The sequence below is a fragment of the Cupriavidus sp. USMAA2-4 genome (assembly GCF_001854305.1).
GTDB classification, from domain to species: Bacteria; Pseudomonadota; Gammaproteobacteria; order Burkholderiales; family Burkholderiaceae; genus Cupriavidus; species Cupriavidus malaysiensis.
The window spans coordinates 2,264,766-3,171,343 of the sequence record NZ_CP017749.1 but is presented as its reverse complement, the minus strand read 5'-3'; the positions used below and the strand labels follow the sequence as shown (position 1 = coordinate 3,171,343).

Sequence of the window (906,578 nt, the reverse complement as noted above, 5' to 3'; positions counted from 1 at the left end):
GCGGCAGCAACAGCACCAGCCCGAGCAGGGCGCATGCGATCCAGACGAAATCGAGCGCGCGCCGCGACGACAACACCGCCACGGTCAGCGGCCCGGTGAATTCGATGGCGATGGCCAGCCCCAGCGGAATGGTGCGCAGGGACAGGTAGAACATCAGATTGGTGGCGCCCAGGGCGGCGCCGTACAGCGCTATCGCGCGTGCGTGCGCGGCGCTCAGGGGGAAGCGCCAGGGCCGCCATACCGTCAGCAGGATCAGGGCGGAGAACCCGACCCGCAGCGTGGTGGTGCCCTGCGCGCCCAGGGCCTGGAACAGGCTCTTGGCGAACGAGGTGCCGAGGCACAGGGAGGCCATGGAACCCACCAGGGCGAGCACGGCGATGGCAGTGCCATGGTTGGAGTCGGTGGTGCGGGGACTGGACACTTCGGTTCGGCTTGGGACGCGGAAAGTGAAAAGCGGGGTGGCCCGCGCGGGCGGGGCTGCCGCATCTTGCCCGATCCTGGTGCGGCTGGCTAGCGAGGGCGGGTGAGGCCGTGGGAGACCGGCTGTGGCCGCGGCAGGCCGTCGCTCCTTGCGTCCCGCGCGCGGGACGCTATGGTGGAAGGTGCCCGGCCGCGCGTCGGCGGGAACGGCCGGGCGGTCCTGGCGACCGGCCCGGGGGAACAACCCTGCCGGCACGCACCGGGTGCGGGCGGCAGCAGAGCGGGGAGGGTGGACGATGCAAGCAGGTGAATCCTTGCGCGGCGTGGTCATCACCGGTGCGGCGGGCGCGCTCGGTCGCGCGGTAGCAGCGCGCTTTGCCCGGGAAGGGGCGCGGCTGGCACTGATCGACCGGGAACTGGCGCCGCTGCAGGCGGCCTTCGGTGGCATGGGTGGCACACCGCCGCCGCTGCTGCACGCGGCCGACGTGACCTCGCCCGACGCCATGGCACAGGCGGCCGGTGTCATCCTCGGCGCGCTCGGCCAGGTCGACGTGCTGGTGCACGTAGCGGGCGGCTTCGAGATGGGCGAGCCCGTTCACGCGCTGAGCCGTGCTGCCTGGCAGCGCATGATGGACCTCAATGCCTGGTCGCTGGTGGCGGTGACCGGCCCGTTCCTGCCGCCGATGCTGGCGCGCGGCAGCGGCCGGGTGGTGGCGGTATCGGCGCGCTCGGCGGCGGCCGGGGTGGCCGGCATGTCGGCTTACTGCGCGTCGAAAAGCGCGCTGCAGCGCTTGGTGGAGAGCCTGTCGCAGGAGGTGCGCGGCGCCGGCGTCCATGTCAACAGCGTCGCTCCCAGCGTGCTGGACACGCCGGCTAACCGGCAGGCCATGCCGGACGCGGATCCGTCCGCCTGGGTGTCGACCGCACAGGCGGCGGAGGCGATCGCCTTTCTGGCCTCCGCCGCGGCCGATGCCGTGCACGGCCGCCACCTGGTGCTCGACGGGTTGAGCTGAGCCCAGCGGCGCGGCCGGCACCGCGAGGCGCGGGCCGCAGGCCGCTCGGACAGCCATTCAAGCGGCCGCGTCGTTGGCGGCCATGATGGACCGGCGCGGCCGCGCGGGACCGCCTTGCTTGGCATCGTAGAGCCCGCGGTCGGCGCGCGCATAGGCTTCGTCGAAGGTCTCGCCCAGGCGGAACCGCACGGCGCCGATGCTGAGCCGCAGTGGCTGCCCGTCGGGCAGGTGCACGCAGGCGGCGAGCTGGTGCAGGCGCGCCGCCATCTCATGCACGGCCTCGGCCTCGGGCGAACCGACCAGCACGGCAAACTCGTCCCCGCCCAGTCGGCCCGACAGGCCGTCGGCACCGGCCAGCGCGCGCAGCAGGGCGCCGAGTTCGCGCAGCACCTGATCGCCGGCAAGATGGCCGAAACGGTCGTTGACCTCCTTGAAACGATCGACGTCGAGCAGCATCAGTGCCAGTGGCTGGTCCTGCAGCGCGGCGTGCGCCAGCCAGCCCGCGGCGGTCGCCTCGAAATGGGAGCGGCTCGCCACTCCGGTGAGGCTGTCGGTATTGGCGCGGAACTCGAGCTGCTGCTGCACCAGCAGCAGCTTTTCCTGCTGTTCCGTGTGCAGGAAGATCAGCATGGCGCAGACGAAGGCGAAGTTGGCGACCTGCCCCGCCAGCGTCAGCAGCAGCGCATCGGGGATGGCGGCCACCGGCGAAGCGGTATCACTGTAGGCCAGCCGTCCCAGGCGCTCCAGGCAGGTCAGCAGCAGCACGATCAAGGCGCCCTGGAACAGGCGCCGCGCCGCGGTCGGCAAGCGGTCGCCGTGCTTGGCGACCACGCTGAACAAGGCCACGCCCTGCAAGGTCAGGCCCGCCGTCACGGCCACGCTGCGTGCCGTATAGCCTGCGTCCGTCACATAGGTGAGCACCCACAGGGAGGCCGCGGCCACGCCCATGGCCCATAGCCACAGGACCTCCGTGCGCGCCGCGCGATGCAGGAAGTCGTTGAGTCCCGCGCCCAGCAGCGGCAGGGAAAAGAACAGCAGGATGTTCGACAGCGACAGCACCAGCCAGCGCGGCAGCACCGGCGTCGTCAGCAGGATCAGCGTCCCCACCGCCAGCACGACCTCGTTCCACAGCCACCAGCCGCCGCCGCGCCGTCCGAGGCTGCCCTGCCACAGCGTGAAGACGACCGCCGCAAGCAAGGCATAGCTGATGCCTGCGAACAGCAGCGCCGTGGGGAGGTCCAGCTTGGGCAGCCAGGGGCTCATCGTGGACGGAGGCCTTCCTTTGCGCGCCGGGCCGGCGCAATGTGGCGGTTGTGGCGCCCGCAGGGGCTTGGTGCGGCGAGGGTGGCGGGTCGGCGCGTTCCTTGCGCCGGGCATGCATCACATCGTCGCGATCATGGGATAACCATCGGCGACGCGGGGAATGGCGTCAAGCCCCCCTTTGGCATGGGCCGGGCCGTCCGCCCGGCCGCGCCAGGAGGCGGGGCCGGGATCAGGAGAACCGGCCGGGCAGGCCGGCGGGTTCACGCGCGAATGCCGCGAATGCCTTGAGGAAGGTGCGGCCGCGCCGGGTCAGGCGGGGGAAGGCAGGACCTTGCCGCAGCGGCTCGACGCGCACCAGGTCGTGGCGGATCAAGGCTTCGAGGTCGATCGGATCGAGCTGCAAGGGATCGGGGCGATCCCGCAGCAGCATCAAGGTGGCGATTTCGTGTGGACTCAGCATGTACATCTCCTGGGGGCGGGGAGGGACACGAGAAAGCAAGGGGGAGCACTGAGGCACGGCGCGTCGCACGGGGCGCGCTGCAGTGATGCGTGATGCGCCCGGCGGCCGCTGCGCAAGCCGTCAGTTGTTCAGTTTGACGAGGCGGCGCGGAATCGGTTCATCCAGGCACAGGCCCCGCGGCTGGGAGCACACCACCATTTCGCTTCATGGCTGAACGATGGTCATGCTATCGTTCCGAGCAGCCGGCGGGCGGCACCGGGGCAGATCCCGGCGGCAGCGTCCGCGGGGGACAGGGAGGGCGCGGCCATGCGCTATTCGGAAACACATAAGCGGGACATGCGGGAAAAGCTGCTGGACAGCAGCAGCGCGATTGCCAAGAAGGGAGGCTTCGGCACCACCGGGGTCGATGCCCTGATGAGTGCGATCGGACTGACCGGCGGTGCCTTCTACGGGCATTTCCCCTCCAAGGACGCATTGTTCGCTGCCATCGTCGCGCGGGAACTGGAACATAGCGCGCAGATGCTGGCGGGCGACGAACAGGCACCGCCCGACCACGTGGCGCGCTGCCTGCGGCGCTACCTGAGCGATGGCCATGCCGAACACCCGGAGTCGGGCTGCGTGCTGCCGGCGCTCGGTGCAGAGATCGCGCGCGCCGGCCCTGGCGTGCGGGCCGAAGTGGAGGCCGCGCTGCGCCGCCTGCAGGAAGATTGGCGCGACCGTGTGGGCGATGCGGATGCGGCCTGGGCCCTGCTCGCGCAGTGCGTGGGCGCCATCCTGCTGGCACGGGTGGTCGAGAGCCCGCAGACGCGTCATGAGATCCTCGCCGCCAGCCGGCGCTTCCTGGAAACGGCGATCGATCCCCAACCGGGGCTGGCCGGCCCCTGAGCCGAAGACGGCCGGCTCTCACGGAGGCGGCCGGCTCTCAGGGCGCTGCGCCGAACAGGGAGCCCGCGCCTGCCGTGAGAGCCAGCGCCAGCGCCCCCCAGACGAAAACGCGCAGCGCCCCGCGCGCGACCGCGGCGCCGCCCGCGCGTGCCGCCATCCCGCCGAGCAGCAGCAAGGCCGCCAGCGTGGTGGCCGTCAGCGCTTCCCCGATCCATGCCGCCGGCGCGGCGACCACGGCCAGCAAGGGAATCGCCGCGCCCACGGTGAACGAGGCGGCCGAGGCCAGCGCGGCCTGCAGCGGCCGCGCGCGCAGGGTGGCGGTGATGCCCAGTTCGTCACGCGCGTGCGCCTCCAGGGCGTTGTGGGCCGTCAACTGTTCCGCCACCTGGCGGGCCAGCGCGGGATCGAGGCCGCGCTCGCGATAGATGGCGGTCAATTCGGTCAGTTCGTGGTCGGGGTCGGAGGCGAGTTCGTGGCGCTCGCGCCGGATATCCGCGTCCTCGGTATCGGCCTGCGATTTCACCGACACGTATTCGCCGGCGGCCATCGACATCGCGCCGGCCAGCAGGCCGGCCACGCCGGTCAGCAGCACGCTGGCGCGTGGCGCGCCGGCGGCCGCGACGCCCAGCACCAGCGCGGCCACGGAGATGACCCCGTCGTTCGCGCCGAGCACGGCCGCACGCAGCCAGCCGATGCGGTCAGCATTATGGAATTCCTTGTGAATACGAGTCATTGTTATTACCCTGCTGTTACCGTGTCGATTGCGGCTGGATTATGCCTGTGCATTTCGTGCGAGCTGGAAACGGCCGCTCGATAATGATGAGGGAGTTTCCCGGTGGGTACTGCCGCATCCTGGATTCTGGCCGATGGGAGCCAGTCTTGGCCATCCCTGCGTTTGCCTGCGCCTGTGGTGATGGATTTCCTTTGCGCGTATCGGCGGCCCTGGCTTGGGTCTCGATGTGAATAAGATAATGAATCTAAATGCGAAGAATTATGAATCGCATATGGTGCGGTTTTTGCGGGTGGTATGAGAATTGTCATGGCAGCGCGCACTGTCTGCTATACAATCTCGCGCCATGTCGCGCGCTGAAGACATCCCCCCCCTCTACCGAGGCGTCCTGTTGCTGCTGCTGTTCTTGCTGCAGCTGCTGACGCCGCTGCTGCACGGCCATTTCGGCACGCCGGGGCGGACGGGGTGGCACATGCATGTGTTCCAGCAAAGCGCGATGTACGGATACTCGCAGATGCCGCATGGCATCCCCGTCGAGGTGGGTGCGGCGGCGCAGAGCGGCAGTGGCGACGCGGTGGCGGTGGCGCAGGAGCCCCTCGAGGTGGACGTGCAGACCGCGATCGGCCCGCTGCTGATGACGCTCGAGGTGCGGCCTGCGGCCGTGCTCGTGGCCCTGGCCTGCGCTCTGGTGGCCTTGCTGGGCACCCTCGACAATGCGCCGCCCCTGCGCTGGCGGCCACGCACGGCGCTGCCTCGGAGGCGCTGGCGCGGCCCGGCCCGGCCGCCTCCCGCGCAAGCTCCTCCGCTCCTTTCCTGATTCCCGCCGGCCCCGCCGGCGTTGCTTGCCCGCGCGCTTCCCCCCTGGGAGGCGCGCGCTTTGCCGACCCTTGCTCCCGAATCAGGCATGTCTTTTCCTTCCTTTTTCCGCGCCGCCGGCTGGGCGGCGCTGGTGGTGTTCGCCGCCGACTGCGCGCAGGCGCAGTCCTTGCCGCTGAGCGCGGCCCAGTCGCAATCGCTCGGCCTGCGCTTCGCGCCGGCCGCCGCCGCCGCCGAGCTCGATGCCACGGGCAATGCGCGCGTCGTGCTCCGGCCCGACGCCCAGTACGTGGTGGCGGCGCCGTATCCCGGCATGGTGCCGCGTGTGCTGGTGGCGCTCGGGCAGCCGGTGCGCGCCGGCCAGCCGCTCGCCAGCTTCGCCAGTCCCCAGCTCTATGAAGCGGTGCGCGCGCTGGCCGAGGCGCGCTCGCAGGCGACGCTGGCCGGCCAGGTGCTGGCGCGCGACCGCAGCCTGCACGAAGACGGCATCATCGCTGCCAGCCGGCTGCAGTCCAGCCAGGCACGCGCCGGCGAGGCCGCGGCGATGGTGCGGGCGCGCGAGGCGGAGATGGCCGCGGCCGGCGTGGCGATGGCGCCGCGCGGGGGCGAGGCGCAACTGGTGGCCGGCCGCGCGGGGATGATCGCCGAGGTCAACGCGGTGCCGGGCGTGCGTGTGGACGCGGCCGCGCCGCTCTTCCGCATCGTCGACCCCACGGCACTGGAACTGGAATTGCTGCTGGGCCGCGACATGCCCGCGCCGCGCGGCGGCGAACGGGTGGAGGTGCGCGCGCGCGGCGCGCGTGGCAGCGTGGCGGGGGTGGTGCCGGCGGGCGACGGCACCGGCGCCGTACGGGTGCGCGTGGTGCTGGAGCAGCGCGGCGACCTGCAGGCCGGCGAGAGCGTAGCGGCCACGCTGCGCCTGCGCGGCGCGGGCGGCGGGGCCGGAAGCGCCGAAGGCGGGCGCGTGCGCGTGCCCGCGGCGGCCTTGACCTACTGGCAGAACCGGCCGGGGGTATTCGTCCAGTCGAAGGAAGGGGCGCGCTTCGTGCCGGTGACGGTGGAGTCCACCGACGACGCCACGGCGACCGTGCGTGGCGCGCTGCCGCCGGGAGCGCGCGTCGCGGTGGCCGGCATCGCTGCGCTGAAGGGCATGCTGGGCGGGGGGCAATGATGCTGGCCGGCCTGATCGATTTCTCGCTGCGCCAGCGGGCGCTGGTCCTGATCGCCGCCTGCGCGCTGGCCGTGGCCGGCGCCTGGGCCTACCTCAACCTGCCGATCGATGCCTTCCCGGACATCTCGCCGACGCAGGTCAAGGTGATCCTGAAAGTCCCGGGCATGACGCCCGAGGAGGTGGAGCAGCGCGTCTCCACGCCGGTCGAGCAGGAACTGCTCGGCATTCCCCACAAGACCATGGTGCGCTCGGTGTCGAAGTACGGCATCAGCGATGTCACCGTCGATTTCGCCGAGGGCGTCGATCCCTACTGGGCGCGCCAACAGGTGTCGGAGCGCCTGTCGGGGCTGCTGCGCGACCTGCCGCCCAATGCGGTCGGCGGGCTGGCGCCGATCACCACACCGCTGGGTGAGATGTTCATGTTCACCGTGGAGGGCGAGGGCTACTCGCTGGCCGAGCGCCGGCGTGTGCTCGACTGGGTGATCCGGCCCGCCCTGCGCACGGTGCCCGGCGTGGCCGACGTCAATGTGCTCGGCGGTGAGGTGCGCAGCTTCGAGGTGATACCCGATCCGGCGCGCCTGCGCGCCCGCGGTGTCACGCTCGACCAGTTGCGCCAGGCGCTGGACGCCAACCATCGCAACGATGGCGCGGGCCGGGTGGCGCAGGGCGAGGAGCACTGGGTGGTGCGGGTCGAGGGCGGCGTGCGCGGCGTCGAGGACCTGCGCCGCATCGCCTTGCCCGCGGCGGGTGCCGCCGACGCGCCGCTGGTGAGCGTCGGCGACGTCGCCACGGTGCGGCTGGGGGTGGCCACGCGCAATGGCGCGGTCAGCCAGGATGGCCGCGGCGAGGCCGTGGAAGGACTGGTGCTGGGGCTGCGCGGCTCGGATGCGCGCGCCCTGGTGCAGGCGGTGCAGGCGCGGCTGGACGCGCTGGCGCCCCGCCTGCCCAAGGGTATGACGACCCATGTGTTCTACGACCGGGGCGAACTGGTCACGCGCGCCGCCAATACCGTGGTGCGCGCCCTGATCGAAGCCAGCCTGCTGGTGATCGTGGTGCTGTACCTGTTCCTGGGCGGCGTGCGCGCCGCGCTGGTGGTGGCGGCCACGCTGCCACTGTCGATGCTGGCGACGTTCCTGCTGATGCGTTACGTGGGCCTGAGCGCCAACCTGATGAGCCTGGGCGGCCTGGCCATCGCCCTGGGCATGCTGGTGGACGCCGCCGTGGTGGTGGTGGAGAACATCGAGACTGCCCTCGCGCACGATGGAGGTCTCGCGCGCGAGGCGGTGATACGGCGGGCGGTCAGCGCGGTGGCCGCGCCGATGCTGGCCGGGGTGTCGATCATCGCCATCGTCTTCCTGCCGCTGCTGACGCTGGAAGGCCTCGAAGGCAAGCTGTTCGGTCCGGTGGCGCTGACCATCGTGCTGGCCTTGGGCGCCTCGGTGCTGATCGCCTTCACGGTGGTGCCGGCGCTCGCGTCGCTGCTGCTGCGCGTGCATGCCGGGGCCGCGCAGCCGCCGGTGATGCGGCGGCTGCAGGCCGGCTTCGGGCGCATGCAGCGCTGGAGCACGGCACACCCGCGCATCGTGTTCGGCGTGGCTGGCGCCTCGCTGGTGCTGGCCGCGGTGCTGTACGCGTCGGTCGGCAAGACCTTCATGCCGAGCATGGATGAGGGCGACATGATCGTGCAGGTGCAGAAGTCGCCGGCGGTGTCGCTGGACGCCTCGGTCGACCTCGACCTGCGCCTGCAGCGTGCGCTGCTGGCCGAGGTGCCGGAGATCCGCGCGGTGGTGGCGCGCACCGGCTCGGACGACCTGGGCCTGGACCCGATGGGCCTGAACGAGACCGACACCTTCCTGGTGCTGCAGCCGAAAGCGCAATGGCGCGGCAGCAAGGAGGACATCGCCGCAGCCATCCGGCGGGTGATGGAACGCTTTCCGGGCGTGGTCTACGGCTTCACCCAGCCGATCGAGATGCGCGTGGCCGAGATGCTCACCGGCACCCGCGGCGACGTCGCCATCAAGATCTTCGGCAGCGATCTCACCGCCATCGACGGCGCCGCCCAGGCCATCGCCGAGCGCGTGCGGCGCATCCGCGGCGCCGCCGAGGTCATCGCGCCGGCCAACGATGGCGTGCAATACCTGACGTTGGCGCCCGACCGCGCCGCGCTGGGGCGCGCCGGATTGTCCGGCGACGCGCTGCAGGCCCTGCTGCGCGCGCAGGTGGAAGGCGAACAGATCGGCACGGTGCCGGAGGGGACGGTGCGCACGCCGCTGATCCTGCGCGGCAGCGACGCGCTGCGGCGCACGCCGGAGAGCTTCGGCGCGCTGCTGGTGAGTGCGCCCGATGGCAAGGCCTGGCCGCTGACCTCGCTGGCCGAGGTGCGCCGGGCGGTCGGCCCGGTGCGCATCAACCATGAAGACGGCGGCCGCTTCGCGGTGATCCAGGTCAGCGTGGAAGGCCGCGACCTGGCCGGCTTCGTCACGGAGGCGCGCGCGGCGGTGGCCGGCATGCCGGGTCTGCCCAAGGACCTGAGGCTGGCCTGGGGCGGGCAGTTCGAGAACCAGCAGCGCGCCGCGGCGCGCCTGGCGCTGGTGGTACCGCTGGCGCTCGGCGCGATTTTCCTGCTGCTGATGCTGACCTTCCGGGCGCTGCGCCAGGCCGTGCTGGTGATCGCCAATATCCCCTTTGCGCTGGTCGGCGGCATGGCCGCGCTGCGGCTGTCCGGCGAATACCTGTCGGTGCCGGCCTCGGTCGGCTTCATCGCGCTGCTGGGCATCGCCGTGCTCAACGGTGTGGTGCTGGTGTCGCACTTCAACACCCTGCTGGCGGCCGGCCTGCCGGTGGCCGAGGCGGTGCGCACCGGCGTGCGCGACCGCTTGCGTCCGGTGCTGATGACGGCCTGCATCACCGCGCTGGGCATGATTCCGCTGCTGCTGGCGAGCGGCCCCGGCTCGGAAATCCAGCGCCCGCTCGCCATCGTGGTGACTGGCGGCCTGCTGAGCTCGACCGCGCTGACCCTGCTGCTGCTGCCGCTGTTGTTCGAGCGCTTCGGCTTGCCCGAACAGCGTGGCGGCCGGCGGCCGCTCGGCCAGGCACCTGGACAAGGAGATGTGCAATGAAGCCGGTCGCATATGGAGTCGGAGACGGATACCGGCAGCGCCGCGGTGGTGCGGGGAATGGCGGCGCGCGGGTGACGCTCGCGCTGGCGCTGGCGCTGGCGGTGCCGCTGGGCGCCTTGCCCGGAATGGCCTGGGCCCAGGCCGCGGCGGCATGGCTGCCGGAGGAGGCGGCGGTGCGCGAAGCCGTGCGGCAGGCGCCCGACGTGCAGGCGGCCGAAGCCGCGCGTGAGGCGATGCTGGCGCGCGCTGGCGGCATCCGCGCCGGCAATGCGGAGACCGTGCTGCGCACCACGGCCCAGGGCCGTCGCGTGCGCGACCCGTCCGATCGTTTTGCCGAGGGGCAACTGTTGCTGGAGCGACCGTTGCGGCTGTGGGGCAAGTCGGGCGCGGATGCCGATCTGGCCGACGTGACAGAACAGGCGGGGCGCCTGGCGGCGATGGACGCACGCCACGAGGCCTCGCGGCAGGTCCTTGCGCTCTGGTTCGCCGCGCTGCGGGCGCAGCAGGCGCGCGCGGCGGCGCAGGCGGCCGATGTGCTGGCGGCCGAGCTGGCGCGCGTGACGGAGCGCCGTCTGCGGGCGGGCGATGCGGCGCGCCTGGACCATGAACTGTCGTTGGCGGAACGCGCCCGCACCACGGCGGCCCTGGCGGCCGCCCGTGCCGCGGAAGCCTCGGCGCAGGCGGAACTGCGCGCGCGCTTCCCCGAGCTGGGGGTGCCGGCAGCCCTGGTCGCTACGCCGGCGCTGCCGGACATGCCGGCCGAGCCGGCTGCGCAATTGCGCAACCAATACCTGCTCGGCAGCCACGAGTTCCTGCTGGCCCAGGCGCAGGAACTGCAGGCGCAGCGCCAGGCGCGGCGGATCGACCTGGAACGCCACCCCGATCCCACCGTGGGCGTCTTCGTCACCATCGAACGCGGCGGAGCCGAGCGCATCGCCGGTGTCAGCGTGTCGATGCCGCTCGGCTCGGCGGCGCGTCGCAGCAACGCCGCCGCCGCCGCGGCCGACGCCGAGGGGGCGGCGCGGCGGCGCCTGGCGGTGGAGCGCAAGGTGGGGGCGGAATTCGAGCAGCTCTACCACGCCTTGCAGGGCAAGCGCAGCGCGGCCGAGGCGCAGGCACAGGCGCTGGCCCTGCAGCGCAGCGCGGCCGCGCGCAGCGGGCGCGCCTATGCCGAAGGGGAGGCGGGGCTGACCGAGCTGCTGGTGGTGCGGCGCAATCTTGCCGACAGCGAACAGGCTGAGCGCTTGGCGCGGGTCGACGCGCTGGAGGCGGACACCCGGCTGCAGCTCGACCTGCATCGGCTCTGGGACTTCGACGACTGAGCGACGACTGAGCGACGACTGAGCAGGGCACGTCCCCGCGCGGTGCCGCAAGGTCCGGGCGGGGCACCGCGTGCCTGGCGCGCTGCTGCCGTTTCCCTGCGCGGCCACCCTTGACAGGTGGCCGCGCAAGGCATAACGTCGCTTTACTTAACGATCGTTTAGAAAAAAGGAGGAGACGCGATGTCTGGACAATCGCAGCAGCAAGGGGTGGCGCTGGTGATCGGCGCCGGCGACTCGACGGGCGGCGCCATCGCGCGGCGCTTCGCCGCCGGTGGCTTGACGGTGTGCGTCACGCGGCGCTCTGCCGACAAGCTGCAGCCCCTGGTGGACAGCATCCGCGCCGCCGGCGGCCGCGCGCATGCCTTCGGCTCGGATGCGCGCAAGGAAGAAGAGGTGGCCGCCCTGGTGGAGCGCATCGAGGCGGAAATCGGCCCGATCGAAGTGCTGGTCTTCAATATCGGTGCCAATGTGCCCAGCTCCGTGCTGGACGAGACTGCGCGCAAGTACTTCAAGATCTGGGAGATGGCCTGCTTCTCGGGCTTCCTCAATGCGCGCGAGGTGGCGCGGCGCATGGTGCAGCGCGAGCGGGGCACGATCCTGTTCACCGGCGCCACCGCGGCGCTGCGTGGTGCGGCCAACTTCGCCGCCTTCGCCGGTGCCAAGCACGCGCTGCGCGCGCTGGCGCAAAGCATGGCGCGCGAACTGGGGCCGCGCAATATCCACGTTGCGCATGTGGTGGTGGACGGCGCGATCGACACCGAATTCATCCGCAGCAACTTCCCCGAGCGCTACGCGCTCAAGGACCAGGACGGCATCCTGAACCCCGATCATATTGCCGAGAACTACTGGCACCTGCACCAGCAGCCGCGCGACGCCTGGACCTTCGAACTCGACCTGCGGCCCTGGATGGAGCGCTGGTAAGCCCGGGCGGGCAGGCGCGGTGGCGCCGCGGCCTGCCGACCTGCGCAGCGCTGAGCCAACCTGGTCCGATGCGTCGTTGCAAAGGCTCGCCATCGCTGTGCCGCCGTGCCTGCGGCCGGCATGCACCGTCGCCCGGGGGGCGCGTTTTTCTGGCGCCGTGCACTAGGTGCATGGCGCGGCATGCATGGCCTGCGCGTCGTCTCATTGCTCGTCGTTCCGCTCGCCGCGCAGGCGATTACGCCGTTCGCTTTGCGCTGCGCCGGGAGCTTCTTGCTCAGGCGCGCGCCATGCGAGATGCGGAGTGCTCTGCAGCGGCGCCAGGCCGCAGCAGATCCTTGGTCGCCGGGATGTGATGTTGGCGGCGCGCTCCCCACTCGGGGTTTTCCCTTGATCCGTCAAATATCCGTGCTTTCGCGGACGCTCGAAAGCCGTTTGCAAGCCACCAGAAAGGGGTTTGGAAGCTGCTCTTCATAGACTCCGCACGCCGGCCCATTTCCGCTGCGACGATCCGCAGCGCAGCCGAAATGGCCGCTGGTGACTCAGGAGACTAGAGGAAACCCCATGCATCAAACCATCCATTCACATCGGTCGGCCCAGGTCCGGCTGAAGGCGGGCACGTGCCCGTCGGCGGCGAGGGAGGCACGGCAATGAGCAAGCCTTCCAAGTTCAAGAAGGACTACTACGGCGGCGCGCTGATGACGCTGATCGGGCTCTCTGCGGTCGTCGCCGGCATGCAATACCGCGTCGGCACGCTGCGCCAGATGGGTCCCGGGTTCTTCCCGGCGGCCGTCGGCACGCTGCTGGCGCTGGTGGGCGTGCTGATCGCCGTGTCGGCCCGCAACGCCACCGAATCCGCCAAGGGCGCGCCGGGCCACAGCCATGACCTGCCCGACCTGCGCGGCGCCGTCGCCATCGTCGTCGGCGTGCTGGCCTTCCTGTTGTTCGGCAAGTTCGGCGGCCTGGTGCCAGCGACCTTCGCCATCGTTTTCATCTCGGCCCTGGGTGACCGCAGCAATACCGTCAAGCAAGCCGTCGTGCTGGCTGCGGCGATGTGCGTGGTGGCGGTGGTCGTCTTCTGGTGGGCGCTGCAACTGCAGTTGCCGCTGTTCGCTTGGGGGGCGTAAGCACCATGGTATCGAATGCACTTCACGACCTCTGGTTCGGCTTCGGCGTCGCCTTCCAGGGTACCAACCTGATGTGGTCGTTCTTCGGCGTGCTGATGGGCAACCTGATCGGCGTGCTGCCCGGCATGGGCGCGCTGTCGGCGATCTCCATCCTGCTGCCGCTGACCTACGTCATGCACCCGGTTCCCGCCATTCTGATGCTGGCCGGTATCTTCTACGGCTCGCAGTACGGCGGCGCGATCGGCGCGATCCTGCTGAACCTGCCCTCGCACCCGCCGCACGCGGTGACTTGCCTGGACGGCTACCCGCTGACGCGCGCCGGCCGCGGCGGCACGGCGCTGGGCATCACGATGATCTGCTCGTTCTTCGCCGCCTCGGTGGGCATCATCGTGATGATCTTCTGCTCGCCGCTGCTGACCGAGATCTCGTTCAAGTTCGGTCCGACCGAGATCTTCTCGATCATGCTGCTGGGCCTGCTGGCCGGTTCGACGATGTCGCGCGGCTCCCCGTTGAAGGGGGTGGCGATGACGCTGTTCGGCCTGCTGTGCGGCGTGGTGGGTACCGACGTCAACACCGGCACCTTCCGCTTCGCCTTCAACATTCCTGAACTGAGCGACGGCCTGGAACTGGTGGCGATCGCGATGGGCCTGTTCGGCGTGGCCGACTTTCTGCTCAACGTCAACCGCATGAAGACCGTGACGGCCAAGACCACGCTGCGCATCCGCGACATGCGTCCGACCATGGCCGAAATGAAGCAGGCGTTCTGGCCGATGGTGCGCGGCACCGGCGTCGGCACGCTGTTCGGCGCCATGCCCGGCACCGGCCCGACCATCACCACCTTCATCGCTTACGCGCTGGAGCGCAAGATCTCGAAGACGCCGGAGAAGTTCGGCACCGGCATGATCGCCGGCGTGGCCGCGCCCGAAGCCTCGGCGCACTCGAAGACCCAGGTCGACTTCATCCCCACCATGAGCCTGGGCATCCCGGGCGACGCGGTGATGGCGCTGATCCTCGGCGCGCTGATGATCCAGGGCATCACCCCGGGGCCGCAGCTGATCAGCGACCACCCGGACATCTTCTGGGGCCTGGTGGCCAGCTTCTGGATCGGCAACGTGATCCTGATGGTGCTGAACGTGCCGCTGATCGGCGTGTGGGTCAAGCTGCTGCAGGTGCCTTACCGCTACCTGTTCCCGTCGGCGATGTTCTTCATCGTGGTAGGTGTGTTCAGCACGCAGAACAGCCTGTTCCAGATCTGGGAAGTGCTGGCCTTCGGCGTGATCGGCGCCTTGCTGATGTACCTGGAGTTCTCGGTGGCCCCGATCCTGCTCGGCTTCGTGCTGGGGCCGATGGTGGAAGAGAACTTCCGCCGCTCGCTGCTGCTCTCGCGCGGCGACATGATGGTGTTCGTCGAGCGCCCGATCAGCTGCGCCTTCGTGGTCATGTCGGCCCTGCTGGTGATCGGCGTGACCTACTCGGCCTGGCGCGGCAGCCGTCGCGCCAGGCAGCAGCGCACCACCATGCTGGACGGCGAGCAGTTCGTCGCCGGCGAATAAGTACCGAGTACTGCGAGGAAGGCGTGGACGGCGGCAAGTCTTGCCGTCCGCGGCCACGACGCACGGTCCGCGAGCGTTGCGCCGGCCGGCACTCCTGCCGACGCACCAGGCCGCCAAGCGGGCTGGTGCGTTTTTCTTTTGGGGCGCCACCCGGGAGCGGCCTGGGACGCAGCCGGGGGTGTTGTCCTGGCCGCGGGCATCGCCTGCCTGACGGCTTCGGCAATGCCCGGATCGGGGGGTATCGTATTGACTCTTTCAGGGGTGCCGATATGAAATTTTTCGGTGTCCCGGCCATACCTCTACGCCATACGCGATGATTCATGTTGCACCGCGTTCGCCGCGCGGCTCGCGGCAATACCCGGGCTGCAGGCGTTTGCACGCGCTGCGGGAGATCGGCGAGGCGGGCCGGGGGCGCAGCCATATCGGGGTATGTCCTGAGCCGGCGGCCCGAGCAAAACGGACGTGCGGTGCTCTAGAATCGCGTGTCGGATGTTGCGGTGCGCCATGCGCTGTTCCGCGCTCGTCCGTGCCGTCGCGCTGCCGCAGGGCGGGCGCGTCGAAGCCAAGCTGAAGCCAACCCGAAACCAATCTGCCGGCTGCGTTCCGCACCGGCCCATCGCAGGGAGAGGGAGTCCATGTCTGTTTTCGCGTCCGAACAATTGCTGGCCGCCCAGCAGGCCCACCTGAACAGCCTGCTCGCCATGGCGAACACGGCGCTGGAGGGTATCCAGAAGCTGACCGAGTTGAATCTCCAGGCGACGAAATCGGCGCTTGCCGAAGGCCGGGAGCAGGCCATCGCGGCGCTGGACGGCAGCGACGGCGGCAGCGCGGCCCTGGCACAGGGAGCCTCGCTGCAGCCGGCGACGGAGAAGGCCCTGGCCTACGCGCGCCACGTCTACGATATCGCTGCCGGTACGCAGGCCGGCTTCGCCCACGTGGCGGAAGCGCACTGCGAGCAGTATGGCCGCGCGCTGGAGGCCTTCGCGGAGACCTTCGTCAAGAACGCGCCGGTCGGCACCGAGGCAGCCACCGCCCTGCTGCAGGCCGCCGCCAATGCCACCAGCGGCGCCTTCGGTGCGCTGCGCCAGGTCGCGCACCAGGCGCGCGAAGCCGCCGTCAGCCATCTCGACACGGCCGCCGCGGCGGCCACCGGCACGTCGCGTAGCAAGGCCTGAGTCCGGCGGGTCTGCCCGCCGCGCGCGCTGCGCTTCAGCCCGGGCTCAGCAGGCCGTGGCGCTGGTGCCAGTCGTGCAAGGACTCGGCGGGCCACGTACGGCAAGCGACGTGGCCCGCGCCACGCGGTACGTCCACCCAGGGCGCGGCGTAGTCCAGCGCCGCCTCGACCACCTCCGGCGGCCTGGGCAGCGGCGTGTCGATTGCCGAGGCATGCGGATGGACCAGTTCCGGCCAGCGCGGGTCCCACAACCAGAGCGGGCTGCCGCACTCGCGGCAGAAATGGCGCGCCGCCGGCGAACGCGTGGCGCGCTTGCCTCGTTCGCGCAGCACGGCGTGATAGATGCCGAGATGCTTGCGGCCCTGCACGCGCAGGGTGCGGGCGTCGCCACCGAGATTGATGGCGTAGCCGCCGCTGCCCGCGGTCTTGCGGCAGATCGAACAGTGGCAGTGCATGAAGGGGTAGGGGCTGTCCGCTTCCAGCTGGAAGCGGACAGCGCCGCAATGGCAGGAGCCTTCGAGATGCATCGGCGTCTCCGGAGTGACTGGCTTGCCGATCGATTCTAGTCCGCCGGCACCCGGCCTGGCCCGGCAAACCTCCGTCCTGTGCCCGCCCGGACGCGATAGACAGGCGACTTAGGACGACCTAAGACGACCTAAGGACGATTTAGCGGCGACTTGGAGGCGGCTTGGAGGTGGCTTCTCGACGGCCCGTGTTCTTCCACGGATGGAAGACGTACGACACTATCGGGTGGTGGTGACCAGCACTTCGGCCCGGGCGCTCCCGACGCTGCGCACGCGGTGGGGCAGGTCGGCATCGAAATACAGTGCATCGCCGCTGGCCAGTGTCACCAGTTCCTCGCCCAGCTGGACCTCGACTTGTCCCTTCAGCACGAACAGGAATTCCTCGCCGCTGTGCGCGACCCTTGCCTCGTCGGGGAAGTCGCTCGGCGGGTGCATGACGAAGGGCTCCATGGCCTTGACCTTGCGTGCTGCCGCGATGGCTTCATAGCGGTAGCCGTGCGATTCCCCCTCGCGCGATAGCGGCTCGCGCTGCGAGGCGCGGGAAACGCAGGCCACTTCCTCGGCGCTGTCGCGCGCGTCTCCCAGCAGGTGTCCTGTGCCCATGCCATAGGCCTGGGCGATCTTGAGTACCGTGGCGATCGAGGGAGAGCTGAGGCCGCGTTCCAGTTTGGAAAGATAGCTGCGGGTCAGGCCGGTCTGCTCGGCGAGCGCTTCCAGCGACAGGCCGCGCTGGCGGCGGAGGGTGCGGAGGCGATGCGGCAGGTTGACCATGAGGGGGCGAGAGGAAGCGACCCGCGCATTATATCCGCCGCGCGGCCAACACCGGACGCTGATGTCCTTCTTGACATCTTGTTTTCCAAGGGACACACTGAGTCATATAAAAGATGAAGTGTCATACCTGGCGTGACAGCCCGGTGTGATCGAACGCCTGATTTCCCATGGAGACTCCGATGAAAGCGCCCCCCTTGATCGCGGCCCTGGCCGCAGCCTGCCTGCTCACCTCACTCGTCTCGCCCGGCGCCGGCGCGCAGGCTTTCCCGAACCGGCCGATCCGCCTGGTGGTGCCGTTCGGCGCCGGCGGCATCACCGATAGTGTGGCGCGCCTCGTTGGCCAGGCCTGGGGCGGCAGCCTCGGGCAGGGCGTCGTGATCGAGAACCGGCCGGGCGCCGGCGGCGTGATCGCGGCCCAGGCCGCCGCGCGCGCCGCGCCCGATGGCTATACGGTATTCATGGGCACGGTGGGCACCCAGGTCGTGAACCCGCTGATCTACGCCAAGGGCCGGCTGCCCTATGCGCCCGATACCCAGTTCGTGCCGCTGGGCCTGGTCTCGCGCTCGCCATTCCTGCTGGCGGTCGGCGCCGCCGTGCCGGCCGGCGATTTCCGCGAATTCGTCGGCTACGCCCGCCAGCATCCCGGCGCGCTGAACTATGGCTCGGCCGGCAATGCCAGCGCACCCCATATCGGCATCGAACTGCTGAAGCAGAGCGCAGGGATCAAGCTGGAACACATCCCCTTCAAGAGCGGCGCCGAGGCCGTCAATGCGGCGATCGGCGGCAATGTCGGCGTGGTGCTCGATGCTGCGCCGGTGATCCTGCCGCAGGTGGACGCAGGGCGCTTGCGGGCGCTGGTGGTGGCCGGCCCCCGGCGCCTGCCGGGCGCGCCCGGTGTGCCGACCAGCAAAGAGGCCGGCCTGCCGGCCTTCGACGTCAGTTCGTGGAATGCGCTGTACGTGCCGGCCGGCACGCCGCCGGAGGTAGTGGGCAGGCTGTCGGTGGCGCTGCGCGCCGCCCTGGCCAGTCCCGTCTTGCGTTCCCGCCTGGCCGCACAGGGCAGCGAACCATACAGTGGCAGCGCGCAGGAGTATGCGCAGGTCATGCAGGCGGAGAAGGCCAAGTGGGCGGCGGTGGTCAGCGCGGCCCGCATCACGGCGGAATGAGCGGGCCGGCAGCGTGACTTGCCAGGGGCCGCCGGGTGCGGCCCCGCAGAATCTTCCGTCGACCTGAACAAGCTGAACGATCCGAACGATCCAGGAATACCTAGCAGAGAAACCATCCAGACCATGGCCGATACCCTTACCCTGAAGAAAGACGAATTGATCTCCCGCGCCCAGGCCGACATGCAGTCGAAGCTGTCGATTCCGGAGCGCACCTTGCGCGAGAAGGTGGCGCTGACCTGCCGCATCCTGTTCGACGGCGGCCACGACTCCGGCCTGGCCGGCCAGATCACCGCGCGCGCCGAAGAGCCGGGCAGCTACTACACCCAGCGCCTGGGCCTGGGTTTCGACGAGATCACCGCCGAGAACCTGCTGCGGGTCGACGAAGACCTGCGCGTGCTCGACGGCGACGGCATGCCTAATCCTGCCAACCGCTTCCACTCATGGATCTACCGTGCCCGCCCGGACGTGCGCTGCGTCATCCATACCCACCCCTTCCACGCGGCGACGCTGGCCATGCTGGAGGTGCCGCTGGTGGTGTCGCATATGGATACCTGCGTGCTCTACGACGATTGCGCTTTCCTGAAGAAATGGCCCGGCGTGCCGGTCGGCAACGAGGAGGGCGAGATCATCTCGGCCGCGCTGGGCAGCAAGCGCGCCATCCTGCTGGCCCACCACGGGCTGCTGGTGGCGGCGGCGTCGGTGGAGGAGGCGTGCGTGATGGCCCTGCTGTTCGAGCGCGCGGCGAAGATGCAGCTGGCCGCCATGTCGGCGGGCGCCATCCGGCCGTTGCCCGAGGCCCTGGCCCAGGAGGCACATGACTGGATCCTGACGCCGCGCCGCTCGCAACTGACCTTCGAGTACTACGCCCGGCGGGCCCTGCGCGGCGCCTGAGCCCGGCCCCGATGCCGGCGGCGGCCGTGCGGGTTTGCCTGCCCGGGGGCGGTGGCGCTATGCTCTGCCCACCCGGCGGCGCGGCCGGGCACATCGCCAGGCACCGGGGGACACGGCATGAAACTGGAGTGGGCAGAGGTCCATGCGGGCAGTGCGGGCCGATTCGAAGGCCGGCAGGTCGAGATCGCCGGCTGGATGATCCCGCCCGATGCGGCGGCTCGCGCGGTGGACGGCTTCCTGCTGGTTGCCGAGGCGCCTTGCTGCGGTCCTGGCCTGCCGCAAGACGCGCAGGCCTGCATGGAAATCCGGGCGGCGCTGCCGGTGGCGGTGACGGGGCGGGCCATCGTGCTGCGTGGCTGGCTGCGCAGCGGGGGCGACGATCCCGAGGCGTGGCGCTATCGCCTGGATGGCGCCGTACTGATCGACGCGGCACCGGCCATGCCGGGCCGGCGGGTGTTCCTCGCCGCCGGCGCGGCGCTCGGGCTGGCCGCCTGCGCGCGCGGACCCTTCGCATCCGATGCGGACGCCGCTGCGCCGGGCGAGGCCGCGGCGCCCGCCTGGCAGCCCGCGCCGGGCGCACTGACCATCGACATGCACAGCCACGGCGGCCGCGTCACGGTGTCGCGCGACCCGGCGCTCGGCGACCGGCGCCCCTTCCTGCCACTCGCCGCGCCCATGCGGGCCGGCGGCATGCAGGTGATCTGCCTGGCCATCGTCACCGATACCACGGTCACGCGGGTGTCCGCCAGCCGCCGGAGCTTCGAGCCGTGGCGCAAGCCGGAGCCGGGCGAGCTCCATGCGCTCGGCCAGGCCGAGTTCGCGCGGGCACGGGCCTTGATCGCCCACGAGAAGCTGCAGGTCGTCACCGACGCCGCTTCGCTCGCCAGGCTGGCCCCGGCCGGCCCGAGCGTGATCCTGGCGGCGGAGGGGGCCGATTTCCTCGAGGGCCGCATCGAGCGGGTCGACGAGGCTTACACGGAGCAGCAGCTGCGGCACCTGCAACTGACGCACTACCGCGTCAACGAATTGGGAGACATCCAGAGCGAAGCGCCGGTGCATGGAGGCCTGAGCGATTTCGGCGCGGCCGTGGTGCGCCGCTGCAATGCGCTCGGCTTGGTGGTCGACGTGGCGCACGGCACCTACGACCTGGTCAAGCGGGCGGCGGCGGTGTCGAGCAAGCCCCTGGTGCTGTCTCATACCGCATTGGCGGCCCATCCCGGCGCGCGCAGCCGGCTGGTCTCGCCGGACCACGCCCGCGTGATCGCCGGTACCGGCGGTGTGATCGGCGTCTGGCCCAGCGCCGGGTCCTTCCGCGACCTGGCGGGCATGGCGGACGGCATCAAGCGGATGGTCGACGTGGTCGGCGTGGACCACGTGGGCCTGGGCAGCGATATGCTGGGCTTCATCTCGCCGCCGGTGTTCCGCAGCTACGCGCAACTGCCGGCGCTGGCACAGGCGCTGCTGGCAGGCGGCTTCCGTCCGGCGGAGCTGGACAAGCTGCTGGGCGGCAACTACCGGCGGGTGTTCGAGGCCTCGGTCGGATAGCGCGAGCGCAAGGGGGCCGGCATTGCCGCTGCACGGTGCGCACAAAAAAAACGCCAGGCGGGTCAGTGCCTGGCGATATGGGTTTCCTGGGCCCCCGGGAGCCACCAAGGGTTGATTGCAGTGTAGTCAGCCGGGCCTGGGGCGACTGTCAACAAATGCAAGGCCGGGTGGCAAAGATGGCGGCGCGGAATGCCTTCCCGGACGGCCCCCGGCCTAGATGTGAGGCCTGCGGCGCCTGTCGCGCCCGGATGTCTGCTTGCGGCCACCCGGCGATTGTGTCGGGAGTCTGCCGTGCGTCTTCGAACGGCCCTGGAATAGGCCCGCATCCTTATCCACTCAGCGCGCCGCCAGCTCGGCCGGCCCGCCCAATGCCTTGTAGAGCGCCATGGTGGCGACCAGCCGGTCGAACCGCGTCTGCGCCAGCGCGGCCTGGGCAAGCCGGCGCTTGTGCTTTGCATCCAGCCATGGCTGCAGCGCCGTGGCGCCGGCGCGATAGCGCACGCCGGACAGGGTTTCGGCCTGCTCGGCGGCACGCAGCGCTTGGTCCAGCCGTGTGCCCCGCGTGGCCAGTTGCGCGCGTGCCGCCAATGCGTCTTCGACCTCGGCAAAAGCGGTGTACAGGGTCTTGCGGTAGCGCACCACCGCTTCTTCGTACTCGGCCTGGGCTACGCCGATGGCCGGCTCGATGCGGTACCAGCGCAGGAAGGGCAGTTCCACCCCGGCGCCGAGCAGGGCGGTCGGGTCGCGCAACAGGGAGCCGAGGTCGGCGCTGGCGCTGCCGAGCACGCCGGTCAGCGTCAGCCTGGGGTAGAAACCGGCGCGCACCGCATCGGCTTCGGCCAGGGCGCGGCGCAGGCGCGCCTCACCTTGGCGCAGGTCAGGGCGGCGGCCGAGCAGGCTGGCCGGCAGGCCGGCCTCGACCGCGGGGGGCGGTGCGGAGGACAGGCGCTCGGGTTCGGCGGCCGCCTGCCCGGGCGGCCGGTCGAACAGGATGGCGAAGGCGTGGCGATTCTCGGTGCGCGCCTGTTCCAGCAGCGTATGCTCGGCCTGCAGGTCGGCCAGTTGCTGCCGGGCCTGGGCCAGGTCGAGCCCGGCGGCGGCGCCGGCGCGGTGGCGCGCGGCCACCAGTTCCAGCGTGGCGCGGGCATCGGCCAGGCTGAGTACCGAGAGCGTGATGCGTTCGTTGAGCAGTCCTGCGCGCCAGTAGAGTGTGGCCGTGGTGGCGACGAGGGCGATGGCGGCGGCTTCATGATCGGCCTGGCTGGCCTGCGCCTCCCATTCGGCGGCGCTGCGCAGTTGAGCCAGCCGTCCCCACAGGTCCAGCTCGTAGGCCACGGTGGCATTCAGCTCGCCCGCGTCGCGCCGCGCCTGGCCGTCCAGGCCCCACCGGCGGCTGGCCTGGAGGCTCGCGCCGGGTGTCGGCCACAGGTCGGTGCCGGCGAGGCGGGCGCGCAGGCGCGCCTGCCTCAGCCGCAGGGTGGCGATGGCGAGGTCGGGGTTGCGTGCCAGCGCCGCGCCGATCACGGTGTCGAGGCGCGCGTCGCCGAAGCTGCGCCACCATTCCGGCGATGGTGCCGGTGCCGGTGCCGGGGCGGCTGCGGATCCTGCAGGCGTGCCCTGCCTCCAGTGCGCGGGAATGTCGGGCGCGGGGTCGAGGACGGGCGTTCGCAGGCCGGCGCAGCCGGCCATGGCCCAGGCCAGGGCACACAGCAGCAGGCGCCCGCCACGCGTGCGCGGACGGCCGGGGGACGGGAAGGGGTTTGCCGCGTCATTCACGGTTGAGTGCCTCGATGGGGGTGAGCCGGGCGGCCTTGCGCGCCGGCAGGTAGCCGAAGACCACGCCGACCAGCGTGGCGCACAGGAAGGCGCCGGCCACGGAGAGCGGGGAGAACACCATCTGCCAGCGGCTGCTCGCCAGCGCGAAGACCAGGCCGAGGCCGTAGGCCAGCACGACGCCGATGACGCCGCCCATCAGGCAGACCAGCACCGCCTCCGTCAGGAACTGCTGCATGACATCGCCACGGCGCGCGCCGACTGCCATGCGGATGCCGATCTCGCGCGTCCGTTCGGTGACCGACACCAGCATGATGTTCATCACGCCGATGCCGCCCACCACCAGCGAGATCACTGCCACGGTGGAGAGCAGCAGGGTCAGCGCCTGGCTGGTCCGCTCGGCGGTCTTGACGATGCTGTCCAGGTTGAAGGTGAAGAAGTCTTTCTTGCCGTGGCGCTGCGCCAGCAGCCGCACCACGCCTTGTTCGGCGGCCTTGCCGGGCTGGCCTTCGGCGATGCGCACGGCGAGGCCCTCGAAATGCTGCTGGCCGAACAGCCGGCTGCCGGCGGTGCTGTATGGCAGCCAGACATTGAGGCTCTTGTTGTCGTCGAACATGCTCTTGCGTTCGCGCAGTACCGCGACCACGGTGCACGGCAGGTTGCCCACCAGGATGATCTTGCCGATGGCCTGGCCCTGGCGCCCGAACAGCTTGCGGCGCGTGTTCTCGTCGATGGCCACCACCTGGGCGTGGCGGAGGACGTCCTCGCTGCGGAAGCCGCTGCCGTCGGCCAGCCTCATGCCGCGCACGCGGAACAGGCTTTCGCTGACCCCGTGCACGGCACCGTTGACGTCCACGTTGCGGTGGCGCAGGCGCAGCGTGCGGGTGGTCAGCGGCGTGACGCTGTCGACGTAAGGCAGCGCGCGCAGCGCATCGAGGTCGGCCGCGACCATGGTGCGGATGCTGTCGGCGCGGTCGTCGCCGAAGTCGGCGCCGGGGTAGATCTCCAGGGTGTTGGTGCCGATCGCGCGGATATCGTCCAGCACGTAGCGCTTGGCGCCTTCGCCGATGGCCGTGATCGCCACCACCGAGGTGATGCCGATGACGATGCCGAGCATGGTCAGCGCCGAGCGCAGTCGGTGCGCCAGGATCGAGCGCCAGGCCATCAGGAAGGCCTCGGTGAACCGTTGCCAGCCGCCGCGCAGGCGTGCCGCGGGTGGCGCGGGCAAGGCCTTGGGGGGCGTGCCGGGCCCCGGCGGCGAGGCCGGCGGGCTCCTGTCCGCCGCCGCGCGGGCGGCGGGCGAGGCCGGGCGGTTGGTGCGGTCCGCGACGATGCGGCCGTCAGCCACCTCGATGATGCGTTCAGCGCAGGCGGCCACCTGGCGGTCGTGGGTGACGAGGACGATGGTATGGCCCTGGGCGTGCAGTTCGCGCAGGATGGCCATGACCTCTTCGCCGCTGCGGCTGTCGAGGGCGCCGGTGGGCTCGTCGGCCAGGATCACCTGGCCGCCGTTCATCAGCGCGCGGGCGATGCTGACGCGCTGCTGCTGGCCGCCCGACAACTGGCCGGGGCGACTCGCGCCGCGCCCGCCCAGCCCGAGACGGTCGAGCAGGTGCAGGGCGCGCTCATGCCGGGCCGCGGCCGGAATGCCGGCATAAGCGGCCGGGACCTCGACATTGCCGGCTGCCGACAGGTGGGGCATCAGGTGGTAGCGCTGGAAGATGAAGCCGAAGCGCTCCCGGCGCAGCTGCGCCAGCGCATCGGCGTCCAGCATGGCGACGTCCTGGCCGTCGACCAGGTAGCGACCGGCACTCGGCCGGTCGAGGCAGCCCAGGATGTTCATCAAGGTGGACTTGCCCGAACCCGAAGCGCCGACGATGGCGACCATCTCGCCGGCGGCAATGGCAAGGCCGACGTCGCACAGCACAACGGTTTCGCCGGCATCGGACGGAAAGCGGCGCTCCACTTGCTGGAGCAGCAAGAGCGGCGGACGGGACATCATGCGCTCCGGCTGGTTGCGGGGCGCGCCGCGAGCGCGGGGCCGCGCGCCTGCCGCGCCGCGCGGTTGGAGGCCGGGGCCGGGGCGGCGGCATCGGTGCTGTCTCCGGTGACCACCCGCTCGCCTTCGCGCAGTCCTTCGAGCACCTGGGCGTTGACGTTGTTGCGCAGGCCGGTGCGGACCTGGCGGTGTTCCACCGAACCGTCGGCATGCAGCACGCGCGCGGGGAAGCGGCCGTCGGGCCTGCGCGGGCCGAGCGCCGACAGGGGCACCAGCACGGCCTGCTTCACCGCGCCGAGGACGATGGAGACTTGCGCGGTCATGTCGATGCGCAGGCTGCGGTCGGGGTTGGGCACGTCGAACAAGGCATTGAAGAAGACCGCATTGTTGATTTTCTCGGGCGACGGCTGGATCGCGCGCAGGCGGCCGTGGTAGCGCCGGTCCGGCGCACCGAGCACGGTGAAATAGACCGGCTGCTGCTCGCGGATGCGGATCACGTCCGCCTCGGACACCTGGGCGCGCACGGTCATGGTGCTGAGGTCGGCCAGCTTGAGGATGTTGGGGACCTGGTAGGAGGCCACCACGGTCTGTCCCTCCAGCGTATTGAGCGCGACCACCTCGCCGTCCATCGGCGCGGTGATGCGGGTGAAGCCGAGGTCGGTGCGCGCGGCGGCGACGCGCGAGCGCTGCTGGGCGATCTCGGCGGTGGTCTCGCGCAGGGCGGCCTCCTGCGCGCGCAGCTCGGCTTGCGCCGCCACCAGGTCCTGTTCGGCGCTGGCGTCGTGGGCCCGCATGTCGCGCTGGCGTTGCCATTCGAGGCGGGCCTGGCGCAGGCGCGCCTGGTTGCTGTCGCGCCGGGCCTGCAGCGCGGCCAATGCCGCCTCGGCCTGCAGCAGGACATTGTGCGGCTGCACGGCGTCGATCTGCGCGAGCAGGTCGCCGCGCTTGACGTGGTCGCCCAGCTTGACCTTGAGCGACTTGAGCTGGCCGTTGGCCTGGGCGCCCACCTCGACCTGGCGCAGCGGCTGCAGGACGCCGATGGCCATCACGGCATCCTCGAGGTCGCCGCGTACCACGGGGGCACTGAGGAATTCGGGCTGGGGCGGCGTGCCGAGCCGCCAGGCCAGCCCGGCCCCGGCGAGCGCCAGCAGGCCGAGCGCGCCGAGCAGGAGAGGCAGGCGGCGGCGCCGCGAGAGAGTAGCTTGCATGAGGGGTGCGGACGGGGCGGCGAACCGTTGACCGTCGGAAAGGGTTGGGGAAAGGGTTGGCGAAAGGGGTTGGCGAAAGCGGCCCCGGACCGCATCGGTCGGGCTTGCATCTTGGCGCCGGTCACGCGCGCGCGCATCGGCCGGAAGTCCAGTCCTGAGTCCGACCGGAGGCCGTTTCGCCGGCCTCCCCGATGGGCGATACTGGCGCCCATGCCATTTCCCACCGTTCTCTCCCGGCCGTCAGCCGGCCGCGGCGATGCCCCGCCGCCCTCCGCCGCCACGCGCTGGTGGCGCAGCCTGTTCTGGAAATACCTGGGCGCCATGCTTGCCGCCTCGCTGGCCGGCACGCTGCTGCTGGCCGTGCTGGACCTGGCTGGCGCCGGACGGGAACTGCGGCGGGCCTTCGAGCCGGCGGCGCTGGCGCCGCGCATGGCCCGCGAGGCCGCGGCGCTGGGGCCGCTGGCGGGCGTGGACGCCGGGCGCCAGGCGCAGTGCGAGACCTTGATGCTCGGGCTGCTGCTGCGCATGGCCGACCCGGAGTTGCGCATGTGGGCCGACTACGACGGCATGGCCGGCGCCAGCCGGGACGGGCGCCTGGCGTTGCGCTACCGGCGCGCGGACGGCAGCGGCTGCCAGTATCCCGCCCGGGCGGGCGCCCGGCTCGAAGCGGCCATGGGCGCGGCCGCGCCCGGCCGTCCGGCAGGGCGGCTGCCGGACGCGCGGCCACCCGGGCGCTGGGAGGACCTGACCCGGCCCTGGACGCTGGCAGTGGCGATCCACCCGCCGCAGGAGCCCGGCGCCACGCTGACGCTGGGCATGGATGCGCGCAGCCCGCTATCCATGCTCGGCCGCCTCACGCGCGGGGAACTGCTGGACCTGCTGTGCTATCTGCTGATCATCAGCGCCATGTCGGCGCTGACCGTGGCCGTGCTGCTGGTCGGCCGCATCCGTCGCACCGGCCGCGCGGCCGAGACCTGGGCCGCCGGCGATCTCGCGCTGCGCATCAACGATCATGGCGGCGACGAACTGAGCCGGCTGTCGCAGCGTTTCGACCGCATGGCCGATGCGCTGGGCGAGGTGATCGAGGTCAAGCAGGCACTGGCGGCGGCGCAGGAGCGCAACCGGCTGGCGCGCGACCTGCACGATACCGCCAAGCAGCGTGCCTTCGCGCTCGGCCTGCAGCTGAGCGTGCTGCGCCACCTGACCGGCGGCCAGGGCGAGGCGCAGGAGATGGTGCAGACGGCGCTGCAGCTGACCTCGCGGCTGCAGCAGGACCTCGCCGACATCATCCAGCGCTTCGGCGCGACCACCATCGTCGAGGCCGGGCTGGCTGGCACGTTGCGCGACAGCCTCGAACTGATGCTGAGCGGCAGCGGCATCGACTGGTCGCTGCGCCTGACGCCGCAGGACGAGGCCCGGCTGTGTGCCCGGCCTGACGTGGCCGGCCAGTTGCTGCTGCTGACCACCGAGGCGGCGGCCAACGTGCTGCGGCACAGCGGAGCGAGCCTGCTCGAGGTGGACTTCGCCTGTGCCGGCGACAGGGCGTGCTGGTCGGTGCGCGACAATGGCCGCGGTTTCGATCCGGATCGGGGCGGCGGCACGGGCATGGGCCTGGCCAATATGCAGCTGCGCGCCCGGGCGCTGCCGGCGGGGGAGCTGGAGATCCGCAGCGGACCGGGCAAGGGCGTGCTGGTGTGCGTCACCTTCCGCATGGAGCCGGGTGCGAACCCGGATGCGAGTCAGGAAGAGATCCCGGAAGGAAAGCAGGACGAACAGATGGGATGCAGGACATGAAGACTTCCGTGATGCTGGTCGACGACCACGCCATCGTGCGGCAAGGCGTGCGCAGCCTGCTGGCGCTGACCGAGGATTTCGAGGTGGTCGCCGAGACCGGCGATGGCGCCGAGGCTATCGGGCTGGCGCGCGATACCGCGCCGGACCTGGTGGTGATCGACCTGTTGATGCCCGGCGTGGATGGCGTCAGCGCCATCCGCAGCATACGCACCGTCAGCCCGCGCAGCCATGTGGTGGTGCTGACCTCATCGGAAGAGGACGACCTGGCCTTTGCCGCCATCGAGGCGGGCGCCCAGTCGTTCACGCTCAAGACCATGCTGGGCGACGAGCTGCTGAGCACGCTGCGCCGGGCCGCCCAGGGCGAGGCGGTGATCCATCCGCAGGTGGCGCGGCGCATTCTGCAGGCGGTGCGGCGGGTACGCGAGCCGCAGCGCAATCCCTTCGCCGAACTGACCGAGCGCGAACTCGAAGTGCTGCGCCAGCTCGCGGAGGGCGGCAGCAATGCGCGCATCGCCGCGGCGCTGCACATCACCGAGAAGACGGTGAAGTCGCACCTCAGCAACGTGCTGGCCAAGCTGCACCTGGCCGATCGCACCGAGGCCGTGGCCTTTGCCTGGCGGCAGGGATTGATGAAGGACAGCGCCAGCGGCTGAGCCCGCGTGAACCGGCCCGGCTCGGCCCGGCACATCAAACTTTCCCACAGTTTTCATACAACTTCCCCCGGACATGCGGGCGGCGGGAAGGTAGCGTTCGTTCCTGCGGCGGTGTCGCCGGGCGGCCCGGTGCGCCGGCGCGGGTCCTTGTCCCGTTTCCGGCGCCGCTGCGTAGCGCGGCCATCTGTCTTCTACCGCCCTTTTTCCGTATCCCGTTCCTGCTTTCCTGCGATGACCAGAGCCTTGATTGTCGAAGACGACCTGAAACTCGCGCGGCTGATCGCGCAATACCTCGGTCAACACGGCTTCCTCGTGACCCAGGTGCACCGCGGCGACGCCGTGCTGGCGGCCGTGCGCGCCAGCGCGCCGGACATCGTCGTGCTGGACCAGATGCTGCCCGGCCGCGATGGCATGCAGGTATGCCGCGACCTGCGTGCGGTGTCTCCGGTACCGGTGCTGATGCTGTCGGCACGTGGCGAGAACGTCGACGTGATCCTCGGGCTGGAGGCCGGCGCCGACGACTACGTGGCCAAGCCGGTCGAGCCGCGCGTGCTGCTGGCGCGCATGCGCGCGCTGCTGCGTCGTCCGGTGCAGTGGTTGGCCGAGGTTCCGCGGCTGGCCTTCGACGCGCTGGAGATCGAGCGCAGTTCCCGCACGGTGGTGCTGGAGGGTCGCCCGGTCGATGTCACCACCATGGAATTCGAGATGCTGTGGGCGCTGGCCAGCCGTGCCGGTACCGTGCTGACGCGCGACGATCTCCTCAACGCGGTGCGCGGCGTCGACTTCAACGGGCTGGACCGCAGCGTCGACGTGTGCATCGGCAGGCTGCGCCGCAAGCTCAATGACAATCCGCGCGATCCCGCTCGCATCAAGACCGTGTGGGGGCGCGGCTACCTGTTCGCACGCGCGCGCGAACAGCGGAGCGCGCCGTGTTGAAGGCCTTCCTGCGGCTGTTCCTGTCTGCGGTGGCAGTGTTCTTCTGCGCGGGCCGGCTGATGCCGCAGGCGCAACGCCACGCACCGGCGGCCATGGCTCTCCACCAGGAGGCGCTGACTGGCCGGTTCCACCCGCTGGCGTCCTACTATGCCGTGTCGCTGGCGCTGCTCGCCATCGCCGCCACGGTACTGGCCTGGGCCTGGCTGAGCTGGCGCGGCCTCGAGGCGCTGGAACGCGCAGCCCGACACTCAGAACTCGTAGTTGAGCGAGGCATCGATGGCGAGGCCGAGCGGGTTGGCGGCGAGCGGGCTGTTCGCTGCCGCGCCGAGCAGCCGGCTCAACGCGACATCGGCGGTGGCGAACCAGTGCTTGTTCAGGTAGTACACGGTGCTGACGCCGAAGCCCGCCGATTTGATGCCGCCGCCGGGGCTGTAGGGCGCGTAGCCTGAACTGGCCGCCTGCGCGGCGTCGATGCCGAAGCGGCGTGCCATGTAGCGCGAATCGGCCAAGGTCACGGTGGGGCCGGCGAACCAGTAGAAGGTCTCGCTGCTGCCTGGCAGTGGCAGGTAGGCGCCGATATCCGCGGTCCAGCCGTCATCCGGTGCCAGCGTGCGGCGAGCGTCCACGCGCAGCACCAGGGGAAAGCTCTTGGAGACCACGTATTCGGCGAACAGCTTCGCTTCGGGGGCGGGATTGAGGTTGGGCAGGCCGTGCAGATGGCCAGGGTCGTCCTCGCTGCGCCGGCCGAGATCGTAGGAGAGCGCGATGCCGGCACGCCAGTGCGGTGTGCTGACGAGGTTGATGCCGAGGCCCTCGCCGGTCGAGAGGAACAGCAGGTCGCGGTAGCGGATGTCGATGCTGGGGCCGGCCAGCATGTGGTAGCGCGAGGCGCCATCGTACATCGGCCGCATGATCGCTCCCGCGCCCAGGCGGATGCCCCATTGCGCCGTTTCGGGCTCGAACATCTTCTCCAGCGGAACGCCCGCCGAGTACTGCCATTCGGCCAGCGGCGAGGGGGTCTGGGCGTGCGCCGCGCAGGCGGCCAGCAGAACGAGCGGCCACAGCAGGCGGCATGCCTGCCCGGGCCGCTTGCGGGCGCTGCCTCTCGACGCAGGTCTAGCGGCGGGCATGCTGGACGGGCGGCGGCGGTACCTCGGCCGGCGGCGGGTCGCTGACCGGCGGAGAGACGGGTTCGCTAGGCTCCGCAGGTGGCCCCGGGGGCGGCGGAAGGATGTCGGGGTCCGGAGTAGTGTGCAATGCGATTCTCCTTGCACGACGCGGCACGCCGCTCGGCTGCACGCTAGTCATGCTAGCTGTGGATCCTGCGTGCCGCCAGCGGCGGAGGCGTGGTGGCGCACGCTGCGAGGCGTCGATACCCCGGCCTTGTGGCCTTGCGCGGAAGACGCGCGCCGTGCAGTGGCCGGTGCTCCGAATCGCCTATGAGAATGATCCTCTAGGTTATGCGACAAAGTCCTGGCCTGCTGTATGCATCCTGCCCAGGTACGTCAGAAAAACCTCTGGCAATCCGCCAAGCGCCAGCATTTACTAGAGACATCGAGGCAACGCCCGCCGACGGGCCCCGGGTCGAGCCGGACCATGGCCCGGTGGTTTCGCCGCAGGCATGGGCGCGGCGCGCGCCGGTCAACCGCCAAGTCGGGCGGAACCTGCTGTGGCAACTGGCGGGTATCGCCGATCAGGGCCGACCAGGGCCGGCCGGGACGCCGCGTGGTGCGACGGACGCCTTCCTCGCAGGGGGGCTGCGATGAACCTGCTGACTACGCTTGCGACGCTGTGCCTGGCTTCCTCGATGGCGGTCTCGTCGGTACCGGTCGCCAAACCCCTGCTCGGTATCAGCCCGGGCGAGTTCACCAAACATTTCAATGCCGTGGCCAGGCAAGCGGGCAGCGAACTGAAGCTGCCGGCATTCCGCGTGCAGCGCGGCTGGCATCGCGCGGTGCCTAGCGCCGGTATCTCGGTGCTGGTGAAGCCTGCCGCGGGTGGGCGTGCGCTCGACGAAGTGGTGGTGCTGTGCGGTGCTGCCGAGAAATGCTTCCTGACCATCTGCATGGTCGCGCTCACCCTCGACGACGATGCGGATCTTGGTGTCCTGCAGCGCTTCGTATTGGCCCGCCTGGGCGAAGAACTCGGCAATGTGGGACTGGTGATGTCCGATCTGGCCTATGTCGTCATCTCCGAGGAAAGCTACGTGGCGCTGGTGATCCGGCCTTACGATGCCGGCGATGCCGCGGGCAACCGGCCGCAGGCCGGCACGGGCCCCACCCAGGTGCTGGCCACGGCTTCCCCCTGACGGGGCGCCCGCCACGCCGCCCGGGCGGACTCCGGGGATGGCCCCGCCCCGGGGTGTCTTGCGCGCCACTAAGAGGTGTGTGGAGCGCGCGGCGCAGCCTTCCTGTTGCTTCCCCGCATACGTACTTTTACCTAATGCTGCGATGCGGCAATTCTTTTGCTATGATTAGGGAAAACCCCATAAGGGTATTCACTAGGAGTCAACGCCATGAGCACCCAATCCGACATCAAGCTGACCGACCAACTGGAACGTGAACTGATCGAGCGCGAGCTCGGCACCCCGCGCCTCGGCTTCGTCGACGACATCAAGCGTGCCGTCGCCGCCGTCCAGCGCACCCTGCTGCGCCTGCAAGGGCAGGCACGCAAGGCCAAGGTCGCCTTCGCCAACGGCTGATCGCAGTACTTCGCGCGCCGCCCGCCAGCCGCGGGCCGCACGGTGAAGCGCATGGCAACGGCCCGTCGTTGCCAGCCAGGCCGGCCAGGCATGCCCGCTCCACGCGAGGTGTCCGGCCGGCTTTGTCATATGCGCCGGGACGCGCCCGGCGCCGTCTTCAGCTCCCGGCCTGCTCTTCGATCCACAGCGACAGCCTGACCTTGTAGGCCTGCTGGATGTGCCGGCGCATGATCTGCTCGGCCAGGGCCGGATCGCGCTGTTCCAGCGCCGCCACCAGGGAGGCATGCTCCTCGTACGAGGCGTGTGCCCGTCCCGGCACCGCAAGCGTGCTGCGGCCGAGCAGGGCCATGGATTCGTGCAGGGAGCGCAGCGTTTTGAGCAGGTAGCGGTTGTGCGCACAGCGATGCAGCGTTTCGTGGAACAGCCGGTTGTTGGCCGCCAGGCGCACGGGATCGTCGGCAATCGCCAAGTCGCGCTCGACGATATCGCGCAGCAGAGACAGCTCCACATCGGTGGCGTGGCGGGCCGCCAGCGCCGCCGCGGTACCCTCCAGGACTTCCCGCATCACGTACAGCTCGCTCACCATGCTGGCGTCGAGCTGCGTCACCATCATGCCGCGATTGGGTTCGTTGACCACCAGGCCTTCCGATTCGAGGCGGGAGAGCGCTTCGCGCACGGGGGTACGGGACAGGCCGAGCGACTCGGCCAGTTCGACTTCGCGCAGGCGGGTGCCGGGGGCGAGCTGGCCGGCCTGGATGGCCGCGCGCAGTTGCTGGTAGGCGCGCTCGGCGCGCGGCAGGGAAGCGTTGGTACCGCCATCGGTGGCGGTGAGTTCGGCAGGAATCATTGGCAAAGCGTTTCTGGTCTTGTGCCAGCGATGATACCTGCTTGCGCGCACAGCACATCATTGCGTGTGAATGACGGCCAAACGGGCGTCGGCCAGGGCGGCTGGCATGACGGCGCGAGGTGCGGGCGCGGGCTATTTCCTGGCTATCTAATTCAATTAACGGCCGGGATTTTTCCACCCACACCTTATGCGGCGGAGAGCGTCTTCGCCGCCCTCCGCCGGCCCCCTGAACGCCAGCAGCGTCCCTGGCCGTGGCCGTGGCGAAGACAGCCGCAAGCGCCGGCGTGCCCGCCAAGCCGAATCGCGCGGGCCGGATGCCGTCAGTTGGTCTTGGGCAGCGTCAGTGCGTTCATCACGGCCAGGCTCATGGCGCCGACGCCGGTCTTGATCGACGGCTCCGGCACCGGGGCGAAGTAGGGCGAATGGTTCGACGGCAGCGGCGCCGCACCTGGCTTGCGCGAATCGAGATAGCGCTGGAGATCGTAGACACCGACGAAGAAGAACATCGACGGAACGCCCGCATTGACGAAGTCCGAGAAATCTTCGCTGGCGGTGATCGGCGGCACGTGCATGACGTTCTTGCCGTAGGCGCCGCGCAGCACGGCTTCGGTGCTGCTGACCAGTTGCGCATCATTGTTGACCGCCTTGCCGCCGGCCTCGATGCGTACTTCCGGCTCCGGGGCGCCCGCCATGTCGGCCACCGCCCTGGCGGTACGCCGCACGCCGGCCAGCAGTCCTTCACGCACCTCGGGCTTGTAGGAGCGGATGGTGCCGCGCACGATGGCCTCGTCAGGGATGATGTTGCCTACCGTGCCGCTCTGGAAGGCGCCGACGGTCACCACACCGAATTCCTGCGGGTCCTTCTCGCGGCTGACTACGCTCTGCAGGTCGACCACGAAGCGTGAGCCCATCATGATCGGGTCGATGGTCTTGTCCGGGGCCGAGCCATGGCCGCCACGCCCCTTGAAGCGGACCTCCAGCCCATCTGAATTCGACGTGACGGCGCCGCTGTTGAAGCCGATCATGCCGACCGGCGCGGGCGCGGTGTGCAAGGCGAAGGCATAGTCAGGCTTGCCGAAGCGGGTGAACAGGCCCGCCTTGAGCATGGATTCCGCGCCGGAAACCAGCTCCTCGGCGGGTTGCGCGACGAACATCAGCGTACCGTGCCAGCGTTCCTTCAGCGCCACCAGCGTGCGCGCCGTGCCGACCCAGGCCGCCATGTGGATGTCATGGCCGCAGCTGTGCGCCATCGGCGTCGGCTTGCCGTTCCAGTCGGTCACCACCTGGCTGGCATAGGGCAGGCCGGTCTTTTCCGCCATCGGCAAGGCGTCGAGCTCGGTGCGCACCATCACCGTCGGACCGCTGCCGTTGCGGTAGATGGCGACCAGGCCGGTCTTGCCGAGACCTTCCGTGACCTCGAAGCCGAGGCGGCGCATTTCGCGCGCCAGTGTGGCGGCGGTGCGCGTCTCCTGGAAGCCCAGTTCGGGGTGGGCGTGGATATCCTTGTAAAGTGCGTCCAGGTCGGGATAGATGGCGCTCAACTGGGCGTCGACCGCCTGGCGGGCGGCCATGGGGTCGATGGCGCCGCTGTCCTGGGCGCCGGCGGATGCGGCACAAAGGGTCAGCAGGGCGGTGCAGGCGAGCTGCACGGCTCGGCGGCGATGGCTCATGCGGGTTGTCTCCTCGTCGATCATGGCTGGTGCGCGTGGTGGCCGCTACGGGCCGGCTCTGGCCTGCGCATCCAGCGCCAGAGTATTGGCGGCGGCATCGCCAGCTGTCAACGCGGCCGCCGGTGGCATCCTGCTCAGGCCTGCGCGGCCTCGGCGAGTGGCGCGGCCTTGCCGGCCACCGCATCGGGCGCCAGGAAGGCCACCACGCGGGCCAGCACATCGGGGTCGCGCAGGATGCGGCGGTGGCCGAGTTCGTCGGTGGTATGGAGACGGGCGCCAGGCCAGGCGCCGGCAATGGCCGCGCCGTCTTCCCAGGCGACCTCGCGGTCGCCGCGATCATGGACCACCAGCGTGCGCGGTACCTGGCGCTCGCGACCGACCGCCGGCACGTTGAAGGCGGACCAGGACATGCCCATCCATTGTTCGGCACGTCGCTGTACGCGCTGCACGACAGCAGGTCCGATGCCGAGGCGCCAGGCCTGCGCGGAGACCGCACGGAACATGTCGGCCGGCGCGCCGATCAGGACCGCATGCGGGGGCAGCAGGCCCTCGCGAAACGCCTGCGCGGCAGCCGCGCCGCCCAGCGAGTGCGCTACCACGGCGTGGACCGGGCCGACATGCCAGGCAGCAGCCAGCAGTGCGCGCGCCATCTCCGGCAAGGCGGACCGTCGCGGCCCCTGCGCGCCGGCATCCGAGGCGCCGTGGCACAAGGCATCGAATGCGGCCACGCGAAAGCCGGCCTGCAGCAGAGCGGGCACGAGGGCATGCCACTGGCCCGCATGGCCGCCCCATCCGTGCGCCAGCAGGACCGTCGGGCCGCGGCTGCCCCAGCGATAGACGCGGATGCGGCGGCTGCCACCCTGGCCGGTCACCAGGGCCCAGTCCGCGCGTGCGCTGTCGAGCAGCGACTGCGCGGCCGCGTCGTAGCGCGGGGGCGGGGGCTCGAAGCAGGCGCGCTCGAAAGCCCGTGCGACGCCTTGCGGGTAGACCAGTCCGGCCAATTGCCAGCCCAGTTGCTGCCAGGCCGCCGCTGCGTCCGGCCGGGCGGAGGCGCGGCCCTGCGGCGCGCGCGAGGAGAGGGAATCCGACACGTCACTACCTCCAAGGGGTGGATGCTGCGCAGGTGCGGGCCGGTGCTCCGGGTACCTGCTGTAAAGACCGACCGGTCGTGCTATTTTCGGGTTAAAAAAACGAGGCAGGACCCTCGCCTGGTGGCGAGGGCCGTCTACCTCACACTCGTGCTGCCACCTGATGACGCCCAGATGGCCGGCCCTTGGGGAGGCGCGAGCGTGCCAGCAGGCCGTCGAACGCATCGCGGGCCAGCAGTTGCGCGTCGGCGCGGCCGAGCAGCTGGAACGATTGCTGGAAGGACATGCCGATGCCGACCATCTCGAAGGCGAACTGGCGCGCATCGGTGTCGGGCGGCAGTTCGCCGACCGCGATTGCCCCCTCCACCACGCGCGCGATCACGCCGTGCCAGGCGCCCAGCGCCTGCACTACGCGCTCGCGGATCGGTCCCGGCCGGTCCCGGTATTCCTGTCCCAGGGCCATGAACAGGCAGTAGCCCCGCGTGGCGGAACCGCAGATCCACGCCAGATACCCTTCGAAGAGGGCACGCAAGCGCGCTTCGCCGCGCCGCTCGCGCAGGGCAGGACGTACCACCATGGTGGCGAAGCGCTCCGTGGCCAGTTCCAGCACCGCCTGCTGCAGCGCTTCCTTCGACTTGAAATGCGCGTACAGGCCACTTTTGGACATGCTGGTGTCCTGGGCCAGGGTGGCGAGGGAGAGCGCATCGAAGCCGATGCGGGCGGCCGTCTCGAAGGCTTGCTCGAGGATGGCAGTGCGTGTCAGTTGACCTTTCAACATGGCGCCAGAATAGCACGACCGGTCGTTTTGTAAAGTGTTGTAACGAATTTGCGGTCAACGAGTGATCCACTGTCCCGTTAGAGACGGGGCGGAAGTGTAGATTTGTGCTGAATTTGCCCTTTCAAAGCGTCTATATGTGCGGTTTTCGACGCGCTGTGCAGGGATCAGAAGAAATCTGCACAAAGTGTTGCCGCAATTACATACGGAATGCCTTGCGTGCTCTATACTCGAATGCACGTCCGCGCACTTTTTCAACTGGTGACTGGAGACCGATATGAACAGTACAGCCGTGCCACGTGGCGCTAGCGAACCGTTCCGGCAACTGCGGGCCCTGCGCCGAGCGCGCAAGCTCAAGCAGGAAGATGTCGCCCGAAAGGCCGGGATTTCCCGGGAAGCGTACCTGCGGGCGGAATCGGGTCAGGCTGACCCGCGTATGTCAACTTTCCTGGCCGCATGCGAGGCGCTAGGACTGGAAGTGGTGTTGGCGCCGCAGCAACTTGCTGCCGAAGTCAATGCCTTCATCGCCAGCCGCAACGGCGGCGTGACGGTGGCCTCGATGGCCGGTCCCGCGCCGACGGTCGCCCCCGTGGCGCCGGCGGCCACGCCGAGCCCCGGCGGCTTCGGTTCCGCCCCCGGCGAAGGCCACAAGCCCCTCTAAGAGACAGAGAAGCCGGCAGGCAGGCCCCGCATGGGGTCTCCTGCCACACCGTCCTTGACAGGGCGGGGTGGCTGGCCGCCTCGTTTCCGTTCTCTTGCCTCGCCACAGGTGGCTCGACACCTGTGGCGGGTACACGCCGCCGATGCGGCGCAGGTCTCCTTGCCGACCGCCGTGCCGGTGCGGCGCTGCTGTGCCGGCTCCGCGCGCCGGTTCGTGTCGTGCCCCGCCGTACCGCTTTCCCTCACCCGCCGTACGCCTGCTGACGCAGGCCCCGCACTGCTTCCTCCACACATTTCCACGCTGACCGCACTGGCTTGCCTGGCGGCATCGGTGCCCCTGCGCCTTCCGCCCGCAGGGCGGTGCCGGCTCCGTCGCGGCCGCGGATGGCTGCGCCTATGCTTTGGCTCAGCAGCCCGTCCGGCGAGGCGTCCGCCGGCATCGTTTGACAGGCGCTGCCAGCGAGGATTACGATATAGTAAATCAATTACGGAATACGTAATTTCGTGTGAGGCATCAGGCGGGTGTCCCCGGCTCAAGGCAGCGGGGTGACGGGCCGCCATGGCGCGCTCCACGGGAGCGGGGCCGCGCGGCCTGACCCGAAACCGGCGCCGGCGCGCCGATTCACCGAGATAGAGGAAGACAGACGAGATGACCCAGACCCAATCGATGGCGGCGCAGTCCGCTGCGGACGGCTATCAGTCCGGCTTTGCCAACGAGTTCGCCACCGAGGCACTGCCCGGCGCGCTGCCGGTCGGCCAGAACTCCCCGCAGCGTGCTCCGTACGGCCTGTATGCCGAGCAGTTGTCGGGCACGGCCTTCACCGCCCCGCGTGCGCACAACCGCCGTTCCTGGCTTTACCGGATCCGCCCGGCGGCGCTGCACAGTCCCTTCACGCAGATGGCGCAGACGCGCTGGCTGAGCCGCTTCGATGAAGTACCGGCTTCGCCCAACCAGATGCGCTGGAGCCCCGAAGCGATGCCTGCCGCGCCGACCGATTTCATCGACGGCATCATCACCATGGGCGGCAATGGCGGTCCCGAGGCGATGAGCGGTTGCGGCATCCACCTGTACCTGGCCAACCGCTCGATGCAGGACCGCTTCTTCTACAACGCGGACGGCGAGATGCTGATCGTGCCCCAGCAGGGGCGCCTGCTGCTGGCGACGGAGATGGGCCGGCTGGAAGTGGAGCCGCAGGAGATCGCCGTGATTCCGCGCGGCGTGCGCTTCCGCGTGGAACTGCCGGACGGCGAGGCGCGCGGCTATATCTGCGAGAACTACGGTGCGTTGTTCAAGCTGCCCGACCTGGGCGTGATCGGCTCCAACGGCCTGGCCAACCCGCGCGATTTCCTCACGCCGGTGGCCTGGTACGAAGACCGCGAGGGCGATTTCGAACTGGTGGCGAAATTCCAGGGTAATCTGTGGCGCGCCGATATCGGCCACTCGCCGCTTGACGCAGTGGCCTGGCACGGCAACTACGCCCCGTACAAATACGACCTGCGCCGTTTCAATACGATCGGCTCGATCAGCTACGACCACCCGGATCCGTCGATCTTCCTGGTGTTGCAATCGCCGTCGGACACGCCAGGCGTCGATACCATCGACTTCGTCATCTTCGGGCCGCGCTGGCTGGCCATGCAGGATTCGTTCCGCCCGCCCTGGTTCCACCGCAACATCGCCAGCGAGTTCATGGGCCTGATCGCCGGCGTGTACGATGCCAAGGCCGAAGGCTTCCTGCCGGGTGGCGCGAGCCTGCACAACTGCATGAGCGGCCACGGTCCGGATGCGGAGACTTTCGAGCGTGCCAGCGCCGCCGACACCAGCGCGCCGCACAAGATCACCGACACCATGGCCTTCATGTTCGAGACGCCCGGGGTGATCCGTCCGACCCGCTACGCGGCGGAATCCGCTAACCTGCAGCCCGACTACTACACTTGCTGGCAAGGCCTGAAGAAACACTTCAATCCCAACCAGCGTTGAACGAGCATGGAACCGGCGCTGCACCAGCGCCGAGGCAGGCGCCCGCGCTGCGGGTGCCCGGCCCGACCTAACCCAGACAGACTGAAGTCCTCGGCATGGCCGCCGCCCCCAGGCGCCATGCCGGCCGCATTTTCCGGAGCCCCAAATGACTGATCGCAAGACGAGCTGGATCGAATCCGCCAACGACGGCCAGACCGATTTTCCGCTGCAGAACCTGCCGTACGGCATCTTTTCGGCCAACGGCAAGACCCCGCGCGTGGGCGTGGCCATCGGCGATATGGTGCTCGACCTGGCAGTGCTCGACGAAGCCGGCCTGCTGCCTGCCGCCGCCAAGGGCGCGTTCGACGGCGACAGCCTGAATCGCTTCATCGCGCTGGGCAAGCCGGTCTGGTCCGAGACGCGCCAGCGCCTGACCGCGCTGCTGTCGGGCGACGACAAGGCGCTCGAAGGCAATCCCGCGCTGCGCGCCGCCGCGCTGGCGCCCGCCAGCTGGGTGACCCTGCACCTGCCGGTGCAGATTCCCGGCTACACCGATTTCTACTCGTCGAAGGAGCACGCCACCAACGTCGGCCGCATGTTCCGCGACCCGGAAAACGCGCTGCTGCCGAACTGGCTGGAGATCCCGATCGGCTACAACGGCCGCGCCAGCTCGGTGGTGGTCAGCGGTACCGAGCTGCACCGTCCCAACGGCCAGATCAAGCTGCCGAACGAGGCCCGCCCGCTGTTCGGGCCCTGCCGCAAGCTGGACTTCGAACTGGAGATGGGCTTCATCGTCGGCAAGGATTCGGCGCTGGGCGCGCCGGTCAGCACCGCGGCCGCACCGGAGCACATGTTCGGCATGGTGCTGCTGAACGACTGGAGCGCGCGCGATATCCAGCAATGGGAATACGTGCCGCTCGGACCGTTCAATAGCAAGACCTTCGGCACGTCGATCTCGCCCTGGGTGGTGACGATGGAAGCGCTGGAGCCGTTCCGCCGCGACAACCCGGCGCAATCGCCCGAGCCGCTGTCCTACCTGCGCCAGCAGGCCCGCAACGCCTACGACATCGACCTGGAGGTGCTGCTGCGCGCCGACGGCGCGGAAGACGCCGCCACTATCAGCCGCACCAACTTCAAGGCGATGTACTGGACCATGGCGCAGCAACTGGCCCACCACACGGTGTCCGGCTGCAATGTCCGCGTCGGCGACCTGATGGGCTCCGGCACCATCAGCGGCACCACGCCGGATTCCTATGGCAGCCTGCTGGAACTGACGCGCAACGGCGCCGAGCCGGTCACGCTGCCTGGCGGCGCCAAGCGCGGCTTCCTGGAGGATGGCGACGAGGTGGTGATGCGTGGCTGGTGCCAGGGCGACGGCTATCGCATCGGCTTCGGCGAGGTGCGTGGCCGCATCCTGCCGGCCATCGCTGCCTGAGCGAGCCTGAAGCGGCTGTTGCCGCTGAAGGGAATGGGCGGCCCGCCGCCGCCCATCACTGCATCCATCACCGCGCCCCACCGCGCCCATCGCTGCATTCAGGGGCGCGGTACTTCCAGCAACACGGCGGCCCGGCCTTCCAGCAGGCAGCGTCCGTCTGCGCTGAGCGTGAACAGGTAGAGCACGCGATCGCCGTCCGCGCCGGCGCGTTCTGCCTCGATGCGCAGCGGCGCGGCGATGTTGTCGAGGCGTTCGACGTGCATGGCAAGCTTGCGCACGCTGGCGAGATAGCCCAGGGCAGGGCGCCCGCCGCCGGCGCGCAGCGCCGCACCGTGCGCGGCCATCGCCTGCGCCGCATACTCGATGCCGCAGACCGCAGCCAACCTGCCGGCCGCGCGCAGCGGATTGGCCGGATCGGCATGGCTGCGCGCACTGCAGACGATGCGGTCCGCATCGAGTTCCAGCACGCTGTCGAGCAGGCACATGGCGCCGTGGTGGGGAATCCGCGCCGCAATCCATTCGTGCGGCAATGGTGCCGCCGGCATGCCGCTGCGCGCGACCGGTTCAGCCTGCACCGTCTGCTCCATGGGGCGTGACCGTGGCGCGCAACCGCAGTTCATCCAGATAGTCCAGCACGACGCTGCCACCGCTGCCGCCGGCAAGCACGCGCAGCAGCGGCAGGGCGCGTGCCGACGGCACGCCGCTGCGCAGCATCTCCAGCGCCGGCTCGGCCAGTGTGGTCGCGGCCTCTGCGCTCCATGCCAGGTCGAGGCGGGCCAGCGTATGCGGTCCGGCCGATGCAGCCAGCACCAGTCCCAGCCCGAAGCAGTCGGGAATCGGCCGATGCGTGCGCAGCGGCTCGGGATAGTCCGTGTCGTAGGCCACCAGCAGGCAAGCCCCGCCGTCGCAGGCAAGCAGGCTCATCGCATCGAGCAGGCCGGCGCCGAAGCTGGCATCGTGGGCAGTCAGCACATTGGACGCGGTCATCGCGCCGCAGGCGATGCTCCAATAGCCCGCCGCCGCATTGTGAACCGAATTATGGAAGCGGGTTGGCGACAGGGAGCGATCCTCTCCGGCCAATGTTTCGCAGATAGCGTGATAGTTGTAGCCGTCGGGGCCCGAGGCGGCGAAGACGGCGGGCAATGCGTCAGCCTGCCATCCGCTGGCTGCCACCGCCTCGCTCGCCGCGTCCAGCGCCACGCGCACGCCCGGGCCGCTGCGCCGTCGTTCGGCGCTCGGCAGCGCGGCCGGCGGCGGCGCTTCGGTGCGCTTCGGGTGGTAAGCGGCATGCCCGGCGAGGATGTCCGCCGCGTCGGGCCAGTCCGGCAGGCCGGGGCCGATCAGCCCGATGCCATCGATCCAGGCGCTCAGTTTCATGCGCGCCCTCCCGCCACGGCGTCGGCACGGCCGAACAGCAGGCTGCAATTGGTGCCGCCGAATCCGAAGGCATTGGATAGAGCGAAGCGCAGCGGCGCGCGGCGGCTGCGCAGCAGGTAAGCGAGCGGCAAGGCAGGATCCAGCACGGTGGTATTGGCGCTGCCGGGCAGCAGGCCGTGCCGCAGGGCCAGCGCGCAAGCCACCGCCTCGATCGTGCCGGCGGCGCCCAGCGTGTGGCCGGTGGCGCCCTTGGTGGAACTGCAGGGCGTGCGCGGCAGCAGGTCGAGCATGGCGCGTCCTTCGGCGGCGTCGTTGCTGCGGGTGGCGGTGCCGTGCAGGTTAACGTAGTCAAGGTCACCGGCTTGCAGGCCGGCCGAGACCAGGGCCTGCGCCATCGCCAGGCGCGCGCCCAGTCCCTCGGGATGCGGCGCGGACATATGGTGGGCATCGCTGGACTCGCCGATGCCGAGCAGCAGGATGGCGTCGCCCGGAAGTTCTGCGCCATGTGCCGCCGGACGCTCCAGCAGTGCGAAAGCCCCCCCTTCACCGATGGAAATGCCGTCACGGTGTGCATCGTAGGGGCGGCAGGCCTGGCGCGAGACCAGTTCGAGCGAGCTGAATCCGTACAACGTGGTGTGGCACAGTGAATCCACGCCGCCAACCAGGGCGGCATCGATCACGCCGGCCTCGATCATGCGCTGCGCCGAAACGAAGACCTTGGCGCCGGAGGAGCAGGCCGAGGAAATCCCCAGGGCCGGCCCCTGCAGGCCGAAACGCGCACGCAGGTAGGACGCCAGCGAAAACGACGAGTGCGCCTTGGCGTACTCGAAGCCGGCCGGCAACGCACCGGTGAGCGCGTCCCGCCGCCGGTAGGCGAGCTCGGTCTCGAGCACGCCGCCGGTGCTGGTGCCGGCGAAGACACCGATGCGGTGCGTGCCGTAGCGGGCCACCAGGCTCGACACGGCTTGCGCGAAGCCGTCCTGGGCCAGGGCCAGCTCCGCCAGGCGGTTGTTGCGGCAATCGAAGGCCATCAGCGCCGGCGGCAGCCGCACGCTATCCACTTGAGCAATCTCGCCGACATAGGTATCGAGCGCCACATCGCTGAAGCAGCACGGTGCCAGGCCGCTACGTCCTTCGCGCAGGGCCGCGCTCATGGCGTCGAGACCATGGCCCAGGCAACTGGTGGCCGTGAAATGGGAGACCAGAAGGGGAGACACTGGGGGGACTTGCCGGGTTGCGGGGGTCATTGAATTGTAGCAAAGGGCCTCGGCAGCTCAGGCCTGCCCGTCCTCCGGGCGCGTGGGCGCGATGGCGGGAGCGGCGAAGGCCTCGCGCAAGGTGACGCAGCGCAGCCCGGCATCCTGCACCGCGGCGAGCACATGGGGCAGGACCGCCGGCAGCGTGTGCGTGCCGCCTGCCATGCGCGCGCCGTGGCCGTCGTGCAGCAGCAGGATGTCGCGCGCGGCCAGGCCGCGCAGCAGGCGGGCGGCGATGCGCTCGGGGCGGGCACGGGGCAAGGTATCGAAGCCGCGCCGGGTCCAACTCGCCAGGTTCAGGCCGAGCCCGCACAGCGCCGGTTCCAGGAAGGGGTTGCGCAGGCCCGCGGGGGCGCGGAAGAAGCGCGGCGCCGTGCCCGCCAGCTCCGCCAGCACCTGCTGGGCGGATGCGATCTCGGCGCGCATCCAGCCTGGGCCCGACACGGAGAAGCGGTGAGAGTGATGCTGGCTGTGGTTCTCGACCGCGTGTCCGGCGCGGGCGATCTCCCGCACCAGCGCGGGATGCCGTTCGGCTCGCGCGCCGATGCAGAAGAAGGTGGCGCGCAGGTCATGGCGGGCCAGCCAGTCCAGCACCCGCGGCGTCAGCTCAGGGTCGGGGCCGTCGTCGAAGGTGAGGGCGATGCAGTCCTCTGCCTGCGGCGGCAGCTGGCGCAGGTTGGGGCCGAGCCAGGCACAGCGCGGCCACAGGCCGGCACCGGCCATCAGCAGGTGTGACGCGGCAACGCCGCCGGCCGCCCAGGGCAGCGTGGCGGGCGCCAGCAGTACCGCGCCCAGGGCCCCGACATGGGTCGCCGCGGCCGCATACAGCAGGCCGGACGGGCGCCAGGGGCGGACCCCCGCCAGCATGGTGGGGGCGCCGCTCATGACCGGCCTCCCGTTGTGCGCGCGCCGCGGCGGCGCGGCGCCGCCAGCATGGCGGAAAAAAGCAGCGCGAGCACGGCGCCGGGGGCCACCGTCAGGCCGAAGGCCTGCAACAGCGGCAAGCTGGAAGCGGCCAGCAGGCCGAAGGCGGCGACGGTGGCGAGGTTGGCCAGCACCAGCGAAACCAGGGTGTGCGGCGACGGGCCGGTCGCCGTGCCGTCCGCGCGCTGGTTGAAGAACAGCGCGTAGTTCGAGCCGATCGCCACCAGCAGCAGCATGCCCACCAGGTGCAGCAGGCTGAGCTGGCGCCCGTTGAAGGTCAAGGCGGCGGCGACGACGAGAGCGGCGGCAACCAGCGGGATGAGCGTGCGCAGCACGCGCGCCGGCGAGCGCAGCGCCGCCGCCAGCAGCAGCACGATGGCGGCAAAGCCGGCCAGGCCCAGATGGATGGCTTCGCGCAGATAGTTGTCGTAGAGGCGGTCGGATTCGCCCTTGAGGTCGACGAAGAGCGCGCCGGCCACGCCGGCGCGCGCCAGCGCCGCCCGCACCGGCGCCGCCTCGGGCGTGCCGCTGGCGCGCAGCGGCAAGGTGGCGCTCCAACGCCCGCCCTGATGGCGCAACAGGGCGCTGACGGCCAGCGCCAGCGAACTGCCGCGCAGGTCGTCCTCCTGCAGCAACGGCGCCTGCCGGGCCCGTTCGACGTCGTCGAGGAAGGGGGTGAAAAGGCTCGCCTTGACCGGCTGGCCGGCCACGGCGGCCGCCAGCCGCTGCGCCAGTTCCGCGCGCGGCGGCAGGCTGGCCTGGCGGGCGCGCTGGGTGGCTTCGCTGGGGAGGTAGCGCGCGGGCGTCTCGTAGCCGGTCAGCACGCCTTGCGCCACCAGGCCGTCGAGCTCACGTCCGACGCGCTCCGCGCCTTGCAGCACGCTTTCGCGGTCGGGGCCATCGAGCACGATGAGATAGCGCACGTCGGGCGCGCCCAGGTCGGCGCGCAGCGAACTGTCGAGGGCCTGTGCGTCCTTCGGCACCGGGCTCAGCGATGAGAGCTCTGGATTCCACAACGTGCCGGGGTGCTGCCAGAGCATGGCCAGCGCGACGAGCGGCAGCACTACCACGCACCAGCGCAACCGCCCCGCCGCCGCCGCGGCGCGCGCGAGGCGGCCGCCCAGCGCGCTGACGTCGCGCAGGCGGAAGCCTGCCGGCAGCAGTTGCGGCAGCACATGGCGGGTGGTCAGCGCGGCGGCGGCAAGCCCGGCGATCGAGTACACGCCGAGCTGCGCCAGACCGGGAAAGCCGGACAGCAGCAGGCAGGCAAAGCCGCAGATGGAGGTCAGCACGCCGAGGCGGATGGTGGGCCAGAAGCGGCGCACCCACTCGCGCGGGTCGCGGCTGTCGGCGTGGGCCGACTGCACGAACAGGTAGATCGAATAGTCCACCGCCTCGCCGATCAGGGTGGTGCCGAAGCCCAGCGTCAGGCCGTGCACGGTGCCGCCGAAGCCCAGGCTCACGGCGGCGACCCCGGCCAGCGCGCCGGTGAGCACCGGCACCATGCCGAGCGCCAGCGTGCGCGGCGAGCGATAGACGAGCAGCAGCATGCCGGCGATGATGGCCAGTGCCGTGGTCGACAAGCGTTCGACATCGTGCCGGATGGTATCGCGCGTCTGCACCGAGAACACGCCCGGCCCGGTCATCAGCAGCCGATAGGGGGCGGCACTGGCGGGCAGTTCCTGCCGGCTGGCGACCTGGGCGAAGGCCGTGCGGATGGCGGCGATGGCCTGTTCCTGCGCATCGGTGTCGGCGCCCGCGGCGGCTGTCTGCGCCAGCAGCACTGCGCGCCGGCCATCGCGCGAGGCCCAGGCACCGTCGCGCATCGGCACGCTGCGGCCGGCGTCGAACTGGCCCAGCAGCGTGGCCATCTCGCCGGTGGGATCGCGCGGCAGCAGTGACTTGGTAAACAGGCCGGCGGGCGAGGCCAGCAGGTCGAGCGAGTCCGCCACGGCAGCGCGCAGGCCCTCCTGTGAGAAATGCTCGGGCGTCACCGCCGGGCTGAGCAGGTAGCGGTGGCCGTAGAGCAGACGCTGGTCGGCCTCGCGATTGACCGGCTCGCCGTTGCTGATGGCGGAGAAGCGCTGGTCGGCGCGCAGGCTCGCACCCAGTGCGCGCGACAGCGTGGCGCGGCCTGCGCTGTCGCCGCCTTCGATGCCGACCAGGATCAGGCGCGAAACGAGACCGTCGCGCAGCTGGTCGACCAGCACCTGCTGCTCGGTGCTCGGCGCGCGCGGCAGGAAGGCCGAGAGATCGGCCGTGAAACGGCTGCGCGAGGCTACCAGGGCGCATGCCAGCAGCAGCGCCAGCCACAACCAGACGGCAAGGCGTGGCCGGCGCGGTGCCGGTGCGGAAGAGAGCGGGCCGGACGAGGCGTTCATAGGTGCTGGCGCGCTCAGGGGGCCGGCCGGATCAGCATCACCGAGCGGTCGCCGTCGGCCTGGACGATCTCGACACTGCTGAGGTTGTCGCGCACGCCGTCGATACGCACCTGCTTGACGTGCGCTGCCATGCGCGCGTCGGTGGGAACCAGCGTCAGGGCCCAGCGGTTCGCCACGCCGTCGACGCGCAGCCGGTAGTAGCGCTCGAGGGCATCACGGTTGCCTGCCAGGGTGGCGCGGATGCTCTCGATGAAGGCGGCCAGCTCCGGGTAGTTCTGCAGCGGCATCACATACGACTTGCCGCCGCGCTCGACGGTCATCATGTCGCCGTCCAGCACCATGTTCTCGGGCTTGGGCGTCAGCGTGCGCTTCTCGAGATGGTCGGGGGCGACGAAGACGAGTTCGCCGGTCGAGTCCACCGGGCGCTCCAGCATGGCCAGGTACTTGCGTTCCGAGAAGCGGACCCGGCCCGATTTGCGCTGGGCCAGTGCCGACATCAACTGGTCGACACCCCAGGCTCCGGCGGCCTGGGCCGGAGCTTCGGGCGCAGCGGGCACGGCGGATGCGGCCCGCGCGACGGGCGTGTGGGCACAGGCCAGGCAGGCGGCGAGAAACAGGGCGGGCGGCGTGAAGCGTCGAAGCGGCATGGCGTCAGCGTGGGGCGCTGGCAGGTGCGCCGGAGCGGCTGTCCTGCCAGAAATCGTAGAAGTTGAACCAATTGCGCGGCGCCGCGCGGCAATGCCGCTCGAGCGCCGCGACATAGCGGGCAAGCGCGGCCTCGATCTCGGCGTCGCGATCGCGGCGGGGCGTGCGTGAAAAATCGGCGAGCCACTCGAAGTGGATCTCGTAGCGGTTGCCGCCCAGGTACAGGCCGGTCATGAACAGGGTGGGGCGGCGCAGCATCGCCGCGATCCGCAGCGGGCCGGTGGGAAAGCCGGCGGCCGCGCCGAGAAAGTCGCGCGGTTCGACCGGATCGCTGGCGCGCTGCGCGAGCGTGCGATCGGCCAGCATGCCGACCAGGAAGCCGCGCTCCAGGTAGTCGCGCACCTTGAGCATGGCGTCCAGGCTGCCCAGCGCGATCACGTCCTGCCGCATGGCCGGGTTGACGGCCTGCAGCACATCGTTGACCTTGCGCGCATTCTCTTCGTACATCGTGATCGCCACCTGCAGGCCGGGCCGCTGGCGTCCGGCGGCGCGGATCACTTCGAAGCTGCCGAGATGCGCGCCGAGCAGGAAGGCTCCGCCGCCGTCGGCCAGCGCCGCGTCGATGACGTCGGTGCCGTGTACGCGGATATCGAACTGCTCGAAGCGGCCATTGAGCAGGTAGACCCGGTCGAGGATGGTGCTGGCGAAGGACAGCAGATGGCCGAAGGTATCCCGCAGGCGTGCCCGCCGCCCGCTGACGCGCGACAGGTAGGCCAGCGAGGCCCGCCGCGCCCGCGGCGCGAAGCCGAGAAAATAGAGCGTGATCGGATACAGCAGCAGCCGCGCGGCGCGTCGGCCCAGGCGCAGCGAGAGCGACGTCATGAGCCGCAGCAGGAAGAGGTTGCTGCGCTCGCGGCTTTCGCTCCATTCGGGCTGGCCGGCGGGCTGCGGGGCGGGGCCGCTCATGGCGCGTCTGCGCCGGCTGGCGCGGCGGCGGGTGCGATGTTGAAAACCCCGTTGGCGACATCGTGCTCACCCACGCGCAACGTGAAGCGCAGGGTAGCGTCCGTCGGCGGCGTGTATTGCAGGACGACGAAGTCGCCGGGAGCGACGGGGTACAGGAATTTCGCCGTGCCCAGGCGCAGTTGGCCGGGCGCGAGGCCGAGCGTATCCGCCAGGTGGAGCGCCGCGAGGTCCAGCAGCACCACGCCCGGTACCACCGGGTGTCCGGGAAAGTGGCCGGGAAGGGCAGGGTGGCTGGCCGGGATGCCGAAGCCGTACGGCGCGCTCATGACGGGCGCTCCCCGCGGCGCGCCGCCAGCAGCCGCGCGACCAGCGGTGCCAGCTGGTCGCGCGGCAGTTTGCCGGTGGCATTGCGCGGCAGGCTGTCCACCAGCAGCACGCTGCGCGGCATGAAGGCAGGATCGATGCGTTCGCGCAGCGCGCGCCGCAGGCGCCCGCTGTCCAGGCCCGGCGCGACCGCCAGCGCGACGAGGCGCGCGGCGCCCGCCCCGGGCGCCGGCTCCGGCAGGAAGAAGCACCCGTCCTGCACGCCCTCGATAGCGGTCAACTGGTGGTTCAGGTAGGCCAGGGAACTGCGTTTTCCCGCGATATTGACCAGGTCCGCGCGGCGCCCATGCAGCAGGAAACGGCGTGCGTCGAGGCGTTCGAGCAGGTCGCCCATCGGCACCGCCTGGCCGACGTGGCCGCCGGATGCCCAGGCCACCGGGCCGTCTTCCTCCTCGCCAGCCGCCGGCGCGCGCCAGTCCAGATCGATGCCCGGCAGCAATGTCCACGCAGTGTCGCGCGCACTCGCGCGTACTGCGATCTGTCCGGTCTCGGTGCTGCCGTAGATTTCCAGCAGCGGCGCCCCGAAGCCGTGTTCAGCCTCATGCGCCAGGGCCGCGGGGAGGGCGGCGGTGGCCGACAGCAGCAGGTCCGCGCGCGGCAGGGAGATGCCACTTGCCAGCACCGCACGAAGGTGCGGCGGCGAGGTGACGAGCACGCGCGGGCGGGGGGCGGCTGCGAGCGCCGCGCGGATATCGGCCGGGTAGAAGACCGGCGCCGCCTGCAGGGCCAGGCCGGCCTGCAAGGCCAGCATCACCGTGCATTCGAAGCCGAACATGTGCTGGGGCGGCACGGTGCCGACCAGGACATGCCGGCGTCCATCGTCCAGGCCGAGGCGGGCGGCCGACGCGCGGGTGAGCCGCACCATCTGCCCCCACGTTTTCGCATGCGGCACGGGCAAGCCCGAAGAACCCGAGGTGAAGATATAGGCCATGATCCGCTCGGCCGGGATCAGCGGAATGAGCGGGGCGGCGGGAACGGCGGCGGCCGGCGCTTCACCCGGCTCACCCGGCTCACCCGGCTCACCCGGCTCACCCGGCTCACCCAGGCCGGCCGAGCAAGCCGCCATCTCCGCGGGATACGCCAGGCGCGGCAGGCCGGTCGCCGCCAGGGCCTCGGTGGCCAGGGCCTCGTCGTCATAGAGGCACACCGTATCCGTCGCGCCGGCGCAGAGCGCGGCAAGCGTGTGCGGATTCAGTGTCGGCGGCAGCAGGCTCGGCTTGCCGCCGACCAGTGCCGCGCAAAGGCCGACCATGAATCGGTAGCGGTCGCCGCACAGGTTCAGCACATGGCCGCCAGCCGGCAGCAGCGCGGCCAGCCGGGCGACATCGGCCAGGAAGCGGCGTACCGTGACCGCCTGCCCCATCCGGTACGCGATCACGTCGTCCGGCGAGGCATGGGAGACAAGGGCAATGGCAGGCATGGCGAGCGGGAAGGCTGGGCTGCGTGACGGCATCAGGCGGCCGGCAGCCCGGTGCGGTGACGCGCCGCGTGGGGCGGCCGCCGGGGCGCCGGGGCGCAGGGAAGTCGAGGAAAGCGATTGACAACAGACATGACGGCGCTCAGCATGTGCGGCCCGGATCGCCCCTGCGACCGGGGCCGGCCGCGAAAACCGGCGGACCACGCCAGGAAGACCGCACCGGCGGGAGGTGGTTTCCGGTGGCACCGACAATGTTGTTACGAAAGTTCTCTTGCCTAGTGGGATATTGCCTAGCTTGGTAGCATTCACCACGAAGGCGGAGCGCGAGTATACCTTAGCCTTAGCCTCGGCGACCCGCCACGGCGCCGCGCGTGCAGCATCGGACGCGCGGGCGTGCAGCCCACAGCCCCCTGGAATGATGAACGAACTGGAAACCGAACTCGCGCGCCTGATCATCGGCGAACTCGACATCACGGATATCGCGCTGGCCGACGTCCGGCCCGATACACCGCTCTATGGCGAGGGATTCGGCCTGGACTCGATCGACATCCTCGAGATCGCGCTGCTCGTGTCCAAGAAATACGGCTTCGAACTGCGCTCGGACAATCCGGACAACAAGCGCATTTTCCAGTCGCTGGGCAGCCTGGCGGCCTATACGCAACAACAGCGGTCACGCTGAATCGCAAGAGGGCAAGGCGGCCGACGGCAGGCGCTGTCGGCGGCCGCACGGAAGGAAGACGATGGATCGACGCCTCGGCCCCGGTGATCCGGAGGCATCGAAGACCCACCTCGTACTGATCCCCAGCTACAACCCGGGGGACAAGGTGCGCGAGACCGTTCGCGCGGCGCGGCGTGCCTGGAACCCCGTATGGGTCGTGGTCGACGGCAGCACGGATGCCAGCACGGCGTGGCTGCGTGAAGAGGCCGCACGCGACCCGGGCCTGCGCGTGCTGGAACTGCCGCGCAACGCCGGCAAGGGCGCGGCCGTGCTGCACGGGGCGGAACGCGCCGCGGCGGCGGGCTTCACCCACGCGCTGGTGATGGACTCCGACGGCCAGCACCCCGCCCACCTGATCCGGCCGTTCATGGCGGCGTCGCAGCGCGACCCGGCGGCGCTCGTGCTGGGCCGGCCGCTGTTCGACCGCAGTGCGCCGCGCGAGCGCGTCTACGGGCGCCGGCTTTCCAACCTGTGTACGGACCTGGAGACGCTCTGGGCCGGCATCGGCGACTCCCTCTACGGCTTCCGCGTCTATCCTATCGCGCCGCTGCGCGCGGTCATGGCCGAGCGCCCGTGGATGCGCCGTTTCGACTTCGACCCGGAAGTGGCGGTGCGCCTGTGCTGGCGCGGCCTGCATCCGCTCAACCTGGATGCCCCGGTACGCTACTTCCGCGCCGATGAGGGGGGCGTCTCGCACTTCAATTACCTGCGCGACAACGTGCTGCTGGTGTCGATGCACTTGCGCCTGCTGACGGGCGGACTGCTGCGCCTGCCCTTGCTGGCCTGGCGGCGCCTGCAGCCGCCACGCTGCGGCGAAGCGCCGGAAGCGGTGAAACGCTGAGCCCATGCGCCGGCTCCGCCGCTTCCGACGGGCCGCGCGCGCTTACATCGTGGCGTACGCGCTGCACCAACCGGCGGCCGCGACCTGCCTGTCGCCGAACAGCACGCAACCGCCCCAGGCACTGCCTGTGTCGCCCTGGTAGAGCGAACAGCCGGCACAGTTCTGCCCGGACTGGTAAGTGGTGAACCTGGCCTTGTCCACGCGGGCGGCGTCGTGCACGTAGCCGACCTTTTGCGCGGCCGGATCGCTTTCCTCTAGGCGGGTCGATTGCGCCCGGGCCGCTTGCTGCCAGGCAAAGGCGGTGCTCAGTCCCAGGCCGCAAGCCAGGAAGCCGCGTCGTGATGGATTCATCATGGATCGGTCTCGTTCAGATTGGTGTGGGGAAGATGCGTGCCCGTTCGTGCACGGCCACGCGCAAGACCGCCAGCGTAGCGCAGGGCAAGCCAACGCGTCCCGATTCACGTGCCGTCGAGCCTTGGCGGTGCCAGGTTCCGCGTCCCCGCTGCAAATCGATATGACATCGATATTTCAGCGCTGAAACAATCGTGCCAGCCGTTGCCGCCTGGCGGTTCGCCAGCGGGCAGCCCGTACGCCCGGTTTTCCAATCGGTATCAGTTGACTTTCTCCAGCGTAGCGCAGGCGGTACGCAATATGGCGCCAAAGCGCTCGAGATTGGGCTCGATGCGGTAGACCGGCCCGGCGATCGAGATCCCGTACCACTCGCCCGATAGCTTGAGCGGCCAGGCCAATGCGCCCACGTCCGGCATCGATTCCCCCAGGTTGACGAAGCTGCCCCGTTCCGCGCCACGGGCGAGGTCGGCCTCCAGCTGCGCCGCGCTCGCCAGCGTGCGCGGCGTGAAGGCCCGGTAGGAAAGCTGCGCGAGCAGGACCTGCCGCTCCTCCGGCGCCATGGCCCATAGCAGCGCCTTGCCGATCGAGTTGGCGTGCAGTTCGCGCCGTTCGCCCGCCGTGGCGATATAGCGGATCGCGTGAGGGGATTCCAGTACGTCGAGGTAGAGCACCGCGGCGCCGTCGTGCAGCTTGCCGATGACGACAGTCTCGCCGGTGGCCGCGCGCAACTCGTTCATGGTGTCGTGGACGCGGTCGAGCACCGGGTCGTGCCGCGCGATCTGCTGCGCCATGGCCAGCAGGCGCCCCGTCGGGTAGTAGCCCTGGCGGCGCCCGGCTTCGTACAGGTAGCCGAGGGCGGTGAGGGTGCGGATCAGCGCCAGGCAGCTCGACGCCGGCACCGACAGCAGCCGCGCCAGCTCCGTCAGCGACAGGGCGCGCCGCTCGCGGGCGAAGGTCTCGATGATCTCGATCACCCGCAGCGCGGTCTTCACATTCATGGTCTGGGCGCCCTGGGTCGCGCCTTGGGCGGCCTGGGCAGGCTGGGGATGGCCTTCAGCGCGGCGCATGTGCTCTCTCTCCCGATCGTGGTTTCCGATAGTTGACTTGGTTTTTCATGAGTATAAAATCGCTTTCACAATTATGAAAACGGCGCCAAGGCGCCCGGAGACAGCCATGACGCAAGACCTGCCTCGATACTTCGTCCGCACGGACGAAGTGCCCGGCTACCACCCGGCGAATCACACCGGCACGCTCAACCGCCGCCTGATCGGCCGCGAGACTGTCGGCGCCACCCAGCTCGAAGTGGTGCACGGCACCATCGAGAAGGGCAAGGGCGCGCTGCCCCATGCGCATCCGGGCATCGAACAGGTCTGCTACCTGCTGCAGGGCCGCGCGCGCGCCGAGATCGGCGGCCAGTCGCGCGAACTCGGCCCCGGCGACTGCTGTTTCTTCCCGGCCGACACCATGCATGTGTTCACCGTGCTCAGCGACGAGCCGGTCAAGGTACTGGTGATCTACGCCCCCCCGTACGAAGAGTCTCCACAGCGCGGGGTGCGCCCGGCCTGAACGCCGGCGGCCCGGCGGCGGGCCGCGGCGGCATGTGCCGGAATCCATCGAGCAGGGCAAGCAGGTCAAAGAGGAGGTGTGCATGAGTCAGAGATCCCGACGCCGGATACTGGCGCTGGCCGCGGCATTGTGCCTGACGCCGGCGCTGGCCTGGGCGGATGCCTATCCGAGCCGGCCCATCCGGCTGGTGGTGCCTTACGCGCCCGGCGGCGCCACCGATATGGTGGCGCGGCTGTTCTCGCAGAAGCTGGGCGAGGCGCTCAAGCAGCCCGTGGTGGTGGAAAACCGGCCCGGCGCCAACGGCATCATCGGCACCGACCAGGTGGCGCGCGCCGCGCCGGACGGCTACACGCTGCTGCTCAACACGGCGGGGGCGCAGACCTTGAGCCCGGTGCTGTACAAGGCTGGCTACGACCCGGTCAAGAGCTTCGCGCCGATCAGCCTGATCAGCGCGATCGGCTTCGTCATGGTGGTGCACCCGTCGGTGCCGGCCAAGACCGTGCAGGAGTTCGTCGCGCTGGCGCGTGCCGGCAGCCGGCCGCTGAGCCTGTCGACCGGCAGCAGCATGATCGAACTGATCGGGGAGACCTTCAAGACGGCCATCGGCGCGCCCAAGATGGTCAGCGCCCCGTACAAGGGCACGGGTCCCCAGTTGCAGGCCGTGGTGGCCGGCGAGGTGGACATGACCATCGATCCGTTCAACGGCATGCAGATGATCCGGGCCGGCAAGCTGCGCCCGCTGGCGGTGCTGGCGTCCAAGCGTTCGCCGGCCCTGCCCGACGTGCCGACCATGCAGGAGGCGGGCATTCCCGGCATGAGCTTCAACTCCTGGGCCGGCCTGCTGGCGCCGGCCGGCACGCCCAGGGAGATCATCGTGCGGCTGAACCAGGAAGTGAGCCGCATCGTCGCTTCCCCCGAGATCAAGGAACGGCTGGCGGCGATCGACTATGAGGCGGTCGGCAGCACGCCGGAACAGTTCGCCGCCATCATCGCCGACGACAGCGCGCGCTGGGCGAAGCTGGTCAAGGATACGCACTACAAGGAAAGGATGGCGCAATGAACGCCAGGCCTGGAATGAGGGGACTGATGATGATCCGGACCAAGCTGCCTGGCCTGTGCGCCATCCTGCTGGCCTTCCTGTGCACGGGCGCGCTGCCGCCGGCACGCGCAGCCGATGCCTATCCGAGCCGGCCCATCCGGCTGGTGGTGCCGTTCGCCGCGGGCAGCGGCACCGACGCGGTGGCCCGCATCACCGCCAGGGAGCTGGGCGAGGCCTTGAAGGAGAACGTGGTGGTGGACAACCGTCCGGGCGCCAACGGCGCCATCGCGGCGGAACTGGTGGCACAGGCGGCGCCGGACGGCTACACGCTGTTCATGACCACCAACACCACCCATTCGGCCAATCCGTCGCTGATGAAGAAGCTGCTGTACGACCCGATCCGCGACTTCACGCCGGTGGCGCGCATGGGCAACCTGCCCTTCATGCTGGTGGTCAACCCCAAGCTGCCGGTCAAGACCGTGTCCGAGCTGATCGCCTGGTGCCGCGCCCACCCCGGCATGTCCTATGCCAGCGGCAACAGCACCGGCATCGTCGCCGGCGCCACGCTGGGCCGCATGGCCAGGCTCGACCTGCTGCACGTGCCCTACAAGAGCACGCCGCCGGCCATGACCGATGTGATCGCAGGGCAGGTGCCGATGATGTTCGTCGACGTGGCGGCCGGCATCGCCAACGTCAAGGCCGGCAAGCTGCGCGCGCTGGCGGTTACCACCGCGCAGCGCAGCCGGCTGCTGCCCGAGCTGCCGCCGCTGGCGGAGACGCCGGAACTCAAGGGGTTCGACATCACCTCGTGGAACGGCGTGTTCGGGCCGGCGCGGTTGCCGCCCGAGATCGTGGCGCGGCTAAACCGCGAGCTGTCGCGCATCGCGACGAGCAAGGAGGTGGCTCCGCGTTTCGAGGCACTGGGCTTCGAAGGATTCGGGCAGTCGCCCGGACAGTTCGCCGGCTTCGTCGCCGATGAGCTGGTCAAATGGACCAAACTGGTCAAGGACGCCGGCATCCAGCCGGAATGAGGCAGGCATGAATTTCGAAAGAACCCCGGAGCAGCGCGCCATCGTCGAGGCGGTGACGCAACTGTGCAGCGACTTCGGCCCCGAGTACTGGGCCGGGCAGGACCAGCGGCATGAGTTCCCGCACGCCTTCCACCAGGCCATGGCCAAGGCCGGCTGGCTGGGTATCGCCATGCCGGAAGCCTACGGTGGTGCCGGCCTCGGCATTACCGAGGCAGCCCTGATCATGCAGACGGTGTCGGCCTCGGGGGCAGGCTTCTCGGGCGCCTCGTCGATCCACATGAATGTGTTCGGGCTCAATCCGGTGGTGGTGTTCGGCACCGATGCGCAGAAGGAATCGGCATTGCCCCCGCTGATCGCGGGGCAGGACAAGGCGTGCTTCGCCGTGACCGAACCGGATGCCGGGCTCGATACCACGCACCTGAAGACGCAGGCGGTGCGCAGCGCCGACGGCTCGGCCTATCGCGTCGACGGCCGCAAGATCTGGATCTCCACCGCGCAGGTGGCCAACCGCATGCTGCTGCTGGCGCGCACCACGCCGCTGGAGCAGGTGAGCAAGCCGACCCAGGGCCTGAGCCTGTTCTACACCATGCTCGACCGCGCGCATATCGAAGTGCGCGAGATCGACAAGATGGGGCGCGGTGCGGTCGATTCCAACATGCTGTTCATCGACGGCCTGATGGTGCCGGCGGGTGACCGCATCGGCGAGGAGGGACGCGGCTTCGAGTACATCCTGCACGGCCTCAATCCGGAACGCATCCTGATTGCCGCCGAGGCCGTAGGGCTGGGCCGCGCTGCCCTGCAGGCAGCGACGCGCTACGCGCGGGAGCGCGTGGTGTTCGGGCGGCCGATCGGGCAGAACCAAGGCATCCAGCATCCGCTGGCGCAGGCCTGGATGGCGCTGGAAGCGGCCGACATGATGGTGTGGAAGGCCGCCTGGCTATACGACCAGGGACAGCCGTGTGGCGCCGAAGCCAACGCGGCCAAGTACCTGGCCGCGGAAGCCGCGCACCAGGCCTGCCAGACAGCGGTACTGACGCTGGGCGGCATGGGCTATGCGCGCGAGTACCACGTGGAGCGCTACCTGCGCGAATCGTATATCCCGCGTATCGCGCCGGTCAGCGCGCAACTCATCCTGTGCCACATCGCGGAGCGGGTGCTGGGCCTGCCCAAGTCCTACTGAGCTTCCGGCCGGCCCGGGCGCCGGTGCTCGTGCTACTTGCCCAGCTCGTGCCCGACCACCCCGCCGACGACAGCTCCGCCGACGGTACCGGCCGTGCTGCCGTGGGTCAGTTCGTGGCCTGCCACGCCACCCACCACCGCGCCGGTGGCCGTGCATCCACTCAGCGCCGCGACCAGCAGCGTGCGGGCTGCGAGCGCGCGCATCCATCGGGTCTTGTCCATGATCGGTCTCCTGCCCACCGCCCGCCGCAATGGCAGCGACCGGTCCGGGCCTGATAAGGACCAGCATAGGCAGGGGCGGCGGTCCGCCGTGCCGGCGCCGCGCCGAAATCCGTGTAGGACCAGGACGACTGCGGCGCGGCGGTGCGGCGCCTCAGTCGCGCAGGCGCTTGATCAGCGAGGAGGTATCGGCACGGCCGCAGCCGCGCGTCTGCAGTTCAGCGTAGAACTGGTCGACCAGCGCCGTGACCGGCAGGGTGGCGCCATTGCGGCGCGCCTCGTCCAGGCACAGGCCCAGGTCCTTGCGCATCCAGTCGACCGCGAAGCCGAAGTCGAACTTGTCTTCCACCATGGTGGGGCCGCGGTTCTCGAGCTGCCACGAACCGGCCGCGCCCTTGCTGATCACGTCCAGCACGACCGGCATGTCGAGGCCGGCGCGCTGGCCGAAGGCGATCGCTTCGGACAGGCCTTGCAGCAGTCCTGCGATGCAGATCTGGTTGACCATCTTGGCGAGCTGGCCCGCCCCGGGGCCGCCGATGCGGGTCACGGCGCGCGCATAGGCCGAGATCACGGGTTCGATGCGCGCAAAGGCTGCCTCGTCGGCACCGCACATGATGGTGAGCACGCCTTTCTGCGCGCCGACTTCGCCCCCGGAGACCGGAGCATCGACGAATTGCAGGCCGCGCGCGGTGGCTGCCGCGTGCAGCTCGCGCGCGACATTGGCGCTGGCGGTGGTGTGATCGACGAAGACGCAGCCGGCCGGCGCGGTGCTATAGGCGCCATCAGCGCCCGCCAGCACGGCGCGCAGGTCGTCGTCGTTGCCGACGCAGGAGCAGACCACGTCCGCATCGTGCGCGGCTTCGGCGGGCGTGGCGGCAGCCTTGCCGCCGTACTCGGCTGCCCAGCGCTGTGCCTTGGCGGCGGTGCGGTTGTAGACGGTGACTTCGTGGCCCTTGGCCACGAGGTGGCCGGCCATGGGGTAGCCCATGACACCGAGACCGAGGAATGCGACACGCATGACGACTGCTCCCTGACTGGAAAAGCTCGATTCTACGTGAGCGGCCGGCGCGCGTTGGCCGGCCACGCATGTGCATGAACGGGTCGCCGGCGTCAAGGCGCCTCAGCCAGCGCCAGGCCGGCCACGGGTCGGCTTCGGGCGGCCGCGCCGGGCCAATCAAGGCATGAAGGCAGTGCTGCGTGAACCGCGAAGGGGCCGTACCCACTGTGACACCGTGACCTCGGGGCCGGCATGGCGCAAGGGCCGCCGCCCCCTTGCGGAGACGGCGGCCCTTGCTGCGAGCGTCGCGGGAAAGCGTCCGTCCAGGGCGGCCGGGCGCGCAGACGCCCGGGAAGTCAGGGAAGCCGGCCGCTCAAGCGCCGTCGGAGAAGGCATCACGCCGGGCATTGACCTGGTGATTGCCGTCCGAGTATGGGTCGCGGGCACCTTGCACGCGGCGCGCTTCGCCGGTGTAGGCATGGCTGCTGCTGGCGGTAGCGCCATCGGTGTACGGGTCGACGGCGCGGGGAGCGGCGTTGGCGAGGCCGGCGGCAGCGGCCAGCGAGGTGGCCAGAACTGTGCCGAGCAGGGCTTGCTTGAACGTGCGCATGGCGTTTCTCCTGAGATTTGGCAACCGGAAGCGGTTACCGATGGAGGAAGTCTACGCAGCGCTCGCCCACCGCAACATGACTGGAAAATGACAAAGCTGCAATGCACCACGGCGGCCGGCAGCGGCGGCCGGCACAAGGCTCGCGCGGCGCCAGCCCCTATGCCGGCCGTGGTGCGGATGCCACCAGCATGGCGTCCGCGCCAGGATGACCAGGGCGTTTGCAAGTGAGCTACATGTGGCTTCGAGCCGGCTCCGCCGCCGTCTCCACGCATGCTACGATTCGCACGCGAACCAATCCCGCTCCGCGACGGCGCCACGACGGCTCCAGCCGGTGCCGCGCGCCGGAACGGCTCCCTCACTGAAGACATGGAACATCGGCTCGTCTATCTGTTGAATGTCGGCCAGCGGCGCCTGCATCGCTGGACCCAGGCCCGTACCTCGGCGGGCGGTGTAACGGCGGCGCAGGCTGGCTTGCTCTTCTTCCTCGGCAAGCAGAACGGTGCCTTGATGAGCGAAGCCGCCGCGGCGCTCGATCTCGGGGCGCCCGGCATGAGCGGCCTGGCGGAGCGCTCGGAGCGTGCCGGACTGGTCGAGCGGCGCGCCGACACCACGGACCGGCGCGCTGCCCGGCTGTGGCTGAGCGACGCCGGCCGGGCGGCACTGAAGCGCTCCAAGGCGGGCCTGACGGAGTTGAACGCGCGCCTGACCGACGGCTTCTCCGAGGCCGAGATCGACGTAGTGGCGCGCTGGCTTGCCAGCCTGCAGGAGAAGTTCCCGGCCTCCGACGACGATCTCGCCTAGCCGACCGCGCCGGCTAACGTTGCGCCAGGCGCTTGAAATCGGGCCGGCGCTTCTCGGCGAAGGCCTGGAAGGCTTCCCTCGCCTCGGGGCTGGCCAGCCGCTGGGCGAAGGCCGCGCCCTCCGCTTCGATCTGCGCCACCAGCTTGCCGGCATCGCGCATCAGGCGCTTCATCGCACCCAGCGCGCCCTGCGGCTTGGCGGCGAGCGCGTCCGCGACGCGGCGGGCCTCGCTGCGCAGGGTAGCCGCCGGCACGATCCGGTTGGCGATGCCCCAGGCAAGTGCCGAAGTGGCGGGCAGGGGCTCGCCGAGCGCAAACATTTCGAAGGCCCGCGCGTGGCCGATGCGCTGGGGCAGCAGCAGGCTGGACGCCGCCTCGGGTACCAGCGCGAGATTGATGAAAGGGGTCGTCAATTCGGCGCCCTCGGCCAGCAGCACGTAGTCGCAATGGAGCAGCATCGTGGTACCGATACCGACCGCCTTGCCCTGGACCGCTGCCACGATCGGTACCAGCGCGTTGGACAGGCTGTGCAGGAAGCGCGCGACATGGCGTTCCTCCGGCCCTTTGCCAACGGCCTGTGCGGCGAATTCCGCCATGTCGTTGCCCGCGGTGAAGAGGTCACCGTCGCCCTGGATCAGCACGACGCGGACTTCGGCATCGGTGGCGGCACCCGCGATGGCGTCGGCCAGCGCGCCATACATCTCGTTGGTCAAGGCATTCTTCTTTGCGGGGCGGGCAAGCGTGAGAGTCAGCACGCCTTCGGTGAGGTCGATATCGAGGTCGGTATTCATGGAGGTGTCTCCGGTTAGCGATGTATTTCGCATGCGAAGTATAAATGTTTCGCGCGCGAAGTAAACCGGCGGATCCAGTTGATTCCCCCTCGGGTGATGCGCACGCCACGCTTCGCGGGCGGCCAGATGCAACAGCGTCGCCGCGAGTCGCGCAGGACAGGAATCGCCGCGCCCCTTGTCTTTTCCCGGATGCGCTTGCGCGCGCTGCGTGGCGCCAGCGGAAAAGCAGTTGAAATCAGGGACTTGGCGTCTTCGCCGCAGCAAGGCCGAAGCACCCCTGCCCGCGCCCGCGGACCCTTGCTGCACCGGCGGCAACAAGAGTACGGGCAATTCCGCATCGTATGACGGCTGTCTACCTGTAGAATCCCCGCCATGGGGCGGTCGCCGGTCTGGCCGCTCCCTCACGTTCGCCCGCGCGGCGCGTCAGTCCGCGGGCTTCTCGGCTATATCAATGTCAGAGTTTGAAACTGCCAGGCTCGCAGCGGCAGCATGGGTGCGCGAGCAGATGGATCGCCATGGCTTGACGCTGGAGGATCTCGTCGAAGCAGGGTGTTTCCCCGGCAGCGTCGCCACGGCGGAGGCTGAGGCGCCGCCGCCGGTCCCGGCGTCCGCCCCGATGGCGCTTTACCGCAACGCCCTGGGCCAGTCCTGGGACGGCACCGGTGAATACCCCGATTGGTTGCAGCGCGCCGTCAATGCCGGCCAGTCCATCGAGCATTTCCGCGTCGCATAGCCCGGCCATGCGCTTCTTCCGCTGAGTCGGCAAGGCTGCCCAGCCTCCTTGAATGCGGCACCGCACCTTGTGGGCCGTCGTCCGTCGCTGCTCTAATGGCACGATGCCCGCGCCGGCCGCAGGCCGTCGCCGGGTGCTTTCCTTGGGAATCCCGGCAGCACGGAGGAGGCAATCATGGTGTTCACGACCCTGAAGCTGGAGGTGGAAGACCGCCTGGCGTTCATTACGCTGAACCGGCCCGAGCGGCTCAATGCCATCGATGCCGCCATGCCCGGCGAGATCGCGCAGGCGGTGGCCGCGGCCAATGACGACGAGCGCGTGCACGTGATCGTGCTGCAAGGCGCCGGCAAGGCATTCTGCGCGGGCTATGACCTCAAGGATTTCGCGGAAGGTGACCGCGAGCGCCGCTATACGCAGCCCATGCCATGGGACCCGATGCGCGACTATCGCCTGATGCGGGCCAATACCGACCACTTTTTCAGCCTGTGGCGCTCCTACAAACCGACCCTCTGCAAGGTCCATGGCTACGCCGTGGCCGGCGGCTCGGACATCGCGCTATGCGCCGACCTGCTGGTGATGGCCGAGGATGCCCGTATCGGCTATATGCCGGCGCGCGTCTGGGGGTGCCCGACCACGGCGATGTGGGTATACCGCATCGGCGCGGAGAAAGCCAAGCGCATGCTGTTCACCGGCGACGTCATCGATGGCCGCACCGCGCAGTCCTGGGGCCTGGCACATGAGGCGGTGCCGGCCGCCGAACTCGACGGGGCCGTGCGCCGGCTGGCGGAGCGCATCGCCGCGGTGCCGAAGAACCAGTTGATGATGCAGAAGCTGATGATCAACCAGGCCTACGAGAACATGGGCCTGCACAGCACGCAGACGCTGGCCAACCTGTTCGACGGCATCGCGCGGCATTCCCCCGAGGGCATGTGGTTCAAGGGTTATGCCGAGCGCTATGGCTTCGCCGCCGCGGCCGAGTGGCGCGATTCCGGCCGGCCGATTCCCGAGCCTATGCCGGGCGCCGACCTCGATCCGCTGATGCCGCCGCCCGAGGCCGGCGCGCGTTCGCGCTGGTCGTCCAAGGACGGCGGGGACGTGTAAGTATGGCGAAGGAATGGTGCCGGTCCATGGCCGGGCAGGCGCTCAATTTTCGCCCGGCGGAACCGTAGAAGGTGGGAGAGCCGTCCCGGCGTGTCCCCAAACCTTCTCGGAGATCAGCGGATGTCCAGTATTCCCCTCATTCAACCCCAGGTGGCGGCGCAGGCCGGCACCTCGGCCAAGGCGCAGTCACCCGTCAGCGGCGACACCTCGGCCGCGGCCACCTCCCAAGGCGCAACGGCGCCACCGGCTGTGGGCCAGGCTGGTGCCGGGGCCGCCGGTGGCAGCGGTTCCAGCACGGGCAGCTCTACGACCGAGGCGCAACTGAGGAAGCAGATCGCCCAATTGCAGAAGCAATTGCAGGAAGAGGAGACCCGACTGCAGGCGCTGCAGGCAAGCAAGATGGACGACAAGGCGAAGGCGGCGGCGGTGTCCGCGCTGCAGACCGAGATCGCTTCCACGTCCGCGGCACTGCAGTCTGCGATGGCGGCACTGGCCCAGTTGCTGAATGCCTCCGGCTCCAGTGCCAGCGGGGCCCTCTTGTCGACCACGGCCTGATCCCGCCGACCGCCAGGGCGCGGGCTCGATGGCGGTGACGGTCAGCAGGCCATCCCGCCGCTCGACGGCGAAGCGGGCCATGTCGCCTGCCTTGGCGGCATTGATCCAGGCGGGATCGGCGACCTGGAACACCATCGTTCTGGCCTCCATGTCGAGCTTGGCGAGGGCCATGCTCGATGGTCGGCGTGTCCATGTGGATGCGCTTGCGGTCGTCCTCCACGGATTCGATACGTGGGACCAGGGGTCTGGCCGGCGTTGTCCGACGGATGCGCCTTCATGCCCGGCGCGAACTCGCGCTCGACCGGCTCGGCCACCAGATGGGATTCGCTCCAGCCGTTGCGCATGCGACAAGGCAGGCGTCGTCACCGGTCCCGGGCGGGGCGCCACTGAGTGCGCAGAGGCCGCAGAGGCTGCAGCCGCCGTGGGGTCGGAGCCCTAGCGCGGGAGCGGTGCCTTGCCGGCGTCGGCGGCGCCGTCCGGCGCAGCCTTGGCGGCTTTGTGGCAGTGCGGCGCGGTGCCCGCATCATGCGCGCTGGTCAGGCTGGCGCGCGTTTCCATCAGGACGGCGGCGTGATGCGACGCCATCGACACGCCCACCCCGGCCTCCTGCGCGGCGGTGCCGACCATCATGACCGCCGCCGCGCCCTGGAAGGGAAGCGCGAACACTGCGAGACACAACAGGAAGCAGCGCAGCAAGCGTTTCATCGACGGGGATTGGTCAGGCGACTGGAGGCGTACCGCGCCGGCAATCGGAGGCCGGCATCGGCCGCATTGGGTTGCATCGGCCGCATTGTTCGCATCAACCGCAAAGACCGTGGCGCGAACCAAACCGTATCAAATGCGGTCAATTGGCCATTATACCGGTTTTTCTTGCGTCATTTTGCTGACATCAGCATGACAAAGCTGCAATGTTCGCTTCCGCAAGGCCTGGCTGCGGTAGCGTATCGCCACCGGACCATCGCTGCGGAAAGCCGAGGCCAGAGGCGCCCGCCGGGCGGCGGGCGTGAACCAAGAGTGAGACCATGCGCATCCTGATTGTGGAAGACGAGCCGAAGGCGGGTGACTACCTGCTCAAGGGGCTGACCGAGTCCGGCTTCGTGGCCGACCTCGCCCGCGACGGCATCGACGGCCTCGCCCATGCGCGCGGGCAGGCCTATGACCTGATCGTGCTGGACGTGATGCTGCCAGGGCTGGACGGCTGGCAGGTGCTGCGTGAATTGCGCCGCGACCGCGATACCCCGGTACTGTTCCTGACCGCGCGCGATACGCTGCCGGACCGGCTCAAGGGGCTCGAGCTCGGGGCCGACGATTACATGATCAAGCCCTTCTCCTTCGCCGAGCTGGTGATGCGGATCCGCACCATCCTGCGGCGTGGCCCGCTGCGCGAGAGCGAGCTGATCGAAGTGGCCGACCTGCAGATCGACACCGTGCGCCGCCGTGTCACCCGCGCCGGGCAGAAAGTGGAACTCACCTCGAAGGAGTTCGCGCTGCTGCAGCTGCTGGCGCGCCGGCGCGGCGAAGTGCTGTCGCGCTCGCTGATCGCTTCCCAGGTCTGGGACATGAACTTCGACAGCAACACCAATGTGGTCGACGTGTCGATCCGCCGCCTGCGCGCCAAGGTCGACGAGCCGTTCGAGCAGAAGCTGATCCACACGCGGCGTGGCATGGGCTATGTGCTGGACGAGGAGGGCTTGTCGTGAGCGGCGCAGGCGAGCCGGACCAACCCGCGCCGCTGCGGCAGGTGCCGGCGGCCGGCCTGCGGCGGCGGCTGCACCAATCGTTGACGGTCCGCCTGGCGCTGGCCTATGGTCTCGCCACCGTGGCCATCCTGGTCGGTGTCGGCACCTACCTGACACGCGGCCTGGCCGCGCAGCTCGAGGAGCGCGACGAAGGCGATCTGATCGGCGAGGTGCTGGTGGTGCGCCACCTGTTGCGCGAGGTGGGCTCCGTGGACGAGGTGCGCCAGGACTCCCATCGTTTCTCCGACCTGGCCCTGGGCCACGAAGGCCTGATCCTGATGGTGCGCACGCGCCAGGGGGAAACGCTGATCAACTGCAATCCGCGCCACGAACAGGTGCCGCCGCTGCGCGTGCTGCCCGCCGAGGCGACCCCTGAACGCGAGGACCTGCAGGTCTGGCATCCTCGCAACGGCGTGGCGTCCAGCGGCATCGCGGCGCTGGGCCGGATCGGCGACAGCGATGAGGCGGTCGAGATCGTGGTGGCGCGCGACGCGGGCTACCGCGCCGTGCTGATGGGTGCCTACCAGCGCCGCATGCTGTGGGCCACGCTATGCGGGGCGGGCGTGGCGGCCGGCCTCGGCTGGCTGCTGGCGTGCCGTGGCCTGCGGCCGCTGCGCCGCATGGCCAAGGAGGCGTCGGCCGTCACCACCAGCCGGCTGGCGACGCGCCTCGACACCGGCCGCGCCCCGGCCGAGCTGCGCGACCTGGCCGATGCGTTCAACGGCATGCTGGCAAGGCTGCAGGACAGCTTCTCCCGTCTGTCCGAATTCTCGGCCGACCTGGCCCACGATTTCCGCACGCCCATCAGCAACCTGATCGGCCAGACCCAGGTCACGCTGGCGCAGCCGCGTGCGCAGCAGGAATACGAGATGCTGCTCGAGTCGAACCTGGAGGAGTATGAGCGCCTCGCGCGCATGATCGAGAACATGCTGTTCCTGGCTCGCGCCGACCATGCGCAAGTCGCGCTGGACCTGCGCCCGCTCGACGCCCGCGCGGAAATGGAGAAGGTGGTGGACTACTTCGAGGCGGTGGCCGCCGAACGCGACCTGGCGCTGGAGCTGGCCGGCAGCGGTACCGTGCGTGCCGACCAGACGCTGTTGCGGCGGGCCGTGACCAACCTGGTCGAGAATGCCTTGCGCCACTCGCCGGCCGGCAGCCGGGTCGGCATCGAGGTGGCGAGCGCTGACCAGGCGACCCGCATCCGCGTGACCAACGGCGGCGCGGGCATCTCGCCGCAGACCTTGCCGCACGTGTTCGGCCGCTTCTACCGGGGCGACCCGGCGCGCAGCAACTCGGCGGGCTCCACCGGGCTGGGGCTGGCCATCGTCGACAGCATCATGCGGTTGCACGGCGGCACCGTGACGGCCTCCAGCAGCGCGGGCGAGACCGTGCTCGAACTGATGTTTCCCTACGGAGCCGGCGCTCAGGCCCCACGCGGCGGCGCCTGAGCGCCTGGCCGGCTGCCGCCCTCAGGGGGTGGAAAGTGTCGGTCCGATGGTGGCGCAGCATGCGCGCGCACATCATGGGGAGCGCCTGCACTGTGGTCCATGGCTCACCCGCGTGCAAGGACGGCGCGGGCGCGGCGCAGCACGCTGGCACGCTGGCACGCGATGGCCGTCCGATCTCTCGATTTGATTCTTCGAGTATTCCTGCAAGGCTGAAATCCGCTTGCAATCAAAAGTTACCGGAAATACCAGGGCCAGGCGGGGATGCCGCGCGCCCGCAACCCGGCGGCGTCATAATGCCTTCACCGGCAGTCAGCCGGACCCACGACAGGAGAGACGCGATGCAGGTACAACCTTATCTGACCTTCGGCGGCCGCTGCGAAGAGGCAATGACGTTCTACGGCGCGGTGCTCGGCGCCAGCGTGACGTTCATGATGCGCCAGAAGGAAGCCCCGGCCGGCGGGCCGCCGGTGCCGCCGGGGTGGGAAGAGAAAATCATGCATGCCAACCTCCAGGTCGGCAGCAGCCAGATCATGGCCTCGGACGGCATGCCCGGCCAGCCGGTCTCCTTTGCCGGCTTCAGCCTGTCGCTCGATCCGGCCTCAGTCGAGGAGGCGCAGCGCCTGTGCGCGGCGCTGGCGGACGGCGGCACCGTGCTGATGCCGGTGCAGAAGACCTTCTGGGCCGAAGGCTTCGGCATGGTGCGCGATCGCTTCGGCGTATCGTGGATGCTGAATGTCGTGCCCTGAAGCCCGAACGCCGGGCCGGCCCGGCCGCACGATAGCCGCCGGGCCGGGCTGGCGTCATCCGGCGGCAGGCAGCTCGCCGTCGGCGTGCGGGGTGCTCGCCACGGACGCCGATGGCGCGGTGTCGCGCCGGTGCGCGAGCCGGTACAGTACCGGCAGCACCAGCAGGGTCAGGGCCGTCGAGGACAGGATGCCGCCGATCACCACGGTGGCCAGCGGACGCTGCACCTCCGCGCCGGTGCCGGTGGCGATCGCCATCGGGACGAAGCCGAGCGAGGCCACCAGCGCGGTCATCAGCACGGGCCGCAGCCGCGTCAGTGCACCGTCGCGCACCGCCTCGTCCAGCCCCAGGCCCTGCTCGCGCAGCCCGCGCACGAAGGACAGCATCACCAGGCCGTTGAGCACCGCGACGCCCGACAGCGCGATGAAACCAACCGCCGCCGAGATCGACAGCGGGATGCCGCGCAGCCACAGGGCCAGGATGCCACCGCTCAGGGCGAAGGGGATGCCGGTGAAGACCAGCAGGCCGTCCTTGAGGTTGCCGAACATGCTGAACAGCAGCAGCAAGACCAGCAGCAGCGCGACCGGTACCACCACCTGCAGGCGGGCGGTGGCGGACTGCAGTTGCTCGAAGGTGCCGCCCCAGGTGATCCAGTAGCCGGTCGGCACCTTGACCTGCTGGTCCAGCGCGGCCATGGCCTGCGCCACGAAGCCGCCGACATCGCGCCCGCGCACATTGGCGCTGATCACGATGCGGCGCTTGCCGTTCTCGCGCGAAACCTGGTTGGGGCCGGGCGCCAACTCCAGCGTGGCCAGTTCGCCCAGCGGGATGTAGCTGGCGCGCGGCAGCCCCGCAGCCGCTTCGCCGGCCTTGGGCAGCGGGATCGGCAGGCGGCGCAGCGCCTCGACATCGGCGCGGATCCCTTCGGGCAGCCGCACGCCGATATTGAAGCGCCGGTCGCCCTGGTACAGGATGCCGGCATCGCGCCCGCCGATGGCGATGGCCACGGTATCCTGCACGTCGGCCATGTTCAGGCCATAGCGTGCCGCCTTGGCGCGGTCCACTTCGACCGTCAGCACCGGCAGCCCGCTGGTCTGCTCCACCTTCACCTCGCTGGCGCCCGGGATCCTGCCCAGCACGGCGGCGATCTTCTGCGCGGTATCTTCCAGCACGCCGTTGTCGTCGCCGAACAGCTTGACGGCGACGTCGCTGCGCACCCCGGAGATCAACTCGTTGAAACGCAGCTGGATCGGCTGCGAGAACTCGAAGCGGTTGCCCGGCAGCGTCTCCAGTTCGGCCTGCATCTGCTCGAGCAGCAGGGCGCGCGGCTTGGACGGGTCCGGCCATTGCGCACGCGGCCTGAGCATGACGTAGCCGTCGGAGGCGTTGGGCGGCATCGGATCCGACGCAATCTCGGCGGTGCCGGTGCGGGCGAACACGCGTTCGATCTCGGGGAACTTCGCCTTCAGCCGCGTTTCGATCTGCTGCTGCATGGCGATCGACTGGCTCAGGCTGGTGCCGGGAATGCGCAAGGCCTGCACGGCGAAGTCGCCTTCGTCGAGGCTGGGGATGAACTCGCTGCCCAGGCGCGTGGCGGTCAGGCCGGCCAGCAGCACGGCGGCGCCGGCGAAGGCCAGCACGACCGGCGTGTTGGCCAGGGTCCAGGCCAGCAGCGGCGCATAAAGGCGGCGTGCGCCTGCCATCAGGCGGTTCTCGCTCTCCGCCACGCGCTCGCCGATGAAGAGCGCCACGGCCGCCGGCACGAAGGTCACCGACAGCACCATCGCCCCCAGCAGTGCCAGCACCACCGTGAGCGCCATCGGGTGGAACATCTTGCCCTCGACACCGGTCAGCGCCAGGATCGGCAGGTAGACGATCATGATGATCAGCTGGCCGTAGATCAGCGCGCGGCGTGCCTCGCGCGAGGCGGCGAAGACTTCCTGGAAGCGCTCGGCCGGTGTCAGCGGCCGGCCGCGTTCCTGCTGGGCGTGGGCCAGGCGGCGCACGCAGTTCTCCACGATCACCACGGCGCCGTCGACGATGATGCCGAAGTCCAGCGCGCCCAGGCTCATCAGGTTGGCACTGATCTTGTAGGCTGCCATGCCGGTGAAGGTGAACAGCATCGACAGCGGGATCACCAGCGCCGTGATCAGCGCGGCACGCAGGTTGCCGAGGAAGAGGAAGAGGATGGCCACCACCAGGGCGGCGCCCTCCAGCAGGTTCTTCTTCACCGTGGCGATCGCCTTGTCGACCAGCACGGTGCGGTCGTAGACCGTCACCGCCCGCACGCCCGGCGGCAATGTGCGGTTGATGGCGGCCATGCGGGCGTCGACCGCGCGCGACACGGTGCGGCTGTTCTCGCCGATCAGCATGAAGACCGTACCCAGCACCACTTCGCGGCCGTTGTCGGTGGCCGCGCCGGTGCGCAGTTCGCGGCCGAGGCCGACTTCGGCCACGTCGCGGATGCGGATCGGCTGCCCCTGGGCGGTGCCGACGATGACGTCGCGGATGTCATCCAGCGACTTGACCTGGCCGGGCGCGCGCACCAGGTACTGCTCGCCGCGCCGCTCGATGTAGCCCGCGCCCACGTTGGCGTTGTTGCGCTCCAGCGCCTGCACCACGTCCTGCAGGCTCAGGCCGTAGGCGCCCAGGCGTTCGGGGCTGGGGGCGATCAGGTACTCCTTGGCGAAGCCGCCGATGGTGTTGATCTCGGTCACGCCGGGCACGGTGCGCAACTGCGGCTTGATGACCCAGTCCTGGATCTCGCGCAGGTCGGCCGGAGTGTAGGGCGTGCCGTCCGGCTTGCGCGCGCCGGGCTCGGCCTCCACGGTCCACAGGTAGATCTCGCCCAGGCCGGTCGAGATCGGCCCCATCTGCGGCACCACCCCCGGCGGCAGCTGCACCAGGGCCTCCTGCAGCCGCTGGTTGACCAGCTGGCGCGCGAAGTAGATGTCGGTGCCGTCCCGGAAGATCACGGTGACCTGCGAGAGCCCGTAGCGCGACAGGGAGCGCGTCTGCTCCAGGCCGGGCAGGCCGGCCATGGCGGTCTCGATCGGGTAGGTGACGCGCTGCTCGGTCTCCAGCGGCGAATAGCCGGCGGCGCTGCTGTTGATCTGCACCTGGACATTGGTGATGTCGGGCACGGCATCGATGGGCAGGCGCTTGTAGCTATAGAGGCCCAGCGCCGCCACGCCGAGCACGGCGAGCATGACCAGCCAGCGCTGCGCGATGGCGAAGCGTATCAGTCGTTCGAACATATCGCTCTCCGGTTCAGTGCGCGTGCTCGGCACCGGCCTTGCCCATCTCGGCCTTCAGCACGAAGCTGTTGCCGGCCACGTAGCGCCAGCCCGGCTTGAGGCCGGAGACGATTTCCACGCGCTTGCCGTCGCTGCGGCCGGTCTGCACCGGCTGCGCGAGGAAGCCGCCCGGCACGGCGACGAACACGCGCGCCTGTCCGCCGTCGGTCTGCAGCGCCTCGGCATCGATGGCGACCGGGACCTCGGTCTCGCTGCGCGTCACGCTGACCGTGACGAACAGTCCCGGGCGCCAGGCCATCTCGGGATTGGGCAGGGTGACGCGGGCGGTGGCCGTGCGGGTCTGCTGGCCGAGCAGCGCCCCCACGTAGGACACACGGCCCTCGGCCTTGCCGTCGAAGGCGGTCGAGGCGATCTTGACCTTTTCATTCATGCGCACGCTGTCCAGGTCCTTGGGCGCGATCAAGAACTCGGCCCACACCGTGGACAGGTCAGAGACCGTGAAGACATTGGCGTCGGCGGCTACCGCCTCGCCCAGCGAGAGGTGCTTCTCGACGATGACGCCGTCGAACGGGGCGCGCAGCTCGAAGCGGTTGAGCGCGCTGCCGCTGCGCGCCGCGCCGATGGCGTCGAGCTTCTGCGCGGCGTTGCTGGCGGCGATCTCGGCTTCCTGCAGGGCGGTACGGGCGGCGAGGAAATCCTGCTCGGCCGAGATGCGGTCCTGCCACAGCGTCTTCTCGCGCGCATAGGTGGTGCGTGCGAGTTCGAGGCGGCGCTGGGCGGCCAGCCACTCGCTACGCTGGTCCGACAGCGCCGTGCTGGCGATCACCGCGAGCAGCTCGCCTTTCTTCACGCGCTGGCCGAGATTGGCCGGCACCGCCTCCGCCACGCCGGCGAGGCGGGGCACCACGTGGGCGGTGCGATCCTCGTTGAAGCGGATTTCGCCGGGGAACTGGGCGCTGTCCTCGACGCGCGCGGGGCCGGCGGTGCGCAGCGTGAGCGCCGCCGACTGGATCTGCTCCGGCGTCATTTCCACCAGGCCCTCCTCGCTGCGCAGGCGCACCGTCGCGGCCTTGGCTCGGCCGGGTACCGCCAGGTCGAGGCGGATTTCGAAGGCATGCGGTTCCGCCACGGCCGTGGTGCTGACCAGGCCGTCCTTGGCGGCGCGGAAGGCGAGTGCTTCGCTTTCACCGGTCGGGCGCTGCACGATGCCTTGCAAGGTCACGCCCGCCGGCGCCAACGGCTTGCCCGCGGCCGTGGCCCACACGCGCAGGCGCGGTTCGCCGCCGTCTTCGGCCAGCAGGACCTCGAGCGTGTAGTCGCCATCGACGTAGCGCTTGCCGCCGTTGGGGCCGGTATCGGCCTTGGCGGCCCCGGCCTCGGCTGCATGCGCATGCCCGGCCTCGCCGTCGGCATGGGCGTTGGCACCGTCGCCGCTCAGCAGCAGGCCGCCGGCGGCCAGCGCGGCCGCTGCGGCGATGGCCGCGATCATCATCTTCTGTTGTCGGGTGATTGCCATGGATGAGATGTCCTGTGATGCGGCTTCAGCGGCCGAGAATGCCGTCGATGGCGGCGGCGGCCTGGTAGGCGCCGGCCAGCACGCCGAGGTAGCGGATGCGCGCCTGGAACAGCGTGCGCTGGGCATCGAGCACGTCCAGGTAGGTGAACTTGCCGGCCTCGAAGCCGCGCCGGGCGGCGCCATACGCCTGCTGTGCGCCCGGCAGCACGGTCGCGCGCAGCGTCTCGGCGGAAGTCCGCGCGACCGCCAGGCGGCTGGCCGCCTGGCGCAGTTCGGTGTCGAGCCGGACCCGCGTGGCACGGTACTCGTCCGCCGCCTTGTCGGCCTGCCGCAGCGCCGTGTAGAGGCGCCCCTGGTTGCGGTCGAACAGCGGCAGCGGCAAGGAGATGCCCAGCACCGGATAGGCGCCGCGACCGCTGCCGTTGTCGCGCTTGGCGCCGAGGCTCACCGTCAGGTCCGGGTACTGGCGGCTGCGTTCGACCTCGATCTCGGCCTGGCGGCGCTCCATCTCGCGCCGGCTGGCCAGCAGGGCCGGCGCGGCGTCGAGTCCGCCCGCCAGCGAGACGTCGGCCGGGGCGGCGGGTACGGTCTGCAGGTCGCCACCCGCTTCGCCGAAGCCGGGCACGGGGCTACCCCACAGGCTGGACAGCGCCTGGCGCGCCTGTGCCAGGCCGGCCGTCGCCTCCGACAGTTCCAGTTCGGCATTGGCCTGCTCGACGCGCGCCTTGGTTTCCTCCAGCGGGGCGATCTTGCCGGCGGCGACGCGGCGCGCGGCGGCCTGCATGCCTTCGGCGGCGATCCCCAGCGTGCCGCGCGCAAGCGTGACGCGCTCCTGGGCGATCAAGAGTTCAAAGAAGGCGGCACTGACGGCCGCGCGCAAGCTGGCTTGCGTGCCCGCAAGTTGCGCCAGGGCGAGCTCGCGCGCCTTCTGCGCGGCGCTGACGCGCGCGGCACGCTTGCCGCCCAGTTCGATCGGCAGGTTGAGCTGCCCGGTGAGGGTGCGCGACGCTTCGCGCGTGTCCTCCATCTGCACAGCCACTTCGGGGTTGGGCAGCAGGCCGGCCTGGAGCACGCCGCCATCGCTGGCGGCCACCTCATGGCGAGCGGCGCGCAGTGTGTCGTTGTAGGCCACGGCCAGGGCCAGAGCGCTGTCGAGCGTCAGCACGCCGGTGGATTCCGCCGGCATGCCGGCTTCGGCTTGGCGCGAGGCCGGGATAGGAGGGGATGCCGCGGCGGCCGGCGAAGGCGGTGGCGGCAAGGGCAGGGCATCCTGGGCGGACGCCGCGGGGACGAGCATGGCTGCCGCCAGCCCGAGCGGGATCACGAGTGTTCTCATCGAATTGCACCGGTTTGGAAACGGGGAATTCGGCGAGACGAATCGGCGTCAGCAGGAAAGATAGGTCGCGGTCGTCTCGCCGGCTAGGCGGGACGGGACCATTGGGGACGATCTGGTGCGCGCGCGGGCGCCGAGCGCCAGGTGGCCGCGAGCGGGTGGTATTGCAGCGTGGCGACGCCCGGCGCGGCCGACCAGTCGGTGGCGGGAACCAGTCCGTGCGAGCCGGCGAAATGGCACATGGCACAGTCGAGGTCGGGCAGCTTGGCGCCCTCGCCGTCGGCGTGGCCGGCGGTGGTCCGTTCCAGGTGCGCATGGCTGTGGTGGCCGAAATGCCGGCTCGACGCGGCCCCCTTCTCGTGCCCGCAATAGGCCGCGGCACCGGCCCAGGCGAGCTGGAGCGGCAGCAGCAAAGCGAGCAGGAGGATCAGGATGCGGCGCATGGCCGCGATTATAGCCATGGCCGGCGGCGGGTCGGAAGCCCCAGGCGTCTCGCGGCGCTTCCGCGCCATATATTAAGTTTGCGGCACATACAAACCTCGGTACGCGGTTTTTGTGATCCTTGAGGCTGAATTCTCTGCGCCGCAGACCGGATGCTTGACCCTGTAGTCGCTTCAGGGTCTTCAATAGCATCGAGCGCATCGAGCGCATGCAAAGCATCCAACGGATAAGAACCATGACCGATCAGGCACAGAACAAGCGGGAAGAACCGGGCTGCTGCGCCGGCCAGTGCCAGCCCCGGACGGCCGAGGCAAAGGGCGACGCCCCTCATCACGCACCCGGCCATGCGCATGGACAGGTCCAGCATGGGCACGCGTCCGGTGCTGGCAAGGCCTGCGGGCACGACCATGACGACCATGGTCATGTGCACGGCCACGACCATGAAGCCGGCCATGAGCCCCGCCACAGCCATGGCCACGAGCACGGCCACGAGCACACGCATGAGCACAGCCATGCCCACGGCGGCGATTGCTGCGCCGCCCCCGTCGCGCCCCGGGTAGCGCAGGCGGCGCCTCCCGGCACGCGCACGGTGCGCTACCGCATCGACGCCATGGACTGCCCGACCGAGGAAGCCCTGCTGCGCGACAAGCTGGCCGCGATGCCCGGGGTGGCGGCACTGGACTTCAACCTGATGCAGCGGGTGCTGACGGTCCATCACAAGCTGGCGTCGCTGGATTCCCTGGCGCGTGCCATCGAAAGCCTTGGCATGAAGCCGGAAGTGCTGGAAGCCGGCGCCGAGCCCGCGGCGGCGCCCGAGGCCGTGCGCAAGCCATGGTGGCCGCTCGCCCTGGCCGGCGTCGCCGCCCTGAGTGCCGAGCTCAGCGAGTGGGCCGGCCTTGCCGTGCCCTGGCTGCCGCTGGCCTTCGCGCTTGCCGCGATCGGCCTGGCCGGCCTGGACACGTACCGCAAGGGCTGGATCGCGCTGCGCCACGGCAAGCTCAACATCAACGCCTTGATGAGTATCGCCGTGACCGGCGCCATGCTGATCGGCCAGTGGCCCGAGGCTGCCATGGTGATGGTGTTGTTCGCCGTGGCCGAGCGTATCGAGGCGGCCTCGCTCGACCGCGCGCGCCAGGCCATCCGCGGCCTGATGGCGATGACGCCGGAGCAGGCCACCGTGCGCCAGGCCGACGGCGGCTGGCTGCAGGTCGAGGCACGCAGCGTGGCGGTCGGCGCCACGGTCCGCCTGCGCCCCGGCGAGCGCGTTCCGCTGGACGGCAAGGTCAGCCGCGGCCGCTCCACCATCGATCAGGCCCCGATCACCGGCGAAAGCGTGCCGGCGGAAAAAGGCGAGGGCGATGCCGTGTTCGCCGGCTCGATCAACCAGGCGGGCGAACTGGAATACGTCGTGACGGCGGTGGCCGCCGACTCGACGCTGGCACGCATCATCCACGCGGTCGAAGCCGCCCAGGCGAGCCGCGCGCCGACCCAGCGCTTCGTCGACCGCTTCGCCGCCGTCTACACGCCCGTGGTGTTCGCCGTGGCACTGCTGGTGGCGCTGGCGCCGCCCCTGCTGCTTGGCGGGGACTGGCTGGATTGGTGCTACAAGGCCCTGGTGCTGCTGGTGATCGCCTGCCCGTGCGCGCTGGTGATCTCGACGCCGGTCACGATCGTCAGCGGCCTGGCCGCCGCCGCACGCCAGGGCATCCTGGTCAAGGGCGGCGTCTACCTGGAGCAGGGCAAGGACCTGCGCTGGCTTGCGCTCGACAAGACCGGCACGCTCACGCACGGCAAGCCCGCGCAGACCGATTTCGCCGTGCTGGCCGGCGAGGAGACGCAGGTGCGGCGCATCGCGGCCAGCCTGGCGGCACGCTCGGACCACCCGGTCTCTCTCGCCGTGGCCCATGCCGCCGGCGCCGACGGCCTCGACCTGCTGGGCGTGGAAGCCTTCGAAGCCTTGCCCGGCCGCGGCACCCGCGGCACCGTTGCGGGCCGCCGCTATTGCCTGGGCAATCACCGGCTGGTGCATGAACTCGGCCTGTGCTCGCCCGCGCTGGAGGCCCGGCTCGAAGCGCTGGAGCGCCAGGGCAAGACCGTGGTCCTGCTGGCCCTGGAAGGCGCACCCGGCGCGGACCATGGTGTGCTGGCCCTGTTCGCCGTGGCGGACACGGTGCGCGAAAGCAGCCGGCAGGCGATCGCCGAATTGCATGCGCTGGGTGTCAAGACGCTGATGCTGTCGGGCGACAACCCGCACACGGCCGCCGCAATCGCTGCGCAGGTGGGCATCGACGAAGCACGCGGCGACCAGTTGCCGCAGGACAAGGCAGATGCGTTGGCCGCGCTGGCGGCGACGCTGGAAGGAGGGGCCGGCAAGACCGGCATGGTGGGCGACGGCATCAATGACGCACCGGCGCTCGCGCGCGCGGACATCGGTTTCGCCATGGGCGCGGCCGGTACCGATACCGCGATCGAGACCGCCGACGTGGCGCTGATGGACGACGACCTGCGCAAGGTGCCCGCCTTTATCCGCCTCTCGCGCCAGACCTCGCGCATCCTGTGGCAGAACATCGTGCTGGCGCTCGGCATCAAGGCCGTGTTCCTGGTGCTCACGGTGATGGGCGAGGGCACCATGTGGATGGCGGTGTTCGCCGACATGGGCGCCAGCCTGCTGGTCGTGTTCAACGGGCTGCGGCTGGCCAGGCAGCAGGAAGCGCGGGCGCCGCAAGGCGCCGCCCGGCCTGCCGGCGGCATCGCCGCCTGACGCGACGGGCGGGCCGCCCGCGGCGCCAGATCAGCGCTGTCTCAGCGCAGTTCGGACTCGGAAGGCTCCAGCACGCTGCGCAGCTTGCCCAGCACCCAGTTGACCCACGGCGTGGTGTGGCGGTAGTAATTCCAGGTCGGTACCTGCTGCGCCCCCAGGATGCGCTTGAACTCGTAGGCGGTGGCGCCGAGCTCCATGTCGCGGTAGCCCTCGCGCGCACCCACCTCGACCGCGCGGATGAACATGGCGAAGTACAGGCCGTGCTGGTCGCTCTTGTCGTAGTCGAGGCCGATATAGCGGTTGACCAGGCGGCCGTTGCGCCCGATCAGCTGGGTGAAGCCGATCAGTTCATCCTCGTGGAAGAACAGCAGGTACTTGCTGATCGGCGCGGTCCGGCGGAAATACTCTGGGGTGAGCTTTTCGAACTTCAGCTCGGCCTTGTTGTATGTGTTCAGGTAAAGCCTGTGCACCGCCTCCACCAGCTCAGGCGCGAGGCCGTCGCACTCTTCATAGCGCAGCGTGCTCGCCTTCTTCAGCTTTCGCTTGAGCAGGTTGCGCCGATCGCTCTTGAGCGCGCTGAAGTAGTCGGGCCGCAGCGGCAGCACCGGCACCGGCAGTCCGGCCGCTTGCACGAAACCCGCCACCGGCAGGCCATCGCCGAAGCCCTTGTAGGCGAGCAGGCTGCCGCGCGTCGACAGCGTGGCATTGATCAGCGCGAGGATATCGCTCGAGACCTCGCCATGGATGCGGCCGAAGTCCGCCGTCGGGCTGCCGATGCAGGCCAGGTTGAACTTGATCCAGCTCAGGCTGCGCTTGAGCAGGCCCGCCGGCAGCAGCGTGTCCAGGCGGAAGTCCATGACGAAATACGGCGCCACGGTCACCAGGGTGTCGTGCCGGTAGACGGCAAAGTAGCCGAAGCGGAACCCCTCGATTTTTGCCCCTTGGAAGGCGGTATAGAAGTCATACCCCTCTGCCTGGTCGCGCAGGAATACCTCCGGCGGCGTATCCAGATCTTCAATGCGTAACATGCGCTGCAACCCCTATCGCCAGCCGTACGATGCGGCGGCGGACCCGTTCTTGTGATGGAAAACCCTCACAGTTAGCGTCACCAGGTGGCCGAAGTTGACAGGGTAAACCCTAGGATATGTGGACCTCGCGTACGGCAGGCGCGCACGCGTCATCCGCCGCTGAACATGCTGCCCGGGCGGATCCGCATCCAGATACCCAGCGCGGCAGGGATCCCGGAGAATTTGCGGACCCGTTCGAGAGCACCGGCGCCGAAGCACGGCGCGAAGGCCCAGGCTGCCTTCTGCGTGCCAAAGCGGAACGCTACCGACTCGCCGGCCTCGACGTCGATATTCCTCTGGCGCGGCGCGACCACGACGGTGTGCGAGACATTGCGGGCTGGACGCGCTCGCCCGGCAAGGGCCCTTGAGGCAAAGCGGATGATGGCAGGGGCGCGTCGGCGGCGCTGACCTCGGCGGGTACTGCGGCCAAGGCCAGGGTGCCGGCCAGCCCGAAGGCGGCCAGACCATTGCGGAACGGTGTCGTCATGCAGGTCTCCGGTCAGGGTGCATGCGGGGATCGCATGCCGGAAACCGGCGCAGCGAGCGGTCGGCCACGGCAGCATGACCGCGCGATGACAGTCTCGTCAGGGGGACGCGGGGAGCAGGCGATCGCTCTGCGCGCAGCCTCAAGGCTGAATGATCAGCTCACCACTGCGCCCGGGGATGCTGCCCCAGCTCACGGGCAGCTGCGGCAGGGTGCTGCGGTCGAGATGGCGGTAGTAGGTGGCCATCGACACCAGCTCGTGCCCTTGCGCCCGCCAGCCCTGCAGCAGGCGCATGAAGACCGGCGCGAGCTTGCCGCCTTCCAGTTCGGTGTGCAGCGTGAAGACATGATCGCGGCCATCCGCGCTCAGTTTCAGCACGGCTTCGTGCACATTGTCCTCGGTCAGGCCGTCGACACCGATCAGTTCATCCAGGGTCGGCAGCGTGGTCGGCATCTGCACGTGGCGGCAGGGCCGGCCGCCCACGGTCGGGATGTAGGGCGAGACGCCGCGGCCGTCCGAAGCATAGGCCATGCCCCAGTCGTCGATCTGCAGGAAGGCCTCGTCGTTCATCTGCCAGCCGGCCGCGCCATGCGTCGGCGGCGCTTCGCCGAAGATGTCGACGAAGCGGTCGAAGGCGCTCTGCATCTGCCGGCGCGTCCAGGCTGCGTCGCGGCCGCGCACATTGTCCTGCCAGTAGACGTGGTCCCAGGTGTGGATGCCGCACTCGTGGCCGGCCGCCTGCGCGGCGCGCATCTGGGCGGCGCCGCGCCGGCCGATGTCCGGGCCGGGCAGCAGCACGCCGTACATCAGCGTGCGCAGCCCGTAGTTGGACACCACCGAGGTGCGCGAGACCTTCTTCAGGAAACCGGGACGGAACACGCGCCGCAGCGCCCAGCCGGTGTGGTCGGGGCCGAGGCTGTAGAGGAAGGTGGCTTCGGCACGCACCTTCTCCAGCATGTTCAGCAGGGCCGGCACCCCCTCGCGCGTGCCGCGCAGGGTGTCGACGTCCACCTTCAGGGCGATGCGTGCCATCGGCGCCGTACTCAGGAAGCCGAGTCGACCAGGGTGCGCGCTTCCACCACCTTGCCACGGTAGGCTTCGAAGATGCGGCGCAGCGCCTGTTCCATGTTGAACTCGGGCTTCCAGCCCAGCTCGGTCATGGTGTTGTCGATCTTCGGCACGCGGTGCTGCACGTCCTGGTAGCCCTTGCCGTAGAAGTCACCGGACGAGGTCTCGATGATCTGCGTCTTCTTGGCTTCCTCGGCGTATTCGGGGTAGTCGCCGGCCATCTTCAGCATCATCTCGGCCAGCTCGCGCACCGAGTGGATATTGCCCGGGTTGCCGATGTTGTAGATCTTGCCGCTGGCCACGCCGTTCGGGTTCTCGATGATGCGCATCAGCGCGCTGATGCCGTCGGCGATGTCGGCGAAGGCGCGCTTCTGCTCGCCGCCGTCGACCAGCTTGATCGGTTCGCCGCGCACGATGTGGCCCAGGAACTGGGTCACCACGCGCGAGGAGCCTTCCTTCGATTCGAAGATCGAGTCGAGGCCGGCGCCGATCCAGTTGAAGGGGCGGAACAGCGTGTAGTTCAGGCCCTGTTCCATGCCGTAGGCGTGGATCACGCGGTCCATCAGCTGCTTGGAGCAGGCGTAGATCCAGCGCGGCTTGTTGATCGGGCCGTACACCAGCGAGGAGGACTCGGGATCGAATTCGCCGTCGGTGCACATGCCGTAGACCTCGGAGGTCGACGGAAACACGAGGTGCTTGCCGTACTTGACGGCGGCGCGCACGATCGGCAGGTTGGCCTCGAAGTCGAGTTCAAACACGCGCAGCGGCTGGCGCACGTAGGTGGCCGGGGTGGCGATGGCCACCAGGGGCAGCACCACGTCGCACTTGCGGATGTTGTACTCGATCCACTCCTTGTTGATGGTGATGTCACCTTCGAAGAAGTGCATGCGCGGGTGCTCGACGAGATCACCGAGGCGGTCGGACGACATGTCCATGCCGTAGACTTCCCACGACGTGGTTTCGAGAATGCGACGCGTCAGGTGATGGCCGATGAAGCCGTTGACGCCAAGAATCAGGACCTTTTTCATCGGTTTTCCTCTTTGGTCGATGCGGTGAGAAGGGATGCGAATGCCGCCGGTGCCAGCGTGGCGCCGTCGGACTGGAGTTCATGGACGAGGACCAGGCCACCATCGCCGCACAGGCCGACGATGCTGTCCTGCACCACGTGCAGACCCGGCGCGCCGCCTTGCAGGGCGGCTGCCAGCGATGCCTGGCGGGCGGGAGCGGGGCGGCGCGCCTGCGCCACCACGAAGCGCCTGCCGCCGAGATCGGTGAACGCGCCCGGGTAGGGCGGCGCCACCGCGCGGATCAGGTTGTAGACGGCCGCGGCCGGCTGGGACCAGTTGATGCGGCCATCCTCGGGCTTGCGCCCGGAGAAATAGCTGCCTTGCTCGAGCCGGTTGGGATGCTGCGGCGTGCGTCCGGCCAGCATCTCGGGCAGCACGCCCCAGAGCGTCTGCTCGGCGGCCACCGTCACCTTGTCGAAGACCTGGGCGGCGGTGTCGTCCGGCAGGATGGGCACCGCGGTCTGGCCGACGATGTAGCCGGCATCCGGCTTGGCTTCCATCGCGTGCAGCGTGGCCCCGGTCTCGTTTTCGCCGTGCAGCACCGCCCAGTTCACCGGCACGCGGCCGCGGTACTTGGGCAGCAGCGAGCCGTGCATGTTGAAGGCGCCGCGCGGCGCCAGCGACAGCACCGCCTGCGGGATCATGGCGCGGTAGTAGAACGAGAAGATCATGTCCGGACGCGCGGCCGCGACGGCCTCGGCCAGCGCAGGGTCGGCCGGATCCTCGCCATAGATGCAGGGCAGGCCCAGCTCGGCCGCGGTGTCTGCCACGCGGCGGAACCAGATGTTCTCGTCGGCGCGGTCGCGATGCGTGACGACCAGCGCCACCTCGACGCCGCGCGCGTGCAGCACGCGCAGGCAGCGGTCGCCGACGTTGTGGTAGGCGAAGACTACTGCGCGCACGGTGCCTCCGTACTGGCGGGCCTGGCGGCGCCTTCCGGGCCGGCCTCGAGCACGGCCTGGATGCGGAAGCGCGGGCGGTTGCGCACTTCCTGGTAGATGCGGCCGATGTACTCGCCCAGCAGGCCGATGCCGAACAGCATGATGCCAACCAGGAAGAAGTTGAAGGCCAGCAGGGTGAAGACACCCTGGACTTCCGCGCCGAACAGGAAGCGACGTGCCAGCAGCAGGACCACCAGGCCGGCGGAGGCGATCGACAGCAGCGTGCCGATGGCCGAGAACCACTGCAGCGGCACGATCGAGAAGCCGGTTACCAGGTCGAAGTTGAGCCGGATCAGCTGGAACAGCGAGTACTTCGACTCGCCGGCATGGCGCTGCTCGTGCTCGACCACGATCTCGATCGGGTTGGCCGAGAAGGTGTAGGCCAGCGCCGGGATGAAGGTGTTGACCTCGCGGCAGGCGTTGACGGTGTCGACGATGTTGCGGTCGTAGGCACGCAGCATGCAGCCCTGGTCCGTCATCTTGATGCGGGTGATGCGCTCGCGCAGGCGGTTCATCGCCTTGGAGGCGATGCGGCGGAAGGCCGAGTCGTTGCGCTCGCGGCGGATGGTGCCCACGTAGTCGTGGCCCTCGCGCATCGAGGCGACCAGGCGCGGGATCTCTTCCGGCGGATTCTGCAGGTCGGCGTCGAGGGTGACGACGATCTTGCCGCGCGAATGCTCGAAGCCGGCCAGGATCGCCATATGCTGGCCGAAATTGCCGTTGAACAGCACCACGCGCGTCACGTCCGGGCGGCGGTGGAACTGCGCGGCCAGCAACTGCGGCGAGCGGTCGCGGCTGCCGTCGTTGACGAAGATGATCTCGTACGATTCGCCGAGTCCGTCGAGCACCGGGTAGAGGCGGTCGAACAGGGCCTGCAGGCCGTCTTCCTCGTTGTAGACGGGGATGATGACCGAGACCTCCACGGGGCTCATTTGAAGAGGCGTTTGCATGTTTCGCTTAGGGTTGCGCAGACACGTTCCACGTCGGCATCCCGCATGGCGGGGAACATCGGCAGCGTCACGATGCCGCGGCCGATGCGCTCGGCGTGCGGCAGCATGCCCTCGCGCCAGCCGAGGGAACGGTAGTAAGAAAACAGGTGGACCGGCGGATAGTGCACGCCGGTACCGACGCCTTGCTCGCGCATCGCTTCCATCACCGCGGCGCGCGCGCCCAGCGGATGCTCGCCGGCGAAGCGCTCGACGGGCAGCACCACCTGGAACATATGCCAGTTGGTGGTGGCCTCGTGCGGGTCGAGCGGCAAGGGCAGGCCGATGCCCAGATCCCGCAGGCCGGCGGCCTCCGCGCAGCGGAAATAGGTCTCGGCGAGCGCCGCCCGGCGCGCCGTGATGGCGTCCAGGTGCGCCAGCTGCGCCAGGCCGATGGCCGCATTGACGTCGGTCAGGTTGAACTTGCCGCCCGGCTCCTCGACGTCCATGCCGTCCATGCCGGTGCGGATCACGCCTTGCAGGCGCAGGCGCTCGGCGCGCAGGGCTTCCTCGGGTGAATTCATCACCAGGCAGCCGCCTTCGACGCAGGTGATGTTCTTGTTGGCCTGGAAGCTGAAGCTGGCCAGGTCGCCGAAGGCGCCGATGCGCTGGCCGCGCCAGCGCGAGTCGATGGCCTGGGCGGCATCCTCGATCACGCGCAGCTGATGGCGCGCGGCGATGGCGTAGAGCCGTTCCATGTCGACCGGCAGGCCCGACAGGTAGACCGGCATGATGGCGCGGGTACGCGGCGTGATGGCGGCTTCGACGGCATCGAGGTCGATGTTGCGGGTGCGCGGGTCGATGTCGACGAACACCGGACGGGCACCGACGGTCAGCACCACGTTGGCCGTCGCCACCCAGGTGATCGGCGTGGTGATCACTTCGTCGCCCGGGCCGATGTCGGCGATGCGCAGCGCGATCTCCATGGTTGCCGAACCATTGGCGAAGGTGCGCACCGGACGGCCGCCGAACAGGGCCGACAGGGCTTCCTCGAAGGCCTGCATCTTGGGGCCTGAGGTGATCCAGCCGGACGCCAGCACCTTGCCGACCTCGGCAATGGCGGCTTCATCGATACTCGGCCGCACGAAGGGCAGGAAAGCCTCGGCGGGAGAAACGGATGCGGACATGGGCGCGGGCTCCTAGGAACGGGCAATCAGAAAAACGCCAGCCAGTATCAACAGGATGCCGGCGACGCGCAAGGGACCGATCATCTCGCCGAACAGCCACCAGGCTGCCAGCGCGTTGACCACATAGCCGAGCGACAGCATGGGGTAGGCGATCGACACGTCGACGCGCGACAGGCCGACGATCCACACCCCCACGCTGACGACGTACAGGGTCAGGCCGGCCAGCACCGGCCATTGCGTCAGCACGCGCAGGGCGGTGGCGAAGAGCGTGGCGCGATCCAGCGTGATCGCACCGACGGCGTTGACGCCGGCCTTGAGCAGCAGTTGCGCGCAGGCGTTGAGCAGCACGCCGGTAAAGATGAAGGCAAAGGTAGAAAGGCTCATGCGGCACTCATTGCGGGGCGGAAGCGGCCGGTTCGACGGAGGCGGCCGGCGCAGCCTGCGCCTGGCCCGGCGGCGCGAAGTTCGACACCACCACGCGGCGCGTATCCTGAGCGATCTTGTACATCGTCACATGGCGCTGGCGCAGGTGTTCATAGGTATCGGCACCCATGATCGCCATCGCATGCTGGCCGTCCTGCCACTTGGCGACGAAGCCATCCAGCGTCGGCACCCATTTCTGGGGTTCCTGCTTGGTGCCGAAGTCGAGTTCGTCCGGCGCTTCCACCATGACCAGGGTGTGCTGCAGGTAGAACGGCAGGGTGTGATCAAGCATGCGCACGCCGTAGAGCGGCATGTCGTCGGTCAGCACCGCCTTGATGGCGGGCACCATATCGGCGCCGGACGACTTGCGGCCCATCACCTCGTGGCCGAGCAGGGCAATGGTGAAGCCGCAGAACATGGCGACGGAGTAGGTCACGACGCTGGCGAAGACGCCACGGCGGCGCAGCACGCGATAGCTGAGCCAGATGCCGGCGAGCAGGGCGACGAAGGCGGCGCCGACCCAGACCGCGAAAGGACGGTAGAGGGCATTCGGCGTGTTGTCCGAGTTGAGGGTAGCCACGTAGGGGCTGGCGGCGAGGCCGATCGCGCAGATCACCGCCATCGCCAGCATCTGGCGCCGCCAGGAACGCTCGGTGATGTGCTCCAGCGCCGACCCGGCCAGGATGCCCAGGGCCGGGAAGATCGGCACGATATAGCCGGGCAGCTTGGAGTCCGAGAGGCTGAAGAAGACGAAGATGGCAATGGCCCAGATAGCCGTCAGCAGCGCGGGGCGGAACGGCCGCGCGCCGGAGCGGAGCGCCTGGCCTTCACCTCGGACCACCTGCCACATGCGCGGGAACAGGCCGAGCCAGGGCAGGAAACCGGCGATCAACAGGGGCACGAAGTAATACACGGGGCCGCTGCGCGAGTGCACTTTGGACGTATAGCGCTGCCAGTGCTCATGAATGAAGAAGAACTGCGGGAATTCCGGGTTGCGCTCGGAAACCAGCCAGAACCAGGGCACCGTGACCACCAGCATCAGCGCGATGCCCGAAAACAGGTGGATACGCCGCCACAAGGCGAAATCGCGGGAGATCAGTGTATAGAGCACCAGCACCAGGCCGGGCAGGGCGATGCCCACCAGGCCCTTGGTCAGGATGGCCACACCCATGGCCAGCCAGCAGGCCCACATCCAGCCCCGCCGCGCGGCCGGGCTGGCATCCGGATGCTGTGCCAGCAGCATGAAGGCCAGCACGCAGGCCATGGCACCCGACAAGGTCATGTCGAGCGAATTGAAGTGTGCCGCCACGCTCCACATCGGCGCGGCGACCAGCACCAGGCCGGTCAGCAGGCCGGCGCGCGCGCCGAACCAGCGGGTGGACGCCATCATCGAGGCCACCAGGCCGATCATGCCCGACAAGGCCACGCACAGCCGTGCCTGCCAGTCACCGAGGCCGAACAGCGTGTAGGTCAGCGCCGTGACCCACATATGGAAAGGCGGCTTCTCGAAATACTTCAGGTCGTTGTAGCGGATCGTCACCCAGTCGCCACTGGCGAACATTTCGCGCGCGATCTCGGCATATCGTCCCTCGTCGGAGCGCAGCAGGTGGCGCGCATCGAGCGTGCCGAACCAGACCAGCAGAATGAACAGGCTTACCAGCGCGATAGCAGCGACAGGTAACCCGGCATAGCGCGAGGTCGATGAACTACGCATAAATCTCCTGAAGAGAAACTGGCTTGATGGTCGTCCGGCGCTGCATGGGGCCACGCCTCTCCGGCGCTAGGCGGGCCGGGCGATCCTTCCGGGCGGCCACGGGGCCGGACGGAAGAGAGGCTCAACGCATTCGCATCGGATCCGGTAGACATCGGATCCGCGGATTGCGTCGAGTAGCGGCAAAAAGGTGATTCATGCAGCACTTATACCGCGCGCAACAATGCTGCCTGAGGCGCGCGGCGCGCAATGGTAGCACGACCGTCGCCCCCCTCCCGGCGGAACGCCTGCCGAGGCGGCTTTCCCGCCGGGATCAGGCCGCCAGGGGTTTTCCGTGCAGGTGGTCGTGATGCGCGCGCCGCAGCCGGAATGCGACGCCAATGAGCAGTATGCCGCACACAGTGGCCCAGCTTGCAATCATCCACAGGACGGCGAGTGCGCCTGCAACGGGATTCCACAGCAGCAGGAAGGCGAGTGCGATGCTGGCCAGCCCGGCCAGGATCATCCACCACTCGTTCGGGATCTCCTTGCGCAGGCGGACCGCGGCAACGATCTGCAGCACCCCGGTGGCCAGGGTCCAGGCAGCGATGTACAGCAGCAGGGACAGCGCCGTGACAGCTGGATTGAACAAGGTGAGCGCGCCGATGCCGAGGCCGAGCACCCCTTGCAACGCGAGGATCCAGCGGTCGCTGCCGTCGCGCTCTTTGCCCGAGATGGCCATGGCCAGGGCGACCACCCCGTCGGCGGCGGCGTAGGCACCGAAGATCAGTATCAGCACGGCCAGCGTCGCGATCGGCGCGAAAAAGGCGCACAGGCCGAACAGCACTGCGAAAATACCTCGCAGCGCCACGACCCACCACAGTTTCGCGTAGTACAGAAGCATAGAATCTCCCAGGGATGCGGGCGGGCCTGACGGGATGGTCACGGGATGCTCGACGAGACAAGCCGCCCGAAACGCGTTACTTTCCCTCTGCGACCGCCTGGTGGAACACAACGAATACAACGAACACAACGAACACAACGGCGCGCCGATGCCGGCAGGTGGACGATGGACGACGTGATGGATGCGGATGGTCGTTTCATTCTAGACAGGATTCATGTGAAGAAGAAGTCGCTACATGGCTTGCCGCTGGCGCTGGCCTGGCTTTATCTCTGGGCATTCGCGCCGGCCTCGGCGCAAGCGCTGGACGGCCGCGGCGCGCAGGCGGCGGCGGGCGGCGCCGGCGAGGCTCCTGCCATCGCCGTGCCGCCGGCCCGGGCGGTGCTATGCGATGCCCCCTGGTTCCGCTCGGGGGCACGCGTGCAGATGGAGGGCGATGGCGCGATGCCGATGTCGATCACGATGACACTGCGCGATACCGACCAGACGCCGCAAGGCTGCCGCGCGGTGCTCGAGGTCATGTCGAAATCCGCGCTGTCGGCGCTGATGGGCCCGCCGGTAGTGATGGACCAGGTGCACGAGGTCTCGATCGACCGTCATCCGAACGAGACCGCGCCGGACGCAGCCAGCGAAATCGAGAGCCAGCACGCCGTGATCAACGCGCGGGGACGCTATGCGCGCATGTTCGGCGAGGCCGCCTTCAAGGGCAAAGGCGTGTTCAGTTACGCCGGCATGGACATTCGCGAAGGCACCACGCTGGCAGGCGAGACCTTCGAATCGAGCGTGGCGCTCGATATCTCGCCGGCGGGGTCCGACGAGGTGGTCGGCAGCATGCGCGCGCTGCATGCCTCGATCATCGTGGGGTCGCGCCGCGTGGGCAAGCGGCAGGTGATCGATACCGTGCTCGGCCGCAAGAGCTGCCTGCCGATCACCTATGACAAACGCACTTCGCTCGGACCGCTGATGGTCGGCGACGAGGTCATCCAGGTCGAACCGACCGTGATGCATATCACCGACTGGTACTGCCCCACCGAAGCCTTCGTGCTGCGCACGGATATCCGCCAGCTGGATCAGTTGCAGCGCATCGACGTAACGTCGATGACGCTCGATTCCGGCGACAACTGACGCCTTCCGCCCCTCCATCCGAGCGTCTATCCGAGCGCCTATCCGGGACATCCCTCCCCACCGCAGTGGGGAGAAACTCCCTGCCACGGCTGTCGTTAGCCAGAGGCATAAAGCCATGCGGCGCACATGCACGCCGCATGCGTACGCCACTCTCACGGCGTCATCTCCGTACGAGCGGAACGGGACACGCAGCGGCCCGATGCGCGATCGACGCATCGCGGACTCCCATTGTCTGACCGATCCGTATAACAACGCCCCCCAAGCGGAAGGAGTGACCGTGAAATTGTCCAGCCTCACCATCAAGACCAAGCTGCTGCTCGGATTCGGCACGCTGGCCGCCATCGCTATCGTGATCTGCGCGATGTCGCTGCGGGCCTTGAGCCAGACCACCGAAGCCTTTTCAGCCTATATCCATGGCCTGGACGCGCGCGCGGAGATGGCCGTCAAGGTACGTACCGCGGTCGACCGGCGCGCCATCGCCGCCCGCAACCTGGTCCTGGTCACCCAGCAGGCCGATCTGGACATCGAGAAGGCCGATGTCGCGCAGGCACATGAGGATGTGAAGAACAACCTTCGCCGGCTGAAGGAAATGGCGCTGTCGGCGCCCGCGGGGGCGCAGGAACTGGTCGCCGAGATCGACCGGGTGGAGACACGCTACGGCCCGGTTGCGCTGGACATCGTCAGCCTGGCGCTGGCCAAGCGCAATGACGAAGCGATCGCCAAGATGAACAATGAATGCCGGCCCCTGCTGGCTGCGCTGGTCAAGGCAACCGAAGCCTATGCCGCCTTCACGCGCACGCGCCAGGAAGAGACCATCCGCCAGATGGAAGCGGACTACGCCTTGCAGCGGCAGTTGCTGATCGGCATCTCGATCGCCGCGGTCGCGTTGGCCGTGATCGGTGGCCTCTTGCTGACGCGCGCCATCACGCGCCCGATCGAGCGCGCAGTGGATGCCGCGCGCGCGGTGGCGCAGGGCGAACTGGGGCAACGCATCGACGTCGAAAGCGATGATGAGACCGGCCGCCTGCTCCGTGCGCTGCGGGACATGACCGCGCGCCTGGCGCAGATCGTCAATGGCGTGCGCGACAGCAGCGGCCGTATCACCGGGGCCACGGGCGAGATCGCGGCAGGCAACGTCGACCTCAGCGCGCGCACGGAGCAGCAGGCGGCATCGCTGGAGGAGACCGCCGCCAGCATCGAGGAATTGACGGTCACCGTGCGCCAGAACAGTGAGAATGCGCGCGAGGCCAGCACCTTGGCACACGACGCTGCGGACGTCGCGCAGAAGGGCAGCACCGCCGTCGGCCGCGTTGTCGATACCATGCAGCAGATCAGCGCCAGTTCCGAGAAGATCGCGGAGATTACGGGCATCATCGAGGGCATTGCGTTCCAGACCAATATCCTGGCACTCAATGCCGCGGTAGAGGCGGCGCGCGCGGGCGAGCAGGGGCGCGGCTTCGCCGTGGTCGCCAGCGAGGTGCGCAGCCTGGCGCAGCGTTCATCGAGCGCCGCCAAGGAAATCAAGGAATTGATCTCGGTGTCCGTGCAGCAGGTCCATGCCGGTTCCACGCTGGCCGGAGAGGCCGGGGAAACCATGGGAGTGGTGACGCAGGCGGTGGCGCGCGTCAACCGCATCATCGAGGAGATCGCCCAGGCATCCGGAGAACAGAGCCGGGGCATCGAGCAGGTCAACCAGGCCATCAGCCAGATCGACCACGTCACCCAGCAGAACGCCACATTGGTCAGTGAGGCGGCTTCGGCCTCGCGGGCCATGGAGGAGGAGGCCCGCCGCCTGAAGGAGGCAGTCGCCTTCTTCCGCCTGCCTGTCGCCCGGTCCGGCGGCAGGCTTGCCCCGGCGGAGCATGGCAGCCCATTGGGGGACCACCCGGACTACGCCGCGGCCTGAACGGCAACACGAAAAAAGCCCGCGTCAGCGGGCTTCTTTCTTCCGGCTGCACCGGCCTTTGCAGGAAAGGCCGGACGCGAGTGCTCAGCTCGCTGCAGCAGCGGATGCGGCTTTCTTCGACTTCTTGCTCTTCTTGCTCTTGTGGCTCTTCTTGGCCGCCGGCGCCGAGGCGTCGCTGGCCGCGAGGTCGGCACGGGTGCTCTTGTTCGCGCCCTGGCTGTAGGGGTCGAACTTGTCGCCGGCCTTGGCACCCTGGCTGTAGGGATCGAACTTCTCGCCAGCCTTGGCACCCTGGCTGTAGGGGTCGAACTGCTTACCGCTGTTCTGAGCGAAGGCTACCAGCGACGCAGTACCGAGCGTGAGAGCGACGGCCGTTGCGACAACTTTATTCATGATATCTCCTGGAAAATGCCGCCCCTCCGGCGGTCGATCGAATACGCGGCGCCTTGCCAGCCCTTTTCCGGAGCCGGCGGGCGCCGCTTGAAAGCAGTTTCGCTAACATTTCGCCTGGCTGTCAACTTTCTTGTCAGGCAGGGGCGGCGCCGACGCAACGGTCGTCGCTGGCGCCTCATTGTCTTGTCTTGCGCACAAGGACGCGCCAGCGCCACGCCGGCGCCTTACTCGGTGACGGCGTCCGACGGATGCTTCCAGGCAGCCCGGACCTGGTCGGAGGGGACCAGTGCCAGGTTCACGCCACGCGCTCCGATCGCCTCCTGGAACCAGCGCTTCTGCAGCGCCGCGATATCCGGGCCGGCAAACATCTTGGCCAGCGTCTGGTCGACCAGTTGCTTCCAGGCAGGATCGGCCTTGGACATCATCAGGGCGTTCTGCTCCACGGACAGGGCCGGACCGACGATCACGTACTGCGAAGGGTCCTTGGCACGGGCGCGCAGGCCGGCCAGCAGCACGTCGTCCATCACGAAGGCCTGGGCACGGCCGGATTCGAGCAGCAGGAAGGACTCGCCGTGGTCCTTGGCATAGACGTCGCGATAGCCGTACTCAGCCTTCAGGCGGCGCACGTGGCGGTCGCCGGTGGAGCCGGCACTGGTCACCACGGTCTTGCCGCGCAGGTCGGCGAAGGAGTGGATGCCGGAATCGGCGCGCACCAGCAGACGCACCGTCGATACATAGTGGGACACGCTGAAGGCAACCTGCTTCTGGCGCTCCAGGGTATTGGTGTTCGGTGCGCAGTCGAGATCGACCAGGCCGTTGACGACGGCGGGCACCCGGTTCTGCGGCGTCAGCGGCAGCCAGCGCACCTTGAGTTCAGGCAGGCCCAGCTTCTGCTTGGCGGCTTCCGCCACGCGCAGGCACAGGTCGACAGCGTAGCCGGCGGGCTGGCCCTTGTCGTCGGCAAAGGAGAACGGCAGCGCCGATTCGCGGTAGCCGAGCGTGATCGTGCCGGTATCGCGGATCTTCTGCAGCACGGGGCTCTGAGCCTGGGCCGGCATGGCAAAAGCGGCGGCCACGGTGGCCAGGGAGGCGAAGGCGCCAAGGCGGCGGAACATGGCGGCGCGTACGGGAACGGCGAAGAACGGCATGGGAAGAAGCGGCAAAAGTGCGAAGACTACCGGCCGGAGCGGCGGCGGACAAACATTACTTCGTCATAAGCTAATGCCGCCCGGCAGCGCGAACGCCGTGATTAGGCTGGGAAAAGGCCAAGGAAAGGAGCGATTTCGCCCGCGACACCGCGCGGGGAAGCGGTCGATCCAGGCGAAAAAAAAGCCACGGCAACGAGGGCCGTGGCTATCGGGAACGACAGGGGGGTCAAGTCCTGTCGTGATTGATTGTGCTTGCACCGCAACTTATGGACCACCCCACGGGTGGGTGGAGCGTCATTCTGGTGCGGGCAGGTATCCTGGCAAGACGCACGCGGCTGCCGGACGCCTGCCATCAGGCGGCGGCAGGGATGGCCTGGCCAGGAAAATCCACCGCAGGAACCGGTGCGCCGAGCAGGTAGCCCTGCAGCGTGTCGCAACCGAGCCGGGTCAGGAAGTCCTGCTGGGCGGTGGTTTCGACCCCTTCTGCGACGATCTTCAGGTTCAGGGTCTGACCCAGCGCGATGATGGCCGAGACGATCGCGGCGTCTTCCCCATCCTGCGCCAGTTCGCGCACGAAACCGCGGTCGATCTTGAGCTCGCTGGCGGGGATCCGCTTGAGGTAGAGCAGGCTGGAATAGCCGGTGCCGAAATCGTCGATGGCGATGCGCACGCCCATTTCGTCAAGCCGCTGGAGAATGGCCAGGCTGGTCTCGACATCGCGCATCGCCGTGGATTCCGTGATCTCGATGGTCAGGCACTGCGGCGCCAGTCCGTGGCGTTCGATGGCCGCCCGCACCGTGCCCACCAGCGCCGGATGGCAGAACTGGGTGGCGCTCAGGTTGACGGCCATGGTCAGCTGCGCCCGCCCCTCGGCATGCCAGCGCGCCAGCTGGGCGCAGGCCTCGTCCAGCACCCAGGTGCCGATCGGCAGGATCAGGCCCGTCTTCTCGGCCAGGGCGAGAAACTGGTCGGGCGACAGCAGCCCGCGGCGCGGGTGGCGCCAGCGCAACAGCGCCTCGGCACCGCAGACGGTGTTGTCGGGCGCCTGGAACTTGGGCTGGTAGTGCAGTTCCAGTTCGTGGCGTTCGAGAGCCATGCGCAGGTCCTGCGCCAGCTCGAGGCGCGCCTGGGCGTCGGCATTCATCGAATGGGTGAAGAAGCAGCAGGTGTCACGTCCGGAGGCCTTGGCGTGATACATCGCGGCATCGGCGTTGCGCAGCAGCGTGCGCTGGTCGGTGCCATTGTCCGGATAGAGGGCAATACCGATGCTGGCCGAAATATGCAGCGCGTGTCCCGACACCGTGATGGCATCGCGCAGGCTGCCGAGAATGCGGGCGGCCAGCGCGCCGGCATCCTCCGGCGCATCCGACTGGCTCACCAGCACGATCTCGTCGCCGCCCAGCCGCCCGACGATGTCGCCCGCGCCCGCGCTGGCACGGATGCGCCCGGCCGCCTCGGCCAGCACCTGGTCGCCGATCTGGTGGCCGAAGGAGTCGTTGATGGCCTTGAAGCCGTCCAGGTCGATGAAGAGGATGGCAAGCCGGCTGCGGGTGCGCGCGGCGGAGCGCAGTGCCTGCTCGAAGCGGTCCTCAAGCAGGGCGCGGTTGGGCAGCTTGGTGAGCTTGTCATGCAGGGCGAGATAGCTCAACTCCTCGTTGGCGGCGGCCAGCGATGCGGCCAGCACCGCGGTACGCATCTCCATGCGCAGGTCGAGGATGGAGGTCAGAAGCGCCATGGTGAGCACGCAGATGGTGATCACCAGGATGGGCAGCGCCAGCGCCTCGCCCGCCAGGCCATCGGTGGCAGCCCCGCAGATGGTGCCCAGCGGGAAACGCGCAGCCGCCATGCCGGTGTAATGCATGGCGGCGATGGCCAGGCCCATCAGCACGGCCGCGCCGACGCGCAGGCGATGGGTATGGCGGCCCTGATGGCGCAGCCGGAAGGCGATCCACAAGGCGGCGCCGCAGGCGGCCACGGCAATGACGAGGGAGAGCGCGAACCACCAAGGTTCATAGTCGATACCCGGCCGCATGCGCATGGCAGCCATGCCGGTATAGTGCATGCCCGCCACCGCGCCGCCCATCAGCAGCGCCCCGAGCGCGAGCCTGCTCGGCGGCAGCGAGGGCAGCGTCACCAGGCGCAGGGCGAAGCCGGATGCGCCGATCGCGATCAGCAGTGAGAGCAGCGTGATGGGCAGATCGTAGCCCAGGCGGATCGGCAGGCGGAACGCCAGCATGCCGACGAAGTGCATCGACCAGATGCCCAGTCCCATCACCACGGCGCCGGCCAGCAGCCACATCTGCGCGGCGCGCCCGCGCGCCGCCGTCAGCCGGCCGGCCAGGTCGAGCGCGGTATACGAGGCCAGCATGGCCACCAGCACGGAGAACAGGACAAGCAGTTGATCGTAGCTGGAGGCAAGCATGGACGGCGGCGAGACAGGGCGCGGGATCGCGTGTTCGGGTTCGGCGGGTGCCTGGAGCCCGTCGGCTCAGCACACCAGGCAGGCGCCGGGCGGCTTGCCGCCGGGCGATGCGGCCGCCATTGTGACACCGAATGCCGCAGGCGGGTCGGCAGCGCTGGCCGGCCGTTGCGCGCCAGCCTCAGCCCGCGGCGGCGCCGGCCGCGGGCGACCAGCCGCCGCCCAGGGCACGGTAGAGCTGGACTGTGGCGAGCGCCTGTCCGGTCTGCGCCTGCAACAGTTCGTCCTCGCGCTGCAGGGCGCCGAGGCGGGCTGAGAGCACGTCCTCGAACGTGCGACGCCCGGCCTCGTAGAGCCGCCGGGACTGGTCGGCGTTGCGCCTGGCGATGGCAAGGGTGCCGCCGAGGCGGGCTTCGCGCTGGTCGAGGCCGCTGCGCACGCCATAGGCGCTGTCGACCTCCTCCAGGGTGCGCAGCACGGTCTTGTCGTGTTCCGCGAGGGCCGCCTGCAAGCGGGCGTCGTTGGCGGCGATGGTGGAGCGGATGCGGCCGGCGTTGAACAGCGGCAGGTCCACCCCGACGCCGAGCAGTCCGCCAGTCCCGCTGAGCGCGGGCAGGCCGTCGATGCGGATGCGTCCGTCCAGCCCGACGAAGCTGAGGTAGAAGCGCGGCAGCAGTTCGGCTTTGGCGCTGCCCAGGCGGGCGGCCTGCGCACGGACGAGGGCGGCGCTTGCGCGCACGTCCGGTCGCCGATCTAACACAGACGAAGGCAACTCGCCGGCAGGAACGGGCGGGACATGGAAGGGCCCCGGCTCGCCCAGCGCAGGCGCCGACTGCGCCGCCTGCCCCTCCAGCACCGCCAGGCGGCGCTGGCGCACCTCGATCTGGCTTTGCAGCACCGGCCGCTCCGCCTCGCGCGCCGAAACCTGCTCGCGCACCCGCTCCAGGTCGTAGCCCAGTGCCTGCCCGGCACGGAAGCGCGCCTGGACATAGCGCTCCAGTTCACCCAGCGTCGCCAGGCTGCGGTCTAGCAGGGCCAGGCGCCGTTGCAGCCCCTGCGCTTCGAGGTAGTTCTGAGCCACGTCGGCGGCAATGGCCAGCTGCACGCCGTGCAGTTGCTCTTCGGCGGCCAGGGCCATGCCGGCGGCGGCCTCGGCATCGCTGGCGCGGCGCCCGAACACGTCCACCTCCCAGGCGGCGCTGACACCGCCGGCATAGGCCTCGAGGTCGGGCGAGCGGTCCGGCACCGGCGACGGGCTGCGCAGGTCGCCGAAGCCACGTGCCGCACCGGCCTGTGCCGCCAGCGTGGGATAGCGGGCCGAATCGGCCACGGCGGCCCAGGCACGGGCCTCCAGCACCCGCGCGCGGGCGACGCGCAGGTCGGTGTTGGCACGCAGCGCGGCTTCGACGTGACGCGTGAGTTCAGGGTCGTGCCAATCCTGCCACCAGCGTGCCAGGTCGGCCTGGCTGCCGCCGGCCTGCGGCACCTGTTGGAAGGCCGCAGGCGCGGCCGGCGCGGCCGGCATGTCCACCTGGACGGTGCTGCAGGCGGCCATCAGGCAGGCGGCGGCGACCGCCAGCAGCGCGGCACCGGGTTCCGGCCGGGCGGCGGCACCTGCCGCGAATCTTGCCTTGGTCTGCTTCACTAGCTTGCTCCGAATGGATTCCGTAGGTTCGGTGGGTTCGGTGGGTTCGGTGAGGGCGGCGGCCGTTGCCGGCCTCAGCCCTGCTGCGCCAGCATGGCGCGGAAGCGCGCCAGCGCCAGCGCCAGGAAGAGCCCGCCGGCGGCGGTGACCCCGAGCAGCTGCGGCCACACGATGTCGATCCCCGCGCCGCGGAACAGGATGGCCTGGGTCAGGGTGACGAACTGCGTGGTAGGCAGGAACTGCACCACCGGCTGCATCGCTGCCGGCATGCTCTGCACCGGTGTGGCCGCGCCCGACAGCAGGTAGGCCACCGCGTAGGTCGGCACCGCCAGCAGGCCGAACTGCGGCATGGCCGGCGCCAGCGTGGCCAGCCACATGCCCAGCGCAGTCACCGAGAACAGGTAGAGCGCCGTGCTGAGGGCGAACAAGGCCAGCGAGCCTTGCAGCGGCACCCGCAGCCAGAGATTCACCACCAGCCACAGCGACAGCAGCGAGACCAGGAAGATCACTGAGCCGTTGGCGATGATCTTGGCCGCCGCGATCTCGCTGGCGCGCACCGGCATCACCAGCAGGTGCTCGATGGTGCCGTGCTCGCGCTCGCGGATCACCGCCGCGCCCACCAGGATGATGGAGAGCACGGTGATATTGACCACGATCTGCATCGTCGAGGTGAACCAGTACGATTCCGTGTTGGGGTTGAACTGGACACGCATCACCGCCACCGCGGGCAGCTGCGCCTGCAGGTTCCGCGCGCGCAGGAAGGCCAGGGTCTCGCCGGTCAGGATTTCCTGCAGGTAGGCCGCGCCCAGTCCGGCCTGGGTCATGGCGGTGGCGTCGACCAGCACCTGCAGCGACGGCGATCGCCCCGCCAGCACGTTGGCTTCGAAGTCCGGCGGGATCTCGATGGCGAAGATATAGCGGCCGCGGTCCAGTTCGGCGTCGATGGCGCGCCGGTCCACGTCGACCGGCGGCTTGAAGTAGGGCGGCTGGATGGCGTCGCGCAGGTGGCGCGACAAGGCCGACTGGTCACCATCGACGATGGCGACCGAGGCGTTCGAGACCTCCGCCTTGATCCCCTTGGCCACCGAGACCACCGCCAGCGTGAAGGCGAACACGATCAGGATCATCAGCGTGGCATCGCTGAACAGGCTGAAGATCTCCTTGCGGCTGAGGCGGGCGACGTTCTTGAGCCACTGGCGCACGGTCAGGCCTCCTGCTTGCGCAACAGGCAGCGCGCGCCGGCCAGGTAGGCCAGGGCGAAGCCCAGCAGCGCCAGGTACATGGCACCGAAGCTGTCCGCGCCCAACCCCTTGGTGAAGCTGCCGAGGCTGACCAGCTGGAACCAGGACGACGGGAAGCCCAGCCCGACCCAGTAGCCGCTGCCGGTCAGCGTGGAGACCGGGTAGAGCAGGCCGGAGAAGTTGACCGAGGGGATCAGGCACAGGATGGCGGTGCCGAAGATGGCCGCCACCTGCGAGCGCACGAAGGTCGACACCAGCAGGCCAAGGCTGGTGGCGGCCAGGATGAACAGCAGCGCGCCCAGCGACAGCGCCAGGAAGGAGCCTTTGAGCGGTACCCCCAGCACCGTGATGGTCAACGCCACCAGAGCCAGGTAAGCCACCATCGCCAGGCCGGCATAAGGCAGTTGCTTGCCCAGCAGGTACTCGCCGACGCCGGCCGGCGAGGCATAGAGATTGGTGATCGAGCCCATCTCCTTCTCGCGCACCACGCCGAGCGCGGTCAGCATGGTGGGGATCAGGATCAATGCCAGCATGACGATGCCCGGCGAGATGGCGTAGATGCTGCGGAACTGCTCGTTGTAGACGAAGCGCGTCTCCACACCCATTGGCAGCGCGGGCGCCGCCACCGGCAGGGCGCGGGCGCGCGCCTGCACGTAACCGAGCAGCACGGCGTTGGCGTAGGTGCGCACGGTGGCGCCCGGAAAGGGACTGGAGCCGTCGATATGGAAGGCGACTTCCGGCCGGCGGCCGGCCAGCAGCTCGCGGCCGAAGTCCGGCGGGATTTCCACCACCAGCGAGGCGCGCGCGGCCCGCAGCGCCTGCTGCGCCTCGGTCTCGTCCCGCACCGTGCCGGCCGGCACGAAATAGCGCGAACCCGCGAACTGTTCGAGCAGTTCGCGGCTGGCCAGGCTCTGGTCGCGGTCGAGCGCGGCGAAACGGACGTTCTCGACGTCGAAGGACACGCTCCATGCCGCCGCCAGCAGCAGGATGACGGGACCGAGGATGGCGAAGGCCAGCCGCAGCTTGTCGCGCGCCAGTTCGATCGACTCGCGCCGGGCGAAGGCCCAGATGCGCGCCAGTGGCGCGGCCAGGGCAGATGGCGCCGGTGCCGCCGCGTCGCCGCCCGGCAGGCCGTGGCCGGCCGGCCCGGTGGTGGCCTTGGTCCCGGCAGCGGCTGCGGCAGGCGTGGCCGCGGGCGCATCCTGCCCCTCGGCTTCCATCAGGTAGTCGACGAAGGCATCTTCCAGCGTGGCGGCGTCGCGCTGCCGGCGCAATGCCTCCGGCGTGCCCACCGCCAGCACGCGGCCGCGGTGCATGAAGGAGATGCGGTCGCAGCGCGCCGCCTCGTTCATGAAGTGGGTGGAGACGAAGATGGTGACGCGCGCTTCGCGCGACAGCTTGACGAGGTGGCGCCAGAACATGTCGCGCGCGCCGGGATCGACGCCCGAGGTCGGTTCGTCCAGGATCAGCACTTCGGGCCGGTGCAGGCAGGCGGCCGCCAGCTGCAGGCGCTGGCGGATGCCCAGCGACAGCGCCGCCGGACGCTCGTCGGCATAGGGGGCCAGCTCGAAGCCGTCCAGCGCTTGCGCGACCGCCTGCTGCGCTTGTTCACCCTCCATGCGGTAGAGGCGGGCATGCAGGTCCAGGTTCTGCCGCACGCTCAGTTCTTCATAGAGCGAAAAGGACTGCGACATATAGCCGACACGCATGCGCGTGCGCATGTCGGTGGCGTCGATCGGCTGGCCGAGCAGGCGCGCGCTGCCGCTGCTGGCATCGAGCAGGCCGGTCAGCATCTTCATGGTGGTGGTCTTGCCGCAGCCGTTGGAGCCGAGGAAGCCGAAGATCTCGCTGCGCTCGATGCGGAAGCTGACGTGGTCCACCGCGACGAAGTCGCCGAAGCGGCGTGTCAGGCCTTCGGCTTCGATCGCCGGCTCACCGTCCACGGGCGGCCGCGGCGGGATCTGCAGGCCGGCGCCGTCGCCGCGCCGGGCCGGTGGCAGCAGCGAGATATAGGCCTGCTCCAGGTCGCGGGTGCCGGCCCGTTGCAGCACGGCGGCGGTGCTGTCGCTGACCAGCACGCGGCCCGCGTCCATGGCCACCAGGTGCTCGAAGCGCTGGGCTTCTTCCATATAGGCAGTGGCCACGATCACCGTCATGCCACGCTGCTCGGCACGCAGCTCGTCCACCAGGGTCCAGAACTGGCGCCGCGACAGCGGGTCGACGCCGGTGGTCGGTTCGTCGAGGATCAGCAGGTCGGGGTTGTGCACCAGCGCGCAGCACAGGCCGAGCTTCTGCTTCATGCCGCCCGACAGCTTGCCGGCCGGGCGGTCGGGGAAGGGCGCCAGGCCGGTGGCCTCGAGCAGGCGCCGGATGCGCGCCGCGCGCGCGGCGCCGTCCAGGCCGAACAGGCGGCCGAAGAAGTCGACGTTCTCGTAGACCGACAGCGTGGGATAAAGATTGCGGCCCAGGCCCTGCGGCATGAAGGCGACGCGCGGCAGGATCGCCTCGCGACGGGCACGCTCACGCAGGTCGGCGCCCAGCACCGACACCTGGCCTTGCTGGATGCGCTTGACGCCGGCGATCAGCCCCAGCAGGGTCGACTTGCCGACACCGTCGGGACCAATCAGGCCGATGGTGCTCTGGCCCGGCAGCGTCAGCGACACCGTCTCCAGCGCCTGCACGGCGCCGTAGCGGTGCGCGAGCCCGGTGATCTCGATGGCGCCCGGCAGCGCGCCGCCGCTCATGGCCATCCCTTATTCCCCGCGCACGGCGAGTGCCGGCGGCCAGGACCGGGCCGCATCCAGCCGGACATAGCCCGCGCCGGTCATGCCCGCCTTCAGCCGCGGCGCCAGCCGCCGCGCCACCTCGACCGGCAGCTGCAGCTTGACGCGATACATCAGCTTGGCCCGCTCCCCCTCGGTCTCGACATATTTCGGCGTGAACTGGGCCTCGCTGGCGACATAGCCGATCCTGGCCGGGATGGCCTCGCCGGGGAAGGCATCCAGCAGGATACGGGCCGCGGCGCCGATGGCGAGCCGGCCTGCCTGCGGGCCCGGCAGGAAGATCGTGAAGTAGATGTCGTCCGGATTCAGCATGGAGGCGACGCGGCCGCCGGCCGGCAGTACCGTGCCGACCTCGACCACGCGGTACTCGACGCGCCCGGCCACCGGCGCGCGCACGGCGGTCTCGTCCAGCACGGCTTGGAGCCGCGCGATCTGGGCCTCGGCCTCGGCCTCCGCCGCGCGGGCTTCGCCCAGCGCGGCGTGTGCCCCGTCGACGCCCGCCTGTTCACCCTCCAGGGCCAGGCGACGGCGGTCGCGTTCCACTGCGGAGACCTGGCCCTCGTCGAACAGCTTGACGGTTTCCGACCATTCCAGCCGCGCCAGGCGCTGGCGTGCGGCGCGCCCATCGGTCTCGGCGCGGGCGCGCAGCATCGCGTCGGCCGCGCGTGCCCGGGCTGCATTGGCCGCCGCCAGCTGGGCGCGCAGTTCGCTGTCGTCCTGGCGGGCCACCAGGGCCCCGGCCGCCAGCACGTCGCCTTCGTGCACCGGCAGCTCGACCACGCGGCCGCCATACTTGACGGCGACGTCGACCCTCGCCATTTCCAGACGGCCGTTGGCGTAAGCGATATCCGCCGGCCAGCGCGTGCGGTGGGCGGTTTCCCACCAGAAGCCCGCGCCCGCGAGCAGGATGACGAGCAGGCCAAGGAGGGCCCAGCGGAATCGGTTCTTCATTCACCACCTGTCGGATCGTTGCAGGAATGCCGTGGGACCGGCTCGGCGCCGGTGCTGCCACGATCAAGCGATGCGCTCCATCCTACACTTCGCGCTGCGCTGCACAAGCCCCACGCCGAGGGGGCAGCGGCCGGCAATGCCGTGTCTTTGATTGCCGGCAAGCGAGTCGTAGAGTCTTGCCTCGGTTTTCGGCTCCGGCGGGCACGGTCTGCCGCCGGGATCCGCCGCACCGGCGCCGCCTCAGGCGAAGCGCGCCGCCAGCGTGTCCGCATCGCTCGCGCTGGTGGTGGCGCGAAGCTCGGCCGCGCACAGCGGCTCCTGCTCGCGCAACTGCCGGCCAAGCACCTCGAGGTCGGCATCGGACGGATCGTTGCGCGCCTGGGCCCGTGCCGAGATGCGCGCACGCAGGGTGTCGACCGTCGCCTCGCAGTGGACGATGACGAAGGGCAGGCGCAGCCGCGCCGCCTGTGCGGCGAAGCACTCGCGGCGCGCGCGCGCCAGGAAGGTGGCGTCGGCGATCATCGGAAAGCCGGCGCAGGCCCCGAGGCGGCACGCGGCCAGCAGGCGCCGGTAGGTCGCGGCGCCGGCGGCCGGCGCATACCAGCCGCCGGCGGGTGGCGCGCCCGGCCGCTTGCGCTCGACATCGGCACGCACACGCACCATGCCGCCCCGCTCGGCCAGCCGTGCCGCCACGGTGGACTTACCGCTGCCGGACAGGCCGTGCATCAGCAGTATGGCGCCGCGGCGCCTGGACAGCAGCGTCTCGGCCAGCTCCAGCAGGGCGCGCCAGCCGGCCGCGGGCGCGGCGTCCGCGCCGGCGGCCGCGCACTGGTGCCTGCGTTCGAGTCCCACGCGGGCGCGCACCAGTGCCCGCAGTGCGGCATAGAAAGGCAGCAGGCCGAGCCCGGCATAGTCGCCGCCGCGTTCGAGGTAGGCATTGAGGAAGCGGTAGGCCAGGTCGCGCCGTCCATGGTGGATCAGGTCCATGTAGAGAAAGGCGGTATCGCTGATGGAATCGATCCAGCGCAGGCCGGCATTGAACTCCAGGCAGTCGAAGGGCAGCGCCTCGCCGTCGACGACTACGACGTTGCCGAGATGCAGGTCGCCATGGCACTCCCGCACATGGCCGCTGCGGCGCCGCGCCGCCATGGCCGGCGCCAGGCGCAGCGCCTCCGAGCGCATGGCGCGGTCCAGGCATTGGATGGCCTCCGCGCCGTCGGCGTCGGCCAGGCGTGCGACGCCTTGCAGGCATTCTTCCAGTGTGGCGGCAACGCGCGCGGGCGTACCGTAGTCGGTGGCGTCCGTGCTGCCGCAGCGCGGCGCGTCCGCGTGGAAATCGGCAAGCCGCCGGCCGAGCGCGTCCATCATCGCCCCGTCCACGTTGCCGGCCTGCACGCGCGCGGCCAGCAGGTCGTGCTGGGCGAAACGCCGCATGCGCACGGCATAGTCCAGGGCCGGGCCGCTGCCGCCAAGGCGGACCGGCGTATTGCCGTCCGCTTCCCGGTCCTCATGCCCGCCCGCACCGCCGGCGACGGCCGCGATAGGCACCACGTCCAGGTACAGCGCGCCGGCCAGCCTGCGGTTCAGGCGCAGTTCTTCCTCGCAATCGGCGCGCCGCGCCGCCAGCGTGGAAAAATCGACGAAATCGAAGCGCACCGGCTTGCGTACCTTATAGGCATACTCGCCGGCCAGGAACACGCGCGAAAGATGGGTCTCGATGCAGCGCACCCCGGGCGCCGCGTGCGGATAGGCCGCGCCGTGCATCAGGGCCCGCGTCAGTGCGCCATCGTCCATGCCATCCTCCGAGCCGTGCCCGCCGCGCGGGCCTGCGGTCATGGTAGGAGACAAGGGCGGCCGCTTTCTTGAGAAGCATCAAGGGCGGGCGCAACGTGCGGCCCGGCGCATATACGGACGGGCGGAGTCAAGGTAGCCTGTGGGTCCTGGCGGGCGCGATGCGCACCGCGGCGCAACGGAGATGCGATGGAACACGACTACGTGGCATTTTCTGTGGCACTGGGCATCGGCCTGGCGATCGGGCTCGAGCGCGAGCGCAGCAATGCCGGTGGCGACGAACAGGTGCCGGCCGGCCTGCGCACCTTCACCGTCGCCAGCCTCGCAGGTGCCGTGGCCGCGCGCCTGCCCGGTCCCTTGGTGCTGCCCGCCGTGCTGCTGGCGACGGGCGCGCTGGCCTGCCTGGCCTACCACCGCACCTCGGATCGCGATCCCGGCATGACCACCGAGCTGGCGCTGCTGTGCGTGGTGCTGCTGGGCGCACTCGCCACCAGCGAGGCCACACTGGCCGCGGGCGCCGCCACGGTGGTGCTGCTACTGCTGCACGGCAAGGCCTGGCTGCACCACTTCGCCCGCCAGATCCTCAGTGAGCAGGAACTGCGTGACGCCCTGGTACTGGCCGCCGCCGCGCTGGTGGTCTGGCCGCTGCTGCCGGATCGTTACCTCGGCCCGTTCAAGGCCTGGAACCCGCACACACTGTGGCTGATCGCCGTGCTGGTGATGCTGATGGGCGCCGCCGGCCACATCGCCGTGCGCTGGCTGGGCAGCCAGCTCGGGCTGCCGATGGCCGGCCTGTTCGGGGGCTTCGTCTCCAGCAGCGCCACCATCGCCAGCATGGCGGCGCTGGCGCGCAAGGAGCCCGACAAGGCGCAAGCGGCGGTCGCCGCGGCGCTGCTGTCCACGGTGTCCACCTTCGTGCAGATGATCCTGCTGCTGGCGGCCACCAGCCTCGCCACCTTGCGCCAGCTTGCCATCCCGCTCGCGGCCGGGCTGGCGGTGATCGCCGCTTTCGGCGGCCTCTGGGCCTGGCGCTCCACGCATGCGGAACAAGCGCCGGAAGAGTCACCGCAAGGCCGGGCCTTCGACTGGCGCGTGGCGGCCGGCTTTGCCTTGATGACGGCATTCCTGCTGTGGCTGGCCGCCGCGGCGCAGGCCTGGCTCGGCGCAACGGCCCTGGTCGCCGTGGCTGCCGTCGCCGGTTTTGCCGATGCCCACGCCGCCACCGCCTCGATCGGTGCCCAGGTGGCGGCAGGGCGGCTGCCGGTCGGCAGCGCGATGTGGCCCGTGCTGGCGGCGTTCAGCACCAATACCCTCACCAAGATCGGGTTGGCCACGGCGGCCGGGGGATACCGCTTCGCGCTGCAGGTAGGCGCCGGGCTGGTGGCCGCCGCCGGGGCCACCTGGCTTGGGACCCTCGCGGCGCTGTCGCTCTCCTGAACGCGGGCAGGGTACGGGGCCTGCCGGTGATGCGGCGGGACGGCAGAAGGATGTTGCGATCAAACGTGCGTGATGCGCGTGACGCGCGTGATGTGCGCGATAGGTTACACGCAGAATGTGCGCGCCACGGCTTGCCGCACCCGGATGGCAGGTCGGCGGCCGCGGTTGCTGCAATGCCACAAAAATAGTTTGCATTCTAATTATTTCACAACTATCATTCTGCCCATGAACTCGATAGACGCGCTGCGCTTTGCCTTTACCGGCCAGCTGATGCTGGCAGGGAGACAGTGGCGCCAGATCTCCCAGGCAGCCGTGACGTCCTACGGCATCTCCGCCGCCGCCGCCGGCCCCCTGCTGTTCATCCGCCGCCTCGGAGGAGGGGTGCGCCAGGTCACGCTGGCCGACTACGTCGGCCTGGAAGGCGCCTCGCTGGTGCGCCTGCTCGACCAGTTGAGCGCCGCGGGCCTGGTACGCCGCGAGGTGGACGCCAGCGACCGCCGTGCCAATGCCCTGTGGCTGACCGAGGCAGGTGAGGAACTGGCGGCCAAGATCGAAGTGGACCTCAAGCGCATCCGCTCGCAGGTCTTCGCCCACATCCCGGCGCAGGACCTCGAGGGCGCCTTGCGCGTGCTGGATGCCCTGGCGCGCGCCGCGGATTCGGTGGTCGTGCCGCAGAGCCCGGCACCGAGCCAGGAGGCCTGACGTGATGGGCAGTACCTGGCCGTCCGCGCGCGACTGGATCTTCTCCACCAAGGCCTTCGTGGCCTCCATGCTGGCCCTGTTCATCGCGCTCTACATCGGCCTGCCGCGCCCCTACTGGGCCATGGCGACCGTCTACGTGGTGGCGCACCCGCTGACCGGCGCGACCCGCTCCAAATCCATGTACCGCGTGCTCGGCACGCTGCTGGGCGCGGCCGCCTCGGTGGCGCTGGTGCCCTCGCTGGTCAATACGCCACCGCTGCTGATGGCGGCAGTGGCTGTCTGGGTCGCGGTGCTGCTCTACGTGGCGCTGCTCGACCGCTCCCCGCGCAGCTACCTGTTCATGCTGGCCGCCTACACGCTGCCGATGGTGGCGCTGCCGGCAGTGGACCACCCGGGCGGCGTCTTCGACCTGGCCATCGCACGTTCCGAAGAGATCTGCCTGGGCATCATCTGCGCCAGCGTGGTCGGCGCCGTGGTCTTCCCCGCCAAGGTCTCCAACGTGCTGCGCGACCGCCTGGCGCAGTGGATGGGCGACGCGGCGCAGTGGGCCGGCGACATGCTGTCGCTGCGCGATGCCGGTGCGGCGGTATCGCTTCACCAGAGCCGGCACCGCATGGCCGCCGACATCCTGGCGCTCGACCAGTTGATCAGCCAGCTTTCCTACGACACCGAGACCGCCGCGCGCATCCGCGATGCCAAGGAACTGCGCGGCCGCATGACCATGCTGCTGCCGGTGCTGGCCTCCCTGGCCAGCCTGGTCGAGACCATGCAGCGCGACGAAGCCGGCGTACCGGACCAGCTGGCCGCCCGCATGACCGCCGTTTCCGCCTGGATCCGCGGCGAGGCCGCGGCCCCTCCCGCGCTCGAGGAGAACACACCGCCTGCGCTGGCAACCGCGGTGGCGTCCACCGCCTACGAGCGGCTGCGCGAGTTGACCGCCCTGTGGCAGGATTGCGTGGCACTGCAGCGGCGCCTGGGTGAAGCCGCGCCGGCCGGAGACTGGCAGCCCGTATTCCGGCGCTGGAACGTCGGCGCGGCACGCCACTACGACCACGGCATGCTGCTGTTTTCCACCGGCACCACCGCGCTGGGCATCTTCTGCATGGGCATGGTCTGGATCCTGTCCGGCTGGGCCGACGGCGCCAGCGCGGTGGCCCTGGGCGCGGTGTCCTGCTGTTTCTTCGCCGCGCTGGACGAACCCGCGCCGATGATCCGTTCCTTCTTCATCTGGAACGTGGTCTGCGTGCTGCTGGCCATGGTCTACCTGTTCATGATCCTGCCGCGGGCGCACGACTTCGAGATGCTGGTGGCGATGTTCGCCATCCCCTACCTGTTGTTCGGCGTGATGATCGCCCAACCCAGGCTGGCGCTGATCGCCGTGCCGCTGGCCATGGTCACGGCCACCGACATCGGCCTGCAAGGCAGCTACAACGCCGATTTCCAGACTTTCTTCAACACCAACGTGGCCGGCGTGGCGGGCATTCTGTTCGCGCTGGTGTGGACGCTGCTGGTCCGGCCCTTCGGCACCGCCGCGGCGGCACGCCGCCTGGTGCGGGCAAGCTGGGGCGACATCGCGCGCAATGCCACCGGACGCGCTCCCCATGAGCACGACCACCTGCGCGCCCGCATGCTGGACCGGCTGGCGCAACTGGTGCCGCGCCTGGCGGCCAGCGAGAACGAGCGCTCCACCGACGGTTTCACCGAGGTACGGGTGGAACTGAGCACGCTGGCGCTGCAGCGCGAGCTGCCGGCGCTGCCGGAGGCCTCCCAGCATGCAGTGCGCCGCGTGCTGCAAAGCGTGGCCGGCTATTACCGCGACCGCCTCGAAGCCAAGGCCGACGCACCGCCGGAAGCTCTGCAGCGGCGCCTGATGCGCGCGATGCAGGGGGTGGCCGAGCGGGCCGACCAGGCCTCGCGTACGGCGATGTCGGCCCTCGTCGAAATGGAAGTGGCCTTGTTTTCAACCTCTCCCGTCAACGGGAAGCAATGATGAGCGGTGAAGTCAACCTCTACGGCGTCTACGTTCCCAGCCTGCTGGTGTGGATGCTGCTGGCCTTCGTGATCATGGCGGGCCTGCGCGCCGGTTTGTCGCGCGTGGGCTTCTACCGGCTGGTCTGGCACCGTTCCCTCTTCAACCTGTCGCTGTACGCCCTCATCCTGGGTGGGGTGGTGTGGCTGGCGACGCATCTGCAATCATGAAACTCAGACTGAAATCCATCGGGCCGGTCGTGCTCACGCTGGCCCTGACCGCCGGAGCGGCGGTCGTCGCCAAGCACCTGTGGGACTACTACACGATCGCACCGTGGACGCGCGACGGACATGTGCGGGCCGACGTCGTGCAGATCGCCCCCGACGTGTCAGGCCTGGTCACCCGCGTGCTGGTCAAGGACAACCAGCGTGTCAAGCGCGGCGACGCGCTGTTCGAGATCGACCGCGACCGCTTCGCCCTGGCGCTGCAGCAAGCCGAGGCCAATGCGGCGGCGATCCGCGCCACGCTGGGCCAGTCGCGCCGCGAGGCGGCACGCAGCCAGAAGCTGTCGGACATCGTCGCCAAGGAAGTGGTGGAAGAAGGGCTGGCCAAGGTGCAGCAGGGCGAGGCAGCGCTGGCCCAGGCCGAGAGCGCGGTCAACCTGGCCAAGCTGAACCTGGAGCGCACGCGCGTGCTGAGCCCCGTCGATGGCTACGTCAACGACCGCCTGCCGCGCCTGGGCGACTACGTCAGCACCGGCAAGCCGGTGATGTCGATGGTCGACGAGCAGTCCTTCCACGTGGAAGGCTATTTCGAAGAAACCAAGCTCGGCGGCATCCACCTGGGCAGCCCGGTGCGCATCCGCATCATGGGCGAGTCGCAGGTGCTGCGCGGCCACGTGCAGAGCATCGCGGCCGGTATCGAGGACCGCGACCGCAGCGCCGGCTCCTCGCTGCTGCCGAACGTGAATCCCACCTTCAACTGGGTGCGGCTGGCGCAGCGCGTGCCGGTGCGCATCGCGCTGGACGACATGCCGGCCGATATCCGCCTGGTGGCGGGCCGCACGGCCACTGTGTCGGTCGAAGAAGCGCGCGGCGGCAAGGGCGATGCGGCCCCGGCCGCCGCCGGCGCCGCCCCCCAGTCCGGCCATGCGGTCGCCCAGACCCCGGCCGGCAAGCAGGAGTCCATCCAGTGAAACGCTTTACGCTAGCCCTGATTCCGGCGCTGGCGCCGTTGCTGTTCGCCGCCTGCACCACGGTCGGCCCCGACTATCACCTGCCGGAGCAAGCCGCGGTCAAGTCGCCGGAAGCCAACGGCCCGCTGCCCGGCGCCGGCAACCCGGCCGTCTCGATCGCCCCCGTGCCGGACGGCTGGTGGCGCCTGTACGACGATCCGCGGCTCGACGCGCTGGTACAGGAAGCCCTGGCCGCCAATACCGATCTGCGCGTGGCCGCTGCCAACCTGCGCCGCGCCATCGCCACCTACCACGAGGTCGAAGCCGAGAACCTGCCGATGGCACGGGTCGAGGCGGGCGCCCAGCGTGGCGAGATCGCGGCCGAACCGCTGCTGCATGAAGAGAAGATTCCGGTCATGAATTTCGGCAACGTCGGCTTCGGCGTGTCCTACCTGATCGATTTCTTCGGCAAGCTGGCCCGCGCCGACGAGGCCGCACTGGCCGGCGCCCAGGCCAGTCAGGCCGCGCTCGACCAGACGCGCGTGGTCGTGGCCGCAGAGACCGCGCGTTCCTATGTGGAAGGCTGCGCCGCCTCGCATGAACTCTCAGTGGCCGAGCACCAGCTCGCACTGCAGGAACGCGGCGTCGAGCTGACGCGCCGCCTGGTCGAGGCGGGCCGCGGACAGCCGCTTGACCTGCTGCGCGCCCAGTCGCAGGCCGACAGCCTGCGCGCCGCGCTGCCCAGGCTGCGCGCGGGCCGGGAAGCCGCCGCCTATCGCCTGGCGGTGATGCTGGGCAAGCCGCCCGCCGCCGGTGCCGTGCAGGACTATGCCTGCCACGCGATTCCCAAGCTGAGCCAGGCCCTGCCGGTCGGCGACGGCGCGGCGCTGCTCAAGCGCCGCCCCGACGTGCGCCAGGCCGAACGCGAGCTGGCCTCGGCCACCGCCAAGATCGGGGTGGCCACCGCCGATCTGTATCCGTCCATCACCATCGGCGCCTCGGCCGGCTTCACCGGCATCCTGGATCACCTGGGCCAGGCACAGACGGCGCACTGGGGCATCGGTCCTGCGATCACCTGGAATATCCCCACCAGCGGCACCCGGGCGCGCATCCACAATATGGAAGCAGGCGCCGACGCCGCGCTGGCGCACTTCGACGGGGTGGTGCTGAAGGCCCTGCGCGAGACCGACACGGCCCTCAGCGCCTACACGCACGAACTGGAGCGCAATGCCTCACTGCGGGCCGCGCGCGACAAGGCTGACCAGGCCGCGCACCAGAACCGGCTGCTGTACGAGGCCGGCCGCGCGCCCTACCTGAACAGCCTCGACGCCGATCGGACGCTCGCCAACAACGACGCCGCGCTGGCTGCCTCGGACGGCCAGGTGGCGATGGACCAGATCAGCCTCTTCCTCGCCCTCGGCGGCGGCTGGCAGGGGGCACCCAAGGTCCACGAGCATCTCGCCACCGAACGCTCGCGCCACGAGAGCGACCACGAGAGCGACCACGAGAGCGACCACGAGAGCGACCACGAGGGCGCCACGGCCGGCACGCATTGAGGTACCCTGTGGCCTGTCCGGCGCCACCAAGCGCCGGATGGCTCACATATCGTGATTCCTTCCCGTTCCCGTCCTGTCCTGGCCATTCCGGCGGCACGCCCATCGGCGCGCCGCGCGGGGCCGGGGGCGCTCAGCAAGCGCCCCCGGCCGTCGGCAGGCGGGGTCCGGCGCCATCCGCGCCGGCTGACTAGACAAGAGAGATTCCCATGCGCGTTTCCGCGATTTCCAAGACCCTTACCTTCCTGGTCGCCGCCCTCGGCATCGCCGTCGCCGGCAGCGCCGCGGCCCAGGAGCAGACCATCCGCGTCGGCACCGTCAGCGGCCCCGACGCCGACGTGTGGAAGGTGGTGCAGAAGGTGGCCAAGCGTGAAGGCCTGAACGTCAAGGTGATCGAGTTCAACGACTACGTGCAGCCGAACGCCGCGCTGGACGCCGGCGAACTGGAGGCCAACAGCTTCCAGCACCAGCCTTACCTGGACAGCCAGATCAAGCAGCGCGGCTACAAGATGACCAGCGTGGGCTTCACCTATATCTCGCCGCTGGGCATCTATTCGCAGAAGGTGAAGGCGACCAAGGACCTGCCGCAAGGCGCCCGCGTCGCGATTCCCAATGATCCGTCCAACGAGAACCGCGCGCTGCTGCTGCTGGCCGCGCAGGGTGTGATCAAGCTGAAGCCGGGTGCCGGCACCAACGGCAGCAACGCCACGCCGCTGGATGTCGCCGAGAACCCCAAGAAGCTGAAGCTGGTCGAGCTTGACGCCGCCCAGCTTGCGCGCGCACTGCCGGACGTGGCCGCCGCCGCCATCAACACCAACTATGCGCTGGCCGCCGGCCTGCAGCCGACCCACGACGCCATCGCGCTGGAGGACATCCGCAGCCCCTACGCCAACATCATCGTGGTGCGCACGCAGGACAAGGACAAGCCCTGGGTCAAGAAGCTGCTGGCCGCCTACCAGTCGGAAGACGTGCGCCAGTTCATGAAGAGCCAGTTCAAGGGCGCCATGGTGCCGTCGTTCTGACGACACGGCGCTGCACGGCGCGGCGCGGACCTGGGGCCTCGGCCAGGGTCCGCGCCGATGGAAGCGAACACGGAAAAAAGAAGAAGGCCGGGCACATGCCCGGCCTTTTTTTACCTTGCCGCGCCAGCCGCGGCGGGCCTCAGCCCTGCAGGAACTCCAGCACCGTCCGCGTGAAGGGCTCGACCTGCTGCAGGTTCGAGATGTGGGCGGCTTCCAGTTCCACATAGCGCGCACCCGGGATCGCCTTGGCCAGGTACTGGCCGTCGCGCGGCGGGGTGGGCAGGTCGCCCGAGCCGGCGATCACCAGCGTCGGCAGCTGGATGTCGCGCACCCGCTCGCGCAGGTCGGCGTCGCGCACAGCCAGGCAGTTGGCGGCATAGCCGCGCGCATCGGTGGCGCTCAGCATCTGGCGCAGGTACTTGACCAGTTCCGGGCGCTTGGCGGCGAAATCCGGCGTCAGCCACCGGTCGACCACGGCCGGGGCGATGGAGCCGACACCGTCGCGCTCGACCGCGCCCGCGCGGTTGGTCCAGTTTTCCGGCGGGCCGATATAGGCCGCGGTATTGCACAGCACCAGCTTCGACAAGCGCTGCGGATGCGCCAGCGCCAGCCACATGCCGGTGATGCCGCCCATCGACAGGCCGCAGAAGTGCGCGCGCTCGATCTGCAGGTCGTCGAGCAGGCCGATCACGTCGGCGCCGAGCTGCTCCACCTGGTAGGGGCCGGCCGGCACCGACGAAGCGCCGTGGCCGCGCGTGTCATAGCGCAGCACGCGGAAATGCTTGCTGAATGCGGCGACCTGCGGCGTCCACATGTCGAGGTTGGTGCCGAGCGAGTTGGACAGCACGAGGACGGGCAGGCCGGCATCGCCGTCGAGGCGGTAGTGCAGGCGGACGCCGGGAAGGTCAGCGTAGGGCATGGTCGCGTACGGAATGGTTGGAGTGGAAGGATGCGGGCGCCGGCGCCCGCTCAGTTCTGGACGATCGCCGAGCCGTGCTGTGCCAGCGGCGTCACGGTGATGTCCATGTAGGGGTAGAGGGGCAGCGAGGTCAGCAGCGTGTGCAGTTCATCGTTCGAGGCAACGTCGAAGATGCTGACGTTGGCGTACTGCCCGGTCACGCGCCACAGGTGGCGCCATTTGCCTTCGCGCTGCAGTTGCTGCGACAGCGCCTTCTCGTCGGCCTTGAGCTGCTCGACGAAGGCCGGGTCGAGCGAATGGGGAATACGGACGGTCATCTGGGCCATGAACAGCATGCGAAGCTCCTTGCGGTAGGGGATGAAGCGGCCGCGCCCGGCGGCCGGCAGGTTGCGGGTGTCCTGGGGCAGTGTGCATCGGCAGCATCGGCCACGCAGGATACTAGACGGTCGCGACTGGCGTCACGGGCGAACCCAGGGCGCCGGGCAGCCGCAGCGGCGGGGCGGTCAGGAAGAAGCGAGTGCGCCGCTGCGTGCGCAGCCAGGCGGCCAGCTCGCGCAGGTACCACAGCTCGCCGAGCGGCAGGCCGAGCTTGAACAGGCAATGATGGTGCAGCGGCAGGCGCGGCGCCGGATCGGGTGCCGGCCGGGCCGGGTAGCGTTCGACCGCGTAGTTGTCCGCCGCCAGCGCGGCGATGCCGGAATCGGTGATCCACTGCAGCAGGCGGGCATCGCGTCCGTCGAGGGCGCAGCAGCTGTGGTGGAGCGCGTGGGCGTCAGGCTGCCGCTGCATCTCCAGCACCATCTCGGCGAAGCCGGTGCGCAGCACCAGGATGTCGCCGGGCTCCACCTCGACGGCATCGGCCTCCAGCACACGCATCAGGTCGTCGTAGCCGATCGTGCGGAACTCGCGCCCGTGATACTCGGCCAGGTCGACCATCACGCCCCGGCCCTGCATACCGTGCTCGGCCACGCGCTCGATGCCGAGCGCGTGCGCGTGGCTGTGCTCGTGGCCGCAGGGATGGTCGGCGAAGGCGGCGGCTTCGGGATAGTCGACCGGGCCGACGATGTCCTGGTTGGGCCGGTAGCCGTTGTAGTAGACACGCTCGGCAATGCCATCGCCGTCGGCATCGAAGAGGGCGCCGACGTGCGCCAGCGCATCCCATTGGGTCGAGTACTGCAGCGACAGCAGTACCTGGTCGTCGCTGAGCACGTCGACGGCACCCGGCTCCAGCTTGGCCAGCGGGAAATTGACGTAGGCGGCGCCGTCGCGGAAAGTGGGCCGCAGCCGCGGCGGGTTGCGCCGCGCATTGAGGGCGTTGCCGCCCGGGAAATCGAGCGGCAGCGACAGGCAGAAAGTATGGCCGGCACGGATCTCGGCCGCCGCCGCGCGGATCCGCTCCGGCGTGATCAGGTTGAGGCGGCCGAGCTGGTCGTCAGGGCCGAAGTCGCCCCAATTGGCCCCTTCTGGGCGATGTTTCCAGCGCATGGGTGGCAGGGTCGCGTCGGTCATGGAACAGGGAGCGGGCGCGGCGCGCCGGTGTCAGAGGAAGCAGCGGCCGTCGAGATAGGCCTTGCGCCAGCGCGTGACGCGCACCTCGGCGAACAGCCCGGCGCGGGCGAACGGATCGGCGTCGATGAACTGCTGGGCCGCTTCGCGGGTCGGCAGGTCGACGATGTAGATGCCGCCGCCGGCATCGCCGCCGTCGTCGTGCAGCTTGGCGCCGCTGGCCAGCAGCAGGGCCTTGTTCTGTTCCAGGTAGTCGAGGTGGGCAGGGCGGTGGGCCTGGCGCACCGCCTGGTGGTCGGGCTTGTCCCAGGTTTCGATCAGGAAAGGCATGCGGGTCTCCTTGGTGGCGGCGGCCTTGAGCCGCCTCGGGTAGCAGCGGCGGCCGCGCAGGCGGCCGCCCTCCTGGCTCAGCCGATCTGGGCGCCCCACAGCAGCATGGCGCCGATGTAGACCAGGCCGACCCAGAACATCATGATGACCGTGTAGCCCATCACGTCCTTGAGGCTGAGCTTGGACAACGCCAGCGCCGGCAGGATCCAGAAGGGCTGCACCAGGTCGTTCCAGGCATTGCCGAGCATCACCGACATCGAGGTCTGGCTGACCGAACTGCCGATCGCCTTGGCCGCATCGATCATGAACGGGCCCTGGATCACCCAGTGGCCGCCGCCCGACGGCGCGAAGAAGTTGATCACGAAGGAGCTGATCAGCCCCCAGAACGGCAGCGTCTGCGGCGTGGCGATGTCGACGAACACGCGCGAAATGCTGTCGACCAGGCCCGACCCGGCCATGATCGCCATGATGCCGGCATAAAACGGGTACTGCAGGATGATGCCGGAAATGGTCTTGATGCCCTCGTTCAGCTTGGCCACGTATTGGGCCGGCGTACCCAGCAGCAGCACGCCCAGGAACAGGATCAAGAAGTTGATCAGGTTCAGGTCGAGCGAGCCGCCGTCACGGAAATGGAATACGGCATAGGCGATGCCGCACAGGCCGATCAGCAGGCTCAGCAGGCGGCTGTTGTTGAGGCGGCTGGCGAGCGTGTTCTCGCCGCCGATGCTGTGCACCGGCGCGGCGCCCTCGTCCTGGCCGTCGCTGGCGGCGGGGCGGATCTCGACGATGTCGGCCGGGTTGCGCGGATGCAGCCAGGCATTCAGCAGCGGCAGGGTGACGATCACCACCAGGCTGGTCAGCAGCATCGGCGTGGAGAAGATGGTCTCCGACAGCGGCACCACGCCCATCAGCTTCTCCATCGGGTGGCCCTTGGTCGAGATCAGCACCGGGATGCTGGCCGACAGGCCCAGTCCGTAGAGCGTGAAACCGCTATAGGCTGCCGCGATGATCAGCGGGTAATGCACACCTTTGACGCGCGTTGCCAGCTTTTTGGCGACAATTCCACCGATCACCAGGCCGAAGCCCCAGTTCAGGTAGCTGCCGATGCCGCCCACCAGGGTGGCGACGATGATGGCGGTGCGCGGCGTGCGCACCGCGCCGACGATGCGGTCGAGCAGGCGGTCGGTCAGCGGCGCGGTGGCCAGCACATAGCCCATGGCCAGGATGACGGCCATCTGCGTGGTGAAGGCCAGCAGGCTCCAGAAACCCTTGCCCCAGCTGGTAATCACGGCGGGAACCGGCTGTCCCTCCACTGCAATGGCCATCACCATGGTCAGCAGCGTCAGGCCGATGGCGAAAACGAAAGGATCCGGCAGGTACCGGCGCATCAGTTCCGTGAAGAACCCGGCGATCTTGTTCACTCTGTGTCCCCAGACAAGTCAACTTGGAATTGCCGCATATAGAACTCATGTTCTCATTGCGAACATATTGCGGCAGTGCGAGGATGCTAGAGATATCCGACCGGCCGGTCAAGTCAATGCATTGGCATATTGCGATCAGATCCTGCAACAATCCCCGAATTCACGAGGCATTGCTGCTGGAATTGTTGCTATGCAGCAAACGATGGGCGGCACCGCGCGACGCGCGTATCAGGCGTCGTGCGCAGCGGCGTGCAGCTTGGCCTGCCGCTCGACCCAGGCGATGGCGCGCGCCAGGAATGGCGAGCGATCGCCGGCGCGGTAGCTCATGATCACCGGCGAAGTGAAGCCGGGCGCATCGATCGCCTGGTAACGCACATCGTCGCGATGCAGGCGCTGCACCGAAGCCGGCACCAGGGTGATGCCCAGCCCTGCGGCGACCAGCCCGAGCGCCGTCTGCAGCTCGTTGGCTTCCTGCACCACGCGCAACTGCAGGCCGCGCGCGCGGAACAGGCCCAGCACGTGGTCGGCATAGCTCGGGCGAGGGCGGGCCGGGTAGAGGATGAAGGGTTGGCGCGCCAGCGCCTCGGGCGACAAGGACGGTTGCCCGCTGGCCGGATGTGCCGCCGGCAGGGCGGCCACCAGCGGCTCGGCCATCACTACGGCGCGGGAGATGGCCGGGTCGTTCAGGGTGATGCGGCCGAAGCCGATATCGATGCGTCCGGCCTTCAAGGCCTCCACCTGCTGGACCGTGATCAGCTCGGACAAGCCGACCTCGACCTGGGCATCGGCGGCACGCAGTTCCCGGATCAGTTCGGGCAGGAATCCGTACAGCACCGAGGGCACGAAGCCGATGCCGAACCAGCGCTTGTCGCCCTGGCCGATGCGGCGGGTGCCCTCCACCACCTCCTCGATGCGCCCCGTCAGCTGGACCGACTGCTCCAGCAGGAAGCGCCCGGCCTCGGTCAGGCGCAGGCCGCGCCCGACGCGGTCGAACAGCGGCACGCCGATCTCGTCCTCCAGCTGGCGGATCTGGCGCGACAGCGGCGGCTGGGCGATGTGCAGCCGCGCGGCGGCGCGCGTCACATTCAGCTCCTCTGCGACCGCTTGGAAATAGCGCAGGTGGCGAAGCTCCACTCATACCTCCAAGGTATCATTCGAGACATGATCGGTCTTGGACACTCACAAAGTCAACCTGCATACTGCGGAGGTCATTCTTTCAACGTCCAAACCCAATCCTTCAGGTATGAAAGCTAGCGTCAGCGCGATCGAGGCCATCCTGGTCGACCTGCCCACCATCCGGGCCCACCAGCTGGCCATGGCGACCATGCAGCGGCAGACGCTGGTGATCGTGCGCCTGCGCTGCAGCGACGGCGTGGAGGGGATCGGCGAAGCCACCACCATCGGCGGCCTGTCGTATGGCGACGAAAGCCCGGAAGGCATCAAGCTGACCATCGACACCTACCTGGCCCCCGCACTGGCCGGCGTCGATGCGACCAATGTCCACGGCGCCATGCAGCGCCTGGGCAAGGTGGCGCGCGGCAACCGCTTCGCCAAGTCGGCCATCGAGACCGCGCTGCTCGACGCGCAGGCCAAGCGCCTCGGCGTGCCGCTGGTGGAACTGCTCGGCGGCGCCGTGCGGCCGACGCTGCCGGTGTTGTGGACCCTGGCCAGCGGCGATACCGGCCGCGATATCGAGGAAGCCGAATCGCTGCTGGCGCAACGCCGCCACGATACCTTCAAGCTCAAGATCGGCCGCCGCGCGCTGCGCGAGGACGTGGCACACGTGTCGGCCATCAAGCGGGCACTGGGCGAGCGCGCACGCATCACGGTGGACGTCAACCAGGCCTGGAACGAGGCCGAAGCCGCCACCGGCATCGCCATGCTGGAAGCTGCCGGCATCGACCTGATCGAACAGCCCACGCCGCGCGACAACCGTGGCGCGCTGGCCCGGCTGGCGGCGCGCTTCGTGGTACCGATCATGGCCGACGAGGCGGTGTGCGGCCCGGAAGACGCCATGGAGCTGGCGCGCATCGCCGGCGCCGACGTGTTCGCGCTGAAGATCGCCAAGGCCGGCGGCATCCACGCCATGCTGCGCACCGCCGCGGTCGGCGATGCGGCCGGCATCGCGCTGTATGGCGGCACCATGCTGGAAGGCAGCGTCGGCTCCATCGCCGCCGCCCATGGCTTCTGCACGCTGCCGCAGCTGGCCTGGGGCACCGAACTGTTCGGGCCGCTGCTGCTCAAGGACGACATCGTCGTCGAGCGCCCGGCCTACCGTGACTTCAGCCTCCATCTGCCCGAAGGCCCGGGCCTCGGCCTGGTCCTGGACGAGGACAAGCTCAAGTTCTACCGGCGCGCCGCCTGAGCCGCGCGCCCCGACCCACTCATCGTACAGAAGGACACGCCATGCTTTACCTGGTCAGGATGGACGTCAACATCCCGCACGACATGCCCGCAGCGCAGGCCGACGAGATCAAGGCCCGCGAAAAGGCCTACTCGCAGGAACTGCAGCGCAGCGGCAAGTGGCCGCAGATCTACCGCGTGGTCGGCGAGTACGCCAACTACAGCATCTTCGACGTGGAATCCCACGATGAGCTGCACACCCTGCTGTCCGGGCTGCCCCTGTTCCCGTACATGAAGATCCACGTGACGCCGCTGGCCAAGCATCCGTCGTCGATCCGCTGAGCGCGCGACACCGTCAGCGACACCGTCAGCGACACCGGCACCGACGACAAACCAACCAAACACGGGGGGGAGACCTTGAACGCAAAACCTTTCGCGCGCCTGTCCGCGCGCCTTCACCAGGCCTGCGCGGCCGCGCTGCTGGCCGGCCTGGCCGTGAGCGCCGGCGCCGCCCACGCGGCCTATCCGGACAAGCCCCTGCGCTGGATCGTGCCGTTCCCGGCCGGCGGCGCCATGGACAACATCGCACGCGTGCTGGGCCAGGAAATGGGCCGCTCGATGGGTGCCGCCGTGGTGGTGGAAAACCGTCCGGGCGCCGGCGGCAATATCGGCGCGGAGATGGTCGCGCGCGCCCCTGCCGACGGCTACACCCTCATCATCGTCGCCAACGGCATGGCGGTGAACCCCTTCCTCTACGGCCGCCTCAGTTATGACCCGGTCAAGGACTTCGCGCCGGTCTCGCTGCTGGCCGTGGTGCCCAACGTGCTGGTGACCAACAAGTCCAAGCACGCCGAGAAGACCATCGCCGAAGTCATCGCCCAGGCCAAGGCGCATCCTGGCAAATACACCTACGCCTCGGCCGGCAACGGTACCTCGATCCACCTGGCGGGCGAGCTGTTCACCTCGATGACGGGTGTCAATATGCTGCACGTGCCCTACAAGGGCAGTGCCCCGGCGATGAGCGACCTGCTGGGCGGGCAGGTGGACTACATGTTCGACAGCATCACCTCGGCCAAGCCGCAGATCGACTCCGGCAAACTGACCGCCATCGCCGTCACCACGGCCAAGCGCTCCTCGGCCCTGCCGAATGTGCCGACCGTGGCGGAAGCCGGCGTGCCCGGCTATGAACTGTCGCCCTGGTTCGGAGCTTTCGTGCCCGCCGGCACGCCGCCGGCCGTGGTGGACAAGCTGAACAAGGCCATGGTGGAAGCGCTGAAGAAGCCCGACGTGCAGAAGAAGCTGGCGAGCATCGGCGCCGAGCCGATCGGCAGCACGCCCGCGGCGCTGCATGACTACCTGGCGCGCGAGATGGCCAAGTGGGGCCCGCTGATCAAGTCGCGCGGCATTCACGCAGACTGAACCTCGACAACACTCCCTGTCTTCGTGGCAGTACTGAAGACCCCGCCGGCCGCAAGGACCGGCGGGTTTTTTTTATCTGGGTGCGGCCCCGGCATCGGGCCGGGTCCGACCGGAGCCCGGCGCAGAGCATCGAGCTTGTCATTCCCCGGCGACGCCTCGCCGGCGGCACTCCAGCCAGGTCATCGCGGACACAAGAGCGAGACCCAGGCCACCACGATCGACACAGCGGCCGCCCAGCCAGTTGCCGGCCAGGCCGATGGCGCCGAAGCCCATCAGCCCCAGCCTACGTGAGCCGGGGCCACCCCGGCGACGCGCTCCAGCATGTCGGCCAGGTAGGTGCAGGCGGTGAACATGGCGGTGAACACCACCACGGACAGCACGATGTTGGCGACCTGGCTGGTCTCCGACGGGATCGCGTGCGCGAGCTGGCGCGGGTCCTGCCGGCGCGGGTCGCCGATGGCCTGCCGCTCAGCCTGGTGTGGCCGGTCGGGCGGCAATTGCTGCCCAAGGTGGATGCCGTCCTGGAATGCTCGGCTGGCGGATTGCAGATCGCCTGGCCGGCAGGGACTCCACACCGCCATCCGCTCGGCGGCGCCCAAGGAGCCAGGCAACAGCCATCGTTCATGCCCCATCCGCCCCGGGGCAGCCCGGGCGCCCGCTGCGGGGCTCAGCCTTTGCGCCCCCAGCCGATCTGGTGACGCTCCTGCGTGGCCGCGTGCCGCGCATCGTCCTCGCTGTGCAGGTAAGCGCTGGTGGTGGCGATCGAGGCATGGCCGAAGTTGTCGCGCACGAAGCGCAGGTCGACCTGCCGGTCCGTCATGTGCGAACCGGCGGTGTGGCGCAGCCAGTGCGCCGATGCGCTTTCCAGCACCGCCGCCTGGGCTTCCCATTGGGGGCCGCGCGCGCGCATCCGCGCCGCCCCCATGGCGAAGACCTCCTTGAGGATCAGGTGCAGGGCGCCGCGCGACAAGGCCTTGTCGCGGCCGATCACCGGCAGTACCAGCGGCCGCTCTTCGCCGAACTGCGGCATGGCCGGCAGCTCATGGGCGCGGCGATAGCGCGCCAGCTCCGCGACCAGCTCATCGGTGGCCGGCACCAGGCGCGTCTTGCGTCCCTTGCCCACCACCTCCAGCCACCAGCGCTCCACCCCCAGCGCATCGCGCCGGCAGAAGAAGGCACCCATGCTGGTGTCCAGCACTTCGGCCGCACGCAGGCCACCTAGATAGAGCAGGGTGCAGAGCCAGCGGCAGCGGGCGGCATGCAGCCGTTCGCGCGCCGAGGCCTCGGCAGCGGTGCCAGGCATGGCTTCGATGGCTTCCTTGACGGCATCCCACATGGCATGGCTGAGGTAGCGGGTCACGCGCGGCGGCGTCTGGCTGCGGCGCCGGCGCGCCAGCGACAGCGGATTGCCAGCCAGGTAGCCGGCCTCGGTCAGCCAGGCGAACAAGGCGTTCAGGATCACCATGGCCTGCCGTGCGCTGGCCGGCGACAACGGCCCGGCGAAAGGCCGCCAGCCCGGATGGCTGCGCGCCAGCTTCTTGCCCGGCGGCATCACCCAGCGCGCTGCCGGCTGCGGGTCGGCGAGAAAGCGCTGGTACAGCAACAGGTCCTCGTGCGTCAGCGAGGAAAGCGGCTTGCCGCGCTGCTGCACGGCCCACAGCAGCAGGCGCTCGACGTCGCGCCGATAGGTCTGCAAGGTCGCCTGGCTGTCGGCGTAGCGCGCCAGCCAGGCGGTGATGGCGGCCACGTCGTCCTGCGCGGCGATCTGCGCCCCCGCACCCGCGGCCCGGTTCGCGCCCAGGGCACCGGACAGATCGACAGGCAGGCGCAGGCGCTCCAACGGGATGGCGGGAAGCGTCGCGAGCTGCGCGGGTGAGGGCGAAGGCGAGGGCAGGGAGGGCGTGGCGTGGTCCATCTTGCGAGGCGGGGGGGTCGGATTGCGACCGATGCAGCATTATAGACAGAAGCGCACTTATGTCTAAAGACTAGATCAAAGAAATATAAAATCTACGTTTTACGTAGTAATATTATGCAATTCGAAGCCATCTCTATCGTCATGAGCGCAAGCCCCGAATCGACCCCGCTGGACACCGCCCTGCAAGCCGACGTGGCCGCCTTGCGGGCACGCTTCACCGAAACGCGCGCGCTGTACAAGGAAGTCTGCGGCCTGCTGTTCTTCCGCTACGGCATCACGCCGACCGCCAACAAGCTCTACGGACTGGTGCGCAAGGGCAGCATGGGTACGCCGACCGAGGTGCTGGCGCAGTTCTGGCAGGAATTGCGCGAGAAGACGCGCGTGAAGATCGATCACCCGGAACTGCCGGACGCGCTCAAGCAGATCGCGGCGGAGGCGGTGCAGACCATCTGGCAGTCGGCCAACGAAGCCGCGGCGGCCGAGTTGGCCGCCTTGCGCGCCGAGACCCGCCTGCAGGCTGCGGACGCCGAGGCCGAGCGCGACCAGGCCAAGGCGGCGCGAGTTGCCGCGGAGGAGGAAACCGCCACCGTGCGCGCGGCGCTGGAGCAGGCCAGGCTGGCCGAGTCCGCGCGCCAGGGCGAGCTGGAAGCGGAAAAGCAAGCCCATGCCGCCAGCCGTGCCCGCCACGAGGCCGCACAGCAGCAGATCGCTGCGCTCGAACGTCAGTTGCTGGAATTGCGCACACAGTTCTCGCAAGAACTGGAGCAGATGCGTGAGCAGGTCCGGCTCGCACAAGAGCGCGCAACCGCGAGCGAACGGCGCGCGCTGCGTGAAATCGACCAGGAACGCGGCGCCCGCCATGCCGCCGAGAAAGCAGCGGCCGAGCTGCGGGGCGAGCTGGCTGCGCAACAGGGCAGGGCGCAGCAGGCAGCGCTGGAAGCCGCCGAAGCCCGCGCCGCGCTGCAGGCCGAACGCGACGCGGCGACCAAGGAGGCCGGCGCCTGGAAGCAGGCCTGCGCCGAGGCGGACGCCGCGCGGCAGGCACTGCACGGCGAACTGGACGAAACGCGGCGGCGGGCCGAACGCGAGCGGGCCGAAGCCGCAGCAGCCCGGCATCCGGTGGCGCCGCGGCGGCCGGTGGCAGTCCGACGCACCAAGTTCAAGCCGGGCTCGATGACCTGAAGCAGCGATGGCCGGCCCGCCAGCCGGCTTCGCGACGACCTGCCGGATCTTCAGTGACGCCAACCGGTGCTTGATCCATGGCCGGCTTTCTCAGGGTCGCCGGCGATGTGGAGGATCTTTTGCCCATCCCGGTCAGCCTTCTTTCCACTGGCGCCCTGCATGGGCTTCTGGGCTTGGCCGCCGGGATCCACCTCGGCTTTCCCCGGCCGCTTCAGCGGCGCTTCCAAAGCCAATTCAAAGCCCGTTCGGGAACAATCCGTTCTCTGCCAAGGCGGACCGCCCTCCCAGCCCGCCCACGCCCCGGCGCATCGCAAACCACCCCATGCAATTGCTCCTGATTGAAGACGACCTTGATTTCGGCAATGCCCTGCAACTGGCGCTCGCCCAAGCCGATCTGCCGACGGTATGGGTGCGCAGGCTGGTGGATGGCAATGCCCATCTGCAAACCCGGGAATTCGACTGCATCCTGCTCGACCTGAACCTGCCCGATGGCGAAGGCTTCTCGCTGCTGGAGCGGATCCGCCGCCGTGGCATCGCCACGCCGGTACTGGTGATTTCGGCACGCGAGGCCTTGGACGACCGCTTGCGCGCGCTCAATGGCGGCGCCGACGACTATGTGATCAAGCCTTTCATGATGCCCGAGCTGATCGCACGCGTGCATGTCCTGATGCGCCGCTCTGCGGGCCATGCCGCGCCGCGCTGGCGGGTGGGCGAGCTGGAGATCGATACGGTGTCGCAATCGGTCACGCGCTGCGGTGAGCCGATCGGGCTGACCGGGCGCGAGTACGCCATCCTGCGCGAGCTGGCGGCTGCCAGTGGCCGCGTGGTTCGACGCGAGCAACTATGCCTGCGGGTCTGGCCTGACGAGGCGGTGCCCAGCGCCGGCGCGCTGGAGTTCCAGATCCACGCCTTGCGGCGCAAGCTGGGCGCCAGCGCCATACAGACCATCCGCGGCGTTGGCTACATGCTGAGCGCGCCATGAAGATCATCCGGCACTGGCTGGAACAGCTGCCGCTGCTGCGGCTCCTGTGCCAGCCCTCCCTGTTCCGTCGCTTGCTGCTGTGGCAGGCGGCCAGCGTGCTAGTGCTATACAGCCTGGTCACCCTGGGGCAGCTGTGGCGCAGCCAGGCACCGCAAGGCGGCACCCTCGCACGCGAGCTGTCGATGATCGCCGGCGCCGGCGCCCGCTTTGCCAGTCTCGACACCCGGCCGGAGCGGGCCCAGGCCGTAGCCCGGCAGCTCCAGGAAATCGTGGCAACGCAGGGGATCACGGTGAAAGCCCATGAGTTCGCTATCCAGATCTGGGATCGCGACGGCACCTTGCTGGCCCGCGACGCGCTCACCGACACGCTGCCCCTGACTCGCCCCGGCAGCGCGCCCGTGGAGACTCGCACGCAGCTAGGCCATTGGTACTGGCTCGGGGCCTGGAGCCCTGACCGGAAAATCTGGGCCGTGGTCGGCCTGTCCCAGGCCTTCTATGAGCGTAACAACGCTGAGCTGGCACACGTGTTCCTGCTCGCGCTGCTGGTGCTGCATGCGATGCTGCTGTGCGGGCTGTGGCTTGCCACACGCATGGGACTCAAGCCGCTGGCCAGCTTGTCCGAGCGTATCCGGCAGCGCACGGCCGATGACCCGACGCCGCTGGCGCGGCTGCGCGATGACCCGCTGGAACTGGCACCCATCATCGCCGCCCTGGATGCACAGGCTGCACAGGTCGCGCGGCTGCGCAGCACAGAACGGCGCTTCTTCGCCGATGCCGCCCACGAACTGCGCACGCCGCTGGCAGTGATCAGCGCCCAGGTCCACGTGCTGGCGCAAGAACGCGACCCGGCCCGCCTGGCGCAGTTGCAGGCGGCCCTGCAACGCGGCGTGCAGCGCTCGGCCCAGGTCCTCACCAAGGTGCTGACGCTGGCAAGGCTCGACGCATTGGAGCGCGTACCGCGAAAACTCGCGGTCGACATTCCCGAGCTGCTGCAGGCGCGCATCGCCGAATACGCCCCCCTGGCCATCGCGAAGGCACTGGACCTGGGCCTGAAGCCGTCTCCCGCTTGCCGGATCGAGGCGGACGAGGACCTGCTGATCAGCGCGCTCGACAATCTGATCGCCAACGCGATCCACTACGTCCCTTCCGGGGGCACCGTCAGCCTGGGCTGCCGCCAGTTCGAGACGAGCATGGAGATTTTCGTGGAAGACGATGGCCACGGCATCGCCCCTGACGAGCGGGAGCGCATTTTCAACCGATTCGAGCGCGGGCGCAGCGCGGCACACACCAGCGGCAGCGGCCTCGGCTTGGCGATCGCGCGCGACATCGCACGGCTGCATGGCGGAGATCTGCTTCTGACTTGCCCCGCAACAGGTGGTTGCTGCTTCGTGATGCGCTTGCCGCGCTGAGCGGAATCGATGACGAGATGGCACCAGGCAGCGCCTGGTGCACGACGAAGACAAGAAACCTGAGGATATGCGGTGAGACGAAGCACCCCCTGTAGACCTTCGCCGGCAAGCAAGCTGGCTGTCCTGACGGCCGCCCTGGCGCTGGCCGCGCTTGCGGCACCGCACGCGTGCGGCGCGCCCGGCGCGCCGGGTGGCAAGCGGCCGCTGGCGCAGGCAGCACTTCGCCCCCCTGCGCCCGCCGAGCAGCCCTATCCGCCTGATGAGAGGTCGTTCCGGGCCATCCTCAAAGGCATGAATACCTTCACGGAAAACCATGAACTGTCACCGCAAGGTGTGCTGCGCTTCCGGCTCCATGCGCGCCAGCCCAACATCGCCATGGCGGACATCGCGCTAAGCCTGACAGGCAACGCCACGCAAGCGCCGCTGCGGGTCGCCCCCGACCAGACGTTCTCGATACCGCGCGAACATGCTGCGCTGGAAGGCGAGGCCACCGTGGTAAGCAACAAGCCCGCAGGCAGCCTGACCTGGCGCCCCGAAGTCCGTACCCCCGGCCTGCCACGCGGCAGCCGGCGCCTTGGAGACCTGCGGCTGGAGTGCCTGGTCGACATCGACAGCGATCCCAGCCGGCCAAGCGAATTGCGCCAGGTCTGCTCCGGCTCGGCTGCCGAAGCCACTTGCCTGGAAGAACCCGGCCAGTGCCTGGCCCACGCGCCCGCCGCGCTTGGCGGCTTCCTGCTGAGTAGCGTGGTTCCCCTGAACGAGGTGAAAACCGCCTATGAGCATGGCGGCTTTCGCTACCTGTTCATCGCCGACAGGCCGATCTTCAGCGTCACGCTGCGCCACGGCGGCAAACAACTGGTGCTGCCCACCATCTGGCTGTATGGCGGCCTGGCGATGCATAACCCGTTTCACGATCCGCCCTACCTGAAAGATCGCCTTTATGAATTGCCCTTGGAACGCAGCAAGTGGCCCGACGACACACTGGTCACATTCGAATACATGGACGATGCCTGAGCCTGACCTGACCACTCATCCGAGCCGCATGCCATGGCTCCATCCGCTGCCCGGGACTTCGTCAGGCAAGGCATGTGCGATCGTCATGGCCGCGCTGCTGTCAGGCGCATGTGCCTCCGCCGGAAACAAGAACGTCGCCGAGATGACCCCGGCCAGACTGGAGTACCGGATGTCTGGAAAGTCGATGAACAAGGCGGACATCAAGGACTGGCTCGGCAATACGCAGAACGAAATCCGGTTCGCGAGCGGCGCCGAGGTCTGGATCTACAGCTACCGCGAATCGACGCCCAGCCTGCTGAACTTCTACAGGAACGCCAGTGTCCTGCTGGGTGGCCAGGAGAACGACAGCAAGGAGCTTGTCATCCTGTTCGACAGGGAAGGCACCGCCAGGAAGTGGCGTTTCAATGAAACCCAGGACCAGGAACCCACCGGCGTGCTGAACAGGAAGATGTTCCCCAGGAGCGAGCCGGCGCGGTCCCAGGACAACCCGGGAGACCGGACCGGGGCAGGGAGCGGCGAGCGGCCGCGATAGCCGCGCCCGCCCGCCGCGAAGCGCAGTCGGCCTCGATCAGGCGCAGCGATGAGTGAAGGATGTTTCCAGGGCGCACACGCTTCTGAGCTTAGTGAGTAGAAGCTCGGAGCCTCCCTCCGTGCTTGTCCACCTGTTTGCAGATCCTATGTTCAAGACGATCAACAAGAAGATCTTCGCCATCCTGCTGCTGGCAGGATTGTCGGGCGTGATAGCCGGCATGCCCTATATGGCCGATATGCTGGCGGTGGCCGGGACCGCCCCGATTGCCAAGTCCGCTGTACCGTTGCCGTGGCTGGTAGCAGTGGTCCTGGTGCAGAACGGGTTCTTGCTTGCGGTCGTTATTCTCTTGGGGATGCGCTTGTCCAGCAAGGTGGGACTGCGAATGCCGCTTCTCCAGGCCTGGACGGAAGGCAGGGGGACACCGTCGCCAGTAGGCTTGCGGGCGGGACTGCTGGCCGGGGCAATCCTGGGAGCCGTGTTAGTTGCGGTCGATGCACTGTGTTTCTTCCCTCATCTTCCCGCGCCAATGCAGTCGCTGTTCAGGGTACCGTTGTGGAAACGCTTACTGGCGGGCGTCTTGTATGGCGGGCTGACCGAGGAACTCCTGATGCGTTTGTTTCTGCTGCCGCTCCTGGTCTGGTTTGCGGGGCGATGGTGGAAACAGGCCGATGGCATGCCGGCTCCCGGGGCATTCCGGGCAGCAATTGGCCTTGTGGCGCTGCTTTTCGCACTGGCTCACCTGCCGGCAACGGCCGCCGTGGTTCCTCTGACACCGATGTTGGTGTTGCGAGCACTGGTGCTGAATGGGCTTGCAGGCGTCGTGTTCGGCTTCTTGTATTGGCGGCGCGGCCTGGAGGCGGCCATGCTGGGCCATATGGCAGCGCATGGAGTACTCCAGATTCCCGGCTCCTGGCTGCTGAATCACATGTCCTGAGCAGGGCATGCCATTCGCACAGGAAGCCCCCTGGGCACGCCGATAGCGCCCCAACCCGGCGACCGGCTCATCGGTGGCCGGGGCCGGGCGCCTGTACTTCCATGGCCCGGCGACTTGGAGCGCGGCTCAGGCCTTGAATGCCTGTCCGGCCTGGAGGCGCCGTCGATCAAGGGTGCCTTTCGCATGACGCAGTGGACCAGCACTGCCATCGTCCTTCAGACAAAGCCCTTGTTCTCCTCCGCAACCTGTGCAGCGATAACCAACGCCCACGCAATTGCCAGCAGCAGGCCGCCAAGCAGGCACACGAAATAGTCCCCCAGCGTGAGTATGAAAATCCAGTAGGGCTTGCCTGGTTCACCAATCAGCAATAGGCCCACCAGAAGTTTAACCAGCGGACTGGACAGTCCCAGAGATATCGAAGCCATCGCCAGGCGGCGTAGGCATTTGGCGACTTCAACCGTCAGGACCTCGCCACGCCCGAAGGTCACGAACATCTGTCGAGCCTGATACAGCGCGCAGCTGAGCAGCCCCAAGCTGATACTGGTGGCAAGAAAGCCCTCGACCCGGTGCCACAGGGAAACGTGTACGGCAAAGGCAGAACTTGCCGGGATGTGCTGGCGCACCACCTTTTCCAGGGTCGCGTCGGGCAACCCAAACCAGATCCACACCATGGACGCAAGCGCGATCACCGCGCCGCTGGTGGTCAGACACCGCATCCTGTCAGACAACTTGCGGATGCGCCGCATGGCTGTGCTCTCCGGATGCGAGGCTGCATAAGAACTCAAGATGCTGATCTCCATAAAAAGGTTGCGGACGTCACTTTGCGTATTGTATAACAACAAAACTTTATTGTATTACAGATATTTTTTATCGCAAATCTATACTTATGTCGTATCGATCACTTTTTGGCGGGGTAACGTTCATCATGGCAGTACTTGGCGCCGGAGCGCCAAGCGCACAGGCACGCCAGTCCCCTCCTGCCGAGGAGTTCTTTTACCTCGGCGCGGACCTCGGGTATGCGCGTATCGGAGTCAGCCCATCCAGTCCGGGATGGACGGACGCTTCATCGAATCACGTCGCCGTCGGACTGCGGGGCGGCTATCAGTTCTCGCGCTACCTATCAGTCGAAAGCACAGTCACCACCCTGGGTTCCGTTGAAGCGAGAACTGATGGTCAAAAGGACCGTTTCGCCATCGGCGGGATGACGGCGAGCGTCGTCGGGCATCTGCCAATTACCGACCGCTTCTCCTTGCTGGCCCTCGTTGGGCTAGGATTGGAGCACGGGCAGCGCACAGGAGACATCGATTCGAGCAGCCGCTCCGTGGCGGTGATCACATTCGGAGCCGGAGCGGCTTATGCCATCTCATCGAATTGGCGCATACGCGCGCAATACACGAACTACGACAAGTTGAAATGGAAAGGAGGCAACGGCGCCGAGGTCAAGAGTCAAGCATTCGTCTTGGGCGTTGATTATCTGTTCCGTTGACTAAGAACTCATTCAAGATGAAGTCCCGCCGCGCCAATGGAGGCAATGCCGCGGCGCGAACTTTGGAATGACCGGCTCATTGGTGGATTGCATTGACATCATGCACGGCGGGCCGGCACTCAACGTTGCTGCCCGCGCTTGAGGAAAGCTCCGTGCATGTCGGCGCGATGCACGAAGCGGGAGAGCAGACCAATGTCGTTACGCTTCGCACCAGTCAGGTTGACCGCGAAGGGGAGGGCGCAGGCGTCGGTGGCACGTGAGGCTAGGCACCGGATTGCGCGCGACCGGTCGGGTTCGGTGCTGTTCCCGGCCCGCCCCATCTGCTTGAAATGGTTGCCTCGACGGCGATGGCGCCGTCCACTGTGGCCGTACCCTTGAACCGCATGGCTCCGTCCCGATCCTGCTCGAGCTCGACGTGGAGCAGCAGTTGGTCCCCTGGGTAGACCGATCGCCTGAAGCGCACCCGTTCGATCTCGATCGACCGATGCAGCTTACTCTCGACGTCAGCGTCCCCTTCGACAGCGACCAGGATCGCGGCGGTCTGCAGCAATGCCTCGATGCACAGCACGCCAGGCATCACGGGGCTTCCCGGATAGTGGCCAACGAAATAGGGCTCGTTGACCGTCACATTCTTGAGCGCGGTCACCGCCGCACGCGGCTCCAAGGCAAGCACGCGATCGATCAACAAGCAGGGATAGCGGTGTGGCAACAGTCTCAAGACCTGTTGGATATCGAAACGGATCGGATTCTCGTTCATTGGCCTCTTGGAAGCGTAACAGTGGGCTCGCGTCGCCAGTCTTCCTTGCTGCTGCGCGATGGAAAGAAGCGGTCCGGAGAAGAGAGCCACGAAGGCCCAACCAAGCGAACTGGCTTCATAAGGAATCGGCTTGACGTGACGGATCAGAGTAGGCCGCGCATCTCCAAGCCTGAAAAAACAGTGGGAGCGTCGATGCGGCCGATGCAGCATTGACAGAGCCTAATAGATTGTCCATGTTGAAATTGTGCGTATTTGTGTCGATGTTTGCGGATCTTGCGGATCCAAGGAAGGGATCGAGGCGTTGGACGCTTGCCGGCTCAGCGCCCCCATAGGTTTTCTCTCTCTGTGAAGCGCTTTCCCCGAAGTCCCGTCCAGTGGAGCCTTCTCATGCTCGCCTGGCTCGGCCAAGCAATGCGAAAATGCCCACCGATCACGCATGGATTCGTAAGGGAGTGGCTGCCGGCATGGGCGCCATGGCCTCGAAGCGACCGTGATGATTACAAAGCGCTGACACGTTTGATGCGTTCTACATTTGCCTCGCAGCGCTGCTGCACTCTTCATGACCTACAAACTCATCGCGTTTGATTTCGACGGCACGTTGGCCGATTCGATGGCGTGCTTTCTGCAAGCCGTTGAAGTCGCTTCGCGCAAACACGGGTTTCGCCCGCTCGAGGGCGAGTTGCTCGAGCAGGCGCGCGGCAGCTCCGCGCAACACATCATGCGGCTGCTTGGCGTGCCGCTGTGGAAGGCGCCGGCCATTACCATCGATGTCAGGAAGCTGATGCGCGAGCGCATCGCGCAGGTTTCGCTATTCCCGAACGTGGCCGAGACGCTGGATACGCTGGCACGGCGTGGCATCAGGCTTGCCGTTGCCACGTCGAACGGCGAGGACGTCGTGCGCGCGATCCTCGGTCCCGCCGTCAGCGGCCGGATCGCCGATTTCAGCTGCGGCATCTCGATGTTCGGCAAGGCGCGCAAGCTTCGGGCGTTGGTCTCTTCCGCTGGTGTGCGTCCGGACGAAGCCTTGTACGTTGGCGACGAAATCCGCGATGCGGAGGCCGCCAGCGCCGCCGGCATGGCGTTCCGCGGGGTAGCCTGGGGCTACACGGCCGCGACGGCGTTACAGACGCATTGCGCGACGCCACTCCTTGTCCGCCCGCAGGACCTGCTGGATTTTTCCCGCGCCTGACCATCAGGCCGCGTGCACGCCGTGATGGCACGGTAGCACTACGCCACGGGACATCGGCGATGCCTCCCCGGGCCGCCTGGATTTCAGGCCTGCTCCGCCAATGCCATCCGGTCCGGCGAGCGCGCAGAGCATCGCATCGATGCTTGGACCATCGCTCTGTCTCGAATCTGCGCATCTTTGTGCGAATCCATCAGCGCCTCGGCAACGAGGTGCCGAGACATCCCTCGACAGCGCCAGCGCACAGGGATCCGCACAGTTCGCCACAACTCCGCACACATGCGGCACGCGCTTCTCCCTAGACTTGGCGCTCCCATGACCGAAGCCATCTTGTTGGCGGCGCGCGCGCATGCATGTGCGCGTCACGATCCCCGCCTTCTCGCTCAGCACTTACAGGATGGCCCATTGCCAGCCTTGGTCCCGGCCTTGACCCCAATGATTGGAGCGCACGATCCGATGGATTTCCCCTCTTCGAGCCACGACCGCCGTCGCCTGATGCAGGCGCTAGCCTGCTGGCCCATCACGCTTATGCTGCCAGCCTTGAGCGCCTGCGGCGGCGGCGACGCAGACCGCGGCGCAACGCCGCAAGCCACCGTTCAGGACCGGCGCGTGCCACTTCGGACCGGTGTGGCCCTTCATGTGCGCGACTGGAATCCCGGCAATGCAGAACGGGTCGTCGTCCTGCTGGCGGGACAGGGGGAGACCGCCCAGCTCTTCAATGGACTGGCCGCCGCACTGGCCGATCGCGCGCGCGTCCTCGCAGTCAGCCGGCGCGGCTTTGGCCAATCGGACAAGCCGCTGCCAAGCCGCGGCTGGCGTTACGATACCGCCGCACTGGTCGACGATCTCGACGGCCTTCTGGCTGCCCTGCATGTCGGCAACGTGGTGCTATGCGGCCACTCCATTGCCGGAAACGAACTGACCCTGTTTGCCGGCCGATATCCGCAGCGTGTACGCGGGCTCGTCTACATGGACACCACCTACGACTACTCACTCGCCAAGCGGGATCCGTCCCGGGTGCCGCGCAACCCGGCCTTGCTGAGCCCGGACCCGCAGGCGGCCGACGGCGCATCGTTTGCCGCCGCCGTCGCCTTTGCCAAGCGCATCCACAAAACCTGGTCGCCCGCAATCGAGGCGAACTTGCGCGATGCCTGCGAAGTGCTGCCCAACGGTAGCGTGCGCCCCGCCACCCCTTCCGAGGTATCCATCGTGACGCTCACGGAGGCGATGCGGTTTTCACCGGATTACAGTGCGGTCCGTGCTCCTGCGCTTATCCTGCAGGCGGACCCCCGCGGGCTGCGGGACCTCTTCCCCTGGCTTACGGAGCCTGTCGATGCACAGACCCGGGAAGACGCGCAGATGCGCTTGCGCGAGTCACGCCAGGATCGCGAGCGCAATTTCGAAGCGTTGTCCGCAGCCCTGCCGGATAGCCGTCGCATCGTCATTGCCAACAGCAACCACGGGGAGTTCTTTATCGAGCACCAGGCGGAGGTGGTCGAGGCGATCGAATCCATGCCATGGTATTAGCCCATTGCGTCAGGGAAAACGCACCCGAGCTGCGGTGCATCCGGTCTCCGGGTCTCCGGGTCTCAGGGTCTCAGGGTCTCAGGGTCTCAGGGTCATAGGCTAGGCGCAAAGCACGGCTATGGCACGGCGATGGCGAGCATTTGCAACGCGCATATGGCCCGGAGGCGCTGTCGATCGGGGGGATTTCGACTGACGCAGCGGACCAGGGCCCATATTCGATGCCGCGCGCCGGTGTAGCCACTATCGCCGCCAGAGTCGTCGGCGCGGCGCATTCGATCCTCGCGTCACACCTGCGGGCGGCGCTGCACTGGCGCGCTTGACGCTTGACGCTTGAGCGCTCAGGACTCACGCACGGTACGCCTCAGCTTGGGATTGAGCGCGGCATGCAGGCCGTCGCTCAGCAGGTTCAGCGCCAGCACGGTGGCCACCACGGCAAGGCCGGGAAGCGCCGTCATGTACCAGCCGGTGCGCAGGGCGTCGCGGCCGAGGCCGATCATCGACCCCCAGCTCACCACATTGGGATCGCCCAGTCCGAGAAAGGACAGGCCCGCCTCGGAAAGGATGGCGTTGGCCACCAGCAAGCCGGTCGAGACGATCACCGGCGTCCAGGCATTGGGCAGGATCTCGCGGAAGATCAGGTGCATGTCGCTGGCCCCGACGGCGATGCTGGCCTTGACGAATTCGCGCTCGCGCAGGGAGATGAACTCTGCTCGCACCAGCCGCGCCACGCTGGGCCACGCGGTGACGCTGAGCGCGAACACGATGGTACCCAGCGTGGGCTTGAGGACAGCCACCAGGATGATGGCGAGCAGGAACGAGGGGATGGTCTGGAAGAACTCGGTGACGCGGCCCAGCACCGCATCGACGCGGCCGCGATAGAAACCGGAGGCGGCCCCGACGGCGATGCCGAGCACCAGCGCCGCCAGGGCCGAGCCGACGCCCACCAGCAATGAGACGCGCGCGCCGTGCACCAGTCCGGCCAGCAGATCGCGCCCCATCAGATCGGTGCCCAGCGGCGTGCGGGCATCGCCGCCGGGCCAGACATAGGGTGCCCCGACCATGTCGAGCGGGTCGCCGGGGAACAAGGTGCCGGCCAGCACGGCCGCGAGCGCCACCACGCTCAGGATGGCGCCCCCGATCAGCAGGGCGGGTTGCCGGTACCAGCGCTTCATGCGGCCGTCTCCTCGGGATGCGCGGTGCCCTGGCGCCGCACGCGCGGGTCGAGCAAGGTCTGCACCAGGTCGACCAGCAGGTTGGCCAGCACCACCAGGGCGCCGCTGCACAGCAGCACCGCCAGCAGCACCGGCAGGTCGCGGCTCTTGATGGCCTCGAAGGAAAGCTGCCCCAGTCCCGGCCAGGCAAACACCGTCTCCACCACGATCGAACCGCCAAGCAGCGCGCTGCTCTGCACGCCCAGCATCGTGAACACCGGCAACAGCGCATGGCGCAGCGCATGGCCGAACAGCACGCGCGCCTCGCGCGCACCCTTGGCACGGGCGGTGCGGATGAAGTCCTCGGCGAGCGTCTCCACCATGGCGGCGCGGGTCAGCCGCATGTAGACCGCAACGTAGTAGATCGACAGCGTCAGCGCCGGCAGCGCCAGGTGCGCGGCGTAGTCCAGCAGCAAGCGCAGGCCGTGGTAGCCGGCATTGACCTCGCGCACGCCTGCGATCGGCAGCCATTCGAGCCGTACGCCGAACAGCACGATCAGCATCAGTGCGGTCCAGAACAACGGCGCCGAGTAGCCCGCCGTGGCCAGCGCCGACAGCGCGGTGTCCACCAGGCCGTGCGGCCGGCGCGCCGCGGCGACGCCGAGCAGCACGCCCGCCACGGTCGAGCACAGCAGCGCCGTGCCGACCAGCGCCGCGGTGGGCCCGAGACGTGCCAGCACCAGGTGCAGGACCGGCTCGCCGAAGCGGAAGGAGTAGCCGAAGTCACCGTGCGCGAGCTGGCCGAGATAGGCCAGCAGCTGGGCCGGCGTGCTGCGGTCGAGGCCGTACAGGCTGCGCAGCTGCGCCACGTACTCGGCCGGCACGCTGCCGCTCTCGCTGGCGATGGTATCGACCAGGTCGCCCGGCAATGCCTTGAGCAGCAGGAAATTCAGCACCGCGGTGGCCAGCACGACACCGGCGAGCTGCAGCAAGCGGGCCAGGATGCGTCGGTTCATGCCCGGCTCACTTTGTCGCCAGCCAGACGCGCGCGAAGTTGTTCTGGCTGTGGTCGAAGGTGTCGGTCACGTTGCGCAGGCGCTTATCCCAGACACCGAACCAGCGGAACTCGAACAGGTTGAGCAGGGCCAGGTCGCGCTGGGCGACGCCCTGGAACTGCCGGTACAGCTCGACACGCCGGGCCGGATCGCGCTCGACCTGGGCGGCCTCGAGCAGCCGGTCGGCCTCGGCGCTGGCGTAGCCGGAGGCGTTCTGCCACGGCGTCCCCTTGGCTTCGGCCTTGGACCAGTAGTGCTGCTCGACACCGATCTGCGGGTCCTGCCAGTTGATGCCCCAGGAACTGACCAGCTGGAAGTTGTAGTCGGAGAAGACGTTCTTGGTCCAGGCCGCCAGGTCCTGCCCGCGCAGGGTGACGTCGATGCCGATCGCACGCAGCGATTGCCGCACGAATTCGCCGGTGCGGCGGTAGTCGTCGCCGAAGGGAATGTAGTCGTGGTTGAGCTTGAAACGCCAGCCATCGGGCTTGCGCGGGAAGCCCGCCTCATCGAGCAGTGCCTCGGCCTTCTTCTTGTCGTACGGATACTGCTGCGTGTCCTTGGTGTAGAAGGTCTTCAGCAACGACGACACCGGGCCGGTGGCCGGTGCCGCGTAGCCGCCCCAGACCGTCCTGGTCAGGGCATCGCGGTCGATCGCGTGCAACAGCGCCTGCCGCACCTTCAGGTTGCCCAGGATGGGGTCGCGCAGGTTGGGGATCAGCCAGAGCCAGCCGGCGAAGCCGTTATAGCCCCCGGTGCTGACGACCAGCTTGGGCGAGCGCGCGAGCCGGTCGGCATCGGCGAAGGTGACCGGGTTGCGCTCGCCGTACTGGACGGCACCGGTCTCCAGCGCGGCGGCGCGGCCTGCCACGTCGGGAATGATCTTGAAGGTGATCCGGTCGAGGTAGGGCAGGCCGGGTGCCCAGTACTTGTCGAAGCGCTCCAGCGCGATATGCTGGCCGCGCACCCATTCACGGAAGACGAAGGGGCCGGTGCCGACCGGCTTGTTGTTGTAGGGATTGTTGGGCACGTCGGTGCCGGCGTACAAGTGCTTGGGCAGCACTGGCGCGGCGACCACGTCGAGCGCGTTGAGGATCACCGGCGTCGGCTTGGCGAGCGTCAGCACCACGGTGTGGCTGTCGGGCGCCTCGACCTTGCGCAGGTGCTGGAACACGCGCCGCGCGGTGGGGGCGTACTTGGGCCAGATCTCCTCGGCGGAGTACTTCACGTCGGCCGCGGTGAAGGGCTTGCCGTCGTGCCACGAAACGTTCCTGCGCAGGCGGATGCGCACGCTGAGGCCGTCGGGCGACACCTCCACGCTTTCCGCCAGCTGCGGGCGCGGCTTGAGGTCCGGGCCGTAGTCGAGCAGGCCGTCGAAGATCTTGCTCACCACCGTGCGGCCAGGCGTGGCGGTGTTGATGAAGAAAGCCAGCGTGGGCGGCTCAGGATGCACCACGGCGTCGAGCGCACCGCCGCGTTGCGCACCCTGCTCGGTATCGGGCAAGGCCTTGTCCAGCGCCAGCGCATCCGGCAGCCACAGCGGCAGCAGGCCTCCGGCCAGCAGGGCACCGGTGGCGCCGAGCACGCCGCGGCGGCGCGGGTTGGCCGGCGCGCCGGGAGCGGCCGGATCCGCCTGGGAGGCGAGGGTGATGCTGGAACGGGCGGACGCGGCCGCGGGCGTATCGTGATCGGTCATGACGGAGACAGGAAAGGCTGACGAAAGAAGGGCGAACGGTGGAACGGCGGCACGAGGGCACGGCGGCCGGACACGGACATGGGTACGGGCAGAGACGACCTCAGCAAGTAGCGAGCGCATCCGCCAGGGCTTGGCGCGGGGCAGGCTGCGGCATCGCCAGGCCCTCCCCGCGCGGCCCGCGGCGACCCGGCACGGCGTCGAGCAGGGCGCGCGTGTACGGATGGTGCGGGGCCGACCAGAGCGCCTGCGGCGAACCGCTCTCGACGATGCGCCCGGCCTGCATCACCGCCACGCGGTCGGCGATGTAGCGCACCACGGCAAGATCGTGCGAGATGAACAGATAGGTCAAGCCGTATTCGGCCTTGAGGTCGACCAGCAGGTTCAGGATCTGGGCCTGGATCGAGACGTCGAGCGCGGAGACGGGCTCGTCGCAGATGACCAGGTCGGGACGCAGCACCAAGGCACGTGCGATGGCGATGCGCTGGCGCTGCCCGCCGGAGAATTCATGCGGATAGCGGCGCTGCGCCCCGCGCGGCAGGCCGACGTCGTCGAGTATGGCGGCGATGCGGGCCACGCGTTCGGCGCGTGCGCGCAAGCCGTGGATGGCCAGCGCGTGGCCGAGGATGTCCTCCACGCGGTGACGCGGATTGAGCGAACCGTAGGGGTCCTGGAAGACCAGTTGCACGCGCTTGCGCCACGGCAGCAGTTCGCGCGGCGGCAATGCCAGCAGGTCGCGCCCTTCCAGTTCGATGCGGCCCGCCTCGGCCGGCACCAACCGCATCAGCGCGCGCGACAGCGTCGACTTGCCGCAACCGGATTCGCCCACCAGCCCCAGCGTCTCGCCGCGCGCCAGGCTCAGGCCGAGGCCGTCCACCGCGGTGTGCCGGCCGGCACCGCCGGCATAGCTGACGCGCAGGTCCTGCACCACCAGCCAGGGCACGGCGGGGTCCGGCACGTCGGGGCGGCGCGTGAGCGTCTGCGGCGCGGGTTGCGGGGATTGCGCCAGGTGGAAGCTGCCGTCGGCGCTGGCACGGATCTCGGCCAGGCGATCGCGCGTGTAGTGCAGCGCGCGGCCGCCGTGCAGCGAGGCGGCGAGCAGGCCACGCGTGTAGGCGTGCGCGGGCGCGGCGAAGATCCGCCCGGTGCGGCCTTCCTCCAGCTTGTTGCCGCCATGCATGACAGCGACACGGTCTGCCACCTGGGAGACCACGCCCAGGTCATGCGTGATCAGCAGTACCGCCATGCCGAGTTCGTGCCGGAGCTGGTCGATCAGCGCGAGAATCTCCGCCTGGGTGGTGACATCCAGCGCGGTGGTCGGCTCGTCGGCAATCAGCAGGCGCGGCCGGCAGGCAATCGCCATGGCGATCATCACGCGCTGGCGCTGCCCGCCGGAGAGTTCGTGCGGATAGGCGCCGACACGGCGTGCCGCTTGCGGCAAGCGCACGCGCTCGAGCAGTGCCTCCGCCTCGCGGCGCGCTGCCTCGCGCGCCTGTGGACGATGCAGCAGGATGGCCTCCATCACTTGCCGGCCGATGGGCTGCAGCGGGTTGAGCGAACTCATCGGCTCCTGGAAGATCATCGACACCAGGCTGCCACGCGTGCCGCTCATGGCCGCTTCCGGCAGCGCCAGCAAATCGCGCCCGTCGAGCAGGATGCTGCCGCCGACGCTCGCCGCGGCGGGCAGCAGGCGCATCACCGCCAATGCCGTGGTCGACTTGCCGCAGCCCGACTCGCCGACCAGCGCCAGCATCTCGCCGCTGTCGATGCGCAGGTCGAGCGCACGCACGGCGTCCCGGCCGGGGAAACGCACCGTGAGCGCACGGATGTCGAGCAGGGGCGGGGCCGCGGCGGCCGCAGGAGAGGGGGGCGGGGCGGGACTGGGCATGCGCGCATTGCAGCATGGCACTTGCCGGCTGCCCACGAATATTTGCTCAGATGCTTAGTACCTGCGCTGGCACCATGCGCGATCGGGCCGTCCCGCCATGTGCCTTGCCGCACATGTCTGGCCTTCGCGCGGCCCTGTCTGCACACCGCCCGAGGCGGCGAGCGGCTATGCTTGGCGCGTGCGCCACTCCCCGCTGCCGCCATGCCGAAGGACATCCCGCACCTGCCGCCGCCATCGCCAGCCTGGCCGGGGCGGTGTCGCCCGGGCCTCGCCCTGCTGGCGGCTGCCGCCATTCCGCTCGCCGCGTGCGCCCCCCGCTACCACGTCGCGGCCGGCGCACCCGCCGCCAAGGTCCGCCTGCTGACCAGCACCGACGACAATACGACCTTCACCGTGCTCGACCCGGCGCGCTGCCCGGAGACGCCCCATGTGGCGATCCTGGCCGGCACCGGGCAGCAGCTCGCGGCGCTGGGGCCGCCGCAGAAGCTCGATATCGGCGGCAACTCTCCGGAGCCGCCGGCGCGCACGCGCGAGCGCTGGCTGGCGGCAGGCAAACGGCTCTATATCGCCGCCGTCTCGGCGTCCAGCCAGGACGGCACGGAATACCGTTGCGCGGCCGGGGTGTCGTTCGTCCCGCTGGCTGGCGCCGAATACCAGCTGCGCTACTGGCGCGATTCCGGCGCCAAGGCCTGCTCCATCCAGGTGACACGGCTGGGCACGCTGGCCCAGCCGGACGGGCCGGCCGAGGCGGACCCGACCCAGCGCGCCTTCCGCGCGCTCAAGCCGGCGTATCTCTGCGATTCATTGTAGCCGCAGCTGTAGCCGCGCTTGTAGCCCTGGCGCTGCCGGCGAGCAGGCGCACAGCGGCAAGGTCGACCAGCAGCACCAGCCCGGCGCCGGCAAGCGTCGCGGCGACGCGGTCCCACAGCAGCCCGCTGCCCAGCGGCGCATGCGCCTCCAGGATCAGCAGGATCAGCGGCGTCATCACCGCCGAGTAAGCGAGGTAGTTGCCGGCACGCAGCACCGGACGCGCGGACGCCAGCGCGCCGGCGCCCAGCGCCAGCAGCCACAAGGCGGGATGATGGCCGACGATCAGCGAGGCCAGGCCCACGCCCAGCACGGTGCCTAGCACGCGTTGCGTCGACCTGGCCGAGATCGGCTCGGGCTGGCGTTGCGTCAGCAGCGCGACGGTCATGGCGCTCCAGGCGAAATGATGGGCCGGCCAGGTCCATTGCAGCGCGGTGGCCGCGGCCAGGGCCAGGCTCAGTCGCACGGCATATTGCCAGCCCGCTGCCTGCCGCAGCGACTGGCGCCAGCGCCGCCAGCGCTGGGCCGCGGTCACCGCTGTCGCTTGTGCCGCGGCGGCCGGTCCTGCCCTTGCGCCGACAGGGGCGGTGGCGGAACGCAGGCGCCCGGCCAGGGCCGCCAGCAGCATCCCCAGCAGCGCGGTCCACAGCGCGCCGGCGGCGATCGGCAGCAATACCGCTGCGTGCACGCGGGCACCGCCGCCCAGGCCCATCGAGATCAGCAGGAACAGCAGATAGCGTGTCGCCGCCACCGCCAGCTCGCGGCAGTAGCTGCTCGCCAGCGCCACGCTGCCGACGACAGCCACCGTCAGCACGCCGCTGAGCTGGCCGTGGCCGGCGAGCAAGACCGCGCTGGCGGCCGCCAGCAGGACCGGAACGAAGGCCGCGCGGAAGGCCTGCCAGCGCTCCCCCAGCGTTGCGCCGCGCACGGTAGCGCTGACGGCCATGCTGCCGAGCCCGGCCGCCATGCCGGCGGGCATGGCGCCGGCCAGTCCCCCGAGCAGGATCGGCAGGCCCATGCCGAGGCCGGCCGCGAGCGCCTCGGCGCGGCTGGCGCGGCCTTCGGCCGACCAGCGCAGGACCTGCGCAAAATGTGTTTTCGTTCCCACTTTGTCTCCCGTGTCCGAGCCGCATGCTCTTGCCGGGCAAGGTATTCGCGGATATTACTACGCAATGCGTAGTATATTTCGGGAATGCAGAACGATCCGGTGGAAACCATCATGCGCGCCGTGCTGGCACTGGGGCGCCGCCTGCGCGCGGAACGCCCGCAAGGCGGCCCGGCACTGTCGGCACTGGGTGCTCTCAGCACCCTCAATCGCGAGGGACCGATGACCGCGGTGCGGCTGGCCGAGCAGGAGCGGCTGCGGCCGCAGTCGCTGACGCGCATCCTCGCCGAGCTGGAGCAGTCGGGCTGGATCACGCGCACGCGCAGCGAGGCGGACCGGCGCAAAACGCGGCTCGCCGTCACGCCACACGGCCGCGCGGTGCTGGCCGAGGACATGGCGGCGCGCGGCCGCTGGCTCGCCGCCGCGCTGGAGCAGACGCTGGACCCCGCGGAACGCGCCACGCTGGCCAGCGCCGCGCGCGCCATGCAGAAACTTGCCGCCCACGAAGGGCGGCAGGATGGCTGAGGCGGTCGACGCCGGACCTCAGCAGGAATTGGCCACCGCGCCGGGCGCCGTACGCGCCGCATGGCCTTCGAGCCGGACGCTGTAGAGCGCCACGGCCAGCGCAGCCAGCGGCAGCAGCGCGGCCACCCAGGGCAGGGAGGCCAGCCCGGGACCGTGGTCGATGACCTGCCCGCCGAGCCAGGCGCCCAGGCCGTTGCCGAGGTTGAAGGCGGCGATATTGAAGCTGGAGGCCAGGTTCTGCCCCGGACCGCGCGCATGGTGCAGCACGCGCAACTGCAGCGGTGACACCGTGGCGAAGGCCGCCACGCCGAGCAGCCCGACGAAGGCCACCATGCCGATGCGGCTGGGCACTGCCAGGGTCATCAGCCCCAGCACCACGGCCAGCGCGCCCAGGCTCACCAGCACCGCACGCACCGGGCTGCGGTCGGCAAAGCGGCCGCCGAGCATATTGCCGACGATCATGCCGGCGCCGAACAGCAGCAGGATCGGCGAGACGGCGCCTTCGCCATAGCCGGTCACACGCGTCAGCAGCGGCTGCACATAGGTGATGACGGCGAAGATGCCCATGGATTGCAGCACCGTCATGGCCAGGCCCAGCAACACCTGCGGGCGCGCCATGGTGCGCAGTTCCTCGCGCAGCGGCACCGCGGGCGCGGCATCGCGGCTGCGCGCCACCAGCAGGGCGATCACCAGCAGCGAGACCAGTCCGATCACGCTCATGGCCCAGAAGGTGGCACGCCAGCCGAAATGCAGGCCCAGCCAGGCACCGGCCGGCATGCCCAGCAGCGTGGCCAGGGTCAGGCCGGAAAACATGATCGAGATCGCCGAGGCCTTGCGTGCTTCCGGCACCAGGCTGGTGGCCACCACCGCGCCGACGCCGAAGAAGGTGCCATGGGTGAGCGAGGTCAGCACGCGCGCCACCATCAGCGTGGTGTAGTCGGGCGCCAGGGCGCAGGCGGCATTGCCGATCGTGTAGATCACCATCAGCGAGAGCAGCACGGCCTTGCGCGGCATGCGCCGGGTCAGCAGGGTCAGCACCGGTGCGCCGGCGAACACGCCCAGGGCATAGCCGGAGACCAGCATGCCGGCGGCGGCGATGGAGACCTGGAGATCGGCCGACACCTGCAACAGCAAGCCCATGATGACGAATTCGGCGCAGCCGATGCCGAAGGAGCCGGCGGTCAGCGCATACAGCGCGATGGGCAACCGGCCGGCGGGGGCACCGGAGCCCAGGGCGCGGGGAGAGGCGGAAGACATGATCGGAGCGGTAAGCGAATGGAGTTCGCAGTTTGCCCCTGGTCATCCGACGCGGAAACCGGCATGATCGATAATCACTTTCAAGAAAATATTGATAATCATGGACCGGATCGGCGATATCGGCTTGTTCCTGCGCGTCCTGGACCTGGGCTCGATCAGCGCCGCCGCGCGCAGCCTCGACCTTTCGGCGGCGGTGGCCAGCCAGCGGCTCAAGCGCCTGGAGGCCGACCTCGGCGTGAGGCTGCTGCACCGCACCACGCGGCGCCTGCATCCAACCCCGGAGGGCAGCCTGCTGGCCGAGCAGGGCCGGGCCCTGGTCGACGACCTGGAGGCCCTCGGCAGTTCGCTGCGCGGGGCCGGCACCGGCGTCAGCGGCACGCTGCGCGTCACCACCTCGGCTTCGTTCGGGCGCCTGTACATCTCGCCGCTGCTGCCGGAATTCCTCGCCGCCCATCCCGCGCTGCGCATCCACGTCAACCTGAGCGACCATGTGATGGACCTGGTCAGCAGCGGCTTCGACCTGGCGGTGCGCATCGGTGCGCTGGAGGACTCGAGCCTGGTGGCGCGCAAGCTCGCGCCCAACCGCCGCCTGCTGTGCGCCTCGCCCGACTACCTGCGCCGGCGCGGCCGGCCGCGCGTGCCGCAGGACCTGGCGAAGCACGACTGCCTGCTCCTGACCGGCCACCAGGGCCGGCAGGACGTGTGGCGCTTCCAGGGGGACGGCGGCACCGAGATCGCGGTGCCGGTCGACGGGCGCATCGAAGCCAATACCGGCGAGTTGCTGGCCGACGCCGCGGTGGCCGGCCTGGGCATCGCCCTGCATTCCGTCTGGCATGTCTGGCGCGAGCTGGAAAGCGGCCAACTGGAGCCGGTGCTGCCGGAATTCCCCCTGCCCGAGACCGGCATCTACGCCGTGATGCCGCAGCGCCGGCTGATGCCGCCGCGCGTACGCGCCTTCATCGACTTCCTGGAGGCCCGCTTTGGCACGCAGCCGCCGTGGGAACGCCGCCACGTTGGCCGCTGAGAGGCGACGTGCGCGGCCCAGGATGGGTACGGGGCGGGGCAGTGCGATGTCCGGCCGCGCATGCCGGGCGGTCGGCCGTCAGTCAACCCGGTGTTCGACCAGTACCAGGCTCTCGTCCAGGTGGGACCAGCGCGAAGAGTACTGGGCATCGAAGCGCACCACGCGCTTCAGTTCCGGCGCATACCAGGCCACCGCGCTGTAGGGCACCGAACTGGCCGCGCCGCCACCGGTGAAGCCATAGAAGGGACGGGACACGTAGCCCTTGAAGCTGAGACGCAGCACACGGAAGGTGCCGGCCGGCACGGTGAGGGTCGATTCTCCGCCGGCCTCGCCGGTCAGGTCGGTCTGCAGGCCGGTGACGGGCTGCCGGTAGCTGAGCTTCCAGCGCAGGCCAGCGCGCACGTCCTCCGGCACCCATCCGCCCGGCGGCGAGGCCTCGTCGAAATCGCCGCCGGTGGCCGCGGTGATGCGCACCACGCGTCCGTCGCCGCTCTCGACGCGCGCGCCCTGGTTGAAGACCACCCGCTCGCCTTCGATGCGGTCCACGCGGTAGGAGACCTCGCGCCGGGCCTTGGTCATCTTGTCGACCAGCTCGTAGCGCCACTGCTCGCCCACGCGCGGCATGCCGTCGGCGGCGGGCGCTGCCGGAGTTGCCTGGGCCGCGGGCGCGGAGGGCGCCGGACGGGCCGCCGGCGCCCCGGCGCGGTACTGGGCCAGCGCGGCGGCGCCGCGTTCGCCCACCATGCCGATCCAGGCGGCCGGTACGGCCCGGAGCGGTGCCTGTCCTCCTTGGCCGGCTTGACCACCTTGCGCGCCTTGCCCCTGTCCGGCCATCACGCCGATCAGCTTGCCGCTGTCGTCGAACAGGCCGCCGCCGATGGCATTCGGCAGCGCCGCGGTCGATTCGATGCGCACCAGCTTGCCATCCGGGCCGGCCTGCAGGCCGGAGACGGTGCCCTCGACCGCCGTCACGCCGCTGGCATCCGCGCTGGCCACGGCCAGCACACGCTGGCCGAAAGCCGGCGCGGCGCTGGTGCTGACGCTGGCGGCGGGGGCCTGGAAGTTGGCCACGCGCAGCAGGCAGAGGTCACGCTCGATGTCCGGCGCCTCCAGGGTGGCACCGTAGCTGACGTTATCGCGCCGCACCGAGATCGCGCGCGCCGGCCAGCACCTGGCAGGCCGTGACAAGCTGCCCGGGCCCGATCACCACGGCCGAGCCCGCGGCGAGCGGCGCCTCGTTCGCCCCGAGCGCGCGCACGGCGTAGACGCTGGCGGAAACCCTGGCGCGCACGGCGGCCAGGTCGGGGCCGGCGGCCTGCGCGACGGCAGGCACGGCCAGCGCCGCCAGGGTGGGCAATGCCAGCAGCGTGGCCAGCGAGGTGGGGCGGAACGGACTTGGCATCGATCGGAGTGCGGGAAAGGAGCGAACGTGCGGCACGGCTGCAGGGAGCGACTGTGGGGAAGGGAAGCGCATCCGACAGGGTGGATGCGAGATGACAGGCCTCAGGGCGATGGCACGGGGGCGCCGCTACGCCGGCGACATGCCGGCGCCTGCGGCGCGGCTGCCGCTGCGCGTGGCGCGCCCTGGCCGGAGCGTGCAGCCGCAACGGCTTCGGCGGCCGCGCTGATGGCGGCCCGGCCCCGGTTTCCCATCCCTTCTCCCTGTCCTGCCGCCCTGCCTCGCGGCGGGGCGGACGATTCTGCTGGTTGGTTTTGGGGACGTATTCTGCCGCCTCGCCCGCGCCAGGACAAGGGCCGCCGGGGCCCGCCGAGACCCCGGATACCGCTCAGGCGCCGACGGCCGGCTGCGCCAGCCATTCACGGCCCTTGAGCATGCCGTCCCAGTAGAGCGGCGGCAGGATGCGCTCCTTGAGCAGCCAGGCGGCGCGGGTGGGGCGGGTCCCGTCGAGCAGCCAGCGCGGCAGGCTGGGGGCGACCTTGCCGCCGTACAGGAACTCGGCCAGCACCACCTTGCCGCGCTCCACCGTCAGCGGGCAGGAACCGTAGCCGTCGTAGCGCGCCTCGCCCTGCGCCTGGCCGCGCAGCGCCAGCACGTTGTGCGCCACCACCGGCGCCTGCTTGCGCGCGGCCGCAGCCGTCTTGGCATTGCTGGTGTTGCCCGCATCGCCCAGGGCGAAGACGTTCTCGTAGCGCGGATGGCGCAGCGTGGCCGGATCGACCTCGACCCAGCCGGCGGCGTCGGCCAGCTGGCTGGCGCGGATGAAGTCCGGTGCCTTCTGCGGCGGCACCACGTGCAGCATGTCGAATTCGCGCGTCACCAGTTCGCTGCCGCCATCCGCCAGCGCACGGCGGAAGGTAGCCTGGCGCGCGGCGCCGTCCACGCTCACCAGGGTCTGGCCGAAGTTGAGATGGATGCCGTAGCGCCCGACATACTCCATCAGCGCGGGCACGTAGTCGGGCACACCGAACAGCACCGCACCGGCGTTACAGAACTGGATATCGACGCGGCCAAGCACGCCGTCGCGCCGCCACTGGTCGGCCGACAGGTACATCGCCTTCTGCGGAGCGCCGGCGCACTTGATCGGCATCGGCGGCTGGGTGAATACGGCGCGCCCGCCGCCGGCGCCGGATAGCTGCTGCACCAGGCGCCAGGTGTAGGGCGCCAGGTCATAGCGGTAGTTCGAGGTGACGCCGTTGCGGCCTAGTGTCTCGGGCAGGCCCTTGATGCCGGACCAGTCCAGTTTCAGCCCCGGGCAGACCACCAGCTGCCGATACCGCACCACGCGGCAGCCATCCAGCACCACGGCATTGCGCTCCGGCTCGAAGGCCGCCACGGCCGCCTGGATCCAGCGCACGCCGCGCGGCAGCACCGAGCCCATCGCGCGCGCGGTGACCCTTGCCTCGAACACACCGCCGCCGACCAGGGTCCAGCCCGGCTGGTAGTAGTGCACGTCGGCCGGGTCGATGATGGCGACGTCCAGTCCGGGGCTGCGCGCCAGCAGGCTGGCCGCCACGGCCGTGCCGGCGGCGCCGCCGCCGATGATGACGACCTCGTGGCTGGCTTCGTCCACGCGCACCGGCGCCGCGCCGGCGCCATCGCCCAGGCGGGGCGCCAGGCCCTGCAGGTCGCAGCTGGCGGCGGCCGTGCGCGCCAGGATCTCACGCGGTGGCAGCCGTCCGGCCTGCGACAGCGCCCACAGGGTGGCCGAGCGGGTGCCGCTGCGGCAGTAAGCCAGCACCGGTGCGGGCAGTCCGGCCAGCAGCGTGCCGAAGGCACGGCCTTGTTCGTCGTCGATCCGGCCGGGCGCGGCCGGCAGGTAGGACAGCGCGAGCCCGGCGGCCGCGGCAGCGCGCTCGATCTCCTTGACGCCGGGCTGGTCGGGCGCCTCGCCATCAGGTCGGTTGCAGACGATGGCGCGAAAGCCCTGCGCGGCGATCGCTGCAACGTCGGCGGGCGTGATCTGGTCGGATACGGACAGCGCGTCCGAGAGGGGGCGGATCTTCATGGGAGTCTCCAGTGGGGGCGGCCGGGACCCGGAGGGTGGGGCGGGCAGGCCGAGGGAAGAGCGGGCCTGGCAGGCCGGAGGGCGGCCCCGGCCCGGCTGGCGGCGTCGGCTACAGGACGTTTACAGGACGTTGAGCGGGATCTTCAGGTAGTGCACGCCGTCCGCCTCGGCGGGCGGCAACTGGCCGGCGCGCATATTCACCTGCACCGAGGGCAGGATCAGCGTCGGCATGCCGAGGGTGGCGTCGCGCGCCTGGCGCATGGCGACGAACTCGTCCTCGCTGATGCCGTTGCGCACGTGGACGTTGTGTTCGCGCTGCTCCGCCACCGTGCTGAGGTAGCGCACTTCGCGGCCGCCAGGCTGGTAGTCGTGGCACATATAGAGCCGGGTCTCGGCCGGCAGGCTCAGCACCTTGTTGATGGAGCGGTACAGGGTGCGTGCGTCGCCGCCGGGAAAGTCGCAGCGCGCGGTGCCGTAGTCGGGCATGAAGAGGGTGTCGCCGACGAAGGCGGCGCTTTCGCTGCCATCGCCGACCACATAGGTCATGCAGGCCGGCGTATGGCCGGGCGTGTGCATGGCGCGCGCTTCCAGGCTGCCGATGCGGAACGGCTCGCCGTCTTCGAACAGGTGGTCGAACTGGCTGCCATCGCGGCGGAAAGCGGGCTCGGCATGGAAGACGCGGCCGAATACCTGCTGCACGGTGGTGATGTGGCTGCCGATGGCGATACGGCCGCCAAGCCGCTCACGCAGGTAGGGTGCCGCCGAGAGATGGTCGGCATGCACGTGGGTCTCCAGGATCCACTGCACACCGGCCTCCAGTTCCCGTACGCGCTGGACCAGGCGGTCGGCGCTGGCGGTGCGGGTGCGGCCGGACTTTGGATCGTAGTCCAGCACGCTGTCGACCAGCGCGCACGCGCGCGTGGCCGGGTCCAGCACGAGGTAGCTGATGGTCCAGGTATCGGGGTCGAAAAAGCCCTCGACCTGCATGCGGGAGCGGGTTGGCATCGGTATCTCCTGGTAGGGCGGCGGGGTTCACGCGCCGCCATGTGTGCGAAGCGGCGCCCGGGCGTGTCGATGGCGCCGCGGGCACGGTCTGGCCTGGATTCTCAAGATCCATGCCATCCCACCGGAAGGCTCCACGGGAAAAGCCAAGTCATTGAATTCATGAAGGATCCTGGAGCGCAGCCGGGCCGATGCGCGCACCTGGCCGGTACGGCTCGACGGCACGTGGCAGGCCCCGCGAACTGCCACCACTGCCAGTTTGGCAGTGGTGGCAGCGCCTGCTAGAATGCCTTGTCCTTCGCCCCAGGCTAGCCCCCCATGGCCGATCTCCCGAGCGTCGTCGCCGCCCCTGCCGCCGACGCGCAAGCGCCCGTCGAGGCGCTGATCTCCTATCTCGAGCACGATCCGCAGCCGATGATCGTGCTCGACACCGAGTACAACATCCTGGCCGCCAACACGGCCTACCGGCGCCAGTTCGGCGCGGTCGACCGGCCCTATATCGGCCATAAGTGCTACCGCATCTCGCATCACTACGACATGCCTTGCGACCAGGCCGGCGAGCACTGTCCGATGCGCAAGGCGCGCGAGACCATGGGGCCGAACCGGGTCCTGCATATCCACCACACGCCGCGCGGCCCCGAGCATGTCGATGTCGAACTGCGGCCCATCCTGAACGCCCGGCGCGAAGTGGTGGCGTTCGTCGAGCGCCTGGCCACCGTGCGCAATGCCTCGGCCCAGGCCAGCGCGGACGGCCTGGTCGGACGGGCGCCGGCCTTCAACACCGCGCTGGGCGCGGTGCAGCGCGTGGCACCGTCGATGCTGCCGGTGCTGCTGCTGGGCGAATCGGGCACCGGCAAGGAGCTGTTCGCCCACGCCGTGCACGAAGCCAGCGGGCGCGCCGGCGGCCCCTTGGTGGTGGTCGATTGCTCGGGCTTGACAGAGACGCTGTTCGAAAGCGAGCTGTTCGGCTATGAGAAGGGTGCTTTCACCGGCGCGGTGGCACGCAAGAAGGGGCTGGTCGAGACCGCCCAGGGCGGTACGCTGTTCCTCGACGAGATCGGCGACGTGCCGCTGTCGATGCAGGTCAAGCTGCTGCGCCTGATCGAATCGGGCACCTTCCGCCGGGTCGGCAGCGTCGACACCCAGCAGGCCGACTTCCGCCTGGTGGCGGCCACTCACAAGCCGCTCGAGAAGATGGTGGCCGAGGGAGAGTTCCGCCAGGATCTCTACTACCGCATCAGCGCTTTCCCGGTCCACCTGCCGCCGCTGCGCGAACGGCTGGACGATATCCCGCTGCTGGTGGACTCCTTCCTGCAGCGCGGCGGCGCGGGCGGGCGCCGCCTGAGCGTGGACGCGGCCGCCATGGCGCGCCTGCAGGCACACCGCTGGCCCGGCAATATCCGCGAGCTGCGCAATGTGCTGGAGCGCGCCAGGCTGTTTGCCGAAGGCAGCGTGATCGGGGTGGAGGCGCTGCCGCCGGGACTGGGCCTGGCACCGCCGCCCGAACCGGCGGGCAGGGCGGCGCTGACAGCCGCGGTGGCGGCGGCGATCGCTCCGGTGCTGGACGAGGCCGAACTGCGGCGCCAGGTGGCGGCCTTCCGCGGCACGCGGCGCGAACTGGCGGCCGCCCTCGGCCTGTCGGAGCGCACGCTCTACCGGCGCCTCAAGTCCCTCGGCCTGGCCTGAGCGGCAGGGCGCAGGCCACGTGGTCGCGCCTCCGCCGGATCATGGCCGGATCATGGCCGGATCCTTGACGCATCACGGTCGGATCACTGTCAGGCGACTGCCAGCACACTGCCAGACTGCCATCTTCTGCCAGATTGCCAGGGCCGCGCCGACTGGCAAAGTGGCCTTGTGCCGACTAAGCTACTGAATCGATATGACTTTTCGAGAACGTCGCCACTGGCACGCTTCTTGATCAGCTCCATGGCATGACCCCCAACGATCGACGACTGTTGCGCCACCTGCTGCTCGCCGTCGCGGTGAAGATTGCCGTGCTGGCCTTGCTCTGGTGGTGTTTCGTGGCCGACCAGCGGGTTGCCGTGGATGCCCGGCGCGCCGCCGACCGCCTGGGTCCGCCCCCAACAGCACAAGGAGCACAGCCGTGATCTCGGAGCACCTGGTCGACCTGTCCCGGTTGCAGTTCGCCGCCACCGCCATGTACCACTTCCTGTTCGTGCCGCTCACCCTGGGCATGGTCTGGCTGCTGGTCATCATGGAAAGCGTCTATGTGATGACCGGCAAGGTCATCTGGAAGGACATGACGCGCTTCTGGGGCAAGCTGTTCGGCATCAACTTCGCGCTCGGCGTCACCACCGGCATCACGCTCGAGTTCCAGTTCGGCACCAACTGGGCCTATTACTCCCACTACGTCGGCGACATCTTCGGCGCTCCGCTGGCCATCGAGGGCCTGATGGCCTTCTTCCTCGAATCCACCTTCATCGGCCTGTTCTTCTTCGGCTGGGACCGCCTCTCGCGCACCCAGCACCTGCTGGTCACCACCCTGATGGCGGTCGGCACCAACCTCTCCGCGCTGTGGATCCTGATCGCCAACGGCTGGATGCAGAATCCGGTCGGCGCCGCCTTCAACTGGCAGACCATGCGCATGGAGATGACCGACTTCTGGGCCGTGGTGTTCAACCCCGTGGCCCAGGCCAAGTTCGTGCACACGGTCTCGGCCGGCTACGTCACCGGCGCCATGTTCGTGCTGTCGGTCTCCAGCTGGTACCTGCTGCGCGGGCGCGACCTCGAGTTCGCCCGGCGCAGCTTCCGCGTGGCGGCAGCCTTCGGCCTGGCCAGCGTGTGCTCGGTGATCGTGCTCGGCGACGAGTCCGGCTACACCGTGGGCGAAGCCCAGCAGACCAAGATGGCCGCCATCGAGGCCATGTGGGAGACCGAGCCGGCGCCGGCCAGCTTCAACCTGGTGGCCGGCATCAACGAGGCCGCGCAGAAGAACGACTGGGCCATCGAGATCCCCTGGGTGATGGGCCTGATCGGCACGCGCTCGGTGACCAAGGAGATCCCGGGCATCCATGACATCAAGGTGCGCAACCGCGAGCGCATCCGCAACGGCATCCCGGCCGTGCTGGCGCTGGAGGCGCTGCGCGCCAACCCGGACGACGCCAGCGCGCGCCAGACCCTGGCAAGCCACCAGCAGGACCTGGGCTTCGGCCTGCTGCTGCGGAAATACACCACCGACGTGCGCCAGGCCACCCCGGCCATGATCGAGCAGGCGGTCAACGACACCGTGCCGCGCGTGTGGCCGATGTTCTGGGGCTTCCGCATCATGGTGGGCCTGGGCTTCCTGATGCTGGCGCTGTTCGGCCTGGCCTTCTGGACCACGCTGCGCCCGCAGCGGCTGGCGCCGCGCTGGCTGCTGCGCTGGGCGCTGTGCATGCTGCCCGCGCCCTGGATCGCCATCGAGCTGGGCTGGATCGTGGCCGAGTACGGGCGCCAGCCGTGGACCATCTACGGCGTGCTGCCCACCCACCTGAGCGTGTCCACGCTGAGCGTGCAGAGCCTGTACGGCTCGCTGGCCGGCTTCCTCGGCTTCTACACGCTGCTGCTGGTCGTCGAGGTCTACCTGATGGTCAGGTTCGCCCGCCAGGGCCCGGGCAGCCTCGGCACCGGCCGCTACCAGTTCGAGCCGAGCCACGCCTGAGGAGACTGCCATGCTTGACTATCCAACCCTGAAAATCATCTGGTGGCTGCTGGTGGGCGTGCTGTTGATCGGCTTCGCCATCATGGACGGCCACGACATGGGCGTGGGCACGCTGCTGCCCTTCGTCGGCCGCAGCGACGACGAGCGCCGCGTCATCATCAACACCGTGGGCCCGCACTGGGACGGCAACCAGGTCTGGTTCATCACCGGCGGCGGCGCCATCTTCGCCGCCTGGCCGCTGGTCTACGCCACCGCCTTCAGCGGCTTCTACTGGGCCATGCTGGCAGTGCTGTGGGCGCTGTTCTTCCGCCCGGTGGGCTTCGACTACCGCAGCAAGATCCACCATCCCACCTGGCGCAGCGCCTGGGACTGGGGCCTGTTCGTGGGCGGCGCGGTGCCCCCGCTGATCTTCGGCGTGGCCTTCGGCAACCTGCTGCAGGGCGTGCCCTTCCAGTTCGATGCCTTCATGGTCTCCACCTACACCGGCACCTTCTGGCAGCTGCTCAACCCCTTCGCGCTGCTGTGCGGGGTGCTGTCCAGCGCCATGATCACCATGCACGGCGGCATCTACCTGGCGCACCGCACCGAGGGCGAGGTGCAGCGCCGCGCCCGGCGCGCCGCCGCCTGGGCCGCGCTGGTGGCGGTGCTGGCCTTCCTGGCCGCCGGCGCCTGGCTGCGCTGGGGCGGCATCGACGGCTACGCCATCACCTCGGCCATCGATCCGGCCGCGCCGTCCAACCCGATGGCCAAGACCGTGGCGCGCAGCGCCGGGGCCTGGTGGGCCAACTACGGCAAGGCGCCGGCGCTGTGGCTGCTGCCCGCGCTGGGCGTGGCCGGCGCACTGGCCGGGGCCGCGCTGTCCGGGGCAGGGCGCACGCTGCTGGCCTTCGTCGCCTCGGCGCTGTCGCTGGCGGGCATCATCGGCACCGCCGGAGCGGCCATGTTCCCCTTCGTGATGCCGTCCTCCAGCCTGCCGCAGGCCAGCCTGACGATCTGGGACTGCGTGTCCAGCCACTTCACGCTGGGCCTGATGTTCTGGGTGGCGCTGATCTTCGTGCCCATCGTGGTCAGCTACACCGGCTGGGCCTACCGCGTGATGCGCGGCAAGGTCACCGCCGAGCATATCCGCGCCAACGAGCATTCGGCCTACTGAGCCGGGCCGGCATCTCCCGCAGCATCTCCCACAGACAGGAGGAAACGACGATGTGGTACTTCAGCTGGGTTCTGGGCGTCGGCTTCGCCGTGCTGCTGGCCGTGCTCAACGCGATGTGGGGCGAAGCCAGCGACGCCCGCATGCGGAGCGAGGACGAGCGGTGAACAGTGACGGCCGCGAGCATCACGATGGCGAGCAAAGCCCCGCCGGGCAGGCGCGGCTGCATCTGGCCTGCCTGGGCGCGGCGCTGCTGCTGATGGTGGGCGCCACCGTCTATCCGCAGGCGATGTCCAACGCGGCCGGCCAGGCCGACCACGGCATCGCGGCGCTGATGTTCTGGGCCATGAGCGCGGGCTTCGTGCGCGGCGTCGGCTTCCTGCCGCGCTTCTGGTTGTGGCGCTGGCTGTTTTCGGGCTGGGCCTGCGCGCTCGCGCTGGCCCTGGCCGTGGCACTGCGCCTGGCGGGCTGAGCCGCGCCGGCGCGAGGCTGCGCCGCGGTGCAGCCAAGACGACATGCACTGGCAGGATCGGCGCCATCACAGACGGCCGACCGGACCAGGAAATAAGACAAAAGGAAGTGAGAGAACCATGGGAAGTAGTGCGATCCTGGGCGGCGTGGTCGGCCTGATCCTGGCATTGACTGGCGCCGGCGGTGCCATCCTGGCCGTGCCCCTGCTGCTGTTCGTGCTGCACCTGGGCGTGGCCGAGGCAGGCCCGATCGCCTTGCTCGCGGTCGGCGTGTCGGCGGCGGTGGGCGCCGCCATCGGGCTGCGCGCCGGCATCGTGCGCTACCGTGCGGCGGCGCTGATGGCGGCCGCCGGCGTGGTCTTCTCACCGCTGGGCCTGTGGCTGGCGCACAAGCTGCCGAGCGGCCCGCTGACCCTGATCTTTGCCGCCGTGCTGGCCTATGTCTCGGTACGCATGTACCGCCAGGCCACCGCGCCGGCCGGGCAGGGGGCACCGCAGCCGGCCTTCAGCGGCCCGCCCCAGCCCTGCCAGCTCGACACGCAGAGCGGCCGCTTCGTCTGGACCGCCGCCTGCACGCGCGCGCTGGCCGCCTCGGGCGTGGGCGCGGGCTTCCTGTCCGGCCTGCTCGGCGTCGGCGGCGGCTTCGTCATCGTGCCGGCGCTGCGGCGCGCCACCAATGCACCGATGCACGCCATCGTGGCCACCTCGCTGGCGGTCATCACCCTGGTGTCGACCTCGGGCGTGGTGTCCACCGCCATTGCCGGCCGCATGAACTGGCCGGTTGCCATTCCCTTCGCCGGCGGCGCCATCGCCGGCATGCTGGGCGGGCGCCTGGTCTCCAAGCGCATCAGCGGCCCGCGCCTGCAGCAGGGCTTTGCCGTGATCGCCGGCCTGGTGGCGCTGGGCATGGTGGCCAAGGCGCTGCTGGCCGGCGGCTGGCACGGCTGAGCGCGGTCCTGGCGATGATGTCCAGCCGGACCTCGGCCGCCCCGCCTAAGATGGTGTAGGCGCGGCTGTGAAGGAACGCCGGCAGCAAGGTGCCGGCCGCCCTCCGGATCGAGACCGGGCGCGGCGTCGGCCGCCGCCAGCGGGCCGCGCCAGCGCAGCGCCTGTTCGTCCGGCATCTCCACGACCAGGATCTCCACGCCCGGCATCGCCACGGCCAGTTCGCCGATGGCCTGCCTGGGCCGGCTCTCGCGCGGCTTCAGGATGGAGGACTGCGGGCCCGTCACGGGCGGCAATCCTGCCGGCGCTGTGCTTCCTGCAAGGCGCGCCGTCCGCGCTGCAGGGCCTCGCGACGCTCCGCATTCCTGGTGCGCTGCGCGGCCGCATCGTGATCACGCAGGCGCCGCGCGAGGCGCTGGCAAGCTTCGTGGCGCCTTTGCTCCGCCAGCTCCAGGCTGCGGCTTTGCTGCGCCAGCCATGCCTGTTCCTGCCGCTGCTGGCGCTCGCGCTCCGCCAGGAAGGCCTCCTCCTGGGCCCGCTGCGCCGGGCTCTTGCCGAGCACCGACAGCGTGCCGCCCGGGGCGGTCGTGATCTCGACATGGCCGGGCGGGCATGGCCCGAACTGATACAGGATGCGGGCGCCGTCGCGACATTTGGTGGCCACGGCGCCCTGCGCCGCCGCGCCGGCGGACAACCCCAGCAGCCACAGCAGCAGCTGCGGCAGCAACGCGGCGGCACAGCAGAGAGGGACGGGGAAGGGGAGAGGGAGAGGGACGGGGAAAGGGACGCGCATGGGCGAGGATCTCCGGGCGGTGGCTGAGGAAAGCGGTCAAAGAACACGGCTGCCGCAGGCGGCGGACGAAGGCGGCCCGGACTGGCATCCAAGCTTAGCCCGCGATCGCGGCCGGCAACGTTTCCGGCTGTGACGTCGAGCGGCAGGCGGCCCGGCTGCCGCATGGCGATATGCGCCGGCCGCGTCTATGCATAGTCGAAATGCGTCCTTCGGCGCGCGCCGGCCCTGCGCTATCGTTTTGTCATCGCCAGCGGCCGGCCGTTGCTCTTGCTGTGACTGATGCCGTCGCTGCTGCCGCTGTTCCCGGGCCGCACCCGCCAGCGAGGCGCCGCGCACCTCCGGGAAATGCCCTCATCCTGATCCGACCGGAGAATCTCCCCATGGCCGTCCAGCTCAACGTGGTTGCCGTCAACGGCAGCGCCCAACAACCGTCGCGCACGCTCGCCCTGCTGCAGGCACTGATCGCCGAACTGCAGGGCCGCCTGCTGCTGCGCAGCCATATCGTCAACCTGGGCGAGATCGCCCGTCCGCTCGGCGGCGCGCTGTCGCGCCAGGAACTGCCGGAGAGCGTCGAGCGCGAGCTGCGCGCGATCGAAAGCGCCGACCTGCTGCTGGTGGCGGCACCGGTCTACCGGGGCTCCTATCCGGGGCACTTCAAGCACCTGTTCGACCTGGTCGGCCAGGAGGCGCTGGTGGACAAGCCGGTGCTGCTCGCCGCCACCGGCGGCAGCGACCGCCATGCCCTGGTGCTGGAGCACCAGCTGCGCCCCCTGTTCGGCTTCCTGCAGGCGCTGACGCTGCCGATCGGCGTCTTCGCGGGGCCGGCCGACTTCGAGAGCTACCAGGTCAGCAGCGCGGCGCTGGCGGCACGCATCCGCCTGGCCGCCGACCGCGCCGCGCCGCTGTTCCCCGCCAGCCGCCAGGTCGCCCTGCAGCATGCCGCCTGACGGGAGCGTGAGCACGATGACCGCACACCCTCCCGCCAGCGAGGCGCTGGCCGAACGCTTCCGTCCGATCTTCGCCCGCATCGCGGCGCGGGCCGCGCAGCGCGAGCAGGAACGCGAGCTGGCCCATGACGCCGTCGCCTGGCTGCGCGAGGCCGGCTTCGGCGCCTTGCGCGTGGCGCCGGCCCTGGGCGGCCTGGGCGCCTCGGTCGAGCAACTGTTCGCGCTGCTGGTCGAACTGGGCGAGGCCGATTCCAGCCTGCCGCAGATCCTGCGCGCCCACTTCGGCTTCATCGAGCGCCTGTATGCCGAGGTGCCGGCTGCGCAGCGCGAACGCTGGCTGCGCCTGGCCGGACAGGGCGCGATCTTCGGCAATGCCACCACCGAGCGTGGCGAGGGCGCGCTGGGCCGCCACCGCACCGCGCTGACGCGCGACGGCGCCGGCTGGCGCCTGGATGGCGAGAAGTTCTACAGCACGGGCACCCTGTATGCCGACTGGATCGTGGTGGTGGCCAGCCGGCCCGGTGACAGCGATCCGGTCTACGCCGTGGTTCCGGCCGACGCACCGGGCGTGGAGCGGGTCGACGACTGGCGTGGCTTCGGCCAGCGCCTGACCGGCTCCGGCACCACGCGCCTGCGCGGCGTGCCCGTCGCGGACGAGCAGGTACTGGCGATTCCGCGCCAGGCGCCGACCTCGATGACCGCCTACTTCCAGCTCTGCCACCTGGCCACGCTGGCAGGCATCGCCCGCGCCATCGAGCGCGACGCGGCCGCCTTCGTGCGGGCCCGCACGCGCGTCTACAGCCACGGCAGCGCCGCCACCGCGGCGCAGGACCCGCTGGTGCAGCAGGTGGTCGGCCAGATCGGCGCGGCCGCCTACCTCAGCGCGGCGGCAACCGCCGACCTGGCGCGCGGCCTGGGCGACATCGACCGCCTGCGCGAGCAAGGCGTGCCGGTGCCGGGCGAACGCCTCGACGAACTCGAACTGCGCGTGGCCAGGGCCCAGGTCGGCGTCACCGAGCTGGTACTGTCGGCGGCCACCCGGCTGTTCGACATCGGCGGCGCCTCGGCACTGGACGAGGACCGGCGCCTCGACCGGCACTGGCGCAACGCGCGCACGCTGGCCTCGCACAATCCGGTCATCTACAAGGCGCGCGCCCTGGGCGACAACCTGATCAACGGGTCCGCGCCGACCTACTACTGGTCGGTCGGCGTCAAGGCTGCCTGAGGGCTGCCTGAGGGCTGCCTGAGCGCGAGCGGCCTGAGCGCGGCAGCCCCGGGGCCCAGCCTGCGCGACCATTCCGGAGCGGCAGCGGAAGGCGGGGCCTTTGCCCCGCCTTCCGCCGCGCCATCTGCGATCTGCGCCGCCTCCGTATCCGTAGTATCCGTCCCGACGCTGCCCGGCCCGTTCCGGCCGCTACGTTACGGCGAGCCGATCGGCCTGGCGATCGGCCTGTCAGCGTGCCCGCAGATAGCGCACCCAGCGGTCCCCGGCCCACTGGACCAGACTGACCAGGCCGATCAGCAGCACGATCACCACCGCCATCACCGTGGTGTCGAAGCGCTGGTAGCCGTAACGGATGGCGATGTCGCCCAGGCCGCCGGCGCCCACCGCACCGGCCATGGCCGAGGCGCCGATCAGCGACACCACCGTGATCACGAAGCCGCCGACGATGCCCGGCAAGGCTTCCGGCAGCAGCACATGCCAGACGATGTGCCAGCGGCCGCAGCCCATGGCCTGCGCCGCCTCCACCAGGCCGCGGTCGACCTCGCGCAGGCTGATCTCGGCGATGCGGGCAAAGAAGGGCGTGGCGCTGACGGCGAGCGGCACCACCGCGGCCCACACACCGATGGTGGCGCCGACCACCAGCCGGGTGAAAGGCAGCAGCGCCACCAGCAGCACCAGGAAGGGGGTGGCGCGGAAGCCGTTGACCACGCTGCCCAGCGCACGATGCAGGCGCGGCGCGGCCAGCACGCCGCCGGGCGCGCTCAGCACCAGCACCAGGGCCAGGGGAATGCCGGCGGCCACGGCCACCAGGGCCGAGGCACCGACCATGGTGAGGGTGTCGAACAAGCCTTGCCAGATGCGTTCAATCGTAAGCGGGGACATAGCCGAGGACCTTGGCGTGGGTGGGAGAGGGGGCGGCAAAGACGGGCGGCAGCGCGATGCCGGACGGCACCGCCACCAGCAGCCGTCCCTGCGTGCGGGCCTGGATGCGATCGAGCCCGGCGTGGAGCAGGCGCGCACGGCCGCCCAGTGCGCTGGCGATGCGGGCCAGGTCGGGTGCGGCGGCCGGCAGGTCGGACTCCGACGCCCCGCCGGCGTAGCGCAGCTCCACCAGTTGCTCGTAGCGGCCTGAGGCCGGCGGCTCGGCCCGCAGCAGCAGGGCCAGGTCCTCCGGTAACGCGGATTCCAGCGGCCGCAGCAAGGCGCGCGTGGCTGCATGGCGCGGCGTGCCGAACACCTGCCACACCGCCCCCTGCTCGGCGACGCGGCCTCCCTCCAGCACCAGCACGCGGTCGCAGATGTCGCGGATCACGCGCATCTCGTGCGTGATCAGCACGATGGTCAGGCCGAAGCGGCGATTGATATCGCGCAACAGCGCCAGGATCGACTGCGTGGTTTCGGGGTCGAGCGCCGAGGTGGCTTCGTCGCACAGCAGGATCTCCGGGCGATGCACCAGTGCCCGCGCGATGCCGACGCGCTGCTTCTGCCCGCCCGACAGGCGGCCAGGATAGCTGTCTTCCTTGCCGGCCAGCCCGACCAGCCCCAGCAGTTCGCCGACGCGGCGCTCGATCTCGGCGCGCGGCACGCCGGCGACCTTGAGCGGCAGCGCCACGTTCTCGCGCACCGTCTTGGCCGATAACAGGTTGAAGTGCTGGAAGATCATGCCGATGCGCCGGCGCAGCCGCACCAGGCCGGCGGCGTCGAGGCCGGCGATGTCCGCGCCGTCGACCAGCACACGGCCGCGGCTGGGCTGCTCCAGCCGGTTGATGGTGCGCAGCAGGCTCGACTTGCCGGCCCCGCTGCGGCCGATGATGCCGAAGATGCTGCCGGCCGGGATCTCGGCGTCGACGTCCTGCAGGGCATGGACCGCGCCGGCCCCCGCCTGGTAGACCTTGCCCACGCCCTGGAAGGCGATGGTGCCGGCAGCGCGGCGGTCCGCCGCCGCTTCGATGGCTGCCTGCGGACGCGCGGCTTCACCGCGCGGGATGCCGGCGATGCCGCGCCGTTCGATTGCGCTTGCGTTGCTCATGACACGTGGCTCATGGCGTCGGCTGTCAGGGCTTCAGCCAGGGCAGGCTGTAGAGCTTGTCGTCGTCGGCATAGGAGGCGCTGAGCTGCTTGCGCACCGCGGGCGACGACTGGTAGAGCTTGACGAAGCGTGCGATGCGCGGATCGGCGGCATTGTCCTGGCGGCTGACGAAGCGGATGGCGAAGTAGGCGTCGTCCACGCCCGAGTAGAGCAGGGCAGAGCCGGCGATCTTCGCCTTGCCGGCATTGACGAAGTGGGCCGGATAGCCCTGTGCCAGGTCGACGTCGTCGAGCGCGCGTACCAGTTGCGGCCCTTCGATCTCGACGAACTTGAGTTGCTTCGGGTTGGCCGTCACGTCATCCAGCCCGCCGCGCGCGCCGACGCCGGCGCGCAAGGTGATCAGGCCGGCCTTCTGCAGCAGGAGCAGGCCGCGCCCTTGGTTGACGGGATCGCTGGCGACACCGACGCGCGCGCCCGGCTTGAGCTGGTCGAAGCGCTGGATACGGCTGGAGTAGAGGCCGATATTGGGCAGCACGCCGATGCCGACGCTGCGGAAGGCGTAGCCGCGCTCCTTGACGGCATTGTCGAGAAAGGCCTGGTGCTGGAAGTAGTTGAGATCGAGATCGCCCGAGGCCAGCGCCACGTTAGGCGTGGTCCAGTCGGTGAACTCGATCACCTTGACGTCCAGGCCCTGCTTGCGGGCCTCGGCCGCGGCCACCTCGACCGAGTCGGCCAGGGCGCCCGGCGTGACGCCGATCTTCAGCGGCCCCGCCTGGGCGCCACGGGCTCCGGAGAGCGGCGCCAGCGCCGCCACGGCAGCGAGCAGCAGGGCGGGGAGGGAGCACAACAGTCGTCGTTTCTGGTTCATGATGCGGAGTCTGCAAGCAAGGAAAAGGGGAAAGAATCGCCGGCGCCCGAAGCGCCCGAAGCGCCTGTAGCGCCTGTAGCGCCGGGGGCCGGCTCAGCCCGGCGGCACACGGAAGGCGGCGGCCGCATGCCGCGCCGGCAGGCGGTCGCCGGCGCCGAACAGCTTCTGGCGCAGGCTGCCCTCCCCGTAGGCGGTCTTGTAGCGGCCGCGCTCCTGCAGGGCCGGCACCACCAGCTCGACGAAGTCGGCATAACTCTCCGGCACCACCGTGCGGCTCAGGTTGAAGCCATCGATCCCCGTCTCGTCGATCCAGGACACCAGCTCGTCGGCCACCTGGCCGGGATCGCCGACAATGGCCGGATAGCGCCCGCCCAGTTCGAACAGTTGCAGCAGCTTGCGCCGGGTCCAGCCGTGCTGCTGAGCGGTGCGGGTGGCCGATTCGATGGCGTTGCCGCCGCCATAGTCGACCGGAGCATCGAGGTCGTAGCGGCCGAAGTCCACGCCGGTGCTGGCGGCGAAATGCGCCAGTCCGGCCTCGCGGCTGGCGTAGTCCTTGTACTCGGCATGCTTCTGGCGCGCTTCGGCCTCGGTGCGGGCGGTGACCACCGCGGTGCCCATGAAGACCTTGACGTCGTCAGGCCGCCGGCCTGCCGCCACCAGCTGTTCGCGCAGGGTCTTGACGGTCTGGCGCGCAGCCTCCTTGCTGGGCGGCGAAATGAAGACGCACTCGGCATGGCGTGCGGCGAAGCGCTGCCCGCGCCCGGAACTGCCGGCCTGGAACAGCACCGGCGTGCGCTGCGGCGAGGGCTCCGCCAGGTGGTAGCCCTCGACCTGGTAGTAGCGGCCGGCATGGCGCACCTTATGCACCCGCGCCGGGTCGGCGAACACGCGCGCCGCCTTGTCGCGCCGCACGGCACCGTCCTCCCAGCTGCCTTCCCACAGCTTGTACAGGACTTCCAGATACTCGTCGGCACGGTCGTAGCGCTCGTCGTGGGCGATCTGGCCGTCCAGGCCCATGGCCCGCGCGGCGCTGTCGAGATAGCCGGTGACGATGTTCCAGCCGACGCGGCCGCCGCTCAGGTGGTCCAGCGTGGAGAAGCGGCGCGCCAGCAGGTAGGGCGCCTCGTAGGTGAGATTGACGGTGACGCCGAAGCCCAGGTGCTGCGTGACCGCGGCCATGGCCGAAACCAGCAGCAGGGGATCGTTGACCGGGAGCTGGATCGATTCGCGCAGCGTCACGTCGACATTGCCCTGGTAGACGTCGTAGACGCCGACGATGTCGGCGAGGAAGAGGCCGTCGAACAGGCCGCGCTCCAGGATACGGGCCTGCTCGGTCCAGTAGGACAGGGTGTGATAGTCGAGCGAGCGGTCGCGCGGATGGGTCCACAGGCCGTGGTTGATGTGGCCCACGCAGTTCATGTTGAAGGCGTTGAGCAGGATAGGCTTGGCGGCCATCACAGGGCTCCGTGCCGGGGCGGGTTCCGGTCGTTCAGGTAGAAGTTCCCCACCGCGTGGTATTTCCAGCGCACCGGATCATGCAGGGTATGGGTGCGCGCGTTGCGCCAGAAACGGTCCAGCCCGAGATGGTCCAGCGTGGCACCGGTGCCACCCAGTTCGAACAGCTTGCTGCCGGCCAGCAGCGAAGCGGTGGTGGTCAGCGCGCGCGCTTCGGCCACCGCCACCGATGCGTTGGCCACGCTGTCGGCGTCCGGCCCGCGCTGGGTGGCATCGACGATGCGCCCGGCCCGGTGCAGCAGCGCTTCCGCCGCGCGCAGGCGCACTGCCACGTCGCCCACCTGCTGGATCGCCAGCGGATCGTCGGCGGCCCGCTCGACGCCGGCATCGACCCAGGGCCGGGCGTGCTCGCGCACGAATTCCAGCGTGGCGGCGAAAGCCCCACGCCCGATGCCCAGATCGATGGCCGCGTGCAACAGCTGCGCCACCGGGCCGATGGTGGTCGGCGTGTCGAAAGATGCCTGGAACGGCACCACCCAATCCGCCTCCACGTGCACATGCTCGAAGCTGACCGAGCCGCTGCCGGTGACGCGCTGCCCGAAGCCGTCCCAGTCGTCGACGATGGTGACGCCGGGCGCGCGGCGGGGCACGAAGGCCAGGTAGCTGACCTCGCGCCCGTCTTCCTGCGCGACCACCAGGGTGGGGATCCAGTGCGCGTACAGCGCGCCGGTGCAGTAGAACTTCTTGCCGTCGATCCGCCAGCCGCTGCCCTCGCGGCTCAGCCGCGTGCGGCGCTTGAAGTCCTTGTGGCCGATCTCGGCGAGCGCGTTGCCGAAACGTTCGCCGGCCAGCGCGCGGGCGAAGAAGAAGCGCTTCTGCGCCTCGCTGCCGCCCACGCGCAGCACTTCCAGCGCATAGAAGTGGTTCTGCGGGATCTGGCCCAGCGAGCCGTCGGCGGCGGCGATGGTGGCGACCACCTGGGCCAGCGTGACATTGGACACGCCGGCACCGCCGTACTCGCGCGGCACCGTGATGCCCCACAGGCCGCTGGCGCTGAAGTCGTCGAGCTCGGCCCACGGCAGCCGCCGCTCGCGATCACGCGCAGCGGCTTCGGGCGCGAAGCGGGCCGCCAGCGCCTGGGCGACGGCCAGCGCCTCGGCGTCGTCGCGGATCAAGCGGGCCAGCGGGGCCGGGGGCGCCGCCGGCGCGGGCCGGCTGGCACCGGCGGCCTCCGGCAGGGGTTGGGATAGCAGGGACATGGCAGGGCTCCGGCTCAGTTCCAGGAGTGGCGCGCGGGCAGCACGCCGTTCAGGTGGTAGTTGCCGATCAACTGGGTCTTCCAGCGCACCGGATCGTGCAGCGTATGGGTGCGTGCATTGCGCCAGTGGCGGTCGAGGTTGTAAGCGGCGCGCGTGGCCGAGGAACCGGCCAGCTCGAACAGTTTCTGGCTGGCCTCCAGCGCGACCTCGGTGGTCAGCACCTTGGCCTCCGCCACCGCCACCGAGGCGCGCGCGCTGGCCGCGGCGTCGAGCGGGCCGGCGGCAATGGCGTCGAGCGTGCGGCCGGCGTCCAGCAGGACCTCGCGCGCGGCGTGCACATCGATCTGCAAGCGCCCCACGTCCTGGATGATGTAGGGGTCGTCGGCGGCGCGCGCCAGGCCCGAATCCATCCAGGGACGCGCGCGTTCGCGCACGAAAGCGATGGCGTCGGCCAGCGCGGCCTCGGCGATGCCCTGGTCGATGGCGGCCTGGATCAGTTGCGAATTGGGGCCGTAGAGACCGGGCCGCTCGGCGAGCTGCCACAGCGGCAGCACGTCTTCGGGGGACACGGGCACGTCGTCGAACACCACCGTGCCGCTGGCGGTGGTGCGCTGGCCGAAGGAAGACCAGTCATCGATGACGCTGAGCCCGCGCACCTCGCGCGGCGACCAGACCTGCACCGCGCGGCCGGCTTCGTCGAGCGCGCGGGCCGGCACCCGGTGGGCGAACAACGCGCCGGTGGAGTAGAAGCGGCGCCCGCTCAGGCGCAGGCCGTGCTCGGTGCGCACCAGGCGCGTGGTGCCGTGCAGGACGGTGGGGCTGTCGGCCGAGCGCCGTTCGGGGCCGGCATTGCCCAGCCGCGCGCCGGCCAGTATCTCGCCGTAGAAACGGCGCTTCTGCGCTTCGCTGCCGATCTCGCGCAGCACGCCCAGCAGGCCGAAATGGTTCTGCGGGATCTGGCCCAGCGCCGGGTCGGCGGCGCACAGGATGACGAAGACCTCCGCCAGCGTGGCGTAGGACACCTCGGCGCCGCCGTGCGCGCGCGGCACGGTGATGCCGCCCAGGCCGCTTTCCGACCACAGGTCGAGTTCCTGCCACGGCAGGCGGCGCTCGCGGTCACGCTCGGCGGCGCCGGCGGCAAAGACCGCGGCAAGTTCGTGGGCGCGCTGCAGGGCCTCGGCGTCATCGGCGATGCGGCGCACGCGGTGAGGTTCGGGGAGCCGTGCCGGCGGCACGGGAATGGCATGGGTCGGGAAATCGGACAAGGTTGTCATGGCAGTCGTGGTTCGATCATGGCCGGCGGACCGGCCTGGCTGCCTTGGGGCCCGGTGGGAACCAGCCCGGGGCGAACGCCCGGCGGCGCCTGCCGCTGCCGGAGGGTGTTGCCGCAGCGGCTTGCGGTGCTTGCTGGAGGCCCGCAGCCATGCTGGCATTGCAGCATGGCAAGGGTGGCGCTTCCCACGAATATTTGCGTAGATGCTTACTCGGTCCGGCGCGCATCGACACGCTGCGTCACCGCGCAGCATCGACGCGCATCGCTGCGCGGCAGGTGAGTAAGGTGAATGAGATGAACGCGCGCGACCCTGCGGGCATCAGCGCGGCGGCGGCTCCGCGGCGGCGTCTTCCGCGTCGCCGCCGCGCTGGGGCGGCGGGCGCGACGCCTTGCGCGCACTGGCGGATCCCGGTGGATAGAGCGGATGGCTGAGGGCGGCGTAGACGACCAAGCCGGCGCCGATGGCGGTGATCCAATCGAGCAGGTCTTTCATGGCGGGGCTCCGAGGGCAGGCCAGGCGCTGCGCCGGCCGCTAACGCTGCACCAGCGCGAGCAGCGCGTGGCTGCGGTCTTCGGCCGCCCCGGGCGAACGTCCGCGGCCCCAGCCCACCGCGGCACGGTAAGCACCCGCATGGACCGGCAGCCTGGCCGCCGCCTCGTCCGCCGGCACGCAGCTGTCGGCCAGCGGCGACACGAACAGGGCATCCTCAGGGCAGTAGACCTCGCACAGGAAGCAGGTCTGGCAATCGAGCTGGCGCGCGATGCGCGGCGTGCCGCCCGGCTGGGGCGAGAACACATTGGTAGGGCAGACGCGCACGCAGATATTGCAGGACGTGCAGCGGGCCGGGTCGAGCGCCTCGATCATGCGGCCTCCTGCCAGCCGGCTGCATCGGCTGCATCGGCTGCATCGGCCGCATCAGCCACCCGCTCGCGCGTGATGCGGATCTCGTCCAGTCCCTGGCTGAGCAGGCGGTAGCGCTGTGCTTCGTCGAGGGCGGGATGGTCGAGCCGGCGGTGCATGCCGCGCGTCTCGGTACGGGCGAGAGCACTGCGGTACATCCAGCGCGCGGTGGCCAGCATGGCGATCGCCTCGCGCGTGCGCAGCGCCTGTCCGGTGGTGGACAAGGCCGTCCCCGCGCCCGGCACGATGCCGCGCCAGTGCTGCCACAGCGCATCCAGCCGCTGCAGCGACTGCGCCAGCGCCTCGCCGTCGCGGAACCAGTTGCGCTCATAGGGGAAGACCTCGGCCTGCACGGCCTGCACCAGTGCCGCGCTGTCGGCCTCGGCCACCGGCTCGCCACGCAGGCCGGCACTGCCGGCGCCCTGCAATCCGGCCGCCGCGGGCGGGGCGCGGCGGGCGGCATGCGCCGCTGCGCCCTGGCCGGCCCACCAGCCGGAAGAGAGTGCCCAGGCGGCGTTGTGGCTGCCGCCCCCGGTGAAGCCGCCGCAGATCAGCTCGCGCGTGGCGGCGTCGCCGGCTGCGTAGAGGCCGGCGACGCCGGTACCACAGTGCGCATCGGCAAGGCGCAGGCCGCCGGTGCCGCGCACCGTGCCCTCCAGGCGCAGGGTGACGGGGAAGCGCTGGGTGAAAGGATCGATGCCGAGACGGTCGAAGGGCAGGAAGAAGTTGGGCTGGGACGCGCGCATCCAGGCACGCACGCGCGCATCGGCACGGTCCAGCCGGGCGTAGACGGCCTGCGTCTGCAGCGTCTTGGCGATCAAGCCGCGGCCGCGCGCCGAGCCTGCGCCTTCGATCTCCTGGCCGAGGCCGTCGTAGAAGGTGGCCCACTGGTAGAACAGCGACTTCGTGACCGAAGAAAACGCAGGGCCCAGGCCATAAGCGCTGGAGAACTCCATGCCGGACAGCGCCGCGCCGGCCTCCGCTGCCATCAGGTAGCCGTCGCCGGTCAGCACATTACAGCCGAGCGCGCGGCTCAGGAAGGCGCAGCCGCCGGTGGCGATCACCACCGCCGAGGCGCGCACCGTCCAGTGCGCCGGAGCACCGTCGGCGGCCTGCCGGTGCAGTCCGCGCGCGCCGCGCACCGCGCCGGCCTCGTCGCGCAGCAGTTCGAGCGCGGGATGGTGGTCGAGGACGCGCACGCCGGCCGCCTTGGCGCGCCTGCGCATCAGCCGCATATATTCCGGCCCCTGCAGCGAGGCACGCTGTTCGCGTGCGGACGCGTCACGCGGAAAGGGGTAGCCCCACTGGGACAGCCGCTCCAGGCCGGCATAGGTCTGGTCGAGAACGCGGTCCATCCAGTGCGGCTCGGCCAGCCGTCCACCCAGTTCGTAGCGGCTCGCCTTGGCGGCCTCGCGCGCGGCGCGCTCGGGCTCCACGTGCCAGATCGCGGTGCCCGCCGCCGCCGTGGCGCCGGAGGTGCCGCAATGGCCCTTGTCGGCCAGTACCACGCGCGCACCGGCCTCGGCGGCCGCCAGCGCCGCCCAGGTGCCGGCGGGTCCGCCGCCGATCACCAGGACGTCGGCCGCGGTGTCCGCGTGGCCGGTCTGCCTATCGAATCCGAATCCATTGCTTGCCATGCGCGGCTCCTGCTGTCGGTTGCCGATGAGCGCCACCCTCGGCTGCGGTCTGGGTCCGCTTGCGGCCGGCTGCTCAGGCGTTGGGGAGGTGTCTGCTGACGAGACACGGTAGCGAAACCCGCAGCGCCGGACAACGAAGCATTGCGGGAATCCATATGCGCGCGGCGCATGCCGCGCGGCGCGCCGCTCGGGGCGGCTTCAGAAGGCGGGTACCAGCGAGCCCTTGAACTCGCTCTCGATGAAGCGGCGCACCTCCTCCGACTGGTAGGCCTTGACCAGCTTCCTGACCCAGGGCTTGTCCTTGTCTTCGGCACGTGTGGCGATCAGGTTCGCGTAGGGCCCCTTCGCGTCTTCGACCGCGATGGTGTCGCGCTGCAGCGAGAGTCCGGCGCGGAAGGCGTAGTCGTTATTGATCGAGGCCGCGGCGAGATCGTCGAGGGCGCGCGGCAATTGCGCCGCATCCAGCTCGATCAGCTTCAGCTTGCGCGGGTTCTCCACCACGTCGAGCGGCGTGGCATTGACGCCGTTCTCGCCGACGCCCGGCCGCAGCTTGAGCAGGCCGGCCTTCTGCAGCAGCAGCAGTGCGCGGTTGCCGTTCGACGGATCGTTCTGGATGCCGATACGCGCCCCCGCCGGCAACTGGTCGACGGACTTGTAGCGCTTGGAGTAGATGCCCAGCGGTGCCGTCAAGGTCAGGCCCACCGGCACGATCTTGTAGCCCCGCGCCTTGATCTGGCTGTCGAGGAAGGGCTTGTGCTGGAAGGCATTGGCGTCGAGGTCGCCGGCGGCGAGCGCCTCGTTGGGCTGCAGGTAATCGCTGAAGACAACGACCTGGATGTCCAGCCCGTCGCGCGCGGCCACCTTCTTGACGACCTCGAAGGTCTGCTCGGCGTTGCCCACCGACACGCCCACCTTGATACGCGTGCGCTCCTGCGCGGCGACGGCGCCGACCGCCAGCACGAGGGCGGCCAGTGCCGCCAGCTTGCCCAATGATTTCAACATCGCTCTCCCCGGGATCGGTATGCGGCTTCTGCCGCGAGGAGGGCGAGTATAGGAAGCGGCCGCGCCGGCGCGAACTGATCGTTTCGACTTAGCTTAGGCGGTGGGTGAAACCCCGGCACCGCGCGGCGCGCGCGGCAGCAGGGCAGGATGCAGCACGCAGCCCCGCCGGCAGGCTCGCGACGCCGGCGCGCATGCGCTGGTTAACCCTGCCAACGCAGGCCGGCGGCCGCCGTCGGTGCGCCGGCGCACTACACTGGAAGGGCACCGTGTCTGGCGCCCGGGCGATCGTCTGCGGCGCCAGCCAACTCCGGCCGGGCGCATGGTGCCCGGCCCGCATCCGACGGCGCCGTCCCCGGCGCCGCGGCGCCAATGTGCCTCATCCATGTCACGCACAGGGACCGCGCGGTCCCGGAGGGATTGCCATGGCGACACCGTTCGTGTTGCTCCTGCTCCTGGCATTGCTGATCCTTGCCGTCTACGTGTTTGCCGTGCGCTCGATCTTCAGCCACCGGCGCGGGCTGCTCCGTTCGCGGCATCATCATCCGGCCCGGCCGCGCCACCGCACCAATTGAAGTGCCGCGCGCGGCAGCGCGATCTCAGATATCAGTCTCCGGCCGTCTTTCGCAAGATCACGTAGAGCTGGTCCTTCAGGTGGAGCTTCTCTTTCTTGCGCTGCTCGATCGCCAGCTCGTCGGCCGGGACGATGCCGGCCTCCATGTTCTTGATCTGCTGGTCCAGTTCGTTATGACGGTCGAACAGGCGCGCGAAGTGCGCATCCTGTGTCTTCAATACCGAAATCTGCTCGCGATACTCGGGAAACATCCGCTTTCCTCCTGGCGTGTCCTGCCTGCAATGGCCACTCACCCTGTGTGAGCGCCTGCGGCCATTGTGCGCCGTGCAAGGCGTGGGCGGCTTGATGCAGATCAGCGCCGCCGGCATCACCGGCAAGGCCGCAGCGGGTCATCGTCCCTGGCGTGTCCGCCACTTGGACACACTGCAGCCGAACTGTCCGCCGAACCAGCGCGAGAAGGCGCTCAGCGAAGCGAAGCCCAGCAGGGTCGCCACCTCGGACAGCGGCCGCTCGCGGTTCTCGATGTAGCGCACCACGAGGTCGACGCGCACCGCGTTCAGGATGGAGGAATAGCTCTCGCCGCGCGCGCTCAGGTGATGATGGACGGTACGCCGGTCCACGTCGAGCTGGCCGGCGATCCGCTCCACCGAGCAGATGCCCAGCGGCAGCATCGCCAGCACCAGTTCACGCACCTTATCGGCCATGCTGGAACTCGACTGCGCCAGCATGGCATCCATGTATTGCCGGACCTGCTGCGCGATGGCGGCGTCGTAGCCGGGCAGCGGCGTTTCCAGCTCCGCCGCCCGGCAGACGATACCGTCGAACTCCTGGTGGAACAGCACCGGCATGCCGAACAGGCGCCGATGGGTGGCGGTGCTCGCGGGCGGGCCGTGCGTGAAGCAGATGCTGCGCGGCTTCCAGCCCGCACCGAGGAACAGCTGCAGCGTGCGGAACAGCACGCCGATCACCAGTTCGGTCGACTGGCGCAAGGGCACCGCGGCCTGGTCGATCAGGTCCTCGCGGATCATCACCAGGCCTTCGGCTTCCTCCACGCGTGTGACCAGTGCTTCGTTGTGCAGCCGCATATAGCGCGCCATCGCCTCCATCGCGCGGCGCAGCGTCGGTTCTTCACGCACGGCCATGGCAAGCGGGCCCAGGTTGGAAAGCTGCCGCGTCTGCGCCATGCGCAGGCCGAAGTCCTCGATGCCCGCTTCACGGGCCGAGGCTTCCAGCAGCCTGCCGACGGCATCCACCGGAATGCGGCTGTCGGGATCGAGCAGGGCGTAGGAACTGATGCCCTCGGCACGCAACAGCCGGTTCGGCTCCAGGCCCACGGAGCGCGCGACTTCCACATAGTTGATCAGGCTCGCACTGCGGACGAAGTAAGGCATGGTGTTTTCCCGGACTCTCCCAAAATGTAAAGTCAATTTCCCAAAACGTCAAATTACGACGGGTCAAACGGCGATACTTCGACCACGGCCACGGCACGGAAACAGCGTCCGGCGGGGCCGCCCCCCCCCCCCACACCAGACACAGCGCCCCGCCAGCCGGGACTGCAAGGAGACCGACGATGCCGATCGACAAAGGCCAAGTGAGCACCCCCGGCGCCACCCCCATCTGCGACCAACTGCGTGCCACGGGCAACTGGAATCCGGCCTGGGACGCGCTGGCGGAAGTCGATCCGGCGTGGACCGAGAAGTTCATGGCGATGGGCATGCACCCGGTGCTCGCCGGCGTGCTGGAGCCCAAGGTGCTGGAGTTCCTGGCCATCGCCGTCGATGCCTCGTGCACCCATATGTACGCGCCGGGTACCCGCCGCCATATCCGCAAGGCCCTCGAACTTGGCGCCACCCGCGCAGAGATCGCTGCCGTGCTGCAGGCGGTCAGCGTGCTGGGCATCCACTCGGCCAGCCTGGGCATGCCGATGCTGCTGGAAGAACTGGCCGCGCTGGAGCCGGCGCACAGCGAGGACACGGTGCGAGCCGCCGCGGCCTGAGGCCGGCGCGCCTGCCCGGGTTTCCGCGAGTTTCTGCTGGCACGGCAGCGTGCCGCGCCAGCCCGATCCCGAACCACAAGGAGACAGAACATGCATTTCCTCGATGATTCCCTGCTGCCCGAAAACCAGGAGAAGCTGGTGATCCAGGTCGCGCCCTACGGCCCCCAGTGGCTGCCGGGCGATTCCGATGACATCCCGGTGACCCTGGACGAACAAGTGCAGAAGGCGGTGGATTGCTACAACGCCGGCGCCACGGTGCTGCACGTGCATGTGCGCGAGGCCGACGGCAAGGGCAGCAAGCGGCTGTCGATGTTCAACGAGATGCTGGCGCGCCTGCGCGAAGCCGTGCCGAAGATGGTGTTGCAGGTGGGCGGCTCGATCTCCTTCGCGCCGGAAGACGACGGCCAGGCCGCACGCTGGCTCAACGACGACACCCGCCATATGCTGGCCGAATTGCAGCCGCGCCCGGACCAGGTCACGGTGGCCATCAACACCAGCCAGATGAACGTGATGGAGCTGATGACCGCGGCGGACGTCGCCGGCACCTCGCTCGCCAGTCCCGCCCTGCAGGCCGCCTATCGCGACATGATCGTGCCGTCCAATCCATCCTGGCATGTGGAGCACATCCGCCGCCTGGTCGCCAACGGCATCCAGCCGCACTTCATGCTGGGCAACCTGACCTCGCTGGAGACGGTCGAGCGGCTGATCCGCCGTGGCGACTACTGCGGGCCGCTGGTGCTCAACTACGTGGCGATCGGCGGCGGCGCCGCCGGCCTGCATCCGGCCGACATGATCGAGTTCGCGCGCCGCACGCCCGACGGCGCCGTGCTGACCATCGAGACGCTGAACCGCAACGTGGTGCCGATGAACACCATGGCCATCGCGCTGGGCCTGCATGTACGAGTCGGCATCGAAGACACCCTGTTCGGCCCGGACGGCGAGCGCGCCAGCTCGGTCCGGCAGGTCGAGCAGATGGTGCGCATCGCGCGCGAACTGCACCGCGAGGTGGCCAGCGGCGAGGATGCTCACCGCATCTACCGGACCGGCACCTTCTGGAGCGGCGCCGACGAGACCCTCGCACACCTGGGCATGGTGCCCAACCGCGGCACGGCGCAGCGTGGCGTACCGCTGCGCAAGGCAGCCTGACGGCAACCCTGCCGCACCCCGGCCAGCGGCGGCAGTGTGCCGCCGCGCCGGCGCGCCCGCGGGCGCGGTCTTTGCCCTGAACGGAGACGACTGATGGACTGGAAGAAGCGCCCCCCGGCCGTGCTGGCCTGCCTGCTGGTGATCCACCTGCTGGCGCACATCGACCGCAATATGCTGCTGGGCTTCTCGCCCCAAGTGATCGCGGAACTCCACCTCAGCAATGCCCAGTACGGTTTCCTGGTCGGCGCCGTATGGGTGTTGAGCTTCGGTGCGATGGCGCTGGTGCTGGGGTCGCTGGCCGACCGCTTCAGCCGTACCCGCGTGATTGCCGCCGGCGTGCTGATCTGGAGCCTCTGCACCTGGGCCTCGGGCCATGCGCAGAGCTTCGGCCAGCTGGTGCTGGCGCGCTTCTTCGTCGCCAGCGGCGAAGCGGCGCTGGTGCCGGCGGCAGTGAGCCTGCTGGCCGAGCTGTTCAGCGAGCGGCGCCGCAGCACCGCCATGGGGGTGTTCTTCATGGGCATCCCGATGGGCGTGGGCTGCAGTTTCCTGCTGGCCGGCACCTTCGGCGCCAGCCACGGCTGGCGCGCCACCTTCTATGCACTGGGTGCCGCCGGCATGGCCCTGGCCCTGCCGCTGGCCTGCCTGCGGGAAGACCGCACGGCGCAGGCGATCACGGAGCGCGGCGCCCCCTTCCTGCAGCAGATGGCAGCAGTGTTGCGCCTGATACGGGAAAGCCGGCCGCTGCGCCACTTGCTCGCCGGCGTGGTGCTGGTGCATGTGGTCTTTGCCGGGCTGTCGTTCACGCCGCTCTGGCTGGTGAAGGAACGCGGCATGGATGCGGCCGTCATCGCCACCCGCATCGGGCTGCTGCAACTGGTGTTCGGCACGCTCGGCGCCGTCGTCGGCGGCATGCTCGGCGACCGCGCGGCGCGCCGCCTGCCGGGCGGGCACGCCGCGCTGATGGCCTTGCTGGTGCTGCTGTGCGCACCGCTGATGATCGCCTACCGCTTCGCCGAACCGGGTTCGCCGGCCTTCTATGCCGGCATGTGCGCCGGCGCCTTCCTGCCGCTGGCGGTCTACGGGCCGGCGAACGCCGCCATCATGGCGCGCGTGCCGGCGCACACGCGCTCGACGATGACCGGTTTCTCGATGCTGTGCATCAATGTGTTCGCGATCTCGGCCGGCAACCTGCTGGCCGGCTGGGCCATCGACGTGCTCGGCCGGCAAGGGACCGCATCGCCGATCACCTACGTCCTGCTGGGCACCGACCTGGTGGCGATCGCTTCCGCCATCGCCTTTGCCTGTGCCGCGCGCTGTGCCCGCCGGCCGGCGCTTGCCGGCATCCACGCCACACGCTGAAGGAGACAGCACCATGCTTCAGGAAAACCGGGCCCTGGACGGCCGCGTGGCGCTCGTCACCGGAGCAGGACGCGGCCTCGGCGGCGCAATCGCGCTGGCGCTCGGCCAGGCCGGCGCCACCGTCGCCGTGTGCGATATCGACTTGCCGGCGCTGGAGCATACCCGCGCGACGGTGGCCGCCACCGGTGCCCGCTGCCTCGCCTTCCCCTGCGACGTCTCCGCCAGCGCGGCGGTCGATGCCATGGTCGACGACATCGTGCGGCAATGCGGGAGCCTGCACATCCTCATCAACAACGCCGCCGTGATCCCGACCCGGCCGGCCGACGTCGAGCGGCGCAACCGCCACTATGCCTACCTGACCACACCGCTGCCGCGGCAGTCACTGCAGTTCACCAGCGCGCTGAGCGACGAGGAGTGGCATCGCTTCTGGGACGTCAATGTTCACGGCGTGTTCTACTGCACGCGCGCCGCGCTGCGGCAGATGGAGACGCAGCGCTACGGCCGCATCGTCAACATCGCGTCGGTCGCCGGCCTGTCGGCGATGAGCGCGCACAGCCCGCACTACAGCGCCACCAAGGGCGCGGTGATCGCCTTCACCAAGTCGGTCGCCGCCGAGGTCGCCGGTGCCAACATCTTCGTCAACGCGATGGCGCCGGGCGGGGTACTGACGCCAGATTTCGAAGACTACCTGGCCAATGCAGGAGAGGAGAAGACCCGCCAGTTCTGGCAGATCTGCCCGGCCGGGCGCCTCGGTACCATGGCCGAGTATGCGTCGACCGTGGTCCACCTGGCCGGCGACCGGCACTACCTGGTCGGCCAGGTCATCAGCCCGAACGGCGGGACAGTGATCTAGGCAGGGCAGGAGAGGGCACGGCGCCGCCGCGCGCAGTCCTGTGCCAGGTCCGCCGGCAACACAGCGCGCACCGGCGCCGGTCTGTTGTGTATACAGCATACGCGCGCCGGACTCCCTGCAGCGTGCGGCGGCAGACCGACAAGCCACCGCCGGCCCGCCACACTGCTCTCTCGCGCGATGGCGCCCGCTTCGCCGAAACGGCGCGCCTTGCCGGTATCCGGCGCGAGCGCGGCATGCAGGCCGCGTCCCTGAAAAGTGCAGCGGCGCAAGTCCGCACCCTGCTTGCAGGAGCGGCGCGCGGTTCGCCCGATCGCGGAGGGCTGTCTCAGTCACGCTCATCCAGTCACACTCAACACACTCAACACCTTGCCGCGTCAGGCGTTGGGAGCCGACGCGGAAACCAGGGGAGGGCGGAGGACCATGGAACCGTCGAGCCAGATGCAAGGCATGCGCCAGCAACTGATGCACGCCGAGGTCGCGGAGGAACGTTTCTCTGCCTCCCCCAAGAGCCCGCTGCGGACCAACCGCCTAACGCTGCGCCTGACGTTTACCGCGCTCTTGCTACTGCTTGTGCTCAAGCTACGCGGCCATCCCCAGCTTCTCGCCCCGCTGGCCGGTGTGATCCTGTCTATCCTGCTGTACGCCGAGCTGGCCATGCGCCGCCAGCTCGGCAAGGGCAAGCCATTGGTCACGCTCGATCGCGAGTCGATCGCGTCGCCGCGGTTCCAGGGCAAGAGCCAGCGCGTCGACTGGGGCGAGATCGACCAGGTGACGGTGCGCATGCGGCGAGGCGGGGCGTTCCTGGAACTGCAGCTCAAGCCGGATGCAGGCACCGCCGGCAGCGGCATCCTGCCCTGGAGTCAGCCATGCGCGGGCAGGGTGGCGCTGCCCCTGGCGGCGTTCGACAATGCCGACCGCGAGCGCTTGCTCGACGCGATCCACTGCCGCCTGGATGCCACCGGCCAGATGCCGGCCGTCGCCAGGATACGGACCAACCAGTTCGCCGCCGAACGGCAATTTGCCGAGAAACTCCATGCGCTGAGCCCGCGTCCCTGGATGACCCACGCCTTGATCGCCGCCAACGTTGTCATCTGGCTGCTGTCGCTGCGCTCGGGCGGGGGCATCGCGCAGACACCGGCGAGCACCCTGTTCGCATTGGGGGGAAATGCCGCATCGGCAGTGCAGCAGGGCGAATGGTGGCGGCTGTTGAGCGCCATCTTCCTGCACGCCAGCCTGATGCACGTGACGATGAACATGCTTGGCCTGTACACCGCCGGTGTCACGGTCGAGCGGATCTACGGCGCGCGCGCCTACCTGTTGATCTACCTGGCCTCCGGACTGCTCGGCAGCGCCTTGAGCCTGCACTTCGCCGCTCAGCACGTGGTCTCGGTCGGCGCATCGGGCGCGGTTTTCGGCGTGACCGGTGCCATGCTGGTCGCAGTGGGAAAGAACCGCGAGCAGATTCCCGAGACCCTCAGCAAGCGCCTGATCGTGCAACTCGCAGTCTTCATCGCCTACGCGCTGCTGCAAGGCTTCTCGCGCCAAGGCATCGACAATGCTGCGCATATCGGCGGCCTGATCGGTGGCAGCGCGCTAGCCTGGCTGTTGCCCGCGCGCCTGGACATGAGCCGCTACCAGCGCACGGCGGCGGTCAGCCTGCTGGCCGGACTGGCCCTCGGAACGCTTTCCATTGCCGCACTGGCGATGCTTGCGCCCAAGGCGGCGCTGGACCAGCGCGCGGCCCTCGCCAGCGAAGACCACATGAAGCATGGACTGCTTGAATTCGTCCGCATCCTCAAGTCTGTTCAGGCGGACGAACAAGCCCTGCGCGCCGGGACCCTGTCGACCAAGGCGATCGCGGAACGCGAACGCAACCAATACATCCCCGCGCTCAGACAGATCGACACCGAACTCAGCGGCGTCAAGCTCCGCCCCGGAGCCCCCCGGCAGCCACTGGTGGCCGACATCACGCGCGGGACCGAGTTGATGATCGAAGCCATGTCCCTCGACGCTGCGAACGACTCGGGCAATCGTCAACCGAAGCCGGCGGATCAAGCGCATCTCGCCAGCCTGCGGGCCCAGCTCCGCGAAATCGGCGAGCAGATCCGCCAGGAGACCGCGGAGATCAGGAAGCGTGCCAGGCGGTGAGAAACGGACAAGCCGAGGCCTTGCTGCGACCTCTGCGGAAATCCGGCGGTGCCGCACGCTGGCCAGTCGGCATTGCTTTTCCGTCGTTGGGGCCAGCCGGCAGCTTGCGCCAGGGCCTGGCCTTGCCGAGCCGATTACCTCCCGCAGCCCAGCTGAAACTGCTGGTCGCGCAGCTGCCGGTGGGTCCGTTTGAGCTGGTCCATGAACTGCCAACCGTTGATCTGGCGCATCTGGATCTCGACCGCCCGAACCTGGCCATCGATCGCACTGCAAACGCCTTGTCGATTGTTCTCTGCAGCAACGAGCTGCCGTTGTTCCTGGGCCAGTTGGGCCTGGTATTGCAACTCCGAGACCCTGCGCTCCTGCAGAAAGGCCTGCTCCTGCTGCTTTACCTCGGCGCTTTTACCGATGACCGACACGCTCCCGCCTTGGCCGCTTGTGATATCGGTGTAACCAGGCGGACAAACGTCGTCGAGATAAAGGATGCGGCCGCCATTGCGGCACTTGCTCGCGCCGTGGACATTGAAGGCGGCCGCGAGGATCGCTAGCAGGAATAGGCTGCGCATTGGTTTTCTTAGTGTCTTGCGGCGTATTCTACGTTACACGAATGTGCATCATGAAGCATGCCGCAGCCAGGAACGGCGCAGGAGCGTGGCGGGCGTTTCAGGAGAGAGGTACTCGAGCTGCAGGCGGCCGCCGGCTAGCCTGGTGATGGGGCAAGGCGCGCGTGGATTGCGCTTGGCGGCTTCTATCGTTTCGGTCGGATTCGTCTTATATTTAACATAAGACTAATTATGCGTAACAAGGATGTTACGGCCAAATAGTATTGTCGTACTTGGGCCAATTAGAACTGTCGCAGCGCTTGTCGGCCCTGGCAAGCTGGCGGCTTTCCGTCCGTCCGAGACTGGAGGCCGCCATGGGCAAGCCCGAGATCCTGACCGTGACGATGCGCGAACTGGACCGACTCAAGGTGATACGGGCCGTGGTGGAGCACGGCCTGGCGGTCTGGCGCGCCGCCGAGAAGCTGGGCTTGTCGCGCCGGCAGGTGGAGCGCTTGGCGCAGCGGTACCGGGCGGATGGGCCGAGCGGCCTCGCTTCGCGCAAGCAGCGGCCGCCCCAGCAACCGCCAGTTGCCGCCCGGCCTGGAGGCTCGCGTGCGCGGACTGATCCGTGACAGCTACGCCGACTTTGGCCCGACCCTGGCGGCCGAGAAGCTGCGCGAGCGGCACGGTATTGAGATTTCCAAGGCTTGTGTTCGCCGGATCATGATCGATGCCGGCTTCTGGGTGCCCCGGAAACTGCGCCCGCCTAAGGTGCACCACCCGAGGAACCGCCGCGCCTGCCTGGGCGAGCTGGTGCAGATCAACGGGAGCGACCACGCTCACCGGACGAGTCCATATATCGGCGAAGGCAGCATCCAACAACGCCTCATCGGATCGACCATAAACCTCGTCGATGAATGCAATGTCAGTCCCCTCTGGGAATATCAAATCAAACTGCTCGCCTGTCGCTGCGAGCGCGGCCACGACAAAGCATGGACTTGAACGACCGCTTCTGGCCGAACCCGGTCGGCAACCGCCTGGTCGCCACCGATCTGAGCCAAGCGTCCCTAACCGGCCTGGCCGAGGCGCGACACCTTGCCGGCGTCCGAGCGATAGCCCCGGCCGGGCACGCGGCTCCGCGGTCCCCCGCCAGCATGCGGACAGTTGAACTTGGCGCCACCGCGCCGCCACCGCCCCACCCGGCGCGAGACGCCGTCGCGTCAGGCCAGCCCCACCGCCCCACCGAAACCCTGCCAAAGCCTCCCACTCCGCATAAAAAGCACGCTCGTGCCGACAGCCAGCCACGCGACACCTGAGAACCGCCTAGACACTAACTGTAGGAGCAACGCGGTAATGTCCGGTTCTGGCAAAGCTGCGGCGGTCCTCCAAAGAAGCGCAACAATGGACTTCGGACTGCAAGGCAAACATGCCAGGTATGCGGCGCGAGCAAAGGGCTGGGCTTTGCATGTGCCGATGTGCTGGCCGCCGAAGGCCGCAAACCGTATTAAATCTGTCACCGTTGCGACCGTAAATGTGTCAACACACTATTCGTCCTGCAGGCGCCTTCGGAGGGCACCTTTGAACCAACGACAGAACTCCTGAGCCACCCGAACGTTCTTACCCTGCGGGTGAACATACGCTGTATAGCTCGCGCCCGAAGCAACGCGCTGGTCATCCGCCAGCACAAGCGTACCGTCACGCAGCTGATCCCGCACAAGAATACTCGGGACAATCAGCAGGCCAGCACCACCAATTGCGGCGGCCACGGCCAAGAACAGATGGTCGTAGACTGCGCTGACATGAAGGCGTTCAGGCGAAATATCCTTCGCTACAGCCCACACTGGAATTGCATCCGGCCTTGACCTGGCTGCGATTAGTGGCCACCGGGACGGCGCAACCGCGCGATGTGTTGTAGCGACAGAAGGCGAACCCACGCACACCAACTCCTCGCGAATCAGCTCCCAACTCTCCGTACCTGGCAGGCTCTGGTCACGGGTGATTAGCACATCAAAGAGTTCCTGCGCCTGAGGAGCAGATAGCGACGTTATCAGGTCGACTTGTACGGGATTCCGAGCTGTGAAGGCTCCCAGCACAGGCACGATGACCGTCATCGCGAAGCTCGGCATCGAGGTACGCACCGTCAATCGGTCCGGCGTATACCGTGCTTGCGCCATCTGCTGCGTGGCCAATTCAATCGTCGAGACAGCGTCCTTTACCGCGTCATAGAACTGGGTACCTGCCGGTGTCATTGCAATGTTTGAGCCTTTTCGCTCAAACAATGGGCGATCCGCCAGAGCCTCCAGGGTGGCAATGTGCCTGCTCACCGCGCTTTGGGTGATGCCCAAGGCCTCACCTGCCCGCGTGAAGTTCCCGTGTCTACCAACAGTAACGAACACGCGGATTGCTATCAGGGGTACATCTGCGTTTTTCAGCATGAGTAAAACTCATTGTTTCCCAATGAAAGCCTGATGGGCAGCGGGAGAGAGCATAGTATAGCCTTGAACAAACGCCTACGATTCCTTCGCCGCCAAAACCCACAAGGAGACGAAGGTGAAGTTCAAGCGTGCATCAATGCCATGCGGAATGCTCATGCTGGAGAGTCTTGGCATTCGAAGTTCAGTTGCCGCGGAAGTTGTCCTGTACTCATCTAACGACGTCGAGACGGTCAACCGTGTCGTCGAGCAGTTCACCAAAGAGAATCCCGGCATCAAGGTGTTAGTAGTACGTGCCGTTAGGAACCTGGAGGAAGCAGCCCTTAGCTTGGCGCGCCCACTCGGGAAGGTCCTGTCTGGCGTCACAACACCGCTGGTCTTGTCCTCCGTGTTCTCCGGTGCATTGATTGTCTTCGCACATGTAATCGGTGGCTTCGGAGTACCAGCGATCCTTGGTGCTCGCACGCCAGTACTTGCGGTGAAAGCCTATAACGAGTTCGTCAGCGAGATGGGGGGCAACCCGACCGTGGCTTCCCTGCTTGTGTTCCTTGGCATCGGAATGCTGCTGATTCAGAAGGGTATTGTTGAACGTAGACAGTTCCAGATGGAGTCAGGTCGGACCCCAGCACCGCTGACCATTTCCGGCTGGCGAGCCAAGCTCGCTATTACTTGCGTACTCGCCGTGGTCGGGCTATCGCTGCTGCCGACACTCGTGGTGACTGTCACGGCAATCACTCCGTCGGTCGGCCCCGTGCTGCAGTATGGCGGCTTCACACTGAGCCACATTCAGTACGCGCTTTTCCGTGCACCGGAGCCACTATTTAATTCCCTAACCTTGGCGACAGTTGTAACCGTCGCCGGTGTGTTGTTCTCAGTTTCCGCGGCCTACCTGATCGTCAAACGGGCTTATCTTCTCAGTCGCACCCTGGACGGACTTGTAATGCTGCCGCTGGCAGTTGCGGGAACAGTCTTTGGCATCGCGCTGACCAACTACTTCAACAGCGGTTGGCTCGTGCTGACAGGAAGTTGGCTGTCTTGTACTTCGGAGGCATGAACACAATGCCTATCGAGATCTTTCAGCAAATCGACAGCGGCCGCCTTGCACTTGCCTGTGCATATAGTTTGCTGCTTCTCCTGACAATCTTCATCCCGCTGGCGCTTGATCGCTGGGCACTCCACCTCAAAATAGGAGCGATTGAATGACAGCCACCGACAACTTCCACAGGAATTTCCTGGCACATCGTGTCCTTGGGGCCAAGCCATCGGCCACGAAAGAGATGACTCGCCTTTCTGCGCAGCTCAAGCGAGAAGGCCACGATGTCATTACGCTCAGCCAGGGGGAACCGGATTTTCCGACGCCCGAGCATATTCGTGAGGCGGCTAAAGCTGCCATCGACCGCAATGAGTCGCGATACACGGATGTTGCCGGCACGCTTGCACTGCGCGAAGCCGTCGTCCGCAAGTTCCAGCTTGACAATGGTCTGACCTTCAGCCCACAGCAAATTCAGGTCGGATGCGGGGCTAAGCAACAGTCGACGTCACACACCAGCTCAATTAGCCAGGCCGCCTCAATCGCCGCACTGGATGGTCCGATGGACTTCCTGCCCGGCTTCGTTGAGACGTTTCGCCAGCGCCGGGATAGCATTGTTGCGCGTCTTCGTGCCATTGACGGCATCACATGCGACGTCCCGCCAGGTGCCTTCTATGCATTCCCCGGATGCCACGATCTGCTTGGCCGACGCGATGCAGCCAACAGATTTCTTCCGACAGCGATCTGGCGATGTTCATTCTGAAGACGGCTGGGGTAGCAGTGGTGCCCGGTATTGCGTTCGGGTTGCCCGGACACTTCCGCATTTCTTATGCCGCGTCCGACAGTGAGCTCGAAGAGGCGATGAATCGGATCGCTACTGCATGCGCTCAATTGCGCTGGGAACTATGAGCTCGATTCTTGAGACCCTCACCAAACACAGAACTTTGCAGATGACAAAAAACCAGACTCTTCGAAGGGCCCTCGAAGACGGCAAGCTCTTCACTGCCATGGCGGCGCACAATCCTCTTAGCGCAAAACTGGCGGAGGAAGCCGGCTTTGGCGGAATTTGGGGCAGCGGCTTTGAGCTTTCTGCCAGCTACGCCGTGCCCGATGCCAACATCCTCTCGATGGGACTCCATCTGGAGATGATGCGGGCAATTGCCTCCGTGGTGTCCATCCCTCTCATTGCAGATATCGATACCGGCTTTGGGAACGCAGTAAATGTCAACTACATCGTTCGGCAATATGAAGAGGCCGGAGCATCCGCAATTGTCATGGAGGACAAGACGTTCCCCAAGGACACGAGCTTGCGCGAGGCCGGCCGCCAGGATCTTGTGAGGATTGAAGAGTTTCAGGGGAAAGTCGCCTCAGCAGTAGACGCACGTCGGGATGCCGATCTTGTCGTCGTAGCACGTACCGAGGCGTTGATTGCCGGCCGAGGCCAGGCAGAAGCTATCGAACGCGGCTTGGCGTACGAGGAAGCTGGCGCAGACGCGATTCTGATTCACTCCAAACAGAAGACGCCTGACGAGGTGCTCGACTTCATCCGTGCCTGGCCTGGAAGGATTCCTTTGGTTTTGGTCCCTACTGCCTATCCCCAACTGACCGAGCCGGACATTGAGGCTCTTCGGAAGGTTGGCATCGTGATCTACGGAAACCACGCGATCCGCGCGGCCGTTGGCGCCATGAAGGATGTCTTTGCAACGATTCGGAGAGATAGAGGGATTCGCCAGGTCGACTCATATCTACCGTCTGTGAAGGAGATCATTGCCCTCCAAGGTGATGAACACATGCGCAGCATCGAATCCAGGTTCCTTCGATAGGTCAGATCAACCTCTTGCTGTGTCTGCTGCCGTACCCTCCGGCAGCGAATATCGTTACTCACGGGATCAAGCTTCTGCATATGGATTCAAATCTCTTCTCTTTCTCTGGTGGCAATGTCGCCCTCCCCAACACCGTCCTTTGTGATCGAGCCGATGGCGGCCACCTCCTCGTTCATCCGCCGCGACCTGTATGGGAACGAAGCGAACTTACGCCAGAAGAGCTCGCGCAATGGTCGTACTTGGTAGCTGCGACGGGACGAGCTATGCTCGAGACCCTTCCTCAACTGCGAGATGGATGCCTGAACTATTGGGAAGCGGGAAACTGGACTCTCAATGACGCTGCACCGCCAGTTGGCCCTAAAAATGTTCAGGATCACCGTCGTGTACATCTTCACGTATTGGGTCGAAGTCGCCAAGCACATCACCCCGACTGGCGGTGGGGTGAGTCACCAAGGTTTCCGGACTACGTCCATAAGGGAGCCTGGGCAGCGAAATTCATACCGTTGACGCGCACCGAATGCGAATTGGTGTCTCATCGCATTTCGGAACTCTTGCGGGATTATTACCAGGTTTCGTACTGATAGCCATTTGAATGGCTCTATAGTCTATCTCACCTTCCATACTGCGCAAGTTGGGGCAGATTCTACCGTTCGATGGCATTTATAATCGACCTCATCGGCTAGTAGCATGATTTCGAACCACCAGTTGCCAACTGAATTCCGGGCACGCGAGATCGGCTCCCAGGCGACCGAGGTCTCGGTCCGCGTAGGCGTGCTGAACTGCAACTCGATGCGCCGCAGGGTTCTGTCGCAATAAGCATCCGGTAGACTGTGCCGATGTTGAACACAGTGCGCATTGGCAGACATGAATCTGGAAATGGCGAAGGTCTTGAGGCGTCTGCACTATCCGCTGGAGGTAATGCTGACTTGCGTGCGCTGGTACGTCGCCTATCCGCTGAGCCTGCGGCATCTCGAGGAGATGATGGACGAGCGCGGCGTCTCGGTCGATCACTCGACCGTACATCGTTGGGCGCTCAAGATGCTGCCGGTGCTTAACAAGCTCTTTCGCCGGCACAAACGCCCGGCGGGAAAGAGTTGGCGCATGGATGAAACCTACATCCTGATACGCGCCCAGTGGAAATATCTGTACCGGGCAGTCGACAAGGCGGGCCTTTCTTGACTCGCTAGAACTCGCCAAGAAAAAGCTCGTCCCTCATTGAATCGGTGGATGCCGATTCAGCAGTCCAGCCACATGTAAGATCGACCGAACGTGAAGCTCCTATCGTTATCCGCCAGATCAAATACCTGAACAACATCGTCGAGGAATCTTCACCCCGTGATGGCGCTCGACGTTCTCCAGTTCCGCCATGATGCGCGCGCGCACCTCCGGCGCCACCGGATGGGCGCTGCGCACAGTTTGTGGTTCGGCAAACTGCATGGTTCCTCTCTCTGTCGACGGGGGACGGACTGCGCCCTCCCCCTTCTTGCCCTACCCCTTCACGCACACCACCTGGCGTAGCGTGTGGACGATTTCGACCAGGCTGCGTTGCGCTGCCATGACCGCATCGATGTCCTTGTATGCCATCGGGATCTCGTCGATCACGGCTTCGTCCTTGCGGCACTCCACATGCGCGGTGGCTTTCACCTGATCCGCCACCGTAAAGCGGCGCTTGGCTTCGGTGCGGCTCATCGTGCGTCCCGCGCCGTGGCTGCATGAGCAAAAGCTCTCCGGATTACCCAGGCCGCGCACGATGAAGCTCTTCGCTCCCATCGACCCCGGAATGATTCCGAGTTGTCCCTTTTGCGCTGATACGGCGCCCTTGCGGGTCACGTACACATCGGTGTCGAAGTGGCGCTCCCTTTGCACGTAGTTGTGATGGCAGTTCACCGCGTGCTCGTCGACGCTGAACGGCTTGCCGATCACCCCGCGCGCGGCGGCGATCACGGCCGCCATCATCACCTCGCGATTGCGGCGGGCGTACTCCTGCGCCCAGCCGACCGCCTCGACATAGTCATCGAAGTGCCGGCTTCCCTCCTCGAAGTAGGCCAGATCGCGGTCGGGCAGGTTCGCGATGTGCTGGCGCATGTCCTGCTGCGCCAGCTCGATGAACAGTGAACCAATGGCATTGCCCACGCCTCGCGAGCCGCTATGCAACATGAACCAGACACTGCCGGCTTCGTCCAGGCAGACCTCGATGAAATGATTGCCGGTACCGAGCGTACCCAGGTGGACGTAGTTGTTGGTCTTCTCCAGCTTCGGATACTTCTGGCGAATCTGGTCGAAGCCCGGAGCCAACGTCTTCCACACCTCGTCCACGTGGTGCGGCGCACGCTCTCCCCACGCGCCGGGATCGCGTCGGCCCGGTGCGCGGCCGTGTGGTACGGCGCGCTCGATCGCGCGGCGCAGCGCCGCCAGCGAATCGGGCAGATCGGCTGCCTTCAGCGTCGTGCGCACGGCCATCATGCCGCAGCCGATATCGACGCCGACCGCGGCCGGAATAATGGCCCCCTGCGTGGGAATCACAGAACCGATCGTCGAGCCCTTGCCCAGGTGAACGTCCGGCATCACCGCCAGATGGCGAAACACGAACGGCATGCTGGCGGTATTGCGCAGTTGGCGGCGGGCGTCGTCTTCGACGGCCACGCCGTTCGTCCACATCTTCACTGGCTTACCGTGCGCCAGTTCCATCAGTTGATAGTCGATTGCACTCATCTTGAATCCTGAATTCTGAATTCCGAGATACACCAATAACAGGACTGCCCGTTCAGGACAGTGTTCGGGCGGGATTCGAACCCGCCACCTGCAGGCCGAAGCCGACTGCTCTGCCCGATGAGCTTCCGAACAGTGCGGGATGCCCAGGGAATCGAACCCAGGCGAAGCGCCAAGCGCCTCCGATCGCCTTCCTCCGCGCATGGCGGCATACGCCGTCGCAACAAACCCAGGTTCGGGGATGGCGCACCAGCAGGGGGGTTGAGAACCCTCGCTCGCGGGCCGGCGGGACATCCGGCTGAACCAGATTTAGCGAGGAGTGTGCCAACAGCCAGGGACTGAACGGATGATATTCTTAAGTCATTGATTCAAAAGCATTTTACCCCCATCCAGCAACAGTTGGCAGGCTAGCTCATATCGCAATCTTTGATAATATCTTCGCGTTACTTATCTTCTGAGATACGTTATGCGCAAGACCGTCGCCATCGGCTTCCTTGGCACCGTGCTCGACCTCGGTGGTCGGGACAAGCGTTGGCGGAAATGGCGGCCAACGATCAGCCTCTGCAGCCAGCCCGACCTGCCCATCGACCGGCTGGAACTGTTGCACCCGCCCAGTCACGCCAGGCTGGCGCAGCGCATCGCCGACGACATCTCCACTTGCTCGCCGCGCACCGAAGTCAGGCTCGCGCCGATCTCGATCCACGATCCCTGGGATTTCGAGCAGGTCTACGCCACGCTGCATGACTTCGCACGCGACTACCCCTTCGACCTGGAGCACGAGGATTACCTGCTGCACATCACCACGGGCACACACGTCGCGCAGATCTGCTGGTTCCTGCTGGCGGAGGCGCGATACCTTCCCGCCCGACTGGTGCAGACGTCTCCACCTCCGCCTACCGACGAGGGGCCGGGCGGGCCGGGCAGCGTCTCCGTGATCGACCTCGATCTCTCGCGATACAACCGCATCGCCCAACGCTTTCGCCGCGAACGGGACGAAACGGTGTCGTTCCTCAAGGCCGGCATCGCCACACGGAACCCACGCTTCAATGCCTTGATCGAGCAACTGGAGCGGGTCGCCGCCCGCTCGCGCGCACCGATGCTGCTGGTCGGCCCGACCGGGGCCGGCAAGTCATTCCTGGCCAAGCGTGTCTACGAGTTGAAACGCGGGCGCCACCAGATATCAGGCCCCTTCATCGAGATCAACTGCGCCACCTTGCGCGGCGATGCGGCAATGTCCACGCTCTTCGGCCATGTCAAGGGCGCCTTCACGGGAGCACAGAGTGCGCGGGCCGGCCTGCTGCGGGCAGCGGATGCAGGCCTGCTGTTCCTCGACGAGATCGGCGAACTCGGGCTCGACGAGCAGGCCATGCTGCTCAAGGCCATCGAGGAAAAGCGCTTCCTGCCGGTCGGCGCCGACAAGGAAATCGAGAGCGATTTCCAGTTGATCGCCGGCACGCACCGTGATCTACGGCGCATGGTCGCTGCCGGCTCGTTCCGGGAGGATCTGTACGCGCGAATCAATCTCTGGACCTATACGCTGCCGGGACTCGCCGAGCGGCGCGAGGATATTGAACCGAACCTGGACTTCGAGCTGGACCGTATCGGCCGGGAACAAGGCGAACTGGTGCGTTTCAACGTGGAGGCGAAGCGCCGCTACCTGGCGTTTGCCACATCAACCCAGGCAGCCTGGGCTGGCAACTTCCGTGAGCTATCCGCATCGGTAACGCGCATGGCTACGCTGGCGGATGCCGGCCGCATCACCGAGGCGGTGGCCAGCGAGGAAGTGCAGCGGCTTCAGGGAACGTGGAGCATGGACGGCGAGCAGGGCCTGGTCGACACCGTTCTTGGTGCGCAGGCCGGTGAACTGGACCTGTTCGATCGCGTGCAATTGGAGCAAGTGCTGGAGGTATGCCGGTCATCTGCCAGCCTGTCCGAAGCTGGGCGCGTGCTGTTCGCCGTGTCTCGCCAGAGCAAGAAGCAAGCGAACGATGCCGACCGCCTGAGGAAGTATCTTGCGCGTTTCGGCATCGAGTGGGAGCAAATTCCCCGGTAACCGCCCCCCTCTCCGGCCGTCCGCCCGGCCAGGCGAATCGCGTGATTTTCATGTCAATCAACGGCTTGCCATGGATATGGCGGAAAGATCGGGCGCGACTTTGTGGTGGCCTGCCCCGGGGAGCATCATCGTGGCAGGGTGGCATGCCGGCAGCACCGCCCTGCCCCACACCACGCGGCACGACCTATCCATCGACCCGGCGCGCCTGCCGGGGCGCTTTCGCACCGAATCGCTGCCCCCTCACCTTGGCTCCAGAAGCCGTTCCCTGCAAATTCAAAATATTTGAATAAAATATCCGTCAAACGATCGCTTTGAGTAAAGCTATCGCCACTATAGTTCTCCCCATGGCAGCGCATAAAAGAAAGCGACGCCGGCAGAAAACTTCAATTCCATTGAATCAGACCGCACAGGGAGAACCCCATGACCAACGCCAAGCTCGAAGTCCTGACTCCGCACAACAGCCAGCTCATCTTCATCGACCACCAGCCGCAGATGGCCTTCGGCGTGCAGTCGATGGACCGCCAGACCATGAAGAACAACGTGGTCGGCCTGGCCAAGGCGGCCAAGATCTTCGACATCCCGACCACCATCACCACGGTCGAGTCTGACTCGTTCTCGGGCTATACCTACCCCGAACTGCTCGATGTGTTCCCGGGCAAGCAGACGCTCGAACGCACCTCGATGAACTCGTGGGACGATCAGAAGGTGCGCGACGCGCTGGCCGCCAACGGCCGCAAGAAGGTGATCGTCGCCGGCCTCTGGACCGAGGTCTGCAACACCACGTTCGCGCTCTGCGCGATGCTCGAAGGCGACTACGAGATCTATATGGTGGCCGACGCTTCGGGCGGCACCACCAAGGAAGCGCACGACTACGCGATGCAGCGCATGGTGCAGGCCGGCGTGGTGCCGGTGACCTGGCAGCAGGTGCTGCTCGAATGGCAGCGCGACTGGAAGAACCGCGATACGTACGACGCGGTCATGCAGGTGGTCAAGGAACACTCGGGTGCCTACGGCATGGGCGTGGACTACGCTTACACGATGGTCCACAAGGCAGAGCAGCGCACCGCCACCAGGCACGAGTCGCTGGCGCCCGTCCATGCGCAGGTGATCGAACGCTGATCCTGCATGCACCGACCGGGCGCTCCGCTCCATAGCGCGCCCGGTCATCCCAATGCAAAGGCCTGACCGACCATCCACTTCCTTCCGGACTGATGATGAAGAGCATCAAGAAGATTGCCAGCAGCTGGGAACTCACTGCGTTTGCGTTTGCCAGCGGATTCCTGAGGCATGCTCATACCTCATCCTCTCTCGGCATCCTCGCCGGCACGCTGGCGGTGGGCGGATTGGTCGCAGGCCGCGGCCTGAAGCTCGATCGCATTCCCAGATAAACAGGAGAACTCCCATGTCCAAGCTACCGTTGCTCGAACCCGCCGATTGCGCGTTGATCCTCGTCGATGAACAAGCAGGCCTTGCCTTCGCCGCAGGCTCTCAAGACCCCCAGATCCTGCGCAGCAACGGGCTTGCGGTCGCAAAGACGGCCGTCGCCTTTGACCTGCCGGTGGTGGTTTCCACTTCAGCCTCGAAGGTATACAGCGGCCCGCTGATGCCGGCTTTCCGCGAAGTGCTGCCGAACATCACGCCGATCGAGCGCCGCAATATGAACCTATGGGAAGACGACGCGGTGCGCAGCGCGATCACGGCGACCGGAAAGCGCACGCTGATCATTGCGGGCCTGCTGACGGAGGCCTGCGTCAGTTTTCCGGTTCTGTCGGCGCTGTCCGAGGGCTATCAGGTCGTCGTCGTTGCCGATGCTTGCGGCGGACTGACGCCGACAAGCCATGACCTGGCCTTGCGGCGGATGGCTTCTGCTGGCGCCGTGATGACTTCCTGGCTCCAACTGCTTCTCGAATTCCAGAGAGACTGGACCCGCCACGACACCTATGAAAAGGCCCGCGCCATCGTGGTCGAGCATGGCGGCGGGTATGGCACAGGCCTCGCCTATGCGCGAGACATGATCAAGCCGGCCTGAGCGGCCGCCACGCAGGCGCTTGACGCGCTGCGGACCGCTTGCACTTGGGACCGGGATTGCTTAACCTAACCCGATGCACCGATCGCCTACCCACTCGATTATTCGCGCCGACATTGACCCGGCGGGATAGCTTTCGACTGCAACTATGTCACGACAACCCGCCCAGGAGGCGGGTTTCTGCTTTCTGGGCACCTGATGGAGAGACCTGATGGAGAGCCTGGAAATGCAGACTGCGAGCAAGGATGGTGAGGCGCTTACCCATGATGATGCGGTATTGCTGCATATGGTGTGCGGGAAGATCGCGGCCGGAAAATCGACGCTCACCGCGCTGCTCGCGCGCAATGCGCGCACGGTACTGATCAGCGAAGATGTCTGGTTGTCTCGCCTCTATCCGGGCGAGGTCCTGTCGATCGATGCCTACGTCCACCGCGCCAGGTGCATCAAGGACGTCCTGGCGGACCACATCCGTTCCCTGCTTGGCGCCGGCGTGTCCGTGGTGCTCGATGTTCCGTTCAACACAGTGGCCGCTCGCGCCTGGGGCCTCGCCATTGCGCAGGCCGCCGGCTGCGGACACCGGCTTCACTATCTCGATGTGAGCGATGCGGTCTGCAAGGCGCGCCTGCGCGCGCGGAATGCGCGGGGGGACCATCCTTTCCAGGCGTCGGACGCGGAGTTCGAGCGGATCACCAGTTACTTCGTACCGCCGCATCCATCCGAGGCGCTATGCATCGTGGCCTATGACGAAACAGGTGCCGTCTCCGATAGGAGTAAAGGCATGGATTGAGGGCGCGCCCAGCCCTCGCGCCGCCTATGCGGAACAGCCGCCTCGGATTGCCAGCCGCGCGACAGCTTTGCCTTCCCCTGCTGACCGGCCGGCAAGCGCCAAGGCACCTTGGCAGGGCGCGCACCGGCGGCAGTGGTCGGCACCGGGGCGGCTACGGCCGCGACCGAAATCCTTGCCTTGCATCAATCCGCGTCCACGGCATTCCCCTCAATATGGGGGAAAGCAGTACCCGACAAGCGTGGGAGGCAGAAATGAGTCTTGAACTGTGGGGAGCCATCGGCCTTCTGGCCCTTGTCATGGACGTGGTCACGATGTCCGGCCTGTTCCTCTGCGTGACACTTGCCGCGATATCCGGCGCGGTATCCACGCTGCTCGGGGCGGACTCGGTCGTATCCATCGGCATCGCGCTGGCGTCATTCGTCCTGGCCCGCTGGATCGGCAACAAGCTCGGCGCGGATGATGCCTTGCTGCGCTATGAGGAAACCGGCCATAACATCGTTTCCGATGATGGCGCGCGCGTGCATATCGCCCACTGGAACCACTATGACGAAACGCTGGTGGAATATCAGAACCGCATGTGGCCAGTCAAGCTGTTGGCTGGACACCAGCACAGGGTCGGTGATTATCGCGTGGTCGAGGTGAAGGAGCACCACCTTCTCATCGAGCCGCTGGGCCGGCGCTACTGGCCGAAGAGGCGGCTGCGCCACACCTGAAACTCCAGTCGGCAAACCCTGCCCAGGCTGCGCCGGCCCCGGAACCGGCGCAAACCGCGGCTGCCTTGGCTCAGTTCATGCCGCTCCGCTCACCTCGCGAATGGGGATCACGGTGCGGCCGCCGCAGTGGCGCAACAGATCGCGCAGTTCATTGATGACCGGGAACACCTCCTGGTTCCAGTCGGCTCCCTGCCTGTCGTGGGCCTCTTGTTCGCGCTCGACGATCCAGCGGTCTTCCTTGAAGATGCGCTCCGTGAACCAGACCAGCAGCGGCCAGGCCAGGTCCAGGGCGAACGGAATGCCAGGCTTGCGGATGGAAAGCAGCCCGAAGGTCCGGTTGGTGCGCTGCGCCGCATCCAGCGGCACGTAGACGATCCACAGGTCCATCACCAGGGTGCCGTCGCCCGAACGGATCTTCAGGGTCTGGTACGGATAGCCGGTACGCACCGTCATCACGTCCTTGTCGTTCTGGTCGGCGCTGTTCTTGCTGGCCCCGAACACCAGCGCCTCGCCCACCGGCTGCTTGCCCTCCAGGCGCGAGAACGTGTAATCGACCTCCACCCAGTCCTCGCCGCGACGCCGGCCCAGGGAACGCGCGCGCATCTGCCCCATCTGCCGCCGGTGCAGGAACTGGTGGTTCATGTCCATCAGGTTCTCGTGCATGAACGAGTAGTGACACTTGACCTCGCGACCGAAGCGGCGCGTCTTGTACGCCGTGTCAGCCACCGATGGCAGGTCCGGCAGCGGCCGCTCGCCGGCGAGCGCCGCCGCGCCGGGAAAGACAAAGATCAGGCCGTGCGCCTCGCGGCAGGGATAGGCTCGCACGCCGTTGGGGAGGCGTTCCCGCCCGAGGTAAGGCACGTCGACGCAGCGGCCGGTGCCGTCATAGGTCCAGCCGTGATAGCCGCAGCGCAGGGACTCGCCTTCGACCACGCCCGCATGGAGCGGCACCTGCCGGTGCGCACAACGGTCTTCCAGTGCGAAGATGGCGCCGGACTCGGTACGGACCAGTACGATCGGCTCGCCGGCAAAGTGCACGCCGAGGGCCTTGCCCCGCTTGACCTCGCTGGACCAGGCCAGTGGATACCAATGATCGGGATGGATGGGGACACGGCGCAGGTCGCGCACGGGCGCGCTGGCGGGCGGGTCGATGGCACTGGTATCCGGCAACGGCACTGCATGCATGCGTGACGCCTCCTTGCATAGGGGGAGCTTCGACCGTCGCCACGAGCGGAACCATCCATCGGCGAGCGGGGATCTGGCGCAGTCTACGCGAAGTCCGGCGAATGCTGCCGATTTCTGCTCTCGGCATAGGTGCTTCATCGTGCGGAAGCAAGAGGATCGAAATGGCGGCCATCCCGGCCGGCCTGCCCGCCCTGCTGGCCTACGCCAGCAGCCGCAAGGCATCAGCGAGCGAGAGCACCGTCGTGCGCGAATCGAACGCCGTGGCAAACAGATGATCGTGCACGACCGGATCCGGGTCGTAGCAGCAATCCTTGACGGTGAACAGGCGGAAGTCCGCATCGCTCGCATACGCGACCGACGACAGCACCACACCGGTCGACGCAATGCCCGCCATGATCAGGGTATTGATACCTTGCGCGGAAAGCCGCACCTGCAGGTCGGTCCCGAAGAACACGCTGGCACGGTGCGCGATGATGAGCGGCTCCGCGGCTTGCCGGCCGAGTTCCGGCGAGACCTGGTCGTCGACGAAAAGTCCAAGCTGCTTGATTCCCTGCCCGTTCCTGTTCAGCGGGCTGACTTCCGGATAGCCCGGGCCGAAGTGGATCTTGGCGAAATAGACGCTGACACCCTTGGCGCGCGCGGCATCGCACAGCTTGCGAGTGTTGGAGAGCAAGACGGGCGCGACCGATGGAAACAGCTGCAGGATGTCGGTCTGGTAGTGCATCACCACCAGGGCGGTCTGCGTGGGAACGATTGCCGGAACCTGCCTAGCCGCAATACTGTTCAGATAGTATTTTTAAAGCCATAATCCTCATCCATCGAAGCTTCAATGGATGAGGGTGATGGCCAGAACACGCAAGACGCTGCCGTCGAGAGTTGACGTTGCGCATTTGATCAGCGCCGGGGTGCTGGCCAGCGTGTGTCCACGGACGTTGATCGAAGAAGTGTTGGCCGAGACCGGCAAGGCCAGCCAGCGGGAGCGGCTGCTGCCCGCGCCGGCAGTGGTGTATTACGTGATGGCGCTGGCGCTGTGGCGCGAAGCGCCGCTGGAGGAAGTGCTGCGCGTGGTGTGCGAAGGCCTGCAATGGCTCGGCGGCGGCCACACTGAGGCGGTGCAGGCCAGCAAGTCCGCGATCTCGCAGGCGCGCAGCCGGCTGGGCCCCGAGGTCATGCGCCAATTGGCCGATCGGGTGCTGCGCCCGCTGGCCGCGCCGGGGGCGCCAGGGGCGTGGTACCGGGGATTGCGCGTGATGGCCCTGGACGGCAGCTGCATGGACGTGGCCGACGAGGCGGCCAACGCCAAGTTCTTCGGCTACCCGGGCGCCTCGCGCGGCCAAAGCGCCTTCCCGCAGGCGCGCGTTCTGGGCCTGGTGGAATGCGGCACGCACGCGGTGGTGGCAGCCGGCATCGCACCCTACGGCCACAGCGAGCAGGTCATGGCCGCCCAGTTGCTGCCCGCCAAGCTCACGCCCGAGATGCTGGTGCTGGCCGACCGCAACTTCTACGGCTTCAAGCTCTGGCAGACCGCCTGCGCTACGGGCGCCAAGCTGGCCTGGCGGGTCAAATCCAACCTCAAGCTGCCGGTAGAGCAGATGTTGCCCGATGGCTCGTACCTGAGCCGCGTGTTCGACAGCGACGACCGCGCGCGGCGCGCAGGGCAAACGGTGCGTGTGATCGACTACGCGCTCGAGGGCTCGGCCACGCCGGCGCAGGGCAGCTACCGGCTGCTGACCAACCTCCTGGACCCCGATGCGGCGCCGGCCCTGGAGCTGGCCGCGCTGTACCACGAGCGCTGGGAGATCGAGGGGGTGTTCGATGAGTTCAAGACGCATTTGCGCGCCAACAGCACGGTGCTGCGCAGCAAGACGCCCGAGCTGGTGCAGCAGGAGCTGTGGGGGCTGCTGCTGGCGCACTTTGCGATTCGCCAGTTGATGGCGCAGGCGGCCTGGGCGCGCGAACTCGATCCGGATCGCCTGAGCTTCATGCACGCCGTGCGCGTGATCAAGCGCAAGATGCCGCAAGCTGCGGCCGTTTCCCCCTGAGCGTTTGCCTGCCTGGCGCGAGGCCCTGCTGGCCGAGATCGCGCGCGGGCGCTGCGTGAGCAGTCGTGGGCGCCTGAACCCGCGCGGCGTCAAGCGCAAGATGAGCAACTTCAATGTTCGGCATCGCGGCGCAGCGCTCCATTTGCGGCATCAGCCAGTGCCGGTGCTTCGTATCTGAACAGTATTTTGCCTAGCCGCGGCACTTTCCATGCCGGCTTGATCGCCTGCGGAATGGACGGGCTCATGTTCGACGGATGGCGGCATAGGGATGCGCGGTCGAGAGGAAGGTTCGACTCTAGCACGGCCGTCATGATCGGATCGGCCCTCCAACTTCCCGTCGGCATGCCGCGCCCGCGGGACGGCGTCGGCCCTGTCGCGGAAACAGAGCCCCGCTCAGGGCGAAGCGGACGGCGTAGCGGCGCCCGCTGCCTGGCGGACGACGCGCTGCACGAGGAGCGCGGCAAACCTCTCTGGCGCCTCCAGATCGGGGAAATGCCCGCAGTCTGCAAAGATCTCGATCTCGGCGTGGGGAACGCACTCGCGCAACGAGCCCGGATCGGTCTGTGCGTGGGACGGGTCTCCGGCGCCCCAGATCATGGTGCAAGGGATCTCCAGGCCATTCGCCTGCGGCATCGTTTCCCCGTTCAACCCCTGCACCACGCCCGCGAGGCAAAAACAGGCGCCACCATGCATGCCCTCCAGTGCAGTTTCACTGAAGGCGTATTTCCGGCCTTTTGGCAGCGCCATCGGATACCAGCTCTTCACCAGCTTCTTCCGGAACAGCCAGGCGAGTGCCTGCCCCGCAACCGGGACGCGCAATGGCCGGGGAATGGTCCGATCCACCCAGGCCTGCATCGATGCGAGCGATGGCGTCTGCGACAGCACCAGGCCGGCGATCCGGTCCGGCGCCATCCTGGCCGCGTTCACCGCGTACAAGCCATTGGCGCAACTGAATGCCAGCGTTGCCCGCTCGATCAACAGGCCGTCGAGCAGGTCCAGGATGACTTGGGCGCCCTCGTCCAGCGCGTGGGTATACCGGAGCGCGGGTACGGAGAACCCGAAGCCGGGCATATCGAAGCAGACGACGCGAAGCGACGGCGACAGCAAGGCGATCAGGTGGGCATACTGCTCGATCATATTGGGCCCATCCGGCGCCATGACCACGCAGGGTTTGGCGGACCCTGAGTCATGCACACGGACGGGTCCCGCGGAAGTATTGAGGAACGTGGTGTGCGGTCCGTCCTGCAGGTAGCCGGACCGCCTGGGCGTATGGGTTGTCAGGCAGTGGTCCAAGACGGCACCAAGCGATCCCCTGCCGGGTCGCTTCCTCGCGCCGCGCCCCTCGTTGGCGGACGCTTCGGGCGCAGGCGGCGCAGGCGGCGCCGGCGCAGCGGGCGACGGATTGGTGCGGGATTGATCTCGGTTTGTCGTCGTCACGAGAGAAGAGGGAGATTGTCCGGGAATGGATTATCCGGGATGGATCGGGGCCGAAGCTATCCGTGCGCAAGGACTGCGCCACCCTACGGGCGCTGGCCTGCCATCGGCACCGTCACCGGTATGAAGCGAGCCGGTGCGCGAACGATGCGCTCGCGGCACGGCCATCGGGGCGGGCTGGATTCGCGCGATGGAGCATGGCACCGCGGCGTGCAGCGGCATCGATGTCAACGCAATCGCCCGCGCCCCGTTCTCCCACTCGTTGCCGGCCGCGGACGGCTGGCGTGCCGACCCCGGCAAGTCGTTGGGCCGCGCCAGCGCCAGCGCCAGCGCACACGAAAGTGGATACGACCATGCCAGAACAGCCAAGTCGCCCCTCCCTGCACGGGCATGCCACCGCCCCCTCACCGGGTCGCCGCCGACTGCTTGTCGGCCTGGCGGCGACCGTGCCCGCGTACGTGCTAGCCCCAGCCGGCGCCGCCACGGATGCAGCCGCTGCGGCGGCCGGCGCCACACCGCGCCCAGGCGAGCCGTCACCAATGCCTGGAGCCTTGCCCGATCGTGCCCGCGCCCGCGACCTCGGCATCCGCCCCGGCGTGCTCGCCACCGGCCCGTTGAACGCGATCACCGATGTCGCCAGCGTGATGGTGGGGCACACGACGCTGATCGAGGGAGATTCGGTGCGGACCGGCGTCACGGCCATCCTGCCGCATGGCGGCAACCTCTTCCAGGAGAAGGTGCCGGCGGGCTTCGCGCTGGGCAACGGTTTCGGCAAGTTCGCCGGGGCGACGCAGATCGAGGAACTCGGCGAGATCGAGACGCCCATCCTCCTGACCAATACGCTCTCAGTCGCGGAGGGCGTCGCGGGTGCGATCGAATGGACCCTCGGCCGGCCCGGCAATGAGCATGTCTTGTCGGTCAACGCCGTGGTCGGCGAGACCAACGACGGCTTCCTCAACGACATCCGGGGCCGGCACGTCACCAGGCAGCATGTGCTGCAGGCCATCGCCACGGCTGGCGGCGGGCCGGTTGCCGAAGGCTGCGTCGGTGCCGGCACAGGCACGCAGGCCTTCGGCTGGAAAGGCGGCATCGGCACCAGTTCACGCCGGCTGCCGCGCCAGCTCGGCGACTACACGCTCGGTGTCTTGGTGCAGACCAACTACGGGGGCGTGCTGTCGATCGACGGCGTGCCGGTCGGCAAGACACTGGGGCGCTACTACCTGAAGGACGTGGTCGACGATCACGGCGGGGATGGCTCGGTAGTGATCGTGGTAGCCACCGACGCGCCGCTGTCCGACCGCAATCTCGGGCGCCTGGCCAAGCGGGCATTCCTCGGTATCGCGCGGACCGGCTCGTCGATGGCGAACGGCTCGGGCGACTATGCCCTGGCGTTCTCGACGGCATCGTCGGTGCGCCGCACACCGGCGCAACGCAAGACCGTCGGGCGGTTCGACAGCCTGCCCAACGATGCCATGTCGCCGCTGTTCCAGGCGGTCTCCGAGGCCACCGAGGAGGCCGTCTACAACGCGATGCTGCAGGCCGTCACCACGACCGGCATCGGCGGACATCGCCTGGAAGCCATCACGCCGGCCGCGGTGCAGCGCGCGCTCGAGCACGCGCGCCGCGCCGGCGACGCGCGCTGAGCCCGGCGTCCGCAGCCGGCGGCACCTCCCCCCTGCCAGGCCCGGTTCGCGCTGCCCACGCCGATCCCCTCCACCGCCTGCCGCCAGCGCAGCCGCTCCTCGATCGGGCCGACCGGCACCGGCCAGGTCGGCGAGATCGTGCGCCAGCTGCGCCATGAGGCCGGCGCACACGGGGGGCTCGACGCGATCTGCTACGCCCACGTACTGGAGCGGCCGCAGGCATAGGCGCAGGCGCGACGCCCGGGCCCCGAGGCGCTCGGGCGCTCAGCCGCTGATACCGCGCGTGATGGCGTGGACCAATGCCTCGCAGACGAGCGCGCCGTCGGCATTCTCCCGCCGCATCAGGAACAGGGCGGCGATGCCGCGCAGCGCGCCGAGGATGACCACCGATTCCGCCGCCGGAACGACGTCCGCGCGGATCTCGCCGCGGCGCACGGCGATGGTCAGCCTGCCCGCCCCACCAGGGGAAAGAGCGCAAACCCGAGCGCGGCCACCAGCATGACCAGGCACACCATGGCGGCCCATTTGAGCGCGTAGCGCTGGTGGTCGCCGAACTCGACACCGGCCAGGCCCACCAGCAGGTAGGTGGACGGCACCAGCGGGCTGAGCAGGTGCACCGGCTGGCCGATCAGGGATGCCCGTGCCATCTCCGCCGGCGAGATGCCGTAGCCCTGGGCCGCCTCGGCGAGGATGGGCAGCACGCCGAAATAGAAGGCATCGTTCGACATGAAGAAGGTGAAGGGCAGGCTCAGCAGCGCGGTCAGCACCGCCATGTACGGCCCCAGCACGTCGGGAATGACCGCCAGCAGGCTGCGCGACATCGCCTCCACCATGCCGGTGCCGGACAGGATGCCGGTGAAGATGCCGGCGGCGAAGATCAGCGAGACCACGGACAAGGCGTTGCCCGCATGGTGCGCCACGCGCCGGCGCTGCTCGGCGAGATCGGGATAGTTGATGATCAGCGCGACCGCGAAGCCGATCATGAACAGCACCGGCAGCGGCAGCACGCCCAGGATCAGGCTGACCATCAGCGCCAGCGTCAGCGCGGCATTCACCCACAGCAGGCGGGGACGGCGCAGGTCCGCGTCTTCCTCGGCCGCGGCGGCGGGACCGGAGACCGCGCAGTCCTCGTCGTAGCCCGCGTGCAGCGCGGCGCCGTCGGGCAAGGCCAGCACGCCGAGACGCCGGCGCTCGCGCAGGCCGAGCTTGACGGCCAGCAGCAGGATGGCGGCGACGGCGAGGCCCATCACGGGCAGCAGCGGCACGAAGATCTCGCCCGCGTCGACGTGCAGCGCGCTGGCCGCGCGCGCGGTCGGCCCGCCCCAGGGCGTCAGGTTCATCACGCCGCTGGCGAGCATGGCCAGGCAGGTCATCGAGAGCGGGTTCATGTCGAGGCGGCGGTATAGCGGCAGCATCGAGGCGACCACGATCATGTAGGTGGTGGAGCCGTCGCCGTCCAGCGAGATCACCAGCGCCAGCACTGTGGTGCCGACCACGATCTTCAGCGGATCGCCCTTCACCGCGCGCAGGATGCGGCCGACGATGGGGTCGAACAGGCCGGCATCGATCATCACGCCGAAATAGAGAATGGCGAACATCAGCATGACGCCGGTTGGCGCGATCTTGCGGATGCCGTCGAGCATCATCTTGTCGATGCCGGTGCCGAAACCGCCGGCCAGCGCGAAGAGGATGGGAACGAGTATCAGCGCGACGAGCGGCGACAGCCGCTTGGCCATGATCAGCGTCATGAACGTGATCACCATGCCGAAGCCGAGCAAGGTCAGAAGCATGATGGGAACTGTCTCCTGGTGCACATTGGTATTGTCTGCCCGGCCGGGCGGCGGGCGGCGGGCGGCGGAGGCGCGAGGTTAGGACAGAAAACCTGTCATCAACCTGTCATCGCCGCGCAGCGGCCGGCTTTCCGGGCCGCCAGCTGGCACCCTGTGCGAAAATCGCGCGATGCGAATTCTGGTGATCGAAGACGACGAGGACCTGGCCGACGCCATCGTGCGGCGGCTGCGCCGCATCGGCCATGCGGTCGACTGGCAGCACGACGGCCTCAGCGCCGACGGCGTGCTGGCCTACGAGGCCTTCGACCTGGTGATCCTGGATATCGGCCTGCCGCGCCTGTCCGGCTTCGAGGTCCTGCAACGGCTGCGCGAGCGCGGTAGCAAGACCCCGGTGCTGGCGCTGACGGCGCGGGTGGATATCGAGGACCGCGTGCACGCGCTCGACACCGGCGCCGACGACTACCTCGCCAAACCCTTCGATTTCCGCGAACTCGAGGCACGCTGCCGCGCCCTGCTGCGCCGGCCTGGCGCGCAGGCCTCCGGCGTGCAGCGCTTCGGCGAGCTGGTCATCGACAGCACGGCGCGCCAGGTGCGGCTGGCGGGGCAGCGCCTGGACCTGCCCAAGCGCGAGTACAGCCTGCTGGAGATCCTGCTGGCGCGCCTCAACGGCACCGTCAGCAAGCAGGAGATCGCCTTCAAGCTGTTCGCCTTCGACAACGACGCCGCGCCCAATGCGATCGAGGTGTACATCGCCCGCCTGCGCCGCAAGCTCGAAGGCTCGCCCCTGCGCATCGAGACCCAGCGCGGTGTCGGCTACCTCCTCAGCGTGCGCGAGGAAGATGCCGGCGGCAGCCAGGAGCCCGCGTGATGCCTGCCGCCGGCGCGGCGCCGCCGGTGCCGCGCCGGACCGGGCTGTCGGTGCGGCGCCGCCTGCTGGCCATGCTGCTGGCCCTGTTCGCACTGGGGCTCGGCGCGCTCTACACCATGGTGCGCGGCTATGCCTACCAGACCGCGAGCATCACCTATGACCAGTTGCTGACGGCCTCGGTGCTGTCGATCACCGACAGCCTGCAGTACGGGCAGCATGGCTGGCAGCTGGACATGCCCTACGCCGCCCTCGCCCTGCTCGAACAGGCGCCGCGCGACCGTGTGTTCTACCGCGTCAGCGCGCGCGACGGCAGCCTGGTCACCGGCTATGCGGACCTGCCCGCGCCGCCGCGCGCGCCGACATCCGAGGCGGCGCGCACGCCGCAGCTGTTCGACGCGGTCTACCAGGGGCAGCCGGTGCGCTTCGCCTGGATGGAGCGGCACGTGGCCGGCCCCGAAAGCGCCGCCGTGGCGCGGGTCCAGGTCGGGCAGACGCGCGAGGCGCACGATGCGCTGGCCCGGCGCATCCTGTGGCACGGCACGCTGGCGCTGGTCGCCTTCGCCGCCGCCGCGCTCGGGCTGGCCTACTGGGGACTGCACCGCTCGCTGGCGCCGATCCGGCGCATCGAGGACGAACTGTCGGCGCGCACGGTGTCCGACCTGCACCCCATCGCGGCGCCGGTGCCCGAGGAACTGGGTAATCTCGTGCACGCGCTGGACGGCTTCATGGCGCGGCTGGAGGAGAACCTGGATACCTTGCACCTGTTCATCGCCGAGACCGCGCACCAGTTGCGCACGCCGCTGGCCGCACTGCGCGCCCAACTGCAGCTGGCGCTGGAGGAAGACGACAGCGACGAACAGCGGCACAGCCTGCAGGCCGTGCTGCGCAATGCCGAGCGGCTGTCGCGCCTGGTCAACCAGCTGCTGAGCGACGCCAGTGTTCTCCACCGCAGCAATGCCCACGACTTCGCGCGCATCGACCTGGCCGAGATCCTGCCGCAAGCCCTGCACGACAGCGTGCCCCAGGCCGAGCCACGGCCCGACGTACGCCTGTACCTCCCGCAGAACGGGGCCGGGGCCGGGCAGGCATGGGTACTGGGCGACAGCCTGATGCTGCGCGAAGCGCTGAAGAACCTGCTCGACAACGCCCTGCGCCACGGCGCCGCCGCGCGCGGCAGGCTCGACGTGCGGCTGGCGCGCGCCGGCAGCGACTGGCAGGTCACGATCTCCGACCAGGGGCCGGGCCTTCCGCCGCAGCTGGGAGATTCGGTGTTCGAGCGCTTCGTGCGCGGGCCCGGCCCGCGCACGGCCGGCGCCGGCCTGGGCCTGTCGATCGCCAAGCGGGTGGCGGACAGCCACCAGGGCCGCCTGACCCTGCGCAACCGCCCGCAGGGCGGGCTGGATGCCATCCTGACCCTGCCGGCCCTGCCATCATGAACGCCCGTCCCTTCCCTCTTCCTGCCGGGCGGCCGCGGCGCCGGCATGCCCTGGCGGTCATCGCGGCGCTGTTCTGGAGCGCCGGCTGCGGCGCGGCGGATTTCGAGACCGCGGTGCTGGGACCGCGCGATGCCGCCGACGTGCTGGTGGTGCAGGGCTCCACCAGCCTGCGCGTATTCCGTGGCGTGCTGGAAGACTTCGGGCGGCGCAACCCCGCTTTGCGCCTGGTCTATACCGAACTGCCCACGCAGGAACTGTATGCGCGCCAGGCCGCTCCCGGCGGCCGGCCTGGCCCCGCCGATATGCCGCGCGCCGATCTCGTCGTCAGCAGCAGCATGGATCTGCAGACCAAGCTGGTCAACGACGGCCGCGCCCTGCCGCACGTCTCGGCGCAGACACGCGACCTGCCGGCCTGGGCCAACTGGCGCGACGAGGTCTTCAGCATCGCGGTCGAGGCGCTGGTCATGGTCTACGATCCGCGCCAGCTGGGCCCAGGCCAGGTGCCGCGCAGCCGCCGCGAACTGTTGTCGCGGCTGCAGGACCCGGCGCAGCCGCTGGCGGGCCGCCTGGCCACCTACGACGTGCGGCGCAGCGGCATCGGCTATCTTGCCGCGACCCAGGACGCACGCCTGGACAGCATGGCCGGTGCCCTGCTGGCCGCCTTCGGACGCAGCAACGTCATCGTCAGCGACTCGTCCGACGACATGCTGGACCTGCTGGCCCAAGGCAAGGCGGCAATGGCCTACAACGTGCTCGATTCCTATGCGCAGAAGCGTATCGACCGCGGCACCCCGCTGCGCATCGTCTACCCGGACGACTACACGCTGGTGCTGTCCCACGCGGCCCTGATCCCCCGCCAGGCCAGGCGCCCCGACCTGGCCGCGCGCTTCCTGGACTACCTGCTGTCAAGGGAAGGCCAGGCGGTGATCGCCAGCGAGTCGGGCATGCGGCCCGTGCGCGGCGGTGCGGCCCCGGTGCCGCGCGCGCGGCCGGTCGGCCTGGGCGTCGGCCTGCTGGTCTACCAGGATCCCTTGAAGAAGGCGCATTTCCTGGACCTGTGGCGGGCGGCGCTGCGGCTGGACTGATTCCACGCCGGCCCGCCGGTTCAGGAAGCCGTCGACAGCCGCTGCCTCATGCCTTGGACCGGTTCAGCGCCACGGCTGCCCGGATCAAATCCCTGAGGGCCGCCTCGTCGATCGGCCCGCCCTCGTGGAAATCGATCGCACGCCGTGTATTGCCTTCGAGACTGGCGTTGAAAAGACCGGCCGGATCGGCCAGCGACGCGCCCTTGGCAAAGGTCATCTTGACCACGCGCTGGTACGTCTCGCCGGTACAGAGGATGCCGTGGTGCGACCACACGGGCACGCCTCGCCACTTCCACTCTTCCACCACGCCGGGATCGGCCTCCTTGACCAGGCGGCGCAGGTGGGCGAGCATCTCGCCCCGCCAGTCGCCCAATTGCTGTATCCTCGCGTCGATCTGCTCGGATGCAGACGGATGGTCGTTCGCTTCCTTCGTCTTCATGGCTGACTTCCCCCCCGGGGCTGGCCTGCCACTACTATATAGGGATACCCGCCCGTGCTCGCTATATAGTGTCGGTAGTACCGGCATTCGCGCGGCGGCCCGGCGTTGCGCCAAGGACCGGGCAATGCGCAACTGGCATTGAAAGTGCGCCCTGCTGCCCCCAGATGAAGGCTCAGGGCGATCCTTGTCGTGTGTACTTCCTGCGACGGGACGTGCTGCGACGCAGCGGGGGCTGTAGAATACGGGCCCCGGCCGAAAATCCCACTCGCCCCGAGTGCGGGGCGCGGGCACAGCGATTCCCTACGCGGATCCCCATTACAACGAATCCCGGCGGCAGCCCAGACCGCGCACCTGTCAGTGCGCGCTGCCGCCAGGACAAGCGACTGAGCAAGGAAAAAGACGGTAAATGACGAGCGGCGCACAACGAACGGCGGCCAGAACAGGACAGGCTGGGGCCAGCAAGGGCCTCGATGGAACCGGCGCGGGGGGCACGGCACGGCCCGATCCCACGCTGGATGCCGCTGAACGCAGCCTGCAGTTGCGCGCGCTGATCCAGTTGGGCAAGCAGCGAGGCTACCTCACCCACGCCGATATCAGCGACCACCTCCAGGAAAACTTCGCCGACACCGCGGCGATGGAGGGCATCGTAGCCACCTTCGCCGAAATGGGCGTCAAGATCTACGAGCAGACCCCCGACGCCGAGACGCTCCTGCTCAGCGACAACGCGGTGGTCGTGGCCGATGACCAGGCCGACGAAGAAGCCGAGGTCGCGCTCTCGACGGTGGACTCCGAGTTCGGCCGTACGACCGACCCGGTGCGCATGTACATGCGCGAGATGAGCTCGGCGACGCTGCTGACGCGCAAGCAGGAAGTCGAGATCGCCAAGCGCATCGAAGACGGCCTGGCCGACATGATCCATGCGATCTCGGCGTGTCCCTCGACCATCGCTACCATCCTCGACCTGTCGGCCAAGGTGTCCGCCGAGGAAATGGGCATCGATGACCTGGTGGATGGCCTGAGCGACGAAAGCGTGGCCGAGGCCGCCGTGGGTGCCGCCGTCGACAGCGCCGACACGGCCGACAGCGAGGAACGCGCCGACGATGAGGACGGGGACGCCGACGACAGCGACGACGACGACAGCTCCGGCCAGAGCGCGGAGTCCGACCTGCGCCAGCTGCGCGACGAGTGCCTGACGCGCTTCGGCCGTGTTGCCGAGCACTTCGCGCGCATGCGCGAGGACGCTGGCGCCAGCGCAGCCGCCTCGGCCCGCGATGCCGTGCGCGAAGAACTGCGGGCGATCCGCTTCACCGCACGCACCATCGAGCGGCTGTGCGCCGACATCCAGGGCATGGTCGACGACGTGCGCGTGGTCGAGCGCCAGGTGCTCCAGTTGCTGGTCGAGCGCTGCGGCATGCCGCGCGAAGATGTCATCGCCCGCTTCCCCGGCAATGAGACCAATCTTGCCTGGGGCAAGTCGCTGGTCGCCGACGCGCGCCCGTACAGCAACGCCGTGGCGCGCGCGCTGCCTGACCTGGAGTCGTACCAGCAGAAGCTGATCGACATCCAGTCCCGCGCCGCCCTGCCGCTGCCCGAGCTGAAGGCCGTCAACCGCAGGATGCTGGCCGCCGAGCGGCAGATGCGCCAGGCCAAGCACGAGATGACCCAGGCCAACCTGCGCCTGGTGATCTCGATCGCCAAGAAGTACACCAACCGTGGCCTGCAGTTCCTCGACCTGATCCAGGAAGGCAATATCGGCCTGATGAAGGCGGTGGACAAGTTCGAGTACCGCCGCGGCTGGAAATTCTCCACCTACGCGACCTGGTGGGTGCGGCAGGCCGTCACGCGCGCCATCGCCGACCAGGCCCGCTCGATCCGCGTGCCGGTGCACATGATCGAGCAGATCAACAAGCTCAACCGCTTCGCGCGGGAGATCATGCAGCGCACCGGCAAGGAAGCCGATCCGGCGGAACTGGCCGAGCGCATGGAAATGACCGAGGAGAAGGTCCGCTCGATCCTGCGCATCGCCAAGGAACCGATCTCGATGGAGACGCCGGTCGGCGAGGATGGCGACACCAACCTCGGCGACATGATCGCCGACTCGGACACGGCCACGCCGGCCGATGCCGCCATGCAGGCCAGCCTGCGCGAAGTGGTGCGGGAACTGCTCGATGAGCTCTCGCCGCGCGAGGCCAAGGTACTGCGCATGCGCTTCGGCATCGACATGGCGACCGACTACACGCTGGAAGAAGTCGGCAAGCAGTTCGACGTCACCCGCGAGCGCATCCGGCAGATCGAAAGCAAGGCGATGAAGAAGCTGCGCCACCCCAGCCGCGCAGACCAGCTGATCACCTATCTGCGGGAAAATTGAGGCGCCACAGGCACCCGCCAAGCGCCGGCCACCGTGCCGGCCAGCCCTCCAGGCCGCCACCCGCCCGGCACCAGGACCGGGCTCCGGTGTGAGCGGACCGGCCGCGGCCGCCAGGCCCGCCCTCCGGCAAGCGCTCCAGGCAAGCGGAACCGGAGCCGGGCTCCTTGCCCGCCTGCGTTCAGGCACAATCCCGAGCGGAATTGCATCGACCGAAGGCGGGCGCGCCGGCATGGCGCCGCGGCCCGCGGGACCGCCAGGCCCTCGCGCCTGGTTCGTGCCGCCCTGGCGGCGGGCCCCATGACAGAGCACACAGGAGTATTCGATGACTGATTCGAACCCATCCTTCCTCGGCAGGATCTCGCTGGCCGTAGGGACCTTCTTCCGCATCCTCGGCGACCGCGAGTTCGCGCGCGGCGTGGTGCGTATCCGTGACGGCGTGCCGGCGGCGCCCGCAGCCGCGGCAGCAACTCCGGCTCCGGCCCCCGCTCCGGCGCCTGCCCCGGCCCCGACTCCTGTGCTGAAGGAAGCGAGTCCCGCCGCCGCCCTGCAACTGCTGGGCCTGCTGCAACGCGACGCGCGCCTGGTCGACTTCGTCGAAGAGGACATCGCCGGATATTCCGATGCCGAGATCGGCGCCGCCGCCCGCGTCGTGCACGAAGGATGCCGCGCGGTGCTGCGCGAGCATTTCACCATCCGGCCGGTACGCGCGGAGGCCGAAGGCAGCCGCGTGACATTGCCCGAAGGCTTCGACGCCACCGCCGTACGCCTGACCGGCAACGTGGTGGGCAGCGCGCCCTTCCACGGCAGCCTCAGCCACCGCGGCTGGATGGTCGAAGAGGTCCGCCTGCCGCGCCTGGCCGAGCGCCATGACGCCAGCGTGATCGCCCCCGCCGAGGTCGAGCTATGAGCGAGCCGCGCTATGCCATCGGCATCGACCTGGGGACGACCCACAGCGCCGTTTCCTACGTCGACCGCAGCGCCAGCGATGGCGAGACGACCCGCCTCGGCGTGCTGCCGGTCACGCAGCTGACCGCGCCGGGCGCCATCGAAGAGCGTGACCTGCTGCCCTCCTTCCTCTACCTGCCGCATGCCAGCGAACTCGCGCCGGGCGACCTGGCGCTGCCGTGGAACACCGGGCGCGACTTCGCCGTGGGCGAGATGGCACGCAGCCGCGGCGCGGCCACGCCGATCCGGCTGGTGTCGAGCGCGAAGAGCTGGCTGTGCCACCCGGGCGTGGACCGCCGCGCGCCGATCCTGCCCAGCGATGCCCCGCCCGAGGTGCAGCGCGTCTCGCCGCTCGAAGCCTCGGTGCGCTATCTCACGCACCTGCGCGAAGCCTGGGACCACGCCCACCCCGAGGCGCCGCTCGCCGAGCAGGACGTCACCGTGACCATCCCCGCCTCCTTCGACCCGGCCGCGCGCGAGTTGACCGCGGCGGCGGCCGCGGCAGCAGGCTTCGCCCGCCTGACCCTGCTCGAGGAGCCCCAGGCGGCGCTCTACAGCTGGATCCAGAAGAGCGGCGGACACTGGCGCAAGCAGGTCAAGGTCGGCGACATCATCCTGGTGGTGGACGTCGGCGGCGGCACCACAGACCTGTCCCTGATCGCCGTGGTCGAGCGCGACGGCAATCTCGAACTGCACCGTGTGGCCGTGGGCGAGCACATCCTGCTCGGCGGCGACAACATGGACCTGGCGCTCGCCCACGTGGTCGCGCGCAAACTGGCGGCGCAGGGCACCCAGGCCGATCCGTGGCAGTTGCGCGCGCTCACCTATGCCTGCCGCGCTGCCAAGGAAACGCTGCTCACGCAGCCGGACGTCGACGCCGTGCCGCTGGTCGTGCCCAGTCGGGGCGCCAAGCTGATCGGCGGCTCGATCCGCACTGAACTGACCCGCACCGAGCTGACGCAGATCATCCTGGAAGGCTTCTTCCCACAGGTGGATGCCTCGGCGCGCCCGCTCAACCGCGCGCGCGCCGGCCTCACCCAGCTCGGCCTGCCCTACGCGCAGGATGCCGCCGTCACGCGCCACCTGGCCGCCTTCCTCGGCCGCCAGGTGGCGGCGCTCGGCGAGCTCGACGGCGTGGCGGCCGCGCAGCCTGCCGGCGCGACCTTCCTGCACCCGACCGCCGTGCTGTTCAACGGCGGCGTGTTCAAGTCCGGCCTGCTGGCCGAACGCGTCATGCAGACGCTCAACGGCTGGCTGGCCGCGGAAGGCGCGGCCCCGGCCCGCCTGCTCGACGGCGCGGAACTGGATCTCGCCGTCGCGCGCGGCGCGGCTTACTACGGTTACGTGCGCGGCGGCAAGGGTGTGCGCATCCGTGGCGGCACCGCCCGCTCCTATTACATCGCCATCGAATCGTCGATGCCCGCCGTACCCGGCTTCGAGCCGCCGCTGCAGGCACTCTGCGTGGCCCCGTTCGGCATGGAGGAAGGCAGCGAAGCGGCCTTGCCGGCGCAGGAGTTCGGCCTGGTGGTAGGCGAGCCCGTGCACTTCCGCTTCTTCGGTTCCTCGGTGCGCCGCCAGGACCAGGTCGGTACCCTGCTCGATTTCTGGGGACCGGAGGAACTGCAGGAACTCGAGGAGATCCAGGCGACGCTGCCTGCCGACGGGCGCACGCCCGGCGACGTGGTTCCGGTCAGGCTGCATGCGCGCGTGACCGAAACCGGCACGCTCGAACTGGAAGCCGTACCCCGCGGCGGCGGTGAACGCTGGAAGGTCGAGTTCGACGTGCGCGGCAACGCGCATGCCGAAGCCTGACCCGGCACCGGGCCCGCTAGCGATGGCGCAGTACATCGTCGGCATCGACCTCGGCACCAGCAACACGGTGGTCGCCTATGCCAGCGCGGACTCCGACGAGATCCACGTGCTGGGCATCGACCAGCTGGTCGGCCTCGGCGAAGTGGCGGCCCCACCGCTGCTGCCATCCGTGCGCTACCACGCCGCACCCGGCGAACTGAGCGGCGACGACCTGCAACTGCCCTGGCAGAGCGCCGCCAGCGCGGCCGCACGGCGCACCGTGGTCGGCCGCCTCGCGGCTTCGCTGGGGGCACAGGTACCCGGCCGGCTGGTGGCCAGCGCCAAGAGCTGGCTGTCGCACGCCTCGGTCGACCGTACCGCGCCCATCCTGCCCTGGGGCGCCGACGAGGAAGTCGGCAAGATCTCGCCGGTGGCGGCCAGCGCCAGCTACCTCGGCCATGTGTGCGCGGCCTGGAACCATCGTTTTCCCGAAGCCAGGCTCGAAGACCAGGACGTGGTGCTGACGGTGCCCGCGTCCTTCGACGAAGGCGCCCGCGCCCTGACGCTGGAGGCAGCGCGCCTGGCCGGCCTGCCCTCCGTGCGCCTGCTCGAAGAGCCGCAGGCCGCGCTCTACGACTGGCTGTTCCGGCACCGCCTGACGCTCGACAAGGACCTGGCGCAGACGCGCCTGGTGCTGATCTGCGACGTCGGCGGCGGTACCACTGACCTCACGCTGATCCGCGTCGAGATGGCCGATGGCCAGCCGCAACTGACCCGCATCGGCGTGGGCAACCACCTGATGCTCGGCGGGGACAATATGGACCTCGCCCTGGCGCACCTGGTCGAGCAGCGGCTCGGGCCCGCGCCGACGCGGCTGTCAGCCAGCGGCCTGTCCCAACTCGTCGCGCGCTGCCGCGTCGCCAAGGAAGAATTGCTCGGCGCGCAGCCGCCCGCCTCGGTGACGGTGACGCTGCTGGGCGCGGGATCGCGGCTGATCGGCGGCGCACGCTCCGTCGAAGTATCGCGGCAGGAGATCGAGCAGCTCGTCGTCGACGGCTTCTTTCCCCGCTCCGGGCCGGAGGAACGTCCGGCACGCGCTCGGGGGGCCATCGTCGAATTCGGCCTGCCCTATGCAGCCGACCCCGCCGTTACGCGGCACGTCGCGGCCTTCCTGGGCCAGCACGCAGCGCAGTCGCGCGCGGCGCTGGACATGCCCGCGCAGGGCACCGGCCTGCCGATGCCCGATACCTTGCTCCTCAACGGCGGCGTATTCCGCTCCGAGGCGCTGGCGGGACGCCTCGCCGAGGTCCTGGGCAATTGGCGCGGCGCGGCGCTCAATGTCCTGCACAACGACAGCACCGATCTCGCCGTCGCGCGTGGCGCGGTGGCCTATGCGCGCGCGCGCAGCGGCCAGGCACCACGTATCGGCGGTGGTTCTCCGCGCAGCTATTTTCTCGTGCTCGATGACCCGGGCAGCGGCCAGCAGGGGATCTGCCTGCTGCCGAAGGGGACCGAAGAAGGCCAGGAAGTCCATCTGTCGGAACGGATCTTCGCCTTGCGGCTCGGCCATCCGGTGCAATTCCACCTGGCCTCCTCGGTCGCCGACACGGTCTACCAGCCGGGAGAACTGACCGACCTCGCCAGCGGCGACTTCGTGCGCCTGCCGCCGATCGCCACCGTGGTGCAAGCCCGTGGCGCGCGCAGCGCGCGGGAAACCCAGGTGCAGCTCAGCACCTCGCTCACCGAAGTCGGCACGCTGGAAGTCCATTGCAGCGAGGTGGCGGATGCCACGCGACGCTGGCGTCTCGAATTCCAGCTGCGTGGCAACGAAACCCCTTCGCCCACGTCGGTCGCGGAGGCGGCACACCCCGCCTTGCCGCAGGCGATCGAGGCCATCGACCGCACTTTCGGCGCGCGCGCCCAGGACGTCGGCCCCAAGGAGGTCAAGGGCCTGCGCGGCCAGCTCGAGCACCTGCTCGGCACGCGCGTGCAATGGGACAGCGCCTTGCTGCGCGAACTGTTCGGCGCCTTCTGGGAGCGCGCCAAGCGACGGCGGCGCAGTGCCGACCACGAGCGACTGTGGCTGAACCTGATCGGCTACTGCGTGCGCCCGGGATTCGGCTACCCGCTCGACGAATGGCGTGTGGAACAGCTGTGGACGCTCTACGAACAGGGCATCCAGTACGTCAACGAAAGCCAGAACTGGTCGGAATGGTGGACGCTATGGCGCCGCGCGGCCGGTGGCCTGGACGAGAACGCCCAGCTGCGCGTGCTGGACGAGCTGGCCTTCTACCTGCAACCGTCGGGTAGCGGCCTGTACAAGCGGCCCGCCGGTCCGGCGAGAATGGGCTATGCCGACATGGTGCGGCTGGCCGGCTCGCTCGAGCAGGTCCCTGCCGAACGCAAGATCGAAGTGGCTGGATGGCTGCTGGCGCGGCTGCGCAAGCCGTCGGAGAACATCCAGAGCTGGTGGGCGGTGGGTCGTCTCGGCGCCCGCCGGCCGTTCTATGGCAGCGCGCACCACGTGGTACCGGCCGAGATTGCCGTCACCTGGGTCGAAGCCATCCTGGCACTCGACTGGAAGAAGGTGGAACCCGCCGCCTTCGCCGCCGCGCAGATCGCACGCATGAGCGGCGACCGCAGCCGCGACCTGCCCGAAGAGATCCGCGCTACCGTGGTGCAAAGGCTGGCGGCCGCCAGTGCGCCGCAAAGCTGGATTGCCATGGTCCACGAGGCAGTGGATCTCGACGTCGCGGACGAAGGGCGGGTATTCGGCGAGGCCCTGCCCGCCGGACTGAAGCTGATCGCCCGCTGAACCCCGGGCGTTGCGCAGGGGGTCCTGTGCGCAACGCCCGCCGGCCAGGCGTTGCTGTCCCTGCTTCCCCCCTTGATGCACCCTGATCAGCCCTTGCTTGCACCTGGTTGCCAGGTTCTTCTCCAGGTCTCATCCCGCTCTTCCTCGTTTCCGCGGCGAATCCGCGGCAGGTTTCCGCTCGGCGGGTTTCAGTCCGCAGGACTTTCCCATGACCTGCTCGAACGCTCCACCGGGAGCGATCACTCCGGCGCGCCGCACGCTGGCATTCCGGCGCGCCGCAAAGACAAAACCCCTCGCAGCGTTTGCTGTCGAGGGGTTTTGCGGGAGGGAGAGCCTGGCGATGACCTACTTTCACACGGGTAGTCCGCACTATCATCGGCGCAAAGTCGTTTCACGGTCCTGTTCGGGATGGGAAGGGGTGGTTCCGACTCGCTATGGTCACCAGGCATAAGGGGTTGCTGCGCCGGGGTTGAGCCGTCGCAGCGAATAGGGATGTAGTCTTGGTTGTGAGGTATCGGCACCGTCTTGGGCACACGCGATACGTCAACCAGTGAAACACACTGGTTATAGGATCAAGCCTTACGGGCAATTAGTACTGGTTAGCTTAACGCATTACTGCGCTTCCACACCCAGCCTATCAACGTCCTGGTCTCGAACGACCCTTCAAGGAGGTCAAGCCTCCAGGGAATCCTCATCTTCAGGCGAGTTTCCCGCTTAGATGCTTTCAGCGGTTATCTCTTCCGTACATAGCTACCCTGCGATGCCTCTGGCGAGACAACAGGTACACCAGCGGTACGTCCACTCCGGTCCTCTCGTACTAGGAGCAGCCCCCGTCAAGATTCCAACGCCCACGGCAGATAGGGACCAAACTGTCTCACGACGTTTTAAACCCAGCTCACGTACCTCTTTAAATGGCGAACAGCCATACCCTTGGGACCGGCTACAGCCCCAGGATGAGATGAGCCGACATCGAGGTGCCAAACACCGCCGTCGATATGAACTCTTGGGCGGTATCAGCCTGTTATCCCCAGAGTACCTTTTATCCGTTGAGCGATGGCCCTTCCATACAGAACCACCGGATCACTATGTCCTGCTTTCGCACCTGCTCGACTTGTCGGTCTCGCAGTTAAGCACGCTTTTGCCATTGCACTTTAGGTACGATGTCCGACCGTACCAAGCGTACCTTCGAACTCCTCCGTTACACTTTGGGAGGAGACCGCCCCAGTCAAACTGCCTACCATGCACTGTCCCCGACCCGGATTCACGGGCCAAGGTTAGAACCTCAAACAAACCAGGGTGGTATTTCAAGGACGGCTCCACCGGAACTAGCGTCCCGGTTTCAAAGCCTCCCACCTATCCTACACAGATCGGTTCAAAGTCCAATGCAAAGCTACAGTAAAGGTTCATGGGGTCTTTCCGTCTAGCCGCGGGGAGATTGCATCATCACAAACACTTCAACTTCGCTGAGTCTCGGGAGGAGACAGTGTGGCCATCGTTACGCCATTCGTGCAGGTCGGAACTTACCCGACAAGGAATTTCGCTACCTTAGGACCGTTATAGTTACGGCCGCCGTTTACCGGGACTTCAATCAAGAGCTTGCACCCCATCATTTAATCTTCCGGCACCGGGCAGGCGTCACACCCTATACGTCCACTTTCGTGTTTGCAGAGTGCTGTGTTTTTATTAAACAGTCGCAGCCACCAGTTTATTGCAACCCCTTCACCCTTCTGGCGCAGGCCAGTCAAGCTACCAGGGCGTACCTTATCCCGAAGTTACGGTACCAATTTGCCGAGTTCCTTCTCCCGAGTTCTCTCAAGCGCCTTAGAATACTCATCTCGCCCACCTGTGTCGGTTTGCGGTACGGTCTCGTATGACTGAAGCTTAGAGGCTTTTCTTGGAACCACTTCCGATTGCTTCGCGACGCATGGTCGCTCGCCCCACAGCCTTGAATCCCGCGCCCGGATTTGCCTAAGCGCCTTCTCCACTGCAGGGACCGGGACTTCCAACACCCGGACAACCTTCCGCGATCCGTCCCCCCATCGCATCATACGACGGTGCAGGAATATTAACCTGCTTCCCATCAGCTACGCATCTCTGCCTCGCCTTAGGGGCCGACTCACCCTACGCCGATGAACGTTGCGTAGGAAACCTTGGGCTTACGGCGAGGGGGCCTTTCACCCCCTTTATCGCTACTCATGTCAGCATTCGCACTTCTGATACCTCCAGCATCCTTTACAAGACACCTTCACAGGCTTACAGAACGCTCTCCTACCACGCACTTGCGTGCGTCCGCAGCTTCGGTGACTGGCTTAGCCCCGTTACATCTTCCGCGCAGGACGACTCGATCAGTGAGCTATTACGCTTTCTTTAAAGGGTGGCTGCTTCTAAGCCAACCTCCTGACTGTTTTAGCCTTCCCACTTCGTTTCCCACTTAGCCAATCTTTGGGACCTTAGCTGGCGGTCTGGGTTGTTTCCCTCTTGACACCGGACGTTAGCACCCGATGTCTGTCTCCCGTGATTGCACTCTTCGGTATTCGGAGTTTGCTATGGCGGGGTAATCAGCAATAGACCCCCCAACCATGACAGTGCTCTACCCCCGAAGGTGAGACACGAGGCACTACCTAAATAGTTTTCGGAGAGAACCAGCTATTTCCAGATTTGTTTAGCCTTTCACCCCTATCCACAGCTCATCCCCTAGTTTTTCAACACTAGTGGGTTCGGTCCTCCAGTACGTGTTACCGCACCTTCAACCTGGCCATGGATAGATCATCTGGTTTCGGGTCTACACCCAGCGACTGAACGCCCTGTTCGGACTCGCTTTCGCTACGCCTGCCCTAATCGGTTAAGCTTGCCACTGAATGTAAGTCGCTGACCCATTATACAAAAGGTACGCCGTCACCCGTTTCCAGGCTCCGACTGTTTGTATGCATGCGGTTTCAGGATCTATTTCACTCCCCTCCCGGGGTTCTTTTCGCCTTTCCCTCACGGTACTGGTTCACTATCGGTCGATCACGAGTATTTAGCCTTGGAGGATGGTCCCCCCATCTTCAGACAGGATTTCACGTGTCCCGCCCTACTTGTCGTACACCTAGTTCCACAACGCTGTTTTCGCATACAGGGCTATCACCTGCTATGGCCGGGCTTTCCATCCCGTTCTGCTAACAATGCTGCTAAAGAGTACAAGGCTCTTCCCATTTCGTTCGCCACTACTCTGGGAATCTCGGTTGATTTCTGTTCCTGCAGCTACTTAGATGTTTCAGTTCGCCGCGTTCGCTTCCCTTGCCTATGTATTCAGCAAGGGATGACCCATACGGGCCGGGTTTCCCCATTCGGACATCTCCGGATCAAAGCTCGTTTGCCAGCTCCCCGAAGCTTTTCGCAGGCTACCGCGTCCTTCATCGCCTGTGATCGCCAAGGCATCCACCACATGCACTTGTTCGCTTGACCCTATAACGAGTGTGTCTCAAGCTCGCGCTTGAAACGCTCATTACAGGTTGAGTTCTCGCATTTGTGCCGTATTCCAAGTCATCTTTCGATCACTTAAATACTTTGGTTGATACAATCACAACCCGGTATCACGTTAAACTACTGCGCGTCTCATCAACACGCCGTGACACCTTTACTACATCCCATATTGTTAAAGAACAGCCGATGCTTTCGCATCGCTTGGCCAACGCCAAATGCAAGCGCTCAACGCTAAGCGCTTGCATTTGGCTTGTCCAACCCAAGGTCGATGGTGGAGGATGACGGGATCGAACCGACGACCCCCTGCTTGCAAAGCAGGTGCTCTCCCAGCTGAGCTAATCCCCCTCGGATAACTTGGTGGGTCTGGTAGGACTTGAACCTACGACCCCCGCCTTATCAAGACGGTGCTCTAACCACCTGAGCTACAGACCCTTGGCTGTAACAGCAAACAGACCGATAAGTGTGAACGCTTCACTTGGGAAGCACGCTCTGGAAAGGAGGTGATCCAGCCGCACCTTCCGGTACGGCTACCTTGTTACGACTTCACCCCAGTCATGAACCCTGCCGTGGTAATCGCCCTCCTTGCGGTTAGGCTAACTACTTCTGGCAAAACCCACTCCCATGGTGTGACGGGCGGTGTGTACAAGACCCGGGAACGTATTCACCGCGGCATGCTGATCCGCGATTACTAGCGATTCCAGCTTCACGTAGTCGAGTTGCAGACTACGATCCGGACTACGATGCGTTTTCTGGGATTAGCTCCCCCTCGCGGGTTGGCAACCCTCTGTACGCACCATTGTATGACGTGTGAAGCCCTACCCATAAGGGCCATGAGGACTTGACGTCATCCCCACCTTCCTCCGGTTTGTCACCGGCAGTCTCTCTAGAGTGCCCTTTCGTAGCAACTAGAGACAAGGGTTGCGCTCGTTGCGGGACTTAACCCAACATCTCACGACACGAGCTGACGACAGCCATGCAGCACCTGTGTCCACTTTCCCTTTCGGGCACCTGATGCATCTCTGCTTCGTTAGTGGCATGTCAAGGGTAGGTAAGGTTTTTCGCGTTGCATCGAATTAATCCACATCATCCACCGCTTGTGCGGGTCCCCGTCAATTCCTTTGAGTTTTAATCTTGCGACCGTACTCCCCAGGCGGTCAACTTCACGCGTTAGCTTCGTTACTGAAGAAATGAATCCCCAACAACTAGTTGACATCGTTTAGGGCGTGGACTACCAGGGTATCTAATCCTGTTTGCTCCCCACGCTTTCGTGCATGAGCGTCAGTCACGTCCCAGGGGGCTGCCTTCGCCATCGGTATTCCTCCACATCTCTACGCATTTCACTGCTACACGTGGAATTCTACCCCCCTCTGACGCACTCTAGCCTTGCAGTCACAAGCGCCATTCCCAGGTTGAGCCCGGGGATTTCACGCCTGTCTTACAAAACCGCCTGCGCACGCTTTACGCCCAGTAATTCCGATTAACGCTCGCACCCTACGTATTACCGCGGCTGCTGGCACGTAGTTAGCCGGTGCTTATTCTTCCGGTACCGTCATCCCTCCGGGGTATTAGCCCAAAGGATTTCTTTCCGGACAAAAGTGCTTTACAACCCGAAGGCCTTCTTCACACACGCGGCATTGCTGGATCAGGGTTGCCCCCATTGTCCAAAATTCCCCACTGCTGCCTCCCGTAGGAGTCTGGGCCGTGTCTCAGTCCCAGTGTGGCTGATCGTCCTCTCAGACCAGCTACTGATCGTCGCCTTGGTGAGCCTTTACCTCACCAACTAGCTAATCAGACATCGGCCGCTCCTATTGCGCGAGGCCTTGCGGTCCCCCGCTTTCACCCTCAGGTCGTATGCGGTATTAGCTAATCTTTCGACTAGTTATCCCCCACAACAGGGCACGTTCCGATGTATTACTCACCCGTTCGCCACTCGCCGCCAGACCGAAGTCCGCGCTGCCGTTCGACTTGCATGTGTAAGGCATGCCGCCAGCGTTCAATCTGAGCCAGGATCAAACTCTTCAGTTCAATCTCTGTGTGGTTCCGCGCAGTTGCCTGCGCAAACCTCGCTCTTTCGAGCGGTCGCTCACTCTCAGAAAACTGACTGGCTCCGTCCGAAGACGAAACCAAACATGTTTACTGTGCGAGCACTGATAACTTGTAAGCTAGAAGACCGAGGTCTTCCGCTTCCCGCATCAAGCGCCCACACTTATCGGCTGTTTGTTTGTTAAAGAACTCACGCGATTCGCTTTGCTTACCGCGTCGCTGCGCTGTCAGCAGCAGAGAAACGAGATTATGAAGAACTTTCTGCGTTTCGTCAACAGGTTCGAAGCATCTTTTTCGCTCCGGTCAGTCGCGCTTCGCAGCACCACCCACCACCCTGCCAACCCCGCAACCCGCGTCGCTGCTGGCTTTGCCGCTGCGCTTCGTATTGCGAGGGGGCGAATACTAATACCTCGCAGCGAAACTTGCAAGGTCTTTCCTAAACTGATCAGAAGCGTCCGATTAATCACTTATCGCTGACGCCCGATCCCTGCCTATTAGATAGAGCCGATAGAGCCCTGCCCACGTTCCGAGCCACCGCGACCGCAGCCGTCCCCATGGCGGGGCGCGTCACCTTCGCCCTGTCATACATCTGACCCGGGACAGCGCCACAATTGGTATTTTGCCCGGCCTGCCGCTACGCTCGCCGGCTGCCCGCGATGTCCATCACCGTCAATTTCGCGCCCGAGGTCAGGGACTGGATCGCCCACAACCTCAGGCGCGGCGTCGAGCCGCAGGCTCTTATCCAGGAACTGGTCAACCGCAACGCCAAGCCCGAACTGGCACAGGCGATGGTCGGCGCCGTCGCGTCCGCGCTGGCGCATGGCGGCCCGATGCCGGGCGACACGCTGGAGATCGACGCAGACGACGCGCCCTACCGCCTCGAGCCCCTGCGCGTGCCGGAAGGCGCCCGCTTTCGCCTGGGCGAGCGCGAGGTCCGCGTATTGGCACGGCTGCAGCGCCCAGCGGGCGTACTGATGTCGGACCTGTTGAGCACCGCCGAATGCGAGGCGCTGATTGCCCTGGCCCGCCCGCGCCTGCGCCGCTCGACCGTGGTCGACCCGGTGACCGGCCGCGATATCGTGGCCGGTCACCGCAGCAGCGACGGCATGTTCTTCCTGCCACGCGAGACCCCGCTGATCGCTGCCCTCGAAGACCGCATCGCCGAGCTGACCGGCATCCCGGCGGAAAACGGTGAGGGCTTGCAGATGCTGCACTACAGTGCGGGCGCCGAGTCCACCCCGCATGTCGATTACCTGCAGCCCGGCAACGAGGCGAACCGGGAATCGATCGCGCGCAGCGGCCAGCGCGTGGGCACCTTGCTGATGTACCTGAACGACGTGCCCGGCGGCGGGGAGACGGTCTTCCCCCAGATCGGCTATGCGGTCGTGCCGCAGCAAGGCCAGTCCTTCTATTTCGAATACGGCAACCGATTCGGGCAAAGCGACCCGCTGTCGCTGCACGCCGCTGCGCCGGTCACGGCCGGCGAGAAATGGGTGGCCACCAAGTGGATCCGCTCGCGCCGCTTCGTGCCGCGCGGTGCCGCCCAGGACTGACAGGCGCGGCGGGCCGCCCGCCAACCCTTGTCGTCCGGTCCGGGATCCGGGCCTGCCAGCGGCAAGGGCCGGCCCGTTCCCAGCTGCTCAGCGCTGAAAGAACTCCTCGGCCACCCAGCCATCCTGGGTCAGCCTCACGCCGGCGCGCAACTGCATCGTGCCAGCGCCTTCGATCACGCGCTGGACCATCGGAAACACCCGCCGCACGTCGGCGTCCTGGGTCCATGCCGCGGGCTCGACCTTGTACGTATACAGCACCGAGGTCTTGGTTTCGCCATCGCGTTGCTGGGGCGGCTCCCAGCCGACCACCTTGTCGAGCGTCAGCTTGGCCACGCAGAAGTCCGCCGGATGGGTGACCTGCCTGGCGGCCGTGGCGATCACCACCGGCACGTGCAGATAGTATTTCTGCCCTTCGGCGGTCAGGTCATATTGGCGCGCCTGCGCCGTGATCCTTTCACCGTCCTCGCCCTTGCGCTCGACCGTGACGCTCTTGCCTGCCACCAGGCCCAGCTTTTCCAGCACCGGCATCTGTTGCGCGTCGCGGGTACGCGCGGCCTCGTCATCGGTCGTGACATAGATCGGCCAGTCGAACTTGCCGACGCAGAGATTGCCGCGCCTGGCCAGGTAGTCATTGATGGTCTTGGTGAAATTCTCCTGGCTGACTGCCGCCTTGTCATGGCAGGCGGCCAGCAGGGCCGCGGCGATCAGGGACAGGGCGCCGCAGGCGTAGCGGGCGGCATGGAAGCGTCGGGTCATGGTAGGCGTGATTGCGGAATCGGGTGAAATCGTCGGTAGCGGCATGGGTCGGCGGCGCGCGCTCAATCTCAATTGACGCAGGTGCCGTTGGTCGGCGGCGTCGCGGGCGCCTGGTAGCCGTCGCTCAGGGTGTTGAGGAAGCAGATCAGGTCCGAGATGTCCTGTTCGGTCATGGCCGGGGTATCGCCGGGCAGGCGCGGCTGCGTGCCGCTGCCTAGCGTATTGCTGCCGCCCTTGCCGGTGCCCATCGGCACCTCCTCGTCGACATTGCCCTGGTAGGTGGCGGGCAGGTCGTTGAACTTCTGCGGCGTGGCGCCCGGCAACGTCTGCGCGAACAAGGCATAGCCGGGATTGGCGGTCGGCGAGCCGCTGCCGCCCGTGCTCGGATACCAGTACTCCGGATGCGTGTCGCGCGTGTTGTAGAAATGCACGACCTGTTGCAGCGAGTGCAGCACGCCATTGTGGAAAAACGCCGTGCGCGAGGCGATGTTGCGCAGCGTGGGCACCTTGAACAAGCCGCAGAAGGCGCTCGCGCTGCCCGCCGGGCTGGGCGTGTGGTCGGTCCGCTCAGGACCGCACAAACCCAGGTCGAAGTAGCTGCTGTCGCTGTTCTTCGGGATCGGCGACGGATTGCCCGGGATCGAGTTGTCGTTGCGCGGCACGCCGAGCGCCTGGTAGGTGAAGTCCGTCATCAGGCCGCGCGTGCCGTTGAAATTGGCACCGGAGTAATGGCAGGCGAAGCAGTTGCCGGTGTCGTTGAACACCGCCAGCCCGCGCAGCTCCGCGGCGGTCAGCGTGCCGCCGATCTTGTTGCCGAGGTAGAGGTCGAATTTGCTGCTGTACGGGTGGAAACTCGGCTCTTCCATCTGGAAGGCCTGCAGGGCCTGGCCGATGCTGGCGAAGGCGGCCGCGGTGTCGCTGAAGGCGGACGCACCGAAGGCCTGCGTGAACAGCGCGGCATAGCTGCCCTTCTGTACCGCGGCGACCACGGCGGCCTGGGAAGTGTTGTTCATCTCGACCGGGTTCAGCAGCGGCAGCGCCGCCTGGCTGGCGAGGGAGTCGGCGCGGCCGTCCCACATGAAACCGCCGCCGGGCGCACTCAGCGTGACGCCGTCCGGGTTGGAAGCGCTGTCGCTATAGGCCGGCGTGGCCTCCTTGTAGCGCAGCGACGGCACGGCGCGCAGGCCGGACCGGGTGGGATCCGAGCCGAGCTGCACGGCCAGGCTGTTGGGCGGGCCGTAGGCGTAGGCCGGATCGTGGCAGCTGGCGCACGACATGTTCTGGCCGCCCGACAGGGTCTTGTCGAAGAACACCTTCTGCCCGACCTGGGCCGCCAGGCTCAAGGGGGTACCCGTCGACGAGGTTCCACCGCCCGGCGAGGACGAAGATCCGCCCCCCGGGGAGGCGGAAGCGCTGCCGGAGGCGGCGCCATCTCCACCGTCGCCGCCGCAGGCAGCAAGCAACAGCGGCAGGACCAGCGCTCCCAGCCTGACGGCACGTGGCATTTCCATGGGGATTTCCCTCTGCTTGATGGCACTTCCGCGCACGCGCTCCATGCCGCGGAGCCGGCACGCCGGAAGAAATGCAATGCGAGACCGATCGTGATAACGGGCCGCCGGTCAATGCGGCCCGCCGTAACGGCATGGCACCTGCCTCCGGCGCGGGACTACCCGGGGGGTAGTCCCGCTGAGGCAAGGCCATTCTTTGTACTTCTTCTTGCTTCTTGGCGCTTCTTTTTGCTTCTTAGCGCTTCTTGTCGCCGCAGCTTACTTCGACAGCGCCCAGGCGTTGGCCTGAGTGGCGTCCGGACCGACCTGGGCGGTCGCCAGCGAGGTGCCGGTGACATCGCCGGGGTTCAGGCGCTGCGAGTACGTCTTGGGAATCACGTAGGCGTGGTTCATCGGACGGACCGAGTCGAAGTGCGTATCCGCGCTACCGGCGAACTCAGGCAGGACCAGGATGTTCTGCGCGATGAACGACTCGGTGTACTTGGCGCGGGCCAGGTAGGTCGACGGCGTCTGCGGGTCGGCGATCTGGAACATGTCCTGCAGCGTGCGCACGAACGAGAAGTGGCTGTACGCGTCGCTGTCGACGATACCCTTGGGCGCGTTCGGCTGATTGGTCAGCACGCCGAAGATCGAGTTGCCGTGGCCGATATTGCCCTTGTTGTAGTTGGTCACCGGGGTGGCCACCGCCGCCCACTTGCCGCTCGAATCCTGCTGGATCGGCTGGGGGGCGCCGCTGCTGCCGGTGGCATTCCAACCGCAGCAGGAGGTGCTGCTGCCGGCGCCTTCGTCGAACATCACCACGATCGCCACGCGGCGCAGCGGGTTCTTCCACAGCGGCGAGGACTGGATCTTGGTGACCAGCTGCTGCACGTAGGCATCGCCGCGCAGGATCAGGTTGGTACCCGAGCAGGACGCATCCGAGCCCACGCCGTGCATGTCATCGCACTGGTCGGGCATGACGAAGTTCAGGTTGCCCACGTCGCCCTTGGCCAGGTCGGTGCCGAGCTGGTCGTAGTTGTAGCCGGTCGGGATGGTGTAGGCGGTCGACTTGGCCCAGTCCGTGGCGGAGTACTGCGAGCCGCCCACGGTGCGGTTGTTGGCCATGAACTCCGGCAGGTTGCGCGTGCTCTGGTAGGCCATGCCCGGGTGGTGCTTGGTCTTGTAGAGGCCTTTAGGCACCGCGTAGTTGGCGGTGCCGGGGCCGCCCGCGCCGGTGTAGGTATCCGTCACCGCGGCGTCCGCGATGCTGTCGGCGCGCGGATCCTGGCCCGGGTTCATCGACTCGCTGTAGGTGCGCCAGGTCATGCCGGCCTGCGACAGCAGCGTGAACAGGCTCGGGGCCGAGACGTTGTGGTTCGCCGTGGAACCGACGCTGCAGCCGACCGAGCCATAGTTCGACAGGTGGTTCGAGTCGAGCGGCGGCGTGGCGGCCAGCGCAGGCAGCGGCTGGCCGTCGGATGCGGTACCACCGGCGAACGCCGCATCGGTCGGCGCGTTGCTGGTAGCGCTGCCCGGCGCGCCCGCGCCGCAGCCCCACCAGGCGTCGTCGGTGATGCCCCAGTCATCGCCACCGCCCAGCGCCGTGTAGTTCGGCTCGCTCGGGTTGCCGGTGGCGTAGTAGGTGCTGAACTGGTTGCCGCTGCTCAGGAGGTTGTTGATGTTGGGCGCGGAAGCGGAGCCGAGGATGGTGTTCGTGCTCTTGTTCTCCATCATGATGACGAAGATATTGTCGTAGCGCGGCACGCCCTCGACGTTGAAGGCAGCCTGCTGCGCCTGCGCGAAGGTGATGGTCTGCTGTGCCGTCGACGGCGTCACCGCGGTCGCCGTGCTCACCTTGCCGGCCGAGGCCAGGGCGGGCAGCGAGGGGTCGCCACCGGCCACCGCGAGGTTGTCGGGGTACATGTCGCCGCGGTCGAACTTGGTCGTCGCGTAGGTGTAGCGTTGTACGAGCTGGTTGTCCTCGAACAGCAGCGCCTGCTGCGCCGCGCCCGACAGCTTGTTGGCGTCGGCCAGCGCATCGGCGCCGCTGACCGTCACCGATGCCGTGCCCAGCGCCGGACCGCTCAGGCGGGCGGCGAGGTTGGCCTTCTCGGTGGCATAGCTGGTGTTGTTCGCCTCGACCAGGCGCTGCACCTCGCTCGACATCGGGCTGATGACGACGCCGGTGGCGCCCTGGTCCGCCACCTGCGCCGCCGAGGCGCGCAGGATCAGGTGGCTGGAGACTGCCTTGCCGGCGGCGGTATTGGTGGCCGAAGTCGGGATATCCGCCACCAGTTGGCCGGAAGCGCTGCTCTGCAGGCTGAAGCGGCCGTTGGCGTCGGTCTTGGCCGAGGCTTCGCCGCTGTCGCACTTGCCGTTGCTGTTGGCGTCCACGCAAACGGTGGCGCCGGCATAGTAGCCGGGCTGGATGGTCGGATTGCCCGTGGTGCTGCCGGGAACGTAGGCGGTGGCCAGGACCACGCCGCCATACGTCGTCGCGGCGCTGGTGGTACCGCCGGTGCTGCTGGAACTGCCGTCACCATTGCCGCCGCATGCAGCCAGCAGGCAGGCGCTCGCGATCGACGTCAGCAATACCGCCGACTGTCGTGCTTGGCTCCACTCCATTTCCCACTCCTTGAGGACATCGCTTCTGAAAATGCCAGATTTGCCAAAATCAGCAAACGGCGTTGAGTTCGGCGGCGAAGTCTAGTTTTGAGAAATGACGTTTCCGTGACTTCCTTAGTATTTCAGTTTCAAACCCGAAAAGATGACATTACAGAGAACCAATGTCTCATGTGAAAGCATGCCTCCATGTCTGCACCAGCAGCCAGCGCCCATGCAAATATCGGTCAAAATTCATCAATACCCACACTATTCAGCCGAAAACATGCTGATCAGCGCGCCCCAGCCGCATAAAACCATAAACAATGCAATACATTAATACCTTCACAACCGAATATCATTGTATTAATGTCCTGCCTACAATTCCAGCCGCTCGTTTCTCAGCTCACGGAAAATCCGGGAGATTATTTTCCCGCCCTTTTTGCTCCGCCCTCGCGATCACCAGACGACAGGCATGCGAGCGACCTCTCGGCTGGCTGGATGACGGCGGCGCTCCCATCGGCGGCACACAACGCATGCAGAACGCTTCCTGACGGCTGCAAAGGCACCCGTACCGCCGCGTCGCTGCCGGCATCCACGGCATACGCCCCGGGGCCCGCCGCATATCGACATGACAACTCCTTCCTTCGCGGCACCGCCGGCATCCGCTAGCCTGTAGCGCCCCTCGTCCCGGGCGCGGTGCTCCCGCAAGCAATGTCATGCAGCATGTCGACAGAATCATCCACTGGGTCCTGAGCAGCCTGGCTCTCGAAACTTCGGTCTTCCATCTCGGCCAGTACTGCGGGCAATGGCGTGCTTCGCTGGCCGGCCGCGCTCGCGCCGGCTACCACCTGGTGTTGCACGGGCAATGCTGGTTGCACGTGCCGGGCCGCCAGGCACCGCTGCGGCTGAGTGCCGGCGACGCCGTCTTCTTCCTGCGTGACATCCCCCACCACCTGGGCCCTTCCGACGACGCGGCGGCCTGCCTGCCGGTGGCGGTCATGCAGCCGCTGGGCGTCCCGCTCGCGGGTGGAACCGGGCTGGCATGCGGGTTCTTCGACTTTCGCGCCGGCATGGCCGAGGCCCTGCTCGCCCCCTTCCCCGACTATCTGGTCCTGCCGGCGGACGCTCCGGCCGCCCCCGGCATCCGCGCGCTGTTCGAGTTGATCGAGCAGGAAGCCCGCCACAGCGGCGCGGAAGCCTCGCCGCTGGTGGCGCGCCTGGTCGAGCTGCTGTTCTTCTACGTGATCCGCGCACTGTCCGCGCGCGAGGAAGTGGCCCGCGGCCTGTGGCCGATGCTGCGCAGCGCCGAGTTTTCGGCGCTGGTGCTGGAGTTGATCCGCCATCCCGAACGCGACTGGTCGATCGAGGCCATGGCGGCACGCGTGCACATGTCGCGCGCCACCTTCTGCAAACGCTTCGCCGCCGCCTGCGGCGAGCCGCCGGCGACCTTCCTGCAGTTGCTGCGCATGAAAATCGCCACGCGCTTGCTGGACGATGGGGCTGCCATCGCCCAGGTGGCGGAACGGGTCGGCTACCGCTCGGAATCCGCCTTCGCCAAGGCGTTTCTCCGGGCCACCGGGCTGCAACCGGGAGCCTGGCGGCGACGGGCACAGGCCTCCACCACGGCCTCGCTCGCCGCCACGCAGATGTAGACGAACGCGCAGGAATTGGCGACGCGCGCGCATGGTGCCGCTGGCCTGCGCACGCGACACTGGGCGCTCGTTCAACCCCCGCCGCAACTGCCATGAGCCGACTCCCTCTGCTGAGCGCCGACAACGCGCCAACGGCCAGCCGCCCCTTCGTCGAGCGTGCCATCGCCAACAATGGCTTCCTGCCCAACCTGATCGCCGCGCTGGCCCACTCGCCCGCTGCCCTGGAGGCCTACCTGACAGTGGGCGAGATCAACGGCCGCAGCGGACTGACGCTGGCCGAGCGCGAGGTGGTGCAGATCACCGCCGCGGCCGTGCACGGCTGCGCCTTCTGCGTGGCCGGACATACCGCCGTGGCCTTGAAGAAGGCCAGGCTGGAAACGGACCAGGTCGAGGCGCTGCGCACACAGGCACCGCTGCGCGAAGCGCGCCACGAGGCCCTGGCGGCCTTCACGCGGGCCATCATCGCCACGCGCGGCGCCGTGCCCGACGCCGCTCTCCAGGACTTCCTCCACGCTGGCTTCGAGGCCGGCCAGGCACTCGACGTGGTGCTCGGCGTGAGCCTGGCCACGCTGTGCAACTTTGCCAACAACCTCGCCCAATCACCGCTGAATGCCGAACTGGAGCCCTACCGCTGGGCGCCGGCCACTGCCTGAGCCCCCAATGGAGGTAGCGATGACGCTGGACCCCGAACTTGCCGCCTGGCTCGACGCGCACGCCGACGGCCTCGACTGCGGCAGCACCGATGCCGCGGCACTGCTGCCGCGCCTCGCCACCGCCGGCCTGATCGGTGCCGGCGTGCCCATCGCCGCCGGAGGCAGCGGCGGTAGCTGCAGCTCGGCCATCGGCGCCGTGGCCGCACTGGCCCGGCATTCCCAGGCGGCCGCATTCGTGCTGTGGGCACAGCGGGTCTTCATCGAATATCTGCTGCAGTCCCCCAATCGCGCCCTGGCCGAGGCATACCTGCCCGGCTTGCTCGCCGGCACCACGGCCGGTGCCAGCGGCCTGTCGAACGCGATGAAATTCCTTGGCGGCATCGAAGCGCTGCAGGTCGAGGCCAGGCGCCGAACGGATGGCTGGCAGCTTGACGGCCGCGTGCCCTGGGCCACCAACCTGCTCGCCCAGCGTTTCGTCGTGGCGGTGGCGGCAAGCGACGCGGCCGGCGGCGCGCCGGCCGTGTTCGCCGTGCCAGCCACGCAGGCCGGTGTGCAGCGCAGCGCCGACCTCGACCTGGTCGGGCTGCGCGGCACCGCCACCGCGGCCCTGGCATTGAGCCAGGTCCCGCTCGGCCCGGAACACCTGCTGCACGAAGACGCGCGCAGTTACTTGCCGCGCGTGCGGCCGGCCTTCCTCGGCATGCAATGCGGCCTGTCGATCGGCCTGGCGCGGCGCTGCCTGGCGTCGGTACGCGGCAGCGAGGATAGCGGCCGAGCGCTGCTGGCCGAGCCGGCCGGGGCGATCGCGGCCGACCTCGACGCGGCCGCGGCCCGCTTGAGCGCCGGCGTCGATGCCGGCGCCTTCGTCGACGCCCCGCGCGCATTGTTCTTGCTGCGCATCCAGCTGGCGGAGCTGGCCCAGCAGGCGGCCCAGCTCGAACTGCAGGCGCGCGGCGGCGCCGGCTACCTGCACGGCCGTCACGGCGGCTTCGCGCGGCGTTGGCGCGAGGCCGCCTTCCTGCCCATCGTCACGCCCAGCCTGGTCCAGCTGCGGACGGAACTCGCGCGCGGCAGCGCGCGCCAGGCCGCATGAGCACCGTGCGGCTGCAGGCCGAGGGCCTGGCCCTGCACTACGGCACGGACCGCGCGCCGGCGCTGTTCGCGGGGGTCGGACTGACCCTGCGCCCCGGCGAGATCGTCTCGCTGATCGGCCCGAGCGGCGCCGGCAAGTCCACCCTGCTGCGGGTACTGGCCGGCTTGCAGCCGGCTACCCGCGGCAGCGTTCGCCTCGATGGCGAGCTCCTCGGCGGACCGCATCCGGGCGTCGCCGTGGCCTTCCAGGATCCCTGCCTGCTGCCGTGGCTGACGGTCGGGCAGAACGCCGGCTTCGGCCTCGATTTCCGCCACCAGCCGCCCAGCAGCCGCCACGAGCGGCAGGCGCGTGTCGCGCAGATGCTGGATGCCGTGGGCCTTGGCCATGCGCTGCACCTGTTCCCGGCCCAGCTTTCGGGCGGCATGGCGCAACGCGTGGCCTTGGCGCGCTGCCTGGCGCGGCAGCCGCGCGTCCTGCTGCTCGACGAGCCCTTCGGTGCGCTCGACGAGGTCACGCGTGCGCACATGCAGGCCTTGCTACGACAACTCGTCGACGCCGGCGCCGGGCCGCGGCGGCCGGCCGTGCTGCTGATCACGCACGATCTGGACGAAGCGCTATTGCTGTCCGACCGCATCGTGCTGCTCGGCGGCACGCCGGCGCGCATCGTGCAGGAGTGGACGGTGACCCTGCCCCATCCGCGCGAAGCGAGCGTCGAAGCCCTGGGCGAGCTGCGCGTGGGGCTGGTCAAGGCACTGCGGCAAGCCATGCCGCCGCGCCGGGCGCCAAGCGCATCCCCCCTTACCGAACCGCTTGAGGAACACTATGTGCCAGGTACCGATCTCGCGGCGTGAGTGGCTGAAGCTCTCCGCCCTGTTCACTGCCGGCGGCGCCCTGCCGCTGCTGCGATCCCTGCAGGCGCGCGCGGCCACGGAGCCCGATGCGCCGGTGCGCATCGGCTACCTGCCGATCACCGACGCCACGCCGCTGCTGGTCGCCCATCACAATGGCTCCTTCGACCAGCAGGGCATCCGCGCCGAGAAGCCGGTGCTGCTGCGCAGTTGGGCGCAACTGGTGGAAGCCTTCATCGCCGGCCAGGTCAACGTGGTGCACCTGCTCTCGCCGATGACGGTATGGGCGCGCTTCGGCAGCGGGGTGCCCGCCAAGGTGGTGGCCTGGAACCATGTGGGCGGCTCCGGCCTGACGGTGGCGCCGCAGGTCTCCTCGCTGCGCGACCTGGGCGGCAAGACCGTCGCCATCCCGTTCTGGTACTCCATCCACAACGTGGTACTGCAGGCGCTGCTCAGGCAGGAAGGCTTGACACCGGTGGCACGCAAGGGCGGCGCGGCCGGCCCCGGCGAGGTCAAGCTGGTGGTGATGCCCCCTTCGGACATGCCGCCGGCACTGGCCGCGCGGCAGATCGAAGGCTATATCGTGGCCGAGCCGTTCAATGCCGCCGCGGAGACCCTGGGTATCGGCAAGATCCTGCGTTTTACCGGCGACGTCTGGCGCAACCACGCCTGCTGCGTCGTATTCATGCACCAGCACGACCTCGATGGCCGCCCGGCCTGGTCGCAGAAGGTGGTCAACGCCATCGTCAAGGCACAGCGCTGGACGCGGGACCATCGCGCGGAGGCGGCTGCCCTGCTGTCCAAGGACGGCCCGAACCGCTACACGCCGCACGCGCTCCCGGTGCTGCGCAAGGTGCTGGACCCCGACCCTGCCGAGCGCGGCCGCTACCTGGCCAGCGGAGCAATCCGGCACGCCGGCTGGAACGACAAGCGCATCGACTTCCAGCCCTATCCCTACCCGAGCTACACCGAGGAACTGGTGCGGCGGCTGCAAGGAACCCTGATCGAGGGCAACAGCGCCTTCCTGGCGGGCCTGGACCCGCGCCAGGCCGCGCGCGAACTGGTCGATGACCGCTTCGTGCGCCAGGCGATCGCAGCCGCTGGCGGCCCCGGTGCCTTCGGCATGGCCGAGGACTTTGCGCGCCGGGAGGAAATCGCGGTATGACGGCCGCCGCGCTGTGGCGGCGCAGCGCCGGGCTGCGCCTGGGCCTGGGCGGGCTGGGCACCCTGGCCCTGGCCTGGTGGTGGGCGACCGCCGGCGCGCACGGCACGAGCGTGCTGGCGGCACGCTTCAGCCCCGGCGCCACCCTGTCCAGCCTGGCCGGGCTGCTGCAACAGCCCGACTTCTTTCAGCACGCCTGGGCCAGCCTGCGCCGCGTACTCGCCGCGCTGGCCATCGCCCTTCTGGCCGGCGTGCCGGCCGGTCTGCTGGTAGGCGGGTTGCAGCGGGTCGATGCGGCGCTGTCACCGGCCTTCCAGTTCCTGCGCATGGTCTCGCCGCTGTCGTGGATGCCGATCGTGGTCATGGTGCTCGGCGTGGGCGACCGCTCGGTGTTGTTCCTGCAGGCCTTCGCCGGCGTCTGGCCGATCCTGCTCAATACCGCCGCCGGCGTGCGCCAGCTCGATCCGCGCTGGCTGCTGCTGGCACGCAGCCTGGCCGCCACGCGCGCCGAACCCCTGTGCCGCGTGATCTTGCCGGGCGTGCTCAGCCATGTGCTGACAGGGCTGCGCCTCTCCATCGGCGTGGTGTGGATCGTCCTCGTACCGGCGGAGATGCTGGGCATCGACGCCGGCCTGGGCTACTTCATCCTCGATACCCGCGACCGCCTCGCCTACTCGGAGCTGCTCGCCACGGTCCTGGTCATCGGCGCGCTCGGCTTCGCGCTCGACGGCGCCGCGCGGCGGCTGCAGCGCTGGTGGGTGCCCGGCCAGGGTCCGGCGCCTTGAATTCGGGGAAGAACTCAGTCTGTCGGGAAAACGAAGACGTGCGAGGCCAGGAGCAAAGCGCGGCAGGGCTGGAGCCTTGCGAGCATTGGTGACGACGCATCGCGCGGCTTATGGACGGACTCAGGGCTGACGGAGTCCACGAATTTGTGATTAGGACACGACGAGCGAAGCGCAACCAGGGTCTTGCCTCGCCAAGGTGTCGACCGGGGCCGCCGCCGCGGCCCCTGACCGAAGCGGCCGCCTAGGCGGTCTCCGCGCCACGCCCCGCCGGCAACGGCGTGCCCTGCTCGAACGCCTGCGCAAACTCGTCCGAGTAGATCTCGGCCAGCGCCACGCGCAGCGCCGCCGCCCGCTCGCTGCCGTAGACAGTCTCGAAACGGTCCTGGGCGCCCCGCCACAACCGGTTCGACTCGGCCAGCTTGGCGCGGCCGGCCGCGGTCAGTTCCACGCGCCGGCTGCGCCCGTCTTCTTCGTCACGCCGCTGCACCAGGTAGCCGTCGCGCTCCAGCGGCTGGATATTGCGCGCCAGCGCCGAGCGGTCCAGCACCATGGCGTGCGCCAGTTCGGTCATGGTGGGACTGCCGCCGCGTGCGATGTGCAGCAGCACGGAGCGCTGCGACACGCTCAGGCCACATGGCGCCAGCGCGGCGTCGTAGAGCTGGCTGATGCGCCGCGTCGCCTTGCGCAGCGCGGCGCCGTTGCAGACCAGCGGGTCCTTGATGGTCGATGACGGCATGGTCGGTTTCCTTCTTCCCTGCGGATGGCATGTGCTGGTGGCACTGGTGGCATGGGGTCGATGCCTGATGGCGCCCTGCGCCAGACCCGCCTCCCGCGCGCCGCATGCGGCGCTCCGGTGGCGGATGGGCCGCGCGGATCGCGCGGCGGCATGGTCTGCATTCTAATCCACCTTGACCAATACGGGCATATGCAAGTAAATTGGATCGGCACATACGTGCATATGCAAATATCTTCATGCCCCGGATGACAACGACGCGGCCGCCCTCGCCGCGGGAGAACAGAACATGAGCAGCCATTCCAACGGCACTGGCGGCACGGCCACGCCGCGCGCGCCGGACGCGCGCGTGCGCGCCATGCTGGAAGCCCCGATCGCCCCGACCCTGGCCCGCATGAGCTGGCCCAATATGCTGATGATGCTGGCCCAGTCGTCGACCGGGCTGATCGAGACCTGGTTCCTGGCCAGGCTCGGCACCGACGTGCTGGCCGGCGTGGCGGTGGTGGTGCCGGTGCTGATGCTGATGCAGAACATGTCGCAGGGCGCCATGGGCGGCGGCATCTCCTCGGCGGTGGCGCGCGCGCTCGGCGCCGGCGACAGCGGCCTGGTCGCGCAGCTGGCGCGCCATGCGCTGGCCATCAATCTGCTGATCGGCGTGCTGTTCTCGCTGCTGCTGTGGCTGGGCGCGCGTCCGCTGTTCGCCCTGCTCGGCGCGCATGGCGCCGCGCTCGACGCCGCCAGCGCCTATGGCCGCGTGCTGTTCGCCGGGCTGCCGCTGATGTGGGCCATGAACGCGCTGGCCAGCGTGGTGCGCGGCACCGGCAACATGACGGTGCCGGGCCTGGTGATCTGCTGCGGCGCCGCGCTGCTGATCCCGCTCTCGCCGTGCCTGATCTTCGGCCTCGGCCCGCTGCCGCGGCTCGGCGTCGCAGGCGGCGCCTGGGCCCTGGTGGCCTACTATGCGGCGGGCACGGCGGTGCTCGGCTGGTATTGCCTGTCGGGGCGCTGCGCCGCGCGCCTCGCCGCCGGCCGGCTCCACTGGCGGCCGATGCGCAGCATCCTGACGATCGGCGCGCTGGCCTGCCTCAATCCCATCCTCACCAATGCGCTGATCGCCGTCACCACGGCCCAGGTCGGGCGCCACGGCGGCACCGCCGCCCTCGCCGGCTATGCCACCGCGGCACGGCTGGAGTACCTGCTGATCCCGATCGCCTTCGGCCTGGGCGCGCCCATGGTCGCCCTGGTCGGCGCCAATATCGGCGCCGGCCAGGTGGCGCGCGCGCGGCGCATCGCCATCACCGGCGGCGCCATGGCCTTCGTGCTGGCCGAACTGGTCGGGCTGGCCGCATCGTTATGGCCGCAGGCCTGGCTGCGCCTGTTCGGTGCCGATGCACAGCTGCTGGCGACCGGCTCGACCTACCTGCATATCGTCGGGCCGTTCTACGGCTTCTTCGCCATGGGCTTCTCGCTGTACTTCGCCAGCCAGGGCGCGGGCCGCCTCGAATGGCCGCTGGCGGCCGGCGTGCTGCGCTTCCTGCTGTTCGCCGGCGCCGGTTCGCTGGCCCTGGCCTGGGGCGCCGGCCTGCCCGTCTACTTCGCCCTCGGCGCGCTCGCCATGACGGTCTACGGCAGCTGCATCCTGTGGTCGATCGCCGGCGGCGGCTGGGACAGGCCGCGCGCCCCGGCCCGGGCCACACGGCGCCGGGCCCTGGCCTGATCCGATCCCGACCGCAGCCTCTACGGAGACATCCACCATGAGAATCCTCGTCCTCGGCGCCGGCGCACTGGGCGGCTACTACGGCGCGCGCCTGCTGGAGGCCGGCGCCGACGTGCGCTTCGCCGTGCGCCCCGGCCGCGCCGCCCAGCTCGCCCGCGACGGCCTGGCCGTGCACAGCCCGCTCGGCAACATCGCGCGCCCGGTGCAGACCGTGCCGGCCGGGCAGGTAGCGCAATCCGGGCATGCCTTCGACCTGGTCCTGCTGACCTGCAAGGCTTTCGATCTCGACGATGCCATCGCCACCATCGCCCCGGCACTCGGCCCGGCCACGGTGGTACTGCCGCTGCTGAACGGCGGCGCCGTCTACCCGCGCCTCGACGCGGCCTTCGGCAAGGCGCGCGTGCTGGGCGGCGTCGCCTACATCGCCACCACGCTCGCCGCCGACGGCACCATCCGCCACCTGAGCCCCGGCGACCGGCTGCTGGTCGGGGCCCGCGCGGACGCCCAGGCTGCCGCCGCGGCCAGCTTCCACGCACTGGCCGCGCAAGCGCCCGGCACACGCCTGCTGTCCGCGCAGATCGACCAGGATATCTGGGAGAAATGGGTGATGATCTGCGCCGGCGCGGCGGTGACCACCCTGCTGCGCGCCACCATCGGCGAGATCATGGGCACCGACCATGGCGCCGAGGCGGCAGGCCGCCTGCTCGACGAATGCGTGGCCATCGCCACCGCCGCCGGTCATGTGCCGCGTCCCGAGGCGCTGGCCGCCATGCGCGCGCAGTTGCTGGCACCGGGCTCGGGCTGGGCGGCCTCGATGATGCGCGATATCGCCACCCAGGCGCGCCGCATCGAGGCCGACGCCATCGTCGGCGACATGATCGCCACCGGCGCGCGCCTCGGTGTCGACGCGCCGCTGCTGCGCGTGGCCTACAGCGGCCTGCAGGCCTACGCGCGGCGCCAGGCCGGCGCTCGGCCAACCTGACGGGTTCGCTGCTGCTGCGGCGCGAACCGGTCACCTTCCTGCTGGCCGGCCTGGGCCAGCCTGGCTGGCCGCCTGCCCGACAGCGGTGACCTGCGCGAAGTCGATCTGCGCGAAGTCGATCTGGGCGAGGCCGACCGAGCCGCTCGGCGTGCCGCGTCCGGCCGCTGGCATGGGCGCAGCGGCGGCCGCGCTGGCCGCCTTCCTGCAGCGGGCCTTGGCCACGCCAGGCTGGAACACGCCGCGTCCGGTGCCCCGCTTCAACTGCCCGGCGATGCGGACCCCTGCTCCCCTTGTGTCGGGAAGTGCAGCGTGAACACCGTCATGCCGCCGGGCGGCGAGACCGCCTCCACGCTGCCGCCGTGCAGGTCCATGATGGACTTGACGATGGCCAGTCCCACCCCCGAGGACTCGCCGGAATTCGCGCGCGCCGGATCCGCGCGGAAGAAGCGGTCGAACAGGCGCGGCAGGTGCTCGGAAGCGATGCCCGGGCCCGGGTTGGCCACCGAGATGGCGCTGCCCTGCCGCTCCGCGTACCCGCGCAGCGTGACGGTGCCGCCGGCGGGCGTGAAGCGGATCGCGTTGGCCAGCAGGTTGCCGACCGCGCGGCGCAGCAGCAGCGCATCGGCCAGCACCTGGCCCCGGCCGTCGACCGCCAGCGCCACGCCGGCGGCCTCGGCGAGGCCCTCGAAGTAGTCGCCCAGGCCCGCCAGTTCCCGCTCCAGGTCCAGCACGGCCGGCTTGAGCGCCACGCGCGCGTTCTCGGCGCGGGCCAGGAACAGCATGTTCTCGATCATGCGCGCGAGCCGCTCGTACTCTTCGATGTTCGAGGCCAGCAGCGCCTGGTATTCCTCCACGCTGCGCTCGCTGGCCAGCGCCACCTGGCTCTGCCCGAGCAGGTTGCCGATCGGCGTGCGGAAGTCGTGGGCCAGGTCGGCGGAGAACTGGCTGAGGCGTTCGAAGCCGTCGCGCAGGCGATCCATCATCTGCTGCAGCGCGGCGGCCAGCTCACGCAGCTCGGGCGGCAGCCGGGCGGGATCCAGCGGCAGCGCGAGGTGGCGCACGGTGACGTCGGAGGCGCCGGCCGCGATGCGGCGCAGCGGCGCCATGGCCGCGCGCAGGGCCAGGTAGCCCAGCGCGGCCACCGCCAGCGAGCCGACCAGCCCGGTCAGCAGCAGCCGGGCGCGGTAGGCCCGCATGAGCTGGGCGCGCGCCGCACCGGTCTGGTAGAGGAAATAGTCCAGCATGCGGCCGTGGCCGTCGCGCGCCAGCGCGCGCACGCCGCGCACCGGGTAGCCGCGCGCGTCGGTCCAGCCCCGGATGGCGGCCGCCCCGAGCATGGCGTCGGCCGCCAGCGGCGGCACGGCGGGCAATGCGCCGTCGCCCGAGCCGCTGCCAGCCGCGTCGGCGCGCAGCAGCGTGGTGCTGGCGGCATCGCGCACCAGCAGCCCGAACTCGTCGTTGCCGGACACCACGCCCCGCAGTTCCTGCCAGTCGATGCCGTCCTGCGCCGCGACCTCGCGGCGCACCCGCTCGGCCTTGCGCAGCAGCTCGGCATCGTCGCGCTCGATCACCTGGGTCGCCAGCGCGCGGTACAGGTAGGTGCCGGCGCCGCCGAACACCAGGGCGGCGACGAGGCCGAAGGCCAGCGCCAGGCGGGTGGTCAGGGACAGGCTGCGCATCAGTGCCGCCGGCTCTCCAGCACGTAGCCCATGCCGCGCACGGTGTGGATCAGCTTGGGCTGGAAATCGTCGTCCATCTTGGCGCGCAGCCGGCGCACCGCCACGTCGACCACATTGGTGTCGCTGTCGAAGTTCATGTCCCACACATGGGAGGCGATCTGGGTGCGGCTCAGCACCTCGGTCTGGCGGCGGGCGAGGAAATGCAGCAGCGAGAACTCGCGCGGCGTCAGGTCGATGCGCCGGCCGGCGCGTGTCACGCGGTGGCGGATCAGGTCGATCTCGAGGTCCTCGATCTCGAGCCGCTCGGCCTCGCGCACCGGCCCGCGCCGCAGCAGCGTGCGCACCCGCGCCAGCAGCTCGACGAAGGCGAAGGGCTTGGCCAGGTAGTCGTCGCCGCCGAGTTCCAGCCCGCGCACGCGGTCCTCCACCTCGTCGCGCGCGGTCAGGAACAGCACCGGGGTGTCCTTGCGCTCGCGCAGGCCCTTGAGCACCTCCCAGCCGCTCAGGCCGGGCAGCATCACGTCGAGGATGACCAGGTCGTAGTCGCCTTCCAGCGCCTGGTGCAGGCCATCCCGGCCGGTCACCGCCAGGTCGACCACGAAGGACGACTCGCTCAGTCCCTTGCGCAGGTATTCCCCCGTCTTGGGTTCGTCCTCCACCACCAGGATCTTCATGGCTTGCCTCGTCACTGCCTCATGTCGCGCGCACCGCGCGGGCGGTGCACCGTGCACCGCCTGCGCCGATGATAGCGGCGCCCGCCGGGGGCGGAAATGACAATTCTGTAATGCGATCGTCAGGCTTTCCGGCCCCCACCCCTTCCTAGAATCGGCTCCGAACCAATGCCCGCGGTCGGGCCGGGGCACGGATGGCGCGCGGCGCCCGCCGCGCCCGGCCCGCCGCCAGCCGGAGAACCCGTCCATGTGGATCGTCAGGCTCGCGCTGAGCCGCCCCTACACCTTCGTCGTGCTGGCGCTGTGCCTGCTGCTGGCCGGCCCGCTGGTGCTGATGCGCACGCCCACCGACATCTTTCCCGCCATCGACATCCCGGTGGTCAGCGTCGTCTGGACCTACAACGGCCTGTCGGCCGAGGACATGGCGCACCGCATCGTGACCGGCTACGAGCGCTCGCTGACCAACAGCGTCGACGATATCGAGCACATCGAGTCGCAATCGCTGGCCGGGGTCGCGGTGATCAAGATCTTCTTCCATCCCGGCGCCGACATCAACCGCGCCATCGCCGAGACCTCGTCCGGCGCCCAGTCGATGCTGCGCAACATGCCGCCGGGCACCACGCCGCCGCTGATCCTCAGCTACAGCGCGTCGACGGTGCCGATCCTGCGCCTGGCGCTGTCCAGCGACAGCCTGCCGGAGCAGCAGCTCTACGACCTCGGCAACAACTTCATCCGCACCCGGCTCGCCACCGTGCAGGGCGCCGCCGTGCCGCTGCCCTACGGCGGCAAGGTACGCCAGGTGATGGTGGACCTCGACACGCGCGCGCTGCAGGCGCGCGGCTTGTCGCCGCTCGACGTGGTCAATGCCATCAACGCCCAGAACCTGGTGCTGCCCGGGGGCACCGCCAAGATCGGCGCGCTCGAATACCGCGTGGACCTGAACGGCAGCCCCGGCACCGTGGCCGCGCTCAACGACCTGCCGGTGCGCGGCGGTCCCGGCGGCGTGGTCTACGTGCGCGACGTGGCCCAGGTGCGCGACGGCTACGCGCCCCAGGCCAACGTGGTACGGCGCGACGGCAAGCGCGCCGCCCTGCTCGAGATCGAGAAGAGCGGCAATGCCTCGACCCTGTCCATCGTCGCGCAGGTCAAGGCCATGCTGCCGCGCATCACCGCCGGGCTGCCGGCCGCGCTGCGCGTGCAGCCGGTTTCCGACCAGTCCATGTTCGTCACCGCGGCGGTGCACGGCGTGCTGCACGAGGCCCTGGTGGCGGCCTGCCTGACCGCCTGCATGATCCTGCTCTTCCTCGGCAGCTGGCGCGCCACGCTGATCATCGCGGTATCGATCCCGCTGTCCGTGCTGGCCTCGCTGATGGCGCTGTCGGCGCTCGGGCAGACGCTCAACATCATGACCCTGGGCGGGCTGGCGCTGGCGGTCGGCGTGCTGGTCGACGACGCCACCGTGGCGATCGAGAACATCACCCACCATCGCGAGCTGGGCAAGCCGCTGGAGGCGGCCATCCTGGAAGGGTCCGCGCAGATCGCCCTGCCCACCCTGGTCTCCACGCTGGCCATCTGCATCGTGTTCCTGCCGATGTTCCTGCTGAGCGGGGTGGCGCGCTACCTGTTCGTGCCGATGGCCGAAGCGGTGGTGTTCGCCATGGTGGCCTCCTATTTCTTCTCGCGCACGCTGGTGCCGACGCTGGCGCACTACCTGCTGCGGGCCGAGGGCAGCGCGCCGCGACGCGCCTGGCAGCGCCGCTGCGCCGCGCTGCAGGCGCGCTTCGAGGCGGCCTTCTGCGCGCTGCGCGACGCCTATGCCGGCTGGCTCGGCCACGCGCTGCGGCGGCCGCGCCGCCTGGCCGCGCTGTGCCTGGCCGCCTGCCTGGCCTCGCTGGCGCTGCTGCCCTGGCTCGGCCGCGACTTCTTCCCCGCCGTGGACGGCAGCGAGATCCGCCTGCACATGCGCGCCCGCACCGGCACCCGCATCGAGGAAACGGCGCGCCTGGCCGACGCCGTCGAAGGCCGCATCCGCGCCGCCATCGGCCCCGCGCAGGTGGCCGGCATCCTCGACAACATCGGCCTGCCGGTCAGCGGCATCAACCTGACCTACGACTCGGCGCTGCCGATCGGCAGCGCCGACGCCGAGATCCTGGTCTCGCTCAAGCCCGGCGCCTCCGCCGCGCACGAAAGCGCGCGCCTCGCCGCGCTGCTGCCGGCCGCCTTCCCCGGCATCAGCTTCTCTTTCCTGCCGGCGGACATCATCAGCCAGATCCTCAACTTCGGCCTGCCGGCCCCGATCGACATCCAGGTCGTGGGCGACAAGCTGGAGGCCAACCGGGCGCTGGCCGGCAAGCTCGCCGCCCGCCTGCGCGGCGTGCCCGGCCTGGTCGACGTACACCTGCAGCAGCCCGACGACCAGCCCGCCCTGACCGTGCAGGTCGACCGCACGCGCGCGCTGCAGGCCGGCCTGTCGCAGCGCGAAGTCGCGCAGAACCTGCTGATCTCGCTGTCCGGCAGCAGCCAGACCACGCCCAACTTCTGGCTCAATCCCCGCAACGGCGTCAGCTATCCGCTGATGGTGTCGGTGCCGCAGTACGCCATGGGTTCGCTGCAGGCGCTGGACAATATCCCGCTCGGCGCCGGCCTCCCCGGCCTGACCGGCAGCAGCGCCGCGCCGGCCGCCGGCGCGCTGCTGGGCACCTTCGGCAGCGTGGTGCGCGGCAGCCAGCAGGGCGTGGTGTCGCACTACAACGTGCAGCCGGTCATCGATATCTTCGGCTCGGTGCGCGGGCGCGATCTGGGCGCGGTAGCGGACGACATCGGCCGCCTGGTCGACGAGGCGCGGCGCGAGCTGCCGCCCGGCTCCGAGCTGGTGGTGCGCGGCCAGGTGCAGACCATGCAGTCTTCCTTTGCCGGACTGGCGGCCGGCATGGCCATCGCCGTGGTGCTGGTCTACCTGCTGATGGTGGTCAACTTCCAGTCCTGGCTCGACCCCCTGGTCATCCTCGGCGGGCTGCCCGGCGCACTGGCCGGCATGGCCTGGATGCTGTTCGCCACCCACACCACCATCAGCGTGCCGGCCTTGACCGGCGCCATCATGTGCATCGGCATCGCCACCGCCAACAGCATCCTGGTGGTCAGCCTGGCGCGCGAGCGCCTGGCCGCTGGCGTGGCGCCCGCCGAGGCCGCGCTGCAGGCCGGCGCCGGCCGCTTCCGCCCGGTCCTGATGACCGCCCTGGCCATGCTGATCGGCATGTTGCCGATGGCGCTCGGCGCCGGTGCCGCCGGCGCCCAGAACGCGCCGCTCGGCCGCGCCGTGGTCGGCGGCCTCGCGGCCGGCACGGTCAGCACGCTGGTGCTGGTGCCCGCGCTGTTCGCCCTGCTGCACCGCTGGCTGGCGCGGCGCCGCCCGGCCGCCGCGACGCTCCCCGACCTCCCCCCGACTCCGACCCCGACTTCCCGAGGCCAGGCATGACCCGACTTCCGCCCAACCCTCCCACGCCTCCTGCCCTGCCCGCCGCACCGGCGGCCACGCCAGCCGCCACCGGAACGCGCCGCCCACGCCGCGGGCAGGCTGCCTGCCTGGCCCTGGCCGCGGTCGCGGCCATGCTGGCGGCCGGCATCTATCCGCGCCTGCAGGCACGCGCCGCGCTGGCGCACAGCAGCGCCGACGGCAGCCTGCCCGCCGTGGCCACGGTGCGGCCGCGGCGCGCCAGCGCACAGACCGAACTGGTGCTGCCGGCCGATGTCCGTGCCTACCAGGACGCGCCGGTCTATGCGCGCGTCAGCGGCTACCTGCGCCGCTGGGTTGCCGATATCGGCACGCCGGTGCGCCAGGGCCAGCTGCTGGCCGAGATCGACGCCCCCGAGATCAGCGACCAGCTGCGCCAGGCGCGCGCCGAGGAAGCCGTCGCGGCCGCCAACTACGACCTGGCCCGGCGCACCGCCGAACGCTGGCAGGACCTGCTGCGCTCGCGCTCGGTGGCGCAGCAGGAGGCCGACCAGAAGAGCGCCGACATGCAGGCCAAGGCGGCCGCGCTGGCCTCGGCCCGCTCCAATGTCGCGCGCCTGGCGCAGCAGGCCGCCTACACCCGGATCGTCGCGCCCTTCGACGGTGTGGTGACAGCGCGCAACGTCGACACCGGCGCGCTGGTCGACGCCGGCGGCAACGGTGGCCCCGGCAAGGAGCTGTTCCACCTGTCGGCCGGCGACAAGCTGCGCATCTATATCCAGGTGCCGCAGGACGACAGCGTGCTGGTCACGCCCGGCATGCCGGCCTGGCTGTCGCTGCCGCAGTACCCCGGCCAGCGCTTCGCGGCCACGGTGACGCGCAGCGCCGGGGCCATCGATGCCGGCACCCGCAGCCTGCGTGTCGAGCTGGAGGCCGCCAGCGCCGGCGGGCGCATCCTGCCCGGCGCCTACGCCGAAGCGCATCTGAGCGCGCCGGTCGCCCAGGCGGGCTGGGACCTGCCCGCCAGCACCCTGCTGTTCCGCGCGCAGGGCCCGCGCGTGGCGGTGGTCGGTGCGGCCGGCACGATCGAGCTGCGCCCCGTCACGCTCGGGCGCGACTTCGGCTCGCATGTCGAGATCGCCAGCGGGCTGCAGGGTGGCGAACAGGTCGTGGCCAACCCGGGCGACGGCCTGATGGCCGGCGTGCATGTCCGGCTCGTGGCGAGCCGCGGCGACCAGTGAACGAGGGATTGCGCGCCATGCCAGACGACAGCTGCCGTTTCCCTGCTTCGCCCCCGGACCACCGCACCAGCCATGCGGGCGTCTCCGCCAGCGGCCCGCGCGCGTCGCGCACGCAGGCCCTGCGCGCCGCCGCCTTCGGCCTTCGCACCCTGTTCACCCGCTTCGCTTTCCTCGCGCTCGGCAGCCTGGCCGGCTGCGCCACCGCACCGCCCTACAGCGTGCCCGCGGTCGACCTGCCGCCGGCCTTCAAGGAAGCCGGTGCGGCGCAAGCCGACGCTGCGGCGGCACCGCCCCCGCAATGGTGGCGCGCCTATGGCGACACCACCCTGGACGCGCTGATGCCCCGGCTCGACGCCACCAGCCAGACCCTGCGCAAGTCCCGGGCGCTGCTCGACGACGCCCGCGCCCAGACCCGCGCCGCGCGCGCCGCCTACTTTCCCACCCTGGTCGCCGGCGCCAGCGGCGGCAGCAGCCACGTCTCGGCCAATGTGGTCGGCCGCTCGCTGGCCGGCAAGACCGAGCCCGACCACCTGCTGGGCCTCAGCGCCACCTGGGAGCCGGACCTCTGGCAACGCGTCAGCAACAGCGTCGATGCCGCGCAGGCCGGCGCCGAGGCCAGTGCCGATGACGTCGCCGCCATGCGCCTGAGCCTGCAGGCCGAACTGGCGGCGGACTACTTCAGCCTGCGCTCTGCCGAGCGCGAGCGCGACCTGCTGGCGCGCACGGTCGACAGCGACGCGACGGTACTGGAGCTGGTCGGCAACCGCTGGCGCGGCGGCATCGCCACCGAAGGCGAAGTGGCGCAGGCGCGCGCCCAGCTGGAGAACGCCAAGGCCCAGCTTGCCGAGGTACGGCTGACACGCACCCAGCTCGAGCACGCCATCGCCACCCTGCTGGGCGTGCCGCCGGCGCGCTTCACGCTGGCGCCGCTGGTGGCGGCGGCACCGCCGCTGCCGCCCTTGCCCTCGGCCGTGCCCTCGCAGTTGCTGCGGCGGCGCCCCGACATCGCCGCCGCCGAGCGCCGCGTGGCGGCTGCCAATGCGCAGGTCGGCGTGGCCCGCGCGGCCTTCTTCCCCAGCCTGATGCTGTCCGCCGGCCTCGGCCTGGAGAGCACCAGCCTGGCCGGCTGGCTGAGCGCGCCCAGCCGCTTCTGGGCGCTCGGGCCGGCACTGGCCGGCACCGTGTTCGACGGCGGACGCCGGCACGCCCTGGCGGACAGCGCGCGCGCCCGCTTCGACGCCAGCGCCGCCGACTATCGCGCCACCGTGCTGCGCGCCTTCCAGGACGTCGAGGACAACTTCGCCGCCCTGTCGGCGCTGGGAGAAGAAGCCGCCAGCCAGCGTGCCGCCACCGAAGCTTCCGAACTGGCCCTGGCGCAAGGACTGGAACGCTACCGCAAGGGCGCGGTCGCCTACCTGGATGTCAGCGTGCTCGAGAGCAATGCCCTGGCCAGCGCCCGCGCCGAGGAAGCCGTGCGGCGCCGGCGCCTGGTGGCCAGCGTGATGCTGGTCAAGGCGCTCGGCGGCGGCTGGGGCGGGGCGGGCGCCAAGGATGCTGAGGATGGTGGGGGCGCCAAGGACACCGCAAGCACGGCCCCGCCCGTGGCGACGGCCGGCCGTTGAGGAGCCTCGCGCGCGGTCCGCTCCCCTTCAGCCGGAGCGCCGTGTCGCCGCCAGCAGGCGTGCCCTGGCCGCGTCGAAGCGCGCGCCTTCGCCCACCAGCCAGTCCTCGACCTTGGCGATATCCGGGGTCTGCCCGTGGGCCGAGACGAACACATAGGAGGCCTGCGAGCGCACATGCAGCCCGAACAGGTCGACCAGCCGGCCGGCCTCGATGTCTTCCAGCACCAGCGCGGAGCGGCCCATGGCGATGCCCTGGCCGGCCAGCGCCGCGCCCACCGCCAGCTGCGACAGGTTGAAGCGCTGCCCCTGTTCCAGGCCCGGCACGGTGACGCCGGCCTCGGCCAGCCAGTGGCGCCACTCGGCGAACTCGTCGGCGCCATCCCAGGGGCTGCTGTCATGCAGCAGCCAGCCGGCCTCCAGGTCGCGCGGCGAGCGCAGCCGCGGGTGCGCGGCAAGGAAGGCGGGGCTGGCCACCGGCAGCAGCCATTCTTCCAGGAAGACACTGGCCTTGAGGTCGGCGTAGCCGCCCAGGTCGAAGCGCACGCCGGCATCGATGCCGTCGCGCACCATGCGCGCGCGGTCGAGCGCGTGGAATTCGCCGTAGACGCGCAGGCCCACCTCGGGGTGCTCGCGGAAGAACTCGCCCAGCCGCGGCGTCAGCCAGCGCATGGCGAAGGACGGCGCGCAGCTCAGCGCCAGCGGCCCGGGCGCGCGCGTCCTGCGCAACTGCGTCAGCGTGCTCTCGATGGCCTGGAAGGACTCCCGCAGCACGAAGCGCAGCCGCTCGCCTTCCGGCGTCAGCACCAGCGCGCGCGGCGTGCGCAGGAACAGGGCGCGCTGCAGCCACTGTTCGAGCTGCTTGATCTGCTGGCTGACCGCCCCCTGCGTCACGCACAGCTCGCCGGCGGCCTGGGTGAAGCTGCAATGGCGGGCGGCGGCCTCGAAGCAGCGCAACCAGCTCAGCAGCGAGGAGGAGAGCATCGCACTCATGCGTCAAATCCGTGCATCGGAATTAGTTTGACTAATGACCGAATCAGTATAAATGGATTGTCACCGGGCCTGGCGCCGCCAACAATGCCAGACATGACTGCTTGTACGCCAGATTCCCAGATGACCCCGACCACCGCCGCTGCCCCCCTCTCCGACACGAGGGTCCTGGACCTTTCGGACCACCTGCGGGCTGCGGAGCCGGTCCTCTGGACCAACCCCGCACGCCTGGACGTGCCGCCCGCCGCGCTCGCCGCCGGCAGCGAGCACATTAGTCTGGCTGATATTGAAGCCGCCCGCGACCGCTTCACCCGCTTCGCCCCGCTGCTGGCACAGCTGTTCCCGGAACTGCAGGCCAGCGGCGGCATCATCGAATCGGCCCTGCAGCGCGCGCCGGCCATGCAGCAGGCCCTGCGACTGGAACCAGCGCTCGGCGCGCTCTGGCTCAAGGCCGACCACAGCCTGCCGGTGGCCGGCTCGATCAAGGCGCGCGGCGGCATCCACGAGGTGCTGGAGTTCACCGAGCGCCTGGCGCGCGAACACGGCCTGCCCGGCGCCGGCGGCAGCGATCGTACCGATGGCGCCAGCGACTACCTGCGCCTGGCCGGCCCGGCAGCGCGCGAGATCTTCGGCCGCTACCGCGTCGCGGTGGGTTCCACCGGCAACCTCGGCCTCAGCATCGGCGTCATGGCCTCGGCGCTCGGCTTCCGGGCCGAGGTGCATATGTCGTCCGACGCCAAGCCGTGGAAGCAGGAGCGGCTGCGCCGCCGCGGCGTGCGCGTGGTCGAGCACCCCGGCGACTACGAGCAGGCCGTGGCCGCCGGCCGCCGCGAGGCCGCGGCCGATCCCTTCGCCTACTTCGTCGACGACGAGCGCTCGCTGTCCTTGCTGCTGGGCTACAGCGCCGCCGCGCTGCACCTGCGCGACCAGCTCGCCGCTGCCGGGGTGGCGGTCGACGCCGACCACCCCTTGTTCGTCTATCTGCCCTGCGGCGTCGGTGGCGCACCGGCCGGCATCGCCTTCGGCCTGCGCCAGCTGTTCGGCGCGCACGTGCACTGCTTCTTCGCCGAACCGGTCCGCTCGCCCTGTTTCCTGGTGCAGATGCTGGCCGGCGAAGGCCATCCCTCGGTCTACGACTATGGCCTGGACAACCGCACCGAGGCCGACGGCCTGGCCGTGCCGCGCGCCTCGCAACTGGCCGCCCAGGTGATGACGCCGCTGCTGTCGGGCGTCTTCACCGTGACCGATGCGACCCTGTTCCGCCACCTCGCGCAGCTCGATGCCAGCGAAGGCCTGCACATCGAGCCCTCGGCCGCGGCCGGCTTCAGCGGCCCCGACATGCTGTGCCGCAGCGCGGCCGGGCGCGCCTACCTCGAACACCATGGCCTGGCCGGCGCGCTGCCACGCGCCACCCACCTGGCCTGGACCACCGGCGGCCTGTTCGTGCCGCCGGAGGAGTACCAGGGCTTCCTTGCCAAGGCAGCCCGACTCGCAGCGGCCTGACCCGGCCACGCCCCCCAACCACGAAGCCACGAAGCAGGCGGCAGGCGGACGGGCCCCAGCGGCACGCCACTGCCACGCAGGAGAGCACTGATGAAAGCGAAGTCGAAGTCGAAGTCGAAGTCGAATCCGGGTTGGATGCCGGCCTGCCTCGCGGCCGCCACGCTGGTCCTGCCCGCCGGCGCGGCACTGGCCGACACCTACCCGAGCCACCCGCTGCAGATGGTGATTCCGTTCCCGCCGGGTGGCGCCACCGACGTGATCGGCCGCCTGCTCGCCAAGAAGCTGGGCGACCGCCTGGGCCAGACCGTGGTGGTCGACAACCGCCAGGGCGCGGGCACCATCGTCGGCGCCGGCTTCGTTGCCAAGGCCGCCCCTGACGGCTACACGCTGCTGGTCAGCTCGGGCACCACTTTCACCGTCAATCCGGCGATCCATCCGCGCCTGCCCTATGACCCGCTCAAGAGCTTCGAGCCGATCGGCCTGACCGGGCGCACCGGCCTGATCCTGCTGGCCAACCGCGACGTCCCCGTCAACGATCTCAAGCAACTGGTGGCGGCGGTCAAGGCGCAGCCGGGCAAGTACTCCTACGGCTCCTTCGGCACCGGCACCACGGCGCAGTTCGCCGGCGAGATGCTGCTGCACGACCTCGGCATCAAGATGCTGCACGTGCCCTACCGCGGCAGCTCGCCGGCCATGACCGACCTGATCGGCGGGCAGATCCCCTTCACCGTCGACACCGTCTCGGCCGCCATCCCGCAGGTGCGCTCCGGCAAGGTCAAGGCCATCGCCGTGACCACCGCCAAGCGCTCCAGCCTGCTGCCCCAGGTGCCGACGGTGGCCGAAAGCGGCTTCCCCGCCATCGACATGGACACCTGGCTGGCGGTGGTGGCACCGCGCGGCCTGCCTGCCGACGTCAAGGCCCGGCTGAGCAAGGCCCTGGCCGAAACCATGGCCGATCCGGAGACGCGCGAGAAGCTGGTGGGAGTCGGCTTCGAGCCCAGCTATGCCGACGGCGCCGCCGTGACCGCGCTGATCACCGGCGAGCTGCCGCGCATGCGCGCCATCGCCGAACGCGCGCAGATCCATGCCGACTGAGCGGCGCCGCCTGGCCGACGCCGACTGACCAAGGTCCGCAGAACCACGCCGACCGAACATCACCATGGCCCGCCGCCGGCACGCCGGCACCGTCCAAGGCACCGCCGCCGCCCGGTTTGACACCGGCGGCGGCACCGCCGCATGATGGCCGGTGCCGCCGCCCATGGCGCGCCCCGCCGCGCAAGACTGCCCCATGACCACGCTTCCGACCGCCCCGAATCCCTCCGGCACCGCCGCAACGCTGCCCGCGCTGCCGCCACCGGCCCTGCCCGGCCAGCCGCTCCGCGCCGTCGACACCCCCGCCCTGGTGCTCGACCTCGATGCCTTCGCGCGCAACCTCGAACGCATGCAGTCGGCCTGCGACCGCGCCGGCGTGCAACTGCGCCCGCATGCCAAGGCGCACAAGTGTCCCGACATCGCGCTTGCCCAGGTGGCGCGGGGCGCGGTCGGGATCTGCTGCCAGAAGGTCAGCGAGGCGCTCCCTTTCGTCGCCGCCGGCATCCGTGACATCCACGTCAGCAACCAGGTCGTGGGCGAGTCCAAGCTGGCGCTGCTGGCCGCCCTGGCCCGGCATGCCCACCTCAGCGTCTGCGTCGACGACGCGCACCAGGTCGAGGCGCTGGCCGAGGCCTGTGCCACTGCCGGCAGCCGCCTCAGCGTGCTGGTCGAGATCGACATCGGCCAGGGCCGCTGCGGCGTTGCCGACGGCACCGCCGCGCTGCGCCTGGTGGAGGCCATCGACCGCCATCCGCAGCTGGTGTTCCGCGGCCTGCAGGCCTACCACGGCGGCATCCAGCACCTGCGCGGCCACGGCGAGCGGCGCGAGGCCGCGGCGCGCGCGGCCCAGCGTACCGCCGCCGCCCTGCGCATCCTGCAGGGCGCGGGCGTGCGCAGCGAAGTGGTCACCGGCGGCGGCACCGGCAGCGTCGAATTCGACCTCGCCAGCGGCGTCTACACCGAACTGCAGCCGGGCTCCTACGTCTTCATGGATGCCGACTACGGGCGCAACCAGGGCGCCGCGGCGGCCGACGGGCTGCGCTTCGAGCACAGCCTCTTCCTCGCCGCCACGGTGATGAGCGTGGCCGCCACCAGCCGCGCCGAGCCGCGCGTGATCGTCGACGCCGGCCTCAAGTCCGTGGCGACCGACTCCGGCCTGCCGCTGCCCTGGCGCGACGGGGCCCGCGACGGCCGCCTCGACTATCTCGCCGCCAACGACGAGCACGGCATCGTGGCCCCTGCCGCCGGCGCCGGCGCCGACGCGCTGCCTGCCCTGGGCGAGCAGATGCTGCTGGTACCGGGCCATTGCGATCCGACCCTCAACCTGTACGAGACCCTGGTAACGGTGCGCGGCGGCACCGTCGCCGGCCTGTGGCCGGTGGCCGCGCGCGGACACAGCCGCTAGGACGCCCCCCCGGCCGGCGCCTCGCGCCGCGCCGCACCGTTTGCCCGACCTGACACTCCGGAGCCCAATTCCATGTCTTCCGACCCAAGCCTGCCCGCGCTGTCCGCGATCGAACTGCGCCGCCTGATCGGCAGCAAGCAGATCTCGCCGGTCGAGCTGCTGGAGGCCTGCATCGCCCGCATCGAGGCCGTCAATCCGCTCGTCAACGCCATCACCGCCACCTGCTACGAACGTGCCCGCGAGGAGGCGCGCGCGGCGGAGCGCGCGGTGCTGGACGGCGCGCCCCTCGGCCTGCTGCACGGCCTGCCGCTGGGGGTCAAGGACCTCGAGGCCACCGCCGGCCTGCTGACCACCTATGGCTCGGCGCTCTACCGCGATCACGTGCCCGCCGCGGACAACGTGCTGGTGGCGCGCCTGCGCGCCGCCGGCGCCATCGTCACCGGCAAGACCAACATCCCGGAAATGGGCGCCGGCGCCAATTCGCGCAATGTGGTGTGGGGCGCCACCGGCAATCCCTTCAATCCCAACCTGAATGCCGGCGGCTCCTCCGGCGGCTCGGCCGCCGCGCTGGCCTGCGACATGCTGCCGGTCTGCACCGGCTCCGACACCGGCGGCTCGCTGCGCATTCCCGCCGCCAAGTGCGGCGTGGTCGGCTTCCGCCCCTCGCCCGGGGTCGTGCCCAGCTCGCGCAAGCTGCTCGGCTGGACCCCGATCTCGGTGGTCGGACCGATGGGCCGCACCGTCGCCGACGCCTGCCTGCAGCTGGCCGCCAGCGCCGGCCCCTCGGCCAGCGACCCGCTCACCTATGCTCTCGACCCGCTCGAATTCCTGGTGCCGCAGCCGGTCGACCTCGGCTCGCTGCGCGTGGCCTACACCGAGGACTTCGGCGCCTGCGCCGTCGATGACGACATCCGCCGCACCTTCCGCGCCAAGATCGACGCCATGCGGCACCTGTTCCGCCGCTGCGACGAGATCGCGCTCGACCTGGGCGAGGTACACCGCTGCTTCGACGTGCTGCGCGCCGAGAGCTTCGTCGCCGGCATGCAGGCCGCCTACGAGCGCGACCCCGCCAGCCTCGGCCCCAACACGCGCGCCAACTATGAGATGGGCGCCCGCATGAGCCTGCTCGACAGCGCCTGGGCGCAGGCCGAGCAGACCCGCATCCTGCAGCGCTTCCAGGCCGCCTTCGCCGACTACGACGTGATCCTGTCCCCGACCACGCCGGTCTCGCCCTTCCCCTGGACCCAGCTCTACGCCGAGACCATCAACGGCGAGCCGCAGGAGAACTACTACCGCTGGCTGGCCCCGACCTACGTGGTCACCCTGACCACCCATCCCGCCATCAGCCTGCCCTGCGGGCTGGACCACGCCGGCATGCCCTTCGGCCTGCAGGTGGTGGGCCGCTTCCGCGCCGACCGCCAGGTGCTCGGTGTCGCCCACGCGATGGAACAGGCCTTCGCCGCCAGCACGGCGCTGCGCCGCCCGCTGCCCCGCCCCGAACTGCTCGAGCCGGCCGAGCCGGCGCTGACCTCGATCGTCACCGCGCCGCCGGTGTTCGGCGCCGCCGCCGGCCAGGCGGGCACGTCGGCGGTCTGAGGCGCCGCGTTCTCTGCCTGCCGCTCCCTGGCGGCGACGCGCTGGACAACACCGACGGCTTCGTTCTTGCGTGGCGCCTTGCTAAACCACCCCTCTCCCCCACCCTCTCCCCGCGCGGCGAGAGGGAGCCAAGACACCATGCTTGGCCAGCGGTGTTGGCGTATCTCGCCGGCTTCGCCCAGCACGACAACTCCTGCCTGACGGCAACCGGACTCCCCTCTCCCGCCCGCGGGAGAAGGGCTGGGGGAGAGGGCGGGCATCCGCCAGAACGACGACATCCCCTGCGCGCCTGCTGCTTTCTCCACCTTGACATTAAGTTCTCCTATTACGATACTTCAATAATATTCATTCTCATAATGAGAACAAAAAGAGAAGCACCATCGTGGACCTGGCAGAACTCGAGATCTTCCGCGCCGTGGCGCGTGAACAGAGCATCACCCGTGCCGCCAAGCGGCTGGAGCGCGTGCAGTCAAACGTGACCACGCGCGTCAAGCAGCTCGAAGAGAGCCTGGGCGTGGCGCTGTTCCAGCGCGACAGCAAGCGCATGATCCTGACTGCCGAGGGCCACCGCCTGCTGGGCTATGCCGAGCAGATGCTGACGCTGGCCGAGGAAGCGCGCCAGTCGATGCGCGCCGATGCACCCAGCGGCACGCTGCGGGTCGGATCGATGGAAAGCTCTGCGGCAACCCTGCTGCCCCGCCCGCTCGGCCGCTACCACCACGCCTGGCCCGACGTGGCGCTGGAGATCGCCACCGGCACCTCGCGCTTCCTCGCCGACGCCGTGCTGGCCCACCGCCTCGACTGCGCCGTGGTGGCGCACCCGGGGACGGCGGTGCCGTCCGCCATCGATGTCGGCGAACTGGGCGAAGGCCTGGCCGGCACCTACCTGTGCACCGAAGACCTGGTGCTGGTGCTGCCGGCCGACCACCCGGAGGTACGCCGGCCGGAGGACGTGGCACTGCGCCACCTGGCCGCCTTCGCGCGCGGCTGCACCTATCGGCTGTGCGCGGAAGCGTGGCTGGCCGAAGGCGGTGAAGACCTGCGGCAGCGGCTGGCGGTGCGCGAGATGCCGTCCTATCACGCCATCCTCGCCAGCGTCGCGGCCGGAGCCGCCGTCGCCGTGGTGCCGCGCTCGCTGCTGGACCTGCAGCGCCACACCGCGGCCCTCCAGTGCGTGCCGGTACGCCCCGTCCATACCTTCCTGGTCAGGCGCGAGGGATTTTCCACTTCCGCCTACGAGGCCTTCCAGCGGGAGCTGCTGCGCACCTGACCGACCGCTGACCGCCACCGTCCGGCTGCCCGCGCAGGACAGGCCATCCGGCCTGAGCGCGCGGAGCGGCCGCCATCCTGCCCATCACTCGTCAACCTGGAATCCGCGCCATGCACCCTGCCCACCCCACCGACGACCGCCGCGACCTGCTCACCCGGCTCGGCATCACGACCCCGATCATCCAGGCGCCGATGGCCGGCGTCAGCACGCCCGCGCTGGCGGCGGCGGTCTCCGAGGCGGGCGGACTCGGCTCGCTGGGCCTCGGCGCCATGGATGCCGACGCCGCGCGCAAGGCCATCCGCGAGACCCGCGCCCTGACCGCCCGGCCGTTCCAGGTCAACCTGTTCTGCCACGCGGCGGCGCAGGCAAACCCGGCACGGGAGCAGGCCTGGCTCGATTACCTGGCCCCCCATTTCGCCGAGCACGGCGCCGTGCCGCCGGCCGGCCTGCGCGAGATCTACCGCAGCTTCCTCGCCGACGACGCCATGCTGGCCATGCTGCTGGAGGAGAAGCCGGCCGTGGTCAGCTTCCACTTCGGCCTGCCGCCGCAGCCGACCATCGACGCCCTGCACGCGGCCGGCATCGTGCTGCTCGCCAGCGCGACCTCGCTGGACGAGGCACGGCAGATCGAGGCCGCCGGCATCGACGCGGTGGTGGCCCAGGGCATCGAGGCCGGCGGGCATCGCGGGATCTTCCAGCCGGCAGGCGAGGACGAGGGGCTGGGCACATTGGCGCTGACGCGGCTGCTGGTGCGCAAGACCGCCCTGCCGGTGATCGCCGCCGGCGGCATCATGGATGGCGCAGGCATCGCCGCGGTGCTGGCACTGGGGGCGCAGGCGGCCCAGCTCGGCACGGCCTTCGTCGCCTGCCCCGAATCGGCCGCCGACGCCGCCTATCGCACCGCGCTGACGGTGCCGCGCCCGCGCCACACCACGCTGACGCGCGCGATCTCGGGGCGCGCGGCGCGCGGCTTCGCCAACCGGCTGACAGCCCTCGGCGCGGCCGCCGAAGCGCCGGCGGTCCCCGACTATCCGATCGCCTACGACGCCGGCAAGGCCCTGCACGCGGCGGCCAAGGCCCAGGGCAGCGCCGAATACGCGGCCCAGTGGGCCGGCCAGGCGGCGCCGCTGGCGCGCGCCCTGCCGGCCGGCGCGCTGGTGGTCCAATTGCACACCGAACTGCACGACACCATCGCCAGCCTCGGCGACCTTGCCGCGCGCGTCGGTTGATGTCGCGCGCCGGCCGGCCCTGCGCCTGGCCGGCGGCCTGGACGCGCCGCCGCTCGGGCGGGGGGCGAACGACGTAGCGGACTAGCGCAGCGTTCCTTCCTCGCGCAGCCTGGCCACGCCGGCGCCGTCGATGCCCAGCCACTCGGCCAGCACCGCGTCGGTATCTTCGCCCAGCAGCGGCGGCGCCTTACGGTATTCCACCGGGGTGGCCGACAGGCGCAGCGGGCTGGCCACCGTGGGCGCCGTGCCGGCCAGCGGGTGCGCCAGCGTGCGCGCCAGGCCGCGATGCACCACGTGCGGGTCGGCGAACACCTGGGCGATATCGTTGATGGGACCGCTGGGCACGCCGGCCTCGGCCAGCGCGGCCAGCCACGTATCGCGCGGACGCGTGCGCATGACCGCTTCCAGCTCCGGGATCAGCGCGTCGCGGTTGACGATGCGCTGGCTGTTGGTGGCGAAGCGCGCATCGGTGCCGAGCTCGGCGCGCCCGATCGCCTCGCAATAGGCGCGGTACTGGCTGTCGTTGCCGACCGCCACGATCAGGTGCCCGTCGCTGGCGGCGAAGACCTGGTAGGGCACCACGTTCTGGTGGGCGTTGCCGGCACGGCGCGGCGCCTGGCCGGAAGTCAGGTAGTTGAGCGGCTGGTTGGCCAGCATGGCGACCTCGCAATCGAGCAGGGCGATGTCGAGCTGCTGCCCCTCGCCGCTGCGCTGGCGCTCCAGCACGGCGGCCAGGATGGCGACCGTGGCATACATGCCGGTCATCACGTCGACCACGGCCACGCCGGCCTTCTGCGGTCCGCCGCCGGGCAGGTCGTCGCGCTCGCCGGTGATGCTCATCAGCCCGCCCATGCCCTGGATCATGAAGTCATAGCCCGGCCGCGCCGCATAGGGCCCGTCCTGGCCGAAACCCGTGATCGAGCAGTAGATCAGGCGCGGGTTGAGCGCGCGCAGGCTCTCGTAGTCCAGGCCGTACTTGGCCAGGCCGCCGACCTTGTAGTTCTCCACCAGGATGTCGCAGGACGCCGCCATCTCGCGCACCAGGGCACGGCCCGACTCCGTAGTGAAATCGAGCGCTACCGAGCGCTTGTTGCGGTTCATGCTGAGGTAGTAGGCGGCCTCGCTGGTGTCCTCCCCCTGCCCGTCGCGCAGGTAGGGCGGGCCCCAGCCGCGCGTGTCGTCGCCGCGCCCGGGATGTTCAATCTTGATCACGTCGGCGCCGAGGTCGGCGAGGTTCTGGGTGCACCAGGGGCCCGCGAGGACGCGGGTCAGGTCGAGGACACGAAGGCCGTGGAGCGCGGGAAGGCGTGGCATGGCGGCGGAAAGTAGTGTTGGAAACGGACGGAGGAGGCGCAGAGCCTCCTCCAGGCGGCGGCCCTGCCGCGCCTCGGCGTCAGTCGAGGGTGACGTTGGCCTGCTTGACGATGGCGGCCCACTTGCGGTTTTCCGCGTCGAGGAAGGCGGCGTAGTCGGCGGGGCTGCCGGACACCAGGTCGACGCCCTGCTCGGCGAAGCGCTGGCGCAGGTCCGGCGCGTGGGCAATGGCCACCAGCTCCTTGTTCAGGCGCTGCACGATGGCGGCCGGGGTCTTGCCCTGCACGTGGATGCCGAACCAGGCCGTGATGTTGTAGCCCGGCACGCCGGCCTCGGCCATGGTGGGCACGTCGGGCAGCAGCGGCGAGCGCTTCGGGCCGGTCACTGCCAGCGCGCGCAGCTTGCCGGCGCGGATCTGCGGCAGCGCCGTGTTCAGGCTGTCGAACATGAAGGCCGTATGGCCGGCCAGCAGGTCGGCCATGGCGGGCGCGCTGCCCTTGTAGGGGATGTGCGTGAACTCGGTGTGGGTCGACGCGGCGAAGGTGGCCGCGGACAGGTGCGAGGACGAGCCGTTGCCGAAGGAGCCGTAGGTCAGCTTGCCCGGCGCCTGCTTGCCCGCGGCCACCAGGTCGGCGACCGACTTGTAGGGACTGCCGGCGCCGTTGACCACCAGCACGTTATGGCCTTCGGCCACCAGCATCACCGGCGCCAGGTCGGCCTTCGGGTCGTAGGGCAGCTTGCGGTACAGGTGGTTGTTGACCGCGCCCTGCCCGATCGCCGCCAGCAGCAGCGTATAGCCGTCGGGCGCGGACTTGGCGACGAGGTCGGTGGCGATGATGCCGCTGGCGCCCGGCTTGTTCTCCACCACCACCGGCTGCCCCAGCGCCACGGAAAGGCGCTGGGCGATGCTGTGACCGATCACATCGGTCACGCCGCCGGGCGTGAACGGCACCACCAGCTTGATGGGACGGTCCGGATAAGCGGCGTGGACGGCGCCTGCCAGGAAGGTGGTGGTGGCCAGCGCGGCCAGGGCGAGCTTGCGCAGGATGCGTGTCGACACGATCAGAATCCTCCAGTTGGTGTTCTATGCCTTTCCATGCGGCAATCGCCTTCTTTGTGCGATTACCGTGCATCCGTCTGATGCATGGCGAGGCCAGTATTTTCCACAGAAAACAGAGGTTCTTGTATGCCCGTCTTGCGCGGATAGTTCGATTATCGGCCATTGATCGGAGCGACAGGGAAGGCCGCCTCAGGCACCGCTCCGGCACGATGGAAGTGTCTGGGCAGACATGCAGCGGACCGGGTGCGCGCAGTCACCAGGCCACTTTGACGCGCATTTCCCGCACATTGCGGCAGCTTGATCGATCGCCCCTCCCTATTTTGATCGTTTCAATCAAACTCGGGTTAACGATGATCGATTCAACCAGATCATCCACTACAATGACGGAATCGATCGGAACGTGCCGCGCATCGCGACCGAACCGATCAAACCAACGGATCGCGCGGACCTTGCCATCGATGGCAGAGGCCACCCTCGACCGCCCCGCACAACAAGCCGCCCGGCCTTCCATCGGGCGGCGCGCATGGCAAGGAGAGCCAAGCATGACCATCTCGTTCCGAGGGATCATCCCCGCCCTGATCACGCCGATGACCCCCGACGAAGCGGTCGACGAAGCCGGCCTGCGCACCCTGGTCGACCGCCTGGTCGACGCCGGTGTCCATGCCCTCTTCGTGCTCGGCACCAACGGCGAATTCATCGCACTGTCCGAAGAAGAGAAGCTGCGCATCGCCCGCATCACCGTGGCGCAGGCGCGCGGCCGCGTGCCGGTGATTGCCGGCACCGGCGCCTATGCCACGCGCGACGTCATCGCCCTCAACAGCAAGATGCTGGACACCGGCGTCGACGCGGTGTCGGTGATCACCCCTTACTTCAACGGCGCCACCCAGGCGGAACTGGTCGAACACTACCGTGCCATCGCCGCCGCCACCTCCCTGCCGGTCATGCTCTACACCATCCCGGCCAAGGCCGGCGTGACGCTGACCATCGACTCCGTGCGCCGCCTCGCCGAGGTACCGAATATCCGCGGCATCAAGGACAGCGGCGGCGACTTCGACCGCCTGCTGCAACTGATCAACCTGCGCCGCGACGACTTCGCCGTCTTCACCGGCACCGACTCGATGATCCTGTGGACACTGATCGCCGGCGGCGACGGCGCCGTGGCGGCCACCACCAATGCCGTGCCGGGCGTCGTGATGTCGATCTGGAACCGCTTCCAGGCCGGCGACATCGCCGCCGCGCGCGCGGCCCAGGAATCGCTGCGCGCGCTGCGCGACGCCTTCGCCCTCGGCACCATGCCGGTGGTGCTGAAGACCGCCGCCGAGATGCTCGGCATGCCCGCCGGCCCCGCCCGCGCCCCGGCCCGACCGCTCGACGCCAAGACCCGCGAGCACCTGGCCGAGGCCCTGTCCGTCTACCGCACCGCCGCCGCGCGCTGAGCCCGCGGCGCCCGACCCAGCCACCGGATCCGGCCATGACCACCACCTACCATTTCCAGACCGTCAAGCACCTCGTGCACGGCACCGGCAGCCTCGACCTGCTGCCCGAAAAGCTGGCCCTGCTCGACCGCCCGGTCGCGCGCCTGGCCCTGATCACCCAGCCGGTGATGGAAGAGAACGGCACCATCGCGCGCGTGGTCGCGGCGCTGGCGGCACGCGACGTCGAGGTGCGCGTCGTGCGCGGCGTCGAGCCGGAGCCGACCATCGAGAACATCGAGACCGTGTTCCGCGAGCAGATCGCGCCGTTCGCGCCGCAGGCCGTGCTGTCCATCGGCGGCGGCAGCGTGCTGGACGCGGCCAAGCTGTTCGCCGTGCGCCTGACCAACGACGCCCCGCTGCGCGACTGGCTGGGCATCGACCGCATCGCCCACCCGGGCGTGCCGATGATCCTGGTGCCGACCACCGCGGGCACCGGCTCCGAGGTCACCCCCAACGCCATCGTCACGCTGCCGGACGAGGCCCTCAAGGTCGGCATCGTCAGCCGCCACCTGCTGCCGCAGCTGGTGATCCTGGACGCCGCGCTGACCTTCGACCTGCCGCAGCCGATCACGGCGGCGACCGGCGTCGATGCCTTCGTGCATGCGCTGGAGTCCTATATTTCCACCAAGGCCAATCCGGTCAGCGATATGTTCGCGCTGGAATCGATGCGGCTGATCGGCGCCAACATCGTCACCGCCTACCGCGACGGCCACGATGCGCCGGCGCGCGAGGCCATGATGCTCGGCTCGATGTACGGCGGGCTGGCCCTGACCGCCGCCGGCACCGCCGCCGTGCACGCACTGGCCTACCCGCTGGGCGGCATGTTCCATATCACGCACGGGGTCGCCAATGCCATGCTGCTGCCGCATGTGATGGCCTTCAACGCGAGCGCGGTTGCCGGCCGCCTGGCCACCGTGGCGCGCACGCTGGGCATCGCCGACGCCGCCACCGGCGAGCAGGCCGCCACCCAGGCGCTGATCGCCCGCCTGGCGGAATGGACCGAAGTGCTGCGCATTCCGCAGGACCTGCGCCGCTACGGCGTGTCCGAGGCGGACGTGCCGGCACTGGCCGTGGCCGCCTCCAAGGTCACGCGCCTGATGGCCAACAATCCCAAGCCGATGTCGCTCGCCGATATCGAGGCGGTCTACCAGCGCCTGCTGCCGTGAACGCTCCCGCCATCCGCGCCCGCCTGCTGATCGTCGCCGACGACCTGTCCGGCGCCGCCGACTGCGCCGTCGCCGGCACCCGCCTGGGCCTGCGCAGCGCCGTGCTGCTGCACGCGGGCGCCGCCTGCCCGGCCGGGCAGGACGTGCTGGCGGTGGATGCCGATTCGCGCCGCGCGGCGCCGGCCGAGGCCGCCCGGCGCCAGCTCGATGCCTGGCAGGCACTGGCCGGCGCCGGCACGCGCCTGTACAAGAAAGTCGACTCGACGCTGCGCGGCAACGCCGCCGCCGAGATCGCCGCCCTGGTGCCGCTGGCCGGGCTGGCCATCGTCGCCCCGGCCTATCCGGCCACCGGCCGCACCACCCGCGATGGCCGCCAGTGGCTGCACGGCGTGGCGGTCGAGAAGACCGAGGTGTGGCGCAATGAAGGCATCCCGGGACGCGCCGACCTTGGCGCGATGCTGCGCGCACAGGGGCTGCGCACGGCGCTGCTGCCGCTGGAGGCGATCCGCGCCGGCCGGCCGGCGCTCGCCGCCCGCTTCGCCGCGCTGCAGGCCGAAGGAATCCAGGCCGTGGTCTGCGACGCGCTGGGCGAGGATGACCTCGCGCACATCGCCACCGCATCGGCCGCGCTGCAGCGTGTCTTCTGGGCCGGCTCCGGCGGCCTCGCGCCCGCGCTGATGCAGGCGCTCGGCCTGGACCGCCGCGCCGGCGAAGGCGCTGACGGAGGCGCTGACGGAGGCGCTGAAGATACCGACGGCCACGATGCCGACGACCACGATGGCGCGGGAGCCGCCGCCGGCACCGATGCCGGGATCGTCCCCGGCCCCGTGCTGACCGTGGTCGGCAGCATGTCCAGCATTTCCCATACCCAGGCTGCCCGCCTGCGCGACGCCGCCGGCGACGCGCTGCTGGCGTTCGAGGTGCCGGTCGACGGCCCCGACGAAGCCGTCGCGCCGCTGGGCCAGGCCGTCGCCGCCGCGCTGCGCGCGCGCCGCGACGTGCTCGTCACGCTCAGCCAGGCCACCCGCGCCGACCCGGCCGACGGCCTGCGCCACTGCCGGCGCCTGGCCACGCTGCTGGCGCCCGGCCTGCCGCTGGCCGGCGCCCTGGTGGCCACCGGCGGCGAAACGGCGCGCGCGCTGCTGGCCGCGGCCGGCATCGAGGCGCTGCGGATCGCCGAAGAGGTCGAACCCGGCATGCCGCTGCTGCACGCTGCCCGTGCCGGCGCGCCGCTGGCGGTGGTAACCAAGGCGGGCGGCTTCGGCACGCCCGGCTCCCTGCATGCCGCGTGGAAGCGCCTGTCCGCCGCCACGCCCGTGGACGCGCCGCGCGCGCCCATCCGAACCAAGGAAACCCTGCAATGACTGCAACGAGCTACCGGCCGGTCATCGGCATCACCATGGGCGACGCCGCCGGCGTCGGCCCCGAGATCATCATGAAGGCGCTGTCGCATCGCGCGGTCTACGAGCAATGCCGCCCGATCGTGGTCGGCGACGCCGTGCGCCTGCGCGACGCCGGCCGCCGCGCCGGCACGGCGCTGGAAGTGCGCACCGTCGCGCAGCCGGCCGATGCCGTGTTCCGCCCCGGCATCGTCGATTGCATCGACCTCGGCCTGATTCCCGCCGACCTGCCCTACGGCCAGCTGTCGGCCGTGGCCGGCGACGCCGCCTACCGCTACATCGCGCGCACCGTCGAGCTGACCTCGGCCGGCGAGTTCGATGCCATCTGCACCGCGCCGCTCAACAAGGAAGCGCTGCACGCCGGCGGCCACATCTTCCCCGGCCACACGGAGATGCTGGCGCACCTGACCGGCATCGACGAGGTGTCGATGATGCTGGTGGCGCCGAACCTGCGCGTGATCCACGTGACTACCCATATCGGCCTGCTCGATGCCATCCGCCGCATCGAGCCGGGCCTGGTCCAGCGCACCATCGAGCGCGCCCACACCACGCTGGTGCGCGCCGGCATCGCACAGCCCCGCATCGGCGTGTGCGGCATCAACCCGCATGCCGGCGAGAACTGCCTGTTCGGCTACGGCGAAGAGGAAGAGAAGATCATCCCGGCGGTGCAGGCGCTGCAGGCGCGCGGCTGGCAGGTGGAAGGCCCGCTGCCCGCCGACACCCTGTTCTTCCGCGCCGGCCGCGGCGACTTCGACGTGGTGGTGGCGATGTACCACGACCAGGGCCACGGCCCGGTCAAGGTGATGGGGCTCGAAGCCGGCGTCAACATCACCGTCGGCCTGCCCGTGATCCGCACCTCGGTCGACCACGGCACCGCCTTCGACATCGCCGGCAAGGGCATCGCGGACGAACGCAGCATGCTGGAGGCGCTGCGCCAGGCCTGCGAGCTGGCCACGCGGCGCGAGCAGGCCCGGCCGGCGCAGGCCGCCTGATCCCTCTCACGCACGCACTTTCTCACCCTCGCGCCGGGGCCGCCGCGGCCCCGCGCAACGCAGAACAGACACCGCAGCACCCAGAGCCGGCACCGACAAGCCGGCCCCGCGGGAATCCTCCCGCGCCTGACCAGGAGACAGAGATGACGTCCTTCTCGCATGGGGACACCGTCCTCATCATCGCCATGGTGGCGGTCTACATCGTGGTGACCAGCGTGGCCAGCGTGCGCCTGCGCAGCCGCGATTCCGAGCAGTTCATGGTGGCGGGCCGCTCGATGCCGGCCGTGGTGGTGGCGGTGCTGCTGATGTCGGAGTACATCGGCGCCAAGTCCACCGTCGGCACCTCCCAGGAAGCCTTCAACGTGGGCATCGCCGCGTCCTGGTCGGTGATCTCGGCGGCCATCGGCTTCCTGCTGTTCGGCCTCTTCATGGCCAAGCGGCTCTATGCCTCGGGCGAGTTCACCATCTCCGGCTTCATCGCCCGCAAGTACGGCAACGGCGCCAAGCTGGTGGTCTCCGCCATCATGATCTACGCCCTGCTGCTGGTGAACGTCGGCAACTATGTCAGCGGCGCGGCGGCCATCTCCACGGTGATGCACGTCGACCTGACCACCGCGGCGCTGATCACCGCCGCCATCAGCACCATCTACTTTGCCTGGGGCGGCCTCAAGAGCGTGGCCTACCTGACCATCTTCCACAGCGCCGTCAAGCTGCTCGGCATCGGCATCCTGGTGGCCGTGGCCTGGCGCCTCACCGGCGGCCTGGCGCCGATGGTGCGGACCATGCCCGAGCATTACTTCACCTGGCACGGCGCGCTCAGCGGCGGCACCATCGGCGCCTGGATCATCGGCTCGGCGGGCGCCATCTTCTCCACCCAGTTCATCATCCAGGCCATTTCCGCCACCAAGAGCCCGGCGGCGGCGCGCCAGGCCTCGCTGATGGCCGCCGTGCTGTGCGTGCCGATCTCGATCGCGCTGGGCTTCATCGGCGTCGCCGCCAAGTACCTCTACCCCGAGATCAAGAGCCTGTACGCGCTGCCGGTCTTCCTGCAGCACATGCACCCGCTGCTGGCCGGCGTGGTCACCACCTCGCTGGTGGCCTCGATCTTCGTCAGCGTCTGCACCGTGGCCCTGGCCATCGCCTCGCTGATCGTCAAGGACTTCTACGTGCCGCGCTACCGCCCCACGCCTGAGCAGGAGCTGCGCGCGACGCGCTGGATCTCGCTGGCGGTCGGCTTCGTGCCGCTGGTGTTCGTGCTGTTCGTACCGCAGATCCTGGCGCTTTCCTTCTTCACCCGCGCGCTGCGCCTGTCGGTCTCGATCGTGGCCCTGATCGGCATCTACCTGCCCTTCTTCGGCAGCAGCCGCGGCGCCGTCGCCGGCCTGGTGCTGGCGGCCGTGGCCACCACCGCCTGGTACCTGCTGGGCAACCCCTTCGGCATCGACAATATGTACGTCGCGCTGGTGACGCCGGCGCTGGTCCTGGTGGTCGAGAAGCTGTTCGCGCCGGCCCGCGCCGCCCAGGGCGCGCCCGCCGCCAGCGCCCGCCCGAACGGCTCCGCGCAATGACCCAACCCCTCACCCGACACACGCCATGAACGCCATCGTCCAGCCCGCCGCCGCCCTCGCGCTCACCGCCAGCGACGGCGAAGTGCACCTCGCCAGCACCGATGCCGGCCGCCGCGAGGCCTTCCTGCCGACGCCCTGCGTGCAGAACCATGCCGCCAACCTGCTCGCCCTGCCCGGCGGCGACCTGCTGTGCGCCTGGTTCGGCGGCACCCAGGAAGGCATTCCCGACGTCTCGATCTACCTGTCCCGGCTGCCGGCCGGCGGCCGGCACTGGACGCCGCCGCTGAAGCTGTCGGAGGATCCGGCGCGCTCCGAACAGAACCCGGTGCTGTTCGCCGCGCCGGACGGCCGCCTCTGGCTGCTCTACACCGCCCAGCTCTCCGGCCACCAGAACACCGCCATCGTGCGCCGGCGCATCTCCGACGACGGCGGCCGCAGCTGGGGCCCGATCGAGACCCTGTTCGACCGCCCCGGCACCTTCGTGCGCCAGCCCATCGCCGTGCTGCCCGACGGCGCCTGGGCCTGCCCGGTGTTCCTGTGCCGCACCCAGCCGGGCGAGCGCTGGGTCGGCAACGACGACGTCAGCGCCGTGATGGTGTCCGAAGACCAGGGCCTGACGTGGCACGAGCACGTGGTGCCCGACAGCGTCGGCTGCGTCCACATGAACGTGCAGCCGCTCGCCGATGGCAGCCTGCTGGCGCTGTACCGCAGCCGCTGGGCCGATGCCATCTACGCCAGCCGCTCGCGCGACGGGCGCCACTGGAGCGCGCCCGAGCCGACCGGGCTGCCCAACAACAACTCCTCGATCCAGTTCGTGGCGCTGCGCAACGGCCATCTGGCGCTGGTGTTCAACGAGAGCGATGCCTCCCACAGCAGCGAGCGGCGCGCTTCCCTCTACGACGACATCGAGGATTCGGAGGACAGCGGCGAGTTGCGCGAGCAGCAGGCATCGGCACGCGGCACCGCCTTCTGGGGCGCGCCGCGCGCGCCGCTGTCGCTGGCCATTTCCGAGGACGGCGGGCGCACCTGGCGCCGCCGGCGCAACCTGGAAATCGGCGACGGCTACTGCATGACCAACAACTCGGCCGACCAGCGCAACCGCGAGTACTCCTACCCCTCCATCGTGGAAGGCCCCGACGGCACGCTGCATATCGCCTTCACCTACTTCCGCCAGCGCATCAAGTACGTGGCGGTGGCCGAGTCCTGGGTGCGCGGCTGAGCGCGCCGAGCGCGGCGGCAGGCGGGCGGCCACGCGGCGGACGCCGCGCCGGCGGGATTTGCTACATTGGACCCCTGCCGCGGCCCGCCCCCCCGGGCCGCGCCGTCACGGGTACAGGAACGCCACCAATGAAAGTCACCAAGCGCCGCGAGGCCATGCTGAACGCCGTCCTCAACGGCATGAACGATGTCGCCACGCTGTGCGAGCACTTCGGCATGTCGGAAGCCACGGTACGCCGCGACCTGCGCGCGCTGGCCTCGGACCGCCGCATCCTGCGCACCTACGGCGGCGCGGCCGCGGTCGGCTCGCACGAGCCGGAGGCGCCGCTGGAGGAGCGCCGCGTCAGCGGCAAGGCGCAGAAGGCGGCCATCGCCCGCGCCGCGTTCGCCCATATCGCCGACGGCGACACGGTCTTCCTCGACGGCGGCACCACCACGGCCGCGCTGGCCCCCCACCTGCCCGGAAAACAGGTGAGCGTGGTCACCAACAACCTGCTGGTGGTGGCCGCGCTGGCCGCCGCGGGGATGCCGGTGACGCTGATCGGCGGCGAGGTGCGCGCCTCCAGCATGAGCACGCTGGGCGCGCTGGCCCAGCTCTCGCTGAGCCGCATCAGCGTCGACAAGGCCTTCCTCGGCGCCGACGGCGTGGTGGCCCGCAACGGCCTGTGCGAAGCCTCGGCCGAGCAGGCCTACCTGAAGGAATGCGTGATCCGCCAGTCGGCGCACGTATTCGTGCTGGTCACCGCCGACAAGGTCGGCCACGCCAGCCAGCAGCACTGGACCCCGATCGAACGGCCCTGGACCCTGATCACCGACCAGGACGTCACGCCGGAGCAACTGGCGCCGTTCGAGGCGCGCGGCGATGTGCGCGTGGAAACGGTGGGGCAGTCCGGCCCCGGGACGGCAAGCGCCGCCGGATAGGCAGCGGGCCCTGCCCTTTTCCCTTCATCTTGGTCTTACGTAGCAAGTACCGCTCCATCATGCACCGCTCCATCATGCCTGCCACGCCAAGCCGCCCCGCTCGGGCGCGCCATGCCATCGTGACCGGGGCCTCGTCCGGGATCGGGCACGCCATCGCCATGCGCCTGCTGCAGGAGGGCTGGCGCGTCACCGGCCTGTGCCGCACGCCGCCGTCCGAGGCCATCGAGGGCCTCACCTGCGAGGCGGTCGACGTCGGCGACCTCGCCCGCCTGGCACAGGTCTGCGAGCGCCTCGGTGCCGTCGATGCCGTGGTGCATGCGGCCGGCTTCATGCGCACGGCAGCGCTGGGCGAGCTGTCGATGGAAGACGGCGCGGCAATGTGGCGGGTCCACGTCGAAGCGGCTGCCTGCCTGGCCGACCGGCTGGCGCCGCGCATGCACGCCGGCGGCCGCATCCTGCTGATCGGCAGCCGCACCGCCAACGGCGCGCCCACGCGCAGCCAGTACGCCGCCACCAAGGCCGCCCTGGTGGGCATGGCCCGCTCCTGGGCCGCCGAACTGGCGCCGCGCGGCATCACCGTCAACGTGATCGCCCCGGGCGCCACCGATACGCCCTTCCTGCGCGATCCGGGCCGCGCCGGCACGCCGCCGCGCCTGCCGCCGATCGGGCGCTTCGTCGCACCGGAAGAGGTGGCCGCGCTGGCGTCCTTCCTGCTGGGCGAGTTCGGCGGCGCCGTCACCGGCCAGCAGATCGTGATGTGCGGCGGCGCCTCGCTCTGAGCGCCGGCACGCCAGGCGGCACCGCGGCCGGCCTCAGGACTCCGCCAGGCGCTCCCGCAACGCCGCCTGCACCTGCGCCATCACCGGCGCCCAGTCGCCGCGGCGCGGCTGGCGGAACAGCCGCGTGCCCGGATACCACGGGCTGTCTCCGCGCGCGAGCTGCCAGCGCCAGTCAGGCGTGAACGGCAGCAGGATCCACGCCGGCTTGCCGAGCGCGCCGGCCAGGTGGGCGACCGCGGTGTCGACGCAGATGACCAGGTCGAGCTCCGCGACCAGCGCCGCGGTATCGCGGAAGGCATGCAGGCCCGGCGCGGCATCGCGCAGCGCCGGCAGCTCCTGCCAGGCGGCCAGGTCACCGGGCCTGGGGTCTTTCTGCAGCGCGATGAAGTCGGCCGGCGCGGCCAGCAGCGGCGCCCAGTCCTGCAAGCGCATCGAGCGGTTGCGGTCGTTCAGGTTGGTGGCGCTGCCGGCCCAGGCGATGCCGACGCGCGGCCGCGCGCGCGGCCCCAGCCAGGACGTCCACTCGGCGCGCCGCGCCGGATCCGCCTGCAGGTAGGGCACGCGGTCCGGAATCTGCGGCGCGGCCTTCCACAAGGCCAGCGGCAGGCTCATCAGGGGACAGTGGTAGTCGTACGGCGGCAGCGGCTCGCTGCGGCCGATCACCGCGGCCACCCCCGCATAGCCCTCCAGCAGCGTGCACAGGGCGTCCTGGACGCGCAGCACCAGGGTGGCGCCGCTGCCGGCGAGCCGCTCGACGTAGCGCACGAACTGCAGCGTATCGCCGAAGCCCTGCTCGCTGTGCAGCAGCAGCGTCTTGCCGGCCAGCGGCTTGTCGCCCAGCCAGGGTTCGCCGGACAGTCCGTGGTGCGGCTGCGCGCCGCTGCGCCAGCGCCACTCGTACTCGCGCCAGCCATGCTCGAACTGGCCCAGCAGCAGGTTGGTGCTGGCGCGGTTGGCACGCGCGCCGGCATTGTTCGGGTCGAGCTGCAGCGCCTTCTTGAACAGGCGCAGCGCCTCGTCGAACCGGTGCAGCTCCGCCAGCGCCACACCGAGGTTGGCATGCGCATCGGCACTGTCGGGCTTGCGCTCGATGGCGCGCCGGTAGGCCTCGGCCTCCTCCTCGTAGCGCTCCAGCAGGCCGAGCGCGCGTCCCATGTTGTAGTGGACCTCCCAGGAACCCGGCTGCCACGCCGCCACCTGGCGCAGGCGCTCCAGCGCGCCGGCGTGGTCGCCCAGGGCCGACAGCGACATGGCCGCCGCGTGCAGGGCGCCGGCCTGGCGCGGCCCCTGCGCGCCCGCCTGGTCCAGCAGCGCCACCGCGCGCGCGTGGTTGCCGGCGGCCTGGTGCGCCATGCCGGCCGCGCCCAGCCGTTCCGCGTCGGGCGGCAGCACTGCCAGGGCGCGCTCGAAATAGGCGGCGGCCTCGGCCGGCTGCCCCTGACGCAGCGCGATGTAGGCCAGTCCCTCGAGGGCATCGCCGTGGCCGGGATCGGACTGCAGCACGGCCTCCAGCTGCTGCGCGGCGGCATCGAGCCGGCCGCTGTCGAAAAAGCGCTGCGCCGCGTCGAGCCGCGCGGCAAGGTTCATCTGGACTGTCATCGGCGAGAGAAGAGACGGAAGCTGCCCGGGCAGCGCCAGCACGGCGGCCGGCGGGGCAGAGCCGGGATTATAAGAGCGGCCGGGGCAGGGCCGCCGCCCCCGGCCGGTGTGCCGCGGCGGCCGCGTGCCGCCCGCCTCGCGCGCGGACCCGCGACGCGATGCGCCGGGCCCTCCCTGCACGCGGACGCTCCGGTCCCGGCCGTTCTGCAGTAAGCTGCAGCATCCCCAACCGATCCGGCGGGCGTGCGCAGCACCCGCCGGGCCATGACACCGTGACAGAAAAACAAGACCGTCCGCAGGACACCCCCGAGACAGCCCTGACCTATCCCTTCGCCGCCCCGCCCGCGCCCGGCGGCGTGCTCGAAGTCGCCCCCGGCGTGCACTGGATCCGCATGCCGCTGCCGTATTCGCTCGACCACATCAACCTGTGGTCGATCGCCGACGGCGATGGCTGTGCCGTGGTCGACACCGGCGTGCGCACCGACGAGACCGTGGCCATCTGGCGCAGCCTCGGCAACAGCGTCCCCGGACTCGACAAGGTCACGCGCGTGTTCGTCACCCACATGCACCCCGACCACGTCGGCATGGCCGGCTGGCTCACACGCAAGTTCGACTGCAGGCTGTGGATGAGCCGCCTCGAATACCTCAACTGCCGCGTGACGACCTCCGACACCGGCCGCGAGGCACCGCCCGACGGCGTGGCCTTCTACCGTGCGGCCGGCTGGAGCGAGACCGCCCTGGAGGCCTACCGCGCCCGCTTCGGCCGCTTCGGCCAGCACATCCACGCCCTGCCCGACAGCTTCCGCCGCCTGCAGGACGGCGATGAGATCACGATCGGCGACCACGCCTGGCGCGTCGTCATCGGCATGGGCCACTCGCCCGAGCATGCCTGCCTCTACAGCCCGGCGCTCAAGCTCTTCATTTCCGGCGACCAGGTGCTGCCGCGCATCTCGTCCAACGTCTCGGTCTACCCGATGGAGCCAGACGCCGACCCGATCGCCGACTGGTACGCCTCGCTGGACAAGATCCAGCGCCAGGTGCCGGACGACGTGCTGGTGCTGCCGTCGCACAACGAGTGCTTCCGCGGCCTGCACGCCCGCCTCGACAAGCTGCGCCGCGGGCAGGACAAGAGCCTGCAGCGGCTGCGCGAGGTCCTGGGCGAGCCGCGCCGCGCGGTCGACGTGTTCGGCGCGCTGTTCTCGCGGCCCATCGCCGAATCCGACCGTGCCCTGCTGGGCCTGGCGACCGGCGAGAGCATCGCCTGCCTGAACCACCTGGTGCATCGCGGCGAGGCGAGCCGGACCGTGCGCGACGACGGCGTGATCCTCTACCAGCGCACCTGAGCCGGCCGGCTGTTGCCCTCACCGCTGTCCCGGCGCGGCTGTGGCGCGGGGCGCGACCGGCACGGTGGCGCCTGCCGGCAAGGCCCGCGGCAGAACCGGCCCTTGCTGACCGGTCAGGCCGTACGCCGCGCGAACCTGCACAGGCGCCACGGCTGCCGGCCTGGCTTCCTGCGCATCGGCCCCGCAAGCGGCCAGCCGCGGCACGCCGAGCATCACGGCGAGCAGAGCTTTCATGGCGCACGCTCCGCGCGTGACGTCTCAGCGTGACGACTCATAGCGGCGGGCAGTGGTACACATTGCCGGTCAGGGTCACGTTGGTCTGCGCCAGGTTGTCGCGCGAACCGGTCTGCCCGGCGCGCTGGGTGAGCAGGGTGACGACATTGCCGCCGAGCGCCGCAGCCTTGTTCTTCAGGTCATTGCGCGCGCCCGTTTCCAGGTCCGCATTGGAAGTGATCGCGCCGCGCAGGAAATCGCCCTGGCTGCCGGTGACATCGCCGAGAAAGCGGCACGATGGACCAGGTTCGACCTGCGTGACGCGCACCCGTGCGGCATCCGGGTTCGACGGTGTGATCGGCGCGCAGGCGGACAGCAGGCAGAGGCAGGCGGCGGGCGGGGCGAGGCGGCGGACGGTAGCGAGCGATGGCATGGCAAAAGAGAGTGGCATCAGGATTCCGATCTGAAAAATTATCGTAAAACAGAAATCTTTTTCTGTTGTACAATACTTTCCATTCCGATGCAAACCCCTCCGAAGAGGCCCGCATGAACCGCTTCCCCCTCCTCACCGCATCCACCGATGGCGCGGCCCTGTCGCGCGTGCAGGCCATCAGCCGCTGGCTGCGCTGGCTCGCACCGGCAGCCTCCGCGTTGACGCTCGCATTCCTGCCGGCTTTCTGGCTCGGCCTGTCCGCCGCCGCGCTCAGTCCCGCCGTGCGCGGTTTCCTCGGGGATCTCGGCCCGCAGTACGCCCTGCGGCTCGACCTGCCGTTCCGCCTGGCCGGCCTGGCCGTGTCGGCACTGGCCGCCACCGCGCTGCTGACGGCGCTGTGGCAGGCCGGCCGCTTGTCCACCGCTTTCGCGCGCGGCGAGATCTTCACGCTGGCCGGCGCCATGCGCCTGCGCCGTATCGCGCTGGCGGTCGCCGCCTTCGGCGCCGCGCTGCCGCTGACGCGCACCCTGCTCGCCCTGCTGCTGGTCGACAACGGGCAACAACCCTTCTGGCTCGTCCTGGTCTACCTGGGAGACGGCCTGCTCTGGCTGTTGAGCGGCCTGCTGCTGGCCATCGCCTGGGCGCAGGTCGAGGCCACGCGCATCGCGCGCGAGAACGCGGCCTTTATCTGAATCGACATGGCCATTCTTGTCACACTGGATGTGCTGCTCGCGCAGCGGAAGATGAAGTCGCGTGAACTCGCGCAACGCATCGGCATCACCGAGCCGAACCTGTCCCTGCTCAAGTCGGGCAAGGTCAAGGGCGTGCGCTTCGACACGCTGGAAAAGATCTGCGAGGTCCTGGACTGCCAGCCTGGCGACCTGCTCGCCTACACACCCGACCCGCCCGCCGGCGACGCACAGGACGCGCAGGGCGCACAGGACGAGTAGCTGCCCCTTTGTGCCTAAGCAGCGCCGGCGACGCCGGCGACGCTCAAGCGCGCCGCGCGGCCGCCGCCATGGCGGCGATGTTCGCGCGCGCCGCCGCCTCGCAGTCAGCGAAGGCCGGAGTCAGGAACAAGCGTTCGCGCTGCGCCAGCGCCTGCAGGAAGGCAATGCGCCGGCGCAGGAAGTCCTGGTACAGCGCCTCGTCCCGCAGCCCGGTCTGCGCCGCCAGCAAGGCCCGGTTCTCGGCAAAGACGGCCTCGGTATGGGCGGCAAAGGCATCCGCCGGCGCGGCCAGCCGCAGCAGGTCGAGGTCCAGCACCGTTTCCGCCTCGTCCACCGACGGCACATGGGCACGGGTATCCAGCACGATGCGCGCGGCCAGCGCCAGCGTGTCCGCGGCCACGCCCGTGGCCACGCTCGGCAGCAGCGCGGCCGATGCCGCCTCGTTGTGCTCGCAGCCCGGCACGTAGACCGCGTCGTGGAACAGGACCGCCAGCGCCTGGGCGGGCGTGAGCCGGATACCGCGCGCCCGGGCCGCCTCGAACATCTCCAGCACATGGCGGCGGTCATGGTAGTGACGGTAAGGCGCGTCATAGCAGGCCAGCGCCTGCAGCACGGTCGCGCGCGGCAGGAAGTCGAGGCAGTCCAGCGCGGGCGGCCAATCCGGGGCGAAACGCGGCGCGCCCCCGCCCGCGGTTTCCACGGCCTCGCAGAACACATCGAGCGGACGGACCCACAGTTGCGAGCGGTCGCGCATCGCCTCGTAGACGACCACCTGCGACAGGTCGGCCTCGATGCGCCCGAGACCGACGATGCGGTAGGCCCCGCCCTTGTAGTGGCGATAGGGCATGCCGGGCTGCAGGTCGGGCGGGACGGTGCCCGCGGTGGCGGCATCGAGAGGATCTGGCGTCATGTCAGGAAGCAGGCGGTGGCCGTCGATTGCCGCACTTGGCACGGGATGTGGATGGCGGCGGGCGGCGGAGCAGGAGGTGGCGATTTTCTCACAACGCCCGCCCCGGCCGGCACTTGCACGCGCCTTCTGCCTTCCGGCCCTGCGCGCTTTATGCGAAAAGCAAATAAGCATCGTCGAACTTATTCGTTCGAACTGTCTCCGGCCGCCCGTACAGTGCGAGTCCAGGTTCCGCCGCGCCAGTCGGCCGGCGACCCGGCGCAGGGATGCCAGCCGCTTCCCCGCCGCCCGTCCCGGCGCCCCGCTCCGGGACAGCAAGGAATCCCATGCCGAACCGCCTCGCCTCCAAACCCCTCGCTCCGTCCCAGTCCGTTGCCCGCGCGCCGGATTGCCGAGGCCGTCCGGCGACGTGGCGTGCCGGCGCCGGTGCGGCTGCCGGACTCGCCGGCGTGGCCCTTTGCCTGGGCGGCGGCCCGCACTGGATGGACCTCGCCGGCCTGTTCCTCGCCAGCCTCGGCCTCCACCTCTGGGTCATTTCGCGCCAGCGGCTCTGAGCCGCGCCGCCGCCATGCTAGCCGGCGGCCTTGCGCATGAACACACTCAGCGGATCCGGCAGGTAGTCGCCGAACGGTCCGCATTCCCGATAGCCCAGGCGCGCATACAGCGCGATCGCCTCCGGCTGGCGCACGCCGGTCTCCAGTACGAACTCGCCGCAGCCGCGCGCCAGCGCCTGCGCCTCGAGGAAGGCGAGCAGGCGCGCCGCGATCCCCTGCCCGCGCCAGCCCGGCCGCACATACATGCGCTTGAGCTCGCCGGCACCGGCGCACAGCACGATCGCGCCGCAACCGACCGCCTCCCCCTGCGCGCCGCGCGCCACTGCGAACAGCACCTCGGGCCGGCACAGCGACTCGATATCGATGCCGTGGTGGCTCTCGGGCGGATAGAGCGGCTTCTGGTAAGCATCCAGTTCATCGATCAGGCCGGCAACGCAGGGCTGCGCGGCCGTCTCCAGGGCGATCGTGACATTCGGTAGGCAGGTCATGGCGAGTGGCTGGCGCGGCTTGCGCCGAGGCTGGAAATTGTGACGGCATCCTATCATCCGCTCCGGCGCCACTTACATACACTCTTGAATGTATATATAATCCGCAACCTGCCGGAAGCGTCGGGCCCACCGCCTTGTCTCCGCTTCCTTTCGCCGTACCGCGGCGCCCGCCGCGCAGCGTCCCCCTTGTGGACGAGCCTAGACAAGGACCCGCATTGAACGCCATCGAAGTCATCCTGGCCATGCTGGCGGCCGTCGTCGCCAGCGGCTACCTGGCACGCCTGTCGCCCCTTTCCCTGCCCCTGCCCCTGCCGCTGGTCCAGATCGCACTCGGCGCGCTGATCGCCGGGGTCTTCCATGCCGGCGTCACGCTGGATCCCGCCACCTTCTTCCTGCTGTTCCTGCCGCCGCTGCTGTTCCTCGACGGCTGGCGCATCCCCAAGAGCGGACTGGCCCGGGACCGTGCCGTGGTGCTGGAACTGGCGCTCGGGCTGGTGCTGTTCACGGTGCTCGGCGCCGGCTTCCTGATCCACTGGATGATCCCGGCCATGCCGCTGGCGGTCGCCTTCGCGCTGGCGGCGATCGTCTCGCCGACCGATCCCGTGGCCGTTTCGGCCATCGCCGCGCGCACACGCATGCCCAAGCGCCTGATGCACATCCTGGAGGGCGAATCCCTGCTCAACGATGCCTCGGGCCTGGTCTGCTTCCGCTTCGCGGTGGCGGCCGCCCTGACCGGCACCTTCTCGCTCGCCGGCGCCGCGCTGACCTTCCTCTGGCTGGCCCTGGCCGGCGTGGCCGTCGGTGCCGGCACCACGCTGGCGATCAGCCTCGGCCAGCGCTGGCTGGCGCCGCGTGTGGGCGAGGAAAGCGGCTCCTCCATCCTGCTCAGCCTGCTCACCCCCTTCGCCGCCTACCTGCTCGCCGAAGCCGCCCACGCCTCGGGCATCCTGGCCGCGGTGGCGGCCGGCATCACCACCAGCTACGTCGAGCTGCGCGGGCGCACCACGGCCGCCACGCGCGTGCAGCGCGCCGCCGTGTGGGATACGGTGCAGTTCACCTTGAACGGCATGATGTTCGTGCTGCTGGGCGAGCAGTTGCCGCGCATCCTCCAGGGCGCGATGGCCTCGGTCGAGCAGAGCGGGCATCTCAGTCCCTGGTGGCTGGCCGTGTACGCGCTGGCGATCAACGCGGGGCTGGCGCTGCTGCGCCTGGCCTGGGTCTGGGTCTCGCTGCGGCTCACGATGTACGCGGCACGGCGGCGCGGCGAGGCCGTGCGCAAGCCTCACTGGCGCCTGGTGGTGGCCACCGCGCTGGCCGGCGTGCGCGGCGCCATCACCCTGGCCGGCGTGCTGACCCTGCCGCTGCTGACGCCGGCCGGCGAGCCGTTCCCGGCGCGCGACCTGGCGGTGTTCCTGGCCACCGCGGTGATCCTGATCTCCCTGCTGACCGCCAGCATCGGCCTGCCGCGCCTGCTCGACGGGCTGGAGCTTCCCGAGGAGCCGGCCGAGCGCCAGGAGGAAGACCTGGGCCGGCGCCAGGCCGCGCAGGCGGCCATCGCCGCCATCGAGCAGGCCCAGTTCCACGCCTTGCGCGAAGCCGCCGACGCGGACGTCTACGCCAATGCCGCCGCCCACGTCATCTCGCTCTACCAGCACCGGCTGGCGCTCGACGGCAGCGTGCCGGGCGACACCGATCCGGAACAGTTGCGCAAGGCCGACCGGGCCGAGCGCGAGATGCGGCTGGCGGGGCTGCGGGCGGAACGCGAGACTCTCTTCGCGCTGGCCCGCCAGGACCGCATCTCCGACCATACCGCGCGCCGGCTGGTACGGGAGCTGGACCTGATGGAGTCACGCGCGCGCTAGTTTGCCGAGTCTGGACTCATTGAAATGAAGCGCTTGCGCTATGGCCGGGCACCGGCTGCCGAATCCAGCGCGTATCGACGCCGGCCGGCCGTGAATCCATGGGAACTGGCGCGCCAGGCCGCAAGCAGGCCGATGCTCACGAGCAACAGCACCACCCAGGGAAAGGACGCGACACCCGTGGTCTCGAGCAGTACACCGCCGATCATCCCGCTGCCGGCGAACGAGAGATTGAACACCGTCACCAGCATCGACTGGGCAACGTCCGCCCGACTGCCGGCCGCGTCGGCCAATGCGGTCTGCAACAAGGTCGGCGCGCCGCCAAAGCTCAGCCCCCATACCGCCACCCCCAGGCAAAGCACCGCAGGTGCCGTGCCCCCCAGGCCGAACAGCAGCGAGACCGAGGCAAAAGCGCCCAGCCCGGCCAGCACCAGAAGGCGCAGCCAGCGGTCAACCAATGAGCCGACCAGCCAGATGCCCAACATGGCCGAGACGCCGAAGATCAGCAGAACGGCATCGACATGGCGGGCCAGTCCAACCGAGGCCAGGAAGGGGGCGATATAGGTGTAGAGAATGTAGTGCGGAAGAATCCAGGCCATCACCACCAACAGCACCGGCCGTACCCCCGGGATGGCCAGCACTTGCCGCACGGGCAGACGGCTGTCGGCCGCCTGGCCGGGATAATCGGGAACCGTCCAGCGCGCCCAGGCCATCAGTATCAGCGCCATGCCCGACAGGATGCCGAACACGCTGCGCCAGCCGATCATGACGCCGAGCCGGGCACTCAACGGCACGCCGACCGATAAGGCCAGGGGAATGCCGACCATGGCCACCGCAAGCGCGCGACCTTGCATCGCGGCAGGGACCATGGCGCGCGCATAGGTTGCCAGGAGACTCCACGCCAGCCCGGTGGCAAGTCCCACGGCAAGACGCGCGGCCAATGTCACCACGTAATGCGAGGACAGCGCGGTGACGGCATTGCAGAGGCAAAATGCCGCCAGCACCAGCAACAGGACCTGCCGGCGTCGCCATCTACGCGTGACGGCCGTCAGCGGGATGGCCGCCACGCCTGCCCCCAGCGCGCAAAGGGTCACGAGTTGTCCGGCCCAGGCTTCGGTGACATGGAATCCTTGCGCAATCTGTGGGAGCAAGCCGGCCGGCACGGCCTCGTTCGCCGTGGCAATGAAACTGGTCATCGTCAATGCCAGCAAGCCTGCCAGCGGCAGCCTGCCCGCCACCTCCTGGCGCCCGCTATCCGCTGCTGCTGTTCTGCTGATTTCGTCCATAGAGTTGCCCCTCCTCTGGCTGTCGGCTGTCGCCCCTCGTCCGGGGTTGCAAGGCAGCAGTCTGGCGGGTGGACTTGGATTTGATAATTGGCTACATTTTTGAATCCAATTCAAATCCAAATGAAAGATGGCGACGGATCGGCTAGGCGATATGCGCCTGTTCGTGGAAGCGGCGGCACTCGGCAGCCTGTCCGCTGCCGGCCGCAAGCTGGGCTTTTCGCCTGCTGCCGCCAGTGCCCGGCTGGCCAAGCTGGAAGCCACGCTTCACACCAGGCTGATCGACCGCAGCACCAGGCAACTGCGCCTGACCGAAGAGGGCCGGCTGTACCACCGGCACTGCTGCATCGCCCTGAGAGCCATCGAGGATGGCGAGGCCGCGCTCCAGGCGAGCCAGGGCGCGGTGCGCGGAAAGGTCCGGATTTCAGCATCGGCCGATTTCGGCCGCCATCTGCTCAACCAGTGGCTGGACGACTTCATCCGTGCGCAGCCGGAACTGAAAATCGCCCTGACTCTGACCGACTCGCTGTCTGAGCTGCTGCACGATGACGTGGACTTTGCCATCCGCTTTGGCAAGCCGGAGAACGATTCGCTGATTGCACGCCGGCTCGCGCCGAACTGGCGGGTCTTATGCGCGGCTCCCGAGTACCTGGCCAGGCACGGTACGCCGCGCACCCCGGCTGACCTGGCCGGGCATCGCTTCATCGTCCTGGTCACCGCCGCTGGCCCGCTGAACGAATTTCATTTCGTGTCGGGAGGAAAGCGCTCGACCCACACCGTCGCCATGGACAATGCGTGGGAAACCAATGATGGCGCGCTGGCACGCACCTGGGCACTCGCCGGAGTCGGCATTGCCCGCAAGACGATCTGGGACGCTGCGGCGGATATCCGTGCCGGCGCGCTCGAGGTCCTGTTACCGGACCTGGTCGAAAGCGAGCCGGGCATCTATGCCGTCTTCCACCGGAATCGGTATATGACGCCCCGCGTGAGGGTGCTGCTGGATTTCCTGGTAGACCGCTTCCAGCGCAGCACCGCGGAGATCCTGGCCGGGCTACCCGCACCATTGGCATCGGCATCGTCGAAGATGGGCTGACGAGCATGACGACCCGCCCGTTCCTGCTCCTTCCCTGCGGCGCGCCCGGCGTGCTGGCGATCGCGGCCGACACGCGCCTGGCCTTCGCGCGGCACACCCACGAGCAATTCGGCTTCGGCGTGATCGAACGCGGCGCCCAGCGCTCGCGCAGCGGCCGCGGCATGGTGGAGGCACAGGCAGGACAGCTCATCACGGTCAATCCGGGCGAAGTCCACGACGGCGCGCCGCTGGGCGACGGCGGACGTGCCTGGCGCATGCTCTACCTCGATCCGGCACTGGTCGCCCAGGCGCGCGAGGAAGTGCTCGCCGCGGGCGATGGCGGCGCGCAGGAGTTCGAGCGGCCCGTGCTGGCGGACCCCGCCGCCACCGCCGATTTCCGCCGGCTGTTCGCCTGGATGACAGCCGCCGACGCGGACCGCCTCGGCGGCGCCGGCACCGCCGCGCTGGCGCGCGACAGCCTGCTGCTCGCCCTGCTGGCCCGCCTCACCCGCTCCAGCGCCGCCGCGCCCCCTTCCATGGCGTCCGCCCTCGCCGCCATCCTGCGCGCCAAGGCCTTGCTCGACGACGACCCGGCCACGGCCCACACGCTGGCCGACCTGGCACACGCCAGCGGCCTGAGCCGCTTCCAGGTGGTCCGCGGCTTCACCCGCGCCACCGGGCTCACGCCGCACGCCTACCTGATGCAGCGCCGCCTGCACCGCGCGCGCAGCCTGATCGCACGGGGCACGCCGCTGGCCGCCGCCGCGGCCGCCGCCGGCTTCGCCGACCAGAGCCATATGTCACGCCTGTTCACGCGCTGCTTCGGCATCGCGCCTGGTGCCTTTGCCCGCGCGGCCGGGGCGGCTCCGGATGTCAGGAGGCGGAAGCCGTAAGAACCACCCCTTTCAAGGTGATGAAAAATAATGCTTGCTTGCCTGGCGAGGCCGCTCTTAGGTACCGGCATCAGCGGGTGTGAGCGACGAGACAGGCTGTTGCGGAACCGCTGGTTTGTTCTGCTTGGCCCGCTGAACTTGAATGAAACGCAGCTCGTTCAGCGCCCTGGCGTCGGCGGCGTTGAGATCAAGGCATTTCCGATACAGCTTCTCTGCCTCATCCAGCTGGCTCTGCTCAACATAGACGTAAGCCTGCCCGCGCCACGCCCGGGATAGGTCCGCGTTCTTGAGCTGGGGTGGAGAAAACTCTGCCTGTGCTTCGGCTGCTTGGAACGTCTTCATCGACGCCGGCCAATCCTTTTCGCGTTGATAGACGCCGGCGAGTTCCGACAGGAACTGTGACAATCTGATCGCCGGCGACATCGCCTAAAAGGCCGTTGGAGATTGTCAAATTCTTTTCTAATTGATTGAACTGGTACTGTACTTTCGTATCCGGATCAACCCAAGTAACGATTCCCTCCTGCCATACGCCCACGGTCTTAGAGCCTGTAAGCGGAGTACCATCGGCAAGCTCAATCTTACTTGATTGACCACCATGCCGTATTTCTTCACTGGCTATCTGTCCAGCGACGGCAGGAATCGTGTACACGGAAACGTCCCCTTTCCCTGTCCCGCCGTCCAAAGTGTCAGCCCCAACACCACCGATTAGAGTATCACTGCCAGCCCCACCGCTTAGAAATTGATCGCCATTTCCAGCAATTAGAATATCGTTTCCACCCCCATATAGACTTGAGTTACCATTTCCGCCTATAAGCAAGCTATTTGCCGTGACGCTCCTTTCATCCAAATCAGCATTAAAATTCAGAGAGGAGACAACATCGGCCTCCAGTCTTTGCGGATTAACATAGATGCCGGTGGCAACAATCCCTCTGCTCGCTATATCGGAGATGACGCCGTATTTATTGCCCAGGGTTACCAAAAGGACATTCTCCGCTCGCCCTAGCCCATCCGGATCAGTCAATCGCGGAACCCCTATCCCGTAGCCGGGCGTACCCCCCGTTGCCGCCATCTGGGCAGCTTGGCGAGTGTCGTAATCCATCATCTTCTTGCGATGCAACGTGAACATTTGATAAATTTGCATCGCCTGCGCCTGATCAACGTTACCACCATCATAAAGACTGAAGTAAGTCGACTCAGCGTAGCGCCGCCGAACAATCCCGGGGTCTGGATGGGTCAGACTCCCTGAAGAGCCGTAGCGCATTTGAAACCATACTTCAGCTCTATTTCCTGCGACAAGAGCCTTCGTCAGAGTTGTTGATTTACCACCCTTCCTGAAATAATTTGGCGTCTGATACCACATCGACAACAATGCAGCTCGTTCACGCGACTCAGGCAATGTGATGTTATTTGAACTCATAAATGAGTCAAATAGACCTACGCGACTAGCTAGCGCCATGCTCAAAAGCTGCGTAGCGGCAGCTTCGCTTGGCAAAGCCAATTGAGACAAAGCCGCCGGAATACCCCGAGTCGACTCGTTAAGAGAACTGATCGCCTGGCGCTGGACGGAGGTAAGAGCCACCCCGACACTCGTCAAGTCGTTAATCGCAGTAGCGCGGTTCGCAATAAGATCGTACCCATAGCCTAGCACTGGCCGATTCTGCGAATCCGTTTCAATTGCCAACGCCCCCGGGCGTTCGGATCAAACAACAAGGGCCCATTCTCCGCCATTTTGAGGAAGAAGAGGAGATCATTCAAATATGAGCCGCGAATATAACTGTAATTCAACGTATTCAGAGACATACCACCCTCAATTAACAAGCAAATCCAAAAATCGCGAATCCGCACCAATGCCGCTACGGAGCACAATCCAACTCATCAACCTCTGATTTTACGAATTCGTAAACCCCTTGCGCGTACAGATACGGGTGATTATTATCCCTGCAGCTATTATTATGAGAGACCTTCGCCCCTCCTTTAAAGAACTCAATCTTCAGCCTGCAGCCTGCATCATTTGAATATCTCACAAGCCGCCCCGCCGGGGGTGCACTAAACTGAATAGAATCAAGGCGAGCGTTATAGCACTCTCTGGATGTAAATGGACAGTAAGCAGTTTCGATATCTACACTTAAAGTTCCGCCCTTAGCTTTTGACACACACATCCGGCTTCTTGCACCACCAGCGTCCGGCTTTGTCTCGAAATATCCGACCATATGCTGCGCTATCACATTTGACGCAGATATCAGCAGCACCACCAAAACTAGAATTTCTCTAAGCACACATCCCCCTATACATAATTTTTCACGTCAATACTATACAATTTCTCACCTAGTTATAATTTCGGCCGAATTAGCATTTTGGCCTAACAACCGACGATATAAATCAACTCCGATGACCGCGCTGTAGTCGGCGGCGCTCAGGCGAGCGGCTAAACGTATGGGTTGCATTTCCTTCATATTGCGCAATGCCATCAGCGCTGTGGCAGCGATTTCCACTGGATTAAAGAAATTCACCAGCAGTCCATTCTTGCCGTGCCTCAAGACCTCCTCTACCGGGGCCGTGCGTGACCCGATAAGAAGGCAACCACTCGCCATTGCCTCCAGCATCGACCAAGACAGCACGAAGGGATACGTTAGATACACATGCGCTGCTGAAACCTGCAGCACCCGCAAATAGGTGGTGTATGGCACCTTGCCCAGAAAATGCACCCGATTCAGATCAACAGGGTTTTCTCGCAGCAACTTCTCTCGCCAATTCCTTGCGTCTGTCGGAGGGTTGCCATAGCTGACGCCATCACCTCCAACGATGACGACCTGACAGGATTTATGCTCCCGCAAGAGGATTGGTAGCGCCCGCATGAACTGATGAAAACCTCGGTGCGGCTCTAGATTGCGCGCGACGTAGGTAACGATCGGCTCCCCTGCACGCAGCGTGCTTCCATTGGGCAACGTCAGTGTTGCTTTGGAGTCAGGCGCCAGCTGCTCGACCGGAATCCCCTCATGCGCGACTACGATCTTGTCGCGGTATGCTTGTGGGTGCAGTTGGTGCTGCCAATGGGTGGGCGTAATGCCAATATCACACTGCTCCAAATTCAGCAGATGCAGCGCGTTGCGAGCGCGAATCCGCGCAGCGCTATCGACGCTGAGAGGAAACTCCGGATCAAAATCAGCATCGGCGCCTTTCGAGTGGTAGTAGTACTCGCAGAAGTGCACTAGTTTGGCATCCAGGAATGCATCTTTGACGAAAAGCGATTCCCCCCAGCCCGGATGGGCAACAATCACATCCGGCCGATACCCCTTCGCCTTCAGGTCCAACAATATTCGTAAAACGGCCTGACCATGGAGAACACCGTCCTCATAGCTGCGGAGATAGTGATGCGTCTCGGCTCTTACGTTTCTATGAGGGCGGTACCGCAGCAAGGGAACCCCTCGCATGCCAGGTGCCGTGTCGCGGCCAATTGCCAGTACTCGCCAGCCAGGTGACTGTGCGAGATCTGCTGCAATGTGGCGGAACTGGCCAGGGAAATTCTGGTGGATAAACAGCACCCTGGCACCGGAAGACGCTGTCCGCGTCCGACGCTTCTCAACAAACGGCGCATCGGCGGGGTACATCACGCCCGCCCGTAGTTCTTGACCGAGTTCACGCACGCTAATGTCTACGCTCATGGAGCCAGCCTTCCGTCGCAAAGGTTTGATGCACATCAGCCGCAGACCTCGTAGCGCGCGAAATGATGGAGTCTCTAAGCCGCGGGTATGCAGAAGGATGAAGAGCTCGAGCCAACACAGGGGCAAAACACATCAGAAGCATCAGCGACAGTATCGATCGGCATTGAATGAAATATCCCAAGAAACTCATCCATCTCCTCACAGAAAATCATGAAAGTACTGCTGTGCCTGATGTCCATTCCGATAGTCCCGATGTGCATCTCTCGCCCAGGCCCTAGATTGACGCGATACCCCACTGAATTTGGAGTGTCTATTAGGGCACATTCAATCTGAGTATCAGGCTTGAAATATATTGTGTCAATTTCGACTATATTTCTTTTGATTACACGCCAATCTTTGGATGTCTTTTATTGAGGACAATAGGATCCGGCCAAGTCGGTCGTCGTCAGCCGGGCTAGGCGCCATCTTTATCGTCAGTCTTCTATATTACGTATCTGGTCGTATATGACTCAGACAAAAGTCATGTAAAGACTTGCTACCTGTCATCTGAATTTTGACTGAACATGACCGGGAACCAGCGGAGTGCCTCTCAAAACATCGGTTCGCATGGTGCTTCCGGCCTAGAAGGGCTGGTCTGCGAAACTGGGTGGCATCCGAACGACAACGACACTGATAGCCGTCAAATGACACAAGCCTCGCTCGTTCCGCAAAGAACTATTCGTTCATGGCACCTCGCGTGAAGAGTCCCACCGGGCTATCGCGCGCTGACTACCCGGTATGAGTGCTTACTGGCTGGGATTGTGCGCACCCATACCCCTTTTCGAGACAGCATTGATAGAGCCGGAGCGAGGCACGTTCAGTACATCGCTCGTCCAGGCAATTCGGAAGTGGAGTCTGCTGCGACTATGCACAGGATCGCATTTGCTCCGACCGGAATTCGATGCTTCCACTAGTCGCCAGTGCGTCCGCGTCTTTGCCCAGAGGCATCGCTTGATGCCCGCAGAGGGGCTCTATCGATAACTGCTCTTAGCAATACAGTCACATTCCGCGGCCAAACTACCTCGTGACAAGTTGGGGCTGATCCGATCAGCGAACCGTCCGTACCCATTTCTTTACCGCTGGAGTTGCGCAACCAGGGAGCGCACCGATGCCGCAGACCGTCAATCTCGCAGGCATGCCCAACGCGGCCGAGTTGGCTGCCCTACGTGCCTGGTACACCGGGGCGTCGCCTCGCAGTTGAGCGCTATTGCCCCGGCACACTCGCTGCGGGGCATTCGGTGCGGGCCGTGCTCGGTGCCGTCTGGCGCCAGGTTGCCGCTTTTGCGCACGAGCGTCACCGGGATGATCTAGCAGCGCTGTTCCTCTGCGGCGAGACAGAACGCGCGGGCCACGCGAAGGCGGTGGCCCGCGCGCAGGAAGTTCTGCGTTGGCTTTCCCGTGCCCGGGCTGCAAGTCCGCGCCCCGATCGACAATTGGCTGCCCAGGCGTGCGGTAGCCGCACTGCGCGCCCACGGCATCTGCACGCTGGCCGACCTGGCACACGCCAGCGGCCTGAGCCGCTTCCAGGTGGTACGCGGCTTCACCCGCGCCACCGGGCTCACGCCGCACGCCTACCTGATGCAGCGCCGCCTGCACCGCGCGCGCAGCCTGATCGCACGGGGCACGCCGCTGGCCGCCGCCGCGGCCGCCGCCGGCTTCGCCGACCAGAGCCATATGTCACGCCTGTTCACGCGCTGCTTCGGCATCGCGCCTGGTGCCTTTGCCCGCGCGGCCGGGGCGGCTCCGGATGTCAGGAGGCGGAAGCCGTAAGGCAGGGATTCCCAAGGTCATCCGTGGCTTGACAGCCAATTCCATCGCCGCCTGCCACGTCGTGGATACGGAATCATTGATGGCCACACGAGGGGCGATAACAGAAATTCGCCCAACTCCGGCCAAGTCATCCTCTTGCCAACCCTATTTCCAGCAATCTTGCGCCAACATTGACCAACTGCCCGCACGTGGTTCGAAAGCAGGAACGCGTGTAGAGTCCGCTCCCAACGGTAGGGCCATGAGCGAGCGAATCACGGCAGCACGGATTGCCGCCAGGGATTCACCTGACTGATGACATCGGGAGACGCAAGAATTGCTGACGCATATTGATTATCTGGAGAATCATCACGGACTGATTCCGCTTGTAGCTGAGTGGCAGCATCAATTGTTTGGCTATCTCAGCCCGGAGCTAACCATGGAAGAACGCCTGCTGCGCGTCCAGCGGACCGCCATCCGGCACGCGCTGCCGTTGACCCTGGTCGCCTTGACGGCAGAAGGCAGCTTGCAAGGCGCAGCCAGTCTGGTCCCTGGCACGATCACGCACCAGCACCTTGCGCCTTGGGTCTCTTCCGTCTTTCTCGTGCCAGCCTTTCGCAACCAGGGAATTGCCTCCGCGCTGACTCAGCGCCTTGCAAGCGAGGCCAGCCGCTTCGGCTTTTCCCGCATGTACCTCTTTACGCCTCGCAATGAGAGCTTGTATGCGAGATTGGGCTGGCAAACCATCGATTCGCTGCAACTCGAACAGGTGCACGCCAAGGTCATGGCGTTGACGATCGATCGGACTCCGGGTTCGCTTGAGCACAACTAGTCCATTGCGAAAAGCGGTGCTGTACCGTCCGATTTCCTGCAGCGGACCTGCAATTCCGTTCAAGACGCGATGCCGGCACGGACCTAGGCTGGTGCCTTGTCCCACTCCTTCCGCGCCAACCCGATGCCACAACGATCCCTCGGCCATGCCTGCCTCGCCCTTGCCATGGTCATGGTCGGCAGCACCGTCGCCGGCAGCAAGATCATCGCCGCCGGACTGCCGCCCTTCACCGCCACCGCGCTGCGCTTCGCCATGGCCCTGCCCTGCTTCCTGCTGCTGATGCGGCTCACCCGCAGCCCGTGGCCGCGTCCGGACCGCCACGACCTGGCCCTGCTGTGGCTGCAGGCAGCGGCCGGCAGCGTCGGCTACACCACCTTGCTGATCGCGGGCCTGCGGCTGACCCCGGCCGCCGATGCCGGCGTCATCATCGGTACCTTGCCGGTGGTCTCGGCCGCCATCGCCATGCTGCTGCTGCGCGAGCGGCCCGGCCCGAGGCTGCTGCTGGCCATCGCGCTGGCGACTGCCGGCGTCGGCGCCATCACCTTCGCCCCCGGCACCGGCGGCTCGCCGGCGGGCCGGCTGCTGGTGCTGGCGGCGGTGGTCTGCGAAGGGCTGTTCATTTTGCTCAACCGGCGCCTGCGCCAGCCGGTCGCGCCGCTGGCGCTGTCGACGACGATGAGCGCGCTGGGACTGGCGGTCTGCCTGCTGCTGGCCGGCCTGGAAACCTGGCCGGCCAGCTGGCCGGCACCGGCCCTGGCGGCGGTCGCCTGGTATGCGCTCGGGCCCACCGTCTGCGGCTTCCTGCTCTGGTATGCGGGCTCGGCCCGCACCAGCGCCTCGGAAGCCGCCTTGTTCACGGCGCTGGCGCCGGTCTCGGCGGTGCTGCTGGCCTTCGCCTGGCTGGGCGAGCCGCTGCGCTGGATCCAGCTGGCGGGGGTGGGCTGCGTGCTGCTGGCCGTGCTCAGCCTGGTGCTGGCGCCCCGTGTGGCGTCCGGCCGTCCGCGCCCTGAGTCTTCGATTCGTTGACTCAGGGCCTCAGCGGGCGCCGAAGCGCGCCCGCGCCTGGCGCACCAGTCCCGCCACGCCGCCCGGCAGCACGAACACGAACAGGATCAGCACCGCCCCGTAGATCGCCCACGGCGCGGCCTTCGACACCTTTTCCGCGGCACTCGGCACGAACATGATGAAGAGCGCGCCGTACCAGGCGCCCGCCAGCGTGCCGACCCCGCCCACCACCACGCCCACCAGCAGCGAGATCGACAGGAACATGGGGAAGGAATCGGGCGCCACGAACTGCACCGCGATGGCGGACAAGGCGCCGCCGACCCCGGTGAACATGGCCGACAGCGCGAAGGCGCTGGCCTTGTAGTGGCGGTTGTCGATGCCCATGCCCTCGGCCGCGAGCGGATGCTCGCGGATGGCGACGATGGCGCGCCCGGCACCGCTGTCGAGCAGGTTGCGCGCCAGCACGAACATCAGCAGCACCACCGCCAGCGCGAACAGGTAGAGCCACTGGTCCTGCGTCAGCGGCAGCCCGAACGGCGCATCCGGCTTGTTCAACACGATGCCCTGCACGCCACCGGTCCAGGGCTCCAGGTACTTGTACTTGAGCAGCTGCGGCATCGCCACGCTGAGCGCGAAGGTGGCCAGCGCCAGGTAGAGCCCCTCCAGCTTCAGCGCCGGCAGCCCGAACAGGTAGCCTGCCACCAGGCAGGCCAGCGCCGCCGCCGGCAAGGTGGCCCAGTAGGGCACACCGAAGCGGTCCATCAGGATCGCGCAGGTATAGGCGCCGATGGCATAGAAAGCACCGTGACCGAGCGAGATCTGCCCGTTGTACCCGGTCAGGATGTTGAGGCCGAGCAGGGCCACGGCATAGGACAGCACCATGGTCGCCTGGAACACCACGTAGCCCTGCGCGACGAAGGGCACGGCCAGGGCGGCGGCGAGCAGCGCCAGCCACCAGGGCGAGACGCGCGCGCCGGCGCCGGCCGGGGACCCGGCGGGTGCGGCGGCGCTGGCAGCGGCGGGAGCAGCGGGTGCGGCGGTGGCGGCGGTGGCGGGATCGAAGGACGTCATGGTCACACCTTCAGTACGATGGTCTTGCCCAGCAGCCCGGACGGCCGCACGATCAGTACCGCGACGATCAGCACCAGCGCCACCGTCAGCTTCAGCTCGGTCCCTACCACATAGGTGCCGATCAGGTTCTCCAGCACGCCGACGATGAAGCCGCCCAGCACCGCGCCGGCGGGGTTGTCGATGCCGCCGATCAGGGCCCCGGCGAAGGCGTAGATCAGGACGCCGCTCATCATGCCGGGATCGAGGAACACCACCGGCGCCACCAGCATGCCGCCGATGGCGCCGACCGCGCCGGCCAGCCCCCAGCCCAGCATCAGCATGCGCCCCACATTGACGCCGACCAGGCGCGACGACAGCGGATTCTGCGCCGCCGCGCGCATGGCGAGGCCGAGCGGCGTGAAGCGGAAGAACAGGAACAACAGCGCCATCACCGCCAGCGTCACCACGATGGCGCCCACCTCGTGCGGCGACAGGTAGCTGGACCCGTACCAGGCGCTCTCGGGAAAGGGGCTGGGGAAGGGCTGGATGGTGAAGCCGAACAGCCAGCCGGCCAGGCTGTGGAAAATCATCAGCAGCCCGACGAAGACCACCACCACCGACAGCACCGGCGCCGAGCGCATCGGCCGGATCACCGCCAGCTCCACCAGCGCGCCCAGCGCGAAGGACAGCACCACCGTCAAGGCGAATGCCGCCCAGTAAGGCAGGCCGGCCTGGATCATGGCCCAGGCCAGGTAGGTGGAGAACATCGCCATTTCACCCTGGGCGAAGTTCACGTGGTGGGTGGACTGGTAGATCATCACCAGCGCCAGCGCGACGCTGGCGTAGATGCTGCCGGTGGCGAGTCCGGACAGCAGTTGATGCAGGAAGGCATCCATCGTGTCTCCTCCGTTCACGGACGGGTCTTGGCGGCCCGCCGATGCATGCCGGCGGGTTCCGCGGGTTCGAACCTGGCGCCCTCCGGGGGCGCGGGCGCTCAGTTGCCCAGGTAGACGCGGCGCACCGCGTCGTTGGCACGGATCTCCTGCGGCGTTCCCTGCAGCACGATGCGGCCGGTCTCCAGCAGGTAGACCGAATCGGCGACGTCCAGCGCCAGCGCCGCGTCCTGTTCGACCAGCAGGATCGACACGCCCTGCTCGCGGTTGATGCGGCGCATGATGTCGAAGATGTCGCGCACGATCAGCGGCGCCAGGCCGAAGGACGGCTCGTCGAGCAGCAGCAGCCGCGGCCGCGACATCAGCGCGCGGCCGATCGCCAGCATCTGCTGCTCGCCGCCCGACAGCGTGCCGGCCTGCTGGGCGCGCCGCTCCTTCAGGCGCGGGAAATAGGCATAGATGCGCTCGAAGTCTTCGGCCACGCCGGCCTTGTCGCGGCGCAGGTAGGCGCCCAGGCGCAGGTTCTCCTCCGTGCTCAGGCCGAGGAAGGTGCCGCGCCCGTCCGGCACGTGGGCCACGCCCAGGCGCACGATGTCCTCGGTGGCGCGGCCGTCGGCGCGCGCGCCGCCGATGCGGATCGAGCCCGAGGTGCGCACCATCATCTGGCACAGCGCGCGCAGCGTGGTGGTCTTGCCGGCACCGTTGGCGCCCAGCAGCGCCGTCACCGAGCCCGGCCGCATGGCGAGGTCGATGCCGTGCAGCACGCGGGTGCCGCCGTAGGCGGCATGCAGGTCCTCGACTTCAAGCAGCGGCGGCATGCTGGCCTCCCAGGTAGGCGCGGATGACTTCCGGATGCTGGCGCACTTGCGCTGGCGTGCCCTCGGCGATCTTGCGCCCGAAGTTCAGCACCACCACCTTGTCGGACACCGCCATCACCAGGCTCATGTGATGCTCGACCAGCAGCACCGTGATGCCGAGGCGGTCGCGGATATCGCGGATCAGCCCACCCAGGCTTTCCAGTTCCTCATGATTGAGCCCGCAGGCCGGCTCGTCGAGCAGCAGCAGGCGCGGCCCGCCGGCCAGCGCGCGGCCCAGCTCGACGCGCTTCTGCGTGCCGAACGGCAGGTCCGCCACGACCCGCCCGGCCACCTCCTGCAGGCCGAGGTAGTGCAGGATCTCGTCCGCCCGCCGGGCCGCCGCGCGCTCCACGCCGCGCTCGCCCGGCAGGCGCAGCAGCGCGCGCAGGAAGCCCGCGTGGTGCCGGCTGTGGCAGCCGACCAGCACGTTCTCGCGCACCGTCATGGAGCGGAACAGCGCCAGGTTCTGGAAGGTGCGGCCGATGCCGATGCCCGCCATGCGGTGGCGGCGCAGGCCGGACACGCGCCGGCCCTCGAAGGCGATGGCACCGCCGCCGCACTCGTAGATGCGCGACAGGCAGTTGAACAAGGTGCTCTTGCCGGCCCCGTTCGGGCCGATCAGGCCGCAGATCTGCCCGGCCTCGACGCGGAACGAGACCGCATCGAGCGCCTGGATGCCGCCGAAGCGTACCGAGACCGCGTCGACTTCCAGCAGGGGGACGGCCCCCTGCGGCGGCGAGGACTGCGGCGGCGAGGACTGCGGCGATTGTGGCAGGCGTGGCATGGCGCGCGCTCCGGGAGGGATGGGAAGGAATGGCCGCGTCGACCCGCAACCTGCGACCGCTGACGGTTGGCTGCCGGACGCTGGCCGGCAACCGGCGCGGTGCCGGCCGGCCAGCGGCCACGCATGCCTGCCATTCTTGGCGCGGCCCGCCCCCGCAGGCTCGTCGGAAACGACGATTCGGGCGTCGCACGGCAAGCGGCGCCGGCACCATGCCGGCACGCCGTGGGCTCAGATCACGCCGCGCTGCTTGAGGTCCGCCACCGCGGCCGCCGTGAAGCCCCAGTCGCGCAGCACCGCCTCGCTGTCGCCGCCGCGCGCGGCCGGGCCGCGCGGTGTCGGTGGCGGCGTGCGTGAGAAGCGCGGCGCCGGCGCCGGCTGGGTCACGCCATCGATCTCGACGAAGGTGCCGCGCGCCAGGTTGTGCGCATGCGCGGGCGCCTCGTCCCAGTCCAGCACGGGCGCGAAGCAGACATCGGAGCCTTCCATCAGCTCGCACCATTCGGCGCGGGTGCGGGTCTTGAACACGTCGGCGAGGCGCAGCTTGAGCACCGGCCAGCCGTTCACGTCGCGCTGCGCGGCGAAGGCGGCATCGTCGATGCCGCTGAGACGGATCAGCTCGGCATAGAACTGCGGCTCGATGGCGCCGATGGCGACGTACTTGCCGTCGGCGCAGGCATAGGTACCGTAGAAATGCGCGCCGCCATCCAGCAGGTTCTCGCCACGCTGGTTGCTCCAGCTGCCGGCTGCCTTGAAGCCGTACATCATCGCCGACAGCAGCGCCGCACCGTCGGTCATGGCGGCGTCGACCACCTGGCCCTTGCCGCTGCGCAGCGCTTCCAGGCGCGCGCACAGCACGCCGAAGGCCAGCATCATGGCGCCGCCGCCGAAGTCGCCCACGTAGTTGAGCGGCACCACCGGCGGCTCGTCGGCGTGGCCGATCGCGTGCAGGGCGCCGCTCAGCGCGATGTAGTTGATGTCGTGCCCGGCCGCCTGGGCCAGCGGCCCGTGCTGGCCCCAGCCCGTCATGCGGCCGTAGACCAGGCGCGGATTGCACGCCAGGCAGGCGTCCGGCCCCAGCCCCAGGCGCTCCATCACGCCCGGGCGGAAGCCCTCCAGCAGGATGTCGGCCTGGGCCACCAGCTGCAGCACGGCCTCGGCGCCGCCCGGGCGCTTGAGGTCTAGCGCGAGCGAGCGGCGCCCGCGCGCCAGCACATCGAAGCGCGCGGTCTTGGGCATCACCTCGCCCGCCGGCCCGGGCCGGTCGATGCGGATCACCTCCGCGCCCATGTCGGCCAGCATCATGGCGCAGAACGGCGCCGGCCCGATGCCGACCATCTCCACGACCTTCAAGCCTTGCAAGGGACCCGTCATTGGTCAGCTCCTGGCAGCGCCGCTGCGCTTTGGTTTGGGGGGAAATGCCGTGGCCGGCCGGTTCAGCGCGGCAGGCCGGCGCAGGCGAGGCCTTCCAGCCGCCGCGCCAGCGCGGCGGGCACCAGGGTGGGCCGGCCATCGGCGCGCGCGATGAAGACCATCACGTTGTCGGCGATGCCGACGCAGGCCTCGCCCTGGAACACCGCCGTACGCAGCACGACCGAGGTGCGGCCGATGCGCACCACGCCCGATGCCAGCGTCATCTCGGCGCCCGGCCGCACCTGGCGCAGCACACGCGCGCCGGTGCTGGCGATCAGCATGCCGACCGGCCCGTGGCGCAGGTCCGCGCCGCAGTCCTGCCCGAGCGCCAGCAGCAGGTGCGAGCGCCCCTGCTCGAAGTAGCGCGCCAGCGCGAGCTCGCTCAGCATGCCATCGGCGTCGAGGTCGCCGAAGCGGGTGGTCAGCCGGTCCGCGCAGGGATAGCCGCCGGCCTCGGCACCGCCACCATCGGCATCGTCCCCTGCGCCGGGGCCCGGCGCGCCGCCCGGCAGGCCGGCCGCCATCACCGCATCGGGGCCGAAGTCCAGCATCGCTTCCCGCACCGCCGCCGGCAGTGGCCGCCATTCGCCGTCGCGCCAGGCGCCGATGCGGCACGACTGCACGCCGACGCAGCGCCCCTGCTGGAACAGCCCCAGTGCCAGCGTGTAGCCGGATGCATCCACCTCCACCAGGGCGGCGCCACAGGTCACCGGCGCCGGATAGTAGGTCACCTGCAGGAAATCGGTGCGCACCGCGCGCGTGCGCACGGTTGCCGTCAGCGGCTGCCACGCCTCCCAGCCGAATACCGACAGGTGCAGCCGCGAGCGGGCCTCGGCGTGCAGGGTCTGCACCGCCACATTGTTGACGTGCCGCTCGGCGTCGACATCCGCGTAGCGGGTGGGCAGCTCGAAGCGGAGCCGGTAGGAGGCCAGGTCCTGGCGCCAGGAATCGTTCTTCATGCTCGCAGGCAGTAGGGGCGGAGGCGGGGCGGCATACGCCGCGCAGGATGCCTGCCATGTTAGGCAGCGCCGCGTGCCGCCACATCGTCGCTTAAGACGATTGGCCGCGAGCGCCGGCCACGCCATGCTGCTGTGCGACGTGGCCGAACGCCGCGCTCGTTGTATGCTCGGGCACGCCGGGCCGCCGCCGCGTGCTTCCCGATGGCCCGGAACCCCTCACCCTGCCCATGCCCAGCCCGGTCGACCCGTCCCGTACCCCGCTCACCAGCAAGCTCAGCCCGCCCACCACCAGTGTCGCCCAGGTGGCGCGCGGCGAGATCCGGGAACGCGTGCGCGCCGCCGGCGCCGCCAGGGTGGTGCTGGTGCGGGCGCCGGCCGGCTTCGGCAAGACCACCGCCATGGTGCAGTGCCGCTCGCTGCTGGAAGCCAGCGGCGTCGACACGGCATGGCTGACCCTGGATGGCGCCGACAACGACCCGTCCCGTTTCCTCGCCTGCCTCGCCGCCGCGGTCGGCGGCATGGCGGCGGACGCACCCGCCGCGGCCCCCGCGATGGCGGACGCGGGCCTGCGCTCGCCGGCCGACATGGCGCTCGCCATCATGGCGGGCCTGGCCGCGCGCACCGCGCCCTTCGCTGTGTTCCTCGACGATTTCGAGGCCCTGCAGGAGCCCGCCGTGCTGCGCCTGGTGCGCGAGATCCTCGACGGCCTGCCGCGCGGCGGACGCCTGGTGATCGGCTCGCGCGGCCTGCCCGACCTCGGCCTGGGCCGGCTGCGGGCGCGCGGCCAGTTGCTCGAGATCGACGCCGCCCTGCTGCGCTTCTCGCTGCCGGAAACGGCCGAACTGCTGAACCGCCGCCGCGACAGCGCGCTGCCCGACGACGAGGTGGCGCGCCTGCACGGCAAGGCCGAGGGCTGGCCGGCCGCGCTGTGGCTGGCTTCCCTGGCGCTGGAACGGCGCGACGACCACCGCGACCGGGACCGCTTCATCGCCCGCTTCTCGGGCTCGAACCAGGCCCTGGCCGACTACCTCGCCGAAGACGTGCTGGAACGCCAGCCGGCGCCGGTGCGGGATTTCCTGCTGCGCACCGCCATCCTGCGGCACCTCGACGCCGGCCTGTGCGACCACCTGCTGCCCGGTGTCGACAGCGCCGCCATGCTGGCACGGCTGGAGGCGGACAACCTCTTCCTGACGCCGATGGAAGGCGACGCGCCGAGCTACCGCTACCACAGCCTCTTCGCCGACTTCCTGCGCGCCCAGCTCCAGCGCGAACTGCCCGACGAGGGCCGGCGCCTGCACCGCGCCGCCGCGCACTGGTACGAGGCGCACGGCCGGCCGGTGCCGGCCATCGACCACGCGCTCGAAGGCGGCAGCTTCGACCACGCGGTGCGCTTGCTGGCCCGGCACGCCATTGCCCTGCTCGAGGGCGGCCGCATGCGCCTGCTGACGCGCTGGTTCGGCGCCATCCCGCCCGCCTGCATCGCCGGCTCCCCGCTGCTGCAGGTGGTCCATGTCTGGGCCCTGTGCCTGACGCACGGCCCGCACGAGGCCCAGGCCAGGCTCGACGGCTACGGCTGCGCCGCCGACCCGGACCCGGAGGTGCGGCCGCACGTGCTGGCGCTGCAGCCCTTCCTGCTGGCGGTGATGGACCAGGCCGAGGAGGCCTTCGCGCTCGGCCGCGAGGCGCTGCGCCACATGCCGGCGCGCCAGGGCTTCGCCGAGGGCGTGCTGTCCAACTGCATGGCCTACCTGTCGGCGGTGATGGGCGAGTACCAGGAATCGCACCGCCTGCTCGATGCCGCGCGCAGCAGCCCGGGCGCGGCGGCCAGCCACTTCATCAAGATGTACTCGGAGTCGGTCGGCGGGTTGACCGATCTCGAGGAGGGCAGGCTGCGCCAGGCCACCGCGCGCTTCCGCATCGCCGTCGGCGCGACCCATGCGGCGTCGCAGGGCCACACCGGCGGCAATGCCTGGGCCGGCGTGCTGTACGCCGCCAGCCTCTACGAGGCCGACGAGCTCGACCAGGCCCGGCACCTGCTCCAGGTCTACCTGCCGCTGGCCAGGGATGCCGGCCTCGCCGACCACATGATCCAGGGCTATATGCTGCTGTCGCGCATCGCCTTCCACCACGGCGACGTCGACCAGGCCTTCCATTGCCTGACCGAGCTGGAGTACCTGGGCCACCAGCGCCAGTTGCCGCGCGTGGTCAGCAGCGCCAAGCTGGAACGCGCCCACCTGCTGACCATGCAAGGCCACCTGCAAGGCGCCCGCGAGGAACTGGAGCGTGCCAACGATGCCGCGCTGTGGGCGCGCGTGGCGCGCCTGCGCCTGCCCGCGCACGATCTCCAGACCCATGAGATGGCCGAACTGCGCTGGCTGGTCGCCGCCGGGCGCGCCGCGTCGGCGCTGCCGCGCCTGGCCGACGGCATCGACGCCGCCGTGCGCAGCCGGCGCTTCCGCCGCGCCCTCAAGCTGCGCGTCCTGCAAGCCATGGCGCTGGCCCGTGCCGGCGACGCCCCGGCCGCGCTGGCGGCCATGACCGGCGCGCTGCGCAACGGCTGCGCGGAAGGCTTCGTGCGCCTGTTCGCCGACGAAGGGGGCGACGCCGCCCTGCTGGTGCGGCAGGTGGAAGCGATGACGCAGGAAGAAGGGGCCGGCGCCGGCGCCGACCCGATCTTCCGGGCCTACCTGCAGCGGCTGGCGCAGGCATGCGGCGGCGCCGGGCCCGGCGAGGCGGCCTTGCCGCCGGACTGCCCTGCCCTGGTCGAGCCGCTCACCGCCAAGGAGATCCGCCTGCTGGCCCTGGTCGCCGAGGGCTACTCGAACAGCGCCCTGGCCGAGAAACTGTTCGTCTCCGACAGCACGGTGCGCACGCACCTGCGCAATATCAACGGCAAGCTGAACGCGCAGAACCGCACCCAGGCAGTGGCCATCGCGCGCCGCCTGGAATTGATCCGCTGATCCGCTGATCCGCTGCTCCGCAGCCGCGCCGACCCTGTGCCGCGGCGCCGGCGCACCGGCGCCTGCCCGGCCTACAGCGCGCGCGAGATCACCTCCTTCATGATCTCGCTGGTGCCGCCGTAGATGCGCTGGATACGCGCGTCGACATACATGCGGCCGATCAGGTACTCGTTCATGTAGCCATAGCCGCCGAACAGCTGCAGGCATTCGTCGATCACGCGGTTCTGCAGCTCGCTGGCCCACATCTTGGCCATCGAGGCGCCCACCGTGTCGAGCCGGCCGGCGACGATGTCCTCGACACAGCGGTCGATGTAGGCCCGCGCCACCTTGACGTGGGTGGCGATCTCGGCCAGCTTGAAGCGCGTGTTCTGGAACTGGCCGATGGGCTGGCCGAAGGCCTCGCGCTCGCGCGTGTACTGCAACGTGGCCTCGTAGGCCCCCTCCATCGCCGCCGCCGCGGTGACGCCGATGATCAGGCGCTCGTACGGCAGGTCGCTCATCAACTGGTAGAAGCCCTTGCCCTCTTCGCCGCCCAGCAGGCAGTCGGCGCCGACGCGCACATTGTCGAAGAACAGTTCGGAGGTGTCCTGCGCCTTCAGGCCGATCTTGTCGAGCACCTTGCCCACCTGGTAGCCGGGACGGTCCTCGGTCTCGACGATCAGGATGGACATGCCCTTGGCCTTCTGCGCCGGATCGGTCTTGGCCACCACCAGCACCAGGCCGGCCAGGTAGCCGTTGGTGATGAAGGTCTTGGCGCCGTTGATCACATAGCCGTCGCCCTGCCGCTCGGCACGCGTGCGCACGCCCTGCAGGTCGGAGCCGGCCCCCGGCTCGGTCATGGCGATGGCGCCGACCAGCTCGCCGCGCGCCATGCGCGGCAGGTAGCGCTGCTTCTGCGCCTCGGTGCCGTGGTTGAGCAGGTAGTGCGCGACGATGCTGTGCACCGAGGCGGCCATGCCGGTCAGGCTGCGCCGCGCCATCTCCTCGTAGAACACCGCTTCGTGGCGGAAGTCGCCGCCGCCGCCACCATAGGCCTCGGGAATGTCCGCGCACAGCAGGCCCAGTTCGCCGGCCCGGCGCCAGATCTCGCGGCCGACGTGGCCGCGCTGGCGCGCCGCCTCGTCGCCGGGCACCATCTCGTTCTCGACGAAACGCACCACGGTGTCGCGGTACATCGTCAGTTCTTCGTTCATCCACGAGCGTGGAAACTCGATTGCCATGACTGTCTGGTCTCCTTGAATGGCTGCTGGCGGCGCGGCGGCGTGAGGCGTGATAGGGGCGCTACTGCCCGATCACGCCGCCGACCGGGTCGTAGCCGCTGCCGTTGAAACGCACCATCTGCATGCCGGCGAGCGGGTGGAAATTGGTCGGGCTGGTCTTGAGCTTGATGCCCGGGTAGAGCATCGGCAGGGTCATGTCCAGGCTGGCGGCCTGCTTCATGATGTTGGCGCGCGTCAGGTTGTCACCGGCCTGCCTGAGCACCTGCACCATGGTCTGCGCCATCGAATAGCCGGTGACGTTCAAGGCGTCGCTGGCGTCGCCCTCCGGGTAGTACTGCTTCATGAAGGCGGCGAAGTCGGCCTGCTCGCGGGTGCCCTGCCAGCGCGGATCGGAGGGGTCGCGCACGAAGGCGGCCGAGAGGATGTCCTTGGCATTGTCCAGCCCGGCCGGCTTGAGCACCGCGGTCACGGAGCTCGACACATTGGCCAGGTAGTGCACCGGCTTCCAGCCGATCGCGGCCGCCTTGCGGATCGCCTGCGCGGCGAACTTCGGCGTCGACAGGTCGACCAGCGTGTCGGCGCCCGAGCTCTTCAGGCTGATCATCTGGCTGTCCACCGTGGGATCGCTCAGCTCGTAGCTGGCCTGCGCCACCACCAGCGCCTTGCCCTTGTCGCCGAGGCCGTCGAGGAAGCCGCGCAGCATGTCCTTGCCGAACTCGTCGTTCTGGTACAGGATCGCGATCTTCGCCTGCGGCCGGTTGGCGAGGATGTGCCTGGCGTAGATATGGCCTTCGGTCAGGTAGCTGACGTTCCAGCCCATGGTCCACGGGAAATGCTCCGGATCGCCCCAGCGGTGGGCGCCCGAGCTGACGAAGAGCTGGGGCACCTTCTTCATGTTCAGGTATTTCTGCGTGGCGGCATTGCTGGCCGTGCCCAGCGGCGCGAAGATCAGCAGCACCTGCTCCTGCTCGACCAGCTTGCGGGTCTGCTCCACGGTCATCGGCGGGCTGTAGGCGTCATCGACCGAGATGAAGCGGATCTTGCGCCCGTTGATGCCGCCCTCGGCATTGACCTTGCGGAAGTAGGCCGCGGCCGCCTTGCCCACCGTGCCGTAGGCCGATGCCGGCCCCGAGTACGGCACCGTGTTGCCGATCTTGATCTCGCTGTCGCTCGCGCCCGTATCGTAGGCCTTCTGCGCCTGCGCCAGGCAAGCCAGGCCGGCCAGTCCCGCCGCCGCCAGCCACCTGCCCACTGCCGCCATCTTCCGCTTCGCCATGCCTTCCTCCTCGTGGTTGTTGCGTTGCCCGCTGCATTGGTTGCGGCGCCTGTTGCCGGCGCCTGCCATCGCCTGCCGTCCCGTCCCTGCGCGCTGCCGGCCCCACCGCCAGGGCCTCCGCTCAGCCGCCCGCCGCCTGCGCGCGGCCGCGCTGCTGCACGGCCTCGCGCCGCCGCGCGATCTCCTCGCGCGGCATGGCCTGGCTCCACGCGCTGGAGCGCCGGCGCTCCAGCGCCAGCGCCTCGCCCAGCGGCAGCGCATAGCCCTCGTCGATCAGCTGCTTCATCTCCGGCAGCATCTCCGGCACCGCCGACAACAGGTCTTCGGCGAGCCGCCGGGCGGCCGGCAGCAGCGTCTCCGGCGCCACCACGCGGTTGACCAGGCCGATGCGTTCCGCCTCCTGCGCGCCGACGAAGTTGCCGGTCAGCGAGATCTCCTTGGCCCGGGCCAGGCCGACCAGCCGGCTCAGCTTCTGCGACAAACCCCAGCCCGGCACGATGCCCACGCGTGCGTGCGTGTCGGCGAAGCGTGCTTCGGTGGAGGCGATGAGCATGTCGCAGGCCAGCGCCAGCTCGAAGCCGCCGGTGATGGCCGCGCCATTGATGGCACCGATCACCGGCCCCCGGAAGGTGCCGAGCACGCGCACCGGATCGCTGGTGCTGACGAAGGCCGACAGTTCGCGCCCGGCCGCCAGTTCCTTGAGATCCAGCCCGGCGCAGAAGGCACGCCCGCTGCCGGTCAGGATCAGCACGCGCACACGCGGATCGTCGCGCAGCGCCGCCACCGCCTCGGCCAGCGCCCGGCACAGCGCCACCGACAATGCGTTCATCGCCTGCGGCCGGTTCAGGGTCAGCACCGCATAGCCGGCCGGATCGATCTCGACCAGCACGGAAGCCGCCTCACTGTGCTGCCCGGGGTCTGTGGAATGCGTTTGCGTCACGATGCCTGCCTCGCCGAAGACGGAAGCGGGCATGCGCGACGGCGTGCCGCCGTTCGCCGGCGCACGAAGTCCTGCGCCCGCGGGCGCCCGCATGCCTGTCTCCTGGTGGATCCCGCCGCCTGGCCTGGCGCCGGCGGTCTGTCTGCCGGCCCTGGCCGGTTACGACGATTCTCGGCAGCGCCCCGGCGCCGGGCGTCGTCCGAAACGACGATTTGGCGGCTCGGGGGAACACGAACCGGGCCGCGCCCGCCCCACTCTGCAAGAACACAGGCCGGCAAGGCCGGCGCCGCCCGGCCCGCCATGGCGCACCGGAGCGCGTGGCACGGCGCTGGCGGCATGCGCCACCCGCCATTACAATGCGCGTGATTTACCGATCACGATGACAGGTGCCCGCGCCACGCCAGCGGCGCGGGTTAAACGGGAAACAGGTGCGCCAACGCCAATGGCTTGAGTCTTGCATGCGCGGACTCAGGACGCTGGCGGCAATGCCTGTGCTGCCCCCGCAACGGTAAGCAGGTCAAGGGATCGCCACGCCGGCCTGGTGCCGGCAGCCACTGCGCGCCAGCGCGGGAAGGCGGCCATCCCCCACGCGCACGCGGCGCCCACCGCGCGCATCGCCTGCCAGCCCGGATACCGGCCTGACTTCGACCACCGAAGCCGCGGACGGGCGGCCGGGTGTCGTGCCGGGCCCTGCCGCGGGGCAGCCCCGGGGCATGCCCCGCGCACGGCCGCGGCTTCATCGTCCTTTCCGGCACCATTTGCCACGCCCGGGCGGGGATGCCCGGGCACGACACGATGAAGACAGACCGCAAGCCAGCCCCTTCGGCGCGCCGCCCGCGCGCCCAGCACACCCCGCCGCCGTCGCGGCGCTTCTCATGGCCTCCCTGCCTGGGCAGGCATGCCCGCCCCGCTTCGGCACCGTCTCTTCGCTCCCTGACCCCGCATCTGCCCTGCGCCCCATGCCAGCCCACCCGTTCCGCCTGATCGCCAGCATCTTCAATGACGAAGCCACCGACGTGCGCCGCAAGACCGTGGCGCTCTACGCGATCCTGATCGCCGCCAATGCCGGGGCCTGGATCTGGGCCCTGGCCGCCTTCCGCGACCACCCGGTGCTGCTGGCATCCGCCGTGCTGGCCTATACGCTGGGGCTGCGCCACGCCGTCGACGCCGACCATATCGCGGCCATCGACAATGTCACGCGCAAACTGATGGCCGAAGGCAAGCGGCCGGTCGCGGTGGGCTTCTTCTTCTCGCTCGGCCATTCCACCGTGGTCACGCTGATGTCGATCGGCATCGCCATCGCGGCGGCCGCCCTGCAATCGCATTTCGGCGAGATGAAGGCGGTCGGCGGCCTGATCGGCACCAGCGTCTCGGCGCTGTTCCTGTTCCTGCTGGCCTTCTTCAACCTGCTGATCCTGGTCTCGGTCTGGCGTGCCTTCCGCGCCGTCAAGCGCGGCGAGACGCTGCGCGCCCAGGACCTCGACCTGCTGCTCAACGAGCGCGGCGTGCTGGCGCGCTGGTTCCGCCCGCTGTTCCGCCTGGCCAGCCGCAGCTGGCACCTGTTCCCGATGGGCCTGCTGTTCGGCCTGGGCTTCGACACCGCCACCGAGGTGGCCCTGTTCGGCCTCTCCGCCGCGGAAGCCGCCAAGGGCGTGCCGTTCTGGACCATCATGGTGTTCCCGGCGCTGTTCACCGCCGGCATGTCGCTGGTCGACACCACCGATGGCATCCTCATGCTCGGCGCCTACGGCTGGGCCTTCACCAAGCCGATCCGCAAGCTCTACTACAACATGACCATCACGCTGGTCTCGGTGATCGTCGCGGTGGTCATCGGCGGCATCGAAGCACTCGGCCTGATCGCCGACAAGCTCGGCCTGGAAGGCGGCCTGTGGGACGTGGTCGGCGCGCTCAACGCACATTTCGGCATGCTGGGCTATGTGATCATCGGCGTGTTCGTGCTGAGCTGGCTGGTCTCGATGGTGGTGTACCGCGTGCAGCGCTATGACGAGATCGAGGTGAAGCTGGGGTGAATGCCATGACAAAGCCGGCGTGCAGGTGGAGAGGAAGCAGCCGCTCCCGGAGCCGGTGCGATGCCGCCTGCGGCATGGTGCGGAACCATCTCAAGATGACGCGGGATACCTCCCAAACCGCGGCAATGTCCGCGGCTCCCGCTCCGCGGCGGCCTATAGTAGTCTCCCCCTTCGACGACAGTTCCATGCCCTGGGAGAACCGGTGAAATCCAAGCTGCGGATACTTGCCTGCGCGCTGGCCTGCCTGCTGCAGTCCGCATGGGCACAGGCAGAGGAAGCGGACCGGGGCCAGGACCTGGCCCGTGCGGACGGCTCGCGGATCCGCTTCTACCTCGACCAGCGCGAAGCCTCCGCGCAAGCGGACCAACTGCTGGTGGTGATCCAGGGCTCGGATTGCAACAGCGTGACCCGGGTCGAGGCGATCCGCGCCTACATCGCGCGGGTGATGCCGGCAGCCGACATCCTGACGGTGGAGAAGTACGGTATCGATGCCAGCCTGCCCTACAGCGACGATCCCGCACGCGCGGATTGCCCGCTTGCCTATGTTCGGCACGACAGCCTCGCACAACGCGCCGCGGACCTGGACGCCGTCATCGCCGACGTGCTGCGCCGGCACGGCTATCGCCAGGTGGTGGCCCTCGGCGGCAGCGAAGGGGCCGTGGTCGCGCACCTGCTGGCGGCGCGCTCGGATCGCATCTCGGCCACCATCGCCTTCAATGGCGGCGGCCGATGGTTCCTCGACGACGTGCTGCACAGCATCGCCAGCGCGCCCGGCACCCCGCGCGAGAAGGCCGAATCGAAGCGGGGCATGCGTGCCTTCGCCCGCCATGTCCGCACCGCCACGCCCGCGGCGCGGGCGGCAATCGCGGCCAGCGGCCACGGCTACCGCTGGTGGCGCGACGCGCTCGACACGGATCAGCTGGCCGTGTTGCAGGCGAGCCGCTCTCCGGCCTTGATCATCCAGGCCGGCGCCGACGATTCCGTGTCCCCCGAGGCCGTGCTGGCCATGGTTGCCCGGCTCCATCAGGCGGGCAAGCGCAACATCACCTACAAGACCTATGCGTCGCTGGACCACCGCTTGCGCGGGCCCGATGGACAATCTCACATGGCCGAGGTGGTGGACGACATGGCCGCGTGGCTGCAGGACGCGGGCATCGTGCCGTGATGCCGAAGGTCAATACATCCGGCCCGGGCGCTCACGACTCCGGGCCACCGCCCGGGATCGGCATGCCGATCATTCGAACACTGCGCCACCGGCATTGCGCATCGCCTCTGCCAATGCCACCTGGGCCGGATCCGCGCTCTGGAACAGCCAGGCAAGGGCCATGGAGGCATCGAGCACCAAGGTCATCGGCGGCCTTCCTCGACCCATTGTTCGAGCGTGTCGGGAGCGACATCGACTAGGCGCTTCATCGAGCGCATTGCCGCCACGGCCTCCTCACGGCTGTGGCGTGCGTTGTCAGCGCTCGGCACCAGATCCGCAATCGGGCGCCCACGCTGGGTAATGGTGAATCGCTCGCCTTGCTCCACCTTCCGAAGCAACTCGGGGAGCCTGGTCTTGGCATCGTAGGAACCGACTTCGACAAACATGCTGACCTCATCTGGTCTACAGACTGGTCTAGCCTATCAGGTTCGAGGCAGGAACAGCGCTGGATGGTGCCTGCGTCAACCCGCAAGAAAAGCTCTAAGAAGCACTTACCGCAAGACCCCAGGGCGGCAGTCCTAGCGGCCGATCAGCCGGTCAGCCGATCAGCCGATCCGCCACCAGGTACTCCCCCTCCCAATCCTCCGCCAGCCGCCGGCAGCGCCCCAGCGGCACCGCCTGCCGTTCGAAGTCCACCACCATCACCGCATCCGCCCAGCGCGGACGCGCCGGCTGCTCGCTGCTGCGGCCATCGCTGAGCAGCCACAGCCAGCGCTGCTGCGCCGGACGGCGGCGCGCGGCTTGTGCCAGCAACCGGCCGGCGCGCTCCGTGCCGAGCGCCAGCGGCGTGCCACCGCCGCCGGCGATGGGGCGGATCCAGGCATCGCTCCACGGGCGGGCCCGCGCCGGCTGCAGGCGGACTTCCGCGCTGCCGCCGCCGAAGCACACCAGCGCCACTTCGGCGCGTGCCTGGTAGGCACGCTCCAGCAGGCGCAGCAGCACACCCTTGGCCAGCGCCAGCCGTTCGCCCGGCAGCATCGACGCCGAGCAGTCCAGCAGGAAGCAATGCAGCACGCCGCCGCGGGCGGCGGCTGGACGCCAGCGCAGGTGGCCGCGCGCGAGCGGCTGCGTGCCCTTGGCCGCGAGCGTGCGCGGCCAGTGCACGCGGGAGCCGGGCAGGATGCCGGGCGCGGGCAGGCGGGGAGCTTGCCACCGGTGGCCGCCGCGCCGGATCCCGGCGTCGGCGGCCTGGTGGCTCAGGCTTTTTTTGGCGGGGCGTCCTTGGCGTAGGCCGGGTCCTTCAGGCGGGTGAAGGGCGCCACCGGCGCGACCGCCGCCGGCGCCACGGCCGTGCCTGCGGCCGGCGGCGGCATGGCGCCCCAGGGATTGCCCTCCGGATCGGGCTGCCAGCCGCCGGCAGCGCCCGCGGGGGCTTCGCCCTGCCCTGGCGCCGGGCGGCCAGGAACGGCCGCTGCGGCCGGATGGCCGTCTTGCCCGCGATCGCGTCCGCTCCCCTGCCCGTCACCCTGCCCGTCATCCTCCCCATCACCGGCCGGAGCCGGCGCGCCGGCCTGGCGCCGGTGATGCAGCACCAGCTCGGCCACGCTGTCGACATGTGCCGTGGAGATGGCGGCATCGCCCTGCAGAGCCGCCAGCGCGCGCGCCGCGCGCAGCATGACGAGGTCGGCGCGCAGCCCGTCGACGCCTGCCGCCAGGCACAAGGCACTGACCCGCCCATGCACGGCATCGTCGAAGCGCAGCGCCGCCAGCCCTGCGCGGGCACGCGCGATCTGCGCCACCAGCGCCGCCTGGCGCCCCGCCACCGCGGCGCGGAACGCCGCCGGATCGGCATCGAAGGCCAGGCGCGCCTTGACCACGGCCTGGCGCTGCGCGGCGTCGGTGAGGTTCTCCAGCATCAGCGCCAGCCCGAAGCGGTCCAGCAACTGGGGTCGCAGCTCGCCCTCTTCCGGATTCATGGTGCCGACCAGCACGAAGCGCGCCGCATGCTGGTGCGAGACCCCGTCGCGCTCCACCACGTTGACGCCGCTGGCGGCGGCGTCGAGCAGCAGGTCGACCAGGTGGTCGGGCAGCAGGTTGACCTCGTCCACGTACAGCACGCCTTCGTGGGCGCGCGCCAGCAGGCCGGGCGCAAAGCGCACCTCACCGCCGCGCAGGGCGTGGTCGAGGTCGAGGCTGCCGACCAGTTGCTCTTCGCTGGCGCCGAGCGGCAGGGGCACGAAGCGCCCCTGCGGCAGCAGCTCCGCGAGCGCGCGCGCGGCGGTGGACTTGGCCGTGCCGCGCGGGCCGCCGACCAGCACGCCGCCGATGCCGGCATCGACCGCCGCCAGCATCAGCGCGCGCTGCAGCCGCGCCTGGCCTACCAGGGCGCTGAATGGAAAGGGTTGGGGCAGGCTCATGGTGACTCAGCTTCCTTCCAGGCGCTGCTCGGCATCGAGCAGGTGCGCCTCGAGCTGCGCGCGGTAGGCGCCGGGCTCCTGCCAGAGGCCACGCTGCATGGCTTCGAGCAGGCGCTCGCAGATCGCGTGCAGCGCGCGCGCATTGTGTTGCGCCAGGAAGGCGCGGTTGACGGGATCGTTGAGGTAGGCGTCGGCCACCAGCGCGTACTGGTGGTCGGCCACCACGCGCGTGGTGGCGTCGTAGCCGAACAGGTAGTCGACGGTGGCGGCCATCTCGAAGGCGCCCTTGTAGCCGTGCCGGCGCACGCCCGCCAGCCACTTGGGATTGACCACGCGCGCACGGATCACGCGGGCGATCTCCTCGCCCAGCGTGCGCACGCGCGGCGCCGCGGGATGGCTGAAGTCGCCATGGTAGAGCGCCGGCTGCGCGCCGCCGAGGTGCCGCACGGCGGCCGCCATGCCGCCCTGGAACTGGTAGTAGTCGTTGGCATCCAGCAGGTCGTGCTCGCGGTTGTCCTGGTTCTGCACCACGGCGTCGAGCCCGGCCAGGCGCGCGCCGAAATCCGCGCGGGCCTCGATGCCGTCGGCGCGCTGCCCGTAGGCGTAGCCGCCGGCCTGCAGGTAGGCATGGGCGAGATCGGCATCGTCCTGCCAGCGGCGCGCATCGACCAGTTCCTGCAGGCCGGTGCCATAGCCGCCGGGGCGCGCGCTGAACACGCGCCAAGCCGCCCGCTCGGCCGCCTCCGCGCCGTCCAGGCCCTGCGCCTCGAGGCGGGCCTGCTCGGCGCGCACGCGCGCGCCGAGCGGATTGACCTCGGGGGGCTCGTCCAGCGCGGCCACGGCGCGTACCGCCGCGTCGAACAGCTTGACGAGATTGGCGAAGGCATCGCGGAAGAATCCCGACACGCGCAGCGTGACGTCCACGCGCGGGCGCCCCAGCACGGTGGCCGGCAGGATCTCGAAATCCACCACGCGGTGGCTGCCCGGCGCCCAGCGCGGGCGCACCCCCATCAGCGCCAGGGCCTGGCCGAAGTCGTCGCCGCCGGTGCGCATGGTGGCGGTGCCCCAGATCGACAGGCCGATGGCGCGCGGGTAGTCGCCGTGTTCCTGCAGATGCCGTTCGATGAGCTGGTCGGCGGCGCGCAAACCCAGTGTCCACGCCATGCGGGTGGGCACGGCGCGCGTGTCCACGGAATAGAAGTTGCGCCCCGTCGGCAGCACGTCGGGACGGCCGCGCGACGGCGCGCCGCTCGGGCCCGGCGGCACGAAGCGGCCGGCCAGCCCGCGCGCGAGCTGCGTCAGCTCCTGTTCGCCGCAGGCGTCCAGGCGCGGCAGCACGTCGCCGCCCAGCCGCGCCAGCACCTGCGCGGTCCAGGGCAGCGCCGCGGGCGCGCCCCTGTCCTCGGCGTCGAGCCCCGCCAGCAGTTCCAGCGCAAGCGCTTCGAGACGCTCGCGCGTGTCGCCATGGTGGCGCCATGGCTCGCCGCTGACCGCCTGCAGGGCCGCCGGGCGCGGGCCCTGCCACGGCGCCGCCCAATCGGCGTCGAGCGGGTCGAAGCCCGCGCCCAGGCCGAGGTCGGCGGCCAGCGCGGTCAGCAGGCCGGCCTGCGCGCCCTTGCCGTCGCCGGCCGGGAAGCGCGCCAGCGCAGCCAGCGTGTCGCGCCGCTGGCGGCCCTGCGGCGACTGGCCGAAGACGTGCAGGCCGTCGCGGATCTGCGACTCCTTCAGCTCGCACAGGTAGGCATCGGTACGCCGCAGCAGTTCATCCTCGTCGGCGGCGGCTGGCTGTCCGTCGAAGCCCAGCTCGCGGTGCAGCTGCTGGCCGACGATGCCCGCCAGGATCTCCTTGCGCAGCAGCCGCGCGCGCCGCGGATCGACCGCCAGCGCTTCGTAGTACTCGTCCACCAGCCGTTCCAGGTCCTGCAGCGGGCCATAGTTCTCCGCGCGCGTCAGCGGCGGCATCAGGTGGTCGATGATGACGGCCTGCGTGCGCCGCTTGGCCTGCGCGCCTTCGCCGGGATCGTTGACGATGAAGGGGTAGAGATGGGGCAGCGGCCCGAGGATGGCATCGGGCCAGCAGGAAGGCGACAGCGCCACGCTCTTGCCGGGCAGCCACTCCAGGTTGCCATGCTTGCCCACGTGCACCACGGCATCGCAGCCGAACACCTGGCGCAGCCAGCAGTAGAAGGCCAGGTAGCCGTGCGGCGGCACCAGTTCGGCATCGTGGTAGCTGGCGTAGTCGTCGACACCGTAGGCGCGCGCGGGCTGGATGCCGATGAAGAGCCGGCCGCTGCGCACGCCCGCGATCATGAAACGGCCCTGCCGCACCATCGGATCGGCCGCCGGTTCGCCCCAGCGCGCCGAGATGGCGGCACGGCTGCCTTCCGGCAAGGTGGCCAGCCACGCCTCGTAGTCGTCCAGCGCCAGGCTCTGGAAGGCGGGGCGCAGCGCGTGCTGCGCCGGGTCGTTGGTGATGCCGGCGGTAAGGCCGCGCAGCAGCGCGGCGCCGTCGGCGGGCAAGGCGCCGGTGGTGTAGCCCTGCTCGCGCAGCATGGCCAGGATGCGCACCATCGAGGCCGGCGTGTCCAGCCCGACGCCGTTGCCGATGCGGCCTTCGCTGGCGGGGTAGTTGGCCAGCACCAGCGCCACCCGCTTGTCGGCATTGGGCAAGCTGCGCAGCCGGCACCAGCGCCGCGCCAGCTCGGCGACGAAACGCCCCCGCTCGGCGTCCGGCTGGTAGCGCACCACGTCCACCTCGGTGTGCGGGCAGCGCCAGGCCAGGCCCTTGAAGCTGACCGCGCGCGTGATGATGCGGCCGTCCACCTCGGGCAGCGCCACCTGCATGGCCACGTCGCGCGTACCCAGGCCCTGCTCGTCGGCAAGCCAGTCCTCGCGATTGCCGCCGCTCAGGATCAATTGCAGCACCGGTGCGTCGCCGGCCAGCGGCGCTTCCGCCTCGGCGCCACCATCCAGCGAGGCCACCGAGAAGGCCGTGGTGTTCAGCACCAGCGCGACCGCATGTTCCGCGCACAGGTATTGCAGGACCTCGCGCGCCAGCGGTGCCTTGAGCGATGTGACCGCCAGCGGCAGCGGGCACAGCCCGGCTGCCAGCAGGGCCTCGGCCAGGGCCTCGAACACCTCGGTATTGCCCGCCTGCAGGTGGGCGCGGTAGAACAGCAGCGCCACCACCGGCGCGCCGGCCACGCCGCGCTCCCGCCAGGTGCGCTGCCAGTCGGCCGCGGTCGCCACGCCGTGCGCCGGATGGTAGAGCGCAGCCTCCGGCAGCGCCTGCGGCGGCAGCGCCGGCGCGCCCAGGCCGAAGGCGTGGTGGGCCAGGCAGCGGTAGAACTGCTCGGCGTTGGCGGCACCGCCCTCGCGCAGGTATTGCCAGAGCGCATGCGACAGCGCCGCCGGCGCATTGCCGCGGCGCGCGAGGTTGGCGTCCTCGGCCAGGTCACCCGACAGCATCACCAGCAACTGGCCGCGCGCACGCGCCAGTTCGGGCAGCCGCTCCAGGCCATATGACCAGTCGCTGCCGCCGACCAGGTGGTCGACCACCACCACGCGCGCGTGCTGCAGCACCTCGTCGACGTACAGGTCGAGCGAGGCCGGCTGGCGCAGGTACATCTGGTTGGCCAGCCGCACGCTCGGGTAGCCGGGCCCCAGGCGCGGATAGACACCGGCCAGCAGCGACAGTGTCGTATCGGCCGCGCTCAGGATGACGATCTGCGCCGGCGTCTGCTCGATGCGCAGCACGCCGGCCCCGTCCTCGACGAAGCCGCCGGGCCGGGTCGACAGCAGGTGCATGCGGGTGCCCTCAGGCCGCTGACGATACAGGGGCCGCGGGCGACGCGGCGAGAGCGGCATCCAGCGCGGCCTGCAGCGCTTCACGCTCCAGGTCAGCGCCGATCAGCACCACGCGCGTGGCTGCCGTCTCGTCCTGGCGCCAGGCGCGGTCGAAATAGCTGTCGAAGCGCCGCCCCACGCCATGCAGCACCAGCCGCATGGGCTTGCCCGGCAGCGCCGCGAAGCCCTTGACGCGGTAGATCGTATTGCCCTCCACCAGCGCCTGCAGGGCCGCCAGCAAGGCTTCCCGCTCCACCGTGCCGGCCTCCACCACCACCGAGTCGAACTCATCGTGGTGATGGTCCGCGTGATCGCCATCCCCGGCCGAGCCGTGGTGGTCGGGGCGCAGGTGGATGGTGGTCTCCGACGCGCGCTGCAGCCCCAGCAGCAGTTCCAGGTCGAGGCGCCCCGACTGCGCGGGCACGATCTTGACCTCGGCCGGGATCTCGGGCCGGATCAGCGCCTCCACCGCCGCGCGTTGCGCCGCATCCATCAGGTCGGTCTTGTTGAGGATGACCAGGTCGGCACTGGCCAGCTGGTCCTCGAACAGTTCGTGCAGCGGCGATTCGTGGTCGAGGTTGGGGTCGGCGCGGCGCTGGGCATCGACTGCGCCCGGGTCGGCGGCGAACTGTCCGGCGGCGGCGGCCGGGCCATCCACCACCGTGATCACCGCGTCGACGGTGAAGGCATTGCGGATGCTCGGCCAGTTGAAGGCCTGCACCAGCGGTTTCGGCAAGGCCAGGCCGGACGTCTCGATCAGCAGGTGGTCGATCTGGCCGCGCCGCTCCAGCAGCGCTTCCATGACCGGGAAGAATTCTTCCTGCACGGTGCAGCAGAGGCAGCCGTTGGCCAGTTCGTAGAGCTGGCCGTTGGCCTCGCCCGACTCGTCGCAACCGATGCCGCAGCCCTTGAGGATCTCGCCGTCGATGCCGAGCTCCCCGAACTCATTGACGATCACGGCGATGCGGCGGCCGTCGGCATGGTCGAGGATGTGGCGCAGCAGCGTGGTCTTGCCGCTGCCGAGGAAGCCGGTGACGATGGTGGCCGGGATCTTGCTGGTCTGCATGCTGGGACTCCACGGGCGCCGACACACGGGCCCGAAGGCGGGGAATGGATCGATCGGATCGAATGGATCAGGGGAAGGGGCGCGCGGCGCGGGAACGCGGGGTGCCGCCGGCCGGCGAAGGCGACCAGAATAATGACATCGCCGCGGACTGTCCACCCCGCCTGCGGCATGGGCGCGGCGGCGCGCCGCTCACGGGCGCCGGCGCCGGCCGCGCCGCCACTCGGCCAGGGCCCCGGCGCCGATCGCCAGCAGCATCAGCGCGCCGACGCCGAGCGCGCCTGCCGCGCCGCCGGCAACGGGCCGGGCCGGCGCGTCGAGCCGCAGCACGCGCGTCTCCATCACCTGCCCGCGCACCGGCGTGCCGCGCGCGGCCGGCCGCGGCGGATCGGCCGCCTTCGCCGCGGAGCGCGGCGGCGCGACGGACTGCCGGCGCAGCGCCTGCCGTGTGTCCCTCGCCTGCCGCGCCGGCACGGCCTGCCCGCCCCGCGCCGCCCCGGTGCCCGCGGGCGCGGCGGCAGGTCCCGCCGCGGTCGCCTGCGCCAGCGCACCGGCAAAGCGGCGCATGGCCTGCGCGTCGGTGTCCGCCGCGCGCCCGAGCCCCTCGATGTAGCGCATCAGCGCCGGATTGCCGCAGGTGTTGGCCGAGCACGAGAGCCCGTCGCGCGCCACCGATGCCACATAGCGGCGCACCATGTCGGCGCGCTGCGCCGCGCTGAAGCGGTAGCTGCCCTGGCGGTCGACTTCCAGCAGCCGCGACAGGATCCACTGCTGGGCGTGCGGATTGCTGGCGCGGAAGAAGGCCTCCATGCCCAGGCCTTCGCTGTCGGCCACGTAGACGTCATAGGTGCGCTGCCAGAACTGGCCCGACATCTGTTCCGGCGTGGCCGCCTGGAAGCCGTACAGGTGCTCGATCTCCTTGAACATCTCGCGCGCGCCGGCATAGCCGGAGGCCTGCATGGCGGCGATCCACTTCGGGTTCCAGTTGCGCGCGTTCAGCTCGGTGGCCAGCCAGGTGCGGGCATCGAGGGTGCGCGCCTCGCCGGCCGTGCGCAGGTTGTGCAGCCAGAAGGCCGGCGCCTGCCCGCCGGCGGCGCGGGTGGCGGCTGCCAGCCCGCCCGCGTACTGGTAGGTGTCGTCGTTGTCGAGCGCGCCGTACAAGGTGCTGGCGCGCGAAAACAGCACCGCCTGGTTGTCCTTGAGGTGGCTGGCCAGCGCCTGCGGCGCGCTGGTGCCCCAGCCCTCGGCCGAATAGGCGAAGTTCATGTAGCGCAGGTACTGCGCCGCCACCGCATCGGGCGCCTCGGTGTCGCGGCTCTGCTCCACCATCTGCGACACGCCGATGGCATAGTTGCCGGGCTTGGCGGCGAACACCCGCGCGCGCGCCAGGCTGCCGGCCAGGCCGGCCTCGGTGCCGGCGGCAAGCAGGGCGGCCGTCACGGCCCGGTCGTGCCGGCTCAGCGCGTTGTCGCCGGCGGCGGCGGCCAGGCGCGCCGCCTTGTCGAGCAGGGCGACCTTGTCGCCGAAGCCGTCGCGGTAGATGCCGGAGATGGTGAACAGCACGTTGACGCGCGGCCGCCCCAGTTCGGCGTCGGGAATCAGGCGCACGTCGTCGACCACGCCGCGCGCGTTCCACACCGGCTCCACTCCCATCAGGTAGAGCGCCTCGCTTTCCAGCGCGCCCTGGTGGCGCTCGGTCTCGCCGTACCACAGCACCATCGAGACCGACTCCGGCAGCCTGCCATGTTCGCGCTGGTAGCGCCCCAGGGTCTGCCCCGCCAGCGTCTTGCCCAGTTCCCACGCGGCGCGGGTGGGAATCAGGGCGCCATCGAAGGCGTGCAGGTTGCGCCCGCTCGGCAGGCTCTGTGGCGTGCGCACCGGATCACCCAGCGGTGCGCTGGGCAGGTAGCGTCCCGACAGCACCGTGACCAGCCCGTCGAGTTCGTCGCGCGGCGAAGCGCGCAGCGCGGCCAGCCACAGCCGGCCCGCCGCCACGGCCTCGGCGGCCTTGGCGGCCAGCGGCGGCGGCAATGCCTCGGCCGGTGCCGCCGGCTCGCGCCCGGCCACCAGGTCGGCCGCCCAGCGCGCGAAGGCGGACGGCCCGATGGCCTCGGCTTCCTGGCTGCTGAAGCGTCCGGCCAGCATGGTGGCCAGTCCATCGCGCTGCGCGGCCTCGTCCGGCAGCCCGCCGAGCGCGTGGATGCCGAGCGGGATCGGCTCCGCCTCGACACGGTGCAGGAAGGCATGGACGGCGGGCTCGATCTCCTCCCAGGGCGCCTCGCTGCCGAGTCCGAGCTGGCGCTCGAGCCCGAGCGCGCGCACCTGCGCCAGCGCCTGCTCGCGGTACACCCGCGCCAGCTCCGGCGAGGTCTCGCGGGTCGCCTCCTCCTGCTCGATGGCCTGGTCCAGCCCGGCCAGCGCCGCAGGCCAGCCGGCGCGGGCCAGCAACGGCGCCAGGTGGCTCACCAGCACCGCCGCGCCGCGCCGCTTGGCCTGGATGGCCTCGCCACCGCCATCCTGGATGTAGTAGTAGGCATTGGGCAGGTCGCCCAGCAGCACTTCCGCGCTGTCATCGCCCGCCTGCGCCACCTGCTTGCCCGGCAGCCACTCCAGCGTGCCGTGGCGGCCCACGTGCACCATCGCATCCGCGCCGAAGGCATGGCGGTACCAGAGATAGGCGGCGATATAGGAGTGCGGCGGCGGCGTCACTGTATCGTGGGTGGTGTCCATCGACCGTTCGAAGGTGGAGCGCAGCGGCTGCGGGCCGAGGAAAAGCTTGCCGAAGCGCACCCCCGGGATGACGAAGCCCAGCCCGCCCCGCCCGTCGTCCGCCAGCATCAGCGGGTTGCGTTCGGGCGGCCCCCAGGCGCGCAGCACCGCGGCGCGGAAGGCCGGCGGCAGTTGCGCGAACCAGGCGCGGTACTGTGCCAGCGGCAGCACCGTGAGCCGGCCCTGCCCCTGCATGCGCGCCAGCTCGCCGGGCGACCACGTCTCGACATTGCGCCCGCTCGCCTCCAGCAGCGCGGTCAGCGTCGCCGTGTCCGGCAGGTTGTCGCCACTGTCGTAGCCGGCCTCGTGCAGGCGTTGCAGGATAGCGCGCAGGGAAGGCAGCGTGGCCAGGTAACTGGCGCCGATATTGCCGCGCCCGGGCGGGTTGTTGTAGTACAGGATGGCGATGTGCTTGTCCGCCGCGGGCTTGTCCTGCAGCGCCAGCCAGCGCCGCACGCGCGCCACCGCCGCGTCGACGCGCTCGGGCACGGCGGCGCTGGCGCGGGCCCCGCCCACCTCCTCCTGGGTGGAGAACAGGATGGGTTCGCTGGCGCCGTTGCGCTCCGGCGTATTCAGCAGCATCGGCAAGCGTTCGCCGGCGATGCCGCGCACGTCGGCCTGCCAGGCCGCCCGGCTGTCGCGTGCGGCGATCAGGTTGAGCGCGTGCAGGCCCTGGCGCTCCAGCCAGGCCTTGTCCGGGTCGCGGCTGATGGTCAGGTTGAGCGCCAGCAGCAGGCGCAGCGGCGTGCGGCCGTCCTGCGCGAGCCAGCGGTCGAGGCTGGACAGCGGCCAGCCGAACACCGGCACGGCGCCGATGCCGGCGCGTTCGAGCGCGTCGACCAGGGTGTCGATCTGGGCCAGGTCGCCCTGGCGGAAGTTGGTGGCATAGAAGGCGATACCCACCAGCGGCGCGCCCGGCCCCGGACCCGCCTGGCGGTACCAGCGCAGGTAGGCATCGAGGCTGTCGAACGGTCCCGGTGCGCGCGGGTGATAGATACCCGCCGCCGGCGCCGGCCGCACCGGCGGCACCACCAGCGCGGCTGCCGCGCCCGGCGGCTGGCTCGCGGCCGCCACATAAGCCAGGAAGCCCGCCAGGTTGTCGCTGCCGCCGGCCTCCCAGTACGCCTGCGCGGCCGTGCCGGCGGCGCTGTCCAGTTCGATGCCCCAGGCGGCCTGCGCGCTCTGCGCCGGCGCCGCCAGCACCAGCGCGCCACGCTGGCGCGCGCGCCGCACGCCGTCCGCCATGCGGCGCAGCACGTCGACCGGCGCGTAATAGGCGTAGACCACGTCGGCCGCCTGCAGGCGGGCCGCGTCCGGTGCCTCGGTAGTGAAGTCAAGGCTGGCCACCTGCCCGCCATGGGCGCGCTGGAAGGCCGCCAGGGCGGCGGGCAGCAGGTGAGTGTTCGGTGTCACCACCAGCACGCGCACCGGCGCCGCGAAGGCGGCGGGCAGCCACGCCAGCCAGAGCAGGCAGGCCAGCCATGCCAGCCACCGGCCCGGGCCGGCCGCAGGATGGCGGTATGGAGGAAGCCCCTGCGGCACGGTTCAGCGCGGGCCGGCAGGTGCCGCCTGCAGCGGCGCGGCGGCGGCAGAGGCGGCGGCAGAGGTGGCGGCGGCAGGCGAAGCGCCGGCCTCGGGCACGTACACCACGCTGCCGTCGGGCAGGCGGTACGCCACGCCCAGCCGCGTGCCCTCGCCCGCCTTCTGCTCGGGCGTGATGCGGCTGACCTTGATCTCCTTGCGGTTCTTCTCGGTCAAATGCAGTTCGCCGGTGCGGGGGTCGCGCTGGACCAGGGTGAACTGCGCCTCGGGGTTGAACAGCTGGGCGAGGCTGAAGGCCTGCATCAGCGCCACCATCAGGCCCACGGCAAAGACGATGGAGGCGTCGAACAGGTTGGCGACGCCGGCCAGCGGATCCTCGCGGTGGATGGAAGTCAGCTCGCCCAGCACGCGGCGGCGCCGCACGAAGCGGCGTTGCAGCGGCCGCGCCATCAGGCGGCCGCCCCCGCGCCGGCCGGCAGGGCCCGCAGCACCAGTTCGCTGAGGTTCTCCATCTCCTTCAGGTCGGCGCGTGCCCAGCGCTCGCGCGTCAGCGTCAGCACGTAGGCGATGCCACCCAGCACCAGCCCGCACACGACGGCGCCGAAGCCGACCACCAGATGGCTGACCATGCTGCCCATGTCGCCCGACAGCAGCGACTGCAGCGCCGGCCCGAGCGGGATGATGGTGCCGGCCAGCCCCAGCATGGGCGCGATGCGCACCAGGGTGCGCGACAGGTCGAGGCGGTTGGCGATGCGGATCTCCTCGCGCTGCAGCGTCTCGTCCAGCCACAGGTCGAGGTGCTCGTGCGAATCGAGCTGGGCCAGCCGTTGCTGCAGCAGGGCCCAGAAGCGTGCCAGCGAGGGAGACAGCGCGACGTCGTCGAGGCTGGCCGAGCGGCCGCTGCCGGGCGCCGGCAAGCGCGCCGCCAGCGCGTTGGCCACCGCCGGCAGGTCGGTGGCGGCGGTGTGCGCGCGCCGCCGCGCCTGCACCAGCAGCGCGCCGAGGTCGGCCAGCGACAGCGCGAACAACACCAGCAGCGCCACCGCCACCGGCCAGAAGAATGCCGTCGACAGGCGGTAGAAGATCTCGATGACGATGCTTTCCATGGGATCGCGCCTGCAGGCGGGTTCGGAGTGAGAGGCGGGCATGGCCGAGCGCCGGCCAATGGCGGTGCGCGGCTGTCCGCGGTCGGCGGGCGCGCCCGGAGCGCACCGGACATGCCGTCATGCGCCAATCCGGTGCAGCGGCCGCGCCGGCCTCCGCCCCTGCGCCGCGACGGGTCGCCATTGTAGCCAAGGCGCGCGCCGCGCGCCTACCTGATCGACGCATGTCGACGACATCGCGATACAGGGCGCTAGTGTCCTGAGTCTTGAATTCGTGGAGAACCAGGAAGCCGTTTCAAAAAAGAGTTGCTGGGTACTCAAGGCGAACCTGCAAGGCGGGCCTGCGGGCCTGCGGACCTGTTAACCTCATCCGTTGTGAGAACAGGACAGAGGGGATGGGCAAGCCGATCATCGACGGCGGATGGTGGGCACCGATCGAACCGCTTCCGCCGCCAGCAAAGCCTGCCTGGGAGACCGCCCGGGGCGGCCCGGGCCGGGCGTGCGCGCAATCCGAGGCAATACGCCACATGGGCCGTCAGGGTAGCGGATCTGCGCGGCTCACCGCGCCATCCTGCCTGGCGGTGAATGCCAAAAGATTGATTTGGTATACTCGAACCTGGCCGTGCATACGGCGAAATGCCCATCAACGACATCACTGGCATAGCACTCAATGACCTTGTCGAAAAAGCCGAGCATGGCAAGTGAAATCAAGAGCACTATTCAGGCCGAGATCGAAAGCGGGGCCTTCCCGCCCGGCGCGCTTCTGGACGAGCGCACGCTGGCAGAACGATTCAGCGTGTCGCGGACCCCGGTCCGGGAGGCGCTGCAGCAACTGGCCGTCCAGAATCTTGTCAGGATTGCTCCGCGAGTCGGAGTATTCGTCTCTCGCCTCTCCATCCCCCAATTGCGCGAAACCCTGGAGCTCCTTGCCGAACTCGAGGCCATCGCGGCCAAGTTCGCGGCCCGTCGGATGGATGACTCCCAGCGCGCCGAACTCCAGGCGCTGGCCCGGTCGTGTGAGCAAGCGTCCGCAGCGGACGACGGCAAGCAGTTCGGCAAGGCCAACGCGGCATTTCACGAGTTGATTTACGACGCCAGCCGCAACGAATACCTGTCGGAACAGATCAAGAGCATGCGGCGGCTAATGCAGCGCTACCGGCCCAAGATCTTCGGCTCCCAGGCACAGCGCCAGCGCGTGCTGGGCGAGCACCAGACGCTGGTCGACGCCATTCTGCGCGGCGACGAAGCCGCGGCGCAGGAAGCCATGCTGCATCACGCTCCCATTGGCACCACGGGCTTCTCGGAGTTCCTCTCGATGCTCCCCTCCAGCTACCTGGAGGGGGAGACAGCATCGGGCATGGCAGCAGCCACGACGACTACCGCTGCGGAGCGCCCGCGCGCCCGGCGCGGGCGCAAGCCGGCCAACCCCGTGGTCGAAGCGTAAGCCGTTCGCTGAGTTTCCCGGAACGGCCACACGGGAGCGGGAGCGCATCGCCGAGCGCTTGCGGGACCGCGCCGAACTGCCGGTCCGGCGGGTGCGGCGTTCAGCGGCGATCGATGTGGCGCGCCGCTGAAAAGTAGTGCCATGCGGACCAGACAAGGACGACGCTCATAAGCAGCAAGGCGTAGCGCAGGCCGCTGGCAGCAGCCTGTGTGCAAGCCTGAGACACCGCCCCCGCCGCAGCGTGTCCCTGTGCCCCGGCCGCACTGGCGTGGCAAGTGGCCTGGTAGCCCCCTCCCTTGACCAGGCTGGCGGCAAAGCGGTCGCTCAGCAGTCCGACGGTGGTCGGGCCCAGGCCTTGCCCGACCAGGTTCATCAACAGGAACACGAAGGCCGATGCGGTCGCGCGCATACGCGGCGTCACCAGCCCCTGCACGATCGAGAAGATCGGCCCGTTCCACACGTTCAACATGACGGTGCAGCCCAGCAGCAGGGGCACCGCCAGACGCCAGTCGGACAGGGTGAACGCCATCGCGGCCAAGGGGAATCCGAGCAGCGTCCCGATGGCCGGTACCCAGGCATACCATCGCTTGTCGCGCGCGCCCAGCGCATCGGAGAGATATCCGCCCAGCGCATTGCCAGCAATACCGCCGACCCCGACGATCAGACCGAATACCATGCCGGCCTGAGCCAGCCCCATGCCGTAGACACGAGCGAGATAGACCGGCAGGAACAGGTTGATGCCATATTGCGCAAATGCGCCGATCACGGTGCCGAGCAGCATCTGCACGAAGGTGCGGCTCGACATCAACAGATGGACCACGCTGCGCAACGGAGGAACTGCAGTGGGTGGTGCGGCGTCGACCTGCGCATGCCGAGGTTCACGCAGCGTCAACCAGGCCAGGACGGCGAGCGCGATCCCCGGCAGGCCTACGGCGAAAAAAGCGTGGCGCCAGCCGAAGTGCTGCGCCGCCCAACCACCGCCTATCGCCCCTGCCAGAACACCGATAGGCGGACCGAAGGCGTACAAAGCCAGCGCCGTCGCCCGTCTCCCCTCTGGGAACTGGTCGGCAATCAGCGAATGAGCGGTCGGGGTGCTGCCGGCCTCGCCGATGCCGACCCCCAGCCGGTAAACGAGCAAGTGCCAGAACCCCCCGGCGGTGCCGCACAGGGCGGTCATGGCCGACCAGGCCGCGATCGAGAGGGAAATGAGCATGACGCGGCTGTAGCGCTCGGCGAGGCGCGCCATGGGAATGCCCAATGCTGAGTAGAAGACCGAGAACGCCAGCCCGCCGAGCACGCCCAACTCGGCATCCGACAGGTTCATCTCCAGCTTGACGGCCTGCCCTACCACCGACAGGAAGATGCGGTCGACGAAGCTCGACGCATAGATGAGGGTCAGCAGCAACAGAAACCACGTGGAGTACAGGCCGCGCTTCGACGATCTTGTACCCGCCACCACCCCGGCCAGTTCTTTCATTTCCTTGTCTCCTTGCATTCTTCCAACGCCAGGCGCCGGTCTGCTGCCGTTGCCGACGGAACCACTCTTGCCACCCACGCGCCTTGCTTCGCTCACCCGGCGGCCTGCAAAGTATCCTGCAAGCGCCGGCAGGCAGCCCAGAACAGCGCCCGTAGCGCCGTGTCATCCACGTCAGCGACCGCCTGCCGGCACGGTGCCAGATAGCGCACCACGGGCAGGCCGAGTTCCACCGCCGACGCCATGCAAACCAGTCGGCCCCGCCCATCGGCCGCCGCCATCCAGGCATCGAACAAGCCCGACAGCGCCGCCGCATCAGTCACCGGCGCGGAGGCGGCAAGCTTCCGCGCGGCCAACAGCGCACGGCGCGTCGTGTTGCGCACGTCCCGGCGCACGTGGGCCCGCGCCCCGGCGGGCGTAGGCTCTTGACGACCGTTCACGCCGCTGCCGCGCGACGGCTATCGCCGCCGCGCACGATCATGCAGGTCGCGACGGCCGACGCCACCACGCGGCCCTCCTGCAGCAACTCGCCGGCGACGTTACAGATATCCCTGCCGCGGCGTACAAGTGTGGCACGCCCCTGCAGAGGCCCCGCCTGCGCCGCGCGCAAGAAGGACACGTTCAGGTTCAGGGTGGCGCAGGCCTCGCCCTCCCCGAGCGTGGCGGTCACCAGCATTGCCGTCACGTCGTCCAGCATGGCGCTCAGCATGCCCCCCTGAACCTGGCCTGCCGGGTTGAGGAAGGATTCCGTCGCCTGGTAGGCGGAGGTGAGCGCGCCCGCCTCCAGATCCACCGTCCCGATCTTCCCGCCCAGCAGCGTCGCCACGGGCGGCGGTGCCGCTTCGCCGCGCTGCAATCGCTTGAAATAGCCGTCCTGGCTGATACCTTCCCGGTTCATATCCAATCTCCCGCCATCGGTTTCAGCGGCCGTGAAAACGCGGCGCGCGCCTTTCCCGCCAAGCCTGCGCGCCCTCGGCCAGATCCTCCGAGGCGTCCGCCAGCGCGATATCCCGTGCGATGTCCCCCGCATCGAGCTGGCCGGCCGCGATGCGGTTCAAGTGTTTTTTCATGCCCAGCAATGCCAGCGGTGCCATGCCGGCCAGTTCCCCGCCAAGGCGCCCGGCCTCGGCTTCCAGCGCCGCGCTATCGGGCAGGAGCTTGTCGAGGAAGCCGCAGTCCAGCATCTGCTGCGCGTCGAGCTTGTCGGCGGCGAGCAGCACTCGCTTGGCCATGCCAAGCCCCAGGCGGGACACATAGCGCTCGAGCCCCCCACGATAGAACAGCAGGCCGAGCCGAGCCGCCGGCACAAACATCTCGCAGCCTGGTGCTCCGAGGCGGAAATCGCAGGCCAGCGCGAGATCGGTCGCCCCGCCGTAGACACCGCCGTTGAGTATGGCAATCGTCACAGGACGGGCCGCCTCCAGCGCCGCAGCGAGCGCCTCGAAGCGCGCACCGGCCTCGCTGCCGCCGACCTCCCCGATATTGAAGCCGCTGCAGAAATGTCGTCCCGTGCCGCGCAATCGCAGCACCAGCACGCCAGGCGCGGCATCGACCTCAGCGAGCTGCTGGCGCAGCTGTTCGAGATCCGACAGTTCGAGGCGGTTGGCCACATCAGGTCGGCGCAGGGTGATGGTGGCGATCGCACCATCGATGTCGAGCTGCGGCGGCAGGCCGCGGGGAGAGTCCGTCGTCATCTTTGTCCGCCGTCGGTGGAATCAGTGAAAGCCATAAATCTGCATGGTCGACTCACCCGCCTGCACGCGCGCGAGGATGGCCGCCTCGTCCAGTTCGCGCTGGCGCGCCTTCGCCACCACTGCCTCGGCACGCTCGCGCGCCAGCACGACTACGCCATCGGCATCGCCGACCACCAGGTCGCCCGCGGCCACGCTCACATCGCCGATCAGCACCGGCTCATTGAGCCAGCCGATGGCGCCATAGTCCTTGCCGGTCCCGCGGATGCACAAGCCACGCGCGAACACCGGAAAACCGATTTCTTCGAGCAGCACACCATCGCGCACGCAGCCGTCGATGACCAGGCCGCCGAGGCCTTTCACCTTGGCGGCGGTAGTCATGATCTCGCCCCAGTAACCATGCTCGAAGACGCCGCTGGCATGTACCACCAGCACATCGCCGGGCCGGGCGATCTCCAGCGCGCGGTGCAGCCACAGGTTGTCGCCGCCCGGTGAGTGCACGGTCAGGGCCGGGCCGCTCAGCCGGAAGGACGGGGCCACCGGCTTGATGGCACTCGGCAGGGCCCCGGCCTTGCCGCCGGCCTCATGCAGCGTGGCGGTCGGCAGCGCACGCGCCGCCTCCACCAGCGCCGGCGCTACCCGCTCGAATGCTGTCCGCGTGGTGGACGCGGCGTCGTGTTCCTTCATGCTCAGGCTCCCTTGGTCTGCAGTTGGTGATAACGGAACTGCCGGCGCGCCTCGTCGAGGCGCATGCCACCACGCACAGCCTCGCGGATCGATTCCTCGGCGCGCTCCACCGCTTCGGCGGTATCCAGCACCGCGGCCTCGTGTTCACGTGGAATGACCACCACGCCATCCGCATCACCCCGCACGATATCGCCGGGCTGCACCCGCGCGTCACCGATGTTGACCGGGACGTTGGTCGCTTCCACCTGCACGCGATCCTTACCGGTGCGCATCCAATGGCCTTTGCTGAACACCGGATAGCCCAGCTTGCGGCACAGCGCCACGTCGCGGCAGACACCGTCGATCACCGTGCCTGCGATGCCGCGGCGGTGGGCGATCTCGGTCAGGATGTCACCCCATACGGTGGCGTTGTCACGCCCGCCGTTGTCCAGCACCAGCACGCTGCCGGGCGGCACGTCGTCGATGTAGTCGCCCACCGTGCCGGGCGGATTGGCCGCCGGGCCGTACTGGAGCGTAAAGGCGCGGCCCGCCATGGCGAAGCCTTCGCCGCGCGCCTGGATGCGGTAGCACTGCCCGCCGATCCCGAGCTTGTCGAGCGCGTCGCTCAGTGTGGCGGTATCCAGCCTGCCGGCCCGTTCAATGTTGATGTCTTCTTTCTGGCTCATGATGTCCTGCTCCTCCTCAGCTCTGCAGCATGTGTTCGTAGTTGCCGCCCATGACCTCGCCAATCGGCGTCCCGGCCAGGATCGCCTTGGACATTGCAGCCTCCTTGAGCACGATGGCCTCCGCCGTTTCGAGCACGCGCTCGATGTCCTGGGACGAGATGAAGATCACCGCGCTACGGTCCGCCAGCACGTAATCGCCGGCATGAACCGTCACGTGGCCTACCTCGACGGCCACGTTGGTACCTTTCTCGACCACGCGCCCACGCGCCGTCAGCGACGTCAACCCGCGGCTGAACACCGGGAAGTCGAAGCCGATGGCTTCGTCGATATCGCGCACCGGGCCGTCGGCGACCACGCCAGCCACGCCGCGCACCTTGGCGCCCAGCGACAGTAAGCCACCCCAGCTGCCGGCCTCGACGCCGCTGCGCTGCTCGACCACGATCACGTTGTCGGGACCGGCCGCCTCGATCGCGGTGCAACCCAGATGGCGCGCCGGGCCTTCCGGTGGCGCGCCGGTGCCGAGCTTGACGGTAACGGCGCGTCCGGCGATGCGTCCGGCGCCGGAGCGCTGCGGCAGCCCTGTCACCACACCGGGAAGGCGCAATTTGTCGAGCGCATCGGAAACCGCACAGCAGTCAAGCCGGCGCAGCCGCTGCACGTGGGAATCGTATTGAGTCATGATGTGTTCTCCGTGTTCTCCGTGTTCTTTTCGATGATTGGCGCGGCCGGCGCTCAATCGAGCGTGCGCCAGGCGGCAAAGCACAGTCCGGTGCCAGTCAGGGCCGGGCTGCGGTAGCCTGGCGTGTAAGACACCCACTCGAGGTCCAGGTCCTTGACTGCCTCGACCGCAATCAGCCAGTTGCGGATCTCCGAACTGCCCGCCTGCAGTTGCTTGGGGTCGAGCGCGGCCAGGTAGGCAGTGTCCTTGCGGCGGATGGCGTCGATGATGCCCTCGTCCAGCGCTTCGTCGACGACAAAATGACTCAACCCGCCGGATGCCAGCACCCCCACGCGCAGGTCTTCCGGATAGCCCGCGATCAACTCGCGCAACGTGGCGCCGAGCTGGATACATCGCCGCGGCGTGGGCTGATTGGGCGGGTCGAAGGTGTTGACGATGACCGGCACCACGGGCAGATCAATGCCCTGCAGGTAGCGGCGGTGAATGAAGGAGAAGGCGTGGCCCTCGAACTGCCCGCGTTCGAGCCCGTCCATGGCGGCAATGTCGAAGTCGCGGTCGCAGAGTTCGCGGATCAGCCAGCGCGCCATGCCGGCTGCCACCGGATATTCGCGGTCGGCGTCCGGCTCCTGGCGCGCCATGCGCGCCTTCTTGTACCAACCGTCCGACAAGCCCTCCTCGCGCTTCGCGTTGCGGATGGTCTCGCCGTAGTAGATGGCGAAGGCCGGGTTGTTGGTAGTGCGGAACAATTCGGTCTGGTCATCGCCGACCACGAGCAGCACGTCCAGCCTCGCAGCGTGAATGCGGTCGCGCAAGGTATCCATCGCGGCTTCCGCCTGGTCGAAGCGCTCGCCCATGCGTTCCGGCGTCACCATCGCCTCGGCGTCCGGTGGCGCGATGGCCAGCAGCTTTTCGTAAGTGGTGGCGTTGCCCTCGCTGTCGTAATAGTGGGGGTTCTTCGGGTCTACCTGGCGAAAGCCATGCTGCCAGTCCTCGCGCTGGGATACCAGCATGATGCTGTGCGACGAGCCGAATGCGGCGACCAGTCTTGCCATGTCAATGTCCTTGGAGTCAAACGATGAAGCCTGCGCGCAGCTCGGCGATGCGCTCGGCGCTGTAGCCCAGCTCGGTGAGAATGCCGTCGGTGTGCTCGCCCTGCCGCGGCGCCGGGCGCGGCGGAGCTTCGCGCTGGTAACGCGACAGCCGCATCGGCTGGCCCACCAGCGAGATGTCGCCTAGTTCCGGATGCATCATCGGCCAGGCGATACCCAGGTGCCTCACCTGCGGATCGGCGAACACCTGGTCGACGCGATGGATCGGACCGCATGGAACACCGGCCGCGAGCAACCGTTCGGTCCACTCGGCGGTGGTGCGCTGCCGCAGCGCCGCCTCGACGGCAGCGTTGACCCGCTCGCGGTTCTTGACCCGCTCGGGATCCGATCCCATGCCCGGCTCCGCCACCAGCTGCGGCACGCCAAGCGCTTCGCACAGGCGCCGCCACATGGTCTGGCCGATGGCGGCGATATTCAGGTATCCATCGCTGGTGGCGAACACGCCGGTAGGCACGGTCAGCGGGTGCTCATTGCCGGTCTGCTCCGGTACATTGCCGTCGACCAGCCATTGCGCCGCCTGGAAGTCCAGCATTGCCACCTGTGCCTCCAGCAGCGAGGTCTGCACCCACTGCCCTTCGCCCGACGCCTCCCGCTCCAGCAATGCCGTCAAGATGCCCATGGCGCAGAAGTGCCCCGCGCACAGGTCAGCCAGGGGGATGCCCACCCGCATCGGCCCCTCGCCAGGCTTGCCCGTCACGCTCATCAGCCCCCCCATGCCTTGGGCAATGGAGTCGAAGCCGGGCCAGCGTGCGCAGGGACCGTCTTGGCCGAAGCCGGAGATGCTGGCATAGACCAGGCGAGGATTGACCGCGCGCAAAGCGTCGGGGCCGATGCCGAGGCGGTCCTTGACGTCCGGGCGGAAATTCTCGATGAAAACGTCGGCGCGCTTGACCAGCTCATGCAGAATCTCGCGCCCCGCTGCCGTCTTCATGTTCAGCGTCAGGCTTTCCTTGTTACGGTGCAGGTTCTCGTAGTCAGCGCGATTGTGGTCGCGCCCGCCGATCATGTCGTCGCCACCCGGCGCTCCGGGCGGGATCTCCAGCTTGATCACGCGCGCGCCCATGTCGGCGAACAAACGCATCGCGGTGGGACCGGCGCGCACGCGCGAGGCGTCGATGATGGTGAAACGCGAGAGCGCGCCTCGGCGCGGGCCTGCCTGGCCCGCCTGGCCTGCTTCTCCTGCAGCGCTGTTGTCGTCCTGCATTGGGTAACTCCGTCTTTCGTTGTCGCCGCGCCGGGCCGCTACGTGCGCCCGGCACTGGCCTCAGGCAGCGCCGGCGGGCGCGAACATCGGTACCGCGTGCCCGCCCTCGCTCTGCCGGAACACCACGCACACACGTTGGCCGATAGCGAGCTCGCGCGGATCGCAGTCGACCAGGTTGGTCATCATGGTCACGCCCTCGTCCAGCGTGACGAAGGCCAATGTGTATGCCGCCTCGGCGCGCCCCATCGTGCTGTACGAGTAGACCGTGCCGAACCCGCTGGCCTCCTGCCATACGGTGCGCTCGGACAGGCAGTGCGGACAGATGTCGCGCGGGTAGTGGTGCGGCTTGCCGCAATCCAGGCAATGCTTGAGCAGCAGGCGGCCGGCGTCGGCCGCGTCCCAGAAAGCCTGGCTCTCGGGCAGCGTGCGCGGGGCGGGGATCCTGCGCGGGCCGCCCGGGGCGGCTGGCTTGGCGGACTTTTCGGATTGTGCGTTCGTCGTGCTCATCATGTTCAGATCCTCTCCAGAATCAGCGTCGCGGCGGTGTGGCGCGATGCGAGCGCGCCACCGATGCCACTTGCCAGCGCCAGGTCGCAGTCCTTCACCTGCACCGCGGGATGCGCCTCGCCGCGCAACTGCCGCACGGCCTCGATCACCTTGGTGACGCCACCCCGGTTGGCCGGATGGTTGTTGCACAGCCCGCCGCCGTCGGTATTGAAGGGCAGCCGTCCCACGCCCGAGATCAGGCCACCATCCGCGACGAACCTGCCGCCCTCGCCCTTCTTGCAGAAGCCGAGGTCCTCTAGTTGCATCAGTACCGTGATGGTGAAGCTGTCGTACAGCGACGCATACTTGATGTCGGCCGGCGTGACGCCCGCCTCGGCGAAAGCCGCCGGCCCGGCCCAGGCGGCCGCCGACCAGGTCAGGTCGATGTCGCCGCCCCTGGCGTGCTTCGGCGCCTCGCCGGTGCCCTTGATCTTCACCAGCGGACGCTTGAGCTGCCGGGCGATCTCCGGCCGCGCGACGATCAGCGCGCCTCCGCCGTCCGACATCACGCAACAGTCGAGGCGGTGCAGCGGATCGGCGATCATCGGCGAGTTGACCACGTCCTCCACCGTCACCACATTGCGCAGCATGGCGTCAGGGTTGTGCTGGGCGTGGTGGGAGGCTGCCACCTTGATCCATGCCAGCTGCTCGCTGGTGGTGCCGAACTCATGCATGTGGCGCCGGGCCACCATGCCATACAGATTCTGGGTGGCAGGACCGAACGGCAGTTCGAACGCCACGTCGGGTGCGTCCGAATCCGGCGCCTTCAGGGCCAGCGCCGCGCCCGCCGCGCGCGGGCGCCCTGCCAGCGTGATCAGCGCCACGTTGCAGCGGCCGGCGGCAATCGCCTCCGCGGCATGCGCCACATGCAGGATCGGCGCTGAGCCACCGCATTCGGTGGAATCGACGTGGCGCACTTTCAAGCCGAGGTACTCGACCATGGTGGTAGTGCCGAGGCCGGGTGCGTCGCCGGCGCAGAAGTAGCCGTCGATGTCGCTGGCAGACAAGCCGGCGTCGGCCAGCGCCCCCTTGGCGACGTCGGCGTGCAGGCGTGCGACCGAAAGCTCGTCGGCCTTGCGGGTCGGGTGCTCGTAGGCACCCACGATGTATGCGGATCCGTTCAGACTCATGATGATTGCAGAGGTCGGGGGACAGGCAGGCCAGCCACCGCGGTGAAGTCGATCGGTGCCTGCCGCGGACGACCCGATGTCACCCGCAGGGCAAGGCTTCGACCTGCATCACCAACGATTCGGCGGACCTGGCGGCGCGCAAGCGCGCCTCGGTTTCATTGCTCGGGCGTGAATCCACTCGCCTTGATCACAGGGCCCCAGTAGGCCAGCTCACTACGCTGGAGCCGATCGAGTTCGGCAGCGGGACGGAAATCAGGGTGCTGCGTGGCGTTCTGCGTCAGGGTGTGCTGGACTTCCGGCATTGCCAGCACCTTGCCTAGTGCCGCCTGCATGCGCTCGATCTCGGCCTTCGGCGTACGCGCCGGTGCCCAGACGGCCGCCCACGCCTCAGCAGCGTCGACCTTGACCCCCTGCTCGGCCACAGTCGGTACCTCCGGCATCAGCGGCGAGCGCTTAGCGGCGAACACGCCGATTACCTTGACCCTGCCGCTGCGCTGGTGCGGGAGAATGTCGCCCGCCGTCATGACCGCCGCGGCAAGCTGGCCGCCGAGCAGATCCGTGGTGAGCGGTCCATTGCCTTTGTAGGGGACGACATTGAGCGCCACACCCGCCGCCTTGCCGAACTGCAGCCCGGTGAAGTGCGTCTGTCCACCCAGTCCCGCGGTGCCGAACACAGCCTCCTTCGGGTGAGCCTTGACCCAGGCCACGTACTCATTGACATTGCTGACGCCCACCCGCGTGCTGACGACCAACGCCAGCGGATAAGACACGACCATCGCGACCGGTGCCAGATCGGTCAGCAGGTCGTAGCGCAGCGCGGCCGGCGGGTAGAGTAGGGTCGGGAAGATCGCCGTGGCGTTGGGTGCGACCATGTAGGTCGAGCCGTCGGGCGTACTGTTCTTCAGCATGCCGGTAGCCAGCCGGCCGCCCGCGCCCGGTCGGTTGTCGACCACCACGGGCTGGTCGAGGACGATGCGCAGCTTGTCGGCCAGGATGCGCGCCACCGTGTCGGTCGAGCCGCCCGGCGGGAATCCCACCAACAGCCGGATCGGCTGCCGCTCCTGAGCGGCTGTCATCGCGGCCCACCCGATGCCCAGTCCGGCCGCGAGGACGATCCCGGCGCGGCGTAGCTTGCTGAAAATGGCCATCTGCTGTCTCCTTGCGTCTGTCTCTCGACGCTTTGGCTGTTGTCGATCTTGTCTTTCCGCGCGCGCCCAGCGATGCAGCGGAACCTAGGACGCCGCGGCGAAGCGGTCCAGGTGATATGAGGCATCGCCGAACAGTTGGCCGATCACCAGCAGCCGCTTGGCGTAGTGGCCGACGCGGCATTCGTCGGTCATGCCCATGGCGCCATGCATCTGGATCGCCCACTCGCCGACCTGACGTCCTGCCTGGCCGGCCACCACCTTGGCGGCGGAGACCAGGCGGCGGCGCAGCGCCGGCTCACCGGCATCCACCGCCATCGCCGCGGCGCAAGCCATCGACTTGCACTGTTCGAGCGCGATCAGCATGTCGGCGACGCGATGCTGCAACACCTGGAACCTGGCCAGTAGAGCGCCGAACTGCTTGCGTGTTCTGAGTTGCTCGGCGCTCAGGTCGATCAGCGCTTGCAGCGCGCCAGCGGCTTCCGCGCACAGCGCGGCGTTGACTCGGTCGGCCGTGGCTTCGATGCCAGGCAATGCCCCGCCCACCTCGCCCAGTACATCTCCGGCCGTCAGCGCCACGCCTCGCAGCGTCACGCTGGCCGCGCGGCGGCCATCCAGCGTGGCAAAGTCCTGCACTTCGACACCCGGCGCTCCGGCCTCGACCACGAACAAGGTCGGGCCGCCGCCCTCCACCTGCGCCGACACGATCAGCAGTTGCGCCGCGGCGCCATCCAGGACCAGTGTCTTGCCGCCTTCGAGCACCCAGCCCGAACCCTGGCGGCGGGCCTGTGTGGCGGGGCGGCGGTAGTCGTAGCGTGCGCCGGCCTCGTGCAGGGCCAGCGCGGCGCGCGCCCCGCCGCTGGCCAGCGCAGGCAGCCAGCGCTCGCGCTGCGCCGCACTGCCGAGCTGGTCCAGCAATTGGCCGGCGGCCACCACACTGGAGAGCCAGCCGATACCGCCAAGCGCCCGCCCGAGTTCCTGCGCCACCAGCATCGATTCCACCGCGCCCAGACCGCTGCCACCCACGTCGGTACCCAGCGGAAGCCCGAGCAGACCCAGCTCCGCCATGCCTTGCCAGCGCCGCGCGGCCACCTCGGCGGGCTCGTCGTCGCCGCGCTGGTGCGCGGGATACTCGCCGTCGCAAAAGCGCCGCACGGCGTCCTGCAGGGCAATGTGTTCGTCGTTCAGAGAAAAGTCCATGTTCGGTCAGTGGTCAGGCTGCAAGGAAGGCCTTGCTGATCAGGTTGCGCTGCACTTCATTGACGCCGCCGTAGATCGACAGCTTGCGCGCGTCCAGGTAGTTGGCCGCCAACGCGGCCAGTTCCGGCGGCACCGGCGCGCCCTCCCGCTCCAGGCCGGCGGCCTCGAGCAGGTTGCCTTCGCGATCGAACGGCACCGCGCCCGGGCCGGCGATGTCCACCAGCAGCGCATGGATGCCCTGGCGCAACTCAGTGCCACGCACCTTCAGCATCGAGGCCTCGACCGCCGGCACCCGACTGCTCTGGTTGGCGCTGAGCAGGCGCAGCGCGGTGAACTCCAGCGCCATCACCTCGATCTCGAACTGCGCCAGCTTCGATGCCAGCACCGCGTCATGGCCCAGCCCCTGTGCTTGCGCGAGCCGGCGCGCCCGCGCCAGTTGCTGCTTGCACGAGCCGATGCCGGCAATGCCGGTACGCTCATGGCCGAGCAGGTACTTGCCATACGACCAGCCCTTGTTGCGTTCGCCGACGAGGTTCTCCACCGGCACGCGCACGTTGTCGAGAAAACACTCGTTGAGGTCGGTACCCCCCTCCAGCATGCGGATCGGACGCACCGTCACGCCGGGCGAGGCCATGTCGATCAGCAGGAAAGAGATGCCTTCCTGTGGCTTGGCCGCGTCGGGATCGGTGCGCACCAGGGCGAACATCATCGAGCACCAGTGCGCGTACGAGGTCCATACCTTGTGGCCGTTGACGACGAAGTGCTTGCCGTCCGGCTCCAGCACGGCAGTGGTCCGCAGCGTTGCCAGGTCGGATCCCGCCCCCGGTTCGGAGAATCCCTGCGCCCACCAGGTATTGCTGCGGCGGATATCGGGCAGGTACTTTGCCTTCTGCTCCGGGGTGCCGAAGGCGATCAGTACCGGTCCCAGCATTTGGATACCACTGGCGATGATGCGCGGCGCGTTGCCGAGCATGGTTTCCTCATCGAAGATGTAGCGCTGCACGTGGTTCCAACCGGGACCGCCGTGCTCGACCGGCCAGCCCGGCGTGAGCCAGCCGCGCGACTCCAGGATGCGGAACCACGTCACATAGTCCAGATGCTCCAGGCGCAGGCCCAGTTCGACCTTTCGCTTGATATCGGCGGGCAGGTTCTCGCGCACGAAGGCGCGCACTTCCTGGCGGAATGCCTCGTCGGCGGCGGAAAATTCGAGCTTCATTGCGTTGTCTCAGGCTTGCGGCGCAGCGCACACGACCAGCGCGTCGAGGGCGAGCACACGGTCGGGATAGGCCAGCAGAGGATTGACGTCGATCTCCAGGATGGCCGGATTGGCGCGCATCTGCGTTCCGATCAGCGCCACCACGCGCGCGATCGCCCGCACGTCGACCGCCGCCGCACCGCGGATGCCGCGCAGCAGCGAGGCGGCCTTGAGCCGTCCGAGTTCGGTCACAATGTCCTCTTCGGCCAGATCGGCCGGCAACAGGCGCACGTCCTCGAGTGCCTCGATCCAGATGCCACCCAGGCCGACAAGCACAACCGGCCCCCAGCCGGCGTCGCGGCGCGCCCCGACCACCAGTTCGAGCCCGCGCTCGCCCATCTTCTCCACCAGCACACCATCCAGGCGCAGGCCGGGGCGATGCCTGGCGACGTTGTCCTGCAACTGCTGCCAGCCCGCGCGCAAAGCGGCCTCGTCTCCCAGCCCGATGATCACGCCGCCGACATCGCTCTTGTGCGGCAGTTCGCTGGCCTGGGCCTTGATCACCACCGGATAGCCAAGGCTCGCGGCGATCGTGGCCGCATCCTCTACGCTCTGCGCCAGCCCACCGGCTGGCACTGCCACGCCGGCGGCAGCCAGCCATGCCTTGCCCTGATATTCGGCAAACACACCGGAAGGAGGCCGCGGCGCCGGCAACGCCACCGCGACCGGATCGACCTGGTTGGCACGCCGGGCTCGCTGCAGCGCCTCGCCGTAGGCGGTCACGCGCCGGAGCGCACGCAGCGCGCGGTCGGGGGAGCGGAAGAACGGCACGCCGCTGGCGCGGATGGCGTCGACGAAAAACGGCTCGATCGGACCTGCGTCGCCGGTGACCACCAAGACCGCAGGCTTCTCCGCGCGCGCCAGCGCCGGCACGATGTGCTCGGCCTTGTCGCGCTGGGCTACCGTCGGACCTGCCGGGATGCTGAGCACGATGCTGCCGATGTTGTCGTCGGCCAACATGGCCAGCAGCAGTTCGCCCACCAGCCCAGGCTGGCGCACGCTGATGGTGGTGTAGTCGAGCGGGTTCTCGGCCACCGCGTAGGCCGGCAGCATGGCCTGCAGGCGCGCCGTCGTCTGCTCGCCCAGCGCAGGCAGGTCCAGGTCCAGCGCATCGCAGAAATCCAGCGCGATGTTCTTCATCGCGCCAGACCCGGTCATGAAAGCCGGGCCGCCGCTCGGCGGCACCGGAAACCGCAGCAGGATCGCAGCGGCATCGAACAACTCGTCCAGCGAATCCACCAGCACCACGGCTTCGCGCGCCAGCGCCGCCGAGGCGGTGGCGTGATCGCCAGCGAGCGCACCGGTATGCGACTGCGCGGCCTCGCGTGCCCGCGCACTGCGCCCCGGCATCAGCATCACCACAGGCTTGCCCGCCTCGCGCGCCTGCCGCGCCAGGCGCAGAAACGTCTGCGGGCGGCGCACCTGTTCCGCATAGACGGCGATCACGCGCGTCTGCGCATCGGCGATGTAGTGCGCCAGCACATCTTCCAGCCCCAGCACTGCCTCGTTACCCGTCGACACCACCGCAGTCAGCGGCAGACCCCGGCCGCTCAGCGCATCGCGCACATTGGCCGCCATGGCGCCGCTCTGCGCCACCACGCCCACGCCGGCCCGGCCCGCGGCCGGCTGCGGAGCAAGCGGCTCGAAGGTCACCGGCACACCCACTTCGAAATTGGTAAAGCCCATGCAATTCGGGCCCAGCAGCAGGATCCCGCTGTCACGCGCCACCCGCGCCAGCTCTTCCTGCTTGACGCGCCCCGTCTCGCCCGCCTCCGCGTAGCCGGAGGCGAACAACACGGCAGCATGGGTGCCGCGCGCCGCCAGACCACGCACGGCGTCCAGCACACCGGCCTCGGGAATCGCCAGTACTGCCAGGTCTATCCCTTGCGGCAGCGCGTCCACCGTTTTGACGCAGGGCCGGCCGTTGATTTCGGTGCTGCTGCGGCTGACCAGGTGTACGGCGCCGGCGTAGCCGAAACGCTCCAGGTTGTCCAAGACGAATCCGCCGAACGAGCGGGGGTCGGCCGACGCCCCGACGATAGCGATCGATGCTGGCGCAAGGATGCGGCCCAGCGGCAGCAACGCCTGCTCCGGTGAAGCGGGGGAAGCGATGGAAGGATTCATGGGAAGTACGCCTTGCAACCTTGCGATGAAAGAAGAAGCACAGGAACACGTGCGAACCAGGGGTGAGCCGCACGACATCTCCTGTATTTTTGAGAATTCTGGCATACACAAAAAGCAATTTCAATACACCAGATAAAATTATTGGCATCCAATCATAAGTGTTTACCCGCAAGGATCCCGACAGCCGCAGCACGCCGGACGGTGAGGCCCCTTGGGCCAAGGCCGGGCACGTAGCAGTACAGCGCCGGATGCTTCCCGCAGCGCGCCGCACGCGGATAGTTCGCCACATGACGCTGCAACATAACGCTGCAACTGGCATACGCCGATACAAAGATCGAGCCCAGCAGCCAACATCCGCGCATCATTCTTCTTCATATTTGCATACCACAATAGTTGTGTTGTATATTTTCTGGCAGGAAAACTGCAAGCTCCCTGCTGGCTCAGCGCGCACGCATCATGACCGCTACTCAAACAAGACCTGTCGCATCCGCGGCCCCGATGGCAGCGGGCTCCGCGTCCGCCGCCGGCGAGCCTGGCGGTCGTGCCAGCCTCGCCGGCGACATACGCTCGACGCTGGCCGCAGAGATCGAGAACGGCATCCTGCCGCCGGGCACCCCGCTGGACGAACGGGCGCTGGCACAGCGTTTCAACGTCTCGCGGACGCCGGTTCGCGAGGCGATACAACAGTTGTTGGCAAGCGATCTGGTATGCATTGTTGCGCGCCATGGTGTATCCGTTACGCGCATGTCGATCAGTGAAGTGCGTTCGATGCTCGAATATGTGGGCGAACTGGAGGCATTGGCGGCCAAGCTCGCCGCGCGCCGGGGTGACTCCACGCTGCACGGAGCGCTTGAAGACGGCTTACGCCAATGCCGGCAAGCCGCCGAACAGGCGGATGCGGCGGGATACGCCGCAGCCAACACCGCATTTCACGAGGCTATCTACGCCGGCTGCCGCAACGACTACCTTGCCAGCCAGATCCGCTATGCCCGCCGCCGCGTGCAGCGCTACCGGCCGCGCGACTTCGTCACCCAAGCGCAGATCATGCATTCGCTGCAGGACCACGAGCGCATCGCGCAAGCGATTGTCAGCGGTGACGAAGGACACGCCGCCGATGCCATGACGCTGCACGTTCCGGCTGGCACGACAGGCTTCGCCGAATTCCTGGCCATGGTCCCGCCGCATTTCTTCGAAACCGAGACCGGCTTCCACCGTCATCCGATCACACCGACTGGCCCCACGAGGACTCCATGACCCGACCGCTGCGTTCCATCGATATCCCCGACCTTGCCCATCAGGCGCCGATCCCGGCCGCGGCGCGTGTGGGAAACGTGCTCTGCACTTCTGCCGTGTCCGGCAAGGATCCCGCCACCAGCAAGCTCGCACCGACGGCATCGGGACAGGCCGTGCAGGCCTTTGTCAATTTGAGGCGCGTACTGGAGGCCGGCGGCGCCACGCTGGCCGATGTGGTCAAGCTCACCGTCTACGTCAAGGACGACAGCGTGCGCGAGCCCGTCAACGCACAGTGGCTGGCCTGTTTTCCCGATCCGCGCGACCGTCCCGCGCGCCATATCGTCGTGCACGACCTGCAGCACGGCATGCAGTTGCAACTCGAGTGTCTGGCCGTCGTGGCCGACGCGAACCAAGGCTGAAACCCCATGATCATCGATTCCCACGCCCACGTCGTCATGCCCGCCGAGAGCTTCCGCTATATGGCGGAACTTGTCGGCGGCCGTGCCAACCCCTCCACCACGCCGAAAATCGCGGACGACTCCGTGCGCAAGGTAGCGGAAGAGCTGGTCCGCAGCATGGACGCCGTCGGCACCGACGTGCAGTTCATCTCGCCACGGCCTTACCTGCAGATGCACTCGGTCAAGCCAGGGCGCGTCACGGAGCTCTGGTCGCGCCATTGCAACGACCTCATCGCCCGCTACGTCGCGTTGTTCCCCGACCGTTTCCGCGGCGTGGCCGGCCTGCCGCAGTTCATGCTCGAATCGCCCGCCGAGCGCGCCGTGCCGGAACTGGAGCGCTGCGTCAACGAACTGGGCTTCGTCGGCTGCCTGATCAATCCGGACCCTACGGAAGGCGAAGGCCCTACCCCGCCCGGGCTGGGTGACCCGTTCTGGTATCCGCTGTACGAGGCCATGACCCGGCTCGACGTACCCGGCCTGATTCATTCGGCGGGAAGCTGCAGCGCGCGCGAGTCCTACACACTCAAGTTCATCAATGAAGAGAGCATTGCCATCGTCTCTCTGCTCGGTTCCAAGGTATTCGAGCAGTTTCCGGACTTGAAGATCGTCGTCGCTCACGGCGGCGGCGCCATTCCCTACCAGATGGGCCGGTTCCGCGCATGGTCCGCGCGCAAGGGCGAGACCACCGGCTTCGATGAGCAGCTCAAACGCCTCTACTTCGACACCTGCAACTACTCGCCGGAGGCCATCGATCTGCTGCTCAAGGTGGCGGGCACAGACAACGTGCTGTTCGGCACTGAGAAGCCGGGTACCGGCAGCGCGCGCAACCCGCTGACCGGGCGCGACTACGACGACATGAAGCCCGTGATCGAAGGCATCGAGTGGCTGAGCGAAGCGCAGCGCCGCAACATCTTCGAATGCAATTGCAGACGCGTCTATACGCGCGCCTTTTATCAAGACGGGGAGTGAGACACCATGCCGATGACAAAGGAAGACAATGAGCTGTTGACGCGGGTCGATGACGGCGCACCGATGGGCGAGATGATCCGCCAGCACTACTGGATTCCGGCCGTGCCGTCCTCCAAGCTGGTAGCAGACGGCGCGCCGGTGCGGGTGCGCCTGCTTGGCGCCAATTACGTCGCGTTCCGCACCACCGATGGCAGCGTGGGCGTGCTCGACGAACTGTGTCCGCACCGCAAGACCTCGCTGCTGATGGGGCGCAACGAGAACAACGGCTTGCGCTGTATCTTCCACGGATGGAAGCTCAACGCGCATGGCGAGGTGGTCGAGGCGCCGAACCACGTCGGCGACCAGCAGCAGTTCTGCAAGCACGTGCGCGTCAATCGCTACCGGGTGGAAGATCGGGGCGGCATCGTCTGGGTGTGGCTGGGCCGCGGCGACACGCCACCGAAGTTCCCCGAGCTGCCCTTCGTCTCCCTGCCCGAGAGCCAGCGTTCGGTCACCAGCCAGGAAGTGCCGACCAACTGGGTCCAGGGCGTGGAAGCTTCGATGGATTCATCGCACGTCGGTGTGCTGCATGAGTCGACCACGCAGATCACCGCCGGATCGGGCAACCAGCGCTTGCACATGACAAAGGCGCTGGCGCCGCGACTGGAGTTCGAGGATCGTCCCTACGGCTACCGCTACGCGGCAATCCGCCCGCTCAGCGATGACCAGGTCTACGTGCGCCTCAATAACTTCGTGATGCCCTGGTACGGCATCATCTGCGCGCCCGATGCGAACGGCCCGAGTACCGTGTTCTTCTCCACCCCCGTCGACGACGTCACGCACCGCGCCTGGTTCGTCCACTTCAATCCAAACCGTCCGCTCGGTATGACCGTGATGTCGGCCACGCCGGACGTATGGGCGTTCCCGCCGCTGCCGCCCGGCGGCCCGGAGGACAACTGGGGCCAGAACCGGGATCTGATGAAGCGCGGCCACGCCACCGGCTTCCCGCAGCACCTCGGCACCGAGGACTTCGCCATGTTCCTCGGCCAGGGGCCGATCGCCGACCGCACCACGGAGCAACTCTGCTCAGCCGACGGCGCGGTGCTGCGCGTACGCCAGGCCTTGCTGAAATCCGTGCGCGAGTTCCAGGCCGGACGTACGCCAACGCTGGCCGACAGCCCTGAGCTGGACTACCGCCAGGCGGTATCGGTCGGCGGTGTGCTGCCGGCCGGCAGCGACTGGCGCGACCTCTCAAGCGCCGCCTGAGCACCGCCGCCAGGACAAGCAGCGCCCCCGATTCCCCAATAAAAACAAACCCGGAGACAACCATGACCAGCCTCCGCCGCCGCAGGCTGCTGAAGGCCGCCTGTGCGGGCCTCTGCATGCCGGCCGCGTCCTTTGCCGACATGCGCGGCAAACCATTGATCCGGATCTTGCTGGGCCTGCCGCCTGGTGGTGGCACAGACGCCATCGCGCGCTACTTCTCCGACGCGCTGTCCTCATTGCTCGAGCAGCCGGTGATTATCGAGAACCGTGTCGGTGTTGGCGGCAGGCTCGCAGCAGATGCGCTGAAGTCCGCCGCACCGGACGGTCTCACTTACATGATCGCTCCCAACGCCACGCCGACCTTCCAGACGCTCGTGTTCGGCAATCAGCTCAAATGGGATATCTGGCGGGACTTCGAGCCGGTTGCCGGCCTGGTTTCCTTTCCCTGCGGGATGGCTGCCGGCGCTGCCACGCGGGCCGGCAACGCTCGCGACTTCGCCCGCTGGGCCAAGGCCAATCCGGGTCAGGCCACGTTCGGCACACCGGGCCTGGGCGGTCAGAATCACTTCCTCGGCCTGCAGTTCGCCAAGGCAGCCGGCATCGACCTGGCCGTCGCCCCCTACAAGGGAACGCCACCGATGATCACCGACCTGCTCGGCGGACATATCGCCAGCGCCGTCACGCTGCTCGAGGACCTGCGCAGATACCACCAGGCGGGCCGGATCCAATTGCTCGGCATCTTTAGCGAGAAGCGCTCCGTGCTCGCACCGGAGATGCCGACCATGGCCGAGCAGGGCATCGATGTCACGCATGGCGACGGCTGGACCGCGATGTGGGCGCCGGCCCGCACGCCCGTACGCGAGATCGCACGCATGCAGCAGGCCTTGCGCACGATCCTCTCGACGCCAAGGTCGCGCGACTTCCTGATGAAGGATCTCGCCGTCGTTCCAGACTACCTCGACGACCAGCAGATGGCGCGCCGCCAGCGCGCCGAGCTTGAAACCTGGGCGCCGATCATCAAGGCATCCGGCTTCCGAGCCGAGCTCTGACCCTGGCAGGAATATCGTATGTTGAGCGAAGACAAGAACCGACTGCTGACCAGCGTCGGAGCCGGCACGCCGATGGGTGAGGTACTGCGCCGCCACTGGCATCCGATCGCGGGCGTCGACGAACTGGAACGCGAGGCCATCAAGCCCGTCCGCCTGATGGGTGAGGACCTGGTCCTCTACAAGGATCTGAGCGGCGACTACGGCCTGGTGGCCCGACACTGCGCCCACCGACGCGCCGATCTCGCCTACGGCTATGTGGAACAGCACGGCCTGCGCTGCAATTACCACGGATGGTGCTATGACGCGCGTGGCCGCTGCATCGAGCAACCATTCGAGGAAGTCGCCGATCCGGCCGCCAGGCTGCGCGAGCGTGTTCGCCTCAAGGCCTACCACGTCGCAGCCAAGGCCGGCATGCTGTGGGCTTACCTGGGACCGGATCCTGTGCCACAACTGCCGGACTGGGAGCCCTTCAGCTGGGGCAATGGCTTCGTCCAGGTGGTGTTCGCCGATGTTCCCTGCAACTGGCTGCAAGCACAGGAGAACTCGATCGACCCGGTACACTTTGAATGGATGCACGCCAACTGGGGGCGACAACTGCGCGGCGAGGGCGGGCGGCGCGCGCCGCGCCACCTGCGGCTCGGCTTCGAAGAATTCGAACACGGCTTCCTCTACAAGCGCATCAGCGAAGATACCGACGAGCGGCATCCCCTGTGGACCATCGGCCGGGTCTGCCTGTGGCCGAACGGCTTCTTCCTCGGCGATCACTTCGAGTGGCGGGTGCCGGTGGACGACACCAACACGCTGAGCGTCACCTGGTCGTTCATCCGCGTCCCGCGCGAGGCCGAGCCTTTCGTGCAGCGCACGATCCCGAGCTGGAAGAGCCCCACGCGCGATCCCGCCACGGGCCGCTGGATCTCCAGCCATGTGATCAACCAGGACATCATCGCCTGGGTCGGACAAGGCCCGGTCACCGACCGCACGCGCGAGAACCTGGGTGCCAGCGACAAAGGCATCGCCATGATCCGCCGGCGCTTGTTTGACGACATCGACGCCGTCGCGCAAGGGCGCGACCCCAAAGGCGTGATCCGCGACGCGCACGCCAACCGGCGCCTGATTCTACCGAGCGATTCGCGTGACTTTTTTCTCGACGGCCTGCCGCGCGCCGAGTACGAACGCCATCCGAAGTGGAACAAACTGCTGCGCCACTTCATCTTCCACGCCGGCCAGCCCGAGGCCGTCCGCCGTGCCTGCGAGGCAGCCACCGGCGTTGCCATCGAGGACATCGATGTCGTGGATGTCTGAGCGGGAGGCCATTGCCTCTGCATCGGCTTGCACAGCCGCGGCCCGCGGTACGCGGTACGTCGCCCAGCCTGGAGACAAAAATTGAATCATACTGAAACCCTGCAATTGCGCGTCAAGTCCATCACCTGGGAAGCCGATGGCATCCTGAGCTACGAGCTGCATCCGGAGCCACCGCTCAAGGATCTGCCTGCCTTCGGCGCCGGCGCGCACATCGACCTGCACCTGCCCAACGGGCTGATCCGCAGCTATTCCCTCCTGAATGCGCCTGGCGAACGCCGGCGCTATGTCATCGGCGTCAACAAGGACGCCCGCAGCCGTGGCGGCTCGCGCTACCTGCATGAAATACTGCGCCCGGGCGACACCATCACCGTCGCGCCACCTCGCAACAATTTCCCTCTCGACGAAAACGCACCGCTCAGTGTATTCATCGCCGGCGGCATCGGCATCACACCGATCTTCGGCATGATTCAGCGCCTGCGTGCGCTTGGCCGTCCCTGGCACCTGCACTACGCGGCACGCACGCGCAGGCAGGCCGCCTTTGTCGACGCACTCGAAGCCATGCATGGCCTGGATGGCGCGGAGGTACACATGACCTTCGACCGTGAGGCGGGCGCTCGCATGCTCGACATCCCCGCCATCGCCGCCACACTGCCGGACGGCGCCCATATCTACTGCTGCGGCCCTGTGCAGATGCTGGAGGCCTTTGAGACCGCCACCGCGGCGCTGCCGCCGGACAGGGTCCACCGCGAGTACTTCGCGGCGCGCGAAGCGGCCGCAACCGAAGGTGGCTTCGTCGTGCAACTGGCGCGCACGGGACGCAGCCTCGAGGTGCCCAGCGGCAAGACCATCCTTGACTGCCTGCTCAGCGAGGGCATCGAGCCGCCCTATTCCTGCCAGGAAGGTGTGTGCGGCACCTGCGAAGTACGCGTGCTGGAAGGCGTACCCGACCACCGCGATCTCGTGCTGAGCGAAGCGGAACGCGCGACGAACAAGCGCATGATGATCTGCTGCTCCGGAGCGAAGAGCCGCAAGCTCATCCTCGATCTTTGAGCTCAGCGCTCCCCCGAAATCCCTACAAGGAAACAAGACCATGAGCAATGAACTGGTGACCTACGCGCTCGACGGCAATGTCGCGCTGATTGGCCTGAACCGGCCCGAAAAACGCAACGCGATCAACGAGGACGTGGTGTGGGCGCTGCGCGATGCCGTCGTTCGCGCCGGCGAGGAGGCAGACGTCGGCGTACTGTTCGGCCACGGCAGCAACTTCTGCGCGGGCCTGGACCTGAAGGAAGCACTGGCTCGCGCTTCTGGCGACATGCCGCGCCCGCGCAAGCGCCAGCGCCATTCCTGGCACACCGTGTTCGACATCATCGCGCGCGGCCCCATCCCCTTCGTGGCTGCGCTGCATGGAGCAGTGGTCGGCGGCGGGCTGGAGCTGGCCACCGCGGCACATATACGCGTGGCTGACGAGTCGGCCTTCTTCGGCCTGCCCGAGGGACAGCGCGGCATCTTCGTCGGCGGTGGCGGAACGGTACGCATCCAGCGCGTGGTCGGCTACACGGTGATGGCCGACATGATGCTGACCGGACGCCTGCTCAATGCAGCCGAGGGCGAGCGCGAGCACATCGTGCGCTACGTGGTGCCAGCCGGCAAAGCACTGGACAAAGCACGCGAACTGGCGGCGCTGATCGCCCGCAACACCGCCGACACCAACTGGCGCATCACCAACGTACTGCCACGCATCAACGACCTGTCGCACGACGATGGGCTATTCGTCGAATACCTGACCTCCAATATCCCGCGCCCACCGGAAGCCTCGGAACGCCTGCGCGACTTCGTCGAAGGCCGCGCCAAGCCTTTGGCCACCCCTGGCAACCAGTCGAACTGAACCCGATCATGACCACGCTCCCCATCACGCCGCAATCCCAGGCAGCGCAGGACGCCGCCGAATACGTGCGCATTGCCCAGGCCGAGGCCGCAAACATCCCGGGCATCCCGGTCGACACGCCGACACGCCCGATCCACGAAGTTGCCGTTGTCGGCGCCGGTACCATGGGGGGTGGCATTGCCATGGCCCTCGCCAATATCGGCATTCCCGTCACCTTGATCGACAGCAGTGCGCAAGGACTCGCATCCGGACTTCAACGCGTGCGTGACAACTATGCCGGCAGCGTCGCGCGCGGCAGGCTCGATGCGGCAGCCATGGAGGAGCGGCTTGCCCGAATCCGCGGCTCGGTCGACTTGGCCGATGCGGCTTCAGCAGATCTCGTGATCGAAGCTGTCTTCGAAGACCTGGCGCTCAAGCAGCAGATCTTCCGCCAGCTCGATGCACTCTGTAAGCCAGGCGCAATTCTCGCCACCAACACCTCGGGGCTGGACGTCGACGCAATCGCCGACGCCACGCGGCGCCCGCAGGACGTGATTGGCGCCCACTTCTTCAGCCCCGCCCACGTGATGCGCCTTCTCGAAGTGGTCCGCGCCCGGGAGACCGCGCCGGACGTGATCGCCACACTGATGGGGCTGGGCCGGAAGATGGGAAAGACATCCGTGCTGGCGCGCATCTACCCAGGCTTCATCGGCAATGCGCTGTTTCGCAACTACACGCGCGAAGCACACTTCCTCCTCGAAGAAGGCGCGCTACCGCACGAGGTAGACCAGGCACTGATGAGTTTTGGCTACGCCATGGGCATCTTTGCCGTGCACGACATGGCGGGAAACGACGTCGGCTACCAGACGCGCAAGGCGCAAATGGCGACACGGCCGCAGGACAGGCGCTGGAACGACATGATCCTCAAACTGACGGAGCAGGGCCGCCTCGGACAGAAGAGCGGCGCTGGATGGTACCGCTACGAGCCCGGGAGCCGCACGCCGCATCGAGACCCGCAGCTGGAGCAATTCATCGTCGAAGAGTCTGCGCGGCTTGGCTTCAAGCGGCGCCCCATCAGCGAAGAAGAGATTCTCAAGCGTTGCCTGTACGGCATGGTCAACGAAGGGGCCAGGCTGCTCGAACAAGGTATCGCGCTGCGTCCGAGTGACATCGACATCGTCTACGTCACCGGGTACGGCTTCCCGGCCTACCGCGGCGGACCGATGTACTACGCAGACCAGATCGGGCTGGCCAGCGTGTACGCCGATATCCAACGCTTCCACGATGAGCACGGTTACTGGTGGCAACCCTCCCCCCTGCTGGCGGAACTCGCTCGCAACGGCCGTCGCTTCTCCGACTGGTCCGCCGCAGCTTGATTCGCTGTCCGACGCATCACTGTCAAACGTAGCGCCGCGCAGGTAGAAATAATTTCATATGTTGTATTTTTTCACCAACATAACGTATACCACTAATTATTTTACAAATACCAGTATGCGATGATCGGTCATCAATCAGCGTACTGAGAACAACCGAGACGAAGAAGGAGGAAACTAGATGAAGACGCGTCTTTTCGGGCTCGCCTGTGCACTGGCCAGTGCCGCCGCGGCAGCCCAAACATCCGGGGTCACGCTCTATGGGGTCGTCGACGCCAACGTGGAGTACACCAATCACAACCTGGGCAGCGGTTCAGGCGGACAATCCAGAGTCGCCCTGAACTCCGGTGGCCTGTCGCCCAGCCGGTGGGGCCTGCGTGGCACAGAAGACTTGGGCGGAGGCAAGCGGGCCATTTTTGCCTTGGAGAGTGGCTTCAGCCTGGACACGGGCAGTTCGACGCAAGGCGGGAGGTTATTCGGCCGCCAGGCATGGGTTGGCCTCGGTGCGGGCGGTCATCAGGTAACGTTGGGGCGTCAATACACATCGCTGTTTCTGATGATGGCCAACTATTCGCCGACGGCCTATGCCACCACCTATGAACCCGTGGTCGGCATCGCCGGGGCAAATCTGCGCGAGGACAATATGGTGAAATACCATCTCGACCTCGGCCCCCTGGCAGCGGAAATGCACTGGAGCTTCGGCGAGCAGCCAGGCACGGTGCAAGGCTCGGCTGGATACGGTGCCGGCTTCGACTACCGCATCGGTCAGCTCGGCATCGCGGGTGCCTACGATAGCATCAATAGCGCCAAGACGGCCGGCAATTTCAGCCGCACGCAGAAGGCAGCCGTGGGCCTGCGTTACCAGATCACGCCCGACCTGCTGATGCAAGCCGCCTATCGCTACAACAACAACGGCATCGTCGCCACCAACACGGCCGCACGTGACGACATGTGGTGGTTCGCCTTGAACTATCAGGCAAGCGGCGCCCTGCAACTGACCGGCGCGTTCTACTACGACAACGTGAAGAGGCTCTACACCGCGACGGGCGTGACCTCTCCGAGGAAGCCCTGGCAAGTCACCTTGATCGCCGACTATTCGCTTTCGAAGCGAACCGACGTCTATCTCAGCACAGCCTACACGAAGAACGCCGCACTCAACTTCGAGAACCTGAACGGCGCAATCGCGGCGTACCAGATCGCGCCCAACGAAAAGGACCAGCTTGGCGTGGCGGTAGGCCTTCGCCACAAGTTCTGAGCCTGCGCCGCTGGCTTCGCCCGGCCTGGGCGAAGCCAGCGGGCCATGGAACCTGCTCGATTTCGCCTTTGCGCATCACATCGGATCCGCGCTACGCGTCGGAAGAGGCCTGCGCCATCGCACAAGCGGCGTCAAGCGCGCACAGGACGGTCAAAACCACTTCAATGCGCAAGAGGCCATAGCCGCATTCGCTGTCACACAGCGCAAAGGCGTCGCCGGCTGCATCGTACTGCAGCCCAGGCATCTGCTTGGCCAGGGCCAGGCCGCTCTCCAGCGTGGACAACGGCCTCATTGTGATTCAGGACACTACTGTGCTGGCGCTCCTTGCAGCAGATGCCGCACCAGTTGCCGCGTCGGCACCGGCAGAGCCTCGAGCTCGCGCACGCAGAGCATCAGGCTGCGCGCCGCCCAGGCGTCGCTCAGGGCGATGCGCTTGATGCCGGCGGCGCGGGCGCAGCGCACCGCCACTGCCTGTGGCACGATGCCGACGCCGATCCCCGCGCCGACCATGCGGCAGATCGCCTCCAGGCTGCGCAGCCGGACCCGGTAGGCCAGGCGCCGGCCCTGGCGCCGCGCGTGGTGTTCGACGTGCTCCTGCAGCGCGCTGCCTTCGGACAGGCCGACGAAGGGCTGGTCGACCACGTCGGCCAGGCTGGCGCCGGCGCGCTGGGCCAGCGCATGGCCGCGCGGCACGATCAGCGCGAGCGGGTCGGCACGGAACACGAAGGACTGCAGGCCGGCGAGATCGGCCGCGTCGGATACCACGCCGATATCGCACAGGTCGTTGCGCACCGCGTCGACGATCTCGTAGCTGACCCGCTCCTCCAGCTCCACCGAGATCAGCGGGTGCTCCGCGAGGAAGCCGCTGAGGGCCTGCGGCAGATGCTCGCTCAGCGCGGAGGTATTGCACAGCAGGCGGATATGGCCCTGCAGCCCGCGACCGTAGCCGCCCAGCTCGCCTTGCAGGCGTTCTACCTGATGCAGCACCAGGCGGGCATGCTGGGCCAGCGTGTGGCCGGCGGCGGTCGGGCGCACGCCACGCCGCTCGCGCAACAGCAGCGCGGCGCCGAGCGTGTCCTCCATGGCGCGCACGCGCTCGCTGGCCGATGCCAGCGTCATGTGCGTCGCCTCTGCCCCGCCCGTGATGGTGCCCGCCTCGAGGACGTTGAGGAAAAGCCGCAGGTCGGTCAGGTCGAAACGCATGCCGCCACCTTAGCACGTCCTGCCTCTGGTCCTGCCTGAGGCTCGCTTCGTGACTTCCAAATTTGCGGGGTGCCGGAAGGCGCCCACAATGCGTTCCGCAACGCTGCCCGTCCCGAGACCCGATGCGGTATCCACCGCCCTGCCGACATGCCTGCCGAAGCCTTCTCCCTGCCCGACGCCGCGCCGCTGCTGGCGGCCACCGCCGTGTTCGCCGCTGCCGGCGTCGCCAAAGGCGTGGTCGGGCTGGGACTGCCGACCTTCTCGATGGCCATGCTGGCCCTGTTCATGCCGCCCGCGCAGGCCGCCGCGCTGCTGATCCTGCCGTCCTTCTTCACCAATGTCTGGCAGGTGCGGCCCTGGTCCGCGCTGGGGCCGGTGGCGCGTCGGCTGGCGCCGATGCAGTGCGGCGTCTGTGCCGGCACGCTGGCCGGCGCCTGGCTGCTGGGCGCGCCCACCGGCGCCTGGGCCGGGGTGGCGCTCGGCCTGGCGCTGCTTGCCTACGCCGCCTGGGGCCTGGCCGGCGCCCACTGGACGGTGCCGCCACGGGCCGAGCGCTGGCTCGGCCCCGCCATCGGCGCCGCCACCGGGCTGGTGACGGCCGCCACCGGCGTCTTCGTCATCCCCGCCGTGCCCTACCTGCAGGCCCTCGGCCTGCGGCGCGACGAGTTGATCCAGGCCATGGGCCTGTCCTTCACGGTGTCCACGCTGGCGCTGGCGGCGGGCCTCGCCCTCAGCACCAGCTATTCGGGCCGGCTGCTGGGCGAGTCCGCGCTGATGCTGGCGCCCGCGCTGGCCGGCATGGCTGCCGGCCAATGGCTGCGCCAGAGGCTGTCGCCGCTGCTGTTCAAGCGCTGCTTCCTCGGCACGCTGGCGCTGCTGGGCCTGCACATGGTCCTGCGCGAACTGCTGACGCTCTGATCCCGCGCGCGCCCGGCAGCGTCCTGCGGCGCCCTCCGGCACCCGCCTCAGCGCTGCGGCGGGTCCAGGTAGATGCCGGGCTGCTGCGACAGTCCCTGCTTGACCGCGCGCGTGATGTCGTCGGCGAGCACCTCTTCCTGGCCCTCAGTGATGCCATCCAGCAGTTGCGCCGCGACGTCGCGCGCATCCGCCTTGGGCACGTCGAAGCCCTTGGTGAGATCGGTGTCGATGAAGCCGACGTGCAGGCCCACCACCTGGGTGCCCTGCCCGCGCAGTTCATTGCGCAGGCCGTTGGTGAAGCCCCAGGCTGCCGACTTCGAGGCCGCGTAGACGCTGAGCCGGCCGGCGTTGATCCAGCTCGCCACCGACAGCACGTTGGCGATGGCCCCGCCGCCGTTCGCCGCCAGCACCGGCGCGAAGGCCTGGCTCATGTGGATCAATCCGTACAGGTTGGTCTCGAAGATCTCGCGCGTGGCGTCGGCGGCCTGCGCATCGAGGAAACCGATCACGCGCGCGATGCCCGCATTGTTGACCAGCAGGTTGACGTCACCGCACTGCGCGGCTGCCGCCGCGGCGGCAGCGGGATCGGTGACATCGAGGCGCACCGGCTCGACACCGGGCAGGTCGAGGCGCTCCGGCTGGCGCACGCCGGCGTAGACCTTGCGCGCGCCCCGCGCGAGCAGGGCCTCGGCGATGGCACGGCCGAGGCCGCGATTGGCACCCGTGACGAGGGCGACGGCATTCTGGATCTGCACAGTGGATTCCTTTCCGGCAACAGGCCGGATGCAATGCATCGGGTGGATGAAGCGTATCGAATCGATCGAGCGGTCAGGACGGACCGGATGGAGCAGGCAGGACACGGCGCCGCCGCTCGGCAAGGCACTTGCCCCCGCCGGTCCCGGTGGCCGGTGCCGGCGGTTTTTGGATGTTAGTTGTCATGTATCTGGATGTCAAATAACATCCAGAAAGGCGGGGCGATCGGCGACAGGCCATCCGGCAGCGGCCGAGCCCGCACGCCGCACATGTGCATCAACATGTGCATCAACATGTGCAACCACAGGGACACCATGGGCCACTCAAGGGAAGACAAACGGGAAAGCCACGCCCGCATCGTGCAGGCGGCGGCCCGGCGCTTTCGCGAGCGAGGCATCGAAGGCCTGAGCATCGCCGGCCTGATGCAGGAAGCCGGGCTCACGCACGGCGGCTTCTACAAGCATTTCGATTCGCGCGGCGCGCTGGTGAAGGAAGCGCTCGACTGCGCGCTGTCAGCGTCGGCCCAGGCGGGCACGGACGGCGCCGGCTTCCGCCAGCGCGTCGAGGCCTATCTCAGCCCGGCGCACCGCGACGCGCCGGGCAGCGGCTGCGCGGTGGCGGCACTGGCAGGCGATGTCGGACGCGCCGACGATGCGGCACGCGCCCGTTACGCGCAGCAACTGCGCCAGTCGCTAGGGACGCTCGCCGGACTGCCCGGCGGCACGGAGGGAGCGGCCCGGGCGCAGGCCGAGGTCCGCGCCATGGTCGCCTTCAGCGCCATGGTGGGCGCGCTCGGCCTGGCGCGCGCCTGCGCCGGGGATCCGCTGTCGGACGAGATCCTGGCGACGGTGCGGGCCTATCTTGGCGACAGCTTCGCCCCCGGCGCCGAGGGCCCTGCCTCGCCCATGGATTGAGCCAGGACACCAGCGGCGGCGGAACCCTGCCGCCAACGGCCGCCGCGCGGTACCGGCGGATGATGCCAGCGGCTACTGGCGCGCCTGGTAGATCTTGTCGAACTCGCCGCCGTCGGCGAAATGGCGCGCCTGCGCCTGGGCCCAGCTGCCGAACACCTCGCTGACGGTGAAGAGCTGGAGCGGGCGGAACTGCGCCGCATGCGCCCTGAGTACGGCGGCGGAGCGCGGGCGGTAGAACTGGCGCGCGATCACGTCCTGGCCGGCATCGGACCACAGGTATTGCAGGTAGGCTGTGGCCACCTTGCGCGTGCCGCGCTTGTCCACCACCTTGTCGACCACGGCCACCGGCGCCTCTGCCACGATCGACTGGCTCGGGTAGACCACGTCGAAGCCGTCGCCCAGCTCCTTGCGGATCTGCAGCACCTCGCTTTCGAAGGTGGCCAGCACGTCGCCGAGCTGGCGCTGCGTGAAGGTGGTGGTGGCGCCGCGTCCGCCGGTGTCGAGCACCGGCACGTTGCGGAACAGGCGCGCGACCGCCTCGCGCGCCTGGGCCTCGCCGCCGCCCTTGCGCAGGGCCGCGCCCCAGGCCGCCAGGTAGGTGTAGCGACCGTTGCCCGAGGTCTTGGGATTGGGCACGATCACCTGCACCCCGGCGCGGCCCAGGTCGTCCCAGTCGGCGATGCGCTTCGGGTTGCCCTTGCGCACCAGGAACACGATGGTGGAATAGTACGGCGCGGCGTTGTCCGGCAGGCGCTTCTTCCAGTCCTGCGCCACCACGCCCTTGTGCACCAGGATGTCGATATCGGTTTCCTGGTTCATCGTCACCACGTCCGCGTCGAGGCCATCGGCGACCGTGCGGGCCTGCTTGCTGGAGCCGCCGTGCGACTGGTTGACGGTCACGGTCTCGCCGCTGGCCTGCTTCCAGCTGGCGACGAAGCCGGGATTGAGTTCGCGGTACAGCTCGCGCGTGACGTCATAGCCGGCGTTGAGGATGGCGGTGTCGGCGCGCGCAGGCAGCGCGGCGGCGGCCAGCGTGGCGCTGGCGAGCAGGGAAACGAGGCGGATCGGGATCGTGGACATGGCTTCGGACAGGAACCAGAAAGGGCGTCGGCGCGCGCGGCGCCACCCGCCCGCGGGGGGCGCTCCATCGCGCCTGCGCCGATTGTCCCGGCCTCGCCTTGTACTTAGAACGAAGCAATGTGCATTTACTTATACGTATCTCCATCGATACAAAGCCTCGCACGGACAGCTGGTGCCTCCCGGCGCCGGCGCCACGGGAACGCCGCGGGAACGCCGTGGCCGCCGTGGCCGCCTCAGGCCGGCACGGACAAGCGCAGCGCGTGCTGCGCCAGCCGCGAGGCAACGCGCGCCGCCAGGCGGAAGTCCTGTGGCGCCAGGCGGTAGAAGTCGGAGACCGCCTGGGTATCGCTGCCCCGCGCCAGCAAGGCATCGGCCGTCGCGCGTGCGCGCCGCACCTGGGCGAAGCCATCGAGGAAGGCGCGCACCGCCTCGGGATCGAAATGCGTGCCGCTGCCGCCGGCGATGATCGAGCAGGCATCGTCATCCGTCATGCGGGGGCGGTAGCAGCGCGTCTCGGTCATGGCGTCGAAGGCATCGGCCACCGCCACCACGCGCGCCGCCAGGGGAATGCCGTGGCCCGCCAGCCGCGCCGGATAGCCGCTGCCATCGAAGCGTTCGTGGTGATGGCGCGCGATCATTGCCGCGAACTGCAGCAATTCGTGGCTGCCCGAGGCCAGCGCCTCGGCACCGATCTCGGTATGCCGCTCCATGGTGCGCCATTCGTCCGGCGCCAACCGGCCGGGCTTGAGCAGGATCTCATCTGGAATCGCCAGCTTGCCGACATCATGCACGGGGGTAACCAGGCGGATACGCTGCTGCAGGGTGGCATCCAGGGCCATCAGGTCGGCCAGGCAGGCCGCGATATGGGCGGTGCGGATCAGGTGGCCGGCCGCGCCGGGATAGCGTGCGCAGCCGGCCATGGTCAGGCTGGCCAGCGTGACCATGGCGCGGTGCTCACCGCCGCAGCTTGCCGCGGCGCCGGCGCGGCGGCCGGCGGGCGTGGTGCCCGGGTGGGTTGCCAGGGCCGGGCCGGCATGCGGCGCGTCGTGGCCGCGCGGATCTGGGGGGGCGCCGTCGACCGTCATCGATCGCCTCCTGGGGCGGAAGCTGTTGTCATCTTCATTTCTTCAAGGCTGGAGTCTTGCTGCTGGCCCCGCGGCGGCGACACCGCCCGCGGGGCAGGCCAGTGTAGCAACGGCGGCCGCAGCCCGGCAGCCGCCGCGCCGGCGCAGACTGCCTTTCCCGCCGCTTAAGCGCACATGTCTTGATGTGGATCAAGCGCCGCGCCGGCAGCGCGTCCGCCGAACAGCGCGCAGCACATCTCGACATGGGCCGCGCGTCGCTGCGCCAGTTCGGCCTCGTCCGGCGCGCCGCCGACGATCGCCGTCAGCAGGATGTGGACGAAGGGCGATACCAGCAGCCAGGGATGGTCCAGGGCCACGCCTTCGCGGCACAGTCCGCGCCGCACCGCTTCGCGCAGCAGGCCGGCGATCTCCGCATGCATACCGTCGAGCGCGGCACGGCGCCAGCGCTCGACCAGGCGCGGCACGCGCGCGCTCTCGGCGCACAATAGGCGCATGGTGCCGACCATGGCCGGATCGGCCAGGTTGGTGTGGAGATGGCCGACCAAACGCTCGGCCAGTTCACGCGCGCTCGCCACGCCGGCGAGCATGGCTTCCCTATCGAGCGGGCGCGGCGTCAGCTTGCCGGCCAGCAGCGCCTCCAGCACCTCGTCCTTGCTGGCGAAATGCACATAGAGGCCGCCCTTGGACAGGCCGGCGCGGCGCGCGATGTCCTCCATGCGGGTGTCGGCATAGCCCCGCGCCGAGAATTCGCACAACGCGGCGCCCAGGATCTGCTCGACGCGCAAGGCGGGTGGCAGGCGTCGGCGCCCGGTCCCCGTCACCGGGTTGGCGGCGGATGCGGCGGAAGGTAGCAAGTCGGGCGGTGGCTCGGACGGCGGGTTGCGACGAGGCAACGGCATGGCAGCACGGCGCCGCGGGTCGCGCGGCAGCGGTCGACTTCGGAGCCCCATTAGAAACCGACTGGCCGGTCAGTAACTTGACACGCATCAAGGTCCTTCGCGGTCACTTTGTTCAGAATGGCCGCCATGGGCACGAAACCGCGTGCCCCGGGCGCGCCGGCCGGGCCAGAAGCCCCGCCGGCGCCGCAATGCCTGCCGGACGCGCGGCGCGCCGCCGCCCGTCCGGCCCCGATACGGAGCCGATTTCGCATGAGCACTTCTCCCGAACGGCCGCACCGCGACACCGCCGCGGCTGCACTCGACACGGCCGCGCGCGGCGCCCTCGCCCGCTGGACCGGCTCGCTGTCCCCCGCCGCGGGGGCGCTGGCCTGGCTGGACTGGGCCTCCCATCTCGCCATGGCACCCGGCAAGCGTATCGAACTCGCCGAGCACGTCGCCACCGGCGCCGCCGAACTGAACCGCTATCTCGCCGAGTGCCTGGCCGCCGGTCCCGGCAGCGCACACACCTGCATCGACCCGCCCGCCGCCGACCGCCGCTTCGCCGATCCCGCGTGGCGGCAATGGCCCTTCAACCTGTGGCACCAGCGCTTCCTGCTGATGCAGAGCTGGTGGACCGAGGCCACGCGCGACGTGCCCGGAGTCGAACCGCACCACGCGCAACTGGTGGCCTTCGCCGCCCGCCAGTGGCTGGACATGCTGTCGCCCGGCAACCAGCTCGCCACCAACCCGGTGGCACTGCGCCGCACGCTCGAGGAAGGCGGCGCCAACCTGCTGCGCGGGGCCCGCAATGCCTGGGATGACTCGCTGCGCCAGCTCGCCGGCCAGGGCCCGGCCGGCACCGAACGCTTCCGCGTCGGCCAGGAAGTAGCCATCACCCCGGGCAAGGTGGTGTACCGCAACAAGCTGATCGAACTGCTGCAATACCGCCCGGCGACCGGCAAGGTGCGGCCCGAGCCGATCCTGGTGGTCCCTGCCTGGATCATGAAGTACTACATCCTCGACCTGTCGCCGGACAACTCGCTGATCCGCTATCTGGTCGGCCAGGGCTACACGGTCTTCTGCATCTCCTGGAAGAACCCCGATGCGTCCTACCGCAACGTCGGCATGGACGACTACCTGAGGCAGGGCGTGCAGGCCGCGCTCGACGCGGTCCAGGCCATCGTGCCCAAGGCCCGCATCCACGCCACCGGCTACTGCCTGGGCGGCACGCTGCTGTCCCTGGCGGCGGCGGCCATGGCGCGCGACGGCGACACGCGCCTCGCCAGCCTGACCCTGTTCTGCGCGCAGACCGACTTCAGCGAGCCCGGCGAGCTCGGCCTCTTCATCGACGAGAGCCAGGTCAGCCTGCTGGAGGCCCAGATGGCGCGCACCGGCTACCTGACCGCCCAGCAGATGGCGGGCGCCTTCCAGATGCTGCGCCCCTACGACCTGCTGTGGTCGCGCATGGTCAACGACTACCTGTTCGGGCAGCGCCGCCCGATGTCCGACCTGATGGCCTGGAACACCGATGCCACGCGCATGCCCGCGCGCATGCATTCCGAATACCTGCGCCGGCTGTTCCTCGACAATGACCTGGCGGAATACCGCTATCAGGTCGGCGGCAAGCCGGTGATGCTCGGCGACCTGCGCCTGCCGGTCTTCTGCGTGGGCACCGAGACCGACCACGTGGCGCCATGGCGCTCGGTCTACAAGCTGCATTACCTGTCGCCGGCCCCCTTGACCTTCCTGCTGACCAGCGGCGGCCACAACGCCGGCATCGTCAGCGAACCGGGCCATCCGCATCGCAGCTACCGCGTGCTGTGCCGCCCCGCGGGCCAGGCCAGCATGACGCCCGACGAGTGGCTCCAGGCCGCGCCGGCGCAGGCCGGCTCCTGGTGGCCGCAATGGGTGGACTGGCTGGACAACCTGTCCGGCCCGCCGGGCGCGCCGCCGCGCATGGCCGCGCGGCGCCACGGTTCTGCCGCACTGGGCGATGCGCCGGGCAGCTACGTGCTGGAGCCATGAACCATGCCGCGCCACCCTGCTCGATCGCATTCCTCCGCGCACGCGCCGCTGGCGCCGCACTGGCTGCCCGCGGCCCTGCTCGGCTCGCTGCTCGGCCCCCTGCTGGCCGGCTGCATGTCGCTGGCCCCCTCCTACCAGGCACCGCCGCTGCCGGTCGCCGACCGCTACGACGCAGCCGTGGCCGAGACGCAGGGCACCAGCACGACGCCGGCTGCCGAAGTGTCCTGGCAGAGCTACTTCCACGATCCCGCCATGCGCGGCCTGATCGGCACCGCGCTGGCCAACAACCGCGACCTGCGCGTCGCCGTGCTGCGCGTGGAGGAAGCACGCGCCGCCTACGCAATCCGGCGCGCCGACCTCTTTCCCACCGTCGGCCTGCAGGCCGACGGCACGCGCGCCCGGACTCCCGGCGACCTCAACCTGAGCGGCCGGCCGCTCACCGCCAGCCAGTACCAGGTCAGCCTGGGCGCCGCCAGCTGGGAGCTGGATTTCTGGGGCCGCGTGCGCAACCTGAAGGATGCGGCGCTGGAGAACTACCTGGCCACCGACGCCGCGCGCCGCGCCTTCACGCTCAGCCTGGTGGGCGAGGTAGCCGATGCCTACCTGACCCTGCGCGAGTATGACGAGCGGCTGGCCCTGACGCGCCAGACCATCGCCAGCCGCGGCGAGTCCCTGCGCATCTTCCGGCGGCGCTACGAGGTGGGCGCCATCTCCAAGCTCGACCTGACCCAGGTCGAGACCCTGTACGAGCAGGCGCAGGCGCTCGGCGCCCAGCTCGAGCAGACGCGCGCGCAGCAGGCCCATGCGCTGGAGTTGCTGGTGGGCACGCCGCTGGCGCTGCCGCCGGCGAGCGAGCGCCTCGACGACGATGCCGTGCAGCGCGACCTGCCGGCCGGCCTGCCCGCCGAACTGCTGGACAAGCGGCCGGACATCGTCGCCGCCGAACACCAGCTGCGCGCCGCCAACGCCAATATCGGCGCGGCGCGTGCCGCCTTCTTCCCGCAGGTGACCCTGACCGGCGCCTTCGGCACCGCCAGTGCCGAGCTGGATGGCCTGTTCACCGGCCCCAGCCGCGCCTGGAGCTTCGCACCCAGCATCAGCCTGCCGATCTTCGACGCCGGACGCCGGCGCGCCGGGCTGGACCTGGCCGAAGTCCGGCGCGACCAGGCCGTGGCCACCTACGAACGCACCGTGCAGGCGGCCTTCCGCGACGTCTCCGACGCGCTCGCCGCGCGCTACTGGCTGGCGCGCCAGGTGGCAACGCTGGGCGCCACCGTCAAGGCGCAAGGCGAACGCGAGCGCCTGGCGCGCCTGCGCTACGACCACGGCGCCTCGCCCTTCCTCGAAGTGCTCGACGCCCAGCGCGACCTGCTCTCCGCCCAGCAGCAGTTCGTGCAGACAAGGCGCGCGCTGATCTCCAGCCGCGTGGCGCTTTACACCGCGCTGGCCGGTGGCATCGGCACGCTCGATGCCGCCCCGGAGGACGTCGCGAGCACCCTGTCCGCCACGCCACACGCCGACGCCACCCCCTGACAACCAGGCCACCAGATCGAACCCATGCCTCTGCCCGCCCGCAAACTCCTCCCCGCCTTCGTCGTGCTGGCCCTCGCCGGCGCCGCCTACTACGGCTGGAAGCTGATCGGCAACGACGGACCGGGCGACGGATTCGTCAGCGGCAACGGCCGCATCGAAGCCACCGAGATCGACGTCGCCACCAAGCTGGCCGGCCGCGTCACCGCGGTGCTCGTCACCGACGGCGACTTCGTCAAGGCCGGCCAGCCGCTGGCGCGCATGCAGAGCGACACGCTGCAGGCACAGCGTGAGGAAGCCGACGCCCAGCGCCAGCGCGCCATCAACGCCGTGGCCAGTGCCAAGGCCCAGGTAGCCCTGCGCGAAAGCGACCGGCGCGCCGCCGAGGCCGTGGTGGTGCAGCGTGAGAGCGAACTTGATGCGGCACGGCGCCGCTTCGTGCGCTCCGAGACGCTGTCGCGAGAAGGCGCCTCGTCGATGCAGGAACTGGACGACGACCGCGCCCGCGTGCACAGCGCCGAAGCCGCCGTCAACGCCGCCCGCGCGCAGGTGACCGCCGCGGCGGCGGCCATCGATGCCGCGCGCGCCGAGCAGACCGGCACCCAGTCCTCGGTGGCCGCCGCCGAGGCCACCATCGCGCGCATCGACGCCGACATCCGCGACAGCGAACTGCGCGCCCCGCGCGACGGCCGCGTGCAGTACCGCGTCGCCCAGGCCGGCGAAGTGCTGGGCGCCGGCGGCAAGGTGCTGAACATGGTCGACCTGGCCGACGTCTACATGACCTTCTTCCTGCCCGAGCAGGTCGCCGGCCGGGTCGCCATGGGCGACGACGTGCGCATCGTGCTCGACGCCGTGCCGCAGTATGTGATCCCGGCCAAGGTCAGCTTCGTCGCCAGCACGGCTCAGTTCACGCCCAAGACCGTGGAGACCGCCAGCGAACGCCAGAAGCTGATGTTCCGCGTCAAGGCGCAGATCCCGCCCGAGCTGCTGCGCCGCCACCTGGAATACGTCAAGACCGGCGTGCCCGGCATCGCCTGGCTCAAGCTCGACGCCAAGGCGCAGTGGCCGGACAAGCTGCAGGTGCGGGTACCGTGATGGCGAACCGGCCCCCGCCCGCCGTCCAGGTCCGGGGCGTGACGCTGCGCTACGGCAGCACGCTCGCGCTCGATGCCATCACCCAGGACATCCCCGCCGGCTGCATGGTCGGCCTGATCGGCCCCGACGGCGTCGGCAAGTCCAGCCTGCTGGCGCTGGCGGCGGGCTCGCGGGCGGTGCAGGAAGGCACGGTGACGGTCCTCGGTGGCGACATGGCGAGCGCCCGCCACCGCGACGCGGTCTGTCCGCGCATTGCCTATATGCCGCAGGGCCTGGGCAAGAACCTCTACCCGACCCTGTCGGTGGAGGAAAACCTGCAGTTCTTCGGCCGCCTGTTCGGCCACGACCGCGAGGAACGGCGCCGCCGCATCGATACCCTGACGCGCGCCACCGGCATGCACGCCTTCCTCGGCCGCCCGGCCGGCAAGCTGTCCGGCGGCATGAAGCAGAAGCTGGGACTGTGCTGCGCCCTGATCCACGATCCCGACCTGCTGATCCTGGACGAGCCCACCACCGGCGTGGACCCGCTCGCGCGCGCCCAGTTCTGGGACCTGATCAACGGCATCCGCCGCCAGCGCCCGGGCATGAGCGTGATCGTCGCCACCGCCTACATGGACGAGGCGCAGCGCTTCGACTGGCTGGTCGCCATGGACGGCGGCCGCGTGCTGGCCACCGGCACACCGGACGAGCTGCTGGCGCGCACCGGCACCGATGCGCTGGAAGCCGCCTTCATCGCCCTGCTGCCGGAGGCGAAGCGGCGCGGCCACCAGCCCGTGGCGATCACACCGCTGCGCGTGGACGAGCAGGCCAGGATCGCCATCGAAGCGCGCGACCTGACCATGCGCTTCGGCGACTTCACCGCCGTCGACCACGTCAACTTCCGCATCCGCCGCGGCGAGATCTTCGGCTTCCTCGGCTCCAACGGCTGCGGCAAGTCGACCACCATGAAGATGCTGACCGGGCTGCTGCCGGCCAGCGAGGGCACGGCCTGGCTGTTCGGCAAGGCAGTCGATCCGCGCGACCTCGACACGCGCCGGCGCGTCGGCTACATGTCGCAGGCCTTTTCGTTGTATGGCGAGCTGACCGTGCGCCAGAACCTGGTGCTGCACGCCCGCCTGTTCCATGTGCCGGAAGCGGACATCCCGGCGCGCGTCGACGAGATGGTGGCGCGCTTCCACCTGGCGGAGGTGCTCGACACGCTGCCGGACAGCCTGCCGCTGGGGGTACGCCAGCGCCTCTCGCTGGCGGTGGCGATGGTGCACAAGCCCGAACTGCTGATCCTCGACGAGCCGACCTCGGGCGTCGATCCGGTCGCGCGCGACAACTTCTGGCGCCTGCTGATCGCGCTGGCGCGCGAGGATCACGTCACCATCTTCATCTCCACCCACTTCATGAACGAGGCCCAGCGCTGCGACCGCATCTCGCTGATGCACGCCGGCCGCGTGCTGGTCAGCGACACCCCGCATGCGCTGACGCGCCAGCGCGGCGCCGCCACGCTGGAAGAGGCCTTCATCGCCTACCTGGTCGACGCCGGCGCGGGTACGCAGGGCGGCCAACCGGAGGGCGCCGAATCGGAATCCGCCGCCATCCTCGACAGCGGTGGTGGACACGCGCCCACGCCCACGCGCGGCTTCAGCCTGGGCCGCGCCCTCAGCTATATGTGGCGCGAAGCGCTGGAACTGCGCCGCGACCCGGTGCGCGCCACCCTGGCGCTGGCCGGCTCCCTGCTGCTGATGTTCGTCATGGGCTTCGGCATCAGCATGGATGTGGAAGACCTGCACTATGCCGTGCTCGACCGCGACCAGACGGCGCTGAGCGAGAACTACCGCTTGAACCTTGCCGGCTCGCGCTACTTCATCGAGCAGGCCCCGATCACCGACTACGCGCAGATGGACCGGCGCATGCGCAGCGGCGAACTGTCCCTGGCCATCGAGATCCCGCCCGGCTTCGCGCGCGACGCCGCGCGCGGCAAGGCGGTGCAGATCGGCGTGTGGATCGACGGCGCCATGCCCCAGCGCGCCGAGACCGTGCGCGGCTACGTGCAGGGCATGCACCAGGGCTGGCTGGCCGAGCAGGTGCGCCAGCGGCTCGGCACCAGCGCCGGCACGGCGGTCACGGTGGCAACGCGCTTCCGCTACAACCCCGACGTGCGCAGCCTGCCGGCCATGGTCCCGGCGGTGATTCCCTTGCTGCTGCTGATGATGCCGGCCATGCTGACCGCCCTCGCAGTGGTGCGCGAGAAGGAACTGGGCTCGATCATCAACCTCTACGTGACCCCGGTCACACGCCTGGAATTCCTGCTCGGCAAGCAGGCGCCCTACGTGCTGCTGGCCATGCTGAACTTCCTGCTGATGACGCTGCTGGCGGTGACGCTGTTCGACGTGCCGATCAAGGGCAGCTTCCCCACCCTGCTGCTGGCGGCCGCCATCTACTGCGTGATCGCCACCGCCATCGGCCTGCTGGCCTCCACCTTCACCCGCAGCCAGATCGCCGCCCTCTTCTTCACCATGATGGGAACCATGGTGCCCGCGGTGCAGTTCGCCGGCCTGCTGAACCCGGTCGCCTCGCTGGAGGGAGCGGGCTACCTGATCGGGCAGGTCTACCCCGCCACCTATATGCTGACCGTCAGCCGCGGCGTGTTCAGCAAGGCGCTCGACTTCGCCGACCTGCGCAGCGCCTTCTGGCCGCTGCTGCTCGCGGTACCGGTGATCCTGGGCGCCTCGGTGGCGCTGCTGAAGAAGCAGGAGAGCTGAGATGAACGCCAACGACACCGGGGCCGCCGCGCCCGCCCGGCAAGACGCCAGCCCGGCCGCGCCCACCACCCGCACCCGGCCCCGCCACCTGGCCAATATCTACCGGCTGGGGGTCAAGGAGCTGTGGAGCCTGGTGCGCGATCCCATGATGCTGGTCCTGATCGTGTTCGCCTTCACCGTGACGATCTACACCTCGGCCACGGCGATTCCCGAAACCCTGCACATGGCCCCCATCGCCGTCACCGACAACGACGGCTCGCCGCTGTCCTCGCGCATCGTCTCGGCCTTCTACCCGCCGCATTTCTCCACCCCGGCCTTGGTCAGCCCGGCCGAGGCCGACGCCGGCATGGATGCCGGCCGCTACACCTTCGCGCTCGACATCCCGCCCAACCTGCAGCGCGACGTGCTGGCCGGGCGTCCGGCCGAGATCCAGCTCAACATCGACGCCACCCGCATGAGCCAGGCCTTCACCGGCAGCGGCTACGTCCAGCAGATCCTCAACGACGAAATCAACGAATTCGTGCGCCGCTACCGCGCCGCCGCCGACCTGCCGGTCGACCTCGCCGTGCGCATGCGCTTCAACCCCAACCTGACCCAGTCGTGGTTCGGCGCCATGATGGAGATCATCAACAACGTCACCATGCTCTCCATCATCCTGACCGGCGCCGCGCTGATCCGCGAGCGCGAGCACGGCACCATCGAGCACCTGCTGGTGATGCCGGTCACGCCGACCGAGATCATGCTGGCCAAGGTGTGGTCGATGGGCCTGGTGGTGCTGCTGGCGGCGGGCTTCTCGCTCACCTTCGTCGTGCGCGGCGCGCTGCACGTTCCCATCGAGGGTTCGATGTGGCTGTTCCTGGCCGGCGCCGCGCTGCACCTGTTCGCCACCACCTCGATGGGGATCTTCATGGCCACGCTGGCGCGCAGCATGCCTCAGTTCGGCATGCTGCTGGTGCTCGTGCTGCTGCCGCTGCAGATGCTGTCGGGCGGCAGCACGCCGCGCGAGAGCATGCCGGAGTTCGTGCAGGTCATCATGCTGGCGGCGCCGACCACCCACTTCGTCGAGCTTGGGCAGGCCATTCTCTATCGTGGTGCTGGGATGGGCGTGGTCTGGAAGCCGTTTCTTTTCCTGCTGGTGATCGGCAGTGTCTTGTTTGCGTTTTCGCTGGGGCGGTTTCGTAGGGCGTTGAGTCAGATGGCTTGATCTTTTGGGCTTGAGTTGGTTGGTTTTGGGATGGCTTGTCGGTGTGCGTGGCAACGGCTTGCTCTGGTGATTTGGTACCTTGCCGTTTGGGTTCGGGCGGTGTTGGTCTGCGAGACAAAAGCCTGTTTCGACTCCCCTGCGGGGAGCCGAAACAGGCTTTTGTCTCGCCAAAGAAAGTAAGCAAAGAAAGGCGACCCGGGTGCGGCGACCCCCCCTCGCGAATGGGCCCCGGCCGCCGCGCCCGTCCGAACTCGCGGCCTGCGGCCGCTCAGACAGCGGACGGGCTTCATCGGCGGCCGGGGCCCATTCGCGAGGCGCCGCACACGGGAGGGAAAGGCCAACCGTTGGTCTGCGAGCGGGCTCACTTTTGCATAACAGCCAGGTTTGCTAAGCCTTTGTGATCGGCCAGCAGCTGGCCGAACACAGCCCACCCGAAGCGAAGCGAGGCGTGGCGTCTGTTCCCTGCCGTGTGCGGCGCCTCGCGGGCTGGGGCAAAGAGCGGATTAGAGGGCCCCCTGTCTGAGGATCGCCTTAAGGCGATCCGAGTTGGGGCCCGGCCGCTCTTTGCCCCAGCACGCGAGGGGGGGTTGAGCCGCACCCGGCGCGCCTTCTTTGCCTACTTTCTTGGGCAAGACCAAGAAAGTAGGTCGGCTCCCCCGCAGGGGGAGTCGAAACAGGCCGTTGTCACACTGACCGATACCACTCGAATCCACGCGCAAAAGCCTTGCGTCACGAAAGCCAGTCGGCTCCTCGCAGGGGGTCGAAACAGGCCGTTGCCTCGCACACCAACACCGCCCGAAAACAAGCGACAAGGCATCGAGTCACGCGTGCATTGGTGTTCGGCCAGCAAGCTGGCCGAACACCGCCCACCCGAAGCGCAGCGAGGCGTGGCATCTGTTCCCTGCCGTGTGCGGCGCCTCGCGGGCTGAGGCAAAGAGCGGATTAGAGGGCCCCCTGTCTGAGGATCGCCTTAAGGCGATCCGAGTTGGGGCCCGGCCGCTCTTTGCCCCAGCACGCGAGGGGGGGTTGAGCCGCACCCGGCGCGCCTTCTTTGCCTACTTTCTTGGGCAAGACCAAGAAAGTAGGTCGGCTCCCCCGCAGGGGGAGTCGAAACAGGCCGTTGTCACACTGACCGATACCACTCGAATCCACGCGCAAAAGCCTTGCGTCACGAAAGCCAGTCGGCTCCCCGCAGGGGAGTCGAAACAGGCCGTTGCCTCGCAAACCGACAACATCCACCATTACCCAGGCCTCACCAAAGCAAGGCAAACCTACTTCCCCTCCTCCACCCGCCTCAACGCCACCCCCACCTCCCCATAAAACCGCTTCAACGCCGCCACCTCCAGATCAGGCGGCAGCAAAGCCGGCCACAGCAAGGCCACCAGGTGCTGCGCCGTCTTCTCGATGTCGACCGGGCGCCCGCCCACCACCGCATCCCACAGCACGTGCTCCATCGGACCGAGGATGGCCGAGCGCAGCAGGCTGAGCGGCAGGTCGGCGCGGATCTCGCCGGCTTCCCGTGCGCGCGCCAGCAGGTCCATCAGCGGCGCGGTGTAGCGGCGCTGCAGCGGCAGGAAGACCTCGCCCAGGCCCTGTCCCTTGGCGCGCCCTTCGGAGAGCACCAGGGCGCACAGGCCGGTGCCCTGGATCAGGAACAGCCGCAGGTGCGTATGGATGAAGAACTCGAGCTGCGCCCGGGTGCTCTGGCCGCGCGGCATGCCGTTCTCGATGGCGGCGATGATCTCGTCGTACCAGTCCTGGATCACGCGCGCGCACAGTTCGCGCTTGCTGTGGAAGTAAGTGAAGATGGTGCCTTCCGAGATCCCCAGGCGCTGGGCGATCTCGGTCGTGGTGGTGCGCTCGTACCCCAGCTCGGAGAACACCTCGCGGCTGATCCGCAGGATGTCGCGTATGCGTTGTTCCGCCTTGGCGCGCGCCGGTACGCGCCGCCTGGCCAGGGTGTCGTCCATGGAACTATCCTCTTTGCGTGGGCCGGCCGGGATGGCGGCTGCCGCCTCCGCCCGTGCTCCGCAGTTTCTTGAATGTCACTCAATTTGCATTTGCAATTTTGCCAATGCCGGTGTAATTTTACCCCGTTGGCGGCGAAGCGATCGTCGCTCAAAGCAGAAATAAAGCAAAAAAATCAGGCAGTCAGATAGCCGTAACATAGTTGAGACACACTCAACATTCAACGGCAAGCACCCATCTGGAGACGACCATGACCGACACCACCCGCACCGAGACAGCCGTGGGCCTTCCCCTCGACGGAATGTCGCACGTGCGCGGCGATACCCGCATCCCGCTGTCCGAGCAGACCATCCCGGACTTCCTCGCCGCCACCGCGGCGCGCTTCCCGGAGCGGCCGGCAGTGGTGTTCCGCGAACAGGGCGTGCGCTGGACCTGGCGCGAGTTCACCGCCGCGGTCGATGCCATGGCCGCCGGCCTGCTGGCGCTCGGCCTGCGCCGCGGGGATCGCGTCGGCATCTGGTCGCCGAACCGGGTGGAATGGCTGCTGACCCAGTTCGCCACCGCGCGCGCCGGCCTGGTCATGGTCAACATCAATCCGGCCTACCGGCTGGCCGAGCTGGAGTACGCGCTCAACAAGGTCGGCTGCAAGGCCATCATCGCGGCGGAAACCTTCAAGACCTCGCGCTACCTGGAGATGCTGCAGACGCTGGCGCCCGAACTGGCCGCCAGCGCACCCGGCGCGCTGCAGGCGGCGCGCCTGCCGGCGCTGCGCTGGGTGATCCGCATGGGCGAGGCACGCACGCCGGGCATGCTCAATTTCGACGAGATGGTGGCGCGCGGCGCCGCCGTGCCACGTGCCGAACTGGACGCACTGACGGCCTCGCTCGACCGCAACGACCCGATCAATATCCAGTTCACCAGCGGCACCACCGGCGCCCCCAAGGGCGCCACCTTGACGCACCGCAACATCCTCAACAACGCCCGCTACATCGCCATGGCGATGCGCTTTACCGAGCAGGACAAGCTGTGCATCCCGGTGCCGCTCTACCACTGCTTCGGCATGGTGCTGGCAGTGCTGGCCTGCGTGTCCACCGGCGCCTGCATGGTGTTCCCCGGCGAGGCCTTCGACCCGGTCGCCACCATGGCGGCGGTCAGCGAGGAGCGCTGCAGCGCCCTGCACGGCGTGCCGACCATGTTCATCGCCCAGCTCGACCACCCCGACTTCGGCAGCTACGACTTCTCCTCGCTGCGCACCGGCATCATGGCCGGCGCGCCCTGCCCGATCGAGGTGATGAAGCGGGTGATCAAGGACATGCACATGGCCGAGGTGACCATCGCCTACGGCATGACCGAGACCAGCCCGGTGTCCTTCCAGAGCGCCACCGACGACCCGCTCGACAAGCGCGTGGCCACGGTCGGGCGCGTCCATCCGCACCTGGAGTGCAAGGTGGTCGACGTCGACGGCCAGGTGCTGCCGGTCGGCGCCACCGGCGAGCTGTGCACGCGCGGCTATTCGGTGATGCAGGGCTACTGGGAGGATGAGGCGCGCACGGCCGAGGCCATCCGCGACGGCTGGATGCACACCGGCGACCTCGCCACCATCGACGCCGACGGCTACTGCAATATCGTCGGCCGCGTCAAGGACATGCTGATCCGCGGCGGCGAGAACGTCTACCCGCGCGAGATCGAGGAGTTCCTCTTCCGCCACCCCAAGGTGCAGGCCGTGCAGGTGTTCGGCGTGCCCGATCCGAAGTACGGCGAGGAGATCTGCGCCTGGATCGTGCTGCGGCCCGGCCAGAGCGCCACCGAGGACGAGATCCGCGCTTTCTGCCGCGAGCAGATCGCCCACTACAAGATCCCGCGCTACATCCGCTTCGTCGACGAGATGCCGATGACCATCACCGGCAAGGTGCAGAAGTTCGTCATGCGTGAGCGCATGACGGTGGAGCTGAACCTGACCGAACCGAAGACCGCCTGAACCTGCGTCTCGAACCGCGAACCCCGAACCCCGAAGCGTCCGGCCCCGCCCGCGGGACCGGTCGCGCAGGACTGCCAGCAAGCCAGAACGACAAGCCGAACAACGGCGCTCAACCATTGACGAAAGGCACACGACCATGACCGAACTCCCCGGACTGAAATTCGACCTCGGTGAAGACATCGAGATGCTGCGCTCCGCCGTGCGCGACTGGGCCCAGGCCGAGCTGGCGCCGCGCGCCGGCGAGATCGACCGCACCGACCAGTTCCCGATGGACGCCTGGAAGAAGATGGGCGACCTCGGCGTGCTCGGCATCACCGTGGCCGAGGAATACGGCGGCGCCAATATGGGCTATCTCGCCCACATGATCGCCATGGAGGAGATCAGCCGCGCCTCCGCCTCGGTGGGCCTGTCCTACGGCGCCCACTCCAACCTGTGCGTGAACCAGATCCACCGCAACGGCACGCCGGCGCAGAAGGCCCGCTACCTGCCCAAGCTGGTCTCGGGCGAATGGATCGGCGCGCTCGCCATGAGCGAGCCGAACGCCGGCTCGGATGTGGTCAGCATGAAGCTGCGCGCCGACTTCAAGGGCGACCGCTATGTGCTCAACGGCACCAAGATGTGGATCACCAACGGCCCCGACTGCGACGTGCTGGTGGTCTACGCCAAGACCGAGCCCGAGCTGGGCGCGCGCGGCATGACCGCCTTCATCGTCGAGAAGGGCATGAAGGGTTTCTCGGTGGCGCAGAAGCTGGACAAGCTGGGCATGCGCGGCTCGCACACCGGCGAGCTGGTGTTCGAGGACGTCGAAGTGCCGGTGGAAAATATCCTCGGCGCCGAGAACGGCGGCGCCAAGGTGCTGATGAGCGGCCTCGACTACGAGCGCGCCGTGCTGTCGGGCGGCCCGGTCGGCATCATGCAGGCCTGCATGGACGTGATCACCCCTTACATCCACGACCGCAAGCAGTTCGGCCAGAGCATCGGCGAGTTCCAGCTGATCCAGGGCAAGGTGGCCGATATGTACACCACGCTGCAGGCCGCGCGCAGCTACCTGTACACGGTCGGCAAGAACCTCGACGCGCTCGGCAGCGACCACGTGCGCCAGGTGCGCAAGGACTGCGCGGCGGTGATCCTGTACACGGCGGAGAAGGCCACCTGGATGGCCGGCGAGACGGTGCAGATCCTGGGCGGCAATGGCTACATCAACGAATACCCGGCCGGCCGCCTGTGGCGCGACGCCAAGCTGTACGAGATCGGCGCCGGCACCTCGGAGATCCGCCGCATGCTGATCGGCCGCGAACTGTTCGCCGAGACCATGTAAGCCCGCGCCGCGGCGGGCCGCGCTGCCACTGCGCCCGCCGCGCCCGCCCCGGACCCGATCCGCCCTGATCCGCCCCGAACCGCGAGACCCCATGCCCATCCTCGAATCCAAGCTCAATGCCCGCGCCGAGGCCTTCAAGGCCAATGCCGAGGCCATGCAGGCCCTGGTGGCCGACCTCAAGGCCAAGATCGCCAAGCTCGCCGAAGGCGGCGGCGAAGCCGCGCGCGACAAGCACCTGGCGCGCGGCAAGCTGCTGCCGCGCGACCGCGTGCAGCAACTGCTCGATCCGGGCACGCCTTTCCTGGAGCTGTCCCAGCTGGCGGCCTACGACATGTACGACGATGCGGCGCCCGGCGCCGGCATCATCACCGGGATCGGCCGCGTGGCCGGCCAGGAATGCGTGATCGTCTGCAACGACGCCACCGTCAAGGGCGGGACCTACTACCCGATGACGGTGAAGAAGCACGTGCGCGCGCAGGAGATCGCCGAAGAGAACAACCTGCCCTGCATCTACCTGGTGGACTCCGGCGGTGCCAACCTGCCGAACCAGGACGAGGTGTTCCCGGACCGCGACCATTTCGGCCGCATCTTCTACAACCAGGCCAACCTGTCCAAGCGGGGCATTCCGCAGATCGCCGTGGTGATGGGCTCCTGCACCGCGGGCGGCGCCTACGTGCCGGCGATGAGTGACGAGTCCATCATCGTCAAGAACCAGGGCACCATCTTCCTGGGCGGCCCGCCGCTGGTGAAGGCCGCCACCGGCGAGGAAGTCAGCGCCGAGGACCTGGGCGGCGCCGACGTGCACACCCGCCTGTCCGGCGTGGCCGACTACTTCGCGCAGAACGACCTGCACGCGCTGTCGCTGGCGCGCAATATCGTCCAGCACCTGAACCGCCGCAAGCCCGACCAGATCCGCCTGCACGAGCCCAAGCCGCCGCGCTACCCGGTGGAAGAGCTGTACGGCGTGATCCCCACCGACACGCGCAAGCCGTACGACGTGCGCGAGGTGATCGCGCGCATCGTCGACGACTCCGACTTCGACGAGTTCAAGGCCCGCTACGGCACCACGCTGGTGTGCGGTTTCGCCCGCATCTGGGGCTACCCGGTCGGCATCGTCGCCAACAACGGCATCCTGTTCTCCGAATCGGCGCTCAAGGGCGCGCACTTCATCGAACTGTGCTGCCAGCGCAAGATCCCGCTGGTGTTCCTGCAGAACATCACCGGCTTCATGGTGGGCCGCAAGTACGAGAACGAAGGCATCGCGCGCAACGGCGCCAAGATGGTGACCGCGGTCGCCACCGCCCAGGTGCCCAAGTTCACCGTGATCATCGGCGGCTCCTTCGGCGCCGGCAACTACGGCATGTGCGGCCGCGCCTACTCGCCGCGCTTCCTGTGGATGTGGCCCAACGCCCGCATCTCGGTGATGGGCGGCGAGCAGGCCGCCAGCGTTCTGGCCACCGTGCGCCGTGACGGCATCGAGGCCAAGGGCGGCAACTGGAGCGCCGAGCAGGAAGAGGCCTTCAAGCAGCCGATCCGCGACCAGTACGAGCACCAGGGCCACCCCTACTACGCCAGCGCGCGGCTGTGGGACGACGGCGTGATCGACCCGGCGCAGACCCGCACCGTGCTCGGCCTCGGCTTGTCGGCCAGCCTCAACGCACCGATCGAAGACATGAAGTTCGGCGTCTTCCGCATGTGAGTGGCCGACATCTACAGGATCGCCCCATGGAATTCACCACCCTCACCGTCACTACCGCCCGCCACGTCGCCACGGTCACGCTGAACCGCCCGGACGTGCGCAACGCCTTCAACGAGACCGTGATCGCGGAGCTTACCGGCGCCTTCCGCGCGCTGGGCGCGGAGCCCGAGGTGCGCGCCATCGTGCTGGCCGGCAACGGCCCGGCCTTCTGCGCCGGCGCCGACCTGAACTGGATGAAGAAGATGGCCGGTTACTCCAATGAGGAGAACCATGCCGACGCGCTCACGCTGGCCGAGATGCTGTACACCATCTGGTCCTGCCCCAAGCCGGTGATCGCCCGCATCCATGGCGACACCTACGCCGGCGGCGTCGGCCTGGCCGCGGCCTGCGACATCGCCGTGGCCGCCGACCATGCGCACTTCTGCCTGTCGGAGGCGCGCCTGGGCCTGCTGCCCGCCACCATCAGCCCCTATGTGATCCGCGCCATGGGCGAGCAGGCAGCGCGCCGCTACTTCATCACCGCCGAGCGCTTCGATGCCGCCGAGGCGCTGCGCCTGGGCTTCGTCCATGCCGTGGCCGGCGCCGATGCGCTCGACGCCAAGGTCAACGAGATCAGCGCGGCGCTGGTCGCCAACAGCCCGAACGCGGTACGCGAAAGCAAGCGCCTGGTGCGCGAGGTAGCCGGCCGCCCGATCGACGACGACCTGCTGGCCGACACCGCCGAGCGCATCGCCGCCATCCGCGCCTCCGACGAAGGCCGCGAAGGCGTGCGCTCCTTCCTGGAGAAACGCACACCAGCCTGGCGTCCCGCCTGAGCCTGCGCACGACACGAGCTTTGCTCCCTTCTCCCGCTCGCGGGAGAGGGGCCGGGGGAGAGGGCTGGCACTTGCCAGCATGACGGCGTCCAGACCGCGTCCAGACCGCGTCTAACGCGCGGCGGCACGGCGGCCCCCTCCCGACCCCGTAGCCACCCAGACCGGAACGGGAAGTGATGAGAGCGCACCTCGACCAGCGCCGATCCTGCCCCTACACCACACAGGTAGAGACACTATGTTCAACAAGATCCTGATCGCCAACCGAGGAGAAATCGCCTGCCGCGTGGCGGCCACCTGCCGCCGGCTGGGCATCCGCACCGTGGCGGTGTACTCGGACGCCGACGCCGACGCGCGCCACGTGGCCTTCTGCGACGAGGCCGTGCACATCGGCGGCGCCGCCGCGCGCGACAGCTACCTGCGCGCCGACCACATCATCGAGGTGGCGCGCGCCACCGGCGCCCAGGCCATCCACCCCGGCTACGGCTTCCTCTCCGAGAACGAGGGCTTCGCCGAGGCCTGCGCGGCCGCCGGCCTGGTCTTCATCGGCCCGCCGGCCTCGGCCATCCGCGCCATGGGCAGCAAGAGCGCGGCCAAGCAGCTGATGGAGACCGCCGCCGTGCCGCTGGTGCCCGGCTACCACGGCGAGGACCAGGACCCGGCGCTGCTGCGCCGCGAGGCCGACCGCATCGGCTACCCGGTGCTGCTCAAGGCCAGCGCCGGCGGCGGCGGCAAGGGCATGCGCGTGGTCGAGGCGCCCGAGGCCTTCGAGGCCGCGCTGGCCTCGGTCAAGCGCGAGGCGCTGGCCAGCTTCGGCGACGAGCGCGTGCTGGTCGAGAAGTACCTGACGCGCCCGCGCCACATCGAGATCCAGGTCTTCGCCGACAGCCAGGGCCACTGCGTCTACCTGTTCGAGCGCGACTGCTCGGTGCAGCGGCGCCACCAGAAGGTGCTGGAAGAGGCGCCGGCGCCGGGCATGAGCGAGGAACGCCGGCGCGCCATGGGCGAGGCGGCGGTGGCCGCGGCGCGCGCGGTGGGCTACGTGGGCGCCGGCACGGTGGAGTTCATCGCCAACCAGGACGGCAGCTTCTACTTCATGGAGATGAACACGCGGCTGCAGGTCGAGCACCCGGTGACCGAGATGATCACCGGGCAGGACCTGGTCGAGTGGCAGCTGCGCGTGGCCGCGGGCGAGCCGCTGCCGCTGGCGCAGGAGCAGCTGCGCATCGACGGCCACGCGCTGGAGGCGCGCATCTACGCCGAGAACCCGGACAAGCAGTTCCTGCCCTCGACCGGCACGCTGCGCTACCTGCGCACGCCGGCGGCGGTGCAGTTCATGCGCGGCGGCGCGGTCGACGGCAACCCGCACGGCCCGGCCGGCGTGCGCATCGACGCGGGTGTGCGCGAGGGCGACACCATCAGCCCCTACTACGACCCGATGATCGCCAAGCTGATCGTGTGGGGGCGCGACCGCGACGAGGCGCTGGCGCGCATGCGCCAGGCGCTGGCGGCCTACCAGGTGGTGGGGCTGTCGACCAACGTGGCCTTCCTGCAGCGGCTGGTGGCGTGCGAGGCCTTCGCGCAGGCGGACCTGGACACCGGGCTGATCGAACGCAACCGGGCAGTGCTGTTCCCGCCGGCGGCGCCGGTGGGCATGGAGGCCATCGCGCTGGCGGTGGCGGCGCTGCAGGCGCGCGAGGCGACCGAGCGCCGCGTCGACGAGGCCGATCCCCACTCGCCCTGGGTGCGTGCCGGGGCCTGGCGCCTCAATGGCGACAGCCACACGGACTACCTGTTCGGCGCCGCCGACGGCGAACTGCGGGCACGCCTGCAGGCCACCGCGGCCGGGGAATGGCTGCGCTTCGACGGCCGCAGCGAGCCCTTCCGCGCCGTGGCCCACGATGGCAGCTGCACCGTGGTGCTGGGCGGCCGCACGCTGCACGGCCATTACCACCTGGAGGATGACGCCGTCCATGTGTTCCAGGCTGGCCGGCATGTGCGGCTCGACATCGTCGATCCGCTGCGCCACGCCAGTGCCGCCGAGGCCGATGGCGGCAAGCTGGCGGCGCCGATGCCCGGGCGCATCATCGCGGTCATGGTCGAGGCCGGCAAGACCATCCGCAAGGGCGACCCGCTGGTGGTGATGGAAGCGATGAAGATGGAGCACACCCTGACGGCGCCGGCAGACGGCGTGGTCGGCGAAGTGCTGTATGCCGTGGGCGACCAGGTGCAGGACGGCGCCCAGCTGGTGACGCTGGCCCCGGCGGCCTGAGACGCCCCATCTCCCCGCCTTGGCGCGCCTGCCCCGGACGGGGCCGCGCCAGGCGGCGGCGCCCGCCGGGCGCCGCAAAAGCCCGGCGCAGGGCTGCCCTGTCACTCACAAGGCGACACGGATCCGGTGGCCATCCCGGGGAATCCCGCATTGCGGCAGGCGTGGATGGCCGGCCGATTCCATGTAGCAAACTCCGGACAATGGAGAATGGAGGCGGCCACGCGAAGCTTGCCGCGCGGGCACCTGCACGTATAGTGAAGGGAAACGGGCCGCATCCGCTGGCGCCTGCCTCCCGCCCACTGTCCGGAACTCCCCATGCTGTACCAGCTCCTCGAATACCAGCGTTCGCTGCTGACGCCCGTCTCCGACTGGGCCTCCGAGCTGACGCGCGCCTTCGCCGACCCGGACAGCCCGCTGGCGCGCATGCCTGGCGCGCCCTGCGTGGCGGCCGGCTGCGACATGCTGGCGCGCCTGGGGCGCGAGTATGGCAAGCCGGACTTCGCCATTGCTTCGGTGCCTGACGGCGCACGCGAGCTGCCCATCCAGGAACAGGTGATCACCGAGCGGCCCTTCTGCCGCCTGCTGCGCTTCGCGCCGCCACCGGCGGCGGTCGCGGCGACGCGCCCGGCCGTGCTGCTGTGCGCGCCGCTGGCCGGCCATCACGCGGTGCTGCTGCGCGAAGTGGTCTCGACCCTGCTGCCGCTGTGCGACGTCTACGTGACCGACTGGATCGATGCGCGCGAGGTGCCGCTTTCGGCCGGGAGTTTCCATCTCGACGACTACGTGGCCTACCTGCAGGATTTCCTGCGCGCCATCGAGGCGCCGTCCCGCCATCTGCTGGCGGTCTGCCAGGCCACGGTGCCGGCGCTGGCCGCGGTTTCGCTGCTGGCCAGCGCCGGCGAACCTCTGCCGGCCAGCCTGACCCTGGTGGGCGGCCCGATCGACGCGCGCGAGAATCCGACCGCGGTGGACCGGCTGGCGCTGCGCCAGCCGCTCTCCTGGTTCGCGCGCCACCTGATCCACACCGTGCCACCCCGCTACGCAGGCGCGGGGCGCCGGGTCTATCCCAGCTTCCTGCAGCACGCCGGCCTCGTCGCCGCGCACCCGTCCAGGCTGATGGGATCGCACTGGGACTACTACATGGACCTGATGCAGGGCGACCGCGCCGCGGCCGCCCTGCACCTGCGCACCTGCGACGAGTACAACGCGGTGATCGACATGGCCGCGGAGTTCTACCTCGACACGATCCGCATCGTCTTCCAGGAATTCCGCCTGGCGCGCGGCGACTGGAGCGTCGGCGGCCGGCCGGTGCGGCCCCAGGACATCCGCGGCATCGAGCTGCTGACCGTCGAGGGCGAGCTCGACGACATCGCCGGCCCCGGCCAGACACGGGCCGCGGCCGACCTGTGCAGCGGCCTCGCGGCCCGGCACAAGCACCACCTGATGGTGGCCGGCAGCGGCCATTACGAACTCTTCACCGGCCCGCGCTGGCGCGACGAGGTCTTCCCGGCGGTGGCCGCGCTGCTTACCGCCGCTTGACGCGCCGGCCGGCGCTGGCTGACGTGCCTGCCGACACGCCGGCCGCCGCGCCTACGCTTCGCGCGCCTCCCGTGCCGCCGCCGGCGCCTGGCGCGCCAGCACCGGCACCAGCGCCGCGCCGGTGTGGCTGGCCTGCAGCCGCGCCAGCGCCTCCGGCGCGGCCGCGCCGACGATGGTGCCGCCCGCCGCGCCGCCCTCCGGTCCCAGGTCCAGGATCCAGTCGGCCTCGGCGATCACGTCGAGGTCGTGCTCGATCACCACCACGCTGTGGCCGCCGTCGGCAAGACGGTGCAGCACGCGGATCAGGCGCGCCACGTCCGCCATATGCAGGCCGACGGTGGGCTCGTCCAGCACGTACAGCGTGTGCGGCGCCTTCTGCCCGCGGCGCGTGATGTCGTCGCGCACCTTGGACAGCTCGGTCACCAGCTTGATGCGCTGCGCCTCGCCGCCGGACAGCGTCGGCGACGGCTGGCCAAGCGTCAGGTAGCCCAGGCCCACGTCCTTCATCAGCTGCAGCGGGTGGGCGATGCTGGTCATGGCCGCGAAGAACTCGACGGCCTCGTCGATCTCCATGGTCAGCACATCGCCGATGTTCTTGCCGCGCCAGGTGACGGCCAGGGTCTCGGCATTGAAGCGCTGCCCGTGGCAGACGTCGCACGGCACCTTGACGTCCGGCAGGAAGCTCATGCCGATGGTGCGCACACCCTGGCCTTCGCAGGCCGGGCAGCGGCCGTCGCCGGTGTTGAAGGAGAAGCGCGAGGCACTGTAGCCGCGCGCGCGCGCCTCCAGGGTGTCGGCGAACAGCTTGCGGATGGTGTCCCACACGCCGATGTAGGTGGCCGGGCAGGAGCGCGGCGTCTTGCCGATCGGCGTCTGGTCGACTTCCAGCACGCGGTCGATCTGTTCCCAGCCGGTGATCTGCTCGCAGCCGCGCCACTCGGGCCGCGCCTCGACCTTGGCGCGCGCCTTGGCCTTGCCGGCCTCGGCGGCCTCTTTCTGCGCGGTGGCGCGCGCGCGGCGCGTGGCCGGCGACGACAGCACCGAGCGCCCCACCGCGTCGAGCAGGTTGGCCATCAGCACATCGCGCGCCAGCGTGGACTTGCCCGAGCCCGACACACCGGTGATCGCCACCAGCCGGCCGAGCGGCAGCGCGGCCGTGACCTTGCGCAGGTTGTGCAGCGAGGCTCCGTGCACGGTCAGCCACTGCGCCGGCTCGGCCTGCTCGTCCGGTCCGCCGGCGCGGCCTGGGCGCACCGGCCGACGCGGCTGCAGCGGGTGCACCATCGGATTGGCCAGGAAGCGGCCGGTGGTCGAAGCGGCGCTGGCCTCCAGCTCCGCGACGCCGCCCTGGGCCACCAGGCTGCCGCCGCGCTTGCCCGCGCCCGGCCCGATATCGATGATGTGGTCGGCGCGGCGGATGGTGTCTTCGTCGTGCTCGACCACCACCAGCGTGTTGCCCTTGTCGCCGAGCTTGCGCAGGGCGTCGAGCAGGATCCGGTTGTCGCGCGGATGCAGGCCGATGGTCGGCTCGTCCAGCACGTAGCACACGCCCTGCAGGTTGCTGCCGAGCTGGGCCGCCAGCCGGATGCGCTGGGCTTCCCCGCCGGACAGGCTGGGCGCGGCGCGGTCCAGGCTCAGGTAGCCCAGCCCCACCTCCTCCAGGAACTCCAGCCGGCTGCGGATCTCGCTGACCACGTCCCGCGCGATCTCGGCGTCGCGCCCCGACAGCGACAGGCCGGCGATCCAGGCGCGCGTGTCGGACACGGTCCACTGCGCCACGTCGACGATGGCGCAGGCATCGAAAGTGACCGCGCGCGCCGCCGGGTTCAGCCGCGTGCCGCCGCAATCGGCGCACGGCGTCTCACCCACGCCTTCGGGCTCCTGCTCTTCCGAGGGCAGGGTCTGCTCGCGCCCGCGACCGTCCTCGGCCAGCACGGTGTCGTCGTAGGCGGCCCGCTGCTCGCGCGTCAGCTGCAGGCCGGTGCCGACGCAGCTCGTGCACCAGCCGTGCTTGCTGTTGTAGGAAAACATGCGCGGGTCGAGCTCGGCATAGCTGGTGCCGCACACCGGGCAGGCGCGCTTGGTGGAGAAGACCTTGGTCTCGCCCACGCGCGCCGTGCCGCCCTGGCGCATGGCGTGGTCCAGCCCGTCCAGCGGCGCCAGCAGGTGCATCACGCCCTTGCCGATCTCCAGCGCCTGCGCCAGCAGTTCGCGCAGGCGCCCTTCGTCGTCGGGCGACACCACCAGGTCGCCCACCGGCAGTTCGATGGTGTGCTCGCGGAAGCGGTCCAGGCGCGGCCAGGGATCGACCGGCAGGAATTCACCGTCGACGCGCAGGTGCGTGTTGCCGCGCGCCTTGGCCCACTTGGCCAGGTCGGTATAGACGCCCTTGCGGTTCACCACCAGCGGCGCCAGCAGGCCGACATGCTGGCCGCGATAATCGCGCAGCAGCTGCGCGGCGATCGATTCCATGCTCTGCGAGGTCACCGGCGTGCCGTCGTGGATGCAATGCTGGATGCCCAGCTTGACGTAGAGCAGGCGCAGGAAGTGCCAGACCTCGGAGGTGGTGGCCACCGTGCTCTTGCGGCCGCCGCGCGACAGGCGCTGCTCGATCGCCACGGTCGGCGGGATGCCGTACACCGCGTCCACCTCGGGCCGGCCGGCCGGCTGCACGATGGAGCGCGCATAGGCATTGAGCGATTCCAGGTAGCGCCGCTGGCCCTCGTGGAACAGGATGTCGAAGGCCAGCGTGGACTTGCCCGAGCCCGACACGCCGGTGACCACGTTGAACTTGCCGTGCGGGATGTCGACGTCGAGCGCTTTCAGGTTGTGCTCGCGCGCGTTGACGATGCGCACCGACTGCGGCGGCAGGCGCCGTGCCCGAGCCGCCTGCAGCGCGGTCTGCAGTGGCAGTCCCTCGCCTTCTCCCTCCGCTGCCGGCGCGGCCGCCTCGCTCGCCGCGGCGGCCATGGCCGCCATCGCTTCCTCGTACTGCGCCAGGGCCCGGCCGGTATGCGATGCGGCGCAGCGCTTGACCGTTTCCGGCGTGCCTTCGCACAGCACGCGCCCGCCCGCGTCGCCGCCCTCGGGGCCGAGATCGACCAGCCAGTCGGCGGCGCGGACCACGTCCAGGTTGTGTTCGATCACGATCAGCGAGTGGCCGCCGTCGAGCAGCTTGCCGAAGGCCCGCATCAGCTTGGCGATATCGTCGAAGTGCAGGCCGGTGGTGGGCTCGTCGAACATGAAGAGCTTGCCTTCCTCGGGCAAGGGCCTGACCCGCCCGCTGGTGGCCTGCGCGGTCTCGGCGAGGAAGCCGGCCAGCTTGAGGCGCTGCGCCTCGCCGCCCGACAGCGTCGGCACCGGCTGGCCCAGCTTGACGTACTCCAGCCCAACGTCCTCGATCGGCTGCAGCACGCGCAGCACGCCGGCATCGCGCGCGAACAGCGCGGCCGCCTCGCTGACGGTCAGGTCCAGCACGTCGGCCACGCTCAGCAGGCGCGGCCGCCCGTCGGCGCCGCTGCGCTCGATTTTGACCTCCAGCACCTCGGCACGGTAGCGCATGCCGTCGCAGTCCGGGCAGCGCAGGTAGACGTCGGACAGGAACTGCATCTCGACGTGCTCGAAGCCCGAGCCGCCGCAGGTGGGGCAGCGCCCGTCGCCCGAGTTGAAGCTGAAGGTGCCGGCGGTGTAGCCGCGCTGCAGCGCCACCGGCGCCTTGGCGAACAGCTTGCGGATCTCGTCGAAGGCGCCGACGTAGCTGGCCGGGTTCGAGCGCGCGGTCTTGCCGATCGGCGACTGGTCGACGAAGACCACGTCGCTGACCTGGCCGGCGCCGGACAGCGCGCGGTAGGCGCCGGGCGCTTCGGTGGCCTTGCCGAAGTGGCGTGCCATGGCCGGGTAGAGCACGTCCTGCAGCAGCGTCGACTTGCCCGAGCCCGACACCCCGGTCACGCATACCAGGCGGTGCAGCGGGATCGATACCGTGACGTCCTGCAGATTGTGTTCGCTGGCACCCTCCAGCACGATGCGCGGCGTGTCGTCCGCCACCGGCCGGCGCTGCCAGTGGGTGGCGTCGGCCACGCGGCGGCGTCCGCCGAGGTAGTCGCCGGTCAGCGTGGCGACGCTGCGGATCTGCCCCGGCGTGCCGTCGAAGACGATGGTGCCGCCGCGCTCGCCCGGTCCCGGGCCCATGTCGATCAGGCGGTCGGCGGCCAGCATCACCGACGGATCGTGCTCGACCACCACCAAGGTGTTGCCGGCGTCGCGCAGGCGGTGCATGGCCTCGACGATGCGGTTCAGGTCGCGCGGGTGCAGGCCGATGCTGGGTTCGTCGAGCACGAACAGCGTATTGACCAGCGAGGTGCCCAGCGCCGTGGTCAGGTTGATGCGCTGCACCTCGCCGCCCGACAGCGTGCGGCTCTGGCGGTCCAGCGTCAGGTAGCCCAGGCCGACGTCGCACAGGTACTTCAGGCGCGTGCGCACCTCGGCCAGCAGCAGTTTGAGGGCGTCGTCCAGCAGTGCGCTGGGCAGGGTCAGGGTGTCGAAGAAGCGGCGGATGCGCTCGATCGGCAGCAGCATCAGGTCGTGCACGGTCAGGCCCGGCAGCGCCTCCAGCTGCTCGCGCTGCCAGTGCGTGCCGCGCGGCAGGAAACGCTGCGCCGGTGCCAGCACGGCATCGGCGTTGTCGCGGCTGCCCAGGCGCCACAGCAGGGACTCGGTCTTCAGGCGCGCGCCGCCGCAGGTCTCGCAGGGCGTATAGCTGCGGTACTTCGATAGCAGCACGCGGATGTGCATCTTGTAGGCCTTCGACTCCAGGTAGTCGAAGAAGCGCATCACGCCATACCACTGCTTGTTCCACTGGCCGTCCCACTCCGGCGAGCCGTGCACCACCCAGTGCCGCTCGGCCTCGCTGAGCTGCTCCCAGGGAATGTCGCGCGGGATGCCGGCGCGCGCCGCGTAGCGCATCAGGTCGTCCTGGCATTCTTTCCAGGCCGGCGTCTGCATCGGCTTGATGGCGCCGTCGCGCAGGCTCTTGCGGCCGTCGGGGATCACCAGGCCGAGGTCCACGCCGATCACGCGGCCGAATCCGCGGCAGGTGTCGCAGGCGCCGTAGGCCGAATTGAAGGAAAACAAGGCCGGCTGGGGCTCGGCATAGCGCAGGTCGCTGTCCGGGCAATGCAGCCCGGTGGAGAAGCGCCACAACTGCGCCTCGCCCTCCTCGGCCAGCACGTGGACGTCGACGCGTCCGCCGCCGCGCTTGAGCGAGGCTTCCAGCGCCTCGATCACGCGGGCCTTGTCCGCTCCCGGCAGGCGGAAGCGGTCCGCCACCACGTCCAGGATCTTGCGCCGCCCGGTCGGCGAGTCCGCCTCGCGCTGCGCCTGCACGCGCGTATAGCCGCTCACCGACAGCCACTGCTGCACCTCTTCCTCGGTGGTGCTGCTGGGCAGCTCGACCGGGAAGGTCACCACCAGGCGCGCACCCGCGTGCGCGGTGCCAGGCGCGGTGCGCGCCAGCAGCTCGGCATAGATGGTCTCGGGGGTGTCGTGCCGCACCGGCTGGGCGGTGTCACGGTCGAACAGCTCGGCCGCGCGCGCGTACAGCAGCTTCAGGTGGTCGTTCAGCTCGGTCATGGTGCCGACCGTCGAACGCGAGCTGCGCACCGGATTGGTCTGGTCGATGGCGATCGCGGGCGGCACGCCGTCGACGCGATCCACCTGCGGACGGTCCATGCGGTCGAGGAACTGGCGCGCGTAGGCGCTGAAGGTCTCGACGTAGCGGCGCTGGCCTTCGGCGTACAGGGTGTCGAAGACCAGGCTGGACTTGCCCGAACCGGACGGCCCGGTCACCACGGTCAACTCACCGGTGTGCAGGTCGAGGTCGACTTCCTTGAGATTGTGCTGGCGCGCGCCGCGGATGCTGATCAGATTTTCCCTGGACAATTTGTTCTTCCAAATCAAGGCATTACACGCAATCCAGCGCCGGGCCGAGGCGCGGAAAGCCACAGTATCACACCAAAGCAGGAGGACGTTCGGCCGGGAACTCGGAAAGACGCTGGGCATTCCCTGATCTATTCCCGACCCAGCGGGTCAGAATTATACTGTATATCCGTACAGTATCGTTACACGCCTTGCCAAGTCCCATGCCTGCCTTTCTTGCCACTTCCATCCTGCTGGAAGCCGACTTCCTGCCCGGCGACCGCGAAACCGTCCGCCTGCCCTGCACCACCGTGGTGGTCCACGACGGCGCCATCAGCGTGCGCGGCGTCGAGACCTGGCGCATCGACGCGCTGCGCTGGCAGCCGGACAGCCTGTCCTTCGAAAGCGGCGGCGAATGCCACCGCTACCGGGTCGGCCGCCCGTCGCTGGGCGGCGCGCTCACCGCTCGCTTTCCGCTGCGCGCGGCGCTCGGCGCACCCGGCTGACTCCGCGGGCGGAGGCCGCCGGCACACACGCGCCGTCACGCGGACTTGGTAAGCTTGGAGCTTCGGCAGCCCGCGCCACCCGGCGGCGCGGGGACTGCGCCCCCGACAAGGTGACTTCGACATGCGTGACAGGGATCGGTCCGGCCTGCAGCAGATCTCCTTCTACCTCGTGCTGGCCGCGGTCTCCGTGGCCTTCTGCTTCGTGCTCTGGCCCTATGCGGGCGCGGTGTTCTGGGGCGCCGTGCTCGCCATCATCTTCACGCCCGCCAACAACTGGCTGGCGCGCGCGCTGGGCGGCCGCCGCAACCTCGCCGCGCTGCTCACGCTGACCATCTGCCTGCTGATCGTGGTGCTGCCCCTGGTCTTCCTCGCCGGGGCGCTGCTGCAGGAGGGCAATACGGTGTTCCAGCAGATCCGCTCCGGCCAGATCGACTTCGGCAACTACTTCCAGCGCGCCATCTACGCGCTGCCGCCCTCGCTCGGCAAGCTGCTGGAGCGGCTGGACCTGGCCGACATCGGCGGCCTGCAGCAGAAGCTGACCGCCGGCGCCGCCCAGGCCAGCCAGTTCGTCGCCACGCGCGCGCTCAGCATCGGCCAGAACACCTTCCAGTTCATGATCGGTTTCGGCGTGATGATGTACCTGCTGTTCTTCCTGCTGCGCGACGGCCCCGACATCTCGCGCCGCATCATCCACGCCATCCCGCTCGAGGCCGGCCACAAGGAGCACCTGCTGCGCAAGTTCACCACGGTGGCGCGCGCCACCGTCAAGGGCAATCTCGCCGTGGCCGCCGTGCAGGGGGCTCTGGGCGGGCTGATCTTCTGGATCCTCGGCATCCAGGGCGCGCTGCTGTGGGCCGTGCTGATGGCCTTCCTGTCGCTGCTGCCGGCGGTCGGCGCCAGCCTGATCTGGGGACCGGTTGCGATCTACTTCCTGCTCACCGGCGAGACCGCCAAGGGCATCGTGCTGATCGCCTTCGGCGCCGTGGTGATCGGCACCGTCGACAACCTGCTGCGGCCGATCCTGGTCGGCAAGGACACGCGCATGCCCGATTGGGTGGTGCTGATCTCGACGCTGGGCGGGATGTCGCTGTTCGGCCTGAACGGCTTCGTCATCGGCCCGCTGATCGCCGCGCTGTTCATCGCCGCCTGGGACCTGTCCACCTCCACCCGCGAAGAGATCGCGCGACGCGAGGCAAGCGCCGGGTCCGCCGGGGCCGTGGATGCGCCGACGCCCGCGCCCGCGGACGCGGTGGGTGACCGGGGCGACCGGAGCGACCCTGGCGGCAACAGCCGCGCGGCGGCGGCCGCCACCGCCGGGCGGCGGCCCGACCAGGCCTGAGGCACCAGGTTAGATGCCGTAGAAGACGCGGTTGCCCTCGATGCGGGCGCGCTCGGCCTCGGGATAGGCCGCGCCGGCCAGCAACCGGCGCAGGGCCTCGCGGCCCTGCTCCAGCGCGCCGACGTAATAGGCGCTGACCACCAGTTCGTCGAGCGCGCGCCAGGTGTAGACGGCATCGTCCAGGAACAGCGTGTCAGCAGGACGCGCCAGCGCCGCGGCCTGCTGCGCGTACAGGTGCGCCAGCGCGAATTCGCCGCGCAGGCGGTGGTAGCGCGCCAGCTCGCACAGCGGCTCGGCGCGCACCGGCCGCGCCTGGTAGGCGGCCAGGTAGGCCTCGCGCACCTCGGCGGCGGGCGCTTCCAGCCGCTCGGTCAGCACCGCCACCTGGAAGCGCGAGAACCAGCACTCCTCCTCCCAGCCGCCCAGCGCGATGCGCTCGCGGTAGGCCTGCAGGCTCTGCTGCAGCAGGCCGGCGTCGCGGTAGCTCTGTGCCAGGTAGAAGCGGTAGCGCGTATGGCCCGGTTCATCGCGCAGGGCGCGCTCCAGCACCTCGATGTCGCGCAGGTAGGTCTGGCTGTCGCGCGCCCGCGCACCGTCGCGCGAGACCACGATGGTGGCGCCGGCCAGGTTCTGCCAGCGGTGCGGCGCATCCTGCGTCAGGTATTCGTGCAGCACCCCTTCCCAGCGCCACGGCTGGCGCGCCGAGACCAGCGCGTTGCGCTGGTACTGCCAGCCGTTCAGCTCGCAGCGGAACTGGTAGCCGTCGCCGTCCAGCGCGGGCCAGCGGAAACCCGTGTCCATGCGCAGGGTCTCGTCGGCGTCGATGAACAGCAGGTAGTCCGCCTGCGGCCGCGCCAGCGCCATCGCCTCGTTGCGGTTATGGGCGAAATCGCGCCACGGGCGCTCGTGCAGTTCCCCGGGCACGCCGCGCATGAAGTCCCGGATGATGTCCTGCGTGCCATCCGTCGAACCGGTGTCGACAATGACCCAGCGATCGATCCACGGCCTGACCGAGGCCAGGCAGCGGGTGATCACCGGCGCCTCGTTCTTGACGATCATGTTCAGGCAGATACCGCTCACCTTGCCGTCCTTTCCTTTCTCCGCGCACCGGCCGGCCAGACGCCCGGCCGCCGTGTATCGCTAATGTCTAGTGATTTTGTCGAATCTGACAACATTATCAGATTGAACAATATAATCCGCTCGGTCATTTCCGAATGGTAGCGGATGGCCTGCGTCGCTGGCCCTTTGTTGGCAAACGATGTCGCGCCCGATGCACACGCACCATATCCACTCGGATAGACCAAGAAGACGCAAACAGGTCCGGAGCGCATGCGACCGGATCATTTCACAACGACAAATTGTTTTGGGGAAAATCATGCGGAAATCCAGTTGGGCATTGTGCCTGTCGCTCGCGACAAGCACGCTCCTGAGCGCGTGCGGCGGCGGCGACGACGCCGCGCCGGTCAGCAGCAATGGCGCGGCGCCGCAAGTTGCCAGCATCAACGGCATCGCGGCCATCGGTTCGCCCATCGCGAGCGCCCAGGTACTGCTCAAGTGCGTGCAGGGTCAAGCCTCGGCAACGACGGGCTCCGACGGCAGCTGGAAGGTCAGTTCGGCCGGCCTCGTCCTGCCTTGCGTCGGACGCGTGGTCGCGCCGGACGGCAGCGTGCTGCACACCTTCATCGCCAGTGCCGGCAACACCAACATCACGCCGCTCACCGAACTGGTGGTGGCCGCGGCTGCCGGCACTTCGGACACCGAGTCGGTGTATAGCGGCCTGTCGGCCAATTCCGCCTCGCAGATCAGCGGCCGCCTCGACAGCGCGATCCTGCTGACCCAGCAGCGCCTGTCCAACCTGGGCGTGGACGTGCGCGGGCTCAACCTGCTCAACCAGGCGTTCCAGCCCAAGAACGGCGACAGCTACGACGACAAGCTCGAAGCGCTGCGCGCCCAGCTGACGGCGGCCAACGCGACGCTGGCGGCGATCAAGCAGGATGTCGCCAATGGCAACGTGGGCGCCACGGGGGCCACCGGCGCGACGGGGGCTGCGGGGGCTACAGGCGCCACCGGGGCGACCGGCGCCGTGGGAGCGACCGGGGCCACGGGTGCCGCGGGTGCTACCGGCGCCACCGGCGCGGCGGGTGCCACGGGAGCGACCGGCCCCACTGGCGCAACGGGAGCGACCGGGGCGACCGGGGCGACCGGGGCCTTGGGCTACACGGGTACGACGGGCGCAACCGGGGCAACCGGCGCAACCGGCGCGATCGGGGCGACCGGCGCGACCGGCCCCGCTGGCGCCGTCGGACCCGTCGGACCCGTCGGCGCCACGGGCGCAACCGGATCCGCTGGCGCGACGGGTGCGACCGGGGCTACCGGTGTAACGGGTGCCACGGGGACGGCGGGGGCCACCGGAGCGACCGGAGCCACCGGCCCGGCGGGCGCCACCGGAGGCACCGGCGCTGCGGGTGCGACGGGTGTGACAGGAGCCATGGGTGTGACGGGAGCCACCGGCGCGACGGGGCCGCAGGGCAGCGCCGGCGTCACGGGCGCGACCGGAGCGACCGGTGCGACCGGTGCGACCGGCCCAAGCAGCTGCATACTCGGCACGGTGTGGATGGTCGCGACCAACCTCGGCAATCCAAGCCTGACGAGCAACAGCTGGTACTTGCCCGCCGATGGCAGGGCCTTGTTCCAGGGGCAATACCCCGGTCTCTACAATGTGATCGGCACGACCTACGGTGGCAACGGCGCGGTCTTCAATCTGCCCGACCTGAGCGGTTACAACATACCGCTCACCGGCACGGGCTCGGTCATCTACGTGATCTGCGTCAACGGCTCGATGCCCCCATCCCCGTAAGAGTGCGCCCCCGCCGCTACGCCGCCCGCCCCCGCAGCACGTGCTTCATCAGCTTGCCGGTAGGCGTGCGCGGCAGCGTGTCGTACAGCTCGACGCGGCGGGGAATCTTGTAGCGCGCCAGGCGTGGCGCCAGGAAGGTGCGCAGCGCCTCGACGTCGGCCGCGCCGGGTGCCGCGCCCGGCTTGAGCACCACGCAGGCGGTCACGGTCTCGCCCCATTCGGGGTGGGGCCGTCCGATCATCGCCACGTCCTGCACCAGCGGATGCGTGCTCAGCACGTCCTCGACTTCCTTCGAATAGACGTTTTCCCCGCCCGTGATGACCATGTCCTTGGCACGGTCGACGATGGTCAGGTAACCGTCCTCGTCCACCTGCGCGAGATCGCCGCTGGCATACCAGCCATCGCTGTCGAAGGCGTTCGCGGAGGCTTCGGGATCATCGAGGTAGCCTTGCATCATCGCGTCCGAGCGCAGCCGGATCTCGCCCACTTCGCCGGGCCCGGCCGGGCTGCCGTCGTCCTTGATCACGCGCATTTGCACGCCCGGCATGCTGGCGCGCCCGATCGAGCCCGCGCGCGCGATGGCCTCGTCGGCATAGAGCGCGGTGCCGAGCGGCCCGGTCTCGGTCATGCCGTAGACCTGCACGAAGTGCGGCGAGCGGTAGGCATCCGCCAGCCGGCGCGCCATCCCGGCGCCCAGCGGGCCGCCGCCGCAGGTCCACAGCCGCATCGAGCCGAGGTCGTAGGCGGCGAAGTCCGGCACCGCATGCAGCGGCGCCAGCAGCGCCACCGGCGCGCAGAAGGTGCAGGTGGTGCGTTCCTGCTGGATCGTGCGCAGGAAGGCGGCCGGCTCGTACTCGCGCAGCAGCACCACGGTGCCGCCCATCAGCAGCGTCGACAGGGTCCAGTTGTTGAGCGGCGAGGCATGCCAGATCGGCATCGCCACCAGCATGCGCTCCTCGCGCGTGATCGACATGCCGGCGGCGGTGCCCAGCGCGGCGGCGAACACGCTGGCATGGGTGTGCAGGCAGCCCTTGGGCTTGCCGGTGGTGCCCGAGGTATAGAGGATCTCGGCGAGATCGCCGGCGTCCGGCTCGATGCCGGCGTGCTCCGGCGCCGCGGCCACCAGCGCATCGAAGTCGTCGCTGCCGGCGGCGGCGGTGGCCGTGGTCAGGCATTGCAGCGGCGCCGACACGCCCGCCAGCACGGCGGCGAAGCGCCCGTCGTGGATGCAGTGCCGGGCGCCGCTATGCGCGAGGATGTAGTCCACTTCCGCCGCCTGCAGCTTGTGGTTGACCGGCACCACCGCCGCGCCCAGGCGCAGCGCGCCGAACATGGCCACGAGGAAGCCGGGCGTGTTGGTGCACATCAGCGCCACGCGGCTGCCGCGCGTGACGCCGCGCCCCTGCAGCACGGTGGCGGCACGCCGCGTCATGGCGTTGAAGTCCTGGTAGCTGAGGGTTGCGCCTTCGTAGCGGAGCGCCGGCCGGTGCGGCTGGTTGCGCACCGTGGCCTCGAGCATTGCGACAAGGTTCAAGCTGTGTCTCCCATCTGTCGTGGACGTAGTCGTAGTCGTAGTCGTAGTCGTAGTCGTGATCGCGCACGGCGCGGCCGCCGCGCGCTGCGGGCCGGGCGGCAGGTCCGGGGGTGCCCGCCGCCGGGACCGATGGATCGGGCTCAGGCCGCCCAGGCCATCTCCAGCAGCCGTGCTTCGTCGGCGCCGCGACCCAGCCCGGCGCTGATGCCCGCCACCGCGCCCCAATCGGCATCGAAGCGGCTGGCCACGAAGGCCTCGGCCGCCAGCGGATCGGCATGGCGCAGCATCAGGCAGGCCTGCGCGGTCAGCGCCAGGCGGGTGGTGAAGCGGCGCGCTTCGGCTTCCTGGACCTCGGGCGGCAGCGCCAGCGCGTCCTGCAGCTTGCGCAGGCTGGCCGCGACGCGGGCGTCGCCGCCGCCGAGCGCCTGCAGGCGGGCCAGCACCGCGGCGAAGTCGCCCGGCTTGCGGCTGATGGCGCGCAGCACGTCCAGGCACATCACATTGCCCGAGCCCTCCCAGATCGAATTGACCGGAGCGTCGCGGAACAGCCGCCCCATCGGGCCGTCCTCGACATAGCCGTTGCCGCCGAACACTTCCATCGCTTCGCCGGTCAGTTCGACTGCGCGCTTGCACACCCAGAACTTGGCCACCGGGGTCAGCACGCGACGCCAGCCGACCACGGCCTCGTCGTCTTCGCCGAAGGCGCTGGCCAGGTCCATCGACAGCAGCATGGCGGCCTCGCTCTCCAGGGCCAGGTCGGCCAGCAGGCGGCGCATCAGCGGCTGCTCCACCAGCATCTTGCCGAAGGCGCGGCGGTGGCGCGCGTAGTGCAGGGCCTGCGCCAGCGCCTGGCGCAGGAAACCGGCGCTCGACAGGGCGCAGTTCAGGCGGCTGTAGGTGGCCATCTCCAGGATGGTGGGAATGCCGCGCCCCTCCTCGCCGACCAGGATGCCCCAGGCTTCCTTGAATTCCACCTCGCTGCTGGAGTTGGAACGGTTGCCCACCTTGTCCTTCAGGCGCTGGATCTCGACCGCGTTCTTGCTGCCGTCGGGCCGCCAGCGCGGCACGTAGAAGCAGGACGAGCCCGCCTCGGTATTGGCCAGCACCAGGTGGGCGTCGCACATCGGCGCCGAGAAGAACCATTTGTGCCCGGTCAGCAGGTACTCGGCGCCGCGCCCCTCGCCGCGCAGGCTGACGGCGCGCGTGGTGTTGGCGCGCACGTCGCTGCCGCCCTGCTTTTCGGTCATGCCCATGCCGACCGTGATCGAGGTCTTCTGCTCGGCCGGCAGGTCGCGCGCATCGTGGTCGCGCGCCAGCAGCCTGGCCCCGATGCGCTCGTACAGCGCGGGCTCCTTCTGCAGCACGGGGATGCAGGCCTGGGTCATATTGGTCGGGCACAGCGAACCCGACTCGATCTGGCTGTGCATGTACTGCGCGGCGCCGTAGGCGGCCCAGGCCGACGGCCGGCTGTCGGCGAACGGCAGGTTGGCCAGGCCGCTGCGCCGCGCGATCTGCATCACCTCATGCCAGGCCGGGTGGAAACGCACCTGGTCGATGCGCTCGCCCAGGCGCGAGTGCGTGTGCAGCTCCGGCGTGTAGCGGTTGGCAGCCTCGGCCCGGCGCAGCATCGCCTCCGAGCCCAGCTCGGCGCCCTGGCGGCTGAGTTCGGCCGCATGCCAGCCGGCGCCGCCGCGCTCGACGGCACGCTGCAGCGGCAGGTCCGTGGCGTAGAGGTTGTAGTCCTTCAGCTCCGGCACCTGGTTGCTGACGTCGTGGGTCTTCCATGTCATGGCGGGTCTCCTTGGCCGGCGGCGCCCGGCCGCTCCGGCCCGGCCCGCCCTTGGTATAGTCGAGCGGTCATTCTAGGAAGGAATGCGCCCCCGACTGTTCGGCTTCCGGAGAACCATGCCGCTGCCCGCCAAAGCCCTGTCCCGCACGCGCCGCAAACCCATCCAGGCCCGCTCCTGGCAGACCTCGCTGGCCATCCAGGAAGCCTTTGTTCGGCTTTTGGTGCAGACGGGCGATTACGACGGCATCACGATCCGCGCCATCATCGACCTCGCCGGCGTGGGCCTGGGCACCTTCTACGAGTACTTCGCCAACAAGGAAGAACTGGTGCGGGTCTGCCTGCACCTGCGCACCAAGGCCATCCTGCAGGCCATGGGACAGGCGCTCGACGACTGCGCGGGGCGCCGGCTGCGCGACGTCACCGAGCGCCTCATCGACGTCAACATCGACCACCACCGACCCACCCCCGAACGCTGGGGTCCGCTCTACCTGCTGGAGCGCCACTATTCGGGCCAGGCCGCCTACCAGAAGACCTACGACCGCTTCATCGACGCCTGGCGGCGCGCCTTCCTGCTGGCGCGCGACTGGCCGGCCGGAGTCGATGCCCAGGAGGCCGCGGCCACCGCCCAGACCCTGGTCTACGGGCTGATCGCGCGCGCCTGCATCAGCGCGGGCGCGCGCGTCGACCACGAGCGGCTGCGCCGGCAGGTGCGGCTGGCGCTGCACGGCTACCTGCGCGAGTGCCGGCGCACCGCGCCCGCCTGAACCGCCCTTGAGCGCCCCGAGCCGCCCGGGCCGCCCGAGCCGCCCGGGCCGGCTTGCTCAGCCCAGCGGCAGCGCCGTGCTGTACAGCACCTGCTTGAGCGCGAAGCTGGAGCGGATGCTGGACACGCCGGGGATGCGCGTGATCTGGTCGATGATGAGGCGCTCCAGCGCCTCCACGTCGGGCACCACCACCCGCAGCAGGTAGTCGGCATCGCCCGACATCAGGTAGCACTCCATCACCTGGGGCAGGCCGGCGATGCGCCGCTCGAAGCTGTCGAGGGTTTCGCGGCGCTGCTTGTCCAGCGACACCTGGATGAAGACCACCACCTTGAGGCCCAGCTTGCGCGCATCGAGCAGGGTCACCTTGCGCGAGATCACGCCCTGCTTCTCCAGCTGCCGCACGCGCGCCAGGCAGGGCGAAGGCGACAGGTTGACGCGGCTGGCCAGCTCCACATTGGTCAAGCTGCCGTCGCGCTGCAGTTCGCTGAGAATCCGGATATCGGTGGCATCGAGATCGACGTCCAGCACATCATGCTCCTGAAAATGGCATGGGCAGCATTCTATGCTTAACCGATAGGCTGGGGCAGCGAAATACGGGAAATGCTGCGGCGCAATGCGCCCTAGACTCATCCCATCCGCGGCAAGTGGCCGCGGCGGCCTCTTTCCCTTGCGCCATGCCAGCCTCCCCAGCCAGCCCCACCCTTCCCGCCGCCCACGCCACGCCGGCCACGCCCTCCGGCCAGGACGGCGGCCGCGCCGCCCGCGGCGGCATCCGCGCTTTCCTGCCGCTGGCCGGCGCGGTGGTCATCTGGGGCGGCAACTGGCCGGTGATGAAGCTGGGCCTGACCCACGTCAGCCCGCTGTGGTTCGCCGCCGCGCGCTTCGGTTCCGCCGCGCTCATCAGCTTCGCCGTGCTGGCCCTGCTGGGCCGCCTGCGCCTGCCCACGCGGCGCGAATGGCCGCTGGTGCTGGGCGTCGGCCTGCTGCAGATGGCGGCGTTCACCGCCCTGGCGCTGTGGGCGCTGCAGTACGTGCCGCCCGGGCGCGCCTCGGTGATCGCCTACGCCACCTCGATCTGGGTGATCCCGCTGTCCTCCCTGGTCCTGCGCGAGAAGCTGTCGCGCGCCCAGTGGCTGGCCACCGCCTTCAGCTACGGCGGCATCATTCTCATCGTGGCGCCGGCGCTGGCCCACTGGCAGGCCCACCTGGCACTCGGCCTGCTGATGCTGATGGGCGCCTCGCTGGCCTGGTCGGTCAACATCATCCAGCTGCGCGCCCACCGCGAGGTGCGCCTGGGCGCGGACATGATTCCCTGGGAATGCGCGGTGGCGACGCTGCCGCTGCTGGCGCTGGCGCTGCTGCGCGACGGCCTGCCGAGCACGGCAGCGCTCGGCGCGGTCTGGCCGGTGGTGCTCTATACGGGGCCGCTGGCCACCGCACTGACCTTCATCGTGGTGCTCAACATCACGCAGACGCTGCCGCCCGCGGCCACCTCGATCGCCATGCTGTGCGTGCCGCTGCTGGGCCTGCTGCTGTCGGCGCTGGCCTTCCACGAGCGCATCTCGCCGGACCTGTCCGCCGGCCTGGCGCTGATCGCGCTGGGCGTCGCCACCTCGGCGCTGGGGCCGCGCCTGCGGCGCCACGCGGCGGCGCGCGGCTGAGCGCCCCTGCAGGGCCCTGGCGGCCGGCGCCGCTCAGGGCTCGACCGAGGTCTGCCGCTTCAGGCAGCGCAGCACGAAGGTCGAGTGGCTGTGGCGCAGTCCGGGCAGCTTGTACAGCTTGTGCCGCAGGAACTCCTCGTAGCCCTCGGTGCCGGCCACCGCCACCTTGATCAGGTAGTCGTACTCGCCGGTCAACAGATAGGCCTCCAGCACCTCGGGCAGCTCCGCCAGCGCCTCGCCGAAGCGGTGCAGCATGTCGTCGTCATGCCGGTCCAGCGTGACTTCGATCAGCACGGTGTCGGGCAGGCCCAGCGCCTTCTGGTTCAGCATCGCCGCATAGCCCTCGATGACGCCGTTCTCCTCCAGCGCACGCACGCGGTTCCAGCAGGGTGTTGCCGACAGCCCGACCTGCTCGGCGAGCTTGGCATTGGAAAGCCGGCCGTCGCGACGCAGCGCGCGCAGGATGCGGCGATCGGTCTCGTCCAGGCGGGGTATCGTGGCCATCACCTTATCTCTTGAGAATCATCGACTGCCAATCCTATCATCGGCAGTCGATTATTCTCAATTCCTGCGATCGATACAGATAAACAGGAAGGCAATTCCGCAGCCGCGCTGGTAAATTCATCTGAACGACAAACCACGCGGTGAACACCATGATGCCCTGCCTGCCCACCCTCCATCTGACCCTGCGCTGCACCGGTTCCGACCTGTTCGGGGCCCTGGAATGGGCGCTGGCCAATGCCCGCCGTACCGGCCTGAGCCTGCATTCGCTGCGGGTCGGCCAGGATGCCGCCACGCCCATCCGCCTGTCGGTGTGCGCCGAGGAGGCCGACCTGCTCGGGCTGTTCGTGCGGCGGCTGGAGAATGGCATGGACCTGGAAGTGCTGGGCGCGGACGAGAGCCATGCGGCGGGCGGCGCGCTCGCCCTGCAGGCCGCCTGAGCCGGCCGCCTGAACCGGGGCCGCACGCGGCGGCTGCCGCGCTCACGCCGCCGCGCTCTCCGGCAGCAGTTCGATGCCGTCCAGCTCGGCGGCGACGATATCGCGCACGATGACCATGAAATCGCGCACGCAGGGGCGCGCCGCGATGGCGGCCGGCACCGCCGCATGCAACTCGCTCCACAGGCCCTTGGCGCCGATGCGCTTGGCCAGCACGTAGTCGTGGTCGACGTAGTTCTTCACGCCCCAGTTGGGCAGCGCGGCCACGCCGCGCCGGCTGGCCACCAGCTGCAGCACGGCCACGGTCAGTTCCGCCGTGCGCCGCTGCAGCTTGATGCCGGCGGGCTCCAGCACCTCGCGGATCAGGTCGATGCGCGGCTCCGGCACCGGATAGGTGATCAGCGTCTCGCCGACGAAATCCTGCGCCCCGAGCCGGCGCCGGTTGCGCAGGCGGTGCTCGTAGGCGATCACCGCGAGGATCTCGAAGCGGAACAGCGGCGTCACCGACAGCCCGCGCCGGGCGGCCGGCTTCGAGCCCACCACCAGGTCGGCCCGGCCCTCGTCCAGCAGGGCCAGCGGGTCGGCGTGGAAACCCGCCACCAGGTCGATCTCCACCTCCGGCCAGCGGCGCCGGAATTCGTCCATCACCGGCATCAGCCAGTCGAAGCAGGTGTGGCACTCCAGCACGATGCGCAACTCGCCGCGCGTATCGCCCTGCAGCCGGGCTCGGGGCGGTCCTTCTACGCAGGCCTGCGCTACAGGTTCTGATCGTCCTCGGCCGGCGGCACGGACCCGGCGGCGATGCCGGGACGGGCGGCGCCGGCGCTAGCGCTCGCGGCGCACCGGCGGCGGCATCCAGTTGCCATCCAGCGCCTCCGCCTTGGGCCAGTACAGCCGCATGGTGAGGCCGAACGGCCCGGCGGGCGCCGGCAGCCAGTTGGCCACGCGGGCGCCCTGCGGCCGTTCATGCTGGATATACAGGTCGAGCGAACCGTCGCGGTTGCGCCGCAGCCGGTCGCGGTCGCCCAGCGCGTAGCGGCCCAGCGGATTGGCGGCAAAGGCATGCTTCTCGTCGTACAGCGTCAGCGACCAGAACGCGCGCACCGGCGGCAGCTGCCCCTTGGGGAAGTGCATCACATAGCGCGACGCGCCATCCAGCGGCTGGCCGTCGGCATCGGTGCGGGTGTTCGGGTAGAGCGCGTCCTGCGGCAGGTTCGCCCCCAGGCCGGTGCGCGCCACCACCGCGCGCTGCAGATAGGCGCTACCGTAGCTGCCCAGATTGCGCGCCACCTGCCAGCCACCTGTGCCGGCTGCCGGCCGCGCGGCTGCCTGGATCCGAGCCAGCGCGGCGGTGGCGCCTTCCTGCACGGCGCGCGCGGTCGACGGCTCCAGCACCGTGGTCTTGAACGGCTGGCCGGCGACGATGCCCAGGCGGGCCATCTTGGCCACCATCACGCCATCGCCGGGCAGCGGCGGGTTGGCCGGCAGCAGCTCCGCCAGCCGGCTGAAGAAGGCCTGGGCATCCATCTGCGCCACCTGGTCCGCCGGCGAGCCCTCGCGCGGCGACAGGGCCATCGGACCCTCGCGCGCCGCCGACTGGCCGGTGCGCCCCCAGGCGGACAGCGGCGTCAGCTTGAACTGGTCCTGCAGGCGGTTGACGGCGCCGTAGTCGCGCTTGCCGTTGGTCTGGATCCGGCCGATCAGCCACACCATCTGGCTCGGCGACCGGATCTCGACCAACCCCTGCGGCAAGCGGCCGGTGAAGGCCGGCCCGGTGATGGCATAGTCCACCGCCCGCCCGTCGGGGGCGGTGCGCGTCCCGGGCGCGGCGAACACATTGGTCCAGGCATCGAGCATCTGGACGAGGTAGTAGCGGCCCCGCATGGCTGGCACCGTCAGCACGACCGGCTCGTCGCCCAGGTTGAGCCAGGCGGTCGAGTACAGGGTGTCCGCGTTGGGGCTGACCACGTCGGTGAAGCTGGCATCCGGGAAGACGCGAGCGTGGTGGAAGGCGTTGGGGGCCGTCCGCGCGCTCATGGTCTCGCGCGTGACATCCATCAGCACCAGCGGATAACCGTAGACGAAGACTTCGCCGGCGAGGGCGCGCATGGCCGGATCCGGCTGCTGCGGCGCGCCGGCGGCGACCGGCCCTGAAGACATTCCGCCGGCCGTGCAGGCGCACAGCAGGAGGCCGAGCACGGCGATGCCGGCGCGGCGAAAAATTGGATTCATGACCCCGTTCCCGTGTTTGTCCGGGCAACGCATCGTGGCGCCGGATGCCTGCCGGCGGCGCGCGTGTGCCTCTCTGTCGGCAAATGATGGAACCATTGCTTTCGCACTGTCAATCGGCGGCCCAAGGCCCTGCGCGCGGCAGCGAACACAGCGCGGCAGTGCCGGACGGCGCGTGGGTGTAGATTGCTACAGAATGGCGCCACATGAAGCGGAATTGACCGGCATAGCGTGGCGTTGCCATCAAAGCCGGCATTGCGCACCCCCACCAAGGGAGCCTTGACGGCACGGCGCGCCGCGCTACCATCACAGCGCGGGCCGCGCTGCGGCGACCGCAGCGAATCGACCGGCAGCAGCGCCTGCGGCGCGCGCGGCACGGCCGTGACAGCGTGCCACAAGCGCCCGCCGGAACCCAACCGGAGACCTGGCAGCACGATGAAACTCCCCTCTCCCAAGCAACTGCACAGGCTGCAAGCCCACGAAATCGACACCTTGCGCGCGACCGCCCAGCGCCTGGCCTATCCGCCAGCCTACCGTGCCGCGCGCATGCTCTTCATCGGCGCCGTGGTGTTCGCCGTGCTGTGCCTGAGCATCGGCAGCCTCGGCGCGCCCGAGGTCAGCGACGTCGGCATCGGCGCGGCAGTGCTGGCTGCCGCCGTCTTCGTGCTGCAGCGCCTCGTCGGCGGCAATCGCGAGAACCTGCCTGTACCACCGGCGCAACTGGAAGTCCTGCGTACGCAACTGCGCCCGCAGTCGTGGACTACACTGAAGCGACTGGCCAGTCGCCTGACCCACGATGGACCCGGCGACGGCATCGTGCGGGTGCGCACGCTGTGGATCTTTCTGTCGGAGTCCGTGCCGGCCGAGGCGGACGAAGCGGCAGCCATGGACGCCGGCACGATTTCCGACCCGGACCCTGTCGACGCGCCCGACACCGGCAAACCCTGACTGTCCAAGGAGGCGAACAATCTATCTCCGGATCCGGCTTTGTCCTGCGTAGTGCTGCCGCTATAGTGGCGCCGCCGCAACACCCTGGTTGCTCCCTCCGTCCACGGGAGCGCGCAGGTGCGGCGCCGATAAGCATAAGATCGACAAAGGAAGGTCACGATGAAGAAATCCCGCGCCTGGCTGGCGCTGCTGCCGTTGATTCCCGGCAGCGCGCTTGCCCAAAGCAGTGTCACGCTGTACGGCATCGTCGATGCCGGCATCGAGTACATCAACAGCGTTCCCAACAGCGGCGGCGGCGGCAGCTCGCTGGTCCGGATGTCGACCGGCAACCTGTCCACCTCCCGCTGGGGCCTGCGCGGCGTGGAAGACCTGGGCGGCGGCCTCAAGGGCGTCTTCGTACTGGAGAACGGCTTCGACCTCGACACCGGCAGCGCCAACCAGGGTGGCCGCCTGTTCGGCCGCCAGGCCTTCGTGGGCCTGCAGCAGCAATTCGGCACGCTGACCTTCGGCCGTCACCAGAACCTGCTGTACGACTTCTCCTCGTCGTTCGACCCGATGGTGATCGCGACCCGCTACTCGGTCATCATGCACGACAAATGGATGTCGGGGCGGGCGGACAATTCCATCAAGTTCTACGGTGCCTCGGGCCCGGTCAACTACGGCCTGCTCTACAGCACCGGCTACGACAGCCAGGCCGGGGGCGAGATCCCCGGCGCCTACAAGGCCGGCAAGGAATGGTCCGCCTCGCTGGGCTACGCCAGCGGTCCCTTCGCCATCGGCAGTGCCTACGACGAGGCACGCGGCAGCACGGTCGCGCTGCAGGACAATGTGGAACGGCGCGCCACCCTGGGCCTGTCCTACCAGTTCGGCCCGGCCAAGGTCCTGGCCGGCTACCGCTACTACCACGGCATCTTCGACAGCACCGGCACCTCGCTGCTGACCAATCTCTACTGGGCCGGCGTGCAGTACCGCGCGACGCCGGCGCTGACCGTGACCGGGGCCGTCTACTACACGGATGTCGCGCACACCTCGGCCGACCCCTACAGCTTCGTGCTGTCCGGCTCCTATGCGCTGTCCAAGCGCACCGACCTCTACACGATCCTCGGCTACGCGAAGAACCGCGACGGCTCGGGTCTCAGCCTGACGGGCCTCAATCCCTCGCTGAACCCCGCCGCCACCACGCTGGTGAACACCTCGGCGCAGGTCGCCAATGGCGAGAACCAGTTCGGTGCCATCGTCGGCGTGCGCCACCGCTTCTGAGCCGCCGTCGCGCCCGCTTCGGCGGCCGCCCTGCCCCTGCCGACGCCCCACGTCCGTGGGGATGAAAGAGTGGTCGCGCGGATTAGACTGGAACGCGGCCCACTGACGTGAGGCCCGTTCCTGTTCACACCCCCGCCGACCGGCGGGGGTGTCTTCTTCAGGGCAGCCAGCCCCACCATGTCGCGCACCACGCGCTGGCGCGACGCAGGGCAGCGCATGGCGATGATGCGTCCGGCGCTCATCTCATCTGCCTGGCCGAAAGGACGGCCGGCAAACCCCACGGCGCCATCCCCCACCGCGGCGACAGGGCTGCCGGGTCAGGATGACGCGCTTGCGCCGCCAAGGCCCGCTGTCGTCGGAATCATCTGACACAACTTTCGGAACTGCCCCTTCATCTTCCTCGCCCAGTCCGAACCTAACCTTGAGACACGGACAGGCGACGAGGCACGCTCAGGGAGCGCGGCCGGCCTGGGGCACCAATGGAAGGAGCCAGACATGAACTGGGATCAGATCGAAGGCAGGTGGGAACAAGTCAAAGGCAAGGTCAAGGAAAAGTGGGGCAAGCTCACCGAGAACGACATCACGAGAATCAACGGCAAGCGGGAGCAACTGATCGGCCGGATCCAGGAGCGCTACGGCTGCACCAAGGAGAAGGCCGAGGAAGAACTGAAGGCATGGGAGCAGGACGTACGCTGGTAGCCATCCGGTTCGGCCGCAAGGCAGTCAAGGCGCGGCCTGCAAGATGGCCCCGGCCGTCGGGAGCCGGCTGCCTGCCGGCAGGAAACCCTGCCAATCGGCCCGCAACAAGGTTGGCATGCACGCTGGCCGTTCTGGCGGCATGCTGCCTGCTGAGCCAGGGGGTATCGGCACAAGGCTCCGGCGATGCCACCGCCTTGCGCCAGATATACCAGAACCTCGTACCCGAGCTTGACCATAACGCCTTTCAGCGGCAGCTGTATCTCTATTCGGAGGAATCGCCATCCACGGTCAAGGGTGAAATCTACGCGGTGATGGACTACCCGTTCACGACAGTGCGCTACGCCCTGAATGAGAGTTCGCAAGGCCCGATGAACTGGTGCGATATGTTGATGCTGCATCCGAATATCAAGTACTGCCTCGCGTCGGATGGCAGCAGCGGAAGCACACTGACGGTGAACATCAGCAAAGAGGAGGCCCCCGAGAAACTCAGCAGCACGTCGCGCGTGCAATTCAACTACGGCGCTGCCATCACCGGCCCGGAGTACTTCCAGGTAAGGCTCAATGCCGATAGCGGACCGTTGAACACGCGGGACTATCGGATCGTCATGGAGGCTACGGCGCTGGGTGGCCACCGGACGTTCCTGCATCTGACCTACGCCTACGGCTATGGTGTGGTCGGGCGGCTTGCCCTGAAAGGCTATCTGGCGACTTTCGGCCGCGGCCGGATCGGGTTCACCAACCTGGCGGATCCGTCCGCGGCGCAGCCGAAATACATCGAGGGGGTACGCGGCCTCGCGGAGCGCAACACCATGCGTTATTACCTGGCCATCGATGCCTATCTGGGTGCCCTATCGTCCCCCCTGGACAGGCGGTTGGAGCAACGCCTGAGCAACTGGTTCAGCGCCAGCGAGCAGTACCCGCGGCAGTTGCACGAGATTGGCCGGCAGCAGTATATGCAAATGAAGCGAGACGAGTATCTGCGCCTGCAGACGAAGCCATAGCGGGCGGCAGATCCACGCTCTTCGCCGCCGCAGGAACGCCAGGAGGCACCTGCGTGGCGATGGCTGCGAGATGCTGTGGACTAGCGCTGTGGACTAGCGCTGTGGACCAGACACCGATGACCGCCTCTGCCAGGGAAGAGGCACAGCAGCATGCTTGTCCAGCATGCTTGTCGCGCAACGGGGTGCGCAACACGCATGGAATTCCCGGCGTTCCCGTTCAGCCTCGCTGCTTCACGGAAGCACGGGCCACGATATTCCGCTCAAGAAGCTGATCGTTGCGATCATGAATCAGCAATCCTACTCTGTTCCATTTCGCCAGCCGGGTGGCGACAGCAATGGCTTCTTCCCGCGATGGAAACCTCGTCAGGGTCCCGGGCCCCTCGATGACAATCGCCCACTCACTGTCGTGCCGGACAACATGGATATCGCCTGACATGGTTGTCTCCACAACTACGATGGTTGCTCCCCTTCGGGCACATCCCTATCACGAAGATCTCTCGGCGCACCCGCGGCGCGCCGGCGTTCGCGCCTGCGGGCCATCCATCGGGAGACCCCCCTCTTCTGCGCGCGAAGGCGCGTTTGGCGGCGACCTCGTCGCGGACAGAGATGGCACTGGCTACCGCCGATAGAGCGACAGCGTGACGATTGCACTGACGGCCGCCGCCACCGTGGCGGCGGTGCCTATGCATTGCCACGGATGTTCGCGCGCATACTGGTCGGTGCTGTTGGCCCATTGGGAGACGCGCTCCATGCCCGTCTGACGCAGCATGCCCAGTCGCCCTTGGAGTTCACGCAGCCGCATGCCGACCTCCGTTCCCGCTTGCGCCGCCTCCGTGCCGGCCTCGTTCGCGACGTCGCGCAAGAGCGCCTGCACGTCGGTGAGCAGTGCATTGACGTCGCGCGTCAATACATCCCTATGCATCGAATAATCGGTCCTGATGTCGTTCATCTTGCTCTCCTGTTTGCGCGGTCACCAACGCGCACCGGGCAATGCAGGTGACTCGGTGGGTTACGTCCATGACAGCCTGCCTCGCCGCTCACCCAGGCGCGCTTGCCAGCCGGGCCGCAGCGCGCGAAATGGATTGGCGCGTCCGGGCATAGGCTTCCCATGGATCACGAGATGCCAGCGCTTCCAGCCGGCGCCCACAGTTGGAAACGCTCCACTCCGCGGCGCTCTCCAACGATTCCAGTTCGTCCCAGCCTACAGGTATCGACAGGCCCAGACCAGGGCGCGCACGCACCGAGAAGGCCGCGACGGTGGTAGCCCCGATACCGTTGCGCAGGTAGTCGATAAAGATCTTCCCGACGCGCCGCTCAGCGCCGCGTTTGGCGACAAAGCGCTGCGGGATGAGCTGGGCGATATGCAAGACCACGGCGTGGGCGAAGTCCTTCACCTCGTCCCAGCCTGCCCTCGGCGTCACCGGTACCACGACATGCAGCCCCTTGCCTCCGCTGGTCTTGAGGAAGCTGACGAGTCCAAGTTCATCGAGCAGCGCCTTCACCATCGCCGCGCCCTCGCGCATATGCGCCCAGGACAAGCCCTTGCCGGGATCCAGGTCGAAGACGATACGGTTGGGCTTGGCGATACTGCGTTTGCTGGCATTCCAGGTGTGGAACTCGATCGCGTTGAGCTGTGCAGCCGCCACCAGCGCCGGTGCCGAGACGATCTCCAGCAATCCCGGATGTCCCGGCCACAGGCCGGCATCCAGAACATGGATACCGTCGACCCGCAGCGTGTCGCCATGGCGCTGGAAGAACTGCTCGCCGCCCACGCCGTCGGGAGCGCGCACCAGGGCGACCGGACGGTCACGCAGGTGCGGCAGCATCAGCGGCGCCACGCGCTCGTAGTAGCGCACGAGTTCTCCTTTGGTGATTCCCGTGGCTTGGTCGACGATGCGATCCGCGTGGCTGATGGCGACCCTCCCGCCCGCGGCAGTCGGCTTGTGCCCGTGCTTATGCTTGTGTGAAGGCCGTGCTGGCCCGGCGGGGACCTCGGCAGGCTGTTCGAGAATGACGGCAGATGCGGGCTTGTCACTGCGCAGGCCATGAAAAACCGAATGCCGCACCCGCCCATCACGCGTCCACGAACCGAACGAAACTTCGGCCACCAGTTTCGGGCGCACCCAATGCACGTTCAGCGATGCCGGCGGCGCGTCGAATGGTGTCGTGTCAGTGACCAGCCCATCCAGCTTGGCGCGCAAAGTACTGAGCATGCGCTCGTCGAAACCCGTGCCGACATTGCCGGCATAGCGCAGGTGCCCGTTGCTGGCATGCACGCCCAGCAGCAAGGAGCCAATACCGTGCCGGCTGCCCCTGGGGTCGGTGAAGCCTCCAATCACGAACTCCTGCCGCAGCGTGCATTTCAGCTTGATCCATGTCTTGCTGCGCGCGCTGACGTAGTGCGAATCGGCGCGTTTGCCGATGACGCCTTCCAGCTTCATGCGGCACGCCGCGTCCAGCATGTCAGCCGGGCCAGCCTCGAATTCCTCGCTGAATTGCAGGCGCGGCGAAGTATTGCGCTCGAAGAGCCGCCTGAGAAGCCCGCGGCGCTGCGCCAGGCGCACCTTGCGCAAGTCGTGGCCGGCGTAGAAGGGCAGGTCGAAGACGAAGTACTGGATGGCATCGACGGACGAAGTCCTGAAGGCGTTCTGCAACGCCTGGAAATCGGTCTCTCCATGCTTGCCCAACACCACGATCTCGCCATCCAACCAGCCATCGGGCAAGCCGAGCGCCCCGACGTCGCGCGCCACCGCTTGCAGCCTGGAAGTCCAATCGTTGCCCTCGCGCGTGAACAGGCGGACGCCCTTGCCGTCGATCCGCGCCAGCAGCCGATACCCATCGAACTTGATCTCATAGCGCCAGTCCTGCTCATCGGCGGGTGGCGTCTCGACCAGCGTTGCCAGTTGTGGCGACAGCGTCAGCGGCAACCGAGCCGCCCTGGCGCCGCGAGGCAGGGGCACGTCCTCTGCTGCCTTCGGCTTGCCTGACTTCCGCGCTGATGCGCCCTTGCGCGGCGCTCGCCCTGCCGCTCCGGAGAGGACACTGTCTGGCATGGCTTCCACCACATCGAGTTCCGTGATCGGCACGGAGGCTTCGTCGCGGCCCTTGATCAGCAGCCATGCATCCTGGTCCTTCTGCCTGTTGCCGTGCATGCGGACCAGCGTCCAATGGCCGCGCAGCTTCTCCCCGCGCAACTCGAACGTCAGCTTCCCGGCACGATAGGCCGCACGCGGGTCGCCCTCCGGGATCCACGCGCCACGATCCCATACGATGACGGTGCCCGCGCCATATTGGCCGGGCGGAATCACGCCTTCGAACTCGGCATAGTCCACCGGATGGTCTTCCACGTGCACCGCCATGCGCTTGTCGGCCGGATCGAGGCTGGGCCCCTTGGGAACGGCCCAGCTCTTGAGCGTGCCATCCAGTTCGAGGCGGAAGTCGTAATGCAGGCGGCGCGCGGCATGTTTCTGGACCACGAAGGCAAGCGCTCTGCCATGCCTGCCGGCGACGCGGCGCGGGCGTGCCGCAGCCTCGTCGCGCGGCTCCGGCGTGGTCCGGAAGTCCCGTCGGCGCCGGTACGGCGCGAGCGCATCCTGCAGCCGCTTGCCAGTCGCTTGCTGCGCTTTCGCGGCAACGCCTGGTGCTGTTGCCGGAGCCTGCCGGATGGTCCTCGCCATGACGATGTCACCGGAAAAGAGTGCCGTGGTTTCAGCTTAGGCACTGCTTAGGATCGCTGAAATCGGCTGGCGTCCTACACGGCGTTCATCCTCCGCGTGCACATCCTTCCTGGTGGATGCTGCAGCGTTCGGATCTTCGCATCTTCGCGCCGCGAGTGGAGTTGCCTCCGGTCCAACGCCTGCATGCGCCCCGATGGGCCTGGCGGCCATGGGCCAGCCCGCTCCGGCTGCACGCGGAGGAATCCAGGGGATCTGCTCAGGCTTTCTTCGTGCAGGAATTGCACCGGCCATTGGCTGAAACCTGCTTGCCACCGGAGACCGCGCAAGGACCCCACGCGTCGCCAGCCATGCCTTGAAAGAATTCACAGGTACATCGTGGCTCCGCTGCAAGCGCGTCGCTATCACGCCACGACATCGCGCCACGACATCGCGCCGCGGCTTGCCCCTCGGCTTCAGGACGCCCTCACCCTCTCAGCAGATACACCCATGTGAGATATGCCACGCCTGAGAGCAGCACGCATCCCCCAAGGAGCCGGCAATACCGCAACCGCGCCAGCGGTGGATCGGAACGGAAAAGATGTCTCATTGGCCGCGCTTCTCGTTCTCTCCAGGACATCTCTCGCTTCCCTTGCTTCCCTCGCTTCCCCGGGACCCCGCGCTACCTCCGTCATAGGCACAGACGCGGGCCCGGCTGCCAGGCCCGTTTGCACGGAGAGCCATCGCAGCGGCCGAGGGCGGAGGGGAGGTGCGCCGATACGAAGCGGGATACAACAAAGGGTTACGCAAATGACTCACGTAACCCTTTGATTTGACGGATCGAGACCTCGCGATCCTGGCGGAGAACCGATGGATCAGGATTCCGGCTTCGCCGCCGGCTCCTCCTTCTTGGACTTGGTGTGGCTTCCCTTGGGCGGCTTGACCGCCTTCGCGGGCTTGGCCGGCTCGGCCGCCAGGTCGGCGCGGGTGCTCTGGTTCATGCCCTGCGAATAGGCATCGAACTTGTCGCCCGATTTCGCGCCCTGCGAATACGGGTCGAACTTGTCGCCCGCCTTGGCACCCTGGGAATAGGGATCGAACTGCTTGCCCGACCCTTGAGCGGAAGCCTGCAGGGCAAGGGCCCCCAGGCTGAGCGCAAGCGCTATCGACAACACGGTCTTCATTGCAACTCCTCCAAGCACAACGTCCGCCCGAACCGGCGCCGGCCGCGAAGGCCGTTACGCTCCGTCCAGTCCATGCCGCCGGGCGGTCCGGCATGGAATCCACAGCGTGATCATTCGGGACACCAATGTCAATCTCCGTGGCGGCACGTCAGCGGCCGGCGCAGGCGGCACGCAACGACACCGGCACATGCGGCATGGCGCAGTGGCGCTGCCTGCACGCTCGTCCATTGCCCATTCGTCGAATGACCCGGTGAACTAGTGCAGCTTCCGGAAGCGCTCGCTGACGCGCTTGGCCGCGAGCAATGGCAGGAAATCGTGGAAGCGCGCCTCCTGCTTGAGGTCGTTCCAGGCTTCCTGGAAGGCATCTTCCACGTCCCGCAACGGCGTATCGGTCTGCTCGGCGATCTTCTCGATCAATTCCTTCTGCGACTGGGTATGCATGTTTCCCTCCACGTCGTGGCGGGCACAGGTTTGTGCCCTGCTGCGTCACCAGAGTATAGAGAGGATGCACGGGACGGGTTGAGGAATATCAAGCCTGCTGCGATGACACGCGCCTGCCATGGAGTGCCGCCAGACTGCTGCGCGATGGCCGGTGAAACATGCTGGGAATCACATCGCGCGCCTGCGCCGACGACAGCCATCCCGCGGGAAGGACCCTTCGCCAGCACACCTGCCGAGTGTGCGGCGGCCTCCCGTGTGCCTTCCATTGATGCAGCGGGGAAACCTCGAGCCATCGCTCCCGATGGCTCTCTTTGTTTGTGCCGTCCAGCAGCCGGAAGGAGCGTCGCGCTGCGTACGCCCCCCTTGGAAGTGGCATGTACCGGACGCCGGCCGGCCACTACAATGGCCTCAAGGAGGATCCATCCATGAGCGCACGAACAGCGCGTGCACGCACAGCGAAGGAGAGCGAAACCACCCCCGAGGGCCTGACCGCCCTGCTCTACCACATCACCCACGCGGCCAGCCAGAAGCTGATCGATCCCGAGTTCGCGCGCAAGCTCGGCCGGGAAATCGAGGCCGAGTACGAAGCGCTGCGCACGCGGCGCGGCAGCGAGTTGCGCGACTGCAGCGGCGTCGAGGACGCCATGGCACGCTTCCAGTCGGCGATCCTCGCCGAAGAAGGCCGCCTGCTGACGCGCGCACTCACCCGCCTGCGCGGCAGCGCCGACAGCGTCGCGGCGCCCCCGGCGGCAGCGCCGCCTCCCTGAAGCGGACACGAAGCGGGCGCGACCGCTACCGGGCCCCGGGCGCCGATCCAGGCGCCGCGTCCGGCGCGACGCCTCCCAGCGTCTCCAGCATCCACGCCCGCAAGGGTGCGATACGCTCGGCCGCCGCCTCCCGCCAGATCAGGAAATAGCTGCGATCGCCGACCAGCGCCGGCTCCGCGAGCCGGAGCAGCCGCCCCGTGCGCTCGTCCTCCTCGACGAACTCCGGCGGCAGCAGCGCTGCCCCCAGCCCCGCCAGCGCGGCTTCGCAATTCACCAGGAACAGCGTGTGCTGGGCCCCGGCCGGCAGCGGCGCGTCGGCCGCCCCCATGGCCTGGAAATAGGCCTCCCAGGCCTTGGGCGCCTCGTACAGATGCAGCAGCGGCAAGGCGCGCAACTGTGCGGCAGCGAGCGGCGGACGCGCGCCAGGCAGCCGCGGCGAAGCATAGGGGACGAGCCGGATCGGCATCAGCGGCACCGATGCCACCCCCGGCGGCGGCGCCGCCGCATTGATGATGGCGGCGTCGAACGGACTGCTATCGAGGTCGATACGGCCCACGCGCGACGACACGTTGACCAGCGCGCCCGGATGGCGCGACACGAAGCCAGGCAGCTTGGGAATCAGCCAGCGGTTGCAGAAGCTCGCCGCCACCGAGAGGTTGATAGCGCGGCGCAGCGTGCGCTGAGCCTGTGCCTGCAGCGTGGCGCTCTCCAGCGCGTCGAGCAGCGGGCACACGCTGTCCCGATAGTCTCGGCCGGCCTCGGTCAGGGCCAGGGCGCGCCGTGAACGGTCGAACAGCGGTGCCTCGAGAAAGGCTTCGAGGTCGAGGATCTGCCGGCTGATCGCGCCCTGCGTCAGGCCCAGTTCCTCGCCGGCGCGGGTGAAGCTCAGGTGGCGCGCGGCGGCCTCGAAGATGACCAGGCTGTCGCTCGACGGAATATTGCGCCGCAATCCTCTCTTCATCGCACTTCCCTCCCGATTGCATTCTAGATTCTCATGCAATCATCAAAAATATTCGCTTTTTTCAAGGCCATAGCATTGATTAGCATGCCATTTCCTAATGATAACCAGGAAAGGCAAGATGACCGGACACTACGACCTGATCCTGCGCGGCGGACGGGTGATCGACGGCAGCGGCAGCGTCGCCAGCCGCGCCGATGTCGCCATCCAGGACGAGTGCATCGCCGCCATCGGCAGGCTCGACGGCGCCCGCGCGCGGCGGGAAATCGACGTCAGCGGCATGGCGGTGGCGCCTGGCTTCATTGATACCCATACCCACGACGACGCCGAAGTCCTGGTGCGACCCGAGATGCGCGCCAAGGTCTCGCAGGGCGTGACCAGCGTGATCGTCGGCAACTGCGGCATCAGCGCCGCGCCAGCCTCCCGCGCAGCGGAACTGATGGGCTCCTCCGCGGCCGGCCGCGCCGGCTTCGAGCACTTCGCCGACTACCTCGGCGCACTGCGCGACCGACCCGGCGCGGTCAACGTCGGCGCCCTGGTCGGGCATTCCTCGCTGCGCGCCAGCGTGATGCCGGACATCACGCGCAGCGCCAGCGACAGCGAGATCGGCGCCATGCGGGCCCTGTTGTCCGACGCGCTGGCCGCCGGTGCGCTCGGCATATCCACCGGCACCTTCTACCCGCCGGCGCGCGCCGCCACCACCGACGAGATCATCCGCGTCTGCGCGCCCCTGCGCGGCGCCGGCGGCATCTTCACCACGCATATGCGCGACGAGGCCGACGGCGTGATGGCGTCGCTCAAGGAAACCGCGGCCATCGGCCGCGCGCTCGGCGTGCCGGTCGTCATCTCGCATCACAAGTGTGCCGGCGTGCGCAACCATGGCCGCTCGCGCGAGACCCTGGCGGCCATCGAAGCCATGGCCGCCACGCAGGCGGTCGGCATGGACGTCTATCCCTACGATGCCTCGTCCACCATGCTGCGCGCGGACCGCGTCCGCATCTCGCAGCGCACCCTGATCACGCATTGCGCGCGCTACCCCGAGGTGGTGGGCCGCGACGCGCGCGAACTGGCGCAGGAGCGCGGCTGCACGGTCGAGGCGCTGTGCGAGGCCCTGCACCCGGCGGGCGCCACCTACTTCATGCTCAGCGAGGACGACGTGCGCCGCATCCTCAACCACGACCTCGCCATGATCGGCTCCGACGGCGTCAATGACCAGCCGCAGCCGCATCCGCGCCTGTGGGGCACCTTCCCGCGCGTGCTCGGCCGCTATGCGCGCGATCTCGGCCTGATGCCGCTGGAGCGCGCCGTTCACAAGATGACCGGCCTGCCCGCGCAGCGCTTCGGCCTGCTGCGGCGCGGCCTGCTGCGCGAAGGCTGGTTCGCCGACATCACGGTGTTCGATCCCGCCACCGTGCGCGACAACGCGACCTATGAGAACCCGGCGCTGCCGTCCAGCGGTATCCTCCACGTCTTCACCAACGGCCGGCCGGTGTGGGAAGACAGTGCGCCGACCGGCCAGCGCGCCGGCCGCCTGCTGGGGCGCGGCGCGGGCGACGGGAGCAGGGCATGAACTCCGCCTACTCCCCGCGCCGGCGCGGCGCCGTGCTCGCCTGCCTGTTCCTGGCCTGGCTGGTCGGCTATGCCGACCGCATTGCCATCAGCACGGCCATCGTGCCGATCTCGCGCGAGTTCGCGCTCGATGCCCGCGCGGCCGGCTATGTGCTCAGCGCCTTCTACGTCAGCTACGCGGTGATGCAGATCGCCGGCGGCTGGATGGCGCACCGCTTCGGCGCCCGGCGCATCCTGCTCTTCTGCGTCTTTTCCTGGTCGCTCTTCACCAGCCTGACCGGCCAGGCCTGGTCGCTCGCCTCCCTGGTCGCCGTGCGCCTGCTGTTCGGCATCGGCGAGGGCGGCTTCTCGCCGGCCAGCTCGGTCACCATTGCCGAGGTCTTTCCCAGGGCCGAGCGCGCACGCGCCAAGTCCTTCGTCATCAGCAGCGTGCTGCTCGGCGGCGCGGTCGGCTCCGGCGTGGCGGCCGCGGCGATCAGCCAGTATGGCTGGCGCGCCACCTATCACTGGCTCGGGCTGGTCGGCATCGGCCTGGCCGGGCTGCTCTGGCTGGCTATCCGGCCGCCCGTGGCAGCGGCCAGCGCCATGCCGCCGCGCGCCGGCGCCAGCCTGCTGCAGGTGCTGCGCATCCCCATGGTGCGCAAGACCTCGATGATCTGGTTCCTGAAGAATATGGGCGCCCTCGGCATGCAGGCCTGGATGCCGACCTACCTGATGCGCGTGCACCACGTCGACCTGCTGCACGCCGGCCTGATGGCGGCCCTGCCCTATCTGCTCGCCTTCCTCGGCCTCAACGGCGTGGGCTGGCTGCTCGACAAGGCCGGCCAGGGGCGCGAGCGGCTCTGCATGGCCGCCAGTTCGGCCCTGGGCGTGGCGGCGCTGGCGGTGGTGATGCAGACCGATTCCCTGGTCGTGCTGATGGCCTGCTGGGTGCTCAGCACCCTGTCCTACAACTTCGTCTATGCCACCGTGTTCGCCATCCCGCTCAAGCGGCGGCCCGACGAGATGGTGGGCAATGCCACTGGCCTGATCAACTTCGGCGGGCAATTGGCCGGCGCTATCGCCCCCGCGGTCATGGGCCTGCTGATCGCGCGTTTCCAGGACAACTTCCAGCCCGCCTTCGGCTTCCTGCTGGCCACGGGAATCGCGGCCTTTCTGCTGTCCCTGGGCTGGCGCCCCGCCGCGGAGGCCGCAAGCGGCAGCGCGGCCGCCCGTTGGCGCGGCGCCACGGTGCGCGCGGGAGCCGAAGCGGCAGGCGGCGAAAGCCGGCCGCGGCGGCCTTGACGCCACCGGGGCGGCATCCGGTGCCCGGCGCAGTACCGCGCCGGGCACTGCGTGCGGGGTGCGTTGATACGGCGTTGACACGGAGGCCTCCGGCTTTTCGACAGACTTTGCAGCGCCCTGCCTATACCGGAAACGGAAACGGAAACAGGCGATCTGCGGAGGCTGCCATGAAGTCACCGATCCCCATCTTCTTCACCTGCACGCACTGCGGCCACGTCCACGCCGAGACGCTGCAGAACGCGATCTCCGGCCGCATGCCCGCGCCACTGCCCTGCCCGCAATGCCAGCGCGCACTGGCGATCGACTGGGACGCGCTCACGCGCCTGGCGCAGGCAAGCGGCCTGCCGGTCGCGCCGGAATAGCGTGGCCAGGCACGCCCGCCCCGTCAGGCCGGAGCAGCCGGCCGCTGGCGCGACGCGGCCTGTCCCCGCAGCGGATCGCAGGCCGTACAGCGGGCGGTCCCGCGTGCGATGCGCTCCCAACCCGCCAGCAGTTCTTGCCCGCACTGGCAGCGATAGGCCGCGCGCTTGCGCTTCAGGCCGCGCGGCCACGAGATGCAGGTGAAGCTCCCCACCCGCTCGCCGATCTGGTGCGGCCAGGCACAGGCGCCCGGCGGCAGTTCCGCCTGTCCACCCGGCCGCAGCGTGGGAATGCGGCCATGGCCGGTCCAGTCACGCGCGTATTGCCGGCCCGCCGGCGCATGCGGCGCATGCCAGAGCGAGGCCTTGAAATGCCCCAGCAGAACCGCTTGCATCCACTCCGCGCTGCTCTCCCACTGTCGACCTCCTTGCCTCATGATGCTCCCCCCCATGTTGTCGCCGCCGGACGAGATGCCGGTGCAGCGGTGCACGCCCGCCGGCGGCACCAGCACGATGCCGGCCGGATGTGAAGCGAGCCCACTTTAGCGAAATGCCGGGCACGTGGCACGGCCGTGCGATCTGAATTTTCCTGTCCCGCCTTGTTAGGGATTCCATTCCGGCGGTGTCTCCGGCGGCACCCGTCCGGGATCCGGTGTATCAGGCGCGGGGCCGCCGCAGGCGGCATACCTTGTTTGAGTGAGTTGCGGTAAAGCATCAGCATGCCAGGGACCCCCGCGGGGAAACCGCCCGCGAGGGCCGGGAGCGGCAATAATCGAAGCCGGCTGATTCCAGAGGCGCGAAGACAGGCTTCCACAGTTGGATTGCACAGTTGGATTGGCTACGTTCCCACGCCCCGGTCCATCACCCCGGACCGGGGCGTTTTTTCGCCGCGGGCAGGCAAGCGGCGCCGGCCGATGGCCCCGCCATGCTGCCTGGACCACTCACAATTGATTGCATTCGCTTGTCGCGCGCAGAACTAGACTGAATTCGACACCACACGGTGCTCCTCGTTTCGCTTCTCCATGCCGCCGGCCCGACTCGCCTGGCGGCTTTTTTCTTGCTCCCTTCGCGCGCATGGTCCCTGCTCCCGGCAGGACATCGCACAGGTATCCCGCCAAGCGGCTGCACGGCCCGCGCGGCGGGTCCCGCGGCAACCCCATGTCCCCGCCGGCTGCAGCGCGCGCGGAAAGCCGACGGAAAACCTGTCCTATTCGCGGCATTGGCAAGGCGGCACCGTGGTTAGCATGTGTCGAACCGGTTGCCGCACACTTGCGGCTTGGGCGGCAGAGACCTCGCCTCTGCCTGCCCCTTTCTCCTTTCCGCCACTGCCGCCGCCGGCACGGTTGCACGTGCCATGCGGCGCGACGCGTTGCCGCGCCTTGCTCCGATCCCTCGCTCTGTGGGTATCATTGCAGCCGTTTCGCGCACCCAGGCCGCCTCCGGTCCGGCACGCGCCCCATCCACCCGAGGACCCGCCCCGATGCCGGCCTTGCTCGCCATCCAGATCGCCATGCCAGTGCTGGGCGCCATGATGCTCGTCATGGTCTGGTCGCTGCGGCGCTGCGATGTGCCCGGTGTACGCCAGTGGTGGCAAGGCAACGTCGCGGTGGCAATGTCTCTGCTGCTGTTCGGCTTGCGCGGCCACGCCAGCGACCTGCTTTCCGTCATTACCGCCAATCTCCTGCTGCTGTGGGGGTCGGCACAGTTCTACGCGGGCCTGCTCCGCTTCAGCGGGCGCCGGCCCGACTGGCGCCGGCTGTGGTGGGCCATCGCCGCCGTGACGGCGGGCGTGGTGGCGTGGCGCTACGGGCGCGACGATTTCAACCTGCGCGTGGCCTGCGTCTCCGCGCTGCAGGCCGCCTTGTCCTTGCATGCAGGCATCGTCCTGCTGCGGCGCGACCGCGAAGCCGTCGGCCAGCGCCATGCCGCGAGCCGCTACGCCACGGCCGCCTGCGCGCTGTTCTTCGGCACCGTCTACCTGCTGCGCAGCCTCCTGTCGGCGCAGGCCGCGCTGGCCGATGGCGCGCCAGGCGACTCGCTGGCGCCTGCCGGCCTGCATATCGGCTTCCTGCTGCTCGGCCCGCTGGCCATGCCAGCGATGACACTGTGCACCGTGGTAATGATCCACGACCGGCTCGTGCGCCGGCTCGAAGACGCGGCCAACACGGACTTCCTCACCGGCACGTTGTCGCGCCAGGCCTTCGAGTCCGAAGCCGCGCGGCAATTCGCCGCGGCGCGGCGGCAAGGGCTCAGCCTCACCTTGCTGATCGTCGACATCGACCACTTCAAGCACGTCAACGACCGCTTCGGACATCATGCCGGCGATGTGGTACTGCAGCGCTTTGCCCGGCTCGCGCGCACGCAGACGCGGCCGGCCGATCGCCTCGGACGCCTCGGCGGCGAGGAGTTCGCCATCTTGCTGCCGGAGCTCGGCGGCAACGCGGCACGGCGCATCGCGGAGCGGATCCGCGTGCTGGCCGCGGCCGACCGCGTCGACGGCAATTTCGGCACGGTGGGCTACACCCTCAGCGCGGGCCTTGCCACGCTGCGGCCCGGCGAAGGACTGGCCGAACTGGCAGCGCGTGCCGACGCGGCCCTGTACCAGGCCAAGCAACATGGCCGCAACCGCGTGCGCGCCGCGGAAGACACGGTCGATGCCACGCCGCTGCTGGCGCGCGCGGCCGTCGCCGGCGCCGCCTGAACGGCGCCGGCGCGACGGTACGATCGGTGATGCATCGGTGATGCTGAAATCGGTGATGCTGAAATCGGTGATGCTGAAGGGAGGAACGATGCAATGAAAAAAGGGCTTCCGTTTCCGGAAGCCCTTTTTTAATAGGTGGCGCGGCTGGCAGGATTCGAACCCACGACCCCTTGGTTCGTAGGCATATTAGCCAAAGAACTCTCTCAATTTAATCAACAACTTGCAACGCCTGACATTGCCCCTTGCAACTGAAGCCTGCCACAAACACGGCACACCCGGTTTCACTCCGGCGCAGATCTAGCATTCTCAACACCTCGATGCCTTTTCATGATGCGCTCCACTCGCTTGACCCGACGCTCTGCTCTCTGCTCAGACTCACCGCTAGCATACGGATATTTTATGCATGCAGCGACTTGTGCTGCCTCATCCGAGGACATCCCAGCAGGATCGAACCCCAGTTTCTTGGCGATCGCTGCGACCCCAATGGCATCCTTGCCAAAATACGCGATTTCTAGATATAGGCGAAGCAATTGTTCCTTACTCAGTTGTTCGCCGATTCGAGTGGCCAGCGCCATTTCTCTCAACTTTCGACCAACTTTCAATCGATAATCGCCCGTCAGTACTCTCACCACTTGCTGCTCAAGCGTACTACCGCCTTCCCTTCGCCCCTTTAAGTTACAAACGACTGCTCTGAGGATTGCGACGTGATCAACACCCTTATGCAAAAAGAATCTATGATCCTCGGCTACGATAACAGCGACCATAAGCTTTGCGCCAATATTACTGAAGACAATAGTGCCGCAGATCGCTGAGATTCTCTCCTGAAGATTTTTAGCCTGACTGCGATAGATCGTCCTCGAAAGAAGCCAGCAGAAAAACCATGTGAGTCCAGCCGCCTGGACAAAGAATAGTGAGCACCAGTTATGCGATGCGCTTCCAAAACGCCTCTCCACGGCTCTGCGCCGCAGTTGTATAGAAAGTGCCCCTAAGTCCGCCCTTTCGTTTGCACCCGGATACCCGCAGTCTGAAGAAAGTTGCAGTCTCTCTTTTCTGTCCATCTTCCCGCCAGAAAATTACAATCTCATCCGACCCAAAAAATCGCTTAGTTATAGAACCAGATATATCCGTTGTTCTTCGCTGCGCACCGGAGAATTCATACGCCCCTTTGGCGGCAACTTCCCGGTCTTTCTCCCCCATGCCCACTACAGAAGCACCGGACTGCAGCAACGTGATTTTGTACCAAACCTTCATCCCCCTGTAAGGGTTATATTCAGTTTCATTGACTATCGTTTCACACTCCCAGACACCGGCAACAACCGGGAGCGAGAAAAATTTCTCCTTAAATAGGAAAAATATCACGGTAAGCAAAATACCACCCAGAATGGTACTCGCAAGGTTGGCATAAAATCCTGGCCAAAACTGCCCCCAAAATGCGGAATCCATTTTTCTTCCCGACAGCGCTTATTGAACCATTGTTGTTCGCGGACGACAGGGGGCTCGCCGGTAGCACTTTTACCCCCTTGATCCTGCCAAGAGCGCATCGTAGCATTGTGACGTCACAGGTACAAATCACCCCAGCTAAAGCGCAGACCTACTACCCTACCAGCACCAGACACTGAAGATTGAGCTTCCGCATCGAGAGTCAGCCCCCACCATATCGCGCATAGTTCGCACATTCAGGCAAATTGGGCTGATCGGACACTGACATAGCTCCCACTGGAACATAAAGGCCGGATCGTCTTATCTGAGCGCGCGACGTACGTCACCGTACGCCTGTGACTCCCCCCCTTAACTGGCGGCGGAGCGCGCTCACTTGCATTCCCCTGATCGTGACTCCGTCGCCCAACGCGATTGGAGTCATCATGTCCGAGCATTCGAGCAAGGAAATCCAGGGCGCGGCGGATCGACCGCTGCATCCGCAGGATGCGGCGGCGAACGCTGCGCAATCATCCCGTCTAGTAATACGGGATAAAAGACACCCCATCCCCCCCTCCGACAACCCTGCGATCCCGGCTTTCCCGGACCGCGCCACGGAGCATATGGAGTTGGTGACCTACCGTAGTGGGCGCCTCGATTACCGGCTACACCCACTCCCGGACGAAACCGTTCCTCCCCAAGCTGCACATGTGGACTGGCTCGGCTTCACGCTTGTGCCACCGCCCGGCAAGGCGCTCGAATGGGTATTCCAAGAGATGGAGCGGCTGACGACGCTCGCCGTGACTGAAATCCGCACGACTGGCTGGAATGGCTATATGCAAAGCGCGCGGCTGGGCGAGTTCGGCATCGTGGCCTGGGGTGGCCGGCATCAACGCAACACCATCCATGTCGAAATCAACGGCACGGGCTGCGCCCGCATTCAGGACTGGCGCGGGTTGGCGGCCTGGGGCAACGCGCTCGAATCCAAGATCTCGCGCATCGACCTGGCCCGCGATGACTTCGAGGGGCGCGTCTGCAATATCGAGCAGATCCTGGCCTGGTATCACGCCAATGGCTTCAACTGCGGGGGCCGTAACGGCAAGCTCAAGCACGCGGGAGATTGGACGGACGGCACTGATGGACGAACCCTCTACATCGGCACACGTGCGCACAAGCTGCTGCGCTGCTACGAAAAGGGCAAGCAGCTCGGCCACCCGGACAGCCCCTGGTGCCGCGTTGAGCTGGAACTGCGCGGCAAGAACCGCGTGATTCCCTGGGAGACGCTGGACGTGCCGGGCCAATACCTGGCCGGCGCCTATCCCTGCCTCGCGTTCCTGTCGGCGGTCCAATCGAAGATCAAGATGTGCCAGAAGGCCGCCGCCATGAGCGTCGAGGTTATGACGGACAACGCCAGCCGCCTATCAGGCAAGGCGATCAACGTTTTGATGCGGCTCCACGATGAAAACGCCGCCACAGTGGTCGAGAAGCTTCGGCGCGATGGCATTCCGAAGCGGCTGGTGCCCTACAGTACCGGCCTGCCCGGCGCGGGGGATCAGGATGCGGACGCTTGATCTCAAGGAGGCTGCCGCCTTCCTCAAGATGCATCCCGAGGAAGTGCGGCGACGAGCCAAGCGCGGGCAGATTCCAGGAGGTAAGGCTGGCCGCGCCTGGGTGTTCATCGACCAGGATCTTGCTGATTATGTGCGCTCCCTCTATGCTCGACCCCGGCAGGCGTTGCAAGTGACATTAGGAAAGGAACCCGATCTATGTCACTTCGCAAACGTGGAACGGTCTGGTGGATCGACTTCGTCGCCCCCAACGGTGAACGAATACGCCGATCTGCTGCGACCGAAAGCAAAACCCTCGCGCAAGAGCTGCACGACAAGCTGAAGGCCGAAGCCTGGCGCATCAGCAAGTTGGGTGAACGACCACAACGTTCCTGGAACGATGCAGTCGTTCGCTGGCGCAAGGAGCAAGGCCACAAGGCGACGATCGAGACGGACAAGATCCATCTGCGCTTGCTCGATCGTTTCTTGGGCGGTAGGCCGCTCGATCAGATCAACCGCGCGCTGGTTGACCGGATTACGCAGGCCAAGCTTGCCGAGGGGGTTAGTAATGCGACGACCAATCGCGTGCTGGAAGTCCTGCGTGCCGTGCTGCGCAAGGCGGAGAATGAGTGGGAATGGCTCGACAAGGCGCCGAAGATTCGGATGCTGCCCGAGCCGACCCGCCGCATTCGCTTCCTGGCCAGAGATGAAGCGCAACGGCTACTGGCCGCGTTGCCGGAGCATTTGGCAGACATGGCGGCGTTCTCGCTGGCCACCGGCTTGCGTCGGGCCAACGTCACCGGGCTGGAGTGGTCGCAGCTAGATCTCTCCCGCTCGGTAGCGTGGATACACCCGGATCAGGCCAAGGCCCGCAAGGCGATTGCCGTGCCTCTGAACGCGGAGGCGGCGGGCATCCTTCTCAAGCAGGTCGGGAAGCACACCACGCACGTCTTCTCCTTCCGGGGCAAGCCGATCACCCAGGTCAGCACCAAGGCTTGGTACGCGGCACTGGAACGGACCGGCATCCAGGACTTCCGCTGGCATGATTTGCGGCATACCTGGGCAAGCTGGCACGTACAGAACGGCACGCCGTTGTTTGCCTTGCAGGAATTAGGGGGCTGGGAAAGTCCGGAGATGGTGCGGCGGTACGCGCATCTGTCGGCGGAGCACCTGGCGCCCTATGCTGACCGCCTCACGCCCCTGCGGGACTTGGCGAGTTCGGATCACGACACAAAGCTGGCACAAGAGCCCAAATGACGAAGGGCTTCCATCGCTGGAAGCCCTTCTAATAGGTGGCGCGGCTGGCAGGATTCGAACCCACGACCCCTTGGTTCGTAGCCAAGTACTCTATCCAACTGAGCTACAGCCGCACGCGAGGACGCAATTATTGACCAGCTTCGCACCGAACGCAAGCATTTTCTTATGACGCCCTAAGATATGGCGTCCGAGGGGCATCGAAGGGCCTCGGCCTGCCGGCCCCGCGCTACCAGCGATAGCGCGCCCCGACCGTTGCGCCGCCGCTGTGCCCCGCCTTCACCTTGAGCCACAGGTTCATGCCGCTGACCGTGTTGCCATGCGCGCCGACATTGACCGAGAACAATCCGCGCAGCAGGTCCGCGTCGACCTTGGTACCGTTGACGTTGATCGTCTGGGTACGGCTGTTCTGCCACCAGTCGGCTTCGACGAAGGGGTAGACCCCCGCCAGCCGGGTGGGCTGCGCACTGTACAGGCGCACCGCCACCCCGGCCGCGCTGGCATCGAGCAACTGGTCGCCGAAGATCGGATGGCCGGGGCCTCCGCCCGGTTGGTAGGCAAACTGCAAGCGCGACTGGATGGTCACGCCGCCCGCACCAGGCAACACGCGGTCATAGGCAAGCGACATAGCGTTGCTGCGGGCATCGACGAAGCCGATCGCGGTGGTGGCATCGTCGACGTGCATGGCCGGCGGCTCCGCGCCGGCCCGGGCGGCCAGCGCGGCCTCGCGCTCGGCCAGGCTGGTGCCCGGCACGCCGCTGTAGCCATAGCCGCCCACCGGCGCTGCCTGCCGCTCATACTCGACCGGCTCGACCTGCGCCGGAATCGGCGAGGTGAATGACTCGGCCTTGCGAGCCGCCGCCTCTGCCGTGCCGCCGAGGCCAGCCGACGGCGTGGCGCCCGCAAGCGGCCGCCCCAGTGAGGCCACCGCCGCCGGCGCATCCTGCGCTACCGTGGCGGCGCCGGTCACGGCGGCTGCGGCCACCATGCCATCGCGATCGGCTGCCGTGTCGCCAGCACGGGGCTGGCGCCACTCGACAGAGGATTCCTCAGCTTGAACGAAGGCCGGCAGCAGCAACAGTTGCAGCAGCAACAGCAGCCCGCAGCGGCGGGAAGCATGGGGAGGCGCCGCAGTGCCGCAGGCGACAATACGACGCCGAAGTCCGGACCGGCGTCCGGACTCTCCCTCTCTCGACCATGACAAGACAACACACATGGCGCGCCCCTCTGCCCAATGAACGCCGCCCGATTTGCTTGAGCATAGGCGATTGCGCAAGGCCGTGTAAGGCGCCGGCGAGCGGGCGCCAACGCTGCGCGCGGAGGTCGGCGCGGCCTTGATACAGCGACGTAACACTTCGTGGACGAGGCAGCGCGGCGGCGCTGCCGATACCGCTGGAAAGACGGGAAACGCCGCTCATGCGGCAGGCGATGCACCATCGAGAAGCGCATGCAAAGCGCCCGCCTGCGCAGGCTCTTTCGGCGGGCGCTGCCGATGTATCACAAGCCGATCCGGCTGCCCGCGGAACCGGATATTGCCGCCCGGAAGCGCACGCGGCCGCACCGGCCCGACCTGCAAGCCAGGCCCTCGAGTCCCCACCTCAAGTGCGCAGGCACCCGGCTTTCCGGGCGGACAAAATGAAAAAGGCAGACGATCTTGCGATCATCTGCCTTTCAAATATGGTGCCCAGAAGAGGACTCGGTCACACTGGCGCGACCCCGGCCTGGCTTGCAAGCCAGGCCCTTCGAGTCCTCACGTCAGGTGCGCAGGCACCTGACTTTCCGGGCGGACAAATGAAAAAGGCAGATGATCTTGCGATCATCTGCCTTTTGGATATGGTGCCCAGAAGAGGACTCGAACCTCCACAGTGTTGCCACCGCTAGGACCTGAACCTAGTGCGTCTACCAATTCCGCCATCTGGGCTTCGTCTCTCGCGCCACCGGCGTTCGAAGCGAAGAACAAGATTATGCTTGGCAGCCCAGCCTACGTCAAGGGGTTATCAAAAATATTGTCACAGAAATGTGCCAGAGCGGGGCGGCAGCCACCGCGGCATCGCCGGCTGCCCGCTCTCATGCCTGGCCCCGGGGCGGCTGGAAGCTGACCGAAGGCGGGCGCCCGGACAGGTAGAGGGTCGCCGTCGCGGGTGGCGTCCTGGCCACCACCTTGCCGGCACGCAGCACCAGCAGGCGCGTGGCGCGCAGCCGCAGGGCCTCGACCGGATCGCGCGCCTGCAGCAGCACGAGGTCGGCGCGGCATCCTGGCGCCAGCCCGTAGCCTTCCAGGCCGAGGATGGCGGCAGGCGTCGCGGTGACCGCCGCGAAGCATTCGCGCATGGCTTCCTGGCCGGTCATCTGCGCGACGTGCAGACCCATGTGCGCGACCTCCAGCATGTCCGCCGAGCCCAGGCCGTACCAGGGGTCCATCACGCAGTCGTGGCCGAAGGCGACCGGCACGCCGGCCGCCAGCAGTTCCGGCACCCGCGTCATGCCGCGCCGCTTCGGATAGGTGTCGTGCCGCCCCTGCAGCGTGATATTGATCAGCGGGTTGGCGATGGCGGCCACGCCGGCCTCGCGCATCAGGGGCAGCAGTTTCGACACGTAGTAGTTGTCCATCGAATGCATCGAGGTCAGGTGCGAGCCCGCCACCCTGCCCTGCAGCCCGAGGCGCTGGCTTTGGCAGGCCAGCGTCTCGATATGCCGCGACATCGGATCGTCGCTTTCGTCGCAATGCATGTCGACGCGCAGGCCGCGCTCGCTCGCCAGTTCGCAGAGGATGCGCACCGACTCTGTCCCATCGGCCATGGTCCGCTCGAAGTGCGGGATGCCGCCGACCACGTCCACCCCCATGTCGAGCGCGCGGCGCAGGTTGTCCAGCGCGCCCGGCGCGCGTAGCAGACCGTCCTGCGGAAAGGCGACGAGCTGGAGATCGAGATAGGGCCGGACCCGTTCGCGCACGTGCAGCAGCGCCTCCACCGCCAGCAGCCGCGGATCGCACACGTCCACGTGCGAGCGGATCGCCAGCAGGCCCTTGGCCACCGCCCAGTCGCAATAGGCCAGTGCCCGCTCGACCAGGGCCTCTTGCGTCAGCAGGGGCTTGAGTTCCCCCCACAGCGCGATCCCTTCCAGCAGCGTGCCCGAGCGGTTCACGCGCGGATGCCCGTAGGAAAGGGTCGAGTCCATATGGAAGTGGGCATCGACGAAAGGCGGCGACACCAGTTGTCCGGCGGCATCGATCTCTTCGCCGGCGCTGGCGGCAAGCGCCGGCTCCAGCGCCACGATGCGGGCGCCGGCGATGCCGATGTCAATGTCGCTACGCCCGTCGGGCAGGCTGCAGTGGCGCAGGATCAGGTCGAGCATGGTGGGTCCCTGTGGTTACCGTACGTGATCCCGCCAGTATGCCGCGGCGACCGGGACGTCCGGGACGTCCGGGTCGTTCAGGCCCCGTGGTCGCCGCGCTCCCCTTCCGCCGGCGCCATGGCGGCACCGCCTTCGTCGCCCGGGAGGCCGCAGCCGCGCAACAACAGCCCGACCAGGTGGTCGGTGGCGCGCTCGAACTCGCGTGCACCGAGCCGGCTCACGCCGAGCACGGCGCACACCTGGGTCTCGAAATCGGCATAGGTCTGGGTGGCGGCCCAGATAGTGAAGAACAGGTGCTGCGGATCAACGCTCGCCATCTGCCCGCTGGCCACCCATTGCCGGATCACCTCGGCCTTGCGCGCCACCAGCGCGCGCAAGGCGCCACCCAGCACGTCGGCGATCTCCGGCGCGCCGTGCAGCAGCTCGTTGGCGAACACGCGCGACGCGTCGGGGTAGCTGGCCGACAGCCGCATCTTGGCGCGGATGTACTGCTCCAGCGCGCGCCGCGGCGGCGTAGCGGCATCGATGATGTCGGTTTCCGACAGCCAGAGGCGCAGCGTGTGGGACAGCACGGCACGGTACAGCGCCTGCTTGGTGCGGAAGTAGTAGTGCAGGTTGGACTTGGGCACGCCGGCGCGCACGGCGATGTCGGCCATGGTGGCGCCGGCGAATCCCGCCCGCGCGAATACATATTCCGCCGCACGCAGGATGCGCGCCTCGTTCTCCTGGCGGATGCGGCCCCCGCCCGCCGCGCCGGCCGCGCTCGGGGGCAGCCGGCCATCCGCCGTGGCCGCGAGGTCCATCAGCGGGTACCGTAGAGGCGGTCGCCGGCGTCGCCCAGCCCCGGCACGATGTAGCCGTGCTCGTTGAGCGTCTCGTCGATCGCCGCGGTGACGATGGCCACGTCCGGATGCGCCGCCTGCAGCGCGCGCAGGCCCGGGCGCGAGGCGATCAGGCAGACGTACTTGAGCGCGCTGACGCCGGCCTCCTTGAGCCGGTTGAGCGCGGCCACGGCGGAGTTGCCGGTGGCAAGCATCGGGTCGACCACGATCACCAGGCGCTCGTGGATGTCTTCGGGCATCTTGAAGTAGTACTCGATCGGTTCGAGCGTCTCCGGATCGCGGTACAGGCCGATGTGGCCGACGCGGGCGGCCGGCAGCAGTTCGAGCATGCCATCGAGGAATCCGTTGCCGGCGCGCAGGATCGAGACCAGGCACAGCTTCTTGCCGGACAGCACCGGCGAGCGCATCGGCGCGATCGGCGTCTTGATGTCGATCGTCTCCATGGCCAGGTCGCGCGTGGCCTCATAGGTCAGCAACTGGCTGATCTCGCGCACCAGCCGGCGGAAATTGTCGGTGGTGGTTTCCTCGCTGCGCGCCAGCGTGACCTTGTGCTGGACCAGCGGATGGCTGACCACCAGCACATTGGGCGCGGCGCCTTCGAGCCGGGTCGCTGAAGAGATGTCGTTCATATTGTCGCTCCTGGGGCAGGTTGCAGACGGGGACCACGAGACAGGCCCGCGGACGCGGCGGCAACGGCCGGCGCAGGCAGCCTTGCGGCTGCCCGCCCGCCTGCCGCGCGCCCGCGTCAGAACACCGTACCGTCGCTGATCATGGAGAACGGCGGCGGGCCGCCAGGCCGCCGCTGGGCGGCGATGCGCCGGCCAGCCGCCCAGGTGCCACCCTCCAGCACGCGCGCCAGCGGGAAGGCCTCGGCCGACAGCCCGAGCGCATCGCGCACGCCCTGCGCCACCAGGTCGAGGCCCGACACGGTCAAGGCCCGCCATTCGACGATGGCCGGCTCGCCTACCGTGTGGGCGTGCCCGGCGAAGCCCGGGTCACGCGGCACCATCAGCGCGAAGTCGTAGAGCAGGCCGCCGTTGCGGTACTCCGGCAGGCCGGTCAGCGCGTCCAGGCCGGTCACCGTCAGCCCGCCATCCTCCAGCGGTTCCAGCATCGAATAGGTCAGCCACTGCGTGAGCTTGTGCAGCGGGACCAGGCCGCCGGCGGCGGCGGCGTGCCGCCAGCAGTCTCCCAGCGGCACGCCATCCAGCACCATGCGCCCCGGCCACACCGGCCCCAGGGCCACCAGCAAGGTACGCAGCACGAAGCCGGCTTCGATGCGGCCATCGCTGGCATGCGCCCGCAGGTAGTCGAACAGGTTGCCGAGCCGGGCCGGCGCGCCGAACACGGCCGGCGTGGCCTGCGCCACCTCGCCCAGGCGCCGCAGCAGGCCGGCGCGGCCGTCCAGGCCGACCAGCGGATTATGCTGCGCGACCTGGAAGGCGCTGGCGATGGAGGAGACGTCGATGCGCATCAGCCGCTCGGCATCGGCGCGCAGCGGGTCGCCCAGCGCGGCGGAGAAGCCGCCGCGGGCGAACAGGTCGAAGCTGGCCACGCCGAGTCCCTCCGAGCGGCTCAGCATCTGGTCGCTGGCGGAATCCCGGTAGCGCCAGTCTGGCCCGGCGCCGGCGTCGAGCAGCACGCTGGGAATCACCAGGTCGATGCCGATGCGGGCGCGCTCCTCGCGCTGCTCCGGCCCGTTCAGGCCGGCGCGCTCGCACAGCATGCGCCAGCGGTCGACGGTCTCGCCGGGCCCGCCGGCCTCGAAATGGCGCCAGCGGCTATGGTAGGGCACGACCAGGTCCGGATAGCGGCGCCGGATGGTCGCGCTCACGTAGTCCGCGATTTCCGGCACCCGTTCCGGGTGCCAGCTGAACAGCGCCGACTCCCCGGAGGCAACGAAACGCGTCACTTCGGCACAATGCTTGCGCACGGCCCGCGCGCTCAGCAGCGCTGCCGCGGGATGCCCCTCCGGCAGCGGACAGAGCCAGCCGCTCCCTGCGTCCGCACCGCCGGCCCCCGCCAGATCCCCTTCCGGAAAAGCGTTCATTCTTCCAACCCCCTGCCCTTGGCCAGCGCCAGTTCGCTGGCATCGGGCGGCGTATACCGCGTGAAATAGCCGGCCGCCACCTTCGCGTCGATCTCCACCCTGGCATCGGCCGGGATCAATTCTTCCGGTATCGGCACCTGCTCCACCACCTCGATGCCCTGTGCCACCAGCGCACCGTGCTTCATATTGCTCATCGAGGCCCAGCGGTCGATGCGGCGGATGCCCAGCCAGTGGAACACGTCGGGCATCAGTTCCTGGAAGCGCATGTCCTGCACGCCCGCCACGCATTCGGTGCGGGCGAAATAGGTTTCCGCGCGGTCGCCGCCGGCCTGCCGCTTGCGCGCGTTGTAGACCAGGAACTTGGTGACCTCGCCCAACGCACGCCCTTCCTTGCGGTTATAGACCACCAGCCCGACTCCGCCCTGCTGCGCCATCTCGATGCAGACCTCGATGCCGTGAGCCAGGTAGGGGCGGCAGGTGCAGATGTCGGAGCCGAACACGTCCGAGCCGTTGCATTCGTCATGCACGCGGCACGCCACGCGCGTGCCGGGATCGCCGAGCCGCTCCAGGTCGCCGAAGAAATAGAGCGTCATGCCACCGATCGGCGGCAGGAAAACCTTCAGGTCCGGCCGCGTCACCAGCTCCGGGAACATGCCGCTGGTCTGCTCGAACAGATTGCGCCGCAGCATGCTTTCCTTGATGCCGAAACGGCGCGCCAGTCCGGGCAGGTGCCAGACCGGATCGATGGCGGCCTTGGTCACGCGCACGTCGCCGTTCGCGAACAGGATGCTGCCATCCGGCTTGAGCCGCCCCGCGGCGATCGCCGCCACCAGCTCCGGCATATTGATGTGGGCGCGCGTGATGGCGATGGTGGGACGTACGTCGATGCCGGCCGCGATGCGCTCGGCGAAGGCCGTCGCAACCAGGTGGCCCCAGGGATCGAGCGAGACGATCTTGTCCGGGTCGCTCCATTGCGGATGCGGTCCGACCGGCACCGCGGGCGCGGTGTCGGTGAAATCGGGCCGGTGGTCGCGCTGCAGCGCTCCGGACGCCACCGCGAGCGCGCGATAGACGGCATAGGCACCGCCATGGGTCCCGATCACGTTGCGGTGCGCCGGATTGGTCAGGCTCGCGATCACAGGCCCGCGCTCCGTGGCGGTCGGCGCCCCCCAGCAGATCGGCTCGGCGGGCTTGCCGCGACGGGCGTGCGAAGTCAGGACGATGTGGTCGGACATGACGGCCTCGGTAAGGAAATCCTGACCAAATGGTCAGGTTTACGCTTCCATACTAGGCAACCTTCGTGCCATCTCCCAACCTCGATTTCAGCCCTGTGTGAGGCGCAGCACACGCCATCCGCGCACCACCTAGGTGCAGGACGGGCCACGGCCGGACGGCCGGCGGGCATCAGGCGCGGTGCACGGCACCATGAGAAAGCGGCACCCCATGGGTGCCGCTCGCACGATCGACCCTGTGCGCCCCGTGCGCCCCGTGCGCCCCGTGCCGCCGGTCAGGCCGCATGGCCGCTGCGCCAGAGCATCCAGCGCGCGCGCAAGAGCCCGGTCAGGCCGGCGGCCTCGACATAGCGATGGAACAGCGCCCCGGCAACGTTGCTGGCCGCCCACGCCAGCACCATGCCGCAGGCATTGGCCAGCGGCCGCCCAGGCAGGAAATGGAAGAACAAGGCGTTGACCACCAGGCAGACCGGGAAGTGGACCAGGAATACCGAGTAGGAGACGCGCCCGCACCAGGCCAGCAGCGCCCCGCCCTGCCATTGCTCCAGCCAACCCTGGCGCCGCACCACGCCGAGCAGCAAGGCCACCACCAGCGCCAGGGCGATGCGCAGGCGGAAGTCCACCGCCAGCGCCAGCAGGGCCACCGCCCCCAGCAGCAGCAGGGGCAGCGCCGGGCGCCCGGGGCTGGACGCCCAGTAGGCCAGCGTACCCAGCCCGTAGGCGCCAAAGAAGTAGACCGCCCAGACGTCCCAGGCGGCATCGCGGTTGAACCAGAACAGCGAGGCCAGCGCCATCGCCACGACCAGGACGATGCCGAAGCCGCGCGCACCGGCGCCGATGGTGCGGGCCGCCCACAGCAGCGCCAGCAGCAGCGCGAACAGTTGCATGTCGATGGCCACGTACCAGACGCCGGCCGACAGCGCGTCCACGTCGAGCAGGCTGTGCAGCAGCAACACGTGGGCGATGAACTGGCGCAGGTGCGGCGCCGCGGGAATCGAATCGTGGTGCATCCAGTGGCGCGCCACCGCCGCCCCGGCGATGGCCAGCACGATGGCCACGCTATAGGGCACCACGAGCTTCTGGTAGCGCCGCCACAAGGCGGCCAGCGGGCGCTGCACCAGCAGCTCGCCGCCCGGTGCCAGGCTGCGCGCGGCGAGGAAGCCGCTGACCACCAGGAAGACCTGCACCGCGATGCGGGCGTATTGGGAGAGCCAGTCGAGCACGCCGGGCGCAAGCACGTGCGCCGCATCGGACATCGGACCGTAGAAGGCGAGATGATGCAGAACAATCAGCTGCGAACTGACCGCCTTGAGTGCATCGATGCACGCCAAGCGCGAAGAACGGGGGCTCATTGTTATGTTATAGGGGGGACTGCCGGAAGAGCGAAGGCAGCGATTTTACTCCCAAGCCTGCCACCCCGCCAGTGGCAAGCGCCGTCCCGTGCACATCGTGCGCGCCAGCTAGGCCCGGCGCAGCGCGGGCGCGATCACGGTTGCCGCCTTGGCGACCGGGTCGGCGGCGGCCGGCCGCGCGTGCCGCCGCCCGGGAGGCTCAGGCCGCCCGCAGCGCTCCGAGCCAGCTCGACTCCGGCAGCCGGCGCTGCGGCGACACCGCCGCGGCCCGGCCGCAGTGCCCACCGCAGCGCGCGAAGTCGGCCTGCTCCAGCCACGGCGCGATGAAGGCGCCCAAGGCATCCAGCAGCACGTCGGAGGTCATGCCGGCGGCGCCCGCCAGCGCCGCGCACATGATCCAGGTGGTGTTGTCGTGCTCGACCATGTAGAGCGTCTTGGCCTGGTCGGCCGGCTGCAGCACGTGCTCGCTCGCGTGCACGTGCCCGAGACCGAATGCCTGCACGAAATCTTCCCGGTGCCGCTCGCCGAAGCAGACCACCAGCTTGGGCTTCCAGCGCCGGCGGGTGTCGGCGACGAAGCGGAAGCGCCCGCCGTTGCGGCACAGGTCCAGGTAGCGCCGCTTGGGCACCAGAGCCGGCTGGCCGCGGAATGCCTGCGACCAGGGCACCGAACCGATATGGTTGGCCGGCAGCGGAAACAGGCTCATCTTGAACTCGGCCCCGCCCGGCGCGAACAGGTGCGTATCGAAATAGTGCTGCCAGTCGCATTCACTCTGCGGCCGACGGAACACTTCAGCGCGAGCGGACGCCATGATGCGTGCGATCTTCTGGTGGGACTGCCAGCGCTGCATCACATCGTGATGGCGCGCGCGGAAGTCGCTGTCCCAGGCGGTCGGCTCGGCGCGCGGCACCAGCGGCGCAGCCAGGGCTTCGGCCCAGGTATGCGGCGTGGCATCGCAGAACCAGACCGGGGCAGCCGGATCGCCACCTTCCATGCCGACGTAGGACGCAAAGTAGGCGTCGAGCTGCTCCGCCGTGAACACAGTCTTGTCCCGTGCTTCCATGACGTTGTTTCTCCCCGTAGATTGCTGCCGCAGCCGCTTGCGCCGGCTCCGGCCTCCTTCCCAAAACCAGGCGGCGGCGCCCGGCACGTGGCCTGCGGCAGCCGCCCCCCACAAGGACACGGGCGCAGGCGCCCGTGCCCGGCGTTCCCGGCGGACTTGATTGCATCCGTCCGGCCGCCATCCGTCTTGACGACGTTTCACTCCCGTTGCATTGGTCGACGCGTTGGAACGCGTACTCTTTGTGCCTGCTCGGTACCGGCATGGTGTGCAATCGCTGTGCCATCGGCGCCTGCGTCGCCGCGCGGGACGGCGCAAAAACCGGCTTGCCACCCGCAAAGCCTTGTGGGGACTGGGTTTCCGGCCTATCGGGAAATCACGTGGAGGTCCGCCGTGGCGCGCGCCGGGAGGGCCGCTGAAGGAGGAGTGTTACGTTACGTGCGACGTAACACGTAACGTTTTCGCAACGGATCGAGGAACTGCCGCAAGCGAGCCGCCGCCGTGGAGCGGCGCGGCCCCGGCGCCGCGATACCGATGCGCGGCGGCGCACGCGACGGCAACCCGCCTGGCAGCAGGCAAAGGCCCGCCACCGGCGCGCGGCCAGCGACCGCGGGCGGCAGGCTTGGCATGGACATTGCCTTATTCGTCACTGGAGAAACTCTGTGGCGCTGGATACCATGCCCCGCCAAGGCCGGAACCCTGTGAACACGATCGGCACGCCGAGCCCGGACCCCCGTCCCCGCAGCAACACCCGCCCCGCCACCACGGCGCTTGCGGCCGGAAGCCAGGCCTTGCTGCGCGACCTGCCACACGCCGCGCGGCGCGGCGAGCTGCGCGCCTTCTTCCAGCCCAAGCTGGACACCGCGACCGGACAACTGGTCGGCGCGGAAGCACTGGCGCGCTGGCAGCACCCCCGCTTCGGACTGCTGCTGCCCGATACGTTCATCCCCCTGGCCGAGCGCAGCGGCCACATCGAGTCGATCGGGCACTGGATGGTCGACGAGGTCTGCCGGCAACTGGCGGCCTGGGATGCCGAGGGCCTTCCCACGCCCGAGGTCGCCGTCAACGTTTCCCTGCGCGAGTTGCGCAATGCGGACCTGCTGCCGCAGATCGGGCATTGCCTGCGGCGCCACGGTATCGGCCCGCATCGCCTGCTGCTGGAATTCACCGAGTCGACCGCGATGCACGATCCGCAGTACATCGCCGATGTGCTGGCCCGGCTGCGCACCGCCGGGCTGCGGGTGGCGCTGGATGATTTCGGCACCGGCCACTCCAGCCTGGCGCGCCTGCATGCGCTGGCGGCACACGAGCTCAAGCTGGACCGCAGTTTCGTGACACCGCTCGACGCTCAGGAGCCCAAGACCTGCGCCATCGTCGCCGCGGTGGTCGCGCTGGCCCGCGCATTGGACATGCAGGTGGTCGCCGAGGGCGTGGAAACGCCTGCGCAACTGGAGATGCTGCGCAAGCTGGGATGCCGCCAGGTACAGGGTTTCCTGTTCTCGCAGCCGCTTCCCGCCGCGGCTTTCGCCAGCGGCTGGCTGCACTAGACAGAATGGATTGACCTGCCGCCCCGTTCAGGGCTCGCCGCCAGGCATGCGCCGCGCCGGCCTGGCAGGCAGGGGCACGGACACGCCCGCCCCGGACAGCAAGCGCACCAATGGCGCCGGACGGGCGACCAGGTCTTGCAGGGTATAGCGGTCCAGCACATCGAAATAGGCCAGCAAGGCATCGGCCAGCACGCCGCGCAAACCGCAGACCTGGGTGATCACGCAGGCGCTCTCGCCGGACTGGAAGCACTCGACCAGGCCGAAATCCGGCTCCGTGGCACGGATCACATCCCCGATCCGGATCTGCGCGGCGGGCCGCCCGAGCCGGATGCCCCCCGCGCGCCCGCGCACGGTGTGCAGGAAACCGGCCTGCCCGAGTCGCTGGACGATCTTGATCAGGTGGTTCTTCGGAATGGAAAAGGCGTCCGCGACCTGCTGGATGGTCACCAGCCCGTCCGGGTGGACCGCCACGAAGATCAGCGTGCGCAGGCTGTAGTCAGTGTAGTCCGTGAGTCTCATGGGATCGGGGCAAGACAGCGACGAGCCAGTCTAACATCGCTTCTGGATGCATCTTATCGCCCTCTGGCCCGGCTTCGGAGATAATCCGCACACCCTGCCTGGGAGTATCGGAGGCCCGCCCGACAAGGGACCGGACAAGCGCCGAAGGGGCGCGATCCTATCAGAGCAATCTGGCGGTTTTCCTCACCATTTCGGGGGGTTGTTGTGAGAAAGGGACAATGTTACCCATCGGAATAAAGTGCGGTCAAAGCAATTGCTTCGGTACCGTAAAAGGCATGAAAATGTAACAGGAAATCAATAACAGCGATCTGCAGATCAAAATAGGAAATTACGGGGTGACTTTGTCCACGCTTCAATATCTGACGGAACGTCATTGCTCCTCGCAATGGCGTGATGTGCTTGGCGCTTTTGCATCCGAGCTGGCCGATACGCTGGATGTCGCGAGCCTGCGCGAACTGATGCGCCGGGTCGGCGCGCGGTTCGCCGAGCGCTTCGACCTGGGCCGCTGCGACACCGTCGCCGACCTGGAGCAGGCCCTCACGCAGGTGTGGTTGCGCATCGACTGGGGCTGGACCCGGATCGAGGACAACGGCGAAACGCTGACCATCCACCACCATTGCGCCCCGCTCAGGACGGCGCTTGGCGAGTCGGCCGATGCGTGGTCACCGGGCTTCCTCGAAGGCGCCTACCAGCATTGGTTCCGCGTCCTCGGCTCCTCCGACGCATTGGCCCTGACGCAGGTGACGCAGATCGACGCCACTGGCACAGTCGCCTTCCGTTTCGGGCGCTGAATGGACCGGGCCTCCGGCGGCGGCGCCCGGCACGAGCTTGCCGCGCCGCACCGGAATCTATCGACCAGCCAAAGACCATGAGCCAGTCCGACGACCTGACAAAATTGTTCAAGCGGTTCGGTGGCGACACCACCTCCTACCGCGAAATCGTCCGCAGCGAGGGTGCGCAGCAAGCACGCGCGCGCTGGCCGCTGCTGTCTGCCGTCCAGGCGGATCGGCCCGACGAAGTGCCGCCGGTATCCCCCGGCGAGCTGGCGGGCGCCATGCTGCGGCAGCCGCCGGCGCCGGCGCAGCCGGAGTTGCCTCCGGCACCCACCCCCCAGGCACCACTGCCGCCCTCCCACTTCGCCCCGACGCGGCCGCCGCTGCCGGTGCGCACGGCCGGCCTGCCGCCGGCCGGTGCGCCATTGCTGCAGCCCATGCCGGCAATCCCGGCAGCGCCCGCGGCACCGGTCGCCCACCCGGGCCTGCAAGGCATGCCGGCGTCCAGCGCCGCACAGCCCACACAGCCCGCCGCCCCCTCGGCAACCCCGGCAGCGGCCAGGCTGACGCTCAAGCAAAGGCTGGCTGGCGCAACCGTGCCGCCGCCGCCCGCGCCGGCACCGGCGCGGGCCTATGTCGCGCCCCCGGCCCAGTTCGCCTCCGCCGTGGCCGCCGCATCGGCCAATGCCGCCAGCCAGGCGTCCGGCACCGAGCTCACCCGGGTGTTCGCGCGCCTGGAAGGCCGCAGCGCGGATCCGGACGCCGAGCGGGCACAGTTGCGCCGCTCCCTTCTCGACCGGTTGAAGCGCCCATGAAGGTCGTCGCTGTAGTGTCGGCCAAGGGGGGCGTCGGCAAGACCACCCTTTCCGCCAATCTCGCCCAGGCCCTGGCACAGGTGGGCCAACGCGTGTTCGCCATCGACCTCGACCCGCAGAACGCGCTGCGCCTGCATTTCGGCATGCCGCCCGAGCTGATCGACGGCCATGCGCGTGCCACGCTGGCCGGCCAGCCCTGGCACGAAAGCGTGTTCCGGGGCCGCTCGACGGTGCAGGTGCTGCCCTTCGGCGCGCTCAACGAAGCGGACCGCTCGAGCTTCGAGCAGCGGCTTGCCGGCGAGCCCGCCTGGCTGCGTTCGCACCTGGAGCTGCTGGGACTGCCGGGCCGCGACGACGTGGTCATCATCGATACCCCGCCCGGCCCCTCCCCGTATATGCGGCAGGCGCTGTCCTGCGCGCAGGTGTGCGTGGTCGTGACGCTGGCCGACGCGGCCTCGTATGCCACGCTGCCGCTGATGGAAGACCTGATCCAGACCTACTGCGAGGGACGGCCGGACTATCTGGGCCATGCCGTGGTGGTCAACCAGGTCGATGTCAGCCGCCAGCTGGGCAAGGATGTGCTGCAGGTGCTGCGCCAGCAGTTCGGCGACCGCCTGCTGGGCGTGGTCCATCGCGACGAAGCCGTGGCGGAAGCGCTGGCCTTCGACCGCAGCGTATTGGAATACAACCCCAACAGCCAGGCCACCCAGGACCTGCTGCGCTGCGCCGGCTGGCTGCGCCAGGCGCTGGGCCTGCACGGAGTCGAAGCATGAAGCGCCAGCCCTCCCCTCCCGCAGCCGCCACCGCGGCACCCCGCGCCGGCTGGTTCGATCGCCTGTCCTCGCGCGTGCGGGGCTTCGGCAACACCTTTGTCGGCCTGCCGCTGTGGAACCACCCGGGAGCACGCGTGGCTGCCCTTGTGGTCGCGCTGTTCCTGTTCCTGCTGGTGGTGACGGTGCCGCTGGACTTCTGGCAGCAGGTCGGCTTCGCCGCCGCCTGTTTCGCCATGGCGGTGTGGCTGAACCGGATCCACGGGCGGCTGGCTACGCTGATCCTGGTGGTACTGTCCATGTCGGCGTCCAGCCGCTACATGTACTGGCGCCTGACCGAGACGATGAGCTTCACCAACTGGACCGACGTCGCCTTCGGCACCGGCCTGGTACTGGCCGAGCTGTATGCCTTCGCGGTGCTGATGCTGGGCTATTTCCAGACCGCCTGGCCGCTCAAGCGCAAACCGGTGCCGATGCCCGATGACACCTCGACCTGGCCGACGGTGGACGTCTTCATCCCGACCTACAACGAGCCGCTCTCGGTGGTGAAGCCGACCGTGTTCGCCGCCATGTCGCTCGACTGGCCCGCCGACAAGATCCGCGTGTTCGTGCTGGACGACGGCCGCCGCGAGGAATTCCGCGCCTTCTGCGAGAAGGTCGGCGTCGCGCACCTGACCCGCGACAACAACCGCCACGCCAAGGCGGGCAATATCAATGAGGCGCTCAAGAAGACCGACGGCGAGTTCGTCGCCATCTTTGACTGCGACCACATCCCGACGCGCTCCTTCCTGCAGATCTGCACCGGCTGGTTCCTCAAGGACCGCAAGCTCGCCATGCTGCAGACGCCCCACTATTTCTTCTCGCCGGACCCGTTCGAGAAGAACCTGCGCACCTTCCAGCAGGTGCCCAACGAGGGTGAGCTGTTCTACGGCCTGGTCCAGGACGGCAACGACTTGTGGGATGCCACATTCTTCTGCGGCTCGTGCGCCATCATCCGGCGCGCCCCGCTGCTCGAAGTGGGCGGCATCGCCGTGGAGACGGTGACCGAGGATGCCCACACCGCGCTCAAGCTGCACCGCAAGGGGTATGGCACCGCCTACCTGGCCATTCCCCAGGCGGCCGGCCTGGCCACCGAAAGCCTGTCGGGCCATGTGGGCCAGCGCATCCGCTGGGCGCGCGGCATGGCGCAGATCTGCCGGCTGGACAACCCGCTGTTCGGTCCCGGGCTGTCGCTGCCGCAGCGCCTGTGCTACCTGAACGCGATGCTGCACTTCTTCTACGGGCTGCCGCGCCTGGTCTTCCTCACCGCGCCGCTGGCCTACCTGCTGTTCGGCGCGCACGTGATCCAGGCCTCGGCGCTGACCATCGCCATCTTCGCGCTGCCCCACCTGCTGCACGCCAATATGACCAACTCGCGCGTGCAGGGCCAGTTCCGCCATTCCTTCTGGAACGAGGTCTACGAGTCGGTGCTGGCCTGGTACATCATGCGCCCGACCCTGGTCGCCTTCCTCAACCCCGCCGCGGGCAAGTTCAACGTGACACCGAAGGGCGGCGTGATCGAGGAAGCCTACTTCGACTGGGAAATCTCGCGCCCCTACCTCATCATGCTGCTGCTGAACCTGCTGGGGCTGGCGGTGGGCGTGATGCGCCTGTTCGTCTGGCAGGAGGTCGAGACCACCACGGTGGTGCTGAACCTGATCTGGACGGTGTACAACCTGATCATCCTGGGCGCTTCGATCGCGGTGGCCACCGAGACGCGCCAGATCCGCGAATCGCACCGCGTGGCGATGCGCCTGCCGGCTGCGCTGCGCCTGGCCGACGGCAATACCATCGTCTGCGAGACCAGCGACTTCGCCGAAGGCGGCCTCGGCCTCAAGCTGCCGCCCGGCTGCGAGCTGAAGAAGGGCGACGCGGTCACCGTGTCGCTCTACCTGCAGGAGGACGAGCATGCCTTCACCGGCAAGGTGGTGTTCCACGGGCGCAGCCATACCGGCCTCGCGCTCGACGAGATGACGCCGCGCCAGGAGATGGAATTCGTGCAGTGCACGTTCGCCCGCGCCGACGCCTGGATCGACTCATGGGGCCGCAAGCGCCCCGACGCGCCGCGGCTGGCGGCACGGCAGATCATGCGCATCGGCGTGATGGGATTCCAGAACGTGATGTTCCACCTCGGTCGGGAGATGCGCCGCTTGCTGCGCCGGCCCGCACCGCAGGCGCGCGCGCGCTGACGGCCCCGGCCCGCCGCGGCCGGCCCCCAAAAACAACGGAATTCAGGAACAAGAAGAGACAGCCTTGATGACGATTCGACGCCCATCCGACGCGCACGCGCAACGACGCGCGCGGCCCGCCCGCCTGAGCGCCTTGCTGGCACTGGCCCTGCTGGCCGCGGCCCCTGCCGGCGCCCAGCGCCAGGCCGCCACCGTGCCCGCCGCCTCGCGCCAATCGCCGCTCCCGGCCGATGGCACGGCCCAGCCCGCGGGGCCGCGCGCCGGCACGCAACAGGTCAATTTCACGCTGAAGCAGCTGGGCGCGGACAACCCCTTCCAGCTGCGCGGCGTCGACGGCGTCAACGGCGTGCCCTTCTCGGTGCGCGCCGACCAGGTGGTCACCGGCGCCCGCCTCAAGCTGCGCTACACCTATTCCCCGGCGCTGATCCCCGCGCTGTCGCATATCAACGTGATCGTCAACGGCGAAGTCGCCGCGGCGCTGCCGGTGCCCAAGGAACAGGCGGGCACGACGATCGAGCGCGAGATCACCATCGAGCCGCAGCTGATCACCGAGTTCAACCGGCTCAACCTGCAGTTGATCGGCCACTACACCACCGACTGCGAGGACCCCTTCCACAGCAGCCTGTGGGCCACCGTCAGCAATGCCAGCGTGCTGGAACTGACGGTCACCTCGCTGGGCATGGCCAATGACCTGGCGCTGCTGCCGCTGCCTTTCTTCGACCGGCGTGACGTGCGCCGGCTGACCTTGCCCTTCGTCTTCGCCGGCGCGCCATCGACCACCACGCTGGAAGCCGCCGGCGCGGTGTCCTCGTGGTTCGGCGCCCTGGCCGGCTATCGCGGTGCTTCTTTCCCGGCGGCACTGAACCAGGTGCCCGCCAGCGGCAACGCGGTGGTCTTCGCCACCGCCGACGAACGCCCCGCCGGCGTCGCACTGCCGCCGGTGTCGGGCCCGACGGTGGCCATCGTGCCCAATCCGGGCGATGCGAACGGCAAGCTGCTGCTGGTGATGGGCCGCGACAGCGCCGAGCTGAAGAAAGCCGCCCAGGGGCTGGCGCTGGGCGCGCGCGCGCTGTCCGGCAGCACCGCCACGATCACCCAGATCGACCAGATCGCCCCGCGCCAGCCCTATGACGCGCCCAACTGGCTGCGCACCGACCGCCCGGTGCGCTTCGGCGAACTGGCCAACACGCGCGACCTGAACGTTTCCGGCTACAACCCGGACCTGGTGCGCGTCAACCTGCGGCTGCCGCCCGACCTGTTCGACTGGCGCGGGCACGGCGTGCCGATCGCGCTGAAGTACCGTTACACGCCGCGCCCGGTGCTGGACAAGTCCACGCTCAACGTCAACGTCGGCGGCCGCTTCCTGCGCGCCTTCCCGCTGCGCGCCGTCAAGGACCAGCAGGGCCGCGTCACGCAGCTGCTGGAGCGTGCGCTGCCCGACGGCTCGATCCCCGAAACGGCCAATATCAAGCTGCCGCTGTTCCAGCTGCCGGCGCAGACGCAGCTGCAGTTCCACTACTACTACGACTACCTCAAGCAGGGCGCCTGCAAGGACGTGCTGATCGACAACGTCAAGGGCGCCATCGATCCGGACTCGACCATCGACGTATCCGGCCTGCCGCACTTCATCGCCCTGCCCGACCTCGCTGTGTTCGGCAACAGCGGCTTCCCCTTCACGCGCCTGGCCGATCTCTCCGAGACGGCCGTGGTGCTGCCGGACAAGCCCGGCGCCGAGGACTATACCGCCTACCTGACCCTGCTCGGCCGCATGGGCGAGTCGACCGGCTACCCCGCCACCGGCGTGACCGTGACAGGTGCCGCCCAGGTGCAGAGCGTGGCCTCGCGCGACCTGCTGGTGGTAGGCACGCCGCAGAACCAGCCGCTGCTCAGCCGCTGGGCCGACAGCATGCCGGTCGGGATGGGCGCCAACGAAGGGCGCTTCACGCTGACCTCGGTCTACTCGACGCTGCTGGACTGGTGGAACGGCGCCGAGCTGTCGCGCGACCGGCGCGTCGCCGCGCGCCTGTCGGTCAGCGCCAGCGGTACCCAGGCGGCGCTGGCCGGCTTCGAATCGCCGCTGCAGAGCGGCCGCAGCGTGGTCGCCGTGATCGGCAACACGCCGCAGGGGCTGCAGGCGATGACCGATGCCCTGCTGACGCCGGAACAGCTCGCCCAGGTGCAAGGCAGCCTGGCGGTGCTGCGCGGCAAGACCATCGACAGCCTGGCGGCGCAGCAGAACTATTACGTCGGCCGCCTGCCGCCGTGGACCTATGCACACTGGTGGCTGTCCAAGCGGCCCTACGCGCTGGTGCTGATGATCGGGCTGGCGGCCCTGCTGCTGGGCGCCATGCTGTACCTGACGCTGCGCGCACGTGCCGCCATGCGGCATGGAGGCAAGGGCTGATGCGGCACGCTGCGTTCGCCGCGCGGCGGCGCCTGCTCGGCTGGCTGGGCTCGCTCGGCGCCGCGCCGCTGCTCGGCGCGCTGCCGCGGCCGGCGCAGGCTGCCGCTCAGGTTGCCCCCCAGGCCTGCGACTGGCCGCTGTACCGCCAGTTCCTCGCCCGCCTGGTGCAGGACGACGGCCGCGTCATCGATCCGTCCACGCCCGAGCAGCACAGCACCTCGGAGGGGCAGTCCTACGGCATGGTGTTCGCACTGATCGCCAACGACCGCGCCACCTTCGACCGCCTGTGGCAATGGAGCGTGGCCAACCTGGGCGCCGGCGATCTCGCCACCAGGCTGCCGGCCTGGCGCTGGGGCCGCCGCAGCGACGGCTCCTGGGGCGTGATCGATGCCAACTCCGCCTCCGACGCCGACCTGTGGTTCGCCTACGCGCTGCTGGAAGGCGCGCGCCTGTGGAAACAACCCCGCTACGCCACGGCCGCGCGCGCCCTGCTCAAGCAGGTGGCGGCGCAGGAGGTCGGCAGCCTGCCCGGCTTCGGCACCATGCTGCTGCCGGGACCGCAAGGCTTCATGACAGGCGGCCCGAAGCCGGCGGACAAGGCCGAAGCTGCCTCGGCCGCGAAGGATGACGGCAAGGGCGGCGCCAGGAGCGACGCCAAGAGCGACGCACCGCGCCAGTGGCGCCTCAATGCCAGCTACCTGCCGGTGCCGGTGCTGAGGCGCCTGGCTGCCGCCGACGGTGCCGGGCCATGGGCCACGCTGGCCGTGCAGGCCGGGCGCTTCATCACGGCGGTGGCCCGGCAGGGCATCGTGCCCGACTGGTCCGCCTATGCCAGCCCGGGCGGCTTCGGCACCGATGCGGTCAAGGGCGACGTCAGCAGCTACGACGCCATCCGCGTCTACCTGTGGTCCGGCATGACACCGCGCGCCGACGCGGCCGGCCGTGCCATCCGGCAGGCTCTGGCGCCCCACGCCCAGCGCATGGCCGGGCTCGCCGCGCCGCCCGAGCGCATGCACGCCGACAGCGGCGCGCTCGAGGGCGAGGGCCCGCTCGGCTTCTCCGCGGCGCTGCTGCCCTTCCTGGCCGCGGCCGGCTCGTCCGGCCTGGCAGCGCAGCGCAGCCGTGCCCAGGGACTGGCCGACCCGGTGCACCAGCAGCGCGCGCCGGCAACCTATTACGACACCGTGCTCGGACTGTTCGGCCTCGGCTATGACGAAGGCCGCTACCGGTTCGCGCCCTCGGGACAACTAGAACTGCAGTGGGAAAAAGCATGTCGAAGCGCAGCAGCGAAGTGAGGCGGATGAGCAGCCGGCGGCAGGCCGGCGCCGGCACGGCGGGTGGCCAGGCGCGGCCGGCCGCGCGCTCGCTGCTGCTCGGCCTGATGGCCATGTGGAGCGTCAGCGCCGCGGCCCAGGAGGATCCGGTCAAGCTGCTGACCGACCAGGGCAAGTTCTGGCAGGCACGCGGGCGCAGCGACCGCGCCATCGAAGCCTGGCAGAAGATCCTGCGCCTGGACCCGAACCAGCCCGATGCGCTGTACGGCATGGGCGTCGCCGAACTCGAAGCCGGCCGGGCCGACAGCGCGCGCACCTATCTCGACCGGCTGCGCAAGGCCAAGCCGGACTCGCCGCTGGCCGGGCGCCTCGACCAGGCCATCCGCAACGGCGGCAGCGCCGGCACGCGCCAGCAGGTCGAGCAGGCGCGCCAGCTGGCGCGCGCCGGCCAGTCCGAAGAGGCCGTCAAGCGCTACCAGCAGGCTGCCGGCGGCGCCGCGCCGCAAGGCGATCTGGCGCTGGAGTACTACCAGACGCTCGGCGGCACCGCGCAAGGCTGGGAACAGGCGCGCAAGGGCCTGGAGCAACTGGTGCGCGACAACCCCGGCGATGTGCGCGCGCAGCTCGCGCTCGCACAGCACCTGACCTATCGCGAGAACACGCGCCGCGAGGGCATCCGCCAGCTCGAAGCCTTGTCCAAGCGCTCCGACGTCGGCACCCAGGCCAGCGAGAGCTGGCGCCGCGCCCTGACCTGGCTGGGCGGCCGCCCGGCCGACGCACCGCTGTTCCAGACCTGGCTCGCCACCCATCCCGACGACACCGCGGTGCGCGCCAAGCTCGACGCGATCGCGCGCGCGCAGCAGCAGGCGGCCCGCGCCGAAGCGCCGAGCGCCGACCCGGTGCGCAAGGTGGTCCAGGAAGGATTCCGCGCGCTCGACGCCGGCAACCTGGAGGGCGCCGACACGGCCTTCCGCAACGCCCTGTCCCAGCGTCCCGGCGACGCCGACGCGCTCGGCGGCATGGGTGTGCTGCGCCTGAAGCAGGAGAAGTTCGCCGAGGCCGCCGACTTCTTCGAGCAGGCCGAGCGGCGCGGCGCCGGCGCGCGCTACCGCAGCGCGCACAACAGCGCGGACTACTGGATGCTGATGGAGCAGGCCAACGCCGCGCGCGACGCCGGCAACCGCGCCGAGGCCCGCAAGCTGCTGGAGCGCGCCACCAAACTCGACGCCAACCAGCCGGCGGCCCAGGTGGCGCTGGCCGATGTGCTCGCCACCGATGGCCAGTACGCCGCGGCCGAGGCCGGCTACCGCCGCGTGCTGCGCCAGCAGCCCGACAACCCCGATGCGACGCGCGGCCTGGTCGACGTGCTGGCGGCGCAGAACAAGAACGCCGAAGCCTTGGCCGTGGTGGAGCGGCTGACGCCGCAGCAGCAGGACAAGGTCGGCTCGCTGGGCAAGCTGCGCGCCGAACAGGCGCGTATCCAGGCCCGCGAAGCCCTGGCCCGCGGCGACACGGCGGCCGCGCGCCGTGCCATGGAAGACGCCATGGCGGCCGACCCGACCGACCCCTGGGTGCGGCTCGAAGTGGCACGCGCCTACGTCGCCATGGGCCAGCCCGAGCAGGCGCGCGGGGTCATGGACGGACTGCTGATGTCCAATCCCGACCAGCCCGATGTGCTCTTCGCCAGCGCGCTGCTGGCCGCCGAGACCGGGCGCTGGCAGAGCGGCCTCGATGCGCTGGAGCGCATCCCGCCGCAGAACCGCACGCGCGAGATGGGCAATCTGCAGCGCCGGCTGTGGGTGCACGCCGAAGCCGAGCGTGCCGCCGGCCTGGCCGCCGCCGGCCAGCCGGCCGCGGCGCTGAACGTGCTGCAGCAGGCCGAACGCTATGCCCAGCGCGATGCCGACCAGCTCGGCGCGCTGGCGCTGGCCTATGCCGACGCGGGCGACGAGACCCACGCGCTGATGCTGATGCGCTCCGTGATCGGGCGCACCGCCAAGCCCGATGTCGGCGTGCAACTGCAGTACGCCGCCATCCTGCTCAAGACCAAGCAGGACGTCGAACTGGCCGGCCTGCTGCGCCAGCTCCTCAACGCTCCGATGAACGCGCCGCAGCGGCGCGACTACGACTCGCTGCGCGTGGCCTACATCGTGCGCCAGGCCGACCAGCTGACCGAGGCCAATGACCTGGTGGCGGCCTACGACACGCTGGCGCCGGCGCTGTCCGAACGGCCGGGCGATGCCGCGGTGCGCGGCAGCCTGGCACGCATGTATGCCAAGGCCGGCGAAGGCCAGAAGGCGCTGACGCTGTACGAGGGCCTGATCGAGAAGGACCCGCGCAACCTCGACCTGCTGCTGTCGGCAGTAGGCGCGGCCGGCGCCGCCAAGGAATTCAGCCGCGGCGAAGCCATCCTGCAGATGGCGCTGGCGCAGGCACCCAAGTCGCCGCGCGTGCTGACCGAGGCCGGCCGCTTCTACCGTACCGAAGGCAAGCCGACCAAGGCCATGGATTATTTCCGCGCCGCCGTGGCGGCCGAGAATGCCGCGGCCGCGCAGGCCGGCGCCGCCATGCCGGGCCTGGCGCCGACGCGCCCCGGCTCGGGCTTCGACCGCGTGCCGGGCAACCCCTTCGTCGGCCTGCCCGGGCAGCGCGGCACCTCGCAGCTGCCGGTACCGGGCTCGAACGCACCCTATGCGCCGATGCCGGCGCCGGTGGCCGCGCAAGCGGTGATGCAGCCAGCCTCGCTGCCGGCTGCACCGCCCGCCTACGCACAGCAGGGTTACGGCCAGCCCTACATCCCCGTGCCGCAGCAGCAGGCTGCCCAGCAGGCCATGCAGGCACCGGGCGCCTACTACCCGGCCGCTGGCGCCGGCACCCGCGCAACCACAGCGAGCCGCAGCACAGGCAACACACGCAATACGCGTGCCGCCGCGGCGCCGGCTGTGGCGCCGGTTACAGCGGGCTACGCCGCAGGCTATGCGGCCGCTCCCGCCGCGGCGCCGCTGCCGGCCAACGCCTCCCCCGCCCAGGCCTATGCCGCCGCGGTGGCGGCGCCCCAGCCCGTGGCCGTGCCCGCGCGCCAGCCGCTCGGCGCCCAGTCTCGCCTGCCCTGGCTGTCCGACAACGACAGCCAGGAAGCGGACACCAATACGCCGCGCACCGCGCAGCAGGAACTGCAGGACCTCCAGGCGCAGCGCAGCCCGATGCTGGCTGGCGGGCCGATGCTGCGCGGCCGCAGCGGCGACTCCGGCATGAGCCAGATGATGGAGACGCAGGTGGTGGCGGAAGGCAGGATGCCGGCGGGCAACGGCAAGCTGGTGGCGCGCGTGACGCCGGTGACCATCGATGCCGGCTCGGTCGGCACCGACTACAACTCGGCCTACCGCTTCGGCGCCGGCCCGCTGGTGGCGCGCTCCGGCGCCTCGGCCGGCAACCAGAGCGCCTTCGGCGCGGCGGTGGGCGTGGCCTATGAGTCGGAGCGCATCAATGCCGACGTGGGCTCGACCCCGCTGGGCTTCCAGTACGCCGACGTCAATGCCGGCGTCAAGGTCAACCTGCCGGTCACGCAGCGCACCACGCTGTCGCTGGCGGCGTCGCGGCGCCCGGTCACCGACAGCGTGCTGTCCTACTCCGGCGCGCAGGATACCCGTGCCGGCCTGCGCTGGGGCGGCGTGATGAACAGCAGCGGGCGTGCCGACCTGGGCTGGGACGACGGCACCCTGGGCATCTACGGCTACGGCGGCTACGGCCTGCTGACCGGCCACGACGTGGCGCGCAACACCCGCTGGGAAGGTGGCGGCGGTTTCTACATCCGCCTGCTCGACACACCCGAGCAACGCTGGATGGGCGGCATCAACTTCACCTCGATGGGCTATGCCGACAACCTGCGCTACTTCACCTTCGGCCAGGGCGGCTACTTCAGCCCCCAGCGCTATTTCGCCGTGACGCTGCCGATGTCGCTGTCCGGCCGCAGCGGCAAGATCGCGTACCACATCCGCGGCGCGCTCGGCGTGCAGTCCTTCTCCGAGAACGACTCCAACTTCTTCCCGACCAATGCGGCGGCGCAGTCCGCCGCCAACAGCGCCGTGGCCAGCGCCAACGCGGCCGGCCTGACCAACGCCACCAGCGCGGTCTACCCAGGCCAGTCCAAGACCGGCCTGGCGTACAACCTGGTCGGTTCGATGGAGTACCAGGCCAGCCAGCAGATGTACGTCGGCGGCCTGTTCGGCATCGACAATGCGCGCGACTACCGGCAGTGGTACGCCGGCGTCTACCTGCGCTACGCGCTGCAGCGCCAGACCGGCCCGCTGCAGTTCCCGCCGGCGGCGCCGCAATCTGCGGTCGGCCCGCTGCCCTTCTAAGGCAAGGCAGCACCCGGGGCCGCCGGGGCGGGGCACGGCCTGGACCGCGCCCCGCCCCGGCTCGCTTCGCCGAGCCTCTCCCCCTGCCGCATCACCTCGCCTTGCGGTCCGGCGCCGGCACGCCAGCGGCCGCAAGGCGCGCCATACGCCCCCTGCTTGTCCTCTCGACAACGCATTCTGTAACACCACCGTCATCTTCCTGCCATAGATTTGCACACCGTCCGCCTGCATCCGGCGTCACATGCGCCGGCGCGGATCATCGAAAAAAGGAACGGGGAAGAACATGAAGGGGCATTCGAGGACCATCGCCTGCGGCCTGGCGGCCGCGCTGATCGCCGGCTGCGGCGGTGGCGACGACGCTGCGCCGGTCGCCGGCAGCGGCGGCAATGGCGGCAGCAACGGGGGCGGCACGCCCGGCACCAGCACGCCCGCGGCGGTGGCGCCGCTGGCCGGCGGCCAGCTCTATGTGGGCGCGATCGGCTTCGGCGATACGGTTTCGGTCGAACTCGGCCAGCCCGCCGCCGGCAAGCTGACACTGCGCTTCCTCGACTCGCAGTTCGGCCTGGCCGGCAGCCTGGTCGCCGATTACGCGGCCGCCGGCAACGGCTACCGAGCCGGCCAGTTCACGGCCGGTGCCGGCGCGCCCGCCGCGCTGGCCCAGGCCGCCGCCGCGGTCACCTTCACCTTCACCCTGCAGGATGGCGTGCTGTCGGGCGCCCTGGGCCAGGTTCCCAACGTCGCCGCCGGCGACGGCAGCCTGCTGCAAGGCCATCTCAGCGCCGCCAACCGCGGCGCCCAGCTCGCCGACATCGCCGGCACCTACAACTTCCTGCGCCAGGCCGGCACCCTCGCCGCCGCCGGCCAGCTGCGCATCGGCAGCGACGGCGCCGTGCGCTACTGCCCGGGCCAGGCCTATGCCGACGCTTGCAGCGGCGGCGAGAGCGGCAAGCTGGCCGCCGACGCGGACCAGGCGCGCTACCCCGGCGCCTTTGCCCTGTCGCTCTCCGGCAAGGCGGTCGGACGCCTGTTCGTGGCACGCGCCGAAGGCGCCAAGGCAGGACAGGCCACGCTGGTGGTCGACGAAGCCTCGCGCGAGAGCAACGGCACCGCCCGCAACGGCAGCTGGCTGCTGCAAGCCACGCAGGCCTTAGGCACCCAGGCCATCGACGGCGACTGGCTGTGCGCCGAGCCGGAACTCGACAGCGCCGGTGCAACGACCGGCCGCACTGCGCGCAACATCGTCTCCGTCGGCGGCACCACCCTGGCCGCCGACAACCTCGCCGCCGATGTCGCGCTGCGCTACAACGCCGCCGCCGGCGGCAACGCCAATGGCCTGATCGCGGGCAGTTGGCCGCTCACGGTCGACGGGCAGGCCCGGCAAGCTACCCTCGCCCTGCTGCCGGTCAACGCCCGGCTCGCCTACCAGCTGCGCCAGGTCGAGGGCGGCACGCGCCAGCTGATGGGGGTCTGCACGCCGATGCCGGCCGAGGCCGGCAATTCCGCCTACCTTGGTGCCAAGGCCAACGACATCATCAAGGTGACGCTGGGCGACCTGCGCCCGACCCAGCCGGCGATCGGCTACGACCAGATCTACTACAAGCTGGGCCGCTACGCGGCCGACCCCGTCAAGAAATTCGACGACGCCTGCGAGGCCAACGGGCAGAACAAGAGCAAGAGCGCGCCGCTGGCCACCGCCCGCCTGGACGACCTGTCTTCCTTCACCTGCACCAAGGACGTCGGCACCAAGCCCGAGGACATGAAGACGCTGGTGGTGGGCCCCGGCGGCGTGCCCTACCTGACCGATGGCCACCACACCTTCAGCAGCGTGTGGGAAAGCGCGGATGGCGGCAGCAAGGCCAGGATGTGGATCAAGGTGCAGGACAACCTGTCGACCCTGAGCCGCGGCGCCTTCTTCCGCACGCTGCGCGCCCGCAAGCTGGTGTGGCTCAAGGATGCCGACAACCGCGCCATCACGCCGGTCCAGCTGCCGGCCGGCCTGGGCTTCGGCAACGGCCTGGGCAATGACCGCTACCGCTCCCTGGTCTATTTCACGCGCGACATCGGCTACCAGCAGCTGGCGGGCGCCACCGAGTTCACCGAGTTCTACTGGGGCGACTGGCTGCGCCGGCAGGTCAAGCTGTCCGGCTACAACCTGGACGACAACGCCAGCTACCTGTCGGCGGTGCGTGCCGCCGCCACGGCCATGGTGGCGCTGGCGCCGGGCGCGGTGGTCAGCAACGGCAAGACCGCCGCCGAACTGGGCCGGCTCGATGCCTTCAACGAGACCGAGTTCACCGCCCTGTCGCAGCCCGTCGGCAGCGCCAAGCCGGGCAAGCTGCCTTACGCCGTGAGCTATCGTCTCGGCCTGCACTAGCCAGCGCACCGGCGGCCGGCAGGGAGCCGGCAAGCGCGGGCTCCCTCCGCAAGCGGGGCCCGTGCCCCGCCGGGCCGGGCGATCCATTTCCCTGCCCCTCGCGGGCCGGCGGGGAGATGCGGGCAGGGAGATGCAAAAGCCCTCTCCACACACGCGCTTGACTGCTATGCTCCTGTCGCATGGACAGAATCCGTCCCGCCGCGGCCGGGGACGCGCGCCACCGCGGCGCCGCGCCTGGCGCCCGCCAGGAGAAAGCGATGCGGTATCCAGCTGCAACCAGGACATTTCCTTCACGCCGGTCCCGCCCCGGACCCGCTGCGTCCGCCTGCGTGACGGAGAGCGGCGCATGATGGCGCAGACCTCGCCGGCAAACCGTGCGGCGGCCGGGCGCGCCGTACGCGAGTACATGAAACGCTCCGCCCACGCCGAGGCCGGCAAGCCCGAGCGTGACGCCATCGCCCTGCTCGAACAGAGCAGCGCGGGTCGCGTGCCCCGCCTGGTACCGCTGCGCTACGGCCGCATGCTGGCCTCGCCCTTCGCCTTCTTCCGCGGCAGCGCCATCCTCCAGGCCCATGATCTCGGCCGCCTGCCCGGCACCGGCATGGTCATGCCGATCTGCGGCGACGCCCACCTGCTGAACTTCGGCGGCTTCGCCACGCCCGAGCGCCAGCTGGTATTCGATCTGAACGACTTCGACGAGGCCGACGAGGGCCCGTGGGAATGGGACCTGAAGCGGCTGGCGGTCAGCTTTATCCTGGCGGCGCGCCACCTGCGCCTGAGCCGCGGCACCGCCGAGGCGATGGTCGAGGCCGTGGTGCGCCAGTACCAGGCGCGCATGCGCCGCTATGCCGAATACAGCGCGCTCGAACTCTGGTACGACCGCATCACCTTCGAGCGCATGCTAGAGACCGCGCTCACCCCCGAGCGGCGCCGCGCGATCCGCCATGGCATGGAACGCGCGGCCACGCGCACGCACGACACCATGCTGGAAAAGATGGCGGAGCTGCGTGACGGCACCTGGACCATCCGCGAGATGCCGCCGGCGATGTTCCACGTGCACGGCGTGAACTCCCTGTTCGACGCCGACGACGGCTGGCTGCGGCTGGACAACTGGCAGGAACTGGCCGGGCAGATGTTCGCGCGCTACCTGAAGACGCTCGCACACGACCGGCGCGCGCTGCTCAGCCACTTCCGCGCGCACGACCTCGCCTTCAAGGTGGTCGGTGTCGGCAGTGTCGGCACGCGCTGCCTGGTGCTGTTGATGACGGACGACCTGGGCAAGCCCATGTTCCTGCAGATCAAGGAAGCCAGCCCGTCGGTGATCCGGCGCAGCCTGTCGGGCAAGGCGGCGGCCCACGAGGGACAGCGGGTGGTGCTCGGCCAGCGCGTGCTGCAGGCGGCCAGCGACATCTTCCTCGGCTGGTCGACCGGGCCGACCGGACGGCATTTCTACTTCCGCCAGCTGCGCGACATGAAGCTGTCGGCAGACATCGAGCTGTTCGATCTCGACGTGCTGGAAGGCTACGCCAACCTGTGCGGCTGGAGCCTGGCGCGCGCCCACGCCAAGGCGGGCGGCAAGGCCATCGAGATCGCCGCCTACATGGGCCGCAGCGACCGCTTCGTCGAGGCCCTGCTGAAATATGCCGCGAGCTATGCCGACCAGGTCGAGCGCGATTACGACGCCTTTGCCGCCGCGTGCCGCTCAGGGCGGCTGGAGGCGCGCACCGACGAGGACATGATCGCCGACTTCCGCGTCTGAGCGCCGCGCGCCGGCGGCCCGCCCCGCGCGGCTACGGCATGCGGCGCGGCGGCGCCACGCGCGGCAGCACCACGGTGAAACGCGATCCGTGCCCCTCGCGGCTGTCCACCGCTACCTCGCCATGGTGCAGGTCGACCACCAGCTTGACCAGGTAGAGCCCGACGCCCGCGCCCACGGTGCCGGCCACGTTGGCGCCGCGCACATAGCGCTCGAACAGGTGGGCCACATCGTTCTCCGGGATGCCGATACCCTGGTCCTCGACCGACACGGCGAGGGCGTCCTTGCGGCTCTCGATGGCAATCCGCACCGGCGACCGCGCCGGCGAGTACTTGACCGCGTTGCCGACCAGGTTGCTGAAGGCCTGGAACAGCAGGCGCGGATCGCCGTGCACGTACTCGGCGGCGGCGGCGTCGAAGGCCTCTTCCAGCTGCGCGCTGGGCGAGCTGTCACGATGCATCTCGCAGACCTCATGCAGCAGCTGCGGCAAGGCGAAGTCTTCGCTCTGCGGTGCCGCCATGGCCACGCTGTCCATCAGCTGCGACGAATCCAGCAGGCGGTCGATCAGGCTGGTCATGCGCTGCACGGCTCCGCGGATCTTGCCGCAGCGCTCCGCCAGCGCCTCGGCCGAGAGCGGCTCGCGCATGCGCAGCAGGCGCTGCGCATGGCCGTCGATCACATTCAGGGGCGTGCGGAATTCGTGTGATGCCATCGAGACGAAATTGCGCTGCAGCTCGGCCATGCGGCGCTCGTTGGCCAGGGTCTGCTCCAGCCTGGCGGTCTGCGCCGCCAGCACCGCCTTGCTGCGCTCGAGTTCGCGGGTATTGTCGCGAAAGCGCACCACCGCGCGGGCGATGTCGCCGATCTCGTCCTGGCGCTGGGCGCCGGGAATGTCCACGTCGGGGTCGTTATCCGAGATGCGGTGCATGCGCTCGACCAGGCGCGCGATCGGCGTCGACACCGCGCCGACGATATAGGCCACCGCCGCCACCGCCAGGCACAGCGAGATCAGGATGGCGCCAGCGATCAGCCGGCGTGCTTCCTCGTAGGCCTGTGCCTCGCGTTCGGTGGCCTCGGCCGCCCCCGTCACATTGCGCTCGGTCAGCACCGACAGGGTGCCGTTGGCGGCGCTGAAGGCGCGGCGCGAATCGCCGTGGTATAGCTGGATGGCGCCGGGCATGTCGCCGCTGCGCACCAGCGCGCTGACGCGCAAGGCGGCCTGCCGGTAGGTGGCCCACTCCTGCGTGAACTGCTGGAACAGCGCCAGCTCGGCCGGATCGTGTTCCAGGCGGCTGTAGCGCGCCTCGCCGCCCTCCACGATATCGTCCAGGCGGGCGATCTCCTGTTCCGCGGCGTGCAGGTCGGCGCGTGTGCTGGCGATCAGCAGGTCGCCCTCGCTGCCGCGGAAATCCGAGATGTAGTTGTTCAGATCCCCTAGAATACGGTTGCTCTGCAGCCAGCGCCCGCTGATCTGGGCCGAAACGCTGTGGAAGCTCGCCAGCCGGTCGATGCTGAACACGCCCACCCCGGCCACCAGCAACAGGAACAGCACGAACACCAGCGACAGCCGTACCCGGATCGGGCGCAACGCCGGTATGCCCGCGCGCCGGCGCGCCACGGGCCGCTGCGGCTTGGCTGGCGCCGTAATGGACGCCTGACTCGGATGCTTCATAAGATACGCATGATGAAACCTGCCTGCCCGCACCGGGCCGGCGCGCGGGCCGCCCCGGCCCGCCCGCCGCGGAGACTGCCATGAACGCCGCGCGGCGCAAGATCCTCTGCATCGAGGACGATCCCGAGACCGCCGACCTGATCGCGGAAGAACTGGTCGACCGCGGCTTCGCCGTCGACATCGCCCACGACGGCCAGCAAGGCCTGGCCGCCATCCTGCGCGACGCCCCCGACCTGGTGCTCTGCGACGTGAGTATGCCAGTGATGACCGGCTTCGAGTTGCTGGAGCGGGTGACCGCGCTGGCGCCGCGCTTCGCCGACATGCCCTTCATCTTCCTGACCGCGCTGGCCCAGCGCGAGGCGGAATTGAAGGGGCGCCGGCTGGGCGCCGACGACTATGTCACCAAGCCGGTGGACTTCGACATCCTCGCCAGCATCGTCGAGACGCGGCTGGCGCGCGTCGCGCGCCAGCGCCCCGCGCTGCCCGCGGTCCACTTGAGCGAGCGCGAGATCGAGGCCCTGGTGTGGTCCGCGCGCGGCAAGACCTCGGGCGAGATCGCCACCATCCTCGGCCTGTCCAAGCGCACGGTGGACTTCCACATCGACAACGCGCGCGAGAAGCTCGGCGTCGCCACCCGCATCGAGGCGGTGGTCAAGGCCGCCTCGGCCGGCATCATCAAACCCTGAGGATCGGGCTCTGGCGGCGGCAGGCGACGGCGGCCGCGCGCCGCCGCCAGGCGCTGCGCACCCGCCGCTACACCCCCGATTCCGCAGCCGCGCCGCCCTCGCCGTCGGGCTGCGCATCCTTGCCGAGGAAGACCATGCGCAGCGCCGGCACGATCACCAGCAGCATGATCGGCCCGACCAGCATGCCGCCCACCACCACCGTCGCCAGCGGCCGCTGCACCTGGCTGCCGATGCCGGTGGAAATGGCCGCCGGGAACAGGCCGATACAGGCCGACAGGGCCGTCATCAGCATCGGCCGCATGCGGTGCTGCGCGGCATGGAACATCGCTCCGCCCGACGGCATGCCCTGGCCGCGCAGGTCGTTGTAGTAGGTGATCATCAGGATGCCGTCCATCACCGAGACGCCGAACAGCGAGACGAAGCCGATCGCCGCCGAGATGCTGAAGTCCAGCCCGGTCAGGAACAGCGCGGCCACGCCCCCGGCGATGGCGAAAGGGATGCCGGCCAGCGCCATCAGGCTGTCGCGCAGCGAGTTGAACAGGCCGTACAGCAGCACCAGGATCATCAGGATGCTGATCGGCACGATCACCTCCAGGCGCTGCTTGGCCTGCTCCAGTTCCTCGAACTCGCCGGCCCAGTCGATGCGATAGCCTTCCGGCAGCTTGACGTTGCGCGCGATGCGCGCCTGCGCCTCGGCCACGGTACCGCCCAGGTCGCGCCCGCGCACGCTGAACTTGACCGGGATGAAGCGCTGGTTGCGCTCGTGGAAGATGTACGAAGCGCCGGTGTCCAGCGTGATGTCGGCCAGTTCGCTCAGCGGGATATAGGCATTGCCGCCGCCCGAGGTCTGGTAGGCCACCTTGAGGTTGCGGATGGCATCGATGTTGTTGCGATACTCCGGCGCCAGGCGCACCGTCAGCGCGAACTGCCGGTCGCCTTCCAGCACGGTGGTCGCCTGCGTGCCGCCCAGCGCCGCCTGGATCACGGTGTTGACGTCCCCGGTGTTCAAGCCGTAGCGCGCCGCCGCGTCGCGGCGGATGCGGATGTTCAGGTTGGGCTGGCCCATCACGCGGAACACACCGAGGTCGGTCACGCCCTTGACCTGCGACATCTCGCGCTCGACCTGGTCGGCCAGGCGCTCCAGCGTGTCGAGATCCCGCCCGACGATCTTGACCGAGTTGGCGCCCTTGACGCCGGACAGCCCTTCCTCGACGTTGTCCTGGATGTACTGCGAGAAGTTCAGCGCGATGCCGGCGAACTCATCGTTGAACTCCTTCTGCACCTGCGCCACCAGTTTTTCCTTGGTCATGCCGGCGGGCCACTGGTCGAACGGCTTCAGCGGCACGAAGAACTCCGCATTGAAGAAGCCCGCGGCATCGCTGCCGTCATCGGGGCGGCCATGCTGGGACACCACCGTGGCCACCTCCGGGTGGCGCAGCAGGATCTGGCGCATGCGCGCCACCGGCTGGACCCCTGCCTCCAGCGAGGCCGTCGGCGGCATGGTCGCGCGGATCCACAGGTTGCCTTCCTCCAGCGCCGGCAGGAACTCGGTCCCCAGGCGCGACATCAGCACGCCGGTCAGCACCAGCACGCAGGCGCCGACGACCACGGCGAAGCGCTTGTTCGACAGCGACCACTTCAGCGTCGGCGCGTAGACGCGGTGGAGCGCACGCACCAGCCAGGTTTCCTTCTCCTCGATGTCCTTGGGCAGCAGGTAGCTGCACAGCACCGGCGTCACGGTGAAGGTGGCGATCAGCGCGCCCAGCAATGCGTAGCCGTAGGTGCGCGCCATCGGGCCGAAGATCTGTCCTTCCACGCCCTGCATGGTGAACAGCGGCACGAAGGCGGCCACCGTGATGGCGGCCGAGAAGAACACGGCCTTGTCGACCTGCAGCGCGCTGACGAAGATCATGCGCATGCGCTCCGGCACGCGCATGCCGAGCACGCGAGCCTCGCGGCTGGCCAGCAGCCGCGCCTGCTCGGCGGCCGGCATCTGCAGGTTGCGGAACACGTTCTCGACCAGGATCACCGAGGAGTCGACGATGATGCCGAAGTCGACCGCCCCCACCGAGAGCAGGTTGGCCGACTCCCCCACCAGCACCAGGATCATGATGCTGAAGAACAGCGCGAAGGGGATATTGACGCTGACGATGATGGCGCTGCGCAGGTCGCCGAGGAAGACCCACTGGATGAAGAACACCAGCAGGCAGCCGAACAGCAGGCTGTGCAGCACGGTGTGCGTGGTCACCGCCACCAGGGAGGATCGGTCGTAGTAGGGATCGATCCTGACGCCCGCCGGCAGCGTGCCGTCGCTGTTGATCTTGTCGATCTCGGCCTTGACGCGGGCCACCACCTCGTTGGTCTGCAGGGTGCGGTTCATCACCACCACGGCCGTCACCACATCATCCTCGTTGTCGCGCCCCGAGCGGCCCAGGCGCGGCGTGAAACCGACCTTGACCCTGGCCACGTCCTTGATCAGCACCGGCACGCCGTTGCTCTGCGTCAGCACGATGTTCTCGATGTCGGACACATCCTGGATCAGGCCGACGCCGCGGATATTGACCGACTGCTGGCCGAAGTTGATGGTGCGCCCGCCGACATTGGCGTTGGCATTGCCCAGCGCGGTGACGATCTGCGGCAGCGTGACGTTGTAGGCCTCCAGCTTGTGCAGGTCGGCATCGACGTCGTATTCCTTGGTGGTGCCGCCCCAGCTCACCACCTGCATCACGCCCGGCACGGTCTTCAAGCGGCGCTGCAGCACCCAGTCCTGCAGCGTGCGCAGGTTGGTCAGGCCGAAGTGCGGCGGCCCCTTGAGCTGGTAGCGGTAGATCTCGCCGACCAGGCTGGAGGACTGGATCTGCGGCTGCACGTTGTTGGGCAGGCTGACGTTCTGCTGCAGCGCCAGCGCCGCCTGCGTGTAGGCGAAGTAGTAGTCGATGCCGTACTTGAACGTCACGCGCACGAAGGACAGGCCGTAGAAGGATGTCGAGCGGATGCTCTCGACGCCGGGCGTGGCCGCCAGCCCGACTTCCATCGGCACCGTGTAGTAGCGCTCCATCTCCTCGGCCGACAGGCCCGGCGCCTGCGCCGTGATCTCCAGGATCACCGGCGCGGGATTGGGATAGGCCTCGATGTTCAGCTTGGAAAAGGCGAACAGGCCGGCGCCGGCGAACACCAGCAGGAACAGCAGGATCAGCGGCCGGCGAGTCAGCGACAGCTTGAGAAGGGCACTCAGCACGGATTTACCTCTTGTTCAGCTCGATGCTCATCGGGTATGGATGGATTCGGTGCGCATCGCCGGCTCAGGTGCCGGACATGGCGGCGGCGTTGCTGATGAAGAGCGCGCCCTCGGTGGCGGCCAGCTCGCCCGGCCGCAGGCCGTCGACGATCTGGATCACGTCGTCCTGCATCAGGCCGATCTTCACCACGCGGCGCGTGAAGCGCTTGCGGTCCGCGGTGACCCAGGCGGTCATGGTGCCGTCCCCTTCCCGCACCACGCCGTCCACCGTCAGCGCGGGCGATCGGATCGGCTCGCCGGTGCGGATCTCGAACGAGGTGAACATGCCGGGGCGCAGTTCGTGGTGCGGATCCTGGATCTCGGAGCGCACCAGCACGCGGTGCGTGCCGGCATCGACGGTGGCACCGATCGAAGTGACCTTGCCGTCGAACACGCGCCCGGGGAAGGCCATCACCTTGACCTTGACCGGCTGGCCGACGCGCAGCAGCGGGCTGTCGGTCTCGGGCACGAAGGCCTGCATCCACATGGTCGACAGGTCGGACACGGTATAAGGCGCGGTGCTGCTGCCCGGCTGCACCAGCAGTCCGGGCTGGGCGTTGCGCGCGGTGACGCGCCCATCGATGGGGCTGGTCACGGTCAGGACGGGATCGGTGCGGCGCTCCTTGATCATGCGGTCCATCTCGGCCTCGCTCTTGCCGAAGATGGCGACCGCATTGCGCGCGGCCTTGTAGGCGGCGTCCGCCGTCTGCTGATCGGCAACGGCCTGGTCCACGTCCTTCTGCGCGTTACCCTGGATCTCCAGCAGCCCGCGCGCGCGCTGCAGCGCGCGCGTGGTGAGCTCGCGCGTGCCGGCCGTGGAGATCAGCGTGGATTCCGCCTGCACCAGGTCGGGACTGTCGATCTCGAACAGGGGCTGGCCCTTGCGCACGTCTTCGCCGATCCTGGCAAACGCGCGCCGGATCCTGCCCTGGTTGGTGGGGAACACCTGGACCGACCGCTCCTCGTTGAAGTCGACGTTGCCGATGGCCTCGCGCCGGTTGGCGAAATCGCGCTCCTCCACCGGGGCCACCTTGACGTGCTGCATCTGCCCCTGGTTGAGCGTGACTTCCTGCGCACCGCGCACGGTCGCGGCCGGCGCCGAAGCGGGCCCGCCCGCAGGCGGGCCGTAGAGGGCTGTCGGCTGCGTGTGCCCGGACAGGCCTAACACCAGTCCTCCCACCACGACAGCGGCGGCCGTCGCCCCGATGGCGGCGGATTTGACATCGATTGGCACGGCGGACCCCCACAGATAGCGCAAATTTGCCCGCATCATGCTTGCACCAATGGGGGGCAGTCTACTGTGAGGAATCACAGGACTGTGACGAATCACAGTATTCGGCCTGGGGGATCGCTCCTAGAATCGCTGCACATTCCAGCCGGACGCCTGCAGGCCGTATCGATGTCTCTCCCCAACCGCACGCCGCAGACCGGGCCATTCCGGTGGCAACGCAGCACCCTGGCCGCCGCCGCCGCGGGCTGTGCGCTGCTCTCGGCCTGCGCCTTCGGCCCGGATTTCAAGACGCCTGCTGCACCGGCCACGGCCGGCTACACGCCGGCCCCGCTGCCGGCGCAGACTGCCGCGGCAGCAACCGTGGGCGGCGAAGCCCAGCGCTTTGTCGCCGGCATGGACATTCCGCGCCAGTGGTGGCAGCTGTTCCAGTCGCCCAAGCTGGACCGCCTGATCGAAGATGCCTTCCAGGCCAGCCCGACGGTGGCCGCGGCGCAAGCGGCACTGAGGCAGGCGCACGAGAACGTGAAGGCACAGCAAGGGGCCTTCTTCCCAACCCTGCAAGCCTCGTACTCGCCCAGCCGCCAGCGCAACGCGGTCGGCACGATCTCGCCGACGCTGACTTCCGGCGACGAATACTTCACCCTCCACACCGCGCAGCTGGCGATCAGCTATGCCCCCGACGTGTTCGGCCTGAACCGCCGCCAGGTCGAATCGCTGCGCGCCAGCGAGGAAGCGCAGCGCTGCCAGGTGGAGGCGACCTACCTGACGCTGGCCTCGAGCCTGGTCGTGGCCGCGATCCAGGAAGCGGGCCTGCGCGCCCAGATCCACGCACAGGAGCGCATCGTCGAGATCAATACCCGCCTGTTCGACAATCTCCAGCGCCAGCAAGGTCTGGGCGCGGCCAGCGGCCTCGACGTCGCGGCGGCGCAGACCCAGCTGGCGCAGGCCGAGCAGGCGCTGCCCACGCTGCGCAAGCAGCTCGCGCTGCAGCGCGACCAGCTTGCCGCCCTGACCGGCAAGCTGCCCGCCGAAGGCCCGGAGGACACCTTCACCTTCGCCGACTTCCAGTTGCCGCGCGAACTCCCTGTCTCGCTGCCGTCGCAACTGGTGCACCAGCGCCCCGACGTGCGTGCCGCCGAAGCCAACCTGCATGCGGCGACCGCGCAGGTCGGCGTGGCGATCGCGAACATGCTGCCCCAGCTGACGCTGACCGGCAGCCTGGGCGGCAGCTCGACCGTGTTCAGCCAGATGTTCAACGACGGCAACGTGTTCTGGAGCCTGGCCGGCAGCGCGACCCAGACACTGTTCGCCGGCGGCACGCTGCTGGCGCGCAAGCGCGCTGCCGATGCCGCCATGGCCCAGGCCGAAGCGCAGTACCGCGAGACCGTGGTGGTTGCCTTCCAGAACGTGGCCGACACCCTGCATGCGCTGGACGCCGACGCGCTGGTGCTGCAGGCGGCCCTGAAGTCCGAACAAGCGGCGAACCGCACGCTCGACATCACCAGCAGGCAACTGGAACTCGGACAGATCAACGTGCTCGCGCTGCTCAACGCCGAGCAGGCCTACCAGACCACCGTGCAGGCCACCGTGCAAGCGCGCGCCAGCCGCTTCGCCGATACCGCCGCGCTCTACCTCGCCCTGGGTGGCGGCTGGTGGCACGGCGACACCTCTTCCATCGCCGCCGGAGACAGCGGCGCCAAGACAAGCCAACCATGATTCCATCCATGCGCCAGCACTCCGCCCTCCGCACCGGCACCGGCCTCGCGTCCACCGCCGGCGCGCAGCCGCGCCCGACGAGCCTGATGCACGTGAGCAGCGGCAACCGCAACCGCGGCGATGCGGAGCTGGCCGCCTATCTCGAGGCCGCCTGGCAGGTGCTGCGCAGCGAGGCGGCGATCGCGCCGGCCTGCCCGCACTGCGGCGCGGACGATGCCCATGCCTGCGCGCCGAGCGGCGACGAACTGCCCCAGTTCCGCTGCCGCCATTGCCGGCGGCGCTTCACCCGGCTGAGCGCCACGCCGCTGGCCCGGCTGCGGCATGTCGATCGCTTCGCGCAGATCTTCCCGCTGCTGGCGCGCAGCATGTCGCTGGCGGAAGCGGCCCGGCAACTCGAAGTGAAGGCGGAAACGGTGGCGCACTGGTCGACGCAGATCCGCCAGTGGCTGCTGATGCTCGACCCGAGCGGCCAGTGGGAACGCCGGGTACAGCTCGGCGTCCACTATGCGGTCGTGCCGGCAGGCACGCCGCGCCGCCTGGAACCGCGTCCGGCCGGTTGCCGCTGCATGCTGGCCGGTGCCGGAGGCGAGGCACGCCCCCTGCCCCAGGATGGCGAACTCGGCCTGGAGGGCCCGCTGCTGCTGCGCGTCTGCCCGCAGTGCGACAGCGCGCGCTAGGCGCGCGGGCGGCCCGGATGGCCCGGATGGCCCGGATGGCCCGGATGCCTGGGAGATCCCGGTCGCCGGCAAATATGCCGTTTCCGGCATAAGCAAACTTCCAAAGGTTCTTTCCCCTGCGGCGCGGCGCGCCTTATAGTTTTCGGCTTTGCCCGGCAGACATCGCTGCCGGCGAGCCGGAGACAAGACTTGAAGCACAGCCAGACCCTGGGCGACACCCTCGCCTGGCCCGCGCGCTACCTGCCGGGCAAGACCGCTCTCGTCTACGGGCATGGCGCGCAGCGCCGTGCCTGGACCTTCGCCGAACTCGATGCGGAGGTCAACCGGCACGCACACGGCCTGCTGTCGCTGGGCATCGGCAAGGGCGACGTCGTCGCTGCCTTCCTCTACAACACCCCCGCCTTCGTCTTCAGCCTGCTGGCAGCGGCGCGCATCGGCGCGGTCTTCAATCCGGTCAACTACCGGCTCGCCGCGCAGGAACTCGCCTTCATCCTGGCGGATGGCGGCGCCAAGGCCCTGCTGTTCGAAGCGGAGGGCGCCAACGTGGCGGAAAAGGCCGCCACGCTGGCGCCCGCGACCACGCACTGGATCTATGCGGACGAGGATGCGGCGCCGGCTTTCGCCACGTCGCGCCTGTCAGCCCTCGCCGCGGGCCGCCCCGCCACGGCACCTGGCATCGCGGTGGACGAGGACGATGACTGCATCCTCATGTACACCAGCGGCACCACCGGCCGGCCCAAGGGCGTGCTCCATACCCACCGCAGCAAGCTGGCGCACAACGCGCTGATGCACCAGGCCATGCGCCTGTCGCGCGAGGACGTCGGCCTGTCCGTGGCACCGCTGAACCATACCGCCGAACTGCACACCAGCTTCCTGCCGCGGCTGCAGGTCGGCGCCACCCAGGTCCTGCAGCGGCGCTTCGACGCCGCCGAGGCCCTGCACCTGATCGAGAGCGAGCGCGTCACGCATTTCTTCGCGGCGCCCACCATGGTGGGCATGCTGCTCAACCATCCCGACCTGCCGGCACGCGACCTCGCCTCGCTGCGCCTGGTCGAGTACGGCGGCGCGTCGATGGCCCCGCACCTGGTGCGCGAATGGGACCGGCTCGTCGGCGCACAGTTGATCCAGGTCTACGGCACCACCGAGATGGGCCCCTGCATGTCGGTGCTCTATCCGCACGAGCAGTTGAGCCACCCCGGCTCGGCGGGCACCCCCGCGCTGAACCACGACCTGGTGGTGGCGCGGCTGCGCGACGATGGCGCCCCGACCGATCCCGCCGACGCCTGCGCCCCGGGCGAGGCGGGCGAGATCCTGGTGCGCGGCCCCTGCATGATGCGCGGCTACCTGAACCGGCCCGAAGCCAACGCGCGCGCGCTGGCCCATGGCTGGTACCACACCGGCGACGTCGGCGTGCTCGATGGCGACGGCTACCTGTGGATCCGCGACCGCATCGACCACATGATCAATTCCGGCGCCGAGAACGTCTATCCGCGCGAAGTGGAAGATGCGCTGATCGAGCACGGCGACGTGCTCGAGGTCGCCGTGCGGGGCGAGGCCGATGCGGTCTGGGGCCAGGTCGTCAGCGCCTACGTGGTGCCGCGCGACGGCGCCGCGGTCGACGCCGCCACGCTTGACCGCTTCCTCGTCCACGGCGACCGGCTGGCCGCCTACAAGCGCCCGCGCCGCTACCACTTCGTCGCGGCATTGCCCAAGACCACCAGCGGCAAGATCCAGAAGCACCTGCTGCAAGCGGCTGCGCAGGCAGCCTGAGCCAAGTGCAGGCGGGGCCGTCCGGCGCCCGCCGCCCGCCCCCGGGTAGCGCGGCCGGCACGCAAGCCGCGCGTGATCCGGCGGCCGCCCTTCGCTGGCCCTCGCCTCCTCAAGCGCCAGCCGCCCCGCAGCGCCAATCGGGACAAACCGCATGCGGGAAACTCGCTAGGGCTGGCCGCTGGCTGGACCGATAGCCTCTGCCTATACTGGCAAGCGCGTCCGAGCACTGGCTGGAAGTGTCCGGCACGACATCGGGATCCGCTTAGCAACACTCAGAAAAGGAGGAGAGCATGCCCAGCGAACAGTTCCTCGCCATCCAGGAGAATCGCCGTTCAGGCCTGAGAGCCCTGCGCGCGGCGCTGCTCCAGGTGCACAAGGAAGTGATCGGGTATGACCGAGGTCAATATGAACGCCTGTACGGCCCGATTCCAGCGGGGCAGTTCGTGCAGATCGTGACCGAGGATGCCTACTTTCGCTGGCTCGACCCCCTCTCGCGCCTGATCATCGAGATCGACGAAGAACTCGACAGCAAGGAACATCACGACGAAACCTGCCGCGCGGTCGCCGCGGCCAGCGAAAAGCTGTTCAGCCAGCGCGGAGACCCGGCCTTCTGCAAGCGCTACCAGGAAGCGCTGCAGGACGAATCCGGCGTGATCGTGGCACACGGGCAGTTGATGAACGTCATCGGCCAGCTGCGGCAGCTCACCTGAGCGGGGCGAGCACGCCGCCGGGTGAAGCCGGAAACGTCCTCGCATGCGGGACAGGTGGCGCGATGCCGGTGACCTGTGACCTTGCTGGTAGCCGTCGCTCCGCTGGCCCGGGTCCCGCATCCCTTGATGCAGGCGACTAGGCCGGCTGTGCTGGCTGTGCGGTATCGGCGCGCGCCCCCCGCCCTGCGCCCAGGCGCCTGACCAGGCGGCCCAAGGTGGTGGCCTGGACCAGCAGGCTGAACACCACCACCACGTAGGTCACGCCGATCACTATCTCGCGGCCGTCGAAATCCGGCAGCGAAAGCGCCAGCGCGATCGAAATGCCGCCGCGCAGCCCTCCCCAGGTCATGATGGTGGCGGAATGCGGGTTGAGGCGGCGGAAGCGCTGCAATGCCAGCAGCGGCACGGCCACGCTGACGGCGCGGGCTGCCAGCACGACGGGAATCGCTACCAGGCCGAGCCAGACGATGTGCTGTTGCAGCGAGAGCGCGATGATTTCCAGTCCGATCAGGCCGAACAGGACGAGGTTCAGCAGCTCGTCCAGCAGCCCCCAGAATGAGAACAGGTGTTCGCGGGTCTTCTCCGACATCGACGTCGCCGCACCGTGGTTGCCGATCACCAGGCCCATGATGACCACCGCCAGCGGTGCCGACACGTGCACGGCTTCGGCCAGGGCGTAGCCGCCGATGGCCAATGCCAGCGTGATGAGGATTTCCACGGGATAGCTGTCCACGCTGCGCAACAGCAGCGACGCACAGTAGCCGACCGCCGCGCCCAGCGCCAGCGCACCCGCCACCTCGCGCACCAGGACCGTGGCCACGTCCGGCGCGGAAAGCTCCTTTGCGCCTGTGGCCAGGCCCAGCAGCGTCAGGAAGGCGACCACGGCGGTACCGTCGTTGAACAGGGACTCGCCGGCGATCTTGGCCTCCAGGCTTTCCGGCGCGCCCGCCTTCTTGAGTACGCTGAGCACGGCGATGGGATCCGTCGGCGAGATCAGTGCGCCGAACACCAGGCACCAGGGCAGGCTGATCGGATGGCCGAGCCACTGCGCGGCAAAATAGAATCCGGCGCCCGCCGCCAGGGTGGAGATCAGCACACCGATCGTGGCCAGCAACAGCACGGCGCGCCGCTGCTGGCGCATCCGTGACAGGTCGACGTGCAGCGCGCCCGCGAACAGCAGCAGGCCCAGCAGGCCGTGGAATACCACTTCGGGGAAATCGATGCGCGCCACCAGGGCGCGCGCCTGTGCCACCAGTTGCGGGTGGCTGAAGCCGAATGCCGACACCGCCAGGCAGGCGACGATACCGACGGCGGTGATGCCCAGCGTGTCGGGCAGCTTGATGAAGCGATGGTTGATGACGCCGAAGACGGCAATCAAGGCGAGCAGGACACCGGTCCCTTGAAAGACACTCATAAGCAGATGAACTCCATGCTAAGGAAAAAGGTCGGCGAACGCTTCGCCGCCTGACTGAAAAGGAGGAGTGTGTAGGAAGCCGGTGCCCTTCAGGACTAGGCATTGGCGCAATCTACCCTGCGGGAATACTCCAGAACCTGGCGGGCCGGCTAGCGGCCGCGTCCACCGGAGCGGCCGCCCGCCGCCGGAGCGCCCGCGCGGCTGCCGCGCCAGCCCCGCCGGTCGGCGTAGCCTCCGCGGTAGCCGTGGTAGTAGCGACCGTAGTAAAGACCGTAGCGGAATCCATGCGGATAGCCGTACCGATAGCCGTAGAAGGGGCTGTCGACCCCGACAGAGAAGGCACCGAAGCCCGGCCACCCCGGCCCGTCGTAATAAGAGGGCCGGATCGGCCCTCCAGAGGGATAGGGATGGGCATAGGGCACGTAGCTGTCGTCGTAGGGCCAGCCGTCGCAGGCGTAGGGCGAGGCATAGGCCGGATAGCGCGGACAGCCCCGTTCGGCATCGCCCGGGAAGGCCGGCTCGCCGGCGCAGGCGCCCAGCAGCAATGCCGCGGCGGGTACCAGCAGCAGTGAGCGCATCATCCCGGCCCTGCTGTCGCGGCCCTTGACGCTGGTTTGCCGATCATTCAGATACTTCCAAATAGCCTTGCGGACTACTCCCAAACAACTCGCAGGCGGTTGCAAATAAAGTTCTACCGCACCCTGTCCCCCCGACGGGGTGTCCCGATCTGAGGCCCACACCCCCATCTGCCTGCACCGGCAGATGCGCCTCATTGACGTGCTGCGATGCATCGCGCATCGCAGCACTTTTTTTGCCAGCGCGCTCCCCCTCTGCGGCCGACTGGATTACAGGCCCTGCTCCACCATGTCCAGCAGCCGCTGGCCCAGCACCGCTGTCTGGCCCTTGCCGAGCCGCCGCAGCGGTCCGTCGATCAGCAACATCGCCATCCCGTGCACCGCCGACCACGCCAGGTACTCGGCCCCGGGCCGGCGCGCCGCCGGCAGGACGCCGGCCTCGACCAGCCCGTCGAGCGCGGCCTCCAGCAACTGGAAGGGATTCCGCCCGCTGCGCCCGGCCATGGCCGGATCGGCCGGCATCTGGCCACCGGTGGCGGACTCGTGCACCGGCTCGGCCACGCTGAACGCGGTGCGGAACAGCCCGGTCTGCGCCTGCGCGAACTTCAGGTAGCCGGTGCCGACCGCGCGCAGGCCGCCACGCGCGAACGCGGCGGCGTCGGCGCCGCGCCGCAGCCTGGCCAGCTCGGCCTCCATCGCGACCGCCAGGGCCGACAGCGCGGCAGCGCGCACGGCGTCCAGCAGCGCCTCGCGGCTGGCGAAATGCCGGTAGGCGGCATTCGGCACGACGCCGGCACGGCGCGTCGCCTCACGCAGCACCACCGCGCCCGGCCCTCCTGCGCGCGCCAGTTCGACGCCGGCCTCGAGCAGGGCACGTCGCAGGTCGCCATGCCGGTAGGTCTCGCGGCGCGGCGGCGACGTGGCGGCCGGCGCCGAGATGCGATGGCGGGAAGGCGGAGCGGGAACGCGCGATGTCATAGTAGACAGTGTACACAAGCAGCCGCGGCCGGTGACCGGCGGACCGGTCCCACGCGTCAGAGGATGGGCGCGAACAAGGACGCCACGTGGGTGGCCACGCGCAGCAGCGCGGGACTGCGCTGGTACTCTTCCTTGTCGATCTGCCTGGCTTGCGCGAAATCCGCTTCCAGCATCGTCTCCACCTCGGCGGCGAAGCCGCGGTCGGCGGTCAGCAGCATCAGTTCGAAATTCAGGCGGAACGAGCGGTTGTCGAGGTTGGCGCTGCCGACCGCAGCCGCCACATCGTCGAGCAGGATCACCTTCTGGTGCAGGAAGCCCGGCTGGTAGCGATAGATCTTCACGCCCGCGCGGACGGCCTGGTAGGCGTACAGCTTCGACGCCGCGTACACGACCTGGTGATCGGGGCGCGACGGAATCAGGATGCGCACGTCGACGCCGCGCAGCACCGCCAGCCGCAGCACCGCGAACACCGCCTCGTCCGGCACGAAGTACGGGGTCGTGATCCACACGCGGCGCCGGGCCGACTGGATGGCCTCGACGAAGAACAGGGAGCAGGTTTCCTGTGGATCGGCAGGCCCGGAGGGTACGAGCTGGCACACCATCGCGCCGGCCGGCCCGGGCGGAGGCGGCAGCAGGCGCGGCACCTCGCGCGCGGCCCAGTACCAGTCTTCGGCGAAGGCCATCTGCAGATCGAGCACTACCGGACCGCGCACCGCGATATGGGTATCGCGCCAGGGCGCCAGCGGCGGGCGCTTTCCCAGGTATTCATCGCCGACGTTCAGTCCCCCCGTGAAGGCCTGCTCGCCGTCGACCACGACCAGCTTGCGGTGATTGCGGAAGTTGAGCTGGAAGCGATTGACGAAACCGCGCCGCGTGGCGAACGCGCGCGCACGCACGCCGGCCGCCATCAGCGCCTGCACATAGTGCCTGGGCAGCGCATGGCAGCCGATGCTGTCATAGAGGAAATAGACCTGCACGCCGGCCGCCGCGCGCTCGCACAGCAACTCCAGCAGGCGTCGGCCGAGTCCGTCGTCGTGCACGATGAAGAACTGCACCATCACCACTTCGCGCGCCTGCGCGATCGCGGCGAAGATCGCCTCGAAGGCGGCCTGTCCGTTGATCAGCAGGCGCACGTCGTTGTTGGCCAGGCAGGGCACGCCGGTCAGGCCCGGCAGCGCGCGCATGGCCGCGAGCGGCGGCTCGGCCACCACGCTGGCGCGCCTGGCCTCGCGCTCGCCGGCCTGCATGCCGGCGGTCAGCTCGCGCAGCCGGTCGGTGTTGAAGCGCCGCGCGCTCACGTAGCCGGCGAAGCGGCTGCGCCCGAAGATCAGGTAGGGAACCAGCGCCAGGTAGGGCATCAGCACCAGCGAGCCGGCCCAGGCGATCGCCCCCGGCGCCGTGCGCACCGTCATGATGGCGTGCAGGGCCGCCAGCATGCCGATCCCGTGCAAGCACAGGACGATGGTCGCGATGGTGCTGGGGCTGGACATCAGCGGGTATCTCGCATGCGCAAGCAAGAGTGGCGATGCCGCTATTCTGGCATAGGCGGCGGCGCATACGGCACTGCAGCAGCGGCAGGATTCCCCCGGGCGCGAGCGGCTTCCGGCTCGCGCCGGGGCCAGGGGAAGCCCCAAACCGCACATTGCAGCATGCTCCTGCTCATTTTTTGCGCACGCCGATGGAAACACGCAAACAACGGGGTGGCGGCGCCTGGACGGATGGGTTATCCACACTTCGTGTGGATAAGACGCCCGTTCTTCAATCAATGACTGCAAGACCATACAAAGCCCGCTTGACGGCCGCTTGACGCAGCGAGAATGCGCCGGCTCCCGCCGGCAATGCAGACGATTCCGAAACTGACAAGCGCCCCCCGTGCTTATGCTGGCACGCGGTTCCAGGCCGGCTCCGCACCTGGTTCCCACCACGCACCCCAAGGCCGTAGCAACCCGACCTTCGCTTCGCAAGCTCCATGTCAGCCACTCTTCCCGTCGCCCTGCTGACGTCCTGTGCCTCCCAAGCCGCCAGTCTGCCCACCCAGTTGGACGATGCCGGCTTCGCCTGCCAGACCTTCCGCCGCAGCGCCGACCTGCTGCACGGCCTCTGCCACGGTCCATTCTCGCTGCTGCTGGTCGAGGCGACCACTCAGGACTGGCACGCCGCCGACGTCATCCGCGCAATCCGCAACCTGCGCTCGCGCCACCTTCCGATCCTGATGCTCACCGACAGCGCCGACGAAGAGCGGGTGCTCGAGGCCTTCCTCGCCGGCGCCGACGACTGCGTGGCCTGGCCGCAGCGCCCCCGTGAACTGCTGGCGCGCATGCGTGCGCTGAGCCGGCGTCCCGCGCCGGGAGCGCCGACGCGTGGCGGCAATCTGCGCGTGGGGCCCTATACGCTGCACACGCAGACGCAGCAGGTCACGCGTGCCGACGGGAAATGCATCGGACTGACCACCAAGGAATTCGAACTGGCGCTGCTGCTGTTCGCCAATGCCGGCGAGGTGCTGTCGGGCGACCGCATCGAGAAAGCGGTCTGGGGCCGCGAGCTGCCGCCGCTATCGCGTGCCCTCTCCGGCCTGGTGTCGCGCCTGCGGCGGACGCTCAGGCTGCACGAGGAGAATGGCGTGCTGTTGTCCGTGGTCTATGCGAGGGGCTACCGGCTGGACGTGCTGCCTGGCCGGCACGCCTCCGCCATGCGGCGCCGCCACGCGTCACGCTAGCCCATCGCATCATGAAACGGGAGGTGGAGGCCATGCCAGGCACCGACCCCACCGACCGGTTTCAGGGATTCAGTGGACGGGTGACCGCAGCGCATCCGCCGCATTCAGTTCGATGATCGCCAGTCCGTCCGGCGCGCGTTTCGCCTCGCGCTTGGCAGCGGCCGCGGCGCTGCCGATCAGGCTGCTGCCCTGGCGGCGCAGGCTGGCCATGCCCGAGGCGCCGACACGCACCACGCCGACCGCCATCGACACCGTCGGGAAAAAGGTCTTCCGCCCGAGCCGGTCTTCCGCGTGGATACCACCGGCCGCCCTGGCCTGCGGCGGATACATCGCACTGGCGATGGCATTGAAACTGTCGATGGCGGCGCGCACGCGCTCGGCCCAGTCCGCGCTCTGATAAAGCACCAGGAAATCATCGCCCCCCACATGGCCGAGGAAATCCCGCGCCGGATCGCAGGCCTGGGCGAGGATCGCGGCCGCCCCCTTCAGCATCTCGTCGCCCTTCCAGTAGCCGTACTGATCGTTGTAGGGCTTGAAATGATTCAGGTCCACATAGCAGGCATGGAAGGCATTGCCCGAGGCGATCAGGCGGTCGATGTGCTGGTTCAGCGGGATATTGCCGGGCAGCAAGGTCAGCGGATTGGCATGGCGCGCCGCCTGCATGCGGATGTCCGTGATCGCACGCACCAGTTCGGCACCGGTACCGATTCCGGCGTAGCGGCCCTGCTCGGTCACGATGAAGCCATCGGCCAGGGCCCGCTGGCTGGCGCGCGCCAGGACCTGCGCCATCTCCTCCACGCTGACATGGCGGTCGAAGCAGATCGGCTCGCGGTTGGCCTGTACCACGCAGGCCTTGCGCCCATACAGCTCGCGATGGAACGGCGCCGCGTAGCGATCGATGAAATGCTGCCGGTTGATGATCGCGAGGGGCTTGCCTGCCTCGTCCACCACCGCCACCGCGTGCAGGTCCGGATGCGCATGGAAGCAGCCCAGCACCTCGTCATTGACCGTGGCCGGCCGCATGGTGGGCGCATCGCGCATCAAGGCCCCGGCCGTCAGCCCCGACCAGCCGGAACTCACCATCTGCGGAAACACCGCGATCTGGCGCGAGGCGAGCGCGCGCAGCGCATGCGGCGAGACCTCGGGCACGGGACGCGCCTGCGGCCGCCCCAGGTAGAAGCCTTGCGCGCAGGAAACACCAAGGTCGCGCAGCACGGCGAATTCATCCTCCTCCTCCACGCCCTCGGCGATCACGTGGCCGCTGAAGGCACTGACCATGCGCAGCACCGCGCGCAGGATTTCGAGCCGGCGCGAGCAGGTGGCGATGCCCCGGATCAGCGACTTGTCGATCTTGACGTAGTGCGGCGAGAGATGGGCCAGCAGATCGAGGTTGGCGTGGCCGGTGCCGAAGTCGTCGAGCGCATACTGCAGGCCCATGGCGCGCAGCACCTCCATCGCTTGCGCGAAGCCGGCGGCGTCGCCGATCGGCGTCTGCTCGGTGACCTCGATGACCACGCGGCTGGCCGGCGCGCGCTGGCCCAGCAGCGCGCCCATCGCACGGCCGCGCTCGGCCAGCAGATGGCGCAGCGACAAGGGGCTGAAATTGAGGAAGAGCCGGCCCGGCAGGCCCTGCTCCTGCCACGAAGCCAGCGCGGCGCGCGCCGCATGCAGTTCCAGCGCGATGGTACCGACACTGTCGTGCGCCAGTCCGAACAAGGCATCCGGGCTGGCATAGGGCGACCCCTCGGGGCCGCGCACCAGCGCCTCGTAGCCAAGCAGCGCCGCGTCGTGCAATTGCACGATGGGCTGGAAAACGGCCTGCACGGGAGGCAGGCCAGGCAGCGCCGGCCGCAGGGCCGGTGCAGAAGCGGCGGTGGACATGATCGGATGGCAAACAGGAACCGCGGCCTGTTGTGCTGCCGCATCGACATTTCATGACACGAACATGACAGTGCCGTGACAAAACGCAATTTTGTGAATGACACATGAATGTCATGTTGGCGTCACATCGATGCGACATCATCGCGCTACAGCAACGCCATGCGCGATTCGACCGTCCCGGGCAGCCGAGTGCCAGCCCGCAAAACAGCCGGCAGCGCGCATGGTCCGGGTCAGCAGCAAGCCAGGCTTCGGCCTGCCAGGAGTCCTCTCCGTGTCACAAGTCCTCAAACTCAAGCTGGCGGGCCGGATCCTGCCGGATGCCCCCGCCTGGCTGGCGCGCCTGCCGCTGGCGGCGCGCTTGTGCGCCGCCTTCGCCCTGGTCTATCTGTTCGGGGCTGCGGTGGGCCTCAGCGGCATCGTCAACCTGGTGTCGATCAAGCAGATGACCGACACGCTCTACCAGCGCGACATGAACGGCGCCATCGCGGCCGCCCATGCCCAGACCGCGCTCGAGCAGATCGGACGCGCCCAGCTGGCGCTCACCATGGCCACCAGCACCAGCGAGCGCGACGCCGCCGGCGCCGATGTCGACGCCGGCCTGCGCCGCCTGGACGGCGCACTCGACCACGTCAAGCAGGCTGCGCCCGACCGCGTCGCGTCGCTGCTCGCGGAGCGCGCGGCGGCCGGCAAGCTGATCGCCAGCTATGTCGACCTGGTCAAGCGCCAGCCGCTCGACACCCTGCAGTTCGACAGCGCGGTCTCCGTGGACGGGCACTTCGTCAGCGAAGCGCTGCAGAAGCTGGGCGCCCACATGGAGACCCTGCGCGCGCAACAGGAACGGCAGGCGGCCGACACCGTCGCGCACGTCGCCGGCAAGCAGATCGCCGCGCAGACCATGACGGCGGTGCTGCTCGGCGCCAGCCTGCTGGCCGCGGTCGGCCTGGCCTGGCTGGCCGCGCGCAGCCTGACCGCCGAACTCGGCGGCGAACCGCGCGCGGCCGCACAGGTGGCCAACCGCATCGCCTCCGGCGACCTCACCGCGTCGATTCCACTGCGGGCCGGCGACCGCGGCAGCCTGCTGTATTACCTCGGCGGCATGCGCGACCAGCTCGCCGGCGTGCTCGAGCGTATCCACCGCTCGACGCTGGAGATCACCGCCGCCAGCCAGGGCGTGGCCGGCGGCAACCAGGAACTGTCGGCACGCACCGCCCAGCAGGTGCAGGCCCTGGCCGAAGCCGCCGCCAGCGTGGGCCGGCTCACCACGCTGGTGGAGCAGGCCCACCAGCAGGCGCTGGAGTCGAGCGAGATGGCGCGCCGGGCGCGCGCGGCCACCGACGCCGGCATCGCCGTGGTGCGGGAAATGAGCGGCGCCATGGATGCCGTCCATGCCCATTCTCGCAGCATCTCCGAGATCGTCGCGGTGATCGAGAGCATCGCCTTCCAGACCAATATCCTCGCACTGAACGCCGCCGTGGAGGCCGCGCGTGCCGGCGCGGCCGGCCGCGGCTTCGCCGTGGTGGCGCAGGAAGTGCGCGCGCTGGCCCAGCGCAGCGCCACCTCCGCGCGCGAGATCGGCACCCTGATCGGCGACGCCGGCCGCGAGATCGAGAGCGGCGCGCGCCTCAGCGGCGAGGTGGTGCGCGCCATGTCCGGCATCGAGAACGCGGTCGCCCACAGCCATGAACTGGCCGACGGCCTGCGCGTGCTGGCCGAGGAGCAGGCCGGCGGCATCCGCGCGGCCGGCGCGGCCATCGGCCGCCTCGAACAGACCACGCAGCAGAATGCCGCCCTGGTCGACGACCTGTCCGCCCAGGGCAGCCGCCTCGACGACCAGGCCGCGGCGCTGGCCGCCGACGTGGCCCGCTTCCGCTTCTGAGCCCCCTCCCGGCGGGCCGCCGCAGCCGCCTCGCCGCGCACGGCCATGCCGTGCGCGGCGGCAGCGGGCCGATCCTCCCCCGGTCCACCTGGGCGGCAGCCCGCCGGACATCGCGTATGCTTGTCCATTGCATCAGAGAAAGCGCCGCGGCCCTGCGCGATGCACGTGGAGGTCCGTGCCGCCCTTCTTCCTGTTCCCAGACAAGCAAGGAGAGGACATGCGAACGACCTGGATGATCGTACTGGCATCCGTGGTACTGCCGGCCTGCTCGTTACTCGAGCCGACCCCTCCGCCGCCGCCGGCGCCGAAACGGCCCGCGCTGGCCGTGAGCATGAGCAAGCAGCAGGTCATCCGGATCAAGGGCCACCCCGACAGCCGCATCGGCGAAGCCGGTCTGGAATGCTTCCAGTACACGTCGCCGGCCACGGCACCGTTGGGAAGCGGCGCGCTCAGCGTCTACTTCGATTCGGCCGGCAGGGTCATCACCTTCGACGCCCGCGCCTGCAGCGCCGAGGCACTGCGGCGCTACGCCGGCGTCGAATGATCGAATGAGGCAGCGGCCACGCGAAGGTGCCGGCTCAGGCCGGCGGCGCGAGATTGCGTGCCGTCGCCAGCATGGTGGCGCACAGCGTTTCCCCCTCGGCATCGCAGGCGAAGACCTCGGCGGCAGCGACCGTCAGCAGCCGGGCCGCCTGCACCACGCGGCCGCGCGCCACCAGCCGGTCGCCACGGGCCGGCCCCACGATCTTGAGGGCGCAGTCGATGGTGGCGTTGGCCCACCCCTTCGGCAACAGCGTGCCGGCGGCGGACACGGCGGCAAAGTCGGCCGCGGCGAAGATCGGCGTGGCCTGGAGCTGGCCCGGACGGAAGCTCAGGGTCTCCTGGTAAGGCAGCTCCAGCTCCACCTGGCCGGCCTCGATGCGCGTGAAGCGCAAGCCCAGCGTGCGCGCCGCCGGCATGGCCATCACGGCTGCCTCCAGGTCGCGGGCGAAATCGGCGGGGTTCTCTGTCATGGTCCTTGTCTCCTGCTACGTGTCGAAACCTTCTTGTCGTCCGGCCCGGCGGCCCGTCCCTTGGCCGCCAGCGAGGCCTCGCGCGGCGCGCGCGGAAAGCCGCGCCCACCTTGCGCCGCCTTGTCCGCGCGGCGCTGCTCGCGTGCCTCGAACCAGCCGATGTGCGCCACCAGATGGGCGCGCAATACCTGCCGCTTGTCGATCTCGGCGTCCACCTCGGCGATGCGGGCCTGCAGCATGCCGATCATGTCGACCGCCGTCAGCACCCCGCTGCGGTAATCCGGCAGCACCGCGGCGATCTGCTTGAGCGAGAAGCCGCACTGGCGCGACATGGTGATGAAGCGCAGTTCGCGCACGGCGCCTTCGTCGAACTCGCGGTAGCCGGACGGCCGCCGCCGCGCGACCAGCAAGCCGAGGCTTTCGTAGTGGCGGACAGCGTGGGCGGTCACGCCGACGCGCTTGGCAAGTTCCGATATCTGCATGGCTCAAGACTAAAGGGCTTCGGGTTGCACGAAGGTTGGCCTGTCACAAGAAAATCCCCTGGCAGCGACACCAGCACGCCCTCCGGGCCGCAGATGTGTCTGCCGGAAACAAATGTCAGACGCGTGCAGGTGGCTTTTACGACTTCCATCTAAAAGTTACAGATATGTTGCAACTTATGCCCTCGGAGGCACTCGGCTTCCTGCGCGCCGCCGCGTAGTCTTGAGACAACTCAACCCGACGCGCAAACCGCACAGGAAACCATGTCCGACCGCCTCATCCTGCTCGACATCCCTGGTGTCCTCTACTCCGCCAGCTCGGCGACCCGCCTGGGCGGCACGCCGGACAGCGGCACGCTGAAGGATGTCCGCTTCTTCGACCCGGTCGCGCTCGGCTTCATCCGCCGGCTGTTCGGGCTGGCCGGTGCCCGCGTCGTGGTGTCCGACCACTGGCGGCGCGGCATCCCCGCCGCCATCCTGCAGCAGCTGGACCTGCAGGTCGAGGACATGATGCCGCCGGCGCCGGGCGGCTTCGGCGCCGAGATCGCGGCCTACTTCGCCAAGCGCCCCGCTCCGTCCGCCTACGTGATCCTGAGCGCCGCGCCGGACAGCTTGCAGCCACAGCAGCTTGCGCATCTGGTCAGCGTGGATCCCGCGCAAGGGCTGACCCCGGACGGTTTCCGCCGCGCGCTCGACGTGCTCGGCGTCGGCTGCCCTTCCGGCATGTGCCTGGACGTGCAGCCCCACCCCGAGCTGGCCGAGCGGCTGCGCCAACTGCAGCAACTGGCACGCCTGGCGCCCGAGCGCTTCGGTCCGGCCGCGCCGGCCGCCGCTCCGGCAACCCTGTTCCACTCCTGATCGCGGGCGGCCGCGCCGCCCCTCCCGGCCCCTCCCCGGTCCTCCAGCCACGGCCCGCCCCGGCACACGCCGGCGCGGGCCGCATTCATGGCGGCGTCCTGCCCGCGCCCTGCCCGCCCTGCCCGCCTGCCTCAAGGCTCAAGGCTCAAGGCTCAAGGCTCAAGGCGCCTTGCCTCCATATTCCGCAATGCAGAATATGAATTCCACAATGCGGTTGACGCCTCCAGGCAATCGATGGGACCATAGCGCCAACCAACAAGACCGGTGCCCACGCCGGAAGCCGTCCCGGAGACCCCCATGCGCAGCACCCAGCGGCCCGCCACTGCCGGCGCCACTGACTTGCCCGCCCTGCCTGCTTCCCCCTCCCTGGCCATCGCCCGCTCCATCTGCCTTCAGCCTGTCTGCGCGCGCCCGTACCAGACCAGCGGCCCCCGGGTGGCCGAGGTGCCGGAGCGGGTAGCGCTGCGGCATGCCGCAAGCGCGCGGCGCTATGGGGAATTGCCGAAGACCATTGATCAAACCGCGCGTCGCCTCGGCACGTTCAGTGCCTGGCCGCGCAAGCCGCTCGTCGCGACGGCCTGACCCCAGACACGAAGCCACCATGCAAGCACAACAGGAAATGATTGCGGAACAGCCAGAGGAGAACGGCGCTTCTGCCGTGGCGGACGCCGCGGATGGCGCGGATGGCACAGATACGGCGGTCCGGGCCGGCAAGGAAGACCGCCATTTCGTCACGGCGCTGGCGCGCGGACTCGACGTGCTGGCCTGCTTCCGCTCCTTTGACACCGTGCTGGGCAATGCCGAGATCGCCCAGCGTTGCGGGCTGCCGAAATCCACCGTCTCGCGCCTGACCCATACGCTGACCGAGCTGGGCTACCTGCAGCCGCTGTACGAGCCGGCCCGCTACCGGCTCGGCAGTTCGGCGCTGGCGCTGGCGCCCGCCGCCCAGCAAGGCGCCGAGGTGCTGGCCGTGGTGCGCCCGCACATGCAGCGGCTGGCCGAACTGTCGCAAGGCGTGGCCTCGCTGATCGTGCGCGACCGCGCGCACATGATGATCTTCGAAAACTGCCAGTCAGAGTCCTACCTGACCCTGCGCGTGGCCGTCGGCACACGCATCTCCGGCCTGGCCACCGCGGCCGGGCGCGCCTACCTGGACGCGCTCGGCGGCATCGACCAGCGTCGTGCCGTGGCGGCCTTCCGCGGCCGTGACGGCATCGACGCGGCGCGTGCCGATGCCATCCTCGCCACCAGCCACGACGAGGTGAAGCGGCTGGGCTGCACCACCTCCTTCGGCGAATGGCTGCCGCACATCAACTCCATCGCCGCTGCCTTCCGCCCCGGTCCGGCCCTGCCGCCGATGACACTGAGCTGCAGCGGCCCCGCCGCCATCGTGCCGGCCGCACAGCTGCTCGACACGGTGCGGCCGCACCTGCTGGCCAGCATCCGCAAGATCGAGACCGCGTTGGGGGTGACGGCGGGCTGAAGGCGGCACCGGGGCGCGTGCCGGGCCCGCCCTAACCGGCCACCGGCGCCGGCATCGCCACGCCGTACTTCTCCAGCCATGGCGCCAACTGCGGCACGATGGCCGGATTGAGCGCCACGCCGTCGCGCAGCTGGCGCGCCTTGCGTGCCAGCGCGCCCTGGCCGGGCAGGCGCACGGCATCGACGCCGGGCCGCGGCGGGTTGTCGGCGCAGGCCCCGGCGACCCAGCCCATCTGGTGGGCGAAGGCCTCGCCGCCGGCAAAGGCCTCGGGATCGAGCACCTGCAGGAAGACGGTATTGCCCCAGCGCTTGCCCGGGTCGTCGCGGCCGTGGCCGGACAGGCCGGCGGTCAGCGCTTCCACCATCAGCGACAGGGCGAAGCCCTTGTGGCCGGCGTCGAGCCCGCCCAGCGGCAGGATGGAGCCGGCCTGCGGCGCGAACAGCACGGCGGGGTCGTCGCTGAGCCGCCCTTGCGCGTCGATCAGCCACGGATGCGGCAGGCGCTTCCCTTCCCGGTAGAGGCGCCCGGTCAGGCCGTTGGTGGTGATGGAGGTGGAGACGTCGATCAGCACCGGACCGCGCGGCGTCGGGAAACCGACCGCCAGCGGGCTGGGCGAGAACACCGCGCGGGTGCCGCCGAACGGCGCCACGGTGGCCGCGGCCGGTGCCGACGAGAACAGCAGCATCACGTAGCCAGCCTGCGTGGCGCGCTCCAGGTAGGCGGCCAGGCAGGCGATGTGGTGGCTGCGCCGGATCGTCACGGTGCCGGTGCCGTAGTCGCGCGAGCGTGCCATGGCGGCGTCGAGCGCGCGCAGCGTCAGCCACGGGCCGGGCAGGCGATGGCCGTCCCAGGTGGCCACCGCGGCGCGCTCGCTCAGCACCGTGTAGTCGCCCTGCACCGCCATGCTGCCGCTCTCGATCTCGGCCAGGTAGGTCGGCAGCAGTTGCAGCCCGTGGGTGTCGTGCCCCATCAGGTCGGCCTCGACCAGGATCGCCGCCACGTCGTCGGCACGGTCACCCGGCATGCCCGCGCTGCGCAGCAGGCTGCCGGCCAGTTCCACCAGCGCCGCGCTGTCGTGGCGCACCGTCTGCGTCTCTTCCTTCATCTCGCTCTCCTGGCTCCCGGTTCCTGGCTCAATCCGCGTCGCCCGACACGCCGGCCGCCTTGATCACCTTCTCCCAGCGCGCCTTCTCGGCCAACGCGAAGGCCTGGAACTCGGGCGCCGGCTTGGGATCCGGCTCGGCGCCGGCATTGAGCAGCAGCGCGCGGATGTCAGGCCGGCGCACGGCGGCGACGATGGTGTCGCTCAGGCGCGCGACGATCTCGCGCGGCGTGCCCGCCGGCGCGAACACGCCGAACCAGGAGCCGGTGACGAAGCCGTGCAGCCCGGCCTCCTCCATGGTCGGCACATTGGGCAGCGCGTTCATGCGCCTGGCGCCGGTCACGGCCAGGGCCTTGAGCTTGCCGCCCTTGACGAAAGGCAGCGCGGTCGGCGCGTTGTCGAACATCAGCTGCACCTGGCCGGCCATCAGGTCGGTGTCGGCCAGCGCGCTACCCTTGTAAGGCACATGGATCATCGAGGTGCCCGTCATCACCTTGTACAGCTCGCCCGACAGGTGGATGGAGGTGCCGGTACCGGACGAGGCGAAGGTCACCTTGCCGTTGGCCTGCTTCACGTAGCGCGTCAGTTCGGCAACTTTGTTGACCGGCAGCTGTGGGCGGGTCCTTGCCGGCGCGGTGCGCGGCCGCGCCCGGTCCTGCTCAGTCGGCCAGCCCTCAGTCGGCCAGCCGCATCGCCGGCGTGATCTGGCGCGCATCGGTGATCAGCTCGAGCAGTGCCGGCCGGCCCGCCGCGCGGGCACGCTCGAAGGCCGCGGCAAAGTCCTCGGTGCGCTCGATGCGCTCGGCCCAGGCGCCACAGGCCTGCGCCATCTGCACGAAGTCCGGGGTGGCGATGCCGGTGCCGCTGACGCGGCCCGGGTAGCGCTTCTCCTGGTGCATGCGGATGGTGCCGTACATGCCGTTGTTGACCACCACCACGATGAGGTTGGCGCCGGCCTGCGCCGCCGTGGCCAGTTCCTGCGGATACATCAGGAAGCAGCCGTCGCCGGCGAAGCAGACCACGGTGCGCTCGGGCGCGCGCAGCTTGGCGGCGATGGCGGCCGGCAGTCCGTAGCCCATGGCGCCGCAGGTCGGCGCCAGCTCGGTGCGGGGACGACGGTAGGCATAGAAGCGGTGCAGCCAGACGGTGTAGTTGCCGGCGCCGTTGCTGAGGATGGCGTCGTCGGGCAGCACGCGGTCGAGGTGGGCGACCGCCGCCCCCAGGTCGACCCCGCTCAGTTCCGCATGGGGCGCCGGCAGTGCGGCGAAGGCGAGGTGGTCGGCGTGCGCGCCGGCCGTCCATTCGGCCCAAGGCGCGGAAGCCGGGGCCGGCAGGGCCGCCAGCATCTCCGCACCCGCTTCGATGCCGCTCTGGATGGCCAGCACGGGCTGGTAGACCCGGCCCAGTTCCGCGCTGTCGGCATGCAGGTGGATCAGGCGCTGGCGCGGACGGGGCACGTCCAGCAAGGTATAGCCATCGGTGGCGATGTCGCCCAGGCGGGTGCCGAAGGCGAGGATCACATCGGCCTGGCGCACGCGCTCGGCCAGGCGCGCGTTCATGCCCAGGCTCAGGTGGCCGGCGTAGTGCGCGTCGCGGTTGTCGAACACGTCCTGGCGGCGGAAGGCGCAGGCCACCGGCAGGTTCCAGGCCTGGACGAAGCGGGAGAAAGCCGCCGCCGCGGCGTCGCTCCAGTTGGCGCCCCCGGCGATCACCAGCGGCCGCTGCGCCCCGCGCAGGATCTCGCCCAGGGCGGATGCATCGGCCGCGGACGGTGCCGCGCTGACCGGGCGGTATGGCGCAGTGTCAGCGCAGGCGCATTCGCCGTCGAGCACGTCTTCGGGCAGCGCCAGCACCACCGGGCCCGGCCGGCCCGAGGTCGCCACGCGGAAGGCGCGCGCCACCATCTCCGGGATGCGCTCGGCATCGTCGATCTCGGCCGCCCATTTGGCCATGCCGCCGAACATGGCGGCATAGTCGACCTCCTGGAAGGCCTCGCGCCCCTTGTGGCCGCGTGCGATCTGGCCCACGAAGAGAATCATCGGCGTCGAGTCCTGCGCGGCGATATGCACACCGATGCTCGCGTGCGTGGCGCCCGGCCCGCGCGTGACGAAGCAGATGCCGGGGCGCCCGGTCAGCTTGCCGTCGGCCTCGGCCATATTGGCCGCGGCGCCCTCGTGCTTGCACACCACCAGGTCGATGGCGGGCTGATCGTGCAGGGCATCGAGCACGTCGAGGAAGCTCTCGCCGGGCACGCAGAAGATGCGCTCGGCGCCATGGATGCGCAGGGCATCGACCAGGGCGCGGCCGCCGCTGCGGCGGCGGGTGTCGGAAAGCGGCTGGGGCTGGCCGGATGCGGAAGCGGAAGCGGAGGCGGAGGCGGGTGGCGTGCGGGTCATGTCGGTGTGGTCTGTGCGGGCGCTTGCGCTGCCGGCAGCGCAAGCGGCTGCCGGTCCGCCCGGCCTCCTCGGAGAAGCCGGGATGTCCGCCAGTGTGCGTCGGTGCCGCGGGCAGCGCCCGGCACCTGGCGCATTTCTGCTATGCATCCAGCGCAAGGCTCGTCCCCCGCGCGGCGTGTAGATTGGCGGCAGGCCACCGTATCCCGCCACGCCCGGCGTGCCCCGCGCGGATCCGCAAGTGCCGCCCCACATATAAAAGAACACAGGAGACTACCGCCATGCCCACCCTGCCCGCCCGCCACCGGGCAGCATTCGCTGCGCTTTGCCTTTCCTGCATGACTGCCCTGCCCGCCACCCAGGCCCACGCCCAGGACAAATGGCCGAGCAAGCCGATCAACTACGTGGTGCCCTTCGCCGCCGGCGGCACCACCGACGTGCTGGGCCGCCTGATCGGCCAGCGCCTGTCGGTCGCGCTGGGCCAGCCGGTGGTGGTGGAGAACCGCGCCGGCGCGGGCGGCAATATCGGCTCCGACTACGTCGCCAAGGCGGCCCCGGACGGCTACACGCTGGTCGGCGGCACCATCAGCTCGCATGCCATCAACGTCAGCCTCTATCCCAGGATGCCCTATGACCCGGTCAAGCAGTTCCAGCCGGTGGCGCTGATCGGCACCCTGCCGAACGTGCTGGTGGTCAATGCCGACAGCCCGTGGAAGAGCGTGCAGGACGTGATCGCCGCCGCGCGCGTGCCTGGCACCCAGGTCACCTTCGGCTCGTCCGGCAACGGCACCTCGCAGCACCTGGCCGGCGAGCTCTTCGCCAAGCTGGCGGACGTCAAGCTGCTGCACGTGCCCTACAAGGGCAGCAGCCCGGCCATGCAGGCCCTGCTCGGCAAGCAGGTCGACCTGGTGTTCGAGAACAGCGTGGCGGCCATGCCACTGATCCAGTCCGGCAAGCTGCGCGCGCTGGCCACCACCGGCAGCAAGCGCGCCGGCGAGCTGCCCGACGTGCCCACGCTGGCGGAGGCCGGGCTCAAGGGCTACGAGATCGTCTCCTGGCAGGCCATCTTCGCGCCGGCCGGCACGCCGGCACCGGTGGTGGACCGCCTCGCCGGCGAGATCGGCAAGATCCTCGCCGACCCGGCCGTGCGTGGCCGCCTGGCCCAGCTCGGCATCGAGCCCTCGGGTGCCGGCCCGGCCCAGCTCGGCGCCTTCCAGAAGGCCGAGGTGGCAAAGTGGGGCCAGCTGGTCAAGAGCGCCGGCATCCGGCTCGAATGAGCGACCGCGGCTCGATCACCTTGCCCGGCGCCATGTGGCTCCTTGCAGCGTCATGTGGCGCCGGAGCCGCCGGGCGCTATCATGAGGGTCCGGCCGCCGGCACACACCTGCGCGCCGGCCGGCCCCTCGGGCCGCGACCGAGCGAACCCCTTGCATTGCGCCACGCCGGCAAGTCCGCCCTGCCCCCAGCCATCGCCCACCCCTGATAGCCCACCTCAGACATCCCATGAGCGAATCCCGCATTCCCACCGACGCCCTGCACCGCTGGGTCGACGAGCTCTGGCTCGCCGCCGGCTGCGACGCCCGCGAAGCCCGCCTGACCGCCGACCACCTGGTCGGCGCCAACCTCGCCGGCCACGACTCGCACGGCGTCGGCATGATCCCGAAGTACGTACTGTCATGGCTGGGCGACCAGCTCCAGCTCAACCAGCAGGTGAGCGTGCTGCACGACACCGGCGCCATGCTGAGCCTGGACGGCAACCGCGGCATGGGCCAGGCGGTCACCGAGCAGGCGATGGCACTGGCCATCGGCCGCGCGCGCGAACACGGCGTCTGCGTGATGGGGCTGCGCCGCTCGCACCACCTGGGGCGGGTCGGCCACTGGGCCGAGCAGGCCAGCGCCGCCGGCCTGATCTCCATCCACTTCGTCAACGTGCTGTCCAAACCTATCGTGGCCCCGCATGGCGGCTACCAGGCCCGCTACGGCACCAATCCCTTCACCATCGGCGTGCCGGTGCCCGGGCAGGCGCCGCTGGTGCTGGACTTCGCCACCAGCGCGATCGCGCTGGGCAAGGTACGGGTCGCCCACAACAAGGAAGTGCCGGTCCCGCCGGGCTGCCTGCTGGACGCGGCCGGCCACCCCACCGAGGACCCGGGCGTGATGTTCCCGCCGGCCGGTGCGCCCCAGGGCGCGCTGCGCAGCTTCGGCGAGCACAAGGGCTATGTGCTGGCGGTGATGTGCGAGCTGCTGGGCGCCGCGGTCACCGGCGGCCACACCATCCGTCCGGAGACGCTGACGCACGAGCACGCGGTCTGGAACAATATGCTGGCCCTGGTCTTCGATCCGGCGCGGCTGGGCAGCAGCACCAGCTTCGGCCACGAGGTCGAGGCCTTCGTCGACTGGATCCGCTCGTCGGCGCTCCAGCCAGGCTGCGCAGGCGTACAGTTGCCGGGCGAACCCGAGCGCGCCTGGCGCCGCGCCCGCGCGGGATGGGTGCCGGTGGACGCCGGCACGCTGGCGCAGCTCGACGATGCCGCCGCCCGCGTGCAAGCCGCGCGCGGCAGCTCACCGGGACCGCTGTCGCGCCTGGCCGCCTGACGTCGGAGCGCCTCATCCGTAGCACCCGCATCATCTGTCTCTGTATCACCCGATTGGAAGCCACATGCCGCACGTCACCATCGAACTCACGGAAAACACCCGCCTGAACCGCTCGCAGGAAGAGCTGCTCGACGAGGTCAACGCCGCCCTGCTGGCCAGCGGCCAGTTCCAGGAAGCCGACATCAAGTCGCGCTGCATCACCCTGCCGGTCTACCGCCAGGGCACCGAGGCGCGCGAGCGTGCCTTCGTCCATGCACGCCTGTGCATCCTCGACGGGCGCGAGCTGGCCACGCGCCGCGCGCTCGGCCAGGCCGTATGCGACGTCATCGCCGAAGCCGTGCGCCCGCTGGCCGGCGGCGAAGTGCAGGTGAGCGTGGAAGTGGCCGAGATGGAGCGCGCCAGCTACGCCAAGCAGGTCATCACCAGCGCGAGCTGACCCGCCTGGCCTGCCGGCGGCGCTGGCCGCCGGCAGGCCGCCGCCGCGCGCCGGGGCGAGCCGGCGCCATGCGGCGCCCCCCACCAGAACAAGGAGACCCCCGCATGATCCCCCCCGTGATCCGACTGCACGCCGGCGACAACGTCCTGATCGCCCGCACCGACCTCGCCATCGGCACCCCCGTGCCCGGCGCGGATTTCCATGTCCGCGCCCAGGTGCCCGCCGGCTACAAGATCGCGGCGCGGCAGATCCGCAAGGGCGAGCCGATCCTCAAGTACCAAACCACCATCGGCTTCGCCAGCACCGACATCGCGCCCGGCAGCCTGGTCTCGGGGCACAACATCGCCTTCGAGGAATTCGAGCGCGACTACGCCCACGCGCGCGACTACGTCCCCGCCGCCGTGCTGCCGGCACACCAGCGCGCCACCTTCGACGGCTATGTGCGCGACGACGGCCGCGTGGCCACGCGCAACTTCATCGGCGTGGTGGCCACGGTCAACTGCTCCGCCACGGTGGTGCACAAGATCGCGGAGTGGTTCACGCCGGAGCGGTTGGCCGCCTATCCCAACGTCGATGGCGTGGTGGCCTTCGCGCACAGCACCGGCTGCGGCATGGAGATGAGCGGCGAGCCGATGGCGCTGCTGCGCCGCACGCTGGCCGGCTACATGCGCCATCCCAACCTGGCCGCGGTGCTGGTGGTGGGACTGGGCTGCGAGCGCAACCAGGTCGCCGGCCTGCTGGAAGCCGAGGGCCTGCAGGCCGGCCCGCGCCTGGTGCCCTTCACCATGCAGGACACCGGCGGCACGCGCAAGACCATCGAGGCCGGCGTGGCCGCGGTGCAGGCGCTGCTGCCCGAGGCCGACCGCGCGCGGCGCCGGCCGGTCAGCGCCGAGCACATCAGCATCGGCCTGCAGTGCGGCGGCTCCGACAGCTTCTCCTCGATCACCGCCAACCCGGCGCTGGGCGCCGCCATGGACCTGCTGGTGCGCCACGGCGGCACCGCCATCCTGTCGGAGACGCCGGAGATCTATGGCGTCGAACACACCCTGACCCGCCGTGCCGCCAGCCGCGAGATCGGCGAGAAGCTGGTCGAGCGCATCCGCTGGTGGAAGGACGTCTACGCAGCCGGGCGCGACGTGCAGATCAACGGCCGCGTCAGCCCGGGCAACCAGGCCGGCGGCCTGGCCAATATCTTCGAGAAGTCGCTGGGCTCCTCGATGAAGGGCGGCACCGGCCCGCTGATGGGGATCTACCGCTACGCCGAGCCGATCGCGCAGAAGGGCCTGGTGTTCATGGATTCGCCGGGCTTCGACCCGGTTTCCGCCACCGGCCAGATCGCCAGCGGCGCCAACCTGATCTGCTTCACCACCGGCCGCGGCTCGATGTTCGGCGCCAAGCCGGTGCCCTCGCTCAAGCTGGCCACCAACTCGCCGATGTACCACCGGCTGGAGGAGGACATGGACATCAATTGCGGCGAGATCCTCGACGGCACCGCCACCATCGAGAGCATGGGCGAACGTATCTTCGCCGACATCCTCGCCACCGCCTCCGGCCGCCGCAGCAAAAGCGAACTGCTCGGCCTGGGCGACCACGAATTCGCGCCGTGGCAGATCGGCATCACCGGCTGAACGCAATCGCATCATCGCGCCGCCGCGCCGCCTGCCTTCCCTTATCCCGCACAGGAATCCTCATGCCTTCCCTCCTGCCCTCGCCGCTGCCCAACCGCTTCCGTTCGGCCATCCTGGCACGCCAGCGCCAGATCGGCTGCTGGTGCTCGCTGGCCAATCCCACCACCACCGAGATCCTCGGCCTGGCCGGCTTCGACTGGCTGCTGCTCGATGGCGAACACGCGCCCAATGACGTGCTGAGCTTCGTGCCGCAGTTGATGGCGCTGAAGGACAGCGCCAGCGCGCCCGTGGTGCGCCCGCCCGCCAACGACCCCATCCTGCTCAAGCGCCTGCTCGACATCGGCTTCTACAACTTCCTGATCCCGATGGTGGAAAGCGCCGACGAAGCCGCGCGCGCGGTCTCGGCGACGCGCTACCCGCCCCAGGGCACGCGCGGCGTGTCCATGGTCCAGCGCGCCAACCGCTACGGCACCGTCGCCGACTACTTCACGCAGGTCAACGACAATATCTGCGTGCTGGTACAGATCGAGAGCCGCAAGGGCGTGGATGCCGCCGAGGCGATCTGCGCCGTGGATGGCGTCGATGGCGTCTTCATCGGCCCGTCCGACCTCGCCGCCGCCTGCGGCCATCTCGGCAACCCCAACCACCCCGAGGTGCAGGCCGAGATGGAGCGCATCTTCGGCGCCGCCGAACGCGCGGGCAAGGCGGTCGGCATCCTCACCCCGGTGGAGGCGGACGCACGCCGCTACCTGGAGCGCGGCGCCGCCTTCGTCGCCGTCGGGCTCGACCAGAACCTGTTCCGCGACGCCACGCGGGCGCTTCGCGAGCGCTTCGCCTCGTGAGCGGCGCCGCATACATGCCTGAGGCAGGGAGCGACACATGACCAAGATCGGATTCATCGGCCTGGGCGTGATGGGCACGCCGATGGCGGCACACCTGCTGGCCGCCGGCCACACGCTGTACGCGCACACCCGCAGCGGCGTGCCGCAGGCCCTGCGCGACGCCGGGGCGCAGGCCTGCGCCAGCGCCGCCGAGGTCGCGCGCCAGGCCGACACCGTGTTCCTGATGCTGCCCGACACGCCGGACGTCGAGCGCGTGCTGTTCGGCGCCGGCGGCGTGGCCGAGGGACTGGGCGCGGGCAAGACGGTGGTGGACATGAGCTCGATCTCGCCGATCGAGACGCGCGATTTCGCTGCACGCATCGAGGCACTGGGCAGCGACTATGTCGATGCGCCGGTTTCGGGCGGCGAGGTCGGCGCCAAGGCCGCCACCCTGTCCATCATGGCCGGCGGCAAGCCCGAAGTATTTGCGCGCGTGCAGCCGCTGCTGCAATGCCTGGGCAAGAACATCACCCTGGTGGGCGGCGTGGGCGACGGCCAGGTGGCCAAGGTGGCCAACCAGGTGATCGTGGCCCTGACCATCGAGGCCGTGGGCGAAGCGCTGGTGCTGGCGGCCAGGGCCGGCGCCGATCCCGCACGCGTGCGCCAGGCGCTGATGGGCGGCTTCGCCAGCTCGCGCGTCCTCGAGGTGCACGGCGAGCGCATGATCGAGCGCCGCTTCGAGCCCGGCTTCCGCATCGCGCTGCACCAGAAGGACCTGGAACTGGCGCTGTCCACCGCGCGCAAGCTCGGTGTCAACCTGCCCAATACCGCCTCCTGCCAGCAGTTGTTCAACACCTGCAGCGCGCTCGGCGGCGCGCGCTGGGACCACGCCGGACTGGTGCGGGCGCTGGAACACATGGCGTCGTTCGCCATCGGCGACAAGGTCCCCGGCGCGGATGGTGCGGACAGCGCGGACGGGACTGCCGGCAGAGCCGGGAAGGCCTGACGCCCGGCATGGCCACCCCGCCCTCCGCCCTGAACTCCGACGACCTGGCCTGCTTCGTCTGCGTCGCCAGCACGCAGAGCATTTCGCGCGCCGCGCTCGAACTGGGCGCCGACCAGTCGACCATCAGCCGCCAGATCGCCCGGCTGGAGGCCGCGCTGGATGCGCGCCTGTTCCACCGCAGCGGCCGTGGCGTGGTATTGACCGAGGCCGGGCAGACGCTGCTCGGCTATGCACGCCAGGTCGCCGCCACGCTGGCCGAAGCGCGCGAGGCCATCCGCGCCTCCTCGGCCAAGGGGCCGGCCCAGCTGGTGATCGCGGCCCAGCCGACCATCGCCAACACCGCCTTCGCCGCCATCGGCACCGCGCTCAAGCTGCGCTTTCCCGCCACCAAGGTGCGCTTCGTCGAAGGACTGGCCAGCCCGCTGCTGGCCTGGCTGGCCGCCGGCGAGATCGACGTCGCTCTGCTCTACCTGCCCGAGCAGCAGGGCGCGCTCAAGGTCGACATCCTGCTGGAGGAAGACCTGACCCTGGTCACCCCCACCTCCTGGAGCCACCTCGGCCCGACCTTCCCCGTGCGGCGGCTGGCCGAAGTGCCGCTGATCCTGCCCAGCACCGGACACGGCCTGCGCGTGCTGGCCGAGACCCTGGCCGCGCGCAACGGTGCCTCCCTGCAACTGGCGATGGAATGCGATGCATCGAACACGGTGTCGATGCGCCTGGTGGAAGACGGCTGCGGCGCCACGCTGCTGCCCTTCGCCGCCGTGGCCGACCGCGTCGCCCAGGGCCGCCTGCACTCGGCGCGCCTGATCGAGCCGGTGGTGACGCGGCAGGTCGCGCTCGCCACGGCGCGCAACCGCCCGCCGGTGCCTGAACTGTGGGACATCATGCAGACCGTGCGGCAATCGGTGCGCAATACGGTGATGTCGGGCGCCTGGCCCGGCGCGCGGCTGGTGTAGTGCGGCGCCTGCCGGCCTGCGAACGCCATCGTGCTAGCGAATGCCGGCCCTCTCCCCCGGCCCCTCTGCCGCAGGCGGGAGAGGGGAGCGAAGCGGCGCGGTGCGAACCACGTCGCGCTGGACAAAGCCGACGAGATGCACCAACACCGAGCGCCAAGCACACGGTCTTGGCTCCCTCTCCCCGCACGGAGAGGGCGGGGGAGAGGGGTGGTTTAGCAAGGCGCCACGCCCAAGCGAAGCCAACGGTGTGATCCAGCACGCGAGCACAGAATCGAAGCCGACAAGCCCCACGGCCAACCGGCAGCGGCCCTTTCCCTCCCCATGACACTATCGTCATGGCGCGGCCCTGCCGCGTCTGAAGCAGAACAAAAAACGCCTGGCCGTTAATTGAATAAGATGAGACGAGAGGCACGAGGCCTGCCCCCGCTGAAGCCAGCCGGCAGCCACCGCCGGCCGAGCCCAGCATCAGCCCGCCTCCGCCCCCCGCGCCGTCACGCAGGCCGTGTCCGGCGCGCCGATGGCCCAGTCGATCGCGGCATCGAACAGCCGCAGGCCGGGCGCGGACAGGTTGGTGAAGGTGTCGTTGGCCAGGAAGAACATCACGCGGCGTGCGGGCGCGAGGGCTTCGTAGTCCATCGTGGCGCCCTTCTCGTAGGCGAAGATGGCTGCCTTCTCGGGCTGCCCGTAGAGCGTGGCGATGATGCTCGCGCCCAGGCCGGGCCTGCCCCAGCTCATCGGCGCCTGGCGCGCATAGACGTTGACGCTGCCGGCGGGCAGTCCCGCGGCCATCGGGTGGGGCGCGTTGACCAGCCACAGGTAGCGCTCGCGCCCGGCCTCGCCGTAGTCGCTGTCGAGGCGCTTGCCGGTCATGGCGAGATCGTCCAGCAGGTCGTTCTCCCAGGTCAGCAGCGGGATGGCGAGCTGGCGCCAGCCGGCCTGGACCGACTTGGCCGCCACCGTCGAGGACAGCACCACCAGGCCGGCCCCTGCCGCGGCCGCCGGGGCCGCCGACTGGTCCAGCAGGTCCACGGCGAAGCCGCGCCGGCGCAGGTGCGCCGCGATGGCCTGGTCGACCGCCAGGCTGGGCCCCTGCTGCTGCACGACCAGCACCACGCGGCCACGCGCCGCCGGCTGCGCCTGGGCCGCGCCCGGCAGCAGGACCGCGCCTGCGGCCAGCGCGGCACCGGCCAGGAAGGCTCTGCGCGAGGGCCGGCGCGCGGCCCCTGCCACAGCGGCCGCATCGGCACACGGTCGTGAGGGAAGCGGATGCGGCATGGTTCAGAACTCCATCGTGGTCAGCAGCGACACCTGGCGCGCGTCGCCCACGGCGACGAAGTACTGGTTGGCGCTGGACGGGTAGTAGACCGTGTTGAACAGGTTCTTGACATTGAGCTGGAAACGCACCTTCTGTCCGCCGACGCGTGTGTCGTAGCTGGCGAAGGCGTCGGCCACCGCGTAGGCCGGCAGCATGAAGCTGTTGGCCGAGTCGCCGGGCCGGTTGCCGACGTAGTGCACGCCGCCGCCCAGGCGCAGGCGGTCGCCGCCGAACAGGCTGCCGAAGTCATAGACGGCGGACAGCGAGGCGGTGTGCTGCGCCACGTTCCACAGGCGGTTGCCCGCGTAGAGCGGATCCTCGGTGGTCTTGGCATCGATGTAGGCATAGCTGGCGATGACGTTCCAGCGCGGCCCGACCTGGCCGGTGATATCCAGCTCGACACCGCGCGAGCGCGCCCGCCCCGAGGTGCGCCATTCGGTCAGCTTGGCGGCATCGTTGTACTGCGACACCAGTACGTTGCGCTTGTCGATATCGAACAGCGCCAGCGTGCCGGTCAGGCCGATGGCCAGGTCGGCCTTGGCGCCCACTTCCCACGACCTGCCCCGCTCCGGCGCCACGGCCGAATCGATCACCACGCCGGAACTCAGCGGCGCGATGGTCGAGGTCGGCTTGAGCGATTCGGTATAGCTCGCATAGAGCGACAGCGCCGGGCTCCACTTGTAGACCAGGCCGGCGCGCGGCAGCCAGCGATTGCCCTCGATGTCCGTGTTGGCATGGAAGGGACGGCCGCGTCCGGCCCACTGGCTGTACGAAAGGAAGCGCATGCCGGCCACCAGGATCCAGCGGTCGGTCAGGTAGAGGCTGTCCTGCAGGAACACCGAGGTGTTGTGCAGGGCGTCGGTCTGGTCGCTGTCGCTGGCGGAGACCGTGCTGGACGGGCTGATCTGCCCGTACACCGGGTTCAGGTAGCTGAACTTGCTGGACACGGACTGGCGCAGCAGGTCGGCGCGGTAGATCAGGCGGTATTCGCTGTCCATGCCCATCTGCAGGTTGTTGCGCATGCCGCCGAGCTGGAAGTTGCCGTCGACGTAGGCGATGCCGTAGCTGTCCGTGCTGAGCGCGCCGTGGGTGGCGTCGTTGCTGCGGCTCACCAGGCCGGTGGTGGTATTGATGCCGGTGATGCGGATCTGGTTCGCGTCGTAGGTCTCGCGGTTGTAGCTGTAGCCGAAGTGCGCGCGCCAGTCGCCGTTGAACTGGTGGTCCACGGCCAGCTGGGCCAGGTGGGAGTTGCCGACCATATTGTTGAACGGCTCGTCCAGGCGCCGGCGGGCCGGGATCGGCAACGGCGCGCCGCTGCGGGGATCCATCGCGGTGCCGCGGTCGAAGGGATACAGGTAGTCGCGGTACTCGTAGGACAGCACGACCTGCGTATCGCGGCCATACCAGGCCAGCGATGGCGCGATCAGGGTTTCGCGATGAACGCCGAAATTGCGCCAGTACTGCTCGTCGACATGGTCGGCCACCATGCGGTAGGCCAGGCCCGATTCGCCAAGCGGGCCGGTGGTGTCGAGCGTGATGCCGGCGCCGTTCTTGCCATGGCCGTAGGTGCTGCCCAGCAGCGACAGGGCCGTGCTCTGCTTGAGCTGCGGGCGCTTGCTGACGATGTTGATGACGCCGCCCGGATCCATGATGCCGTACAGCAGCGACGATGGCCCCTTGAGCACCTCCACGCTGTCGGCCGCGGCATTCAGGCCGCGGCCCTGCACCAGCGGCATGCCGTTGTGCATGATGGAGCCGTCGCGGTTGCCGCCGAAGCCGCGCTTCATCAGCGTGTCCTGGGTTCCCGCCAGGGTATTGCCCTGGGTGATGCCGCTGACGTTGGCCAGCGCGTCGTCGAGGTTGCGCGGGCGCTGGTCCTTGAGCACCTGGGCCGGCACCACGTTGACCGCCTGCGGCGTGTCCTGCAGCGGCAGGTCCGAGCGCATCACCGAGCTGTTGGCGGCAGGCCGGTAGCTGCCGATCGACTGCGCGCTGACGGTCACCTGCGGCAGGGCCGTGGCGGCATCCCCCGCTGCCGGCGCTGCGGCCTGCGCACCGCTCCGCGGCGCCAGCGCGTAGCCACCATTGGGCTGCGCCACCGCGGCCAGGCCGGTGCCCTGCAGCAGGGCGGCGAGGCCGGCGGCGGTGCCATAGCTGCCGCGCAGGCCGCCGCTGTGCCGCCCCCCCGTCTGCTCCGGCGTGAATGACAGCAGGATGCCGGCCTCGCGGCCGAAGCGGTTGAGCGCGGCCTCCAGCGGGCCGGCCGGAATGTCGTAGGACTTGCGCGGCGCCTCGGCCGCCGCGCCGGCGGGGGCAGCCTGGGCAAGGCCTGCCTGCGGCAGCGCACCGCCCAGGCTGGCACCCAGCATGGCGTGCCGCAGCACGCGCAGGGCCTGCTGGCCGAGCGCGGCGCGGCGCGCGGGTCGGAAGGAAACGGAGCCGGCGCGGGACCGGGCCGGGCGATGGTGATGCGTCATGAAGGCAGACTCGCGGTGGACTCGAAGACGGTGTTCTCATCTCCTAAGTCACGCGAGATTTCCAAACAGGCCACCCGGCCAGCAAAAAAGCGAAAAAAACGCGCGGCCGGTCAGGCCGGCGCCGGCAGCACCGTGACCCAGTAGCGGGTCAGGAAGTGGATGCGCACCGGCAACGTGGTACGCAGCAGGTCGAGGACGCGGCCGGTATCGGCCAGCGGATAGGTGCCCGAGACACGCAGCCCGGCCACGGCGGGATCGCAGCGCAGGCGGCCCGGGCGGTAGCGGCCGAGCTCCGCCAGGAAGTCCTCCAGCCGCATGGCGCTGGCCACCAGCATGCCGTCGGTCCAGGCCACCGCCGTGTCGGCCAGCGGCGCCGCTGCCTCGGCCCCGCCCCGGCCGAAGCGGACCTGCCCGCCGGCAGCCACGACCGGCCCGCCGCCGGCAACGTCGAGCGGCTCGACCGCGACGGTGCCTTCCAGCACACCGACCCAGCTGCTGTCCTCGAACTGGCGCACGGCGAAGCGCGTGCCCAGCGGCAGCAGGCGGCCCTGCCGCGTCTCCACCAGCATGGGGCGCGCCGGCACCTGCCGGTCCCTGGCGGTGCTGACGAGGATCTCGCCGCGCAACAGCCGCACCACGCGCCCGGCGCTGCCGTAGTGCACGTCGACGGCGCTGTCGGTATTCAGGACCAGGGCCGTGCCGTCCTCCAGGCGCACGGTGCGGCGTTCGCCGACACCGGTGTGCAGGTCGGCCAGCCAGCCCTGCAGCGGCGCCTGCTCGCGTGCCAGCCAGGCGGCGCCGCCGCCCGCGAACAACAGCGCCAGCGCGCGCACGGCATGGCGCCGGCGCGGCGAGCCGGGGGCGGCCAGCGCCGCGCGCGCCACCGCGCTGGCCAGCGGCGAAGCGACCTCGCGTAGTTGCCCGTTGAAGGATTCGATATGGCGCCAGGCGCGCGCGTGGTCCGGATGCGCTTCCAGCCAGCGGCGCCAGTCGGCGCGCGTGCGCCCGTCGGCTTCGGCCGATTGCAGCGTGACCAGCCACTCGACCGCGCGGCGCGCCACTTCGGGGGAAATCGCCGGAGGGCGCGCGGACAGCGTGCGCGCGCGCCCTTCGCTGCCGGCCGCGCTCATGCCCCAGCCTGCGCGAAATAGCACTGCGTGCCGGCGCGCACCAGGTAGCGCTTGACGGTGGTGACGGAGATATCGAGCGCGGCGGCGATCTCGAGCTGGCTCATGCCGTCGAGCTGGGCCATCAGGAAGGCACGCTTGACCGGCACCGGCAGGCCGTCCAGCAAGGCATCGATCTCGTGCAGGGTCTCCAGCAGGATGGCGCGCGCCTCGGCCGACGGCACCACCGGCTCGGGCAGGCAGGCCAGCGCCTCCAGGTAGGCCTGTTCCAGCTTCTCGCGGCGCCAGTGGTTGGCGAGCACGCGTTGCGCCACGGTGGACAGGAAGGCGCGCGGCTCCAGGACCTGCAGCGCCTCCTCGCGCGCCAGCAGGCGCATGAAGGTATCGTGGGCGAGGTCGGCAGCGCGGTGCGCGCAGCCCAGCCTGCGCCGCAGCCAGCCATGCAGCCAGTCGTGGTGACCGCGGTAAAGCGCCTGAATTTCCTGCTGTATCCCCGCTTCGGCGGCCATGATCCGGCTCCCGGCGCCTGCGGACGGGCCGCGCGCCAAGTCACAAATAACGATAATGAGAATCGTTATTATATAAAGACCGGAAATCCCCAGGCAATGGGAAGCCGCAAACAAGCTTGCCCGTCCAGCGGCACTGACGCGGCCCCGCCACACCTCTGCGGAGAGTAGGCTCAGGTCACCGGCGCCGGGTTGAACAGCGCCAGCGCGTTGTAGAGCTGGTGGTGCTCGGCCCAGGTCTGCTTGCGGCCGCTGGCGACGTCGAGCATCAGGCGGAACAGCTCCCAGCCCACCTCCTCGATGGTGGCCTGGCCGGTGGCGATACGGCCCGCGTCCACGTCCATCAGGTCGTGCCAGCGGCGCGCCAGGTCGCTGCGCGTGGCGACCTTGATCACCGGCACTTCGGCCAGCCCGTAGGGCGTGCCGCGGCCGGTGGTGAAGACGTGCAGGTTCATGCCGGCGGCAAGCTGCAGCGTGCCGCAGATGAAGTCGCTGGCCGGCGTGGCGGCGTAGATCAAGCCCTTCTGGCGCAGCTTCTCGCCCGGCGCCAGCACGCCGCTGATCGGCGCGCTGCCGGACTTGACGATCGAGCCCATGGCCTTTTCCACGATGTTGGACAGGCCGCCCTTCTTGTTGCCTGGCGAGGTGTTGGCGCTGCGGTCCACGCGGCCGCGCTGCAGGTAGGCGTCGTACCAGGCCATCTCGCGGATCATCGCCTGCGCCACCTCGGGCGTGGCGGCGCGCGCGGTGAGCTGGCCGATGCCGTCGCGCACCTCGGTCACTTCCGAGAACATCACCGCGGCACCGGCGCGCACCAGCAGGTCGGTGGCAAAACCCACCGCCGGATTGGCCGTCACGCCGGAGAAGGCGTCGCTGCCGCCGCACTGCACGCCGACCACCAGGTCGGAGACCGGGCAGGTCTCGCGGCGGCGCGCGTTCAGCTTGGCCAGGTGGGTCTCGGCCATCTCCATGATGGCCGCGATCATGGAACCGAAGCCCACGTGCTGTTCGTCCTGCAGGCAGACCACGCCGACCTGCACTTCGCCGGCGCCGGCCTGGATGGGAATGGTGCCGGGCGGCAGCAGGCGCTCGGGCTGCAGCTTCTCGCAGCCCAGGCTGACCATCATCGCGGTACCGCCGAAGTTGGGGTTCAGCGCGATATTGCGCAGGGTACGGATGGGCACCGCCGCATCCGGCGCGTCGATCGCCACGCCGCAGCCGTAGGTGTGCTCCAGCCCGATCACGTCGTCGACATTGGGGTAGCGCGGCAGCAGCTCGGCCTTGATGCGCCGCACCGCGTGCTCGACCACGCCCGACACGCATTGCACGGTGGTGGTAATGGCGAGGATGTTGCGCGTGCCGACCGAGCCGTCGGCATTGCGGAAGCCCTCGAAGGTGTAACCCTCCAGCGGCGCCATCGGCCCGGCGGCGCGCGTGCAGATCGGCAGGTCGTCCAGCGCCGGCGCGGGCGGCATCTCGATCACCCGCTCGTTGACCCAGCTGCCACGCGGCAGGTCGCGCGCCGCGTAGCCGATCACCACGTTGTAGCGGATCACGGGATCGCCCGCGGCCAGGTCCGCCAGCGCCACCTTGTGGCCCTGCGGCACGCGCTCGCGCAGCACCAGGCCGCAGGGGAAGACGCCGCCTTCGGCCAGGCCGCCGTCGTTGGCGACGATGGCCACGTTGTCCTGGGGATGCATGCGGATATAGAGCGGGGCCATGCCCTGGCCGCCCTCGCCTTGACGTTCGTTCACTTGTCGTTCAGTGGTTGTGCCCGCTGCCATCCGGCACCGGGCTGGTTGATCCTGGCTGTCGTCCTCAGGCGCGTATCCGGTCGGGTCTCCTCACAGCGGCGATCGGAAAAGCAGATGGCCGGCTCACCGTGATATGTCATCATATGACCTGGATTATAGGGAGACGATCCGCAGCACCACCTCGGTGTTTACCCTAGCGACAGCCGCATCCTTTCCCATCGCCCGTGCCGCCGCCGGCGCGAGCCGCCCGGGAACGCTGTCCATCACGGACGGGAGCGCCGCGGGATCGCTGGCCGCGACGGCTGCCCGGCCCTCCCCGTGTTTTCCCTGAGGCCCTTTCCCCCCGGACGGCTTGCACCAGGCGCCGTCTAGTTGTACGATGACATATAACAAATAGCAAACAATCGCCACCTGCAACGCCTCCCCGCGAGGCCAACCGGACGCAAGCCCATGACCACACCGCAAGAACTGAAGCAGATCGTCTCCGAAGGCCTGCTCTCCTTCCCCGTCACCGACTTCGATGCCCAGGGCAACTTCCGCCCCGACACCTATGTCGAGCGGCTCGAATGGCTGGCCCCCTACGGTGCGACTGCCCTGTTCGCGGCCGGCGGCACCGGCGAGTTCTTCTCGCTGACGCCGGATGACTACGCCAACGTCATCCGCACCGCGGTCGAGACCTGCGCGGGCAAGGTGCCCATCCTGGCCGGCGCCGGCGGCCCCACCCGCACCGCCATCGCCTACGCCAAGGAAGCCCAGCGCCTGGGCGCCAAGGGCGTGCTGCTGATGCCGCACTACCTGACCGAAGCGTGCGAGGCCGGCATCGCCGCCCACGTCGAGGAAGTCTGCAAGGCCATCGATATCGGCGTGATCGTCTATAACCGCGCCAACTCGCGCCTGACCGCCGACATGCTGGAACGGCTCGCGGATCGCTGCCCCAACCTGATCGGCTTCAAGGATGGCGTGGGCGAGATCGAGAACATGGTGCGCATCCGCCGCCGCCTGGGCGACCGCCTGTCCTACCTGGGCGGCCTGCCGACCGCCGAAGTCTACGCCGCCGCCTACAAGGCGCTGGGCGTGCCGGTGTACTCCTCGGCGGTGTTCAACTTCATCCCGAAGACGGCGATGGACTTCTATCGCGCCATCGCCGCCGACGACCACGCCACCGTGGGCAAGCTGCTCGACGAGTTCTTCCTGCCCTACCTGGAGATCCGCAACCGCCGCGCAGGCTATGCGGTGAGCATCGTCAAGGCCGGCGCCAAGCTGGTCGGCCACGACGCCGGCCCGGTGCGCGCGCCGCTGACCGACCTGGACGCCCAGGAGCTCGAACAGCTCGACGCGCTGATCCGCAAGCTCGGACCGCAGTAAGACACCACCCCCTCCCCTTGTGCGTCGCGGCCCGCGGGCGGCGATGCGCGACCCGCCCCCGCGCCGCCGCCAGAGGTTCCGGCGCGGCGCGGCGTCATGCCGGCACCGTGTGTGCCGGCATGCCCTCCCACACGGCTTCCTGCCCCTGCAGGCGCGCGCGGATGAAATCCATCAGGGTACGCGTGGCCAGCGTCGGGAAACGGTTGGGCGCGGTCAGCATATAGATGCTGTCGCCCACGCCTTCCGGCTCGTGGCCGGGCAAGACCTCTTCCAGTTCGCCACGGCCGATCTGCTGCCAGACCGCATAGCGCGGCAGCAGCGCCACGCCCAGGCCCGCCAGCACCGCCTCGCGCAGGAAGGGATAGTCGCCCGACTGGATGCGCGGCGACACCCGCAGCACCTGCGGCTCGCCGGCCGCGGTCAGCTTGAGATCGAAGCGGCGGCCCAGCGAGGCCGGCGCGATCAGCGCGCAGCCCGGCAGTTCGGCGGGGCCCGCAGGCGCGCCCCGCCGCGCCAGGTAGGCCGGCGTGGCGCACAGGCACCAGCGCACGGCACCGATGCGACGCGCCACGTGGTCCTCGGGCGGCGTGGAGGTGATCTTGAGCGCCACGTCGACTTCCGCCGGGATCAGGTCACCGATGAAGTCGTTAATCAGCACCCGCAATGAGATGGCCGGATACTGCTGCGCGAAGTCCAGCAGCACCTGCGCCAGGTAGAGATGGCCCAGCCCGGTCGGCAGGCGGATACGCACGTCGCCGCGCACGGTCTGCCCCAGGCTGTCGATCGACGCACCCGCCGCCTGCAGTTCGTCCAGCATGCGTACCCCATGGGCATAGAGCAGCCTGCCGGCTTCGGTCGGTTCCACATGGCGCGTGGTGCGCCGCATCAACTGCGCGCCGAGCTGCTGCTCCAGCAACTTCAGGCGCCGCGAGACATTGGAGCGCGTCATGCCGCTGCGCGCGGCCGCCGCCGTCAGGGTACGGGCCTCGACCAGCGTGACGAAGAGGCGGATGAGGTTGAGGTCGAGGGAATTGTCAATCATCAGTCAACACGGCTGGCACAGATCGGCAGATTGTTCGAAGCAGGCGCGCCGCCTAGCATAAGCCATCGTCCGCTTCCCTGATTCCGAGATGGCAACCCCTGCTGCATCCCCCGCGTTCCCTTCCCCGCCCGCCGCCTCCGAGCTGCCCTTCGCCGGCCTGCGCGTGCTCGACATCAGCCAGGGCATCGCCGGCCCCTACTGCGCGCACATCCTGTGGCAGCAGGGCGCCGAGGTGATCAAGGTGGACCCGCCCTCCGGCGACTGGGGGCGCCATGTCGGCGTGGTACGCGGCGAGCTGAGCGCGCTGGCCATCGCCTACAACGGCGGCAAGCGCGGCGTCTGCATCGATGCCGCCACCCCGGATGGACGGCGCCTGCTGCGCACGCTGGCGCGCCAGGCTGACGTCGTGGTGCAGAACTTCCGCCCGCAGGTGGCCACGCGGCTGGGGGTGGGCTACGCGGACCTGGCGGCGGAGCAGCCGGCCCTGGTCTATGTGTCGATCAGCGGCTACGGCGCCGACGGCCCCTACGCGGACCACCCCGCCTCCGACTCGGTGATGCAGGCCGACAGCGGCCTGATGTTCACCAACCGCGGCGCGGACGGCACCCCGCGCCGCATCGGCATGCTGCTGGCCGATGCCGCCACCGGCCTGTACGCCGCGCAGGCGGCCGCGGCCGCGCTGTGCCGCCGCTTCCGGCGTGAAGCCATGCCGGCTCCGCAAGGGGCGCCATCCGGCGCGCATGTCGAGCTGAGCCTGTTCGACGCCTGCTGCGCCCTGCAGGCCAACAATATCCTCGAGTACGCGATCCAGGGCGCGGTCGCCGCCGGGCCCGTCAGCGCCCCCAATGGGGTGTTCGCCACACGCGACGGCAGCCTCAGCGTGCTGGCGCTCAACAATGCCCAGTTCAGCCGCCTGTGCCAGGCGCTGGAGCGGCCGGAATGGCTGCAGGATGCACGCTTCGCCGACAACGCCGCACGCATGGCGCACGCGCCATGGCTGCATGCCGCGGTGGCCGACTGCCTGGCCCGCCACGACACCGCGCACTGGCAGCGCGTGCTGCAGGCGCATGACGTGCTGCACGCGCCGGTGCGCGACTACCACCAGGTCCTGGACCACCCCCAGGCAGCGCAGCAGGGCAGCTTCCAGCCGCTTGCGCAGCCGGGCCTGGGCACCCTGCCTTTCGCCGGCGTGCCGGCGCGGGGCCTGCGGCGGCCGGCCGGCGCGGCACCCCGCATCGGCGAGCACACCGAGGCGGTGCTGAGCGAGGCGGGCATCGCCCCGGCACAGATCGCCGCCTGGCTGCGCGACGGCGTGGTGCGGCAGGCGCCGGCGCTGCCCGCCGCGCACGGAGACCTGGCATGAGCCCCGCCGCCGCCATCGGCCCGGACACCATGCGTGCCGTGCTGTGCGAAGCCTTCGGCCCGCCCGGATCCACCCGACTGGCCGAGGTCGCGCGCCCGCCGGCGGACGATGCGCACACCGTCACGCTGGCAGTCGAGTACGCCAGCGTCAGCCACGCCACCGGCCTGATGGTGGCCGGGCGCTACCAGACGCGGCCGCCCCTGCCCTTCGTGCCCGGCACCGAAGCGGTCGGCCGCGTCCTCTCCTGCGGCGCCGGCGTGACGCGGCTGCGTCCGGGCGACCGCGTAGTGGCCATCGCCGACTGGGGCTGCTTCGGCGAAGTGCTGCGGCTGCCCGAATACACCGTCTATCCGGTGCCCGACGCCCTCGAAGCGCTGCAGGCGCTGCCAGTGCCGCTTTCCTATGGCACCGCCTACTGCGGCCTGGTATGGCGCTGCGCGCTGCAGGCCGGCGAGACCGTGCTGGTACTCGGCGCCGGCGCCGGCGTCGGGCTGGCGGCGGTAGAAATCGCGCACCAGCTCGGCGCCACCGTGATCGCCTGCGCCAGCACCGAGGCCAAGCGCGCCGAAGCCCTGCGGCGCGGCGCCGCTCATGCGGTGGCGCCGCAGGATCTCGCCGCCCGGGTCAAGCAACTGACGGGCGGGCGCGGCGCCGACGTGGTGGCCGACCCGGTCGGCGGCGACCTGTTCGACCAGGCCTTGCGGGCCGCCGCCGCCAACGCGCGCCTGCTCAGCATCGGCTTCGCCAGCGGGCGCATCCCGCAGGCGCCGCTCAACCTGCTGCTGGTGAAGAACCTGACGCTGCACGGCTTCTTCGTCGGCCGCTACATCGGCTGGACGCCCGCCGACGAGCGTGCCCGCCACGCCCCCGCGCTGCAGGCGGTGATGCAGACCCTGTTCGACTGGGCATGCGCGGGCCGGATCCGCCCGACCGTCTCGCAGGTGTACCCGCACGGCGGCCTGGCCGACGCGCTGCACGCGCTCGAGACGCGGCAGGTGGTGGGCAAGGTCGCGCTGCGGATCGCGGCAGACGGGCCGCCGGATACCGCGAACGATTCCCTGAAGAAGAACTAGCCCAAGGGCGAACGAGAACGAGGAGACAGCACCATGAGACAACCGACCGCGGGCGCGAGCGCCCGCTCCATGCGTCCCGGCGCGCGGCGCCGCGCGCCGGCACGGGCCTTCGCCCTGCTGGCGGCACTGGGCGCGGCGGCGCTGTTCGGCGCCGGCCCGGCCGCGGCCGCCGAGCCTTATCCGCAACGGCCCATCCGCCTGGTGCTGCCCTATCCGCCCGGCGGCCCGACCGACCTGCTGGCGCGCGTGGTCGCCGTGCGCATGGGCGACACGCTCGGGCAGAGCGTGGTGGTCGACAACAAGCCCGGCGCCAGCGGCATGATCGGCGCCGAAGCCGTGGCACGCGCCGTCCCGGATGGCTACACCCTGCTGGCCAATGCCTCGCTGCATGTGATCAATCCCAGCATCTACCCCAGGATGCGCTACGACGCCTTCCGCGATTTCGTGCCGGTCACCCAGCTCGCCGAGGTGCCGCTGGTGCTCGTCGTCAACGCCGATTCGCCGGTGCGCACGGTGCAGGACTTGATCGCGCTGGCCAAGGAGAAGCACGGCGCCCTCAACTTCGGCTCGGCCGGCAACGCCTCGGCGCAGCAACTCGCGGGCGAGTCCTTCAAGCTGGCCGCGCATGTGTCGATGCAGCACGTGCCCTACAAGGGCAGCTCGCCGGCGCTGACGGACCTGATGGGCGGACAGATCCAGCTGATGTTCGACTCGATGCCGTCGGCCATGCCCTTCATCAAGTCGGGCAAGCTGCGCGCGGTGGCCGTCACCACCCGCAAGCGCGCCCGCGCGCTGCCCGACGTGCCGACCGTGGCCGAGTCGGGCCTGCCCGGCTTCGACATCAGCACCTGGTACGGGCTGTGGGTGCCGCGCGGCACGCCGCCGGCAGTGGTCGAGACACTCGCCACCAACGCCGCGCAGGCGCTGCGGCAGCCGGAAGTGCAGCGCCAGTATGCCGAGATGGGAGCGGAACCGGTCGGCTCCACGCCGGCGGAATTCGCCCGCTACACCGAGGCCGAGGGCCGCAAGTGGGCCGAGATCGTGCGCCGCTCGGGGGCCAGGGCCGACCAGTGAAGCCCGCCGGGGCTCAGGCCCCGGGCCGGAGCCGATAGACAGGCGCCCTGCCGCGGCGGGACAATGGCGGCCCCGGCGCCCGTCCTTGCCGCGATGAAAACCGTACCGACCTATTCCCTCTACGGGGTCAACTCCAACGAGCCCCTGCTGGAGCAGCTGCATTTCGAATCGATCCCGGCCCGCAGCCGCGTCAACGACTGGGAAATCAAGCCGCACCGGCACGAACGCTTCTTCCAGATCCTCTATGTGCACCATGGCGGCGGCGAGGCCCTGCTCGACGAGGAACGGCTGGCGCTGGCGGAGCGCACCCTGGTGGCGGTGCCGCCGCGCTGCGTGCACGGCTTCCGCTTCACGCCGGACGTGGACGGCATCGTCATCACCATGACCGACCACTACCTGCGCAACCTGCTGGCCGGCGTGCCGGACGCGCTACCGCTGTTCGCGCGCCCCTTTCACGACCGCGTGGGCGGGATCGGGGGCACGGAGGACTCAGCGAACCCGGGCGGCCCGCTGGCGGGGGACGATGCCGTGCTGGCCGGCGCGCTCGGCCTGTTCCGCGCCGAGATACACGCCGTCTCGCTCTGGCGCGGGGCGGCGCTGGCAGCACTGCTGTCGCTGATACTGGTCGGCATCGCGCGGCGGCGGGCCGCGGCGGGGGCCGCGGAAACGGCGCCGGCCGGCGGCCGCACCGCGCGCCACTTCCGCCAGTTCCAGCAACTGCTGGAAGCCGGTTTCCGCCAGCACCAGGACGTCGCCCACTACGCCGCCGCGGTCGGGGTCACGCCGACCCAGCTGAACCGTATCTGCCAGCAGCTGGCGGGCAGCTCGGCGCTGCGCCTGATCCACTCGCGGCTGGTGGTCGAGGCCCAGCGCGACCTGCTGTACAGCGACCTCGACATCAAGCAGATCGCCGCCACGCTGGGCTACACCGATGCCGCCTACTTCGCCCGCTTCTTCATGCGGCACGTGGGGCAGACGCCGACCGCCTTCCGCCAGCAGGGCCGCGCGCGCCTGCCGGCGCCGGGTGCCTGAGCAGCGGCTCGCCGGGGCACTACGTCGCACCATATCGTGCCATGTCGCGCTACAGCGCGAAGCTGTCCGAACGGGCCATCGGCCAGTACTTTTCGTAGAGCTGATAGCGGTAGTTGCCGTTGAGCAGGTCGCCCGGCGCCAGGAACTTCAGCAGGTCGGACAGCAGGCGCACCTCGTTGACCGAGACCCTGCGCACGATATGGTGTGCGCGCAGGTCTGAGGGATGCTGCAAACCCGCGGCCTGCAGCAGTTCCTGCAGCGCATGCAGCGTGTGCCGGTGGAAATTGGCCACGCGCTCAGCCTTGTCGGGCACCACCACGGCGCGCTGGCGCACCGGATCCTGCGTCGCCACGCCGGTCGGGCAGCGGTCGGTATGGCACTTCTGCGCCTGCACGCAGCCCAGCGCGAACATGAAGCCGCGCGCCGAGTTGCACCAGTCGGCGCCGATCGCCAGCGTACGCGCCACGTCGAAGGCCGTCACCAGCTTGCCGCTGGCGCCGATGCGGATCTTGTCGCGCAGGTTCACGCCGAGCAGCGTGTTGTGCACCAGCAGCAGGCCTTCCTGCAGCGGCGTGCCGATATGGTCGACGAACTCGAGCGGCGCCGCGCCGGTGCCGCCTTCGGCACCGTCCACCACGATGAAGTCCGGCAGGATGCCGCTCTCCAGCATGGCCTTGACGATGCCGAAGAACTCCCAGGGATGGCCGATGCAGAGCTTGAAGCCGGTCGGCTTGCCGCCCGACAGGTCGCGCAGGCGGTCGACGAACTGCAGCAGGCCCAGCGGCGTGGAGAACTCGCTGTGGCGGGCCGGCGAGATGCAGTCCTGCCCCATCGGCACGCCGCGCGTGGCGGCGATCTCCGGTGTCACCTTGGCGGCGGGCAGCACGCCGCCATGGCCCGGCTTGGCACCCTGCGACAGCTTGACCTCGATCATCTTGACCTGCGGCGAGCGCGCCTGCTCGGCGAACTTGTCCGAGTCGAAGCTGCCGTCCGCGCGGCGGCAGCCGAAGTAGCCGGACGCCACCTCCCAGATCAGGTCGCCGCCTTCCTGGCGATGGTAGGGGGAAATCGAACCCTCCCCGGTATCGTGGATGAAGCCGCCGATGCGGGCGCCCCGGTTGAGCGCGCGGATGGCATTGCCGGACAGCGCGCCGAAACTCATGGCCGAGATATTGAACACCGACAGCTGCACCGGCTGGGCTCGCTGCGGCCCCACGGTGATGCGGAAATCCGCCGAGTCGATGCGGCTCGGCGCCAGCGAATGGCCGACCCACTCGTGGCCGACCGCGCGCACGTCCAGCTCGGTGCCGAAAGGCCGGCTGTCGACCTCGCTCTTGGCACGCTGGTAGACGATGCTGCGCTGCTGCCGGGAGAAGGGCATCTCGCCGGTGTCGTCCTCGATGAAGTACTGGCGGATCTCCGGCCGCACGAATTCGAAGAAGAAGCGCAGATGGCCCCAGATCGGGTAGTTGCGCAGGATGGCGTGGCGCGACTGCAGCAGGTCGTGCAGGCCCACCAGCAGCAAGGCCGACGGCAGCACCAGCCACCAGGCGGAGGCGCGGTGCGCGGCGGCCAGGGCGGCCAGCACCGCCAGGGCCAGCACGGCCGACCACACCGCACCGTAGCGACGAGAGAACATGGGGACTCCTTGAGCGCCGGCGTGGTGCCGGCAACGCGGGCATTATCCTCTCATCGAGCCGCCGCCGCAGGCCGGAACGCGCCTCATTGCCGTTGCGATCCGGCGGCGGCGCGGCAATAAAAAAGGGAGCCGCGAGGCGGCTCCCTTTCAAGCTTGGACTGCGGAGGCGAATTACAGCGCGGCGTCCTTCAGCTTCTTCAGCGGGCGGACCTTGACCTTGACGCTGGCCGGCTTGGCCGGGAACCAGCGCTCTTCACCGGTGAACGGGTCCTTGCCGAAGCGCTTCTTCTTCGCCGGCACTTGCTGCGCGGTGACCTTCAGCAGGCCCGGCAGCGTGAATTCGCCGGCGCCCTTCTTGTGCAGCGCGCTGACGATGGTGTTTTCCAGATGGGCCAGAACCGACTTCACGGCCTTGGCTTCCAGCTGGGTCTGAGCAACCAGGTGAGCGACCAGGCTCGACTTGTTGAAGGTGTCCTTCAGCGGGCGCGGCGTCGGCGCGGCAGCAGCCGGCGCGGCCTTCTTGGCAGCAGCAGCAGCCTTCACGGGAGCCTTCACGGGAGCCTTGGTTGCCGCGGCCTTCTTGGCAGCGGGCTTGGTTGCAGTCTTCGCGGTCGGTTTCGCTTTGGTCGCCATATCGATATACGTGAGTTGAACAGAATGGTGCCGGCCGGTTCGTCGCTGCGGTGGTGCGCGGAAGCGCTTCCCGCCAACCGACGCGCCCTTGCCGGCGCCCACTGAATCATAGCGGAAACTGCGACACGTCAAGGACTTTTCGTGCATGCGGCAAGCCAAACCGGGTGAAAACCCCGTGTTTTGTCGCTGCTTTACCTCAGCAGCACACTGCGATGGACATGCGGTACCTGATTTCACCGCTGCGGCAACGCTGCGCAACGCGGCCCCACGGCGCGCGCGGACCGTGCGCAGCTTGCGGAGCCGCGCGCGCAGGAGGCCGGCAACGCACGACGGCGGCCCCCGTTGCCACCGCGCAGGCAGACGGCGCTCCGGCGCTCCGGCGCTACCCGTCCGCGCTCCCGCGGTCCGCGACGCTAGCCCCGCAGCTCTCGCCGCAGGATCTTGCCGGTCACCGTCTTCGGCAGTTCGTCGAGGATGGCGACGATGCGCGGGTACTTGTAGGCCGCCATGCGCTCCTTGCAGTAGGCCACCAGCTCTTCCGAAGTCGCCTGCGCCTGCGGTTTCAGGCTGACCACGGCCTTGACGGTTTCGCCCCGGTAGTCGTCCGGCACCCCGACCACGGCCGCCTCGCGCACCGCCGAGTGGGTGTACAGCACGTCCTCCACCTCGCGCGGCCAGACCTTGTAGCCGCCGGCGTTGATCATGTCCTTCTTGCGGTCGACCAGGTAGAACCATCCGCGCTCGTCCATGAAGCCGACGTCGCCGGTGCGGAAATAGCCGTCGACGATCGCCTTCGCGCTTTCCTGCGGCTTGTTCCAGTAGCCCGGCACGATCATCGGCCCGCGCGAGATGATCTCGCCCACCTCGCCGACCGGCAGCGGGCGGCCCTCGTCGTCGCCGATATAGGACTCGACGTTGAACGCCGGCACGCCGACCGCCAGTGCCCCGGAGGCGGGATCGACCGGCGCCTCGCTGCCGAAGGGCACCACGTGGGTGGGCGAGTTGGTCTCGGTCAGGCCGTAGCCGTTGTGGATGTAGTGCCCGAAGCGGGCGCGGAAGGCCTCGACCACGCTGGGCGGGATCGGCGCCCCGCCGGAATAGATGCGCGTCAGCGTGGCGAAGTGCTCGCGCGTGGCCTGCGGGTGGTTCATCAAGGCGATGAAGACCGTGATGGAACCGATGGTGAAGGCGACGCGGTGCTCGCGGATGGCATCCAGGATCACGCCCGGCTCGAAGCGGCAGGCCAGCACCAGCGGCGCCGCGCAGATGAAGGCCGCGCCGATATGCCCGACCAGCCCGGTGATATGGAACAGCGGCGCCACGCCGAGAATGGGGGCCCCTTCCTGCAATGCGATCCAGTCGCGGTAGACCTGGGCATTGAAGGCGATGTTGCCGTGGGTATTCATCGCTCCCTTGGGCACCCCTGTGGTGCCCGAGGTGTAGACCAGCATGGCGATGTCGGACGGCCCGAGCAAGACCGGCGGCGGACGGCTGCCGCGATGGGCCGCGATGACCCCGGCCAGGTCTTCGGCGCCCGCGAGCGCCTCGGCCGGCACGCGCCGCCCGCCGGCGAACAGGCGGGGATCGAGGCGCGACTGGTACTCCAGTTCGGAGGTCGTCATCACCGCCGGCTGCAGCGCCGGCTCGCCGCGTGCGGCCAGCGCGGCCAGCCCGGCCTCTTGCGCGAGCAGAGGATGCACCACCTCGGCATACAGCGACTCGTGGCAGACCAGCAGGCGCGCGCCGGAGTCGGCGAGCAGCAGGCGCAACTCGCGCGCGCGGTTCATCGGGTTCACCGGCACCGCGATGGCGCCGATCTTCCACGCCGCCACCAGGGCGATGACGAACTGGGGCACGTTCTGCAGGTAGATCGCGATGCGGTCGCCGCGCGCGCAGCCGCGCGCCAGCCAGGCGCAGGCGAGCGCGTCGGACTGGGCATCGAGTTCCGCGTAACTCAGGCTGCCGTCGAAGTAGAGGATGGCCGGCCGCTCTCCGGCACGCGCCACGGCGGCGCGGAACACGCTGAGCGCATCGGTGAAGGCGGGAGCGATGGCATGCGGCTGGCCGGCCTGGTAGCGGGCCAGCCAGGGTTTGCCGTCGTAGGGAGTGCTGCTGGGCAGGGACATCATGTGCCCTCCTGGAAGCGGACACCGCGGCGCGGCCCGGGGGCGCGCCGGCGGCGGGGAAACGCCCGGCGCGGGCGCCGGGCGCGGGACGGGGCAGGCCGTGCTGCGGCGCCTACTTGATCACCACCGGGTTGACCGGCGCGCCGCTGCCGTTGACCACCTTCAGCGGCGCCGCCGTGTACAGGAAGGACCATTGGCCATCCTCGGCGCAATCGGCGGCGAGCGGGTCGAGCTGCGCGATCTCGGTCAGCGTCACGCCCAGGTTGCGCATCAGCGCATTGTGCAGCGGCAGCGCCACGCCCGAAACGGGGTCCATGGTGACCTCGTTGGCGATGGTGTCGGTCACCAGGTTGGGGATCTCCATCTTGTGGAACCACTCGACCAGCTCCGGGCTGTAGGTCAGGCCCGGCTCGATGAAGTTCTGGTAGAACTCGGTCTGGTCGCGATGGTAGAAGGAACCGATCCAGCCGGTGCGGATGATCAGGATGTCGTGCTTCTCGATGCGCACGCCCTGCGTCTCGGCGGCCTGCAGCAGGTCCTGGTGGGTGAAGGTCTCGCCGGGATCGAGCACGTCCTTGCCGCGATGGCGCGCCATGTCGATCAGCACGCCGCGCCCGACCACGCCGCGCTCGGCGATGGGCAGCACGCTGGCCTTGTCGAGGCCGCCGATGGTCGACCTGGCATCGAAGCCGTTCCACAGCTGGTCGCCGTACCACACGTGGCCCAGCGCGTCGTACTGGGTCGAGCCCTGCAGGTACATGATCATCATGTCGTCCGCGTACTCGCCTTCGCCGGGGAAGACCGGACCCTTGCCGCACAGGTAGTGGCCCTTGTCCATCACGTTGAGACGGCGCGCCTGCGCGCGGCCGGGCCAGACCGGGTCGCCCTTGGGATGGCCCATCTGGATCTGCAGCGTGAACGTCTTGCCGGAGCGCACCGCGGCGACGCCGCGCAGCACCTCCGCCTGGGTCAGGTAGTTGAGCGAGCCGACTTCGTCGTCAGGCCCCCACCTGCCCCAGTTCTTCGGCGCGTCGCGCAACAGCTCTGCCACGTGTGGAACGTTCTTCGATTCCATGCCTTGTCTCCTTCCATTCGCACTTCGAGGGTAGAAACACCGCCGCAATGGTCATGTCGAGCATTCATGGCAGACCATGCGTCGGACGTATAAATTCGAACGGTCGTGCGTTTTATCGCGGTCGAGTGTAGTGCAGCCCGAGAAAGGTGTCCATGCGAGACGGCCCAGGCAGGCCGCCGTACATTCGCCATGGCGTGCAGGCGTCGCTGCGCGCGCGGCGCTAGCCCTCGTCGCCGTCACGCTCATCGAGGCAGGCGGCCAGCAGCGGCCCCGCTGCCAGCGCGCCCAGCGCGATCAGCGCCAGGCTGCTGCCGCAGCGCCGCCATTCGGCCAGCACGGCGCCGAGGCCGGCATGCAGCGCGAACAGGGCGGCCACGCCGAGCAGGCTCGACAGCGCCGCCAGCGCCAGCAGCGCCTGCGTGCGGAGCGAAGCGGGTGGCGCGGCGCGGCCGTCAGGCGAACGGACGGCGCCGGGACGCGCGGCGTGAGAGATATCATGCTGGCGTGTAAGCTCTGCGGGCATGGCGGTGCGGGACGGTGGAGAGGCTTCGCAGTCTGCGCCCGCCCGCCTGAACGCCGGCTGAGCCCGCCGTTCAGCTTCCGTTCAGCGCATCCCTGGCACGCTCCTTCGCCTATGCTCCATGCCTCCCGCTTCCGCCGGCCGCGCCGGCGCCCTGCCGCCCTGGCGGCCCTGCTGCTCGCGCTGTCGCTGGGCACGTCCCTGCCCGCGCGCGCCGACAAGGACGCGGACCGCGCGCGCGCCGCCGTGCAGGCCGGCGAGATCCTGCCGCTGTCGCGCATCCTCGACACCGTCTCGCGCCAGTTCGCCGGCGATGTGATCGGCGTCAAGCTGGAGCGCGACGACGGTGCCTGGCAGTACGAAGTCAAGCTGCTGCTGCCGAACGGCTCGGTGGCCAAGCTCGAATACGATGCCCGCAGCGCGGCCCTGCTCAAGGCCAAGGGACACGGCATCGAGCAGGCCAGGAAGGGCTCCTGACATCATGCGCATCCTGCTGGTGGAAGATGAAGCCGCGCTGGCCGCGCAGGTCGGCGCCAGCCTGCGCGAGGCCGGCTATGCCGTGGACCATGCCGCCGACGGCATCGACGGCTGGCACCTGGGCAGCGAAGAGCCCTACGACGCCGTCATCCTCGACCTGGGCCTGCCGCGCCTGGACGGCTTGACCGTGCTGCGCCGCTGGCGCGCCGCGGCGGTCGCGGTGCCGGTCCTGGTCCTGACCGCGCGCGACAGTTGGACCGAGAAAGTGGAAGGCATCGATGCCGGCGCCGACGACTACCTGGCCAAGCCGTTCCGCATGGAAGAGCTGCTCGCGCGCATCCGTGCGCTGATCCGGCGCGCGCACGGCATGCCGTCGCCGGAGCTGGCCTGCGGTCCCGTGCGGCTCAATGCGCGTGCCGGCACCGTAAGCGTGGACGGCGCCCCGGTCGCGCTCACCGCGCACGAGTTCAAGGTACTCGACTACCTGATGCACCATCCCGGCGCCGTGATCAGCAAGAGCACGCTGACCGAGCACATCTATGCGCAGGACTTCGATCGCGACAGCAACACCATCGAGGTCTTCGTCGGACGGCTGCGGCGCAAGCTGGGCGTCGACGTGATCGAGACCGTGCGCGGCCAGGGCTACCGCCTGCGGCCGCCACCGGAGCCGGCATGAGCGCGCCGCCGCGCGCAGGCACCGGCGCGGGCGGCCGCGCCGGCGGCATGCTGCGCCATTCGCTGGCGCTGCGCCTGCTGGCCGTGGCGGCGGTGTGGCTGGTGGCGGCGCTGGGCGGCACCGGCTGGCTGTTGTCGGCCCTGTTCGCACGCCATGTCGACCAGACCTACGTGCGCCAGCTCGAACACCAGCTCAGCAGCCTGGCCGCCGCCCTCGACTGGGACGGCGGGCACCTGGTCCTGACCCGCGCGCCGGCCGACCCGCGCTACGAGCTGCCGTATTCGGGCGCCTACTGGCAGGCCCGTGCCGGCAAGGCGCTGCTGCGCTCGCGCTCGCTGTGGGATACGGAAATGCCGGCCGCCGCCACCCGCCGGGTGGATGGCACCACCGCCGACGTGCGGCCGGGGCCGGAGGGCCAATCGCTGCTGGTGGTGGCGCGGCGCATCGTGCTGGCATCGGCCGACACTCCGGTCGAGCTGGCCGTGGCACTGGACCGCACCGAGTTGCGCACCGCGCGCCAGGCCTTCAACCGGATGCTGTGGTGGTCGCTGACGGCACTCGGCGCCGGCCTGCTGCTCGCGGTGGCGGCACAGGTGAAATTCGGCCTGGCGCCGCTGGCGCGCTTGCGACAGGCCCTGGCCGGCATGCAGGCGCGCCGCGAGAGCCGCCTCGGCGGCGCCTGGCCGAGCGAGGTCGAACCGCTGGTGCGCGAGATCAACGCGCTGCTGGCGCACAATGCCCAGGCGCTGGAGCGCACGCGCCGGCAGGCGGCGGATCTCGCCCACGCGGTCAAGACACCGCTGGCCGTGCTGGCCAACGACGCGGACGCGCTGCCCGGCGCGGCGGCGGCATCCGCGCGGCGGCAGATCGAAGCAATGCGGCGCCAGGTGGAACGGCACCTGGCGCGCGCACGCGCTGCCGGCGCGGCCGCCTCGCGCGGCACGCGCATCGACGCCGCCGCGGCGGCCGCCGAACTGGCGCGCGCGCTGGGCCGCCTGCACGCGGCGAAGGGACTCGAGATCGCGGTGGACGGCAGCGGGCATTTCGCCGGCGACCGGCAAGACCTGCTGGAAATGCTGGGCAACCTGTTCGACAACGCCTGCCAGTGGGCGCACTCGCGCGTGCGGGTCTCGCTGTCGGAGTCCGGCGCGGAGTCCGGTGCGGCCCCTGCCGGCACCGTGGACAATGCCACCGCCGGGGCCATGCTGCAGGTGCTGGTGGAAGACGACGGCCCCGGCATGCCGCCCGAGGCGCGCGCCCTGGCCACCGAGCGCTTCGGCCGCCTCGACGAGAGCGCCGCCGGCAGCGGCCTGGGCCTGGCCATCGTGACCGAGGTGGCCGGCCTCTACGGCGGCCGCCTGACGCTGGACAGCAGCCCGCTCGGCGGGCTCGCCGCGCGCCTGACGTTGCCTGCCTGACGTTATCTACCTGAAGCGGCTGGCATGCTGCGAACCGGCCGGCGCGCTGCGCCGCCGGCCGCTCAGTGCGCGCGTGCCTCCATCGCAGCGCGCGTCTCGCGCGCCAGCCCCAGCCAGAAGGCGGCCTCGGCCACCAGGAACAGCGGCCCCACGATCAGTCCCGTCAGGTCGTCGACGAAAGCGGGCTTGCGCCCCTCGTAGTAATGGCCGACGAACTGGATGATCCAGCCCACCACGAACAGGCCGATGCCTGCCGCCAGCCATTGTGCCGTGGGCAGACCCGCCAGCCAGGCGCCGGCCTGCAGGAAGCCGCCGAGCAGGACCAGCATGGCCAGGCCGAAGCCGAGCGAAAGGCGCAGGTAGAACAGGCAGGACAGTGCGTACACCACCATGGCCGGCGTCACGAAGGCCGAGCCGTCGCCCAGCGCCAGCGCCGGCCGGCCCAGCAGGGTGGTCACGGACAGCACGATCATCGGTATGCCGACGAAATGCGTCAGCACGTTGCGCGGATCGCGATGGTAGGCGGCATAGCCGGCCAGGTGCTCGATCAGTGTCTTCATCCAGGTCTCCTTGAGGCTCGGCGCGGTCCCGCCGGGATCGGAAGCGGGCGCGCCATTCGGGCTGGCCGTATAGTATTAGGCAGCACCGGCCGGGTCTGTCCGGTTTTTGACAGTTGCCCGGCCGCCAAGACTGGAGATATCGACCATGGGCATCGCATCGCAGCCCACCCGTTCACGGCCCCCGCATCCCACCCTGGCGCCGCCGGCATTCGCTACCGTGCAGGAAGGCGCCTGGTTCCGCACCCTGCCCGCGCCCTTGCGCGAGGCACTGCTCGAAGATGCCGCCACGCGCTCGCTCGCCCCCGGCCAGGCGCTGTTCTCGCGCGGCGACCCGTTCGACGGCCTCTACTGCGTGCTGAGCGGGACCGTGCAGGTCGATGCCGTCAGCGCTGCCGGCAAGGCCGCCCTGCTGGGGCTGCTGGAAGCGGGCACCTGGTTCGGCGAGATCTGCTTGTTCGACGGCCTGCAGCGCACCCACGATGCGCACGCCGTCAGCGCCGCCAGCGTGTTGCTGGTGCCGCGCGAGAAGCTGCTGCGGCGGCTGCAGGCCCACCCCGAGTGGTGGCCGGAATTCGGCCGGCTGCTGGCGGCCAAGACACGCCAGGCCTTCCGTTTCGTCGAGGAGGCGCAGTTGCTGGCGCCGCTGGCGCGCACCGCGCGCCGGCTGGCCGCGCTGGCCCAGGGCAATGGCGGCGGCACCGGCGCAAGCCAGGCGGCGCCGGCCCCGCGCACCCTGCGCATCCCGCAGGAACAACTCGCGCAGATGCTCGGCCTGTCGCGCCAGACCGTCAACCAGGCCCTGCGCGACCTGGAAGCGCGCGGCCTGCTGCGCCTGCACTACGCCGGCATCGAGCTGCTCGACCCGGATGCGCTGGCGGCGCTCGGCTAGGCGACACGCCGCCCGCCCCCTGCACGCGCCCCTGCGCTGCCGCTCAACGTTCCCGCCGCCATGACGACACTCGACCCCGCCCGCCTGCGCGCCTACCTCACCCGCGTCGGCATCGATGCACCGGCACGGGCCGAGCGCGACGCGCTCGATGCGCTGATCGCCGCGCAGCTCGCGGCCATCCCCTTCGAGAACATCGACCCCTTGCTGCGCCGGCCCGTCGCCATCGATGCCGACAGCGTGTTCGACAAGCTGGTGACACGCGCACGCGGCGGCTACTGTTTCGAACTGAACACGCTGCTGGCCGCCGCGCTCGAGGCGCTCGGCTTCCGCGTCACGCCGCTGGCGGCGCGTGTGCGCTGGCAGGTGCCGCCGGACCGGCTGACGCTGCAGACACACATGCTGCTGCGCGTCGAAGCGGCGCACCGCAGCTACATCGTCGACGTCGGCTTCGGCGGCCCGACGCCGGACCGCGCGCTGCCGCTCGACGGCGAGCGCGACGACACCCGGCCCTATCGCCTGGCCGCGGTGCCGGCATCGGCCGCGACCGGCGCCTACCCGGCCTTCGATCTCGAAGCGCGCGGCGACGGCGGCTGGCGCCAGGTCTATCGCTTCGACCTCGCACCGCAGCATTGGCTCGATTTCGTGCCGCGCAACTGGTACGTCGCCACGCATCCCGACAGCATCTTCCTGCGCCGCCTGATGGTGGCACGCACCGAGGGCAGCACCCGCCTCACGCTGGGCGATGGCGAATTCGCCGCCCGCGCCGCCGACGGCAGCGTGCAGCGCGAGCGGCTGGCGGATGCGCAGGCGGTGCTGGGCGTGCTGGACACGCGCTTCGGCATCGTGCTGGACGCCGCCAGCCGCGCCGGACTGGCGCAGGCGCTGCCGGCCTTGCTGGCCGGCGGCCGCCCGGCCTGACGGGGCGGGGATTACCGCACGTCCCGATGCGCCCCGGCAGGTCCCGACGCGGCCCGCCCGGGGCGCGCGGGCCGGCGTGTCCTGCACTGCAGGCGGCACCATGCACCGCGCGCATTGCCGGCAAAAAGAATGCTGATATGCGCGCCGCCGCGCGCCCGCGGCTGTGGACTGGGCCGCGCCGCCTCACACATAATGTACCGGTCGGTAAGGCAGTGCCCCGCGGCGTCGCCGACGCCGGGCCATCGCCGACCAATCCAAGCGGAAAGCCAGCAGCGCCGCCCTGACGGGACGGCCGCGCATCATCAGGAGACAACATGTCATTGTTTGATCTGACGGGCAAGGTTGCCATCGTCACGGGCTCGTCGCGCGGCATCGGCCGCGCCATCGCGGAGCAACTGGCCGTGCAGGGAGCCAAGGTAGTCATTTCCTCGCGCAAGGCAGAGGCCTGCCAGGAAGTCTGCGATGCCATCAACGCGCGCCACGGCGCCGGCACCGCCATCGTCGTGCCCGCCAATATCTCCTCCAAGGAAGACCTGCAGAACCTGGTCGACGAGACCAACCGCGCCTTCGGCAAGATCGACGTGCTGGTCTGCAACGCCGCCTCCAACCCCTACTTCGGCCCGATGGCCGGCGTCAGCGACGACCAGTTCCGCAAGGTGCTGGACAACAACGTCATCTCCAACCACTGGCTGATCCAGATGGTGGCGCCGCAGATGATCGAGCGCAAGGACGGCTCCATCATCATCGTCTCGTCGATCGGCGGCCTGCGCGGCTCGCCCACCATCGGCGTCTACAACATCTCCAAGGCCGCCGACTTCCAGCTCGCGCGCAATCTCGCGGTCGAGTTCGGCCCGCACAATGTGCGCGTCAACTGCATCGCCCCGGGACTGATCAAGACCGACTTCGCCCGGGCCCTGTGGGAGGATCCCGAGCGCTACAAGCAATCCACCCAGGGCGCGCCGCTGCGCCGCATCGGTGAGCCGGTGGAGATCGCCGGCGCGGCCTGCTACCTGGCCTCGCCGGCCAGTTCCTTCATGACCGGGCAGGCCCTGGTCGTCGACGGCGGCGTCACCATCTGATCCCTGATCCGGGCAGTCCCGCAGCGGCGGCCCGGCGCACCGGGCCCCGCGCCCGCGTGCCCGGCCCCATCCAACCTGCCTGCAGACAGGGAGGCAGTCATGACTAGCCCTTCGCCCGCCGGCGCCTGGCCGGCCATCAGCCTGGCCGAGGCGCACGCGCGCCTGACCGCGCCCGGTGCCCCGTTCGAAACCGAAACGGTGACGGTACGCGGAATACCCGTCACCACCTGGAAGAACGCGCCGCCGACGCTGCGCGAGCTGTTCCTGCTGGGCCGCAGCCACGGCGACAAGACCTTCGTCGTCTACGAGGACGAGCGCGTTTCCTATGAAGCCTTCGCCCGCGCCGCGCTGACCGTGGCCGATGCGCTGGTGCGCGACGGCGTGCGCAAGGGCGACCGCGTGGCCCTGGCCATGCGCAACCTGCCCGAGTGGCCGGTTGCCTTCTATGGCGCACTGCTCGCCGGCGCCATCGTCACGCCGCTCAATGCCTGGTGGACCGGCGCCGAGCTGGAATATGGCCTGGCCGACTCGGGCAGCCGCGTCGCCATCGTCGATGCGGAGCGCCTGGAGCGCATCGCGCCGCATCTCGGCGCCTGTCCCGCGCTGCAGAAGATCTACGTCTCGCGCAGCGAAGGCGCGCTGCCTGCATTGCCGGCCGGCGTGCAGGTGCGCGCGCTGGAGTCGCTGCTCGGCCCAGCATCCGACTGGCAGGGCCTGCCGCCCTGCGCGCCGCCGGACATTGCGCTCGCGCCGGACGACGACGCCACCATCTTCTACACCTCGGGGACCACCGGCAAACCCAAGGGCGCCATCGGTACCCACCGCAACGCCAGCGTGGTGGCAATGGCGGGCCTGCTCAGCCCGATGCGCAACTTCCTGCGCCGCGGCGAGCCGATCCCCACGCCGGATCCCAAAGCTGCGCAGAAGGGCTCGCTGCTGTCGGTCCCCTTCTTCCACGTGACCGGCTGCATGGCGGTGCTCAATGCCACCATCGCCAGCGGCGGCAAGATCGTGCTGATGCACCGCTGGGACCCGGTGCGCGCGATGGGGCTGATCGAGCGCGAGCGTTGCACCGCGGCCGGCGGTGTGCCGACCATCGCCTGGCAGATCATCGAACATCCCGAGCGTGCGCGCTTCGACCTGTCTTCCCTGGAAAACGTCAACTACGGCGGTGCGCCGGCCTCGGCGGAACTGGTACGGCGCATCAAGGAAGTCTTCCCGGCTTCCGCGCCCGGCATCGGCTGGGGCATGACGGAAACCTCGGCCACCTTCACCAGCCACAGCGCGGAAGAGTACGTGCACCGGCCGGAAAGCGCCGGTCCGGCGCTGCCCATCGGCGAGATGAAGATCGTCGACGAGATGGGCAAGGCCTTGCCGCCCGGGCAGGCCGGCGAACTGTGGGTACGCGGCGCCAACGTCGTGCGCGGTTACTGGAACAAGCCGGAAGCCACGGCCCAGACCTTCGTCGACGGCTGGCTCAAGACCGGCGATATCGCGCGCCTGGACGAGGAGGGCTATCTCTACATCATCGATCGCATGAAGGACATGCTGATCCGTGGCGGCGAGAACATCTACTGCATCGAGGTGGAAAGCGCCCTGTACTCCCATCCGGCGGTGATGGACGCTGCCGTGGTCGGCATCCCGCACAAGACGCTCGGCGAGGAGCCCGGCGCGGTGGTCAGCCTCAAGCCGGATGCCGGCGTCAGCGAGGCCGAACTGCAGGACTACCTGCGCGAGCGGCTGGCGGCCTTCAAGGTGCCGGTGCGTATCCTGTTCTGTCCCGATATGCTGCCGCGCAATGCCAATGGCAAGATCCTGAAGTCCACGCTGCGGGCCATGTTCGGGCCGGCGGCCTGAGACCGCCCCGCCCTCCTGCCGCCCGGCTCGCGACGGGCCCGGCGGCAGGCCGGGAACAAGAACAAAAACAGGAAGTAGAAAGGAGACCACCCCGATGCCATCACTCCCCGCGACGATAACGCCGCCGCAGCCGGTCCGCCCCCGCCCTGCCGGCGCGGCGCTGGCGCTGCTCGGCGCCGCCGCCCTGCTGGCCCTGGGCGGCTGTGCCGCCGGCCCCGGTGCCGCTGGCAGCCCGATCGGACAGGTTCCCGAAATCCGCCCGGGCATCCTGGCCGGCTACCTGCCGCGCCAGGACCTGCCCGACAGCCTGGTGCTGGTGCCCCCGCCGCCCGCGCCGGGCTCCGCCGCCCAGGCGCTCGACGACGACATCGCGCGCCGCGCCACCGCGCTGCGCGGCAGCGCGCGCTGGCAACTTGCGAGCGAGGACGCCGAACTCGGCTTCCCGAAGGCGGCCGGCGCCTTCAGCTGCGTGCTGGGGGCCCCGGTCAACGCCCAGGACACGCCGCACCTCTACCTGCTGCTGCGCCGCACGCTGGCCGATGCCGGACTGGCAACCTACCGCGCCAAGGACCAGTACCAGCGCAAGCGGCCGTTCATGGTCAACGGGCAGCCGACCTGCACGCCGCAGGAAGAGGCCAAGCTCGTCAAGGACGGCTCCTATCCCTCCGGCCACAATGCGGTCGGCTGGGCCTGGGCGCTGGTGCTGGCCGAAGTGGCGCCGGAACGCGCCACCGCCATCCTCGCGCGCGGGCGCGCCTTCGGCGACAGCCGCCTGGTCTGCAATGTCCACTGGCAGAGCGACGCCAATGCCGGCCGCGTGATGGGTGCCGCTGCGGTCGCGCGCCTGCATGCCGACCCGGTGTTCCGCGCCGACCTGGCGCTGGCGCGGCAGGAACTGGCCGCCGCGCGCACGCGCGGCCTGGCGCCGGAGCGCGACTGCGCCGTGGAAGCTGCCGCCATGGCACAGTGGCCCGCCGCGGCGCCGGCAGGCCAATAGAAGGCGACGGGATGGGATGGACGGCGGCACCCGCCGGCGCGCCCCCCAATGGCAGGAAGCGCCGGCGCGCGGTGGCCCTGCCGACCGGCTATTTGACCGGGATCGGCGTGGCCGCTTCGACCGGCACCGCGGTGACGCTGTTCTGCGGGCTGCCACTGACGATGCGGTCGGAATAGGTCAGGTAGACCAGGGTGTTGCGCTTGCGGTCGACCGCGCGCACCACGTGCAAGGTCTTGAACAGGATGGACATCCGCTCCGAGAACACATTGTCCTGCTGGCGCAGCGGTGCCTTGAAGGCGATCGGCCCGACCTGGCGGCAGGCGATCGAGGCCTCCGGCGGATCCTCGGCCATGCCCAGCGTGCCCTTGATGCCGCCGGTGCGCGCACGCGAGACATAGCAGGTGACGCCAGCCACCTGCGGATCGTCATAAGCTTCGATGACGACCTTGTCGGAACCGGTCACGCGGAAATTGGTGCTGACGCTGCCGATCTCCTCGGCCTGCGCCGCCGCGGCCGCCAGCAGGAAGCCGGCGGCCAGCACGCTGGCAATGGTGCGCATCGCGTCTCCCTCAGGCCGCCGGGGCGGCCTTGATCTGGTGCTGGCGCGCCTCCATTTCCTGGCGCAGCGCGCGCCGCTGCTGAGCGGCGGCGAAGCGCTCGCGCTCGACCTTGTCGCGGGGCTGCAGCGGCGGCACCTCGGTCGGCTTGCCGTCGTCGTCGACCGCCACCATGGTGAAATAGCAGCTGTTGGTGTGGCGCACCAGCTTGCTGCGGATGTTCTCGGTCACCACCTTGATGCCGATCTCCATCGAGCTGCGCCCGGTGAAGTTGACCGCCGCCAGGAAGGTCACCAGTTCGCCTACGTGGATGGGCTGGCGGAAGGTCACCTGGTCCACCGAGAGGGTGACCACGTAGCTGCCGGCATAGCGGCTGGCACAGGCATAGGCCACCATGTCGAGATACTTCAGGATCGTGCCTCCGTGCACATTGCCGGAGAAATTGGCCATGTCCGGCGTCATCAGCACGGTCATGGAAAGCTGGTGGGGCAATTCGTTCATGATGCTACCTGGTGCCAAGGAAAGGTCGGCGCCCGCAGGGCGCGGCCCGGCCAGTGTACCGCCGGAACAGGCTGCCGGCCGTGACACGGCGCGGCGTCATCGCGCCGCAAAATGAAAAGCGGCCGCAAAGGCCGCTCTATCGCGAAGCATGAACCGCGGACGGCTTACTTCTTCTTGTTCACAGCGTCCTTGAAACCTTGACCAGCCGCGAACTTGACCGTCTTCGCAGCCGGAATCTTGATCGTCTCGCCGGTGCGCGGGTTACGGCCGGTGCGCGCTGCGCGCTTGCCCGAGCTGAAGCTGCCGAAGCCCACCAGCGTCACCGAGTCACCCTTGGAGACTGCCTTCTTGATATTGTCCAGCGCGGCATTCAGCGCGCGCTCTGCTGCAGCATTGCTCAGTTCCGCGTCCGCGGCGATGGCAGATACCAGTTCACCTTTATTCATGGCTGATTTCCCTTGTTGGTCGTCTTCACCGGCCCCGCCTCCAGGCGGCAGTTCACCGATCGGCGCAGTCTAATCTGCCCTTTGCGCCGAGAGCAATCCCCAGTGGCACCGACGCAACGAAAAAAACCCGCAAATCCTTCGCCGGCGCGCCTTTGTAGCGGATTTAGGCAGCTGGCAGGGCTATTCGCACGCGTCCCGGAATGCAAACAATGGCAATGACGCCGGCATGATCGGCGCCTCCGGTGCGACCGATGCCGCCGATGCGTCCGCCGATGAACGCAGGCCATGCGTCTCCCCGCCTGGTCTGGTCTCCCCGTCGGCGGCCATGCACCGGACCGGCTCCGGCGCGCCCGGCGCACGCCCCATTCTGGCGCTGCGCCCCGATTAGGTGCACAAAGCCAAAGCAGGCCGCTCCGAATCGGTGCGCACGGACCCGCCTCGATGCGGCGGCTTGTCCCGGGACTTCCGCCACAACCCCCACTACGGTGCGTCTGCACCATGCCATGGTGCGACCGGCCCCAACTTGGAACGCTTTTTGCATACCCATGCGCCTATTTTGAGCATGAGGGACTCATGGACAACTGGAAGAGCGGCACCGACGCCCTGTTCATCCTGCTAGGCGCGATCATGGTGCTGGCCATGCACGCCGGTTTCGCCTTTCTCGAACTGGGCACGGTACGGAAGAAAAACCAGGTCAACGCCCTGGTCAAAATCCTGGTGGATTTCGCGGTTTCCACTATTGCGTATTTTTTCATCGGCTATACGGTGGCCTATGGCGTGAATTTCATGGTCGGCGCCGACGTGCTGGCACAGAACAGCGGCTATGAACTGGTGAAATTCTTCTTCCTGGCCACCTTTGCCGCGGCCATCCCGGCGATTATCTCGGGCGGCATTGCCGAGCGCTCCCGTTTCACGCCTCAGTTGATGGCCACCTTCGTACTGGTCGGATTCGTCTACCCCTTCTTCGAAGGCATCGCCTGGAACCAGCGCCTGGGCGTCCAGCAATGGATCACCACGCTGACCGGCGTGCCCTTCCATGACTTCGCCGGCTCGGTCGTGGTGCACGCCGTGGGCGGCTGGATCGCGCTGCCCGCCGTGCTGCTGCTGGGCGCGCGGCGCGGCCGCTACCAGAAAGATGGGCGCATCAGCGCGCATCCGCCGTCGAACATCCCGTTTCTCGCGCTGGGCGCCTGGGTGCTTGCGGTGGGCTGGTTCGGCTTCAACGTGATGAGCGCGCAGAGCATCGACAAGATCAGCGGGCTGGTCGCCATCAATTCGCTGATGGCCATGGTGGGCGGCACCCTGGCTGCCTGGTGGGCCGGGCGCAACGATCCGGGCTTCGCCTACAACGGCCCGCTGGCCGGCCTGGTGGCGGTCTGCGCCGGCTCGGACCTGATGCACCCGCTGGGCGCGCTGGCCACCGGCGCGGTTGCCGGTGTGCTGTTCGTCTACCTGTTCACGCTGGCGCAGAACAAATGGCATATCGACGATGTGCTCGGCGTATGGCCCCTGCACGGTCTGTGCGGGGCCTGGGGCGGCATCGCCGCCGGCATCTTCGGTGCCCGCGCGCTGGGCGGCATCGGCGGCGTATCGCTGCTGGCCCAACTGATCGGCACGGTACTGGGCATCGTCATCGCCCTGGTCGGCGGCACGGTGGTCTATGGCACGCTGAAGAAGTTCGTCGGCATCCGGCTCGATCCCGAAGCCGAATACAACGGCGCCGATCTGTCGCTGCACCGCATCTCCGCCACCGCGGAGCGTGAGACCAACTGGTAAACGAGAACCGGCAGACAAAGGCAGGCAGGCGCCGGGCGGCGGCAGGCCGCCCGGCGCCTTACCATTGTTTGCTTGAACTTCCGATTTTGGCAGCGCAATAATGATTTTTGCCTGCCCGGCACCGCCGCGGCAGGCAGGAATCCGCATCGATCCGTCGATCCGTCGATCCGTCGATCCGGGATCGATCTCTGTCCAGCCAGCCGGGAGAACACGCCAATGGATGCCGCAACGCTGCAGAAATTTCAGGAAACGGTTACCGCCTACGCCACCGAGTTCGGCGTCAAGATACTCTCCGCCCTCGCCTTCTGGATCGTCGGCCGCTGGCTGATCCACTTCGTCGTCGGCCTGGTGCAGAAATCCCTGTCGCGCCAGAAGGTCGATTCCACCCTGCTGCGCTACGTCGGCTCCATCGTCACCGTCACGCTCAACGTCGTGCTGGTGATCGGCATCCTCGGCTACTTCGGCATCCAGACCACCACCTTCGCCGCGCTGATCGCCGCCGCCGGCGTCGCCATCGGCATGGCCTGGTCCGGCCTGATGGCCAACTTCGCCGCCGGCGCCTTCCTGATCGTGCTGCGCCCCTTCAAGGTCGGCGACTTCGTCACCGTCGGCGGCATCACCGGCACGGTCAAGGAGATCGGCCTGTTCTCCACCACGCTCGATACGCCCGACAACGTGCTGACGGTGGTCGGCAACAACAAGATCTTCGCCGACACCATCCAGAACTTCAGCGCCAACCCCTACCGCCGCGTCGAACTCAAGGCCCAGCTCGCCGGCAGCACCGACCCGGCCGCAGCGGCCGCGCTGCTCAAGGCACGCCTCGCCGCCATCCCCAACGTGCTGGCGGAGCCGCCGGTCGACGTGGAAATCCTGGAGTTCACGCTGGTGGGACCGGTGCTGGCGGTACGGCCCTACTGCAACAACGACCACTACTGGCAGGTCTATTTCGACACCAACCGCGTGATCCGCGACACCTTCGGCCAGGCCGGCTTCGCGGCACCGATGCCGGCGCAGATGGTGGTGGTCCAGAACGGCGCCTCCGCGGTACCGGTACAGGCCGCGGCCTGAGCCTGCGGGCCCGCGCCAAACGCGCGTTCGACTTACCCGGCGCGCGCCCGTCAGGGGTGCCCTGCCCCGCGGCATCCGTAGGCGCGCATCAGCACGGCACCCACGCCACACACGCCCATCACCACCGCCAGCGGCAGCGCCGTGCCGTCATGCCACAGGCTGACCGCGGCGCCCGCCAGCGTTCCCAGCGAGAACTGCAGCGTACCCATCAGCGCCGAGGCCGTGCCGGCGCGATGGCCCTGGTGGGCCAGCGACATGGCCGAGGCATTGGGCAGGATGCAGCCCAGCGCGGCGATGAAGAGGAAGAAGCCCGCCAGCAGCACCGGCAGCGTGGCCCAGCCCGCGAGGCTGGCGCCGGCCAGTCCCAGGCCCGCCGCGCACGGCACCAGCAAGGCGCCGCGCAGGACGCGGTCCAGCGGCCTGCCGCGCACCAGCCGCGCATTGCACTGGGACATGGCGATCAGGCCGAAGGCGTTGGCGCCGAAGACGAAACCGTAGTGCGAGGGCGCGATGCCGTGCAGCTCGATCAGCACGAAGGGGGATCCGGCGATATAGGCGAACATCCCGGCCTGGGCAAAACCGGCGGACAAGGAGTAGCCGAGGAACTCGCGGTCGCGCAGCAGTTCGCCATAGCCGGCGAGCACATGGCCGAGCCGCAGCGGCGCTGCACGCGCCGGATCCAGCGACTCCTCCATGCGCAGGTGCACCAGCCACAGGATGGACAGGCTCGCCGCCACCAGCACCCAGAAGATCGCACGCCAGCCCAGCGTCTGCAGGATGAAGCCGCCGAGGATGGGCGCCAGGATCGGCGCCAGCCCCATCACCAGCATCAGCGAGGAAAAGGCGCGCGCCGACTCGTGCGCCGCCAGCCGGTCGCGGATCACCGCGCGCGCTACCACCATGCCGGCACAGCCGCCGAGCGCCTGCAGGAAGCGGAACAGCATCAGCGCCTCGACATCGCGCGCCAGCGCGCAACCGGCTGCCGCGGCCGCGTACAGGCCGAGCCCGACATACAGCGGCGGCTTGCGTCCGTAGCGGTCGCTCAAGGGGCCGTAGAAGGCCTGGCCGAGCGCCAGGCCGACCAGGAAGGTGCCCAGGGTCAACTGGATGCGGCCGATGTCGACGCCGAGATCGGCCGACAGCGTCGGGAAGCTCGGCAGATACATGTCGATGGACAGCGGAGCGAGCGCCGTCAGCGAGGCGCAGACCAGCAGCCAGAGGGGGAAGCGCGCGGCCTGCTGCGCGCTGGCGGAAGACGTCATAGCGGGAACCCTGCAATCGGTTGGCCGCGGCGGGCAGGCACGCCCGCACGCATGGTGCGAAGCCGCAATTGTTGCACAGCATAACGAAACCGGCAGGAGAAGAGCTGTCCACGCGATGCCGCCCCGTCGCCGCCGATCCCATGTGTGGCGCGGCTTTCACGGCAGGCGGGCGGAAGGGTACAATGCGGCCTGTCGACGACGCTGTGGCCGACGACCGCACTGCCATATGAGCTTGGCCGGCGGTTGACGGCCCTGGTCCGGGCAACGTTTTTCTGCATGAGAACAAGACAAACGCCGCTCCTCGCTGTGCTCGGCCTGGCCGCTTCGCTGGCACCGGGGCCCTGGATGCCGCCCGCTGCGGCGGCCCCCGCCGCAGCCCGGCCGCAGGCCGCCTCGCAGCCGCCGGCGGACGAAGCCGAACCGCTGGCGCGCATGCTCAAGGGTGCCGCCACGGGCCAGAACACCGGCGCGGCGGGCGTGCCCGAACTGCTGCGCAATACCAACCGGCCCGACAGCGTGCTGGCGCGTGCCTGCCGCCAGCTCAACGATGCGCTGCCGATCGACATCGATGCCGAGACCCGCTTGCGGCGCTGCCAGACGGTGCCGGGCAAGCATGTGCTGTTCCAGCTCGAACTGACCAACTACCGCGGCCCGATGCTCGACCTTGCCAGCTTCGAGGTGAACTACGCCGCGCCCCTGCAGCGCAATATCTGCGCCAACCGTGACGTCGAGATCCTGACCAAGCTCGGGATCAGCATGATGTTCCGCTACATGACGCGCAACGAGCGCGGCGAGCGCCGCGTCGGCGACGTCTACATCAGCGCACCGATCTGCGCGACGGCGCAGCGCTGAGGCTGCTCGACCACTGGAACGCCGGGGCGCTGGAGGCGGTGCCGGCCAGCGCGGCGCGCGGGCCTTGCACCCGCGGCGCGCAAACAGGTCTGCGGACCTGCGGACCCTCAGGCCGCGGCACGCTGGCGCAACGGCACCACGTTATCGGCCACACGACGCAGCACCGCGCGCGTGCGCTTCCAGTCTTCGTGCGCCAGCGACGAGCCCCACACCAGCGCATGCAGGCGCGCCAGCGCCAGCGGATTGCCCAGCAACTGCAGCTTCTGGGCCGGGGTCAGCGCAGCCGGGCCCGAGGTCAGCGCGTGCTGCAGCAGGGCTTCATTGCGCAGGCGTGCGGCTTCGGGTTGCACGCGCCGCGCGCTGCCCGTCGCGCAGAGCAACGCGTTGGTCACGGGATCGACCACCGCATCGATGAAGTCCGGGCTGGCGTGCGCGGATTCGACGAAACGCTGCGTGTCCTGCATCTCGCGCGGCACGCTCACCTCCTCCGGGATCACGAACAGGTTGGCGCGGCGCAGCGCACGCCCGAGCGAGACACGCGACAGGAACACCGAGAGCGGCACCGACAAGGCCAGCGAGCCGACGATGGGCAACAGCCACCAGATGAAGGACGGATTGAGCCAGTACACCAGCGCTCCCCAGGCCAGCCCCACCAGCGTATGCCCGCCGTGGCGGCGCAGCGCCTCGCCCCAGCCGGTCTGCGCATCCTCGCGCGGCGGCGACTTCCAGCTGATGCCCCAGCCGACATAGGCTGCCAGCACGAACTTGGCATGGAACAGCATGCGCACCGGCGCCAGCAAGGCTGACAGCACCATTTCCACCAGGGCGCTGCCCAGCAGCGCCAGCCGGCCGCCGTACTGGCGCGCCTGCCGCATCAGCAGCAGCACGCTCGCCAGCTTGGGCAGGAACAGCAGCGTCGCCGTGGCCGAGAACAGCGCCAGCGCCTTCTCGGGATGCCACTCGGGCCAGGTCGGGAACAACTGGTAAGGCTGCGTGAAATACTCGGGCGGCACCAGTTCGTGCTTGGCCAGCAGCGCGGTCGACAGCAGCAGGAACAGCAGCCACAGCGGCGCCGACGCATAGGCCAGGGTTCCGGTCAGGAACACCGCGCGGTGGACCATGTGGAAACCCTGCTTCAGCCACAGGCGGAAATTCATCAGGTTGCCCTGGCACCAGCGGCGGTCGCGCTTGAGTTCGTCGAGCAGGTTGGGCGGCAGTTCCTCGTAGGAACCCGCAAGGTCGTAGGCGATCCAAACCCCCCATCCGGCGCGGCGCATCAGCGCGGCCTCGACGAAGTCGTGCGACAGGATCTCGCCCGCCAGCGGCCCTTTGCCGGGCAGCGGCGCCAGTGCGCAGTGCTCCATGAAGGGCTTCACACGGATGATGGCGTTGTGGCCCCAGTAGTGCGATTCGCCGAGCTGCCAGTAGTGCAGGCCCGCCGTGAACAGCGGGCCGTAGACACGCGTGGCGAACTGCTGCACGCGCGCGTACATGGTCTCGCGGCCCACCGCCTGCGGCGCGGTCTGGATGATGCCGGCGCCGGGATTGGCTTCCATCAGCCGCACCAGCGTGGCCAGGCAGTCGCCGCTCATCACGCTGTCGGCGTCGAGCACGATCATGTAGCGGTACTGGCTGCCCCAGCGGCGGCAGAAGTCGGCCACGTTGCCGGTCTTGCGCTTGACGCGGTGGCGGCGCCAGCGGTAGAAGATGCGCCCGAAGCCGCCGACCGCGCGGCAGATCTCCATCCAGGCATCGGTCTCGGCCACGCGCAGGTCCGGATTGCCGCTGTCGGACAGCACAAAGAAATCGAAGGCGTCGATCTGCCCGCTGCGCACCACGGACTCGTAGGTCGCGCGCAAGCCGGCGAACACGCGCGTCACGTCTTCATTGCAGATCGGCATGATGACGGCCGTGCGCGCCTGCGCCGGAATCGGGCCGTCGGCGGCGGCGCTGCGCGAGATCAGGTGGCGGTCGCCGCCCTTGGCCAGCACCAGGAAGCCCATCATCGCCGTCCAGAAGCCGGCGGACACCCAGGCGAACAGCACCGTGAACAATGTCAGGATGGCGACCTCGAGCAGGTCCCGCCCCTGATAGGGCAGCACATGCGCCATGAAATAGGTGGCGAGCCCGGTCTGCGCCAGCACCAGCGCCAGCAGCACCCAGCGCCGGTGGGAGCCGGCCGGGTGCCAGGTGCCCAGGGCATCCGGGCCGTCGTGCAGCGTATCCCATACCGCCGGCACCGGCGGGCGGCCGCTCAGGCGGCGCGCCAGGTTGCGCAGCCAGTGGCCCAGCACGTGCGGCGGCCAAGGCTTGGGCACCATGGCGCCGCGCTGCGGACGCGGCCCGGTATCGACGCGCACGGTACCGTCGGCGCGCCGCTGCAGCACGGGACCTGCCGCCGTGCCGGCAGCGTCGCCGGCCTCGCCGTACGCCATGGTAAAGCGCTGCCCGACCGAGCCATAGCCGTCGTCGTGCTCAGCCTCGTCCGGCGCGGATGCGCCGGCCGGGGCTGCCGCGGCCGTGCCGGCATCGGCCCGCGCCAAGCGGGCCTGCAGGGCATGCATGGTGGCCTGCGCGTCGCCGCCGCCGGCGCGCGTAGCATCGTCGAGCAGCGCCCGGCGCTGTTCGGGCGAGGCAGGCAGGCATTCGACATAGCGTTCACATGCCGCCTGGCCTCGCTTCAGCCTGGGGGTAAGATGTAGCTCCATGTCTCGGACAGGGTTGTATTGCCATTGCGAAGGTAGCCGCGCAATTCCACCGGCTTGCCTTCATCCTTACGGCGCACCACCAGCGTCAGGCGGTAGCCGCCGGTCGCCGGGTTGCGCTGTGCGGTGCTCTTGAGCACCTCGCCATTGCTGTCGGCCGAAATCATCGCGTCGACACGCGCGTCGGCCTGCAATCTCTTGAAGATGGGGCCTTCGAAATCGACCTGCAAGGAAAAACTGGTGTCATCATCCTTGCGCGTGAGGCCCTGGCCACGCCGGGTCTGCGTGACCCAGGACAGCGGCGGCGTGCGCTCGCCATCCTTCTGCCACAGCAGGCGGTACTCGAAGTCGAAGGGCTGCTTGGGCTTGGGCGGATTGTCGGGCACCCAGAAGGCCACGACATTGTCGTTGGTCTCATCGGGCGTCGGGATCTGCACCAGTTCCACGCGGCCGGAACCCCAATTGCCCTTGGGTTCCACCCAGGCACTCGGCCGGTGCTCGTAGTTCGCACCGATTTCCTGGTAGCTGGCGAAGCTGCGGTCGCGCTGCATCAGGCCGAAACCCTGCGGGTTGGTCGCCGCGAAGGAGGTGACCAGCAGGCGCTTCGGATTGACCAGCGGGCGCCAGATCCACTCGCCGGTGCCAAGCTGCACCGACAGCCCGTCCGAGTCGTGCACCTCGGGGCGGAAGTCGGGCTGGGCCGACGGCTGGTTCTCGCCGAACAGGTACATGCTGGTCAGCGGCGCCAGCCCGAGCTTGGTGACGTTCTCGCGCAGGAACAGGCGTGCCTTGACCTCCATCGCGGTCTCGTCGCCCGGCTTGATGACGAAGCGATAGGCGCCGGCGACGCGCCGCGAGTCCATCAAGGCGTAGATGGTCAGCTGCTTGTCGCCCGCTGCCGGGCGCTCGATCCAGTACTCGACGAAGCGGGGAAACTCCTCGCCCGAATTCAGCGCGGTGTCCACCGCCAGCCCGCGCGCGGACAGGCCGTACCACTGGTCCTTGCCGAGCGCGCGGAAATAGCTGGCGCCAAGGAAGGACACCACCTCGTCCTTGCGCTTGCCCTGGTTGAGCGGATACAGCACGCGGAAGCCGGCGAAGCCCAGCTTTTTCAACTGGGCCGGGTCCACCTTGACCGGGCCGTACTGGAACGCAGAGGGATCGAAGCGGATCTCGCGCGCATTGCCGCTGACGACCTCGTTGATACGGACCGGTTGATCGAACACCATCCCTTCGTGGAAGAAGGACAAGTCGAACGGCAGCCGGTTGTTGCGCCAGGGGAAGTGCTCCGGCTTGAACTGGATCTCGTGATAGCGCTCGTAGGGCAGCTCGCGCAACTCGCGCGGCACATTGGTCGAGCCCGGGGCCTTGTAAGGCGTGCTGGCCAGCTGGCGCGCGCGCGCCGCCACCATGTTGAAGTCGAAGGCATGCGCGGCCGCAGCCCACCCCAGCACCAATGCGGCCAGGGCCTGGAGACAACGCCGCGCGCCGGCACGGCGCGGCGTCGCGGGACGGAAGTTCGCTGCCAGGCTGCCGGACAGCACTGTGGGTTCGGACATGAAAACCGGAGGAAGAGTCCTGAAACGGAAAGGATGACGGAAGCCGTTGCAAGAGGCACGCCAGCAGACGAAAATTCTGCCGCTCGGTGCCAGCAACAAGTGAGACGCTCTCAGCTTAGTCTTGCTGCATTGCGCAAGAATTACCTTAGCAAGCGGAGCCTTAAAAGTCACGTTTCACCCCGGAAACGTTTGCAACATTTTCCTACAGGGTTGCCGGAACGCCGCTTGCCACAAGGCTTTGCGGGCGACGCATCACCTCGCCGGGGGCACTTGGCAGCAACCTGGGGAGACAAGCGCCAGCCACGGCGGCGACGGCCGCAGACTAGCGCCTGGAGACGGGTGCAGCAAGCAACGCGCGCCGCCGCAAGGACGGCGCGGCGCGTGGCACGCTCAATGGCAGAGGCGGTTCATCAGGTCGCCGGCGATGGTGCCGCTGGATGCGGACTGCGGCGCACGCGACTCGGGAGCGCGGATGGTATAGAGGGGTTCGCCGCGGGCATAGCGCTTGCCGTACAGCGTCTGCTCGACGACAAGGTAGGTCGAGCTGGCGCAATCGAGCACCATGCGCTTGAGGGAGGAGGCGATCGGCTCGCCGGCGGTGGTGCGGATCACGCCCCCCGACGGGGCATTGCGCATCAGCACCACGCCGACTTCGCTGCCGCGGCGGCGCACCGATCCGGTGTCGAAGTAACTCACCACGCCGTTGGCACCCATCATGGGCAGCCAGCGTTGCGGATCGGGAGCCGAGGGATCCGGGGCGGACAACAGGGTGCAGCCATCGCGCGGCGTGGAGCGGAACACGGTATCGCCGCTGGCGCTCTCGCACTGGTACAGGCCGGTGGCGACCGGTCGCGTGGCCGTCGCGTTGTTCATCGTCTGCGCATGCGCGGCAGAGCACAGGACGCCGCCGGCGATCAACGCGGCGGCACGGAGACATCGTGGAAACAGCATGGGCGGGCCCTCGTAAAGACGGGAAAAACAGCCGGCATTGTCGCACAGGCCTCGACGCCGGCAACCCTGGCGGCCGCCGCAAACACGTGCGTTCGGTCTGAACCTTACGCCGGCGCGGACTGCGCCAGCGCCTCGAAGGCGGCGGCGGAGGCGCGGTCCGCGGGAAAGAAGCACTCGATGCGCAGTTCCTGCAGGCTGACGTCCTGCGGAATCCCCAGCGTGGTCAGCGTGGAAAACAGGGACGCATGGATGCCCGGCCCCGCCACCACCACCGGCAGCACCGGCGGCGGCACGCCTTCGCCAGCCTCATCGTCGAACAGCGGCACGCCGCCCGGCCCGACCATGTCAGGATGCCAGACGGCGATGCGCTGGAATATCTCGCGCGCGGTGCGGTCGTGCGCCTGTACCTGCAGTTCCTGCCAGACGCGGCGCAGCAGGTAGCGCCCGACCTGGCGCGCATTCTCGATCGACGGCCACAACCCGGCCGGGTCGAACACCGTCAGCATCAGGTTGACGCGGCCGCCGCCCTGCTCCAGCGCCGCCGGCGCGCGCCCGCGCAGCAGCAGCCCCAGCATGCGGCGATAGGCCTGGTTGGCATCCACCAGGTTCCAGAAGCGGTCGAGCACCACGGCCGGATAGGGTTCCTGCTTGGCCAGGATCAGGGCGATGGCCTGCTGCACCATGGAGGCCGGCGGCGCCGCCAGGCCCTGTTCGCTGTAGGCGGGCGCATAGCCACCGGCCAGCAGCAGGCGGTTGCGCTGGCGCAACGGCACGCCCAGGCGCTCGGCCAGCGCCAGCACCATCTCCCGGCTCGGCCTGGCGCGGCCGGACTCGAGGAAACTGATATGGCGCTGCGACACGCCAGCGACCTGCGACAGGGCCTGCTGGCTGTAGCCGCGGCGGTTGCGCCAGTAGCGCAGCAGCGCGGGAAAGTCGAGCGCCGCTTCGGAAGCGGGTGTCAGGGTGTCCATGGCGGTATTACAGCACGCCGGGTGAGGCTGGGCGAATACCTGACAGGTAATCACCGCGATTCAGCGCCCCGCCAGTGCACATCCGGAACCGGGGCGCTTCTTCTGCCATCCGCCCGCCACAATGCCGGCATCATCACTCCACCTCGCCCGCGTCGATGGCGCGCATCGCCGCCGCCTCGGCCAGGGCCAGCGCCGCTTCGGCCGTGGGCGCCACCCCCACCTCCTGGCTGTGGGTCGGCACCGAAGCCTCTTCGCCGAAGGCATCTGCGATCACCGCCAGGCCCAGATAGCCCTGCCCGGCCGGCACCGCCCTTGCCAGCACCGCATAGCCGCCATACTCGAAACGCCGTTCCATGGCTGTTTCCTCCAGGGGTCCGCTCTCGGCCATCATAGGACATGCCCGCAGATGACTCCGGCCTGACATGCGCGGATGGTATCCTTGACGTTTTTCACCCCCGCGCGCAAAGGGCGCGCACCCTGATGGAAATTGCCATATTACTGGCGCTGATTCTGCTCAACGGCCTCTTCGCCATGTCCGAGATCGCGCTGGTGACAGCGCGCAAGGCGCGCCTGCAGCGCCGCATCGAGGAAGGCGATCGCGGTGCGATCGCCGCGGTCAAGCTGGGCGAAGACCCGACCCGTTTTCTCTCCACCGTGCAGATCGGCATCACGTCGATCGGCGTGCTCAACGGTGTGGTCGGCGAGTCGACGCTGGCCCAGCCGTTCGGCGTCTGGCTGCAGGGATTCGGGCTGCCCGCCACCACCGCGGGCTATGTGGCCACGGCCATCGTGGTCGCGGGCCTGACGTATTTTTCCATCGTGCTGGGTGAACTGGTACCCAAGCGGCTCGGCCAATTGGCGCCCGAGTCGATCGCGCGCATCGCCGCGCGCCCGATCTCCTGGCTGGCCACGGCCTCGACACCGCTGGTGCGCCTGCTGTCGGGTTCGACCCGGCTGATGCTGCGCGTGCTGGGCGTCGAAGGCGCGCGCGGCCCCGCCGTGACCGAAGAAGAAATCCACGCCCTGCTGATCGAAGGCTCCGAGGCCGGCGTCATCGAACAGCAGGAGCACACCATGGTGCGCAACGTGTTCCGCCTCGACGACCGCCAGCTGACCTCGCTGATGGTGCCGCGCGGCGAAGTGGTCTGCCTGGACGTCGAGGCGACGCTGGAGGAAAACCTGCGCCGCATCGAGACCTCCGATCATTCGCGCTTCCCGGTGGTGCGCGGCGGCATGCACGACCTGCTGGGCGTGGTCAGCGCCCGCCAACTGCTCGCGCGCCGCCTGCGCGGCGAGCAGACCGACCTGACCGCGGTGCTGCAACCGGCGGTGTTCGTCCCGGAAAGCGTCACCGGCATGGAACTGCTGGAGAATTTCCGTTCGTCGGGCGGGCAGATCGCCTTCGTCATCGACGAGTACGGCGAGGTGCTCGGCCTGGTCACGCTGCAGGACCTGATCGAGGCCATCACCGGCGAATTCAAGCCCACCAGCGCCGACGAGGAGTGGGCCGTGCAGCGCGCGGACGGCTCCTGGCTGCTGGACGGCCTGATCCCGATCCCGGAAATGAAGGACCGCCTGGCCCTGCGCTATGTCCCCGAGGAGGCCAAGGAGCGCTACCACACGCTGTCCGGCATGCTGCTGCTCCTGCTCGGCCGCCTGCCGCAGACCACGGACAGCGTGGAATGGGGCGGTTGGCGCTTCGAGATCGTCGACATGGACGGCAAGCGCATCGACAAGGTGCTGGCCACCCCCGTACCGCCCGAGCAAGAGTCCGACACCACGGCCTGAGTTCGGCCCTGCGCTTCGCCCCCGCGCTTCGGCCCCCAGGATCCCGCCCTGCGGCCCCGCCCGGAGGAATTGACCACGGTCAGGAACCCGTCATTCCGCCTCCGCCATCCGGGCCAGCCCTCGTGGTGAAATAGCGCCGGTGCCGTATGATCGGAGAGCGGGCGCGCCACGCGCGCCCGCGGCTCCCGGCGGCAGCGCGGCATGGCGGGAACCTGCAGTGCACGAGCCCGCGCAGCCAGGTGTCGCCACCGCCGTCAGGATTCCGCCATGTCTCAAGACGAGGCCGCTCGACCACCTTATCCGCCATCGCTTTGCCCGCCGTCCCCCTCCGGGATGGCGCCCGGCCTTGCCGAGGCCCGCGGGCACGCTGCCTTTCTCGCGGCGGCATGCCGGCTGGGCCCGACACCTGCCGCCGGCCCCGGCACGGGCTCGCCCGGCCCCGAGGCGCGGCTCGCCATGCTGGCCGTCCGCCTCGACCGCTTCGCCCATGCCCGCCTGCCACTCGGACCCGCCATAAGCGACAAGCTGCGCGCGCGCATCCTGGAGCGGGCCCGCGCGGTGCTCCCGGCCGACGCGCTGCTGCAATGGCCGGGCGAAGCCGACCTCGCCATCGCCACCCCGCTGCATGGCGGCGAGCCGGAAGCGCTGCGCCTGGCCCGCGCCGTGGCGGACACACTGGCGCGGCCAGTGGCCGTCGGCGGCTTCGAGCTGTTCCTTTCCTGCAGCATCGGCGTGGCGCTGGGCGAGCCGGGCTGCCCCGCCGAACGCTGCCTGCAGCGGGCAGTCGACACCATGCTCGGCGTGGCCAGGCGCGGGGGCGACGCCATCGCCAGCGCCGGCTCGGTGGCCGCGCCGCCGCTGCCGGCGGCCATGCTCGCCGCCCTGCCACAGGCGCTGGAACGCGGTGAGTTCGCCATCAACCTGCAGCCGCGCGCGCGCCTGGATGCGGATGCGGCCAGCGTCGACAGCTACACGGTGCGCCTGCGCTGGCAGAGCGCCGCATTCGGCCGGGTCGCGCCGCAGGATTTCCTGCCGGCGCTGGAGGCGCTCGGCCTGATGGGCGACGTCGCGCGCTGGATTCTCAACGATGCCCTGCCGCTGCTGGCGGCCGCTTCCTTTCCGGTTCCGGTGCAATTCCACTTTCCGGCGCCGGGCGCCCAGCTCCACCGGGAACACCTGATCGAGGAACTCGGCGCCGCCATCGGCAGGCTGGGCGTGCAGGGCGCGCGCGTCTGCATCGAGGTGCCTTGCCCGGACGCGGTACGCGCCAGCGACCTGCTCGGCGCCCGCTTCGAGGTTCTGCGCCGCGCGGGTGTTCAGCTTGCCCTGGGCGACTTCACCGATACGGAAATCTGCCGCGATGCGCTCGGCCTGCTGCGTCCCGACCTGGTCACGCTCGACGCGCGCCAGCTCGGCAGCCCGGCCCAGGGTCCGGAGGTCGCGGCTGGCCTGCGGGCGGCCTGCGCCCTGGCGCGCGACGCCGGCTACGGCGCCTGCGCGAAAGGCATCGAGACGCGCCCGCAGCTCGACGAAGTGCGCCGCTGGGGCTGCACCAGCATGCAGGGCTACCTGCTGGCCCAGCCCTTCCCCGCGCGCTGGCTGCCGCAGATCCACGCCACCCTCGACCAGCGTGCCCGCGACCTGCTGGCCTCGGCCCGCGACGGCTGAGCGGAAAGGAACGCCTTCTCGCACAGTCCGGCCGCCATTGTCCAGCCGGTCTTCCGCCAAGTTACAAATTGGCACATTCGTGCGTCAATGAGACCGCGCGCCGACGGTAAAATCGGCGCCCAATCACTGTTCGCATCGAAAGGAAGGAGCCTGGCGTGAAAAAAGGATGGATTGGCTTTGTACTGCTTGCAACCCTGCTGGCCGGCTGCAATACGATGGCCGGGCTGGGTCAGGATATCCAGAAGGGTGGCCAGAAGCTGGAAAGCGCGGCGGACCGCTCCAAGTAGGCGCAGCGGCATCGGCCGCGCACGCGTCGCCAAGCCGGGCTCCTGCCCGGCTTTTCTTTTCTCTTTTTTCTCTTTTCCCTTGCCCGCGGCTCAACGCAGCGCCGACGCCTGCTGCGCCAGCGTGCGGATGCGGCCCCAGTCGCCGGCGGCGACCGCGTCCTTGGGCACGATCCAGGAACCGCCCACGCAGACCACATTGGGCAGCGCCAGGTATTCCACCGCCTTGGCCGCGTTGATGCCGCCGGTCGGGCAGAAGCGCAGTTGCGCGAAGGGGCCGTACAGCGATTTCAGCATCGGCACGCCGCCGGCCGCCTCGGCCGGGAAGAACTTCAGGAAGGAGAAGCCGGCCTCGAGCGCCGCCATGGCCTCGCTGGCGGTCGCCACGCCAGGCAGCAGCGCGATGCCCTCGCCCTGCGCGGCGACGGCCAGCGCCGGCGTCAGACCCGGCGACACCGCGAACTGGGCGCCAGCCTCGCGCACGGCCTTGAGCTGGGCGGCGTTGAGCACCGTGCCGGCGCCGACGCAAGCCTGCGGAAAGGCCGCGGCCACGGCCCGCATGGCGTCCAGCGCCACCGGCGTGCGCAGGGTGATTTCCAGTACCGGCAGGCCGCCGGCGATCAAGGCCTCGCTGACGTGCAGCGCCTCGTCGACCGAGGCGAATTCGAGCACGGGGATGACGGGCACGCCATCGAGGCGGGTGAGCAGAGGGGAGGAATTGGCTTGCATGGCGGTCGGTTGGGTCGGTCTACTGTCTACGGTCTAGGGGGCGGGAAAGTCCGCTCGGACGGGCTCAGGCGAAGGGCTGGGCGGGCAGCGCCACCGGGCTGCCCAGCCGTCCCAGCACGGCTTCCGCCGCGGGGATGGGTGCGACGGCGCCGTAGCCGGTGGTCGACAAGGCCGCGGCCACGTTGGCATAGCGCGCCGCCGCGAAAGGATCGTCGCCGGCGGCCAGGCGCGCGATGAAGCAGCCGCCGAAGCAGTCGCCGGCGCCGGTGGCATCGACCGGATGCACGGGATGGGGCGCCACCAGCGTGCGCGCGTCGGGCGTCGCCACATAGGAGCCCTCCTCGCCCAGCTTGAGCGCCACCAGCCCGATGCCGCAGCCGAGCAGGTAGTCGACGATGGCGTCGCGGTCATCGAGGCCGGTCAGCACACTGATATCGTCCCAGCTCGGCAGGCAGACATCGGTCAGCGCGAAAGCCTCGCGCATGATGGCGCGGGCCCGCGCCAGCGGCCACAGCCGCCAGCGCAGGTTGGTGTCGAGCGAGACCCGGGTGCCGGCCTTGCGTGCGTGTGCCATGGCAGCCAGGCCGGCGTCGCAGGCGCTGGTGCTGATCGCCAGGCTGATGCCCGACAGGTGCAGGTAGCGCGCCTCGGCGATGGCTGCCAGCGGCAGGTGCTCGTGACTGTAGCGGCTCGCCGCCGAGCCGGCGCGCAGGTAGTCGAAGCGGTGGCCGCGGTGGTCGTGGCTGACGAAATAGACGCCGGTCGGCGCCGCGGGGTCGACCCGCACGTGCCGCGTGTCGACGCGCTCGTGGGTCCACAGCGCCAGCAGGCGCTCGCCGAAACCGTCCTCGCCGACCGCGCTCAGGTAGCCGGCGCTGGCGCCCTGGCGCGCCGCGGCGATGCAGAAATTCGAAGTGTCGCCGCCGAAGCCCTGCAGGTAGTGGCCGGGCCGGTCGGGCTGCTGGTTGAATTCGACCAGCGGCTCGCCGTAGGCGAGTATGTCGATGCTCATGATGCGCTCATCCTTGATGTTCTTCCGCAGGGGTCTGCCGGAGCGTCGGTCCCGAAGGGGCCTGCACAGGGACTACAGGGACTCCTCGGGGCTCCCCGCGGCCAGTCCCGTTCAGAAGAAGGTCTGCACGACGTCGACCACACGCAAGCGGTCGTCCAGTACCGGGATATGCCGCCACTTGTCGAAGGTCAGGCAAGGGTGCGAGATGTCAAAGGCGATCATGTCGCCCACGCGCAGGTCATCGCCCGGTTGCAGGCGCAGGTAGGCATGCTGGTCCATCATGCCGGTGACCGCCCAATGCGACGGCGCCTCGACCGGCGCGGCGGTGCCCGGACGATAGCGCTGTGCGGGGATCGGCATGCCGGCGTCGAAGGCGGCATCGCGCTTGCCCATGCCGATGATGGCGAGATCCGGCTCGGGCATCGACTGCACGTAGGCCCAGACCTGCAGTGCCGGGAGCAGCCCTTCCTGCATGCGGCGGGCCACCGGGTTGGCCGCCAGGATACGCTCCTGCGCGGCCCGGTAGACGCCCACGTCGTGGGTCAGGTAGCAGCCCGGGCGCAGCACGAGGTCCACCGCGTTGCCGGTGCCGGCGGCGGCGAATTCCTCGGCCACCACGTCATACCAGGCCGAGCCGGCGCCCGACAGCACCGCCGGGCTGCGGCCGAAGCGTCCCGCCGCCAGCAGTTCACGGGTGACCGCCACCGCGCGCTGCAGGAAGGCGCGGATATCGGCCTCCTCCTTGAGCACGCCCTCGTACAGTTCCACGCCCGCCAGCGACAGCGCCTGCGGCCAGCGCGCCAGCGCGGCCAGCACGGCTTCCTGCTGGGCCGCGTCGCGCACGCCGGTGCGCCCGCCCGCCACGCCCAGTTCCAGCAGCACCTGCAGGGTCTGGCCGCGCGCCTGGAAGAAGGCACCGAGCTGGTCGACCAGCGCCGGCGAATCGACCAGGCAGAAGAATTCGAAGCCGGGATCGCGCAGCAGGTCGGCCACGATCTCCATATTGCGGCGTCCCACCAGCTGGTTGGCCATCAGCACGCGGCGCACGCCATGGGCGTGGGCCGCGGCGGTCTGGTGGGCGGTGGCGAGCGTGATGCCCCAGGCACCGGCCGCCAGCTGGCGCGCGAACAGCTTCGGTGCCATGGTGGTCTTGCCGTGCGGCGCAAGCTGCATGCCGTAGCTTTCGACGAAGCCGCGCATCCAGGCCAGGTTGTGCGCCAGCCGTGACTCGTAGAGCACCGCCGCCGGCAGGCTCAATGATTCGTCGAGCAGGCTCCAGTCCTGGCCCGCGGCCGCCTCGGCCGGCGCCAGCGGCGCCTCGAGCTTGCCCAGCGCCTTGTTGAGCGGGTCGATCATGCCCGTCTGGTACTTTATTTCACGCATGCTGACTGTCACCTCTGCACGGCCCCAGGCGGGTCCGTCAATTTTCCGATTGACGTAATCATAGCCTTGAAATTACGATATTTCATCCTTGTTATAAAGTAACACGCAAGCGGCGCCAGCCTCGCCCGGCAAGCGCCGCCCTCCCCGCCATGACCGCCCCCTTCGACATCCTCACCCGCATCGCCGAGCGCGGCCCCGCGCTGCGCCTGGCCGAGCAGAAGGTGGCGCAGGTCATCCTCGCCGACCTTGGCGGCGCCGCCGCCGCCAGCATCAACGAACTGGCCCGCCAGGCCGGCGTCAGCGAGGCCAGCGTGACCCGCTTCGCCAAGGCCATCGGTTGCCGCGACGTGCGCGACCTGAAGCTGCGCCTGGCCCAGGCCACCGCCGTGGGCCAGCGCTTCCTGCAGGCGCCGGCGTCCGATGACGCCCAGGACACGCTGGCGGGCCGCATCCACGCCGACGCGGTCGCCTCGCTCGACGCCAGCCTGAAACTGCTGGACGCCGAACGCATCGAGCAGGCGGCGCGCCTGTTGCTCGGGGCGCGCATGATCTACGCTTTCGGCATGGGCGGCGGCTCCACCTTCATGGCGGACGAGGCGCGTTACCGCCTGGCGCGGCTGGGCCGGCCGGTGGCCAGCTACCAGGACGCGCTGCTGCAGAAGATGGTGGCGGCCACGCTGGACCGCGACGACGTGGTGCTGGCCTTCTCGGCCACCGGCGAGGTGCCGGAAATGCTGGCGAGCTGCGATGTCGCGCTGGAGTACGGCGCGCGCCTGGTCGCCGTGACCGCGCTCGGCTCGCCGCTGGCGGGGCGGGCGCACGTGCTGCTGCCGCTGCGCACGCTGGAGACGGACTTCATCTTCAAGCCGTCCGCCTCGCGCTACGCCATGATGCTGGTGATGGACGTGCTCGCCACCCAGTTGGCGCTGTTGCAGCAGGAACCGAACAAAGAGCGGCTGCGCCGCCTGAAGTACGTGCTGGACGCGCACCGCGGCCCCCGCGGCGACGGCAGGCAACCGCTGGGAGACTGAGATGCCGCATGCCTTCGACACCCTGATCCGCAACGTGACCCTGGTCGACGGGTCCGGCGCGCCGGCGCGCCTGGCCGACGTGGCCGTGCGCGACGGCCGCATCGCCCGCATCGACGCCGCCGGCGCCATCGACCCCGATGCCGCGGCGCACGTGGTGGAAGGCCACGGCCTCGTGCTCGCCCCCGGCTTCATCGACGTGCACACGCACGATGACACCAATGTGGTACGCCAGCCGGACATGACGCCCAAGCTGTCGCAGGGCGTGACCACGGTCATCGTAGGCAACTGCGGCATCAGCGCGGCGCCGGTCGCGCTGCGCGGCGACCCGCCCGACCCGATGAACCTGCTCGGCGAGGCCGATGCCTTCCGCTACCCGGATTTCGCCAGCTACGTGCGAGCCATCGCCAGCGCCCGCCCGGCCGTCAACGTGGCGGCCCTGGTCGGCCACACCGCGCTGCGCAGCAACCAGATGGACCGCCTCGACCGCGCCGCCAGCGCCGCCGAGATCGCCGCCATGCGCGCCCAGCTCGAAGACGCCCTGCAGCATGGCGCGCTGGGCCTGTCCACCGGACTGGCCTATGCCAATGCCTTCTGCGCGCCGACCGAAGAGGTGCTGGCCCTGGCCGAACCGCTGGCGCAGGCCGGCGCGCTCTACGCCACCCACCTGCGCAGCGAGTTCGCCGAGATCCTCGACGCCATGGACGAGGCCTTCCGCATCGGCCGCCACGCGCGCGTGCCGGTGGTGATCTCGCACCTGAAATGCGCCGGCGTGCCCAACTGGGGCCGCAGCGGCGAAGTGCTCGACGCGCTCGACGCCGCGCGCCGCTGGCAGCCGGTCGGGTGCGACTGCTATCCCTACACCGCCAGTTCCTCGACGCTCGACCTGAAGCAGGTCACCAGCGATTTCGACATCACCGTGACCTGGTCCGAGCCGCACCCCGAGATGGGCGGCAAGTCGCTGGCCGAGATCGCGGCCGGGTGGGAACTGGACCTGCACGAGACCGCGCGCCGGCTGCAGCCGGCCGGCGCGGTCTACCACTGCATGGAGGACGCCGACGTCGACCGCATCCTCAGCCACCCCGCCACGGTGATCGGCTCCGACGGCCTGCCCAACGATCCGCTGCCCCACCCCCGGCTGTGGGGCGCCTTCCCGCGTGTGCTCGGCCACTATGCGCGCGACCGCGAACTGTTCCCGCTGGCAGTGGCCGTCAACAAGATGACCGGCCTGCCGGCCGAGCGCTTCGGCCTGCGCGAGCGCGGCCTGGTGCGCGAAGGCTGCTGGGCCGACCTGGTGCTGTTCGACGCCGACACCATCCGCGACGCGGCCACCTTCGCCGACCCCATGCAGCCTGCCGAAGGCATTGCCGCGGTCTGGGTCAACGGCGAGCTGTCCTGGCACGAGCGCCAGCCCACCGGCACGCGGGCCGGCCGCTTCCTCGCGCGTGGCACCGAGGGCGGCGCCAGCATCGGCGCCCCCCGCGGCTGACGCGGCTGACGCGGCTGACGCGCGCCCTGCCCGCTTTCACCCTCCATCCCGACACAGTTTCGGATTCAGACACAGCCTCACAGGAGTCCTCATGGAAATCAAACGATACGGCGTCGAAGGCGGCACCGGTACCGGCGGCCAGCACATGCCCTTCGCGCGCGCCACGCAGGCCGACGGCTGGCTCTACGTCTCGGGCCAGGTGCCCATGGTCGACGGCGAAGTCATCGACGGCGGCATCGTGGCCCAGACCCACCAGGCCATCCGCAACGTGCTCGCCATCCTGGCCGAGGCCGGCTACGGGCCGGAGCACGTGGTGCGCTGCGGCGTATGGCTGGACGACGCGCGCGACTTCGCCTCGTTCAACAAGGTCTTCAAGGAATACTTCGGCGCCAATCCGCCGGCGCGCGCCTGCGTGCAGTCCAGCATGGTGGTGGACTGCAAGGTCGAGGTCGATTGCATCGCCTACAAGAAGCCGGCAGCCTGAAGCGGCGTAGCCGTGCCGGGCGCCCCGGATGGCCCGGGAGCCTTGCAGCAGGCGCCGGCACGGCCTGATTCGAGCCTTTTCTTTTTCTTTTTTTCAGCTTTCCATCGCAGCCGCCCCGCCGGGCGGCGCCCTGCGCACGGCGCCCATGCCGGCGCGCGGCGCCGCGCAGGGCGCGGCCGCATCCGCAGCGGAAGTGCACGGCCGGGAGCCGTGCCATACAAGGAGACAATATGGGTGCCGTCACCGGAACCACGCTCTTGGTCTATGCGCTGATCGCCGTGATCGCGCTCGTCGTGCTGATCGCACGCTACAAACTGAATCCCTTCATCACGCTGGTGACGGTCTCGGTGCTGCTCGGCTTTGCCGTCGGCATGCCGATGGGCGACATCATCAAGTCCTTCGAGGCCGGCGTCGGCGGCACCCTCGGCCACATCGCGCTGGTGGTGGGCCTGGGCACCATGCTCGGCAAGATGATGGCCGAGTCCGGCGGCGCCGAGCGCATCGCGCGCACGCTGATCGATTTCTTCGGCGAAAAGAACGTGCACTGGGCAATGGTCACCATCGCCTTCATCGTCGGCCTGCCGGTGTTCTTCGAGGTCGGCTTCGTGCTGCTGATCCCGATCGCCTTCAACGTCGCCAAGCGCACCGGCACCTCGATGGTGCTGGTCGGCCTGCCGATGGTGGCCGGCCTGTCGGTGGTGCACGGCCTGATTCCGCCGCACCCGGCCGCGCTGCTGGCCGTGACCGCCTACGGCGCGGACATCGGCCGGACCATCCTGTACGCGCTGATCGTCGGCATCCCGACCGCGGCCATCGCCGGCCCGCTGTTCGCCAAGCTGATGGACCGCTACGTCAAGCTGCCGGAGGTCAACCCGCTCGCCGCGCAGTTCACCGAAGAGGACGAAGGCGTCAAGGCCTCGCACGAGCTGCCGGGCTTCGGCATCACCGTCTTCACCATCCTGCTGCCGGTGTTCCTGATGCTGCTGGGCAGCTGGGCCGACCTGTTCACCACGCCCAAGACCTTCGCCAACGACTTCGTCAAGCTGATCGGCAATTCGGTGATGGCCCTGCTGATTGCCGTGCTGGTCAGCCTGTATACCTTCGGCCGCGCGCGCGGCTTCAACCGCGATACCATCCTCAAGTTCACCAACGAATGCGTGGCGCCGGTCGCCATCATCACGCTGGTGGTCGGCGCCGGCGGCGGCTTCGGCCGCATCCTGCGCGACTCGGGCATCTCCAACGCCATCGTCGACGTGGCCACCGGCGCCAACGTCTCGGTGCTGGTGCTGGGCTGGCTGGTCGCGGTGCTGATCCGCATCGCCACCGGCTCGGCCACGGTCGCCATGACCACCGCCGCCGGCATCGTCGCGCCGATCGCCGCCAGCGTGCCGGGCACCCACCCGGAACTGCTGGTGCTGAGCACCGGCGCCGGCTCGCTGATCCTGTCGCACGTCAACGACGGCGGCTTCTGGCTGGTCAAGGAGTACTTCAACATGACGGTGCCGCAGACCCTGAAGACCTGGACAGTCTGCGAAACCGTGATCTCGGTGGTGGCCCTGCTGCTGACGCTGGGCCTGGCCACGCTGCTGGGCTGAGGCCCCGCGCCGGCGCGCCCCGCGGCCGCCTCAGTCGCCGAAGGGATTCGGCGCCGAGCCGGCGGGCGCCTCGCCCAGGTCGAACTCGTCGCGCAGGCGGTCGACCACCTCGCGCACGGCACGCTCGTGGCCCGACCCCTTGCCGATCCCCTTGATGTCCCAGTTGCGCCCGCGCGCGTCGCGCGGATGCGCCTGGGGCAGCGGCACCCGGATCCTGGCGCCCTCGTCGGCGATCTCGTCGACCTTCTGGATGCGCCGGCTCGCTTCTTCCTGCAGCACGCGCGCGCTGCGTTCCCGCTTGGCCATGGCTGACTCCCGCTGCGTGGCAGATGATGGTCCCGCCGGGCATGTTAGTCCATTGCGCCAGAGAAAGCACAGCCGAGCATACGGCCTGGAGGCGCGGCCGATCGGGGGTGTCTTTCGATCCGGGGGGCTTTCGCATGGCGCACTGGCACGGCCCGTCCCCCCGGCAAGGCCGGCATTGTCATGTGGCGCGCCCGCCCCTACACTGCGAGGTCGATGCGGCCATGCGAGCCGCGCCACCAGGAGACCATTCCATGAAGCCTGCACCCTTGCTGCGCGCGGCCGCCGTCCTGGCCGCCGCCACGCTCAGCACCGTCGCCCTGCTGCCAGCCGCCGCCGGCGCGGCCGAACCGGTCAAGATCGGCCTGATCGCGCCCTTCTCCGGCAGCTTCGCCGACTACGGCAAGCAGATGGAGGGCGGCATCAAGGCCTACCAGAAGGTGCATGGCGACAGCGTGGCGGGCCGCAAGGTGACGGTGATCCTGAAAGACACCACCGGGCCCGTGCCCGAGGTGGCCAAGCGGCTGGCGCAGGAGCTGGTGGTGCGCGACAAGGTCGACATCCTGGCCGGCTTCGGGCTCACGCCCGAAGCGCTGGCGGTGGCCCCGGTGGCGGACCAGGCCAGGAAGCCGATGGTCATCATGAACGCGGCATCGTCGGTGATCACCACCAAATCCAGCTACATCACGCGCGTCTCGATGACCCTGCCCCAGGTGTCGGCGCCGATGGCCGCCTGGGCGGTCAAGAACAAGCTGCGCAAGGTGGTCACCCTGGTGGCCGACTACGCGCCCGGCATCGATGCCGAGACCGCGTTCAAGACCAACTTCATCGGCGGCGGCGGCCAGGTGGTGGAATCGATCCGGGTGCCGCTGCGCAACCCCGAGTTCGCCCCCTTCATCCAGCGCATCAAGGACGCGCGCCCCGAGGCCGTATTCCTGTTCCTGCCGGCCGGCGAGCAGGGCGTCGCCTTCATGAAGGGCTTCCGCGAGCGCGGCCTGGCCGATGCGGGAATCCGCGTGATCGCCACCGGCGACCTGACCGACGACCACGTACTGCCGGCGATGGGCGACGCCACCCTGGGCGTGATCACCTCCTTCCACTACTCGATGGCGCACGACTCGCCCGAGAACAAGGCCTTCCTGAAGGCTTTCGCCGAAACCAACCCCGGCGCCGGGCGCCCCAACTTCATGGCGGTCGCCGCCTATGACGGCATGGCCGCGATCTACGAAGCGATCCGCAGGAACGGCGGCAGCACCGATGCCGACAAGATGATGGCGGCCTTCAAGGGCATGAAGCTGGCCAGCCCGCGCGGCCCGATCTACATCGACCCGGCCACGCGCGACGTGGTGCAGACGGTGTACATCCGCCGCGTGGAAAAGGTCGGCGGCGAACTGCAGAACGTCGAGTTCGACAAGTTCCCGGAAGTCAAGGACTCCGGCAAGTAGCGGGACGGCAGCAGGGACGGCAGCCAACGCCGGCCCTGCTCCCTACCCCACCCCCAGCAAGCGATCCAGCCGCCCGGCATCCGCCAGCAGTTCCGCGCTGGTCCCGGCATGCACCACGCGCCCGCGCTCCAGCACCATGCCTCGGGCCGTCATCGACAGCGCCAGGCGCGCATGCTGCTCCACCAGGATCACGGCCATGCCGGCCTCGCCGGCGAGCTGGCCGGCGATCAGCCGGCCGATCACGCGCTGCAGTTCCTGCACGATGATCGGCGCCAGCCCTTCCATCGGTTCGTCGAGCAGCAGCAGCGCCGGGTTGGTCATCAGCGCGCGCGCGATCGCCACCATCTGCTGTTCGCCGCCGGACAGCTGGTGGCCCAGGTTGGCGCGGCGCTCCTGCAGGCGTGGGAACAACTCGTACACGCGCGCCACGCTCCAGTAGCCGGGGCGCGCCACCGCGCTCAGGTGCTCCTCGACGCTCAGCGAGGGGAACATCCAGCGTTCCTGCGGCACCCAGCCCAGGCCGGCGCGGGCACGCTGGTGCGGGGCCAGCCGCGCCAGGTCGGCGCCGCGCCAGCGCAGCGTGCCCGCGCGCTGGCGCGTGAAGCCCATCAGCGTGGCCAGCAGCGTGCTCTTGCCGACGCCATTGCGGCCCAGCAGCGCCAGGCTGTCGCCGGCCTGCAATGCCAGGTCGATTCCTTCCAGCACGGTGGCCTCGCCGTAGCCGGCAGCCAGCCCTTCGACGCGCAGCAGTTCAGCCATGGGCCGCCTCCCCCAGGTAGACCTCGCGCACGCGCGGATCGGCGGCGATCTCGGCCGGTGTGCCCTCGGTCAGCACGCGCCCGCCGACCAGCACCGTGATGCGGCGCGCGAAACGGAATACCAGGTTCATGTCGTGCTCGATGAACAGCACCGTGATATCGGCCGGCAGCGCGTCGATGACGGCGAACAGCTCGGCGCTCTCTCCCGCCGGGATGCCCGCGGCCGGCTCGTCCAGCAGCAGGATGGACGGCCGCGTGGCCAGCGCCAGTGCGATCTCCACCAGCCGCTGCTTGCCATAGGGCAAGGCGCGGGTCACAGTGTCCGCCTCGCGCTCCAGGCCCAGCGCCGCCAGCACCGCCATCGCCTCGTCCGCCAGCGCGCGCTGCGAGGCCACCGTGCGCGACCAGATGCGCGAGGCACCTGTGCGCTCGGCGACCGCCAGCACCACCGATTCGAGCACGGTCAGCCCAGGAAACAGCGTATTGATCTGGAAGGTGCGCGTCATGCCGCGCCGCACGCGCGCGTGCTGGGGCAGGCGCGTGATCTCTTCGTCGCCGAGCCAGATGCGGCCGGCACTGGGCGCCAGCACCCCGGTCAGCAGGTTGATGAAGGTGGTCTTGCCGGCACCGTTGGGTCCGATCAGGGCATGGCGCGCGCCGGGCGGAAAGCGCAGCGTGACCTCGCTGTTGGCGAGGAAGCCGCCCCAGGACTTCGACAGGCCTTCGGTCCGCAGTTCGCGCGTCATGCCTGCTCCTTGCCGGCCCGTGCACGCGCGCGCCAGGCGTCCAGCGCGCCCATCAGGCCGCCGCGCGCGAACAGCACCATCGCCATCAGCAGCAGGCCGATCCAGAACTGCCAGTAGACCGGGTTGATGCCGGCCAGCAGGTCCTGCGCGATCATGAACAGCGCCGCCCCGGCGAGGGCACCGTAGAGGCGGCCGGTGCCGCCCAGCACCAGCATCACCAGCAATTCGGCCGAACGCGGAAAGCCCAGCGCATCCATGCCGACGAATTGCGTGGTCTGCGCCAGCAGTCCGCCGGCCACCGCTGCGATGGCCGCCGCCAGCGTATAGACGGCGCGCAGCCGCGCCGGCACGTCCACGCCCAGCGCCGGCATGCGCCGCGCGCCTTCGCGCAGCCCGCGCAGCGACAGCCCGAAGGGAGACCGGGTCAGCCGGCGCAGCAGCAGGAACAAGCCGAAGGTGACTGCCAGGCTGTACAGGTAGGCGGTCTTGCCGAACAGGTCGAACTCGAACAGGCCGAACAGCTTGCCCATGCTGACACCGGACAGGCCGTCGACGCCGCCGGTGAGGAAAGCCGCCTTGTTGGCCGCCTCGAACAGCATCAGGCCGATGCCCAGCGTCACCATCAGCCGCGTCAGGTCGCCGCCGCGCACCACCAGGAAGCTGCTGCCCCAACCCGCCGCGGCGCCCGCCAGCGCCGCCGCCAGCAGGCCGCTCAAGGGCTCGCCCCAGCCATGCGCCGCCAGCAGGCCGGCGGTATAGGCGCCCAGGCCGAAGAAGGCCGCATGGCCGAGCGAGACGATGCCCGCATAACCGAGGATCAGGTCGAGCGACAGCGCGAACAGGCCGGTGATCAGGACCTGGCTGCCCAGCATCAGGTAGTCGGGCAGCAGGAAGAAGGCCGCCACCGGCAGCAGCCAGAACACGGCTTCCGCGGGATGCCAGCGGCCATCCGGCAGCTCCGGCGCCGCGCCGGCGCCACGGCGCCCGCCCACGGAGGTGGCGGTTTCCTGCCCTCCATCGATAGGACTCATGCCCGCCTCCCATACAGGCCGGCCGGGAACAGCACCAGCAGCAGCACCATCATCGCGTAGATCACGAAGGCGCCGATCTCCGGCACGTAGTACTTGCCGGCCACGTCGGCCACACCCAGCACCAGCGCGGCCAGCAGCGGCCCGCGGATCGTGCCCGCGCCGCCGACCGCCACCACCAGCAGGAAATACACCATGTACTTGAGCGGGAAGGCCGGATCGAGCCCCAGCACGTCGATGCCGAGCGCGCCGCCCAGCCCGGCCAGCCCCGAGCCCAGCGCGAAGGTCAGGCTGAACACCCGGCCCACGTCGATGCCCAGCCCGCGCGCGGCCTGCTGGTTGTCGACCGCGGCGCGCACCTGGGCGCCGAAGCGCGTGCGCGCCACCAGCCAGCCGAGCAGCACCGTGATGACCACCACCAGTGCGATCAGGAACAGCCGGTACACACCCAGCTCGAGCGCGCCCAGCCGCACCTGCCCGCGCAGCATGGCAGGCAGCTCGACCGGCTGCTGGCCCGGCCCGAACAGGTAGGTGGCGCCGGCCATGGCGACGAAGGTCAGGCCGATCGAGAACAGCACCTGGTCGAGGTGGCTGGCCTGGTAGAGGCGGCGGTAGAGGGTGCGCTCCAGCACCCAGCCCAGCACGGCGGCGCCGGCGAAGGCCAGCGGCAGCGCCGTCAGGAACGGCACCCCGGCCCGGCTCATCAGCACCACCGCCAGGTAGCCGCCGGCCATGGCGAAAGCACCGTGGGCGAGGTTGACGACGTTCATCAGGCCCATGGTGACCGACAGTCCCACGCTGACGAGGAACAGCAGGCTGCCGTAGGCGATCCCGTCGAACAGCACGCCGAGCATGCGGGTCAGTATCACGGCCCGGCCCTCCGCGCGGACCGGGTCGCTGGCCCGGCGCGCCGACGGCCGCTGCCAAGCCGGGGCGGCAGGGCTCCTGACCGCTGGCAATATTCCATCCATCTCTCCCGTTCCGTCCGGCCCGCCGGGTGGTGCCGGCCTCGCCTCGTTCTGGATCGCGATTGTTCTACTGGATAACCGGTTTGGCAATCGAGAGTTGACCCGGAGGCACCCGCCCGCCCAGGTTTACTTGCCTGCCGGCAGCCGCTATGGTCAGAGCATCGCCGCCGCGCCAAGGGAGACCATGCCCGTCGACCGCCGCCGCTTCCTCGGCCTCTGCACCGGCCTCGCCACCGCCCTGGGCGGCGGCCTGGGCGCGGCCCTGCCGCGCCGCGCGGCAGCGGCCGGGCCCCTGCGGCGCGCCATCCCGGCCAGCGGCGAACGGCTGCCGGTGATCGGCATGGGCAGCGCACGCACCTTCGATGTCGGCGGCAGCGCCGCCGAGCGCGCACCGCTGGCCGAGGTCATGGCGCTGCTGCTGGCACAGGCCGGCTCCGTGCTCGACACGGCGCCCAGCTACGGCAACGCCGAAGCGGTCATCGGGGACCTGTTGCAGGCCGCCCACGGCCGCGGCAAGGTCTTCCTGGCCACCAAGATCTCGGCGCCGGCCGGCGAGCCCGCGCAAGCGCAGTGGGCGCAGTCGCGCCGCGACCTGCGCACCGACAAGATCGACCTGCTGCAGGTGCACAACCTGATCGACTGGCGCAACAACCTGCGCTGGCTGCGCCAGCTCAAGGAGCAGGGCAGCATCCGCTACACCGGCGTCACCCACTACCGGGACGACGCGCAGGACGCGCTCGCCGACATCGTGCGCAGCGAGCCCGTCGACTTCGTCCAATGCAATTATTCGCTGGGCGAGCGCGGCGCGGAGAGGACCCTGCTGCCCCTGTGCCAGGAGCGCGGCGTGGCGGTACTGGTCAACCGCCCCTTCCAGGACGGCCGCCTGTTCGCCGCGGTCAAGGACAGGCCGCTGCCACCGTGGGCGGCCGAGATCGACTGCGCCTCCTGGGCCCAGCTTTTCCTCAAGTTCGTGGTCGGCCATCCGGCGGTCACGGCGGCCGTGCCCGCCACCGGCAAGGCGCGCAATATGGCGGACAACCTGGGCGCCGGCAGCGGCCGCATGCCGGACGCGCGCGAGCGCGCGCGCATCGCGGCCCTGCTGGGCTGAAGCGCCGGCTCCCCGCCCCCGCCATGCACGACCCCGCTTCTCCTGCCGGCGCCGGCGCACCCGAGGGCCCGCCGGCTCCCGCGCCACCGCCGCGCCGCGGGCGCGGCCTCGGCATCGCGCCGGGCGAAGGCGCGGCGGTGGCAGCCGGATTCCTGTTCTTCTTCTGCCTGTTCGCCGGCTACTTCATGCTGCGGCCGGTGCGCGAGACCATGGGTATCGCCGGCGGCGTGCAGAACCTGCAGTGGCTGTTCACCGCCACCTTCGCGGTGATGCTGGCGGCCATCCCGCTCTATGGCGCCTGCAGCGCGCACTTGCCGCGGCAGCGCTTCGTGCCCTGGGTCAATGCCTTCTTCGTCGCCAACCTGCTGGGTTTCGCCCTGGCCACGCGGCTGGCGCCGGACGATGTCCGGCTGGCGCGCGCCTTCTACGTCTGGCTGTCGGTCTTCAACCTGTTCGTAGTCTCGGTCGGCTGGAGCCTGATGGCCGACGTGTTCCGCCCGCAACAGGCCAGGCGCCTGTTCGGCCTGCTCGCGGCCGGCGCCAGCGCCGGCGGGCTGGCCGGCCCGCTGGCCGGCGCCTGGCTGGTGCCGCGCATCGGCCTGACCGGACTGATGCTGTGCTGCGCGGCCCTGCTGGCCGCCACCGTGCCGGCGACCGGCTGGCTGTTCCGCTGGCGCGGGCGCGCCGGTGCCGGTGCCGGTGCCGTGGCGGGCGATGCCGGTGCCGCGCCCCAGGATCCGGGCCGGCCGATCGGCGGCGGCCTGTGGGGCGGCCTGACGCTGGTCGCGCGCTCGCCCTATCTGCTGGGCATCAGCCTGTTCGTGATCCTGCTGGCCACCGCCAGCACCTTCCTCTACTTCGAGCAGGCCCGGCTGGTGGCGCAGGCCTTCCCCAGCCGCGTGCGGCAGACCCAGGTATTCAGTGCCATCGACGCCACCGTGCAGGCGCTGACCATCGCCGTGCAGCTCTTCCTCTCCGGCCGCATCGCCCGCCGCTACGGCGTGGGCGTGCTGCTGACAGCGGTGCCGCTGGCCGTCGCCGCCGGCTTCCTGGTGCTGGCCTGGTGGCCCACCTTCGGCGTGCTGGCCGGGGCCATGGTGCTGCGCCGCGTCGGCGAGTACGCCTTGCTGCGGCCCGGCCGCGAAATGCTGTTCACGGTGGTCGATGCCGAGACCAAGTACAAGGCCAAGAACGTCATCGACACCACCATCTACCGTGCCGGCGATGCGGTCAGCGCCTGGGCCAAGACCGCCATCGACGCCATCTCCGGCCACCCCGCCGTGGTGGCGCTGACCGGTGCCGGCCTGGCCCTCGCCTGGGCCGCACTGGGCTGGTGGCTGGGCCGCTGGCACGAACGGCACGGCGGCGGACGGCAGGCGGGCGCCGCACCCGCGGGCGACTGGCGGCAGGCGCGCGGCCCGCTGCGCTGAATCCTGGCTGCGTCGCGTCCCGTCGACCCGCTTCCGCTGCCGCTTGCGCTCCGCATCGCCCCCCCTCTGCAGCCACTCTCCGGCGCTTTTCCCCTGCTTCATTCCCCTCGTCCGGGTGAGGTACTAGCAATCTGTTACAGACATGGCCGCCCTGCTTACATCTATTCGCATGTCGGTAACACCTGACACCCGAAGCGTGGCCCATGATCCATCCAGCACTTGAACAAGACAAAGCCTGGCCGACCCCGAGGAGACCGCCATGCCGCACCCGTTCCGCATCACTGCCACTGTCCTGGCCTGCGCGGCGATGATGGCCGCGGGATCGGCCTCGGCCTACGACCGCGACCGCGACTGGAACCGCGACTGGAACCGCGACCGTGGCCGTGACTGGAGCCGCGACCGCGACCGTGATCGTGATCGCCACGGCCAGCACCGCCGTGGCGACGGTCCCAGCCTCGGTGCCGTGCTGGGCATCGGCCTGGGCCTGCTGGTCGGCGCGGCAGTGCTGTCCGCGGTGACCGGGCCGTCGAAGCCGGAGCCCGCCCCGGCCTCGGCCAACTACGCCGGGCCGCAAGCGCCCTACGGCTACTGCTACAGCAATGGGATGTCCAACTACGTGCCCTGCCCGGCCCAGCCGGCGACGTACTACGGCGCGCCGTCGCCGTACGTCAATGGCAACTGAGAACTGACGATGGCCGGTGACGGCGAGCGCGCGCGGCGGCCCGGCCCGCTCCCGCCGTCTTGCAGGCTGCCGTTACAAGCCTTACACCTGCTCACGCGGCGGAAACACCTCGCGGCCGGTTCCTGGGCCATCATTCAATCATCGCCCCACCGCTCTTGAAGGAGCCTGCCATGCGCAACCTGATCCGTATCACCGCCGCCGCCCTGGTCTGCACCTCCCTGCTCGCCGCCGGTCCGGCGTCGGCCCACGAGCGCTATCGTGGTGGCGGCGGCGGCGCCGGCATCGCGCTGGCCGTGGGTGCCCTGGTCGGCCTGGCAGTCGGCGCGGCCGTCGCCGCGCCGGCCGTGATCGCGCCCGCTCCGGTCGCCTACGCGCCGGCCTACGCGCCGGCCTACGCGCCGGCCTACGCGCCGCCGCCGGCGCCGGTCGCCTACGCCGCGCCACAGGTGCCCCCGGGCTATTGCTACAACGGCTACCAGGGCGCCTACGTCCCCTGCGCGCCGCAAGCGCAGGGCTACTATCCGGCCCCCGTCTCCTACGGCTACTGAACGCCTTGCCCCGCCGGCATGGCGCCGGCGACAGCCAGGGCTCTGCCGACCCGGCCTGCTCCGTCCCTGCCGCCACCTGCGGCAGGCAACCTTCCCGCTTCGATCCCCCGCCGCGCCGATCCGCTCCCCGATCGGCGCGGCTTTTTTTCGTTCAGTGAAAAAAGCCGCGCCTTTTTTGACCTGACGGCAGGACTCTGCCTACCATCTCCGGCAACGATTTCATTGATCGAAACAGACCGGAGACCCGGCCCAGGCGCCGCGGACACTCCGGCAAGGAGACAACCATGCAGAACCTCCCGCGCCGCGCGCCAGCGCTGCTGGCAGCGCTCGTCCTCGCCACGCTGGCCGGCACCGGCGCCCGTGCCGAAACCTTCCCCGACAAGCCGCTGCGGCTGGTGGTGCCGTTCACGCCCGGCGGCACCACCGACATCCTGGCGCGCGTGGTCGGGCAGAAACTGGGCGATGCGCTGGGCCAGCCGGTGGTGATCGACAACCGCCCCGGCGCGGGCGGCAACATCGGCGCCGAGGTGGTGGCCAAGGCGGCGCCCGACGGCTATACGCTGCTGATGGGCACGCTCGGCACCCAGGTCACCAACCAGTTCCTGTACGCGCGCATGCCCTACGACAGCGCGCGCGATTTCGCCCCGGTCACGCTGGTGGCCAACTCCCCCAATGTGCTGATGACCAACGCGACCCTGCCGGTGGGCTCGGTCGCCGATGTGATCGCGCTGGCCCGCCGCGAGCCGGGCAAGATCAACTACGCATCCACCAGCACCGGCGGCTCGCCCCACCTGTCCGGTGAACTGCTCGACCGCATGGCCGGCATCACCATGCAGCACGTCCCCTACAAGGGCGCGGCCCCGGCCATGACGGACCTGCTCGCCGGCCAGGTCAACCTGATGTTCGACAACCTGCCGTCGGCGCTGGCGCAGATCCAGGCCGGCAAGGTGCGCGCGCTGGCCGTGACCGGCAAGCAGCGCTCGGCCGTGCTGCCCAAGGTGCCGACCTTCGCCGAGTCGGGCCTGCCGGGCTACGAAGTCAATTCCTGGTTCGGCCTGCTGGCGCCGGCCGGCACGCCCGCCGAGCGCGTCGGCAAGCTGCAGCAGGCCGTGGCCAAGGTGCTGGCGCTGCCCGAGGTGCGCCAGCGTATGCAGCAGCTCGGCGCCGAGCCGGGCGGCGATAGTCCGGCGGCCTTCGCCGCCATCCTGCGGGCCGATACCGCCAAGTGGTCGGCCGTGATCCGCCAGGCCGGCATCACGGTGCAGTGAGGCCGGCCGGCTCCGCCGCGCCAGCGCGCGCCATCTTCCCTGCAACCCTCGGATTCCGTACCAGACCATGACCTCCACCCAACCATTGCGCATCGGCTCGGGCTCGGGCTGGTGGGGCGACCGCGTCGAACCCGCCGCGCTCAGCGCGCGCCACGGCCGGCTCGACTACCTGTGCTTCGAGACCATGGCCGAGGCCACGGTCTCCGCGGCACAGGTGCGCAAGCGGCGCGACCCCGCCTTCGCCGGCTACGACAGCTACCTGGACGAGCGCATGCGCGCGGTGCTGCCGGACTGCATCGCCCGCGGCACGCGCATCATCTCCAACCAGGGCTGGATCAACCCGCTCGGCGCGGCGCGGCGCATCGCCGAGCTGTGCGAGGAACTCGGGCTGCGCGGCGTGAAGATCGCCGCCATCACCACCACCGACCTGACCGGCACCATCTGCGACCTGCCGCTGACGCTGCTGGAAAGCGGCGCACCGGTAGCGAGCCTGCGCGGCACGCTGATCAGCGCCGAGCCTTACGAGGGCGCCGCGCCGATCGTGGCGGCGCTGCGCGCCGGCGCGCAGATCGTGGTCACCGGCCGTGTCGCCGACCCTTCGCTGTTCCTGGCGCCGATGATCCACCATTTCGGCTGGGATCCCGCCGACACCGCACGGCTGGCCCGCGGCAGCGCCATCGGCCACCTGCTGGAGTGCGGCGCCCAGGTCACCGGCGGCTATTTCGGCGATCCCGGCTACAAGGATGTGCCGGAGCCCTGGAACCTGGCCTTCCCCATCGCCGAGGTCGATGCCGACGGCAGCGCCGTGATCGGCAAGGTCGACGGCACCGGCGGGCGCATCGACCTGCAGACGGTCAAGGAGCAGATGTTCTACGAGGTCCACGATCCCGGCCGCTACATCACACCCGACGTGGTGGTCGACTTCTCCACCGCCGTGCTGGAGCAGGCCGGGCCCGACCGGGTCCGCATCCACAGCGTCTCCGGCAGCCCGTGCACCGATACGCTCAAGGTCTCGCTGGGCTGCACCGAGGGCTTCATCGGCGAGGACATGTTCTTCTACGCCGGGCCCGGCTGCCTCGACAAGGCGCGCCTGGCCAAGACCATCCTCGAGCACCGCTTCGCCATGGCCGGCCTGCAGGCCGACGAACTGCGCATCGACTTCCTCGGCGTCAACGCCATCCATGGCGCCGCCTCGCCCGCGCCCGCCTGCGAGCCCAACGAGATCGCGGTGCGCGTGGCCGCGCGCACCCGCACCCGCGAGGAGGCCGCCAAGGTCGGCCGCGAAATCGACAGCATGGCGGTGTGCGGCCTCGCCTCGACCGGCAAGCGCGTGCCGCACCAGGACCGCACGCGCGAGATCATCGGCGTGTGGTCCGCGCTGGTGCCGCGCGGCCTGGTGACGTCCCGCATCCATTTCCTCTGACCCTCCGAACCCCGAGGTCCCCCATGCGTGTCCCGCTCCGGCGCCTGGCGCACACCCGCTCCGGCGACAAAGGCAATACCTCCAACACGGCCGTGATCGCCTACGACCCGGCCTTCTATCCCCACCTGAAGGCGCAGCTCAGCGCGGATGCCTTCCGCGCGCTCTACGGCGGCGTGATCACCGGCGCGGTGACGCGCTACGCGGTCGACGGGCTGCAGGTGCTCAATTTCGTCGCCGAGGGCGCGCTGGGCGGCGGCGTGTCGCGCAGCCTCGCGCTCGACAACTACGGCAAGGCGCTCGCCAGCGCCGTGCTGCGCTTCGAAGTGGAAATCCCGGATGCGCTGGCCCCGCTGCTGCGCGGACGCTAGCGCGGCCCCGCCCGCCGCGTCCAGGCACTGGTGACGCGCCGCGCTTCCTCCTTCAGGCGCCGGGCCAGGCGCGCCTCGCGTGCGCGGATGCGCTCGCTGAGGGCGGCGATGCTGAGCGCGCCCAACGGGCGGCCTTCATAGTCCAGCAGCGGCACTGCGATGCCCCCCATCTGCTCCACCACCCAGTCGAGGAACAGCACATGGCCACGCGCCCGCGCGGCCTCGATCTCGGCGGCGAGGCCCTGCGGCGTCAGGCGCGGAAAGGCGGCCAGCTTGCGCGCCCCCTGTTGCAGGCGCCGCGCCCGCTCCAGTGCCGGCAACCAGGCCAGCACCGCGAGGCTGCCCGCCCCCACGCCGAGCGGGCGCCGCGTGCCGATCTCGACATAATTGGCGCGGATCGGATAGGTACCCAGCTCGATGTCGGAGCACACCGCCTCGCCGCGGCTGGCTTCGGTCAGGATGGCGGTGTCCTCGAACTCGTCCGCCAGCCGCTCCAGGCTCGGCCGCGCCAGCGTGCGCAGGTCGACGCGGCGCTGCGCCACGTCGGCGAGCTGGAACACCTCGGGTCCGATGCCGTAGCGGCGCTTGTCGTCGCGGGTGGCGAAGCCCTCCTGCACCAGCATGTCGAGCAGGCGCGAGGCGGTGGCCGGATCCAGCCCCGTGGTGCGCGCCACGTCGGACAGGCGGCGCACCTGCGGGTCGGACAGCGCGCGCAGGATGGACAGGGCGCGCTGCACCGGCGAAGGGCGCGTGGTCCGTGCGGCCGGGTCGGCGACGACATCGTCGCTGGGAGGCGGGGTCACATCGTGCGGGTTCATCGGGCGGAAAGCGGAAGACCGAAGGCGCGGGCGGAAAGCGGATCATTGTAGGCCTGCGGCAGCCGCCGCGCCGAAGTGCCCGCGGCGGCGCAGGCGCGGAGGGACGAGAGCCAGCGCCGCGGCCGCGGCGCGGGTATGCTGTAGGCAGTTCCACGGTGCTCCCATCCCTTGTCCGACCCCGTGTCCGACCTTGTGTCCGACCTCCTTCCCGCCGGGCCGCCCGACGTCCTGTTCGGCGCCTTCGACCGCCACAACTTCGGCGACATGCTGCTGCCCCACGTGCTGGACCGCCTGCTGGCAGGCCGGCCGTTGCGCCACGCCGGCCTAGCCGAGCGGGACCTGACGCCGTTCGGCGGTCACCGCGTGGACACCCTCGCCCGTATCGCCGCGCAGCCCGGGCCGCCACCGGCGCACCTGATCCACGTCGGCGGCGAGATCCTCTGCTGCGAGGGCTGGGAAGCGGCGGTGATGCTGTTGCCGCCGGTGCCGGCCGCCCAGGCCGCCACCAAGCTCGGCGTGCATGCGGAGGCGCGCCGCGCCTGGGCGCGTGCGCAGCTCGGCACCGATGCGCTGGCGCCCTACACCGCCCCGCCCGCGCTGTTCCCCGCATCGACTGCCATCCTCTACCACGCGATCGGCGGCATCGACCTGGACCGGCGCGAGGCCGGCCTGCGCGCCGAGGTGCTGGACAAGTTGCGCGCCGCGGCCGGCGTCAGCGTACGCGATGCGCGCACCCGCGCCATCCTCGCCGCCAACGGCATCGCCGCACGGCTGGTGCCGGACGCGGCCGCGCTGGTGGCAGCGCTGTTCGGCGACGCCATCCGCCAGCGCGCGCGCCGGGGCGAACCGGCGCGCGCGCTGGCGGCGTTCGCGCACGGCTATCTCGCGGTGCAGTTCAGCGCCGACTTCGGCGACGACACCACTCTCGACACCCTCGCCGCCGGCCTCGACCGCGCCGCGCGCGCGAGCGGCTGCGGCATCGTGCTGTTCCGTGCCGGCGCGGCACCCTGGCACGACGACCCGCGCGTCTACGCGCGCCTGGCCCAGCGCTTGTCCGCGCCACCACTGCTGCTGCGCTCGCTCGACATCTGGGACATCTGCGCCGTGATCGCCCACGCCCGCGCCTATGCCGGCAGCAGCCTGCACGGACGCATCGTGGCCATGGCATTCGGCCTGCCGCGCCTGAACCTGGCCTTTCCGGGACAGGCACCCGCCGCCAGCAAGGCGGCCGCCTTCGCCGAATGCTGGGAGAACGCCGGCGCCCCCGGCGCAGTCACGGCCGCGCAGCTTGCCGAAGCCGTCGACCAAGCACTGGTGCTGGCGCCCGAGCGGCTCGCGGCGGTCGCGCGGGACCTGGCCGCCGAAGCGGGCGACGGACTGGTGCTGCCCTGACCGGCGGCGCCGCCGGCCGGCGGCGCACGGCGTCGGGTAGAGTAACGCCCCATGAAATACCCCATCCTCGGCCTGCTGCTGGCGGCGGCCCCCGCCCTGGTCCACGCCGCGCCCCTCGATACCGCGCTGGCGTGCGGCCAGACCCCGGGCCAGTTCTTCGCCATGCTGCGCAACCAGCACCTGATCGACCCGGAGCCGATGCATGTGGAACCCGATTCGGTCAATGCGTTCTGGCCGGCCCGCGACGCCACCCTGAGCGCCTTCGACCTCAATGTCTTCGCCATCTTCGCCTACGAAGCCGGCAATCCCGCCTTCCGCGCCGGCAAGGGCACGCCCCACGGCAAGCCGGTCTACGGCGCCGTCGTGGTGGCCCGCATGGAGACGGTCCGCAAGGCCCTGCAGGCGGCCGGCAGCAAGGCCGGCGTCGAACATGCCGCGCCCTTCATGACCGCCATCGTCTGCGAGGGGCCCTAGTCCCCCGCCCCTGGTCGCCCAGCGTGCCGCCCGGGCACGGGAATGGACTGGAATAATCGGCGGCAGTGGCGTGTTAGACGTGTGGAAGGACGCCGCCGGCATCCCGCCCCCCGGCATCCCGCACCGAAAGAGACCGAATCCATGCCCGAGTCCGCCGCGCGGGCGGCACGCCACCTGCGTGCCGCCCGCATCCGCCCTCCCCATACCGGAGCCGCCCGTCCGTGGACGCATTCGAGCAGCAATTGATCCGGCTGGCGCCGCGCCTGCGCCGCCATGCGCGCGGCCTGACCGGCGACGGCGCGCTGGCCGACGACCTGGTACAGGACACGCTGGAGCGGGCCCTGCGCTTCCGCTGGCGTTTCCACCTGCGTCCCGGCACGTGGTGGGGAGACGGCGCCGACGGCCTGTTCCCCTGGCTGCTGACCATCATGCATCGCCTGCGCCTGAACACCCTGCGCCGCAAGGATCTGGTCGCCTACACGGACACCCCGCCCGAGGTAGCCGCGCCCGAGACCGAACCCGGACTGCGCCTCGACCTGGAACAGGCCCTGGCGCAGTTGCCCGAGGCGCAGCGCGCGGTCCTGCTGATGGTCAGCCTGGAACAACTGTCCTATGCGGAAACGGCCCGCGTGCTGGGCATCCCGCCGGGCACCGTGATGTCGCGCCTGTCGCGCGCGCGCGAGCGCATGCGTGCGCTGCTCGGCACTGCGCCCGGCGCGGGCGCGGCCTCCGACACCAGCCTGCAGCGAGTGAAATGATGGCCTCCGTCCAAGAAACCGACCTGCACGCCTACGCCGACGGCGAACTGCCCCACGATCGGCGCGCCGAGATCGAGGCCTGGCTGGCCTCGCACCCGGACGATGCCGCGCGCGTGGCCGCCTGGCGCACCCAGGCGCGCGCGCTGCACCATGCCTTCGACCCGGTGCTCAACGACGCCGTGCCGCTGGCGGCGCTGCCCGCCGCGCTGCATGGCCGGCCGCCGGGACGGCGTGCGCCGGGCACGCCCGCCTGGCGGCTGGCCCTGCCGGTGGGCCTGTGCTGCCTGGCGGTCGGCGCCTCGCTCGGCTGGCTGGCCCGCGGCGACGCCGGCCCCCCGCCGCGTGAAGCGGCGGCGGAGCGCTTCGCGCGCGATGCCTTGCTCAGCCATGCGGTCTATGCCCCCGAAGTCCGCCACGTGGTCGAGGTGGACGCCGCCGACGAGGCCCATCTCGTGGCCTGGCTGTCCAAGCGCCTGGGCGCGCCGCTGCGCGTGCCGGACCTGCGCGCCGAGGGCTTCCGGCTGATCGGCGGACGGCTGGGCGTGGCCGTGGGCGGCCCCTCGGCCATCCTGATGTACGAATCCGAGGACGGCGCGCGTGTCTCGCTGCAGTTGCGCCGCATGGCCGCCGGCACGCCGGAAACCGGTTTCCGCCTGGAACAGGCTGGCAACGCCCCTCTCGGCCGGCCCGCGGCGGCGGCCCGTCCGATGGCCTTCTACTGGGTCGACCGCGATCTCGGCTTCGCGCTGGCCGGCACGCTCGAACGCGCGCGCCTGCTGGCGCTGGCGCAGGCGGTCTACCAGCAGTACCGCAGCGGCCAGGACTGAACGCCTGCCGACCCGTCGCCGGGCCTGCGGCCATCTCGGTAGGCTATAGTTCCGAGGGCATGGGCCGCGCCTGCGGCAGACGGCCCTTCCTTTCCACCCGCCGCCCGCCGGGCGGCCAAGCCAAGCCGATCATGGACGCCTCGTTCCACCGCTTTTCCGAACTGTTCGCCCAACTGGGACTGCCCGCCGACGACGCCGGCATCCGTGCCTTCCTGGCTACCCATGCACCGCTGGCGGCTGGCATCGCCCTCGCCGACGCGCCCTTCTGGACCCCGGCGCAGGCCGCCCTGCTGCGCGACGAGATTCTCGAAGACGCGGACTGGGCCGAGGTAGTGGATCGACTCGACGCGGCCCTGCGAGCTCCCGGCTGAGGCCGCGCAGGAACATTCCAGAATTGCAAATCGTTCTCGCTTGCATTAGCCTCTCCGCCACTGATCTATCCGATAGGGAGACAACCCATGCAGCGTATTACCCTGTTTGTCCTGGCCGGCCTGTTTTCCACTGGCGCCTTCGCCAGTGCCAAATGCACCGCCCACCCGAAAGCCGAGTGGATGAAGGAAGCGGATGCCAGGGCGAAGATCGAAGCCGAAGGCTACAAGATCAAGAAATTCAAGGTCGACGGCAACTGCTACGAGATCTACGGCACGACCCAGGACGGCAAGAAGGCCGAGATCTACTACGACACCAAGACCCTGGAGGTGGTGAAGTCGGAGATCGGCAAGTAAGAAGCCTCACATGAAGCAGCGATGAAGAAGCCGAGCATGCCGGCAGGCACGCAGGCCACGGTGCGCGTCTGGGATGCCGTGGTCCGCTTCACTCACTGGAGCGTAGCAGCACTGGTGCTGTGGGAACTGGTGGAAAACTCCGGCGGCCCGCTGCATCGCACACTCGGCTATGCCACCGCTGGCCTGGTGCTGCTGCGCCTGTTGTGGGGCTTTGTCGGCAGCCCGCCGGCGCGCTTCTCGGCGTGGCTGCCGTCGCCATCGGGCGCGCTTGCCTACAGCCGCGCCCTGCTCGCCGGGCGCGCGCCGCGCTATCTCAGCCACACGCCGCTGGGCGCCCTGATGATGGTGACGATGTGGACACTGATCCTCGCTCTTGCCGCGACCGGATGGCTGTCCCGGCTCGACGCCTTCTGGGGCGAAGACTGGCCGGTAGACCTGCATGCCGCGCTGGCCGATTGCCTGATGGTGCTGGTGGGCGTGCACGTCGTGGCGGCCATCGTCATGGGGCGGATGCACGGTGAGAACCTCGTGGCGGCAATGATCCACGGGCGCAAGCGAGCGGACGACGGAAGCTCCCGCACGACGCCTCGCGGCTAGGCCGGCGCGCTGCGGGCGCGCGGCCTCGGCCGCGCTTCAGGCCGGCACAGGCGCCTGCGCTTGCTCCTGTGCCACGTCCACCCACTCGGCCTTGACCAGCTGCGCCAGGTGCGCCGGCGCGATCCGCACCGCGGCATGGGTGGCACCCGCGGCTGGCAGCACTTCCTCGAACTTCTGCAGCGACACGTCGGCAAAGATGCGGAGATCGCGCGGCAGGCCGAAAGGGCAGACCCCGCCGACCGGGTGGCCGGTCCACTGCTGCACCTCGTCCGCGTTCAGCATCTTGGCCTTGGCGCCGAAACGATCCTTGTACTTGCGGTTGTCAATGCGGGTATCGCCGCCCATCACCAGCAGCACCACCTCGTCCTTCAGCCATAACGACAGGGTCTTGGCGATCTGAGCCGGCTCCACCCCGTGGGCCGTCGCCGCCTCGGCCACGGTGGCGGTACTGGTGTCCTTCTCGACGATGCGGATGTCGGGGGCGTGGCGGGCAAGGAAATCGCTGACGGATTGCAGGCTCATGGTGAACAACGCTGTCTGGCTTGGCTTCGAAGGGCTCAAGTCTAACGTCTAACGCCGAATGTCTAACGCCCAACGTCCGGCATCCGCCTTCCAGGGGCCTGGCGCCCGGCCGGCACGAGCGGCGGCGCGCTTGCCATCCCGGCGCGGCACTGGCAGCCTTGGCGCTGTGCCCTCGCGCCCATGCCGGCCCCATGCCGGCCCCACAGGAGAATGACGATGCTGCACGATGCCGCCGATTCCATACTGGTCCTGGTCGACCTGCAGGCCCGCCTGATGCCGGCCATCCGCCATGGCGAGCAGGTGGTCAGGGAATGCGTGCGCCTGGCCACCATCGCGCGCCGCCTCGGCGTGCCGGTGATCGGCACGGAACAGAGCCCCGGCAGCCTGGGCGCCAACCTCGCCGAAGTCACGGCGCTGTGCGACCGCACCTTCGCCAAGGACAGCTTCGATGCCTGCGCCGACGGCCTGTGCGAGATCCTGCCGGCGACACGCCGCCGCGTCATCGTGGCCGGCTGCGAAGCCCACGTCTGCGTGCTGCAGACCGCGCTCGGCCTGCTCGGGCACGGGCGCGAGGTCACCCTGCTGGTCGATGCCACCGGCTCGCGCAAGGCCATCGACCACGACACCGCGGTGGCACGCCTGGCCGCCGCCGGCGCGCTGCCGGCCACGGTCGAGATGGTGGCCTTCGAATGGCTGCGCAGCGCCCGGCACGAGCATTTCCGCGACGCCCTGCGCCACATCAAGTCTCCGGCCATCGGCCACGCCGCCCCGGGCGACCTGCCGCGGCCCGACTGAACCCGGCGCCGCCGGCCCGCCCACCTGCGTGCGCCAGCGCACCCGCGCCCCCCGAAAGGGGCATGCGACGCACGCTACTGCGTCGTAGGCTCAAGCTGCGACGCCCACGTCCACGCCAACGCCGGCACCTCACCCGCATGACGCCATCCCGGCGCCTCCTGCGGGCTGCCTGCGGGCTGCCTGCGGCGCGGCAGGCCAATCCATTCCGTCCGGCATGAAAGCGCTCAAGCGACTCAATCTCAGCAAGGTGATCCGCGGCAAGGTCTACCTGACTCCGGTCTACGAGGACGACTCCACCGACAGCCCGCTGCCGTTCGCCTCCGAGGACGCCGCACTGCAATACGCCGCCATGCAATACCCGCAACTGCCGCTCGGTCGCCAGGGGCGCCCCACGTCCAGGCCGGGCGGGCGCAGAGCGCGCGACGACGATGACGGGGACAACGGGGGCGGCGGGGGCGGCGGGGACGGCGCCTAGCAAGCGAGACAACCGCGCCCGCGGCGCCCCACCCGGCAGCGGGGTTGCGCGCCGCCGGTTAAAATCGGCGCCTGGAACGGGGCCGCCGGCGGCGGTGGCACCCGATGTCTGCAAGATGCCTGCAAGAACGAAGATGGCGATCCAGCCACCCAAGCACGTCATGGACCTGCTGCTCGACGCGATCTGCGTGGTCGACCGGCAAGGCCGCTTCCTGTCCATCAGCGGCGCCTGCGAAGCCATCTTCGGCTACCGGCCGGAAGAGATGGTCGGCAGATCGATGCTCGACTTCCTCTACGCCGAGGACCTCGACCGAACGCTGCAGGCGGTCGCGCGCATCGAGGCCGGCTACCAGCAGCGGCACTTCGAGAACCGCTACGTCCGCAAGGACGGCAGCCTCGCCACCATCGAGTGGTCGGCGCGCCTGTCCGAGTGCAAGACACACCGCGTGGCAGTGGCGCGCGACATCTCCGCGCGCCAGCAGGCGCTGCCCGACGAAGCACTGCAGGCCGCGCCGGCCGATGCGCCCGCGGCATGGCGCCTGTCCGCCGCGCCGCCTGCGCTGATGCCGCCGGGTTGCGCGCCCGTGCCGCTGTCGGCGCAGGACTACACGGTGCTGCGCGCGCTCGCCGACGGCGCCCACGGCGCGCAGTACGTGACCCGCAGGAGCATCGTCAAGGCGCTCGGCGAGGACTACCTGCACTACGACCAGCGCCGCCTGGATACGCAGATGCACCGGCTGCGCCGCAAGATCGAACAGGCCAGCGGCCAGCGGCTGCCGATCGCCACGGTGCGCGGACAGGGCTACCGGGTCTACCGGCGGATCGAGGTCGAAGGCTAGTCCACTGCCTCGCGCAGCCATGGAACCCGGCCTGTGCCCGGCCCGCTCAGCGCACCGGCTCCGCCGGCCTCGCGCCGACGGGACGCTCCACGATGGGCCCCGACAGGCTGCCCAGGAACGCCACCACGTCGCCTGCCTCGGTCTCCGTCAAGCGGATACGCAGGTGCCCGGCGTGGCCCCCCTCCTCCGCCGACAACTCGGAATGTCCCACCGCCGCGGCCGGCGATCGCATGTAGTGCGCCATCACGGCATCCAGGGTGGCGAGCTGCCCGCCATGCATATAGGGGGCCCGCAAGGCCACGTTGCGCAGGCCCGGCGTCTTGAAGGCGCCCGCCAGGTCCGGCCCGCCTGCGGCCATGAAGCGCAGTTCGCGGCAGTGCTCCGGCGGCGCATCGCTATAGCGCCCCAGGCAATTGAACTCGTCGGCCAGCACGCCTGCCGTGGCCGCCGCGCGCCCGGGGTCGGGAAGCCGCCGCGCTCCCGGCGGCACACCGGTATTGTGAAAAGCCTGGTCGGTCAGCAGCGGACCGTTGTGGCATGTCGCGCATTGCGCCTTGCCGAGGAACAAGCGCAGGCCCTTGATCTCCTGCGCCGAAAGCATGCGCCTGCCCTCGCGGTCTCCGGCGAGCACGGCTTCGACGTAGCGGTCGAAGCGCGATTCGCCGTAGGCCACGGTCCGCTCGTAGGCTGCGATGGCCTTGCCGAGATTGGCAAATACGCGGTTGATGGCATCCCGTTGCGCGGGCGCGAGCGACGACCACGCCTGCTTCTCGCGCTCGCTGCCCAGCGGCGAGGCATCGGCCGGCCATGACGGCAGCTCCGGCGGGCGCCCGAACAAGGACTCGTATTCACGCCGGTAGTGGGCCAGCGCGACCCGGGCCAGCTGCAGCCGGTTGCCGCCATGCTCGACGCCATCTTCCAGCGGGCCCAGGGCCTGGGACCACTGGCTGTCCTTGCGGCCATCCCAGAACAGGAAAGGACTATGCGCCGTCGCGGCAACCGGCATGGTGCGGCGGCGGCCGTCGCCGATCCCCCTGCCGACCGCCAGGCCATCCTGGAACTGCCGCTCAGGCACATGGCAGGTGGCGCACGACACCGCGCCGTTGCGCGACAGGCGTGCATCCGAGAAGAGCCGCTTGCCGAACGCCGCCGCCGCCGGCACATCGGCCACCGCATTCGAGGGATCGGGCGACGGCGACGGCAGCTGCCTCAAGTGCATCGTAGACAGGACGGCACGCTCCCCCTTCGTCCAGGGATCGCCAGCATCGGCACCATCGCCGGCAAGGCCGGGCGCGATCCGCACAAGCGCCGCGAGGCAGATGAGCACCGCGGCCGGCGCCCGCAGCCGCCGCGCACGCCGGCCCGCGCGCGGCAGCGCAAGCCCCTTGGTTCCAACAATCGGGTCCATCAAACGGTCTCCTGGCCGATGCGGCTCAGCGGCGCAATCCGTCATCGCCGACGATGACGTTGAACACCGCGGTATCGCTGAGGTCACCGGCGCGAATCGCCAGGCGCATGTCCCACCAGCCGGACATGCTGAACTTCACGCCTTCCAGCGCATAGACGCCCGGCGCAAGCTCGCCGGTGACGCGGGGCGCGGTGGGAAAGCCATGGCCGTGCTGCGGCATGCCGCCGTCGAAGCCGATGGCGGCATGCTGCACAGGCCGCCCGTCGGGCATTTCCACGCGCACCTGCCAGGCATGCATCTGGCGGATGGCCGCGCCCGCGGCGGGTGGCACCATGCTGACGATGAACTTGCCCTCGGCAGTCGGATGCTGGAGCGAAAGATCGAGATCGGCGGGTGGCGTCCCGCAGGCAGCGAGACAAGCGGTCGCGAGCGAGACCAGCACGGTCTGCGCCAATGGCTTGAACATGGATAGTGTCCTGGGTGAGGGATGAGAAACGAATCCGCGTCGATGGGACCCGGAGGGGGGGGCCCCCGGCCGAAGCACTGGCCGGGAGCACCGCATTGCGACAGGGCACGGCGCGCGACAGCGAGTCCACTGAATCACTGAAATCGGTCGGCGCCAGCCATTTCAATCATCCAGCGGACCAGCGCTGGTGGCGGGCGGCGTCGGGTTCCGCCTGGCGGCAGGGACGGGCGTGCCGGGCAAAAGCAGAGCGGTACATCATGCGGAATCAAGAGGCTGTTAGGATGGCGCGATTGTCCCGGCCGCCGGCATCCGGCACTTGAACGAAACGGCTGACCTGAAGGAGAACGCAGTGGCTGCGAAGCAAGGCACATCCGCGCAAGCATCCGCCGCACGCGCCGGCTTCTCGGCCATCGCGGCCATCGGCCGCCCTTGTTTCTGGCATGGCGGCAGCCTCTGGATCGGTGAAAGCCGGGGCCGCACGCAGTGGCACCGCCACCATGCGCACCAGATCGCCATCGCCCTGCGGGGCCGCTTCGGTTTCCGCACCGAGCCCGAGGGCGACTGGTGCGGCTACGCGGGAGCCTTCGTCGCCAGCGAATGCACGCACCAGTTCGAGATCGACGGCAGCGCCACCGTGGCCCACCTCTTCGTCGAACCCGAGAGCAGCGCCGGACGTGCGCTGACGGCACGCTATCCGACCCCTGCCGTGGCCGAACTGCCGCCGGATGCTGTCCGCGCCGCCGCGCGGCTGCTGCGCCAGGGCCTGCAGGCGGGCCACGGCGCCAGGGCATTGGCCGGTGCCGCCACGGCCGCCATCGCGGAACTGAGCGGCAGCACGCCCGGCCTCGAACGGCAGCCCGACCCGCGCCTGGGCCCGGCGCTGGACTACATCCGCGCGCATCTCGCCGATACCGTCCAGCTGCGTGACGTGGCGGCCGCGGTCGCGCTGTCGGAAAGCCGCTTCCGGCACCTGTTCGTCGCCGAGACCGGCAGTTCCTTCCGCGCCTACGTGCTCTGGCTGCGCATCAACCTCGCCGTCGAAGCCGCGCTGTCCGGCGCGACCTGGACCGAGGCCGCGCATCTGGCGGGCTTCGCGGATTCCGCGCACCTGACCCGGACACACAAGCGCATGTTCGGCATCGAACCGACGGCGTTGCGCGCCAGGCCGCCGGCGAATGCGTTGACGTCGACGTAAGAGCGCCTCGCCGGTGCGAGGCGGGCGATGGCGCATTGCCATGCCTTGATGTCATGACATTGCGTCACAGGCGTGCCACACGGCGGGCCAACAATGCGGGGCTCCGGCGGGCGGCAATCACCGCCCGCTCCCGTCCCTGAGTGCTCCCACTCGGGCTGCCCACCGCAGTACGTCCGCTCCGGAATCATGAAGATTCGCCGTCCCGCCCTGCCGGTTACCCACCGCTACGCCATCCCGCTGCTTGCCGTCGTCGTCGGCTCCCTTGCCGCTTGCGGTGGCGATGGCGCGGAAAGCCCCGCCACTCCCGCAGCAGGCAGCTCTGTGCAGCCGCCTCCGGCCACGTCGCCCGCCGCGACCATCATGCAGGTCAAGCTGGCCGGCTGGCCCGGGCTGAGCGGACTGACGGTGAAGGCCGACGGCCTGCCGGTCAAGACCGACAACGGCACTTTCTCCGTCAACAGCGCCAGCACACTGACGCTGGAAGTCGCCGGCATCGAACTGGCGGCGATCAAGCCCAAGCCCGTCATCACCCTCTTCGACCTGCAGCCCGAGCGCAACTGCCAGAGCACGCCGGCTCTGGGCAAGCTGGCCAGCCTGCTGCTCAGCCTCGACTCCGACCAGGATCCCGGCAACGGTATTTCCATTCCACCGCTCACCGCATCGGCCGCGGGCGTCAAGCTCGCCGCGCTGTCCGAAGCCGATCTGCTGGCGCTGGAAACCAGGCTGGTCGGCCGCAGCATGCCGGTCGTGGCGGCCCTGCGCGCCGTCAACAGCGCACTGGACCAGGAAACCTGGTCGGAAGTCACGGCGCAACGCACCTCCTTCGTCAACGACATGTCGGTGCTGCAGCAATACCTGGACCGCGTGCTGACGCAGCTGGCGCTGGACGCCAAGACCTTGACCGGATTCTCCTACCTCACCGACGAGCAGGCGGCCAGCATCCCCGCCACGCTGAAAAGCCAGGGCCTGGCCTTCGACGGCGCCACGCCGGTGTTCTCCTGGCGCTACGGCCTGCAGCGCACCGACGCCGGCTATGCGCCCGCGCTGAACCGGCCGCTGGCGCTGCCGGCCGATATCCAGGCCATCTACGGCGCATCCCCGGGCGGGCCGCACATGGGCCATATCGGCGACATCGATATCGCCGACGGCAAACTCTACGCACCGATCGAAGACGAAGACGATTCGTCCCAGCAATCCTATATCGCCGTGTTCGACGCCAAGACCCTGCAGTACACCGGCGTCAAGCACGCGCTGCCGCTCGCCGAGCATGCCGACGGCGTGCCCTGGGTGGCGGTGGACGCGCCACGCAAGCAGTTCTATACCGTCACGTGGAGCACGGCGGCGGCCGACAAGCTCAATGTCTTCGACCTGGAGACCTTCAAGCTGATCCGCTCAGTGCCGCTGCAGACCTCGTTCAATGGCAAGCGGGTGCAAGGGGCGAAGATCTACCAGGGCATGCTGTACGCCTCCGCCGATACCAAGGACACCGTCAACGGCCTCAAGCGCAAGCGCATCTACAAGGTCGACACGGTCAGCGGCAGCGTGATCGAGCTGCTGACCTACGACGAGCCGAACCGCACCGAAGCCGAAGGGCTGGCATTCGGCCCGGACGGCACCATGCACCTGATGGTGGTGGCGCCGTACACCACGCCGCTGTACGCGCAGACCAATAATGCCAAGCCGTTCGACGAGAGCTACAGCATCGACGGCGACGATTGGAACCCGTCCGCGACACTGCGCCACTTCACGCGCAAGGCAGCGCCGTTGCGCGAGACCCTCTGCGGCATGTAGGCGGGCGATGCCGGCCCGCACGCACGGGCGGCGCTGGCAGGTCCGGTGCGGCTCTCGATAAGAGGGAGTCGCACCGCGAGGCAAGCGTCCAGGAGATCGACAGTGCGGCCCCGCACATTTCCCCTTGACCTTCCCACCGTAGCAACGTCCACCATGCCTGCATCCAGTCGACCAGCCGGGCAGCGCCGGCCTACGCCTGATGGGTGGCCTCGACTCGAACGCCGTCATCCTGGCGGGCCTGCTGCCCATCATGAGGACGGGCGGCACCGGCTTGGAGGCGATCGCCGCTCCCATGGTCGGCGGCATGGTCACAGCGCCACTGCTCTCCTTGTTCTTGATTCCCGCTGCATTCCTGCTGCTTCGCCGCCGCCCCCGTTCGCGGCCGGCTGACGAATGAGCTCGACGCGATTGTTCACGCGAGCGGCGACTCCCGATGAACGCGGTACCGACGGCGCCGCGACGGCCCGCCGCCAGCCACCCGCTTCAAGCACGCGCCATCAAGCCGCAGCGCATACCCCGCTTGACAGATCCTTCGCCGTAACGAATGCATCGGCAAAGAAGCTGCCGCGCGGCAGGCCGCAGATCCGGGAGAAGTCCTGTCGGGCGCTCTCCACCACGATCGGCGCACCGCAAGCATAGACGTGGTAGGCCGCCAGATCGGCGATGTCCTCCATCACTGCGCGATGGACCCATCCGGTGCGCCCCTGCCAGGCATCCGCATCGCAAGCTTCCGACACGACAGGGATATAGGAAAACCCGTCCCATGCCGCTGCCCAATGCCGGCAAAGCGCATCCATGTACAGGTCAGCGGGTCGACGCCCCCCCCAATACAGGCGCATCGGCCGGTGGATACCAAGACGCATGGCCTCCTCGACCATGGCCTTGATAGGGGCGAATCCAGTGCCACTTGCCAGCAGGATGACCGGCGCATCCGCCTCCCGCAACCACATACTGCCGTACGGCCCCTCCACCTGCACGATGTGGCCGGTGCCGGGCCGCGACTCCCGCTCATTGAACAGGCCATCGGTAAAGCGGCCGCCTGGGCAATGCCGGATGTGAAACTCCAGGCAATCTCCCCTGCCTGAAGCGTGCGCGATGGAGTAGCTGCGGCGAACGCCCTCCCTGGTCGTCAGATCGACGTACTGCCCCGGGCGGAAATCAAGCTCCGCCTCGCGCGGCAGCTTGATGCTGAGGATCAGTACATCCGCCGCCCCTGTCCGCCGAATCCCGGCAACGCGCCCGAGCAGCTTGCGGACCGGCAGTGGTTGCCTGCCCGTGGGTAATGTGCTCGACAGCACCAGGTCACTGCGCGCGCTCGCCCTGCAGCACAGGACCTCGCCGGACTCGGCGCCATCCATTGCCACAGGCTCCTCCGCACTTCGATCGATCTGCCCGGAAATCAATTGGACCCGGCAAGCCCCGCATATGCCCTGGCGGCAACTGTGCGCAAGTGCTACACCCTGCCGCAGGGCGGCATCCAGCAACATCTCTCCGGCCTCCGCGAAGAACATAGCGCCGCCCGGCTCCAGCGTTACCGCATAGCTCATGGCCGCTCCAGGCGAAATGCCGGTCGGCGCTTCTCCTTGAACGCTGCGATCCCCTCGCGGTAATCGGCAGTACCCGCCGCCCAGCCCTGGGCCGTAGCCTCGAGTGCCAGCGTTTGCGCCAACGTCGAAGTCATGGCTGCCGCAAGCAACCGCTTCTCCTCGCGCAGCGCATCCTGCGGCCCGTTGGCGAGCACTTCCGCCAGCGCGCGCGCGCGCGTATCGAGTTCCTCGTCGGGCACGAGCAGATCGGCCAGCCCCCAGTCATAGGCATCCTCCCCGCCGATCTGCTCGGCAGTCGCAATCAAGCGAAACGTCCGGCTCCCGCCGATGCGCCGCGCCAGAAGCCAATGCCCACCGGAATCCAGGATGCCGCCAAGGCGCGCGAATGGCGAAGCGAAGGCTGCAGACGGACTGGCCATCACGAGATCACAAGCGAGAGCCAGGCCGAGGCCCACGCCCATCGCCGCGCCGCCCACTGCAGCGATGGTCGGCTGCGGAACCTTGCTCAAGGATTCGATAAGCGGATTGATCTCTTCGTGCAAGATGGCCGCAGCATCCTCGCCCGCCACGGCGTCCGAAAGATCACGCCCCGCGCAAAACGCGGCGCCCTGCGCGCGCAGCAGCACCGTTCGCACGGAGCGGCTCCGGCCGGCTTCATCAAGAACCGTGCGCAGCGCCCGCACCATCTGCGTCGTCAAGGCGTTGCGCTTGGCAGGGCGGGCCAGGGTAACACTCAGCACCCCGCCGACTTCGACAACTTCCAACTCGCTCACAATGATGCTCCTTCGTACATGCTCTCGATCAGGGATTCCCACTTGCGCTCGATCACGCGCCGCTTGAGCTTCATGGTTGGCGTGACCTCCTCATGGGCCGGCGTCAGTTCGACCGGCAGGATGCGAAAATCCTTGATCGACTCGACGCGGGCAAACTTTGCATTGACGGCTTCGACCACCTTGCCGATGAGCATGCGGATCTGAGGCACGGCCACAAGACTGGCGAAATCCGTATATGCAAGCTGCGCCTCTTGCGCAAACTTCTCGACGTTCTCCCGGTCGATCATGATGATGGCCGTCAGGTACTTCCGCCGGTCGCCGATGACCAGCGCATCACTGATATACGACGAGAACTTGAGGGCGTTCTGAATTTCGCTTGGCGTAATATTCTTGCCGCCGGATGTGATCAGGATGTCCTTGAGACGATCGGTGATATAGAGATAGCCATCATCGTCGAAGCGGCCCACATCGCCTGTATGGAGCCAGCCATCCCGTAGTACCTCGGCTGTCTTGGACTCCTGATTCAGATAGCCCACGAAGACATTGGCCCCGCGAACCAGAATCTCGCCATTCTCAGCAATGCGAACCCGGCAGCCTCCCGCAGGGCGGCCTACCGAGCCCAGGCGCCGGGCATGCCGCAGGTTCGCCGAAATCGTGCCGCATTCGGTCATGCCGTAAAGCTCGAGCAAGACAATGCCAAGCGCCCCGTACCACTGCACGAGCTCCGGCGAGATGGGCGCGCCGCCGCTTGCAATCGAACGTGCCCGCTCAAGTCCCATGCTGGTTCGGACGCCACGCAGCACCACCGGATCCGCAATGGAGAGCGCAAGTTCCAGCCACGCTGGAGGGGAAACCCCCTTCGCAGCCAGCCTTTCCCGACGCATGCCTAGCGCCATCGCACAACCAAAAGCCCAACGCCGCAAGCGCGTGCCTTCCTTCAACCGCATGTCTACCTGTGAGTACAGCTTCTCCCAGATGCGCGGAACCGCCAGCATGAATTCCGGCTGAACTTCACGGACATCATCAAGGACCGTCGCAGGACTCTCCACGAAGTTGGAGACAACACCGCGGTACATGGAAAAGTAGGTGAAATACCGCTCTGCGATATGGCACAGGGGAAGGAACGCGAGACGGTCGTCGCCCTCATGCATCTCCCAGAGCGGAGCGCTGTTGACCACCTGGAACACCAGGTTGGCATGGCTGACCATTGCCCCTTTCGGCGGACCTGTGGTGCCCGAGGTGTACACCAGAATTGCCAGCGAATCCGGAAGGACCTTCCCTGTCTGGCGCGCGAACCAGTCTGGCTGGGCACGCAAGAACGCGGCGCCGCGGAGCAAGAAATCGGCAAAGCTGCAGACCATGTCGTCGGCAAGGTCGCGCAGCCCTGCCAAGTCGAAGACAACAATGAGTCTCAATGCGGGCAACCTCTCCCTGATCGCCAGTACCTTGTCGAGTTGCGCGTCGTTCTCGACAAAGATGATGGAGGCATTGCAGTCTCCCGCCAGGTAGGCCACCTGGCTGCTGGAATCAGTCGGATAGATGCCCGCGACCACCATCCCGATGCCGAGCAGTCCCATGTCGCAGTACATCCATTCCGGACGCGTGCTGCTGAGAATGCAGGCAGACTCGCCGCCACGGAATCCGCTAGCCGCCAGGGACGCCGCAACCTGGCGTGCGGCGTCGCCGAATTGCCGCCAGCTTATGTCTTCCCAGGTCCCGCCCTGCTTGCGGCGCAACGCTACGCGATCGCCCCACTTGCCAACCAGAGCCTGGAACATCGTGGCAACCGTCGAACCGATGCTGGCGTCCCGACGAATCTCCTCCTTCTGGAGGCGGTAGTCCTGCCGCTGTCTCTCCGGCGTTCCCTCGCCGGGGACTAAGGTGAGAGTGCTCAATTCGCTATCCCCATATCTGCCTGCGTTTCCAGCCCCAGCCTTCCCTCGCCATGACATCCTGCGCTCCCAGATAGAAATCCCCGATATGTTCACGCTTCGCGCGTAGTGCTCGTCCAAGCGGTGAGCGCAGGATGCCGACACCCGGCCACACCCAGCCAGCGAAGGCCGCAAGCACAACCATGCAGACGCCGGAGCACCACAAGGCCGTTGAATCTGCCCGTCACCGACTCCATCTTGCTGATCAACTGCTCGACAATCCCTGCAAAGGCGAGCGCGGTAACGGCAAGACAGGTGGCGGCCAGTCTCAAGCCCGGCAACCCCATCAGGCCGTGGATACTGCCGACCGAATTTCCCGCGAAGATGAACCGGGACCGGATCGACATGCGTTGCCTCCTTCCTCTACGCACACGTCTCCGTAGTTCTCTGTAGTTCTCTGTCCTGCAAAGTGCGCGCCCCCAGTATAATACGAATTCGACTTCGTAAAACAATCTATTTGTATTGCATGGAGACCGCATGAACCACCCAGACTGGAACGAACACGGACGTCGGCAGCAACTGGCGCGCTTCGGCTACCGCACCGAGGCGCAGGCGCCGGCGCCACTCGCCTTCGACGCCGAATGGAGTCGCCTGCAGGCGGACTTCCCTTGCCCCCCCGGGCAGCGCGTGCCCACCTATGCGGCCCTCGACACCGCCGCCGCCGAACTCGCCAGGCAGTACATGCGCGACCGCTTCCAGCTCGACAGCCTGCTCAACCAATGCGACGCGATCCATGCCGACATCGTTGCCCTGGGGCCGCACCCGGAGGTGGTCGAACGCTACGCCAGCGCGCGCGACGCCTTCGAGGACGCGGTCGAGCGCTTCGGTGTGCTGCGCGGCCGGCTGCAGTCGGCTCTGGCCGCCGCAGCCGCCGCAGCCACCGCCGGTGACGCGCCTGGCGCCGGTGTGCCGGCCGATATAATCCGCCCATCCAAGGAGGATTCGTGATGGCGAAGGCGGCAACGACCAAGGCCCGGCAAGTCAGCTGGGAAGAGTTGAGCGCAGGGCTGGCCGGGCAGGTTCCCTTCTCGCCGAAGGCGATCATCAGCACGGTGTTCGGCGACATGCTCTCGCCCGGGCGCGGGTCGGTCTGGCTGAGCAGCATCGTGCAGCTGGTGAGCGCGTTCGGACTGGAAGCGTCCCACGTGCGCACCGCCGCGCTCAGGCTGGTGTACGACGGCTGGCTCGATGCGGTACGCAGTGGCAAGTACAGCTACTACTCGCTCAGCAAGGAAACGTTCGAGAACACCCGGGACTACTTCGAACGCGTCTATGGTGAGCCCAGGTCCGCCTGGGACGGCAGCTGGCAGATCGTGCTGTTCGAACCCGACAACCTTGACAAGCGTGTCGTGGCCGATCTCAAGCTGCGACTGCAATGGCTCGGCTTCGGGCCGTTCGCGCCCAATCTCTACGCGGCGCCGGGTAACGACCCCGGCGCCTGCCAGCACCTGGTGCGCGAGTTGAAGATCGAGGGCAAGGTGCAGATACTGAGCGCGACGCCGGCAAGCCAGATGGCGCCGGCGCCCATGGAGGCCACCATCCGCAAGGCCTGGCGCCTGGACGCGGTGGAGGCCGGGTACCGGGACTTCATCGCGCTGTTCGGACCGGTGCAGGCGGCGCTGTCGGACGGGGCGATTCCCCCGGCAGCCGCTTTCCAGGTGCGCACCCTGCTGGTGCTGGCCTATCGCCGCATCGTCTTGCAGGATCCCAAGCTGCCGCTGCAGCTGCTGCCCTCCTCATGGGCCGGCACCGAAGCCCATGCGCTGTGCCGCGCGCTGTATTTCCAGCTCCTGCCGCCCTCCGAAGTGTTTCTCGCCGAGACGGTGCAGACCAGCGAAGGCGTTCTCGCCCCCGTCTCGGACGAGGTATTGCGGCGCTTCGGCGGCGCGCCGTCCGCGGCGCCGGCCTTGCAGGGCCGGCGCCGGGCCGCAAAGGCGCCTGCGGCGTAGCGCAATATGGCGTCGCCAGTGCGGTCCATGCGCGGGCCGCACTGGCGCCGATCCGCTAAAGTCCGGAAGGTTCGTCAAGCGTCTTGCGCCAGCAGCCGGTGACGCGCGGCCTGATACTCGGCCTGCAGTTGCGCAACGATCCGCGCTGTCGGCAGAATCTCATCCATCAACCCGACGCCCTGTCCGGCCCCCCAGATATCCTTCCACGCCTTGATCTTGCTCGCGCCGCCCGAGAGATCCATCTTGCTCTTGTCGGATAGCGGCAGGTTGTCCGGATCCAGCCCGGCGTTCAGAATGCTCTGCCGCATATAGTTGCCGTGGACACCGGAAAACAGGTTGGTATAGACGATATCGGCAGCATTGGCTCCTACGATGGCCTGCTTGTAGCCCTCGGCGGCATTGCTTTCCTGCGAGGCAATGAAACGCGTGCCGATGTACGCGAGATCGGCGCCCATGGCGCGCGCGGCGAGGATGGCTTCACCGTTGGCAATCGCGCCCGACAGCACCAGCGGGCCGTCGAAGAATTTCCGGACTTCGCCGACCAGCGCGAAGGGGGACAGGGTCCCCGCGTGGCCGCCTGCGCCGGCAGCCACCACGATGAGACCATCCACTCCGGCTTCCAGCGCCTTCCGCGCATGGCGTACGCTGATGACATCGTGCAGGACGATGCCCCCGTAGCCATGCACCGCGTCGAGGATCTCCTTTACCGGTGCCTGCAAGCTGGTGATGAAGATCGGCACTTTGTGATCGATGCAGACGCGCACGTCACGTTCCAGCCTGGTATTCGACTGGTGCACGATCTGATTGACCGCGAGCGGCCCGACGGGCTGGCCAGGGTTAGCCGCTCTGAAGGCGCTCAGTTCCTCGGCGATGCGGGTCAACCATTCGTCGAGCAACTCCGGGTGGCGTGCGTTGAGCGTCGGAAAGGCGCCGACGATGCCCGCCTTGCATTGTGCGAGAACCAGTTCCGGATAGCTGACGATGAACATGGGAGAGGCCATCACGGGCAACGCCAGATTCTGCAGGATTGAGGGAAGGGCCATGGGCTCTGTTTCCTTGGGGATGATCGATATCAACGGTTTCAAGGCTGGAGGTCTGCTGCGGTCGGCTTCATGCGGCAGGGCCGAGTCTGCGGACGGCTTCCTCGAACAGGGAGTCTGCATCGGTCACGCTGGCACCGGCCCGCATGACGGCCGAGCTCAGGCCTTCGACCTGACTCAGCTGCCAGTCGGCAAAGTAGGACGAACAGGCTTCCAGTTCGTCGGCCAGCGAGGGCGGGCACCGGAACGCAGCCGTGCCGCTTTGGGCAAGTAACGCGGCATGAAGCAAGCGCCAACCACCGAAGAGCCTGCCGCAGGCCTCGAGATAGGCTTCGGCCACCGCGAGCGCGCTCTCGTTCCGGTCTTCGCCCTGCCTGACGATCCAGTCCGTGGCTGCGGTGACCTGCGACAGCGCCGCGGCAAGCTGGGCGCCGGCACGGCACAGGCGCGGCGCTGGCGAAGCTTGCAGGCGTGAGGCGGTATCCATTACCTTTCTGGCCATCAGTGCGAATGCCGCTCCCCCATCTCCTATTACCTTGCGATGCACCAGATCGTTCGCTTGTATGGTGGTGGTTCCCTCGTAGATGGTGGTGATCCGTGCATCGCGTACCAGCTGTGCTACGCCGGTGTCCTCGATATATCCGGCCCCGCCGAAGATCTGCAGCGCGGCATTGGTGGAGTCGACCGCCATTTCCGAAATCCAGCCCTTTACGATGGGGGTCAGGAAACCGAGCAAGCGCTGTGCCTCCTGCCGTTCAGCGGTTGACGCGGGGGAGCCGAGCGCATCGATCAGCGAAGCGCTGTAGTAGGTCAGATTGCGTGCGGCATGAGTATTGGCCTGTAGATTCAGCAGCGCGCGCCTGACTCCCGGATGATGGATGATCGCGACTGCTTTCCCGCCGGATGCCTTATGGCGCCCCTGGATGCGGGTGGCGGCGTAGGAGAAGGCCGCCTGGCTGGCACGTTCGGCTATGCCCGTGCCCTGCAGGCCGAGACTGAAGCGCGCCAGATTCATCATCACGAACATCGCATTGAGGCCCTGATTCTCTTCGCCGATCAAGAAGCCCTGGGCCCCGCCCATCTCGCCGTAGACCATCACCGCCGTAGGGCTGCCGTGAATGCCGAGTTTGTTCTCCAGCGCTACGCATCTGACATCGTTTCGCTCGCCGATCTCCCCGCTGCCGCCGACCAGGAACTTCGGCACGAGGAACAAGGATAGGCCTTTCACACCGGCGGGCGCATCCGGCAAACGGGCAAGTACAAGGTGGACGATGTTCTCGGCGAGATCATGCTCGCCAAATGTGATGAAGATCTTCTGCCCGGAAATCCTGTAATGCCCGGGACCCCGGCTGGGGTCCGGGATGGCCCTCGCGCGGATCAGCGATAGATCCGAGCCCGCTTGCGGCTCCGTGATGTTCATGGTGCCCGGCCAGGTTCCCGCCACCATCTTCGACGCATACCGTTCGATGATCGTGGCCGACGCCGAGGCAAGCAGTGCGTCGACCGCGCCGACGTTGCCCACCGGGCACAGCGCGAAAGCGGGATTGGCTGCATTCCACATTTCGGCAAGAGGCGCCCACGCCAGGCGCGTAAGTCCCAAGCCGCCAAGCTCAACGGGAAGCGGGGCGCCCGGCCAGCCACCGTCGATGAATTGCTTGTATGCGCTGCGCGCGGCTTCGGAGGTGGTGACCTTCCCGTCGGCGTGCAGTACGGGATGCGTGGTGTCCGAATGGCGGCTCAACGGCAGCAGGATGTCTTCGGTCAGGCGGGCGTTTGCGGCAAGGATGCCCTGGAACGTCTCCCAATCCAGGTCTTCCTTTACTGCCAATCGCGGGTTGCCATTTGTCGCGGTGGCAACGGCAAAGGCGAGCGCTTCAAGCGGGGCTACATAGGGTGTCATTCCGTTCTTCATTCTTCTTCCCTTTCTGGGTTGACTCGGCGGGTACCCCTCAGCGCTGTCCAGCCCGCAATGCAGGAACGGGTGCCTGCGAGGATGCGGATGCCCGCCGGAAGTGAGATTTCGTCGCTCACTGAGCTCTTGCAATGTAATACAAAATCATCTAACTTACATCTTAAATTTGTATTACCAAGTCGAGCGCATCGACTGGAGGAGCCAGATGAAACCACGAGGCCTGGTCGCACGGTGGCCTGCGTTCCGCGCATTGCTGCCATGCGTTGGGAGGACGCAGGTAAGAGGTGTATCGGACAAAGAGATTGCGCTGGGCGGCTACGGTCCTCTCAGCGGCATCGGTGCTTCCTGGAGAAGCACCAGCGCGAATGCCGTGCGTCTGGGCTTGGTCGAGGTCGATGCGAGGGGGCGCGATCCGTCCGGCGGTCCGCTCCCCGGCTTCGGTCAAGGCAGGCACACCGGTACCCGCCAACTGATTCTTCAGCAGGTGCATGGTGGTTGCCGGATACCGGTGGTGGACCAACCGTGACGCGGCAAGTGGCATGCGCGCCGGGATCCAGCGATCTTCCGCATGACGCCAGAGCGTCCGAGCCTGGCGCCGATCCGCTTTGACTCCAAGCCGAACCCAGTCTGCCAAACCGGCAGACAACGCGCCGTAGACCTGCGATCTGCCCCTTCTTTTTTTTCAACAGGAGAACAACATGAAGTACTACGACAAGGGAGATACCCTTCCTGCGGACTATCGGAAAGCCTTGATCCATTTGCTCAGCTTCCAGGCGGATTCCGAGTATGCCGGCGCCCAGCGGGTCGGCGAGAACCTCTGCTTCGCGCCGCGGCCGGAGGAGGCCTATCGGCTCGCCAAGAAGACGATGGAGGAATACGGCCATGCTTTCTATCTGTGGACCGTGCTGGAGGACCTTGGCATCGACGTAAAGCCCAGGCTTGCGGAACTGCGCGACCATCCTGAGAACCCCGACCCGGCGCGGGTCAACGTGATCAACGGGTTTCGCCGGTCCTACTGGCGCGACCAGTTCCAGTGCTGGGAGGACGTGGCGATGATGTCGTGCGTCGCAACCCCTGGCGCGGTGATCTTCCTGGGGCAGTACACGAAATGCTCTTACCTCCCCTGGGCCCGCGCCTCGGAACGGATCGCGCGCGAGGAGGTGGGGCACATGGGCTTCGGCCTGTGGGCCGTCAAACGTGCGATCGAATTCGGCGGCTCGCAAGCGTGGGAGCGGCTGCAACGGCGCGTGCCAAAGTTTCTGGCGATGGGGATGGGCATGTACGGCCGTCCTTCCCTGGCAGGGGAAACGCAGTCTGCCAATTTCGAGCGCTACTACGACATGGGTCTGAAGATCCTGCGGCCGGAAGCGTGCCAGGCACAGTACCTTGAACTCGTCAGAAAGCGCATTCAGGAGGCCGGCCTCGAGTGGGTCGACGACGTTCAGCCGGACTATGACCAGCGCATGGGCTATGCGATGGACGATCAGGAACTCGATTCACGGCTTGCCGCTGAGTAAGACGAGAGAACCCGAAAGGAGCAAAGATGTCATTGGTATTGTCTGAGCGCATCGGGCGCGTCGGGCTGGTCACGTTGAACCGGCCCGAAGCAAAGAACGCGCTGAACGAAGCACTGGTTCTCGAGCTTAGCCGCATTGTGAGTGCCCTCGACGAAGACCCGGAAATCGGTGCGATCGTCGTGACCGGCGGCGAATCCTGCTTCAGCGTGGGCGCCGATATCAAAGAGATGACCGAGAAGACATTCGCCGAAGCCTATGTGCGGAATTTCGTCAGCCGTGATTGGGAAGTGCTGTCGTATTGCCGCAAGCCCGTCATCGCGGCGGTTGCCGGCTACGCCATTGGTGGCGGCTGCGAGTTCGCGCTGATGAGCGATATCGTGGTGGCCGACGCTAGCGCGCGCTTCGGGCAGCCGGAGGTCTCGGTCGGCACCATTCCCGGCGGCGGTGGCACTCAGCGCCTGGCCCGCTCCATTGGCAAGGCAAAAGCGATGGAGCTCTGCCTGACGGGGCGGCTGCTTGGCGCGGATGAGGCGGAGCGCATCGGCATCGTCTCGATCCTGGTTCCAGCCGGGGACCATATCCGGACAGCCCTGGAAATGGCGGCGCGTATCGCCGGATACTCGCTACCCATTGTCGAGATGATCAAGGAAAGCGTCAACGCGGCCTTCGATACGGGCCTCAGCGGCGGCCTTCGCTTCGAGCGCCGCCTTCTGCACGCGACCTTTGCTCTGGATGACCAGAAGGAAGCCATGCGCGCTTTCGCTGACCGGCGCAAACCTGTCTTCCTTCATCGGTGAACATGATGCGAAATAGAGAGTGGCGCCTGGAGCGTCGGCCGGAAGGAGCGGTCTCCTCCACAGACCTCGTGCTTCACGACAGCCAGATCGGCATGCCGGACCGAGGGCAGTTCCTTGTTCGCGTGACCACCGTGTCGATTGATCCTGCCATGCGGGGATGGATGAGCCCGTTGCGCTCCTACATCCCGCCGGTGGCGCTCGGCCAGCCGATGCGGGCAATCTCGGCGGGCGTCGTCATCGCATCCCGCCACGCGGAGTTCCCGGAAGGCACGCGGGTTACCGGCCTGTTCGGCTTGCGCGAGCATGCGCTGTCGGATGGGCTTATGGAAGGTGTCGGCGTGCGCCGCATTCCGGACGATATCCCGGATGAGGTCGCGCTCGGCACTTGCGGTCTGGCGGGAATGACCGCCTACTTCGGTTTGTTCGACGTCGGCCGCCCGGCCCCCGGGGATACGCTTGTGGTGTCGGCAGCGGCGGGCTCGGTGGGCTCGGCCGTCGTGCAGTTGGGGCGACTGGCCGGATGCCACGTGATTGGAGTGGCGAGTTCCCGGCGCCGCGAAGCGGTGCTCGGCGATGGCGCGCACGAGGTGGTTGACTACACCGGCGGCGATGTCGACCAGCGGCTGAAGGCCCTGTGCAGGCAGGGCATCGATATCTACTTCGACAACGTCGGTGGCGCGGTGCTCGACGCGGCGCTGAAGCGGATCAATACCGGCGGGCGCGTCGTGCTGTGCGGCGGCATTTCGCAATACAACGCACGCAAGCCGGTCGGACCCGCCAACTACCTTGCACTGATCGGGCAGCGCGCCACCATGCGCGGCTTCGTCTATTTCGACTATGAGTCTCAGTTTGCCATGGCGGAGCAGCGGCTCTGGGACTGGCATCGTTCCGGAGCGCTACGCCAGCGTGTCGACATCGTCGACGGGATCGAGCATGCACTGCAGGCGATCGCGCGCGTGTTCGAGGGCAGCAACACCGGCAAGCAACTGCTGCGGCTGCATGGCGCGACAGGAGGAGAGTCGTGAGAATCATCAGACGGTATGCCTCTGCGCTCACCGTGCCGGCAGCGCGCCTGGAGGCGTTGCGGGCGCGCTTGCGCACCACCAGCTGGCCGGTGGCCAGCCCGGGCGCGGGGTGGTCCTTCGGCGTGGACCAGGAGTGGTTGCGCGCCCTGTCTGCCCGGTGGGAGGCCGGGGACGGCTTCGCCCTGCTGGAGAAGGCGCTGAACGCCGTGCCTTCCGTGTTCTTCGAGGTCGAGGCGGAAGGATTCGGCACCTTGCACGTCCATGCCTTCGTTGCCGGCGGAAGCGGTGATGCCCGGCCCATCCTGATGACGCATGGCTGGCCAAGCCTGCCGGTCGAGTACGTCCCGGTCATCGAGCAGTTGCGGGCGCGGGAGCGCCACGGCGGCGGCAGGGGAAGCCCTACGCTGGTGGCCCCCTCGCTGCCCGGGTTCGGCTGGTCGTCTGCGCCGTCCAGGCCGATGCATGCCCGGGACATCGCTCGCCTATGGCGGCTGCTGATCGACGAAGGGCTTGAACTCGGTCCCGTGATTGCGCACGGCGGCGACTGGGGTGCCGTGGTCTCCAGCTGGCTGGCGGTCGATGCACCGGAACGGGTTGCAGGCCTGCACTTGACGATGATGGGGTTGAAGCCGGATATCGACGCGTCAGACCCGCTTGACGACGCCGAGCGCTCCTGGATTCGCCACACCCAGAAACGGCTTGCCGTGGATGGCGGTTACCGCGAACTGCAGGCCAGCCGGCCATCCACGCTGTCGGTGGGGCTGGCCGACTCGCCAGCATTCGTGCTGGCATGGATCGCCGAAAAGCTGCACCAGTGGTCCGGCCCCGCTGCGCAGCAGGATCCCGAGCGTCTCCAGTCGGCAATCCTGACCCTTGCATCGAGCTACTGGCTGACCGGCAGCCTGGGCTCCGCCGCGTGGATCTACTGGGCCGACCGCCACGCGCCGCAAGCGCTGGCTGGCGGCGAGCGCTGCGTGGTCCCTACCGGATACTCCGGCTTCGGCGGCGGCTTCTTCCCGCCTCCGCCCAGCCGCTGGATCGAACGGGCGCACCGGCTGATCTATCGCAACGAGCATCCGGTTGGCGGACACTTTCCGGGGTGGATGGCAAGCGCGGCACTGGCGGATGAACTCCAGCGTTTCACTATTGCGCTGAATACCTGAAGTTGCCACTGTGCCAGCTACGCCGCAGGCGCCTTTGCGGCCCGGCGCCGGCCCTGCAAGGCCGGCGCCGCGGACGGCGCGCCGCCGAAGCGCCGCAATACCTCGTCCGAGACGGGGGCGAGAACGCCTTCGCTGGTCTGCACCGTCTCGGCGAGAAACACTTCGGAGGGCGGCAGGAGCTGGAAATACAGCGCGCGGCACAGCGCATGGGCTTCGGTGCCGGCCCATGAGGAGGGCAGCAGCTGCAGCGGCAGCTTGGGATCCTGCAAGACGATGCGGCGATAGGCCAGCACCAGCAGGGTGCGCACCTGGAAAGCGGCTGCCGGGGGAATCGCCCCGTCCGACAGCGCCGCCTGCACCGGTCCGAACAGCGCGATGAAGTCCCGGTACCCGGCCTCCACCGCGTCCAGGCGCCAGGCCTTGCGGATGGTGGCCTCCATGGGCGCCGGCGCCATCTGGCTTGCCGGCGTCGCGCTCAGTATCTGCACCTTGCCCTCGATCTTCAACTCGCGCACCAGGTGCTGGCAGGCGCCGGGGTCGTTACCCGGCGCCGCGTAGAGATTGGGCGCGAACGGCCCGAAGCCGAGCCATTGCAGTCGCAGCTTGAGATCGGCCACGACACGCTTGTCAAGGTTGTCGGGTTCGAACAGCACGATCTGCCAGCTGCCGTCCCAGGCGGACCTGGGCTCACCATAGACGCGTTCGAAGTAGTCCCGGGTGTTCTCGAACGTTTCCTTGCTGAGCGAGTAGTAGCTGTACTTGCCACTGCGTACCGCATCGAGCCAGCCGTCGTACACCAGCCTGAGCGCGGCGGTGCGCACGTGGGACGCTTCCAGTCCGAACGCGCTCACCAGCTGCACGATGCTGCTCAGCCAGACCGACCCGCGCCCGGGCGAGAGCATGTCGCCGAACACCGTGCTGATGATCGCCTTCGGCGAGAAGGGAACCTGCCCGGCCAGCCCTGCGCTCAACTCTTCCCAGCTGACTTGCCGGGCCTTGGTCGTTGCCGCCTTCGCCATCACGAATCCTCCTTGGATGGGCGGATTATATCGGCCGGCACACCGGCGCCAGGCGCGTCACCGGCGGTGGCTGCGGCGGCTGCGGCGGCCAGAGCCGACTGCAGCCGGCCGCGCAGCACACCGAAGCGCTCGACCGCGTCCTCGAAGGCGTCGCGCGCGCTGGCGTAGCGTTCGACCACCTCCGGGTGCGGCCCCAGGGCAACGATGTCGGCATGGATCGCGTCGCATTGGTTGAGCAGGCTGTCGAGCTGGAAGCGGTCGCGCATGTACTGCCTGGCGAGTTCGGCGGCGGCGGTGTCGAGGGCCGCATAGGTGGGCACGCGCTGCCCGGGGGGGCAAGGGAAGTCCGCCTGCAGGCGACTCCATTCGGCGTCGAAGGCGAGTGGCGCCGGCGCCTGCGCCTCGGTGCGGTAGCCGAAGCGCGCCAGTTGCTGCCGACGTCCGTGTTCGTTCCAGTCTGGGTGGTTCATGCGGTCTCCATGCAATACAAATAGATTGTTTTACGAAGTCGAATTCGTATTATACTGGGGGCGCGCACTTTGCGTACTCTCTGCGCCGGCCTGACCGCCATCCGCGGCTCCAGATGCCCGGCAACGCGGAGGCGTGGCACAGCAGACCTGAGCAGGCATTCCCTCCTGAAACGACCCGAAGGGGCATGCGTCCCCGCGGTCAACCATCAAAGGTGAGCTAGCAATCATGGCAGTCGAGACATCTCACATCACAGTTGCGGTATCGGATCGGGTAATGCACATCACCTTGAATCGCCCGGAAAAGAAGAATGCGCTGACAAGGCAGATGTACATCGCCATCGCAGAGCATCTGAAGCACGCGGCAAACAGCGCGGAGATAGCCGCGGTGCTGGTGACCGGCGCCGGCGCCTCGTTCTCTGCCGGCAATGACCTCGCCGACTTTATCGACGCGCCGGAAGACCTGGCCACCTCACCCGCATTTGCCTTCCTGGACGCGATCAGCACATTTCCGAAGCCATTGCTGGCCGCGGCGCAGGGACATGTGATTGGCGTTGGCATGACCTTCCTGCTGCATTGCGACCTTGTGCTGGCGGCGTCGTCGATCCGGGCAAGCGTGCCTTTTGTGCAGCTTGGTCTCTGCCCCGAAGCCGCCTCCAGCTATTTGCTGCCAGCAGCGCTGGGGCACCAGCGCGCGATGGCGAGCTTTCTGCTGGGGGAAAGCATGTCCGCTACGCAGCTGGCCGAAGCCGGTCTGGTTTACAAGGTGGTGGACGACGACGCCTTGCTCGCAACCGCGAAGGCATTGGCCGCCAGGCTGGCGTCGCTCCCGCTGCAAGCCGCCATGGCCACGAAGAAGCTCGTTAAGAGCCATGCCGCACCAGCTGTCAAGGCAGCCCTCGCCGCGGAAGCAAAGGAGTTCCAGCGCCTCATGCAAAGCGCGGACGCACAGGACAGATTCCGCGCTTTTCAACAACGCGCCCGCACGGCCTGATGCGCTACACGCTTTCGGTGTCCCGCAGCGGAAGCCCTCCAGTGTCCTGGATCACGAGTTCGTGGACCAAGTCCGCCCTGGATCCGTCCTGAGTCCGCCGATGGTCCGCACGACGCGTCGTCACGAATGCTCGCAAGGCCCCAGCCCTGCCCGGCTTCGCGCCTCGCCCCGCTCGGTTTCTCGACAGACTCAGTGATTCCACGAATTCAAGAATCAGGACACCGGCGCGGCGTCAGATCCGGCACTGCGGCAATCCAGCCATTCGTTGAAAGGAGACATCTTGGGAGCAATACTGATCTCTGTCAGTGCATCGATCATGCTGGCGCTCGGCGCCGTGCACCTGGCATATACCTTCGCCTCACGTAAACTCCACCCCAAAGAACAGGACGCGGCCGCAAAGATGCGGGCTTCCTCTCCGGTCATCTCCGGCCGGACAACCATGTGGAATGCATGGATCGGATTCAACGCCAGCCATAGCTTCGGCGCGATCCTGTTCGGATTGTTCTACCTGTACCTGGCGCAGGCTGCTCCCGGGCTACTGAGGGCATCCCTGTTTCTCCAGCTGGTCGGCGCATCGGCCTTGGCGGCCTATGCCGCCGTCGCCCAGCGCTACTGGTTCCGTACGCCACTGCTCGGCATACTGCTCGCCTTTTCCCTGTATCTCGCTGGCGCGATTGCGCTGGCGTCATAAGCCGACGCAACTCGGCACGCGCGGATCCGCTCTCTCGGGCAGCGCCTGCGGCGGTCCGCCGGCGCTCGTCATGCAATGTGTCCACTGCGCTGCGACCGCCGCGCAGACACGCCGGTTCCCCACCAGGGAATGACCGATCAGCCTCCACAGCAGACCCGCTTCGGAGCGCCCCCGAACGCTCGCGACAACCAGGCGACGGATCCGCACAGGCGCATCGCGAACACTTTCCTGACAACAGAGTGCGCGCCTTGCTCCAAGTCTTTCAACCAGAAATCGATCATACAAATGACGGAGGAGACCATGAGAATCCTTGCACGAATCTGCGCGTCGGCCGCGCTGTGCACCCCTGCCCTCGCCCACGCCCAGAATGTCCTGCTAGGCGGTCAGATCAAATTGGGGCTGGATGCCACGTCGGTAAGCGGAGCGGCAAATCCCGGCGGCACGGCGTCGCGCGTATTCCGGGAAAGCAACCAGACCAGCTTCTTCTTTCTCGACGGAAAGGAAGATCTCGGCAACGGCGCGAGAGCGCTCTACCATCTCGAATGGGACTTCTCCGCCGACACCGGCGCGCAGGGCGCGGGCCGGGCCTTCTATGTCGGCGTGGATAGCGCAACGTTCGGACGTCTGCAGTTAGGCCGGCAGTCGGTGTACTTCAGCCATCACTGGTTCATTACCGACACCCACGGCGCATTCGACGCGGCGCCCAGCGCCGCCAACTCGTTGAATGTGATCGGCTCCATCAATGGCGCCAACTTCGCGGGCAACTACCTCAACAACACCGTACGCTACGAAACGCCGGATTTCGGCGGCTTCGCGGTGATGGCATCGTACTCGTTCGATGCCGAGCAGCCCGGCGCGGGCCGCAATCGTACCTGGTACCTCAGCCCCAGCTACACCAAAGGCCCCTTGAATATCGGCTTCTACCATATGCAGCGAAACAGCCAGGGCATCCTGCCCTGGCAAACCGTGGGATCGCTCGACCAGATGGCCGACAAGCTCGCCTTTGGCTACACATACAACGGCTTGCGCCTCGGGGCCGTGGTGGATCGCAATCGCGTCGACGATAAAGTGACCGGCAGCAGGCAGGATCGCATTGCCTTCGCGGTTCCGCTTAGCTACGCGACAGGCCCGCATCTGTTCTCCCTGACATACGGACAGGCGCTGCCGGTGCACCAGAACGGCAGCACCTTGGCCGAAACCGGCGCGCGCATGTTGTCGGTCAGCTATCAATACAGCCTGAGCAAGCGCACCTGGCTGGATGTGACAGCGGTTGAGCTGCGCAACCAGAGCAATGGCCGTTACAACTTCTGGCTAGGCGGGCTCAACGGCTCATCTCCCTTGCCCTTGCAGGACGCCGGCGCACGGGTGCGCATGTACTACGCCGGTATCAAGCACCAATTCTGACGGCAGCGATGGCTGCCCGACTCGCCTGCGCCCGTCCTCGGCGCAGCCTTTCGGGTGGCCATTTCCGTCATCCGGCAAGCGTGCCGGCTCCGGATTCGCTACGCTGCGGCGGACCGGCCACCCACATCATCTGACCGAGGGCGCAGCGTGCTACTTGGGAGAGCCTGTCTTCACGACGTCGCCATCGGCACGCAGGGAATGACACGCAGGGAATGACACACAGGAAGTGGCACGGATCGATGGAAAAAGGGCGCACGTCCGCGGCCTGGAAGCCAGAATGCTCCTCCGCCATGCCCTGGGTGATTGCCGCCGGCAGCGCTGCCGCCGGCCCGGTCAGGCGCGTGCGGCCTGTGGTCCCGCCGGCTCGCCCGGCGAGCCCACGGCAAGAACTGCCCGAGCACGTTTAACCGGCTCAGCAGTTCGCAGACGTCGGCCGCCGGCCCGCAGCTTCCTGCCGGTCGACCGCGTATGCCGCAGCGCGCGGCCGCGCCCGAATGATGGCAAACGTGGAAAGCAGGCGACAACGCGCCGTCGCCGCCTGCGTGGCGTTGCACTTGACGGGCAACGTGCTTACCTGGCTGCTTACCTGGCCTTCTCCCGCTCCTCCTCGCGCAGGGCAAGACGGGAGATCTTTCCTGCGGCGGTCTTCGGCAAGGCCTCCCGCATCTCGAAGAGCTTCGGCATTTCCATCGGCGACAGGCGGCCGGACAGGAAGATACGTAATTCGTCGGCATCCAGCGCCGCCCCGGGACGCAAGCTATAGAACGCCTTTGCGGTTTCGCCGCGATAGGGATCGGGAACGCCGATCACGGCCACCTCGCTCACCGCCGGATGCTCGCAGACCGCGGCTTCGATCGCGGTAGGAAACAGCTTGTAGCCGCTAGCGATAATGACGTCTTTCAACCGGTCGACAATCTCGATGAATCCATTGGCATCCATCTTGCCGATGTCGCCCGTGCGCAGGAATCCGTCCGCTGTCATCACTGCCTGCGTCTCCTCCGGACGATTCCAGTAGCCCTTCATGACCTGCGGCCCTGTGGCGCAGATCTCACCCGCCTCCCCCGCTGGCAGTACTCGCGCAGGATCGGCAGGATCGCGGATCTGGATCTGCGTGCCCGGAATCGGAATCCCGATGGAGTTCACCGGGCCATCTGCGCAGTCAGGCATCATCGTCAGGCCTGGACTGCATTCGCTCAGGCCGTAACCTTGGCGGATACGCACACCGAAGCGCTCCAGGAAGCGCACGCCTGTTTCGGGCGGAAGCGGACCACCGCCCGCCATCACCTGGGTCATCCCGCGCCAGTTGACCTTGTCCGCGTCGGGGTGATCCAGGAAAGCCGTATAGATAGTCGGGACGGCCGCGAGATTGGTCACACCGCGCTCGATGCATAGCGTGATGGCCGCGCCGATATCGAACTTCGGCATCAGCACCAGCTCGGCGGCAACCGCGAGGCCGAGATGCATCAGCAAGGTCGTGCCGGTGATATGAAAAAGCGGCAGCGGGACAAGGAAGACCTCCTTGCCCTCTCTCAGCCCGCTCATCATCAGCCTGGCCTGCAGGGTATTGATCCAGAAGTTGTTGTGCGTCAGCATCGCGAACTTCGGCGTTCCGGTGGTGCCTCCGGTTGCCTGCAAGGCGGCAAGGTCTTCCAGCGGATCGATCGCAACGGCTTGCGGATGGCCTGCGTTCGCCAGGATCGAAGCCAGCGAGACCATGCGCGGCGCCAAGGCGGGCGCTGGCGAGTCGGCACCGGACCGCAGATCCGAAGCATCCATGCGGACAACGATCACCGATTCGACCACGCCCTGCTCCAGACACGCCGAGGCCGTCTCTAGCAAGCCGGGAAGATCCGCCACGACCAGGACGCGCGCGCCGCTATTGTGCAGCTGCGTAGCGATCATGCGCGTGGGATAAAGCGGATTGATCGCTACCGCTACCGCCCCTATCTGAAGCGCGGCGTAGTATCCGATCACAAAACCTGGATGATTAGGCAGCAGCAGGGCGATCCGGTCGGCCTTGCGCAGGCCATGCGCTTGCAGCCCTGCCGCCGCGCGCTGCACGAGATCCAGCGTTTGCGCATAGCTTAGGGTGAGACCGCCGAAGCTCAGGCAGTTCCGCTCCGGATACCGGCTCGCCGAACGGGTGAACAATGTCACCGGCGATCCTTCTTCCTCCCGATAGGACGCCAAGGCGCCGGCTGGATAGTACCTGTTCCAGGCATTCTGTTCCATTTGCGATGTCTCCATTTTTGCTTTTCCATTCCCGCTCTCATGAAGCCATGGGACCACGCGCAAACTCATGCCTCCGCTTCCGGCCGGTGCGAGTCGGCAATCCGCCGATCCGTCGTTGCCGCGGCCCATGGCTTTTCTTTCGCATTGCAGCGGCCTTTCCGTCCCATCAGCCTGCGGAGGCCCTCCACGCCTCCTGTGCTGAGCCCGGCCCGGTGCCTTGCCTTGCGCGGTCAGCAGACTTCGAAAAGACCCGCGGCACCCATGCCCATGCCGACGCACATGGTGACGACGACATACTTCACGCCACGTCGTTTGCCTTCAATCAGCGCATGCCCGACCTGGCGCGCGCCCGTGGCGCCATAGGGATGGCCGATGGCGATCGAGCCACCATTGACGTTCAGGCGCTCCTCCGGAATGCCAAGTCGATCCTGGCAATACAGCACCTGAACCGCAAACGCTTCGTTCAACTCCCACAGGCCGATGTCGTCCATCTTGAGGCCCGCACGCTGGAGCAGGCGCGGCACGGCGAACACTGGCCCGATCCCCATTTCGTCAGGTTCGCACCCCGCGACTGCGAAGCCGCGGTAGATACCTAGCGGTTCAAGGCCCTTTCTCTGCGCCAGCACCCCGTCCATCATCACGCACGCTGAGGCGCCATCGGAAAACTGGCTGGCGTTCCCTGCCGCCACGACGCCCCCCTCGAAGGCCGGCTTGATACCGGAAACGCTGGCGTAGGTGGTATCCGGACGGATGCCCTCGTCGGCCGAGATCGTGACCGACTCTTGCGCCGTTTCTCCAGTGTCCTTGTCGGTCAGCTGCTTGACGGTTGTCATGGGGACAATCTCGTCGGCGAACTTTCCAGCCCGCTGCGCGGCGGCGGCGCGGAGCTGGCTGTTGACACCATACTCATCCTGGCGCTGGCGCGAGATGCCGTATCGCTTCGCCACGATCTCCGCGGTCTGCAGCATGGAGAGATAGGCCGACGGCCTGTGCTCCGCGATCCACGCTTCGTGCAGCATGTGCGTATTCAACTGGTTCTGCACGCAAGAGATCGATTCGACGCCCCCCGCCACGATCACCGGTACGCCATCGGTCACGATGCCCTGCGCGGCCATCGCAATGGCCTGCAAGCCGGAGGAGCAGAAGCGGTTGACCGTGACGCCGCTGGCCGTGACCGGCAAGCCCGCGCGCAGCGCGCTTTGCCGTGCGATATTGAGGCCGTTGGCAGCCTCCGGATTGCCGCATCCGAGAACCAGGTCTTCCACTTCCTCCGGGTCGAGACCGGCGCGCTCCACTGCGTGCCTGACCACGTGCCCGCCCATGGTCGCGCCGTGCGTCATATTGAAAGCGCCGCGCCATGCCTTTCCCCAACCCGTGCGTGCGGTCGAAACGATCACTGCATCCTTCATGTTCACTGTCTCCCTTCGTTTAGTTAAAAGTGCCGTTGCTTTCGGCCAATTCGAGCAGCAAGCGGTGCGGCTGCCAGAACGCCGGGTCCGAGCCGGCCTGTTCCTGGAATCGCGCCATCGATGCGATGACTTCGCGCAGGCCCAGCGTGTCCGCGTAGTACATGGGGCCACCGCGGAATGCCGGGAATCCGTATCCGAGCAGATAGACGGCATCGATGTCCGAAGCCCGCTGCGCGATGCGTTCGTCCAGGATCGCCGCGCCTTCATTGACGAGCGCAAGCATGCAACGCGAGACGATCTCCTCGTCGGAGATCTGCCTGCGGGCCCTGCCGATCTCCGCGGAGTAACCCTCCACCAGTGCGCGGACAGCGTCGTCCGGCTTGCCTTCCCGGGCGCCCGGCTCGTAGCGGTAATAGCCAGCCCCGGTCTTCTGGCCGAAACGCCCCAGCTCGCACAGGCGATCCGGCAAGCGGGAATACACCACGCCGGGCACCTCGACGTAGCGGCGCTTGCGTACACTCCACAACACGTCCAAGCCGGTCAGGTCACCTGCGCGGAACGGTCCCATTGCCATCCCCCAGGCTTCGAGCGCGCGGTCAATCTGCTCGGGCAGCGCCCCTTCCTCCAGCAGGAAATAGGCTTGGCGCAGATACGGGTCGATCATCCGGTTGCCAATGAAGCCGTCGCAGACGCCGGACACGACCCCTGTCTTCTTCAGACGCTTGGCGAGCTTCATCACTGACGCCAGGACCTCCGCCGAGGTCTCCCTTGCCTTGACTACCTCCAACAGGGGCATCACGTTCGCTGGCACGAAGAAGTGCATGCCCACCACGTCGGCCGGCCGCGACGTTACCGCGGCGAGCTTGTCGAGGTTCAGCGTCGAAGTATTGCTGGCAAGAATGGCACCAGGCTTGCAAAACGTATCCAGCTGCCGGAAGACACCGGCTTTTGCATCCATGTCTTCGTAGACAGCTTCCACCACCACGTCGGCATCGCGCAGTTCTTCATAGGACAGCGTGGGCCGGATCAGCGCCAGGCGCTGGTCGCAATCGGCCCGCGAGAGCTTGCCGCGCCGTACCGACCCTTCATAGTTCGCACGGATCACCGCCAATCCGCGCTCCAGCGCGTCTTCCTTCATCTCCAGCAGACGGACCGGAATGCCGGCGTTGGCAAACGTCATGGCAATACCCGCTCCCATGGTGCCGGCGCCCACGACGGCTGCCGCGCGAAGCGGGCGGATCCCGGTCTGCACCGGCAGGCCGGCAATCTTCGCGGCCGTCCGCTCGGCGATGAACGCATGCCTAAGTGCGCCGGAAACCGGGCTGTCGAACAGCTTCATGAACGCTTCGCGTTCGAATGCCAGGCCAGCCTCCACTGGCATGGCCTCCGCCGCCCGCAGGCAGGCGATACACGCATTCACGGCTGCGGGCCACTGTCCTTTGCTGCCGGCCCGCTGCTCCAACTCCTGATAGAACAGCGGCGACGCCGGCGCCGGCATGGCGCGGTCGCGCAACAAAGACGCTTTCATGCCATCGCGCACGATCCGCTGCGCCAGGCCCAGGCAAGCCTCCAGCAGATCCTGCTCGACCACCAGGTCGAACAGGCCGGCCAGGCTCGGCGCATCGGCCCTGACGGGATCCCCGTTGCAGATCATCCGCGCGGCCGCCTCAAGGCCGATCGCACGCGGAAGGCGTTGCGTGCCGCCGGCGCCGGGAATCAGACCGAGCTTGATCTCCGGCAGCGCGATACGGCTCCCCGCCATCGCCACGCGGCAGTGCGCGGCCATGGCCAGTTCCAGCCCACCGCCCATGGCCAGCCCTTCGATACCCGCTATCACAGGCTTGGTGCTGGACTCGACAGCTGCCATCACGGCATGGATCGACGGCTCCACGAAGGCCTGCTGCGTATCGAACTCGCCGATGTCCGCGCCGGCACTGAACACGCCTCCCGCGCCAACCAGAACGATTGCCGACACCTCCGGCATGCCGGCGATACGCCCGATCGTTTCGATCAGCCGGCGCCTCAACGCAAGGTTGAGACTGTTCATCGGCGGATTGTCCAACTCGACGATAGCCACCCCATCCAGGATTTCTTTCAACACAGGCACGCGCTCCTTTCTCAATGCGTTAGCAGATAGATCACACACGGCACTCCCGTACCATTCGTCGCATATGCCGAGATCGACCGACGCATGGCAGGACGGCCGACAACGCGAGCCCCGGCACAGCATGGCTTCGTGATTCCATCTGCCTCCCCCAATCGATCGACCCGATAATGCAATACATATTTAAGTTCCACGTTATCCGTTTTTGTATTACATTGCAAGAACTCAGTGAACTACGGAACCTCACCCATGGCAGGCGTTCTCATCCTTGCAGGCTCTCAATCCGGCAACGCTTCCCTCGTTGCCGACCTCGCCGCGGAGCGGCTACAGGAGCTCGGCCTGGCCAGCCACTTCGTCGATCCCCAGCGGGACACCCCCCTTATCCTTGCCCAGGCCTCGGCCCTGCTCGTCTGTTGCGCCACCCACGGCGCGGGCGATGTACCGGATCCCATTCGCAGCTTCTACGCACAGTTGCTGGACGCCACCATTGAGCTGGGCCACATGCGTTACGGCGTGATTGCGCTGGGCGACCGGACCTATGCTGAGACGTTCTGCGGGGGAGGCCGCAGGATCGACGAAGCGCTGGCGGCGAAGGGGGCCGTGCGAATCGGAAGCCGCCTGGAGATCGATGCATCCAGAACGTCCTTCCCTGACGAGCCAGCCCTGGCCTGGCTTGAAGAGTGGGTACCGGCATTGCTGACTGCGGCGCAAGGCACGGCGCAAGGCACAGCGACAGGCGCGCTAAGCCAGAGCGATCCGCCTGGGAGCATTGGCAGTCCTGTGGCGATCCAGGCCTGAACGGCGAGCACCGCCCACCGGCACAAGGCTGGCCCCGTTCGTCGATGAACGGGGCCGGCACACATTGGAGAGCGCGCCAACGCAACGCACCCTCGGCGCCATGGGCCACGAGGCCAGGCAGGGGATCTCAAAAGAAGACGCCGTTGCGCTCGGCTACCTCAAGCGGCAACCGGCGGGCAGTCGGCGGCCTTCGGTAGTTTCTGGAGGGTCCCGCGTTCATTGAACAGGCGAAGACGACGAAGGGCGTCAAAGGCGGCGAGGCGCCACGGCAAGTCTTCTTTGAGCGGAACCAGTGGATCTTCGGCTATGGCCTCATTGACTTCTTCGTGACGGGATTCGACACCGGGAAACTCGGGGGCCGCTGAGCCGGCAGGCAACGGAAACCGGAAGCCCTACTCCAGGCTGACCTTGGCGGCAGCGATCACCTTGTTCCAGTTGCGCAGATCCGCCGCCAGCGTTGCCCCAAGCTCGCCGGAGGTGGAACTCCTCGGTTCCGCACCCTGGGCGCGCAGCCGGTCTGCCACCGATGGGTCGTTGACGACGTCCTTCACGGCCTTTTCCAACCGGGCTCGCACTTCGGCGGGGACGCCCCTCGGACCGAACACACCGAACCACGAGTCGACCACCATCCCGGGATAACCCGCCTCCTTGGCCGTTGGAAGCTGCGGGAAGACCGGCGAACGCTCGGAGCCGGTCACCGCGATGGCGCGCAACTTCCCGGCCTTGATGAACGGCAATGCGGTGGGAATGGTGGAGAACATGAGCTGGACCTGATTGCATGTCTCCTGGTTCTGAATATTCCGCGGATGCTTAGAAGCTGGCCTCGGCTTTCATTGCCGGTTGACCGTCGGCCAGCGCCGTCCAGAGCAGCAGGCCCTCGTCGCCAGGTCGGGCGTTGATGGAGAGTTGCTCCCCCAGGAAACTGGGCTGCAGCCCGCGGTATTCGAACCGCTTCAGCGCTTTGCCCGCCACCTCCTCCGCGTAGTTCGTGAGAAGCGTGGCGTGAAGCGGCCCATGAATAACCAGGTCCGGATAGCCTTCGACTTGCCGGCAGTAGTCGGCGTCGTAATGGATACGGTGACCGTTGAAGGTCAATGCGGAATAGCGAAACAGTGTCGTGGAGTCGGGCTTGAACCGGCGGCTGTGCGTCGCGATTCCCGGCGCAATCAGCTTCTCCTTCTTCGCGCCGGGCGGGGTCGCCTCTTTATAGACAATGTCGTGTATCTCACGAATGGCCAGCTTGCCGCCCGCGCTCAGTTCGTGCAGAACGCTGACGAAGACCAGGTCACCGCTGCGACCTTGCTTGTGCTGGATCGAGACGACCTGCGACGTCTTCTCGACAACGCTGTCGATGCGCAAAGGCTCATGGAATTCGAGACGCCCTCCCGCCCACATCCGGTTGGACAGGGGCACCGGTGGCAAGAATCCACCGCGGGCCGGATGACCGTCACGGCCGAGCGATTGTGGCGGCTGGCCTTCCAGGAAGAAAATCCAGTGCCACAACGGGGGAAGTGGTGCGCCACCGACAAGCCCCTCGCCGGGAATGCCGACCGTGGCGGCCATCAACCTCGCGTGGCGAGCGGACAGCATGTCCTGGTCCTTCTGCACTTTGCCAATCCACTGTTCCAGGTGGGCCAGATCAAGCTGGGTCATGCTGTCTCCTCTGTGGCAGCGGCAAACTCGGCCGCAATGCGAGCGGTATCGCTACCGAGTGCGGGGGCGCCGCGGAAGAATCCTTCGTCCCACGGCGTGCGTACGGCAGGAGCAATCATCTCCAGCATCCTGCCGTTCACAGGCATCGGCCAGGTGCGAAGCGCCGGATGCGCCCCGAACTCAGCCACGCTCCGTACCTGTCCGAAAGCCGTCTGGGCCTCGGCCAGCCGTTGCAGCGCTTGCTCGGTGCTGAGCGCACCGAAAACCTGGCCAATCCTGCTTTCCAACGCGTCCCGGTTCCTGACACGCGCGTTGTTACTGGAAAACTCTGCGCAGCTTGCGAGTTCGGGCTGTCGCAGGAAGACCCGGCAGAAAGCCGTCCACTCGCGCTCGTTCTGGATACTGATGACAATCTCACCGCCGTCCGCCGTGGCGAAGGCCCCGTAGGGCGCAATCGAGGGATGGCGCAGGCCTTGCCGCGTCGGAGCCCCCGCGCCAACTGTCTCGTGCAGGTAGGGAATCGTCATCCAGTCGGCGGCGCCGTCGAAGAGCGAGACCTCGATACCCAGTCCCTGGCCCGTGCGTTCACGCTGCGCGAGAGCGCTCAATACTCCGATCGTGGCGTTCATGCCGGCGCCGATATCGCAGATGGATACGCCGATGCGGCCGTAGGCTTCGGGGGCGCCACTGATGGCCGCCAGCCCGCTCTCGCACTGCACCAGCATGTCATAGGCCTTGAGATGGCTGACCTCGGCCCCGTCACCGTAGCCGCTGATGTCGCAGGTGATCAGGCGCGGATTGCGCTCGCGAAGCGAAGCACTAGAGAATCCGGCACGTTTCAATGCCCCGGGCGCCAGATTCTGGATGAAGATGTCGGCCGCGCCGATGATGCGATGGAGCAGCGCCGCATCGTCTGGCTGCTTGAAATCGATGACGATGGATTCCTTGCCACGGTTGGTCCAGACGAAATAGGAAGACTCCCCGTTCGCTGCGCTGTCGTAGCCTCGCGCAAAGTCGCCCTCCGCCCTTTCCACCTTGATGACGCGGGCCCCCATCTCCGCGAGCCTGTTCGTGCAGAGCGGCGCGGCCAGCGCTTGCTCGATTGCCACCACCAGGATGCCCTCCAGCGGCTTTTTCGTCTCTTCAACCGTTTCCATAGCCCTTCGTTGCTTGCCTTCGATGCCGGGCAGTATGGCCAAGGGGCGCCCCCTGGAGAATTGAGATGTCCCGAACTTACCGTTTGCCTGCTACAAACGAAGATCGGGAAGCGACGGCACTTCTGGCCGGAATCCGGCCCTGATGCGGGCTAGAATTAGCAAGACTTTGTCAACCTGCAACGATGTTTCACTACGACCTCACCGACCTTCGGGTCTTTCTCGCGGTGGCCGAGGAAGGTAACCTGACCCGCGGCGCCGCCAGGGTCCATCTCGCCCCGTCGTCCGTCAGCCTGCGCATCAAGGCGCTCGAGGACACCATTGGCGCCCCGCTCTTGACGCGCCAGGCGCGTGGCGTGGGAATCACCCCCGCAGGGCAGGTCTTGCTCGAACACTGCAGGCGCTGTCTCGCACACCTTGAGCAGATGCACGCGGACCTGCTGCCCTTTGGCAACGGCCTGCCGAGCCACGTCACGCTCTTTGCGAACAACAATGCGATCAGCTCTTTCCTGCCCGATGACCTGTCCAGGTTCTTCCAGGCACATCCGAACGCGCGGGTGACGCTCGAGGAAAGAATGAGCCATGACATCATCGGAGCCGTCGCCGCCGGACGCGCGGATATCGGCATCGTCGCGGTGGACGCACCGCGGCACACGGACCTCGAGTTCATCCCCTACCGCGATGACGAACTCATCATCCTCGCCCCGCTGGGCACCGAGCTATCCAGGCAGAAAAGTGCCCATTTTTCCGCCTGCCTCAAACAGCCCTTCATCAGCCTCCGGCACGGCGCGGCCTTGCATACCTTCCTGATGAACCATGCAACGGCCCTGGGCGGCCGCCTGGATGTCATGGTCCAGGTCTCGGGCTATCGCGCGATCGCCAGGCTGGTGGCTTCCGGCGCAGGCATCGGCATCGTGCCGCGCTCGGCACTGCAGCCTGACGACCTCAGCGAGCTGGCGGCCGTCACCATCGACGAACCCTGGTCGATGCGCCATCTGCATATCTGCATCCAGCGCGATCCCGTCGTGCCGAACATCATCCGCGACCATCTCGTGGCATTGCTCGCCGATGCCGGCAAGGTGTAGCGGGGCCGGTACCGGTACCGGTACCGGTCTCGGCCATGACCGTCCGCTCGTTCTTCGCCGTTCTTCGCCGTTGTTCACTGTTACGGAACTCGCCGAAACCAGCGACTGCGCCCACTCCCCGATGGACCTCGATCCGGTGGCAATGTGGCGGCGGATCGAGACCTTTGTCACCGCGCCGAGCGTGGCCAGCGCTCCGGGTGGCCGGCTCACGGCCGCCTCTGTAAGATGCGGTACATCCGGCCGCGAGCCCGCGCCAAGACTTCGAAACACCATGGAAGACAACGCCTACCTCTCGTTTGACGCATTGCAGGCCCTTGCCCGTCAGACGGATGCCGTCACCACCGACTGCGCCTGCAGCGCGCCCACCTTGGATGCCTGGACGAGCCTGCCGGTTTCCTTCCCCGAGCAGCAGCTCAGCGAACTCGGCACCCTTGTTCGCGACCTCTACACCGAGGCGACATTCGAGGAATACCACCCGCAGGACACCGGCCTCTGGTCCGTCGAGGCACCGATTGCACCGCGCTACTATCCCTGCAATCGATGCACCGTGTGGCAGTGCCGCACTTGCGGGCGGGTGTACTTGCGCTACGTGGAAGGCGGAGGATACTTCGTCGACCCGCGCATCCGCCGGCTGAGGAACCGGGTTCTCGTCGATGCGCCGCTTTCGGAGTAGTCGCCCTACGGCATCTTCCTATCGAGTTCCCACGGCGAGGCGAGCGCATACAGGGCAGTAGGTCGGCAACGTCAGTCTCTGCCCCACCCTTGCCGAAGCGACGCCCGTCATGTGAAGCACCTGCGCGGTAGCGACTTTGATTAGTTAGTCCGACATCGCCCTAATTAGTCCGACATCGCCCGGAAACGGCGGCTGCACGCCAAACCGAATCCGCCCTGTCGCGCTTCCGAGGGGCCGACAATTCTCGCTTTTTGCCTCGGAGCACCGCTTTCCGGTTAGTAAGTCCGACATCGGATACTGGGCTAAAAATCCGAGAGCCTGGCCGCTAATGCTGGGTCGCTGTTCCAAACCGCTGGATGCCCAGTTGCTGCTTTGCCATCACTCTCATCAGTTTTCGGCTGGGGCTTTGGAGGGGGTGGCCTCTTGGTTTTTGGCGGCTCTGACTGACGCACCGGGTCCGGCGACTCCCCCTCTGGCCAGGCGCTGCCGTCGGCATTGATGCCCACTCCAGGCGCTCTGTTTCCGGCCGCCGCGGCCACCATGTCGTGTTGCTTCTTAGTCACCCTTGCCTTATCTCGCTTGCGCGCTGGCGCTTCCTCCGCCCCGTCCTTCATCGATTCGTCGATGCGGACTCTATTTGCTCCGCCCGCGTTCTTCGTTTCTTCCTCTTTGACCTTCTCATGGCCGGTTACGAGGTTCCATTCTAGCCACGTCATATGGTCATCCAGCTTCCTGCTACTTTCCCCGCTCGCCTCTAAGAATTCCATACCTCCGTCATCTTTTAGCCAAAGCAACCGATGGGGGTCTCCAGTGGGCTGCACCTGAACCCTGACGTTGTCCTTCCCCTTGACCGGCGCCACGTCCTCGAAGTACGTCGCGAGGTCCGTCGACGAGTATTCCAATCCCGCAAGCCTGACGACCCCGCGGTCGCACTTTCTCGGCTTCCATTCGCTGAATCGCGCCCACACTTCCAGTGGAGACGGTATGCGCTTTGCATCGCCGTCCCGTAGATTTTGGGTGTATTCGAAGATGTCTTTGGGCGCCACTCCCTTTGCGGCTTTCCGAACGCCTTTCATGCGTTTGTGAAGCTTTGGATAGAAGCAGTTCATATGGTTGATTGCTTCCAGCAAGAGCCGCTCGAACTCTCGCAGCGGAATCGGCTTTGCTTTACGGGCCTTTTCGCGTGCTTCTTTGGCGAAATAGTTATTTTTACGCGTGAAGCCAGCTGGATGCCCAGACATGAAGTCCATCATGAGGCCGTTCAATGACTCCCCGATGGCGCGCATGTCGGGCCGTGCCGGCGGCGTCAAGCTGAGACGAAGGCCTGCCCTATCCACGACGGCCTCAATTACCGACTTCGCCCTTCCAGGACCATTGTCGGCGTACACCTCGTCGTAGTTTCCATGCAGCAACCCCATTGGCTTCGGTATGCCGAAGATTTCGGCCTTGCTGCCCGGGCCTGTCTTTGGAATCTGTACGGAGGCAATCGCTTCCGCATAGGCGCGCGCATTCTCCCTGCCCAGACAGATGGAATAGCCTAGCACCGCCGAAGAAAGCCGAGACACGGCGAAGATTACCCAGACCACTACTGGTGCCTTGTGGTTCTTGTCAGGATGTTGGACGTATATCTTCGCCTGGAAGCCATCAACATCGATGATTTCAATCCGGCCATCCGTTAGGTCTGTCGCTTGACCGATGCGCGCTCCGTTATGGATGGCATGAAGGCGATAACCATCTCGTTCCTCCAGGAGGCGGTACTTTCCGATTAGCTTGGTGGCGAGCTCATAGAATCTCTCAATCTTTGGAATTTCGAACTCGGTGGCAGACGGGTAGAAATACTTCCGCATGTAGAAATAGGTCATGGTCAACGACTTTCCCTTGACCCACCACATCCGGAGCGCCGTTAGCATGCTCTCCTTATCCTGGGCATCTACGCGCTTCTGGCGCCTCGCCAAGTATCGGCGGTCGACCTGCGCTCTGTTTGCGCTTTCAATTTCGCGAGCATTGAGAGGCCCAGGCTTGGCTCCTTTCTCCCTTGTACCCCCACCTCCTCCACGACGGTGCCCCATCTTTAAGAATGCGTCATCGGTGCCACCGAAGTGGAAATACCTGTGTACCAGAAGCTTCAGTACAGCCTGATACTGTCGCGTCCTTCCGAGAGCCGTATAGACCCTCTGGATGGCATACCTCATGTTCTTCTTGCTCATCAACACAGCATCGTTGATGAGCAATTGAGTTCTTCCATCACCCATGTCGCGCTTGACGAAAAGCACCGCGTGCAGAAGCGCCCGGTTTAGCTCCTTGTCCTCCTCCGCGAACTCACTAGGGTCGAGTATGCCCTCAAGAAAGACCAACGCCCGCACATCATCCAGCGCGTCAGGCTCTTTGACCAAGGACCATGTTCGCCAAATCGCTGGCTTTTTGGTTGTCGTCTTGACGCCCATTTCCAGGACGTGCAACTCCTTCCGGAGATAGTTCCATGCCACGGCCCGGTACCTTTTCCCAGGGTCCCGACCGCGACCGAAAATCTGGAATCGAGATAGACCGGCCGGCCACTGCGCCGCCTGAATATCCAGCAGGAAGCGCACCTCTTCTGGTGAAGCTGTCAACGGCTGGACAGGCAGCATCTCGCTCACATCTAGTTGCGTATGTGACGCGAACATTGAATTCGGCACGTTGTTCATAGCCAACCGCCGGACATGAGAAGGCTGGTGGGAGTCGACGCAACGGGAGTCCGTCGGGACTGCGCCGTCCCGTCATCGAGAAAGAGGCTGTGGTCCTTGGAAAAAGGCATTGAATGGTCAAGGCGTAGGAAGCCGAAGGCGACGCCCACCGCGAACAGACGGAAAGCATCGGACAGCGACACGCCGGCCCTTCGGCTGACGCGGTCAAGCACGTCTCCCGCCATACCTTTTGTTCTGTCGCTCCGAAGAAGTATCCTGGAGAACTTCCCCGCTGCGTCGTACCATGCATAGATGTCCGTTTCGAGGACATAGCTGAGCAAAACCAAATTATTGACGTGTTGCCTCTGCGAAATCGCGTCACCGAGAATCAGTTCCCACGTCGAACCCAACTGCGCCATGAAGTTCTCCTCCTTCCGCTCTCGCTCAAGGTCAGCCTTGTCGGGCACATGGTCGGCTGGCTTAATCGAGATGGTGTGGTAGTGGAGCACTTTGGAGTTGGGCAGCACGAAAGTAACAATGACATCAACAGTCGTCATTTGTAGACGTTTCATCCGCTCGCCGTGTCGGAGAGCAAGGTGCAGTGTTCTCTCATCACAGGTGGCGTACTGCTCCCTGATGTCAATAATGTATGGATGGAATTGGAGCGCCGTGATGATTCGCGTTTCATTCGTCGATAGACCTTCGAAGCGCCTATCGAATTTCAGGCCTGAGAACACGGTGCGTGTGCTTCCCCTGACGATACGAGCTTCGTCCAAAGGTCTGTAGTACTGGCCGTGGAACATTCCGTACTTGTCGACGGGCGGAAGTTCGATGTCACGCGGCGTCACGAAGGGAGCATTGAGTTCGAAGATTTTCATGCGCTATAACGGGAAGGTTGTTGCTCGCCGCTGGACTTCTGGACGCCATCTTTGCGTAGGCGAGTTTGGAACCTGTCGTTCCTTTCTACGCAACTACGCATCGCTGCGGTGGCGGTTGGCAAGAACTTGCGGACGCTCGTCCACGCACCGGCAAGCGGGTGTCCTTCCAAGAGCGAATCCGGTGTCAATCGAATAGCCGGGACTTGCCGCAGCAGAATTGCCGCTTTCGTGCAAATATAGGCAGCCATGGTCGCATCGACCGCTTCAGCATCGCCCAAGGCCTCCATATCGGCGGCATCTCGCTGCGACTTTGAGAGAACATGCCTAGTCTCCCAAGGCAACAACTTGAAAAGGTCGGCCTTGGCCAAAGACGGATGCTCGCGCCGAGTCGCGACATATAGTTCATACAAGTCAGGCGCGCCAGGTCCGTGAAGCTCTCGTACAGCTATTAGAGCTTTGGCCGTGGCGCCGTTCTCTTCTCTTTCAATTTTTGGCTCGGGCCCCAAGCTGATGTTTCGCGGGCTTTCGGCAGCCCGTTCAACGGCACGCCAGGTTCCAAACAATCCTCGCAACAGAAAAATCATGCGCAATGGTTGGCGTATCACGGACCGTCCCTTTAGGACGGCTCCTAACGTTTGCCTGCAGACTCCACCGAAGTTGATGCGACTGAATGTTTCGCTATGCGCCAATTCAGCGAGAAACTCCTTCAACGTAATGTGGCAAATCTTTCCGTCATGAAGAATCCCCCTTCGCCTTGCACCAAGTCTCGTTAAGCTCGCGATTTGCTCGACTTGAAGATTCGGCATGTACTTGTCGTCGAGCAAACGTGTGGATGCATACGCTAAGTCCAGTTCCACGGATAGAGTTGAATCTGCTAGCTGGGCACGGGTGCCTATAATGGAAGGTCGGCAACCGCAAGCCGCAATCGGGGACGGTGGCGTATCAACCCATTCATACGTTGCGCAGGCTTGACAGGGTTGCATCAATGGACGGCTATGCTTTGCGCATACGAGAACGCCGGGGACATGGTGGTCGCGCCGCCAGTAGTGCTCACCCAAAGGGGCGATGTCCTCCTTGACACAAACGTCGCAGAACGCGCGATGAAATACCGCCCATCCAGAGTTCGGCCCTCCCAATCCGAGGAGCGCCGGCAGTCCATGCAAGGGGCCTCCAAGAAAGTGCTCTCGAACGCGTGCGGCGTCGTCTGCGGTAAGAAATCGCTTGTGGATAGGGAATATTGTGTGTGCGTCCACGACCTTCTCGGCGCAGTCAACGTATCGCTCAAACGGCAGCATCGTCTTGCGGATTCCTGAGGGGTACTGCCAAGTCTGGACCGTTGACTCCCTCGACGCTATCCAATGATGGCGAGCCAGATAACCCGTCCAGCTCTCGCGATTCATTAGTTCCGTCATGTTTGGAATGATTCGGTCCGGCAGTGACACTTACGACCTCTCTCGTATTCAAAGTTGTTTGGATTGTTCCGAGCTTCACTGTTTCCGGTCGCAAACTAAGGCATCGAGCACGCATCGTCAGCGAGTAGCGGAATACGTCGAGACCTTTGGCGTGACGCAAATGGTCTATCCGGGTGCTCACGAGCTGCGAGCGAGGGACGCACTCGTTCGCCAGCGCTGGGATTTCCCGTAGGAGTCGCGCATAGGCGTAGTCGCTCATCCCATAGCGGACGCGGTTCTGGTACATAGTGTGGGTATGTGGCATCCCACGAGCGTCCATGTCGCTGATTCGCGACGCTGCAATGCGCGCGGTCAGTTCGCTCGGCACTGGGCGACGGGAATTCTTCGGCGTGTGTTTGCGTACAACCGGCGGCTGATTTTCTAGCAACCATGCGTTGTCATTGCGGTAGAGCCATCGCCACACGCCATACAGCGAATTCTTCAGCTCCGTGCGAGTGGCGTTGGGATGCGCGGCGGCTTGCTGTAGCCACAGGCTTCGATGTTCTTCCAGTTCGCTTAGAGAAGGCTTATGTTTAACTACCTCCGACGCGGCTCGCGGTATGTCAGTGGCTGCTCCCGTGGGGGCGACCGCCTGGGCTTCTGCCTGACGAAGTAAGAACCAGCAGAGCAAGGCGAGCAGTGCTGGGTGCATAGGCCTCTCTGTCCTGGAGAGCCCTCGCATCAGTACAGTGGGCATCTCTTCGGATGCCGCTATCGACGAGAGGCGCACATCCTCGAACCCTTCTTTGGCGAGCGTTTGCCAGTCGGAAGAGAACCGCGTGACCTTCCATCTCAGGCCTTCGTCGGCATATCCAAGCATCGCCAGCTGCCAAAGTAGGTTGGGCCGCAGGTCGCCGATGGGCTCAGTTTTCAGAAGCTGCATGGCGGCCCATGCGTAGAGCCTACTGTTCCGCTCCATCGCCTCTGTACCTTGCTGCATCATCGCCGCCTCATATGCACTGCAGTTGTCCGCAAGCACAAGTGTTTCGCCATGCAACGCGCAGCGAGAGACGAATGGGAAGCAATGCTTCCGTAATGACGCAGCGCGTCCGAGTTGACGACCGCCAACATCACCGCACGCCGGGCAGCGAAGGCCGTAGCGATTTTCGCAATCGAGCAGAGGTTGCAAACGCGGAAAGCACGTTCGACTCCTGGTTCCGGACGCAAGCTGCCCAACTGCACGCATGAGGCTAGCTTCATCCATTCCTGCAGCAAAAGCTGGGAAGCACGTGCATTCCACGAGAACTTGCCGGCCAGGTCCGTACATCATGCCAATCGCAGCTTCCCACTGATATAGCCTGCAAGGAAGGCTATAAATGAGGGGGCAGCCACGCCGAATGCAGAGGTCGGCCAGACGTTTCGCTTCGCGATTGCCTGCGGTATATCCGACAGCGACAGCCAGGGAGAGCGCCGTTTCGTCCTCGAAATGCAATGGATAGAGATATTCCACGATACCTCCTCAATCTCTGAGCTCTGGAGGCAGATTTGCGCGCGGGCTCGTTTGGATTTGCAGGCCAAGGACAAGGTTCGGCCCCTCTCCGGGGGCAAGCCAGTCGGCAAACCGCATCACGCTCGCTCGCGTGTAGCCTCGAATTCCATTCTCCAAACGCTTTACATTCGAGAGACTGGCTTGTTCGGTGTACAGCGCAGCCTTAACGATTTCGTCGAAGTCAGCCGGAACTGCAGTCCAGAAGGCGTCCCCGTAGCCGTACTGCGCCAATGCGAGACAACTTTTGATGACAAGAGCGGTGCGGCATTGAGTGAGCTCTTCCAGTTTGTTGACCAACCAGGAAGGGGCTTTGCCAGTACCGCCAAGGATTTCTTGATATGCGTACGAGCAAACATCGGCCCACTCGGCTGAGTCAGAGGCCGGTGGACGCATGCTGATGGTTTTGACCGACAACTCACCCGATGCACTCGGGTGGCGCATGAGCCCTGAGGCGCCTCCAGTAGTGGCCATGCAAAGCACGGGGATGCCGGTAGCTCTAGTGAGCTGCCCCAGGACAGACCACACTTTTCCCGCCGAATCCGACCCTGCCTCACTCGTATCGATTCGCTCAACGATGAGCAGTCCAAGGTTTGCACCAAGGCATAGGCCCACCATGATGGCCAAAGCTTCGGCCTCTAAGCGTCCCTTGTCGACTCGAATCTCCGAGAGAAGGTCACCCTGGCGCATTGCGGGGCCATAAGCGGTTAGAAACTTCCCTAGGAAATCATCTAGGCGGCCGGACCAGTTGACCCGAAGGACTGGCAAGTACCAGTGCGTCACTCTTCCTCCAGGCGTCATGAGCTCAATAGGCATAGGGTCGCTGCCCAAGAACTGGGCGATACGTTCTGCCGTCACCCGCCGGCCCATGCGCGCTGAGGTCACGAACAAGATGCCCCTGGGGCGAGCGCCCTTAATCTCTACGACCTCCCTTGGTTCGCGGTGTCCTTGAACGTTGGGCGCCTGTCGTGCTATCGCGAGAGAGTGCCTGAAAAGTTCGCCATTGCCCTTGGCAATCAGGTTGCGGTCCTTGAAACCGGCGCGAACGAAGGCAACAACGTCATAGAGAAGCATTTCTTGCTTCTCCATTGACACAATTGGCCGATAGAGCTCTCCCTGGTTTGCTTTAAGCATTTCCAGCGCTGCCGGCGTGGCTCGGAAAGATTGACGGAAAAATTCCTTCGCCATTGCTTGGTTCGGAATCGCCGGTACCCGGTCCAGAACTGGGTTGCCGGTCGACACAGCGACAGCACGCGTGCTTTCAGACTTGAGTTCGTACATATGGTTGGTATCGCAGGGCACGGGCGTGTGGACCCCTCGCGCGCTGCACGATAAAAAGAGATAAGCCCGACGTTTCCAAAAGGCCTAGTCCACGAAGTGAGTTATCACTCTTGCTAGGTCGTCAGGTTCACAGGCGGGTTGGCTAGGACAGACGGCGCAGACCTGCATCTCGAGCTTCCGAGAGGGCCGGCCAGATGGTTCTCGCGCTGTATTGGGACAATATCGCCGAACCTAAGGGCGCCCGGAAATATGCTTGATAGTGCTCATAGATGAAAAACCGTGGCCGAATGTCTGGACGAACGGCGTCCGCCCCTCCAATTTCGGATTGACAAAAAAGGGACGGGCAGGGGAAACTATGAACTTCAGTGTGTAGTTTCCGCTACGCGATTTGGGAAGCTAGAGCGCCAACTCTAGCTACCTACCCCTCCATTGCAGCGCAATGCTGCTCGATGTTTTGTTCACCTTGTGTGAACCTCGGTCTTTTTCTTCCCAGCTTTCCTTTTTGTTTGCCCCAAAACATGACCCTTCGGTCATCCCATTTGCACGCCAGGCGCCTGCCAACAAGTCGACAAAAGCATCATTTCTGGGAACGGGGGCTTGTAATAGTTAACGTATAACGTTTAATTGTGTTAACTAACATCAATTACGCTTCAACGTCGCTCTTTGTCGCTGAATCAGCAATGGTAGCATGTGTATTTCGAAAGGCACAATGAGCTATGCCCGGCTGGGTCACATTTCCAGGCACGGCGCCCCGAGAGTGAGGCTCGCATCTGTCGCGTCCGTTGCCAAAAGCTCTAGCAGCCTTTCGCACGCTCCCCCACTGGTGAGCCCCTTCCATCCGTCCACGATGCACGAGCAATCGCTCAGCATTGGCGCCATTTGAGCAATGTCGCAATCAAGCAGTACCGGACGTTCCGGACGCCGACGCATCAGGTCTTCTTCGAGCCAGTCGCGGCGGCAACCGGTCTGTCTCCGTCGCGCACGTGGTCCGCGGTTGCTATGCCACGTCGCTCCGATGACATGGCTTCGAACGGATTGAGGCAACATGTGTATCGCAGCCTGAAATCCCAGGTATGGGACCCACCAGCAGTGCAGCACTACAACTGTGTTTGGGCATGCCGCGATAACCTCGCGCAAGAGGTCGTTGTTTTCAAAGAACGTGTGTCCGCCCGCTCGTAGACGAGGTTGTCTTTGGCCGTGGAACGACACCACATTTGGATGTAGCACCCCCTCGTAGGCGAGGTAGAGAGTCGAGAAGGCTTCCATAGCAGGACCTCTTGCTGAAGCTCGACATAGCTCATCCAATGTCCAACTGGAATTGAAGTTGGGACTAGAATGAAGCCACGAAGGTATTGCCGGTCCGCGAAGCAGTGCTCGTAATGAATGCTGTATTCATAGGGTGAGCGCTGCCGGCCCGGAGCGCTGCGCACAGGCTCCGCATCCTCGACTAAAGGACTTCAGAGTGGCCCACACGAGCACGCCGTGGTCGCGGCTAGCTGCACGTACTGCGCGCGGAATCCTCGCGCGCAAAGGCGTGTCATTCGATGAGTTTGCAGAGAGGCTTTCCGCAATGGGGACGCCCGAGTCTTTTCGGGGAGCAGAAAGCAAGATTCAACGAGGCACTTACAGTCTTGCGTATTTTCTTCTTATGCTCCAGGCCGTTCGCGCAGAATTTCCAGCACAGTGGGCGACGTTCGTTGAATCCGATGAATCGTGGGAAACCGCTGCTAGTCATGTCTTACTCCACGAAATCAGTACGCAAGGCTTGAGCATTGAAGAACTGTCCCATCGCCTCGAAATGCTTGGTGTCCGGGCCCGCCCTGACAAGCTCGATGCTCAAGTCGCGAGCGGCGAGATTCCATTCACGCTAATGCTGCAGACCGCGCTCGTAGCTCCGATTCCCGAGTTCATCCGTTTCGTCGACCATAGCGACCTTGCTGAAGCGGCCGGCATGTCCGCACCATCGCCTCGCTCGATGAGAGGACGAGAGGGTGGCATGGATAGTGGCCGCACTAGAAGACGGGATAGGGGACTGAGCGGTTGATTGCGCCATGGTGAGCACATTCAGGCAACATGCGCGACGTCTCGCCGCAAAGGATGTGCAAGGCAGGATAGAGTTCTACTGGGGGGAGCCTTGCAAGGTGCCGTCAATTACGTACCATCAAATTTACGCCGAGCGCGCAAAAAATCAAGGTCAATCTTGGTGACCTTTTGCTGTCCAATCGCGTGAAGGCTTCTTTTGGTTCCATAGGTCGCTCTGACTTCCCTTAGCATCGAAGCGAGCGTCGACGTAACGTCCGTCGTTTCCATCAGACGCTCATCAAAGGCTGCGGAAATCGACACGAAATACGCTGCAATCGCGGCCGTGCCTGGCTCCCCGAGAAGTACATACTCTCTTCCGTCAGTCGCAACAGCCATTGGAACGCTTAGTTCGACCTCCAAGATTGGTGGCGTCGCCCAGAGCTTGCCGCTCGGTCCCACGCGGCCGACAAGGTGCATCGTCCCGCGATAGGTCTCCAACAATCTCCACTCCAATATGCAGATGTACGGAATACGGACCTCGGGGCTCGTGCTGCAGCCTACCGCATAGCGCCGCCGGTTAGGCGTCATGCCACCAAACTCTTGCCCCGAGCTATCGTCACTTCCATTCAATCCACGCATAGGGCATCTCCAGCGCACCATATAGCGCGCGCCAGCATCTGCGTCGCAACGGCGACATGCGCCGTGTCACGTGGCTCACGCTGTGATACGCAAACTACTAGATGGGGTTTCCTGCTGCCACCCTGTAGTTCTCCTTGTTGTGGCAGTCTCTACACTTGCTTGGTCTCCCGATGGGAGAGACAGAGAGGCTTTGAGCCAGAGTCAGCAGCCTAGGTGGCGCGCTCTCCGAGAAGGTCTTCGTACTCAGCCGTCACGTTATTCGCTGTTCGCACGTCGTTCACCAGCTTCCAAAGCGTCCAGGTGTGAGTCGCATCCTCGTCGTCGCCCGGGCCACCAACCAAGACATAGCGCCTCCCGCTCCGGGTGACGCCCGTACGCGATTGCGGGTCAAAGCTATGAATGGCCGAGCTCACGCGACCTGTTCTGCTATCGATGTTCTGGCCAATGAAGTGGCGCTCACCACGTTCAGTTTCGAATACTCGCCAGAGTCGAAGGGCAATCTCCGGCTCATCTTCCACTGGCGACACTCTCCAGATAGGCATGGGTTCTCCTGCCGCGGCATACAGCAATTCGGAGGCGGTCTCGCCAACACGCGCAGGCGAAGCTCGGCTGCGCCGAGAGGCAGGACGGTACATGCGAACGCAGTAGCGAAGTCGCCTTCGCCGCTTACATCCGCGTGCTATCGATTGCTGAGGTGAAAAGAAGGTAGCCTCGGAGTGTCGTTCTGCTTGTGCTGTGGCTACCAGGAGCGCCTTGGGACGCGCAATCGAGTTTAGTCGCTATGACGTGGGTTTCAAGAAGGACCTGCCGAGCCATGCATGCATGGCGATTCGGCACAACCTCGACTAGGTTTTGAACCTCGTCTTGCAACAACCGGCACGATTCCGCCGATTGAGCGAAAAAGTTCTCCACGCGCCTCAGTCGCAATACACTAGAAGCCAGTGCCGTTCAAGCGTGCGAGCACTGCGATTTGCGGGCGGCCTCTGGTGCGCCGGCAGCACCCAACTAGCAACCGTGCAATGCCACGTTCGTCATGCTTAAGGTCACAGTGGAAATCGTCTGCCCAGATGGGCGCGGCTCCGGTAGAGAGATAGCGACGGCGTATATAGGCAGGCTCGAGCGGAGTGCCACTCCCGACTACGTGGTGCAGCTGCGCGAAGACCAGCGCGAGCACGGCGAGAAGCGAACCCTGCATGCCTACCCGCGCCACGCATCATCCATCTTTGACCTCGTCGCGCGCGCTCTCGCAGTCGGGTTGACCGGGACCGAGGAGCTCCCACCTCGCCCCGAGCCCCTCATTGTCCCCATCCACCGTTCAGGTAACACCGCCTACGTTCGCCTTGGCGAAATACCTGAGCCAGCAGCGACGCTCTTCCGCAAACGCATTGAGTATTCAGGGTCCCCTGTCATTGAAGAAGACCCCACGCCGATGGACTGTGCGTTCGCGTCCGACTGGCAGGACTTTTTGACCGGCCGGAGATAGCGCAAGAGAGCGCTCTCTGCGGTTCCGACGCACCGCGGAGTTGGAACAGAAGTGCCGCACCAGCCATTTATCTGGCTCTTCCATTCCGCTGACGGTTCGCTATACTACTGTATATCCATACAGCACATCTTTCGCCCAGACCATGCTTCCAGAACCAGCGAATTGCCCGTTGTGCGGCGCGGCCGCGGAGCGGATACGGTCGGCCCAGCTACGCGGGTTCAAGTACACGTGCCCGTCGTGCGGCTCCTTCGGCATCGAGTCCGCTGCGCTGGCGGGCCTGGTCGCCCCCACGTCAACTCGGCAAGACCTCGCACGGTTGCGTGCGTATGGACATCTACCGCTCATCCAACGCGATAAGCAGGGTGTCAGCGTTGGCCCCGGCCGGGTGTAGGTCATGCGCGCCTTCATGCCATGTCGTGCAGTCGCGCTGAGGAGAGTCGTCGGCACTCAGTTGCCACAGCGGCCCGGCCAGCCGAGGCAGCGCCGATTGAGGAATCCCATCATGGGTAACAGCCATCTGGCATCGAAGTGCCATCTTCAAGGAGACAGTCCCAACGTTCCAGTGCCTGGGGCAAATGGCATCCTCGCCCGCATCCCGGGACAGTATGTTTCGGTCGCCCTAAGCCTGTTGCCCCCTGCGGCATCAACGCAGGATTGTCATCAAGAGGTAGACATGGACGCTGGACCTGCAGGCAGAGTTCGCTTCTTCGCCACAAAGATGCGAGCACCGCACCACCGACACTCGCACTATTTCTGGTCGGTTTACCGAGCGGAACCGGTGAGCGTCGAGAATCCGCTTTGATGGAATTGAGATTGGCAAATGAGCGGTTGCGGTGATACTGCGAGGCCAGATGGCTATCGTGAGTACACAGGAAGGTTCTCACGCATTCCTCGGACTTGGCCAGAGGGCAGCCGTTCCTTGCGGCATCTCGATGGTTGGTATCACGAAGTTTCATCGGTTTTGAAACTTCTCAAAACTGACAATACTGCTTGACCCTCTAGCCTTCGCCACCACCCCGCTTCGCGGTAAGCAACCAGCGGCGCGGGCAAATCGATTCGCTGTGGGGCTGCGGCCGTCGAGCACCCCGTCTCTGACTAACCTTCGATGCTCCTCTTCAGCCGCCAAGGAGCATTCCCCGCCCAGTCATGATTCGCTGACCTCATCAAGCGGCCAGGCCATGTTTCGTGCGCTCAGAAGTCGCTGGATTTCAGGACTATTCGTTGGTTGCTCGGCACGCTGCGACTCCTGGCCGCGGCATCTCTGATTCGTTCCCATCCATGCATGAAGGCCCTGAGGATTGCATGGTTCCTATCCGGGGCAGAAAATCCTGCGAGTGCCAGACCGAAATGGTCCTCCAAAGCTTCGCGGCTGACCGCAAAAGTCTGGTTGTGCCCGCCGATGAGATACTGGAACTGGACCCCAATGTCGTCATCGATGTCCGCCACCTCAAGTCCAACGGGGTAGACCATAGCCTCCTCCGAGGGCATATCGATGGAGTTAGAATACACCTGATGCTGCAGCTAGTGACGCCTCTGTTCAATGCTAACGTGAGCGAATCCTAACGATGCTCAGTTTCAACGCCCCCAACTCGCCCCTTGTTGAACGCCCTTCAGATGCGCAACTATTACGGGAGCGCGCTGCTGCGATTCTTTGGGTGAAGTCTCAGATGGCCAAGCACAGCATCGCGATAGATGACCTGGTTGCCGCCGGATGCTTTGCCGCAACAACTCCGACTTCCAGCCCTCAGAAGGTCCATCCCATTCGCTTCAGAGACGCGGCGGGCCATAGCTGGGATGGCCACGGCGACCTACCCGAATGGCTTCGGCGCGCGGTAAATGCAGGCCAATCGCCTGACCATTTCAGGGTTTCGTGAGCACGGCAATCTGGCTAGCAGCCACTATAGTTTTTACGGCCGCTCGCAGTAATCGTGTACGTACCCCCACGAGGCCCCGTGTAGCACGTTTGCCCGGACACCGTCGTGCGAGGTGCTGCAAAGGCATTCGTCGCTCGGCTTGGAGGTGTACGAGAATCATCAGGAGCGATGAGATTCGCGCTTCCACCTCTGCGGTGACAATGGTAGTCACCGGTCTTTCGATTGGTATGGCACCCAGCGGCATCCAGGCCTCCGCCATGGGCGTACACCGAAGTGGAAAACGAGATAGAACATAGAAGGACAGCAACGACGCGGTTGGCGCCGGCCTGAAGACTGTGGACATATACGGCAGTTAGTGCGCTCATACGACCTCTCCCCTGGTTGCTATTCTAGTGGTAGGAAGCAGCTCGTCGTCCGCTTTCCGAGAAGGCTTGATTTTCGAATGCTGTGGCTTGCCGAACCATCGTAAGCACCCGGTGAACCCGTCTTGCCAGCTAGGTGGCGCTGGGCGTCCAGCGATGCGGGAGCAGTTCGGCGATGTCGGCCGCCTTGTGGGTCGGCAGTCGCGTGAGGACGTCTTTCAGATAGGCGTAGGGATCGTGCCCGTTGAGCTTGGCCGATTGGATCAGGCTCATGACGGCAGCCGCGCGTTGACCGGCGCGCAGTGAGCCTGCAAACAACCAATTGGAGCGACCCAGGGCAACCGGCCGGATCTGTCGCTCGACGTGGTTGTTGTCGATGGGCACCGTCGGGTCGTCGAGGTAACGCACGAGAGCCGGCCACCGCTTGAGGCTGTAGTCAATGGCCCGCGCGATCGCCGAGCCGTCTGGGACGCGGCGTCGCTGTTCCTCGAGCCAGGCGTGCAGCCGCTCTAGAATCGGGCCAGCCCTTTGTTGCCGCGCTGCCAGGCGCTGGTCTGGCTCAGCATCCCGCACTTGCGCCTCGATCTCGTACAAGCTCACCATGTAGCGCAGTGCCTGGCCCGCCAATTCGCTCTTGTGCTTGTCGTGCAGTTCAAAGAACTTGCGCCGCGAATGGGCCATGCAACCGATCTCAGTGACGCCACCGTCGAAGCTGGCCTTGTAGCCGGCGAAGTCATCACATACCAGCTTGCCTTGCCACTGCCCCAGGAACGCGCGAGCGTGCTCGCCGCTGCGGCTGGGCGCAAACTGGTAAATCACCGCGCGCATCTTCTCGAACTCGCTCGGCGCATAGGCCCACAGGTAGGCGCGGTGCGTCTTGCCATTGCCGGGCGCGAGCATCTGCACTGGCGTTTCGTCGGCGTGCAGAACACCGTGGCTCAGAACCTCTTCTTGCAGGGCGTCCACCAGCGGTTGCAGACGCACGCCACAGATGCCCACCCACGCGCCCAGTGTCGATTGCGGGATGGCCAGACCGGCGCGCGCATAGATGCGCTCCTGCCGATACAGGGGAAGGTGGTCGCCGAACTTGGACACCAGCGTATGTGCCAGCAGTCCGGCCGTCGGGATGCCTTTGTCGATGACGTGGGGTGGCACCGGCGTCTGCACCAGCGTCTCACACTGATCGCACACCCATTTGCCGCGGATGTGACGCTCCACGGTGAACGTGCCCGGCGTGTAGTCCAGCTTCTCGCTGATGTCTTCGCCAATGCGCTTGAGCGCACACCCACAGGTGCAGGTCTCTGCGTCCGGCTCGTGGTGGATGTCGGTGCGCGGCAACTGCGGCGGCAATGCCTGGCGCTTGGGCTTGCTCTTGGCTTCAGATTTGGACGACGGCAGGAGCGCTTCCAGTTCGGTCTCAATCGCCTCGAGGTCTGCGTCAATGGCTTCGTCCAGCAGACTCGCCTGTTCAGATGTCAGTTGCTCGCTGCGCTTGCCGAACTTCCAGCGCTTGTGGATGGCCAGCTCGTGTGTGAGCTGGTCGATCTTGGCTTGCCGGTACCGCAACTCCCGGTCCTTCTCGCCGACCTGGGCCATCAACTGCGCAGCCAGTGTGCGCAGTTCGTCCGGGCTCAGGGCATCGAGGTTGGTGGGTAGGTTCATGCGGCGAGTCTGCCAGAACCCCAAGTCCTCTGGAAGGAAGCCAGTTTACGGCTTTGGGGGTATTACACGACCGTGATCGCGTGGTCGTGGGTGAGCGTCTGCCAAGGCAGCCCCGTCACCAGCGCACGCAATTGCTCGGGATTGAGCGCCGTGGCGATCGCCTGGTCGCCGTTCGTCCAGATGAAGCGCCCCTTGTTGAGGCGCCGCGCGGCCAGCCAGATGCCGAAGCCGTCGTAGACCAGCACCTTCATGCGCGTCGAACTCTTATTGGCAAACAGGTAGGCGTGGTGGGGGCGTGCCGCGCCGAACACCTTGACGACCCGCGCGAGGATCGTTTCGGTACCGGCGCGCATGTCCAGCGGCTCCACGGCCAACCAGATCGCGTCCACCCGAATCAACGCAACCACCCTTGCAGCCACTGGGCGCACTGCGCTGCGGCCGATCCCGGCCAGCGAAGACTGATCGTCGTCGCGCCACGGCGGACTTCGATCTGGATGTCCGGCACGGCAGTGGTCGGCTCGCCGATCCGCAACGGGATGAACTCGCCTTGCGGCACCCTCATCAACTCGCGGTCCTCAGGCGCGCCATTCTTTGCTTCCTGCTCGGCGACCCAGCGCCGCAGCAGATTCGCATTGAGGCGATGGTGCAGGGCTATCGCCGCGATCGAAACACCCGGCTGCATGCACTCCTGCACTGCCTTGGCCTTGAACTCGGCGCTATGCCGACGTCGGCGCCGTATTGGCGCGCTCTCTTCGATAGTGTCCACGTGTCCACCTAGAACTAGATGGACACGATGCTCCTTGCTACGCGGGTCCCCTTCAAGACGGGTTCACCGGGTGCTTACGAACCATCCCGCAATCGGGGTAGCGTAGCCAAATGGGTTTAGCCTTCTTGCGCCGACTTCAGAGCTCTTCGGTGCGACACCGTGGCAAAGATGAGGAACGCGAGTGGTATGAGGACGAGGCTGTAGCTCAGCCAGATGCCATAGACACCTTCGGGTCCATAGGGCTCTGTCACGTTGTGCCAAAGCTCATTGTTGACGAGCGGTAGCGCGCCGGCCTCCGAGAACTCGTGAACTGCGTAGATGGCCAGCTGAATGGAGAAGAGCACCATAAAGACGGCTGTAACCTGGAAGAACAATGACAGGTTGACCTTCCGCCCGTACTGAGTCCACGCCCAGGCCAACACACCTGCACAAGCAATGCCCAGCACACCGCCCAAGGCTAGCTGGCCTGTAGCGGCGCCAGCTGCGAGAGATGCAATCATTGTCGCCGCCTCGACGCCTTCACGTCCCACCATCAGCGTCACGAAGGCAAAGACGACCATCCAGGGCCCCAATGCTCTCTCGTCGGAGACCTTCGAAAGTCGGTTACGGATTTCCCCTGCCATTTCCTTGCCATGTCTGAGCATATGCCAGGTGCAGGAAATAACCAGAATGCCTGCCAGCAGTGCGAGCCAACCTTCGGCAAGCGAACTAATACCGCCCACCCGGAACAACACGATGCCGAGAATCGCCGAAACGACTACGGCAGCCAGGACGCCCGCCTTCGCAGCCCCCGCCAAGTGTTGGCGTCCAGTCTTCTGAAGGAAGGCGAACGTGATGGCGGCGACAAGGAACGCCTCTACGCCCTCGCGGAACGTAATCATGAGCATTGAGAACATTGATTCCCCCTAGATTTCTAGCGTGGTAACGCGAATCATTAATAGCTGCGTGCAGAAGAGAGGAGCCACGAGGGCTCCTCTCTTCCCGGTCAAATCCTGCGCCTCAGTAGCCGCATCCCGTTGAATACGACAATCAGGCTCGCGCCCATATCGGCAAAGACAGCCATCCACAGCGTGGCATTACCCATGAATGCCAGCACGAGGAAAACTGCCTTGATACCCAGGGCGAGCGTGATGTTTTGCCATAGCGCCACTTTTGTCGCGTTAGACAAGCGGACGAAGGAGGCCAGCTTGCGCGGGTCGTCGTCCATGAGAGCAACGTCCGCTGTCTCAATGGCCGTGTCCGTACCAGCTGCCCCCATCGCGAATCCGATGTTGGCCTTGGCTAGCGCCGGCGCATCGTTGATGCCATCCCCCACCATGCCTACGTTAAGCCCCTTCGCGGCATACCCTGCGACTGCTGCTAGCTTTTGTTCCGGTAGTAGTTCAGCCTGAACGTCGTCAATGCCCACCTGCTTACCGATGGCCTCAGCAGTGTGGCGATTGTCGCCAGTGAGCATGACGGTATGGACGCCCAGCTGCCTCAGTTCGTCTATGGCTTTGCGACTTTGTGGACGCACAGTATCGGCAATGGCAAAGATGGCTAGCGCACGCGTGCTAGAGGTCAGGACAACGGCTGTCTTGCCCATTTCCTCTAGCCCATCCAATAGCGCTTCAAGGGCAGCCGAACACGCCCCAGACGCTTCGACCAGGCGATGATTGCCGAGCCGGTAACGAATGCCATCCACTACGCCTTCAATACCCATGCCGGGTAGCGCTTTGAATTCGGAAACATCCGCGTGCCGAATATCCTCAGCGTAGCCTCGAATTGCAAGGGACACGGGATGGTCGCTACGGTCAGCCAGTGAGACTGCGATACGGAGGTGCTCCTTCTCGGCACCCTCGATGGTAATGACCTCTGTCACACTGGGCTTTCCACGAGTCAGTGTGCCAGTCTTGTCCAAAGCCAGGACTTTTAGTTTGTGCCCCTCTTCTAGGTACAAGCCCCCCTTGATAAGAATGCCGCGCCGCGCGGCTGCTGTGAGGCCGGATATAACGGTCACTGGCGTGGAAATCACGAGCGCGCATGGGCACGCGATAACGAGCATCACAAGCGCCCGATATACCCACGTCAGCCAGGGCGCCGCAAAGAACAAGGGAGGCACAATGGCAACGCCGACGGCAAGCGCGAACACAGCAGGTGTGTAGTACGTCGCGAACACATCGATAAAGCGCTGCGTGGGGGCGCGTGAGGCCTGCGCCTCTTGAACGGAGTGGATGATGCGGGCGAGCGTAGACTGATTCGCTGATGCGGTCACCCTATACTCAATCTCGCCATGCTGGTTGATGGTGCCAGCGAAAACCTTTGAGCCGGGCTCCTTGTCAACAGGAGCGCTCTCGCCTGTAATTGGCGACTGGTCAATACTGGTGGCGCCAACCGTAACTTCGCCGTCCAGTGCAATCCGCTCACCTGGGCGCGCCCGAACCACGCTTCCGACCAAAACGTCAGCCGCATGCACAGAGGTCCAACCCGTTGACGCTTTCACCGTGGCCATCTCAGGTGCTATTTCCATAAGCCCCTCGACTGCATGCCGTGCCCGGTCAAGGGACCGGGCTTCAATGGCTTCGGCGAGCGCGAAGAGGACCATCACCCAGGCGGCTTCAGGCCACTGCCCAATGAGCACAGCGCCCGTGACCGCCATCGACATCAGGGTATTCATGTTCAGATTGCGCTGCCGGAGCGCAATCCACCCCTTCCGATAGACCCCAGTACCTGCGGCGGCAATTGCCAGGAGCGAAAAAGCGATGGAAGCCCAGAAGCCGTCTCCGTAGGCAACAGCAAAGACCTCGGCCAAGATGGCGGCCACCCCACCGGCAGCAAGTCTCAAATCGAATGGTGACTTCTTTTCGCTCCGCACTCGGGCAAAGGTGGGACGCTTCGCTGAGTCGGCGACCAGGCTACCGTCCATCCCGACCGAACGCAGAGCCGCAAGCACGTTGTCGAGCGTTCCCAACTCGTGGTCGACGGTAAGCCGTCGTTGAATCAGGTTGAAGTCAAGATTGTGCACCGCCGGCTCGCTGCCAAGTCGCTTGCGGATAAGCGCCTCCTCCGTGGGGCAGTCCATCTTCTCCACGGAAATCACGGACCTCTGAACAGTTGCATCAACATCGGCGGCCGGTGAGGACAAATGTACGGTCAGGCCGGACCGTTTGCCGGCCTCAAGCAGTACATCGTCGCCTAAGTCGTCATGGGTGACGCGAACAGTTCGTCTTACTAGGTCCAGTACGACTTCGTGAACGCCGTCCACCTTCAGCAGCGCCGTTTCGACCATGCGCGACTCGGTCTGGCAACACATATCCGGGACCGACAACAGCGTCGACCGGTGGCGGGCCTGGGCCAGTCCTCCCTCCGACGCAGATGCGCTGCACCCACATCCTGAAGATGCGCAGGCTTCACTCATTGAATACTCCTGATTGATTCTTGTTTATTGAACACCCTCTAGTTACTATAGGGTCAAGCTCATCAGGAATACCATCATGCGAATCGGGGAATTGGCTAAGCGCACCGGGTGCCTCGTGCAGACCATTCGCTACTATGAGTCCGAGGGTCTTCTGCCGCCTCCAGAGCGCACCGAGAACAACTACCGGTTGTACACCGAGGGGCACTTGTCGCGACTTTCATTCATCCTGCGCTGCCGTTCGCTTGATATGGCTCAGGACGAGATTCGCGCACTTCTTGTGCTTCAGGACGACCCTGCGCGGCCCTGCGATGATGTCAACAGCCTCCTTGATGCCCACATTGCCCATGTGAACGCTCGCATTGACGCGCTGGAAGCGTTGCGGGGCCAGTTGCAGAGCATACGGCGGTCATGTTCTGGCGGCGCCTGCATAGGAGAGTGCGGGGCATTGGGTGTGCTCCGAACGACGACGAACACGGAGCATGCTGAGTCGCATATCGCCGGCACCCATCTCTAGCCAAGGGCTCGAGGGATGGGTAGGTTTTCATATACGCCCGCATTGAGTGCCTACTCTCGCGCTTACAGTATCGACTGCCCGAACTCCGCCCGCCCTGTTAAATCGTCGCTTATCCGTGCCGCTGACCCGCGCGCGGCCTCATCATCAAAATCAAAATGATAGTCGCGGCGCAGAAGGCCGCTCCACCGAAGAACGTAAACGCCGCGCCCAGTTTGTCCCAAAGCCAGCCTGCCAGTACGCTGGCAATCAGCAGCGCCAGACCACTCGCCAGATTGAAAACCCCAAAGGCCGTGCCCCGGAGGTCTGCCGGCGCGGTATCGGCGACCATAGTCGCAAGGAGCCCCTGCGTCATACCCATATGCAGGCCCCAGAGCGCAACCCCACACAGCGTAACTGCCCAGTGCGAGCTCGTCGCAAGTACGACGTCGGCGGCAATCAGTACCATCAGCCCCCACACCAGAAGTTTGGTATGGCTGTGTCCGTCCGCAAGCTTCCCAAATGGGTAGGCTGAGACGGAATAAACCAGATTCATCGCTACGAGAACCAACGGCGCCAAAAATAGCGGCAAACCGACCTGCTGGGCTCGCAGCACCAGGAAGGCTTCACTGAATCGTGCCAGCGTGAACACCGCACCCACGGCAACCACGCCCCAATAGGCAGGACTCAGGCGCGCGAGGTTTGCCCGCTGGATGGGGTTCACCCTTCGCGCCCCTTGGTGCGCCTCCGGCTCTTGCACGCCGAACATGAGCAGGGCAACGGACAATATGCCGGGGATGACAGCCACCCAGAAAACAGCCCGGAAGTCGTTCGCCCACAGATACATCAGTCCAATGGCAATCAGAGGGCCGAGGAACGCGCCCACCGTGTCAAGGGACTGCCGCAGGCCAAAGGCAGCGCCGCGAAGATGCGGTGGGGCAATATCCGCTACCAGGGCATCACGCGGCGCACCACGAATTCCCTTACCAATGCGGTCGGTAAGACGTGCCCCCAGCACCGTGCCGACGCCTGGGGCCATTGCAAAGAACGGCTTCGACAGCGCGCCGAGCGCGTAGCCGAACACAGCAAGTCCCTTGCGCTTGCCAAGATAGTCACTTAGCGCGCCGGAAAAGACCTTCACAATCAGAGCTGTCGCTTCTGCCACGCCTTCTATCAGTCCGACTGCCAGGGCACTAGCGCCCAACGTGGTTACCATGAACACCGGCAGCAGGCTGTGGATGATTTCAGAAGACACATCCATGAGGAGGCTGACGAAGCCCAGCATCCAGATGCCGGTCGGAATCTGGCGCAGGGTGCTGGTGGGAGCCGTCATTGCCATTCATTTTCTCCTGGCGACTTCAAGCCGGGCCTGAACTCGCTTTTCATCGCGATGGAATGCCTTCTCGTTGCGAACTGAACATTGGTTGGAAAACATGAGTCAGCCGTCAGACGTTAGGGAGAGCTTGCGTGTACGTGAACCGTAGCCCTGTCCTGCCATCTGAAGAGATGGTGTGCAGGCTGACCTGTCCGCCGAGCCGCGAGGCCGCGCGCCGAACGATGGCCAGCCCGAGCCCACTACCTGGCTGCCCCGACCCAACCACACGATAGAAAGGGTCAAAGACGCGAGTGAGCTCGCCCTCGGGGAGGCCGGGGCCAGTGTCCTCGACCTCAAAGACAGCATCATTACCGTTTCGATACAGACGCACATCGACCTTGCCACCGGTTGGTGTGTACAGGGTCGCGTTGTCGATGGCATTGCGAGTTAGCGCCAGAAAATCCTGTTCACTACCGCGAAGCTGCAATGCCTCGCCTACGTCCAGGCCAAGGTCAACACCCTTGGATTCCGCGAATGGGAATATCTCCCCAAGGGCATCGATGACCACGGCCTTGGCGTCGAAGATATGGCTGGCTACCGGCTGGACTGACTCCTGCTGCGCGAGCAGCAACAACTGCTCCACCAGGGAACGCATGCGTGTGACGCTCTTCCCCAACGGCGCGAGGCGGGTCAATACCGTATCGGGCACGGCCTCCGAGGCCAGTGCATTCTCCAGTTGCAGCGTCATCGCCGTCACCGGCGAGCGGAGCTCGTGCGCGGCATCGGCAACGAGCTGGCGCTGCTGTGCCAGGACGGACAGCAGCCGGTCCAGCAGCCTGTTCGTAGCATTCACGAATGGCTGGATTTCTGTTGGCACCTCCGCTGCCGCAATCGGTGTCAAATCCGAATCTCCGCGCTTGTCCACTTCCGCCGACAGTTCCTGGACCTTGCGCAGCAGGATTCGAATCAGAAGACCCGACAGCAATACCAGTATCGGTATCACGGCCAGCAGAGGAATCAGCGTACGGAGCGCACTGTCGCACGCAATCTCGTCTCTTGCCGACGTTCGCTGTGCCACCGCCAGGCTGTATTCTTCGTTAAGCGTCCTGATATAGACGCGCCATGACTGTCCATACGATTGAATGGTGTGAAAGCCGTCCGAGAGCTCGCCTGACACTCTCAAGGAAAGGTCTGGCGTCACGACGTGTGTGGACAGCTTGGAAATCTTGAGCACCCAGATACGCATCTCGGGCTCGTCCGCCTGCTTGTACCCACCTTGCGAGGACAGAAATTTGGCATTGCCTGGCGAGACTAACCAGGCTATTTCCCGCAATTCGTCGTCCTGAAGGTCACGCGCCTCCTCGAAGGCGAACCAGAACGACACCGCTGCAGCCACCAGGCCAATGAGCAGAATCGTTCCGCAAATTGATGCCGACAGCATCCACAGAAGCGACCGGTTCACTCGGCCTTTGGCACCATCCATCCTACTCCCCTAATATTCTTGATGACTCCCGCGTCCAGCTTCCTCCGGATGCCGTGGATAAGGAACTCGATAGCGTTGCTCTCCACTTCCTCGTTCCAACCGTAGATTCGCGTCTCGAGCTCAGCCCGGGAGAGAATGGCGCCAGGCCGCATCAGAAATTCGCGTAGCAGTGCGAACTCCCGCGCTGACAGCTGCCGTTGCACCCCATGAAACCAGACTTCGTGGTTTGTCTGGTCCAGCGATAGCTCGCCATTGCGCAAGATGGAGGATGCCTCGTGGCCTTGCCGGCGAGTCAGGGCACGCAGTCGTGCCAACAATTCTCCGACGTGGAACGGCTTTACCAGATAGTCATCCGCACCGAGGTCCAGGCCCGCAATCCGCTCATCAACGGCACCGCGCGCCGTGATAACCAGCACGGGCACCGTGTTCCCGGCCTGCCGCAATTGACGCAGCACGGCCAGACCGTCCTGCCCAGGGAGGCCCAGGTCCAGGAGAACAGCGGAATACTGTTCGGTCGAGGCCGCCAACGACGCCTGTTTTCCGTCGGTGACCCAGTCGACCGCATAGCGGGCATCGCGAAGGGTCTGGCATACCGCCTCGCCGATAAGCGGGTCGTCTTCGACCAGGAGCATTCTCATCTTGTCCTCAGTGGCTGTTTCGACGCGTCAGCAGTCCGCCTGCGGTGCGCAGCATGTCCACCCAGACTTAGTGGAAGCTTAGCGCCACCAGAGAATCAACTCCGCAATGTGCCTTATTGCCGACACACGCTAAGTCCTCTCTAAGTCTTGATGACTACCTTCGCGGGACCCCTCGGCTGCTTAATACGAAAGGAGAAGTCTGGCGATGAAGGCCGCTATTTACGCGAGTGCCAAATGGCGGCTGGCGGCGCTGCGTGTTCTCGCTCGCGCATGGCGCCTGCTCCTGCCCGTCGCCGGCCTGCTCCTCACGGCCTGCGCCTTTGACCGCTACGACCCGCGGCCCCTGTCCACCGCCGCGGTTGCCGATGCCTATTCGGCGCGGTCATTGCAGTCGCCCGAGCTGCGCGAGTTCGTTCGGCGGCATTATCCGCGAGCCGCTGAAATTTGGCCCCCCAACCAGTGGGACCTGGAAAGCCTGACGCTCGCCGCGCTCTACTTCAATCCTGAGCTCGAAGCAGCGCGCACGAGGCTCGCGACCACGGAGGCAGCAATGACCACGGCCGCGCAGCGGCCGAATCCCACCGTGCAGTTGCCGTTCCAGCGTACGCTCAACCCCAAGGGCGGGGACTCTCCGTGGACGCTCGGCATCGCCCTGGACATTCCGATAGAAACTGCCGGCAAGCGCGGCTATCGAATCGACGAGGCGACCCATCTGTCCAGCGCTGCCCGGTTCCAGGTTGCGAATGTCGCCTGGGGCGTGCGCAACCAGCTGCGTACCCAGTTGTTAAATCTCTGGTTCGCCAAAGAGCGGACGGTGCTTCTCCAGCAACAATTGGAACTGGACCGACGCACCGTCTCCATGCTGGAGCGGCGCCTGGCCCTTGGCGATGCTTCCCCATGGGAGGTGAATCAACAGCGCCTGACGGTGATGCAATCGCAGACCGACCTGCTCGCGGCACAGCGGCAGGCCGCGGTGATACGGGTTCAGGTTGCCACTGTACTGGGACTACGCGCGAGCACTCTTGACGCTGCCGACCTTGACCTGAAGGCGTTCGCTCAGGGCTACCCTGCACCTCCCTCCCAAACCATCCGGCTCCAAGCCTTGCTGAATCGGGCTGATGTATTGGCCGGGCTGGCCCAGTATGAGGCCAGCCAGGTTGCGCTTCAATTGGAGGTCGCCAAGCAGTACCCGGACGTCCATCTCGGGCCCGGCTATACCTTCGACCAAGGAGCCCGCAAGCTCGGCTTTGATTTTGCCGGTCTCGTGCTGCCTGTCTTTAATCGCAACGAAGGCCCCATAGCGGAGGCGCGCTCGCGTCGTCTTGAGGCGCAGGCGCGTGTGGAACAGCTGGAAGCTCAGGCGTTCAGCGAGACCGACGGCGCGCTGGCTGCCTATCAGTCCACACGAAACCTTTTGCAGCAGAGCGAAGAGCAGGCCGCAGTTCAGTCTCGCCAGCTCTCGGCGACGCGGCGGTCGTTCGAAATCGGACAGGCCGACCGCCTGGCACTGACGCTGGCTGAGAAGTCTGACGTGGCCGCCCAACTTGGGCTGAAGGATGTCACGTTCCAGATGCAACAGGCGATTGGCAGGCTGGAAGACGCGATGCAGCGGCCGCTTGCCGCGTCGGACGCCAACGAACGCATGACCCCAGAATTCAAGTGACCATGTCAAGAAGAACCCTACTCAAAGGCCTCCTTCTGCTTTCGCCAGCCATCCTGGCCGCCCTAGTGCTGGGGGGCTTCTTGCTGAGCCGAGGGGAACAGGCCAGTGAAGCGGAGCGCGAGGCGCCGGTACCCAGTTCGGTCCGTGTCGCGGTCGAGAACGGCTTCACTATGCTAACGGTCGACGAGGCAGCTCAGGCTCGTAGCGGCATCCAATTGCAAGCGCTGAACGCCGCCCAGCCCACATCTGGCACGACGGTCTACGGCACGGTCATCGACCTGCAACCCTTGGTGGAGCTCACGAGCCGCTATGCATCGAGCCTGGCGGACCTCGACTCGGCGAAAGCGGCATTGGAAGCGGCGCGGGCCGAACTGGAACGGACTCAGGCCCTCTATGCAGACGTCCAGAACGCCTCTTTGAAGGCGCTGCAGGCGGCGCGCTCGGCGAATGCTGCGGCAGCAGCCAAGGTCAAGTCGCTACAGGCCAATGTGAGCGGCATTGTTGCCTCGGCTCGGCAGCAGTATGGTGCCATCGTCTCCAGGTGGGTATTGGTTCCTGCAACCCCGGAACTGGCGCCTTTCCTCGAGCGGCGCGAGGTCCTCCTGCGCATCGTGTTCCCTGGCGGACAAACCGGGGCGGGACCCGCCGTGCTCAAAGCAATTGGCGACGGTGTCGCCCCGTTCGATGCCCGGCTAATCTCTGCCGCGCCGCAGGTCGACCCTGGCATCCAGGGCCAAGCCTATTTCTACCGCACGGCAGCACCGCTCGCCACCGGCGCGCGCATCAGCGCCAGGGCGCCAATAACGGTAGCGGTGAAGGCAACTGCAAAGGCCGGGGTCCTGATTCCCGCAAGCGCCATCGTCTGGTATGGCGGGCAGCCTTGGGCGTATGTCCGAACCGGCAAAGGCCAATTCCAGCGTCGTGCCGTCGACCCACACTTTCCCCAAGACGGGGATTACTTTGTCACCGACGGATTCGCGCCGGGAGAGCTTGCGGTCGTCCGCGGCGCGCAGTTACTGCTATCCGAAGAATCTCGCGCACAGTCTGGCAGCCAACAAGAGAACGAATAACAGGGGCGCCTGCCCCGACAAGCGATGCTGACGTCCATCATTGATTTCTCCGTTCGCCTGCGCGGCATAGTCTTCGCACTTGCCTGCCTTTTGCTCGGCTACGGCATCTACGCGTTGTATCAGACCAAGCTCGATGTCTTCCCCGAATTTGCCCCGCCGCTGGTGACGGTCCAGACGGAAGCCCCAGGGCTTTCGTCAGAGCAAGTGGAGCAACTGGTGACCCAACGGGTCGAGAACGTTCTGGGCGGTTCCATTGGCCTGGAATCCATGCGCTCTCAGTCCATACAGGGAGTCTCGGTCATCACCCTGACATTCAGCGAACAGACTGATGTTCTGCGCGCCCGGCAGCTTGTGGCGGAACAGCTGGCAACGCTCGCGGGCGATTTACCGGCCGGGGTTCGAACGCCAAAGATGACACCGCTGAGTTCATCGACCAATGTGGTGCTGGGCATTGGCCTCACCTCCAGCACGCGCTCACTGATGGAATTGCGCAGCTTTGCCGAATGGACGCTCAAGCCGCGACTGCTCAGCCGCGCAGGGGTCTCCGATGTCGGCATCTACGGCGGCGAGGTCAAGCAGTATCAGGTTCAGGTCGACCCGCAGAAGCTCACTCGTCTTGGGCTTTCGCTCCATGACGTGGTCGGGGCGACGCAGCGCGCGACCGGCATACGCGGCGCTGGCGTGATGGATACCGGGAATCAACGTATTGTGCTCAATACCGTCGGCCAGTCCACAACGGCCGAGCAACTGGGACAGGTTGTGCTGCTGCAGAAGAATGGGGCGGTGGTACGACTCGCGGATGTTGGCAAAGTCGTGGTCGGGCAAGAGGTTCCCGTCAGCGGCGCCAACGTGCAGGGTAAGCCCGGCGTAGTGTTGATGGTCAGCAACCAGTACCGCGCCGATACGGTGTCGGTCACGCGGAACGTCGAAGAGGCGCTGGCCGCGCTTCGGCCAGTGCTCGCGGGCAACGACATCCAGCTCCAGCCGGACCTGTTCCGCCCGGCCAATTTCATTGTGGCGTCCACCAACCACCTGCGAACGGCGCTGATGGTCGGCGCCGCCCTTGTCATCGTCGTCCTATTCCTCTTTCTGTTCAACGTCAGGACGGCCTTCATATCGGCAACAGCCATTCCGCTGTCCTTGCTGACGGCCATCATCGTGCTGCATCACTTCGGGGTGCCGCTGAACACCATGACGTTGGGTGGGCTTGCCATCGCGCTAGGTGAGGTGGTGGACGATGCCATCATCGACGTCGAGAACATTCACCGGCGCCTGCACGAAAACATACGACTGGGCAGTCCTCAATCGGCGCTTCAGGTAGTCATTCACGCTTCCACCGAGGTGCGCAGTGCCGTGATATATGCCACCTTCACCGTGGCCGTCATCTTCCTTCCGGTGCTGACGCTGTCCGGCGTGGCCGGCAAGCTGTTCGCCCCGCTGGGCACCGCCTATATCCTGGCCATCATGTCGTCCCTGGCGGTGGCACTGACCCTGACGCCGGCGCTGTGCTACGCGCTGTTGCCGCAAGAGACCGAAGATGCCGAGGAACCGAAGGTCTACCAATGGTTGAAGACGCACTACGCTGCGATGCTCGTCCACGTGGAACGTCATTGGGTCATGGTGGTCAGCGCCTTCGTGAGCCTTGTGCTCATGGCGCTTGCGACAATTCCATTCTATCGTCTGGAGTTCCTGCCAGAACTAAGGGAAGGCCATTTCATCACGCATATGCAGGCGGCGCCCGGCACCTCGCTACAGGAATCCTTGCGCATTGGGGAGCGCATCAGCCGGGCCCTGCTTGCCGTTCCCAATGTCCGCACCGTAGCGCAACGCGTTGGGCGAACCGCTCGTGGTGTGGACGTCTTCGGGCCGCAATACAGCGAGTTCGAGATTGACCTGAAGCCCGGACGGGGTGCCGAGGCACAGGAGCAGACCCTTGCTCAGCTGCGCTCACTGCTGAGCGGGTTTCCGGGACTGACATTCACGACGCAGACCTTCCTGACCGAGCGTGTCCAGGAAACCATCTCCGGGTACACCGCCCCCGTCATCGTCAACGTGTTCGGACCGGACCTGGATGTGCTCGACAGCCTGGCACGCCAAGTATCAGGAACGCTAAATGCGACGCCTGGCGCGTCCGGGGTTACGCTGCAAGCCCCGCCGACGCTTCCCCAGTTGTCCATTCGGCTGCGGCAGGACCAGCTCACCCGCTGGGGCTTTGCACCGCTGGACGTGATGGAAGCCATTCAGACGGCGTACCAGGGTGCCGAAGTGGCGCAGGTCTATGAAGCCAATGCGGTCTCCAATGTGGCGGTGATACTCGCCGGGGAGGCCCGGCGAGGCCCTGCTCAGCTTGGCGAATTGCCGCTGCGCAATGCGGATGGCCTCATCGTTCCATTGGGTCGCCTCGCAGACATTGCGCAGACCGATGGCCGCTACCTCATCCAGCATAACGGGGGGCAACGTTTGCAGACGGTCACCGCCCAGGTCAATGGCCCGTCGGTCGGCCAGTTTGTCGATGAGGCGCAACGACGCATCGACACCGACGTAAAGCTGCCAAAAGGGTACTACATCGTCTTCTCCGGTGAGGCCCAGGCGCAGGCACGCGCGCAACGGGACCTGGCGATGTACTTTGGCATCGCTGCCGTTGTCATCTGCCTGCTGGTCTATCTCGCGCTGCGCAGTTGGCGCGGCCTGTTGCTGGTCTTGACTAATCTCCCTTTCGCGCTAGTCGGAGGGGCACTCACTGTCTTTGCGACGGGCGGCTTGCTCTCGCTGGGTTCCATGGTGGGATTCGTCACACTGTTCGGCATCACGCTGCGCAATTCCATCATGCTCATTTCTCACTACCAGCACTTGGTGCACGTAGAAGGCCATTCGTGGAGTCTGGACACCGCAACGTTGGGCGCGAAGGAGAGGCTGGCGCCCATCCTAATGACAGCGCTCGTCACCGGGCTGGGTCTGTTGCCACTGGCGCTACAGTCCGGCGAGCCGGGCAACGAGGTGGAAGGTCCGATGGCCATTGTGATTCTGGGCGGCCTCTTCACCTCGACCGCGCTGAACCTGCTGATACTGCCGACCTTAGCGCTGCGCTTTGGCCGGTTTGACCGTGGCACGCACGGTGAAGCAGAGCATTGACTCCCTTCGCTGAGCCATGGGTGTCCCGTCCACCATTTGAGATGGCTGGGTATGCAATGGCGGCCTCATCTGCGGCCGGCACGTCCGCCTTGTTACAGGTCGTAACGCCTGTATAAGTTCACAAAGACGCGCGCTGCCACTGGCAGCCTAGAGTATCAATAGGAACATAAGGAGCATCATCATGCGAAAAGCCTTGGCCATTTGCCTACTGGCTGCAGGTGTCGCCCTTACCTCCGGCATCGCCGAGGCACGCGTAGATGTGGGAATCGGGATTGGCATCCCGGGTCCGGCGTTCGTTGTTCCACCGCCCCCTGCTTATTATGAGCCGCCCCCTGTCTACTACGAGCCGGCGCCGGTTTATGTCCAACCACCGCCGATTGTTGTTGCGCCTGGCTATTACGACGATTGGCGAGCCCGTGCTTGGCAACAACAGCAGTGGCGAGAAAGGCGCTGGCGTGAGCGTGAATGGCGCATCCATCACCGGGAGTGGCGTCGCTGGCATGATGATGAAGATGATTGAGCCAGACGCAAACGCGTCCGTAGAATTGCAGCCACGAAAAGCCAAGGAAGCAGGAATGAAGCACCGTGCGCTCGGTTTGGACCGAGTGACATCGGTCAATTGCTTCGCCACCGCTTCACGACGGCAAGGCACTCCTTGCAAGAAACCTCTGCGTACGCCTCCGCCTTTCGCACCTGCAAATGCTGACCCTCGCCTCGCCGTGAGCGCATGCATAGTAAATCGCCAGCTCTGCGCAGCAGGCGCCCATCGCGAAAGTCCTGCTCTAGCAAAACGTGAACATCGCCGGCCGAACGCCGCGCCTCGTCACCCGTAATTTCTTGCCGATAGCCAGATTCATCATTGATTACAGCGGGGACCCACCTGAAGGGAATTGCAAGGCTAGCGTTAAACGCCTGCGCTCGAACGCGAAGTTTCTCTTCGCGCTCCCTTAGAGTGGCCTCATCTGCCGCTTCCCTTGCAACCCTGGCGGCACGCACAAGGTCAACTTCCTCCGCGCGTGCACACAGAAACAATCCATTGGCATCGCGCCAGACTTCGACTAGGGTTCCCGGTGTAAGTCCAACCGCCGCCCTTCGAACCGCTCCGCTTGCGGTACGGCAACCACATACCTCAAGCTGTCTCCCATCGTAAGCGTGTCGCCGGAGCCGTCTTGCGCTACGCCAGCGTTTATGCGGTTGCGAGCCGATCGGCGACGGCCCAGGGTGTAAGCTCGTCAATCTGGTTGATAGGATGGTCTGCAATGCGCGTGAGCACGGCGCGCAGATACGCCTCGGGATCAAGGTCGTTGAGCTTGGCCGTGCCGACCAGGCTGTAGATCGCGGCGGCACGTTCGCCACCTGAGTCCGCGCCAGCGAACAGGTAGTTCCGGCGCCCGATGGCCACACCGCGCAAGGCGCGCTCGACCGGCAGGTTATCGATTTCCAGACGCCCATCGTCACAGTAGCGCGTGAGCGCTTCCCACCGATTCAGAGCATAGAGGATCGCCCGACTCGTGTCGGATTTGCGCGAGAGTGTCTCCAGTGTGGCGCCCAGCCACGCATGGAGTTGATCGAGCAAGGGCCTGGCGTGAGATTGCCGGTACGCTCGCCGCTCGTCAGGCGGTTTGCCCCGGATCGCTTCCTCAACCTTGTACAGCGCGCCGATGCGTTCTAGCGCTTCGGTATTCAAGGCATTCGGCCGCGCGGCATGCAGTTCGTAGAACTGCCGCCGGGCATGGGCCCAGCAAGCTGCTTCGGCCACTCGTCCGGTTTCGTAGATTGCCTGGTAACCGCCGTAGGCATCGGCCTGCAGCGTGCCGTTGAACGATTCGAGGTGCTGCTGCGGGTGGATGCCCTTGCGATCCGGTGTATAGGCGAACCAGACCGCCGGCGGCGCCATGTCGCCTGAGTTTCGGTCGTCGCGCACGTAGACCCACAGCCGTCCGGTCTTGGTCTTGCCATTGCCCGGCGCAAGCACCGGCACTGGCGTATCGTCCGCATGCAGTTTTGTGGCTGCCATGACGTGCCGGCGCAAGGCATCGACGAGCGGTTGCAGCAGATTCGCTCCATGGCCAACCCATTTCGCCAGCAGCGAGCGATCTAGCTCCACGCCTTCGCGAGCATAGATCGCCGACTGGCGGTAGAGCGGCACGTGGTCCGCGAACTTCGAGACCAGCACATGGGCCAGCAAGCCCGGGCCGGCCCGGCCACGCTCGATGGGGCGGCTCGGCGCAGCCGCTTGTGCGATGTGGTCGCAGCACGTGCACGCCAGTTTCGGGCGCACGTGGCGGATCACGCGAAAGCTGGCAGGCACATATTCGAGTTGTTCGGAGATGTCTTCGCCAAGCTGCTTCATCGGTCCGCCACATGCCGTACAGGTTCCCCCCGATTCCGGCCAGTGAGTCAGGATCTCGCGTGGCAGATGCTCCGGGAGTGGTTTGCGTGGCGCCTGTTCAGGTGCGGTACGCGGCGTCTTCGGAATCTCGATGGGAGCGGCGCCTTCGTCGGCTTCCAGCTCTTCCAGCCGCAACTCGAGTTGCTCGATCTGGCGATCCAGTTTCTCGGAGCTGCGGCCGAACTGCATGCGGCGAAGCTTCGCGATCAGCAGCTTCAGATGCTCAATCTCAGCCTTGGCAGTGGCATTTGCTGCCTTGTGCGATTCGACCACATCTTCCAGATGCCCGATGCGCGCATCGCGCTCAAGCAGCAAGGCTTTGAGCGCTTCGATGTCGTCCGGATAGGCGTCTGCCGTGGTCATGCCGGCAGTTTACGCGGTGGCCAGCAGGTTTACAACGCCGATGTCGGCTCTGTCGTGCGTAGGGGCTGCCGCCAGTCGATGCCTTCGAGCAGCATGGACAGTTGGGCCTGGCTCAGGCACACCACGCCACCATCGGCACGTGGCCACACGAACCGGCCGCGCTCCAGCCGCTTCATCAGCAAACACATGCCGTCGCCGCTCCACCACAGCACTTTGATCAGATCGCCACGCTTGCCTCGAAACACAAACACGTGCCCGCTGAATGGATCTCGCTCCAGCACCGTCTGGACCTTGGCGGCCAGGCTGTTGAAGCCCGAGCGCATGTCGGTTACGCCGGCGGCCAGCCAGATTCTCGTGTGGCTGGGTAAGCCGATCATGCTGCCGATCCCGATGTGCCGCGCAACATGCGGAGCACCAGCAGTAACGTGGCTTCGTTGGGCGAGCCTTCAATGCGCACGAGGGTGTTACCCACGCTGATCTCGATGGAGCCCGCCGCAGCAGCGCTGGCAACTGGAGCCGGGGCCGGATGCTCCATCTCTTGCATCGGTGCTTCCACTGTCACGGGCAGCAAAGCCACCGGATCGTATTCGCCAGCACGAAGCGATCGGCGCCATTTGAATAACAGGTTCGGATTCAACCCGTGTTCCATCGCCAAACGCGCCACCGATACGCCTGGTTCGCAGGCCAGCTTGGCCAGATGCCGCCGGAATTCGATGGGGTGGTTCGGGATGCCTTTGCGTGAGCTTCTCTTCGGTGCCTCTGTTGCCACTGTGGTCCCCACTACTTTTTGGTGGGGACTACTCTGGCAACTTCTTTTCACATCGTCGAGACGGTGCCGGGGACACGCTTACCTCCCATCTACGCTCACTTGGTTGCCTTCAACAGGACCGCGTGCTCGGGGCCCATCAACAAGCCATCGTGGGTCCACACCCGGGGTAACAAGATGCAGTTGGTAGATGTCCATGGCCAAAACAGCCCTAGCGGCGGCACTGGGTTAAGTGCTACTTATGGCTGCAAAGTCTAGGCCAAATATCGAAAAGGATGTTGTGCGCTATCACACAAAAGGCAGCGCGCGTCACTGGGCAATGATGTCTAGGGCTCCGCCGATGCTCATGGCTCGGCTTCCCAGTCTCGAGACTTCATCGTCAAGACGTTGCCGTACTGGGAGGCGCTCATTAAGCGTCCCGGCGCAACTGTTGACTGACTTGCACACGAGTAGAGATGCTTAACAAACGAGACCACGTGGCAGCCCAATCCGACAAGCCCCTTCACTCTCGACACACGCGTTGGCACAACATCGGTTGATTTGTCGACACGGATGCCGCAACAATTTGGCGCATATCGCAGCGTCGGTGTTGCCGCTCTCTCTGCCTCAGTCGTCGTTCTCTCCGTGGAGTCGATGGTGCCCGTGGTATCCATAGCCCCAGTACCCATATGGACGATAGCCGTATCCGCTATCGTACGGCCCCACGACACAGCCGCCGAGCAGCGTGGAGGCGGCAATCAGCAATGCGAGAATGGGTTTCATGGCGATTCCCCAAAGGGGACAAGCGCGGAGACGCCAGGATGGCTTTCCAGCCAACCCGCGCTCTCCGCAAAGCTCCTGCACTCAGGCTACGTTGCAACGGCCTTCGCCCTGGCAACTGCCCCTCGGTTCGCCCGATGGGAGCAACTTACTGCTTCTTCGTCTTGTCCACGCTGGCTGCGGCCTTCGCGGCTTCGGGCTGCGCCTCGGGCTTCACCATATCTGCCTTGGCCTTCACCTTGTCGGAATCATTCTTTACGTCAACCTTCGCCATACCAGCCTCGGTATGGACGGCCTTCGTCTAGCTCGCCTTGTGGTGGGCAGCTGCGGGGAACTTCAAACGCTCCCTGTCGTGACGAAATCCTGTGCCCACTGCAGAATGGGCCAGAATCGTGGCCGCAAGAGCTCTTGTGCTCTATCGAAGGAAGCCCAGCGAAACTCGTGGTGCTCCGGCCGACCAAGCTCGGCACTGACCGGGAGACTCACATCGCCCTGACGCGACAGCGCAAGATATAAGCGCGCCACCTTGCCTTTCGAGTACGGCTCGGTCTCGCGATAGTCCTCGCCCCAAGGCAATTCCAGGTCAGACAGCCCCGTTTCCTCCGTGGTCTCGCGCAGTGCCGTCTGCAACAATTCCTCGCCAGGGTCGGGCTGCCCTTTGGGGAGGTCCCAGTTACGGTAAGCGCGCAGGACCAGACAGCGCCATTCGCCTTCGAATTGTCGCAACACTACCAAACCAGCCGAACGCTTTACTATGGTCATTTTCCAATGGGGTTGCAGCGATGGTCAGCCAGCGTTCGCTCGGCGAAGGGATTGCCTCAGGCCCCGCTCAGTCGTCGACCGGGATAAAGGTGCGCCCCATACCTCCGCTCGATATTCAAGAAGTGGACTGATAGCTGCTCCGCCTCTTCAACCTGAGCAGCAAATTCATCCAGGGTCAGCTCAATCGATTTGTCCTCGCGATTTGGCGACATGTCCCAATCGAGAGGGACGAACACGAGCAGAGGCGTGGCGTCGGACAGTCGACCCGACTCGGTGAACAAGTGCTTTCCCGGCACGCCCCATCGTCCGTGAGCGTATTCGTTGCGAAGCCCTCTAGCCTTGTGCGCGCGGGCGAACCAGTGACGGAATTCCTTTTGGCCCTCATCATGAGAGGCGAACCAAGCGGCGGACACCAGCTCTTCAAGCGCTGTCAGCCGTTCATGCAGCCTTGATGTCCCTGGCTTGAGCAGCTTCCAAATGCTGGCGTCGTCTTTGTGTGCCCAGTACCCGAGTTGGAGGCCGACATTGAAATCTAGGCGTGCGATAGCATGTACGAGGCGACCCAGAAGCAAATGGAACGCGCTATCGAAATCATTTAGGGCAATCTCGGCCCATGCGTTTGAGCGCTTAGGTGGCATGCTGCGATGGTGCTAACGTTGCACGTATCGCGCAAGAAAATCGCGATAGCTGTCCAAGCAATTCACTTGCACCTTGTATCGGCCGGAAAGCGGTAGGGGGCCCTTACGAAACGAAGGTCTTCCAAAGCCATCGTACCCCAACTCCAGTTGAGCGTTTCCCGCGAGAAGCTCACACCAGCGCCGGACGTCTGTTGCCAGTTCGACCAAATCTTCTCGCAATAGACAGTGGTCGGTAAGCTGACCGTGGAAGATTTTGTTTCGTACTGCCAGCGCGTCTGAAACTATGCGCCTCAGGCCACCATACTCGGCGCCTACTATTTGCTCCACGGATAGCGGGTAAAGTGCGTCGATACCACGTTCAAAGCCGTCGAAATACACCCGCTTGTTGTCGCTCAACACTCCTCTAAGACCGGCGACGTGATGGTCGTCAAAGTCATCTGACTGAAATATGAGGTAGGTGAAGAGCTTCCGCATCTGACGCTCCATCTTTATGATGGACAGCGCGAAAACGTCGACTGCTCGTGTCGGCAGTTGGCTTTCCGCAATCATGTCGATGGTTGCGAACTCTTCTGTAAAGCTCAAGGCGCCTCCTTTCCGGGTAACCGCAGTCTCTTGCCACTCTGCCTACTGAAGCTCTTGTAGCGCTCGAACCAGCGCTATTGCCGCCGCCTTATGCCGCTCAGACCGGCCTAGCAGGTCCACAAATTGTCTAACAACCGTATCCTCCTCAGCAGCACCACGGGTCTGCACTTGCAAAAAATCTGCTACTTTTTGCAAATTTCTGGACACGAATTTGAACTCCGCGTGCTCGAATCTCGAAAGCTGACCGACATCAATCTGCAATGAGCCTGACAGTTCCGACAACGTTAGGCCGAGCGCTTTCCGTCGCAGCCGTAGCGCTCCTGCGAGTTCTTCTGCTTCTTGAACTGACTTGCGGTTTCTTCGCATCTTGCATATTATTTTGCAAACATTTTTGCGAATTGGCAAGCATGGCTATCTACGTTGACGACGAGTGCATCCCATGGCGAGGTAAGCAATGGTGCCATCTGGTTGCAGACTCTCTGACCGAACTGCACGAGTTCGCTCGCCGTCTCGGCTTACGGCGCACCTGGTTTCAGGAGCGCTCGGTCTATCCTCACTACGACGTGACAGTGAGTGTCAGAGATAAAGCCCTGACGTTGGGTGCCTCGATGGGAGACCGGAGCACAATCATCACGTGCGCAAAGCAGCTAAAGGCCGAGCTTTACGCGGAGCGGATAGCTGTGCCACAGTCCTAGGTAGAAAAATAGCTAGGAGGGTCACCCGTCATGTATCTCCCCGATGAAGTTTCGGGCAACCAGCGCCTGTCGCTTGCTGAGTACGAAGAACGCGCGTCTGCCTCAAACCAGTTTCAAGGACAGCCCGGCGCATTCAATCAGCTCCGATACGGATTCTTCGGTGAGATTGGCGGAACCCTGGCGGCGATAAAGAAGTCGAATCGCGACCTTGGAGCCGCCGAACAAGCAAACGTCACCGAAGAGCTCGGTGACGCGCTCTGGTACCTGACAACCGTTGCCGTGGAGTGCAATCGGAGTCTGAACGACGTTGGCGTTGCTGCACTGAAAGAGCTACAACGCCGCCTAGAAGTCGACAACCGTAGTTCCACGGCTGGCAATCTCACGTTTTCGGAATTCGACGGGCTTACGGAGTACTGTCGGAGCAAAATTTCCCCCGACACACGCACGGAGACACTTTGTCGGCTGGGGAAGCATTGCGGTCAACTGATGGGACTCTCCGACCCCGAGGACCTCGGCGGCACGCTTGGCCTGCTTGGGGAACTGCTTGCAGATATGATTCTCGTCTGCGCCCAATTCGACCTAAAGTTTGCTCAAGTGGCACAGGCCAACTTGGAAAAGTTTGAATCTCGGTGGCCTAAGGAAGGCACTAAGCATCATCCGTTATTCGACGAGTCGTATTCGGCGCTGGAGCAACTCCCTCGGGAGTTTACAATGCGGTTCGTCCAAGTTTTCGATGCGGACGGTGTCCCTTACGTCATTCAACAGATGAAAGGGGTAAACATCGGCGACCGCCTCACCGACAATCGCACCGAGCCAGACGGCTACCGATTCCATGATGTCTTCCATTTGGCGTACATCGCGCACCTTGGCTGGTCGCCTGTCATTCGTGGTCTTCTGAAGCTGAAGCGGAAGAGCAATCCCCAAGTCGACCGGGATGAGGACGGTGCCCGGGCCATGATTATCGAAGAGGGCATTGCCACGTGGATATTCAACCATGCGTTCCAGCGGAAGTACTTCACTGATACCCCTCCTGGCAAGCTGGAGTACGGAGTGCTGAAGCAAGTGCGTGAGATGGTGAGGGGATATGAGGTGTACGAATGCCCTCTCTGGCAGTGGGAGAAGGCCATTCTTGAGGGCTTCGAAGTGTTCCGTCAGCTTTGCGAAACAGGCGGTGGCGATGTGACGGTAAATATGACCGAACACACCATCACGTTTGAGCCGATGCAGGACGAAGAGAAGCCCACCCTGGCTATCGTTCCCAGAAAAAAGAAGATGGTCGTAGGGGCCGCGTTGCCGCCTGCGAATGATTGAAGAAAGAGTATGACCCCCCGTTCGTTCGTTGCCGCGCTGTCCGAGATTAACTTGGACGGCGTATTCAATCCCTACAGGAACCGCTGCGAAATTCACGACCTTGCGGACGCCCCAGCGGTACGCCGCAGGAACCTGCGCACCTATCTGAGCGCCATTGAACAGCTGGGAGTGGACACGATTTGGATGGGCCGCGACCTTGGGTACCGGGGCGGCCGGCGCACAGGGCTTGCGCTAACGGATGAACGACGGCTCGATGCTTTTGCACACTCGTATCCAGGCGCCACCCCGGCCAAGGCCACCAAGGGGCCTGTAGTTGCCGAGCGAACTGCGGCCGAAATTTGGGCAATCCTGGAACGCCTGGAACGCCGCCCGCTCCTGTGGAACGTGTTCCCCTTCCATCCGCACGAGGCCGATGACCCTCTGACAAATCGGAAATTTTCCGCGAAGGAGTTGGCAGCAGTATCGGAGCTGAACCAAGCGCTTTTCACATGGCTCGGCATCCGTCGAATTATCTGCATAGGCCAAGACGCAGCTAGCTACGCGCGGTCCTTCGGTATCAGCGTCGAATGCGTTCGTCATCCGAGCTATGGCGGGGTGGCCGACTTCCGTAGGGGCATGCAGGAAATCTATGGCGACAGCCTAGCTGCCCCCGCTTCGGACGCGTCCCAACCCACGCTGTTTTGATTCGTTAAATTCCTAGAACGGCTCTCGTGTTTGCCACGCCGCCCCATTCGTCAACGTCCAGCACCGCGTGCGACGAAAGGCACGTGAGAGTCCCCACTTCAAGCTCGGCTTCCTTTGCGACGAACGAGAGCAACTGAGATAGCCCGAGAAGGTTGCCGAGTGCTCGGGCGCAGTAATGGTGTGAACGGTACATAGCCGTAAGGTGAACCGCGTGCCCATCTCCGTCCGCTACGCGCTTGAAGCTAAGGTGCGAGAGGCAGGGCATGTTCAGCCAACGGTTACCGTCTACCGCAGGGTTATAGGTCGGAACGTCTCCCTCTGCAGCGTCCGCATATGCCCCCGTATCGGACGAGGCCTTCGGTAGGTCGATGGCCGGCTCAGGTATGCTGAGTTCATAAGCGGAAGCAAAAGAACCGTTGACAGGCTGTCCGTCGTGACGCAACCGCTGGACAAGCATCTCAAGGGGATTGATGGTGCCGCGGCCGTCCTTAGATGGCCGTTCCATCATCCGAAGCGCATATGTCCCCCAACTGCCGGCCTTCTTCCCTCGCTTGAGCATCTCCTTGTACTTCCCGTAGAAGTCGGGACGCTTATGCCGCCGATACATGTCTAGTGGAAAGATTGTTCCTGCGACGGTTCGCAGGGTGAGGTTCAAAGGCTCGAGCGCTGCATCAACGCGCTGCATCACGGCGGTATCTTCCGCTGTAATTGCAAGCGGGTCACTAATTTCGAGGACGATGTTCCTCGCACTTCTTCCTGGCGCTGAATCGAGATGCTTCGCTGCTGCGAGCCAGGTCGGTACCACCCGTGAATGTGTGTCGAAGAGAACGGCCATGTTTTAGTCTTACACCAAGAAACCCTCTTGCATATGCAGCAGCAGGTGTCGTTCCGGCACCCAAGCATGCCCCTGATTTCCCCATCCTTCGCCCCAGGAATTCCGAAGCAGGACGTGCGCATCGCCCGATGTGCGATGCTTCCCTATGCCTACGGCGACCATCGCATGGAATTGGTCGGGTATGACATAAGGGTCAAATTCAACAATACCGTCAGCAGGATAAAACAGCGACTTTGTAACCGCTACAACTACGCCTACGGCGTGCCCCTGTCGGATATGAGCCACAACTTCCGGAAGCGACAAATCGCGCTTTTTCGTCTGGCTCGCGTACAGCGGCGTCAAGTTGGCCGGTGGCGCCATCAGAGGCGCATCGTGGGAATCCCCACGATAGGGGTAGATGCCTTCTTCCGGCTGTCCCGGGCTCTCAACGGCGGCGAGAATCTGCTCCATGGTGAAGCCGTCGCCTGGCTGCCAGTCCTGGCCAAAGCGTGCCGCGTGGTGACACATGAACTCCACACTCAAATGCGGCGTCGCATTTGCGTAGGCATTCAGGTCCGACGTTGTGAACGCCAGGCACGTCGGACGTCTGCCCTGATTGCGGGAGGGGCCCAGTCGGCCAGAATGATTTACTTCAACTTCAATCATTCCTGACCTCGCACGTTCTCCAACCTACGTTGGCGTTCCGCCCGCGATAGACCGCCGTTCGGGTTCAGGTCATCGAACTCAGCGCTAAAAGACAGCGTGTCGCGGCTGTCTCCACCCTTGACCCAGGGAGCAGTCTCATGAACAGCGATGTCGGCACGCTGCAGAGCGGCACTTTCAGCGCCAACGATTCCGTTGGTTAGGGCCAGCTCGTAGCGCATTGTCCCGCTGCCCAGGCCACCCACCACGATAGGAGCGTCGCTGCGCTTCGATACCGTCCTGGCGTCGTGGACGAAAGGTTCGAGCGTGAACCCTTCACACCGCAACTCATCCACGGTCCACAAATGGCCTGTGCCAGCGTGGTTCGGAAGGTCCAATACGAAGCGGTCCGTGGACGCCGGCTCGATAATGCGGTCCTTGTCGGACTTGTCGAGAATCCAGACATCGCCCGTCAGCTTCACTGATGTGTCTTGAATGTGCAGCGCATCCAGCTTCAGGGCCTTAGGCTTATTCGCCAGCAGGCGTTGCACCGAGGCTTGCGAAATCACTTCCATGCGGGAAAGCGACCAAGCCATCGCTTCGTAGCTCGTCCCCAGGCGAAGAGACAGCTGATACACGACAGATGGGTTCTCGAGATGATTCTTCGACCAACCCTTCATCCGCATTATGGCGATGACGAGCCATCGCGGTGCCAGCAACGAGTATGCAAACTGATTTGCCTGGCGCTCGATGAGCTGCGCGCTCATCCCGATTTCTACGGTGTCGTCGGTAGTGCTGTCATGACCGAGGAAGTAGTGCCCTAATTCATGGGCACATGTCATATGCACCAAGCCCCGAGGCCGGTCCACGTTGACGAGGATTCCGGCTTCACCACCTTCCCGAAGGAAGCCGCCGAGCAGCTTCTTCAGCGGTCGATACATGACCGTTACTTCCGCCGCGCTAGCGAGCAGCGTCGGGTCGACGCGCGTGTAACCTTGATTGATGCGGTCCTTGGCAGAGAACTCCTCCAAGACTTCCGCGGCGCGGCGTGCGGCCTCCAGCAGTTCGTCACGAGCCATCATGGACCTCGACGTTTGGATTTGCCGGAGCTGCGCAGAAAGTCAGCAAAGCGGCCCAATTCTTCAAGGTCCTGCTCACTCAACCCCTGAGTCGCGCGAGCGAGAAACGCCACTTTCGCATCGGTCTTCGACGATTCCCCCGTGAGCAGGTACGCCACCGTTTGCCCGTACAGCTGGCTCAGCTTGTCGAGTTCTACAGCTTCAACCTTGCGAACGCCGGCCTCGATGTTGGTTACGGCCGGCCTGGATATTCCGAGCGTTGCCGCGACGTCTTCTTGCGAAAGACCGACGTACTCGCGTGCTTCTCTCAGCCTCTGAGCCAAGAGCAGACGCTGTTCGTCGGCCGAGTCAGATTTCTCTTGGCTCATAATTTCTTCGCCAAGTGCTCGAGAACCTTGGCCGACAGAAGATTAACGAACTCGTCTTTCGTCTTGTAGCCGCCGGCTTGAATGACGGTATTGGGCAGTTTCGTCTGCACAATTTTGTCGAGGGTGAGCAGTACCTCGACCGCAGTCATGGACTCGATTGGCTCCAGTAGTTCATCCACGGTGCTTGGACCACCCCCAGCAGGTATCAAGGCGTGGTCGTCCCAGAAAATTTCCAACGCCGATTTGATTTGCGCTTCTAGGTTTGCCATGGATGCTCTCCGGAGTGCAGAAGTCGATGTACGAAAATCGTACAAACACGGTTCGATTTTGTCAACCGAACTTCTTTTGAGCGAGGACTGCGCGGCACGGTGGGGAATGTGTGCCGGTTGGAAGGGGGGACTACGAGAGCGTCGAATTGATGTCGACGAAATGTGCTCAAAAAAGCATTTTGATTAGTTAGTCCGACATCCTAAATCCTTGAATAGAAGAGGATTTTCGGAAATGTCGGACTAATTATTTGGCGCGTCGGACTAACTAAGCGAAGTCACCAGCGGCGGCACAACCAGGGATCACCCCTACTCCACCGTCACCGACTTCGCCAGGTTGCGCGGCTTGTCGATGTCCGTGCCGCGCGCCAGCGCCGCGTGGTAGGCCAGCAACTGCATCGGCAGCGTGTGCAGGATGGGCGAGAGCGGCCCGTAGTATTCGGTCATGCGCAGCACCTCCACGCCCGCGCTGGGGGCGATGCCGCAGTCGCTGTCGGCGAAGACGAAGAGCTGGCCGCCGCGCGCGCTGACTTCGTGCATATTGCTCTTGAGCTTTTCCAGCAGGCGGTCGTTGGGGGCGACGGCCACCACCGGCATGGCGTCGCTGACCAGCGCCAGCGGTCCGTGCTTGAGTTCGCCGGCGGCATAGGCTTCGGCGTGGATGTAGGAGATCTCCTTCATCTTCAGCGCGCCTTCCATCGCCACCGGGTAGTGCATGCCGCGCCCGAGGAAGAGGATGTTCTCGCGCCGCGTCAGCCGCTCCGACCAGTCGATGATCTGCGGTTCCAGCGCCAGCACCTGGCGCATGGCGTCGGGCAGGTGGCGCAGCGCGCGCAGGTGTTCCTGCTCGCTGGCTTCGTCGAGGCGGCCGCGCTGCTGGGCCAGCGCCAGGGCCAGCAGGAAGAGCGCGACCAGTTGCGTGGTGAAGGCCTTGGTCGAGGCCACGCCGATCTCCACGCCGGCGCGCGTGATGAACTGCAGCGCGCATTCGCGCACCAGGGCGCTGGTGGGCACGTTGCAGATGGCCAGGGTGTGGGCCATGCCTTGCCGCCTGGCCTCGGCCACCGCGCCCAGCACGTCGGCCGTCTCGCCGCTCTGCGACACCGCCACCACCAGCGTGCGCGGGTCGGCCACGCCTTCGCGGTAGCGGAATTCGCTGGCGATCTCGACGGCGGCAGGCACGCCCGCCAGGCTTTCGATCCAGTGCTTGGCCGTGAGCGCGGCGTGGTAGCTGCCGCCGCAGGCCAGCAGCAGCACGCGGTCGCAGGCGTCGAAGACGCGCCAGGCGGTGTCGCCGAACAGTTCGGGCATCACCGCGGTGACGTCCTGCAGGGTGTCGGCGACCGCGCGCGGCTGCTCGAAGATCTCCTTCTGCATGTAGTAGCGGTAGGGGCCCAGTTCAGCGCTGGCGCCGTGCGCGGCTACCTGCTGCACCGGCCGCTCGACGCGCTGCCCGGCGGCGTCGACGATCCAGTGCCGGTGCAGCTGCACGTCGACCACATCGCCGTTCTCCAGGTAGGCGATGCGGTCGGTCACGCCGGCCAGGGCGATGGCGTCGGAGGCGAGGAAGTTCTCGCCGGCGCCGACGCCGACCACCAGCGGCATGCCGTCGCGCGCGCCGACCAGCCGGTGGGGCTCGTCGCGGCACAGCACGGCGATGGCGAAGCTGCCGCGCAGGCGTGCCACCGCGGCGCGCACGGCCTCGAACAGGTCGCCCTCGTAGAGGTGGTCGATCAGGTGGGCGATGGCCTCGCTGTCGGTCTGGCTGGCGAACACATAGCCGCTGCGCTCCAGGCCGGCGCGCAGTTCCTCATAGTTCTCGATGATGCCGTTGTGCGACAGGGCGATGCGCGCGCCCGTCTCGCGCGGCGAGAAGTGGGGATGGGCGTTGTCGGTGACGGGCTTGCCGTGGGTGGCCCAGCGCGTGTGCGCGATGCCGGTGGCGCCCGCCAGGGCGCGCGCGGCGACGTCCTGCTGCAGCCCCGCCACGCGCCCCACGCTGCGGGCCCGCGCCAGGCTCCGGTCCTGGTGCACGGCCACGCCGCAGGAGTCATAGCCACGGTACTCCAGCCGCTTCAGGCCATTGACCAGGTCCGGGACGATGTCCCGCTGCGCGACCGCACCGACGATTCCACACATGGTTCTTTCCTCTCGATGGCCCCGGGCTTGGGGCGTTGCGAGGATCTTATGTGCGACCAGATGATATTTTCTTTCATTATTCTTTTATTCATGAAATCATTGGCACCATCCGAATTGCAGTGAAATTTTCTTTCACTGCATCGACGCCACTCCCGATTGCCATGAGCCAGCCGGCATTCCCGCTCGACGACCTCGACCTGCGCATCCTGCGCACCTTGCAGCACGACGCCTCACTGTCCAACGCGGCGCTGGCCGAGCACGTGCATGCCTCCGCGCCGACCTGCCTGCGGCGCGTGCGCCGGCTGCGCGAGGCTGGCCTGATCCGGCGCCAGATCGCGCTGCTCGACGCCGCCCGCCTCGGCGCCACGCTGACCGCCATCATCGAGATCACGCTGGACCGCCAGGCGGCGGAGGACTACGCCGCCTTCGAAGCCTATATCTGCGCCGAGGCGGCGGTGACGCAGTGCTACCGGGTCTCGCCGGGGCCGGACTTCGTGGTGATGGCCGAACTGGCCGACATGCCGGCCTACGATGCGCTGGCGCGCCGGCTGTTCACTGCCATGGCCAATGTGCGCAATGTGCGCACCTTCTTTTCCACCCACCGCGCCAAGTTCGAAGGCAATGCGCCGGTTGCCGGACGCGGTGCGCCGGACTGAGGGCGGCCCGCCGCTTGCACCGTGCGGCACGCGCCGACAGAATGGGCGCCGACCCGTTACCAGGAGATCCCGCGCCATGCCCACACCGGACAGCCAGGCACAGCGCCAGCGCCGTACGGCGGCGGCGACCACGCTGCTCGACCTGTTCAAGTCCCTGCCGCTGCACGACCGCCTCGCCGAGGGCGGCATCATGGCCCTGCAGGCGGTGGGTGGGGCCAGCCTCGCCTACCAGGTCGGCAGTTACCTGCACACGGAGCAGGCATTCTGGGCGGCCATCACGGCCATCGCGGTGTCCCAGCACCACTATGCCGATACCCGCCACCTGTCGCGCGACCAGTTCGTCGGCGCCATGATCGGGGCCTTCTGCGGACTCGGCGCCACCGTGCTGGGCCATGGCAGCCTGCTGGCCTACGGGGCGGCGGTGGCCGCCGCCATCCTGATCTGCTGGATCATCAATATCGGCAGCGCGGCGCGCCTGGGCGGGGTCACCGCGACCATCATGCTGCTGGTGCCGAGCGCCGGCCCGGCCTGGGAGATCGCGCTGCTGCGGCTGGGCCAGGTCACGCTGGGCACGCTCTCCGCGCTGGCCGTGAGCTGGCTGATCGGCCTTGCGGAAAAGCGGCTGCTGGCCCAACAATAGCGTCACGTCCGTGCCACGCCGGCGCCACATCCGGCCGGCCGGCATGCTGTGCCCGCCGGCCGCGCTGCCCCGCCCGGACCGCCGCTGCCCACTCCACGCTCCACGACTCACGACCCATCATGACGCTCTCCACCCTGCTGCTGTTCGTGCTCGCCTCCGCGCTCGCCATCGTGACGCCCGGCCCCACCGTCCTGCTCGCGCTCAACAACGGTTCGCGCTATGGCGTGCGTGCGGCCTGCTGGGGCATGGCCGGCGCGGTCGCCGCCGACGTGATGCTGGTGACCATCACGGCGGCCGGCCTGGGCGTGCTGCTGGCGGCCTCCGAGTTCGCCTTCCGCGCGCTGAAGTGGGCGGGCGCGGCCTACCTGGCCTATGTCGGCTGGAAACTGCTGCGCGCCCCCGCGCCGGAGGCCGGCGCCCTGGCGCCGCAGCCGGGCCTGGCGGAGGCCCGCGACGGCGCCCGCGCGCATGCGCTGTTCCTGCGCAGCTTCCTGGTGGCGGCGACCAATCCCAAGGCCCTGCTGTTCATGTCGGCCTTCCTGCCGCAGTTCATCGACACGCGTGCCGCGCTGCTGCCGCAGTACGCGCTGATCATGGGCCTGCTGGCCCTGCTCAATGTGCTGGCGATGCTGGGCTACGCCATGCTGGGCGCGCACATGATGCGCCGGCTGCGCGCCAGCGGCATGCGCTGGCTGAACCGTATCTCCGGCGCGGCCCTGATCGGCCTGGCCGCCTCGCTCGCCCTGTTCCGCCGCGCGCAGGCCTGAGCATGGGCCGCCGCCTGGCCGGCGCGCCGGCGCGCGCTTGGTCCCGCCCGATCGGCCCCTGGATCGCCCGTTCGATCGCCCGTTCAATCGCCCCCCTCGCCGCCCTGGCGGCCGCGCTGCTGCTCGGTGCCTGCGCCGGCGCGCAGCAGGGTCCGGCGCCCGAGCGCGGCGGCCTGCGCCTGCTCGGCGAACAGCGTCTCGCCTGGCGCCAGGCCTTCGGCGACACCGTCGTCGGTGGCCTGTCCGGCATCGACTACGATGCGCGCAGCGGCACCTGGGTCATGGTCAGCGACGACCGCTCGGTGTTCTCCCCGGCGCGCTTCTACACCGCCACGCTCGACTACGGCAGCCACGGTTTCACGGGGCTGCGGCTGGAGGGCGTCACCCTGCTGCGCCAGCCCGACGGCAGCCTCTTTCCCAATCGCCGCCAGCAGGCGGCGCGCGGCGGCGAGGTGCCCGACTTCGAGTCGATCCGGATCGATCCCGCCGACGGCAGCCTGTGGATCGGCAGCGAGGGCGGCTGCGCGGTGCGCGAGAATCCCGCGCTGCTGCACCTGGCGCGCGACGGCCGCACGCTGTCGCGCTTCGAAGGCCCGGCCATGTTCGACCTGTGCCGCCGCGCCGGCACCGGCACGCGCGACAACCTGGCCTTCGAAGGCCTGACGTTCGCGCGCGACGGCCGTTCGCTGTGGGTGTCGATGGAAGGCCCGCTGTGGCAGGACGGCCCGGTGCCGGCGCGCGGTCAGGGCAGCGTCACGCGGCTGACGCAGTTCACGCGCGCCGGCGGTGTGCTGCGCCAGGTGGCCTACCCGCTCGACGCGCTGCCCGACACGCCGGCCGAAGACCCGTCCGCCGTCAACGGCGTCAGCGAGATCCTGGCCGTCGACGACGGCCACCTGCTCACGCTCGAACGCGCCGCGGTGCGGCAGCCCGATGGCCGCTACCTGATGTCGCTGCGCCTGTACGAGCTCGACCTGCGCGAGGCCAGCGACATCCAGGCACTGCCCGCCCTGCAGGGCGCCGCCTACCGGCCGGTGCGCAAGCGGCTGGTGCTCGACCTGTCGGAGCTGCCGCTGGCGCGGCTGGACAACCTGGAGGGCATGGCCTGGGGACCGCGCGTGGGCGACGGCTGCGCCACCCTTGTACTGGTCTCCGACGACAACTTCAACCCGGCCCAGGTGACGCAGTTGCTGGCCTTCGATGTACTGCCGGCCAGCGGACTGTGCCGCGCCGGCGCACCGGCTGCACCGCGCTAGCGCCGGCAATCCGGGCATCCGGGCATCCGGGCATCCGGGCATCCGGGCATCGGCGCGGCCGGCCCGCGCGGCCGGCCAACTTTGCCGCAGGCCGGGCCAATGTCGGCGCCGCGGCGGTCCCGGCGCGGCGGCACGCGCGTATAGTCCTAGTCCATTGCGCGCCGCCGGCGTGCCGCCCTACCCCCGAAGGAGCCCGAGATGAAGACCAAAGCCGCCATCGCCTGGAAAGCCGGCGCCCCGCTGACCATCGAAGACGTCGACCTGGACGGCCCGCGCGCCGGCGAGGTGCTGGTCGAGATCAAGGCCACCGGCATCTGCCACACCGACTACTACACGCTGTCCGGCGCCGATCCCGAAGGCATCTTCCCCGCCATCCTCGGCCACGAGGGCGCCGGCATCGTCACCGACGTGGGCCCGGGCGTGACCTCGCTCAAGCCGGGCGACCACGTGATCCCGCTCTACACGCCCGAGTGCCGCCAGTGCAAGTTCTGCCTGTCGCGCAAGACCAACCTGTGCCAGGCCATCCGCGCCACCCAGGGCAAGGGCCTGATGCCCGACGGCACCTCGCGCTTCTCGCTCGACGGCAAGCCCATCTTCCACTACATGGGCACCTCCACCTTCGCCAACCACATCGTGGTGCCGGAGATCGCGCTGGCCAGGATCCGCCCCGATGCCCCCTTCGACAAGGTCTGCTACATCGGCTGCGGCGTGACCACCGGCGTCGGCGCCGTGATCTTCACCGCCAAGGTCGAGGCGGGCGCCAACGTGGTCGTGTTCGGCCTGGGCGGCATCGGCCTGAACGTGATCCAGGCCGCGAAGATGGTGGGCGCGGACAAGATCATCGGCGTCGACATCAACCCGGGGCGCGAAGCCATGGCGCGCCGGTTCGGCATGACCCACTTCGTCAACCCGAAGGAAGTCGACAACGTGGTCGACCACATCGTGCAGCTGACCGACGGCGGCGCCGACTACTCCTTCGAGTGCATCGGCAACACCCAGGTCATGCGCCAGGCGCTGGAGTGCTGCCACAAGGGCTGGGGCAAGTCCATCATCATCGGCGTGGCCGAGGCCGGTGCCGAGATCTCCACCCGCCCCTTCCAGCTGGTGACCGGACGCGAGTGGAAAGGCTCGGCCTTCGGCGGCGCGCGTGGCCGCACCGACGTGCCGAAGATCGTCGACTGGTACATGGAAGGCAAGCTGAACATCGACGACCTGATCACCCATACGCTGCCGCTGGAACGCATCAACGAAGGCTTCGACCTGATGAAGCGCGGCGAATCGATCCGTTCGGTGGTGCTGTACTGAGGAGGCCGCCGTGGCACTGGAACTGATCTCGGAGCACGGCTGCCACGGAGGCGTGCAGCGCTTCTACCGGCATGACGCGGAGACCATCGGACTGCCGATGCGCTTCTCGGTCTTCCTGCCGCCGCAGGCGCTCGCCGCCAGCGCGCCGCGCGTGCCGGCGCTGTTCTACCTGGCCGGCCTGACCTGCACCGAAGAGACCTTCGCCATCAAGGCCGGCGCCCAGCGCCTGGCCGCCGAGCTGGGCCTGATGCTGGTGGCGCCCGACACCAGCCCGCGCGGCGCCGGCGTGCCGGGCGAGGCCGACAGCTGGGATTTCGGCGTGGGCGCTGGCTTTTACCTCGATGCCAGCGAGGCGCCCTGGTCGCGCCACTGGCGCATGGAAAGCTATATCGTGGACGAGTTGTTCGCGCTGGCCACCACCGTGCTGCCGGCCGACCGCGAGCGCGTGGGCCTGTGCGGCCACTCGATGGGCGGACACGGCGCACTGGTGCTGGCGCAACGCCATCCGCAGCGCTTCCGCTCGGTGTCGGCCTTCGCGCCGATCGCGGCGCCGTCGCGCTGCCCCTGGGGCGAGAAGGCCTTCACCGGCTATCTCGGTGCCGACCGCGCGCGCTGGGCGCAGCACGATGCCAGCGCGCTGATGCAGGCGCAGCCGGCGGCGCCCTTCCCGCGCGGCATCCTGGTCGACCAGGGCCTGGCCGACAAATTCCTGGCCGAGCAGCTGCATCCCGAAGCCTTCGAGGCCGCCTGCGCCGCGGCCGGGCAGCCGCTGACGCTGCGCCGCCATGCGGGCTACGACCACGGCTACTACTTCATCGAGACCTTCATCGACGACCACCTGCGCCACCACGCGGCGCAGCTCGCCGCCTGAGCCCGGCCGGCGCGGGCGCCGGCCCCGGATCCCGATCCTGATCGCCCAACCGCCAGGCACCCGCCTGGCGGTTGGGCGCGCGCGTGCCTAGAATGAAAATGGTCGCTCGTACAGGAGACCGCCATGCTTACCGCGCTCGTTCTTGCGGCGGTCATCGTCGCGCTCTACGTGTTCGCCATCCGGGCCGAGTTCTTCCACAAGTCCCTGCTCTATCCCGAGCACGAGCACCCCGTCCGCTACTGGTGGAACCGGCTGATCCATCACAGGCAGTAGCGCCGCCACGCACGCGCTTCACGGTGGCCGCCATGCTCGAAGTGATCGTCTACGCCGCAACCATCCTCGGCGCCCACCGCTTGATGGTGCAGGCCGGCTGCTTCAGCCAGCCCGTGCTCTACCCCGACCTCGACCATCCGCTGCGCTACTGGTGGGCGCGGCGGGTTGCACAGGACCTGCCCTAGTCCCCGCCCTAGTCCTCGCCCTGGTTCCGGCCCTGGCCCGAGGCCCAGGAAGAAGCCGTGCGGCGCAGCAGGGCGTGCCGGCGCGCCACCGGCATCGGCACGCCGCTCGGATTCTGGTGCGATGGCGTGATGAAGATCGCGCGCGGACGGTCGGACGCGGCGCGCGGCGAAGTCCATGCCCCCGCCGTACACCGCCACGCTCGCGCGTACGCGCCGGCCCCGGAGGTGATGCCAACGTCTCCCGCCGCGCCGCCGCCGGAGGCGCCTCCGCTTCATCAGGACGTCTGCCGCCCCGGCGACAGCCGCGCAACCCTCAGTCGCCGCGCAGCACCTCGCCGAAGCGGCGGACGGCGTGCTGGATGATGGCCTGCGCGCCGGGCGACCAGCGCCCCATGTCGAAGAAGCCGTGGATCATGCCGGGGCCGGCGATGTAGTCGGCCTCGACACCGGCGGCCCGCAGGGCCTCGGCGTAGGCGGCCCCCGAATCGCGCAGGGGATCGAACTCGGCCGTCACTACCACGGCCGGCGGCAAGCCGGCCAGGCTCGCGGCCTGCAACGGTGCCAGGCGCGGATCCAGGGTCTGGCCAAAGCCGCCCGCATAGTGGCCGTAGAACCAGGCCATGGTGTCGGCTTCGAGGAAGTAGCCCTTGGCGTTCCGCTCCATGCTGGGGTAGACCGCGCCGACGTGGTCCACCGCCGGATAGATGAGGAACTGCGCGGCCAGCCGGATGCCCTGGTCACGCAGCTGCTGCGCCACCACGGCCGAGAAGTTGCCGCCCGCGCTGTCGCCCGCCACGCCGACGGTGCTGCTGCCGCCGAGGTCGGCGGCGTGGGACACGACCCACCGGGCGGCAGCCAGCGCGTCCTCGATGCCGGCGGGGAACGGATGCTCGGGCGCGAGGCGGTAGTCCACCGCCACCACCACCGCGCGTGCGCCCCGGCAGATGTCGCGGCACATATTGTCATGTGTGTCGAGGTCGCCGATGACAAAGCCGCCGCCATGGAAGAAAGCGACGGTGGGAAACGGGCCGGCGCCCTCGGGGCGATAGATGCGCGCCTTCAGCGGGCCGGCGGCGCCGTCGACGGTGGTGTCCTGCACGCTGCCGACCGGCACCAGCTGCTCGGGCGTGCGCGTGCCGATGGTCAGCGCCAGGTAGGCGGCGCGCCCTTCTTCGGGCGAGCCTTCGTGCAGGGGCCTGGCGCCTGCGCCGGTCATCATCTGCAGGGCGCCGGCGAGGTGGGGATCGAGGGCCATGGTCATTGTCTCCTTGGATCGGATGGTTTTTCTGGGGAAGGAAAAGCAGGCGCAGCGGCGCTCAACGATACCTCAGCGCTTCGTCGTCGGGCTGCACCGCGGGCAGGATGGAACGCTCTTCGGCGTACTCCATCTGGTGCGTCCACGGGGCGCGGTCGCCTTGGCGGAACAGGTGGTGCTGCGCCCGCATGACGTAGCCGGCATTGAAGTTGGTGGCGTCCATCCAGGGCAGGCGCGGCATGCCGGCGTCGCTGGCGCGCAGCGCGGGCTCGACCATGGTCAGGCCATGCTGCCGCATGTGCGCGATCACCCGGCACACCAGGTCGCAGACCAGGTCCGAGCGCAAGGTCCAGCTCGCGCGGAAGTAGCCCAGGGTGTAGACCATATTGGGAACGCCCTCGATCATCAGGCCCCGATAGGTGACGCGCTGCGTGAAGTCCACCGGCGCGCCGTCGACGCGGAAGGGCACGCCGCCGAAGAAGCGCATATTGAAGCCCGTGGCGGTGACGACGATGTCGGCATCGAGGTGCTCGCCGCTGCTCAGCCGGATGCCGGTGTCGTCGAAGCATTCGATGGTATCGGTGACCACCGACGCCTTGCCGCCACCGATCGCCGTGAACAGGTCGCCGTCCGGCACCACGGCCACGCGCTGCTGCCAGGGGCGGTAGCGCGGGTTGAAATGCTTGTCCACGTCGAAATCGCCGGGCAGGCGGCTGCGGGCCTGCTCGAGCAGGAACTGGCGCAGGTCTTCGGGCTGCTCGAACGACATGCGCACCACCTCGGCGGACTTGGCAATATGCGCGCGCCGCAGGATTTCATGCACCCAGTCCTCGGGCAGGTCCAGCGCCCGCAGCGGCGCTTCCAGCGGGTGGGACCACGGCTCGGCCGAGAAGAAGGTCGGCGAGCGCTGCAGCATGGTCACGTGCGCTGCGTCATCGGCAAGGGCGGGAATCAGCGTGGCCGCGGTGGCACCCGAGCCGATCACGACCACCCGCTTGCCGGTGCAGTCCAGGTCCTGCGGCCAGTGCTGCGGGTGCACCACCTGGCCCTTGAAGTCCTGCATGCCCGGCCATTGCGGCGTGTGGCCCTTGCCATGGTCGTAGTAACCCGAGCACATCCAGAGCATGCCCGCGGTGATCGTCACCGTGTCCCCCGCGGCCTTGCGCGCGACCTCCAGCGTCCAGCGCCGCTGCTGCGACGACCAGTCCGCCGCCGTGACCTTGTGCCCGTAGCGGATGTGCGGCGCCAGCTCGTTTTCCTCGATCACTTCGCCCAGGTAGCGGCGGATCTCCTCGGCCGTGGCGATGGAGCGGCCGCGCCAGGGCTTGAAGCCATAGCCGTAGGTATAGAGGTCGCTGTCCGAGCGTGCGCCCGGATAGCGATGCGTCCACCAGGTCCCGCCGAACCCGTCCATGGCGTCCAGCACGGCAAAGCGGCTTTCGGGAAAGCGCCGGCGCAGGTGCCAGGCGGCGCCGATGCCTGAGATGCCGGCGCCGATGATAAGGAAGTCGAAGTGCTCCGCGGCATCCTGCCGGCCGGTTTGCGTGTCCATGCGATCTGTCTCCTGTCTGGTCTGTCTGTTCTGTGTCGAGCGCTGCCGACCGAGCCAATGCTAGGGTTAAACCTCTGGTCGATTTTGGCTTTACGCGACAAGATTTTGATGTTCCACGACAGGCATCCCGCGATGGCCCCTGATTCGCCACACGCCAATCTCGTCCGCGCGGCCGCGCTGGCCGGCTTCCAGCGGCTGGTCCGCGATCTCGGCGGTGATCCCGACGCCATCCTGCGCGCTTGCGCGCTGGATCCGCGCGACCTCGCCGATCCCGACCGCTACCTCCCCGGCCGCCATGTGGCGCAGGCGATCGAAGCCGCTGCCACCACGCTGGGCGTGGGCGATTTCGGCCTGCGCCTGTCGGCCGCGCAGGAGCTGGAGGCCCTGGGCCTGCTGGTGCTGATCATGCAATCCGCCTCCAGCGTGCGCGAGGGACTCATGCTGGGTGCCAAGTACGTCCACTTCCACAACGCCGGGCTGGGGTACCGGATCTTCATGGATCCGGCCAGCGGGCTGGAATGCGTGGAGGTGTTCCAGCGCATGCAGGCCCAGCCGGGCCTGCCGGGCCTGCCGGGCCTGCCGGGCCTGCCGGGCCTGCCGGAGTTGCCGGAGCTGCCGGAGTTGCCGCAGGTCACGGAGATCTGCGTGGCCTACCAGTGCCGCCTGATCGCCATGCTGTCCGATGGCAAGCTGCAGCCCGCCGCGATCCATTTCCGCCATGGCCCGATCGCCGGCAGCGCCCGCTATCGGCAGCACCTGGGCCAGGTCCCGCGCTTCCACGCCGAGTTCGACGGCATCTCGATCGATCCCCTCGCCTGGCGCCAGAAACTGCCGCGGCACAACCGGCTGCTGCAGGACTTCGTCGAGCGTTTCCTGCTCGGACCGTCGTCCGGCCAGGAGGCTTCGGTCGCCGAACAGGTCGGCAATGTGCTGGGCAACCTGGTCCGCATCGGCATGACAGACCTGGCGACCGTCGCGCGCGCGGTGGGACAGCACCCCAGGACCCTGCAGCGCAGGCTGCATGCCGAAGGCGTGCAGTTCGAGCAGTTGCGGGACGCGGCCAGGATGGTGTGGGCGCGCCAGTTGCTGGCCCAGCCTGGTCTCAAGCTGCCGCATATCGCGCAATTGCTGGGATTCTCGGACCAATCGGTGCTCACGCGCGCCTGCCGGCGCTGGTTCGGCGCCGCCCCCAGGCGCTTGCGCCAGGGGGCGGCGTCCCTCACCAGGTAATGGCCGCCATGCGAAACACAGCCCGGTCGAACCCCGCGGCCGCGCCCGGCCCGTATCGGGCGAGCGCCCGGACGGCACGCTGCGGCCGGCGATGACGATGTTCCTCGCGGGCATCGCGCTGGGAACGCCGGCCCGGCGGCGGTACGGCGAAGCGCTGGAAGCACCTGAAGCACCTGAAGCACCTGAAGCACCTGAAGCACCTGAAGCACCTGAAGCACCTGGCACGCCTGGAGCGGGCGGTGCTTACCCCCGGATCGCCCGCGTCGGCAGGAAGGCCGGCAGGCACCAGCCCCTCAGCGCCCGGCGCCGAAGCGCTCCCGGTACTCGCGCGGCGTCACGCCGACCTGGCGGACGAAAGCACGCCGCAGCGCCTCGTCCGAACCGAAGCCCGCCTGCGCGGCGATGCCCTTGAGCGCCATGCCGCCCTGTTCCAGCAGGCGCCGCGCGGCTTCCACGCGGGCTGCCTCGATGAAGGCGGCCGGGCTGCTGCCGGTCTCGCGGGTGAACACGCGGCGGAAGTTGCGCTCGCTCATGGCGGCGCGCGCCGCCAGCTCGGCCAGCGTGAAATCGCGCCCGAGGTTGGCCAGGATCCAGTCCTGCACGCCGCGGATGCCGCCATGGGCGGTAGCCTGGCTGGCCAGGTGCACGCTGAACTGGGACTGCCCGCCGGGCCGCTTGAGGAACACCACCAGCTCGCGCGCCAGGTCCAGGGCGATCTCGCGGCCGAGGTCCTCTTCCACCACGGCCAGGGCGAGGTCGATGCCGGCGGTGACGCCCGCCGAGGTCCACAGGTTGCCCTGGCGGATGAAGATGGCGTCGGCATCGACCTCGACGGCGGGAAAGCGCTGGTGCAGCAGGCCGGCGACGCTCCAGTGCGTGGTCGCGCGGCGCCCGTCCAGCAGTCCCGCCGCGGCCAGGAAGAAGGTGCCGGAGCAGAGCGCGATCAGGCGCCCGATGCGCGGCGCGACGGCACGCGCCCAAGGCACGATGGCGGGCGCCTGCGCCAGCGCGCGCTCGATGTCGCGCGCGCCGACGATCAGCGCGATATCCGGCAGCAGCACGGTATCGAGCCGGCCGGTCGCCTCCAGCGTCATCAAGGTGTCGGAGCGCACCGGACCGGTCTCGAGCGAGACCACGCGCACGGCATAGGCCGGCGGCAGGCCGCGCCGCGCCAGCTGGAGGTTGGCGTAGTCGAACACCGTCATCGGGCCGACCGCCTCCATGGCCTTGAAGCCGGGGTACACCACGATGTCCACGCGCCGGAGCGCGGTTTCTGCCTGGGCTTGCATCGATCTGAGCGGAAGGAAACCGGGCGAGTTTACCGCAGCGGCGTCCCCACCCCCGCCACCGCCCCGCCAGCGCCCCGCCATCGCCCCACCACCGCCGCCGGTTCTTATGCGCCCAGCGCCTTAGTCGGACCGCGTGCAAGCTTGTACCAAACAATTCGTTCAATCGGCCTCGGCCAGTTCTTAGCATGGTGCATCGCCCTCCGCTGCCACCACTCTGGTGTCCTGGAATTCGTGATTCAGGACACCAGCCCACCCCGACGATCGAGGACTGCCATGCATGACGATGCCGACACCGCTGCCGCCCCGCCACCACCATCCCCGCCCGCCGGCACCAGCCGCCGCGGCTGGCTGCGCGCCGCCGGCGCGCTGGCCCTGGCCGGCGGCGCCGCGCCCTTCGTGCTGAGCTCCGGGGCGCGCGCCGCCAGCGGCCAGCCCAAGCCCATCAAGCTGGCCTGGAACGCCAGCTCGGTGTGCCTGTCGCCGGTGGCGTCGGCTCTCAAGGAGGGCATCTTCCGCAACCACGGGCTCGACGTCGAGCTGATCAACTTCGGCGGCTCGACCGACCAGCTGCTGGAAGCCATCGCCACGCGCAAGGCGGACGCTGGCGTGGGCATGGCGCTGCGCTGGCTCAAGCCGCTGGAACAGGGTTTCGACGTCAAGCTCACCGCGGCCACGCACGGCGGCTGCATGCGCCTGCTGACCACGCGCAACTCGGGCGTGACCGACCTCAAGAGCCTGAGGGGCAAGACGGTGGCGGTCAGCGACATGGCCAGCCCGGCCAAGAATTTCTTCTCCATCCTGCTGGCCAAGCGCGGCATCGACCCGGTCCGCGACGTGCAGTGGCGCCAATATCCGGCCGACCTGCTCGGCATCGCGCTGGAGAAGGGCGAGGCGCAGGCCGCGGCCGACGGCGATCCCCGCACCTACCTGCTGCGCAAGGAGCGCAGCCTGGTCGAAGTGGCGACCAACCTGTCGGACGAGTACGCCAGGCGCGCCTGCTGCGTGCTCGGCATCCGCGGCAGCCTGGTGCGCGAGGACAAGGCCACCGCCGCCGCGCTGACGCATGCGGTCCTGCAGGCCCAGGACTGGACCGTGGCCAATCCCGAGGGCGCGGCGCGGCACTTCGCCGAGTTCGCCAAGACCAGCCAGGCCGACGTGGTCGCCATGCTGAAGAGCCATACGCACGGCCACCACCCGGTGGGCGGCGACCTGAAGAAGGAACTGGCGCTGTACACGGAAGAGCTCAAGCTGGTCTCAGTGATCCGCCCCGGCACCGATTCCACCAAGTTCGCGGAGCGCATCTATGCCGACGTTCTCAGCTGACGCCCTGGCGGCCAGCCGCACCGTGCCGCTGGACGGCCTCGACGACTTCCCGGCCAGCGCCGCCGCCGACGCGCCGCCGGTGCCGCGACTGTGGCGCGGCGGCCTGCTCGCCGGCGCGGCCTGGCTGGCCGCCGCCGCCGTGGTGCGCTACTGGCCGGAGCCGGAAGACTGGCCGCTGACGCAGGAGACCGCGCTGCTGTTCGCCGCCTTCGCGCTGGCGCTGCTGGTGCTGGCCGTCGCCCACCAGCACCTGGGCGCGCTCGGCGCCGCGCTGCGGCGCGCCGGCCCGTGGCTGGTGGCGCTGGCCGCGCTGACCATCGCCTGGGAGATCGTCACCGCCAAGCTGTTGCTGCTGCCCCGTCCCTTCTTCGCGCCGCCGCAATCGCTGCTGGAGGTCTTCGGCGAGGACTACGGCCGCCTGGCCGAGGCGGTGGCGCATTCGCTGCGGCTGCTCGCCAGCGGCTACCTGCTCGGCGCGCTGGCGGGCTTCCTGACCGGGGTCTCGATCGGCTGGTCGAGCCGCGCCGGCTACTGGGTCCATCCGGTGCTGCGCCTGCTCGGGCCGCTGCCCGCCACCGCCTGGCTGCCGATCGTCTTCTTCGCCTTTCCCAGCAGCGCCAGCGCGGCCACCTTCCTGGTGGCGCTGGCGACCTGGTTCCCGGTCACGGTGCTGACCTGGTCCGGCGTGGCGGCGGTCGACCCGGCCTACTACGACGTGGCCCGCACGCTGGGCGCCAAGGGCCGCTTCCTGGTGCTCAAGGTCGCCGTGCCGGCGGCGCTGCCGAGCGTCTTCGTCGGCCTCTTCATGGGCCTGGGCGCCTCCTTCTCGGTGCTGGTGGTGGCCGAGATGCTGGGCGTGAAATCCGGCCTCGGCTGGTACCTGCAGTGGGCCCAGGGCTGGGCCGCCTACGCCAGCATGTACGCCGCGCTGCTGGTGATGGCGGTGCTGTTCTCAGGCCTGATCACGCTGCTGTTCCGCTCGCGCGACCGCCTGCTGGCCTGGCAGAAGGGAGTGGTCAAATGGTGAGCACCGCCTCCGCCACGGCCGCCGCGCGGCAGGACACCGCGCCCGCCCAGGCCGGCGTGCGCCTCGACATCGAGCAGGTCAGCCATCATTTCGCCCTCGGCAGCCAGGTGCTGCCGGTGCTCAACCGTGTCAGCCTGAGCGCGCAGCCCGGCGAATTCGTCGCCCTGCTCGGCCCCTCCGGCTGCGGCAAGTCCACGCTGCTGCGGCTGGTGGCCGGACTGGAAGCGCCGCGCCGCGGCAGCCTCAAGGTGGACGGCGCGCCGATCGCCGGCCCCGATCCGAGCCGCGTGGTGGTATTCCAGGACCCGACCCTCTATCCGTGGCGCACGGTCTGGGACAACGCGGCGCTGGGCCTGGAAGCACGCGGGCTGCTGGCCAGCCAGCGCGAGCGCGTCGATGCCGCGCTGGCGCGCGTGGGCCTGTCCGACTTCGCGCGCGCCTACCCGCGCCAGCTCTCCGGCGGCATGGCCCAGCGCGCGGCGCTGGCCCGCGCCCTGGTCAACGAGCCGCGCCTGCTGATCCTGGACGAGCCGCTCGGCAAGCTCGATTCGCTGACCCGCCTCAGCATGCAGGGCGAGCTGCTGGCCTTGTGGCAACGCGCCGGCTTCACCGCGCTGCTGGTCACCCACGACGTGGAAGAAGCGCTGCTGCTGGCCACGCGCGTGATCGTCTTCAGCGAGCGGCCGGCCCGCGTCACCGCCGAACTGCCGGTGCCGCAGCCCTACCCGCGCCACCGCGACGATCCCGAGCTGATCCGGCTGCGGCGCGAGATCCTGGGCCTGCTCGGCCTGCAGCGGGGCTGGTGAGCCATGGTCCGGGCATGCACGCCGCGATGCGCATGAGCGCGCGCCTGAGCCGCCCGGCGGCTGCCTGGCCGGCCGACGCGCGCTTGGCGCTGGCCGCCGTCGCCATGCTGGCCTGCCTCGCCGCACTGGCCTGGCTGCCGCCGCGCGGCCTGGCGGACCCGGGCCGAGACCAAAGCCGAGGCCGGGCCGCGCACGCTGCCACCGTCGCGCCGCAGCCGCGCCTGCCGGGCCCTGGTCCCCTGCTGCGGCAGGCGCAGGCACGTGGCGTGCTGGTGGTGGGCGTGCCGGCCTATCCGCGCCCCGTGCCGCCCGGCCAACCGCTCGCGCCCGAACCCGACCCCCGCCAGGCCACGCTGGCGGCATGGCTGGCCGGCGCGCTGGGGGTACGCCTGGAGTTGCGCGCCATGCCGGCCTCTGCCACCGCCGGGCGCCACGCCGGTGGCGAGTCCCTGCCGCCCGGCGTCGACCTGGTGCTGGGCGGGCCGCCCCCGGCGGCAGGCGCGGCGCCGCCGCGCGCCACCCTGGCGACTCCGCCCGGCCGCGCACGCGGGGCACTGCTGTCCTTGCGTTTCGCCCCCGTGCTCCGGCTCGACGCGCTGGCCGGCAAGACCGCCTGCGTGGCGCACGCCAGTCCCTACGCCACGCTGCTGCAGGACGCCGGCGCCACGCTGCGGCGCTATCCCTCGCCACTGCAGGCGCTGCTGGCCTTCCGCCGCGGCGAGTGCGCGGTGGCGGCCGAAGACGGCGCGCTGGCGCGGCGGCTGCTGGCCTTGCCGGAATGGCGTGTGTTCCGCGCCGCCCCGCTGCTGCTGAGCGCGCCGCCGGTGCCGCTGCGCCTGCGCGCGCCCGATGCCGGCTCGGCGCGCTACCTGGAAGCCCGCCTGCAGGAACTGGCGCGCAGCGGCCGGCTGGCGGCGCTGGCACGCGACGGCGCGGCCGACACCGCCTTCCAGGTGATGCTGGTCGAGAGCGGCTTGATCTGCCATTGAACGCGGCGCGCCAACCCGCCGCCCTCCGACTCCACAGGAAACCTTCGCCACCCATGACCCGCCACTCCCCAGCCCCGGCGTCCGCGCCCGCTTCCGCCTACGGCCACCCTGCCGCGCCGCCGGCCGTCCCCGGCACGGCCGGCGCCATCGGCACGCCGCCCGCTGCCATCCCGTCCGAACACACGCTGCGCGAGCTGGCGGCGCGTTTCGCCCGCCGCGCCGCCACCCATGACCGCGAGGGCAGCTTCCCGCACGAGAACTTCGCCGACCTGCACCGGCACGGCCTGCTGGCGCTGACGGTGCCGCGCGCGCTGGGCGGCGCGGGCGCCGGCCTGGACGATGCGCGCCGCGTGGTCCACCACGTGGCCGGCGGCGACGCCGCCACCGCCCTGGTGCTGGTAATGCAACTGCTCAGCCATCACGGCCTGGCGCGCGACACGCACTGGCCGGCCGCGCAGCGCGAGCAGGTGCAGCGCAGCGCCGTCAGCGCGGGCGCCCTGATCAATTCGCTGCGGGTGGAGCCGGAGCTGGGCTCGCCCTCGCGCGGCGGCCTGCCCGCCACCGTGGCCCGCCGCACCGGCGGCGGCTGGCGGCTCGACGGCCACAAGATCTACGCCACCGGCATCCCGGCCCTGCGCTGGCTGGCGGTGTGGGCCCGCACCGACGAAACACAGCCGCGCACCGGCGTCTTCCTGGTGCCGCGCGAGGCGCCGGGCGTGCGCGTGGTGCCGACCTGGGACCACCTCGGCATGCGCGCCACCGGCAGCCACGACGTGCTGTTCGAGGCGACGCCGCTCGACGCCGATGCGGCGGTCGACCTGCGCGCCCCGGCCGCCTGGGCCGCGCACCAGGATCCGGTGCACGCTGCCTGGACCGCCACCCTGCTGGGCACGCTCTATCACGCCGTGGCCGGCAATGCCCGCGACTGGTTCGTCGACTGGCTCAACCAGCGCGCTCCGGCCAGCCTGGGCGCGCCGCTGGCGACGCTGCCGCGCTTCCAGGAAGCGGTGGGCCGCATCGACGGCTGGCAGCTCGCCAGCCGCCTGCTGCTGGAACGCTGCGCCGCCGACACCGACCGCGGCGAGCCGCCGCCGCTGGCCCAGGGCCACCTGCTCAAGCTGAACGTGACCGACAACGCCATCGCCGCCGTCGAGCTGGCGGTCAGGCTGGCCGGCAATCCGGCGCTGGCGCGCGGCAACCCGCTCGAGCGCCACTACCGCGACGTGCTGTGCAGCCGCATCCATACGCCGCAGAACGACGTCATCCTGACCACCGCCGGCGCCCAGGCCCTGCGCGAGCGCGCCGCCGCGCGGGCGGCCTGAAGGCGCGGCGCCGGCCACCCCGCCAGCCCCCGCCAGCCCCCGCCAGCCTCCGCCTGCCACCCCGCCCGTCACCGATACCCTGCGAGGACCAACATGAGCCTGCATCCCAACACGCCACGCCGCGTCGCCATCATCGGCGGCGGCATGGCCGGCACCCTGACCGCCATCCGCCTGCTCGAGACCAGCCAGGCCGCGCTGGCCATCCGCCTGTTCGAGCCGCGTGCCGAAGCCGGGCGCGGCCTGGCCTACGGCACCACCGACCCGGCCCACTACCTGAACGGGCCGGCGCAGAACTTCAGCCTGTATCCCGAGCACCTGGAGCACTTCGCGCAGTGGCTGGTGCAGCGCGGGCTGGCCGACGCCGCCGGCGCCGCCGATGCCTTCGTGCCGCGCCATGCCTATGGCGACTACATCCGCGACATGCTGGCGCGCGCCAGCGCCCGTGCCGCCGGCAACGCCAGCTTCGAGCATGTGCGCGCCGAGATCGGCGGCATCGCCATCGGCGCCCCCCATCGCGTGCAGGCGGTGGATGGCCGCGCCTGGGAGGCCGACCATATCGTGCTGGCCACTGGCATTCATCCGGCTCGCCCCCGGCTCGGCGACGGCGAGACGCTCGCCGCCGACGGCCGCTACGTGCCCGATCCCTGGCAGCCGGCCGCGCTGGCGCGGCTGGCGGCGGCGCGCAGCGTCGCCCTGCTGGGCAGCAGCCTGACCATGCTGGACGTGGTGGCGACCCTGGAACGCCACGGCTTCCGCGGCCAGTACCATGCCTTTTCGCGGCGCGCCCTGCTGCCCTGGCTGCGCCATCCGGTCGGTCCCGGCGAGGACTTCCTCGCCGCGGCCGGCGCGGCGGCCCTGGCGGCCCCGCGTGCGCGCGACCTGGTGCGGCGCGTGCGGCGCCAGCGCGACGCGCTGGTGGCGCGCGGCGAAGACTGGCAGGCCATTCCCGGCGCCCTGCGCAACCATATCGCGCCATTGTGGGCGGCGGCTTCGCCCGATGAGCGGCGCCGCTTCCTGCGCCACGTGCGGCCCTTCTGGGACAACCTGCTGCATCGCGCCGCCGCGCCCACCCATGCGGTGCTGGAACAGGTGCGCGCGCAAGGCCGGCTGCACCTGCACCCGGCGCGGGTCAGAGCGCTCGCCGAGCGCGACGGCGGCGTCGGCCTGACGCTGTCGCGTCCGCTCGCCGACGCGCCGCCGGCGGTCGACGCGGCGGTCAACTGCACCGGCGCCGACTATGGCTGGAATGCCGCCAGCCCGCGCCCGCTGGTGCGCCAGCTGCTGGCCGGCGGCCTGGTGCGCCAGGCGGCGGCCGGCACCGGCATCGATGGCGACGCGCACGGCCATGTGTTCGACCGTGGCGGACGCATCGTGCCCGGCCTCAGCGCCATCGGCGCGCCGCTGCGCGGCGCGCTGTGGGAGTCCGGCACCATCATCGACGTGCGCAACCAGGCCGCCGCGCTGGCCGCGCGGCTGGCGCGGGAACTGCAGCTGCATGCCGGCGCCGACGAGGCGCAGGCGGCCTGAAGGATGGCAGGGCAGAAGACCCGGGGCGCCCCGGCGCCCCAGCCTCAGCGCGACGGCGCGCGCGGGTCGATGCCGCTGCGCTCGATATCGGCGCGCGCCTCGGGCGAGGCGAGGAAGCGGATCAACGCGCGCCCGGCCTCGGGATGCTCGGCGCCGACCGGGATGCCGGCGGAGAAGGTGGTCACCTTCTGCACCGCCTCCGGGATCTTGCCGACGTACTGCGCGCCGGCCACCGGCAGGATCTCGCTGACCTGCTGCAGGCCGACCTCGTAGTCGCCGCTGGCCACCACGCTGGCCACCGGAATGCGCTCGATCTTGTGCGCGCGGCCCTTGACCTGGTCCTCGATGCCGAGCCGCTTGAACAGCTCGCGCTCCACGTAGACACCGCTGGCGCTGTCCGAATAGGCGATCGAGCGGGCGCGCAGCAAGGTGTCGCGCAGCGCATCCACCGTGCCGATGTCTGGCCGCGGCGCTCCGGCGCGCACCGCCAGGCCGATGCGGGAATCGGCCAGGTCCACCTTGCTGCCCGGCTCGACCTTGCCGGCGCGGATCAGGTCGTCCAGCGCCTCGCCCACCATGATCACCACATCGGCCTTCTCGCCGCGCGCCAGGCGGTTGGGGATGGCCTGGGGTGACTGGCCCATGGACGGTCCCCACTCGGTCACCAGCTTGTCACCGCTGGCCTGCTCGAACTTCGGCGCCAGCGCCTTGTAGGCGGCGGTGAAGCCGCCCGAGTTCATCACCTTGACCTCCCCTGCCCGGGCCGCGCCGGCCGGCAGGCCCAGCGCCGCGGCGGCAGCCAGCGCGGCAAGGGCGGCCACGGCGGTACGCCGCGCGCGGGAGGGGATCGTGTCATGGCGGCATTGCCCTGCGCGGGTGGTCGGCATTGTCATCTTGTCTCCGTGTTGGCTTTGGTCTTGGTATCGGCGCGCAAGGACGCGCGGAACGCCGCGGCGGCACTCGCAGCGAAGCCGTCTATCGTGCCACGACTGGCCGCCGGCCGCCAGCAACGATGCACAGAAGACGTACACGGTGAACCCGCCGACCGATGCCGCCAGCCTAAGGGAAAACGGTGCGCCCCAGGCGCGTGACGGGGCCGGGACACGATCGGGATGCTCGACCGCCAGGCCGGCAAGGAAGAGCCCGGCAGCGAAAGCTCGCCGACGCTGGTCCGATGGTAAATCACCGAGAGGCGGGGGACTGAGCATCATGCCGGCCGCGCTCACATCGCCCGAAAGAAGGTCTGCTGCGCAGCCAGCCACACACTATGGTCGCCTTCAAGAAGATCGTGATAAGCCGCAGCGAGAACGACGCTGCCGGCGCATGCGCGGTGCAAGAATCGGCGATCTGCCGGCGACCGGGACCGGCGTCATGGCGTTGGGATTTCCTTGTGTCGTGGCGCGCAGGGCTCCTCGATCTGCGCTTCTGCCACGGGATACATCACCCGGACCCGATTGCGATAAAGACATTGGGCGACAAGCAGCGCTCCCTGATGTCCCTTCTCACGAATATCGCGCCAGATCTCGTTGATACGCAGCACCTCGCCGCCTTCGCGCACGAAGCGGTGATGCTTCTGGTAGACGTGATAACGCACGGCCCGCTCCGTGTCCGATAGCAATTCGCCCTCCAGTTGATGCTCGGCCACCTTGAGCCGCAATTGGAAGCATGCCTGCGTCGGGTTGTAGAGCACCAGGTCGACGAAGTTGTAGAAGATGGCTGCGCCGGAACCGAAGGGCAGCACCCGTCCTTCGTCGGGAAACGGGTCGAAGCTGTGATTGGCCCGTTCGACCAGCTGGAGGGGAGAATGCAGCGCCATCCAGTGGATCAGGTTGCTCAACTGGCAGATGCCGCCGCCGACGCCCTGGCGTGCCTTGCCGAACGAAAGTTCCATGCCGTCGACGAAGCCGCGCGCCCTGCTCGGCCGGCCGAGCAGGCGACAGAAGGAAAAATACTCGCCTGGCGCAATGGTCACACCATCCATGCAGGCGACAGCCAGGCGCAGGTTCACGACCTTGTTGTACTGCAGGGCCAGGTCGCTGTCGCCGAGGCGGCGAATCAGCTTGGAGGTGTGCTTGATGTGGCGGTACGGCAGGTGTTCCCGGCAGGCTCCCAGCCGGGCGTAGCGGCGCCGGGAAACATGCCAGCCAATGGTGCGGAAGAGTCTCCGCTGCCAGACGCGCAGCGCGTACAAGGCGGGATGGTATAGAGACAGGGGCTTACGCATGGACTTTCCTGGTGCCGGTGCGACCTGCGGACGGCGCGCGCCCGCCACAAGCGCGCCGTGCGCGGATGCCTGTGCCCTCCATCGCGCGCTAACCACACTTCCGGATCTTCACTGCGGCGGCAGGCCACTGCACGCGGCCGCCGGCGTCGAGAATCACAGGCACGCGCCCGCATAGCCAGGCACTGTGCGCGACCAGCTTGCCGCGCGTGTCGATCAGGCCGATATTGCCTTGGCGCAGCACGACCGCCCGTCCCTCAGAGAAAGCCTGCACCTGCTCGAACACCGGCGGGATGGCGACCTTGCCCCGGCGGTCCAGGAAGCCCATCCGGATCGGCGGGCCTTCCGCATCGTCTCCCTGTCGCGCGCGATTGCGCCGCTCCGACGGATGGCGGCCAGCCACCTGCTCGAACGCGGCAAGGCCTTCGCTCATGGCGTCAATCTTCTTGTAGGGATACTGACCCAGCACGTTGCCGAACCGATCGGCCAGGGCGACCGCATTCTTCTCCCGGGCGTTGCGGGGCGTGAAAGTGATGACGTCCTCGGAAAAACGGCTGTACCAAGGCACCTGGCCGGGCAGGCGCATCCGCTCCTTGAAGTCAAAGCCGTAGAACACGGTGACTTCATCGTCCAGGTACGCGTTCTCGGTACGCGACCACCACCATTGCGATGGATCATCGTGCGCGATAGCGAGCGGCAGCGGCGCGCTGGCCGTCGAACGGCGCCCGTGGATGTCGACCAGCACGCGCTCCGCCCCCGAACGCGTCTGCTCGTAGGGCAAATCCCCCTCCCCCGACAGCACCAGCGTTGCCAGTGGCGACGACCACTCGCCCCGGGCATCGAGCAGGCCGTACTGCGCGGGCTCGACTACCGTGAACATCTTTCCCGCGGGCCGAATCTCTTCGTATTGCGCCGCAAGCAGCATCTGGCCGTCCGGCGCCATCAGCCCCTTGTACTTTTCATCCTGGGTCAAGCGCAGCATGCCGTGCTCGTCGTCGTACTCGATGGCACTGTAGCCGGGCGCCAGCAGTTCCCGGCCTTTCGGGTCCAGCCAACCGAACAGGCGACCGTGGGTTTCGCCATCCGTGAAGTTGGCCTCGCTACGCCAGCCGACCAGGCGGCCGTCGGTGTCGAGGACCGGCTCCAGGCGGTTGTCGAAACGCGGAGGCACGACCCACCCGCCCTTGTCGTCCAACAGCCCCCAGCGTCGGGCGTCCGGAGCGCGAGCGCTGGCCAGGCCATCATGAAAATCCTTGAGTTCCGCCACGCCGGCCATGGTGATCCGGGTGATCTCGCCAGTCGCCAGATCCAAGCGGACAAGCCCGTCGTCGTCATGGCCGGCCTGCCCCAGGAAGACACCTTGGCTCGCTCGCCTGACTCCCTGTACATCCTCGGGCAAGAGGTGGCGCTTGCCATCGTCTTCCACCACGACCAGCCGCTCGCCCTCGCGGGCGAGCGCGGCGCCATCGTGAAACGGGGACAGGCGGCGATACTGCGGCGGGACGACCCACTGGCCGCGCCCGTCGATGGCACCCCACCCTCCCATCGTGTACATCACCAGCGGCCCCTCGACCCCCTCGCCTCCCGAGGAAGGCTGGCGGTAATCGAGCACATCGCTGTCGTAGGTCCACTCGGGATCGGAAACGAGCTTGCCGTCCCGGGTGATGACCTGGATTTCGCTGTAACCCCTGACCACCAGGGCCAGAGGCAACAGTTCGGGTCGGCTGCCGTCTGTTGCTGTCGCCGCCTTGCCGGAAGCCATCAGGAACACGCGGTCATACCGCCCCGTCAGCGCCTGTTCGCCTTGCAAGGCGGGGGCTTCGCTGGAAAAGACCAGCTGGCCTGCCGTGTCGAAGATTTCGAATTGCAGCGGCGCGCGCTTGTCGTCCTCGTCCGTGGCGGCCGACTCGTCTTCGGACACCTTCTCGACCAACAGGAGATGCGTGCCCGATGCGTACGCAGCCGGCATGGCGATACGGCTGCGAACCATGCCCGCCGCGGCATGGAATGCCCAGCTCCGGTCGCAGCCCGCCACGACATGCCATTGCATCGGCCCCACGGGGAACTGGACCTGCACCGCCTGCAGGCGCGGGCAGGTGGCGGCCGACAACAGTACCCGTCCGTCCTGGCCGATGATGTCGCTGCCGCCCTCCTCGGCATAGCTGGCCTGGAAGCCGCCCCAGGTGTCCCGCGTGATCTGCTCGTACTTCGGGGGCAGTACGAAGCGGCCATGCCGGTCGATCAGCCCGACGCTTGGCCTGGACTGGCTGCTGCCATCGGCCCCCGCGTGCGCCGGGGCGGCTGCCTGTGCGATGGCCAGGCCATCCTGAAACGCCCCGATCGCGGCGAAACGCGCGGGCACCACCCAGCGTCCCTGGATGTCCACCGCGCCCCAGAGCGCATCGGCGCCGCTCTGTCCAGGCTGCGCCGCGGGAAAAAGGTCCTCGCCTTCGTCGTAGAAGGCACGCATGGCCTGCGGCACCGGCAACAGCCCTTCATCGCGACGCCAGATCCAGCTCGCACCTTCGCGCTTGGCCCGGTAGAGACCCCGGGCATCCGGAAACAAGTCGACCTCCAGGCCGGCCTCGAAGCGCTTGACGACCTGTCCCTGCCGATCGATCAGCAGGTAGCCTTGGCCACGCTCGCTGACCACGGCCGTTTCCCCCCGGAAGGGCCCTGCCTGCTCGTAGGCCGGCGCGATGACCCATTGGCCGTGGCGGCCGATGTAGCCCCAGGCATCGTCCTCCCCCATGGCAGCGGCTGAGCCGCCGGAGAAATCGTGGACGTAGCTGAACCTGGGAGGAATGACCAGTTCGCCGGTCTTGTCGACGAAGCCCCAGAGCCCTTCCAGCTTGACTGCCGCCAAACCTTCCGAAAAATCACGCGCATCATCGAAACGCGGCTCGCCGGCCAGTTTTCCGGACTTATCCAAGAAGCCCCACCCGCCGCCGATCTCGAAGCGCGCCATGCCCTCTTGCACGGCGCACAAGGCTTGGATGGCCGAGTCATCGCTCGACGGCATCTCGCACGGCGCCGCCTGCGCCACGCCACCGGCCAGCGCCAGCCAGACCAGCGCCATCGAAGCCCCCGCACGCCGACGGCCAGGGCGGCTACGACGGATACGGTGGCTATGACAGACACGCAGGAGAGCCAGCCATGAAGATCGCGATGAGGTCATACACATAGGTATCCGGGGAATGTGAAAACGAGCCTGCGGCAGGCCGGCCGATGGTCAAGGCAAGTCCGCGCGCCAGGCGGCACGGATCGCCAGCAGCATCGCCTCGGGCGTGCCCTGCTGCATGAGACGTTGCGCCGTCAGCCCGAACGGGGCTGACGTCCGCTCCTCGGTGGGCTCACCAGCGGGCTCCCTGCCAGCCTTCAGGCGGAACAGCGCCTGACAGAGCGCACCCGGCAATGTCGCATCGCTCCAGCCCCCCCAGCGCAAGTCCCACCCGCCGCCGGCATCGCGGTAACCAGCGCCAATCGGGCCGAACGCCTCTTCGGCCGAAGCGCGTCTTGTGAGCAGCACCTGTTCGTCACGGCCTCGCCAGACCCATGCCACGGGCAGCACCACGCCACTCTGGCAATCCAGGCGCTCGGTCCGTGCCACACGGTACGCGTCGCCGACACGTACCGCCTCGCCGGGACGCAATTCGGGAAACTCGTAGAAGGAAAGCGCCCGCGAATACTCCAGGACGTCGGAAGGCAGCAGGCGCATGGCGCTGATGCGGCCAGCCGTCGCTTGCTGCAGATAGCTGCCGAACAGGCGCTCGACCTCGCTGCGGCGCGCAGTCGTCGGATCTGCCGGCCCTGCATGCGGCCCGGCAACCGAGCGCCGCCAGTCGGCATACTGCCGGCGCATGCGGTCGAACAGGGCTGCCGCCGTCATGCCCGGCTTCAGGCGCAACGCCTCGCGGGTGAGGTTTGGACGCGCCAGGCCCATCAGGTCCGCGCTTTCCGCGGCAAGATCCTGCGTGATGGGCTTGAACGTGATCAGCGGCGACACTTTGCGCGCCATCCTGGCACGCCGCGCCTTCAAGTCGGGGCTCGACGCCGCCGCGCAGGCGAGCAGGATCTCGTTGCCTTGCGGCCAGGAATTCTGCCGGCTCTCGAGCAACTGTCCCTCCAGACGGTCGACCCACTCCGCAGGTGCATAGGAACGCGAGGCGATCACGGTGCCGTCGCGCGCGAGCAACTGAATGTCTGTCGACACATAGAAGCCCAGGCTGCAGTCGATCAGCCGCCGTTCGTAGTTGTACCAACCGCGGCTGGACTCCTCTTCGGTCCATGGCTCCCCGGAATGGCGCGGGTAGCGTGTCGCCGACGCCAGCAGGCCATCGGGCCGCCACCGCAGCGCCTGCAGATCCACCGCGTGCGCCGTATCCCTCGCGTACATCGGGAAGTGGAGCCAATCCGTCTCGTCGGCTGCCGCGTTGGGGCCCCATATCAGTGCCAGCAGGCTGCTTGCTGTCAGCCAGCGTCGGAGGGTGCTTTTCATAGCTTGGAGCAGTTCACTTCGTCTCGTCAGGTCCCAGGCACCTGGCACGTGGGATGTCAGCCGGTCGTCCAGCCGCCCGATCTTCGCGTGGGGATGGCATCTGCGATGCATCTGCGCAATGCATCCTGCGGCCGGCGGACAGTGCGGCGGATCGGCGCCATGCCCATCGGCGCCGCAGAGTAATGCGCGGCAACCTGCAGACCCGCCGCAGTGTAGGGCCCGCCTCGCCAGTCTTCCTATGAGAGGAATCTGAAAAGAATGCCGATATTTACCAAGACCTCTGCTGCCGGCGCAGCACTACCGGGATTGACTCAATCCTCCCTCCCGTCCCATATGCCATCGCAAGCGTCAATGAGTTCCTTCGGCCATCTGCGGCGGGGCAGAATGCGCTCCAGTCCCATGTAAAAGACGTCGCCCAGCATCAGCAGCGGCGCAACCGGCAACGCGACGAGTACGAAGAAGGGAACGGCAAGCAGGAGCCAGGCCGGGTGGCTGACCTTCAGCGCCTTCAAGGGGTTGAAGTAGCGTACAGCCTCGCCTACCCGAGATAGGCGATATGGCCCGCGTGAACTGTTCGGCGGCAATGCCGCGGCCCCCTCTTGCATATACAAGCGGATGTACTCCCAGACCTGGGCCGCGCCATAAATACCCGGCCTGGCGATGGCATCCGGGTGATCCCGGGTGGCGGCGATGCCGATGCGCAGGCGGCCATCGGCATACGGTCGGTCGGGATTGGCATAGGGCAGAAGCAGTGTCAGCTCGATATCGACTGCCGGTGCGCGACCTGCTGCAAAACGGATTCGGTCCTCGATCGAGGCTTGCAGGTGATCCCACGACTGGTAGACCCATTTTCCCTGGAGGATGCAGGCGACCTTACGCGTCTTGCGGTTGAAGATGATGGGCAGTTGCAGTCGCCAGAGGAAGAAGGTCCAGGCGGAACCCAGGAAGAGCACAGCGGTCATGCCCAGCGCATTGCCGAGGTGCTCCAGATAGTGCGCCAGGGCTCCGGCGGCGTCTCCCCTGTGCTCACAATCGTCCATGCGGGTCGAATCTTCGACAAGGGAGAGTAGAGCGAAGACAAGAGGCATCGCCAGCGTGCATATCCAGCTCCAACTACCTCTTCCGCCCCACGCTCTGCCCGAGGATGTCCGCATGAACAGGCAGTCTTCGGTGACCTTCATCACGTTGTTATCCGCGGCAGGCTCAACGCCCAAGGGAGGATCACTTGCGTGCAACGCGGCAACGCGTCTGGCGAACAGGCTGAGTTCGGCCCAAGGGATAGGACGTTGATTCATAAGCAATGAATTCGCTTAGCGGGACGTCGCGATGCCTTGCGCTTGCCAGGGCTTCCGCGGTTGGCGGAGCGCTGCGCACATTGAAGACGCACGCGCTCCTTGAAGTCGCAGCCGTAGAACGTGACGCCCCCCCCGGGGCCTCGGTGCGTGGGTCGCCAGCGTTGCGACGGATCTTCATGCGCAATGGCAAGCGGCAACTGCGCGCCGGCCATGGAGCGCCGCGGAGGCCGGCCAGCACGCGCTCCGCGCCTGAGCGCGTCTCCTCATGGGACAGGCCATCCCCCCCGCGGCCTTACCGGCGGTGCCAGCGGTGCGGACCACTCTCCCCGGGCATCGAGCAGGCCGTACTGCGTGGGCTCTTTCACCACGAAGATTTCCCCCAACTGCCGAATGTCCTCGTACTGCACGGGAAGCAGGACCTGGCCGTCCGGCGCCATCAGCCCCTTATACTCTTCATCCTTGGTCAGCAGCAACATGCCGTGCTTGGCGTCGTACTCGATAGCGCTGTAGCCGGGCGCCACCAGTTCCCGGCCTTCCGCGTCGAGCCAGCCGAGCCGGAGGCGGGAGCTGTCGCCGTCGAAAAACCTGCTGGCGCTTCGCCAGCCGAGCAGACGGCCCTGCACGTCCCGGACCGGATCGAGGCGCCTGTCGAAACGTGGCGGCACGGCCCATTCGCCCTGGTCGTCCAGCAGCCCCCACCGCAGGCCCTCCGGATCACCGGCGCTGACCAGGCCATCGTGGAAATCCTCGAGGTTCACCTTGGCGGGGAAAGTGATCCGGGTTATGTTCCCGGTACCCAGTTCCAGGCGCACAAGCGGGTCCCCGGGATCGCGGGGTGAGCCGATGAAAGCACGCTGGCTCACGCGCGTGATTCGCTGCACATCCTGGGGCCATAGGTGGCGCTTGCCATCGCGCTCCACCACCATCGGTTGCGTGCCGTCCCAGTCAACCACTGCGCCATCCCGGAAAGAAGATAGATAGTGGCCATGCTGTGGCTGGACGACCCACCGCCCCCGCCCGTCGATGGCGCCCCAGCGGGTGCGGTCCGGCGGGGCGTCACCCGAGAAGAGCCACACAGACGGCTCATCGAACGGTTCGCCAGGGGTGGACATCACCAGCGGCCCGTCGAGCGGCTTGCCGCCAGGACCGCCGGGCCCGCTCAAGACAAAGTGACCCTGGTTCATTTCGGCGCGATAGTGCCAGCCGGGATTGGAAATGAGCTTGCCGTCCCGGGTGATGATCTGCGTCTCGTTGCGCTTCCGTACCACCACGGCCAGAGGCAGCAGATCCAGGCGGCTGTGCTCGGCAGTGGCCTCGCCAGACGGCACGAGGAGCACCAGATCCCCGCGCGTCAATGCCTGATCGCCTTGTAACGCCCGGTCTTCGCTCGAAACCACCCGGCGGCCCGCCGCGTCGAAAATGTCAAAAGGCAGCGGCGCTTGCGTACCACTGAGGGCGCCCTCGAGCATGAGATGGGTGCCGGTGGCATAGGCCGCGGGCTTCGCGATACGGCTGCGGACCATGCCCGCACGGGCATGAAATGCCCAGCTCCGCCCGCAACCCGCCACGACGCTCCACTGCGCCTTCTCCACCGACAGGGCGACCAACACCTCGCGCAAGCCTGGACACGTGGCGGCGGCCAACAGCACCCGTCCGTCCCGGCCAATGATGTCGCTGCCAGCCTCTCCCGCGTGGGTGGCCTGGTAGCCGCCCCAGGCTTGCCGCGTGATCCGCTCATACTGCGGGGGGACTACGAACCGGCCCTGCCGGTCGATCAGTCCGAGGCGACGTCCCGCCAGGCTGCCGCCTTCGACATCCCCGCCAGCTGGTTCTGCCGGCTGTGCGACAGCCAGACCCGCTTGAAACGGCCCGATCGATGCGAAGCGCGCGGGCACGGCCCAGCGCCCCTGGATATCCATCGCCCCCCACAGCACATCGCCGCCGTTCGACTCGAGGCTGACTGGAATCAGGCCGTCGCCGTCGATCTGCACGTAGCGTTGCAACGCCTCCGGCATCGGGAACAGCCCGCCTTCGCGATGCCAGAGCCAGCGCGCGCCTTGGCGCTCGGCCCTGTAGAGCCCCCGGGCATCCGGGTCCAGGTCGACCGACAGGCCGGCCTCGAAACGCTTGACCACCTGTCCACGCCGGTCGATCAGCAGAGAGCCCTGGCGACGTTCCCTGACCATCGCGGTCCGATCTTGAAAGCGGCCGGCTTGCTCGTAGGCCGGCGCGATCACCCACTGGCCATGGCGGTCGATGTAGCCCCAGTTGCCGCCTTCCCCCATTGCGGCGGCCAGGCCGGCGGAGAAGCGATGGACGGAGCCGAACCTGGGAGGAATGACCAGTTCACCGGTCTTGTCGACGAAGCCCCAGTGCTCCCCCAACTTGACGGCGGCCAAGCCTTCCGAAAAGTCATCCGCATGGTCGAATGGAGGCGCCCCCGCCAGCTTGCCGAACTTGTCGATGAAACCCCATGCGCCATCGATCCTGAAGCGCGCCATGCCTTCATGCATGTCGCATGAGTATTGGACGGCCGAATGATCGCTCAATGGCGCCTCGCAAGACTCCGCCCGTGCAGGGCCGCTGGCCAGCGCCAGCCAGAGCAATGCGGCCGAAGCGCTCCGTCCTGGCAGCACGCGCCGGCAGGTGCCTGCGAGGACCAACCAACTCGACTTCCTGATCTGCCACCGTGTCAGATCTGGACCCACCCCGTTCATCGGACACACGTCAGGCGGATGAGGCCGACCGCAAACGCGTACGAAACGCATCGATACACAAGGGACGATCGTCGGCGCGAAGTTCGCCAAGAGGGATGTAGATTCGTTTCGGCTTCGAACCGGCGGGTTGGCCGTGCTCGCGATAGTGAACGACAACCAGCTTATCGCTCACATCACAGCTGGTGACTGCGCTGTAAAGCACCTTCTGCCGCCCGGAAGCAAGCGTCAGCTTCGTTTCGAAGTGGCCCGCATCGAACCGGAGATAAGCGTTTGACCGCCTGGATTTTCCCGTCGCAATGAGCATGAGAGATGCCGAGAATACGCCGCCGCCCAGACCGACTCCGCCGAATTTGAGCGCTGGCACAAGCGCCACCACGATGAGCGCGCAGCCAATTCCGATCATTTTCTTGGCTAGACGGTCGGCGTAGAACTCGAGAGCAGTCGAGACCGGGGACGAGACATTGTCAGCCATCACGCCCCCCGACGAATCTGCCGAAATTGGCGCCGAGGATTGGAGAAAATTGCCAGTATGGCAATGCTAGATGCGCTAAACCCGCCGATGGCCAGATCCAAGTGACGCTTCTCCTTTTTAGCAGGCTGGAAATCTCTGTGCAAACGACGCATGGTGCGGCCCCTCCAGCAATCGCTGCGGACTTCCCTGGACTTGCTACCTCTTCATATTGCATGGCCGCCCTTGCCGGTGATACAGGAGGTTTCCGGTCTTTCTGCAGGAAAGGCGCTCAACGTGCCCGTCAGAGGACCGCCTCAGGGGCATCAGGACGATGACCGGACCACCTGGCCAAGATCCAAGGCCAGATGCTCTCGACGCGGTAGCAGCCGCTGAACCCGGCCCCCCTCTTCAAGGCTCGGCGCCGCACGGTCCGAGGCGGGACGCAATGCCGGCATGGCCCTAAGCCCGATGGATGAGCAGGCGTGGGGGCCGAGGCGAATGGGCTCGCCGGCCCTGGTACTCTCTCTATTATTGCAAATACCAATCATTCTCATTTACAATTCAACACTTTCATCTCCCAACCCGTTGCCGGATCCCGGCCAAGGCGACGACCGGTGCCCCGCGACCAGACTTACCCGCCCCTGATAGCCGCCCTGGTGCGCCACTACGACGAGCTGGTCGAGCACCTGCGCCGGCGCTTCGGCGCCGACCGCGGCTTCGCGCGCGACGTGGTCCACGATGTCTGCGTCAACCTGCTCGCCGAGCCGCCGCGCCAGCCGGTGCTGACCCCGATCGCCTACCTGCGGCGCGCCACGCTGAACCTGGCCATCGACCGCCATCGCGTGGAACGCGCGCGCGCGGCCTGGGTGCTGTCCATGGATGAGTTGCCGGACGGTGTCAGCGAGGCGCCCGGCCAGGCGCGCCGGCTCGACGCGGCGCGCGAGTTCGAGCGCCTGGCGGCGGCCATCGAGACGCTGCCGCCGCGCTGCCGCGAAGTCTTCGTCCTGCACAAGGTCCACGAACTGCCGCAGGCCGAGGTGGCGTTAACATTGGGCATTTCGCGCAAGGCGGTGGAGAAGCATGTCCGCCTGGGCCTGGCCGCCTGCCGGGCGGCCCTGCAGCGCGAGCTCGGATCCTGAGCATGTCCCCTCCCCAGCAGAACGTTCAGCCAGACAGCCAGCAAGACGATTTCCAGCGCGAGGAAGACGCGCTGGCCCGCCACCGCGCGGCGCTGCAACAACGCTTCGCGCGCCCCGGCGCCGGCGCGCCGCCGCGCCGGCCGCGCCGCGCGCGCGCCGCCACGCTGGCGGGCCTGTCCGGCCTCGCCGTCGCGCTGGCCGCCGGCCTGCTGTGGCTGGATCCGCCGCTGCACAGCGCCCGCTACGCCACCGCCGCCGGCGCGCGCAAGACCGTCACGCTGCCCGACGGCAGCCAGCTCGTGCTCAATACGCGCAGCGCGCTGGAGGTCGGCTGGCACCTGCGTTCACGCCGCGTGGCGCTGCAGGAGGGCGAGGTGCTGTTCGACGTCGCCCACGCCGCCTGGCGGCCTTTCCTGGTGCAGGCCGGCAGCACCGCCATCCGCGTGGTGGGCACCGCCTTCGACGTGCGGCGCGAGCGCGAGCGCGTCGGCGTCACCGTGCTGCGCGGACGCGTGCAGGTCAGCGAGGGCGGCCACTCGGTGCTGCTGGGCGCCGGCGAGGCGACCTGGGCGGCGCCCGGGCGCCTGGAGCCCGTCGCCGCGGTCAGCGCCGAGCAGGCCGCCAGCCGCCTGGCATGGAAGGACGGCAAGCTGGTCTTCACGCAAACCCCGCTCGCCGAGGCGCTGGCGGAAATCGCCCGCTACCGGCGCGCACCGGTCACGCTGGCCGATGCGCGCCTGGCGGACCTGCGCATTTCCGGCGTGTTCGACAGCGCCGGCACCGACGTCCTGCTCGACCTGCTGCCCGCCATCCTGCCGGTCGCCGTGGCACGCGCGCCCGACGACACGGTCACGGTGCGCGCCCGCGCCGAACCCTGAACTTTTTTTGCGTGGCGAGGTAGGGGACCTGCCGCGCCCGCTCGTCATTCCCTTCGACAGCCACACACAATGAAGGGGAGTGACGCAGTGAATCGCAGCCACCGCGCGGGCGCCGCCACGGACGCAACGCAGCACGACACGACACATCGATCGACACACCACGCCGCCAGGCGCACCGGCATGCCCGCCGCAAGCGGGCCCCGGCGCACCGCGCTGCGGCCGCTGGCGCGCCTGTCCGCCCTGGCCGCCCTGGCCGCCGCCATGCTGCTGGCCGGCGCGGCGCTGGCGCAGGGCGGGCAGGTCGCGCTCGACCTGCCGGCGGCGCCGCTGGAGCAGGCGCTGAAGACGCTGGCCCGCCAGTCCGGCACCCAGATCGTCTTCGCCAGCGCCATCACCGACGGCAAGCAGGCCCCGCGCCTGCACGGCAACTTCACCGTCGGCGAGGCACTCGACCGCCTGCTGGCCGGCAGCGGCCTGGCCGCGCGCCGGCAGGCCGACCACGTTTTCACCATCGGCCCGGCCGAGGCACCGCGCAGCGAGGCCGAACTGCCGGTGGTGACGGTCAGCGCCGCGGCCCAGCGCGAGACCGCCAACGGCCCGGTGATCGGCTACATCGCCACGCGCAGCGCCACCGGCAGCAAGACCGATGCGTCGCTCGACGAAGTGCCGCAGTCCATCAGCGTGGTCACGCGCGACCGCTTCGAGGCCCAGGGCGCGCAGAGCGTCAACGAGGCCCTGCGCTATACCGCCTCGGTATCGTCGTACGGCGCCGGCACGCGCTCGGACTGGTACACCGCGGTGCGCGGCTTCGTGCCCAGCACCTACCTGGACGGGCTGCAGCTGCCCAACACCATCAATCTCGCCAGCTGGCGCGTCGACCCCTGGCAGCTGGAACGGGTCGAGCTGCTGCGCGGGCCGGCCTCGGTGCTGTACGGCCAGGGCGATCCGGGCGGCACCATCAACATGGTCTCCAAGCTGCCCACGCTGGAGCCGGTGCGCGAGCTCGAGGTCCAGTACGGCACCCACGCGCGCAAGCAGATCGCCGGCGACTTCGGCGGCAAGCTGGACGAGGACGGCAAGTTCTCCTACCGCCTGACCGCGCTCGCGCGCGACGGCAACCTCCCCTTCGGCCCCTTCAAGGACCAGCGGCTGATGGTGGCGCCCTCGCTCACCTGGCGCCCCGATGCCGACACCTCGCTGACGCTGATGGCGAGCTACCTGCGCGACAAGACCAATTCCTCGGACAACTTCCTGCCCGCCCAGGGCACCATCCTGCCCAACCCGAACGGACACATCTCGTCGCGCCTGTTCACCGGCTCGCCCGACTTCGACAGCTACGAGAAAACACAGTACTCGTTCGGCTACCAGTTCGAACACCGCTTCAACGATACCTGGACGGTGCGGCAGAACCTGCGCTACAACCACCTGCGCCTGGATGACCGCATGAGCTACGGCGTCGGCCTCGACCCGTCCGACCCGACCCAGCGCACCATGCTGCGCTATGCCGGCATCGCCCAGCCCAGCTACGGTCGCTTCGACGTCGATACCCAGGCCCAGGCGAAATTCGACACCGGAGCGCTGCGCCACACCCTGCTGCTGGGCCTCGACTACCAGCGCCAGCGCACGCTCGACCCGGAAAACTACGCGCTGACCTCCTCGCTCGACCTCTACCACCCGGTCTACGCCCCCACCGACCTGTCCATCTTCACCGGCGCGGGCGCCTATCCGCAGGACGTGCGCCAGACGCAGAGCCAGGTCGGCCTTTACCTGCAGGACCAGATCAAGCTGGCCGAGCGCTGGGTGGTCACGCTGGGCGGACGCCAGGACTGGACCGAGACCCGCACCACCGACCAGCTCGCCGGCAGCTCCAGCAGCCAGCGCGACAGCGCCTTCACCGGCCGCGTCGGCCTGGTCTACCTGATGCCGTCCGGCTTCGCGCCCTACCTCAGCTATTCGACCTCCTTCAATCCCACCTCCGGCACCGACCGCAACGGCCAGGCCTTCAAGCCCACCCAGGGCCGGCAGGTCGAGGCCGGCGTCAAGTACACGCGCCCGGACGGCAAGCTTTCGGTGACCGCCTCGCTGTTCCAGATCCACCAGCGCAACGTGCTGACCCCGGATCTGGCCGATCCCACCGGCGCGCACAGCACGCAGGCGGGCGAAGTGCGCTCCCAGGGCGTCGAACTGGAGGCCATCGCCGAGGTGGTGCCGGGGCTGAACCTGATCGCCAGCTACACCTACCAGGACGTGCGCAACACCAAGGCCAACGATGACACGCTCAACAAGTGGCCGATCGCCATTCCCATCCCGCGCGAGATGGCCGCGCTGTGGGCCGACTACCGGCTGCGCGGCGGGCCGCTGGCGGGCCTGGGCTTCGGTGCCGGCGTGCGCTACGTGAGCCCGACCGCCGGCGCCCCGGACAACTCGCTGCACGTGCCCGGCTACGCGCTGTTCGATGCCGCCATCACCTACCGCATCCCGCACTGGCGCTTCGCCCTCAACGGCACCAACCTCGGCAACCGCGAGTACATCTCGGGCTGCTACGACGCCACGCGCTGCATCTACGGCAACGGCCGCACCGTGATCGCGAGCGCGCGCTACAGCTGGTAAGCGCGCGGCGGACCACGCCAGGGGGCATGCGTGCAGCGGGCCGGCCAGCCGGCCCCGCGCGGCATCCCCTCTGCCTTACCCCTCTTCTTTCCCCCCACCGCGGCGGTCCTTTTACCGCCCGTCAATCCCCCGGCCGCTCGCGCATCGCCGGGCCGCGCCGTATCATGGAGCCCGGCGATGCGCCGCCGCGCGCCCGCCGCTTCCCTGTCCCGCCGCGCGGCCGCCCGCGCCCCATCCGGAGAATCCCCGCGCCGATGCAAGCCGCGCTTGCCATGCAGATCGTCACCGCCGCACTCGGCGCCATGATGCTGGCCATCATCTGGTCGCTGCGGCGCTGCGGCCTGCCCGGGGTGGGGCACTGGTTCTACGCCAACCTGGCCGCCGCGCTGGCGCTGGTGCTGTTCGCGCTGCGCGGGCGGCTGCCCGACGGGCTGGTGATCGGCCTCGGCAATCCCCTGCTGGCGTGGGCGATGGCGCAGATGTACGCAGGCGTGCAGCGCTTCTGCGGCCGCGCGCCACCCTGGCGCGCGCTGGTCGCGGGCGTGCTGGCGCTGGCTGCCGCGGTGGCGCTGTGGCACTTCCACTTCGACGATTTCAACGTGCGGGTGGCGATCGTCTCGGTCTTCCACGCCGCCCTGTGCGCCGCCTGCGGATGGACCCTGCTGCGCGCGCGCCTGCCGGGGCGGGCCGGCGGCCACTATGTCACCACCGCCGTCTTCGCCCTGTTCTTCGCCGCGGCGCATGCGCTGCGCGGCGCGCTGTCGCTGCAGGCGGCCCTGCAGGGCCCGCCCGGCGCCAGCCCGCCGGGCATGCACATCCTGTTCCTGTTGCTTGGCGCGCTGGCGGTGCCGGCGCTGACCATGGGCGCGGTGCTGATGGTCCACGACCGCCTGGTGCACCGGCTCGAACTCATCGCCAACACCGACTTCCTGACCGGCGTGCTGTCGCGCAAGGCCTTCGAGGACGAAGCCACGCGCCAGCTGGCGCGCGCCGCCCGCGGCGACAGCGCGCCGGCGCTGCTGCTGCTCGACATCGACCGCTTCAAGGCGGTCAACGACAACCACGGCCACGCCGCCGGCGACGAGGTGCTGCGCGCCTTCACCGCCATGGCGCGCGATGCCGTCCGCCCCGGCGACCGCATCGGCCGCCTGGGCGGGGAAGAGTTCGCCGTGCTGCTGCCGGCCACCGCGCTCGAAGACGCCCTGCTGGTGGCGGAGCGGCTGCGCGCGCGCGCGGAGGCCGGCCGCGTCGACGGCAGCTTCGGCTCGCTGCACTACACCATCAGCGGCGGCGTGGCGCATTGGCTGCCGGGCGAGTCGCTGGCGCGCCTGACCGGGCGCGCCGATGCGGCGCTCTACGCCGCCAAGCTGGCCGGCCGCAACCGCATGCTGGCGAGCGCCACGCCGGCGGCGGCCCGCCCGGCCACGGCGGGCTCCGCGCCGGCGCAGCCGCGCACGCCGCAGCCCCACTGAGCTGCCCGGCCGAGGGCGGCTGCCGCCACCGGCTAGAATCCCGGGGTGCGCCTGGCGTGCCTTGCGCGCCCGCTGCACCTCGTGCGCCACCGGCGCGTGCCGGCCCGGCCCTTCCCGCCATCTCCGCCGTTCCTTCGCAAGGTCAATGAATCCGGAAGTCCTGCTCGATACCCTGACGAACCTGGTGCCCCGCCATCCGTGGGCCCAACTCGCGCTCAACCTCGGCCTGCTGGCGCTGGCCGCCGTGCTGGCCCAATGGGTGGTGACGCGCACCATCCTCTACCTGGCCCACCGCCTGCTCGACCTGAGCGGCCACGGCGCCTGGAACGTGGCGCTGCTTCGCCACCGCGCCTACCACCGGCTGTGGTTCGCCACGCCGTTCGCAGTGGTGGCGCTGGGCATCGGCGAGGTACCTCACCTCGACCACAGCGCCCACCTGATCGAGCGCGTGGCGCATGCCGGCGCCTGGATCTGCGTCTTCATGGCGCTGCACAGCCTGCTGAGCGCCTGGCAGGACGTCTACTCCGGCAGCACGCGGGCCCAGACCCGTTCCATCAAGGGTTATATCCAGATGGGCAAGCTGGCGCTCGCCCTGATCTGCGGCGTGCTGGTGCTGTCCATCCTGCTCGACCGCTCGCCGCTGTGGATGCTGTCCGGCCTGGGCGCGCTGTCGGCGGTGCTGCTGCTGGTGTTCAAGGACACGCTGCTGTCGCTGGTGGCCAGCACCCAGCTCACATCCAACGACATGCTGCGCATCGGCGACTGGATCGAGATGCCGCAGTCCAATGCCGACGGCTTCGTGCAGGACATCGCGCTGCACACGGTCAAGGTGCGCAACTGGGACAACACCGTCACCACGGTGCCCACCTACAAGCTGTTCTCGGAGAGCTACCGCAACTACCGCCAGATGTTCGAGTCGGGCGCGCGCCGCATCAAGCGCACCCTGCGCATCGACGCCAGCGGCGTGCGCTTCCTGCGCGACGACGAGATCGCCGGCCTGATGCGCTTGCGCCTGCTGCACGACTACCTGGAAGAAAAGCAGGCCGAGGTGGAGCGCACCAACCGCGAACTGGGCGCCTCGGCCGACGAGCCGGTCAACCGGCGCCGCCTGACCAATCTCGGCACCTTCCGCGCCTATGCCATGGCCTACCTGCGCCAGCATGCCGAGATCCGCCACGACCTGCTGCTCAACGTGCGCATGATGGAGCCGGGTTCCGAGGGGGTGCCGGTCGAGGTCTACTGCTTCACCGCGGTGACGGCGTGGATGGAATACGAGCGCATCCAGGGCGACATCTTCGACCACCTGCTGGCGATCCTGCCGGAAATGGGCCTGCGCCTGTACCAGGCGCCGTCCGGCGCCGACCTGGGCGGCATGCGGTCGCAGTGGCTGGCCGACGCCGCCGCGCAGCAGGCGTCGCCGCGGCCGTCCCCCTCTCCGGCCTCCCCGGCCTCTCCGGCCTTCCCCGAGCCCGCCGGCCGGCCGCCGCTGTAGCGGCAGGGCTGGCGCCGCGCCGCTACGGCGCCGGTACCGCCCGATAGGCCCCCGGCCGCGAGCCGGTCCAGCGGCGGAAGGCGCGGTGAAAGGCGCCCGGCTCGGCGAAGCCCAGCTCGGCCGCGATGGCCACGATGGGCTGCGTCGAATGGCTGAGCGCCTCGATGGCGAGGTCGCGGCGCAGTTCGTCCTTGAGCTGCTGGTAGGTCGCCCCCTCGTCCATCAGCCGGCGCCGCAGCGAGGAGGCCGACAGGTGCATGTCCTGCGCGAGCTGCTCGAAGGTCGGCCAGGCCTCCGGGCGCGACTGTCGCAGCAAGCGGCGGATGCGCGCCACGATGCCGGCGCGGTCCGAGTACTTGACCACCAGGTTGTGCGGCGCAGCACGCAGGAACACCTTGAGGCTGCGCTCGTCGTGGCGCACCGGGTGCGCCAGCCAGGCCGCATCGAACCACAGCGCCGTGCTCGGTTCGCCGAAGGCCAGGCGGCGCGAGTACATGACCCGGTACTCGGCGCTGTAGTCCGGTTCCGGGTAGGCGAAGCTGGCCTGCTGGATCGGCACGCGCCGGCGCGCCAGCCAGCTCATCAGCCCGTGCAGCATGATCAGCAGCGTCTCCTGGGCGAACACGCCCGGCCGGCGCGCCGAAGGCGTGGTCAGCACCAGCGCGGCCGCGCCTGCCGCCGCACTCGGCCGCTCCAGGCGCACGCCGATATCGTCCAGCAGCAGGCCGAAGAAACGCGCCACGCGCTCCAGCCCCTGTCCCAGCGTCTGGCTGCCGGCCACGGCGTGGCACAGCATGGTGAAGCTGCCGCATTTCATCCGGCGCGAGTCCTGGCCGAAGAATTCATCGTCGAGCACGCGCGCCACTTCCAGCCAGAGGGCGCTGTAGCTGTCGGCCGACACGCGCGCCTGGGGCGCCTCCAGCAGGGCCGGGGCGATCCCGGCGGCCCGCAGCACGGGCTCGGGCGGCAGCCCGCGCGCGCGCAGGCCGGCGATGGCTTGATGGACGAAACAGATGGCGACGGTGCCTTTTTCCATGGGTGGCGGAGCAGAGCCGGGCCGGCCGCCGCCCGGCGGAGGCGGCCGGGCGCGGGGCAGTGGCTTGGGAGTTCAGCAAGATTGGCGGATTTTGGCATAGGAGCGGCAGGCCACGCTTCCTACACTGCCCCGTATCGATGCGCGCCGCCGCGCGCCAACCTGCCCAGCGCTCCACCATGCCCCACGACTACACCGAAGAACAGATCATGATCCGCGACACCGCGCGCGCCTTTGCCAGCGAGCGGCTGGCCGCCGGCGCCGCGCAGTGGGACGAGGCGGGCGCGCTGCCGCCGGAGGTGGTGCAGGAGATGGGCGCGCTCGGCCTGCTGGGCATGATCGTGCCCGAGGAGTGGGGCGGCACCTATACCGACTACGTGGCCTACGCGCTCGCCATCGAGGAGATCGCCGCCGGCTGCGCGGCCTGCGCCACGCTGATGAGCGTGCACAACTCGGTAGGCTGCGGTCCCATCCTGCACTACGGCACCGAAGCGCAGAAGGACCGCTACCTGGGCCGCCTGGCGCGCGGCGAACTGGTCGGCGCCTTCTGCCTGACCGAGCCGCAGGCCGGCTCCGAGGCGCACAACCTGCGCACCCGCGCCCGCCTGCAGGACGGCCGCTGGGTGCTCGACGGCAGCAAGCAGTTCGTCACCAACGGCGCGCGCGCCGGCCTGGCCGTGGTCTTCGCCGTGACCGACCCCGAGGCCGGCAAGCGCGGCCTGTCGGCCTTCCTGGTGCCGACCGACACGCCGGGCTTCGTGGTCGGCAAGCCCGAGAACAAGATGGGCATCCGCGCCTCCGATACCTGTCCGATCACCCTGGACCAGTGCGCGATCCCCGAGGACGCCCTGCTCGGCGCGCGCGGCGACGGCCTGCGCATCGCCCTGTCCAACCTGGAGGGCGGACGCATCGGCATCGCCGCGCAGGCGGTCGGCATCGCCCGCGCCGCGTTCGAGAAGGCGAAGGTCTACGCCACCGAGCGCACCCAGTTCGGCAAGCCGCTGATGGAGCACCAGGCGATCGCGCAGAAGCTGGCCGACATGGCCACCCGCCTGAACGCCGCGCGCCTGCTGGTGCACCACGCGGCGCGGCTGCGCAGCGCCGGCCGCCCCTGCCTGTCGGAGGCCTCCCAGGCCAAGCTGTTTGCCTCCGAGATGGCCGAAGCGGTATGCTCGGATGCGATCCAGATCCATGGCGGCTATGGCTATCTCGCCGACTACGACGTCGAGCGCCACTACCGCGACGCCCGGATCACGCAGATCTACGAGGGGACCAGCGAAGTGCAGAGGATGGTGATCGCGCGGCAGTTGTGATGCGCCGCGCGCAAGCGTAACAGCGACGGTTCACCGGCGATTCCCCACGATACCCCGACGACGCACCGGCAATGCACCGGTGAGCGGCACGCGCTGCCGCGGCCGCCCGGCCGCAGAACGGATGGAGACGACACCATGACTGCACAGGCATTCCTCGCGGCGCGCGACTTCCTGCAGCGCCACCGTACCGACTACGACACCGCCTGCCGCGATTTCCGCTGGCCGCAGCTCGGCGCCTTCAACTGGGCGCTCGACTACTTCGACGCCATTGCGCGCGGCAACGACAAGCCTGCGCTGTGGATCGTCGGCGCCGAGGGCGGCGCGGGCACGCAGTACTCCTTCGCGCAGATGTCCGAGCGCTCGGCGCGCGTCGCCAACTACCTGCGCGGCGCCGGCGTCGGCCGCGGCGACCGCATCCTGCTGATGCTGCCCAACCGCGTCGAGCTGTGGGACGCCATGCTGGCGGCGATGAAGCTGGGCGCGGTGGTGCTGCCCGCCACCACGCAGCTGTCGGCCGAGGACGTGCGCGACCGCGTGCAGCTCGGCGGCGCGCGCTTCGCCATCGTCGACGAGAACGAGGCCGCCAAGTTCGACGGCCTGGAGCTGCCGCTGACCCGCTTCGTGGCCGGCGCGCCGCGCCCCGGCTGGCACACCTTCGGCGACGGCTACGCCGCGCCCGCCGACTTCGTGCCGGACGGCGCCACCGACGCCGACGACCCGATGCTGCTCTACTTCACCTCGGGCACCACCTCCAAGCCCAAGCTGGTCGAGCACACCCACCGGACCTACCCGGTCGGCAGCCTGTCGACCATGTACTGGGTAGGCCTGCAACCCGGCGACGTGCACTGGAACATCAGCTCGCCGGGCTGGGCCAAGCATGCCTGGAGCTGCTTCTACGCGCCCTGGAACGCCCAGGCCTGCGTGTTCGCCTACAACTACGCCCGCTTCGAGCCGCAGGCGGTGCTCGACACGCTGGTGCGCTGCGGCGTCACCACCCTGTGCGCTCCGCCCACGGTGTGGCGCATGCTGGTGCAGCAGCCGCTGGCCGACTACCGCACCGCGCTGCGCGAGATCGTCGGCGCCGGCGAGCCGCTCAACCCCGAGATCATCGAGCGCGTGCGCCACGCCTGGGGCATCACCATCCGCGACGGCTACGGCCAGACCGAGACCACCTGCATGATCGGCAACCCGCCCGGGCAGCCGGTGGTGCCGGGCTCGATGGGCCGGCCGCTGCCGGGCTACCGCATCGCCCTGCTCGACCCCGACGGCAAGCCGGCCGAGGAAGGCGAGATCGCGCTGCCGCTGGACGGCGGCGCCACGCGCCCGGCCGGCCTGATGCGCGGCTATGCCAACAACCCGGACGCCACCGCGCACGCCATGCGCGACGGCCACTACCGCACCTCCGACATCGCGCTGCGGCGCGAGGACGGCTACTACGTCTACGTCGGCCGCGCCGACGACGTCTTCAAGTCTTCCGACTACCGCCTGAGCCCGTTCGAGCTGGAAAGCGTGATGATCGAGCACGCCGCCATCGCCGAGGCGGCGGTGGTGCCCAGCCCCGACCCGGTGCGCCTGTCGGTGCCCAAGGCCTATGTCTCGCTGCGCCAGGGGCACGTCGCCAGCGCCGAGCTGGCGCGCGAGATCTTCCGCTTCTCGCGCGAGCGGCTGGCGCCGTACAAGCGCATCCGCCGGCTGCAGTTCGCCGAGCTGCCCAAGACCATCTCCGGCAAGATCCGCCGCGTGGAGCTGCGGCGCCAGGAGATGGCGCGCGGCGACGAGGCCGCGCAGCGCATGCCCGGCGAATACTGGGAAGAGGACTTCGCCGACCTCAAGCCCTGAGCCCCCGGGCCCGCCGCCGGCACCGCCCCCTGAATCCGCACCGAATCCGCACCGAATCCGATCCCGATATCGATTCCGATACGACCCATCGCCCATCGAAGGAGACAAGCCAGATGAACGCCACCACCACCCCCGCCGCCGGCCAGCCGGCGCCGACCGTCAAGCTGCTGATCAACGGCGAGTGGGTCGAGTCCGCCGCCACCGAGTTCCGCCAGGTCGTCAACCCGGCCACGCAGGAAGTGCTGGCGCGCGTGCCGCTGGCCACCGCTGCCGAGGTCAACGCGGCCGTCGGCGCCGCCCAGCAGGCCTTCGCCACCTGGCGCCACACGCCGATCGGCGCGCGCCTGCGCATCATGCTGCGCTACCAGGCACTGATCCGCGAGCACAGCAAGCGCATCGCCGCCATCCTGACCGCCGAGCAGGGCAAGACCCTGGCCGACGCCGAGGGCGACATCTTCCGCGGCCTGGAGGTGGTGGAGCACGCCTGCTCGATCGGCACCCTGCAGCAGGGCGGCTTCGCCGAGAACGTGGCGGCCACCGTCGACACCTACACGCTGCAGCAGCCGATCGGCGTCTGCGCCGGCATCACGCCGTTCAACTTCCCGGCCATGATCCCGCTGTGGATGTTCCCGATGGCCATCGTGTGCGGCAACACCTTCGTCCTCAAGCCCTCCGAGCAGGATCCGCTGTCCACCATGGAGCTGGTCAAGCTGGCCATCGAGGCCGGCATCCCGGCCGGCGTGCTGAACGTGGTGCATGGCGCCAAGGACGTGGTCGACGCCCTGTGCACCCACCCGGACATCAAGGCGGTCTCCTTCGTCGGCTCGACCGCGGTGGGCACCCACGTGTACAACCTGGCCGGCGCGCACGGCAAGCGCGTGCAATCGATGATGGGCGCCAAGAACCATGCCGTGGTGCTGCCCGACGCGCACAAGGAACAGACGCTGAACGCACTGGTGGGCGCCGGCTTCGGCGCCGCCGGCCAGCGCTGCATGGCGACCTCGGTGGCGGTGCTGGTGGGCGCGGCGCGCGAGTGGGTGCCGGAGCTGATCGCCAAGGCCCGCACGCTGAAGGTGGGCGCCGGTGCCGAGCCGGGCACCGACGTCGGCCCGGTGGTATCGGTGGCGGCCAAGGAGCGCATCCTGGGCCTGATCGCCGCCGGCGAGCGCGAAGGCGCCACGCTGGCGCTGGACGGGCGCGGCGTGCAGGTGCCGGGCTATGCGCAGGGCAACTTCATCGGCCCGACCGTGTTCACCGACGTGGGCACCGAGATGAGCATCTATACCAATGAGATCTTCGGCCCGGTGCTGCTGGTGATCGGCGTCGACACGCTCGACGAGGCCATCGCCCTGGTCAACCGCAATCCCTTCGGCAACGGCACCGGTGTGTTCACGCAGAGCGGCGCCGCCGCGCGCAAGTTCCAGACCGAGATCGACGTCGGCCAGGTCGGCATCAACATTCCCATCCCGGTGCCGGTGCCCTACTTCAGCTTCACCGGCTCGCGCGGCTCCAAGCTGGGCGACCTCGGCCCCTACGGCAAGCAGGTGGTGCAGTTCTACACCCAGACCAAGACGGTCACCGCGCGCTGGTTCGACGATGCCACGGTGAACGACGGGGTGAATACGACGATCAGCCTGAAGTAAGGACGCAAGGCGGCGGCGGATGATGCCCATGCTCCCGCGGGCAACGGCAGGGCGTCGCCATGGCGGGCGCCGGCGCGACAAGCTGCCCTCCCCGCCACCATCCATCCCGCACGGCAAGGCCGCCAGCCTGCGCCGAAACCTGACACCCCCGAAAGAGGAGACCCCATGCACATCGCCTTCATCGGCCTCGGCAACATGGGCGCGCCCATGGCGCGCAACCTGCTCAAGGCCGGCCATGCCCTGACCGTGTTCGACCTCAACGCGCAGGCCGTCGCCGACCTGCGCGACGCCGGCGCTGCCAGCGCGGCCAGCGCCCGCGCGGCCGCCGCCGAGGCGGACTTCGTCATCACCATGCTGCCCGCGGCCGCGCACGTGCGCAGCGCCTACCTGGGCAGCGACGGCGTGCTCGCCGGCGTGCGCGCCGGCGTGCCGCTGGTGGATTCGTCCACCATCGATCCCGCCACCATCCGCGAACTGGCCAAGACCGCGGCGGCGCAAGGCAACCCGATGGCCGACGCCCCGGTTTCCGGCGGCACCGGCGGCGCCCAGGCGGGCACCCTGACCTTCATGGTGGGCGCCGAAGCGGCGCTGTTCGAGCAGATCAAGCCGGTGCTGGCGGGCATGGGCCGCAACGTGGTCCACTGCGGCGGCACCGGCACCGGCCAGGTGGCCAAGATCTGCAACAACCTGATCCTCGGCATCTCCATGGTGGGCGTGGCCGAGGCCATGGCCCTGGGCGAGAAGCTGGGCATCGATCCCAAGGTGCTGGCGGGCATCGTCAATACCTCCACCGGCCGCTGCTGGGCATCCGACACCTGCAACCCCTTCCCTGGCGTGATCGAGACCGCGCCGGCCGGACGCGGCTACAGCGGCGGCTTCGGCGCGGCGCTGATGCTCAAGGACCTCGGCCTCGCCGCCGACGCGGCGCGCAGCGTGGGCCAGCCGCTCTTCCTCGGCGCCCAGGCCCAGCAGGTCTACCAGTCCATGACCCAGCTCGGCGAGGGTGCGCTCGACTTCTCCGGCGTGATCCGCCAGTACCGCGGCAAGCAGGCATGATGATCGAACACCTCATCGACGGGCACACCGCCCGTCTCACCCTCAAGCGGCCACCGGCCAACGCCTTCCATGCCGAAGGGCTGGAGCAGCTGCGCCAGCTCGTCGCCACGCTGAACGACGATGCGCACGTGCGCGCCATCGTCATCACCGGCGACGGCCCCAAGTTCTTCAGCGCCGGTGCCGACCTGAACGGCTTCGCCGACGGCGACCGTGCCAACGCGCGCCACATGGCGCAGCGTTTCGGCGCGGCCTTCGAGGCCCTGCAGAATGCCCGCCCGGTGGTGATCGCCGCCATCAACGGCTATGCCATGGGCGGCGGGCTCGAATGCGCGCTGGCCTGCGATATCCGCATCGCCGAGGAGCATGCCCAGATGGCGCTGCCCGAGGCCGCCGTGGGCCTGCTGCCCTGCGGCTGCGGCACGCAGACGCTGCCCTGGCTGGTGGGCGAGGGCTGGGCCAAGCGCATGATCCTGACCAACGAGCGCGTGGATGCCGCCACCGCGCTGCGCATCGGCCTGGTGGAAGAAGTGGTGCCGGCGGGACAGTCGCTGCAGGCCGCGCTGCGCCTGGCCGAGCGTGCCGCCACGCTGCGCCCGCGCGCGGCCGCTGACAGCAAGCGCCTGGTGCACCTGGCGCGCGAGGGCGTGGCGCGCGCGCCGGCGCTGGCGCTGGAGCGTGAGCGCTTCGTCGACCTGTTCGACGGCGAGGACCAGCGCGAGGGTGTCAGCGCCTTCCTGCAGAAACGCGCGCCCCAGTGGCGCGGAGACTGACCGGACGGGCGCGGCGGCGCCGCTGCCGCGCCCGTCCCAGCCAATCATGACCATGCGAAACCAGACCGATAATGCCCCCGCCGCGGGCGATGCCGGCGCGTCCGGCGCCGAACCGGAGGTGCTGTTCGAGGAAATCAACCGGGTCGGCGTGATCACGCTGAACCGTCCGCGCCAGCTCAACGCGCTCTCCTATCCGATGATCGGCCTGCTGGAGGCCCGCCTGCGCGAATGGGCCGGACGCGGCGACATCGCCGCCGTGCTGCTGCGCGGCGCCGGCCCCAAGGCCTTCTGCGCCGGCGGCGACATCCGCGCGCTGTACGACAGCTTCCACGCCGGCACGCCGCTGCGCCAGCGCTTCTTCGTCGACGAATACCGCCTCGACTACGCGCTGCACCGCTACCCCAAGCCGATGGTGGCGCTGATGGACGGCATCGTCATGGGCGGCGGCATGGGCCTGGCCCAGGCGGCGCACCTGCGCATCGTCACCGAACGCTCGCGCATCGCCATGCCCGAGACCGGCATCGGCCTGGTGCCGGACGTCGGCGCCAGCCATTTCCTGTCGAAGATGCCGGTGGAACTGGCGCTTTACGTCGGCCTGACGGGCGTCTCGCTGGGCGCGGCCGACACCCTGCTGTGCGGCCTGGCGGACGTCGCGGTGGAGAGCGCGACCCTGGCCGACGCCGGCCAGCGGCTCGCCGCGATCCGCTGGGACGATGGCGCGCGCGCGCCGCTGGACGCGCTGCGCGCCGCGCTCGCGCCGCAGGCCACGCTGGGCGCCGCCGAGGCGCCGCTGCTGCCGGCCCTGCCCGCGCTGCTGCGGCATTTCCGCGCCGACCGCACGCTGCCGCAGCTGCTGGACAGCCTGGCGGCCGAAGCCGCCACGGACAGCGAGGCCGGCGCCTGGGCCGCGCGCACCCTCGACACCCTGCGCAGCCGCTCGCCGCTGATGACCGCGGTGACGCGCGAACTGCTGCTGCGCGGACGCCGGCTGGACCTGGCCGACTGCTTCCGCATGGAGCTGGTGGCCGTCTCGCATGCTTTCACCGACGGCGACTTCATCGAAGGCGTGCGCGCGCTGATCGTCGACAAGGACAATGCGCCACGCTGGCGCGTGGCCGGCGCCGACGCGGTCGACCCGGCCGCGGTGCAGCGCTTCTTCGACGCACCCTGGGCCGCTGGCGCCGATCCGCTGGCCGATCTCGGCAAGCCGGCCTGAGGCAAGCGTAGCGACGCCGGCGCGGCGGCGACGCCGGCGCCGGTTGTTCTCTCTCTTTCTCTCTCTTCTGCCTTCGGCTTCCCTCCTCCCTCTTCCCCGGCTCTGCCACCCCTCTCCTGCCCGCCGCCGTGCGCCGATGCATGGCCGGCGGCGACCTGCTTTCCGGTAAAGTAGCCGGACCGCCGGCGCCGGTGGCCTCTCATCGCCAACGGCCGCGCCGGCCCGCCCCCTCTCCCCAACCGGAACCCGACCATGGAATGGCTGACTGACCCGTCGATCTGGATCGGCCTGGCGACGCTGGTGGTGCTCGAGATCGTGCTCGGCATCGACAACCTGATCTTCATCGCCATCCTGGCCGACAAGCTGCCGCCGGCCCAGCGCGACAAGGCGCGCGTGCTGGGACTGTCGCTGGCGCTGCTGATGCGGCTGGCCCTGCTGTCCATCATCTCGTGGCTGATCACGCTGACCCGCCCGCTGTTCACGCTCGGACCGCTGTCACTGTCGGCGCGCGACCTGATCCTGCTGACAGGCGGCCTGTTCCTGCTGTTCAAGGCCACCATGGAACTGCACGAGCGCATGGAGGGTCTGCCGCACGCCGGCGGCAACAAGGGCGCGCACGCCGGCTTCTGGACCGTGGTGGCCCAGATCGTCATCCTCGACGCGGTGTTCTCGCTGGATTCGGTCATCACGGCGGTCGGCATGGTCAACCACCTGGGCGTGATGATGGCGGCGGTGGTGATCTCGATCGGCGTGATGCTGTTCGCTTCCAAGCCGCTGACGCGCTTCGTCAATGCCCACCAGACCGTGGTGGTGCTGTGCCTGAGCTTCCTGCTGATGATCGGCCTGAGCCTGGTATGCGAAGGCCTGGGCTTCCATATCCCGAAGGGCTACATCTACGCCGCCATCGGCTTCTCCGTCCTGATCGAGTTCTTCAACCAGGTGGCGCAGCGCAATGCCCTGCGCCATGAGGCCCGGCGCCCGCGGCGCGAGCGCACGGCCGACGCCGTGCTGCGCCTGCTGGGCGCGCGCCGCGCCGCCGACGACGGGCAGGACCAGGCGCCGTCGCCCGCCGCCGGCACCCCGGCCTTCGCGCCGCTGGAGCGCAATATGGTCAGCGGCGTGCTGAAGCTGGCCGAGCGCTCGGTGCGCTCGGTCATGACCAACCGCACCGAGCTGTCCTGGGTCGACCTGGACGAGCCGCCGCAGGCGCAGCGCGAGCGCCTGCTGGCCGCGCCGCACAGCCTCTTCCCGGTCTGCCGCGGCCAGCTCGACGAGATCGCCGGCGTCGGCCGCGCCAAGGACCTGATCCTCGACCTGACCGACCGGGGCGCGATCGATCCGGCCAGCCTGCGCCCGCCCATCATCGTGCCGGAATCGATCGGCATCCTGCGCCTGATGGACACCCTGCGCGCCTCACGCGGGCAGCTCGTGCTGGTCAGCGACGAGTATGGCGCCATCCTCGGCGTGGTCACGCCGGTGGACATCCTGGAAGCCATCGCGGGCGAGTTCCCCGACGAGGACGAAACCCCGGACATCGTGACGGCCGGCCCCGGCCACTGGCTGATGGACGGCGCGGCCGACCTGCACAGCGTGGAGCAAGCGCTCGACGCGAGCCTGGAACTGGCCGGGCCCGAGCGCCCCTACGCCACGCTCGGCGGGCTGCTGCTGGCGCATTTCGGCGCGCTGCCGCAGGTTGGCGCCGCGCTGGCACTGGCCGGCTTCCGCTTCACCGTGAGCGAGGTCTCCGAGCGGCGCATCGAGCGGGTCGAGGTACGCCGCATCGCCACCGGCGCGGCAGCGGCGGATCACGGCGACGCCCAGGCGACGGCGGCCACCGGCGGCAGTGCCTGAGCACTACCTGGGCGCTGCCTGCTGCCTCGGCACGACCTCCACGCTACCCGGATGCCGCTCCCGGCGGCCCCCGCCTCAGCGCACCGCGCCGTAGATGCGGCGCGCCGCGGCCGCGTCGGCCAGCGGCCGGCCCAGCGTGAGGCCACCCTGCACGGCCTGGGCCACCAGCGCCGCATTGCCCGGCGCCGTGCTGCCGTCGCGCAGCAGCAGGTTGTTCTCGAAGCCGACGCGGACGTGGCCGCCGAAGGCCGCCGCCGCCGTCACGCAGGCATTCTCTTCCCGCCCGAACGCGCACACCGCCCACGGCAGCGAGCCGTCGGCGAGGTCCAGGAAGGGCAGCAGGTCGTGCGGCGAGGACTGCTGGCCGGCCGCGTAGCGGCCGAGCACATAGAGTTCGGACCAGGCGCCCGGCGGCACCAGTCCGCGCGCGCGCAGCGACTGCCAGCGCGACACATCGGCCGCGTCGTACAGGATGATCTGCGTCAGGATGCGCTCGCGCGCCAGCCAGGCCAGGAAGGCCGCCAGCTCGCCCTCCGGGATCTCGGGCACGGCGATCTCGCGCAGGCCGATCGAGACCGCCTCGGGACGCAGTTCGCGCACCATGGCCATCTGCTCGGGAGCACGGTAGACGCCGGCGGCCTCGCTGGTCACCTGCACCAGCAGGGCCTCGCCCACCGCCTGGCGGACCGCGGCCAGCGCCGCGCGGTAGGCCTCGACGTCGAGGGAATGGCTGCCGTCGGGATGGCGCACATGCATATGCATCATGGCCGCGCCGGCATCGAGGCAGGCCTTGGCCTCGGCCGCCAGCGCCGCCGGCGTCAGCGGCACCGCCGGGTGGTCGGCGGCACGCTTGTAGGCGCCGTTGGGCGCCACCGTGACGATCAGCGGGGATTCTGCCAGCGCCGCGGGGCGGGCCGCGGCGGGGGCTTGCTCGGTCGGGTTCATGGTTCGATGGCGGGCAGTTCGGTGGCGATCAGGTCGAGGCCGGCGCGCAGCAGGCGGTCGTAGCGGGCACGCTCGGCGGCGATGGTTTCGGGCGTCCAGGCATAGAAGCCCTCGCCGCGCTTCATGCCGTGGCGGCCGTCGGCGGCCCGCTCGGCCAGGCAGCGCGCGGGCTCGGCGTCGTTGCAGAAGCTCGGGTACATGGTGGCGCCGGCGGCGGCGTGCACGTCGATGCCGGCGTGGTCGCGCTGCAGCACCGGGCCGGCCGCCAGGAAACGGAAGCCGAAGCCGAAGCGCACCGCCGCGTCCACGTCCCCGGGCGAAGCGATGCCGCGGTCGATCAGGCTGAAGGCCTCGCGCGACAACGCATGCTGCAGCCGGTTGGCGAGGAAGCCGGGCAGGTCCTGGCGCACCTTGACCGGCACCATGCCGCAGCGCCGCATGAAGGCGATCAGCGCGTCGGCGCCGTCCTCGCTGCTGCCTTCGCCCATCACCACCTCGACCAGCGGCACCAGGTGCGCCGGCATGAAGAAATGCAGGCCGAGCATGCGCGCGCGCGTGTCGAGGCCGGCGCCGATGGCGCTGATGGGGAAGCTGGAACTGTTGCTGGCCAGCACCGCATCGGGCCGCGCGCGGCGCACCAGTTCGGCAAAGAGGGCCTGCTTGAGGTCGAGCCGCTCGGGAATGCACTCGATGACGAGGTCGACCGTGCTCCAGTCGATCTGGTCCAGGTCCGCGGCCACCTGCAGCGCCGCGGCACCATCCTCGCGGCCGATCGCGGCCAGGTTTGCGGCGACGCGCGCCGGCAGCGCGGCGCCGCGCGCCGCGTCGGGTTCCACCACGGTGGTACGGCACAAGGCGCGCGTCAGCACCACGGCCACGTCGGCGCCCATGGTGCCGCCACCCACCACCACCGCGTGCGCGGCGCCGGGGCGGGCCAGCACGGCGGCGGCCGGATTCGGGTTCTGCATGAAGTCTCCTCGGGTAAGGGGCGCGGCGCCGGCCGGCAAGGCGGAGACGGCGGCGGCGACGCGATGACCGGCGCAGTGTAGAGAAGGCGCTTTGATAGAGGAAGTCGATTTTCTCTATAGAATGATCGACAAACCAGATCAATCGCCCGCACCCTGGGCCCTGTGAGCCCCCCGCCATGAAGATCAACCTGTCCATGCGCGACATCGAGACCGTCCTGGTGCTCGGCCGCACGCTCAACTTCCGCCAGGCCGCCGGCCAGCTCCACCTGTCGCAGTCGGCGCTGTCCACCCAGGTGCTGCGCATCGAGGAAACGCTGGGTGTGCGCCTGTTCGACCGCACCACGCGCACGGTGCGGCTGACCGCTGCCGGCAAGGTCTTCCTGCAACAGGCGGCGCTGCTGCAGTCGGCCTTCCGCGACGCCATCGACGCGGTCGGCGGCATCGCCAGCGCGGAGCGCGGGCAGGTGGCGGTGGCGGCGCTGCCTTCGCTGGCCGCGCGCATCCTGCCGCGCGTGCTGATGGCTTTCCGGCGCGAGCGCCCGGAGGTGGCGCTCAAGGTCTTCGACACGCTGTCGGGGCCGGCCTTCGACCTGGTGCGCGCCGGCGAGGTGGATTTCGCCCTGACGGCGGCCGATCCGCAGCAGGCCGACCTGCACTACGAGCCGCTGCTGTCGGACCGCTTCGTGCTGCTGATCCCGGCCGGGCACCCGCTGGCGCGCGCCGGCGGCCCGCTGCGCTGGAGCGACACGGCCAACGCGCCGCATGTCTCGATGACCCATCCGAGCAGCGTGCGCCAGTACGCCGAATGGGCCTTCCTGCAGAACCGCATCCGCTTCCAGCCGGTGTTCGAGGCCGAGCACCTGGCCACCATCGCCGCCATGGTCGAGTGCGGCTTCGGCGTGGCCGCGCTGCCGGAGATCGCGGCCGGCACGGTGCGCCAGCCGGGCATCGTCGAGCGGTTGCTGACCGGCCCGGTGGCGGAACGCTCGATCGGCCTGGTCACGCTGCGCCACCGCAGCCTGTCGCCGGCGGCGGCCGAACTGGCCGAGGCGGTACGCCGCCACCTGGCGGCGGCCGGCGAGGCGGCCGCCCCCGCCGGGGCCGGCTGACGCCGCCGGCCGGAGCACCGGGGCGACGCCCTGCCGCCCCGCTATTTCAGGCCAGCGGCGGGACCACCGCCGGCCCGGTCGCGTGTCCCGGCGGCGCCGCGCCACCGCTGGCCGCGGCCTGCGATTCCAGCCACGCGACCAGGGCGTCGGCCGGCATCGGCGGCGCGAACAGGAAGCCCTGTCCGAAGCCGACCCCTTCGGCGCGCAGGTAGGCGGCCTGCGACGCATCCTCGATGCCTTCCGCCACCAGGGCCACGCCCAGGCGCGCGGCCAGCGCGATGATCAGGTCGAGCACCGGCGCATTGACGGCGCCGGTGCCGATGGCCGAGACGAACAGGCGGTCGATCTTCAGGTAGTCGACCGGAAAACGCTCCAGGTAGGCCAGCGCGCTGTGGCCGGTGCCGAAATCGTCGATCGCCAGCCGCACCCCGGCGGCGCGCAGCCGTCGCATATGCTCCAGCACGGCCGGCGTACCGGGCAGCACCTGGCGTTCCGTCACCTCCAGGGTCAGCCGGGGCGCCTGCAGCGCCAGTGCCTGCGACAGGCGCGCGACGTCGTCCAGGATCTCGGGGCTCTCCAGGTGTTCCGACGTGATGTTGACACCGACGTGGAAATCCAGCGGCAGCCAGCGCCCGTGCAGGTCGCGCGCGACCAGCTCGAACAGGTGGCGCGTCAGCGGCACGGCCAGATGGTTGGTCTCGGCAACGGAGAAGAAGATATCGGGCCGGACCGCGCTCATGCCGGCCCGGTTCCAGCGCATCAGCGCCTCCACGCCGACGCAGCGGCCCGAGTCCAGCGCCACCACTGGCTGGTACTGCACGTGGAACTCGCCGCGCGCGATGCCGCGGCGGATCTCGGCGGCCATCGACAGCTGCCGCTTGAGCACGCGGCGCATCAGCAGGCCCAGGCCCAACGAGCACAGGACGATCACCGGCGCGTAGCTGTGCAGCAGCCGCGCGCTGCGCTCGGCCAGCAAGGACGCGCGCACGCCGACCTGGACCGCATAGGGAAAGCGCTGGGAATCGATCGTTGCCACATAGGCAAGGCGCCCCCTCGTGCCTGCCGCCTCTGCGCCGCCGGTGCCGCGCCGCAGCGCGCCGTCATGCCCGCGCGCCGTGACCGCCAGGCGGTAGCGTTCGGCCGGCGCCGCGGCGCCGAGGAAGTTGAGCAGGTAGCGGCCGTCGAGCGCGACCAGCACGCGGCGCCCGTCGGCCTGGCTGCGCACGACCAGCAGGGCAGGCTGCCCCGGCACGATGGGCGAATCCTGCACCACCAGCAAGGCATGGCCATCGCTCTCCGCCGGCAGCGCGTCGTGCAGCAGCGCATCCAGCGGTGCGCGCGGCATGGCGCCCTGGCCGGAGCAATAGTAGGGATGCGCGGGGGCGATCAGGACGGCGTGCAGGTGCGGCAGCAGGCCGCTGGTCTCGCGCAGCCTGGGCGCGGTCTCGGCGCACGGCCGCCCCGCCAGCGGCAGCAGGTGGTCCGACACGGCCATGGCCTGCGCCAGGATGGCGTCCGCTTGCCGGATCACCACCTGCGCGGCCTCGTCACTGCTCTCGTGCGCGAGCTGGTCCGCCTCCGCCCGGATCAGCAGCAGCGCGATGGCAACCGGCAGCAAGGCCGCCAGCAGCCCGAGCAAGGCGTGCAGGAGCAAGGTCCTGGCACGCAGGAATCGACTACCCAATGGATACTCCTGACCGCCACCTCGCGGCGCCGCCGGACACACCTTCCCGTCCCGGCATCCGGTCTCGCGCACGCTTGCGCGGGCGGGAGAGAATTCTTGACCCAGTTGTGCGGCGCAACTGCCACCGCTTCTGAGACGAGATAGTACCTGCCCTTGCCGTGCTTCGGCAAAGCCACCCGCCTGGTGCGCCGCCGGCGCGAAGCGTCACGGCAACCGCCTGCTGTCCCGAGCCTGGAATCCGTTCAGAAGGTAAGCCAGCCGGGCAAGAAGCGGGCGCGCGGCTTCCCGGCGGCCCGGGGCGACGCCTTGGCGACGCAGCGGACCACCTGGTGTCCTGATTCTTCAATTCGTGGAATCACTCAGTCTGCCGGGAAGTCGTGCGAGGCCAGGAGCGAAGCGCAGCAAGACTGGAGCCTTGCGGGCAGTCGTGACGACGCATTGCACGACTTGTGATGCAGAGCACGAGTTGTCAGGCGTCATGCGAAAGGCTCCGCCGCTCGGGTGCGCATTCTCTGACGCAATTGGTCTAGCTAGCCTTCCACCACGTCCAGGTAGTCCGAGGGCCGGGTCTGGTCGGCGGCGTCGGCCATGCCGAGCATGCGCAGCACGGCGCTGACCACGATCGACACGGCCAGGTTGACCAGCAGCGCCCACACCGCCGCGTAGCCCGGCACCGCCAGGCCGCCGAGATGGATCGGGAAGATCGAGCTGGCCAGCTTGAGGGAGGCCGCCATCCAGGTGCCGGCGGCGATGCCGGCAACCCAGCCGAGCAGCAGCCCGCGCGGATCGAGCAGCCGCGTGTAGAGTCCCAGCACCACCGCCGGCAGCGTCTGGATGATCCAGATGCCGCCCAGCAGCTGCAGCTGGATGGCGTAGGTCAGCGGCAGGCCCAGCACGAAGGCGACGGCCCCCAGCTTGACCACCAGCGACACCAGCTTGGCCACTGCCGTCTCCTCGCTGTGCGTCATGCCCGGGTTGATGAACTCCTTGTGGATGTTGCGCGTGTACAGGTTGGCCGCCGCGATCGACATGATCGCCGCCGGCACCAGCGCGCCGATGCCGATGGCGGCGAAGGCGAGCCCGACGAACCAGGGGGGGAAGAAATGCAGGAACAGCGCCGGCACGGCGAAATTGGCGCCGTAGGCCTTGAAGTACGGCGCGAACTCCGGCATGTCCTTGACACCCGCCGCCAGCGCCATGTAGCCGAGCAGGGCCAGCAGGCCGAGCACCAGCGAATAGGCCGGCAGCAGCGCCATATTGCGCCGGATGGTGTTGCCCGACGACGAGGAAAGGATGGCGGTGACCGAATGCGGGTAGAGGAACAGCGCCAGCGCCGAGCCCAGCGCCAGCGTGGCATAGGCGCTGTAGCCGTTCAGGCTGGTGGCGTCGGGAGCCTTGAGCAGCAGCTTGGCCGGCGGCACCGTGCCGAAGATATGGCCGAAGCCGCCGAGCTGCAGCGGGATCACCACGATGGCCACGGCGATGGTGATGTAGATCAGCAGGTCCTTGACCACGGCGATCATGGCGGGCGCGCGCAGGCCGGAGGTATAGGTGTAGGCGGCCAGGATGGCGAAGGCGATGACCAGCGGCAGATCGCCCACCAGTCCGGTGGTGTTGAAGCCGAGCCCGCCGATCACCACTTCGAGGCCGACCAGTTGCAGCGCGATGTAGGGCAGCGTGGCCACGATGCCGGTCACGGCCACCGCCAGCGCCAGCGCGCGGCTGTCGTAGCGCGCGCGCACGAAGTCGGACGCGGTCACGTAGCCGTGCCGCTTGGCCACGCTCCACAGCTTGGGGAACACCACGAAGGCGAAGGGATAGATCAGGATGGTGTAAGGCAGCGCGAAGAAGCCGGTCGCCCCCGCGCCGAACACCAGCGCCGGCACGGCGACGAAGGTGTAGGCCGTGTACAGGTCGCCGCCGAGCAGGAACCAGGTCACGATGGTGCCGAAGCGCCGCCCTCCCAGGCCCCATTCGTCGAGATGGTTGAGATCGCCCTTGCGCCAGTGCGCGGCAACGAAGCCCAGCACGGTCACCAGGGCGAAGAAGAAGACGAAGACCGTGGTGGCGACGGGGTTCATTGCGGCCCTCCTGCGCCATGCACGCCCCGGGTCTTGAAGTAGACCAGCGCGGTGATCACCGCGCTGAGCAGCACCCAGAGCAGCTGGTACCAGTAGAAGAAGGGGAAACCGAACAACGCCGGCTCGGCGGCGTTGTAGGAAGGCACCCACAGCATGGCGATCCAGGGCAGCACCAGCAGCCACAACCAGTGCCTGTTGCCCCGTCGCGGGGCGTCGCGATCCGTCATGGCTGTCTCCTGTCCCGTCACCTGTCCGGCGCGGGCGGCGCGGGCGACGCATCTGTCGCAATCCGTCCATCGCGAGTATAGGACCGCATATTGCAGGGTCAAGGCGGGGATGTCGCTGCACACGCAGTCGCCGCGCTACGGATGCAGAGGGCACGCCGGCGTGCAGCCGATGGCAGGCCGGGGGTGGCCCGTCCTGCCTGCGTGCGCACTGTGGCGCACTCCACCCCGTTCGGGCAGGACCCTTGCCGCCAGCGTGGACCGGGATTTCCCACCCCGCCAAACTGATACGCAAAAACTGTCCATTTCTGATGCTGTTATGCATTCGTGTTGCAGCGCACACTGACTGCATCGTCACCAGCCCGTGTCTTGCCATGTGTCTTGCCATGTATCCGTCCGCTGCCGAAGCGCCCGCGCGCGCCGCCGTCGCCACCCGTCCACCCTGCGCCGCCAGCCTGGCCGGCGCCCGGCGGGAGCGCTAGATGGAAGCCCTCTCCGCCGTCGCGCTGGCCCGCATCCAGTTCGCCTTCACCGTATCCTTCCACATCATCTTTCCCGCCCTCAGCATCGGCCTGGCCAGCTTCATCGCCGTGCTCGAAGGGCTGTGGCTGAAGACCGGCCGCCAGGTCTACCTCGACCTGTGCCGCTTCTGGTCGCGCGTCTTCGCCGTCGCCTTCGGCATGGGCGTGGTGTCCGGCGTGGTGATGAGCTACCAGTTCGGCACCAACTGGAGCGCCTTCTCGAATTTCGCCGGCAGCGTGACCGGCCCCCTGCTCGCCTACGAGGTGCTGACCGCCTTCTTCCTGGAGGCGGGCTTCCTCGGCATCATGCTGTTCGGCTGGGACAAGGTGGGCCGGCGCGCCCACTTCGGCGCCACCGTGATGGTCGCGCTCGGCACGCTGATCTCGATGTTCTGGATCCTGTCCTCCAACAGCTGGATGCAGACGCCCACCGGCTATGCCATCGTCGACGGCCGCGTGGTGCCGACCGACTGGTTCGCCATCGTCTTCAACCCGTCCTTCCCCTACCGCCTGGCGCACATGGCGCTGGCGGCCTTCCTCTGCACCGCGCTGCTGGTGGCGGGCACGGCCGCCTGGCACCTGCTGCGGCGGCGCCGCGACCCGGCCATCCGGACCAGCTTCGCCATGGCGCTCGGCATGCTGGCGGTGCTCGCCCCGCTGCAGGCGCTGGTGGGCGACGCGCACGGCCTCAATACCCTGCGCTACCAGCCGGCCAAGATCGCCGCCATCGAGGGCCTGTGGGAAACGGAGGCCGGCGGCACCGCGCTCAAGCTGTTCGGCATCCCGGACATGGCGGCCGAGACGACCCGCTACACGCTCTCGGTGCCTCACCTCGGCAGCCTGATCCTGACCCATAGCTGGGACGGCGAGATCCGCGGCCTGAAGGACTTCCCGCCGCAGGACCGCCCCGATGCGCGGGTCGTGTTCTGGTCCTTCCGCGTGATGGTGGGCCTGGGCCTGCTGATGATCCTGCTGGCCGCGCTGGCATTGCTGCTGCAGCGGCGCCGGCGGCTGTACGAGGCCGGCTGGTTCCACCGCTTCTGCGTGGCCATGAGTCCCGCCGGCTTCGTCGCGCTGCTGGCCGGCTGGATCACCACCGAGGCGGGCCGCCAGCCCTGGGTGGTGTACGGCCTGCTGCGCACCGCCGAAGCCGCCTCGCCGGTCAGCCGGCAGCAGGTCGGCGTCTCGCTGCTGATCTTCGTCGTGGTCTACCTGCTGGTGTTCGGCACCGGCATCCACTACCTGCTGAAGCTGCTGCGCAAGGGGCCCCATGCCGGCGAGCACTCGCCGCCCGGCATGCGCGAGACGCTCGGCACGCTCACCACCTATTCCGGCCGCCGTCCGCTCGCGGGCGCGGACGACCGCATCGATTCCACCCCTGCCGAGGAGGCCGGCCATGCTTGACCTGTCGCTGATCTGGGCCGCCATCATCGCCCTGGGCGTGTTCCTCTACGTGATGCTGGATGGCTTCGACCTCGGCATCGGCCTGCTCTTCCCCTTCTTCCCCGGTGAGCAGGACCGCGACGTGATGATGAACACGGTCGCCCCCGTCTGGGACGGTAACGAGACCTGGCTGGTGCTGGGCGGCGCGGGACTGTTCGCCGCCTTCCCGGTGGTCTACGGCGCGGTGCTGTCCGCCCTCTACCTGCCGCTGACGCTGATGCTGGTCGGCCTGATCTTCCGCGGCGTGGCCTTCGAGATCCGCGCCAAGGCCAGGCGCACGCGCCATCTGTGGGACCTGGCCTTCATCGCCGGCTCGGCCACCGCGACCTTCTTCCAGGGCGTGGCGCTGGGCGGCTATATCCAGGGCATCCCGGTGTCCGGGCGCGAGTTCGCCGGCGGCGGCTTCGACTGGCTGAGCCCCTTCAGCCTGTTCACCGGCCTCGGCCTGCTGGCGACCTATGCCACGCTGGGCTGCGGCTGGCTGCTGATCAAGACCGAAGGCGAACTGCAGCGCCGCATGTTCGCGCTGATGCGGCCGCTGACCGGCCTGCTGCTGGCGATGATCGCGGTGGTCAGCCTGTGGACGCCGCTGGTCGACCCGGCCATCGCGCAGCGCTGGTTCCGCCTGCCCAACCTGTTCTGGTTCCTGCCGGTGCCGGCGGCGGTGGCGCTGTGCGCCTGGCGCATCTGCGCCGCGGTGGCGCAGCGCCGCGAGCGCGCGCCCTATTTCCTCGCGCTGGCGATCACCGCGCTCGGCTACGCCGGCTTCCTGATCAGTATCTGGCCGCACATGATCCCGCCCTCGGTCACGCTGTGGCAGGCGGCGGCACCGGCCAGCAGCCAGGCCTTCGCCCTGGTCGGCGCGCTGCTCATCCTCCCCGTGATCCTCGCCTACACCGCGCTGGGCTACTGGGTGTTCCGCGGCAAGGTGCGCGCGGGCGACGCGGGCTACCACTGAAAACGGCTGCACGGAGCACCATCATGTCCTGTCAGGATTCGCCCGCCGCCGGCCCGGCGGCCGCCAGGCCCGGCCGGCTGCGCCAGGCGCTGTGGTTTGCCGGCCTGTGGCTGGCCGGCGTGCTGTCGCTGGGCCTGCTCGCCACGCTGATGCGCTGCGCGATGCGGTTCGTGCGCTGAGCGGCGCCAAGGCTCCCGGGCGGGGGGAAGGGGTCTTCCCCCCCCGCCGTCCAGGAGAAAGCCACCGCTGCCGCCCCTTCCCGCCTCTTCCCTGCCGCTTCCCTGTCTCTTCCCGCTCTTGCCAGCGCCATCTCCCGAACCCGAAAGGGCTATTTACGTCACCCACGAGCCCTGAGGGCGACGTCTCAGGCGGCCTCCCCTCCCGGATGACCTCGCGCGCCTGATCACGCGGCGACCATGCAGCGGTCATGCAACCAGTTGCATATCAAAAAGGCCGCTGCTATTCTTATGCAACGCGTTGCATATTCTCATCGCAAGACGCGACATCAAGGACACGGCGCGGCAAGCCGCCGCACCGCCGGAAATGGAGACCCGCATGCAAGCCAAACCCCTGTCGGACGCCGCGCAGCGCACCCTGGCCGCCTGGCACAAGATCCTCGAGCGCAATGCCATGGAAGAGCTCGATCCGCTGCTGTCCGACAAGATCGTGTTCCGCTCGCCGGTGGCGCACACCCCCTATCCCGGCCGCGCCGCCATCAAGCTGGTGCTGAAGACCGTCAACACGGTGTTCCAGGATTTCCGCTACCACCGCAGCTTCGTCAGCGAGGACGGCCGCAGCATCGTGCTGGAATTCAGCGCCAACGTCGCCGGCAAGGCCCTCAAGGGCATCGACATGCTGCGCCTCGACGAGGCGGGTCTCATCGAGGAATTCGAGGTCATGGTGCGGCCCATGAGCGGCCTGCAGGCGCTGGGCGCCGAAATGGGCGCCCGCCTCGCCCGGTACAAGGACCTGCTCGCCGGCGCCGCGCCCGCCGCATGATGCCGGGCAGGCGAGCGGGGGCGCCCGCGCTTGCCACCTGGCTTCCCCATCTGCTTCCGACTGCAGTTCGTTTTTGACCGCTGTTGATTGTTGACTTCTGCCGACCGTCGTCGACGGTCCGCCCAGCCTTACCGGAGAACCCGATGTCCCTGCCCGCCATCCTCGAAGGCCGCCTGTCGCTGCCCGTGGTCTGCTCGCCCCTGTTCATCATTTCCAATCCCGACCTGGTGATCGCCCAGTGCAAGGCCGGCGTGGTCGGCTCCTTCCCGGCGCTGAACGCGCGCCCGGCACCGGTGCTGGAAGAGTGGCTGGACCGCATCACCACCGAACTGGCCGAACACAACGCCAAGCATCCCGACCGCCCGGCCGCGCCCTTCGCGGTCAACCAGATCGTGCACAAGTCCAACGACCGGCTGGAACACGACCTGGAGGTCTGCGCCAGGTTCAAGGTGCCCATCACCATCACCTCGCTGGGGGCGCGCGAGGAGGTCAACCAGCAGGTGCACAGCTACGGCGGCATCGTGCTGCACGACGTCATCAACAACAAGTTCGCCAAGAAGGCGATCGAGAAAGGCGCGGACGGCCTGATCGCGGTGGCGGCCGGTGCCGGCGGACACGCCGGCGTGCAGTCGCCCTTCCCGCTGCTGCATGAGATCCGCGAGTGGTTCGACGGCCCGCTGCTGCTGTCGGGCGCCATCGGCAACGGCAACGCCATCCTGGCGGCGCAGGCGGCCGGCGCGGACCTGGCCTACATCGGCTCGGCCTTCATCGCCACCGAGGAAGCCAACGCGGCGCAGGGCTACAAGCAGATGATCGTCGACAGCGGCGCGGGCGATATCGTCTACTCCAACCTGTTCACCGGCGTGCACGGCAACTACCTGCGCCAGAGCATCGTCAACGCCGGCCTCGATCCCGACGACCTGCCGGTGTCGGATCCGTCGAAGATGAACTTCGGTTCGGGCGGCAACACCAAGGCCAAGGCCTGGCGCGATATCTGGGGCGCCGGCCAGGGCATCGGCGCGATCAAGCGCATCGTGCCGGCAGGAGAACTGGTGCAGCGTTTCAGCGAGGAGTACGAAGCCGCGCGGCATCGGCTGGGCCTGGCTGCCGGCACCACGCGCAGCACCGGCCGCACGGCCGCGGCGCAGGCCTGACGGCACGCCGCACACGCATGACCCGCCACGGCCGCGCCGTGGCGGCCGACAGGCCGCGCCGGACAGGCAGCGGCCTGTTTTCGTTTTCGCTTTCGTTGTGGCGCGCCCGCCAGCGCCCCGGGGCCTTGAATTCAGGGCACGAATCCACTGCGTCAGAGCACCACTGCATCAGAAAAAGCGCAGTGGACTAGGCGGCGCCGCCCTCCTGCGGCGCCGCCCGGCGCAGCAGCGGCAGCACCTCGTGCGCCCATTGCAGCCAGACCTGCTCGCCCAGGATGCCCGAGCGCAGCACGGCATGCTGCAGTCGCTGCGGCACGCTCAGGTCCGGCGCGGAGAAGTCGCGCTGTTCGATGGCCAGGTACAGCTCCAGCGTTGCGCGGTGCTCGGCGATCTGGCGCTCCATCTCCTGGTCCAGGCCGAGCGGGCCGATGGCCGCCTCGGCGCGCAGCTTGACCAGCAGCGCGCGCCGGCCTTCGCCCGGCGCGGCCGGCTCCAGCACCCAGCGCGCCAGTTCCGCGCGGCCGGCGGGCAGCACGTGATAGACCTTCTTGCGGCGGCCCGCGCCCTCTTCATCGTCCTCCGCCGCGACCCAGCCGGCTTCGGCCATGCGGCCGAGTTCGCGATAGATCTGCTGATGCGTGGCCTGCCAGAAATAGCCGATGGAGCGGTCGAAGCGACGGGCCAGGTCATAACCGGAGGACGGCTGTTCCAGCAGCGAGGTAAGGAGGGCATGTTGGACGGACATGCGCCGAAATATACCTGAGGCCTTGGTCCCTGGATATGCGCCGTGGCCGGGCGGCAGGCGGCCATCGATGCCATGCATTGCTGAATTCAGTATTTTTTATCTTCGTAACATTTCTTGTCATTTTTGGCGAACCCGATGCGAGCGCGTTCCCCACGCCACCAGCGACGCTGGTGCGCGCACGGGCATCCGCACGCCGGCGCTGCGCCTTACATTCTGAAACACAGGCCCGGTGCCGATGCCTTAGGCTTCACACACCATCGAACCTACCCCTCGATGGCAATCCTCCCGACTCGCGCCAGGCCAACCCGCCTGGCGCATTTTTTTTGCCGGCCGAGCGGGCCGAGCGGGCCGAGCGGGCCGAGCGGGCCGAGCGGGCCGAGCGAATGCCGCTGCCGCTTGCAGTGGATGGAGGGCGGTCCGCCATCCGGACCACCAGGTCAGCGGCGGCGGCAGCGGCGCGATCGCCTTCGGCATCGGCCTGCGCGAGAGCGGCGCCCGGCATCCGCCCGCCTGCGTCGCATCACCTCACCGCCCGCGCGCCTCGACGGCCCAGATCCACGGCCGCGCGGCGCGTGTCGCGGCCTGGTAGGCCTCGATCTGCGCCTCGCGCTTGAGCGTCAGCCCGATCGCGTCCAGCCCCTCCAGCAGCATGGCGCGCTCGCTGGCGGGCACCGCGAAGGTCCAGCCGCGCCCGTCGGCATGCCGCACCTGGCAGGCCCGCAGGTCCACCTCCAGCCACAGCGCGCCGCCCTCGGCCTCCTGCGCCAGCGCGCCGACCACATCGGCCGCCAGCACCACCGGCAGCACCCCGTTGCGGTAGCAGTTGTTCTGGAAGATGGCGCCGAACGAGGGTGCGATGACGCAGCGGAAGCCGAACTGGCGCACCGCCCATACCGCCGCCTCGCGCGAGGAGCCGCTGCCGAAGTTCTCGCCGCTCAGCAGGATGGTGGCCTGCCGGAACGGCGCGCGGTTGAGCACGAACTCCGGGCGCTCGCGGCGCTGCCCGTCGGCGCCGGTCTGGTAGCGCCACGGCGACAACAGCTTGTCGCCGTAACCATCGGCCCCGGGCGAGGTGATCTCGCGCGAGGGGATGATCAGGTCGGTATCGATATTGGCGCGCAGCAGCGGCGCGGCCAGCCCGCGCAGTGTGACGAAAGGTTCCATGATGTCTCCTCAGGACAGCAGCGGACGCGGGTCGGCGATGCAGCCGGCGAGGGCCGACGCCGCCACCGTGGCGGGGCTGGCCAGGTGCGAGCGCACGCCGGGCCCCTGGCGGCCCTCGAAATTGCGGTTGGTGCTGGTGATCACGCGCCGCCCCGGCCGGTCCGGCTGGTCGAAGTGGTCGCCGCCGGCGAAGAAGCACAGTGAACAGCCGCTCTCGCGCCATTCGAAACCGGCCGCGCGGAAGACGTGGTCCAGCCCTTCGGCCTCGGCCGCGCGCTTGACCCCGCTGGAGCCCGGCACCACGATGGCCTTGACCCCCGGCGCGACGCGGCGGCCGCGCACGACGGCAGCGGCCGCGCGCAGGTCGGGCAGGCGGCTGTTGGTACAGGAGCCGATGAAGGCCGCGTCGATCGGGATGCCCTGCAGCGGCCGGCCCGGCTGCACGGCCATGTAGTCCAGCGCGCGCCGCGCGTCGGCGTCGGCCGGCTGCGGCACCGCCGCGTCGATGGCGCCGGCCTGGCCGGGATTGGTCCCCCAGCTGACCTGCGGCGCCAGCCCTGCGCAGTCGAGTTCGAGGACGCGGTCCCAGTGCGCGCCCTCGTCCGAGCGCAGCGCCTCCCAGTCCGCCACGGCCGCCTCCCAGTCCGCGCCGGCCGGCGCGTAGGGGCGCCCGGCCAGCCATTCGACGGTGCGCGCATCGGGCGCCACCAGCCCGGTCCAGGCGCCGAATTCGACCGCCATATTGCACAGCGTCAGCCGGCCCTCCACCTCCAGCGCGCGCACGGCCTCGCCGTCGAACTCGATGGCGTGGCCGTCGCCGCCGCGCACGCCGAAGCGGGCGATCAGCGCCAGCACCATGTCCTTGGCCGAGACGCCGGGCCCGGGGCGGCCATGCAGGGTCACGCGCAGCGTGCGCGGACGGGCGCGCACCAGGCACTGGGTGGCCACCGCATGCTCGCCCTCGGTCGTGCCGATGCCCCAGGCCAGCGCGCCGATGCCGCCGACGGTGCAGGTATGGCTGTCGCAGCAGACCAGCGTGGTGCCGGGCAGCGCGATGCCCAGCTCGGGCGAGATCACGTGGGCGATGCCCTGCTGCGGATCGCCCAGGTCGAACAGCCGGATGCCGGCGCCGCGCGCCTCGGCGCGCAGCCCTTCGATGAAGGCCCGGCCGCCGGGCACCAGCGTGTCGTCGTCGCGCCCGGGCTGGGTGTCGATGATATGGTCCATGGTGCCGAACACCAGGCCGGGCCGGGCCACGGCGCGGCCCGCCTCGCGCAGCGCCGCCAGCACGCGCGGGCCGGCGCGGTCGTGCAGCAGGATGCGGTCGACGTGCAGCAGCGCCTGCTCGTGTTCGAGCTCGGCCACCACGTGCTGCTCCCAGATCTTCTCGATGATGTTGCGGGGTCTTGCCTGCATGGGATTCCTCCTCGGCGGGTGCCGGTCAGCCAGCGCGCGCGGCGCCTTCATTGCACCGCGGCCGGCGCCGCCAGCGCGGACAGGTAGCGCTGCTCCAGCGCGAACACCTCGGCGAAGCCGACCAGGTCGAGCTGCGCGCGGAAATCCGCCAGCCGCGCTCCGGGGCCGCCGGCATAGCCGTTGGCGCGCACCGCCGCCAGGGCATCGCGCATGCCCTGGATCGCGGCCAGCATCAGCGTGCCCGGCAGGCTCACGCGCGCGATGCCCATCGCCTCCATCTCGGCAAAAGTGAAGGCCTCGGGCGATTTGCCGCCCTCCACCACATTGATCGCCACCGGGCCGCGGATGCCGGCCACCGCCTCGCGCGCCAGCGCCTTGGACGTCATGCCGTCGATAAAGACCATGGTGGCGCCCGCCTCCAGGTAGGCATTGCCGCGCCGGATCACTTCGCCGATGCCGCCCACGGCAAGCGCGTCGGTGCGCGCATTGATGACGAAATCGGCATCGGTGCGCGCCTCGGCGCAGGCGCGGATCTTCTGCACGGCCTCGTCGAGCGGGATCAGCGACTTGCCCTCCAGGTGGCCGCAGCGCTTGGGCATGAGCTGGTCTTCGATGTTGACGCCGGCACAGCCGATGCGCTCGAAGGCGCGCACCGCGTACCAGGCGTTGACCGCATTGCCGAAGCCGGTATCGCCGTCGGCCATGACCGGCAGCTCGACCGCATCGACGATGCGGCGGGTGGCCTCGACCATGTCCGAGAAGGCCAGGAAGCTGTAATCCGGCAGGCCCAGCCGGCTCACCGAAATACCGAAGCCGGAACACTGCACGGCCGCGAAGCCGGCCTCCTGGACGATGCGCGCCGAGAGCGCATCGAATGCACCCGGCATCACGAGCAGCTCCGGGGCATGGATGAGTTGGGACAACCTGGTGGTCTTTCGCATTTCCGTCTCCTGATCGAACTGCGAACAGTATGCATACATGATTGGGAATTTACAATTGAATAATTCGTGTTTCATGCCAGTTTAAGGCTATCATGCATGCATACAGACAAAGGAGACCTGTGATGCATCCGTTTGGAAAAGCCCGCCGCGCCACCCGTTGCCTGCTGCTCGGCATGGCCGCCGCATTCACCTTCGGCCCCTGCGCATATGCCGAAACCTGGCCCGCGCGGCCGCTCACGCTGGTGGTGCCCTTTCCCGCGGGCGGCACCACCGACACCATCGCCCGCCTGCTCTCGAACAATCTGTCGCGCCAGCTGGGCCAGTCGGTGATCGTGGAAAACAAGAGCGGCGCCGGCGGCACGCTCGGCGCGGCGCAGGTGCTGCGCGCGCCGGCCGACGGCTACACCCTGCTGCTGGGCACGCCGGCCGACCAGATCAATGCCCCGCTGATGCTGTCGCGCCCGCCCTATGACGCGGCGCGCGACTTCAGCCCGGTCGGCTGCGTCAGCCGCGGGCCCAATGTGCTGGTGGTCAACCCGTTGCTGCCCGCGCACAACGTGGCCGAGCTGCTGCGCCTGGCGCGCGCGCGGCCGGCGCAGATCAACTTCGCCAGCGCGGGCAACGGCAATACCTCCCACCTGTCGGGCGAGCTGTTCGCGCAGACGGCCGGGATCGCGCTGACGCACATTCCCTATCGCGGCAACGCGCCGGCCATCGCGGACACCATCGGCGGCCAGGTGCAGATGATGTTTTCCAACCCGGCCACGGTGCTGCCGCACATCCGCAGCGGCGCGCTGCGCGCGCTGGCGGTGACCTCGCGCACGCGCGTCGCGGCCCTGCCGGACGTGCCCACCCTGGCGGAGTCCGGCGTGCCGGTGGAGATCTACAGCTGGACCTGCCTGTTCACGCGCGCGGGCACCGCGCCGGACCTCGCCGCGCGGCTGCGCGCGGCGCTGGCCAAGGCGCTCGACGACCCGCGCCTGGCGCAGGCCATCGCCGCCAGCGGCGCCGAGACCTTCTCGCCCCCGCCCGCGCAGACGGCGCGCTTCCTTGCGGACGAGCGGACTTTATGGGGTAATCTCATCCGCAGCCGCCACATCCACGCTGACTGAACCCTGTAACGAGCCATGGCATCCCCCGAGTCTTCCCGCACGCGCGCGCTCTCCGTCGCCGACGTGCTGCGCAACCGCATCTTCGACGGCGAGATCCCGCCGGGCTCCCACCTGATGGAGGTCACGCTGGCGCAGGAGCTGGGGGTGTCGCGCACGCCGGTACGCGATGCGCTGGCACGGCTGGCCGACGAAGGACTGCTGACCTACCAGCCCAACCGGGGCTTCCTGGTGCGCCGCTTCCAGCCCAAGGACGTGCGCGATGCCTTCACGGTGCGGGCCGCGCTGGAAAGCCTGGGCTGCCGCCTGATCGGCGAACGCGGCCTGCTGCACCCCGAGCAGGAAAGGCTGGCCGCGCAGCTCGAGGCGCAGCGGCAGGTGCTGCACGAGCAGGAGTGGGACGCACAGCAGGCGCTGCGCTGGCAAGACATGAACCTGGACTTCCACTACACCCTGCTGGAGCTGGCCGACAACGACTGGCTCACCGACGCGGTGCGGCGCGCGCGCCAGTTGCCGATCATCTTCGACAGCAAGTCGCGCCCGCACGACCAGGCTGCGCTGGCGCTGCTCTACCAGCGCGACCACAGCCGCCAGGCGCTCGCCGAGCACTACCGCATCGTCGACGCGCTGGCGCAGCGCGAAGTCGGGCGCGCCGAGGCGCTGATGCGCGAGCACATCCTGACCAACCGCGACGTGCTGGTGCGCGCGCTCGGCGCGGGGCCGTCCGATGCCGCGGGCCTCGCCGTGCGCGCCGGACACGCCGTATTCGGCTGAGACGCGGCGGCATCGGCGGCATCGGCGGTGACCGCCGTCACACGTGCGCGTTCTGCGCGGCGAAGTCCCAATTGAGCAGCTTGTCGATCACGGCCTCGACGTAGTCCGCGCGGCGGTTCTGGTAGTCGAGGTAGTAGGCGTGCTCCCACACGTCGATGGTCAGCAAGGGCTGCATGCCCTTGGTGAGCGGCAGGTCGGCGTTCGTGGTCTTGACCACGCGCAGCTTGCCGCCGTCCATCACCAGCCAGGCCCAGCCGCTGCCGAACTGGCCGGTGGCGGCGGCGGCGAGCGACTTCCTGCAGGCATCGACCGAGCCGAAGGCGGCTTCGATGTGCGGCCGCAGCGCCGCCGGCGGGGTGCCGCCGCCGCCCGGGCGCAGGCTGTGCCAGTAGAAGGCATGGTTCCAGGCCTGGGCCGCGTTGTTGAAGAGCGCCACCGCATCGGCGCGCTCGGCGCTCGCCGCGATGATCTTTTCCAGCGGCAGGCCGGCCAGTTCGGTGCCCGCCGCCAGCCGGTTCAGGTTGTCGATATAGGCGCGGTGATGCTTGCCGTAGTGGTAGCCCATGGTGCTGGCCGAGATCACCGGTTCCAGCGCATTCTCGGCATAGGGAAGCGGCGGCAGGACGAAGGCGGGCGCCGGCTGGGCGGCGCGCGCGCGCGCAGGCATGCCACCGAGCGCCAGCCAGAGGGCCGCGCCGGCCGCCGTCCCGAGGAATGCCCGTCGACCGGGAGCTTGCTGGAGTGCCATAGGACCTCCTGATGGGAGAACGCGGAGGCGGGCGCGCCCACGGCGTGCCGGACGGGTTCGGGGAAAGCCGCCGGCGCGGGGCGGCACGGCCCCGGGGCAAGGCGCGCGGCATGCGTCCTCGCAGGAACCTCCCATGCCTCGCTCTTCATCATAGTGGTGCCGGCCGCGCAGGCAGCGCTTGAGCGGGCCTGGCCGCGCTTGGCCGCGCCGTGCGGCGCCGGCGCCACCACCAGGCAGTTCCGGCCGCTGCGCGCGTCAAAATGCCGCACCCCCGCGCATCCGGCCGCTCGGGCACGTCGGTTAGACTGCAACGCTACCCCGCACCCCACCATGACTTCCCAGCAACGCAACCACCGCACCGCTTGGCTTGGCCTGCTCGCCATGTGCCTGCTCGTGCTCGCGCCGCTGGTCAGCCAGTGGGTGGCCGCCCGCCATGCCGCGGACCCGTCCGGCTTCATCTGTTCGGCCGCCCAGCCGGAAGCGGATGGCAGCGGCCAGCACGCGCCGCTGTCGGCCTGCGGCTATTGCGACCTGCTCGCGGGCCATGCCGCGGCGCCGCCGCTGCCGGCCGTGCTGCCGGTGCTGGCGCTGGTGCTGCTGTTTGCCGCGGTCATGCTGCCGCCGCTCGCCCCGGTGCCGCTCGGCGCCTTCCCTTCGGGCCGCCCCAGGGGTCCGCCCGCCTCGCCTCGTTCCGTCCCCTTCTCCCTTTCCTGTTGAACTGCCGCTGCGCGCACGCCGTTGCCGCCGCGGCCGGACGTTGACCGACGGGCGCCGCGCGGCGGGCCTGTCCACGAGGCACTTCTTCCGATGCGAACGATGTTGAACAAGGGCGCGGCCGCCCTGCGCGAGGCCGCACCCGCCTTCGCTCCCACCCTGCTCACCCTGGCCCTGATGGGCATCGGCGGCGTCGCCCATGCCGCCGGCGGCGCCAACGAGATAAGCGAGGCAAACAAGGCAAACGAGACCGGCACCGATGGCAGCCGGGCCGCCGCGCCCGGCCAGGATGGCCAGGACGCGCCGAGCCTGCCGGCCGTCTCGGTGACGCAGACCCGCAGCTTCGCCGAGAAGCAGCTGCTGCCGCAGACCACCGCCGGCATCACGCGCGAGGAGGCCACCGCCACCATCAACGTGATGAACGCCGAGGACACGCTCAAGTACCTGCCCGACGTGCTGGTGCGCAAGCGCTACATCGGCGACACGCAGGCGCCGATGGCGACCCGCACCACCGGCGTCAACGCCAGCGCGCGCAGCCTGATCTACGCCGACGACGTGCTGCTGTCGACCCTGGTCAACAACAACAACGGCAACGGCTCGCCGCAGTGGTTCATGGTGGCGCCGCAGCAGATCGAGCGCGTCGACGTGATGTACGGCCCCTTCGCGGCCCAGTACCCGGGCAACTCCTACGGCGCGGTGGCGCAGATCACCACGCGCATGCCGCAGAAGTTCGAGGGCAGCATCGAGATGAATGCCGCCATCCAGCGCTTCAAGCTGTACGGCACCAGCGACACCGAGCCGTCGCAGCAATATGCCGTCACGCTGGGCGACCGCGTCGGCAAGCTGTCCTGGTGGTTCAACGCCGGCCACCTCAACAGCTTCAGCCAGCCCATCACCTTCGGCACGCTCAGCCAGTCGACCACCGTCGCCGGGCCCGGCCTGCCGGTCATCGGCGGTGCCTTCGCCGACCGCAACCGCAGCGGCGGCGCGATCCAGGTGATCGGCGCCGGCAACTTCGTGCACACGCTGCAGGACAACGCCGCGCTCAAGCTGGCCTATGACTTCACCCCCGCGCTGCGCGCCACCTATGCGCTCGGCTACTGGCAGAACAGCGCCAAGGCCGGCGCGCAGAGCTACCTCAGCACGGCCGCCGGCACCCCCTACTACGGCGCCGCGAGCGGCAACGTCAACATCGGCGGCTACAGCTACAGCGCCGGCACCATCGCCGGCCAGTTCTCCAGCAGCCATGTCGAGCAGCAGCACCTGATGCAGAGCCTGAAGGTGGAGACGCATACCCAGGGCGTGTTCGACTGGGAAGCGGTGCTCAGCAACTTCTACTACCTGCAGGACCAGAACCGCCAGTCGACCGGCCTCTACCCGGCCGCCATCGGCGGCGGCGCCGGCCGCATCACCGACATGGGCGGCACCGGCTGGACCACGCTCGACCTCAAGGGCACCTGGCGCCCGCAGGGCGTGGCCGGCGCGCACATCGCCAGCTTCGGCGCCCACTTCGACCAGTACAAGCTGAACAGCCCCACCTACAACACCGGCGACTGGCTCTCGGGCGGCGCGGGCGCGCTGTACAGCAACTCGCTGGGCAAGACCCGGACCACCGCGCTGTGGCTGCAGGACGTGTGGCGCTTCGCCCCGCGCCTGCAGGCCACGCTGGGCGGCCGCTACGAGACCTGGCGCGCCTACGACGGCTACAACTACAACCTCGGCAGCAACGGCGCCGGCGTGGCGATCCACCAGCCGGGCATCGACAAGTCCGGCTTCTCGCCCAAGGCCTCGCTGACCTGGGATGCCACCCCGATGTGGTCGCTGACCGGCTCCTTCGGCAAGGCGCTGCGCTTCCCCACCGTGGGCGAGCTGTACCAGAGCGTGCAGACGGGTGCCACCTACCTGCAGGCCAACCCCTACCTGGAGCCGGAGAGCGTTCTCGCGGGCGAGCTGGCGCTGGAGCGCCACACCGATAGCGGCAAGCTGCGCCTGTCGTTGTTCAACGAGTACGTGAGCAACGCGCTGATCTCGCAGACCTCCACCATCCCGGGCTTCGCCACGCCGGTCTCGTTCACCCAGAACGTGGGCAAGACGCGCCAGCTCGGCGTCGAACTGGCGGGCCAGCAGGACAATGTGGGCATCCGCGGCCTGACGCTGTCGGGCAACGTCACCTACGTCGACGCGACCATCCTGTCCGACCCTGGCTACGTGGCCACCACGCCGGGCGCCAGCGCGGTCGGCAAGCGCGTGCCCTACGTGCCGGCCTGGCGCGGCACGCTGGCCGCCACCTACCGGCCGGACAACCGCTGGGCCTATACGCTGGCCGCGCGCTACAGCGGCCGCGTCTACGCCACCGTCGACAACACCGACATCAATCCGGCCACCTACCAGGGTTTCCAGGGCTTCTTCGTGATGGATGCGCGCGTGAACTGCCAGATCGACCAGCACTGGAGCGCGTCGCTGGGCGTGGACAACCTCAACAACCGCAAGTATTTCCTCTACCACCCCTTCCCGCAGCGCACCTTCTACCTGGGCCTGAAGTACACCATCTGAGGTACACCATCCGAGCCCGCTCGGCCCGGGCCGGCGCGCCCCGTCCGCCGTGCCCCCCCCCGCGCGCGGGGCGGGCGCTTCCGGGCGCTTCCGGGCGCGCCCCGGCACCTGTCCCGCTCATGCAGGAACGACCCACCATGGCACCACAACCCTCCCCGTCCCGCCCCGCCACGCCGCCGGGCCCGCCATCCGCGGCGTCCTACCGCATGCTGTGGCGCTGGCACTTCTATGCCGGCCTGTTCGTCATGCCCTGGCTGATCGTGCTGGCGGTCACCGGCACCCTGTACTGCTTCCAGCCGCAGATCGAGCCGCTGCTCTATCCGGAGCTGCTGCGCGTCGCCCCCGGGCCGGCGCGGCTGCCGGCGCAAGCGCTGCTGGAGCGCGCGCGCGCCGCCGCGCCGGCGGGCGCCACCGCCACCACCTACACGGTCAACACCGCGCCGGCGGCCAGCGCCGAGTTCGTCTTCCGCCTCGCCTCGGGCAAGAGCGAGAGCCTCTACCTGGATCCGTACACGGGTGACTACCTCGGCAGCCTGAGCGTGGAAGACCGCCTGATGAAGCAGGTGCGCCGGCTGCATCGCGCGCTGATGCTGGGCAAGCCGGGCGAACTGCTGATGGAGCTGGCGGCCTGCTGGACGCTGGTGATGATCGCCACCGGCCTGGCCATGTGGTGGCCGCACTGGCGCGAGCGCGGCGCCGCCGCCCTGCGCCTCGGCCGCGGCAGCGGCGCGCGCGGACGCTGGAAGGCACTGCACCGCTTCCTGGGCGCCTGGCTGGCGCTGGGCGCGCTCGTCTTCGTGCTCTCCGGCCTGCCCTGGACCGCCTCCTGGGGACGCCAGTTCAAGGCGCTCGCCACCGCCGCCGACCTCGGTGCCCCGCGCAAGGGCGCCCCGCCGCGCTCGCTGCCGCCCGGCGGCATGGCGGCGGCGCCCGGGGAGGCCGCCGCCATGCCGGGCCACGAAGGCCATGCGGAACGTGCGGAACGTGCGGAACACGAGGGACATGGCGGCCATGGCGACCATCAAGCCGCGGCGGCCGCCCCGGCAGCCACCATGGAGTCGCTGCCACTGGCCGACGTGCCCTGGGCGGCCGGCCTGGCGCCCGTGCCATCGGGCCAGGCGCCGCGGGTACCGTCGCCCCCCGCCGACCTCGACCGCGTCGTCGCAGCGATCGCCGCGCGCGGCATCGCCGGCGGCTACCAGCTTGTACTGCCGAATTCGCCGAGCGGCGTCTTCACCGCCTCCGTCTATCCCGCCGACCCCAGCGGCGAGCGCACCCTGCATCTCGACCAGTACGGCGGCCAGGTCCTGCGCGACACCGGCTACCGGGACTACGGCCCGGTGGCCAAGGCCATCTCCTACGGCACCTCGTTGCACATGGGCCGCTACTTCGGGCTGGCCAACCAGATCCTGTGCGCGGCCATCTCGCTGGGCCTGATGGCGCTCGCCGTGAGCGGCCTGCTGATGTGGCTCAAGCGCCGGCGCGCCGGCACGCTGGGCGCGCCCGCGCTGCCGCGCGCGGTACCGCCGATGCGCGCCTGGGCCGTGGGCCTGGGCCTGCTGGGACTGGTGTTCCCGCTGATGGGCGCGACCCTGGTCGCGGTGTGGGGGCTCGACCGCCTGGTGATCGCCCGGGCCGGCAGGCAGCACGGGCCTGCGGGCACCCTGCGCGCGGACTGAGCCCCCCTGCGCGACCGGTGCGGCCGGCCCCGCCGGCGCCTGACGTCAGTCCGGCCCGGCCAGCCGGACATGGCGGAAGGGCAGCAGGCGCAGATCGAGGCTGGCCGGTCCCGGCGCGTCGACGTCGATGATGGCGGCGCAGCGTGGCAGGAAAGCCGCGCGGAAGTGGTTCTTGGCCTTGACGCACAGCAGGCGCAAGGCGTCGAGGTCGATGCCGTGCAAGGCGAAGAAGGCCGGGTCGTTGGCCGGCGCCACCGCCTCTGTCACGATCACCCGGACGTCGTGCTGTCCCAGCACCGTCAGCAGGGCGGTGCGGCCGCAGCGCGTGACCCTGCCCGTTTCCATCGGCCCGCTGTTGACGAAGACGCCATCGGTCAGCCGCTCCACCCGCACCTTCACCGCCACCGGCGCGCCGAAACGGTCCGACCAGCGTGCCCCGAGGGCCAGCGCGCAGACGCCGCCCACGCCGACCTCGTGCGCCAGGCGCACGGCCGGCACATCGGCAAAGCTGGCAAACACGGTGGGCACCGACGGCCGCGCTTGCAGCAAGGCCGCGAACAGCCCCGGCGTATCGCAGGCGCCGCCCGACAGCGGGTTGTCGCCCGGATCGGTGACCGCCACCAGCCCCGGCGTGCGCGCGGCGATCGCCAGGGCCTGCGCCAGCCCCTGCGCCGGCGCCGGCAAGCTGGCCGCGAACGCCGGCGCGTGCTCGCGCAGCGCCGCCAGCAGGATCTCGCAGGCACGCCGGGCCGCTGCGCCCCCGCCATCGGCGAGCGCATCGCTGACGACGACCACGGCGGCCCCGGTATCCGGCGTGTCGGCATAGGGGAAGCCGCCGAACACGGATGCCTCGAGGATGGCGGCGCCGGCCTGGGCCGCGGCCAGTTCCTGCAGGGTGCGCATGGGCCCCGCGTCCGTGCGCATATTGAAGCTCGGCAGGACCAGTCCCGGCCTGGCCACGGTGACGCGGCTGCGCCGCCCGCGCTCGACGATATCGCTCAGCCCCTGCAGCACCCGCTGCGCCGCCTCGCGCATGTCGATGTGCGGATAAGTCTTGTAGCCGCTGGCATAGTCGAGCAGCGGGCCCAGTTGCGGGCTGAGGTTGGCATGCAGGTCGAAGCTGGCGCCCAGGGGCACGCCGGGCAGCGCCTCGCGCACGGCCCGCACGAACTCCAGGTCCGGCGCCTGGCGCCGGCTGGTGATGGCCGCACCGTGCAGCGACAGATAGACCGCGTCCCACGGGCCCTGCGCGCGCAGGGCCGCCATCACTTCGTCGAAGAAGGCGCGATAGACGGCGTCGTCGATCGGCCCCCCCGGCACGGCCGAGGCGCAGCGCAGCACCACCACCTGCCAGTCAGGCCGGTCCTCGGCGAAAGCGGCCACGGCGCCCAGTTCCGTCGCCGTCCCGCGCGCCGCGTCCAGCGCGCTGTCCCCGGCCGCCCATTCGCGCCGGTCGAAATCCGCCTGCCGGCACGGCAGGGGGCTGAAGGCATTGCCTTCGTACCAGAACCTGGCCACGGCCAGGCGGCGGCGTTTTGCCTGCGGCATGATCGGCTCCCCTGGACGCTCACTCGGGCTGGATGCCGGCACCTTCGACGATCTTCCGGTACTTGTCCTGCTCGGCCTGCAGGTGGCGCGCCAGCGCCTCGGGCGGGCCGCCGACCGGCTGCGCCGCCAGGTCCGCCAGGCGCGGCTGCATGCGCGCATCGCGCAGCACCCGCTCGGCCGCCGCATTGAGTGCGGCCACCACCGGCGCCGGCGTCCCGGCCGGCGCCATCAGCACGAACCACGAAGTCTGCTCGAAGCCGGGCAAGGTCGCCGCGACGGGCGGCACGCCCGGTGCCGCCGGCACCGCGGCCCGGCTGGTCACGCCCAGCGCCACCAGCTGCCCGGAGCGGATCAGCGGCAGCGCGGTCGGCAGGTTGTCGGCGGACAGTTCGATCTGTCCGCCCAGCAGGTCACTGGTGGCCTGGCTCGCGCCCTTGTACGGCACATGCGCGATCTCCACCCCGCCCATGCGCTTGACCATTTCCAGCGCCAGGTGGCCGGAGCTGCCGATACCGGGTGAGCCCCAGTGCAAGGCGCCGGGCCGGGCCCGCGCCGCTCGCAGCAGGTCATCCATGCTGTTCAGGCCGGAACCGGGCCGGGTCAGCACGACGTTCGGCACATCCGCCAGCCAGGCGACCGGAACGAAGTCCTTGCGCGGGTCATAGCCGACGTGCTTGTAGACCAGGGCATTGATGACCTGCGTGCCGGGCGTGCCCAGCAGCAAGGTATAGCCGTCCGGCGCGGCCCGCGCGACCTCGGCCGCGCCGAGGCTGCCGCCGGCGCCGGCCTTGTTGGCCACCACCACGCTCTGGCCCAGCTGCTGGCGCAGCCCTTCCGCGACCAGGCGCCCCAGCAGGTCCGTGGTACCCCCGGCGGCGAACGGCACCACCAGCCGCAGCGGGCGCTCGGGCCAGGCCGGCGGCGCCGCGCCTGCCGACAGCGGCAACGCTGACGCAAGCAGCGCCACCTGCAGCGGCCGCGCCAGTGCGCGCCCCAGTCGGGCGCCGACCGCAAGGCAGCGCAGAAGCTTCGATCCAAGCATGGCAAGTCTCCAGCAATCCCAAGGTTGAAAGGGGAAGGGGGGAAAGGGTGCTGCGCGCCCTGGTGACGCGCATGGCCTGTCGGGCAAGAAACACCATTTGATCTATTTATACACAAAATATACCATTTGATCTTTCCGCGAGTCCAGCCGCATCCCCTCTCCGCCACCGCCATGACCCACATCATCCACCGCAATCCCCGCTCGCCCCTGCCGCTGGCCGCGTACGGCGACGGGGCCTATATCGTCGACCGCGACGGCAAGCGCTACTTCGACGCCTCCGGCGGCGCCGCCGTGTCCTGCCTGGGCCACGCCCACGCCGAAGTGCGCGCCGCCGTGCGGGAACAGATGGACCGGCTCGAATATGCCCACACCAGCTTCTTCACCACCGAGGCGGCCGAGTCCCTCGCTGCGCTGCTGGCCGAGCGCAGCCCGCCCGGGCTGGGCAACGCCTACTTCGTCGCGGGCGGCTCCGAGGCGATCGAGACCGCGCTCAAGCTGGCCCGCCAATACCATGTCGAGCGGGGCGAGCCGCAGCGCTACCGCTACATCGCCCGGCGCCAGAGCTACCACGGCAACACGCTGGCGGCGCTGGCGATCGGCGGCAATGCCGCGCGGCGCGCCTGGTACGAACCCGTGCTGATCGAGAGCCATCATGTCTCGCCCTGCTTCCCCTTCCGCCACCGGCAGCCCGGCGAGACCGACGCCGCCTACGGGGACCGCCTGGGCGCGGAGCTGGAGGCCACGCTGCAGCGCCTCGGCCCGCACACGGTGGCGGCTTTCGTGGCGGAAACGGTGGTGGGCGCCACGGCGGGTGCCGTGGCGGCGGTGCCCGGGTACTTCCGCAAGATCCGCCAGGTGTGCGATCGCCACGGCGTGCTGTTGCTGCTGGACGAGGTGATGTGCGGGCTGGGCCGGACCGGCAGCTATCACGCCTTCGAGCAGGAAGGCGTGCAGCCCGACCTCCTCACGCTGGCCAAGGGCCTGGGTGGCGGCTACCAGCCGATCGGTGCGGTGCTGGCGCACGACCGCGTGGTCGAGGCCATCCGGGCGGGCTCCGGTGCCTTCCAGCACGGCTTCACCTATGTGGGGCATCCGGTCGCCTGCGCGGCCGCGCTGGCGGTGCAGCGCATCGTCGCGCGCGACGGCCTGGTGGAACGGGTGGCCAGGCTGGGCGACACGCTCGGCGCGCTGCTGGCGCGGCAATTCGACGGCCATCCGCATGTGGCGGACGTGCGCGGCCGCGGGCTGTTCTGGGCCGTGGAACTGGTGCGCGAGCGCCACGGCGCCACGCCCTTCGCGCCGGCGCTGCGGCTGCATGCCGCGGTCAAGCACCAGGCGCAGCAGCTCGGCCTGCTGTGCTATCCGGGCGGCGGCACCATCGATGGCGAACACGGCGACCACGTGCTGCTGGCACCGCCCTATCTCAGCAGCCCGGAACAGCTGGAACAGGCCGTCGCCACGCTGGCGCGCGCCATCGACCTGGCCGTGGCCGGGGCGCTGGCGCCGCGCGATCGGCCATAATCTGCCGCGACAGCCACGGAGCCCTGATGGAAAAGGCCGACATCGACCGACGGATCGAACAGCAGTTCGCTCAACTCCCCCCCAAGCTGCAGCAGGCGGCGCGCCATGCCATCGACCATCCCCAGGACATCGCCCTGTTGTCGATGCGCGCGGTGGCGGCCAAGGCCGCGCTGCAGTCGGGCGTCATGCTGCGGCTGGCGCGCCAGCTGGGATTCGACAGCTACGAGGCGTTCCGCGAGCCCTACCGCCGCTGGCTGGCCGCCGGCGAGCCCGGCTTCTCGCGCCGCGCCACCGCGCTGCGGGCGCAGGCGCGCGACGACAGCGATGCCGGCCTGCTGGCACAGCTGCTCGAAGCCGAGGCCGGCAACCTCGAGCAGACCCTGGGCGCCGCGGCGCTGCCCGCGCTGAAGCGCGCGCACGCGGCGCTGGCGCGCGCTCGCCGTATCTACGTGCTGGGACTGCGCAGCCTGTATCCGGTGGCCTACTACTTCAGCTACGCCTGCGGCATGTGCCTGGACAACGTCACCCTGTTGTCAGGCGTGGGCGGCACGCTGGCCGACGAACTGCGGCGGATCGGCCCCGACGATGCGCTGGCCGCGTTCAGCTTCGCGCCCTATGCGCAGGCCGCCGTGACGGCGGTCGAGTTCGCCCGCGAACGGGGCGCGCAAGTGGTCGCCATCACCGACAGCCCGGTCTCGCCGATCGCGCCCGGCGCCGCCGCGCTGGTCCTGGCCGCCACCGCCACGCCATCGCTGCTGCCCTCCGTGGTGCCCGCCCTCGCGGTGGCGCAGACGCTGGCGGCCTTGCTGGTCAAGCATAGCGGCGCGGCCGGCACGCGCGCCATCGCCGACAGCGAGGCGCAGCTGGAACGCTTCCACGTCTATGCAGCGGGCCGGCGGCCCGCCTGACGCGACCGTCGCCCTACCCGTCCGGGCGCGGGGAGCGCCGCGGCGCCGGCTGGTGTTGAACCTGGGACCGGAAGCCTGGAAGCCTGGAAGCCGGCGCCCGGAGCCTAGGTCCTGGGTCCTAGGTCCTAGGTCCTAGAGCATCGAAGCCGGAGCCGATGCCGGCGTCCCCGCCGGCGCCGGCATGGTGGCGCCCGCGCCCGGCGGCGGTACGGTGGTCACGGCAGGCGGCGCCTGGGGCGGCGCGGCGGCGGCGGCACTTGCCGCGATGGCACCGGCCGCCGGGCCCGGCTGGCCGGCATCGGCGGCCGCGGCATCGGATGCCGGCGCCGGCGCCGGCCCGGCAACGGGCGCCGAAGCGGCCTCGCTGGCGGCCTGGACCGGCGTTTCGGCCGGCGCGCTGCGCGCTGGCCGCGCCGCGCGTGGCGCGGCTGCCTCGGGCGCCGGGGCCGGCGCGAACAGCTGGCGCAGGCGCTCGCGCAGCTTGGCGAACCAGGCGCCGAACAAGCCGGGCTCCTGCTCCTCGGGGAAGCGCACGCGGGCGTCGACCAGGCGCGTGCGCAACGCGCGCTGGAAGACATCGCCGACGATGGGCAGCGCGCTGTGCGCGCCCTGCCCCCAGTAGTCGCTGCGCAGCGTCACGCGGCTGTCGTTGAAGCCGACCCAGGCCCCCGCCACCAGTTCGGGATGCATCAGGATGAACCAGCCGTCGGCATTGTCCTGCGTGGTGCCGGTCTTGCCGGCCACGTCGGCACGGATGCCGAAGCGCGTACGGATGGCGGTACCGGTGCCACGGTCGACCACGCCGCGCATGACGTCGAGCAGGGTCTGCGTGGCATCGAAGGACAGCGCCCGCTCCGCGCGCGCCGGCTGGAATTCGGCCAGCACCTCGCCCTTGGCGTCCTCGATACGGGTCACCATCATCGGCGCGATGTACTCGCCGCCGTCGGCGATGGTGGCATAGGCCGACACCATCTCCTTGAGGCTCACCGGACTGGTGCCCAGCGCCAGCGACGGCACCGCTTCCAGCGGGCTCTGGCGCACGCCCATGGCGCGCGCCAGCCGCGCCACCTGGTCGGGGCCGACGCTCTGCATCAATTGCGCGGTGATGCGGTTGCGCGACTGCGCCAGGGCATCGCGCAGGGAGATCGGCATGCCGGTGGGCGGCGACTCGTCGCTCGGGCTCCAGACCTCGCCGCCGGGCATGGGGATGGACACCGCCTGGTCGGGATAGGTGTCCTCCGGCCGCGCGCCCTGGGCGAAGGCTGCGCCGTAGACGAAGGGCTTGAAGGTGGAGCCGGGCTGGCGCCGCGCCTGCTGGACATGGTCGAAGGCGTCGAGGGCGAAGTCGCGGCTGCCCACCCAGGCCTTGATGGCGCCGTCGCGCGGATCGATGGCGATGAAGCCGGCCTGGATCATGGTCTTCTGCTGGCGCAGGTCCTGCATGAAGGCGCGGTCGGCCAGCAGGTGCTTGAGCGCATCGTCGGCGCTGGCGCCGGCGTCGCGCGCGGCGCGGTACTGCGGCGTCTCGCGCACGAAGGCGCGCACCAGCTCCTGCTCGGGACGCCAGCCGGTGCGGCCGTTCCAGGCCGCGTCGGCGATGCCCTGCAGCTGGCGCGTCTGGCGCGCCAGCGCCTGGTTGGCGAAGGCCTGCAGGCGCGAGTCGATGGTGGTGCGCACCACCAGGCCGTCGGTGTAGATGTTGTAGTCGTTGCGGTCGGCCCAGCCGATCAGCCACTTGCGCAGCTGCTGGGCGAAATGGGGCGCCGGGCCGGGCTCCTCGTCCTGGCGCTCGAAGTCGATGCGCAGCGGGCGCTTCTGCAGTTGCGCATACCTGGCCGGGTCCAGCACGCCGCGCTTGACCATCTGCGCCAGCACCGTGTTGCGCCGCTGCAGCGAGCGCTCGGGGTTGATCACCGGGTTGTAGTAGCTGTTGCCCTTGAGCATGCCGATCAGCGTGGCGCTCTCCAGCACGTCGAGCTTGTCGGCCGACTTGCCGAAATAGGTGCGCGCCGCCATCTCGATGCCGAAGGCGTTGTACAGGAAGGGGACCGTGTTCAGGTAGGTCTCGAGGATCTCGTTCTTGCTGTACAGCGCCTCGATCTTGAGCGCGGTGATGGCTTCCTTGAGCTTGCGCGTCAGCGTCGGCGCGCGCCCGATCTCGTCCGGATAGAGATTGCGGGCCAGCTGCTGGGTGATGGTGGAGCCACCCTGGCGGTCGCCCGAGGCGGTGCGCAGGGCGGCCGAGGCGAGGCGGCGCCAGTCGATGCCGTGGTGCTGGTAGAAGCGGTGGTCCTCGGTGGCGACCAGGGCCTTGACCACCTCGGGCGAGATCTCGTCGAGCGGCACCCATTCGCGATTGGCCCACTTGAACAGCGCCAGCTCCTTGCCATCCGCCGACAGGATCTGCGCGGGCCGGTCCTGCTTGGCCTTGCGGATGTCGCTGATGCCCGGCGTGAACGGGATCAGCACCAGCACATAGAGCAGGAACAGCGCCGGCACGGCGGCGATGCCCAGGGCCAGTTCACGGCGGGTGGGACGCCGCAGGCGCTGCAGCCGGGCGGCGAAAAAGGTCTTGATCTGGGCCGGAGTCATGGCACTGGCGCCGCCGAACCTGGATGCCGGGCGGCACCCCGTGCGGCGCCGGGTAGCGGAAAACCCTGAATGCTACCAAAACCGACCGTGCTGGCGGGCCGCCGCCGTGCCGGTGGCGCCCGCGCCGCCCGCTCTGTCGCCCAAGCGCCACGCCAGCGCCGCTTGCGGCGCCCGCGGCCGGTAAAACGCTTGACCCGGCGCGCAGCCTTCCCGGCTTGCCGGTGACCCGGCTCCCAGGCGCCGGGCCGGAACGCCTCAGGCCGCCGGCGCCGCGCCGCCGCCCTGGGTCACCAGCATCGCCATCGCTTCGCCGTCTCCCGTGCGCGCGCCTTCGCGGCGCAGCCCGGCCACCACGCCGGCACGGTCGGCTTCGCCACGGTTCTGGCTGACCTTCCACTTGCCTTCGAGGCTGTCGATGGGAATCTCCAGGCCGATGATGGCGCGCATCGTGGCTTCGATGAAATCCTGCGGAGCGTCGCCGACCTGCCACGGCGCCTCGCGCCCGGCCTCCTGCTGGCCGGTCAGCGCCTCGATCTGGGCGCGCAGCCAGGCGGCGTCCTCGATCACGCGCGGCGTGCCACGTGCCTGCACCGTGGCGTAGTTCCAGGTCGGCACCACCTTGCCGTGCTCGGCCTTGGACGGATACCAGGCCGGACTGACATAGGCATCCGGCCCCTGGAAGATCACCAGCGCCGGCCCGCCCTCACGCAGCGCGGCGAGCTGCCCGTTGGCGCGGGCCAGGTGTGCGCGCAGCACCCAGGCACCGTCCACCTCGGCCAGCAGGAAGGGCAGCAGGTTGGCCTCCAGCCCCTGGCTGCCCGCCGTCACCAGGGTGGCGAGCGGATGGGCGCGCATCAGCGCGTGCAGGATCTCGGGGCGGTCCTCGCGGAACATGGCCGGGCGGTACATAAGGCACTCCTGTGGGGTGGAATCGTCTCGGGCGGGCCGCTCCGGCCCTGCCGCAGACGCCATTCTCGCGCAGAAGTGGCCTATATTTGAGGTCCATTTACACCACCGGATGTGGACCACTTTCCAATGCCCAGGCAACGCACCACCCTCGACCTGCCGGCGCTGGGCGCCCTCGACCGCAACGCCGGCCGCGTCGGCCAGCAACTGGCCCGCCTGCTGCGCGAGGCCATCGCCCGGGGCGCGCTCCAGGCCGGCGAACGCCTGCCCTCGACCCGCGCGCTGGCGGCCGGGCTGGGCATCGCGCGCGGCACGGTCACCGAGGTGTTCGAGCAGCTCGCGGCGGAAGGCTACCTGGAAGCGCGCGTCGGCGCCGGCACGCGCGTGGCGCGGCTGCTGGCCGGCCATGCGGCCGACGCCGTCCCGCCACAGCCGGCGCGCGCGCCGGCCGCCGCACCGCTTGCGGGGGCGCGGGCGCAACGCTACGCCGCCATCGCGCGCGCCCTGGCACCGCTGCCGCCGGTGCCCTTCGCCATCGGCACGCCGGACGCGGCCGCCGCGCCGGACGAGGGCTGGCGGCGCCTGAGCCGGCGCGTGCGCGCGCTCGAGGGCGGAGCGGCCGGCTATGGCGACCCGCGCGGCGTGGCGGCCTTGCGCCAGGCCATCGCCGAACATGTGCGCAAGGCGCGCGCGGTCGCCTGCGCACCGGAGCAGGTCATCGTCACCGCCGGCACCCAGCAGGGACTCTACCTGGCGGCACGGGTGCTGCTGGAACCCGGCGACACGGTGTGGGCCGAGGATCCGGCCTACCCTGGCCTGAGCGCGGTGCTGGACGATGCCGGCGTGCGCGTGCACCGCGCCGCGCTCGACGACGGCGGCCTCGACGTCGCGCGCGCCGCCGCCGACTGCCCGGCGGCCCGCGCGGCCTTCGTCACGCCCTCGCACCAGTATCCGCTCGGCATGCCGATGAGCATGCCGCGCCGGCTCGCCCTGCTGGCCTGGGCGCGCGAGCAGGAAGCCTGGATCGTCGAGGACGACTACGACAGCGAGCTGCGCTACGCCGGCCATCCCTTTCCTTCGCTGCAGGGCCTGGATCCGTCCCGCGTGATCTATCTCGGCACCTTCAGCAAGGTGCTCTTTCCCGCGCTGCGGCTCGGCTATGCCATCGTGCCACCGCCGCTGGCCGATGCCTTCGCCGGGGCACGCACCATCCTCGACCGGCACGCGCCCACCGCCGACCAGCACGTGGTGGCCGCCTACCTGCGCGAGGGCGCGTTCGACCTGCACCTGCGCCGCATCCGCGCGCTCTATGGCGAGCGCCGGGCGGCGCTGGTGCGCGCCATCGGCGACCAGCTCGGCGGGCTGGCCACGCTGCAGCCCAGCGACCAGGGCATGCACCTGTTGCTGTGGCTGCCGCACGGCCGCGACGACGTCGACGTCGCCAGCCGCGCGCTGGCGGCCGGCGTGGCCGTGCGGCCGGTCTCGCCGATGTACGGCAGCCGGCCGGGGCGGCCCGGCCTGGTGCTGGGCTTCGGCGGCTTCCCCGCCGAAGCGCTGGAAGCGGGCGTACGCAAGCTGCGCGCCGTGCTCGAACAGCCAGGCTGAGCGGCGCCGCCCCGGCCGCGCTCAGCGCGCGAAGGTCTCCACCACCAGTTGCCGCAGCCACTGGTTGCCGGGCTCGCGATGGTTCTTGGCGTGCCACAGCACATGGATGGCTATGTCGGGAATGCGCACCGGGCAAGGCGCCGTCTGCAGGCCGAACGGCGCCAGCGTGCGCTGCGCGTAGGCCTCCGGCACCACCGCGATCAGGTCGGTGGTCTGCAGGATGTGCCCGACCGCGACGAAATGCGGCACGCGCAGCCGCACGTGGCGCGCCACGCCGGCGCGCTGGATGGCCTGGTCGACCATGCCGTGGCCGGTGCCCTCGGCCACGATGGAGACGTGCTCGGCGGCGCGGAAGGCCGCCAGCGTGATGCCGCCGGCCTCGAGCGGATGTCCCTGGCGGAACAGGCAGACATAGCGCTGGCGGAACAGGCGGCGCTGGAAGAAGCCGCTCTGCAGGTCGGGCAGGAAGCCGATCGCCAGGTCGACCCGGCCGCTCTCCATCTCGCCCTGCAGCGTGTCGCCCTGGTTACGCACCGTGCTGAGGGTCACGCCCGGCGCCACCTCGCCGAGTTTCTGCATCAGGGCCGGCAGGAAATAGATCTCGCCGATATCGGTCATGGCCACGGTGAAGGCACGCTGGCTCGCCGCCGGCTCGAAGCCGGCGCTGGCATTGAGCGTGTGGTGGATGGCATCGAGCGACTCACCGATCGGGCTGGCCAGGCGCTCGGCCAGCGGCGTCGGGATCATGCCCTTGGCGGTACGCAGGAACAGCTCGTCGCCGAGCAGGCGGCGCAGGCGGTTCAGCGCATTGCTGACGGCCGGCTGCGACATGCCCAGCGCCTGCGCCACCGCCGACACGCGGCGCCGGCGCAGCAGTTCGTGGAATACCACCAGCAGGTTCAGGTCGACATCCTGCAGTTCCATGCTTGCCCTCCTTCAGGTTGCCGGCGGTTGTCGGCGGTGCCCGGCGGTGCCCGGCGGCTTCGCATTATCACCCTCAGTGATATGACGTATCAATGATCTTCGATTTATTTATATCCCAGGGCGCGGCACCATAGCGACACATAGCGACACATAGCAACGCATCGCGGCACGTCACGGCATGTGGCTGTGCCCGGTGGCGTACGGCGGCAAGCGCCGGCGCGGCAGCCCCCACCCAAGACCAGACCGGAGACACTGGCATGCGATTGACCCTGCAGCCCCTGCAGCGCGCCCTCGAGGTTCCCGCCGGGACCAACCTGCTCGAGGCCCTGCGCGCCCACGAGATCCCCGTTTCCTATAGCTGCATGGCCGGCCGCTGCGGCACCTGCCGCTGCCGCCTCGCCGCCGGCAAGGTGCGCGTGGCCGATGGCGCCGGCGCGGCGGCCGAGATATGCGCCGGACAGCAGATCCTGGCCTGCCAGGCCACCCTGGTCGAAGACTGCGCCGTCGAGCTGCCCGAGATCGACGAGGTGGTGGTCCACCCTGCCCGCCTGCTCAAGGCCACGGTGACGGCCATCGAGGCACTGACGCACGACATCAGGCGGCTGCGCCTGCGGCTGAACAAACCCTTCGCCTTCTCGCCGGGCCAGTACGCCATGCTGCAGTTCACCCCGCAGCACGCGCGCCCCTACTCGATGGCGGTCACGCCGAACCCGGATGAGATCGAGTTCCACGTGCGCCTGGTGCCCGGCGGCCGCGTCACTGCCTACATCGCCGGCGCGCTGAAGGTGGGCGACGCGGTGCGCGTCGGCGGGCCGCTCGGCACCGCCTACCTGCGCCGCAAGACCACCGGCCCGATCCTGTGCGTGGCCGGCGGCACCGGCCTGGCGCCGGTGCTGTCCATCCTGCGCGGCATGGCCGAGGCCGGCATGGACAACGATGTCCACGTCTACTTCGGCGCGCGCTCGCAACGCGATGTCTACGGCCAGCCATGGCTGCAGGCGCTGCGGCGCGAACTGCCCGGCCTGGCCTGCCACGTGGTGGTCGCCGACGGCGCGCCGGCACCCGGCGACGGCTATCGCGGCGGCCTGGTCACGCAGGCCGTCGACGACGACTGGCCGGCGCTGCCGGGCTGGACCGCCTATCTCGCCGGTGCGCCCGCGATGGTCGAGGCGGCCAGCGCGCTGCTGCAGCGCAAGGGGGTGGCGCCGGCCAGCATCCACGCCGACGCCTTCCACGCCAGCGGCGACTGAACGCCCGGGGCCGGGGCCCGCCCGCCGCGTGTCCCGTTCCCGTTTGCCTTGTTCCCCTTCCCTTTCGCGATCCCGCCCGCACGCCTTGCCATGACGCGGGCCGACCACAGGAGACACACATGAACGAAGCCCCGCTGCGCTTCCACCCGCCCGCCTGGGAAGGCGACGGCTCCAGCCGCGTGCCCTTCCAGGCCTACACGGACGAGGCCATCCACCAGCGCGAACTGGAGCGCTTCTTCTATGCCGGCCACTGGTGCTACGTGGCGCTGGAGGCCGAGATTCCCCATCCGGGCGACTTCAAGCGCACCGTCGTCGGCGAGCGCTCGGTGATCGTCACGCGCGCGGCCGACGGCGAAATCCACGTGGTGGAAAACGTCTGCGCCCACCGCGGCGTGCGCTTCTGCCGCGAGCGCTTCGGCAACCGCAAGGATTTCACCTGCCCCTACCACCAGTGGAACTACGACCTCAAGGGCAACCTGGTCGGCGTGCCGTTCCGCCGCGGCGTCAAGCTCGACGGCAAGGTCAACGGCGGCATGCCGGCCGACTTCGACCCCAAGGAGCACGGCCTGACCCGGCTCAAGGTGGCGACGCGCCACGGCGTGGTGTTCGCCTCCTTCGACCACACGGTACCGCCGCTGGAGGACTACCTCGGCCCCACCATGCTGCACTACTTCGACCGCGTCTTCGACGGCCGCGCGCTCACCATCCTCGGCTACAGCCGGCAGCGCATTCCCGGCAACTGGAAGCTGATGCAGGAGAACATCAAGGACCCCTACCATCCCGGCCTGCTGCATACCTGGTTCGTCACCTTCGGCCTGTGGCGCGCCGACAACCGCTCCGCGCTGAAGATGGACGGGCACGGCCGCCACGCCGCCATGATCTCCACGCGCGGCAGCGGCGGCCAGGGCGAAGTGACCAGCGGCGTGTCCAGCTTCAAGGACCAGATGCGGCTGCATGACGACCGCTTCCTCGACGTGGTGCAGGAGGACTGGTGGGGCGGCCCCACCGCGGTGATGATGACGCTGTTTCCCAGCGTCATCATCCAGCAGCAGGTCAATTCGGTCTCGACCCGCCACATCCAGCCCGACGGGCACGGCTCCTTCGACTTCGTCTGGACCCACTTCGGCTTTGCCGGCGACGACGAGGCCATGACGCGCCGCCGCCTGCGCCAGGCCAACCTGTTCGGCCCGGCCGGCTTCGTCTCCGCCGACGACGGCGAGGTGATCGAGTTCTCGCAGGAAGGCTTCGCGCAGAAGCCCTGGCACCGCACCGTCGCCGAACTGGGCGGGCGCGACACCGCCGAGGCCGACCACATGGTCACCGAAACCCTGATCCGTTCCATGTACGCCTACTGGCGCCGCGTGATGGAGGCCTGAGATGCTCGACTTCCCCACCTACCAGCAATTGCTCGCCCTCTACGCCGACTACGCCGCCGCGCTCGACAACGGCGACTGGGACCAGTGGCCGGAGTTCTTCACCGAGGACTGCGTCTACCGGGTCCAGCCGCGCGAGAACCACGAGCGCGGCCTGCCGCTGGCCACCCTCGCCTTCGAGAGCAAGGGCATGCTCAAGGACCGGGTCTACGGCGCCACCGAGACCATCTTCCATGACCCCTACTACCAGCGCCATGTGGTCGGCGTGCCGCGCATCCTCGCCGACGACGGCGAGCGCATCCGCGCCGAGGCCAATTACGCGGTGTTCCGCACCAAGCCGGACGCGCTGACCACCGTGTTCAACGTGGGACGCTATCTCGACACCATCGTGCGCACCGGGGCAGGCCTGAAGTTCGCCGCGCGCCTGTGCGTGTTCGACAGCGAGCTGATCCCCAACTCGCTGATCTACCCGATCTGATGCCGCCGCGCCGGGACGCGTGGCGGCCGCAAGCGCGCCGTCCCGCCCCGGACCGCCCCGCACCGGATTGCCACCCACCATCCATCACCCACCGCACCCGCGAGAATCGCCATGACTACGACAACCCAATGGACCAGGCTGATCGAACTCGCCGCCGTGCCCGCCGACGATGTCGTCGCGGTGCAGGCCGGCGGCCGCGAACTGGCCGTCTACGGCGTGGACGGCGCCGTCTACGTCACCGACAACCTGTGCACGCACGGCAACGCCAGGCTGTGCGACGGCTTCCTCGAAGGCCACGAGATCGAATGCCCGCTGCACCAGGGACGCTTCGACGTGCGCAGCGGCAAGGCCATGTGCGCGCCGCTCAGCGAGGACCTGCGCACCTTCCCCATCCGTATCGAGGACGGCAGCGTGTTCGTGGCGCTGGAAGGCCGGGCCTAGACGGGCGGCCGCCCCGACTTCACTGCGCCGTGATACGCGTTGCAGATCGCCGGCCGCCGCGGGCGGCGGGCCGGCGCGGCGCTACAGGGTGCCATCCCGCAGCATGTCGCGCAGGCGGAACTTCTGGATCTTCCCCGCGGGCGTGGCCGGCATCGCCTCGCACAGCACCAGCCGCTCCGGGATGTACTGGATGGCCACCTTCTGGGCCTTGAGGAAATCCACCATCCCGGCGAAGTCGAGCCGGCGGCCGGCCTTGGGCACCACCACGGCGCAGGCGCGCTCGCCCAGGCGCTCGTCGGCATAGCCGACGATGGCGACCTGCGCGACCGCCTCGTGCCGGTACAGCAGGGCCTCGATCTCGAACACGGGAATGTTCTCGCCGCCACGGATGATCACGTCCTTGCTGCGCCCGCTGATGCGCAGGTAGCCCTCGGCATCCAGGCGCGCGAGGTCGCCGGTGTCGAACCAGCCGTCGGCATCGGTGGCGTTCCACTGCGGCCGCTTGAGGTAGCCGCCGAAGTTCGAGCAGGCGCGCACCAGCAGCCGGCCCGCCTCGCCGGGCGGCAGGCGCTCGCCGGCGGCGTCGACCACCGCCACTTCCACCCCGGGCAGCGGGCAGCCATCGGTGGTCGAGGCCCGCACGTCGTCGTCCTCGGGACGGGTCAGCGTGACGGCGCCGTTCTCGCTCATGCCCCAGGCCGAGACGATCTTCGCGCCCAGCGCCCGGCGCGCCTGCTCCACCAGCGGGCCGGGAATGGGCGCGCCGGCGCACAGGAAGGTGCGCAGGCTGGGCAGGCCCTTGGCGCCTTCATCGCCTTCATCGCCTTCATCGCCCCCCTCGCGCACGGTGCGGGTCAGGTCGGTCAGGAAAGGCGTCGACGCCATGGTGAAGGTGATGCCATGCGCGCGGATCAGCGCCGCCGCCCGGACCGGGTCCCAGATGTCCTGCAGCACCACGCCGGCCTGCAGCAGGATCGGCATCATCAGGCCGTACATGAAGCCGGTCTGGTGCGCCATCGGCGAGGCCATCAGGATCACGTCGTCGCGGCCGAGATGCAGCCGCTGCGCATAGGCCGCGATGTTCGAGAACAGGGTATTGGCCGAGTGCATCACCCCCTTCGGCTCGCCGGTGGTGCCCGAGGTGTAGATGAGCTGGGTGATGTCGTCCGGGCCGGGCCGGCCGGCGGCGAGGATGGCGGCCGCGTCGGGCTCGCGCTCCCAGGCGGGCGCCGCCAGCAGCGCATCGAAGCTGTCGGCGCCCTCCCCATCCACCACCACGAGCCGGCGCAGCGCCGGCAGCTCCGGCAGCAGGGCGCGCGCCATGGCTTCATGGTCGAAGCCGCGGAAGCGGCGCGGCACCACCAGCACCTTGGCCTCGCCATGGCGCAGCATGAAGGACAGCTCGCGTTGGCGGAAGATCGGCATCAGCGGGTTGAGCACGGCGCCGAGGCGCGAGCAGGCCAGGTAGAGCAGCGTGAAGTGCCAGCCGTTGGGCAGCTGCATGGCCACCACGTCGTTGCGGCCCACGCCCAGCCGTGCCAGGCCCACGGCGATGCGGTCGGCCAGGGCCGCCAGCTCGCGGTAGGTGAAGGCGCGCGTCTCGCCGCGGTCGAGGCTGACCGCGCACAGCGCGCGCTGGTCCGGGCAGTCGCGCACGCAGGCGTCGAGCGCGTCGTTGATGGTGCGGTCGAGCCACTCCCCCCGGGCAATGCTCGCGGCACGGCGCGGCGGCAGCAGGACGGCATCGAATTCCATGTGTTGTCTCCCTTCTTGTGTGGTGGCTTGGTGGCGCGTGTCGGCGGGTAGCGGGATGACGTGGTCAGGCCGCGCCAGGCCGCGCGGGAACGCGCGCCGGCTCAGGCCGGCACCGCGGCGCGGCCGGCGCGGTCGCGGGCGATGATGGTCTTCATGATCTGCGCGGTGCCGTCGCCGATCTGGAAGCCCAGCACATCGCGCAGGCGCTGCTCCATCAGGCCGCGGTCATAGCCGCCATGCCCGTGCATCAGCAGGCACTGGTGGACCACGTCGTAGGCCAGCTTCGGGGCCCACCACTTGCACATGGCGGCCTCCGCGCTGTGCGGCGCGCCGTTGTCCTTCAGCCACAGCGCCTGCAGGCACAGCAGGCGTGCCGCCACCACCTGGGTGTCGAAATCGGCCAGCGGATGCGAAACGCCCTGGAAGGCCGACAGCGGCTTGCCGAACGCCTGCCGTTCGGCCACGTAGGCCCAGGTCTCCTCCAGCGCCACGCGCGCCACCGCCAGCACCTGCAGGCCGATCAGGGCGCGCGAGAAGTCGAAGCCCTGCATCACCTGCACGAAGCCTTTGTTCTCGTCACCGAGACGGTGGTCGAGCGGCACGCGCACGTTCTCGAAGAAGATCGAGCCGCGCCCGATGGCGCGCTGGCCGTGGCAGTCGAAGCGGCTGGTCGTGATGCCGGGCAGGTCCATCGGCACCAGCAGCGCGGTCACGCCGTGCGCCGCGGATTCGATGCTGCCGGTGCGGCCGAACACCACCGCCGCATCGGCCTGGTCGGCCGCCGAGATCGAGGTCTTCTCGCCGTTGATGACGTACTCGTCGCCGACGCGCTCGACCCGCAGCCGCAGGTTGGCGGCATCGGAGCCGCCGCGCGGTTCGGTCAGCGCGATCGCCAGCAGCACTTCGCCGCGCGTGAGCCGCGTCAGCCAGGGGCGCACCACCTCCGGCCTGCCGTGGTGCGCCAGGATCTGCCCGTTGAGCGAAGCCAGCAGGTTGATATAGGACAGGCTCAGGTCGGCCCGGGCCACCTCCTCGTGGATCACGCCGGCGGCAAGGCAGCCCAGGCCCTGGCCGCCATACGCTTCCGGCAGTTCCGGGGCGATGAAACCCATCTCGCCCATCTCCCGCATCAGGGTACGGTCGAGTACGCGCGTGTCGTCGCGCTCCTGGTAGCCCGGCGCGATGCGCTCGGTGGCGAAACGCCGGGCGTGGTCGCCCAGCGTGACGAGGTCTTCATTGAGATAGGGGTTCATCGGCTTGTCTCCTGGGCAAGGCGGGGCAAAAAGGAGCGGGCGCGCGGGGACGCGCCGCGCCGCATGGTGAGATCCGGGCAGCGGTCGCGCCGGCTCGGGCGCTGGTTCCGCTGCTTGTATCGGCGCTTGTATCGGCGCCTACTTCGCGTACTTGCGGAACTCGGGCTTGCGCTTCTCCTTGAGCGCCGCCACGCCTTCGCGCGATTCCTCGGTGTCGTAGTACAGCTTCAGCGCGTACATGCCCATGCCGGCGATGCCGCTCTGGTGCGCGGTGTCCATATTGAAGCTGCGCTTGGCGATGGCCAGCGCGGTCGGGCTGCGCTCGCACAGCTCCTCGCCCCACTTCTGCACTTCGGCGTCGAGCTGCTCGTGCGGCACGCAGGCATTGGCGAGGCCCATCGCCACGGCTTCCTGTCCCGAATAGCGGCGGCACAGGTACCAGATCTCACGGGCCTTCTTCTCGCCGACCACCCGTGCGAGGAAGGCCGTGCCATAGCCGGGATCGACCGACCCCATCTTGGGCCCCACCTGGCCGAAGATCGCCTTCTCCGAACAGATGGTCAGGTCGCAGATCGTGCACAGCACATTGCCGCCGCCGATGGCGAAGCCCTGCACGCGCGCGATCACGGGCTTGGGCACGTTGCGGATGGCGTCGTGCAGCTCCTCCATCGGCAGGCCGATGGTGCCCCGGCCGTCGTAGTTGCCGTCGTGCGCCGACTGGTCGCCGCCGGTGCAGAAGGCGCGCTCGCCGGCGCCGGCCAGCACGATGGCGCCGACGCTCTTGTCATAGCCGGCCTTGTTCAGGGCCCGGATCAGTTCATCGCAGGTCTGGCCGCGGAAGGAGTTCATCTTCTCCGGCCGGTTGATGGTGATCCAGGCCACGCCGTTGCGGACCTCGTACAGGATGTCTTCGAAGGGAATGGTGCTCATGGTCGTCTCCTTGCCTGCGATGGCTTCGGTTTGTGCTGGGTTACGCGCGGATGGCTTGCGGATGGCTTGCGGATGGCTTGCGGATGGCGTCGGGATGGCGTTGGGGGCGCGTGCGGCCCTCAGCCGTTCATGGTCAGGCCGCCGGACACGCTCAGGACCTGGCCGGTGACGAAGGCGGCATCGTCGCCGGCGAAGAACAGGATGGCGCCGGGCAGGTCGTCGGGCTGGCCGATGCGGCCCAGCGGGATCGAGCGCGCGAAGGCCGCCACCAGCTTGTCGGGGTCGCCCGCGCCCTCCTTGAACTCGGCGAACAGCGCGGTGTCGGTCGGGCCCGGGCAGACCACGTTGACGGTGATGCCGTGGCGCGCATGCTCGCGCGCCAGGGTCTTGGACAGGGACACCAGGCCGCCCTTGCAGGCGGCATACACGGCCTCGCCCGAGGAGCCCACGCGGGCGGCGTCGGAGGCGATGTTGACGATGCGGCCGGACCTGCGTTCCACCATGCCGGGCAGTACCGCGTGATGCATGTGCAGCGCGCCGACCAGGTTGATGGCGATCAGGCGCTCCCACTCGGCCGGCACGGTCTTGGTGAAGGGCTTGAACACGTCCCAGCCGGCGTTGTTGACCAGCACGTCGATGGGGCCAAGGCGCGAGGCGGTCGCCGCCACGGCGGCATCCACGCTGGCGCGGTCGGTGATGTCGCAGGCGAAGGCCTCGGCGCTGCCGCCGTCCATGCGGATCGCCGCCGCCACGCTCTCGGCGGTCTCGGCGTTGCGGTCGAACACCGCCACGCGCGCGCCCTCCCGGCCGAAGCGGCGGCAGGTGGCGCCGCCGATGCCTCCGCCACCGCCGGTAACCACTACCGTCTTGCCCTCGAATCGTTGCATGATGCCTCCTTGTGACTTGTCGGATTGCTGGATGTGATCCGGCCTGCGCGTCATCGCAGGTCGGTGAGATAAGCCAATAACGTAAATATGTTGACGTATATTAGGCATAGCCACGCCCGATTGCAAGTCGCTCGCCTTTGGAATTCCCATGGATAACCCTAATCAATTGACGCTAGACGCTAAGCTGACGCTGGCCAACAACCTGTTCTTCCGGCTCTACCAATGTGCAAATATGTTGCATAAAACCGGATCGCGTGCCGTCGAAGAGGAAGGACTGACCACCCAGCAGTGGGCGGTGCTCGGCGCGCTCTCGCGCGACAAGGCGAAGGCGGGCATGAGCATCGGCGACCTGGCGCGCTACCTGATGGTCAGCCGCCAGAACCTGTCCGGACTGATCAGCCGCATGGAGCGCGATGGCCATGTCGGCATCGCGCCGGACCCGGCCGACCGGCGCTCGCGCATCGTGACCATGACCGAGTCCGGGCGTCACGTCTGGCTGGTGCTGGCCCAGCCCAAGATCGCCGACTTCTACCGCGAACTGCTGGTGGGCTTCTCGACGGAGGACGTGACGCACGCCCTGCACTACCTGTTGAAGATCCTGGACAACATGAAGCGGATCGACGGCGAGACGGCGGCGGCCGATGCGGAGTAGGACCCACGTAGGCGAAGCGGGCGGGGCCGATGGCGCGGGCGGGCCATCCCGCCCCCTGTCCTTCATGCCCTTCATGCCCTTCATGCCCTTCATGCCCTTCATGCCCTTCAGATTTCCCGTCGCCGGCCGATCTGGCTCGACGATGCCGGCCCGCGCGAAAGCTATGCGCGCGAGCTGCTGGCCGGCGATCCTGCAGGCCCTCCACGAAACAGCGGGCACGCCGCCCGGCATCGGGCGCCGCGAAGCCGTGGCCGCCCACGGCTAGCCGCCGGGGCGACGCCGTCGCGCACCGCCCCGTTCCGCCCCTGCCGGCCTCCCACCTCGCCGGCGCAGGCCTGCACCAGCGCGGGCGGCCGCCCGGTACAGGGGCCGGATCGGCCCCCGTCAGGCCATGTCAGCATTTGTCAGCACTGACGAAACGGCCCTCCCTACACTTCGCGTCTCCAAGACTTCCCTGAGAGATGCCGCCTGCTGATCCCTCCCGCCCTGGCTGACTTTCTGGCTGACTTTCTGGCTGACTTTCTGGCTGACTGAAGGCGGCATGCGCGCGCGTCCACGCACGGCAGCCGACGCGCGCAAAGCCGGGGGAAACCCCGCCCGGCGCGAGAGAAACGGGCGGCGACCGACAAAGCCGCGCGGCGTGCCGGGCTTTCCCGCCAGGTCCGGCTTGGCGCGTACGCGCCGTCCCCAGGACCCCTCCTGCCCCCGCAGGCATCTCCGTCCAACACCCGCTCCAGAGTTTCCGCGATGTCCATGCCATTCCCATCCCCGTCCGCCGCCACCGCCGTGCATCCGGCCGATCCCAGCCATGCCGACAGCGCCAGCGCCGTGGCCATGCCCGCCTCCACCACGGCCGGCGCCGGTGCCGGCGCGCCGGCCCATTTCATCGTCCCGCCGGCGGTGCCCACGCAGCGCGGCCCCGAGGGCATCCTCTACGACTTCAACGACGGCGCGCGCGTACTGCTGCCCAAGGGGCAATGGCATGTCGAGATCTGGGACGAGGACACCGGCAATATCCTCTTCGCCTGCGACCCCGACGAAGGCTGGGTGACCAGCACCAAGAAGTTCTACGTCCGCTTCCGCCTCAAGGTCTTCCGCAGCGGCGAGACCTCTCCCCTGCTCGACCATACCCTCGACCTCAAGGAGCGCGAGGTGCTGATCACCTTCCCGGTCGGCACCCTCGGCGACCTGGTCGGCTGGATCCCCTATGCCGAGCGCTTCCGCGCCCGGCACGGCTGCCGGCTCGAATGCACCATGGGGCCGCTGATCATCGAGCTGTTCGCCGCCGGCTACCCGGATATCCGCTTCACGCCGCCGGACCAGTATGTGGACCGGACCCCGTATGCCACCTACAAGATCGGCCTCTTCTTCGGCGGCAATCTCGACAGCCAGCCGATCGACTTCCGCATGGTCGGCCTGCACCGCACGGCCGGCCACATCCTCGGCGTCGATCCCGCCGAAGCCATGCCCCGGCTCAAGCTCGATGCGCCGCGCCGCATCGCCGAGCGCTATGTCTGCATCGCCACCAAGGCCTCCTGCCAGGCCAAGTTCTGGAACAACGGCACCGGCTGGAACGAGGTGGTGGCCCACCTGAAGGCGCTCGGCTACCGCGTGCTCGCCATCGACCAGAAGGCGACGGTGGGGCAAGGCTTCGTGTGGAACCACATCCCGCACGGCGCGGAGGACTTCACCGGCGACATTCCCCTGCCCGAGCGGGTCGCGCTGCTGCAGCACGCCGACTTCTTCGTGGGGCTGTCCAGCGGCCTGTCCTGGCTGGCCTGGGCCTGCCGCATCCCGGTGGTGCTGATCAGCGGCTTCACGCTGCCCAACTGCGAATTCCAGACGCCCTACCGCGTCTTCAATCCCCACGTCTGCAACGGCTGCTGGGACGACGTGCGCACCAGCTTCGATCACTTCGACTTCTTCTGGTGCCCCCGCCACAAGGGCAGCGCCCGCCAGTACGAATGCAGCGCGGCCATCACCGGCCGCCAGGTGATCGGCCATATCGACCGGCTGATCGGAACCCTCGAACCCCAGAAACCGACAGGAGACAACAGAACGGCCAGCATGCATCCCGCCTGACGCGAGGCCATCGCGCCCTCCGGCGCCGGCCTGGCCGGCGGATCCCGCCAGGCCGCTCCGGACCCCGGGGTCCTGGCTCGTGAATGCCAGGCCTCCTCGTCAATCCACACCATCAGAACTACAACGATGAATACAGGGCTCAACAGAACCTATCGTGTCGTCTGGAGCCGGCTCAGGAATACCTGGGTCGTCGCCTCCGAAATCACCCGCAGCGCGCGCAAGCGCAGTGCCACCACCGCCACCGCGCCGGCGGCCGGCCTCGTGCTGGCGGCCGTCGCCGGCATGGCGCCCCTCGCCGACGCGGCCGGGGCCAGCTACAACGTGTCGGGCCCCACCACGGATCTCTTCACGGTGATCGGCGCGGGGCAGACCTATGACCAGCAGTACGTCTACGCGGGAGGCAGGGCGATCGGCACCACGGTCAATAGCGGCGGCATCCAGAACCTCCACGACGGCGGACTCGGCAGCGGCACGATGATCAACGGCGGCGGCCAGCAGGTAGTCATCGCCGGCGGCGTGACCGAGGACAGCACGGTCGGCAGCGGCGGCGCCCAGCTGATCGCCTCGGGCGCGCTTGCCGACCGCACGGCGGTCGCCAGCGGCGCCATGCAGATCGTCTTCTCCGGCGGAAGCGCGCTGAACACGACGATCGCCAGCGGCGGCGCGCTGAATGCGAGCACCGATGCCACCGTGACGGGCACCAATGCGCGGGGCAGCTTCTCCATCAGCGGCCACTCGGCCAGCAATGTCCTGCTCGAGAACGGCGGCAGCTTGTCCGTCGCCTCCGGTGGCACCGCCAGCAACACCACGGTCAACAACTCCGGTACGGAGAGTGTCTCCAGCGGCGGCATGGCCAGCGGCACCCAGGTGAACAGCGGCGGCACCCAGTACCTGGTCTCCGGCGCGACCGCGCTGAACACGACGATCGCCAGCGGCGGCGCGCTGAACGCGAGCACCGATGCCACCGTGACGGGCAGCAATGCGCTGGGCAGCTTCTCCATCAGCGGCCACTCGGCCAGCAACGTCCTGCTCGAGAGCGGCGGGATGCTGAGCGTCACCGCGGGAGGCATGGCCAGCGGCACCACGGTCAACCAGCGCAGCGCCGAGACCGTCGCCGCCGGCGGCTCCGCCAACGGCACCACCCTCAATACCGGCGGCCTGCAGAACGTCAGCGGCGGCATCGCGAACAGCACCACGGTCAACAGCGGCGGCCTGCAGACTGTCACGTCGGGCGGCATGGCCAACGGCACCCTCCTCAACAGCGGCGGCAACCTGAGCGTCTCTGCCGGCGGATCGGCCAGCGGCACTGTCGCCAATGGCGGCATGCTGTTCGTCGGCAGCAATGGCTCGGCAAGCGGCACCACCCTCAACGGCGGTGGCGAGTCCATTGCCGCCGGCGGCGTCGCCAGCGGCACCACGGTGCGCCAGGGCGGCACGCAGCGGGTCTCCTCCGGCGGCTCCGCCGCCGGCACCGTGATCAGCAGCGGCGGCGCACAGAATTTCAGTTCCGGCGGCCTGGCCATCAGCGCCACGGTCGAACGCGGTGGCCGGCAGAACATCTCCGCCGGCGGCGTTGCCAGCGGCACCACCGTCAACAGCGGCGGCATGCAGAACGTCTCGGCCGGCGGCTCGGCGATCGGCACCACGGTCGCCGACACCGGCTGGCAGGCGGTCGGTTCCGGCGCCGTGCTCACAGGCACCAGCGTGATGTCCGGCGGCGTGCAGCAAATCGCGAGCGGCGCGACGCTGGACGCGGCCGCCACCTCCAACACCATCAACGCCGGCGGCCTGCAGCAGATCGATGCCGGCGCCACGGTGGTCGGACAGGGCCTCAGCGGGGCCCAGTCGGTCCAGGGCGTGGCCAGCGGCACCACCGTCTACAGCGGCGGCCGGCAGAGCGTCTCCGCCGGCGGCATGGCCAGCGGCACGCTCGTCAACAGCGGCGGCCAGCAGGTGATCGAGGCCGGCGGCCAGGCCGCCGGCACCCAGGTGAACAGCGGCGGCACGCAGCGGATCGCCAGCGGGGCCACCCTGAACGGCAGCGCCGTGGCTAACGTGGTCGCGGCCGGCGGCCTGCAGCAGATCGACGCGGGCGGCACGGTCAATGACCAGGAACTGGACGGCACGCAGTCGGTCTCGGGAACCGCCAACCGCACCGAGGTCAACCGCGGCGGCCGGCAGGTGATCCTCGCCGGCGGCCTTGTCGCCGGCACCCAGGTGAACGCGGGCGGCACCCAGGTCGTCACCAGCGGGGTCACACTGGATGCGGCAGCCGCTTCCAACGCTGGCAACGCCGGCGGCACGCAACAGGTCGATGCCGGCGCCACCGTCGACGGGCAGGTGCTGAACGGCACCCAGACAGTGGCGGGCGTCGTCCATGGCACCACTGTCAACAGCGGTGCCCGGCAGTTCGTCTCCTCCGGCGGCTCTGCGCTCAACGAGACCATCGTGCGCGGTGGCGCCCTGATCGCCGGTACCGACGCCACGGTCACCGGGACCAACGCACTGGGCAGCTTCGCCATCAGTGGCGGCTCGGCCAGCAACGTCCTGCTGGAGAATGGCGGCACGCTGAACATTGCCTCGGGAGGACTGGCCCGCGGCACCACGGTCGGCAGCGGCGGCATCGAGTCCATCGCCGCCGGCGGCGTCGCCAGCGGCACCACGGTCAACCAGGGCGGCAGCCAGTCGGTGGCCGGCGGCGGTTCGGCCAACGGCACCCTCCTCAACAGCGGCGGCACCCAGAGCGTGCTGGCCGGCGGCACGGCCACCAGCGCGATCGTCAACGATGGGGGCAGGCTCCTCCTCTCCGGCGGCCTGGCTTCCGGCACCGTGGTCCAGAACGGCGGCCTGGAGAGCGTCGGCTCCGGCGGCGTCGCCAGCGGCACCACCGTCAACAGCGGCGGCCAGCAGCGCGTCTCCGCCGGCGGCTCGGCCGCCGCCACCACGGTCAACAACGGCGGCCAGCAACTGGTCTACTCCGGCGGCACCGCCAGCGGCACCCTGGTCAACAATGGCGGCATCCTGCAGGTCTTTGCCGGTGGCATCGCCAACGGCACCACCTATGCCAGCGGCGGCAGCCAGGTGGTGTCTTCCGGCGGCACGGCGTCCGGCACCATCGTCAACCAGAACGGCTGGCAGGTGATCAGCGCCGGCGGCCAGGTGACCGACACCCAGGTCAACTCCGGCGGCGTGCAACAGGTCACCAGCGGCGCCACGCTGTACGGCAGCCAGGGCGGCAACACGATCCACGCCGGCGGCCTCCAGCTGATCGATGCGGGCGCCACGGTCGTTGCCCAGGAGCTGAACGGCTCGCAGACGGTCATGGGCACCGCCAGCGCCACCGAGATCTACAGCGGCGGCCTGCAGAGCGTCGGCTCGGGCGGCGTGGCCAGCGGCACCCTGGTCTACCAGGGCGGCTGGCAGGTCGTCAGCGCCGGCGGCCAGGCTTCCGGCACCCAGGTGAACTCGGGCGGCGGGCAGCGCGTCGCCAGCGGCGCCACGCTGAATGCCCTGGCCAATACGATCAACGCCGGCGGCCTGCAGCAGGTCGATGCCGGCGGCACCGTCAACGGGCAGGCGCTGAACGGCTCGCAGTCGGTACAAGGCCAGGCCAACAGCACCATCGTCAACGGCGGCGGCCGGCAGACCGTGCAGGCCGGCGGGTCGGCCTCGGCCACACTGGTCAGCAGCGGCGGCACCCAGCAACTGCTGTCCGGCGGGGTGGCCTCGGGCACGATGGTGCTCGACGGCGGCACCCTGCACGGCGCGGGCGGCACGCTGAGCGGCACCAACACCATCCGCGGCACCGGCGTCCTGTCCGGCGCATCGCTGGTCAATGACGGCACGCTGGTGCTGTCGAACAATACGCAGACCACCGCCACCCAGCTCACCGGTGCCGGCGGCCTGGCCATCCAGGGCACTGGCCAGGTCACGCTGAGCGGGTCCACGGCGCAGGCGCAGGGCATCACCCTGCAGGGCGGCACCCTGACGCTGGCGGGCAACCATGCGGCCACCAGCGCCGCGGCGCTCACGCTGTCCGGCCAGGGCGTCCCGCTCACGGCCAACATCAGCGGCGGCACGCTCAGCACCACGGCAGGCCACAGCCTGGTGCTGGCGGACGGCGCCGGCTCGACCGCCTCGGCCGCGGCGCTGAACATCCGCGACACCACGCTCGATGCCAGGACCAACGGTACCCTGCTGCAGGCACGCAACGGCAGCCGCCTCAATATCACGGTGAGCAATGCGACCTTGCTGGGCGACGTCATCTTCCAGGACAGCAGCAGCGGCCTGCTCAGCCTGACCCAGGGCAGCCAGCTCAAGGGCGTGATCGATCCGGTCGACGTCAGCATCGACGCCAGCAGCACCTGGACCATGACCGGCGACTCGCTGCTCAAGTCCCTGAGCCTGGCCGGCAAGATCGACATGCAGGCCCCGGCCGGCGCCTTCACGCCGAAGACCCTGACCGTCGCCTCGCTGAACGGCCAGAACGGCACGCTCACCATGAACGTCCAGCTGGGCGGCAGCGGCTCGGCCGCCGACCGGCTGGTGGTCGATGGCGGCACCGTCACCGGCAGCACCCGGCTGGCAATCCGCAACGCCGGCGGACTGGGCGCGCAGACCACCGGCGACGGCATCCTGCTGGTGCAGGCCGTCAACGGCGCCACCACCACGGCGCAGGCCGGCAAGGACGGCTTCAAGCTGGCCGCCCCGGTCACGGCCGGCGCCTACTCCTACCAGCTGAATGCCGGCAATGCGAACGGACAGGGCCAGAACTGGTACCTGACCTCCTACCTCACCACGGCGGACGCCTCGGGCGCGCCGGGCGCGGCCGTCGCCAGCTATCGTCCGGAGGCTTCCACGCTGGGCGCCGCCGCCGACATGGCCGGCCGCCTGAGCCTGATGTCACTGGCGGACCGCTCCCAGCGCCAGGGCCGGACCGCGGCCGCAGCCGAGGGCGGGACCAGCCGGCGCGCCTGGGCGCGCGTGATCGACCAGAGCCTCTCGGCCGGTTCGCACGGCGACACCGCGGCGTCCTACTCGGGCCATGCCGCCGGCCTGCAGCTCGGCGGCGATGCCTGGACGGGCGCCAACGATGCGGTGGGCGGCTACATGACCTACCTGAGCGGCAGCGCCAATGTGCGCGGCGCGGTCAACGGCCAGTCCGACCAGGCCGCCGGCTCGCTCAGCAACTGGTCGGCGCTGCTGGGCCTGTACTGGACCCACAGCTATGACAGCGGCTCCTGGCTCGACCTAGTCCTGCAGGGCGGCACGGTGCAGGGCAAGAGCAGCACGGCCTTGAACAGTACGGGGATCCGGGCCCAGGCCTATGCCGCCTCGGCCGAGTACAGCCAGCCGTTCAAGCTGAGCGGGAACCTGTCGCTGGACGGCCAGGCGCAACTGGTGCTGCAGCACCTGGACTACGGCTCGGCCAGCCTGCGCGACAGCAGCGGGGGCAGCACGCAAGCCTCGGTGCGGGACCGCGACCAGGCCGTCGGGCGGCTGGGCGCGCGCCTGAACTGGAGCGCCGACCCCAGCGGGCAAGGCTGGCGCACCGCCCTGCTGGCCAACCTGTTCTACCGCACTGCCAGCACCTCCGGCACGAACTTCAGCACCGGCACGGCCACCTCGTACGCCGGCAATGACTTCGGCAGCTGGTCGCTGGAAACCGGTGCGGAAGTGCAGTACGCTGACCGGCGCGGCTCGTCCGTGTTCCTCCGGGGCACCTACGGCACCCAGGTGTTCGGCGGCAGCGGTCACTCGCTGCAGGGCACCCTGGGCGTGCGCTATGCGTTCTGATCCGGCGCAAGGGTGAGCCCCCGCGCCGCCGGTGCCGGTCATCGGCACCGGCGGCGCGCCGGGACGGGCGCCCGGCACCGATCACGCCATCCTTCACTCCCCCCGGCGTGCCGACAGCGCCTGCAGCAAGCGGCCGTCGGGACGCGCCAGGTCGTCGAGTACCGAAAAGTGCGTGCAATGCGGCACGTGGATCAGCTCGACCGCTTCGCCGGCCGTGGCACAGGCTGCCGCATACTCGTCCGAATGACGCACGAGCTCGGGCAGCTCCGCGCCGCCGACCGCGACCACGGTCGGCGCACCCTTGCCGACATGGCGCAACGGGCTGTAGGCATCGACCTCCTGCGCCGACAGCCTCAGCTTGTCATCGAGCCACGACAGCGCGATCGGCTCCAGGTCGACCAGGGCGCTGATCGGCAGCGCGGCCGTCACGGCCGGATGCGCGCGGTACTGCGCCGTCAGGTGCCCGCCCGCCGAATGCCCGCTCAGCACGAGCGGGCGGCCAGCGGTGCCGAGACCATCGCGATCCGCCGCCAGGTGGTCGAGCAGGCGGCCGATCTCGCCGACGATCCGCGTCATCGACGCCTCGGGCGCGAGCGTGTACTCGACCAGGACCACGTTGAAGCCCCGCGCGAGCGGCCCGCCGGCGATAAAGGCGAAGTCCTCCTTGTCACAGTTCTGCCAGTAGCCACCATGAATGAAGACGAAGGTCGGCGCGTCGGGCTGGCCGCAGGCAATCCAGTCGTAGCGCTCGCGCGGGTGGTCGCCGTAGCGCAGGTCGCGCCGGCACGACGCAGCCGCGTAGAGCGCCGCGCTGCGCGCCCGGAAGTCCGCCAGCACGGCCGGAAAGTCGGGGATGGCCTTGGTGTTGTCGTAGGCGGCGTCGAGAGCGGGGCGGTCCATGCCGCGATAGAGTGTGGTCGTCATGTTTGGATGCGTATCGTTGCTTGCAAGAAAAGGGCGTGCTGCCCGGCGCCCGAGCTTCAGGGCCTCAAAGCTTCAAAGCTCGGCGGCGCTATCCATGAGCAGGATCGGCTTCAGCGCCGTGCCGGCTTCGCTGTCCGCCGCGGCCCGGTTGATGTCGTTGAACGGGTAGAACGTTACCAGCTTGTCGAAGGCGAAGCGGCCTTGCAGATGCAGCTCCACCAGCTCGGGAATGAATCTGAGGGGTACGCTATCTCCCTCGCAGATGCCTTGAATGCGCTTGCCGGCGATCATCAGCTCGTTGAGGTCGAATCCCGCCTTGGTCCCTAGCGGGGAGGCGCCGACGACGCCGAGCACGCCCAGCGGCGCGAGCGCCGAGACGCCTTGCGCGAGGATCTCCGGCCGCCCGGTCGACTCGAGCGCGAAATCGACGCCGCCACCGGTGATGGCGCGAACGGCATCGACCCAGCCGGAGTCGCGGCTATTGAGCGCATGCGTCGCGCCGATCTCGCGTGCGAGCGCCAGGCGGCCGGGCACGATGTCGAGCGCGATGATGGTTGCGGCGCCGGCGAGCCGGGCGGCGAGCACCGCGGACATCCCGACCGCGCCAGCGCCAAGCACGAGAAAGCGGCTGCCCGGCGTCACTTTCAGTGAATGGATGACCGCGCCGGCGCCCGTCTGTATCCCGCAGCCGAGCGGCCCCAGCAATTGCAGCGGCGCATGCCTGGGCACCTTGATCGCGCTGCGTTCACGGCTCAGCGCGAACGTCGCGAACGAGGATTGGGAGAAGAAGTGGTCGTGGATCGGCGTCCCGTCCGGCGCCGTGATCGCGCCGCGCCCATCCTGCCCGCCACCGCCGAAATTCTGCGCGTAGAAGTCCGCGCAATACGACGTCCGTCCCGCTGCGCAGGTCAGGCAATGTCCGCAATGGCCGTAGCTGAGCACCACGTGATCGCCTGGCACCAGCGACCTGACCCCAGGGCCGACGGCTTCGACGACGCCCGCGCCTTCGTGCCCCAGCACGGCGGGCAGCGGCACCGGATAGTACTGGTCGCGGATGATCAGGTCGGTATGGCACATGCCCGCCGCGACGATACGTACCAGCACCTCGTCGTCCACCGGCGCGCGCAGGCGGGCCGGTTCCAGCAGGAATGGCGCACCCTTGGAACGGGTGACGGCGGCGACGATTTCGCGATAAGGGGGCGTGTTCATTGGCGTGTCTCCTCAGTGATCTGCGCGACCCTGAACCGGAGGAACGGGCCGCGTCTGTCGTTGGCGTCCTGTGTCACATCACAAACAAGCTAGGCGACGAACCACGGTTCGCCGATGCGGTTGCGGATCGTGATGGATTTCAGCTGCGAATAGAGCTTGAGGGTTTCGTGGCAATGCTCGACCCCGATCCCGCTCTCCTTGATGCCGCCGAACGGCACCCCGCTCGCGAGGTTGAAATACTGGTTGATCCACACCGAGCCCGCCTCCAGCGCATCGGCCGTCCGCATCGCCTGTTCGAGATCCGTGGTGTAGATTCCGGCGGCGAGCCCGTACGGCACGTCGTTCGCCTCCTCTAGCATGCGGTCGACATCGCTCCAGCGGATGATGCTCAGCACGGGGCCGAAGATCTCTTCCTGCGCGACACGCATGCCGTTGCGCGCTTCCAGCAAGGTCGGCGCGATGAAGTAACCGGCATCGCAATCGGTCACCTGCACGCGCTCGCCGCCGAACAGCACCTTCGCGCCCTCTTCCCTGCCGATGCGGATGTAGTCGAGTACCCGCTCGCCCTGCTTCGCGGACACGAGGCAACTCAGGTGAACCGTCTCGTCGAGCGGAGCGCCGACCTTCATGCTTGCCGCGCCGGCCGCCAGCTTGTCGACGAAGGCGGCATAGATGTCGTCATGCACGAAGAGCCGCGTGCCGGCGAGGCACGACTGCCCGTTGCAGTACATCGCCGCGAACAGCGCGTCGTCGACGACCGCGTCGAGATTGCCCACGTCCGGGAACACGATGTTGGGACTCTTTCCGCCCAGCTCCAGCGATACCGGCACGAGTCGGTCGGCGCCGGCGCGGCCGATGATCCGCCCGACCTCCGGACTGCCGGTGAAGGCGAGTTTCGCCACGCCCGGATGCGAAGTCAGCGCGGCACCGACCTCGTCGCCAAACCCCGGCACGACATTGATCACGCCCGGCGGGAAAATGCTGCCGGCGATTTCCGCGAACGCCAGCGTCGACAGCGAGGCGTTCTCATCCGGCTTGAGCACCACCGTGTTGCCCGCCGCCACGGCCGGCGCCACCTTCAGGGCAACCATCAATGCCGGCACGTTCCAGGGAATGATCTGGCCGACGACGCCAATCGGCTCACGCTTCGCGATCAGGTAGCCGTCGGGAATCGGCCTTCCGTAGCCTTCATGCGTCAGAATCGCTCCGGCGAAATATCGGTATTGAGCAATGGCTTTTTCGTGATCGAGACGTGTTTCGGCGATACGCCGGCCGATATCCATCGCGTCGATCGTCGCGAGGCGCGGCAGCGCCTGCTCCAGTGCATCGGCCAGCCGGTTCAGCAGCGCGGCCCGCGTTTCGTAGCTCGTCGCCTTCCAGGCGGGAAATGCCCGTCGCGCGGCCTCGACCGCCGCGGCGACATCGGCGGCACCGCATCGCGCGATATCCGCCAGGTGTTCCCCCGTCGCAGGGTTGAGCGCGGCGAAGGTCGCGCCGCCCTGCCGCGCGAAGCCGCCGTTGATGTACGCCGTATAATTCCTGCCTATCGAAAGTTTCATGGCTGCGCACGCTCCGTCCAAGGTTCAACACGGCTCCATGATCGCCGGCGCGTTTCCGGGCAGCTATCGATTCCGTGCCACGGGCATCCGAAACGCGCCGTTTTTCATCGCACCGCCGCCGCCCGTGCCTGCTTCCGCCAGGAGGGACAAACGTGAACGACCTGCTCTCCCGCTCCGGCATGCCCCCACTGCCATTTGCACCGCTGCTGTCTGCCAGCGACATCCCTCCCGGCGCGCTGCTGTTCGAATCGGACGATCTGGAACACGCCCGCCGCGAGATCGGCAGGATCTACCGCCCCTATCGCTTCACCGCGGCGCGCCACCGCGCGAAGCCGGCCACCCTGTTCAACCTGGAGGGCGACAGCAGCGCGCTCTCGTGGTTCGCGTACGGGACGGAGATCACCATCCGGCCCGAGATCTTCGGCAGTTTCGTGCTCGTGCTCACCACGCTGGCCGGGCATGCGGACATCCGTAGCGGCGGGCTCGCGCACGCGGGTGGCCCCGGTTCGACCGTGCTGGTCGCCTCGAACGAACGCGCGCAATTCCACTACAGCGAAGACAATGTGCAGATGGGCGTGCGCATCGACACGCAGCGGATCGCCGAACTGTGGCGCCGCGTGTGCGGCCGCGAGCCGCCGGGCGCGCTGTCATCGTGCGCGCTGCTGGAAGCGCGGCGCCGTGAGCGCTGGCTTGCGTCGGTGCAGGCGCTCCGGCAGCTCCTGCATCCCGACACACCACCGGCGCTGAAGGCGATGCAGTTGCCGCTGGCGGAAGAGATGCTGATCATGAGCCTGTTCGGCGAACAGCTCGCCGAGGCGATGCCCGCGGGCGGCGGCATCGCGCCTGCCTGCGTGAAGCGCGCGGCCGCCTTCATCGACGAATGCGCCGGCCAGCCGCTGACGGTCTCGGCCATCGCGACCGCCGCGCGCTGCAGCGCGCGTACGCTGCAGCGCGCGTTTCAGCAGTGGCGCGGCATCGGCGTGATGCGCTACCTGAAGGAGGTCCGCCTGCAGCGCGCAAGGGCGGCGCTGCAGGCGCCGGATGATCCCGCTTCGGTCACGGAGATCGCGGCACGCTGGGGCTTCGGCCATCTCGGACAATTCGCCGCGGACTACCGGCAGGCATTCGGCGAACGGCCGTCGGACACGCGCGCGCGACGCTGAGTGCGCGGCGACAGAGCAAGACAGGGCAAAAAAAACGGTGCCCCCGGGCACCGTTGCGAACGGAGCCCCCGGCCTTGCGGGGGCCGGGACTCCACTTCCTGTGGCATCGTGTCGGCGTCAGCCCTGCTGGCGCTCCTTCAGCCTGGCCAGCGCGATGGCCAGCGCGGCGCTGCCCAGCGTCTTGACCAGGGTCGGATGCTCGGCATAGAAATGCCCCAGCCGCTCGACTACGCCCGGGTGCGCCTGCTCGGCATGGGCAGCAATGGCCTGCACCTGTTCCGGCGTGAGCTGGCCGGCCTGCTCGGCACTCACCTGCGTGGCACCCGGCGCCATCACGCTGCCCAGCGCGCCGCCGGCGGCCTGCGACAGCACGGCCGGCCCCACCAGGGCCAGCAGTTCATTGAGCATGCCGGCCTGCTGGGTGCCGTTGGACTGCCCGAACAACTGGCCGACCATCTCGGAGAATGGCGCGGTCTGGCCGGAGCGGAAGGCATCGGCCAGGCCCTGCCCCAGCGCACCGGGCGCCGCCTCGCGCGCTGCCTGCTCGAATGACTGGCCGCCGTCGACGCCGAGCGCGCCCGCGGCCTGCTGCAACAGATCTGTCCATCCCATCGTGTGTTCCTGGCTCAGTCTTTCTTGTTGAAGAGGTGATAGAGAACGAGCAGCAGCACCGCGCCGACCACCGCGCCGAGAAAGCCGGCCGACTGACCGGGCCGGTACCAGCGCAGCGCCTGCCCGATGAAGGTGGCGGCAAGCGCGCCGCCGATGCCCAGCGCGGCGGTGAGAAAGAAGCCGCTCGGGCCGCGCCCCGGCGTGATGGCCCGCGCGACAAGGCCGGCGATGAAGCCAATCAGGATGGTCCATATCAGGTGCATGGAAGAATCTCGCTAGCAAGGTCGGGCGTGCCGCCTGGCACGCCCCGGTCTATCGTGTCGCGCACTGCTTCACTGCTTCATTGCTTCGCGGCTTACTGGGCAGGCTTGGCCGGTGCGGCCGGCGTGGCTGCGGCCGGCGCCGGTGCCGGTGCCGCCGCCTTCGCCGGCGTCATCGGCTTGGCGTGCTTGGTGTGCTTGGTGTGGCTGGCGTGCGCCTTGTGGGCAGGCTTTGCCGTCTTCGTGGCGGTCTTGTCCGCTGCCGCGGGCGTGGCCGGTGCGGCGGCTGCCGCGGGCGCTGCGGGTGCGGCCGGCGCTGCGGGGGTAGCGGGTGCCTGCGCGAAAGCGCCGGCGGCGAACAGGCCAAGGCTCAGGGTGGTCAGGGTGGCGAGTGCTTTCTTCATGTCAGGCTCCAGGTTGTACGCGCTTGCTTGCGCGTTATCTGCCAGAACGGCCGGATTGCAGAGCGTGTTGACCCGGAACGCCCACATCGGTGTAACAGTTCGTATCGGCGGACTGGTCCATGCCGGGGTGAGCCGCGCGGCCGCTGACAATCGTTTGCAATCGATAAGGCCGGCGCTCAGTGGAAATCGCGGCTGCTGACCGCCAGCCGCCCGAGCAGCCCGCTCAGGTCCACCAGCTGTTCGGCCACCAGGTGGCGGACCTCGCCCTGGCGCTGCCAGGTCCCGCTGACGCCGAGCAGCCGGGCCCCCAGCACGGTCTTGCGCTCGCGCTCGATCAGGTCCGGCCACAGGATCACGTTGACGGCGCCGGTCTCGTCCTCGATGGAGGTGAAGATGGTGCCGCTGGCGGTGGCCGGCCGCTGGCGCACGGTGACGATGCCGCAGGCACGCACGCGGCGGCCGTCGGGGCAGTCGGCCAGCTCGCGCGCGGTGGCGAAGCGCATGGCCTGCAGGCGGCGGCGCAGCAGCGCCAGCGGATGGGCCTTGAGCGACAGGCCCAGGCTGGTGTAGTCGGCCGCCACCTCCTCGCCCAGGCGCGGCGCCGGCAGCGCCAGCGCCGACTCGGCCGGCGGCGCTTCGTAGAGCAGGTCGCGGTGGGCCGACTGCAGCGCGGCCGCGCGCGCCTGCCAGCGCGCCTGGCGGCGGTGGCCGGCGAGGCTGGCCAGTGCGTCGGCGGCGGCCAGCGCGTCGATGTCGTGGCGGTCCAGCGCGGCGCGCAGGGCCAGGTCCTCCACGCTGGCGAAGGGGCGCGCGGCGCGCGCCGCCTCGATGCGCGCGGCCGCCTCCTTGCGCATGCCCTTGACCCGCCCCAGGCCGAGCCGCACGTCCGGCGGCGGCGCGCCCTCCCGCCACGGCTGCCCGTCGCGCAGGACCAGCGTGCTGTCCCAGCAGCTCTCGCCGACGTCCACCGGCAGCACGCGCACGCCGTTGCGGCCGGCATCCTGCACCAGCTGCGACGGCGAATAGAAGCCCATCGGCTGGCTGTTGAGCAGCGCGCACAGGAAGGCCGCCGGATGGTGGCGCTTGATCCAGGCGCTGACATAGACCAGCTTGGCGAAGCTGGCCGCATGGCTCTCGGGGAAACCGTACTCGCCGAAGCCCTCGATCTGCTTGCAGATGCGCTGCGCGAACGCTTCGGGGTAGCCGTTCCGGACGAAGCCCGCGACCAGCTTGTCCTGGTGGCGCTTGAGGTCGCCCTTGCGCCGCCAGGCCGCCATCGAGCGGCGCAGCAGGTCGGCCTCGCCCGGCGTGAAATCGGCCGCGTCGATGGCGAGCTGCATCACCTGCTCCTGGAAGATGGGCACGCCCAGCGTGCGCCCCAGCACCTTTTCGATGACCGCGTTGAGGTAGTGCGGCGGCTTGCCGTTACGGCGCGCCGCCTCGCGCTGCTTCAGGTAGGGATGGACCATGCCGCCCTGGATGGGGCCGGGGCGCACGATGGCCACCTCCACCACCAGGTCGTAGAAATTGCGCGGCCGCAGGCGCGGCAGCATGGTCTGCTGCGCGCGCGACTCGACCTGGAACACGCCGATGGTCTCGGCACGGCAGATCATGTCGTAGGTGGCCGTGTCCTCGCGCGGCAGCTCTTCCATGCGCCCGTGCGCGCCGCTGTAGTCCTGGATCATGGCCAGCGCGCGCCGGATCGCCGACAGCATGCCCAGCGCCAGCACGTCCACCTTGAGCAGGCCCAGCGACTCCAGGTCGTCCTTGTCCCACTGGATCACGCTGCGGTCCGGCATGGCGGCGTTCTCGATCGGCACCAGCCGCGACAGCCGGCCGCGCGCGATCACGAAGCCGCCCACGTGCTGCGACAGGTGGCGCGGGAAGCCGCGCAGCTGCCCGGCGAGTTCGGCCCACGACCGCACCGCCGGCGACCCGGGGTCGAGCCCGTGGCGCGCGATGCGCTCCAGAAAGGCCTGGTCGCCGTCCCACCAGGCCTGGCCCTTGACCACCTGCTCGACCACGCCGGCGTCGATGCCGAGCGCGCGCCCCACGTCGCGCAGCGCGCTGCGCGAGCGGTAGGTGATCAGCGAGGCGGCCAGCGCGGCACGGTCGCGGCCGTACTTGCTGTAGATGTACTGGATCACCTCCTCGCGCCGCTGGTGCTCGAAGTCGACGTCGATATCGGGCGGCTCGTCGCGCTCGGCCGAGAGGAAGCGGCCGAACAGCATCTGCGTCTGCTCGGGATGGACCTCGGTGATATAGAGGCAGTAGCAGACCAGCGAGTTGGCCGCCGAGCCGCGCCCCTGGCACAGGATGCCCAGGTGGCGCGCCTGACGCACGATGTCATGCACGGTCAGGAAGAAATGCTCGTACTGCTTGGCCTCGATCAGCTTGAGCTCTTCCTCCAGCTGCTTCGCCCACGACTCCTGCATCCCCTCGGGAAAACGCTGCCGCCGGCCCTTGTCCACCTCCTCGCGCAGGTAATCGATGGCCGTCCGGCCCTCGGGCACCAGCTCCTCCGGGTACTCGTAGCGCAGGTCGCCCAGCGAGAAATGGCACAGCGAGGCGATATGCACCGTCTGCGCCAGCGCCTCCAGCGGATAGAGGCGCCCGAGCCGCTGGCGCTGGCGCAGGCGCGCCTCGGCATTCGGCGCCAGCGCCAGGCCGCAGGCCGACAGCGGCTGGCGCAGGCGGATCGCGGTCAGCACGTCGGCCAGCGGCTTGCGCGAGCGCACGTGCATGGTGACCGCGCCGCTGGCCGCCAGCGGCAGCCCGCTGCGCGCGGCCGCCGCCAGCACCCGCTCGCGGTGCAGGTTGTCGGCATGGCCCTGGTGCAGTTCCAGCGCCATCCAGGCGCGCGCGCCGAACTGCGCGCGGCACCATTGCGCCTGCGCCAGCAGCCGTTCGGGGTCGGCGCAGTAGTCGGGCAGCAACAGCGCCAGGCAGCCGGGCATGCCGCGCAAGCCGTGCTGCCAGTCCGCCGCCCCCTCCTCCGCCGCCCCCTCCGCCGCGCCTTCCACCGACGCGGCCAGGTCCTGCGGGTGCAGCCGGTAGCTGCCCTTGTCCGCGCGGCGGCGGCCCAGCGTGATCAGTTCGCACAGGTTGCCGAAGCCGGCGCGGTCCGTCGCCAGCAGCACCAGGCGCAGCGCCGGCATACCGCCATCGTCCGGCGCGCCCGCAGGCGGGGTCAGCGTGAAGCGGCTGCCGATCAGCAACTGGAAGGCGGCCGCGCGCCCGGCCTCCGCCGCCTCGCCGGCTTCCGCCCGTTCCTGCTCGCGCCGGCGCAGGTCCTTGAGCGCCTGGTAGGCGCGCGCGGTGCCGGCCACCGAGCATTCGTCGGTCAGCGCCAGCCCGCGGTAGCCGAGCGCGAAGGCGCGTTCGAGCAGTTCGGCGGGATGGGAGGCGCCGGTCAGGAAGGTGAAATTGGAGAGGCAGTGCAGCTCGACGTAGTCGGGCAGCGCCACCACCGCGCCGGCGCCGGCGGCGATGCCGGGCCATGCAGGGGATGCGGGGCCGCCGGCCCCGCGCGCGCCGGCGGTCGTCATGCGAAGAGGCCGTGCAGGTACCAGTGCGCGGTGACGTCCGCGCCGTGGCCGAGGTACACGCAATAGACCCAGCAGCGCACGCCGTCGCTACGCTCGGCGATGTAGTAGTCGCGCGAGGCCAGCGCGCCGTCCCACCAGCCGGACTCGATGCGCTCGGGGCGGGTCAGCAGCCGCATCGGACCGCCATGGCAGGGCCGCTCCTGCCGCGCCGCCAGCGGCACCGGCTCGGCCAGCAGCCACAGCGGCCGCTCGGGCAGCGGGATGCCGGCCGGCAGCGCCGGCCCCGGCGCGTCCTCGTCCAGCGCGCACCAGCGGCTGGCGCGTTCGGGACGGTGGTCGGCCAGCGGCCGCGGCTGCAGCACGCCGTCGCGGCCCAGCCGCGCCACCAGCGTGTCGAGCACACGCCCCAGCGCGGCCGCCTCGGCGCCGGGCTCGGGGAACAGCGAGGCGCTGCGCGGCAGGCTCTCCTGCATCGCTTCCACCTTCAGACCCAGGCCGACCACCGGCGCACCGAAGCGCAACTGGCCCAGGCGCTCCTGCAGCAGCTTCGACAGGTGTTCGGGATCGCGGCTGGGCTGGGCCAGCGCCACCTCCACCGGCGTGCCCTGCGGCGCCTCGCCGGCGCGGTAGCGCTCGTGCTCCAGCACCAGCACGAAACGGGTCGCGCCCGCCTGCTGCCCGGCCAGCCAGCCGGCCATCGCCAGCAGCAGCCGCTGCGCGCCGGCCAGCACGCCCTCGGCACCTTCGATGCGGCCCGGCAGGTCCATGCGGCGGGCGAAGACCGGCGGCGCGACGAACCAGGGCTGGCTGTCCGGCGCCTCGCCATACGCCTGGTCCAGCCCCTCCAGCAGGCCCGGCCCCACGCGCCGCTTGAGCGCGGCGCGTGGCAGCGCGCGCACCTCGCCCACGGTGCGGCAGCCGATGCCGTCGAGCCAGGCGGGATCGGCCAGCCGGTACAGGGCCTCGACCGGCAGCCGGTCCAGCAGCCGCGCCATGCGGGCGGGACGCAGCGCGCGCCGCGGCGGCCGCACCACGACGCCGTGCCGGCCGCGCCGCAGCGGCTGCGCGGCCAGCCAGGCCGCGCCCCGCGCGCTGCTGCCGCAGCCGAGCTGGGGCACCGCGCCCAGCCGCCGCACGCAGGCCCGCACCGCGCGGCACAGCGCGCGATGGCCGCCGAACAGGCGCAGGCTGGCGCTGACGTCGAGCATCAGGGTGGCGCCCTCGTCATCGCAGGCCACCTGCGGCGTGAAGCGCAGCAGCGCCAGCGCCGCCGCCGCCATCAGCTCGGCTTCGGCGGCCGGCTCGCGCTCGAGCTGCACGACCTCGGCCGACAGCGCCTGCACGCCGCCGCGCCGCATGCCGTAGCGCACGCCCAGCGCCATGGCCGCGGCGTTGGCCAGCACGACCCGCTCCTGCTCCAGCACGGCCACCGGCGCGGCCTGCTCCAGCAGGCCGGGCAAGGCCCGCGCCTGCGCGCCGGGCCAGGCCGGCTGCAAGGCATCCAGGGGCAGGCGCGGCAGGTGCACCGCGATCCAGAACGGCATCGACGACATCGGCGACATCGACCGGCTCTCACGCGACCGCGGCCGGCACCGCGCCCTGCCGCACGACAGCCGGCGCCGGCGCGCCCGGCTCGGCCGCTGCCTCCGGCTGGCCCGGCGCGGCCTCCGCGAGCGCCGCGGCGAGCCCGGACGGCACCGCCTCCATGCCGCCCAGCGGCAGCACCAGCGGCACCTCGCGCAACGGTCCGCGCCGCTTGTGGAAGGCGATCGACAAGGCATTGCCCGGCAGCGGCGACAGCAGCAGCCGCAGCACCGCCGGCGACGATTCGCGCTGTGCCGCGGCCGGCCGCATCACCCACACCGCCGCATCGCCCGCCTGCGCCAGCACCTGCAGCCGGCGGATGGTCTCGGGCCGCGCGCCGGGCAACCACAGCAGCACGCCGCCGAAAGCCTGGCTGCGCAGGATCTGCTCGGCCGCCCAGGTCAGGTCGGCGCCGCGCCCGGCGCGCACCCAGTACAGGCGCTGCGCCGGCAGGCCCCAGGCTGCCAGCCCGGCCGCATTGGGCACGTGCGGCGCCCCCACCAGCGCCAGCGCGCGTCCTTGCGCCGCCAGCGCCTGCAGCGCCGGCCGCAGCAGGCGCAGTTCCCCCACCCCGCTCTCGGCCAGCAGCAACTCGCTCAAGGCACCGAGCGGCCAGCCGCCACCGGGCAGCTCGGCCGCCAGCGCGGCATGGCCGCAGGGGCAGACCGGCAGGCGGGCGGCCTGGCCGAGCTGCCCGGCCCGCCACAGGCCGGGATAGCGCCGTTCCAGCGCGTCCAGCGCCTGCATCCGCTGCGCCGGGGAAAGCGACGGGAGCGACGGGAGCGACGGGAACGATGGCCGTGGCGGCGCGGAGAGCCAGTCCTCCTGCGCCGGCGCCGGCGTGGGGACGGCGGTGGCCGGCATGGCGTGCGATGGCGAAATCATGTCTGCTGTGCGCCACCTGTCTGATGCCGGTGGCTGGAAAAATCCGATACTGTATATTTATACAGTATTTCTGGATAGAGGCAAGCGGGGGCCAGGCCGGGCTCACGCGCGCATGCTCGTCGTTTGCCCGTCGTCCCTGCCGGCTCGGCCGCCTCAATGTACACACATGGATTTACATCAGGCAGGCGGCGGCCTATAGTACATCCAGTACATCCACCGCACATCCGTGAGCAGGCATCCCATGCACACCACACGCCTCTTCAAGAACGGCAACTCGCAGGCCGTGCGTATTCCGGCCGACCTGGCCTACGACCGCACCGACGTGGAACTGGAGATCGAGCGCATCGGCGACGAGATCCGCATCCGCCCGGCGCGCCGGCCGCTGGCCGGGGTTCTGGAGAAGTTCGCGAAATTCGGCCCGGACTTCATGGCCGAGGGCCGCGACGAGCACGGCCAGGACGAGCGCGAGGCCCTCTGATGCCGCGCTTCATGCTCGACACCAATATGTGCATCTACCTGATGCGGGACCAGCCCGAGCAGGTGGCGAGACGCTTTGCGCAATGCTATGTCGGTGACGTGGTGATGTCTGCCATCACCTATGCCGAACTGGAATACGGCGTCGCCGTGTCGGCCGACCCCGCCCGGGAACGCCTGCACCTCGCCTCGCTGGTCGAGGACATTCCGGTGATGCCCTTCGAGGCGGCCGCGGCGCGGGCCTACGGCCCCGTCCGGCAGGCGACGCGCGAGCGCAGGAAGGACCATCTGGACAAGCTGATCGCAGCCCATGCGCTGGCACTGGACCTGGTCCTGGTCACCAACAACGAAAGAGACTTCGCGCACTATCCGGGCCTGCGGCTGGAGAACTGGCTGCAGGGATAGCGACGGAGATAGCGACGGGGATGGCGACGGGGATGGCGACGGGAAGCCGCCCGGCCACGCCCGTCTACAATACGGCGCGTGATCCCCTGCCTTCCTCCTCTCCGTCACATGAGACACGCGCTCCTCTGCGCCCTGATCCTGGCCCTGCCGCCCGCCGCGCACGCCGCCGGCGACGCGCTGGCCGGCAAAGCCCTGTTCACCACCCGCTGCGCCTCCTGCCACAGCGTGGGCCCTTCGGCGCGCGGCGCCTTCGGCCCGCAGCTCAACGGCCTGTTCGGCCGGCATGCGGGCTCGACCACCGACTACCAGTACTCGGCGGCCATGAAGGCCTCGGGCATCGTGTGGACGGATGCCACGCTGAGCGCGTTCATCCAGTCGCCGGACAAGGTGGTGCCGGGCACGCGCATGCGTTTCTGGGGCATCGGCAACGCGCAGCAGATCGAGAACCTGCTGGCCTACCTGCGGACCTTCCGCTAGCCCTGGCGGGCGGGCACGCGCTGCGGGCGGCCCGCCCTGCCTGCCCCGGCCTCAGGCGGCCAGGCGGAACGACGATACGGCCTGGGTCAGCCGGCTGGCCTGCTCTTCGAGCGAGCCCGCGGCCGCGGCGGCCTGCTCCACCAGCGCGGCGTTCTGCTGGGTGACGGTGTCCATCTGCGTGACGGCCTGGTTGACCTGCTCGATGCCGGCGCTCTGCTCATGCGAGGCGGCGCTGATCTCGCCCATGATGTCGGTCACGCGCTTGACCGCGTCGACGATACCGGCCATGGTCTGGCCGGCCTGCGCCACCAGCTGCGAACCCTTTTCCACGCGCTCGGCCGAATCGCCGATCAGGGCCTTGATCTCCTTGGCCGCGGTGGCGCTGCGCTGGGCCAGGCTGCGCACCTCGCCCGCCACCACGGCGAAGCCGCGGCCCTGCTCGCCCGCGCGCGCCGCTTCCACCGCCGCGTTCAGCGCCAGGATATTGGTCTGGAAGGCAATGCCCTCGATCACGGCGATGATGTCCACCACCTTCTTCGAGGCGCCGTTGATCTGGTCCATGGTGTCGACCACCTCGCCCACCACCTCGCCGCCGCGCACGGCGATCTGCGAGGCATTGACGGCGAGGCCGCTGGCCTGGCGCGCGTTGTCGGCGTTCTGGCGCACGATGCCGGTCAGCTCTTCCATGCTGGCGGCGGTCTGCTGCAGCGACGAGGCCTGCTCCTCGGTGCGCTGCGACAGGTCGGTATTGCCGGCGGCGATCTGGCCGGTGCCGGTGGCGATCGAGTCCGTGCAGCTGCGCACCTGATGCACGATGCGCAGCAGGTTCTCGTTCATGTCGCCGAGCGCGTGCAGCAGCTGGGCGGTCTCGTCCTTGCCTTCGGCTTCGATGCGGCTGGTCAGGTCGCCCGCGGCCACGGTGCGCGCCACGCCGACCGCGCGATGCAGCGGCCGCACGATGCCGCGCGTCAGCCAGGCCGAGAGCGCGGCGCCGATGGCCAGCACGAAGACGCCCAGCACGATCAGGCCGTTGCGCGCCGACTCGTAGATACCGTTGATGTCGCGCGCGGTCGCGTCGATGCTGCGGCGCTGGATGTCCAGCAGCTTTTCCAGCGCGCCCAGGTAGGCCTCGCCGGCCGGCACGAATTCCTTGGCGAGCACTTCGTTGGCGGCGTCGGCCTGGCCCGCTTCCTTCAGCTTGGTGATCTTGTCGCGCGAAGCGTTGTAGGGATTGCGCACTTCGACGATCCTGGCCAGTGCGGCCTTCTCATCGTCCGTCGACAGCATCGGCCCCAGCTGGTCGCGCAGCTTGGCCATGGAGTCGGCGGAGAACTTCGTCTCGTCGGCGAAGAACGCGCCCAGCGCCGGGTCGGAACTGCGCGCCACCGCGGTGGTGCGGCGCACGCTGGCGTACATCAGCCGGTACCAGTCGCTGACGATGCGCTCCTTGGCGAGCGGCACCTGCATCATCTCTTCCGTGTGCCGTGCCACCTGGTGCAGTCGGAAGATGCCCAGGCCGGTCATCAGCATCGACAACAGCAGGACGACACCGAAGCCGATACCGAGACGCACGCCTATTCCAAGATTCTTCATTTTCTTCTTACCTTCTTACCCGAACATTGACAGCGACGGGCTGCGAAGATCGGCGAGGCCGCCTTCCGCCCGTTCCCCCGGCCGCGGCAGGCAGTGTCATGGGCGTGCCTACGGCGCATCAGGGTTAACGACGAATCCGGGGAATACCTTAGGGGTTAGCCCCGATATATTGCTGAAAATGTATGCACAAAGTGCGGGAAGCCTAACGAAATCAGCCGCCTGGACGCAGCGCGACGCGCCGCCTGCCGATGCCGGCAGGCGGCCCCCGTCCGCACTTGCCCGCCTTGACAAGAGATGCGGGCCGGAAGATTCTGGCTGGCGGTCCGGCCCCCGCGCATCCCTGCCATCGACCAGAACGGACAACAACGGCGGACAGGAACGGCGGACAGGAACGGCGCGCGTCGCCTCCGGCCATCGCAATTGCAGGCGCAGCACAAGGCGGCTCCCGGCCAGGCTTCGGCTCGACCATCCTGCAGCGGGGGAGCCATCGATCCAGGTTGACACGAGGAACCAGCCCATGACGGGAAACCTGCTGTCCGACCCCGCCGCGCAGGATGCACGCGCGCACATCGCAACCATGCCGCTCGACGGCATCGATCCGGCCGATCCGCAATGGTTCGTGGACGACACCATCGGCGACATCTTCGCGCGCCTGCGCCGCGAGGATCCGGTCCACCGCTCCTGCAGCCCGATCGAGGGCATCGGCCACTACTGGTCGGTGACGCGCTACCGCGACATCATGCACGTGGAAACCCACCACGAGCTGTTCTCGTCCGACTGGACACGCGGCGGCATCACGCTGATGGATTTCCCGCCGGGCGAGGAGCGCCTGCAGATGTTCATCGCCATGGACCCGCCCAAGCACGACGAAGAACGCAAGGTGGTCAGCCCGATCGCCTCGCCGGGCAACCTGGGCGCCTGGGAAAGCCTGATCCGCGAGCGCACCTGCCGCGTGCTGGACAGCCTGCCGCGCAATGAAACCTTCAACTGGGTGGAGCGGGTCTCGGTCGAGCTGACCACGCTGATGCTGGCCACCCTGTTCGACTTCCCGCTGGAGGACCGCCGCCTGCTGACGCACTGGTCGGACATGATCACTTCCAACAAGCGCACCAACCCCGATGCGCCCGATCCCGAGGTGCGCATGGCCGAGCTGCACAAGATGCTGGCCTATTTCACGCGCCTGTGGAACGAGCGCGTCAACGCGCCGCCCAGCATGAACCTGGTATCGATGCTGGCCCACAGCCCGGCCACGCGCGCGATGGGCCCGATGGAATTCATGGGCAACCTGGCGCTGCTGATCGTCGGCGGCAACGACACCACGCGCAACTCCATGACCGGCGGCCTGCTGGCCCTGCACCAGAACCCGCAGGAAATGGCCAAGCTGCGCGCCGATCCCAACCTGGTGGACAGCCTGGTGCCCGAGATCATCCGCTGGCAGACGCCGCTGGCCTATATGCGCCGCACCGCCACCGAGGACACCGAGCTGGGCGGCAAGACCATCCGCAAGGGCGACAAGCTGGCCATGTGGTACCTGTCGGCCAACCGCGACGACAGCATGATCGCCGAGCCCGACCGCTTCCTGGTCGACCGCGAGCGGGCCCGCCAGCACCTGTCCTTCGGCTTCGGCATCCACCGCTGCGTGGGCAGCCGCATCGCCGAGCTGCAGCTCAAGGTCCTGTGGGAAGAACTGCTGCCGCGCTTCCCGGTGATCGAGGTGATGGGCCCGCCGACGCGGGTGCGCTCGTCCTTCGTGCACGGCTTCTCGCACCTGCCGGTGCGGATCCCGGGCTGAGCCGGCACGGGGCGCGCCAGCGCCCTGCCGCCGCGTCCCATGCCAGCCTTCGGCGGCGGCCGCCCCGGCCCGCCGCAGGCTTCCGTCCCGCTATCCGCCACGCCCTGGCCGCCCCGCACCACGTTCCCGTCCCCTCCCGATGACCCTCACCGCCACCGTCCTGCAGGACCGCCTGCACCACCGTCTGCACGAGACCGGCGTGGCCGGCGCCGCGCTGTCCTGCATCCGCGACGACGACATCCTGCTGGCCTGCGGCGGCGTGCGCGACCGCAACGACGGCACGCCGGTCGATGCCGGCACCGTGTTCGACGTGGCCTCGCTGACCAAGCCCCTGGTGTCCTACGCGGTGCTGCAGCTGGCCGACGCCGGGGTGCTGGACCTCGATGCGCCGCTGGCGGCCTTCACGCCCCCGCTGGTCGCCGGCGATGCGCGCGCCGCGGCCATCACCGCCCGCCACGTGCTGAGCCACACCGGCGGCCTGCCCAACCTGCGCGGCAGCGAGCCGCTGCGCACCTATTTCGCCCCGGGCGAGCGCTTCAGCTATTCCAGCGTCGGCTTCGGCTACCTGCAGTCCGCGCTCGAAGCCGTCACCGGCGAACCGCTCGAAGCCCTGGCGCGGCGCCTGGTATTCGGCCCGCTCGGCATGGCTTCGTCCAGCCTGGAATGGCAGCCGCGCTTCGCCGGCAACTTCGTCCATCCGCACGAGCACGACGAGCGCACCGCCAAGCACTACCCGCCGGGCGCGCATGCCTCGTACTCGCTGCACACCACGGCGCACGACTATGCGCGCTTCGCGCAGGCGGTGCTGCGTGGCGAGCGCCTGCGCCCGGCCACGCACCGGCAATGGCTGGAGCCGGTCCTGCCGGCGCCGCGCGACAGCGTGCTGTCGCTCGAGACGGAAGCGGCGCCCACTGCCGGCTCCGGCATCGGCTGGGGGCTGGGCTGGGGCATCGAGACGGCGCGCGGCGCCTTCTTCCAGTGGGGCAAGATGCCGGGCGTGCGCGCCTTCGTCATGGGCAGCCCGGCCGAGCGGCGTGCCGTGGTGCTGCTGAGCAACAGTAACCGCGGACTGCGCCTGATGCACGATGCAGCGCAATGGATACTGCCCGGCGAGCATGCGGCGGTGCGCTGGCTGCAGGCCTGCGTCAGCGAATGAACGTGGCGGTGCCACCCCCCTCCTCTGCTATCGTTGACCGTGCCGCGCCATGCGGCGCCCCTACCCTGCGGAGACAAGCCAGATGAAAACCAGCGCAAGAAACCAGTGGGACGGCAAGGTCGCCGCCTTGCACCAGGGCACGGTCCACGACGAGATCGAGGTCGAGATCCCCGGCGGCGCACGCATCGTCGCCACCATCACCCGCAGCAGCACCGAGCGCCTCGGGCTGGCCACGGGCAAGGACGTGGTGGCCCTGGTCAAAGCATCGTCGGTGATCGTCGGCGTGCCCGATCCGGGCATGCTGCTGTCGGCCCGCAACCAGCTCGCCGGCACCGTCAGCCATGTCGCCACCGGAGCGGTCAACAGCGAGGTGCGCATCGCCCTGCCCCAGGGCGGCGAGGTCGTCGCCATCATCACCAACGACAGCGTAGCCAGCCTGGGCCTGGCCGCCGGCAGCGCCGCCGTGGCCATCTTCAAGGCCTCCAGCGTCCTGCTGGCGGTGCGGACCTGATCCGCGCCCGGGAAATTCCCGCCCGGCCGGTCGGGACCTCAGCGCCGGCGCAGCAAGCCGCGCAGCATCTCGCCCAGGCGGACCACCTCCTCGTCCTGCCATGCGCTGAAGCCGACCAGCACGCCGGGCGGCAGGGACACGCGGTGGCACAAGGCGGACAGGGACTCGAGACGCAGGCCGTGCGCCCGCGCGGCGGCCAGCACGGCCGCCTCGTCGAGGCCCGGCGGCAGCCACCAGACGAAATGGAAGCCCGCCTGCTCGCCGCTGACACGCAAGGCCGCCTCGCCCACCGCCTCGCGCAGGCACTGCAGCACGCGGTCGCGCCGCTGCTGGTAGGCCGCGCGGGCGCGGCGCAGGTGGCGCGCGAAGGCCCCGCTGCGCAGGAACTCGGCCAGGGCCAGCTGCTCGATCACGCTGTTCGAGCGCCCGGTGATGCGGCGCAGCTCCGAGAAGGCCGGCACCAGCCGGCGCGGCAGCACCGCATAGCCGATGCGCAGCGCGGCGAACAGCGTCTTGTTGAAGCTGCCGCAGTGGATCACGCGATCGCCCTCGTCCAGTGACTTCAGCGCCGGCAGCGGCAGGCGTTCGTAGTTGAACTCGCTGTCGTAGTCGTCCTCCAGGATCCAGCAGTCGTTCTGCCCGGCCCAGTCGAGCAGCGCCATGCGGCGCGCCGCGGGCATGGCCATGCCCAGCGGCGACTGGTGGGCCGGCGTCACGTAGGCCAGGCGCGCGCGCCGGTAGCGCCGCGCCGCGGCGGGCGCGAAGCCGTCCTGGTCGACCGGCAGCGGCACCACGCGCGCGGCGTACTGGCGGAAGATCGGCTCGGCGTTCATGTAGGCGGGATCCTCGATCAGCACCTGGTCGCCCGCCGACAGCAGCAGGCGCGCGCTCAGGTCCAGCGCATGGCGGATGCCGCTGAGCACGATCACCTGCCCGGCGTCGCAGGCGATGCCGCGCGCCGTACCCAGGTAGTGCGCGATCTGCTCGCGCAGCGGCCAGGCACCGAGCGGCTCGTCGGCCGACAGCTGCGCTGGCGTGATGCGGCGCGCGCAGCCGGCCAGCAGGCGGCGCCATTCGTCCAGCGGGAACAGGGCGGCATCCGCCAGCCGCGCGCCGAACGGCGCCGCGCGCGGCGCCTCTGCGGCGGAAGCGGGAGCGGGAGCGGCCGTGCCGCCGCGCGCCGGCGGGCACGCGGCGGCGGCTGTGACGAAGCGGTCCGGCAGCGTCGCGCTCACATAGGTGCCCGAACCGACCGCGCTGACCAGGTAGCCCTCGCCGCGCAACTGGTCGTAGGCCGCCTCGACCGTCATGCGCGCCAGCTGCCAGCGCTCGGCGAGGCTGCGCGTGGACGGCAGGCGCGCGCCCGCCGGCAGCGCGCCGCCGAGGATGCCGTCACGGATCTGCCGGTAGACCCAGGCTTGCTTCACCTCGCCCGGATGCGGCCCGTCAGTGGCGAGGTCCACGCTGGAGACACCGCGCGTCCGCCGGGAAAGTGGACTGGTCAATTTCTGCAATATGGATCTTCTGACAAGTCCACATTATCCCTACATTGAGCGCCATCGCGAACCCCACCGGAGTCAAGCATGGCCAACTCGCCAACCCGTCCTGCCTTCCTCTGCACCCTGGCGCCCGACGCGCGCCGCTTCCCGGCCGACAGCCAGTCCAGCCTGCTGGATGCCGCGCTGGCCGCCGGCCTCGCCGTGCCCTTCTCCTGCCGCCGCGGCGAATGCGGCTCGTGCCGCGCGCAGGTCATGGCCGGACAGCACGAACGGATCGCCCCGCCCTCGGAGTACGCGTATCCGGTGCAGGAGCAGGAACTGCTGCTGTGCCAGTGCCGCGCGCTCAGCGACCTGACGCTGCGCTTCCCGCACTGGCAGGCGCCGGCCGCAGCGGCTGCGCCGCGCACGGCCCGCGTCGTCTCGCTGGAGTACGTGGCGCGCACCATCGCGCGGCTGGTGGTCGAGGTGCAGGGCGGGACGCCGTTCGACTGGCAGGCCGGCCAGCATGTGCGGCTCGGCCTGGAACCCGGCAGCCTGCGCTGCTTTTCCATCGCCAACGTGCCGGGCGAACCGGCGAGTGAGTCGGCGAGTGAGTCGGCTGGCGAACCGGCAGGCAAGCGCCGACTGGAATTCCACATCCGCCGCCTTCCCGGCGGGGCCTTCACCGACCGCGCGCTCGGCACGCTGGCGCCCGGCGACACGCTGCACCTCGAAGGCCCCGAGGGCGACTGCGTCTGGCCTGCCCCGCAGGCGGCGGACAGGGAAGCCAGGAATGGCGCCGACGCCGGGCAAGACCTCGTCCTGCTCGCCACCGGCACCGGCTTCGCGGGCGTGCGCCCCATCCTGCTGACCGCCCTGGCCAGCGGCGCCTGCCGCTCGGTCACGCTCTACTGGGGCAACCGCGAGGCGGAGGACTGCTACGCCGCCGACTGGCTCGACCGGCTGCAGGCACAACACCCCGCCTTGCGCTGGCAGCCGGTGCTGTCCGCCGGCGCCGCCACGCCGGGACGGGTCCAGGATGCCGCCCTGGCCGGGCGCCACGACTGGGCGCGCGCACGGGTCTACGCCTGCGGCCATCCCGGCATGGTGCGCGACGCGCGTGCCGCCCTGCACGCCGCCGGGCTGCCGCCGGCACGCTTCCACGCCGAGGCCTTCGTGCCGGCGGCGCCGCCGCGCCATCCCTGGGAACGGGTCGGGCCGCGCTTCAGCATGACGGCCCTGCTGGAGGCGCGGCGCCGTTCGATCGAGGCGGTCAATGCCGCCGCCGCCATGCTGCGCCCCGGCATCACCACCGGCGAAGCGATCGCCATGATCGACCGGCAACTGCAGGCCATGGGCTCCGCCTACAACTGGCATCCCACCTATGTGCGCTTCGGCGCCGACTCGGTCAACACCTGGCACCAACCCTCGCAGCGCGAGCGGCGCCTGCGCGCGGACGACATCGTGGTCATCGACGTGGGCCCGGTCTGGGATGGCTACGAAGGCGACTATGGCGACACCTTCGTGCTCGGCGACGATGCCGACCACCGGCGCTGCGCGCAGGCCGCGCGCGCGGTGTTCGACGCGGCGCGCCAGGCCTGGCTCGGCGGCATGAGCGGCAAGGCGCTGTATGCCTACGCCGAGACGCTCGCGCACACGCACGGCTGCGAACTGGTGGCGGACGTGCCCGGCCACCGCGTCTCGGAATTCCCGCACGCGCTGTACGGCAAGCACCGCCTGGCCGACGTCGAGTTCGTGCCGGACGACGGCATCTGGGTGCTGGAGATCCAGGTGCGCGACCGCGCCCGGCCGATCGGCGCCTTCTTCGAGGATGTGCTGGTGCGCGCCTGAGGGATGCTCCCTGCGCTCAGCGCACCGCCGCGTGGCTGTCGCGGCGGGCGTCGCAGGCGCCGGCGTAGGCATTGCCGGCGCGGCGCAGCATCTGCATGCCGCCGAAGTCCCAGGTGCTGCGGTCCATCTCCACCACGTCGTGGCCGAGCGCGGCCAGCCCTTGCGCCACACCGGGCGGAAAGCCGGGCTCGAGGTGCACCGCGCGCCCGGCGCCGACCTTGAAGCGCGGCGCGTCGACGATGGCCTGCAGGTCCTGGCCATGGTCCTGCAGCCGCACCATCATCTGGACATGCCCCTGGGGCTGGAAGGTGCCGCCGGTGGCGCCGAAGGCCATGGGCTGGCCGTCCGCGTCGAAAGCGAAGCCCGGCAGGATGGTGTGGAAGGGCCGCGCGCCGGCGCGGATGAAGGCCGGCGAGGCGGGATCGGTGCTGAAGCAGGCGCCACGGTTCTGCAGCGACACGCCGGCCGCCGGCACCGCCACGCCCGAGCCGAAGCCCATGTAGTTGGACTGGATCAGCGACACCATCATGCCGTCGCGGTCGCCGGCCGCCAGGTACACCGTGCCCGCCAGCGGGCCGAAACGGTGGCCGGTATCGGCGGCGGCGTCGCTGCGGAGGCGCGCGGCCGCCGCCGCCAGGCGCGCCGGCGCGAGACCGGCCTGCACGGCCGCCAGCGCCGCCGGGCCGTCGCCGATCAGCGGGCCGATTTCCGCGAAGGCCAGCTTGATGGCCTCGATCTGCAGGTGCAGGGAGGCGACCGAGTCCGGCCCATGCCGCGCGAGATCGTGATGCGCCAGCACGCCCAGCGCGAACAAGGCCACCGCGCCCTGTCCGTTGGGCGGCAGCTCGGCCAGCGACAGCGCCCGGTAACGTGCCTGCAATGGCTCGACCCACTCGGCCTGGTGCGCGTGCAGGTCGGCCAGGCGCAGACTGCCGCCGGTCGCGCGCGCATGCGCGTCGAGCAGGGATGCGGTCTCGCCGCGGTAGAAGTCCTCGCCGCCGCTGCGGCCGATGCGCTCGAGCGTGGCGGCCAGCGCCGGCAAGGCGAAACGCTCGCCCGCGACGGGCGCGCGCCCGCCGGGCAGGTAGCAGGCGGCGAAGCCCGGCTGGTCCTGCAGCTTGGCCACCTGCTCGCGCCATTTCTGCGCCACCCCCGGCGACACCGGGAAGCCGTCGCGCGCATAGCGGATGGCCGGCAGCAGCACCGTCGACAGCGGCAGCCGGCCGAAGCGGCGCGCCAGCGCGCTCCAGGCCGACACGGCGCCGGGCACGGTCACGCTGTCCCAGCCGCGCTGCGGCATCGCCGCCAGGCCGGCCAGCCGCGCGGTGTCGAGCGCGAGCGGGGCGCGGCCGCTGGCGTTCAGGCCATGCAGGCGGCCGCCGTGGCAGACCTGCGCGAAGGCATCCCCGCCCAGCGAGTTATTGGTCGGCTCGACCACGGCGATGGCGGCCGCCGCAGCGATCGCGGCGTCGGCGGCATTGCCGCCCAGCACCAGCATCTCCAGGCCGGCCTGGGCCGCCAGCGGTTGCGAGGCGACCACCATCTCGTCGCCGTGGACGGTGGCCCGGGCCGCCGGGCAGCGTGCCGGGGCGATTGCTTGGAATGACGTCGCCATGGCTACTGCGCGGCCAGCTTCTGGCCTTGGATCAGGCCGGCCCACTTGGCGTGCTCGGCCTGCACGAAGGTGCGGAAGGCCTCGGGGCTGCTCCACTCCACCTCGGCACCCTGCGCACTGAAACGCTGCTGGATCTCCGGCGACTTCAGGATCGCCACCAGGTTGCGGTTCAGTGTCTCCACCACCGCGGGCGGCAGCCGGGCCGGGCCGAAGATGCCGAACCAGGCGCTGACCTCGAAGCCCGGCAGGCCGGACTCGGCCACGGTGGGCAGCCTGGGCAGCAGGCTGCTGCGGTGCGCCCCGGTGACGGCCAGCGCGCGCACGGTGCCGGCCTCGATCTGCGCCTTGGCCGTGACCTGCAGGTCGAACATCAGGCTGACCTGGCCGCCCAGCAGGTCGGCCAGCGCCGGCGCGCTGCCCTTGTAGGGCACGTGCAGCAGCTGGATGCCGGCCGATTTCGCCAGCAGCTCGCCCGCCAGGTGGTTGGAGGTGCCGGTGCCGGCCGAGGCATAGGTGATCTGCCCCGGGCGCGCCTTGGCCAGCGCGACCAGCTCGCCCATGGTCTTCACCGGCAGGGCCGGATTGACCAGCACCACGAAGGGCACCGAGGCCACGCGCGTGATCGGCGTGAAATCCTGCACGGGGTCGTACCCCACCGGCGTCAGCGCCGGATTCATCGCGTGCGAGCTGACCGTGCCGAGCAGCAGCGTGTAGCCGTCCGGCGCGGCCTGGGCCACGTACTTGCTGCCGATGGCGGTGCCCGCCCCGGCGCGGTTGTCGACCACCACCGGGGTGCCCAGGCGCTCCGACAAACGCTGGCCGAGCAGGCGCGCCAGCACGTCGGCGGTGCCGCCCGGCGGATAGGGCACCACCAGGTGCAGCGGCCGGTTAGGAAAGACCTGTGCGGCCACGGGTACTGACAGCAGCAGCGCGGCGGCCAGGCCGGCGCACAGGCGGGAGAAAAGGGAAGGCATGCTGGGCGGGTGCGGAGTCAGGTGCGAAGTCGGGTGCGAAGTCGGGTGCGGAAGCGCCGCCGCGGCGGCGGCGCACAGCGTGGAGGCAGGCGACGGCCCCGCTCAGGACAGCAGCGGAGCCCGCTCCTCGTCCACCTCGGCGATCGGCGGGATCTCCACGCCGTGGGCGCCGACATCCTCGCGGATCTCGTTCAAGGCGCGGCGGATGATCGCCATCTCCTCCTCCGGATGCGTGGCGCCGAGGCCGTGCTCGGCGGCGAGGGCGCGCGCGCGCGCCGCGCGCCGCTGCTCGTCGGGCGGCAGGTTGACCACCGCATAGACACCGTTGAGCAGGCTGCCGCGCAGCTTCTTGGCGAACTTCTGGCCCAGCATGGCCTTGTCGTCCGCCGAGATCTCGGCAAAGAAACGCCGCATGATGATGCGGCCGAACTGGATGTGGCGCGCTTCGTCGCGCAGGATCAGCCGGCAGGCGGTGCGGATCGACTCGAAGCGCGCATTCTCGTAGCGGGCCTGCAGCAGTTCGCCCGACAACTGTTCGAACAGGGTGTTGACCGCGAGCCCGGCGAAGAAGCTCATCTGCTTCTCCTCGCGCTCGTCGTGGAAGCGCGGGATCACCGAACGGAAGTAGTCCGAGCGCGGCGACGGCTGGTAGCCGCCGATGGCGCCCGCCACGCGGAAGGAGGCCTCGTGGTGGCGCAGTTCCTCGGCGATGAAGTTGACCACGTGCTGCTTCACCTCGAAGGGCTGGTGGGAAAAGATGGCATCGAGCAGGCGCTCCGCGCCGTAGGGGATCGCCCCATGCTCCATCCAGGCGCGCAGGCTCCACCACTCGGCGCCGGCCTCGCGCACCTCGGCCGGGAGGTCGGCGCGCTCCAGGTCGGAATAGTCGATCCGGGCCGGATCCCAGGCCAGCGCGCGCGCCTGTTCGCACAGGCCCCAGATGTCCTGGTAGGCCAGGGTCGAGACGATGGGATAGGGATTGGGGACCGGGGTCAGTTCTTCCAGCAGCGAGGGGCGCATCGGGTTCTCCGTGGGGGCAGGCGGCAGGCCTCGGCGCAAGGACCGGGCCGGCTGGCGTTTTGCTTACTCTAGATTGCCGGGCCGTGATATTCCAAATACTATTCGTGTGCATTCATAATACATGTAATGAATCACGGCGCGCGGACCCCGGCGCGCGCCACCGCCCTGCCCCGCACCATGACCGACCTGCGCCAGTTCCAGCAATTCATCGCCGTGGCCGAGCTGCTGAGCTTCCGCCGCGCGGCCGAGGTCCTGCACATGTCCCAGCCGCCGCTGACGGTGGCCATCCAGAAACTGGAAGAGACCATCGGCACGCGCCTGCTGGACCGCAACCGCCACACGGTGCGCCTGACACCGGCCGGCGAGGTCTTCCTGGTGGAGGCCCGGCGCGCCATCGCGCAGGCCGAGATCGCCATCGAATCCGCGCGCCGGGCCGCCAGCGGCATGTTCGGCACGCTGCGCCTGTCCTTCGTGCCGAGCGCGGCGCTGGACCTGCTGCCCGAGGTGCTGCGCACCTTCCAGCGCGAGTACCCGGCGGTCAAGCTGATCCTCAGCGGCGAGACCAGCGGCCGCCAGCTCGAACTGCTGCGCCGCGGCGACACCGACCTGGCGCTGGTGGTGCCGCCGGTCTACGAGGCCCGCGACCTCAGCCTGGACATCCTGTGCGAGGAGGAACTGGTGCTGGCGGTGCCGGCCGAGCACCCGCTCGCGCGCCGCAAGCGGGTGCGGATGGAGGAACTGCGCGCGGAAGCCTTCGTCGCCTTCCCGTTCGCCGAAGGGCCCGGCTACTCGGGCGTGATCCTGGCCGCCTGCCAGCGCGCCGGCTTCTTCCCGCGCGTGGTGCAGGAAGCCGCGCAGATGCAGTCCATCGTCACGCTCGTGGCCGGCCATCTCGGCGTGGCCATCGTGCCGCGCGCGATGACGCGCGTGCAGGCCCGCGGCGTGGTCTACGTGGAGGTGGCGCAAGCGCGCACCACGCTGCGCTATCCGCTGGTGCTGGCCTCGCTGGCCGCCACCGACAACGCCCTGGTCGGTGCCTTCGTGGCGGTGGCGCGCCGCACCCTGGCGGGGCTGCGCGGCAAGGACGGCAGGAGCGGCGGCGCGCCCGGCGCGGCGGCCTGACGCCAGCCGCGCGCGGCCTCACGCGCGCCGGCGGCGGCGTGCGCCTCAGTCCGGCGCCCGCCGGCAGGCGATCCAGGCGCCCCAGAACAAACTGGAAAAGAAGCGCAGCGGCGCCTCGAAGCCGGCCGCCCCGAGCAGATCGGCCACCACCTGCTCCGATGCCGGCGGCTCGGCGCCCTGCTGGATGCGCCCCAGCTTGGCCGCCACCGTGGCCGCGCCCTGCATCCGCCAGCGCTCGCCCCATGCCTTCAGCAACAGCGGCTGCGAGGCGTAGGGCCGGTAGTTGCAGGCCAGGATCAGCGGCGCGCCGGCGGGCAGGCGTGCCGCGATGCCGGCCAGCAGCGCGGCCTTGTCCGCCTCGCCCGGGAGGTGGTGCAGCACCCCGATCAAGGTCGCCGCGTCGAAGCGTTCAAGGGGGTCGAGGTCCGCCACATAGCCAGGCACGCTGCGCACGCGCCCGGACAGCCCGGCCTGCGCCACCTGCGCCGAGGTCAGCGCCAGCATCTCGGGCGACGGATCGACAGCGGTGAAGGTCCAGCCGGGTTCGAGCCGGGCCGCCGTCAGCACCTCCTGGCCGGTGCCGCCGGCTCCGGCCACCAGGATGCTGGCCGCGCCGCCACTGCCGAGCCGTGCGGCCAGCATGCACGCCGCCAGTTCATGGCAGGCATCGTAGCCAGCCAGCGCGATGCGGCTCTGCTCGCCGTACTCGGCGGCACGGGAGGAATCGAATTTCTGCACGGCGTCGGTCGCGCGGGATGGCATCGGTGAGGTCTCCTTGTCTGCGGGCGGTGCGGCAGGCTTGCCGCCTGCGGCCATTCTAGGGACGCCGGCGGGGAGATCCAGTTGGCAAACCATCCTGGTATCCGGACTGCCATGCTGAGTGCTAGCTCGACGCTTGCTGCAGGTGCGCGTAGCCGGCCGCCGCGGCGAAGTCCGCCAGGCGCCAGATGCGCCCGTTCACCCCCCAGGTGCCGTCGGGCACTTCCTGCAGCAGCACCGAGGTGACCAGGGGCCGCGTGTCACCGGCCGGCCGCGCCGCCTGGACCGCTTCGTGCACCAGGCGCACGAACTCCGCGCGTGCCGCATCGTCGAGCACGCCCGCCGGGACGCAGGCCTGCACCACGCAGGGCAGCAGGCCGGCCCCGGGATCGGCGCCGCCGCAGGTCCAGCCGCCCGCCGCCACCTCCTCGACCTGCACCCAGCACAGGGCGCGCCGGCGCGGGTCATCGGGAATCCGTTCGGCGGTGGCCGCGGCGTCGCTCAGCAAGCGGCCCAGGTCGGCGCGATGGGTGCCGGGAAAGGTGCCTTGGGGAATGCGGATCAGGAGATTGGGCATGGACCGGCCTCGCGCGCTGCGCTGTGGATCAGGTGGACATTACAGCGCAGCGCGGTGCCGCCTGGCAGCGCCCGAGCCGACAGATTTCCAGCCGATCCGGCCAAGCCGGGCAGCCGCTGGCCTCCCGGCCCTGCCGCCCTGACTCGCTCAGGCCCGCTTCGCGGCGCGCAGCCCCAGCCGCGCGCCGGACACATTGACCAGCAGCCCCGCCATCACCACCGCCGCGCCCGCCCATTGCGCCGGTGCCAGGTCCTCGCCCAGCAGCCAATGGGCCGAGACCAGGCCCACCACCGGCACCAGCAGCGTCAGCGGCGCCACCTTGCTGGCCGCGTAGCGCGTCAGCAGCCGGCCCCACATCGAATAGCCGAACAGCGTCGCCACGAAGGCCAGGTAGCACACCGCGAACACGGCCGCGCCGGACACCTGCGACAGGCTCGCGGCGATGCGTGCCGGCCCTTCGAAGGCCAGCGACAACAGTGCGAACGGCACGATCGGCACCAGCGCGCCCCACACCACCAGCCCGACCAGGTCGACCGGACCGATGCGCTTGCTGACGATATTGCCGGTGGCCCAGCACGCCGCAGCGCACAGGGTCAGCACGAAGCCGGCCACGCTCATGGCGGCATGCGCTCCGCCGGACGCCGTCGCCGCGCCCGTGCCGATCAGCGCCAGTCCCGCGGCGGCAATGGCCATGCCGGCGAGGTTGAACCAGCGCAGCGGCTCGCCCAGCCAGGCGGCGGCGATGGCCAGCGTGAAGAAGGCCTGGGCCTGCAGCACCAGCGACGCCAGCCCGGCCGGCATGCCCACCGCCATGGCGTAGAAGAGGAAGGCGAACTGCCCCAGGCTGATGGTGGCCCCGTAGGCCAGCAGCAGGCGCAGCGGGAGGCGCGGCCTGGGCACGAACAGTACCGCCGGGAAGGCCACCAGCAGGAAGCGCAGCGTGCCCAGCAGCATCGGCGGCATGCCGGCCAGCCCCACCTTGATGACGACGAAATTGATTCCCCAGACGAGGACGATGGCGAGGGCGAGCAGACGATCCTTGGCTTGCATGACGGGTAACGAGGCGGGCCGAGGGGCCGGGGGGGCCGGGCAAAAGCGCAAGCCTATCACCAGCCGGCCCGGCCGGCCGGATGCGCTGCGACAGAATGCCGCAGCGCGGACGCGGATATTCCCGGTGCGCATGTGATGCCGGCGCCGTGTCCGTCATGTTTCCGTCATCGTGCGCCTCTATCGTGCCGTCACCCGTCCCAACGGGTCTCATTCCGGAGAAAACAAGACATGAAGTTCACGACCATCGCCGCCCTCGCCGTCGCGCTGCTGAGCAGTGCCGCCCAAGCCGCCGACATCACCGGCGCCGGCAGCACGTTGGCCGCCCCCATCTACAACAAGTGGGCCACTTCGTTCCAGAAGGCCAACGGCGCCCAGGTGAACTACCAGGGCATCGGCTCCTCGGGCGGCATCAAGCAGATCATCGCGAAGACGGTCGACTTCGCCGGCTCGGACGCCCCGCTGAAGGACGAGGAACTGGCCAAGGAAGGCCTGTTCCAGTTCCCCACGGTGGTCGGCGGCGTGGTGGCGGCGATCAATGTGCCGGGCGTGAAGTCGGGCGAGCTGACGCTGTCGGGCCCGGTGCTGGCCGACATCTACCTCGGCAAGATCAAGAAGTGGAATGATGCCGAGATCGCCGCGCTGAACCCGAAGGCCAAGCTGCCGGACCTCGACATCGCCGTGGTGCGCCGCGCCGACGGCTCGGGCACCAGCTTCATCTGGACCAACTACCTGTCCAAGGTCAGCCCGGAGTGGAAGTCGAAGATCGGTGAAGGCACCACCGTCAACTGGCCGACCGGCACCGGCGGCAAGGGCAACGACGGCGTGGCCGCCTTCGTGCAGCGCCTGCCGGGCGCCATCGGCTACGTCGAGTGGGCCTACGCCAAGCAGAACAACATGGTCTATACGGCCATGAAGAACGCCACCGGCACCGTGGTCGAGCCCAGGACGGAGACCTTCAAGGCCGCCGCCGCCGGCGCCAACTGGTCGAAGACCTTCTACCAGATCCTGACCAACGAACCCGGCAAGGACGCCTGGCCGGTGGTCGGCGCGACCTTCGTGCTGCTGCACACCAAGCAGGACAAGGCCGAACAAGGCGCGGAAACGCTCAAGTTCTTCGACTGGGCCTTCAAGAACGGCGAACAGGCCGCGCAGGAGCTCGACTACATCTCGCTGCCGAAGTCGGTGGTCGCGGAGATCCGCGCGCAATGGGCCGCGAAGATCAAGGACGAAGCCGGCAAGCCGGTGATGCGCTGAGCCGGCACCGCGCTGAGGCAAGCCTGACGCGCGCCGTGCACGCCTGACGCCCGGCCGCCCGGCCGGTGCGTGAGGCCGGCGGCGGCCATGCAACGGGGCAACCGGATGGTTGCCCCGTTTTCTTTGTTGCCAGGCCGCCGCTCAAGCCAGCAGCGGCGCCGCCTGCTCCAGCAGGAATTCGACGAAGGTGCAGAGCGGGCGCGTGTACCGGGTGTGGTGAGGTGTGGTGAGGGCCCTGCCCTGTGGTGAGCGCTGCGGGAAAGCTAGTCCCGGGGATCCAGGCCGGCGCCGACCAGCGCCGCCACGCCTTGCAGCAGCGCGCCGAAGGCGGCGGGATCGCGGCGGTCGCCCGCCTGCTGGCCGCCGATCAGGCAGAGATGCACGGCCCGGGCGATCCGCTCGGCTTCGACTTCGCTGCGCGCCAGCGGGCGGCACACCGACAGCGCGAAGGACAGCCGCGTGCGGTCGACGCGGTCCTGGAATTCGGCCACCAGCGGGTCCTGCAGCGCCCAGGCGCGGATCGCGACCTCGCGCCCCGGCCGTTTCTGCGCCGCGATCTCCAGGTAGCGCGCGAGGATATCCTGCGCGCCGCGCCCCTGCGCGGCGTGGGCGAGCATGCGCCCGGTGTAGTCGGCCTCCCACTCGGCCAGCAGCGCGCGCACGAAGGCCTCCCGGCTGTCGAAATGATGGTAGAAGGACCCGCGCGTGACGTTCAGCCGGCGCGCCAGGCGCTCGGCGGACACGGCCTGGAATCCCTCCTGGTCCAGTGCCTCGAGCCCCGCCCGGATCCACCGGTCCCGTGTCAATGCCGCCATGCGTCTGCCGCCATGCTTGCCGCCATACAGGCTGTGTATGGCCTCCCTTGCGTCGCTAGAGTGCGATTCTCGCATAGCCACCCGACGACGCCATGAAGACCATCGCACTCATCGCCTTCGAGCAGTTCACCGACATCGATCTCTTCCTGATGTGGGACATCCTCGGCCGCCAGCGCCAGCACTGGCAGGTCCGCATCCTCGGCAGCCAGCCGGAACTGCGCTCCGCCAACGGCCTGGCGCTGCGGCCCCACGGTCGGCTGGACGAAGCCAATCATGCCGATGCCGTACTGTTCGCCAGCGGCAAGCAAGGCGTGCCGGCGGCGCTGGCCGATGCCGCCTTCCTCGGCAGCTTCCGCCTGGACCCGCGACGCCAGCTGATCGGCTCCATCTGCGCCGGCTCCTTCTTCCTCGCCAGGCTCGGCCTGCTCCCGCACAACCGGGCCACCACCCATCCCGACGCCCGCGCCGCCTTGAGCGCCATGGGCGTGACAAGCGACGAACGTCCCTTCGTCTGCGACGGCAACGTCGCCACCGCGGGCGGCTGCCTGTCGGCCCTGTACCTGGTCGCATGGATCGCCGAGCGGCTGCTGGGCAGCGGCCGGCATCGCGAGGTCCTGCGGGAATTGCTGCCGGCGGGGCAGGAAGCCCTGTTCGGGCGGCTGGTCGAGGCGAGCCTGGTGGAGGGCGGAGCGTAAGGCAGGGCATGCCGGGTGCCTTCACCCTGCCATCGCTTCACGGTGCCGGAGTCGTATCGAATCCTATCCATTGCAGGGACAGCTGCCGGGTCACGCCTTCGGCAATGGTCGCCTTGATCGCCTGGTCGAAGCGCTGCAGCAGGGCCGTATCGCCTTTGCGCAATCCGAGGGAGGCACCCGCTCCGAATACCCCTCCGGACAACTGCGGCCCGGCCATCGCCAGGCGGGCGTTCGCGGGCTTCCGGCTCGCGCCCTGCATATAGCTCATCGACACCAGCGTGATGTCGATGCGCCCGGACAGCAGATCCAGGTCGGCTTCCTCCGGGGTCTTGTACTCGCGAACGGTGGCGACACCCTTCAGGTACTTGTCGATGAAGGCGCTCGCCACCGAGGCCGTCTGCACGCCGATGACCTTGCCAGCGAGCTGCGGCTTGATTGCCGCGATGAATCGCTGCAGGCCCGCCGCGTCCTTGTCCAGCCAGAGGACGCTTCCTTCTCCCGGCAGTTTCGCCAGCGGACTGGACTTCAAGGTGACGAACCGGCTTCCGACCGCGCTGTAGGGCGCCGAGAAGGCGATGGTCTCGCGTCGCTTCGGCGTCGCTGACAAGCCGGACATCAGCACGTCCACCTTCCCGGAGAGTAGCGAAGGAATCAGGCTGTTGAACGGGATGACGACCAGCTTGCACTCGACCTTCATCCTCGCGCACAGGATCTTGTAGTAATCGATCTCGTACCCGGCCAGCGAGCCGTCCGGGTTGGTGAAGTTGTATGGCCTGAATGCCCCTTCCGTGGCGATCGTGATGGTCTTCCCGCCATGGCCGTCGGCCGATGCGAAGGCAGCAGTGGAAGGGTTGAACAGCGCGGCGGCCAGCAAGGATGCCGCGGCGGCAAATGTCGCTTTCGCTTTCATGTAACGTCCTCTCTGCGGGCGGATGGACCACCGGCTATCGATGGCTGGAGATGAACTGCCGGAAGCGCGCGGATTGGCTGTGACGGAACAACTGCTCGGGCGCGCCTTCGTCGTCGATGCCACCCTGATGCAGGAAGATCACGCGATCGGAGACCTCGCGCGCGAATCCCATCTCGTGCGTGACGACGAGCATCGTGCGCCCCTCCGCGGCCAGCTCGCGCATGACCTTCAGGACCTCGCCCACCAGCTCCGGATCGAGCGCCGACGTCGGCTCGTCGAACAGCATGACCTTCGGCCGCATCGCCAGGGCGCGCGCGATGGCCGCCCGCTGCTGCTGCCCCCCCGACAGCTGCGAGGGATAGCAGTCGCGCTTTTCCACGATCCCGACCTTCCTGAGCAGCGCCAGGGCTTCGTCCTCGCACTCGGCACGCGGTCGCTTCAGCACATGGATCGGCGCTTCCATGACGTTCTGCAGAATCGTCTTGTGCGACCACAGATGGAAGCCCTGGAACACCATGCCGAGGGACGCCCGGATACGGTCGACCTGGCGCTGGTCCAGGGGCCGAAGCGGCTTGCCGGGAACCTGGCGCATGCGGATCAACTCGCCGCCGACGGTGATCCGTCCCTGATCCGGCATCTCGAGCAGATTGATACACCGCAGCAAGGTGGACTTGCCGGATCCGGAGGAACCCAGGATCGAGATGACTTCGCCTTCGCGGGCATCCATCGAGACGCCTTTCAGGACCTCGTGTCCGCCAAAGCTCTTCTTCAGTTGATCGACACGCAGCGCCACCTGCGCCGCCTCCCTGGTCGATGTCCCGTTCATGCTCGCTTCTCCGGTTTCGCGACCGCGGCCGCCTGGTTGGGGGAATGGCGCGCCGGCCGAGAATCCGGGCGCAGTGCCATCTCGAGACGCGCGATCAGCGCGGTCAGCAGCAGATTCAATGTGAGGTAGATCGCACCGGCAATGACGAACACGTCCAGCGTCCGGTAGGTCTCGCCGATCAGGCGCGCGGCGATGCCGGTGACCTCCATCAACGTGATGACGGAGGCGAGCGAGGTCGACTTGACCATCGCCACGACCTCGTTTCCGTATGCCGGCAAGGCCTGGCGCAAGGCCAGCGGCAGCACGATGCGGCGCCATCGGAGCAGGAACGGCATGCCGCACGCCTGAGCCGCCTCGACCTGTCCATGCGGTACCGACAGCAGTCCGCCGCGAAGGATCTCGCCGGAATAGGCAGCGGTGCACAGGCTGAGCGAGAGCAGCGCGCAGTAGTACGGTTCGCGCAGAAAGGGCCAGAGAATGCTCTCCTGTATCCATGGAAACTGCCCCGGTCCGTAGTAGATCAGGAAGATCTGCACCAGCAGGGGCGTACCGCGGAAGACGAAGATATAGGCGCTGGCCAGTGCGTTCAGCGCAACGTTCCCCGAGACGCGCATGGCCGCGAGCACCACGGCAAGCACCAGCCCGGCGGCCAGGCTGAGCGAGGCGAGCTGCAAGGTCAGCGGCACGCCCTCGAGCAGCGCGGCCAGGCTGTCATGGATGAATGGAACGTCCATTATCTCTGCCTCACTCCGCGCGCATAGAAACGTTCCGTGGCGCGGAGCGCGCGTCCCGTACATGCCGAGATCAGGAGGAACAGCAGCGCCGCCGCGAAGAAGAAATCGAAGGGCATGCCGGTGGCGTTGGCGCCTACCTGCGCCCGGCCCAGCAGATCGGCCACGCCGGTGACCGAAATCAGCGCCGAGGCCTTCAGCACCATCTGCCAGACATTACCGATGCCCGGCATGGCGTGGCGCAAGGTCAGCGGGACCAGGATCCGGCGCAGACGCAGCAGGCGCGGCATGCCGCATGCCACCGCCGCTTCGAGCTCGCCCCGGCTCACGGCGTTGCAGGCGCCGCGGAAGACTTCCGTCAGCTGGGCGCCCGACGTGATCCCGATCGCCAGCACGCCTGCGACGGCTCCCGGGATGCCGACGAAACCGCCGGCGCCCATCCACGTTCCGATCCGGGTCAAGGCCGCGCTGCCGCCGAAATAGAACAGGTAGATGACCAGCAGTTCGGGAATCCCCCTCAGCACTGTGGTGTACGCCGTCGCCAGCGCCGGTAGCGGTTGGCGCCCGCCGACCTTGGCCCAGCAGCCAAGCGCACCGAACACGCCACCGGCCAGCAGGCCGCAGACGGCGACGGCGAACGTCGTTGCGGCACTGGCCATGAGCAGCGGCCCCCAACCTTGGCTCGAAAAGCCGAAAACGTCGAAGATGGACGGTTCCATGATCAATGCGAGGCAGGGAGCGGAACCCGCACGTCGTCGGGGATCGGGTTCTGGAAGGGCCCGTCCCCCACGCGTGCGCGATGCTCGGCCTTTGCCATTTCCAGGATGTCCGGGCGCAGGTAGAGGTGGACGGCCGTGCTGGCCATGATCTTGGCCGTGTGCACCATGCCCTTGTGGGCGATGCTCGACTTCCCCTGGGCCACCAGCTGCCAGGAATGGCCCGGCGTACCGATCGCGTACGTGGCCCCGCGCGCCTGCACCGTGGGCGTCACCCAGCTGACGCTTCCCACGTCGGTGGACGCAAGCTGCGATTCATCCCCGGCGTACCGGGGCGCAATGGCATTGCACAGGACGAGGCCCTCTGCCCTCTTGAGGCCGGCACGGCGGAATGCGGACAGAACGGCTTCCTCGCCGACCGTAGCCTGGAAGCGGGCGGCCAGCGCGCGATCGGCGTCGTCGAAGTCCGGCGGCCCGAGTTCGGCGAACTGTGCTTGCATCAGGTCCTCGAGCGGCGTATTGCCGACCACGTTCGCATCGCCGCTGACGATCTGCGAACGCACGGTCGTCTGGGTCATCAGCGCGGCGCCCCGGGCGATGTCGTCCACCCAGGCGCGCAGGGTACGGAGACCGTCCAGGTCCGCGGCCCTGACCAGATATCTCACGGTGGCGCGCGCCTGCACCACGTTCGGCGCAATACCGCCGCTATCGGTCACCGCATAGTGGATGCGTGCACTCGCAGGCATGTGCTCCCGCATGTAGTTGACGCCAACGTTCATCAGTTCCACCGCATCGAGCGCACTGCGGCCGAGATGCGGCGCCGAGGAAGCATGCGACGCGACACCGGAGAAGTGATAGTTGATCTCGTTGCAGGCGAGCGAGACGGGATTGGCGACGCCGGAGAATGCCGCGGGATGCCAGCAGATCGCCGCGTCGACATCGTCGAACACGCCGGCCCGGACCATGAAGCCCTTGCCGGCACCGCCCTCCTCGGCCGGGCAGCCGTAGTAGCGGATCCGGCCCGGCAGGCCGTGTGCTTCCAGGTAGCTCTTGACTGCCGCGGCGGCGTGCATCGACCCGGCGCCGAGAAGGTTGTGCCCGCAGCCATGTCCGCTGCCGCCTTCGTGTACCGGGTCCCGTTCATCCACGCCGGCCTTCTGCGAAAGGCCGGGCAGCGCGTCGTACTCGCCGAGAATGGCGATGACCGGCCCGCCTTCGCCGGCCTCCCCCACCATCGCAGTAGGAATGCCGGCGATGCCCGTCTCGACGCGGAACCCCAGCTTGCGCAGCAGTTGCTCATGCGCCGCGGCGGACTGGTATTCCTCGTAGTTGAGTTCGGGTGTCTCCCAGACCGCGTTGCTCAATGCGGTGAACTGATCCCGCATCGCATCGATGCGTGCCCACACGTCCCGCATCGTCTCCACCTCGTTCACTTGCATGACACGCTCCTTGCCTGGATGGGTTGACTACCGTCGACGCGCCGCCATTGCCTCTTTCTGCCCGCGCGCGGCCACGCAACGCACGGCGACGGAATGGATGCGCGGCATGCCGATGCCACGCCGGCACCGCCGAAACTCAGAACCGATGTCGGATCCCGACGCGAACCATGGTCTGGCGATTGCTGTTCGAAGCCGGCAATGCCCGGATCGCCGCGACGGCCGGGCCGCCGGTCGAGTCGGTGCCGGAAGCCTTCTGATGAACGCCGGCCAGATACACGTCGGTACGCTTCGACAGGAAGTAATCCGCGCCCACGGCCACCTGGAGATAGTTCGCGCCCGAGCGGCTCGCGCCACTCGTGTCACGGACCGGGCTGCCCTTCGTGTAGCTGAAAGCCGCCCCCAACAGCAGGGCCGGCGTCACCTGATACTTGACGTTGATCTCGGCGTTGTCGAATGCCACGGTGCCCGCATAGCGCATGGCGTTCAGGCCGGGAACCGCCCCGAGATGCATGAACCGGATATTCGAGTACGTCGCACCGATGGTTGCCGCGCCGATGGCATAGGCGGCGCCGATGCCGATCACCTGGTAGGTGTTGGCCGACGTGAATCCGCGATAGACCGGCGACGTGACAGCGGACGGCGTGCCGGTAGCGGTATTGTTGCCAAACAGGCTGCCGGCGTTCGCGGCCGGCGTACGGGCGTTCAGGTAGGCCATACCGAACGCCAGCGGCCCGCCGCCATAGCGCACGCCCAGCGACCAGACCTGGTTTGCCGCGACGTCTCCCGCGACCCCGCCCAGGCTGTACGTGCCCGTGAACGTCAGGCCGGCATGGGCCGCGCTCCTGTATTTGACGGTATGGTTGGCCCGGTATGAATTGTTGAAGTTGTCGATGTCGCCAGCGTGAGCGGACATCGCCGTGCCCCACTGTCCGGCGGCGGCAAATGCGCCCACGGAGTCGACGAGGGCATCGTATTGACGGCCCAGCGTCACGGTGCCGAAGTCCCCCGCCAGGCCGACCAGGGCCTGGCGTCCGAACGCGAGACCGCCTTGTCCCGCTTTGCCGTTGCTTGCATTGAAACCGCTTTCCAGCGCGAAGAGCGCCGCCAGGCCGCCGCCGAGGTCCTCCCTGCCGCGCAGGCCCCAGCGGCTGCCCTGCAGGCCGCCGCTCGTCAGGTTGTACAGGCGGGAACCACCGGCATTGGAGTTGTAGTTCAAGCCTTCGTCGACGACACCGTACAGCGCCACGCTGCTCTGGGCATGCGCCACATCGGACAATGCGCCCAGCGCGGCGACGGCATATAGCGATCCTTTTCTCATCGATTGTCTCCGTTGGTTTTTTATTTTTTTTTAAAAAATACTAATTAGATCCGCAAAAAATAAGCTCCGACTTTTAATATTGATAGACCAGAAAAATCACCATCCTGGCGTCGAAGGGGACACGCCATCGCGGAGGTGAAGACTGCGCTTACCGGCCGGCTGTGGCTCGCCGATCCGGCAACTCCGGCAGGAAGACGCGGAGGCAGGCCTGCCGCGTCGATCGGCAAGCAGGGCCCGACCGGATCAATCGGCTTCGGCGACCCGCTCCTGCACGCCCTCACGAAGGCGGCCGTGGCAAGGCTTGGCGCCGGACGCTGCCGCAGGAGTCCCGGATTGCACCAAACGCACCAGATGCGCTCGTCGTCGAGAGAACACCCCCACAAGCTCCCGATCCAGGTGGCACCGGCATCCGGCGGCGGCGCAGAGCAAAGCAGACGCTCCGCCCGCCGGCATGATGGTGAATAACGGCGCCCGCGCGCCGCGAGGCGTCGCCCTACAAGTCGATCCGCATCAAGTCATGCGCCAGCCGCAGCGGGCCGCCGTAGTGCTTGCGGATATCGGTCACGACCTCGTCCAGCAGGTGCGGCCCCATCAGCTCCACCGGAAGGTGCTTGGCGGCCGCGCGTTTCAGTACCGGGCTGGTCGAATCGAAGTGACCGAAGTGCGTGGCGACAAGACTCTTGACCTCGGCGCGCGCCGCAATCCTGCCCAGCTCGGTCGGACTGGTATGCGAGAAGGTTCCCACGCCGGTCTTGGCGCGGTGCGCGATGAAGGACTCCGGGAAGGTGCATTCATGGATCAGCAGATCGGCATCGCGCGCCAGGCGCACCATCGCTTCGCAGGGCGCGGTGTCGCCACTGAACGCGATCACCTTCCCTTCCGCCTCGACCCGCACGCCGAAGCACTCGCATACCTCGCGCGGGATATGCTCGACCCAGTCGACCGAGATCTTCACGTCGTCGTCCTGGAACACCACGCCCGGGCTGATTTCGCGCACCTCGGGACGTATCGCCTCGAGATTCTGCTGCCGGATCGGGTAGGCGCCGCGCGCCCGGAAGTCGGCCTGGTAGGCGCCATGCTCGAACAGATGCTCGACGAAGTGCCGGGTTCCCTTCGGCCCCAGCACCAGCGGCGCACCGGTCTTGTTGAGCATCCAGCCCGAGATCACGAAATAGGGATAGTCGCAGATATGGTCGTGATGCAGGTGGGTCAGGAATACGAAACCCACGGATGCCGGATCGACATTGGCACGCACCATCTGCCGGGTCGCCCCTTCGCCGCAATCGAACAGGAAGTGGCGTCCATTGTTCAGCGTCAGCAGGATTGCCGACTGCGCGCGGTCCGGGTCGGGCAGCGCGGCGCCTGTCCCCAGCATCGTGATCTTCATGGCGTCTCCGGGTTCTGCGTTTTAGGTGACGCCCAGTATAGTTCTGGCATCCATGAGCAATTGATGAAGTTTCGTGGCTCAGTGAACACCAGGAGGAATCACCGAATGGCTGCAGAATTCGAGGTCCCGCCGGCCCGGCGCATCCGCTCGACCTTGCGTATCCGCCATCTGGAACTGCTGCTGGCGCTCGACGACCTGCGCAGCCTGCACAAGGCGGGGGAACGCATGAACATGACCCAGTCCGCCGCCAGCAAGCTGCTGCGGGAGATCGAGGCAATGTTCGGCGTACCGCTTTTCCTGCGATCGCGCAGGGGCATCACGCCGACCGCATTCGGCACCGCCCTGTTCAGCAAGGCCTCGCTGCTGCTCGCGGACCTGGACGGCGCGCGCGATGAGATCGAAAGCCTGGCACGCGGCGGAGCGGGCCACGTCCGACTCGGTGCCCTGCAGGTCGCCCTGCCGGAGCTGGTGCCACGGACGCTCGCCCGCCTGCGCGCTGAACAGCCCGGGATCACGATGCTGGTGCAGGAGGGGGCGAGCGACGTCCTGCTGGCGGCGCTCGGACGGGGCGAACTCGATTGCGTGCTGGGGCGGATGACGTGGCAGATGGAGTCCGGCGGTTTCCGCTGGGAGGTGCTGTATGACGAGCCGGTGTGCCTCGTCGCCCGGGTCGGGCATCCCCTGGCCAGGATGCGCAAGATGACGCCGGAATGCCTGGCGCGCCAGGAGTGGATCCTGCCACCCCGCGAAGCGCCGCTGCGGCAGACGATCGAGCACTATTTCATCGCCCATCGCCTGCCGCTGCCGAAGGCCGGCATCGAATCGGTATCGGTGATGACCAACGCCGTGCTGATGCGCGACACCGACATGATCGCCGCCATGCCGCTGACCATGGCGCGCTACCATGCGGCGCTCGACCGGCTCGCGATCCTGCGCTTCCGTCCCGACTGGAGTTTGCCTCCGGTCGGGATCGCGATGCGTGCCGAGGCGTCGGAATCGCCGGCCTTTGCATCCTTCCTATCGACACTCCGGGCGGTGGCACGGGGACTGAAAGCGACGGCGGCGCGCTAGCCTTCGTCGTGTGTCGGCACACGAAGCACGGAGCACGGGCCGCGACCGCACTCTCCCCTGATAGCCGCTGTCCCGCCTCGGCCATGCACAGCCTCAGGACACTAGCCGCGCGCCAGCGCCAGACCTGCGGCCGGCGCCGACACCGCTTGCTGCGCCCCACCCGGTGCCTCGTCCTCCAGCTTGAACTCACCGACCGCCTGCTGCAGGTGCTGCGCCTGCTCGGCCAGCGCGGCGGAGGCGGCGGCGGCCTGCTCTACCAGGGCCGCGTTCTGCTGCGTGACGGCGTCCATCTGCGCGACCGCGAGGTTGACCTGTTCGATGCCCTGGCTCTGCTGCCCGGAAGCCTGCGCGATCTCGTCCAGCAGGCCGGCCACCTGGCGCACCGACTGCATGATCTCCTGCATGGTCTCGCCCGCCTGGCCGACCAGCGCCGAACCGCTTTCGACCTGGGCGGCGGAGTCGCCGATCAGGGCCTTGATCTCCTTGGCCGCATTGGCGCTGCGCTGGGCCAGGCTGCGCACCTCGCCCGCCACCACGGCAAAGCCGCGGCCCTGCTCGCCCGCGCGCGCCGCCTCCACCGCCGCGTTCAGCGCCAGGATATTGGTCTGGAAGGCGATGCCTTCGATCACGTCGATGATATCGGCCACCTTGCGCGAGCTGCCGCTGATGGCTTCCATGGTCTGCACCACCTGGCCCACCACCGCTCCGCCGCGCGCTGCCACGCCCGAGGCGCCCGCCGCCAGTTCGTTGGCGGCATGGGCGCGTTCGGCGTTGCTGCGCACCATGCCGGTCAGTTCGCTCATGCGCGTCGCGGTCTGCTGCAGCGTGGCGGCCTGTTCTTCGGTGCGCTGGGACAGGTCCAGGTTGCCGTCGGCGATCTGCCGCGAAGCACCGCCGATGGCATCGCTCGATTCCTTGATGCGGCCGACCAGGTCGGTCAGCATGTCCTCCATCTCGCCCAGCCCGCTCAGCAGCCGCCCGAACTCGCCGCCACGCTCGGTGGCGAACTCCTGGCTCAGGTCGCCGGACGCCACCGTCTCGGCGATATGGACCGCTTCGCCCAGCGGCTGCTCGATGCTGCGCGTGAGGCGGTAGACATAGATCATGCCGAGCACCACGATGGCCAGCGCCAGCCCGGCCAGCCAGGCGCGCGCGGAAGCCGCCTGTGCGGCCGTCTGCGCGGCGATGGTGCCGGCCTCGGCCTTGTAGCGGCCGGCCAGCGCGGCCGCCTGCGCCTGCACGTCGTCCAGCGCCGGCAGCACCTCCACGGCGAAGACACGCACCGCCTCGTCGCGCGCGCCCTGCTGCAGCAGCGCCGCGGCCCGTCCCGAGGCGGCGGCGTACTTGCCCTGCGCGTCGCGCAGGCGCGCCAGCGCGGCCTTGTCCTCGTCCGAGGCAGCCGCGTCGGGCAACCCGCCGGTCGCCTCCTCGAACACCTTGCCCGGCGCGAGCTGGCCGCCGCTGTCAGGCAACCCGGCCTGCACCCCCAGCAGCCGCGCCGTCATGCGCGCGGCGTCGGCCCGCGCTGCGGTCGCCACGGCGGCGGCGGCGTCTGCCTTGCCCCAAGTTACCGCGGCGATGCGCTGCGCGCCGTCCGCGACGTCCTGCAGGCGCCGCGCGCCGACAGCGGCCAGCGCCAGCGCGAGCAGCGCCACCAGCCCGAAGCCGATCGCCAGGCGCGTGCGGATTCTCAGGTTCTCGATCGACATACGTGCTCCCCCTTCCCTCTTGTTTGTGGAATTCCCTGCCGTGCGGCGACGGATTCGGGCGCCGCGCCGGCCGGCCGGAAACCCGGACCGGCCGCCTTGTCCTATTGATCTTCCCGCTAGACGCCGACCATCGTTCGCGCCGGTGGTCCACCACCCGGCAGGGCCGGCCACGGCGATGTATCGATCGGCACGCAAAGCGGGCAGGCCCAGGCGGATGCGGGCCGGACTTCCCGGCTTCAGCGTCTCAATCCATGGTCAACGGCAGCGCTCGGCAGACCTTGAGCGAAACGGCATGAAAACGCCGATAATGTCCCGCGGGCCGCGCCGCAAGGCCCGCGCCACCGGCCGTGCGGCGCCTCTCGGACCGAACCGCAAGGAAACAACATGCCAGACCTGTCTACCCTGGGAGCGTTCGTCGTCGTGGTGCTGGGCCTGTTCCTGATTCCGGGGCCCGCTGTGCTGCTGGTTTTGACGCGCACCGTGCATGGCGGGCGCAAGGCCGGCATCCTGACCGGCCTGGGGGTGGCCGCCGGGGACTTCATCCATACGCTGTGCGCGGCCGTCGGGCTGTCGGCGCTGCTGATGACGTCCGCGCTGGCGTTCAACGCGGTCAAGTACCTCGGTGCGGCCTATCTGCTCTACCTCGGCATCCGCGCCCTGCGGCAACCGCCGCAGGACGACCCGCGCTTGCCGCAACTGCCCGCGGTGACGCCCGCCAAGGCCTTCCTGCAGGCCATTCCGGCCGAGGTCCTGAACCCGAAGACGGCCCTGTTCTTCCTGGCCTTCCTGCCGCAGTTCGTCCACCCGGGCCATGGCTCGTCCTTCGGCCAGTTCGCCGTGCTGGGCCTGGTCTTCGTGGGCATGAGCGCGCTCTACACCACGCTGCTGGTGCTGAGCGTGCGCCCGCTGGGCCGCTTCGCGCGGCGCCTGGGCTGGCTGGTGCGCTGGCAGAACAAGCTCATCGGCCTGCTGTTCATCGCGCTGGGCCTGCGCGTGGCCGCCCAGACCCGCTGACGGGGCGAAACGCCAGGGGCCGGGCCCCCGGCCCACGGCGCACCTCAGCCGGCCTGCGCCAGCAAGGCGCGCAACTGCGCCTTGGCCACCTTCTCCAGCGTCGAGCGCGGCAGGCTGTCGACCAGCCTGACCTCGTGCGGCCGCTTGAAGTCAGCGAGTTGCCCCGCGCAGGCGGCGAGCACGCGCTCGTCCAGCGCGGCATCGGCCCCGGCGGCGGGGATCACGAAGGCCACCGGCACCTCTTCCAGCATCGGATGCTTGCGGGCGACCACCGCCACCTCGGCCACGCCGGGCACCAGCGCGATCACGCGTTCGATCTCTGAGGCGGCGACATTCTCGCCGCCCACCTTCAGCATGTCCTTGGCGCGGTCCGAGAAGTAGAGGAAGCCGTCTTCGCCCAGGCGCACGCGGTCGCCGGTGGCGAACAGTCCATCGGCGCGGAAGGCTGCCGCCGTGGCGGCCGGGTCGCCCGCGTATTCGAGGAACAGCGACAGCCCGCGCACGCCGCCGACGTAGAGTTCGCCGGTCGCGCCGGGCGCGACCGGCCGGCCGTCGCCGTCGAGCACGTGGATGGTGTAGCCGTTGGCGGGACGCCCCATCGACAGCGGCGCATCGGGCAGGTGCGCCGAGCCCACGGTGCCGTGCGTGATGGTCTCCGTCATGCCCCACCAGCCGATGGTCTTGACGCCGAAGTGGGCATCGGTCGGCGGTTCGCACACGGCACTGCCCCAGAAGCGGTAGTGGTGATGTTCCGGCCGCGGCACCGTCAGCAGCGCACGCACGCAGAACGGCACCACCGAGGTCCAGGTGCAGCGGTGCCGCAGCGACACCGGCCAGAAGCGCGAGGCGGAGAAGCGCGGCTGCAGCACCACCGTGGCGCCCACCCATAGCGCGGCCGCCACCGAGTAGACCTGGGCATTGGTGTGGAACAGCGGCAGGTGGACCAGGTGCACATCCTCGGCGCGCAGGTCCTCGTGCAGGGCGCACTCGCGCGCGCCCCACAGAGCATTGCCGTGGGTCCACAGCACGGCCTTGGGCCGCGCGGTGGTGCCCGAGGTGTACTGGATGCCGAACGGCGCCATCGGGTCGTGTGCGCGCACGGCCAGGCCGTCCGGATCGGCGTCGATGGCGGCGAAGGGCTCGCCGGGGGCGGACGCGGCCGGCGGCGCGGCGCCGCTGTCGGTGGCGGTCACCGCCAGCCAGCCCAGCGCGGGCGCGGCAGCGGCCACCAGTTGCGCGAAGCGCGGCTGGGTGATGGCACCCACCGCGCCGCTGTGGCTGGCGAAATAGGCCAGTTCGTCGGCGCTGGAGCGGGCATTGGTGGTCACCGCCACGGCGCCGGCATAGGCGCAGCCGAGCCAGGCGATGACGCTTTCGGGACAGTTGTCGAGGTGCACCAGCACGCGTTCGGCGGGGCGCACGCCGCGCGCCTGCAGGCCCGCGGCGAAGCGGCGCACCGCCGTGGCGAAGCCGGCATAGCTCCAGCGCCGGCCCTCGCCTTCGAAGGGCTCCCAGATCAGGAAGGGATGGTCGCCGCGGCGCGCGGCCTGGGCATCGATCAGGGTACGGATATCGCAGCCGGCGAACGGATGCACGAAGGCATGCGGGAAGGGGGGCGCGATGGAATGCGCGATGGGCTGGCCGGAAGGTGCAAGGGAAGTGTCCGCAGGGGAACTGGCGGCAGCGCTGTCGGTCATGGGACTTGCCTGTCGGTGCGGGCCGGCGCGCCGGCTGCCGCGGTCATCGGTCGGTGCGTGCCGCGGCGCGGTCGCCACGGCACCGCGCTCAGAACAGCGTGTAGCCGCCGTCGATCACCAGCGTATCGCCGGTGTGGTAGCGCGAGGCATCGCTCATCAGGTAGATGGCGATGCCGGCGAAGTCGGCCGGCTCGCCCCAGCGCCGCATCGGCACGCGCTTGCCGACCATCTCCTGGAAGGCGGCGTCGGCCTGGCCGCGCGCCGTCATGTCGGTGGCGATCCAGCCCGGCAGGATGGAATGGGCGCGCACGCCGTGGCGCGCGTACTCGACCGCCAGCGCGCGCATCATCGAGATCAGGCCACCCTTGGTCGCGGCATAGTGCTCGTTGCGCGGCGCCCCCTCGATGGCGGCCACCGAGGCCGTGCCGATCAGCACGCCGCCGTCGCCCTGCTTGAGCATCTGGCGCGCGGCACCGCGCAGGGTGAAGAAGGCGCCGTCGAGATTGACGCGCAGCACGCGGTGCCAGTCCTCGCTGCGCATGTCCTCGAAGCGGCCGCCGCGCGCGCCGATGCCGGCATTGGCGAAACAGCCGTCGATGCGTCCCAGCGCCTCCACCGTTTCGGCGAAGGCAGCGTCCACCGCTGCCTCGTCGCCGACGTCGCAGCGCACCGCGTGCACGCGCCGGCCATGGCGCGCCAGCCGCTCGACGGCCGCCGCGTTCTTGTCCGCGCTGGTGCCCCAGATCGCGATGTCCGCGCCAGCCTGGGCCAGGCCTTCCGCCATGCCGAGCCCGATGCCACCGTTGCCCCCGGTGACCAGCGCCACCTTGCCGCTCAGATCGAATGCCTGATAGGTCATGTGTCTCCTCTCTCCGTGTTCGTCGCCCTGTTTGGCGCCCTGTCTGGCGCCAAGGTCGATGCCGGCGCACCCTGGCGAACGGTGCGTTCCAGTGTCGCGAACGCCCCGCGGCAGCGCGTCGTCCGAAACGACGAATCGGCCGTGACCGCTTCGGTCACGGCCGTGCGGCGTTACCGGCGCGGCAGGGTCGCGGCCCAGAACAGGGCCGCCAGCAGGCTCAGGGAGAAGCCGAGCAGGCAGACCCCGCTCCAGCCGGCCCGGTCGTAGGCCAGCGTCGATGCCAGCGCGCCGAAGCCGCTGCCCGCCGCGTAGAACAGCATGTAGCAGCCCACCAGGCGGCCCTGCGCCTGCGGCCGGGCTTGCAGGATCATGGCCTGGTTGATCACGTGGACCGCCTGCCCGCCCAGGTCCAGCAGCACGATGCCGGCCACCAGCGCCGCCATCGAAGTGGGCAGCATGCCGATCGGCAGCCAGCTCACCACCAGGCATAGCAGCGCCAACCCGGTAGCGCGCTGCCCCAGGCCGCGATCGGCCAGGCGGCCGGCACGCGCCGCCGCCAGCGCGCCCACCGCGCCGACCAGGCCGAAGGCGCCGATGCCGGCATGCGACATCGAGAAGGGCGGCGCCGACAGCGGCAGCACCAGAGCGCTCCAGAACGCACTGAAGGCGGCGAACATCAGCAGGCCGATCATGCCGCGCACTTGCAGCGTGCGCTCCTGCGCCAGCAACGTCAGCATGGAGCGCAGCAAGGCCGCGTAGCTTGGTGGCCGGGACGGCGCGGCCACCGCCGGCAGGCGCCGCCCCAGCCACACCAGCATGCCGCCGGCCAGCAGCGCGGAAGCGAGATAAACGGCACGCCAGCCGGCCGCGTCGGCCACCAGTCCGGCCAAGGTCCGCGCCAGCAGCAGCCCGATCACCACCCCACCCTGGGCCGCGCCCACCACGCGTCCGCGCTCGCCCGGCTCGGCCAGCGTGGCCGCATAGGCGATCAGCCCCTGCGTCATCGCGGTGCCGAACAGGCCCATGCCCAGCATGCCCGCCAGCAGCAGCGCGGGCGTGGGCGCGGCGGCGACCGCCAGCGCGGTCAGGGCCAGCAGCACCAGTTGCAGTGCCAGCAGGCGCCTGCGCTCCATGCGGTCGCCCAGGGGCACCAGCGTGACCAGTGCGAGGGCACAGCCGGCCTGGGTCGCGGTGATGATGCCGCCCACCGTGGCAGGCGGAATGCCGAAGTCCCGGGCGACGGCATCGAGCAGGGGCTGCGCGTAGTAGACGTTGGCGACGCTGAGCGCACAGGCGACCGCGAGCAGCCGCACCAGGGAAGCCGGCATCGGCACGGGCCGGGCGGACGGCGGCAGGCCATCGGGCCGTGCGGCGACACGGGATGGAAGCATGGGCGCTCCTTAGTTTCAAATTAAAACCATGTGACGCCGCAGTGTAATGAATGAGGTTTTAATTTGCAACCATATGAAGTGCCGTCAGGGATCCCGCTGAGCGAGGGCAGCCCGGACGGCCAGGCAAGCTGGTAGCCGCACGCGGCACCGTCGTCACCCTCGGTTGTGGCGCTCGGATACGCGCGCCTTGTTGCGCGCCGGGTCCTGACCCAAACTGGAGACGGTGCGATCAGGCCCGTTCCAGCGAGCGGGTTCGCCGGGGGCCGACCGTCCTGAGCCGGGGCCCCGCAGCGGGCCGGGCAGCGTCCCGGAAGGGAGGGCCACCATGGAGGCGAAGGCGCAAGGAGGGCTGGAGGCGGGCGCGCTCGGACTGGGCGAATCGGTCGTGATGGGCGTAGCCGGCACGGCGCCGGCCTTCAGCCTGGCGGCGACCACCGCCACGCTGATCGCCACCGTCCACACCCTGGCGCCGGCCAGCCTGCTGTACTGCGGCCTGATCATGTTCGGCGTGACCCTGGCCTACCGCCAGCTCAACCGCCTGCAGCCGGACGCGGGGGCCTGCTATGCCTGGGTCGGCACGGCCTTCCATCCCGTGCTGGGCTTCCTCGCCGGCTGGGCGCTGCTGGTCGCCTCGGCGGTGTTCATGGTTTCCGGCACCATCCCCGCCGCCACCGCGACGCTGCTGCTGCTCGATCCGGCGCTGGCCGCGCGGCCGGCACTGGTGACCCTGGTGGCCGCCGGCTGGCTGCTGCTGGTGAGCGCGGTGGTGATCAAGGGCATCAAGCTCACCAGCTACACCCAGGTCGCGATGACGGTGGTGGAGCTGGCCGTGCTGGTGGCGGTCTCGGTGGCCGCCCTCGCCCATGCCACGCGGCACGCGCCGCATGCGCTGGCGCTGTCCTCGTTGTCCGCGCTGTCGCCCTGGCACTTTACGCCCCACCTGTTCGCCAACGGGGCGCTGGTGGCGCTGTTCTTCTTCTGGGGCTGGGACGTGACCGCCAACCTGACCGAGGAGACGCGCGATCCCTCACGCGTGCCCGGCCGTGGCGCGCTGCTCGCCATGGGCATCGTGCTGGCGCTGTTCATTGCCTTCGTCGCTGCCTGCCTGCTGGTGCTGTCGGATACCGAGATCCGGCAGGCCGGCACCAACGTGGTCTTCGCGCTCGCCTCGCGGCTGTTCCCCCGCCCGTGGGACTACCTGGCCGTGCTGGCAGTGATGCTCAGCACCGTCGGCACGCTGGAGACGTCGATCCTGCAGTTCAGCCGCACGCTCTATGCCAGCGGCCGCGACGGCCTGCTGCACGGGCGCTACGCGCGCCTGCATCCGGTCTGGCGCACGCCGTGGGTGGCCACGCTGGTGATCTCCGGCTGCGGACTGTTGTTGCTGCTGGCCGCCGCCACCTTCGACAGCGTCGGCGAGATCATCCAGGACTCGGTCAACGCCATCAGTTTCCAAGTGGCCTTCTACTACGGCCTGGTCGGCTTCGCCTGCGCCTGGCGCAGTTACCGCGCGGCCGCGGGCACTGCCGATCTGGCGCTGATGGTGGCCTGGCCCGCGGCGAGCGCGACCTTCCTGTGGGCCGTCGCGCTGTACAGCATGCCGGCCTTCGATTTCACTGCGCGCGTGATCGCCGTCGGCGGCATCACCATCGGCGTGGTGCCGCTGCTGCTGGGACGGCGCCGGCGCCGTCTCGCGCGCACCGCCGCGGGGGACGAGAGGCAGCGGGATGCGGCGGACACCGGGTAGTGGGTAGAGGGCGGAGGGCAAAGGGTGGAGGGCCCGGTGCCGTGAGCGCTGTACCTTGCCCGCTGTATCTTGCCTTTTGCGCGTGGTTCGGGTTACATATCCTGCGTCGCCCACCAAGGAAATGTATGGATTCGACGCGCATGAAATGGTCGCTCCGCCGGCCGCGAGCCGCCGCCGGCCGCAGCGCCACCCGACACACCACGCGGCCCGCCGCGCCAGCCGGGGGACGCGGCAGATGAACGGCAGCACCCCGCAGGCGGTCAATGCGCCCATCACGCGCTCCGCCATCTTCCTCGTCCTCACCCTCCAACCCGATGCCGCCAGCCACGCCGCCGTGCGCGCGCTGTGCGCCGACCTGGCCGCGCTGGTGCGCTCGGTCGGCAAGCGGGTGCCCGCCGGCCGCCTGTCGTGCGTATGCGGCTTCGGCTCCGACGCCTGGGATACGCTGTTCGGCGCCCCGCGCCCGGCCGGCCTGCACCCCTTCCGCGCGGTCGGCCAGCCGCCGCGCGTAGCGCCGGCCACGCCCGGCGACGTGCTGTTGCACATCCGTGCCGAGCAGATGGACCTGTGCTTCGAGCTCGCCGCGCAGATCATGACCCGGCTGGGCAGCGCGGTCGCCACCGCCGACGAGGTGCATGGCTTCCGCTACTTCGACCAGCGCAGCATGGTCGGCTTCGTCGATGGCACCGAGAACCCGGAAGGCGAGGAAGCGCTCGACTTCACCCTGGTCGGCGCCGAGGATGCGGACTTCGCCGGCGGCAGCTATGTGATCGTGCAGAAATACCTGCACGACATGACCGCATGGAATGCGCTGCCGGTGGAAATGCAGGAGCGCATCATCGGCCGTACCAAGCTGTCGGACATCGAACTGGCCGAGGGCGTGAAGCCGAGCTGGTCGCACAGCTCGCTGACCACGCTCGAGGAAAATGGCGCGGAGGTCAAGATCCTGCGCGACAACATGCCCTTCGGACGCCCCGGCGCGGGCGAGTTCGGCACCTACTTCATCGGCTACGCGCGTTCGCCGGCACCCACCGAGACGATGCTGGAGAACATGTTCGTCGGCAATCCGCCCGGCAACTACGACCGGCTGCTCGATTTCAGCACGGCGGTGACCGGCGGCCTGTTCTTCGTGCCTTCGGCGCCGCTGCTGGAAGCGCTCGCCGAGCGCGAAGCCGCCACCGCGCCGGCCCCGCTGCCGGCCTCCGATGCGCTGGCCGCGCCCGCCGGCGATGGCTCGCTGCGCATCGGCTCACTCAAAGGAGCTTCCCAGCATGAATAACCTGCATCGCGCACTGGCCCCGATCTCGAGCGAGGCCTGGGCGCAGATCGAGGAAGAAGTGGCGCGCACCTTCAAGCGCGCGCTCGCCGGGCGCCGCGTGGTCGACGTCAAGGGCCCCAACGGCAATGCCTTCGGTGCCGTCGCCACCGGCCGCCAGGCCGCCATCGCCGCGCCGCGCGAGGGCGTGCAGGCCAGGCAGCGCGAGGTCAAGGCCGTGGTCGAACTGCGCGTGCCTTTCACCTTGTCGCGCGATGCGATCGACGCCGTCGAGCACGGCGCCAACGATGCCGACTGGCAACCCGCCAAGGATGCGGCCACGCGCATGGCGCTGGCGGAAGACAGCGCCATCTTCGACGGCTATGCGGCCGCCGCCATCGTCGGTATCCGCGCGGGCAGTTCGAACCAGCCGGTGCCGTTGCCGGCCAAGGTGGCCGACTATCCCGCCGCCATCGCACAGGCGCTGAGCCAGCTGCGCCTGGCCGGCGTGGACGGCCCCTACTCGGTGCTGCTCGGCGCCGATGCCTACACCGCGTTGAGCGAGGCCAGCGACGGCGGCTATCCGGTGCGCGAGCACATCGAACGCATCGTCAACGGCGAGATCATCTGGGCGCCGGCCATCCGAGGCGGCTGCGTGCTCTCCACGCGCGGCGGCGACTTCGACCTGCATCTCGGCCAGGACCTGTCGATCGGCTACCAGCGCCATGACGACACGACCGTCAGCCTCTATCTGCAGGAAACGCTGACCTTCCTGCTGCAGACTCCTGAAGCGGCGGTGGCGGTCATGCCCTGAGGTCCCGCTCGCGCGCGCGGCGCCGCCGCCTTGCCGCGTGCCGCCCGGGCAAACAAAAAGCCGGCCCTTTTCAGGGCCGGCTTTTTGTTGCTTTCATTCTGGCTTGCACCGCATTGCCGCGCGCGCAGGCGTGCCGCGGATCAGGATGCCGTCGCCACTTCCGCCCGCACCACCTGGACCGGATCCGGCGAAGCGTAAGCCACCAGCAGCTTGCCCGCTGCCTCCAGCCGCTCCGGCGAACCGAACAGGCGGTTCGACACCACCGCGCTCTGCAAGGCGGCGTAGATCACCTGCGCCAGGGCCAGCGGCGGCACCGGCAGTACCTTGCCGTACTGCTGCTGCGCGCGCTCCAGCATCTTCGCCAGGCGGAGTTCCTGGGTACGGAAGAATTCGCGGATCACCGACTGTGCGTCGTCCGACAGGCTCAGGGCCTCGTTCGCCAGCATGCCCGCCAGGCAGATCTGGTCGCTGCCGCAAGCCGCCGTGCGCAGGGCCTCGAGATAGGCGCGCGCCTGCTCCTGAGGCGACTCCAGCGCATCCACGGCCTTCATGCGCTCCAGCACGCGGGCGCTGTATTCCTTGACCGCCTCCAGCACCAGGTCGTCCTTGGAGGGGAAGTAATAGTGGATGCTCGAGGTCTTGACCCCGACCAGTTCGGCCAGGTCCCGATAGCTGAAGCCGTTCACGCCGCGGCGGCGGATCAGCACCAGCGTGTGCTCGAGCAGTTGTTCACGGACGGTTTGGGTTTTCATGGTGCGATCTTATCTATCTATCGATAGAGTCTCAAGCATATCCTATGTGCATCCGCACATACAGCCCGCACCGCGCTCACGCCGGCAGCACTTGCGCCGCCAGGGTCACCAGCGAGCCGCTGGCCAGGCACAGGAACACCCAGCCGGCCAGGATCAGAACGCTATCCCGCAGTCTCATGATCGCTTCTCCACTCACCTGCTAACGCGGGGCGGCACCGGCCACGGGCCGCCACCACCCCGCCATCCACATCAGGCCAGCGCGCCGTCGGTGTACGGGTCGAACTTGCCGACCTTGGCGCCATCCGTGTACGGGTCGGCCTTGCGGGCCGGCTCCGACGACACGCCGCTGCGGTCCAGGCCTGCCACGATGCGGGCACCGTCGGTGTACGGGTCGAACTTGCCGACCTTGGCACCGTCCGTGTACGGATCGAACTTGCGGGCCGGCTCCGACGACACGCCGCTGCGGTCCAGGCCTGCCACGATGCGGGCACCGTCGGTGTACGGGTCGAACTTGCCGACCTTGGCACCATCCGTGTACGGGTCGAACTTGCGGGCCGGTTCCGACGACACGCCGCTGCGGTCCAGGCCCGCCACGATGCGGGCACCGTCGGTGTACGGGTCGAACTTGCCGACCTTGGCGCCGTCCGTGTACGGATCGGCCTTGCCCGCCTTGGCCCCGTCCGTGTAGACGCTGCGCGCGTCATTGCCGCGGAACACGTAGCCGTAGCGGTCGCCCGAGATGCCGCTGTCCTTCGGGCCCGAGGCGTAGGCCTGGCCGCCCAGCACGGCGGCAGCCAGCACGGCGGCGGTGATCAGGGTCTTGGTGAAGGTCTTGTTGGTGCTCATGATGCTCTCCTTGTCTAGCAAGAATCCACGCGATCGGGATCCGGTTGGTCTGCGGCGCGGCGCTTGGTGCCGGGCCGGTTAGGTATCTACTTGCATCTACTTGTAGATAGAGAACCGGTCCTGAAAAAACGGGGAAATCCCCGATGTCGCGCTGGATCCTCTTTTTCTTTCCTGCCGCCGGTGGCGGAGGGGAAGCAGCGATCCATGAACACATGGTATCTACTGGTAGATAGATAGTCAAGGAATTTTTTGCGCTGCCGCAACAAGAAGCAGGACGCTGCCTCCGCCATCGACCGCTCCACGTGTCGTGCCGGACACGCCTGCTGTCTCATGGGCCCATATGCTGTGCATGTGTCAGCCCGGACGCTCCCCGACCGCCTCGACACTCCCCTCGCGCGCGGGGTGTATTCGCCGCCACGGCGCCCGGGAGAGATGCCGCACCGACGATCCCTCCGTTCCGGGGGCATGTTCAAGCGCCCGCCTCTCTTAGTCTGCGAACCGGATCCACGTCGATACCGCTTCCTGCCACTGCATCGCCAGCGCGATGACATTGTTCCGCCCATTTCCCGCCAGCCGCCTTGCCGGCCCCGCCGCCCCGCATGTCCCGTTCCTCGCACCGAGCGGGTCCACCCTGCTTGCGCGGACCTGCCGCTCCGGCCTAGCCGTGGCCAACAGGAAGGCGTCCCGGCCATGAAGGATGCGCCGAAAGACCACGCGCCGCCGCCCGATGAAACGCTGCTGGGGCGGGAATTGCCCGCAGCGATGCGGCGAGGAGAACTGGCGCTGCGGCTGCGGCCCATCGTCGCCGGACGCAACGGCCGCTGGTGCGCGGCGGAGGTGGAGCCGGTCTGGCAGCACCCGCTGTATGGGGTGCTGCCGCCCCCGTTGCTGGCGCGCGTGGCACGCCACTGCGGCATGCGCGCCGCCCTGGGCGACTGGCTGCTCGACACCGTGCTGGCCGACCTGAAGCGCTGGTGCCACCTGGCCCCGCAACCATTCCGCATCCACCTGCGCGCCTCGCTAGGCGAACTGTCCGTGCCACATGCCCAGAAGCGCGTGCTCGACGCGCTGCGCCAGCACGGCATCGGCGCGGGCCGCCTGGTACTGGCGCTGCCGGAAAGCGTGGTCGCGCAGGCAGCGGAACAGTGCCAGCCCGGATTCGCCAGCCTGCGCGCGCTCGGCGCACGTATCGCGCTGGCCGGCTTCGGCAATGGTTACTCCACGCTGGGACTGCTGCGCGAGATGCCCATCGATGAACTGTGGATCGATCCGCGGCTGGTCGGCACCCTCGCCTTGCCCGAGCCGCGCGGCATGGCGATCGTGTCGGCGGCAATCGAGGTGGCGCGGGCCCTCGACCTCGAGATCGGCGCGCGCGGCGTCGACAGCCGCCCGCAGCGGGTCGCATTGCGCACGCTCGGCTGCGATGCGCTGCAGGGCGACGCCATCGCGCCCCCGCTGGTGCCGGATGCCTTCCTGCGCCGCCTGCTCGGTGAACCTGCGCCGGCATGGCACGAGAGTGGCGATCGCACCGCGCCTGCCGATCCGCCGCGCGAAACCCGCCACACGTACTACGCGCCATGAGCGCCGGCAAAGGCTACGACGGCAGGCACGGCGCCTCACGCGCGGGCATGATCGAGGCCGGCCTCGCGCGCGCCATGCAGCTGGACGAACTGCACCTGATGTTCCAGCCCAAGTTCGGCACGGCCTTGGGCGAGCTGACCGGTGCCGAATGCCTGCTGCGCTGGCGCCACCCGCGCCTGGGCAACATCCCGCCGGACGAGTTCATCCCGGTCGCCGAGGCCGGCGGCCAGATCGCGCCGCTGACCGGCTGGGTCATCCATGCGGCCTGCCGGCAACTGGCCGCATGGCGCCAGGCCGGCTTCTCGCCGCCCCCGCTGGCGGTCAATATCTCGCTCAGCCACCTGAGCGAAGGCGACCTCGCCGGCTGCCTGCACGAAGCCCTGGCGCGGCATGGCCTGGCGGCCGCCAGCCTGATGCTGGAGGTCACCGAGTCCACCCGCATCGGCGCGTCCACGCATATGAAGGGCCTGCTCGGCCATCTGCGCGCGATCGGCGTCGGCGTCGCCATCGACGACTTCGGCACCGGCTACTCCAACCTGCTCCATCTCCATGAGCTGGACGTGGACCAGATAAAGATCGACCGGGTCTTCATCAGCGCGCTGGAGAGCGAGGACACGCGGGCGCATCGCCTGCTGCTGGCGCTGATCCGGCTTGCCAAGCGGCTGCGCATCCAGGTGGTCGCGGAAGGTGTGGAGAACGCGCGCCAGCTGCGCGCGCTGGCGCTGATGGGGTGCGACCAGGTGCAGGGCTACTACCTGTCGCGCCCGCTCAGCGTGGCGGGCTTTACCGAACTGCTGGCGCGGCAGCGCTGGCTTGGCTAGCCGGGCCGTGGATCGGCACGGCCCCCGCCCGGCCTTCCGGGCCGTGACATTGCGCATAGTGGTCGCAACGGCTGCAGGACGGCTCGGGACAGGGATGCAGGTCCAGGCGGGCGCAGACGCGATGGTAGAAGAACTTCTTCCACTTCATATCGGTGGTGTTGGCGGCGAACACCGGCGCGAACCGGGTGCGCAGCAGGTCCGAGACATCATCGCGTCCGCCCAGCCCCATGTCCTCCCACAGATGTCCTCCGCCGAAGCAGCCGGATGCCAGCGCATGGGCGGTCCAGCGCACCGCCACGCCGTCGCGGCCGGGACTGCGCCCGTCCCACAGCATGTCCACCAGGTCGGCGAATTCGCAGGGCAGCGCCGCGGCATCCACGTTCGGCGCATCGGGGGCCCAGCCCGCCGCCGCCGCGCCGGGAAAGTACCGGTCGAGCAAGACGCGGAACTCTTGGCTGGGCAGGCCCAGCCATTGCGCGAACGCGGGCAGGCGCCCGCTTGCGGCGCTCTCCAGCACGCCGGCGAGCGCGCGCGCGACGAGATCGCCCGGATGGGCGGCAAAGGCGTCGAGAATCAGCAGCGAACGGTTCATGGGGTACGGGCGGCAGGAACGGCGGGAGCGGTGCGGCGGGCCGGGCCGCCGCACCGCAAGCACAGATCGAAATATATAGAGGTATATAACGAGGGTCAAAACCCTGTGCAGGGCGCGGACACGCCGATGCCGCATCGACGCAGCCCGGGCCGGCGGAATCTGGCTTAGACTGCGCAGGAACCCCGGCGCCGCAACGCCACGATCGCTCCGGAATCCGCATGCCGAAACCCCAGATCCTTACCTACATCGACGCCGGCGCATCCGACTGGACCGCCTGCCTGATGCGGACCATCGGACAGCAGCTGCATCCCGGCGAATATGAGATGCGCACGGTGATGGCCGCCGATATCCGGCTAGACCCGACCTTGTTCGACCACGCGGTCATGTTCGTGATGCCGGGCGGCGCCGACCTGCCTTACTGCGCGGCGCTCAATGGCGCGCCCAACGCGCGTATCCGGCGTTTCGTCGAAGCCGGCGGCACCTATCTCGGCATCTGCGCGGGGGCCTACTATGCCTGCCGGGAGCTGGCCTTCCATGCGGGCACCCGCGGCGCGATCTGCGGCCCGCGCGAGCTGAGCTTCGTCGACGCGGTCGCGGTGGGTTCGCTGCCGGAACTGACCGGAGGCCTCCTCTACGACGGCACGCCGCGCACCACCGCAGCGGTGACGCTGCGCACCACGGACCACCTGTCGCCGGCACCGCTGGCGCTGTATACGCACTACCACGGCGGCTGCCGTTTCGATTTCGACGCGGCGCCCGGCGCCGGCACGCAGGTGCTGGCGGTCTATGCGGATCTCGGCGGCACGCCCCCCGCCATCGTCAGTGCGCGCGTCGGCAAGGGCCGCGCGATCCTGAGCGGCGTCCACCTGGAAATCTCGGAGCTGGAGTGCCAGGAAGCGCTGCAGGGACACAGCGACAAGGCCAGCCACGCGCACGTCTGCCAGCGGCTGGCGCAGACCGGCGACGCGCGTCTGGCGGTGTTCCGCCAGCTGCTGGCGCACGGCGGGCTCAAGCTGGGCTGAGCACCGCGCGCGCCGCGCGCCCCGCCTCAGAAGCCCAGCACCACATGGCGCACCAGCAGCGCAGACAGCGCGAACATGGTCGCGCCGATCAACGCATCCAGCACCTGCCAGGCCTTCGGCCGGGCGAACCACGGTGCCAGCCGGCGCGCGCCGAAGCCCAGCAGTCCGAACCAGAGCAGGCTGGCCCCGCTCGCGCCCGCCACGAACCAGCCGCGCAGCGCCGCCGGCTGCTGCGCGCCCATGCTGCCGACCAGCAGCACCGTATCGAGATAGACGTGCGGATTGAGCAAGGTGAACGCCGCCGCCTGGGCCAGCACCGCGCCCCGGCCGGCCCCGATGCCGCCCGCCGCGGCCTGCAGCCGGTGGGACTGCAGCGCACGCCGCCAGGCCTGCAAGCCATAGACGGCCAGGAAGACCGCGCCGGCCAGCGCCAGCACGCGCGCCAGGCCGGGACGCTCTCCCAGGGCCTGGGCCATGCCCATCACACCCGCGCAGATGAGCAAGGCATCCGCCAGCGCACAGAACAGCACCACGCTGCCGACATGCTCGCGGCGCAGGCCCTGGCGCAGCACGAAGGCATTCTGCGCGCCGATGGCGACGATCAGCCCGAGGCCGAGGGCAAGGCCCTGCAGCACGACGGACATGGCAAGCGGAGCGGTGGTGGAAAGTGGAAGGCTCATCATGGCGCCAGCTTGCCAGCCTCCATGGATGAAGCCAAACTATCTTTCCTACATCAACATTAGCGGAACTTCATCGATGCTGGATTACTCGGCGCTGGCGGCATTGGTTGCCGTGGTTCGGGAAGGAAGCTTCGAGCGGGCGGCGCGCGCGCTGCATGTGACACCATCGGCCATCTCGCAGCGCATCCGGCAGCTGGAGGAGCGCGTCGGCTGCCCGCTGGTGGTGCGCGAGCAACCCTGCCGGGCCACGGAAACGGGACGGCGGCTGTGCCAGCACGTCGACCGCGTGCGCCTGCTCGAGCAAGAACTGCAGGGGGCACTGCCGGCGCTCGCCCCGCAGGGGCTGGCGCGCGTGACCTTGCCGGTGGCGGTGAACGCCGACAGCCTGGCGACCTGGGCCGCGCCGGCCATCGCCACCTTCGCGGCGGCGCACCCCGTGCTGATGGACGTGACGGTGGACGACCAGGACCACACCACCGAGTGGCTGCGCAGCGGCGCCGTGCTGGCCGCGGTGACGGCCACCGCGCACCCGGCCGCCGGGTGCAACAGCCGCCCGCTGGGCGCCATGCGCTACCTGGCGGCGGCCAGCCCCGCCTTCGTGCGCCACCATTTCGCCAGCGGCGTCGGCGCCGGTACGCTGGCCAGGGCGCCCAGCCTGGTGTTCAACAGCAAAGACGCCTTGCAAGCGCACTGGGCGCGGCGCCTGTGCCACCGGCACGTCGAGCTGCCGCGCCACGCCCTGCCCTCGTCGCAGGCCTTCGTCACCGCAGCGCTGGCCGGCATGGGCTGGGGCCTGCATCCGCTGGGGCTGATCGCCCCCCATCTCGCCGACGGCTCGCTGGTCGAACTGGTGCCGGACACGCCGCTGGACGTGCCGCTGCACTGGCAATACGCACGCGCGGCGTCCGGCCTGCTGGAGCGCTTGAGCGAGGAGGTGCTGGCGGCGGCGCGTGCCGCGCTGCTGCCGGCCTGAGCGGAAATCAGGGCTGGCGGCTGCGCTTACACGGGCGCGTCCCGCACCGGATCCGCCTTCTTGTCGTCGAACCAGCGATACAGCACCGGCACCATCACCAGCGTCAGCAGCGTCGAGGTGATCAGGCCGCCGATCACCACCACCGCCAGCGGGCGCTGGACCTCGGAGCCCGGGCCGTTGGAGAACAAGAAGGGCACCAGGCCCAGCATGGCGATGGTGGCCGTCATCATCACCGGGCGGAAGCGCTGGGTCGCGCCCAGTGCCACGGCCTCGGCCACCGGCACGCCGGCTTCGCGCTGCGAGCGGATGTAGGACACCAGCACCACGCCGTTCAGCACCGCCATGCCCCACAGGGCGATAAAACCCACCGAGGCCGGCACCGACAGGTACTCGCCGGTGACGAACAGGCCGATCACGCCGCCGATCGAGGCGAACGGCAGCACGGTGATGATCAGCGTGGCCAGGCGCAGCGAGTTGAACAGCAGGAACAGCAGGAAGAAGATCGCGGCGATGGTGACCGGCACGATGATCTTCAGGTGGCCCATGGCACGTTCCATGTTCTGGAACTGGCCGCCCCACTCGAGATAGTAGCCGTCCGGCAGCTTGACCTTGGCGGATGCGGCCTGCTGCAGCTCGCCGACAAAGCCGCCCAGGTCGCGTCCGTTGACGTTGATCATCACCACCACGCGGCGCTTGCCCATCTCGCGGCTGATCTGCGCCGGACCGTCGTTGACCTCGATCTTCGCCACGCTCTGCAACGGCACCTGCACGCCGTCGGGCGCCGTCACCAGCAACTGGCGGATCGCCTGCACATTGCCGCGGAAGGCCTCGGGCAGGCGCACCGCCGCGCTGAAGCGGCGCTCGCCCTCGAAGACGTCGGTGGCGCGCTTGCCACCGATGGCGATCTCGATCAGGTCGTGGATATCCGATACGTTCAGCCCGTAGCGCGCAATGGCCTGGCGGTCGATCTCGATCGACAGGTACTGCTGCCCGGTGACACGCTCGATGCGGATATCCTGCGCCCCCGCGATGCCCCCGGCCACGCGCGCGATCTCGCCGGCCAGCTCGCGCAGCTTGCCGAGGTCGTCGCCGAAGACCTTGACCGCCACGTCGGAGCGCACGCCGCTGACCATCTCGTCGACACGGTCGGAGATCGGCTGCGCCATCACGATCTGCGCGCCGGGAATGGCCTTGAGCTTATCGCGGATGGCATTGGCGATATCGTCCTGGGTCCAGCCGTCGGGCCACTCGTCGCGGTCCTTCAGGCTGGCGATCGGCGTCGACTCGTTCTGGCCCTGCGGGTCAGCCGGGCTTTCGCCACGGCCCACGCCGGACACCACCGATTTCACGCCCGGCACCGACAAGGCCAGCTTGTTGGCCTCCCTCTCCAGCTTGATCGACTCCTCCAGCGAAATGTTCGGCACGCGATCCAGCGCCGGCACGATCGAACCCTCCTTCATCTCGGGGATGAAGGAAGTACCCAGCAGCGGCACCACCGCGATGGCGGCGGCGAAGGCGCCCACCGCGCAGATAACAGTCTTGCGGCTGTTGGCCAGCGCCCAGTGCAGCAGGCGCAGGTAGTGGCGCTTGAGGAAGGCGATCACGCGGGTGTCGTGCTCGGCCCCGCCCTTGAGCAGGTAGGACGACAGCACCGGCGACAGCGTCAGCGACAGGATCAGCGAGATCGCCAGCGCGATCGAGATGGTGAAGGCCAGCGGCGCGAACATCTTGCCTTCCATGCCGGACAGCGTCATCAGCGGCAGGAACACCAGGATGATGATGCCGACGCCGACGATCACCGGCGTGGCCACCTCGCCGACCGCCTTGACCAGGATCTCGGTCTTGCTCATGCCGGTCTTGTCGCGATGGCCGAGCCGCTCGAAGGCGTTCTCGACCACCACCACCGAGCCGTCCACCATCAGGCCGATGGCGATCGCCAGCCCCCCCAGCGACATCAGGTTGGCCGACAGCCCCACCTGGTTCATCACCATGAAGGTCAACAGGGGCGTCAGCACCAGCGTCGCCAGCACCACCACCGAGGAGCGCACGTCGCCCAGGAACAGGAACAGCACGATCACCACCAGCACCACCCCTTCGAGCAGCACCTTGGTCACCGTCCACAGCGCGGCGTCCACCAGCTCGCTGCGGTCGTAGTAAGGCACGATCTGCAGCTTGCCCGGCAGCATGCCGCGCGCGTTGATCTCGGCCACGCGCGCCTTGACCCGGCTCACCACCTCCTTGGCGTTGCCCCCGCGCGTCATCATCACGATGCCGCCGACCGCCTCGGTCCGCCCGTCCTTGATCAGCGCGCCCTGGCGCACCTCGTGCCCGATCTTGACCTCGGCCACGTCGCGCACGTAGACCGGCGTGCCGTCGATCTCCTTGAGCACGATGCTGCCGATATCGTCGAGGCCGCGCACCAGGCCCACGCCGCGGATCAGGTACTGCTCCGCGTAGTGCGGCAGCACGCCACCGCCGGAGTTGGCATTGTTGCGCGCCAGCGCCTGGTAGACCTGCTGCACCGAGACCTGGTAGTGGCGCATGCGGTCGGGATTGACCAGCGCCTGGTACTGGCGCACGTAGCCGCCCTGCGAGTTGATCTCGGCGACGCCGGGGATCGAGCGCAGCAGCGGGCGCACCACCCAGTCCTGGGCGATGCGGCGCTCGGCCAGTTCTTCCTGGGTCAGCTCGCGCTCGCCGTCATCGGCATGGTCGAGCGTGTACTGGTAGACCTCGCCGAGGCCGGTCGAGACCGGGCCCAGCACCGGTGCCACGCCTTCCGGCATGCGCCCGCCCACCTCGATCAGCCGCTCCATCACCAGTTGCCGGGCGAAGTAGACGTCGGTCGCATCGGTGAAGACCAGGGTGATCAGCGACAGCCCGGGCTTGTTCAGCGAGCGCATTTCCTGCAGGCCCGGCAGACCGGTCATCGCCATCTCGACCGGCACCGTGACGAAGCGCTCGACCTCTTCGGGCGAGCGGCCGATCGCCTCGGTGGCAATCTGCACCTGCACATTGGTCACGTCGGGGAAAGCGTCCACCGACAGCTTCTTGGCCGCGCCCAGGCCGAACGCGAACAGCACCACGGCGAGCACGCACACCACCAGCCGCTGCTTGATGGCGGCCTGTACTAGGGATCGGATCATGGCGGCTTACCCCTGTTCGAGTCGCTTGCGCTCGTTGTCGAGGTGGAAGGCCCCCTCGACCACGATGCGGTCGCCGGCGCGGATACCGCCCTGCACCACGCGCATGCCATCGCTCTCGGCGCCGAGCTTGACCTTGGTCAGGCGATACTGTCCGCCAGGCTGCTCCACGTAGACCAGTTCATCGCCGCCGTCGCGCACGATGGCCGACTCGGGCACCACCAGCTGGTCCACCGCCTTGCTGGCGATCAGCATGCTGGCCAGCATGGCCGGCTTGAGCCGTCCTTCCTTGTTCTCCAGCTCGGTGCGCACCAGCACCGTGCGCGACTGCGGATTGACCACCCGGCCGACGTAGATCAGCTTGCCGGTGATGCGGTCGTGACCGGCGCCATTGGCCAGCGACGGCACCTCGATGTCCACGCTCTGCCCTTCCGCCACCAGCGCGGCCTGCTGCTCCGGCACTTCGGCCACGACCCACACGCGCGACAGGTCGGCCACCGTATAGAGCGCGTCGGCCGGCTGCACCACCTGGCCCTGGGCCACGTTGCGCTCGACCACGGTGCCGCTGACACTGGAGAACACCGGTGAATAAGAGTCGATGCTGCCGCTGCGGGCCAGCTCGGCGACGGCACCCTGCGACATACCCAGCACGCGCAACTGGTCGCGGTAGGCGCGCATCTCGGCCGAGGCGATCGCATACTCGCTCTCGCGCCGCTGCAGCTCGCCGCGCCCGATCACGTCGGCGGCGTACAGCTGGCGCGCGCGCTCGGCGTTGCGCGCCTGCAGCTCGGTCTGCGCCTCGGCCTTGAGGAAGGCCATCTGCGCGGTGCCCAGCTCGCTGCTGTGCAGGCGCGCCAGCACCTGGCCGGCCCTCACTTCCTGGCCGAGCATGGCATACAGGTCGGTGACGCGGCCGGTCACACTGGCGCCGATGCGCGCCACGCGCTGCTCGTCGAAATCGATGCGGCCGGCCACGCGCAGCATCTCGCTGAAGGCGCTGGTGGCGGCCGGCGCCACCTTCAGCGTCTTCTGCAGTGTCTCTTCGGGCTTGACGATGCCCGGCGGCAGCCTGGCCGGCTCGGCCGCCGGGGCCGCTTGGTCGGAGCAGCCGGTCAGCACGGCGAAGGCCGCGGCGCAAGCCAGCAGCGAAAGGGAAAAGTTCGGGCGCATGGTCATTGGAGTCCGGTGGATGCGGGCGTCGACGGCACCGTCGACAGCAATTTCTCGATCTGGATGGCGGCGAGCTGCAGCTCGTACTGAGCGGCGATCAATTCGCCGCGGGCGCTGCGCAGCACGCGCTGCGCGTCGATGTAGTCGAGGATGCCGCGCTCGCCGAAGCGGTAAGCGGACTCCGCCACGGCCAGCGCGGACTCGGCCTGGCGCACGATGCCGGACTCCAGCGCCGTGACCTGGGCCTGGGCCGCCTCCATCTGGTGATAGGCCGTCTCCAGTTCCTGGCTCAGCTCGAATTCGCGCGCCTCCAGCGTGCTGCGCGCCTGGGCGGCCTGCGCCACGGCCTCGTTGACCGGCCCGCTGCGGCGATCCCACAGCGGAATGGTCAGCACCAGGCCGACCTGGGTGACCGTGTTGTCAGGCTGCCGCTCCGTGCTCGCGCGCAGCGACACTTCGGGCAGGCGCAGCGAGCGCTGGTAGTCGACCGCCAACCGCGCCCGTTCCAGCTCCATACGGCGCTGCGCCAGCTCGGCGCTCTCGCTGCCGAGCTGCTCGCGCAGGCGCGGCAGCGGCGGCAGCGCCACGGCATCGCCCAGCGAGCCGCTGAGTGCGAAATCGGCCGGCATGGCACCGCCCACGTGCTGGCGCAGCGCGGCGCGCGCCTGCTCCACGCGCAGCTGCGCCGCCTGCCTGGTCTTCTGCGCGGTCAGCAGTTCGGTCTCGGCCTTGATCAGCTCATAGCGCGGCGCCTCGCCCACGTCGACACGCAGGCGGGCGCGGGCATGGATCTGCCGCATCATGCTCAGGTCCTCGCGTGCCGCGGCCAGCTCGCTCTCGCGGCGCAGGGTCTCATAGAAGGACTGCTTGACGCGCGCCGACAGGTCCGCGCGCCAGGCCTGGCGGCCGGCCTGGGTGGCATCGAGCTGGCGCCGCGCGATCTCTTCGCGCAGGCTGCGCTGCCGCGGGTAGTCGAACTTCTGCGTGATGGCATAGGTGGGCGCGCTGCCGCTCGCCACACCGGCCGTGCGCCCCGACAGGCGGCCGTACAGCACCTCGACCTGCGGGTTCGGATAGGCGCGGGCACTGGTGACGGCCGCGCTGGCGGCGTCGACGCCGGCCTGGGCGGCGAGCGCCCCCTGGTTGGTCGACTGCGCCAGCGCCAGGAGCCGGGACAGGGAGAAGGTGTCGGCGGGGGAGCGCGCGGCGGCCGGCGGGGCGGCAGCAGCCGCCGCGGAGGGCGCGCTGGCGGCGGCCGTCCCAGCCTGCGCCGGCGGCAAGGCGAACGCGAGCGACGCGGTCAAGACTAGCGTGGTGGTGGTCTTCATGGACAGGCAAACAGGCCGCACGGCCGTGCGCCAGCCACCATCGCCCCAGGGGCGACGGCAAGCCGGCTCCCGCCCTCGCCGACTGGCGAACAGGCGGACGGGCGGACGGGCCTGGCCTCAGGCGGTCAAGCGCTCAGGCCGTGCGGCGGAATCAGTCGAATGGGAATAGCGGGTACGCGCGGCACGCGCAGGTGCCGAGCGCGCGGCGCCAGCGAGGCGCCTCAGGCGGAAAGGCTTCGGGGAGGCTTGAAGCAGGCCGCAGCCAGCGCGTCAGCGCGGCCCGGGCAAGAAGACGGGGGAAAATCGGGCGCCTGTGCCAGGCTGACCTGGGGCAGCACGAACAGCGCACCGGATTCCTCGATTTCGTCGAGGACGTCGAGCGGATCGAGCAGGTCGGCCGCCCAGATATCACAGTAACCGGGCGGCGGCTCGTCGGAGGCCGCCATCTCGGGCTCACCGAAGTCGGGAAAATCCTCGTCGTCGAGCACCAGTTCGAGCATGCTGCCCTGCGCTACGCGCTCGACAGTGCGGTCGATGGCTCGCTCCGCCGTCCGCTCGACGGTCGGCTCAGGCAGCGCCGGCCGGGTCGCGGCATGCGCGCCGCCAGCCGGGCAGGCCCCGCCGGCAGCGTGCGCCGGCACCGTCGTCCCGAAAGACAACAGGCAAAGGCAGGCGACGGCGAACAGCAGGTAGAGGGCGCGCATGGAGGAGAGACGGTGCAGCCGACGTTGCGACGAACTTGGGATGGCGTCTTGCTGCAGGACAACATTGTAACGGAATGCAAGGCATAGACCATCGCTAGCCCTTCTGCGTTCCTTGGAAAGCGACAATGCCTGCCGTTCGCGTCAGCCCCCAGGGAGTCCTGAGCAATCCCGGCAGGCGTCCATGCAGGGTCACGACTGTCATGACATCTCGACGTTCCGGCACGCCGCAAAGACAAAACCCCTCGCAGCGTTTGCTGTCGAGGGGTTTTGCGGGAGGGAGAGCCTGGCGATGACCTACTTTCACACGGGTAGTCCGCACTATCATCGGCGCAAAGTCGTTTCACGGTCCTGTTCGGGATGGGAAGGGGTGGTTCCGACTCGCTATGGTCACCAGGCATTAAGGGTTGCTGCGCCGGGGTTGAGCCGTCGCAGCGAATAGGGATGTAGTCTTGGTTGTGAGGTATCGGCACCGTTCTGGGCACACGCGATACGTCAACCAGTGAAACACACTGGTTATAGGATCAAGCCTTACGGGCAATTAGTACTGGTTAGCTTAACGCATTACTGCGCTTCCACACCCAGCCTATCAACGTCCTGGTCTCGAACGACCCTTCAAGGAGGTCAAGCCTCCAGGGAATCCTCATCTTCAGGCGAGTTTCCCGCTTAGATGCTTTCAGCGGTTATCTCTTCCGTACATAGCTACCCTGCGATGCCTCTGGCGAGACAACAGGTACACCAGCGGTACGTCCACTCCGGTCCTCTCGTACTAGGAGCAGCCCCCGTCAAGATTCCAACGCCCACGGCAGATAGGGACCAAACTGTCTCACGACGTTTTAAACCCAGCTCACGTACCTCTTTAAATGGCGAACAGCCATACCCTTGGGACCGGCTACAGCCCCAGGATGAGATGAGCCGACATCGAGGTGCCAAACACCGCCGTCGATATGAACTCTTGGGCGGTATCAGCCTGTTATCCCCAGAGTACCTTTTATCCGTTGAGCGATGGCCCTTCCATACAGAACCACCGGATCACTATGTCCTGCTTTCGCACCTGCTCGACTTGTCGGTCTCGCAGTTAAGCACGCTTTTGCCATTGCACTTTAGGTACGATGTCCGACCGTACCAAGCGTACCTTCGAACTCCTCCGTTACACTTTGGGAGGAGACCGCCCCAGTCAAACTGCCTACCATGCACTGTCCCCGACCCGGATTCACGGGCCAAGGTTAGAACCTCAAACAAACCAGGGTGGTATTTCAAGGACGGCTCCACCGGAACTAGCGTCCCGGTTTCAAAGCCTCCCACCTATCCTACACAGATCGGTTCAAAGTCCAATGCAAAGCTACAGTAAAGGTTCATGGGGTCTTTCCGTCTAGCCGCGGGGAGATTGCATCATCACAAACACTTCAACTTCGCTGAGTCTCGGGAGGAGACAGTGTGGCCATCGTTACGCCATTCGTGCAGGTCGGAACTTACCCGACAAGGAATTTCGCTACCTTAGGACCGTTATAGTTACGGCCGCCGTTTACCGGGACTTCAATCAAGAGCTTGCACCCCATCATTTAATCTTCCGGCACCGGGCAGGCGTCACACCCTATACGTCCACTTTCGTGTTTGCAGAGTGCTGTGTTTTTATTAAACAGTCGCAGCCACCAGTTTATTGCAACCCCTTCACCCTTCTGGCGCAGGCCAGTCAAGCTACCAGGGCGTACCTTATCCCGAAGTTACGGTACCAATTTGCCGAGTTCCTTCTCCCGAGTTCTCTCAAGCGCCTTAGAATACTCATCTCGCCCACCTGTGTCGGTTTGCGGTACGGTCTCGTATGACTGAAGCTTAGAGGCTTTTCTTGGAACCACTTCCGATTGCTTCGCGACACATGGTCGCTCGCCCCACAGCCTTGAATCCCGCGCCCGGATTTGCCTAAGCGCCTTCTCCACTGCAGGGACCGGGACTTCCAACACCCGGACAACCTTCCGCGATCCGTCCCCCCATCGCATCATACGACGGTGCAGGAATATTAACCTGCTTCCCATCAGCTACGCATCTCTGCCTCGCCTTAGGGGCCGACTCACCCTACGCCGATGAACGTTGCGTAGGAAACCTTGGGCTTACGGCGAGGGGGCCTTTCACCCCCTTTATCGCTACTCATGTCAGCATTCGCACTTCTGATACCTCCAGCATCCTTTACAAGACACCTTCACAGGCTTACAGAACGCTCTCCTACCACGCACTTGCGTGCGTCCGCAGCTTCGGTGACTGGCTTAGCCCCGTTACATCTTCCGCGCAGGACGACTCGATCAGTGAGCTATTACGCTTTCTTTAAAGGGTGGCTGCTTCTAAGCCAACCTCCTGACTGTTTTAGCCTTCCCACTTCGTTTCCCACTTAGCCAATCTTTGGGACCTTAGCTGGCGGTCTGGGTTGTTTCCCTCTTGACACCGGACGTTAGCACCCGATGTCTGTCTCCCGTGATTGCACTCTTCGGTATTCGGAGTTTGCTATGGCGGGGTAATCAGCAATAGACCCCCCAACCATGACAGTGCTCTACCCCCGAAGGTGAGACACGAGGCACTACCTAAATAGTTTTCGGAGAGAACCAGCTATTTCCAGATTTGTTTAGCCTTTCACCCCTATCCACAGCTCATCCCCTAGTTTTTCAACACTAGTGGGTTCGGTCCTCCAGTACGTGTTACCGCACCTTCAACCTGGCCATGGATAGATCATCTGGTTTCGGGTCTACACCCAGCGACTGAACGCCCTGTTCGGACTCGCTTTCGCTACGCCTGCCCTAATCGGTTAAGCTTGCCACTGAATGTAAGTCGCTGACCCATTATACAAAAGGTACGCCGTCACCCGTTTCCAGGCTCCGACTGTTTGTATGCATGCGGTTTCAGGATCTATTTCACTCCCCTCCCGGGGTTCTTTTCGCCTTTCCCTCACGGTACTGGTTCACTATCGGTCGATCACGAGTATTTAGCCTTGGAGGATGGTCCCCCCATCTTCAGACAGGATTTCACGTGTCCCGCCCTACTTGTCGTACACCTAGTTCCACAACGCTGTTTTCGCATACAGGGCTATCACCTGCTATGGCCGGGCTTTCCATCCCGTTCTGCTAACAATGCTGCTAAAGAGTACAAGGCTGTTCCCATTTCGTTCGCCACTACTCTGGGAATCTCGGTTGATTTCTGTTCCTGCAGCTACTTAGATGTTTCAGTTCGCCGCGTTCGCTTCCCTTGCCTATGTATTCAGCAAGGGATGACCCATACGGGCCGGGTTTCCCCATTCGGACATCTCCGGATCAAAGCTCGTTTGCCAGCTCCCCGAAGCTTTTCGCAGGCTACCGCGTCCTTCATCGCCTGTGATCGCCAAGGCATCCACCACATGCACTTGTTCGCTTGACCCTATAACAAGTGTGTCTCAAGCTCGCGCTTGAAACGCTCATTACAGGTTGAGTTCTCGCATTTGTGCCGTATTCCAAGTCATCTTTCGATCACTTAAATACTTTGGTTGATACAATCACAACCCGGTATCACGTTAAACTACTGCGCGTCTCATCAACACGCCGTGACACCTTTACTACATCCCATATTGTTAAAGAACAGCCGAATTTCTTCGCTTGGCAATGCCAAATGCAAGCGCTCGATATCAAGCACTTGCATTTGGCCATGTCCTGGCCGCAACAACAAACAACCGATAAGTGTGAGTGCTCGACTCGGAATGCACGCTCTGGAAAGGAGGTGATCCAGCCGCACCTTCCGGTACGGCTACCTTGTTACGACTTCACCCCAGTCATGAACCCTGCCGTGGTAATCGCCCTCCTTGCGGTTAGGCTAACTACTTCTGGCAAAACCCACTCCCATGGTGTGACGGGCGGTGTGTACAAGACCCGGGAACGTATTCACCGCGGCATGCTGATCCGCGATTACTAGCGATTCCAGCTTCACGTAGTCGAGTTGCAGACTACGATCCGGACTACGATGCGTTTTCTGGGATTAGCTCCCCCTCGCGGGTTGGCAACCCTCTGTACGCACCATTGTATGACGTGTGAAGCCCTACCCATAAGGGCCATGAGGACTTGACGTCATCCCCACCTTCCTCCGGTTTGTCACCGGCAGTCTCTCTAGAGTGCCCTTTCGTAGCAACTAGAGACAAGGGTTGCGCTCGTTGCGGGACTTAACCCAACATCTCACGACACGAGCTGACGACAGCCATGCAGCACCTGTGTCCACTTTCCCTTTCGGGCACCTAATGCATCTCTGCTTCGTTAGTGGCATGTCAAGGGTAGGTAAGGTTTTTCGCGTTGCATCGAATTAATCCACATCATCCACCGCTTGTGCGGGTCCCCGTCAATTCCTTTGAGTTTTAATCTTGCGACCGTACTCCCCAGGCGGTCAACTTCACGCGTTAGCTTCGTTACTGAAGAAATGAATCCCCAACAACTAGTTGACATCGTTTAGGGCGTGGACTACCAGGGTATCTAATCCTGTTTGCTCCCCACGCTTTCGTGCATGAGCGTCAGTCACGTCCCAGGGGGCTGCCTTCGCCATCGGTATTCCTCCACATCTCTACGCATTTCACTGCTACACGTGGAATTCTACCCCCCTCTGACGCACTCTAGCCTTGCAGTCACAAGCGCCATTCCCAGGTTGAGCCCGGGGATTTCACGCCTGTCTTACAAAACCGCCTGCGCACGCTTTACGCCCAGTAATTCCGATTAACGCTCGCACCCTACGTATTACCGCGGCTGCTGGCACGTAGTTAGCCGGTGCTTATTCTTCCGGTACCGTCATCCCTCCGGGGTATTAGCCCAAAGGATTTCTTTCCGGACAAAAGTGCTTTACAACCCGAAGGCCTTCTTCACACACGCGGCATTGCTGGATCAGGGTTGCCCCCATTGTCCAAAATTCCCCACTGCTGCCTCCCGTAGGAGTCTGGGCCGTGTCTCAGTCCCAGTGTGGCTGATCGTCCTCTCAGACCAGCTACTGATCGTCGCCTTGGTGAGCCTTTACCTCACCAACTAGCTAATCAGACATCGGCCGCTCCTATTGCGCGAGGCCTTACGGTCCCCCGCTTTCACCCTCAGGTCGTATGCGGTATTAGCTAATCTTTCGACTAGTTATCCCCCACAACAGGGCACGTTCCGATGTATTACTCACCCGTTCGCCACTCGCCGCCAGACCGAAGTCCGCGCTGCCGTTCGACTTGCATGTGTAAGGCATGCCGCCAGCGTTCAATCTGAGCCAGGATCAAACTCTTCAGTTCAATCTCTGTGTGGTTCCGCGCAGTTGCCTGCGCAAACCTCGCTCTTTCGAGCGGTCGCTCACTCTCAGAAAACTGACTGGCTCCGTCCGAAGACGAAACCAAACATGTTTACTGTGCGAGCACTGATAATTTGCAAGCTAGAAGACCGGGGTCTTCCGCATTCATTATCAAGCACCCACACTTATCGGTGTTTGTTTGTTAAAGAACCACCCTCTCGGGCCGCATCCGGCTTTGCCGGTTTGCGTTGCCGCTGCGTTATGTCTGCAGCGAAGGAACGAGACTATAAAGAATTTTTCGAGATCAATCAAGCGATTTCGAGAATTTCTTTTATTCGGACGCCGCACTCATTCGAGCCGCTCCAATCCTGCCATTCCCTCCCCGTCACGCGGTGCGCTGCGAACGGGGAGGCGAATACTAATGCCTCGATAACCAATTGGCAAGGCTTTTCAGAAAAAAATCCCAAGCGCCTCTTCTATCCGCTTGCCATCTCCGCTCATACCCTGGTGAACCCTGGACCGGCCCAGGCTATCCGGGAACAGAAGCCCTCCCCGCGGCCCCGCCTCGCCTTGCGCGCCGGCCGCAGCACCAGGACGGGGAACCCTCGAGCGGATCGCGGGCCGGAGCTGGCTTAGAACAGGCGGTCCATCCAGCCATGCGGATCTGCCGCGCGGCCCTGCTGCAGGTCGACCAGCGCGTTCTTCAGGCGCATCGTCAGGTTGCCGGCGCCGCCATCGCCGATCGTGAAGTTGTGCTTGTGGCCCTTCACCGTCCCGATGGGCGTCACCACGGCGGCCGTGCCGCAGGCAAAGGCTTCGCGCAGGCGGCCGCTCCGGGCATCGGCCTGCCATTGGTCGATCGAGTACGGCTCTTCACGTACCGTCAGGCCCATGTCTCGGGCCAGGACGATGAGCGACTCGCGCGTGATACCGGGCAGGATGGTGCCGGTGAGCGGCGGCGTCTGCAGCGAGCCATCGTCGAAGACGAAGAAGACATTCATGCCGCCGAGTTCTTCCACCCAGCGCCGCTCGACCGCGTCGAGGAAGACCACCTGGTCGCAGCCCTCGCGCGAGGCCTCGGCCTGCGCCAGCAGGCTGGCCGCATAGTTACCGCCGCACTTGGCCTCGCCCGTGCCGCCAGGCGCGGCACGCGTGTAGTTGTCCGACACCCAGATGGTGACCGCCGGGTTGCTGCCCTTGAAGTACGCGCCCACCGGGCAGGCCGTCACGCAATACAGGTATTCGGCCGCCGGCTTGACGCCCAGCGCCACCTCGGTAGCCATCATGAAAGGGCGCAGATACAGCGAACCGCCCTGCACGGTGGGAATCCACTCGCGGTCCAGGCGCACCAGTTCGCGCACGGACTCCAGGAACAGTGCCTCGGGCAGCTCCGGCATGGCCAGGCGGCGGGCCGAGTTGCGGAAGCGGCGCGCATTGGCGTCAGGGCGGAACAGCGCACCACCGCCATCGGGCAGGCGATAGGCCTTCATCCCCTCGAAAATCTCTTGTGCGTAGTGGAACACCTGCATGGCCGGATCGCACTCGAAGGGGCCGCGCGCGGCGATCCTGGCGTCGTGCCAGCCCTTGCCCTCGGTGTAGCGGATGGTCGCCATGTGATCGGAGAACACCCTGCCGAAGGCGGGATTCTCCAGCAAACGCGCACGCTCCGCGGCGGCCACGGGGTGTTGGCTGGGTTCGATGGAAAAGACTGCTTCGACATTGCTGCTCATACCGGCTCCCAAATATGCAAGGCGCTCACACACGCCCGAGACCGATATTGTGCGCCAATGCAGGCAGATTGAGGCGCTGTATTGGTGCCGGCAGCAGCGGACGGCGGGCAGCACCGCACAATCGACGGTGGAAACGGCCATCGCAACGCACTGCCGTGGCACTCCACCCTTCGCGCGAGAGCCTGACAAGACACCAGGGCAAGCCCGGCGCCCGGACTAGCGCCCTCCCCCCCGCTACGGTGGGGGAAAAGGCGAGGCCCGCACTGCCGCTATCCATGTCAAGCGCATGACATGCCGTGCGTGAGTGACCGTGACGATGGTCCTTCGCAGAGCCCGCCCCGCGGGCTCTCTTTTTTTGAGGCCCGGAAGTCTCGCGCGGAGACACCCCCCCCCGCCAGGGCGATGGCAGCACCTGTGGCCGATCCCGGCCGCCCGGAACGACCCTGATCGCATGGAAAGCTGCCTTTGAGTCACAGCCAAGGTGTCCTTGGCGGGGATTATTGCGCCGCCGCAAACTCGCCCTGCACGGTCTAGGGAAAACCCCTATAATGCCGCCACTCCTGATGACATGCTGGCGTCACGAACCCATGAATCCGCTGACGCCGATAATAAAATGAAGAAAGCCGCACTCTCCTTCCTGGCCCTGGCCGCCACCCTCGGCGCGCTGTCGACCCCCGTCTTCGCCCAGCAAGGCCCCCGCCCCTTCGACTCGGCCGCCCATGCCGGCCAGCGCGATGTCTACGTCGATGGCGCCATCAAGCCGCGCGCCCGCCAGATGACCCACTGGGGCGAGGAAGCCAGCCACTACATCGCCAACGGCGACGACCGCTTCCCCCACTGAGCGCCGACGGGCACCCCCGCCCGAGCCGGATGGGCGCGGCCTTGCCGCGCCACCCTCCCCCGCCGTTCCAGTGCCGCTTCCGGTACCTCGCCGCACGCGCCGCCGCGCACGTTGCCTGGCAGCCACGCCATGCCGCCAACAGGCAGGCGATAATCCCGTATCCCCTCGAAATGATGGTTTACGATCCGCCCCATGTCACCGACCGTGCAGCCGGCCACCGCGCAGGACGACTTCTGGCTCGACGAGCCGGCAAGCATCGCCCGTGTGCTGCGTGAACTGGCCCGCACGCGCACGCCGCTGCTGTTCGAGCCGGCCGGCATCCCGACCCGCCTGCTGCTGGCCGACGAGGACCGGCGCGCCTGCGTGCTCGAATGGTGCCGCAACGGGCGCGAACTGGAACGGCTGCTGAACGCCACCGGCCTGAGCCTGCGCGGCTCGCTGGGCGGTACGCCCATCCGCTTCGCCGCCGGCACGCCCGAGGTGACCCGCCTGGGCAATACGCCCGCCTTCCACATTCCCTTGCCTGCGCGCCTGCAGTACCTGCAGGCGCGCAGGCATTTCCGCGTCCGCCTGGCGGCGCGCGGCTTCCGCTGCCGGCGGGAAGATGAGGCTGGTGGCCCGCCGCTGAGCCTGGACATCCGCGACCTGTCGCTGAGCGGCGTCGGCCTGCGCGTGCCGCTCGGCTTGCTGGCCGTCTTCGCGCCCGGACGGCTGCTGCCGGACTGCACGCTGGACTTCGGCCCTTTCGGCATCGTGCAGGCCAGCCTGCGCGTGGTACGGCACGGCCCCGCCACCCCGCAGGCGGACGCTCGGCGCAAGGTCGGCTGCATCTTCGTCGATCTCGACGCCGGCACTCGGCGGCAATTGCAGCGCCTGGTGTTCGCGCTCGAAGTCGCGCCGGAAATCCCGCTGGAAGCCCCGCTGGAAACCCCGCCCGCCTGACGTCCCGCGCGCGGCCTCAAGCCCCGCGTCGCAGCGGATGCGCAGCATCGCTGCCGGCATGGCGCGCGGCCATCCCCGGCCCCCGCGCGATGCACGCCCTTGCCGTGATAGCGGGGCGCATCGCCGTCGCGCAATGCACAGGCCTCGCGCAACCCGGTGGAGGCGCCCGCGGCGGCGCCGTCGAAGGCCGTCCGGCGCGGAAACGGCGGCCCGGCAGGCAAGGGACGCGCTACCATCTGAGCGCTGCACCGGCCACCCTGCCGGCCGATGACAAGACCAAGGCACCGCAGCAGCCGACCCGGATCCACGAGGACACGATGAACGACCCGATACGAGCCCCCCGCACCGACCGCCAGCGCCCGCGCGCCCTGCGCCGCCCGCTCGCCTGGCCCCTGGCCGCCGCCCTGGGCGCGGCCCTGCTGGCCACCGGTGCCGGCGCCGCCACGCTCGACGGCGCCGCGCTGGAACAGGCGGCCATGCGAGCCGCCGCCGGCAGCTACCGCGAGTGGGTGGAACTGCTGGCCATGCCGAACGACGCCAACGTGCCGGCCGACATCCAGAAGAATGCCGCCTGGCTGGTGCAGGCCTTCGCGCGGCGCGGCTTCACCGCGCGCGAGCTGCCCAACGAGGGCAAGCCGATGGTCTACGCCGAGCTCAAGGCGCCGGCGGCGGCCGGCGCGGCGCCGCGCAAGACGGTGCTGTTCTACATGCATTTCGACGGCCAGTCGGTGACGCCGTCGCAGTGGGCGCAGCGCAGTCCCTGGGAGGCGGTGCTGAAGGCGCGCCAGGCCGACGGCAAGTGGGAGGCGCTGCCGCTGGAGCACCTCTACGGCGAGCGGGTCGATCCCGAGTGGCGGCTGTTCGCGCGCTCGTCCTCGGACGACAAGGGCCCCATCGTGATGTTCCTGGCGGCCGTCGACGCACTCAAGGCCGCCGGCGCCGAGCCGGCCGTGGACATCAAGGTCCTGCTCGATTCGGAAGAGGAAAAGGGCTCGCCTTCGCTGGGCAAGGTGATCGGCCAGAACCTGGCGCTGCTGCGCAACGATGGCATGGTGATCTTCGACGGCCCCATGCACCAGAGCAACCGGCCCACGCTGGTGTTCGGCAACCGCGGCGTGCTGCTGGTCAAGCTCAAGGTATTCGGCGCCGGCCAGGAGCTGCACAGCGGCCACTATGGCAACTACTCGGCCAATCCCGCCCAGCGCCTGGCCAGCCTGCTGGCCAGCATGAAGGACGACGAGGGCCGCGTCACCATCCCGGGCTACTACAGCCCGGTCAGGCTCGACGACGAAGCGCGCCGCATCATGAGCGCCGTGCCGGACGACGAGGCGGCGCTGCGCCGCCGCCTGGGCATCGCCGCGGCCGAGCGGGTCGGCGCCAACTACCAGGAAGCCATGCAGTATCCGAGCCTGAACGTGCGCGGCATGGCCGCCGGCGACGTCGGCGCCAAGGCGCGCACCGTGGTGCCCTCGTCGGCGCTGGCGGAGATCGACATCCGCACGGTGCCCGAGACCAGCCCGGAATACCTGTTCGCCCGCCTCAAGGAACACGTGCAGAAGCAGGGCTACCACCTGGTCGAGGGCGAGCCGAGCGCGGAGGAGCGGGCGCGCTATCCCAAGCTGGCTTCGCTCAGCGCCGGCGAGGTATCGGCCTCCAGTTCGGCGGCGCGGACACCGCTCGACGCCCCGGTCAGCCGCTGGCTGCAGCAGGCCATGCAGTCCACCTACGGCCAGGCGCCGGTGCAGATCCGCATGATGGGCGGCACGGTACCCACCGGCGCCGCGGTGCAGGCGCTGCAGTCGCCCTTCGTCATCGTGCCGCTGGTCAATGCCGACAACAACCAGCACAGCTACGACGAGAACATGCGGCTGGGCAACTACCGCGACGGCATCCGCACGGTGATGGGCATCCTGCAGACGCCCTACCGCTGACACCCTGTCGCTGAGACCCGATCGCCGGCGCACCGCCGGCGTCGCCTTGCCGGCCGCGCCATGCGAAGGCGGCAGGCCACGGTTTCCCGTGCCGGCCGCCGCCCGTCGATGCCACACCCCGCCATACGCTACCGCGCCATGGCCCGGCGGGGTCCTCCCGTTTATTCCGCCGAGATCTTGGCGCGCTTGACCACCTCGCCGTAGCGCTGCAGCCGCTCGGCCATCATCTTCTCGAAGGCGGCCGGCGGCATGTCCTCCGGCGGCACCACGCCGCGCGAGCGCAGCGCCGCCTGCATGGCGGGATCGCTGGCGGCCTGGCGCACCGCCTGGTACAGCTTCTGCACCACCGGCTCCGGCGTGCCGGCAGGCGCGGCGATGCCGGTCCAGGAACTCAGGTTGAGCTGCGGATAGCCCAGTTCGGCGAAGGTCGGCACGTCGGGCAGCTGCGGCAGGCGCTGCTCGGACGCCACCGCCAGCGCGCGCACCTTGCCGTCCTTGATATGCGGCAGCATGATGACCAGGTTGTCCAGGATGAACTGCACCTCATTGCTCAGCACCGCCGTGATGAGCTGCGAGCCGCCGCGATAGGGGATGTGCGTGGCATAGATGCCGGTATTGGCCTTGAGCATCTCCACATTGAGCTGCCCCATGCTGCCGGCGCCGCCGCTGCCGTAGTCGAGCTTGCCGGGGTTCTTCTTCGCATAGGCGAGGAACTCGGCGAAGGTGCGCACCGGCAGGCTGGCATGGACCACCAGCGCATTGGGCTGGCGCCCCAGGATGGCGATGTTCTCGAAATCCTTGATCGGGTCGTAGCCGATGCGCGGCTGCGTCAGCGGATTGGCCAGGTGGCTGCTCTGCGAGGACACCACCAGCGTGTAGCCGTCGGGCTTGCTGCGCGCCACCGACTGCGTGGCGACCGAACCGCCGGCGCCCGGGCGATTGTCGACCACCACCGGCACGCCGAGGATGCGCGCCAGCGGGTCGGCGTACTGGCGCGCCATGATGTCGACCGAGCCGCCCGGCGGGAACGGCACGACCAGCGTGATGGGCTTGGCAGGCCAGGCACCCTGGGCCAGCACGGCGGCCGGCGCGGCCGCGAGCGCCACGGCGCCCAGGCCCAGGCGGAGGAAGTGGCGACGGGTAGAGATCAGCTTCTGCATGGGAGATTAGGAAGAGCCAGGAAACTTGGGGGAAGGCCGGATCCAGCCGTTCAACGCAGGCCGAGGATGGTCAGTGCCAGCGCCTGCGCGCGCGGCACGAAGGTCGACAGCTCGCAGTACTCGCGTTCGGTATGTGCGTGGCCGCCCACCGGGCCGGTGCCGCACAGCGTGGGCGTGCCGACCGAGGCGGTCAGGCCGCTGTCGGCCGCGCCGCCGGTGAATTCGCCTTCGACGCGGAAGCCGAGCCGCTCGGCATTGCCCTGGTACAGCGCCAGCAGCGCGTCCGGGGTACGCGCCATCGGCATGGTGCGGCGCAGTTCGGTGATGCGGCCGCGCGTGCGCGGGATGGACTCTTCCTCGACGATGGCGCGGATGCGCTCGACCAGGGCCTCCACGTCGGTATCGGCGGTGAAGCGCACGTCGAGCTGGGCCTGCGCCTGCGGCGCCACCATGTTCGGCACGATGCCGCCCTGCACGCAGCCGACATTGGTGGTGATGCCCTGCCCGGCGTCGGTGAGGGCATGCAGCGCGACGATCTTGCGCGCCAGCGCGTCGATCGCACTCGCACCCTGCGCCGGATTGATGCCGGCGTGCGCCGCCACCCCTTCCACCTCGAACGCCACCACCATCGAGCCCTTGCGGCCGGTGACGAGGTTGCCGCTGACGCGGCCCGGCTCGGCGTTGAACACGGTGCGCACGCCGCGCGCCACCTCCATGATGCGCTCGCGCGTGGCGCCCGAGCCGATCTCCTCGTCGCAGGAGAAGAACAGGCGCAGCGGCGGCGCCTGGCGGCCCAGGCGCGCCAGCGCCTCGGCCACGAAGACGTTCATCACCAGGCCCGACTTCATGTCGGCCACGCCCGGCCCGTAGGCGCGCCCCGCCTCGATGCGGAAGGGCCTGCGTGCGACGGTGCCGGCCGGGTAGACCGTATCCATATGGCCCATCAGCAGGATCGGGCGCCCCTGGCCGGAACCGGGCAGCCCGGCGTCGAGGCAGACGCCGAAGCCGGGCACGGCATGGAAGGCCACGGCCATGCCGGCCTCGCGCAGGTGCGCGCCCAGGACCTCGGCCACCGCCGTCACGCCAGCCTCCTGGCGGCTGCCGCTGTCGATGTCGACGATGCGCTGCAGCAGCGCCTGCATGGCCGACTCGCGGCCGGCCAGCCAGGCCAGCACCGCTTCCTCTTCTTTATCCATGCCACTGTCCCTGGCCGGTACGAACTCGTTCACTTCGTTCACTTCGTTCTCTTGCATGCGGCTTGTGCTCCGGACGGCGGGTCCCGTCGATGATTCGACCATTGCAAACGTGATACGATCATGCAATACGTATTGCAAACATGTCAAGCCGATGAAATCCTCCAAGCCGGCCACGCCGGACGACGCCACCCTGCTGGACCGACTGGCCCGCGAGGCGGCCACGCTGACGGCGCGGGAACGCGAACTGGCGGCCGCGCTGGGCCAGGGCTATCCGCATGTGCTGCTGGAATCGGCCACCGCGCTGGCCGCGCAGCACGGCACCAGCGCCTCGACCGTGGTCAGGCTGTTCGCCAAGCTGGGCTACGCCAGCTATGCCGACGCGCAGCGCGAAGCGCGCGCCAGCGTGACGGCGGCGCTGCCCACCGCCGGCCTGCGCGCGCCCGCCGCCATCGGCGCCAAGCGCACGCTGCGCGACTGCCTGGACGATGCCCTGCGCCACGACCAGCACAATCTCGCCGCCACCCATGAATCGCTGGATCTTGCGGCCTTCGAGGCCATCGCGCACCTGCTCGCCACGGCCAAGGGCCGCATCTTCGTGCTGGCGCAGAAGAACAGCGCGCCGGTCAGCGCCTGGCTGGCGCTGCACCTGAACATGTGCCGGCCCGACGTGCACGAGCTCGGCGCCGGTGCGGTCACGCCGACCGACGGCGTGCTCTGGCTCAAGCCGGACGACGTGCTGCTCGCCTTCAGCATCCGGCGCTATTCGCGCGCTCCGGTCAGCATCGCGCGCGTCTTCCGCGCACAGGGCGCCCGCGTCGTCGCCCTGTGCGACAGTCCGGCCGCGCCGCTGGTGCCGCTGGCCGACCACCACCTGCTGGTGCGCACCGCCAATGCCTCGCCCTTCGATTCCTACACGGCGGCGTTCTTTCTCTGCAATGCGCTGGTGTCGGCGGTGGTGCAGTTGCGCAAACCCGCCACCATCGATGCGCTGCAGCGCCGCGACGCGCTGTGGGAAGCCTTCGCCTCGGACCTGGTCGAAAGCACGCGCAAAGGCTGAGTGGAAACCCGCCGGTCGCACCGGCGCCCGGTGTCCTGAATCAGGGCTTCAAGCGTCGGAACACCGGCCGGCATCCCGCCGCAGCCACCTTGGCATGTCGGCCACGATCTGCCGCAGCAGGCTGGCCGCGGCCGGCGTCAGCGCCCGGCCCTGGCGCGACACCACCTGGACCTGCCCCTGCGACAGCAGCGGGTTGCCCATCGGCAGCGACACCAGCCGCTCGTCGCCATAGGACGACCATTGCGCGATGCGCGTGCACAGCGCGTAGCCAAGCCCGCCCATGACGAAGTGCCCGAGCGCGCTGAACGAGGAGGTGGTCAGCATCGACGGCAGGCGCACGCCTTCGCTGATCTCGGCGGCCTCGATATGCTGGCGCACGCCGAAGGTGCGGTGCAGCGTGGCCCCCGCATAGGGCAACAGATCCTGCAGCCGCAGCGGGCCGCGCTGCCGCGCCAGCGGGTGGGAGGCCAGCACCTGGGCTTCGATCGGCTGGGCATAGACATGGTGAGCGCGCAGCCGCGCATCGTGCGGCGGCTGGAACACCATGCCGATGTGGGCGGTGCCGTCGACGATGCGGCGCACGATGTCGTCGGTGCTGGCCACGTCGAGGTCCACGGTGATGCCGGGATGGGCCTGCATGAAAGTGCGCAGGCTATGGTGCATCATCCACTCGACGAAGCCCTCGCCGGCGACGATGTCGATATGCCCGCGCGCCACCTTCTCGATGCTGTCCATCTCGGCCAGCAGTTGCTGTTGCTGCCCCTGCTGGCTGCGCGCATAGGCCGCCAGCAGGTGGCCGGCCTCGGTGGCCATCACGCCGCGCCCATGGCGCTCCAGCAGGCGCGTGCCGCACTCCTTCTCCAGCACGCCGATGGCCCGGCTCACCGCCGACGGATCCATGTCCAGCACCTCGGCCGCGCCGCGCACCGAACCGCTCTCCAGCACCTGCATGAAGTAGCGCACGCGGCGCGTGTCGAGCCGATCGTCCATCAGCGTCATGGCAAGTCTCCGTCTTCGGGTCTTCCGGTCATGCGGTCATGCGGTCATGCGGTCTTCTCGAGCGCGGCGGGCGCGGCGGGCGCGGCACGTGCCTCGCGCCGGTCGCGCCGGTCGCGCCGGTCGCGCCGGTCGCGCCGGTCGCGCCGGTCGCGCCGGTCGCGCCGGTCGCGCCGGTCGCGCCGGTCGCGCGAGTGTTGCATTGAATGCAACAAGTTTCCCATATCCCGATCATTGATGAAACGCCCGTGGCTCGGAATACTTGTGCACTGCCCGCCGGCTGGCGGTCCGCTCACGGACCGCGATGACCGTGAGTCCGCCCGCCGCGGCCCGCCGGGCCCCTTAGCGAGACATGCCATGACCCACTCCCTGTCCCCCGGCGCCGCCGCGCCGTCCGCGCCCGGCCTCGGCGCCGTCACCGCCTTCGCCAAGTTCCGCCTGTTCGCCGTCACCCTCGCGGTGGTGGCGCTGGCCGAAGCCATCGGCCCGCTCCAGTTCAAGCTCGGTCCCGGCCGCGTGGTGCTGATGCCGATGATGTGGTCGCTGCTGATGGCCGCCGCCCTCGGCATCGCCAGCCGGCGCCTGCCGCGCCCGCTGTCGGTCGGCCCCGGCCTGCAGGCGCTGGCCACCGGCCTGCTCAATGCGGGGCTGCTGCTGTTCGTGGTCAAGCTCGGCCTCACCGTCGGCGTGGCGCTGCCCAAGGTCAGGGCGGCGGGCTGGGCCCTGCTGTTCCAGGAGTTCGGCCATGCACTCGGCACCCTGGCCCTGGGCCTGCCGCTCGCGCTGCTGCTCGGCCTCAAGCGGGAGGCGGTCGGCGCCACCTTCTCGGTGGGGCGCGAGGGCAATATCGCCATCATCAGCGAGAAGTACGGCATGGATTCGCCCGAAGGCCGCGGCGTGCTGGCGGAGTACATCACCGGCACGGTGCTGGGCGCGCTCTTCATCGCCATCCTGGCCGGCTTCCTCAGCAGCCTGCACGTGTTCGACCCGCGCTCGCTGGCCATGGGCGCGGGCGTCGGTTCGGGCAGCCTGATGGCGGCCGCCGTGGGCGCCATCCTGGCCCAGCACCCCGCCGAGCACGCGGCCGACATCACCGCCATCGCCGCCGCCTCCAACCTGCTGACCTCGGTGGCCGGCTTCTATTTCACGCTGTTCCTGTCGCTGCCGCTGTGCTCCTGGCTGTACGGCAAGCTCGAACCGGTGCTGGGCCGCCTCTCGCCGCGCCAGGCCGCCACCGGCAGCGCCAGCCTGGGCGCCGCCGTGCTGCCCGCGCACGGCCTGTCCGGCGCCGATACCATGCTCGGCTGGGCAGTGGTCGGCGCAGGTGTGCTGGTCGGCAACCGCCTCTCCTACCAGGTGCCGGTGCTGGTCTCGCTGGAAGGCGTGCTGGCCGTCGTCGCGCTGGTGGCGGCGTGCCACCTTGCCAAGCGCCTGCTGCCGCGCCTGCCGCTGCTGCTGATGCTGTCCATCGCCGCCACGCTGGCCGGCGTGCCGGGCCTGTTCCCCTTCTCCGATGCGCTCGTCGCGCTGGCCGACAAGCTCAACTTCATGACCTTCACCACGCCCGTGCTGGCGCTGGCCGGCTTCTCCGTGGCCAAGGACCTGCCCATCTTCCGCCAGCTCGGCTGGCGCATCGTGGTGGTCTCGCTGACCGCCACCGCCGGCACCTTCCTCGGCGCGACGCTGATCGCCGAGTGCTTCCACTGACCCGCATCGACGTCAAGACTTCAACACACCAAGACTTCCAGGAGCCCGAGCAGCCATGTACCGCGACCCTGACATCGCCGACGACATCCGCCAGAGCATGGTGGACTGGCGGCGCGACATCCACGCCTCGCCCGAAACCGCCTTCGAGGAGCACCGCACCGCCAATATCGTGGCGCATGCGCTCGAACTGATGGGGATCGAGGTCCACCGCGGCCTGGCCACCACCGGCGTGGTCGGCACCCTGCGCCACGGCGAGGGCCCCAGCATCGCGCTGCGCGCCGACCTCGACGCGCTCAATATGCAGGAGCTCGGCAGCGCTGCGCACGCCTCCACCTGCGCCGGCAAGATGCACGCCTGCGGGCACGACGGCCACACCGCCATGCTGCTCGGCGCGGCCGCCCACCTGGCGCGCCACAAGCCTTTCCGCGGCACCGTGCACTTCGTCTTCCAGCCCGCCGAGGAGAACGAGGGCGGCGGCCGCGTGATGGTGCAGGAGGGCCTGTTCGACAAGTTCCCTGCCGACGCCGTCTACGGCATGCACAACTTCCCCCAGCTGCCGCGCGGCAAGTTCGCCATCCGCCCCGGCACCATGACCGCCTTCCTCGACAACTTCGAGATCACCATCACCGGCAAGGGCTCGCACGGCGCCCAGCCGCACCACGGCATCGACCCCGTGGTGGTCTCGGCCCAGCTGGTGATGGCGCTGCAGACCATCGCCAGCCGCCGCACCGACGCCAACGACGCGGTGGTGGTCAGCATCACGCAGATCCACGGCGGCGACACCTGGAACGTGATTCCCGAATCCGTGGTGCTGCGCGGCACCACGCGCTCGCTCGACCCGGCCGTGCGCGAGCGCACCCAGCAGGCCATGCAGCAGATCTGCACCGGCGTGGCGCTGACGCACGGCGCACGCATCGCGCTGGATTTCCGCCCCGGCTACCCGGGCGTGGTCAACACGCCGGAGGAGACCGCGGCGGCGGTCGGCGCGGCGGCCAGCCTGGTCGGTACCGGCAACGTCAAGACCGACGTCAAGCCGGCCATGGGCTCGGAGGACTTCGCCTTCATGCTGGAGCAGCGCCCTGGCGCGTATATCGGCATCGGCGCCGGCGAAGGGCCCGACGATCCGCCGTTGCACAACCCCTACTACGACTTCAACGACCGCATCCTGCCGCTGGGCGCCGCCTACTGGGCCAGGCTGGTCGAGCGGCAGCTGCCGCTGGCCTGAAGCCGGATCCTCCTCAAGCCATGTTCCTGTCCGTCTTCGACATCTTCAAGATCGGCATCGGCCCGTCCAGCTCGCACACGGTGGGACCGATGCGCGCCGCCCTGCTGTTCGCGCGCGCCTTGCACGCGCAGGACCTGCTGCCCGCGGTGGCGCGGCTGCAGGTGGACCTGTACGGCTCGCTGGGCGCGACCGGGCGCGGGCACGCCACCGATACCGGCGTGCTGCTCGGCCTGATGGGCGAGGCGCCGGAGACGGTCGATCCCGACGCCGTGGCCACGCGCGTGGCGGCGGTGCGCCACGACGGCAGCCTGCCCCTGCTCGGCACGCACCGGATTGCCTTCGACGTCCGCCGCGACCTCGCCTTCCGCGGCGAGCGCGTGCTGCCCGCACACCCCAACGCGATGCGCCTGGCCGCCTTCGACGCCGGCGGCACGGCACTGCGCGAGGCCGAGTACTACTCGGTCGGCGGCGGCTTCGTCATCGAGCAGGGCGCCGCGCCAGGCGGTGCAGACGCGCGGCCCGTGCCGCCCTGCGTGTTCCACAGCGGCGATGAACTGATCGCGCTGGCGCTGGCACGCCGCCGCAGCATCGCCGCCCTGATGCTGGCGCGCGAATGCGCCTGGCAGCCGGCGGCCAAGGTGCGCGAAGGGCTGCGGGAGATCTGGCAGGTCATGCAGGCATGCGTGCAGCGCGGCCTCGGCCTGCGCGGCGCGGCACCGCAGACCCTGCCCGGCGCGCTGCGCATGCGGCGCCGCGCCCCCGAGCTCTACCGCGCGCTGGCGCAGGGCGGCGCCGCCGGCGCCGATCCGATGGCGGCGCTCGACTGGGTCAATGCCTGGGCCATGGCGGTCAACGAGGAGAACGCCGCCGGCGGGCGCGTGGTCACGGCGCCGACCAACGGCGCGGCCGGCATCGTGCCGGCGGTCCTGCACTACTACATGCGCTTCGTGCCGGGGGCCGACGAGGAAGGCATGGTGGACTTCCTGCTGACCGCCGCCGCCATCGGCATCCTCTACAAGACCAATGCGTCCATCTCCGGGGCCGAGGTCGGCTGCCAGGGCGAGGTCGGCGTGGCCTGCTCGATGGCGGCCGCGGGGCTGGCGGCCGCCCAGGGCGGCACGCCGCAGCAGGTGGAGAATGCCGCCGAGATCGGCATGGAACACAACCTGGGCCTGACCTGCGACCCGGTCGGCGGCATGGTGCAGATCCCCTGCGTCGAGCGCAACGCCATGGGCGCGGTCAAGGCCATCAACGCGGCGCGCATGGCGCTGCGCGGCGACGGCAGCCACTACGTCTCGCTCGACACCGTGATCCGTACCATGAAGCAGACCGGCGAGGACATGAAGGCCATCTACAAGGAAACCTCGCTCGGCGGCCTGGCCGTCAACGTGGTCGAGTGCTGACGGCGGGCGCCCGCGCGCTCCCGGCGCGGCGCGCTCAGCAACCGAAGCGCTGCGCCAGCTCGCCGAAGTCCGCCGCGACCACGTCCCAGTCCTGCTCGGCGGCCAGGTCGGTGGACTGGGCCGGGCCATGCTCGCGCGGACGCGCCACGAAGGCCGTGGACAGGCCGCAGGCGCGTGCCGCGGCGAGATCGCCGTTGTGCGCGGCGACCAGGCACAGTTCGGCCGGCGCCAGTCCCAGGATCTCCGCGGTCTGCAGGTAGACCGCCGGCGAAGGCTTGTAGTCGCGCACCACCTCGGCGCCGAGGATGGCGTCCCAGGGCAGGCCGGCGCGTTTGGCGATGTCCACCATCAGGCGGATGTTGCCGTTCGACAGCGGCGCGATGATGAAGCGCTGCTTGAGCCGTTGCAGGCCCTCGCGGCTGTCCGGCCACGGGTCGAGGCGGTGCCAGGCCAGGTTGAGCGCATCGAGCTCCGCGCCCGGGATGCGCGCCACGTCGGCGCCGAGGCCGGCCAGCGCACGCACCAGGTTCTCCCGGTGCAGCACATCGAGCCGCACGAAACCGCGCCGGCCGCTGCGCACCTCGGCCATCGCCGGCACATATTCGCGCCGCCAGGCGTCGGCGAAGGCCTCCGGCTCCACCGCGAGTCCGTGCCGCGCGAGGAAGGGCGCGGCCTCGCGGGCCACGCAGGTCCGCCAGTCGACGACCGTGCCGAACACATCGAACACCAGTGCGCGCACCGTCTGGCTGAGATCGCCTGCCATGCTTGTTCTCCTGTTGTGGTGGAAGAGGGTCCGATGCGGGCCGCGATGCCCGCAGGCTTGCGCGGATCATACCCGTGCGCGGCGAAACGCGCCGGCGCGGCCCGGACGTGTATCCTCTCGCTCCGGACCTTCGCCGCGACGCCGCCGGACATTTTCGATGCCGATCCGATGCCACCTCTGACCCGCCCGAGCGCCGCCCTGGGCCTCGCCACCCTCGCCACCCTCGCGGCCCTCGCCAGCCCGGGCACGGCGCGCACCGCCGAGCCGGACTGCGCGGCACCCGGCACGCCGGCCGCGCGGCTGATCTGCGAGCACGCGCTGCTGGCCATGGGCAATGGCCGCATCCGCGCCCAGCAGCAGCGCCTGCTGCAGGCCGGCGCGATCCGCCAGGCGGAGATCGACGCCTTCCTCGCGCGGCGCGATGCCTGTACCACGGTGGCCTGCCTGGACACGCTGTTCTCGCAATGGAACCAGCGGGCGGCACGGCTGCGCGCAGACCGGCGCGCGCCCTGAGGCTCCCGCCACCAGGACCGCCGCCGATCCCCCGCCCCCCTCCTGAATCGCCCCGGTCGCCCGCCATGGCACCGGAATCCCCCTCATTTCTCCGCTAAAGATCGCCAGGCCCCGTCCGATAATGCAGGATGGAGACAGATGAAGTCTCTCCGCATGTCATACATTCCCCCGCCTGGCGGGAAGGAAGCGCCCGCGCGGCGGCCGGCCTGGAGCCGGCACCGCGATCGGTCCGGGCGCTCGCAACGGGGGAAGGCCGGGCTCCGCCAATGAACGCGCAAGCCGGCCGCCGGTGCCAGTCACCGGCGTGCCGCCATTGCCGCACGGCGTCCGGTCCTGGCGTGCCGGCTACACAGTGAAGAACTCAAAATTCGAAGGGTAACGCCGATGGCATCCATCACCTCTCTGGGCGTCGGGTCGGGTCTCGACCTGAACACGCTGCTCACCAAGCTGTCCGCGGCGGAAAGCAAGCCGCTCGATCTGTTGAAGAACAAGCAGGCCGCCTACCAGGCCAAGGTATCGGCCTACGGCAACGTCAAAAGCATGCTGGCCGCCTTCCAGGCGTCCGCCAAGAAGCTGGCGGACACGGCCACCTTCAGCGTGACCAAGGCCTCGGTCGGCTCGACGGAGATCCTGGGCGCGGCCACCGCATCCAATGCGACGCCGGGCAGCTACACCGTGAACGTCAAGAGCCTGGCCCAGGCCCAGTCGCTGGTCGCCGCCGGCCAGGCCAGCCAGACCCGGGCCATCGGCACCGGCACCCTGGTGTTCGACTTCGGCTCGGTCAGCGGCTACGACGAGGACCCTGCTTCGCCGACCTACGGCACCTACGTCAATCCCGCCTTCAGCGCCACCGCGGACGCCACCAAGAAAGTCACCATCGACAGCAGCAACAACACGCTGCAGGGCATCCGCGACGCCATCAACAAGGCCGGCATCGGCGTCACCGCCAGCATCGCCAACGACGGCAGCAACACGCCCTACCGCATCGTGCTGACCTCGGACAAGACGGGGGCGGCGACGACCATGCGCATCAGCGCCAGCTCGCCCGAACTGCAGGGCCTGCTCGGCTACGATCCGGAGCAGGCCAACCAGCCCAGCGGGGTCAGGGAAACCGTGCGCGGCACCAACGCCAACCTGACCATCAACGGCATGGCGGTCACCAGCGCCAGCAACACCGTCGCCGACGCCGCGCAGGGCGTGACGCTGACGCTCAACAAGGTGGGTACCACCAGCCTGAGCGTCACGCGCGACCTCGACAACGTCAAGTCGGCCGTGCAGGCCTTCGTCAGCGCCTTCAACAACCTGCACAACATGGCAGGCAAGCTGACTGCCGTCGACAGCACCACCAAGACGGGTTCGGTGCTGACCGGCGACGGCGTGCTGCGCGGCATCCAGACCAAGCTGCGCAACATCCTCAACGCCTCGGCGGGCAGCGCTGCGGGCGGCATCAGCAACCTGGCACAGATCGGCCTCTCGTTCCAGAAGGACGGCTCGCTCGCCATCGACGACACCAAGCTGAGCAAGGCGCTCAAGGACAATGTCAGCGGCGTCACGCGCCTGTTCGTCGGCGAGGGCAAGGCCGATGGCTATGCCAAGCAGATCAGCACGGCGATCGACGACCTCAACGGCGACAAGGGCGCGCTCAAGCTCGCCACCGACGGCCTGGACAAGTCGCTGAAGGACCTGCAGAAGGACTACACCAAGACGCAGGACAACATCAATGCCAACATGGAGCGCTATCGCGCGCAGTTCGCCAAGCTGGACCTGGTGGTGCAGCGGATGAACCAGACCAGCAGCTACCTGACGCAGCAGTTCAACGCCATCAACAACACCAATAACAACAAGAACTGAGCGGGACGGCCGTCGATCGCGGCCGGCAACGAAGAAGGGGCGCCCGCGGGCGCCCCTTCTTACCTTGGCGCGCGCGGGCCGGCCGCGCGCCGCCCGGCGTCAGATCACGCCTTGCGCCAGCATGGCGTCGGCCACCTTGACGAAGCCGGCGATATTGGCGCCCTCGACGTAGTTGATGTAGCCGCCGTCCTTCTGGCCGTGGTGGATGCAGTTCTGGTGGATATCCTTCATGATCGCGTGCAGCTTCTCGTCGACCTCGGCATGGTGCCAGGACAGCCGCATCGCGTTCTGCGACATCTCCAGCCCGGAGGTGGCCACGCCGCCGGCGTTGCTGGCCTTGCCCGGTGCATAGAGGATGCGCGCCTCCAGGAAACGGTCGACCGCCTCCAGCGTGGACGGCATGTTCGCGCCCTCGGCCACGCAGAACACGCCGTTGGCCAGCAGGCGCTCGGCGTCGGCGCCGTTCAACTCGTTCTGCGTCGCGCACGGCAGCGCCACGTCGGCCGGCACGTGCCAGGGCGTGCGCTCCGCCTCGAAGCGCAGTCCGTGGCGCGCGGCGAAGTCGCTCAGGCGGCCGCGCTCTTCGTTCTTGAAGGCCATCAGCTCCTCGAGCTGGCCGGCACGCATGCCCTCGGGATAGTGCAGCACGCCGCCGGAATCCGACACGGTCAGTACCTTCGCACCCAGCTCCATCGCCTTCTGCGCGGCGTACTGCGCCACATTGCCGGAGCCGGAGATCAGCACGCGCAGGCCGTCGAAATCGCGGCCGCGCCGGTGCAGCATCTCCTGCGCGAAGTAGACCGTGCCGTAGCCGGTGGCCTCGGGACGCATCAGGCTGCCGCCGAACGCCAGGCCCTTGCCGGTGAAGACGCAGGCGGACTGGTTGGACAGTTTCTTCATCATGCCGGCCATGAAGCCGACCTCGCGGCCGCCCACGCCGATATCGCCTGCGGGGATATCGGTATCGGCGCCCAGGTGGCGGTGCAGCTCGCTCATCAGCGCCTGGCAGAAGCGCATCACCTCGCCGTCGGACTTGCCCTTGGGATCGAAGTCCGAGCCGCCCTTGCCGCCGCCCATGGGCAGCGTGGTGAGCGCGTTCTTGAAGGTCTGCTCGAAGCCGAGGAACTTCAGCACCGACAGGTTGACGGTGGGATGGAAGCGCATGCCGCCCTTGTAGGGGCCGATGGCCGAACTGTGCTGGACGCGGAAGCCGCGGTTGACCTGCACGCGGCCCTGGTCGTCGGTCCAGGCCACGCGGAACTGGATCACCCGCTCCGGCTCGACCAGGCGCTCCAGCAGGGCCAGCTCGGCATAACGGGGATGACGCTGCACGAAGGGCCAGAGGGTGAGCATCACCTCTTTCACGGCCTGCAGGAATTCGGGCTGATGGGGGTCGCGCCGGGCGACGCCGGCCAGGAAGGTGTCAAGGGTGAGTGAAGCCACGGATGTCTCGCTTGTGCTTGGCAGGAGGCGCGCCATCGACGCCTGTGCGGACGGCGTGCCACTGTTGACACCGCAACGCGCCCCGGGAAGGCAACCCGGCACACCTGCGGCAGGCCGCGCGGGGTCGTGTCCCGGCCAGCCAATGTCCAGACATTCAAGATCGTGGATGAATGTCTGAGGCAAGGGCGAAGATTAGCACTACTTCGGTGCGGAGCGAAATAGAAGGAAGGAGCGAAACAGCGGATCCGCGCGGGAGAATGGGCGATAGCCGCCGGTGGCGCCGCTCGGCCCTCCAAGGCCGGCACGCCGACGCGCCGATGCACACTCAGACCGGCGCCAGGCCGATCATGCGGCTGACGTCGGCTGCCGCCCGCTGCAGCGCCGGCACGATCTCGGCCACGATGCGCTCCGGCGGCGCCTCTGCCGTCGCGGTGGAGATGCCGAGCGACAGCCGGCGCGAGCCGCCGGCCGGCAGCGGCACCGACACCGACATCTGGTTGCTTTCCGGATAGGCCAGCTCGCTCCATTGCCCCACCGGCAGTGCCAGCGCCATGGCCAGCGCGCTGGCCGGCGGCAGCACGCTGCCCACGCGCAGGTTCATCACCACCAGCCGGCGCCGTTCCGCCGGCGCCATCGCGCGGCCGACGATGATCACGCCGTCGGCCCCCGCCTCACCGAGGTTGGAAGTACCTGAATACGCATCGGCGAGGCGCTGCAGCACCTCCTGCACGGCCTCGGTCACACCCAGGCTCTCCAGCGCGGCGAAGCCGATCTCGAAGATGCGCGTGGTCAGGCGCCAGCGGCTGTCTTCACGCGCCACGTAGCCGTCCTCCTCCAGCGTCAGCAGGAAGCGCAGCACGGTGGGGTGCGGCAGGTCGACCGCGCGCGACAGTTCGGCGAGCGTCGGCCTCCCGTTGTGGCGGAAGGCCTGCAGGATCGCTAGACAGCGCTGGATCGATCGATTACTCTTCATTCGTTCACTATGAGCACATCTAGTTCATCTAGTGAACATACTAAACCAAGGACGAGGGCGTGGCAAGTACCGCGACCCCAATTCCGGAGACAAACAAGATGACGGCCCCCCAGACCCGCGCCCCGGCATGCGCCGGCACGCGCCCTTCCCGCCTGCGCCACGCGCTCGGCCTCGCACTCACCCTGCTGGCGACGCTGGCACCGTTCGTCGCCGTGCACGCCGCGGACCAGTGGCCGAGCCGGCCGATCCGCTGGATCGTGCCCTACCCGCCCGGCGGCTCCACCGACATGCTGGCGCGCGTGGTCGGACAGAAGCTGGGCGAACAGCTCGGCCAGCCGGTGGTGATCGAGAACAAGGCAGGGGCCGGCGGCAACCTGGGCACCGACTTCGCAGCCAAGCAGCCGGCCGACGGCTATACGCTGGTGATGGGCAATATCGGCCCGCTCGCGATCAACCCGTCGCTGTACCGCGACCTGCCCTACGACCCGGTCAAGGACCTCGCCCCGGTCACCATGCTGATGGCCGTGCCCAACCTGCTGGTGGTCAACCCGGCGCTGCCAGTGCATTCGGTCAAGGACCTGCTGGCCTATGCGAAGCGCCAGCCCGCGCCGCTGGGGTTCGCCACGCCCGGGGCCGGCACCTCGCTCCACCTGGCCGGCGAACTGTTCGCGTCGATGGCGGGCGTGGCGTTGACGCACGTGCCCTACAAGGGCAGCGCGCCCGGCCTGAACGACACCATGGCAGGCCATGTGCCGATGATGTTCGACAACATGCCTTCGGCGCTGCAGCTGGTGAAGACGGGCAAGCTGCGCGCGCTCGCCATCACCAGCGCGCAGCGCTCGCCGCAGTTGCCCGAGGTGCCGACCATGGCCGAGTCCGGGCTGCGCGGCTACGAGATCGCCGGCTGGTTCGGCGTGCTGGTCCCCGCCGCCACGCCCAGGCCGATCGTGGCCAGGCTCGACAAGGCGCTGCAGGCCATCCTGAAACAGCCCGAGGTGCGCCGCCAGCTCGACGAGATGGGCGGCATCGTGTCCGGTGCCGGCCCGCAGGAATTCGCCCGTTACATCGACAGCGAATCGCGCAAGTGGGGCCAGCTCGTGCGCAGCGCCCATATCACCGTGCAGTGAGCTCCGCGCAGTGTGCACCGCTCACCAGGCCCTCCCCTGCAACGGACGCCGTGCGGTGGCGCCGCACGGCCTCCCCGATTCCACCCCGCCCATCCGGCACGCCCCCTACCCCGAAGAGGAGACTCCCATGTCGCAAACCCAGACCCTGGACATCCAACCCATTGCCGGCACCATCGGCGCCGAGATCCGCGGCGTCGACCTGGCCGCGCCGCTGCCCGATGCGGTCTTCGCCGAGATCGAGGCTGCGCTGCATGAGCACCTGGTCATCTTCTTCCGCGACCAGCAGCTCACACCCGCCCAGCACAAGGCCTTCAGCGCGCGCTTCGGGCCGCTGCTCGAAGTGCCCTTCGTGCGCGCGCTGCCCGGCCACCCGGAGATCCTGCCGGTGATGAAAGGCCGGGAGGAAAAGACCAAGCGCAATTTCGGCGGCCTGTGGCATTCGGACATGAGCTACGCAGAGATCCCGCCGCTCGGCTCCGCCCTGTACGCGCGCGTGATCCCGCCCTACGGCGGCGACACCATGTGGACCAATATGTACCGTGCCTACGACGCGTTGTCGGACACGCTCAAGAGCGTGCTGGAAGGCCTGCATGCCGTGCACAGCCCGGTGCGCTCCTATGGCGCCAACGGCGCCGTGGTCAACAACGGCGACCCCGCCCACAAGATGGACGTGCGCACCGACGAGCGTGCCATGCGCGAAGCCGTGCACCCGGTGGTGCGCGTGCACCCGGCCACCGGCCGCAAGGCACTCTACGTCAACAGCACCTACACCCTGCGCTTCGATGGCATGAGCGAGGAAGAAAGCGCGCCGCTGCTGCAGTACCTCCACCAGCACGCCGCCCGCCCAGAGTTCACCTGCCGCTTCCGCTGGACGCCGGGCGCGCTGGCCGTATGGGACAACCGCTGTACCCAGCACCTGGCGATGAACGACTACGACGGCTTCGACCGCGAGCTGCACCGCACCACTATCGCCGGCACGCGGCCGGTCGGCGTAGCCTGAGCGGTAGGCTGCAGCGACCTGCCGCGCCAGCCGGCCCGCCATGGCGACTGGGACGGCTCGCCATGCAGACTGCCGAGGAGCCGCTCCTTGTCGGAGCGCTTGCCCGGCCTCTGCGCCGCCCAGTTGACGGTCGGCCTGGCGCAGGCGCAGCGGGCCTCGACGGCACGCAGACAGGCGGAAGAAGGCACGGGGTGCCTTGGCCGCGCGCCCGCGGCCCCCTCGCCGTACCGGCTCATGAACGGACCCATGGCTTGTCTCCGCGGCCTTGCCGCTTTCTTGGCGCTTGCCGCAGAACCACCTGCCCTGAACGCTGCGGATCAAAGCTTGCCTCCTGGTTGACGCAATGGCCCGAATTGCATCAAACTCGTCACCCGAATCTGTATATACAGGTATAGGTAGGGCGGATATCTAAAGCATGGCCGAACCCTCCACGCCACGGGCACTCCGGTGAAGCCGCCCGTCAACGCGGACGTGGCCGCAGGGCATTCGGCCGCATCCGGAATCGCGGCACAGAGGACGAGGAGACCTTGATGGAGAACACGCAGCAGTTCCGCGGTTGGTACATGGTAGGAGCGGTTCATCTCCTGCTGGCGCTGATCTTCGGCGCAGCCTATTCCTTCGGCGCATTCTTCACCGTCCTGCAGACGAACTTCGATGCGGGCCGCTTCTCCACGGCGTCGATCTTCTCGTTGACGGCGTTGATCTATTACGTGATCGGAGTGTTCTCGGGCGCATGGAGCGACCGCATCCCGGTGCGCACCGTGACCAGCGCCGGCATCCTGCTGCTCTCACTGGGCTTCCTGGCCAGCAGCCTGCTCTCGTCTTCGCTCACGCTGTTCCTCGCCGCGTTCTGCATCCTGGTGGGGCTGGGCGTCGGCCTGGTCTATGTGCCGGCGGTCTCGACCATCCAGCGCTGGTTCATCGTCCACCGCAGTTCGGCCTCCGGCCTGGCGCTGGCCGGGACCGGCCTGGGCACCCTCATGGGCCCGATGGCCGCCGGCGCGCTGATGCAGCACCTGTCCTGGCAAAGCACCATGCAGGTCTATGCCGGCGCCATCGCCCTGCTTGGCCTTGCCGCGGCCGCCAGTCTGCGCGGAAGACCGGAGGAACTGGGACAACATCCCGACGGCATCCGCCCCGACGCGGCCGTCTCCAGGAAAGCGGCGCCGGCAGGCACGGGCATCACGCTGCGCCAGGCAGCGCGCCAGGCACGGTTCTGGTGGCTCTTCTCGGCCATCTTCTTCGGATCGATCGGGCTGTTCCTCGCGCTCGTCCACATCAATCCCTATGCGCAACAACAGGGCCTGGATGTCACGCAGGCCAACCTGCTGATCGGCCTGATCGGGGTGGGCAACATCGGCGGCCGCCTGGTGCTGGGCCGGATCGGCGACCGGATGGGACCACAACGCTTCCTGGTGCTCGTGACGCTGAGCCTGGCCGTCCTGTGCGGCCTGTGGAGCTCGGCGCAGGGCTTCCTTGCGCTCGCCGCCTTCGCCCTCCTTTTCGGTGCGGCCAATGGCGGTTGCATTGCGCTGTATCCGGCAGTCGCCAGCACGTGGTTCGGTACCGGCAACCTGGGCGCCATCCTGGGCGCGCTGTACATCGCCGTAGGCATCGCGGCCGTGGCCGGAGGCAGCGTCGCCGGCCTGCTGTTCGACCTGTACCGGAGCTACACCTCGTCGATCGTTCTGGCAGGCGTCTCGGCCCTGCTGTCGGCCGCCGGCGTCGTCCTGGCTGCCCGCTCCACCCCATGACAGGCTAGCCGGCCGGCGCCAGCGCCGGCGGCTCCGCCTGCAGCAGGCCGGTGATGCGCTCGTGGCAATGCGCGAGCTGCAGCAGCGACAGTTCGTCGCGCGGCCTGCCGATGATCTGCACGCCCATCGGCAGGCCCTGCGCATTCCACCCCGCCGGCAGGCTGATGACCGGGCAGCCGGACAGCGTGCCAGGCGTCACCACTTCCATCCAGCGGTGGTAGCTGTCCATCTCGCGCGCGCCGATGCGGGCCGGCCAGCGCTCCTCGATGGCGAAGGGGAAGACCTGCGCGCTCGGCAGCGCCACGAAGCGGTGCGTCTCCAGCAGTTGCAGCGCCAGGTCGTACCAGGCGGTGCGATCCGCCGCGGCGCGCGCCACATCGGCACCGCTGAGCCGCTGGAAGCCCTCCAGCTCCCACTGCAGCTCGGGCTTCATGCCGGCGCGCTGCACCGGGTCGGCATAGGCGCCGCCGAGGCTGGCGCCCAGGCTGAGCTGGCGCATCACCACGAAGGCGCGCCACACGCGCTCCCAGTCGAAGGCGGGCGCGATCGCCTCGGTGCGGATACCGGCCTCGCCGAGCCGCGCCAGCGCCGCCTCGCACAGGGCCAGGATGCCGGGCTCGCAGGCCAGGTGGCCGCCCAGGTCGCCCAGCCAGGCGATGCGCGCGCCGGACAGGTCGGCGTCGAGCCGGTCGTGCCAGTCGGGCACGGCGCCATCCAGCGACAGCGGCACGCGCGCGTCATAGCCCGACTGCACCGACAGCAGCAGGGCCAGGTCATCGGCGCTGCGCGCCATCGGCCCTTCGGTGGCGAGCTGGCTCATGAAGGCATCCACGCGCGGCCAGTGCGGCACGCGCCCTTGCGAGGGACGCAGTCCCAGCACATTGTTGTAGGCGGCGGGATTGCGCAGCGAGCCGCCCATGTCGCTGCCGTCCGCCACCGGCAGCATGCGCAGCGCCAGCGCCACCGCCGCGCCGCCGCTGGAGCCGCCGGCGCTGCGCGACGGATCCCAGGCATTGCCGGTGGCGCCGAACACGGGATTGAAGGTATGCGAGCCAAGCCCGAACTCCGGCACATTGGTCTTGCCGATGAAGATGGCGCCGGCGGCGCGCATGCGCGCCGCCACGATGGCGTCGGCCTGCGGCACGTGCTCGGCGAACAGCGGCGAGCCGGAGGTGGAGCGCAGCCCGCGGGTCGGCGCCAGGTCCTTGATGGCCTGCGGCAGGCCGTGCAGCGCGCCCACCGGCTCGCCGCGCGCCACCGCGGCGTCGGCCGCATCGGCCTCGGCCAGCACCTGCTCCGGCGGGCGCATCGAGACGATGGCATTGAAGCGCGGGTTCAGCGCCGCGATGTGGTCGAGGAAGGCCGTCACCACCTCGCGCGAGGACAGCTCGCGCGCGCGGATGCGCTGCGCCAGCGCACGCGCGGGCAGGCGGCAGAGTTCGGGAACGGCGACCGGGGCGACGGAAGCGGCTGTCTTGGCAGTCATGCTGGCATCCATGCTGGGAGGAGATTGCCCAGTTTGGCCGAGCATGCCGTCCAGGGCAATGCGGGTGAGCCCGGGCCGCGGTCGCGGCAAAGGGTGCCTTCCGGCACGGGCCGCAGCTGCCTGTACGGCCGCCCCTGCGGCCATCTGTACGGTTTGCGCGCTTTCCAGCGACGCCGCCGGCATCTGCACTCGCGCGATATGCGCAGGCGCGATATGCACACGCGCGATAAGCAAGCGCAAAAACATTCGTTCTGCACGCCCCGGGGCGCCGCGTATCTTGGGAGCCGTCCCTTTATCTCCCAAGAGGAAACGCCCCCGATGTCCGCGCCGCGCCCCCTCTCCCGCCGCACCCTGTTCAAGCGCCTGGGCCTGTCCGGCCTGGCCGGCGCGCTGCCCGCCTGGCCGGCGCTGTCGCCCCTGAGTGCCTTCGCCGCCAGCGGCGGCGCCCGCCCTGAGGTGATCCGCATCGGCGTGGCGCAGCCCGCCACCGGCCAGCCGCCCACCTTTGCCGGCAGTTCGCTGTCGATCGCGCATGCGCGCGGCTGGCTGGAGGAGGCCTTCAAGCCCAGCGGCACGCGTGTGGAGTGGTATTTCTTCAAGGGCGCCGGCCCGGCCGTCAACGAGGCACTGACCAACCGCCAGCTCGACTTCGCCTTGCAGGGCGACCTGCCGGCCATCGTGGCGCGCGCCGCCGGGCTCAAGACCCGCCTGGTGCTGGCCACCGGCGTGCGCGCCAACATCTATATCGGCGTGCCGCCCGATTCGCCGCTGAAGACCGTGTCCGACCTGCGCGGCAAGCGCGTCTCGCTGTTCAAGGGCACCAATATGCATCTGCCGGCGCTGCGCCTGCTGGAGGCCAACGGCCTCACCGACAAGGACCTGCGCCTGCTCAATCTCGATACCGCCGGCTACCTGGCCGCGCTGACCACGCGCGACATCGACGCCGCCATCGGCGCCATGGACATCCTGCGCCTGCGCGACAAGGGCGCGGTGCGCATCCTCTACTCGAGCAAGAACCAGTCGCCCATCTATACGCGGCAGAGCCATGTGCTGGTGGCCGAGGCCTTCGCCGACCAGTACCCCGAGGCCACCCGGCAACTGGTCAAGAACGCCGTGGAAGCCGCCCGCTGGGCCTCGGACGAGGGCCACCGCGAAGATGTGCTGCGCACCTGGGCGCGCGCCGGCACGCCCTACGACCACTGGAAGGAAGACTTCGACGGCGAGCCGCTGCGGGTCCGCCTCAATCCCAATTTCGACCCCTTCCTGGTCAGCCGCTACAAGGACGCCGCCGAGCAGGCCTACCGCTTCCGCCTGAGCCGCGCGCGCATCGACGTCGACCAGTGGATCGACACGCGCTACCTGAAGGCCGCGCTGAACGACCTCGGCCTGCAGACCTACTGGCCGGTCTACCAGCCCAACGGCAAGATCCTCGGAGCCTGACGCCATGGCCGCCGAGATCCTGTCCCTGACGGCACCCGCAGCCCCTGCGGCGCCGAAATCCGCAGCGCTGCAGGCTGGCGACGATGCGCACCCCGTGCTGACTGCGCGCGAGGCGCGCGGCCTGCGCCGCCTGCTGCCCGCCGCGCGCCGGTATGCCGCCGGCTGGCTGCTGGCGTGGCCGGTGCCGCTCGCGCTGCTGGCGTTCTGGTACCTGGCCGCGCGCTACGAGTGGATCCCGCCGCAGGTCCTGCCCACGCCGGAGTCGGTGGCGCACACGCTGGCCGATCTCTATGACAGCGGCGAGCTGCAGGCCAACCTGGCGGTCAGCGCGCTGCGCGTGGCCGGCGGCTTCGCCGTCGGCCTGATCGGCGGCCTCGCGCTGGGCGCCGCCATGGGCCTGTCGCCGCGTTTGCGCGACTATGTGTACCCCACCTTCAAGGCCTTCAGCCAGGTGCCGGTGCTGGGCTGGCTGCCGCTGCTGATGCTGCTGGTGGGCATCGACGAAGCGCTCAAGATCATCCTGATCGCGAAGGCCGCGCTGGTGCCGATCGCCATGAACACCTACAAGGGCATCGAGAGCGTGCCGACGCGCTACATCGAGGTGGCGCGCGTGCTGCGCTTCACGCGCTGGCAACTGCTGTGGCGCGTGGTCTTTCCCGCCGCCGCGGCTCCGATCTGGAACGGCATCCGCTACGGCCTCACGCACGCCTGGCTGGCCCTGGTGGTAGTGGAGCTGCTGGCCTCCTCGGAAGGGCTGGGCTACATGATCGTGTACGGCCGCCAGCTGTTCCAGCTCGACATGGTGATCGCCGCCGTGGTGGTGGTGGGCGCCGTGGGCTACGCGCTCGACAAGGTGCTGGCGCTGGCCGAGCGCGCGGTGCTGCGCTGGCGCAAGCCCGGCTTCTGACACCGATCCGAGGAGAGACACCGATGTCCGATTCCATCGTCTCGCGCGACGACGCCCGGAACGCCCCGGGCACGCGGGGCGGCGGCCGGCTGCCCGCGCTGCCGCCGGCCCTGCGCGGCTGGGTACTGCCGATCGTGCTGCTGGCACTGTGGTGGGCCGCCTTCCGTTTCGGCTGGTCGCAATCGCCGCTGCTGGTATCGCCCGCCAAGGTCTGGGACACCGCCGTGGCCCAGGCGCGCAGCGGTGCGCTGTTCACCGCCCTGGCGGCCAGCCTGTGGCGCGACCTGGCGGGCTTCGCGCTGGGCGCCAGCCTGGGCCTGCTGTTCGGTACCGCGCTCGGCCTGTCGCGCCTGTTCGAGCAACTGGTCGGGCCGACCTTCCATACCGTCAAGCAGATCTCGCTGTTCGCCTGGATCCCGCTGATCTCGGTCTGGTTCGGCCTGGGCGACACCGCCAAGGTGGTATTCCTGTCGCTGGCCGCCTTCTTCCCGGTGGTCCTCAATACCTTCGAAGGCATCCGCGGCGTGCCGGCCGACCTGATCGAAGTCGCGCGTGTGCTCAAGTTCTCGCGGCGCCAGCTGCTGTGGCGCGTGGTGCTGCCGGCGGCCTCGCCGTCGATCTTCGCCGGCATCCACCTGGGCCTGATCTACGCCTGGCTCGCCACGCTGGGCGCGGAATACCTGCTGGTGGCCGGCAAGGGCATCGGCAACACCATGATCGACGGACGCGAGAACTTCTGGATGGACCTGGTGCTGTTCGGGGTGATCGTGGTCGGGCTGGTCGGCTTCACGCTGAACTGGATCGCCGGCCGCATCGAGCACCGCCTGCTGGCCTGGCGCGGGCGCTCGGTGGCCGGCTTCTGACCGCGCCGCCTGCCGCCAGCCTGCCGCCAACCAGACGCCAGCCAAACTGACAAGGAGATTCCATGGGCCACGCCGGCACCCTCAGCATCCAGCACCTGCGCAAGCAATACCAGGTCAAGGGCGAAGCCCTGCCCGTGCTGGAAGACATCCACCTGACCATCTCGCCGGGCGAGTTCGTCAGCATCGTCGGCGCCAGCGGCTGCGGCAAGTCGACGCTGCTGCGCCTGGTGGTGGGCCTGGAGGAGGACTACCAGGGCGAGATCCTGCTCGATGGCCGGCGCGTGGTCGGCACCAGCCTGCTGCGCGGCATCGTGTTCCAGGAGCATCGCCTGTTTCCCTGGCTCACGGTCGAGCAGAACATCCGCCTGGCCCTGCTCAATACGCCGGGCAGCGACGCCGACAAGCGCCGCAACGTGCAGGAGCACATCGAGCTGGTCGGGCTGGCCGGCTTCGAGAGCGCCTACCCGCACCAGCTCTCGGGCGGCATGTCGCAGCGCGTGGCGATCGCCCGCGCGCTGGTGACGCGCCCGGAGATCCTGCTGCTGGACGAGCCCTTCGGCGCGCTCGATGCGCTGACCCGCGCCTACCTGCAGCAGGAACTGCACCGCATCTGGCAGGCCGAAGGCATCACCATGATCCTGGTCACCCATGACGTCGAGGAAGCCGTCTTCCTGGGCGACCGCGTGGTGGTGATGGAGCCGCGCCCCGGACGTGTGCGCCGCATCGTGCCGGTCGGCCTGGCCCATCCGCGCGACCGTGCCGCCCTGCCCTTCGCCACCGTCAAGGACAACGTGCTGCGCGAATTCACGGGGCGCCTGGCCGAACTGGCGGAAGCGCCGGTGCTGCCCGAGCCGGCGCAGTCTTCGGACCGGCTGCCGCCTTCCATCCGCTTCGCCATCTGAGGCGGCCGCCCGCCGTGCGCCGGCGCCGCCGCCAGTCCCGCCACGACGACCGGGCACGAACCCTCGGCCCGGTCGCACCCAGCGCCCTTTCCCCACCCGGAGACCCGTCATGACCCAAGCACAAGCCGCACAAACAGCACAAGCCGCCCCCGGCACCGCATCCGCCGACCTGCCGGCGCTCGACCTGCACCCGGTCGCCGGGCGCATCGGCGCCGAGATCCGCGGCGTGCGCCTGGGCGCCGATCTCGATGCCGGCACCTTCGCCGCCATCCGCGCCGCGCTGCTGCGCCACAAGGTGCTGTTCTTCCGCGACCAGCAGCACCTCGACGACGCCAGCCAGGAAGCCTTCGGCAAGCGCTTCGGCGCCCCCGTGGCCCACCCCACCGTGCCGGTCCGCGACGGCACGCAGTTCCTGCTCGAACTCGACTCGCGCCACGGCGGCCGCGCCAACTCCTGGCACACCGACGTGACCTTCGACGTGGCCTACCCGCAAGTGTCGGTGCTGCGCGGCGTGACCATCCCCGCCGCCGGCGGCGACACCGTCTGGGCCAATACCGCGGCCGCCTACCTCGACCTGCCCGAGCCCCTGCGGCAGCTGGCCGACAAGCTGTGGGCCCTGCACACCAACGACTACGACTACGCCGCCAGCCGCACCCTGGTGCACAACGACGAGGGCCTGCGCCGCTACCGCGAGGTCTTCACCTCGACCCTGTACGAGACCGAGCATCCGGTGGTACGCGTGCACCCCGAGACCGGCGAGCGCACCCTGGTGCTGGGCCACTTCGTCAAGAAGCTGCTGGGCTACACCTCGGTCGACTCGGCACACCTGATCGCCGTGCTGCAAGGCCATGTGCACCGGCTGGAAAACACGGTGCGCTGGCGCTGGCGCGAGGGCGACGTCGCCATCTGGGACAACCGCGCCACCCAGCACTACGCCATCAACGACTACGGCGACGCGCTGCGCGTGGTGCGGCGCGTGACCATCGCCGGGGACGTGCCGGTCAGCGTCGACGGGCGCCGCAGCGTGGCGCTCAAGCCGGTGCCGTCGCAGGCCGGTGCGGAGGGCGACAGCGCCAACAGCGCGCACGGCACGGACCGCGCGGCGCGCGCCGCCTGAGGGAGATGCCGGCGATGTCCCAGCCCCGCGCCCCGCGCCAGCTGCATCTCGGCGCCTTCCTGCAGGCCACCGGCCACCACGTCGCCGGCTGGCGCCATCCCGGCGCCCAGGCCGATGCCGGCCAGAACTTCGCCCACTACGCGCGCCTGGCCCGGCGCGCCGAGGCCGCCAGGTTCGATGCCGTGTTCCTCGCCGACGGCGTGGCCATCCGCGGCATGAGCGATGCCACGCTGCCGCGCACCGCGCGCGCGGCCACCTTCGAGCCGCTCACGCTGCTGTCGGCGCTGGCCGCGGTGACCGAACGCATCGGCCTGGTGGCCACCGTGTCGACCACTTACAACGAGCCCTTCCACGTGGCGCGCAAGTTCGCCTCGCTCGACCACCTCAGCGGCGGGCGCGCCGGCTGGAACGTCGTCACCTCCTGGTCCGACGCCGAAGCGCGCAACTTCAACCTCGAGCACCACCCGGAACATGCGGACCGCTATGCCCGCGCCGAGGAATTCGTCGACGTGGTGAACGGCCTGTGGGATAGCTGGGAGGACGATGCGCTGCTGTACGACAAGGACAGCGGCCTGCATTTCGACAGCGGCAAGCTGCACGCGCTGGAGCACCGCGGCGCGCATTTCCAGGTGCGCGGCCCGCTCAACGTGGCGCGGCCGCCGCAGGGCCATCCGGTGGTGGTGCAGGCCGGCTCGTCCGAAGCCGGCCAGGAACTGGCCGCGCGCACCGCCGAGGTCATCTTCACCGCGCAGCAGTCGCTGGCGGACGCCCAGGCCTTCTACAGCGGCCTGAAGGCGCGCCTGGCGCGCTACGGGCGCACGCCCGACCAGCTCAAGATCCTGCCCGGCGTGTTCCCGGTGGTGGGACGCAGCGAAGCCGAGGCGCAGGAGAAGTTCGAAGCGCTGCAGGCACTGATCCACCCCAGCGTCGGCCTGGCGCTGCTATCGCAGAACCTGGGCGGCGTGGACCTGTCCGGCTACCCGCTCGACGGCCCGCTGCCCGACGACCTGCCCGAGCCCAACGGCGCCAAGAGCCGCTTCCAGCTGGTGACCGGACTGGCGCGGCGCGAAAGCCTGACCATCCGCCAGCTCTACCTGCGCGTGGCCACCGCGCGCGGGCATTGGTCCATCCACGGCACCCCGGCCTCGATCGCCGACCAGCTCCAGGCCTGGTTCGAAGGCGGCGCCGCCGACGGCTTCAACATCATGCCGCCGTGGCTGCCGGGCGGCCTCGACGACTTCATCGACCTGGTGCTGCCGGAACTGCGCCGGCGCGGGCTGTTCCGCCAGGAGTACGAGGGCCGCACCCTGCGCGAGCACCTGGGACTGGCGCGGCCGGTGCATCCGGCGGTGCGGCGGCGGGCTGCCGCCTGAAGCCGCCGGGAAGGGAAATGGGAAGCGGGCAAACAAGGGCAAGCAAGGGCAAACAGAACAGCGCGCAAGGCCAGGCCTTGCGCGCTGTTCTGTTCTTGTCGGATTCCCGCCAGCGGCGGCGCCGGGACACTCAGGCCGCTCAGGCCGTGCGCGCGCGGGCGCCCTCCTGGTAGGGATCGAAGCTACGCGCCGGCTCGGACGACACACTGCTGCGGTCCAGCCCGGCCACCTTGCGGGCGCCATCGGTGAAGACGTCGTGGCTGCGGAAGGTATAGCCGTAGTCGTCGCCGGACACCTTGCCGCGCAGGCCGTAGCCATAGGTGTCGGCCGAGGCGGCCTGGCGGTAGACGTAGCCGTACTTGTCGCCGGGCACCGTGTCGGCCCGGGCCGCGCCGAGCGCGGCCAGCGACAGCAGGAGGGCGGATGCAATCTTCAGGGTGGTGTTCGAGGCCATGATTTCTCTCCGAGGCAGTCAGCAAATCATTAAAGGATTTGAATCTCGCCGGGCCGCGTCTTCTTGGTTGATTGCTGCCCGTTGACGTAACTATAGGGCTGACCACCGAAGGCATTGCGGATAAAATCAGGATTTAATATTCAGTTTTTTTGAATATAGATTCAGACGCTTGGCGCGGCCGGGGCCACGTGGCGGTCGGCATCACCCCGATGCCACCCTGGGGCGGCCACCGCAAGAACCCGGCCGGCCGGCGGCAGCCCGAGCCGGAACGCACTGACCTCCCGGGTCAGATCGCCGGCCAGCTCCAGCATCGACGGCGCGGCCGCGGAAACCGCCTCCACCAAGGCGGCGTTCGGCTGCGTGACCCCGTCGATCTGACCGACCGCCCCGGCGCGACCTCAGCTAAGGGCGCCAGGCACGCGGAATTCAGCGCTCCGCCGGCCCGCATGGCATGGCACGAAGGCGATGTGATGCGCAACAGGCCATGCGGATCCGACGGGCAGGCGCGTCGCCGCCTGCGCGGGGACACGCGCCTCGCACTCGCACCGCCCCATCCCCCACCGGCGCCCCGCCTGGCGCACCGGTTCTAAGCAAATGCGACAAGCTTCCTTCCCTCGCGGACGCGATTTCGCAACCATAGCCATCCAGAGCCACAGGAATTGGAGAAATCGATGCATTTGCCGCTATCCCCTTCGCACACGATCACCGCGCCGGCCCACCCCGACGGCAGGCGGGACCGCCGCGCCGGCCGCTGGCTGCGCGCCCTGCTGCGCCCGGCCGCGCTGGCCCTGCTGGCCTTCGCCGCCAGCACCGCGGCCACCGGCGTGGCGCAGGCGGCCGAGCAGACCGTGCGCATCGGTTTCCAGAAGGCCGGCCTGCTGGCGGTGCTGAAGGCGCAGGGCACGCTGGAGCAGAAACTGGCACCGCTGCATTACAAGGTGGAGTGGAAGGAATTCCCCGCCGGACCGCAGTTGCTGGAGGCCCTCAACGCCGGCAGCATCGACTTCGGCTACACCGGCGCCCCGCCGGCGGTGTTCGCGCAGGCGGCCAAGGCCAGTTTCGTCTATGTGGGCGCGGAGCCGGGCGGCAAGAGCAATGAAGCGCTGTTCGTGCCGGCCGGTTCGCCGATCCGTTCGGTGGCCGAGCTCAAGGGCAAGCGCGTGGCGCTGCAGAAGGGCTCCAGCTCGAACTACCTGCTGGTGCAGCTGCTGAAGAAGAACGGCCTGTCGCTGCAGGATATCCAGCCGGTCTACCTGCCGCCGGCCGACGCGCGCGCGGCCTTCGAGAGCGGCGCGGTGGATGCCTGGGTGGTATGGGACCCGTACTACGCGCTGGCGCAGCGCGCGCTCAAGGTGCGCACGCTGGCCGACTACGAAGGCGTGCCCTCGCCCTACAACTTCTACGAGGCGGCGCGCGCCTTCACCGAACGCGAGCCGCGCGTGGTCAACGCCATCCTGGCGCAGTTGCGCGAAAGCGGCCAGTGGGTGGTGGCGCACCCGGGCGAGACGGCGGCGCTGCTGGCGCCCAGCCTGGGCCTGGAAGCGCCGGTGGTCGAGGCCTGGCTCAAGCGCGTGCCCTACGGTGTGACGCCGATCACGGCCGAGGTCGTGCTGGTGCAGCAACAGGTGGCCGACCTGTTCCACCAGCAGAAGCTGATCCCGTCCACCATCCGCGTCAGCGACAACGTGTGGCAGGCCAGTTTCCCCATCGTCCACAACGTCCCGGTCGCCCGCCAGTAGATCGGGACGGAACGACGGCGGCGGCCCGCGCCACGGCGGGGTGCCGCCCGGGCGGCGGCGCTGCTACCATGCGCAGCGCCGTGCCTTTTTTCTGACTTTCACCCATAACGACATCATGAGACTCGAAACCCTTGCCGTCCACGGCGGCTACTCCCCCGACCCGACCACGCGCGCCGTCGCCGTGCCGATCTACCAGACCGTCGCCTATGCCTTCGACAGCGCGCAGCATGGCGCCGACCTGTTCGACCTGAAGGTGCCGGGCAATATCTACAGCCGCATCATGAACCCGACCAACGACGTGCTCGAACAGCGCCTGGCGGCGCTCGAGGGCGGCGTCGGCGCGCTGGCGCTGGCCTCGGGCATGGCCGCCATCACCTACGCGATCCAGACCATCGCGGAGGCGGGCGACAACATCCTGTCGGCCAGCCAGCTCTACGGCGGCACCTACAACCTGCTGGCCCACACGCTGCCGCAGTCCGGCATCGAGACGCGCTTCGTCGACGGCCGCGATCCGGCCGCCTTCGCCGAGCGCATCGACGCGCGCACCAAGGCCATCTTCGTCGAGTCGGTGGGCAACCCGCTCGGCAACGTGGTCGACATCGCGGCCATCGCCGAGGTCGCCCACGCGCACGGCGTGCCGCTGATCGTCGACAACACGGTGCCCTCGCCCTACCTGTGCCGCCCCTTCGAGCATGGCGCCGACATCGTCGTGCACTCGCTGACCAAGTACCTGGGCGGCCACGGCAACAGCGTGGGCGGCGCCATCGTCGACAGCGGCAAGTTCCCCTGGGCCGAGCACAAGGAGCGCTTCAAGCGCCTGAACGAGCCCGATGTGTCCTACCACGGCGTGGTCTACACCGAGGCGCTGGGCGCGGCGGCCTACATCGGCCGCGCGCGCGTGGTGCCGCTGCGCAATACCGGCGCGGCGCTGTCGCCCTTCAACGCCTTCCTGATCCTGCAAGGCATCGAGACGCTGGCGCTGCGCCTGGACCGCATCACCGAGAACGCGCTGGCGGTGGCGCGCCACCTGCAGGGCAACGCCAAGGTGGGCTGGGTCAACTTCGCCGGCCTGCCCGAGCACCCGGACCACGCGCTGGTACAGCGCTACCTGGGCGGTCGCGGCCCGGGCATCCTGTCCTTCGGCCTGAAGGAAGGCGGCCGCGAGGCGGGCGCGCGCTTCCTCGACGCGCTGCAACTGTTCACGCGCCTGGTCAACATCGGCGACGCCAAGTCGCTGGCCACCCACCCGGCCTCGACCACGCACCGCCAGCTCGACGCCGCCGAGCTGAAGGCGGCCGGCGTCAGCGAGGACATGGTGCGCCTGTCGATCGGCATCGAGCATATCGACGACCTGATCGAGGACCTCGAGCACGCCCTGGCAGCGGCCTGAGGCACGCGGCGCCGGGCCCCGGGGCAGCGCTAGCGCGCCGCGTCGCGCAGCACCGCCTCGGCGGCCTCGACGAAGCCGGCGCCGCCCGGACCCCGCGTGATCCAGCGCGGGGGCACCGGCAGCGTGTCGAGATAGTCCACCACCGTGCTCACGCCCACGGTGTGTGCGAAGAACGAGAACATCGGCGCATCGTTGGTCGAATCGCCGACATACATCACCTGGGTGCGCACCGCATCCAGGTCGACGCCGTACAGCAGGCCGAGGCTGCGCCGCGCCATGGCCAGCTTGTCATACCCTCCCAGCCAGCCCAGCACCCACAGCGAATTGACGGTCGAGTCGGCCCCCGCCTCGGCGAAGAAGCCACGCAGGCGCGCCACCTGGTCCGCGTCGGCAGGCCTGGCAAAGGCCAGCCCGGTCTGGCGGAACGGCTGGTCGCTCGCCACGCGTGCCTGCGGCAGCGCCGCCAGCGCGCGCCGGCGCACGCTGTCCAGGGCCGCGTCGGCGGCCTGCCGCTGCGCCGCCTCCAGCCAGTAGTGGCGCACCAGGTCGCCGTCCGGCCCGCGCGCGAAGCACAACCCGCCGTTCTCGCCGATCACGGCATCGACCGGCCACATGCGCGCCATCTGGTCGCACCACCCTGCCGGCGCGGCGGTGACGGGAATCACGCGGATGCCCGCTGCCTGCAGGCGCTCCAGCGCGCCGTAGGTGGCGGCGGCAAGCCGGCCGTGGAAGGTCAGGGTGTCGTCCATGTCGGTCAGCACATAGCGCACTGCGGCCAGCGCACCGGGCGCGGCATCTTCAAGCGGGTTCATGGTCGTGGCATGCATTCGGTCAGGGGCGGCATCGGCAGGAACGCCGGAGCCCCGGCCGTTCGCGGCGGAAAAGCGGGCGCCAAAGAAAAGGCCCGCTCGAGGCATCCGCCCGGCGGGCCGCAATCCCAGCCTGGATGGCGAGGAGGAGACGGTTTCATCATACGGGCCCGGCAGGCGCCGGCCAACCATCGATTCGCCATAAGGGTATGCCGTCCCGCCCTTATGCACCCACGGCATATGGGCATGATGAATTACTCGTTTCCCGTGCACCGGGGCGCCCCTACAATGGCCCGACCCGAGCGGCACCCGCCGCCGTCCAACATCCAGACAGAACATTCAGGGGAGCAGCAGCATATGGCATCCGGCATCGCAAAACGGCTCGTGGCCGCGGCACTGGCAATCGGCGCACTGGGCATCATGCACACGGCGGGCGCGGCCGATCCGGACAAGAAGGAAATCCGCTTCGGCGCCACCGCCGGCCCGTACTCGGACCAGATCCGCTACGGCATCAAGCCCATCCTGGAAAAGCAGGGCTACAAGGTCACCATCGTCGAGTTCAGCGACTACGTGCAGCCGAACCTGGCGCTGGCCGACAGCGCCATCGACGCCAATGCCTTCCAGCACGTGGCTTACCTGAAGAAGTTCTCCGCCGACCGCAAGCTGCAGCTCTCCGACGTGGTCCAGGTACCGACCGCGCCGATCGGCATCTACAGCCGCAAGCACAAGTCGCTGGGCGAGGTGAAGAGCGGCGCCAGCGTGTCGCTGCCCAACGACCCGACCAACCTGGCGCGTGCGATCGCCATGCTGCAGCAGTTCGGCTGGATCACGCTGAAGGCCGGCACCGATCCGATCCGCGCCAGCGAGCGTGACATCGAAGGCAACCCGCACAAGCTCAAGTTGATCCAGCTCGAAGCGGCGCAGTTGCCGCGCTCGCTCGATGACGTCGACTACGCCTTCGTCAACGGCAACTTCGCGCTGGCCTCCGGCCTCAAGCTGACCGAGGCCCTGTCGCTGGAAAAGATCCCCGACTACTACATGAACCTGGTGGCGGTGCGTACGGCCGACCTGAACAAGCCCTACGTCAAGGACATCCGCGCGGCGTACCAATCGGCCGAGTTCAAGACCGTGACGCAACAGCGCTTCGCCGGCTTCCTGCCGCCCGCGTACCAGCGCTGAGCGGCCAGGATGGGAAGAAAGCCCGCGCTCCGGCGCGGGCTTTTTTCATCTGCCGCGGTCATCCGCGGCAATCGCCGCCACTCCCCTCAGCTCGCGCCCGGCTCCGGCCCGGCCAAGGCCACCGCTTCCACCTCGACCTTGAGGCCGAAGTGCAGCGGGCCGGTCGGCACCACGGCGCGCGCCGGCCTTGCCGCGCCAGCCCAATCCGCATAGATCGCATTGAACGCCGACCAGTTGGCGACATCGTCGAGATAGACGCGCACCTGCACCAGCAGGCCGACGTCGCTGCCGGCCTGCCGCAGGGCCGCCGCCACATTGGCCAGCACCTGGCGCGCCTGGACCTCGAACGGGGCATCGCCCAGTTTGCACCCGTCCGGCGTGATCGGCAGCTGCCCCGAGACGAAGACGAAGCCGTTGGCGCGTACCGCGTGGCTGTAGTGGCCGCCAGGCGGCGGCAGCGACGGCTGCGGAGTCTTGGAGTCGTGCTCACCAGCCATGGACGCGCTCCCAGCGTTCGGTGGTGCCGTCCGCGCGGCAGGCGCGGTAGGTGGGGAACTGCGCCCCGGTGGCGCAGGCATGGTTGGGCAGGATGCGCAGTACCGTGCCGAGCGGGAAGCGCGCGGCGATATCGCGGTCGGGCTCGCCGCTGCGCGCCAGGATGCCGTGCTCCTGGTTCGCCCCGACCAGCGTATAGCCTTCCAGCACCTGGCCGGCGGCGTCGCACACCTGGCCATAGCCGAAGTCCTGCTTCTGCTTCTGCGTGCCGCGGTCGCGGCTCATCGCCATCCAGCCGGCGTCGACGATGGCCCAGCCCTTCTCCGGCTGGTGGCCGATCACCGTGGTCAGCACGCTCAGCGCGATGTCCTGCTCGCGGCAGACGCCGATATTGCGCATGACGAGATCGAAGAAGACATAGACCCCCGCGCGCACCTCGGTCACGCCGTCGAGCTGGCTTGCCGACAAGGCCGTCGGCGTGGAGCCGACGCTGACCACCGGGCACGGCAGCCCGGCCGCGCGCAGCCGCTGCGCAGCCAGCACGCAGGCGGCGCGCTCCTGCTCGGCCATGGCCGCCAGCGCCGCCGGCGTATCGAGGTCGTAGCTGGAGCCGGCGTGCGTCATCACGCCGCCCAGGCGCGCGCCGCCCTCGTGCAGCACGCGCGCCACCTGCAGCAGTGCGGGCTCGTCGGCGCGGATGCCGGAGCGGTGGCCGTCCGAGTCGATCTCGATCCACACCTCGAAAGCCTCGCCATGCGCCGCGCCGCAGGCCACGATGGCCTCCGCCGAGGCCACGCTGTCGCACAGGATCTTCAGGTCGCAGCCCTGGCGCCGCAGCGCCAGCGCCTGCGCCAGCTTGCCGGGCACCATGCCGACCGCGTAGAGGATGTCGGCAATGCCCGCGGCGAAGAAGTGCTCGGCCTCCTTCAGCGTCGAGACCGTGATGCCACGCGCGCCGGCGGCGATCTGCGCCTGCACCACGGGGATGCACTTGCTGGTCTTGGCGTGGGGCCGGAAGGCCACGCCCAGCGCGTCCATGCGCTGCTGCATGCGGGAGATGTTGTGCTGCATGCGGTCCAGGTCGATCACCGCGGCGGGTGTCTCGGCCTGGGCCAGCGAGGCCGGGAGCGGGTCCATATCGTCTGTGTTGACCATGTTGGTGATGGGAATGACGGGAATCGTGTGGCGGGTGCCGGGGAGATGCCTCGGCGGCAATCAGGTGGCGGGACGATCAGTCCTGCCCGCCGCGCAGCCAGGCCAGCGCCGGCGCCAGCGTGGCCGCCTGCGCCGCGGGCGCGGGCGCGCCCTCCGGCAGGGCCAGGCCGACGCGGTTGTGCCAGAAGGTGCGCAGGCCGACGGCGGCGGTGCCGAACAGGTCGTAGCCGGAGCCGGCGACGAAGGCCGCCTGGTGCGCCACCACGCCGAGACGCTGCAGCGCGAGCCGGTAGGGACGCGGGTCGGGCTTGTAGAAGCCGGCCGTCTCCGAGGTGACGACCGTGTCCCAGTCGATGCCGAGGCGCGTGGCGGCACGCTGCCCCAGGCGCTCCGAGCAGTTGGTGACGACCGCCAGCCGGCAGTGCGGGCGCAGGGCCTGCAGCAGTTCACGCGCGCCATCCCACGGCGTCAGCGTGTCCCAGGCGGCTTCCAGCGCCAGCGGCGCCGCAGCGGGCAGGCCGACCTCGGCGGCGGCTTCGCGCACGAGCTGCTCATAGCCCACATAGGCGCCGCAGCCATAGGTGCGGCGCAGGTAGGCCGCGCGCCACGCCCTGCCCTGCGCCACGGAACCGGCGGCGGCATTCCACACGGTCCAGGAGTCGAGCAGGGCCGTGAGCAGGTCGAACAGGACGGCGCGCGGCCACGCCGGCGCCTGCGGTTGAGCGAGAGTTTCCATGGAGTCCATGCGGTCGTGCCTGTGGCTGTGGTTATGGTCGTGGTCTTGCTTGTGGCTGCGGTCGTCCCGGCAGGGCCCGCCGCAATGCCCGGGCGCCCCGCCACTCGACCTCGCAGCGCCGCGCTGGCGGTGCGCCGCGGACGGACCACAGTGTAGGAAGCTCCCATCGTTGCGTGGTTAAATGCAGGAACATCAATCGTTAAACCCAGCTTAATGATCCAGATCGAGGACCTGCGCCTGGTCGAAGCCCTGGCGCAAGCGCCATCGCTCAGCGCCGCGGCGCGCGCGCTCAATGTGACGCCGCCGGCGTTGTCGATCCGGCTGCGCAAGCTGGAAGCCACCCTGGGGCTGACGCTGGCGACCCGGACCGCGCGCCGCCTGAGCCTCACGCCGGAAGGCGAGCGCTTCGCCGAGCAAGGCGCCGCGCTGCTGGCGCAGCTCGAGGCGCTGCCGGAATCGTTCCAGCGCGAAGACCAGCGCCTGACCGGCACGCTGCGCATCGCCGCGCCGTTCGGCTACGGGCGGCGGCATGTGGCGCCGCTGCTGGCGCAGTTCGCGCGCCAGCATCCGGGCCTGCGCCTGCAGCTCGACCTGCGCGAGACGCCCTGGCCGGACCGCCACGACTCCGACGCGGTGATCCACGTCGGCAAGGTGCGCGATTCCTCCTGGATCGCGCGCACGCTGGCAGCGAACGAACGCTGGCTGTGCGCGAGCCCGGCCTACCTGCGCGCGCACGGCACGCCGGCTGAGCCGCGCGACCTGCTGGCGCACGCCTGCATCTGCATCCGCGAGAACGACGAGGACAACACGCTCTGGCACTACCGGCTGGCGCCACCGGATGGGAAGGCGGCGGCCGCGGCCAGGCGCACGCGCGCCGCACCACGCCAGGCGTTACGCATTGCGCCCGCCTACACCACCAACGACGGCGCGGTCGCGCGCGCCTGGGCGGAGGCCGGACTGGGACTGGTGCTGCGATCGGAATGGGATGTGAGCGAAGCGATCGCGGCCGGCACCCTGGTGCGCGTGCTGCCCGGCTGGCAGTTCGACAGCGCCCCGGTGATGCTGCTGGTGCCGGGCCGGCGTGGCCGCACCGCGCGCGTGCGCGCGCTGCTGGCCTTCTTCGAGGCAGCGACCGCCGTCCGGCCCGGCCAGGCCGCGCCGCGGCGCGCTCAGCCCAGCAGCAGGCGGCGCTCCCCTTCGCCGTAGCGGAACATCGACAACGCCGGCCCGCCGCCGCCGCGCGCGGCGGCCGCCACCTCGCGCGCCGAGAGCCCGGCGAAGCGGCGCATGTCGCGCGCCATCTGTGCCTGGTCGTAGTACCCGCAATCCAGCGCCGCCGCGCCCAGGCCGTGCGTCGCCGTGCCGGCGAGCAGACCCCCGAGCATGCGGCCATAACGCAGCAAGGCACGCAGTTCCCGCTGGGAGGCGCCGAAGGTCTGGCGGAACAGGCGTTCCGCCTGGCGCGGGCTGCGGCCCGTGCCGGCCGCCACCGCGGCGATCGGCATGGCGATGGCCGCGGGCGGCAGCCACAGGTCGCCGCCGCGCCGGCGTGGCGGGCGTGCCGTGCGCGCCAGCAGCCAATCCTCCAGCGCCGCCACCGCGCCGGCCATGGTGCCGTGCCGCCGCACCGCCTGCACCAGCGCATCCGCTTCGGCCTGCGGCAGGAAGGCGGCCAGTTCGCCCGCCTCGTCCATCTCTGGCAGGCCGCCCGGCACCAGCACGCGCGGCAGCGCCCCCGGACGGAACAGGGCGGTGACGAAGGCGGTGCCCGGCAGCATGCTCGCCCAGCGCGCCCGCCCCTGCGGGCCGGCCAGCAAGCTGTACGCGAAGGCCCGGCCGTCCTCGTGGATCGAGGCGCCGCAGAGGAAGACGGTCAGCGACGGGCTCGGCGTGGCCGGGAACAGCATCGGGCCGTGGCGCCCGGCCTCCGTGAAGATGCCGCTCACCAGGCCGCGCAGCGCGGACCGGGGTGCCAGCAGGCGATCGGCCTCAGCCATGCCGCCCGTCCCGGCACTCAGCGGCGCGCCAGCGCCGCGGGCGCGCCGCCAGCCGCCCGCCGGCCCACCTTGCGTTGCAGTTGCAGCAGTCCATAGAGCAAGGCCTCCGCCGTCGGCGGGCAGCCCGGCACGTAGACGTCGACCGGGACGATGCGGTCGCATCCGCGCACCACCGAATAGCTGTAGTGATAGTAGCCGCCACCATTGGCGCAGGATCCCATCGAAAGCACATAGCGCGGCTCGGCCATCTGGTCATAGACCTTGCGCATGGCCGGCGCCATCTTGTTGGTCAGTGTGCCCGCCACGATCATCAGGTCGCAGTGGCGCGGCGAGGCACGCGGAATCATGCCGAAGCGGTCCATATCATAGCGGGCGCTGGCGGCATGCATCATCTCGACCGCGCAGCAGGCCAGCCCGAAGGACAGGTACCACAGGCTGTTGCGCTGCGCGGCGGCGAGCACGCCGTCGAGGCGGGTCAGCACGAAGCCATCGCGTTCGAGGGAAAAGGGCGAGGAAGCAGCAGGGGAAGCGGCAGGAGAAGCGGAGGGAGAAGCGGAGGAAGAAGCAGCAGGATCGGCCATGGCTATGCGTGAGAGGAATGCGGAGAATCCGGCCCGGCGGACCAGGCGCGGTCATGGCGATACGGTAGCGGGTGCGGCCGCCGCCGGCTTGTATCGAAGCGACATGCGCGCCACGGGCGAGCCGGGGCTGCGCGCGGCCTCGCCTGGCCCTGACGACGGGGCCAGGGCCGGCCTCCTTTACAATGCACGGGTTTTTTCGCCGGCATGCCGCTGGCGCAGTACCCAACAAGCGACTAGCGAGGCTTCCATGATCATCAAACCCCGCGTACGCGGCTTCATCTGCGTGAGCACCCACCCCGTCGGCTGCGAGGCCAACGTGCAGGAACAGATCGCCTACGTCAAGGCGAGCGGCCCCATCGCCGGCGGCCCGAAGAGGGTCCTGGTGATCGGCGCATCGACCGGCTACGGCCTGGCCGCGCGCATCACGGCGGCCTTCGGCTGCGGCGCCGACACGCTCGGCGTGTTCTTCGAGCGCGCCGGCAGCGCGGGCAAGCCCGGCACGGCCGGCTGGTACAACACCGCCGCCTTCGACAAGTTCGCCACCGCCGAGGGCCGCTATGCCAAGAGCATCAACGGCGATGCCTTCTCCGACGAGATCAAGCAGCAGACCATCGAGCTGATCCGCCGCGATCTCGGCCAGGTCGACCTGGTGGTCTACAGCCTGGCGTCGCCGCGCCGCACCCATCCGAAGACCGGCACCGTCTACAGCTCCACCCTCAAGCCGGTGGGCAAGTCCGTCACCCTGCGCGGCATCGACACCGACAAGGAGGTGGTCAAGGAGACCGTGCTGGAGCCGGCCACCCAGCAGGAAATCGACGACACCGTGGCGGTCATGGGTGGCGAGGACTGGCAGATGTGGATCGACGCGCTCGACGAGGCCGGCGTGCTGGCCGACGGCGCCAAGACCACGGCCTTCACCTACCTGGGCGAGCAGATCACCCACGACATCTACTGGAACGGCTCCATCGGCGCGGCCAAGAAGGACCTCGACCAGAAGGTGCTCGGCATCCGCGCCCGCCTAGCCCCGCGCGGCGGCGACGCGCGCGTGGCAGTGCTCAAGGCGGTGGTCACGCAGGCCAGCTCGGCCATCCCCATGATGCCGCTCTACCTGTCGCTGCTGTTCAAGGTGATGAAGGAAAAGGGCACGCACGAAGGCTGCATCGAGCAGGTCTACCGCCTGCTCAAGGACAGCCTGTACGGCAGCCAGCCTCTGCTGGACGAGGAGGGCCGCCTGCGCGCCGATGACAAGGAGCTGGCCGCCGACGTGCAGGCGCAGGTGCAGCAACTGTGGAACGCGGTGCGCGACGACAACCTGTATACGCTGACCGATTTCGCCGGCTACAAGACCGAGTTCCTGCGCCTGTTCGGCTTCGCCATGGCCGGCGTGGACTACGAGGCCGACGTCAATCCCGAGGTGGCGATCCCGCACCTGGCCTGAGGCGCGCCCGCGCCCTGCCCCCGGCCCGCCGCCGCGGCGTGGCCGGCGCTGGCGGCGGCGCCACGGGAAACACATGCGCGCTCAGGAAGTCGATGAAGGCGCGCAGCTTGGGCGCCGGCTGGCGGCTGGCCGGCCACAGCACGCGGAAGGTGCCGCTGCCGGCCACATATTCGTCCAGCACGGTGCGCAGGCGGCCGTCGGCGAGCGGCTCGCGCATGGCGAACTCCGGCAGGGAGGCGATGCCCAGGCCCTGGAGCGCGAAGCACAGCCGCGTCTCGATGTTGTTGCAGATCATGGTGGCGGGCAGCTGCAGCTCCTGCGCGGGCACACCCGGCCGCCACGGCCAGATCTCCAGCTTGCCGGAATTGGGAAAGCGGTATTGCAGGCAGCGGTGCCGCAGCAGGTCCTGCGGGTGCCTGGGTTCGCCGTGCTCGCGCAGGTAGGCGGGCGAGGCCACCAGCAGTTGCCGGAAGCTGCCCAGGGTGCGCGCCGCCAGCCGCGAATCGGCCGGCTCGCCGGTGCGCACCACGGCATCGAAACCCTCCTCGATCACATCCACCATGCGGTCGGTGAAGTCCAGGTCGAGCTGGACTTCGGGGTACTCCCGCATGAAGCCGGCCAGTACCGGCAGCATCAGCGAACTGACCAGCGGCAGGCTCACGCGCAGGCGCCCGCGCGGCGCGGCGGTGGCATGCGACAGTTCCAGCTCGGCCGCCTCGATCTCCGCCAGGATGCGGCGGCAGCGCTCCAGGAAGAGCGCGCCTTCGGCCGTCAGCGTGATGCTGCGCGTGCTGCGATGGAACAGCCGCACCCCCAGCTTCTCCTCCAGGCGCGCCACGCTCTTGCCCACCGCCGAGGCCGACACGCCCAGCTGCCTGCCCGCCACCACGAAGCTGCGCGCCTCGGCCACCTGCACGAAGACCGCGAAGCCGCCCAGGCTGTCCTTGAGGTTGTCGCTGCGCTCGTCCATGCTCCCGCCTTGCCGGCTGCGAGGCCGCACCGGACGGCCACCTGCAGCATCGATCGATATTGATTATGCCGGTTGATTGACACCGATTGCGGACACTTTTGTCCGCAGAGCCAGGAACTCTACCCGACTTTTTCTTTAGTCACCGGCTTTCTATCGTGGCGGCATCGTGAACCGACACAAGGAAACGCCGATGCCGCACCGCCCCGACTCTCTCTCCATTGCCACCGCCCCGCCCTCCCGGCCCGCCTCCGCCCCCATCGCGGCGGCGGGCCGCGACCTGTCCGCGCGCATCGGCGCAGCGGGCAGCTGGCGCTGGGGCGGCGCCGATGGCCATCCGTGGTTCGTCGACCGCGCGCGCGGCCTGAGCGTGGCGGCCTTGACCAGCACCCTGTACGAGGGCAGGTCGGGACGCTTCGCCACGGACCTGCGCGATGCCGTCGATGCCACCGCGGAGGTACGGGCATGAGTTCGCACCTGAACACGCCACCGGCACCCGGGCGCCCGCTCTTCTTCATCGCCCTCGGCCTGTTCGGCCTCTATACCGTCGAGTTCGGCGTGGTCGGTATCCTGCCGGCGATCATGGCGCGTTATGGCGTCACGGTGGCGCAGGCAGGCGCGCTGGTAGGCGTCTTTGCCGCGCTGGTCGCGGTGCTGGGGCCGGCCATGGTGCTGTGGCTGTCGCGCTTCGACCGGCGCCGCGTGCTGGCCGGCGCGCTGCTGGCCTTCAGCCTGTGCAGCGCGCTATCGGCCTGGGCGCCGGACCTGGGCAGCCTGATGGCGCTGCGCGTGCCGGCCGCACTGCTGCACCCGGTCTTCTTCGCCGTCGCCTTCGCCGCCGCCATCTCGCTCTACCCGCCGGCACGCGCGGCGCATGCCACCGCGATGGCCTTCGTCGGCACCAGCATGGGCCTGGTGCTCGGCGTGCCGCTGACCACCTGGGTGGCCGCGCGCTTTTCCTACGAAGCCTCGTTCCTGTGCTGCGCCGTGGTGAACCTGGTGGCCGCCGCCGGCATCTGGCGCGCCCTGCCGTCCGCCGCGCCCGCTCCGCCGTCGCCGTCCTCGCCGTCTCCCCAGGCGGCACCGGCGGCGCGCGCACCGGCGCCGCTGCGCATCCTGCGCAAGCCCGGCCTGTGGCTCGCCGGCGCGACCACGGTGAGCCTGTTCGCCGCCATGTTCTCCGTGTACAGCTATGCGGCGGAATACCTGGCCCGCGCGACCGGGCTGGGCGGCGAGGCCATCGGCATGCTGCTGCTGGTGTTCGGCGCCGGCGGCGTGCTCGGCAACCTGGTGGCCGGCCGCTGGCTGGAGCGCCGCCGCAACCTTACCGTGCTGCTGCATCCCGTCCTGCTGGCGCTCGCCTATGCGGCGCTGCACGGCTTCGGCTCGCCGCACGCCGCCATCATGGTGCCGCTATGCCTGCTGTGGGGCGCCGCGCATACCAGCGGACTGGTGGTCAGCCAGACCTGGATGGCCGCGGCCGCGCCCGAGGCGCCGGAGTTCGCCACCAGCCTGTTCATCTCGGCCGCCAACCTGGGCGTGGTGCTGGGCGCGGCGGCAGGAGGCCGGATGATCGCCGCCGCCGGCATGGACGGCGCCATCTGGAGCGGCTGGCTGTTTGCCGCCTGCGCGCTGGCCAGCGTCATGCTGGGGCTGGGCACGTACCGGCGCCGGCAGCAGCCTGCCGCCGATGCCACCGACGGCCGCCATCCTGCCTGACGGCAGGCCGCCGCCGCGGTCCGGCCGGGGCCGGCAAGGCCGGCCGAACGAGGTCCAGCGCCGCCCGAAAAAAAACGCCGCAGCCCATCAGGCTGCGGCGTTCCGCTCGAAACGCGTCACGTGGACGGCCCGCCCCGGCTTGGGGGACGGGCCGCCGGCACGCTGCCTCAGGCCGAAACGGCCGCCAGCGCGTTGTTCAGCGTCTTGCTGGGGCGCATCACGCCTTCCAGCTTGGCGGCATCGGGCATGTAGTAGCCGCCGATGTCCGCCGGCTTGCCCTGCACGTCGGACAGCTCGCCGACGATGGTCTTCTCGTTGGCGGTCAGCGTCTTGGCCAGCTCGGCGAACTTGGCCGCCAGCTCGGCGTCCTCGGTCTGCGCGGCCAGTGCCTGGGCCCAGTACATGGCCAGGTAGAACTGGCTGCCACGGTTGTCCAGCTCACCGGTGCGGCGCGACGGCGACTTGTTGAGGTCCAGCAGCTTGCCGGTGGCTTCGTCCAGGGTCTTGGCCAGGATCTTGGCGCGGGCGTTGTCGTTCTTGATGCCCAGCTCTTCCAGCGACACCGCCAGGGCCAGGAACTCGCCCAGCGAATCCCAGCGCAGGTGGTTCTCCTCGACCAGCTGCTGCACGTGCTTGGGCGCCGAACCGCCGGCGCCGGTTTCGTACATGCCGCCACCGGCCATCAGCGGCACGATCGACAGCATCTTGGCGCTGGTGCCCAGTTCCATGATCGGGAACAGGTCGGTCAGGTAGTCGCGCAGGATGTTGCCGGTCACCGAGATGGTGTCCAGGCCGCGTGCCACGCGTTCCAGCGTGTAGCGCATCGCGCGCACCTGCGACATGATCTGGGTATCCAGGCCGCTGGTGTCGTGGTCCTTCAGGTAGGCTTCGACCTTCTTGATCAGCTCGTTCTCATGCGGACGGTACGAGTCGAGCCAGAACACCGCCGGCATGCCCGAGTTGCGCGCGCGCGTGACGGCCAGCTTGACCCAGTCGCGGATCGGCGCGTCCTTGACCTGGCACATGCGCCAGATGTCACCCGCCTCGACGTTCTGCGACAGCAGCACTTCGCCGGTGGCCAGGTCGGTGATGTTGGCGACGCCGTCTTCGGGGATCTCGAAGGTCTTGTCGTGCGAACCGTACTCCTCGGCCTTCTGCGCCATCAGGCCGACGTTCGGCACCGTGCCCATGGTGCGCGGGTCGAAGTTGCCGTGCCACTTGCAGAAGCTGATCATCTCCTGGTAGATGCGGGCGAAGGTCGACTCGGGCATCACGGCCTTGCAGTCATAGGGCTTGCCGTCGGCGCCCCACATCTTGCCGCCCTGGCGGATCATCGCGGGCATGGAGGCATCCACGATCACGTCGTTGGGCGAGTGGAAGTTGGTGATGCCCTTGGCCGAATCGACCATGGCCAGCGCCGGGCGGTGCTCCTGGCAGGCGTGCAGGTCGCGGATGATCTCTTCGTGCTTGGACTCCGGCAGGGTCTTGATCTTCTCGTAGAGATCGACCATGCCGTTGTTGACGTTGATGCCCAGCTCGTCGAACAGCTTGCCGTGCTTCTCGAAGGCTTCCTTGTAGTAGATCTTGACGCAGTGGCCGAACACGATCGGGTGCGAGACCTTCATCATGGTCGCCTTGACGTGCAGCGAGAACAGGATGCCGGCCTGGCGGCAGTCCTCGAGCTGCTGCTCGTAGAACTCGCACAGCGCCTTCTTGCTCATGAACATCGAGTCGATGATCTCGCCGTTCAGCAAGGCGACCTTCGGCTTGAGCACGATGGCCTTGCCGCTCTTGGTGACCAGCTCCATCTTGACATCGCGCGCGCGGTCCAGCGTCAGCGACTTCTCGCCATGGTAGAAGTCACCGTGCTCCATGTGCGAGACATGGGTGCGCGACCATTGCTTCCACTCGCCCATCGAATGCGGATGCTTCTTGGCGTAGTTCTTCACCGCCGCCGGCGCGCGGCGGTCGGAGTTGCCTTCGCGCAGGACCGGGTTCACCGCCGAGCCCAGGCACTTCGAGTAGCGCGCCTTGAGTGCCTTCTCTTCGTCGTTCTTGGGCTCGTCCGGCACGTCCGGCAGCTGGTAGCCCTTGCCCTGCAGTTCCTTGACCGCGGCCTTCAGCTGGGCCACCGATGCGCTGATGTTCGGCAGCTTGATGATGTTGGTGTCCGGCAGCAGGGTCATGCGGCCGAGTTCGGCCAGGTTGTCGGGGACGCGCTGCTCTTCGGTCAGGAGTTCGGGGAACTCGCCCAGGATACGGCCGGCCAGCGAGATGTCGCTGGTGGCGACGTTGATGCCGGCCGGTGCCGTGAAGGTGCGGATGATCGGCAGGAAGGCACTGGTCGCCAGCAAGGGTGCTTCGTCGGTCAGCGTGTAAATGATGGTCGGTTGCTGGTCACTCATTGCTTACCTCAAGGTCTGGATCTAAGGGAAAAGCCCCGCCGGCTGGATCGCAGTCGGACAAGTAAATCCGGGATTTTGCCTGATTTTGCTTTCAAATGCCTGAAAACTACTGCATTCCTTGCAGTCGCAATACGAATGCACAGAAATGGTGCATCAACTGGGCCTCCGCGCAGGCCTTGGACCCGGGCACCGGAAACGGGCCTTCCTGGCACCAGCAGGACCTAACGCGTGCCCATCCGCACGCAACTGCATACATCCTCGCGCGAAGCCTTTCGATGCCGCACCGCAACATGAAGCAGCCGCGGCCCGGCAAGGCGCGCAAAGGTTGGGGCACGGCACCAGGCCGGCGCCGCGCCTCAGCGGGCCCCGACGGCCTCGCCGGCAGGAGCGCCCGCGTCTGCGGCACGCGAGAAACCGTATTCGCGCTCGACCTTGCACACCCGCACGCGGTAGTCCTCGTACCAGCGCTCGCGCCCCAGCCGCTGCGCCAGCTGGTGCTCGCCGTGGGCCTTCCAGCCCGCGATGGCCTCCAGCGAGGCCCAGTAGGCCACCGTGATGCCGGGCGCGCCGGCGCTGCCGGCATCGCGCACCGACTCCACGCCGAGGAAGCCCGGCATGGTCGCGGCCAGCTGCTCCATGTGGTCGGCCATGGCGCCGTAGCCCTCGTCGCCCGGCGTGCGGGTGCTGGTGAAGATCACGGCGTAATAGGGAGGAACGGGAGTCTCGGCGGGGAAGGTCATGGCGGTCTCGCGGTGAGGACAGCAGAACAACGGTCGGAGCCGCGATCCTACCGCAGCCTGCCGCGGGCGGGACATACCGCAGCCCGCCGCGGGCGGGACAAGCGCCTGTCGCTTATCACCGGCCCACCTCGCCAGCGGCGCGCCACGCGAGGCCAACGGCCGCCCGACCACGCCCACCGCCATGACACACGACGATCAACGCCGCCGCTTCCTGCGCCCCTTCCTGCGCCGCTCGCTGCAGGCGGGCGCCACCGCCTCCTCGCTCGCGCTGCTGCCCGCCTCCATCCGCCGGGCGCTGGCGATTCCGGCGCCGACTTCCACCTGATGCGCCCCGCCGACCTGCCCGTGCGGAATAAAGCGCCCTCCGAGCGCGTTATGGCTGGTGGGAACGCGCACACCGCCGGAGCAGCCGCGCCGTCCCGCAGGTGGACTATGCTGAACGCACGGCCGGACCGTGCGCCGGATCCGGCCGATGCTGGAGGATCGTCATGCCCTTTCGTTTTGCGCCCTGGATCGCCGCGGCCCTGGCCACCGCCGCTGTGAGCGCCTGCGCCACGCTGCAGCCCGTGCAGACCGCCGAGAAGATGATCGGCAGCCCGCAAAGTTCCGTGCGCGACACCTTCGGCGCGCCGACCGAGACCTACCAGATGGCCGACGGCAAGACGCGCTGGATCTACTCCAAGCAGCCGCTCGGCTACGAGGTCTATGCGGCCGACTTCGACGCTGCCGGCAGGCTGGCCGGCTTCCGCCAGATGCTGACGGAACAGGAGATCTACCAGGCGCGCCCGGGCCTGTGGACCAAGCATGATGTGGCCGAGCGCTTCGGCATGCCGCGCGAGCCGATCCAGTACTACCCGCTGATGAAGCGCGAGGCCTGGTCCTACCGCATGTACGTCAGCGGCTACCAGCCGGCGCATTTCAGCGCCTACTTCGACGATCGCGGCATGCTCGACCGCACCATGATCATCGTCGACGCCATCGGCGGCGACAGTCGCGACCACAGCAAGTAGTGGCAGGAGTCGCAGTAGTGGCGTTGGCCGTGACACCGCGCCGGGCGCGCGGCGGCCCGCATCCGGCAAAGGGCTCGCTCCTGCTGCAGACCCTGCAGCGCGGCGCCGTGCAGATCGGCGTCAGCGGCAGCGTCAACCTGATGCTGGTGCTCGACGCCGCCGGCATCACGACCCGCCGCTCGCGCAGCGAGCGCTGTCTGCTGGCGCAGCGCTACGTGATGGGCACCGTGCCGGGCGCGCTCGCGCTGCGCATCGCCTTCACGGAACGGCGCCAGGCGATGCGGCGATGGCAGCCATCGCCACCATCGCCACCATCGCCACCATCGGCGCACCGGCCGCCGCACACCTCGGCACATACAGCGCACATCCATCGCGCACGCTGGTGACATGGTTCCTGCGCGCGCATCCGCGCGCATCCATCACGCACATCATGTGCGCCGCTGCGCGACAAGCGCCTCAATCGCGATTTTCAAGAAGTTCGATCAGGGGGCTTCCCACGCGCGAAAAACCTGTTGTACAATCCGGCCTCCGCTGCAGCAGCAAACGCTGAGACAGCGGAACAAATCCCCGATAGCTCAGTCGGTAGAGCGCCGGACTGTTAATCCGTAGGTCCCTGGTTCGAGCCCAGGTCGGGGAGCCACTCCAAGCGGGAGTAGCTCAGTTGGTAGAGCGCAACCTTGCCAAGGTTGAGGTCGCGAGTTCGAGACTCGTCTCCCGCTCCAAGTTATGATCTATAGACTTCTACTGACGTCTGTAAGTCGTTGAAAAGAGGGCCGAAAGGCCCTTTTTTCATTCCAGCGAGCGCCACGGAAATCCACCCGCAGCCAGCCTTTTTTAGGCGCCAATCTAGGCACAGGAATACGGGTGAAGCGGCTTCCGGATAGTTGCTGGGACTGAGCGGGAACCATGACGAGCATAGGCCTAAGTCATCACTTAGGAGCCTCGAAATGGCACTCTCTGATCTGATCGTCCGGCAGGCCAAGACCACCGGCAAGCGCTACACCCTCTACGACAACGACTGCCTGAACCTGATGGTCTCTGCTGCAGGCGGCAAGTCATGGATCTTCCGCTATTCTTGGCTGGGCAAGCAAAAGCGCATGTCCGTGGGCAGCTATCCCGCCCTCAGCCTGCGGGAGGCCCGCGCCGAGCGGGACAAGGCCCAAGCCCTGCTCGCCAGGGGGATCGATCCCCAAATCGAACGCGACCAGCGCCGGCACGCGGCCAAGCTGGCAGGCGAATACACCTTCAAGAACGTCTTCGATGCCTGGGTCGAGCATCGCCGCAAGGAACTCAAAGAAGGCCGTCAAAGCACGCTTTCGCAGATTCTGCGCATCTTCGATAAAGACGTGCTGCCAACCTTGGGGAAGATGTCGATCTACGACATTCGCCGGCCCCAACTCGTAGGCGTCGTGGCGGCGATTGAGAAGCGCAAGGCGTTCACTACCGCCGAGAAGGTCCGCACTTGGTTCAACCAGATGTTCCGCTATGCCCTGGTCATCGCCGAGGGGCTGGAAGTCAACCCGGCCGCGGACCTGGACGTTGTGGCCGAACCCAAGCCTCCGGTGGCGCACAACCCCTACCTGCACCTTCCCGAGCTACCCGAGTTCCTTCAGAAGCTCCGGCTTTACAACCCCCGCGGCTGGCAGACCCAGCTTGGTGTCCGTCTGCTGTTCCTGACGGGGGTGCGCACGGGCGAGTTGCGGCTGGCCGAGCCTGAGCAATTCGACCTCGACCGCGGCTTGTGGATCATCCCGCCGCAGGTCGTCAAGCAGCTCCAGGACGAAATGCGCAAGGCTGGCAAGCGGCCGCAGGACGTGCCGCCCTACATCGTGCCCCTGTCCCTGCAGGCCATCGAGATCGTGCGCTATCTCCTGGGCGTGATGCGGCCGGCGCAGAAGTACCTGCTGTCGCATCGCAGCGAACTCAAGAAGCGCATCAGCGAGAACACCCTCAACAAGGCTGTGCAGCTCATGGGGTATGAGGGACGCCTGACCGGCCACGGCATCCGCGGCACCATCTCGACCGCGCTCAACGAGATCGGATACCCGAAGATTTGGGTGGACGCACAGCTTTCGCACTCCGACCCCAATAAGGTCAGCTCGGCCTACAACCACGCCAAGTACGTGGAGCCGAGGCGCCGCATGATGCAGGATTGGGCTGATCGCCTCGACCTGCTCGAACAGGGCGAAGTGGAAGCCGCGAGCGCGCACCTGACCATCCGCATCGACGGGGTGCCGGCGATGGCGGAAGTGGAGGAAGCGGTGGGCTCGGTCCCCGCAGTGGCCGAGCCCGCTGTCGCTGGTGTGCCGCCTGTGGTGGCCACGCCCATCGTCGTGACCCCGAACAGCGGCGGGATCACCTTCCAGCGGCTGTCGCAGGTGCCGCCGCCTCCGGTGCATGCCCCGGAGCCGGAAGTGTCCGCCATCCAGCGCGAGCGCGAGGAAATGCTGGCCATCTACGAGTCGCCGAACAATCTGCCCGTGCCGCTGTTCGGCAAGCTGGCCGGCAAGTCCAAGGACCAGATCAACCGCGAGCTGAAAGCCGGCAAGCTGCTGTCCATCAGCCTGGGCAACCGGGGGCAGCGGGTTCCCGATTGGCAACTGGTGCCGCTCAAGCACAAGCTGGCCCAGGTGCTCATGAACCAGTGCCCGCACGCGGATTCGTGGGACCTGTACCGCATGCTGACCCAGCCACACCCCGACCTGGGGGATCGTGCGGCCATCGATGCGGTCACGCCGACCAACGTGCCCGCGATCATCCGGGTCATCATGGGCGACTACCAACGCCATGAGGATGCGCCCGAAGCCATTGCCATGCGGCCCATCCCCGAGGATGTGCGGCTGAGTGTTCGTCGGCTGGTGGATAGCGCCGCGGTACTTGAGGGGGCTTAACCCCACTTCGACCTAAGGCCGGGGTCATGGCCCCGGCCTTAGAGGCGCTATCACTTAGCGCCAGTCCCGGTGACTTGCATCGCTCTGCGCTCGAACCGCTCCGCAACGGATTCGGCTTGTGCGTGGGGCCGCTGCAGGTAGGTCACGATTTCATAGGGGCCGTCGGCGAGCGGTCGCGCGGTGATTCCCCATTCATGGGCACGCTCGATACGCGATCGCGCAGATACGCCGACGCCGTAGCCGGCCGCAACCCATAGTGCCAGCATCTCGAAAGAAGTCACCCGCTGGATGTTCTCCTGATCCGCCGGCATGAGGGAGGCGAGTCTCTCATCGAGCAGCGAGCAGGCTTCTGCCTGCCAGCGATAGACCGGATAGTCTTGGAGATCGGCGAGGGTCAGCTTCGCCTGGTCGAACAAGCGGAACCGTGGTGGCATGGCAACGGCCATGGTCTCCGTCCACAAGGGCTGTGTTTTGAGAGCCGGGGCGCTATGCCCCTGAAGCGATATTCCGACGTCGTAGCGGCCTTCAAGAAGCCCCTCAAGCAGGACGTCCCCTGCAACCTCGAAAAACGTGAGGGTGACGTCTGGCTCCTCTGCGCGTTGCCGCACGAGAAGCGCCGACAGTTGTGATGACGGTACGCCCGGTGCTACCGCAAGCCTAAGACGGGGGGGCGGACTGGTGGCATCGTGCATAAGAGCCCCCAAGAAAAGAATTGATCAAAAAACCAGTCCGACATGATACCCATGAGTTAAATTTAACGTGGTTAAATTCTAGTGACTGCTCGACGCTTCTGCTAATGCAGAAGCGTACTGTTCAACGAGGCCGTCCCCCCGGCACAACCAGATATGAAGCCGAGCCAGCCCAGGCCTTCGGCAAAGCTGTGCGCGCGTTTCGTATGGATCAGGGTATTGCACAGGAGGAACTAGCTGCACTGGCCGGAATCGAGCGTTCGCACATGGGCAAGATCGAGCGAGGGGAGCATTTGCCCTCGCTGGCCGTAATCCTGAAAATTGCCGCGGCGCTCAGAATGAGCGGCACCGAACTGATGGCTGCAACGGAACGCAATCTTCATGCCGATGCCGATGTAGGCTGATGCCGCGCCGGAAACAGACCTCTATCCGTCCCTCTGCGAACGCAAGCGAATTATGAATCGCTCCAATGCAGGGCATAAAGTGTCACTGCGAAGTCGAAGCAGGTAGGTTGTTATCACGGCCGAATCCACGGCCAATGGACGGGCAATCACGTCTGCACGTTGGCTGACCGCAAGCCTTGCGACCGTGGTGAAACCCAAGCCGTATCCAGCCCCGACCAAGGTCAGCATCATGTCCAACGAGGATGCGTGCTCGACGACATTGGGCTCTCGCTCCAACGGCCGCAGCAGCCGTGTCAACTCGCGGCAGTAACCCTCGCATACCTGCGGGTCGCATAACACGAGCGGATACGAGACGAGTTCTGAAAGCGGTACTTCCTTGTGAGCAAGCAATGGATGCCGAGCGGGCACTGCCAAGATCAGTGGGTCATGCCATATCGGCTCCGCGATGATTTCCTCGCCAACCTCCGCGGTATGGGCAAATCCGATCGTGAAGTCGCCCGACCGCAGTCCGCGCAACTGTTCAGCTAGAGGAACTTCTGTCAGCCGTATTTCAATGTCGGGCTCTTCTTCGCGGCAGTGGGCGAGAAATGCAGACAGGCGCTGGTCAACAGTGCCATCAGATATCGCGATACGCAGACTGCCTTGTAAACCCGCTGCGATGGCCTTGACGTTTTCCCGAGCCTGTTCCAAGGCAGCGAATACTCGTCGCACATCCTGTAGGAATGCTACTCCGGCCGAAGTCAGTTGGGTTCCCCGACGATCTCGATCAAAGAGAACAGCCCCCAGTTCATCCTCAAGCTCTTTAATGGCTCGGGACAGTGGGGGCTGTTCGATGTGTAAGCGCTCGGCAGCTCGTGTGAAATGCAGCTCTTCAGCCAGGATGACAAAGTAGCGGAGATGTCTCAATTCCATAAAGGCCTCGAACTAATAATCCACTCTTTTGCTTGCGGAGCAGCTTTAGGCCAGTCATACAAGGCTGACCATTGATGAAAGTATGTGCATTGGCATGTGTTTATTGCTCACCTAGCGAACAAATGCGGCCCGACCGGCATAGTGGGCACGGTCACCTAATATCTCTTCAATACGCATGAGTTGGTTATACTTTTCGACACGCTCACCGCGGCAGGGAGCACCGGTCTTGAGGTGTCCGGTGTTCAATGCGACGGTTAAGTCTGCAATGAAACTATCTACTGTTTCGCCGCTGCGATGCGAAACCATCGCTCCCCAGCCAGCCGCGTAAGCCATATCTACGGCGGCGCATGTTTCGGTAAGCGTGCCCACCTGATTGGGCTTTATCAGTACGGCGTTGGCGACCTTCTCGCGGATGCCGCGCTCAATACGTTTGACATTGGTCACGAAGAGGTCATCCCCCACCAGCTCGATCTGATCGCCCAGTCGCTGATTCAGTAGTTGCCAGCCGGTCCAGTCGTCCTCTGCCAGTCCGTCCTCCAGCACCGCGATTGGGAAGCGACCAATCCAGTCTTCGTACAACTCAATCAGCTCCGATGGCGTGACTTTGCGGCTTTCGCTACGAAGGTGGTAGAGGCCGTCTTCAAAGAAACCACTGGAGGCTGGGTCGAGAGCGAGCACTACATCAATGCCAGGCCGATAGCCTGCCGCTTCGATCGCCGCCAGTATCAGCTCGATCGCATCGCTGTTGCGTTGCAGTGCAGGGGCAAACCCGCCTTCGTCACCGACTGCTGTGGAGTAGCCTCGTTCTTTCAGGATTGAGCGCAGGCGGTGGTAGATCTCTGCGCCGTAGCGGAATGCTTCAGAGAAGCTCGGAGCACCCACTGGCGCAATCATGAATTCCTGAAAATCCGGCCCCTGCCAGTTCGCATGCACGCCGCCGTTGAGGATGTTGAACATCGGCACGGGCATGCGTATATCGCGATCGCCTGCCAGATAGCGAAACAGCGGCTGACCGCAGGCCTGTGCGGCAGCACGGGCCACGGCCAAAGACACTCCGACGATTGCGTTGGCCCCGAGGCGTTCCTTGTTGGGAGTGCCATCGAATTCGATCAGCAGTTTGTCGATGTCCGCCTGATCGCAGGCATCTCTGCTGTGGAGCACTGCAGAGATCGCTTTGTTGACATGGGAAACTGCTGTGTGAACACCTTTACCGTTAAAGCGATGGACATCGCCATCTCGGATTTCGACGGCCTCGTGAATACCTGTGGACGCACCGGATGGAACGGCGGCGCGCCCCGTGGCGCCACCAGCCAGACTTACATCGACTTCGATCGTGGGGTTGCCGCGTGAGTCCAGGATTTCTCGCGCATGTATGGTCTGGATGCTGGATGCCGACATGGTCATTCTCCTTTTTGGTCGATGTCGTTTGCTTGGTGTTCGATCTGCGGCTCGCTGGTGTCCGCCGGTGGGATCGGAGGCTTCTTCTGGGCTTCGCTGCGCTGCTTGTGGAAATGCGCGAGATCGGAAATCCGAAGCTCTTCCGGAACCGTGCGCCGATGCTTGCTGTGCTTGCCGCGGCCAAGCCGTTGTGCGTGGTAGATGCCTGTATGGCCGGAGAACAGGTAAGCAGTGATGCAGCCGACCGCCGCCAGCGGGCCAATATCGGCGCCAAATAGCTCCATGGCCATCAATGTAGTGGCGATAGGCGTGTTCGCCGCACCTGCGAACACGGCAACGAAACCGATGCCAGCCAGCATCGGAAAGGGCAGGTGCAGCAATGGTGCCAGCGCGTTGCCTAGCGTCGCACCGATGTAGAACAGCGGCGTGACCTCGCCGCCCTTGAACCCAGTGCCTAGGGAGACCACTGTGAAGACGAGCTTGCCCAGCCAGTCCCAAGGCTTCATCGGCTCCTGGAACGAACGCATGATCTCGGGAATGCCGAGGCCGATGTAGTTGTAGGCGTCAAGCGCCCACACGGCGGTGGCAACGATCACTCCTCCCACGAACGGGCGGAGCGGCGCGTAGCCGATACGGCGCTTCATCGTTGCGCCCAGCTTGTGCGCGGCCTTGGCAAAGACGGCCCCTACCAGCCCAAAGATGATGCCGGCCAGTACGACGGCCAGTACGCTCCAGGCACTGATTGGCACAACTTCGGAGATGGCGTAATGCGTATGGTGGACACCGAAGGCAAGGCATACCTGGTTCGCCACGATCGCCGCTACGGCGCAAGGAAACAGCGCGTCGTAGCGCATGCGCCCGATAGCTAGTATTTCTAGCCCGAACACGGCCCCGGCCAGCGGCGTGCCAAACACTGCGGAGAAACCGGCGCTGACGCCAGTCATGAGCAGGATGCGCCGGTCTTCGTGTTCCAGCCGGAAAACATGGGTGAGCTGATCTGCAAGCGCGCCACTCATCTGCACGGCAGTGCCTTCTCGGCCGACCGATGCACCGAATAGGTGAGAGATGACGGTGCCTCCTAGCACCAAGGGCGCCATGCGTAGCGGGACAACCTTCTTGGGGTCGTGGATCTCATCGATGATGAGGTTGTTACCGCCGTCCACCTGCTTGCCCAGCAGGTGATAGACGAAGCCCACGCCCATGCCTGCAAGCGGAAGCAGCCAGATGATCCAGCGGTGCGCCTCGCGCCATTCGGTGGCGCGATCCAGAGACACTAGGAAAAATGCAGACGCGCTGCCCGCGAGAGCGGCGACAACGCTTGCGATGAGGAGCCATTTGCCAAGAGATGGCAGTAGCTCTAGCTGTTCGGGACGACGAAGATATTTACGCATTGGACCTTGGTCATGTGCTCGAAACAATCGGGCTGACCAATGCCAAGGACGTAAACGCGAACGCCTACAGCCCCCAACGAAGGTCAGGTTCTGTAGGCGTCATCAGCAGCGCATCTTCGGCTGCGGTTTCTTCAAAAGAGGAGGAACACCATCTCCTGTGTCAACTATACACAAGTTCCAGTCGTTGGTGGCCCCAATTCCAGTGCTTCACGGCGATTGACTTCTGTCGATCGAATTTCATGTCGTACAATGTTACGGTCGTTTCATATTTGGTGTTCGGATGGGCGTGGAAGGTTGGCTGTTGCTCATGTACAAGGGCCGGCGGAATTCGCGAAGAAGCGGATAATTGTGGGTTCCTCTTGGATAACTACGCGCGAAAAGCCTTCGAGACTCACGAAAGACTATTGATCGCGAGGAGCATGCCATGGCCTTGATCATCCTTACCTTCAACACGCTTTTCGTGGGCCGCGGCAGTGCTTCACGGTTCAACATATGACGGGCTATCTGATACTGCTGCGCCACGGCGAATCCGAGTGGAATCGCGAACAACGCTTTACCGGCTGGGTGGATGTGGATCTGACTAGCCTCGGGCGCACGCAGATGCGTGAAGCTGCATGCGCGATGCGCGAGGCTGGTATAGAGGTGGATATCGCGTTTGCCTCAGTGCTAAAGCGCTGTGTGTATTCGTTGTGGATAGCACTTGATGAAATGGAACGGTTCTGGATTCCCCAGAAGCTGGATTGGCGCCTCAATGAGCGCCACTATGGCGGCCTCACTGGGCTGAGTCGGCGAGACGCTGAGTGTGAATTTGGAGCAGCCCGAGTTATGCAGTGGCGACGCTCCATTGATATCGTGCCACCACCTGTTGGCGATCGTGTGAAGAGCTTAGTGGCTCTTGATGAGCGCTATCGTGGATGCCCAGTCGGTCGTGCTTTTCAGGGGGAGTCCCTACGGCAGACCATGGAGCGGGTGCGTGAAGTATGGGTTGAAGAGCTAGTACCGCTTCTGTGCCAAGGGCGCAGCGTGCTGCTGGTCGGTCATGGTAACGCTTTGAGGGCGTTGATTGGTCTCGTAGAGAAGCTCGATGACGATAAACTTTCTCAGGTGGAAATAGCCAATGGCACACCGATTATTTATGGCTTCGATGAAACGCTAGCACCAAAATCCAAGAGGGTGTTCGATGCCGGGAGTCGAACACCCTCCGAAATCCTTTGAGGCTGGATGGCCAGTTGACGCCAATCCATGCTGCACCAGCCGGCGTTGGGTTGCGTGGTTTCTTTCAATCTGCGACCCAAAAGTCCAGTGAATCGACCGCACCTGCCGGCGACCAGGCTCGCCAGGGAGGAATTTGGGTGCTGTTATCCATTCATTCCATTCAGATACCGGACTTTGATTTCATCGAAAAGCAATGTCGCGGCACATACGGCAACGAAGATGCCGGCAATGACGGCTGGCGAAAGTGCAGCGCCGATCAGGCCGAACGCAGCGACCACGGTGGCAATCACTGCATTTCCCCCCGTCGCAAGTGCAACATAAAGGCTGGGACGGAAAGACCAGCAGCGGTCACGCACACGCGTGAGGTAAATGGTTGTTTGCGCCGAATAGATCAGGAAGACGAAGATCGCCATCTGGATTTCCGGGACTGGTAGTGCCAGCACATCCTTGGTAACCCATAGCAGCACAAAACCCAGTACAACCCAGCCGATAGCAAAAATAGCCGCCAGGCGCCCAATTTGCCTGATGCTCCATTTCTCCGGCTCGGGCGAAACCCACGCACGATCCGTCGCGAGCGTAATCGTGACGACATCGTTCAGCACCACCAGCAGCGCTATCAGTGGCAAGGACGTCGCAAAGAAGCCCGTCGCGATGTAGCCGATGGCGAGCAGGGCCGCCAGTTCGATCGTCCTGGCGATCTTTGTGATCGTCCACGTGAGCATCCGTCGATAGACGCGCCGGCCGCTTTCGATGACGGCCACCAGGTCCTGCAGGCCCGGATGCGTCAGAACCACCTGCGCGCACGCCTTGGCCACATCGGTGGCATCGCTCACGGCGATGCCCACTTCCGCTTGCTTGAGAGCCGGTGCGTCGTTGACGCCATCGCCCGTCATACCCACGACGTGGCCGGTGCGTTGGAGTGACTGGATGAGGCGGAACTTGTCTTGCGGGAAACAGTGTGCGAATCCGTCGTAGTCGAGCGGATCGCCCGCGTCCGGGACGGAACTGGCAAAGCGCTCGCCTAATCCGACCTTCCGTGCAATGGTGCGTGCCGTCGCTTCCATGTCGCCGCTGACCATCAAAACGCGCACCCCGAGCGCACGCAGTGATTTCACCAGTGCTGGAGCGTCATCGCGCAGCGTGTCAGCCATCGCGATCAGCCCGCGAATGGTGAGCGTGTCGGATGTGCCTGCCGCAACCGCCATGACACGTGCGCCGGTGGATGCCAAGGCGTCAACCAGTTGCGTCAACCCCTTGAAGGCCACCGCCATGTTTTGCACCACAGCAGGGGAGCCGAACACCACACGAAGGGTTTGATCTCCGTGCCGAACCAAGGCTTCCGAATGTTTGGTGGCAGGTTCAAAGGGTGTGGCCTGCAGACATTCCAGTGGAGCTGCCTGCTGTTGGCGCGCGGCTTCCCAGATGGCCTTTTCGACGGACCCTTGCGAGGCTTGGTTGCATGTGGCGGCGGCCAGCGCCAGCACATCGGCCTCGTTCTGTCCGCTTTGCTCGGGCAAAGGGATGACTGCTGTCACGACCTGCCGGTTTTGGGTCAGCGTGCCGGTCTTGTCGATGCACAGCACATCCATCGTCGCCGCTTCTTGAACGGCGGACAGGCCAGTGACGAGTACGCCGCGCCGTGCCAGCAGCCGTGCCTCAACGGCGTTGGCCACGGTGAACGCGGCTGGCATCGTCACTGGGACGGTGGCGATGATCAGCACCAGCAAGAACGGAACGAGCGTGAGCAAGTCGATTCCGCGCCACAGCGCAAAGGCCAGCAGCGCCACGGCTAGCACTGCGTCGATTGCAACCAGATGGCGCACGACCGCATACAGCAGCCGATCCAGGTGCCCACCGGCGGTCTTCGACTGCACCAACTCGGCTGTGCGTCCGAAGAAGCTGGCGGTGCCGGTCGCGGTAACCCGAGCGGTGGCCTGGCCGCTTTTGACGGTTGAGGCTGAATAAAGAGTTTCGCCTGTGGTGCGGGTTACGGTAGCGGACTCACCCGTCAAGGCCGCTTGATCGACCTCTACTGCTCCATTCGAGACACTGGCGTCGGCGGCCACCAGATCGCCGGGCCCGAGGTGGATCAGGTCCCCTGGCACCAATTCCCGTGCGGGGATGGTGCGCCACTCGCCGTTTCGGCGTGCGCTGGCGTTGACGCTCAGGCGGCTGCGCAGCAGATCCAGCACGCGCTGCGAGCGCCGCTCCTGCACGGCACCTACAACGGCGCTGAACACCAGCCACAAGGCGATCATGACCGGTTCGCGAACCTTGCCAATGACCAGCTCCATTGCCAGTGCAAACTCTAGGAGCCAGGGAATAGGTCCCCACAAGCGGCCAAGAATGCTACGAACCAAGCTCGGACGTTTCGTCGCGATTTCGTTGTAGCCATACTCTTCTCGGGCGGCATGAACCTGTTCTTCAGTGAGACCTGCATCCATCTGTTCTTCTTTTTCCATGCGTTCGTTCCCTATGGACTGACCGGCGTTGCCACCGGCATTCGTTCGAGGCCCTGCGCTTTCATTCCTCCAGCCTTGAATGACACAGACACAACCCAATGCACATTGCACTTGACTGCGCTAGAGGACGTAGAGGTTCACGCCCCCACTAGGTGATGTGTCTCATTGATCCGGTGGATCGTGAAAACCCCATCGTCAATGGCGATCTCGTTGATGCAGCATGGCTCTTGCTTGATGCGCCAATAGCGCGACAGTGACAGGCCGAGGGCATGCATTAGGATCACTCGGTTCGTGCTGTCATGCCCTACCAGTACGATGGTCTGGTCTGCGTGCTTCTTGAGTACAAACTGGAGAACATGAACGCTGCGCACTAAAACGGCCGCCAGAGTCTCCCCGTTGGGAATCGCAGCCAGCTCGGGTGTGTGAAACCAGTCATGGAACTCGGACGGCCAGCGAGAGCGCACTTCCTCGTGTGTGAGTCCCTGCCACTGGCCGTAGTCCGTGTCCATGAGGTCGGCAAGCGGCTCCGCCCTAGCGCCCGTGGCCTGAGAGATCGCCGCGCCGGTATGCACGCAGCGCGACAGCGGGCTTGTGTAGATCATGTCCGGCTTCCAACTGCTAGCGATGCGCTCGCTAAGCATCTTGGCCTGCCGTTCACCAAGATTGGATAGCGCTAGGTCGGCACGGCCCCGAAACCGCTCGGGCGCGATCCAGTCCACATGGCCGTGCCGGGTCAGGATGAGTTTTGTTGTCATAGAACCCCTTTAGGTAAATCTTGGTCAGACAGCCTGTTTGCCTACTCGGCCAAATTCGACAGGCACCATGACGTAGGCCAGATTGATATCTTCCTGAGCCAAGGCATCCATTAGTGGCTGATAGTTGGCCTCGGCTACGGAAACGGTAACGGCCAAGGGCTGGTCGGCCAACTCAAAAAAATGGGCAGAATGGAAGCGGCCGTGGTGATCGAACCCTTCGCCTGCGCCCACAAGAGTGCCTCCGATTGCCCCATGCTTCTGGGCGAACTCCAGCAGCCATTGGCCTATGGGTTTGGAGCCGACGTGCTTGTCTTGTCCGGTGAAAAACGTCAGTTGATAGCCTTGCATGGCAATCTCCGTTCACGAATGGTTTGTTAGTGAAACTGTAGTCATTCCCAAGGCGGTCATAATGAGCGAACCGCCCAAATGCAAGACCAACATTCCAGCAGCCAAGCTCAAGCTGCCTGCACGCAATAGAGCCAAAAGTTCGGCGGAGAACGTGGAGAACGTGGAAATGCCACCGGCAAGGCCCGTAATGATGAAAAGGCGCCAGTGAGGGGCTAGGTTGGGTGATGCTGCAAAGAATGCTATGGCTACGCCGACGATATACCCGGCGATCAGATTGCACACCAATGTACCCATCGGGATGGGTGGGAAGATTGCGTTCATCCCCAAGCTCAGTCCGTAGCGGGTAAGGCCACCGATGACAGATCCCGCGCTGATTGCGATTACGGCATAGAGCCCGTTCATCGAAGCTTTCCTTTACTGCCTCTATGTGTGGATGCGTGGTGTTGGTGCTCAAGCGGAATTTCGCACTTAAACATCACCGCATGTACTTTCTTCAATTCCTCTGCATGCTCTTGCATGAAATCGAGTAGGTGTTGCTCTGTATCCAGCAGTTCCAAGCATTGCGGATGCCGCATGTCGGTTAGTTCAGGGTGGCTATGCGATAGCTTTTCGCCTGGCAAATAGCCCGAAACGACATGGTGCAGCATGGCTTGCAAGATGTTGGCCTTTCGCGCAACTTTCAGAAGATGGTGCGCTAGTGCGGGGGCGCTGAGGTGATGCCAGAAGCGTGTTGCCTTGGCCGTGGTGCCGGTCGGAAAGTACAGCCGAAGGGCTACGAGGGGATGCTTGTCTTTGGTGCTCATTAAGCGGTTTCCTTCGATGCGGGAGACAACTCATCCGTACCCAGAGCTGCACTGAGCCATGAGGATGAATAATGCTCGTTCAGCGATGGGTATAAGCGGGGATGGCAGATACACCGAGCGCTTGGCGTGGACGACCCGGCCCGCTTGGTTGAGCGGCTGCATGGGCGCATAAAGGAGATAGAAGTTGGCTTAGACCCTGAGCGATCAGGGATGGGCACGCGGCTAGCGCATAGTGCTGCGGCACGCAGGCATGCGAGCAATCCGCCGAGAGGGGGTTGAGGCTCGAACTGTGCGAGAGAAGGTAGTCTGTGCATTGGTCGTAAGGCTCGAAACAATCGGGCTGACCAACGGCAGAGGATGTGAGCGCGAACGCCTACAGCTCTGACGGTAGTCAGAAGTCTGTAGGCGTCATCAGCCACGCGAACGCGTGGCGGTTATGAGGAGGAACGCCATCTCCTATGAGGACTATACCTGAACTACGGCGCGGTTTCTAGTTGCCTGTCTCGCCCAGTTTGTGGCCGCATTGACTACAGTAGCGCGCGTCTAATGGGTGGCCGATGTGTCCGCAGCTTTGGCAGATGCGGCTATCGGGGACGCTATGTTTGGTGTCGGTTTGGTGCATCCCACGAGTAAGTTCAGCGGTATATACCCCCGTCGGGATGGCGATGATGCTGTAGCCAATCAGTATCAACGCTGAAGTGACAAGCCGTCCAAGCATCGTGTGCGGCACGATGTCGCCAAAGCCAACTGTAGCCATCGTAGCCACCGCCCAGTACATACTGGTGGGGATATTTATGAAGCCATACTTAGGCCCCTCCACTACATACAACAGCGTGCCGGCGACAATGGCAAAGGTGAGCACCATGAACAGGAATAGCGCGATCTTGCGGCGGCTACGCATGAGCGCCTGTAGCAAGACACCGCTTTCATCGACATAGCGCGTCATCTTGAGGATGCGCAGTACGCGGGGTACGCGTAACGCCCTTACCACCAGCAGGCTTTGCGCACCCGGGATGAACAAGGATAAATAGGTCGGAAGAACCGCAGCGATATCGATAATTCCCCAGAAACTGAAGGCATAGCGCCAGGGTTTAGGGGCTACGGCCAAGCGCATTAGATATTCAATCGTGAAGGCTATCGTAATGCCCCATTCGATAAGGCGAAAGCTTACTGCCCAGGTGCGATGGATGCTCTGCACGCTATCCAAGATGACCACGACCACGCTGATGATTATGAGGCAGACCAAGCTCAAATCAATCGTTCGCGCTGTTGGCGTATTGTGGTGGTAAAGCAGATTGAATCCACGTTGGCGCCAGCCATTCTTTATAGAGCTAGAGCCTGAAACAGGTGAATGAGAATGCATGGTCATGTCATCATGGAGCGGCTTGGGCGTTTAACCAGTCGTAGATCGTTTCCAATGCCAGATGCGTCCACGCCAAATCAGGTAGGCCGCCGGGGCGGAATGCAAACCCTCCATGCCCAGTCTGGCACGCCAGGATGAAGTCAATAGCGTCGAGTGCATAGTCAATGGGAATACCGAGGCTGATGCTGCAGGCTATTCCTGCGCATGTGGTTTCCAAGCACGGCGAAAGGGAGGTTTCCGTTAGCCGGAAGCCAAACCCGGCAACCGCTACGCGCCTTACAAAGTTCGCTGTTTTCTCTTCCACGCCGCAGCCGCACACTTCCAGCACCCGTAGCGCCTCGACCGTGTCGTGCAGGTTGGAAGGGCGACCAAAGCCGCCCTCGACGTTCTCCATAGCTTGCAACTCCTGCCCCAAAGAATGCCCTCCGGCCATCGGAAGACCAAAGTGCTGCCTCAGCCAAAGGCTGTAGAACAAGGCATGCAGCGATGCTTGAAGTGTTGGAGCACTCGCGTGTGGCAGCGTCAGTGGTAAAGACGCCACGGCTTCGCGTACCCGTGGAGCATCGGGGTCCTCCGCTTGCAGCTCTTGCAAGCTGCGCACCCTGTGGTACAGCGCGAAAGGCTGCGATCCGATGCCTTGAGAAAGGACGAAATCGATATGCTTTGCTCGCTCCGGTAGCAGTGCATTGGTCAGCAGCGTCCACGCGCGCGTACTGTGCCAGGTATCGGAGAGATTCGGCTCCTCTAGGTGATAGCCACGGTAGAAACAAAACCCGCCGCCTGGCGATGCCCGCTCCAGAATATAGTTGCGCGCAAGGTGGACGGCGGATTTCAAGCGTGTCTCGATGGACGGTACGAGATTAAAGGCCGATGGTGAATCCAAGGGCATGACATATCCTCCCGGAGAGCTTTGATGTTTTGCATCGATCGATATCACGTCTGCGCTCCGGTTACCGGCCTTTTGTCATCGTGCGCTACGCTTGCGCCTGTGGGCTTTTCTTTCACGTTCGCCTGGTCTGCATTGGCACCAAACACCTGTGCATATAGATCTTCGCCGAAGCTAGTGGACAAGGGCTCCCCCACTTCCAGCTTGAACGATCGGGAGCCGTCCTCGCGCCGCTGCGCACGCAGGAACAAGGCATCGGCCCGGTTGTCCGCCGCGAGCCGGTGCGCGAAGTCGAACAGGTGCGTGACGGCCATCACCCTGATCCGCCGATCGCGCAACGCTTCCACCGTCTGCCAGGCGATTTCGGAGCCTTCCCGCTCGTTGGTCGAAGCAAAGGATTCGTTGGACAGGAACAGGCATCCTGGTTGGATGGCGTCGGCAATATCGTTCAACCTGGACAGCTCTTCATCGAGCTTTCCGCTCTTGAACGAGGCATCCTCCTCGCGCTTGTAGTGCGTGAAAACGCCGTTGCAGCGTTCGCCCGCGTAGGCTTGGGCGCAGACAAACATGCCGGTCTGCATCATCAGTTGCGCCACGCCGCAAGCGCGCAGGAAACTGGACTTGCCGCCCTGGTTGGCCCCCGTGATGACGATCAACCCTTTGCCCTGGGCCTGCACCGTGTTGCCCACGACGCCGGACCCCATTTTGAGCGCCAGGCATGCGTCCCTCAAATCGTTGCAAGCCAATTGCAGCGCGCCTGTATCCGCCATTGCAGGCATGCACCAGGGCGCCTGGGCTTGGCCTAACTGCTCGTGCAGATTGAGGCAGGCCACATAGAACGCCAGCTCCGTGCGCAACATCTGGAAGAACCCCAGGACATGGTCGCAAGACTGCCCCAGCGCATTGGCCACGAGGTTGACACCGCAATCCTCGATTTCGCCGAGCATCCGCGCGCCCGCCTCGTCGCGCTCGTGCAGCCGAAAGCCGTACTGCGCAGGTCCCCGGTGCAACAGCCGCTCCCACAGGGACGGCTTCTCCGGGGGCAATCGCAGTACATGGCCCACGCCTTCTCCACCGTGCCCAAGCGAGGCGCTGATCAGCACGCCGCCATCGAATTTCAGGGTCTTCAGATGCTGGCGCACCGTGGCCAGGTAGCTGTCATCGAACTCCGTGCGCAGCATCTCGAAGAGCGCGCTGAACCCCGGCGAGCTGAAGTCTCTCCCTTTGTGTTCGGCAAATACGCGCAGCTTTTGCAGCATCTCGGTAAAAAACTGCATCAGCCCGATGGCGCTGCGCAAGACGCCACTGGGGTAATTCATGAACACGCCGAACCAGTATTTCTTGCGACCCTCGATCGCCTCAACCGCAAGGGCGTAGAGTTCGCGCACTTCCTGCGGATGCGCTATGGCATCCGCCAGCACCTGCTGCCGATGCTGCACGGTCTCAGCGTCGTTGTTGGTTGATAGCAAGATGGCCTTGCGCGCCACGTCGCGCAGGAAGGCGTCTCCTCCCGCCATCGCGTCCCAGAGCGTGGACAGTTCGAGGTCCTGGGCCAGGGTCTGGGCATGCGCGGGAACGGGCTGCTCGCCGTCGAAGTCCCGGTCAGGGTGCATCAGCAAGGCTTTCATGGCGCGATCCGCTCCTTCAACCAGGTGCCGGTGACGTGGTATTTCTCGGCAATCGCCAGCGCATGCGCCAGGCCATCGGCCGCCCGCCGCTCAAGCTTGAAGCTGCGCGCCGCCGGGTCCGTTGGATCGAGCGCCGCCACCATGCTGACCACCTTGGGGGAAAACCGTGTCAGCTCATCCAGGAACGTCACGCATACGGCGATGGCGTCGAGCCGGGACAGGCGTTCCAGCATTTCACGGCCGAGGAACAGTGCGTCTTGCAAGGTCGTGGAGGAGAAAATCTCGTTGATCACCACGACGGAGTTCTGTGTTGCCTGCTCCAGAATGCGATGCATGCGCACCAGGTCGTCGTGCAGCTTGCCGCGCAGGTTACGGATGTCCTCTTCGCGCTCGAAGTGCGAGAACAGACGATCGAACAGGAAGAACCGGGCCGGCCCGGTGGCCGGCACCGGGCAGCCGAGGCTTGCCAGCCAGTGCAACTGGCCGAACATGCGCGCGAATGTCGTCTTGCCGCCCTGGTTCGGGCCGGTGACGACGATCATCCGCTCGGCGCCATGCAACTCGAAGCCGTTGCAGACGATCGCTTTTTCCTGGTTCAACAGGCGCAGCCCTAGCGCCAGGTCGAATGCGCCATAGACCTGGATGTCCTTCGTGGCATTCGACACGGAGGGATGGCAGAACGCCATGCCTGCTTTGCGGAACGGGGAGATGAAGTCCAGCCAGCCGATGTAGAAGTGGATCTCGCGGTCAAAGCGCTCGACCAGGGGCTCCATGAATACATCATGCTCGGCCCGGAACGCCGATAGCGCGCCGAACACCTGCGGGTTCAGTTGCGCGACGCAGTCGAGTACCTGCGCCTCGATGTGGTTGAGGCCCTCCTTGACCGGGAGTTGGATACGGTAGTCCTTCACTGCGCCGCGGCGGAATTTGGCGAAGGTGCGCTCGATCTCCACGGTGTAGTCCGGCTCATCCGCACAGTTGCGAACCGAGACGTTGGGGCCGTAGATCGTCACCGCATAAGTGATGCTCGCCAAGTCCCGCACCAACTGCGCTGCCTGCTCCATGAGGCGCTTGAAGGGCGCGGACTCGACATACGCCCGCACGAACTCGCGCCAGCGCTGCAAGCCTCGGGAATTGAGTGCCAGCGGAGCCAGTGCTCGATCGAGTTCAACGATGGCCTCTCCATAGCGTTGCACCGCATTCAGATGCCAGCGGTTGCGTTCGTGCTGGTCGTAGGCCTTGGTCGCCAGCGGCAATTGCTGGCGCATCACGCGCAACCGCTCGGTGAACCCGCGCACGGCAGCCATGATGTCCGGTTGTTCAAGGTCGCGCATCACTTCCTGCCGGAAGACGATCGCATCCTCCGACATGAGATTGGCATGGAAGAACCCTGCGAGGTCATACTCCTTCCAGGGCGCCACGACGGCTTGCACCACCTGATCCAGCCCGAGGTCGTGAAAACACTCGGGTTGCTGCGCAATGTGGATGCTTGGGCCTTCGCCCAGGATGCTCTGGAACGCAATCTCTCGTGCTTGGCTCTGATTGGCCTGGACGCTCTTGGGGTGAGTATCAGCGAGTGGAGTTTCCATAGCTGCTTTCTATTCCCATAGCATGTTGACGCGCCGCATGGCGCTGCAGGGGTGGGAGTCGGATTTATTCTGTCTCCAGCCGGTCATGGCGCGAAACCAAGACTTGATCACGTATAGCGACCACGCTGGCCTGACCGAGTGCATCCTCGCACCAGCGCGCACAAGCCAAACACCGGAGGGTTGGGCTCCGGTTCGATGTGCGGAGAGAAATTCTTCTATACGCATCTACGCGACCTGGGAGTGGGGTACAAACAGATCGGCGAGCGCGGTGGACGACAGCCCACAGCGTCCTCGATCAGGACCTGTAGGCATCATCAGCACTTTGAAAGTGCGGTTTTCCCAGCTCTACTTCTGGGGTGGAGGTATGCCATCTCCACGCATACAGTATAGCAATCGCGCCTATCTGATAGATCAAGCGTTGACTAATTTTCGTCTGCGGGAGTCATCGAAAACCGCGTTGTTTTGCCTCGCGAGAGGCTGCACTGACAAGGATTGCTAGACAGCCCAAGAAGAGCAGAAATCCTCCCCAAAGCGGCTCAATTTTTACGGCGAGGACAAGAGCAGACACGAGTGCGACAAGCACTAGCGTTGCCGTAGTGAGTCGCGCGTCCGCGAGGAACATTCCGAGTAGTTCCTTGGCAACATCACGAAGAATACTCATTGCGCCATCTCCATACGCACTCGCCGAAGGCGGTATGCGGTTGCAAGGCCGACGGCCAGGAACACACCTGCGAATACCACCAATGCCAAATCCTGGCCCGGCCACTCGACGCCGAGACCTTCGCCCGTCCAGAACACGCCAAAGGCCGACAGCATGACGCCAACCCCGAACTTCAAAGTGTTCTCCGGCACCCGCGCCAGCGGCTTATGAACAATGATTCCGATGGTGAGGACGACGATGCAGGCTGCCAGTGCGCCCAGGGCAGCGGGCCATAGCAGTCCTCGACCAGCACCTACGGCAATAACGATGAAAACGACTTCCAAACCCTCCAGCAATACCGCTTTGAACGCAGTCATGCCCGCTATCCAGTTGAGCGACGTGCGCTGGCGGGCACCCGCGTCAGCGAGTTGTGCAGATTCGGACGCGAAGATGGCCGCCTCGTCGTGTAACGGAATAACACCTGCCGCTCGGAGAATCGCTTTGCGGAGCCATCCCATGCCAAACAGGAGAAGCAACACCCCGATGACGAATTGGAGGAAGTGAAGCGGCACTTGGTTGAGCAATGGGCCTAGCACCACGATCACCAAGGTGAGCACAATGAGCGCCGCAGCAGTGCCAAGTGCCGCCGGTTTCCACCCGCGCAAGATGCCGACCGCTAGAACGATCGTGAACGCTTCCACAACCTCGACAAGCGACGCAAGGAAGGCGGCTCCAATAGCAGGCGCAGCGATATTCCAGGCAAGAGAGTTCATTGGGGTCCAACTGGGTTGTAGTGTTTGCTACCTATGGGATAGAATTTTCGTCGTGTTCACAACATAAGTCAAGGAGCACCCACACGTGCCGCCAACACCGTCAACTTTTGATGAGCGAATTGCGAACAGCATCGAGCGGATGAGTCCGGCAGAGCGGCGCGTCGCGGTGTTCTTTCAGGAGAACCGCGAGCAGGTTCTAATCGCATCTGCCGCCGCACTGGCGGCGAAAGCAAACACCAGTGATGCCACGATCGTGCGTACCGCCAGGGCCTTGGGCTTCGCCGGTCTTGACGATCTTCGGCGCGCACTCGCCAGCGAATTGCGTGATTCAATCTCGCCGGCCGACCGGCTCGCGCGAACGCTGGATGAAGTTGGCTCCAGTCCGGCAGTGGCCTTCGACGTGACGATGGAGATTCACCGGCAGTCTCTCGAAAGTGTTTGCCGCTCGATCAAGCCAGAGGATTTCGAGAAAGCCGTTCGCAGCATGATCGAGGCCCAGCGAGTCCTCGTTTTCGGCTTGGGGCCATCAAGCGCCATAGCAACCTATCTCGTTCTGCAACTCAAGCGATTCGGATTGGATGCCGCGAGCCTGACCAATAGCGGCCTTCTGTTTGCTGATGACCTTCGGACGCTACGCAAGGGGGATCTCGTTGTCATCCTTGCCTATGGACGAGTGTATGAAGAACTGGCCTTGCTGCTCAGTGAAATCAAACGGCAGAGGCTGGGGTCGCTGCTTCTGACGGACACACTTGCCGCCAAACTTCGGCAGCAGGTCGATCAAGTCCTCCCCGTGGCACGAGGACGTGCGGACATGCTGAGCATGCACACGGCAACGCTCGGTCTCATCGAAGCCTTGCTGGTAGGCATCGCAACCCAGCGGCCCACTGAGACGGTCGCAAGCCTAAAAACACTCAACGACCTACGGAAGAAGTTGGCAGGCAAAGCGGTGAACCTTCCTGTACCGAAGGACGATGGCTGATTCACATGCAACTGGCAGTTGGCAATCAAGACTCCAATCCACGTGAATCTCGAACATTTCTAAAGAAGCGCGATACGTCGCGCCAATCACCTTGGAGCAACGATGTTGGATTGGAGTGCAATCATCCTCGGCATTATTGAGGGGATAACCGAGTTCTTGCCGATTTCCAGCACCGGGCATTTGCTCATTGCAGAACACTGGCTGGGGGCGCGATCCGACACGTTCAATATTGTCATCCAGGCCGGCGCCATGCTGGCCGTGACGATCGTTTACTGGCGTCGTCTGGTCACGCTCGCCGTGAGCTGGCACCAACCCGAGAATCGTCTCTATATCGGTAAGCTGGCACTTGCCTTTCTGATTACCGCCGTGCTCGGCTTCGTTGCCAAGGCGGCCGGCGTGGAATTGCCGACTACGCTTGCGCCCGTCGCGTGGGCACTCATCATCGGTGGCATCTGGATGATGGCTGCCGAGCGATTTTCAGAAAAGCGTAGCTCCAAAAAAGAGGTGACTTGGACTGTCGCCATTGCTGTGGGAGTTGCGCAGATCGTGGCGGGCATTTTTCCCGGCACGTCTCGCTCGGGCGCAACTATCTTTGCGGCGATGCTGACGGGAACAGGCGATCGTGGAGCCGCGACCGAATTTGCTTTTCTTGTTGGCATACCGACGATGTATGCCGCAAGCGGTTATGAACTATATGGTCAGTTCAAGCATGGCGGTGGACACGAAGATTGGGTAGCTCTCGGTACTGCATTCATCGTGTCCACCATCACGGCATTTGTCGCCATCAAATGGCTGCTGTCCTACATTCAGACACATCGGTTTACAGCGTTCGCGATCTACCGAATCGCACTGGGCGCGTTGTTGCTGGTGATCGCTGGCCGAGGTTGGATGTGATCCAAACGCGGCCAGCGTGTCGCACTCGCGCAGAGCCAATGCCTGTGTACTCCGCTATCTTCAGGCGGGTCTCTTCTAACGCGAGCGACATGGCTGCTGCACCTCTGTTAACCGATCACTGGGGCGATTGGAAGGTGCTGATTCTTGGCAATTCCACCGGCACGCCGCTGGCGTCGCACAGGTGCTTTGCACAGAGCGCACCTCGCAGCCGCGGGGTGGCCTGTACGGCAAAGTGGAAGATTGCGTTTTCTTCTACGCTGCCGCGAATTGCGTCGCTGCCTGGGCCGCGTGCCCAAATGCCCACGTCCTCGCCGCTGTGCGTTTCACCAGAAAGCGGCAACGTGGCTTCCTGCATGTAGTCCGGGTCTTCCGTATCCACGTGGGTCAGGTCGGGGCGACCAGTGGCAGGCTGGAAGCCGTTGCCCGTGTGTGGATACCTTTTCGATCCGGCAGGCTGCGATTTGCTGGCACCGGTATAACCAGGGCCATTGGCATAGTTGAGAGTGGTGTAAGGCAGGCCGATGCCATCAGTGGCCAAGCCGACCGTATTGTCTTCGCCACTGCTGCCATGCACCTTGCCTAGTATCGGGTTGCCGCGCACGGGATAGCCAGCGAAGGTCAACGTATGCGAATGGTCTGCGGTGACAACAATGAGGGTGTCATCGGCGGACGTGACTTCTGAGGCGACGCGCACCGCATCACTCATCGCCACCGTATCAGTCAGCGCACGGTAAGCGTTGCCGGCGTGGTTGGCGTGGTCGATGCGGCCACCTTCGACCAGCAGCACGTAGCCTTCAGGGTTGCGCGCCAGTCGGGTGATCGCAGCGCGGGTCATCTCTGCCAACGAGGGTTCACCGGCAGCATCCTTCGGGCGATCATGCTCGAACTGCATGTGCTCCGGCTCGAACAGGCCCAGCAGTGGCTTGTCGGTTGGCGCGGCTTCGAGCAACCGCTTGTTCCAGACATAGGAGCCTCCAGGGTGACGCTCTTGCCATACGGCGATGAGATCGCGGCCATCAAGTCGCCCGCCGACCTTGTCGTCATATTCGGGGTCATGTTGCGAGGCAGGCATGAAATTCTTGCGGCCACCGCCCATCAGCACATCGAACCCGCGCCAGAACGGTGTCTCGACTACTTGGCGGGCAATGTCGATGCAGCCGGCATCCTTGGCAGCCTGTGGCATATCAGCATCGCTTTCCCAGTTGCGTTCGGCTGAATGGGCAATGGTAGCGCCCGGCGTGGCGTGGGTCAGACGTGCGGTAGTCACTACGCCGGCCGACATGCCGGCGCTCGCAGCCAGTTCCCACATCGTCAGCATCGGCGATGCCAGCGCGCCGGTGCAGTCCTGACGCTTCGGGCCTTGGCCGATGCTGAGCACGCCGGCACGTGTCTTCACGCCGGTGGCGATCGCGCTCATGGTGCCGGCCGAATCGGGCGTTTGCGAATCGGTGTTGTAGGTCTTGCTAAGTGCAGTAGCAGGGAAGTTTTCCCACGATAGGCGGTTTTCCTCACCGCTGCCTTCCTTACGCTGCCCCTCGAAAATGCGCGCGGCAGTGACTGTGGTCAAGCTCATGCCATCACCGAGGAAAATGATGACGTTCTTCGCATGACCGTGCATTGCGCCCCGCGCGGCGGCCTGCGCGGCACCATCGCGGAACCACCAAGCCGGAGTCTCGCCGTCCGGGTGATGAATGATCGGCACGGTGATATGGGAGTCGGCGGTGTTTGCGGGTGGTGCCGTGGTGTGTGGGGTGCTGGCGCAAGCGGTGAGCACGAACGCACAGGCGAAGGGAGCGACATTCCGCACGCACCTGCGAGTACGGCTCAATGGCTTCTTGCACACCCTGGATTGCGGTGTTGCTGGAGCATCGACTTCATGGGGCCGCGTGTTGTTGTGCGGGACTACATACACAGGTATCTCCTAAAGCGGTGGCTTGACCGCTACGACGGGCAATAGGTTGTAAACACTACAATAGCTGCTTGAAAAATGCAGTATTTACAACATCCCCGCCATCGTTTATGACACTTGGCGGTCTTCATCTTCTTATTGCACGAGCGACAAGTAGGGGTTGTTCGGCGGCATTTCCGCGAACAACAGCCGAGCATCGTCCAACAGGTAGCCGTGGAGGCGGCGGGATTTGCGAGGCCCCGTCACCTCGCAGGTCCAGATGTTTAGGCCGTTGGGGTGCTTGCGATGGTGTTGCAGCCGCTCGAAACGCTTCTGTACCCATTGCCAATCTTGTTGGCTTTCCTGCTTCGCCAGCGTGCCGACTTGCGGGTGTTCCTGCGCGTAACGCTGGAAGACGCCGGGACTGACCAGGTAGGCGGTGTTGCCCACGGTATGCACGAGCGCCTTGGCGTCGTTGATGATGAGCCGCCGCGAGGCGACGCCCTGTTGCAGCCATGCCATGAAGTGCTCACCGGATGGCTGCGCGGCCGTGGGCGCGGGCGCTGATGATGGAGCCAGTGACGGCGCAGGCGTTTCGGGGCCTGCGGCAGGCGCTTCGACCGAGACGGCTTCTGCATCCTGCTGGACGGCAGGCAATTCACCCATTCCCACCATCGCGAGCATGTCTTCCATGACATCGGGCACGGCCTGGGCAGCGGACGGGTGAACCGGGGCAGCAGCGGCGCCAGCGTCCGTCCACGGAGCAGGATGCTGCTCTTCGGCAGGATGTGTTGTCGCGAGTGCCGGCGATTGCACCGAAGCATCGGCCTCTTTGTCGGCTGGTGTCATGTCGATCGCCACCGTCCCGGCGAACGGCGCCGGCCGCTCGCCAGGCTCCCAAATCAGTGCAGGTGCCAGCCGCAACAGGGTGAACGAGTGTGACCAGCCGGTGGAACTGGTCACGGTCGCGCGCCAGATCGCCTTGCCGTCGAGCGTCGGCTGCAACATGCCGTGATCCTGGAGCACATTGAACACTGCGGTGTTGTTCGCAGGGATGCCATCGACCCCCTGAGACAGCAGGTGCGCGCGCAGCTTGTCGGAAACGGTCTTGCTCACCAGCCATAGAGCATCCTGAGTGAGCCAGCCATCGGAGGCTTCGGGCTGGTTCAGTTTCAGCTCTTCCTTGAGCAGGTAGCGCAGCCCGTTGACCAGCTTGCGTTGGAGCGAGTGCTTGGGTGCGGCCAGAGCGCGCGCAGGATCGCCGCCCAGCTCTTGGGCGACGGAGGCGCGGTCGGCCTGTACGACCAGCTCGCCCAGCACCCCGGCGTGCTCGTACTGCCCGGCGAGGACGTAAAGCAGCGGTGCCCACAGGGACGGATAGCCACTGAGCCAGTCCAACATGTCGCGATCGAGCAGTTGCCGGTAGAGCAAGCCTGTCGCGGCGCTGTGGAGCCGGTACTCGCGATCATCGCGGTAGCGAAAGCGGTACGGTTGGCGCAGCGGGCCGTGCCATGGGTGCCAGGTACTACCGTCGGCCAGCTCGACGTGCAGATCGACCGCGACCTTGCCGATGTCATGGAGCAGTGCGGCATAGGCGACGGCCGCAGTCCAGGCTTCGGCCTGCGCCGCCTGGTCTTCGGGGCTGGCGCCAATGGGTAGCAGATGGGACTGCCGCAGCTTCAGGCTGTAGGCGACGATTTCGAGGCCATGGTCGAGCATGCCGCCCGGGTAGGCGTGGTGGTGCGCTTCGGAGGCCGGGAAAGCCTGGACCAGCTCCGCGTAGCGCTCCAGCGGGACGCGGTACAGGGTGGCGAACTGCTTGCGCGAGAGCGATGTGCGCTGCCAGATGTGTTCCAGCAGCTTCTGCCGGCGCGGGGTGGCTAGCAGCGATGCGGCCGAGTCCGGCCGCATCAACCCTTTCGGGAGGTCGGCGGCGGGTGGTGGCGATGGAGCGGCGGCGACCGGGGGCCGTTTTCGCTGGAACAGGGAGAGCATGTCGGTGTCCTGATGGCGGGCCGGGCGGGAGGCCTTTTGGCCTTTTCGAGGTAGGGCCTTTCCCCTTGCACCCCATTCCCTTGCCGTTTTGACCCTTTGGCCTTTAACCGTTTCGGTATAGCGGGGCCTGGGTTGCGGCTCCAGCGTCAATGTGGAACCCGCACGAATGGATTGGGTGGCGACCCGGCGCTGGCCCCGGTCTATGCTCCCAAGACGCTACCCGCCAGGTAGGCTTTCACTCAGGCGACAAAGTTGACAAAGGCGACAAAGGAGACTAGAGTGAATCCTGTCTCAAACCTACCTGGGAGATGACCATGCCCACTGCCATCGAATTCATTGCCGATCGTCTGCCGCGCGTTACGGTGGAGGATGTGCGCCGCTTCGCGGATACCGTCGAAATCCGCAATGCTCCGGCTTTCGCGGCCGAGTTGCAGGCGTTCATTCATGAGCGCGTGGAAGCGGTGAAGCTGCCCGCCAACCTCGAAGGCGAAACGGTGGCGCAGGCCTTGCAGCGCAAGGTGGCCGCGCTGCGCGCCGACACGCGCTGGGCACCGACTGAAACCGACGTCCAGCGAGGCCGCGCCGTGCTGCTGGAAGCCTTCAACCAGCCGCACAACCTGCCGCCCGCCGAGTTCGCCAAGCTGGCGGACAAGTCGCGCCAGCAAATCTACAAGGACATCCTCGCCCGTCGGCTGCTGGCGCTGAACGTGGGGCCGCGCGGCCAGAAGCTGCCCGACTGGCAGCTCGACCCGGTGAAGCAGCAGTTGACTCAAACCGTACTTCAGGAAGTCGAGGGCATCGACCACTGGACGATCTACCGCGCGCTGTCCGAACCGCTCGAAGGCTTGGGCGGTCGCTCGCCGGTGGATGCGGTGACGCATCGCACGATCGATGACGTGGCCGAGGCCGTGTTCAACGTGCTGGGCGTCCAGGTGCATTGAAGCGAGATCACCATGAGCCACGAGCTGCCTTCGTTCCTGATCGATGCCGGTGAACTGCTCCAGCATGTGAGCCGCGTCGTCTATCGGGGCAGCCCGCTGTACTATGGCCGCAGCAGCACGAATCGCTACGATGACCCGGCGGGGGCCTACGGCGTGCTCTACCTGGGGCGCGACCTGCCCACGGCGCTGATGGAGTCGGTGTTCCACAAGCACCAGTGGCTTGAAGACACGAAGCGCTCCATTGCCCTGAAGGAAGTCCAGGCCCGGATGGTGCGCGCAGTAGGCGTGCTGGATGACGTGCTTCTGGCTGACCTCACGGCACCGGGCGTCATGGCGGGCTACTTCGGCCTGAATCTGGAGCAGTTGGCCAGCCGCGACTACACGTACACGCAGCAGGTGTCCGCCCAGGTGCATGCGATGCTCGGAGATGATGGCCAAGCGCTGTTCGACGGGGTGCTCTATCCGTCGCGCAACAACTATCCCGCCAAGAGCATCGCCCTGTTCGAGCGTGCGGGAGCCAAGGTCAGCGTTGTCGAGGACATCGAGCTGGTTGACCATGTGGACTGGCCGCGGTTCGTTGCCACCTACCGCATCGGCGTGGAACCCGATCCTGGCCCGGTGGAGCCGGATGACGAGGCGTCCTGAAGCAGCAAGAGAACACATTGAAGCTTCAAACCGAATGAAGTGGAGCAAACTGAAATAGGTATTCCTCAGCAGCAGGAGACGACCATGAACACGACGACCCGCACCAGCACCGCAGAACGCCTCGGCCGCGCCTTTGGCCGCGGATGGCGTGCCTATGCGCGCGGCGAACGGCGGGCGTCGAACTGGTTGATCTCCAAGGGAGTGCCGGTAGCTGGCGCCGTCGTGCTCGTGTGGGTGGTCAAGCTGGCCGCGCTCGGGGCGCTGCTGTACACCACCTTCTGGCTGGCTCTGTTGCTGGTGTGCGTCATGGTCGTTGCCTGGATGGCCCGCAACGCCGACTTGGGCGAGGAGTTGCCCGAGCCAGAATGGCGAAACGGGCCAGCCGGGTTCGGCCTGTACACCTACGACGGTTTTCGCATTGATCCTCATGTCGAGGACGACTAGCAGTGATCACTTCTTCGACACTGCATTGATCGCGATACTTCCTCCCTTCCCACCGGCAGCCTTGGCCTCGCCAGTGGCACCGGCGAGGCCTTGCAGCACGTTACCGGCGCGAACGCCCGCCCAAGCCAAGGCCATGATCCAGAAGGTAGGCAGCACGATGAACATCGTGCCCGTGATGAACATCAGGAGCATGTCCCCGAAGGCGTTGTTCAACCCCACCAGCGGGTCGAAGTTGGTGTGCGGTCGGTTCCAGCCGAAGCCCCAGCCATAAAGCGCGTCCAGAATCGTCGAATCGATCCAGCGTGCGAGCTGGAACCAGAAGTCCGTGAAGAACAGCGCGAACTGCACCACGCTGACGGTGACGACCGTCTTCAGGTCATAGGTGCCCACGACCAGCACGAGCGGGATGCAGATGACCAGCGCCATCTTCAGCAAGGCGAGCACCATGGGCAGGGATTGGCGCACGACGTCCATGGCAGGAAACGCAGCAATCGCGCCGACTGCCATCCCGACGTCGCCTGTGGCCCGCGTCACGATGTTCGGCAGGGTTTTGTCGATCTGACCGCCGTAGTCCGTATAAACGCTGCCCTGGTTCAGTTTCTGCTGCCGGGGTGACGCGATGGCGCGGATTACCGAATCGTCCACCTCGGCCCGGCTGAGGAACCCGGCCCAGCCCGCCAGGCGATTCAGCAGGCTCGGGTCCACCTGACCCAGCAGGCGTGCCCGCAGGCCGTTGCTGCCGTCTGACCACCACTGCCTGCAGGTCGGGTAGCCGCCACCATTGGCAACCTGCGCGAGCCCCGCATCGCGGGTATCGTCATAGGGCCATGCCTCGCGCGCTGTGCTGGAGCGGTAGTTGTCGTAGTAGCCCCCCGTGTCCGTGAAAAAGCGCGAGCCGATCCAGGTCACGTCGTGCATCTGCTGCTCATCGAGATCCGGGCGCTGCATGAACAATTTGGCCCGCGCAGGCCCATAGCAATCCCGCGAGAAGTCCGCGACCTCTTGAGCGAGTACCGGGTCGTCAATGCGGGTCGCGTCGATCTCCATCCTCATCTGCCGCAGGTCCGTGCCGCACGGGATCGCCGCCACCGAGGCGCTCGTGACCGCGCGCGAGAGCGCGTGCATGAAGGCCCACCAGACCGGCACCTTCGCCGACTGGTTGTTGATGGTGCTGAAGGACTGCGACCAGCCGGTTTCCATGGGCTGCGGCACGCTGACTTGGCATTGTGCCGAGCGCGAGCTGTCGTACTGGATGGTGCTGAGGTCCACGTCGATGAACGGAATGCCCGCGAACATCACCACGACGATCGCGACGAACACCCGGTTCTCGATACGGGCGGCACTCAGAACGCCTTTGTTGCCCTCGTCAGCGCCTTCCGCACGGGCCTTCAGCCACTCCTGCACGACGATGGCAACGAAAGGCAGCGCGAACACCCCGCTGGACACCAGCACGGCCCAGATACCGTTGTTGACGATCCAGGACACGAGGGTGAGGTAGTACTCCAGGTAGTCCGTCGTGAAAAGCGTCATGGCCTCGATCTCCCCTCAAGCAGCCTGCATCAACAGGCTGGCTTCCAGCGCGACGATGGCGACGACGCCGGCGACCTCGGTGCGGATCAGCCGACGCCGCGCCTGTCCATCTGTCCCGCTTTGGTCTTCGCGGGCCAGCACCCGGCGGCGCATCCAGAACCATCCATAGGCCGTTGCCGCGTACACGCACAGCCGCCAGATGAAGAAATACCCGGCGGAGGCCGCCAGCCACCGTTCCCAGCCTGCAACGCTGCCGACCAGGTAGATGCCCGCGACGTTCGCTCCCACGGCAGCGGCAACGATCAGCACCAGCCACAGCAGCGTCTTCGCCGCGCGCCGGCTGAACAACCAGCGCAGCGGCCGCCAGGCCATGCGCGCCGCGCTCATGGCCGACTCCCCGGATTGCCCTTCTGGAGCTGGTCGAGACGGTCCGGCACAGGATCGCCCTCGTAGATGCCGCGCGAGCCGGCCGCGCGCGTGCCGTGGCGCTGGATGATCGCCATGGGCGAGTTGTTCGCCAGTTCGCGCCGCAGCTCCAGTTCGGTCTTGAGGTTGCGAATCTCGCGGTCGAGCGTGTCGCTCTCGTGGTTCACCGCCGCCACGGCAAGTTCGTTCGCCGCGACGTTGGGCTCCTTCTTGCCCGTGAGCAGCGTGCGCTGCAGCAGCAGCGCTTTCTCCAGCACGGATGCCAGCGCGACCTCGGACGCCAGGCGCTGCGACAGCAGGTGCTGGTCGGGCTCGTCGCGCAGTGCCTCGATCACGCCGCGCGTGATGGGCAGCGACGCGCTGCCGGCCTCGCGCAGGTTCTCGGGCGTCGTGTTCTTCGCCCTGGAGACGAGATCCTGGAGCGCCTGCAGCTTGGTGTCGTATTCCTCCTGAATCAGTGGCGTGAGCCCGACGCCGGGCGTCGTCTCGGTCTTTGTGCAGGCATCGCACGTGCGCTGTTCCTTCTCGCCGAGTACGCGCGTAGCCCACTCGACGGCGGCCTGCGGCGAGGTCCAGGTCTGGCATGAGAGGCTGCTGCAACTGGACGGCGCGATGGACGAGGTGTCGGTCACGCCGCGGCCGTTGACCAGGTTGTAGCCGGCGCGGGTCACGTCGCCGACGATCTTGATCGCGGACTGGCCGGAGCCGCCCGCGTTGCTGCCCCCGACCCACGGCACGCCGTCATTGCCGCGGCGCGTCTCGGCCTGCTCGATGGCCGATACAGCATCCGTACTCGACACGGCATCGCGCAACGCCAGGCCTTCGGCCATCTGGCTCCAGCCGAGCTGGCCGCCCGCCGTTTCGGCCATCTTCTCGGCCATGGCACGGCACGTCAGCTTGGAGCGGTCGAAATCGAGCCGCGCCTGAAGCACGCCATTGGTGAGCAGGTTGTACAGACCGGGATCGGCCCGCTGGATGATCAGCGCGGGCAACGATGCCACCGCACTCGTGGCACTCTGGATCACCGACGACATGATTTGCTGGAAGCCATTGGTGATGCCATTAAGTTGGTTCTTCAACGTGGTCTGGATGCTCATGTCGCCGCAGATCAAGTTGCTGTTCCAGCCAACGCCGACACCGAGGGAGCGCATGCCGGCCGCACGTCCCATCGACACGGCGTTGCCGCCACCGATCGAGTACATGACGTCATCGCCGATGACGCTGCCGCTGGTCTGGTATCCCAGTTGACCCCAGGCCACGCCGCTGCCCAACGCGAGCGCGGCGGCCAGCGCCAGGACGATCTCCGTGGGACGTACCCGGCGGGAGAACGGATTGAATGCAGGACGGAACTTCATGGCACCACCTCAGAGGAAATCGACGCTGCCCAGGAACACTTGGCCCCGGCGTTCGCAGCAGGCATACGGCCGCCACAGCGCCCATGCGTAGTCGCCTTGCTGCGCCTGGGTAAGGAAGCCGCTGCGCGGAAAGACCGTGCAGGAGGAGGACAGGACGGGCGTGAGTTCTTGCCACTTGCCGGTGGAAGCATCGCCTTCCAGCAGCGCGCCGGCCGGCCAGTAGCCGTCGCGGGAGTTGGCAAGCAAAGGCTGATAGACGTGGATCTGCCCGCGGCGCGTGACGACATCTCCCGCACGCTGGGCCACCACTGCGCCGGCCTTGAAGTCGTCGGTCTGGTGCAGGAAGCCGCCACGGGGATACACGTTGCCCCACAGGTTCATCGTGGTGCGTGCGCCGACCTCACGCCGGCCCGGAATCAGTGCTTCCGGGTAGGCCATCTCGGGCACGTTGTAGCGCCAGGCCAGCGTGTCCAGGGTGCTGAGCAAGTACGGCATGAACGCCGTGCCCGCGCCCTCGCAGAAGTAGCCCGAGGACGAGACGAACTGGTTGAACACCTCGGCGCCAGGGTGGCCGATCACGTCGGAGTTCTTGAATTTGGCGAGGTTGTTTTCGTGGTCCTCGTTCGTGGTTCCGTCGCCGCCCGCTTGGGCGGACGGGTTGGGCGTGCTCATTGCCCGGACTTCGACCCAGGGGTTTTCGCCGGTATTCGAGTACGACGACACCACTGCGTCGGGGATGTAGTGGCGCACCTTGATCGACGTGCGCACTGTGCAGCCGGTCCAGGTGCAGTAGAGCCAGTAGCAGATGCCGACGACGCGGTATTCGAGGCAGTCGGGCGACGCCACCGAGCCGACGATGGTGGCGGTGTTGAGGGCGTAGCTGCCGGTGGCACTGAGCAGTAGCACGGACGCCACGCCGGCGCGCAGGCGGCGCATCAGGTCGAATGGGCGGGTCACGGCTGGGCCCTCCGGTGCTGCTCGATGCGCGCGACGGCGCGCGCCACGTCCGGCTCGCCATAGACCACGTAGCGCTGGTCCACCACCACGGCCGGGAGGCTGGTGATGCCGAGGCTCCATGCGTCGGTGACGCCTTGGTATGCGGAAGCGATGCGTCGCTGTAGGTTGGCACCGCCGCCATTCAGCCGGCGCTTGACGATGGCCGTCGCCTGTTCGGGGTCGGTGGGCAGTCCAGCGGAAAGCTCCGCTTCAATCCTGTGGGCTTCGTCCAGCTCGATCAGCCGCTCGCCGCCCATGGTCTTGACCGGGTGGCGGCTGTCGGTGACGACCACCACGTCGGCAGCGAAGGTGGCGGGGCTGAAAACGGCCAGGGCTGCCGGCAGCGCCACGGCCAGGCCGAGGGTTCGCCAGCCCGGCGCGAATCTGGAAAGAGATGCTGGCATGTCGCGTGCCCTTGAAGTTGATCAGAGCCGTAGTCAAACGCGAAGCCGACGCGGCCCCAACAAACAATGCGCATCGCGCACTGCCCGCATACCTGCTTGTCTCGCGCCCATGAAAAAGCGGAGGCCGAAGCCTCCGCGTGGATCAGGGAGCCGATGCCGTCGCTAAAGCAGGCCGGACTCCGCGAACGAGTACGGCGTGCCCTGGCCGACGATGAGGTGATCCAGCACCCTCACGTCGATCAGCGACAACGCGGCCCTCAGCGTTTGGGTCAAAGCGCGGTCCGCGCTTGACGGCTCCGTGCAGCCCGAAGGGTGTTGGTGCGAAAAAATGACTGCGGAGGCATTAAGTTCCAGGGCGCGCTGCACGATTGGGCGCGCATGCACCGTGGTCGAATGGACCGTGCCCTTGAACATCGGCTCGTAGGCCAGCACCTCGTGCATGCTGTTGAGAAACACGATGGCGAAGATTTCATTGGGCTCGGCGGCCAGTTTCAGGCGCAGGTAGTCCTTGACGGCGGCAGGCCTTTCCAGGGATAGCCCCTTCTTGAAGACCCGCTGCTCCAGCAGCGCGATGGCTTGCCGGATGATCCAGTCATCGGATTGGGACGCGGGGGCAAAACGTGGCTCCACGCAGGAGTCGTTGGCGACGAGAGACATGGCGGACCTCCAGAAAGTGAGCGGAGGGTGCCACCCTGGGAGGGCAAGCCCTCCTGGGGATGGAAACAGCGGAACAAGGTGCATCCATCACCGCGCGGCGGTGATTGTTCGCGGCCAGGATGCGAAAGCGAACGGGTAGCGGTCAGCGCGGCGAGCCGCGCCGTAGCCTTCAAGACCGAGGGCTACCTGGGCATGTCGCCGACAACGTCGGCAGGCATTTCGGATGTGGGGGTGGCGGGTGAAGCCGCCGCGTCGCTGGCCATGTCCCCGGCCGCCAGCATGTCCATGGCCGAGAGCAAGGCATCGCCCTCGATCGGCCCCTGCAGCAGGATGGCCTGGCCCGTCTGGCGATCGAGCAGTCGCAGCGACGGCGTGGCGGTCACGCCGCTCTTGGTGGCTTCCGCGGCCTGCGCGCGGATGGCCACGTTGGGGCGCTCGCTCGCCATGCACTGTTCGATGGCTGACGTTGTTTCGGGGTAACGCAAGCCATCGGGCAAGCCCTGGCCGTCGCTGCGCGTGTGGGCATAGACCCATTCGACCGCCTGCCAGAACGCCGCATGCCCGCCCGCTTCGGCGGCGCACTCGGCCAGACGTGCCTCGGCCGACGCGGCAGGCTCATGCGCGGCCAGCGGCTGGTGGTGCCATTGCAGCGCGACGTCGGTGTTGTTGCCGACCCAGCGCTTGAGCTGCGGGAAGTACTCCCGGCAGAACGGGCATTCCAGGTCGGCATAGAGCGTCAGCGTGAAACGGCCTTCCGGGTTGCCCATCTGCCAGGGTGGCCCAGCGACCTGCGCCGTGCTGACCGGCGCGGGCGACGGCGCTGAGGATTCGCCGGGCGTGCGGGACACCAGCCAGATCAGCAGCAGCGCGACCAGCACAGCAGCCAATACCCAGGGCCAGCGAGGCCGCCAGCGGCGACGGCGGAACGCTTGGACCTGCATCGGAATGGAAGGACGTTTCTGTTCCATGGCGTTCTCCGGTTTACGACAGTTCCAGGGCCGGCGACTCGATGCCGCGGGCCTGGTCGATCTTCTCGGCCACCTTGAAAGCCGCTTCCAGTTCGGTGCAGCCGTACTGCTGCATGAGCTGGTAGCGTTCGGCCTTCTCCTCGGGTTCTGTCTGCGCGAGGGCGAGGTACAGGCTCGGCGGCACGGCGCGGAACAGCACTTCCATGCTCTTGGAGAGGATGACGCCTTCGGTGAATTTCCCCGCCTCTTTGCGTGCCGAAAGCATCAGCGCCTTCTGCGCGGGCGAGAGTTCGCGGAACCGCGCGATCTTCTCGACTTCATCGGGCGGCATGCTGAGACAGATCCACCACTCGATCATGTTGAGCATGGGCTCCGCGGCGCGCGGCAAGTCGTCGATGTTCTGCGTCGCGAGCCAGAACCAGGCCCCCAATTTCCTCCACATCTTTGTAATTTTCACGACGTAGGGTGCGAGCAGCGGGTTCTTCGTGATGATGTGGCCTTCGTCGGTGACGTTGATGATCGGGCGTCCCAGGTACTGATCGCGCTCGGCGATGTTGTTCACCGTGCTGATCAGGCTGATGTAGGCGATGGAGAGCTGGGCGTTGTAGCCCTCGCGGGCGTAGGTCGCCAGATCGACCAGGGTGATGTCGGCTTCGGGCCACGGCGTGCCGTCGCGGTCGAACATCTCGCCGTCCGTGCCTTGGCAGAACATATCCATCGCGTCCGCCATCTCCAGCAGCCGCACGCGCCGCATCTCGGGCAGCGTCGGGTCCTGGCCGCGGGTGCGCAGCGCGTTGCGCACGTCGCGCGTGAGAACGGTGCGCTTCTCGGCCACGCAGTGCTCGGCGGCGTCGAGGATGCACTGGCGGATCAGCGAGCGGTCGGCCCGCGTCATCCGGGCTTCTTCCTTGTCCTCGCCGCCCGTGATCATCAGCCGCGCCGTGATCTCTAGTTCGCCGAGCACGTCGCGCTGCTCGTCCGCCTCCATGGCCGAGGCATCTGGGGGCAGGTCTTCGTCCAGCGCGTCGGCATCGAGGGTCTGCACGTCGCTCGGCGTTTCGATCAGCCGGCGCGCATCGGCGAACGGTGCCAGGCTGATGCCCGAGCCAGGGGCCAGCTTGACCCGGTTCACGGTCAGGCCCAGCCGCTTGGCGAAATCGCTGAACAGGCCGAAGCTATTGCCGGCCTCCACGATGAACAGCCGCGGGCGGTATATCGCCGTGACCTGGTTCAAGAGGTTGTTGAGCGTCGCTGACTTGCCCGAGCCCGTAGGGCCGAACAGGAACAGGTGGGCGTTCATCTGCCGATCCAGGCGATTGAGCGGATCGAAGGTGATCGGGCCGCCACCGCGATTGAACATCGTGATGCCGGGGTGCCCCGTGCCCTGGGCGCGGCCCCACACCGGCGACACGTTCGCGATGTGCTGCGCGAACATCAGTTGGGTGTACCACCTGCGCCGATCCTGGCCGGGGTTGTAGCAGCACGGCAGCCAGCGCAGGTAGCTGTTGAGCGGTGCCACCTCGTCGTCTTCGCGCACCGGCTGCAAGCCGGCGTTGAGCATCACGTTCGCCAAGTCCAGGCCGCGCCGGTCCAGTTCCGCTTCGTCGCGTCCGCGCAGGTAGAACGCCAGCGTCCCCCGGTAGAGCTTGTGCGCGCTGCCGATGAGGGAGCGGGCTTCCTGCACGTCCTTCAACGTCTGCTCCGACGCCAGCGTCTCGCCCACGGCCTTCTTCGCCAGGTGGTTGAGATCCGCTTCCAGGACATCCTGCGGCGTGGCGACCATCGTGAGACAAAGCAAGGTGTCTTCCGGCATCTGGTCGAACAGCGTGTTGATGGCATCCCCTTTGCGGGTCTCGCCGGTCAGGTGTCCGGTGCCGGGCGGCATGCGCAGCCGGTCGGTGATCAGCACGCGGTGCGGCATGCCATCGAAGTACCAGGTGCCACGCTCCACGTCGGAGCGTGGCTGGCCGAAGAACAACCGCTGGCTGAAATCCCGACCGCTCGCCAGTTCGATCTCGCCGTCCTCGGTCTCGTCGGGGTAGCGCGCCAGCGCGTAGAAGCGCTCCCGGTCCTCTGCACTCGGCCCGAGCATCGCGGGGCGCGGATTGAACCACCGCAGCAGCCAGTCGTGGACGTCGGCCGCGGCCATGCGCCGTGCCTGGATACCGGCGTTCGCCAGCCCGCCGCACAGGCGGTCGCAGACGATGTTCAGCATCTGCTCGGGCGTCTGGCCGCGGCGGCTTGCCTGCCCGGTGGCACGGCGATAGATCACCATGCGCACCCGCCGCGTCTGGCCGCGCCAGCGAAGGCGCGTCACCACCGTGTCCTCGAACAGGCCGCCCGGCTTGGCGACCGCGCGCAGATGGTGGCCGAAGAAGCGCAGGTAGAACTCGGTGAACGCGGTATCGCGGGCGCGCGGCTGCACATAGTCGCGCAGGATCTGCATGTACTGGTCGAAGCTGGGTTCGTCCTGGGCGTAGAGCTGGAGCACCCAGGGGTTCTCGTCCAGTTCATCGAAACTGTCTTGCAGCGCGTTTTCGAGCGCATCGCGGGCATGTGCCAGCCAGCCGGGTTCCCGCCCCTCGGTGCCCAGCGGCACCAACTCGTAGAAGGCCGCCACGGATTGCCCGTCTTCGAGCAGCATGGACTTCGACTGCGGCAGGAACTCCACCCAAGGCAGCAGTTCCGCGAACGACGGCGCGACGTCGTACAGCGCCTGCTCGTCGGCTACCGTCGCCGGCCTGCGGCCCTGGATCGCTGCGCCGGGTTCGGGGACGCCGGCCTGGCGCAAGGCCTCGACGTGGCGCTGCCAGCCGTCCGGCTTCTCTTCGTCGCCGGTGCCGGATGCGGCCAGCTTCGGCCAGGGAAGTTTCCAGCGCATCAATAGTCCTCCAGCCGTTCACCGGGCATGGCGTACTGCACGCGCTGGTACAGCGGGAAGACCGTCGTGTAGCCCGGAACCGGCACGGGGTCCGTGCCTGCCAGGTGCGGGTACACGTACATGACGAGATCGGGGTTGGGCAGGCGCTGGAACTGGCGATAGACCTCGTTGCGCGCCGTGCGCGTGTAGCGCATCTGCTCGGCGGGCGCGGCCTGCACATCGGCGTCGGTCAGCGGCCGGCGCAGGCTCTGGCGCGCGTCGAGCAACTGCCGTCGGGCGACCTGGCCGGTGCCACTGCCGCCGCCGCCCGTTTCCTGCTGCCAGATGTCCATCATGGTGCGGTCGCTATGGGTCAGCAGCTCTTCCTTGCTGGTGGCGCAGCCGCCGAGCACGGCGACGGCCGCTGCCAGCGCGAGGCCTTTAATCGAGTTCGAGCGCATGGCTTTCTCCTGCACGGTGATCGACGCGCCGGCCTTCGGGGTCGTGATCGATGGCCAGCGGTTTTTCGAGGTGGACGGCGACCTTGGCGCCGGGCTGCACATAGACGGCGGCGAAGGCCTGGCCGTAGAGCTTGTTGACCCAGGCCGACATGTCCCGCACGCCGCCCGCGAGGATCTGGCCGACCGCTTCCTGGCCGCTGATCCCAACGGTGCCGATGGCGCCGTCCGAGCCGACGTAGGACATGCGGCCGCTGTCGCTCTCGATGAGCGAGGCGACGCCGGCACCGGCCGCCGTGATCAGGGCCTGCGAGCCGAGGTATTGCTGGGCGTTGCTGCGCCGCTCGCCGCTGACGCAAGGGATGCCATACGGATCGCTGATCCAGCCCAGGCCGTCGCGCTGCTGGTTGTTCTGCTGGTTGCCTTCGCGGTCTTCGGGGATGGTGCGGATCGTGCCGTCGTTGAAGACGAACGTGATGCTGCGCACCTGGCCGCGCACGCATGAGAGCGTCCAGTCGCCCGAGGCGGTGCCGGAGAAGACCGCGCCGGCCACGTCGGGAATATCAATCCCGTTGGCCGTCAGGTTGTCCGGCCCGACCAAGACCTTGAAGGGGTATGGGTCGTTCACCGTCCCGTCGATCGGCACGCGCCCAATCAGCGCCGTCATCGCCACGGAGCCCATCAGCGTCGAGTTGGTCGGCACGGTATAGACCGGCTTGGCGCTCCTGACGCCTGCCGCACGTGCGCCGGCGTTCGCCACGGTTTCCGCGGTGGTTTCCAGCGTGCTTTGCGCCGGGCCGAAGCTCGTCGGGAAGCTCATGCCGCTACCCGTGCCACGGCTGCCGTTGCGTCCCTCGGCCTTCTTCGTCGCGTCGTCCGGTTCGACCCAGCGCATGCCGCCTTCCATCCCGGCCTCGTCGCCATCGCGCAGCCCCAGGCCCACGGGCAGATCGGCATGGCCGCCGCCGCGCCTGCCGATGCTGTCCAGACGTCGCTGCAGGTCGGCGAGCAGCCCTTCGGTCTGCTGGCGCGCGCTGGCCGCCTGTTCCTGGTCGCGGCGCAGGTTGGAGCGCTCGGATTCGAGGGCCGAATTGATGCGCTGGTCGATGGAGTTTTCGCGCTGGCGCAGCCGCTGGTTCTCCTCGCGCTGCGACTTGTTGTCGGTCAGCGCGGTCTGAAGCTCGGTGCGCAACTGCTTCACCTGGGCGACGAGCGTTGCCACGGTATCGCGCGGGGTATCGCCTTCGATGCCCAACGCCTTCATTTCCTCGGGCGTGAGCTTGGAGCCGGCATCTGCCGCGGGCGGTGCCGACGTGCTTCCGCCGGAGAACAGCCGGATGGCAACGAACAGCACCAGCAAGGCGACCGGGATCATCAGCCACTTGAGCAAGCCGTTACTGCGCATGGCGGGTCTCCTTGCCGTCGCCGGCTTCAGCTTCCGGCTGCGGCAGGTGCGCAGCCGGGTCGAAGCGGTGGATCGCCGGCAGCAGCGATTGCGCGAGGCCGTGCCCGCGCGTCACCAGGTACAGGACGGTCGTGTCCTCGGGCGTCCCGCGGGGGCCGAGCGCTTCGTGCTGGAAGGTGGCGGTGAGGAAATCGCCTTGCAGCACGCGCGGGTCGAGCGTGACCCGGCCGCTGCTGCTGTTGGTCAGACGCACGGCGGTGACCCACTGGTCTTCCAGACGCCACGACGCGAGCGCGACCGCGCGCACCGGCAGCGTCGGCATCAGCGTGCCGAGGTCGAGGTCGAGGTCGCGGCGCAGGTTCACCCGCATGACGCCGGGCAGCGGCTCCACGGTGCGCAGGGGCGCGTAGAGGTTCTGCGCGGCGAAGCGCGTCAGGACGACCGAAACCGGGGTTTCGCGCCGCGCCGCACGAGCGCCTGTCTGATCCTGGGCGCGTGCCAGGGCCTCATCGGCACCGCTTGCCAGATCGCCGTAGCGCGCAGGGGGGCTGCTGCCCTCGACGATGCGCACTGGCTCCAGCTCGGCTTCGCCGTCCTTGGGCGGTTCGGCCGCGATGTCGAGCAGGATCAGCGCGCCGGTATCGGCATCCTGCAATTGCAGCCGCGTGGGCTCGATCGGCTCGCTGGCGCGCAGGTACACCGCGCCACCCGCGCTCTGCACGCGCAGGCGTTCGCCCACGCCTGCGGGCACGCCCACGCGGACATTGCGGTCGATGAACACGATGCGCTCCTGGCCGACCTTCAGCGGCACCGCCAGCGGCATGCGCTCCCAGCGCAGGATTTCCACCGCCTGAGCGGGGGCCACGGCGACGGCCAGCAGCCCCAGCAGCGTGAGTACAGGGTGCTTCATGGGGTGTTTCCTCCTTGAGGCGCTTGCGGAGACAGGCCGCCGGACGCCGGGCGCGTCGGCTCCGGTGCGCTGATGCGCTGGGGCGCGCCGTCGTAGCAGTCCAGCGCCAGGCCGAACGGGTTGCGGGCGGGATCGACGTCCACCCGCGTGACCTTCACCGGATAGCGCACGAGCGCGCGCTTGACCTGCTCGGCGCCGTAGTACTCGTCGGCGGTGATGTCGAGCGTCACCACCCAGTCGCGGTCGGAGACCACGCGCACGCGCGCCGTGGGGTCGTCGCCGTAGCCGCGGCCGGGGATTTCGTAGATGCCGCGCACGCGCTGGCGCAGCTCGCCCGTGCTGCGGCGATAGTCGTAGTCCGCGCGCAGGTAGGCCTGGCAGGACGGGGTGAGGTACGGCGAGAGCGTGTGGAGGTTGCGCGCGTAGTCCTCTTCGCCGTTCGTCGGCCAGCGGTTGAGGGTCTGGAACACGTAGAACGTGAACGCATAGACCGATTCGGGCGGCACTTCCCACCACTTTCGGGTACTGCCGGAGCGCAGGTCGGGCGGGACGTGGATGGTCAGGTCGCGCGGGGCGCTCCACCAGCCGCCGCCCATGACCAGGGCGACGATGATCAACGCGCCAGCCCCCAGGCGAAGCGTCTTGATGTGCGCCTGCAGGTGGGTGATCTCGTTCTTGAAGCGGCTCATCGTGCCCCCCTTGCAACAGACCTTCGGGTGGACCAGAAGCCGGAGTGCGAGATCAGCACGTGGCCGCCCACCCATCCCGCCATCAGCGGATGGCGCGTGGCGATGCGCCATTGCAGTTGCCGGTACAGCCAGGTATCGGGACGCCCGCGCTTGAGCCGGCGCAGGATGCCGCCGCCGATGAAGACGCCCAGGGTCACGCCCAGGACGACGAACGTCGGCGCGATGGCGATCGTGCGGAACACCCAGGACAGCGGCGCGCCGACCAGCAGGCCGGCGGCACCGGACAGGCCGCAGCAGATCCACAGTTCGTCGGCGGTGAGGCCGCGCACGACAACGGGATGGCGGTTGAGCCGGTGCGGAAGGAACGTGACCGTCCCGTCCGCACGGACGTGCTGCTGCTCGGACATACCAGCCTCGCTTTACAGGATGCCGGTGGCTTCGGTGAGCAGCCAGATGCCGATCACCAGCAGCACGGCACCGATCGCGACGGTGAGGCCGAACTGGCCCCAGGTCTTGCGGCCGGTGTGGATTTCCGCATAGGTGCCGTAGGCGTGGTAGCAGACGCCGATGAACATCGACGCCACGACCAGGAGCGCCACGAGCATGATGATGTCGTAGCCGTAGTTCCTGATCGTTTCCATGATGCCGTTGCCGGTGCCGCGGGTCGGGTTTTCCAACTGCGGCAAGCCTTGCGCGAACGACAGCGCGGGCAGCGCGGCGGCGCCCAGTGCCACAGCGGCGCGCTGGGCAAGACGGGAATGGAGGATGCGGTTTTGCATGGTCGTGCCTTTCAGGTCAGGAGAGGAGGAAGAAGCTCAGGACGAGGTACATCGCGACGAAGCGGATGCAGACGCCGAGGAACTGGCGCTGGTTGAGGCGGCTCTCTGCCCACCCCACGTAGGCCGTTCGGATGGCCCAGACGCCCCACACGAGCAGGACCGCGAACACGACGCCGACCAGGACGGTCGCCATCGCCGAAGGCGCGATGCCGCTGTTGGCTTGAAATGCCGAGACCTGGGCGCCGTTCATTGCTTGCCCTCCGCAGTCGCCGTCGGCGATGGCGAAGCGGATCGCTCGGTGCGGTAGTCGCCGGCCAGTTCGGAGGGGTCGCGCGGCTGGGCACGCGACGGTGTGAGATGGGCCTGGATGCCGGCGCGCACGCGCGCCAGGTCAGCCAGCAGCCGCGGGTAATCGAAGTGGTAGCGCTCGCCCGGCTGGATGGGGGCATGCGCGGCGCTGTCGGCGACGGTGCGCTCCAGGGCGTCGAGCTGGCGCAGCGCGGCGACCAGCTCCTGGCGCTGTGCGGGGGACTCGGCCAACGCCATCGGGGACTGACCCAGCAGCAGGGCCGTCACGAGAAAAATGGGCACGCCGCGATGCGCGGCGCGCTGCCAGATCGGAGCCAACATCGCGCCATTCCTGTGTGATCAGCAATGGCTCGATCGTGGGCAGCGAGGGGCTTTTAGGCCGCAAACAATAGGAACTCGCGCATGCCCGGATTGATGGCCTAGAGGTACTTCTTGAAGCTGCCTGCGGTCAGGCTCACGGCCAGTCCCAGCAAGGCGGCGCTGGGCAGCAGGATCAGCAGTGGATGCACCGAGATCGGCAAGGCCAGGTACGTGACCCACGGCAGCACGGCCAGCGGCATCAGGCTCGCCTTCGCGCGGTGGTAGATGAAGCCGGATTCCCGACCTGCGCCGAACCGGCGCACGTCCCGCCGCACAAGACCGTCGATCAGGCCGACGAACGCCGCGGTGAAGATCAGCGGCAACGTGAGCACCAGAACCAGCAGGCGCACCAGGAACGTGAGGGTGGTGAAGGCCGCAGCAATCAGGTAGTTCTCGGCCCAGACATAGACCTGGCTGATGTAGTAGCGGAAGTTGCGCGTCTGCCCGTGGCTGGGTGCGCGGGCGCGCTCGGCGGTCTGGCTCATGCGCGCCAGCAGCCCGGAGCGCACGAATACCCATTCGTAGCCGGTATCCACCAGTTCGTGCGCGGTGCGCCCCGGCTCCTGCACGACCACGCTGCGCGTGAAGTGGCTGGACAGGTGCCCCAGTTCGTACTGCAACATCTGCTGCGAGTGCCGCCAGCCCTGGTCCTTCCAGAAAAGGTGCATGCCGACGCACTCCACCACGATCGAGAACAGCAGCGAGCCGATCAGCACCCCGAGCAGCCGGAACGGCAAGGTGATGGTGCCGACGATCAGGCCCTGGCGCTGGTTCTGCTCCCGCTGCGCCGTCGAGGCGGCGTCCTTCATGGCGAGGCCTCGTTGCCGGAACCATCGCCGGTGGTGGTGACCACTGCGGAAGGTTCGGCCGCAGCGGCGTCATCCAGCAGGTCGTCGGGCAGGCCGGTGTCCTGCAAGGCCGGGGAGCTGGTGAACTCCCACCACTGCGTCGCTTCGCTGTAGCTCTGGCGCATGTACCCGGCCAGTTGCTGCAAGTCTGCCGGCATCACTTCGTCCGGGTCCGGCACCGGCAACGGCATGCGCACTTTCCAAAGCTGACCGCCCTGCAGCAGCGCGAAGCACTGGCCCTTGGGCAGGCCGACGACGTGCGACGGCTCGATCATCGGCACGCTGGACATGCTGATGCGATCCTGGGTGTTCGACGTGAAATCCGTCGCCCCGCGAATGTCGGAGCTGTCGGTCGCGCCGCTGACGATGGTGGTCGTATAGACCTCGACCTTCGGTAGTTGCCTCGTCAGCAGTTCCGCGGTCGCGGTCTCGCGCACGCGCAGCATGAACAGGTTGTTGAAATTCCCGATCACCTGGCCAGCTTTCGCGCGGTTGCCGATGCGTGCCTCGATGTCCGAGAGGGTCTGCGTGTACGCGGTGACTTGCAGGCCGGCACCGCCGCCCTTGTTGATCAGCGGAATGAACTCATCGCCCATCAACTCGTTGAATTCGTCGGCGTGGACATTGATCGGTACGCGCGCACCGGCCGATGCACCAGGAAGGCCGTCGTCGATCCCGTGCTTGTAGATATGTCCGGCGACCGACACGAGATCGCTGAACATCGAATTGCCGACTGCTGCGGCGACCTCGGCGTCGGACAGCGCATCCAGGCCCACATAAACCACGGCACGCTTTCGGATGACCTGCATCCAGTCGAAGATCGGGCGCGGGTCGGCCAGGTCGGAGTAGTTCGGGGCCAGAAGTTGCGCGATCTTGCCGCTGGTGAGCTTCTCCAGCAGCGGCAACAGCGATGCGACGATCTTGTCGAAGTACGTCTTGTCGTAGCGGACGGCAGAGCGCAGGCCGTCGAGTACCGGGTCGTAGTTACGCGCCTGCGAGAGGTACTGCTCCAGCGCCACCACGCGCTTTTCGCGCCCGATCATGTTGCGCGGGATGTTCTTCTCGTTGAGCTTGGCCTCGATCTGGACGATCACCTCCCAGGCCTTGGGCTCGGTCTTGGCAAAGAAATGCTGGGCGTACTCGATGAACAGCGCGTCGATGTTGATGACGTGCCGCTGGATCAGCATGTAGTCGGGCCGCTGTCCCAGCTCCACCAGGGCGCGGGCAATGATGTTGACGAACCGCCACGCAAACTCTCGGAAGGCGGCGGAGTTGCCTTCGCCGGAAAGCTGCCCCGCGACGCGGGTGGCCACCTCGCTGATGCGACCGAAGCGGCCCACGGCGTTGTAGCGTGCGGAGATGTCCGGCCAACCCAGGTGGAACACATAGAACTCGCCTTCGCGGCCGGCACGCAGGGCTTCGACGTACATCCGCTTGAGCAGGTCGGCGTCCCCCTTGGGGTCGATGACGATCACCACCTCGTGCTCGCCCGCGGCGTTCACGCGCCGGATGTCCTGGGTCACGAACAGTTCGGCCAGCCGGGTCTTGCCGACGCGCGTGGTGCCCAGTACCAGCGAGTGGCCGACGCGCTCGCCCAGCGGCAGGCTGACGTCCACCTCCTCGGGTTCGATGCCGTGCAGGCGTGGCAGGCCACCCACCGGCGGCAGCGGCCGCACCGGGTTGAAAGGCACGTCCCAGCCAGTGAGTTTCGACAGCCGGGACAGCGGGAACGGCGCGAACTCCAGCCGTTCTTCCAGCCGTCGCGCCAGCCGGTAGGCCGGTGTGGGCTCGACGTAGCGGCGGAACTCCGGCCGGTACGTCTGCATGAGCCTATGGGTGTGCTTCTGCTCCCACAGGAAGCCACGCCCCACGAACAGCCGTTGCTGGCTGACCGGCACGTCCTTGCTGGTCATCACGTAGCGCGGCAGGCGGCGGATGTTGCGCCGGTAGCGCAGGATGACGCGGGCATCGCGGTAGCGGATGGCACCGTAGGCACCGAACGCCAGCGCACTGCCGACGCCCATGGACGGGCTCAGCGCGAGCGACCATGGGGCCACCAGGGACAGAAACGCGGCGCCCGCGCATGCGGCAACGGTGTAAAGCTCCACCGCTGGGCGAAGCAGTACCTCGACCGGCTGTTTCCCCGACATGGCTTCATTGCTCGATGCCGGTGGCCGTGATCAGCGCCGGGTAGTGCCGCAGGCCCAGACGCTCGGCCAGGTCGTCGCCGGACACAGGCGCGAGGGGTACGCCGGGCACCAGGGCGCGCAGCCGCGCCAGGCCCTGCACGGTCTCGACGTTAACTACCAGGCCGACCGCGCCGCGCTCGCGCAGCGCTGCCGCCTGGCGGCGCAGCCAGGCCCGGGATGCCTCGTCGTCGCCGACGACCACAAAAGGCCGCAGGCCCGGTGCCTCGATGACCCGCCGCGCGACGGTGCCGGGCGTGAGCTTGGCGCTGCGTACCGGCAGCATCGCGGCCTCGTCCGCCGGCGTGGCGGGAACCTGGGGCGTCGGGATGTGCGGCCGGGCCGGTGCGTTGGCTCGCGGCTGGAGGTTCAGGGCTTCGTAGTACGGCAGCGCCGACGCGCCGCCGCGGTCTTCGACCACGATCAGCGGCTCGCCGGCGAGCGAGGCCAGCGGCAGACCCGCCAGCAGCACGAGCAGGCCCCGCAAGGCCAGATGGGATGTCGTCATGGGGAACTCTCCTGGCGCGCGGCGAGGACCGCGGCGGTTGGGCGCGCGCCCTGCACGCGGGCAAGGTGGCGGGATACGCTGCGCCGGTAGCGGGCGGCGGGCTCGCCACCCGCGGGGCGGTGGTAGCGGCCGATCGCCAGCAACCAGTCCTCGCCGGGCGTGTGCTGCTCGCGCAGGATCTCGGCAGCGATGGCGAGGTTGCGGTACGGGTCCAGCAGGTCGCACGCGCTGGCGTAGCGCTGCTGGTGGTAGCCGAGGTTGATCTGGCCGAGGCCCGCGTCGATGCGTGTGTGCGGCGTGGAGCGCATCACCTGCTGCAAGCCCGCGCAGGCATCGGCGCGGGTCGCATAGCGGCGCGACTGGCCGGCGACATTGAGCGACCACGGCCACGGGACGATGCGCCCGTTGCGGCGGATGCCACTCTCCTGCAAGGCCACGGCGTAGAGCACTGTCGAGGGGATGCCTGCGCGCTGCGCGGCGAGCTGGTAGGCCGGTGGCGGAACCTCTTGCGCATGAGCCGCGCCGGCGTACAGACCAGCGGCAAGCACCATTGCGCGCAGGGATGCGACTACGGCTGGCGCTGCCATTGGCCGTTCACCTCGCGCACGACCGCAGGCAAGTCGCCGGGCAGGCCCAGCGACAGCCAGCGGCCGCCGTCGTGGTTGAGCGTGATGCTGCCGCGGCGCACGCGCGCCGGATCGACGTTCGCGCGTTTGGCCCAGTCGCGGATGCGCGCATCGTCCTGGCGGCTGCCGACCATGTACAGGTCGAACTCGGTTCCCGAGGATTGCAGGCGCTGTACGAGCTGCCCGCAGGCTTCGCAGCCGTCCTTGACGAATACTGCCGTGCGGCCGGAGCCGCGCGTGGCTCCCGCGACCGGCTTGTCGTCCGGCAGGTTCACCCGCTGCATGCCGGGGTTCAGACGCTGCCAGGCCTCGTCGTAGGCCCTCTGGTAGGCGAGCAGCTTCTCCACGCGGCGCGCTTCGATCTGCACCTGCAGCTCGGCGTAGCGGCGCCGTTCCTCGTCGGTGCGGGCTTCGATGCCCAGGGCCGACAACGGGTCCAGGTTGGGCGAGTAGATGCCCAGCGGCCCGTCCATCAGCTCGCGGTAGCGCGCCCACTCCTGCGGTTGCAGGCCCCAGTCGCTCGCCACCCGGTCGTCCAGAACGCGGGCGGCCAGCGGGCGCTCCTGGCTCTGTGCAGTGCGGGCGGGAACCGCAGGCGGCTGCTGTGCCCACGCGGGCCACTGGGCGGACGCCAGCAGGAGCGCGGAAAGGATGATCGATGGCTTCATGCGCTGTACTCCGGTCAGGGAATCGTCACGCGACGGGTCTGGTCGCCGGCCTGGAACACTGCGGTGTTGCCCTCGACGGCCTGCAAGCGCCACGGGCCGACCGCATCACCTGGCAACAGCACCTGAAGCTGGTCGGGCGTGAGGTCGCCACTGCTCGGCGCGACAGACACGCTGCGCTCGCCGGCACGCAGTTCGGCACCGACGATGCGGAACGGGAGCGGCGATGGCTCGGGCTTGGCGGCTGACTTGCTCGGTGTGCGCGGCCGGGTGGGTGCTGCGGCGCGTGCGGCGGTCTGGCGCGTCTTGATCTGCTCGACTTCGGCGCGCAGCGCCTGAAGGTCGTCGGCAGCGGCATAGGCGTTCAGCGATTTCTCGACCTGGGCTGCGCGTGCCTCCAGGATTTGGCGGGTGTCTTTGAGGTCTGCCGCCGTGGCGACGGCCGGACGCTGCTGGATGGCCTCGACGGTCTCGGCCAGGCCTGTTGCCTGCGCTTCGAGGCGTTGCAGGCGGGAATCGAGGCGAACCTGATCGGCCTGGTCGTTCATGGCTTGGTAGCCGACGGCCACGAGGACGCTGAGGCCGATCAGCCAGAGCCACATCAGGCTCTGAACCACCACGGCGGCGGTTGAACGCTGGGCGGGCTGCGGGGCGTTCATGGCTGGCCTCCCGATGCCGCGGGCACCAGCGGGAACGTCTGCACCGCCTCGGTGGCGGGCGGCGCGGGTGCGTTGTCGGCGGTCATGCTGTCGCCGGGTCGCTCGAAGCAGATTTGCCGCGCGCGGTCATCCGCGTGCAGTTCCCAGGCCGGACCAGCCAGCGTGAGCAGCGCATCGCGCAAGGTCATGGGGCCGAGGTGCAGGTGCGCCGCCGGCAGCGGCAGCGCGTACAGCTCGATAACCGCATGCGCGGTCTCGCAGAGCTGGTAGCCACTGCGCTTGAGGACATGCCGTAGTCCGTCGCCGACCGTGGCGCGGGCATCCTCGGGCATGGAAACGTCGATGGTCTGCAACAGCAGGTCGCGCTGCGCTGCTGTCGGTGCCAGTTCCACGAGGGTGTAGCGGCCATAGCGCACGACGGGGATGTACTCGGGTGCCTCGGGTGCGGGCACGGCCGAGACTTCCTCGATGGTGTCGGGCGCAACCGGCGTGCTCGTCGTCGCGCAGCCGCCAGCCAGCACCGACCAAAGCAGGCCGAGAAAACCCGCCAGCAGGCGGCGTTCGGGATGGTGAAACCAAGGTGGAGAGGGGCACATGGCGCGTCGTCCTGAAACATCGAGCCCTCACCATCGCCGTTCGGGCCACGAGCGGCAGCAAACAATGCGAACCAGGCAGCGCCCGATTTACCGGCTGCCACCCTCCAAAGAAAAAGGCCCCCGAAGGGGCCAGTGAAAACGCATCGGGCTTCGCCCGATCAATCCCGAGCCAGCTTCAGGCCGGGATCGACCTGTGCCAGTTGGGTGTGCGACCAGCAGCGCACGAACTGCCCGTTCTCACCGAGCGGCCGGTTCGCCACCGCCGCCGAATACTCCTCGGTGTCGCTGGTGTCGTAGCAGATGACCTTGATCTCGCCGCTGTCGCAGCGGATAGAGTGGATCTGGCCGTCGGTCATATCGACCACGACGACTTGCGGAACGAGGGCCAGTTCGCGGGCGGCCGACAAGATGGGGCCATGTTCGGCGGCGTCGAAGCAGATGAACGGCCCTTCGTATCGAGCTTCTTCGGCCAAGTCCTTGGCCTTGTCGTAGTGGATACCCAGGTCGTATTCCCCCTGGGTGATCCTGACCTTGAAGACCGGCATGTCGGGACTGCCAGAAGCATCGATGCAGGCAACCGCGACTTGCATCTCGATCTCACCGCCGTCGGCAGGTTCGGTCGAGGGGATGACGGCTCGGCCCGTGGGGGCGTCGTCTCCCATGCCCATGCGCTCGCGCATTTCGTCGATGAAATCCTCGGGGGCCATCAGGCCATAGCGCGCCAGGCGCAAGGGAATGTCCTCGGCACCGAGGTTGCCGTCCTCGATGCGCTGCTGCATGAAGGCGGCGATCTCGGCTTCGAGCGTTTCGCGGTCGGCCGTCGAAGGCACCTCGGATACATCGATCGACCAGGTGTCCACTTCCGCGGCGGTCTCGCCGGTCAGCAGTCCCTCGCCGATGGCGAGTTCGCACATGCGTTCCAGCCGTGCCAGCAATTCCGGCGCGGCCTCGCCGTTGAGCAGATAGGTCACGTCCAGCGTCAGGCGCGCATTGACGGTTTCGGGCGTGTCTTGGGTATGGGTGTTCATGGAAATCTCCTTGGAATGAAAAATGCGCAGCCACGTCCACGGAGACCGTGGGCGTGGCTGCAAGGTGGGAACAGTGGAAAGCCGGCGGCGCGAGGCCGGCGTTGGCGTGGGGATCAGGCGGCGACCAGTTGCCGGGCCAGCGCGACCTCGACGGAATCACCGTCTTGGTTGAGCACATCCAGGCCCGATTCGGGCACGTCGCCCGAGGTGGACTGCGAGACCATGATCTTCTTGGCCATCAGCTCCAGGCAGGTCATCTGCGAGGAACCGGCGTAGCCGAGGTAGATCACGCGCACCGGCTGTTTCTGTCCGATGCGCCAAGAACGGCGTGCCGCCTGCTGGAGCGAGTACACGTTGTAGCCCGACTGCATGAAAACGATCGTCGGGAAGTCCAACAGGTCCAAGCCCGTCTTGACCAGCTCGGGGTTGGTGATGAGCACGTCGATGCCACGGTCCAATTGCTCGGCGATCCAGTCCTCGCGGCGGCTGGCATCCACGCTTGCGCGCAGCACCGCCACCCGAAAACCTTCTTGTTCCAGCAATACCTTCAAGCGCGACGTGGTGTCGCGCGTGCCGGTATAGACCGTGTAGGCCAGAACCTTGCGGCCCTGCGCCTTCTCCTCTTTGCAGATGTCGATCAGCTCGCGCTCTTTCGGCGTTACCTCGAACTCGTTGAACTGAGCCGGGACGAACGCCAAGGTATTGCGCGTGCGCGGATGCACCACGGTCTCCGACCGGAAGCAGCAGTCCGGCCAGGCCAGCAGCACGTTGAGGACCACACCCAGCAGCGTCGTATCGCGTCGCGCCAGAGCTTGTTTCAGCTCCGCGGTCAGCCGACCCGCCAGGTCGCGGTAGGCCGCGGCTTGCGCCGTGTCCATTGCGACTTCACGGAACTCCTCGTCATACGGCGGCAGGACGTTGCCGCCGATGTCCTTGAGCTTGAGGAAGATCGTGAACGGCAGGATGCACCGCAAGACCCCTTTCGGCCCGAAGCCGGGAGCCTTGACCGTGCGCACCGATACCTTGGTGCCCCTGGCCGTCTTGTGCGCCGTGCCTGCGCTTTCGGAGTAGATGTCCTTGAGGACCCCGTGGTCCCTCATGAACGCCATGGCCGCCGAGGTCATGCTGCCGCTCGTGGTCGGGCGGTAGCCGTCTTCGATCATCCGCCCAGGCAGGGCTCGGAACAGCAGGTAGAACAGGTCGTCCCCGTAGCCGCCCATCAGCGTGCCTGTCAGCAGCAAGGTCTTGCGAGCCTTCGCCGCCAGCACGCCCATGGCCTGGCCCTGGGCACTGCCGCCGTTCTTGTACTCGTGGGCCTCGTCCGCGATGCACAGGTCGAACGTGCCTTGCGGCAGGTAGCGCTTGATGAACTCGGACGGCTGGTAGCCGCCCTCGCCAAAGCCGAACTCCATGTTGGCCATCGCACGCTCCATGCGCGTGGCCTGACGGTCGGAAAACACCAGTTCACCGTTGCCGTCCATGAGATTGATGAACTCATGGATGTTGTCGCCCAGCATCGACGCGAGGAAGCCGTCGCCGAACTTCTGCATCAGCTTCTGCGCGGTGACTTCCCCGATGGTCGGGATGCGCTTCAAGGCTTTCAGCACGGCCGAGGACTGGTCGCTGCCGGACAGGCTGCGCGGGCGGATCAGTGTCCACAGGGGTGCGGCGCAATGGCTGCACCTCCTGCGGTATTCCTCGGCTTGGAGCGCGACCGGGTTGACCGGCTCGCCGTCGAGGTCGGTGATGACCGTGCCGCAGTCCGGGCACGCCGCCACGTTGCCGTGACGGGTACGCCGTTGGGTGAAGACGGGTTTCCAGTGGAACCCCATCCGCATCCTGACCCGGCCTAAGACAAAGAACTCCTGGCCCGTGGGCTGGACATTCAACTGCTCGCGCAGCTTGATGAGCTTGACGAGCGTATCCGGCCCGTTGAGCACCCACACCTTGGCGCCTGCCACCGTCTCTTGGATCTCTCGCCGCCACTTGTAAACAAGGTGCGGCGGCGAAAGAACCAGGGTGCGGCGGTAGCCTTCGGCGTTGAGTACGGCGGCCGTCGCGATGCCGACGGTCGTCTTGCCGCAGCCCATTTCGCCATTGACGATCGCGGCGCGTTCGCCACGGTCGATCAGCAGCTCGGCGGCGGCGTGGACGACTTCGGCCTGGGCCGGGAACAGCTTGCGCTTGAGGCTGGCGACGACGAGTTGCCGGTGCGCCTGCGGCTGGCCGTTATAGACCGGCGGATTCGCGCTGTTGAGGGCGTTGAGCAGTTCGTCGCCGAACTCGCCGACGAAATCCTGAAGGCTCAGGGTCAGAGGGGAAGATTCCGCATCCAGCAGCTCGCCCTGTACGGGGTCGGCATCGGCGGCAGTGGTTTCGAGATCGAGGGACATGGTGATGCTCCAATGAAAAATGGGGCATGCACCACCCCCAGCGGGGCGATGGCATGCCCCGTGGTGGGATGAAGAGACGGCAAGCAGCCGTCGGGTGGAGAGAATCAGTACTCGCTGGGAAGCAGCAGCGTGGTCACGCTGCGATCCCATTCGGTAATGATCCACAGTTGCAGGGAGGGGGCGATCTGGTAGGAGGAAAACAGGCGTTCCTCGCCCGACTTCAAGGCGGCATCGTTCTGCCGCTTGTCGCAGTCGTCCAGGTCGCCCCAGTCGCCATTGAGATGGCGAAGCAGGTACGGAACCGGGTTGAGCCGGCCTTGTTGAATCAGGGCATCGACGCCACAGGTCATGACGGTCTGGCCGGGAGAGAAACGTCGGCTCGATGCCTGGCTGACGGGAAGTGCTTGGGCTGCCATGGAAGGCTCCTTGAAAATGGAGGGGCCACGGCACCCCATCGGGGCGACGGGACCCCGGTGGGTGGATGAAAGTGACGGCGAACCGTCGTGGGTGGAGACCCGATCAGCGGATGGTCAACACCTCGCCCCGCGTCGGGGAATCAGGCGTCATGTCCCATGCGCGGATGACCGGCACGAACTTGTCGGTGAGGATGCGGGTTTCGGCGACGGAGCCGTCTTCGCGTTCGGTGAATTCCCGCTGGAGCGTCTTGTCCTTGTGGGTATCACCTTTGACGACGAGCACACGTCCGGTCTTGGAGCGCACAACCCCCGAGATCGCGCCCGCGGCCAGGGCCAGGGCGAGATGCCAGTGGGACAAGGCACGCGCCGGTGGACGCAGCGACTGCTGCGAGGCCCCCAGGTGCGTGTCCAGCGACGGCCAGAGGCCTTGCAATCGGCCAACTTCATCGGCGAACTGTTCCGGCTCCATCGTCACGCGGAAGAAATGCTCCGGCTCGGCCGGACTGGCGGGGACGATGTACGGCAGGAATGGCCATTCGCTCGGCAGCTCCTCGGCTTCGACTTCGCCAAGCCCAACTTGCAGCAGCAGATTGCGCACGGCCTTGACGCCTTCGGAGACTTGTTCGCGTTGACGCACCCTGCGGCCGAAGATCACCACCTGCTTGAACTGCGGCTCCACCGCTCGGTAGATCCGCAGGTCCGTGTAGTGGCGCGTCAGCCAGCCGACCAGCTCGGCGTCGAGCACGTAGCCGGGGACGATGAAAACCAGCACACCGCCGTATTGCAGCAGCGACACACTGCGCTGGTAGAACAGCTTTTCGAGTCGAGGGCGACCTTGGCCCTGATAGCCGATGTTGCCGTTGACGTCCTTGGACAGATCGCCATACGGCGGGTTGAGCCAGAGCAGTCCGAAGGACTGCTTGGAGATCATCGTGTCCATCAGGTCGGCGTGCAGGCAGTGATCGACGAGACCGCGGGCATGGCGTACCCGCTCCGCGTCGAACTCGACGGCGAACGCCTTGGCCTGCTCGCGCCCGAGGGCATGAGCGGCTTCGGCGATCGCCACGCCTTCACCGGCGCAGGGATCGAGGATGCACATCGGCCCATCGCTGGGCATCAGTGCGTTGAGGGCTCTTTCGAGCGTGGATTCGTCGGTCGGGTAATACCCGTTCTTGGCGAAATTGCGGGCGAGCCGCGGGAACATGAGGGCCATGGAAGTCTCCTGGTTGGCGGGGATGAAGGGCGAAAGCACGCCTGGGCGTGCTCTCGCGGGTGGGTCAAGCCGCTACCGCTTCCGGCGTCCAAATCTTGGCCGGATAGGGATAGGCGGTGAGCACGTCACTGCGGATCAGGGAGCCCAGCGCCAGGGTCAGCGCCGGCACGTCGATGGCGAGCCGATGGCCTTCCAGTGGCCCGAGGGCGAACGGAAGACGGGCCAGCATCTCGCGGGTCTGTAACAGCTCCAGCACGGTTTCGCGCCAGTGGTCGAGCAGCGGCAGTGGGCAGGTGTCCCGTACCAGCATCCACAGGCGGTCAAGCCGGTGGGCGCTGCCCTTGGGCAGCAATGCCAGTGCGCTGGCGTTGGCCTTGTCGGGCTTGACGCAGCGGCGGTCGAACAGCCACACGTTGGACAGCGAACCGAACAGCGTTCGCCGGTAGGCGCGGGTCATGCGCTTTTCCAGGCGATCGACGTTGCTGACGAACACCGGGACGCTGCCGCCCTGGTCGGTGATGACGTGGAACTGGTCCAGGCCCTGCTCGTCGCGCCCGAGGGTCAGACGAGCGAGGAACTGCTGGACGGCGGTGTCGCGCGCCCAGATCGACAGGAAGATCAGATTGCCCTGGTCATCGCCGACGCAGGCGTCGGCCATCACGTCCGGGCATTCGTCGATGCGGTACAGCGTGGTGGAAGAAGTGTTTGCGGGCATGGTGGTGTCCTCGGATGAACGGGAACAGCACCGCCCGCTGGGGCAAGTACTGCCCCAGGGGGTGGATGAAAACCGCTCAGTCCGGCTCGAACTGCCGGGTGTGCGGGTTGAAGCGCAGCGCCTTATCTACCGAAGTGATTGGCGTGAAGCCCTCCAGGTAGATGTTGTTGAGGTACTGGTCGCGGTAGGCCAGTGCCTGTCGTGCCTGTTCCTCGGTGAGGCCGTTGCTGATGAAGTACTCCAGCATTTCCTCGTCGGAAGAAACTTCGTCGTTGGACAAACTCCCTTCAACGAGCTTCAACAGCGAGGGTGGGAGCGCAGCCAGGATCGGGTCCATGTCGGTTCCTCCTGGCTCAGGCCATCATCGCTGCGGTGGGTGCCGCAGGTGCCGTGGGTGTGCGCCGCCGCGCGTGGTAGGCGCGAACGCCTGCACGCCAGTCGGCGGACTGCTCCGGTGCGAGGTCCAGATAGGACAGCGGGCACGAGTAGTAGTACGGGTGCATGGACTCGTCCAGTGGCTTGTAGCCCCACTGGTCGCCGCTGCGTTCGAGCAGATCGCAGCGGATGTAGCGCAGGGATTGGCCCGGCGCCAGATGACGATGCACACCCTCGACCCTGGCCGTCACTTCCATGACGGACCAGAGGACGTTGCCGCGCAGCGCGTGGGCGATGACCTTGACGCTGGCGCGCTCGGTCTCTTGCGGTGCGATCAGTTCCGCGATCAGTTCAGACCGCGATTGGGGGGAGAAATACCAGCCCATGAGAGGCCTCCTGAAGAATGGAGCCGGAGGTCTCCCCGGGGGGAGAACCCCCAGCGGGTGATGGAATGCCGCGTGTACGGCGATGGAGTCTGGTGCGGACTAGGAGCCGCAACCGGCCGGGCAGTAGCCCAGTTCGATGCCATGGGAGCAATAGCCGTTTGCAGCGTTCCAGTCCTGTGTTTCCTGCCGTTCGGCAGGCGTTGCGTAGTCCCATTCCTGGGCCGCGATTTCCAGGGCCTGAGCCCGCTGGCTTTCCGGCAACCGACTGGCTTGCGCGTCGATCTCCGAACTGAAAAGCGTGACCCAGTGATCCCAGGACAGGCCGCAACCACGCTGGGCGTGCTCGGCCGCCGTCTTGCAGACAGCGTGCCAGGCGGGTTCGTCCAGCGTGGAATGAGGTGCATCGCAAGCGATGGTGGACATGATGGAGACCTCCAGAAGAAAGCCGGAGCCTCCCCCGCATGGGGAAGGAACCCCGGCGGGTGGATGAAGAACACCGCGGATGCGGCGTCTGCGATCACGCAGGTTGCAGTTCGGCCTGGTGGCTCCACTCCTGCGTCTTGAAGTCCAGCGCGTAACCCAGTTCACCCAGGCGGGCGATCTGCGCGCGTAGGGTGCGGCGGTCGATGGTCGAATCCAGTTTCACGGACTCACCCAGCGGCCAGAGCAGCCCGAACAGCGCGGTGTCGCCATCTTCGGTGCTACCAGCGGCAGCATCCGCAGCGGGCGGCGGGGCATCCACACCAAAAGGCGTGGTATCGATCAGCGGGTCTGCCGATGCCTGCACGGGTGCGGGCTTGGCGGGCCTGGATGCCTTGGGGGGCTTGGTCGGCGTTGCCGCTGGCTGCGCGCCCAGTTCTTCATCGAGCGGATCGACTTCCTGGGTGGTGAAGCTGCGCGCCTCGTCACGGCTCAGTTTGTCGATGCCGTTGAGCGTCATCCCGTCCAGGTTGGCACGGATCTCGAACCGCATACCGTCGCCGACGGGATAGGACTTCGGGAAGATGTAGCGGATGATGAACTCCCCGTCGTACTTGCCTTCGGGGTACTGCTCCAGCTCCGCATCCTTAACCGCGAACTTGCCGATGGGAGTGACAAGTCGTCCGACGTTGAAAGGGCCGTTTCTTCCGCGGATCGTGCGCAGCGTGAGTTGGCCTGGAACGGTGATGGGCGAACCCAATTGCTCGGGCGCCGATGTGACTGCCATGATGGTTCTCCTTGGGGAATAGGAAAAAAGCAAGGCCCCGTGAGGGGCCATGCCGGATCAGAACGAAGCAGCCAATGCCGGCTCCTGCTCCTCGACTTCGCCTGCGGGCTCGCGCTCGGCGGGCTCGACAGGCTGGTCGGCAGCGGTGTCGGCGGCAACCTCGGCTTCGGGTGCGGGTGCGTCCTCGGCTTGCGGTGCCTCGGCTTGCGCCTGGCTCGTCGGATAGACCTGGGTGCCGTCGATCTTGATGAGACCGATGTGGACCAGCGTCGATTCCAGGCTCGCTCCCGGTTCCCCGGCGCGCTCGCCCTTGGTGCGGATGTACGGATCGATCTTCATGTCGTTCAGACGGAAGGCGATCAGCACCTTGCGGTCCCCTTCGATGGCCTGCACGCACCGGCGAACCAGGTGCTCGGCTTCAGGGGTGGCGACGATGGTGTCGAAGTACCGATATTCCGGTTCACCGACAGGCCCGGCCAGTGCCGCGACGCAGCACGACAGGAACGGATCGCCATCCTTGGGGGAGACGTCCTTCGGACGGCTGAGGTAGCCGATGCCGCGGGTGATCAGCTCATGCTGCTTGATCGAAGCCAGTTCGGCACGGTCAAGCGGCTCGGCCTTCAGCAGTCGCGCCTTCAGAGACGCGGCGGCCTGGCCCTTGTGCTCACCCTTGTCGCGGATGTACGCATCGCCCCAGAGGTCGCCGAGGCGGAAGCGCACCAGCGGCCGCTGCTTGGGATCGTCAACGCCGATGTAGCGCTCGACCAGTTTCTTGGCCTCGGCACCCGAGACCTTGACGTCGAAATAGCGGTAGCTGGGGTCCTTGGCGGAACCGACCAGTGCTGCGATGGTGCATGCCAGGAAGGGCTGCGCTCGGCGGCCGCCCCGGACGGGAACCTCGCGGGCACGCTGGATGTAGCCGATGCCCGAGGTGTGGAGGTCGAAATACGATTTCTCGTTGGACGTGGTACTCATGGTGAATCTCCATAGGGATGAAGCGGAGACACACCGGCCCCACGCATGCGGGGAAAGGTGCGTAACCCCGCGGTGGGTTGATAAGGCGAAAGCATCCGCCACCAGAGACTGGTGGCCGCTCGCGGACGGATGCGGTGCGAGCTGGCTCGGTCACGCAGTGGGAACTGCGCGGCAACCTCGAAGACCGATGGTTGCCTGGCATGTCGCTGACAACGTCAGCAGGCATGGGGGCAGCATGTCCGGGCCTCGCGCGCGCGGCAGCAATCAATCGGCATCCGGGTGTTTCCCTTTGTCCGGGCCACTCGGCGCCAGCCACAGGCACGTGGGGCCGCGCAGGTGGTCGGGGGGGGGCAGCGCGGGGACGGCTCGGGCGGCACCGCCGCGCGTGCCGACTAGCCGCCAGCAGGCAGCGCGCAGGCTGGCGCCACCTTCGTCGGGCAGGAGACGAGCACGCACGCGGCGAAGGCCGCAGTGCGGAAAAAAGGAAGCCCCCAAGAAGGGGGCCGTGAGGGGATGGTGGTAGTCGTTGCGCTACACCGATGGCACCACCTCCAGCGACAGGTGCGTCGTGGTGGCGGACAGCATCAGATCGTCCGTGCCGTGCAGGATGCGTGCGAAGACGCCTTCCTTCGGGTCGAAGAACTCGCCGAAGTCGTCGCCACCCAGCTCGGCGCGTGCCAGTTCCCACCAGTCGTCAAACGGGTCGGTATCGGGGTTGCAGCCGACGGCATAGGCCAGCAGCTTCACCCGGCCATCGGGGCGGCGCTCCCCTTGTTCGGATAGGAAGTACACGCCCTGATCCTTGGCAAGGACGACGCGGCATTGGTTGGCGACGGCCTCGGCCAGCACGGGGCGCAGGTCGGAGCCTTTGAATCGAAGTGACATGGTTGATCTCCTGAAGAAAAAGGCCCTCCACCCGAACGGATGGAAGGCCTTGGGGGCAAGTTGCCGATAGGCAGAGGACTCAGCCGTAGTGGCGCTGGGCGTCCTGCCACGTGACGAAGCGTGCATCCCGGCCGACCGAGACTGGAAGCTCTGCATCCAAGGCATCTTCGAGCGAGAACTGCGTTGCTTGGTCGAGCTGCACCCAGCCGAACTCGTTGGACCAGAAGCCAGCGCTGTCGCTGATGGCCGACTCATTGGGCGAATACACCACCCAGCGGTCGCTTGCCTCGCACGTCATGCCGTAACCGCCTGGCGTCGCCGGGTGGCCTTGGCGTCGATCACGCTCACGTCGATCAGGCGCCAGCGCCCGTCGTCGATAAGCCGCTCCAGCATTTCACCGAGCATGTCGAAATACACCTCGTCGTGTCGATCGACCAGCTCGCCGTCGTGGTGCAGCTCCACCACGTAGGTGTCGCCGCCGCGGTCGTAGAGGATCGTCACCTGGCCCTCGTACTTCGTGGTCGAAACCGTGAAGCTGATCGCCGGGGGTGTTTCGATGATCTTGGACGGCTTCGGATCGACCCAGGTGAAATCGCGGGCACCCGCATCGACCAGCATGTGGGTGATGCGTCGGAACCCGTCGGGAGCCGGCATTTCCTCCAACTGCTGGATGAGCTGCCCCAGTTCCATGCACTGCGGCTCGGGGATGGGGAGCTTGGCCGGCGCGGAGCCGAGGATGTGCGTCTTGATGGTGTAGGGTCTGCCATCCGACGTGTACTCGGTGCGCTCTTCCGGCGTGTCTGCGCGCAGGCCGTCGAAACGGCGCCGTGCGTAGGGCTGGACATGCACCTTGGCACCCTCGCTGGGAACGGTGGTGACCAAGTTGGGATCGAGCACCGCGAACTCGCTGGGCTTGAGCTTGACGACGATGGCGTCGTCGTTGGCCGCGACCACCTTGCCGTCGAAGGGTTGGGGATCGATGGCGAAGCCCAGCGTCGAGGACTGCGGCTGATCATCGAACACGCGGTACTTGAACGACCGCACGTTGCGGGGTACATGGCCTGCGACAAGCGAAGGCATCATGGATTTGATGAGGGAACGGTTCATGGGAATCTCCTTGAGGAAGAACAAGGGATTCCCCGCCCACAAGGGAGAGGTCCCCTGTGGGTGGATGGACGCGGTGCGTCCGTAGGAAGAAACGACCAGCACGGTTTCCAGTGCTTGCAGCCTCGAAGGTCTTGGCTGCCTGGGCATGTGTCGGCAACGCCGACGAACATGGCGCAAGGGTGGCCCAGGGCTGGGCTACTCGCCCGCATGAAACGGCACTTCGCCGCACCCGGTTTCCTGCGCTGCGGGCAAGAAAAAGGGGGCCGAAGCCCCCAAAGATCAAAGCAGGCCGCGTTCGGCGAATGACATGGTGCGGCTCCCCGCGACGATGATGTGATCCAGCGTGCGAACGTCCACCAGCGCCAGCGCCTGTCGAAGCTGCGCAGTCATCGCCTTGTCGGCTGCGCTCGCCTCGGGGTTCCCGCTCGGATGGTTGTGCGAGACGATGACCGCCGCCGCATTGAGCCGCAGCGCCTGTTTCACCACCTCGCGCGGATGCACCTCGGCCGCGTCGATCGTGCCGTGAAACATCTCCACGTAGTCGATCAGCCGATGGCGCGTATCGAGAAACAGCACGGCAAAGACTTCGTGCTCGAAACCGGCCAGCTTGGCGCGCAGGTAGTCCTTGACCGCCGCCGGCGAACTGAACGATGCACCGCGCTGCATCTTCTGGTCGATGACCTGGCGCGCGGCTTCCAGAATCTGGTCGGCGTCCGCCGGCCGATAGCGTCCACGCCCATCGCGCACCATCAGCGGGGTGTCGAGAGAGAGGGAGAGTTGCGACATGATCGTGCTCCGGTTGCTCGGGCGGAATTGCCCGGAACCGTCGCCAGCACGGCGCAGCGCAAGCAGTCAGGGGTCGCAGACGGCCGCCAGGACGCCAGCGCGCCTAAGCGCGCGCCGCCCTTGACGGCGAGAACGCCGTGATACGGTGAAGGGAACAGCAAGCCCGCCTAGACGACATGCCCTCGGCGTGCAAGCTCGCGCGCAGCCATCGCGCCGAAACCGCTCGACGCGCAGGTAATCAAGATGATCTTGGACATCTGTTTCGCCTTGTGTTTCAAGCGAAACCGCCGTTGGAGCGAATGACCTGTCCGTTGACCCAACCGCCTTCAGGCCCGGCCAGGAAGGACACCAGATTGGCAATGTCTTCGGGCTGGCCGAGACGCTCCAGTGGTGGCACCTTGGAAAGGCGCTCGATTTCTTCCTGCGTCTTGTCAGCCAAGAACAGTTCCGTGGCGACCGGGCCAGGTGCGACTGCATTGACGGCAATGTTGCGTCCACGAAGTTCGTTAGCCAGGACGTGCATCAAGCCCTCGGCGCCTGCCTTGGATGCGATGTAAGCACCATAGCCGGGAAACGATTTCGCAATCACGCTGGTCGAGAAGGTGACGATGCGGCCGCCAGCATTGACCCGCTTGGCCGCCAGGCCGAGGACGATGAACGTCCCGCGCAGATTGGTGTTGATGACCTTATCGAAGGCAGTCAAGTCTTGGTCGGCGATCTTGGACAGCGCCATGACGCCGGCGCTATGGACGACGACATCCACATGCCCAAATTGATCTTGCGTCTTATCAAAAAGCGCCTCCATCGACGCCGAATCACTGACATCTCCTTGAACGGCGAGTGCCTTACCGCCGGCAGACTCGATCAGTCGAACGACTTCATCTGCCTTGCTGGCGCTGCCTGCAAAGTTCACGACGACAGCGAAACCATCTTTGGCTAGGCGCAGAGCAACTTCGCGACCGATGCCGCGCGAGGCACCTGTGACGATTGCGACTTTCTTTTCGATCTTGCTCATGTTTTTTCCTTGGTGAATTAAGTAAATTATGGGAGGGAGATTAGGGGGCGGCAACCTTGTTTTTTAGGTTCAATATGAAAGTTCGTATTGGTTGTCTTAGGGGATCGAAAAGTGGGGTGTCCTTTTCGTGCAGAACGATTTCACTCAGTAGTTTGACCCCGCAACAAAGGTAGGAACGGAGGTCCGATCCAGACTACGGCACGAAGGCCAGGAATATGTATGCGGCGCAGATCGTCAGGTGAAGCGAGCCGCGCAATACCGAGGCGCGGCCAGACACCACCGTCACGATGCCGACTACGGTGGTCAGCACCAGCAGCACCATCTCCTTGGATTCCAGGCCGAGTGTCAGCGGGGCATGCAATATCGCCGAAGCAACGGCGACGACAGGAATGGTCAGGCCGATGCTGGCCATCGCCGAACCGAGCGCGATGTTGAAACTAACTTGAACCTGGCCGGCGTGCGCAGCCCTAGCCGCCGTCAAGGTTTCGGGCAAAGCAACGATCATTGCGATCAGCACGCCGATCGACGATGACGGCAAGTGCGCTTCTCGGATCGACTTTTCGATGAGCGGCGCAAGCGTCTCGCTTCCGTAAAAAATCGTCACCAGCGTCACGAGAAGCAAGGCCGAGCTGACGATAGCCGTCAGCCTGGACGGCTTATGCGCCTCTAGTGTCAATGCCGAAGCGGTGCGCTCGACGTGGACGTATTCGTGCAGCCAGGCGGTCGATTTGGCCGCGTGCAACACGTACAGAACTGCTGCCGCAGTGGACGCGAACGCGAGTTGCGCACCGTTGAATTGGGGGCCTGGCCCGCTGCGAGTGAATGAAGGCAAGACCATAGTGAGAGTCGCGACCGTTGCGACCGTCGCAAAGGCCGAACCCGAGATGAAAGCATCGAACCGCACTATTTCCTCGCGCCGCGTGCTTACCAGCAGCGCGAGCCCCAACATGCCGTTGCAGCACAACATCAGCGATGAAAACACCGTGTCGCGTGCGAGTGTCAATGCTGCGGAGCTTGCATAGGTCATCACCGAAACCACAAAGCCCGCTTCCACGACCGTGACGCTCAATGCCAGAATCAGGGTTCCCAGGATGGGGCCTACGCGGCTGGCGACGACCTGGGCGTGATGCACGGCAGCGAGTACCGCGGCCACAATCGTTGCGAGCAGCACCGGGAATACCAGCCCTTGCAGTACAGCGTGGCGCGTCGCAATGACGATGGCTGTTGCTAGCGCCGTGACCAGCAAAGCCCATCTGGAAAGTCTTCCTGCGCGCGTCATGGAGTGCATTTTTTAGGTGTATTCAAGTAGGTGCCACCACGTAGCGCAGAAAGTGAAGTCAGCGCGGGCAGCATAGGAACAGGTCAAGCCTCACTTCCAATCCGACTTATCAACGCTACCGTCTTCTTGCTCGATCATCTCCTTCAGAAGTCGCTTGATTCTTTGCAGCTTTCGGTACTCGATCAGTGCATGGATGATCTGTGTCCACACGAAACCCGTGAACGCCAGCCAAAACGCCAAAGTGCCCGCCCCGATGATCCGCAGTCGCTGATAGTCCTGACCATGCAGCCAGAACGCCCAAGCCACAAGATTGACGCCGACCCAGCCTAGCCACATCAGCACTACCCTGAACACCAACTTCGTGTGCTGTTCTATGGCCACCTGCATTGCGGCATCAATCCGCGGCGGCGTCTTGCCGGCCTTGCGCTTGGCTGTCATCTGAACCTCCAGGGGTTCCGCAGCAAGACTTCGGGCCAGGTGACTTCCTCACAATCAGTAGCTGGCGCGCAGCCGTTGGCCGCATTCCTGGGTTCAGTCAGAAACGGTAGGCAGATGCTGTTCGGTATGGGATGCCATCGCATGGCATTGGCACCACGGCGGGCCGTCTGCGCCTGGGCATATCTGTGGCAGGTCGCGGCAGTACCTGCGTCTGTTAGACCCGAAAAATCAAGCAGGCCCGGTCGCCTACTGCCACAGGATGGTCGTTCGTGAGGTTTGTTGTTCGATAGATATGACATGTGATCGTGTACGGAAGAAACCGAACGACCCGATCACAGTCTGCGGACGCAAAAGAAACCCACAGCCCTGGAGGATCAGGGACCTGTAGGCATCATCAGCCGCATATAAAACGACGGCGGTTAGAGGAGGAATGCCATCTCCGCGTGATGCGAGAGATATTAACCAGCGCCGGTTGGGTTGACAACGCCCGCGGACTTTTACCCCTGGAGGACAGCGGTGGCCGTGCGGGCGATCACTCCCGATGCCGCAGAACGAAGTGCGTCGCCTCGCAGAACCGGGACGACGCGCCGGATGTTGCCGCGCGATCAGTGTGTGACCATCGACTGCAACTGCTCGGTCACGCCGGGTTCGACGAACACGCACGGCTGCTTGTCGGCGACAGGCACGTTGAACACGCGAGCGAACACCTCGCGCTTCAGCCGCGCCGTTGGCAAGCGAAGCGCACAGGCCCGCATGGGCCGAAGGCGTCAGGGGCCAAAGCCGGATGGCCGCGACTCGACACGAGGCGCGGGGCGTAGCCCGCGAACCCGCCGGCGGCACACCGGGATGCAAAAACAATATGAACATTAAAAATGTTACGGCTGTTGCTATGTTACGGTCGTTTCGTTATGATTGTACGGATGAAAGCACAAAACTGGCTGCTACTAACCTACAAGGTACCCGCCGAACCGGCGAAAAAACGCATCGCCCTCTGGCGCAAGCTCAAGGGCATGGGTGCCGTCTATCTTCAGAACGGCGTCTGCCTGCTGCCGAAAAACGACGATCACACGCGCCGCCTCAAGATCATCGAGAACGAGATCGACGAAATGGCGGGCGAATCGGTGTTGCTCGAAACCGTCGCGCTGGATAAGGCGCAGGAAGACAAGGTGGTTGGGCGTTTCAAGGCCGATCGCGACGAGGAATACGTCGAGTTCATCGACAAGTGCAGCGACTTCGAGGCCGAGATTGCGAAAGAGACGGCCGCGAAGCACTTCACCTACGCCGAGCTGGAAGAAAACGACGTCGATCTGAAGAAGCTCCAGACCTGGCTGGAGAAGATCCGCAAGCTCGATTTCTACGTCGGCACGCGCGCCGCCGAGGCGACCGATCGCCTGGCGCAATGCGAGGCGCTGCTCGACGCCTACGCCCAGCGCGTGTTCGAGGCCCACGACGAAAACCGTTGATTCAAAGAGCTACGCATGTCGCTGACTGTCCTGACCTACAACACCTTGTTCGCCGGCCGCGATGGCGCGAACGACGAGCGCGCCCAGGCGCAGATTGGCCTCATCAACGAAGTGCGCCCCGATGTGTTCCTGATGCAAGAGGCCAAGGGTTTCGACGCCAACGGCGGCGCCTGGTTGCACGCGCTAGAGAACGCCATCGGCATGCGTGGTTTCTTGGCAGTCGCGCCACGCACGGGTCAGAACCTCGCCATCTTCATCCGCGCGCCGCTGCGTCCGCTGGCCTTCGAGGTGGACGGTGCGAATTTTCATCATGCGCTGGCAACGCTGCGCGTCGCTGTGCCGGGTGTCGAGATGCCCGTGACCTTCATCAGCGCGCACTTGTGTCCCAATGGCCCCGACGTGCGCCGGCGCGAGGCGGCTTATCTGGCGGTACAGGCTGCGCCGGACAAACTGACGCTCATCACGGGCGACTTCAATTCCGCATCGCCGCATGATCCCGAACCGGCCGACTGGCCCGCACTCGCATCCCATCACCGTGCGCGCTATTTGGCCGATGATCTACAGGGCATCGACCGCAGCGTGCTCGCGCATCTCGAAGCAGCCGGTTGGGTCGATGTAGGCCATCACCTCGGCGGTGCGGCGACGCCGACCGTGCCGACGGCGGCCTACCGCGCCGCCGAGTTCGCCACGATGCGCTGCGATTACCTACTTGCATCCGCGGCGCTGGCCCGTACCGCGCAGCATTACGAAGTGCTGCGCACGCCTATCACCGATACGGCTTCCGATCACTACCCGGTGCTGGCGCGCTTCGATCTGCCCTGATGCGAAGCGCCATCCATGCTGCCACCGACCTTGGCCGCGCGCCTGCGCCTTCGGCCCCGCAATGACCGAGAGGCTTGCTCCATGCCCGATGCTCAACCTGACGAAGCAACTGCCGGCACCACGCCGCGCTGGCTCAACCGCACGGTGGCCGGTGCCGGCATCACCAGTGCGCTCGGCGATTTCTGCTATGAAACGACGACCGTGATTCTGCCCGGTTTCCTCGCTGTGCTGGGCGTGCCGGCTGCGGCGCTTGGATTGATCGAGGGAGCCGCCGACGCCGTAGCGAGCTTCACCAAGATGGTGTCGGGCTATGTTGCCGACAAGCTCGGCCATCGCAAGGCGCTGGTGCTGGTCGGCTATGCGCTCACGCCCATCGGCCAGGCGTTCATCGCGCTGGCGGCAGGCTGGCCGCTGCTGCTGCTTGGACGGCTGGTGTCCTGGTTCGGCAAGGGACTACGTGGGCCGTTGCGCGACGCCATCGTCATTCAGGCGGTGTCGTCGGAAACCCGCGGCCGCGCCTTCGGTTTCCACCGTGCCGCCGATACGGTCGGTGCCGTCATCGGGCCTTTGCTGGGTGTGGCCGTGTTGGGCTGGGCGCAAACGCTGCATTGGGGCGACACGGCCAGCCCGTTCCGGCTGGTGCTCTGGCTGTCCGTGATTCCGGGGGCGCTGGCCGTGTTGGCCTTCCTCGCGTTGGTCAACGACCCGCAGCAGTCGCCCAATCCCGGCCTGCGCTTCTTTGGCGCGCTGCGCGAACTGCCTGCACGGTTCAAGCGTTATCTTGGCGCGGTCGGTTTGTTCGGCCTGGGCGACTTCTCGCATAGCCTGCTGATTCTGGCCGCCACGCAGTTGCTGACGCCCTCGATGGGAGTTGTGCGCGCGGCCCAAATTGCCGGACTGCTCTATGTCGGCCGCAATATCGTGCAAGTGCTGGCGTCGTATCCGATCGGTGCCTGGGCGGATCGCATCGGCTCGCTGCCGCTACTGGTCGCAGGGTACGCGCTGGGCGCGGCGACCGCCGTGCTGGCGGCGCTGGCGTTTTGGACTGGCACGGCCAGTCTGCCGCTACTCGCTGCGATCTTCGTGATTGCGGGGCTGTATGTCGCCGTGCAAGAGGCACTGGAATCGACCGTGACGGCGGACATGGTTGCGTCCGACACGCTGGCGATGAGCTATGGGGCATTAGGCACGGTCAACGGCGCAGCCAAGTTCCTGTCGAGCGCCATTGTGGGAATGGTGTGGACGGGAGTGTCGCCGGTGCTCGGATTCGGCCTTGCAGGTGCCGTAATGCTTGGCGGGGCGATCGCGTTGAAGCGTCTTGCCCGATAGCAAAAAAAGCCCCTCGAAAGGGGCTGGTAGGGTCAGGCTTGGTACACGAAGTAGTGCTCGCGCTGACGCGGGAAGAAGACATGCTTCCACGTGTCGCCGCTGGTGTTGCCACCGTCGAACACGACCATTTCGTAGTCGTCAATGTCGGTGTCCGCCAGGTCGGTGCTGGCGATATGGCGCATGTGCAGCGCGCCGTGCGTGCGCTCGAATACCAGGATCTGGCCGATGGCGTCGTCCTGGCTCATGGCGTTGAGGCAGGCTCCGAGCTGGTGCTCGAAGTCCGGTGCGCGCGAGATGAGGTCGGGGAACATGAGGTTGCTCCTATGAAAATGGACCAGCCCGACTCCTGGAGGAGACGGGCTGGCATGGGCGGACAAAGAGGAAGACTGGTGCGTTGTGCGGCTGCTAGGGCTCGGCCAGCGGCAGGCCCAGCAGCGCGGGTGCGTCGGCATCGAGGATGAGGATGCGTACATCGGCCTGGCCGGCCAGTTCAAGGATGTTCGCCAGGTCGTCCGGCATGCCCTTGTTCCGGTGCTCCTGCCGAAGCTGCTCGGCGGTAATGCCCTCGGCGTGTTCCAGGTTCTGATCCGTCCAGGGCGTGGAGATCAGCTTGACGCCGATCGCCGGGCTGTACGGCACCCGAAACGCAACGAACAGAAAGGCCTCGGGTGTGGCGAGGTCAGCCAGATTGGCGAGGTAGTGCCAAGTATCGACCGTGATGTGCTCACGGCTGATTTCCCAGCAACGGCTGTAATAGCCGGTCTCGAAACTCAGGCGCTGCACCACTTCCCGCGCGGCCTCGGCCGAATAGGCGTCGCCGACGTGGACTGGGAGGCCGTCGAAGTCGTTGCCATGAATGGCATAGACCACGGCACCGATCACGCCCTCGCCGCTGACGCCTTCACCGGCATCGCATTCGGCCAGCACCTCGGCGCTCACGGCTTCGCGGTCATTGCTGACCACGGCGAAATCGTTGGTGACGATGCAGGAGGATGAAACCAGGTCCTCGTCGGAGAGGTGTTCTTGGCTCGCGTGGATATTTCGCCAGACATGCGGGCTTCCATCGTCATAGCTGATGCACAGCGTGCGGACGATTTTCAGATTCCAGTAGCCGCGAAGAAAGGGATTGGGTTTCTGGGACATGGGAACTCTCCAGATTGAATAATGGAGCCAATTCCCGCCACCGGGAATTGGACCCGGTGGGTTGAAAATGGAAAATGCGTCAGGCGGCGCTGATCGTTGGCATCTGGGCCAGCCGTTCGGCGACGCGATGGCGCACATTGAGGCGGAACTGCTCGTCGCTGATGCCTGCGAGCAGATTGGCGGCCTCCAGCGCGATCAACGCCGAGGCCTCTTCGATGTCGGCGGCCAGGATCGTCTTGCGCAGTTGGTCGCCGAGTTGGAGCGCCTGAGAGGACGTTCTGAAGACCTGGACCTCGCGGCTCAGGTAGCAGCCGTCGCCGCCGAACTCGAACAGCCTCGGCTTGCTGCAATACCAGCAGCCCTCGAACTGGATGGCGGTCAGGCGATGACCGTCATCGAAGCAGGAGGCGATCAGAAGCAAGGTATCCAGGTCGGCGTTGTCCTCGAACTGGTGGTGTTCGATCAGGTTGCCCAGCTCCTCGTTCTCGTCGGCCCCGAAATACGAAGCCATCAGTTCAAGCAACGGGGGAATCGACAGCTCTTCATCGTCGGGCATGGGGATGCCGAGTTGCGCAGCCAGATCTTCCAGGCCATCCAGCACATCGGACCATTGCGGATCATTGCTCTCGGCGATCTTGGCGATGTAGGCATGCCCATCGCCGGGGTAGCTTTCGTCCAGCGCGAAGGCACCGAACAACGCCTTGATGACGGGGGTAACGCGGTCGAGCACGAGAACGCCCGTGCCTTCGTAGTAGTTGTTTGCCATGGTGGCTCCTTTCGAGAAGTGAGCGGAGCCAGCCCATGCGGACGATGGTATCCGCAGGGTGATGGAGAAGAAATTGAGGGACATGGCCTGGTGGGCGCATGTCCCTCATGGGGAGTGAACGAAGACGCGGTGGTTGCCGGCGACCGGATCACCAGCCGTTGTAGTTCAGCAGCAGGTCGGCGATGACCTTGCGGCGTTGCAGGTCGAGACCGTCGAAGTCCGACAGCCCGTGGAAGTGGCAGCGCTTGAGCATGGCACCGCCCTCGCGCGCGTTGTAGAAGCTGACCATGGCGGACAGGAACATGCGTTCGCCGCTGCTCAGGACGCCGAGGGCATCGTTGAGCTGCAGCATGTTGGGACGCAGATCCCACTTGCTCTTGGCCTGGTTCAGACCTTCACGGGTGCCATCGCCAAACCACTCGGGGCCAGCGATCTCGACGCCGCGCTTCCATGCCTCGAAAAAGGCTTGGGGCGCGGCAGCGAAATGCTGTTCTTCCCGCATGATCTGATCGACGACTTCCCGCGGTAGAAGCTGGTTCATGACGTGATTCCTCCAGTTGGATCAGGGAATGGCGAGCTGGGACCAGCCGCCTCTTTCGAGGGCGCGTTGAGCCGCGGCATAGCTGCGGAAGTACTCGCGGGATTCCCGCGAAACGGGGCCTTCGATATCGCGCGTGCCGATGTAGTGACCGGCTGCGCTTTGCAGGACTTCGAGCGGCAGAAACTTGCCGCAGTAGGTCGAGGCCAATTGGCCGAAAGAGGCTTGCTGGGACATGGACGGGCTCCTTGGAAAAGCGGGGCCTTGTCCCTCACGGGATGGCAGCTCCCGCACGCGGTTGATAAAAAGCATCAGCGTCATGGAGACGCGCGTCCGCGGAATTGATGCGATGCGGACTGGTGGGCAACGCGGGAGAGACCCGCGGCAGCCTGGAACCCTGGCTGCTGGCATGTGCTGACCGGAATCAGCGAACATGCGGGCAGCTTCGTGCGCGGGCCGCGCCGCGTCAGTTGGAAAACGGCATCCGGCGCAGCCCCGATTGATGGGCGCGGGGAAAAGAAAAAGCCCCGCACTAGTGCAGGGCTGTCAGGAGGGGGCGATGGTGCTAGGTCAGTCGGCCTTGTCGCCCAGCACATGCTGCTTCCACAGGTCGAATGCCTGCTCGGGCGCAAGCTCGGCGAGGATGACGATGGGCTGGGCCTGCCTGGCGCGCAGCGAAGCGAAGTACGCTTTGCGGTCGGCGATGGCTTTGAGCTTGATGCCCTTGATGAACAGCAGTTTGCCGTCCTTGATGAACAGCACCTTGTTGCTGATGTCGCGGTTGAACGCGGCTCGCACCTTACGCTCGGCGTGCATGGCATCGGCCAGTTCATCGACCAGGAAGTCGAGCGTCATGTCGATGTAATGAGGGTCTTCGCCCTCCTGGCCGAGGTTGAGCGGCGCAGGCGGCAGACCCTTGGCGAAGGCTTCGGCCTGAGCCAGCAACGCCACTTTGCCGCTGAGCGCGTGGAGGAACGTCGAGCCGCCGTGGCCGTCGTTGCGGGCCTCGGCGATGGGAGTGCCGTCGAACACGACGGTGGCGCTAAAGCACATCGTTTCCTCGCTGGCGAAGTCGGCCACTTTGAGGTTCTTCAGCGTGATGCGGTCTTGCTTGGTGATGTTGTCCATGGGAAGTCCTGAAATCGACCGGGTGGCGACACGCCCCCGACGGGACGTGGCGGCCATCCCGTGGGTTGGAGAAAAGAGGCATCGATGCCCCGGTGGGCAGCGTTCGCCGGTGAGATGCCGAGGCGAACAGGCGGGTGGCGCGGGTGGAACCCGCGGCAGCCTTGACACCCTGGCTGCGGGCTGCTGCCGATGCGTCGGCAATGCAGGAGTGAGAATGGCGCGGCCCGCAGGCCGCGTCGCCGATCAATCCGAAGCGGTCGAGCCCGTCTTGTGCAGGTACTGCTTCAGGCGCTGGCCCAGCCATGCCATGCACGGGACAGCCATGGAGTTGCCGATCGCCTTGTAACGGGGGGCATCCGCGGCAGGCTTGCCGCGGTACGGGATCAGCGTGTAGTCGTCGGGCATGCCTTGTAGCCGCTCACACTCCAAGGGCATCAGCCGCCGCACCCGCCAGTGCGACCAGTCTCCGGGGCCGGGGTGGTTCCAGTCGTAGCGGAAATGCGCCTCGAAGTCGGGGGCCAGCACATGGGGCTTGTCCGCGCCGCCGCCGCTGGTACGCAGCGCGGCCGCTACGCTGCCGCCCAGCTCGGCAGCAAGGCCCTGCTCGCGGCCGCGCAGGGACACGCAGGCCACTACCGGCACCCCGTAGCCCGGCTTGCCGTTGGACAGGATGGTCCCGGCCACCTGTCCATGGCCAGACTCGAAGCGCACTTCGCAGCGGGTGTTCTGCGCGAAGGCGATGGCGGGCATGACGCCAGCGTTCGCATGGCTGTTGCGATGGCCGCCAGCGCGCAGCGTCGGCGTCAGGTCGAGCGTGGCATCCGCACCGCTGCCCTGGGCGGTGAAGGCGATGATCGGAACACCCTTGCCGGTGCCGTCTTCGCTGCTGCCCTTGCCGTTGTTGGCGGTGTCGAGGGTGTGGGCGATGCTGCCGGCGATGGATTGCACCAAGTAGGTCTCAGTGCAGATATCGTGCTTTGGACCACCCGCCATCAAACTGGCTGCGAGATCGGTCGGGCCACGCCCATTGCTGAATCCGAACGTCGTCGTGACCTTGCCGTAGGGCTGCTTCAGTTCTGCGAATCCTGCAAGTCCTGCGCATGCGCCTGCTGCGTCAGCACCCGGTCCAGCAGCGCGGGCAGCTTCTTGCCACGGCGCGCGGCCCGCACAAGAATCCCCGAGCAGGCCTGCGCGCTCAAAAAGTACTTCGGCGGGATCGAGACCATCTCCACCACTTGCCACAAGAAACACACGCTTGCGGCGTTGGGCGACACCGAAATATTGAGCGTCGAGGACACGCCAGGCGATGCGCCGACGGGGTCCAGACACACAACCAGCGTGCGCCCATTTTCCCCCTGGCGGCTGGAGCGCACGGCTTTCTCCGGCCAGTGCGCCCAGGAAATGCCCGAAGGCATTGCTGCGGTCGTTGAGGACGCCGGGGACATTTTCCCAGACGAGCGTGGCCGCCGGGCGGCGGTCTTGTTGGCGGGTTTGGTCGATGGCATTGGCAAGCTCCACATAGGCAAGGGAAAGGGCTCCGCGCGGGTCATCCAGCCCGCGACGGCTACCTGCAACGCTGAATGACTGGCACGGCGTGCCGCCGACCAGGATGTCGGGAGCCGGCACGGTGCCGGCGCGCACCTGGCGGGCGATCGCGGTCATGTCGCCCAGGTTGGGCACGTGGGGGTAACGGTGGGCGAGCACGGCGCTCGGGAACGGCTCGATTTCGGCGAACCACGCGGCTTCGAGGCCGAGGGGTTGCCAGGCGAGGCTCACGGCCTCGATGCCGCTGCACACGCTGCCGTACAGCAGTGGCGCGGCCTGGGGCGCACCGCGTGAGGTGCAAAGTTGCGGGTTCATGTCGGGTCTCCTGTTCGTGTGGCCCAGGGCGGGCCGGGACGTTGATCGGCAGGAGAAAGGCGCCGAAGGCCGTGTGGCCTTCGGCTCGGGAGGACAGAACCACCCGTGGGCTGTTGCAGGCCCGGTCGTCGCTAGAACCGTCTGCTGTCAGCAATCGCACCCGGCGCATGTCGTGGTTGGCGCCGGCATCTTCTGGCGCACATCCGCGCACAAAAGGAGCCCAGTTTTTCGCCGTTGGGCACGGCATCGAATACCGCT

The 906,578-nt window shown here is 68.4% G+C and carries 787 protein-coding genes, 7 tRNA genes, 6 rRNA genes, 15 pseudogenes and 5 riboswitches (1 of these 820 only partly in view); of the genes and pseudogenes, 381 read left to right on the top strand and 434 right to left on the bottom strand.

Features of this window, described 5'->3' with window-relative positions:
• Nucleotides 1-352: the beginning of an EamA family transporter gene (locus BKK79_RS33825; protein WP_083384792.1), read on the bottom strand. Its footprint begins 473 nt before the window's first position; 352 of the gene's 825 nt are visible here — the first part of the coding sequence; it begins with the start codon at nt 350-352; its stop codon lies beyond the left edge, outside the window.
• 364 nt (nt 353-716) lie between these two features.
• On the opposite strand from BKK79_RS33825, the gene BKK79_RS33820 reads away from it, so the two are divergent.
• Complete coding sequence (locus BKK79_RS33820; protein ID WP_071019860.1) at nt 717-1,433, top strand: SDR family NAD(P)-dependent oxidoreductase; 717 nt, start codon at nt 717-719, stop codon at nt 1,431-1,433.
• A 57-nt stretch (nt 1,434-1,490) separates the two neighbouring features.
• Here the strand turns inward: BKK79_RS33820 and BKK79_RS42090 are convergent, their stop codons facing one another.
• Nucleotides 1,491-2,696: a GGDEF domain-containing protein gene (locus tag BKK79_RS42090; protein ID WP_071040023.1), complete on the bottom strand. Its 1,206-nt coding sequence runs from the start codon at nt 2,694-2,696 to the stop codon at nt 1,491-1,493.
• Between the two features lie 229 nt (nt 2,697-2,925).
• Nucleotides 2,926-3,156, bottom strand: coding sequence for a hypothetical protein (locus BKK79_RS33810; RefSeq protein WP_071040022.1), 231 nt, complete (start codon nt 3,154-3,156; stop codon nt 2,926-2,928).
• A gap of 336 nt (nt 3,157-3,492) precedes the next feature.
• Between BKK79_RS33810 and BKK79_RS33805 the strand changes: the two genes are divergently transcribed.
• Nucleotides 3,493-4,041 (top strand): TetR/AcrR family transcriptional regulator, encoded by a 549-nt coding sequence (locus BKK79_RS33805; RefSeq protein ID WP_231908120.1) that lies wholly within the window; start codon nt 3,493-3,495, stop codon nt 4,039-4,041.
• Between the two features lie 37 nt (nt 4,042-4,078).
• Here BKK79_RS33805 and BKK79_RS33800 read toward each other — a convergent pair whose 3' ends face one another.
• Nucleotides 4,079-4,774 (bottom strand): VIT1/CCC1 transporter family protein, encoded by a 696-nt coding sequence (locus BKK79_RS33800; RefSeq protein WP_071019870.1) that lies wholly within the window; start codon nt 4,772-4,774, stop codon nt 4,079-4,081.
• A gap of 388 nt (nt 4,775-5,162) precedes the next feature.
• Here BKK79_RS33800 and BKK79_RS33795 point away from each other — a divergent pair, with 388 nt between their 5' ends.
• From BKK79_RS33795 to phaP, 8 genes are all read left to right on the top strand, one after another.
• Nucleotides 5,163-5,588, top strand: coding sequence for a hypothetical protein (locus tag BKK79_RS33795; protein WP_157128592.1), 426 nt, complete (start codon nt 5,163-5,165; stop codon nt 5,586-5,588).
• 87 nt (nt 5,589-5,675) lie between these two features.
• A complete protein-coding gene (locus BKK79_RS33790; protein WP_071040020.1) occupies nt 5,676-6,758 on the top strand; it encodes an efflux RND transporter periplasmic adaptor subunit in 1,083 nt (360 codons plus the stop codon).
• Nucleotides 6,758-9,877 (top strand): efflux RND transporter permease subunit, encoded by a 3,120-nt coding sequence (locus BKK79_RS33785; protein WP_071022515.1) that lies wholly within the window; start codon nt 6,758-6,760, stop codon nt 9,875-9,877. Before BKK79_RS33790 ends, BKK79_RS33785 begins: the two co-directional genes overlap by 1 nt.
• Nucleotides 9,878-10,002: 125 nt before the next feature.
• Nucleotides 10,003-11,199, top strand: a complete 1,197-nt coding sequence (locus BKK79_RS33780; RefSeq protein ID WP_071022518.1) for a TolC family protein — start codon at nt 10,003-10,005, stop codon at nt 11,197-11,199.
• Nucleotides 11,200-11,379: 180 nt separating this feature from the next.
• Complete coding sequence (locus BKK79_RS33775; protein WP_071019877.1) at nt 11,380-12,120, top strand: SDR family oxidoreductase; 741 nt, start codon at nt 11,380-11,382, stop codon at nt 12,118-12,120.
• Nucleotides 12,121-12,767: 647 nt separating this feature from the next.
• A complete protein-coding gene (locus BKK79_RS33770; RefSeq protein ID WP_231908121.1) occupies nt 12,768-13,244 on the top strand; it encodes a tripartite tricarboxylate transporter TctB family protein in 477 nt (158 codons plus the stop codon).
• Between the two features lie 5 nt (nt 13,245-13,249).
• The gene (locus BKK79_RS33765; protein WP_071019880.1) at nt 13,250-14,797 is read left to right on the top strand and encodes a tripartite tricarboxylate transporter permease; all 1,548 of its coding nucleotides are present in this window, start codon (nt 13,250-13,252) and stop codon (nt 14,795-14,797) included.
• A gap of 635 nt (nt 14,798-15,432) precedes the next feature.
• Nucleotides 15,433-15,972, top strand: a complete 540-nt coding sequence (gene phaP / locus BKK79_RS33760) for a TIGR01841 family phasin (RefSeq protein WP_071040019.1) — start codon at nt 15,433-15,435, stop codon at nt 15,970-15,972.
• 34 nt (nt 15,973-16,006) lie between these two features.
• Here phaP and BKK79_RS33755 read toward each other — a convergent pair whose 3' ends face one another.
• Both BKK79_RS33755 and BKK79_RS33750 read right to left on the bottom strand, forming a co-directional pair.
• Nucleotides 16,007-16,498 (bottom strand): GFA family protein, encoded by a 492-nt coding sequence (locus tag BKK79_RS33755; RefSeq protein ID WP_071019885.1) that lies wholly within the window; start codon nt 16,496-16,498, stop codon nt 16,007-16,009.
• Nucleotides 16,499-16,714: 216 nt separating this feature from the next.
• Nucleotides 16,715-17,266: a helix-turn-helix domain-containing protein gene (locus BKK79_RS33750; RefSeq protein WP_071019887.1), complete on the bottom strand. Its 552-nt coding sequence runs from the start codon at nt 17,264-17,266 to the stop codon at nt 16,715-16,717.
• A 179-nt stretch (nt 17,267-17,445) separates the two neighbouring features.
• Here BKK79_RS33750 and BKK79_RS33745 point away from each other — a divergent pair, with 179 nt between their 5' ends.
• The 3 genes from BKK79_RS33745 (at nt 17,446) to BKK79_RS39620 (ending at nt 20,868) form a co-directional block, all read left to right on the top strand.
• Nucleotides 17,446-18,432, top strand: coding sequence for a Bug family tripartite tricarboxylate transporter substrate binding protein (locus tag BKK79_RS33745; RefSeq protein WP_071019889.1), 987 nt, complete (start codon nt 17,446-17,448; stop codon nt 18,430-18,432).
• A 123-nt stretch (nt 18,433-18,555) separates the two neighbouring features.
• The gene (locus BKK79_RS33740; RefSeq protein WP_071019892.1) at nt 18,556-19,323 is read left to right on the top strand and encodes an aldolase; all 768 of its coding nucleotides are present in this window, start codon (nt 18,556-18,558) and stop codon (nt 19,321-19,323) included.
• A 117-nt stretch (nt 19,324-19,440) separates the two neighbouring features.
• Nucleotides 19,441-20,868 (top strand): dipeptidase, encoded by a 1,428-nt coding sequence (locus tag BKK79_RS39620; RefSeq protein ID WP_084085513.1) that lies wholly within the window; start codon nt 19,441-19,443, stop codon nt 20,866-20,868.
• A gap of 336 nt (nt 20,869-21,204) precedes the next feature.
• On the opposite strand, the gene BKK79_RS33730 is transcribed toward BKK79_RS39620, so the two are convergent.
• The 3 genes from BKK79_RS33730 to macA are packed head-to-tail and all read right to left on the bottom strand — an operon-like array spanning nt 21,205 to nt 25,848.
• Nucleotides 21,205-22,644 carry an efflux transporter outer membrane subunit gene (locus BKK79_RS33730; RefSeq protein ID WP_232346384.1) on the bottom strand — a complete coding sequence of 480 codons (1,440 nt, stop codon included), beginning with the start codon at nt 22,642-22,644 and terminating at the stop codon, nt 21,205-21,207.
• Nucleotides 22,637-24,640: a MacB family efflux pump subunit gene (locus tag BKK79_RS33725; protein WP_071040018.1), complete on the bottom strand. Its 2,004-nt coding sequence runs from the start codon at nt 24,638-24,640 to the stop codon at nt 22,637-22,639. Before BKK79_RS33725 ends, BKK79_RS33730 begins: the two co-directional genes overlap by 8 nt.
• Nucleotides 24,640-25,848, bottom strand: a complete 1,209-nt coding sequence (gene macA / locus BKK79_RS33720) for a macrolide transporter subunit MacA (protein WP_071040017.1) — start codon at nt 25,846-25,848, stop codon at nt 24,640-24,642. Before macA ends, BKK79_RS33725 begins: the two co-directional genes overlap by 1 nt.
• A 210-nt stretch (nt 25,849-26,058) precedes the next feature.
• Here macA and BKK79_RS33715 point away from each other — a divergent pair, with 210 nt between their 5' ends.
• From BKK79_RS33715 to BKK79_RS33705, 3 genes are all read left to right on the top strand, one after another.
• Nucleotides 26,059-27,642 carry a histidine kinase gene (locus tag BKK79_RS33715; RefSeq protein ID WP_157128591.1) on the top strand — a complete coding sequence of 528 codons (1,584 nt, stop codon included), beginning with the start codon at nt 26,059-26,061 and terminating at the stop codon, nt 27,640-27,642.
• Nucleotides 27,639-28,295 carry a response regulator gene (locus tag BKK79_RS33710; RefSeq protein ID WP_083384794.1) on the top strand — a complete coding sequence of 219 codons (657 nt, stop codon included), beginning with the start codon at nt 27,639-27,641 and terminating at the stop codon, nt 28,293-28,295. Before BKK79_RS33715 ends, BKK79_RS33710 begins: the two co-directional genes overlap by 4 nt.
• A 231-nt stretch (nt 28,296-28,526) precedes the next feature.
• Complete coding sequence (locus BKK79_RS33705) at nt 28,527-29,231, top strand: response regulator (protein WP_071019904.1); 705 nt, start codon at nt 28,527-28,529, stop codon at nt 29,229-29,231.
• A gap of 248 nt (nt 29,232-29,479) precedes the next feature.
• On the opposite strand, the gene BKK79_RS33700 is transcribed toward BKK79_RS33705, so the two are convergent.
• On the bottom strand, nt 29,480-30,361 hold the full coding sequence (locus tag BKK79_RS33700) for a MipA/OmpV family protein (RefSeq protein ID WP_084085511.1): 882 nt from the start codon (nt 30,359-30,361) through the stop codon (nt 29,480-29,482).
• Between the two features lie 632 nt (nt 30,362-30,993).
• Between BKK79_RS33700 and BKK79_RS33695 the strand changes: the two genes are divergently transcribed.
• Both BKK79_RS33695 and BKK79_RS33690 read left to right on the top strand, forming a co-directional pair.
• On the top strand, nt 30,994-31,539 hold the full coding sequence (locus BKK79_RS33695; RefSeq protein WP_071019907.1) for a malto-oligosyltrehalose synthase: 546 nt from the start codon (nt 30,994-30,996) through the stop codon (nt 31,537-31,539).
• A 207-nt stretch (nt 31,540-31,746) separates the two neighbouring features.
• Nucleotides 31,747-31,932, top strand: coding sequence for a hypothetical protein (locus tag BKK79_RS33690; protein ID WP_071019910.1), 186 nt, complete (start codon nt 31,747-31,749; stop codon nt 31,930-31,932).
• 157 nt (nt 31,933-32,089) lie between these two features.
• On the opposite strand, the gene BKK79_RS33685 is transcribed toward BKK79_RS33690, so the two are convergent.
• The 4 genes from BKK79_RS33685 to BKK79_RS33670 all read right to left on the bottom strand — a co-directional run bounded on the left by BKK79_RS33685 (nt 32,090) and on the right by BKK79_RS33670 (nt 36,315).
• Nucleotides 32,090-32,779 (bottom strand): GntR family transcriptional regulator, encoded by a 690-nt coding sequence (locus BKK79_RS33685; RefSeq protein ID WP_071019913.1) that lies wholly within the window; start codon nt 32,777-32,779, stop codon nt 32,090-32,092.
• 320 nt (nt 32,780-33,099) lie between these two features.
• Nucleotides 33,100-34,449: an amidohydrolase gene (locus BKK79_RS33680; protein WP_071040015.1), complete on the bottom strand. Its 1,350-nt coding sequence runs from the start codon at nt 34,447-34,449 to the stop codon at nt 33,100-33,102.
• A gap of 134 nt (nt 34,450-34,583) precedes the next feature.
• On the bottom strand, nt 34,584-35,540 hold the full coding sequence (locus BKK79_RS33675) for an alpha/beta fold hydrolase (protein ID WP_071040014.1): 957 nt from the start codon (nt 35,538-35,540) through the stop codon (nt 34,584-34,586).
• A gap of 139 nt (nt 35,541-35,679) precedes the next feature.
• Nucleotides 35,680-36,315 carry a TetR/AcrR family transcriptional regulator gene (locus tag BKK79_RS33670; protein WP_071019921.1) on the bottom strand — a complete coding sequence of 212 codons (636 nt, stop codon included), beginning with the start codon at nt 36,313-36,315 and terminating at the stop codon, nt 35,680-35,682.
• 274 nt (nt 36,316-36,589) lie between these two features.
• Here BKK79_RS33670 and BKK79_RS39615 point away from each other — a divergent pair, with 274 nt between their 5' ends.
• The 3 genes from BKK79_RS39615 to fahA all read left to right on the top strand — a co-directional run bounded on the left by BKK79_RS39615 (nt 36,590) and on the right by fahA (nt 40,364).
• On the top strand, nt 36,590-36,973 hold the full coding sequence (locus tag BKK79_RS39615) for a helix-turn-helix domain-containing protein (protein ID WP_083384510.1): 384 nt from the start codon (nt 36,590-36,592) through the stop codon (nt 36,971-36,973).
• Between the two features lie 648 nt (nt 36,974-37,621).
• Nucleotides 37,622-38,950, top strand: coding sequence for a homogentisate 1,2-dioxygenase (gene hmgA / locus BKK79_RS33660; protein WP_071040013.1), 1,329 nt, complete (start codon nt 37,622-37,624; stop codon nt 38,948-38,950).
• A gap of 145 nt (nt 38,951-39,095) precedes the next feature.
• Nucleotides 39,096-40,364, top strand: coding sequence for a fumarylacetoacetase (fahA, locus tag BKK79_RS33655; protein WP_071019929.1), 1,269 nt, complete (start codon nt 39,096-39,098; stop codon nt 40,362-40,364).
• Nucleotides 40,365-40,462: 98 nt separating this feature from the next.
• Here fahA and BKK79_RS33650 read toward each other — a convergent pair whose 3' ends face one another.
• The 8 genes and pseudogenes from BKK79_RS33650 to BKK79_RS33615 all read right to left on the bottom strand — a co-directional run bounded on the left by BKK79_RS33650 (nt 40,463) and on the right by BKK79_RS33615 (nt 49,717).
• Entirely contained in the window at nt 40,463-40,909 is a 447-nt protein-coding gene (locus tag BKK79_RS33650; RefSeq protein ID WP_071022533.1) for a hydroxymyristoyl-ACP dehydratase, read from the bottom strand.
• A 19-nt stretch (nt 40,910-40,928) separates the two neighbouring features.
• Entirely contained in the window at nt 40,929-41,741 is an 813-nt protein-coding gene (locus tag BKK79_RS33645) for a beta-ketoacyl synthase chain length factor (protein WP_071040012.1), read from the bottom strand.
• On the bottom strand, nt 41,738-42,958 hold the full coding sequence (locus BKK79_RS33640) for a beta-ketoacyl-[acyl-carrier-protein] synthase family protein (RefSeq protein ID WP_071040011.1): 1,221 nt from the start codon (nt 42,956-42,958) through the stop codon (nt 41,738-41,740). Before BKK79_RS33640 ends, BKK79_RS33645 begins: the two co-directional genes overlap by 4 nt.
• A gap of 57 nt (nt 42,959-43,015) precedes the next feature.
• Complete coding sequence (locus tag BKK79_RS33635) at nt 43,016-43,882, bottom strand: polysaccharide deacetylase family protein (RefSeq protein WP_071019937.1); 867 nt, start codon at nt 43,880-43,882, stop codon at nt 43,016-43,018.
• Nucleotides 43,879-46,302: an MMPL family transporter gene (locus BKK79_RS33630; RefSeq protein WP_071040010.1), complete on the bottom strand. Its 2,424-nt coding sequence runs from the start codon at nt 46,300-46,302 to the stop codon at nt 43,879-43,881. Before BKK79_RS33630 ends, BKK79_RS33635 begins: the two co-directional genes overlap by 4 nt.
• 14 nt (nt 46,303-46,316) lie before the next feature.
• Nucleotides 46,317-46,949, bottom strand: a complete 633-nt coding sequence (locus BKK79_RS33625; RefSeq protein ID WP_071040009.1) for a LolA-related protein — start codon at nt 46,947-46,949, stop codon at nt 46,317-46,319.
• A 4-nt stretch (nt 46,950-46,953) separates the two neighbouring features.
• Nucleotides 46,954-47,913: an LpxL/LpxP family acyltransferase gene (locus BKK79_RS33620; RefSeq protein ID WP_071019944.1), complete on the bottom strand. Its 960-nt coding sequence runs from the start codon at nt 47,911-47,913 to the stop codon at nt 46,954-46,956.
• Nucleotides 47,910-49,717: pseudogene (locus BKK79_RS33615) on the bottom strand (AMP-binding protein). Before BKK79_RS33615 ends, BKK79_RS33620 begins: the two are co-directional and overlap by 4 nt.
• Nucleotides 49,718-50,132: 415 nt before the next feature.
• Here BKK79_RS33615 and BKK79_RS33610 point away from each other — a divergent pair.
• A complete protein-coding gene (locus BKK79_RS33610) occupies nt 50,133-50,393 on the top strand; it encodes a phosphopantetheine-binding protein (protein ID WP_071019946.1) in 261 nt (86 codons plus the stop codon).
• Nucleotides 50,394-50,454: 61 nt separating this feature from the next.
• Complete coding sequence (locus BKK79_RS33605) at nt 50,455-51,273, top strand: glycosyltransferase family 2 protein (protein ID WP_071019949.1); 819 nt, start codon at nt 50,455-50,457, stop codon at nt 51,271-51,273.
• Nucleotides 51,274-51,315: 42 nt separating this feature from the next.
• Here BKK79_RS33605 and BKK79_RS33600 read toward each other — a convergent pair whose 3' ends face one another.
• Entirely contained in the window at nt 51,316-51,624 is a 309-nt protein-coding gene (locus BKK79_RS33600) for a high-potential iron-sulfur protein (RefSeq protein ID WP_071022536.1), read from the bottom strand.
• A gap of 260 nt (nt 51,625-51,884) precedes the next feature.
• Nucleotides 51,885-52,622 (bottom strand): IclR family transcriptional regulator, encoded by a 738-nt coding sequence (locus tag BKK79_RS33595; protein ID WP_071022539.1) that lies wholly within the window; start codon nt 52,620-52,622, stop codon nt 51,885-51,887.
• A gap of 175 nt (nt 52,623-52,797) precedes the next feature.
• On the opposite strand from BKK79_RS33595, the gene BKK79_RS33590 reads away from it, so the two are divergent.
• From BKK79_RS33590 to BKK79_RS33575, 4 genes are all read left to right on the top strand, one after another.
• Nucleotides 52,798-53,190, top strand: coding sequence for a cupin domain-containing protein (locus tag BKK79_RS33590; protein ID WP_071040008.1), 393 nt, complete (start codon nt 52,798-52,800; stop codon nt 53,188-53,190).
• A gap of 82 nt (nt 53,191-53,272) precedes the next feature.
• Complete coding sequence (locus BKK79_RS33585; protein ID WP_071022541.1) at nt 53,273-54,250, top strand: Bug family tripartite tricarboxylate transporter substrate binding protein; 978 nt, start codon at nt 53,273-53,275, stop codon at nt 54,248-54,250.
• 29 nt (nt 54,251-54,279) lie between these two features.
• Complete coding sequence (locus BKK79_RS33580) at nt 54,280-55,260, top strand: Bug family tripartite tricarboxylate transporter substrate binding protein (RefSeq protein ID WP_157128660.1); 981 nt, start codon at nt 54,280-54,282, stop codon at nt 55,258-55,260.
• 7 nt (nt 55,261-55,267) lie between these two features.
• Complete coding sequence (locus BKK79_RS33575; protein ID WP_071040007.1) at nt 55,268-56,440, top strand: acyl-CoA dehydrogenase family protein; 1,173 nt, start codon at nt 55,268-55,270, stop codon at nt 56,438-56,440.
• A 32-nt stretch (nt 56,441-56,472) separates the two neighbouring features.
• Here BKK79_RS33575 and BKK79_RS33570 read toward each other — a convergent pair whose 3' ends face one another.
• From BKK79_RS33570 to BKK79_RS33560, 3 genes are all read right to left on the bottom strand, one after another.
• Complete coding sequence (locus BKK79_RS33570; RefSeq protein ID WP_232346482.1) at nt 56,473-56,643, bottom strand: glycine zipper 2TM domain-containing protein; 171 nt, start codon at nt 56,641-56,643, stop codon at nt 56,473-56,475.
• Nucleotides 56,644-56,812: 169 nt separating this feature from the next.
• Nucleotides 56,813-57,676 carry an NAD(P)-dependent oxidoreductase gene (locus BKK79_RS33565; RefSeq protein WP_071040005.1) on the bottom strand — a complete coding sequence of 288 codons (864 nt, stop codon included), beginning with the start codon at nt 57,674-57,676 and terminating at the stop codon, nt 56,813-56,815.
• A gap of 352 nt (nt 57,677-58,028) precedes the next feature.
• The gene (locus tag BKK79_RS33560; protein WP_071040004.1) at nt 58,029-58,265 is read right to left on the bottom strand and encodes a hypothetical protein; all 237 of its coding nucleotides are present in this window, start codon (nt 58,263-58,265) and stop codon (nt 58,029-58,031) included.
• Nucleotides 58,266-58,631: 366 nt separating this feature from the next.
• On the opposite strand from BKK79_RS33560, the gene BKK79_RS33555 reads away from it, so the two are divergent.
• On the top strand, nt 58,632-59,066 hold the full coding sequence (locus BKK79_RS33555; protein WP_071040003.1) for a MarR family winged helix-turn-helix transcriptional regulator: 435 nt from the start codon (nt 58,632-58,634) through the stop codon (nt 59,064-59,066).
• Nucleotides 59,067-59,079: 13 nt separating this feature from the next.
• Here BKK79_RS33555 and BKK79_RS33550 read toward each other — a convergent pair whose 3' ends face one another.
• Nucleotides 59,080-59,856: an enoyl-CoA hydratase gene (locus BKK79_RS33550; RefSeq protein WP_071040002.1), complete on the bottom strand. Its 777-nt coding sequence runs from the start codon at nt 59,854-59,856 to the stop codon at nt 59,080-59,082.
• Between the two features lie 451 nt (nt 59,857-60,307).
• On the opposite strand from BKK79_RS33550, the gene BKK79_RS33545 reads away from it, so the two are divergent.
• The 3 genes from BKK79_RS33545 (at nt 60,308) to BKK79_RS41770 (ending at nt 62,245) form a co-directional block, all read left to right on the top strand.
• A complete protein-coding gene (locus BKK79_RS33545; protein ID WP_071019973.1) occupies nt 60,308-60,589 on the top strand; it encodes an H-NS family nucleoid-associated regulatory protein in 282 nt (93 codons plus the stop codon).
• 174 nt (nt 60,590-60,763) lie between these two features.
• Nucleotides 60,764-61,690, top strand: a complete 927-nt coding sequence (locus BKK79_RS33540; RefSeq protein ID WP_083384513.1) for a crotonase/enoyl-CoA hydratase family protein — start codon at nt 60,764-60,766, stop codon at nt 61,688-61,690.
• Nucleotides 61,691-61,810: 120 nt separating this feature from the next.
• The gene (locus tag BKK79_RS41770; protein WP_071019976.1) at nt 61,811-62,245 is read left to right on the top strand and encodes a hypothetical protein; all 435 of its coding nucleotides are present in this window, start codon (nt 61,811-61,813) and stop codon (nt 62,243-62,245) included.
• Nucleotides 62,246-62,278: 33 nt separating this feature from the next.
• Here BKK79_RS41770 and BKK79_RS42405 read toward each other — a convergent pair.
• Both BKK79_RS42405 and BKK79_RS33530 read right to left on the bottom strand, forming a co-directional pair.
• A pseudogene (locus tag BKK79_RS42405) lies at nt 62,279-62,416 on the bottom strand (copper-binding protein); the annotation flags it as partial.
• A 264-nt stretch (nt 62,417-62,680) separates the two neighbouring features.
• Nucleotides 62,681-62,950 (bottom strand): hypothetical protein, encoded by a 270-nt coding sequence (locus BKK79_RS33530; protein WP_157128590.1) that lies wholly within the window; start codon nt 62,948-62,950, stop codon nt 62,681-62,683.
• Between the two features lie 317 nt (nt 62,951-63,267).
• Between BKK79_RS33530 and BKK79_RS33525 the strand changes: the two genes are divergently transcribed.
• The 3 genes from BKK79_RS33525 (at nt 63,268) to BKK79_RS33515 (ending at nt 66,178) form a co-directional block, all read left to right on the top strand.
• Complete coding sequence (locus BKK79_RS33525; protein ID WP_071019981.1) at nt 63,268-63,945, top strand: heavy metal response regulator transcription factor; 678 nt, start codon at nt 63,268-63,270, stop codon at nt 63,943-63,945.
• Between the two features lie 56 nt (nt 63,946-64,001).
• Nucleotides 64,002-65,432 carry a heavy metal sensor histidine kinase gene (locus BKK79_RS33520; protein WP_197524077.1) on the top strand — a complete coding sequence of 477 codons (1,431 nt, stop codon included), beginning with the start codon at nt 64,002-64,004 and terminating at the stop codon, nt 65,430-65,432.
• A gap of 338 nt (nt 65,433-65,770) precedes the next feature.
• Nucleotides 65,771-66,178, top strand: coding sequence for a VOC family protein (locus tag BKK79_RS33515; RefSeq protein ID WP_071040000.1), 408 nt, complete (start codon nt 65,771-65,773; stop codon nt 66,176-66,178).
• 54 nt (nt 66,179-66,232) lie between these two features.
• On the opposite strand, the gene BKK79_RS33510 is transcribed toward BKK79_RS33515, so the two are convergent.
• The 4 genes from BKK79_RS33510 to czcI form a co-directional block, all read right to left on the bottom strand.
• Nucleotides 66,233-69,433, bottom strand: a complete 3,201-nt coding sequence (locus BKK79_RS33510; protein ID WP_071039999.1) for a CusA/CzcA family heavy metal efflux RND transporter — start codon at nt 69,431-69,433, stop codon at nt 66,233-66,235.
• Nucleotides 69,434-69,446: 13 nt separating this feature from the next.
• Nucleotides 69,447-70,949, bottom strand: a complete 1,503-nt coding sequence (locus BKK79_RS33505) for an efflux RND transporter periplasmic adaptor subunit (protein WP_071039998.1) — start codon at nt 70,947-70,949, stop codon at nt 69,447-69,449.
• A 25-nt stretch (nt 70,950-70,974) separates the two neighbouring features.
• On the bottom strand, nt 70,975-72,285 hold the full coding sequence (locus BKK79_RS33500) for a TolC family protein (protein WP_084085503.1): 1,311 nt from the start codon (nt 72,283-72,285) through the stop codon (nt 70,975-70,977).
• An 83-nt stretch (nt 72,286-72,368) separates the two neighbouring features.
• Nucleotides 72,369-72,743: a cation efflux protein, CzcI family gene (gene czcI / locus BKK79_RS33495; protein ID WP_232346383.1), complete on the bottom strand. Its 375-nt coding sequence runs from the start codon at nt 72,741-72,743 to the stop codon at nt 72,369-72,371.
• Nucleotides 72,744-72,958: 215 nt separating this feature from the next.
• Between czcI and BKK79_RS33490 the strand changes: the two genes are divergently transcribed.
• A complete protein-coding gene (locus tag BKK79_RS33490; protein WP_084085501.1) occupies nt 72,959-75,484 on the top strand; it encodes a heavy metal translocating P-type ATPase in 2,526 nt (841 codons plus the stop codon).
• 41 nt (nt 75,485-75,525) lie between these two features.
• Here BKK79_RS33490 and BKK79_RS33485 read toward each other — a convergent pair whose 3' ends face one another.
• The 10 genes from BKK79_RS33485 to BKK79_RS33440 all read right to left on the bottom strand — a co-directional run bounded on the left by BKK79_RS33485 (nt 75,526) and on the right by BKK79_RS33440 (nt 85,242).
• Entirely contained in the window at nt 75,526-76,512 is a 987-nt protein-coding gene (locus tag BKK79_RS33485; protein WP_156811476.1) for a GNAT family N-acetyltransferase, read from the bottom strand.
• A gap of 149 nt (nt 76,513-76,661) precedes the next feature.
• Nucleotides 76,662-77,114 (bottom strand): CzcE family metal-binding protein, encoded by a 453-nt coding sequence (locus BKK79_RS42400; protein WP_157128589.1) that lies wholly within the window; start codon nt 77,112-77,114, stop codon nt 76,662-76,664.
• Nucleotides 77,115-77,177: 63 nt separating this feature from the next.
• Nucleotides 77,178-78,068, bottom strand: coding sequence for a polysaccharide deacetylase family protein (locus tag BKK79_RS33475; RefSeq protein WP_071020001.1), 891 nt, complete (start codon nt 78,066-78,068; stop codon nt 77,178-77,180).
• 11 nt (nt 78,069-78,079) lie between these two features.
• The gene (locus BKK79_RS33470; RefSeq protein ID WP_071020002.1) at nt 78,080-79,132 is read right to left on the bottom strand and encodes a bifunctional UDP-4-keto-pentose/UDP-xylose synthase; all 1,053 of its coding nucleotides are present in this window, start codon (nt 79,130-79,132) and stop codon (nt 78,080-78,082) included.
• Nucleotides 79,129-80,073 (bottom strand): formyltransferase, encoded by a 945-nt coding sequence (locus tag BKK79_RS33465; RefSeq protein WP_071039995.1) that lies wholly within the window; start codon nt 80,071-80,073, stop codon nt 79,129-79,131. Before BKK79_RS33465 ends, BKK79_RS33470 begins: the two co-directional genes overlap by 4 nt.
• The gene (locus BKK79_RS33460; protein WP_071020008.1) at nt 80,061-81,062 is read right to left on the bottom strand and encodes a glycosyltransferase; all 1,002 of its coding nucleotides are present in this window, start codon (nt 81,060-81,062) and stop codon (nt 80,061-80,063) included. Before BKK79_RS33460 ends, BKK79_RS33465 begins: the two co-directional genes overlap by 13 nt.
• Nucleotides 81,041-82,225 (bottom strand): DegT/DnrJ/EryC1/StrS family aminotransferase, encoded by a 1,185-nt coding sequence (locus BKK79_RS33455; protein ID WP_071020010.1) that lies wholly within the window; start codon nt 82,223-82,225, stop codon nt 81,041-81,043. The genes BKK79_RS33460 and BKK79_RS33455 overlap by 22 nt, the downstream gene beginning before the upstream one ends.
• Before the next feature lie 12 nt (nt 82,226-82,237).
• Nucleotides 82,238-82,609, bottom strand: coding sequence for a DMT family transporter (locus BKK79_RS33450; RefSeq protein WP_071020013.1), 372 nt, complete (start codon nt 82,607-82,609; stop codon nt 82,238-82,240).
• A gap of 7 nt (nt 82,610-82,616) precedes the next feature.
• Nucleotides 82,617-84,362, bottom strand: coding sequence for a glycosyltransferase family 39 protein (locus BKK79_RS33445; protein ID WP_071020016.1), 1,746 nt, complete (start codon nt 84,360-84,362; stop codon nt 82,617-82,619).
• A gap of 310 nt (nt 84,363-84,672) precedes the next feature.
• A complete protein-coding gene (locus BKK79_RS33440) occupies nt 84,673-85,242 on the bottom strand; it encodes an HdeD family acid-resistance protein (RefSeq protein WP_071020017.1) in 570 nt (189 codons plus the stop codon).
• A gap of 216 nt (nt 85,243-85,458) precedes the next feature.
• On the opposite strand from BKK79_RS33440, the gene BKK79_RS33435 reads away from it, so the two are divergent.
• Together BKK79_RS33435 and BKK79_RS33430 are read left to right on the top strand one after the other, a co-directional pair.
• Nucleotides 85,459-86,364: a hypothetical protein gene (locus BKK79_RS33435; RefSeq protein WP_157128588.1), complete on the top strand. Its 906-nt coding sequence runs from the start codon at nt 85,459-85,461 to the stop codon at nt 86,362-86,364.
• 277 nt (nt 86,365-86,641) lie between these two features.
• On the top strand, nt 86,642-88,270 hold the full coding sequence (locus BKK79_RS33430) for a methyl-accepting chemotaxis protein (RefSeq protein ID WP_071039994.1): 1,629 nt from the start codon (nt 86,642-86,644) through the stop codon (nt 88,268-88,270).
• Between the two features lie 84 nt (nt 88,271-88,354).
• On the opposite strand, the gene BKK79_RS33425 is transcribed toward BKK79_RS33430, so the two are convergent.
• The 8 genes from BKK79_RS33425 to BKK79_RS33390 all read right to left on the bottom strand — a co-directional run bounded on the left by BKK79_RS33425 (nt 88,355) and on the right by BKK79_RS33390 (nt 100,644).
• Complete coding sequence (locus BKK79_RS33425; RefSeq protein WP_071020022.1) at nt 88,355-88,663, bottom strand: amino acid ABC transporter permease; 309 nt, start codon at nt 88,661-88,663, stop codon at nt 88,355-88,357.
• A gap of 224 nt (nt 88,664-88,887) precedes the next feature.
• On the bottom strand, nt 88,888-89,811 hold the full coding sequence (locus tag BKK79_RS33420; protein ID WP_071020024.1) for an amino acid ABC transporter substrate-binding protein: 924 nt from the start codon (nt 89,809-89,811) through the stop codon (nt 88,888-88,890).
• Nucleotides 89,812-90,163: 352 nt separating this feature from the next.
• Nucleotides 90,164-92,233 (bottom strand): putative bifunctional diguanylate cyclase/phosphodiesterase, encoded by a 2,070-nt coding sequence (locus BKK79_RS33415; RefSeq protein ID WP_071020027.1) that lies wholly within the window; start codon nt 92,231-92,233, stop codon nt 90,164-90,166.
• A 178-nt stretch (nt 92,234-92,411) separates the two neighbouring features.
• Nucleotides 92,412-93,875: a TolC family protein gene (locus tag BKK79_RS33410; RefSeq protein WP_232346382.1), complete on the bottom strand. Its 1,464-nt coding sequence runs from the start codon at nt 93,873-93,875 to the stop codon at nt 92,412-92,414.
• Nucleotides 93,876-93,949: 74 nt separating this feature from the next.
• Nucleotides 93,950-95,077 (bottom strand): ABC transporter permease, encoded by a 1,128-nt coding sequence (locus BKK79_RS33405; protein WP_071020029.1) that lies wholly within the window; start codon nt 95,075-95,077, stop codon nt 93,950-93,952.
• A gap of 2 nt (nt 95,078-95,079) precedes the next feature.
• Entirely contained in the window at nt 95,080-97,866 is a 2,787-nt protein-coding gene (gene rbbA / locus BKK79_RS33400) for a ribosome-associated ATPase/putative transporter RbbA (RefSeq protein WP_071039993.1), read from the bottom strand.
• Nucleotides 97,867-97,869: 3 nt separating this feature from the next.
• Nucleotides 97,870-98,850, bottom strand: coding sequence for an HlyD family secretion protein (locus tag BKK79_RS33395; RefSeq protein ID WP_071020035.1), 981 nt, complete (start codon nt 98,848-98,850; stop codon nt 97,870-97,872).
• Nucleotides 98,851-99,090: 240 nt separating this feature from the next.
• Nucleotides 99,091-100,644, bottom strand: a complete 1,554-nt coding sequence (locus tag BKK79_RS33390) for a bifunctional aminoglycoside phosphotransferase/ATP-binding protein (RefSeq protein WP_071040542.1) — start codon at nt 100,642-100,644, stop codon at nt 99,091-99,093.
• Nucleotides 100,645-100,830: 186 nt separating this feature from the next.
• Between BKK79_RS33390 and BKK79_RS33385 the strand changes: the two genes are divergently transcribed.
• The 7 genes from BKK79_RS33385 to BKK79_RS33355 all read left to right on the top strand — a co-directional run bounded on the left by BKK79_RS33385 (nt 100,831) and on the right by BKK79_RS33355 (nt 108,498).
• Nucleotides 100,831-102,078 carry an MgtC/SapB family protein gene (locus tag BKK79_RS33385; RefSeq protein ID WP_071020036.1) on the top strand — a complete coding sequence of 416 codons (1,248 nt, stop codon included), beginning with the start codon at nt 100,831-100,833 and terminating at the stop codon, nt 102,076-102,078.
• A gap of 225 nt (nt 102,079-102,303) precedes the next feature.
• Nucleotides 102,304-102,780 carry a MarR family winged helix-turn-helix transcriptional regulator gene (locus BKK79_RS33380; protein ID WP_071020039.1) on the top strand — a complete coding sequence of 159 codons (477 nt, stop codon included), beginning with the start codon at nt 102,304-102,306 and terminating at the stop codon, nt 102,778-102,780.
• 4 nt (nt 102,781-102,784) lie between these two features.
• Nucleotides 102,785-104,770, top strand: a complete 1,986-nt coding sequence (locus BKK79_RS33375) for an FUSC family protein (protein ID WP_071020042.1) — start codon at nt 102,785-102,787, stop codon at nt 104,768-104,770.
• Nucleotides 104,770-104,979, top strand: a complete 210-nt coding sequence (locus BKK79_RS33370) for a DUF1656 domain-containing protein (protein WP_071020044.1) — start codon at nt 104,770-104,772, stop codon at nt 104,977-104,979. The genes BKK79_RS33375 and BKK79_RS33370 overlap by 1 nt, the downstream gene beginning before the upstream one ends.
• Entirely contained in the window at nt 104,976-105,944 is a 969-nt protein-coding gene (locus BKK79_RS33365) for an efflux RND transporter periplasmic adaptor subunit (RefSeq protein WP_071020047.1), read from the top strand. Before BKK79_RS33370 ends, BKK79_RS33365 begins: the two co-directional genes overlap by 4 nt.
• Entirely contained in the window at nt 105,941-107,479 is a 1,539-nt protein-coding gene (locus BKK79_RS33360; protein WP_071039992.1) for an efflux transporter outer membrane subunit, read from the top strand. Before BKK79_RS33365 ends, BKK79_RS33360 begins: the two co-directional genes overlap by 4 nt.
• A gap of 206 nt (nt 107,480-107,685) precedes the next feature.
• Nucleotides 107,686-108,498 (top strand): MetQ/NlpA family ABC transporter substrate-binding protein, encoded by an 813-nt coding sequence (locus BKK79_RS33355; RefSeq protein WP_071020053.1) that lies wholly within the window; start codon nt 107,686-107,688, stop codon nt 108,496-108,498.
• A 139-nt stretch (nt 108,499-108,637) separates the two neighbouring features.
• Here the strand turns inward: BKK79_RS33355 and pcaD are convergent, their stop codons facing one another.
• From pcaD to BKK79_RS33325, 6 genes are all read right to left on the bottom strand, one after another.
• Nucleotides 108,638-109,417 (bottom strand): 3-oxoadipate enol-lactonase, encoded by a 780-nt coding sequence (pcaD, locus tag BKK79_RS33350; RefSeq protein WP_071020055.1) that lies wholly within the window; start codon nt 109,415-109,417, stop codon nt 108,638-108,640.
• A 50-nt stretch (nt 109,418-109,467) separates the two neighbouring features.
• A complete protein-coding gene (catC, locus tag BKK79_RS33345) occupies nt 109,468-109,752 on the bottom strand; it encodes a muconolactone Delta-isomerase (protein ID WP_071020058.1) in 285 nt (94 codons plus the stop codon).
• Between the two features lie 103 nt (nt 109,753-109,855).
• Complete coding sequence (locus BKK79_RS33340; protein WP_071040541.1) at nt 109,856-110,902, bottom strand: cyclase family protein; 1,047 nt, start codon at nt 110,900-110,902, stop codon at nt 109,856-109,858.
• A 54-nt stretch (nt 110,903-110,956) separates the two neighbouring features.
• A complete protein-coding gene (locus BKK79_RS33335; protein ID WP_071020060.1) occupies nt 110,957-111,253 on the bottom strand; it encodes a YciI family protein in 297 nt (98 codons plus the stop codon).
• A gap of 77 nt (nt 111,254-111,330) precedes the next feature.
• Entirely contained in the window at nt 111,331-112,674 is a 1,344-nt protein-coding gene (locus BKK79_RS33330) for a short-chain fatty acid transporter (RefSeq protein WP_071020062.1), read from the bottom strand.
• A 228-nt stretch (nt 112,675-112,902) separates the two neighbouring features.
• Complete coding sequence (locus BKK79_RS33325) at nt 112,903-113,808, bottom strand: LysR family transcriptional regulator (protein WP_071020065.1); 906 nt, start codon at nt 113,806-113,808, stop codon at nt 112,903-112,905.
• A gap of 109 nt (nt 113,809-113,917) precedes the next feature.
• On the opposite strand from BKK79_RS33325, the gene BKK79_RS33320 reads away from it, so the two are divergent.
• The 3 genes from BKK79_RS33320 to BKK79_RS33310 all read left to right on the top strand — a co-directional run bounded on the left by BKK79_RS33320 (nt 113,918) and on the right by BKK79_RS33310 (nt 116,436).
• Nucleotides 113,918-115,039, top strand: a complete 1,122-nt coding sequence (locus tag BKK79_RS33320) for a muconate/chloromuconate family cycloisomerase (protein ID WP_071020068.1) — start codon at nt 113,918-113,920, stop codon at nt 115,037-115,039.
• A 41-nt stretch (nt 115,040-115,080) separates the two neighbouring features.
• Entirely contained in the window at nt 115,081-115,359 is a 279-nt protein-coding gene (gene catC, locus BKK79_RS33315) for a muconolactone Delta-isomerase (protein WP_071020071.1), read from the top strand.
• A gap of 75 nt (nt 115,360-115,434) precedes the next feature.
• Nucleotides 115,435-116,436 (top strand): tripartite tricarboxylate transporter substrate binding protein, encoded by a 1,002-nt coding sequence (locus BKK79_RS33310; protein WP_418235900.1) that lies wholly within the window; start codon nt 115,435-115,437, stop codon nt 116,434-116,436.
• Between the two features lie 204 nt (nt 116,437-116,640).
• On the opposite strand, the pseudogene BKK79_RS39605 reads toward BKK79_RS33310, so the two are convergent.
• Nucleotides 116,641-116,828 (bottom strand): annotated as a pseudogene (locus BKK79_RS39605) (MFS transporter); the annotation flags it as partial.
• Between the two features lie 275 nt (nt 116,829-117,103).
• Nucleotides 117,104-118,351 (bottom strand): tyrosine-type recombinase/integrase, encoded by a 1,248-nt coding sequence (locus BKK79_RS33300; protein WP_071039990.1) that lies wholly within the window; start codon nt 118,349-118,351, stop codon nt 117,104-117,106.
• 141 nt (nt 118,352-118,492) lie between these two features.
• On the opposite strand from BKK79_RS33300, the gene BKK79_RS33295 reads away from it, so the two are divergent.
• From BKK79_RS33295 to BKK79_RS33265, 6 genes are all read left to right on the top strand, one after another.
• On the top strand, nt 118,493-119,533 hold the full coding sequence (locus BKK79_RS33295) for a DNA-binding protein (RefSeq protein ID WP_071040540.1): 1,041 nt from the start codon (nt 118,493-118,495) through the stop codon (nt 119,531-119,533).
• A gap of 322 nt (nt 119,534-119,855) precedes the next feature.
• On the top strand, nt 119,856-120,515 hold the full coding sequence (locus tag BKK79_RS33290) for a response regulator (RefSeq protein ID WP_071020078.1): 660 nt from the start codon (nt 119,856-119,858) through the stop codon (nt 120,513-120,515).
• Between the two features lie 71 nt (nt 120,516-120,586).
• The gene (locus BKK79_RS33285; RefSeq protein WP_198173368.1) at nt 120,587-121,924 is read left to right on the top strand and encodes a sensor histidine kinase; all 1,338 of its coding nucleotides are present in this window, start codon (nt 120,587-120,589) and stop codon (nt 121,922-121,924) included.
• Between the two features lie 72 nt (nt 121,925-121,996).
• A complete protein-coding gene (locus BKK79_RS33280; RefSeq protein ID WP_157128587.1) occupies nt 121,997-122,938 on the top strand; it encodes a hypothetical protein in 942 nt (313 codons plus the stop codon).
• Between the two features lie 85 nt (nt 122,939-123,023).
• Nucleotides 123,024-123,470: a hypothetical protein gene (locus BKK79_RS33270; protein ID WP_157128586.1), complete on the top strand. Its 447-nt coding sequence runs from the start codon at nt 123,024-123,026 to the stop codon at nt 123,468-123,470.
• Nucleotides 123,471-123,615: 145 nt separating this feature from the next.
• Nucleotides 123,616-124,404, top strand: coding sequence for a CPBP family glutamic-type intramembrane protease (locus BKK79_RS33265; RefSeq protein WP_071039986.1), 789 nt, complete (start codon nt 123,616-123,618; stop codon nt 124,402-124,404).
• Nucleotides 124,405-124,619: 215 nt separating this feature from the next.
• On the opposite strand, the gene BKK79_RS33260 is transcribed toward BKK79_RS33265, so the two are convergent.
• Nucleotides 124,620-125,204 (bottom strand): DUF2975 domain-containing protein, encoded by a 585-nt coding sequence (locus BKK79_RS33260; protein WP_071020098.1) that lies wholly within the window; start codon nt 125,202-125,204, stop codon nt 124,620-124,622.
• 125 nt (nt 125,205-125,329) lie between these two features.
• On the opposite strand from BKK79_RS33260, the gene BKK79_RS33255 reads away from it, so the two are divergent.
• Entirely contained in the window at nt 125,330-125,890 is a 561-nt protein-coding gene (locus BKK79_RS33255) for a porin family protein (RefSeq protein WP_231908126.1), read from the top strand.
• Nucleotides 125,891-126,152: 262 nt separating this feature from the next.
• On the opposite strand, the gene fabZ is transcribed toward BKK79_RS33255, so the two are convergent.
• Nucleotides 126,153-126,647: a 3-hydroxyacyl-ACP dehydratase FabZ gene (fabZ, locus tag BKK79_RS33250; protein ID WP_071039984.1), complete on the bottom strand. Its 495-nt coding sequence runs from the start codon at nt 126,645-126,647 to the stop codon at nt 126,153-126,155.
• Nucleotides 126,648-127,206: 559 nt separating this feature from the next.
• Between fabZ and BKK79_RS33245 the strand changes: the two genes are divergently transcribed.
• Together BKK79_RS33245 and BKK79_RS33240 are read left to right on the top strand one after the other, a co-directional pair.
• Nucleotides 127,207-127,836, top strand: coding sequence for an HAD hydrolase-like protein (locus BKK79_RS33245; protein ID WP_071039983.1), 630 nt, complete (start codon nt 127,207-127,209; stop codon nt 127,834-127,836).
• Nucleotides 127,837-128,148: 312 nt separating this feature from the next.
• A complete protein-coding gene (locus tag BKK79_RS33240) occupies nt 128,149-129,360 on the top strand; it encodes an alpha/beta fold hydrolase (RefSeq protein WP_198173367.1) in 1,212 nt (403 codons plus the stop codon).
• Nucleotides 129,361-129,698: 338 nt separating this feature from the next.
• Here the strand turns inward: BKK79_RS33240 and BKK79_RS33235 are convergent, their stop codons facing one another.
• From BKK79_RS33235 to BKK79_RS33220, 4 genes are all read right to left on the bottom strand, one after another.
• Complete coding sequence (locus BKK79_RS33235) at nt 129,699-130,532, bottom strand: ABC transporter permease (protein ID WP_071039981.1); 834 nt, start codon at nt 130,530-130,532, stop codon at nt 129,699-129,701.
• Nucleotides 130,529-131,527 carry an ABC transporter permease gene (locus tag BKK79_RS33230; protein WP_071039980.1) on the bottom strand — a complete coding sequence of 333 codons (999 nt, stop codon included), beginning with the start codon at nt 131,525-131,527 and terminating at the stop codon, nt 130,529-130,531. Before BKK79_RS33230 ends, BKK79_RS33235 begins: the two co-directional genes overlap by 4 nt.
• 7 nt (nt 131,528-131,534) lie before the next feature.
• Entirely contained in the window at nt 131,535-133,259 is a 1,725-nt protein-coding gene (locus BKK79_RS33225) for an ABC transporter substrate-binding protein (protein WP_084085495.1), read from the bottom strand.
• 100 nt (nt 133,260-133,359) lie between these two features.
• On the bottom strand, nt 133,360-135,144 hold the full coding sequence (locus BKK79_RS33220; RefSeq protein WP_084085493.1) for an ABC transporter ATP-binding protein: 1,785 nt from the start codon (nt 135,142-135,144) through the stop codon (nt 133,360-133,362).
• Nucleotides 135,145-135,345: 201 nt separating this feature from the next.
• Between BKK79_RS33220 and BKK79_RS33215 the strand changes: the two genes are divergently transcribed.
• Nucleotides 135,346-135,954, top strand: coding sequence for a hypothetical protein (locus BKK79_RS33215; protein ID WP_232346381.1), 609 nt, complete (start codon nt 135,346-135,348; stop codon nt 135,952-135,954).
• On the opposite strand, the gene BKK79_RS33210 is transcribed toward BKK79_RS33215, so the two are convergent.
• Nucleotides 135,923-137,059, bottom strand: a complete 1,137-nt coding sequence (locus BKK79_RS33210; RefSeq protein WP_071039979.1) for an FUSC family protein — start codon at nt 137,057-137,059, stop codon at nt 135,923-135,925. The two genes, BKK79_RS33215 and BKK79_RS33210, sit on opposite strands and share 32 nt — an antisense overlap.
• An 84-nt stretch (nt 137,060-137,143) precedes the next feature.
• Between BKK79_RS33210 and BKK79_RS33205 the strand changes: the two genes are divergently transcribed.
• Nucleotides 137,144-137,581: a MarR family winged helix-turn-helix transcriptional regulator gene (locus BKK79_RS33205; protein WP_071039978.1), complete on the top strand. Its 438-nt coding sequence runs from the start codon at nt 137,144-137,146 to the stop codon at nt 137,579-137,581.
• 18 nt (nt 137,582-137,599) lie between these two features.
• Here the strand turns inward: BKK79_RS33205 and BKK79_RS33200 are convergent, their stop codons facing one another.
• Nucleotides 137,600-138,838 carry an MFS transporter gene (locus tag BKK79_RS33200; protein ID WP_071039977.1) on the bottom strand — a complete coding sequence of 413 codons (1,239 nt, stop codon included), beginning with the start codon at nt 138,836-138,838 and terminating at the stop codon, nt 137,600-137,602.
• Nucleotides 138,839-138,938: 100 nt separating this feature from the next.
• Between BKK79_RS33200 and BKK79_RS33195 the strand changes: the two genes are divergently transcribed.
• The gene (locus tag BKK79_RS33195) at nt 138,939-139,862 is read left to right on the top strand and encodes a LysR family transcriptional regulator (RefSeq protein WP_071039976.1); all 924 of its coding nucleotides are present in this window, start codon (nt 138,939-138,941) and stop codon (nt 139,860-139,862) included.
• A gap of 78 nt (nt 139,863-139,940) precedes the next feature.
• Here the strand turns inward: BKK79_RS33195 and BKK79_RS33190 are convergent, their stop codons facing one another.
• The 4 genes from BKK79_RS33190 to BKK79_RS33180 all read right to left on the bottom strand — a co-directional run bounded on the left by BKK79_RS33190 (nt 139,941) and on the right by BKK79_RS33180 (nt 144,334).
• Nucleotides 139,941-141,008: a S1 family peptidase gene (locus BKK79_RS33190; protein ID WP_232346380.1), complete on the bottom strand. Its 1,068-nt coding sequence runs from the start codon at nt 141,006-141,008 to the stop codon at nt 139,941-139,943.
• A complete protein-coding gene (locus tag BKK79_RS41760; RefSeq protein ID WP_232346379.1) occupies nt 140,995-141,264 on the bottom strand; it encodes a hypothetical protein in 270 nt (89 codons plus the stop codon). The genes BKK79_RS33190 and BKK79_RS41760 overlap by 14 nt, the downstream gene beginning before the upstream one ends.
• A gap of 385 nt (nt 141,265-141,649) precedes the next feature.
• Nucleotides 141,650-143,329 (bottom strand): bifunctional protein tyrosine phosphatase family protein/NAD(P)/FAD-dependent oxidoreductase, encoded by a 1,680-nt coding sequence (locus BKK79_RS33185; RefSeq protein WP_071039975.1) that lies wholly within the window; start codon nt 143,327-143,329, stop codon nt 141,650-141,652.
• A 120-nt stretch (nt 143,330-143,449) separates the two neighbouring features.
• Nucleotides 143,450-144,334, bottom strand: coding sequence for an MBL fold metallo-hydrolase (locus BKK79_RS33180; RefSeq protein ID WP_071039974.1), 885 nt, complete (start codon nt 144,332-144,334; stop codon nt 143,450-143,452).
• 315 nt (nt 144,335-144,649) lie between these two features.
• Between BKK79_RS33180 and BKK79_RS33175 the strand changes: the two genes are divergently transcribed.
• From BKK79_RS33175 to BKK79_RS33150, 7 genes are all read left to right on the top strand, one after another.
• Nucleotides 144,650-146,017 (top strand): sigma-54 interaction domain-containing protein, encoded by a 1,368-nt coding sequence (locus BKK79_RS33175; protein ID WP_071039973.1) that lies wholly within the window; start codon nt 144,650-144,652, stop codon nt 146,015-146,017.
• 245 nt (nt 146,018-146,262) lie between these two features.
• Nucleotides 146,263-146,439, top strand: coding sequence for a cytochrome oxidase putative small subunit CydP (gene cydP, locus BKK79_RS41310; RefSeq protein ID WP_167366696.1), 177 nt, complete (start codon nt 146,263-146,265; stop codon nt 146,437-146,439).
• Entirely contained in the window at nt 146,436-147,992 is a 1,557-nt protein-coding gene (locus tag BKK79_RS33170) for a cytochrome ubiquinol oxidase subunit I (protein ID WP_071039972.1), read from the top strand. The genes cydP and BKK79_RS33170 overlap by 4 nt, the downstream gene beginning before the upstream one ends.
• Before the next feature lie 10 nt (nt 147,993-148,002).
• Nucleotides 148,003-149,145, top strand: a complete 1,143-nt coding sequence (gene cydB / locus BKK79_RS33165; RefSeq protein ID WP_071039971.1) for a cytochrome d ubiquinol oxidase subunit II — start codon at nt 148,003-148,005, stop codon at nt 149,143-149,145.
• A 50-nt stretch (nt 149,146-149,195) separates the two neighbouring features.
• A complete protein-coding gene (gene cydX, locus BKK79_RS33160) occupies nt 149,196-149,309 on the top strand; it encodes a cytochrome bd-I oxidase subunit CydX (protein ID WP_071020146.1) in 114 nt (37 codons plus the stop codon).
• The gene (locus BKK79_RS33155) at nt 149,306-149,614 is read left to right on the top strand and encodes a cyd operon YbgE family protein (RefSeq protein WP_071039970.1); all 309 of its coding nucleotides are present in this window, start codon (nt 149,306-149,308) and stop codon (nt 149,612-149,614) included. Before cydX ends, BKK79_RS33155 begins: the two co-directional genes overlap by 4 nt.
• Nucleotides 149,615-149,732: 118 nt before the next feature.
• Nucleotides 149,733-150,560 carry a sulfite exporter TauE/SafE family protein gene (locus BKK79_RS33150; protein ID WP_071020149.1) on the top strand — a complete coding sequence of 276 codons (828 nt, stop codon included), beginning with the start codon at nt 149,733-149,735 and terminating at the stop codon, nt 150,558-150,560.
• Nucleotides 150,561-150,840: 280 nt separating this feature from the next.
• Here the strand turns inward: BKK79_RS33150 and BKK79_RS33145 are convergent, their stop codons facing one another.
• Nucleotides 150,841-151,350 carry a hypothetical protein gene (locus tag BKK79_RS33145; protein WP_157128585.1) on the bottom strand — a complete coding sequence of 170 codons (510 nt, stop codon included), beginning with the start codon at nt 151,348-151,350 and terminating at the stop codon, nt 150,841-150,843.
• A 380-nt stretch (nt 151,351-151,730) separates the two neighbouring features.
• Between BKK79_RS33145 and msuE the strand changes: the two genes are divergently transcribed.
• Together msuE and BKK79_RS33135 are read left to right on the top strand one after the other, a co-directional pair.
• Nucleotides 151,731-152,297 (top strand): FMN reductase, encoded by a 567-nt coding sequence (gene msuE, locus BKK79_RS33140; protein WP_071020155.1) that lies wholly within the window; start codon nt 151,731-151,733, stop codon nt 152,295-152,297.
• A gap of 16 nt (nt 152,298-152,313) precedes the next feature.
• Nucleotides 152,314-153,522: an acyl-CoA dehydrogenase family protein gene (locus BKK79_RS33135; protein ID WP_071039968.1), complete on the top strand. Its 1,209-nt coding sequence runs from the start codon at nt 152,314-152,316 to the stop codon at nt 153,520-153,522.
• Nucleotides 153,523-153,750: 228 nt separating this feature from the next.
• Here the strand turns inward: BKK79_RS33135 and BKK79_RS33130 are convergent, their stop codons facing one another.
• From BKK79_RS33130 to BKK79_RS33090, 10 genes are all read right to left on the bottom strand, one after another.
• On the bottom strand, nt 153,751-154,404 hold the full coding sequence (locus BKK79_RS33130) for a methionine ABC transporter permease (protein ID WP_071020160.1): 654 nt from the start codon (nt 154,402-154,404) through the stop codon (nt 153,751-153,753).
• Nucleotides 154,385-155,551, bottom strand: coding sequence for a methionine ABC transporter ATP-binding protein (locus BKK79_RS33125; protein ID WP_084085491.1), 1,167 nt, complete (start codon nt 155,549-155,551; stop codon nt 154,385-154,387). Before BKK79_RS33125 ends, BKK79_RS33130 begins: the two co-directional genes overlap by 20 nt.
• A gap of 25 nt (nt 155,552-155,576) precedes the next feature.
• Nucleotides 155,577-156,419, bottom strand: a complete 843-nt coding sequence (locus tag BKK79_RS33120; RefSeq protein ID WP_071039967.1) for a MetQ/NlpA family ABC transporter substrate-binding protein — start codon at nt 156,417-156,419, stop codon at nt 155,577-155,579.
• Nucleotides 156,420-156,512: 93 nt separating this feature from the next.
• Complete coding sequence (locus BKK79_RS33115; RefSeq protein ID WP_071020166.1) at nt 156,513-157,874, bottom strand: LLM class flavin-dependent oxidoreductase; 1,362 nt, start codon at nt 157,872-157,874, stop codon at nt 156,513-156,515.
• Nucleotides 157,874-159,133, bottom strand: coding sequence for an SfnB family sulfur acquisition oxidoreductase (locus BKK79_RS33110; protein ID WP_084085489.1), 1,260 nt, complete (start codon nt 159,131-159,133; stop codon nt 157,874-157,876). Before BKK79_RS33110 ends, BKK79_RS33115 begins: the two co-directional genes overlap by 1 nt.
• Before the next feature lie 14 nt (nt 159,134-159,147).
• The gene (locus BKK79_RS33105; RefSeq protein ID WP_071039966.1) at nt 159,148-160,407 is read right to left on the bottom strand and encodes an SfnB family sulfur acquisition oxidoreductase; all 1,260 of its coding nucleotides are present in this window, start codon (nt 160,405-160,407) and stop codon (nt 159,148-159,150) included.
• A 318-nt stretch (nt 160,408-160,725) separates the two neighbouring features.
• Nucleotides 160,726-160,899 carry a hypothetical protein gene (locus BKK79_RS40785; RefSeq protein ID WP_156811480.1) on the bottom strand — a complete coding sequence of 58 codons (174 nt, stop codon included), beginning with the start codon at nt 160,897-160,899 and terminating at the stop codon, nt 160,726-160,728.
• Between the two features lie 39 nt (nt 160,900-160,938).
• A complete protein-coding gene (locus BKK79_RS33100) occupies nt 160,939-161,271 on the bottom strand; it encodes a 4Fe-4S dicluster domain-containing protein (protein ID WP_071020172.1) in 333 nt (110 codons plus the stop codon).
• Nucleotides 161,268-162,944 (bottom strand): FAD-dependent oxidoreductase, encoded by a 1,677-nt coding sequence (locus tag BKK79_RS33095; protein ID WP_084085487.1) that lies wholly within the window; start codon nt 162,942-162,944, stop codon nt 161,268-161,270. Before BKK79_RS33095 ends, BKK79_RS33100 begins: the two co-directional genes overlap by 4 nt.
• Before the next feature lie 198 nt (nt 162,945-163,142).
• Complete coding sequence (locus tag BKK79_RS33090) at nt 163,143-163,946, bottom strand: MetQ/NlpA family ABC transporter substrate-binding protein (RefSeq protein WP_071020176.1); 804 nt, start codon at nt 163,944-163,946, stop codon at nt 163,143-163,145.
• Nucleotides 163,947-164,368: 422 nt separating this feature from the next.
• Between BKK79_RS33090 and BKK79_RS40780 the strand changes: the two genes are divergently transcribed.
• A complete protein-coding gene (locus BKK79_RS40780; RefSeq protein ID WP_156811482.1) occupies nt 164,369-164,518 on the top strand; it encodes a hypothetical protein in 150 nt (49 codons plus the stop codon).
• Between the two features lie 31 nt (nt 164,519-164,549).
• Here the strand turns inward: BKK79_RS40780 and BKK79_RS33085 are convergent, their stop codons facing one another.
• Entirely contained in the window at nt 164,550-164,768 is a 219-nt protein-coding gene (locus BKK79_RS33085; protein WP_071020179.1) for a YdcH family protein, read from the bottom strand.
• Between the two features lie 138 nt (nt 164,769-164,906).
• Nucleotides 164,907-165,908, bottom strand: a complete 1,002-nt coding sequence (locus BKK79_RS33080) for an AraC family transcriptional regulator (protein ID WP_071020182.1) — start codon at nt 165,906-165,908, stop codon at nt 164,907-164,909.
• Nucleotides 165,909-166,087: 179 nt separating this feature from the next.
• Here BKK79_RS33080 and BKK79_RS33075 point away from each other — a divergent pair, with 179 nt between their 5' ends.
• From BKK79_RS33075 to BKK79_RS33055, 5 genes are all read left to right on the top strand, one after another.
• Nucleotides 166,088-166,513: a carboxymuconolactone decarboxylase family protein gene (locus BKK79_RS33075; RefSeq protein WP_084085485.1), complete on the top strand. Its 426-nt coding sequence runs from the start codon at nt 166,088-166,090 to the stop codon at nt 166,511-166,513.
• 90 nt (nt 166,514-166,603) lie between these two features.
• Nucleotides 166,604-167,659: a 3-keto-5-aminohexanoate cleavage protein gene (locus BKK79_RS33070; RefSeq protein ID WP_071020187.1), complete on the top strand. Its 1,056-nt coding sequence runs from the start codon at nt 166,604-166,606 to the stop codon at nt 167,657-167,659.
• Between the two features lie 93 nt (nt 167,660-167,752).
• A complete protein-coding gene (locus BKK79_RS33065) occupies nt 167,753-169,018 on the top strand; it encodes an MFS transporter (protein ID WP_071039965.1) in 1,266 nt (421 codons plus the stop codon).
• Nucleotides 169,019-169,031: 13 nt separating this feature from the next.
• Nucleotides 169,032-169,871, top strand: coding sequence for an SDR family NAD(P)-dependent oxidoreductase (locus BKK79_RS33060; RefSeq protein WP_071020193.1), 840 nt, complete (start codon nt 169,032-169,034; stop codon nt 169,869-169,871).
• Nucleotides 169,872-170,318: 447 nt separating this feature from the next.
• On the top strand, nt 170,319-172,019 hold the full coding sequence (locus BKK79_RS33055) for a rhomboid family protein (RefSeq protein ID WP_198173366.1): 1,701 nt from the start codon (nt 170,319-170,321) through the stop codon (nt 172,017-172,019).
• Between the two features lie 134 nt (nt 172,020-172,153).
• On the opposite strand, the gene BKK79_RS33050 is transcribed toward BKK79_RS33055, so the two are convergent.
• Nucleotides 172,154-172,585, bottom strand: a complete 432-nt coding sequence (locus tag BKK79_RS33050; protein WP_071039964.1) for a hypothetical protein — start codon at nt 172,583-172,585, stop codon at nt 172,154-172,156.
• Nucleotides 172,586-172,935: 350 nt separating this feature from the next.
• On the opposite strand from BKK79_RS33050, the pseudogene BKK79_RS33045 reads away from it, so the two are divergent.
• Nucleotides 172,936-173,398: pseudogene (locus BKK79_RS33045) on the top strand (helix-turn-helix domain-containing protein); the annotation flags it as partial.
• Between the two features lie 564 nt (nt 173,399-173,962).
• Nucleotides 173,963-174,054 (top strand): annotated as a pseudogene (locus tag BKK79_RS40775) (SDR family oxidoreductase); the annotation flags it as partial.
• Nucleotides 174,055-174,105: 51 nt separating this feature from the next.
• Here BKK79_RS40775 and BKK79_RS33040 read toward each other — a convergent pair.
• Complete coding sequence (locus BKK79_RS33040) at nt 174,106-174,996, bottom strand: LysR family transcriptional regulator (protein ID WP_231908129.1); 891 nt, start codon at nt 174,994-174,996, stop codon at nt 174,106-174,108.
• A gap of 115 nt (nt 174,997-175,111) precedes the next feature.
• On the opposite strand from BKK79_RS33040, the gene BKK79_RS33035 reads away from it, so the two are divergent.
• The 5 genes and pseudogenes from BKK79_RS33035 to BKK79_RS33020 all read left to right on the top strand — a co-directional run.
• Nucleotides 175,112-176,047, top strand: a complete 936-nt coding sequence (locus tag BKK79_RS33035) for an ABC transporter permease (RefSeq protein WP_232346378.1) — start codon at nt 175,112-175,114, stop codon at nt 176,045-176,047.
• A 5-nt stretch (nt 176,048-176,052) separates the two neighbouring features.
• Nucleotides 176,053-176,196 carry a hypothetical protein gene (locus BKK79_RS41755; protein ID WP_232346377.1) on the top strand — a complete coding sequence of 48 codons (144 nt, stop codon included), beginning with the start codon at nt 176,053-176,055 and terminating at the stop codon, nt 176,194-176,196.
• Nucleotides 176,193-176,932 (top strand): annotated as a pseudogene (locus BKK79_RS39600) (aminotransferase class I/II-fold pyridoxal phosphate-dependent enzyme). The gene BKK79_RS41755 and the pseudogene BKK79_RS39600 overlap by 4 nt, the downstream one beginning before the upstream one ends.
• Before the next feature lie 41 nt (nt 176,933-176,973).
• A complete protein-coding gene (locus BKK79_RS33030; protein WP_071022580.1) occupies nt 176,974-177,846 on the top strand; it encodes a phosphonopyruvate hydrolase in 873 nt (290 codons plus the stop codon).
• 864 nt (nt 177,847-178,710) lie between these two features.
• Nucleotides 178,711-179,016 (top strand): annotated as a pseudogene (locus tag BKK79_RS33020) (IS6 family transposase); the annotation flags it as partial.
• A 126-nt stretch (nt 179,017-179,142) separates the two neighbouring features.
• Here BKK79_RS33020 and BKK79_RS40765 read toward each other — a convergent pair.
• From BKK79_RS40765 to BKK79_RS33010, 3 genes are all read right to left on the bottom strand, one after another.
• Nucleotides 179,143-179,283 carry a hypothetical protein gene (locus tag BKK79_RS40765; protein WP_156811484.1) on the bottom strand — a complete coding sequence of 47 codons (141 nt, stop codon included), beginning with the start codon at nt 179,281-179,283 and terminating at the stop codon, nt 179,143-179,145.
• Between the two features lie 51 nt (nt 179,284-179,334).
• On the bottom strand, nt 179,335-180,558 hold the full coding sequence (locus tag BKK79_RS33015) for an RtcB family protein (protein WP_071020211.1): 1,224 nt from the start codon (nt 180,556-180,558) through the stop codon (nt 179,335-179,337).
• Nucleotides 180,559-180,618: 60 nt separating this feature from the next.
• Nucleotides 180,619-180,690: transfer RNA gene (locus BKK79_RS33010), tRNA-OTHER, on the bottom strand.
• Nucleotides 180,691-181,021: 331 nt separating this feature from the next.
• Here BKK79_RS33010 and rtcR point away from each other — a divergent pair.
• The 6 genes from rtcR (at nt 181,022) to BKK79_RS32985 (ending at nt 186,134) form a co-directional block, all read left to right on the top strand.
• Nucleotides 181,022-182,608 carry an RNA repair transcriptional activator RtcR gene (gene rtcR, locus BKK79_RS33005; protein WP_071039962.1) on the top strand — a complete coding sequence of 529 codons (1,587 nt, stop codon included), beginning with the start codon at nt 181,022-181,024 and terminating at the stop codon, nt 182,606-182,608.
• 420 nt (nt 182,609-183,028) lie between these two features.
• Nucleotides 183,029-183,727 carry a hydrolase gene (locus tag BKK79_RS33000; protein ID WP_071020217.1) on the top strand — a complete coding sequence of 233 codons (699 nt, stop codon included), beginning with the start codon at nt 183,029-183,031 and terminating at the stop codon, nt 183,725-183,727.
• A 92-nt stretch (nt 183,728-183,819) separates the two neighbouring features.
• Nucleotides 183,820-183,996 carry a hypothetical protein gene (locus BKK79_RS40760; RefSeq protein WP_156811485.1) on the top strand — a complete coding sequence of 59 codons (177 nt, stop codon included), beginning with the start codon at nt 183,820-183,822 and terminating at the stop codon, nt 183,994-183,996.
• A gap of 14 nt (nt 183,997-184,010) precedes the next feature.
• Complete coding sequence (locus BKK79_RS32995) at nt 184,011-184,637, top strand: hydrolase (protein WP_071039961.1); 627 nt, start codon at nt 184,011-184,013, stop codon at nt 184,635-184,637.
• A gap of 208 nt (nt 184,638-184,845) precedes the next feature.
• Nucleotides 184,846-185,421, top strand: coding sequence for an AAA family ATPase (locus BKK79_RS32990; RefSeq protein WP_231908131.1), 576 nt, complete (start codon nt 184,846-184,848; stop codon nt 185,419-185,421).
• Nucleotides 185,422-185,672: 251 nt separating this feature from the next.
• Nucleotides 185,673-186,134 (top strand): hypothetical protein, encoded by a 462-nt coding sequence (locus BKK79_RS32985; RefSeq protein ID WP_157128581.1) that lies wholly within the window; start codon nt 185,673-185,675, stop codon nt 186,132-186,134.
• A gap of 75 nt (nt 186,135-186,209) precedes the next feature.
• Here BKK79_RS32985 and BKK79_RS32980 read toward each other — a convergent pair whose 3' ends face one another.
• Both BKK79_RS32980 and BKK79_RS32975 read right to left on the bottom strand, forming a co-directional pair.
• A complete protein-coding gene (locus BKK79_RS32980; protein ID WP_071020224.1) occupies nt 186,210-187,319 on the bottom strand; it encodes an aromatic ring-hydroxylating oxygenase subunit alpha in 1,110 nt (369 codons plus the stop codon).
• 199 nt (nt 187,320-187,518) lie between these two features.
• A complete protein-coding gene (locus BKK79_RS32975) occupies nt 187,519-188,106 on the bottom strand; it encodes an isochorismatase family cysteine hydrolase (protein WP_071039959.1) in 588 nt (195 codons plus the stop codon).
• A 46-nt stretch (nt 188,107-188,152) separates the two neighbouring features.
• On the opposite strand from BKK79_RS32975, the gene BKK79_RS32970 reads away from it, so the two are divergent.
• Complete coding sequence (locus BKK79_RS32970) at nt 188,153-189,361, top strand: IS4-like element ISBvi1 family transposase (RefSeq protein ID WP_011517431.1); 1,209 nt, start codon at nt 188,153-188,155, stop codon at nt 189,359-189,361.
• A gap of 110 nt (nt 189,362-189,471) precedes the next feature.
• Here BKK79_RS32970 and BKK79_RS40755 read toward each other — a convergent pair whose 3' ends face one another.
• Both BKK79_RS40755 and BKK79_RS32965 read right to left on the bottom strand, forming a co-directional pair.
• A complete protein-coding gene (locus BKK79_RS40755; protein ID WP_157128580.1) occupies nt 189,472-189,672 on the bottom strand; it encodes a hypothetical protein in 201 nt (66 codons plus the stop codon).
• A gap of 82 nt (nt 189,673-189,754) precedes the next feature.
• A complete protein-coding gene (locus BKK79_RS32965; RefSeq protein WP_071040531.1) occupies nt 189,755-190,555 on the bottom strand; it encodes an alpha/beta fold hydrolase in 801 nt (266 codons plus the stop codon).
• Nucleotides 190,556-191,346: 791 nt separating this feature from the next.
• Here BKK79_RS32965 and BKK79_RS32960 point away from each other — a divergent pair.
• Complete coding sequence (locus BKK79_RS32960; RefSeq protein WP_198173363.1) at nt 191,347-192,438, top strand: DmpA family aminopeptidase; 1,092 nt, start codon at nt 191,347-191,349, stop codon at nt 192,436-192,438.
• Between the two features lie 264 nt (nt 192,439-192,702).
• Here BKK79_RS32960 and BKK79_RS40750 read toward each other — a convergent pair whose 3' ends face one another.
• Both BKK79_RS40750 and BKK79_RS32955 read right to left on the bottom strand, forming a co-directional pair.
• Nucleotides 192,703-192,873 (bottom strand): hypothetical protein, encoded by a 171-nt coding sequence (locus BKK79_RS40750; RefSeq protein WP_157128579.1) that lies wholly within the window; start codon nt 192,871-192,873, stop codon nt 192,703-192,705.
• Between the two features lie 8 nt (nt 192,874-192,881).
• Entirely contained in the window at nt 192,882-194,228 is a 1,347-nt protein-coding gene (locus tag BKK79_RS32955) for a CitMHS family transporter (RefSeq protein ID WP_071020229.1), read from the bottom strand.
• A gap of 169 nt (nt 194,229-194,397) precedes the next feature.
• Between BKK79_RS32955 and BKK79_RS32950 the strand changes: the two genes are divergently transcribed.
• Genes BKK79_RS32950 through BKK79_RS32940 form a run of 3 tightly spaced genes read left to right on the top strand, consistent with a single transcriptional unit; the run spans nt 194,398 to nt 197,617 of the window.
• On the top strand, nt 194,398-195,096 hold the full coding sequence (locus tag BKK79_RS32950; protein ID WP_071039957.1) for a response regulator transcription factor: 699 nt from the start codon (nt 194,398-194,400) through the stop codon (nt 195,094-195,096).
• A complete protein-coding gene (locus BKK79_RS32945; RefSeq protein WP_071020233.1) occupies nt 195,096-196,532 on the top strand; it encodes a sensor histidine kinase in 1,437 nt (478 codons plus the stop codon). The genes BKK79_RS32950 and BKK79_RS32945 overlap by 1 nt, the downstream gene beginning before the upstream one ends.
• A complete protein-coding gene (locus tag BKK79_RS32940) occupies nt 196,529-197,617 on the top strand; it encodes an ABC transporter substrate-binding protein (RefSeq protein ID WP_071039956.1) in 1,089 nt (362 codons plus the stop codon). Before BKK79_RS32945 ends, BKK79_RS32940 begins: the two co-directional genes overlap by 4 nt.
• A 46-nt stretch (nt 197,618-197,663) precedes the next feature.
• Here the strand turns inward: BKK79_RS32940 and BKK79_RS32935 are convergent, their stop codons facing one another.
• Nucleotides 197,664-198,056, bottom strand: coding sequence for a DUF1801 domain-containing protein (locus BKK79_RS32935; protein WP_071020239.1), 393 nt, complete (start codon nt 198,054-198,056; stop codon nt 197,664-197,666).
• Nucleotides 198,057-198,462: 406 nt separating this feature from the next.
• On the opposite strand from BKK79_RS32935, the gene rpoD reads away from it, so the two are divergent.
• The 4 genes from rpoD to BKK79_RS32915 all read left to right on the top strand — a co-directional run bounded on the left by rpoD (nt 198,463) and on the right by BKK79_RS32915 (nt 205,975).
• Nucleotides 198,463-200,424, top strand: coding sequence for an RNA polymerase sigma factor RpoD (rpoD, locus tag BKK79_RS32930; RefSeq protein ID WP_071020241.1), 1,962 nt, complete (start codon nt 198,463-198,465; stop codon nt 200,422-200,424).
• 322 nt (nt 200,425-200,746) lie between these two features.
• Entirely contained in the window at nt 200,747-201,331 is a 585-nt protein-coding gene (locus tag BKK79_RS32925) for a DUF2760 domain-containing protein (protein WP_071020244.1), read from the top strand.
• Nucleotides 201,328-203,181 carry an Hsp70 family protein gene (locus BKK79_RS32920; RefSeq protein WP_071039955.1) on the top strand — a complete coding sequence of 618 codons (1,854 nt, stop codon included), beginning with the start codon at nt 201,328-201,330 and terminating at the stop codon, nt 203,179-203,181. Before BKK79_RS32925 ends, BKK79_RS32920 begins: the two co-directional genes overlap by 4 nt.
• A 22-nt stretch (nt 203,182-203,203) precedes the next feature.
• On the top strand, nt 203,204-205,975 hold the full coding sequence (locus tag BKK79_RS32915) for an Hsp70 family protein (protein ID WP_071039954.1): 2,772 nt from the start codon (nt 203,204-203,206) through the stop codon (nt 205,973-205,975).
• A gap of 332 nt (nt 205,976-206,307) precedes the next feature.
• Here the strand turns inward: BKK79_RS32915 and rrf (BKK79_RS32910) are convergent.
• From rrf (BKK79_RS32910) to BKK79_RS32890, 5 genes are all read right to left on the bottom strand, one after another.
• Nucleotides 206,308-206,421: ribosomal RNA gene (rrf, locus tag BKK79_RS32910) — 5S ribosomal RNA — on the bottom strand.
• Nucleotides 206,422-206,543: 122 nt separating this feature from the next.
• A 23S ribosomal RNA gene (locus tag BKK79_RS32905) occupies nt 206,544-209,422 on the bottom strand.
• Between the two features lie 287 nt (nt 209,423-209,709).
• Nucleotides 209,710-209,785, bottom strand: a tRNA-Ala gene (locus BKK79_RS32900).
• A 10-nt stretch (nt 209,786-209,795) separates the two neighbouring features.
• Nucleotides 209,796-209,872 (bottom strand) — tRNA-Ile (locus BKK79_RS32895).
• Nucleotides 209,873-209,933: 61 nt separating this feature from the next.
• A 16S ribosomal RNA gene (locus BKK79_RS32890) occupies nt 209,934-211,465 on the bottom strand.
• The 16S, 23S and 5S rRNA genes sit together here with 2 tRNA genes alongside, the layout of an rRNA operon.
• Before the next feature lie 674 nt (nt 211,466-212,139).
• On the opposite strand from BKK79_RS32890, the gene BKK79_RS32885 reads away from it, so the two are divergent.
• Nucleotides 212,140-213,036, top strand: a complete 897-nt coding sequence (locus tag BKK79_RS32885; RefSeq protein ID WP_071039953.1) for a 2OG-Fe(II) oxygenase — start codon at nt 212,140-212,142, stop codon at nt 213,034-213,036.
• 87 nt (nt 213,037-213,123) lie between these two features.
• On the opposite strand, the gene BKK79_RS32880 is transcribed toward BKK79_RS32885, so the two are convergent.
• The 3 genes from BKK79_RS32880 to BKK79_RS32870 form a co-directional block, all read right to left on the bottom strand.
• Nucleotides 213,124-213,792, bottom strand: a complete 669-nt coding sequence (locus BKK79_RS32880; protein ID WP_071020253.1) for a hypothetical protein — start codon at nt 213,790-213,792, stop codon at nt 213,124-213,126.
• Nucleotides 213,793-213,860: 68 nt separating this feature from the next.
• Entirely contained in the window at nt 213,861-215,303 is a 1,443-nt protein-coding gene (locus BKK79_RS32875; RefSeq protein WP_232346374.1) for a cytochrome-c peroxidase, read from the bottom strand.
• A gap of 255 nt (nt 215,304-215,558) precedes the next feature.
• Nucleotides 215,559-217,904 (bottom strand): alkaline phosphatase family protein, encoded by a 2,346-nt coding sequence (locus tag BKK79_RS32870; RefSeq protein WP_071039952.1) that lies wholly within the window; start codon nt 217,902-217,904, stop codon nt 215,559-215,561.
• A gap of 695 nt (nt 217,905-218,599) precedes the next feature.
• Here BKK79_RS32870 and BKK79_RS32865 point away from each other — a divergent pair.
• The 6 genes from BKK79_RS32865 to BKK79_RS32840 all read left to right on the top strand — a co-directional run bounded on the left by BKK79_RS32865 (nt 218,600) and on the right by BKK79_RS32840 (nt 224,076).
• Nucleotides 218,600-219,535, top strand: coding sequence for an AraC family transcriptional regulator (locus BKK79_RS32865; protein ID WP_071039951.1), 936 nt, complete (start codon nt 218,600-218,602; stop codon nt 219,533-219,535).
• Between the two features lie 92 nt (nt 219,536-219,627).
• Nucleotides 219,628-220,188: a carboxymuconolactone decarboxylase family protein gene (locus BKK79_RS32860; protein ID WP_071020263.1), complete on the top strand. Its 561-nt coding sequence runs from the start codon at nt 219,628-219,630 to the stop codon at nt 220,186-220,188.
• Nucleotides 220,189-220,207: 19 nt separating this feature from the next.
• Nucleotides 220,208-221,281 (top strand): acyl-CoA dehydrogenase family protein, encoded by a 1,074-nt coding sequence (locus tag BKK79_RS32855; protein WP_071039950.1) that lies wholly within the window; start codon nt 220,208-220,210, stop codon nt 221,279-221,281.
• Nucleotides 221,278-222,132: an ABC transporter ATP-binding protein gene (locus BKK79_RS32850; protein WP_071039949.1), complete on the top strand. Its 855-nt coding sequence runs from the start codon at nt 221,278-221,280 to the stop codon at nt 222,130-222,132. Before BKK79_RS32855 ends, BKK79_RS32850 begins: the two co-directional genes overlap by 4 nt.
• On the top strand, nt 222,104-223,294 hold the full coding sequence (locus tag BKK79_RS32845; protein WP_071039948.1) for an ABC transporter substrate-binding protein: 1,191 nt from the start codon (nt 222,104-222,106) through the stop codon (nt 223,292-223,294). Before BKK79_RS32850 ends, BKK79_RS32845 begins: the two co-directional genes overlap by 29 nt.
• Nucleotides 223,291-224,076 carry an ABC transporter permease gene (locus tag BKK79_RS32840; protein WP_084085479.1) on the top strand — a complete coding sequence of 262 codons (786 nt, stop codon included), beginning with the start codon at nt 223,291-223,293 and terminating at the stop codon, nt 224,074-224,076. Before BKK79_RS32845 ends, BKK79_RS32840 begins: the two co-directional genes overlap by 4 nt.
• A 241-nt stretch (nt 224,077-224,317) precedes the next feature.
• Here BKK79_RS32840 and BKK79_RS32835 read toward each other — a convergent pair whose 3' ends face one another.
• A complete protein-coding gene (locus BKK79_RS32835) occupies nt 224,318-224,812 on the bottom strand; it encodes a MarR family winged helix-turn-helix transcriptional regulator (RefSeq protein WP_071039947.1) in 495 nt (164 codons plus the stop codon).
• 355 nt (nt 224,813-225,167) lie between these two features.
• Between BKK79_RS32835 and BKK79_RS32830 the strand changes: the two genes are divergently transcribed.
• Together BKK79_RS32830 and BKK79_RS32825 are read left to right on the top strand one after the other, a co-directional pair.
• Nucleotides 225,168-226,526, top strand: coding sequence for an MATE family efflux transporter (locus tag BKK79_RS32830; RefSeq protein ID WP_071022590.1), 1,359 nt, complete (start codon nt 225,168-225,170; stop codon nt 226,524-226,526).
• A 37-nt stretch (nt 226,527-226,563) separates the two neighbouring features.
• The gene (locus tag BKK79_RS32825; protein WP_071020276.1) at nt 226,564-227,508 is read left to right on the top strand and encodes a 2-dehydropantoate 2-reductase; all 945 of its coding nucleotides are present in this window, start codon (nt 226,564-226,566) and stop codon (nt 227,506-227,508) included.
• 257 nt (nt 227,509-227,765) lie between these two features.
• Here BKK79_RS32825 and BKK79_RS32815 read toward each other — a convergent pair whose 3' ends face one another.
• On the bottom strand, nt 227,766-229,187 hold the full coding sequence (locus BKK79_RS32815) for a heavy metal sensor histidine kinase (RefSeq protein ID WP_084085477.1): 1,422 nt from the start codon (nt 229,185-229,187) through the stop codon (nt 227,766-227,768).
• A complete protein-coding gene (locus BKK79_RS32810; RefSeq protein ID WP_071039946.1) occupies nt 229,187-229,861 on the bottom strand; it encodes a heavy metal response regulator transcription factor in 675 nt (224 codons plus the stop codon). The genes BKK79_RS32815 and BKK79_RS32810 overlap by 1 nt, the downstream gene beginning before the upstream one ends.
• 244 nt (nt 229,862-230,105) lie before the next feature.
• On the opposite strand from BKK79_RS32810, the gene BKK79_RS32805 reads away from it, so the two are divergent.
• From BKK79_RS32805 to BKK79_RS32795, 3 genes are read left to right on the top strand one after another with little or no spacing between them, the layout of a single operon-like run.
• Complete coding sequence (locus tag BKK79_RS32805; protein ID WP_071039945.1) at nt 230,106-233,333, top strand: efflux RND transporter permease subunit; 3,228 nt, start codon at nt 230,106-230,108, stop codon at nt 233,331-233,333.
• Nucleotides 233,330-234,550, top strand: a complete 1,221-nt coding sequence (locus BKK79_RS32800) for an efflux RND transporter periplasmic adaptor subunit (RefSeq protein WP_071039944.1) — start codon at nt 233,330-233,332, stop codon at nt 234,548-234,550. The genes BKK79_RS32805 and BKK79_RS32800 overlap by 4 nt, the downstream gene beginning before the upstream one ends.
• Nucleotides 234,551-234,567: 17 nt before the next feature.
• A complete protein-coding gene (locus tag BKK79_RS32795; RefSeq protein WP_084085475.1) occupies nt 234,568-236,172 on the top strand; it encodes an efflux transporter outer membrane subunit in 1,605 nt (534 codons plus the stop codon).
• Nucleotides 236,173-236,199: 27 nt separating this feature from the next.
• Here BKK79_RS32795 and BKK79_RS32790 read toward each other — a convergent pair whose 3' ends face one another.
• Nucleotides 236,200-237,162: a LysR substrate-binding domain-containing protein gene (locus BKK79_RS32790; protein WP_071039943.1), complete on the bottom strand. Its 963-nt coding sequence runs from the start codon at nt 237,160-237,162 to the stop codon at nt 236,200-236,202.
• A 120-nt stretch (nt 237,163-237,282) separates the two neighbouring features.
• Here BKK79_RS32790 and BKK79_RS32785 point away from each other — a divergent pair, with 120 nt between their 5' ends.
• The 6 genes from BKK79_RS32785 to BKK79_RS32760 all read left to right on the top strand — a co-directional run bounded on the left by BKK79_RS32785 (nt 237,283) and on the right by BKK79_RS32760 (nt 245,254).
• Nucleotides 237,283-238,662 (top strand): D-serine ammonia-lyase, encoded by a 1,380-nt coding sequence (locus tag BKK79_RS32785; protein WP_084085473.1) that lies wholly within the window; start codon nt 237,283-237,285, stop codon nt 238,660-238,662.
• A gap of 135 nt (nt 238,663-238,797) precedes the next feature.
• Complete coding sequence (locus BKK79_RS32780) at nt 238,798-239,757, top strand: Bug family tripartite tricarboxylate transporter substrate binding protein (RefSeq protein WP_071040525.1); 960 nt, start codon at nt 238,798-238,800, stop codon at nt 239,755-239,757.
• Nucleotides 239,758-239,950: 193 nt separating this feature from the next.
• Nucleotides 239,951-241,159, top strand: coding sequence for a DSD1 family PLP-dependent enzyme (locus tag BKK79_RS32775; protein WP_071039942.1), 1,209 nt, complete (start codon nt 239,951-239,953; stop codon nt 241,157-241,159).
• Nucleotides 241,160-241,231: 72 nt separating this feature from the next.
• Nucleotides 241,232-242,755 carry an amidase gene (locus BKK79_RS32770; RefSeq protein WP_071039941.1) on the top strand — a complete coding sequence of 508 codons (1,524 nt, stop codon included), beginning with the start codon at nt 241,232-241,234 and terminating at the stop codon, nt 242,753-242,755.
• Nucleotides 242,756-243,137: 382 nt separating this feature from the next.
• Nucleotides 243,138-244,025: a LysR family transcriptional regulator gene (locus tag BKK79_RS32765; protein ID WP_071039940.1), complete on the top strand. Its 888-nt coding sequence runs from the start codon at nt 243,138-243,140 to the stop codon at nt 244,023-244,025.
• 110 nt (nt 244,026-244,135) lie between these two features.
• The gene (locus BKK79_RS32760) at nt 244,136-245,254 is read left to right on the top strand and encodes an NAD(P)H-dependent flavin oxidoreductase (protein ID WP_071020301.1); all 1,119 of its coding nucleotides are present in this window, start codon (nt 244,136-244,138) and stop codon (nt 245,252-245,254) included.
• An 81-nt stretch (nt 245,255-245,335) separates the two neighbouring features.
• On the opposite strand, the gene BKK79_RS32755 is transcribed toward BKK79_RS32760, so the two are convergent.
• From BKK79_RS32755 to BKK79_RS40745, 3 genes are all read right to left on the bottom strand, one after another.
• Entirely contained in the window at nt 245,336-246,568 is a 1,233-nt protein-coding gene (locus BKK79_RS32755; protein ID WP_071020303.1) for a CaiB/BaiF CoA transferase family protein, read from the bottom strand.
• Nucleotides 246,569-246,647: 79 nt separating this feature from the next.
• Nucleotides 246,648-247,628: a tripartite tricarboxylate transporter substrate binding protein gene (locus tag BKK79_RS32750; protein ID WP_084085471.1), complete on the bottom strand. Its 981-nt coding sequence runs from the start codon at nt 247,626-247,628 to the stop codon at nt 246,648-246,650.
• A 253-nt stretch (nt 247,629-247,881) separates the two neighbouring features.
• Complete coding sequence (locus BKK79_RS40745) at nt 247,882-248,172, bottom strand: hypothetical protein (RefSeq protein WP_157128577.1); 291 nt, start codon at nt 248,170-248,172, stop codon at nt 247,882-247,884.
• Between BKK79_RS40745 and dapA the strand changes: the two genes are divergently transcribed.
• From dapA to BKK79_RS32710, 8 genes are all read left to right on the top strand, one after another.
• On the top strand, nt 248,171-249,064 hold the full coding sequence (gene dapA / locus BKK79_RS32745) for a 4-hydroxy-tetrahydrodipicolinate synthase (RefSeq protein WP_071039938.1): 894 nt from the start codon (nt 248,171-248,173) through the stop codon (nt 249,062-249,064). The genes BKK79_RS40745 and dapA overlap by 2 nt on opposite strands.
• Nucleotides 249,065-249,099: 35 nt before the next feature.
• Nucleotides 249,100-250,269 (top strand): iron-containing alcohol dehydrogenase, encoded by a 1,170-nt coding sequence (locus tag BKK79_RS32740; RefSeq protein WP_071020315.1) that lies wholly within the window; start codon nt 249,100-249,102, stop codon nt 250,267-250,269.
• Nucleotides 250,266-251,633, top strand: coding sequence for a four-carbon acid sugar kinase family protein (locus BKK79_RS32735; RefSeq protein ID WP_071039937.1), 1,368 nt, complete (start codon nt 250,266-250,268; stop codon nt 251,631-251,633). Before BKK79_RS32740 ends, BKK79_RS32735 begins: the two co-directional genes overlap by 4 nt.
• Nucleotides 251,630-252,661 carry a 4-hydroxythreonine-4-phosphate dehydrogenase PdxA gene (gene pdxA, locus BKK79_RS32730; protein WP_071039936.1) on the top strand — a complete coding sequence of 344 codons (1,032 nt, stop codon included), beginning with the start codon at nt 251,630-251,632 and terminating at the stop codon, nt 252,659-252,661. The genes BKK79_RS32735 and pdxA overlap by 4 nt, the downstream gene beginning before the upstream one ends.
• A gap of 143 nt (nt 252,662-252,804) precedes the next feature.
• A complete protein-coding gene (locus BKK79_RS32725; RefSeq protein WP_071039935.1) occupies nt 252,805-254,229 on the top strand; it encodes a sodium:solute symporter family protein in 1,425 nt (474 codons plus the stop codon).
• 25 nt (nt 254,230-254,254) lie between these two features.
• Nucleotides 254,255-255,448 carry a sialidase family protein gene (locus BKK79_RS32720; RefSeq protein ID WP_071039934.1) on the top strand — a complete coding sequence of 398 codons (1,194 nt, stop codon included), beginning with the start codon at nt 254,255-254,257 and terminating at the stop codon, nt 255,446-255,448.
• Between the two features lie 128 nt (nt 255,449-255,576).
• Complete coding sequence (locus BKK79_RS32715) at nt 255,577-256,368, top strand: DeoR/GlpR family DNA-binding transcription regulator (protein ID WP_071039933.1); 792 nt, start codon at nt 255,577-255,579, stop codon at nt 256,366-256,368.
• Between the two features lie 74 nt (nt 256,369-256,442).
• A complete protein-coding gene (locus tag BKK79_RS32710) occupies nt 256,443-257,147 on the top strand; it encodes an SDR family NAD(P)-dependent oxidoreductase (RefSeq protein ID WP_071022605.1) in 705 nt (234 codons plus the stop codon).
• A gap of 33 nt (nt 257,148-257,180) precedes the next feature.
• On the opposite strand, the gene BKK79_RS32705 is transcribed toward BKK79_RS32710, so the two are convergent.
• Nucleotides 257,181-258,734, bottom strand: a complete 1,554-nt coding sequence (locus BKK79_RS32705) for a tetratricopeptide repeat protein (RefSeq protein WP_071039932.1) — start codon at nt 258,732-258,734, stop codon at nt 257,181-257,183.
• A 284-nt stretch (nt 258,735-259,018) separates the two neighbouring features.
• On the opposite strand from BKK79_RS32705, the gene BKK79_RS32700 reads away from it, so the two are divergent.
• A complete protein-coding gene (locus BKK79_RS32700) occupies nt 259,019-260,089 on the top strand; it encodes an MBL fold metallo-hydrolase (RefSeq protein ID WP_071039931.1) in 1,071 nt (356 codons plus the stop codon).
• A gap of 18 nt (nt 260,090-260,107) precedes the next feature.
• Here the strand turns inward: BKK79_RS32700 and BKK79_RS32695 are convergent, their stop codons facing one another.
• A complete protein-coding gene (locus tag BKK79_RS32695) occupies nt 260,108-260,323 on the bottom strand; it encodes a hypothetical protein (RefSeq protein WP_071039930.1) in 216 nt (71 codons plus the stop codon).
• 37 nt (nt 260,324-260,360) lie between these two features.
• Nucleotides 260,361-260,753 (bottom strand): DUF4156 domain-containing protein, encoded by a 393-nt coding sequence (locus BKK79_RS32690; protein WP_083384536.1) that lies wholly within the window; start codon nt 260,751-260,753, stop codon nt 260,361-260,363.
• A 95-nt stretch (nt 260,754-260,848) separates the two neighbouring features.
• Between BKK79_RS32690 and BKK79_RS32685 the strand changes: the two genes are divergently transcribed.
• On the top strand, nt 260,849-261,427 hold the full coding sequence (locus tag BKK79_RS32685) for a DUF2975 domain-containing protein (protein ID WP_071020354.1): 579 nt from the start codon (nt 260,849-260,851) through the stop codon (nt 261,425-261,427).
• A gap of 6 nt (nt 261,428-261,433) precedes the next feature.
• On the top strand, nt 261,434-261,685 hold the full coding sequence (locus BKK79_RS32680; protein ID WP_071039929.1) for a helix-turn-helix domain-containing protein: 252 nt from the start codon (nt 261,434-261,436) through the stop codon (nt 261,683-261,685).
• A gap of 43 nt (nt 261,686-261,728) precedes the next feature.
• Here the strand turns inward: BKK79_RS32680 and BKK79_RS32675 are convergent, their stop codons facing one another.
• A complete protein-coding gene (locus BKK79_RS32675; RefSeq protein ID WP_232346373.1) occupies nt 261,729-262,595 on the bottom strand; it encodes a DUF1653 domain-containing protein in 867 nt (288 codons plus the stop codon).
• Nucleotides 262,596-262,918: 323 nt separating this feature from the next.
• Here BKK79_RS32675 and BKK79_RS32670 point away from each other — a divergent pair, with 323 nt between their 5' ends.
• Nucleotides 262,919-263,146 (top strand): hypothetical protein, encoded by a 228-nt coding sequence (locus tag BKK79_RS32670; protein WP_071039928.1) that lies wholly within the window; start codon nt 262,919-262,921, stop codon nt 263,144-263,146.
• Nucleotides 263,147-263,163: 17 nt separating this feature from the next.
• On the opposite strand, the gene BKK79_RS32665 is transcribed toward BKK79_RS32670, so the two are convergent.
• Nucleotides 263,164-263,634 (bottom strand): GNAT family N-acetyltransferase, encoded by a 471-nt coding sequence (locus BKK79_RS32665; protein ID WP_071039927.1) that lies wholly within the window; start codon nt 263,632-263,634, stop codon nt 263,164-263,166.
• A gap of 215 nt (nt 263,635-263,849) precedes the next feature.
• On the opposite strand from BKK79_RS32665, the gene BKK79_RS32660 reads away from it, so the two are divergent.
• Complete coding sequence (locus BKK79_RS32660; protein WP_071039926.1) at nt 263,850-265,496, top strand: Na+/H+ antiporter; 1,647 nt, start codon at nt 263,850-263,852, stop codon at nt 265,494-265,496.
• A gap of 38 nt (nt 265,497-265,534) precedes the next feature.
• On the opposite strand, the gene BKK79_RS32655 is transcribed toward BKK79_RS32660, so the two are convergent.
• Nucleotides 265,535-266,779 carry an MFS transporter gene (locus BKK79_RS32655; RefSeq protein ID WP_071039925.1) on the bottom strand — a complete coding sequence of 415 codons (1,245 nt, stop codon included), beginning with the start codon at nt 266,777-266,779 and terminating at the stop codon, nt 265,535-265,537.
• A gap of 127 nt (nt 266,780-266,906) precedes the next feature.
• Here BKK79_RS32655 and BKK79_RS32650 point away from each other — a divergent pair, with 127 nt between their 5' ends.
• On the top strand, nt 266,907-267,869 hold the full coding sequence (locus tag BKK79_RS32650) for a LysR family transcriptional regulator (protein ID WP_071039924.1): 963 nt from the start codon (nt 266,907-266,909) through the stop codon (nt 267,867-267,869).
• A 5-nt stretch (nt 267,870-267,874) separates the two neighbouring features.
• A complete protein-coding gene (locus BKK79_RS32645) occupies nt 267,875-268,741 on the top strand; it encodes an AraC family transcriptional regulator (RefSeq protein ID WP_071039923.1) in 867 nt (288 codons plus the stop codon).
• A 235-nt stretch (nt 268,742-268,976) separates the two neighbouring features.
• Here the strand turns inward: BKK79_RS32645 and BKK79_RS41750 are convergent, their stop codons facing one another.
• The gene (locus tag BKK79_RS41750) at nt 268,977-270,320 is read right to left on the bottom strand and encodes a calcium-binding protein (RefSeq protein WP_232346372.1); all 1,344 of its coding nucleotides are present in this window, start codon (nt 270,318-270,320) and stop codon (nt 268,977-268,979) included.
• A gap of 742 nt (nt 270,321-271,062) precedes the next feature.
• A complete protein-coding gene (locus tag BKK79_RS39590; protein ID WP_232346371.1) occupies nt 271,063-272,403 on the bottom strand; it encodes a glycosyltransferase family 4 protein in 1,341 nt (446 codons plus the stop codon).
• 1,515 nt (nt 272,404-273,918) lie between these two features.
• Between BKK79_RS39590 and BKK79_RS32630 the strand changes: the two are divergent.
• The 3 genes and pseudogenes from BKK79_RS32630 to BKK79_RS32620 all read left to right on the top strand — a co-directional run.
• Nucleotides 273,919-274,212, top strand: a pseudogene (locus BKK79_RS32630) (helix-turn-helix transcriptional regulator); the annotation flags it as partial.
• Between the two features lie 313 nt (nt 274,213-274,525).
• Nucleotides 274,526-275,020, top strand: a complete 495-nt coding sequence (locus BKK79_RS32625) for a GNAT family N-acetyltransferase (RefSeq protein WP_157128576.1) — start codon at nt 274,526-274,528, stop codon at nt 275,018-275,020.
• A 123-nt stretch (nt 275,021-275,143) separates the two neighbouring features.
• Nucleotides 275,144-276,046, top strand: a complete 903-nt coding sequence (locus tag BKK79_RS32620) for a DMT family transporter (protein ID WP_071039918.1) — start codon at nt 275,144-275,146, stop codon at nt 276,044-276,046.
• Between the two features lie 9 nt (nt 276,047-276,055).
• Here BKK79_RS32620 and BKK79_RS32615 read toward each other — a convergent pair whose 3' ends face one another.
• From BKK79_RS32615 to BKK79_RS32590, 6 genes are all read right to left on the bottom strand, one after another.
• Nucleotides 276,056-277,096 (bottom strand): branched-chain amino acid ABC transporter permease, encoded by a 1,041-nt coding sequence (locus tag BKK79_RS32615; protein WP_071039917.1) that lies wholly within the window; start codon nt 277,094-277,096, stop codon nt 276,056-276,058.
• Nucleotides 277,097-277,098: 2 nt separating this feature from the next.
• Nucleotides 277,099-277,971 (bottom strand): branched-chain amino acid ABC transporter permease, encoded by an 873-nt coding sequence (locus BKK79_RS32610; protein ID WP_071020380.1) that lies wholly within the window; start codon nt 277,969-277,971, stop codon nt 277,099-277,101.
• Nucleotides 277,972-278,069: 98 nt separating this feature from the next.
• Nucleotides 278,070-278,786: an ABC transporter ATP-binding protein gene (locus tag BKK79_RS32605; RefSeq protein WP_071020383.1), complete on the bottom strand. Its 717-nt coding sequence runs from the start codon at nt 278,784-278,786 to the stop codon at nt 278,070-278,072.
• Complete coding sequence (locus BKK79_RS32600) at nt 278,770-279,609, bottom strand: ABC transporter ATP-binding protein (RefSeq protein WP_071039916.1); 840 nt, start codon at nt 279,607-279,609, stop codon at nt 278,770-278,772. The genes BKK79_RS32605 and BKK79_RS32600 overlap by 17 nt, the downstream gene beginning before the upstream one ends.
• A gap of 228 nt (nt 279,610-279,837) precedes the next feature.
• Complete coding sequence (locus BKK79_RS32595; RefSeq protein WP_071039915.1) at nt 279,838-280,980, bottom strand: CaiB/BaiF CoA transferase family protein; 1,143 nt, start codon at nt 280,978-280,980, stop codon at nt 279,838-279,840.
• Between the two features lie 62 nt (nt 280,981-281,042).
• Entirely contained in the window at nt 281,043-281,978 is a 936-nt protein-coding gene (locus BKK79_RS32590) for a thioesterase family protein (protein WP_071039914.1), read from the bottom strand.
• A 227-nt stretch (nt 281,979-282,205) separates the two neighbouring features.
• Here BKK79_RS32590 and BKK79_RS32585 point away from each other — a divergent pair, with 227 nt between their 5' ends.
• On the top strand, nt 282,206-284,938 hold the full coding sequence (locus BKK79_RS32585; protein WP_071039913.1) for a LuxR C-terminal-related transcriptional regulator: 2,733 nt from the start codon (nt 282,206-282,208) through the stop codon (nt 284,936-284,938).
• A gap of 71 nt (nt 284,939-285,009) precedes the next feature.
• Here BKK79_RS32585 and BKK79_RS32580 read toward each other — a convergent pair whose 3' ends face one another.
• From BKK79_RS32580 to BKK79_RS32570, 3 genes are all read right to left on the bottom strand, one after another.
• Nucleotides 285,010-286,158: an acyl-CoA dehydrogenase family protein gene (locus BKK79_RS32580; protein WP_071039912.1), complete on the bottom strand. Its 1,149-nt coding sequence runs from the start codon at nt 286,156-286,158 to the stop codon at nt 285,010-285,012.
• Nucleotides 286,159-286,219: 61 nt separating this feature from the next.
• Nucleotides 286,220-287,419, bottom strand: a complete 1,200-nt coding sequence (locus BKK79_RS32575) for an ABC transporter substrate-binding protein (RefSeq protein WP_071040523.1) — start codon at nt 287,417-287,419, stop codon at nt 286,220-286,222.
• Nucleotides 287,420-287,555: 136 nt separating this feature from the next.
• The gene (locus BKK79_RS32570; RefSeq protein ID WP_198173360.1) at nt 287,556-288,467 is read right to left on the bottom strand and encodes an enoyl-CoA hydratase; all 912 of its coding nucleotides are present in this window, start codon (nt 288,465-288,467) and stop codon (nt 287,556-287,558) included.
• 274 nt (nt 288,468-288,741) lie between these two features.
• Nucleotides 288,742-289,030: riboswitch (cobalamin riboswitch) on the top strand.
• A 303-nt stretch (nt 289,031-289,333) separates the two neighbouring features.
• On the opposite strand from BKK79_RS32570, the gene BKK79_RS32565 reads away from it, so the two are divergent.
• Both BKK79_RS32565 and BKK79_RS32560 read left to right on the top strand, forming a co-directional pair.
• Nucleotides 289,334-290,404, top strand: a complete 1,071-nt coding sequence (locus tag BKK79_RS32565; protein WP_071020398.1) for a HoxN/HupN/NixA family nickel/cobalt transporter — start codon at nt 289,334-289,336, stop codon at nt 290,402-290,404.
• Between the two features lie 202 nt (nt 290,405-290,606).
• The gene (locus tag BKK79_RS32560) at nt 290,607-291,569 is read left to right on the top strand and encodes a serine aminopeptidase domain-containing protein (protein WP_232346370.1); all 963 of its coding nucleotides are present in this window, start codon (nt 290,607-290,609) and stop codon (nt 291,567-291,569) included.
• 182 nt (nt 291,570-291,751) lie between these two features.
• On the opposite strand, the gene BKK79_RS32555 is transcribed toward BKK79_RS32560, so the two are convergent.
• From BKK79_RS32555 to BKK79_RS32520, 8 genes are all read right to left on the bottom strand, one after another.
• On the bottom strand, nt 291,752-291,994 hold the full coding sequence (locus BKK79_RS32555; RefSeq protein WP_071020400.1) for a type II toxin-antitoxin system Phd/YefM family antitoxin: 243 nt from the start codon (nt 291,992-291,994) through the stop codon (nt 291,752-291,754).
• A gap of 151 nt (nt 291,995-292,145) precedes the next feature.
• A complete protein-coding gene (locus tag BKK79_RS32550; RefSeq protein ID WP_198173359.1) occupies nt 292,146-292,712 on the bottom strand; it encodes a vWA domain-containing protein in 567 nt (188 codons plus the stop codon).
• Between the two features lie 92 nt (nt 292,713-292,804).
• Nucleotides 292,805-293,965 (bottom strand): ATP-binding protein, encoded by a 1,161-nt coding sequence (locus BKK79_RS32545; protein ID WP_071039910.1) that lies wholly within the window; start codon nt 293,963-293,965, stop codon nt 292,805-292,807.
• A 6-nt stretch (nt 293,966-293,971) separates the two neighbouring features.
• Nucleotides 293,972-297,772, bottom strand: coding sequence for a cobaltochelatase subunit CobN (gene cobN / locus BKK79_RS32540; RefSeq protein WP_071039909.1), 3,801 nt, complete (start codon nt 297,770-297,772; stop codon nt 293,972-293,974).
• Between the two features lie 10 nt (nt 297,773-297,782).
• Nucleotides 297,783-298,877, bottom strand: coding sequence for a cobalamin biosynthesis protein CobW (gene cobW, locus BKK79_RS32535; protein WP_071039908.1), 1,095 nt, complete (start codon nt 298,875-298,877; stop codon nt 297,783-297,785).
• Nucleotides 298,878-299,066: 189 nt separating this feature from the next.
• Complete coding sequence (locus BKK79_RS32530; RefSeq protein ID WP_071039907.1) at nt 299,067-303,185, bottom strand: cobaltochelatase subunit CobN; 4,119 nt, start codon at nt 303,183-303,185, stop codon at nt 299,067-299,069.
• Nucleotides 303,186-303,188: 3 nt separating this feature from the next.
• A complete protein-coding gene (locus tag BKK79_RS32525) occupies nt 303,189-303,635 on the bottom strand; it encodes a DUF2149 domain-containing protein (protein WP_071020415.1) in 447 nt (148 codons plus the stop codon).
• On the bottom strand, nt 303,635-304,291 hold the full coding sequence (locus BKK79_RS32520) for a MotA/TolQ/ExbB proton channel family protein (protein ID WP_071020417.1): 657 nt from the start codon (nt 304,289-304,291) through the stop codon (nt 303,635-303,637). The genes BKK79_RS32525 and BKK79_RS32520 overlap by 1 nt, the downstream gene beginning before the upstream one ends.
• Nucleotides 304,292-304,958: 667 nt before the next feature.
• On the opposite strand from BKK79_RS32520, the gene BKK79_RS32515 reads away from it, so the two are divergent.
• On the top strand, nt 304,959-305,732 hold the full coding sequence (locus BKK79_RS32515) for a GntR family transcriptional regulator (RefSeq protein ID WP_071039906.1): 774 nt from the start codon (nt 304,959-304,961) through the stop codon (nt 305,730-305,732).
• A gap of 100 nt (nt 305,733-305,832) precedes the next feature.
• Here BKK79_RS32515 and BKK79_RS32510 read toward each other — a convergent pair whose 3' ends face one another.
• The 15 genes from BKK79_RS32510 to BKK79_RS32440 all read right to left on the bottom strand — a co-directional run bounded on the left by BKK79_RS32510 (nt 305,833) and on the right by BKK79_RS32440 (nt 320,641).
• Nucleotides 305,833-307,209 carry a spinster family MFS transporter gene (locus BKK79_RS32510; protein WP_084085465.1) on the bottom strand — a complete coding sequence of 459 codons (1,377 nt, stop codon included), beginning with the start codon at nt 307,207-307,209 and terminating at the stop codon, nt 305,833-305,835.
• A gap of 92 nt (nt 307,210-307,301) precedes the next feature.
• Entirely contained in the window at nt 307,302-307,589 is a 288-nt protein-coding gene (locus BKK79_RS32505) for a hypothetical protein (RefSeq protein WP_156811492.1), read from the bottom strand.
• Nucleotides 307,590-307,642: 53 nt separating this feature from the next.
• Nucleotides 307,643-308,104, bottom strand: a complete 462-nt coding sequence (locus BKK79_RS32500) for a PaaI family thioesterase (protein ID WP_071039905.1) — start codon at nt 308,102-308,104, stop codon at nt 307,643-307,645.
• Nucleotides 308,105-308,126: 22 nt separating this feature from the next.
• Complete coding sequence (locus tag BKK79_RS32495; protein WP_071020428.1) at nt 308,127-308,900, bottom strand: enoyl-CoA hydratase/isomerase family protein; 774 nt, start codon at nt 308,898-308,900, stop codon at nt 308,127-308,129.
• Between the two features lie 21 nt (nt 308,901-308,921).
• Complete coding sequence (locus BKK79_RS32490; RefSeq protein ID WP_071039904.1) at nt 308,922-309,584, bottom strand: RraA family protein; 663 nt, start codon at nt 309,582-309,584, stop codon at nt 308,922-308,924.
• 2 nt (nt 309,585-309,586) lie between these two features.
• Entirely contained in the window at nt 309,587-310,249 is a 663-nt protein-coding gene (locus BKK79_RS32485) for an RraA family protein (RefSeq protein WP_071039903.1), read from the bottom strand.
• 16 nt (nt 310,250-310,265) lie between these two features.
• Complete coding sequence (locus BKK79_RS32480) at nt 310,266-310,928, bottom strand: RraA family protein (RefSeq protein WP_071020437.1); 663 nt, start codon at nt 310,926-310,928, stop codon at nt 310,266-310,268.
• A gap of 53 nt (nt 310,929-310,981) precedes the next feature.
• The gene (locus tag BKK79_RS32475; RefSeq protein WP_071020438.1) at nt 310,982-311,980 is read right to left on the bottom strand and encodes a protocatechuate 3,4-dioxygenase; all 999 of its coding nucleotides are present in this window, start codon (nt 311,978-311,980) and stop codon (nt 310,982-310,984) included.
• A gap of 16 nt (nt 311,981-311,996) precedes the next feature.
• Nucleotides 311,997-313,241, bottom strand: a complete 1,245-nt coding sequence (locus tag BKK79_RS32470) for a CaiB/BaiF CoA transferase family protein (RefSeq protein ID WP_071020441.1) — start codon at nt 313,239-313,241, stop codon at nt 311,997-311,999.
• A gap of 60 nt (nt 313,242-313,301) precedes the next feature.
• Nucleotides 313,302-313,748: a Zn-ribbon domain-containing OB-fold protein gene (locus BKK79_RS32465; protein WP_071040519.1), complete on the bottom strand. Its 447-nt coding sequence runs from the start codon at nt 313,746-313,748 to the stop codon at nt 313,302-313,304.
• A gap of 5 nt (nt 313,749-313,753) precedes the next feature.
• Complete coding sequence (locus tag BKK79_RS32460) at nt 313,754-314,917, bottom strand: thiolase domain-containing protein (RefSeq protein ID WP_071020446.1); 1,164 nt, start codon at nt 314,915-314,917, stop codon at nt 313,754-313,756.
• Nucleotides 314,918-315,072: 155 nt separating this feature from the next.
• On the bottom strand, nt 315,073-316,065 hold the full coding sequence (locus BKK79_RS32455; RefSeq protein WP_071020449.1) for a tripartite tricarboxylate transporter substrate-binding protein: 993 nt from the start codon (nt 316,063-316,065) through the stop codon (nt 315,073-315,075).
• Between the two features lie 84 nt (nt 316,066-316,149).
• Nucleotides 316,150-317,262 carry an acyl-CoA dehydrogenase family protein gene (locus BKK79_RS32450; protein ID WP_071039902.1) on the bottom strand — a complete coding sequence of 371 codons (1,113 nt, stop codon included), beginning with the start codon at nt 317,260-317,262 and terminating at the stop codon, nt 316,150-316,152.
• Between the two features lie 13 nt (nt 317,263-317,275).
• Nucleotides 317,276-318,478, bottom strand: a complete 1,203-nt coding sequence (locus BKK79_RS32445; protein ID WP_071039901.1) for an acyl-CoA dehydrogenase family protein — start codon at nt 318,476-318,478, stop codon at nt 317,276-317,278.
• A gap of 9 nt (nt 318,479-318,487) precedes the next feature.
• Nucleotides 318,488-320,641: an acetate--CoA ligase family protein gene (locus BKK79_RS32440; RefSeq protein WP_071039900.1), complete on the bottom strand. Its 2,154-nt coding sequence runs from the start codon at nt 320,639-320,641 to the stop codon at nt 318,488-318,490.
• A 498-nt stretch (nt 320,642-321,139) separates the two neighbouring features.
• Here BKK79_RS32440 and BKK79_RS32435 point away from each other — a divergent pair, with 498 nt between their 5' ends.
• From BKK79_RS32435 to BKK79_RS32390, 10 genes are all read left to right on the top strand, one after another.
• Complete coding sequence (locus BKK79_RS32435) at nt 321,140-321,895, top strand: GntR family transcriptional regulator (RefSeq protein WP_071039899.1); 756 nt, start codon at nt 321,140-321,142, stop codon at nt 321,893-321,895.
• Nucleotides 321,892-322,293, top strand: coding sequence for a RidA family protein (locus BKK79_RS32430; protein WP_071020463.1), 402 nt, complete (start codon nt 321,892-321,894; stop codon nt 322,291-322,293). Before BKK79_RS32435 ends, BKK79_RS32430 begins: the two co-directional genes overlap by 4 nt.
• Nucleotides 322,294-322,299: 6 nt before the next feature.
• Nucleotides 322,300-323,301, top strand: coding sequence for an amidohydrolase family protein (locus tag BKK79_RS32425; RefSeq protein ID WP_071020465.1), 1,002 nt, complete (start codon nt 322,300-322,302; stop codon nt 323,299-323,301).
• Between the two features lie 6 nt (nt 323,302-323,307).
• Nucleotides 323,308-324,546 (top strand): Rieske 2Fe-2S domain-containing protein, encoded by a 1,239-nt coding sequence (locus BKK79_RS32420; RefSeq protein WP_071039898.1) that lies wholly within the window; start codon nt 323,308-323,310, stop codon nt 324,544-324,546.
• A 62-nt stretch (nt 324,547-324,608) separates the two neighbouring features.
• Nucleotides 324,609-325,595, top strand: coding sequence for a tripartite tricarboxylate transporter substrate-binding protein (locus BKK79_RS32415; RefSeq protein WP_071020470.1), 987 nt, complete (start codon nt 324,609-324,611; stop codon nt 325,593-325,595).
• Between the two features lie 18 nt (nt 325,596-325,613).
• Nucleotides 325,614-326,897, top strand: coding sequence for an aromatic ring-hydroxylating dioxygenase subunit alpha (locus tag BKK79_RS32410; protein ID WP_071020472.1), 1,284 nt, complete (start codon nt 325,614-325,616; stop codon nt 326,895-326,897).
• An 81-nt stretch (nt 326,898-326,978) separates the two neighbouring features.
• Entirely contained in the window at nt 326,979-327,947 is a 969-nt protein-coding gene (locus BKK79_RS32405) for a PDR/VanB family oxidoreductase (RefSeq protein ID WP_071039897.1), read from the top strand.
• Between the two features lie 40 nt (nt 327,948-327,987).
• Nucleotides 327,988-328,785: a crotonase/enoyl-CoA hydratase family protein gene (locus BKK79_RS32400; RefSeq protein ID WP_071020478.1), complete on the top strand. Its 798-nt coding sequence runs from the start codon at nt 327,988-327,990 to the stop codon at nt 328,783-328,785.
• A gap of 8 nt (nt 328,786-328,793) precedes the next feature.
• The gene (locus tag BKK79_RS32395; protein WP_071039896.1) at nt 328,794-330,140 is read left to right on the top strand and encodes a 3-hydroxyacyl-CoA dehydrogenase; all 1,347 of its coding nucleotides are present in this window, start codon (nt 328,794-328,796) and stop codon (nt 330,138-330,140) included.
• 178 nt (nt 330,141-330,318) lie between these two features.
• Nucleotides 330,319-331,392 (top strand): porin, encoded by a 1,074-nt coding sequence (locus BKK79_RS32390; protein ID WP_071020483.1) that lies wholly within the window; start codon nt 330,319-330,321, stop codon nt 331,390-331,392.
• Between the two features lie 91 nt (nt 331,393-331,483).
• Here the strand turns inward: BKK79_RS32390 and BKK79_RS32385 are convergent, their stop codons facing one another.
• Nucleotides 331,484-331,675, bottom strand: a complete 192-nt coding sequence (locus BKK79_RS32385) for a hypothetical protein (protein WP_157128575.1) — start codon at nt 331,673-331,675, stop codon at nt 331,484-331,486.
• 23 nt (nt 331,676-331,698) lie between these two features.
• On the bottom strand, nt 331,699-332,595 hold the full coding sequence (locus BKK79_RS32380; protein WP_071039894.1) for a LysR family transcriptional regulator: 897 nt from the start codon (nt 332,593-332,595) through the stop codon (nt 331,699-331,701).
• 147 nt (nt 332,596-332,742) lie between these two features.
• Here BKK79_RS32380 and BKK79_RS32375 point away from each other — a divergent pair, with 147 nt between their 5' ends.
• Nucleotides 332,743-333,513, top strand: coding sequence for a sulfite exporter TauE/SafE family protein (locus tag BKK79_RS32375; RefSeq protein ID WP_157128574.1), 771 nt, complete (start codon nt 332,743-332,745; stop codon nt 333,511-333,513).
• Nucleotides 333,514-333,560: 47 nt separating this feature from the next.
• On the opposite strand, the gene BKK79_RS32370 is transcribed toward BKK79_RS32375, so the two are convergent.
• A complete protein-coding gene (locus tag BKK79_RS32370) occupies nt 333,561-334,268 on the bottom strand; it encodes an SDR family oxidoreductase (RefSeq protein ID WP_071039893.1) in 708 nt (235 codons plus the stop codon).
• A 312-nt stretch (nt 334,269-334,580) separates the two neighbouring features.
• Between BKK79_RS32370 and BKK79_RS32365 the strand changes: the two genes are divergently transcribed.
• The gene (locus BKK79_RS32365; protein WP_071039892.1) at nt 334,581-335,180 is read left to right on the top strand and encodes a TetR/AcrR family transcriptional regulator; all 600 of its coding nucleotides are present in this window, start codon (nt 334,581-334,583) and stop codon (nt 335,178-335,180) included.
• A 72-nt stretch (nt 335,181-335,252) separates the two neighbouring features.
• On the opposite strand, the gene BKK79_RS32360 is transcribed toward BKK79_RS32365, so the two are convergent.
• The 3 genes from BKK79_RS32360 to BKK79_RS32350 all read right to left on the bottom strand — a co-directional run bounded on the left by BKK79_RS32360 (nt 335,253) and on the right by BKK79_RS32350 (nt 338,244).
• A complete protein-coding gene (locus tag BKK79_RS32360; RefSeq protein ID WP_071039891.1) occupies nt 335,253-336,260 on the bottom strand; it encodes a sulfate ABC transporter substrate-binding protein in 1,008 nt (335 codons plus the stop codon).
• Between the two features lie 233 nt (nt 336,261-336,493).
• Nucleotides 336,494-337,345 carry an HD-GYP domain-containing protein gene (locus BKK79_RS32355; RefSeq protein WP_231908136.1) on the bottom strand — a complete coding sequence of 284 codons (852 nt, stop codon included), beginning with the start codon at nt 337,343-337,345 and terminating at the stop codon, nt 336,494-336,496.
• 164 nt (nt 337,346-337,509) lie between these two features.
• Nucleotides 337,510-338,244 (bottom strand): TetR/AcrR family transcriptional regulator, encoded by a 735-nt coding sequence (locus BKK79_RS32350; RefSeq protein WP_083384540.1) that lies wholly within the window; start codon nt 338,242-338,244, stop codon nt 337,510-337,512.
• A 126-nt stretch (nt 338,245-338,370) separates the two neighbouring features.
• On the opposite strand from BKK79_RS32350, the gene BKK79_RS32345 reads away from it, so the two are divergent.
• Genes BKK79_RS32345 through BKK79_RS32325 form a run of 5 tightly spaced genes read left to right on the top strand, consistent with a single transcriptional unit; the run spans nt 338,371 to nt 346,830 of the window.
• Entirely contained in the window at nt 338,371-340,248 is a 1,878-nt protein-coding gene (locus BKK79_RS32345) for an alpha/beta fold hydrolase (RefSeq protein WP_084085684.1), read from the top strand.
• Nucleotides 340,249-340,251: 3 nt separating this feature from the next.
• A complete protein-coding gene (locus BKK79_RS32340) occupies nt 340,252-341,781 on the top strand; it encodes an efflux transporter outer membrane subunit (protein ID WP_084085463.1) in 1,530 nt (509 codons plus the stop codon).
• Nucleotides 341,782-341,805: 24 nt separating this feature from the next.
• A complete protein-coding gene (locus BKK79_RS32335) occupies nt 341,806-342,873 on the top strand; it encodes an HlyD family secretion protein (protein ID WP_071039889.1) in 1,068 nt (355 codons plus the stop codon).
• Nucleotides 342,873-345,626 (top strand): ribosome-associated ATPase/putative transporter RbbA, encoded by a 2,754-nt coding sequence (gene rbbA / locus BKK79_RS32330; RefSeq protein ID WP_071039888.1) that lies wholly within the window; start codon nt 342,873-342,875, stop codon nt 345,624-345,626. Before BKK79_RS32335 ends, rbbA (BKK79_RS32330) begins: the two co-directional genes overlap by 1 nt.
• A 1-nt stretch (nt 345,627) precedes the next feature.
• Nucleotides 345,628-346,830, top strand: a complete 1,203-nt coding sequence (locus tag BKK79_RS32325; RefSeq protein WP_084085461.1) for an ABC transporter permease — start codon at nt 345,628-345,630, stop codon at nt 346,828-346,830.
• Between the two features lie 1,271 nt (nt 346,831-348,101).
• Here the strand turns inward: BKK79_RS32325 and BKK79_RS32320 are convergent.
• Complete coding sequence (locus tag BKK79_RS32320; RefSeq protein ID WP_071020512.1) at nt 348,102-348,800, bottom strand: TetR/AcrR family transcriptional regulator; 699 nt, start codon at nt 348,798-348,800, stop codon at nt 348,102-348,104.
• A gap of 248 nt (nt 348,801-349,048) precedes the next feature.
• On the opposite strand from BKK79_RS32320, the gene BKK79_RS32315 reads away from it, so the two are divergent.
• The 6 genes from BKK79_RS32315 to phaZ all read left to right on the top strand — a co-directional run bounded on the left by BKK79_RS32315 (nt 349,049) and on the right by phaZ (nt 358,416).
• The gene (locus BKK79_RS32315; protein WP_071039887.1) at nt 349,049-350,776 is read left to right on the top strand and encodes an AMP-binding protein; all 1,728 of its coding nucleotides are present in this window, start codon (nt 349,049-349,051) and stop codon (nt 350,774-350,776) included.
• 136 nt (nt 350,777-350,912) lie between these two features.
• Entirely contained in the window at nt 350,913-352,094 is a 1,182-nt protein-coding gene (locus tag BKK79_RS32310) for an isovaleryl-CoA dehydrogenase (protein WP_071020517.1), read from the top strand.
• A gap of 91 nt (nt 352,095-352,185) precedes the next feature.
• Nucleotides 352,186-353,793 (top strand): carboxyl transferase domain-containing protein, encoded by a 1,608-nt coding sequence (locus BKK79_RS32305; protein WP_071020520.1) that lies wholly within the window; start codon nt 352,186-352,188, stop codon nt 353,791-353,793.
• A gap of 26 nt (nt 353,794-353,819) precedes the next feature.
• Nucleotides 353,820-354,608, top strand: coding sequence for an enoyl-CoA hydratase/isomerase family protein (locus BKK79_RS32300; protein ID WP_071020523.1), 789 nt, complete (start codon nt 353,820-353,822; stop codon nt 354,606-354,608).
• Between the two features lie 235 nt (nt 354,609-354,843).
• Nucleotides 354,844-356,877, top strand: a complete 2,034-nt coding sequence (locus BKK79_RS32295) for an acetyl/propionyl/methylcrotonyl-CoA carboxylase subunit alpha (protein ID WP_071039886.1) — start codon at nt 354,844-354,846, stop codon at nt 356,875-356,877.
• Nucleotides 356,878-357,192: 315 nt separating this feature from the next.
• Complete coding sequence (phaZ, locus tag BKK79_RS32290) at nt 357,193-358,416, top strand: polyhydroxyalkanoate depolymerase (protein WP_071039885.1); 1,224 nt, start codon at nt 357,193-357,195, stop codon at nt 358,414-358,416.
• 51 nt (nt 358,417-358,467) lie between these two features.
• Here phaZ and uvrA read toward each other — a convergent pair whose 3' ends face one another.
• Nucleotides 358,468-364,356: an excinuclease ABC subunit UvrA gene (gene uvrA / locus BKK79_RS32285; RefSeq protein WP_071039884.1), complete on the bottom strand. Its 5,889-nt coding sequence runs from the start codon at nt 364,354-364,356 to the stop codon at nt 358,468-358,470.
• 200 nt (nt 364,357-364,556) lie between these two features.
• Between uvrA and BKK79_RS32280 the strand changes: the two genes are divergently transcribed.
• Both BKK79_RS32280 and BKK79_RS32275 read left to right on the top strand, forming a co-directional pair.
• Nucleotides 364,557-364,838, top strand: coding sequence for a hypothetical protein (locus tag BKK79_RS32280; RefSeq protein ID WP_071020534.1), 282 nt, complete (start codon nt 364,557-364,559; stop codon nt 364,836-364,838).
• 121 nt (nt 364,839-364,959) lie between these two features.
• Nucleotides 364,960-366,177: an AI-2E family transporter gene (locus tag BKK79_RS32275; protein WP_084085459.1), complete on the top strand. Its 1,218-nt coding sequence runs from the start codon at nt 364,960-364,962 to the stop codon at nt 366,175-366,177.
• Between the two features lie 9 nt (nt 366,178-366,186).
• Here the strand turns inward: BKK79_RS32275 and BKK79_RS32270 are convergent, their stop codons facing one another.
• Nucleotides 366,187-367,257 (bottom strand): tetratricopeptide repeat-containing glycosyltransferase, encoded by a 1,071-nt coding sequence (locus BKK79_RS32270; protein ID WP_232346369.1) that lies wholly within the window; start codon nt 367,255-367,257, stop codon nt 366,187-366,189.
• 190 nt (nt 367,258-367,447) lie between these two features.
• Here BKK79_RS32270 and BKK79_RS41300 point away from each other — a divergent pair, with 190 nt between their 5' ends.
• The gene (locus BKK79_RS41300; protein WP_198173358.1) at nt 367,448-369,034 is read left to right on the top strand and encodes a phage tail protein; all 1,587 of its coding nucleotides are present in this window, start codon (nt 367,448-367,450) and stop codon (nt 369,032-369,034) included.
• A gap of 16 nt (nt 369,035-369,050) precedes the next feature.
• On the opposite strand, the gene BKK79_RS32260 is transcribed toward BKK79_RS41300, so the two are convergent.
• The gene (locus BKK79_RS32260) at nt 369,051-370,568 is read right to left on the bottom strand and encodes a class I adenylate-forming enzyme family protein (RefSeq protein WP_071039882.1); all 1,518 of its coding nucleotides are present in this window, start codon (nt 370,566-370,568) and stop codon (nt 369,051-369,053) included.
• Nucleotides 370,569-370,708: 140 nt separating this feature from the next.
• The gene (locus BKK79_RS32255; protein WP_071039881.1) at nt 370,709-372,358 is read right to left on the bottom strand and encodes an acyl-CoA dehydrogenase family protein; all 1,650 of its coding nucleotides are present in this window, start codon (nt 372,356-372,358) and stop codon (nt 370,709-370,711) included.
• 115 nt (nt 372,359-372,473) lie between these two features.
• On the opposite strand from BKK79_RS32255, the gene BKK79_RS32250 reads away from it, so the two are divergent.
• Complete coding sequence (locus tag BKK79_RS32250) at nt 372,474-373,121, top strand: TetR/AcrR family transcriptional regulator (protein ID WP_232346368.1); 648 nt, start codon at nt 372,474-372,476, stop codon at nt 373,119-373,121.
• Nucleotides 373,122-373,178: 57 nt separating this feature from the next.
• On the opposite strand, the gene BKK79_RS32245 is transcribed toward BKK79_RS32250, so the two are convergent.
• Nucleotides 373,179-373,649: an Lrp/AsnC family transcriptional regulator gene (locus BKK79_RS32245; protein WP_071020544.1), complete on the bottom strand. Its 471-nt coding sequence runs from the start codon at nt 373,647-373,649 to the stop codon at nt 373,179-373,181.
• 146 nt (nt 373,650-373,795) lie between these two features.
• On the opposite strand from BKK79_RS32245, the gene BKK79_RS32240 reads away from it, so the two are divergent.
• Nucleotides 373,796-374,782, top strand: coding sequence for a DMT family transporter (locus BKK79_RS32240; RefSeq protein WP_084085457.1), 987 nt, complete (start codon nt 373,796-373,798; stop codon nt 374,780-374,782).
• Between the two features lie 33 nt (nt 374,783-374,815).
• Here the strand turns inward: BKK79_RS32240 and BKK79_RS32235 are convergent, their stop codons facing one another.
• Nucleotides 374,816-375,286, bottom strand: a complete 471-nt coding sequence (locus BKK79_RS32235) for an Lrp/AsnC family transcriptional regulator (protein ID WP_071020547.1) — start codon at nt 375,284-375,286, stop codon at nt 374,816-374,818.
• Nucleotides 375,287-375,435: 149 nt separating this feature from the next.
• Here BKK79_RS32235 and BKK79_RS32230 point away from each other — a divergent pair, with 149 nt between their 5' ends.
• Nucleotides 375,436-375,723 (top strand): AsnC family transcriptional regulator, encoded by a 288-nt coding sequence (locus tag BKK79_RS32230; RefSeq protein WP_231908139.1) that lies wholly within the window; start codon nt 375,436-375,438, stop codon nt 375,721-375,723.
• 42 nt (nt 375,724-375,765) lie between these two features.
• Here BKK79_RS32230 and BKK79_RS32225 read toward each other — a convergent pair.
• Together BKK79_RS32225 and BKK79_RS32220 are read right to left on the bottom strand one after the other, a co-directional pair.
• Nucleotides 375,766-376,443 (bottom strand): annotated as a pseudogene (locus tag BKK79_RS32225) (LysR substrate-binding domain-containing protein); the annotation flags it as partial.
• Nucleotides 376,444-376,545: 102 nt separating this feature from the next.
• Complete coding sequence (locus tag BKK79_RS32220; protein WP_071039880.1) at nt 376,546-377,952, bottom strand: DUF1254 domain-containing protein; 1,407 nt, start codon at nt 377,950-377,952, stop codon at nt 376,546-376,548.
• A 432-nt stretch (nt 377,953-378,384) separates the two neighbouring features.
• Between BKK79_RS32220 and BKK79_RS32215 the strand changes: the two genes are divergently transcribed.
• The 4 genes from BKK79_RS32215 to BKK79_RS32200 all read left to right on the top strand — a co-directional run bounded on the left by BKK79_RS32215 (nt 378,385) and on the right by BKK79_RS32200 (nt 381,857).
• Entirely contained in the window at nt 378,385-378,897 is a 513-nt protein-coding gene (locus tag BKK79_RS32215; protein WP_071039879.1) for a hypothetical protein, read from the top strand.
• Nucleotides 378,898-379,056: 159 nt separating this feature from the next.
• Entirely contained in the window at nt 379,057-380,157 is a 1,101-nt protein-coding gene (locus BKK79_RS32210) for a porin (RefSeq protein ID WP_071039878.1), read from the top strand.
• A 495-nt stretch (nt 380,158-380,652) separates the two neighbouring features.
• Entirely contained in the window at nt 380,653-380,856 is a 204-nt protein-coding gene (locus BKK79_RS32205) for a CsbD family protein (RefSeq protein WP_071020559.1), read from the top strand.
• Nucleotides 380,832-381,857: a hypothetical protein gene (locus BKK79_RS32200; RefSeq protein ID WP_232346367.1), complete on the top strand. Its 1,026-nt coding sequence runs from the start codon at nt 380,832-380,834 to the stop codon at nt 381,855-381,857. Before BKK79_RS32205 ends, BKK79_RS32200 begins: the two co-directional genes overlap by 25 nt.
• A gap of 217 nt (nt 381,858-382,074) precedes the next feature.
• Here the strand turns inward: BKK79_RS32200 and BKK79_RS39580 are convergent, their stop codons facing one another.
• From BKK79_RS39580 to BKK79_RS32180, 6 genes are all read right to left on the bottom strand, one after another.
• Complete coding sequence (locus BKK79_RS39580) at nt 382,075-382,293, bottom strand: DUF2188 domain-containing protein (protein ID WP_083384545.1); 219 nt, start codon at nt 382,291-382,293, stop codon at nt 382,075-382,077.
• Nucleotides 382,294-382,473: 180 nt separating this feature from the next.
• Entirely contained in the window at nt 382,474-382,806 is a 333-nt protein-coding gene (locus BKK79_RS32195; protein WP_071039877.1) for a DUF883 family protein, read from the bottom strand.
• A gap of 88 nt (nt 382,807-382,894) precedes the next feature.
• On the bottom strand, nt 382,895-385,534 hold the full coding sequence (gene ligD / locus BKK79_RS32190) for a DNA ligase D (protein WP_071039876.1): 2,640 nt from the start codon (nt 385,532-385,534) through the stop codon (nt 382,895-382,897).
• A gap of 256 nt (nt 385,535-385,790) precedes the next feature.
• Nucleotides 385,791-385,949 (bottom strand): high-potential iron-sulfur protein, encoded by a 159-nt coding sequence (locus BKK79_RS42395; protein WP_084085455.1) that lies wholly within the window; start codon nt 385,947-385,949, stop codon nt 385,791-385,793.
• A gap of 436 nt (nt 385,950-386,385) precedes the next feature.
• Entirely contained in the window at nt 386,386-386,694 is a 309-nt protein-coding gene (locus BKK79_RS32185; RefSeq protein WP_071020565.1) for an amino acid ABC transporter permease, read from the bottom strand.
• 255 nt (nt 386,695-386,949) lie between these two features.
• Complete coding sequence (locus tag BKK79_RS32180) at nt 386,950-387,135, bottom strand: DUF3562 domain-containing protein (RefSeq protein WP_071039875.1); 186 nt, start codon at nt 387,133-387,135, stop codon at nt 386,950-386,952.
• Between the two features lie 425 nt (nt 387,136-387,560).
• Between BKK79_RS32180 and BKK79_RS32175 the strand changes: the two genes are divergently transcribed.
• A complete protein-coding gene (locus BKK79_RS32175; protein WP_071040513.1) occupies nt 387,561-387,902 on the top strand; it encodes a hypothetical protein in 342 nt (113 codons plus the stop codon).
• Nucleotides 387,903-387,927: 25 nt separating this feature from the next.
• Here the strand turns inward: BKK79_RS32175 and BKK79_RS32170 are convergent, their stop codons facing one another.
• On the bottom strand, nt 387,928-388,863 hold the full coding sequence (locus tag BKK79_RS32170; RefSeq protein WP_083384552.1) for a LysR substrate-binding domain-containing protein: 936 nt from the start codon (nt 388,861-388,863) through the stop codon (nt 387,928-387,930).
• 118 nt (nt 388,864-388,981) lie between these two features.
• Here BKK79_RS32170 and BKK79_RS32165 point away from each other — a divergent pair, with 118 nt between their 5' ends.
• The 3 genes from BKK79_RS32165 to BKK79_RS32155 all read left to right on the top strand — a co-directional run bounded on the left by BKK79_RS32165 (nt 388,982) and on the right by BKK79_RS32155 (nt 392,075).
• Nucleotides 388,982-390,430, top strand: a complete 1,449-nt coding sequence (locus BKK79_RS32165) for an N-acyl-D-amino-acid deacylase family protein (RefSeq protein WP_071039874.1) — start codon at nt 388,982-388,984, stop codon at nt 390,428-390,430.
• Complete coding sequence (locus BKK79_RS32160; RefSeq protein ID WP_071039873.1) at nt 390,427-391,713, top strand: MFS transporter; 1,287 nt, start codon at nt 390,427-390,429, stop codon at nt 391,711-391,713. The genes BKK79_RS32165 and BKK79_RS32160 overlap by 4 nt, the downstream gene beginning before the upstream one ends.
• Before the next feature lie 167 nt (nt 391,714-391,880).
• Nucleotides 391,881-392,075: a hypothetical protein gene (locus BKK79_RS32155; RefSeq protein WP_071039872.1), complete on the top strand. Its 195-nt coding sequence runs from the start codon at nt 391,881-391,883 to the stop codon at nt 392,073-392,075.
• 23 nt (nt 392,076-392,098) lie between these two features.
• On the opposite strand, the gene BKK79_RS32150 is transcribed toward BKK79_RS32155, so the two are convergent.
• Nucleotides 392,099-392,467 carry a hypothetical protein gene (locus BKK79_RS32150; RefSeq protein ID WP_071039871.1) on the bottom strand — a complete coding sequence of 123 codons (369 nt, stop codon included), beginning with the start codon at nt 392,465-392,467 and terminating at the stop codon, nt 392,099-392,101.
• Between the two features lie 1,085 nt (nt 392,468-393,552).
• On the opposite strand from BKK79_RS32150, the gene BKK79_RS32145 reads away from it, so the two are divergent.
• Nucleotides 393,553-394,773 carry a GGDEF domain-containing protein gene (locus BKK79_RS32145; protein ID WP_084085451.1) on the top strand — a complete coding sequence of 407 codons (1,221 nt, stop codon included), beginning with the start codon at nt 393,553-393,555 and terminating at the stop codon, nt 394,771-394,773.
• Nucleotides 394,774-395,054: 281 nt separating this feature from the next.
• Here the strand turns inward: BKK79_RS32145 and BKK79_RS41295 are convergent, their stop codons facing one another.
• Complete coding sequence (locus tag BKK79_RS41295; RefSeq protein ID WP_232346477.1) at nt 395,055-395,525, bottom strand: biosynthetic peptidoglycan transglycosylase; 471 nt, start codon at nt 395,523-395,525, stop codon at nt 395,055-395,057.
• Nucleotides 395,526-395,694: 169 nt separating this feature from the next.
• Entirely contained in the window at nt 395,695-396,216 is a 522-nt protein-coding gene (locus BKK79_RS41290) for a hypothetical protein (protein WP_198173356.1), read from the bottom strand.
• Between the two features lie 419 nt (nt 396,217-396,635).
• On the opposite strand from BKK79_RS41290, the gene BKK79_RS32140 reads away from it, so the two are divergent.
• The 3 genes from BKK79_RS32140 to BKK79_RS32135 are packed head-to-tail and all read left to right on the top strand — an operon-like array spanning nt 396,636 to nt 398,993.
• On the top strand, nt 396,636-397,760 hold the full coding sequence (locus tag BKK79_RS32140; protein ID WP_084085447.1) for a replication initiation factor domain-containing protein: 1,125 nt from the start codon (nt 396,636-396,638) through the stop codon (nt 397,758-397,760).
• The gene (locus BKK79_RS42390; RefSeq protein ID WP_157128573.1) at nt 397,648-398,079 is read left to right on the top strand and encodes a helix-turn-helix domain-containing protein; all 432 of its coding nucleotides are present in this window, start codon (nt 397,648-397,650) and stop codon (nt 398,077-398,079) included. Before BKK79_RS32140 ends, BKK79_RS42390 begins: the two co-directional genes overlap by 113 nt.
• The gene (locus BKK79_RS32135) at nt 397,989-398,993 is read left to right on the top strand and encodes a tyrosine-type recombinase/integrase (RefSeq protein ID WP_442873310.1); all 1,005 of its coding nucleotides are present in this window, start codon (nt 397,989-397,991) and stop codon (nt 398,991-398,993) included. The genes BKK79_RS42390 and BKK79_RS32135 overlap by 91 nt, the downstream gene beginning before the upstream one ends.
• A 36-nt stretch (nt 398,994-399,029) precedes the next feature.
• On the opposite strand, the gene BKK79_RS32130 is transcribed toward BKK79_RS32135, so the two are convergent.
• The 10 genes from BKK79_RS32130 to BKK79_RS32085 form a co-directional block, all read right to left on the bottom strand.
• A tRNA-Arg gene (locus tag BKK79_RS32130) sits at nt 399,030-399,106 on the bottom strand.
• 113 nt (nt 399,107-399,219) lie between these two features.
• Nucleotides 399,220-400,083 carry a hypothetical protein gene (locus tag BKK79_RS32125; protein WP_071020583.1) on the bottom strand — a complete coding sequence of 288 codons (864 nt, stop codon included), beginning with the start codon at nt 400,081-400,083 and terminating at the stop codon, nt 399,220-399,222.
• 741 nt (nt 400,084-400,824) lie between these two features.
• A tRNA-Leu gene (locus BKK79_RS32120) sits at nt 400,825-400,911 on the bottom strand.
• Nucleotides 400,912-401,057: 146 nt separating this feature from the next.
• Nucleotides 401,058-402,344, bottom strand: coding sequence for an amidohydrolase family protein (locus BKK79_RS32115; RefSeq protein ID WP_071039868.1), 1,287 nt, complete (start codon nt 402,342-402,344; stop codon nt 401,058-401,060).
• 77 nt (nt 402,345-402,421) lie between these two features.
• On the bottom strand, nt 402,422-403,147 hold the full coding sequence (locus BKK79_RS32110; RefSeq protein ID WP_071039867.1) for a TetR/AcrR family transcriptional regulator: 726 nt from the start codon (nt 403,145-403,147) through the stop codon (nt 402,422-402,424).
• Nucleotides 403,147-403,815 (bottom strand): uracil phosphoribosyltransferase, encoded by a 669-nt coding sequence (gene upp, locus BKK79_RS32105; RefSeq protein WP_071020589.1) that lies wholly within the window; start codon nt 403,813-403,815, stop codon nt 403,147-403,149. Before upp ends, BKK79_RS32110 begins: the two co-directional genes overlap by 1 nt.
• Nucleotides 403,816-403,931: 116 nt before the next feature.
• A complete protein-coding gene (locus BKK79_RS32100) occupies nt 403,932-405,236 on the bottom strand; it encodes a URC4/urg3 family protein (RefSeq protein WP_071039866.1) in 1,305 nt (434 codons plus the stop codon).
• Nucleotides 405,233-406,471 (bottom strand): GTP cyclohydrolase II, encoded by a 1,239-nt coding sequence (locus tag BKK79_RS32095; protein ID WP_071039865.1) that lies wholly within the window; start codon nt 406,469-406,471, stop codon nt 405,233-405,235. The genes BKK79_RS32100 and BKK79_RS32095 overlap by 4 nt, the downstream gene beginning before the upstream one ends.
• Before the next feature lie 272 nt (nt 406,472-406,743).
• The gene (locus BKK79_RS32090; protein ID WP_071039864.1) at nt 406,744-407,820 is read right to left on the bottom strand and encodes an acyltransferase family protein; all 1,077 of its coding nucleotides are present in this window, start codon (nt 407,818-407,820) and stop codon (nt 406,744-406,746) included.
• 199 nt (nt 407,821-408,019) lie between these two features.
• Complete coding sequence (locus BKK79_RS32085; RefSeq protein WP_071020600.1) at nt 408,020-408,883, bottom strand: transcriptional regulator; 864 nt, start codon at nt 408,881-408,883, stop codon at nt 408,020-408,022.
• Between the two features lie 698 nt (nt 408,884-409,581).
• Between BKK79_RS32085 and BKK79_RS32080 the strand changes: the two genes are divergently transcribed.
• Nucleotides 409,582-410,427: an EAL domain-containing protein gene (locus tag BKK79_RS32080; RefSeq protein ID WP_197523999.1), complete on the top strand. Its 846-nt coding sequence runs from the start codon at nt 409,582-409,584 to the stop codon at nt 410,425-410,427.
• A 27-nt stretch (nt 410,428-410,454) separates the two neighbouring features.
• On the opposite strand, the gene BKK79_RS32075 is transcribed toward BKK79_RS32080, so the two are convergent.
• Entirely contained in the window at nt 410,455-410,946 is a 492-nt protein-coding gene (locus BKK79_RS32075) for an Rrf2 family transcriptional regulator (RefSeq protein WP_071020606.1), read from the bottom strand.
• A gap of 335 nt (nt 410,947-411,281) precedes the next feature.
• Here BKK79_RS32075 and bcsD point away from each other — a divergent pair, with 335 nt between their 5' ends.
• The 9 genes from bcsD to BKK79_RS32030 all read left to right on the top strand — a co-directional run bounded on the left by bcsD (nt 411,282) and on the right by BKK79_RS32030 (nt 427,704).
• Nucleotides 411,282-411,737 (top strand): cellulose biosynthesis protein BcsD, encoded by a 456-nt coding sequence (gene bcsD, locus BKK79_RS32070; RefSeq protein ID WP_083384558.1) that lies wholly within the window; start codon nt 411,282-411,284, stop codon nt 411,735-411,737.
• A 77-nt stretch (nt 411,738-411,814) separates the two neighbouring features.
• Nucleotides 411,815-412,534: a cellulose biosynthesis protein BcsP gene (gene bcsP, locus BKK79_RS32065; RefSeq protein WP_071039863.1), complete on the top strand. Its 720-nt coding sequence runs from the start codon at nt 411,815-411,817 to the stop codon at nt 412,532-412,534.
• On the top strand, nt 412,531-413,307 hold the full coding sequence (gene bcsQ / locus BKK79_RS32060; RefSeq protein WP_071020616.1) for a cellulose biosynthesis protein BcsQ: 777 nt from the start codon (nt 412,531-412,533) through the stop codon (nt 413,305-413,307). Before bcsP ends, bcsQ begins: the two co-directional genes overlap by 4 nt.
• Nucleotides 413,304-415,532 carry a UDP-forming cellulose synthase catalytic subunit gene (gene bcsA / locus BKK79_RS32055; RefSeq protein ID WP_084085445.1) on the top strand — a complete coding sequence of 743 codons (2,229 nt, stop codon included), beginning with the start codon at nt 413,304-413,306 and terminating at the stop codon, nt 415,530-415,532. Before bcsQ ends, bcsA begins: the two co-directional genes overlap by 4 nt.
• A gap of 67 nt (nt 415,533-415,599) precedes the next feature.
• Nucleotides 415,600-417,936, top strand: coding sequence for a cellulose biosynthesis cyclic di-GMP-binding regulatory protein BcsB (gene bcsB / locus BKK79_RS32050; RefSeq protein WP_071039862.1), 2,337 nt, complete (start codon nt 415,600-415,602; stop codon nt 417,934-417,936).
• Nucleotides 417,936-419,231: an endoglucanase gene (locus tag BKK79_RS32045; protein WP_071039861.1), complete on the top strand. Its 1,296-nt coding sequence runs from the start codon at nt 417,936-417,938 to the stop codon at nt 419,229-419,231. The genes bcsB and BKK79_RS32045 overlap by 1 nt, the downstream gene beginning before the upstream one ends.
• The gene (locus tag BKK79_RS32040; protein ID WP_232346365.1) at nt 419,207-423,571 is read left to right on the top strand and encodes a cellulose biosynthesis protein BcsC; all 4,365 of its coding nucleotides are present in this window, start codon (nt 419,207-419,209) and stop codon (nt 423,569-423,571) included. Before BKK79_RS32045 ends, BKK79_RS32040 begins: the two co-directional genes overlap by 25 nt.
• Before the next feature lie 283 nt (nt 423,572-423,854).
• Nucleotides 423,855-425,945 carry a ParB/Srx family N-terminal domain-containing protein gene (locus BKK79_RS32035; protein WP_071020627.1) on the top strand — a complete coding sequence of 697 codons (2,091 nt, stop codon included), beginning with the start codon at nt 423,855-423,857 and terminating at the stop codon, nt 425,943-425,945.
• A 349-nt stretch (nt 425,946-426,294) separates the two neighbouring features.
• Nucleotides 426,295-427,704 carry a DUF2252 domain-containing protein gene (locus BKK79_RS32030; RefSeq protein WP_071040510.1) on the top strand — a complete coding sequence of 470 codons (1,410 nt, stop codon included), beginning with the start codon at nt 426,295-426,297 and terminating at the stop codon, nt 427,702-427,704.
• Between the two features lie 31 nt (nt 427,705-427,735).
• Here the strand turns inward: BKK79_RS32030 and BKK79_RS32025 are convergent, their stop codons facing one another.
• The gene (locus tag BKK79_RS32025) at nt 427,736-429,373 is read right to left on the bottom strand and encodes an ATP-binding protein (protein WP_084085443.1); all 1,638 of its coding nucleotides are present in this window, start codon (nt 429,371-429,373) and stop codon (nt 427,736-427,738) included.
• An 80-nt stretch (nt 429,374-429,453) separates the two neighbouring features.
• Between BKK79_RS32025 and BKK79_RS32020 the strand changes: the two genes are divergently transcribed.
• Nucleotides 429,454-430,059: a response regulator transcription factor gene (locus tag BKK79_RS32020; protein WP_071020632.1), complete on the top strand. Its 606-nt coding sequence runs from the start codon at nt 429,454-429,456 to the stop codon at nt 430,057-430,059.
• A 67-nt stretch (nt 430,060-430,126) separates the two neighbouring features.
• Here BKK79_RS32020 and BKK79_RS32015 read toward each other — a convergent pair whose 3' ends face one another.
• Both BKK79_RS32015 and BKK79_RS32010 read right to left on the bottom strand, forming a co-directional pair.
• Nucleotides 430,127-433,297: an efflux RND transporter permease subunit gene (locus BKK79_RS32015; protein WP_071020635.1), complete on the bottom strand. Its 3,171-nt coding sequence runs from the start codon at nt 433,295-433,297 to the stop codon at nt 430,127-430,129.
• 64 nt (nt 433,298-433,361) lie between these two features.
• Nucleotides 433,362-434,570 carry an efflux RND transporter periplasmic adaptor subunit gene (locus BKK79_RS32010; protein WP_071022658.1) on the bottom strand — a complete coding sequence of 403 codons (1,209 nt, stop codon included), beginning with the start codon at nt 434,568-434,570 and terminating at the stop codon, nt 433,362-433,364.
• 165 nt (nt 434,571-434,735) lie between these two features.
• On the opposite strand from BKK79_RS32010, the gene BKK79_RS32005 reads away from it, so the two are divergent.
• The 4 genes from BKK79_RS32005 (at nt 434,736) to BKK79_RS31990 (ending at nt 439,440) form a co-directional block, all read left to right on the top strand.
• Entirely contained in the window at nt 434,736-436,283 is a 1,548-nt protein-coding gene (locus BKK79_RS32005; protein ID WP_083384564.1) for an efflux transporter outer membrane subunit, read from the top strand.
• An 8-nt stretch (nt 436,284-436,291) separates the two neighbouring features.
• Nucleotides 436,292-436,960, top strand: coding sequence for a DUF746 domain-containing protein (locus tag BKK79_RS32000; RefSeq protein WP_071039859.1), 669 nt, complete (start codon nt 436,292-436,294; stop codon nt 436,958-436,960).
• Nucleotides 436,961-437,149: 189 nt separating this feature from the next.
• Nucleotides 437,150-438,730 (top strand): long-chain-fatty-acid--CoA ligase, encoded by a 1,581-nt coding sequence (locus BKK79_RS31995; protein ID WP_071020640.1) that lies wholly within the window; start codon nt 437,150-437,152, stop codon nt 438,728-438,730.
• A gap of 290 nt (nt 438,731-439,020) precedes the next feature.
• The gene (locus BKK79_RS31990) at nt 439,021-439,440 is read left to right on the top strand and encodes a hypothetical protein (protein WP_071020643.1); all 420 of its coding nucleotides are present in this window, start codon (nt 439,021-439,023) and stop codon (nt 439,438-439,440) included.
• Nucleotides 439,441-439,576: 136 nt separating this feature from the next.
• Here the strand turns inward: BKK79_RS31990 and BKK79_RS31985 are convergent, their stop codons facing one another.
• The 4 genes from BKK79_RS31985 to cls form a co-directional block, all read right to left on the bottom strand.
• Nucleotides 439,577-440,854 carry a cation:proton antiporter gene (locus BKK79_RS31985; RefSeq protein WP_071039858.1) on the bottom strand — a complete coding sequence of 426 codons (1,278 nt, stop codon included), beginning with the start codon at nt 440,852-440,854 and terminating at the stop codon, nt 439,577-439,579.
• 149 nt (nt 440,855-441,003) lie between these two features.
• On the bottom strand, nt 441,004-441,435 hold the full coding sequence (locus tag BKK79_RS31980; RefSeq protein ID WP_071039857.1) for a hypothetical protein: 432 nt from the start codon (nt 441,433-441,435) through the stop codon (nt 441,004-441,006).
• 264 nt (nt 441,436-441,699) lie between these two features.
• Nucleotides 441,700-442,407, bottom strand: a complete 708-nt coding sequence (locus tag BKK79_RS31975; protein ID WP_071039856.1) for a TetR/AcrR family transcriptional regulator — start codon at nt 442,405-442,407, stop codon at nt 441,700-441,702.
• A gap of 56 nt (nt 442,408-442,463) precedes the next feature.
• Entirely contained in the window at nt 442,464-443,897 is a 1,434-nt protein-coding gene (gene cls, locus BKK79_RS31970) for a cardiolipin synthase (RefSeq protein ID WP_442873262.1), read from the bottom strand.
• Between the two features lie 479 nt (nt 443,898-444,376).
• On the opposite strand from cls, the gene BKK79_RS31965 reads away from it, so the two are divergent.
• Nucleotides 444,377-445,123: a response regulator transcription factor gene (locus BKK79_RS31965; protein ID WP_071020654.1), complete on the top strand. Its 747-nt coding sequence runs from the start codon at nt 444,377-444,379 to the stop codon at nt 445,121-445,123.
• A 69-nt stretch (nt 445,124-445,192) separates the two neighbouring features.
• Here the strand turns inward: BKK79_RS31965 and BKK79_RS31960 are convergent, their stop codons facing one another.
• Nucleotides 445,193-447,004 (bottom strand): phosphodiesterase, encoded by a 1,812-nt coding sequence (locus tag BKK79_RS31960; RefSeq protein ID WP_071020656.1) that lies wholly within the window; start codon nt 447,002-447,004, stop codon nt 445,193-445,195.
• A 271-nt stretch (nt 447,005-447,275) separates the two neighbouring features.
• Here BKK79_RS31960 and BKK79_RS31955 point away from each other — a divergent pair, with 271 nt between their 5' ends.
• Both BKK79_RS31955 and BKK79_RS31950 read left to right on the top strand, forming a co-directional pair.
• Nucleotides 447,276-448,880, top strand: coding sequence for a methyl-accepting chemotaxis protein (locus BKK79_RS31955; RefSeq protein ID WP_071020659.1), 1,605 nt, complete (start codon nt 447,276-447,278; stop codon nt 448,878-448,880).
• Between the two features lie 217 nt (nt 448,881-449,097).
• Nucleotides 449,098-449,424 carry a hypothetical protein gene (locus BKK79_RS31950; protein WP_157128571.1) on the top strand — a complete coding sequence of 109 codons (327 nt, stop codon included), beginning with the start codon at nt 449,098-449,100 and terminating at the stop codon, nt 449,422-449,424.
• A 34-nt stretch (nt 449,425-449,458) separates the two neighbouring features.
• Here BKK79_RS31950 and BKK79_RS31945 read toward each other — a convergent pair whose 3' ends face one another.
• Nucleotides 449,459-449,893 carry a PaaI family thioesterase gene (locus tag BKK79_RS31945; RefSeq protein WP_071039854.1) on the bottom strand — a complete coding sequence of 145 codons (435 nt, stop codon included), beginning with the start codon at nt 449,891-449,893 and terminating at the stop codon, nt 449,459-449,461.
• Nucleotides 449,890-450,375, bottom strand: coding sequence for a MerR family transcriptional regulator (locus tag BKK79_RS31940; RefSeq protein WP_071039853.1), 486 nt, complete (start codon nt 450,373-450,375; stop codon nt 449,890-449,892). The genes BKK79_RS31945 and BKK79_RS31940 overlap by 4 nt, the downstream gene beginning before the upstream one ends.
• A 261-nt stretch (nt 450,376-450,636) precedes the next feature.
• Between BKK79_RS31940 and BKK79_RS31935 the strand changes: the two genes are divergently transcribed.
• The 3 genes from BKK79_RS31935 to BKK79_RS31925 all read left to right on the top strand — a co-directional run bounded on the left by BKK79_RS31935 (nt 450,637) and on the right by BKK79_RS31925 (nt 452,713).
• Nucleotides 450,637-451,230 carry an HAD domain-containing protein gene (locus tag BKK79_RS31935; RefSeq protein WP_071020669.1) on the top strand — a complete coding sequence of 198 codons (594 nt, stop codon included), beginning with the start codon at nt 450,637-450,639 and terminating at the stop codon, nt 451,228-451,230.
• A 297-nt stretch (nt 451,231-451,527) separates the two neighbouring features.
• Nucleotides 451,528-451,812 (top strand): hypothetical protein, encoded by a 285-nt coding sequence (locus BKK79_RS31930; RefSeq protein ID WP_071039852.1) that lies wholly within the window; start codon nt 451,528-451,530, stop codon nt 451,810-451,812.
• 19 nt (nt 451,813-451,831) lie between these two features.
• Nucleotides 451,832-452,713 carry an IclR family transcriptional regulator gene (locus BKK79_RS31925; RefSeq protein WP_232346364.1) on the top strand — a complete coding sequence of 294 codons (882 nt, stop codon included), beginning with the start codon at nt 451,832-451,834 and terminating at the stop codon, nt 452,711-452,713.
• Nucleotides 452,714-452,744: 31 nt separating this feature from the next.
• Here BKK79_RS31925 and BKK79_RS31920 read toward each other — a convergent pair whose 3' ends face one another.
• Genes BKK79_RS31920 through BKK79_RS31910 form a run of 3 tightly spaced genes read right to left on the bottom strand, consistent with a single transcriptional unit; the run spans nt 452,745 to nt 456,211 of the window.
• The gene (locus tag BKK79_RS31920) at nt 452,745-453,818 is read right to left on the bottom strand and encodes an Ldh family oxidoreductase (RefSeq protein ID WP_071039851.1); all 1,074 of its coding nucleotides are present in this window, start codon (nt 453,816-453,818) and stop codon (nt 452,745-452,747) included.
• Nucleotides 453,819-453,846: 28 nt separating this feature from the next.
• Nucleotides 453,847-454,530 (bottom strand): tripartite tricarboxylate transporter substrate-binding protein, encoded by a 684-nt coding sequence (locus BKK79_RS31915; protein ID WP_084085426.1) that lies wholly within the window; start codon nt 454,528-454,530, stop codon nt 453,847-453,849.
• Entirely contained in the window at nt 454,490-456,211 is a 1,722-nt protein-coding gene (locus tag BKK79_RS31910) for a thiamine pyrophosphate-binding protein (protein WP_071020683.1), read from the bottom strand. Before BKK79_RS31910 ends, BKK79_RS31915 begins: the two co-directional genes overlap by 41 nt.
• 278 nt (nt 456,212-456,489) lie before the next feature.
• Here BKK79_RS31910 and BKK79_RS31905 point away from each other — a divergent pair, with 278 nt between their 5' ends.
• The 7 genes from BKK79_RS31905 to BKK79_RS31875 all read left to right on the top strand — a co-directional run bounded on the left by BKK79_RS31905 (nt 456,490) and on the right by BKK79_RS31875 (nt 463,650).
• A complete protein-coding gene (locus tag BKK79_RS31905) occupies nt 456,490-457,485 on the top strand; it encodes a tripartite tricarboxylate transporter substrate binding protein (RefSeq protein ID WP_084085424.1) in 996 nt (331 codons plus the stop codon).
• Nucleotides 457,486-457,711: 226 nt separating this feature from the next.
• Entirely contained in the window at nt 457,712-458,803 is a 1,092-nt protein-coding gene (locus BKK79_RS31900; protein WP_071039848.1) for a malate/lactate/ureidoglycolate dehydrogenase, read from the top strand.
• A gap of 64 nt (nt 458,804-458,867) precedes the next feature.
• On the top strand, nt 458,868-459,239 hold the full coding sequence (locus tag BKK79_RS31895; RefSeq protein ID WP_071020691.1) for a 5-carboxymethyl-2-hydroxymuconate Delta-isomerase: 372 nt from the start codon (nt 458,868-458,870) through the stop codon (nt 459,237-459,239).
• 104 nt (nt 459,240-459,343) lie between these two features.
• Nucleotides 459,344-460,867 carry a UxaA family hydrolase gene (locus BKK79_RS31890; protein WP_335582926.1) on the top strand — a complete coding sequence of 508 codons (1,524 nt, stop codon included), beginning with the start codon at nt 459,344-459,346 and terminating at the stop codon, nt 460,865-460,867.
• 62 nt (nt 460,868-460,929) lie between these two features.
• The gene (garL, locus tag BKK79_RS31885; protein ID WP_071020695.1) at nt 460,930-461,709 is read left to right on the top strand and encodes a 2-dehydro-3-deoxyglucarate aldolase; all 780 of its coding nucleotides are present in this window, start codon (nt 460,930-460,932) and stop codon (nt 461,707-461,709) included.
• 37 nt (nt 461,710-461,746) lie between these two features.
• Nucleotides 461,747-462,694 carry a 2-hydroxy-3-oxopropionate reductase gene (locus BKK79_RS31880; protein ID WP_071039846.1) on the top strand — a complete coding sequence of 316 codons (948 nt, stop codon included), beginning with the start codon at nt 461,747-461,749 and terminating at the stop codon, nt 462,692-462,694.
• An 8-nt stretch (nt 462,695-462,702) separates the two neighbouring features.
• Entirely contained in the window at nt 462,703-463,650 is a 948-nt protein-coding gene (locus BKK79_RS31875; RefSeq protein ID WP_071039845.1) for a LysR family transcriptional regulator, read from the top strand.
• A gap of 465 nt (nt 463,651-464,115) precedes the next feature.
• On the opposite strand, the gene BKK79_RS31870 is transcribed toward BKK79_RS31875, so the two are convergent.
• From BKK79_RS31870 to garD, 5 genes are all read right to left on the bottom strand, one after another.
• Nucleotides 464,116-464,925, bottom strand: coding sequence for a hypothetical protein (locus tag BKK79_RS31870; protein ID WP_197524001.1), 810 nt, complete (start codon nt 464,923-464,925; stop codon nt 464,116-464,118).
• A gap of 3 nt (nt 464,926-464,928) precedes the next feature.
• Complete coding sequence (locus tag BKK79_RS31865; RefSeq protein ID WP_084085422.1) at nt 464,929-467,442, bottom strand: TonB-dependent receptor; 2,514 nt, start codon at nt 467,440-467,442, stop codon at nt 464,929-464,931.
• A 110-nt stretch (nt 467,443-467,552) separates the two neighbouring features.
• Nucleotides 467,553-468,572: a FecR domain-containing protein gene (locus tag BKK79_RS31860; RefSeq protein WP_071039844.1), complete on the bottom strand. Its 1,020-nt coding sequence runs from the start codon at nt 468,570-468,572 to the stop codon at nt 467,553-467,555.
• Nucleotides 468,569-469,078 carry a sigma-70 family RNA polymerase sigma factor gene (locus tag BKK79_RS31855; protein ID WP_071039843.1) on the bottom strand — a complete coding sequence of 170 codons (510 nt, stop codon included), beginning with the start codon at nt 469,076-469,078 and terminating at the stop codon, nt 468,569-468,571. Before BKK79_RS31855 ends, BKK79_RS31860 begins: the two co-directional genes overlap by 4 nt.
• Before the next feature lie 170 nt (nt 469,079-469,248).
• Nucleotides 469,249-470,796 (bottom strand): galactarate dehydratase, encoded by a 1,548-nt coding sequence (garD, locus tag BKK79_RS31850; protein WP_071020713.1) that lies wholly within the window; start codon nt 470,794-470,796, stop codon nt 469,249-469,251.
• Nucleotides 470,797-471,279: 483 nt separating this feature from the next.
• Here garD and kdgD point away from each other — a divergent pair, with 483 nt between their 5' ends.
• Nucleotides 471,280-472,194, top strand: coding sequence for a 5-dehydro-4-deoxyglucarate dehydratase (kdgD, locus tag BKK79_RS31845; RefSeq protein ID WP_071020716.1), 915 nt, complete (start codon nt 471,280-471,282; stop codon nt 472,192-472,194).
• 94 nt (nt 472,195-472,288) lie between these two features.
• Here kdgD and BKK79_RS31840 read toward each other — a convergent pair whose 3' ends face one another.
• Nucleotides 472,289-473,236, bottom strand: a complete 948-nt coding sequence (locus tag BKK79_RS31840; protein WP_071020719.1) for a LysR family transcriptional regulator — start codon at nt 473,234-473,236, stop codon at nt 472,289-472,291.
• A gap of 88 nt (nt 473,237-473,324) precedes the next feature.
• Between BKK79_RS31840 and BKK79_RS31835 the strand changes: the two genes are divergently transcribed.
• The 4 genes from BKK79_RS31835 (at nt 473,325) to BKK79_RS31820 (ending at nt 477,778) form a co-directional block, all read left to right on the top strand.
• Nucleotides 473,325-474,599, top strand: a complete 1,275-nt coding sequence (locus tag BKK79_RS31835) for a CaiB/BaiF CoA transferase family protein (RefSeq protein ID WP_071039842.1) — start codon at nt 473,325-473,327, stop codon at nt 474,597-474,599.
• Between the two features lie 29 nt (nt 474,600-474,628).
• Entirely contained in the window at nt 474,629-475,672 is a 1,044-nt protein-coding gene (locus tag BKK79_RS31830; protein ID WP_071040506.1) for an NADPH:quinone oxidoreductase family protein, read from the top strand.
• 69 nt (nt 475,673-475,741) lie between these two features.
• The gene (locus tag BKK79_RS31825) at nt 475,742-476,746 is read left to right on the top strand and encodes a tripartite tricarboxylate transporter substrate binding protein (RefSeq protein ID WP_083384572.1); all 1,005 of its coding nucleotides are present in this window, start codon (nt 475,742-475,744) and stop codon (nt 476,744-476,746) included.
• A gap of 93 nt (nt 476,747-476,839) precedes the next feature.
• The gene (locus BKK79_RS31820) at nt 476,840-477,778 is read left to right on the top strand and encodes a helix-turn-helix domain-containing protein (RefSeq protein WP_071040505.1); all 939 of its coding nucleotides are present in this window, start codon (nt 476,840-476,842) and stop codon (nt 477,776-477,778) included.
• Nucleotides 477,779-477,827: 49 nt separating this feature from the next.
• Here BKK79_RS31820 and BKK79_RS31815 read toward each other — a convergent pair whose 3' ends face one another.
• The 5 genes from BKK79_RS31815 to BKK79_RS31795 all read right to left on the bottom strand — a co-directional run bounded on the left by BKK79_RS31815 (nt 477,828) and on the right by BKK79_RS31795 (nt 483,774).
• Entirely contained in the window at nt 477,828-479,417 is a 1,590-nt protein-coding gene (locus tag BKK79_RS31815) for an FMN-binding glutamate synthase family protein (RefSeq protein ID WP_071039841.1), read from the bottom strand.
• A 171-nt stretch (nt 479,418-479,588) separates the two neighbouring features.
• A complete protein-coding gene (locus BKK79_RS31810) occupies nt 479,589-480,050 on the bottom strand; it encodes an HU family DNA-binding protein (protein WP_071020729.1) in 462 nt (153 codons plus the stop codon).
• Nucleotides 480,051-480,463: 413 nt separating this feature from the next.
• Nucleotides 480,464-482,179, bottom strand: coding sequence for a class I adenylate-forming enzyme family protein (locus BKK79_RS31805; RefSeq protein ID WP_232346363.1), 1,716 nt, complete (start codon nt 482,177-482,179; stop codon nt 480,464-480,466).
• A 109-nt stretch (nt 482,180-482,288) separates the two neighbouring features.
• A complete protein-coding gene (locus tag BKK79_RS31800; RefSeq protein WP_071020732.1) occupies nt 482,289-483,251 on the bottom strand; it encodes a cyclase family protein in 963 nt (320 codons plus the stop codon).
• 220 nt (nt 483,252-483,471) lie between these two features.
• Nucleotides 483,472-483,774 (bottom strand): hypothetical protein, encoded by a 303-nt coding sequence (locus BKK79_RS31795; protein ID WP_071020738.1) that lies wholly within the window; start codon nt 483,772-483,774, stop codon nt 483,472-483,474.
• A gap of 111 nt (nt 483,775-483,885) precedes the next feature.
• Between BKK79_RS31795 and BKK79_RS31790 the strand changes: the two genes are divergently transcribed.
• The 3 genes from BKK79_RS31790 to BKK79_RS31780 are packed head-to-tail and all read left to right on the top strand — an operon-like array spanning nt 483,886 to nt 486,342.
• A complete protein-coding gene (locus BKK79_RS31790; RefSeq protein ID WP_071039840.1) occupies nt 483,886-484,248 on the top strand; it encodes a PepSY domain-containing protein in 363 nt (120 codons plus the stop codon).
• A 4-nt stretch (nt 484,249-484,252) separates the two neighbouring features.
• Complete coding sequence (locus tag BKK79_RS31785; RefSeq protein WP_071039839.1) at nt 484,253-484,924, top strand: response regulator transcription factor; 672 nt, start codon at nt 484,253-484,255, stop codon at nt 484,922-484,924.
• Entirely contained in the window at nt 484,921-486,342 is a 1,422-nt protein-coding gene (locus tag BKK79_RS31780) for a sensor histidine kinase (RefSeq protein ID WP_232346362.1), read from the top strand. The genes BKK79_RS31785 and BKK79_RS31780 overlap by 4 nt, the downstream gene beginning before the upstream one ends.
• 62 nt (nt 486,343-486,404) lie before the next feature.
• On the opposite strand, the gene BKK79_RS31775 is transcribed toward BKK79_RS31780, so the two are convergent.
• A complete protein-coding gene (locus BKK79_RS31775; protein ID WP_071020745.1) occupies nt 486,405-486,902 on the bottom strand; it encodes an Mpo1 family 2-hydroxy fatty acid dioxygenase in 498 nt (165 codons plus the stop codon).
• 145 nt (nt 486,903-487,047) lie between these two features.
• Here BKK79_RS31775 and BKK79_RS31770 point away from each other — a divergent pair, with 145 nt between their 5' ends.
• The 5 genes from BKK79_RS31770 (at nt 487,048) to BKK79_RS31750 (ending at nt 492,642) form a co-directional block, all read left to right on the top strand.
• Nucleotides 487,048-487,791, top strand: coding sequence for a Crp/Fnr family transcriptional regulator (locus BKK79_RS31770; RefSeq protein ID WP_071020748.1), 744 nt, complete (start codon nt 487,048-487,050; stop codon nt 487,789-487,791).
• A 60-nt stretch (nt 487,792-487,851) separates the two neighbouring features.
• Entirely contained in the window at nt 487,852-488,709 is an 858-nt protein-coding gene (locus BKK79_RS31765) for an arylamine N-acetyltransferase family protein (RefSeq protein ID WP_071039838.1), read from the top strand.
• Nucleotides 488,710-489,023: 314 nt separating this feature from the next.
• Nucleotides 489,024-489,788, top strand: coding sequence for an SDR family oxidoreductase (locus BKK79_RS31760; RefSeq protein ID WP_071020753.1), 765 nt, complete (start codon nt 489,024-489,026; stop codon nt 489,786-489,788).
• 99 nt (nt 489,789-489,887) lie between these two features.
• Nucleotides 489,888-491,645: a class I adenylate-forming enzyme family protein gene (locus BKK79_RS31755; protein WP_071020756.1), complete on the top strand. Its 1,758-nt coding sequence runs from the start codon at nt 489,888-489,890 to the stop codon at nt 491,643-491,645.
• A gap of 94 nt (nt 491,646-491,739) precedes the next feature.
• Nucleotides 491,740-492,642, top strand: coding sequence for an acid phosphatase (locus tag BKK79_RS31750; protein ID WP_084085420.1), 903 nt, complete (start codon nt 491,740-491,742; stop codon nt 492,640-492,642).
• 88 nt (nt 492,643-492,730) lie between these two features.
• Here the strand turns inward: BKK79_RS31750 and BKK79_RS31745 are convergent, their stop codons facing one another.
• The 3 genes from BKK79_RS31745 to BKK79_RS31735 all read right to left on the bottom strand — a co-directional run bounded on the left by BKK79_RS31745 (nt 492,731) and on the right by BKK79_RS31735 (nt 494,146).
• On the bottom strand, nt 492,731-493,201 hold the full coding sequence (locus BKK79_RS31745) for a CreA family protein (protein WP_071020759.1): 471 nt from the start codon (nt 493,199-493,201) through the stop codon (nt 492,731-492,733).
• 10 nt (nt 493,202-493,211) lie between these two features.
• Nucleotides 493,212-493,700, bottom strand: a complete 489-nt coding sequence (locus BKK79_RS31740) for an acyl-CoA thioesterase (protein ID WP_071020761.1) — start codon at nt 493,698-493,700, stop codon at nt 493,212-493,214.
• Between the two features lie 164 nt (nt 493,701-493,864).
• Nucleotides 493,865-494,146, bottom strand: coding sequence for an HU family DNA-binding protein (locus BKK79_RS31735; RefSeq protein ID WP_071020764.1), 282 nt, complete (start codon nt 494,144-494,146; stop codon nt 493,865-493,867).
• Nucleotides 494,147-494,719: 573 nt separating this feature from the next.
• Here BKK79_RS31735 and BKK79_RS31730 point away from each other — a divergent pair.
• Both BKK79_RS31730 and BKK79_RS31725 read left to right on the top strand, forming a co-directional pair.
• Nucleotides 494,720-495,922 (top strand): ammonium transporter, encoded by a 1,203-nt coding sequence (locus BKK79_RS31730; protein WP_071039837.1) that lies wholly within the window; start codon nt 494,720-494,722, stop codon nt 495,920-495,922.
• Nucleotides 495,923-496,138: 216 nt separating this feature from the next.
• Nucleotides 496,139-496,990: a mechanosensitive ion channel family protein gene (locus BKK79_RS31725; RefSeq protein WP_071039836.1), complete on the top strand. Its 852-nt coding sequence runs from the start codon at nt 496,139-496,141 to the stop codon at nt 496,988-496,990.
• Between the two features lie 50 nt (nt 496,991-497,040).
• On the opposite strand, the gene BKK79_RS31720 is transcribed toward BKK79_RS31725, so the two are convergent.
• On the bottom strand, nt 497,041-498,252 hold the full coding sequence (locus BKK79_RS31720; protein WP_071020770.1) for a Bcr/CflA family multidrug efflux MFS transporter: 1,212 nt from the start codon (nt 498,250-498,252) through the stop codon (nt 497,041-497,043).
• A gap of 276 nt (nt 498,253-498,528) precedes the next feature.
• On the opposite strand from BKK79_RS31720, the gene BKK79_RS31715 reads away from it, so the two are divergent.
• Nucleotides 498,529-499,104 carry a hypothetical protein gene (locus BKK79_RS31715; RefSeq protein WP_071020771.1) on the top strand — a complete coding sequence of 192 codons (576 nt, stop codon included), beginning with the start codon at nt 498,529-498,531 and terminating at the stop codon, nt 499,102-499,104.
• A 107-nt stretch (nt 499,105-499,211) separates the two neighbouring features.
• Here the strand turns inward: BKK79_RS31715 and mdoH are convergent, their stop codons facing one another.
• From mdoH to BKK79_RS31690, 5 genes are all read right to left on the bottom strand, one after another.
• Nucleotides 499,212-501,812, bottom strand: coding sequence for a glucans biosynthesis glucosyltransferase MdoH (gene mdoH, locus BKK79_RS31710; RefSeq protein WP_071020772.1), 2,601 nt, complete (start codon nt 501,810-501,812; stop codon nt 499,212-499,214).
• Nucleotides 501,785-503,368, bottom strand: a complete 1,584-nt coding sequence (locus tag BKK79_RS31705) for a glucan biosynthesis protein G (RefSeq protein WP_083384578.1) — start codon at nt 503,366-503,368, stop codon at nt 501,785-501,787. The genes mdoH and BKK79_RS31705 overlap by 28 nt, the downstream gene beginning before the upstream one ends.
• Before the next feature lie 390 nt (nt 503,369-503,758).
• Entirely contained in the window at nt 503,759-504,319 is a 561-nt protein-coding gene (locus BKK79_RS31700) for a surface-adhesin E family protein (protein WP_071039835.1), read from the bottom strand.
• 104 nt (nt 504,320-504,423) lie between these two features.
• Complete coding sequence (locus BKK79_RS31695) at nt 504,424-505,290, bottom strand: helix-turn-helix domain-containing protein (protein WP_071020777.1); 867 nt, start codon at nt 505,288-505,290, stop codon at nt 504,424-504,426.
• A gap of 133 nt (nt 505,291-505,423) precedes the next feature.
• Nucleotides 505,424-505,645 (bottom strand): hypothetical protein, encoded by a 222-nt coding sequence (locus BKK79_RS31690; protein WP_071020780.1) that lies wholly within the window; start codon nt 505,643-505,645, stop codon nt 505,424-505,426.
• Between the two features lie 125 nt (nt 505,646-505,770).
• Here BKK79_RS31690 and BKK79_RS31685 point away from each other — a divergent pair, with 125 nt between their 5' ends.
• The 3 genes from BKK79_RS31685 to BKK79_RS31675 all read left to right on the top strand — a co-directional run bounded on the left by BKK79_RS31685 (nt 505,771) and on the right by BKK79_RS31675 (nt 509,033).
• On the top strand, nt 505,771-507,078 hold the full coding sequence (locus BKK79_RS31685) for a hemolysin family protein (RefSeq protein ID WP_071020782.1): 1,308 nt from the start codon (nt 505,771-505,773) through the stop codon (nt 507,076-507,078).
• Between the two features lie 456 nt (nt 507,079-507,534).
• Entirely contained in the window at nt 507,535-508,746 is a 1,212-nt protein-coding gene (locus BKK79_RS31680; RefSeq protein ID WP_071039834.1) for a GGDEF domain-containing protein, read from the top strand.
• Nucleotides 508,747-508,901: 155 nt separating this feature from the next.
• Complete coding sequence (locus tag BKK79_RS31675) at nt 508,902-509,033, top strand: entericidin A/B family lipoprotein (protein WP_071020787.1); 132 nt, start codon at nt 508,902-508,904, stop codon at nt 509,031-509,033.
• A 90-nt stretch (nt 509,034-509,123) separates the two neighbouring features.
• Here the strand turns inward: BKK79_RS31675 and BKK79_RS31670 are convergent, their stop codons facing one another.
• The 3 genes from BKK79_RS31670 to BKK79_RS31660 form a co-directional block, all read right to left on the bottom strand.
• Nucleotides 509,124-509,759 (bottom strand): bifunctional 4-hydroxy-2-oxoglutarate aldolase/2-dehydro-3-deoxy-phosphogluconate aldolase, encoded by a 636-nt coding sequence (locus tag BKK79_RS31670; RefSeq protein ID WP_071020789.1) that lies wholly within the window; start codon nt 509,757-509,759, stop codon nt 509,124-509,126.
• A 64-nt stretch (nt 509,760-509,823) separates the two neighbouring features.
• Entirely contained in the window at nt 509,824-510,771 is a 948-nt protein-coding gene (locus BKK79_RS31665) for a sugar kinase (protein WP_071039833.1), read from the bottom strand.
• Nucleotides 510,772-510,882: 111 nt separating this feature from the next.
• Nucleotides 510,883-512,154, bottom strand: coding sequence for an amino acid deaminase (locus BKK79_RS31660; protein ID WP_071020794.1), 1,272 nt, complete (start codon nt 512,152-512,154; stop codon nt 510,883-510,885).
• Between the two features lie 149 nt (nt 512,155-512,303).
• On the opposite strand from BKK79_RS31660, the gene BKK79_RS31655 reads away from it, so the two are divergent.
• The 4 genes from BKK79_RS31655 (at nt 512,304) to BKK79_RS31640 (ending at nt 516,750) form a co-directional block, all read left to right on the top strand.
• Nucleotides 512,304-513,185: a MurR/RpiR family transcriptional regulator gene (locus tag BKK79_RS31655; protein WP_071020797.1), complete on the top strand. Its 882-nt coding sequence runs from the start codon at nt 512,304-512,306 to the stop codon at nt 513,183-513,185.
• 1 nt (nt 513,186) lies between these two features.
• Nucleotides 513,187-514,671, top strand: coding sequence for an N-acyl-D-amino-acid deacylase family protein (locus BKK79_RS31650; protein ID WP_071020800.1), 1,485 nt, complete (start codon nt 513,187-513,189; stop codon nt 514,669-514,671).
• Between the two features lie 91 nt (nt 514,672-514,762).
• On the top strand, nt 514,763-515,155 hold the full coding sequence (locus tag BKK79_RS31645; RefSeq protein ID WP_071020801.1) for a RidA family protein: 393 nt from the start codon (nt 514,763-514,765) through the stop codon (nt 515,153-515,155).
• A gap of 230 nt (nt 515,156-515,385) precedes the next feature.
• Nucleotides 515,386-516,750, top strand: a complete 1,365-nt coding sequence (locus tag BKK79_RS31640; RefSeq protein WP_071020804.1) for a GntP family permease — start codon at nt 515,386-515,388, stop codon at nt 516,748-516,750.
• Nucleotides 516,751-516,780: 30 nt separating this feature from the next.
• Here BKK79_RS31640 and BKK79_RS31635 read toward each other — a convergent pair whose 3' ends face one another.
• Entirely contained in the window at nt 516,781-517,056 is a 276-nt protein-coding gene (locus BKK79_RS31635) for a hypothetical protein (protein WP_071020807.1), read from the bottom strand.
• Nucleotides 517,057-517,307: 251 nt separating this feature from the next.
• On the opposite strand from BKK79_RS31635, the gene BKK79_RS31630 reads away from it, so the two are divergent.
• Nucleotides 517,308-518,498 (top strand): ABC transporter substrate-binding protein, encoded by a 1,191-nt coding sequence (locus BKK79_RS31630; protein ID WP_071039832.1) that lies wholly within the window; start codon nt 517,308-517,310, stop codon nt 518,496-518,498.
• Nucleotides 518,499-518,540: 42 nt separating this feature from the next.
• Here the strand turns inward: BKK79_RS31630 and BKK79_RS31625 are convergent, their stop codons facing one another.
• The 4 genes from BKK79_RS31625 to BKK79_RS31610 are packed head-to-tail and all read right to left on the bottom strand — an operon-like array spanning nt 518,541 to nt 521,893.
• On the bottom strand, nt 518,541-519,257 hold the full coding sequence (locus tag BKK79_RS31625; RefSeq protein WP_071039831.1) for an ABC transporter ATP-binding protein: 717 nt from the start codon (nt 519,255-519,257) through the stop codon (nt 518,541-518,543).
• Entirely contained in the window at nt 519,250-520,002 is a 753-nt protein-coding gene (locus tag BKK79_RS31620) for an ABC transporter ATP-binding protein (RefSeq protein ID WP_071020813.1), read from the bottom strand. Before BKK79_RS31620 ends, BKK79_RS31625 begins: the two co-directional genes overlap by 8 nt.
• On the bottom strand, nt 519,999-521,033 hold the full coding sequence (locus BKK79_RS31615; protein WP_071039830.1) for a branched-chain amino acid ABC transporter permease: 1,035 nt from the start codon (nt 521,031-521,033) through the stop codon (nt 519,999-520,001). Before BKK79_RS31615 ends, BKK79_RS31620 begins: the two co-directional genes overlap by 4 nt.
• Complete coding sequence (locus BKK79_RS31610; protein ID WP_198173429.1) at nt 521,030-521,893, bottom strand: branched-chain amino acid ABC transporter permease; 864 nt, start codon at nt 521,891-521,893, stop codon at nt 521,030-521,032. The genes BKK79_RS31615 and BKK79_RS31610 overlap by 4 nt, the downstream gene beginning before the upstream one ends.
• 289 nt (nt 521,894-522,182) lie before the next feature.
• On the opposite strand from BKK79_RS31610, the gene BKK79_RS31605 reads away from it, so the two are divergent.
• From BKK79_RS31605 to BKK79_RS31575, 7 genes are all read left to right on the top strand, one after another.
• Nucleotides 522,183-523,106 (top strand): aldo/keto reductase, encoded by a 924-nt coding sequence (locus tag BKK79_RS31605; RefSeq protein WP_071020820.1) that lies wholly within the window; start codon nt 522,183-522,185, stop codon nt 523,104-523,106.
• 23 nt (nt 523,107-523,129) lie between these two features.
• Nucleotides 523,130-524,536: an NTP/NDP exchange transporter gene (locus BKK79_RS31600; protein ID WP_071039828.1), complete on the top strand. Its 1,407-nt coding sequence runs from the start codon at nt 523,130-523,132 to the stop codon at nt 524,534-524,536.
• Nucleotides 524,537-524,795: 259 nt separating this feature from the next.
• On the top strand, nt 524,796-525,218 hold the full coding sequence (locus tag BKK79_RS31595) for a hypothetical protein (protein ID WP_071039827.1): 423 nt from the start codon (nt 524,796-524,798) through the stop codon (nt 525,216-525,218).
• A gap of 170 nt (nt 525,219-525,388) precedes the next feature.
• Nucleotides 525,389-525,766, top strand: coding sequence for a mechanosensitive ion channel protein MscS (locus BKK79_RS31590; RefSeq protein WP_071039826.1), 378 nt, complete (start codon nt 525,389-525,391; stop codon nt 525,764-525,766).
• 284 nt (nt 525,767-526,050) lie between these two features.
• Entirely contained in the window at nt 526,051-527,034 is a 984-nt protein-coding gene (locus BKK79_RS31585; RefSeq protein WP_071039825.1) for a Bug family tripartite tricarboxylate transporter substrate binding protein, read from the top strand.
• Between the two features lie 67 nt (nt 527,035-527,101).
• Entirely contained in the window at nt 527,102-528,457 is a 1,356-nt protein-coding gene (locus tag BKK79_RS31580) for an acyclic terpene utilization AtuA family protein (protein ID WP_071039824.1), read from the top strand.
• 23 nt (nt 528,458-528,480) lie between these two features.
• Nucleotides 528,481-528,825: an AtuA-related protein gene (locus BKK79_RS31575; protein WP_071020834.1), complete on the top strand. Its 345-nt coding sequence runs from the start codon at nt 528,481-528,483 to the stop codon at nt 528,823-528,825.
• Here the strand turns inward: BKK79_RS31575 and BKK79_RS31570 are convergent.
• Nucleotides 528,822-529,628 (bottom strand): IclR family transcriptional regulator, encoded by an 807-nt coding sequence (locus BKK79_RS31570; RefSeq protein WP_071022681.1) that lies wholly within the window; start codon nt 529,626-529,628, stop codon nt 528,822-528,824. The two genes, BKK79_RS31575 and BKK79_RS31570, sit on opposite strands and share 4 nt — an antisense overlap.
• A 207-nt stretch (nt 529,629-529,835) precedes the next feature.
• Here BKK79_RS31570 and BKK79_RS31565 point away from each other — a divergent pair, with 207 nt between their 5' ends.
• From BKK79_RS31565 to BKK79_RS31535, 7 genes are all read left to right on the top strand, one after another.
• Nucleotides 529,836-531,035, top strand: coding sequence for a polysaccharide pyruvyl transferase family protein (locus BKK79_RS31565; RefSeq protein ID WP_071040502.1), 1,200 nt, complete (start codon nt 529,836-529,838; stop codon nt 531,033-531,035).
• A 51-nt stretch (nt 531,036-531,086) separates the two neighbouring features.
• Entirely contained in the window at nt 531,087-531,509 is a 423-nt protein-coding gene (locus BKK79_RS31560) for a hypothetical protein (RefSeq protein WP_071020837.1), read from the top strand.
• 221 nt (nt 531,510-531,730) lie between these two features.
• The gene (locus BKK79_RS31555; RefSeq protein WP_071039823.1) at nt 531,731-532,267 is read left to right on the top strand and encodes an RNA polymerase sigma factor; all 537 of its coding nucleotides are present in this window, start codon (nt 531,731-531,733) and stop codon (nt 532,265-532,267) included.
• Nucleotides 532,264-533,094, top strand: coding sequence for an anti-sigma factor (locus BKK79_RS31550; protein ID WP_071039822.1), 831 nt, complete (start codon nt 532,264-532,266; stop codon nt 533,092-533,094). The genes BKK79_RS31555 and BKK79_RS31550 overlap by 4 nt, the downstream gene beginning before the upstream one ends.
• Before the next feature lie 131 nt (nt 533,095-533,225).
• Nucleotides 533,226-533,465, top strand: coding sequence for a DUF2789 domain-containing protein (locus tag BKK79_RS31545; protein ID WP_071022686.1), 240 nt, complete (start codon nt 533,226-533,228; stop codon nt 533,463-533,465).
• Nucleotides 533,466-533,552: 87 nt separating this feature from the next.
• Nucleotides 533,553-533,819: a PepSY domain-containing protein gene (locus tag BKK79_RS31540; protein WP_071020845.1), complete on the top strand. Its 267-nt coding sequence runs from the start codon at nt 533,553-533,555 to the stop codon at nt 533,817-533,819.
• 21 nt (nt 533,820-533,840) lie between these two features.
• The gene (locus tag BKK79_RS31535) at nt 533,841-534,416 is read left to right on the top strand and encodes a cytochrome b/b6 domain-containing protein (RefSeq protein ID WP_232346361.1); all 576 of its coding nucleotides are present in this window, start codon (nt 533,841-533,843) and stop codon (nt 534,414-534,416) included.
• 36 nt (nt 534,417-534,452) lie between these two features.
• On the opposite strand, the gene BKK79_RS31530 is transcribed toward BKK79_RS31535, so the two are convergent.
• Nucleotides 534,453-534,938 (bottom strand): YbaK/EbsC family protein, encoded by a 486-nt coding sequence (locus BKK79_RS31530; protein WP_071020848.1) that lies wholly within the window; start codon nt 534,936-534,938, stop codon nt 534,453-534,455.
• Nucleotides 534,939-535,154: 216 nt separating this feature from the next.
• Here BKK79_RS31530 and BKK79_RS31525 point away from each other — a divergent pair, with 216 nt between their 5' ends.
• From BKK79_RS31525 to BKK79_RS31515, 3 genes are all read left to right on the top strand, one after another.
• The gene (locus tag BKK79_RS31525; RefSeq protein WP_071039821.1) at nt 535,155-535,733 is read left to right on the top strand and encodes an isochorismatase family protein; all 579 of its coding nucleotides are present in this window, start codon (nt 535,155-535,157) and stop codon (nt 535,731-535,733) included.
• Nucleotides 535,734-535,947: 214 nt separating this feature from the next.
• On the top strand, nt 535,948-536,208 hold the full coding sequence (locus tag BKK79_RS31520) for a hypothetical protein (protein ID WP_071039820.1): 261 nt from the start codon (nt 535,948-535,950) through the stop codon (nt 536,206-536,208).
• Between the two features lie 133 nt (nt 536,209-536,341).
• On the top strand, nt 536,342-537,046 hold the full coding sequence (locus BKK79_RS31515) for a PAS domain S-box protein (RefSeq protein ID WP_071039819.1): 705 nt from the start codon (nt 536,342-536,344) through the stop codon (nt 537,044-537,046).
• A 46-nt stretch (nt 537,047-537,092) separates the two neighbouring features.
• Here the strand turns inward: BKK79_RS31515 and BKK79_RS31510 are convergent, their stop codons facing one another.
• Nucleotides 537,093-538,499, bottom strand: coding sequence for a cytochrome-c peroxidase (locus tag BKK79_RS31510; protein ID WP_232346360.1), 1,407 nt, complete (start codon nt 538,497-538,499; stop codon nt 537,093-537,095).
• A complete protein-coding gene (locus BKK79_RS31505) occupies nt 538,480-538,920 on the bottom strand; it encodes a FixH family protein (protein ID WP_071039818.1) in 441 nt (146 codons plus the stop codon). Before BKK79_RS31505 ends, BKK79_RS31510 begins: the two co-directional genes overlap by 20 nt.
• A gap of 349 nt (nt 538,921-539,269) precedes the next feature.
• Between BKK79_RS31505 and BKK79_RS31500 the strand changes: the two genes are divergently transcribed.
• From BKK79_RS31500 to BKK79_RS31490, 3 genes are all read left to right on the top strand, one after another.
• Nucleotides 539,270-540,115: a helix-turn-helix transcriptional regulator gene (locus tag BKK79_RS31500; protein ID WP_157903343.1), complete on the top strand. Its 846-nt coding sequence runs from the start codon at nt 539,270-539,272 to the stop codon at nt 540,113-540,115.
• A 186-nt stretch (nt 540,116-540,301) separates the two neighbouring features.
• Complete coding sequence (locus tag BKK79_RS31495) at nt 540,302-541,906, top strand: hypothetical protein (RefSeq protein ID WP_157128568.1); 1,605 nt, start codon at nt 540,302-540,304, stop codon at nt 541,904-541,906.
• Nucleotides 541,907-542,105: 199 nt separating this feature from the next.
• The gene (locus BKK79_RS31490; RefSeq protein ID WP_071039816.1) at nt 542,106-542,303 is read left to right on the top strand and encodes a hypothetical protein; all 198 of its coding nucleotides are present in this window, start codon (nt 542,106-542,108) and stop codon (nt 542,301-542,303) included.
• Between the two features lie 100 nt (nt 542,304-542,403).
• On the opposite strand, the gene BKK79_RS31485 is transcribed toward BKK79_RS31490, so the two are convergent.
• From BKK79_RS31485 to BKK79_RS31470, 4 genes are all read right to left on the bottom strand, one after another.
• Nucleotides 542,404-543,453 carry a 2Fe-2S iron-sulfur cluster-binding protein gene (locus BKK79_RS31485; RefSeq protein ID WP_071039815.1) on the bottom strand — a complete coding sequence of 350 codons (1,050 nt, stop codon included), beginning with the start codon at nt 543,451-543,453 and terminating at the stop codon, nt 542,404-542,406.
• The gene (locus BKK79_RS31480) at nt 543,450-544,226 is read right to left on the bottom strand and encodes an enoyl-CoA hydratase/isomerase family protein (protein WP_157903342.1); all 777 of its coding nucleotides are present in this window, start codon (nt 544,224-544,226) and stop codon (nt 543,450-543,452) included. Before BKK79_RS31480 ends, BKK79_RS31485 begins: the two co-directional genes overlap by 4 nt.
• Nucleotides 544,223-546,121, bottom strand: a complete 1,899-nt coding sequence (locus BKK79_RS31475) for an AMP-dependent synthetase/ligase (protein WP_232346359.1) — start codon at nt 546,119-546,121, stop codon at nt 544,223-544,225. The genes BKK79_RS31480 and BKK79_RS31475 overlap by 4 nt, the downstream gene beginning before the upstream one ends.
• Nucleotides 546,122-546,210: 89 nt before the next feature.
• Nucleotides 546,211-546,504, bottom strand: a complete 294-nt coding sequence (locus BKK79_RS31470; protein WP_071039814.1) for a hypothetical protein — start codon at nt 546,502-546,504, stop codon at nt 546,211-546,213.
• 130 nt (nt 546,505-546,634) lie between these two features.
• On the opposite strand from BKK79_RS31470, the gene BKK79_RS31465 reads away from it, so the two are divergent.
• Complete coding sequence (locus BKK79_RS31465; protein ID WP_071039808.1) at nt 546,635-547,105, top strand: hypothetical protein; 471 nt, start codon at nt 546,635-546,637, stop codon at nt 547,103-547,105.
• Entirely contained in the window at nt 547,105-548,106 is a 1,002-nt protein-coding gene (locus tag BKK79_RS31460; RefSeq protein ID WP_071039809.1) for a PaaX family transcriptional regulator, read from the top strand. Before BKK79_RS31465 ends, BKK79_RS31460 begins: the two co-directional genes overlap by 1 nt.
• Before the next feature lie 74 nt (nt 548,107-548,180).
• Here the strand turns inward: BKK79_RS31460 and BKK79_RS31455 are convergent, their stop codons facing one another.
• Nucleotides 548,181-549,149: an NAD(P)H-dependent flavin oxidoreductase gene (locus BKK79_RS31455; protein ID WP_071039813.1), complete on the bottom strand. Its 969-nt coding sequence runs from the start codon at nt 549,147-549,149 to the stop codon at nt 548,181-548,183.
• 67 nt (nt 549,150-549,216) lie between these two features.
• Entirely contained in the window at nt 549,217-551,058 is a 1,842-nt protein-coding gene (locus tag BKK79_RS31450) for an acyl-CoA dehydrogenase (RefSeq protein WP_084085410.1), read from the bottom strand.
• Between the two features lie 698 nt (nt 551,059-551,756).
• On the opposite strand from BKK79_RS31450, the gene BKK79_RS31445 reads away from it, so the two are divergent.
• The 4 genes from BKK79_RS31445 to BKK79_RS31430 are packed head-to-tail and all read left to right on the top strand — an operon-like array spanning nt 551,757 to nt 555,560.
• The gene (locus tag BKK79_RS31445) at nt 551,757-552,575 is read left to right on the top strand and encodes a Phenylacetic acid catabolic protein (RefSeq protein WP_071020886.1); all 819 of its coding nucleotides are present in this window, start codon (nt 551,757-551,759) and stop codon (nt 552,573-552,575) included.
• A 26-nt stretch (nt 552,576-552,601) separates the two neighbouring features.
• The gene (locus BKK79_RS31440; protein ID WP_071020889.1) at nt 552,602-553,372 is read left to right on the top strand and encodes an enoyl-CoA hydratase-related protein; all 771 of its coding nucleotides are present in this window, start codon (nt 552,602-552,604) and stop codon (nt 553,370-553,372) included.
• Nucleotides 553,373-553,374: 2 nt separating this feature from the next.
• Complete coding sequence (locus BKK79_RS31435; RefSeq protein WP_071039811.1) at nt 553,375-554,397, top strand: NADP-dependent oxidoreductase; 1,023 nt, start codon at nt 553,375-553,377, stop codon at nt 554,395-554,397.
• Nucleotides 554,394-555,560 (top strand): epoxide hydrolase family protein, encoded by a 1,167-nt coding sequence (locus BKK79_RS31430; protein ID WP_071039810.1) that lies wholly within the window; start codon nt 554,394-554,396, stop codon nt 555,558-555,560. Before BKK79_RS31435 ends, BKK79_RS31430 begins: the two co-directional genes overlap by 4 nt.
• A 17-nt stretch (nt 555,561-555,577) precedes the next feature.
• Here the strand turns inward: BKK79_RS31430 and BKK79_RS31425 are convergent, their stop codons facing one another.
• Together BKK79_RS31425 and BKK79_RS31420 are read right to left on the bottom strand one after the other, a co-directional pair.
• Nucleotides 555,578-556,579 (bottom strand): PaaX family transcriptional regulator, encoded by a 1,002-nt coding sequence (locus BKK79_RS31425; protein WP_071039809.1) that lies wholly within the window; start codon nt 556,577-556,579, stop codon nt 555,578-555,580.
• A complete protein-coding gene (locus BKK79_RS31420) occupies nt 556,579-557,049 on the bottom strand; it encodes a hypothetical protein (RefSeq protein WP_071039808.1) in 471 nt (156 codons plus the stop codon). The genes BKK79_RS31425 and BKK79_RS31420 overlap by 1 nt, the downstream gene beginning before the upstream one ends.
• A 274-nt stretch (nt 557,050-557,323) precedes the next feature.
• Here BKK79_RS31420 and BKK79_RS31415 point away from each other — a divergent pair, with 274 nt between their 5' ends.
• The 3 genes from BKK79_RS31415 to BKK79_RS31405 all read left to right on the top strand — a co-directional run bounded on the left by BKK79_RS31415 (nt 557,324) and on the right by BKK79_RS31405 (nt 560,135).
• The gene (locus BKK79_RS31415) at nt 557,324-558,040 is read left to right on the top strand and encodes an enoyl-CoA hydratase-related protein (protein WP_198173354.1); all 717 of its coding nucleotides are present in this window, start codon (nt 557,324-557,326) and stop codon (nt 558,038-558,040) included.
• A gap of 280 nt (nt 558,041-558,320) precedes the next feature.
• The gene (locus BKK79_RS31410) at nt 558,321-558,731 is read left to right on the top strand and encodes an LIC_13387 family protein (RefSeq protein ID WP_198173353.1); all 411 of its coding nucleotides are present in this window, start codon (nt 558,321-558,323) and stop codon (nt 558,729-558,731) included.
• Between the two features lie 300 nt (nt 558,732-559,031).
• Nucleotides 559,032-560,135, top strand: a complete 1,104-nt coding sequence (locus tag BKK79_RS31405) for a porin (RefSeq protein ID WP_071039806.1) — start codon at nt 559,032-559,034, stop codon at nt 560,133-560,135.
• Between the two features lie 582 nt (nt 560,136-560,717).
• Here BKK79_RS31405 and BKK79_RS31400 read toward each other — a convergent pair.
• The 3 genes from BKK79_RS31400 to BKK79_RS31390 all read right to left on the bottom strand — a co-directional run bounded on the left by BKK79_RS31400 (nt 560,718) and on the right by BKK79_RS31390 (nt 565,883).
• The gene (locus BKK79_RS31400; RefSeq protein WP_198173352.1) at nt 560,718-562,367 is read right to left on the bottom strand and encodes an AMP-binding protein; all 1,650 of its coding nucleotides are present in this window, start codon (nt 562,365-562,367) and stop codon (nt 560,718-560,720) included.
• Between the two features lie 230 nt (nt 562,368-562,597).
• Nucleotides 562,598-563,776, bottom strand: coding sequence for an acetyl-CoA C-acyltransferase (locus BKK79_RS31395; protein WP_071039805.1), 1,179 nt, complete (start codon nt 563,774-563,776; stop codon nt 562,598-562,600).
• Between the two features lie 19 nt (nt 563,777-563,795).
• A complete protein-coding gene (locus BKK79_RS31390) occupies nt 563,796-565,883 on the bottom strand; it encodes a 3-hydroxyacyl-CoA dehydrogenase NAD-binding domain-containing protein (RefSeq protein WP_442873261.1) in 2,088 nt (695 codons plus the stop codon).
• Nucleotides 565,884-566,129: 246 nt separating this feature from the next.
• On the opposite strand from BKK79_RS31390, the gene BKK79_RS31385 reads away from it, so the two are divergent.
• Entirely contained in the window at nt 566,130-566,678 is a 549-nt protein-coding gene (locus tag BKK79_RS31385; RefSeq protein WP_071039804.1) for a flavodoxin domain-containing protein, read from the top strand.
• A 392-nt stretch (nt 566,679-567,070) separates the two neighbouring features.
• On the opposite strand, the gene BKK79_RS31380 is transcribed toward BKK79_RS31385, so the two are convergent.
• The 3 genes from BKK79_RS31380 to BKK79_RS31370 are packed head-to-tail and all read right to left on the bottom strand — an operon-like array spanning nt 567,071 to nt 569,488.
• Nucleotides 567,071-567,475, bottom strand: a complete 405-nt coding sequence (locus tag BKK79_RS31380) for a Bug family tripartite tricarboxylate transporter substrate binding protein (protein ID WP_442873309.1) — start codon at nt 567,473-567,475, stop codon at nt 567,071-567,073.
• Nucleotides 567,476-567,488: 13 nt separating this feature from the next.
• Nucleotides 567,489-568,331, bottom strand: coding sequence for an FAS1-like dehydratase domain-containing protein (locus BKK79_RS31375; RefSeq protein WP_071039803.1), 843 nt, complete (start codon nt 568,329-568,331; stop codon nt 567,489-567,491).
• The gene (locus tag BKK79_RS31370) at nt 568,328-569,488 is read right to left on the bottom strand and encodes a CaiB/BaiF CoA transferase family protein (RefSeq protein ID WP_071039802.1); all 1,161 of its coding nucleotides are present in this window, start codon (nt 569,486-569,488) and stop codon (nt 568,328-568,330) included. The genes BKK79_RS31375 and BKK79_RS31370 overlap by 4 nt, the downstream gene beginning before the upstream one ends.
• A 182-nt stretch (nt 569,489-569,670) precedes the next feature.
• On the opposite strand from BKK79_RS31370, the gene BKK79_RS31365 reads away from it, so the two are divergent.
• Together BKK79_RS31365 and BKK79_RS31360 are read left to right on the top strand one after the other, a co-directional pair.
• Nucleotides 569,671-570,570: a LysR substrate-binding domain-containing protein gene (locus BKK79_RS31365; protein WP_071039801.1), complete on the top strand. Its 900-nt coding sequence runs from the start codon at nt 569,671-569,673 to the stop codon at nt 570,568-570,570.
• A gap of 271 nt (nt 570,571-570,841) precedes the next feature.
• The gene (locus BKK79_RS31360; RefSeq protein WP_071020922.1) at nt 570,842-571,243 is read left to right on the top strand and encodes a hypothetical protein; all 402 of its coding nucleotides are present in this window, start codon (nt 570,842-570,844) and stop codon (nt 571,241-571,243) included.
• Between the two features lie 302 nt (nt 571,244-571,545).
• Here the strand turns inward: BKK79_RS31360 and BKK79_RS31355 are convergent, their stop codons facing one another.
• From BKK79_RS31355 to BKK79_RS41735, 7 genes and pseudogenes are all read right to left on the bottom strand, one after another.
• Nucleotides 571,546-573,927: a hypothetical protein gene (locus tag BKK79_RS31355; RefSeq protein ID WP_157128567.1), complete on the bottom strand. Its 2,382-nt coding sequence runs from the start codon at nt 573,925-573,927 to the stop codon at nt 571,546-571,548.
• A complete protein-coding gene (locus BKK79_RS31350) occupies nt 573,924-574,784 on the bottom strand; it encodes a TnsA endonuclease N-terminal domain-containing protein (protein ID WP_071039799.1) in 861 nt (286 codons plus the stop codon). The genes BKK79_RS31355 and BKK79_RS31350 overlap by 4 nt, the downstream gene beginning before the upstream one ends.
• On the bottom strand, nt 574,781-575,608 hold the full coding sequence (locus BKK79_RS41740; protein WP_232346356.1) for a hypothetical protein: 828 nt from the start codon (nt 575,606-575,608) through the stop codon (nt 574,781-574,783). The genes BKK79_RS31350 and BKK79_RS41740 overlap by 4 nt, the downstream gene beginning before the upstream one ends.
• A gap of 171 nt (nt 575,609-575,779) precedes the next feature.
• Nucleotides 575,780-576,079: pseudogene (locus BKK79_RS42385) on the bottom strand (TniQ family protein); the annotation flags it as partial.
• Nucleotides 576,066-577,685, bottom strand: coding sequence for a TnsD family Tn7-like transposition protein (locus tag BKK79_RS39555; RefSeq protein ID WP_157128566.1), 1,620 nt, complete (start codon nt 577,683-577,685; stop codon nt 576,066-576,068). The gene BKK79_RS39555 and the pseudogene BKK79_RS42385, both read right to left, overlap by 14 nt.
• 9 nt (nt 577,686-577,694) lie before the next feature.
• Nucleotides 577,695-579,002, bottom strand: coding sequence for a hypothetical protein (locus BKK79_RS31345; protein ID WP_157128565.1), 1,308 nt, complete (start codon nt 579,000-579,002; stop codon nt 577,695-577,697).
• Nucleotides 579,003-579,731: 729 nt separating this feature from the next.
• Nucleotides 579,732-580,268, bottom strand: a complete 537-nt coding sequence (locus BKK79_RS41735) for an HAD domain-containing protein (protein WP_232346355.1) — start codon at nt 580,266-580,268, stop codon at nt 579,732-579,734.
• A 196-nt stretch (nt 580,269-580,464) separates the two neighbouring features.
• Between BKK79_RS41735 and BKK79_RS39550 the strand changes: the two genes are divergently transcribed.
• Nucleotides 580,465-581,046 (top strand): DUF6471 domain-containing protein, encoded by a 582-nt coding sequence (locus BKK79_RS39550; protein ID WP_442873260.1) that lies wholly within the window; start codon nt 580,465-580,467, stop codon nt 581,044-581,046.
• 107 nt (nt 581,047-581,153) lie between these two features.
• Here the strand turns inward: BKK79_RS39550 and BKK79_RS31340 are convergent, their stop codons facing one another.
• Nucleotides 581,154-581,663: a hypothetical protein gene (locus BKK79_RS31340; protein WP_157128564.1), complete on the bottom strand. Its 510-nt coding sequence runs from the start codon at nt 581,661-581,663 to the stop codon at nt 581,154-581,156.
• A gap of 209 nt (nt 581,664-581,872) precedes the next feature.
• On the bottom strand, nt 581,873-582,205 hold the full coding sequence (locus BKK79_RS31335) for a hypothetical protein (RefSeq protein ID WP_071039796.1): 333 nt from the start codon (nt 582,203-582,205) through the stop codon (nt 581,873-581,875).
• A gap of 491 nt (nt 582,206-582,696) precedes the next feature.
• Between BKK79_RS31335 and BKK79_RS31330 the strand changes: the two genes are divergently transcribed.
• The gene (locus BKK79_RS31330; RefSeq protein ID WP_071039795.1) at nt 582,697-583,146 is read left to right on the top strand and encodes a hypothetical protein; all 450 of its coding nucleotides are present in this window, start codon (nt 582,697-582,699) and stop codon (nt 583,144-583,146) included.
• 1,191 nt (nt 583,147-584,337) lie between these two features.
• Here the strand turns inward: BKK79_RS31330 and BKK79_RS31325 are convergent.
• Complete coding sequence (locus BKK79_RS31325) at nt 584,338-584,616, bottom strand: DUF1488 family protein (protein ID WP_232346354.1); 279 nt, start codon at nt 584,614-584,616, stop codon at nt 584,338-584,340.
• Nucleotides 584,617-584,711: 95 nt separating this feature from the next.
• Between BKK79_RS31325 and BKK79_RS39535 the strand changes: the two genes are divergently transcribed.
• A complete protein-coding gene (locus BKK79_RS39535; protein ID WP_084085383.1) occupies nt 584,712-585,020 on the top strand; it encodes an H-NS family nucleoid-associated regulatory protein in 309 nt (102 codons plus the stop codon).
• 14 nt (nt 585,021-585,034) lie between these two features.
• Here the strand turns inward: BKK79_RS39535 and BKK79_RS39530 are convergent, their stop codons facing one another.
• The 6 genes from BKK79_RS39530 to BKK79_RS31300 form a co-directional block, all read right to left on the bottom strand.
• Entirely contained in the window at nt 585,035-585,385 is a 351-nt protein-coding gene (locus tag BKK79_RS39530; protein ID WP_084085381.1) for a YHYH domain-containing protein, read from the bottom strand.
• 129 nt (nt 585,386-585,514) lie between these two features.
• Nucleotides 585,515-587,044, bottom strand: coding sequence for an IS66 family transposase (gene tnpC, locus BKK79_RS31320; RefSeq protein WP_009238807.1), 1,530 nt, complete (start codon nt 587,042-587,044; stop codon nt 585,515-585,517).
• 62 nt (nt 587,045-587,106) lie between these two features.
• Nucleotides 587,107-587,433 carry an IS66 family insertion sequence element accessory protein TnpB gene (tnpB, locus tag BKK79_RS31315; RefSeq protein WP_131807846.1) on the bottom strand — a complete coding sequence of 109 codons (327 nt, stop codon included), beginning with the start codon at nt 587,431-587,433 and terminating at the stop codon, nt 587,107-587,109.
• Between the two features lie 5 nt (nt 587,434-587,438).
• On the bottom strand, nt 587,439-587,810 hold the full coding sequence (gene tnpA, locus BKK79_RS31310) for an IS66-like element accessory protein TnpA (protein WP_004633552.1): 372 nt from the start codon (nt 587,808-587,810) through the stop codon (nt 587,439-587,441).
• Between the two features lie 116 nt (nt 587,811-587,926).
• Nucleotides 587,927-588,706 carry an FTR1 family iron permease gene (locus BKK79_RS31305; protein ID WP_071039793.1) on the bottom strand — a complete coding sequence of 260 codons (780 nt, stop codon included), beginning with the start codon at nt 588,704-588,706 and terminating at the stop codon, nt 587,927-587,929.
• A gap of 89 nt (nt 588,707-588,795) precedes the next feature.
• Nucleotides 588,796-591,207: a heavy metal translocating P-type ATPase gene (locus tag BKK79_RS31300; RefSeq protein WP_071039792.1), complete on the bottom strand. Its 2,412-nt coding sequence runs from the start codon at nt 591,205-591,207 to the stop codon at nt 588,796-588,798.
• Nucleotides 591,208-591,283: 76 nt separating this feature from the next.
• Here BKK79_RS31300 and cadR point away from each other — a divergent pair, with 76 nt between their 5' ends.
• A complete protein-coding gene (gene cadR / locus BKK79_RS31295) occupies nt 591,284-591,721 on the top strand; it encodes a Cd(II)/Pb(II)-responsive transcriptional regulator (RefSeq protein ID WP_071039791.1) in 438 nt (145 codons plus the stop codon).
• 109 nt (nt 591,722-591,830) lie between these two features.
• On the opposite strand, the gene BKK79_RS31290 is transcribed toward cadR, so the two are convergent.
• The 3 genes from BKK79_RS31290 to BKK79_RS31280 form a co-directional block, all read right to left on the bottom strand.
• Nucleotides 591,831-593,036 carry an MFS transporter gene (locus BKK79_RS31290; protein WP_071039790.1) on the bottom strand — a complete coding sequence of 402 codons (1,206 nt, stop codon included), beginning with the start codon at nt 593,034-593,036 and terminating at the stop codon, nt 591,831-591,833.
• Nucleotides 593,037-593,142: 106 nt separating this feature from the next.
• Entirely contained in the window at nt 593,143-594,495 is a 1,353-nt protein-coding gene (locus tag BKK79_RS31285) for an ATP-binding protein (RefSeq protein ID WP_071039789.1), read from the bottom strand.
• Nucleotides 594,471-595,133: a response regulator gene (locus BKK79_RS31280; protein WP_071039788.1), complete on the bottom strand. Its 663-nt coding sequence runs from the start codon at nt 595,131-595,133 to the stop codon at nt 594,471-594,473. Before BKK79_RS31280 ends, BKK79_RS31285 begins: the two co-directional genes overlap by 25 nt.
• Before the next feature lie 205 nt (nt 595,134-595,338).
• Here BKK79_RS31280 and BKK79_RS31275 point away from each other — a divergent pair, with 205 nt between their 5' ends.
• The 4 genes from BKK79_RS31275 to BKK79_RS39525 all read left to right on the top strand — a co-directional run bounded on the left by BKK79_RS31275 (nt 595,339) and on the right by BKK79_RS39525 (nt 601,518).
• Nucleotides 595,339-596,796 (top strand): TolC family protein, encoded by a 1,458-nt coding sequence (locus BKK79_RS31275; RefSeq protein WP_084085379.1) that lies wholly within the window; start codon nt 595,339-595,341, stop codon nt 596,794-596,796.
• 2 nt (nt 596,797-596,798) lie between these two features.
• On the top strand, nt 596,799-597,866 hold the full coding sequence (locus tag BKK79_RS31270; protein WP_084085377.1) for a hypothetical protein: 1,068 nt from the start codon (nt 596,799-596,801) through the stop codon (nt 597,864-597,866).
• Between the two features lie 24 nt (nt 597,867-597,890).
• Nucleotides 597,891-600,998, top strand: coding sequence for an efflux RND transporter permease subunit (locus BKK79_RS31265; RefSeq protein ID WP_071039787.1), 3,108 nt, complete (start codon nt 597,891-597,893; stop codon nt 600,996-600,998).
• 181 nt (nt 600,999-601,179) lie between these two features.
• Nucleotides 601,180-601,518, top strand: a complete 339-nt coding sequence (locus BKK79_RS39525) for a hypothetical protein (protein WP_084085375.1) — start codon at nt 601,180-601,182, stop codon at nt 601,516-601,518.
• 666 nt (nt 601,519-602,184) lie between these two features.
• Here BKK79_RS39525 and tnpC (BKK79_RS31260) read toward each other — a convergent pair.
• The 7 genes from tnpC (BKK79_RS31260) to BKK79_RS31235 all read right to left on the bottom strand — a co-directional run bounded on the left by tnpC (BKK79_RS31260) (nt 602,185) and on the right by BKK79_RS31235 (nt 607,260).
• Entirely contained in the window at nt 602,185-603,753 is a 1,569-nt protein-coding gene (tnpC, locus tag BKK79_RS31260) for an IS66 family transposase (RefSeq protein WP_071037355.1), read from the bottom strand.
• 29 nt (nt 603,754-603,782) lie between these two features.
• Entirely contained in the window at nt 603,783-604,130 is a 348-nt protein-coding gene (gene tnpB, locus BKK79_RS31255) for an IS66 family insertion sequence element accessory protein TnpB (RefSeq protein ID WP_071023156.1), read from the bottom strand.
• Nucleotides 604,127-604,534 (bottom strand): IS66-like element accessory protein TnpA, encoded by a 408-nt coding sequence (gene tnpA, locus BKK79_RS31250; RefSeq protein ID WP_071037354.1) that lies wholly within the window; start codon nt 604,532-604,534, stop codon nt 604,127-604,129. Before tnpA (BKK79_RS31250) ends, tnpB (BKK79_RS31255) begins: the two co-directional genes overlap by 4 nt.
• Before the next feature lie 892 nt (nt 604,535-605,426).
• Complete coding sequence (locus BKK79_RS42005; RefSeq protein WP_257787596.1) at nt 605,427-605,552, bottom strand: hypothetical protein; 126 nt, start codon at nt 605,550-605,552, stop codon at nt 605,427-605,429.
• A gap of 62 nt (nt 605,553-605,614) precedes the next feature.
• Nucleotides 605,615-606,040: an NUDIX domain-containing protein gene (locus BKK79_RS31245; RefSeq protein WP_071039786.1), complete on the bottom strand. Its 426-nt coding sequence runs from the start codon at nt 606,038-606,040 to the stop codon at nt 605,615-605,617.
• 56 nt (nt 606,041-606,096) lie between these two features.
• Nucleotides 606,097-606,678, bottom strand: coding sequence for a hypothetical protein (locus tag BKK79_RS40735; protein ID WP_157128563.1), 582 nt, complete (start codon nt 606,676-606,678; stop codon nt 606,097-606,099).
• Nucleotides 606,679-606,690: 12 nt separating this feature from the next.
• Nucleotides 606,691-607,260 (bottom strand): hypothetical protein, encoded by a 570-nt coding sequence (locus BKK79_RS31235; protein ID WP_071039784.1) that lies wholly within the window; start codon nt 607,258-607,260, stop codon nt 606,691-606,693.
• A gap of 260 nt (nt 607,261-607,520) precedes the next feature.
• On the opposite strand from BKK79_RS31235, the gene BKK79_RS31230 reads away from it, so the two are divergent.
• The 3 genes from BKK79_RS31230 to BKK79_RS31220 are packed head-to-tail and all read left to right on the top strand — an operon-like array spanning nt 607,521 to nt 609,950.
• Nucleotides 607,521-607,955 (top strand): DUF4031 domain-containing protein, encoded by a 435-nt coding sequence (locus tag BKK79_RS31230; protein WP_335582925.1) that lies wholly within the window; start codon nt 607,521-607,523, stop codon nt 607,953-607,955.
• 30 nt (nt 607,956-607,985) lie between these two features.
• Complete coding sequence (locus tag BKK79_RS41285) at nt 607,986-609,266, top strand: nucleoside triphosphate pyrophosphohydrolase family protein (RefSeq protein ID WP_071039782.1); 1,281 nt, start codon at nt 607,986-607,988, stop codon at nt 609,264-609,266.
• 9 nt (nt 609,267-609,275) lie between these two features.
• Complete coding sequence (locus BKK79_RS31220) at nt 609,276-609,950, top strand: uracil-DNA glycosylase (protein ID WP_071039781.1); 675 nt, start codon at nt 609,276-609,278, stop codon at nt 609,948-609,950.
• 4 nt (nt 609,951-609,954) lie between these two features.
• Here the strand turns inward: BKK79_RS31220 and BKK79_RS31215 are convergent, their stop codons facing one another.
• The 6 genes from BKK79_RS31215 to glmS all read right to left on the bottom strand — a co-directional run bounded on the left by BKK79_RS31215 (nt 609,955) and on the right by glmS (nt 615,258).
• Nucleotides 609,955-610,785 (bottom strand): hypothetical protein, encoded by an 831-nt coding sequence (locus tag BKK79_RS31215; protein ID WP_071039780.1) that lies wholly within the window; start codon nt 610,783-610,785, stop codon nt 609,955-609,957.
• A gap of 9 nt (nt 610,786-610,794) precedes the next feature.
• Entirely contained in the window at nt 610,795-611,430 is a 636-nt protein-coding gene (locus tag BKK79_RS31210) for a C1 family peptidase (RefSeq protein ID WP_084085373.1), read from the bottom strand.
• On the bottom strand, nt 611,427-612,488 hold the full coding sequence (locus tag BKK79_RS31205) for an ImmA/IrrE family metallo-endopeptidase (RefSeq protein WP_071039778.1): 1,062 nt from the start codon (nt 612,486-612,488) through the stop codon (nt 611,427-611,429). The genes BKK79_RS31210 and BKK79_RS31205 overlap by 4 nt, the downstream gene beginning before the upstream one ends.
• The gene (locus BKK79_RS31200) at nt 612,485-612,853 is read right to left on the bottom strand and encodes a helix-turn-helix domain-containing protein (protein ID WP_071039777.1); all 369 of its coding nucleotides are present in this window, start codon (nt 612,851-612,853) and stop codon (nt 612,485-612,487) included. Before BKK79_RS31200 ends, BKK79_RS31205 begins: the two co-directional genes overlap by 4 nt.
• Nucleotides 612,850-613,122 (bottom strand): hypothetical protein, encoded by a 273-nt coding sequence (locus BKK79_RS31195; RefSeq protein WP_071039776.1) that lies wholly within the window; start codon nt 613,120-613,122, stop codon nt 612,850-612,852. Before BKK79_RS31195 ends, BKK79_RS31200 begins: the two co-directional genes overlap by 4 nt.
• Nucleotides 613,123-613,428: 306 nt before the next feature.
• On the bottom strand, nt 613,429-615,258 hold the full coding sequence (gene glmS / locus BKK79_RS31190) for a glutamine--fructose-6-phosphate transaminase (isomerizing) (protein WP_071020924.1): 1,830 nt from the start codon (nt 615,256-615,258) through the stop codon (nt 613,429-613,431).
• A 161-nt stretch (nt 615,259-615,419) separates the two neighbouring features.
• Here glmS and BKK79_RS31185 point away from each other — a divergent pair, with 161 nt between their 5' ends.
• The 8 genes from BKK79_RS31185 (at nt 615,420) to BKK79_RS41280 (ending at nt 621,211) form a co-directional block, all read left to right on the top strand.
• Nucleotides 615,420-615,914, top strand: a complete 495-nt coding sequence (locus BKK79_RS31185) for an Lrp/AsnC family transcriptional regulator (protein WP_071039775.1) — start codon at nt 615,420-615,422, stop codon at nt 615,912-615,914.
• 76 nt (nt 615,915-615,990) lie between these two features.
• The gene (locus BKK79_RS31180; RefSeq protein WP_071020930.1) at nt 615,991-616,554 is read left to right on the top strand and encodes an FUSC family protein; all 564 of its coding nucleotides are present in this window, start codon (nt 615,991-615,993) and stop codon (nt 616,552-616,554) included.
• Nucleotides 616,555-616,673: 119 nt separating this feature from the next.
• Nucleotides 616,674-617,321: a LysE family translocator gene (locus BKK79_RS31175; RefSeq protein ID WP_071020933.1), complete on the top strand. Its 648-nt coding sequence runs from the start codon at nt 616,674-616,676 to the stop codon at nt 617,319-617,321.
• A 2-nt stretch (nt 617,322-617,323) separates the two neighbouring features.
• Entirely contained in the window at nt 617,324-618,577 is a 1,254-nt protein-coding gene (locus BKK79_RS31170; protein ID WP_084085371.1) for an esterase-like activity of phytase family protein, read from the top strand.
• 198 nt (nt 618,578-618,775) lie between these two features.
• Nucleotides 618,776-619,882, top strand: coding sequence for an S-(hydroxymethyl)glutathione dehydrogenase/class III alcohol dehydrogenase (locus tag BKK79_RS31165; RefSeq protein WP_071020936.1), 1,107 nt, complete (start codon nt 618,776-618,778; stop codon nt 619,880-619,882).
• Nucleotides 619,883-619,898: 16 nt separating this feature from the next.
• A complete protein-coding gene (gene fghA / locus BKK79_RS31160; protein WP_071040486.1) occupies nt 619,899-620,753 on the top strand; it encodes an S-formylglutathione hydrolase in 855 nt (284 codons plus the stop codon).
• A 123-nt stretch (nt 620,754-620,876) separates the two neighbouring features.
• Nucleotides 620,877-621,026, top strand: coding sequence for a hypothetical protein (locus BKK79_RS40725; protein ID WP_156811501.1), 150 nt, complete (start codon nt 620,877-620,879; stop codon nt 621,024-621,026).
• A 32-nt stretch (nt 621,027-621,058) separates the two neighbouring features.
• Nucleotides 621,059-621,211, top strand: a complete 153-nt coding sequence (locus BKK79_RS41280; protein WP_162287350.1) for a hypothetical protein — start codon at nt 621,059-621,061, stop codon at nt 621,209-621,211.
• Between the two features lie 313 nt (nt 621,212-621,524).
• On the opposite strand, the gene BKK79_RS31155 is transcribed toward BKK79_RS41280, so the two are convergent.
• Together BKK79_RS31155 and BKK79_RS31150 are read right to left on the bottom strand one after the other, a co-directional pair.
• Nucleotides 621,525-622,466, bottom strand: a complete 942-nt coding sequence (locus BKK79_RS31155) for an alpha/beta hydrolase (protein WP_071040484.1) — start codon at nt 622,464-622,466, stop codon at nt 621,525-621,527.
• A gap of 61 nt (nt 622,467-622,527) precedes the next feature.
• Entirely contained in the window at nt 622,528-624,018 is a 1,491-nt protein-coding gene (locus tag BKK79_RS31150; protein ID WP_071039774.1) for a flavin-containing monooxygenase, read from the bottom strand.
• Between the two features lie 132 nt (nt 624,019-624,150).
• Between BKK79_RS31150 and BKK79_RS31145 the strand changes: the two genes are divergently transcribed.
• Complete coding sequence (locus BKK79_RS31145) at nt 624,151-625,248, top strand: AraC family transcriptional regulator (RefSeq protein ID WP_071039773.1); 1,098 nt, start codon at nt 624,151-624,153, stop codon at nt 625,246-625,248.
• A gap of 293 nt (nt 625,249-625,541) precedes the next feature.
• On the opposite strand, the gene BKK79_RS31140 is transcribed toward BKK79_RS31145, so the two are convergent.
• Nucleotides 625,542-626,537: a GlxA family transcriptional regulator gene (locus BKK79_RS31140; protein ID WP_071020944.1), complete on the bottom strand. Its 996-nt coding sequence runs from the start codon at nt 626,535-626,537 to the stop codon at nt 625,542-625,544.
• A 273-nt stretch (nt 626,538-626,810) separates the two neighbouring features.
• Here BKK79_RS31140 and BKK79_RS31135 point away from each other — a divergent pair, with 273 nt between their 5' ends.
• The 6 genes from BKK79_RS31135 (at nt 626,811) to BKK79_RS31110 (ending at nt 633,531) form a co-directional block, all read left to right on the top strand.
• Nucleotides 626,811-627,860: an ABC transporter substrate-binding protein gene (locus BKK79_RS31135; protein ID WP_071020947.1), complete on the top strand. Its 1,050-nt coding sequence runs from the start codon at nt 626,811-626,813 to the stop codon at nt 627,858-627,860.
• A complete protein-coding gene (locus BKK79_RS31130; protein WP_083384607.1) occupies nt 627,841-628,887 on the top strand; it encodes an ABC transporter permease in 1,047 nt (348 codons plus the stop codon). The genes BKK79_RS31135 and BKK79_RS31130 overlap by 20 nt, the downstream gene beginning before the upstream one ends.
• The gene (locus BKK79_RS31125; RefSeq protein ID WP_071020949.1) at nt 628,881-629,693 is read left to right on the top strand and encodes an ABC transporter ATP-binding protein; all 813 of its coding nucleotides are present in this window, start codon (nt 628,881-628,883) and stop codon (nt 629,691-629,693) included. Before BKK79_RS31130 ends, BKK79_RS31125 begins: the two co-directional genes overlap by 7 nt.
• Nucleotides 629,690-630,682, top strand: coding sequence for an ABC transporter substrate-binding protein (locus BKK79_RS31120; RefSeq protein ID WP_157128561.1), 993 nt, complete (start codon nt 629,690-629,692; stop codon nt 630,680-630,682). Before BKK79_RS31125 ends, BKK79_RS31120 begins: the two co-directional genes overlap by 4 nt.
• Before the next feature lie 53 nt (nt 630,683-630,735).
• Nucleotides 630,736-632,004: an acyl-CoA dehydrogenase family protein gene (locus BKK79_RS31115; RefSeq protein WP_084085369.1), complete on the top strand. Its 1,269-nt coding sequence runs from the start codon at nt 630,736-630,738 to the stop codon at nt 632,002-632,004.
• A 93-nt stretch (nt 632,005-632,097) separates the two neighbouring features.
• On the top strand, nt 632,098-633,531 hold the full coding sequence (locus BKK79_RS31110) for an FAD/NAD(P)-binding protein (protein ID WP_071039771.1): 1,434 nt from the start codon (nt 632,098-632,100) through the stop codon (nt 633,529-633,531).
• Nucleotides 633,532-633,575: 44 nt separating this feature from the next.
• Here the strand turns inward: BKK79_RS31110 and BKK79_RS31105 are convergent, their stop codons facing one another.
• From BKK79_RS31105 to BKK79_RS40720, 7 genes are all read right to left on the bottom strand, one after another.
• Complete coding sequence (locus BKK79_RS31105) at nt 633,576-634,418, bottom strand: substrate-binding domain-containing protein (protein ID WP_157128650.1); 843 nt, start codon at nt 634,416-634,418, stop codon at nt 633,576-633,578.
• Nucleotides 634,419-634,900: 482 nt separating this feature from the next.
• Nucleotides 634,901-635,755, bottom strand: coding sequence for a VanW family protein (locus BKK79_RS31100; RefSeq protein ID WP_071039770.1), 855 nt, complete (start codon nt 635,753-635,755; stop codon nt 634,901-634,903).
• 88 nt (nt 635,756-635,843) lie between these two features.
• Nucleotides 635,844-638,831 carry a WG repeat-containing protein gene (locus BKK79_RS31095; protein WP_071039769.1) on the bottom strand — a complete coding sequence of 996 codons (2,988 nt, stop codon included), beginning with the start codon at nt 638,829-638,831 and terminating at the stop codon, nt 635,844-635,846.
• 153 nt (nt 638,832-638,984) lie between these two features.
• The gene (locus tag BKK79_RS31090) at nt 638,985-640,250 is read right to left on the bottom strand and encodes a hypothetical protein (RefSeq protein WP_071039768.1); all 1,266 of its coding nucleotides are present in this window, start codon (nt 640,248-640,250) and stop codon (nt 638,985-638,987) included.
• Between the two features lie 311 nt (nt 640,251-640,561).
• On the bottom strand, nt 640,562-641,431 hold the full coding sequence (locus BKK79_RS31085) for a hypothetical protein (RefSeq protein ID WP_156811504.1): 870 nt from the start codon (nt 641,429-641,431) through the stop codon (nt 640,562-640,564).
• A 377-nt stretch (nt 641,432-641,808) separates the two neighbouring features.
• Nucleotides 641,809-644,058 (bottom strand): WG repeat-containing protein, encoded by a 2,250-nt coding sequence (locus BKK79_RS31080; RefSeq protein ID WP_198173349.1) that lies wholly within the window; start codon nt 644,056-644,058, stop codon nt 641,809-641,811.
• Between the two features lie 214 nt (nt 644,059-644,272).
• Nucleotides 644,273-644,734, bottom strand: coding sequence for a hypothetical protein (locus tag BKK79_RS40720; RefSeq protein WP_071039766.1), 462 nt, complete (start codon nt 644,732-644,734; stop codon nt 644,273-644,275).
• Between the two features lie 593 nt (nt 644,735-645,327).
• Here BKK79_RS40720 and BKK79_RS31070 point away from each other — a divergent pair.
• The 5 genes from BKK79_RS31070 to BKK79_RS31050 all read left to right on the top strand — a co-directional run bounded on the left by BKK79_RS31070 (nt 645,328) and on the right by BKK79_RS31050 (nt 652,304).
• Nucleotides 645,328-645,852, top strand: coding sequence for an RNA polymerase sigma factor (locus tag BKK79_RS31070; protein WP_071039765.1), 525 nt, complete (start codon nt 645,328-645,330; stop codon nt 645,850-645,852).
• A 2-nt stretch (nt 645,853-645,854) separates the two neighbouring features.
• Nucleotides 645,855-646,730 carry a FecR family protein gene (locus BKK79_RS31065; protein WP_071039764.1) on the top strand — a complete coding sequence of 292 codons (876 nt, stop codon included), beginning with the start codon at nt 645,855-645,857 and terminating at the stop codon, nt 646,728-646,730.
• Nucleotides 646,731-646,910: 180 nt separating this feature from the next.
• Nucleotides 646,911-649,340 carry a TonB-dependent siderophore receptor gene (locus tag BKK79_RS31060; RefSeq protein WP_071039763.1) on the top strand — a complete coding sequence of 810 codons (2,430 nt, stop codon included), beginning with the start codon at nt 646,911-646,913 and terminating at the stop codon, nt 649,338-649,340.
• 254 nt (nt 649,341-649,594) lie between these two features.
• Nucleotides 649,595-650,812: a GGDEF domain-containing protein gene (locus BKK79_RS31055; RefSeq protein WP_071020978.1), complete on the top strand. Its 1,218-nt coding sequence runs from the start codon at nt 649,595-649,597 to the stop codon at nt 650,810-650,812.
• A gap of 145 nt (nt 650,813-650,957) precedes the next feature.
• Nucleotides 650,958-652,304, top strand: coding sequence for a mechanosensitive ion channel family protein (locus BKK79_RS31050; protein ID WP_071039762.1), 1,347 nt, complete (start codon nt 650,958-650,960; stop codon nt 652,302-652,304).
• Between the two features lie 22 nt (nt 652,305-652,326).
• On the opposite strand, the gene BKK79_RS31045 is transcribed toward BKK79_RS31050, so the two are convergent.
• The gene (locus tag BKK79_RS31045; RefSeq protein ID WP_071039761.1) at nt 652,327-653,340 is read right to left on the bottom strand and encodes an AraC family transcriptional regulator; all 1,014 of its coding nucleotides are present in this window, start codon (nt 653,338-653,340) and stop codon (nt 652,327-652,329) included.
• Nucleotides 653,341-653,516: 176 nt separating this feature from the next.
• On the opposite strand from BKK79_RS31045, the gene BKK79_RS31040 reads away from it, so the two are divergent.
• From BKK79_RS31040 to BKK79_RS31010, 7 genes are all read left to right on the top strand, one after another.
• Nucleotides 653,517-654,650: an acyl-CoA dehydrogenase family protein gene (locus tag BKK79_RS31040; protein WP_071022721.1), complete on the top strand. Its 1,134-nt coding sequence runs from the start codon at nt 653,517-653,519 to the stop codon at nt 654,648-654,650.
• A 135-nt stretch (nt 654,651-654,785) separates the two neighbouring features.
• A complete protein-coding gene (locus tag BKK79_RS31035) occupies nt 654,786-656,489 on the top strand; it encodes an AMP-binding protein (protein ID WP_071039760.1) in 1,704 nt (567 codons plus the stop codon).
• Between the two features lie 113 nt (nt 656,490-656,602).
• A complete protein-coding gene (locus BKK79_RS31030; RefSeq protein ID WP_071039759.1) occupies nt 656,603-658,132 on the top strand; it encodes a CoA-acylating methylmalonate-semialdehyde dehydrogenase in 1,530 nt (509 codons plus the stop codon).
• A 165-nt stretch (nt 658,133-658,297) separates the two neighbouring features.
• Nucleotides 658,298-659,188: a 3-hydroxyisobutyrate dehydrogenase gene (mmsB, locus tag BKK79_RS31025; protein WP_071020990.1), complete on the top strand. Its 891-nt coding sequence runs from the start codon at nt 658,298-658,300 to the stop codon at nt 659,186-659,188.
• A complete protein-coding gene (locus BKK79_RS31020; protein ID WP_071040481.1) occupies nt 659,188-659,958 on the top strand; it encodes an enoyl-CoA hydratase in 771 nt (256 codons plus the stop codon). Before mmsB ends, BKK79_RS31020 begins: the two co-directional genes overlap by 1 nt.
• Nucleotides 659,959-660,010: 52 nt before the next feature.
• Nucleotides 660,011-661,174 (top strand): enoyl-CoA hydratase/isomerase family protein, encoded by a 1,164-nt coding sequence (locus tag BKK79_RS31015; RefSeq protein ID WP_071040480.1) that lies wholly within the window; start codon nt 660,011-660,013, stop codon nt 661,172-661,174.
• A 252-nt stretch (nt 661,175-661,426) separates the two neighbouring features.
• Complete coding sequence (locus BKK79_RS31010) at nt 661,427-663,025, top strand: TerC family protein (RefSeq protein WP_071039758.1); 1,599 nt, start codon at nt 661,427-661,429, stop codon at nt 663,023-663,025.
• A 75-nt stretch (nt 663,026-663,100) separates the two neighbouring features.
• On the opposite strand, the gene BKK79_RS31005 is transcribed toward BKK79_RS31010, so the two are convergent.
• Both BKK79_RS31005 and BKK79_RS31000 read right to left on the bottom strand, forming a co-directional pair.
• On the bottom strand, nt 663,101-663,970 hold the full coding sequence (locus tag BKK79_RS31005; RefSeq protein WP_071039757.1) for a 3-keto-5-aminohexanoate cleavage protein: 870 nt from the start codon (nt 663,968-663,970) through the stop codon (nt 663,101-663,103).
• Complete coding sequence (locus BKK79_RS31000; protein WP_071020999.1) at nt 663,967-664,938, bottom strand: 3-hydroxyacyl-CoA dehydrogenase family protein; 972 nt, start codon at nt 664,936-664,938, stop codon at nt 663,967-663,969. The genes BKK79_RS31005 and BKK79_RS31000 overlap by 4 nt, the downstream gene beginning before the upstream one ends.
• A 176-nt stretch (nt 664,939-665,114) precedes the next feature.
• Between BKK79_RS31000 and BKK79_RS30995 the strand changes: the two genes are divergently transcribed.
• Entirely contained in the window at nt 665,115-666,047 is a 933-nt protein-coding gene (locus BKK79_RS30995; protein ID WP_071021000.1) for a LysR family transcriptional regulator, read from the top strand.
• 46 nt (nt 666,048-666,093) lie between these two features.
• Here the strand turns inward: BKK79_RS30995 and BKK79_RS30990 are convergent, their stop codons facing one another.
• The 3 genes from BKK79_RS30990 to BKK79_RS30980 form a co-directional block, all read right to left on the bottom strand.
• Nucleotides 666,094-667,731 (bottom strand): EAL domain-containing protein, encoded by a 1,638-nt coding sequence (locus BKK79_RS30990; RefSeq protein ID WP_157128560.1) that lies wholly within the window; start codon nt 667,729-667,731, stop codon nt 666,094-666,096.
• A gap of 530 nt (nt 667,732-668,261) precedes the next feature.
• Nucleotides 668,262-669,812, bottom strand: a complete 1,551-nt coding sequence (mctP, locus tag BKK79_RS30985; RefSeq protein WP_071021005.1) for a monocarboxylate uptake permease MctP — start codon at nt 669,810-669,812, stop codon at nt 668,262-668,264.
• The gene (locus BKK79_RS30980) at nt 669,809-670,039 is read right to left on the bottom strand and encodes a DUF3311 domain-containing protein (RefSeq protein ID WP_071021008.1); all 231 of its coding nucleotides are present in this window, start codon (nt 670,037-670,039) and stop codon (nt 669,809-669,811) included. The genes mctP and BKK79_RS30980 overlap by 4 nt, the downstream gene beginning before the upstream one ends.
• A 479-nt stretch (nt 670,040-670,518) precedes the next feature.
• Here BKK79_RS30980 and BKK79_RS30975 point away from each other — a divergent pair, with 479 nt between their 5' ends.
• The 5 genes from BKK79_RS30975 (at nt 670,519) to BKK79_RS30960 (ending at nt 675,111) form a co-directional block, all read left to right on the top strand.
• Nucleotides 670,519-671,961 carry a cytochrome ubiquinol oxidase subunit I gene (locus tag BKK79_RS30975; RefSeq protein ID WP_071039755.1) on the top strand — a complete coding sequence of 481 codons (1,443 nt, stop codon included), beginning with the start codon at nt 670,519-670,521 and terminating at the stop codon, nt 671,959-671,961.
• Nucleotides 671,954-672,958 carry a cytochrome d ubiquinol oxidase subunit II gene (gene cydB, locus BKK79_RS30970; protein WP_071039754.1) on the top strand — a complete coding sequence of 335 codons (1,005 nt, stop codon included), beginning with the start codon at nt 671,954-671,956 and terminating at the stop codon, nt 672,956-672,958. The genes BKK79_RS30975 and cydB (BKK79_RS30970) overlap by 8 nt, the downstream gene beginning before the upstream one ends.
• Before the next feature lie 23 nt (nt 672,959-672,981).
• Nucleotides 672,982-673,137: a DUF2474 family protein gene (locus tag BKK79_RS40715; protein ID WP_156811507.1), complete on the top strand. Its 156-nt coding sequence runs from the start codon at nt 672,982-672,984 to the stop codon at nt 673,135-673,137.
• 376 nt (nt 673,138-673,513) lie between these two features.
• Nucleotides 673,514-673,957 (top strand): nuclear transport factor 2 family protein, encoded by a 444-nt coding sequence (locus BKK79_RS30965; RefSeq protein ID WP_071039753.1) that lies wholly within the window; start codon nt 673,514-673,516, stop codon nt 673,955-673,957.
• Nucleotides 673,958-674,100: 143 nt separating this feature from the next.
• Nucleotides 674,101-675,111 carry an NAD(P)H-dependent flavin oxidoreductase gene (locus BKK79_RS30960; protein ID WP_071021020.1) on the top strand — a complete coding sequence of 337 codons (1,011 nt, stop codon included), beginning with the start codon at nt 674,101-674,103 and terminating at the stop codon, nt 675,109-675,111.
• Nucleotides 675,112-675,298: 187 nt separating this feature from the next.
• Here BKK79_RS30960 and BKK79_RS30955 read toward each other — a convergent pair whose 3' ends face one another.
• The 4 genes from BKK79_RS30955 to BKK79_RS30940 form a co-directional block, all read right to left on the bottom strand.
• On the bottom strand, nt 675,299-675,856 hold the full coding sequence (locus BKK79_RS30955) for a PadR family transcriptional regulator (RefSeq protein WP_071022729.1): 558 nt from the start codon (nt 675,854-675,856) through the stop codon (nt 675,299-675,301).
• A gap of 525 nt (nt 675,857-676,381) precedes the next feature.
• Nucleotides 676,382-677,020: a 3-isopropylmalate dehydratase small subunit gene (gene leuD, locus BKK79_RS30950; RefSeq protein ID WP_071039752.1), complete on the bottom strand. Its 639-nt coding sequence runs from the start codon at nt 677,018-677,020 to the stop codon at nt 676,382-676,384.
• Between the two features lie 9 nt (nt 677,021-677,029).
• On the bottom strand, nt 677,030-678,436 hold the full coding sequence (locus BKK79_RS30945; protein WP_071039751.1) for a 3-isopropylmalate dehydratase large subunit: 1,407 nt from the start codon (nt 678,434-678,436) through the stop codon (nt 677,030-677,032).
• Nucleotides 678,437-678,483: 47 nt separating this feature from the next.
• Nucleotides 678,484-679,377, bottom strand: a complete 894-nt coding sequence (locus tag BKK79_RS30940; RefSeq protein WP_071021029.1) for an isocitrate lyase/PEP mutase family protein — start codon at nt 679,375-679,377, stop codon at nt 678,484-678,486.
• Nucleotides 679,378-679,499: 122 nt separating this feature from the next.
• Here BKK79_RS30940 and BKK79_RS30935 point away from each other — a divergent pair, with 122 nt between their 5' ends.
• Nucleotides 679,500-680,489 (top strand): tripartite tricarboxylate transporter substrate binding protein, encoded by a 990-nt coding sequence (locus BKK79_RS30935; RefSeq protein WP_071039750.1) that lies wholly within the window; start codon nt 679,500-679,502, stop codon nt 680,487-680,489.
• A 15-nt stretch (nt 680,490-680,504) separates the two neighbouring features.
• On the top strand, nt 680,505-681,260 hold the full coding sequence (locus BKK79_RS30930) for a GntR family transcriptional regulator (protein ID WP_071039749.1): 756 nt from the start codon (nt 680,505-680,507) through the stop codon (nt 681,258-681,260).
• A gap of 37 nt (nt 681,261-681,297) precedes the next feature.
• Here BKK79_RS30930 and BKK79_RS30925 read toward each other — a convergent pair whose 3' ends face one another.
• Nucleotides 681,298-681,927, bottom strand: a complete 630-nt coding sequence (locus BKK79_RS30925; RefSeq protein WP_071039748.1) for a superoxide dismutase — start codon at nt 681,925-681,927, stop codon at nt 681,298-681,300.
• A gap of 411 nt (nt 681,928-682,338) precedes the next feature.
• On the opposite strand from BKK79_RS30925, the gene BKK79_RS30920 reads away from it, so the two are divergent.
• The 3 genes from BKK79_RS30920 (at nt 682,339) to BKK79_RS30910 (ending at nt 686,954) form a co-directional block, all read left to right on the top strand.
• Complete coding sequence (locus BKK79_RS30920) at nt 682,339-682,725, top strand: DUF2946 domain-containing protein (protein ID WP_071039747.1); 387 nt, start codon at nt 682,339-682,341, stop codon at nt 682,723-682,725.
• Nucleotides 682,726-682,815: 90 nt separating this feature from the next.
• Nucleotides 682,816-685,275 (top strand): TonB-dependent receptor, encoded by a 2,460-nt coding sequence (locus BKK79_RS30915; protein WP_071039746.1) that lies wholly within the window; start codon nt 682,816-682,818, stop codon nt 685,273-685,275.
• A gap of 137 nt (nt 685,276-685,412) precedes the next feature.
• Nucleotides 685,413-686,954, top strand: coding sequence for a PepSY-associated TM helix domain-containing protein (locus tag BKK79_RS30910; RefSeq protein ID WP_071039745.1), 1,542 nt, complete (start codon nt 685,413-685,415; stop codon nt 686,952-686,954).
• Nucleotides 686,955-686,999: 45 nt separating this feature from the next.
• On the opposite strand, the gene BKK79_RS30905 is transcribed toward BKK79_RS30910, so the two are convergent.
• A complete protein-coding gene (locus BKK79_RS30905) occupies nt 687,000-688,502 on the bottom strand; it encodes a M81 family metallopeptidase (protein WP_071039744.1) in 1,503 nt (500 codons plus the stop codon).
• A gap of 19 nt (nt 688,503-688,521) precedes the next feature.
• Nucleotides 688,522-689,544: a Bug family tripartite tricarboxylate transporter substrate binding protein gene (locus BKK79_RS30900; protein WP_084085357.1), complete on the bottom strand. Its 1,023-nt coding sequence runs from the start codon at nt 689,542-689,544 to the stop codon at nt 688,522-688,524.
• A gap of 171 nt (nt 689,545-689,715) precedes the next feature.
• Between BKK79_RS30900 and BKK79_RS30895 the strand changes: the two genes are divergently transcribed.
• Nucleotides 689,716-691,065, top strand: a complete 1,350-nt coding sequence (locus BKK79_RS30895) for an aspartate aminotransferase family protein (RefSeq protein WP_071021050.1) — start codon at nt 689,716-689,718, stop codon at nt 691,063-691,065.
• Between the two features lie 26 nt (nt 691,066-691,091).
• Nucleotides 691,092-691,973 carry a MurR/RpiR family transcriptional regulator gene (locus tag BKK79_RS30890; RefSeq protein WP_071039743.1) on the top strand — a complete coding sequence of 294 codons (882 nt, stop codon included), beginning with the start codon at nt 691,092-691,094 and terminating at the stop codon, nt 691,971-691,973.
• Between the two features lie 132 nt (nt 691,974-692,105).
• On the opposite strand, the gene BKK79_RS30885 is transcribed toward BKK79_RS30890, so the two are convergent.
• Nucleotides 692,106-694,565: a penicillin-binding protein 1A gene (locus tag BKK79_RS30885; RefSeq protein ID WP_071039742.1), complete on the bottom strand. Its 2,460-nt coding sequence runs from the start codon at nt 694,563-694,565 to the stop codon at nt 692,106-692,108.
• Nucleotides 694,566-694,820: 255 nt separating this feature from the next.
• Nucleotides 694,821-695,474, bottom strand: a complete 654-nt coding sequence (locus tag BKK79_RS30880; protein WP_071039741.1) for an FMN-binding negative transcriptional regulator — start codon at nt 695,472-695,474, stop codon at nt 694,821-694,823.
• Nucleotides 695,475-695,600: 126 nt separating this feature from the next.
• Between BKK79_RS30880 and pdxR (BKK79_RS30875) the strand changes: the two genes are divergently transcribed.
• Complete coding sequence (gene pdxR / locus BKK79_RS30875) at nt 695,601-697,076, top strand: MocR-like pyridoxine biosynthesis transcription factor PdxR (protein WP_071039740.1); 1,476 nt, start codon at nt 695,601-695,603, stop codon at nt 697,074-697,076.
• A gap of 21 nt (nt 697,077-697,097) precedes the next feature.
• On the opposite strand, the gene BKK79_RS30870 is transcribed toward pdxR (BKK79_RS30875), so the two are convergent.
• The gene (locus BKK79_RS30870; RefSeq protein WP_071039739.1) at nt 697,098-698,000 is read right to left on the bottom strand and encodes a LysR family transcriptional regulator; all 903 of its coding nucleotides are present in this window, start codon (nt 697,998-698,000) and stop codon (nt 697,098-697,100) included.
• Between the two features lie 257 nt (nt 698,001-698,257).
• Between BKK79_RS30870 and BKK79_RS30865 the strand changes: the two genes are divergently transcribed.
• The 4 genes from BKK79_RS30865 (at nt 698,258) to BKK79_RS30850 (ending at nt 701,542) form a co-directional block, all read left to right on the top strand.
• Nucleotides 698,258-699,250 carry an FAD-binding oxidoreductase gene (locus tag BKK79_RS30865; protein ID WP_071039738.1) on the top strand — a complete coding sequence of 331 codons (993 nt, stop codon included), beginning with the start codon at nt 698,258-698,260 and terminating at the stop codon, nt 699,248-699,250.
• A 119-nt stretch (nt 699,251-699,369) separates the two neighbouring features.
• Nucleotides 699,370-700,626 (top strand): aromatic ring-hydroxylating dioxygenase subunit alpha, encoded by a 1,257-nt coding sequence (locus BKK79_RS30860; protein ID WP_071039737.1) that lies wholly within the window; start codon nt 699,370-699,372, stop codon nt 700,624-700,626.
• Between the two features lies 1 nt (nt 700,627).
• On the top strand, nt 700,628-701,101 hold the full coding sequence (locus BKK79_RS30855; protein WP_071021073.1) for an aromatic-ring-hydroxylating dioxygenase subunit beta: 474 nt from the start codon (nt 700,628-700,630) through the stop codon (nt 701,099-701,101).
• Between the two features lie 111 nt (nt 701,102-701,212).
• A complete protein-coding gene (locus BKK79_RS30850; protein ID WP_071021075.1) occupies nt 701,213-701,542 on the top strand; it encodes a non-heme iron oxygenase ferredoxin subunit in 330 nt (109 codons plus the stop codon).
• A gap of 81 nt (nt 701,543-701,623) precedes the next feature.
• Here the strand turns inward: BKK79_RS30850 and aliA are convergent, their stop codons facing one another.
• The 4 genes from aliA to badH form a co-directional block, all read right to left on the bottom strand.
• A complete protein-coding gene (gene aliA / locus BKK79_RS30845) occupies nt 701,624-703,297 on the bottom strand; it encodes a cyclohexanecarboxylate-CoA ligase (RefSeq protein WP_071039736.1) in 1,674 nt (557 codons plus the stop codon).
• A 101-nt stretch (nt 703,298-703,398) separates the two neighbouring features.
• Nucleotides 703,399-704,550: a cyclohexanecarboxyl-CoA dehydrogenase gene (aliB, locus tag BKK79_RS30840; protein ID WP_071021081.1), complete on the bottom strand. Its 1,152-nt coding sequence runs from the start codon at nt 704,548-704,550 to the stop codon at nt 703,399-703,401.
• Between the two features lie 138 nt (nt 704,551-704,688).
• Entirely contained in the window at nt 704,689-705,471 is a 783-nt protein-coding gene (gene badI / locus BKK79_RS30835) for a 2-ketocyclohexanecarboxyl-CoA hydrolase (RefSeq protein WP_071022734.1), read from the bottom strand.
• A gap of 128 nt (nt 705,472-705,599) precedes the next feature.
• Nucleotides 705,600-706,367 carry a 2-hydroxycyclohexanecarboxyl-CoA dehydrogenase gene (gene badH / locus BKK79_RS30830; protein ID WP_071039735.1) on the bottom strand — a complete coding sequence of 256 codons (768 nt, stop codon included), beginning with the start codon at nt 706,365-706,367 and terminating at the stop codon, nt 705,600-705,602.
• Between the two features lie 148 nt (nt 706,368-706,515).
• Between badH and BKK79_RS30825 the strand changes: the two genes are divergently transcribed.
• The 3 genes from BKK79_RS30825 to BKK79_RS30810 all read left to right on the top strand — a co-directional run bounded on the left by BKK79_RS30825 (nt 706,516) and on the right by BKK79_RS30810 (nt 714,897).
• The gene (locus BKK79_RS30825) at nt 706,516-707,019 is read left to right on the top strand and encodes a MarR family winged helix-turn-helix transcriptional regulator (protein WP_071039734.1); all 504 of its coding nucleotides are present in this window, start codon (nt 706,516-706,518) and stop codon (nt 707,017-707,019) included.
• A gap of 753 nt (nt 707,020-707,772) precedes the next feature.
• Entirely contained in the window at nt 707,773-709,101 is a 1,329-nt protein-coding gene (locus tag BKK79_RS30815) for an autotransporter strand-loop-strand O-heptosyltransferase (protein ID WP_269466495.1), read from the top strand.
• A gap of 126 nt (nt 709,102-709,227) precedes the next feature.
• A complete protein-coding gene (locus tag BKK79_RS30810) occupies nt 709,228-714,897 on the top strand; it encodes an AIDA repeat-containing protein (protein WP_071039732.1) in 5,670 nt (1,889 codons plus the stop codon).
• Between the two features lie 93 nt (nt 714,898-714,990).
• Here BKK79_RS30810 and BKK79_RS30805 read toward each other — a convergent pair whose 3' ends face one another.
• The 3 genes from BKK79_RS30805 to BKK79_RS30795 form a co-directional block, all read right to left on the bottom strand.
• Complete coding sequence (locus tag BKK79_RS30805) at nt 714,991-715,821, bottom strand: alpha/beta hydrolase (RefSeq protein WP_071039731.1); 831 nt, start codon at nt 715,819-715,821, stop codon at nt 714,991-714,993.
• A 72-nt stretch (nt 715,822-715,893) separates the two neighbouring features.
• Nucleotides 715,894-717,030, bottom strand: coding sequence for an NAD(P)-dependent alcohol dehydrogenase (locus BKK79_RS30800; RefSeq protein WP_071021092.1), 1,137 nt, complete (start codon nt 717,028-717,030; stop codon nt 715,894-715,896).
• Between the two features lie 89 nt (nt 717,031-717,119).
• The gene (locus tag BKK79_RS30795) at nt 717,120-718,589 is read right to left on the bottom strand and encodes an aldehyde dehydrogenase family protein (protein WP_071039730.1); all 1,470 of its coding nucleotides are present in this window, start codon (nt 718,587-718,589) and stop codon (nt 717,120-717,122) included.
• A 152-nt stretch (nt 718,590-718,741) separates the two neighbouring features.
• Between BKK79_RS30795 and BKK79_RS30790 the strand changes: the two genes are divergently transcribed.
• Nucleotides 718,742-719,752: an AraC family transcriptional regulator gene (locus BKK79_RS30790; protein ID WP_071039729.1), complete on the top strand. Its 1,011-nt coding sequence runs from the start codon at nt 718,742-718,744 to the stop codon at nt 719,750-719,752.
• 117 nt (nt 719,753-719,869) lie between these two features.
• On the opposite strand, the gene BKK79_RS30785 is transcribed toward BKK79_RS30790, so the two are convergent.
• The 6 genes and pseudogenes from BKK79_RS30785 to imuA form a co-directional block, all read right to left on the bottom strand.
• Nucleotides 719,870-720,364 carry a hypothetical protein gene (locus BKK79_RS30785; protein ID WP_071021100.1) on the bottom strand — a complete coding sequence of 165 codons (495 nt, stop codon included), beginning with the start codon at nt 720,362-720,364 and terminating at the stop codon, nt 719,870-719,872.
• A gap of 14 nt (nt 720,365-720,378) precedes the next feature.
• Complete coding sequence (locus BKK79_RS30780; protein WP_071021103.1) at nt 720,379-720,627, bottom strand: GlsB/YeaQ/YmgE family stress response membrane protein; 249 nt, start codon at nt 720,625-720,627, stop codon at nt 720,379-720,381.
• Nucleotides 720,628-720,719: 92 nt separating this feature from the next.
• On the bottom strand, nt 720,720-721,028 hold the full coding sequence (locus BKK79_RS30775) for a hypothetical protein (RefSeq protein WP_071039728.1): 309 nt from the start codon (nt 721,026-721,028) through the stop codon (nt 720,720-720,722).
• 176 nt (nt 721,029-721,204) lie between these two features.
• Nucleotides 721,205-724,576: an error-prone DNA polymerase gene (locus BKK79_RS30770; RefSeq protein WP_084085355.1), complete on the bottom strand. Its 3,372-nt coding sequence runs from the start codon at nt 724,574-724,576 to the stop codon at nt 721,205-721,207.
• Entirely contained in the window at nt 724,573-726,120 is a 1,548-nt protein-coding gene (locus tag BKK79_RS41275) for a Y-family DNA polymerase (RefSeq protein WP_071040476.1), read from the bottom strand. Before BKK79_RS41275 ends, BKK79_RS30770 begins: the two co-directional genes overlap by 4 nt.
• Nucleotides 726,056-727,024 (bottom strand): annotated as a pseudogene (gene imuA, locus BKK79_RS30760) (translesion DNA synthesis-associated protein ImuA); the annotation flags it as partial. The gene BKK79_RS41275 and the pseudogene imuA, both read right to left, overlap by 65 nt.
• 262 nt (nt 727,025-727,286) lie before the next feature.
• Here imuA and vapB point away from each other — a divergent pair.
• The 3 genes from vapB (at nt 727,287) to BKK79_RS30745 (ending at nt 728,401) form a co-directional block, all read left to right on the top strand.
• Nucleotides 727,287-727,523: a type II toxin-antitoxin system VapB family antitoxin gene (vapB, locus tag BKK79_RS30755; protein WP_071021111.1), complete on the top strand. Its 237-nt coding sequence runs from the start codon at nt 727,287-727,289 to the stop codon at nt 727,521-727,523.
• Nucleotides 727,523-727,924, top strand: a complete 402-nt coding sequence (locus BKK79_RS30750; RefSeq protein ID WP_071021112.1) for a type II toxin-antitoxin system VapC family toxin — start codon at nt 727,523-727,525, stop codon at nt 727,922-727,924. Before vapB ends, BKK79_RS30750 begins: the two co-directional genes overlap by 1 nt.
• 108 nt (nt 727,925-728,032) lie before the next feature.
• Nucleotides 728,033-728,401, top strand: coding sequence for a c-type cytochrome (locus tag BKK79_RS30745; RefSeq protein ID WP_071021114.1), 369 nt, complete (start codon nt 728,033-728,035; stop codon nt 728,399-728,401).
• 51 nt (nt 728,402-728,452) lie between these two features.
• On the opposite strand, the gene BKK79_RS30740 is transcribed toward BKK79_RS30745, so the two are convergent.
• On the bottom strand, nt 728,453-729,994 hold the full coding sequence (locus BKK79_RS30740; protein ID WP_071021117.1) for a methyl-accepting chemotaxis protein: 1,542 nt from the start codon (nt 729,992-729,994) through the stop codon (nt 728,453-728,455).
• Between the two features lie 517 nt (nt 729,995-730,511).
• On the opposite strand from BKK79_RS30740, the gene BKK79_RS30735 reads away from it, so the two are divergent.
• From BKK79_RS30735 to BKK79_RS30725, 3 genes are all read left to right on the top strand, one after another.
• Nucleotides 730,512-731,786, top strand: a complete 1,275-nt coding sequence (locus BKK79_RS30735) for a cytochrome P450 (protein WP_071039726.1) — start codon at nt 730,512-730,514, stop codon at nt 731,784-731,786.
• A 139-nt stretch (nt 731,787-731,925) separates the two neighbouring features.
• Complete coding sequence (locus BKK79_RS30730; RefSeq protein WP_071039725.1) at nt 731,926-732,942, top strand: serine hydrolase domain-containing protein; 1,017 nt, start codon at nt 731,926-731,928, stop codon at nt 732,940-732,942.
• 82 nt (nt 732,943-733,024) lie between these two features.
• Entirely contained in the window at nt 733,025-733,453 is a 429-nt protein-coding gene (locus BKK79_RS30725; protein WP_071039724.1) for a TOBE domain-containing protein, read from the top strand.
• Between the two features lie 38 nt (nt 733,454-733,491).
• Here the strand turns inward: BKK79_RS30725 and pdxR (BKK79_RS30720) are convergent, their stop codons facing one another.
• A complete protein-coding gene (gene pdxR, locus BKK79_RS30720; RefSeq protein WP_232346353.1) occupies nt 733,492-734,916 on the bottom strand; it encodes a MocR-like pyridoxine biosynthesis transcription factor PdxR in 1,425 nt (474 codons plus the stop codon).
• A 120-nt stretch (nt 734,917-735,036) separates the two neighbouring features.
• On the opposite strand from pdxR (BKK79_RS30720), the gene BKK79_RS30715 reads away from it, so the two are divergent.
• Nucleotides 735,037-736,782, top strand: a complete 1,746-nt coding sequence (locus tag BKK79_RS30715; RefSeq protein ID WP_071039722.1) for an NAD(P)H dependent flavin oxidoreductase family protein — start codon at nt 735,037-735,039, stop codon at nt 736,780-736,782.
• A 16-nt stretch (nt 736,783-736,798) separates the two neighbouring features.
• On the opposite strand, the gene BKK79_RS30710 is transcribed toward BKK79_RS30715, so the two are convergent.
• The 3 genes from BKK79_RS30710 to BKK79_RS30700 all read right to left on the bottom strand — a co-directional run bounded on the left by BKK79_RS30710 (nt 736,799) and on the right by BKK79_RS30700 (nt 740,391).
• On the bottom strand, nt 736,799-738,397 hold the full coding sequence (locus BKK79_RS30710; protein WP_071039721.1) for a gamma-glutamyltransferase family protein: 1,599 nt from the start codon (nt 738,395-738,397) through the stop codon (nt 736,799-736,801).
• A 2-nt stretch (nt 738,398-738,399) separates the two neighbouring features.
• Nucleotides 738,400-739,371 (bottom strand): tripartite tricarboxylate transporter substrate binding protein, encoded by a 972-nt coding sequence (locus BKK79_RS30705; protein ID WP_071039720.1) that lies wholly within the window; start codon nt 739,369-739,371, stop codon nt 738,400-738,402.
• Between the two features lie 102 nt (nt 739,372-739,473).
• A complete protein-coding gene (locus tag BKK79_RS30700) occupies nt 739,474-740,391 on the bottom strand; it encodes a diiron oxygenase (protein ID WP_071021139.1) in 918 nt (305 codons plus the stop codon).
• A gap of 126 nt (nt 740,392-740,517) precedes the next feature.
• Here BKK79_RS30700 and BKK79_RS30695 point away from each other — a divergent pair, with 126 nt between their 5' ends.
• Nucleotides 740,518-741,513, top strand: a complete 996-nt coding sequence (locus BKK79_RS30695) for a LysR family transcriptional regulator (RefSeq protein ID WP_232346352.1) — start codon at nt 740,518-740,520, stop codon at nt 741,511-741,513.
• Nucleotides 741,514-741,558: 45 nt separating this feature from the next.
• Here the strand turns inward: BKK79_RS30695 and BKK79_RS30690 are convergent, their stop codons facing one another.
• From BKK79_RS30690 to BKK79_RS30680, 3 genes are all read right to left on the bottom strand, one after another.
• Complete coding sequence (locus tag BKK79_RS30690) at nt 741,559-742,275, bottom strand: SAM-dependent methyltransferase (RefSeq protein WP_071039719.1); 717 nt, start codon at nt 742,273-742,275, stop codon at nt 741,559-741,561.
• A gap of 121 nt (nt 742,276-742,396) precedes the next feature.
• Nucleotides 742,397-742,849: a tautomerase gene (locus tag BKK79_RS30685; protein ID WP_071021144.1), complete on the bottom strand. Its 453-nt coding sequence runs from the start codon at nt 742,847-742,849 to the stop codon at nt 742,397-742,399.
• A gap of 147 nt (nt 742,850-742,996) precedes the next feature.
• Nucleotides 742,997-743,899 carry an EamA family transporter gene (locus BKK79_RS30680; RefSeq protein ID WP_071039718.1) on the bottom strand — a complete coding sequence of 301 codons (903 nt, stop codon included), beginning with the start codon at nt 743,897-743,899 and terminating at the stop codon, nt 742,997-742,999.
• 228 nt (nt 743,900-744,127) lie between these two features.
• Here BKK79_RS30680 and pstS point away from each other — a divergent pair, with 228 nt between their 5' ends.
• On the top strand, nt 744,128-745,153 hold the full coding sequence (gene pstS, locus BKK79_RS30675; RefSeq protein WP_071039717.1) for a phosphate ABC transporter substrate-binding protein PstS: 1,026 nt from the start codon (nt 744,128-744,130) through the stop codon (nt 745,151-745,153).
• Nucleotides 745,154-745,416: 263 nt separating this feature from the next.
• On the opposite strand, the gene BKK79_RS30670 is transcribed toward pstS, so the two are convergent.
• Entirely contained in the window at nt 745,417-745,968 is a 552-nt protein-coding gene (locus BKK79_RS30670) for a TetR/AcrR family transcriptional regulator (protein WP_071039716.1), read from the bottom strand.
• Nucleotides 745,969-746,060: 92 nt separating this feature from the next.
• On the opposite strand from BKK79_RS30670, the gene BKK79_RS30665 reads away from it, so the two are divergent.
• Entirely contained in the window at nt 746,061-746,663 is a 603-nt protein-coding gene (locus BKK79_RS30665; RefSeq protein ID WP_071021155.1) for a DJ-1/PfpI family protein, read from the top strand.
• Between the two features lie 37 nt (nt 746,664-746,700).
• On the opposite strand, the gene BKK79_RS40710 is transcribed toward BKK79_RS30665, so the two are convergent.
• The 7 genes from BKK79_RS40710 to BKK79_RS30630 all read right to left on the bottom strand — a co-directional run bounded on the left by BKK79_RS40710 (nt 746,701) and on the right by BKK79_RS30630 (nt 753,990).
• The gene (locus tag BKK79_RS40710) at nt 746,701-747,573 is read right to left on the bottom strand and encodes a transporter substrate-binding domain-containing protein (protein ID WP_071039715.1); all 873 of its coding nucleotides are present in this window, start codon (nt 747,571-747,573) and stop codon (nt 746,701-746,703) included.
• Between the two features lie 34 nt (nt 747,574-747,607).
• Nucleotides 747,608-748,399, bottom strand: a complete 792-nt coding sequence (locus BKK79_RS30655) for an ABC transporter ATP-binding protein (RefSeq protein WP_071021161.1) — start codon at nt 748,397-748,399, stop codon at nt 747,608-747,610.
• Nucleotides 748,396-749,133 carry an ABC transporter permease gene (locus BKK79_RS30650; RefSeq protein ID WP_071039714.1) on the bottom strand — a complete coding sequence of 246 codons (738 nt, stop codon included), beginning with the start codon at nt 749,131-749,133 and terminating at the stop codon, nt 748,396-748,398. The genes BKK79_RS30655 and BKK79_RS30650 overlap by 4 nt, the downstream gene beginning before the upstream one ends.
• Nucleotides 749,133-749,849 (bottom strand): ABC transporter permease, encoded by a 717-nt coding sequence (locus BKK79_RS30645; protein ID WP_157128558.1) that lies wholly within the window; start codon nt 749,847-749,849, stop codon nt 749,133-749,135. Before BKK79_RS30645 ends, BKK79_RS30650 begins: the two co-directional genes overlap by 1 nt.
• A 2-nt stretch (nt 749,850-749,851) precedes the next feature.
• Nucleotides 749,852-751,285 carry a M20 family metallopeptidase gene (locus BKK79_RS30640; protein WP_071021167.1) on the bottom strand — a complete coding sequence of 478 codons (1,434 nt, stop codon included), beginning with the start codon at nt 751,283-751,285 and terminating at the stop codon, nt 749,852-749,854.
• 136 nt (nt 751,286-751,421) lie between these two features.
• Nucleotides 751,422-752,603, bottom strand: a complete 1,182-nt coding sequence (locus BKK79_RS30635) for a porin (RefSeq protein WP_071039713.1) — start codon at nt 752,601-752,603, stop codon at nt 751,422-751,424.
• A gap of 493 nt (nt 752,604-753,096) precedes the next feature.
• Nucleotides 753,097-753,990, bottom strand: coding sequence for an MBL fold metallo-hydrolase (locus tag BKK79_RS30630; protein WP_071021174.1), 894 nt, complete (start codon nt 753,988-753,990; stop codon nt 753,097-753,099).
• 105 nt (nt 753,991-754,095) lie between these two features.
• Between BKK79_RS30630 and BKK79_RS30625 the strand changes: the two genes are divergently transcribed.
• A complete protein-coding gene (locus BKK79_RS30625) occupies nt 754,096-755,061 on the top strand; it encodes a LysR substrate-binding domain-containing protein (RefSeq protein ID WP_071039712.1) in 966 nt (321 codons plus the stop codon).
• 101 nt (nt 755,062-755,162) lie between these two features.
• Here BKK79_RS30625 and BKK79_RS42180 read toward each other — a convergent pair whose 3' ends face one another.
• Entirely contained in the window at nt 755,163-756,248 is a 1,086-nt protein-coding gene (locus tag BKK79_RS42180) for a methyl-accepting chemotaxis protein (RefSeq protein WP_442873308.1), read from the bottom strand.
• A 906-nt stretch (nt 756,249-757,154) separates the two neighbouring features.
• Here BKK79_RS42180 and BKK79_RS30615 point away from each other — a divergent pair.
• Complete coding sequence (locus BKK79_RS30615; RefSeq protein ID WP_071039711.1) at nt 757,155-757,784, top strand: LysE family translocator; 630 nt, start codon at nt 757,155-757,157, stop codon at nt 757,782-757,784.
• Between the two features lie 44 nt (nt 757,785-757,828).
• On the opposite strand, the gene BKK79_RS30610 is transcribed toward BKK79_RS30615, so the two are convergent.
• From BKK79_RS30610 to BKK79_RS30600, 3 genes are all read right to left on the bottom strand, one after another.
• Nucleotides 757,829-759,481: an AMP-binding protein gene (locus tag BKK79_RS30610; protein ID WP_084085351.1), complete on the bottom strand. Its 1,653-nt coding sequence runs from the start codon at nt 759,479-759,481 to the stop codon at nt 757,829-757,831.
• A gap of 88 nt (nt 759,482-759,569) precedes the next feature.
• Nucleotides 759,570-760,340, bottom strand: coding sequence for an SDR family NAD(P)-dependent oxidoreductase (locus BKK79_RS30605; protein ID WP_071039710.1), 771 nt, complete (start codon nt 760,338-760,340; stop codon nt 759,570-759,572).
• 170 nt (nt 760,341-760,510) lie between these two features.
• Nucleotides 760,511-761,731: an MFS transporter gene (locus tag BKK79_RS30600; RefSeq protein ID WP_071039709.1), complete on the bottom strand. Its 1,221-nt coding sequence runs from the start codon at nt 761,729-761,731 to the stop codon at nt 760,511-760,513.
• Between the two features lie 325 nt (nt 761,732-762,056).
• Here BKK79_RS30600 and BKK79_RS30595 point away from each other — a divergent pair, with 325 nt between their 5' ends.
• From BKK79_RS30595 to BKK79_RS30585, 3 genes are all read left to right on the top strand, one after another.
• Nucleotides 762,057-763,478 carry an APC family permease gene (locus BKK79_RS30595; RefSeq protein ID WP_071039708.1) on the top strand — a complete coding sequence of 474 codons (1,422 nt, stop codon included), beginning with the start codon at nt 762,057-762,059 and terminating at the stop codon, nt 763,476-763,478.
• Nucleotides 763,479-763,713: 235 nt separating this feature from the next.
• Nucleotides 763,714-764,757, top strand: a complete 1,044-nt coding sequence (locus BKK79_RS30590) for a Dyp-type peroxidase (protein WP_071022753.1) — start codon at nt 763,714-763,716, stop codon at nt 764,755-764,757.
• Entirely contained in the window at nt 764,750-765,547 is a 798-nt protein-coding gene (locus BKK79_RS30585) for a family 1 encapsulin nanocompartment shell protein (RefSeq protein WP_071039707.1), read from the top strand. Before BKK79_RS30590 ends, BKK79_RS30585 begins: the two co-directional genes overlap by 8 nt.
• A 140-nt stretch (nt 765,548-765,687) precedes the next feature.
• Here BKK79_RS30585 and BKK79_RS30580 read toward each other — a convergent pair whose 3' ends face one another.
• Together BKK79_RS30580 and BKK79_RS30575 are read right to left on the bottom strand one after the other, a co-directional pair.
• Nucleotides 765,688-766,299, bottom strand: a complete 612-nt coding sequence (locus tag BKK79_RS30580; protein WP_071039706.1) for a TetR/AcrR family transcriptional regulator — start codon at nt 766,297-766,299, stop codon at nt 765,688-765,690.
• 249 nt (nt 766,300-766,548) lie between these two features.
• A complete protein-coding gene (locus BKK79_RS30575; protein ID WP_071039705.1) occupies nt 766,549-767,145 on the bottom strand; it encodes a copper resistance protein CopQ in 597 nt (198 codons plus the stop codon).
• 690 nt (nt 767,146-767,835) lie between these two features.
• Between BKK79_RS30575 and BKK79_RS30570 the strand changes: the two genes are divergently transcribed.
• On the top strand, nt 767,836-768,726 hold the full coding sequence (locus BKK79_RS30570; protein WP_071039704.1) for an EAL domain-containing protein: 891 nt from the start codon (nt 767,836-767,838) through the stop codon (nt 768,724-768,726).
• Nucleotides 768,723-769,547, top strand: a complete 825-nt coding sequence (locus BKK79_RS30565; protein WP_071021198.1) for an EAL domain-containing protein — start codon at nt 768,723-768,725, stop codon at nt 769,545-769,547. The genes BKK79_RS30570 and BKK79_RS30565 overlap by 4 nt, the downstream gene beginning before the upstream one ends.
• On the opposite strand, the gene BKK79_RS30560 is transcribed toward BKK79_RS30565, so the two are convergent.
• Complete coding sequence (locus BKK79_RS30560; protein ID WP_083384637.1) at nt 769,510-770,139, bottom strand: nitrogen fixation protein NifQ; 630 nt, start codon at nt 770,137-770,139, stop codon at nt 769,510-769,512. The two genes, BKK79_RS30565 and BKK79_RS30560, sit on opposite strands and share 38 nt — an antisense overlap.
• A gap of 218 nt (nt 770,140-770,357) precedes the next feature.
• On the opposite strand from BKK79_RS30560, the gene BKK79_RS30555 reads away from it, so the two are divergent.
• Entirely contained in the window at nt 770,358-771,161 is an 804-nt protein-coding gene (locus BKK79_RS30555) for a BPL-N domain-containing protein (protein ID WP_071021202.1), read from the top strand.
• Nucleotides 771,162-771,187: 26 nt separating this feature from the next.
• Here the strand turns inward: BKK79_RS30555 and BKK79_RS30550 are convergent, their stop codons facing one another.
• Entirely contained in the window at nt 771,188-771,844 is a 657-nt protein-coding gene (locus tag BKK79_RS30550; protein ID WP_418235914.1) for a LysE/ArgO family amino acid transporter, read from the bottom strand.
• A 73-nt stretch (nt 771,845-771,917) separates the two neighbouring features.
• Here BKK79_RS30550 and BKK79_RS30545 point away from each other — a divergent pair, with 73 nt between their 5' ends.
• Nucleotides 771,918-772,814, top strand: a complete 897-nt coding sequence (locus BKK79_RS30545) for a LysR family transcriptional regulator ArgP (protein WP_071021206.1) — start codon at nt 771,918-771,920, stop codon at nt 772,812-772,814.
• 26 nt (nt 772,815-772,840) lie between these two features.
• Here the strand turns inward: BKK79_RS30545 and BKK79_RS30540 are convergent, their stop codons facing one another.
• From BKK79_RS30540 to BKK79_RS30505, 8 genes are all read right to left on the bottom strand, one after another.
• Nucleotides 772,841-775,960 (bottom strand): efflux RND transporter permease subunit, encoded by a 3,120-nt coding sequence (locus BKK79_RS30540; RefSeq protein WP_071039703.1) that lies wholly within the window; start codon nt 775,958-775,960, stop codon nt 772,841-772,843.
• A gap of 6 nt (nt 775,961-775,966) precedes the next feature.
• Entirely contained in the window at nt 775,967-777,127 is a 1,161-nt protein-coding gene (locus tag BKK79_RS30535) for an efflux RND transporter periplasmic adaptor subunit (RefSeq protein ID WP_071021212.1), read from the bottom strand.
• 2 nt (nt 777,128-777,129) lie between these two features.
• Nucleotides 777,130-778,455, bottom strand: a complete 1,326-nt coding sequence (locus tag BKK79_RS30530) for a TolC family protein (protein ID WP_071039702.1) — start codon at nt 778,453-778,455, stop codon at nt 777,130-777,132.
• 221 nt (nt 778,456-778,676) lie between these two features.
• A complete protein-coding gene (locus tag BKK79_RS30525) occupies nt 778,677-779,159 on the bottom strand; it encodes a hypothetical protein (RefSeq protein WP_071039701.1) in 483 nt (160 codons plus the stop codon).
• Between the two features lie 281 nt (nt 779,160-779,440).
• Nucleotides 779,441-779,554, bottom strand: a 5S ribosomal RNA gene (gene rrf / locus BKK79_RS30520).
• A 122-nt stretch (nt 779,555-779,676) separates the two neighbouring features.
• Nucleotides 779,677-782,555 (bottom strand): 23S ribosomal RNA (locus tag BKK79_RS30515).
• Between the two features lie 329 nt (nt 782,556-782,884).
• Nucleotides 782,885-784,416 (bottom strand): 16S ribosomal RNA (locus BKK79_RS30510).
• Between the two features lie 628 nt (nt 784,417-785,044).
• Entirely contained in the window at nt 785,045-786,142 is a 1,098-nt protein-coding gene (locus tag BKK79_RS30505; protein ID WP_071021221.1) for a branched-chain amino acid aminotransferase, read from the bottom strand.
• 613 nt (nt 786,143-786,755) lie between these two features.
• Between BKK79_RS30505 and BKK79_RS30500 the strand changes: the two genes are divergently transcribed.
• From BKK79_RS30500 to BKK79_RS30490, 3 genes are all read left to right on the top strand, one after another.
• Nucleotides 786,756-786,983 carry a hypothetical protein gene (locus BKK79_RS30500; protein WP_071021225.1) on the top strand — a complete coding sequence of 76 codons (228 nt, stop codon included), beginning with the start codon at nt 786,756-786,758 and terminating at the stop codon, nt 786,981-786,983.
• Nucleotides 786,984-787,175: 192 nt separating this feature from the next.
• Entirely contained in the window at nt 787,176-787,925 is a 750-nt protein-coding gene (locus BKK79_RS30495; RefSeq protein ID WP_071039700.1) for a flagellar brake protein, read from the top strand.
• A 317-nt stretch (nt 787,926-788,242) separates the two neighbouring features.
• Complete coding sequence (locus BKK79_RS30490) at nt 788,243-789,856, top strand: M20/M25/M40 family metallo-hydrolase (RefSeq protein WP_084085671.1); 1,614 nt, start codon at nt 788,243-788,245, stop codon at nt 789,854-789,856.
• Between the two features lie 161 nt (nt 789,857-790,017).
• On the opposite strand, the gene BKK79_RS30485 is transcribed toward BKK79_RS30490, so the two are convergent.
• Together BKK79_RS30485 and BKK79_RS30480 are read right to left on the bottom strand one after the other, a co-directional pair.
• Nucleotides 790,018-791,016: a Bug family tripartite tricarboxylate transporter substrate binding protein gene (locus BKK79_RS30485; RefSeq protein ID WP_071021230.1), complete on the bottom strand. Its 999-nt coding sequence runs from the start codon at nt 791,014-791,016 to the stop codon at nt 790,018-790,020.
• A gap of 50 nt (nt 791,017-791,066) precedes the next feature.
• Entirely contained in the window at nt 791,067-792,212 is a 1,146-nt protein-coding gene (locus BKK79_RS30480) for a M20 family metallopeptidase (protein WP_071040466.1), read from the bottom strand.
• A gap of 151 nt (nt 792,213-792,363) precedes the next feature.
• On the opposite strand from BKK79_RS30480, the gene BKK79_RS30475 reads away from it, so the two are divergent.
• Nucleotides 792,364-793,269 carry a MurR/RpiR family transcriptional regulator gene (locus tag BKK79_RS30475; protein WP_071021233.1) on the top strand — a complete coding sequence of 302 codons (906 nt, stop codon included), beginning with the start codon at nt 792,364-792,366 and terminating at the stop codon, nt 793,267-793,269.
• 48 nt (nt 793,270-793,317) lie between these two features.
• On the opposite strand, the gene BKK79_RS30470 is transcribed toward BKK79_RS30475, so the two are convergent.
• Complete coding sequence (locus BKK79_RS30470; protein ID WP_071022763.1) at nt 793,318-794,259, bottom strand: LysR family transcriptional regulator; 942 nt, start codon at nt 794,257-794,259, stop codon at nt 793,318-793,320.
• 53 nt (nt 794,260-794,312) lie between these two features.
• Nucleotides 794,313-794,468 carry a hypothetical protein gene (locus tag BKK79_RS39510; protein WP_198173347.1) on the bottom strand — a complete coding sequence of 52 codons (156 nt, stop codon included), beginning with the start codon at nt 794,466-794,468 and terminating at the stop codon, nt 794,313-794,315.
• A gap of 154 nt (nt 794,469-794,622) precedes the next feature.
• On the opposite strand from BKK79_RS39510, the gene BKK79_RS30465 reads away from it, so the two are divergent.
• From BKK79_RS30465 to BKK79_RS30455, 3 genes are read left to right on the top strand one after another with little or no spacing between them, the layout of a single operon-like run.
• Nucleotides 794,623-795,972, top strand: coding sequence for a DUF3100 domain-containing protein (locus tag BKK79_RS30465; RefSeq protein WP_071021236.1), 1,350 nt, complete (start codon nt 794,623-794,625; stop codon nt 795,970-795,972).
• Between the two features lie 55 nt (nt 795,973-796,027).
• A complete protein-coding gene (locus tag BKK79_RS30460; protein WP_071021239.1) occupies nt 796,028-797,197 on the top strand; it encodes a M20 aminoacylase family protein in 1,170 nt (389 codons plus the stop codon).
• A gap of 20 nt (nt 797,198-797,217) precedes the next feature.
• Nucleotides 797,218-798,600 carry an L-serine ammonia-lyase gene (locus BKK79_RS30455; protein ID WP_071021241.1) on the top strand — a complete coding sequence of 461 codons (1,383 nt, stop codon included), beginning with the start codon at nt 797,218-797,220 and terminating at the stop codon, nt 798,598-798,600.
• Nucleotides 798,601-798,634: 34 nt separating this feature from the next.
• Here BKK79_RS30455 and BKK79_RS30450 read toward each other — a convergent pair whose 3' ends face one another.
• A complete protein-coding gene (locus tag BKK79_RS30450; RefSeq protein WP_071021244.1) occupies nt 798,635-799,363 on the bottom strand; it encodes a haloacid dehalogenase type II in 729 nt (242 codons plus the stop codon).
• A 168-nt stretch (nt 799,364-799,531) separates the two neighbouring features.
• On the opposite strand from BKK79_RS30450, the gene BKK79_RS40705 reads away from it, so the two are divergent.
• Nucleotides 799,532-799,876, top strand: a complete 345-nt coding sequence (locus tag BKK79_RS40705; RefSeq protein WP_071040464.1) for a hypothetical protein — start codon at nt 799,532-799,534, stop codon at nt 799,874-799,876.
• Nucleotides 799,877-800,260: 384 nt separating this feature from the next.
• Nucleotides 800,261-801,727, top strand: a complete 1,467-nt coding sequence (fliD, locus tag BKK79_RS30440; RefSeq protein WP_071021247.1) for a flagellar filament capping protein FliD — start codon at nt 800,261-800,263, stop codon at nt 801,725-801,727.
• A 99-nt stretch (nt 801,728-801,826) separates the two neighbouring features.
• Here fliD and gdhA read toward each other — a convergent pair whose 3' ends face one another.
• Both gdhA and BKK79_RS30430 read right to left on the bottom strand, forming a co-directional pair.
• Nucleotides 801,827-803,206 (bottom strand): NADP-specific glutamate dehydrogenase, encoded by a 1,380-nt coding sequence (gene gdhA, locus BKK79_RS30435; protein ID WP_418235913.1) that lies wholly within the window; start codon nt 803,204-803,206, stop codon nt 801,827-801,829.
• Nucleotides 803,207-803,495: 289 nt separating this feature from the next.
• Nucleotides 803,496-804,143, bottom strand: a complete 648-nt coding sequence (locus BKK79_RS30430; RefSeq protein ID WP_071021250.1) for an IclR family transcriptional regulator — start codon at nt 804,141-804,143, stop codon at nt 803,496-803,498.
• A gap of 98 nt (nt 804,144-804,241) precedes the next feature.
• Between BKK79_RS30430 and BKK79_RS30425 the strand changes: the two genes are divergently transcribed.
• The 3 genes from BKK79_RS30425 (at nt 804,242) to BKK79_RS30415 (ending at nt 808,024) form a co-directional block, all read left to right on the top strand.
• Nucleotides 804,242-805,270 (top strand): Bug family tripartite tricarboxylate transporter substrate binding protein, encoded by a 1,029-nt coding sequence (locus BKK79_RS30425; RefSeq protein ID WP_084085341.1) that lies wholly within the window; start codon nt 804,242-804,244, stop codon nt 805,268-805,270.
• A 127-nt stretch (nt 805,271-805,397) separates the two neighbouring features.
• The gene (locus BKK79_RS30420; RefSeq protein ID WP_071021253.1) at nt 805,398-806,270 is read left to right on the top strand and encodes a TauD/TfdA dioxygenase family protein; all 873 of its coding nucleotides are present in this window, start codon (nt 805,398-805,400) and stop codon (nt 806,268-806,270) included.
• 530 nt (nt 806,271-806,800) lie between these two features.
• On the top strand, nt 806,801-808,024 hold the full coding sequence (locus tag BKK79_RS30415; RefSeq protein WP_071039699.1) for an MFS transporter: 1,224 nt from the start codon (nt 806,801-806,803) through the stop codon (nt 808,022-808,024).
• A 4-nt stretch (nt 808,025-808,028) separates the two neighbouring features.
• On the opposite strand, the gene BKK79_RS30410 is transcribed toward BKK79_RS30415, so the two are convergent.
• Entirely contained in the window at nt 808,029-809,510 is a 1,482-nt protein-coding gene (locus tag BKK79_RS30410; protein ID WP_071040462.1) for an amidase, read from the bottom strand.
• Nucleotides 809,511-809,828: 318 nt separating this feature from the next.
• Here BKK79_RS30410 and BKK79_RS30405 point away from each other — a divergent pair, with 318 nt between their 5' ends.
• The 6 genes from BKK79_RS30405 (at nt 809,829) to BKK79_RS30380 (ending at nt 816,112) form a co-directional block, all read left to right on the top strand.
• On the top strand, nt 809,829-810,950 hold the full coding sequence (locus BKK79_RS30405; protein WP_071039698.1) for an ABC transporter substrate-binding protein: 1,122 nt from the start codon (nt 809,829-809,831) through the stop codon (nt 810,948-810,950).
• Nucleotides 810,951-810,954: 4 nt separating this feature from the next.
• A complete protein-coding gene (locus tag BKK79_RS30400) occupies nt 810,955-811,857 on the top strand; it encodes an ABC transporter permease (RefSeq protein ID WP_083384645.1) in 903 nt (300 codons plus the stop codon).
• Between the two features lie 23 nt (nt 811,858-811,880).
• The gene (locus BKK79_RS30395) at nt 811,881-812,720 is read left to right on the top strand and encodes an ABC transporter permease (RefSeq protein ID WP_083384646.1); all 840 of its coding nucleotides are present in this window, start codon (nt 811,881-811,883) and stop codon (nt 812,718-812,720) included.
• A gap of 62 nt (nt 812,721-812,782) precedes the next feature.
• Nucleotides 812,783-813,622 (top strand): ABC transporter ATP-binding protein, encoded by an 840-nt coding sequence (locus tag BKK79_RS30390; RefSeq protein WP_071039697.1) that lies wholly within the window; start codon nt 812,783-812,785, stop codon nt 813,620-813,622.
• Between the two features lie 109 nt (nt 813,623-813,731).
• Nucleotides 813,732-814,739 (top strand): TauD/TfdA dioxygenase family protein, encoded by a 1,008-nt coding sequence (locus tag BKK79_RS30385; RefSeq protein WP_071039696.1) that lies wholly within the window; start codon nt 813,732-813,734, stop codon nt 814,737-814,739.
• Nucleotides 814,740-814,753: 14 nt separating this feature from the next.
• Nucleotides 814,754-816,112: an LLM class flavin-dependent oxidoreductase gene (locus BKK79_RS30380; RefSeq protein ID WP_071039695.1), complete on the top strand. Its 1,359-nt coding sequence runs from the start codon at nt 814,754-814,756 to the stop codon at nt 816,110-816,112.
• Nucleotides 816,113-816,251: 139 nt separating this feature from the next.
• Here the strand turns inward: BKK79_RS30380 and BKK79_RS30375 are convergent, their stop codons facing one another.
• Nucleotides 816,252-816,566 carry a hypothetical protein gene (locus tag BKK79_RS30375; RefSeq protein WP_071039694.1) on the bottom strand — a complete coding sequence of 105 codons (315 nt, stop codon included), beginning with the start codon at nt 816,564-816,566 and terminating at the stop codon, nt 816,252-816,254.
• Between the two features lie 671 nt (nt 816,567-817,237).
• Here BKK79_RS30375 and BKK79_RS30365 point away from each other — a divergent pair.
• Both BKK79_RS30365 and BKK79_RS30360 read left to right on the top strand, forming a co-directional pair.
• On the top strand, nt 817,238-818,305 hold the full coding sequence (locus tag BKK79_RS30365; protein ID WP_084085339.1) for a sulfonate ABC transporter substrate-binding protein: 1,068 nt from the start codon (nt 817,238-817,240) through the stop codon (nt 818,303-818,305).
• Nucleotides 818,306-818,420: 115 nt separating this feature from the next.
• Entirely contained in the window at nt 818,421-819,695 is a 1,275-nt protein-coding gene (locus tag BKK79_RS30360) for an O-acetylhomoserine aminocarboxypropyltransferase/cysteine synthase family protein (RefSeq protein ID WP_071040460.1), read from the top strand.
• Nucleotides 819,696-819,724: 29 nt separating this feature from the next.
• Here BKK79_RS30360 and BKK79_RS30355 read toward each other — a convergent pair whose 3' ends face one another.
• Nucleotides 819,725-820,507, bottom strand: coding sequence for an HAD-IIB family hydrolase (locus tag BKK79_RS30355; protein ID WP_071040458.1), 783 nt, complete (start codon nt 820,505-820,507; stop codon nt 819,725-819,727).
• A 354-nt stretch (nt 820,508-820,861) separates the two neighbouring features.
• Here BKK79_RS30355 and BKK79_RS30350 point away from each other — a divergent pair, with 354 nt between their 5' ends.
• On the top strand, nt 820,862-821,683 hold the full coding sequence (locus tag BKK79_RS30350) for a MetQ/NlpA family ABC transporter substrate-binding protein (protein WP_071021271.1): 822 nt from the start codon (nt 820,862-820,864) through the stop codon (nt 821,681-821,683).
• An 86-nt stretch (nt 821,684-821,769) separates the two neighbouring features.
• On the opposite strand, the gene BKK79_RS30345 is transcribed toward BKK79_RS30350, so the two are convergent.
• The 3 genes from BKK79_RS30345 to BKK79_RS30335 all read right to left on the bottom strand — a co-directional run bounded on the left by BKK79_RS30345 (nt 821,770) and on the right by BKK79_RS30335 (nt 824,069).
• Nucleotides 821,770-822,180, bottom strand: a complete 411-nt coding sequence (locus BKK79_RS30345) for a RidA family protein (RefSeq protein ID WP_071021274.1) — start codon at nt 822,178-822,180, stop codon at nt 821,770-821,772.
• Entirely contained in the window at nt 822,170-823,315 is a 1,146-nt protein-coding gene (locus BKK79_RS30340; RefSeq protein WP_071040456.1) for a DSD1 family PLP-dependent enzyme, read from the bottom strand. Before BKK79_RS30340 ends, BKK79_RS30345 begins: the two co-directional genes overlap by 11 nt.
• A gap of 94 nt (nt 823,316-823,409) precedes the next feature.
• On the bottom strand, nt 823,410-824,069 hold the full coding sequence (locus BKK79_RS30335; RefSeq protein WP_071040454.1) for an HAD family hydrolase: 660 nt from the start codon (nt 824,067-824,069) through the stop codon (nt 823,410-823,412).
• Nucleotides 824,070-824,282: 213 nt separating this feature from the next.
• Between BKK79_RS30335 and BKK79_RS30330 the strand changes: the two genes are divergently transcribed.
• Entirely contained in the window at nt 824,283-825,275 is a 993-nt protein-coding gene (locus BKK79_RS30330) for a LysR family transcriptional regulator (protein ID WP_071021277.1), read from the top strand.
• Here the strand turns inward: BKK79_RS30330 and BKK79_RS30325 are convergent.
• Both BKK79_RS30325 and BKK79_RS30320 read right to left on the bottom strand, forming a co-directional pair.
• Nucleotides 825,239-826,066, bottom strand: coding sequence for a helix-turn-helix domain-containing protein (locus BKK79_RS30325; protein ID WP_071039692.1), 828 nt, complete (start codon nt 826,064-826,066; stop codon nt 825,239-825,241). The two genes, BKK79_RS30330 and BKK79_RS30325, sit on opposite strands and share 37 nt — an antisense overlap.
• Before the next feature lie 17 nt (nt 826,067-826,083).
• A pseudogene (locus tag BKK79_RS30320) lies at nt 826,084-826,560 on the bottom strand (NuoB/complex I 20 kDa subunit family protein); the annotation flags it as partial.
• 334 nt (nt 826,561-826,894) lie between these two features.
• Between BKK79_RS30320 and fabV the strand changes: the two are divergent.
• The gene (gene fabV, locus BKK79_RS30315; RefSeq protein ID WP_071039691.1) at nt 826,895-828,085 is read left to right on the top strand and encodes an enoyl-ACP reductase FabV; all 1,191 of its coding nucleotides are present in this window, start codon (nt 826,895-826,897) and stop codon (nt 828,083-828,085) included.
• Here the strand turns inward: fabV and BKK79_RS30310 are convergent.
• Nucleotides 828,051-829,055, bottom strand: a complete 1,005-nt coding sequence (locus tag BKK79_RS30310) for a LysR family transcriptional regulator (RefSeq protein WP_071039690.1) — start codon at nt 829,053-829,055, stop codon at nt 828,051-828,053. The genes fabV and BKK79_RS30310 overlap by 35 nt on opposite strands.
• A gap of 295 nt (nt 829,056-829,350) precedes the next feature.
• Here BKK79_RS30310 and BKK79_RS40700 point away from each other — a divergent pair.
• Together BKK79_RS40700 and BKK79_RS30300 are read left to right on the top strand one after the other, a co-directional pair.
• Nucleotides 829,351-829,521: pseudogene (locus BKK79_RS40700) on the top strand (serine hydrolase); the annotation flags it as partial.
• Nucleotides 829,518-830,771: an MFS transporter gene (locus BKK79_RS30300; protein WP_071039688.1), complete on the top strand. Its 1,254-nt coding sequence runs from the start codon at nt 829,518-829,520 to the stop codon at nt 830,769-830,771. The pseudogene BKK79_RS40700 and the gene BKK79_RS30300, both read left to right, overlap by 4 nt.
• A gap of 167 nt (nt 830,772-830,938) precedes the next feature.
• On the opposite strand, the gene BKK79_RS30295 is transcribed toward BKK79_RS30300, so the two are convergent.
• Nucleotides 830,939-833,176 carry an NADP-dependent isocitrate dehydrogenase gene (locus BKK79_RS30295; protein ID WP_071039687.1) on the bottom strand — a complete coding sequence of 746 codons (2,238 nt, stop codon included), beginning with the start codon at nt 833,174-833,176 and terminating at the stop codon, nt 830,939-830,941.
• 356 nt (nt 833,177-833,532) lie between these two features.
• Nucleotides 833,533-833,916: an antibiotic biosynthesis monooxygenase family protein gene (locus BKK79_RS30290; RefSeq protein ID WP_071039686.1), complete on the bottom strand. Its 384-nt coding sequence runs from the start codon at nt 833,914-833,916 to the stop codon at nt 833,533-833,535.
• A 181-nt stretch (nt 833,917-834,097) separates the two neighbouring features.
• Here BKK79_RS30290 and BKK79_RS40695 point away from each other — a divergent pair, with 181 nt between their 5' ends.
• The 6 genes from BKK79_RS40695 to BKK79_RS30265 all read left to right on the top strand — a co-directional run bounded on the left by BKK79_RS40695 (nt 834,098) and on the right by BKK79_RS30265 (nt 837,817).
• On the top strand, nt 834,098-834,241 hold the full coding sequence (locus tag BKK79_RS40695; protein ID WP_157128556.1) for a hypothetical protein: 144 nt from the start codon (nt 834,098-834,100) through the stop codon (nt 834,239-834,241).
• Nucleotides 834,242-834,404: 163 nt separating this feature from the next.
• Nucleotides 834,405-834,926, top strand: coding sequence for a hypothetical protein (locus tag BKK79_RS30285; RefSeq protein WP_071039685.1), 522 nt, complete (start codon nt 834,405-834,407; stop codon nt 834,924-834,926).
• A 29-nt stretch (nt 834,927-834,955) separates the two neighbouring features.
• On the top strand, nt 834,956-835,312 hold the full coding sequence (locus BKK79_RS30280; RefSeq protein ID WP_157128555.1) for a hypothetical protein: 357 nt from the start codon (nt 834,956-834,958) through the stop codon (nt 835,310-835,312).
• Between the two features lie 178 nt (nt 835,313-835,490).
• A tRNA-Asn gene (locus tag BKK79_RS30275) sits at nt 835,491-835,566 on the top strand.
• A gap of 6 nt (nt 835,567-835,572) precedes the next feature.
• A tRNA-Gly gene (locus BKK79_RS30270) sits at nt 835,573-835,648 on the top strand.
• Between the two features lie 225 nt (nt 835,649-835,873).
• Complete coding sequence (locus BKK79_RS30265) at nt 835,874-837,817, top strand: tyrosine-type recombinase/integrase (RefSeq protein ID WP_071039683.1); 1,944 nt, start codon at nt 835,874-835,876, stop codon at nt 837,815-837,817.
• Nucleotides 837,818-837,867: 50 nt separating this feature from the next.
• Here the strand turns inward: BKK79_RS30265 and BKK79_RS30260 are convergent, their stop codons facing one another.
• Complete coding sequence (locus BKK79_RS30260) at nt 837,868-838,509, bottom strand: substrate-binding domain-containing protein (RefSeq protein WP_071039682.1); 642 nt, start codon at nt 838,507-838,509, stop codon at nt 837,868-837,870.
• Nucleotides 838,510-838,613: 104 nt separating this feature from the next.
• Between BKK79_RS30260 and BKK79_RS30255 the strand changes: the two genes are divergently transcribed.
• The gene (locus tag BKK79_RS30255; RefSeq protein ID WP_071039681.1) at nt 838,614-838,910 is read left to right on the top strand and encodes a helix-turn-helix domain-containing protein; all 297 of its coding nucleotides are present in this window, start codon (nt 838,614-838,616) and stop codon (nt 838,908-838,910) included.
• 21 nt (nt 838,911-838,931) lie between these two features.
• Here BKK79_RS30255 and BKK79_RS30250 read toward each other — a convergent pair whose 3' ends face one another.
• From BKK79_RS30250 to BKK79_RS30240, 3 genes are all read right to left on the bottom strand, one after another.
• A complete protein-coding gene (locus BKK79_RS30250; protein WP_071039680.1) occupies nt 838,932-839,822 on the bottom strand; it encodes a LysR family transcriptional regulator in 891 nt (296 codons plus the stop codon).
• A 111-nt stretch (nt 839,823-839,933) separates the two neighbouring features.
• Entirely contained in the window at nt 839,934-841,220 is a 1,287-nt protein-coding gene (gene eno / locus BKK79_RS30245; RefSeq protein ID WP_047351450.1) for a phosphopyruvate hydratase, read from the bottom strand.
• Nucleotides 841,221-841,222: 2 nt separating this feature from the next.
• The gene (locus BKK79_RS30240; RefSeq protein ID WP_071039679.1) at nt 841,223-842,611 is read right to left on the bottom strand and encodes a voltage-gated chloride channel family protein; all 1,389 of its coding nucleotides are present in this window, start codon (nt 842,609-842,611) and stop codon (nt 841,223-841,225) included.
• A gap of 86 nt (nt 842,612-842,697) precedes the next feature.
• Nucleotides 842,698-842,776: riboswitch (Fluoride riboswitch) on the bottom strand.
• 327 nt (nt 842,777-843,103) lie between these two features.
• Between BKK79_RS30240 and BKK79_RS39500 the strand changes: the two genes are divergently transcribed.
• Nucleotides 843,104-843,826: a 2,3-bisphosphoglycerate-dependent phosphoglycerate mutase gene (locus tag BKK79_RS39500; protein ID WP_047349941.1), complete on the top strand. Its 723-nt coding sequence runs from the start codon at nt 843,104-843,106 to the stop codon at nt 843,824-843,826.
• 143 nt (nt 843,827-843,969) lie between these two features.
• On the opposite strand, the gene BKK79_RS30235 is transcribed toward BKK79_RS39500, so the two are convergent.
• The 10 genes from BKK79_RS30235 to BKK79_RS30195 all read right to left on the bottom strand — a co-directional run bounded on the left by BKK79_RS30235 (nt 843,970) and on the right by BKK79_RS30195 (nt 855,073).
• Nucleotides 843,970-846,288, bottom strand: a complete 2,319-nt coding sequence (locus BKK79_RS30235) for an HAD-IC family P-type ATPase (RefSeq protein ID WP_071039678.1) — start codon at nt 846,286-846,288, stop codon at nt 843,970-843,972.
• A 137-nt stretch (nt 846,289-846,425) separates the two neighbouring features.
• A complete protein-coding gene (locus BKK79_RS30230) occupies nt 846,426-847,043 on the bottom strand; it encodes a histidine phosphatase family protein (protein WP_047349939.1) in 618 nt (205 codons plus the stop codon).
• A gap of 24 nt (nt 847,044-847,067) precedes the next feature.
• A complete protein-coding gene (locus BKK79_RS30225) occupies nt 847,068-847,391 on the bottom strand; it encodes a DUF190 domain-containing protein (protein ID WP_047349938.1) in 324 nt (107 codons plus the stop codon).
• A 12-nt stretch (nt 847,392-847,403) separates the two neighbouring features.
• Nucleotides 847,404-847,793 carry a fluoride efflux transporter CrcB gene (crcB, locus tag BKK79_RS30220; protein WP_047349937.1) on the bottom strand — a complete coding sequence of 130 codons (390 nt, stop codon included), beginning with the start codon at nt 847,791-847,793 and terminating at the stop codon, nt 847,404-847,406.
• Nucleotides 847,790-848,194, bottom strand: coding sequence for a hypothetical protein (locus tag BKK79_RS39495; RefSeq protein WP_084002023.1), 405 nt, complete (start codon nt 848,192-848,194; stop codon nt 847,790-847,792). The genes crcB and BKK79_RS39495 overlap by 4 nt, the downstream gene beginning before the upstream one ends.
• Nucleotides 848,195-848,589: 395 nt before the next feature.
• Nucleotides 848,590-848,660: riboswitch (Fluoride riboswitch) on the bottom strand.
• Nucleotides 848,661-848,684: 24 nt separating this feature from the next.
• Nucleotides 848,685-849,563 (bottom strand): ion transporter, encoded by an 879-nt coding sequence (locus tag BKK79_RS30215; RefSeq protein WP_198173346.1) that lies wholly within the window; start codon nt 849,561-849,563, stop codon nt 848,685-848,687.
• 4 nt (nt 849,564-849,567) lie between these two features.
• The gene (locus tag BKK79_RS40690) at nt 849,568-850,446 is read right to left on the bottom strand and encodes a prenyltransferase/squalene oxidase repeat-containing protein (protein WP_157128554.1); all 879 of its coding nucleotides are present in this window, start codon (nt 850,444-850,446) and stop codon (nt 849,568-849,570) included.
• 44 nt (nt 850,447-850,490) lie between these two features.
• Nucleotides 850,491-852,071 (bottom strand): MutS-related protein, encoded by a 1,581-nt coding sequence (locus BKK79_RS30205; protein ID WP_047349935.1) that lies wholly within the window; start codon nt 852,069-852,071, stop codon nt 850,491-850,493.
• Entirely contained in the window at nt 852,068-853,660 is a 1,593-nt protein-coding gene (locus BKK79_RS30200; protein ID WP_084085335.1) for a MutS-related protein, read from the bottom strand. The genes BKK79_RS30205 and BKK79_RS30200 overlap by 4 nt, the downstream gene beginning before the upstream one ends.
• A gap of 298 nt (nt 853,661-853,958) precedes the next feature.
• A riboswitch (Fluoride riboswitch) is annotated at nt 853,959-854,044 on the bottom strand.
• 273 nt (nt 854,045-854,317) lie between these two features.
• Nucleotides 854,318-855,073 carry a COG4280 domain-containing protein gene (locus BKK79_RS30195; RefSeq protein WP_071039676.1) on the bottom strand — a complete coding sequence of 252 codons (756 nt, stop codon included), beginning with the start codon at nt 855,071-855,073 and terminating at the stop codon, nt 854,318-854,320.
• Nucleotides 855,074-855,158: 85 nt separating this feature from the next.
• Between BKK79_RS30195 and BKK79_RS30190 the strand changes: the two genes are divergently transcribed.
• Both BKK79_RS30190 and BKK79_RS30185 read left to right on the top strand, forming a co-directional pair.
• Nucleotides 855,159-856,052 carry a MurR/RpiR family transcriptional regulator gene (locus BKK79_RS30190; protein ID WP_157128553.1) on the top strand — a complete coding sequence of 298 codons (894 nt, stop codon included), beginning with the start codon at nt 855,159-855,161 and terminating at the stop codon, nt 856,050-856,052.
• Between the two features lie 102 nt (nt 856,053-856,154).
• Nucleotides 856,155-856,946, top strand: coding sequence for an undecaprenyl-diphosphate phosphatase (locus BKK79_RS30185; protein ID WP_198173345.1), 792 nt, complete (start codon nt 856,155-856,157; stop codon nt 856,944-856,946).
• 115 nt (nt 856,947-857,061) lie between these two features.
• Here BKK79_RS30185 and BKK79_RS30180 read toward each other — a convergent pair whose 3' ends face one another.
• Both BKK79_RS30180 and mobH read right to left on the bottom strand, forming a co-directional pair.
• Entirely contained in the window at nt 857,062-858,648 is a 1,587-nt protein-coding gene (locus BKK79_RS30180) for an alkaline phosphatase (protein WP_198173344.1), read from the bottom strand.
• 342 nt (nt 858,649-858,990) lie between these two features.
• Nucleotides 858,991-860,829, bottom strand: a complete 1,839-nt coding sequence (mobH, locus tag BKK79_RS30175) for a MobH family relaxase (RefSeq protein ID WP_071039673.1) — start codon at nt 860,827-860,829, stop codon at nt 858,991-858,993.
• A gap of 314 nt (nt 860,830-861,143) precedes the next feature.
• Here mobH and BKK79_RS30170 point away from each other — a divergent pair, with 314 nt between their 5' ends.
• From BKK79_RS30170 to BKK79_RS30160, 3 genes are all read left to right on the top strand, one after another.
• Nucleotides 861,144-861,770, top strand: a complete 627-nt coding sequence (locus BKK79_RS30170; protein WP_071040450.1) for an integrase — start codon at nt 861,144-861,146, stop codon at nt 861,768-861,770.
• Nucleotides 861,771-861,782: 12 nt separating this feature from the next.
• On the top strand, nt 861,783-862,415 hold the full coding sequence (locus BKK79_RS30165; RefSeq protein WP_071039672.1) for an RES family NAD+ phosphorylase: 633 nt from the start codon (nt 861,783-861,785) through the stop codon (nt 862,413-862,415).
• An 84-nt stretch (nt 862,416-862,499) separates the two neighbouring features.
• Entirely contained in the window at nt 862,500-862,859 is a 360-nt protein-coding gene (locus tag BKK79_RS30160; protein WP_071039671.1) for a DUF3742 family protein, read from the top strand.
• A gap of 6 nt (nt 862,860-862,865) precedes the next feature.
• Here the strand turns inward: BKK79_RS30160 and BKK79_RS30155 are convergent, their stop codons facing one another.
• The 42 genes and pseudogenes from BKK79_RS30155 to BKK79_RS40680 form a co-directional block, all read right to left on the bottom strand.
• Nucleotides 862,866-864,389, bottom strand: a complete 1,524-nt coding sequence (locus tag BKK79_RS30155; protein WP_071039670.1) for a conjugal transfer protein TraG N-terminal domain-containing protein — start codon at nt 864,387-864,389, stop codon at nt 862,866-862,868.
• Between the two features lie 15 nt (nt 864,390-864,404).
• Complete coding sequence (locus BKK79_RS30150) at nt 864,405-864,776, bottom strand: hypothetical protein (RefSeq protein ID WP_071039669.1); 372 nt, start codon at nt 864,774-864,776, stop codon at nt 864,405-864,407.
• Nucleotides 864,773-866,170 (bottom strand): integrating conjugative element protein, encoded by a 1,398-nt coding sequence (locus BKK79_RS30145; RefSeq protein ID WP_071039668.1) that lies wholly within the window; start codon nt 866,168-866,170, stop codon nt 864,773-864,775. The genes BKK79_RS30150 and BKK79_RS30145 overlap by 4 nt, the downstream gene beginning before the upstream one ends.
• A 9-nt stretch (nt 866,171-866,179) precedes the next feature.
• The gene (locus tag BKK79_RS30140) at nt 866,180-867,127 is read right to left on the bottom strand and encodes a TIGR03756 family integrating conjugative element protein (RefSeq protein WP_071039667.1); all 948 of its coding nucleotides are present in this window, start codon (nt 867,125-867,127) and stop codon (nt 866,180-866,182) included.
• Complete coding sequence (locus tag BKK79_RS30135; RefSeq protein WP_071039666.1) at nt 867,124-867,570, bottom strand: TIGR03757 family integrating conjugative element protein; 447 nt, start codon at nt 867,568-867,570, stop codon at nt 867,124-867,126. Before BKK79_RS30135 ends, BKK79_RS30140 begins: the two co-directional genes overlap by 4 nt.
• Nucleotides 867,571-867,732: 162 nt before the next feature.
• Nucleotides 867,733-868,227: a JAB domain-containing protein gene (locus BKK79_RS30130; protein ID WP_071039665.1), complete on the bottom strand. Its 495-nt coding sequence runs from the start codon at nt 868,225-868,227 to the stop codon at nt 867,733-867,735.
• 182 nt (nt 868,228-868,409) lie between these two features.
• On the bottom strand, nt 868,410-869,195 hold the full coding sequence (locus BKK79_RS30125; protein WP_071039664.1) for a DsbA family protein: 786 nt from the start codon (nt 869,193-869,195) through the stop codon (nt 868,410-868,412).
• 13 nt (nt 869,196-869,208) lie between these two features.
• A complete protein-coding gene (locus BKK79_RS30120; RefSeq protein ID WP_071039663.1) occupies nt 869,209-872,076 on the bottom strand; it encodes a conjugative transfer ATPase in 2,868 nt (955 codons plus the stop codon).
• Nucleotides 872,076-872,516, bottom strand: a complete 441-nt coding sequence (locus BKK79_RS30115; protein WP_071039662.1) for a TIGR03751 family conjugal transfer lipoprotein — start codon at nt 872,514-872,516, stop codon at nt 872,076-872,078. Before BKK79_RS30115 ends, BKK79_RS30120 begins: the two co-directional genes overlap by 1 nt.
• Nucleotides 872,497-873,918 carry a TIGR03752 family integrating conjugative element protein gene (locus BKK79_RS30110; protein ID WP_071039661.1) on the bottom strand — a complete coding sequence of 474 codons (1,422 nt, stop codon included), beginning with the start codon at nt 873,916-873,918 and terminating at the stop codon, nt 872,497-872,499. The genes BKK79_RS30115 and BKK79_RS30110 overlap by 20 nt, the downstream gene beginning before the upstream one ends.
• The gene (locus BKK79_RS30105; protein WP_071039660.1) at nt 873,908-874,828 is read right to left on the bottom strand and encodes a TIGR03749 family integrating conjugative element protein; all 921 of its coding nucleotides are present in this window, start codon (nt 874,826-874,828) and stop codon (nt 873,908-873,910) included. The genes BKK79_RS30110 and BKK79_RS30105 overlap by 11 nt, the downstream gene beginning before the upstream one ends.
• A complete protein-coding gene (locus tag BKK79_RS30100; protein ID WP_071039659.1) occupies nt 874,825-875,517 on the bottom strand; it encodes a PFL_4703 family integrating conjugative element protein in 693 nt (230 codons plus the stop codon). The genes BKK79_RS30105 and BKK79_RS30100 overlap by 4 nt, the downstream gene beginning before the upstream one ends.
• Nucleotides 875,514-875,924: a TIGR03750 family conjugal transfer protein gene (locus tag BKK79_RS30095; RefSeq protein WP_071039658.1), complete on the bottom strand. Its 411-nt coding sequence runs from the start codon at nt 875,922-875,924 to the stop codon at nt 875,514-875,516. Before BKK79_RS30095 ends, BKK79_RS30100 begins: the two co-directional genes overlap by 4 nt.
• A gap of 12 nt (nt 875,925-875,936) precedes the next feature.
• A complete protein-coding gene (locus BKK79_RS30090; RefSeq protein WP_023095489.1) occupies nt 875,937-876,296 on the bottom strand; it encodes a TIGR03745 family integrating conjugative element membrane protein in 360 nt (119 codons plus the stop codon).
• Between the two features lie 16 nt (nt 876,297-876,312).
• On the bottom strand, nt 876,313-876,546 hold the full coding sequence (locus tag BKK79_RS30085) for a TIGR03758 family integrating conjugative element protein (RefSeq protein ID WP_058489281.1): 234 nt from the start codon (nt 876,544-876,546) through the stop codon (nt 876,313-876,315).
• Entirely contained in the window at nt 876,543-876,926 is a 384-nt protein-coding gene (locus BKK79_RS30080) for an integrative conjugative element protein, RAQPRD family (RefSeq protein WP_071039657.1), read from the bottom strand. The genes BKK79_RS30085 and BKK79_RS30080 overlap by 4 nt, the downstream gene beginning before the upstream one ends.
• Nucleotides 876,927-877,024: 98 nt before the next feature.
• Nucleotides 877,025-877,774 (bottom strand): TIGR03747 family integrating conjugative element membrane protein, encoded by a 750-nt coding sequence (locus BKK79_RS30075; protein ID WP_071039656.1) that lies wholly within the window; start codon nt 877,772-877,774, stop codon nt 877,025-877,027.
• A complete protein-coding gene (gene traD, locus BKK79_RS30070) occupies nt 877,771-879,963 on the bottom strand; it encodes a type IV conjugative transfer system coupling protein TraD (RefSeq protein WP_071039655.1) in 2,193 nt (730 codons plus the stop codon). The genes BKK79_RS30075 and traD overlap by 4 nt, the downstream gene beginning before the upstream one ends.
• Nucleotides 879,964-879,967: 4 nt before the next feature.
• Nucleotides 879,968-880,507 carry an integrating conjugative element protein gene (locus BKK79_RS30065; protein WP_071039654.1) on the bottom strand — a complete coding sequence of 180 codons (540 nt, stop codon included), beginning with the start codon at nt 880,505-880,507 and terminating at the stop codon, nt 879,968-879,970.
• Nucleotides 880,504-881,094, bottom strand: coding sequence for a transglycosylase SLT domain-containing protein (locus tag BKK79_RS30060; protein ID WP_071039653.1), 591 nt, complete (start codon nt 881,092-881,094; stop codon nt 880,504-880,506). The genes BKK79_RS30065 and BKK79_RS30060 overlap by 4 nt, the downstream gene beginning before the upstream one ends.
• Nucleotides 881,076-881,801: a TIGR03759 family integrating conjugative element protein gene (locus BKK79_RS30055; protein ID WP_071039652.1), complete on the bottom strand. Its 726-nt coding sequence runs from the start codon at nt 881,799-881,801 to the stop codon at nt 881,076-881,078. The genes BKK79_RS30060 and BKK79_RS30055 overlap by 19 nt, the downstream gene beginning before the upstream one ends.
• A gap of 14 nt (nt 881,802-881,815) precedes the next feature.
• The gene (locus BKK79_RS30050) at nt 881,816-882,457 is read right to left on the bottom strand and encodes a hypothetical protein (protein ID WP_071039651.1); all 642 of its coding nucleotides are present in this window, start codon (nt 882,455-882,457) and stop codon (nt 881,816-881,818) included.
• A complete protein-coding gene (gene pilL2, locus BKK79_RS30045; RefSeq protein ID WP_071039650.1) occupies nt 882,454-883,053 on the bottom strand; it encodes a PFGI-1 class ICE element type IV pilus protein PilL2 in 600 nt (199 codons plus the stop codon). The genes BKK79_RS30050 and pilL2 overlap by 4 nt, the downstream gene beginning before the upstream one ends.
• 158 nt (nt 883,054-883,211) lie before the next feature.
• Nucleotides 883,212-884,081 (bottom strand): hypothetical protein, encoded by an 870-nt coding sequence (locus tag BKK79_RS30040; RefSeq protein WP_071039649.1) that lies wholly within the window; start codon nt 884,079-884,081, stop codon nt 883,212-883,214.
• A 113-nt stretch (nt 884,082-884,194) separates the two neighbouring features.
• Nucleotides 884,195-886,474, bottom strand: coding sequence for a helicase-related protein (locus BKK79_RS30035; RefSeq protein ID WP_071039648.1), 2,280 nt, complete (start codon nt 886,472-886,474; stop codon nt 884,195-884,197).
• A 104-nt stretch (nt 886,475-886,578) separates the two neighbouring features.
• Nucleotides 886,579-886,890, bottom strand: a complete 312-nt coding sequence (locus BKK79_RS30030) for a hypothetical protein (protein WP_071039647.1) — start codon at nt 886,888-886,890, stop codon at nt 886,579-886,581.
• Nucleotides 886,891-886,993: 103 nt separating this feature from the next.
• Nucleotides 886,994-888,127 (bottom strand): DUF6094 domain-containing protein, encoded by a 1,134-nt coding sequence (locus tag BKK79_RS30025; RefSeq protein WP_301788533.1) that lies wholly within the window; start codon nt 888,125-888,127, stop codon nt 886,994-886,996.
• 40 nt (nt 888,128-888,167) lie between these two features.
• Entirely contained in the window at nt 888,168-888,818 is a 651-nt protein-coding gene (locus BKK79_RS30020; RefSeq protein ID WP_071039645.1) for a hypothetical protein, read from the bottom strand.
• A gap of 76 nt (nt 888,819-888,894) precedes the next feature.
• On the bottom strand, nt 888,895-889,155 hold the full coding sequence (locus BKK79_RS30015) for a hypothetical protein (RefSeq protein ID WP_071039644.1): 261 nt from the start codon (nt 889,153-889,155) through the stop codon (nt 888,895-888,897).
• Nucleotides 889,156-889,171: 16 nt separating this feature from the next.
• Nucleotides 889,172-889,579, bottom strand: a complete 408-nt coding sequence (locus BKK79_RS30010; protein ID WP_071039643.1) for a hypothetical protein — start codon at nt 889,577-889,579, stop codon at nt 889,172-889,174.
• 99 nt (nt 889,580-889,678) lie between these two features.
• Nucleotides 889,679-890,002 carry a conserved plasmid protein gene (locus tag BKK79_RS30005; protein ID WP_071039642.1) on the bottom strand — a complete coding sequence of 108 codons (324 nt, stop codon included), beginning with the start codon at nt 890,000-890,002 and terminating at the stop codon, nt 889,679-889,681.
• 94 nt (nt 890,003-890,096) lie between these two features.
• Nucleotides 890,097-890,786, bottom strand: coding sequence for a DUF3275 family protein (locus BKK79_RS30000; protein ID WP_071039641.1), 690 nt, complete (start codon nt 890,784-890,786; stop codon nt 890,097-890,099).
• A gap of 57 nt (nt 890,787-890,843) precedes the next feature.
• On the bottom strand, nt 890,844-891,761 hold the full coding sequence (locus tag BKK79_RS29995) for a DUF3577 domain-containing protein (protein WP_033448836.1): 918 nt from the start codon (nt 891,759-891,761) through the stop codon (nt 890,844-890,846).
• A 531-nt stretch (nt 891,762-892,292) separates the two neighbouring features.
• Nucleotides 892,293-892,646, bottom strand: coding sequence for a DUF3085 domain-containing protein (locus tag BKK79_RS29990; RefSeq protein ID WP_071039640.1), 354 nt, complete (start codon nt 892,644-892,646; stop codon nt 892,293-892,295).
• 79 nt (nt 892,647-892,725) lie between these two features.
• A complete protein-coding gene (locus BKK79_RS29985; RefSeq protein WP_071039639.1) occupies nt 892,726-892,944 on the bottom strand; it encodes a hypothetical protein in 219 nt (72 codons plus the stop codon).
• Complete coding sequence (locus tag BKK79_RS29980) at nt 892,941-893,753, bottom strand: GTPase (protein WP_071039638.1); 813 nt, start codon at nt 893,751-893,753, stop codon at nt 892,941-892,943. Before BKK79_RS29980 ends, BKK79_RS29985 begins: the two co-directional genes overlap by 4 nt.
• Nucleotides 893,754-894,032: 279 nt before the next feature.
• On the bottom strand, nt 894,033-894,539 hold the full coding sequence (gene radC, locus BKK79_RS29975) for a RadC family protein (RefSeq protein ID WP_071039637.1): 507 nt from the start codon (nt 894,537-894,539) through the stop codon (nt 894,033-894,035).
• A 274-nt stretch (nt 894,540-894,813) separates the two neighbouring features.
• On the bottom strand, nt 894,814-895,554 hold the full coding sequence (locus BKK79_RS29970; protein WP_071039636.1) for an SDR family oxidoreductase: 741 nt from the start codon (nt 895,552-895,554) through the stop codon (nt 894,814-894,816).
• Nucleotides 895,555-895,594: 40 nt separating this feature from the next.
• A pseudogene (locus BKK79_RS42380) lies at nt 895,595-895,720 on the bottom strand (DUF3861 family protein); the annotation flags it as partial.
• 27 nt (nt 895,721-895,747) lie between these two features.
• Nucleotides 895,748-896,833 (bottom strand): calcium:proton antiporter, encoded by a 1,086-nt coding sequence (locus BKK79_RS29965; protein WP_071040449.1) that lies wholly within the window; start codon nt 896,831-896,833, stop codon nt 895,748-895,750.
• A 90-nt stretch (nt 896,834-896,923) separates the two neighbouring features.
• Nucleotides 896,924-897,271, bottom strand: a complete 348-nt coding sequence (locus tag BKK79_RS29960; RefSeq protein WP_071039635.1) for a hypothetical protein — start codon at nt 897,269-897,271, stop codon at nt 896,924-896,926.
• Nucleotides 897,272-897,649: 378 nt separating this feature from the next.
• A riboswitch (Fluoride riboswitch) is annotated at nt 897,650-897,721 on the bottom strand.
• A 155-nt stretch (nt 897,722-897,876) separates the two neighbouring features.
• A pseudogene (locus BKK79_RS40680) lies at nt 897,877-897,996 on the bottom strand (ATPase); the annotation flags it as partial.
• 195 nt (nt 897,997-898,191) lie between these two features.
• Between BKK79_RS40680 and BKK79_RS29955 the strand changes: the two are divergent.
• From BKK79_RS29955 to BKK79_RS29945, 3 genes are all read left to right on the top strand, one after another.
• Nucleotides 898,192-898,734: a Chromate resistance protein ChrB gene (locus BKK79_RS29955; protein WP_071039634.1), complete on the top strand. Its 543-nt coding sequence runs from the start codon at nt 898,192-898,194 to the stop codon at nt 898,732-898,734.
• Between the two features lie 15 nt (nt 898,735-898,749).
• The gene (locus BKK79_RS29950) at nt 898,750-899,556 is read left to right on the top strand and encodes an endonuclease/exonuclease/phosphatase family protein (RefSeq protein ID WP_071039633.1); all 807 of its coding nucleotides are present in this window, start codon (nt 898,750-898,752) and stop codon (nt 899,554-899,556) included.
• A gap of 81 nt (nt 899,557-899,637) precedes the next feature.
• Nucleotides 899,638-900,885, top strand: a complete 1,248-nt coding sequence (locus BKK79_RS29945) for an MFS transporter (RefSeq protein WP_071039632.1) — start codon at nt 899,638-899,640, stop codon at nt 900,883-900,885.
• A gap of 32 nt (nt 900,886-900,917) precedes the next feature.
• Here BKK79_RS29945 and BKK79_RS29940 read toward each other — a convergent pair whose 3' ends face one another.
• The 7 genes from BKK79_RS29940 to BKK79_RS29910 all read right to left on the bottom strand — a co-directional run bounded on the left by BKK79_RS29940 (nt 900,918) and on the right by BKK79_RS29910 (nt 906,320).
• Nucleotides 900,918-901,196: a uridylate kinase gene (locus tag BKK79_RS29940; protein WP_071039631.1), complete on the bottom strand. Its 279-nt coding sequence runs from the start codon at nt 901,194-901,196 to the stop codon at nt 900,918-900,920.
• A 94-nt stretch (nt 901,197-901,290) separates the two neighbouring features.
• Nucleotides 901,291-902,028 carry a DUF5983 family protein gene (locus BKK79_RS29935; protein ID WP_071039630.1) on the bottom strand — a complete coding sequence of 246 codons (738 nt, stop codon included), beginning with the start codon at nt 902,026-902,028 and terminating at the stop codon, nt 901,291-901,293.
• Between the two features lie 79 nt (nt 902,029-902,107).
• On the bottom strand, nt 902,108-902,794 hold the full coding sequence (locus BKK79_RS29930) for a hypothetical protein (RefSeq protein ID WP_071039629.1): 687 nt from the start codon (nt 902,792-902,794) through the stop codon (nt 902,108-902,110).
• Nucleotides 902,795-902,942: 148 nt separating this feature from the next.
• Nucleotides 902,943-903,335 (bottom strand): hypothetical protein, encoded by a 393-nt coding sequence (locus BKK79_RS29925; protein WP_071039628.1) that lies wholly within the window; start codon nt 903,333-903,335, stop codon nt 902,943-902,945.
• A 21-nt stretch (nt 903,336-903,356) separates the two neighbouring features.
• Nucleotides 903,357-903,569 (bottom strand): hypothetical protein, encoded by a 213-nt coding sequence (locus tag BKK79_RS29920; protein WP_071039627.1) that lies wholly within the window; start codon nt 903,567-903,569, stop codon nt 903,357-903,359.
• Nucleotides 903,570-903,902: 333 nt separating this feature from the next.
• Nucleotides 903,903-904,460 (bottom strand): hypothetical protein, encoded by a 558-nt coding sequence (locus tag BKK79_RS29915; protein ID WP_071039626.1) that lies wholly within the window; start codon nt 904,458-904,460, stop codon nt 903,903-903,905.
• A 243-nt stretch (nt 904,461-904,703) separates the two neighbouring features.
• Nucleotides 904,704-906,320 carry a DNA cytosine methyltransferase gene (locus BKK79_RS29910; RefSeq protein ID WP_071039625.1) on the bottom strand — a complete coding sequence of 539 codons (1,617 nt, stop codon included), beginning with the start codon at nt 906,318-906,320 and terminating at the stop codon, nt 904,704-904,706.
• Nucleotides 906,321-906,578: the final 258 nt, after the last annotated feature.

What these genes read in the sequence shown, in the direction of transcription:
- BKK79_RS33820 (WP_071019860.1), top strand. Translation starts at nt 717, where the DNA reads ATGCAAGCAGGTGAATCCTTGCGCGGCGTGGTCATCACCGGTGCGGCG.
- BKK79_RS42090 (WP_071040023.1), bottom strand. Translation starts at nt 2,696, where the DNA reads ATGAGCCCCTGGCTGCCCAAGCTGGACCTCCCCACGGCGCTGCTGTTC.
- BKK79_RS33810 (WP_071040022.1), bottom strand. Translation starts at nt 3,156, where the DNA reads ATGCTGAGTCCACACGAAATCGCCACCTTGATGCTGCTGCGGGATCGC.
- BKK79_RS33805 (WP_231908120.1), top strand. Translation starts at nt 3,493, where the DNA reads ATGCGGGAAAAGCTGCTGGACAGCAGCAGCGCGATTGCCAAGAAGGGA.
- BKK79_RS33800 (WP_071019870.1), bottom strand. Translation starts at nt 4,774, where the DNA reads ATGACTCGTATTCACAAGGAATTCCATAATGCTGACCGCATCGGCTGG.
- BKK79_RS33790 (WP_071040020.1), top strand. Translation starts at nt 5,676, where the DNA reads ATGTCTTTTCCTTCCTTTTTCCGCGCCGCCGGCTGGGCGGCGCTGGTG.
- BKK79_RS33785 (WP_071022515.1), top strand. Translation starts at nt 6,758, where the DNA reads ATGCTGGCCGGCCTGATCGATTTCTCGCTGCGCCAGCGGGCGCTGGTC.
- BKK79_RS33780 (WP_071022518.1), top strand. Translation starts at nt 10,003, where the DNA reads ATGGCCTGGGCCCAGGCCGCGGCGGCATGGCTGCCGGAGGAGGCGGCG.
- BKK79_RS33775 (WP_071019877.1), top strand. Translation starts at nt 11,380, where the DNA reads ATGTCTGGACAATCGCAGCAGCAAGGGGTGGCGCTGGTGATCGGCGCC.
- BKK79_RS33770 (WP_231908121.1), top strand. Translation starts at nt 12,768, where the DNA reads ATGAGCAAGCCTTCCAAGTTCAAGAAGGACTACTACGGCGGCGCGCTG.
- BKK79_RS33765 (WP_071019880.1), top strand. Translation starts at nt 13,250, where the DNA reads ATGGTATCGAATGCACTTCACGACCTCTGGTTCGGCTTCGGCGTCGCC.
- phaP (WP_071040019.1), top strand. Translation starts at nt 15,433, where the DNA reads ATGTCTGTTTTCGCGTCCGAACAATTGCTGGCCGCCCAGCAGGCCCAC.
- BKK79_RS33755 (WP_071019885.1), bottom strand. Translation starts at nt 16,498, where the DNA reads ATGCATCTCGAAGGCTCCTGCCATTGCGGCGCTGTCCGCTTCCAGCTG.
- BKK79_RS33750 (WP_071019887.1), bottom strand. Translation starts at nt 17,266, where the DNA reads ATGGTCAACCTGCCGCATCGCCTCCGCACCCTCCGCCGCCAGCGCGGC.
- BKK79_RS33745 (WP_071019889.1), top strand. Translation starts at nt 17,446, where the DNA reads ATGAAAGCGCCCCCCTTGATCGCGGCCCTGGCCGCAGCCTGCCTGCTC.
- BKK79_RS33740 (WP_071019892.1), top strand. Translation starts at nt 18,556, where the DNA reads ATGGCCGATACCCTTACCCTGAAGAAAGACGAATTGATCTCCCGCGCC.
- BKK79_RS39620 (WP_084085513.1), top strand. Translation starts at nt 19,441, where the DNA reads ATGAAACTGGAGTGGGCAGAGGTCCATGCGGGCAGTGCGGGCCGATTC.
- BKK79_RS33725 (WP_071040018.1), bottom strand. Translation starts at nt 24,640, where the DNA reads ATGTCCCGTCCGCCGCTCTTGCTGCTCCAGCAAGTGGAGCGCCGCTTT.
- macA (WP_071040017.1), bottom strand. Translation starts at nt 25,848, where the DNA reads ATGCAAGCTACTCTCTCGCGGCGCCGCCGCCTGCCTCTCCTGCTCGGC.
- BKK79_RS33715 (WP_157128591.1), top strand. Translation starts at nt 26,059, where the DNA reads ATGCCATTTCCCACCGTTCTCTCCCGGCCGTCAGCCGGCCGCGGCGAT.
- BKK79_RS33710 (WP_083384794.1), top strand. Translation starts at nt 27,639, where the DNA reads ATGAAGACTTCCGTGATGCTGGTCGACGACCACGCCATCGTGCGGCAA.
- BKK79_RS33705 (WP_071019904.1), top strand. Translation starts at nt 28,527, where the DNA reads ATGACCAGAGCCTTGATTGTCGAAGACGACCTGAAACTCGCGCGGCTG.
- BKK79_RS33700 (WP_084085511.1), bottom strand. Translation starts at nt 30,361, where the DNA reads ATGCCCGCCGCTAGACCTGCGTCGAGAGGCAGCGCCCGCAAGCGGCCC.
- BKK79_RS33695 (WP_071019907.1), top strand. Translation starts at nt 30,994, where the DNA reads ATGAACCTGCTGACTACGCTTGCGACGCTGTGCCTGGCTTCCTCGATG.
- BKK79_RS33690 (WP_071019910.1), top strand. Translation starts at nt 31,747, where the DNA reads ATGAGCACCCAATCCGACATCAAGCTGACCGACCAACTGGAACGTGAA.
- BKK79_RS33685 (WP_071019913.1), bottom strand. Translation starts at nt 32,779, where the DNA reads ATGATTCCTGCCGAACTCACCGCCACCGATGGCGGTACCAACGCTTCC.
- BKK79_RS33680 (WP_071040015.1), bottom strand. Translation starts at nt 34,449, where the DNA reads ATGAGCCATCGCCGCCGAGCCGTGCAGCTCGCCTGCACCGCCCTGCTG.
- BKK79_RS33670 (WP_071019921.1), bottom strand. Translation starts at nt 36,315, where the DNA reads ATGTTGAAAGGTCAACTGACACGCACTGCCATCCTCGAGCAAGCCTTC.
- BKK79_RS39615 (WP_083384510.1), top strand. Translation starts at nt 36,590, where the DNA reads ATGAACAGTACAGCCGTGCCACGTGGCGCTAGCGAACCGTTCCGGCAA.
- hmgA (WP_071040013.1), top strand. Translation starts at nt 37,622, where the DNA reads ATGACCCAGACCCAATCGATGGCGGCGCAGTCCGCTGCGGACGGCTAT.
- fahA (WP_071019929.1), top strand. Translation starts at nt 39,096, where the DNA reads ATGACTGATCGCAAGACGAGCTGGATCGAATCCGCCAACGACGGCCAG.
- BKK79_RS33650 (WP_071022533.1), bottom strand. Translation starts at nt 40,909, where the DNA reads ATGCCGGCGGCACCATTGCCGCACGAATGGATTGCGGCGCGGATTCCC.
- BKK79_RS33645 (WP_071040012.1), bottom strand. Translation starts at nt 41,741, where the DNA reads ATGAAACTGAGCGCCTGGATCGATGGCATCGGGCTGATCGGCCCCGGC.
- BKK79_RS33635 (WP_071019937.1), bottom strand. Translation starts at nt 43,882, where the DNA reads ATGAGCGGCGCCCCCACCATGCTGGCGGGGGTCCGCCCCTGGCGCCCG.
- BKK79_RS33630 (WP_071040010.1), bottom strand. Translation starts at nt 46,302, where the DNA reads ATGAACGCCTCGTCCGGCCCGCTCTCTTCCGCACCGGCACCGCGCCGG.
- BKK79_RS33625 (WP_071040009.1), bottom strand. Translation starts at nt 46,949, where the DNA reads ATGCCGCTTCGACGCTTCACGCCGCCCGCCCTGTTTCTCGCCGCCTGC.
- BKK79_RS33620 (WP_071019944.1), bottom strand. Translation starts at nt 47,913, where the DNA reads ATGAGCGGCCCCGCCCCGCAGCCCGCCGGCCAGCCCGAATGGAGCGAA.
- BKK79_RS33610 (WP_071019946.1), top strand. Translation starts at nt 50,133, where the DNA reads ATGAACGAACTGGAAACCGAACTCGCGCGCCTGATCATCGGCGAACTC.
- BKK79_RS33605 (WP_071019949.1), top strand. Translation starts at nt 50,455, where the DNA reads ATGGATCGACGCCTCGGCCCCGGTGATCCGGAGGCATCGAAGACCCAC.
- BKK79_RS33600 (WP_071022536.1), bottom strand. Translation starts at nt 51,624, where the DNA reads ATGAATCCATCACGACGCGGCTTCCTGGCTTGCGGCCTGGGACTGAGC.
- BKK79_RS33595 (WP_071022539.1), bottom strand. Translation starts at nt 52,622, where the DNA reads ATGAATGTGAAGACCGCGCTGCGGGTGATCGAGATCATCGAGACCTTC.
- BKK79_RS33590 (WP_071040008.1), top strand. Translation starts at nt 52,798, where the DNA reads ATGACGCAAGACCTGCCTCGATACTTCGTCCGCACGGACGAAGTGCCC.
- BKK79_RS33585 (WP_071022541.1), top strand. Translation starts at nt 53,273, where the DNA reads ATGAGTCAGAGATCCCGACGCCGGATACTGGCGCTGGCCGCGGCATTG.
- BKK79_RS33580 (WP_157128660.1), top strand. Translation starts at nt 54,280, where the DNA reads ATGATCCGGACCAAGCTGCCTGGCCTGTGCGCCATCCTGCTGGCCTTC.
- BKK79_RS33575 (WP_071040007.1), top strand. Translation starts at nt 55,268, where the DNA reads ATGAATTTCGAAAGAACCCCGGAGCAGCGCGCCATCGTCGAGGCGGTG.
- BKK79_RS33570 (WP_232346482.1), bottom strand. Translation starts at nt 56,643, where the DNA reads ATGCGCGCGCTCGCAGCCCGCACGCTGCTGGTCGCGGCGCTGAGTGGA.
- BKK79_RS33565 (WP_071040005.1), bottom strand. Translation starts at nt 57,676, where the DNA reads ATGCGTGTCGCATTCCTCGGTCTCGGTGTCATGGGCTACCCCATGGCC.
- BKK79_RS33560 (WP_071040004.1), bottom strand. Translation starts at nt 58,265, where the DNA reads ATGCGCACGTTCAAGCAAGCCCTGCTCGGCACAGTTCTGGCCACCTCG.
- BKK79_RS33555 (WP_071040003.1), top strand. Translation starts at nt 58,632, where the DNA reads ATGGAACATCGGCTCGTCTATCTGTTGAATGTCGGCCAGCGGCGCCTG.
- BKK79_RS33550 (WP_071040002.1), bottom strand. Translation starts at nt 59,856, where the DNA reads ATGAATACCGACCTCGATATCGACCTCACCGAAGGCGTGCTGACTCTC.
- BKK79_RS33545 (WP_071019973.1), top strand. Translation starts at nt 60,308, where the DNA reads ATGTCAGAGTTTGAAACTGCCAGGCTCGCAGCGGCAGCATGGGTGCGC.
- BKK79_RS33540 (WP_083384513.1), top strand. Translation starts at nt 60,764, where the DNA reads ATGGTGTTCACGACCCTGAAGCTGGAGGTGGAAGACCGCCTGGCGTTC.
- BKK79_RS41770 (WP_071019976.1), top strand. Translation starts at nt 61,811, where the DNA reads ATGTCCAGTATTCCCCTCATTCAACCCCAGGTGGCGGCGCAGGCCGGC.
- BKK79_RS33530 (WP_157128590.1), bottom strand. Translation starts at nt 62,950, where the DNA reads ATGAAACGCTTGCTGCGCTGCTTCCTGTTGTGTCTCGCAGTGTTCGCG.
- BKK79_RS33525 (WP_071019981.1), top strand. Translation starts at nt 63,268, where the DNA reads ATGCGCATCCTGATTGTGGAAGACGAGCCGAAGGCGGGTGACTACCTG.
- BKK79_RS33515 (WP_071040000.1), top strand. Translation starts at nt 65,771, where the DNA reads ATGCAGGTACAACCTTATCTGACCTTCGGCGGCCGCTGCGAAGAGGCA.
- BKK79_RS33510 (WP_071039999.1), bottom strand. Translation starts at nt 69,433, where the DNA reads ATGTTCGAACGACTGATACGCTTCGCCATCGCGCAGCGCTGGCTGGTC.
- BKK79_RS33505 (WP_071039998.1), bottom strand. Translation starts at nt 70,949, where the DNA reads ATGGCAATCACCCGACAACAGAAGATGATGATCGCGGCCATCGCCGCA.
- BKK79_RS33500 (WP_084085503.1), bottom strand. Translation starts at nt 72,285, where the DNA reads ATGAGAACACTCGTGATCCCGCTCGGGCTGGCGGCAGCCATGCTCGTC.
- czcI (WP_232346383.1), bottom strand. Translation starts at nt 72,743, where the DNA reads ATGGCTATAATCGCGGCCATGCGCCGCATCCTGATCCTCCTGCTCGCT.
- BKK79_RS33490 (WP_084085501.1), top strand. Translation starts at nt 72,959, where the DNA reads ATGACCGATCAGGCACAGAACAAGCGGGAAGAACCGGGCTGCTGCGCC.
- BKK79_RS33485 (WP_156811476.1), bottom strand. Translation starts at nt 76,512, where the DNA reads ATGTTACGCATTGAAGATCTGGATACGCCGCCGGAGGTATTCCTGCGC.
- BKK79_RS42400 (WP_157128589.1), bottom strand. Translation starts at nt 77,114, where the DNA reads ATGCTGCCGTGGCCGACCGCTCGCTGCGCCGGTTTCCGGCATGCGATC.
- BKK79_RS33475 (WP_071020001.1), bottom strand. Translation starts at nt 78,068, where the DNA reads ATGGCACGCATCGCCCTGAAGGTGGACGTCGACACCCTGCGCGGCACG.
- BKK79_RS33470 (WP_071020002.1), bottom strand. Translation starts at nt 79,132, where the DNA reads ATGAAAAAGGTCCTGATTCTTGGCGTCAACGGCTTCATCGGCCATCAC.
- BKK79_RS33460 (WP_071020008.1), bottom strand. Translation starts at nt 81,062, where the DNA reads ATGCAAACGCCTCTTCAAATGAGCCCCGTGGAGGTCTCGGTCATCATC.
- BKK79_RS33455 (WP_071020010.1), bottom strand. Translation starts at nt 82,225, where the DNA reads ATGTCCGCATCCGTTTCTCCCGCCGAGGCTTTCCTGCCCTTCGTGCGG.
- BKK79_RS33450 (WP_071020013.1), bottom strand. Translation starts at nt 82,609, where the DNA reads ATGAGCCTTTCTACCTTTGCCTTCATCTTTACCGGCGTGCTGCTCAAC.
- BKK79_RS33445 (WP_071020016.1), bottom strand. Translation starts at nt 84,362, where the DNA reads ATGCGTAGTTCATCGACCTCGCGCTATGCCGGGTTACCTGTCGCTGCT.
- BKK79_RS33440 (WP_071020017.1), bottom strand. Translation starts at nt 85,242, where the DNA reads ATGCTTCTGTACTACGCGAAACTGTGGTGGGTCGTGGCGCTGCGAGGT.
- BKK79_RS33425 (WP_071020022.1), bottom strand. Translation starts at nt 88,663, where the DNA reads ATGAATAAAGTTGTCGCAACGGCCGTCGCTCTCACGCTCGGTACTGCG.
- BKK79_RS33420 (WP_071020024.1), bottom strand. Translation starts at nt 89,811, where the DNA reads ATGCCGTTCTTCGCCGTTCCCGTACGCGCCGCCATGTTCCGCCGCCTT.
- BKK79_RS33415 (WP_071020027.1), bottom strand. Translation starts at nt 92,233, where the DNA reads ATGCTTGCCTCCAGCTACGATCAACTGCTTGTCCTGTTCTCCGTGCTG.
- rbbA (WP_071039993.1), bottom strand. Translation starts at nt 97,866, where the DNA reads ATGGCCATGAGCGGCGGCGCGCTGCCGGGCGCCATCGAGATCACCGGG.
- BKK79_RS33395 (WP_071020035.1), bottom strand. Translation starts at nt 98,850, where the DNA reads ATGAAGAACCGATTCCGCTGGGCCCTCCTTGGCCTGCTCGTCATCCTG.
- BKK79_RS33390 (WP_071040542.1), bottom strand. Translation starts at nt 100,644, where the DNA reads ATGGACGATGGCGCACTGACGCGGGCCCTGATGCACGGCGCGGCCTAT.
- BKK79_RS33385 (WP_071020036.1), top strand. Translation starts at nt 100,831, where the DNA reads ATGGAACACGACTACGTGGCATTTTCTGTGGCACTGGGCATCGGCCTG.
- BKK79_RS33380 (WP_071020039.1), top strand. Translation starts at nt 102,304, where the DNA reads ATGAACTCGATAGACGCGCTGCGCTTTGCCTTTACCGGCCAGCTGATG.
- BKK79_RS33375 (WP_071020042.1), top strand. Translation starts at nt 102,785, where the DNA reads ATGGGCAGTACCTGGCCGTCCGCGCGCGACTGGATCTTCTCCACCAAG.
- BKK79_RS33370 (WP_071020044.1), top strand. Translation starts at nt 104,770, where the DNA reads ATGAGCGGTGAAGTCAACCTCTACGGCGTCTACGTTCCCAGCCTGCTG.
- BKK79_RS33365 (WP_071020047.1), top strand. Translation starts at nt 104,976, where the DNA reads ATGAAACTCAGACTGAAATCCATCGGGCCGGTCGTGCTCACGCTGGCC.
- BKK79_RS33355 (WP_071020053.1), top strand. Translation starts at nt 107,686, where the DNA reads ATGCGCGTTTCCGCGATTTCCAAGACCCTTACCTTCCTGGTCGCCGCC.
- pcaD (WP_071020055.1), bottom strand. Translation starts at nt 109,417, where the DNA reads ATGCCCTACGCTGACCTTCCCGGCGTCCGCCTGCACTACCGCCTCGAC.
- catC (WP_071020058.1), bottom strand. Translation starts at nt 109,752, where the DNA reads ATGCTGTTCATGGCCCAGATGACCGTCCGTATTCCCCATTCGCTCGAC.
- BKK79_RS33340 (WP_071040541.1), bottom strand. Translation starts at nt 110,902, where the DNA reads ATGCGCTGGAAACATCGCCCAGAAGGGGCCAATTGGGGCGACTTCGGC.
- BKK79_RS33335 (WP_071020060.1), bottom strand. Translation starts at nt 111,253, where the DNA reads ATGCCTTTCCTGATCGAAACCTGGGACAAGCCCGACCACCAGGCGGTG.
- BKK79_RS33320 (WP_071020068.1), top strand. Translation starts at nt 113,918, where the DNA reads ATGAAAGCTAGCGTCAGCGCGATCGAGGCCATCCTGGTCGACCTGCCC.
- catC (WP_071020071.1), top strand. Translation starts at nt 115,081, where the DNA reads ATGCTTTACCTGGTCAGGATGGACGTCAACATCCCGCACGACATGCCC.
- BKK79_RS33300 (WP_071039990.1), bottom strand. Translation starts at nt 118,351, where the DNA reads ATGGACCACGCCACGCCCTCCCTGCCCTCGCCTTCGCCCTCACCCGCG.
- BKK79_RS33295 (WP_071040540.1), top strand. Translation starts at nt 118,493, where the DNA reads ATGAGCGCAAGCCCCGAATCGACCCCGCTGGACACCGCCCTGCAAGCC.
- BKK79_RS33290 (WP_071020078.1), top strand. Translation starts at nt 119,856, where the DNA reads ATGCAATTGCTCCTGATTGAAGACGACCTTGATTTCGGCAATGCCCTG.
- BKK79_RS33270 (WP_157128586.1), top strand. Translation starts at nt 123,024, where the DNA reads ATGGCCGCGCTGCTGTCAGGCGCATGTGCCTCCGCCGGAAACAAGAAC.
- BKK79_RS33265 (WP_071039986.1), top strand. Translation starts at nt 123,616, where the DNA reads ATGTTCAAGACGATCAACAAGAAGATCTTCGCCATCCTGCTGCTGGCA.
- BKK79_RS33260 (WP_071020098.1), bottom strand. Translation starts at nt 125,204, where the DNA reads ATGGAGATCAGCATCTTGAGTTCTTATGCAGCCTCGCATCCGGAGAGC.
- BKK79_RS33255 (WP_231908126.1), top strand. Translation starts at nt 125,330, where the DNA reads ATGGCAGTACTTGGCGCCGGAGCGCCAAGCGCACAGGCACGCCAGTCC.
- fabZ (WP_071039984.1), bottom strand. Translation starts at nt 126,647, where the DNA reads ATGAACGAGAATCCGATCCGTTTCGATATCCAACAGGTCTTGAGACTG.
- BKK79_RS33245 (WP_071039983.1), top strand. Translation starts at nt 127,207, where the DNA reads ATGACCTACAAACTCATCGCGTTTGATTTCGACGGCACGTTGGCCGAT.
- BKK79_RS33240 (WP_198173367.1), top strand. Translation starts at nt 128,149, where the DNA reads ATGACCGAAGCCATCTTGTTGGCGGCGCGCGCGCATGCATGTGCGCGT.
- BKK79_RS33235 (WP_071039981.1), bottom strand. Translation starts at nt 130,532, where the DNA reads ATGAAGCGCTGGTACCGGCAACCCGCCCTGCTGATCGGGGGCGCCATC.
- BKK79_RS33230 (WP_071039980.1), bottom strand. Translation starts at nt 131,527, where the DNA reads ATGAACCGACGCATCCTGGCCCGCTTGCTGCAGCTCGCCGGTGTCGTG.
- BKK79_RS33225 (WP_084085495.1), bottom strand. Translation starts at nt 133,259, where the DNA reads ATGACCGATCACGATACGCCCGCGGCCGCGTCCGCCCGTTCCAGCATC.
- BKK79_RS33220 (WP_084085493.1), bottom strand. Translation starts at nt 135,144, where the DNA reads ATGCCCAGTCCCGCCCCGCCCCCCTCTCCTGCGGCCGCCGCGGCCCCG.
- BKK79_RS33215 (WP_232346381.1), top strand. Translation starts at nt 135,346, where the DNA reads ATGCCGAAGGACATCCCGCACCTGCCGCCGCCATCGCCAGCCTGGCCG.
- BKK79_RS33205 (WP_071039978.1), top strand. Translation starts at nt 137,144, where the DNA reads ATGCAGAACGATCCGGTGGAAACCATCATGCGCGCCGTGCTGGCACTG.
- BKK79_RS33200 (WP_071039977.1), bottom strand. Translation starts at nt 138,838, where the DNA reads ATGTCTTCCGCCTCTCCCCGCGCCCTGGGCTCCGGTGCCCCCGCCGGC.
- BKK79_RS33195 (WP_071039976.1), top strand. Translation starts at nt 138,939, where the DNA reads ATGGACCGGATCGGCGATATCGGCTTGTTCCTGCGCGTCCTGGACCTG.
- BKK79_RS41760 (WP_232346379.1), bottom strand. Translation starts at nt 141,264, where the DNA reads ATGCCAAGTCCGTTCCGCCCCACCTCGCTGGCCACGCTGCTGGCATTG.
- BKK79_RS33185 (WP_071039975.1), bottom strand. Translation starts at nt 143,329, where the DNA reads ATGAAGATCCGCCCCCTCTCGGACGCGCTGTCCGTATCCGACCAGATC.
- BKK79_RS33180 (WP_071039974.1), bottom strand. Translation starts at nt 144,334, where the DNA reads ATGCCAACCCGCTCCCGCATGCAGGTCGAGGGCTTTTTCGACCCCGAT.
- BKK79_RS33175 (WP_071039973.1), top strand. Translation starts at nt 144,650, where the DNA reads ATGGCCGATCTCCCGAGCGTCGTCGCCGCCCCTGCCGCCGACGCGCAA.
- cydP (WP_167366696.1), top strand. Translation starts at nt 146,263, where the DNA reads ATGACCCCCAACGATCGACGACTGTTGCGCCACCTGCTGCTCGCCGTC.
- cydB (WP_071039971.1), top strand. Translation starts at nt 148,003, where the DNA reads ATGCTTGACTATCCAACCCTGAAAATCATCTGGTGGCTGCTGGTGGGC.
- cydX (WP_071020146.1), top strand. Translation starts at nt 149,196, where the DNA reads ATGTGGTACTTCAGCTGGGTTCTGGGCGTCGGCTTCGCCGTGCTGCTG.
- BKK79_RS33150 (WP_071020149.1), top strand. Translation starts at nt 149,733, where the DNA reads ATGGGAAGTAGTGCGATCCTGGGCGGCGTGGTCGGCCTGATCCTGGCA.
- BKK79_RS33145 (WP_157128585.1), bottom strand. Translation starts at nt 151,350, where the DNA reads ATGCGCGTCCCTTTCCCCGTCCCTCTCCCTCTCCCCTTCCCCGTCCCT.
- msuE (WP_071020155.1), top strand. Translation starts at nt 151,731, where the DNA reads ATGGCCGTCCAGCTCAACGTGGTTGCCGTCAACGGCAGCGCCCAACAA.
- BKK79_RS33135 (WP_071039968.1), top strand. Translation starts at nt 152,314, where the DNA reads ATGACCGCACACCCTCCCGCCAGCGAGGCGCTGGCCGAACGCTTCCGT.
- BKK79_RS33130 (WP_071020160.1), bottom strand. Translation starts at nt 154,404, where the DNA reads ATGTCCCCGCTTACGATTGAACGCATCTGGCAAGGCTTGTTCGACACC.
- BKK79_RS33125 (WP_084085491.1), bottom strand. Translation starts at nt 155,551, where the DNA reads ATGAGCAACGCAAGCGCAATCGAACGGCGCGGCATCGCCGGCATCCCG.
- BKK79_RS33120 (WP_071039967.1), bottom strand. Translation starts at nt 156,419, where the DNA reads ATGAACCAGAAACGACGACTGTTGTGCTCCCTCCCCGCCCTGCTGCTC.
- BKK79_RS33115 (WP_071020166.1), bottom strand. Translation starts at nt 157,874, where the DNA reads ATGGCCGCCAAGCCTATCCTGCTCAACGCCTTCAACATGAACTGCGTG.
- BKK79_RS33110 (WP_084085489.1), bottom strand. Translation starts at nt 159,133, where the DNA reads ATGTCCCTGCTATCCCAACCCCTGCCGGAGGCCGCCGGTGCCAGCCGG.
- BKK79_RS33105 (WP_071039966.1), bottom strand. Translation starts at nt 160,407, where the DNA reads ATGACAACCTTGTCCGATTTCCCGACCCATGCCATTCCCGTGCCGCCG.
- BKK79_RS40785 (WP_156811480.1), bottom strand. Translation starts at nt 160,899, where the DNA reads ATGAAAGACCTGCTCGATTGGATCACCGCCATCGGCGCCGGCTTGGTC.
- BKK79_RS33100 (WP_071020172.1), bottom strand. Translation starts at nt 161,271, where the DNA reads ATGATCGAGGCGCTCGACCCGGCCCGCTGCACGTCCTGCAATATCTGC.
- BKK79_RS33095 (WP_084085487.1), bottom strand. Translation starts at nt 162,944, where the DNA reads ATGGCAAGCAATGGATTCGGATTCGATAGGCAGACCGGCCACGCGGAC.
- BKK79_RS33090 (WP_071020176.1), bottom strand. Translation starts at nt 163,946, where the DNA reads ATGTTGAAATCATTGGGCAAGCTGGCGGCACTGGCCGCCCTCGTGCTG.
- BKK79_RS40780 (WP_156811482.1), top strand. Translation starts at nt 164,369, where the DNA reads ATGGCGACACCGTTCGTGTTGCTCCTGCTCCTGGCATTGCTGATCCTT.
- BKK79_RS33085 (WP_071020179.1), bottom strand. Translation starts at nt 164,768, where the DNA reads ATGTTTCCCGAGTATCGCGAGCAGATTTCGGTATTGAAGACACAGGAT.
- BKK79_RS33080 (WP_071020182.1), bottom strand. Translation starts at nt 165,908, where the DNA reads ATGCCTTACTTCGTCCGCAGTGCGAGCCTGATCAACTATGTGGAAGTC.
- BKK79_RS33075 (WP_084085485.1), top strand. Translation starts at nt 166,088, where the DNA reads ATGCCGATCGACAAAGGCCAAGTGAGCACCCCCGGCGCCACCCCCATC.
- BKK79_RS33070 (WP_071020187.1), top strand. Translation starts at nt 166,604, where the DNA reads ATGCATTTCCTCGATGATTCCCTGCTGCCCGAAAACCAGGAGAAGCTG.
- BKK79_RS33065 (WP_071039965.1), top strand. Translation starts at nt 167,753, where the DNA reads ATGGACTGGAAGAAGCGCCCCCCGGCCGTGCTGGCCTGCCTGCTGGTG.
- BKK79_RS33060 (WP_071020193.1), top strand. Translation starts at nt 169,032, where the DNA reads ATGCTTCAGGAAAACCGGGCCCTGGACGGCCGCGTGGCGCTCGTCACC.
- BKK79_RS33055 (WP_198173366.1), top strand. Translation starts at nt 170,319, where the DNA reads ATGCGCCAGCAACTGATGCACGCCGAGGTCGCGGAGGAACGTTTCTCT.
- BKK79_RS33050 (WP_071039964.1), bottom strand. Translation starts at nt 172,585, where the DNA reads ATGCGCAGCCTATTCCTGCTAGCGATCCTCGCGGCCGCCTTCAATGTC.
- BKK79_RS33040 (WP_231908129.1), bottom strand. Translation starts at nt 174,996, where the DNA reads ATGCTGAAAAACGCAGATGTACCCCTGATAGCAATCCGCGTGTTCGTT.
- BKK79_RS41755 (WP_232346377.1), top strand. Translation starts at nt 176,053, where the DNA reads ATGCCTATCGAGATCTTTCAGCAAATCGACAGCGGCCGCCTTGCACTT.
- BKK79_RS33030 (WP_071022580.1), top strand. Translation starts at nt 176,974, where the DNA reads ATGACAAAAAACCAGACTCTTCGAAGGGCCCTCGAAGACGGCAAGCTC.
- BKK79_RS40765 (WP_156811484.1), bottom strand. Translation starts at nt 179,283, where the DNA reads ATGCAGTTTGCCGAACCACAAACTGTGCGCAGCGCCCATCCGGTGGCG.
- BKK79_RS33015 (WP_071020211.1), bottom strand. Translation starts at nt 180,558, where the DNA reads ATGAGTGCAATCGACTATCAACTGATGGAACTGGCGCACGGTAAGCCA.
- rtcR (WP_071039962.1), top strand. Translation starts at nt 181,022, where the DNA reads ATGCGCAAGACCGTCGCCATCGGCTTCCTTGGCACCGTGCTCGACCTC.
- BKK79_RS33000 (WP_071020217.1), top strand. Translation starts at nt 183,029, where the DNA reads ATGACCAACGCCAAGCTCGAAGTCCTGACTCCGCACAACAGCCAGCTC.
- BKK79_RS40760 (WP_156811485.1), top strand. Translation starts at nt 183,820, where the DNA reads ATGATGAAGAGCATCAAGAAGATTGCCAGCAGCTGGGAACTCACTGCG.
- BKK79_RS32995 (WP_071039961.1), top strand. Translation starts at nt 184,011, where the DNA reads ATGTCCAAGCTACCGTTGCTCGAACCCGCCGATTGCGCGTTGATCCTC.
- BKK79_RS32990 (WP_231908131.1), top strand. Translation starts at nt 184,846, where the DNA reads ATGGAGAGCCTGGAAATGCAGACTGCGAGCAAGGATGGTGAGGCGCTT.
- BKK79_RS32985 (WP_157128581.1), top strand. Translation starts at nt 185,673, where the DNA reads ATGAGTCTTGAACTGTGGGGAGCCATCGGCCTTCTGGCCCTTGTCATG.
- BKK79_RS32980 (WP_071020224.1), bottom strand. Translation starts at nt 187,319, where the DNA reads ATGCATGCAGTGCCGTTGCCGGATACCAGTGCCATCGACCCGCCCGCC.
- BKK79_RS32970 (WP_011517431.1), top strand. Translation starts at nt 188,153, where the DNA reads ATGAGGGTGATGGCCAGAACACGCAAGACGCTGCCGTCGAGAGTTGAC.
- BKK79_RS40755 (WP_157128580.1), bottom strand. Translation starts at nt 189,672, where the DNA reads ATGACGGCCGTGCTAGAGTCGAACCTTCCTCTCGACCGCGCATCCCTA.
- BKK79_RS32955 (WP_071020229.1), bottom strand. Translation starts at nt 194,228, where the DNA reads ATGCTTCTGACCTTGCTCGGCTTCGGCATGGTGATCACGTTCATGACG.
- BKK79_RS32950 (WP_071039957.1), top strand. Translation starts at nt 194,398, where the DNA reads ATGCGAATTCTGGTGATCGAAGACGACGAGGACCTGGCCGACGCCATC.
- BKK79_RS32945 (WP_071020233.1), top strand. Translation starts at nt 195,096, where the DNA reads ATGCCTGCCGCCGGCGCGGCGCCGCCGGTGCCGCGCCGGACCGGGCTG.
- BKK79_RS32940 (WP_071039956.1), top strand. Translation starts at nt 196,529, where the DNA reads ATGAACGCCCGTCCCTTCCCTCTTCCTGCCGGGCGGCCGCGGCGCCGG.
- BKK79_RS32935 (WP_071020239.1), bottom strand. Translation starts at nt 198,056, where the DNA reads ATGAAGACGAAGGAAGCGAACGACCATCCGTCTGCATCCGAGCAGATC.
- rpoD (WP_071020241.1), top strand. Translation starts at nt 198,463, where the DNA reads ATGACGAGCGGCGCACAACGAACGGCGGCCAGAACAGGACAGGCTGGG.
- BKK79_RS32925 (WP_071020244.1), top strand. Translation starts at nt 200,747, where the DNA reads ATGACTGATTCGAACCCATCCTTCCTCGGCAGGATCTCGCTGGCCGTA.
- BKK79_RS32920 (WP_071039955.1), top strand. Translation starts at nt 201,328, where the DNA reads ATGAGCGAGCCGCGCTATGCCATCGGCATCGACCTGGGGACGACCCAC.
- BKK79_RS32915 (WP_071039954.1), top strand. Translation starts at nt 203,204, where the DNA reads ATGGCGCAGTACATCGTCGGCATCGACCTCGGCACCAGCAACACGGTG.
- BKK79_RS32885 (WP_071039953.1), top strand. Translation starts at nt 212,140, where the DNA reads ATGTCCATCACCGTCAATTTCGCGCCCGAGGTCAGGGACTGGATCGCC.
- BKK79_RS32880 (WP_071020253.1), bottom strand. Translation starts at nt 213,792, where the DNA reads ATGACCCGACGCTTCCATGCCGCCCGCTACGCCTGCGGCGCCCTGTCC.
- BKK79_RS32875 (WP_232346374.1), bottom strand. Translation starts at nt 215,303, where the DNA reads ATGGAAATGCCACGTGCCGTCAGGCTGGGAGCGCTGGTCCTGCCGCTG.
- BKK79_RS32870 (WP_071039952.1), bottom strand. Translation starts at nt 217,904, where the DNA reads ATGGAGTGGAGCCAAGCACGACAGTCGGCGGTATTGCTGACGTCGATC.
- BKK79_RS32865 (WP_071039951.1), top strand. Translation starts at nt 218,600, where the DNA reads ATGCAGCATGTCGACAGAATCATCCACTGGGTCCTGAGCAGCCTGGCT.
- BKK79_RS32860 (WP_071020263.1), top strand. Translation starts at nt 219,628, where the DNA reads ATGAGCCGACTCCCTCTGCTGAGCGCCGACAACGCGCCAACGGCCAGC.
- BKK79_RS32855 (WP_071039950.1), top strand. Translation starts at nt 220,208, where the DNA reads ATGACGCTGGACCCCGAACTTGCCGCCTGGCTCGACGCGCACGCCGAC.
- BKK79_RS32850 (WP_071039949.1), top strand. Translation starts at nt 221,278, where the DNA reads ATGAGCACCGTGCGGCTGCAGGCCGAGGGCCTGGCCCTGCACTACGGC.
- BKK79_RS32845 (WP_071039948.1), top strand. Translation starts at nt 222,104, where the DNA reads ATGTGCCAGGTACCGATCTCGCGGCGTGAGTGGCTGAAGCTCTCCGCC.
- BKK79_RS32840 (WP_084085479.1), top strand. Translation starts at nt 223,291, where the DNA reads ATGACGGCCGCCGCGCTGTGGCGGCGCAGCGCCGGGCTGCGCCTGGGC.
- BKK79_RS32835 (WP_071039947.1), bottom strand. Translation starts at nt 224,812, where the DNA reads ATGCCGTCATCGACCATCAAGGACCCGCTGGTCTGCAACGGCGCCGCG.
- BKK79_RS32830 (WP_071022590.1), top strand. Translation starts at nt 225,168, where the DNA reads ATGCTGGAAGCCCCGATCGCCCCGACCCTGGCCCGCATGAGCTGGCCC.
- BKK79_RS32825 (WP_071020276.1), top strand. Translation starts at nt 226,564, where the DNA reads ATGAGAATCCTCGTCCTCGGCGCCGGCGCACTGGGCGGCTACTACGGC.
- BKK79_RS32815 (WP_084085477.1), bottom strand. Translation starts at nt 229,187, where the DNA reads ATGCGCAGCCTGTCCCTGACCACCCGCCTGGCGCTGGCCTTCGGCCTC.
- BKK79_RS32810 (WP_071039946.1), bottom strand. Translation starts at nt 229,861, where the DNA reads ATGAAGATCCTGGTGGTGGAGGACGAACCCAAGACGGGGGAATACCTG.
- BKK79_RS32805 (WP_071039945.1), top strand. Translation starts at nt 230,106, where the DNA reads ATGTGGATCGTCAGGCTCGCGCTGAGCCGCCCCTACACCTTCGTCGTG.
- BKK79_RS32800 (WP_071039944.1), top strand. Translation starts at nt 233,330, where the DNA reads ATGACCCGACTTCCGCCCAACCCTCCCACGCCTCCTGCCCTGCCCGCC.
- BKK79_RS32795 (WP_084085475.1), top strand. Translation starts at nt 234,568, where the DNA reads ATGCCAGACGACAGCTGCCGTTTCCCTGCTTCGCCCCCGGACCACCGC.
- BKK79_RS32790 (WP_071039943.1), bottom strand. Translation starts at nt 237,162, where the DNA reads ATGAGTGCGATGCTCTCCTCCTCGCTGCTGAGCTGGTTGCGCTGCTTC.
- BKK79_RS32785 (WP_084085473.1), top strand. Translation starts at nt 237,283, where the DNA reads ATGACCCCGACCACCGCCGCTGCCCCCCTCTCCGACACGAGGGTCCTG.
- BKK79_RS32780 (WP_071040525.1), top strand. Translation starts at nt 238,798, where the DNA reads ATGCCGGCCTGCCTCGCGGCCGCCACGCTGGTCCTGCCCGCCGGCGCG.
- BKK79_RS32775 (WP_071039942.1), top strand. Translation starts at nt 239,951, where the DNA reads ATGACCACGCTTCCGACCGCCCCGAATCCCTCCGGCACCGCCGCAACG.
- BKK79_RS32770 (WP_071039941.1), top strand. Translation starts at nt 241,232, where the DNA reads ATGTCTTCCGACCCAAGCCTGCCCGCGCTGTCCGCGATCGAACTGCGC.
- BKK79_RS32760 (WP_071020301.1), top strand. Translation starts at nt 244,136, where the DNA reads ATGCACCCTGCCCACCCCACCGACGACCGCCGCGACCTGCTCACCCGG.
- BKK79_RS32755 (WP_071020303.1), bottom strand. Translation starts at nt 246,568, where the DNA reads ATGCCACGCCTTCCCGCGCTCCACGGCCTTCGTGTCCTCGACCTGACC.
- dapA (WP_071039938.1), top strand. Translation starts at nt 248,171, where the DNA reads ATGACCATCTCGTTCCGAGGGATCATCCCCGCCCTGATCACGCCGATG.
- BKK79_RS40745 (WP_157128577.1), bottom strand. Translation starts at nt 248,172, where the DNA reads ATGCTTGGCTCTCCTTGCCATGCGCGCCGCCCGATGGAAGGCCGGGCG.
- BKK79_RS32740 (WP_071020315.1), top strand. Translation starts at nt 249,100, where the DNA reads ATGACCACCACCTACCATTTCCAGACCGTCAAGCACCTCGTGCACGGC.
- pdxA (WP_071039936.1), top strand. Translation starts at nt 251,630, where the DNA reads ATGACTGCAACGAGCTACCGGCCGGTCATCGGCATCACCATGGGCGAC.
- BKK79_RS32725 (WP_071039935.1), top strand. Translation starts at nt 252,805, where the DNA reads ATGACGTCCTTCTCGCATGGGGACACCGTCCTCATCATCGCCATGGTG.
- BKK79_RS32720 (WP_071039934.1), top strand. Translation starts at nt 254,255, where the DNA reads ATGAACGCCATCGTCCAGCCCGCCGCCGCCCTCGCGCTCACCGCCAGC.
- BKK79_RS32715 (WP_071039933.1), top strand. Translation starts at nt 255,577, where the DNA reads ATGAAAGTCACCAAGCGCCGCGAGGCCATGCTGAACGCCGTCCTCAAC.
- BKK79_RS32710 (WP_071022605.1), top strand. Translation starts at nt 256,443, where the DNA reads ATGCCTGCCACGCCAAGCCGCCCCGCTCGGGCGCGCCATGCCATCGTG.
- BKK79_RS32705 (WP_071039932.1), bottom strand. Translation starts at nt 258,734, where the DNA reads ATGAACCTTGCCGCGCGGCTCGACGCGGCGCAGCGCTTTTTCGACAGC.
- BKK79_RS32695 (WP_071039930.1), bottom strand. Translation starts at nt 260,323, where the DNA reads ATGAAAGCTCTGCTCGCCGTGATGCTCGGCGTGCCGCGGCTGGCCGCT.
- BKK79_RS32690 (WP_083384536.1), bottom strand. Translation starts at nt 260,753, where the DNA reads ATGCCACTCTCTTTTGCCATGCCATCGCTCGCTACCGTCCGCCGCCTC.
- BKK79_RS32685 (WP_071020354.1), top strand. Translation starts at nt 260,849, where the DNA reads ATGAACCGCTTCCCCCTCCTCACCGCATCCACCGATGGCGCGGCCCTG.
- BKK79_RS32680 (WP_071039929.1), top strand. Translation starts at nt 261,434, where the DNA reads ATGGCCATTCTTGTCACACTGGATGTGCTGCTCGCGCAGCGGAAGATG.
- BKK79_RS32675 (WP_232346373.1), bottom strand. Translation starts at nt 262,595, where the DNA reads ATGACGCCAGATCCTCTCGATGCCGCCACCGCGGGCACCGTCCCGCCC.
- BKK79_RS32670 (WP_071039928.1), top strand. Translation starts at nt 262,919, where the DNA reads ATGCCGAACCGCCTCGCCTCCAAACCCCTCGCTCCGTCCCAGTCCGTT.
- BKK79_RS32665 (WP_071039927.1), bottom strand. Translation starts at nt 263,634, where the DNA reads ATGACCTGCCTACCGAATGTCACGATCGCCCTGGAGACGGCCGCGCAG.
- BKK79_RS32655 (WP_071039925.1), bottom strand. Translation starts at nt 266,779, where the DNA reads ATGGACGAAATCAGCAGAACAGCAGCAGCGGATAGCGGGCGCCAGGAG.
- BKK79_RS32650 (WP_071039924.1), top strand. Translation starts at nt 266,907, where the DNA reads ATGGCGACGGATCGGCTAGGCGATATGCGCCTGTTCGTGGAAGCGGCG.
- BKK79_RS32645 (WP_071039923.1), top strand. Translation starts at nt 267,875, where the DNA reads ATGACGACCCGCCCGTTCCTGCTCCTTCCCTGCGGCGCGCCCGGCGTG.
- BKK79_RS39590 (WP_232346371.1), bottom strand. Translation starts at nt 272,403, where the DNA reads ATGAGCGTAGACATTAGCGTGCGTGAACTCGGTCAAGAACTACGGGCG.
- BKK79_RS32620 (WP_071039918.1), top strand. Translation starts at nt 275,144, where the DNA reads ATGCCACAACGATCCCTCGGCCATGCCTGCCTCGCCCTTGCCATGGTC.
- BKK79_RS32615 (WP_071039917.1), bottom strand. Translation starts at nt 277,096, where the DNA reads ATGACGTCCTTCGATCCCGCCACCGCCGCCACCGCCGCACCCGCTGCT.
- BKK79_RS32610 (WP_071020380.1), bottom strand. Translation starts at nt 277,971, where the DNA reads ATGGATGCCTTCCTGCATCAACTGCTGTCCGGACTCGCCACCGGCAGC.
- BKK79_RS32605 (WP_071020383.1), bottom strand. Translation starts at nt 278,786, where the DNA reads ATGCCGCCGCTGCTTGAAGTCGAGGACCTGCATGCCGCCTACGGCGGC.
- BKK79_RS32600 (WP_071039916.1), bottom strand. Translation starts at nt 279,609, where the DNA reads ATGCCACGCCTGCCACAATCGCCGCAGTCCTCGCCGCCGCAGTCCTCG.
- BKK79_RS32595 (WP_071039915.1), bottom strand. Translation starts at nt 280,980, where the DNA reads ATGACGGGTCCCTTGCAAGGCTTGAAGGTCGTGGAGATGGTCGGCATC.
- BKK79_RS32590 (WP_071039914.1), bottom strand. Translation starts at nt 281,978, where the DNA reads ATGAAGAACGATTCCTGGCGCCAGGACCTGGCCTCCTACCGGCTCCGC.
- BKK79_RS32585 (WP_071039913.1), top strand. Translation starts at nt 282,206, where the DNA reads ATGCCCAGCCCGGTCGACCCGTCCCGTACCCCGCTCACCAGCAAGCTC.
- BKK79_RS32580 (WP_071039912.1), bottom strand. Translation starts at nt 286,158, where the DNA reads ATGGCAATCGAGTTTCCACGCTCGTGGATGAACGAAGAACTGACGATG.
- BKK79_RS32575 (WP_071040523.1), bottom strand. Translation starts at nt 287,419, where the DNA reads ATGGCGGCAGTGGGCAGGTGGCTGGCGGCGGCGGGACTGGCCGGCCTG.
- BKK79_RS32570 (WP_198173360.1), bottom strand. Translation starts at nt 288,467, where the DNA reads ATGCGGGCGCCCGCGGGCGCAGGACTTCGTGCGCCGGCGAACGGCGGC.
- BKK79_RS32565 (WP_071020398.1), top strand. Translation starts at nt 289,334, where the DNA reads ATGCCAGCCCACCCGTTCCGCCTGATCGCCAGCATCTTCAATGACGAA.
- BKK79_RS32555 (WP_071020400.1), bottom strand. Translation starts at nt 291,994, where the DNA reads ATGTTTGTCGAAGTCGGTTCCTACGATGCCAAGACCAGGCTCCCCGAG.
- BKK79_RS32545 (WP_071039910.1), bottom strand. Translation starts at nt 293,965, where the DNA reads ATGAGCCTGCCCCAACCCTTTCCATTCAGCGCCCTGGTAGGCCAGGCG.
- cobN (WP_071039909.1), bottom strand. Translation starts at nt 297,772, where the DNA reads ATGCACCTGCTGTCGACCCGGCCCGGCGGCTTCGTCGAGGACGGGGCC.
- cobW (WP_071039908.1), bottom strand. Translation starts at nt 298,877, where the DNA reads ATGCAGACCAGCAAGATCCCGGCCACCATCGTCACCGGCTTCCTCGGC.
- BKK79_RS32525 (WP_071020415.1), bottom strand. Translation starts at nt 303,635, where the DNA reads ATGGCGCGGCCGCTGCAACGCCGCTTCGTGCGGCGCCGCCGCGTGCTG.
- BKK79_RS32520 (WP_071020417.1), bottom strand. Translation starts at nt 304,291, where the DNA reads ATGGAAAGCATCGTCATCGAGATCTTCTACCGCCTGTCGACGGCATTC.
- BKK79_RS32515 (WP_071039906.1), top strand. Translation starts at nt 304,959, where the DNA reads ATGACCTTGTCGAAAAAGCCGAGCATGGCAAGTGAAATCAAGAGCACT.
- BKK79_RS32510 (WP_084085465.1), bottom strand. Translation starts at nt 307,209, where the DNA reads ATGAAAGAACTGGCCGGGGTGGTGGCGGGTACAAGATCGTCGAAGCGC.
- BKK79_RS32500 (WP_071039905.1), bottom strand. Translation starts at nt 308,104, where the DNA reads ATGAACCGGGAAGGTATCAGCCAGGACGGCTATTTCAAGCGATTGCAG.
- BKK79_RS32495 (WP_071020428.1), bottom strand. Translation starts at nt 308,900, where the DNA reads ATGACGACGGACTCTCCCCGCGGCCTGCCGCCGCAGCTCGACATCGAT.
- BKK79_RS32490 (WP_071039904.1), bottom strand. Translation starts at nt 309,584, where the DNA reads ATGAAGGAACACGACGCCGCGTCCACCACGCGGACAGCATTCGAGCGG.
- BKK79_RS32485 (WP_071039903.1), bottom strand. Translation starts at nt 310,249, where the DNA reads ATGAGCCAGAAAGAAGACATCAACATTGAACGGGCCGGCAGGCTGGAT.
- BKK79_RS32480 (WP_071020437.1), bottom strand. Translation starts at nt 310,928, where the DNA reads ATGACTCAATACGATTCCCACGTGCAGCGGCTGCGCCGGCTTGACTGC.
- BKK79_RS32475 (WP_071020438.1), bottom strand. Translation starts at nt 311,980, where the DNA reads ATGGCAAGACTGGTCGCCGCATTCGGCTCGTCGCACAGCATCATGCTG.
- BKK79_RS32470 (WP_071020441.1), bottom strand. Translation starts at nt 313,241, where the DNA reads ATGCAGGACGACAACAGCGCTGCAGGAGAAGCAGGCCAGGCGGGCCAG.
- BKK79_RS32465 (WP_071040519.1), bottom strand. Translation starts at nt 313,748, where the DNA reads ATGAGCACGACGAACGCACAATCCGAAAAGTCCGCCAAGCCAGCCGCC.
- BKK79_RS32460 (WP_071020446.1), bottom strand. Translation starts at nt 314,917, where the DNA reads ATGAGTCTGAACGGATCCGCATACATCGTGGGTGCCTACGAGCACCCG.
- BKK79_RS32455 (WP_071020449.1), bottom strand. Translation starts at nt 316,065, where the DNA reads ATGGCCATTTTCAGCAAGCTACGCCGCGCCGGGATCGTCCTCGCGGCC.
- BKK79_RS32450 (WP_071039902.1), bottom strand. Translation starts at nt 317,262, where the DNA reads ATGGACTTTTCTCTGAACGACGAACACATTGCCCTGCAGGACGCCGTG.
- BKK79_RS32445 (WP_071039901.1), bottom strand. Translation starts at nt 318,478, where the DNA reads ATGAAGCTCGAATTTTCCGCCGCCGACGAGGCATTCCGCCAGGAAGTG.
- BKK79_RS32440 (WP_071039900.1), bottom strand. Translation starts at nt 320,641, where the DNA reads ATGAATCCTTCCATCGCTTCCCCCGCTTCACCGGAGCAGGCGTTGCTG.
- BKK79_RS32435 (WP_071039899.1), top strand. Translation starts at nt 321,140, where the DNA reads ATGGCAGCGGGCTCCGCGTCCGCCGCCGGCGAGCCTGGCGGTCGTGCC.
- BKK79_RS32430 (WP_071020463.1), top strand. Translation starts at nt 321,892, where the DNA reads ATGACCCGACCGCTGCGTTCCATCGATATCCCCGACCTTGCCCATCAG.
- BKK79_RS32425 (WP_071020465.1), top strand. Translation starts at nt 322,300, where the DNA reads ATGATCATCGATTCCCACGCCCACGTCGTCATGCCCGCCGAGAGCTTC.
- BKK79_RS32420 (WP_071039898.1), top strand. Translation starts at nt 323,308, where the DNA reads ATGCCGATGACAAAGGAAGACAATGAGCTGTTGACGCGGGTCGATGAC.
- BKK79_RS32415 (WP_071020470.1), top strand. Translation starts at nt 324,609, where the DNA reads ATGACCAGCCTCCGCCGCCGCAGGCTGCTGAAGGCCGCCTGTGCGGGC.
- BKK79_RS32410 (WP_071020472.1), top strand. Translation starts at nt 325,614, where the DNA reads ATGTTGAGCGAAGACAAGAACCGACTGCTGACCAGCGTCGGAGCCGGC.
- BKK79_RS32400 (WP_071020478.1), top strand. Translation starts at nt 327,988, where the DNA reads ATGAGCAATGAACTGGTGACCTACGCGCTCGACGGCAATGTCGCGCTG.
- BKK79_RS32395 (WP_071039896.1), top strand. Translation starts at nt 328,794, where the DNA reads ATGACCACGCTCCCCATCACGCCGCAATCCCAGGCAGCGCAGGACGCC.
- BKK79_RS32390 (WP_071020483.1), top strand. Translation starts at nt 330,319, where the DNA reads ATGAAGACGCGTCTTTTCGGGCTCGCCTGTGCACTGGCCAGTGCCGCC.
- BKK79_RS32380 (WP_071039894.1), bottom strand. Translation starts at nt 332,595, where the DNA reads ATGCGTTTCGACCTGACCGACCTGCGGCTTTTCCTCAACGTCCTCGAG.
- BKK79_RS32375 (WP_157128574.1), top strand. Translation starts at nt 332,743, where the DNA reads ATGCCTGCCGAAGCCTTCTCCCTGCCCGACGCCGCGCCGCTGCTGGCG.
- BKK79_RS32365 (WP_071039892.1), top strand. Translation starts at nt 334,581, where the DNA reads ATGGGCCACTCAAGGGAAGACAAACGGGAAAGCCACGCCCGCATCGTG.
- BKK79_RS32360 (WP_071039891.1), bottom strand. Translation starts at nt 336,260, where the DNA reads ATGTCCACGATCCCGATCCGCCTCGTTTCCCTGCTCGCCAGCGCCACG.
- BKK79_RS32355 (WP_231908136.1), bottom strand. Translation starts at nt 337,345, where the DNA reads ATGACGGTCGACGGCGCCCCCCCAGATCCGCGCGGCCACGACGCGCCG.
- BKK79_RS32350 (WP_083384540.1), bottom strand. Translation starts at nt 338,244, where the DNA reads ATGCCGTTGCCTCGTCGCAACCCGCCGTCCGAGCCACCGCCCGACTTG.
- BKK79_RS32345 (WP_084085684.1), top strand. Translation starts at nt 338,371, where the DNA reads ATGGGCACGAAACCGCGTGCCCCGGGCGCGCCGGCCGGGCCAGAAGCC.
- BKK79_RS32340 (WP_084085463.1), top strand. Translation starts at nt 340,252, where the DNA reads ATGCCGCGCCACCCTGCTCGATCGCATTCCTCCGCGCACGCGCCGCTG.
- BKK79_RS32335 (WP_071039889.1), top strand. Translation starts at nt 341,806, where the DNA reads ATGCCTCTGCCCGCCCGCAAACTCCTCCCCGCCTTCGTCGTGCTGGCC.
- rbbA (WP_071039888.1), top strand. Translation starts at nt 342,873, where the DNA reads ATGGCGAACCGGCCCCCGCCCGCCGTCCAGGTCCGGGGCGTGACGCTG.
- BKK79_RS32325 (WP_084085461.1), top strand. Translation starts at nt 345,628, where the DNA reads ATGAACGCCAACGACACCGGGGCCGCCGCGCCCGCCCGGCAAGACGCC.
- BKK79_RS32320 (WP_071020512.1), bottom strand. Translation starts at nt 348,800, where the DNA reads ATGGACGACACCCTGGCCAGGCGGCGCGTACCGGCGCGCGCCAAGGCG.
- BKK79_RS32315 (WP_071039887.1), top strand. Translation starts at nt 349,049, where the DNA reads ATGACCGACACCACCCGCACCGAGACAGCCGTGGGCCTTCCCCTCGAC.
- BKK79_RS32310 (WP_071020517.1), top strand. Translation starts at nt 350,913, where the DNA reads ATGACCGAACTCCCCGGACTGAAATTCGACCTCGGTGAAGACATCGAG.
- BKK79_RS32305 (WP_071020520.1), top strand. Translation starts at nt 352,186, where the DNA reads ATGCCCATCCTCGAATCCAAGCTCAATGCCCGCGCCGAGGCCTTCAAG.
- BKK79_RS32300 (WP_071020523.1), top strand. Translation starts at nt 353,820, where the DNA reads ATGGAATTCACCACCCTCACCGTCACTACCGCCCGCCACGTCGCCACG.
- BKK79_RS32295 (WP_071039886.1), top strand. Translation starts at nt 354,844, where the DNA reads ATGTTCAACAAGATCCTGATCGCCAACCGAGGAGAAATCGCCTGCCGC.
- phaZ (WP_071039885.1), top strand. Translation starts at nt 357,193, where the DNA reads ATGCTGTACCAGCTCCTCGAATACCAGCGTTCGCTGCTGACGCCCGTC.
- BKK79_RS32280 (WP_071020534.1), top strand. Translation starts at nt 364,557, where the DNA reads ATGCCTGCCTTTCTTGCCACTTCCATCCTGCTGGAAGCCGACTTCCTG.
- BKK79_RS32275 (WP_084085459.1), top strand. Translation starts at nt 364,960, where the DNA reads ATGCGTGACAGGGATCGGTCCGGCCTGCAGCAGATCTCCTTCTACCTC.
- BKK79_RS41300 (WP_198173358.1), top strand. Translation starts at nt 367,448, where the DNA reads ATGCACACGCACCATATCCACTCGGATAGACCAAGAAGACGCAAACAG.
- BKK79_RS32255 (WP_071039881.1), bottom strand. Translation starts at nt 372,358, where the DNA reads ATGACATGGAAGACCCACGACGTCAGCAACCAGGTGCCGGAGCTGAAG.
- BKK79_RS32250 (WP_232346368.1), top strand. Translation starts at nt 372,474, where the DNA reads ATGCCGCTGCCCGCCAAAGCCCTGTCCCGCACGCGCCGCAAACCCATC.
- BKK79_RS32240 (WP_084085457.1), top strand. Translation starts at nt 373,796, where the DNA reads ATGCCAGCCTCCCCAGCCAGCCCCACCCTTCCCGCCGCCCACGCCACG.
- BKK79_RS32235 (WP_071020547.1), bottom strand. Translation starts at nt 375,286, where the DNA reads ATGGCCACGATACCCCGCCTGGACGAGACCGATCGCCGCATCCTGCGC.
- BKK79_RS32230 (WP_231908139.1), top strand. Translation starts at nt 375,436, where the DNA reads ATGATGCCCTGCCTGCCCACCCTCCATCTGACCCTGCGCTGCACCGGT.
- BKK79_RS32220 (WP_071039880.1), bottom strand. Translation starts at nt 377,952, where the DNA reads ATGAATCCAATTTTTCGCCGCGCCGGCATCGCCGTGCTCGGCCTCCTG.
- BKK79_RS32215 (WP_071039879.1), top strand. Translation starts at nt 378,385, where the DNA reads ATGAAACTCCCCTCTCCCAAGCAACTGCACAGGCTGCAAGCCCACGAA.
- BKK79_RS32210 (WP_071039878.1), top strand. Translation starts at nt 379,057, where the DNA reads ATGAAGAAATCCCGCGCCTGGCTGGCGCTGCTGCCGTTGATTCCCGGC.
- BKK79_RS32205 (WP_071020559.1), top strand. Translation starts at nt 380,653, where the DNA reads ATGAACTGGGATCAGATCGAAGGCAGGTGGGAACAAGTCAAAGGCAAG.
- BKK79_RS32200 (WP_232346367.1), top strand. Translation starts at nt 380,832, where the DNA reads ATGGGAGCAGGACGTACGCTGGTAGCCATCCGGTTCGGCCGCAAGGCA.
- BKK79_RS39580 (WP_083384545.1), bottom strand. Translation starts at nt 382,293, where the DNA reads ATGTCAGGCGATATCCATGTTGTCCGGCACGACAGTGAGTGGGCGATT.
- BKK79_RS32195 (WP_071039877.1), bottom strand. Translation starts at nt 382,806, where the DNA reads ATGAACGACATCAGGACCGATTATTCGATGCATAGGGATGTATTGACG.
- ligD (WP_071039876.1), bottom strand. Translation starts at nt 385,534, where the DNA reads ATGGCGAGGACCATCCGGCAGGCTCCGGCAACAGCACCAGGCGTTGCC.
- BKK79_RS42395 (WP_084085455.1), bottom strand. Translation starts at nt 385,949, where the DNA reads ATGTCGTGGCGTGATAGCGACGCGCTTGCAGCGGAGCCACGATGTACC.
- BKK79_RS32185 (WP_071020565.1), bottom strand. Translation starts at nt 386,694, where the DNA reads ATGAAGACCGTGTTGTCGATAGCGCTTGCGCTCAGCCTGGGGGCCCTT.
- BKK79_RS32180 (WP_071039875.1), bottom strand. Translation starts at nt 387,135, where the DNA reads ATGCATACCCAGTCGCAGAAGGAATTGATCGAGAAGATCGCCGAGCAG.
- BKK79_RS32175 (WP_071040513.1), top strand. Translation starts at nt 387,561, where the DNA reads ATGAGCGCACGAACAGCGCGTGCACGCACAGCGAAGGAGAGCGAAACC.
- BKK79_RS32170 (WP_083384552.1), bottom strand. Translation starts at nt 388,863, where the DNA reads ATGAAGAGAGGATTGCGGCGCAATATTCCGTCGAGCGACAGCCTGGTC.
- BKK79_RS32165 (WP_071039874.1), top strand. Translation starts at nt 388,982, where the DNA reads ATGACCGGACACTACGACCTGATCCTGCGCGGCGGACGGGTGATCGAC.
- BKK79_RS32160 (WP_071039873.1), top strand. Translation starts at nt 390,427, where the DNA reads ATGAACTCCGCCTACTCCCCGCGCCGGCGCGGCGCCGTGCTCGCCTGC.
- BKK79_RS32155 (WP_071039872.1), top strand. Translation starts at nt 391,881, where the DNA reads ATGAAGTCACCGATCCCCATCTTCTTCACCTGCACGCACTGCGGCCAC.
- BKK79_RS32150 (WP_071039871.1), bottom strand. Translation starts at nt 392,467, where the DNA reads ATGCAAGCGGTTCTGCTGGGGCATTTCAAGGCCTCGCTCTGGCATGCG.
- BKK79_RS32145 (WP_084085451.1), top strand. Translation starts at nt 393,553, where the DNA reads ATGCCGGCCTTGCTCGCCATCCAGATCGCCATGCCAGTGCTGGGCGCC.
- BKK79_RS41290 (WP_198173356.1), bottom strand. Translation starts at nt 396,216, where the DNA reads ATGGATTCCGCATTTTGGGGGCAGTTTTGGCCAGGATTTTATGCCAAC.
- BKK79_RS32140 (WP_084085447.1), top strand. Translation starts at nt 396,636, where the DNA reads ATGTCCGAGCATTCGAGCAAGGAAATCCAGGGCGCGGCGGATCGACCG.
- BKK79_RS42390 (WP_157128573.1), top strand. Translation starts at nt 397,648, where the DNA reads ATGAAAACGCCGCCACAGTGGTCGAGAAGCTTCGGCGCGATGGCATTC.
- BKK79_RS32115 (WP_071039868.1), bottom strand. Translation starts at nt 402,344, where the DNA reads ATGCTCGACCTGATCCTGCGCCACTGCAGCCTGCCCGACGGGCGTAGC.
- BKK79_RS32110 (WP_071039867.1), bottom strand. Translation starts at nt 403,147, where the DNA reads ATGGACCTCGCGGCCACGGCGGATGGCCGGCTGCCCCCGAGCGCGGCC.
- upp (WP_071020589.1), bottom strand. Translation starts at nt 403,815, where the DNA reads ATGAACGACATCTCTTCAGCGACCCGGCTCGAAGGCGCCGCGCCCAAT.
- BKK79_RS32100 (WP_071039866.1), bottom strand. Translation starts at nt 405,236, where the DNA reads ATGAACGCTTTTCCGGAAGGGGATCTGGCGGGGGCCGGCGGTGCGGAC.
- BKK79_RS32095 (WP_071039865.1), bottom strand. Translation starts at nt 406,471, where the DNA reads ATGTCCGACCACATCGTCCTGACTTCGCACGCCCGTCGCGGCAAGCCC.
- BKK79_RS32090 (WP_071039864.1), bottom strand. Translation starts at nt 407,820, where the DNA reads ATGAGCCCCCGTTCTTCGCGCTTGGCGTGCATCGATGCACTCAAGGCG.
- BKK79_RS32085 (WP_071020600.1), bottom strand. Translation starts at nt 408,883, where the DNA reads ATGGAAGCACGGGACAAGACTGTGTTCACGGCGGAGCAGCTCGACGCC.
- BKK79_RS32075 (WP_071020606.1), bottom strand. Translation starts at nt 410,946, where the DNA reads ATGAGACTCACGGACTACACTGACTACAGCCTGCGCACGCTGATCTTC.
- bcsP (WP_071039863.1), top strand. Translation starts at nt 411,815, where the DNA reads ATGAGCCAGTCCGACGACCTGACAAAATTGTTCAAGCGGTTCGGTGGC.
- bcsQ (WP_071020616.1), top strand. Translation starts at nt 412,531, where the DNA reads ATGAAGGTCGTCGCTGTAGTGTCGGCCAAGGGGGGCGTCGGCAAGACC.
- bcsA (WP_084085445.1), top strand. Translation starts at nt 413,304, where the DNA reads ATGAAGCGCCAGCCCTCCCCTCCCGCAGCCGCCACCGCGGCACCCCGC.
- bcsB (WP_071039862.1), top strand. Translation starts at nt 415,600, where the DNA reads ATGACGATTCGACGCCCATCCGACGCGCACGCGCAACGACGCGCGCGG.
- BKK79_RS32045 (WP_071039861.1), top strand. Translation starts at nt 417,936, where the DNA reads ATGCGGCACGCTGCGTTCGCCGCGCGGCGGCGCCTGCTCGGCTGGCTG.
- BKK79_RS32040 (WP_232346365.1), top strand. Translation starts at nt 419,207, where the DNA reads ATGTCGAAGCGCAGCAGCGAAGTGAGGCGGATGAGCAGCCGGCGGCAG.
- BKK79_RS32035 (WP_071020627.1), top strand. Translation starts at nt 423,855, where the DNA reads ATGAAGGGGCATTCGAGGACCATCGCCTGCGGCCTGGCGGCCGCGCTG.
- BKK79_RS32030 (WP_071040510.1), top strand. Translation starts at nt 426,295, where the DNA reads ATGGCGCAGACCTCGCCGGCAAACCGTGCGGCGGCCGGGCGCGCCGTA.
- BKK79_RS32025 (WP_084085443.1), bottom strand. Translation starts at nt 429,373, where the DNA reads ATGAAGCATCCGAGTCAGGCGTCCATTACGGCGCCAGCCAAGCCGCAG.
- BKK79_RS32020 (WP_071020632.1), top strand. Translation starts at nt 429,454, where the DNA reads ATGAACGCCGCGCGGCGCAAGATCCTCTGCATCGAGGACGATCCCGAG.
- BKK79_RS32005 (WP_083384564.1), top strand. Translation starts at nt 434,736, where the DNA reads ATGTCTCTCCCCAACCGCACGCCGCAGACCGGGCCATTCCGGTGGCAA.
- BKK79_RS32000 (WP_071039859.1), top strand. Translation starts at nt 436,292, where the DNA reads ATGCGCCAGCACTCCGCCCTCCGCACCGGCACCGGCCTCGCGTCCACC.
- BKK79_RS31990 (WP_071020643.1), top strand. Translation starts at nt 439,021, where the DNA reads ATGCCCAGCGAACAGTTCCTCGCCATCCAGGAGAATCGCCGTTCAGGC.
- BKK79_RS31985 (WP_071039858.1), bottom strand. Translation starts at nt 440,854, where the DNA reads ATGAGTGTCTTTCAAGGGACCGGTGTCCTGCTCGCCTTGATTGCCGTC.
- BKK79_RS31980 (WP_071039857.1), bottom strand. Translation starts at nt 441,435, where the DNA reads ATGATGCGCTCACTGCTGCTGGTACCCGCCGCGGCATTGCTGCTGGGC.
- BKK79_RS31975 (WP_071039856.1), bottom strand. Translation starts at nt 442,407, where the DNA reads ATGACATCGCGCGTTCCCGCTCCGCCTTCCCGCCATCGCATCTCGGCG.
- cls (WP_442873262.1), bottom strand. Translation starts at nt 443,897, where the DNA reads ATGTCCAGCCCCAGCACCATCGCGACCATCGTCCTGTGCTTGCACGGG.
- BKK79_RS31965 (WP_071020654.1), top strand. Translation starts at nt 444,377, where the DNA reads ATGTCAGCCACTCTTCCCGTCGCCCTGCTGACGTCCTGTGCCTCCCAA.
- BKK79_RS31960 (WP_071020656.1), bottom strand. Translation starts at nt 447,004, where the DNA reads ATGTCCACCGCCGCTTCTGCACCGGCCCTGCGGCCGGCGCTGCCTGGC.
- BKK79_RS31950 (WP_157128571.1), top strand. Translation starts at nt 449,098, where the DNA reads ATGCGAACGACCTGGATGATCGTACTGGCATCCGTGGTACTGCCGGCC.
- BKK79_RS31945 (WP_071039854.1), bottom strand. Translation starts at nt 449,893, where the DNA reads ATGACAGAGAACCCCGCCGATTTCGCCCGCGACCTGGAGGCAGCCGTG.
- BKK79_RS31940 (WP_071039853.1), bottom strand. Translation starts at nt 450,375, where the DNA reads ATGCAGATATCGGAACTTGCCAAGCGCGTCGGCGTGACCGCCCACGCT.
- BKK79_RS31935 (WP_071020669.1), top strand. Translation starts at nt 450,637, where the DNA reads ATGTCCGACCGCCTCATCCTGCTCGACATCCCTGGTGTCCTCTACTCC.
- BKK79_RS31930 (WP_071039852.1), top strand. Translation starts at nt 451,528, where the DNA reads ATGCGCAGCACCCAGCGGCCCGCCACTGCCGGCGCCACTGACTTGCCC.
- BKK79_RS31925 (WP_232346364.1), top strand. Translation starts at nt 451,832, where the DNA reads ATGCAAGCACAACAGGAAATGATTGCGGAACAGCCAGAGGAGAACGGC.
- BKK79_RS31920 (WP_071039851.1), bottom strand. Translation starts at nt 453,818, where the DNA reads ATGAAGGAAGAGACGCAGACGGTGCGCCACGACAGCGCGGCGCTGGTG.
- BKK79_RS31915 (WP_084085426.1), bottom strand. Translation starts at nt 454,530, where the DNA reads ATGCGCGCCAGATCACGCCGGCGATGCGGCTGGCCGACTGAGGGCTGG.
- BKK79_RS31910 (WP_071020683.1), bottom strand. Translation starts at nt 456,211, where the DNA reads ATGACCCGCACGCCACCCGCCTCCGCCTCCGCTTCCGCTTCCGCATCC.
- BKK79_RS31905 (WP_084085424.1), top strand. Translation starts at nt 456,490, where the DNA reads ATGCCCACCCTGCCCGCCCGCCACCGGGCAGCATTCGCTGCGCTTTGC.
- BKK79_RS31900 (WP_071039848.1), top strand. Translation starts at nt 457,712, where the DNA reads ATGAGCGAATCCCGCATTCCCACCGACGCCCTGCACCGCTGGGTCGAC.
- BKK79_RS31895 (WP_071020691.1), top strand. Translation starts at nt 458,868, where the DNA reads ATGCCGCACGTCACCATCGAACTCACGGAAAACACCCGCCTGAACCGC.
- BKK79_RS31890 (WP_335582926.1), top strand. Translation starts at nt 459,344, where the DNA reads ATGATCCCCCCCGTGATCCGACTGCACGCCGGCGACAACGTCCTGATC.
- garL (WP_071020695.1), top strand. Translation starts at nt 460,930, where the DNA reads ATGCCTTCCCTCCTGCCCTCGCCGCTGCCCAACCGCTTCCGTTCGGCC.
- BKK79_RS31880 (WP_071039846.1), top strand. Translation starts at nt 461,747, where the DNA reads ATGACCAAGATCGGATTCATCGGCCTGGGCGTGATGGGCACGCCGATG.
- BKK79_RS31875 (WP_071039845.1), top strand. Translation starts at nt 462,703, where the DNA reads ATGGCCACCCCGCCCTCCGCCCTGAACTCCGACGACCTGGCCTGCTTC.
- BKK79_RS31870 (WP_197524001.1), bottom strand. Translation starts at nt 464,925, where the DNA reads ATGCCGCATCCGCTTCCCTCACGACCGTGTGCCGATGCGGCCGCTGTG.
- BKK79_RS31865 (WP_084085422.1), bottom strand. Translation starts at nt 467,442, where the DNA reads ATGACGCATCACCATCGCCCGGCCCGGTCCCGCGCCGGCTCCGTTTCC.
- BKK79_RS31860 (WP_071039844.1), bottom strand. Translation starts at nt 468,572, where the DNA reads ATGAGCGCGGCCGGCAGCGAAGGGCGCGCGCGCACGCTGTCCGCGCGC.
- BKK79_RS31855 (WP_071039843.1), bottom strand. Translation starts at nt 469,078, where the DNA reads ATGGCCGCCGAAGCGGGGATACAGCAGGAAATTCAGGCGCTTTACCGC.
- garD (WP_071020713.1), bottom strand. Translation starts at nt 470,796, where the DNA reads ATGGCCCCGCTCTATATCCGCATGCATCCCCAGGACAACGTGGCCATC.
- kdgD (WP_071020716.1), top strand. Translation starts at nt 471,280, where the DNA reads ATGACCACACCGCAAGAACTGAAGCAGATCGTCTCCGAAGGCCTGCTC.
- BKK79_RS31840 (WP_071020719.1), bottom strand. Translation starts at nt 473,236, where the DNA reads ATGATTGACAATTCCCTCGACCTCAACCTCATCCGCCTCTTCGTCACG.
- BKK79_RS31835 (WP_071039842.1), top strand. Translation starts at nt 473,325, where the DNA reads ATGGCAACCCCTGCTGCATCCCCCGCGTTCCCTTCCCCGCCCGCCGCC.
- BKK79_RS31830 (WP_071040506.1), top strand. Translation starts at nt 474,629, where the DNA reads ATGCGTGCCGTGCTGTGCGAAGCCTTCGGCCCGCCCGGATCCACCCGA.
- BKK79_RS31825 (WP_083384572.1), top strand. Translation starts at nt 475,742, where the DNA reads ATGCGTCCCGGCGCGCGGCGCCGCGCGCCGGCACGGGCCTTCGCCCTG.
- BKK79_RS31820 (WP_071040505.1), top strand. Translation starts at nt 476,840, where the DNA reads ATGAAAACCGTACCGACCTATTCCCTCTACGGGGTCAACTCCAACGAG.
- BKK79_RS31815 (WP_071039841.1), bottom strand. Translation starts at nt 479,417, where the DNA reads ATGTTCTCTCGTCGCTACGGTGCGGTGTGGTCGGCCGTGCTGGCCCTG.
- BKK79_RS31810 (WP_071020729.1), bottom strand. Translation starts at nt 480,050, where the DNA reads ATGGCGACCAAAGCGAAACCGACCGCGAAGACTGCAACCAAGCCCGCT.
- BKK79_RS31805 (WP_232346363.1), bottom strand. Translation starts at nt 482,179, where the DNA reads ATGATGTCCCTGCCCAGCAGCACTCCCTACGACGGCAAACCCTGGCTG.
- BKK79_RS31800 (WP_071020732.1), bottom strand. Translation starts at nt 483,251, where the DNA reads ATGGAATCGAAGAACGTTCCACACGTGGCAGAGCTGTTGCGCGACGCG.
- BKK79_RS31795 (WP_071020738.1), bottom strand. Translation starts at nt 483,774, where the DNA reads ATGCCCGCAGAGCTTACACGCCAGCATGATATCTCTCACGCCGCGCGT.
- BKK79_RS31790 (WP_071039840.1), top strand. Translation starts at nt 483,886, where the DNA reads ATGCTCCATGCCTCCCGCTTCCGCCGGCCGCGCCGGCGCCCTGCCGCC.
- BKK79_RS31785 (WP_071039839.1), top strand. Translation starts at nt 484,253, where the DNA reads ATGCGCATCCTGCTGGTGGAAGATGAAGCCGCGCTGGCCGCGCAGGTC.
- BKK79_RS31780 (WP_232346362.1), top strand. Translation starts at nt 484,921, where the DNA reads ATGAGCGCGCCGCCGCGCGCAGGCACCGGCGCGGGCGGCCGCGCCGGC.
- BKK79_RS31775 (WP_071020745.1), bottom strand. Translation starts at nt 486,902, where the DNA reads ATGAAGACACTGATCGAGCACCTGGCCGGCTATGCCGCCTACCATCGC.
- BKK79_RS31770 (WP_071020748.1), top strand. Translation starts at nt 487,048, where the DNA reads ATGGGCATCGCATCGCAGCCCACCCGTTCACGGCCCCCGCATCCCACC.
- BKK79_RS31765 (WP_071039838.1), top strand. Translation starts at nt 487,852, where the DNA reads ATGACGACACTCGACCCCGCCCGCCTGCGCGCCTACCTCACCCGCGTC.
- BKK79_RS31760 (WP_071020753.1), top strand. Translation starts at nt 489,024, where the DNA reads ATGTCATTGTTTGATCTGACGGGCAAGGTTGCCATCGTCACGGGCTCG.
- BKK79_RS31755 (WP_071020756.1), top strand. Translation starts at nt 489,888, where the DNA reads ATGACTAGCCCTTCGCCCGCCGGCGCCTGGCCGGCCATCAGCCTGGCC.
- BKK79_RS31750 (WP_084085420.1), top strand. Translation starts at nt 491,740, where the DNA reads ATGCCATCACTCCCCGCGACGATAACGCCGCCGCAGCCGGTCCGCCCC.
- BKK79_RS31745 (WP_071020759.1), bottom strand. Translation starts at nt 493,201, where the DNA reads ATGCGCACCATTGCCAGCGTGCTGGCCGCCGGCTTCCTGCTGGCGGCC.
- BKK79_RS31740 (WP_071020761.1), bottom strand. Translation starts at nt 493,700, where the DNA reads ATGAACGAATTGCCCCACCAGCTTTCCATGACCGTGCTGATGACGCCG.
- BKK79_RS31735 (WP_071020764.1), bottom strand. Translation starts at nt 494,146, where the DNA reads ATGAATAAAGGTGAACTGGTATCTGCCATCGCCGCGGACGCGGAACTG.
- BKK79_RS31730 (WP_071039837.1), top strand. Translation starts at nt 494,720, where the DNA reads ATGGACAACTGGAAGAGCGGCACCGACGCCCTGTTCATCCTGCTAGGC.
- BKK79_RS31725 (WP_071039836.1), top strand. Translation starts at nt 496,139, where the DNA reads ATGGATGCCGCAACGCTGCAGAAATTTCAGGAAACGGTTACCGCCTAC.
- BKK79_RS31720 (WP_071020770.1), bottom strand. Translation starts at nt 498,252, where the DNA reads ATGACGTCTTCCGCCAGCGCGCAGCAGGCCGCGCGCTTCCCCCTCTGG.
- BKK79_RS31715 (WP_071020771.1), top strand. Translation starts at nt 498,529, where the DNA reads ATGAGAACAAGACAAACGCCGCTCCTCGCTGTGCTCGGCCTGGCCGCT.
- mdoH (WP_071020772.1), bottom strand. Translation starts at nt 501,812, where the DNA reads ATGGAGCTACATCTTACCCCCAGGCTGAAGCGAGGCCAGGCGGCATGT.
- BKK79_RS31705 (WP_083384578.1), bottom strand. Translation starts at nt 503,368, where the DNA reads ATGTCCGAACCCACAGTGCTGTCCGGCAGCCTGGCAGCGAACTTCCGT.
- BKK79_RS31700 (WP_071039835.1), bottom strand. Translation starts at nt 504,319, where the DNA reads ATGCTGTTTCCACGATGTCTCCGTGCCGCCGCGTTGATCGCCGGCGGC.
- BKK79_RS31695 (WP_071020777.1), bottom strand. Translation starts at nt 505,290, where the DNA reads ATGGACACCCTGACACCCGCTTCCGAAGCGGCGCTCGACTTTCCCGCG.
- BKK79_RS31690 (WP_071020780.1), bottom strand. Translation starts at nt 505,645, where the DNA reads ATGGAACGGCGTTTCGAGTATGGCGGCTATGCGGTGCTGGCAAGGGCG.
- BKK79_RS31685 (WP_071020782.1), top strand. Translation starts at nt 505,771, where the DNA reads ATGGAAATTGCCATATTACTGGCGCTGATTCTGCTCAACGGCCTCTTC.
- BKK79_RS31680 (WP_071039834.1), top strand. Translation starts at nt 507,535, where the DNA reads ATGCTGGCCGTCCGCCTCGACCGCTTCGCCCATGCCCGCCTGCCACTC.
- BKK79_RS31670 (WP_071020789.1), bottom strand. Translation starts at nt 509,759, where the DNA reads ATGCAAGCCAATTCCTCCCCTCTGCTCACCCGCCTCGATGGCGTGCCC.
- BKK79_RS31665 (WP_071039833.1), bottom strand. Translation starts at nt 510,771, where the DNA reads ATGAGCATCGACATACTCGCCTACGGCGAGCCGCTGGTCGAATTCAAC.
- BKK79_RS31660 (WP_071020794.1), bottom strand. Translation starts at nt 512,154, where the DNA reads ATGCGTGAAATAAAGTACCAGACGGGCATGATCGACCCGCTCAACAAG.
- BKK79_RS31655 (WP_071020797.1), top strand. Translation starts at nt 512,304, where the DNA reads ATGACCGCCCCCTTCGACATCCTCACCCGCATCGCCGAGCGCGGCCCC.
- BKK79_RS31650 (WP_071020800.1), top strand. Translation starts at nt 513,187, where the DNA reads ATGCCGCATGCCTTCGACACCCTGATCCGCAACGTGACCCTGGTCGAC.
- BKK79_RS31645 (WP_071020801.1), top strand. Translation starts at nt 514,763, where the DNA reads ATGGAAATCAAACGATACGGCGTCGAAGGCGGCACCGGTACCGGCGGC.
- BKK79_RS31640 (WP_071020804.1), top strand. Translation starts at nt 515,386, where the DNA reads ATGGGTGCCGTCACCGGAACCACGCTCTTGGTCTATGCGCTGATCGCC.
- BKK79_RS31635 (WP_071020807.1), bottom strand. Translation starts at nt 517,056, where the DNA reads ATGGCCAAGCGGGAACGCAGCGCGCGCGTGCTGCAGGAAGAAGCGAGC.
- BKK79_RS31630 (WP_071039832.1), top strand. Translation starts at nt 517,308, where the DNA reads ATGAAGCCTGCACCCTTGCTGCGCGCGGCCGCCGTCCTGGCCGCCGCC.
- BKK79_RS31625 (WP_071039831.1), bottom strand. Translation starts at nt 519,257, where the DNA reads ATGGCTGAACTGCTGCGCGTCGAAGGGCTGGCTGCCGGCTACGGCGAG.
- BKK79_RS31620 (WP_071020813.1), bottom strand. Translation starts at nt 520,002, where the DNA reads ATGACGCGCGAACTGCGGACCGAAGGCCTGTCGAAGTCCTGGGGCGGC.
- BKK79_RS31615 (WP_071039830.1), bottom strand. Translation starts at nt 521,033, where the DNA reads ATGAGTCCTATCGATGGAGGGCAGGAAACCGCCACCTCCGTGGGCGGG.
- BKK79_RS31605 (WP_071020820.1), top strand. Translation starts at nt 522,183, where the DNA reads ATGCCCGTCGACCGCCGCCGCTTCCTCGGCCTCTGCACCGGCCTCGCC.
- BKK79_RS31600 (WP_071039828.1), top strand. Translation starts at nt 523,130, where the DNA reads ATGCACGACCCCGCTTCTCCTGCCGGCGCCGGCGCACCCGAGGGCCCG.
- BKK79_RS31595 (WP_071039827.1), top strand. Translation starts at nt 524,796, where the DNA reads ATGCCGCACCCGTTCCGCATCACTGCCACTGTCCTGGCCTGCGCGGCG.
- BKK79_RS31590 (WP_071039826.1), top strand. Translation starts at nt 525,389, where the DNA reads ATGCGCAACCTGATCCGTATCACCGCCGCCGCCCTGGTCTGCACCTCC.
- BKK79_RS31585 (WP_071039825.1), top strand. Translation starts at nt 526,051, where the DNA reads ATGCAGAACCTCCCGCGCCGCGCGCCAGCGCTGCTGGCAGCGCTCGTC.
- BKK79_RS31580 (WP_071039824.1), top strand. Translation starts at nt 527,102, where the DNA reads ATGACCTCCACCCAACCATTGCGCATCGGCTCGGGCTCGGGCTGGTGG.
- BKK79_RS31575 (WP_071020834.1), top strand. Translation starts at nt 528,481, where the DNA reads ATGCGTGTCCCGCTCCGGCGCCTGGCGCACACCCGCTCCGGCGACAAA.
- BKK79_RS31560 (WP_071020837.1), top strand. Translation starts at nt 531,087, where the DNA reads ATGAAATACCCCATCCTCGGCCTGCTGCTGGCGGCGGCCCCCGCCCTG.
- BKK79_RS31550 (WP_071039822.1), top strand. Translation starts at nt 532,264, where the DNA reads ATGATGGCCTCCGTCCAAGAAACCGACCTGCACGCCTACGCCGACGGC.
- BKK79_RS31545 (WP_071022686.1), top strand. Translation starts at nt 533,226, where the DNA reads ATGGACGCCTCGTTCCACCGCTTTTCCGAACTGTTCGCCCAACTGGGA.
- BKK79_RS31540 (WP_071020845.1), top strand. Translation starts at nt 533,553, where the DNA reads ATGCAGCGTATTACCCTGTTTGTCCTGGCCGGCCTGTTTTCCACTGGC.
- BKK79_RS31535 (WP_232346361.1), top strand. Translation starts at nt 533,841, where the DNA reads ATGAAGAAGCCGAGCATGCCGGCAGGCACGCAGGCCACGGTGCGCGTC.
- BKK79_RS31530 (WP_071020848.1), bottom strand. Translation starts at nt 534,938, where the DNA reads ATGAGCCTGCAATCCGTCAGCGATTTCCTTGCCCGCCACGCCCCCGAC.
- BKK79_RS31525 (WP_071039821.1), top strand. Translation starts at nt 535,155, where the DNA reads ATGCTGCACGATGCCGCCGATTCCATACTGGTCCTGGTCGACCTGCAG.
- BKK79_RS31520 (WP_071039820.1), top strand. Translation starts at nt 535,948, where the DNA reads ATGAAAGCGCTCAAGCGACTCAATCTCAGCAAGGTGATCCGCGGCAAG.
- BKK79_RS31515 (WP_071039819.1), top strand. Translation starts at nt 536,342, where the DNA reads ATGGCGATCCAGCCACCCAAGCACGTCATGGACCTGCTGCTCGACGCG.
- BKK79_RS31510 (WP_232346360.1), bottom strand. Translation starts at nt 538,499, where the DNA reads ATGACGGATTGCGCCGCTGAGCCGCATCGGCCAGGAGACCGTTTGATG.
- BKK79_RS31505 (WP_071039818.1), bottom strand. Translation starts at nt 538,920, where the DNA reads ATGTTCAAGCCATTGGCGCAGACCGTGCTGGTCTCGCTCGCGACCGCT.
- BKK79_RS31495 (WP_157128568.1), top strand. Translation starts at nt 540,302, where the DNA reads ATGAAGATTCGCCGTCCCGCCCTGCCGGTTACCCACCGCTACGCCATC.
- BKK79_RS31490 (WP_071039816.1), top strand. Translation starts at nt 542,106, where the DNA reads ATGGGTGGCCTCGACTCGAACGCCGTCATCCTGGCGGGCCTGCTGCCC.
- BKK79_RS31485 (WP_071039815.1), bottom strand. Translation starts at nt 543,453, where the DNA reads ATGAGCTATGCGGTAACGCTGGAGCCGGGCGGCGCTATGTTCTTCGCG.
- BKK79_RS31470 (WP_071039814.1), bottom strand. Translation starts at nt 546,504, where the DNA reads ATGTCGATCCGGTCCCGGTTCATCTTCGCGGGAAATTCGGTCGGCAGT.
- BKK79_RS31465 (WP_071039808.1), top strand. Translation starts at nt 546,635, where the DNA reads ATGAACCACCCAGACTGGAACGAACACGGACGTCGGCAGCAACTGGCG.
- BKK79_RS31460 (WP_071039809.1), top strand. Translation starts at nt 547,105, where the DNA reads ATGGCGAAGGCGGCAACGACCAAGGCCCGGCAAGTCAGCTGGGAAGAG.
- BKK79_RS31455 (WP_071039813.1), bottom strand. Translation starts at nt 549,149, where the DNA reads ATGGCCCTTCCCTCAATCCTGCAGAATCTGGCGTTGCCCGTGATGGCC.
- BKK79_RS31450 (WP_084085410.1), bottom strand. Translation starts at nt 551,058, where the DNA reads ATGAAGAACGGAATGACACCCTATGTAGCCCCGCTTGAAGCGCTCGCC.
- BKK79_RS31445 (WP_071020886.1), top strand. Translation starts at nt 551,757, where the DNA reads ATGAAGTACTACGACAAGGGAGATACCCTTCCTGCGGACTATCGGAAA.
- BKK79_RS31440 (WP_071020889.1), top strand. Translation starts at nt 552,602, where the DNA reads ATGTCATTGGTATTGTCTGAGCGCATCGGGCGCGTCGGGCTGGTCACG.
- BKK79_RS31435 (WP_071039811.1), top strand. Translation starts at nt 553,375, where the DNA reads ATGATGCGAAATAGAGAGTGGCGCCTGGAGCGTCGGCCGGAAGGAGCG.
- BKK79_RS31425 (WP_071039809.1), bottom strand. Translation starts at nt 556,579, where the DNA reads ATGGCGAAGGCGGCAACGACCAAGGCCCGGCAAGTCAGCTGGGAAGAG.
- BKK79_RS31420 (WP_071039808.1), bottom strand. Translation starts at nt 557,049, where the DNA reads ATGAACCACCCAGACTGGAACGAACACGGACGTCGGCAGCAACTGGCG.
- BKK79_RS31415 (WP_198173354.1), top strand. Translation starts at nt 557,324, where the DNA reads ATGCACATCACCTTGAATCGCCCGGAAAAGAAGAATGCGCTGACAAGG.
- BKK79_RS31405 (WP_071039806.1), top strand. Translation starts at nt 559,032, where the DNA reads ATGAGAATCCTTGCACGAATCTGCGCGTCGGCCGCGCTGTGCACCCCT.
- BKK79_RS31400 (WP_198173352.1), bottom strand. Translation starts at nt 562,367, where the DNA reads ATGGAACAGAATGCCTGGAACAGGTACTATCCAGCCGGCGCCTTGGCG.
- BKK79_RS31395 (WP_071039805.1), bottom strand. Translation starts at nt 563,776, where the DNA reads ATGAAGGATGCAGTGATCGTTTCGACCGCACGCACGGGTTGGGGAAAG.
- BKK79_RS31385 (WP_071039804.1), top strand. Translation starts at nt 566,130, where the DNA reads ATGGCAGGCGTTCTCATCCTTGCAGGCTCTCAATCCGGCAACGCTTCC.
- BKK79_RS31375 (WP_071039803.1), bottom strand. Translation starts at nt 568,331, where the DNA reads ATGACCCAGCTTGATCTGGCCCACCTGGAACAGTGGATTGGCAAAGTG.
- BKK79_RS31370 (WP_071039802.1), bottom strand. Translation starts at nt 569,488, where the DNA reads ATGGAAACGGTTGAAGAGACGAAAAAGCCGCTGGAGGGCATCCTGGTG.
- BKK79_RS31365 (WP_071039801.1), top strand. Translation starts at nt 569,671, where the DNA reads ATGTTTCACTACGACCTCACCGACCTTCGGGTCTTTCTCGCGGTGGCC.
- BKK79_RS31360 (WP_071020922.1), top strand. Translation starts at nt 570,842, where the DNA reads ATGGAAGACAACGCCTACCTCTCGTTTGACGCATTGCAGGCCCTTGCC.
- BKK79_RS31355 (WP_157128567.1), bottom strand. Translation starts at nt 573,927, where the DNA reads ATGAACAACGTGCCGAATTCAATGTTCGCGTCACATACGCAACTAGAT.
- BKK79_RS31350 (WP_071039799.1), bottom strand. Translation starts at nt 574,784, where the DNA reads ATGAAAATCTTCGAACTCAATGCTCCCTTCGTGACGCCGCGTGACATC.
- BKK79_RS31345 (WP_157128565.1), bottom strand. Translation starts at nt 579,002, where the DNA reads ATGTACGAACTCAAGTCTGAAAGCACGCGTGCTGTCGCTGTGTCGACC.
- BKK79_RS41735 (WP_232346355.1), bottom strand. Translation starts at nt 580,268, where the DNA reads ATGGAAGCCTTCTCGACTCTCTACCTCGCCTACGAGGGGGTGCTACAT.
- BKK79_RS31340 (WP_157128564.1), bottom strand. Translation starts at nt 581,663, where the DNA reads ATGCGTGGATTGAATGGAAGTGACGATAGCTCGGGGCAAGAGTTTGGT.
- BKK79_RS31335 (WP_071039796.1), bottom strand. Translation starts at nt 582,205, where the DNA reads ATGCCTATCTGGAGAGTGTCGCCAGTGGAAGATGAGCCGGAGATTGCC.
- BKK79_RS31330 (WP_071039795.1), top strand. Translation starts at nt 582,697, where the DNA reads ATGCTTAAGGTCACAGTGGAAATCGTCTGCCCAGATGGGCGCGGCTCC.
- BKK79_RS31325 (WP_232346354.1), bottom strand. Translation starts at nt 584,616, where the DNA reads ATGGTCTACCCCGTTGGACTTGAGGTGGCGGACATCGATGACGACATT.
- BKK79_RS39535 (WP_084085383.1), top strand. Translation starts at nt 584,712, where the DNA reads ATGCTCAGTTTCAACGCCCCCAACTCGCCCCTTGTTGAACGCCCTTCA.
- BKK79_RS39530 (WP_084085381.1), bottom strand. Translation starts at nt 585,385, where the DNA reads ATGAGCGCACTAACTGCCGTATATGTCCACAGTCTTCAGGCCGGCGCC.
- tnpC (WP_009238807.1), bottom strand. Translation starts at nt 587,044, where the DNA reads ATGAACCTACCCACCAACCTCGATGCCCTGAGCCCGGACGAACTGCGC.
- BKK79_RS31305 (WP_071039793.1), bottom strand. Translation starts at nt 588,706, where the DNA reads ATGTTCTCAATGCTCATGATTACGTTCCGCGAGGGCGTAGAGGCGTTC.
- BKK79_RS31300 (WP_071039792.1), bottom strand. Translation starts at nt 591,207, where the DNA reads ATGAGTGAAGCCTGCGCATCTTCAGGATGTGGGTGCAGCGCATCTGCG.
- cadR (WP_071039791.1), top strand. Translation starts at nt 591,284, where the DNA reads ATGCGAATCGGGGAATTGGCTAAGCGCACCGGGTGCCTCGTGCAGACC.
- BKK79_RS31290 (WP_071039790.1), bottom strand. Translation starts at nt 593,036, where the DNA reads ATGGCAATGACGGCTCCCACCAGCACCCTGCGCCAGATTCCGACCGGC.
- BKK79_RS31285 (WP_071039789.1), bottom strand. Translation starts at nt 594,495, where the DNA reads ATGGATGGTGCCAAAGGCCGAGTGAACCGGTCGCTTCTGTGGATGCTG.
- BKK79_RS31280 (WP_071039788.1), bottom strand. Translation starts at nt 595,133, where the DNA reads ATGAGAATGCTCCTGGTCGAAGACGACCCGCTTATCGGCGAGGCGGTA.
- BKK79_RS31275 (WP_084085379.1), top strand. Translation starts at nt 595,339, where the DNA reads ATGAAGGCCGCTATTTACGCGAGTGCCAAATGGCGGCTGGCGGCGCTG.
- BKK79_RS31270 (WP_084085377.1), top strand. Translation starts at nt 596,799, where the DNA reads ATGTCAAGAAGAACCCTACTCAAAGGCCTCCTTCTGCTTTCGCCAGCC.
- BKK79_RS31265 (WP_071039787.1), top strand. Translation starts at nt 597,891, where the DNA reads ATGCTGACGTCCATCATTGATTTCTCCGTTCGCCTGCGCGGCATAGTC.
- BKK79_RS39525 (WP_084085375.1), top strand. Translation starts at nt 601,180, where the DNA reads ATGCGAAAAGCCTTGGCCATTTGCCTACTGGCTGCAGGTGTCGCCCTT.
- tnpC (WP_071037355.1), bottom strand. Translation starts at nt 603,753, where the DNA reads ATGACCACGGCAGACGCCTATCCGGACGACATCGAAGCGCTCAAAGCC.
- tnpB (WP_071023156.1), bottom strand. Translation starts at nt 604,130, where the DNA reads ATGATCGGCTTACCCAGCCACACGAGAATCTGGCTGGCCGCCGGCGTA.
- BKK79_RS42005 (WP_257787596.1), bottom strand. Translation starts at nt 605,552, where the DNA reads ATGGCGAAGGTTGACGTAAAGAATGATTCCGACAAGGTGAAGGCCAAG.
- BKK79_RS31245 (WP_071039786.1), bottom strand. Translation starts at nt 606,040, where the DNA reads ATGACCATAGTAAAGCGTTCGGCTGGTTTGGTAGTGTTGCGACAATTC.
- BKK79_RS40735 (WP_157128563.1), bottom strand. Translation starts at nt 606,678, where the DNA reads ATGCCACCTAAGCGCTCAAACGCATGGGCCGAGATTGCCCTAAATGAT.
- BKK79_RS31230 (WP_335582925.1), top strand. Translation starts at nt 607,521, where the DNA reads ATGAGCCTGACAGTTCCGACAACGTTAGGCCGAGCGCTTTCCGTCGCA.
- BKK79_RS41285 (WP_071039782.1), top strand. Translation starts at nt 607,986, where the DNA reads ATGTATCTCCCCGATGAAGTTTCGGGCAACCAGCGCCTGTCGCTTGCT.
- BKK79_RS31220 (WP_071039781.1), top strand. Translation starts at nt 609,276, where the DNA reads ATGACCCCCCGTTCGTTCGTTGCCGCGCTGTCCGAGATTAACTTGGAC.
- BKK79_RS31215 (WP_071039780.1), bottom strand. Translation starts at nt 610,785, where the DNA reads ATGGCCGTTCTCTTCGACACACATTCACGGGTGGTACCGACCTGGCTC.
- BKK79_RS31210 (WP_084085373.1), bottom strand. Translation starts at nt 611,430, where the DNA reads ATGATTGAAGTTGAAGTAAATCATTCTGGCCGACTGGGCCCCTCCCGC.
- BKK79_RS31205 (WP_071039778.1), bottom strand. Translation starts at nt 612,488, where the DNA reads ATGATGGCTCGTGACGAACTGCTGGAGGCCGCACGCCGCGCCGCGGAA.
- BKK79_RS31200 (WP_071039777.1), bottom strand. Translation starts at nt 612,853, where the DNA reads ATGAGCCAAGAGAAATCTGACTCGGCCGACGAACAGCGTCTGCTCTTG.
- BKK79_RS31195 (WP_071039776.1), bottom strand. Translation starts at nt 613,122, where the DNA reads ATGGCAAACCTAGAAGCGCAAATCAAATCGGCGTTGGAAATTTTCTGG.
- glmS (WP_071020924.1), bottom strand. Translation starts at nt 615,258, where the DNA reads ATGTGTGGAATCGTCGGTGCGGTCGCGCAGCGGGACATCGTCCCGGAC.
- BKK79_RS31185 (WP_071039775.1), top strand. Translation starts at nt 615,420, where the DNA reads ATGAGCCAGCCGGCATTCCCGCTCGACGACCTCGACCTGCGCATCCTG.
- BKK79_RS31180 (WP_071020930.1), top strand. Translation starts at nt 615,991, where the DNA reads ATGCCCACACCGGACAGCCAGGCACAGCGCCAGCGCCGTACGGCGGCG.
- BKK79_RS31175 (WP_071020933.1), top strand. Translation starts at nt 616,674, where the DNA reads ATGACGCTCTCCACCCTGCTGCTGTTCGTGCTCGCCTCCGCGCTCGCC.
- BKK79_RS31170 (WP_084085371.1), top strand. Translation starts at nt 617,324, where the DNA reads ATGGGCCGCCGCCTGGCCGGCGCGCCGGCGCGCGCTTGGTCCCGCCCG.
- BKK79_RS31165 (WP_071020936.1), top strand. Translation starts at nt 618,776, where the DNA reads ATGAAGACCAAAGCCGCCATCGCCTGGAAAGCCGGCGCCCCGCTGACC.
- BKK79_RS40725 (WP_156811501.1), top strand. Translation starts at nt 620,877, where the DNA reads ATGCTTACCGCGCTCGTTCTTGCGGCGGTCATCGTCGCGCTCTACGTG.
- BKK79_RS41280 (WP_162287350.1), top strand. Translation starts at nt 621,059, where the DNA reads ATGCTCGAAGTGATCGTCTACGCCGCAACCATCCTCGGCGCCCACCGC.
- BKK79_RS31155 (WP_071040484.1), bottom strand. Translation starts at nt 622,466, where the DNA reads ATGGCCCTCGATCCCCACCTCGCCGGCGCCCTGCAGATGATGACCGGC.
- BKK79_RS31150 (WP_071039774.1), bottom strand. Translation starts at nt 624,018, where the DNA reads ATGGACACGCAAACCGGCCGGCAGGATGCCGCGGAGCACTTCGACTTC.
- BKK79_RS31145 (WP_071039773.1), top strand. Translation starts at nt 624,151, where the DNA reads ATGGCCCCTGATTCGCCACACGCCAATCTCGTCCGCGCGGCCGCGCTG.
- BKK79_RS31140 (WP_071020944.1), bottom strand. Translation starts at nt 626,537, where the DNA reads ATGCAAGCCCAGGCAGAAACCGCGCTCCGGCGCGTGGACATCGTGGTG.
- BKK79_RS31135 (WP_071020947.1), top strand. Translation starts at nt 626,811, where the DNA reads ATGCATGACGATGCCGACACCGCTGCCGCCCCGCCACCACCATCCCCG.
- BKK79_RS31130 (WP_083384607.1), top strand. Translation starts at nt 627,841, where the DNA reads ATGCCGACGTTCTCAGCTGACGCCCTGGCGGCCAGCCGCACCGTGCCG.
- BKK79_RS31125 (WP_071020949.1), top strand. Translation starts at nt 628,881, where the DNA reads ATGGTGAGCACCGCCTCCGCCACGGCCGCCGCGCGGCAGGACACCGCG.
- BKK79_RS31115 (WP_084085369.1), top strand. Translation starts at nt 630,736, where the DNA reads ATGACCCGCCACTCCCCAGCCCCGGCGTCCGCGCCCGCTTCCGCCTAC.
- BKK79_RS31110 (WP_071039771.1), top strand. Translation starts at nt 632,098, where the DNA reads ATGAGCCTGCATCCCAACACGCCACGCCGCGTCGCCATCATCGGCGGC.
- BKK79_RS31105 (WP_157128650.1), bottom strand. Translation starts at nt 634,418, where the DNA reads ATGCCGACCACCCGCGCAGGGCAATGCCGCCATGACACGATCCCCTCC.
- BKK79_RS31100 (WP_071039770.1), bottom strand. Translation starts at nt 635,755, where the DNA reads ATGCGTAAGCCCCTGTCTCTATACCATCCCGCCTTGTACGCGCTGCGC.
- BKK79_RS31095 (WP_071039769.1), bottom strand. Translation starts at nt 638,831, where the DNA reads ATGGCGCTGGTCTGGCTGGCGCTGGCCGGTGGCGTGGCGCAGGCGGCG.
- BKK79_RS31090 (WP_071039768.1), bottom strand. Translation starts at nt 640,250, where the DNA reads ATGAAAAGCACCCTCCGACGCTGGCTGACAGCAAGCAGCCTGCTGGCA.
- BKK79_RS31085 (WP_156811504.1), bottom strand. Translation starts at nt 641,431, where the DNA reads ATGAAGGTCACCGAAGACTGCCTGTTCATGCGGACATCCTCGGGCAGA.
- BKK79_RS31080 (WP_198173349.1), bottom strand. Translation starts at nt 644,058, where the DNA reads ATGCATGAAGGCATGGCGCGCTTCAGGATCGATGGCGCATGGGGTTTC.
- BKK79_RS40720 (WP_071039766.1), bottom strand. Translation starts at nt 644,734, where the DNA reads ATGGCTGACAATGTCTCGTCCCCGGTCTCGACTGCTCTCGAGTTCTAC.
- BKK79_RS31065 (WP_071039764.1), top strand. Translation starts at nt 645,855, where the DNA reads ATGTCCCCTCCCCAGCAGAACGTTCAGCCAGACAGCCAGCAAGACGAT.
- BKK79_RS31060 (WP_071039763.1), top strand. Translation starts at nt 646,911, where the DNA reads ATGCCCGCCGCAAGCGGGCCCCGGCGCACCGCGCTGCGGCCGCTGGCG.
- BKK79_RS31055 (WP_071020978.1), top strand. Translation starts at nt 649,595, where the DNA reads ATGCAAGCCGCGCTTGCCATGCAGATCGTCACCGCCGCACTCGGCGCC.
- BKK79_RS31050 (WP_071039762.1), top strand. Translation starts at nt 650,958, where the DNA reads ATGAATCCGGAAGTCCTGCTCGATACCCTGACGAACCTGGTGCCCCGC.
- BKK79_RS31045 (WP_071039761.1), bottom strand. Translation starts at nt 653,340, where the DNA reads ATGGAAAAAGGCACCGTCGCCATCTGTTTCGTCCATCAAGCCATCGCC.
- BKK79_RS31040 (WP_071022721.1), top strand. Translation starts at nt 653,517, where the DNA reads ATGCCCCACGACTACACCGAAGAACAGATCATGATCCGCGACACCGCG.
- BKK79_RS31035 (WP_071039760.1), top strand. Translation starts at nt 654,786, where the DNA reads ATGACTGCACAGGCATTCCTCGCGGCGCGCGACTTCCTGCAGCGCCAC.
- BKK79_RS31030 (WP_071039759.1), top strand. Translation starts at nt 656,603, where the DNA reads ATGAACGCCACCACCACCCCCGCCGCCGGCCAGCCGGCGCCGACCGTC.
- mmsB (WP_071020990.1), top strand. Translation starts at nt 658,298, where the DNA reads ATGCACATCGCCTTCATCGGCCTCGGCAACATGGGCGCGCCCATGGCG.
- BKK79_RS31020 (WP_071040481.1), top strand. Translation starts at nt 659,188, where the DNA reads ATGATCGAACACCTCATCGACGGGCACACCGCCCGTCTCACCCTCAAG.
- BKK79_RS31015 (WP_071040480.1), top strand. Translation starts at nt 660,011, where the DNA reads ATGCGAAACCAGACCGATAATGCCCCCGCCGCGGGCGATGCCGGCGCG.
- BKK79_RS31010 (WP_071039758.1), top strand. Translation starts at nt 661,427, where the DNA reads ATGGAATGGCTGACTGACCCGTCGATCTGGATCGGCCTGGCGACGCTG.
- BKK79_RS31005 (WP_071039757.1), bottom strand. Translation starts at nt 663,970, where the DNA reads ATGAACCCGACCGAGCAAGCCCCCGCCGCGGCCCGCCCCGCGGCGCTG.
- BKK79_RS31000 (WP_071020999.1), bottom strand. Translation starts at nt 664,938, where the DNA reads ATGCAGAACCCGAATCCGGCCGCCGCCGTGCTGGCCCGCCCCGGCGCC.
- BKK79_RS30995 (WP_071021000.1), top strand. Translation starts at nt 665,115, where the DNA reads ATGAAGATCAACCTGTCCATGCGCGACATCGAGACCGTCCTGGTGCTC.
- mctP (WP_071021005.1), bottom strand. Translation starts at nt 669,812, where the DNA reads ATGAACCCCGTCGCCACCACGGTCTTCGTCTTCTTCTTCGCCCTGGTG.
- BKK79_RS30980 (WP_071021008.1), bottom strand. Translation starts at nt 670,039, where the DNA reads ATGACGGATCGCGACGCCCCGCGACGGGGCAACAGGCACTGGTTGTGG.
- BKK79_RS30975 (WP_071039755.1), top strand. Translation starts at nt 670,519, where the DNA reads ATGGAAGCCCTCTCCGCCGTCGCGCTGGCCCGCATCCAGTTCGCCTTC.
- cydB (WP_071039754.1), top strand. Translation starts at nt 671,954, where the DNA reads ATGCTTGACCTGTCGCTGATCTGGGCCGCCATCATCGCCCTGGGCGTG.
- BKK79_RS40715 (WP_156811507.1), top strand. Translation starts at nt 672,982, where the DNA reads ATGTCCTGTCAGGATTCGCCCGCCGCCGGCCCGGCGGCCGCCAGGCCC.
- BKK79_RS30965 (WP_071039753.1), top strand. Translation starts at nt 673,514, where the DNA reads ATGCAAGCCAAACCCCTGTCGGACGCCGCGCAGCGCACCCTGGCCGCC.
- BKK79_RS30960 (WP_071021020.1), top strand. Translation starts at nt 674,101, where the DNA reads ATGTCCCTGCCCGCCATCCTCGAAGGCCGCCTGTCGCTGCCCGTGGTC.
- BKK79_RS30955 (WP_071022729.1), bottom strand. Translation starts at nt 675,856, where the DNA reads ATGTCCGTCCAACATGCCCTCCTTACCTCGCTGCTGGAACAGCCGTCC.
- leuD (WP_071039752.1), bottom strand. Translation starts at nt 677,020, where the DNA reads ATGGAACCTTTCGTCACACTGCGCGGGCTGGCCGCGCCGCTGCTGCGC.
- BKK79_RS30945 (WP_071039751.1), bottom strand. Translation starts at nt 678,436, where the DNA reads ATGCAGGCAAGACCCCGCAACATCATCGAGAAGATCTGGGAGCAGCAC.
- BKK79_RS30940 (WP_071021029.1), bottom strand. Translation starts at nt 679,377, where the DNA reads ATGCGAAAGACCACCAGGTTGTCCCAACTCATCCATGCCCCGGAGCTG.
- BKK79_RS30935 (WP_071039750.1), top strand. Translation starts at nt 679,500, where the DNA reads ATGCATCCGTTTGGAAAAGCCCGCCGCGCCACCCGTTGCCTGCTGCTC.
- BKK79_RS30930 (WP_071039749.1), top strand. Translation starts at nt 680,505, where the DNA reads ATGGCATCCCCCGAGTCTTCCCGCACGCGCGCGCTCTCCGTCGCCGAC.
- BKK79_RS30925 (WP_071039748.1), bottom strand. Translation starts at nt 681,927, where the DNA reads ATGCCTGCGCGCGCGCGCGCCGCCCAGCCGGCGCCCGCCTTCGTCCTG.
- BKK79_RS30920 (WP_071039747.1), top strand. Translation starts at nt 682,339, where the DNA reads ATGACTTCCCAGCAACGCAACCACCGCACCGCTTGGCTTGGCCTGCTC.
- BKK79_RS30915 (WP_071039746.1), top strand. Translation starts at nt 682,816, where the DNA reads ATGCGAACGATGTTGAACAAGGGCGCGGCCGCCCTGCGCGAGGCCGCA.
- BKK79_RS30910 (WP_071039745.1), top strand. Translation starts at nt 685,413, where the DNA reads ATGGCACCACAACCCTCCCCGTCCCGCCCCGCCACGCCGCCGGGCCCG.
- BKK79_RS30905 (WP_071039744.1), bottom strand. Translation starts at nt 688,502, where the DNA reads ATGCCGCAGGCAAAACGCCGCCGCCTGGCCGTGGCCAGGTTCTGGTAC.
- BKK79_RS30900 (WP_084085357.1), bottom strand. Translation starts at nt 689,544, where the DNA reads ATGCTTGGATCGAAGCTTCTGCGCTGCCTTGCGGTCGGCGCCCGACTG.
- BKK79_RS30895 (WP_071021050.1), top strand. Translation starts at nt 689,716, where the DNA reads ATGACCCACATCATCCACCGCAATCCCCGCTCGCCCCTGCCGCTGGCC.
- BKK79_RS30890 (WP_071039743.1), top strand. Translation starts at nt 691,092, where the DNA reads ATGGAAAAGGCCGACATCGACCGACGGATCGAACAGCAGTTCGCTCAA.
- BKK79_RS30885 (WP_071039742.1), bottom strand. Translation starts at nt 694,565, where the DNA reads ATGACTCCGGCCCAGATCAAGACCTTTTTCGCCGCCCGGCTGCAGCGC.
- BKK79_RS30880 (WP_071039741.1), bottom strand. Translation starts at nt 695,474, where the DNA reads ATGTACCGCCCGGCCATGTTCCGCGAGGACCGCCCCGAGATCCTGCAC.
- pdxR (WP_071039740.1), top strand. Translation starts at nt 695,601, where the DNA reads ATGCCCAGGCAACGCACCACCCTCGACCTGCCGGCGCTGGGCGCCCTC.
- BKK79_RS30870 (WP_071039739.1), bottom strand. Translation starts at nt 698,000, where the DNA reads ATGGAACTGCAGGATGTCGACCTGAACCTGCTGGTGGTATTCCACGAA.
- BKK79_RS30865 (WP_071039738.1), top strand. Translation starts at nt 698,258, where the DNA reads ATGCGATTGACCCTGCAGCCCCTGCAGCGCGCCCTCGAGGTTCCCGCC.
- BKK79_RS30860 (WP_071039737.1), top strand. Translation starts at nt 699,370, where the DNA reads ATGAACGAAGCCCCGCTGCGCTTCCACCCGCCCGCCTGGGAAGGCGAC.
- BKK79_RS30855 (WP_071021073.1), top strand. Translation starts at nt 700,628, where the DNA reads ATGCTCGACTTCCCCACCTACCAGCAATTGCTCGCCCTCTACGCCGAC.
- BKK79_RS30850 (WP_071021075.1), top strand. Translation starts at nt 701,213, where the DNA reads ATGACTACGACAACCCAATGGACCAGGCTGATCGAACTCGCCGCCGTG.
- aliA (WP_071039736.1), bottom strand. Translation starts at nt 703,297, where the DNA reads ATGGAATTCGATGCCGTCCTGCTGCCGCCGCGCCGTGCCGCGAGCATT.
- aliB (WP_071021081.1), bottom strand. Translation starts at nt 704,550, where the DNA reads ATGAACCCCTATCTCAATGAAGACCTCGTCACGCTGGGCGACCACGCC.
- badH (WP_071039735.1), bottom strand. Translation starts at nt 706,367, where the DNA reads ATGCAACGATTCGAGGGCAAGACGGTAGTGGTTACCGGCGGTGGCGGA.
- BKK79_RS30825 (WP_071039734.1), top strand. Translation starts at nt 706,516, where the DNA reads ATGGATAACCCTAATCAATTGACGCTAGACGCTAAGCTGACGCTGGCC.
- BKK79_RS30815 (WP_269466495.1), top strand. Translation starts at nt 707,773, where the DNA reads ATGCCATTCCCATCCCCGTCCGCCGCCACCGCCGTGCATCCGGCCGAT.
- BKK79_RS30810 (WP_071039732.1), top strand. Translation starts at nt 709,228, where the DNA reads ATGAATACAGGGCTCAACAGAACCTATCGTGTCGTCTGGAGCCGGCTC.
- BKK79_RS30805 (WP_071039731.1), bottom strand. Translation starts at nt 715,821, where the DNA reads ATGACGACCACACTCTATCGCGGCATGGACCGCCCCGCTCTCGACGCC.
- BKK79_RS30800 (WP_071021092.1), bottom strand. Translation starts at nt 717,030, where the DNA reads ATGAACACGCCCCCTTATCGCGAAATCGTCGCCGCCGTCACCCGTTCC.
- BKK79_RS30795 (WP_071039730.1), bottom strand. Translation starts at nt 718,589, where the DNA reads ATGAAACTTTCGATAGGCAGGAATTATACGGCGTACATCAACGGCGGC.
- BKK79_RS30785 (WP_071021100.1), bottom strand. Translation starts at nt 720,364, where the DNA reads ATGGGATGGACAGATCTGTTGCAGCAGGCCGCGGGCGCGCTCGGCGTC.
- BKK79_RS30780 (WP_071021103.1), bottom strand. Translation starts at nt 720,627, where the DNA reads ATGCACCTGATATGGACCATCCTGATTGGCTTCATCGCCGGCCTTGTC.
- BKK79_RS30775 (WP_071039728.1), bottom strand. Translation starts at nt 721,028, where the DNA reads ATGAAGAAAGCACTCGCCACCCTGACCACCCTGAGCCTTGGCCTGTTC.
- BKK79_RS30770 (WP_084085355.1), bottom strand. Translation starts at nt 724,576, where the DNA reads ATGACGACCGCCGGCGCGCGCGGGGCCGGCGGCCCCGCATCCCCTGCA.
- BKK79_RS41275 (WP_071040476.1), bottom strand. Translation starts at nt 726,120, where the DNA reads ATGCCGTTCTGGATCGCGGTGCACCTGCCGCGCCTGCCCCTGGATGCC.
- vapB (WP_071021111.1), top strand. Translation starts at nt 727,287, where the DNA reads ATGCACACCACACGCCTCTTCAAGAACGGCAACTCGCAGGCCGTGCGT.
- BKK79_RS30750 (WP_071021112.1), top strand. Translation starts at nt 727,523, where the DNA reads ATGCCGCGCTTCATGCTCGACACCAATATGTGCATCTACCTGATGCGG.
- BKK79_RS30745 (WP_071021114.1), top strand. Translation starts at nt 728,033, where the DNA reads ATGAGACACGCGCTCCTCTGCGCCCTGATCCTGGCCCTGCCGCCCGCC.
- BKK79_RS30740 (WP_071021117.1), bottom strand. Translation starts at nt 729,994, where the DNA reads ATGAAGAATCTTGGAATAGGCGTGCGTCTCGGTATCGGCTTCGGTGTC.
- BKK79_RS30735 (WP_071039726.1), top strand. Translation starts at nt 730,512, where the DNA reads ATGACGGGAAACCTGCTGTCCGACCCCGCCGCGCAGGATGCACGCGCG.
- BKK79_RS30730 (WP_071039725.1), top strand. Translation starts at nt 731,926, where the DNA reads ATGACCCTCACCGCCACCGTCCTGCAGGACCGCCTGCACCACCGTCTG.
- BKK79_RS30725 (WP_071039724.1), top strand. Translation starts at nt 733,025, where the DNA reads ATGAAAACCAGCGCAAGAAACCAGTGGGACGGCAAGGTCGCCGCCTTG.
- BKK79_RS30715 (WP_071039722.1), top strand. Translation starts at nt 735,037, where the DNA reads ATGGCCAACTCGCCAACCCGTCCTGCCTTCCTCTGCACCCTGGCGCCC.
- BKK79_RS30710 (WP_071039721.1), bottom strand. Translation starts at nt 738,397, where the DNA reads ATGGCGACGTCATTCCAAGCAATCGCCCCGGCACGCTGCCCGGCGGCC.
- BKK79_RS30705 (WP_071039720.1), bottom strand. Translation starts at nt 739,371, where the DNA reads ATGCCTTCCCTTTTCTCCCGCCTGTGCGCCGGCCTGGCCGCCGCGCTG.
- BKK79_RS30700 (WP_071021139.1), bottom strand. Translation starts at nt 740,391, where the DNA reads ATGCGCCCCTCGCTGCTGGAAGAACTGACCCCGGTCCCCAATCCCTAT.
- BKK79_RS30695 (WP_232346352.1), top strand. Translation starts at nt 740,518, where the DNA reads ATGAATCACGGCGCGCGGACCCCGGCGCGCGCCACCGCCCTGCCCCGC.
- BKK79_RS30690 (WP_071039719.1), bottom strand. Translation starts at nt 742,275, where the DNA reads ATGCCATCCCGCGCGACCGACGCCGTGCAGAAATTCGATTCCTCCCGT.
- BKK79_RS30685 (WP_071021144.1), bottom strand. Translation starts at nt 742,849, where the DNA reads ATGCCCAATCTCCTGATCCGCATTCCCCAAGGCACCTTTCCCGGCACC.
- BKK79_RS30680 (WP_071039718.1), bottom strand. Translation starts at nt 743,899, where the DNA reads ATGCAAGCCAAGGATCGTCTGCTCGCCCTCGCCATCGTCCTCGTCTGG.
- pstS (WP_071039717.1), top strand. Translation starts at nt 744,128, where the DNA reads ATGAAGTTCACGACCATCGCCGCCCTCGCCGTCGCGCTGCTGAGCAGT.
- BKK79_RS30670 (WP_071039716.1), bottom strand. Translation starts at nt 745,968, where the DNA reads ATGGCGGCATTGACACGGGACCGGTGGATCCGGGCGGGGCTCGAGGCA.
- BKK79_RS30665 (WP_071021155.1), top strand. Translation starts at nt 746,061, where the DNA reads ATGAAGACCATCGCACTCATCGCCTTCGAGCAGTTCACCGACATCGAT.
- BKK79_RS40710 (WP_071039715.1), bottom strand. Translation starts at nt 747,573, where the DNA reads ATGAAAGCGAAAGCGACATTTGCCGCCGCGGCATCCTTGCTGGCCGCC.
- BKK79_RS30655 (WP_071021161.1), bottom strand. Translation starts at nt 748,399, where the DNA reads ATGAACGGGACATCGACCAGGGAGGCGGCGCAGGTGGCGCTGCGTGTC.
- BKK79_RS30650 (WP_071039714.1), bottom strand. Translation starts at nt 749,133, where the DNA reads ATGGACGTTCCATTCATCCATGACAGCCTGGCCGCGCTGCTCGAGGGC.
- BKK79_RS30645 (WP_157128558.1), bottom strand. Translation starts at nt 749,849, where the DNA reads ATGGAACCGTCCATCTTCGACGTTTTCGGCTTTTCGAGCCAAGGTTGG.
- BKK79_RS30640 (WP_071021167.1), bottom strand. Translation starts at nt 751,285, where the DNA reads ATGCAAGTGAACGAGGTGGAGACGATGCGGGACGTGTGGGCACGCATC.
- BKK79_RS30635 (WP_071039713.1), bottom strand. Translation starts at nt 752,603, where the DNA reads ATGAGAAAAGGATCGCTATATGCCGTCGCCGCGCTGGGCGCATTGTCC.
- BKK79_RS30630 (WP_071021174.1), bottom strand. Translation starts at nt 753,990, where the DNA reads ATGAAGATCACGATGCTGGGGACAGGCGCCGCGCTGCCCGACCCGGAC.
- BKK79_RS30625 (WP_071039712.1), top strand. Translation starts at nt 754,096, where the DNA reads ATGGCTGCAGAATTCGAGGTCCCGCCGGCCCGGCGCATCCGCTCGACC.
- BKK79_RS30615 (WP_071039711.1), top strand. Translation starts at nt 757,155, where the DNA reads ATGCCAGACCTGTCTACCCTGGGAGCGTTCGTCGTCGTGGTGCTGGGC.
- BKK79_RS30610 (WP_084085351.1), bottom strand. Translation starts at nt 759,481, where the DNA reads ATGACCGACAGCGCTGCCGCCAGTTCCCCTGCGGACACTTCCCTTGCA.
- BKK79_RS30605 (WP_071039710.1), bottom strand. Translation starts at nt 760,340, where the DNA reads ATGACCTATCAGGCATTCGATCTGAGCGGCAAGGTGGCGCTGGTCACC.
- BKK79_RS30600 (WP_071039709.1), bottom strand. Translation starts at nt 761,731, where the DNA reads ATGCTTCCATCCCGTGTCGCCGCACGGCCCGATGGCCTGCCGCCGTCC.
- BKK79_RS30595 (WP_071039708.1), top strand. Translation starts at nt 762,057, where the DNA reads ATGGAGGCGAAGGCGCAAGGAGGGCTGGAGGCGGGCGCGCTCGGACTG.
- BKK79_RS30590 (WP_071022753.1), top strand. Translation starts at nt 763,714, where the DNA reads ATGAACGGCAGCACCCCGCAGGCGGTCAATGCGCCCATCACGCGCTCC.
- BKK79_RS30585 (WP_071039707.1), top strand. Translation starts at nt 764,750, where the DNA reads ATGAATAACCTGCATCGCGCACTGGCCCCGATCTCGAGCGAGGCCTGG.
- BKK79_RS30580 (WP_071039706.1), bottom strand. Translation starts at nt 766,299, where the DNA reads ATGAAAACCCAAACCGTCCGTGAACAACTGCTCGAGCACACGCTGGTG.
- BKK79_RS30575 (WP_071039705.1), bottom strand. Translation starts at nt 767,145, where the DNA reads ATGAGCACCAACAAGACCTTCACCAAGACCCTGATCACCGCCGCCGTG.
- BKK79_RS30570 (WP_071039704.1), top strand. Translation starts at nt 767,836, where the DNA reads ATGAAGGATGCGCCGAAAGACCACGCGCCGCCGCCCGATGAAACGCTG.
- BKK79_RS30565 (WP_071021198.1), top strand. Translation starts at nt 768,723, where the DNA reads ATGAGCGCCGGCAAAGGCTACGACGGCAGGCACGGCGCCTCACGCGCG.
- BKK79_RS30560 (WP_083384637.1), bottom strand. Translation starts at nt 770,139, where the DNA reads ATGAACCGTTCGCTGCTGATTCTCGACGCCTTTGCCGCCCATCCGGGC.
- BKK79_RS30555 (WP_071021202.1), top strand. Translation starts at nt 770,358, where the DNA reads ATGCCGAAACCCCAGATCCTTACCTACATCGACGCCGGCGCATCCGAC.
- BKK79_RS30550 (WP_418235914.1), bottom strand. Translation starts at nt 771,844, where the DNA reads ATGATGAGCCTTCCACTTTCCACCACCGCTCCGCTTGCCATGTCCGTC.
- BKK79_RS30545 (WP_071021206.1), top strand. Translation starts at nt 771,918, where the DNA reads ATGCTGGATTACTCGGCGCTGGCGGCATTGGTTGCCGTGGTTCGGGAA.
- BKK79_RS30540 (WP_071039703.1), bottom strand. Translation starts at nt 775,960, where the DNA reads ATGATCCGATCCCTAGTACAGGCCGCCATCAAGCAGCGGCTGGTGGTG.
- BKK79_RS30535 (WP_071021212.1), bottom strand. Translation starts at nt 777,127, where the DNA reads ATGCGCCCGAACTTTTCCCTTTCGCTGCTGGCTTGCGCCGCGGCCTTC.
- BKK79_RS30530 (WP_071039702.1), bottom strand. Translation starts at nt 778,455, where the DNA reads ATGAAGACCACCACCACGCTAGTCTTGACCGCGTCGCTCGCGTTCGCC.
- BKK79_RS30525 (WP_071039701.1), bottom strand. Translation starts at nt 779,159, where the DNA reads ATGCGCGCCCTCTACCTGCTGTTCGCCGTCGCCTGCCTTTGCCTGTTG.
- BKK79_RS30505 (WP_071021221.1), bottom strand. Translation starts at nt 786,142, where the DNA reads ATGAGCAGCAATGTCGAAGCAGTCTTTTCCATCGAACCCAGCCAACAC.
- BKK79_RS30500 (WP_071021225.1), top strand. Translation starts at nt 786,756, where the DNA reads ATGAAGAAAGCCGCACTCTCCTTCCTGGCCCTGGCCGCCACCCTCGGC.
- BKK79_RS30495 (WP_071039700.1), top strand. Translation starts at nt 787,176, where the DNA reads ATGTCACCGACCGTGCAGCCGGCCACCGCGCAGGACGACTTCTGGCTC.
- BKK79_RS30490 (WP_084085671.1), top strand. Translation starts at nt 788,243, where the DNA reads ATGAACGACCCGATACGAGCCCCCCGCACCGACCGCCAGCGCCCGCGC.
- BKK79_RS30485 (WP_071021230.1), bottom strand. Translation starts at nt 791,016, where the DNA reads ATGCAGAAGCTGATCTCTACCCGTCGCCACTTCCTCCGCCTGGGCCTG.
- BKK79_RS30480 (WP_071040466.1), bottom strand. Translation starts at nt 792,212, where the DNA reads ATGGATAAAGAAGAGGAAGCGGTGCTGGCCTGGCTGGCCGGCCGCGAG.
- BKK79_RS30475 (WP_071021233.1), top strand. Translation starts at nt 792,364, where the DNA reads ATGAAATCCTCCAAGCCGGCCACGCCGGACGACGCCACCCTGCTGGAC.
- BKK79_RS30470 (WP_071022763.1), bottom strand. Translation starts at nt 794,259, where the DNA reads ATGGACGATCGGCTCGACACGCGCCGCGTGCGCTACTTCATGCAGGTG.
- BKK79_RS39510 (WP_198173347.1), bottom strand. Translation starts at nt 794,468, where the DNA reads ATGCAACACTCGCGCGACCGGCGCGACCGGCGCGACCGGCGCGACCGG.
- BKK79_RS30465 (WP_071021236.1), top strand. Translation starts at nt 794,623, where the DNA reads ATGACCCACTCCCTGTCCCCCGGCGCCGCCGCGCCGTCCGCGCCCGGC.
- BKK79_RS30460 (WP_071021239.1), top strand. Translation starts at nt 796,028, where the DNA reads ATGTACCGCGACCCTGACATCGCCGACGACATCCGCCAGAGCATGGTG.
- BKK79_RS30455 (WP_071021241.1), top strand. Translation starts at nt 797,218, where the DNA reads ATGTTCCTGTCCGTCTTCGACATCTTCAAGATCGGCATCGGCCCGTCC.
- BKK79_RS30450 (WP_071021244.1), bottom strand. Translation starts at nt 799,363, where the DNA reads ATGGCAGGCGATCTCAGCCAGACGGTGCGCGCACTGGTGTTCGATGTG.
- BKK79_RS40705 (WP_071040464.1), top strand. Translation starts at nt 799,532, where the DNA reads ATGCCACCTCTGACCCGCCCGAGCGCCGCCCTGGGCCTCGCCACCCTC.
- fliD (WP_071021247.1), top strand. Translation starts at nt 800,261, where the DNA reads ATGGCATCCATCACCTCTCTGGGCGTCGGGTCGGGTCTCGACCTGAAC.
- gdhA (WP_418235913.1), bottom strand. Translation starts at nt 803,206, where the DNA reads ATGGCGCGCCTCCTGCCAAGCACAAGCGAGACATCCGTGGCTTCACTC.
- BKK79_RS30430 (WP_071021250.1), bottom strand. Translation starts at nt 804,143, where the DNA reads ATGAAGAGTAATCGATCGATCCAGCGCTGTCTAGCGATCCTGCAGGCC.
- BKK79_RS30425 (WP_084085341.1), top strand. Translation starts at nt 804,242, where the DNA reads ATGACGGCCCCCCAGACCCGCGCCCCGGCATGCGCCGGCACGCGCCCT.
- BKK79_RS30420 (WP_071021253.1), top strand. Translation starts at nt 805,398, where the DNA reads ATGTCGCAAACCCAGACCCTGGACATCCAACCCATTGCCGGCACCATC.
- BKK79_RS30415 (WP_071039699.1), top strand. Translation starts at nt 806,801, where the DNA reads ATGGAGAACACGCAGCAGTTCCGCGGTTGGTACATGGTAGGAGCGGTT.
- BKK79_RS30410 (WP_071040462.1), bottom strand. Translation starts at nt 809,510, where the DNA reads ATGACTGCCAAGACAGCCGCTTCCGTCGCCCCGGTCGCCGTTCCCGAA.
- BKK79_RS30405 (WP_071039698.1), top strand. Translation starts at nt 809,829, where the DNA reads ATGTCCGCGCCGCGCCCCCTCTCCCGCCGCACCCTGTTCAAGCGCCTG.
- BKK79_RS30400 (WP_083384645.1), top strand. Translation starts at nt 810,955, where the DNA reads ATGGCCGCCGAGATCCTGTCCCTGACGGCACCCGCAGCCCCTGCGGCG.
- BKK79_RS30395 (WP_083384646.1), top strand. Translation starts at nt 811,881, where the DNA reads ATGTCCGATTCCATCGTCTCGCGCGACGACGCCCGGAACGCCCCGGGC.
- BKK79_RS30390 (WP_071039697.1), top strand. Translation starts at nt 812,783, where the DNA reads ATGGGCCACGCCGGCACCCTCAGCATCCAGCACCTGCGCAAGCAATAC.
- BKK79_RS30385 (WP_071039696.1), top strand. Translation starts at nt 813,732, where the DNA reads ATGACCCAAGCACAAGCCGCACAAACAGCACAAGCCGCCCCCGGCACC.
- BKK79_RS30380 (WP_071039695.1), top strand. Translation starts at nt 814,754, where the DNA reads ATGTCCCAGCCCCGCGCCCCGCGCCAGCTGCATCTCGGCGCCTTCCTG.
- BKK79_RS30375 (WP_071039694.1), bottom strand. Translation starts at nt 816,566, where the DNA reads ATGGCCTCGAACACCACCCTGAAGATTGCATCCGCCCTCCTGCTGTCG.
- BKK79_RS30365 (WP_084085339.1), top strand. Translation starts at nt 817,238, where the DNA reads ATGCATTTGCCGCTATCCCCTTCGCACACGATCACCGCGCCGGCCCAC.
- BKK79_RS30360 (WP_071040460.1), top strand. Translation starts at nt 818,421, where the DNA reads ATGAGACTCGAAACCCTTGCCGTCCACGGCGGCTACTCCCCCGACCCG.
- BKK79_RS30355 (WP_071040458.1), bottom strand. Translation starts at nt 820,507, where the DNA reads ATGAACCCGCTTGAAGATGCCGCGCCCGGTGCGCTGGCCGCAGTGCGC.
- BKK79_RS30350 (WP_071021271.1), top strand. Translation starts at nt 820,862, where the DNA reads ATGGCATCCGGCATCGCAAAACGGCTCGTGGCCGCGGCACTGGCAATC.
- BKK79_RS30345 (WP_071021274.1), bottom strand. Translation starts at nt 822,180, where the DNA reads ATGGCTGGTGAGCACGACTCCAAGACTCCGCAGCCGTCGCTGCCGCCG.
- BKK79_RS30340 (WP_071040456.1), bottom strand. Translation starts at nt 823,315, where the DNA reads ATGGACCCGCTCCCGGCCTCGCTGGCCCAGGCCGAGACACCCGCCGCG.
- BKK79_RS30335 (WP_071040454.1), bottom strand. Translation starts at nt 824,069, where the DNA reads ATGGAAACTCTCGCTCAACCGCAGGCGCCGGCGTGGCCGCGCGCCGTC.
- BKK79_RS30330 (WP_071021277.1), top strand. Translation starts at nt 824,283, where the DNA reads ATGATCCAGATCGAGGACCTGCGCCTGGTCGAAGCCCTGGCGCAAGCG.
- BKK79_RS30325 (WP_071039692.1), bottom strand. Translation starts at nt 826,066, where the DNA reads ATGGCTGAGGCCGATCGCCTGCTGGCACCCCGGTCCGCGCTGCGCGGC.
- fabV (WP_071039691.1), top strand. Translation starts at nt 826,895, where the DNA reads ATGATCATCAAACCCCGCGTACGCGGCTTCATCTGCGTGAGCACCCAC.
- BKK79_RS30310 (WP_071039690.1), bottom strand. Translation starts at nt 829,055, where the DNA reads ATGGACGAGCGCAGCGACAACCTCAAGGACAGCCTGGGCGGCTTCGCG.
- BKK79_RS30300 (WP_071039688.1), top strand. Translation starts at nt 829,518, where the DNA reads ATGAGTTCGCACCTGAACACGCCACCGGCACCCGGGCGCCCGCTCTTC.
- BKK79_RS30295 (WP_071039687.1), bottom strand. Translation starts at nt 833,176, where the DNA reads ATGAGTGACCAGCAACCGACCATCATTTACACGCTGACCGACGAAGCA.
- BKK79_RS30290 (WP_071039686.1), bottom strand. Translation starts at nt 833,916, where the DNA reads ATGACCTTCCCCGCCGAGACTCCCGTTCCTCCCTATTACGCCGTGATC.
- BKK79_RS40695 (WP_157128556.1), top strand. Translation starts at nt 834,098, where the DNA reads ATGACACACGACGATCAACGCCGCCGCTTCCTGCGCCCCTTCCTGCGC.
- BKK79_RS30285 (WP_071039685.1), top strand. Translation starts at nt 834,405, where the DNA reads ATGCCCTTTCGTTTTGCGCCCTGGATCGCCGCGGCCCTGGCCACCGCC.
- BKK79_RS30265 (WP_071039683.1), top strand. Translation starts at nt 835,874, where the DNA reads ATGGCACTCTCTGATCTGATCGTCCGGCAGGCCAAGACCACCGGCAAG.
- BKK79_RS30260 (WP_071039682.1), bottom strand. Translation starts at nt 838,509, where the DNA reads ATGCACGATGCCACCAGTCCGCCCCCCCGTCTTAGGCTTGCGGTAGCA.
- BKK79_RS30255 (WP_071039681.1), top strand. Translation starts at nt 838,614, where the DNA reads ATGCAGAAGCGTACTGTTCAACGAGGCCGTCCCCCCGGCACAACCAGA.
- BKK79_RS30250 (WP_071039680.1), bottom strand. Translation starts at nt 839,822, where the DNA reads ATGGAATTGAGACATCTCCGCTACTTTGTCATCCTGGCTGAAGAGCTG.
- eno (WP_047351450.1), bottom strand. Translation starts at nt 841,220, where the DNA reads ATGTCGGCATCCAGCATCCAGACCATACATGCGCGAGAAATCCTGGAC.
- BKK79_RS30240 (WP_071039679.1), bottom strand. Translation starts at nt 842,611, where the DNA reads ATGCGTAAATATCTTCGTCGTCCCGAACAGCTAGAGCTACTGCCATCT.
- BKK79_RS39500 (WP_047349941.1), top strand. Translation starts at nt 843,104, where the DNA reads ATGACGGGCTATCTGATACTGCTGCGCCACGGCGAATCCGAGTGGAAT.
- BKK79_RS30235 (WP_071039678.1), bottom strand. Translation starts at nt 846,288, where the DNA reads ATGGAAAAAGAAGAACAGATGGATGCAGGTCTCACTGAAGAACAGGTT.
- BKK79_RS30230 (WP_047349939.1), bottom strand. Translation starts at nt 847,043, where the DNA reads ATGACAACAAAACTCATCCTGACCCGGCACGGCCATGTGGACTGGATC.
- BKK79_RS30225 (WP_047349938.1), bottom strand. Translation starts at nt 847,391, where the DNA reads ATGCAAGGCTATCAACTGACGTTTTTCACCGGACAAGACAAGCACGTC.
- crcB (WP_047349937.1), bottom strand. Translation starts at nt 847,793, where the DNA reads ATGAACGGGCTCTATGCCGTAATCGCAATCAGCGCGGGATCTGTCATC.
- BKK79_RS39495 (WP_084002023.1), bottom strand. Translation starts at nt 848,194, where the DNA reads ATGAGCACCAAAGACAAGCATCCCCTCGTAGCCCTTCGGCTGTACTTT.
- BKK79_RS30215 (WP_198173346.1), bottom strand. Translation starts at nt 849,563, where the DNA reads ATGACCATGCATTCTCATTCACCTGTTTCAGGCTCTAGCTCTATAAAG.
- BKK79_RS40690 (WP_157128554.1), bottom strand. Translation starts at nt 850,446, where the DNA reads ATGCCCTTGGATTCACCATCGGCCTTTAATCTCGTACCGTCCATCGAG.
- BKK79_RS30205 (WP_047349935.1), bottom strand. Translation starts at nt 852,071, where the DNA reads ATGAAAGCCTTGCTGATGCACCCTGACCGGGACTTCGACGGCGAGCAG.
- BKK79_RS30200 (WP_084085335.1), bottom strand. Translation starts at nt 853,660, where the DNA reads ATGGAAACTCCACTCGCTGATACTCACCCCAAGAGCGTCCAGGCCAAT.
- BKK79_RS30195 (WP_071039676.1), bottom strand. Translation starts at nt 855,073, where the DNA reads ATGAACTCTCTTGCCTGGAATATCGCTGCGCCTGCTATTGGAGCCGCC.
- BKK79_RS30185 (WP_198173345.1), top strand. Translation starts at nt 856,155, where the DNA reads ATGTTGGATTGGAGTGCAATCATCCTCGGCATTATTGAGGGGATAACC.
- mobH (WP_071039673.1), bottom strand. Translation starts at nt 860,829, where the DNA reads ATGCTCTCCCTGTTCCAGCGAAAACGGCCCCCGGTCGCCGCCGCTCCA.
- BKK79_RS30170 (WP_071040450.1), top strand. Translation starts at nt 861,144, where the DNA reads ATGCCCACTGCCATCGAATTCATTGCCGATCGTCTGCCGCGCGTTACG.
- BKK79_RS30165 (WP_071039672.1), top strand. Translation starts at nt 861,783, where the DNA reads ATGAGCCACGAGCTGCCTTCGTTCCTGATCGATGCCGGTGAACTGCTC.
- BKK79_RS30160 (WP_071039671.1), top strand. Translation starts at nt 862,500, where the DNA reads ATGAACACGACGACCCGCACCAGCACCGCAGAACGCCTCGGCCGCGCC.
- BKK79_RS30155 (WP_071039670.1), bottom strand. Translation starts at nt 864,389, where the DNA reads ATGACGCTTTTCACGACGGACTACCTGGAGTACTACCTCACCCTCGTG.
- BKK79_RS30150 (WP_071039669.1), bottom strand. Translation starts at nt 864,776, where the DNA reads ATGAGCGCGGCGCGCATGGCCTGGCGGCCGCTGCGCTGGTTGTTCAGC.
- BKK79_RS30145 (WP_071039668.1), bottom strand. Translation starts at nt 866,170, where the DNA reads ATGAAGTTCCGTCCTGCATTCAATCCGTTCTCCCGCCGGGTACGTCCC.
- BKK79_RS30135 (WP_071039666.1), bottom strand. Translation starts at nt 867,570, where the DNA reads ATGCCAGCATCTCTTTCCAGATTCGCGCCGGGCTGGCGAACCCTCGGC.
- BKK79_RS30130 (WP_071039665.1), bottom strand. Translation starts at nt 868,227, where the DNA reads ATGTCTCTCGTCGCCAACGACTCCTGCGTGGAGCCACGTTTTGCCCCC.
- BKK79_RS30125 (WP_071039664.1), bottom strand. Translation starts at nt 869,195, where the DNA reads ATGGAACAGAAACGTCCTTCCATTCCGATGCAGGTCCAAGCGTTCCGC.
- BKK79_RS30120 (WP_071039663.1), bottom strand. Translation starts at nt 872,076, where the DNA reads ATGCGCTGGAAACTTCCCTGGCCGAAGCTGGCCGCATCCGGCACCGGC.
- BKK79_RS30115 (WP_071039662.1), bottom strand. Translation starts at nt 872,516, where the DNA reads ATGCGCTCGAACTCGATTAAAGGCCTCGCGCTGGCAGCGGCCGTCGCC.
- BKK79_RS30110 (WP_071039661.1), bottom strand. Translation starts at nt 873,918, where the DNA reads ATGCGCAGTAACGGCTTGCTCAAGTGGCTGATGATCCCGGTCGCCTTG.
- BKK79_RS30105 (WP_071039660.1), bottom strand. Translation starts at nt 874,828, where the DNA reads ATGAAGCACCCTGTACTCACGCTGCTGGGGCTGCTGGCCGTCGCCGTG.
- BKK79_RS30100 (WP_071039659.1), bottom strand. Translation starts at nt 875,517, where the DNA reads ATGAGCCGCTTCAAGAACGAGATCACCCACCTGCAGGCGCACATCAAG.
- BKK79_RS30095 (WP_071039658.1), bottom strand. Translation starts at nt 875,924, where the DNA reads ATGTCCGAGCAGCAGCACGTCCGTGCGGACGGGACGGTCACGTTCCTT.
- BKK79_RS30090 (WP_023095489.1), bottom strand. Translation starts at nt 876,296, where the DNA reads ATGCAAAACCGCATCCTCCATTCCCGTCTTGCCCAGCGCGCCGCTGTG.
- BKK79_RS30085 (WP_058489281.1), bottom strand. Translation starts at nt 876,546, where the DNA reads ATGAACGGCGCCCAGGTCTCGGCATTTCAAGCCAACAGCGGCATCGCG.
- BKK79_RS30080 (WP_071039657.1), bottom strand. Translation starts at nt 876,926, where the DNA reads ATGTTGGCTCCGATCTGGCAGCGCGCCGCGCATCGCGGCGTGCCCATT.
- BKK79_RS30075 (WP_071039656.1), bottom strand. Translation starts at nt 877,774, where the DNA reads ATGAAGGACGCCGCCTCGACGGCGCAGCGGGAGCAGAACCAGCGCCAG.
- traD (WP_071039655.1), bottom strand. Translation starts at nt 879,963, where the DNA reads ATGTCGGGGAAACAGCCGGTCGAGGTACTGCTTCGCCCAGCGGTGGAG.
- BKK79_RS30065 (WP_071039654.1), bottom strand. Translation starts at nt 880,507, where the DNA reads ATGACGACATCCCATCTGGCCTTGCGGGGCCTGCTCGTGCTGCTGGCG.
- BKK79_RS30060 (WP_071039653.1), bottom strand. Translation starts at nt 881,094, where the DNA reads ATGGCAGCGCCAGCCGTAGTCGCATCCCTGCGCGCAATGGTGCTTGCC.
- BKK79_RS30055 (WP_071039652.1), bottom strand. Translation starts at nt 881,801, where the DNA reads ATGAAGCCATCGATCATCCTTTCCGCGCTCCTGCTGGCGTCCGCCCAG.
- BKK79_RS30050 (WP_071039651.1), bottom strand. Translation starts at nt 882,457, where the DNA reads ATGAACGCCCCGCAGCCCGCCCAGCGTTCAACCGCCGCCGTGGTGGTT.
- pilL2 (WP_071039650.1), bottom strand. Translation starts at nt 883,053, where the DNA reads ATGTGCCCCTCTCCACCTTGGTTTCACCATCCCGAACGCCGCCTGCTG.
- BKK79_RS30040 (WP_071039649.1), bottom strand. Translation starts at nt 884,081, where the DNA reads ATGAACACCCATACCCAAGACACGCCCGAAACCGTCAATGCGCGCCTG.
- BKK79_RS30035 (WP_071039648.1), bottom strand. Translation starts at nt 886,474, where the DNA reads ATGTCCCTCGATCTCGAAACCACTGCCGCCGATGCCGACCCCGTACAG.
- BKK79_RS30030 (WP_071039647.1), bottom strand. Translation starts at nt 886,890, where the DNA reads ATGGCAGCCCAAGCACTTCCCGTCAGCCAGGCATCGAGCCGACGTTTC.
- BKK79_RS30020 (WP_071039645.1), bottom strand. Translation starts at nt 888,818, where the DNA reads ATGCCCGCAAACACTTCTTCCACCACGCTGTACCGCATCGACGAATGC.
- BKK79_RS30015 (WP_071039644.1), bottom strand. Translation starts at nt 889,155, where the DNA reads ATGGACCCGATCCTGGCTGCGCTCCCACCCTCGCTGTTGAAGCTCGTT.
- BKK79_RS30010 (WP_071039643.1), bottom strand. Translation starts at nt 889,579, where the DNA reads ATGGGCTGGTATTTCTCCCCCCAATCGCGGTCTGAACTGATCGCGGAA.
- BKK79_RS30005 (WP_071039642.1), bottom strand. Translation starts at nt 890,002, where the DNA reads ATGTCCACCATCGCTTGCGATGCACCTCATTCCACGCTGGACGAACCC.
- BKK79_RS30000 (WP_071039641.1), bottom strand. Translation starts at nt 890,786, where the DNA reads ATGGCAGTCACATCGGCGCCCGAGCAATTGGGTTCGCCCATCACCGTT.
- BKK79_RS29995 (WP_033448836.1), bottom strand. Translation starts at nt 891,761, where the DNA reads ATGAGTACCACGTCCAACGAGAAATCGTATTTCGACCTCCACACCTCG.
- BKK79_RS29990 (WP_071039640.1), bottom strand. Translation starts at nt 892,646, where the DNA reads ATGTCACTTCGATTCAAAGGCTCCGACCTGCGCCCCGTGCTGGCCGAG.
- BKK79_RS29985 (WP_071039639.1), bottom strand. Translation starts at nt 892,944, where the DNA reads ATGACGTGCGAGGCAAGCGACCGCTGGGTGGTGTATTCGCCCAATGAG.
- BKK79_RS29980 (WP_071039638.1), bottom strand. Translation starts at nt 893,753, where the DNA reads ATGAACCGTTCCCTCATCAAATCCATGATGCCTTCGCTTGTCGCAGGC.
- radC (WP_071039637.1), bottom strand. Translation starts at nt 894,539, where the DNA reads ATGTCGCAACTCTCCCTCTCTCTCGACACCCCGCTGATGGTGCGCGAT.
- BKK79_RS29970 (WP_071039636.1), bottom strand. Translation starts at nt 895,554, where the DNA reads ATGAGCAAGATCGAAAAGAAAGTCGCAATCGTCACAGGTGCCTCGCGC.
- BKK79_RS29965 (WP_071040449.1), bottom strand. Translation starts at nt 896,833, where the DNA reads ATGACGCGCGCAGGAAGACTTTCCAGATGGGCTTTGCTGGTCACGGCG.
- BKK79_RS29960 (WP_071039635.1), bottom strand. Translation starts at nt 897,271, where the DNA reads ATGACAGCCAAGCGCAAGGCCGGCAAGACGCCGCCGCGGATTGATGCC.
- BKK79_RS29955 (WP_071039634.1), top strand. Translation starts at nt 898,192, where the DNA reads ATGAAAGCACAAAACTGGCTGCTACTAACCTACAAGGTACCCGCCGAA.
- BKK79_RS29950 (WP_071039633.1), top strand. Translation starts at nt 898,750, where the DNA reads ATGTCGCTGACTGTCCTGACCTACAACACCTTGTTCGCCGGCCGCGAT.
- BKK79_RS29945 (WP_071039632.1), top strand. Translation starts at nt 899,638, where the DNA reads ATGCCCGATGCTCAACCTGACGAAGCAACTGCCGGCACCACGCCGCGC.
- BKK79_RS29940 (WP_071039631.1), bottom strand. Translation starts at nt 901,196, where the DNA reads ATGTTCCCCGACCTCATCTCGCGCGCACCGGACTTCGAGCACCAGCTC.
- BKK79_RS29935 (WP_071039630.1), bottom strand. Translation starts at nt 902,028, where the DNA reads ATGTCCCAGAAACCCAATCCCTTTCTTCGCGGCTACTGGAATCTGAAA.
- BKK79_RS29930 (WP_071039629.1), bottom strand. Translation starts at nt 902,794, where the DNA reads ATGGCAAACAACTACTACGAAGGCACGGGCGTTCTCGTGCTCGACCGC.
- BKK79_RS29925 (WP_071039628.1), bottom strand. Translation starts at nt 903,335, where the DNA reads ATGAACCAGCTTCTACCGCGGGAAGTCGTCGATCAGATCATGCGGGAA.
- BKK79_RS29920 (WP_071039627.1), bottom strand. Translation starts at nt 903,569, where the DNA reads ATGTCCCAGCAAGCCTCTTTCGGCCAATTGGCCTCGACCTACTGCGGC.
- BKK79_RS29915 (WP_071039626.1), bottom strand. Translation starts at nt 904,460, where the DNA reads ATGGACAACATCACCAAGCAAGACCGCATCACGCTGAAGAACCTCAAA.
- BKK79_RS29910 (WP_071039625.1), bottom strand. Translation starts at nt 906,320, where the DNA reads ATGAACCCGCAACTTTGCACCTCACGCGGTGCGCCCCAGGCCGCGCCA.